The organism is Rhodoferax sp. AJA081-3 (assembly GCF_017798165.1).
Lineage (GTDB): Bacteria > Pseudomonadota > Gammaproteobacteria > Burkholderiales > Burkholderiaceae_C > Allorhodoferax.
Map to the genome: position 1 here is coordinate 4,458,838 of NZ_CP059068.1, position 714,225 is coordinate 5,173,062.

670 protein-coding genes, 7 tRNA genes, 2 pseudogenes and 1 riboswitch (1 of these 680 only partly in view) are annotated in these 714,225 nt (G+C 61.1%); of the genes and pseudogenes, 355 read left to right on the top strand and 324 right to left on the bottom strand.

Annotation, left to right across the window (positions count from 1 at the left end; all coding sequences use genetic code 11):
* The 24 genes from pilQ to HZ993_RS20940 form a co-directional block, all read left to right on the top strand.
* Positions 1-574 carry the end of a type IV pilus secretin PilQ gene (gene pilQ, locus HZ993_RS20825; RefSeq protein WP_209394610.1) on the top strand. It extends 1,577 nt beyond the left edge of the window, so the window shows 574 of its 2,151 coding nt (coding positions 1,578-2,151); its start codon lies off the left edge, out of view; it ends in the stop codon at positions 572-574.
* A 31-nt stretch (positions 575-605) separates the two neighbouring features.
* The gene (locus tag HZ993_RS20830) at positions 606-1,892 is read left to right on the top strand and encodes a hypothetical protein (protein ID WP_209394611.1); all 1,287 of its coding nucleotides are present in this window, start codon (positions 606-608) and stop codon (positions 1,890-1,892) included.
* Between the two features lie 40 nt (positions 1,893-1,932).
* A complete protein-coding gene (locus HZ993_RS20835) occupies positions 1,933-2,442 on the top strand; it encodes a shikimate kinase (RefSeq protein ID WP_209398664.1) in 510 nt (169 codons plus the stop codon).
* Between the two features lie 6 nt (positions 2,443-2,448).
* On the top strand, positions 2,449-3,558 hold the full coding sequence (aroB, locus tag HZ993_RS20840; protein WP_209394612.1) for a 3-dehydroquinate synthase: 1,110 nt from the start codon (positions 2,449-2,451) through the stop codon (positions 3,556-3,558).
* A gap of 62 nt (positions 3,559-3,620) precedes the next feature.
* Complete coding sequence (locus HZ993_RS20845; protein WP_209394613.1) at positions 3,621-4,772, top strand: deoxyguanosinetriphosphate triphosphohydrolase; 1,152 nt, start codon at positions 3,621-3,623, stop codon at positions 4,770-4,772.
* Between the two features lie 82 nt (positions 4,773-4,854).
* Complete coding sequence (locus tag HZ993_RS20850; protein WP_209394614.1) at positions 4,855-5,502, top strand: hypothetical protein; 648 nt, start codon at positions 4,855-4,857, stop codon at positions 5,500-5,502.
* A complete protein-coding gene (locus HZ993_RS20855; protein WP_209394615.1) occupies positions 5,502-6,086 on the top strand; it encodes a DUF1415 domain-containing protein in 585 nt (194 codons plus the stop codon). The genes HZ993_RS20850 and HZ993_RS20855 overlap by 1 nt, the downstream gene beginning before the upstream one ends.
* Positions 6,083-6,988 carry an SAM-dependent methyltransferase gene (locus HZ993_RS20860; protein ID WP_209394616.1) on the top strand — a complete coding sequence of 302 codons (906 nt, stop codon included), beginning with the start codon at positions 6,083-6,085 and terminating at the stop codon, positions 6,986-6,988. The genes HZ993_RS20855 and HZ993_RS20860 overlap by 4 nt, the downstream gene beginning before the upstream one ends.
* A 26-nt stretch (positions 6,989-7,014) precedes the next feature.
* Positions 7,015-7,716: a transposase gene (locus HZ993_RS20865; RefSeq protein WP_209394617.1), complete on the top strand. Its 702-nt coding sequence runs from the start codon at positions 7,015-7,017 to the stop codon at positions 7,714-7,716.
* 177 nt (positions 7,717-7,893) lie between these two features.
* On the top strand, positions 7,894-12,627 hold the full coding sequence (locus tag HZ993_RS20870) for a glutamate synthase-related protein (RefSeq protein ID WP_209394618.1): 4,734 nt from the start codon (positions 7,894-7,896) through the stop codon (positions 12,625-12,627).
* 34 nt (positions 12,628-12,661) lie between these two features.
* The gene (locus HZ993_RS20875) at positions 12,662-14,128 is read left to right on the top strand and encodes a glutamate synthase subunit beta (RefSeq protein WP_209394619.1); all 1,467 of its coding nucleotides are present in this window, start codon (positions 12,662-12,664) and stop codon (positions 14,126-14,128) included.
* Positions 14,129-14,292: 164 nt separating this feature from the next.
* Positions 14,293-15,147, top strand: coding sequence for an ABC transporter ATP-binding protein (locus HZ993_RS20880; RefSeq protein WP_209394620.1), 855 nt, complete (start codon positions 14,293-14,295; stop codon positions 15,145-15,147).
* Positions 15,144-15,926, top strand: coding sequence for a lipid asymmetry maintenance ABC transporter permease subunit MlaE (gene mlaE / locus HZ993_RS20885; RefSeq protein WP_209394621.1), 783 nt, complete (start codon positions 15,144-15,146; stop codon positions 15,924-15,926). The genes HZ993_RS20880 and mlaE overlap by 4 nt, the downstream gene beginning before the upstream one ends.
* A 9-nt stretch (positions 15,927-15,935) precedes the next feature.
* Positions 15,936-16,421, top strand: coding sequence for an outer membrane lipid asymmetry maintenance protein MlaD (gene mlaD, locus HZ993_RS20890; RefSeq protein ID WP_209394622.1), 486 nt, complete (start codon positions 15,936-15,938; stop codon positions 16,419-16,421).
* A gap of 53 nt (positions 16,422-16,474) precedes the next feature.
* Entirely contained in the window at positions 16,475-17,230 is a 756-nt protein-coding gene (locus tag HZ993_RS20895) for a VacJ family lipoprotein (RefSeq protein WP_209394623.1), read from the top strand.
* Between the two features lie 104 nt (positions 17,231-17,334).
* Positions 17,335-17,949, top strand: a complete 615-nt coding sequence (locus tag HZ993_RS20900) for a phospholipid-binding protein MlaC (RefSeq protein ID WP_245214013.1) — start codon at positions 17,335-17,337, stop codon at positions 17,947-17,949.
* Between the two features lies 1 nt (position 17,950).
* A complete protein-coding gene (locus HZ993_RS20905; protein ID WP_209394625.1) occupies positions 17,951-18,220 on the top strand; it encodes a lipid asymmetry maintenance protein MlaB in 270 nt (89 codons plus the stop codon).
* A 41-nt stretch (positions 18,221-18,261) separates the two neighbouring features.
* Positions 18,262-19,287, top strand: a complete 1,026-nt coding sequence (locus tag HZ993_RS20910; RefSeq protein ID WP_209394626.1) for an ABC transporter ATP-binding protein — start codon at positions 18,262-18,264, stop codon at positions 19,285-19,287.
* On the top strand, positions 19,284-20,039 hold the full coding sequence (locus HZ993_RS20915; RefSeq protein WP_209394627.1) for an ABC transporter permease: 756 nt from the start codon (positions 19,284-19,286) through the stop codon (positions 20,037-20,039). The genes HZ993_RS20910 and HZ993_RS20915 overlap by 4 nt, the downstream gene beginning before the upstream one ends.
* A gap of 17 nt (positions 20,040-20,056) precedes the next feature.
* Entirely contained in the window at positions 20,057-20,302 is a 246-nt protein-coding gene (locus HZ993_RS20920) for a BolA family protein (RefSeq protein ID WP_209394628.1), read from the top strand.
* Complete coding sequence (gene murA, locus HZ993_RS20925; protein WP_209394629.1) at positions 20,295-21,560, top strand: UDP-N-acetylglucosamine 1-carboxyvinyltransferase; 1,266 nt, start codon at positions 20,295-20,297, stop codon at positions 21,558-21,560. Before HZ993_RS20920 ends, murA begins: the two co-directional genes overlap by 8 nt.
* Positions 21,557-22,201: an ATP phosphoribosyltransferase gene (hisG, locus tag HZ993_RS20930; protein WP_209394630.1), complete on the top strand. Its 645-nt coding sequence runs from the start codon at positions 21,557-21,559 to the stop codon at positions 22,199-22,201. Before murA ends, hisG begins: the two co-directional genes overlap by 4 nt.
* Before the next feature lie 14 nt (positions 22,202-22,215).
* The gene (gene hisD / locus HZ993_RS20935; protein WP_209394631.1) at positions 22,216-23,583 is read left to right on the top strand and encodes a histidinol dehydrogenase; all 1,368 of its coding nucleotides are present in this window, start codon (positions 22,216-22,218) and stop codon (positions 23,581-23,583) included.
* Positions 23,584-23,660: 77 nt separating this feature from the next.
* Positions 23,661-24,035 (top strand): hypothetical protein, encoded by a 375-nt coding sequence (locus tag HZ993_RS20940; RefSeq protein ID WP_209394632.1) that lies wholly within the window; start codon positions 23,661-23,663, stop codon positions 24,033-24,035.
* On the opposite strand, the gene HZ993_RS20945 is transcribed toward HZ993_RS20940, so the two are convergent.
* Positions 23,995-24,675, bottom strand: a complete 681-nt coding sequence (locus tag HZ993_RS20945) for an HAD-IA family hydrolase (protein WP_209394633.1) — start codon at positions 24,673-24,675, stop codon at positions 23,995-23,997. The two genes, HZ993_RS20940 and HZ993_RS20945, sit on opposite strands and share 41 nt — an antisense overlap.
* 154 nt (positions 24,676-24,829) lie before the next feature.
* On the opposite strand from HZ993_RS20945, the gene HZ993_RS20950 reads away from it, so the two are divergent.
* The 15 genes from HZ993_RS20950 (at position 24,830) to tatC (ending at position 33,739) form a co-directional block, all read left to right on the top strand.
* Complete coding sequence (locus HZ993_RS20950) at positions 24,830-25,054, top strand: CopG family transcriptional regulator (RefSeq protein ID WP_209394634.1); 225 nt, start codon at positions 24,830-24,832, stop codon at positions 25,052-25,054.
* Entirely contained in the window at positions 25,047-25,511 is a 465-nt protein-coding gene (locus HZ993_RS20955; RefSeq protein ID WP_209394635.1) for a PIN domain-containing protein, read from the top strand. Before HZ993_RS20950 ends, HZ993_RS20955 begins: the two co-directional genes overlap by 8 nt.
* Before the next feature lie 25 nt (positions 25,512-25,536).
* Positions 25,537-26,670: a histidinol-phosphate transaminase gene (gene hisC, locus HZ993_RS20960; protein WP_209394636.1), complete on the top strand. Its 1,134-nt coding sequence runs from the start codon at positions 25,537-25,539 to the stop codon at positions 26,668-26,670.
* Positions 26,667-27,296, top strand: a complete 630-nt coding sequence (gene hisB, locus HZ993_RS20965; RefSeq protein WP_209394637.1) for an imidazoleglycerol-phosphate dehydratase HisB — start codon at positions 26,667-26,669, stop codon at positions 27,294-27,296. The genes hisC and hisB overlap by 4 nt, the downstream gene beginning before the upstream one ends.
* Positions 27,297-27,361: 65 nt before the next feature.
* Positions 27,362-28,021, top strand: a complete 660-nt coding sequence (hisH, locus tag HZ993_RS20970) for an imidazole glycerol phosphate synthase subunit HisH (RefSeq protein ID WP_209394638.1) — start codon at positions 27,362-27,364, stop codon at positions 28,019-28,021.
* 61 nt (positions 28,022-28,082) lie between these two features.
* The gene (gene hisA / locus HZ993_RS20975) at positions 28,083-28,823 is read left to right on the top strand and encodes a 1-(5-phosphoribosyl)-5-[(5-phosphoribosylamino)methylideneamino]imidazole-4-carboxamide isomerase (RefSeq protein ID WP_209394639.1); all 741 of its coding nucleotides are present in this window, start codon (positions 28,083-28,085) and stop codon (positions 28,821-28,823) included.
* A gap of 69 nt (positions 28,824-28,892) precedes the next feature.
* Positions 28,893-29,147, top strand: a complete 255-nt coding sequence (locus HZ993_RS20980; protein WP_209394640.1) for a type II toxin-antitoxin system Phd/YefM family antitoxin — start codon at positions 28,893-28,895, stop codon at positions 29,145-29,147.
* A gap of 20 nt (positions 29,148-29,167) precedes the next feature.
* Positions 29,168-29,434, top strand: a complete 267-nt coding sequence (locus tag HZ993_RS20985) for a Txe/YoeB family addiction module toxin (protein WP_209394641.1) — start codon at positions 29,168-29,170, stop codon at positions 29,432-29,434.
* Between the two features lie 561 nt (positions 29,435-29,995).
* The gene (gene hisF / locus HZ993_RS20990) at positions 29,996-30,775 is read left to right on the top strand and encodes an imidazole glycerol phosphate synthase subunit HisF (RefSeq protein WP_209394642.1); all 780 of its coding nucleotides are present in this window, start codon (positions 29,996-29,998) and stop codon (positions 30,773-30,775) included.
* An 81-nt stretch (positions 30,776-30,856) separates the two neighbouring features.
* Positions 30,857-31,282, top strand: a complete 426-nt coding sequence (hisI, locus tag HZ993_RS20995) for a phosphoribosyl-AMP cyclohydrolase (protein WP_209394643.1) — start codon at positions 30,857-30,859, stop codon at positions 31,280-31,282.
* Between the two features lie 50 nt (positions 31,283-31,332).
* On the top strand, positions 31,333-31,710 hold the full coding sequence (locus HZ993_RS21000) for a phosphoribosyl-ATP diphosphatase (RefSeq protein ID WP_209394644.1): 378 nt from the start codon (positions 31,333-31,335) through the stop codon (positions 31,708-31,710).
* A gap of 28 nt (positions 31,711-31,738) precedes the next feature.
* Positions 31,739-32,113, top strand: coding sequence for a histidine triad nucleotide-binding protein (locus HZ993_RS21005; protein ID WP_209394645.1), 375 nt, complete (start codon positions 31,739-31,741; stop codon positions 32,111-32,113).
* 83 nt (positions 32,114-32,196) lie between these two features.
* Positions 32,197-32,436 (top strand): Sec-independent protein translocase subunit TatA, encoded by a 240-nt coding sequence (tatA, locus tag HZ993_RS21010; protein ID WP_209394646.1) that lies wholly within the window; start codon positions 32,197-32,199, stop codon positions 32,434-32,436.
* A gap of 41 nt (positions 32,437-32,477) precedes the next feature.
* Positions 32,478-32,945: a Sec-independent protein translocase protein TatB gene (tatB, locus tag HZ993_RS21015; RefSeq protein WP_209394647.1), complete on the top strand. Its 468-nt coding sequence runs from the start codon at positions 32,478-32,480 to the stop codon at positions 32,943-32,945.
* Positions 32,945-33,739, top strand: a complete 795-nt coding sequence (gene tatC, locus HZ993_RS21020; protein WP_209394648.1) for a twin-arginine translocase subunit TatC — start codon at positions 32,945-32,947, stop codon at positions 33,737-33,739. The genes tatB and tatC overlap by 1 nt, the downstream gene beginning before the upstream one ends.
* A 70-nt stretch (positions 33,740-33,809) precedes the next feature.
* Here the strand turns inward: tatC and HZ993_RS21025 are convergent, their stop codons facing one another.
* On the bottom strand, positions 33,810-34,958 hold the full coding sequence (locus HZ993_RS21025) for a S1C family serine protease (protein ID WP_209394649.1): 1,149 nt from the start codon (positions 34,956-34,958) through the stop codon (positions 33,810-33,812).
* A gap of 130 nt (positions 34,959-35,088) precedes the next feature.
* On the opposite strand from HZ993_RS21025, the gene HZ993_RS21030 reads away from it, so the two are divergent.
* Genes HZ993_RS21030 through pdxA form a run of 3 tightly spaced genes read left to right on the top strand, consistent with a single transcriptional unit; the run spans position 35,089 to position 37,326 of the window.
* Complete coding sequence (locus tag HZ993_RS21030; protein WP_209394650.1) at positions 35,089-35,496, top strand: hypothetical protein; 408 nt, start codon at positions 35,089-35,091, stop codon at positions 35,494-35,496.
* Positions 35,493-36,239, top strand: a complete 747-nt coding sequence (locus HZ993_RS21035; RefSeq protein WP_209394651.1) for a Nif3-like dinuclear metal center hexameric protein — start codon at positions 35,493-35,495, stop codon at positions 36,237-36,239. Before HZ993_RS21030 ends, HZ993_RS21035 begins: the two co-directional genes overlap by 4 nt.
* A 13-nt stretch (positions 36,240-36,252) precedes the next feature.
* Positions 36,253-37,326 (top strand): 4-hydroxythreonine-4-phosphate dehydrogenase PdxA, encoded by a 1,074-nt coding sequence (gene pdxA / locus HZ993_RS21040; protein WP_209394652.1) that lies wholly within the window; start codon positions 36,253-36,255, stop codon positions 37,324-37,326.
* Here the strand turns inward: pdxA and mscL are convergent.
* A complete protein-coding gene (gene mscL, locus HZ993_RS21045; RefSeq protein WP_209394653.1) occupies positions 37,294-37,728 on the bottom strand; it encodes a large conductance mechanosensitive channel protein MscL in 435 nt (144 codons plus the stop codon). The genes pdxA and mscL overlap by 33 nt on opposite strands.
* 159 nt (positions 37,729-37,887) lie before the next feature.
* Between mscL and petA the strand changes: the two genes are divergently transcribed.
* From petA to HZ993_RS21075, 6 genes are all read left to right on the top strand, one after another.
* Entirely contained in the window at positions 37,888-38,502 is a 615-nt protein-coding gene (petA, locus tag HZ993_RS21050) for a ubiquinol-cytochrome c reductase iron-sulfur subunit (RefSeq protein ID WP_209394654.1), read from the top strand.
* An 11-nt stretch (positions 38,503-38,513) separates the two neighbouring features.
* A complete protein-coding gene (locus HZ993_RS21055) occupies positions 38,514-39,917 on the top strand; it encodes a cytochrome bc complex cytochrome b subunit (protein ID WP_209394655.1) in 1,404 nt (467 codons plus the stop codon).
* 16 nt (positions 39,918-39,933) lie between these two features.
* Positions 39,934-40,695, top strand: a complete 762-nt coding sequence (locus HZ993_RS21060) for a cytochrome c1 (RefSeq protein WP_209394656.1) — start codon at positions 39,934-39,936, stop codon at positions 40,693-40,695.
* Positions 40,696-40,802: 107 nt separating this feature from the next.
* Positions 40,803-41,414 carry a glutathione S-transferase N-terminal domain-containing protein gene (locus HZ993_RS21065; RefSeq protein ID WP_209394657.1) on the top strand — a complete coding sequence of 204 codons (612 nt, stop codon included), beginning with the start codon at positions 40,803-40,805 and terminating at the stop codon, positions 41,412-41,414.
* A 17-nt stretch (positions 41,415-41,431) separates the two neighbouring features.
* Entirely contained in the window at positions 41,432-41,914 is a 483-nt protein-coding gene (locus HZ993_RS21070) for a ClpXP protease specificity-enhancing factor (protein ID WP_209394658.1), read from the top strand.
* Positions 41,915-41,972: 58 nt separating this feature from the next.
* Positions 41,973-42,048, top strand: a tRNA-Thr gene (locus HZ993_RS21075).
* A gap of 20 nt (positions 42,049-42,068) precedes the next feature.
* On the opposite strand, the gene HZ993_RS21080 is transcribed toward HZ993_RS21075, so the two are convergent.
* On the bottom strand, positions 42,069-42,383 hold the full coding sequence (locus HZ993_RS21080; protein WP_209394659.1) for a hypothetical protein: 315 nt from the start codon (positions 42,381-42,383) through the stop codon (positions 42,069-42,071).
* 29 nt (positions 42,384-42,412) lie between these two features.
* Between HZ993_RS21080 and HZ993_RS21085 the strand changes: the two genes are divergently transcribed.
* From HZ993_RS21085 to HZ993_RS21105, 5 genes are all read left to right on the top strand, one after another.
* Entirely contained in the window at positions 42,413-43,417 is a 1,005-nt protein-coding gene (locus tag HZ993_RS21085) for a M23 family metallopeptidase (protein ID WP_209394660.1), read from the top strand.
* Positions 43,418-43,560: 143 nt separating this feature from the next.
* Positions 43,561-46,329 (top strand): preprotein translocase subunit SecA, encoded by a 2,769-nt coding sequence (gene secA / locus HZ993_RS21090; RefSeq protein WP_209394661.1) that lies wholly within the window; start codon positions 43,561-43,563, stop codon positions 46,327-46,329.
* Positions 46,330-46,351: 22 nt separating this feature from the next.
* Entirely contained in the window at positions 46,352-47,581 is a 1,230-nt protein-coding gene (gene argJ / locus HZ993_RS21095; protein WP_209394662.1) for a bifunctional glutamate N-acetyltransferase/amino-acid acetyltransferase ArgJ, read from the top strand.
* Positions 47,582-47,584: 3 nt separating this feature from the next.
* Positions 47,585-48,463 (top strand): ATP-binding protein, encoded by an 879-nt coding sequence (locus tag HZ993_RS21100; RefSeq protein ID WP_209394663.1) that lies wholly within the window; start codon positions 47,585-47,587, stop codon positions 48,461-48,463.
* Entirely contained in the window at positions 48,460-48,945 is a 486-nt protein-coding gene (locus tag HZ993_RS21105) for an NUDIX domain-containing protein (protein ID WP_209394664.1), read from the top strand. The genes HZ993_RS21100 and HZ993_RS21105 overlap by 4 nt, the downstream gene beginning before the upstream one ends.
* A gap of 51 nt (positions 48,946-48,996) precedes the next feature.
* Here HZ993_RS21105 and HZ993_RS21110 read toward each other — a convergent pair whose 3' ends face one another.
* Genes HZ993_RS21110 through pilB form a run of 6 tightly spaced genes read right to left on the bottom strand, consistent with a single transcriptional unit; the run spans position 48,997 to position 54,465 of the window.
* Positions 48,997-49,206 (bottom strand): DNA gyrase inhibitor YacG, encoded by a 210-nt coding sequence (locus HZ993_RS21110; protein WP_209398666.1) that lies wholly within the window; start codon positions 49,204-49,206, stop codon positions 48,997-48,999.
* 46 nt (positions 49,207-49,252) lie between these two features.
* On the bottom strand, positions 49,253-50,008 hold the full coding sequence (gene zapD, locus HZ993_RS21115; RefSeq protein WP_209394665.1) for a cell division protein ZapD: 756 nt from the start codon (positions 50,006-50,008) through the stop codon (positions 49,253-49,255).
* A gap of 22 nt (positions 50,009-50,030) precedes the next feature.
* Positions 50,031-50,642: a dephospho-CoA kinase gene (coaE, locus tag HZ993_RS21120; protein WP_209394666.1), complete on the bottom strand. Its 612-nt coding sequence runs from the start codon at positions 50,640-50,642 to the stop codon at positions 50,031-50,033.
* 2 nt (positions 50,643-50,644) lie between these two features.
* Positions 50,645-51,493 (bottom strand): A24 family peptidase, encoded by an 849-nt coding sequence (locus HZ993_RS21125; RefSeq protein ID WP_209394667.1) that lies wholly within the window; start codon positions 51,491-51,493, stop codon positions 50,645-50,647.
* Positions 51,493-52,710 carry a type II secretion system F family protein gene (locus HZ993_RS21130; protein ID WP_209394668.1) on the bottom strand — a complete coding sequence of 406 codons (1,218 nt, stop codon included), beginning with the start codon at positions 52,708-52,710 and terminating at the stop codon, positions 51,493-51,495. Before HZ993_RS21130 ends, HZ993_RS21125 begins: the two co-directional genes overlap by 1 nt.
* Positions 52,711-52,731: 21 nt before the next feature.
* Positions 52,732-54,465, bottom strand: coding sequence for a type IV-A pilus assembly ATPase PilB (gene pilB / locus HZ993_RS21135; RefSeq protein ID WP_209394669.1), 1,734 nt, complete (start codon positions 54,463-54,465; stop codon positions 52,732-52,734).
* 156 nt (positions 54,466-54,621) lie between these two features.
* Between pilB and HZ993_RS21140 the strand changes: the two genes are divergently transcribed.
* Entirely contained in the window at positions 54,622-56,070 is a 1,449-nt protein-coding gene (locus tag HZ993_RS21140) for a mannose-1-phosphate guanylyltransferase/mannose-6-phosphate isomerase (RefSeq protein WP_209394670.1), read from the top strand.
* A gap of 33 nt (positions 56,071-56,103) precedes the next feature.
* Here the strand turns inward: HZ993_RS21140 and HZ993_RS21145 are convergent.
* Both HZ993_RS21145 and HZ993_RS21150 read right to left on the bottom strand, forming a co-directional pair.
* Positions 56,104-56,180: transfer RNA gene (locus HZ993_RS21145), tRNA-Pro, on the bottom strand.
* Between the two features lie 25 nt (positions 56,181-56,205).
* Entirely contained in the window at positions 56,206-57,135 is a 930-nt protein-coding gene (locus tag HZ993_RS21150) for a polyprenyl synthetase family protein (protein ID WP_209398668.1), read from the bottom strand.
* Positions 57,136-57,343: 208 nt separating this feature from the next.
* On the opposite strand from HZ993_RS21150, the gene rplU reads away from it, so the two are divergent.
* The 4 genes from rplU to proB all read left to right on the top strand — a co-directional run bounded on the left by rplU (position 57,344) and on the right by proB (position 60,325).
* Complete coding sequence (rplU, locus tag HZ993_RS21155) at positions 57,344-57,655, top strand: 50S ribosomal protein L21 (protein WP_209394671.1); 312 nt, start codon at positions 57,344-57,346, stop codon at positions 57,653-57,655.
* Positions 57,656-57,659: 4 nt separating this feature from the next.
* Positions 57,660-57,917, top strand: a complete 258-nt coding sequence (gene rpmA, locus HZ993_RS21160) for a 50S ribosomal protein L27 (protein WP_209394672.1) — start codon at positions 57,660-57,662, stop codon at positions 57,915-57,917.
* A 140-nt stretch (positions 57,918-58,057) separates the two neighbouring features.
* The gene (gene cgtA / locus HZ993_RS21165; protein ID WP_209394673.1) at positions 58,058-59,128 is read left to right on the top strand and encodes an Obg family GTPase CgtA; all 1,071 of its coding nucleotides are present in this window, start codon (positions 58,058-58,060) and stop codon (positions 59,126-59,128) included.
* A gap of 60 nt (positions 59,129-59,188) precedes the next feature.
* Entirely contained in the window at positions 59,189-60,325 is a 1,137-nt protein-coding gene (gene proB, locus HZ993_RS21170) for a glutamate 5-kinase (protein ID WP_209394674.1), read from the top strand.
* Positions 60,326-60,365: 40 nt separating this feature from the next.
* Here the strand turns inward: proB and HZ993_RS21175 are convergent, their stop codons facing one another.
* Both HZ993_RS21175 and HZ993_RS21180 read right to left on the bottom strand, forming a co-directional pair.
* On the bottom strand, positions 60,366-60,866 hold the full coding sequence (locus HZ993_RS21175) for a CNP1-like family protein (RefSeq protein ID WP_209394675.1): 501 nt from the start codon (positions 60,864-60,866) through the stop codon (positions 60,366-60,368).
* Positions 60,856-61,503 (bottom strand): RNA pyrophosphohydrolase, encoded by a 648-nt coding sequence (locus tag HZ993_RS21180; RefSeq protein ID WP_209394676.1) that lies wholly within the window; start codon positions 61,501-61,503, stop codon positions 60,856-60,858. The genes HZ993_RS21175 and HZ993_RS21180 overlap by 11 nt, the downstream gene beginning before the upstream one ends.
* 92 nt (positions 61,504-61,595) lie before the next feature.
* Here HZ993_RS21180 and HZ993_RS21185 point away from each other — a divergent pair, with 92 nt between their 5' ends.
* Together HZ993_RS21185 and HZ993_RS21190 are read left to right on the top strand one after the other, a co-directional pair.
* The gene (locus HZ993_RS21185) at positions 61,596-63,338 is read left to right on the top strand and encodes a proline--tRNA ligase (RefSeq protein ID WP_209394677.1); all 1,743 of its coding nucleotides are present in this window, start codon (positions 61,596-61,598) and stop codon (positions 63,336-63,338) included.
* On the top strand, positions 63,335-63,991 hold the full coding sequence (locus HZ993_RS21190; protein ID WP_209394678.1) for a lytic transglycosylase domain-containing protein: 657 nt from the start codon (positions 63,335-63,337) through the stop codon (positions 63,989-63,991). The genes HZ993_RS21185 and HZ993_RS21190 overlap by 4 nt, the downstream gene beginning before the upstream one ends.
* Positions 63,992-64,304: 313 nt before the next feature.
* Here HZ993_RS21190 and grxD read toward each other — a convergent pair whose 3' ends face one another.
* Positions 64,305-64,631 carry a Grx4 family monothiol glutaredoxin gene (grxD, locus tag HZ993_RS21195; RefSeq protein ID WP_209394679.1) on the bottom strand — a complete coding sequence of 109 codons (327 nt, stop codon included), beginning with the start codon at positions 64,629-64,631 and terminating at the stop codon, positions 64,305-64,307.
* 205 nt (positions 64,632-64,836) lie between these two features.
* Between grxD and HZ993_RS21200 the strand changes: the two genes are divergently transcribed.
* Positions 64,837-66,756 carry a GspE/PulE family protein gene (locus tag HZ993_RS21200; RefSeq protein WP_209394680.1) on the top strand — a complete coding sequence of 640 codons (1,920 nt, stop codon included), beginning with the start codon at positions 64,837-64,839 and terminating at the stop codon, positions 66,754-66,756.
* Between the two features lie 12 nt (positions 66,757-66,768).
* On the opposite strand, the gene HZ993_RS21205 is transcribed toward HZ993_RS21200, so the two are convergent.
* From HZ993_RS21205 to hemA, 5 genes are all read right to left on the bottom strand, one after another.
* Complete coding sequence (locus HZ993_RS21205; RefSeq protein ID WP_209394681.1) at positions 66,769-67,062, bottom strand: hypothetical protein; 294 nt, start codon at positions 67,060-67,062, stop codon at positions 66,769-66,771.
* A 21-nt stretch (positions 67,063-67,083) separates the two neighbouring features.
* On the bottom strand, positions 67,084-67,428 hold the full coding sequence (locus tag HZ993_RS21210; protein WP_209394682.1) for a zinc ribbon domain-containing protein YjdM: 345 nt from the start codon (positions 67,426-67,428) through the stop codon (positions 67,084-67,086).
* 96 nt (positions 67,429-67,524) lie between these two features.
* Complete coding sequence (gene prmC, locus HZ993_RS21215; protein WP_209394683.1) at positions 67,525-68,388, bottom strand: peptide chain release factor N(5)-glutamine methyltransferase; 864 nt, start codon at positions 68,386-68,388, stop codon at positions 67,525-67,527.
* 59 nt (positions 68,389-68,447) lie between these two features.
* A complete protein-coding gene (gene prfA, locus HZ993_RS21220; RefSeq protein ID WP_209394684.1) occupies positions 68,448-69,557 on the bottom strand; it encodes a peptide chain release factor 1 in 1,110 nt (369 codons plus the stop codon).
* Between the two features lie 136 nt (positions 69,558-69,693).
* Complete coding sequence (hemA, locus tag HZ993_RS21225) at positions 69,694-70,953, bottom strand: glutamyl-tRNA reductase (protein WP_209394685.1); 1,260 nt, start codon at positions 70,951-70,953, stop codon at positions 69,694-69,696.
* Between the two features lie 82 nt (positions 70,954-71,035).
* Between hemA and HZ993_RS21230 the strand changes: the two genes are divergently transcribed.
* Positions 71,036-71,305, top strand: coding sequence for a hypothetical protein (locus HZ993_RS21230; RefSeq protein ID WP_209394686.1), 270 nt, complete (start codon positions 71,036-71,038; stop codon positions 71,303-71,305).
* A 125-nt stretch (positions 71,306-71,430) separates the two neighbouring features.
* A complete protein-coding gene (locus tag HZ993_RS21235; protein ID WP_209394687.1) occupies positions 71,431-72,375 on the top strand; it encodes a GSU2403 family nucleotidyltransferase fold protein in 945 nt (314 codons plus the stop codon).
* 3 nt (positions 72,376-72,378) lie between these two features.
* Here HZ993_RS21235 and HZ993_RS21240 read toward each other — a convergent pair whose 3' ends face one another.
* The 5 genes from HZ993_RS21240 to ugpB all read right to left on the bottom strand — a co-directional run bounded on the left by HZ993_RS21240 (position 72,379) and on the right by ugpB (position 77,574).
* Positions 72,379-73,200, bottom strand: coding sequence for a glycerophosphoryl diester phosphodiesterase (locus HZ993_RS21240; protein WP_209394688.1), 822 nt, complete (start codon positions 73,198-73,200; stop codon positions 72,379-72,381).
* Positions 73,201-73,202: 2 nt separating this feature from the next.
* Complete coding sequence (locus HZ993_RS21245; protein ID WP_209394689.1) at positions 73,203-74,219, bottom strand: sn-glycerol-3-phosphate import ATP-binding protein UgpC; 1,017 nt, start codon at positions 74,217-74,219, stop codon at positions 73,203-73,205.
* A gap of 287 nt (positions 74,220-74,506) precedes the next feature.
* A complete protein-coding gene (gene ugpE / locus HZ993_RS21250; protein ID WP_209394690.1) occupies positions 74,507-75,358 on the bottom strand; it encodes a sn-glycerol-3-phosphate ABC transporter permease UgpE in 852 nt (283 codons plus the stop codon).
* Positions 75,358-76,239, bottom strand: a complete 882-nt coding sequence (gene ugpA / locus HZ993_RS21255) for a sn-glycerol-3-phosphate ABC transporter permease UgpA (protein ID WP_209394691.1) — start codon at positions 76,237-76,239, stop codon at positions 75,358-75,360. The genes ugpE and ugpA overlap by 1 nt, the downstream gene beginning before the upstream one ends.
* Positions 76,240-76,266: 27 nt before the next feature.
* Entirely contained in the window at positions 76,267-77,574 is a 1,308-nt protein-coding gene (ugpB, locus tag HZ993_RS21260) for a sn-glycerol-3-phosphate ABC transporter substrate-binding protein UgpB (protein WP_209398670.1), read from the bottom strand.
* 251 nt (positions 77,575-77,825) lie between these two features.
* Here ugpB and HZ993_RS21265 point away from each other — a divergent pair, with 251 nt between their 5' ends.
* From HZ993_RS21265 to HZ993_RS21355, 19 genes are all read left to right on the top strand, one after another.
* Entirely contained in the window at positions 77,826-81,749 is a 3,924-nt protein-coding gene (locus HZ993_RS21265) for a DUF3683 domain-containing protein (protein ID WP_209394692.1), read from the top strand.
* A 168-nt stretch (positions 81,750-81,917) separates the two neighbouring features.
* Positions 81,918-86,291 carry a filamentous hemagglutinin N-terminal domain-containing protein gene (locus HZ993_RS21270; RefSeq protein WP_209394693.1) on the top strand — a complete coding sequence of 1,458 codons (4,374 nt, stop codon included), beginning with the start codon at positions 81,918-81,920 and terminating at the stop codon, positions 86,289-86,291.
* 62 nt (positions 86,292-86,353) lie between these two features.
* Entirely contained in the window at positions 86,354-87,649 is a 1,296-nt protein-coding gene (locus HZ993_RS21275) for a FecR domain-containing protein (RefSeq protein ID WP_256440998.1), read from the top strand.
* A 122-nt stretch (positions 87,650-87,771) separates the two neighbouring features.
* Entirely contained in the window at positions 87,772-89,286 is a 1,515-nt protein-coding gene (locus HZ993_RS21280; protein ID WP_209394695.1) for a ShlB/FhaC/HecB family hemolysin secretion/activation protein, read from the top strand.
* Between the two features lie 39 nt (positions 89,287-89,325).
* Entirely contained in the window at positions 89,326-89,739 is a 414-nt protein-coding gene (locus tag HZ993_RS21285; RefSeq protein ID WP_209394696.1) for a gamma-butyrobetaine hydroxylase-like domain-containing protein, read from the top strand.
* 80 nt (positions 89,740-89,819) lie between these two features.
* Positions 89,820-90,551 (top strand): bifunctional demethylmenaquinone methyltransferase/2-methoxy-6-polyprenyl-1,4-benzoquinol methylase UbiE, encoded by a 732-nt coding sequence (ubiE, locus tag HZ993_RS21290; protein WP_209394697.1) that lies wholly within the window; start codon positions 89,820-89,822, stop codon positions 90,549-90,551.
* A 52-nt stretch (positions 90,552-90,603) separates the two neighbouring features.
* Entirely contained in the window at positions 90,604-91,587 is a 984-nt protein-coding gene (locus HZ993_RS21295; protein WP_209394698.1) for a Tim44 domain-containing protein, read from the top strand.
* 59 nt (positions 91,588-91,646) lie between these two features.
* Entirely contained in the window at positions 91,647-92,195 is a 549-nt protein-coding gene (locus HZ993_RS21300; protein WP_209394699.1) for a hypothetical protein, read from the top strand.
* The gene (gene ubiB / locus HZ993_RS21305; RefSeq protein ID WP_209394700.1) at positions 92,192-93,757 is read left to right on the top strand and encodes a ubiquinone biosynthesis regulatory protein kinase UbiB; all 1,566 of its coding nucleotides are present in this window, start codon (positions 92,192-92,194) and stop codon (positions 93,755-93,757) included. The genes HZ993_RS21300 and ubiB overlap by 4 nt, the downstream gene beginning before the upstream one ends.
* Before the next feature lie 52 nt (positions 93,758-93,809).
* Positions 93,810-94,121 carry an FmdB family zinc ribbon protein gene (locus HZ993_RS21310; RefSeq protein ID WP_209394701.1) on the top strand — a complete coding sequence of 104 codons (312 nt, stop codon included), beginning with the start codon at positions 93,810-93,812 and terminating at the stop codon, positions 94,119-94,121.
* A 29-nt stretch (positions 94,122-94,150) separates the two neighbouring features.
* Positions 94,151-94,804 (top strand): DUF502 domain-containing protein, encoded by a 654-nt coding sequence (locus HZ993_RS21315; protein WP_371816947.1) that lies wholly within the window; start codon positions 94,151-94,153, stop codon positions 94,802-94,804.
* A gap of 45 nt (positions 94,805-94,849) precedes the next feature.
* Entirely contained in the window at positions 94,850-96,664 is a 1,815-nt protein-coding gene (aspS, locus tag HZ993_RS21320) for an aspartate--tRNA ligase (protein ID WP_209394702.1), read from the top strand.
* A gap of 51 nt (positions 96,665-96,715) precedes the next feature.
* Entirely contained in the window at positions 96,716-97,222 is a 507-nt protein-coding gene (nudB, locus tag HZ993_RS21325; RefSeq protein ID WP_245213716.1) for a dihydroneopterin triphosphate diphosphatase, read from the top strand.
* Positions 97,219-97,962, top strand: a complete 744-nt coding sequence (locus tag HZ993_RS21330) for an endonuclease/exonuclease/phosphatase family protein (RefSeq protein WP_209394704.1) — start codon at positions 97,219-97,221, stop codon at positions 97,960-97,962. Before nudB ends, HZ993_RS21330 begins: the two co-directional genes overlap by 4 nt.
* A complete protein-coding gene (clsB, locus tag HZ993_RS21335) occupies positions 97,959-99,179 on the top strand; it encodes a cardiolipin synthase ClsB (RefSeq protein WP_209394705.1) in 1,221 nt (406 codons plus the stop codon). The genes HZ993_RS21330 and clsB overlap by 4 nt, the downstream gene beginning before the upstream one ends.
* A gap of 79 nt (positions 99,180-99,258) precedes the next feature.
* Positions 99,259-99,984 (top strand): GTP cyclohydrolase I, encoded by a 726-nt coding sequence (gene folE, locus HZ993_RS21340; protein WP_209394706.1) that lies wholly within the window; start codon positions 99,259-99,261, stop codon positions 99,982-99,984.
* 3 nt (positions 99,985-99,987) lie between these two features.
* Complete coding sequence (locus HZ993_RS21345; protein ID WP_209394707.1) at positions 99,988-100,410, top strand: BLUF domain-containing protein; 423 nt, start codon at positions 99,988-99,990, stop codon at positions 100,408-100,410.
* Between the two features lie 11 nt (positions 100,411-100,421).
* Complete coding sequence (locus HZ993_RS21350) at positions 100,422-101,303, top strand: DMT family transporter (protein WP_209394708.1); 882 nt, start codon at positions 100,422-100,424, stop codon at positions 101,301-101,303.
* A 12-nt stretch (positions 101,304-101,315) separates the two neighbouring features.
* Positions 101,316-102,152 carry a DUF429 domain-containing protein gene (locus tag HZ993_RS21355; protein ID WP_209394709.1) on the top strand — a complete coding sequence of 279 codons (837 nt, stop codon included), beginning with the start codon at positions 101,316-101,318 and terminating at the stop codon, positions 102,150-102,152.
* A gap of 21 nt (positions 102,153-102,173) precedes the next feature.
* Here HZ993_RS21355 and HZ993_RS21360 read toward each other — a convergent pair whose 3' ends face one another.
* The 5 genes from HZ993_RS21360 to gpmA all read right to left on the bottom strand — a co-directional run bounded on the left by HZ993_RS21360 (position 102,174) and on the right by gpmA (position 106,996).
* The gene (locus HZ993_RS21360) at positions 102,174-103,010 is read right to left on the bottom strand and encodes a MinD/ParA family protein (protein ID WP_209394710.1); all 837 of its coding nucleotides are present in this window, start codon (positions 103,008-103,010) and stop codon (positions 102,174-102,176) included.
* Positions 103,010-103,804 carry a GGDEF domain-containing protein gene (locus tag HZ993_RS21365; protein WP_371816948.1) on the bottom strand — a complete coding sequence of 265 codons (795 nt, stop codon included), beginning with the start codon at positions 103,802-103,804 and terminating at the stop codon, positions 103,010-103,012. The genes HZ993_RS21360 and HZ993_RS21365 overlap by 1 nt, the downstream gene beginning before the upstream one ends.
* Before the next feature lie 138 nt (positions 103,805-103,942).
* Complete coding sequence (locus tag HZ993_RS21370; RefSeq protein WP_209394711.1) at positions 103,943-104,695, bottom strand: HesA/MoeB/ThiF family protein; 753 nt, start codon at positions 104,693-104,695, stop codon at positions 103,943-103,945.
* 2 nt (positions 104,696-104,697) lie between these two features.
* Complete coding sequence (locus tag HZ993_RS21375; RefSeq protein WP_209394712.1) at positions 104,698-106,134, bottom strand: S41 family peptidase; 1,437 nt, start codon at positions 106,132-106,134, stop codon at positions 104,698-104,700.
* Positions 106,135-106,252: 118 nt separating this feature from the next.
* Positions 106,253-106,996, bottom strand: a complete 744-nt coding sequence (gene gpmA / locus HZ993_RS21380; RefSeq protein WP_209394713.1) for a 2,3-diphosphoglycerate-dependent phosphoglycerate mutase — start codon at positions 106,994-106,996, stop codon at positions 106,253-106,255.
* 101 nt (positions 106,997-107,097) lie between these two features.
* On the opposite strand from gpmA, the gene HZ993_RS21385 reads away from it, so the two are divergent.
* From HZ993_RS21385 to HZ993_RS21400, 4 genes are all read left to right on the top strand, one after another.
* On the top strand, positions 107,098-107,505 hold the full coding sequence (locus HZ993_RS21385) for a rhodanese-like domain-containing protein (protein WP_209394714.1): 408 nt from the start codon (positions 107,098-107,100) through the stop codon (positions 107,503-107,505).
* Positions 107,506-107,509: 4 nt separating this feature from the next.
* A complete protein-coding gene (gene grxC / locus HZ993_RS21390; RefSeq protein ID WP_209394715.1) occupies positions 107,510-107,770 on the top strand; it encodes a glutaredoxin 3 in 261 nt (86 codons plus the stop codon).
* Positions 107,771-107,915: 145 nt separating this feature from the next.
* A complete protein-coding gene (gene secB, locus HZ993_RS21395) occupies positions 107,916-108,392 on the top strand; it encodes a protein-export chaperone SecB (RefSeq protein ID WP_209394716.1) in 477 nt (158 codons plus the stop codon).
* Positions 108,393-108,443: 51 nt separating this feature from the next.
* Positions 108,444-109,460, top strand: coding sequence for an NAD(P)H-dependent glycerol-3-phosphate dehydrogenase (locus tag HZ993_RS21400; RefSeq protein WP_209394717.1), 1,017 nt, complete (start codon positions 108,444-108,446; stop codon positions 109,458-109,460).
* Here the strand turns inward: HZ993_RS21400 and cphA (HZ993_RS21405) are convergent.
* Both cphA (HZ993_RS21405) and cphA (HZ993_RS21410) read right to left on the bottom strand, forming a co-directional pair.
* Positions 109,457-112,027 (bottom strand): cyanophycin synthetase, encoded by a 2,571-nt coding sequence (gene cphA, locus HZ993_RS21405; RefSeq protein WP_209394718.1) that lies wholly within the window; start codon positions 112,025-112,027, stop codon positions 109,457-109,459. The two genes, HZ993_RS21400 and cphA (HZ993_RS21405), sit on opposite strands and share 4 nt — an antisense overlap.
* A 51-nt stretch (positions 112,028-112,078) precedes the next feature.
* Positions 112,079-114,256 (bottom strand): cyanophycin synthetase, encoded by a 2,178-nt coding sequence (cphA, locus tag HZ993_RS21410; RefSeq protein WP_209394719.1) that lies wholly within the window; start codon positions 114,254-114,256, stop codon positions 112,079-112,081.
* 195 nt (positions 114,257-114,451) lie between these two features.
* Here cphA (HZ993_RS21410) and HZ993_RS21415 point away from each other — a divergent pair, with 195 nt between their 5' ends.
* Positions 114,452-116,719: an ABC transporter ATP-binding protein gene (locus tag HZ993_RS21415; protein ID WP_209394720.1), complete on the top strand. Its 2,268-nt coding sequence runs from the start codon at positions 114,452-114,454 to the stop codon at positions 116,717-116,719.
* The gene (locus HZ993_RS21420) at positions 116,716-117,207 is read left to right on the top strand and encodes a DUF1854 domain-containing protein (RefSeq protein WP_209394721.1); all 492 of its coding nucleotides are present in this window, start codon (positions 116,716-116,718) and stop codon (positions 117,205-117,207) included. Before HZ993_RS21415 ends, HZ993_RS21420 begins: the two co-directional genes overlap by 4 nt.
* Before the next feature lie 254 nt (positions 117,208-117,461).
* On the opposite strand, the gene HZ993_RS21425 is transcribed toward HZ993_RS21420, so the two are convergent.
* The 12 genes from HZ993_RS21425 to HZ993_RS21480 form a co-directional block, all read right to left on the bottom strand.
* Positions 117,462-117,710 carry a hypothetical protein gene (locus HZ993_RS21425; protein ID WP_209394722.1) on the bottom strand — a complete coding sequence of 83 codons (249 nt, stop codon included), beginning with the start codon at positions 117,708-117,710 and terminating at the stop codon, positions 117,462-117,464.
* 27 nt (positions 117,711-117,737) lie between these two features.
* Positions 117,738-118,298, bottom strand: a complete 561-nt coding sequence (locus tag HZ993_RS21430) for a hypothetical protein (protein ID WP_209394723.1) — start codon at positions 118,296-118,298, stop codon at positions 117,738-117,740.
* Between the two features lies 1 nt (position 118,299).
* The gene (locus HZ993_RS21435; protein ID WP_209394724.1) at positions 118,300-118,683 is read right to left on the bottom strand and encodes a PadR family transcriptional regulator; all 384 of its coding nucleotides are present in this window, start codon (positions 118,681-118,683) and stop codon (positions 118,300-118,302) included.
* A 320-nt stretch (positions 118,684-119,003) separates the two neighbouring features.
* Entirely contained in the window at positions 119,004-120,524 is a 1,521-nt protein-coding gene (locus HZ993_RS21440; RefSeq protein WP_209394725.1) for a GGDEF domain-containing protein, read from the bottom strand.
* The gene (panC, locus tag HZ993_RS21445) at positions 120,524-121,360 is read right to left on the bottom strand and encodes a pantoate--beta-alanine ligase (RefSeq protein ID WP_209394726.1); all 837 of its coding nucleotides are present in this window, start codon (positions 121,358-121,360) and stop codon (positions 120,524-120,526) included. The genes HZ993_RS21440 and panC overlap by 1 nt, the downstream gene beginning before the upstream one ends.
* 10 nt (positions 121,361-121,370) lie before the next feature.
* On the bottom strand, positions 121,371-122,270 hold the full coding sequence (gene panB, locus HZ993_RS21450; protein WP_209394727.1) for a 3-methyl-2-oxobutanoate hydroxymethyltransferase: 900 nt from the start codon (positions 122,268-122,270) through the stop codon (positions 121,371-121,373).
* Positions 122,271-122,348: 78 nt separating this feature from the next.
* Positions 122,349-123,206 carry a ScpA family protein gene (locus tag HZ993_RS21455; RefSeq protein ID WP_209394728.1) on the bottom strand — a complete coding sequence of 286 codons (858 nt, stop codon included), beginning with the start codon at positions 123,204-123,206 and terminating at the stop codon, positions 122,349-122,351.
* A gap of 77 nt (positions 123,207-123,283) precedes the next feature.
* Positions 123,284-123,493: a DUF3460 family protein gene (locus HZ993_RS21460; protein ID WP_209394729.1), complete on the bottom strand. Its 210-nt coding sequence runs from the start codon at positions 123,491-123,493 to the stop codon at positions 123,284-123,286.
* A gap of 58 nt (positions 123,494-123,551) precedes the next feature.
* Positions 123,552-125,279, bottom strand: a complete 1,728-nt coding sequence (locus HZ993_RS21465; protein ID WP_209394730.1) for a SulP family inorganic anion transporter — start codon at positions 125,277-125,279, stop codon at positions 123,552-123,554.
* Positions 125,280-125,298: 19 nt separating this feature from the next.
* The gene (locus HZ993_RS21470) at positions 125,299-126,090 is read right to left on the bottom strand and encodes a YoaK family protein (RefSeq protein WP_209394731.1); all 792 of its coding nucleotides are present in this window, start codon (positions 126,088-126,090) and stop codon (positions 125,299-125,301) included.
* A gap of 12 nt (positions 126,091-126,102) precedes the next feature.
* Positions 126,103-128,220 (bottom strand): methionine--tRNA ligase, encoded by a 2,118-nt coding sequence (gene metG / locus HZ993_RS21475; protein ID WP_209394732.1) that lies wholly within the window; start codon positions 128,218-128,220, stop codon positions 126,103-126,105.
* 175 nt (positions 128,221-128,395) lie between these two features.
* The gene (locus HZ993_RS21480) at positions 128,396-129,685 is read right to left on the bottom strand and encodes a patatin-like phospholipase family protein (protein ID WP_209394733.1); all 1,290 of its coding nucleotides are present in this window, start codon (positions 129,683-129,685) and stop codon (positions 128,396-128,398) included.
* Positions 129,686-129,794: 109 nt separating this feature from the next.
* Between HZ993_RS21480 and apbC the strand changes: the two genes are divergently transcribed.
* A complete protein-coding gene (gene apbC / locus HZ993_RS21485) occupies positions 129,795-130,886 on the top strand; it encodes an iron-sulfur cluster carrier protein ApbC (RefSeq protein ID WP_209394734.1) in 1,092 nt (363 codons plus the stop codon).
* An 82-nt stretch (positions 130,887-130,968) separates the two neighbouring features.
* Here apbC and HZ993_RS21490 read toward each other — a convergent pair whose 3' ends face one another.
* The 3 genes from HZ993_RS21490 to HZ993_RS21500 form a co-directional block, all read right to left on the bottom strand.
* Positions 130,969-131,574, bottom strand: a complete 606-nt coding sequence (locus HZ993_RS21490) for a hypothetical protein (RefSeq protein WP_209394735.1) — start codon at positions 131,572-131,574, stop codon at positions 130,969-130,971.
* Positions 131,575-131,640: 66 nt separating this feature from the next.
* Positions 131,641-132,237 (bottom strand): VOC family protein, encoded by a 597-nt coding sequence (locus HZ993_RS21495; RefSeq protein ID WP_209394736.1) that lies wholly within the window; start codon positions 132,235-132,237, stop codon positions 131,641-131,643.
* A 27-nt stretch (positions 132,238-132,264) separates the two neighbouring features.
* Positions 132,265-132,747, bottom strand: a complete 483-nt coding sequence (locus tag HZ993_RS21500) for a nuclear transport factor 2 family protein (protein ID WP_209394737.1) — start codon at positions 132,745-132,747, stop codon at positions 132,265-132,267.
* Positions 132,748-132,850: 103 nt separating this feature from the next.
* Between HZ993_RS21500 and HZ993_RS21505 the strand changes: the two genes are divergently transcribed.
* Complete coding sequence (locus tag HZ993_RS21505; RefSeq protein WP_209394738.1) at positions 132,851-135,379, top strand: ABC transporter permease; 2,529 nt, start codon at positions 132,851-132,853, stop codon at positions 135,377-135,379.
* Between the two features lie 209 nt (positions 135,380-135,588).
* Positions 135,589-137,274 carry a diguanylate cyclase domain-containing protein gene (locus HZ993_RS21510; RefSeq protein ID WP_209394739.1) on the top strand — a complete coding sequence of 562 codons (1,686 nt, stop codon included), beginning with the start codon at positions 135,589-135,591 and terminating at the stop codon, positions 137,272-137,274.
* Between the two features lie 6 nt (positions 137,275-137,280).
* Here HZ993_RS21510 and HZ993_RS21515 read toward each other — a convergent pair whose 3' ends face one another.
* Positions 137,281-138,900 carry a sensor histidine kinase gene (locus HZ993_RS21515; RefSeq protein ID WP_209394740.1) on the bottom strand — a complete coding sequence of 540 codons (1,620 nt, stop codon included), beginning with the start codon at positions 138,898-138,900 and terminating at the stop codon, positions 137,281-137,283.
* Between the two features lie 136 nt (positions 138,901-139,036).
* Between HZ993_RS21515 and HZ993_RS24715 the strand changes: the two genes are divergently transcribed.
* Both HZ993_RS24715 and HZ993_RS24720 read left to right on the top strand, forming a co-directional pair.
* Entirely contained in the window at positions 139,037-139,432 is a 396-nt protein-coding gene (locus HZ993_RS24715) for an NAD(P)-binding domain-containing protein (protein WP_245213717.1), read from the top strand.
* A complete protein-coding gene (locus HZ993_RS24720) occupies positions 139,429-139,890 on the top strand; it encodes a hypothetical protein (RefSeq protein WP_245213718.1) in 462 nt (153 codons plus the stop codon). Before HZ993_RS24715 ends, HZ993_RS24720 begins: the two co-directional genes overlap by 4 nt.
* Here the strand turns inward: HZ993_RS24720 and HZ993_RS21525 are convergent.
* Positions 139,887-141,857, bottom strand: coding sequence for a sigma-54-dependent Fis family transcriptional regulator (locus HZ993_RS21525; protein ID WP_209394741.1), 1,971 nt, complete (start codon positions 141,855-141,857; stop codon positions 139,887-139,889). The two genes, HZ993_RS24720 and HZ993_RS21525, sit on opposite strands and share 4 nt — an antisense overlap.
* 295 nt (positions 141,858-142,152) lie before the next feature.
* Between HZ993_RS21525 and HZ993_RS21530 the strand changes: the two genes are divergently transcribed.
* Positions 142,153-143,673, top strand: coding sequence for an aldehyde dehydrogenase family protein (locus tag HZ993_RS21530; RefSeq protein ID WP_209394742.1), 1,521 nt, complete (start codon positions 142,153-142,155; stop codon positions 143,671-143,673).
* A gap of 274 nt (positions 143,674-143,947) precedes the next feature.
* Positions 143,948-144,313, top strand: a complete 366-nt coding sequence (locus HZ993_RS21535) for a DUF779 domain-containing protein (RefSeq protein WP_209394743.1) — start codon at positions 143,948-143,950, stop codon at positions 144,311-144,313.
* A 77-nt stretch (positions 144,314-144,390) separates the two neighbouring features.
* On the opposite strand, the gene HZ993_RS21540 is transcribed toward HZ993_RS21535, so the two are convergent.
* From HZ993_RS21540 to HZ993_RS21550, 3 genes are read right to left on the bottom strand one after another with little or no spacing between them, the layout of a single operon-like run.
* Positions 144,391-144,666: a hypothetical protein gene (locus HZ993_RS21540; RefSeq protein ID WP_209394744.1), complete on the bottom strand. Its 276-nt coding sequence runs from the start codon at positions 144,664-144,666 to the stop codon at positions 144,391-144,393.
* A 46-nt stretch (positions 144,667-144,712) separates the two neighbouring features.
* Positions 144,713-145,165 (bottom strand): hypothetical protein, encoded by a 453-nt coding sequence (locus tag HZ993_RS21545; RefSeq protein WP_209394745.1) that lies wholly within the window; start codon positions 145,163-145,165, stop codon positions 144,713-144,715.
* A 4-nt stretch (positions 145,166-145,169) separates the two neighbouring features.
* Positions 145,170-145,832 carry a chloramphenicol phosphotransferase CPT family protein gene (locus HZ993_RS21550; protein WP_209394746.1) on the bottom strand — a complete coding sequence of 221 codons (663 nt, stop codon included), beginning with the start codon at positions 145,830-145,832 and terminating at the stop codon, positions 145,170-145,172.
* 109 nt (positions 145,833-145,941) lie between these two features.
* On the opposite strand from HZ993_RS21550, the gene HZ993_RS21555 reads away from it, so the two are divergent.
* The gene (locus HZ993_RS21555) at positions 145,942-146,412 is read left to right on the top strand and encodes a hypothetical protein (protein ID WP_209394747.1); all 471 of its coding nucleotides are present in this window, start codon (positions 145,942-145,944) and stop codon (positions 146,410-146,412) included.
* Between the two features lie 24 nt (positions 146,413-146,436).
* Here the strand turns inward: HZ993_RS21555 and HZ993_RS21560 are convergent, their stop codons facing one another.
* The 4 genes from HZ993_RS21560 to radC all read right to left on the bottom strand — a co-directional run bounded on the left by HZ993_RS21560 (position 146,437) and on the right by radC (position 149,488).
* On the bottom strand, positions 146,437-147,480 hold the full coding sequence (locus tag HZ993_RS21560) for an AI-2E family transporter (protein ID WP_209394748.1): 1,044 nt from the start codon (positions 147,478-147,480) through the stop codon (positions 146,437-146,439).
* Complete coding sequence (locus tag HZ993_RS21565) at positions 147,480-148,040, bottom strand: restriction endonuclease (protein WP_245213719.1); 561 nt, start codon at positions 148,038-148,040, stop codon at positions 147,480-147,482. The genes HZ993_RS21560 and HZ993_RS21565 overlap by 1 nt, the downstream gene beginning before the upstream one ends.
* 75 nt (positions 148,041-148,115) lie before the next feature.
* Positions 148,116-148,781: a Smr/MutS family protein gene (locus HZ993_RS21570; RefSeq protein ID WP_209394750.1), complete on the bottom strand. Its 666-nt coding sequence runs from the start codon at positions 148,779-148,781 to the stop codon at positions 148,116-148,118.
* Positions 148,778-149,488, bottom strand: coding sequence for a DNA repair protein RadC (gene radC, locus HZ993_RS21575; protein ID WP_209394751.1), 711 nt, complete (start codon positions 149,486-149,488; stop codon positions 148,778-148,780). The genes HZ993_RS21570 and radC overlap by 4 nt, the downstream gene beginning before the upstream one ends.
* Positions 149,489-149,592: 104 nt before the next feature.
* Here radC and HZ993_RS21580 point away from each other — a divergent pair, with 104 nt between their 5' ends.
* The 4 genes from HZ993_RS21580 (at position 149,593) to HZ993_RS21595 (ending at position 152,529) form a co-directional block, all read left to right on the top strand.
* Positions 149,593-150,051 (top strand): peptidylprolyl isomerase, encoded by a 459-nt coding sequence (locus tag HZ993_RS21580; protein WP_209394752.1) that lies wholly within the window; start codon positions 149,593-149,595, stop codon positions 150,049-150,051.
* Complete coding sequence (gene ispH, locus HZ993_RS21585) at positions 150,048-150,995, top strand: 4-hydroxy-3-methylbut-2-enyl diphosphate reductase (protein ID WP_209394753.1); 948 nt, start codon at positions 150,048-150,050, stop codon at positions 150,993-150,995. Before HZ993_RS21580 ends, ispH begins: the two co-directional genes overlap by 4 nt.
* A 92-nt stretch (positions 150,996-151,087) precedes the next feature.
* Complete coding sequence (serS, locus tag HZ993_RS21590) at positions 151,088-152,404, top strand: serine--tRNA ligase (protein ID WP_209394754.1); 1,317 nt, start codon at positions 151,088-151,090, stop codon at positions 152,402-152,404.
* 37 nt (positions 152,405-152,441) lie between these two features.
* A tRNA-Ser gene (locus HZ993_RS21595) sits at positions 152,442-152,529 on the top strand.
* Positions 152,530-152,587: 58 nt separating this feature from the next.
* Here the strand turns inward: HZ993_RS21595 and HZ993_RS21600 are convergent.
* Positions 152,588-153,943 carry a M48 family metalloprotease gene (locus tag HZ993_RS21600; protein ID WP_209394755.1) on the bottom strand — a complete coding sequence of 452 codons (1,356 nt, stop codon included), beginning with the start codon at positions 153,941-153,943 and terminating at the stop codon, positions 152,588-152,590.
* A 219-nt stretch (positions 153,944-154,162) separates the two neighbouring features.
* Positions 154,163-154,250, top strand: a riboswitch (cyclic di-GMP riboswitch).
* A gap of 66 nt (positions 154,251-154,316) precedes the next feature.
* Between HZ993_RS21600 and HZ993_RS21605 the strand changes: the two genes are divergently transcribed.
* The gene (locus HZ993_RS21605) at positions 154,317-154,688 is read left to right on the top strand and encodes a hypothetical protein (protein ID WP_209394756.1); all 372 of its coding nucleotides are present in this window, start codon (positions 154,317-154,319) and stop codon (positions 154,686-154,688) included.
* 18 nt (positions 154,689-154,706) lie between these two features.
* On the opposite strand, the gene HZ993_RS21610 is transcribed toward HZ993_RS21605, so the two are convergent.
* The 9 genes from HZ993_RS21610 to HZ993_RS21650 all read right to left on the bottom strand — a co-directional run bounded on the left by HZ993_RS21610 (position 154,707) and on the right by HZ993_RS21650 (position 164,438).
* Positions 154,707-155,120, bottom strand: coding sequence for an FKBP-type peptidyl-prolyl cis-trans isomerase (locus tag HZ993_RS21610; protein ID WP_209394757.1), 414 nt, complete (start codon positions 155,118-155,120; stop codon positions 154,707-154,709).
* Between the two features lie 81 nt (positions 155,121-155,201).
* The gene (locus HZ993_RS21615) at positions 155,202-156,500 is read right to left on the bottom strand and encodes a tryptophan--tRNA ligase (RefSeq protein WP_209394758.1); all 1,299 of its coding nucleotides are present in this window, start codon (positions 156,498-156,500) and stop codon (positions 155,202-155,204) included.
* An 8-nt stretch (positions 156,501-156,508) separates the two neighbouring features.
* A complete protein-coding gene (locus HZ993_RS21620) occupies positions 156,509-157,177 on the bottom strand; it encodes a site-2 protease family protein (RefSeq protein WP_209394759.1) in 669 nt (222 codons plus the stop codon).
* A gap of 28 nt (positions 157,178-157,205) precedes the next feature.
* On the bottom strand, positions 157,206-157,829 hold the full coding sequence (locus HZ993_RS21625; protein ID WP_209394760.1) for an L-threonylcarbamoyladenylate synthase: 624 nt from the start codon (positions 157,827-157,829) through the stop codon (positions 157,206-157,208).
* A gap of 12 nt (positions 157,830-157,841) precedes the next feature.
* The gene (locus HZ993_RS21630) at positions 157,842-158,696 is read right to left on the bottom strand and encodes a 3',5'-nucleoside bisphosphate phosphatase (protein WP_209394761.1); all 855 of its coding nucleotides are present in this window, start codon (positions 158,694-158,696) and stop codon (positions 157,842-157,844) included.
* A 9-nt stretch (positions 158,697-158,705) separates the two neighbouring features.
* Positions 158,706-159,380 (bottom strand): pseudouridine synthase, encoded by a 675-nt coding sequence (locus HZ993_RS21635; protein WP_209394762.1) that lies wholly within the window; start codon positions 159,378-159,380, stop codon positions 158,706-158,708.
* On the bottom strand, positions 159,370-161,580 hold the full coding sequence (locus HZ993_RS21640) for a PAS domain-containing sensor histidine kinase (protein ID WP_209394763.1): 2,211 nt from the start codon (positions 161,578-161,580) through the stop codon (positions 159,370-159,372). Before HZ993_RS21640 ends, HZ993_RS21635 begins: the two co-directional genes overlap by 11 nt.
* Positions 161,581-161,606: 26 nt before the next feature.
* Positions 161,607-163,268 carry a bifunctional UDP-sugar hydrolase/5'-nucleotidase UshA gene (gene ushA, locus HZ993_RS21645; RefSeq protein WP_209394764.1) on the bottom strand — a complete coding sequence of 554 codons (1,662 nt, stop codon included), beginning with the start codon at positions 163,266-163,268 and terminating at the stop codon, positions 161,607-161,609.
* Positions 163,269-163,310: 42 nt separating this feature from the next.
* Positions 163,311-164,438, bottom strand: a complete 1,128-nt coding sequence (locus HZ993_RS21650) for a hypothetical protein (protein WP_209394765.1) — start codon at positions 164,436-164,438, stop codon at positions 163,311-163,313.
* A gap of 112 nt (positions 164,439-164,550) precedes the next feature.
* On the opposite strand from HZ993_RS21650, the gene HZ993_RS21655 reads away from it, so the two are divergent.
* A complete protein-coding gene (locus tag HZ993_RS21655) occupies positions 164,551-165,231 on the top strand; it encodes an energy transducer TonB (RefSeq protein ID WP_209394766.1) in 681 nt (226 codons plus the stop codon).
* Positions 165,232-165,334: 103 nt separating this feature from the next.
* Here HZ993_RS21655 and HZ993_RS21660 read toward each other — a convergent pair whose 3' ends face one another.
* Positions 165,335-168,334 (bottom strand): serine/threonine-protein kinase, encoded by a 3,000-nt coding sequence (locus HZ993_RS21660; RefSeq protein ID WP_209394767.1) that lies wholly within the window; start codon positions 168,332-168,334, stop codon positions 165,335-165,337.
* Between the two features lie 211 nt (positions 168,335-168,545).
* Between HZ993_RS21660 and HZ993_RS21665 the strand changes: the two genes are divergently transcribed.
* Together HZ993_RS21665 and HZ993_RS21670 are read left to right on the top strand one after the other, a co-directional pair.
* Entirely contained in the window at positions 168,546-169,079 is a 534-nt protein-coding gene (locus tag HZ993_RS21665) for a hypothetical protein (protein WP_209394768.1), read from the top strand.
* Between the two features lie 106 nt (positions 169,080-169,185).
* The gene (locus tag HZ993_RS21670) at positions 169,186-169,758 is read left to right on the top strand and encodes an ECF-type sigma factor (protein WP_209394769.1); all 573 of its coding nucleotides are present in this window, start codon (positions 169,186-169,188) and stop codon (positions 169,756-169,758) included.
* 3 nt (positions 169,759-169,761) lie between these two features.
* Here HZ993_RS21670 and HZ993_RS21675 read toward each other — a convergent pair whose 3' ends face one another.
* From HZ993_RS21675 to HZ993_RS21685, 3 genes are read right to left on the bottom strand one after another with little or no spacing between them, the layout of a single operon-like run.
* Positions 169,762-170,196 carry a DUF3617 family protein gene (locus tag HZ993_RS21675; protein WP_209394770.1) on the bottom strand — a complete coding sequence of 145 codons (435 nt, stop codon included), beginning with the start codon at positions 170,194-170,196 and terminating at the stop codon, positions 169,762-169,764.
* Between the two features lie 29 nt (positions 170,197-170,225).
* Positions 170,226-172,496, bottom strand: a complete 2,271-nt coding sequence (locus tag HZ993_RS21680) for a hypothetical protein (RefSeq protein ID WP_209394771.1) — start codon at positions 172,494-172,496, stop codon at positions 170,226-170,228.
* Positions 172,493-173,443, bottom strand: coding sequence for a hypothetical protein (locus tag HZ993_RS21685; RefSeq protein ID WP_209394772.1), 951 nt, complete (start codon positions 173,441-173,443; stop codon positions 172,493-172,495). Before HZ993_RS21685 ends, HZ993_RS21680 begins: the two co-directional genes overlap by 4 nt.
* A 344-nt stretch (positions 173,444-173,787) precedes the next feature.
* Here HZ993_RS21685 and HZ993_RS21690 point away from each other — a divergent pair, with 344 nt between their 5' ends.
* Together HZ993_RS21690 and HZ993_RS21695 are read left to right on the top strand one after the other, a co-directional pair.
* Positions 173,788-174,546 (top strand): CsgG/HfaB family protein, encoded by a 759-nt coding sequence (locus tag HZ993_RS21690; RefSeq protein ID WP_209394773.1) that lies wholly within the window; start codon positions 173,788-173,790, stop codon positions 174,544-174,546.
* Positions 174,547-174,969: 423 nt separating this feature from the next.
* The gene (locus HZ993_RS21695) at positions 174,970-176,043 is read left to right on the top strand and encodes an OmpA family protein (RefSeq protein WP_209394774.1); all 1,074 of its coding nucleotides are present in this window, start codon (positions 174,970-174,972) and stop codon (positions 176,041-176,043) included.
* Positions 176,044-176,823: 780 nt separating this feature from the next.
* On the opposite strand, the gene HZ993_RS21700 is transcribed toward HZ993_RS21695, so the two are convergent.
* From HZ993_RS21700 to HZ993_RS21735, 8 genes are read right to left on the bottom strand one after another with little or no spacing between them, the layout of a single operon-like run.
* Positions 176,824-177,198, bottom strand: coding sequence for a DUF6463 family protein (locus HZ993_RS21700; RefSeq protein WP_209394775.1), 375 nt, complete (start codon positions 177,196-177,198; stop codon positions 176,824-176,826).
* A 12-nt stretch (positions 177,199-177,210) separates the two neighbouring features.
* Positions 177,211-178,548, bottom strand: a complete 1,338-nt coding sequence (locus HZ993_RS21705; RefSeq protein ID WP_209394776.1) for an AarF/ABC1/UbiB kinase family protein — start codon at positions 178,546-178,548, stop codon at positions 177,211-177,213.
* Positions 178,549-178,553: 5 nt separating this feature from the next.
* The gene (locus HZ993_RS21710) at positions 178,554-179,066 is read right to left on the bottom strand and encodes a DUF2867 domain-containing protein (RefSeq protein ID WP_209394777.1); all 513 of its coding nucleotides are present in this window, start codon (positions 179,064-179,066) and stop codon (positions 178,554-178,556) included.
* Positions 179,063-179,797, bottom strand: a complete 735-nt coding sequence (locus HZ993_RS21715; protein ID WP_209394778.1) for a TetR/AcrR family transcriptional regulator — start codon at positions 179,795-179,797, stop codon at positions 179,063-179,065. The genes HZ993_RS21710 and HZ993_RS21715 overlap by 4 nt, the downstream gene beginning before the upstream one ends.
* 27 nt (positions 179,798-179,824) lie before the next feature.
* Positions 179,825-180,199, bottom strand: a complete 375-nt coding sequence (locus HZ993_RS21720) for a hypothetical protein (RefSeq protein WP_209394779.1) — start codon at positions 180,197-180,199, stop codon at positions 179,825-179,827.
* A 44-nt stretch (positions 180,200-180,243) separates the two neighbouring features.
* Entirely contained in the window at positions 180,244-180,630 is a 387-nt protein-coding gene (locus HZ993_RS21725) for a hypothetical protein (RefSeq protein WP_209394780.1), read from the bottom strand.
* Positions 180,627-180,992 carry a DUF6463 family protein gene (locus HZ993_RS21730; RefSeq protein ID WP_209394781.1) on the bottom strand — a complete coding sequence of 122 codons (366 nt, stop codon included), beginning with the start codon at positions 180,990-180,992 and terminating at the stop codon, positions 180,627-180,629. Before HZ993_RS21730 ends, HZ993_RS21725 begins: the two co-directional genes overlap by 4 nt.
* 56 nt (positions 180,993-181,048) lie before the next feature.
* Positions 181,049-181,438: a hypothetical protein gene (locus HZ993_RS21735; RefSeq protein WP_209394782.1), complete on the bottom strand. Its 390-nt coding sequence runs from the start codon at positions 181,436-181,438 to the stop codon at positions 181,049-181,051.
* Between the two features lie 292 nt (positions 181,439-181,730).
* On the opposite strand from HZ993_RS21735, the gene HZ993_RS21740 reads away from it, so the two are divergent.
* Positions 181,731-182,114 (top strand): hypothetical protein, encoded by a 384-nt coding sequence (locus HZ993_RS21740; RefSeq protein WP_209394783.1) that lies wholly within the window; start codon positions 181,731-181,733, stop codon positions 182,112-182,114.
* 13 nt (positions 182,115-182,127) lie between these two features.
* Here the strand turns inward: HZ993_RS21740 and HZ993_RS21745 are convergent, their stop codons facing one another.
* Positions 182,128-182,265, bottom strand: a complete 138-nt coding sequence (locus tag HZ993_RS21745; RefSeq protein ID WP_209394784.1) for a hypothetical protein — start codon at positions 182,263-182,265, stop codon at positions 182,128-182,130.
* A gap of 102 nt (positions 182,266-182,367) precedes the next feature.
* On the opposite strand from HZ993_RS21745, the gene HZ993_RS21750 reads away from it, so the two are divergent.
* A complete protein-coding gene (locus tag HZ993_RS21750) occupies positions 182,368-184,518 on the top strand; it encodes a S9 family peptidase (protein ID WP_209394785.1) in 2,151 nt (716 codons plus the stop codon).
* Positions 184,519-184,592: 74 nt separating this feature from the next.
* On the opposite strand, the gene HZ993_RS21755 is transcribed toward HZ993_RS21750, so the two are convergent.
* Both HZ993_RS21755 and HZ993_RS21760 read right to left on the bottom strand, forming a co-directional pair.
* The gene (locus HZ993_RS21755; protein ID WP_209394786.1) at positions 184,593-185,444 is read right to left on the bottom strand and encodes an alpha/beta hydrolase; all 852 of its coding nucleotides are present in this window, start codon (positions 185,442-185,444) and stop codon (positions 184,593-184,595) included.
* Between the two features lie 35 nt (positions 185,445-185,479).
* Entirely contained in the window at positions 185,480-186,301 is an 822-nt protein-coding gene (locus HZ993_RS21760; protein ID WP_209394787.1) for an ABC transporter substrate-binding protein, read from the bottom strand.
* Positions 186,302-186,444: 143 nt separating this feature from the next.
* Here HZ993_RS21760 and HZ993_RS21765 point away from each other — a divergent pair, with 143 nt between their 5' ends.
* On the top strand, positions 186,445-188,028 hold the full coding sequence (locus HZ993_RS21765; protein WP_209394788.1) for an ice-binding family protein: 1,584 nt from the start codon (positions 186,445-186,447) through the stop codon (positions 188,026-188,028).
* Positions 188,029-188,033: 5 nt separating this feature from the next.
* Here HZ993_RS21765 and HZ993_RS21770 read toward each other — a convergent pair whose 3' ends face one another.
* Positions 188,034-189,722: an AMP-binding protein gene (locus tag HZ993_RS21770; RefSeq protein WP_209394789.1), complete on the bottom strand. Its 1,689-nt coding sequence runs from the start codon at positions 189,720-189,722 to the stop codon at positions 188,034-188,036.
* Between the two features lie 310 nt (positions 189,723-190,032).
* Here HZ993_RS21770 and HZ993_RS21775 point away from each other — a divergent pair, with 310 nt between their 5' ends.
* The 3 genes from HZ993_RS21775 (at position 190,033) to HZ993_RS21785 (ending at position 191,926) form a co-directional block, all read left to right on the top strand.
* The gene (locus tag HZ993_RS21775) at positions 190,033-190,560 is read left to right on the top strand and encodes a GNAT family N-acetyltransferase (protein WP_209394790.1); all 528 of its coding nucleotides are present in this window, start codon (positions 190,033-190,035) and stop codon (positions 190,558-190,560) included.
* A 294-nt stretch (positions 190,561-190,854) separates the two neighbouring features.
* Positions 190,855-191,571, top strand: coding sequence for a hypothetical protein (locus HZ993_RS21780; protein WP_209394791.1), 717 nt, complete (start codon positions 190,855-190,857; stop codon positions 191,569-191,571).
* 100 nt (positions 191,572-191,671) lie between these two features.
* Positions 191,672-191,926, top strand: coding sequence for a zinc-binding dehydrogenase (locus tag HZ993_RS21785; RefSeq protein ID WP_209394792.1), 255 nt, complete (start codon positions 191,672-191,674; stop codon positions 191,924-191,926).
* A 37-nt stretch (positions 191,927-191,963) separates the two neighbouring features.
* On the opposite strand, the gene HZ993_RS21790 is transcribed toward HZ993_RS21785, so the two are convergent.
* Complete coding sequence (locus HZ993_RS21790) at positions 191,964-192,923, bottom strand: sensor domain-containing diguanylate cyclase (protein ID WP_209394793.1); 960 nt, start codon at positions 192,921-192,923, stop codon at positions 191,964-191,966.
* A 71-nt stretch (positions 192,924-192,994) separates the two neighbouring features.
* Positions 192,995-194,083, bottom strand: coding sequence for a hypothetical protein (locus tag HZ993_RS21795; protein WP_209394794.1), 1,089 nt, complete (start codon positions 194,081-194,083; stop codon positions 192,995-192,997).
* 324 nt (positions 194,084-194,407) lie between these two features.
* On the opposite strand from HZ993_RS21795, the gene HZ993_RS21800 reads away from it, so the two are divergent.
* The 3 genes from HZ993_RS21800 to HZ993_RS21810 all read left to right on the top strand — a co-directional run bounded on the left by HZ993_RS21800 (position 194,408) and on the right by HZ993_RS21810 (position 196,428).
* Complete coding sequence (locus HZ993_RS21800; protein ID WP_209394795.1) at positions 194,408-194,911, top strand: YHS domain-containing (seleno)protein; 504 nt, start codon at positions 194,408-194,410, stop codon at positions 194,909-194,911.
* 107 nt (positions 194,912-195,018) lie between these two features.
* Positions 195,019-195,510 (top strand): DoxX family protein, encoded by a 492-nt coding sequence (locus tag HZ993_RS21805; RefSeq protein WP_209394796.1) that lies wholly within the window; start codon positions 195,019-195,021, stop codon positions 195,508-195,510.
* 87 nt (positions 195,511-195,597) lie between these two features.
* Complete coding sequence (locus HZ993_RS21810; RefSeq protein WP_209394797.1) at positions 195,598-196,428, top strand: AraC family transcriptional regulator; 831 nt, start codon at positions 195,598-195,600, stop codon at positions 196,426-196,428.
* 29 nt (positions 196,429-196,457) lie between these two features.
* Here HZ993_RS21810 and HZ993_RS21815 read toward each other — a convergent pair whose 3' ends face one another.
* From HZ993_RS21815 to HZ993_RS21835, 5 genes are all read right to left on the bottom strand, one after another.
* The gene (locus HZ993_RS21815; protein WP_209394798.1) at positions 196,458-197,075 is read right to left on the bottom strand and encodes a glutathione S-transferase family protein; all 618 of its coding nucleotides are present in this window, start codon (positions 197,073-197,075) and stop codon (positions 196,458-196,460) included.
* Positions 197,076-197,112: 37 nt separating this feature from the next.
* On the bottom strand, positions 197,113-198,561 hold the full coding sequence (locus tag HZ993_RS21820) for a dihydrolipoyl dehydrogenase (RefSeq protein WP_209394799.1): 1,449 nt from the start codon (positions 198,559-198,561) through the stop codon (positions 197,113-197,115).
* A gap of 17 nt (positions 198,562-198,578) precedes the next feature.
* Positions 198,579-199,070, bottom strand: a complete 492-nt coding sequence (locus tag HZ993_RS21825; RefSeq protein ID WP_209394800.1) for a nuclear transport factor 2 family protein — start codon at positions 199,068-199,070, stop codon at positions 198,579-198,581.
* Positions 199,071-199,215: 145 nt separating this feature from the next.
* Positions 199,216-201,279 carry a pyridoxamine 5'-phosphate oxidase family protein gene (locus tag HZ993_RS21830; protein ID WP_209394801.1) on the bottom strand — a complete coding sequence of 688 codons (2,064 nt, stop codon included), beginning with the start codon at positions 201,277-201,279 and terminating at the stop codon, positions 199,216-199,218.
* Between the two features lie 31 nt (positions 201,280-201,310).
* The gene (locus HZ993_RS21835; protein WP_209398675.1) at positions 201,311-201,925 is read right to left on the bottom strand and encodes a glutathione S-transferase family protein; all 615 of its coding nucleotides are present in this window, start codon (positions 201,923-201,925) and stop codon (positions 201,311-201,313) included.
* Between the two features lie 143 nt (positions 201,926-202,068).
* On the opposite strand from HZ993_RS21835, the gene HZ993_RS21840 reads away from it, so the two are divergent.
* A complete protein-coding gene (locus HZ993_RS21840; RefSeq protein ID WP_209394802.1) occupies positions 202,069-202,968 on the top strand; it encodes a LysR family transcriptional regulator in 900 nt (299 codons plus the stop codon).
* A 98-nt stretch (positions 202,969-203,066) separates the two neighbouring features.
* Here HZ993_RS21840 and HZ993_RS21845 read toward each other — a convergent pair whose 3' ends face one another.
* A complete protein-coding gene (locus tag HZ993_RS21845) occupies positions 203,067-204,188 on the bottom strand; it encodes a beta-ketoacyl-ACP synthase III (RefSeq protein ID WP_209394803.1) in 1,122 nt (373 codons plus the stop codon).
* A 164-nt stretch (positions 204,189-204,352) separates the two neighbouring features.
* On the opposite strand from HZ993_RS21845, the gene HZ993_RS21850 reads away from it, so the two are divergent.
* From HZ993_RS21850 to HZ993_RS21860, 3 genes are all read left to right on the top strand, one after another.
* Positions 204,353-205,375 (top strand): NAD(P)-dependent alcohol dehydrogenase, encoded by a 1,023-nt coding sequence (locus tag HZ993_RS21850; RefSeq protein ID WP_209394804.1) that lies wholly within the window; start codon positions 204,353-204,355, stop codon positions 205,373-205,375.
* A 151-nt stretch (positions 205,376-205,526) separates the two neighbouring features.
* Complete coding sequence (locus tag HZ993_RS21855; protein WP_209394805.1) at positions 205,527-206,027, top strand: hypothetical protein; 501 nt, start codon at positions 205,527-205,529, stop codon at positions 206,025-206,027.
* Positions 206,028-206,031: 4 nt separating this feature from the next.
* Positions 206,032-206,277: a hypothetical protein gene (locus HZ993_RS21860; protein ID WP_209394806.1), complete on the top strand. Its 246-nt coding sequence runs from the start codon at positions 206,032-206,034 to the stop codon at positions 206,275-206,277.
* 26 nt (positions 206,278-206,303) lie between these two features.
* Here the strand turns inward: HZ993_RS21860 and HZ993_RS21865 are convergent, their stop codons facing one another.
* Entirely contained in the window at positions 206,304-207,986 is a 1,683-nt protein-coding gene (locus HZ993_RS21865) for a diguanylate cyclase (RefSeq protein ID WP_245213720.1), read from the bottom strand.
* A 13-nt stretch (positions 207,987-207,999) separates the two neighbouring features.
* A complete protein-coding gene (locus HZ993_RS21870) occupies positions 208,000-208,515 on the bottom strand; it encodes a hypothetical protein (protein ID WP_209394808.1) in 516 nt (171 codons plus the stop codon).
* Between the two features lie 63 nt (positions 208,516-208,578).
* Between HZ993_RS21870 and HZ993_RS21875 the strand changes: the two genes are divergently transcribed.
* Positions 208,579-209,526, top strand: coding sequence for a DUF808 domain-containing protein (locus HZ993_RS21875; protein WP_209394809.1), 948 nt, complete (start codon positions 208,579-208,581; stop codon positions 209,524-209,526).
* On the opposite strand, the gene HZ993_RS21880 is transcribed toward HZ993_RS21875, so the two are convergent.
* Both HZ993_RS21880 and HZ993_RS21885 read right to left on the bottom strand, forming a co-directional pair.
* Positions 209,523-209,747 (bottom strand): hypothetical protein, encoded by a 225-nt coding sequence (locus HZ993_RS21880; protein WP_209394810.1) that lies wholly within the window; start codon positions 209,745-209,747, stop codon positions 209,523-209,525. The two genes, HZ993_RS21875 and HZ993_RS21880, sit on opposite strands and share 4 nt — an antisense overlap.
* Positions 209,744-211,843, bottom strand: coding sequence for a bifunctional diguanylate cyclase/phosphodiesterase (locus HZ993_RS21885; RefSeq protein ID WP_209394811.1), 2,100 nt, complete (start codon positions 211,841-211,843; stop codon positions 209,744-209,746). The genes HZ993_RS21880 and HZ993_RS21885 overlap by 4 nt, the downstream gene beginning before the upstream one ends.
* A 148-nt stretch (positions 211,844-211,991) precedes the next feature.
* Here HZ993_RS21885 and HZ993_RS21890 point away from each other — a divergent pair, with 148 nt between their 5' ends.
* The 4 genes from HZ993_RS21890 to HZ993_RS21905 all read left to right on the top strand — a co-directional run bounded on the left by HZ993_RS21890 (position 211,992) and on the right by HZ993_RS21905 (position 217,420).
* The gene (locus tag HZ993_RS21890) at positions 211,992-212,930 is read left to right on the top strand and encodes a DMT family transporter (protein WP_209394812.1); all 939 of its coding nucleotides are present in this window, start codon (positions 211,992-211,994) and stop codon (positions 212,928-212,930) included.
* A gap of 64 nt (positions 212,931-212,994) precedes the next feature.
* Complete coding sequence (locus HZ993_RS21895) at positions 212,995-213,801, top strand: HDOD domain-containing protein (RefSeq protein WP_209394813.1); 807 nt, start codon at positions 212,995-212,997, stop codon at positions 213,799-213,801.
* 690 nt (positions 213,802-214,491) lie between these two features.
* Entirely contained in the window at positions 214,492-217,008 is a 2,517-nt protein-coding gene (locus HZ993_RS21900; protein WP_209394814.1) for a LysM peptidoglycan-binding domain-containing protein, read from the top strand.
* Positions 217,001-217,420, top strand: a complete 420-nt coding sequence (locus HZ993_RS21905; RefSeq protein WP_209394816.1) for a hypothetical protein — start codon at positions 217,001-217,003, stop codon at positions 217,418-217,420. The genes HZ993_RS21900 and HZ993_RS21905 overlap by 8 nt, the downstream gene beginning before the upstream one ends.
* A 281-nt stretch (positions 217,421-217,701) precedes the next feature.
* Here the strand turns inward: HZ993_RS21905 and HZ993_RS21910 are convergent, their stop codons facing one another.
* On the bottom strand, positions 217,702-219,570 hold the full coding sequence (locus tag HZ993_RS21910; protein WP_209394817.1) for a GNAT family N-acetyltransferase: 1,869 nt from the start codon (positions 219,568-219,570) through the stop codon (positions 217,702-217,704).
* Positions 219,571-219,631: 61 nt separating this feature from the next.
* Here HZ993_RS21910 and HZ993_RS21915 point away from each other — a divergent pair, with 61 nt between their 5' ends.
* Positions 219,632-220,426: an SDR family oxidoreductase gene (locus HZ993_RS21915; protein ID WP_209394818.1), complete on the top strand. Its 795-nt coding sequence runs from the start codon at positions 219,632-219,634 to the stop codon at positions 220,424-220,426.
* A 9-nt stretch (positions 220,427-220,435) separates the two neighbouring features.
* Here the strand turns inward: HZ993_RS21915 and HZ993_RS21920 are convergent, their stop codons facing one another.
* Positions 220,436-221,353, bottom strand: coding sequence for an amino acid ABC transporter substrate-binding protein (locus HZ993_RS21920; protein ID WP_371816949.1), 918 nt, complete (start codon positions 221,351-221,353; stop codon positions 220,436-220,438).
* Positions 221,354-221,631: 278 nt separating this feature from the next.
* On the opposite strand from HZ993_RS21920, the gene HZ993_RS21925 reads away from it, so the two are divergent.
* The gene (locus tag HZ993_RS21925; RefSeq protein WP_371816950.1) at positions 221,632-222,666 is read left to right on the top strand and encodes a TRAP transporter substrate-binding protein; all 1,035 of its coding nucleotides are present in this window, start codon (positions 221,632-221,634) and stop codon (positions 222,664-222,666) included.
* Positions 222,663-225,311: an EAL domain-containing protein gene (locus HZ993_RS21930; protein WP_209394819.1), complete on the top strand. Its 2,649-nt coding sequence runs from the start codon at positions 222,663-222,665 to the stop codon at positions 225,309-225,311. The genes HZ993_RS21925 and HZ993_RS21930 overlap by 4 nt, the downstream gene beginning before the upstream one ends.
* Here the strand turns inward: HZ993_RS21930 and HZ993_RS21935 are convergent.
* Positions 225,294-226,199 (bottom strand): DMT family transporter, encoded by a 906-nt coding sequence (locus HZ993_RS21935; RefSeq protein ID WP_209394820.1) that lies wholly within the window; start codon positions 226,197-226,199, stop codon positions 225,294-225,296. The two genes, HZ993_RS21930 and HZ993_RS21935, sit on opposite strands and share 18 nt — an antisense overlap.
* 136 nt (positions 226,200-226,335) lie before the next feature.
* Here HZ993_RS21935 and HZ993_RS21940 point away from each other — a divergent pair, with 136 nt between their 5' ends.
* Together HZ993_RS21940 and HZ993_RS21945 are read left to right on the top strand one after the other, a co-directional pair.
* A complete protein-coding gene (locus tag HZ993_RS21940) occupies positions 226,336-227,331 on the top strand; it encodes a quinone oxidoreductase (protein WP_209394821.1) in 996 nt (331 codons plus the stop codon).
* Positions 227,332-227,372: 41 nt separating this feature from the next.
* The gene (locus HZ993_RS21945; protein WP_209394822.1) at positions 227,373-228,299 is read left to right on the top strand and encodes a hypothetical protein; all 927 of its coding nucleotides are present in this window, start codon (positions 227,373-227,375) and stop codon (positions 228,297-228,299) included.
* Between the two features lie 65 nt (positions 228,300-228,364).
* Here HZ993_RS21945 and HZ993_RS21950 read toward each other — a convergent pair whose 3' ends face one another.
* From HZ993_RS21950 to HZ993_RS21970, 5 genes are all read right to left on the bottom strand, one after another.
* Positions 228,365-228,985, bottom strand: a complete 621-nt coding sequence (locus HZ993_RS21950) for a transposase (RefSeq protein WP_209394824.1) — start codon at positions 228,983-228,985, stop codon at positions 228,365-228,367.
* Positions 228,967-229,341, bottom strand: a complete 375-nt coding sequence (locus HZ993_RS21955) for a transposase (RefSeq protein ID WP_209394825.1) — start codon at positions 229,339-229,341, stop codon at positions 228,967-228,969. Before HZ993_RS21955 ends, HZ993_RS21950 begins: the two co-directional genes overlap by 19 nt.
* A 301-nt stretch (positions 229,342-229,642) precedes the next feature.
* On the bottom strand, positions 229,643-230,167 hold the full coding sequence (lspA, locus tag HZ993_RS21960; protein WP_209394826.1) for a signal peptidase II: 525 nt from the start codon (positions 230,165-230,167) through the stop codon (positions 229,643-229,645).
* 34 nt (positions 230,168-230,201) lie between these two features.
* Positions 230,202-233,090, bottom strand: coding sequence for an isoleucine--tRNA ligase (ileS, locus tag HZ993_RS21965; RefSeq protein WP_209394827.1), 2,889 nt, complete (start codon positions 233,088-233,090; stop codon positions 230,202-230,204).
* A gap of 141 nt (positions 233,091-233,231) precedes the next feature.
* Positions 233,232-234,206 carry a bifunctional riboflavin kinase/FAD synthetase gene (locus tag HZ993_RS21970; protein WP_209394829.1) on the bottom strand — a complete coding sequence of 325 codons (975 nt, stop codon included), beginning with the start codon at positions 234,204-234,206 and terminating at the stop codon, positions 233,232-233,234.
* A gap of 175 nt (positions 234,207-234,381) precedes the next feature.
* Between HZ993_RS21970 and HZ993_RS21975 the strand changes: the two genes are divergently transcribed.
* Together HZ993_RS21975 and HZ993_RS21980 are read left to right on the top strand one after the other, a co-directional pair.
* Positions 234,382-234,939: an HNH endonuclease gene (locus HZ993_RS21975; protein WP_209394830.1), complete on the top strand. Its 558-nt coding sequence runs from the start codon at positions 234,382-234,384 to the stop codon at positions 234,937-234,939.
* Positions 234,940-235,137: 198 nt separating this feature from the next.
* A complete protein-coding gene (locus tag HZ993_RS21980) occupies positions 235,138-237,501 on the top strand; it encodes a DUF1631 family protein (protein ID WP_209394831.1) in 2,364 nt (787 codons plus the stop codon).
* Between the two features lie 77 nt (positions 237,502-237,578).
* Here HZ993_RS21980 and HZ993_RS21985 read toward each other — a convergent pair whose 3' ends face one another.
* From HZ993_RS21985 to HZ993_RS22000, 4 genes are all read right to left on the bottom strand, one after another.
* Positions 237,579-238,796, bottom strand: a complete 1,218-nt coding sequence (locus HZ993_RS21985) for a 6-phosphofructokinase (RefSeq protein ID WP_209394832.1) — start codon at positions 238,794-238,796, stop codon at positions 237,579-237,581.
* Positions 238,797-238,871: 75 nt separating this feature from the next.
* Positions 238,872-239,846 (bottom strand): ankyrin repeat domain-containing protein, encoded by a 975-nt coding sequence (locus tag HZ993_RS21990; protein ID WP_209394833.1) that lies wholly within the window; start codon positions 239,844-239,846, stop codon positions 238,872-238,874.
* Entirely contained in the window at positions 239,843-240,436 is a 594-nt protein-coding gene (locus HZ993_RS21995; RefSeq protein ID WP_245213721.1) for a sigma-70 family RNA polymerase sigma factor, read from the bottom strand. Before HZ993_RS21995 ends, HZ993_RS21990 begins: the two co-directional genes overlap by 4 nt.
* Before the next feature lie 28 nt (positions 240,437-240,464).
* A complete protein-coding gene (locus tag HZ993_RS22000) occupies positions 240,465-241,334 on the bottom strand; it encodes a hypothetical protein (RefSeq protein WP_209394834.1) in 870 nt (289 codons plus the stop codon).
* A 191-nt stretch (positions 241,335-241,525) separates the two neighbouring features.
* Here HZ993_RS22000 and HZ993_RS22005 point away from each other — a divergent pair, with 191 nt between their 5' ends.
* Positions 241,526-241,762, top strand: a complete 237-nt coding sequence (locus HZ993_RS22005; RefSeq protein WP_209394835.1) for a hypothetical protein — start codon at positions 241,526-241,528, stop codon at positions 241,760-241,762.
* 114 nt (positions 241,763-241,876) lie between these two features.
* Here the strand turns inward: HZ993_RS22005 and HZ993_RS22010 are convergent, their stop codons facing one another.
* From HZ993_RS22010 to HZ993_RS22030, 5 genes are all read right to left on the bottom strand, one after another.
* Positions 241,877-242,413, bottom strand: a complete 537-nt coding sequence (locus tag HZ993_RS22010) for a GrpB family protein (protein WP_209394837.1) — start codon at positions 242,411-242,413, stop codon at positions 241,877-241,879.
* A gap of 123 nt (positions 242,414-242,536) precedes the next feature.
* Positions 242,537-243,652, bottom strand: coding sequence for an acyl-CoA dehydrogenase family protein (locus HZ993_RS22015; RefSeq protein WP_209394838.1), 1,116 nt, complete (start codon positions 243,650-243,652; stop codon positions 242,537-242,539).
* 93 nt (positions 243,653-243,745) lie between these two features.
* On the bottom strand, positions 243,746-244,927 hold the full coding sequence (locus HZ993_RS22020) for an acyl-CoA dehydrogenase family protein (protein WP_209394839.1): 1,182 nt from the start codon (positions 244,925-244,927) through the stop codon (positions 243,746-243,748).
* Positions 244,928-245,141: 214 nt separating this feature from the next.
* Positions 245,142-245,390, bottom strand: coding sequence for a DUF3297 family protein (locus HZ993_RS22025; RefSeq protein WP_209394841.1), 249 nt, complete (start codon positions 245,388-245,390; stop codon positions 245,142-245,144).
* A 38-nt stretch (positions 245,391-245,428) separates the two neighbouring features.
* Positions 245,429-246,130 carry a YceH family protein gene (locus HZ993_RS22030; protein ID WP_209394842.1) on the bottom strand — a complete coding sequence of 234 codons (702 nt, stop codon included), beginning with the start codon at positions 246,128-246,130 and terminating at the stop codon, positions 245,429-245,431.
* Between the two features lie 100 nt (positions 246,131-246,230).
* Between HZ993_RS22030 and purN the strand changes: the two genes are divergently transcribed.
* Positions 246,231-246,821 (top strand): phosphoribosylglycinamide formyltransferase, encoded by a 591-nt coding sequence (gene purN / locus HZ993_RS22035; protein ID WP_209394844.1) that lies wholly within the window; start codon positions 246,231-246,233, stop codon positions 246,819-246,821.
* A 58-nt stretch (positions 246,822-246,879) separates the two neighbouring features.
* On the opposite strand, the gene HZ993_RS22040 is transcribed toward purN, so the two are convergent.
* Positions 246,880-247,239, bottom strand: a complete 360-nt coding sequence (locus HZ993_RS22040; protein WP_209394845.1) for an Hpt domain-containing protein — start codon at positions 247,237-247,239, stop codon at positions 246,880-246,882.
* 177 nt (positions 247,240-247,416) lie between these two features.
* On the opposite strand from HZ993_RS22040, the gene HZ993_RS22045 reads away from it, so the two are divergent.
* Positions 247,417-248,151 carry a response regulator gene (locus tag HZ993_RS22045; protein ID WP_209394847.1) on the top strand — a complete coding sequence of 245 codons (735 nt, stop codon included), beginning with the start codon at positions 247,417-247,419 and terminating at the stop codon, positions 248,149-248,151.
* Here the strand turns inward: HZ993_RS22045 and HZ993_RS22050 are convergent.
* The 3 genes from HZ993_RS22050 to HZ993_RS22060 all read right to left on the bottom strand — a co-directional run bounded on the left by HZ993_RS22050 (position 248,124) and on the right by HZ993_RS22060 (position 249,200).
* Entirely contained in the window at positions 248,124-248,390 is a 267-nt protein-coding gene (locus HZ993_RS22050) for a hypothetical protein (RefSeq protein WP_209394849.1), read from the bottom strand. The genes HZ993_RS22045 and HZ993_RS22050 overlap by 28 nt on opposite strands.
* Before the next feature lie 158 nt (positions 248,391-248,548).
* Positions 248,549-248,911 carry a response regulator gene (locus tag HZ993_RS22055; protein ID WP_209394850.1) on the bottom strand — a complete coding sequence of 121 codons (363 nt, stop codon included), beginning with the start codon at positions 248,909-248,911 and terminating at the stop codon, positions 248,549-248,551.
* Between the two features lie 37 nt (positions 248,912-248,948).
* Complete coding sequence (locus tag HZ993_RS22060) at positions 248,949-249,200, bottom strand: DUF1653 domain-containing protein (protein ID WP_209394851.1); 252 nt, start codon at positions 249,198-249,200, stop codon at positions 248,949-248,951.
* Between the two features lie 16 nt (positions 249,201-249,216).
* Between HZ993_RS22060 and HZ993_RS22065 the strand changes: the two genes are divergently transcribed.
* Positions 249,217-250,488 carry an RsmB/NOP family class I SAM-dependent RNA methyltransferase gene (locus HZ993_RS22065; RefSeq protein ID WP_209394852.1) on the top strand — a complete coding sequence of 424 codons (1,272 nt, stop codon included), beginning with the start codon at positions 249,217-249,219 and terminating at the stop codon, positions 250,486-250,488.
* 101 nt (positions 250,489-250,589) lie between these two features.
* Positions 250,590-251,804: a fatty acid desaturase gene (locus HZ993_RS22070; RefSeq protein WP_209394853.1), complete on the top strand. Its 1,215-nt coding sequence runs from the start codon at positions 250,590-250,592 to the stop codon at positions 251,802-251,804.
* A 432-nt stretch (positions 251,805-252,236) separates the two neighbouring features.
* Here HZ993_RS22070 and rpmG read toward each other — a convergent pair whose 3' ends face one another.
* The 3 genes from rpmG to trxB all read right to left on the bottom strand — a co-directional run bounded on the left by rpmG (position 252,237) and on the right by trxB (position 253,844).
* On the bottom strand, positions 252,237-252,407 hold the full coding sequence (gene rpmG, locus HZ993_RS22075) for a 50S ribosomal protein L33 (RefSeq protein ID WP_011465453.1): 171 nt from the start codon (positions 252,405-252,407) through the stop codon (positions 252,237-252,239).
* An 11-nt stretch (positions 252,408-252,418) separates the two neighbouring features.
* Positions 252,419-252,652 carry a 50S ribosomal protein L28 gene (gene rpmB / locus HZ993_RS22080; RefSeq protein ID WP_105260014.1) on the bottom strand — a complete coding sequence of 78 codons (234 nt, stop codon included), beginning with the start codon at positions 252,650-252,652 and terminating at the stop codon, positions 252,419-252,421.
* Between the two features lie 244 nt (positions 252,653-252,896).
* Positions 252,897-253,844, bottom strand: coding sequence for a thioredoxin-disulfide reductase (trxB, locus tag HZ993_RS22085; protein WP_209394854.1), 948 nt, complete (start codon positions 253,842-253,844; stop codon positions 252,897-252,899).
* Positions 253,845-253,968: 124 nt separating this feature from the next.
* Between trxB and HZ993_RS22090 the strand changes: the two genes are divergently transcribed.
* The 3 genes from HZ993_RS22090 to lolA are packed head-to-tail and all read left to right on the top strand — an operon-like array spanning position 253,969 to position 257,706.
* A complete protein-coding gene (locus HZ993_RS22090; RefSeq protein ID WP_209394855.1) occupies positions 253,969-254,643 on the top strand; it encodes a Crp/Fnr family transcriptional regulator in 675 nt (224 codons plus the stop codon).
* Positions 254,644-254,703: 60 nt separating this feature from the next.
* Positions 254,704-257,016, top strand: a complete 2,313-nt coding sequence (locus tag HZ993_RS22095; protein ID WP_209394856.1) for a DNA translocase FtsK — start codon at positions 254,704-254,706, stop codon at positions 257,014-257,016.
* A 60-nt stretch (positions 257,017-257,076) separates the two neighbouring features.
* Entirely contained in the window at positions 257,077-257,706 is a 630-nt protein-coding gene (gene lolA / locus HZ993_RS22100) for an outer membrane lipoprotein chaperone LolA (protein ID WP_209394857.1), read from the top strand.
* Here lolA and HZ993_RS22105 read toward each other — a convergent pair.
* Together HZ993_RS22105 and HZ993_RS22110 are read right to left on the bottom strand one after the other, a co-directional pair.
* Entirely contained in the window at positions 257,669-259,939 is a 2,271-nt protein-coding gene (locus HZ993_RS22105) for an ATP-binding protein (RefSeq protein ID WP_209394858.1), read from the bottom strand. The two genes, lolA and HZ993_RS22105, sit on opposite strands and share 38 nt — an antisense overlap.
* Positions 259,936-261,660 (bottom strand): ABC transporter substrate-binding protein, encoded by a 1,725-nt coding sequence (locus HZ993_RS22110; protein WP_209394859.1) that lies wholly within the window; start codon positions 261,658-261,660, stop codon positions 259,936-259,938. Before HZ993_RS22110 ends, HZ993_RS22105 begins: the two co-directional genes overlap by 4 nt.
* A 100-nt stretch (positions 261,661-261,760) precedes the next feature.
* Between HZ993_RS22110 and HZ993_RS22115 the strand changes: the two genes are divergently transcribed.
* Complete coding sequence (locus HZ993_RS22115; RefSeq protein ID WP_209394860.1) at positions 261,761-262,420, top strand: DUF1345 domain-containing protein; 660 nt, start codon at positions 261,761-261,763, stop codon at positions 262,418-262,420.
* A 1-nt stretch (position 262,421) separates the two neighbouring features.
* Here HZ993_RS22115 and HZ993_RS22120 read toward each other — a convergent pair whose 3' ends face one another.
* The 3 genes from HZ993_RS22120 to HZ993_RS22130 are packed head-to-tail and all read right to left on the bottom strand — an operon-like array spanning position 262,422 to position 265,465.
* Entirely contained in the window at positions 262,422-263,333 is a 912-nt protein-coding gene (locus tag HZ993_RS22120; RefSeq protein WP_245213722.1) for a DMT family transporter, read from the bottom strand.
* Positions 263,330-263,824 carry a methylated-DNA--[protein]-cysteine S-methyltransferase gene (locus HZ993_RS22125; protein ID WP_209394861.1) on the bottom strand — a complete coding sequence of 165 codons (495 nt, stop codon included), beginning with the start codon at positions 263,822-263,824 and terminating at the stop codon, positions 263,330-263,332. The genes HZ993_RS22120 and HZ993_RS22125 overlap by 4 nt, the downstream gene beginning before the upstream one ends.
* 60 nt (positions 263,825-263,884) lie before the next feature.
* The gene (locus HZ993_RS22130) at positions 263,885-265,465 is read right to left on the bottom strand and encodes a DNA-3-methyladenine glycosylase 2 family protein (protein WP_209394862.1); all 1,581 of its coding nucleotides are present in this window, start codon (positions 265,463-265,465) and stop codon (positions 263,885-263,887) included.
* 115 nt (positions 265,466-265,580) lie between these two features.
* Between HZ993_RS22130 and HZ993_RS22135 the strand changes: the two genes are divergently transcribed.
* The 5 genes from HZ993_RS22135 to HZ993_RS22155 all read left to right on the top strand — a co-directional run bounded on the left by HZ993_RS22135 (position 265,581) and on the right by HZ993_RS22155 (position 270,663).
* The gene (locus tag HZ993_RS22135) at positions 265,581-266,027 is read left to right on the top strand and encodes a hypothetical protein (RefSeq protein WP_209394863.1); all 447 of its coding nucleotides are present in this window, start codon (positions 265,581-265,583) and stop codon (positions 266,025-266,027) included.
* A gap of 34 nt (positions 266,028-266,061) precedes the next feature.
* Positions 266,062-266,652, top strand: a complete 591-nt coding sequence (locus HZ993_RS22140; protein ID WP_209394864.1) for a hypothetical protein — start codon at positions 266,062-266,064, stop codon at positions 266,650-266,652.
* A 212-nt stretch (positions 266,653-266,864) separates the two neighbouring features.
* Positions 266,865-268,247 (top strand): phosphomannomutase/phosphoglucomutase, encoded by a 1,383-nt coding sequence (locus HZ993_RS22145; RefSeq protein ID WP_209394865.1) that lies wholly within the window; start codon positions 266,865-266,867, stop codon positions 268,245-268,247.
* Positions 268,248-268,327: 80 nt separating this feature from the next.
* Complete coding sequence (gene waaC, locus HZ993_RS22150; protein WP_245213723.1) at positions 268,328-269,347, top strand: lipopolysaccharide heptosyltransferase I; 1,020 nt, start codon at positions 268,328-268,330, stop codon at positions 269,345-269,347.
* Positions 269,347-270,663 (top strand): 3-deoxy-D-manno-octulosonic acid transferase, encoded by a 1,317-nt coding sequence (locus HZ993_RS22155; RefSeq protein WP_245214017.1) that lies wholly within the window; start codon positions 269,347-269,349, stop codon positions 270,661-270,663. Before waaC ends, HZ993_RS22155 begins: the two co-directional genes overlap by 1 nt.
* A 79-nt stretch (positions 270,664-270,742) precedes the next feature.
* On the opposite strand, the gene HZ993_RS22160 is transcribed toward HZ993_RS22155, so the two are convergent.
* From HZ993_RS22160 to HZ993_RS22175, 4 genes are read right to left on the bottom strand one after another with little or no spacing between them, the layout of a single operon-like run.
* Positions 270,743-272,077 (bottom strand): TolC family outer membrane protein, encoded by a 1,335-nt coding sequence (locus HZ993_RS22160; RefSeq protein ID WP_209394866.1) that lies wholly within the window; start codon positions 272,075-272,077, stop codon positions 270,743-270,745.
* A 27-nt stretch (positions 272,078-272,104) separates the two neighbouring features.
* Positions 272,105-272,446 carry a rhodanese-like domain-containing protein gene (locus HZ993_RS22165; protein ID WP_209394867.1) on the bottom strand — a complete coding sequence of 114 codons (342 nt, stop codon included), beginning with the start codon at positions 272,444-272,446 and terminating at the stop codon, positions 272,105-272,107.
* Between the two features lie 19 nt (positions 272,447-272,465).
* Positions 272,466-273,143, bottom strand: a complete 678-nt coding sequence (locus HZ993_RS22170; protein ID WP_209394868.1) for a protein-L-isoaspartate O-methyltransferase — start codon at positions 273,141-273,143, stop codon at positions 272,466-272,468.
* 42 nt (positions 273,144-273,185) lie between these two features.
* Positions 273,186-273,893 carry a TetR/AcrR family transcriptional regulator gene (locus HZ993_RS22175; RefSeq protein ID WP_209394869.1) on the bottom strand — a complete coding sequence of 236 codons (708 nt, stop codon included), beginning with the start codon at positions 273,891-273,893 and terminating at the stop codon, positions 273,186-273,188.
* Positions 273,894-274,096: 203 nt separating this feature from the next.
* Here HZ993_RS22175 and HZ993_RS22180 point away from each other — a divergent pair, with 203 nt between their 5' ends.
* Entirely contained in the window at positions 274,097-274,714 is a 618-nt protein-coding gene (locus tag HZ993_RS22180; protein WP_209394870.1) for a hemolysin III family protein, read from the top strand.
* A gap of 16 nt (positions 274,715-274,730) precedes the next feature.
* On the opposite strand, the gene HZ993_RS22185 is transcribed toward HZ993_RS22180, so the two are convergent.
* Positions 274,731-276,467: a hypothetical protein gene (locus HZ993_RS22185; RefSeq protein WP_209394871.1), complete on the bottom strand. Its 1,737-nt coding sequence runs from the start codon at positions 276,465-276,467 to the stop codon at positions 274,731-274,733.
* A 93-nt stretch (positions 276,468-276,560) separates the two neighbouring features.
* Entirely contained in the window at positions 276,561-276,881 is a 321-nt protein-coding gene (locus HZ993_RS22190) for a hypothetical protein (RefSeq protein WP_209394872.1), read from the bottom strand.
* A gap of 165 nt (positions 276,882-277,046) precedes the next feature.
* Between HZ993_RS22190 and HZ993_RS22195 the strand changes: the two genes are divergently transcribed.
* Complete coding sequence (locus HZ993_RS22195; protein ID WP_209394873.1) at positions 277,047-278,354, top strand: acyl-CoA dehydrogenase family protein; 1,308 nt, start codon at positions 277,047-277,049, stop codon at positions 278,352-278,354.
* Between the two features lie 23 nt (positions 278,355-278,377).
* Here HZ993_RS22195 and ytfE read toward each other — a convergent pair whose 3' ends face one another.
* On the bottom strand, positions 278,378-279,115 hold the full coding sequence (gene ytfE, locus HZ993_RS22200) for an iron-sulfur cluster repair protein YtfE (RefSeq protein WP_209394874.1): 738 nt from the start codon (positions 279,113-279,115) through the stop codon (positions 278,378-278,380).
* Positions 279,116-279,211: 96 nt separating this feature from the next.
* Here ytfE and HZ993_RS22205 point away from each other — a divergent pair, with 96 nt between their 5' ends.
* The 5 genes from HZ993_RS22205 (at position 279,212) to HZ993_RS22225 (ending at position 284,767) form a co-directional block, all read left to right on the top strand.
* Positions 279,212-279,682, top strand: a complete 471-nt coding sequence (locus HZ993_RS22205; protein WP_209394875.1) for an Rrf2 family transcriptional regulator — start codon at positions 279,212-279,214, stop codon at positions 279,680-279,682.
* Complete coding sequence (locus tag HZ993_RS22210) at positions 279,679-279,888, top strand: DUF3079 domain-containing protein (RefSeq protein WP_209394876.1); 210 nt, start codon at positions 279,679-279,681, stop codon at positions 279,886-279,888. The genes HZ993_RS22205 and HZ993_RS22210 overlap by 4 nt, the downstream gene beginning before the upstream one ends.
* 50 nt (positions 279,889-279,938) lie before the next feature.
* Positions 279,939-280,490, top strand: a complete 552-nt coding sequence (gene msrA, locus HZ993_RS22215; RefSeq protein WP_209394877.1) for a peptide-methionine (S)-S-oxide reductase MsrA — start codon at positions 279,939-279,941, stop codon at positions 280,488-280,490.
* Positions 280,491-280,552: 62 nt separating this feature from the next.
* The gene (gene fusA / locus HZ993_RS22220; RefSeq protein WP_209394878.1) at positions 280,553-282,607 is read left to right on the top strand and encodes an elongation factor G; all 2,055 of its coding nucleotides are present in this window, start codon (positions 280,553-280,555) and stop codon (positions 282,605-282,607) included.
* A gap of 72 nt (positions 282,608-282,679) precedes the next feature.
* Positions 282,680-284,767 carry a hypothetical protein gene (locus HZ993_RS22225; RefSeq protein WP_209394879.1) on the top strand — a complete coding sequence of 696 codons (2,088 nt, stop codon included), beginning with the start codon at positions 282,680-282,682 and terminating at the stop codon, positions 284,765-284,767.
* Here the strand turns inward: HZ993_RS22225 and HZ993_RS22230 are convergent.
* On the bottom strand, positions 284,764-286,026 hold the full coding sequence (locus HZ993_RS22230) for a hypothetical protein (RefSeq protein ID WP_209394880.1): 1,263 nt from the start codon (positions 286,024-286,026) through the stop codon (positions 284,764-284,766). The genes HZ993_RS22225 and HZ993_RS22230 overlap by 4 nt on opposite strands.
* A 134-nt stretch (positions 286,027-286,160) precedes the next feature.
* On the opposite strand from HZ993_RS22230, the gene HZ993_RS22235 reads away from it, so the two are divergent.
* Positions 286,161-287,225, top strand: a complete 1,065-nt coding sequence (locus HZ993_RS22235) for a 3-deoxy-7-phosphoheptulonate synthase (protein ID WP_209394881.1) — start codon at positions 286,161-286,163, stop codon at positions 287,223-287,225.
* 88 nt (positions 287,226-287,313) lie between these two features.
* Here the strand turns inward: HZ993_RS22235 and HZ993_RS22240 are convergent, their stop codons facing one another.
* Complete coding sequence (locus HZ993_RS22240; RefSeq protein ID WP_245213724.1) at positions 287,314-289,251, bottom strand: methyl-accepting chemotaxis protein; 1,938 nt, start codon at positions 289,249-289,251, stop codon at positions 287,314-287,316.
* Positions 289,252-289,486: 235 nt separating this feature from the next.
* Between HZ993_RS22240 and HZ993_RS22245 the strand changes: the two genes are divergently transcribed.
* Positions 289,487-290,632 (top strand): ABC transporter substrate-binding protein, encoded by a 1,146-nt coding sequence (locus tag HZ993_RS22245; RefSeq protein WP_245213725.1) that lies wholly within the window; start codon positions 289,487-289,489, stop codon positions 290,630-290,632.
* Between the two features lie 13 nt (positions 290,633-290,645).
* On the opposite strand, the gene HZ993_RS22250 is transcribed toward HZ993_RS22245, so the two are convergent.
* Complete coding sequence (locus HZ993_RS22250; RefSeq protein ID WP_209394883.1) at positions 290,646-291,392, bottom strand: ABC transporter substrate-binding protein; 747 nt, start codon at positions 291,390-291,392, stop codon at positions 290,646-290,648.
* Positions 291,393-291,629: 237 nt separating this feature from the next.
* Between HZ993_RS22250 and HZ993_RS22255 the strand changes: the two genes are divergently transcribed.
* Positions 291,630-293,807: a 3-hydroxybutyrate oligomer hydrolase family protein gene (locus HZ993_RS22255; RefSeq protein WP_209398683.1), complete on the top strand. Its 2,178-nt coding sequence runs from the start codon at positions 291,630-291,632 to the stop codon at positions 293,805-293,807.
* Positions 293,808-293,887: 80 nt separating this feature from the next.
* On the top strand, positions 293,888-295,048 hold the full coding sequence (locus HZ993_RS22260; protein WP_209394884.1) for an ABC transporter substrate-binding protein: 1,161 nt from the start codon (positions 293,888-293,890) through the stop codon (positions 295,046-295,048).
* Here the strand turns inward: HZ993_RS22260 and HZ993_RS22265 are convergent.
* From HZ993_RS22265 to HZ993_RS22295, 7 genes are all read right to left on the bottom strand, one after another.
* Positions 295,045-295,584 carry a DJ-1/PfpI family protein gene (locus tag HZ993_RS22265; RefSeq protein ID WP_209394885.1) on the bottom strand — a complete coding sequence of 180 codons (540 nt, stop codon included), beginning with the start codon at positions 295,582-295,584 and terminating at the stop codon, positions 295,045-295,047. The genes HZ993_RS22260 and HZ993_RS22265 overlap by 4 nt on opposite strands.
* Before the next feature lie 10 nt (positions 295,585-295,594).
* Positions 295,595-296,008, bottom strand: coding sequence for a GNAT family N-acetyltransferase (locus HZ993_RS22270; RefSeq protein WP_209394886.1), 414 nt, complete (start codon positions 296,006-296,008; stop codon positions 295,595-295,597).
* A 141-nt stretch (positions 296,009-296,149) separates the two neighbouring features.
* A complete protein-coding gene (locus tag HZ993_RS22275) occupies positions 296,150-296,443 on the bottom strand; it encodes a hypothetical protein (RefSeq protein WP_209394887.1) in 294 nt (97 codons plus the stop codon).
* A 17-nt stretch (positions 296,444-296,460) separates the two neighbouring features.
* Positions 296,461-296,991, bottom strand: coding sequence for a GNAT family N-acetyltransferase (locus HZ993_RS22280; RefSeq protein ID WP_209394888.1), 531 nt, complete (start codon positions 296,989-296,991; stop codon positions 296,461-296,463).
* Positions 296,981-297,403 (bottom strand): hypothetical protein, encoded by a 423-nt coding sequence (locus tag HZ993_RS22285; protein WP_209394889.1) that lies wholly within the window; start codon positions 297,401-297,403, stop codon positions 296,981-296,983. Before HZ993_RS22285 ends, HZ993_RS22280 begins: the two co-directional genes overlap by 11 nt.
* Positions 297,404-297,413: 10 nt before the next feature.
* Positions 297,414-297,815 (bottom strand): hypothetical protein, encoded by a 402-nt coding sequence (locus HZ993_RS22290; RefSeq protein WP_209394890.1) that lies wholly within the window; start codon positions 297,813-297,815, stop codon positions 297,414-297,416.
* 27 nt (positions 297,816-297,842) lie between these two features.
* Positions 297,843-298,439, bottom strand: a complete 597-nt coding sequence (locus tag HZ993_RS22295; RefSeq protein WP_209394891.1) for an AAA family ATPase — start codon at positions 298,437-298,439, stop codon at positions 297,843-297,845.
* 275 nt (positions 298,440-298,714) lie between these two features.
* On the opposite strand from HZ993_RS22295, the gene yaaA reads away from it, so the two are divergent.
* From yaaA to queF, 3 genes are read left to right on the top strand one after another with little or no spacing between them, the layout of a single operon-like run.
* Positions 298,715-299,494 carry a peroxide stress protein YaaA gene (gene yaaA, locus HZ993_RS22300; RefSeq protein ID WP_209394892.1) on the top strand — a complete coding sequence of 260 codons (780 nt, stop codon included), beginning with the start codon at positions 298,715-298,717 and terminating at the stop codon, positions 299,492-299,494.
* 38 nt (positions 299,495-299,532) lie between these two features.
* Positions 299,533-300,477, top strand: a complete 945-nt coding sequence (locus HZ993_RS22305) for an alpha/beta fold hydrolase (protein WP_209394893.1) — start codon at positions 299,533-299,535, stop codon at positions 300,475-300,477.
* Positions 300,474-301,331, top strand: a complete 858-nt coding sequence (gene queF, locus HZ993_RS22310; RefSeq protein ID WP_209394894.1) for an NADPH-dependent 7-cyano-7-deazaguanine reductase QueF — start codon at positions 300,474-300,476, stop codon at positions 301,329-301,331. The genes HZ993_RS22305 and queF overlap by 4 nt, the downstream gene beginning before the upstream one ends.
* Positions 301,332-301,401: 70 nt before the next feature.
* Here the strand turns inward: queF and HZ993_RS22315 are convergent, their stop codons facing one another.
* The 6 genes from HZ993_RS22315 to HZ993_RS22340 all read right to left on the bottom strand — a co-directional run bounded on the left by HZ993_RS22315 (position 301,402) and on the right by HZ993_RS22340 (position 308,261).
* Positions 301,402-303,255, bottom strand: a complete 1,854-nt coding sequence (locus HZ993_RS22315) for a bifunctional diguanylate cyclase/phosphodiesterase (protein WP_209394895.1) — start codon at positions 303,253-303,255, stop codon at positions 301,402-301,404.
* Positions 303,256-303,369: 114 nt separating this feature from the next.
* Positions 303,370-304,233: an enoyl-CoA hydratase-related protein gene (locus tag HZ993_RS22320; RefSeq protein ID WP_209394896.1), complete on the bottom strand. Its 864-nt coding sequence runs from the start codon at positions 304,231-304,233 to the stop codon at positions 303,370-303,372.
* A 146-nt stretch (positions 304,234-304,379) separates the two neighbouring features.
* Positions 304,380-304,664, bottom strand: coding sequence for a hypothetical protein (locus tag HZ993_RS22325; protein WP_209394897.1), 285 nt, complete (start codon positions 304,662-304,664; stop codon positions 304,380-304,382).
* Positions 304,665-304,765: 101 nt separating this feature from the next.
* Positions 304,766-306,031 carry a DNA polymerase IV gene (gene dinB / locus HZ993_RS22330; protein WP_209398685.1) on the bottom strand — a complete coding sequence of 422 codons (1,266 nt, stop codon included), beginning with the start codon at positions 306,029-306,031 and terminating at the stop codon, positions 304,766-304,768.
* A gap of 29 nt (positions 306,032-306,060) precedes the next feature.
* Positions 306,061-306,993, bottom strand: coding sequence for an exopolyphosphatase (locus HZ993_RS22335; RefSeq protein ID WP_209394898.1), 933 nt, complete (start codon positions 306,991-306,993; stop codon positions 306,061-306,063).
* Positions 306,994-307,103: 110 nt separating this feature from the next.
* Entirely contained in the window at positions 307,104-308,261 is a 1,158-nt protein-coding gene (locus HZ993_RS22340) for an alpha-hydroxy acid oxidase (RefSeq protein ID WP_209394899.1), read from the bottom strand.
* A gap of 183 nt (positions 308,262-308,444) precedes the next feature.
* Between HZ993_RS22340 and HZ993_RS22345 the strand changes: the two genes are divergently transcribed.
* The 3 genes from HZ993_RS22345 (at position 308,445) to HZ993_RS22355 (ending at position 313,769) form a co-directional block, all read left to right on the top strand.
* Complete coding sequence (locus tag HZ993_RS22345) at positions 308,445-311,390, top strand: DUF2339 domain-containing protein (protein ID WP_209394900.1); 2,946 nt, start codon at positions 308,445-308,447, stop codon at positions 311,388-311,390.
* Positions 311,387-312,841: a DUF3999 family protein gene (locus HZ993_RS22350; protein WP_209394901.1), complete on the top strand. Its 1,455-nt coding sequence runs from the start codon at positions 311,387-311,389 to the stop codon at positions 312,839-312,841. Before HZ993_RS22345 ends, HZ993_RS22350 begins: the two co-directional genes overlap by 4 nt.
* A gap of 196 nt (positions 312,842-313,037) precedes the next feature.
* The gene (locus HZ993_RS22355) at positions 313,038-313,769 is read left to right on the top strand and encodes an ABC transporter substrate-binding protein (RefSeq protein WP_209394902.1); all 732 of its coding nucleotides are present in this window, start codon (positions 313,038-313,040) and stop codon (positions 313,767-313,769) included.
* 1 nt (position 313,770) lies between these two features.
* Here the strand turns inward: HZ993_RS22355 and HZ993_RS22360 are convergent, their stop codons facing one another.
* Positions 313,771-314,130 (bottom strand): DUF1304 domain-containing protein, encoded by a 360-nt coding sequence (locus HZ993_RS22360; protein WP_209394903.1) that lies wholly within the window; start codon positions 314,128-314,130, stop codon positions 313,771-313,773.
* A gap of 91 nt (positions 314,131-314,221) precedes the next feature.
* Between HZ993_RS22360 and HZ993_RS22365 the strand changes: the two genes are divergently transcribed.
* Positions 314,222-314,875, top strand: coding sequence for a TetR/AcrR family transcriptional regulator (locus HZ993_RS22365; protein WP_209394904.1), 654 nt, complete (start codon positions 314,222-314,224; stop codon positions 314,873-314,875).
* Here HZ993_RS22365 and HZ993_RS22370 read toward each other — a convergent pair.
* Entirely contained in the window at positions 314,872-315,537 is a 666-nt protein-coding gene (locus HZ993_RS22370) for a LysE/ArgO family amino acid transporter (protein ID WP_209394905.1), read from the bottom strand. The genes HZ993_RS22365 and HZ993_RS22370 overlap by 4 nt on opposite strands.
* A gap of 117 nt (positions 315,538-315,654) precedes the next feature.
* On the opposite strand from HZ993_RS22370, the gene HZ993_RS22375 reads away from it, so the two are divergent.
* The gene (locus HZ993_RS22375; protein WP_209394906.1) at positions 315,655-316,554 is read left to right on the top strand and encodes an HTH-type transcriptional regulator ArgP; all 900 of its coding nucleotides are present in this window, start codon (positions 315,655-315,657) and stop codon (positions 316,552-316,554) included.
* Here the strand turns inward: HZ993_RS22375 and HZ993_RS22380 are convergent.
* Entirely contained in the window at positions 316,543-317,430 is an 888-nt protein-coding gene (locus tag HZ993_RS22380; RefSeq protein WP_209394907.1) for an EamA family transporter, read from the bottom strand. The genes HZ993_RS22375 and HZ993_RS22380 overlap by 12 nt on opposite strands.
* Before the next feature lie 108 nt (positions 317,431-317,538).
* Here HZ993_RS22380 and gcvA point away from each other — a divergent pair, with 108 nt between their 5' ends.
* Complete coding sequence (gcvA, locus tag HZ993_RS22385; RefSeq protein WP_209394908.1) at positions 317,539-318,435, top strand: transcriptional regulator GcvA; 897 nt, start codon at positions 317,539-317,541, stop codon at positions 318,433-318,435.
* A gap of 51 nt (positions 318,436-318,486) precedes the next feature.
* On the top strand, positions 318,487-318,876 hold the full coding sequence (locus HZ993_RS22390; RefSeq protein ID WP_209394909.1) for a DUF488 domain-containing protein: 390 nt from the start codon (positions 318,487-318,489) through the stop codon (positions 318,874-318,876).
* Between the two features lie 18 nt (positions 318,877-318,894).
* Here HZ993_RS22390 and HZ993_RS22395 read toward each other — a convergent pair whose 3' ends face one another.
* From HZ993_RS22395 to HZ993_RS22415, 5 genes are all read right to left on the bottom strand, one after another.
* Complete coding sequence (locus tag HZ993_RS22395; RefSeq protein WP_209394910.1) at positions 318,895-320,067, bottom strand: diguanylate cyclase; 1,173 nt, start codon at positions 320,065-320,067, stop codon at positions 318,895-318,897.
* Between the two features lie 53 nt (positions 320,068-320,120).
* Complete coding sequence (locus tag HZ993_RS22400) at positions 320,121-320,849, bottom strand: hypothetical protein (protein ID WP_209394911.1); 729 nt, start codon at positions 320,847-320,849, stop codon at positions 320,121-320,123.
* Positions 320,850-320,939: 90 nt separating this feature from the next.
* A complete protein-coding gene (locus HZ993_RS22405) occupies positions 320,940-322,493 on the bottom strand; it encodes a sensor histidine kinase (protein WP_209394912.1) in 1,554 nt (517 codons plus the stop codon).
* A gap of 111 nt (positions 322,494-322,604) precedes the next feature.
* The gene (locus HZ993_RS22410; RefSeq protein ID WP_209394913.1) at positions 322,605-323,912 is read right to left on the bottom strand and encodes a hypothetical protein; all 1,308 of its coding nucleotides are present in this window, start codon (positions 323,910-323,912) and stop codon (positions 322,605-322,607) included.
* Positions 323,909-324,883, bottom strand: coding sequence for an ABC transporter ATP-binding protein (locus HZ993_RS22415; protein ID WP_245213726.1), 975 nt, complete (start codon positions 324,881-324,883; stop codon positions 323,909-323,911). The genes HZ993_RS22410 and HZ993_RS22415 overlap by 4 nt, the downstream gene beginning before the upstream one ends.
* Before the next feature lie 201 nt (positions 324,884-325,084).
* Between HZ993_RS22415 and HZ993_RS22420 the strand changes: the two genes are divergently transcribed.
* Positions 325,085-325,789: an SDR family NAD(P)-dependent oxidoreductase gene (locus HZ993_RS22420; RefSeq protein ID WP_209394914.1), complete on the top strand. Its 705-nt coding sequence runs from the start codon at positions 325,085-325,087 to the stop codon at positions 325,787-325,789.
* A gap of 15 nt (positions 325,790-325,804) precedes the next feature.
* The gene (locus tag HZ993_RS22425; RefSeq protein ID WP_209394915.1) at positions 325,805-326,998 is read left to right on the top strand and encodes an amino acid aminotransferase; all 1,194 of its coding nucleotides are present in this window, start codon (positions 325,805-325,807) and stop codon (positions 326,996-326,998) included.
* Here the strand turns inward: HZ993_RS22425 and HZ993_RS22430 are convergent.
* Positions 326,993-328,321 (bottom strand): MFS transporter, encoded by a 1,329-nt coding sequence (locus HZ993_RS22430; protein ID WP_209394916.1) that lies wholly within the window; start codon positions 328,319-328,321, stop codon positions 326,993-326,995. The genes HZ993_RS22425 and HZ993_RS22430 overlap by 6 nt on opposite strands.
* A gap of 79 nt (positions 328,322-328,400) precedes the next feature.
* Positions 328,401-329,438, bottom strand: coding sequence for a MerR family transcriptional regulator (locus HZ993_RS22435; RefSeq protein ID WP_209394917.1), 1,038 nt, complete (start codon positions 329,436-329,438; stop codon positions 328,401-328,403).
* Between the two features lie 181 nt (positions 329,439-329,619).
* On the opposite strand from HZ993_RS22435, the gene HZ993_RS22440 reads away from it, so the two are divergent.
* The 9 genes from HZ993_RS22440 (at position 329,620) to HZ993_RS22480 (ending at position 336,552) form a co-directional block, all read left to right on the top strand.
* Positions 329,620-330,429: a hypothetical protein gene (locus tag HZ993_RS22440; protein WP_209394918.1), complete on the top strand. Its 810-nt coding sequence runs from the start codon at positions 329,620-329,622 to the stop codon at positions 330,427-330,429.
* Between the two features lie 23 nt (positions 330,430-330,452).
* Positions 330,453-331,760 carry a leucine-rich repeat-containing protein kinase family protein gene (locus HZ993_RS22445; RefSeq protein ID WP_209394919.1) on the top strand — a complete coding sequence of 436 codons (1,308 nt, stop codon included), beginning with the start codon at positions 330,453-330,455 and terminating at the stop codon, positions 331,758-331,760.
* A gap of 182 nt (positions 331,761-331,942) precedes the next feature.
* Complete coding sequence (locus tag HZ993_RS22450) at positions 331,943-332,476, top strand: Clp protease N-terminal domain-containing protein (RefSeq protein ID WP_245213728.1); 534 nt, start codon at positions 331,943-331,945, stop codon at positions 332,474-332,476.
* Between the two features lie 39 nt (positions 332,477-332,515).
* The gene (locus HZ993_RS22455; protein ID WP_209394920.1) at positions 332,516-333,076 is read left to right on the top strand and encodes a GNAT family N-acetyltransferase; all 561 of its coding nucleotides are present in this window, start codon (positions 332,516-332,518) and stop codon (positions 333,074-333,076) included.
* Positions 333,077-333,100: 24 nt separating this feature from the next.
* Positions 333,101-333,376 (top strand): hypothetical protein, encoded by a 276-nt coding sequence (locus HZ993_RS22460; RefSeq protein ID WP_209394921.1) that lies wholly within the window; start codon positions 333,101-333,103, stop codon positions 333,374-333,376.
* Positions 333,377-333,386: 10 nt separating this feature from the next.
* A complete protein-coding gene (locus HZ993_RS22465) occupies positions 333,387-334,124 on the top strand; it encodes a class I SAM-dependent methyltransferase (RefSeq protein WP_209394922.1) in 738 nt (245 codons plus the stop codon).
* Between the two features lie 109 nt (positions 334,125-334,233).
* Positions 334,234-334,986 carry an alpha/beta fold hydrolase gene (locus HZ993_RS22470; protein ID WP_209394923.1) on the top strand — a complete coding sequence of 251 codons (753 nt, stop codon included), beginning with the start codon at positions 334,234-334,236 and terminating at the stop codon, positions 334,984-334,986.
* 47 nt (positions 334,987-335,033) lie between these two features.
* Complete coding sequence (locus tag HZ993_RS22475; RefSeq protein WP_209394924.1) at positions 335,034-335,651, top strand: YitT family protein; 618 nt, start codon at positions 335,034-335,036, stop codon at positions 335,649-335,651.
* A gap of 118 nt (positions 335,652-335,769) precedes the next feature.
* Positions 335,770-336,552, top strand: a complete 783-nt coding sequence (locus tag HZ993_RS22480; protein WP_209394925.1) for an ABC transporter substrate-binding protein — start codon at positions 335,770-335,772, stop codon at positions 336,550-336,552.
* Positions 336,553-336,562: 10 nt separating this feature from the next.
* Here the strand turns inward: HZ993_RS22480 and HZ993_RS22485 are convergent, their stop codons facing one another.
* The 4 genes from HZ993_RS22485 to HZ993_RS22500 form a co-directional block, all read right to left on the bottom strand.
* Entirely contained in the window at positions 336,563-337,609 is a 1,047-nt protein-coding gene (locus tag HZ993_RS22485; protein WP_209394926.1) for a sensor domain-containing diguanylate cyclase, read from the bottom strand.
* A gap of 43 nt (positions 337,610-337,652) precedes the next feature.
* A complete protein-coding gene (locus HZ993_RS22490; protein ID WP_371816951.1) occupies positions 337,653-338,135 on the bottom strand; it encodes a methylated-DNA--[protein]-cysteine S-methyltransferase in 483 nt (160 codons plus the stop codon).
* A 68-nt stretch (positions 338,136-338,203) separates the two neighbouring features.
* A complete protein-coding gene (locus tag HZ993_RS22495) occupies positions 338,204-339,319 on the bottom strand; it encodes an ABC transporter substrate-binding protein (protein ID WP_209394927.1) in 1,116 nt (371 codons plus the stop codon).
* Between the two features lie 53 nt (positions 339,320-339,372).
* Positions 339,373-339,987 carry a cysteine hydrolase family protein gene (locus tag HZ993_RS22500; RefSeq protein WP_209394928.1) on the bottom strand — a complete coding sequence of 205 codons (615 nt, stop codon included), beginning with the start codon at positions 339,985-339,987 and terminating at the stop codon, positions 339,373-339,375.
* Between the two features lie 262 nt (positions 339,988-340,249).
* On the opposite strand from HZ993_RS22500, the pseudogene HZ993_RS22505 reads away from it, so the two are divergent.
* Positions 340,250-340,666 (top strand): annotated as a pseudogene (locus HZ993_RS22505) (lectin-like protein); the annotation flags it as partial.
* 72 nt (positions 340,667-340,738) lie between these two features.
* On the opposite strand, the gene pbpC reads toward HZ993_RS22505, so the two are convergent.
* Entirely contained in the window at positions 340,739-343,036 is a 2,298-nt protein-coding gene (pbpC, locus tag HZ993_RS22510) for a penicillin-binding protein 1C (protein WP_209394930.1), read from the bottom strand.
* Between the two features lie 151 nt (positions 343,037-343,187).
* On the opposite strand from pbpC, the gene HZ993_RS22515 reads away from it, so the two are divergent.
* From HZ993_RS22515 to HZ993_RS22540, 6 genes are all read left to right on the top strand, one after another.
* Positions 343,188-344,393, top strand: coding sequence for an efflux RND transporter periplasmic adaptor subunit (locus HZ993_RS22515; RefSeq protein WP_209394931.1), 1,206 nt, complete (start codon positions 343,188-343,190; stop codon positions 344,391-344,393).
* A gap of 16 nt (positions 344,394-344,409) precedes the next feature.
* Positions 344,410-347,517 carry an efflux RND transporter permease subunit gene (locus tag HZ993_RS22520; protein ID WP_209394932.1) on the top strand — a complete coding sequence of 1,036 codons (3,108 nt, stop codon included), beginning with the start codon at positions 344,410-344,412 and terminating at the stop codon, positions 347,515-347,517.
* Positions 347,518-347,661: 144 nt separating this feature from the next.
* Positions 347,662-349,545 (top strand): extracellular solute-binding protein, encoded by a 1,884-nt coding sequence (locus HZ993_RS22525; RefSeq protein ID WP_209394933.1) that lies wholly within the window; start codon positions 347,662-347,664, stop codon positions 349,543-349,545.
* 6 nt (positions 349,546-349,551) lie between these two features.
* Positions 349,552-350,592: a microcin C ABC transporter permease YejB gene (locus HZ993_RS22530; RefSeq protein WP_209394934.1), complete on the top strand. Its 1,041-nt coding sequence runs from the start codon at positions 349,552-349,554 to the stop codon at positions 350,590-350,592.
* Positions 350,589-351,626, top strand: a complete 1,038-nt coding sequence (locus tag HZ993_RS22535) for an ABC transporter permease (RefSeq protein WP_209394935.1) — start codon at positions 350,589-350,591, stop codon at positions 351,624-351,626. The genes HZ993_RS22530 and HZ993_RS22535 overlap by 4 nt, the downstream gene beginning before the upstream one ends.
* Positions 351,623-353,224, top strand: coding sequence for an ABC transporter ATP-binding protein (locus HZ993_RS22540; RefSeq protein ID WP_209394936.1), 1,602 nt, complete (start codon positions 351,623-351,625; stop codon positions 353,222-353,224). Before HZ993_RS22535 ends, HZ993_RS22540 begins: the two co-directional genes overlap by 4 nt.
* Here HZ993_RS22540 and HZ993_RS22545 read toward each other — a convergent pair.
* Positions 353,221-353,892 (bottom strand): M50 family metallopeptidase, encoded by a 672-nt coding sequence (locus HZ993_RS22545; protein ID WP_209394937.1) that lies wholly within the window; start codon positions 353,890-353,892, stop codon positions 353,221-353,223. The genes HZ993_RS22540 and HZ993_RS22545 overlap by 4 nt on opposite strands.
* 35 nt (positions 353,893-353,927) lie before the next feature.
* On the opposite strand from HZ993_RS22545, the gene HZ993_RS22550 reads away from it, so the two are divergent.
* Complete coding sequence (locus tag HZ993_RS22550) at positions 353,928-354,437, top strand: DUF4384 domain-containing protein (RefSeq protein ID WP_209394938.1); 510 nt, start codon at positions 353,928-353,930, stop codon at positions 354,435-354,437.
* A 22-nt stretch (positions 354,438-354,459) separates the two neighbouring features.
* On the opposite strand, the gene HZ993_RS22555 is transcribed toward HZ993_RS22550, so the two are convergent.
* From HZ993_RS22555 to HZ993_RS22580, 6 genes are all read right to left on the bottom strand, one after another.
* On the bottom strand, positions 354,460-355,104 hold the full coding sequence (locus HZ993_RS22555; RefSeq protein WP_209394939.1) for a response regulator transcription factor: 645 nt from the start codon (positions 355,102-355,104) through the stop codon (positions 354,460-354,462).
* The gene (locus tag HZ993_RS22560; protein ID WP_209394940.1) at positions 355,101-357,266 is read right to left on the bottom strand and encodes a PAS domain S-box protein; all 2,166 of its coding nucleotides are present in this window, start codon (positions 357,264-357,266) and stop codon (positions 355,101-355,103) included. The genes HZ993_RS22555 and HZ993_RS22560 overlap by 4 nt, the downstream gene beginning before the upstream one ends.
* A gap of 129 nt (positions 357,267-357,395) precedes the next feature.
* Positions 357,396-363,386, bottom strand: a complete 5,991-nt coding sequence (locus HZ993_RS22565) for an alpha-2-macroglobulin (protein WP_245213729.1) — start codon at positions 363,384-363,386, stop codon at positions 357,396-357,398.
* A gap of 66 nt (positions 363,387-363,452) precedes the next feature.
* Positions 363,453-364,217, bottom strand: a complete 765-nt coding sequence (locus HZ993_RS22570) for an ABC transporter substrate-binding protein (protein ID WP_209394941.1) — start codon at positions 364,215-364,217, stop codon at positions 363,453-363,455.
* A 30-nt stretch (positions 364,218-364,247) separates the two neighbouring features.
* Positions 364,248-364,982 (bottom strand): transporter substrate-binding domain-containing protein, encoded by a 735-nt coding sequence (locus tag HZ993_RS22575; RefSeq protein ID WP_209394942.1) that lies wholly within the window; start codon positions 364,980-364,982, stop codon positions 364,248-364,250.
* A 26-nt stretch (positions 364,983-365,008) separates the two neighbouring features.
* Positions 365,009-365,758, bottom strand: a complete 750-nt coding sequence (locus tag HZ993_RS22580) for an ABC transporter substrate-binding protein (protein ID WP_209394943.1) — start codon at positions 365,756-365,758, stop codon at positions 365,009-365,011.
* A gap of 68 nt (positions 365,759-365,826) precedes the next feature.
* Here HZ993_RS22580 and HZ993_RS22585 point away from each other — a divergent pair, with 68 nt between their 5' ends.
* A complete protein-coding gene (locus tag HZ993_RS22585) occupies positions 365,827-366,768 on the top strand; it encodes a histone deacetylase (protein ID WP_209394944.1) in 942 nt (313 codons plus the stop codon).
* 70 nt (positions 366,769-366,838) lie between these two features.
* On the opposite strand, the gene HZ993_RS22590 is transcribed toward HZ993_RS22585, so the two are convergent.
* On the bottom strand, positions 366,839-368,482 hold the full coding sequence (locus tag HZ993_RS22590; RefSeq protein WP_209394945.1) for a caspase family protein: 1,644 nt from the start codon (positions 368,480-368,482) through the stop codon (positions 366,839-366,841).
* Between the two features lie 178 nt (positions 368,483-368,660).
* Between HZ993_RS22590 and HZ993_RS22595 the strand changes: the two genes are divergently transcribed.
* Both HZ993_RS22595 and HZ993_RS22600 read left to right on the top strand, forming a co-directional pair.
* Positions 368,661-370,196 (top strand): caspase family protein, encoded by a 1,536-nt coding sequence (locus HZ993_RS22595; RefSeq protein ID WP_209394946.1) that lies wholly within the window; start codon positions 368,661-368,663, stop codon positions 370,194-370,196.
* A gap of 12 nt (positions 370,197-370,208) precedes the next feature.
* Positions 370,209-371,444, top strand: a complete 1,236-nt coding sequence (locus tag HZ993_RS22600) for a FecR domain-containing protein (protein ID WP_209394947.1) — start codon at positions 370,209-370,211, stop codon at positions 371,442-371,444.
* 22 nt (positions 371,445-371,466) lie between these two features.
* On the opposite strand, the gene HZ993_RS22605 is transcribed toward HZ993_RS22600, so the two are convergent.
* On the bottom strand, positions 371,467-371,952 hold the full coding sequence (locus HZ993_RS22605) for a TlpA disulfide reductase family protein (RefSeq protein ID WP_209394948.1): 486 nt from the start codon (positions 371,950-371,952) through the stop codon (positions 371,467-371,469).
* A 48-nt stretch (positions 371,953-372,000) separates the two neighbouring features.
* On the opposite strand from HZ993_RS22605, the gene ybaK reads away from it, so the two are divergent.
* Both ybaK and plsY read left to right on the top strand, forming a co-directional pair.
* Complete coding sequence (ybaK, locus tag HZ993_RS22610; RefSeq protein WP_209394949.1) at positions 372,001-372,492, top strand: Cys-tRNA(Pro) deacylase; 492 nt, start codon at positions 372,001-372,003, stop codon at positions 372,490-372,492.
* Between the two features lie 33 nt (positions 372,493-372,525).
* On the top strand, positions 372,526-373,167 hold the full coding sequence (plsY, locus tag HZ993_RS22615) for a glycerol-3-phosphate 1-O-acyltransferase PlsY (protein WP_209394950.1): 642 nt from the start codon (positions 372,526-372,528) through the stop codon (positions 373,165-373,167).
* On the opposite strand, the gene HZ993_RS22620 is transcribed toward plsY, so the two are convergent.
* Genes HZ993_RS22620 through HZ993_RS22630 form a run of 3 tightly spaced genes read right to left on the bottom strand, consistent with a single transcriptional unit; the run spans position 373,164 to position 375,280 of the window.
* A complete protein-coding gene (locus HZ993_RS22620; RefSeq protein WP_209394951.1) occupies positions 373,164-374,126 on the bottom strand; it encodes an HD-GYP domain-containing protein in 963 nt (320 codons plus the stop codon). The two genes, plsY and HZ993_RS22620, sit on opposite strands and share 4 nt — an antisense overlap.
* 11 nt (positions 374,127-374,137) lie before the next feature.
* Positions 374,138-374,791 (bottom strand): TIGR02281 family clan AA aspartic protease, encoded by a 654-nt coding sequence (locus tag HZ993_RS22625; protein WP_209394952.1) that lies wholly within the window; start codon positions 374,789-374,791, stop codon positions 374,138-374,140.
* A 3-nt stretch (positions 374,792-374,794) separates the two neighbouring features.
* A complete protein-coding gene (locus HZ993_RS22630; protein WP_209394953.1) occupies positions 374,795-375,280 on the bottom strand; it encodes a YajQ family cyclic di-GMP-binding protein in 486 nt (161 codons plus the stop codon).
* Positions 375,281-375,362: 82 nt separating this feature from the next.
* Between HZ993_RS22630 and murB the strand changes: the two genes are divergently transcribed.
* The 6 genes from murB to HZ993_RS22660 all read left to right on the top strand — a co-directional run bounded on the left by murB (position 375,363) and on the right by HZ993_RS22660 (position 381,894).
* On the top strand, positions 375,363-376,433 hold the full coding sequence (gene murB, locus HZ993_RS22635) for a UDP-N-acetylmuramate dehydrogenase (RefSeq protein WP_209394954.1): 1,071 nt from the start codon (positions 375,363-375,365) through the stop codon (positions 376,431-376,433).
* 122 nt (positions 376,434-376,555) lie between these two features.
* Positions 376,556-377,830 carry an alpha/beta fold hydrolase gene (locus tag HZ993_RS22640; protein WP_209394955.1) on the top strand — a complete coding sequence of 425 codons (1,275 nt, stop codon included), beginning with the start codon at positions 376,556-376,558 and terminating at the stop codon, positions 377,828-377,830.
* A gap of 19 nt (positions 377,831-377,849) precedes the next feature.
* Positions 377,850-378,236 carry a BlaI/MecI/CopY family transcriptional regulator gene (locus HZ993_RS22645; RefSeq protein ID WP_209394956.1) on the top strand — a complete coding sequence of 129 codons (387 nt, stop codon included), beginning with the start codon at positions 377,850-377,852 and terminating at the stop codon, positions 378,234-378,236.
* A 2-nt stretch (positions 378,237-378,238) separates the two neighbouring features.
* The gene (locus tag HZ993_RS22650; protein WP_209394957.1) at positions 378,239-379,822 is read left to right on the top strand and encodes a M56 family metallopeptidase; all 1,584 of its coding nucleotides are present in this window, start codon (positions 378,239-378,241) and stop codon (positions 379,820-379,822) included.
* A gap of 41 nt (positions 379,823-379,863) precedes the next feature.
* A complete protein-coding gene (locus tag HZ993_RS22655; RefSeq protein WP_209394958.1) occupies positions 379,864-380,814 on the top strand; it encodes a complex I NDUFA9 subunit family protein in 951 nt (316 codons plus the stop codon).
* Between the two features lie 30 nt (positions 380,815-380,844).
* The gene (locus HZ993_RS22660; protein WP_209394959.1) at positions 380,845-381,894 is read left to right on the top strand and encodes a Fic family protein; all 1,050 of its coding nucleotides are present in this window, start codon (positions 380,845-380,847) and stop codon (positions 381,892-381,894) included.
* Positions 381,895-381,965: 71 nt separating this feature from the next.
* Here the strand turns inward: HZ993_RS22660 and HZ993_RS22665 are convergent, their stop codons facing one another.
* Positions 381,966-382,310, bottom strand: a complete 345-nt coding sequence (locus HZ993_RS22665) for a DUF962 domain-containing protein (RefSeq protein ID WP_209394960.1) — start codon at positions 382,308-382,310, stop codon at positions 381,966-381,968.
* A 118-nt stretch (positions 382,311-382,428) separates the two neighbouring features.
* Between HZ993_RS22665 and HZ993_RS22670 the strand changes: the two genes are divergently transcribed.
* Positions 382,429-383,247, top strand: coding sequence for an alpha/beta fold hydrolase (locus HZ993_RS22670; protein WP_245213731.1), 819 nt, complete (start codon positions 382,429-382,431; stop codon positions 383,245-383,247).
* A 171-nt stretch (positions 383,248-383,418) separates the two neighbouring features.
* Here HZ993_RS22670 and HZ993_RS22675 read toward each other — a convergent pair.
* The 7 genes and pseudogenes from HZ993_RS22675 to HZ993_RS22705 form a co-directional block, all read right to left on the bottom strand.
* Positions 383,419-383,916 (bottom strand): annotated as a pseudogene (locus HZ993_RS22675) (restriction endonuclease); the annotation flags it as partial.
* The gene (locus HZ993_RS22680) at positions 383,913-384,380 is read right to left on the bottom strand and encodes a hypothetical protein (RefSeq protein WP_209394962.1); all 468 of its coding nucleotides are present in this window, start codon (positions 384,378-384,380) and stop codon (positions 383,913-383,915) included. The gene HZ993_RS22680 and the pseudogene HZ993_RS22675, both read right to left, overlap by 4 nt.
* Complete coding sequence (locus tag HZ993_RS22685) at positions 384,377-387,697, bottom strand: site-specific DNA-methyltransferase (RefSeq protein WP_209394963.1); 3,321 nt, start codon at positions 387,695-387,697, stop codon at positions 384,377-384,379. Before HZ993_RS22685 ends, HZ993_RS22680 begins: the two co-directional genes overlap by 4 nt.
* A gap of 143 nt (positions 387,698-387,840) precedes the next feature.
* Positions 387,841-389,172 (bottom strand): argininosuccinate synthase, encoded by a 1,332-nt coding sequence (gene argG / locus HZ993_RS22690; RefSeq protein ID WP_209394964.1) that lies wholly within the window; start codon positions 389,170-389,172, stop codon positions 387,841-387,843.
* A 67-nt stretch (positions 389,173-389,239) separates the two neighbouring features.
* Positions 389,240-389,563, bottom strand: coding sequence for a pyrimidine/purine nucleoside phosphorylase (locus tag HZ993_RS22695; protein ID WP_209394965.1), 324 nt, complete (start codon positions 389,561-389,563; stop codon positions 389,240-389,242).
* 130 nt (positions 389,564-389,693) lie between these two features.
* On the bottom strand, positions 389,694-390,014 hold the full coding sequence (sugE, locus tag HZ993_RS22700; RefSeq protein ID WP_209394966.1) for a quaternary ammonium compound efflux SMR transporter SugE: 321 nt from the start codon (positions 390,012-390,014) through the stop codon (positions 389,694-389,696).
* Positions 390,011-390,361: an ArsC family reductase gene (locus tag HZ993_RS22705; RefSeq protein WP_209394967.1), complete on the bottom strand. Its 351-nt coding sequence runs from the start codon at positions 390,359-390,361 to the stop codon at positions 390,011-390,013. The genes sugE and HZ993_RS22705 overlap by 4 nt, the downstream gene beginning before the upstream one ends.
* A 71-nt stretch (positions 390,362-390,432) precedes the next feature.
* Here HZ993_RS22705 and HZ993_RS22710 point away from each other — a divergent pair, with 71 nt between their 5' ends.
* The 12 genes from HZ993_RS22710 to HZ993_RS22765 all read left to right on the top strand — a co-directional run bounded on the left by HZ993_RS22710 (position 390,433) and on the right by HZ993_RS22765 (position 401,581).
* On the top strand, positions 390,433-391,809 hold the full coding sequence (locus HZ993_RS22710; protein ID WP_209394968.1) for a TldD/PmbA family protein: 1,377 nt from the start codon (positions 390,433-390,435) through the stop codon (positions 391,807-391,809).
* Between the two features lie 26 nt (positions 391,810-391,835).
* Positions 391,836-393,140 (top strand): metallopeptidase TldD-related protein, encoded by a 1,305-nt coding sequence (locus tag HZ993_RS22715; protein WP_209394969.1) that lies wholly within the window; start codon positions 391,836-391,838, stop codon positions 393,138-393,140.
* Positions 393,141-393,243: 103 nt separating this feature from the next.
* Positions 393,244-394,176, top strand: coding sequence for a prolyl aminopeptidase (gene pip, locus HZ993_RS22720; protein WP_209398697.1), 933 nt, complete (start codon positions 393,244-393,246; stop codon positions 394,174-394,176).
* A 166-nt stretch (positions 394,177-394,342) separates the two neighbouring features.
* On the top strand, positions 394,343-395,653 hold the full coding sequence (gene folC / locus HZ993_RS22725) for a bifunctional tetrahydrofolate synthase/dihydrofolate synthase (protein WP_209394970.1): 1,311 nt from the start codon (positions 394,343-394,345) through the stop codon (positions 395,651-395,653).
* 14 nt (positions 395,654-395,667) lie between these two features.
* Entirely contained in the window at positions 395,668-396,474 is an 807-nt protein-coding gene (locus tag HZ993_RS22730; RefSeq protein ID WP_209394971.1) for an SPOR domain-containing protein, read from the top strand.
* 20 nt (positions 396,475-396,494) lie between these two features.
* Positions 396,495-396,980, top strand: coding sequence for a CvpA family protein (locus HZ993_RS22735; RefSeq protein ID WP_209394972.1), 486 nt, complete (start codon positions 396,495-396,497; stop codon positions 396,978-396,980).
* 16 nt (positions 396,981-396,996) lie between these two features.
* Complete coding sequence (purF, locus tag HZ993_RS22740; RefSeq protein ID WP_209394973.1) at positions 396,997-398,496, top strand: amidophosphoribosyltransferase; 1,500 nt, start codon at positions 396,997-396,999, stop codon at positions 398,494-398,496.
* A 15-nt stretch (positions 398,497-398,511) separates the two neighbouring features.
* Entirely contained in the window at positions 398,512-399,726 is a 1,215-nt protein-coding gene (locus HZ993_RS22745) for an O-succinylhomoserine sulfhydrylase (RefSeq protein WP_209394974.1), read from the top strand.
* On the top strand, positions 399,723-401,129 hold the full coding sequence (gene gltX, locus HZ993_RS22750) for a glutamate--tRNA ligase (protein WP_209394975.1): 1,407 nt from the start codon (positions 399,723-399,725) through the stop codon (positions 401,127-401,129). Before HZ993_RS22745 ends, gltX begins: the two co-directional genes overlap by 4 nt.
* Positions 401,130-401,225: 96 nt before the next feature.
* Positions 401,226-401,301, top strand: a tRNA-Ala gene (locus HZ993_RS22755).
* Between the two features lie 32 nt (positions 401,302-401,333).
* Positions 401,334-401,409, top strand: a tRNA-Glu gene (locus HZ993_RS22760).
* Positions 401,410-401,504: 95 nt separating this feature from the next.
* Positions 401,505-401,581, top strand: a tRNA-Asp gene (locus tag HZ993_RS22765).
* Positions 401,582-401,656: 75 nt separating this feature from the next.
* Here HZ993_RS22765 and HZ993_RS22770 read toward each other — a convergent pair.
* The gene (locus HZ993_RS22770; RefSeq protein WP_245214018.1) at positions 401,657-402,841 is read right to left on the bottom strand and encodes a methyltransferase; all 1,185 of its coding nucleotides are present in this window, start codon (positions 402,839-402,841) and stop codon (positions 401,657-401,659) included.
* 152 nt (positions 402,842-402,993) lie between these two features.
* On the opposite strand from HZ993_RS22770, the gene HZ993_RS22775 reads away from it, so the two are divergent.
* The 5 genes from HZ993_RS22775 to HZ993_RS22795 all read left to right on the top strand — a co-directional run bounded on the left by HZ993_RS22775 (position 402,994) and on the right by HZ993_RS22795 (position 408,094).
* Positions 402,994-404,295 (top strand): replication-associated recombination protein A, encoded by a 1,302-nt coding sequence (locus tag HZ993_RS22775; RefSeq protein WP_209394977.1) that lies wholly within the window; start codon positions 402,994-402,996, stop codon positions 404,293-404,295.
* Between the two features lie 242 nt (positions 404,296-404,537).
* Entirely contained in the window at positions 404,538-405,467 is a 930-nt protein-coding gene (locus tag HZ993_RS22780; protein ID WP_209394978.1) for a branched-chain amino acid ABC transporter permease, read from the top strand.
* A 13-nt stretch (positions 405,468-405,480) separates the two neighbouring features.
* Positions 405,481-406,566 (top strand): branched-chain amino acid ABC transporter permease, encoded by a 1,086-nt coding sequence (locus HZ993_RS22785; protein ID WP_209394979.1) that lies wholly within the window; start codon positions 405,481-405,483, stop codon positions 406,564-406,566.
* A gap of 15 nt (positions 406,567-406,581) precedes the next feature.
* Positions 406,582-407,352: an ABC transporter ATP-binding protein gene (locus HZ993_RS22790; protein ID WP_209394980.1), complete on the top strand. Its 771-nt coding sequence runs from the start codon at positions 406,582-406,584 to the stop codon at positions 407,350-407,352.
* Positions 407,353-407,374: 22 nt separating this feature from the next.
* The gene (locus HZ993_RS22795; protein WP_209394981.1) at positions 407,375-408,094 is read left to right on the top strand and encodes an ABC transporter ATP-binding protein; all 720 of its coding nucleotides are present in this window, start codon (positions 407,375-407,377) and stop codon (positions 408,092-408,094) included.
* A 44-nt stretch (positions 408,095-408,138) separates the two neighbouring features.
* Here HZ993_RS22795 and HZ993_RS22800 read toward each other — a convergent pair whose 3' ends face one another.
* Positions 408,139-409,191 (bottom strand): CDP-6-deoxy-delta-3,4-glucoseen reductase, encoded by a 1,053-nt coding sequence (locus HZ993_RS22800; protein WP_209394982.1) that lies wholly within the window; start codon positions 409,189-409,191, stop codon positions 408,139-408,141.
* Positions 409,192-409,237: 46 nt separating this feature from the next.
* On the opposite strand from HZ993_RS22800, the gene HZ993_RS22805 reads away from it, so the two are divergent.
* Positions 409,238-410,149 carry an NAD-dependent epimerase/dehydratase family protein gene (locus HZ993_RS22805; protein WP_209394983.1) on the top strand — a complete coding sequence of 304 codons (912 nt, stop codon included), beginning with the start codon at positions 409,238-409,240 and terminating at the stop codon, positions 410,147-410,149.
* Here the strand turns inward: HZ993_RS22805 and HZ993_RS22810 are convergent.
* Positions 410,146-411,711, bottom strand: coding sequence for a DUF3369 domain-containing protein (locus HZ993_RS22810; RefSeq protein ID WP_209394984.1), 1,566 nt, complete (start codon positions 411,709-411,711; stop codon positions 410,146-410,148). The two genes, HZ993_RS22805 and HZ993_RS22810, sit on opposite strands and share 4 nt — an antisense overlap.
* Before the next feature lie 127 nt (positions 411,712-411,838).
* The gene (locus HZ993_RS22815; protein WP_209394985.1) at positions 411,839-412,531 is read right to left on the bottom strand and encodes a phosphatase PAP2 family protein; all 693 of its coding nucleotides are present in this window, start codon (positions 412,529-412,531) and stop codon (positions 411,839-411,841) included.
* A gap of 172 nt (positions 412,532-412,703) precedes the next feature.
* Between HZ993_RS22815 and rfbB the strand changes: the two genes are divergently transcribed.
* Genes rfbB through HZ993_RS22840 form a run of 5 tightly spaced genes read left to right on the top strand, consistent with a single transcriptional unit; the run spans position 412,704 to position 416,653 of the window.
* Positions 412,704-413,780, top strand: coding sequence for a dTDP-glucose 4,6-dehydratase (gene rfbB / locus HZ993_RS22820; protein ID WP_209394986.1), 1,077 nt, complete (start codon positions 412,704-412,706; stop codon positions 413,778-413,780).
* Positions 413,777-414,703 (top strand): dTDP-4-dehydrorhamnose reductase, encoded by a 927-nt coding sequence (gene rfbD / locus HZ993_RS22825; RefSeq protein WP_209394987.1) that lies wholly within the window; start codon positions 413,777-413,779, stop codon positions 414,701-414,703. The genes rfbB and rfbD overlap by 4 nt, the downstream gene beginning before the upstream one ends.
* Positions 414,690-415,598, top strand: coding sequence for a glucose-1-phosphate thymidylyltransferase RfbA (rfbA, locus tag HZ993_RS22830; RefSeq protein ID WP_209394988.1), 909 nt, complete (start codon positions 414,690-414,692; stop codon positions 415,596-415,598). The genes rfbD and rfbA overlap by 14 nt, the downstream gene beginning before the upstream one ends.
* Positions 415,595-416,143 carry a dTDP-4-dehydrorhamnose 3,5-epimerase gene (gene rfbC / locus HZ993_RS22835; RefSeq protein WP_209394989.1) on the top strand — a complete coding sequence of 183 codons (549 nt, stop codon included), beginning with the start codon at positions 415,595-415,597 and terminating at the stop codon, positions 416,141-416,143. Before rfbA ends, rfbC begins: the two co-directional genes overlap by 4 nt.
* Positions 416,144-416,155: 12 nt before the next feature.
* Entirely contained in the window at positions 416,156-416,653 is a 498-nt protein-coding gene (locus HZ993_RS22840; protein ID WP_209394990.1) for an META domain-containing protein, read from the top strand.
* A gap of 12 nt (positions 416,654-416,665) precedes the next feature.
* On the opposite strand, the gene HZ993_RS22845 is transcribed toward HZ993_RS22840, so the two are convergent.
* Positions 416,666-417,208, bottom strand: a complete 543-nt coding sequence (locus HZ993_RS22845) for a hypothetical protein (RefSeq protein ID WP_245213733.1) — start codon at positions 417,206-417,208, stop codon at positions 416,666-416,668.
* A 129-nt stretch (positions 417,209-417,337) separates the two neighbouring features.
* Positions 417,338-417,422, bottom strand: a tRNA-Leu gene (locus HZ993_RS22850).
* Between the two features lie 42 nt (positions 417,423-417,464).
* On the opposite strand from HZ993_RS22850, the gene cysM reads away from it, so the two are divergent.
* Genes cysM through HZ993_RS22865 form a run of 3 tightly spaced genes read left to right on the top strand, consistent with a single transcriptional unit; the run spans position 417,465 to position 419,140 of the window.
* Positions 417,465-418,367 (top strand): cysteine synthase CysM, encoded by a 903-nt coding sequence (cysM, locus tag HZ993_RS22855; protein WP_209394991.1) that lies wholly within the window; start codon positions 417,465-417,467, stop codon positions 418,365-418,367.
* Complete coding sequence (locus tag HZ993_RS22860) at positions 418,364-418,900, top strand: NUDIX domain-containing protein (protein WP_209394992.1); 537 nt, start codon at positions 418,364-418,366, stop codon at positions 418,898-418,900. The genes cysM and HZ993_RS22860 overlap by 4 nt, the downstream gene beginning before the upstream one ends.
* Positions 418,901-418,912: 12 nt before the next feature.
* A complete protein-coding gene (locus HZ993_RS22865) occupies positions 418,913-419,140 on the top strand; it encodes a sulfurtransferase TusA family protein (protein ID WP_209394993.1) in 228 nt (75 codons plus the stop codon).
* Positions 419,141-419,287: 147 nt separating this feature from the next.
* Here HZ993_RS22865 and HZ993_RS22870 read toward each other — a convergent pair whose 3' ends face one another.
* Positions 419,288-422,218 (bottom strand): valine--tRNA ligase, encoded by a 2,931-nt coding sequence (locus tag HZ993_RS22870; protein ID WP_209394994.1) that lies wholly within the window; start codon positions 422,216-422,218, stop codon positions 419,288-419,290.
* Between the two features lie 77 nt (positions 422,219-422,295).
* Here HZ993_RS22870 and HZ993_RS24725 point away from each other — a divergent pair, with 77 nt between their 5' ends.
* Both HZ993_RS24725 and HZ993_RS22885 read left to right on the top strand, forming a co-directional pair.
* Entirely contained in the window at positions 422,296-423,339 is a 1,044-nt protein-coding gene (locus tag HZ993_RS24725) for a GNAT family N-acetyltransferase (protein WP_245213734.1), read from the top strand.
* Positions 423,340-423,501: 162 nt separating this feature from the next.
* Positions 423,502-424,056, top strand: coding sequence for a DUF3299 domain-containing protein (locus HZ993_RS22885; protein WP_209394995.1), 555 nt, complete (start codon positions 423,502-423,504; stop codon positions 424,054-424,056).
* 6 nt (positions 424,057-424,062) lie between these two features.
* Here HZ993_RS22885 and pdxH read toward each other — a convergent pair whose 3' ends face one another.
* Both pdxH and HZ993_RS22895 read right to left on the bottom strand, forming a co-directional pair.
* Entirely contained in the window at positions 424,063-424,701 is a 639-nt protein-coding gene (gene pdxH / locus HZ993_RS22890; protein ID WP_209394996.1) for a pyridoxamine 5'-phosphate oxidase, read from the bottom strand.
* Between the two features lie 45 nt (positions 424,702-424,746).
* Positions 424,747-425,316: a polymer-forming cytoskeletal protein gene (locus HZ993_RS22895; RefSeq protein WP_209394997.1), complete on the bottom strand. Its 570-nt coding sequence runs from the start codon at positions 425,314-425,316 to the stop codon at positions 424,747-424,749.
* A gap of 218 nt (positions 425,317-425,534) precedes the next feature.
* On the opposite strand from HZ993_RS22895, the gene HZ993_RS22900 reads away from it, so the two are divergent.
* Positions 425,535-427,166: a DUF418 domain-containing protein gene (locus HZ993_RS22900; protein ID WP_245213735.1), complete on the top strand. Its 1,632-nt coding sequence runs from the start codon at positions 425,535-425,537 to the stop codon at positions 427,164-427,166.
* Positions 427,167-427,168: 2 nt separating this feature from the next.
* Here HZ993_RS22900 and HZ993_RS22905 read toward each other — a convergent pair whose 3' ends face one another.
* Entirely contained in the window at positions 427,169-429,574 is a 2,406-nt protein-coding gene (locus HZ993_RS22905) for a penicillin acylase family protein (protein ID WP_209394998.1), read from the bottom strand.
* 140 nt (positions 429,575-429,714) lie between these two features.
* Between HZ993_RS22905 and edd the strand changes: the two genes are divergently transcribed.
* Positions 429,715-431,595 (top strand): phosphogluconate dehydratase, encoded by a 1,881-nt coding sequence (gene edd, locus HZ993_RS22910; protein WP_209394999.1) that lies wholly within the window; start codon positions 429,715-429,717, stop codon positions 431,593-431,595.
* Positions 431,596-431,643: 48 nt separating this feature from the next.
* Positions 431,644-432,288, top strand: a complete 645-nt coding sequence (gene eda, locus HZ993_RS22915; protein ID WP_209395000.1) for a bifunctional 4-hydroxy-2-oxoglutarate aldolase/2-dehydro-3-deoxy-phosphogluconate aldolase — start codon at positions 431,644-431,646, stop codon at positions 432,286-432,288.
* 73 nt (positions 432,289-432,361) lie between these two features.
* On the opposite strand, the gene HZ993_RS25135 is transcribed toward eda, so the two are convergent.
* From HZ993_RS25135 to HZ993_RS22935, 4 genes are read right to left on the bottom strand one after another with little or no spacing between them, the layout of a single operon-like run.
* A complete protein-coding gene (locus tag HZ993_RS25135) occupies positions 432,362-432,727 on the bottom strand; it encodes an IS30 family transposase (RefSeq protein WP_209393993.1) in 366 nt (121 codons plus the stop codon).
* Positions 432,724-433,350 carry an IS30 family transposase gene (locus HZ993_RS22925; RefSeq protein ID WP_209393992.1) on the bottom strand — a complete coding sequence of 209 codons (627 nt, stop codon included), beginning with the start codon at positions 433,348-433,350 and terminating at the stop codon, positions 432,724-432,726. Before HZ993_RS22925 ends, HZ993_RS25135 begins: the two co-directional genes overlap by 4 nt.
* A 43-nt stretch (positions 433,351-433,393) precedes the next feature.
* Complete coding sequence (gene gloA, locus HZ993_RS22930; RefSeq protein WP_209395001.1) at positions 433,394-433,840, bottom strand: lactoylglutathione lyase; 447 nt, start codon at positions 433,838-433,840, stop codon at positions 433,394-433,396.
* A 53-nt stretch (positions 433,841-433,893) separates the two neighbouring features.
* Complete coding sequence (locus HZ993_RS22935; protein WP_209395002.1) at positions 433,894-434,436, bottom strand: PaaI family thioesterase; 543 nt, start codon at positions 434,434-434,436, stop codon at positions 433,894-433,896.
* A gap of 75 nt (positions 434,437-434,511) precedes the next feature.
* Here HZ993_RS22935 and HZ993_RS22940 point away from each other — a divergent pair, with 75 nt between their 5' ends.
* The 4 genes from HZ993_RS22940 (at position 434,512) to HZ993_RS22955 (ending at position 438,338) form a co-directional block, all read left to right on the top strand.
* Positions 434,512-435,003, top strand: coding sequence for a MarR family winged helix-turn-helix transcriptional regulator (locus HZ993_RS22940; protein ID WP_209395003.1), 492 nt, complete (start codon positions 434,512-434,514; stop codon positions 435,001-435,003).
* Entirely contained in the window at positions 434,996-436,228 is a 1,233-nt protein-coding gene (locus tag HZ993_RS22945) for an MFS transporter (protein ID WP_209395004.1), read from the top strand. The genes HZ993_RS22940 and HZ993_RS22945 overlap by 8 nt, the downstream gene beginning before the upstream one ends.
* Positions 436,225-437,631 carry an MATE family efflux transporter gene (locus HZ993_RS22950; RefSeq protein WP_209395005.1) on the top strand — a complete coding sequence of 469 codons (1,407 nt, stop codon included), beginning with the start codon at positions 436,225-436,227 and terminating at the stop codon, positions 437,629-437,631. Before HZ993_RS22945 ends, HZ993_RS22950 begins: the two co-directional genes overlap by 4 nt.
* A gap of 323 nt (positions 437,632-437,954) precedes the next feature.
* Entirely contained in the window at positions 437,955-438,338 is a 384-nt protein-coding gene (locus HZ993_RS22955; protein WP_209395006.1) for a hypothetical protein, read from the top strand.
* Here HZ993_RS22955 and HZ993_RS22960 read toward each other — a convergent pair.
* Positions 438,335-438,883 carry an epimerase gene (locus HZ993_RS22960; RefSeq protein ID WP_245213738.1) on the bottom strand — a complete coding sequence of 183 codons (549 nt, stop codon included), beginning with the start codon at positions 438,881-438,883 and terminating at the stop codon, positions 438,335-438,337. The two genes, HZ993_RS22955 and HZ993_RS22960, sit on opposite strands and share 4 nt — an antisense overlap.
* A 22-nt stretch (positions 438,884-438,905) precedes the next feature.
* Positions 438,906-440,690: a DEAD/DEAH box helicase gene (locus tag HZ993_RS22965; RefSeq protein WP_209395008.1), complete on the bottom strand. Its 1,785-nt coding sequence runs from the start codon at positions 440,688-440,690 to the stop codon at positions 438,906-438,908.
* 294 nt (positions 440,691-440,984) lie between these two features.
* Here HZ993_RS22965 and HZ993_RS22970 point away from each other — a divergent pair, with 294 nt between their 5' ends.
* From HZ993_RS22970 to HZ993_RS22980, 3 genes are all read left to right on the top strand, one after another.
* Positions 440,985-443,213 (top strand): DUF1631 family protein, encoded by a 2,229-nt coding sequence (locus HZ993_RS22970; RefSeq protein ID WP_209395009.1) that lies wholly within the window; start codon positions 440,985-440,987, stop codon positions 443,211-443,213.
* A gap of 165 nt (positions 443,214-443,378) precedes the next feature.
* Positions 443,379-445,040, top strand: a complete 1,662-nt coding sequence (gene ettA, locus HZ993_RS22975) for an energy-dependent translational throttle protein EttA (RefSeq protein WP_209395010.1) — start codon at positions 443,379-443,381, stop codon at positions 445,038-445,040.
* Between the two features lie 18 nt (positions 445,041-445,058).
* A complete protein-coding gene (locus HZ993_RS22980) occupies positions 445,059-447,455 on the top strand; it encodes a DUF1631 family protein (RefSeq protein WP_209395011.1) in 2,397 nt (798 codons plus the stop codon).
* 89 nt (positions 447,456-447,544) lie between these two features.
* Here HZ993_RS22980 and HZ993_RS22985 read toward each other — a convergent pair whose 3' ends face one another.
* The gene (locus HZ993_RS22985; protein ID WP_209395012.1) at positions 447,545-448,063 is read right to left on the bottom strand and encodes a flavin reductase family protein; all 519 of its coding nucleotides are present in this window, start codon (positions 448,061-448,063) and stop codon (positions 447,545-447,547) included.
* 151 nt (positions 448,064-448,214) lie between these two features.
* On the opposite strand from HZ993_RS22985, the gene HZ993_RS22990 reads away from it, so the two are divergent.
* The 3 genes from HZ993_RS22990 to HZ993_RS23000 all read left to right on the top strand — a co-directional run bounded on the left by HZ993_RS22990 (position 448,215) and on the right by HZ993_RS23000 (position 451,242).
* On the top strand, positions 448,215-449,015 hold the full coding sequence (locus tag HZ993_RS22990) for a M14 family murein peptide amidase A (RefSeq protein ID WP_245213739.1): 801 nt from the start codon (positions 448,215-448,217) through the stop codon (positions 449,013-449,015).
* 41 nt (positions 449,016-449,056) lie between these two features.
* Positions 449,057-450,550: an NAD(P)/FAD-dependent oxidoreductase gene (locus tag HZ993_RS22995; protein WP_209395014.1), complete on the top strand. Its 1,494-nt coding sequence runs from the start codon at positions 449,057-449,059 to the stop codon at positions 450,548-450,550.
* Positions 450,551-450,714: 164 nt separating this feature from the next.
* Positions 450,715-451,242: a GNAT family N-acetyltransferase gene (locus tag HZ993_RS23000; RefSeq protein WP_209395015.1), complete on the top strand. Its 528-nt coding sequence runs from the start codon at positions 450,715-450,717 to the stop codon at positions 451,240-451,242.
* Between the two features lie 187 nt (positions 451,243-451,429).
* Here the strand turns inward: HZ993_RS23000 and HZ993_RS23005 are convergent, their stop codons facing one another.
* From HZ993_RS23005 to HZ993_RS23055, 11 genes are all read right to left on the bottom strand, one after another.
* The gene (locus HZ993_RS23005; protein WP_209395016.1) at positions 451,430-451,723 is read right to left on the bottom strand and encodes a hypothetical protein; all 294 of its coding nucleotides are present in this window, start codon (positions 451,721-451,723) and stop codon (positions 451,430-451,432) included.
* A gap of 6 nt (positions 451,724-451,729) precedes the next feature.
* Complete coding sequence (locus HZ993_RS23010; RefSeq protein WP_209395017.1) at positions 451,730-452,473, bottom strand: amino acid ABC transporter ATP-binding protein; 744 nt, start codon at positions 452,471-452,473, stop codon at positions 451,730-451,732.
* A gap of 63 nt (positions 452,474-452,536) precedes the next feature.
* Positions 452,537-453,640, bottom strand: a complete 1,104-nt coding sequence (locus HZ993_RS23015; RefSeq protein ID WP_209395018.1) for an amino acid ABC transporter permease — start codon at positions 453,638-453,640, stop codon at positions 452,537-452,539.
* A gap of 7 nt (positions 453,641-453,647) precedes the next feature.
* Complete coding sequence (locus HZ993_RS23020) at positions 453,648-454,823, bottom strand: amino acid ABC transporter permease (RefSeq protein WP_245213740.1); 1,176 nt, start codon at positions 454,821-454,823, stop codon at positions 453,648-453,650.
* A 3-nt stretch (positions 454,824-454,826) separates the two neighbouring features.
* Positions 454,827-455,858: an amino acid ABC transporter substrate-binding protein gene (locus tag HZ993_RS23025; RefSeq protein WP_209395019.1), complete on the bottom strand. Its 1,032-nt coding sequence runs from the start codon at positions 455,856-455,858 to the stop codon at positions 454,827-454,829.
* Between the two features lie 120 nt (positions 455,859-455,978).
* A complete protein-coding gene (locus HZ993_RS23030) occupies positions 455,979-457,619 on the bottom strand; it encodes a methyl-accepting chemotaxis protein (protein WP_209395020.1) in 1,641 nt (546 codons plus the stop codon).
* 25 nt (positions 457,620-457,644) lie between these two features.
* On the bottom strand, positions 457,645-458,382 hold the full coding sequence (locus HZ993_RS23035; protein ID WP_209395021.1) for an amino acid ABC transporter ATP-binding protein: 738 nt from the start codon (positions 458,380-458,382) through the stop codon (positions 457,645-457,647).
* A 21-nt stretch (positions 458,383-458,403) separates the two neighbouring features.
* Positions 458,404-459,072, bottom strand: coding sequence for an amino acid ABC transporter permease (locus HZ993_RS23040; protein ID WP_209395022.1), 669 nt, complete (start codon positions 459,070-459,072; stop codon positions 458,404-458,406).
* A gap of 1 nt (position 459,073) precedes the next feature.
* Complete coding sequence (locus HZ993_RS23045; RefSeq protein WP_209395023.1) at positions 459,074-459,799, bottom strand: amino acid ABC transporter permease; 726 nt, start codon at positions 459,797-459,799, stop codon at positions 459,074-459,076.
* A gap of 132 nt (positions 459,800-459,931) precedes the next feature.
* A complete protein-coding gene (locus tag HZ993_RS23050; RefSeq protein WP_209395024.1) occupies positions 459,932-460,843 on the bottom strand; it encodes a transporter substrate-binding domain-containing protein in 912 nt (303 codons plus the stop codon).
* A gap of 237 nt (positions 460,844-461,080) precedes the next feature.
* Positions 461,081-462,943: a gamma-glutamyltransferase family protein gene (locus HZ993_RS23055; RefSeq protein ID WP_209395025.1), complete on the bottom strand. Its 1,863-nt coding sequence runs from the start codon at positions 462,941-462,943 to the stop codon at positions 461,081-461,083.
* A 176-nt stretch (positions 462,944-463,119) separates the two neighbouring features.
* Here HZ993_RS23055 and HZ993_RS23060 point away from each other — a divergent pair, with 176 nt between their 5' ends.
* The 4 genes from HZ993_RS23060 to HZ993_RS23075 are packed head-to-tail and all read left to right on the top strand — an operon-like array spanning position 463,120 to position 467,957.
* Complete coding sequence (locus tag HZ993_RS23060) at positions 463,120-464,808, top strand: long-chain fatty acid--CoA ligase (protein ID WP_245213741.1); 1,689 nt, start codon at positions 463,120-463,122, stop codon at positions 464,806-464,808.
* Between the two features lie 2 nt (positions 464,809-464,810).
* Entirely contained in the window at positions 464,811-465,722 is a 912-nt protein-coding gene (locus HZ993_RS23065; protein WP_245213742.1) for an ion transporter, read from the top strand.
* Complete coding sequence (locus tag HZ993_RS23070; RefSeq protein WP_209395027.1) at positions 465,715-466,752, top strand: methionine synthase; 1,038 nt, start codon at positions 465,715-465,717, stop codon at positions 466,750-466,752. The genes HZ993_RS23065 and HZ993_RS23070 overlap by 8 nt, the downstream gene beginning before the upstream one ends.
* Positions 466,749-467,957 carry a serine hydrolase gene (locus tag HZ993_RS23075; protein ID WP_245213743.1) on the top strand — a complete coding sequence of 403 codons (1,209 nt, stop codon included), beginning with the start codon at positions 466,749-466,751 and terminating at the stop codon, positions 467,955-467,957. Before HZ993_RS23070 ends, HZ993_RS23075 begins: the two co-directional genes overlap by 4 nt.
* An 84-nt stretch (positions 467,958-468,041) precedes the next feature.
* Here the strand turns inward: HZ993_RS23075 and HZ993_RS23080 are convergent, their stop codons facing one another.
* Positions 468,042-469,547: a M20 family peptidase gene (locus HZ993_RS23080; protein WP_209395028.1), complete on the bottom strand. Its 1,506-nt coding sequence runs from the start codon at positions 469,545-469,547 to the stop codon at positions 468,042-468,044.
* 36 nt (positions 469,548-469,583) lie between these two features.
* On the opposite strand from HZ993_RS23080, the gene HZ993_RS23085 reads away from it, so the two are divergent.
* The 10 genes from HZ993_RS23085 (at position 469,584) to HZ993_RS23130 (ending at position 479,966) form a co-directional block, all read left to right on the top strand.
* Entirely contained in the window at positions 469,584-470,216 is a 633-nt protein-coding gene (locus HZ993_RS23085; RefSeq protein WP_209395029.1) for a Crp/Fnr family transcriptional regulator, read from the top strand.
* A gap of 129 nt (positions 470,217-470,345) precedes the next feature.
* Positions 470,346-471,896: a class I SAM-dependent DNA methyltransferase gene (locus tag HZ993_RS23090; protein WP_209395030.1), complete on the top strand. Its 1,551-nt coding sequence runs from the start codon at positions 470,346-470,348 to the stop codon at positions 471,894-471,896.
* 5 nt (positions 471,897-471,901) lie between these two features.
* Positions 471,902-473,047 carry a restriction endonuclease subunit S gene (locus HZ993_RS23095; RefSeq protein ID WP_209395031.1) on the top strand — a complete coding sequence of 382 codons (1,146 nt, stop codon included), beginning with the start codon at positions 471,902-471,904 and terminating at the stop codon, positions 473,045-473,047.
* Positions 473,048-473,052: 5 nt separating this feature from the next.
* Complete coding sequence (locus HZ993_RS23100; RefSeq protein ID WP_209395032.1) at positions 473,053-473,748, top strand: DUF429 domain-containing protein; 696 nt, start codon at positions 473,053-473,055, stop codon at positions 473,746-473,748.
* A 134-nt stretch (positions 473,749-473,882) separates the two neighbouring features.
* Positions 473,883-475,169 carry an ATP/GTP-binding protein gene (locus tag HZ993_RS23105; RefSeq protein WP_209395033.1) on the top strand — a complete coding sequence of 429 codons (1,287 nt, stop codon included), beginning with the start codon at positions 473,883-473,885 and terminating at the stop codon, positions 475,167-475,169.
* On the top strand, positions 475,159-475,467 hold the full coding sequence (locus tag HZ993_RS23110) for a hypothetical protein (RefSeq protein ID WP_209395034.1): 309 nt from the start codon (positions 475,159-475,161) through the stop codon (positions 475,465-475,467). The genes HZ993_RS23105 and HZ993_RS23110 overlap by 11 nt, the downstream gene beginning before the upstream one ends.
* Positions 475,468-475,561: 94 nt before the next feature.
* Complete coding sequence (locus HZ993_RS23115; protein ID WP_209395035.1) at positions 475,562-475,819, top strand: hypothetical protein; 258 nt, start codon at positions 475,562-475,564, stop codon at positions 475,817-475,819.
* Positions 475,816-476,106: a type II toxin-antitoxin system RelE/ParE family toxin gene (locus HZ993_RS23120; RefSeq protein WP_209395036.1), complete on the top strand. Its 291-nt coding sequence runs from the start codon at positions 475,816-475,818 to the stop codon at positions 476,104-476,106. The genes HZ993_RS23115 and HZ993_RS23120 overlap by 4 nt, the downstream gene beginning before the upstream one ends.
* 34 nt (positions 476,107-476,140) lie before the next feature.
* The gene (locus tag HZ993_RS23125; RefSeq protein WP_209395037.1) at positions 476,141-476,431 is read left to right on the top strand and encodes a nucleotidyltransferase family protein; all 291 of its coding nucleotides are present in this window, start codon (positions 476,141-476,143) and stop codon (positions 476,429-476,431) included.
* A gap of 88 nt (positions 476,432-476,519) precedes the next feature.
* Positions 476,520-479,966 carry a DEAD/DEAH box helicase family protein gene (locus HZ993_RS23130; RefSeq protein ID WP_209395038.1) on the top strand — a complete coding sequence of 1,149 codons (3,447 nt, stop codon included), beginning with the start codon at positions 476,520-476,522 and terminating at the stop codon, positions 479,964-479,966.
* Between the two features lie 91 nt (positions 479,967-480,057).
* Here HZ993_RS23130 and HZ993_RS23135 read toward each other — a convergent pair whose 3' ends face one another.
* Positions 480,058-481,098: an NADP-dependent oxidoreductase gene (locus HZ993_RS23135; protein WP_209395039.1), complete on the bottom strand. Its 1,041-nt coding sequence runs from the start codon at positions 481,096-481,098 to the stop codon at positions 480,058-480,060.
* 166 nt (positions 481,099-481,264) lie between these two features.
* Between HZ993_RS23135 and HZ993_RS23140 the strand changes: the two genes are divergently transcribed.
* The 4 genes from HZ993_RS23140 to HZ993_RS23155 are packed head-to-tail and all read left to right on the top strand — an operon-like array spanning position 481,265 to position 485,770.
* Entirely contained in the window at positions 481,265-482,506 is a 1,242-nt protein-coding gene (locus HZ993_RS23140; RefSeq protein WP_209395040.1) for a trans-acting enoyl reductase family protein, read from the top strand.
* Between the two features lie 31 nt (positions 482,507-482,537).
* Entirely contained in the window at positions 482,538-483,353 is an 816-nt protein-coding gene (locus HZ993_RS23145) for an SDR family oxidoreductase (protein ID WP_209395041.1), read from the top strand.
* A 27-nt stretch (positions 483,354-483,380) separates the two neighbouring features.
* The gene (locus tag HZ993_RS23150) at positions 483,381-484,148 is read left to right on the top strand and encodes a 2OG-Fe dioxygenase family protein (RefSeq protein WP_209395042.1); all 768 of its coding nucleotides are present in this window, start codon (positions 483,381-483,383) and stop codon (positions 484,146-484,148) included.
* A gap of 20 nt (positions 484,149-484,168) precedes the next feature.
* Positions 484,169-485,770, top strand: a complete 1,602-nt coding sequence (locus tag HZ993_RS23155; protein WP_209395043.1) for a diguanylate cyclase — start codon at positions 484,169-484,171, stop codon at positions 485,768-485,770.
* A 165-nt stretch (positions 485,771-485,935) separates the two neighbouring features.
* Here the strand turns inward: HZ993_RS23155 and bktB are convergent, their stop codons facing one another.
* Positions 485,936-487,120: a beta-ketothiolase BktB gene (gene bktB, locus HZ993_RS23160; RefSeq protein ID WP_209395044.1), complete on the bottom strand. Its 1,185-nt coding sequence runs from the start codon at positions 487,118-487,120 to the stop codon at positions 485,936-485,938.
* Positions 487,121-487,314: 194 nt separating this feature from the next.
* Between bktB and ppk2 the strand changes: the two genes are divergently transcribed.
* Positions 487,315-488,163, top strand: coding sequence for a polyphosphate kinase 2 (ppk2, locus tag HZ993_RS23165; RefSeq protein WP_209398711.1), 849 nt, complete (start codon positions 487,315-487,317; stop codon positions 488,161-488,163).
* 115 nt (positions 488,164-488,278) lie between these two features.
* Here ppk2 and recJ read toward each other — a convergent pair whose 3' ends face one another.
* A complete protein-coding gene (recJ, locus tag HZ993_RS23170; RefSeq protein ID WP_209395045.1) occupies positions 488,279-489,988 on the bottom strand; it encodes a single-stranded-DNA-specific exonuclease RecJ in 1,710 nt (569 codons plus the stop codon).
* Positions 489,985-490,932 carry a phosphoglycerate mutase gene (locus HZ993_RS23175; RefSeq protein ID WP_209395046.1) on the bottom strand — a complete coding sequence of 316 codons (948 nt, stop codon included), beginning with the start codon at positions 490,930-490,932 and terminating at the stop codon, positions 489,985-489,987. Before HZ993_RS23175 ends, recJ begins: the two co-directional genes overlap by 4 nt.
* 39 nt (positions 490,933-490,971) lie before the next feature.
* Between HZ993_RS23175 and HZ993_RS23180 the strand changes: the two genes are divergently transcribed.
* From HZ993_RS23180 to HZ993_RS23200, 5 genes are read left to right on the top strand one after another with little or no spacing between them, the layout of a single operon-like run.
* Complete coding sequence (locus HZ993_RS23180) at positions 490,972-492,228, top strand: lipoprotein-releasing ABC transporter permease subunit (RefSeq protein ID WP_209398712.1); 1,257 nt, start codon at positions 490,972-490,974, stop codon at positions 492,226-492,228.
* 43 nt (positions 492,229-492,271) lie between these two features.
* Positions 492,272-493,003 carry a lipoprotein-releasing ABC transporter ATP-binding protein LolD gene (gene lolD, locus HZ993_RS23185; protein WP_209398713.1) on the top strand — a complete coding sequence of 244 codons (732 nt, stop codon included), beginning with the start codon at positions 492,272-492,274 and terminating at the stop codon, positions 493,001-493,003.
* A 22-nt stretch (positions 493,004-493,025) separates the two neighbouring features.
* Positions 493,026-493,868: a TatD family hydrolase gene (locus tag HZ993_RS23190; RefSeq protein ID WP_209395047.1), complete on the top strand. Its 843-nt coding sequence runs from the start codon at positions 493,026-493,028 to the stop codon at positions 493,866-493,868.
* A 6-nt stretch (positions 493,869-493,874) separates the two neighbouring features.
* Positions 493,875-494,633 carry a spermidine synthase gene (locus tag HZ993_RS23195; RefSeq protein WP_209395048.1) on the top strand — a complete coding sequence of 253 codons (759 nt, stop codon included), beginning with the start codon at positions 493,875-493,877 and terminating at the stop codon, positions 494,631-494,633.
* Positions 494,630-496,417: a GspE/PulE family protein gene (locus HZ993_RS23200; protein WP_209395049.1), complete on the top strand. Its 1,788-nt coding sequence runs from the start codon at positions 494,630-494,632 to the stop codon at positions 496,415-496,417. Before HZ993_RS23195 ends, HZ993_RS23200 begins: the two co-directional genes overlap by 4 nt.
* On the opposite strand, the gene HZ993_RS23205 is transcribed toward HZ993_RS23200, so the two are convergent.
* The gene (locus HZ993_RS23205; protein ID WP_209395050.1) at positions 496,414-497,331 is read right to left on the bottom strand and encodes a LysR family transcriptional regulator; all 918 of its coding nucleotides are present in this window, start codon (positions 497,329-497,331) and stop codon (positions 496,414-496,416) included. The genes HZ993_RS23200 and HZ993_RS23205 overlap by 4 nt on opposite strands.
* 198 nt (positions 497,332-497,529) lie before the next feature.
* Between HZ993_RS23205 and HZ993_RS23210 the strand changes: the two genes are divergently transcribed.
* Positions 497,530-498,573: an asparaginase gene (locus HZ993_RS23210; RefSeq protein ID WP_245214019.1), complete on the top strand. Its 1,044-nt coding sequence runs from the start codon at positions 497,530-497,532 to the stop codon at positions 498,571-498,573.
* 92 nt (positions 498,574-498,665) lie between these two features.
* Here the strand turns inward: HZ993_RS23210 and HZ993_RS23215 are convergent, their stop codons facing one another.
* A complete protein-coding gene (locus HZ993_RS23215; protein ID WP_209395052.1) occupies positions 498,666-499,553 on the bottom strand; it encodes an adenylate/guanylate cyclase domain-containing protein in 888 nt (295 codons plus the stop codon).
* Positions 499,554-499,708: 155 nt separating this feature from the next.
* On the opposite strand from HZ993_RS23215, the gene HZ993_RS23220 reads away from it, so the two are divergent.
* From HZ993_RS23220 to HZ993_RS23285, 14 genes are all read left to right on the top strand, one after another.
* On the top strand, positions 499,709-501,586 hold the full coding sequence (locus HZ993_RS23220) for a serine/threonine-protein kinase (protein WP_209395053.1): 1,878 nt from the start codon (positions 499,709-499,711) through the stop codon (positions 501,584-501,586).
* A 111-nt stretch (positions 501,587-501,697) separates the two neighbouring features.
* On the top strand, positions 501,698-502,186 hold the full coding sequence (locus HZ993_RS23225; RefSeq protein ID WP_209395054.1) for a tripartite tricarboxylate transporter TctB family protein: 489 nt from the start codon (positions 501,698-501,700) through the stop codon (positions 502,184-502,186).
* A gap of 16 nt (positions 502,187-502,202) precedes the next feature.
* Positions 502,203-503,717, top strand: a complete 1,515-nt coding sequence (locus HZ993_RS23230; RefSeq protein WP_209395055.1) for a tripartite tricarboxylate transporter permease — start codon at positions 502,203-502,205, stop codon at positions 503,715-503,717.
* The gene (locus HZ993_RS23235; RefSeq protein WP_256440999.1) at positions 503,704-504,996 is read left to right on the top strand and encodes a DUF3422 family protein; all 1,293 of its coding nucleotides are present in this window, start codon (positions 503,704-503,706) and stop codon (positions 504,994-504,996) included. Before HZ993_RS23230 ends, HZ993_RS23235 begins: the two co-directional genes overlap by 14 nt.
* Positions 504,997-505,117: 121 nt before the next feature.
* A complete protein-coding gene (gene ahpC, locus HZ993_RS23240; RefSeq protein ID WP_209395056.1) occupies positions 505,118-505,681 on the top strand; it encodes an alkyl hydroperoxide reductase subunit C in 564 nt (187 codons plus the stop codon).
* A gap of 247 nt (positions 505,682-505,928) precedes the next feature.
* On the top strand, positions 505,929-507,497 hold the full coding sequence (gene ahpF / locus HZ993_RS23245; protein WP_209395057.1) for an alkyl hydroperoxide reductase subunit F: 1,569 nt from the start codon (positions 505,929-505,931) through the stop codon (positions 507,495-507,497).
* 68 nt (positions 507,498-507,565) lie between these two features.
* Positions 507,566-507,871 carry an NIPSNAP family protein gene (locus HZ993_RS23250; RefSeq protein WP_209395058.1) on the top strand — a complete coding sequence of 102 codons (306 nt, stop codon included), beginning with the start codon at positions 507,566-507,568 and terminating at the stop codon, positions 507,869-507,871.
* 41 nt (positions 507,872-507,912) lie between these two features.
* On the top strand, positions 507,913-508,899 hold the full coding sequence (locus HZ993_RS23255; protein ID WP_209395059.1) for a tRNA-dihydrouridine synthase: 987 nt from the start codon (positions 507,913-507,915) through the stop codon (positions 508,897-508,899).
* Positions 508,900-508,989: 90 nt separating this feature from the next.
* Positions 508,990-509,544: a dihydrofolate reductase family protein gene (locus tag HZ993_RS23260; RefSeq protein ID WP_209395060.1), complete on the top strand. Its 555-nt coding sequence runs from the start codon at positions 508,990-508,992 to the stop codon at positions 509,542-509,544.
* A gap of 34 nt (positions 509,545-509,578) precedes the next feature.
* Positions 509,579-510,643 (top strand): serine hydrolase, encoded by a 1,065-nt coding sequence (locus HZ993_RS23265; RefSeq protein ID WP_209395061.1) that lies wholly within the window; start codon positions 509,579-509,581, stop codon positions 510,641-510,643.
* Between the two features lie 93 nt (positions 510,644-510,736).
* Complete coding sequence (locus HZ993_RS23270; RefSeq protein WP_209395062.1) at positions 510,737-511,471, top strand: GNAT family N-acetyltransferase; 735 nt, start codon at positions 510,737-510,739, stop codon at positions 511,469-511,471.
* A 55-nt stretch (positions 511,472-511,526) separates the two neighbouring features.
* Positions 511,527-511,997: an SAM-dependent methyltransferase gene (locus HZ993_RS23275; protein WP_209395063.1), complete on the top strand. Its 471-nt coding sequence runs from the start codon at positions 511,527-511,529 to the stop codon at positions 511,995-511,997.
* A 41-nt stretch (positions 511,998-512,038) separates the two neighbouring features.
* Positions 512,039-512,542, top strand: coding sequence for a DinB family protein (locus HZ993_RS23280; RefSeq protein WP_209395064.1), 504 nt, complete (start codon positions 512,039-512,041; stop codon positions 512,540-512,542).
* A gap of 15 nt (positions 512,543-512,557) precedes the next feature.
* Positions 512,558-512,929, top strand: coding sequence for a DOPA 4,5-dioxygenase family protein (locus tag HZ993_RS23285; protein ID WP_209395065.1), 372 nt, complete (start codon positions 512,558-512,560; stop codon positions 512,927-512,929).
* Here HZ993_RS23285 and nudK read toward each other — a convergent pair.
* A complete protein-coding gene (nudK, locus tag HZ993_RS23290; RefSeq protein ID WP_209395066.1) occupies positions 512,926-513,552 on the bottom strand; it encodes a GDP-mannose pyrophosphatase NudK in 627 nt (208 codons plus the stop codon). The two genes, HZ993_RS23285 and nudK, sit on opposite strands and share 4 nt — an antisense overlap.
* Positions 513,553-513,638: 86 nt before the next feature.
* Complete coding sequence (locus tag HZ993_RS23295) at positions 513,639-514,505, bottom strand: NUDIX hydrolase (protein WP_209395067.1); 867 nt, start codon at positions 514,503-514,505, stop codon at positions 513,639-513,641.
* Between the two features lie 94 nt (positions 514,506-514,599).
* Here HZ993_RS23295 and HZ993_RS23300 point away from each other — a divergent pair, with 94 nt between their 5' ends.
* Entirely contained in the window at positions 514,600-515,508 is a 909-nt protein-coding gene (locus tag HZ993_RS23300; RefSeq protein WP_209395068.1) for an SDR family oxidoreductase, read from the top strand.
* A gap of 8 nt (positions 515,509-515,516) precedes the next feature.
* Here HZ993_RS23300 and HZ993_RS23305 read toward each other — a convergent pair whose 3' ends face one another.
* Positions 515,517-516,725 carry a GGDEF domain-containing protein gene (locus HZ993_RS23305; RefSeq protein WP_209395069.1) on the bottom strand — a complete coding sequence of 403 codons (1,209 nt, stop codon included), beginning with the start codon at positions 516,723-516,725 and terminating at the stop codon, positions 515,517-515,519.
* 99 nt (positions 516,726-516,824) lie between these two features.
* Between HZ993_RS23305 and gshA the strand changes: the two genes are divergently transcribed.
* Positions 516,825-518,354: a glutamate--cysteine ligase gene (gene gshA / locus HZ993_RS23310; protein WP_209395070.1), complete on the top strand. Its 1,530-nt coding sequence runs from the start codon at positions 516,825-516,827 to the stop codon at positions 518,352-518,354.
* Between the two features lie 91 nt (positions 518,355-518,445).
* Here gshA and HZ993_RS23315 read toward each other — a convergent pair whose 3' ends face one another.
* Positions 518,446-519,021: a hypothetical protein gene (locus HZ993_RS23315; RefSeq protein WP_209395071.1), complete on the bottom strand. Its 576-nt coding sequence runs from the start codon at positions 519,019-519,021 to the stop codon at positions 518,446-518,448.
* A gap of 199 nt (positions 519,022-519,220) precedes the next feature.
* On the opposite strand from HZ993_RS23315, the gene ylqF reads away from it, so the two are divergent.
* From ylqF to HZ993_RS23330, 3 genes are all read left to right on the top strand, one after another.
* The gene (gene ylqF, locus HZ993_RS23320; protein ID WP_209395072.1) at positions 519,221-520,198 is read left to right on the top strand and encodes a ribosome biogenesis GTPase YlqF; all 978 of its coding nucleotides are present in this window, start codon (positions 519,221-519,223) and stop codon (positions 520,196-520,198) included.
* Positions 520,199-520,364: 166 nt separating this feature from the next.
* The gene (locus tag HZ993_RS23325; RefSeq protein WP_209395073.1) at positions 520,365-520,670 is read left to right on the top strand and encodes a hypothetical protein; all 306 of its coding nucleotides are present in this window, start codon (positions 520,365-520,367) and stop codon (positions 520,668-520,670) included.
* Positions 520,671-520,706: 36 nt separating this feature from the next.
* Positions 520,707-521,627, top strand: a complete 921-nt coding sequence (locus HZ993_RS23330) for a DHH family phosphoesterase (RefSeq protein ID WP_209395074.1) — start codon at positions 520,707-520,709, stop codon at positions 521,625-521,627.
* On the opposite strand, the gene HZ993_RS23335 is transcribed toward HZ993_RS23330, so the two are convergent.
* Positions 521,611-521,754 (bottom strand): hypothetical protein, encoded by a 144-nt coding sequence (locus tag HZ993_RS23335; protein ID WP_209395075.1) that lies wholly within the window; start codon positions 521,752-521,754, stop codon positions 521,611-521,613. The genes HZ993_RS23330 and HZ993_RS23335 overlap by 17 nt on opposite strands.
* Before the next feature lie 110 nt (positions 521,755-521,864).
* On the opposite strand from HZ993_RS23335, the gene HZ993_RS23340 reads away from it, so the two are divergent.
* The 3 genes from HZ993_RS23340 (at position 521,865) to HZ993_RS23350 (ending at position 524,342) form a co-directional block, all read left to right on the top strand.
* Complete coding sequence (locus tag HZ993_RS23340) at positions 521,865-522,893, top strand: catalase (protein ID WP_245213745.1); 1,029 nt, start codon at positions 521,865-521,867, stop codon at positions 522,891-522,893.
* A gap of 99 nt (positions 522,894-522,992) precedes the next feature.
* A complete protein-coding gene (locus HZ993_RS23345; RefSeq protein ID WP_209395076.1) occupies positions 522,993-523,436 on the top strand; it encodes a universal stress protein in 444 nt (147 codons plus the stop codon).
* A gap of 78 nt (positions 523,437-523,514) precedes the next feature.
* Positions 523,515-524,342 carry a zinc-dependent peptidase gene (locus HZ993_RS23350; protein ID WP_209395077.1) on the top strand — a complete coding sequence of 276 codons (828 nt, stop codon included), beginning with the start codon at positions 523,515-523,517 and terminating at the stop codon, positions 524,340-524,342.
* Positions 524,343-524,354: 12 nt separating this feature from the next.
* On the opposite strand, the gene HZ993_RS23355 is transcribed toward HZ993_RS23350, so the two are convergent.
* From HZ993_RS23355 to HZ993_RS23380, 6 genes are all read right to left on the bottom strand, one after another.
* Positions 524,355-524,645: a DUF1330 domain-containing protein gene (locus HZ993_RS23355; protein ID WP_209395078.1), complete on the bottom strand. Its 291-nt coding sequence runs from the start codon at positions 524,643-524,645 to the stop codon at positions 524,355-524,357.
* Between the two features lie 62 nt (positions 524,646-524,707).
* Complete coding sequence (locus tag HZ993_RS23360; RefSeq protein WP_209395079.1) at positions 524,708-525,520, bottom strand: ABC transporter substrate-binding protein; 813 nt, start codon at positions 525,518-525,520, stop codon at positions 524,708-524,710.
* Positions 525,521-525,547: 27 nt separating this feature from the next.
* Positions 525,548-526,525, bottom strand: coding sequence for a 2-dehydropantoate 2-reductase (locus tag HZ993_RS23365; protein WP_209395080.1), 978 nt, complete (start codon positions 526,523-526,525; stop codon positions 525,548-525,550).
* Between the two features lie 334 nt (positions 526,526-526,859).
* Positions 526,860-527,399: a DUF924 family protein gene (locus HZ993_RS23370; RefSeq protein WP_209395081.1), complete on the bottom strand. Its 540-nt coding sequence runs from the start codon at positions 527,397-527,399 to the stop codon at positions 526,860-526,862.
* A 19-nt stretch (positions 527,400-527,418) separates the two neighbouring features.
* Positions 527,419-529,287, bottom strand: coding sequence for a M3 family metallopeptidase (locus HZ993_RS23375; RefSeq protein ID WP_209395082.1), 1,869 nt, complete (start codon positions 529,285-529,287; stop codon positions 527,419-527,421).
* 86 nt (positions 529,288-529,373) lie between these two features.
* On the bottom strand, positions 529,374-530,120 hold the full coding sequence (locus HZ993_RS23380) for a TerC family protein (protein ID WP_209395083.1): 747 nt from the start codon (positions 530,118-530,120) through the stop codon (positions 529,374-529,376).
* 144 nt (positions 530,121-530,264) lie between these two features.
* On the opposite strand from HZ993_RS23380, the gene HZ993_RS23385 reads away from it, so the two are divergent.
* Entirely contained in the window at positions 530,265-530,831 is a 567-nt protein-coding gene (locus HZ993_RS23385; protein WP_209395084.1) for a TetR/AcrR family transcriptional regulator, read from the top strand.
* A gap of 50 nt (positions 530,832-530,881) precedes the next feature.
* On the top strand, positions 530,882-531,649 hold the full coding sequence (locus HZ993_RS23390) for an SDR family NAD(P)-dependent oxidoreductase (protein ID WP_209395085.1): 768 nt from the start codon (positions 530,882-530,884) through the stop codon (positions 531,647-531,649).
* Here the strand turns inward: HZ993_RS23390 and HZ993_RS23395 are convergent.
* Together HZ993_RS23395 and HZ993_RS23400 are read right to left on the bottom strand one after the other, a co-directional pair.
* Positions 531,646-532,572, bottom strand: coding sequence for a DUF2145 domain-containing protein (locus HZ993_RS23395; RefSeq protein ID WP_245213746.1), 927 nt, complete (start codon positions 532,570-532,572; stop codon positions 531,646-531,648). The genes HZ993_RS23390 and HZ993_RS23395 overlap by 4 nt on opposite strands.
* A complete protein-coding gene (locus tag HZ993_RS23400) occupies positions 532,562-533,050 on the bottom strand; it encodes a hypothetical protein (protein ID WP_209395087.1) in 489 nt (162 codons plus the stop codon). Before HZ993_RS23400 ends, HZ993_RS23395 begins: the two co-directional genes overlap by 11 nt.
* 187 nt (positions 533,051-533,237) lie before the next feature.
* Between HZ993_RS23400 and HZ993_RS23405 the strand changes: the two genes are divergently transcribed.
* Positions 533,238-533,696 carry a PA2169 family four-helix-bundle protein gene (locus HZ993_RS23405; protein ID WP_209395088.1) on the top strand — a complete coding sequence of 153 codons (459 nt, stop codon included), beginning with the start codon at positions 533,238-533,240 and terminating at the stop codon, positions 533,694-533,696.
* Between the two features lie 81 nt (positions 533,697-533,777).
* Here HZ993_RS23405 and HZ993_RS23410 read toward each other — a convergent pair whose 3' ends face one another.
* Complete coding sequence (locus HZ993_RS23410) at positions 533,778-535,280, bottom strand: C13 family peptidase (protein WP_209395089.1); 1,503 nt, start codon at positions 535,278-535,280, stop codon at positions 533,778-533,780.
* Positions 535,281-535,465: 185 nt separating this feature from the next.
* Between HZ993_RS23410 and HZ993_RS23415 the strand changes: the two genes are divergently transcribed.
* On the top strand, positions 535,466-535,867 hold the full coding sequence (locus HZ993_RS23415; RefSeq protein ID WP_209395090.1) for a DUF3597 domain-containing protein: 402 nt from the start codon (positions 535,466-535,468) through the stop codon (positions 535,865-535,867).
* A 16-nt stretch (positions 535,868-535,883) separates the two neighbouring features.
* Here the strand turns inward: HZ993_RS23415 and HZ993_RS23420 are convergent, their stop codons facing one another.
* The 3 genes from HZ993_RS23420 to HZ993_RS23430 form a co-directional block, all read right to left on the bottom strand.
* Complete coding sequence (locus tag HZ993_RS23420; RefSeq protein ID WP_209395091.1) at positions 535,884-536,267, bottom strand: hypothetical protein; 384 nt, start codon at positions 536,265-536,267, stop codon at positions 535,884-535,886.
* Between the two features lie 302 nt (positions 536,268-536,569).
* Positions 536,570-538,663 carry an FAD-dependent oxidoreductase gene (locus tag HZ993_RS23425; protein ID WP_209395092.1) on the bottom strand — a complete coding sequence of 698 codons (2,094 nt, stop codon included), beginning with the start codon at positions 538,661-538,663 and terminating at the stop codon, positions 536,570-536,572.
* Between the two features lie 22 nt (positions 538,664-538,685).
* The gene (locus HZ993_RS23430; RefSeq protein ID WP_209395093.1) at positions 538,686-539,090 is read right to left on the bottom strand and encodes a DUF5071 domain-containing protein; all 405 of its coding nucleotides are present in this window, start codon (positions 539,088-539,090) and stop codon (positions 538,686-538,688) included.
* 240 nt (positions 539,091-539,330) lie between these two features.
* On the opposite strand from HZ993_RS23430, the gene HZ993_RS23435 reads away from it, so the two are divergent.
* The 5 genes from HZ993_RS23435 (at position 539,331) to HZ993_RS23455 (ending at position 547,388) form a co-directional block, all read left to right on the top strand.
* Positions 539,331-540,812 (top strand): hypothetical protein, encoded by a 1,482-nt coding sequence (locus HZ993_RS23435; protein WP_209395094.1) that lies wholly within the window; start codon positions 539,331-539,333, stop codon positions 540,810-540,812.
* Between the two features lie 115 nt (positions 540,813-540,927).
* Positions 540,928-541,590, top strand: a complete 663-nt coding sequence (locus HZ993_RS23440) for a DNA-3-methyladenine glycosylase I (protein WP_209395095.1) — start codon at positions 540,928-540,930, stop codon at positions 541,588-541,590.
* 33 nt (positions 541,591-541,623) lie between these two features.
* Positions 541,624-544,989 carry a response regulator gene (locus HZ993_RS23445; protein ID WP_209395096.1) on the top strand — a complete coding sequence of 1,122 codons (3,366 nt, stop codon included), beginning with the start codon at positions 541,624-541,626 and terminating at the stop codon, positions 544,987-544,989.
* Positions 544,990-545,157: 168 nt separating this feature from the next.
* Positions 545,158-545,835 carry a GGDEF domain-containing protein gene (locus HZ993_RS23450; protein ID WP_209395097.1) on the top strand — a complete coding sequence of 226 codons (678 nt, stop codon included), beginning with the start codon at positions 545,158-545,160 and terminating at the stop codon, positions 545,833-545,835.
* A gap of 83 nt (positions 545,836-545,918) precedes the next feature.
* Positions 545,919-547,388: a DUF3336 domain-containing protein gene (locus HZ993_RS23455; protein ID WP_209395098.1), complete on the top strand. Its 1,470-nt coding sequence runs from the start codon at positions 545,919-545,921 to the stop codon at positions 547,386-547,388.
* Here the strand turns inward: HZ993_RS23455 and HZ993_RS23460 are convergent.
* The 4 genes from HZ993_RS23460 to HZ993_RS23475 all read right to left on the bottom strand — a co-directional run bounded on the left by HZ993_RS23460 (position 547,375) and on the right by HZ993_RS23475 (position 550,840).
* Positions 547,375-548,142 (bottom strand): hypothetical protein, encoded by a 768-nt coding sequence (locus HZ993_RS23460; RefSeq protein WP_209395099.1) that lies wholly within the window; start codon positions 548,140-548,142, stop codon positions 547,375-547,377. The genes HZ993_RS23455 and HZ993_RS23460 overlap by 14 nt on opposite strands.
* A 142-nt stretch (positions 548,143-548,284) precedes the next feature.
* Positions 548,285-549,421 (bottom strand): pantetheine-phosphate adenylyltransferase, encoded by a 1,137-nt coding sequence (coaD, locus tag HZ993_RS23465; protein ID WP_209395100.1) that lies wholly within the window; start codon positions 549,419-549,421, stop codon positions 548,285-548,287.
* A 1-nt stretch (position 549,422) separates the two neighbouring features.
* Positions 549,423-550,031, bottom strand: coding sequence for a dephospho-CoA kinase (gene coaE / locus HZ993_RS23470; RefSeq protein ID WP_209395101.1), 609 nt, complete (start codon positions 550,029-550,031; stop codon positions 549,423-549,425).
* A 20-nt stretch (positions 550,032-550,051) separates the two neighbouring features.
* On the bottom strand, positions 550,052-550,840 hold the full coding sequence (locus HZ993_RS23475; RefSeq protein ID WP_209395102.1) for an ABC transporter substrate-binding protein: 789 nt from the start codon (positions 550,838-550,840) through the stop codon (positions 550,052-550,054).
* A gap of 105 nt (positions 550,841-550,945) precedes the next feature.
* Between HZ993_RS23475 and HZ993_RS23480 the strand changes: the two genes are divergently transcribed.
* The gene (locus HZ993_RS23480) at positions 550,946-554,758 is read left to right on the top strand and encodes a DUF748 domain-containing protein (protein WP_209395103.1); all 3,813 of its coding nucleotides are present in this window, start codon (positions 550,946-550,948) and stop codon (positions 554,756-554,758) included.
* Positions 554,759-554,773: 15 nt separating this feature from the next.
* On the opposite strand, the gene HZ993_RS23485 is transcribed toward HZ993_RS23480, so the two are convergent.
* The gene (locus HZ993_RS23485; RefSeq protein ID WP_209395104.1) at positions 554,774-556,522 is read right to left on the bottom strand and encodes an LTA synthase family protein; all 1,749 of its coding nucleotides are present in this window, start codon (positions 556,520-556,522) and stop codon (positions 554,774-554,776) included.
* 370 nt (positions 556,523-556,892) lie between these two features.
* Between HZ993_RS23485 and HZ993_RS23490 the strand changes: the two genes are divergently transcribed.
* A complete protein-coding gene (locus HZ993_RS23490) occupies positions 556,893-557,702 on the top strand; it encodes an ABC transporter substrate-binding protein (RefSeq protein WP_209395105.1) in 810 nt (269 codons plus the stop codon).
* A gap of 15 nt (positions 557,703-557,717) precedes the next feature.
* On the opposite strand, the gene HZ993_RS23495 is transcribed toward HZ993_RS23490, so the two are convergent.
* A complete protein-coding gene (locus HZ993_RS23495; RefSeq protein ID WP_245213747.1) occupies positions 557,718-558,626 on the bottom strand; it encodes a peptidoglycan DD-metalloendopeptidase family protein in 909 nt (302 codons plus the stop codon).
* A gap of 107 nt (positions 558,627-558,733) precedes the next feature.
* On the opposite strand from HZ993_RS23495, the gene HZ993_RS23500 reads away from it, so the two are divergent.
* The 3 genes from HZ993_RS23500 to HZ993_RS23510 are packed head-to-tail and all read left to right on the top strand — an operon-like array spanning position 558,734 to position 562,507.
* Positions 558,734-560,383: an amidohydrolase family protein gene (locus HZ993_RS23500; protein ID WP_209395106.1), complete on the top strand. Its 1,650-nt coding sequence runs from the start codon at positions 558,734-558,736 to the stop codon at positions 560,381-560,383.
* Between the two features lie 11 nt (positions 560,384-560,394).
* The gene (locus HZ993_RS23505; protein ID WP_209395107.1) at positions 560,395-561,099 is read left to right on the top strand and encodes a response regulator transcription factor; all 705 of its coding nucleotides are present in this window, start codon (positions 560,395-560,397) and stop codon (positions 561,097-561,099) included.
* A gap of 7 nt (positions 561,100-561,106) precedes the next feature.
* Entirely contained in the window at positions 561,107-562,507 is a 1,401-nt protein-coding gene (locus tag HZ993_RS23510; protein WP_209395108.1) for a sensor histidine kinase, read from the top strand.
* A 91-nt stretch (positions 562,508-562,598) separates the two neighbouring features.
* On the opposite strand, the gene phbB is transcribed toward HZ993_RS23510, so the two are convergent.
* The 3 genes from phbB to HZ993_RS23525 all read right to left on the bottom strand — a co-directional run bounded on the left by phbB (position 562,599) and on the right by HZ993_RS23525 (position 564,986).
* Positions 562,599-563,360 (bottom strand): acetoacetyl-CoA reductase, encoded by a 762-nt coding sequence (gene phbB / locus HZ993_RS23515; protein ID WP_209395109.1) that lies wholly within the window; start codon positions 563,358-563,360, stop codon positions 562,599-562,601.
* A 122-nt stretch (positions 563,361-563,482) separates the two neighbouring features.
* Entirely contained in the window at positions 563,483-563,962 is a 480-nt protein-coding gene (locus HZ993_RS23520; protein ID WP_209395110.1) for an AAC(3)-I family aminoglycoside N-acetyltransferase, read from the bottom strand.
* Positions 563,963-563,993: 31 nt separating this feature from the next.
* Positions 563,994-564,986 carry a c-type cytochrome gene (locus HZ993_RS23525; protein ID WP_209395111.1) on the bottom strand — a complete coding sequence of 331 codons (993 nt, stop codon included), beginning with the start codon at positions 564,984-564,986 and terminating at the stop codon, positions 563,994-563,996.
* 317 nt (positions 564,987-565,303) lie between these two features.
* Between HZ993_RS23525 and HZ993_RS23530 the strand changes: the two genes are divergently transcribed.
* The 3 genes from HZ993_RS23530 to HZ993_RS23540 all read left to right on the top strand — a co-directional run bounded on the left by HZ993_RS23530 (position 565,304) and on the right by HZ993_RS23540 (position 571,639).
* Positions 565,304-567,241 carry an adenylate/guanylate cyclase domain-containing protein gene (locus HZ993_RS23530; protein WP_209395112.1) on the top strand — a complete coding sequence of 646 codons (1,938 nt, stop codon included), beginning with the start codon at positions 565,304-565,306 and terminating at the stop codon, positions 567,239-567,241.
* Between the two features lie 26 nt (positions 567,242-567,267).
* On the top strand, positions 567,268-570,663 hold the full coding sequence (locus HZ993_RS23535) for a FecR domain-containing protein (RefSeq protein ID WP_209395113.1): 3,396 nt from the start codon (positions 567,268-567,270) through the stop codon (positions 570,661-570,663).
* Positions 570,664-570,781: 118 nt separating this feature from the next.
* Entirely contained in the window at positions 570,782-571,639 is an 858-nt protein-coding gene (locus tag HZ993_RS23540) for a DUF3800 domain-containing protein (RefSeq protein ID WP_209395114.1), read from the top strand.
* Between the two features lie 165 nt (positions 571,640-571,804).
* On the opposite strand, the gene HZ993_RS23545 is transcribed toward HZ993_RS23540, so the two are convergent.
* From HZ993_RS23545 to HZ993_RS23580, 8 genes are all read right to left on the bottom strand, one after another.
* Positions 571,805-573,088, bottom strand: coding sequence for an ABC transporter substrate-binding protein (locus tag HZ993_RS23545; RefSeq protein WP_209395115.1), 1,284 nt, complete (start codon positions 573,086-573,088; stop codon positions 571,805-571,807).
* Positions 573,089-573,128: 40 nt separating this feature from the next.
* Positions 573,129-574,196 carry an ABC transporter ATP-binding protein gene (locus tag HZ993_RS23550; RefSeq protein WP_209395116.1) on the bottom strand — a complete coding sequence of 356 codons (1,068 nt, stop codon included), beginning with the start codon at positions 574,194-574,196 and terminating at the stop codon, positions 573,129-573,131.
* Positions 574,197-574,237: 41 nt separating this feature from the next.
* The gene (locus HZ993_RS23555; RefSeq protein ID WP_209395117.1) at positions 574,238-575,083 is read right to left on the bottom strand and encodes a carbohydrate ABC transporter permease; all 846 of its coding nucleotides are present in this window, start codon (positions 575,081-575,083) and stop codon (positions 574,238-574,240) included.
* A 4-nt stretch (positions 575,084-575,087) separates the two neighbouring features.
* Positions 575,088-575,969 (bottom strand): carbohydrate ABC transporter permease, encoded by an 882-nt coding sequence (locus HZ993_RS23560; protein ID WP_209395118.1) that lies wholly within the window; start codon positions 575,967-575,969, stop codon positions 575,088-575,090.
* A 77-nt stretch (positions 575,970-576,046) separates the two neighbouring features.
* Positions 576,047-577,231, bottom strand: coding sequence for a carbohydrate porin (locus HZ993_RS23565; RefSeq protein WP_209395119.1), 1,185 nt, complete (start codon positions 577,229-577,231; stop codon positions 576,047-576,049).
* An 86-nt stretch (positions 577,232-577,317) separates the two neighbouring features.
* Positions 577,318-578,583 (bottom strand): ABC transporter substrate-binding protein, encoded by a 1,266-nt coding sequence (locus HZ993_RS23570; protein ID WP_371816952.1) that lies wholly within the window; start codon positions 578,581-578,583, stop codon positions 577,318-577,320.
* 272 nt (positions 578,584-578,855) lie between these two features.
* Positions 578,856-579,605, bottom strand: coding sequence for a helix-turn-helix domain-containing protein (locus HZ993_RS23575; protein WP_209395120.1), 750 nt, complete (start codon positions 579,603-579,605; stop codon positions 578,856-578,858).
* 122 nt (positions 579,606-579,727) lie between these two features.
* Positions 579,728-580,726, bottom strand: a complete 999-nt coding sequence (locus tag HZ993_RS23580; protein ID WP_209398718.1) for a tripartite tricarboxylate transporter substrate binding protein — start codon at positions 580,724-580,726, stop codon at positions 579,728-579,730.
* A 74-nt stretch (positions 580,727-580,800) separates the two neighbouring features.
* Between HZ993_RS23580 and HZ993_RS23585 the strand changes: the two genes are divergently transcribed.
* The 10 genes from HZ993_RS23585 (at position 580,801) to HZ993_RS23630 (ending at position 594,398) form a co-directional block, all read left to right on the top strand.
* The gene (locus HZ993_RS23585) at positions 580,801-582,393 is read left to right on the top strand and encodes a gamma-glutamyltransferase family protein (RefSeq protein WP_209395121.1); all 1,593 of its coding nucleotides are present in this window, start codon (positions 580,801-580,803) and stop codon (positions 582,391-582,393) included.
* A 209-nt stretch (positions 582,394-582,602) separates the two neighbouring features.
* Positions 582,603-583,682, top strand: a complete 1,080-nt coding sequence (locus HZ993_RS23590) for a LacI family DNA-binding transcriptional regulator (protein ID WP_209395122.1) — start codon at positions 582,603-582,605, stop codon at positions 583,680-583,682.
* Positions 583,683-583,854: 172 nt separating this feature from the next.
* Positions 583,855-586,836, top strand: coding sequence for a TonB-dependent receptor (locus HZ993_RS23595; RefSeq protein ID WP_245213751.1), 2,982 nt, complete (start codon positions 583,855-583,857; stop codon positions 586,834-586,836).
* A 90-nt stretch (positions 586,837-586,926) separates the two neighbouring features.
* A complete protein-coding gene (locus tag HZ993_RS23600; RefSeq protein ID WP_209395123.1) occupies positions 586,927-587,640 on the top strand; it encodes a SapC family protein in 714 nt (237 codons plus the stop codon).
* A complete protein-coding gene (locus tag HZ993_RS23605; protein WP_209395124.1) occupies positions 587,621-588,637 on the top strand; it encodes a cupin-like domain-containing protein in 1,017 nt (338 codons plus the stop codon). Before HZ993_RS23600 ends, HZ993_RS23605 begins: the two co-directional genes overlap by 20 nt.
* Before the next feature lie 13 nt (positions 588,638-588,650).
* Positions 588,651-590,165 (top strand): tryptophan halogenase family protein, encoded by a 1,515-nt coding sequence (locus HZ993_RS23610; protein WP_256440951.1) that lies wholly within the window; start codon positions 588,651-588,653, stop codon positions 590,163-590,165.
* Positions 590,166-590,167: 2 nt separating this feature from the next.
* Positions 590,168-591,442: an ABC transporter substrate-binding protein gene (locus tag HZ993_RS23615; RefSeq protein WP_245213752.1), complete on the top strand. Its 1,275-nt coding sequence runs from the start codon at positions 590,168-590,170 to the stop codon at positions 591,440-591,442.
* 98 nt (positions 591,443-591,540) lie between these two features.
* A complete protein-coding gene (locus HZ993_RS23620) occupies positions 591,541-592,305 on the top strand; it encodes a family 16 glycosylhydrolase (protein ID WP_209395125.1) in 765 nt (254 codons plus the stop codon).
* 54 nt (positions 592,306-592,359) lie between these two features.
* Positions 592,360-593,559, top strand: a complete 1,200-nt coding sequence (locus HZ993_RS23625; protein WP_371816953.1) for a cation:proton antiporter — start codon at positions 592,360-592,362, stop codon at positions 593,557-593,559.
* Positions 593,556-594,398, top strand: a complete 843-nt coding sequence (locus HZ993_RS23630; RefSeq protein ID WP_209395127.1) for a polysaccharide deacetylase family protein — start codon at positions 593,556-593,558, stop codon at positions 594,396-594,398. The genes HZ993_RS23625 and HZ993_RS23630 overlap by 4 nt, the downstream gene beginning before the upstream one ends.
* Here the strand turns inward: HZ993_RS23630 and HZ993_RS23635 are convergent.
* The 9 genes from HZ993_RS23635 to HZ993_RS23675 all read right to left on the bottom strand — a co-directional run bounded on the left by HZ993_RS23635 (position 594,358) and on the right by HZ993_RS23675 (position 603,676).
* The gene (locus HZ993_RS23635) at positions 594,358-595,740 is read right to left on the bottom strand and encodes a glycoside hydrolase family 30 protein (protein WP_209395128.1); all 1,383 of its coding nucleotides are present in this window, start codon (positions 595,738-595,740) and stop codon (positions 594,358-594,360) included. The two genes, HZ993_RS23630 and HZ993_RS23635, sit on opposite strands and share 41 nt — an antisense overlap.
* Positions 595,741-595,766: 26 nt before the next feature.
* Positions 595,767-596,834 carry an ABC transporter ATP-binding protein gene (locus tag HZ993_RS23640; protein WP_209395129.1) on the bottom strand — a complete coding sequence of 356 codons (1,068 nt, stop codon included), beginning with the start codon at positions 596,832-596,834 and terminating at the stop codon, positions 595,767-595,769.
* A gap of 23 nt (positions 596,835-596,857) precedes the next feature.
* The gene (locus HZ993_RS23645) at positions 596,858-598,192 is read right to left on the bottom strand and encodes a GH1 family beta-glucosidase (RefSeq protein WP_209395130.1); all 1,335 of its coding nucleotides are present in this window, start codon (positions 598,190-598,192) and stop codon (positions 596,858-596,860) included.
* A 43-nt stretch (positions 598,193-598,235) separates the two neighbouring features.
* Positions 598,236-599,060 (bottom strand): carbohydrate ABC transporter permease, encoded by an 825-nt coding sequence (locus HZ993_RS23650; RefSeq protein ID WP_209395131.1) that lies wholly within the window; start codon positions 599,058-599,060, stop codon positions 598,236-598,238.
* Positions 599,061-599,082: 22 nt separating this feature from the next.
* Entirely contained in the window at positions 599,083-600,012 is a 930-nt protein-coding gene (locus HZ993_RS23655; protein WP_209395132.1) for a carbohydrate ABC transporter permease, read from the bottom strand.
* A gap of 258 nt (positions 600,013-600,270) precedes the next feature.
* A complete protein-coding gene (locus tag HZ993_RS23660) occupies positions 600,271-601,539 on the bottom strand; it encodes a sodium:proton antiporter (RefSeq protein ID WP_209395133.1) in 1,269 nt (422 codons plus the stop codon).
* Between the two features lie 51 nt (positions 601,540-601,590).
* Entirely contained in the window at positions 601,591-603,108 is a 1,518-nt protein-coding gene (locus HZ993_RS23665) for a glycine betaine ABC transporter substrate-binding protein (protein WP_209398726.1), read from the bottom strand.
* Positions 603,109-603,178: 70 nt separating this feature from the next.
* Positions 603,179-603,409, bottom strand: coding sequence for a hypothetical protein (locus HZ993_RS23670; RefSeq protein ID WP_209395134.1), 231 nt, complete (start codon positions 603,407-603,409; stop codon positions 603,179-603,181).
* An 18-nt stretch (positions 603,410-603,427) separates the two neighbouring features.
* Positions 603,428-603,676 (bottom strand): hypothetical protein, encoded by a 249-nt coding sequence (locus tag HZ993_RS23675; protein WP_209395135.1) that lies wholly within the window; start codon positions 603,674-603,676, stop codon positions 603,428-603,430.
* 53 nt (positions 603,677-603,729) lie between these two features.
* Between HZ993_RS23675 and HZ993_RS23680 the strand changes: the two genes are divergently transcribed.
* A complete protein-coding gene (locus tag HZ993_RS23680; RefSeq protein ID WP_209395136.1) occupies positions 603,730-604,728 on the top strand; it encodes a hypothetical protein in 999 nt (332 codons plus the stop codon).
* 14 nt (positions 604,729-604,742) lie between these two features.
* Here HZ993_RS23680 and HZ993_RS23685 read toward each other — a convergent pair whose 3' ends face one another.
* The 4 genes from HZ993_RS23685 to HZ993_RS23700 form a co-directional block, all read right to left on the bottom strand.
* Positions 604,743-605,261, bottom strand: a complete 519-nt coding sequence (locus tag HZ993_RS23685) for a GNAT family N-acetyltransferase (protein WP_209395137.1) — start codon at positions 605,259-605,261, stop codon at positions 604,743-604,745.
* Between the two features lie 103 nt (positions 605,262-605,364).
* Positions 605,365-606,465, bottom strand: a complete 1,101-nt coding sequence (locus tag HZ993_RS23690) for a sialidase family protein (protein WP_209395138.1) — start codon at positions 606,463-606,465, stop codon at positions 605,365-605,367.
* A gap of 23 nt (positions 606,466-606,488) precedes the next feature.
* Positions 606,489-606,761, bottom strand: coding sequence for a MoaD/ThiS family protein (locus HZ993_RS23695; protein WP_209395139.1), 273 nt, complete (start codon positions 606,759-606,761; stop codon positions 606,489-606,491).
* A 70-nt stretch (positions 606,762-606,831) separates the two neighbouring features.
* The gene (locus tag HZ993_RS23700; protein WP_209395140.1) at positions 606,832-607,287 is read right to left on the bottom strand and encodes an Lrp/AsnC family transcriptional regulator; all 456 of its coding nucleotides are present in this window, start codon (positions 607,285-607,287) and stop codon (positions 606,832-606,834) included.
* A gap of 105 nt (positions 607,288-607,392) precedes the next feature.
* Here HZ993_RS23700 and HZ993_RS23705 point away from each other — a divergent pair, with 105 nt between their 5' ends.
* The 6 genes from HZ993_RS23705 to HZ993_RS23730 all read left to right on the top strand — a co-directional run bounded on the left by HZ993_RS23705 (position 607,393) and on the right by HZ993_RS23730 (position 614,385).
* A complete protein-coding gene (locus HZ993_RS23705) occupies positions 607,393-609,012 on the top strand; it encodes an aminotransferase class V-fold PLP-dependent enzyme (protein ID WP_209395141.1) in 1,620 nt (539 codons plus the stop codon).
* Between the two features lie 212 nt (positions 609,013-609,224).
* On the top strand, positions 609,225-610,703 hold the full coding sequence (locus tag HZ993_RS23710; protein ID WP_209395142.1) for an RNB domain-containing ribonuclease: 1,479 nt from the start codon (positions 609,225-609,227) through the stop codon (positions 610,701-610,703).
* 48 nt (positions 610,704-610,751) lie between these two features.
* Positions 610,752-611,744 (top strand): 2-hydroxyacid dehydrogenase, encoded by a 993-nt coding sequence (locus HZ993_RS23715; RefSeq protein WP_209395143.1) that lies wholly within the window; start codon positions 610,752-610,754, stop codon positions 611,742-611,744.
* A gap of 65 nt (positions 611,745-611,809) precedes the next feature.
* Complete coding sequence (locus tag HZ993_RS23720; protein ID WP_209395144.1) at positions 611,810-612,196, top strand: XRE family transcriptional regulator; 387 nt, start codon at positions 611,810-611,812, stop codon at positions 612,194-612,196.
* 8 nt (positions 612,197-612,204) lie between these two features.
* On the top strand, positions 612,205-613,536 hold the full coding sequence (locus HZ993_RS23725; RefSeq protein ID WP_209395145.1) for a type II toxin-antitoxin system HipA family toxin: 1,332 nt from the start codon (positions 612,205-612,207) through the stop codon (positions 613,534-613,536).
* A gap of 15 nt (positions 613,537-613,551) precedes the next feature.
* On the top strand, positions 613,552-614,385 hold the full coding sequence (locus HZ993_RS23730) for a hypothetical protein (protein WP_209395146.1): 834 nt from the start codon (positions 613,552-613,554) through the stop codon (positions 614,383-614,385).
* 6 nt (positions 614,386-614,391) lie between these two features.
* Here HZ993_RS23730 and HZ993_RS23735 read toward each other — a convergent pair whose 3' ends face one another.
* Both HZ993_RS23735 and HZ993_RS23740 read right to left on the bottom strand, forming a co-directional pair.
* Complete coding sequence (locus HZ993_RS23735; RefSeq protein WP_209395147.1) at positions 614,392-614,868, bottom strand: TerB family tellurite resistance protein; 477 nt, start codon at positions 614,866-614,868, stop codon at positions 614,392-614,394.
* 20 nt (positions 614,869-614,888) lie between these two features.
* Positions 614,889-615,632, bottom strand: a complete 744-nt coding sequence (locus HZ993_RS23740; protein ID WP_209395148.1) for a zf-TFIIB domain-containing protein — start codon at positions 615,630-615,632, stop codon at positions 614,889-614,891.
* 49 nt (positions 615,633-615,681) lie between these two features.
* Between HZ993_RS23740 and HZ993_RS23745 the strand changes: the two genes are divergently transcribed.
* Together HZ993_RS23745 and HZ993_RS23750 are read left to right on the top strand one after the other, a co-directional pair.
* Positions 615,682-616,035 carry a MerR family transcriptional regulator gene (locus tag HZ993_RS23745; protein ID WP_209395149.1) on the top strand — a complete coding sequence of 118 codons (354 nt, stop codon included), beginning with the start codon at positions 615,682-615,684 and terminating at the stop codon, positions 616,033-616,035.
* 58 nt (positions 616,036-616,093) lie between these two features.
* A complete protein-coding gene (locus HZ993_RS23750; protein ID WP_209395150.1) occupies positions 616,094-616,687 on the top strand; it encodes an NAD(P)H-dependent oxidoreductase in 594 nt (197 codons plus the stop codon).
* On the opposite strand, the gene HZ993_RS23755 is transcribed toward HZ993_RS23750, so the two are convergent.
* The 3 genes from HZ993_RS23755 to HZ993_RS23765 all read right to left on the bottom strand — a co-directional run bounded on the left by HZ993_RS23755 (position 616,684) and on the right by HZ993_RS23765 (position 618,960).
* Positions 616,684-616,917 carry a hypothetical protein gene (locus HZ993_RS23755; protein ID WP_209395151.1) on the bottom strand — a complete coding sequence of 78 codons (234 nt, stop codon included), beginning with the start codon at positions 616,915-616,917 and terminating at the stop codon, positions 616,684-616,686. The two genes, HZ993_RS23750 and HZ993_RS23755, sit on opposite strands and share 4 nt — an antisense overlap.
* A gap of 80 nt (positions 616,918-616,997) precedes the next feature.
* The gene (locus HZ993_RS23760) at positions 616,998-617,483 is read right to left on the bottom strand and encodes a hypothetical protein (protein WP_209395152.1); all 486 of its coding nucleotides are present in this window, start codon (positions 617,481-617,483) and stop codon (positions 616,998-617,000) included.
* A gap of 13 nt (positions 617,484-617,496) precedes the next feature.
* Complete coding sequence (locus HZ993_RS23765) at positions 617,497-618,960, bottom strand: PLP-dependent aminotransferase family protein (RefSeq protein WP_209395153.1); 1,464 nt, start codon at positions 618,958-618,960, stop codon at positions 617,497-617,499.
* 112 nt (positions 618,961-619,072) lie between these two features.
* Here HZ993_RS23765 and HZ993_RS23770 point away from each other — a divergent pair, with 112 nt between their 5' ends.
* The 3 genes from HZ993_RS23770 to HZ993_RS23780 all read left to right on the top strand — a co-directional run bounded on the left by HZ993_RS23770 (position 619,073) and on the right by HZ993_RS23780 (position 621,349).
* The gene (locus HZ993_RS23770) at positions 619,073-619,534 is read left to right on the top strand and encodes a rhodanese-like domain-containing protein (RefSeq protein WP_209395154.1); all 462 of its coding nucleotides are present in this window, start codon (positions 619,073-619,075) and stop codon (positions 619,532-619,534) included.
* Between the two features lie 2 nt (positions 619,535-619,536).
* Complete coding sequence (locus HZ993_RS23775) at positions 619,537-620,019, top strand: GNAT family N-acetyltransferase (RefSeq protein WP_245214022.1); 483 nt, start codon at positions 619,537-619,539, stop codon at positions 620,017-620,019.
* 103 nt (positions 620,020-620,122) lie between these two features.
* Positions 620,123-621,349: a toxin-antitoxin system YwqK family antitoxin gene (locus tag HZ993_RS23780; protein ID WP_209395156.1), complete on the top strand. Its 1,227-nt coding sequence runs from the start codon at positions 620,123-620,125 to the stop codon at positions 621,347-621,349.
* Here the strand turns inward: HZ993_RS23780 and HZ993_RS23785 are convergent.
* Positions 621,341-622,453, bottom strand: coding sequence for a DNA alkylation repair protein (locus HZ993_RS23785; protein ID WP_209395157.1), 1,113 nt, complete (start codon positions 622,451-622,453; stop codon positions 621,341-621,343). The genes HZ993_RS23780 and HZ993_RS23785 overlap by 9 nt on opposite strands.
* A gap of 123 nt (positions 622,454-622,576) precedes the next feature.
* On the opposite strand from HZ993_RS23785, the gene HZ993_RS23790 reads away from it, so the two are divergent.
* A complete protein-coding gene (locus tag HZ993_RS23790; protein ID WP_209395158.1) occupies positions 622,577-623,071 on the top strand; it encodes a MarR family winged helix-turn-helix transcriptional regulator in 495 nt (164 codons plus the stop codon).
* 43 nt (positions 623,072-623,114) lie between these two features.
* Positions 623,115-623,519, top strand: coding sequence for a DUF1398 domain-containing protein (locus HZ993_RS23795; RefSeq protein ID WP_209395159.1), 405 nt, complete (start codon positions 623,115-623,117; stop codon positions 623,517-623,519).
* On the opposite strand, the gene HZ993_RS23800 is transcribed toward HZ993_RS23795, so the two are convergent.
* Positions 623,516-624,433 (bottom strand): VTT domain-containing protein, encoded by a 918-nt coding sequence (locus HZ993_RS23800; RefSeq protein WP_209395160.1) that lies wholly within the window; start codon positions 624,431-624,433, stop codon positions 623,516-623,518. The genes HZ993_RS23795 and HZ993_RS23800 overlap by 4 nt on opposite strands.
* Before the next feature lie 10 nt (positions 624,434-624,443).
* Complete coding sequence (locus HZ993_RS23805) at positions 624,444-625,361, bottom strand: LysR family transcriptional regulator (protein WP_209395161.1); 918 nt, start codon at positions 625,359-625,361, stop codon at positions 624,444-624,446.
* Between the two features lie 95 nt (positions 625,362-625,456).
* Between HZ993_RS23805 and HZ993_RS23810 the strand changes: the two genes are divergently transcribed.
* The gene (locus tag HZ993_RS23810) at positions 625,457-626,440 is read left to right on the top strand and encodes an MBL fold metallo-hydrolase (protein ID WP_209395162.1); all 984 of its coding nucleotides are present in this window, start codon (positions 625,457-625,459) and stop codon (positions 626,438-626,440) included.
* A gap of 30 nt (positions 626,441-626,470) precedes the next feature.
* Here the strand turns inward: HZ993_RS23810 and HZ993_RS23815 are convergent, their stop codons facing one another.
* Genes HZ993_RS23815 through udk form a run of 4 tightly spaced genes read right to left on the bottom strand, consistent with a single transcriptional unit; the run spans position 626,471 to position 628,024 of the window.
* Positions 626,471-626,797 (bottom strand): hypothetical protein, encoded by a 327-nt coding sequence (locus HZ993_RS23815; RefSeq protein ID WP_209395163.1) that lies wholly within the window; start codon positions 626,795-626,797, stop codon positions 626,471-626,473.
* Positions 626,798-626,801: 4 nt separating this feature from the next.
* Positions 626,802-627,095 carry a type II toxin-antitoxin system RelE/ParE family toxin gene (locus tag HZ993_RS23820; protein ID WP_209395164.1) on the bottom strand — a complete coding sequence of 98 codons (294 nt, stop codon included), beginning with the start codon at positions 627,093-627,095 and terminating at the stop codon, positions 626,802-626,804.
* Positions 627,092-627,325 (bottom strand): addiction module protein, encoded by a 234-nt coding sequence (locus HZ993_RS23825; protein WP_209395165.1) that lies wholly within the window; start codon positions 627,323-627,325, stop codon positions 627,092-627,094. Before HZ993_RS23825 ends, HZ993_RS23820 begins: the two co-directional genes overlap by 4 nt.
* Positions 627,326-627,382: 57 nt before the next feature.
* Positions 627,383-628,024, bottom strand: a complete 642-nt coding sequence (gene udk, locus HZ993_RS23830) for a uridine kinase (RefSeq protein ID WP_209395166.1) — start codon at positions 628,022-628,024, stop codon at positions 627,383-627,385.
* 130 nt (positions 628,025-628,154) lie between these two features.
* Here udk and HZ993_RS23835 point away from each other — a divergent pair, with 130 nt between their 5' ends.
* The 3 genes from HZ993_RS23835 to HZ993_RS23845 all read left to right on the top strand — a co-directional run bounded on the left by HZ993_RS23835 (position 628,155) and on the right by HZ993_RS23845 (position 629,194).
* Positions 628,155-628,364, top strand: a complete 210-nt coding sequence (locus HZ993_RS23835; RefSeq protein ID WP_209395167.1) for a DUF2892 domain-containing protein — start codon at positions 628,155-628,157, stop codon at positions 628,362-628,364.
* Between the two features lies 1 nt (position 628,365).
* On the top strand, positions 628,366-628,935 hold the full coding sequence (locus HZ993_RS23840; protein ID WP_209395168.1) for an RNA polymerase sigma factor: 570 nt from the start codon (positions 628,366-628,368) through the stop codon (positions 628,933-628,935).
* 64 nt (positions 628,936-628,999) lie between these two features.
* Entirely contained in the window at positions 629,000-629,194 is a 195-nt protein-coding gene (locus HZ993_RS23845) for a hypothetical protein (protein WP_209395169.1), read from the top strand.
* 215 nt (positions 629,195-629,409) lie between these two features.
* Here HZ993_RS23845 and HZ993_RS23850 read toward each other — a convergent pair whose 3' ends face one another.
* The gene (locus HZ993_RS23850; RefSeq protein WP_245213754.1) at positions 629,410-630,618 is read right to left on the bottom strand and encodes a serine hydrolase; all 1,209 of its coding nucleotides are present in this window, start codon (positions 630,616-630,618) and stop codon (positions 629,410-629,412) included.
* 218 nt (positions 630,619-630,836) lie between these two features.
* Between HZ993_RS23850 and HZ993_RS23855 the strand changes: the two genes are divergently transcribed.
* The gene (locus HZ993_RS23855) at positions 630,837-631,355 is read left to right on the top strand and encodes a hypothetical protein (RefSeq protein WP_209395171.1); all 519 of its coding nucleotides are present in this window, start codon (positions 630,837-630,839) and stop codon (positions 631,353-631,355) included.
* A gap of 151 nt (positions 631,356-631,506) precedes the next feature.
* On the opposite strand, the gene HZ993_RS23860 is transcribed toward HZ993_RS23855, so the two are convergent.
* A complete protein-coding gene (locus tag HZ993_RS23860; protein WP_209395172.1) occupies positions 631,507-632,046 on the bottom strand; it encodes a DUF924 family protein in 540 nt (179 codons plus the stop codon).
* A gap of 103 nt (positions 632,047-632,149) precedes the next feature.
* Here HZ993_RS23860 and HZ993_RS23865 point away from each other — a divergent pair, with 103 nt between their 5' ends.
* Positions 632,150-632,266 (top strand): hypothetical protein, encoded by a 117-nt coding sequence (locus HZ993_RS23865; RefSeq protein WP_209395173.1) that lies wholly within the window; start codon positions 632,150-632,152, stop codon positions 632,264-632,266.
* Positions 632,267-632,291: 25 nt separating this feature from the next.
* Here HZ993_RS23865 and HZ993_RS23870 read toward each other — a convergent pair whose 3' ends face one another.
* Positions 632,292-632,933, bottom strand: coding sequence for a hypothetical protein (locus tag HZ993_RS23870; RefSeq protein WP_209395174.1), 642 nt, complete (start codon positions 632,931-632,933; stop codon positions 632,292-632,294).
* 290 nt (positions 632,934-633,223) lie between these two features.
* Here HZ993_RS23870 and HZ993_RS23875 point away from each other — a divergent pair, with 290 nt between their 5' ends.
* The gene (locus HZ993_RS23875) at positions 633,224-633,496 is read left to right on the top strand and encodes an NYN domain-containing protein (RefSeq protein ID WP_245213755.1); all 273 of its coding nucleotides are present in this window, start codon (positions 633,224-633,226) and stop codon (positions 633,494-633,496) included.
* Here the strand turns inward: HZ993_RS23875 and HZ993_RS23880 are convergent.
* The 11 genes from HZ993_RS23880 to HZ993_RS23930 all read right to left on the bottom strand — a co-directional run bounded on the left by HZ993_RS23880 (position 633,451) and on the right by HZ993_RS23930 (position 645,951).
* Positions 633,451-634,749, bottom strand: coding sequence for a P-loop NTPase fold protein (locus HZ993_RS23880; protein ID WP_209395175.1), 1,299 nt, complete (start codon positions 634,747-634,749; stop codon positions 633,451-633,453). The genes HZ993_RS23875 and HZ993_RS23880 overlap by 46 nt on opposite strands.
* A 38-nt stretch (positions 634,750-634,787) precedes the next feature.
* Positions 634,788-636,617, bottom strand: coding sequence for a glutamine--tRNA ligase/YqeY domain fusion protein (locus HZ993_RS23885; protein ID WP_209395176.1), 1,830 nt, complete (start codon positions 636,615-636,617; stop codon positions 634,788-634,790).
* A 10-nt stretch (positions 636,618-636,627) separates the two neighbouring features.
* Positions 636,628-637,905, bottom strand: a complete 1,278-nt coding sequence (locus tag HZ993_RS23890; protein WP_209395177.1) for an HD-GYP domain-containing protein — start codon at positions 637,903-637,905, stop codon at positions 636,628-636,630.
* 179 nt (positions 637,906-638,084) lie between these two features.
* A complete protein-coding gene (locus HZ993_RS23895) occupies positions 638,085-639,224 on the bottom strand; it encodes a branched-chain amino acid ABC transporter substrate-binding protein (protein WP_209395178.1) in 1,140 nt (379 codons plus the stop codon).
* Positions 639,225-639,462: 238 nt separating this feature from the next.
* Complete coding sequence (locus HZ993_RS23900; protein WP_209395179.1) at positions 639,463-640,053, bottom strand: hypothetical protein; 591 nt, start codon at positions 640,051-640,053, stop codon at positions 639,463-639,465.
* Between the two features lie 18 nt (positions 640,054-640,071).
* Positions 640,072-640,893 (bottom strand): LytTR family DNA-binding domain-containing protein, encoded by an 822-nt coding sequence (locus HZ993_RS23905; RefSeq protein WP_209395180.1) that lies wholly within the window; start codon positions 640,891-640,893, stop codon positions 640,072-640,074.
* A gap of 3 nt (positions 640,894-640,896) precedes the next feature.
* A complete protein-coding gene (locus tag HZ993_RS23910; protein WP_209395181.1) occupies positions 640,897-641,943 on the bottom strand; it encodes a sensor histidine kinase in 1,047 nt (348 codons plus the stop codon).
* Complete coding sequence (locus tag HZ993_RS23915) at positions 641,940-642,263, bottom strand: 2TM domain-containing protein (protein WP_209395182.1); 324 nt, start codon at positions 642,261-642,263, stop codon at positions 641,940-641,942. Before HZ993_RS23915 ends, HZ993_RS23910 begins: the two co-directional genes overlap by 4 nt.
* Complete coding sequence (gene paaH, locus HZ993_RS23920) at positions 642,256-643,782, bottom strand: 3-hydroxyacyl-CoA dehydrogenase PaaH (protein WP_209395183.1); 1,527 nt, start codon at positions 643,780-643,782, stop codon at positions 642,256-642,258. The genes HZ993_RS23915 and paaH overlap by 8 nt, the downstream gene beginning before the upstream one ends.
* Before the next feature lie 62 nt (positions 643,783-643,844).
* On the bottom strand, positions 643,845-644,369 hold the full coding sequence (locus tag HZ993_RS23925) for a DUF6622 family protein (protein WP_209395184.1): 525 nt from the start codon (positions 644,367-644,369) through the stop codon (positions 643,845-643,847).
* Between the two features lie 130 nt (positions 644,370-644,499).
* On the bottom strand, positions 644,500-645,951 hold the full coding sequence (locus HZ993_RS23930; protein WP_209395185.1) for a DUF4139 domain-containing protein: 1,452 nt from the start codon (positions 645,949-645,951) through the stop codon (positions 644,500-644,502).
* A gap of 154 nt (positions 645,952-646,105) precedes the next feature.
* Between HZ993_RS23930 and HZ993_RS23935 the strand changes: the two genes are divergently transcribed.
* A complete protein-coding gene (locus HZ993_RS23935) occupies positions 646,106-646,942 on the top strand; it encodes an undecaprenyl-diphosphate phosphatase (RefSeq protein ID WP_209395186.1) in 837 nt (278 codons plus the stop codon).
* Here the strand turns inward: HZ993_RS23935 and HZ993_RS23940 are convergent.
* The 3 genes from HZ993_RS23940 to HZ993_RS23950 form a co-directional block, all read right to left on the bottom strand.
* The gene (locus HZ993_RS23940; protein WP_209395187.1) at positions 646,939-651,795 is read right to left on the bottom strand and encodes a heme utilization protein; all 4,857 of its coding nucleotides are present in this window, start codon (positions 651,793-651,795) and stop codon (positions 646,939-646,941) included. The genes HZ993_RS23935 and HZ993_RS23940 overlap by 4 nt on opposite strands.
* Positions 651,796-652,022: 227 nt before the next feature.
* Positions 652,023-652,856 (bottom strand): alpha/beta fold hydrolase, encoded by an 834-nt coding sequence (locus tag HZ993_RS23945; protein WP_209395188.1) that lies wholly within the window; start codon positions 652,854-652,856, stop codon positions 652,023-652,025.
* 25 nt (positions 652,857-652,881) lie between these two features.
* Positions 652,882-653,709 carry a proteasome-type protease gene (locus HZ993_RS23950; RefSeq protein WP_209395189.1) on the bottom strand — a complete coding sequence of 276 codons (828 nt, stop codon included), beginning with the start codon at positions 653,707-653,709 and terminating at the stop codon, positions 652,882-652,884.
* 167 nt (positions 653,710-653,876) lie between these two features.
* Between HZ993_RS23950 and HZ993_RS24810 the strand changes: the two genes are divergently transcribed.
* Positions 653,877-655,622 carry a methyl-accepting chemotaxis protein gene (locus HZ993_RS24810; RefSeq protein WP_209395190.1) on the top strand — a complete coding sequence of 582 codons (1,746 nt, stop codon included), beginning with the start codon at positions 653,877-653,879 and terminating at the stop codon, positions 655,620-655,622.
* On the opposite strand, the gene mutS is transcribed toward HZ993_RS24810, so the two are convergent.
* On the bottom strand, positions 655,623-658,355 hold the full coding sequence (gene mutS, locus HZ993_RS23960; protein WP_245213756.1) for a DNA mismatch repair protein MutS: 2,733 nt from the start codon (positions 658,353-658,355) through the stop codon (positions 655,623-655,625).
* A 159-nt stretch (positions 658,356-658,514) separates the two neighbouring features.
* On the opposite strand from mutS, the gene HZ993_RS23965 reads away from it, so the two are divergent.
* The gene (locus HZ993_RS23965; protein ID WP_209395191.1) at positions 658,515-660,992 is read left to right on the top strand and encodes an EAL domain-containing protein; all 2,478 of its coding nucleotides are present in this window, start codon (positions 658,515-658,517) and stop codon (positions 660,990-660,992) included.
* Between the two features lie 30 nt (positions 660,993-661,022).
* On the opposite strand, the gene HZ993_RS23970 is transcribed toward HZ993_RS23965, so the two are convergent.
* On the bottom strand, positions 661,023-661,955 hold the full coding sequence (locus HZ993_RS23970; protein ID WP_209395192.1) for an inositol monophosphatase family protein: 933 nt from the start codon (positions 661,953-661,955) through the stop codon (positions 661,023-661,025).
* Between the two features lie 88 nt (positions 661,956-662,043).
* Between HZ993_RS23970 and HZ993_RS23975 the strand changes: the two genes are divergently transcribed.
* The gene (locus tag HZ993_RS23975; protein ID WP_209395193.1) at positions 662,044-662,883 is read left to right on the top strand and encodes an RNA methyltransferase; all 840 of its coding nucleotides are present in this window, start codon (positions 662,044-662,046) and stop codon (positions 662,881-662,883) included.
* Positions 662,884-662,942: 59 nt separating this feature from the next.
* Positions 662,943-663,728, top strand: coding sequence for a serine O-acetyltransferase (gene cysE, locus HZ993_RS23980; protein ID WP_209395194.1), 786 nt, complete (start codon positions 662,943-662,945; stop codon positions 663,726-663,728).
* Here cysE and mog read toward each other — a convergent pair.
* Positions 663,706-664,332, bottom strand: coding sequence for a molybdopterin adenylyltransferase (gene mog / locus HZ993_RS23985; protein ID WP_245213757.1), 627 nt, complete (start codon positions 664,330-664,332; stop codon positions 663,706-663,708). The genes cysE and mog overlap by 23 nt on opposite strands.
* On the bottom strand, positions 664,329-664,991 hold the full coding sequence (gene yjgA, locus HZ993_RS23990) for a ribosome biogenesis factor YjgA (protein WP_209395195.1): 663 nt from the start codon (positions 664,989-664,991) through the stop codon (positions 664,329-664,331). Before yjgA ends, mog begins: the two co-directional genes overlap by 4 nt.
* A 25-nt stretch (positions 664,992-665,016) precedes the next feature.
* On the opposite strand from yjgA, the gene pmbA reads away from it, so the two are divergent.
* Entirely contained in the window at positions 665,017-666,435 is a 1,419-nt protein-coding gene (gene pmbA / locus HZ993_RS23995; protein WP_209395196.1) for a metalloprotease PmbA, read from the top strand.
* 47 nt (positions 666,436-666,482) lie between these two features.
* Here pmbA and HZ993_RS24000 read toward each other — a convergent pair whose 3' ends face one another.
* From HZ993_RS24000 to HZ993_RS24010, 3 genes are all read right to left on the bottom strand, one after another.
* On the bottom strand, positions 666,483-666,932 hold the full coding sequence (locus tag HZ993_RS24000) for a GatB/YqeY domain-containing protein (protein ID WP_209395197.1): 450 nt from the start codon (positions 666,930-666,932) through the stop codon (positions 666,483-666,485).
* 113 nt (positions 666,933-667,045) lie between these two features.
* On the bottom strand, positions 667,046-667,258 hold the full coding sequence (gene rpsU / locus HZ993_RS24005; protein WP_094477962.1) for a 30S ribosomal protein S21: 213 nt from the start codon (positions 667,256-667,258) through the stop codon (positions 667,046-667,048).
* A 187-nt stretch (positions 667,259-667,445) separates the two neighbouring features.
* Entirely contained in the window at positions 667,446-668,912 is a 1,467-nt protein-coding gene (locus HZ993_RS24010; RefSeq protein ID WP_209395198.1) for a PAS domain-containing sensor histidine kinase, read from the bottom strand.
* A 140-nt stretch (positions 668,913-669,052) separates the two neighbouring features.
* On the opposite strand from HZ993_RS24010, the gene HZ993_RS24015 reads away from it, so the two are divergent.
* The 3 genes from HZ993_RS24015 to HZ993_RS24025 are packed head-to-tail and all read left to right on the top strand — an operon-like array spanning position 669,053 to position 671,792.
* Complete coding sequence (locus HZ993_RS24015) at positions 669,053-670,099, top strand: ABC transporter substrate-binding protein (RefSeq protein WP_209395199.1); 1,047 nt, start codon at positions 669,053-669,055, stop codon at positions 670,097-670,099.
* Positions 670,100-670,125: 26 nt separating this feature from the next.
* Complete coding sequence (locus HZ993_RS24020) at positions 670,126-670,941, top strand: ABC transporter ATP-binding protein (protein WP_209395200.1); 816 nt, start codon at positions 670,126-670,128, stop codon at positions 670,939-670,941.
* Positions 670,942-670,943: 2 nt separating this feature from the next.
* Positions 670,944-671,792, top strand: coding sequence for an ABC transporter permease (locus tag HZ993_RS24025; RefSeq protein WP_245213758.1), 849 nt, complete (start codon positions 670,944-670,946; stop codon positions 671,790-671,792).
* On the opposite strand, the gene HZ993_RS24030 is transcribed toward HZ993_RS24025, so the two are convergent.
* The 9 genes from HZ993_RS24030 to HZ993_RS24070 form a co-directional block, all read right to left on the bottom strand.
* Positions 671,787-672,704 carry a pyridoxal-phosphate dependent enzyme gene (locus tag HZ993_RS24030; protein ID WP_209395201.1) on the bottom strand — a complete coding sequence of 306 codons (918 nt, stop codon included), beginning with the start codon at positions 672,702-672,704 and terminating at the stop codon, positions 671,787-671,789. The genes HZ993_RS24025 and HZ993_RS24030 overlap by 6 nt on opposite strands.
* A gap of 18 nt (positions 672,705-672,722) precedes the next feature.
* Positions 672,723-673,331, bottom strand: coding sequence for a CDP-diacylglycerol--serine O-phosphatidyltransferase (pssA, locus tag HZ993_RS24035; RefSeq protein WP_209395202.1), 609 nt, complete (start codon positions 673,329-673,331; stop codon positions 672,723-672,725).
* Positions 673,328-673,999, bottom strand: coding sequence for an SGNH/GDSL hydrolase family protein (locus tag HZ993_RS24040; protein ID WP_209395203.1), 672 nt, complete (start codon positions 673,997-673,999; stop codon positions 673,328-673,330). The genes pssA and HZ993_RS24040 overlap by 4 nt, the downstream gene beginning before the upstream one ends.
* 62 nt (positions 674,000-674,061) lie before the next feature.
* On the bottom strand, positions 674,062-676,806 hold the full coding sequence (locus HZ993_RS24045) for a polysaccharide deacetylase family protein (protein ID WP_209395204.1): 2,745 nt from the start codon (positions 676,804-676,806) through the stop codon (positions 674,062-674,064).
* A gap of 68 nt (positions 676,807-676,874) precedes the next feature.
* Positions 676,875-678,758 carry a serine/threonine-protein kinase gene (locus HZ993_RS24050; RefSeq protein WP_209395205.1) on the bottom strand — a complete coding sequence of 628 codons (1,884 nt, stop codon included), beginning with the start codon at positions 678,756-678,758 and terminating at the stop codon, positions 676,875-676,877.
* Between the two features lie 145 nt (positions 678,759-678,903).
* Positions 678,904-679,308: a hypothetical protein gene (locus HZ993_RS24055; RefSeq protein ID WP_209395206.1), complete on the bottom strand. Its 405-nt coding sequence runs from the start codon at positions 679,306-679,308 to the stop codon at positions 678,904-678,906.
* Positions 679,309-679,364: 56 nt separating this feature from the next.
* On the bottom strand, positions 679,365-679,772 hold the full coding sequence (locus tag HZ993_RS24060) for a phosphopantetheine adenylyltransferase (RefSeq protein ID WP_245213759.1): 408 nt from the start codon (positions 679,770-679,772) through the stop codon (positions 679,365-679,367).
* Positions 679,773-679,863: 91 nt separating this feature from the next.
* A complete protein-coding gene (locus HZ993_RS24065) occupies positions 679,864-680,457 on the bottom strand; it encodes a histidine phosphatase family protein (protein WP_209395207.1) in 594 nt (197 codons plus the stop codon).
* Positions 680,454-681,698 carry an NAD(P)/FAD-dependent oxidoreductase gene (locus HZ993_RS24070; protein WP_209395208.1) on the bottom strand — a complete coding sequence of 415 codons (1,245 nt, stop codon included), beginning with the start codon at positions 681,696-681,698 and terminating at the stop codon, positions 680,454-680,456. Before HZ993_RS24070 ends, HZ993_RS24065 begins: the two co-directional genes overlap by 4 nt.
* A gap of 164 nt (positions 681,699-681,862) precedes the next feature.
* On the opposite strand from HZ993_RS24070, the gene HZ993_RS24075 reads away from it, so the two are divergent.
* From HZ993_RS24075 to HZ993_RS24085, 3 genes are read left to right on the top strand one after another with little or no spacing between them, the layout of a single operon-like run.
* The gene (locus HZ993_RS24075; protein ID WP_209395209.1) at positions 681,863-682,753 is read left to right on the top strand and encodes an SPFH domain-containing protein; all 891 of its coding nucleotides are present in this window, start codon (positions 681,863-681,865) and stop codon (positions 682,751-682,753) included.
* Positions 682,754-682,763: 10 nt separating this feature from the next.
* Positions 682,764-683,084 (top strand): hypothetical protein, encoded by a 321-nt coding sequence (locus tag HZ993_RS24080; protein WP_209395210.1) that lies wholly within the window; start codon positions 682,764-682,766, stop codon positions 683,082-683,084.
* Between the two features lie 27 nt (positions 683,085-683,111).
* Positions 683,112-683,315, top strand: a complete 204-nt coding sequence (locus HZ993_RS24085) for a hypothetical protein (RefSeq protein WP_209395211.1) — start codon at positions 683,112-683,114, stop codon at positions 683,313-683,315.
* Positions 683,316-683,435: 120 nt separating this feature from the next.
* Here HZ993_RS24085 and cobA read toward each other — a convergent pair whose 3' ends face one another.
* The 6 genes from cobA to nirB form a co-directional block, all read right to left on the bottom strand.
* Complete coding sequence (cobA, locus tag HZ993_RS24090; protein WP_209395212.1) at positions 683,436-684,239, bottom strand: uroporphyrinogen-III C-methyltransferase; 804 nt, start codon at positions 684,237-684,239, stop codon at positions 683,436-683,438.
* Positions 684,236-685,144 carry a DNA-binding protein YbiB gene (ybiB, locus tag HZ993_RS24095; protein WP_209395213.1) on the bottom strand — a complete coding sequence of 303 codons (909 nt, stop codon included), beginning with the start codon at positions 685,142-685,144 and terminating at the stop codon, positions 684,236-684,238. Before ybiB ends, cobA begins: the two co-directional genes overlap by 4 nt.
* 58 nt (positions 685,145-685,202) lie before the next feature.
* Complete coding sequence (locus tag HZ993_RS24100) at positions 685,203-688,061, bottom strand: nitrate reductase (RefSeq protein WP_209395214.1); 2,859 nt, start codon at positions 688,059-688,061, stop codon at positions 685,203-685,205.
* Positions 688,062-688,104: 43 nt separating this feature from the next.
* Positions 688,105-688,506, bottom strand: coding sequence for a nitrite reductase small subunit NirD (gene nirD, locus HZ993_RS24105; RefSeq protein WP_209395215.1), 402 nt, complete (start codon positions 688,504-688,506; stop codon positions 688,105-688,107).
* Between the two features lie 67 nt (positions 688,507-688,573).
* On the bottom strand, positions 688,574-689,374 hold the full coding sequence (locus tag HZ993_RS24110; protein WP_209395216.1) for a type IV pili methyl-accepting chemotaxis transducer N-terminal domain-containing protein: 801 nt from the start codon (positions 689,372-689,374) through the stop codon (positions 688,574-688,576).
* 25 nt (positions 689,375-689,399) lie between these two features.
* Positions 689,400-691,856 carry a nitrite reductase large subunit NirB gene (nirB, locus tag HZ993_RS24115; protein ID WP_209395217.1) on the bottom strand — a complete coding sequence of 819 codons (2,457 nt, stop codon included), beginning with the start codon at positions 691,854-691,856 and terminating at the stop codon, positions 689,400-689,402.
* A 308-nt stretch (positions 691,857-692,164) separates the two neighbouring features.
* On the opposite strand from nirB, the gene HZ993_RS24120 reads away from it, so the two are divergent.
* The 7 genes from HZ993_RS24120 (at position 692,165) to HZ993_RS24150 (ending at position 698,133) form a co-directional block, all read left to right on the top strand.
* Complete coding sequence (locus tag HZ993_RS24120) at positions 692,165-693,463, top strand: type IV pili methyl-accepting chemotaxis transducer N-terminal domain-containing protein (protein WP_209395218.1); 1,299 nt, start codon at positions 692,165-692,167, stop codon at positions 693,461-693,463.
* 37 nt (positions 693,464-693,500) lie between these two features.
* Positions 693,501-695,303 carry a bifunctional protein-serine/threonine kinase/phosphatase gene (locus HZ993_RS24125; RefSeq protein WP_209395219.1) on the top strand — a complete coding sequence of 601 codons (1,803 nt, stop codon included), beginning with the start codon at positions 693,501-693,503 and terminating at the stop codon, positions 695,301-695,303.
* A gap of 130 nt (positions 695,304-695,433) precedes the next feature.
* Positions 695,434-695,706 (top strand): hypothetical protein, encoded by a 273-nt coding sequence (locus tag HZ993_RS24130; protein WP_209395220.1) that lies wholly within the window; start codon positions 695,434-695,436, stop codon positions 695,704-695,706.
* A 15-nt stretch (positions 695,707-695,721) separates the two neighbouring features.
* Complete coding sequence (locus HZ993_RS24135; RefSeq protein ID WP_209395221.1) at positions 695,722-696,756, top strand: PHB depolymerase family esterase; 1,035 nt, start codon at positions 695,722-695,724, stop codon at positions 696,754-696,756.
* 105 nt (positions 696,757-696,861) lie between these two features.
* The gene (locus HZ993_RS24140) at positions 696,862-697,431 is read left to right on the top strand and encodes a hypothetical protein (protein ID WP_209395222.1); all 570 of its coding nucleotides are present in this window, start codon (positions 696,862-696,864) and stop codon (positions 697,429-697,431) included.
* Between the two features lie 38 nt (positions 697,432-697,469).
* A complete protein-coding gene (locus HZ993_RS24145) occupies positions 697,470-697,802 on the top strand; it encodes a type II toxin-antitoxin system RelE/ParE family toxin (RefSeq protein WP_209395223.1) in 333 nt (110 codons plus the stop codon).
* Positions 697,795-698,133: a helix-turn-helix domain-containing protein gene (locus HZ993_RS24150; protein WP_209395224.1), complete on the top strand. Its 339-nt coding sequence runs from the start codon at positions 697,795-697,797 to the stop codon at positions 698,131-698,133. Before HZ993_RS24145 ends, HZ993_RS24150 begins: the two co-directional genes overlap by 8 nt.
* 158 nt (positions 698,134-698,291) lie before the next feature.
* On the opposite strand, the gene HZ993_RS24155 is transcribed toward HZ993_RS24150, so the two are convergent.
* From HZ993_RS24155 to HZ993_RS24185, 7 genes are all read right to left on the bottom strand, one after another.
* Positions 698,292-699,569, bottom strand: a complete 1,278-nt coding sequence (locus tag HZ993_RS24155) for an IS256 family transposase (RefSeq protein WP_209395225.1) — start codon at positions 699,567-699,569, stop codon at positions 698,292-698,294.
* 195 nt (positions 699,570-699,764) lie between these two features.
* Entirely contained in the window at positions 699,765-700,667 is a 903-nt protein-coding gene (locus HZ993_RS24160; protein ID WP_209395226.1) for a hypothetical protein, read from the bottom strand.
* A gap of 321 nt (positions 700,668-700,988) precedes the next feature.
* Complete coding sequence (locus tag HZ993_RS24165) at positions 700,989-702,203, bottom strand: NarK/NasA family nitrate transporter (protein WP_209395227.1); 1,215 nt, start codon at positions 702,201-702,203, stop codon at positions 700,989-700,991.
* A 57-nt stretch (positions 702,204-702,260) separates the two neighbouring features.
* On the bottom strand, positions 702,261-704,771 hold the full coding sequence (locus HZ993_RS24170; RefSeq protein WP_209395228.1) for an EAL domain-containing protein: 2,511 nt from the start codon (positions 704,769-704,771) through the stop codon (positions 702,261-702,263).
* Between the two features lie 83 nt (positions 704,772-704,854).
* Positions 704,855-705,679, bottom strand: a complete 825-nt coding sequence (locus HZ993_RS24175; protein ID WP_209395229.1) for an ABC transporter ATP-binding protein — start codon at positions 705,677-705,679, stop codon at positions 704,855-704,857.
* A 52-nt stretch (positions 705,680-705,731) separates the two neighbouring features.
* Positions 705,732-706,682, bottom strand: a complete 951-nt coding sequence (gene ntrB / locus HZ993_RS24180) for a nitrate ABC transporter permease (RefSeq protein ID WP_209395230.1) — start codon at positions 706,680-706,682, stop codon at positions 705,732-705,734.
* Between the two features lie 63 nt (positions 706,683-706,745).
* Positions 706,746-707,990 carry a CmpA/NrtA family ABC transporter substrate-binding protein gene (locus tag HZ993_RS24185; protein ID WP_209395231.1) on the bottom strand — a complete coding sequence of 415 codons (1,245 nt, stop codon included), beginning with the start codon at positions 707,988-707,990 and terminating at the stop codon, positions 706,746-706,748.
* Positions 707,991-708,383: 393 nt separating this feature from the next.
* On the opposite strand from HZ993_RS24185, the gene HZ993_RS24190 reads away from it, so the two are divergent.
* Positions 708,384-708,764: a helix-turn-helix domain-containing protein gene (locus HZ993_RS24190; protein WP_209395232.1), complete on the top strand. Its 381-nt coding sequence runs from the start codon at positions 708,384-708,386 to the stop codon at positions 708,762-708,764.
* Between the two features lie 81 nt (positions 708,765-708,845).
* Here HZ993_RS24190 and HZ993_RS24195 read toward each other — a convergent pair whose 3' ends face one another.
* A complete protein-coding gene (locus HZ993_RS24195; protein ID WP_209395233.1) occupies positions 708,846-709,493 on the bottom strand; it encodes an ANTAR domain-containing response regulator in 648 nt (215 codons plus the stop codon).
* A 30-nt stretch (positions 709,494-709,523) separates the two neighbouring features.
* Positions 709,524-710,285, bottom strand: a complete 762-nt coding sequence (locus HZ993_RS24200; RefSeq protein ID WP_209395234.1) for a GNAT family N-acetyltransferase — start codon at positions 710,283-710,285, stop codon at positions 709,524-709,526.
* Positions 710,286-710,443: 158 nt separating this feature from the next.
* On the opposite strand from HZ993_RS24200, the gene HZ993_RS24205 reads away from it, so the two are divergent.
* Positions 710,444-712,315 (top strand): SLC13 family permease, encoded by a 1,872-nt coding sequence (locus HZ993_RS24205; RefSeq protein WP_209395235.1) that lies wholly within the window; start codon positions 710,444-710,446, stop codon positions 712,313-712,315.
* A complete protein-coding gene (locus HZ993_RS24210; RefSeq protein WP_209395236.1) occupies positions 712,312-713,337 on the top strand; it encodes an ABC transporter substrate-binding protein in 1,026 nt (341 codons plus the stop codon). The genes HZ993_RS24205 and HZ993_RS24210 overlap by 4 nt, the downstream gene beginning before the upstream one ends.
* A 15-nt stretch (positions 713,338-713,352) precedes the next feature.
* Here the strand turns inward: HZ993_RS24210 and HZ993_RS24215 are convergent, their stop codons facing one another.
* Complete coding sequence (locus HZ993_RS24215; RefSeq protein ID WP_209395237.1) at positions 713,353-714,147, bottom strand: substrate-binding domain-containing protein; 795 nt, start codon at positions 714,145-714,147, stop codon at positions 713,353-713,355.
* Positions 714,148-714,225 lie beyond the last annotated feature (78 nt).

The following is a 714,225-nucleotide window of genomic DNA, read 5'->3' on the forward strand; positions in this document are numbered from 1 at the left end:
TTACCCAGCGCTGTCCAGTCCTGCTCAGTTTGCGGTGTCTATTTTTAACGCGAGTGCAAATCGCTTTTTGAATCTTGAGATTTCAGCGCTCGAGGCTGACGGCAAAGGCAAGGTTGTGTCCAGCCCGCGGGTGGTGACAGCGGACCAAGTCCAGGCCATCATTGAGCAAGGTGAGGAACTACCCTACCAGGTAGCCTCAGCCAGTGGCGCAACATCCATCGCGTTTCGAAAAGCCAACTTAAAGCTGGAAGTAACGCCGCAAATCACGCCCGAAGGCAGCATCATTCTCAAGCTGGATGTCACCAAAGACACGGTTGGCCGTTTGACCACTGCTGGATTCGCCATCGACACCAAGCACATTAAAACGGAAGTGTTAGTGGAAAATGGTGGCACTGTTGTGATTGGTGGAATCTATGCTGAAACCACCAAAGAAGACGAGACTCGGGTTCCACTTCTGGGTGAATTGCCCGTGGTTGGTAATCTGTTCAAGACAAAGGCGCGGTCTACAAGCAAGACTGAACTGTTGGTGTTTATTACGCCTAAACTGATTTCTGATCGCGGCGCAACGCGATAATCTATACAACCCGACAACATACGAGTTCATCATGCGCCTTTTATCCTATTTGACGACGTTCTTACTTGCCTTTTTGCTAGCTTCCTGCGGCGGTGGCGGTGGCTCTCCTGGCGTGGGCTCGGGGTCAGTACAGTCTTTTATGGTTGCTGCTCCTTCGGCTCTAACTTTGCAAGTCGGTTTGACTCAGCAGTACACGGTTCAAGGGGGCGTCAAACCGTATACAGTGTTTAGCTCTGACCCTGCCGTTGCAGTGGGTTGGTTGGTAGGGGAAAACGTCTTGGCAGTAGGCACAACGTCGGCAGGGTTGGCTACAGTAACGGTACAAGACTCGAAGGGAGCCAAGTTCGACATGGCTGTGACCGCTGGATCGAGTACGACCTTCTTCACGACTGCGCCTGGAGCTCTAAGCTTAGCTCCTGGAGCTCTCGGATCGCAGACCTACAAGTTGCGTGGCGGTACCAAGCCTTACAAAGCTGTCAGCAGTTTCCCTCGCGCGGTTTCTGTGGAGATCGTTGGCGACGACGTAATAATTACTGCTCTTCAGGTCGCGGGAAGTCCTGGCGCCGTTCAATCCGCAATTGTTACTATGACGGATTCTTCTTCACCCCCCGTCGCTCTCACAACAACAGTCTCGTTAACTTCTATACCTTTGTTCGTAACGCCTTCAGCCCTAACTGGTTTTGTGGGTGATATTTTTAGAGCGGTGGTCACGGGTGGCACGCCACCTTACCGGGCCCTTGTCAATATCGATGAGTCGCTGTTGTCAGCAAGGATTGTCAATGGCAATCAACTGGAAGTTGTTGGCGGGCAAGTTGTGACGGCTGCTGGGGTGCAGGTATTGGATGCCAATAATGTGTCTGTAAGCGTGACCTTCACGCTATCTGCGGCAGGGCAAGACGTTCTGCGCATTCAGCCTGCGACTTTGAGTTTTCCCGAAAACGCCACGACTCCAAACATTACCATCCAAGCCTATGGAGCTTCAGCCGTTGGAGGAATTCAGGTATTCAGTAGCAACCCGGCATTGCTTGCACCTCAAACGCCTGTCAGGAATGCGGATGGCAGTGGGTATGCGATTACGTTGACTGGAGGTAATACATGTTCAGCTGCCGTTCCGGGGGTCGATAATACTGTCCCGCCCGATGGTGATTTCACTGATGCAGTAGGTGTGCCTACTGTGGTTGCTCAGCCAGCCGCCGATGTTTTACCGCTGGTAAATAGCGGTAATCGTACGGTCACTATTACTGTGCTGGATGCCAAAGGCAAGTCGGGAACAAGCACAATTACCATCACAGATGCCAACGGTAGAGTAGGCTGTTAACAGGAGACCTAGCCCTTGGGGGGTTCTTGTGATAGCCTTGATCGGCCTCCCCGGCTCCGGTAAATCCACCGTCGGGCGACAACTCGCCCGACGGCTCCAGCTTCCCTTTTTTGATTCCGATCACGTTATCGAAGAGCGCCTGGGCTGCTCGATCCGGGTGGCCTTCGAGCGTGATGGTGAAGCGTCGTTTCGGGATCTTGAAGAATCCGTTCTTGACGAATTGACGCGGTTGCCCCGCGCGGTGGTCTCAACCGGTGGCGGTGCAGTGTTACGGCCCGCAACACGCAAGCACCTGCATGACCGCGGGTACGTGGTCTACCTCAACTCCAGTCCAGACGAGATTGCACGCCGCCTCAAGCACGATACCAGCCGCCCGCTGTTGCAAGTGGACGACCCGGTCAGCCGTTTGCGGGACCTGTACGCAGCGCGCGATCCTCTCTACCGGGAAACAGCCCACTTCACCGTAGAAACCGGCCGCCCGTCGGTGGGAACCTTGGTCAATATGATTGTTATGCAGCTGGAGCTTGCGGGGGCGCATCCTCTAAACTAGCGTGCTATGCAAGCACCGATATCCACACCGACCGTCCACATTGACCTGGGCGATCGCAGCTACCCCATTCTGATTGCCCCAGCCTTGCTGGATAACCCGGCATGCTTCGCGTCACTGCCCGCTGGCAACACGGCGCTGATTGTGACCAATGTCACCGTCGGCCCTCTGTACGCCCAGCGCCTGCAAGTTACCTTGCTGAAGCAATACAAGGCAGTACATGTCGTCACCTTGCCCGACGGGGAAGAACACAAGACTTGGCAGACGCTCAACTCCATATTTGATGCCCTGCTGGCCCACGCTTGTGACCGCAAAACGGTGTTGTTTGCCTTGGGCGGTGGGGTGGTAGGGGACATGACGGGTTTCGCTGCAGCCAGCTACATGCGCGGCGTACCCTTCGTGCAGGTTCCGACAACCTTGTTGTCCCAGGTCGATTCATCGGTAGGGGGCAAAACCGGTATCAACCACCCTCTGGGCAAAAACATGGTGGGTGCGTTTTACCAGCCGTTGCTGGTAGTGTGTGATCTGGACACCTTAAAAACCCTGCCCGCACGCGAACTCAGTGCGGGACTGGCGGAAGTCATCAAGTACGGACCGATTGCAGACCTCGTTTTCCTGGATTGGATAGAGGCCAACATGGATGCGCTGTTGCAGCGCGACGTTCCCGCCTTGGCTTACGCCATACAGCGCAGCTGCGAGATCAAAGCTTGGGTGGTGGGGCAGGACGAGCGCGAATCCGGCTTGCGTGCCATCCTCAATTTTGGCCATACCTTTGGACACGCAATTGAGGCGGGCATGGGTTATGGCAAGTGGTTGCATGGTGAGGCGGTGGGTTGTGGCATGGTCATGGCAGCAGAGCTGTCCCGTGAGCTCGGATTGGTGGATACGGCATTTGTGCAGCGGTTGCGTACTTTGGTGCAACGAGCAGGTCTGCCGGTGATTGGGCCGCGCCTGGATGCTGATGACAACGCAGGCCGCTACCTTGACCTGATGCGTGTGGACAAAAAGGCAGAAGGTGGTGAGATCCGATTTGTGGTGATCGACGGCCCTTCCCATGCCACATTGCGCGCTGCGCCTGACGCATTGGTCCGCAGGGTAGTGGATGCGTGTTGTGCTTGATTTGCTACCAGTAAGATAGCAAATGAGCCAATAAGTACGGGGCTAACCTTGTTTTCTTCTATATGACATTGGCACCCTACGCCTGTGACCCCCTACAGTCGCGGGGCAGAAGATTCGCCGAACCCGATGCACCCACCCGTACGGCCTACCAGCGTGACCGGGACCGCATCGTCCACTCCACAGCGTTTCGTCGCCTGGTCTACAAGACCCAGGTGTTCCTCAACCATGAGGGTGATCTGTTCCGCACCCGGCTGACCCATTCGCTGGAGGTCGCCCAGTTGGGGCGGTCCATTGCACGTGCATTGCACCTCAACGAAGACCTGGTGGAGGCCATCGCCCTGGCCCACGATCTGGGGCACACCCCCTTTGGACACGCTGGGCAGGATGCACTCAACGACTGTATGCGGGCGCATGGTGGCTTTGAACACAACTTGCAGAGCCTGCGTGTGGTGGACCATCTGGAAGAGAGTTATCCGCAATTCAACGGGATCAACCTCACATTCGAAACACGCGAGGGCATTCTCAAACACTGTTCCCGCGCCCATGCGCAGGCCTTGGAGGCGAGCGAGCCCGACGGCGTGGGCCGGCGATTTTTGGAAGGCACCCAACCCAGCCTGGAAGCCCAGTTGTGCAACCTGGCGGATGAGATAGCCTACAACTCCCACGACATCGACGACGGTATGCGCTCAGGCCTCATCACCATGGATCAGCTGCAGGAGGTTCCGCTGTTTGAACACCACCACTTCCAGACCTTGCGGGACTATCCCGAGTTGGCGACCAAACAGCACCACCGACGTCTGCTGTTTGAAGTGATACGCCGCATGCTGAGCGCGCAGGTGTACGACCTGATTGCGGTCAGCCAGTCTCGCCTGGCTGTGGCCGTGCCCGGCAGTCCCAATGAGATTCGCAACACCGCCCCGTTGCTGGCGTTTGGCGCAGACATGCGCAAAAACGCCACACAGCTCAAGCAGTTTCTGTTTCGCAACCTGTACCGCCATCCGCAGGTGATGCAAACCACCGACCTTGCCAAACAGATCGTCAGAGATTTGTTTGACGCCTACACCACTGCGCCAGCGGAAATACCGGGAAATGTCGACACGCAACAGGAAGCGCTGCCCTTGGCGCGCGTGATTGCCGACTACGTCGCGGGTATGACCGACCGATTTGCTTCCCGCGAGCACCATCGTCTGACAGGTAAACGGCTGCTGGTTTGACGGTACTGAGCCCTTGCATCCTGTAAGCAATTGTTAGAGGCATCGCTAAAATGCGGAAAACAGATATGAGAGCGGAGGGGCTTTGAGTTTCCTGAACCAACTGAAGCAGCAGGCGAGTGCACTTCAAGTCAAACAAACGGCCGAGCTGCAAAACATCGAAGCCAATACCGAGGCGACGGAATGGGCCTGCCAGGTTGCCTGGAAATACTTGCAGGACCTGGCGAAACACCTCAGCGTTATCACACCGGACGCACCCCGATTCTCTTTGGACGGCAAGACGCCTTGGCCACCCATGAAGCTGGTCAACTTCCGTGCCGACTTCCGCAAGAAAAAACTGCGCGACAAAGAGGTCTACGACTACATCGCCATGGGCTGGGACATAGTGCCCAAGTCGGGTTTGTCTATTGGCGGTTCGGTGAGTGTCAACTTTCCCCCCGAACTAGAACGTGTGCAGAAGCGACTCGCCTTTGGCCATGTTGAGCATGAACAAAAGAACCTGCGCCACCCCGAGAAGAACACCCTCCAAGCGATTTGTTTTGAGTACGTGACCAAGGCGCGGGGCAACGTAACGGTTGCCGCAGACCACGACAACGGCAACCTGATTTTCCGTTTGGCCAATGCCGACGGATTTGGCGTGGAGACCAGTACCTGGGCAGCAACAAAAATCGACTACGAAACCTTGGACGAGTTGGCCAAGATGGTTGTTGCGCAGCCCAACCGGTTCCGGTGATGCAGGAACATGCTTCCAACGATGATGGTGTTGTAGTAGCAGACACCCAGCGCTGGCTGCAGCGCGCGGTGATCGGCCTGAACCTGTGCCCGTTTGCCAAGGCGGTGGAGGTGAAAGGCCAGATCCACTATGCCGTGAGCCGGTCCGTGGACTTCAAGGACCTGCTGGACGATCTCGGCAATGAGTTAAAAGACCTCGCAACCCTCACCCCTGCTATACGAGATACTACACTTTTGATAGCATCCGACGGATTGACCGACTTCCTGGAGTTCAACGACTTCCTGGCCCAGGCCAACCGCTTGCTGGCGAAGCGAGGATACGCGGGCATCTTCCAGATCGCCAGCCTGCACCCACACTACGAGTTCGCCGACGCCCAGCCGGATGACATGGCCAATTTCACCAACCGCTCGCCGTACCCCACCTTGCACATCCTGCGTGAGGAAAGCATAGACCGCGCGGTCAAGGCGTTCCCCCATGCTGAGACCATCTTCCAGGCCAATATCGACACCATGCGGCGGATCGGCCCCCCGGGTTGGGACGCGCTCGGCGTGGGCGCCAGCCCACATGGCAAGATAGGCCCATGAAACAACGCAAAAACGCCGGTGATGCCGCTGCACAGACGCCACCGCAACGAACCAGGCCAGCCCCGACCAATCCCCTGGAATCCGAGCTGCGACCCGGCCAAAGTATTGAACTGCTGAAAGAACTGCACATCCTCACCCGCGAGGGCAAGCTCAACCAGGACTCGCGGCGCAAACTCAAACAGGTCTACCACCTTTACCAGTTCATCGAAAAGCTGCTGCTGGAGCTGCCCACCGCAGGGGAGGGCGCGACGTTGGCCGACCACGGTGCAGGCAAGTCTTACCTGGGTTTCATCATCTATGACCTGTTCTTCAAAAGTTTGAAGGCCGGCCACATTTACGGTGTGGAGTCACGGTCAGAGCTGGTTCAAAAGTCCCGCGAATTGGCGACACGCTTGGGCTTTGAGCGCATGTCCTTCTTGAACGTCACCGTGGCCGAGTCAACGGATTCGGACGCCATGCCAAACCAGATCGATGTGGTCACCGCCCTGCATGCCTGCGACACGGCCACCGACGACGCCATCGCCTTTGGCCTGCAGAAGAAGGCGCGTTGCCTGGTGCTGGTGCCCTGCTGCCAGGCCGAAATCGCGCGCAACCTGAATGCCAGCAAGGCCTTGTCACTCAGCCGCACACCCCTGGCCGAGCTGTGGCGGCATCCGCTGCACACCCGAGAAATGGGCAGCCAGATCACCAATGTGCTGCGCTGCCTCTACCTGGAGGCCTGCGGCTACCAAGTCACGGTGACCGAGCTGGTGGGTTGGGAGCACAGCATGAAGAACGAGCTCATCATCGCCCGCCGCAGCAACAAGCCCAATCGCGCAGCGGCAGACCGGCTGGCGGCGCTGCTGGATGAGTTTGGGCTCTCGGCCCTGCGGGAAACACGCTTCGCGTTGCCAGTGCAATAATTGGGGTCAGATTCCAATAAAGCACCATGGCCCGCCTCCCGCGCCTGACCTTACCCGGTCACCCCCACCATGTGATCCAGCGGGGGAATAACCGCCAGGCGATCTTTGCGTCCAGCGCCGACTACCAGACCATGCTGGACCTGCTGGACGAAAACGCCCGCAAATTCAACGTTGCCATCCACGCCTATGTGCTGATGGGCAACCACTTCCACCTGCTGGCCACACCCGAGACCGCCGATGGTCTGCCGCAGATGATGCAGGCCGTCGGCAGGCGTTATGTGCGTTACTTCAACGACTGCCAGAAACGCACCGGCACCCTGTGGGAGGGGCGTTACAAATCCACACTGATACAGACCGAACGCTACCTGCTGGCATGTATGGCCTACATCGACCTCAACCCGGTCCGTGCCGATATGGTGGTCCAGGCCAAGGACTACCCCTGGTCCAGCCACGGCCATTACCTTGGTGCGCGGATCGACAAACTCATCACGCCGCACGCCCTTGTCTGGGCCTTGGGCAACACCCCTTTCGCACGCGAAGCGGCCTACGCCGATTTGGTGCAGGCCGGTATCAGCACGTCGCAGCAGCAGGCCCTGACCGACTCAGCGCTGCGTGGCTGGGCCTTGGGCGCGCCCGAGTTTGTGGAAAATTTGCAAAAAAAGACAACACGCCGCGTGTCCAAAGGCACTGCCGGCAGGCCGGTTTCCACACCAAAGACCAAGGATTAAATCGGGCTCTAGCCCCCGTCTAATAAGGTGCTCTTGCTACTATTTTTGATATGTCCCTAATTATTCTTTGATTGATTTTGTTGGTTATTAATTGGAATCTGACCCCAATTAATTTGCTTGGCACTCTTGTTGCATTGCAGTATTCTTCACTTCCATTGCAATTTTCAGAGGAACGCCATGACCACGGCAGCCGAAATCCAACACCTTCAGAACCACGGTTTGTATTCCAAAGAGCACGAGCATGACGCCTGTGGCGTCGGTTTTGTGGCCCACATCAAGGGCACCAAGTCGCACGACATCGTCAAGAATGCGCTGAAGATTCTGGACAACCTGGACCACCGGGGTGCGGTGGGTGCAGACAAACTGATGGGCGACGGCGCCGGCATCCTGATCCAGTTGCCCGACGCGTTGTACCGCGAAGAGATGGCCGCACAAGGCGTAACGCTGCCGCCACCCGGCGAATACGGCGTGGGGATGATCTTTCTGCCGAAGGAACATGCATCCCGCCTGGCCTGCGAGCAGGAGATGGAACGCGCGATCAAGGCCGAAGGCCAGGTGCTGCTGGGTTGGCGCGATGTGCCGGTGAACCGCGACATGCCCATGTCGCCCACTGTGCGCGAGAAAGAACCCATCCAGCGCCAGGTTTTCATAGGCCGCGGCCAGGACGTCATCGTGCAGGACGCGCTGGAGCGCAAGCTGTACGTGATCCGCAAGACCGCCAGCGCCGCCATCCAGAACCTGCACCTCAAGCACAGCAAAGAGTATTACGTGCCCAGCATGAGCAGCCGCACCGTGGTCTACAAGGGCTTGCTGCTGGCGGACCAGGTGGGCGTGTATTTCCTGGACCTGAGCGATGTGCGCTGCGTCTCCGCGTTGGGCCTGGTGCACCAGCGCTTCTCCACCAACACCTTCCCTGAGTGGCCGCTGGCCCACCCGTATCGTTATGTCGCGCACAACGGTGAAATCAACACCGTCAAGGGCAACTACAACTGGATGAAGGCGCGCGAAGGCGTGATGTCGTCCCCCGTGCTGGGCGCGGACTTGCAGAAGCTGTACCCCATCAGCTTTGCCAGCCAGTCCGACACGGCCACCTTCGACAACTGCCTGGAATTGCTGACCATGGCCGGTTACCCGCTGAGCCAGGCCGTCATGATGATGATCCCCGAGCCCTGGGAGCAGCACACCACCATGGATGGCCGCCGCAAGGCCTTCTACGAATACCACGCCGCGATGATGGAGCCGTGGGACGGGCCGGCCTCCATCGTGTTCACCGACGGTCGTCAGATCGGCGCCACGCTGGACCGCAACGGCCTGCGCCCCTCGCGCTACTGCATCACCGATGACGATCTGGTCATCATGGGTTCCGAGTCCGGCGTGTTGCCCGTGCCCGAGAACAAGATCGTGCGCAAATGGCGCCTGCAGCCCGGCAAGATGTTCTTGATCGACCTGGAACAGGGCCGCATGATCGACGACGAAGAGTTGAAGGCTAGCCTGGCCAACAGCAAGCCCTACAAGCAGTGGATCGAAAACTTGCGCATCCGGCTGGATGACGTGCAGGGCAGTGGCGAGCCGGCCAGCGAAATGGAAAGCCAGGTCAGCCTGCTGGATCGCCAGCAGGCCTTTGGCTTCACGCAGGAAGACCTGAAGTTCCTGATCGCCCCTATGGCTGCCGCTGGTGAAGAGGCTATTGGCTCCATGGGCAACGACAGCCCGCTGGCCGTGTTGTCCGACAAAAACAAGCCGCTGTACAACTACTTCAAGCAGTTGTTCGCCCAGGTGACCAACCCGCCGATCGACCCGATCCGCGAAGCCATCGTGATGAGCCTCGTGTCCTTCATCGGCCCCAAGCCCAACCTGTTGGACATCAACCAGGTCAACCCGCCCATGCGGATGGAGGTTAGCCAGCCGGTGCTGGACTTTGCCGACATGGCCAAGCTGCGCGATATTGAGAAGCACACGCAGGGCAAGTTCCGCAGCTACACGCTGGACATCACCTACCCACTGGCCTGGGGCCACGAGGGCGTGGAAGCCAAGCTGGCATCCTTGTGCGCCGAAGCGGTGGACGCGATCAAGGGTGGCAAAAACATCCTGATCATCAGCGACCGCGGTATCAGCGCCACGCAGGTGGCGATCCCCGCACTGCTGGCTTTGAGCGCCATCCACCAGCACTTGGTGATTGAAGGCCTGCGTACCACGGCCGGCCTGGTGGTCGAGACCGGTACTGCCCGCGAGGTGCACCACTTCGGCGTCTTGGCGGGTTACGGCGCAGAAGCCGTTCACCCCTACCTGGCCATGGAAACCCTGGTCAGCATCCACAAAGACCTGCCGGGCGATCTGTCCGCCGACAAGGCCATCTACAACTACGTCAAGGCGGTGGGCAAGGGACTAAGCAAGATCATGTCCAAGATGGGCGTGTCCACCTATATGAGCTACTGCGGCGCGCAGCTGTTCGAGGCCATTGGCCTGTCCAGCGCCACGGTGCAAAAATATTTCACCGGCACCCCCAGCCGCGTCGAAGGCATAGGTGTTTTCGAGATCGCCGAAGAAGCCATCCGTATGCACAAGGCTGCGTTTGGTAACGACCCGGTGTTGGCCAATGCGCTGGACGCCGGTGGTGAATATGCCTGGCGCGTGCGCGGCGAAGACCATATGTGGTCGCCCGACGCCATCGCCAAGCTGCAGCACAGCACCCGTTCCAACAACTGGAACACCTACAAGGAATACGCGCAGATCATCAACGACCAGAGCAAGCGCCACCTGACACTGCGCGGCCTGTTCGAGTTCAAGTTCGACCCTACCAAGGCCATTCCTGTGGATGAGGTCGAGCCCGCCAAGGAAATCGTCAAACGCTTCGCCACCGGCGCCATGTCGCTGGGTTCCATCAGCACCGAAGCCCACGCCACGCTGGCCATTGCGATGAACCGCATCGGCGGCAAGAGCAACACGGGCGAGGGCGGTGAAGACCCTGCGCGTTACCGCAACGAACTCAAAGGTATCCCGATCACCCAGGGTCAGACCATGGCCGACATCATCGGCAAGGATGTGGTGGAAGTCGACATCCCCATGAATGCCGGTGACAGCCTGCGTTCCCGCATCAAGCAGGTCGCGTCCGGTCGTTTCGGTGTCACCGCCGAGTACCTGTCCAGCGCCGACCAGATCCAGATCAAGATGGCCCAGGGCGCCAAACCGGGCGAGGGCGGGCAACTGCCCGGCGGCAAGGTGTCCGACTACATCGGTCGCCTGCGCCACTCGGTGCCCGGTGTGGGCCTGATTTCGCCCCCACCGCACCACGACATCTATTCGATCGAAGATCTGGCGCAGCTGATCCACGATCTGAAGAACGTGGCGCCGCACAGCTCCATCAGCGTCAAGCTGGTGTCCGAAATTGGCGTCGGCACCATCGCCGCGGGTGTGGCCAAGTGCAAGAGCGACCACGTGGTGATCGCCGGGCATGATGGTGGTACCGGCGCGTCGCCCTGGTCGTCGATCAAACATGCCGGCAGCCCTTGGGAAATCGGCCTGGCCGAGACGCAGCAAACCCTGGTGCTGAACCGCCTGCGCAGTCGTATCCGTGTGCAGGCTGACGGCCAGATGAAGACCGGCCGCGACGTCGCCATTGGCGCGCTGTTGGGTGCGGACGAGTTCGGCTTTGCGACCGCGCCGCTGGTGGTCGAAGGCTGCATCATGATGCGCAAGTGCCACCTCAACACCTGCCCGGTGGGCGTGGCCACGCAAGACCCCGCACTGCGTAAGAAGTTCTCCGGCAAGCCCGAGCATGTCGTCAATTACTTCTTCTTCATCGCCGAAGAAGTGCGCCAGATCATGGCCCAACTGGGCATCCGCAAGTTCGACGACCTGATTGGCCGCTCCGACCTGCTGGACATGCGCAAGGGAATCGAACACTGGAAGGCCAGCGGCCTGGATTTCAGCCGTTTGTTCGCCCAGCCACAAGTGCCGGCCGATGTGCCCCGCTACCAGACGCTGGAACAGGACCACGGTCTGGAAAAGGCGCTGGACAATGTGCTGATCGCCAAGTGCCGTGCCGCCATCGACAAGGGTGAGAAGGTGCAGTTCATGGAAGCCGCGCGCAACGTCAACCGTTCGGTCGGCGCCATGTTGTCCGGCGCGGTGACCAAGGTGCACCCCCAGGGTCTGCCCGACAACACCATCCACATCCAGCTGGAAGGCACGGGTGGCCAGTCCTTCGGCGCTTTCCTGACCAATGGCATCACGCTGTACTTGATTGGTGACGCCAATGACTACACCGGCAAGGGCCTCAGCGGTGGTCGTGTGGTGGTGCGCCCCAGCATCGACTTCCGTGGCGTGGCGGTCAACAACACCATCGTCGGCAACACCGTGATGTACGGTGCGACGGCGGGAGAGGCCTTCTTCAGCGGCGTGGGTGGCGAGCGCTTTGCGGTGCGCCTGTCGGGCGCCACTGCGGTTGTCGAGGGCACGGGTGACCACGGTTGCGAATACATGACCGGCGGCACGGTGGCCGTGCTGGGCAAAACCGGGCGCAACTTTGCGGCCGGCATGAGCGGCGGTATTGCCTACGTGTACGACGAAGACGGCCAGTTCGCCAAGCGTTGCAACACGGCCATGGTGTCCATGGAAAAAGTGTTGCCCGCTGCCGAGCAAGAGGCGTCTGTGCCCAAGGCCATCTGGCACCGCGGCCTGGCCGACGAAGTGCAACTGCGCAAATTGCTGGAAGAGCACAACCGCTGGACCGGCAGCAAACGCGCCCGCGACCTGCTGGACGACTGGGATACGGCCCGCGCCAAGTTCATCAAGGTCTTCCCCAACGAGTACAAACGTGCCCTGGGCGAGATTCATATGAAAAAGCAGGCTGTAGCCCCCGTGAAATCTGCATCTGCTGCTACAAAAAAAGTAGTGACCACCGGCAAATAACAAATCCGACTGACTAGATAGACAGGAAAGCATCATGGGAAAAGTCACTGGCTTCATGGAATACGAGCGCATCGAAGAGGGCTACAAGCCCGTTGCCGAGCGCGTGAAGCACTACAAAGAGTTCGTCATCGGTCTGGACGATGCACAGGCCAACAAACAGGCTGCGCGTTGTATGGACTGCGGCACGCCGTTTTGCAACAACGGCTGCCCGGTCAACAACATCATTCCGGATTTCAACGACATGGTGTTCCGCGACGACTGGAAGTCCGCTATCGACACGCTGCACAGCACCAACAACTTCCCGGAGTTCACCGGCCGCATCTGCCCTGCGCCCTGCGAGGCGGCCTGTACGCTGAATGTGAACGACGATGCGGTGGGTATCAAGTCGATTGAACACGCCATCATCGACCGCGCCTGGGCCGAGGGCTGGGTGTTGGCACAGCCGCCCAAGGTCAAGACTGGCAAGACGGTTGCGGTGGTGGGTTCCGGCCCGGCCGGCATGGCGGCGGCGCAACAGCTGGCACGTGCTGGCCATGCTGTGACGCTGTTTGAGAAGAATGACCGGGTTGGCGGCCTGCTGCGTTACGGCATCCCTGACTTCAAAATGGAGAAGTCGCACATCGACCGCCGCGTCGACCAGATGGTCAAGGAAGGCGTGACGATCCGCACTGGCGTGCTGATTGGCGAAATGCCCAAGGGTTCCAAAGTGACCAACTGGGCCAAGGAGACCATCTCGGCTGCGCAATTGCAAAAAGACTTTGACGCCGTGGTGTTGACCGGCGGTGCCGAGCAGTCGCGCGACCTGCCCGTGCCGGGCCGCGATCTGGACGGTATCCACTTTGCGATGGAGTTTCTGCCCCAGCAGAACAAAGTGAATGCCGGTGACAAGCTCAAGGGTCAGTTGCGTGCTGATGGCAAACACGTCATCGTCATCGGCGGTGGAGATACCGGCTCCGACTGCGTGGGCACCAGCAACCGCCACGGTGCGGTCAGCGTGACCCAGTTTGAATTGATGCCGCAGCCACCCGAAGAAGAAAACCGCCCGATGACCTGGCCCTATTGGCCGATCAAGCTGCGCACCAGCTCCAGCCACGAAGAAGGCTGCGAGCGCGAATTCGCCATTTCGACCAAGGAATTCATCGGCGAAAAAGGCAAGGTCACCGGCTTGAAGACCGTACGCGTCGAATGGAAAGACGGAAAAATGGTCGAAGTGGCCGGTTCAGAGCAGGTGCTGAAGGCTGACCTGGTGTTGCTGGCCATGGGTTTTGTGAATCCGGTCGCCACCATGCTGGAATCCTTTGGTGTCGACAAGGACGCCCGCGGTAATGCCAAAGCAAGCACTGACTTCATTGGCGGCTATGCCACCAACGTACCCAAGGTGTTTGCCGCTGGTGACGTGCGCCGCGGCCAAAGCCTGGTGGTCTGGGCCATCCGCGAAGGCCGTCAGGCCGCCCGTGCCGTGGACGAGTTCTTAATGGGAGTCAGCGACTTGCCGCGGTAATCTTGGCCCCCGCGCTCGCCCTCTTAGTGTGGCTCGCTGCCCCCCAAAGGGGGTGCAAGTCGCCTTGGGGCGGCCCGGCGGCGACTTGATACACCCCCGATACAAGGGTTTACACGAATCCCTTATCATCCAAGAGCCGGAAATTGCCCGGCTTTTGTTTTTTTATGGCCGCCAACCCAACCACCCCGCTCGTCGAGCTGCGCAACCTGAGCTTTGGCTACGGGGAGCGTGTCATATTGAATGACGTGTCGCTGACTGTGCCGCGTGGCAAGGTTACGGCGTTGATGGGTGCGTCCGGCGGCGGCAAGACCACCATCTTGCGGCTGATTGGTGGCCAGAACCGGGCGCAAAAAGGGCAGATGCTGTTTGACGGCCAGGACGTCACCCGCATGGGGACGGCAGAACTGTACGCCGCACGTCGCCGCATGGGCATGTTGTACCAGTTTGGTGCGCTGTTTGCCGACCTGAGTGTTTATGACAACGTGGCCTTTCCCCTGCGTGAGCACACCGATTTGTCCGAGGACATGGTCCACGACATCGTGCTGATGAAGCTCAATGCCGTCGGTTTGCGCAATGCGCGCAGCCTCATGCCCTCGGCCCTGTCGGGTGGCATGGCCCGTCGGGTGGCGTTGGCACGCGCCATTGCGTTGGACCCCGAGTTGGTCATGTACGACGAACCACTGACCGGCATTGACCCCATTTCGGTGGGCACCTCGGCACGCTTGATACGGCAGTTGAACGATTCCATGGGGCTGACCAGCATCTTTGTGTCGCACGAGCTGGAGCAGACCTTCACCATTGCCGACCACGTCATCATCCTGGCCAACGGCAAGGTGGCCTCGCAGGGCACGCCGCAAGACGTGTTGCGCAGTACCGATCCGCTGGTCTACCAGTATGTCAATGCATTGTCGGAAGGCCCTGTGCGTTTCCACTACCCGGCGCTCAGTGTGGAAGACGACTTTGGTCCGAATGCGGGCAGCGCGCAATTACAACAAAAACAGGTCGGAGTGAAGCGATGAGTTGGTACAAACCCGCCGACGTAGGCTTTGCCACCCGCAGCAAGCTCGCGGACATGGGGTATGCCGCACGGCTGTTCTTCAAGCTACTGGTGTCGGTGGTGCCGACCTTTAGACGCTTCGGCCTGGTCCGCGACCAGATCCATTTTCTCGGCAACTATTCGATGGCCATCATCGCGGTGTCCGGCCTGTTTGTGGGTTTTGTGTTTGGCCTGCAGGGTTATTACACATTGCAGCGTTATGGCTCGTCCGAGGCCTTGGGCCTTCTGGTTACGCTCAGCTTGGTGCGTGAACTAGGCCCTGTGGTGACGGCCTTGTTGTTTGCGGGCCGGGCCGGCACGTCACTCACCGCCGAGATTGGTTTGATGAAGGCGGGTGAACAAATCAGTGTCATGGAAATGATGGCGGTGGACCCCATCCAGCGGGTGCTGGCGCCACGGTTCTGGGCCGGCGTCATCGCCATGCCCTTGTTGGCCGCTGTGTTCAGCGCCATGGGTGTCATTGGCGGCTGGGCCGTCGGTGTGGTGATGATTGGTGTGGACGCGGGTTCGTTCTGGAGCCAGATTCAGGGCGGTGTTGATGTCTGGAAAGACGTGGGTAACGGCGTCATCAAGAGTTTTGTGTTTGGTTTGACGGTGACCTTTATCGCCGTGTTCCAGGGTTTTGAGGCGCAGGCGACTCCCGAAGGTGTGGCCAGCGCGACAACGCGCACGGTGGTGACCGCATCACTGGCGGTATTGGGTCTGGATTTCATCCTGACCGCAATGATGTTTACGATTTAGAAAGTAGTTATGCAGCGTTCCAAGAATGATGTCTGGGTGGGTTTGTTTGTGCTCATCGGGGCCGTGGCCATACTGTTCCTGGCCCTCCAGGCGGCCAACCTGTTGTCGTTGAATTTCCAGTCCACCTACGCGGTGACTGCCAAATTTGACAATGTGGGTGGACTCAAACCCAAAGCCGCGGTGCGCAGCGGCGGCGTGGTGGTGGGGCGCGTGGAGTCGCTGGTGTTTGACGACAAGACTTTCCAGGCCCGTGTCACTTTGGCTTTGGAAAGCCGCTATGCCTTTCCCAAGGATAGTTCCCTGAAAATTTTGACCAGCGGCCTGCTGGGTGAGCAGTACATCGGTATTGAGGCGGGCGCCGCCGACACCAATCTAGTGGCGGGCGACACCATCGGCGCGACCCAATCAGCGGTTGTGCTGGAAAATCTGATCAGTCAATTTTTGTACAGCAAGGCGGCTGACGGCACAACAAGCCCAGGGCCGGAGAAAAAATGAGCTCGCAGCAAGTTTCTCGTTCATTAACCCCTCAAACGTCTTCTCGGCTGCGGATGCGCGCCGGTCGCTGGGGAGTGCTGGTGGTATTGGCCATGCTGCAGGCCTGTGCCGCAGTGCCCCATAAAGATCCCCGCGACCCCATGGAGTCGTGGAACCGCGGGGTGTTCAGCTTCAACGATTCGGTGGACCGCGCCGTGGTCAAACCGGTTGCCACGGCTTACCAGAAGATCCTGCCCCACTGGGTGCGCACCGGCATAGGCAATTTTTTCACCAACCTGGACGATGTCTGGTCCTTGGTCAACAACGCCCTGCAACTGCGCGGGAGGGATACGGCAGACAGCTTTGGCCGTGTGATGGTGAACACCACCATGGGTCTGGGTGGCATTCTGGATGTTGCCGGCGAAATGGGTATGGAGCGCCATCCTGCCAACTTTGGCCTGACGCTGGGGCGTTGGGGTGTTGGTCCTGGCCCGTTTGTCGTTTTGCCGCTGTTGGGCTCGTCGACCCTGCGCGATACCTTGGCCCTGCCCGTGGACCGGCAAGGCAATCTCCTCAATGAGGTGCAGGATGCGCCCACGCGTGATGCGCTGACCATTTTGAACGTGGTTGATACCCGTGCTAACTACCTGCGTGCCGGTGATGTGGTGGACGGCGCGGCGCTGGACAAATACAGCTTCACGCGGGATGCCTATTTGCAAAGGCGTCGCAACCAGGTGTATGACGGCAATCCACCCGATGAAGACACCACTTCAGCGTATGCGCCGCCCGTTCCCGCTGCGCCCGCAACACCAGCCTCTGGCACCCGCTAGGCTGTCGGCCTGGGGGTTGGCAGGCGCGTTGAAAGCACACACGGGATAATGCTTCGTATTTACGGGATCAAGGAATAACTATGAAACGCGCTTTTCTTCGCCAGATGTTGGCTGCCACTGTTGTGATCGCTGCTGCCTTGCCCGGCACGGCGGTGTTTGCGCAAGACGAGGCGCCAGACGCCCTGATCAAACGCCTGTCGACCGAGGTGTTGGACACCATCAAGAACGACAAGGCCATCCGCGCCGGTGACATGGCCAAGGTCGTCGCTTTGGTGGATGCGCGCATCATGCCCAACGTCAACTTCCAGCGCATGACGGCGTCTGCCGTTGGCCCGGCCTGGCGCCAAGCCACTCCGGAGCAGCAAAAACGCCTGCAAGAAGAGTTCAAGACCCTGCTGGTGCGCACCTATGCGGGAGCCTTGGCACAGGTGTCGGACCAGGTCATCTCCATGAAGCCCCTACGGATGGCCGCTGAAGACAAGGAAGTGCTGGTTCGCTCGGAAATCAAGGGCGGCGGTGAGGCGATCCAGCTGGACTACCGCCTGGAAAAGACCCCCGGACAGGGCGCGGGCTGGCGTATTTACAACCTGAACGTCCTGGGCGTCTGGCTGGTTGAAACCTACCGCAGCCAGTTCGCCAGCGAAATCAACGCCAAGGGTCTGGATGGTTTAATCGCCGCACTGACCGAACGCAACAAAGCCAACGGCAAAAAGGCCTGACGTGTTGCGTTTGCCCGCTGAATTGACCCACGGTCAGGCCAAAGACTGCTTGGCGCAGCTCATCGCCGGCTTGGACGCAGAAGCGGTGTCACCGGTTGTAGTGGATGCCACGGCACTGGGGCGTTTTGACTCGTCGGCGTTGGCGGTTTTGCTCGAATTGCGCCGTACCTGCCAGCGCGCCGGCAAGGCCCTGGTGGTGCAGGGGCTGCCCAAGCACCTGGGCGACCTGGCCACCCTGTATGGCATCGAAGGGCTGTTGCCCTCTACCTGACACCTTATAGAGCCCAGGCCGCCTAAAATGGCGGGTTGCCCATGTCTGCCATTTCCTTCCAATCTGTTTCCAAAAGTTATGTGTCGCCACGTGGACCTGCGGGCACCACGTTCCTGGCACTCGACCGTGTGCAACTGGACATTGAAGAAGGCGAATTCTTTGGATTGTTGGGCCCCAATGGGGCAGGTAAGACCACGATGATCAGCATCCTGGCCGGTCTGACCCGCGCCACCAGCGGCCGCGTCACCGTGTTGGGTAGCGATGTGCAAACCGACTACGCACAGGCCCGCCGCAAACTGGGCATCGTGCCGCAAGAGTTGGTGTTTGACCCCTTTTTTAATGTGCGCGAAGCCCTGCGTTTCCAGTCCGGTTACTTCGGCATCACCAAGAATGAGGCCTGGATTGACGAGCTGCTGGAAAGCCTGGGCCTGACCGACAAGGCCGGCGCCAATATGCGCCAGCTCTCCGGTGGCATGAAACGCCGCATGCTGGTGGCGCAGGCCCTGGTGCACAAGCCACCCGTCATCGTGCTGGATGAGCCCACGGCAGGTGTCGATGTTGAGCTGCGCCAGACCCTGTGGCATTTTGTGTCCAAGCTCAACAAGCAAGGCCATACGGTTCTGCTGACCACCCATTACCTGGAAGAGGCCGAGGCCCTGTGCGGGCGTATCGCCATGCTCAAAACGGGCCGTATTGTGGCGCTGGACCACACCAGTGCATTGCTGAAGGCAGCCTCGGGCAATGTCCTGCGTTTCAAGACTTCGGGTGTATTGCCGCCCGCTTTGGCCGCCCGCGCCCGTGTGACCGGAACGGTCGTGCAATTGCCGACCCACAATGCGCTGGAAATTGAACAGTACCTCGCCGCCGTGCGCGAGTCGGGCCTGGTGGTCGAAGACGTAGAAATGCGCAAGGCCGATCTGGAAGATGTGTTCATTGACATCATGAACAGCCACTCGCCAAACCAGGTGGATGAGCGTTTCAGCGCCGGGCCGCCCCAAGCTGAAACAACCCCCCCGGGGGGCAGCGCAGTACGCGCAGCAACAAGCGTGGGGGCAACATCTCCATGACCGGCTGGCGCACCCTGCTGTACAAGGAAGTGCTGCGTTTCTGGAAGGTGGGTTTTCAGACCGTGGCTGCACCCGTGTTGACCGCGCTGCTGTACCTGTTGATCTTTGGCCATGTGCTGGAAGACCATGTCAAGGTGTACGACAGCGTCCGTTACACCGCTTTCCTGGTGCCCGGTCTCGTGATGATGAGTGTGCTGCAAAACGCGTTTGCCAACAGCTCGTCGTCGCTGATCCAGAGCAAGATCATGGGCAACCTGGTGTTCCTGTTGCTGACGCCCTTGTCACACGGGAGCTGGTTTGTGGCCTATGTTGGCTCCAGCATCGTGCGCGGCTTGGTTGTGGGCGCAGGTGTGCTGTTGGCTGCCGTCTGGTTTGCACCGCTGGGCTTTGCGGCCCCTCTGTGGATCATCGTATTCGCCGTGCTGGGCGCGGCACTGATGGGAGCGTTGGGTCTGATCGCCGGCCTGTGGGCCGAAAAGTTCGACCAGTTGGCCGCGTTCCAGAATTTCATCATCATGCCCATGACCTTTTTGAGCGGCGTGTTTTATTCCATCCAGTCGCTGCCCCCCATCTGGCAAAACGCCAGCCACCTGAACCCCTTTTTCTACATGATCGACGGCTTTCGTTACGGCTTCTTTGGCGTCAGCGACGCATCGCCCTGGCTGAGCCTGGGCATCGTGGGGGGTGCCCTGGCCGTGGTCAGTGGGCTGGCCTTGCACTTGCTGCGCACAGGCTACAAGATCCGCAGCTAATCCCCATTTAAGAACATATGACCGCCGAAGAAATCCAAAACCTGATCGCCAATAGTTTTGCCTGCGAAGTCTGCCAGGTGGAGGGTGATGGTCGCCACTGGTACGCCACGGTCGTGTCGCCTGCCTTTGAAGGCAAGCGCCTGATCGCACGCCACCAGCAGGTGTATGCGGCCATGGGCACACGGCTCAAGACCGATGAAGTGCACGCGTTGTCGATGAAGACTTTCACACCCGCCGAGTGGGCCGCACAAAACAATGGATAAGCTGCTGATCCGTGGTGGTCGATCCTTGCACGGCGAGGTGCTGATTTCCGGCGCCAAAAACGCTGCCTTGCCCGAGTTGTGCGCCACGCTGCTGACGGCCGAACCCGTCACCCTGCGCAACGTGCCGCGTCTGCAAGACGTATCCACCATGCTCACGCTGATCCGCAACATGGGTGTGCAGGTGGACCAGCAGGTCGATGGTTCGGTGCGTATCGACGCCAGCACCCTGACTTCGCCCGAAGCGCCGTATGAGCTGGTCAAGACCATGCGTGCGTCGGTACTGGCACTGGGCCCGCTGCTGGCACGTTTTGGTGAGGCCACGGTGTCCCTGCCGGGCGGTTGCGCCATCGGCTCGCGCCCGGTGGACCAGCACCTCAAGGGCCTTGCCGCCATGGGGGCCGAGATCGTGGTGGAACACGGCTACATGATCGCCAAGTTGCCCAAGGGCCGCACACGGCTGCACGGCGCCCGCATCACCACTGACATGGTTACCGTCACCGGTACTGAGAATTTTTTGATGGCCGCCGCGCTGGCCGAAGGCGAGACCATTCTGGAAAACGCGGCCCAAGAGCCCGAGATTCCCGACCTGGCCGAAATGCTGATCAGCATGGGTGCCAAGATCGAAGGCCATGGTAGCAGCCGCATCCGCATCCAGGGCGTTGAGGTCCTGCATGGCTGTACCCACCAGGTCGTAGCTGACCGTATCGAGACGGGCACCTTTTTGTGTGCCGTGGCCGCAGCCGGTGGTGACGTGGTGCTCAAGCATGGGCGTATTGACCATCTGGACGCGGTTGTAGAGAAACTGCAGGAAGCCGGCGCCACAGTCACGGCGGTGGATGGCGGCATCCGGGTCCAATCCCAAGGCCGCCTGAAAGCGCAGAGCTTTCGCACGACCGAGTTCCCCGGTTTTCCCACTGACATGCAGGCCCAGTTCATGGCGCTCAACGCTATTTCGCACGGCAGCAGCATGGTGACCGAGACGATTTTCGAGAACCGTTTTATGCACGTCAACGAGTTGGTGCGCTTGGGGGCCAACATCCATATCGATGGCAAGGTCGCCGTTGTAGAGGGTGTGGAAAAATTGTCGGGCGCCACCGTGATGGCCACGGACCTGCGTGCCTCTGCCAGCCTGGTGATTGCCGGTCTGGTGGCCGATGGCGAGACCGTGGTCGACCGCATCTACCACCTGGACCGCGGTTACGACCAGATGGAAGCCAAACTGCGCGGCATTGGTGCCGACATCGAAAGATTCAAATGATCACACTCGCGCTCTCCAAAGGCCGTATCTTCGAGGACACCTTGCCCTTGCTCAAGGCAGCAGGTATCGAAGTGCTGGACGACCCCGAAAAATCCCGCAAGCTGATCCTGGCGACCAACCTGCCGGATGTGCGTGTGCTGGTGGTACGTGCTACCGATGTGCCTACTTATGTCCAATACGGCGGTGCCGACATGGGCATTACCGGCAAGGACACGCTGCTGGAGCACGGCAGCCAGGGCCTATACCAACCGCTGGACCTGCAGATCGCCAAGTGCCGTATCAGTGTCGCGGCCCGCGCGGACTTTGACTACGCCAGCGCGGTGCGCCAGGGTGCGCGCCTGAAGGTGGCTACCAAATACGTGGCCATTGCCCGCGAATTTTTTGCGACCAAAGGTGTGCATGTGGACCTGATCAAGCTCTACGGCAGTATGGAAATTGCGCCTCTGGTTGGCATGGCCGATGCCATTGTGGACCTGGTGTCCACCGGCAACACGCTCAAGGCCAACCACCTGGTCGAGGTGGAACAGATCATGGAGATCAGCTCCCGCCTGGTCGTCAACCAGGCCGCGCTCAAGCTCAAGCGTGAGCCGATCCGCAAAATTATTGATGCCTTTGCCAGCGCATTGGCTGTGTCCGCCTGATTAACTCCACCACCATGACCTTGATCGCCAAGCCCCTGCGTTTATCGACCGTTGACAACCAATTTGAGGCGGCCTTCCAGGCGCGCCTGCATTGGGCGGCTGATACGGATGCGGCTATCGAGCAGCGTGTGGCCGACATCCTGGCCGATGTGCAAAAGCGCGGCGATGCGGCCGTGCTGGAGTACACCGCCCGCTTCGACGGGCTCTCTGCGCCCAACATGGCGGCGCTGGAGCTGACCCAGGCTGACTTCAAGGCCGCGTTCGACGCCATCCCTGTCGCGCAGCGTGAGGCCCTACAGTTCGCCGCCGCGCGGGTGCGCATGTACCACGAGGCACAGAAAAAGGCGTCGGGAGAAAGCTGGAGCTACCGCGACGAATACGGCACGCTGCTGGGCCAAAAGGTCACGCCGCTGGACCGCGTGGGCATCTACGTGCCTGGCGGCAAGGCAGCGTACCCGTCGAGCCTGCTCATGAACGCCATACCTGCCCATGTAGCGGGTGTGCAGGAAATCATCATGGTTGTGCCTACGCCGGTGCGCGGAAGCGTGGCCACTGGTGGCACGGGCGAGCAAGCCGCGTCGAGCCAGGGCGAGCGCAACGTACTGGTGTTGGCGGCTGCCTACGTGGCGGGCGTTACACGCGCCTTCACCATAGGCGGTGCTCAGGCCGTGGCGGCACTGGCCTACGGTACCACCACCGTGCCGAAAGTCGACAAGATCACGGGCCCCGGCAACGCCTATGTGGCCAGCGCCAAGAAGCGCGTGTTCGGCACCGTGGGCATCGACATGATTGCCGGCCCGTCCGAGATTCTGGTCTTGGCCGATGGCACCACGCCGCCGGACTGGGTGGCCATGGACCTGTTCAGCCAGGCCGAGCATGACGAGTTGGCGCAAAGCATTCTGCTGTGCCCCGATGCTGCCTACATTGACGCCGTGCAAGCCGCCATCGACCGGCTGCTGCCTGAAATGCCGCGCGCCGAAATCATCGCCAAGTCGCTGAACGACCGCGGTGCGCTGATCCACACCTGCAGCATGGAAGAGGCCTGTGCCATCAGCAACCGCATCGCGCCCGAGCACTTGGAAGTGTCCAGCCAAGACCCGCACCGCTGGGAGCCGCTGCTGGTGCACGCTGGCGCCATCTTTCTGGGTGCATTCACATCCGAGAGCCTGGGTGACTACTGCGCTGGCCCCAACCACGTGTTGCCTACCAGTGGCACGGCGCGTTTCTCCAGCCCGCTGGGTGTCTACGACTTCCAGAAACGCTCCAGCCTGATCGAGGTCAGCGAAGCCGGCGCCCAGGTGCTGGGGCCTATCGCCGCCGAACTGGCCTATGGCGAAGGCCTGCAGGGCCATGCCCGCGCGGCCGAGATGCGGCTGAAGTAGAGCGCGTTGGGTTGACCCCTTGGCCATAGGGGAGGCGGGTTGGTGTAAGAATAAAGAGCACCCACCGACAACTCCCCATGAACTTCCAATTACTTTCTTCGCGTCCAGCGCGCGCCGTCATCCTGGCCTTGACCTGTATGGGCCTTGCCAGTGCCGCCTCGGCCATGTCCCTGCGTGAATTGCGCGGCTTGGCCAAGGCCGGCAAACAGGGGCCGGACTACGTCAACTACTACCTGGTCGGAGTCATGGAGGGCGCACTAGAAGCCCATGCCCATGCCGTGCGCAACGGCGCCACCCCCACGATTTGCCTGGATGGTCGACGGCTGGAACCCTTCATGGCCAAGAGCCTGTTCGACACCGAACTCAAGCGCAATGCGGATGTTTATGAAGCGGATATGTCTGCCCAACTGGTCATGGTGAACGCGTTGTCGACGGTGTATCCCTGCCAGTGATCGCCTGAGCGCTGGCGGCCATGCCCCGTAATAGAGCGGGCAGTGCGGACATGCTGGAGAACGTGTTGCCAGTCACTCCGGACGTCCCCTGCGGTGTGTAGTGCAAGGCGCGCATGCCAGCCGCCGCCGCGGCTTCCAGCCCAACCGGGCTGTCCTCTACAACCACACAATGCTCCGGTGCAAACCCCATGGCCGCCGCCGCATGCAGAAACAGGCCGGGTTCTGGCTTCCACGAGCCTACCTCGTAAGAACTGAAAATCCGTTTCCCAAAATGCGGCGCCAGGTTGGTGACCGCCAGCGCGTGGGCAATTTTTGCGGGCGGGCCGCTGGATGCAATACAAAACGGATGTCGCAGGGCCCCCAGCATCTCAGGTACGCCGTGAATAGGCTTCAAATCCGTTCTGAACTGTTCGGCGACGCGGTGGCGGTACAACTGTTCAAAGTTTTCAGCCAAGGGCGCGTCGATACGGCTTTCTATATCGCGCAGTATGTTTGCCAGCTTTTTGCCGCGGTAACGGTTCACCAAGACGTCAACCGGGTCGGTGAGGGCGGGTATCAGATCCAAAAAGGCCTGGTTGCACAGTGTTTCACTGTCGACCAGAGTGCCGTCCAGGTCAAAAATAACGAGCAAAGTGGGCATTTCGACAAGCTATCAAAAACATAGCTGATTATGACCAATTCACGGGGGCTGGAGGCCGATTTCTCGTAGAGGTTTTGGTAAGACAGGGCTCGAAATAGGCATAATTCATTTACACGAACTTCGTGTAACACGAATCTCGTGTACGATAAAGCCTATGAAGAACGTCACTATCACCGTCGAAGACGCCACGCTGGAGTGGGTGCGTATTGAGGCGGCCAAGCGCAATACCAGCGTGTCGCGCCTGGTGGGCGAGATGTTGACGGACAAGATGCAGCACGACGACGCCTACGCCCGCGCCCAACGCGAGTGGGTAGCAGACACCTCATCGTTCAGCTCGGGTGGCAAGCCGTATCCGCAGCGGGAGGCCCTGAATGGCTAGCGCGGGCACGGCTGACAAGCCCATAGTTTTCGTCGACACCCATGTGCTGCTGTGCGCAGACGATGCCCATGACGCCGCCAAACAAACCCAAGCCCGCGCCTGGTTGCAGGCCCTATGGATTCAGAGGGCAGGGCGGGTCAGCACCCAGGTGCTGAACGACTACTACGTCATCGCCACGCAAACCTTCGCGATGCCCCCCGGCGATGCACGTGCCAAACTGCGGCGCATGCAGCTGTGGCAGCCGTGGCAGATCGACCACCAGACCGTGGAAACCGCCTGGGGTGTTGAGGCCCGTTTTGGCCTGCGGTATTGGGATGCACTGATGGTGGCATCTGCCGCGCAATCCGGTGCCAACCACGTGCTGACGCCCAGCCTGACCCACCAACAGCACATCGACGGCGTCACCATCCTGAACCCGTTTGTCACAACGCCCGCCGAACTGGGCCTGACCGATTGAAACCACACGAGAGGACTCCCCACGTATGACAGCCCAAGCCGCCCCCGACATGGATGCTTTAATCCAGCGCCGCATCCGCCAGGACGTGTTGTCCATGCACGCCTACGCCATCCAGGACTCGGTAGGCATGGTCAAGCTTGACGCCATGGAGAACCCACACCGTCTGCCCGCCGCGCTGCAAGAGGCCCTGGGCAAACGCTTGGGCGCACTGGCGCTCAACCGCTACCCGGATGGCCGCGTCAACGACCTGCGCCGCGCGCTGGCCGCCTATGCACAGATGCCCGAAGGATTCGACATCATGCTGGGCAATGGCTCGGACGAGCTGATCTCGCTCTTGGCTATGGCCTGCGACGTGCCCACAGACCCCGTCACCGGCAAAAGGCCTGTGATTCTGGCGCCACTGCCCGGCTTTGTGATGTACGCCATGAGCGCGGCACTGCAGGGGCTGGACTTTGTCGGCGTACCGCTGACGGCTGACTTTGAACTGGACGAGGCCGCCATGCTGGCAGCTATCGCGCAGCACCAGCCGGCTATCGTCTACCTGGCCTACCCCAACAACCCGACCGCCAATTTGTGGAACGCCGAGAGCATGGCCCGCGTGATTGCTGCCACGGGCGCGGTCGGTGGGCTGGTGGTGCTGGACGAGGCCTACCAGCCGTTTTCCAGCCGCACCTATCTGGACACCATCCGCTCCAACCCCGCCGCGCACGCCCATGTGCTGCTGATGCGCACGATGAGCAAGTTTGGCTTGGCCGGTGTGCGTATAGGCTATATGGTCGGCCCCAAACCACTGATTGCCCAGGTCGACAAGGTGCGCCCGCCGTACAACATCAGCGTGCTGAACTACGAATGTGCGCTGTTTGCGCTGGAGCATGCCGACGTGTTTGCTGGCCAGGCTGCTGATTTGCGCGCCCAGCGCACCCGCCTGCTGACCGCCCTGCGCGCCATGCCAGCCGTGAAGGCCTGGGACAGCGATGCCAACATGATCCTGGTCCGCATGGCCGACGCACAGAAAACTTTTGACGGCCTGAAGGCGCGTGGCGTGCTGGTCAAGAACGTTTCTAAAATGCACCCATTGCTGGCCCAATGTTTGCGTCTCACCGTCGGCACCGCCGACGAGAACACCCGCCTGCTGGCAGCCCTTCTGGAATCCCTATGAACTCATCACTGATCGAAATCCCGCAAACCGGCACGCCGGACCGTATCGCCGAGGTCACGCGCAACACCGCCGAGACCAAGATCCGCGTGCGCATCAACCTGGACGGCACGGGCCAGGCGCGCCTCTCCACCGGCATTGGATTTTTCGACCACATGCTGGACCAGATCGCACGCCATGGCCTGATCGATCTGGACATCGAGGCCGATGGAGACCTGCACATCGACGGCCACCACACGGTGGAAGACGTGGGCATCACCCTGGGCCAGGCCTTCCACCAGGCAGTGGGCGACAAAAAAGGCATTCGCCGCTACGGCCACGCCTATGTGCCGTTGGACGAAGCCTTGAGCCGCGTGGTCGTTGATTTCTCGGGCCGTCCCGGCCTGGTCATGGACGTGCCGTTCAAGAGCGGCATGATCGGCGCGTTTGACACCCAGCTCACCCATGAGTTTTTCCAGGGCTTTGTGAACCATGCTCTGGTGACCCTGCATATCGACAACCTGAAGGGTGACAATGCCCACCACCAGGCCGAGACCGTCTTCAAGGCCTTTGCCCGCGCACTGCGTGCGGCCTTGGAGCGCGACCCCCGATCAGCAGGTATGATCCCGTCGACCAAGGGTTCGCTGTAACCTTATGGCTGAAATCGGGCTCTGGCCCCCGTCCAAGCTGCGCAAGCAGCTATTCATTTAGTAGCATGGCAAAAACGATAGCGGTGGTTGACTACGGCATGGGCAATCTGCGTTCCGTCACGCAGGCCGTTATGCATGTGGCAGCCGGTGCCGGGGTAGATGTGGTCTGGGCGCGTACGCCCGCCGAGGTGATGGCCGCTGAGCGTGTCGTTCTGCCCGGCCAGGGCGGCATGCGCGACTGCATGCGCGAGCTGCACGACAGTGGCATGTACGACGCGGTGATGCACGCTGCGGCCCACAAGCCCCTGATGGGTGTGTGTGTGGGCATGCAGATGCTGTTGGACCACAGCGACGAACTCGACACCCCTTGCCTGGGCCTGATCCCCGGCAAGGTGGCCAAATTTGACCTGGCGGGCCAGACCCAGCCGGACGGCAGCCGTTACAAGGTGCCACAAATGGGCTGGAACCAGGTCTGGCAGAACAACCACGGCGCCGCCCCCCACCCCGTGTGGGGCGACGTGCCGGACGGCAGTTACTTCTATTTCGTGCACAGTTACTACGCCCAACCGTCGGATACGCGCCACAGCGTGGGTGAAACCGACTATGGCCAGCGCTTTTCAGCGGCCATAGCACGCGATAATATTTTTGCGACCCAGTTCCACCCTGAAAAAAGCGCTGACCAAGGCCTCTCGCTCTACCGCAACTTCCTGCATTGGAAACCCTGACCTCTTCGCTTTGTGTGCGAGCCTCGCATAGCTACCCCTTTCCCTCCAACTCTGAAGCATCATGCTTTTAATCCCCGCAATTGACTTAAAAGACGGCCACTGCGTTCGCCTCAAACAAGGCGACATGGACCAATCCACCACCTTCGGCGAGGACCCGGCCGTCATGGCCCGTTCCTGGGTCAGCAAGGGCGCACGCCGCCTGCATTTGGTGGACCTGAACGGAGCCTTTGCGGGGCACCCCAAGAACGAGATGGCGATCCGCAAGATCTTGAAGGAAGTGGGCAACGAGATTGACGTGCAGCTGGGTGGCGGCATCCGCGACCTGGACACGATCGAACGTTACCTGGACGCCGGCCTGCGCTACGTCATCATCGGCACCGCCGCGGTCAAGAACCCCGGCTTTTTGCAGGACGCCTGTACGGCCTTTGGTGGCCACATCATCGTTGGCCTGGACGCGCGGGATGGCAAGGTGGCCACCGACGGCTGGAGCAAGCTGACCCGCCACGACGTGGTGGACCTGGGCAAGAAGTTTGAAGACTACGGCGTTGAATCCATCATCTATACCGACATCGGCCGCGACGGCATGTTGAGCGGCATCAATATCGAAGCCACCGTCAAGCTGGCGCAGGCGTTGACCATTCCCGTCATTGCGTCGGGTGGCTTGAGCAATATGGCCGACATCGAGGCCCTGTGCGCCGTGGAAGACGATGGCGTGGAAGGCGTGATCTGCGGACGCGCCATCTACAGCGGTGATCTGGACTTTGAAAAGGCCCAGGATCGCGCCGACGAGCTGAACGGCTAAATCTTTAGGGCAGCAGCCTACCTCCCTTATACTTGCACTATATTTTGTACAAGTTAAGAGGAGTCCGACATGAAGGTCGTAACCTATTCCGAAGCCCGCAGCGCACTGAAAACAGTGCTGGATCGCGTGCATGACGATGCAGACGTGACGGTCATCAGCCGTCGCGATGGGGCTGATGCAGTCGTCATGTCGTTGGAGCACTACCAAAGCATCATGGAAACCATGCACCTGCTTGGCACACCTGCAAATGCTGCGCATCTGGCCAAGTCCATTGCACAGCACAAAGCCGGCAAGGCCGTGCGGCGCAAGTTGGTCCCAGCCTGACTGAGCAGATTTGTTGAGGTATGGCGCGCGCCATTCGCTTTACCCCGGTGGCTTGGGAGGACTACCTGTACTGGCAAGGCCAAGACAAAAAGACCCTCAAACGCATCAATACACTCGTCGCAGCAGCGGTGCGCGACCCCTTTGTCGGTATTGGCAAGCCAGAGCCATTGATGGGCAACTTGGCGGGCTACTGGTCACGGCGCATAGATGAAACCCACCGACTGGTGTATGCCGTAGACGATGCCGATCTAGATGTGATTGCGTGTCGGGGGCATTACGATGATTGAGTGGTTGCTAAGACGCAAAGTGGTCTTCCTATTCTCCCAACAGCGGTCGTAAGCAATCTCCGTCAACCTTACGCAGTTTTTGAGTACCTGACAGAGCCTCACCTTTGCCTACTACCGAGACGTTCTACAAAACCCCTGGCCTCGTCCAAAGTTGAAGGGTATGAGACTCTCGCCCCGCCAAGCTCCGGTCTTTCATAAACCGTATAAAAACGGAACCCGTGCTCAACGAGGTATTGCACCTTTTTCCATTGCGCGATGTCCTTGGACTTTGGAGCTGAAAATTTTCTACTCAGTCTTTCGGTTTGTTTCCCGCACTGTGGGCAAAGACGGGGATCTTCGCGTGCTGGGTATTTGAAAGATTTGCGGCAAACAAAGCAGACGTAGGGAAATCGAAATTCCTGCGCCGCCTTCTCTTTTTGGAAATAGGAATGATGCTTATATGAAGCCATGTCCGAACTATAGAGCCCAATTGGGCTCATGGCTTGAACGGCTGATACCCCCCAACCGCGACATGCAGCACTAACCAACTCCCCTACAACCCACCCCCTCTACAATCTCCCCATGCTAGCCAAACGAATCATCCCCTGTCTGGACGTAACCGGAGGTCGCGTTGTCAAAGGCGTCAATTTTGTGGAACTGCGTGACGCCGGCGACCCGGTGGAAATCGCGGCCCGCTACAACGGCCAGGGCGCCGACGAACTCACCTTTCTGGATATCACCGCGACCAGCGATGGGCGCGATCTGATTCTGCACATCATCGAGGCCGTGGCTTCGCAGGTGTTTATTCCGTTGACGGTGGGTGGTGGCGTGCGCACGGTGGAAGACGTGCGCCGCTTGCTCAATGCCGGTGCGGACAAGATCAGCTTCAACTCGGCGGCGCTGTCCAACCCGCAGGTGATTGAAGACGCATCGCTGAAATATGGCTCTCAGGCCATTGTGGTGGCCATTGATGCCAAGCGCCGCAGCGGGGATGACGCGTTGACCCGTGGCGAGGGCTGGGATGTCTATAGCCATGGCGGGCGCAAGAACACCGGGCTGGACGCCGTGGCCTGGGCTACCGAGATGGCGCGCCGCGGTGCGGGTGAGATTCTGTTGACAAGCATGGACCGTGATGGCACCAAATCGGGTTTTGACCTGGCTCTGACCCGCGCGGTCAGTGACGCGATCAGCGTGCCGGTCATTGCTTCCGGCGGTGTGGGGTCACTGGAAGACCTGGCCGATGGCATCACCAAGGGTGGTGCGGATGCCGTGCTGGCCGCCAGCATCTTCCACTACGGCGAATACACGGTTGGCCAGGCCAAGGCCTTGATGGCACAGCGCGGTATTCCGGTCCGCATCTGAGTCTCCGGTCGGAAGCCTTTAAGCTTTTTAGGGCTCTAGCCCCCGTATTTACTGCGCAAGCAGCTATAAAGTTAATAGCATATGTCTAGCACCGACCCCACCCCCAACCCAGCCCCGGTCAGCTGGATCAAACACATCCGCTGGGATTCCAAAGGCCTGGTGCCCGTGATCGCGCAGGAGCAGGGCACGGGTGACGTACTGATGTTCGCGTGGATGAACCGCGAGGCCTTGCAAAAGACAGCTGAGCTGGGCCAAGCCGTGTATTTCAGCCGCTCGCGCAACAAGCTCTGGTACAAGGGCGAGGAGTCGGGCCATGTGCAAAAGGTGCACGAGATCCGCATGGATTGCGACAACGACGTCATCCTGCTCAAGGTTACGCAACTGGGCCACGAGCCCGGCATTGCCTGCCACACTGGGCGCCACAGCTGTTTTTTCAGTGTTTTGCAGGATGGCGAGTGGAAAAGTGTGGACCCGGTCTTGAAAGACCCCGAAAGCATCTACAAGTAACAAACAAGTGTGCGGGACGTGGCGCTAGCTGCAACCCCAAGCCAATAGCCATGACTACACCCAATTCTTCCGACTCCCTGGCCCGCCTGGCGGCCGTCATGGAATCGCGCAAACCGCGCAACGGCGGCGACCCCAATGCCAGCTACGTAGCCCGCCTGCTGGCCAAAGGCCCGGACGCCTTTTTGAAGAAGATTGGCGAAGAGGCCACCGAAATGGTCATGGCTGCCAAGGATGTTGACCACGGCGGGGATAAGGCCAAACTGGTCGGTGAAGTGGCCGATTTGTGGTTCCACTGTATGGTGGCACTGGCGCATTACGAGCTGAGCCCCGCCGATGTGCTGGCCGAGTTGGAGCGCCGCGAGGGCACCAGTGGCATCGAAGAAAAAGCCATGCGCAAAGTGCTGGCGCGTGAACAGGGCGCCGAGTGACCCCCTATTTTTCGTTGGAGAGACCTGTATGAGTGTGGAATTGGCGGGGCATGACCCCGATTGCCTGTTTTGCAAAATTGTGGCCCGCAAGATTCCGTCCAAAACCGTGTTTGAGGACGAGGAGTTTTACGCCTTCCACGACATCCATCCCTGGGCACCGGTGCATTTTCTGGTCATACCCAAGCAGCACATTGCGTCCATGGCCCACATCGGGCCCGAGCACGCTGGGCTGATGGGGCGCATGATGGCGCTGATCCCCAAGCTGGCCCAACAGGAAGGCTGCAATCCCTACCCGGATGGCGGCTTTCGCTTGTTAACGAATACCGGAGCCGAGGGCGGCCAAGAGGTGCACCACTTGCACTTCCATGTGATGGGTGGCCCGCGCCCCTGGTTGCGCGGCTGATAGGCCTGAGGGGTTCAAGGCACCCCGTCACCGGCCTGCAACAGCAAGAGCCTAAAATACCTGTAACTACCAAGGAGTGAGCCATGGGCTTTTCTACTACGCATCTGATTATTTTTCTGGTCATCATCATCGTGATCTTCGGCACCAAGAAGCTGCGCAACATCGGCTCGGACCTGGGTGGTGCGGTCAAGGGTTTCAAGGATGGCATGAAAGACGGCACGGCCGAGAAGACCGCGGAAGCCACACCCCCAACCAACCTGCCCCCCACCGAGAAGACCGACGCCAAGTCCGCCATCGATGTTGAAGCCAAAATCAAGAGCTGATGGCGGCGACCGGACCCCGTCCGGTCTGAAAGGGCAGTCCTGTGCTTGATATTGGCGTTACCAAGATCGCCATCATTGGTGCCATTGCACTGGTGGTGATTGGCCCCGAGAAACTGCCGGGCGTGGCCCGCATGGTGGGCAATCTGCTGGGCCGTGCGCGCAGCTACATGGCCGAGGTCAAGGCCGAGGTCAACCGCTCCATGGAGCTGGACGAACTGCGCAAGATGAAAGACACGGTGGTCAGCGCGGCGCGTGACGTGGAGCAGACCATTCAGACCAACGCCAGCGACTTTGAGAAGAGCTGGGCCGAGGCCACCAGCACCGCGTCGGCCGATGCGCTGGACACCACCTACACCAGTGTCCCTGAATACCGCCATCCCAAAAAACAGTGGCGCCTCAAAATGGGCGCCACCCCCAATTGGTACAAGGCCCGCGCCGGTGTGCGGACCAAGGCTTTATCGGGCGCTGCGCGGGTGGCCCGCTTCCGTCCCCCCAAAATTTCCCCCTGATGGCTGACGATAACAAACCCAATCCGGACGAACTGGCCGGTACCGAGCAGCCCTTTGTGCAGCATTTGATAGAGCTGCGCGACCGGCTGTTGTACTGCGTGTATGGCATTGGGGCCATCTTTGCGGTGCTGGCGTTTTTTCCGGGTCCGTCTGCGTTGTATGACCTGATGGCGCTGCCCCTGGTCAAGACGCTGCCCGAAGGCGCTCGCATGATCGCCACCGGTGTGGTCTCGCCATTTTTGGTGCCGATCAAGGTGACGGTGCTGGCCGCGTTTGGCCTGGCCTTGCCCTGGGTGCTGTACCAGGTGTGGGCCTTTGTGGCCCCCGGTTTGTACAAACACGAAAAACGCCTGGTGATGCCGCTGGTGGTGGCCAGCACACTGCTGTTCTACACCGGCGCGGCGTTTTGTTATTTCTTTGTGTTTGGCCAGGCCTTCCCGGCCATCCAGAAAATGGCGCCCATATCGGTAGCGGTGAGCCCGGATATCGAGGCCTACCTGGACTTTGTCATCACCATGTTTATTGCGTTTGGTGTCGCGTTTGAGGTGCCTATTGCCGTGGTTATTCTGGCCCGGCTGGGTGTTGTCACGGTGGAGCAGCTGCGGTCGTTCCGTTCCTACTTCATCGTTGGCGCAGCAGCAGTGGCGGGTGTGGTCACGCCACCCGACCCCGTGTCCATGCTGGCACTGCTGTTCCCCATGATGTTGTTGTACGAAGTGGGCATTTTGGCGGCCACTGTGTTCATCAAACACACACAGGCACCGGCAGACGACACGGCGACCACACCACCCTGACCGGGTGCATTTAGGTCAAATGGGCCGCTAGCCCCCGTGAAGGCTCAATAGTTTGCTATCAAAACAGTAGTTATCGGTCGGCAACACGGGGCTTGGGTCGTACACCCGGTGTCACATCCAGCTCCAGGGGCTGGTTCTTGCGCTCCACCGAAAACCGTGTGGCCACGCCCGGTTTGAGGGAGGCCACGGCCGACAACAGTTGCGCGACATCCGCTACCGATGCGTCGGCAATTTTGACAATCACGTCGCCTGGCCGAATGCCGGCCTGCGCGGCTGGGCCGTTCTGCAATACGCCAGTGATGATCACACCCTGGCGGGTCTTGACTTCAAAGGTCTCGGCCAGTTCGGGCGACAGGTCATTCGGCTCCACACCAATCCAGCCGCGGGTGATCTGGCCGTCCTTGACGATGCCTTCGAGCACCTGCTTGGCGGTGGACATGGGGATTGCAAAACCGATACCCATGCTGCCGCCGGAGCGTGAGTAGATGGCGGTGTTGATGCCCAGCAGATTGCCGTTGGTATCGACCAGCGCACCACCCGAGTTGCCGGGGTTGATGGCGGCATCGGTCTGGATGAAATTTTCGAAGGTATTGATGCCCAGCTGGTTGCGCCCCAGCGCGCTGACGATGCCGCTGGTTACCGTCTGGCCCACACCAAAGGGGTTGCCAATGGCCAGTACCTGGTCGCCCACCTGCACGGTGTCGGAATTGCCCAGCACGATGACGGGGAGTTTGTCCAGTTCGATCTTCAGGATGGCCAGGTCGGTGTCGGGGTCGGTGCCAATCACCTTGGCGCGCGTGGTGCGGCTGTCGTTCAGGATGACTTCGATTTCATCAGCGCCTTCCACCACGTGGTTGTTGGTCAGGATGTAGCCGCTGGCGCTGACGATGACGCCGCTGCCCAGCCCAACCTGGGGTTCGTTGCCCTGGTCGCCATAAAAGAAGCGGAACCAGGGGTCGTTGGCATTGGGGTTTTTGCGCGCGGCCTTGCTGGTATTGATGCTGACCACGGCGGCAGACGCCTTTTGCGCCGCACCGCGGAAGCTGCCCGCGGGGGTTGCCGCGGACAGTTCCGGCGAGGCCTCGATCAGTGCCACGGTGCCACCGCCCAATACGTTGGGGTTGTTGCCCAGCCATTGGGGTTTGAGTGTGGCCACCACAAAATAGGCCGCCAGCAGAATGGTGGTGGTTTGGGCGAAGAGAAGCCAGAGTCGTTTCATGGGGTTTACCAGGGCAGTTACAGGGCGGGCCGTGTTGTGGCAAATTGTAGAGGGCGCAACCGTGGGTGACACTTGCAGCCCCATATTGCCCTCTATGGGTCAGCATGGCATTACATTGCAAGCCTGAGCCATGGACCATTTCACACACACCATCCACATCCATCCGTCAGCCCCACCCAAGGTGGCGGTAGGCGCGGCCTGCAATGGTTGCGGCGTCTGTTGCCTGTATGCGCCCTGTCCACTGGGCATGGTGTTGTCGCGCCGCCGCAGCGGTGCGTGTGGGGCACTGCGTTGGGACACGGCGCAGGCGCAGTACCGCTGCGGCGCCATTGTTGCGCCACGTGAGGTGTTGATCCAAGCCTTGCCCCGTGGACTGCGGAGTCTGGCACCCTTGCTGGCGCCCGTGTTGCGGCGTTTGGGCTTGCGCTGGATTGCAGCGGGCCAAGGCTGTGACAGCAGTTTGGAGGTGACAATGCCAGCACCCGATTTGTGTACCCCCAACAACAACCGCACTGTGGTGCGCCATCCGCCCCTATGACCGATCGCCAGGACCTCCAAACCGCGCTTGACACGCTGCTCCAACCCGAGCGTTTCAAGGACTATTGTCCCAATGGCCTGCAGGTGGAGGGCGGCAACACGGTGCGCAAGATCGTCTCGGGTGTGACCGCCAGTCTGGCCCTCATCGATGCCGCCATTGCAGAAGGCGCCGATACGATTCTTGTCCACCACGGCCTGTTCTGGCGCGGTCACGATGGCCGTGTGACAGGCTGGATGCGCCAGCGCCTGGGGCGCCTGCTGGAACACAACATCAACCTGTTTGCCTACCACCTGCCGTTGGATGCTTTAGCGGGTTTGGGCAACAACGCGCAACTCGGCCAAAAGTTGGGTTTGCAGACCAGCGCCTGGTTTGGCGAGCAACAACTGGGTTGTATGGGTGAGGCCGATTTTTCGGGCGCCCAGGCCCTGGCGCAACATGTGGAATCCGTATTGGGCCGCTCCGTGGTGCTGGTACCCGGCAGAGCGGCTCCCTTACGCCGCGTCGCCTGGTGCACCGGTGGCGCACAAAGTTATTTTGAAGCGGCTATTGCGGCCGGTGCGGATGCCTTTATCACGGGTGAAATATCCGAGCCCCAGGCACACCTGGCGCGCGAAACCGGTGTCGCCTACCTGGCGTGTGGGCACCACGCAACCGAGCGGTACGGCGCACCTGCCGTGGCGGCCCATATCGCGGCCCAGTTGGGTCTGGAGCACCAGTTCATCGACATCGACAACCCGGCTTGAAGGTAATTGGCATATGTCGCGCACCGTTTTACAACCGTTGGCCATCACCATGGGTGATGCCGCAGGTATTGGCCCCGAGATCATCGCCAAGGCCTACCGCGAACAGCCCGCGCTGATGCGCCAGTGTTTTGTGGTGGGTGATGTGGGTACGATGCGCCGCGCCAACCAGGTGGTGGCCTCCGTTGGCCGCCCCGCATTGCCAGTTGCCGCCATTGTGTCGGCCGACCATGTGGCCGGTGTGCCGCCCAACTGCATACCGGTATTGCAAATCGGTGCGGCGCTGCAGGCTGTGCCTTGGGGCGCCGTCAGCAGCGTGGCGGGTACCCTGGCCGGGCAATGCATAACCTGGGCTGCTGATGCGGCTCTGCGCGGTGAAGTCTGTGCCCTGGTGACGGCCCCATTGCACAAAGAGGCGCTTGCTGCAGCCGGCCAACCCTTTGACCAGTTCCCGGGTCACACGGAGCTGCTGCAGGACTGCGCGGCGCGTTTCCTGGGTAAGCCGGTGTCCGAGGTACCTGTGCGGATGATGCTGGCCAATGACGAACTGCGCACGGTGCTGGTCAGCATCCACGTGTCGCTGCGCGACGCCATTGCCGCGGTCAGTTATGACAACGTGTTGCAAACGCTGCAAATTACACATGCCGCCCTGTTGCCGATTCTGGGGCGCAAACCCCGTATTGGCGTCGCCGGGCTGAACCCCCATGCGGGCGAGGGTGGTCTGTTTGGCCGCGAAGAGCTGGAGGTGATCCAGCCGGCCATCGCAGCGGCCCAGGCCCTGGGATTGGACGCCAGTGGCCCCTGGGCGCCCGATACCGTGTTCATGCGGGCCCGCAACCGACCCGGGGTTTTGGGTGAGTTTGACGTGGTGGTGGCCATGTACCACGACCAGGGCCTGATTCCCGTCAAATACCTGGGCGTAGAGCAGGGTGTCAACGTGACACTGGGCCTGCCGCTGGTGCGTACCAGCCCGGACCATGGCACGGCATTTGACATTGCCGGCACCGGCCGCGCCGACCCAGCCAGTCTGGTGGAGGCCATTCGTATGGCCAGGGTGTTATCTCTTCAGACTGTCGCGGATTTCCCGTAACAACAACACATCTTCGGGCGTTGCCACTGGTGCTGGTTCAACAGCGGGGGCTGGCGCTTCGCGTTTCAGGCGGTTGATCTGTTTGACCATCAGGAAGATGATGAAGGCCAGAATGGTGAAATTCACCGCGACGGTGATGAAGCTACCGTATGCAAACACGGGCACTCCGGCTTTTTTCAGGGCATCGAGCGTAGAGGCGGTGCCGGGCGGTATGGCCCCCAGAACCACAAACAGGTTGGAAAAGTCCAGTTTTCCAAATGCGGCTCCCACCAGCGGCATGATGAGGTCACCCACGATGGAATCCACAATCTTGCCAAAGGCGCCACCGATGATCACGCCCACGGCCAAATCGATGACATTGCCTTTTATGGCGAATTCCTTGAATTCTTGGACCATTCCCATTGTTATTTGCTCCTAATGTGTCAGAAAACGCCAGTATTGCCGATTAAAACCCCCTGTCAAGGTCGGGTTGGGCGGGCGGGCGGGCGGCTGAGGGCGCGTTGTAACCGTCAGCTACAATCGGAAATTACCCCCTAGTAGTCATGTTCATTGAGGATTCTCATGAGTGAAACCCTTGTCGGCAGCCAACAGATCGACTCCAGTAAGCGAACTTGGCTGATTGCCTCCAGTTGTGCTGGCGCCGTAGGCGTTGGTGCAGTTGCTGTTCCGTTTGTCAGCACATTTCAACCCTCCGAGCGAGCCAAAGCGGCCGGCGCTGCCGTTGAGGTGGATATTGGTGCCATGAAACCCGGTGAAAAACTGACAGTGGAGTGGCGCGGCAAGCCCGTCTGGATCGTGCGCCGTACACCTGAGCAGTTGGCCGCATTGCCCACACTGGATGGGCAGCTGGCCGATCCAGAGTCCAAGCGCAAGCCTGCGGAGTTGACGCCTGCTTACGTTGACAAAGGTACACGCTCGATCAAGCCCGAGTACTTCGTGGCCGTTGGTATCTGCACCCACCTGGGCTGCTCGCCGTCGGATAAATTCACGCCTGGTCCTCAAGCGTCCCTGCCGGACGACTGGAAAGGTGGATTTTTGTGCCCCTGCCATGGATCGACCTTCGATTTTGCGGGCCGTGTCTTCAAGAACAAACCTGCGCCGGACAATCTTGAGATCCCTCCCCACATGTACCTTTCCGACAGCAAGTTGCTGATCGGTGAAGACAAAAAAGCCTGAGGAACAGAGACATGGCTGATTTCAAGGAAATTTCCCCCAACGCTTCGGCGGGCGCCAAGCTGACCAACTGGTTCGAGAACCGACTGCCTACCGCGTTTGACGCCTACAAGGTTCACATGTCGGAGTACTACGCTCCGAAGAACTTCAACTTCTGGTACATCTTTGGCTCCTTGGCCATGCTGGTGCTGGTTATTCAGATCGTTACCGGTATTTTCCTGGTGATGCACTACAAACCTGATGCCGCTTTGGCCTTCGGTTCGGTGGAATACATCATGCGCGACGTGCCATGGGGCTGGTTGATTCGTTACATGCACTCCACGGGCGCTTCGGCGTTTTTTGTCGTGGTCTACCTGCACATGTTCCGCGGCCTGTTGTATGGCAGCTACCGCAAGCCACGTGAGTTGGTCTGGGTCTTTGGCTGCGCCATTTTCCTGTGCCTGATGGCAGAAGCCTTTATGGGTTACCTGCTGCCTTGGGGTCAGATGAGCTACTGGGGCGCCCAGGTGATCGTAAACCTGTTTGCCGCTGTGCCCTTTGTCGGTCCCGATCTGGCTTTGCTGATCCGTGGTGACTATGTGGTGGGTGATGCCACCTTGAACCGCTTCTTCAGCTTCCACGTCATTGCAGTGCCCCTGGTTCTGCTGGGCTTGGTGGTTGCGCACTTGATGGCACTGCATGATGTGGGTTCGAATAACCCCGATGGCATCGAGATCAAGGCGACCAAGGACGCCAAGGGTATTCCGCTGGACGGCATTCCTTTCCACCCCTACTACACGGTCCACGACATTTTTGCGGTGTCCATGTTCCTGATGGTGTTTTCGGCTGTGATTTTCTTCGCGCCCGAGTTTGGTGGCTATTTCCTGGAATACAACAATTTCATCCCGGCTGATCCTTTGCAAACACCTTTGCACATTGCACCGGTCTGGTATTTCACGCCTTTCTACTCCATGCTGCGCGCCATCACCGATGAAATGATGATCGTGCTGGAAATCTGTACGGTGGCAGCCGCTCTGTTTGCGATTGTCAAGTTCAAGATGCCCGCAATCTTCAAGGCCGTGATCCTGGGTGCTGCAGTGGTTGTTGTCGCCATGATGCTGTCAATCGACGCAAAATTCTGGGGTGTGGTTGCCATGGGTGGTGCAGTGGTGATCTTGTTCTTCTTGCCATGGCTGGACCATTGCCAGGTCAAGTCCATTCGTTACCGTCCGGACTGGCACAAGTACCTGTATGCCGTTTTTGTGTTGAACTTTGTCATCCTGGCTTGGTTGGGAACTCAGGCGCCTTCGCCCATCGGTGAGCGTGTGTCGCAAGTGGGTACCTTGTTTTACTTCGGCTTCTTCTTGCTGATGCCGTGGTGGAGTCGTCTGGGTGAGGCCAAGGCTGTGCCAACCCGTGTCAATTTCGCTGCCCATTGAGTCGGAGATTACGCAAATGAAAAAAGTATTTTTGACTGTGGTGGCTGCACTGGGCCTGATGACAGGCGCAGCACATGCTGCTGGTGGCGGTATCGCCTGGGACAAGGCCCCGGATAGGTCCAATGACCTTGCAGCTTTGCAAAACGGCGCCAAGCTGTTTGTCAACTACTGCCTGAACTGCCACTCGGCAGCGTTTATGCGCTTTAATCGCCTGAAGGACATTGGTCTGACCGACCAGCAGATCAAGGACAACCTGTTGTTCACGACCGACAAGGTGGGCGACACCATGAAGGCGTCCATTGATCCCAAGCAAGCTAAGGAATGGTTTGGTGGCAATCCTCCAGACCTGACACTGGTTGCGCGCTCGCGTTCGGCCCAGGGTAAGGGAACGGGCGCGGACTACCTGTACACCTACCTGCGCAATTACTACGTGGACGATACCAAGCCCACTGGCTGGAACAACCTGGCATTTCCCAACGTGGGTATGCCCCATGTGTTGTGGGAACTGCAAGGCAAGCGTGCGCCTGTTTATGAAACTGTCATGGACCACGGCCACGAAGTACAAAGGCTGAAGGGCTGGGAACAATTGACGCCCGGGACCATGGGTGCCGAGCGTTTTGACCAGGAAATGGGCGATTTGGTGAGTTATCTGTCGTGGATGGCTGAGCCCGCGAAGAACACACGGGTACGTGTGGGTTTTGGTGTGATGTTGTTCCTGCTGTTCATGACTTTCTTTGCTTGGCGACTGAATGCCGCGTATTGGAAAGACGTCAAGTAATACGGGTTTCTTTACCATGTGCCCTGTGTCTGCGGACGCTCGGTGATGGTTCCAGAGTGGGTTCGCAATGGCAACCCACTCTTTTTAATTTTTAGGAGTCTTTTGCCATGATGGTGCTGTATTCAGGAACAACCTGCCCCTTTTCTCACCGTTGCCGTTTCGTTCTGTTCGAAAAAGGCATGGACTTCGAAATCCGCGATGTGGACTTGTACAACAAGCCCGAAGACATCAGCGTTATGAACCCCTATGGGCAAGTACCGATTCTGGTCGAGCGTGACCTGATCCTGTACGAGTCCAACATCATCAATGAATACATTGACGAGCGTTTCCCGCATCCCCAACTGATGCCCGGTGACCCTGTCGACCGTGCCCGTGTTCGTTTGTTCCTGCTCAATTTCGAGAAGGAGCTGTTCGTACACGTGTCGACACTGGAAGCCCGCAGTTCCAAGGGCAATGACAAGGCATTGGAAAAAGCGCGCGCGCATATTCGCGACCGTCTGACCCAACTGGCCCCCGTGTTCCTGAAGAACAAATACATGTTGGGCGACAACTTCTCCATGCTGGACGTGGCCATTGCGCCGCTGCTGTGGCGCCTGGACTTCTACGGGATTGACCTGAGCAAGAATGCGGCGCCTTTGCTGAAGTACGCGGAGCGCATCTTCTCGCGTCCTGCCTACATCGAGGCACTGACGCCTTCCGAGAAAGTCATGCGCAAGTAATTGCCGGGCGTGCCACCATGTTAGATGCCGCAGACTCCAGCTCCACGCGCCCCTATCTGATTCGTGCCCTGTACGAGTGGTGCACGGACAATGGTCTGACACCATTCATCGCCGTTTTGGTGGATGAGACGGTGCGCGTGCCCAATGAATACGTCAAGGATGGTGAGATCGTGCTGAACATCAGTTTTGATGCCACCAGTTCGCTCACCATGGGCAACGAGTTCATTGAATTCAAGGGACGGTTTGGTGGTGTAGCGCGGGACATTTTTGTGCCTGTGGATCGTGTGGTGGCGATCTATGCCCGTGAAAATGGGCAAGGCATGGCGTTTCCCATGCTTGCGCGCCAAACTGCTGCCACATCGTCAGATGACGTGCCATCCGTCGAGACCAAGGCGACGGTGTTGACCCCGGTGACCAACACACCGAGTAATGGGAATGGTCCGAAGTCGCCCCGCCCTCCAACGGGCGGTGGCAAACCATCACTAACGCGTATTAAATAACATTGCGATACACACTCTGCGTTTTTAGAGTGCACAAGTAATGTAGAATAGAAGACGTGCCGATTTAGCTCAGTTGGTAGAGCAACCGCCTTGTAAGCGGTAGGTCATCAGTTCGAATCCGATAATCGGCACCATTTATTTTTGCTATTTCTTCTCAAGGTTCCAGGCGTGGCGTTTGAACCTTTAGGCGGATAGCGCTGACCTCCCACCCTTTTGCGCGCAAGTGAGACTCCAGGGAGGGCAGCAGTTGGCGAATTTTCGCGGCAATAGCGTTGTTGTCGAGAATCAGGCACCAGACGGTGTCCTCGATGGGGCCAGCCCGTACCGCTTTGCGCAGTGAAGCAGGTATGAGAGCCTCAATCGATTTCAGTCGAGCCGACGATTCCATAGCGAGCCCGGTGAGACGTGCCAAAGTAGGCGAGTCCTGCGTTGCTTGCAGTAGAGTGAAGGAATGGTTGCGACGGTTCATGGCCTTAGTTTGATGCGAAGGGATTCTGAATGCAATTGATTATCACGGATGCATGGCTAATCAAGAGCCGCGCTTTTCACCTTAGCGGCTCCAAACTCCTGATGACCGTGATCGCTTCCTCTTTCGCATTGATGCTGATTTCGGCAACCCTGTACCACTGGGTCTTTCTCAAAGGTGCACGCGAAGGCTGGCCCGTTATCGGTACGCTGGTCCGTTTGGTTGTCAAAGATGAGGTCGCGCAGCAGGATCGCTTCATGCGTGAAAACATTGAAGTTATGGCGAAAAAACTCGGTGAGATGCAGGCCAAGATGCTGCAATTGGAATCATTGGGTGAGCGTGTGTCTGGCTTGGCAGGTGTTAATCCTGCAGATATCAAAATCAAACCCGGGCAGGGTGGGAAATTGATTTCTGGTCGCGATCTGTCTATGTTGGAGCTGCAAACTACCCTGCAGGAGCTTGATGACTTGGCAGGCGCGCGGACGGATTTGATGACGGTGCTGGAATCTCGACTGTTTGAACAGAAGATCAAAAAAATGATGATTCCGACCCAGACGCCGGTGCCCAATGCCAATCTGGGGTCCAACTTCGGATGGCGTATCGACCCCATCACCGGCCGATCTGCATTGCATACGGGGCTCGATTTCCCCGCAGCGCCTGGCACGGTCATATTTGCTGCGGCTGGTGGGGTAGTGGTTACCCAGGAATACCAGTCTGAGTACGGCAATATGCTGGAGGTGGACCATGGCAACGACCTGATTTCCCGCTACGCCCACGCCTCCAAGGTGTATGTGAAGAAGGGGGATTTGATCAAGCGCGGTCAAAAAATTGCGGAAGTCGGAAATACAGGTCGCTCTACCGGGCCGCACTTGCACTTCGAGGTTTTGGTGCAAGGTGTACCGCAAGACCCGCAAAAATTCCTCAATGCCGGCCGCGAACTCGGTAACCCCCAGGTCGCGCGCAGCAATTTGCCAGTATCCTCCGGTGTTTCGGCTTCTGTGGGCAATTCGGCAGTGCCACCCTCCAGTCAACGGTAAAATCACCGGTTTGGTTTTCAAAGGTGCAAGTTTGACCGCGTCAGCGGTTGCATTTCGCCAGAACATCCCCACTTCACCCAGATTAGAAAAAGGACTGCGCTGCGCTGCGAACCCATTGTGGGGTCCAGGCCAGTCTTGCATTCATGGCCATTAATATTCTTACCAAAATCTTCGGCAGTCGTAACGACCGCCTGCTCAAGCAATACCGTTCTGGTGTGGCCCGCATCAATGCCCTGGAGGCACAGTACGAGCAATTGAGCGACGACGCACTCAAGGCCAAGACGCAAGAGTTCAAGGAGCGCATCCAGAAGGGCGCAACGCTGGATGAACTGCTGCCAGAGGCCTTTGCCGTGGTACGTGAGGGCTCCAAGCGGGTTATGAAGATGCGGCACTTTGATGTGCAGCTTTTGGGTGGCATGTCGCTGCACTATGGGAAGATTTCCGAAATGGGTACGGGTGAAGGCAAGACGCTGACCGCCACGCTGCCTGTCTACCTGAATGCGCTGACGGGCAAAGGTGTTCACGTCGTGACGGTGAACGACTACCTGGCCAGCCGCGACGCCCAATGGATGGGACGCCTCTACAACTTCCTGGGCCTGACGGTGGGTATCAATCTGCCCCAGATGCCGCGTGAGGAAAAGCAGGCCGCCTACCGTGCCGACATCACGTACGGCACCAACAACGAATACGGCTTTGACTACCTGCGCGACAACATGGTCTACGAGGTGGCAGACCGCGTACAGCGCGGCCTGAACTACGCCATCGTCGACGAGGTTGACTCCATCCTGATTGATGAAGCGCGCACACCGTTGATCATCAGCGGGCAGGCTGAAGACCACACCGACATGTACCTGGCCATCAACAAGGCCGCTCCCCGGCTCGTACGCCAGGAAGGTGAAGCCGATCCCCGTACGGGTGAAGGCGTCACCAAACCCGGTGACTTCACGCTGGACGAGAAAAGCCACCAGGTTTTCCTGACCGAGCAAGGTCATGAGAGCGCAGAGCGCATCTTTGCCGAGATGGGCCTGATCCCCGCCGGTGCGTCGTTGTACGACCCGGCCAACATCACGCTGATGCACCACCTGTATGCGGCACTGCGGGCCAACAACCTGTACCACCGCGACCAGCACTATGTGGTGCAGCAGGGTGAAATCATCATCGTGGATGAGTTCACCGGACGTCTGATGACAGGCCGCCGCTGGAGTGATGGCCTGCACCAGGCGGTCGAGGCCAAGGAAGGTGTTGCCATCCAGGCGGAGAACCAGACGCTGGCTTCCATCACTTTCCAGAACTACTTCCGTCTGTATGGCAAGCTGGCCGGCATGACCGGTACGGCGGATACCGAGGCCTACGAGTTCCAAGAAATCTACGGGCTGGAAACCATCGTGATCCCGCCCAATCGCATCAGCAAGCGCGAAGACCAGCTGGACCGCATCTATAAGACAACGCGTGAGAAGTATGCCGCGGCGATCCAGGACATCCGCGAATGCCATGAGCGTGGTCAGCCGGTGCTAGTAGGCACCACCTCCATTGAAAACTCTGAAATCATTGCGCAGTTACTGGAAAAGGAAAAGCTGCCGCACCAGGTGCTCAATGCCAAGCAGCACGCCCGCGAAGCCGATATCGTCGCGCAGGCTGGCCGTGCCAAGATGATCACTATCGCCACCAATATGGCGGGTCGTGGTACCGACATCGTATTGGGCGGCAGTATTGGCAAGACCATTGAAGCCATAGAGGCGGATGAAACACTGGATGCCGCTACCAAGCAACAAAAGATAGAGGCCTTGCGTGCACAGTGGACCATAGACCATGAGCAGGTCAAGGCGTTGGGCGGTTTGCGCATCATTGCAACCGAGCGCCACGAATCACGCCGCATCGACAACCAGTTGCGCGGCCGCTCCGGTCGCCAGGGTGACCCCGGTTCCTCACGGTTTTATTTGAGCCTGGACGATTCGCTGATGCGCATTTTCGCGGGTGACCGTGTCAAGGCCATCATGGACCGCCTGAAGATGCCCGATGGTGAAGCCATCGAAGCCGGTATCGTCACGCGCAGCATCGAGAGTGCACAGCGCAAGGTCGAAGCACGTAACTTCGACATGCGCAAGCAGTTGCTGGAATACGATGACGTGTCCAATGACCAGCGCAAGGTGATCTACCAGCAGCGCAATGCCATTCTGGATGCCAAGGACTTGACGGCACAGATTGCATCTCTGCGCGAAGGCTGCTTCCAGGATCTGGCGCGCCAGTACATTCCTGCGGAGTCGGTGGAAGAGCAGTGGGATGTTGCCGGTTTGCAAAAGGTACTGGCAGACGAGTGGCAGATGAACTTGGACCTGGTGAAGCAGGTGAGCGATGCCAGCGCCATTGTGGATGAAGACCTGGTGACGACCGTGACCAGGGCCGCAGATGCGCTGTTCCAGGCCAAGGTGGAGCAAGTTGGCGCTGAGAATTTCACCCAGTTTGAGCGCATGGTGTTGCTGCAAAGCATTGATACACACTGGCGCGACCACCTGAGTTCGCTGGACTATCTGCGCCAGGGCATCCACTTGCGCGGTTACGCACAAAAACAGCCCAAGCAGGAGTACAAACGCGAAGCCTTTGAGTTGTTCGGGCAACTGCTTGACTCGGTCAAGAACGAAGTGACCAAGGTACTGATGACGGTCAAGGTGCAGTCGTCGGAGCAGTTGGAACAGGCTGCAGATGCCATGGAAAGCCGTGGTGAAAGTATTGCCAACGTAACCTATAGCGCGCCGACGGAAACCGGTGAGGTCGCAACCACCGTTGATCCGAGCACGTTGCGCGCTGCAGGTGCTGCCGCTCTGGGCGCAGACATGGTGCGTGTTGGTCGCAACGACCCGTGTCCCTGCGGTAGTGGCAAGAAATTCAAACAGTGCCACGGAAAACTCGCCTGATATTTCCTGAAAGACCCTAGCGATGCCTGTCAATTTACCCGCACCGAATCCCGACACACTTTTTCCCATCGCCGGTGTTCGCATCGGTGTGACCGAAGCGGGTATCCGCAAGCTGGGCCGCAAAGACCTGACGGTGGTGCTGTTGGATGCCGGTGCATCGGTAGGTGGCGTGTTTACCAGCAACCGTTTTTGCGCCGCACCGGTGCAGATCTGCCGCCAACATCTGGATGGCAAGCAGGGCATCCGCGCCATGCTGATCAATACTGGCAATGCCAATGCAGGCACGGGCGCCGATGGCATGGCCCGTGCACGCAGTACGTGTGTTGCCATGGCCCAGCAGTTGGACATTTCCGTCGAGCAGGTACTGCCGTTTTCTACCGGTGTCATCATGGAACCGCTGCCTAATGACCGCATTGAAGCGGGTCTTGCGGCGGCGATTGCAGACGCCAAGCCAGGCAACTGGCTGCGTGCGGCCGAAGGCATCATGACCACTGACACTGCACCCAAGGCCTATGGCGCCACCGCGGTGGTTGGCGGCAAGACGGTGCATATTACCGGTGTCAGCAAAGGCGCAGGCATGATCCGACCTAATATGGCGACTATGTTGGGCTTTATCGCCACCGATGCCTGTGTAAGCCAAAACCTGATGCACCAGTTGGCGCTGGAACTGGCCGAAGGTTCCTTCAACCGTGTGACGGTGGATGGTGACACCTCCACCAACGATTCTTTGGTGGTGATTGCATCCAACCAGGCCGGCCACGCGGTCATCGATTCGCTGGACAGCGCGGAGGGTCAGGCGCTCAAGCAGGCCATGCTGGGCGTGGCCCGCAACCTGGCCCAAGCCATCGTGCGTGATGGCGAAGGTGCCACCAAGTTCATCACCGTGCAGGTTGATGGTGGCCGCGACGAGGCAGAGTGCCGCCTGGCCGCGTATGCCATTGCCCACTCGCCCCTGGTCAAGACCGCGTTTTTTGCCAGTGACCCCAACCTGGGCCGCATCCTGGCGGCCGTGGGTTATGCCGGCATCACCGATCTGGATCAGAGCCGCATTGACTTGCACCTTGACGATGTGCATGTGGTAACCCAAGGTGGCCGTATTCCCAGCTACCGTGAAGAAGATGGCCAGCGCGTGATGCGCCAAAGCGAGATCGCGATCAAGGTCGGTCTGGGGCGCGGCACGGCCAGTCAGACGGTCTGGACCTGTGATCTGAGCCACGACTACGTCACCATCAACGCCGACTACCGTTCGTAGGTCATGGACGCGCAGTTGACCGCCTTTCTGGCGCGTGCTGAGCAGTTGATGGCGCGCATAGAGGCGGCGCTGCCACACGGACTGCAGCAGCCTGACTGGGGCGCTTCCATTGCCTTTCGCTACCGCAGACGCAGCTCAGGCCAGGGGGTCATCGCACCCGTCGCACATATCGGTGCTATCAGCCTGGATGACCTGAAAGAAATCGACCCGCAGAAGGAAAAAATCCAGCGCAATACCGAGCAGTTTGTACGCGGTTTGCCCGCCAACAACGTGTTGCTAACCGGCTCGCGGGGTACCGGCAAGTCTTCACTGATACGAGCCTGCCTGCATGCCTACGCAGGCCAGGGCTTGCGCCTGATCGAGGTGGACAAGGCCGAACTGGTTGACCTGTCGGATATCGTGGACCTGGTGTCGCAGCGGCCCGAGAAATTCATTGTGTTCTGTGACGACCTGAGTTTTGACGAGGGCGAACCGGGCTACAAGGCCTTGAAGTCCGTGCTCGACGGCTCGGTGGCAGCGGCCACACCCAATGTGCTGGTCTACGCCACCAGCAACCGACGCCATTTGCTGCCGGAGTACATGGCCGAGAACCTGACCTACACCCATACCGCGGATGGTGAAGTGCACCCGGGCGAGGTGGTGGAAGAAAAAATTTCGCTGTCCGAACGCTTTGGCCTGTGGGTGAGTTTTTACCCGTTCAACCAAGAAGAATATTTGCAGATCGTGGCGCAGTGGCTGTCTGCCCTCGGTGTGGATGCACCGCGCATTGCAGAAGCGCGCCCGGAAGCGCTGGTCTGGGCGCTGGAGCGGGGTTCGCGCAGTGGCCGTGTGGCGTGGCAATTTGCGCGGGATTACGCGGGACGCCACGCGCCAAAACCATGACGCAGACACCACTCGTTGCGGATCCCAACGCCACGCGGCACGGTGGAGCAGACCGCAAAATTGTCGACGTTGCGGTGGGTGTTCTATTTCACCCGGATGGCACATTCCTTGTCACATCACGACCCGAGGGCAAGCCTTACCCCGGTTATTGGGAATTCCCGGGTGGGAAGCTAGAGGCGGGTGAGTCCGTGGAGCAGGCCCTGTGCCGAGAATTGCACGAGGAGTTGGGCATACACATCGGTGCGGTGACACCCTGGAAGGTGGAAGTGGTGGATTATCCCCATGCGCTGGTTCGCCTGCATTTTTGCAAGGTGTTTGAATGGTCAGGTGCTCTGGAGATGCGGGAAGCCCAGTCTTTTTCCTGGGAGCGCTTGCCGGTGCAAATGCAGCCCGTTTTACCGGGGACGGTGCCGGTGTTGCAGTGGTTGGCCGAGGAGCAACAGTTCGAGGGCGCTACACATTTTATAGCAAATACGTTATAGTTCTCGGGGGCTAGCGGCCAATTTGGCTAGAACAAGTTGCCGTAGAAGAACTTATTGGAGGGTGTTGCCGTCCACGTCCAGATCTTCTCCGGTTGGCGGAGCGGCTACCCGAAAGCTCTCACTGGCCCAAGCACCAAAGTCCATGTTTTTACAGCGCTCACTGCAAAACGGACGGGCGGGATTGGAGGGAGCGTAGAGGCTGTCGCCTCCACAGCCAGGGCAGCGGACATGGCGCAGGATGTCTGTATCGGCGGGAGACATGGCTCCCTCAGGATGTTTGATTGCCATCTTCATGCGTCCAGTGGACTCAGGAACACAGAGTGAGCTCGAAGGCACCATCCTCGTTGCAGATGTGCAGGCGATCATCCTGCTCATGGCGCATCAGGCGAATGGAAACCATCAGCCGATTGCCGCTGATTTCGGGTATCAGCCGCAGCTCGTCTTTCAAGGACAGGCGCAAGAGCTGGAACGTTCTGCCCTGGGGCAGGTTTTGCTGGAATTGACCACCTACTGCGATGACTTTTTGCGGCGAGCCCGAATCCCGCAGCAGCTTGAGCAGCAGGTGGATGGATTCAGCCAATGGCGCGAGTGTCGACGCCCAACGCTGCAAGTCCACCTGGCGGGAGGCCGTGTCGCGGTGTTGCCAGGCAAAGTAGGCCGGCAAATCAAATTCGCAGGTGCCGCCAGGAATGCCGACCCGGCTGCGTATGCTCATTAACCAGTCGTTTTCGGTCAGGGCTTGGCCGGCTTTTCCGGGCTGTGCGTTCAAGGCGGCGAAGCAGCGTTCCAGTTGCTGGATGATGCCATCCAGAACACCCTCTGCAATGGCCGGGTTGCCCCGGTAGGCATTCAAGACCTGTTTTTGTTTGTCCAGGTCTTTGAGGACATCCGATTTCAGGTCGGCGCGGGCGCCGACGTCCATGACTTCGAACATGGTGGCTATCGCGAAATGGTGGTCCAACGGGTCCGCACGGGACATCAGTTCGGACAGGCGCAGGAACAGGTGCTCCAGACGCAGATACGTGCGAATTCGCTCGTTGAAGGGGTATTCGTATAGGATCACGCTGATTTTTCCGGTGGCCGCATCATAGCCCGAACTGTGCGCCGATTTGCTGCACGTGTTGCCTAAGATCGTCCAGGGATATGCCGTCGTTGAACAACACACAGTCAGCGCATGCCAGACGCTGCGTGCGGGAGGCCTGCGTGGCCAGTATTTTTTCTACTTCCTGCTCTGACAGCCCATTGCGAGTCTTCACGCGGGCGACTTGCGTGGCCTCGGTGCAGTCGATGACCATGATACGGTCCAGTTGCGTGCGCCAATGTCTGGATTCAACCAGTAGTGGTATGTCAAAAACGGTACAGCGCGCGCCGGAGATCTGGGCTTCTAGCGCCTGTTGCGCAATCGCCTGGCCGACCAAAGGATGGACGATAGCTTCCAGGCGAGCCTTGGCGCTGGGATCAGAAAAGATCAGGTCACGCATTTGCGCACGGTCCAGTGCACCGTCTGCCGTGATCAGCGCTGTACCGAACATGGCCTCCAGTGCAGCCATTGCCGATCCACCGGGCGCCGTAGCTGCCCTGGAAATGGCATCGGCATCAATGACCACCGCCCCCATCTGCTCCAGGAAACCTGAGACCGTGCTCTTGCCGCTGCCAATGCCGCCGGTCAGACCCAGACGCAAACTTGTAGCCACCACTTTTACAGACCGGCGGCCCGTCGTAGAGCATCAGGCCCCAAAAACAGTGCGGCAAAGCCGGCACCAGCAAGGAAGGGGCCAAATGGCACATAACCACCTTCACGCAAACCCGTCGTGAACTTCATGGCAATGCCCACCACCGCACCAATGACGGAGGCTAGCAAAATGATGGGGATCAGTGCCTGCCAGCCAAACCATGCACCCAAGGCTGCAAAGAGTTTAAAGTCGCCATAGCCCATGCCTTCCTTGCCAGTTGCCAGCTTGAAGGCCCAATACACCAACCACAGAGACAAATACCCTGCGACCGCACCCCAGAGCGCGGCATTCAAGCCCACAGGCGTCCAGCGCAGGGCCGCAGCAATAAGGCCCAGCCATAACAACGGCAGCGTTAAGTCGTCTGGCAAGAGGGTTGTGTCCCAATCAATGAGCGCAAGCGTCAGGAGTGCCGCAGAGAAAGTGCACCAAGCCAAGCCCGATGCCGACGGCCCCCACTGCCAGGCACACCAAAAGAAAACCGCACTGGTTGCGAGCTCAACCACCGGGTAGCGCAGGCTGATGGGAGCTTTGCAGGCTGCGCAACGCCCGCGCAGGGCAACGTAGCTCAAGACGGGTATGTTTTCGTACCAGGCAATCACATGCCCACAGTGCGGACATCTGGAGCGGGGCAGCATTAGGTTGAAAGGCTCAACAGCAGCAGGCGCCGTGCCGGACATTTCGGCACACTCATCTGCCCATTGCCGCTCCAGCATTTTGGGGAGCCGATAGACGACTACGTTGAGAAAACTACCGATCAACAACCCAAACAGAGCAATAACGCTGGCCCAAAACCACTGCGTATCAACAACCAGCATCAAACAACCTGGCCCAGCTTGAAAATTGGCAGGTACATGGCGACCACGATGCCTCCAATCACGGTACCCAGAATCACAATAATGATGGGCTCCATCAGGCTCGATATACCGGCCACCATATCGTCTACTTCCGCTTCGTAAAAGTCGGCCGCTTTACCCAGCATGTGGTCGATAGAGCCCGATTCTTCACCAATGGCACACATCTGCAGCACCATGGACGGGAACAGGTTGGCATTGGTCATGGCGGCGGTCAAGGCGGTTCCAGTGGACACTTCTTGCTGAATCTTGAGCGTTCCAGATTCAAAAACACTGTTCCCCGAAGCACCACCCACCGAATCCAGCGCTTCCACCAAGGGCACACCGGCGGCAAACATGGTGGACAAAGTGCGGGTCCAACGGGCGATACAGGACTTTTCGACGAGGATGCCGAAGATCGGCAGCTTCAACATGATCCTGTCCATCACCATCTGCATCTTTTTATTGCGTTTCCAGGACTCCAAGAAGAAGTAGACCCCACCACCCAAGCCGCCAAAGATCAGGTACCAATACTTAACAAAGAATTCGCTCATCGCAATGACAACTAGCGTGGGTGCGGGGAGTTCTCCCCCAAAAGACTTGAAAACCTCCTTGAACGACGGAATCACGAAAATCATGATGACCGCAACCACCACAAATGCCACGATCAGCACGCTAATGGGATACATCAGTGCCGATTTAATCTTGGATTTGATGGCCTCCGTCTTTTCCATGTAGACAGCCAACCGGTCCAGCAACTGGTCCAAAATACCCGCGGATTCGCCGGCTTCCACCAGGTTGCAATACAGCGCGTCAAAGTACAAGGGGAACTTGCGGAAGGCCACATTGAGGGAGGTACCCGTCTCCACGTCACTGCGAATGTCATTGAGCAGCTTGGTTACCCTGGGGTTGGGGTTGCCACGGCCCACAATGTCAAAGGCCTGCAACAGGGGCACGCCAGCCTTCATCATGGTCGCCAGTTGCCGCGTAAAAATGGCCAAATCCTTGGGTTTGATGGATTTGCCGGCGCTCATCCGGCGCTTTTTGATCTTGGTTGGTATGACGCCCTGGCGGCGCAGCGATGCCTTAACCTGGTTTTCTCCAGCCGCGCGAATTTCGCCCCGCACCTGCTTGCCGTTGCGGTCCTTGCCTTCCCATTCGAAAACAGCGTCTTTGCTGCTGTCGGTCTTTGCAGTTGCCATGAGGCTCCTCTGGAATTTTTGTTATTCGTTGGTAACGCCGAGAACTTCTTCCAATGAAGTCATTCCCAGTTTGACTTTGCTCAAGCCCGATTGTCGCAAGGAGCGCACGCCTTCCAATTCTGATTGTCGGGCGATGTCGAGTGAGCTACCGTCACGCAAAATGATGCGTTGGATTTCTTCGCTGATGGGCATGACCTGGTAGATGCCGACTCGTCCTTTGTAGCCGTTGTTGCAGGCAGAGCAGCCTACTGGTTTGTAGGGCTTCCACGATCCGTCCAATTGAGCCTCGGTGAAGCCTGCATTGAGCAGCGCCTCGCGGGGGATATCCACATGTACTTTGCAGTTGGCGCACAGGCGCCTGGCCAGACGCTGTGCGGTAATCAAAATCACACTGGACGCGATGTTAAATGCTGCAATCCCCATATTCCGCATACGGGTCAGCGTCGCTGGCGCATCGTTGGTGTGCAGGGTGGACAGCACCAAATGCCCCGTCTGCGCGGCTTTGATAGAAATATCAGCGGTTTCCAGGTCGCGAATTTCACCGACCATGATGATGTCGGGATCTTGTCGCAGGAAAGATTTCAGCGCTGCCGCAAATGTCAACCCGGCCTTTTCGTTCACGTTGACCTGGTTGACACCGGGCAAGTTGATTTCCGAAGGGTCTTCGGCAGTGGCAATGTTGACGCCTGGCTGATTCAACAAATTCAGACAGGTGTACAGCGACACAGTCTTGCCTGAGCCCGTAGGTCCCGTGACCAAAATCATGCCGTAGGGACGGCCAATCGCTTTGAGCAGACGTTCCTTTTCCTCAGGCTCGTAGCCCAAAGCGTCGATCCCCAATTTTGCGCTGCTGGGATCCAAAATCCGGATCACGATTTTTTCGCCAAATAACGTAGGCAGGGTGCTGACCCGGAAGTCGATCACACGGTCCGGACCAACTTTCAGTTTCATGCGGCCGTCTTGTGGCACGCGTTTTTCTGAAATATCCATGCGCGAGATCACCTTGATCCGCGAGGCGAGCTTGTCTTTGATGGCAATCGGCGGCGAGGCAATTTCGCGCAATTCACCGTCCACACGAAACCGCACCCGGTACGTATGTTCATAGGGCTCAAAGTGCAGGTCGGAAGCCCGCATGCTGAATGCGTCCATCAGCATCTTGTGCAGAAAACGCACAACAGGCGCGTCTTCCACTTCGGAAGCATTGGCTTGGCCGTTGTCGATAACGGCCTCTGCTGCGGATTCATCGAATTCGAAGTCACCGCCGATGATGTCTTCCATCGCTTCGGTGGCGGTGGTGGCGTTGGCATCCACCAGCTTGGACAACTTGTCGTACTCCGCGATCACCCAATCCACGCCCATTTGGGTCGAAAATTTGATCTTCTCAGCCGCTGCCTGGTCGGAAGGGTCGGCCGTTGCAACAATCAGACGGTTACTGCGTTTACTGAGGACAACAACGCGGTAGGCGATACAGATCTTGCTGTCCAAAAGTCCTTTGGGCAAGCGGTTGGTGTCCACCGCATCCAGATCCAGCAGCGGTGCTGCGAATGCAGCGGACAGAGTATGTGCAAGGTCGGCCGCGGACACGGCTCCCGAGCTCATCAACTCGGCGATGAAGCTATTCTTGCTGGAGAGCGCCTTGCGGTAGAGGTCTTCTGCAGACTTTTGCCCCAGTTTGCCCGCGGCGATCAAAGCCCTTCCTAGACCTGGGAGTGCTATGGCTTGACTGTCACGTTGTAGGGGATCGATGGTGGCCATGAACCGATTGAATAAGTCGTTTTGGAATAGACCGAAGCATCATCGCTGATTGTTCGGCCAATGTAAATCAATTCGCATCAATGTTACCTTGTCGATAGCTGCTCCCTTTGGCGCCTGTGCTAACCTTTGCGCTATCTATCCTAGAGCACCCGCGGCATGAATTCAATAGAGCAAATAACGCCAAATACCATCATTTCAGTCATTTTGTGCGGCGGTAGCGGCACCCGCCTTTGGCCCCTTTCGCGCAAAGCGTTACCCAAACAGTTTGTGCCACTGCTGCATGGGAAAAGTCTTTTGCAGTTGACCATGCAGCGTGCGTCGTTGTTGGGCAAGTCGCAGATCATTGTTGCCAGCGAGGAGCATCGTTTTCTGGTGCAGGACTGCGCCGATGCGGCCCAGGTGCATGGCACCATCTTGTTGGAGCCCGTTGCCCGCAACACGGCTGCGGCCATGGCTGCAGCGGCGCTGAATGCGCCTGCCGATGCGCTGTTGCTTTTTTTGCCTGCTGATCACCACATTCCGGATGCGGCGGCTTTTGCTGCAACCATTCGATCGGCTGTTCCCGCCGCGCAGGCGGGCTCTATTGTGACTTTTGGAGTGCAACCCAGTTTCCCCAGCACCGCGTATGGCTACATACAACAGGGCGCAGCGTTGGCGGGGCAGGGTGCGGCGCATATGGTCCAACGGTTTGTCGAAAAACCCAATGCCACGAAAGCACAAGAGTTGCTGCTGGCTGGAGGGTACTTCTGGAATGCCGGCATTTTCCTGGTTCGGGCGAGTACGTTGTTGTCAGCTTTGGAGCAACATGCGGCAGACATATTGAATGCCTGCAAGCAGGCGGTGAGGGAGCAGGCGGTCGATGGGCGCTTTTGCCGACTGGGGGCTGAGGCCTTTGCAGCTTGCCGCTCTGACAGCATCGACTACGCCGTGATGGAGAAATCTGGCAATGTGGCGGTGCTTCCGTTTGCTGCAGCCTGGAGTGATGTAGGTAGCTGGAATGCGGTGGCGGAATTGACTGCGCCAGATGACAAAGGCAATCGGGTGCATGGCAATGGGTATGCTGTAGACGCAAGTGATACCTTTATCCACGCACCCCATCGCCCCGTGGTCGCACTTGGCACACACAATTTGTTAATCATTGATACCGCCGATGCCGTTCTGGTGGCTGACGCGGGGCATGCAGAACAGGTTAAGACGGTAGTTGCACAGCTGGAAGCCGCCGGTGTACCGCAGGCCCTTCACCACCGCCATGTCGCACGCCCTTGGGGCATGTATGACAGCGTGGATTCTGGCGAGCGTTTTCAGGTCAAACGCATCGTGGTTAAGCCGGGCTCATCGCTCAGCCTGCAGATGCACCACCACCGTGCGGAACATTGGATTGTGGTCAGTGGCACCGCGGAGGTCACCAACGGGGACAAGGTCATGTTGTTGACTGAGAACCAGAGTACCTATATTCCACTGGGTCAGGTTCACCGTCTATCCAATCCCGGAAAGGTGCCGTTGGAGATCATCGAGGTGCAGTCTGGATCGTATCTGGGTGAAGATGATATCGTCCGTTTGGAGGATACATACGGTAGGCTCGTAGCCCCCGTAAAGCAAGGATAGTTTGCTATATTTTAAGTAGCATTGATCCAGAATTGGTCGGGGTGAGAGGATTCGAACCTCCGGCCTCTACGTCCCGAACGTAGCGCTCCACCAGACTGAGCTACACCCCGCGTGTAGGCCGTGCCGGGGCAAAAATCAGTGGTTTCTGTCCAGCAGCTGGGAAGCCAATTGTACTAAACAGTCCCTGTGTGGCCCCTCTGGCAGCAGCTGCGCGGCGTTGATGGCGCGCTTGGCCTCTTGCTGTGCTGCGTGTCGCGCAATGTCCAGCGCCCCAGTCTTTTTGACGATAGTGATGACCGCATCCAGCATGCCCACATCACCCGTTTCGATCGCCTGCTGAATGGTTTGGCGCTCCTGGTCGGTACCGCGCTGCATGGCGGCGATCAGGGGAAGTGTCGCCTTGCCCTCGCGCAGGTCATCACCCAGGTTTTTACCCATGATGGAGGCGTCGCCGGTGTAGTCCAGCACGTCGTCAATCACTTGGAAAGCGGTGCCCAGCGCCTGCCCATATTCGGCGCAGGCTTCTTCCATGGCTGTGTTGGAACCCGACAAGATGGCGCCCACCCGGGCACTGGCCTCGAAGAGCTTGGCTGTTTTGGAGCGGATCACCTGCAGGTAACCGGCTTCGTCGAGCCCGGCGTTGTGCATGTTCATCAACTGCATGACTTCGCCTTCAGCGATGATGTTGGTAGCGTCGGCCAGTACGGCCATGATGCGCATGCTCTGCGAATCAACCATCATCTGGAAGGCGCGGGAGTACAGGAAGTCTCCAACCAAGACGCTGGCCGGGTTGCCAAATTTGGCATTGGCGGTGGGGTTGCCCCTGCGCAACGCGGAGTCGTCCACCACGTCGTCGTGCAGCAGGGTGGCGGTATGGATGAACTCCACGACAGCCGCCATGTTGAAGCGCTGATCACCCGTATAGCCCAGTGCGCCACAGCACAGCAGCAGCAAAGCAGGACGCAGGCGCTTGCCACCCGCAGAGATGATGTACTGGGAGACGTTGCCCACCAGGGGCACGCCGGAATCGAGTCTGCGTGCGATCACCCGGTCGACCTGGAGCATGTCCTGTTCGACGATGGAAAGACCGTTTGATGCGCCGGTTGTAGTGGCTTGCAAGGCAGTAGGGCAGTTTGTTAGTTGGTGAATTGTATAGAAGGCTGGGCCGCTGCCTGGGCGCCTGCAGGCCCAATTTGACGATTTTGGCCTTCAATGTTATACTCATGGGCTCTGCGAAAATTCGTTTGCAGAATCTCACATTGAAGAGGTCAATATGTACGCGGTCATAAAAACCGGCGGTAAGCAATATCGTGTTGCTGCTGGCGAAAAAATTAAAGTAGAACAGATTGCTGCGGATGTAGGCCAAGAGATTGTGATCGACCAGGTTCTGGCTGTCGGAAACGGCGCTGAACTGAAGGTTGGCACACCCTTGGTGTCCGGCGCAACTGTTACAGTCACTGTACTGTCTCAGGGCAAGCACGACAAAGTGCGCATTTTTAAGATGCGCCGTCGCAAGCACTATCAAAAACGTCAAGGTCACCGCCAGCTGTTCACTGAACTGCAAATCGGCGCCATCGTAGGATAAGGTCATGGCACAGAAAAAAGGCGGCGGCTCTACGCGAAACGGGCGCGATTCAAAGCCCAAAATGCTCGGCGTGAAGAAATTCGGCGGCGAACTGGTTAGCGGCGGTGCGATCATCGTGCGCCAGCGCGGTACCAAGTTCCACCCTGGCACCAATGTCGGCATCGGCAAGGATCACACCTTGTTTGCCCTGACAGAAGGCCATGTTTCTTTCACCACCAAGGGTGCATTGAACAAACACACGGTGAATGTGACTGCAGCCTGATCTGCGGTGACCCTCCCCAAGAAACCCTGCGCTCCACCAGCGCGGGGTTTTTGTTTTCAGCCCACTGTATTTAAGTTCAGAGCGCGAAGTTAGCCTCCAACACAACCCGCAAACGGGTTGTCATCTGCGAAAATAGAACCATGAAGTTCGTCGACGAAGCCTTTATTGATATCTCTGCTGGAGACGGCGGGGCGGGCTGCGTCTCGTTTCGCCACGAAAAATACAAAGAGTTTGGCGGCCCCAACGGCGGCGACGGCGGCCGTGGTGGCCACGTGTTTGCGGTGGCAGACCCCAACCTCAACACCTTGGTCGATTTTCGCTTCTCGCGCCGGCACGACGCTAAGCGCGGCGAACACGGCATGGGCTCCGACATGTTTGGCGCCGCAGGTGACGACATCACGCTCAAAATGCCGGTTGGCACCATCATCACCGACGCCGAAACTGGCGAAGTGCTGTATGAGCTGCTGAACCCGGGCGAGGTCATCACCATCGCCAAGGGCGGTGACGGCGGCTTTGGCAACCTGCGCTTCAAGAGCGCCATCAACCGCGCGCCCCGCCAGAAGACACCCGGTTGGCCTGGCGAAAAGAAGAGCCTCAAGCTCGAACTGAAGGTGCTGGCCGATGTAGGCCTGCTTGGCATGCCCAATGCCGGCAAATCGACCTTCATCACGGCGGTGTCCAACGCCCGTCCGCGTATTGCCGACTACCCTTTCACCACGCTGCACCCCAATCTGGGTGTGGTGCGCGTTGGCCCAGAGCAAAGTTTTGTGGTCGCCGACTTGCCCGGCCTGATCGAAGGTGCGTCCGAAGGCGCTGGCCTGGGGCATTTGTTCCTGCGTCACCTGACCCGTACACGCCTGCTGCTACACATTGTGGACATGGCGCCGTTTGATGAAGGCGTGGACGTTGTGGCGCAGGCCAAGGCCATTGTCAACGAGCTCAAGAAATACGACACCGACCTGTACAAGAAGCCCCGCTGGCTCGTGCTGAACAAGCTGGATATGGTCGACAAGGACGAGCGTGTGGCCCTGATCAAGGACTTTGTGAAGCGTTTCAAGTTCAAGGGCCCGGTGTTTGAGATTTCGGCTCTGACACGTGAAGGCTGTGAGCCCCTGGTCAAGGAAATCTACAAACACGTCAAGGCACAACAGGTGGCCGAACAAACGCCCGAGGTCATTGACCCGCGTTTTGTGAATACCCCGGACGCCTGATCAACTTACTATCAAAATAGTAGCTGCCTACGCAATGCAGACGGGGGCTACAGCCCAAAAATGCTAAAACTGTCTAGTTCTACGGTGTTGCGTGACGCCAAACGTGTGGTGGTCAAGGTGGGCTCCAGCCTGGTGACCAATGATGGCCAGGGCCTGGACGAAGTCGCGATTGGCGAATGGTGCCGCCAAATGGCCCACCTGATGCGCGACGGCCGCGAGGTCATCATGGTGTCCAGTGGCGCCATTGCCGAGGGAATGAAGCGATTGGGCTGGACGGTGCGCCCCAAGGCCATCCAGGAACTCCAAGCAGCGGCCGCAGTCGGGCAGATGGGCCTGGCCCAGATGTACGAGACCAAGCTCAAGCTCAACGGCCTGGGCAGCGCCCAGGTGCTGCTGACGCACGCTGACCTGGCCGACCGCGAACGTTACCTCAATGCCCGCTCTACACTGCTGACCTTGCTCAAGCTGGGTGTAGTGCCGGTCATCAACGAGAACGACACTGTCGTCAACGACGAAATCAAGTTTGGCGACAACGACACGCTGGGTGCCTTGGTGGCCAACCTGGTTGAAGCCGACGCGCTGGTCATCCTGACCGACCAGAAAGGCCTGTTCACGGCCGACCCACGCAAGGACCCATCTGCCGAATTTGTGCACGAAGCACGGGCCGGCGATGCGGCGCTGGAGGCCATGGCCGGCGGCGCAGGCTCAAGCCTGGGTCGCGGCGGCATGATCACCAAGATTTTGGCCGCCAAGCGTGCTGCCGGCTCGGGAGCTTCCACCGTTATCGCCTGGGGTCGCGAGCCCGACGCGCTGATCCGGCTGACCCAGGGTGAGGCCATAGGCACGCTGCTGGTAGCGCAGACACAAAAACAGCAGGCCCGCAAACAGTGGATGGCCGATCACTTGCAATTGCGCGGTGCGGTGGTGGTGGACGATGGTGCCGCCGTCAAAGTTCGCGCGGAAGGCAAGAGCCTGCTGCCCATTGGCATGGTGCAGGTGGAGGGCGATTTTTCACGCGGCGACGTGATTGCCGTGCGCGACGCCAGTGGTGCCGAATTGGCCCGCGGCCTGGCCAATTACTCCAGTTCCGAGGCACGCCTGCTGTGCCGCAAACCTTCGGCGGATATCGAGAAACTATTGGGCTACGCAGCGGAACCCGAGATGCTGCACCGGGACAACCTGGTGCTGACCCGCTAGCCGGGTTCTTGTGCTAGCGATTCGGCTGCCTATTCCTGGCTCAGTCGAACGGTTTTCTGCCCCGCGCCAGCGCTCGAATGGTGTCTTCGCGTTTGGCCGAGGTGCGGCCATCACAACCGCCCTGCTTGGCGATGGCGTAGGCATGGCGAGAGGGCAGGTTGTCGGTCAGGGCCCTCCATTCGGGTTGTTTGATCGCCACCCAATTGCCATTGGCACCAGCCCTGGCATAGGTCTTCACCTCGCCTTTGGTGCACAGAATGCCCTCGTACGCGGCATTGCTGGTACCTGAGGCATTGCGCATCACCACGACATACCGCACCACGCCGTCATTGGCCCCCACACTGACGCTAGCAGGGTCAACGCCGACCTGCAGCGACACATAGTGGGGCATTTCGATAGGAATCAGCTTATCCATGGAATAAGCCGGTGGAGGAGGTGCGCTTTCTTCGGTCCATTCCGGCACTTCTACCGGTGTCTGGGCGCCCACACAGGCCCCGAAAAGGGTGAGGCCAAGTGCCCAAAAAATACGATTACATGCCATGGTTGCGTCCGTGGTGCGGATCTGTAGTGTTGGTGCCCGGATCGGGCTCAAACGAGGCGCCAGGCGGCAGTTGCATGCCCGGCGGGTGGTCGCCAGGCGGATGATTGCCGTCCGATGGCTCGTGCGGGCGGTGGCCTTGGCGTAAAAACCGGTTGCGCGGTTCATGGCGCGGCAGGTAACGTGAGAGTTCGGTCAGGGCGGTTTCATAGACCCCCCGCTTGAATTCCACTACCGCGTCCAGAGGGACCCAATAGTCGTTCCAACGCCAAGCATCGAATTCGGGGTGGTCGGTGGCGCGCAGGTTCAAGTCCCAGTCGTGCCCCAGCAATTTGAGTAAAAACCAGATCTGTTTCTGGCCTTTGTAGTGGCCGCGCGCGTCGCGGCGGATGTAACGGTCCGGCACCTCGTAGCGCAACCAGTCTCGGGTGCGGGCAACTATGCTGACGTGCTCCGGGTGGAGCCCCACTTCCTCGTGCAACTCCCGCATCATGGCCTGCTCGGGCGTTTCGCCCCGGTCAATGCCACCCTGCGGGAACTGCCACGAATGGGTTCGTATGCGTTTGCCCCAAAATACCTGATTTTTCTGGTTGAGCAGGATGATGCCGACGTTGGGCCGAAAGCCGTCCCGGTCAAGCATAATCAAACCCCAATTTTTAAACTTCGTTCATTATGCACAGCAAGCGCCGTGTATCAAGGGGCGAGGGCCTCTGAAGTTTCGCGAGTGACCCCATGAAAGCATCCCAATTTTTCATTTCCACCCTCAAAGAGGCGCCTGCCGACGCCGAAGTCGCCAGCCATAAGCTGATGATGCGCGCCGGGATGATCAAAAAGCTGGGCGCCGGCATCTACACCTACATGCCCATGGGTCTGCGCGTGATCCGCAAGGTGGAGGCCATCGTGCGGGAAGAAATGAACCGCGCCGGCTCCGTGGAGCTGACCATGCCGGTCATCCAGCCGGCCGAACTGTGGCAGGAAACCGGCCGCTTCACGAGCAACGGCCCGGAGTTGCTGCGCATCAAGGACCGCCACGACCGCGATTTTGTGGTGCAGCCGACCAGCGAAGAAGTGATCACTGACATTGCGCGCCAGGAGATCAAGAGTTACAAGCAGCTGCCCAAGAATTTTTACCAGATCCAGACCAAGTTCCGCGACGAGCGCCGCCCCCGCTTTGGCCTGATGCGCGGCCGCGAGTTCACCATGAAGGACGCCTACAGCTTCGACCGCGACCTGGACGCCGCAAAGAAGAGTTACGACACCATGAGTGGCGCCTACCGCCGTATTTTTGACCGCTTTGGCCTGCGTTACCGAGCGGTGGCGGCTGACAGCGGCGCCATTGGCGGCGATATGAGCGAAGAATTCCAGGTGATTGCCGACACCGGCGAAGATGCCATCGTCTACTGCCCGGACAGCAGTTACGCTGCCAATATGGAAAAAGCCGAGGCGCTGGCGCCTGCCGGCCCCCGTGGTGCCGCCACCCAAGCCATGGCCAAAGTGGCCACGCCGGGCAAAAGCACCTGTGAAGATGTCGCTGCGCTGCTGAATGTGCCACTGCAGACTACCGTCAAATCCCTGGTGCTGGCCACCGACGCGAAGGACGACAAGGGCAATGTGGTTAAAACCCAGGTCTGGCTGCTGCTGCTGCGCGGCGACCATGACATGAACGAAGTCAAGGTTGGCAAGGTGCCGGGTCTGGCCGATTTCCGGTTTGCAACGCTGCCCGAGGTGGAAGAACACTTTGGCTGCAAACCTGGCTACTTGGGCCCTATCGGCTTGCAAAAGCCGGTCAAGATGGTCGTGGACCGCGAAGTGGCGGTCATGGCTGACTGGATCTGCGGTGCCAATGCCGAAGACTTTCACACCACCGGCGTCAACTGGGGCCGTGACCTGCCCGAGCCCGAGCTGGTGGCCGACCTGCGCAATGTGAAGGCTGGCGACCTGTCGCCAGACGGCAAGGGCGTGCTCAACATCGAGCGGGGCATCGAAGTGGGCCACGTTTTTGTGCTGGGCACCAAATACAGCAAGGCCATGAATGCGACCTTCCTGGGCGAGAACGGCAAACCCCAGTTCATGGAAATGGGTTGTTACGGCATCGGCATCACCCGCTTGCCCGCCGCTGCCGTGGAGCAGAACCACGACGACAAGGGCATCATCTGGCCCGACGCGCTGGCGCCGTTCACCGTGGTGTTGTGCCCCATCAGCCCGGACCGTTTCCCCGAGGTCAAGGCCGCCGCCGAAACGCTGTACGCTGACCTGCTGGCCGCCGGTGTGGATGTTTTGCTGGACGACCGCAACGAGCGCCCGGGCGCCATGTTTGCCGACTGGGAGCTGATTGGTGTGCCACACCGTGTCACGATTGGTGACCGCACGCTGAAAGAAGGCGTGGTGGAGTACCAGCACCGCCGCGACAGCGAAGCCACCAAGGTGCCCGTGGGCGAAATCGCGGCGCTGGTCCGCGGCAAACTGACGGCATGAGTGCTGAGGACCCAAGCCCACTGAACGCCAACGTCTCACGACGAATCTGCCTCTTGCCCCCGTTGGTAGCACTTGGGTTGCTATCAATCCAGGAGCAATCCTGGGCCGGTGCGCAAATAGAAGAACCATTGATTGACTCCGTGCGCACGGCGCTGAGTAGCGCGGTGCGCAATGCCGCGCCCCCCATCCCCGAGTTCAGCAGTACAGAGCAACGCCTGTATTACCTGCGCTGGTTGGGTGCCATGAGTGAGCGCTTGGCGAAGAAGAAAAAGGATTTTGAAACCCGCAAGGAGTTTCTGCAGACCGTCTGGTACGAGAGCAAACGCGCCGGTTTGGATGTGGCCTTGGTGTTGGGCCTGATCCAGGTGGAAAGTAATTTCCGCAAGTATGCGGTGTCGGTGGTGGGTGCCCGCGGGTATATGCAGGTGATGCCGTTCTGGACCCGGGCGATTGGCGATGGGGATGCCGGAAGGCTGTTCCATATGCAGACCAATTTGCGCTTTGGCTGCGTGATCCTTCGGCACTACCTGGATCGGGAGAAGGGTGATCTCTTTCTGGCGCTGGGGCGGTACAACGGGTCGCGGGGGAAACCGCAGTACCCGGATGCGGTGTTTGCCAACAAACGTCTTTGGGAGTTTGTTCCGACCAAGTAGGTTGCTACTTTTCGTGGAGGATCAGTTGGGCTGCACGTTTTGCTTCGTGTCCCCCGCCCGCTATGCGGGCTCCTCCTTTACCTACGCAAAACGCACATCCCAACTGATCTGGGGTGCGGCGTGGTTCACGCGCCAGAAGACCAACAGCCCCTCAAGCGTCGCGCTCCAACACGCCAGTGTCAGGCATGGGGTGGGTGTTCTGCGGAGGTAAAGGAGGAGCCCGAAGGGCGGGGGACACGGAGCAGAACAGCCACCCCATGCCTGATGCGTGCGAACGCAGTGACCGCTGCAAGCTGCGCAGCGGGGTTCAAACTCAGGCTGAAGGCGTACCCAGTGCCTGCTGCAACTCCCCGTTCTCGTACATCTCCATCATGATGTCCGATCCACCAATGAACTCACCCTTGACGTACAGCTGGGGAATGGTCGGCCAGTTGCTGTAATCCTTGATACCGGCGCGGATTTCGTCGTCTTCCAGCACATTCACGGTCTTGATGGACTTGGGGTCCACGCCGCAGGCCTTCAGAATCTGGATGGCACGGCCCGAAAAGCCGCACTGGGGAAAGCTGGCATTGCCCTTCATGAACAGCAGAACTTCGTTGTTCTTGACCAGCTCATCAATGCGTTGTTGTGTGTCGCTCATGGCAATCGCTCCAAAAAATAAGCAATTATCCCAGACCGCCACACCGCCCGAGACTTTGTGCGCAGAAGGCCATTGGCCGCGCGCGTGTTTCTGCGCACAGGAATGGATGGGCACCAACCCGGACTATTGAGCCAGATCAAGCCCAAAAAGCGATCGCAGTGCGACGATGGACCTGTGACCAAACCACTGAAAAATCACCCCACCCATGACTGAACCCGATTTCGAGCTCCCGCACGATGTTCTGCTGGGGGGTGATTTTTCACGCCGACTGGGCCAGCACGGTGCTGCCGAACCGGTACAGACCACCGCCCCGGCACCGCTTGACGGCGGCGGGGCGGTGTTCACCCCCCAGCAAATGGGCCTGGTAAGCAGCCTGGAGTCCCTCCTTGAATTGTTGCGCCAGGGTGTTTTCAGTGTGTTGCCGCTGGAGAGCACGGGCCCGCTGGAACAGGGTGCCGGCCACACCAGTTTGGTCGAAGGGTTCAAGGCGCGCAGCCAACATCCCCTGGAAGACTCCGCCGAACTCGCCGCGCGGGTGTTGTCGCAACTGCCCAATGCAAGCACCGCCCACCCCACCCAGCAGGACATCAACAACACGTTGCGCGTGGCCGGTGTGCTCAACCGTGTGCCGGTGGTGGAGCTGGCGGAGTTTGAACCCCAAACCCCGGCGCTGGAATGCCTGCCGCTGGACGTGGCGGCCCGCCTGAATGTGCTGCCGCTGCTGCGCGAGGGCGACCTGCTGGTGGTTGCGCTGGCCGAGCCCCTGGATGCCGAGCAGCAACACCTGATCCGCTTTGTGACCCAGTGCCGTGTGGTGGCTGTGTTGGCCACACACGATGGCATCCAGCGCGCGATTGGCCGCTGTTATGCCAGCCACGACGATGCGGACGAACTGGACTCCCTGGCCGTGGGCGAAATCGGTAGCGGCTCCGAAGAGGACGAGATGCGCATCTGGAGCGAGGCCGAGGCACTGGCCCGCCAAGCCCCCATCGTGCGCCTGGTCAACAACCTGCTGGCCGATGCGGTGAGCCGCCGGGCATCCGACATCCACATACGGCCAGGCCAGAAAACCTTTGAGGTGTTGTACCGCATCAACGGCACCCTGGTCTCGGTGCGCACCCTGCGCCGGGCGCTGCTGCCACCGGTGGTGGGGCGCATCAAGATCCTGGCCAGCATGAACAGCGCCGAACACCGCCTGCCGCAGGACGGACGCATCCGCATCACCGAAAACCATGCCGGTATTGACCTGCGTATTTCCATCATCCCCTCGCAGTTTGGCGAAAGTGTGGTGATCCGCATCCTGGCCCGCACGGCCGAGATGCGCAGCCTGGATGCCATTGGTTTCGAAGCCGCAGACCTGGCCCGCCTGCGCGACCTGCTCAGGCGCAGCATGGGCATCGTGCTGGTGACCGGGCCTACCGGCTCGGGCAAGACCACCACGCTGTACGCGGCCCTGCAAGAGGTGGTGCGCCAGAACGTGAACATCATCACGGTGGAAGACCCTATCGAATACGAACTGGAGGGGGTGGTCCAGATACAGGTCAACCCGGCCATTGAGTTTGGCTTCCCGACGGCGCTGCGGCACATCCTGCGCCATGACCCCGATGTGATTTTGATCGGGGAGATGCGCGACTACGAGACGGCCAAGATTGCGGTGGAGAGTGCATTGACCGGCCACCTGGTGTTCAGCACCCTGCACACCAATGACGCTCCCAGTGCCCTGGTGCGGCTGATCGAGATGGGGGTGGCACCCTACCTGATCCGTTCGGCAGTGATTGGTGTGCTGGCCCAGCGCCTGGTGCGTACCAACTGCCGCCATTGCCGTGAAGTGGAGCCGGTGGATGCGCTGATGCGTACCAACCTGGACCTGGGACCTGAGGAGGTGTTTTGGCGCGGGGTTGGCTGTGAGCATTGCCACGGCACGGGCTTCGCGGGCCGCCAGGCCATCTATGAGCTGCTGGTCATGGACAAACAGTTGGCCGAACATGTGGATGTGGGTGTGTCGGCCGATGTCTACCGCGACAGCGCCTTGGCCAGCCGCATGCACAGCCTGCCGGCCAATGGCATCAAGCTGGCACGCACCGGGGCGGTGTCGCTGGCGGAGATCTACCGGGCCTGTATGTAGTCAGTGCGGGTGTCAGAGCACACCGGTCAGCTGTGCGGCGGGTTTGACCACCGCGGTTTTGCCAAACATCAGGTGTTCGACCACAACTAGCAACACACACAGCAGGATGAACAAGGGCAGCTCGCTAGTGCCTTTGCGGTCTTCGCGCCACTGCTTGCCCAATGAATGCCACCAGTCGGCGCTGCACCACAGGCGCACGGACTCCAGAAAACTGCCCCAGTCTTTGAAGATGAGCTTGCCGATCGCCAGGTAGACCGGAATGTTGACGAGGACCAGGATGAACCAGTGTGCGCTGTGGGCATTCATGCTTGGGCAAAACTCCGTAAATCAGGCCTTTTTCAGAAAGCAGGCTTTCAGCATAAAGCTGCCGCCATCCATTTTGCAGTCCACTTCATGGTCACCGGCGACCAGGCGAATGCTTTTCACCTTGGTCCCCATCTTCAGCACGGTGGAAGAGCCCTTGACCTTCAGGTCCTTGATCAAGACCACCGCATCGCCGTCCTGCAGCACGTGGCCGTTGGAGTCTTTGACCACGGCGTCGGCCTCATCCTCCGCAACCGTAGCCGCGGCCATGGGCCATTCATGGCCACAGTCGGCGCAGACAAAATTGCTGCCGTCGGGGTAGGTGTTCTCTTGTGTGCACTGGGGGCAGGCGGGTGTGGTGGTGGGCATGGGTGCAGTCAAAATAAATATGCTACTAAATATATAGCGGTACCGTTATATTTTACGGGGGCTAGCGGCTCAAGATTGCAACAAACATCTGGCAAATCAAACGCCGTGCCATTGGCCGCCGCTGCAGCGTTCTATGCCGGCCAAATCCCTGCGGGACTGTACTTTGTGCCAACCGGCGGCGACCAGCAGCGCGCGGACAGCGGGGGCCTGGTCGTAACCATGCTCCAGCAACAGCCAGCCGCCAGGCGACAGGTGGTCGCGTGCTTGGCGGATGATGTCGCGGATGTCGTCCAGGCCGTCCGCACCGCTGGCCAGGGCTTGCAGAGGCTCGTGTTTCAGCGCGGCCAGGTGGTGGTCGGCGCTGGCGATGTAGGGTGGGTTGGATACGATGGCATCGAAGCGCTGGTCCGGTGGCACAGCCTCCAGCCAACTGCCTTGCGCAAACTGCACATCCAATTGCAGCCGCTGGGCGTTGGCCTGGGCCACGGCCAGTGCGTCGGTGCTGAAGTCCACCGCGCTGACCTGCAGGTCGGGCCGGGTGTGCTTGAGCGCCAGGGCTATGGCGCCGCTGCCGGTACCCAAATCGACTACCCGCGCGGGGTGCGTAGGCGTGGCTGCGGGGCTCAGCAGCTCCAGCGCCCATTCGACCAGCGTTTCGGTATCCGGTCGCGGCACCAGCACGCGGGCGTCCACTTGCAAATCCAGGCCAAAGAATTCCTTGTGGCCGGTGATATAGGCCAGTGGCTCGCCCGCAGCGCGGCGCAACACGGCCGCCTGTAGCGTGGCGTGGGCGGCCTCGGGGAATGCATCGGTGTCGTGCGCCAGCAGCCAGGCGCGCTCCTGCGCACCACGGCCCAGCGCGTGCAGCACCAGCAGCTGCGCATCCAGGCGGTCCAGATGCTGGGCCTGCGCCCAGCGCAGGGCCTGCGCTACGGTGGCGGGTGTTTGTGGTGTTCCCATGTGCTATGGAATAGGTAGCGTGTTAGTGTTATTTCACCCGGGCTAGGGGCCGGAATCACTTAAACGTTGCTCAGTTCCAGCGCCGCAAGTTGCTCTGCTGCTTCATAGGCCTGCAGGGCATCCACCACGTCGTCCATGTCGCCTTCCATGATGTTGAGCAGCTTGTACAGCGTCAGGTTGATGCGGTGGTCGGTCAGTCGGCCCTGGGGGAAGTTGTAGGTGCGGATGCGGTCGCTTCTATCACCACTACCCACCAGGCTCTTGCGCTCGGCGGCGTCTTTGGCGGCGCGCTCGGAGCGCTCTTTCTCATGGATGCGGGCGGTCAGCACCTTCAGGGCCTGGGCCTTGTTGCTGTGCTGGCTGCGGCCGTCCTGGCACTCGGCCACGATACCGGTGGGGATGTGGGTGATGCGCACCGCCGAATCGGTCTTGTTGATGTGCTGGCCACCAGCGCCGCTGGCGCGGTAGGTGTCAATGCGCAGGTCCGAGGGGTTGATCTTGGCGGCCTCTACCTCGTCCTGCTCGGCCAGCACGGCAATCGTGCAGGCGCTGGTGTGGATGCGGCCCTGCGTCTCGGTGGCGGGTACGCGTTGCACGCGGTGGCCGCCCGATTCAAACTTCAGCATGCCATAGGCGCCGCACGATCCGGCGCTGGTGGTCGTGCTGCCTTCCACACGCAGCACCACTTCCTTGTAGCCGCCCAGTTCACTCTCGGACGCGCTCATGATCTCGGTGCGCAGGCCCTTGGAATCGCAGTAGCGGGTGTACATGCGGGCCAGGTCGGCGGCAAACAGCGCGGATTCGTCACCACCGGTGCCGGCGCGGATTTCCACAAAGGCGGGGCGGGCGTCGTCCGGGTCTTTGGGCAGCAGCATGCGCTGCAGCTCGGTTTCCAATTGGGCCAGCTCGGCGGTGGCGCTGGTGATTTCTTCCTCGGCCATCTCGGCCATGTCGGGGTCACTCTTCATCTCTTCAGCACTGGCCAGATCGGCCTCGCGCTGCTGGTAACGCGCCCAGCGGCTGGCCACGGCTGCCACATCGGTGTGTTCACGCGAGAGTTTGAGGAACTGCTCCATGTCTTTCATGATGTCCTCGCGGGACAGCAAAAATTCCAGTTCACCCTGGCGGTCGGTGTAGCGGGCGAGTTGTTGGCGGAGAAAGGTTTTCATGGGAACGAAATTGGGGTATCAAGAAGCGCGTCGTCGGTAAGGCCCGAGCCGAAGCGAAAAAACAAAATGTGGCTGTTAAGCCCCCCTCTCGCCCTCTGGGAGAGAGGGGTTGGGGGAGAGTGGGTGGCCAGCGCAGCTAACGCTCTTTGCGCAAGAAGAAGTGCTGGATCGCGTTGCTAGCCCGTTCACGGGCAGCACCATCCCCCGCATGCAGTTCCGCCATGGCCCCATGCAACATCTTTTGCGTCAGCCCTTTGGACAGGGCTTCCAGCACCGTGTCGATTTCCTCACCCTTGGCCAGCAGCTTGCGCGCACGGGCCAACTCTGCAGCCCGCCAGGCGTCGGCCTGGGCATTGAGCTGCTGGATCAACGGAACCGATCCACGCTGGTCCACCCAGTGCATAAAACTCTGCACACCAGCATCCACAATGGCCTCCGCCTGCGCCACAGCGGCCTGGCGGTTGGCCTGGGCGGTTTGCACCACACCGGCCAGGTCGTCCACGGTGTACAGGTACACGTCTTGCAACGCCTTGACCTCCACCTCGATGTCGCGGGGCACAGCCAGGTCGACCATGAACATGGGGCGGTGGCGGCGTTTCTTCAGGGCCCGCTCCACGGCACCCAGGCCGATGATGGGCAGGGTGCTGGCGGTGCAGCTGATCACCACGTCAAATTCGTGCAGACGGTCGGGCAGGTCGGCCAGGCGCATCACCTCGCCGCCAAAACGCGACGCCAGCTTTTCGCCGCGCTCCAAAGTGCGGTTGGCAATCGCCAAGGCCTTGGGCGACTTGGCTGCAAAGTGCGTGGCGCACAGCTCGATCATCTCGCCCGCGCCGACAAACAATACTTTGACCTTGCCCAGGTCTTCAAACAGGTTGCCGGCCAGGCGCACCGCCGCAGCGGCCATGCTGATGCTGTGGGCGCCGATCTCGGTCGACGTGCGCACTTCCTTGGCCACGGCGAAGGAGCGCTGGAACATTTGCGAAAGCGTGGTGCCCAGGGCACCCGCAGCGTCGGCAGCCCGCACGGCGTCTTTCAGCTGGCCCAATATCTGCGGCTCGCCCAGCACCATGGAATCCAGACCACTGGCTACGCGGAAGGCGTGGCGCGCTGCCAGGCCGTCTTGCAGGCTGTAGGTGTGGGAGCGCAACACGTCCGGCGAGATGCCGGCCGAGTTGGCCAGCCAGCCCAGCGTGGGCTCCAGCTCGGACTGTTCACCAGCGCAATAAATCTCGGTGCGGTTGCAGGTGGAGACAATGGCCGCCTCGGGCATGCGGTTCAGCGTCTGGCGCAGGCCGTGCAAATGCGGTGCGATCTGGTCCATGGCGAACGCAAACCGACCGCGCAAATCCAGAGGTGCGGTGGTGTGGTTGATGCCTAGGGTCCAGACGGCCATGTGGGGGAAACTTTGGGGGTTAAACCGTGATTATAAAATCGGACCCACTTCACACACCTGACGGCCTCTGCGGCCGCCCCGCATGGGCCCGATCAACCTGCTCAACCACCTGTTCAACTTCCTGGCACCTGCACTGGCTGTGGCGGTTGTCTTGGCTTTGGTGGGGCCATGGTTTATGAAAAAGAGCCCCTCAGCCCCCGGATTACTTGCCCAGGCAGCTATAAATTTTGTAGCGGGAGCGCTGGCCCTTGGCGCTGGGCTGTGGTTTTTTGGCAATGACGGCAAGATGGCCAGTTATGCCGCCATGGTGGTGGTCATGGCCACCGGCCAGGTGTTGGTGCTGCGGCGCTAAGACTGCCCGAAGAGGTCTCTGTTGCGTTCTGTCTAGATTCAGTAAACACTGATTGAGTAGATGGTAACTCATTGATTTAATTTGATTTTCAGGTTAAAAATAACTTTTTATGAAAATCACCTGAAATGCCTCCGATCCTTGAGTTACTGCCCAACCAGACACGCCAGTACATTGATGCGGAGACCGTGTTTCTGGAGCTTCAGCGTGCCAGGGCAGAGGCGGCGGAGGTGCGTGGCTCTATGTTTTGGCGCACGCAGGGTGGGGCGGAGTATCTGATCCGCGAGTCATCGGGTGGGGCGCAAAAGTCGCTCGGGCCGCGCAGTGTTGATACCCAGGCAATCTACGACCGGTTCAAGCAGCGTAAAAGCGAGGCATCCAGTCGCCTCGCTGCGCTGACAACGGCAGCGCACAACCAGCAGCGGTTGAACAAGGCGCTGCGCGTAGGGCGAGTGCCCGGCATCGTGGTAAAGACCCTTAACGCGCTCGAAGCCGCCGGTTTGCAGGATCACTTCATGACGATTGGCACCCACGCCCTGTACGCCTATGAGAGCGCTTGTGGTGTGCGTTTTGTCCCCGATGCGTTGGCCACACAAGACCTTGACTTGTTGTTTGATACCCGCAAGCGGATGTCATTTGTCTCGCACATGCGGCGAATGGACAGTTCGTTCATCGGTGCCTTGCAGAAAGCAGACCCCAGCTTCAGGGTCATGCGGGATCAGAAGCAAACCGCCATCAACGACGCGGGCTTTGAGGTTGACGTGATCCGCAGACTGGCCAAAGACCAAGACCCCCATCCTTTCAGAATGAGCGACGATGAAGATGACTTGTGGGCGGTACAGGTGGCCGGTGCAGAGAAGATGTTGAGTGCACCCAGGTTTAGCCAGGTTGTAGTGGCTGAGACGGGGCACATGGCGGTGATGAACACCATGAATCCGGTAACCTTTGTCGCCATCAAACGCATGGTCTCCGCAGCAGCCAACCGGGATCCCAAAAAGCGGCTGAAAGATGCACTGCAGGCCGACTTGGTGGAAAGCCTGATCAAAACGCACATGCCGCAGTTCGCGGAGTGAGTGTTAAACCGGGCTGAACAAATCCACCCGGTCGGTGATGATGCCGTCCGTGCCCAGATCGATGAGCCTTTGGGCCGCCCATTCGTCGTTCACGGTGTAGCTCAGGGTGCGAAAACCCGCACTTTGGGCTTGGGTCACGCTGCTGCGGTCCCATAGGGCGTGGTTGCAGACGACGGCTTGGCAGTCCAGGCTGAGCGCGGTTTCCAGCCAGCCTTTCCACAAGGTATCCAGCAGCAGGCCGCGGGGCAACTCGGGTTGCGTGGACTGTGCGCCTTCTAGCGCTTCCACCTGGAACGAGGTCAGCAGGGGTTTGATAGCCTGGTCCGCCCACAACTGCGCGGCGTGTTGGGCCACCACCTCGCCGGTGCGGCGCTCCAGCCCGGGTGTGGGTTTGATTTCGATGTTCAGCAGGTAGCCATTGGCGATGCAAAAGGCCGCAATATTGGTCAATGTGGGCAGGGGTTCGCCAGCGTAGCTGCGGCTGTGCCAGCTGCCTGCATCCAGCTGTGCCAACTGGGCCCAGGGAAAATCTCCACCAACCAGCGGGGTGGCGTGTGCTATTGAATTAGTAGCGTTTCCACCAGAAATCACGGGGGCTGGAAGCACTTTTGACGCATTGGTGGTTCGCCCTAGTGTGGCGTCGTGCATCAGAAAGGGCACACCGTCGGCGCTGAGTTTGACGTCGCATTCAAACATGCGGTAGCCATGCTGGGCACCCACGCGGAACGCGGCCAGTGTGTTTTCTGGCGCCAGTTTGCCGGCACCGCGGTGGGCCACCCAGCGCGGGTAGGGCCAGGCGGGTAGTTCGGGCGTCGTCGGGTCCATATTCAGATCCGTTTACCCGTGGCTGCGTCGAAATAATGCATGCGGTCGGCGCGTGGTGTCACATGCACGGTGGCGCCCAAAGCTGGCACGGTGGCGGATTCTTCGATGCGCAGGATGACGATTTCGTCGGTGGCGCTGTGCGCCCATTTGCCATACACAAGGCGCTCGGCGCCCAGCATTTCCACGGCCTCCACCTGCAGCGCCCAGCCGGTGTCGGTGATGTCCAGGTGCTCCGGGCGCACACCGGTGATGACGCCGGCTTTGGCATCGGGCGCACTTTTCAGCAGGTTCATCGGTGGTGAACCGATGAAACTGGCCACAAAGGTGCTGGCCGGCCGGGTGTAGACCTCTTCGGGTGTGCCGAATTGTTCCATCACACCACCATTCATGACGATCATGCGCTGGGCCAGTGTCATGGCTTCGACCTGGTCGTGGGTGACAAACAGCGAGGTGATGCCCAGCTCGCGGTGCAGTTTCTGGATCTCCAGCCGGGTCTGGGCGCGCAGCTTGGCATCCAGGTTGGACAGTGGCTCGTCAAACAAAAACACCTGGGGCTGGCGCACGATGGCGCGGCCCATGGCCACACGCTGGCGCTGGCCGCCCGAGAGTTCGCGGGGTTTGCGTTGCAGGTAGGGGCCCAGCTCCAGAATCTTGGCGGCTTTGTCGACCCGGGCCGTGATCTCCTCAACCGGCACCTTGGCAATTTTCAGGCCGTAGGCCATGTTGTCGAACACGCTCATATGCGGATACAGCGCGTAGTTCTGGAACACCATGGCGATGTCGCGTTCGGACGGCTCCAGGTTGTTGACCACGCGCCCGCCGATGCAAATGTCGCCGCCGCTGATTTCTTCCAGCCCGGCCACCATGCGCAGGAGCGTGGATTTGCCACAGCCCGATGGGCCGACGATGACGACGAATTCACCGTCGTGTATCTGCGCGTTGACGCCGTGGATGACCTGGTTGGCGGTCTTGCCTGAGCCGTAGCGTTTGATGACGTTTTTGAGTTCTATGGATGCCATGGGAGAGGGGGAGAATTTATTTCAGACTCGAACGTGTTGAGCCGCGAAGCGCCTGGGGGCTGCGGCCGATTTGTGCGCATTTGGCACCATGAGGCCGTAGCCCCCAGGCGCTTCGCGGCGGAGCAACTCAGGCAGACGGGTGATTCGGCGGGCGTGGCGTGTGTGTGCAGCACAGGGCGTAAAGCCGGGGCCCTCATGGTGCCAAATGCGCACAAATCGGGCCCCGGCTTTACGCCCTGTGCTGCGGCCGACATTGCTGGCATGCGGTGAAAAGGGAGCAACCGGGTTCATTTTTCGGTATCGACCAGGCCTTTGACAAACCACTTCTGCATCAGCATGACCACCAGCGCGGGCGGCAACATGGCCAGCATGGCGGTGGCCATCACGATGTTCCATTCTGTTTGTGCGTCGCCGCCTGAAATCATTTGTTTGATGCCGATGACCACGGGGTACATGTTTTCTTCGGTGGTCACCAACAGTGGCCACAGGTACTGGTTCCAGCCGTAGATGAACTGGATCACAAACAGCGCAGCCATGCTGGTGCGGGACAAGGGCACCAGAATGTCTTTGAAGAACCGCATGGGCCCCGCGCCGTCGACCCGCGCGGCTTCGACCAGCTCATCGGGCACGGTCAGGAAAAACTGGCGGAACAAAAACGTGGCGGTGGCGGAGGCAATCAGCGGCACAGTCAAACCGGCATAGGTATTGAGCAGGCCCAGATCGGCGACCACTTTGTAGGTGGGGCCTATGCGCACCTCCACGGGCAGCATCAGAGTGACAAAAATCGCCCAGAAAAACGCCATGCGGAACGGGAAACGGAAGTACACCAACGCAAAAGCCGATAGCAGCGAAATGGTGATCTTGCCCAGCGAAATGACCAGGGCCGTCACCAGGCTCACGACCATCATGCGGCCCACGGATGCGTGGGAGCCGCTGCCCAGGCGCTCGCCGGAGAGGGCGGTGGCGTAGTTGTCCAGCAACTGGCTGCCGGGCAACATGGGCATGGGGGACTGCACAACAGCTTCCGACGTGTGCGTGCTGGCCACAAAGGTGATGTAGACGGGGAAGGCAATGACCAGCACACCGATGATCAGGATCAGGTGGGACAGGGCGTCCAGCCAGGGGCGGCGTTCTACCATCAGTAATTGACTTTCTTTTCGACGAACCGGAACTGAACCACGGTCAACGACACAACAATCACCATCAGCACCACACTCTGCGCGGCCGAGCCACCCAGGTCCATGGCCTTGAAGCCATCAAAGTAGGCCTTGTAAACCAGGATGGCCGTGTCCTTGCCCGGGCCGCCCTTGGTGGCTGCATCCACGATGGCAAAGGTGTCAAAAAACGCGTAAACGATATTGATCACGAGCAGGAAAAAAGTGGTGGGCGACAGCAGCGGGAACTGGATGGTCCAGAACCTGCGCCAGGGCCGGGCGCCGTCCATGGAGGCTGCTTCGATCAAAGATTTGGGGATGCTTTGCAGCCCGGCCAGGAAGAACAAGAAGTTGTAGGAGATCTGCTTCCACACCGCGGCCATCACGATCAGGGCCATGGCGTGGTCGCTATTGAGCAACGGGTCCCAGCCAAAGCCCAGTTGACGTATGCCATAGGAGACGATGCCGATGCTGGGCGCAAACATGAACAGCCACAACACGCCGGCTACGGCGGGTGCCACCGCGTAGGGCCAGATCAGGAAGGTGCGGTAGAGGTTGGAGCCGCGCACCACACGGTCCGCAAAGATGGCCAGGATGAGGGACAGGGTCAGCCCCAAGCCGGCAACCAGCACCGAAAAGATCGCCGTGGTCTTGAACGATGCCAGGTAGGAATCGTCATTCCACAAATTGCGGAAGTTCTCCAGCCCCACCCATTCCACAGAGGTGCCAAAAGCATCCGACTGCTGCAAAGACTGCACCAGCGCCTGGCCAGCGGGCCAGAAGAAAAACACGGCGATGACCACCACCTGGGGTGCAATCAGCACCCAGGGCAGCCACCAGGACTTAAAAACGACGCGTTTTTCCACGGCTCTTGGCTTACTCAGGTGGGTCGATTACTTTTGCTTGTTCGCTTTTTCAAAGCGTTCCAGCATCTCGTCGCCGCGTTTGACGATGCTGTCCAGGGCTTCCTTGGCCGTTTTTTTGCCAGCCCAGACCTGTTCCAACTCTTCGTCTTCAATGGCGCGGATCTGCACGTAATTGCCCAGGCGGATGCCGCGCGACTTGTCGGTCACCTTGCGGATCATCTGGTTCACGGCCACATCGGTGCCGGGGTTTTGTTTGTAGAAGCCCGATTTTTCGGTCATCTGGAACGCTGCCATGGTGATGGGCAGGTAACCGGTGCGCTGGTGGCTGGCCGATTGAACGGCAGGGCTGGACACAAAACCAAAGAACTTGGCCACACCCTTGTACTCCTCGGCCTTCTTGCCGGCCATGACCCACAGGCTGGCCCCACCGATCACGGTGTTTTGCGGCGCGCCGGGTACGTCGGGGTAATGGGGCAGGGGTGCCAGACCGAAGGCGAACTTGGCGTTCTTCTTGACGTTGCCGTAGAAGCCGCTGGAGGTGGTCATCATCGCGCATTCACCCGAGACAAAGCTGGCCTCAGGCACATTGCCGCGGCCCTTGTAGACAAACAGGCCTTGTTTGGCCATGTTGGCCAGGTTGTCGATGTGGCGCACGTGCAGGTCGGAGTTGACCTTCATGCGGGCATCCAGACCGGCCAGACCGTTTTGTTTGGTCGCAAACTCCACGTTGTGCCAGGCGGAAAAGCTCTCCAACTGGGTCCAGCCTTGCCAGGAGATGGAGATCGGGCATTTGTGGCCGTTGGCCTTGAGCTTGGCCGCTGCCAATGCCACTTCAGGCCAGGTGGCGGGGGCTTTTTCGGCATCCAGACCGGCGGCCTTGAAGGCATCTTTGTTGTAATAGAACACCGTGGTGGAGCTGTTGAACGGGAAACTCAGCATCTGGCCACTGGGCGCCGTGTAATAACCTGCGACGGCGGGAATGTAGGCCTTGGGGTCGAAGGCCTGGCCGGCGTCGGACATCACCTTGCCTACCGGCACGATGGCGTTTTTGCTGGCCATCATGGTGGCCGTACCCACTTCAAACACCTGCAGGATGTGGGGCGCGTTGCCAGCGCGGAAGGCGGCTACGGCCGCAGTCATGGATTCGTCGTAGCTGCCCTTGTAGGTGGGCACAATTTTGTAGTCCTTCTGGCTGGCGTTGAATTCCTTGGCCAGGTCATTGACCCATTCGCCATTGACGGCGGTCATGGAATGCCACCACTGGATTTCGGTTTGGGCCTGTGCGGAGAGCGAAAACGCAGCGGCAAAAGCCAATGCAGTGAATTTGAGCTTCATCATGGGTGTTCCTTTTTTTGGCAAAAACGCACGATCGTACGGACGCTTTATGTCGAACTGATTAAAACTGAAGGGCAGCGCCTCTGCGCTCGGTGATTTCCACTAGACCGGGTGCAAGCCGCCTGGGTGCATTAGGCTTGCCTAACACAGGTCTTCCCGCAGTTGCATACAGGTGTTTGCTGCACTGCGGTAACATCTTCCCTCTGCCCCCGTGGGTCATTCCACCGCCTAGATTCCAACAGTACAGCCCGATGAACGCACCCACCTCGCTCAATCACCTTCTGTCGGCACCCGGCACCCAGCCGCATGTGCAGGAGCGCATCCGCGAAATTCCGTACAACTACACCTCCTTCTCCGACCGCGAAATCGTGATCCGCCTGCTGGGCGAGCGTGCCTGGGGCCTGTTGAACCAGCTGCGGGGTGAACGCCGTACCGGCCGCTCGGCCCGCATGTTGTACGAGGTCTTGGGCGATATCTGGGTTGTGCAGCGCAACCCTTATCTGCAGGACGACCTGCTGGACAACCCCAAGCGCCGCGGCATGCTGGTCGATGCCTTGCACCACCGCCTGCACGAAGTGGAGAAACGCCGCACCCCCGATGCCGACCCCGAGCGCGACGCCATGGTGGGTGAGCTGCTGGTGCTGGCGGGCGCTGCGGTCGAGGCGTTTAACGCCGCTTCCGTGAACATGGGCACACTGCGGCGCAAGACCCAGAAGGCCCTGGTCAAACTCACGGCCAAGGACAACATCAAGTTCGACGGCCTGAGCCGTGTGTCCCACGTGACCGATGCCACCGACTGGCGCGTGGAATACCCCTTTGTGGTGCTGACCCCCGATTCCGAGGAAGAAATGGCCGGTCTGGTCAAGGGCTGTATCGACCTGGGTCTGACCATCATCCCGCGGGGCGGCGGCACGGGTTACACCGGTGGTGCGATCCCTCTGACGTGGAAAAGCGCGGTCATCAATACCGAAAAACTTGAGGCCATGACCGAAGTCGAGATGAAAGTCTTGCCGGGCATGGACCGCGAGGTCGCAACGGTATGGACTGAAGCTGGCGTGGTAACCCAGCGTGTGGCCGATGCGGCCGAGCGGGGTGGTTATGTGTTTGCCGTGGACCCGACCTCGGCTGAAGCCTCGTGCATAGGCGGCAATGTGGCCATGAATGCCGGTGGCAAGAAGGCAGTGTTGTGGGGCACGGCGCTGGACAACCTGGCGAGCTGGCGCATGGTGACGCCCCAGGCCGAGTGGCTGGAAGTGACCCGCATCAACCACAACATGGGCAAGATCCATGATGCGGAGATGGCCAGCTTCGAGCTGCAGTATTTCAAGGCCGACGGCAAGACCAAGATTCGTACCGAGCGGCTGGACATCCCCGGACAGTCCTTCCGCAAAGAAGGTCTGGGCAAGGACGTGACGGACAAGTTCTTGAGCGGCCTGCCTGGCATCCAGAAGGAAGGCACGGACGGCCTGATCACCAGCGCCCGTTGGGTCGTGCACAAGATGCCGGCCCACACGCGCACGGTTTGCCTGGAGTTCTTTGGCAATGCCAAGGACGCCGTGCCCAGCATCGTCGAAATTATCGACTTCATGTTTGCCGAGCAGAAGCGCAGTGGCGTGCTGTTGGCCGGGCTGGAGCACCTGGACGACCGTTACCTGAAGGCCGTGGGTTACACCACCAAGTCCAAACGCGGTGTGTTGCCCAAGATGGCCCTGTTTGGCGATATCGCCGGTGACGACGCCGATGCCGTGGCCCGCGCCACATCCGAGGTGGTGCGTATTGCCAATTCGCGCAGCGGCGAAGGTTTTGTCGCCATCAGCCCCGAGGCACGCAAGAAATTCTGGCTGGACCGCAAGAAGACCGCGGCCATCAGCCGCCATACCAACGCCTTCAAAATCAACGAAGACGTGGTGATCCCGCTGCCGCGCATGGCTGAATACACCGATGGCATTGAACGCATCAACATCGAGCTGAGCCTGCGCAACAAGCTGGCGCTGTGTGATGCCTTGACCGAGTTTTTTGAAACCGGCAACCTGCCCCTGAGCAAGGGCGGCGACGCCAATGATATCCCCGCGGCCGAGCTGCTGGAGGACCGCGTGGCCCAGGCCCTGGCGCTGATCGCCGATGTGCGCGCCCAGTGGCAAGGCTGGCTGGACGGCGTGGAAGGCCTGTTCGCGGAACTGCAAAACCACAGCTTGCGCGCCAGCTGGAAGACGCAGCTGCGTGCGCCGCTGCAAGGCATCTTCAACGGTGTGGCCTTCGAGGCCATCCTGGCCGAATGCACCGCCATCCACCAGCGTGTGCTCAAAGGCCGCGTCTGGGTGGCGCTGCACATGCATGCCGGTGACGGTAATGTGCACACCAACATCCCCGTCAACAGCGATGACTACGAAATGCTGCAGGCCGCCCACGGTGCCGTCAAACGCATCATGGCGCTGGCCCGTTCGCTGGACGGCGTGATCTCGGGTGAACACGGCATTGGCATCACCAAGCTGGAGTTTCTGACGGATGCTGAGTTGCAGCCGTTTACCGATTACAAGTCGCGAGTCGACCCTGAGGGGCGTTTTAACAAAGGCAAGTTGCTACGAAATCAGGAGCATCTTAATAAGCATGGACGGGGGCTAGAGGCCAATTCGGCTGAAGGTTTCCCGACCTACGCTGATCTGACCAACGCCTACACGCCCTCCTTTGGTTTGATGGGCCATGAGTCGCTGATCATGCAGCAGAGCGATATCGGCGCCATCGCCGATTCGGTGAAAGACTGCCTGCGCTGCGGCAAGTGCAAGCCGGTCTGCGCCACCCATGTGCCGCGTGCCAACCTGTTGTACAGCCCGCGCAACAAGATTCTGGCGACCTCGCTCTTGGTGGAAGCTTTTCTGTACGAAGAGCAGACCCGTCGTGGTGTCTCCATCAAACACTGGGAAGAATTTGAAGATGTGGCTGACCACTGCACGGTCTGCCACAAGTGTTTGACACCCTGCCCGGTGAACATCGACTTTGGCGATGTGACCATGAATATGCGCAACCTGTTGCGCAAGATGGGCAAGAAGTCGTACCGCCCAGCGGCTGAGTTCCAGGCCTGGTTCATCGGCACCGCCAGCCCGAATGCGATTGCGCTGGCCCGCACGGCCACCCGCCTGAGCTTCAAGGCCCAGCGCCTGGGCAACCGCGTGCTGAATGTGCTGGCCCGCAAGCAGACCAACGCGCCGCCCGCCACGGTGGGCACGGCCACGGTCAAGGAGCAGGTTATCCACTTCATCAACAAGAAGATGCCCGGCAACCTGCCCAAGCGTTCGGCCCGTGCCTTGCTGGATATCGAGGACAAGGACTACGTCCCCATCATCCGCAACCCCAAGACCACGACGGCCGAAACCGAGGCGGTGTTCTACTTTCCCGGCTGCGGTTCGGAGCGCCTGTTCAGCCAGGTGGGTCTGGCCACGCAGGCCATGCTGTGGCATGCCGGTGTGCAAACCGTGCTGCCACCGGGCTACCTGTGCTGCGGGTATCCACAGCGGGGCTCGGGCCAGTTCGACAAAGCCGAGAAGATCATTACTGACAACCGCGTGTTGTTCCACCGTGTGGCCAATACGCTGAACTACCTGGACATCAAGACCGTGGTAGTGAGCTGCGGCACCTGTTATGACCAGTTGCAGGGTTATGAATTCGACAAGATATTCCCGGGATGCCGCATCGTCGACATTCACGAATACCTGTTGGAGAAGAACATCACCCTGGGCGCTGCGGCCGGTGGTGGTTACCTGTACCACGACCCCTGCCACAGCCCGATGAAGCTGCAGGAGCCGATGAAGACCGTCAAGGCGCTGGTCGGTGACGGTGTGCTGGAGAGCAAACGCTGCTGCGGTGAGAGTGGTGGCCTGGCCACTTCACGGCCCGATGTATCCACACAGATCCGCTTCCGCAAGGAAGAGGAAATACGCAAAGGCGAAACCGCGCTGCGCGAAGCCGGTACTGTGCAGGCCGACCAGAACGTCAAGATATTGACGTCTTGCCCCAGCTGCCTGATGGGTCTGAACCGCTACCAGGATGATCTGAAATCCGGCCTGCTGGAGGCGGATTACATCGTCGTGGAAATGGCCAACCAGATCCTTGGCAAGGAATGGCTGCCGGAGTATGTGGCGACTGCCAATGCGGGCGGGATTGAGCGGGTGCTGGTCTGATACAGCCGGTTCATGCCGCAATGTGTTGTGAAATGTATCCACCGGGTTACATAGCTGATACGTGGGCGCCTGAAGTGGCGTAAATTCGGGCTTTCCAACGAAAGTGTTGTGATTTAATCAATTTAGCGTCCCTTCGGCGGCGAGGGGAATGCTTTTTGGAGTTACATCATGCGTTCTCGGGCCTCACTCAACCATGTGTATAGAACCGTATGGAACCAGGCGCTCGGCGCCATGGTCGCGGTAGCGGAAATTTCCTCCAGCGGGGGGCGATCCGGCAGCGCAAGCTCCGACAGCACGCCCAAGAACGCGCTCTTGGTGCTCCACTGGAGCGCTCTGGCGCTAGGGGTTGCACTGGCCTGGGGTACCTTGGCCACGAATGCCAACGCCAACCCATCCGGCGGCGTCGCCATCGTTGGGCAGGCCAACATGACCACCACCGGCAACCACATGCTGGTGACCACCCAAAACGGGGCGGGCACCAACCATTCCGCCATCAACTGGCAGAGTTTTTCGATTCCTGCAGGCAATACAACACACTTCCTGCAACCCAGTGCTGCCAGCACATCCATCAACCGGGTCGTTACCAATACCCCTTCCGCCATTTTTGGCACCTTATCCAGCAACGGCAACCTGGTACTTGTTAACCAGTCGGGCATCGCCGTGGGCGCCGGAGCGGTGGTGGACACTGCCGGGTTTACTGCTTCCAGCTTGCGCATGTCGGATGCGGATGCCCTGGCCGGGCGTCTGCGTTTTGGCGATAGCGGTGGTGCGGGGGCCGGCGTGTCGGTTGGCGGCAGCGTTTTGGCGCGCAGCGGAGACGTGGTCTTGCTGGGTGCCAATGTGGGCACTGAGCAGACTGCATTGGTGCAGGCGCCCAATGGATCGACCATCCTGGCGGCCGGTCAACAGGTCGAGATCACAGGTCGGGGCTTGGAGGGCATCAAATTGCAGGTGCAGGCGCCGGCGAATGAGGCCGTGAACCTGGGAACGTTGAAGGGCGGTGCGGTAGGCATCTTTGCCGGCACACTTAAACACAGCGGCCTGATCCAGGCCACCCAGGCCGACTTGCGAGGGGGCAAAGTGGTGCTCAAGGCGTCTGGCGACGCCTTGGTAGAAGGTGGCGGCAAGATATTGGCCACAGGTACAGAGGGCGGCAGCGTAGATGTGTTGGGAGACCGCGTTGCGGTAACTGACCAGGCTTTGATCGACGCATCTGGTGATAACAGCGGCGGCAGTGTGCGCGTGGGGGGGGACTACCAAGGCAAAAATGCCGATGTGCAGAACGCGAATTTTGTGTATTTTGGGCCACAGGCAAGCATCAAGGCCGATGCCAAGGGTAACGGCAATGGCGGCAGGGTGATACTGTGGGCGGACGACACGACGCGTGCACATGGCAGCATTTCGGCACAGGGCGGCGCCCAGGGTGGAGATGGCGGGTTTGTGGAAACGTCGGGTAAACAGTCTTTGCATCTCACTGGGATAAGGGTAGACACCCGAGCCGCAGCGGGGAAAACCGGCTTGTGGCTGCTGGACCCGAACAACATCGACATCAACTCCACTGCCACGGTGAATGTGGGCGGGGCTCCCAACTTTGCGTCTGCAGGAGCAGGTACTCTCGATGTTGCCGATTTGTTGACAGCGTTGGCGTCTAACAATGTATCGGTAACGGCTCTAGACAATTTGTCTGTGTCCACGCCTATCAGTTATGCAGGGGGAAATAACTTGTCCCTGACTGCGCAGGGTGGATCGCTGTCGGTGAATCAGCCCATATCGGTGACATCGAGTCTGGCGCTGGAGTCCACCGGGGGGTCGATGTTTTTGGGGGCTAATGTCAATTCCGGTGCGGTGAAGTTGAAATCAGGTGGGTCCATTTCGCAGTCTTCCGGGACCATCTCCGCAACTTCATTGGAGATCGATTCGGGAGGTAGTGTCTCCCTGAACAACGCTAACAATGTGTCCAGCATTGCGGCGAGTGTTGGTAGCGGTGGAATGAGCTTCAAGAGTGTGAATGCGTTCTCGGTCACAACACTGGGTTCCATTACCGGCATCAACACCAACGGCGGCAATGCCAATCTGGAGAGCACCGGCAGTATCCAGGTCAATCAGGCTATCAACGCAGGCGGTGGTGCCGTGACATTGACCAGCACAGGGGGCGGGGTCTCCCAAAGCACCCTTCCAGCCGCGAACATCACTGCCGGCAATTTGTCTGTAAGCGGTACCGGGGGGGTTGTGTTGAACAACGACTCCAACAGCGCCGCAAACGTCAGCATAAGTTCCGGTGGAACCAATATGGTGACTTACTGGAATTCCGGTTCGTTTGCGGCTGGGGCCATCACGGTCGGTGGCGCTTTGCAGCTCAAGACCAATGGCGGCAATCTTGCCCAGACCGGCGCCATTTCGGCTGCTGGGACTGGGCTGGACGTCATTGCTGGCGGTGGCAATGTGACGCTGAGCAACACGTCCAACAATTTGACCAACTTGACGGTGACTAGTGGTGGCGCTGTGAATGTGAAAAATAGCACTGCTGTTGGGGTTACCTCGGTTGCGTCAGGTTCATTCACCTTGAAGGCGACCGGCTCCATTACACAGAATGGGACCATAACGACTAGCTCAGGGGGTGTCGATTTGGATTCGGGTGGCTCGATATCTTCTGGATTTGGCATCAATGCCTCTGGCGGGGCAGTGCGGCTGTCGGCAGCGTCTGGTCTTACTTTGACCGGTCCAGGTATCAGTTCCGACGCCGCTGGTGATGCGGTTTTGCTGATAACGACCGGCGGTTTGTTGTCTGCGTCCGTGCCGATCACCACGAGTGGTGCGGGCGGGCGTTGGTTGGCTTACGTCCCCAGTTTCCTCAGCAATGTATTCCCCACGGGCTGGGCGTTTAAACAAGTTAACGCGACATATGGTACGACGGTGCTAGGCGCCGGGAATGGCATTCTCGTGGCTGCCGCTCCTGTGTTGACACTGTCGGGCTCAACCGTCACTGGGACTGTTTCCAAGGTCTATGACGGCAATACCAGCATCAACCTCACGGGCGCAATATTGCCAGTAGTTTCAGGCGGGGCAATCGACGCGGACGATGTGTCGGGAGCAACGCTCTCCGGTGGAACCGGCACCCTGGACAACAAGAATGTTGGAACTGGGAAACTCGTAACTGTGAATGGCGTGGGCGTTACGGGCATTACAACCAGTTTGGCCTTGGGTAGCAAACCGGTGTATGGATACCAGGTTCCAACTGTGAGTGGCAATATTGGCACAGTCACGCAGCGGCCGACTTCCACATGGACGGGTGGGGTAGGCAATTTATGGAGTACCACCTTTAACTGGGATGCGTTGCCGGACGGTGTCAACGTCGCGAATGTCATTATTCCTGCCGGGGTGGGGCCGATCGAATTTGATGGAAATATGGGGACTACCAGTCTGCAATCGTTGACCAGCGGAAGCCCTATTTTAATATCGGGCGGGTCTTTACAGGTTGGCGGTAGTGTGGACACGGCAGGATTTTTGCAGAGCGGCGGATCACTCAGCGGGTCCGGAACACTGAAAGTAAATGGTGCTTTTAGTCAAACCGGTGGCAGTGTGGATATGTTTGCCATTGATGTGACAACCCCCACCGGTGGGATCGCCTTTAGCAATTTGAAAGCCAAGACGATTGCCCTAACCGCTGTAAATGGCTCGATCACACAAACCGGAGGTGTGGACGCAACTGCGCTCATAACCAGTTCAAGCAATGGAGCGGTCCTCAACTCCACCGGTAATCGTATTGGGTCCTTCACTGCGACTAATAGTGGCTCAGGGGCGATTGAATTGACCAATGTGGGTGGTCTCAACATTGTGGGCATCAGCAATGCTGGTGGGGACGTAGTGGTTACCAATACGGGTGGGATCCTGACCCAGGGCCCCGTCGCAGCACCGGGTGGCCGGGTCTCCCTTATGGCCAATAGCCCACTGACCATTGGCTCTGGCGGCGTGTCGGCTGGTGGTGACATCAATCTTGTAGCTACGAACACTACCAGCGCGGGTGATATGGTGTTGAACGGAAACGTCAACTCTTCGTCGGGTGTTGTAAAACTGGCAGCCGCTAACAATCTGACACAAAACGGTGCGGTTTATGGCGCGCAGGGTGTGACCGCCACCGTGGGTGGGGTGCTCACAGTTGGCTCCTCTGCAACTTCTGGTAGCACGCCAGTTAATTACTCGGTTGGCGGGCAGCCCGTTACTGCGCCGCCGTTGAGCGTTGGTGCTCCACCAAACACTCCGATACTCCCATCGAATCCAACAACACCCACAAGCCCGACAACACCGACGGCACCAACCAGTCCAACCAGTCCAACCAACCCTACGCTTCCATCCTTTCCGATTGGAACTCCGTCAACTCCGGGTACCTTTGACGTTGTAAAGGACGCGGTGATCCAGACCAATCTGGTGACAACATTCCTGGATAAGTTTGAGACTGGCTTGCAGACGCAGGATGAAGACAAACGGGATTTGGGTAAACCTAAGAATGACTTGGTAGTAGAGGGTGAAACATGCCGACCATGAACATAGACGCGCGGTCCGCTCAACTCCGCAGTGTTGTGGGGGCGATTGCTGTCGCTGCGGGCATGTCGTTGCTTGGTAGTCGAGCAATTGCCCAAAGCGTTGGCGAGGTTGAATTCGCCAGAGGCGTTGGTTTTGCACAAACAGAAGGTCAGGGCCCTCGCACCCTGGGTAAGGGGCTGTCGCTGAGGCAGGGTGATCGTGTCACCACCGCCGAGGGGGCCTCTGCTATCGTCAAGATGCAAGACGGTACACGCATGACCGTTCGGCCGAATTCCGAGCTGGTGATCCAGCAATACAAATTCAGCGAGAGCGCACCCGACAACAGCATGGTGATGCAATTGTTCAGAGGCGGCTTTCGGGCTATCACAGGCTTGATCACCAAAAATTCGCCGGATGCTGCGCGGGTTGTAACCCGAACCGCGACCTTGGGCATACGGGGCACAGATTTCGATGCCAGAATTTGCACCAACGAGTGCAAAACGGAGTCCGCCAAGATTCCAGAAAAGGCCAATGCAAACGCCGTACAGGCTAGCGCCAAATTGGTATCGGCCCTGGGTGAGATCAACGCAGTGGATTCGTTCGGTGTACGCCGGCGGGTGGTCCCAGGTGGTAGCGTGTACCCAGGTGACGTCGTGGAGACTGGCTCCAGTGCAAGCGCGGTGATTGCGTTTCGGGACGACAGTCGGCTGACCTTAGGCCCGGTCACCCGCTTCAGGGTAGACAGCTTTGTGTTTGATGCAAACAATCCCAAGGATGGGCGTTTTTTGGTGTCGTTGTTGCGCGGCTCTCTGCGCGCTTTGACGGGCTTGATTGGTAAGTCAAATACCCGTAATGTGGGTTTTGCGACTCCAACTGCCACGGTTGGCATTCGGGGTACCGGCCTGGACATTGACTGTGCGACCGATGCGGGATGCAGCCTTTTCACCTGGCTGGGGTCTATTGAAGTCACGCCAAATGGGCAAAGTGCGCTGCAAGTGTTGCAGACTGGCCAAGGGTTGTTCGTGAGCCCCAATGCCATCCGGCCACTGAATGGACCTACCTTGCAAAATCTGCCCCGTCCGGATGGTGTGGTGGTGGATACCAAACAGCTGTTTTCAGCCGACGCTGTTGATGATGGGCAAGAGGGACTTTTTGTGTTTGTGCGCGATGGTCATATTGAGGTGGTGACCGGTCGACAGACACTGCATTTGGGTCGGGGCGAGACAGGTTTTGCTGGCATCGATGGCAATACTGCACGCCCCCTGCTGACTCCCCTGTTCCTGGAGTTTGACCGCACGCCCATGCCGAATAGCAAACACCCTATGCTGAGCACCGTGCTGGGTGAGAATCGCGTCCGTGCGACCAATCAGTGCCGATAAAAATGCGTCATACCCCGATGAATTCAATCCGTAACGCTGTGGGCCTGTCCCGCGCAGCTGGTGTTGGTTTATTTGCAGGTGCAGCGATGTGCTCGATGAGTGCCTATGCACAGCAGCCACCAGTGTCCCCCGCGCAAAGCCCGTCGCCTGTTTTTGTCATCCGAGGCTTTGATATCACTGGCGACAACCCGCTGGCAGATGGTGAAGTGACCAACATACTGGCGCCCTATCTTCGCGCGGACGCAACGATAGAGACCTTGCAGAAGGCGACAGCCGCACTGGAAGCAGCCTTGAAGGACAAAGGATTCACGCTTTACCGCGTTGCATTGCCACCCCAGGAAGTAGGGCGGACGGTTACGCTCAACATTGTGAAGTTTGTCATTGGCAAGATCAACATAGAAGGCCGGGAGCGTTACACCGAGGCCAATATCCGCGCAAGCTTGCCAGAACTGAAGGAAGGCACGGCGCCCAATTTCCGGACCCTGGCGGTGCAGACCGCGATTGCCAATGAATCCCAGGGCAAGCAGTTACAGGTTGCGGTCAAGGAGTCAGACGATGCAGACAAGATTGATGTGCGCATCATCGTCAAAGAATCCAAACCCTGGAGCTTGTCGGTTAGCGAAAGCAATACAGGTTCCAGTGCCACGGGTAATGACCGCCTGACGCTGGCGGGAACACACTCCAACCTGTTTGACAGGGACCACCAGTTGACGGCTGCCTACACGACATCCCTTGAGCGCCCCAGCGATGTTCGACAGTTTGGTCTCAACTACCGCGTGCCACTGTACCGATTGGGCGGTGTCATCGGCATGAGCTACACGCACTCGGACGTTGTCGGAAATTTTGGCGCCTTCAACAGCACGGGGGCTGGGCAGACTTTCGGGCTCAATTACAACCACTATCTGCCACCGGACGGCGGGTACCGGGGCTACGTCAGCCTGGGCCTGGACCACAAGCAGTTTGATGTAACCCACATCAATGGATTCCCGCTGGCTGGGCAGCTTGTGCGGCGCAGCCAGCCCTTGTCGTTGGGATACACCGCCAAAGTGGAGTCGGATTCCCAAGTTTGGGGCTACAACCTCGACCTTGCCAGCAATCTACCGGGTGGCGCAGGCAATGACGTTGCGTCCTATCAATCAGAAGACTCCCGCATCACAACGGCAAGCTGGAAGGTGTTGCGCGGCGGGGCAAACTATCTGACAGGTTTTTCCAATGGCTGGTTTTTCGGCGTGCGTGCACAGTTCCAGCTCAGTACGGACGCGCTAATTTCGGGTGAGCAATTTGGCCTAGGGGGCGCATCGTCTGTACGGGGCGTGGGTGAGAGGCCTTTGTCCGGCGATAGCGGAATGCTGCTGTCGACAGAAATTACTTCGCGGGAGCTGGCACCTGGCTTGCGCATGTTGGGTTTTGTGGACGCCGGGTGGTTGAGCAATAGAAATCCCAATGGCAATCCCAAGCCCGCGGCAGATTCTCTGTCCAGTGCCGGGGTTGGTTTGCGCTACACCTTGCCCACCGTCACCATGTCTGCTGACTATGGACGGGTATTGGGCGGCAGTACCTTGCCCTACGTCGCAGGTTCAGGAATCCCGCAGGCGGGGGACCAAAAACTGCACGTCAACCTGTCGGCGAAGTTTTGACGCGCCGACCCTCTTTCGCTTACTCAGATAAAACTCACCATGGCAGGATTAAAAACTGGCGCTCCAACGCCTCAGGCGTTGACAGTCCACGGCCAGTCGCGGGTACTGGAGGTCAGTTTCTCTGATGGCGCAAACTTTCGCATCCCGTTTGAGTTGATGCGTGTGTACTCCCCGTCTGCCGAGGTGCAAGGCCATGGCCCCGGCCAAGAGACCTTGCAAACGGGCAAACGGGATGTTGAGCTCGAAGCGCTGGAACCTGTGGGCAACTACGCCGTGCAGCCGCGGTTTTCAGATGGCCACGACACCGGAATCTTCTCGTGGGACTATCTGTACTTTTTGGGCTCGCAGCAGGAGCGCCTGTGGCAGGACTATGCGGACCGGCTCAAACTGGCCCATGCGGACCGGGATGCGCCTATGGTGGCAAAATCGGGGAATGCCTGCTCCAGCCATTGAATGGATGAGCGCTATCAAAATAATAGCTATACACTCAATAATCTCGGGGGCTGGATGCCATTTTCACCCTCATTAATACTATGACCACTACACATTTCGGCTTCAAGTCGGTAGACGAAGCAGAAAAAGCACGCCATGTGCGTGGCGTTTTCGACTCGGTTGCGCCCAAATACGATGTGATGAATGACCTCATGTCCATGGGTTTGCACCGCGCGTGGAAGGCTTACACCGTAATGGTTGCCAATTTGCAAGAGGGTGACAAGGTACTGGACATCGCTGGCGGTACGGGCGACCTGGCTCTGGCTTTTTCCAAGAAGGTTGGCAACTCGGGGCAGGTGGTGCACACGGACATCAACGAAGCCATGCTCAGCACCGGGCGCAACCGCCTGATCGACGAAGGGGTGGCGCTGCCCACGCTTGTATGTGACGCCGAGAAACTGCCATTCGCCGACAATTACTTCAACCTGGTCAGCGTAGCCTTTGGCTTGCGCAATATGACCCACAAGGGTGTGGCTCTGGCCGAGATGCAGCGTGTGCTCAAGCCGGGTGGCAAGTTGTTGGTGCTGGAGTTCTCCAAGGTGGCCGCACCGCTTGAGAAGATCTATGACTGGTATTCGTTCAAGGTCTTGCCCAAATTGGGCAAGTTGGTGGCGGGTGATGACTCAAGCTACCAGTACCTCGCAGAGTCGATTCGTATGCATCCGGGCCAGGCCGAATTGAAGACCATGATGCACAAAGGGGGTTTTGGCCATGTGGACTATCACAACCTGACTGGCGGTGTTGTGGCTTTGCATGTTGGAATCAAGTGCTGAGGCTTGTGGATTCGGCATCTATCCTCACCTTACAAGTTCCTTTGGAGTGAATATGAAAATTTGGACAGTTATTTTGGTCGCCACGTTGGCGCTTGCCAGCATCAATGCGGAGGCGGCGCGTCGACTGGGTGGCGGCAAGTCGGTGGGCCAACAATCGTCCAACGTGACCCAACGCGATGCGACACCGGCTGCACCGGCAGCGCCCAGCCAGGGTGTGAACAATACCGCGGCGGCAAAACCCGCCGCCGCCACACCGCCTGCACCGGCTAAACGCCCCTGGGGTGCCATGCTGGGCGGTCTGGCCGCCGGCTTGGGTTTGGCGTGGCTTGCAAGTTCCCTCGGCCTCGGTGAAGGAATGGGCCAGGTCCTGATGTTTGCGCTGCTGGCAATGGTCGTCGTTATGGGCATCGGCTGGTTTATGCGGCGCAAAGCCGCGGCTGCAGCCCCACAGGCGAGCCCTTTTGCCTTCCAGGGTGCCGGCAATACCGGAGCCCCCCCGGTAACCCAGTCCAAGCCCTACAGCCCGGACCACGTTGGTAACGACGCATCCGCACGTCCCTGGGAGCGTAGCAGCATGGCGTTTGAAGCGTCCAATCCCACCGGGGGTTCCATGATTGGCTCCGCACTGATGGGCTCACAGAACTGGGGCATTCCGGCAGGGTTCGATTCCGAAGGATTTTTGGCTGCGGCCAAAACCAACTTTGTGACCTTGCAGGTTGCCTGGGACAAATCTGACATCCCGGCCTTGCGCGCCATGATGACGGACACCATGCTGCGTGAAATCCAGGCCCAGTTGGCCGAGCGCGAGGCGCAGCCCGGATCCAGCCCCAACCGAACCGACGTGGTGATGTTGGAAGCCCGTTTGTTGGGTATTGAAGAAACAGCAGATGAGTATTTGGCCAGTGTGGAGTTCTCCGGCATGATTCGCGAAGAGCCATCGGCCGGCCCCAGCCCGTTCCGTGAGGTCTGGAACATGAGCAAGCCCGTCAGCGGTAACCGCGGCTGGTTGGTGGCAGGCGTACAAGCCCTGCAGTAGCCGCGAACTAGGCCGTGGTGTTCACGGCCATTCACCCGATTCAGGGAATAATGGGGACTATGGCAACACAGTCCCCTTTTTCATTGCTGGAGGGTCTCCTCCAGAATTTCAGCCTTCCGTTTACGCCACCCGCCTGGGCCATAGACGAGGTGCGCCGACGCGTCGTCCTGTTGCTCAACCATGTGCTGATGCAGGAGCCCCAGGCCATGGAACGCCTGGTCCGGCAAAAAGGTAGTGTCGTGCGCATGCAGTGGCGCGACATGACCTTTGTAGTGGTGGTCACGCCGGCCGGTTTGTTGGACCTGGCGGCGGCTGATGCGCAAACCGATCTTTCCTTGGTGATCACGGATGAGTCACCGTTCACGATTGCGCAAAGCCTGATGGCCGGCAACAAACCCGCTGTCCGCATCGACGGTGATGTGCAATTGGCCGCCGATGTGAGTTGGCTGATTGACCACGTGCGCTGGGATCTGGAAGAAGACTTGGCGCGGATGTTCGGCGATGCGCCCGCCCACGGGCTGATGCAGGCTGCCGGTGCCATGGCCCAGGCCGTGCGGCAGTTTGCGGGCCGTGCAAACAAGGATACATCCGGCGGAACATCTGCATGAGCCGCCTGCACCGCGGTTTTTTTATCGTCTGGATTGTTTTTCACTACGGACTCGATGAGCTCGTACTGAGCAGTTTTGACAAGCCATGGCTGCGGCGCTTGATGCGCCTGTTGACGCTTGGGCGAAATTTGGACGCGCCCAGAGGTGAACGCCTGCGCCAGGCGCTCGAACGCTTGGGTCCGATATTTGTCAAATTTGGGCAGGTGTTGTCCACCCGGCGCGACCTCTTGCCGCTGGACATTGCGGATGAATTGGCCAAGTTGCAAGACCGCGTCCCGCCCTTTCCCTCCGAAGTGGCAGTGGCCACCATTGAGCGCGCCTTGCGCAAACCCTTGGAAGAAATTTTTGTATCGTTTGAGCAGCAGCCGGTGGCCAGTGCCTCGATTGCGCAGGTCCATTTTGCGGTGTTGCGGGATCGCCAGGGGCAGGAGCGTGAGGTGGCCGTCAAGGTGCTGCGCCCCGGCATGCTGGGCGCCATCGAGAAGGACCTGCAGTTGATGCGCATGATGGCAGGCTGGGTCGACAGTCTGTCATCGGAAGGCAAACGCCTGCGTCCGCGCGAAGTGGTGGCCGAATTCGACAAACACCTGCATGACGAGCTGGACCTGGTGCGCGAAGCCTCCAGTGCGGCCCAATTGCGCCGCAATATGGACAGCCTGCAACTGGTGCTGATCCCCGAGATCCACTGGGACCTGTGCACCACCGAAGTTATGGTTATGGAGCGCATGGTGGGTGTTCCCATCAGCCAGACCGACAAGCTGCGCGAAGCTGGCGTAGACCTTCCCAAGCTCGCGCGTGACGGGGTGACGATATTCTTCACCCAGGTATTTCGGGATGGTTTTTTCCACGCCGACATGCACCCGGGCAATATCCAGGTCAGCTTGGACCCCAAGACCTTTGGCCGTTACATCTCGCTGGATTTCGGCATCGTGGGTACGCTGACCGAGTCCGACAAAGACTACCTGGCGCAAAACTTCACGGCATTCTTTCGTCGCGATTACAAACGGGTGGCCGAATTACACATCGAGTCTGGTTGGGTGCCGCGCAACACCCGCGTGGATGAGTTGGAAGCCGGCATTCGATCCGTTTGTGAGCCTTACTTTGACCGGCCGCTCAAGGAAATATCACTGGGCCTGCTGCTGATGCGCCTGTTCCAGATTTCTCGGCGCTTCCAGGTGGAAATCCAGCCCCAGCTGGTTTTACTACAGAAGACTTTGCTGAATATCGAGGGCCTGGGCCGCGAGCTGGACCCCGATCTGGACCTTTGGGCCACGGCCAAGCCTTTCCTGGAACAATGGATGCTGGGGCAGGTAGGGCCACAAAAGCTGATGGACCAGTTCAAGGCGCAGGCACCACACTACGCCAAGTTGCTACCGGAACTGCCCATGTTGCTGCACAACTTTCTGCGGGCCAACCCTGCTGACTCCAGCCGGGCGATGGAGGTATTGCTTGTGGAGCAGCGCCGCACCAACAAACTTTTGCAGGGGCTGGTTTACGCCGTGATCGGGTTTGCGCTGGGAATGGTGGTTATGCAATTGGTGATCAGGGTTCGATTGTTTTAGCTGGCGGCCTATAATTGAGGGCTTTGCAACTTGAAGCCTGAGTCATCTATCCATGCCTATATACGCCTATAAATGCGAGTCCTGCGGGTTTGCCAAGGACGTATTGCAAAAAATGTCCGATGCACCGCTGGACGTTTGTCCTGCCTGTAACAAAGCTTCGTTCAAGAAGCAGGTTACTGCAGCGGGCTTCCAGCTCAAGGGTTCTGGCTGGTATGCCACCGATTTCAAAGGCGGAGGCAGCGCACCAACCAGTGTGCCTGCACCCGCAGACGGCAGCACGGCCGCGCCTGCCACTGAGTCGGCAGCGCCCAAAGTGGAAGCCACACCGACCACTGGGGCGGCGCCGGCCGCATCCGGGTCCTGATTTTGTCTTCCATTGAGCCGGGGGTTTCTGTGCCATTCAAGAAATACATGCTGACCGGGTTGATGGTGTGGTTGCCGCTGGCCATCACCATCTGGGTACTGACGTGGCTCGTCAAATCCTTGGACGGTGTGCTGGGTGGCGTGCTGTATGGCATCGCCGCGGTAGCGCCAGCCAGCATGGGTTCTTCGATTAGTCGCCTTGCCAATATCCCTGGTCTGGGCGTGTTGTTTGTGGCAACCTTTATGCTGGTAACGGGCGCCTTGGTGTCCAACGTTGCCGGGCGCTGGCTGCACAAACAATGGGACGGCTTGTTCACCCGTATCCCCATCGTCAAGTCCATTTACAACAGCGTCAAGAAAGTCTCCGACACGCTGTTTTCCAGCAACGGCAATGCATTTCGTACGGCCTTGCTGATCCAGTATCCCCGCGCCGGGAGCTGGACGATTGCGTTCCAGACCGGCACCCCTACGGGTGAAGTAGCGTCCCATTTGGGGACCGATTTTGTCAGTGTCTATGTGCCGACCACGCCCAATCCCACCAGTGGTTTCTTTTTGATGTTGCCCCGTGCGGATGTGGTGGAGCTGGACATGAGTGTGGACCAGGCATTGACCTACGTCATTTCCATGGGTTCTGTTCCCCCTGCAACACATCTGCCCGTTAAGGCAGTGCCCAAGCCCTCTTAAATTTGCGAAACCCGCTGCCTGTTGGTGGCGCCTTGAAAGACAGTTATGGCCATGCGTTCTCACTATTGCGGTCTGGTGACCGAAGCCCAAATGGGCGAAACCGTTTCCCTGTGCGGCTGGGTCAACCGCCGGCGTGACCACGGCGGTGTGATTTTTGTCGATTTGCGCGACCGAGAAGGGTATGTGCAGGTGGTGTGTGACCCCGACCGCGCCGACATGTTTGCCGCGGCCGAAGGCCTGCGCAACGAATTCTGCGTGCAGATCAAGGGCCTGGTGCGTGCGCGCCCCGAAGGCACTGCCAATGACGCGCTCAAGAGCGGCAAGATTGAAGTCTTGTGCCACGAACTGGTGGTGCTCAACCCCTCGGTCACGCCTCCGTTCCAGTTGGACGACGACAACCTGAGTGAGACCACGCGCTTGACCCACCGCGTGCTGGACCTGCGCCGCCCCTACATGCAAAACAACCTGATGCTGCGTTACCGCGTATCGATGGAAGTGCGCAAGTTCCTGGACGCCAACGGATTTGTCGACATCGAAACACCCATGCTGACCAAGTCTACGCCCGAAGGCGCGCGCGACTACCTGGTGCCCAGCCGTGTGCACGATGGCCACTTCTTCGCCTTGCCCCAGTCGCCCCAGTTGTTCAAGCAGTTGTTGATGGTGGCCGGTTTTGACCGCTACTACCAGATCACCAAGTGTTTCCGCGACGAAGACCTGCGCGCCGACCGCCAGCCCGAATTCACCCAAATCGATATCGAAACCTCCTTCCTGAGTGAAGAAGAAATCCGCGACATCTTCCAGGGCATGATCAAGACCGTGTTCCAGAACACCATCAAGGTGGACCTGGGCGATTTCCCTGTCATGACCTACCAGGAAGCCATGCAACGTTATGGCTCTGACAAGCCCGATCTGCGCGTGAACCTGGAGTTCACCGAAGTGACCGATGTGATGGCCGATGTGGACTTCAAAGTCTTCTCCGGCGCCGCCACCATGAAGGGTGGCCGCGTGGTGGCCCTGCGCGTGCCCGGTGGCTCGGTCGAAGGCGGCGGTATCAGCCGTGGCGAGATCGACGCCTACACCGAGTTCGTCAAGATCTACGGCGCCAAGGGCCTGGCCTATATCCGCGTCAACGACCTGTCCAAGGGCCGTGATGGTTTGCAAAGCCCCATCGTCAAGAACATCCATGACAAGGCGCTCAACGCGGTGCTGGAACGCTCCGGCGCACAAAACGGCGACCTGATTTTCTTCGGTGCCGACAAGGCCAAGATTGTCAACGACGCCATCGGCGCCCTGCGCCTCAAGGTCGGCCACAGCGACTTTGGCAAGAAAAATGGCCTGTTTGAAAAAGGCTGGCGTCCGATGTGGGTGGTCGACTTCCCGATGTTCGAGTTCGACGAAGAAGCCCAGCGTTACACCGCCACCCACCACCCCTTTACCGCACCCAAGGACGGCCACGAAGACTGGATGGTCTCTGCCCCCGAGAAATGTATCTCCAAGGGCTATGACATGGTGCTGAACGGCTGGGAAATGGGCGGTGGTTCCGTGCGTATCCACCGCGCCGATGTGCAGCAGAAGGTGTTCGATGCACTGAAGATCACACCGGAAGAAGCCCAGCTCAAGTTCGGCTTCCTGCTGGATGCACTGCAATACGGTGCGCCCCCACACGGTGGCTTGGCCTTTGGCCTGGACCGCATCGTGACGCTGATGACGGGTGCCGAATCCATCCGCGACGTGATTGCCTTCCCCAAGACCCAGCGTGCCCAGTGCCTGTTGACCCAGGCGCCGAGCCCTGTGGACGAGAAGCAGCTGCGCGAGCTGCACATCCGCCTGCGCACGCCCGAGGCGGCCAAAACTGCGTAATCCGCAGCTTGGTGCACAATGAAAGGGCGCTCTGGTAGCGCCCTTTTTTTTATGCCCAAACCCTTCAAAATCCCCCAATCCGTGTTGGTGGTGATCCACACCCCGGCGCTGGACGTTTTGGTGCTGCGGCGCACCGACGGTGATGGCCTGGGCGCGGAGTATTGGCAGTCCGTCACCGGCAGCAAAGACAGCCTGGAGGAAGACTGGCGGCAAACCGCCGAACGCGAGGTTGCCGAGGAAACCGGCATTGACTGCACGCCACAGGCGGCAGACCGCGCGATATTGCGCGATTGGCAACTGGAGAACATCTACGACATCTACCCCCAATGGCTGCACCGCTACGCGCCGGGTGTTACACGCAATACCGAGCGCTTGTTTGGCCTGCAAGTGCCGCAACGGTGCGCCGTGCGGCTGAGCCCCCGCGAACACACGGCCTACCAGTGGCTGCCCTACCAGCAGGCGGCCGAACTGTGTTTTTCGCCGTCCAATGCAGAAGCCATCCTGCAGCTCCCACGCTTTGTGGGGCAGCTTGCTATCAACCATGAGGGCGCCGTATGACGCTGGTTCGGGTCGCCACCTACAACATCCACAAAGGCGTGCAAGGCATTGGCCCGGCGCGCCGCCTGGAAATCCACAACCTGGCCCACGCGGTGGAGCAGCTCGATGCCGACATCGTCTGCCTGCAGGAGGTGCGCAAGATGCACCGGCGCGAAGCGGAGTATTTTCCACAGTGGCCCGAGCTGCCGCAGGCGGACTACCTGGCCCCCGAGGGATATACGGCGGTGTACCGTACCAACGCCCACACCCGCCATGGCGAACACGGCAATGCCATGTTGTCACGTTGGCCGGTGGTTGCGCACCAGCATGAAGACATGTCGGACCACCGGTTTGAGCAACGCGGTCTGTTGCACTCCGAAGTGTTGGTGCACGGTGTCGCCCTGCACGTGGTGGTGGTGCACCTGGGTTTGATCAAGGCCAGCCGGGTGCGCCAGTTGGCGCAATTGCACCAATTCATTAGCCGCGAAATCCCCGCCCATGCACCGCTGGTGGTGGCGGGTGACTTCAACGACTGGGGCACCACAGTACAGAGCGCGCTGGGCAAGGCGGGCCTGTCGGCCTATACGCAACAAAAGGCCGCCACCTTTCCGTCACGCCTGCCGGTGGTGCAGCTCGACCACGTGTACGCCAGGGGCATGACACCCGTGGGTGTGCACGTACCGCGGGGGCGCATCTGGGGGCAAATGTCAGACCATTTGCCGCTGATCGCCGATTTTGACCTGGCGGTGGATCCACTTTGACCACGGCGCAACTACAGGACGGACACCATGTTCATCTGTTGCAGGGTGGCTTAGAGTTTTTTCCGGCACTGGTCGCGGCCATTGATGCCAGTTTGCAGGAAGTGCGGCTGGAAACCTACATCTTCAATTTCGACGATGCCGGGCAACAGGTCGCTGCAGCGCTGGAGCGTGCTGCAGGCCGTGGCGTCCGTGTGTACCTGGTCGTAGATGGTTTCGGAACACCCGAGATGCCTGGGGCATGGGTTCAACGGTTTGCCGCGGCCGGCGTTCACTGGCGGCAATTTTCCCCGCTGGGGCGGTGGGGCTTGTTGTTGCCGGTTGGCTGGCGGCGCTTGCACCGCAAGCTGTGTGTGGTCGATGCCGACCTGGCGTTTTGTGGCGGCATCAACGTGCTGGACGATTTTTTCGACCCCAGTTACGGCGTTCTGGAGTCAGCGCGTTTTGATTTTGCCCTGTCGGTGCGCGGGCCGCTGGTGCAGGACGCACAACGTGCCATGGTCCAGTTCTGGAGTCGCTTGCAAATCACACGCCAATTGGAGCAAATGGATTTTCGCCATGCCCGCCAGACCTGGAAAGAATCGGGCGTATCGCAGCGTGCTGTGCCCCTGCCACATGCCCGGCGTGCAAGTGGCGCGGCAACCGGTAGCAAGGCCATGCTGGTGTTGCGTGACAACCTGCGCAACCGCAACAGCATAGAGCGCGCCTACCGCAGGGCCATTGCCGGTGCGCAGAGCGAGGTTTTGATTGCCAACGCCTATTTTTTGCCTGGCGGCAAACTGCGTAGGGCCCTTGTGCATGCAGCCAAGCGGGGCGTGAAAGTGCGTTTGTTGCTGCAGGGGCGTTATGAATACTTCATGCAGTACCACGGGGCCAGACCGGTGTTTGGTGTGTTGTTGGCGGCCGGCGTGGAGATCCACGAATACTCCGTAGGGTTTCTGCATGCCAAGGTGGCGGTGGTGGATGGACGCTGGGCGACCGTGGGCTCATCCAATCTGGACCCCTTGAGTTTGCTGCTGGCACGCGAGGCCAATGTGGTGGTCGACGATGTCCCATTTGCCCAATCCCTGCGTGCCCGGCTGCTGACCGCGATGGAGGCCCACGGCACGCCATTGGATGCCCAGGCCTACGCCCAAAGACCCTGGCGCCAGCGCCTGCTGGACCGTGTGGCTTTCGGGGTGATGCGCCTCTTGCTCTTCCTGGCAGGGAGACGCTATTAAAAATATAGCTACATAACCAATAAATACGGGGGCTAGAGGCTAAAGACCTTACTAGTCAAAGGCTGGTAGTATTCCAGCAATGTTAATGAAATCACCGACTACCATGAACCCATCCGACACCGATGCGGGAACTCCGGTTTCCGTCAAGATCCGGGAGCGCCTGGTGGCCGCCCGCAAACGCTTCCATGCCAATGACAATATTGCGGAATTTGTAACCCCTGCAGAGCTGGAAAAATTGCTCGACGAGGTCGAGCTCAAGATGCAGGGCGTGTTGGATAGCCTGGTCATCGACACCGTCAACGACCACAACACCGACAACACGGCCCGCCGTGTGGCCAAGATGTACTTGAACGAGGTGTTTCGCGGCCGCTACGTGGCATGCCCCAGCATCACGGAGTTTCCCAATGTGGGCCACCTCAACGAGCTGATGATTGTGGGGCCCATCACCGTGCGCAGTGCCTGCAGCCACCACTTTTGCCCTGTGATCGGCAAGATCTGGATCGGCATCATGCCCAACGAACACACCAATGTGATCGGCCTGTCCAAGTACGCACGCCTGGCGGAGTGGATCATGGGGCGCCCCCAGATCCAGGAAGAGGCGGTGGTGCAATTGGCGGACCTGATCCAGGAAAAAACCCAGCCCGATGGCTTGGCCATCGTGATGGAAGCCAGCCACTACTGCATGGCCTGGCGGGGCGTGAAGGACATGGACAGCAAAATGATCAATTCGGTCATGCGCGGCGTGTTCCTGAAGGACCCCAATTTGCGGCGCGAATTTTTGTCCTTGATTCCACGGAAGGGTTAGACCATGTTGGTACGTTTGTTATATGCCAGCCGCGCGGTGGACCCCAGCGCCGAGGCGATCGAAGCGATTCTGAGCCAGTCCCGCCACTACAACCCGACCTGCGGCATTACCGGCATCCTGTGTTACGGCGGCGGCATTTTTCTGCAGGCCATTGAAGGTGGCCGTATGCCGGTGAGTGATCTGTATGGCCACATCCAGCGCGACGCCCGCCACAAAGATGTGGTCTTGCTGCACTACGAAGAAATCTCCGAGCGCCGCTTTGGCGGCTGGACCATGGGCCAGGTCAACATGTCCAAGATCAACACCAACATCCTGTTGAAGTATGCAGAGAAGCCCGAACTGGACCCATATTCGGTGTCCGGCAAGGTTTCGTTGGCCTTGCTCGAAGAATTGATGGCCACCGCTTCCATCATCGGTCGAGCGTGATCCCCTAAGGCATGCCGCTGAGCGCGCTGGCGCTGGTCATACTGGCCGGCCTGATCCATGCCAGCTGGAACATCGCCGCCAAGAAGGCCGGTGGTGATGTTCGTTTCTCTTGCTTCAGCTCCCTGGTCATGATGGTGTTCTGGGCGCCGGTTGGCTTGTGGCTTGGCTGGCAGCAAGTGCCATCCTGGGGGGTGCAGGAGTGGAGCCTGGTGTGGGCCAGCGGCATCTTGCACACCATCTATTTTGTGATCCTGCTGCGCGGTTACCGCAAGGCCGACCTGACCGTGGTCTACCCGTTGGCGCGGGGTTCTGGCCCGCTGCTGTCGTCCATGGTGGCCATCCTCTTTCTGGGTGAGCACATCTCGGCCCTGGGCTTTGGCGGCATTCTCGCCGTGGTTCTGGGCGTCTTTCTGATCGCAGGTGGCCCAGGCCTGTTTCGCAATACGCACAGCGCAGAACACCGGCTACGCGTGCGCAAAGGCATGTTGTACGGACTGCTGACAGGCGTGTTTATTGCCAGCTATACCGTGGTGGACGGGTATGCGGTCAAGATGGTGTTTATGTCGCCCATTCTGGTGGACTATTTTGGCAACTTTGTGCGCCTGGCTTTTCTGATGCCCGCTGTGCTGCGTAAACCGCAGGAGGCGCATGTGTTGTGGCGTGCCCAGTGGAAATACGCCACGGTGGTGGGTGTCATCAGCCCCATATCCTATGTGCTGGTGCTGTATGCCATGCAAGTGGCGCCACTCAGCCATGTGGCGCCTGCACGCGAGGTCTCCATGTTGTTTGCAGCCTTCTTGGGTGGTCAGCTGCTGGGGGAGGGCGACCGCATGGCCAGGCTTCTGGGTGCGGCCTGCATCGGTGTGGGTGTCATGGCGCTGGCTTTGGGCTAACGGGGGCACGCCATGCTGATCGGTTGTGACTTTTCAAGCGCGCCCACACGCAGCAAACCCATTGTGCTGGCACAGGGCCATCTACGCGGGGCAGTGGTGGTGCTGGATCGGCTGGAATTTTTGCCGTCACTGACTGCCTTCGAGCAATGGTTGCAGCAAGCCCAAGCCTGGGTAGGGGGCTTCGACTTGCCGTTTGGGTTACCGCGAGAACTGCTGATAACCCTGGGTTGGCCCCTGGATTGGCAAGCCTGCATGCAGCACTATGCCGGCCTCAGCCGCGCGGAGATACGCGATGCCTTCGCTGGCTTTTGCGATTCACGGCCTGTGGGCGGCAAGTTTGCGCACCGCGCCTGCGACGGACCAGCGGGCTCCAGCCCGTCGATGAAATGGGTCAACCCGCCCGTGGCTTTTATGCTGCACGCCGGCGTGCCGCGGTTGTTGGCGGCCGGAGTGGTCATGCCTGGCCTGCACATGCCTCCACCCGAACACAACAAAGCACTACACCAGCGCGTGGCGCTGGAGGCATATCCCGGCCTTTTGGCGCGCGAAATCCTGGGCAACCGCAGTTACAAAAGTGATGACCGGTCCAAACAAACACCGGAACGCCTGATTGCCCGTAAGGATTTGATCACTGCACTGGAGGCGGGGCAAACCCGACTGGCTTTGCGCCTCAAGCTCACACACGCGCAGCGTGACGCCCTGGTGGACGATGCCAAGGGCGACGTGTTGGATGCCGTGTTGTGTCTGGTGCAGGCCGCCTGGGGCAGCCACAAGCACGCCCAGGGTGATCTGCTCTATGGCCTGCCGGCAGACCTGGACCCGCTGGAGGGCTGGATTGTGACGGCCTGAGGTTGGTTGTGTGGTCCGCGCTTACTTGTTGCGCGAGATCACAGTTTCTTCGAGCTTGAGCGCCAGTTGTGAAATCGCCATCGCAGCGGGGCAACTGGGCGTGGCCTGCATCAGCAACTGGCGGCGCATGATGGCCTGGCGCACCGCCGGGTCGGCCGGGATGTCACCCATGTGCACCAGCTTGATGGGTCGACCGGGTTCGGTAGGGACAAACCGGTCCAGCACCTGCTGCAACTGCACGGTGATGGCACGCCCGTCGCCCAATCTGGCGGTCTGGTTGATGACCATACGAATGGTCTGGCGCTTTTGTTGCCCGACCAGTACCTTGACCGTGGCGTAGGCGTCGGTCAGCGATGTCGGCTCGGGCGTGGCGACAACGATCACTTCGGACGCCAGCGACACGGCGAACAGCACCACATCCGAGATGCCGGCACCGGTGTCCAGCAGCACCACGTCGTAGTGGGGTACCAGCCCACCCATGATGCGCAGAAAGTCATTGCGCACCTCGGGCGTCAGGCGGGAATATTCCACCATGCCGGAGCCGGCCAACAGCACCGAAAAACCGCCTGGCGCACGGACGATGGCGTCTTCGAGTTTGGCCTTGCCGGTGAATACGTCATGCAGCGTGAGCTTGGGGTACAGATTGAGCACCACGTCGAGGTTGGCCAGACCCAGATCGGCGTCCAGCACCAGCACGCGCAGGCCGAGCTTGGCCAATGCGGCGGCCAGGTTGGCCGACACAAAAGTCTTGCCCACACCACCTTTACCACTGGTTACGGCAATGACTTTGCCCAGCGGGGTCAAGGGCACTGACGCAGGCGCGTCACTGGGAATTGGGGGGGTTAATACGTCAGCCATCAATTCACCCTTTGCATGGCACCGCTGGCAGAACTGCCCGGTGCATCGCTGGAAACACTTTCAATCCACGCTGGGTCACCCAGCGCGAGATGGCCAAAGAGCAGATTCTTTTCTTCTGCGCTGACAAAAATTTCTTGCGGGTGGTCCAGGCACACGCGGTTGCGGCCCTCGCGTTTGGCGCGGTACAGCTGCACATCGGCGCGTTCGGTCCACAGGGCTGCAGTGGACCGAACCCACTCCGGCGCATAGGCGCCCCCCACGCTGACCGTCACCCTGAGCGTAAGTGTGGGTGAAATGGTGATTACCAGGGCCTCAATCGTGGCGCGAATGCGCTCAGCAACGGTCTCACCGAAAGACGTGTGGCAATTCGGCAGCACAACGGCAAACTCTTCCCCACCGTAACGGGCCACTGTATCCATGGGGCGCACACAGCTGGCGATACATTTGGCAATCGCCTGCAACACCTGGTCACCGGCCTGGTGTCCGTGTGTGTCGTTCACCTTCTTGAAGTGGTCAATGTCCAGCATCAACAGCAGCGCCGCGTCCCCTGAACGGGCCACGCCGTCAATGGTGCGCTCTTGCACGGCACGGAAGTGGCGGCGGTTGCCCAGCCCCGTCAGGGGGTCTTTGAGCGACAACTCACACAAGCCGTTGATAACGCCCTGCAGGTAGTCCAGTGGCGACTCCTGCATCGAGGGCAGTGCGGTCAACATGCCGTGGTCCAGCAAGGCGCGTGCATCGTCCAACTGCAACTGCTGCAAGTCAATGGGTTGGGGGGACTTTGGGGTGGCCACTGTAGGGGTTAAGGCGGTGCCAATAAAGCATAACAGGAACTGCCTTGATGTTGTCACAACTATACGACTTGCCACCACCGCATTTGCAGCGGCTTTACCCCGCAATTGCGCTGCTACCAAGCTGCGTGTCAGGCCGCTTCAGTGTGGTTTGGCGCACACCGGGCAATCCGGGTTGCGGGGCAGGCGTATGTCGTTCCAACCCATGGACCGCCCGTCCAGCATCAGCATGCGCCCGACTGCGGGTTCTCCCGCACCACTGAGCAGTTTCAGTGCCTCTGCGGCTTGCATGCTGCCGACTATGCCCACTAGCGGCGCGAAGACACCCATAGTGGCGCAGCGGGTTTCTTCAAAGTCAGCATCGGGCGGGAACACGCAGGCGTAGCAGGGTGAGCTGGCGTCCTTGGGGTTGTAGACGGCCAATTGGCCGTCAAACCGGATGGCAGCACCCGAAACCAGCGGAACACCGTGGCGCACACAGGCGGCATTGATGGCGTGTCGGGTGGTGAAGTTGTCGCTGCAGTCCAGCACCACATCGGCATCGGCTACCAGCGCGTCCAACCGTGCGGCATCGGCGCGTTCGGACAAGGCGGTAACCTGGAGTTGTGGATTGATGGCCAGCAAAGCCTGGCGAGCCGACTCCACCTTGGGTTGCCCCACCCGGGCCTCGGTATGGGCAATCTGCCGCTGCAAATTGGTCAGATCCACCGTGTCGTGGTCTACCAGAGTCAGGTGGCCAATGCCTGCAGTAGCCAGGTACAGGGCTACCGGTGAGCCCAGTCCACCAACCCCGATGACCAGCGCCCGCGCCTGCATGATGCGCTGCTGGCCTTCGACCCCGATCTCATCGAGCAGGATGTGGCGCGAGTAGCGCAGCAGCTGCGAGTCATCCATCTTCAGTTTTCTTTGGGCTCTTCCTTGCGCTCCACCTGGGTCTTGCTGACCAGGACGGGGCGCCCCTTCAGCTGGTTCAGGGCCTGCTGCAACTGGAAATCTTTATCGGAGCCAAATTCGGGTGGGCGGCGCTCGGACGCGGGCTTGCGGGACTCTTCCTCCAGCCGCTTCAGCGCTTCGTCACGGGCCTTCTCGCGGCCAGCGTCTTTGACCTCTTCGCCCTGGCCGCTGCCCAGATGTTTGCCCAAATCGGCCTCGCGGGTGCGAAGGGCTGCATAGGGGCTGCCTTCCTCGGTGTCGTCGATCATCACGTCGGGAACGATGCCCTTGGCCTGTATGGATTTGCCACTGGGCGTGTAATAACGCGAGGTGGTGATCTTCAGGCCGGTATCGGGTCCCAGGGGGCGGAAGGTCTGGACAGAGCCCTTGCCAAAGGTCTGGCTGCCCATCAGGGTCGCGCGTTTGTGGTCTTGCAAGGCACCTGCCACAATTTCGCTGGCCGATGCAGAGCCTTCGTTGACCAGCACCACCAGCGGTACCTTTTTCAGGCCCTGGGGCAATTTTTTGAGCGGGTCCGATCCGTCGCGTCCCAGGTAGTCCCGAACGGTCGCCTTCAGAATCTGTTTGCTGTCCGCTGTTTGGCCGTTGGTGGACACCACGGTCACGTTCTCGGGCAGGAAGGCCGCAGACACCGCCACGGCAGCGTTCAACAAGCCGCCGGGGTCGTTGCGCAAGTCCAGAACCAGGCCCTTGAGATGGGGTTCCTGCTTGTACAACTCGTCAATTTTTTTGACAAAGTCTTCTACGGTCTGTTCTTGGAACTGGCTGACGCGAATCCAGCCGTAGCCGGGTTCGACGACCTTGCCACGCACCGATTGTTGCTTGATCTCTTCCCGAATGATGTTGACGGGAAATGTGCGGTTTTCGTCTTTGCGGAAGATGGTCAGCACCACCTGGGTGTTGGGTTCACCGCGCATGCGTTTAACCGCTTCGTTCAGGGTCAGACCCTTGACCGCCGTATCGTCCACGCGGGTGATCAGGTCGTTGGTCTTGATACCGGCCCGAAACGCAGGCGAGCCTTCGATGGGTGAGACCACCTTCACCAGACCGTCTTCCTGGGTGATTTCAATTCCCACGCCCACAAAGCGCCCGGAGGTGCCCTCCCGGAATTCCTTGAACGACTTTTTGTCAAAGTACTGGGAGTGCGGGTCCAGGCTGGCCACCATGCCGGCAATGGCTTCGGTGATCAGTTTTTTCTCGTCCACCGGCTCCACATAGTCGCTCTTGACCATGCCAAACACAGCAGCGAGTTGTTGCAATTCTTCGAGCGGCAGCGGCGCGAGCGTGCTGCGGGCCACGGTCTGCAGCGAGACCGTGGTCAAGGCGCCCGCCATGACGCCCAAACCAATCCAGCCCGCAATTTTCAGTTTTTGACCCATAAGTATTCCAGTGCCATTTCAATATACACCTTGGAGGAGGTGGCTTGTGGCGAGTTCCTGCTGTTGCCGCGTGGATAACGCGGGAAATGCGGCGAAAGTGCCGTATTTCCCGGTTTTATTAGGCCTTGCCCTGGGATGCCACCGCGGCAGCGGCCTTGGCAGCGGCTTCGGCGTCGCCCAGGTAGTAGTGGCGGATGGGTTTGAGGTTGGCATCCAACTCGTACACCAGCGGAATGCCATTGGGGATGTTCACACCCACGATGTCGTCGTCACCAATGTTGTCCAGGTATTTGACCAGGGCGCGGATCGAATTGCCGTGAGCAGCCACCAGTACACGTTGGCCGCCCAGGATGGCAGGGGCAATGGTTTCGTTCCAGAAGGGCATCACGCGTGCAACCGTGTCTTTCAGGCATTCGGTCAGCGGTACTTGTGAAGGGTCCAGCTTGGCATATCGCAGGTCACCGCGCTCGCTGCGGCTGTCAGTGGGCTCCAGCGCAGGCGGTGGTGTGTCATAACTGCGGCGCCATTGGAGCACCTGGGCATCGCCGTATTGTTTGGCCATATCGGTCTTGTTCAGGCCTTGCAAAGCACCGTAATGGCGCTCATTCAGACGCCAGGAGTGCACCACGGGCAGCCAGGTGCGGTCCATTTCGTCCAGGCAATGCCACAGCGTACGGGTGGCACGCTTCAGAACGCTGGTGTAGGCCACGTCAAATTCATAACCTTCGGCCTTGAGCAGGCGACCGGAACTTTTGGCTTGCTCCACACCCGTGGGTGTCAGGTCCACATCGGTCCAGCCAGTGAAGCGGTTTTCAAGATTCCAGGTGGATTCGCCGTGGCGAACGAGAACGAGTTTGTACATGGTGCAGCGGTAAATGCGGTGATAAGGGGTGGGATTGGGCGGTGGTGCAGCCAGCATTCTAAAATGTCGGGTTGACCGCTCGCTAACTTACAAGGAATAAAGTGAAATTCATTCTCGATAACTGGATGCTGATTGCCGTTGCCATAGCATCCGGCGCAATGCTTTTGTGGCCCCTGATCCAGGGCGCTGCCACCGCTGGTCTGGACCCTGCCGCTGCGGTGCAGCTGATCAACCGCGAAAAAGGCGTGGTGATCGACGTCTGCGACCCCACTGAATTCGCCGCGGGCCATGTCGGCGGAGCCAAAAACATCCCCCTGGCGGATTTGGAGAGCAAACTGGGCAATGCCGTCAAAAACAAGGCCCTGCCGCTGATCCTGGTGTGCCAGACAGGCGCCCGGTCCGGCCGTGCCGTGGCGGTTGCCAAAAAACTGGGCTACGAAAAGGCCCAAAACTTGGCCGGTGGCCTGGTGGGCTGGAAGGCCGCCAATCTGCCCGTGGAAAAGGGCTGATGCCGTGCAAGCCGTAAAAATGTACACCACGGCGTTTTGCCCCTATTGCGTGCAGGCCAAGCGTATTCTGCTGTCCAAGGGTGTTGAAAACATCGACGAAATCCGGGTCGACAACCTGCCCCAGGAACGTGTGAAGATGATGGAGATCACCGGGCGGCGTACCGTTCCGCAAATCTTCATTGGCGATACCCACGTGGGCGGCTGTGACGACCTGATGGCGCTGGACGGGCGGGGTGGTTTACTGCCTTTGCTGCAGGCCGCCTAGGGTTGACCCCTACACAGGTTCCCTTGAAATGCAGGTGGATCAGCCTGAGATAATCTGCAGTTAACGCAATTTACGTTAATTCCTGTCACTGGCCTGCCCAGAGTGTTTTTGGGCGGGCTTTGTTTTACTTTGAAAGACCGTTTTTATGTCCGACCAGACTCCTGCAAACCCTGTGTTCCAGATCCAACGCGTTTACCTGAAAGAGGCTTCGCTGGAGCAACCCAATTCCCCCGCCATCCTGCTGGAGCAGGAACAGCCTTCCGTGGACATCCAACTGGGTGTGGAAGCTTCCCCCGTGACCGACGGCATTTTTGAAGTGGCTGTGACCGCCACCGTGCACACCAAGATCAAGGACAAGACCGTGTTCCTGGTGGAAGCCAAACAAGCCGGTATTTTTGAAATCCGCGACGTGCCTCAAGACCAGATGGGTCCTCTGATGGGTATCGCTTGCCCCCAGATCGTGTACCCCTACCTGCGTGGCAATGTGGCTGACCTGATCCAGCGCGGTGGTTTCCCACCCGTGCACCTGACCGAAATCAACTTCCAGGCCATGTACGAGCAGCAGCAACAAGCCCAGGCCGCTGCCTCGGCCAACGCACCTGCCAGCGCGCTGACACAGTAAGCCTTTGGGCGAAATCGCCCTCTAGCCCCCGTACTCATTGCTTCTAATGCTATGAAAATAATAGTCATCGGGGGCGGCGCCTGGGGTACGGCGCTGGCCGTCAATGCAAGCCGCAATGCCGCCGCGCCGCATGCCGTGACCCTGTGGGTGCGTGATGCGGCTCAGGCGTTGGCCCTGCAACAGGGCCGTGAAAACCAGCGTTATCTGCCGGGCATTGCCCTGCCAACCGGATTGCACATCAGCAGCCAGGCCTTGCCACAGCTGCTGGCCAGTCTGCACGCTGAAGATCTGGTCATTCTTGCTTCTCCCATGGCGGGCCTGCGCGGCCTGCTCTCCCTGTCAAAGAACTGCAAAGCCGCAGTGGCCTGGCTGTGCAAGGGTTTTGAGGCCGGTATCGATGGTGCGCCAGGACTGATGGGCCATGAAATCCAGGCCCAGGTCGCCAGCGGCCAAAGCGCCGGCGTGTTGAGCGGCCCCAGCTTTGCGCAAGAAGTCGCCTTGGGCAAACCCACGGCTCTGGTAGCGGCCAGTGCCGACGCCACCGTGCGTGATGCCCTGGTCGCAGCCTTCCACAGTTCCACCTTGCGGGTCTATGCCAACGAGGATGTGGTGGGGGTGGAAGTGGGCGGTGCCGTGAAAAATGTGCTGGCCATTGCCACCGGCTTGTGTGACGGGCTGCAACTGGGCCTGAACGCCCGCGCCGCCCTGGTGACGCGCGGGCTGGCCGAGATGACCCGCCTGGGCCTGGCGCTGGGTGCCAAGGCCGAAACCTTTATGGGCCTGAGCGGGCTCGGTGACCTGGTACTGACCGCGACTGGTGACCTGTCACGCAACCGGCGCGTGGGCCAGGCACTGGCCCAGGGCCAAACTCTGGAACAGGCGATTGCGTCACTGGGCCATGTCGCCGAAGGGGTGTACAGCGCACGCACCGTGGTGCAGCGGGCCAACAGTCTGGGCATTGACATGCCCATTGCCCGTTGTGTGGTGGATCTGCTGGATGGCCGCTTGCAACCCGCGCAGGCGGTGGCCGCCCTGATGGCGCGCGGGCCTACCGCTGAGGGCGTTTAGCCTTTTTTCACCTTGGCGCTGATGTGCGCCAAGGCCTCTTCCACCTGGTCCACCAGAATCAGGCACAGGTCACCGGCAACCAGCTTGTCCATGGCGGTGTCAATCGCCAAAAACTCACCTTTGATTTCCGACGTTTGGGTTGTGCGCTGTGCATGGGCCAGGCCCTGGCGCAGCAACGCGATGACTTCACCGTCTTGTCGCCCGCGCTGACATTGGTCTTCATACAGGATGACTTCGTCAAACGCATCGCCCAGGATTTCGGTCTGCTGGCGGATGTCCTGGTCGCGCCGGTCGCCCGCGCCACTTATAACTACCGAACGGCGGGCCGCAGGCATGGCCTGCACGGCCTGGACCAGCGCAACCATGGCATCGGGGTTGTGGCCGTAGTCGGCGATCACCGTGGCACCGCGGTACTGGAAGAAGTTGAAACGGCCCTGGGCGTTGTGCGTGTCGTTGGAGAAACCCGCCAGCCCCGCGCGTATGGTGTCCCAGTCCAGGTCCAGCGCCCAGGCCGCGGCCACCGAGGCCATCACGTTTTCAACCTGGAAGGGGATCAGTCCACCCATGGTGATGGGGATAGCCGCCAGCGGAATGGTTTGCTGGAACTCGCCCTTGCTGGCGACGATGTGACCGTTCTCCACATAGACCACGGCCTGGCCCTGGGCACGGTGCGTGGCCATGATGGGGTGGAATTTGTCGACGGCAAAAAACGTGACCGAGCCGCGGCATTTGCTCGCCATGGCTGCCACGGTGGGGTCGGTGGCGTTGAGCACGGCCACGCCGGTGGGTGACACGTTTTGCACAATCACCCGTTTGAGCACGGCCAGGTCTTGCACGGTGGTGATGTAATTCAGGCCCAGGTGGTCGCCGCTGCCCACATTGGTGACCACGGCCACATCGCAGCGGTCAAAGGCCAGGCCTTCGCGCAGCACACCACCGCGTGCGGTTTCCAGCACGGCGGCATCCACATCGGGGTGCAGCAGCACACTCTTGGCACTCTTAGGGCCGCTGCAGTCGCCGGTGTCGATGGTGTGGCCGCCAACATAGACTCCATCGGTATTGGTCATGCCCACCGTCAGGCCCTTTTGCGCCAGCAGGTGTGAGATCAGGCGCACGGTGGTGGTTTTGCCATTGGTACCCGTCACGGCGACGATGGGGATGCGGCCGTTCTGGCCGTTCTTGAACAGGCTGGAGATGATGGCTTCGCCTACCGCCCGGCCCTTGCCAAACGATGGGCTCAGGTGCATACGCAAACCCGGCGCGGCATTCACCTCCACAATGCCGCCGCCCACTTCCTCGATGGGGCGCAGGATGCTGTCAGCCACCAGGTCCACACCACAAATGTCCAGACCTACCATGTGGGCCGCAGCCACAGCGCGGGCCGCCACTTCGGGGTGCACGTCATCCGTCACGTCGGTGGCAGAGCCGCCGGTGGACAGGTTGGCGTTGTTGCGCAAATTGACACGTTGGCCCTTGGCCGGAATGGCATCCGCAGTAAAGCCCTGGTTGGCCAGGCAGGCATGGGCGATATCGTCAAAACGGATCTTGGTCAATGATGTGGAGTGGCCCGAACCACGCCGCGGGTCCTGGTTGACCTGATGGACCAGCTCGGTGATGGTGTGCACGCCGTCGCCCACCACCTTGGGCGGGTCGCGCCGCGCGGCGGCAACCAGCTTGTCGCCGACCACCAGCAGGCGGAAGTCGTTGCCCGGCATGTAGCGTTCGACCAGGATATCGTCGCGGAACTCGCTGGCGATGGCAAAGGCCTTGGTCAGGTGTTCCTTGGTCGTGATGTTGACCGTCACGCCCTTGCCCTGGTTGCCGTCTTTGGGCTTGACGACGACAGGCAGGCCAATCTCGCAGGCTGCCACCCAGGCGTCTTCGGCGTCGCTCACCTCACGGCCAGCCGGCACGGGAACGCCAGCAGCAGCCAGCAACTTCTTGGTCAGGTCTTTGTCTTGTGCAATGGCTTCTGCAATCGCACTGGTGGCATCGATCTCGGCGGCCTGGATGCGCCTTTGTTTGCTGCCCCAACCAAAACGCACCATACTGCCTTCGGTCATGCGGCTGAAGGGGATGCCGCGTGCCACGGCGGCATCCACGATGCAACCGGTGCTGGGCCCCAGGCGCACGTCTTCATCCAGATCGCGCAACTGGGTCAGCGCATCGGCCAGGTCAAAGGGTGTGTCGTCCAAGGCGGACTGGCACAGGGCCTGCGCCAGGTCCATGGCCAGGCGGCCCACCGGCTCTTCGCTGTATTCCACAACCAGTTGGTACACGTCGGCATCCACCGTGGGTGTGCAGCAGCTAAAGGTGACCGGGCAACCGGCTTGGGCCTGCAAACCCAGTGCCGCCAATTCCAGCACGTGGACCATGTTGATGGAGTCGTCATGGCCGGTGGGCTGGAAGGGGCTGATCTCGGGGAAGCGGGCACGCAAGCGCTCTTCAAAGCCGGGGATCTTGCCAATGTCGCGCTCCTCGGGCTGGCAGGACACGATGGACTGTATGGCGGTGTGGTGGCTCCACAAATTGGGGCCACGCAGGGCTCGGATACGGGTGACTTCCATGATCGTCCTAATCAGTTGAGGACAGAGCTAAAGGTCTGTCCCGCAAAGTTATCAATACGGTGTTTTTTTGGGGTTGGACTCAAAGGTCCGCAGGCCTGCGCCAATCAGTTCGGGCGGGATGTTCAGGGCCCATGCCGCCGCCACAGCGGCCATCACCATCTCGGGCTGCGAAGCCTTGGCAGGCTTGAGCGATGCCAGCGGCAGCAGGGCTATGTCTTGCGCGCCATGGGCCAGCACGATCTGGTCGTCGCGTACAAACACCACCCGTTCACCCGCGGCGCGGTGCTGTGATAGGACGGCGCTGGTGCCATCCATGCCGTAGAAAATGACCTTGCCATCGCACAGCTCGGCCATTTCCACCACCTGGGGGTCGGCGGCATTCAGCACAGCCGTACCCGTGGGCAAAATCACATCGACCTGGGTTCGGGCCACTTTGTAGGCCTGCTCGGCATCCAGGATGTCAAACGGCACCAGAGATTCATGCCAGCTGACATCGGTGACCACACCCACGGAGCACTTGTCGTAGGCTAGGCCTTCGGCCAGTATGGTCTGGCTGCCGTTCTCGAACACGGCCGCCTGTACCGAGCGGTTGATCAGCAGGCGCTGGCCGGGCTCCCAGCGGGCACAGTCCTTGGCGTCTACCTGGCGGCCATCCAGGTACAGGCCTTCGCTGCAGGCCAGACCCACGTGTTTGCCGCTGATATGGGCCAACCAGGCCACCATGCGGGCGATACGCCCGGTTTTTTGTGTGCCGGTGATGCCCACGATGGGGATGCGACCGTCGCGGTCCATGCCAAACAGGTGTTCGATGATGGCCTTGCCAACCGGGCGACCCTGGCCCTCGGCCGGCTTGATATGGGCCAGCAAGCCGGGGCTGGCATTGACCTCGATGACGGCAGCACGTTGGGTGTGCAGGGGTTTGGTCGCGTCCTCCAGCACCATGTCCACACCTGCAATGTCCAGGCCCACCACACGGGCCGCCAGGGCAGCGGCAGCGATCACGCTGGGGTGCACCTGGTCGGTGATGTCGAACGCCACATTGCCGTTGGACTGGATCAGCACCCGCGCGTCCTTGGCAGGGACGGATTGTGGCGTCAGCCCCGCACGCTCCAGCTCCAGGATCACCTCACCGGTTTCACTGGGGATGATGACGTTGAGCGGAAACTCCTCGCCCGTGCCACGGCGCGGATCGGTGTTGATTTGTGTATCGGCCAATTGGTCGATGGTGGAAACACCGTCGCCCACCACCCACAGCGTCTCTCCCCGGGCCACCGCCACGACCTGGCGCCCTACGACCAGGGCGCGGTGCTCGGTGCCGGGAATGTATTTCTCCACAATGACGCTGCTGCCACCACCTTTGCGGTGGGCCAGTGCATAGGCGGCCTCCACATCACTCTGCGTGACCAGGTTCAGCGATACGCCACGGCCATGGTTGCCGTCGTAGGGTTTCAGCACCACGGGCACACCAATATCTTGCGCCGCCTCCCAGGCTGCCTCGGCGCTGCGCACCAGTTGGCCTTCGGGCACCGGCACGCCGCAGGATTTGAGCAGGGCCTTGGTCAGGTCCTTGTCGCTGGCAATTTCTTCGGCGATGGCCGAGGTCTGGTCGGTCTCGGCCGTCCAGATGCGGCGCTGGTTGATGCCGTAACCCAGTTGCACCAGGTTGCCTTCAGTCAGGCGGATGGACGGTATGCGGCGCTCGGTGGCGGCATCCACAATGTGCGCCGTGCTGGGGCCCAGGCACAAGTCGTCCACCTTTTCGCGCAGTTGGGCCACTACGGCCGCTACGTCATACGGGGTGTTGTTGATGGCTGCCTCGACCAGATCGCGGCCCGCAACCAGTGCGTCGCGCCCCACCTGCTCCTGGCGGGTGCGGAAGGCCACCTTGTAGACGCCGCGTTTGGAGGTTTGCCGGGCCTTGCCAAAACCGGTGCGCATACCGGCCAGGTTTTGCAGCTCCAGCGTGACGTGTTCGACGATGTGCGCCGCGTAAGTGCCTTCCTTCACGCGTTGCAAGAAGCCGCCGCGTACGCCCGGGCTGCAGTGGTGTTCAACCAGGCTGGGCAGGAAACCGGTGAGTCGCTCGTAAAAGCCGTCGATGGTGTTGGATGGGTAATCCTCCAACTGGCCAATGTCCAGCCAGGCCTCGATGACCGGGCGGTAGGTCCAGATATTGGGGCCGCGCAGGTGTGTCACCTGCAGAATTGCTATCTTTTTCTGGTCCGTCATGGCTGCTTTTCAGGGGGCCAGTCCACCAATGTGGTGCTGACCGCGTTGTGTATTCTCATTCGACCCCATCCCCTGTGAATTTGGGTCAAAGTGTTCCAAACCGAGTATCGTAAAGTATGCAGCTTGCTGCAATCGCATTGCACCCGGTTTCTGGTTCTAAGTATTCGACCATTCTGCGACCATTCTGCTGTACCCATGACCCCTGTTGTTCTATCCGAGAGTGCCCAGACGGGTGATATCTCTGTCCGTTGGCGCGAAGCCGCGCAATCGCAGCTTCGACCCCATGAGAACGTTCTGGCGGCGCTGGAGGTTGACCTTGATGCCAAGCTGCATTTTGTGCCCAGTCTGGTGGTCATCACCAACCAGCGCCTGCTCAGCCGGGCCGCCGGTGCCAGCGTCTGGCAGGAATGGGCCTACCGCGACGGCCTGGAACTGCGCCACCACGACCACGCCGGTGTAGGCCACCTGAACCTGGTGGATACCAACGGCCTGCTGGCCACCTGGCGCTTCACCCTGGCGCAAAACCTGCACGCCATTCGCCTGAGCAACCAGTTTCAGGCCGGCCTGGACAGCTACCTGTCTGGCAAACCCCTGGCCCAGGTGCTGCAAAACGTGTGCCCCAGCTGCAAGGCCCCGCTGGAGCCAGACCAGGAAGAATGCCCCATTTGCACCAAGGTGGTCCACACACCACCGTCCACCTGGACCCTGTTTCGCCTGTGGCGCTTTGCCAAACCCTACAAGGGCCAACTGATTCTGGGCTTTGTGCTGATGCTCTTGGGCACGGCAGCTCACCAGGTGCCGCCCTACCTGACCGCACCCCTGGTCGACAAGGTGCTGATCCCGCTGCAGAGTGGCCAGACCGTACCCCCGGGCACCATTGCTTTTTACCTGGCTGCATTACTGGGTGCGGGTCTGCTGGCCTGGGTGCTGAGCTGGGGCAAGACCTATGTGCTGGCCCTGGTGTCCGAGCGTATTGCGGCCGATTTGCGCACCACCACCTATGAACACCTGTTGAAACTCTCTTTGGAATACTTCGGCGGCAAACGCACGGGCGATTTGTTGTCCCGTGTGGGTAGTGAGAGTGACCGCATTGCCGTCTACCTGTCGCTGCACCTGACCGACTTTGCCAGTGACGTGGTCATGATTGTGATGACCGCCGTCATTTTGTTCACGATGGACCCTTACCTGGCCATGATCACGCTGGTGCCCTTGCCCTTTATCGGCTGGATGATCCATTTTGTGCGTTACCGCCTGCGCACAGGCTTTGAAAAAATCGACCGCGTGTGGGGCGAGGTGACCAACGTGCTGGCCGACACCATTCCCGGCATCCGTGTGGTCAAGGCCTTTGCCCAGGAGCAGCGTGAGGCCAAACGCTTCCGCGAAGCCAACCACCACAACCTGGTCGTCAATGACCGCATCAACAAGATCTGGTCACTGTTTTCACCCAGCGTGTCGCTGCTGACCGAAATCGGTTTGTTGGTGGTCTGGGCCTTTGGTATCTGGCAGGTGTCCAACGGCAAGATCACCGTCGGTATGCTGCTGATGGCCATTGCCTACATCAGCCGCTTTTACGGTCGCTTGGATTCCATGAGCCGCATCGTGTCGGTCACGCAAAAATCGGCCTCGGCTGCCAAGCGCATCTTCGATATCCTGGACCACGTCTCCAGCGTGCCCGAGCCCGCGCAGCCCGTGGCCATGGGCAAGGTGCAGGGGCGTATTGAGGTGCGCGATGTGGGCTTTCGCTACGGCAACCGCGAGGTGAACCGCGGCATCAACCTAAAGATTGAGCCCGGTGAAATGATTGGCCTGGTGGGCCACAGCGGCTCGGGCAAAAGCACACTGGTCAACTTGATCTGCCGTTTCTACGACGTGTCTGAAGGTGCGATCCTGGTGGATGGTGTGGACATCCGCTCCTATGCCATTTCAGACTACCGCCAGAACATCGGCCTGGTCTTGCAGGAACCCTTCTTGTTCTTTGGCACCATCGCCGAAAACATTGCCTACGGCAAGCCCGACGCGACACGTGCCGAGATCATTGCCGCCGCACGTGCGGCCCATGCCCACGAATTCATCCTGCGCCTGCCCCAGGGTTATGACTCCATGGTCGGTGAGCGCGGCCAGGGCTTGTCAGGTGGTGAGCGGCAGCGCATTTCCATTGCACGCGCCTTGCTGATCGACCCCCGCATTTTGATTCTGGACGAAGCCACCTCGTCGGTGGACTCCGAGACGGAAAAAGAAATCCAGAAGGCATTGGAGAACCTCGTAAAGGGCCGCACCACGATCGCCATTGCGCACCGCCTGTCCACGCTGCACCGCGCCGACCGCCTGGTGGTGCTGGACCGTGGCCGCGTGGTGGAAGAGGGGCCGCACGATGTGCTGATGGCCGCCGAGGGCGCCTACTTCAACCTGTACCAGGCCCAAGCCCGCAATATGGACGTTGACATGGACGCGTCAGACAAATGAACGAACAAAGCATTGTGGTTACCAGCGGCTGGACGCTGCAGCGCGACACCTTTGGCAAGCTGATCCTGACCAACGCGCAGGGCGAGCGTTCGGAGGGTGTGGTGCCGGTGCGGGCCTTCCCCATCCAGTCGCCCGAAGTGGGCATCTCCATGGTCGATACCGATGGCCACGAAGTCGCCTGGATCGAATCCTTGGTCGACCTCGCCGAACCTGCCCAGTCGCTGATCCGTACCGAGCTGGCCAGCCGCGAGTTCATGCCCGTGATCAGCACCATTGTGTCGGTGACCAGTTTCTCGACACCTTGCACCTGGAAGGTGGAAACCGACCGTGGCGACACCGAGTTTGTGTTGAAGGGTGATGAAGACATCCGCCGCATTGGCACCGCGGGCAGCCTGCTGGTGGCGGATTCACATGGCATCCAGTTCTTGATCAAGGACCAGCTGGCGCTGGATGCGCGGAGCAAGAAAATTCTGGATCGGTTTTTGTAGATTGCCGTTGCATCTGGCAGCAGAGCTTGGGGCAGTGGTCCCCGCCTCATGGTGTCAAAGGCCCACAAATCGGCGGGGACCACTGCCCCAAACTCTGCGGGTGCGATGGGTGAGGCGCGGACACCAAAGGCAGGGATTTGGTCTGAGGGGGTGTGTAGTCCCCCATTTAAGCCACAGTGCCAAGCCGAATCGTCTCAAGCGAAATCGTGCTCTAGCCCCTGTGAAATATAAGCCTATAGCTATAAAAATAATAGCTATTGAGACTCCGCAAGCGTCAACATCCATTGCCTGGCAATGTCTACATGCACCAAACACCAGCCGCCAAGCTCGCGGCTTAAATCGGTGCCACCACGTCCTGCCACACCGCCGTGCGGTTGCTCCCGCCGTGTTTGGCCGTGTACAGGGCCTTCGGCGTCGACCTTGTAGGCCCGCTTGTCGTCGCCGTAGTCGACACCATAAGCCAGAGCCAGCGCAATGGTCGGAACAGCGAGTATGAGCAGCACCAGCAGGGAAGTGGCGCAAAAGGCGAGTCAGGTCTTCATGGCCCGGTTCAAGACCTGCAGCACGCGGTGGGTCAGCAAGCCGATGGTCGCCGCCAGCAGGAAGCCGATCGGTGCAAACATGCGGCCGAGCAGCTCGGGCATATCTGGATGCGGTGCGCCGGTGAAGGCGATGACCACGCTGTTGCCACCGGCAGTCGACCACATGCCCACGGAGTCTTGCCCCAGCAGCTTGACCAGTGCCAGGCCCAGGCAAAACAGGGCCAGGCCGTAGCCAAAACCCGCCATCGACCAGTACAGGCCGCGCGTCACGCCCCGCTTGACGGTCTGGATCGCGCGGAAGCCCGTGGGCGGCGGCGTGCCGGCCAGCACATGGGCCACGTAGCGCGATGCCAGTTCACGCGGCGGGCCGAAGCCGGCCAGGATAGCCTCCAGCCCGACCGTCTTGCCCAGCCGCTCTTGCTGTTCGAGCACGTCGAGCACATGGCTCTCGATTTCGCGGATCACCTCGGCGGCGTCGGCCGGGTCCAGTGGCGCGAGATAGCGAGCCAGGTCGCGGCTGTAGTCTTGAATCTTCTGTTGCGTGTCCATTTCAGTGTCCTTCTTGTGTGCTCTCGCCGCGTTGCGTCGTGCGGCTGATCAATTGCCCGATGTCTTCGGCCGTCTGCAGCCAGCAGGCGCTCAGACTGGCCAGCCGTTGCAGGCCCTTGCTGCTGAGCTGGTAGTACTTGCGCGGCCGGGTGTCACCCGCTTGCACCCATTGGGCGTCCAGCAGGCCATCCCGCTTGAGGCGGTCCAGCAGCGGATACAGCGTGCCTTCGCTGATGGCTGTGGTCGGGAACTCCTGCAACTGGCGCAGCAGGTCCAGCCCATACAGCGCGCCGCCCTTCAGCGCCGCCAGCACCACCAGCTCCAGCGTGCCCTTGCGCATCTGGACCTGCCAGCGTTCCTGTGACTCGTTCTCTTCGTCATCCATGACTATGCAATACCTTAATACTATGTAATGCATAGTATATTGCATCAAAGAGCCTTGTCAAGCGGCGGTGGTCAGGATTTGCCAGAGCCGTCCATCGACTGGAAGACGTCCCAGCCAGCTGAAGCTCATGGGGCGGAGGGCAAGTAGCGGCAACGCACGCGGCGGACTGGAGTGCTATTGGATGTCCGCTGGGGCCGCCGACAGATGGCCCATGCGTGGGCTCACGAGGTGGTGAGCCCGTACGGTCTCAGCTCTCAGCGTCCACATCCATTGCCTGGCAAGGTCTGCATGCGCCAAACACCAGCCGCCAAACCCGCGGATTAAAACGCTAACACCGCTTCCTGCCACACCGCCGTGCGGTTGCGCCCGCCGTGTTTGGCCGCGTACAGCGCCTGGTCGGCATGTTTGATCCAGGTTTCGTGGTCGGGGTGCTTGGGGTGGAACATGGCAATGCCCAGGCTCACTGTGAATTGCAGCGCTGCGGCTCCTTCGGTGGGCACGGTCTGGCCCGCAATGGCCTCGCGGATACGGTCGGCCAGCGTGGTGGCTCCGGCCACATCCACATTGGGCAGTATCAGCAAAAACTCTTCACCGCCCCAGCGGGCCGATACATCGATGGTACGAATGGACGCGGTGATGGTTTGGGCCACGCGGCGGATCACGGTGTCGCCCACATCGTGGCCGTGGCTGTCGTTGATGGCTTTGAAATGGTCTATGTCCAGCATGACCAGGGCGGTTGGCTCGGCAAACCGCATGCAACGTTGTGTTTGCTGCTGCAGGGCCTCTTCCATGGCGCGGCGGTTGAGCAGGTTGGTCAGCATGTCGGTGCGAGAGGCCAGGCGCAGTTCCGCATGGGTGCGCGCCACCTGCTGCAGCAGCAGGTCGTTGGAGTCGATCCAGTACGTGAAGACGCGGTACCCAAAAAAACCGACAAACACGATGACCACCGCAGACACCCAGTAAAAGGCCCAGGTGGTAGCGACCAGGGTTTGGGTCGCCTCCAGAAACTTGCCACTGTCACCCGCGCCCAGCGCCTGCCGGACCGCGTTAGTGCCCAGCCACACCGTCGTCATGCCATACCCGAGCACGCCCAGGGTGATGAGCAACATCAGCCGCAGGTTGCGCCGCTTGCGGTCGGTGGACTCGGGCTGAAAATACTCGGGGTGTTGGGCCTGCCAGCGCGCCAGGCGTGGCCAGGATACCGCCAACAGGGGGCCAACAATCAGCACACTTTGCAGAAAACCGCCCAGCCACCACCCCTGCCAAATGGGGAGTGAGGCCACGGTGTCGATGCGGTTGGTGTGTATCCAGATCAGGGCTCCGGCGGAACTGAAGACCGCACCCACAAACGCAATCAGGATGTAAAAAACCACACTGTGCACGGACCGCATGTGCAAAGGCACGGCCACCGCCCGGTAGCTCTGCGACATGACCGCAAAACCCAGCGGGTTGGCAAAGGCAAACAGCAGCGCCCACGGTGTTGGCATGCCGGCATACAGCGCCAGCGTCAGGGTTGCCACATAACCGGGCACGGCCCCCCAGGCCCAACCAAAACTGAGGGTCCACCACAGGCAGATGATGAGGGGCGGGTAGATGGTCAGGTATACCTGCACGCCGGCAAAGGGCAGTGCAATGCCGGACCATTGGTAAACCACGGTGGCCAGCCCCAGGCCCACACTGGCCAGCAGCGAGGCCAACCAGCAGCCCAGAATCCAGCGTTTTTCCGTCGGACTGCCGTGGCGCAACAGCAGGGGCAGCGTGACGCTGCGATAACGCAGGGCATCCGGGGATGATGGCCCGGCAGGCGGTGCAGACGGTGCATGCAGCGCCGCGCCTGGCATCACACTTCCAGGTTGTCGATCAAGCGGGTCGCACCCAGGCGGGCCGCGGCCAGCACCACCATGGCGTCACCGGCCTGCGCAGGCTGCAGATCGGCCTGGCGGCGCACGGCCACGTAGTCCGGGCGCCAGCCCAGGTTGCTGAGGCTTTGCATGGCCTGGGATTCCAGACGGCTGATGCCCGCGGCGTCCAGCACGGTGTTGGTGCGCAGTGCCTCGGCCACGGTCTTCAGCGTGGCCGACAACTGAACGGCCTGTTGGCGCTCGGCAGCACTCAAGTAACCGTTGCGGGATGACAGCGCCAGGCCATCCTCGCTGCGTTGGGTCTCGCCACCCACAATGTTCACCGGCATCGCAAACTGTTTGACCATGTTGCGGATCACCATCAGCTGCTGGTAGTCCTTCTTGCCAAACAGCGCAGTGCGCGCCTGTGTGCACGACAGCAGCTTCAGCACCACGGTACACACACCAATAAAAAAGCCGGGGCGGAAGTGGCCTTCCAGAATGTCGGCCAGCTCGGTGGGTGGGTGCACCTTGAAGGTTTGCGGCTGGGGGTACATCTCCGCCTCTTTGGGCGCGAAGACCAGGTCGCAACCGGCTGCCTCCAACTGCTGGCAATCGGCGTCCAGGGTGCGCGGGTAGGTGTCGAAATCTTCGTGCGGCGCAAACTGCAGCCGGTTTACAAAAATGGTGGACACCGTGATGTCGCCCAGCGGCTTGGCCTGGCGCACCAGGGCCAGGTGGCCGGCGTGCAGGTTGCCCATGGTGGGCACCACGGCGGGGTGGCGATAGGCGCTCAGGTGGTCGCGCAGATCAGACAGGGTATGGACAAGTTTCATGGCCGCTGCTTCACCATGCGTGTAGGCTGTCGTCGGGGAAGCTGCCGTTTTTGACGGCGGCTACATACGCCTCAAACGCGCCGCGTATGGTGCTGGCATCGTCCATGAAGTTGCGCACAAATTTCGGGTTCTTGCCCAGGTTCAGGCCCAGCATGTCGTGCATCACCAGCACCTGGCCTGCCGTGCCCTTGCCGGCGCCTATGCCAATGGTGGCGCAGTGCACCAGTTCGTCGGTGAGTTCTTTGGACAGCGGTGCGGGCACCATCTCCAGCACCAGCATGCTGGCGCCGGCGTCTTGTAACTCATGCGCCTGGCGCTTGAGCAGGTCGGCGCTGACCTGGGTCTTGCCCTGCACGCGGTAGCCGCCCAGCGAGTGCACCGTCTGGGGTGTGAGCCCCAAGTGGGCGCAAACCGGAATGCCGCGTTCCACCAAAAAGCGAACAGTCTCGGTGGTCCAACCACCGCCTTCGAGTTTGACCATGTGGGCACCGGCCTGCATCAGAACCCCAGCGCTACGAATGGCTTGCTCTTTGGACTCCTGGTAGGAGCCAAATGGCAGGTCACCAATCAGCCAGGCCGTGGCCTGTGCGCGGCGCAGGCCGCGTGACACCATCTCGGTGTGGTAACGCATGTGCTCCAGCGAGACGCCCACCGTGGTGTGCAGGCCCTGGCAGACCATGCCCAGCGAGTCACCCACCAGAATGCTGTCGATGCCCGCTGCATCCGCCACCGCCGCAAAGGTGGCGTCGTAGGCGGTGATCATCGTGATTTTTTCGCCCCGGGTGCGCATCTCTGCCAGGCGTGGCAGGCTGATGGGCTTGCGGCTGGGCATGGGGGATGCGGGTGGCAAGGTGCCGTAAGGCGTGGCGTGCAGCGCAGCTGCGTTGCTGTCAGGTGTTTGTTGTGTCATGGGGGAGGAAGGTTCCGGTGACGGTTTGGGGACGTGATCGGGCGAATACTAACCGTATCGCAGTCAACGTGCTGCTGTTTACGTGGGAGAGTACGCCAGCCGCACGTAGATAGGCGCAAAGGCCTCGGCCTGGGTGATTTCGATCAGAGTTTCCTTGGCCAATTCCAGCAGGGCGATAAAAGTGACCACCAGCACCGGCGCGCCACTCTCGGGGTCAAACAAATCCTCAAAGCCCACAAAGCGCCGACCCTGCAAACGCTTGAGCACCATGCCCATGTGTTCCCGCACCGACAGCTCTTCGCGGGTGATCTTGTGGTGCTGGACCAGCTTGGCGCGCTTCAAAATGTCGCGCCACGCCTCTTGCAAATCGACCACATGCACGTCGGGGAAACGCGGCACCAGGGACTGTTCGATGGTGATCTCGGCCTTCAAAAAATCGCGGCCAAACTGGGGGATGGCATTCAGGCGGGCCGCGGCCAGTTTCATCTGCTCGTATTCGATCAGGCGGCGCACCAGCTCGGCGCGCGGGTCTTCGGCCTCTTGTCCCTCGGCCACCTTCTTGGGCGGCAGCAGCATGCGCGATTTGATCTCGATCAGCATGGCTGCCATCAGCAGGTATTCGGCCGCCAGCTCTAGGTTGCGCTTGCGGATCTGGTCCACATAGACCAGATACTGCTTGGTCACGCTGAGCATGGGAATGTCCAGAATATTGAAATTCTGCTTGCGGATCAGGTACAGCAGCAAGTCCAGCGGGCCTTCAAAGGCCTCCAGAAAGACCTCCAGCGCGTCCGGCGGGATGTACAAATCCTGCGGCATCGCAAACAGCGGCTCGCCATACAGGCGCGCCACGGCAATGTGGTCTACCACCTGCGGCATGGCCGGCAGTATGGCCAGATCGGCATCGGGTTCGCCGACAGTGGGGGTGACTTGCGTCATGGGTATGCTATCGAAGCAATAGCAAAATCGTCATATTCGACGGGGGCTAGAGCCTGATTTGGCTTATAGACTAGGGTCTACAGCTTGTTGCTGGTCTGGTAAACGTAGGGCTTCTGTGCCACTTTGGCTTTGCGGTAACCGGTCCAGGCGTCGCGGTCTACCAGCTTGTTCCACAGCAGGGCCAGGCCCTTGCGCTGTTCACCCACCAGCGTGGGCTTTTCCTGCTTGAGTTGCTCAAGGAACAGCGTGGTGTCGGACTTGTAGTCGGGGCGGCGGAAAAAACTCATGGGGTGACCTCGTGCAGCTGTTGGGAGCGTGTTGCGGCCATTTTACCGGTCTAAAGGGTCAGGCTCCGGGCGAAGGTAGGGGCGGCAGGCATTCTTCCGCGGCGGCCAGGCCGCTGGTCAGGCCGGCAAACAGGGCATCCTCCCCCACCAGGGTGACCAGACCACTGCGCCGGGCAATGTCCAGGGGCTGGTGCATCAGACCGCAGACCAGCAGGCGCACCCCGTGTTTTCGGCAACTGCGGGCCAGGTCGTGCAGGGCGTCGGCACCGGAGGAGTCGATGTAGATCACGTTTTTCAGGTCCAGCACCAGCACCCGCGCGGGCAGGGCGTCCTGCACATCCTCGACCAGCTTGACCGCGCCGAAAAACAGCGCACCATACAGCCGGTAGGCCGCCATCTGCTGGTCCACGCCCGGCCGGTCGGCCAGGCCCGGGACGTCTGCCAGCACCACAGTCTCGCAGCGCGACAGACTGGAGATGCGGTAGATAAAGGTGATGCAGGCCGCCACCAGGCCCACCTCGACCGCCACCGTCAGGTCAAACACCACGGTCAGGAAAAACACCGCCAGCAGCGTGACCCGGTAGGGCAGGCGGTATTGGCGCAGGTGCCAGAACTCGCGCCACTCGCCCATGTTCCAGGCCACAAACATCAGAATGGCCGCCATGGCCGCCAGCGGGATATTGCGCGCCAGCGGGGCGGCTACCAGAACCACCAGCAACAGCGTGGCGGCATGCACCACACCGGCGATGGGGCTGTTGGCACCACTTTTGACATTGGTCACGGTGCGGGCAATGGTGCCGGTGGCCGGCATGCCACCAAAAAATGGCACTACAAAATTAGCCACACCCTGGGCCATCAGCTCCTGGTTGGGGTTGTGGCGGTCGTCCACCATGCCGTCGGCTACACGGGCGCACAACAGGGATTCAATGGCCCCCAGCAGCGCCAACGTCATGGCAGGAATGAACAGAAAACGGGCCGATGCCCACGAGAAATCAGGCCACTGCAGCGTGGGCAGTGCCGATGGAATGCCGCCAAAACGGCTGCCAATCGTCTCTACCGGAAGCTGCAGCGCCGCAACACAGAGCGTGGCCAGCACCAGGACCACCACCGCACCGGGTACCAGGGCCAGCCGCCGCGCCCAGGGCCAGCGTGTACCCAGGCGCGGCATGCCGAATTGCCACAACACGATCAGGCCCAGGCTGGTGACGGCCAACAACGTGGCCACACCATTGAGCGTGGGCAGGCCGGCGCGCAGGCTGGACAGGATGCCAAAAAAATCCCCTGGCATGCTGGTTATGCGCAGGCCTAAAAAGTCTTTGACTTGCGACACCGCCACCAGCACCGCAATGCCGTTGGTAAAACCAATCACCACCGAGACTGGAATAAACCGTATCAGCGTGCCCAGCCGGAAGAAACCCATGGCGAACAGGATGACGCCCGACATGGCCGTGGCAATGATCAGGTTGGCCAGGCCATAACGCTCCACAATGCCGTACACAATCACGATGAAGGCGCCCGCCGGCCCGGCGATCTGCACCCGGCTGCCACCCAGCAGCGAGACGATGAGCCCGGCAATGATGGCGGTGAACAAACCGGCCTCGGGCTTGAGCCCGCTGGCAATGGCAAAGGCCATGGCCAGTGGCAGGGCCACCACCCCCACAGTCAGCCCCGCGCCCACATCCTGCGAAAAGCGCTGCCGGTTGTAGCCCTGCAACGCGTCCACGATGCGGGGCCTGAACCAGTGGTGTGCCGACCGCTGTGCAGATGCTGTCTGTGGGGTGCTCATCACATCTTCACGACTGGCACTACGGCGATTCTTGCGGCGGGGCCACACGCTCGGGAGCATCCGGCAGGCCCGAGGCCAGTCTGCCGTGGCGCAGGTCGTCTGCAATGGGCCCCCCGGTCAGAAGCAACAGCAGCAAGGCCAAGGGCACGGTGGCGATGTAACCGGCGTGTTTGAAACCAAAGGCACCCAGCAGCGCACCGCCAAAAAAGCTGCCCACCAGTTTGGCGTGGATGCGCAGCTTGCCCCGGTTGGCAACAACCTTCTTGGGGAATGTGGAGCCGTTGAGGTAGAACAACTTGCCCAGCTCAATGCCCAGGTCGGTCAACAAACCCGTGACGTGGGTGGTGCGGATTTCTGCGTGGGACACTTTGGTGATGACCGCGTTTTGCAGGCCCATGATGTAACACAACAGCAGCACGGTGACGGGTACAAACAGCGTCGAAAAATGGTCGATGGCGGTGCCAAAAATGCCGAACACCAGCAGCAGCCCGGCCTCCACAACCAGGGGGCGGGCAAAGGCGCTGCGCATATTGCGGCGCAGGGCCCAGTTCACCATCCAGGCGGTTGTCATGGAGCCGCCGATGAAGGCCGCCACCAGCGCCACGCCCACAAGCGCGAGCTGCATTTGCCCCAGGATCAGGTTGTCGGCCACCGAGGACAGAATGCCCGACATGTGCGAGGTGTATTGCCCCACGGCCAGAAAACCACCCGCATTGGTAGCCCCTGCAACACCCGCCAGGACGCAGCCCAGGCGCAGGTTGGTCGTTGCGCTGCGGTGAACGTCGGTCCACCAGTGGATGCGGTGGCTCATGAACGCGGGTTTTTAGTGGATGCGCATGCCGGGCTGTGCGCCGGGCCATGGGTTGAGGATGTAGATACCGGGGTTGGCTTTTTCATCACCATGGCTGGCAGCAAGAACCATGCCTTCGGAGATGCCAAACTTCATCTTGCGCGGCGCCAGGTTGGCCACCAGCACGGTGAGCTGGCCGACCAATTCTTCGGGCTTGTACATGCTGGCGATGCCGCTGAACACATTGCGCATACGGCCTTCGCCAGCATCCAGCGTCAGGCGCAGCAGTTTGGTGGAGCCTTCCACCGCCGCACATTCGACGATCTTGGCGATGCGCAGGTCGATCTTGACGAAGTCATCGATGCCGATGACTGGGGCGATTTCTTCGCCGCCGGGCACAGTTGCTATTGTTACAGTAGCGGGCTGAGCAGATTCCACGGGGGCTGGAGGCTCAAACAGTGCATCGAGTTGTTCGGGGGTGACACGTTGCATTAGGTGCTGGTAGGGTGTGATGGCCTGCACGTTGCCGGCTACTTGCCAGCGCGTCATGTCGCTGCCGACGAAGCCTTGCACAGCCGTGGCCAGGCCAGGCAGCACCGGCGCCAGGTAACGGGTCAGCGTGGCAAAGGTGTTGATCAGCACCGAGCAGACCTGGTGCAGCGCCTGGTTGTTGGCCACATCCTTGGCCAGGTCCCAGGGCTTGTTCTGGTCCACATAGGCATTAACCTTGTCGGCCAGCAGCATGATCTCGCGCGTGGCCTTGCCGAACTCGCGGGTCTCATACATCTGCGCAATAGCGTCACCCGCACCGCGCACATCGGCCAGCAGGGCGGCACCGGTGGTACCAAAGTCGCTGGTCAGCTTGCCCTCAAACCGCTTGGTCAAAAAGCCCGCCGCCCGGCTGGCGATGTTGACGTATTTGCCAATCAGGTCGCTGTTCACACGGGCCATGAAGTCATCGGCATTGAAGTCAATGTCTTCATTGCGGGCTGAGAGTCTGGCCGCCAGGTAGTAACGCAGCCACTCGGCGTTCATGCCCAGGTCTAGGTACTTGAGCGGGCTCAAGCCAGTGCCACGGCTCTTGCTCATCTTTTCGCCGTTGTTGATCGTCAAAAAGCCGTGCACAAACACGTTGTTGGGCGTCTTACGGCCGCTGAACTTCAGCATCGCGGGCCAGAACAGCGTGTGGAAAGTCACGATGTCCTTGCCGATGAAGTGGTACTGCTCGGTGTCGTCGGCAGCCATGTATTCGTCAAAGCTGCGCGTATCGCCGTGCTTGATCTTGGGGCCGCCCTTGTCGAACCAGTTCTTCAGCGACGCCAGGTAGCCCACCGGTGCGTCCAGCCACACATAGAAATACTTGCCCGGCGCATCGGGAATCTCGATACCGAAGTAGGGCGCATCGCGGCTGATGTCCCAGTCGCCGAGTCCTTCGCTCTTGCTGCCATCGGGGTTGGTGCGAACGCTGAACCATTCCTTGATCTTGTTCGCCACCTCGGGCTGCAGCTTCCCGTCTTGCGTCCACTTCTGCAAGAAGTCCACGCAGCGCGGATCGGACAGCTTGAAGAAGAAATGCTCGGAGCTCTTGAGCTCAGGCTTGGCGCCCGACAACACCGAGAACGGGTTGATCAAATCGGTCGGTGCATAGACCGAGCCACACACCTCGCAGTTGTCTCCGTATTGGTCCTTGGCGTGGCACTTGGGGCACTCGCCCTTGAAGTAGCGGTCCGGTAAAAACATGTTCTTCTCGGGGTCGAAGAACTGCTCGATGGTCTTGGTCTCGATCAGCGAGCCACCTTTATCGGCAGAGAGGTCGCGCAGGTCACGGTAAATCTGGCGCGCCAGCTCGGTGTTTTCGGGCGAATGCGTGCTGTGCCAGTTGTCAAAGCTGAGGTGGAACCCGTCCAGGTACTGTTTGCGTCCGGCCGCAATGTCTGCAACAAACTGCTCCGGCGTTTTGTCAGCCTTTTCGGCTGCAATCATGATTGGCGCACCATGCGTATCGTCCGCGCAGACAAAATTCACCGCATGGCCCTGCATCCGCTGGTACCGCACCCAGATATCGGCCTGGATGTGTTCCATGATGTGGCCGATGTGGAATGGGCCATTGGCGTAGGGGAGGGCGGTGGTGACGAAGAGTTGGCGTGGCATGGGAAGTAATCAACTTTCACAGAGGAACCAGTGATTTTAGTCGCGCGAAGGTCCAAAGCTGGAGCCGGCGCGGGCGGTGTGGGCGTTTTGCGCAGGTAAAGGAGGAGCCCGAAGGGCGGGGGACACGGAGCAAAACGTTCACACCGCCCGCGCCGGCGGGGCGAACCACGAAACCCTATCGCAGCCGCAGCGGGTCCCTGCGCCGGTCCACACCGGTTGGCAGGCGGCTGGATTTATCGTCCAGCAAACACACCGCCTCAGGATCGGTCCAGTTGAAGAAACCACAAATCTCCAGCCGCTGCCGCTGTGCATCGGCATACCCTAGGGCCATCAGTTCGCTGGTGTAGCCAGTCTCAAACAGCAGGTAGCTGGCCAGCGCCGAACCCTTCACGTCCGCCTTGCGCGACGACACACCCACACCACCCAGCATGGTGCGCACGGCGTGGGGCAGGGCGTCGATGTGTTTGGACGCGATCATGTCAATGCGTTCGCTGGGCGATATGACCAGCAGCTCCAGTGGACGCAAGGCGCTGGCCTGGCGGGCCGCCTCGGGCACCAGCTTGATGGTCTGGTTGATACGCTGGGCGCGTTCCACATCCACTGCCAGCGCATCCAGAAAGATGTTGGACAAGGCGTGGCCGGCTATTTGTGCGATGGACGGGTAGGCGGCTGCGGCGAGCGGCATCTGCTGGTTCTTGGGCTCGTGCATGCGCCCGGCGCCCACCACCAGGATGCGGTCCGCCCCCAGGTGGATGGCGGGTGAGCAGGGCGCGGACTGGCGCATGGAGCCATCGCCAAAGTACTCCATGTGGCCGTTGATATGCAGCTCGGTCGCCGGGAACACAAAAGGGATCGCGCTGGATGCCAATAGGTGGGCATGGGTGATCTTGTCCTGCACGGCCAGGCGCTGGCTGCGTATCCAGGGCAGCAGGCGCTTGTCGCCCTCGTAAAAGGTCACGTGTTCACCCGAGCTGTAGCTGGATGCCGTGACGGCCAGCGCCTGCATATGGCCCTGGCGTATCAGGTCGGGCAGGCGCTCCAGTGGCACCAGGCGGGTCAGCAGCTCGGCCAGCGGGGCGTTGTCCAGCAGCGAACGGGGTTTGACCCGGCGCCACTTGGCCAGTATCCAGCCCATGGACAGCAGCGTCAGCCATGTGGCACCCGAACGCAGCATGGACAGATGGCCGGTGCGGTAGACCTGGTCGGCGTGGAAGCCGCGCCAGGTTTCGGCGATCAGCCGCACCGTGGCGTCGAAATTGTCCGAGCCGCAGGCCAGGGCCGAGGCATTGATGGCGCCGGCCGATGTGCCGGTGATGATGGGAAAAGGGTTGGGCTCGTTGCCCGCGCCGCAGGCCAGGCGTATGTCGGCAATGGCCTCCAGCACGCCCACCTGGTAGGCCGCGCGTGCGCCGCCTCCGGTCAACAAAAGCCCTGCGGGGCGCACGTGGGAGATTGGCTCTGGCATATGCCAACCATTATGGGAGGTGGTGGGTACTTGTAAATGCCCGGTATGCATGGACGCGACGGGGGTTAACCCGAATCGATAGACTAGGCGCATCTTTTGGAGAAATTGAATGAGCGTGACAGTGCAAGCGATCCAGGAAGCCATCCAGGGCGTGATCGACCCCAACACCGGCAAAGATTTTGTGTCCACCAAAGCGGTGAAGAACCTCAGCGTAGCGGGTGGTGACGTGGCCTTTGATGTGGAACTGGGTTACCCCGCCAAGAGCCAGGTTGCCAGCCTGCGGGCTGCGCTGATTGCCGCGGCCAAGGGCGTGGCCGGTGTGGGCAATGTGTCGGTCAATGTAACGACAAACATCGTGGCCCATGCGGTACAGCGCGGTGTGCAACTGCTGCCCGGTGTGAAAAACATCGTGGCCGTGGCATCTGGCAAGGGCGGCGTGGGCAAGAGCACTACCGCCGTCAACATCGCGCTGGCGCTGGCCGCCGAGGGTGCGCGCGTGGGCCTGCTGGACGCCGACATCTATGGCCCCAGCCTGCCCATGATGATGGGCCTGCAGGGCCGACCTGAATCCGCCGACGGCAAGACCATGGAGCCGATGGAAAACCATGGCGTGCAGGTCATGTCTATCGGCTTTCTGGTGGATGGTGACCAGGCCATGATCTGGCGCGGCCCCATGGCCACGCAGGCGCTGGAGCAGCTGCTGCGCCAGACCAACTGGAAAGACCTGGACTACCTGATCGTCGACCTGCCACCCGGCACCGGCGATATCCAGCTCACGCTCTCCCAGCGCGTGCCCATGACCGGCGCCGTCATCGTTACCACGCCGCAGGACATTGCTCTGCTGGATGCCAAAAAGGGCATCAAGATGTTTGAAAAGGTGGGCGTGCCGATTTTGGGCATTGTCGAAAACATGGCTGTACACGTGTGCAGCAACTGCGGCCATGTGGAACACATCTTTGGCGCGGACGGCGGCAAGAAGATGGCGGCGGACTACGCCATGGACTACCTGGGCGCGCTGCCCCTGGCCCTGCAGATTCGCGTGCAGGCCGACAGCGGCCAGCCCACCGTGGTGGCTGACCCCGATGGCGAGATCGCCGGCATCTACAAGGCCGTGGCGCGCCAGGTGGCGGTGTCGATTGCGGCCCGCAACAAGGACTTTTCCAGCAAGTTTCCGTCCATCACCATCAGCAAGGCGACCTGAGGCGTAATTGGTGAAATTGGCCTGTAGCCCCCGTCGTATATACCTATGATGCTACCATTGTTGTAGCATTTGCCATGCGGGGCTAACGGAAGGGTGACAGCTCGGTGCGCTCGTAGTCGCCAGGATCATCCGCATCGCGGCGGCGTGTGGTCGCGGGGGCGGCGGCTGGTGCAGGGGCAGCATCCTTGGGCGGCCGTTTTCTTTGGCGCCGGTCCAGTATGGATGGGGGTTCTTCTTCCACCGGTTCGGGTGCAGCGTCGTGGGCCCAGACCACGGGTGGCGGCAGCACGGTAAACGGGCAGCCACACTCGGGTGAAAAGCGCCAGCTGATGGTGCACTTCTGGGCGTGGTCCACCATGGGTTCAAACCGGTCCAGACCCCGCAGCAATTGCAGCTCCAGTGCGCGGGCGTAGCGCATCAGCAGCTCATGCCATTGCACCACCACCAGTTGGATATGCAGTTCTTCCCCGCGCGGGCCATTGGGGACCGTGTTGGCCTCACAGGTCAGCCACTCCGAGGGGATGCCGTGGCGGCGCAGCGTATCTTTGAACACCACGCGGACCAACTCGCGCTGGATGTCGGCGTGGGGCTTGATGCTGGGGGAGGGGGCTGCAGGGGGGACGGAGTGTGGGGTGAGCCGCGAATCGGCAGCGTCGGTGGGGACGCTGTGTCTGAAAAAATTGAACATCCGCGTTCCTCCTTGACCTTATACCCTCCACTGTAGCGGATTGACCCGCGTTGGAAAAGCCCAAAACTAGGGTTGCGGCGCATATTTCTTGCCGGTGATGGGGATCACAATCCGGTCTTCCTGGGCCCGGTTGGGCAGCATCTTGAACAGGGCAAAGGCACTGATCAGCAGAACCACCACGACCAGGGCCAGCACCAGCCGGTTCGCGCTGCGTTGCTGACGGTCCTCGGCACCCAGGCCGTCCAGCACGGCGCGTACCTTGCGCAGTGCAATTTTCTCGGCTGCGCGGTGCTCGCGGGCCCGTTGCGCGTGGGGGTCGTGCACCTCGACCAAACCGACCACATTGCCAAAGGGATCCACAAAGGTGGCGGTGGGTGGGTTGTGGGTGTCCGCCAGCACCGGGGGCGTCTGCGGGTGTATGCCCAGGGCCTGCAGGCGCTCCAGTTCCTGGCCCAGGCTGTCCACACCCCAGTAGGCCAGCACGCCGCGGTGCGCCGGTTGGACGGGGTCTTCCACCAGCTCCAGCCAGGAGCCGTCCACGCCATACCGCAACACACCACCGCTGACGGGGTAGGGCAACACATCCAGCCACTGGCTGTACCAGTGCTCGGCCTGGGCAAGGTCTCCAACCGTGTAGCGCACCGTGCGCAGGGCTTCAATCATGGTCTGACACTCCTTAACTGGGCTGGTTTACTTGGGCATCTTGGTGATCTGCACGCTGGTAATTTTCCACACACCGTTGGTGCGCACATACACATCGATGTAGCGGTAATGCGAGTCAAAGGCCTTGCCGTCATAACTGCCGGTCATGCGGGTGCGCCCGCTGAGCAGGGCCGTGTCGCCATACAAGCGCACCTCAAAGTCTTCTACCGTGTAGGGGTTGATCGTCAGCTTGGGGGACAACAGGCCGTCTACAAACGAGGCCTTGGTCTCGATGTCGGCACCCCCGTCGATCTGGCGAAAGTCCTCGGTCATATTGGCTTCTATGCCCACTTTGTCCTTGCGCACAATGGCCTGGTCCCAGGCATGGGCCTGTCGGGTCAGCTGGGCGATGTCGGCGGCGCGGCTGGTGCTGGAAGCGGGGTGGTCAGCGGTCGCCATGCCGCTGCAGCCTGCCAGGCACAGCAGTGCCAGCAGGCTGGCGGCTGTGGCCAGGCGTAGTATCGTTTTCATGGTGTTCATGGACTCACAGGTTTGCAAAGGGGCACAGCATAACGACTGGCAGCCCATGTCCCCTTAGCCGATGCTTGGGGCCGAGATGCGCTAAGGTAGCGCCATGACTATTTCATTTTGGACTCTGGGCTGGCGCACCCTGTGGCGGGACCTGCGCTCTGGTGACTTGCGGCTGTTGATCGTGGCCGTGACCCTGGCGGTAGCCGCCCTGACCGCGGTGGGGTTCTTTGCTGACAGGCTCAAAGGCGGTTTGCAGCGTGATGCACGCCAGCTGCTGGGCGGTGATGCCGTCATCTCCAGCGACAACCCGACGCCTGCGGCCTTTGTCGACAAGGCCCGCAGCCTGGGCCTGAATGTGGTGACCAGCCTGGGCTTCCCCACCATGGCCCGCGCCGCGGAAGAGCAGGGCGGCGCTGCCAAACTGGTGGCGCTGAAAGTGGTGGAGCCGGGCTACCCCCTGCGGGGCAGCCTGCGGGTGGCCAGCGCGCCCGATGCGCCCAGCGCCGCCACCCGGGCCATTCCCGCGCCAGGGCAGGCCTGGGTGGATGTGGCCTTAATGGAGGCCCTGGGCCTCAAGATGGGTGACCCGCTGCTGCTGGGTGATGCCCGCCTGACCGTGCACACCATCATTGCTATCGAGCCCGACCGGGGCGGTGGTTTCATGAACTTCGCCCCCCGGGTCATGATCAACACCGCCGACATTGCCGCCACCAAACTGATACAGCCCGCCAGCCGTCTGAACTACCGCATGGCCGTGGCCGGAGACGAAAAACCCGTGCAGACCTTTGTGACCTGGGCAGATGCCCAGGTTAAACAATCCAGCGCCAACGGCCTGCGTGGCCTGCGGGTCGAATCATTGCAGGCCGGGCGGCCTGAGATGAGCCAGACCCTGGACCGGGCCGACAAGTTCCTGAGCCTGGTTGCTTTGCTCGCGGCGCTGCTAAGCGCGGTGGCCGTGGCCCTGTCGGCCCGCGCCTTTGCCGCCAACCATTTGGACGACTGCGCCATGTTGCGGGTGCTGGGCCTGCGCCAGCGCACCATTGCCGCGGCCTATACGTTTGAGTTTGCGCTGGTGGGTGCTTTTGCCAGCGCCCTGGGTGTGTTGGTGGGTTACGGCGTGCACTACCTGTTTGTGGCCTTGCTGGCAGGCCTGGTGGATGCTGCGCTGCCAGCGGCCACCTTCTGGCCGGTGTTGCTGGGCATGGGCATGGGCCTGACCCTGCTGTTTGCCTTTGGCCTGCCGCCCGTCTTGCAACTGGCCCAGGTGCCACCGCTGCGCGTGATACGCCGCGATGTGGGCAACCTGCGCCCGGCCTCGCTGGGGGTTTTGGCGGTGGGTGTGCTGGGTTTTGCGGCCCTGTTGCTGGCTGCCAGCAGTGATTTGACGCTGGGCATGATTGCCGTGGGCGGTTTTGGTGGGGCGGTGCTGGTGTTCGCAGCCCTGAGCTGGGTAGCGGTCAAGGTGCTGCGCCGCAGCGTCAACGAGGCCACGGCCCCGCGCTGGCTGGTGCTGGCCACGCGCCAGGTGTCGGCCCGCCCGGCCTACACCGTGGTGCAGGTCAGCGCGCTGGCCGTGGGCCTGCTGGCCCTGGTGCTTTTGGTGCTGCTGCGGACCGACCTGATCAGCAGCTGGCGCAAGGCCACACCACCCGATGCACCCAACCGTTTTGTCATCAACGTGATGCCAGACCAGTCGGACGGCTTCCAGAAAATGCTCAAGGACGCGGGTGTGCAGCGTTACGACTGGTACCCCATGATCCGCGGCCGCCTGGTCGCCGTGAACGGCCGCGCCGTCACACCCGATGACTACACCGAAGACCGTGCCAAACGCCTGGTGGACCGCGAGTTCAATGTCTCGTTCAATGCCACGTTGCCCCCGCAAAACGAGGTCGTGGGCGGCCAATGGACAACGGAGGAAGCCGGTGCCATCAGCGTGGAAGACGGCATTGCCACCACGCTCAAGCTCAAGCTGGGTGATGTGCTGCGCTTTGACATCGGCGGGCAACAGACCGAATCCAAAATCACCTCGCTGCGCAAGGTGGACTGGGGCAGCATGCGGGCCAACTTCTTTGTGATCTACCCCGTCAGCAACCTGGACAACGTGCCCACCACCTACATGGGCGCCTTCAAGGCGCCGCCGACCAAGGGCTTCGACAACGCCTTGGTGCGCCAATTCCCCAATGTGACCAATGTGGACATGACCAGCACCATTGCCCAGGTGCAGCGGGTGCTGGACCAGGTGATCCGTGCCGTTGAGTTTTTGTTTGGCTTCACGCTGGCGGCGGGGTTGGTTGTGCTGTTTGCTGCGGTGACCGCCACACGCGAGGAGCGTGCCCGTGAATACGCCATCATGCGCGCCGTGGGCGCCAAGGGCAGCCTGCTGCGCCAGGTGCAGCGTGCCGAACTGGCCGGTGTGGGCCTGCTGGCCGGTGTGCTGGCGTCTGTGGTGGCCGGGGGTGTCGGTTGGGCGCTGGCGCGTTTTGTGTTCGAGTTTGACTGGACCGTGTCGCTGTGGGTGCCGGTGTTTGGCGGACTGGCCGGTGCGGTGCTGGCGCTGGCGGCCGGCTGGTGGGGCCTGCGTGAGGTGCTGAACCGCCCCGTGGTGGAAACGCTGCGCCGGGCGGCGACCTGAGGTTTTTGTATTTGCTATTTGTTTGATAGCGATATAACTATATTTTACGGGGGCTAGAGGCGCTTTTTGCTTATAAGCCTCTGGCGCCATGCATCCAAGCACGAGCGTGTTGTACCCGTGGTGTCTGTCACACCCGTGTGGTGGTACAAACAGCCGGGAAGGGGTATCCTGACTGCAGCGCAATTTTTTGCGCAGGGGCTGGGGTTCGCATGGCACAACCACATTCATCGGGCTTGGGGCTGAGGAAGGCGGCTTCCATACGGGCGCATCTGCTGGTTTTGGTACTGGCGCTGGCCGTGCCGCTGGTGGCCGCTATCGGGCTGGAGATCGTAGGGCAGATGCAGCAGGCCGTGGCCCACACCAAGAGTGCGCTGCGCACGCTGGCCAAGACCATGGCCAGCAACACCGGGGGCAAGATCGCCAATGCCAGCCGCACGCTGGAACGCCTGGCGCTGCGCCCCATGGTGCAGGCGCTGGACCCGAAAAACTGCGACCCTATCCTGGCCGATCTGGTCAATCTGAACCCCGACTACGCCAACGCCGTCTACACCAACCTTGAAGGTGTGGTGGTCTGCTCGGCCGTATCGCAGCCTGGCGGCAAGCTGGTCAACATCGGCAACACCCCCTGGTTCAAGCGCCTGTTGGACAACCGCCGCTTCACCGTGGGCGAGCCATTCTTGGGACCCATCACTGGAAAGTGGGTGTCGGTGTTGGCAACGCCCATCTGGAACGCCCAACACGAAATGGTGGGCTCGGTGCAGCTGCCCATTGAACTCAAAGCCTTTGACCCCAACATCCCCGCAGACGACCTGCCCCAGGGCAGCCGTTACGGCTTTTTCCAGGACGACGGCATCATGGTCTGGCGCAACCTGGACCCTGAGGGGGTGATTGGCACGCGCCCTGACGCCGAGGCCGCCCGAAAAATCGTGGCGCTGCGGGATGGCGAGTTCGAAAGCTTGGCCGTGGATGGAGTGGTGCGGTATTTTTCTGTGGTGCCCATGCCCGAGGTGGGTTGGGTGGCCTTTGTCGGGGTGCCGACCGACCGGGTGTATGCGGCAGCCAAACAGCGCGCTTTGGCAACGGCGGCGGTTGCACTTTTGGCATTGGTCGTGCTGGTGCTGCTGGCGCTGGCCATGGCCCGGCGCATCAGCGAGCCCATCGTGGCCTTGGTCCAGACGGCGCGGGCCGTGCAGGGCGGCAACCGCCTGGCACGCGCGGCCAGCCAGGGACCCTGCGAAGTGGCCGAAGTGGCCAATGCCTTCAACGCCATGACCGATGGCTTGCAGGCATCGGCCCGGGCGCTGGAGGCCGAGGTGGCCGAGCGCAAACAGGTGGAGGCCCAGGTGCGGGAGGTGGCCTTCCACGACCCCCTGACCCATCTTCCCAATCGCCTGTTGCTCAATGACCGCTTGAGCCAGGCCCTGGCGGCCAGTGCCCGCGGTGGTGTGTACTGCGCACTGATGTTTCTGGATCTGGACCACTTCAAGCCGCTCAACGACGCACATGGCCACGAGGTGGGTGACCTGTTGCTGATAGAAGTGGCCGCACGTCTGAGCAGTTGTGTGCGCCAGGCCGATACGGTGGCCCGTTTTGGCGGGGACGAATTTGTGGTGGTTTTGAGTGATTTGCACGCAGACCCCGTTATTGCCCATGCGCAAGCCCAGGCGGTGGCAGAAAAAGTGCGCGCGCTGCTGGCAGCCCCCTACCTGATGACCGTTGTGCACGCTGGCCAGCCTGACGTGCTGGTGCAGCACCAGTGCAGTGCCAGCATTGGTGTGGCCCTGTTTGCAGGGCCACAGGCCAGCACGGCCGACATTCTCAAATGGGCCGATGCGGCCATGTACCAGGCCAAGAAGGCCGGGGGCAATACGGTTTGTTTTGCTACGCCCTCTTGAACCGCTCTACACAGACAGTTGGGGCGCACAGCGCGGCAGCGTCAGCGTAAAGGTGGTGCCGGTCTCTTGGCTGCTGTGCAGTTCGATCTTTCCGCCCATGATGCCGGTGACGATGTTGTAGACAATATTCATCCCCAGGCCCGATCCGCCTTGCCCCAGCTTGGTGGTGAAAAAGGGATCAAACACCCGGGCCTGGTGCTGCGCAGGAATGCCAATACCATCGTCGCTAAAGGCAATCTCCACCCGTTCGTCGTCCAGGGGCCGGCAACTCAGTCGCATGGTGCCGCTGCTGCGCCCTTCAAAGCCGTGGGCCAGCGCATTGCTGATGAAGTTGGTGACGACCTGGCCCAGCGGCCCGGGGTAACTGTCCATGGTGATGCCCTCGGCCAGCGCGCATTGCATGGCATAGGGCTTTTTCTTGTACATGGGCTCCAGCGTGATCAGGATCTCGGACAGGTTCTGAGCCAGGTCGAAGTGACGGCGCAGGTTGCTGGAGCGGTCCACGGCCACCCGTTTGAAACTGCCTATCAGCTCTGCAGCCCGGTCCAGGTTGCGCACCAGAATGTCGGCCCCTTCGGCACTGTCGTTCAGGGTGCGCTCCAGCGTGGAGCGGCGCATATTGCCTTCCTGCATATCCTTCAGCAGGCTTCGGGCTTGGTCCTTCATGGCGCTGGCCACGGTCACACAGTTGCCAATGGGCGTATTCAACTCATGGGCCACACCGGCCACCAGGGAGCCCAGGGCCGCCATCTTTTCCGAGCGGTGCAACTCGGTCTGCATGTTCTTGATGGTGGCCAGCGTGGTCTCCAGCTCCTGGTTGGCCTGCTCCAGCTTGAGCGTGCGCCGCTGCACACGTTGCTCCAGCTGGAACTCGCGTTCTTCCAGCACGTCCATCATCTTGTTGAAGGCGATGCTCATCTCTGCAATGTCGCGCGGCCCTTCCGGCTTGGCACGCATGTTGGACTCGCCGTTCTCGGCGCGGTGCATCAGTTGGGAGAGGTCCACCAGGGGGCGCATCAGTTGCCCCGTGGCCCGCTGGATCAGCCACAGCAGCAGGCTGGCAAAGGCCAGTGTTACCAGCAGGTTGCCGACAAACAAGGAGAAGACCAGGCGGTTCAGGCTGCCCTTGCCCACCACCACCTGCACACTGCCCAACAGCGTTTGTTTTGGCTCATCCACCTCGAAGGGGGAGTTTTGCGATGGTTCACTGTGCACCGGCACCGCAAAGTACAACTCTTCGCCAGTTTCCCACTGCGCTGGTGTGGGTGTGGAGTCACCCTGGGGCAGGGTTCGCGCCTGTGCGGGGGTGTTGCCCTTGACCTGGCTGGCCAGGACCTTGCCATTGGCGTCCAGAATGCGGACCTGCAACACATCGGGAAAGGCCAATGTGGTTTTGAGTGCAGTCTCGGCGTTGTCGGCCGAGTGGTAGAGCAGGGCCAGTGTGCTTTGGCCCGCGAGGTTTTGCGCGATCTGCTGGCCCTGCTCTATCAGGTAGGACTTCATCCGCCGGCTGGCTTCATACGACGTAGTCAACGAAGAAAACAGCGCCAGACCAAAAATTGCCACGCTGACGATGGTGGTCAGCTGTCGGCTGAAGCGCATGCGGCTGACGGTGCTGAACGGCATGGCCGGATTATGACGCCGCACCCCAGAGCCGCATGAGCCAGTTTGGCATAACGCTATGCATCAGATTTTGTAATAGAGCACTACGTGCCCACAGCACACAATACGGGGTCTTATTTCTTTTCAGGATCGACCCACCATGGCGAACATTGCGTTTTTAGGTACAGGACTATTGGGCGGTGCGCTGGCCGAGGCGGCAGCCCAACGCGGCGACACGGTCACCGCATGGAACCGCTCCGCCGACAAGGTGGCAGCCTTGGCCCCCTTTGGCATCAAGGCCGCGGCTACCGCAGCGGATGCAGTACGCGGCGCCACCCGCGTGCACCTGGTGCTGAAGGACGATGCGGTGGTGGATGCTGTTGTAGCGGCCGCGCTGCCGGGCTTGGCGCCCGACGCTATCGTGCTAGACCACACCACCACCTTGCCAGCGTTAACAGCCGCACGCGCCGCACGCCTGGCGGCCCAAGGTGTCAACTACTTACATTGCCCGGTCTTCATGGGCCCCGCCGCGTATATAAAGCACAGGGTTCCATGATGGTGGCGGGCCCCAAGGCCTTGTTTACGCGGGTGCAGACTGCATTGGCAGCCATGACCACACGGCTGGAGTTCATGGGTGAGCGCAGCGACTTGGCCGCAGTGAACAAGCTGTTTGGCAATGCCATGATCATTGGTGTGTCCGCCGCCATGGCCGACATCCTGACCCTGGCCCAGGCCAGCGATGTAGACCCGCAAGATGCGGTCAAGCTGTTGGGCCTGCTGGACCTGAACGGCATGGTGGCGGGGCGCGGTGTCAACATGGCCAAGGCCAATTGGGAGGCCAGCTTCGAGCTGGACATGGCGCGCAAAGATGTGCGCCTGATGCTGGAGACCGCTGGTAGCCGCCCACTGGCCGTGTTGCCCTCCATCGCCGCCCGCATGGACCAGCTGATTGCCGCCGGCCACGGCGCTAAGGATGCCTGTGTGCTGGGGATTGATGCGGTGACGCGCGCTTAAGGTTCCGAGCGGAGTTTGCGGTACAGCGTGTTGCGGCTGATGCCCAAAAGCCGCGCCGCCTCCGACAGATTGCCTCCGCACTGCGCCACGCTGCGCTCTATGGCCTGGCGGGATTGCGTGCGCAGATCAGCGGCCAAACCGGTGTCTGGCGCGGCGTCTTCTGCAACCGCATGGGGTTGCCGCAGCGCCTGCAACAGATCATCCGGCAAATGCTCCCAGCTGATGGTGTCGTCGTCTGCATCCAGCAGCGCACAGGCGGTGCGCAGCGCGTTGATCAACTGGCGCAGGTTGCCCGGCCAGCGGTAGGCCTGCAGGGCCTGCAGCAGGTCGGGGGCGATGCAAACGTTGCGTTCGGGCACCAGTGTGTGTAGCTCGCGCTGCAGCAGGTGCTGCAGGTCGCTGCGTTCGCGCAGTGGTGGCAGGCGCAGCGTCAGGCCGTTGAGGCGGTAGTACAGGTCTTCGCGAAAGCGCCCAGCCAACATCTCCGCGGGCAAGTCGCGGTGCGTGGCGCAGACCAGGCAAAAGTCCACTGCCACCGGTTTGCCCCCGCCCAGTGGCACCACCATGCGTTCCTGCAACACGCGCAGCAACCGCGCTTGCAGTGACAAGGGCATGTCCCCAATCTCGTCCAGAAACAGGGTGCCGCCATGGGCCTCGCGGATACGGCCCGGTGCACCTTCGCGCCGTGCGCCGGTGAAGGCGCCACTCTGGTAACCAAACAGTTCGGCTTCGATCAAATTTTCGGGCAGGGCGGCGCAGTTGACGGCCACAAAGGGCTGGTCACGCCGTGGACCGCTCTGGTGGGCGGCGCGGGCAAACACTTCCTTGCCCACGCCCGATTCACCTTGCAGCAATATGGCAATGGGTTTGCCCAGCAGCTTGCGTGCGCGGCTGATGGCGGCGTGGAAGACAGCATCACCCGTGTCCAGCGCGGCGAGTGCATCGGTGCTGGGTGCTGTGGGCACATCCTGCACGGGGCGAATATCGGTGACGCGGCCATGGCGTGCAGGGTGCGACAGGCGACCCGCCTCCACCCGCACCCAGGCGGCATGCCCGTTGGCGGTGTGCACCACGTGGGGTGTGGCGCTAGAGCGCTGGCCCCAGTCCATCAACTGGTCCATGGACTCTGCCAGTACGGTGTGCACCGGCGTCACCAGCAGGCTTTTCCAGGTCAGACCCAGCAGCTCCAGCGCAGCCGCATTGGCGCCTACCAGCATGCCGTCCTCAGTCACGGCCAGCAGGCCCTCGGCCACCGTGCCTATGCCTTCGGGCTGGTGGTGCAAACGCAGGCGCAGGCCGCTCCATTGGCGGGTGTCGTGTCGTGTATCAAACAAGCGGTGTTCGATCATGCGTGCGGCCGAGCGCACCAGGCCCAGCGTGTGGCGGTGGTAGCCGCGGTGGTCACCCGACACATCCAGCGCACCCAGGATGCGGCCCTTGGGGTCCAAAATGGGCACGGCAGCGCAGGTCAAGAATCCGTTGCGCTCCAGGTAGTGTTCGGCTGCGTGCACCACCACGGCATGTTCTTCGGCCAGCGCCGTGCCAATGGCGTTGGTGCCGCGAAACTGCTCGTGCCAGGTGGCCCCCAGGCGCAGGGCCACACGTTCGGCGCGGCCTATGAACTGCGGATCGCCCAGTGTGTGCAGCAACATGCCATCGGGCCCGGCCAGGATGCTCATGCTGTCCGTGCCGCGGGTTTGCTCGTGCAGGAATTCCATCACCGGGTGGGCGTGGGCGATCAACTCGCGCTGGCGCTCCAGTGCGCGGGTTAGTTGTGCGCCCGATGCATTGGGTGCACCCGGCATGCGCCCTACGGGTTGCAAACCGGCCTGCCAGCAGCGCAGCCAGGAGCGCGCCAGGTCGCTCTGAATCAGGTCGGTGGGCAGGCGCCCCTGGCTGACCAACTGGCGGCGGGCTTCACGCAGCTGGCTGGGTACCGAGCGTTCCTGCAATGCGGGTGCGGGCATGGGCCTTGTCTCCTGTTTTTCTGGCATTGTGCGCCAGCGCCAAACGCCACTTCAACCCGTTTGGCGCAACACCTGTTCCGTTTTGACACAGTGGGTGCGCCAGAGCTGCGCAGGTGTGACAGCGCCAGGGCGGCAGCACGGCCATCGCACGCACTCAAATTTCGCCTTTGCCGCCGTTTTGTGCGCAAACGCCACGCTGGCACGCAGCCTGCAAAGCAGTGTGCACGTAACCGCGGCGCCCCCAAAGCCTGCGGCTTCGTGACCAACATTTCAAAACAATCTGGAGACAACCCACATGCTGTACGCAAAACCCGGTTCGCCCGAAGCACCCCTGCAATTCAAGGCGCAATACGACAACTTTATCGGTGGCAAATTTGTTCCACCGGCCAAGGGTGAATACTTCGAGGTCATCACCCCGGTCACCGGCAAGCCCTACACCCGTGCCGCCCGCTCCACCGCGGCGGACATTGAACTTGCGCTGGACGCCGCCCACGCCGCGGCCGATGCCTGGGGCAAGACCGATGCGGCCACCCGCTCCAATATCCTGCTCAAGATTGCCGACCGCATCGAGGCCAATCTGGAACTGCTGGCCTATGCCGAAACGGTGGACAACGGCAAACCCATCCGTGAAACGCTGAATGCCGACATCCCCCTCACAGTGGACCACTTCCGCTACTTCGCTGGTTGCCTGCGGTCACAAGAAGGCGCCTTGAGCAACATCGACGAGAACACCGTGGCCTACCACTTTCAGGAGCCGCTGGGTGTGGTGGGGCAGATCATTCCGTGGAACTTCCCCATCCTGATGGCGGCCTGGAAACTGGCGCCCGCCCTGGGTGCGGGCAACTGTGTGGTGCTCAAGCCGGCAGAGTCCACCCCCATCAGCATTTTGATTGTGGCCGAGCTGATTGCCGACCTGCTGCCACCCGGTGTGCTGAACATCGTCAACGGTTATGGCCGCGAGGCGGGCATGCCGCTGGCCCAGAGCAAACGCATTGCCAAGATTGCGTTTACGGGTTCTACATCCACGGGCCGCGTGATTGCGCAAGCCGCCGCCAACAACCTGATCCCCGCTACGCTGGAACTGGGCGGCAAGTCGCCCAATATTTTCTTTGCCGATGTGATGGACAAGGACGATGGCTTTCTGGATAAGGCCATTGAAGGCATGGTGTTGTTCGCCTTCAACCAGGGCGAGGTCTGCACCTGCCCCAGCCGCGCGCTGATCCAGGAATCGATCTACGACAAGTTCATGGCCAAGGTGCTCAAACGCGTGGCGGCCATTGTGCAAGGCAGCCCGCTGGACACCGACACCATGCTCGGCGCGCAGGCCTCCAAAGAGCAGATGACCAAAATTTTGTCGTACCTGGACCTGGGCAAACAAGAGGGCGCCGAGGTGCTGATAGGCGGTGCGCAGGCCCATCTGGGTGGCGACCTAGCCGGTGGTTACTACGTGCAGCCCACGCTGTTCAAGGGCCACAACAAGATGCGTATCTTTCAGGAAGAAATCTTTGGCCCCGTGCTGGCCGTGACCACGTTCAAGGACGAAGCCGAGGCGTTGGAGATTGCCAATGACACGCTCTACGGACTGGGCGCTGGTGTGTGGAGTCGCAATGGCAACGTGGCCTACCGCATGGGCCGCGCCATCAAGGCGGGGCGCGTGTGGACCAACTGCTACCACGCCTATCCCGCACATGCGGCGTTTGGCGGCTACAAGGAATCAGGCATTGGCCGCGAGACCCACAAGGTCATGCTGGACCATTACCAACAGACCAAGAACCTGCTGGTGAGCTACAGCGAAGCAAAGTTGGGGTTCTTCTAACCAGCCAATAAAGCCCCTTCTCACCGGAGGGGCCGCCACGCGGATTCCCAAAGGGCGCCCACCTCATACTGGGGTACCAGAAATCGGTGTGCGCCCTTTGGGAATCCACGTGGCTTTTGTGTAGTGCAATACGACGGTGGAGCTCCAGGCACCCGGCTTCGTGGACTGTGTGGGCAGACACCGATTTCTGGTATCCCAGTATGAGGTGGCTGCCCACACAGTCCACGAAGCTGCGAGCGCCAACAATGCCGAACGCCACCAGGAGATAAAAACCATGGTCGACAAAGTCATAGCCACCCAAGCCGCTCTGGAACTGGTGGCCTTCCTCAAAACCAAACACGGGCCGCAGCTGATGTTCCACCAAAGTGGCGGCTGCTGCGACAACAGCGTCGCCAACTGCTACCTGCCCGGCGAGATCACCATGGGCGCGGGTGATGTGTACCTGGGCGAGATTGGCGGTTGCCCGTTCTACATTGGCAAAGGCCAGTACGAATACTGGAAACACACCCAACTCATCATCGACGTGGTCGATGGCCACGGTGGCACGTTTTCATTGGAGGGGTCGGAAGGCAAGGCCTTTCACACGCGGTCTCGGGTGTTTACGGCTGAGGAAATGCTTGAGCTTCAAATCGGGCTGTAGCCCCCGTATTAATTGGGTAGTATGCTATTACATTGATAGCTTTTGTAGGGAGGCTGGGTTCGTTCGACCCTGCCCTCTCAATTCGGGCAGACCACTTCGCCCGTTGCCTTGCGCGTGAAGCACAGGTCGTTATTCTTCTTCGGGCCATCAGCGTCTGCCGCCTGTTTCTTGGCCTTCTCTTCCTTCTCAAATGCCGCCATCGTTTCCTTCTTCTTGCTCTCGCAGTTGGCGCGTGCCTCGGGGGTGGGGTATTTCAGGCAAGACTGTTCGACGCGCGACATGGCATTTTCCCCAGCAGTTGCAAAAGCCGTGGGAATGAGTAGCAGGAAAGGAGTGAGTCGTCGAATCAACATGTGGTGATGCCTTGTTTGTAGTGGTGTGAGCCGTGGTTTGGCCCGCTCACTTGGTACTCAAAACGCCTTCTATCTTCTTTTTGTCCAGGTACTGCACGTAGTCCCCAACGGACTTGGCCACACTGCGGTTGCCCATCAACTCCTGCATCGCCACCTCACCCAGTGATTTGAAGGCCTGGAACATATTGGTGTTAGCACCGCCGCCTTCGCTCCTTGCAGCCCGTACCTCGGCCGTGCAGTTCTCGGTGAGCAGGCGGGTGACCAGATTGGCCATGTTTTTGTTCGACTGGATGGTTTGTTCTTCGGTTGCTGCCGAGAGTTCGCGGATGTCGGGATGTGCGGTCATCGCCATGAATATCCAGCGGGCCAGTTCCTTGCGGTCTTTGCCGGTGGTGTTGTCGACCAGGCAGGTGCCCAGCGCCTCCGATGGGGAGGCTGCGAATGCAACATGTGGAAGGACAAAGGCGAGGCTGAGAATCAGGGCAGAGATGGGGCGCATGGATTTAATGGGTAGTGGCTGTTGTGGAAGTTTGGCAAGCAGTTTGCGGATGGTAGCTATCCGCTTGCAGGGCAATCCCGAAGCTGGCCTGCACCGCCCTGAAAGCCCTGGGCTCGGGTTGGGTGTCCAGCCAGGCCAGCACGTCACCCGCGCACTGCTCGGTGGTCGCCGCGGTGGTGTCAACCTGGAAGTCATACACCTTGCCCATGTGGATGGTTTTGAACTGGCCCGCCGCCAGGCCGATCTCCCGGTCGCCACGGTCCTGTTCGCGACGCGTCAGTTCTTCCAAAGCACAGTTGACACCCACCAGGTAAACCGGCAGCCCGTCCAGGTCTTCCAGCAGGTAACGCCAGTCTTCACGGTGCCACAGCACGGTGTCAAAAATCACGTCGATGCCATGGCGCACATACTCTGACAGTGCGGCGTGCATGGCGCGGCACAGGGCTGCATGTTTCAGTGCCACCAGCACAGGGTCTTGTTCGTTCCAGGCCTCCCAGTAGTCGTTAGGTTCCATGCGGCGAAAGGCATCGAGTTGCAGGTGCTGGATGGGTCTGCCCCGGCGTGCCTGCAGGGCCCGCGCCAAAGAGCTTTTGCCGGAGCTGGACGTTCCGTTCAACACGATGATGTTGGCGGGCGGCGGCAATGAGTGTCGGGGGACGGTGGGCATATCAGATGGGAGTATTCATGTGTGGCGCTGGGGTGTATTGTCCACGCCGCGGCGCTGCTGCCACAATCGCCCATCTCCAACCGCCTGCGCAGAGTGCGCCACCGCCCCTATGTACGACACCATCAAACTCCTCCATCTGGTCGCTGGCATCGTGTGGATGGGGGGCATGACCTTTATGCTGTTGGCCCTGCGGCCTGCAGCGCTGGAGGTGCTGGAGCCCCCGGTGCGGGCGCGGCTGATGGGTGCCGTGTGGCGCCGGTTTTTTAACCTGGTGCTGGGGGCGATTGTGGTCTTGCTGTTCACTGGCAGCCACCTCTACACCAGTGCATTCCGGGCGGCGAAGGCGGCGACCGGAACGGGCAGTGTGCCGCTGGGCTGGAACCTGATGTTTGGCATTGGGGTGGCCATGGTGCTGGTGTTTGGCCACATCTACTTTGCGGGCTTTCGCAAATTCAAGCGCGCTTTGGCGGCATCCGAATTGCCCGTTGCCGCCCAGGCCGCCGCACAAATCAACCGCCTGGTCATCCTCAACTTTGTGCTCGGCTGGCTGGCAATTGCCGCCGTGCGCCTGGTGCACTAAGCCCTGGCCCGGGCTATCACACGTTTACAACCACTCGCGCCACACCGCCAGCGCCACGGCCAGAATCACAGGGCCCAGGAACAAGCCGACTAGCCCAAACGCCGCCAGCCCGCCCAGCACGCCAAACAGGGCCAGGATGAAGGGAATGTCGCTGCCGCGTGACAGCATGATGGGCCGCACAATGTTGTCCACCCAGGACACTACCAACACGCCCCACAACAACAGCCCTATGCCAGCCGTGGTCTGGCCCGTGAACAGCAGCCACATCGCCGCACCACCCCAGACCAGGGGGGTGCCAAAGGGAATCAGCGCCACCAGACCCGTTACAGCCATCAGCGTGGCGGGTGCGGGCAGGCCGGCCACCCAGTAGCCCAGGCCGGCCACCAGCGCCTGCACCAGCGCGGTCAGCACAATGCCGTACACCACGGCGCGCGTGGTATTGCCCACGGCGTTGACGTAGCCATCGGTGCGCTCGCGTAGCAGGCCTTTGAGCACGGAGCGCGCCTGCTCCAGCAGGCTCAGGCCGTGCAAGTAGGCAAAGAACAGGGTGAAGAGTGAAATGCCCAGTTTGACGATGTTTTTGCCCACACCGCCCAGCAGGGTCCACAGCTCGGTATCCAGCTTGCCCAGCAGAGCCTTGAGTTCGGTTTGCCAGCGCTGGGGTTCAGCCAGCACGGCATCGAGCCAGGCCATCAGCTCCGGCCCCACGATGGGCAGCGACGCCACAAAGGCCGGCGGGTGCAGGCGCCCGGCTTGCAGCTCGTGCGCCAGGTAGTCGGCCAGCACGCTGACATCGGAGCGCAGCAGGTACAGCAGCCACAACGTGGGCAAGACCACCAGGGCGGCCATCAGCAGGGTCATGCACAGGGCGCTGGCCCAATCGCGCCCGCCCGTCCACTGCAGCAGGCGTGCATACAGCGGCCAGGTGGCAAACGCCAAGATGCCAGCCCACAGCATGGAGACCACAAACGGCGCCAGCACCAGGGCCACCGCACTGCCCAGTGCCACTACCAGCAGGCCCAGCACCACCAGGCGAATCGTTTCTGCGCGAATAGGGTGGTCGGACATCACATCACCTCCACTATCAGAGCGCCCAGCTCGCTGGAAGCAATCAGCACCATGCCGTGCTCCTGCGCAAAACGCCGGGCATTGTCGGTCACATTGGCCAGGCTGATGTAGTGGGCGTGTTGTGCGCCCTGGGCCTGCTGCGCCTGCTGCAGCGCACGCAAGGCTTCCACACCATGGCTGGCGGCTTTCCAGCGTTTGCAGCTCACCAACGTTACAGCGCCGTTTTTAGTCAACTGCAGGTCGGCCGCGGGGCTGTTGATGCGGGTGACGGCGTAGCCTTGTGCAGTAAAGGCTTTCTCCAGCGTGCTCGCAAAATCGGCCCACGACATGGTGGCCGCGCGGGCCAGCGCGTCCGATACCTTCTGGGGATTGGGCAACTTCCACTGCCGCCAGGCGCTCATGGCGGCGATCACCACAAAGGGGAAAGCGCCCATGATGCCCACCACCACATAGGGCTCTGGCAGCAGTGCACGGGCGGCGATGGCAAAACCCACCACAATCAGCAGGCTGTACCACCATGGCGAGCGCAGCAGCACCGCAAAGAGGGAGTTTTTCGCCATTTTTAACTTCATAAACCTACCTGTTATCTGCCTGTGGAACGAAAGGCCTGCAGTGTACGGGGCAACGCAGGGCCTTTACAGCGCACGCAAGGGCTGCAACAGCACCACCAGGGCCCCGGCACCCCCTTGCGCCGGTGGTGCCTGCACAAAGGCCACGATCTCTGCGCGTTGCACCAACCAGCGGTGCACCTTGTCCTTGAGCACCGGCGCCTTGCCGGGTGAGCCCAGGCCCTTGCCGGTGACCACCCGCACGCAGCGTATGCCTTGCTTGTGCGCCTCGCGGATGAAAGCGCCCAGGGCCTCGCGCGCATCGTCGGTGCGCAGGCCGTGCAGGTCGATCTGGCGCTGGATGCTCCATTTGCCACGGCGTAGCTTGTAGGTCACATCTGGCCCCACGCCGGGGCGGCGGAAGCTCAGGCGCTCGTCGGTCTCTAGCAGGGTGGTGATGTCCACCTCGTCGCTGATGGATTCGGTGTAGGCCGCCGCTTCGTCCAGCAGGTGTTGCACGGGTGTGGGCGGTGGAGGGCTGGGCCTGAGGTTGGCGACGCGTGGCTCCGGCAGGCGCTGCACCTGGCCCACGGCCGCCTGGAACAGGCTGCGGTGTTCGCGGGCACGTTTGGCCTCCAGGGCCTTTTGGGCGGCCGCCTGGGCTGCGCGTTCGGCCTGGGCAGCGATTTCCTTCTTGACCTGCTTGAGATCTGCCAGTGACCCCACCTTGAAGGGTTTTGGCGTGGCGGTCACAACAGGCCTTTTTCGGCCATAGACAGCGCCTGACCCGGCCCCACGATGATGTGGTCCAGCACGCGTATGTCCAGCAGGGCCAGCGCGGATTTGAGCGTTTGTGTCAGCGCCTCGTCCGCGCGCGAGGGTTGCACGGTGCCGCTGGGGTGGTTGTGGGCCAGCACCACGGCGCTGGCCTGGTGGTGCAGGGCGCGCACGGCCACCTCGCGCGGATAGACGCTGGTCTGGGTGAGGGTGCCGCGAAACAGCTCCTCCATCGCAAGCAGGCGGTTCTGCGCATCCAGAAACAACACGGCAAACACTTCGTGGCCCTTGGCCGCCAAATGCAGCTTTAAATAATGCTTGATGGTGTCGGGGTCGGCAAACACCGTGCGCTCCTTCAGCTGCTGGGCCATGGCCCGGCGCGCCAGCTCCAGCACGGCCACCAGTTCAGCCCGTTTGGCTGGCCCCAGGCCCTTGACGCGCTTCAAATCGTCCGCCGTGGCGTGGAGTAAACCCGAAATACCATCGAAGCCCCCGTCAGTATTGCCTGGGGTGCTATCTTTTTTGAGGTGCAGCAGCTCATCCGCCATCTGCAGTACACCCTTGCCCTGGATGCCGGTGCGCAGCAGCAGGGCCAACAATTCGGCGTCGCTCAATGCGCCGGGGCCGCGCGCCAGCAGCTTTTCACGCGGCCGGGCGTCGGGGGGCAGGTCTTTCAGGGGCATGGTATGGGAGGGCGCGGCCGGGGGCTTTGGCCGGGTTTCTACAATAGAGGGCAGTTTAATGCTTGCCCCCGCTCTGCGGCCCGGCAGCACCCACAGAGACCCTTATGACCACAACGACCGCGACCTGCGTACAGCCAGGCTCCTTCCTCACCCTGCATTACCGCCTGAGCGGCCCGGCAGGCGACGTGATCAATACCTTTGGCGGCTCCCCCGCCACGCTGACGCTGGGCACCGGAGAACTGTCCCCCGCCGTCGAAACCTGCCTAATCGGCATGGAAGATGGCACCCGCCGCACGTTTGAGCTGCCCGCCGGCGCTGCCTTTGGTGAGCGCAACCCCGAGATGCAGCAGTGGCTCTCCAGCAAGGAGCTCAAATCCCTGGGCGACCCCAACGAACAATACGCCGCGGGCGACGTGGTGCAGTTCCCCACCCCGGACGGCCAGGGCCAGTTTGCCGGCGTGGTGCTGCAGGTGGCCGAGGGCAGGGGTGTGCAGTTTGACTTCAACCACCCGCTGGCCGGACAGCCGGTGGTTTTTGAAGTGCAGTTGATCGGCATCTTATGAACACGGCACCAACTTCGGAAATCCTGCTCGCCGAGCCCCGCGGCTTTTGCGCCGGTGTCGATCGCGCCATCGAGATCGTGGAGCGCGCGCTGCAAAAATTCGGCCGCCCCATCTACGTACGCCACGAGATCGTGCACAACACCTATGTGGTGAACGACCTCAAGGAGAAGGGTGCTATCTTTATTGAAGCACTCGATGACGTACCGCCGGGGGCTACCCTCGTTTTTTCTGCACACGGTGTGTCCAGGGCCATCCAGCTGGAGGCCGAAGCCCGCGGCTTCCAGATTTTTGACGCCACCTGCCCGCTCGTCAGCAAGGTGCATGTGGAAGTGGCCAAGCTGCACAAAGAGGGTTATGAATTCATCATGATCGGCCACAAGGGCCACCCCGAGGTGGAAGGCACCATGGGCCAGCTCGACAGTGGCATCCACCTGGTGGAAGACGTGGCCGACGTCGCACGCATCAACCCGTCGCAGACCACCAAGCTGGCCGTGGTGACCCAGACCACACTCAGCGTGGACGACGCTGCTGAGATTGCCGCCGCTGTGAAGGCGCGTTTTCCCGATGTGCGGGCACCCAAGCAGCAGGACATTTGTTACGCCACCCAAAACCGCCAGGACGCGATCAAGATCATGTCGCCCCAGGTGGACATCGTGATTGTGGTGGGCAGCCCCACATCGTCCAACAGCAACCGCCTGGCCGAGCTGGCGCGCAAGCTGGGCGTCGAGAGTTATATGGTCGACAGCGCTGCCGAGTTGCAAACCGACTGGTTCAAAGGCAAGAGCCGCGTGGGCCTGACCGCCGGCGCCTCGGCCCCGGAGATTCTGGTGCGAGAGGTGATTGACCGCATCCGCGCGCTGGGCGCCGTGTCCGTGCGCAAGATGGACGGTATCGAAGAAACCACCAAGTTTCCGCTGCCCAAGGGTTTGCGGATGGAGGCCTGAATCGCCTTCGAAATGCTATAGTTTATATAGCGTATTGCATAATGTATTCGGGGGCTAGAGCCCTATTTGACTCAAAGAGAATTGGTAAAACCATGTTAGACATCAACCTGCTGCGCAAAGACCTGGATTCGGTCGTCGCCCGCCTGCAAACCCGCAAGAACCCCCAGGCCTTCCTGGATGTGGATACCTTCAAGGCGCTGGAAGCGGAGCGCAAGACCATCCAGATCCGCACCGAAGAACTTCAGAGCAAGCGCAACACCCTGTCCAAACAAATCGGCATGCTGAAGGCCAAGGGCACACCGGCCGAGGTCGATGCCGTAATGGCCGAGGTGGCGGGCTTGAAGACCGAGCTGGAAACTTCTGCCACGCGCTTGGACGTGATCCAGGCCGAGATGCAGACCCTGCTGTTGGCAGTTCCCAACCTGCCACACGAATCTGTGCCCGTGGGTGAAGACGAACACGGCAATGTGGAAGTGCGCCGCTGGGGCACCCCGGCCGCTTTTGACTTCGATATCAAAGACCACGTGGACATCGGCACACCGCTGGGCCTGGACTTTGAAATGGGTGTCAAGCTGTCGGGCTCACGCTTCACGGTCATGAAGGGGCCGGTTGCCCGCATGCACCGCGCCTTGAGCCAGTTCATGCTGGACCTGCAGACCCAAGAGCACGGCTACACCGAGTGTTATGTGCCCTACGCCGTGAATGGTGAGTCGCTGAAGGGCACGGGCCAACTGCCCAAGTTCGAAGGCGATTTGTTTGCCGCAAAAAAGGGCGGCCAGGAGGGCGAAGCCCAGCCAGACCATACCGCGCTGTACCTGATCCCCACCAGCGAAGTGCCGCTGACCAATTTTGTGCGCGACACCGTCGTGGCCGAGGCCGATCTGCCGATCAAGTTGACCGCCCACACGCCCTGCTTCCGCTCCGAGGCCGGTAGCGCCGGGCGCGACACCCGTGGCCTGATCCGCCAGCACCAGTTCGACAAGGTGGAGATGGTGCAAATCGTGCACCCCGATACCAGCTACGAAGCGCTGGACGCCATGGTGGGCCACGCCGAAGCCGTGTTGCAAAAGCTGGGCTTGCCCTACCGCGTGATGAGCCTGTGCACCGGCGACATGGGTTTTGGCGCGACCAAGACCTATGACCTGGAAGTCTGGCTGCCTGCGCAAAACACCTTCCGCGAAATCAGCTCGGTCTCCAACTGCGAAGCCTTCCAGTCGCGCCGCCTGCAGGCCCGTTACAAGAATGCCCAGGGTAAGAACGAACTGCTGCACACGCTGAACGGCTCCGGCCTGGCCGTAGGCCGCACGCTGGTGGCCGTGCTGGAGAACTACCAGAACGCGGATGGCTCGGTCACGGTGCCAGAAGCCCTGCGCCCTTACTTGGGCGGCATGGTGACCCTCAGACCCTGATAGAATCTTGGCTTCGTCCAAACGAAGCAACTAATCAGGAAGAGTGGCAGAGTGGTCGAATGTACCTGACTCGAAATCAGGCGTACCGCAAGGTACCGAGGGTTCGAATCCCTCCTCTTCCTCCAGTGACAACGGTCTGTAGCTATCTAATCAATAGCACAGACCGTTTTCTTTTGTGCAGGGTCAGCCGTTGCCGTGCAGCTTTTGCAACAGGCTGGTGTCGCCAGCACTGGCCTTTTGGCGGGCCAGGGTGAACCACCAGGTGCTGGCCAGGTGAAAGTCGTAGGGGCTGTAGCCCTTGGCGCGCGTGGCCTTGCCAAACTCTTCAGCCGCCACTTTGTAGTCCTTGTTGTTGGTGAAGGCGGCGGTTTGGCTCTTGCTCAGTTCAATCCAGTCCGATTGCGGAATCGGCGCCTCGCCCGCCACGGCCTTGCCGGTGCGCTGGGCTTCGGCTGCGGCCTTGGCATGGTTTGCAAACGGGCCGATGGCTGTCTCCAGGTAGACGATGCCGTATTGCACGGCCAGGGCGCTGTCTTCCTGCATACGTTTCACCCAGGCCTCGGTCAACTTGCCGGCGCTGGCTTCGGTCAGTTTGAATTTGGCGTAGACCTTGGCGTGTTGGTTATCCGGGGCTGCGGCCAACTCATTCACGTAGGCAGCGTAACGCTCCAGGCTGAAGCCCTGTATGGGCACCAGCGACGCGGCGCTGGGCGCAGCCAGTGCCATACGACCGGCGGCATTCGGCGCGGAGGTGGTTTCTTTCTCCTCTTCTTCACTGTCCTGCGGCAGGTTCAGCGCGACCAGGGGCTGGCCCAGCAGGGGTTTGGCCAGATCGTTTTTGGCGATCAGGGCCTCCAGCTCGGCGGCGCGGTCTTTGGAGGGCGGGTGGGTGCGGAACAGCGAGAAGCTGTCGTCATTACCCGCCAGTTCCAGCAGCTTCTTCTGCAGCCGTACGGCACCCATGGGGTTGTAACCGGCGGCGATGGCCCACTCAAGGCCCTGGGTGTCGGCCTCGCGTTCCTGGTCGCGGGAGAAGGAGCTGGACAAGACCTTGGCGCCGGTGCGTCCTACGGTATGGCCCAGTTGTGAAGTGCCCAACTTGTAGTTGATGGCTGCGCCGGCAATGGCACCCAGGACGCCGAGTACACCTTCGGTGGACTTGGTTTTGCTGATGTGTTCCTTGCCGTGGTGGGCGTATTCGTGCGCCAGCACGGCGGCAATGGCGTCGCGGTCGTGCTGCAAGGCTTCCAGCAAGCCCCAGTTCAACACCACCCAGCGTTCACCTTTTTGCTCGGTGGCGTAGGCATTGACGTCTTCCTCGTCCGAAACGAATAGGCGCAGGGTAAGACCGCTGGCGCCGGCCAATTTGCGGTGCATGTCGGCCAGATCCTGGTAGAAGGCCTTTTCCGACGGATCTTTGGCCGCTGCGGCCGCCTTGACCACGTCGACCAGCTCTTGCGCCCAGGCGCCCATGGGTAAACCCAGCGCCGCACACAAGGCGGCTCCAGTTGCCCAGCGGCGTACGTTTTGTAAAACCATTTGTTTTTCCTCCCCACAAAAAAATACCAGCTCACGGCTGGTTTGGTGGGTAAATTTTACCGGTCGGTGTACGCCGAAGTGCCATCTCCAGGCTTTTGGTACCGAGTTGTAACATCTGCTTGCAAATATCCCGAGGTGCAAGTAATATTCAAGTTAGCGGTAGTGCTTTCCATTAGGGGTACTGCCTCTCGCAGCCAGCGAGGCGGCTCGAAAGAGCAAATCTGGCAAGGGCAAACTTGACGAAAGTCAAGGACGCAAAGCTCCGGGCTACATGACTTTTGAGTCGTTTGCCAGCGGGGTTGCCATCGAAAGTGGTCAAAATTTTCGATGTTGCGTCGCCCTTTATTTGTTAACTCAAACTAAAGGCGGCTGTATGACCAAGCACTCCAACCGAAATATTCCTGTCGAGCAGTGGCCCGAGTCATTGGACATTCTGCGCCACCTCGCAACACTGAGCGAGCCCATCCCGATCAAGGATGTTGCGCATTACGTCAGCGCACCCGAAATTTCCACCCGCAATCGCCTAGCCAAATTGGAAGCCCAGGGCACGGTCCGTGCGCTGCGCGCCTCCGCCAATCTGGGCCCGGGTAAGCAGGTGACCTGCACCCACTATGTCATCACGCAGTACGGTAAAGACTGCGCGGGTGGCCGCTCGCAAAACCAGAGCCAGGCATTCAGCGTCTGCGCCAACAGCGTGTTTTCCTGGGCGGCGGCGGTGGGCTCGGGTCAAGCCATGAAGCGCTGAGCCGAGCAGGCCCAGCTTTTACCTTTCGATGGCGAGCAATTCGACATCGAAGTTCAGCGTTGAATTGGGCGGCACCAAAGCGCCTGCACCCCGCTCGCCATAGGCGGTAGCGGCGGGGCAGGTCAGCTTGGCTTTGCCGCCAACCTTGATTTTTTGCAACCCCTGCGTCCAGCAGCGGATCACCATACCCAGCGGAAACACCGCGGGCTCGTTGCGCTTGTAAGAGCTGTCGAATTCCGTCCCATCCAGCAAGGTACCCCGGTAGTGCACTTTCACGCGGTCTGCCGCAGTGGGCATGGGGCCGGTGCCTACTATGGTGTGTGTAATCACAACGCCGGATGCCAGGGTTTCACTCTCCACGGCTGCGGAAGCCTGCGCACCATAGGTGGTCAGTGAGAGGAGGATAGGGAGCAAGAGTGCGCGTGGTGTCATTTTCGGTTGTAGAAATAATGGGATGTTGATGGGCAACGCGGCAAAACAAATGCAGCGTGCCTGTGAGCGCGCCAGGCCTCTTTAAGTTCCAACAGCCAGCAGTTCCAGCGCCGCGCCCACTACCGTAGCGTCAACAGCCAAGGGCTCCAATTGGGCCGCCAGTGTTGTCAGGGCTGCGGCACCATCCCGTTGCAACTGCGCAATCGCCTGGCCCGCATCCTTGGGTGACGCAAAGCCCAGGCTCTGCAACAGCAGACGCCCTTGGGCATCCACAAATTTGAAGCGGAACTGGCCATCGGCCTCGCGGTATTGTTTGAAGCTGGGCAATGCGGCCTTGGCCACTTTCGCGGTTGTGGCTTGTGCCTGGTCGCCCAGCTTGCGCAGGCCCACGGCGTGGCGCAAGCTGGCCATGAAGGGGGTTGCCTGTTTGCGGGCCTTGGCGGCACCGGCCAGCAGAATCGCTTCGATCTTGGCCGGGTGGTTCATCAGGTCCTGGTAGGTCTCGCGCATGGGCGCGATCTCGCGGTCGATACGTTCCAGCAGTATCTGTTTGGCATCGCCCCAGGCAATACCATCGGCGTAGGCCTTTCGCAGGGTCTGGGTTTCTTCTTCGCTGGCGAACGCCTGGTAAATCTGGAACAGGGCCGAACCTTCGGTGTCTTTGGCTTCACCCGGCGCGCGTGAGTCGGTCACGATGCCAGCAATCAGCTTCTTCAACTGGTCCCGTGTTGCAAACAGCGGAATGGTGTTGTCATAACTCTTGCTCATCTTGCGGCCATCCAGACCGGGCAAGGTGGCTACCGACTCTTCAATCTCGGCCTGCGGCGGCACAAAGTGCTCGCCGTAGCGGTGGTTGAAGCTGTTGGCCATGTCACGCGCCATCTCGATGTGCTGGATCTGGTCGCGCCCCACCGGCACCTTGTGTGCGTTGAACATCAGAATGTCAGCGCCCATCAGCACGGGGTACATGAACAGGCCCGCGGTCACATCCGCATCGGGGTCCTGGCCGGCGGCCGTGTTCTTGTCCACCGACGCTTTGTAAGCGTGTGCGCGGTTGAGCACACCCTTGCCCGTGACACAGGTCAAAAACCAGGCCAGCTCGGGGATTTCGGGAATGTCAGATTGGCGGTAAAACGTGACACGCTCAGGGTCCAGGCCCGCGGCCAGCCAACTGGCCGCAATCTCCAGTGTGGAGCGCTGGATGCGGGCTGGTTCGTCTATCTTGATGAGGGCGTGGTAGTCGGCCAGAAAGTAGAAACTCTCCACACCGGCTGTGAGGCTGGCCCGCACCGATGGGCGGATGGAGCCGACGTAGTTACCCAGGTGGGGTGTGCCGGAGGTGGTGATGCCGGTGAGGAAACGGGTGGTCGGTAGGGACATAGACACTATCAGTTGAACAGGTAGATCAGAGGTGTGGTCAGCAATTGCAGCACCGCCAGGGCCAGGTTGCGGATGGGTGTCATCCATATTGGTCCCAGAATTTGAAAGAAAGCCAGCGCCAGAATGATCCACATGCTCCAAGGTTCAATCCTCGCCAATTGCATTCCATATTTCGGCGGCAGCGCGAAGAGCAGGATGCGGCCTCCCGCCAAAGGCGGAACGGGCAGCAGCTGAAATGCAAACAGGCTCAAACACACCATGACGCCTGCCTTGCAGGATTGAATGAAGAAGACTTCCTGCACCCCAAAGGCGGTCAGCATGGCCAAGGCGATGTACCACAGCAATGCCATCACAAATAGCGCTATGGGGCTGGCCATTTCCACCCAGATGGCACCCTGCTTGTGGCCGCGTAAGTTGCGGTAGTCAATAGGTACGGGTTTGGCGCTGCCGAAGATGAAGGCGCCACTCGTCAGGAAGAACAACGCCATGGGAATGACGATGGTTTCGATGGGTGCGATGTGGTTGGCCGGATTCCAGGTGTGTCGCCCCTGGCTCCAGCCGGTCTTGTCGCCCTGCCAGTACGCCATGTGGCCGCGTGCGGCCTCGGATAGCGTGATTGCCAGAATCAGGGGGATTGCCAGCAGTGCGGCTTGCTGGATCAGATTGCCAAAGTCCATGTGATCGTTCTGTTACGCGTTGTGTTGCCTATAGGCCCAGGCGGGCCAGATCGCCACGGCCCTGGCGTATCAGTTGGGGTTCGGTATCGGTCAGGTCCACCACGGTGGTGGGCTCCAATGGGCAGGCACCCGCGTCTATGACGCCGGAGATCACTTTCTCGAAACGCTCGCGGATCTCGTGGGCGTCGTTCATCGGTTGGGCCTCGCCAGGCGCTATCAAAGTAGTAGCTAACAACGCAGAACCGTAGAGGGCTAGCAGCTCTTGTAGCACTGTGTGCTCCGGCACGCGCAGGCCAATGGTCTTGCGTGAGGGGTGGCTCACGCGGCGCGGTACTTCCTTGCTGGCTTCCAGTATGAAGGTGTACGGGCCGGGTGTTGCGGACTTGAGCAGGCGGTACTGGGCGTTGTCTACCCGTGCATAACTGGCCAGTTCGCTCAGGTCGCGGCACAGCAGGGTCAGGTGGTGTTTGTCATCCACCCCGCGGATGCGGCGCAGGTTGTCCACTGCACCTTTGTCGTCCAGGTGGCAGACCAGGGCGTAGCTGGAGTCGGTGGGCACGGCCAGGATGCCGCCCTTTTCGAGCAGGGCCACAGCTTGCTTCAAAAGCCGCGCTTGGGGGTTGTCCGGGTGGACTTCAAAGAACTGCGCCATACCAGAACCGCTTTATTGGATGCGAGACGACAACAAGTCCCACACCGGGGTCAGGTTGGCTGGCAAGAAGGGCAGGGTGCCGAGTTCGGTATGGCTTTCGTCCGGGCTGTGGAAATCGCTGCCGCGGGATGCGGCCAGACCGAATTCGCGGGCGGTGTCGGCATAGACGCTGTATTCGGCTACCGAATGGCTGCCGGTCACTACTTCAACGCCCTGGCCGCCCAGGCTCTTGAACTCGGTGAACAGCGCAAACTCTTCATTGGGCGTGAACTTGTACCGCGCCGGGTGGGCGATGATGGCCATGCCACCCGCGCCAGTGATCCAGGTCACGGCGTCTTTGAGCGATGCCCAGCGGTGCGGCACAAAACCGGGTTTGCCTTCGATCAGGAACTTGCGGAACACCTCGTTGGTGTCGCGGCACACGCCGGATTCGATCAAAAACCGTGCGAAATGGGTGCGGGAGATCAGCTCTGGGTTGCCCACAAATTTGAGCGCCCCCTCGTAAGCGCCTTTGATACCGACCTTGGCCAGGCCATCGGCCATTTCCATAGCACGCACATCGCGGCCGCCCCGGGTGCGGCGCAGACCCTCAACCAGGTCGGTGTTGGTGGCGTCAAAGCCTAGCCCGACGATGTGAACCGTTTTGCCAATGAAGGTGATGGAAATCTCGGTGCCCGTCAGATACCGCATACCACAGGCCTTGGCCGCAGCCAGGGCCCGGGCCTGGCCACCAACCTCGTCGTGGTCGGTCAGCGCCCACAGTTCCACGCCGTTGGCACGGGCGCGTTCGGCCACGGCTTCGGGGGTGAGGGTGCCGTCCGATACCGTGGAATGGCAGTGGAGGTCGGCGTTTTGTATGGGGGTCACCGTTACATTTTAGGCGCTGACCGGCATGGGCCTGTCGAATTGCATGGCAACACCGCTCACAGGGTGGTTAAAGCCCAACGCGCAGGCGTGTAACAGCAGACGCGGCGCCATGGCCATGACCGCGGGCGGCGCATACAGCGCGTCACCCAGGATCGGGTGGCCTATGGCCTGCAGGTGCAGCCGCAGCTGGTGGGTGCGGCCGGTCAGCGGCTCCAGCAACACATGGCTGGTGTTGCGATCGGCATCGAACTGCACATGTTGCAGGCGTGTGACACTGGGCTTGCCAGTCTCGTGGTTGATGACACGCAAGGGGCGATTCGGCCAGTCCACAGCAATCGGCAGGTCAATGACGCGCCAGTCATTGCCTGTGGCTTCGACTTCACCGTGGACGATGGCCTCATACCGCTTGGTCACCGCGCGGTTGGCAAAGGCCTCGCTCAGGGCACGCTGCACGGCCGCGCCACGCGCCATGACGATCAGGCCGGAGGTGGACATGTCCAGCCGGTGCACCACCAATGCATCGGCATACTGGGCCTGCACCCGGGCGCTCAGACAGTCTTGTTTGTCGGCACCACGGCCGGGCACCGACAGCAGCCCAGAGGGTTTGTCCAGCACGATGATGGCCGTGTCGGCATGCACCACACAGATATCCGGCTCCGCGGGCAGGCCCGGTTCAGTGGGCATCGCCACCCGCTATCAGGCGCTGCACGGTTTCGCAAAACTCGCTGACGTCGTTGGGCTTGTAGATGAGTGCACTGGCCCCTTCGCGGATGGCGCTTTGCTCCAGCTCGGGGGTCACATACCCCGATGCCAGGGCCACCGGCAGATCGGGGCGAATCAGCTTGGCTTCACGCAGCAGGTCTATGCCGCTGTAGCCCGGCATGTTGTAGTCGGTCACCAGGATGTCGAAGGCATGGGCGTCTGCGCGCAGGGCGACCTGGGCTTCCTGCGGGTCGGTGAAGGTGGTGACGGTAAAACCCTTGCGTTTGAGCACGCGGGCAATCAAAAACACCAAAGCCTGGTCGTCGTCCACATACATGACATGGCGGCCCTTGCCGACGATGGGCTCGGGTGGCGCCACTTCCTCTGCAGGTGGTGGCACGGCGACCTCTTGTGTGGGTGGAAAGTACAGCGTAAACACGCTGCCTTCACCCGGCACACTTTGCACATCGATGGCGCCCTGGTGCGCCTGCATGATGCCGTGTACCACCGACAAGCCCAGGCCCGTGCCCTGGCCCACCTCGCGGGTGGTGAAGAAGGGCTCAAATATCCGCGCCAGGGTCTCGGGTGTCATGCCGTTGCCCGTGTCGCGCACGGCCACGGTCACATAGTTGCCAGGCGCAAGCCCCAGGCGCCCGCTCAGGGGCTGCGCGAGCCTGGCGCTGGCCAGCTCTATGGTCAGCGACCCCTTCTTGCTGCCGATGGCCAACAGGGCGTTGGTGCACAGGTTGAGCAGGGCCTGCTCCACCTGTGTGGTGTCGGCCAGCACGGCCGCGGTCTGCGGTGCCATCAGCACCTGCAGGTTCACCAGCGGCGGCAGTGCCACCCGTACCAGGCGGGCGGCCTCACGCACCACATCGTCCATCGCGATGGGCAGGCGCTTGGGCACCTCGTTGCGGCTGAAGGTCAGAATCTGGCGCACCAGGTCACGTGCGCGCCGGCCCGCTTTTTCGATCTCTTGCAGACTGGTCAGGGCCGGTGAGTTGGTCGCGGTGTCTTGCTTGGCCAAATCAACATTGCCCAGGATGGCGCTGAGGATGTTGTTGAAATCGTGTGCAATGCCACCGGCCATGGTGCCCATGGCCTGCATTTTTTGCGATTCGCGCAGTTGGGTTTCCAGCGTGACGCGGCGGGCTTCGGCCAGCTTGGCTGCGGTCAGGTCGCGCGCAAAAATGGTGGTCACTTCGCCATGGGTGCCTTGCATGCCGCGGCGCGCAATCAATTCGGAAACTGGCCGGTCGGATGGCTTGCGGGGCATCAGTCTCCGTTCCAGCGAGACACTGATCTCTACAAAAATTTCACCGCCCAACAGCGTGGTAGCCGCAAATTCTCCCAGTGTGGCTTGCGTGGACACTCCGCCGCCGGCCAATGTCGCCTCCACCTGTGGCAAAAACCGGCCCAGCTTGCTGCCCAACGCCTGGTCGGCCGGGCACTGGAAGAGGGCCGTAGCGGCCGGGTTGAATACGGTGATGCGCCGCTCTTCGTCGATGCACAAAATGGCGTCCAACGACGAGTTGATGATGGCCGCCATGCGGTTCTCGCTGAGCAACAAGTCCTCGTTACGCTGCTGCAATACAGCCGCGCTTTTTTGCAACGCATGGCGCTGGGCCAGCAGTGGGCCCTGGTCGATGATGGCGCAGATGAAGTGCGCCAGATCACCCTGCGGGTTCTCGATGCGGGCCATGTGCAGGTCACCGGTAAAGGTGCCCTGCGACCCGGCCAGAAAGACAACCTCGCTGACCTCGCTGGTGCTGTTGGCCTTGGCATGCAAAAAAGCCACGGCCACGGCGTCGGTATGTTCGGGCCCCACAAAGGGCAGCAAAAAATGCAGCGGCGGGTCGCTCTCCACCGGCTGGAAAAGGCGCAGCGCCATCGCATTGCTGGCCATCACCAGGCCTTCTTCGTCCACCACCATCAGTGCCAGCGGCACGTTGGAGAACAGGGTGGCAAAACGCTCCGACGCGCCCTCGGCCTCCTGCTGGCTGTAGCGCAGGGCCTTGTTCTGCACCTCCAGTTCGGCCTGGTATTTGCGCAGGTCCTCGATCATCTGGGATGGTGCGTAGCCATCCACGATCAGGCCCTGCTCGGCCCGCAGCGCGGCGTCCGTGCGTTGTGCGGACCGGCTGACGACGCGGAACTTTTTGCGGCGGGAGGGGGTGGTCATGCGCCCGGGGTCCTGGGGGTTGTTGTTCACTGTGGAGCCGTGGTGTAGGTGACGCGGTTGCCAGGTGCAAAACGGGCCGTCTGCAAGGGGGTGTTAGCGGTGATGAAGCTGCGCAGCACGTCGGCGTCCACAAAACCGGTGTCCACATAAGTGGAGTGGGCGGTCATGACGGGATAACCGTCACCACCCACCGCCATGAAATTGTTGATGACCATCTGGTAGGTCTTGTTCATATCTATGGGCGCGCCCTGGATGCGGGCCTGGCTTACTTTTGTACCGGTGATGACCAGGTCCACCCCCGAGATGTGTGGAAAGCCACCGGCGCCTGGGCTCATGCGGGCCGCTGCATTCAAATAGTCCAGCACCTCGGCACCCGTCAAGCGGAGTGTGGCCAGCGTATTGCCAAAGGGTTGCACCTTGAGAACGTCTTTGTAGGTGACGGTGCCTGGCTGCAGGGAGTCGCGTATGCCGCCGGAGTTGACCACGGCAAAGTCGGAGCGGGTTTTGTCCATATTGGCCTGGCCTATCAGCATGCCCAGATTGGTGGGCGCCTTGCGCACCACGGATCGGTCGCCTTCCAGCTTGGCATCGATGCTGCCCACCGGCACCAGCAGCTTCGCTTGGCCGAATTGCTGGTAGGGCTGCAGCAGGGCCAGCATCTCAGGGTTCTCGGCGATAGGGGTGGTGTGGTGCACCAGGCGGGTGGTGCCATTGGCATCGGTCACCGGCTTTTTCAGGTTGATGGGGATCAGCGAATATTTGACCAGCGTGAAGCTGCCATTGCGGTACTGGAAATCGGCGCGGCCCACATACTTACCCCACTCGTGGGCCTGCACGATCCAGGCGCCGTTTTGCCGGTCGGGCTGGCAGGGCGTGCCCGGCACGTAGTCGGTGTGGAGCACGTTTTCGGCGCGCATGCAGGCCGGGTTTTGGGTGTGGCCGCCCACCACCAGGTCAATGCCTTTGACGGCCCGCGCCATCTCCACATCACCGGGGGCCTGTATGCCGTGGCGGCCGTTCTCGTAGTGGCCCATGTGGGTGGCGGCAATCACCACATCGGCCTTGGCGCGCAGTTCTGGCACCAGCTTGGCCGCCTCCTGGATGGGGCTGCGAAACTCCACGTCCTGCATATTGGCGGGGTTGCCCAGTTTTTGGGTGTCTTCGGTGGTGAGGCCCATCACCGCCACGCGCACACCGCCCAGCGTGAACATCTGGTAGGGCGCAAACATGCGTTCGCCGCGTTGGTAAATATTGGCCGACAGCATGGGGAATTTCGCCAGCTTGCGCTGCATGGCCAGCACGGCCGGCGGCTTGTCGAACTCGTGGTTGCCCACGGCCATGGCGTCATAACCCAGCAGGTTCATACCCTTGAAATCCGGCACGGCCTCCTGCAGGTCGGACTCGGGCACACCGGTGTTGACGTCGCCACCGTCCAGCAGCAGGCTGTAGCCACCGGCCGCGGAGACTTCGGCGCGTATGCCATCAACTACGGTCTTGCGGGCCGCCATGCCGTATTCGCCATCGTTGTTCTTCCAGAAACGGCCGTGGTGATCGTTGGTGTGCAGGATGGTGATGGCAACGGTCTTGTCTGGGGCAGGGCTGCCAGCCGGGCCAAGATTGGCGCAGGCCGCCAGCAGCAATACAAGGCTGGTCGCTAGTAGAGGTCGCAGGGGCTGTAGGGTTTGCATGGCTGCATATTAGCGGGATTGCCCGTGCAGCCCGCTGGGGGTTTACAGCCGCAAGAACAGCTTGCGCTGGTACAGCCAGCGAAGCGCCAGCAGTTGCAGCAGCAACAGGCCCAGGGCCTGCAGCAGCGGTTGCATGCCCACTGGGCTGGCCGCGATCCAGCCGCCAAACAGGCTCTTCACGCTGAAGCTCCACATCACCAGGCTGGTGCCCAGGTAGACCAGGATGGCGTTCTGGCCAATCCAGTACAGGGGCTTGGACAGGCGCGCCGGGCGCTGGCCCAGCAGCAGGTCAAAAACCAGCAACAGCAGCACGCTGAGGCCGCTGGTCAGCAGTGTGAACGACCCTGTCCACAGCGATTTGTTCAGTGGGTAGTACGGGTGTAGCAGGCAGGCCAGCAGCACCAAGCCGCCACCCATGCCGGCCAGGACCAGCAGGCGGCGCCGCGGTGCAGAGGCCTGTGTGCGCCACAAGATGCCGGCAAAGGCACCCGCCATACAGTTGCCAATGGCGCCCACCTGCGAGTAGATCCCTTCGGGGTCAAACGGCGCATTGCGGTAGGTGATGCCGGGCAGCAAAGCCTGGTCCAACAGGGCGTTGAGCGAGCCGGCCTCAGTCAAAGGCCACTGCAGCTGCACCAGCGAATACACCACCAGCACGGCCACGGTCAGCACCACCACGGTCCGTGTGCGCAGGTGCCACAGCAGCATGGCCACCACAAACCACGCGATGCCGATGCGGCCCAGCACGCTGGCGTAGCGCACGCCTGCAGGGTCGGCCGGCATGCCTGTGCCCCAGCCATGGTTGTAGACCACACCCAGCAGCAGCAACAGGAACAAGCGGCGCACGGCCCGCACGTACTGCGGCTTGCGTTGGGCCGGGGGCAACCCGGAAAGCGAATGGCCTTGCAGACCCAGGCTGACGCCAGAGATAAAAATAAACAGCGGAAAAATCAGGTCGTAAAACGTGAAGCCGTGCCAGGGGCTGTGTTCAAACTGCTGCGCCAGCAATAGCCACACGGACCAGCCGGTCCATGTGAACAACGCAGCCGGCAGCAGTTCGCCCCCAATTAGCCAGAACATGTCAAAACCGCGCAGCGCATCCAGCGCGGGCAGGCGGGCGGGGGCAGCCTGGGTGCTGGCGGGGGTGGGCGCGTTGGGAAGGCTGGTCATGGGCGAGAGGTATATTGCGACCGCTGGATTATTGACACAAAGCGTGCAGATCAGCGTGCTGATGCGCCCCTGCATGCAAAATCGTTGCACCCTTGTAACTTGCTCTCACCTTATGAATTTCATTCCCCGTTTTGTGACCTCACGCTTTGTCCGAACTGCCGCATGCCTGCTGGCCTTAGCCACATCTGCAACCTACGCCGAGGCACCCGCACAGCCCTACACCGTGGAGGTGTGGGCACGTGTGCTGTTCAACACCGACGGCCGTGTGGCGGAATACGCGCTGGTGGATGAAGCCCAGTACCCGGCCCAGTTTGCGGCCAACGTCAAGGAACGTGTGTCCCGCGCCAAGATCGAGCCACCGCAGGACGATGGCAAGGCCGCGACACTGCGCAGCGGCGTGCGGCTGAACTTTCAGGTGACACCGGCAGGCGAAGGCGGTTCGGTGAAGATTGTGGGCCTGTCCATGGGCCCCATACCGACATACCGCTACTACGTCGGTTTTCCCAAGGATGTGTCCCGCAGTGGCGGGTGGGAAGGCGAGGTCCAGGCCCTGTGCAAAGTGGGTACGGCAGGCCGGTGCACGGCCGTCGAAGTGACGGCACTGCCCGGCATACCCGAAAGCGTGCGCCGTTTTGCAAAAGCCTCGCTGGAGGAGTGGACCTTTGAGCCCCAGCAGCTCAACGACAAACCGATTGAAGGCGAGTACCAGTTGCGCATGCGCCTGAACACACTGGACGACAAGCCGCAGGATTTTCGGCAGGACAAGTTTCAGAAGATTCTGAATAGCCGCTGACGCACGGTCCGGCTTGGTGCGGCTCGGTGCGGGAGCGTTATATGGAAAATCGGCCTCTAGCCCCCGTGAAATAAAAACACTTCGCTACAAATAGCATAGCAAACTAAAACCCCAACCACCCTGGCGAAAGCGGCAGGCGCGGGGTACGACCCGCGGCACGTGTGAGCTGGGCCAGTGCCAGACCGGTGTCTGCCTGTGGCGTAGCCAAAGCCTGCACATAGTCGAGCGTGGCACTGGCCGGGTGACCACCGGGGTACCGCATGGCCAGTGTGCTGCGGGCTTGGTCTACCAGCGTGCGTGCACGCTCTGTTTGTCCGGCCAGCGCCAGCAGGTAGGCGTGCAGCGCGCGTGGCATGTAGAGCCGGGTGTACAAGGGTGATGTGCTCAGGGCCTCCATGCGTTGGAGGGCCTGTGGCAGATTGCCGGCCTGCAGGTCCGCATTGGCGACAGAAGCCGCCAAGACGAATGCCTCCGGTGTCTCGGCGGGCAGCTTCAGTGCGTCGACCAGCGCCTGGCTGCGCGCCAATGCCTGTTGCGCTTGGCCTTGTGTATCCAACTCCAGCAGCGCCAATATTCCCAGTGTGCGCAGTACGGTGCGCTGGGGCGGTGTGTCGCTGGCCGGCAGACCCTGTTTGGCCTTCTCTAACCAGGCTGCCGCTTGTGCAGGTTCGCCCGCAAACTGGTAACACAGCGCTGCCCGGGCCATGGCGTCGGCCGTTTGCACATGCTGGTTGCCACTGGTGCGCTGGCGCGCTTGCGCCAGCAGCTCGTACTGGTTGGCGCACGCTTGGTATTGGCCGCTTTGGCGGGAAATTTCCCCCAGAAAGTAGCGGGTTTGCAAGGTGCGCTCAGCGTCTGGGCCCAGATGGGTGGCCTGGTCTGCGCCCACCTTTTGCAGCCGGGGCATCGCCTGGTCAAATTTTCCGGCACGGGCCAGACTGACCGCCACATTACCGCGGATGGTCAGGGCGTCCGTCATTTTTCCGGGTGGGGGCTGGGCCAGAAGGTGTTCGATGCCCAGCAGTATTTCCAGTTCCTTGGCGAAATTGCCCTGCGCGCCGGCAGCCACGGCCCTGCTGTTTTCCACCTCGACATACATCCACCCCGTGGTACCACTTGCCGCGATCACTTCGGCACGCAAGGGCATCATGATGGCTTCTGCTTCTGCAAATTTTCCCTGCTTCTGCATTGCGTAGGCGAGGTGGCAGCGCGCGAGGACGACCGTATCGGATGTCGCTCCGTCAGCACGGCTGATGGCTGGCAGCGCCTCACGGAAGTGTTTCTCTGACTCAGGGTACTTTTCGGCATCCATTTCGGCGTTGGCCAATGCGAGCGCCAGGCGCGCATACTCCAGGGATTGCATGCCCTTGTGTTTTGCGCTGGCGGCAGCGCTCTGGGTCAGCAGGTCAATCGCGCGCTGGGGTTGCGACAAGGATCCATAGGTTCGCCCCAATACGCCTTGGAGCTCACCCAGCGTGGCGGGGTCATTCGCAAACTCGCGGCTGAGCTTGCTTGCCCCGGCGTCCAATACGTCCCTGACCAGCAGTTTTTCGCCACGGGTGCGCTCGGGGTCCGCTGATTCAAACAACGTGACCAGGAACTGGCTCACCGCTTTGGCCTTGGTCGCTTCCTGTACCGCAAGCTTCCCAGAGTTTTCAGCCAATGCAGCACTGCCTACCGCATCCACCCGCGCGCGCGTTTCTGCGGCCTTGGCTTCTTCGCTGCGAGCCAGCGCCTGCGCAGTTTGTGCTGTGGCCTGTTCGGCACGGGTGCGTGCATCCTGTGCAGACAGGCGCTGCTGTTCGGCGAACTGTGCGGCCTGGTTGGCCCGCTGTGCCTGCGACAGTGCAGCGACCAGGCCAGCACCTACAGCTACAAAGGCCACCGCCGTTACAGCGGCTACCGCGCGGTTGCGCCGCAGCCACAGGCCCGATGTGTAGCGCCAGTTGCCCCTGCGGGCGTGCACGGGCAGGTGCTGCAACCACCGCTCCAGATCGGCGGCGAGCGCGCCGACTGATGGGTATCGGTCGGCGGGTTTCTTGCGCAAGGCCTTTGCCGCAATGGCTTCCAGATCGCCCCGCGCCAATGTTGCATCGACGGGCTGTGCCGGGTTGGGCGTGGCCAACGCTTTGCCCAGCGTTGGTGCCGTGGTGTGCACAATGGCGTGCTCCAGCGCCGCGCGGCCTTCACCCGCAAACGGCAGCACACCGGACAGCAATTCATACAGCACGACGCCCAGAGAAAACACGTCGGCTGCCACGCCTGCAGGCTCGCCGGTGATCTGCTCCGGCGCGCAATAGCCTAGCGTAAAACCCCGCCCGGTCAGGTGCGTAAGGGCGGTGGACAGGCCCTGCGCATCCGCGTCGTCGATGAGCTTGGCAATGCCGAAATCCAGCAGTGATGGTTCACCCGATGTGCCCACCACCACGTTGGACGGTTTGATGTCGCGGTGCACCACCAACTGGCTGTGCGCGTATTCCGTGGCGCGGCATACCTTGAGCAACAACGCAACCCGGTCCGCCACCCGGGGCGCGTGGGCGCATGCCCATTGGTTGATGGGTTGGCCGTCGATGTATTCCATCACCAGGTAGGGCTCGCCCTGGTGGGCACCGGCGTCCAGCAGGCGCGCAATGCCGGGGTGGGTGAGGCGCGCGAGCAGGCGGCGCTCGCGCAGGAAGCGGTCCACCAGGTCGGTCTTGCCCAGGCCGGTGCGCAGGAATTTGATGGCGGCCTGGCCTTCAAAATGCCCGTCACGCCGGGCCGCCAGCCACACGGCGCCCATGCCACCCTCGCCTATCTTGCGCTCCAGCTGCCAGGGGCCGACCACATCGCCGCTGTCCACGCTGGGGCCCGCATCCGGGGCTGCGGCCGCATCCACCTGCGCCTCGAATGCACGGGCGCTGACGCCGACCAGGCTGGCGGCCTGTTCAGGGTGGGCTGCCGACTGGTCCAGCTCGTCAAGCATGGCCTGCAGGGCGGCTGCATGTTCTGGTTCACGGGCTTGCAGTGCCGACATCCATGCCACACGCTCAGCGGGCGGCAGATCGGCAACTTCGTCAAACAACGCGAATCGTCGCTTCAAATCGGTGGGATGTACGCGCATGGTGTAGGTGTGCAGTGGTGCCCTAGGCTAACGCAATCTGTCCGGGGCCTTACCTGCATCAGACGCAAACCGTGCACGAAATGCGACACAGCAGCATCGGGTCCGGAACTTTGGTTTGCAATGGCGTGTTCTGCGCATGCAGTGCGTCTTAGGGATCAGTGCAGGCCTGCCTGTCACACCGGTTCCCAACTATCCACCCATAAGGAGCACCATGTTTACACCATCACCCTTCAACCGCTGCGCTGCCACGGCCCTGCTGGCTGCCATCGGCCTGGCCCTGCCATGGGCTGCGCTGGCAGACACGCCCCAGCGCCTGAGTGCCACGGTGGACGGCAAGCCGTTCGAAAGCGATGACAGCGGCATCTTGTACCTGGTGCCCAGAAAAGGCGTGCTCAACCTGATGGCCAGCACCAAGGGTGCTTCGGCCTATCCGCCACCCAAGACGCCGGTGGACAAGCTGTCCATCAACTGCAGCGACTATGACGGCAAACCGGTCAAGTTCACATTCGCCACCTCAGGCAGCCGCAGCTGCGAGGTCAGCTTCACCAAGGGTGTCAGCAGGAAGCCTTTTGGCGACCCGGATGCGGAGTACCGCATGGTGGATGGCAAGAACCAGTTGGAAATAACGTCCGTCAAAGGCAAGGTGATTGAAGGCACATTCAGCTTTGAGCTGGTGGAGGTGAAAACCAAGGCCAAGATGACCATCACTGGCGGGACTTTCAAGGCTGAAGACCGCCAGTTGTAACGCCTGCTTACAAGCGCCCGTACCGTTGGGCGATTCGTTGTGGCTTAAACTGCCGCGCAGCAGTGCGAAAGCGCCTGCGCGCTCCACAACGAGGACACCAGTTTTGATGCAAACGGAACCTGTCGACGAGATTACGCCACTGCTGCACGCCATACGCGCAGGGGACCAGAGCGCTGCCGCACGTTTGTATGCATTGCTGTACCCTGAAATCAAACGCCTGGCCCATTCGCGCCTGTATGCGGTGGGCGGCGTCACCAGCCTCAACACCACCGGGCTGGTGCATGAAGGTTTTCTGCGCATGGTGGAGCGTACAGGCATGGCCGGTGAATCCCGGGCCCAGTTCTTTGCCTATGTGGGCAAGGTGCTGCGCTCCGTGGTGCTGGACCACCTGCGCGCCAACCAGGCGGAGAAACGTGGCGGAGACCTGGTGCAGGTCACGCTGTCGCAGGCCGAGTCCATTGCAGTGGATGGGCGCGACAACTGGTTTCTGTTGGACTCCGCCTTGGAGCAGTTGCGCGCGCTGGACCTGGGCCTGTACGAGCTGGTGGAGCTGCGTTATTTTGCCGGCCTGACCGTGGCCGATATTGCAAAGCTGCTGGGTGTCTCCACCCGTACCGTGGACCGTGACTGGGTGAAAGCCAAGGCCTGGCTGGAGAGCCTGATCGAGAGCACCGCCTAGGTTCTACTTGCTGCAGTCGCCCAGCCGGTTTGCGCTGAGCGAGGTTTGCACTACGCGGCCCTTCATGTCGCTGCTGTCATCAAACTGTGTCACCCGCATGTCCATGGTGAAAGTGTCTTCAGTCACTGTGCCCGTGCCTTCTCCGCGCATCCTGGGCTTGCTGCATGTGTACTGGATGGTGATGTTGCTGCCCTTGCGTTTGACCTCTGGCGGCGTGCAGCCCTCTGAACCCTGCTGGTTGGCGTAGGCACTGTTGGTGTCCACATCCTTTTGTGTCACGCATTGTTTGAAGTTGACGGGGATCTTCATGCCAAACACTTCAGTAACCGTAGAGTATTCGTATTGGCCTGGCTTCAGGTTCTGCGCCTGGGCCGTGGGCACGGCCAAACTTGCAGCCAAGGTAGCAGTAGTGGCAATGGTATGGAGAATCGATTTCATCGGTACAGCCTTGTAGAGGGTTGAAAGAACTAGCGCAGACCGCCACGGTTGTAGACCTGCGGCTGCCCGGTCTGGCGGCAGGTCTTGAGCTTGCCGCTGTCCACCTGGCGCTTGCAGGCGTTGAAATCAGCTACATCGCTGCACAGCATTTCGTCCGGGCGGCCCAGGAACGGCTTGCAATGCGCCAGCGGCCGTTCATCCACTGCAGGCGGTTTGGGGACATGCACCTGCAAGCCCGAGCCCATCGTGGCGCCAATCGTCCCGCCACCTTGCACGACTGGCGGCGGTGTGCCGGTGCTTCCGTTCAATGCCCCCACGTCGCTTAACGCCACCGGTGCCTGGTACCAGTGGACGCAGGGCGTTTTCACCCAGTTGTCACCGGAAAATTCAACCGCCGTGCACTCCCGCACCTGACCCACGCCCAGCAGTTGCTCCGCGAGCTTGTACTGCGGTGTATCTTTTGCCAAGGCGGGTTTTGGGCAACTGACGATCAGCGGGTCTTTGGCACTGACCTTGCAATCCGGAAGCTTTGACTTCGGCGTGGCGGCAATAGGTGCACCAGGAAAGCTGAAGTTGGGCGACAGTACCTGCGCAAGCTGTTGCATTTTTCCGGTCAAATCTTTGTGTGCCTTGGACTCCTGGACTTGGCAATCCATAACCCCCGCCTTGGGCAGCCCCATGCTGGCACCGTACTCCTTTTGCAGCAATGCGTTGCATTGCTTGACCGATGCCGGGTCTTCGCAGGCAATTGCCACCGTACTAAACAGCAGGTTGTAGCCACACTGGATGCCAGCTTTTTCAAACGGCTTGGACTTGACCCATTGCATGATTTCCGTTTGGGCAACCGCTACGGGGTTTCCGCCCGTGCACTCTGTCACCGCGGCGCTTCCCACGATGCCTCTCACACTGTCACAAAGCTGTTTGGATCGGTTGGTATTGCACTGGGCGCTGAAGGACTCCTTGGTCGGCTGCAGCTTCAATGCACAGGCGTCAGGGCCGACGGTAGGAATCAGCCTTTGCCCCATGGCATAGCTGCAGCTGGACGTGGTATCGGTCACGCCCTCGCCCGCGCCAGAGCGGCCTTCCTTGGTCCATTCGATGAGTGCTTCCGAAAGAGCCCGGCTGGCGGACACGCAGCTCTGGTACGTATCTGTTACGAGTTTGCGCCGTTTGGTTTCATCAGTTTCCGTCAGCATCTGCTGAACCTGACTGGCGCTGATAGCTGCGGCGGCCTTTGCAATGGTGTCATTGCGCAGTGCAACCAAGGAGCGGGTTCGCTTGTCCCATTCCGGATAGACATCGCGCTGTGCATAAATCGTCCAGGTATTGTTGGCATAGTCATCGGGTATGGCCAACTTGAAGGGGCTGTTGCGCACTGCTGCAATGACAGCAGCCTTGTGAGCATTCCAGTTTTTGGCGCTCTCCATGCGGGCCTGCACGCTGCCATTCACGACTTCCTTGGGGTTATACGGCGCATGTCCATACATGTACACAATGAAGTCGGTTTGACTGACCTCTCTGCCATGGATCTTGTAGGTGGTTCCGCCTCCGCCGAAAAAGTCCGAGATGAAGTCCACCACCTCGCCCAGGGCCCCGATGATGGCTTCACCCACCTTGGCGATGTCGTCAAAGAATCCACACAAGTCAACGGTCAGAAAGAAGTTGGCAACCGCACAGGCCACTGTTGCCCCCACGTCCTTGACCAAGCCCCAGTAGTCTTTTTTGTCGATATCCACGTAGATATCGAACAAGGAGCTCACCCAACTGGGAATGACGTTGGTCGACTCTACGACCGATGAATTGCCTACGGCCTGGGCGCAATAGATGGCGTCGTCCACATCATCCGCATGTGCACATTTGCTGTAGATGCTGTAGGCATCGGTAACGTATTCGCCGGTACCCGACGCATCCAGATAGGGCTGGCACTTGGACCTGAAATCTGCCTCGTTGCTGGCATTGGGCACGGCCTTCACGCAGGCAAAAATGCCATCCAGCTGGTTGCTGCTACCACCGCCAGCTACACCAATGATGGCGACCACGCATCCCAGTTCATCCTTCTCTTTAAAGCAGGCCTTGGCAACCTTGGCGTAGTCGTCTGCCGCGCCGCACAACGACGGCAGACCGCTACACACTTTATCGAGCACTTCAAACACTGACTCAGCCTGTGCGGCTTTCGTCGGACAAAGAACGGCAAAGGCCAGCAATACCACGGTGAGGAAGGTGCTGCGGATTGTCTGCAAAGCAAGACCGAAGTGCATGGTCACGCCATTGGTTTGGGAAGGGTTCGGGTGCGTGATCATTTGATCTCTACCACGCGGCTTCCTGTGCGCTGCGTTGCGCGGGCTTGCAGCTGCGCAACCGTCAGACGCTCATGCGCCATGTACTGCTTGAGTTGCGCAACAGAAATGACCTTTCCGTTAGGCGACTCCAGTACGGTGCCGTCGGGCTTGGCCAGCATGTCCTGGATGGAAGTGCCAGGTTGCAATTTGACGCGCGGCCCCGTCGCAACGGTAACGGGCGTACCGGCGCGACCTTGGGGAGTGGCACTGCGGGCGCGCTCCAAAAGGCCCCGAGGATCACGCGGGCTGGCCTTGAGCATTGCGTCAATCTGCCGCAATTGATCGGCAGTGTATTTGCGCGATCCAATTTGGATCACATCACCGGCGGGGCGCTTCATCGCATCGGCCAGTGTGGTTCCCTGGCCAACGACCACTTGCGCGGTTGCGTTTGGCATGGATTGCGGTACTGGTTTGACTGCCCGGGGTTCGCTCAGTTTTGCGTAGATGGACTGGACCTTCACCATGTCCTCTGCACGCGTCACCTTTCCGCCCGGCAGCACGATGCGGGTGCCGGTTGGTGCTGCGGCCAGGGTCCTGATGCTTTGCCCCTGCCTGGCCACCAGAACGGGTGCGGTGGAAACACCATTGATGCGGGCTTCGAGCTGCTTGAGTTGCGCCACGGTAATGGTTTTGCCGCTTTTGCCTCTCAACACTGTGGAGTCGGGGAGCGCATTGACGTCGACAGCCCGTCCATCGACCTTGAGCGTGCGGAAGCGGGTAAGTGCCGAGACCGAAACCGGCTGTAGCGGTTTGCCCCCGAGCGAGGTCGATGCAGTTTGGCTGGGCTGCGACGGCGCTTGCAGTGTGGCCGGCTGTGGTGGCGACGGAGGCTGCAATGCCGCGGGAGACTGCCATTGGACTGGCGGTTGCAGCTGCCCTGTGGGTTGCAGTTGTCCCGATGGCTGCATCTGTGTGGGCGGTCTCAGTTGAGACCCCTGCGCTGCGGCATTGGATGCGACCCCTATGTGCACAAGAAGTGGCACCAAAAGCGCGATCCTGGCGAACCCACGCCAACACGGACTCTGTGTGGGGGCAGATGACATAGGCAAGCAATGCAACGGTCTGGACATGGGATCTCCACAAGAAAAAGTGAATGCACGCCCCATAGGACGCAAAGCCCAGAACTTTTGCGACACCGTGGCCGCAGTTATCTTTTTTTTGGCGAGTTGTCGCAGTCTTTGCTCCCACTGCGTCTTAACCAAGGAGCAGGCCTACGCAAGGGCCCCTACCAACCCATTGACCAGGAGCTTCCATGTTTGCCAGAACTTTGCCCGCCATGTCCATCGCCGTGTTAAGCCTCAGCTGCCTTGTCGGCACCACAGCGCACGCGGAGGGCCAGGACCCTGTTTCCGACCGTTCGTCCACCACCCAGAAGCTGGAGGGACTGCCCGGCGTGCCACTGGCAGCGCGGCCCATGGTCACGGTGTACGAAGTGACCTCCAATGTTTCTGAGGTTGAAGCCCGCGCAGCCACCGCCATGTTCACCACCGCACTGATCAAGAGCAAACAGTTCCGCGTGCTGGAGCGCAGCAAGATAGCAAACGGCGTGGCCCGCGAAAGGGAGATGAACCAGACCGGTGTGACCTCAGGCACTAGCGCCACCAAGCAGATCAAGGGCGCCAATGTGATCTTCGAAGCCACCATCTCCGAGGCTACGGCCGCCAAGTCCAGTGGCTCGGGCGGCTTTTCGATCGGCGGCATGCAACTGGGCGGCGGCAGCACCAAGGACGAAGTGGGTATGGACGTGCGCGTGCTGTCCGTCGGAACCGGGGAAGTGCTGGACGCCATCAATGTGCGCAAGGAGGTAGCCAGCACCCAGAGCAGCGTCAGCGGCATCGGCAACCTGCTGGGCACACTGGCCGCCAACAGTGGTCAGGACCTGCGGGGCCTGAACCCTGATGCAAACTTTCAATCGGCCCGCAAGGAAGGCATGGACCGCGCCATGCGGGCGCTGATGGAACAGGCCATCTTTGAGCTGGCGCAGCGTACCAGCCAGTGGGTGGATGAATAAGCCGCAGCAGGGGTTACCCGATGCGCCGCTGCATAACCTGCATAACCTTTGCCGCAGCGATGGCTTCAATGCCCGCGCTGGGCGCAGACCGCGAGGAACCGGTACCACCGGAGTACCGCGCAGGTCCGCAACTCCGACCACCGAGCGCTGGCAATGCCCTACGCTTCAGGGCGCCTCCCAGCCAGTTGCGGCAGCCATGGCGTTGCGACGCAGGTGATGTCTATGCAAGCCCATCACCCCACTGGCCCTGTTTGTACGCCCCGCGTTTGGAGTCGTACCTGCTGCTGCAAGACAGCTTTGTCACGCTGCGTTTGATGCCACCCATGCGCCCCTTGCTGCCACCACTACATCCGCCGCCGTTGTTGCCACCACCGCCCCCGTTGCCGAAAGACGCTGAATCCATTTTTCACACAGGAGAACACCATGACTGACTTGTACCTACCCACACATGCACGGCTGCTGTTGCCCATACGCATGGCCTTTGGCGCGCTGCTGCTGACTGCTGGCGCACTGGCCCAGGCCAACAACCCCGTGCCCACCAAGGACCTGAAGGGCCTGACCGACCCCGATGGACTCAAACGTTACGCAGGCTCGGTGCTGACCTACCGTGACGATGCCGCTTATGACGAAATGAAGTTCCCGGTGGGCAAAGTTGTCTACAAGGACGAGCAGGCTTCGATTGCACGCAGCCACGACCGCGCGGGCCAACGCACCACGCTGCAATATCTGACGCCACCTGGCAAGTCGGCGCTGGAGGTGTTGCGCAACTACCAGCAGGACCTGAAGGCTGCGGGCTACAAGCCCATGTATGAATGCACGGCGGAAGCCTGTGGCAGTGCAGACTGGATCACCAAGGGCTACTTTGTCTCCACCCTGGTTCCGGGTGCCTACTGGAACCATGTGGGCGACAACAGCCCGGCGGCCTGTGGTGGTGGTGCTTTTATTGGTGATTTCCGCTACGCGCTGCTCGACAACGTTGCCACCGGCTCCACCATCGCCGTTCTGACCTGGCGGCCGGGCGACACATCGGTCTATTGCGATGAAGCAGAGTACAAGAAGCGCACTAGCGTGATCGTCGTGAAAGTGGACACCAAGGTGCGTGAGCAAGCCATGGAGACCCTGTCCGCCAACGAGATGGGCAAAAGCCTGGACGCCAGCGGCAAGGTCGCCGTCTATGGCATTTTATTTGACACCAACAAGGCCGACATCAAGCCCGAAAGCAAAGCCTCATTGGAGCAAATTGGCACGCTGCTCAAGCAGCAGGCCCGCCTGAAACTGCACGTGGTGGGCCACACCGACAACGTGGGCAACTTGCCTGCCAACATCGACCTGAGCAAGCGCCGCGCTGAAGCCGTGGTGGCCGCGTTAGCAAGCACCTACGGCATAACCCGCGACCGCCTTACCGCCAACGGCGTGGCCAGCCTTGCACCGGTGGCCAGCAATGGTGACGAAGCGGGCAGGGCCAAGAACCGGCGTGTTGAGCTGGTGTTGCAGTAGCGCACAACCGTTTCAACAGGAGAAACCTATGCCCTTCTTTGCACCACCACCATCCCAAGCGGCGCGGACGCCCGGCCTGCTATTTGCCGCCTTCGTTTGCACACTGCTGGTGACAGATGCAGTTGGCCAGCCGCTCCAGGGCGGGCCCGGCCAACTGCGACCCAGCGGCGGTTCGCTGGCCGTTGCCGCGATAGGGGAGTTGCCCACCACCGACTTTGGTAGTCAACTGGTCCATACCGAACACCCTCGTGATGTTGTGCTGGGCGTGCGGACTTCACCGATCCCCGGTGCCTCAGGATCTTCCGCTGGCGTATCCGGGTTTGGGGGGGTGAGCGGCAATACGACCGGTGCGTCTGCCTTGGGTACGGCAAAGGACGCCCCATCCAGTATCCGGGTCACGGGCAGCCAGGCGGCCGATTTTTTGGTAAACCCGGCGCATTGCAAGCATGTAATCTCCGGTGGAATTAGCAGCAAAAGCACAAGCAGCTTCAGTTGCCCGGTTACTTTCCGCGCCAGTGCAGAAGGCGCCCGTTCGGCACTGTTGGAAGCAATGTTTCCAAATGGAGACCGCCTTCAAGCCGTACTCAAGGGCAGCGGCAAGTCCGGGACTGTAGCAATGCCAGCACCAGGTGGTGTGAGAAGTATCGGCATGCGGCAATAGGTCCCCGGGTGGGGGCATGAGCGGTGGAGACTCTCAATGTATTTTGGTCTGTAGCCCCCGATAAATATGAATATATCGCTATATAAAATGTAGCAATGTTCGTGCAGATTAGCCTGCGGTCAGACAGCGGGTTTGCGCAACAGTGCCCACAGTGCAGGCACCGCCAGCCAGAAGCCCGATGCCGGCATCAGCAGCACGGCCACGGCACACAGCAGCAACAGGGACCAGCCCACATGCCGTAGCTGGGCCTGCTGCCCATGGCGTTCCAGTGCGGTGGTGGCGAGTGCCAGCACCGCCAGCAGGAAGCCAAACAGCATGAAGAAGGCCACGGCAGCCCGCCGTGGGTCGTCTCCCACGGTGTTGAAAAATCCCTGACTTGCCATGGCCGACAGATCCGCGCGGAACACGACCAGCCCAAACACGGTGTGGATGGCGGAGACCAGCATCAGCCAGTGGCCGATCCAGTGGCGGGGTGTGCGGATGGAGCTTGTCATGGTTGTGTCCTTTCAATGGATCCAGGGGTTTGTCGTGCGCACCCGCGCGCCCAGGGCCTTGAGCAGTTGGGTCAGGCCCAGGTAGGCTCTATCGAAGTAAGGCATGTCCGGCGGAACGGCCTGCAAGAACTCCACCGCGGTGCGCTGGTGTTCGGGCTTTGTTCCGGGGTAGGCCGGGTGTTGTGCAAAGTCGTACACCGGCACGGTGAACGGCAGGCGTTGCCAGGCCTGCATGTCGGCTAGAGCGGGCAGCAGGCGATTGCAAAAGTCGTCTTTGCGCAACGTTGGGCTGACCAGGCCCAGGTCCTGGTAAGCCTGTTGCAGGGCGTCGCTGTCCAGCGGTCTGTGCAGCAGTGCAGACCACACGTGTGACACGGCGCGGCAAAAGCCCGCATCGAGCACACGGGTGCAGCCAAAGTCCAGCAGGCCCAACTGCCCATCGGGCATGAACAGGTAGTTGCCGGGGTGCGGGTCGGCCTGCAAGCGGCGCAGCACAAAGGCGCAGTGCAAGAAAGTGTCAAAGAGCAACTGGCCATACCGGTCGCGCTCGGCCTGGCTGGGTTGGGCCTTTAGCCATTCGTTGAGATGCTGGCCCGGCAGGTGTTGCAGGGTCAGCACCCGTTTGGTGGTGCGGTCCATCACGGGTTGGGGCACAACCAGGCCGGGTAGCGTGAGGTGCTGGGCAAACCACTGCAGTGCCTGGGCCTCGTGTTGGTAGTCCAGCTCTTCGGCCAGTTTGATTTCAATGTCGGCCATCACGCGGTCGATGATGCTGGACTTGGGCAGGGCGTCGGAGTGCCCGCCCAGGGTTTGGAGCAGGCTGCGCAACATGCGCATATCGCTGCCAATCGACGCCGCCATGCCGGGGTATTGCAGCTTGACGGCGACGGCTTCACCGCTGGTCAGGGTCGCCGCGTGCACCTGGCCTAGGCTGGCAGCGGCAAAGGCCTGGGGCTCGAAGTGCTGGAACAGCGTGTGCGGTTCGCCACCCAGTTCCTGGCGCAAAACCTTGATCACCACGGCGCGGTTCAGCGGTGTGACCTGGTAGTGCGCACGGGCCAGTTCCTGGCGCATGCCTTCGGGCAAGAAGCCCAGTTCCATGCTCATCAGCTGTGATGCCTTCAGGGCCGTGCCCTTGAGCTGGTTCAGCGCGGCAAACAAAATGCGGCCCAACTCGGCCTCATGCGCGGTGCGAGCTAGCGCCTGCTGTGCGTCGTCGCGGGTCAGCGATTGCGCTTTGTGGCCCAGGTGCGCCAACCCGGCGCGTGCCACTGCCATGCCCGCGATGGCGCCGCGCGAGAGGCGCCCGGTGCGTGGCAGCGCTGACGAGCCGTCGCCGTTCTTAGCCATGTTGTTCAGGCATGCGCCACTTGCGCCAGCATGCGCGGCACGATAAGGCTGTGCACCGGCCCCACGACGGCCATGTAGACGCGCCCCAGGCGGTTGTGGATGTGCACCACTGTGCTCAGCGATACCTTGGGTTTTCCGTCCACCACATGTTTGACCACCGACAGCTGCACGTGCAGGTGTTTGTCGTCGTCAAACACGACCACTTCGTCGTCCTGCAGGTGCTGGATGCTGAAGATGCCCACGCGGTCGCCAAGCTTGTATTCCTTTGCCGGCTTGCGGTTGACCGCAGTGGACAAGTTGCCCACATGTTTGAGCCCGACCAGGCGCACGGCCTGGTTGCGCATGGCCATCAGCGCATTCATCCAGCCCGGCGTGCGGGTGACCAGAGTCAGATAGGTCTCCAATGCGTTTTGGTTCGGCCACAGGTCGTCAAACTGGTAGCAGTCGGCAAAGTCGTTGTTGGGCAGGGCCTGGGCGATACGGCTGCCGGCAGGGATGTCACAGAGTACGGGTTTCATGGGCGTGTGCCTCCCAGACCGCGGCGGGCCAGTTGAAATAAATCGAGCAGGCCGGTGCCATCGTGCATCAGCCGCGCCATCTGGCTGCGCAGCATGAAACCACCCAGCTCCAGAACCTTGTCCACCAGGCCACTCTTCAGCGCCAGCACCAGCACACCCAGGCTCAGGTCCACCATTTGTGTGGTGTTGGCAAACTGCTCGGAATCATCGCGCAGCCAGTAGGCCATGACGCCGTAGACATAGTCGGCCAGCAGCCCGGCCAGGCTGGGTTTGAAGCCGCAGGGCACGATTTCTTTGGACGCCTCTGCCTGCTCCAACATCTGGATAAAAGCGGCTTTCAGCAGTGGTTTGCCTGGCAACTGCTCGCCCAGCAGCAGCATGGGCGCGCGCTCGATCAGACCACGCGCCAGGGCCACAAACTCGCGGTCTGCCAGCAGAATCTCCAGCAGGCTGTCGATCAGCAGCTGCATGCGTTCGTGCAGCGAGAAGTCCTTGTTCCACGGCGCCTTCTCCGCCCGTGCCAAGGCGTCGGTTATGGCTTGCTCAAAGTAGGCGGTGATTAACTTCTCTTTGGTGGGAAAGTATTTGTAGATCGTGGCGTCGCCAATGTCGGCGGCCCGGGCGATCTGTTTCATGGTGGTGCCTTCGAACCCGTGTTGTGTCATCAGGTCGACCGCGGTTTTGATGATCAGCCGGTGGTTCTTAGCTTGTTGGGCTTTGGTGGTGCGCATGGTTGCTTTAAAAGGAGTGAATTGTGTTCATGCTGGCTGGGCAGACCGTGCATCTGCTCTCAAGGCCAAGTGCGTCCAGATTCCGCCCAGCAGGTCTGCTACGCCGAACAGGATGATCATGGGGCTACCAAAGCCCAGAGCCGCGAACACTACAAAAGCCACGAACACGGTGCAGCGTGTGTAGACGGAGGTCACAAAAAACGACTTGGCCTCGTGTGTGGCGGCATCCCACGCGTAGATGCCAATCATGACCGCGATGACACCAATCACACGAATCCAGACTTCCGAGGTCTGGGGAATGAAAAGAATGGACAACAAGACATTGGGGACCGTCGCCAGTAGCGCGCCGGCAACGAACAGATAAACGGCGAACACTTTGGCGCTGAATGCAGATTTGGACATAAATTCTTTCGTTGAGCTACAGATTGAGACTGTGAAGTCGCTTGTTATGGCTGACCCAGCCACGTGCAAACGGCCATGGCCAGCAGGCCGATCCAGCCGGGGTGTTTGCCCTGCGTGCCGAAAAGCACCAGTGCCGAAGCGGCCAGTGCGGCAAGCACCATGGCTTGTTCGATAAACACAGCCGAGTTTGTCTCGCCGGCGGGCAGTGACAAGCGCAACAACACGGCGCCCAAACACCAACCGAAAACCGTCACGATGTGCCAGGTAGCCCAGATGATGCGCACATGCCTTTCGCTCAGCACATTGCCGCCGTTGGTGGGGACCAAACCACGCAGGCGCAAGCGCCGAAAGATCAAAATTTCACCCAGCACGGAGTGCACCAGTCCGACGATAAAAGCGATGGCCGCTGCAGCGACAAAATACGTGTTCATAGCGCTATCCATCCATAACCCACTGCGATCAGCACGGGGGCAACCAGCAGCGGCGCCCAGAAAGGTGACTGGGGGAAAGCCGCCACGCCGAGTACGGCGATCGCAAATGCGTAAATGCCCAGGATCTTGAGCAAGCTCAGATCGCCCTTGGCCACAGCGTGTATGCCGACGTGTCCTGCAAGCATCAGCAGGGGGCCGAAGACCAGAAACCAAAACGCGGTACGCCGCACCTCCGGCTCGGCGAACTGGCCAATAAGCCCAGCAGACACTGCATCCGCTACCGGCCCGGCGAACTTCACCAAACCAAACACGATGTGGGCGATACCCAGACAAAACATGAACCAGGATGCGGCGTTTGCCATGGGAGTCTCCTTTCGTGCGCTGTAAGCGGTGTTGATGCCTGAAAGCCTACGCTGCATCAGTGTGAACGCGCTTTACGCACACCCATGCCAACCGTCGCTGCGATGACCAGGAAAAGAGGCCATAGGTACATGCTGGTGACATTGCCAAAGCGTGTGATGCTGAAAGTTAGAAACAGCATGGATAAGGCAACGAGTTGCGCAATGATGTACTTCGCGAGAGTGCCATTGTTCGGGTTCATGAACAGATAAGGCAGCGCTACAGCCATCAACCCATAAGCGGTGGTCACGGAATGCCAGGCAACTTCCGCAATGGCCCGAATGCCCGCAGGTAGTTCGCTTCGTTGAATCGGTGCATGCAATTGCGGGCCGCCAACGAATATTTGCATCCCCATCATGAACACGCACAGCAGCGCTGCGCTCAGGTACCAGCGATTTAACTCTTTCATGGGATTCCTTTCATGTCCATTCCCCTTCGCTACATGGCCAAGGCACTTCCGGTCATTATCTTCTAAATAGATACTACTATCCAATAAATTGAATTATATGGCTATTTAAGGATAGTAAGGCTAGATAATTGCAAAATGACATCAAAGCTCTTGAGCCGCAGGGAAGCGTGGGATTGCCGATTGGTGCGGTGGTGCCCGGTGCGATACTGACTCCGCGTGCGCGGTGTCCCCCTTTCAGGCCGCATGGACCGCGCGTTCCCAGCCCATCCCCCTTGACCATTTGGAGACTTTTTTGAACTTACCTGTTACGCTTTCGCAAGTCGTTGCCCGCCACCGCGGTGCACTGTTGTGCATGGCTGTTATCTCTGCGTTTGGTGTGGTCCCAGTGCACGCGGCAGGAACGGCCGGTTCGGATACCCAGAAGCTCGCAGAGTCCTATGCTGCGATGTGTACCAAGGCCGTGCGGATTCCCGCCGCCCACGGAGGAGAAGGCGATTTAAAGGGGCACGCCAAACTGCCGGACTACTGCAAGTGTTTTGCCGACAAGTTTCTGGCGCGTGCGATGAAACCCAGTGCAGGCGCACCGGCATCCATGGAGCAGACCATGCAAGAAGAGTATGGGATGCGCCAGACCTGCCGCAGCCAGCTCGGTCTGCCACCGCCACCGAAAGCCTGACCGCAGCCCCGGGTCAGAGCGCGGACAGCGCCCGCGCGTACACATCCAGGTAGGTATCGAAGTTCTGCAGGTCGTTGTGCGCTGCGCCTTGTATGAGGGACAACGTGGCGTGGGGCACCAGGGCCTTGAGTGCTTCGCTGTGCCGCGGCACGATCAGCGGTTCATCTGCTCCGTGGACGAGCGGTAGCGGGTTGCCGGTCTATGATTCGGTCCCTATCCCCAACCCGCCCGCCATTTCTTGATTAAGCTTTGCATGAACCTTCTGAATACTTCCCGCGTGCTGTTGGCTGTTTGTGCCGCAGGCGCACCCTGGTTTGCTACGACCGCCGCTGCGCAAATGGTCACTCCACCGGTGGCGGTACAAAAGCCGCATGCCGTGGCTTCACCCAGCGGCACCCGCAATGACAACTACTACTGGTTGCGCGATGACGAGCGCAAGGCGCCCGACGTGCTGGCCTACGTGAACAGTGAGAACCAGTGGTACGCCCAACACGCAAAGCGCTACAAGGCGATGGAAGACGGTCTGTTCGAGGAAATCAAGGGACGTATCAAGCAGGACGACGCCAGCGTCCCGACACGCAAGGGCGACTACCTGTACTACACCCGCTTCGAGCAGGGCCGCGAGTACCCACTGTACGCCCGCAAACGCAATTCGCCGGAAGCCGCGGAAGAAATCCTGCTGGATGTCAATCAACTCGCACAAGGCAAGGGCTATTACCAGATTGGCGCCTATGAGGTGAGCGCAGGGCAGGATATCGTCGCCTATCTGGAAGACGTCACCGGCCGACAACAGTTCACGTTGCGCTTTAAGAACATGGGCACTGGTGAGGTCTATGCCGATAGCATTCCTGGTCTGTCCAGCACTATTGCCTGGGCGAATGACAACAAGACTATTTTTTATGTGGAGAATGACGCCAACACGCTGCGCAGCTACAAGGTCAAACGCCACGTACTGGGCAGCTCCGTGGCTAGCGACGTCACCGTTTATGAAGAAAAGGACGATAGCTTTTACACGGAGGTGAAAAAGACTTCATCGCAAGCCTATATCCAGATCCATGTCAGCAGCACCATCTCCGACGAAGTGTTTGTGCTGGACGCCGCCACACCCACCGCGAGCTTCAAGAGTTTGGCGTCGAAGCGGGCCGACTTTCATTACCAGGCCGACCATATAGCCGACCGCTGGATCATCCGCACGGATTGGCAGGCACCCAACTACCGGCTGATGCAGGTGGCACAGAGCGGCATCGGCCAGCGCAGCCAATGGAAACCCCTGCTGGCGCACGACGCTAAGGTCTTCATTAACAAATTTGAATTGTTCGCCAACTACCTGGTGATTGACGAGCGCAGCGAAGGCTTGCGCCGCCTGCGCGTGCAACCTTGGGCACAAGGCAAGATGACGGGCAAGGCGCAGTACATCCGCTCCGACGAATCCGCATATAGCACCATGCTGCTGCCAAACTTTGTGCAAGGCAGTGAAGTCATGCGTTATGTCTACAGCTCGCTGACAACCCCGCATAGCATCTACGATTACAACCTGCGTACCGGTGAGCGTACGCTGCTCAAACGCCAACCTGTGCTAGGTGGTTTTGACAGTGCCAACTACCAGACTGAGCGCACATGGGTCACGGTGCGCGACGGCACACGTGTGCCGGTTTCCCTGGTGTACCGCAAGGGTTTCCAGAAGGACGGCACAGCTCCGTTGTTTCAATTCGCCTATGGCTCGTATGGCATGTCTATCGACCCAATGTTTCGTTCGTCCATTGTTTCGCTGCTGGACCGGGGTTTTGTCTATGCCATCGCGCACATTCGCGGCGGACAGGAAATGGGCCGCGCCTGGTACGAAGACGGCAAGAAGCTGAAGAAGAAAAACACATTCAACGACTTTGTCGATGTTACCGAAGCGCTGGTCCAACAGAAGTACGCGGCAAAGGACAAGGTGTTCGCACAGGGCGGCAGTGCCGGCGGTTTGCTGATGGGGGCGGTGGCCAATATGCGCCCGGATCTATACCGGGGCATTCTGGCGGCCGTGCCGTTTGTCGACGTGGTGACCACCATGTTGGACGAATCGATTCCACTGACCACCAACGAGTTTGAAGAATGGGGCAACCCCAAACACAAGAAGTTTTACGACTACATGCTGAGCTATTCACCCTACGACAACGTCAAGGCCCAGGTTTACCCGGCGATGCTAGTGACCACGGGCCTGCATGACAGCCAGGTGCAGTACTACGAGCCAGCCAAGTGGGTGGCCAAGCTGCGCACGCTGAACCAGGGCAAGGCACCGTTGCTGATGCGCACCAACATGGAGGCCGGGCACGGCGGTAGTGCGGGCCGTTTTAAGCAGCTTCGAGAGACCGCCCAGGACTACGCCTTTGTGTTGGACCAGTTGGGCATCACGCAATAGCGGTTTGGTGCGTGCAGCGAGCACGATTTGGTGGGCGCCTGCTGCGCTGAACTGGCCGTTGCCATAGGCAATGACTAGAGCGCGGCCAGCGCCCGCGCGTACACGCCCAGGTAGGTATCGAAGTTCTGCAGGTCGTTGTGCGCTGCGCCTTGTATGAGGGACAACGTGGCGTGGGGCACCAGGGCCTTGAGCGCTTCGCTGTGCCGCGGTGCAATCAGCGGGTCTAGGGTGCCGTGGATCAGCATCAGGGGGCTGCGGACCTGGCCCAGTATCTGGTCGGTGCGCATGGGGTAACGCAGCAGCGCCTGTGGCACCCAAGGGTAATGGTCGCCCGCCAGGGCAGCCATGCTGGTGTAGGGCGAGACCAGCACCGTCAGGTCGGGTGCACGCTGGGCGGCACCCATTTCCGCCGACAGCCCCGCGGCCAGGCCCGAGCCCAGTGAACGCCCATACACCACCACCTTGCGGCCGGTGTACTGGGGCGCAACCGTAGCCCACACGGCACGCACATCGGCGCGCAACTGCGCTTCGCTTTCAATCTGGCCGGTGCTCTTGCCATACCCCCGGTAGTCCACCATGAACAAATCGTAGTTGGCGCGGCGGTAAAAATCGGGGTTGACGAACCAGTTCTCCAGGCTGCCGCCATTGCCATGCAAAAAGAAGACCACGCCCTTGGGGTTGGGCAGCTTCAAATGCAGGGCCGATAGTTTTGCGCCAGGCACATCGATGCCCAGTTCGTGGATATCGGGCGCAATAGCCAACTGGTAGTCGGCAGCCAGTACGGTGGGTGCAAACAGCAGCTTTTCCTGGCGGAACCACAGCCAGGCCAATGCAGCCAGGTACAGCACACCACACAGTGCCGCTATGCGGATACCAATCACGAGCAGGGTCATGCCGTAGGAGCGGGAAGAGTTTGAAGAAGGCATGGTGTCATGGGTGTGTTGCGGGTGTGTACAACGGCCTACTTGGTGGCCTGGCTGCTCAAGAAGGGGAAACGGCCGCTGGCTTTCAGTGTTTTGATTGAGGCTCGCAGCGCCGCCACCAGGCGGGGATCACTGTCCTTGCTGACCACCAGCCACAGCGGCATGCTGAGCGGTTGTATCGGCAGTACGGCCTCAAAGTCCCCCATGTTCAGCCCGGCCTGCTGCACGCGGTGGGCAAAGCTGACATCGGGGTGCGCAAACACATCAATACGCCCGGCCAGGGCCTTGCGGAAGTTCAGCATGTTTTGGGGTGCCGGGTCTATCACGCTGTTGTCGGGGCTCTGGCCAATGCCCTGTGTGCGCAGCCATTCATGGAAGTTGGAGCCGTTTTGCACGCCAAAACGCAGGCCCTTGCCTTTGAGGTCGGCCCAGGTTTTCATGGGGGGCAGGGCGGTGCTCTTGGCGCGATACAGCCACAACTGGTAGGGCGATACCTCGGTCAGCCACAGGAACCTGTCCTCACGCTCGGGCGTGCGTGCCACGCTGAGCAGCAGCACATTGGCTTCCCGTTCGCCAATGACCAGCGCGCGCTTCAGTGGCACAAACTCTATGGGTTTTGCCACTTGCAGGGGTAGGCTGCGCTGCACCTGCGCCAGCAGCTCCTGCACAAACAGGTAGACATACCCGGTGGGTTCGTTCTGCTCATTCAGATGTTGCAGGGGGACAAAAGAGTCGGCATACACCGCCACCGGCAGCGGCGGTTCCACGGGGCCGGCACGCAGGGGCATGGCCAGCAGGGCCACTACCAGACAGAACAGACCGCTGCAGAAAACACGCAGTAGGTTTGGTGCGGTGTGCATGGGCGGAGGTGTGGTGGCAGTGTGATGGTGGACCTGCCTCCACTATAGGGGCTTATGGGTGAGCTGGCGAACAGACGCTGCGCACGCGCCGCTCCAAACTGGGGTTGGTCACTTTCTGCTGGCCAACAACCCAGGTAATCCTTATGCATAAGAACTACAACCCCTTCAGCATCCTGCCATGGCTCATGGCACTGCTGTTCAGCACCCTGCTAGCCGCCTGTGGCGGCGGCGGCGGGCAAGAGACAAGCCCCGTGGTGCCACCGGCCAGTGTGGTGGTCTCGGTTGCCGTCACCCCAGCCACCAGCGCGGTGCCCATCAACGGCGTGCAGGCTTTCGTGGCCATAGCAAGCTTTGGTGACGGCTCCACCCGCGACGTCAGTACCACGGCCAACTGGTCATCGGGTGCAACCAGCATCGCCACGGTGGTGCAGGCCACAGGTGTTGTCACTGGCGTCAGCGCCGGTACAACTGCAATCACCGCCACGTATGAGGGCAAGACCAACACCGCCGCGGTGACAGTGACGGCGGCTACTTTGTTGTCGGTGACGGTAACACCTGCCTCGTCAACCATAGCCGTCGCCGGCGTGCAGCCCTTTGTTGCCACCGCTAACTACAGTGATGGCACCACCCGTGACGTTACCAAGTTTGCGAGCTGGAGCTCCGGTACGGTAGCGGTGGGCACCGTGGTACAGACCACCGGTGTAGTGACCGGTGTGGCGAGTGGCTCATCCCTGATCACCGTCAACTTCGGCGGCAAGTCGGGTACAGCAGGCTTGGTCGTCAGTGCGGCTAGCTTGTCGACCATTGCAATCACGCCGCTCACGGCTGCCTTGCAGGTCGGCGGCTCACAAAACCTCAGGGCCATGGCAACCTACTCGGACGGTAGCGTCGCAGATATCACAACGGCGGCGGTCTGGGCCTCCAGTGCGCCTTTGGTCGCCAGCGTGGTAGCTAACACCGGTGTTGCAACCGGTGTGTCGGCAGGCTCTGCGGTCGTGACTGCTCTGTCTGGTGGTAAATCAGCATCCGCCACAGTGACCGTCACTGCAGTAGCTGGCCGTGCTGCGGTCAACCTGGGTAGCAGTGGCAACTTTGTGGTGCTGGCCAAAACCGGTATCTCCACCACAGGCGCAACCGCCATCGTGGGTGACATCGGTGTCAGCCCTGCGGCTGCCAGCTTCATCACCGGCTTTGGCCTGATTGCGGACGCTACCAATACCTTCGCTACCTCGTCATTGGTGATGGGCAAGGTCTACGCTGCCGATTACGCACCCCCAACCCCGGTTAGCATGACCACCGCCATCAGCGATATGCAGACTGCCTTCACCGATGCGGCCGGCCGCACGCTGCCAGACTTTACCGAACTGGGTGCCGGCAACATCAGCGGCATGACCCTGACACCCGGTCTCTACAAATGGGGCACGGGCGTGTTGGTGACGGGTGTGGGCGTCACCCTGTCGGGCGGCCCGGATGCGGTGTGGATTTTCCAGATCGGGCAAGACCTGACCGTGGCCAGCAGTGCGGCTATCACCCTCAGCGGTGGTGCCCAGGCCAAGAACGTGTTTTGGCAAGTCTCTGGCAAGGCCACACTGGGAACAGCGTCCAACTTCAAGGGCATTCTGTTGAGCCAGACCCTGATCTCAGCGGGCACCGGTGCAGTGGTGACAGGTCGTCTGTTGTCGCAGACAGCAGTCACCCTCGACGCTACCCGCGTGACTGCCCCGTAAGCTGATCAACCGGCCCAGACCACGGGCTTGCGCTGCGCCAACCAGCCTTCATACTGGTTGGCATAAGCGTCTTCCACAACCATGCGTTTGACCTTGAGTGTGGGGGTTACAAACCCATTCTCGGGTGTCCAGGCCGTGCTGATGGCCGCCAGGCAATCCAGCTTCTCATGCGGCTCCAGCTTGGCATTCACCGTGGCCAGGTGCCGTGTGAGTGATTCGGTCAGTGCGGCCTTGGCGTCTGCGGACGCACAACGCGCCACCGCATCTTGCGACAACATGACCAGGGCCAGTGGTTGCGAGAGGTTGGCCCCAGTGACAGCGCAGGCTTCAATGTCGGGGTGCAATACCAGCAGGTCTTCAATCGGCGCAGGCGCCACGTATTTGCCCTTGCTCGTCTTGAAGATGTCTTTGACCCGGCCGGTGATGCTCAGGTTGCCCTGTGCGTCGATCTTGCCCTTGTCCCCCGTGCGCAACCATCCGTCGGCCGTCATCGCGTCTGCGGTGGCCGATGCGTCTTTGTAGTAGCCCTGCATCAGCGCGTTACTGCGCATCTGGATTTCGCCGGTGGTCGGGTCTATGCGGCTCTCGATACCGTCATAAGGCAGGCCCACCGAGCCGGTGTCGCGCCCGCCTGGCAGCGTGGCGTGGGAGACGCCGCAGTTCTCGGTCATGCCATAGACCTCGATCAGGTCCAGGCCCAGCTTGCGGTACCACTGCAACACATCGGCCGGCATGGGCGCTGCGCCGCCCGCGGCGATGCGGCACTGGTCCAGGCCCAGGCCCTTGAGGATCTTGCGCCGCACCAGGCCACCAATCAGCGGAATGCCCAGTAGGCGCTTGAGTTTGTCTGCCGGCATCTTGGCAAACACCCCCTGCTGGAACTTGACCCACAGCCGCGGTACCGAGAAAAACACCGTGGGCCGCGCCCGCTGCAGATCCTGCACAAAGGTGTCCAGCGATTCGGCAAAAAAGATATGGCCACCAAAACGCAGCGCGCCCTGTTCGATCAACATGCGTTCGGCCACGTGGGCCAATGGCAGGTAGGAGATGTAGCGTTCGCTGTCGCCCATCTGCACGCGGCGGGTTGCCGAGCTCAGGGCCCAGGCAATGGCGCGGAAGGTCTGCACCACACCCTTGGGTTTGCCGGTGGTGCCCGATGTATAGATGATGGTGCACAGGGCATCCATGGGCGGTGCCGGCGTGCCAGCCAGTGGCGCGTTGTGGGCCAGCAGGTCGGTCCACAACAGCGACTTGCGCATGGGTGCCAGCGGCATGGTGATCAGCGGCATGTCGGCGGGTATGCCGGTCTCCAAATTCTCCACCCCATCCATCTTGCCCACAAAGCAGGCCTTGGCCTCACTGTGCGCCAGGATGTAGGCCAGCGCCTCGCCGTTGAAGGTGGGGTAGATGGGCACCGACACATAACCCGCCATCAGAATGGCCAGGTCAGCCAGTATCCAGTGCGCGCTATTCTTGCCGATGATGGCCACGCGGCTGCCCTCGGGCCAGCCTTGGGCCTGCAGCCAGGTGGCAATACGCCGGGCCTGGTCGGCGGCCTGTGCCCAGGTGATCTCCTGCACCTGGCCCGCACCCATGGGTTGGGTCAGAAAAATCTGGTCACCACGCTCGCGCTCCCAGCGGTACAGGCATTGCAGGGGCAGGTCGCTGGGCAAAACGTTCACGGGTTCGGTCATGGATAGTCCTGGTGGGAGAAGGCAGAAAAAGTGAGCAAGACAAATCCATTCTGTGAGGCCCCCAGGGCACTGGCAATGGTGTTGACCCTAGGTGACGCAGGCAGCGAACGCGGTGTTTCCCCCAATAGGCACCAGGGGACGTTGCCCCCACGCTCCGCCGCTTTGCGGGTCGCTGCCCCCCGAGGGGGCTAAATCCGCTTGGGGCGGCCCGGCGCGGATTTGCCGTCGGCCAGCGCGAATTCGTTTTGCAGCGACAATCACCCCCCTTATTTCTCAATATTGTTTTGCTTCAGGCTTACGTTTAGACACCATGTCCGCTACGACTACATTCACGGTCCGCCCCGCCACCCTGCGCGATGCCAAGAGCATCACCGAACTCCACAACGCCAGCGTGTGCGAGGCCTTCAAGTCCGCAACCCCCAATGCACCCGTGCCCGTGGCCGCGCTGGAGAAACCCCAGTCTTACTGGCGCGAAGCCATCGAATACGCCGAACCCCAGGTGCAGGTCGCCATAGACGGCGACACCATCGTCGGTTTTGTCGGCTTCGACCGTTCGCGCGACAAGGGCACCCCCCAGACCATGGGTGAGATCTGGCACATCTATGTAGCCGCCAGCCACATCGGCCAGGGCGCCGGCTTGGCGCTGTGGGACGCCGCCCGCGAAGGCCTGATGGAAGAAGGCTGCACCCACGCCACCGTGTGGATTGCCATCGCGAATGACCGCGCCCTGCGCTTCCACGAGCTGGCCGGCTTCAAGCGCGAACCCAGCAGCGCCAAGACCGTGCCCATTGGCACGGCGCGAGTGGAAGAGATCCGGTTGAAGAGGGCTTTGAGCTAAATCGGGCTCTAGCCCCCGTCGAGTATGGTTAAGACGCTACTGAAAACGTAGCGCTTTTACTTCCATCTACGGGTGGCCAGTTCGTTCTGATCACGGGTGCTTCGTCCAGCGTGGTCTGGCGACCCGCAGGAAGTATCCGCGTGCAGCCGGATTGGCCCACTTCCGACGCTCCCAATTGGTATTTGGCGTACTGAAAAGAATGGTGAATGGCCCCCTCGTGCCAAGTAAATGTTGACGCGCCGTATGGTGGTCAATTGGCAAACTCAAGCGTAGTGCGCACGGTATATTCCCCGAATGAACCCACTCGAAACTGAATTCCATCGCTTGTACCTTGTTGACGATGCTACCGCCGATGCTCCAGGCTTAATGACGGTGGACGGGCGTGTTCGTGCAATGGTGATAGAACTCGCTCGCCCTGCAGACTGGTCCGTGGTCTCCGCAGTTTGGCAGCGTGTGCAGAGTGACCTGGATTTGCCGCCTCCGGCGATTGCGGTAACGGGAAATGACGGTTACCAGCTGTGGTTCTCGCTGACTGAACCGGTTACTGCGGCAGAGGCGTCGTTCTTCTTGGAGTCCCTGCGCCAGCGCTTTCTGAGCCATATTGTGCCGGAGCGCATCAGCATGCTGCCCACGGAAACTCGGCATGCCCAGGTGGTACCCGCTCTGCAGCAAATTACGGGACTATGGTCAGCTTTTGTTGCCCCTGACCTGGCAGCCATATTCGCCGACTCGCCAGGACTGGATGTGTACCCGAGTGTTGAAGCGCAGGCCAATGTTCTTGCACCTCTCAAATCTATCAAGGCGGCAGTGTTTGAGGCGATCTTTGACCAGGTCATTTCCGATGTCGAACGAATCGCAGCGACCCATCCAGTCAGCACTCCCGTGGTACCTCCGCCCACCCAACACAGCGATTCAAACGCCAAGCGCTTCCTGACAGAGGTCATGAACGACCAATCGGTAGAAATGCACTTGCGCATCGAAGCTGCCAAGGCATTACTACCTTACTCTTAGGCCAAGGCGCTACCCCGCCACTAACACTTCTTCACCACCGCGCTGCCAATCGAATAGCCCGCGCCAAACGAACAAATCACACCCACCCCGATTGGGAAAAATGGCGCCTGCGTTGACAGCCGGCCGCGGTGGGGACCAGATCCTGGAATTGGGTGGCCCCGATACCTACGACCGGTCGATTCCGGCCATTGTCCCTGGCGGCAAGATTGCACAAATCGGCGTACTGACTGGCTTTGCCTCGCAATTGCAGCGCTTGACACAGTTCATAGTACAGCACCAGATTCACCCGGTGATTGACGCGCTATTTCCGTTCGAGGAAGCACCCAAGGCCTATGCCCAACTGGCCAGCTCCTGACGTCAGGTGTGGACGACGACGCGTGGGGCGCCTCGCGTCACTGGCCGGCAGTTACTGCCAGACGGACACCATTGCGTCCATGGGTCTTCACCGCGTACATGGCGACATCTGCGCTATGGGTCAGTGCGAGTTCGTCCATCCCATGGTCGGGGTAGATCGCAACACCCATGCTGGCGGAAATCTGGACAACGTGTCCGTCCAGCTCAAACGTTGCGTGCAGAGCATGGCGAATCTTTTCCGCCACTGCCAGGGCGTCTGTAGGTCCTTCCACCACCGGCAGCAAAACCACAAACTCGTCACCGCCCAATCGTGCGACCGTATCGGACTGGCGTACACACGCGCTCATGCGCTGCGCGGCCTTTTGCAGTAAAGCGTCACCCATCGCGTGACCGAGCGTGTCATTGATGGGTTTGAATTCGTCCAGGTCGATGAATAGCAATGCCAGTTTTGTCTGGTTGCGCTTGGCCAGTGCCAACGCCAATTGGAGACGATCTGAAAACAGGGCGCGGTTCGGCAAATCGGTCAGCGGGCAGTACTGGGCCATGCGCAGCAACCGGGCTTGTGCACGTTTCAACTCGGTAACGTCTCTAAACACAACGGTGGCCCCATAGATCACGCCATGGTTGTCGCGCAAGGGCGCGGTTGTGTACTCGACCGGGAAACACGCTCCATCTTGACGCCAGAACACATCGTCTTTGATGTGGCGCGTTTGACCATCCATGATCGTGGCATAGATCGGGCAGTCCGCTAGTGCATGCTCGGTCAGGTCTGCATGGTGGTGGTGAATCTCCATGTGACCATGTTTGCCCACCAGGCAGTCGCCACACCAGCCCAGCATCTTTGCGGAGGCCGCGTTCTCAATCAGCACGATGCCATTGACGTCAACCACGTGAACGCCGTCGCTGACCGACTGGATAATATGCTCGTGCAGTTGTCGCAGACGGTCGGGGTCGCTGGATAAGCTATCGCTCACCTTGTCCTGTGTCAGGGTAATCACAATGTGGGTCCTCGCGACAAGCAATGGCGCCCGTCGACTGCAGTATGTTGTTTCGCTGCGCCGGTGTCAATTCAAGCGCGGAGCCATTGCGCCAGCGGTGCAAAACCTTGCGGCATGTGACCCGCCAGCTTCGGGCCGTGGGCGTCAATCATGCGGCGGTTTTTCTCGGCCAAGCGGCCCTGGCCCAGCGAGGGTGCGCGCGACGCATCGACCGCGTAGTTCATGGCCTTGAAGATTGGTGTGAACTTGGTGTTGGCGGAATCCCGCGCATAGGGGCGCGTGGCGATTGAAAGTTGCGCAATGCGCAGCGGGTCGTTGGCACGGCTGAAGCGTGCAAAGCCCTGGTAGGTGAAGCGCTCGTCCACTTGGCGGTCGCTGTGCGCCACCATGGCGGCCATGATCTCGTGCAGCAACTCGCTCTGGTTCACCGTCTGGAGCAGCACGGTGAACTGCAGGTCGTTGAACTCGGGCAAGTCCCCCTCGACCTGGCGTGCCAGTGGCAAGGTGCCCAGCTTCAAGTCGACCAAGGTCACCCCCTGGGGGCGGGGCATTAAGTCCTGCATAACAATCTGCCGCTGCCCAAAGCGCACGTGCTCCAGGAAATGCGCAATGCGTACGGTGCGTGTCGCTTGGGCATGGTGGTCGGGCGCGGCCACCAAGTCGGAGTTGCGCGCCATGAGCGGCAAATCGAGATGGCTGCTAAACGGGGTACTCACCTTGCCGCTGGCGCTGTCTGAGATCGTTAGCAATTCGCGTACTTCATGTTCGCGGACCTTCTTGATGGCGAGAAACGCCGTTTGGATGATCTCCGACGTGGGGGTGTCGGCGTCGATGCGCCACTTGCGTCCGTAAACCAGCTTCAGTGGTCGCACGGCAGGGGCTCGGTCATAGTTCTCACGACCGATCAGCCCGACTTGCAAATACATGCCGTGGTCGTCGGCATTGGCAAATACTGGCGTGTGGCTGTCAAAGTGCAGGTCCGCCACGATAGCCGAAATCGTCTGGGGCGTCTGGTGGTAGCGCAGGTAGTGCTGTGGAATGCAGGACGTGCCGTTGGACAGTTCAACACTGGGGGCAAATGCCATCGGCACTTCACCGGCTGCCAGTGTTGCTGATGGGGCTTCACGGTTGGGAGATGGGTGCAGGCAATGGATGGCCATGGTCGTGTGTTGCGGCTGGGTTGACGAATGGCGTGACTATGCCTCGCGATCCTGAAGTGCGGAACAGCCGCAAAAGGCAATCCACTCTTTCGACTAGTGGAACAGTGTTGGGCCAGCCTCGCACCGAAGGAACCTGACAAGACGCCAAGACACTTTTACGAGACGCAGAGCCACTTGCGTTGGCACCGCAATTTCTACACTGAACTCCATGTTGCAACACACCACTGTCAACTTTTCCCGCGTCAGCTCACAAACACGTCCGCGTGATGCGAGCCTGACATTTTTCCAACTCCAACCACCAACCTCCAATTAAAGGAATACAACATGAAACCGAACAAACTTCGCGCCACACTGCTTGCAGTCGCCACAACCATTGCTTTGGGCGCTGCAATGGCACCGGTCACCAGCTTTGCCTATGATGAAAACTCGACTTCTGCCGTCAACGTCGACGCCAAGGGTGTTGGCCTCAAGGGACATGACCCAGTGGCCTACTTCACTGTTGGCGCGCCGACCGCTGGCAAAGCCGAATACACATACAAACATGATGGCGTGACCTACCAGTTCGCTAGTGCAGCTAACCGTGATGCTTTCAAGTCAGCCCCCGCTAAGTATGCACCCCAGTTCGGCGGCTTCTGCGCAATGGGTGTGGCGCTGGAGAAGAAGCTTGACGGTGACCCGACTGCCTGGACCATTGCCAACGACAAGTTGTATCTGAACGTCAACAAGGATGTGCAGAAGAAATACTTGGAAGATGTGAACGGCAACAATAAGAAGGCCGAATCCAACTGGCCTCAACTGCGCCACAAGACTCCGAAGTCACTGAGCTGATCCGAGCGGAGCGGGATTACCTCTCCCGCTCCGCTGCATTGCGCCTGAGCCAATGTGCTTTGGTCGAGCACGAGCGAATTCCCCCCCAAAAAAATTGGACACCACCCATGAATAGTTTCATAAAGCCAACTATCTCGGCGAATGCCGAACGACCCCAATTTCTTGCCGCCCTGGGTGAACGAGTTAGTCGGTGGGTTAGCCACGACCTCTTGGCCCTGGGGGCGCGAGCGTCCATGGCCGGGGTATTCTTTCTTTCAGGACGCACCAAGGTCGAGGGTTGGCTTACCGTGAGCGAAACCGCCGTATCCTTGTTTGAGGACGAGTACAAACTTCCCTTGCTGGCGCCAGACCTGGCCGCACACCTGGCTACCTACGCCGAACACGCATTCCCAGTTCTTCTGGTGCTAGGACTAGGTACACGCTTGTCGGCGGCAGCGTTGCTGGTCATGACCCTGGTGATACAGCTATTCGTGTACCCTGCTGCCTGGCCTTCCCATCTGAGTTGGGCCACACTGCTGCTGTACTTGGTCGGTCGCGGCGGCGGTCGTTGGTCGGTCGACTATTTCTTGTCGGCCCGCTGGGCACCACCGCGCGGCTGATGCCGCGAACGTCATTGCGAATCCCGGAATGAACTCTTGTTGGTTTCGATAGTTCCCTTGTTTCTGAGCGAATGAAACAATGAAGGCATGCATGATCACCTCGCACCACTTCTGGACCGTTTCGAACTGAGGTCTCGGGTCTTCTACGCTGGCAATCTTTGCAGCTTGGTCAATTTCGACCCAGACCACGGGGCCGGGCATTTCCACCTGTTGAAGGCTGGACGGCTTCTATTAACAAAACCCGGCAGTGCCGTGCGTGAATTGAGCGAGCCCAGTCTGATCTTCTTCCCAAGGTCCACCCAGCATCGGCTGAGCGCAGACCAGGCCAAAGGTGCAGACCTCGTGTGTGCATCTGTTGAATTCGGTTCGCTATTCGGCAACCCGCTGCTGCATGGTCTGCCCGAGCCGCTGGTGCTGCCGATCAATGAAGCCCCTGCACTTGCCGGTGTGCTCGAAGCGTTGTTTACCGAAGCCTTTGACAAGCAAGATGGAGGACGCGGCGCAGTGCTCAATCGCCTGTGCGAGGTCGTGCTGGTTTACATGCTGCGCCATGCGATCGCGTGTGGGCTGCTGAAGTCAGGTGTGGTCGCTGGCCTCGCCGACACCGGCCTGGCCAAAGCACTCCATGCAATGCATGCGCAGCCCGCTGTGCCGTGGACTTTGCAAGGGTTGGCGGCGTTGGCGGGCATGTCGCGTGCGCGCTTCGCCGCGCACTTTGCAGACGTCGTCGGCCAGCCCGCGATTGAGTACCTGGCTGGTTGGCGCCTCAGCGTAACGCAGGCACTTCTTGTTCAAGGGCGGCAGGTCAAGAGTATTGCCGACGAGGTGGGCTACGGTAGCCCCAATGCGCTAACGCGTGCGTTTACACAGCGGCTCGGGCAAACACCTACACAGTGGCTGGCCCAACATGTTGGTTAGAGCCGCTACCGTCGCTGGACGAAGCGCTGTCAGGCAATCGCTTGTAGCCCACGGATTACGGCAGGTCGCGCGGCCATGCGGGTAACCCATGCCCGCACAGCGGGATAGTTGTCGAGCGGCACGCCGGCATATTGCGCGGCGCGCAGCCACCCGAAGTTCATGATGTCGGCCACCGAGTAGCTCTCGCCAGCCAGCCAGGGCGATACCTGGAGGCGTGCTTCGAGCACGGCGGTCAAGCGGTTGGATTCAGTCTGGTAACGCGCGACTGCCAGTGGCATTGGCTCGCTGTGGCGCATGAACCAGCCCGCCTGCCCGAACATCGGTCCTACGCCTCCGACCTGGAAGAACGTGTACTCCAACGCGCGGATGCGTTCGACGGGGCTCTCGGGCATGAGCCCCGGGAACTTTTCCGCCAGGTACCATAGGATGGCCCCTGACTCAAACACACTCAGCGGCGCATTGCCCGGCCCGTCGTTGTCGACAATGGCAGGAATACGCCCGTTCGGGTTGAGGCGCAGGAAGTCAGAGCGCTTTTGCTCTAGTGCGCCCAGGTCAACACGAATCACGCGGTACGGTACGGCCAGTTCCTCCAGCGCAATGGGAACTTTCACACCGTTGGGCGTGTTGGCGGTGTAGACGTCGATCATGGGTATGCCTTTGTTAAGTGTTTTGAAGAAAGGCTGCTCAGGCGCCTGGACCACAGTCCAGGCAGCGCTCCACTGGCGGTGGCCCTATGTGCAGCGCGCGTTGCAGCTGGCGCAGCGCAGTACGCAGGCCTTCTTCCACCACCGGGTGGTAGAACGGACTGTCGAGCATTTGCTGCACGGTGTCGCCTCGCTGTACAGACCACGCCAGCAAGTGGCCAATGTGTTCGGCGGCCGGGCCCAGCATCTCTGCACCCAGGAAGCGGCCCGTTGCGGCTTCTCCATAGACGTGCAAGGCTCCCTGGTTGCGGCCCATCACGCGACTGCGCCCCTGGTCATCGAACGAAACGCGGCCGGTTTCAAAAGCAATGCCAGCAGCCATCAACTCAGAATGGCTAGCGCCAGCCAGTGCGATCTGCGGGTCGCTGAATACCACCGCCAGGGGCGCCCGCCGCGGCCGCACGCGCACATCAGGGAAGCGACCCGCATTGCCGCCAGCGATGCGGCCTTCGTCGGCTGCTTCGTGCAATAGTGGTCGGTCTTGGCTGACGTCCCCGGCGATGAAAACGGGGCGGTTGGCCACCTGCGCGCTTCGCCGGTCGTGCACCGGAATGCCATTGGGATCCATTGGCAGGGGTTGTGTTTTCGAGCCGAGTTGATCGACGTTGGGTCGTCGCCCCGTGGTTGCCAGCAGCCAGTCAAAGTGCTCTTCGTGCACATTGCCGTCACGGTTTGTGGCACGCACGACAACGCTATCGCCTTCACGGCGCGGCTCGATATGGGCAAGGTCGACACTCAGGGGTAGGTCGGCCGCGAACACGTGGTGCGCCAGTGCCTGCAATTGAGGGTCGGTTAACGGGCCAACTCGGCCACTGCGGCCGTAAAGCCGCACCCGCACGCCCAGGCGGTGCAAGGCCTGCGCCAGTTCCAGGCCAATAACGCCCGGGCCAACCACTGCTACGGAGCGCGGTAGATCTGTCCAGTTAAACACATCGTCGTTCACAATCAGCCGGTCACCCAAGGCAAGCCGCCAGGCCTGGGGCACCGCAGGGCGCGAGCCGGTGGCGATAACGATGCGCTGCGCCTTCACCCGTGTAGCACCCACTTGCAGCGTGTGATCATCCACGAAGCGGGCATGACCCACCAACCGCTGTTCGGTTGGCCAGTTCTGAACGGTGTCAACTACAAAACCAACAAATCGGTCACGTTCGCTGCGCACGCGCGCCATTACGGCACGGCCATCTATCGTTGGTAGTCCGGCAGTCACGCCGAAGCGCGACGCACCGACCACTGCATGCGCCGCATCGGCGGCGGCAATCAGAAGCTTGCTCGGCATGCAGCCAACGCGCGCGCATGTAGTGCCGTAGAGACCGCTCTCGATCAAGAGTACGCGCGATGTTTGCTCCAGCGCTGCGCGGTAGGCGGACATACCAGCAGTTCCAGCTCCGATGATGGCGACGTCGGTGTTGATGACGGTATTGGGGTTCATAAGGTGCTCCTGCGGGTTCACAAGCCGAGTTCACTCAGCCCTGGGTGGTCATCGGGCCGGCGGCCCTGAGCCCAATGGAATTTGCGATCGATTGCTGCAATCGGCTTGTCGTTGATGCTGGCTAAGCGCCGGTGCATGTAGCCATGTTCATCGAACTCCCAGTTTTCGTTGCCGTAGGAGCGAAACCAGTTGCCGGCATCGTCGCGCCACTCGTAGGCAAACCGCACCGCGATACGGTGACCGTCGTGAGCCCACAGTTCTTTGATCAGCCGGTAGTCGAGCTCGCGCGCCCACTTGCGTTCGAGTAAGGCTTGCACTTGGGAACGCCCAACCGGGAACTCGGTGCGGTTGCGCCAAATCGTGTTGACCGTGTAGGCCAGCGCCACACGTTGTGGGTCACGCGTGTTCCAGGCATCCTCTGCAAGGCGCACCTTCTGCACCGCGGTCTCGCGGGTGAACGGTGGAACAGGAGGGCGAGGTGAGGTGGGGTCTGTGGATGGGGGTGTCATTGGTAGCTCCGGAGTTGGTGGTGGAGTGGTGTTGTTGGCGCAAACGCAGCAGGGCCTGCATAACGTCTCGACCAAGCCAGGCAGTGTCATCGCCTAGGCCATAGGGTGTTTCTGAAAAGAACGGTGATGGAAGCATGATGTGGCCTCAAAGGTCCAGGTCGATGCGACCGCTGCCTGCTGCGGGCACAGCGCAGCAAAGCAATACCTCGCCCTCGGGTGGTCGCCAAGCGGTTGGCTCGGCATAGGTCACCGTGCCAGCAGTCAGGCGCGTGGCACAGGATCCGCAGTGCCCGGCGCGGCAGGAGAACGGCGCACTCAGGCCTTTCCCTTCGGCGAATTCCAACAACGTACCGCGATCAGGGGTCCACTCGGCCGTATCGCCCGTGCGCGTAAAGCGCACAGTGGCTTGTTTCGCTGCCGGGGATGGCGGTGGCGGCAATGCCGTTGCGCTATCCAGGCGACGTTTTAGCGATGAAGGTCCGAATGCTTCTGCCTGAATGCGTTCGTCGCGCACACCCAGATCACGAAGACCGTCGTAGAGCGCCTGCATGAAGCCGGGCGGGCCGCAGAGGAAGAACTCATGGTCGTCGAAAGGCAACAGGGTCTTGAGCAGGTCTATCGTCAGAGGACCTGGATGCGCGCCCGGTTGTGCATCAGCGTCGCTATCCAGCACCACGAGCAGCTTCATCGCACCGTTGGACCGCTGCGCCAAGGCCTGCAGTTCGTCGCCAAAGGCCCGAAGCGCTGCATCACGCGCCACCTGGATCACGTGCAGTGGGCGTGTGCGCCGGTTGCGGAAGCCTTCAGTGACAACGTGGCGTGCAAACGCAACCATGGGTGTAATGCCCACGCCCGCGCCGATCAATACCGCGGGGCGGCGAAGCTTGTCGTCGATGGTGAACTGACCGCGTGGGCCCATTGCCTCGATCAAGCCGCCTTCGTGAACATGGTCGTGCAAGTGGCTTGAGGCCAATCCCTCGCGCTTGATGCTCAAGCGCAGGCCGTCGTCACTGGGTGCCTGCGAGATGGTGTACACGCGGTGCAGTTCCTCACCTGCTGCGGTTTTGATGCGTATGGGTAAGTGTTGCCCGGCCAGAAACGGCGGTACCGCACGTCCATCGGTTGGTGCAAGATAAAAGGAGCGTATGACGCTGCTTTCTTCCACAATGCGGGTCACGCGGTATGGTCGCCAAGTCTGGGCCAGGCGGTGCACTTCGCGCTTCGCTTCCGCTTCGGCCCAGGTGCCTGTGATGGCGGAATGGGGCGATAACTCGCGAAAAGCCCAACGCAACGGCAAGGCCTCGCGCAGACGCCAGCCGGCATCAATGCGGAATCGCCAGGCACGTTCAGCGCCGTCAAAGGCCTTGAGCGCGTCGCCATCCCACACAACTTCTGCAGTTCCAGTCAGCGTGATCAGGTCGCCGGTTTCGAAATCGACGAACAGCACGCCAGCGCGTGGATTCAACTCCAAATTGCCGAACGTCATAAAAAAGAAGTTACCGGTGAAGTCGGGTACGAGGAAAGTGCGCTCATCCTCGACCTTTACGAAGCCGGGCCTACCGCCGCGGTGCGAAACGTCAGCACCACGGCCGGTCTGCTTATCTGGGGCGCCGTCGATAGCGGGTGCCTGCGTGGCAATGAAAAGCGTATCCGCGCGTTCGACAAATGCCCGCGCGTCGGCATCCAGTCGGTTCAGTGGCTCGATAGAGCGCGGCATCAGGTCTCCCGCTTCGCGAATCCACTGGAACTCGCGGCCCTGGATGTACTGGGGGCAGTTGCCCACCGATTGGTCTACTTCGATGCCAAAGCCATCTTTATCGACCGCGACGACATGGCCATTGACGCGGTTGCGTCGGCGCGTGTGCAACTCTATGCCCAGGAAGCCGAGCTGTGCACCAATGGTCAACCCTTCGGTGATTGGGTCGCCCTGGATGGGGCGAACCTTGAAGTTCAAACGCTTCTCATGCGGTGCTTGGACAAAACCGGGCCGCCCCACGAGCATGGAGGCCCAAGTCCGGCCAGCCGCATCGACTGAACCCGCCAGCATGAACGGAAGTTGTTCGTAGAAGCGCTGGTGTTGCTCGGGCATCACGGTGCGGATGACGCGCTGCCCTACATCGACCATGCGCTCGCGGATGCCCAGCCGTTCGTGAACGGCCTGCTCACCGGCATGAAAGGGGTTGTCGTTTCGCGAGGTGGTGGGGTGCATGGTCTGCTCCTTGCGGGCTGGTGGCGCTGGCTTAGCCCGCCATGCCAACTGCTGTCTTATGAAACGGTACGAAGCCCGGCAAGGCCTCCACACGTGCCAACCAAGCCCGCACATTGGGGTAGGCCGAGAGATCTACGTTTCCTTCTGGCGCGGCTGATACGTAGCTGTATCCCGCAATATCGGCCAGCGTAGCAACATTGCCCACCAAGAAATGGTTGGCGGATAGTTGCGTGTCCATCACCTTGAGCAAACCATGTGCACGGCCAATCACCTCTTCTGGGTTGTACTTGGCACCGAACACGGTGATGAGCCGCGCCGCCGCAGGGCCGAAGGCGATCTGTCCGGCCGCCACCGACAACCAGGCCTGTACATCGGCTTGGCCTTTCGGGTCGCTTGGCAGCCAGCGGCGGTCGGCGTCATACTTTGTGGCCAGGTAGACGAGGATGGCGTTGGAGTCGAACAAGATTGTTCCGTTGTCGTCCAGCACTGGAACCTGACCAAAGGGGCTGAGTTTGATGAACTCAGGCGTCTTGTGCGCGCCTTTCATCAGGTCGACTTCGACCAGTTCGTGCGGCAGTTTCATCAGAGAAAGCGCTAGCTGAACGCGGTGTGAATGACCGGAAAGTGGATGGCGATGTAGCTTGATGGACATAGTGATTTCCTTCGGGTTTACGGTGGTTTGGATCTTGTCTTCGCTGCTGGCACAGCGAATGGATGAACTGTAATTAATCCAATTTAAATATAGAATCACCTATAAAACCAATTCACAATTCCACTTTTCGGAATGCTATGGACAGATTCCACCTGATCAATGTGTTTGTCGCCGTCGTGGACACGAACGGGTTTGCTGGTGCTGCGCGCAAGCTGAACATGTCGCCCCCTGCTGTGACACGGGCAATCAATGAGTTGGAGACCCACTTGGGGCTTCGACTTCTGACCCGCACCACGCGCACGGTTCGCGTTACCGATGCGGGTGAGCGGTATGTGCAGGATTGCAGGCGCATCCTGACAGAGATGCTGGAAGCGGATGAATCCGTGACTGGCATGCACACATCTCCCCGCGGGAGGCTGACCATCACGGCACCGGTACTGTTTGGTGGGATGTACGTCACTCCCATCGTTACAGAGTACCTGACCCGCTACCCTGAAGTGAGCGCGTCATGCCTGTTTTTGGACCGGGTCGTGAATCTGGTGGATGAAGGGGTGGATGTAGCGGTCCGGATTGGCGCGTTACCGGATTCAACCATGCAGGCAATTCGTGTGGGTCAGGTCAGGCGCGTGATCTGCGCAGCACCGGACTATTTGGCCCATCACGGAATTCCGATTTCACCCGATGATCTGCATGCTCACACCATTGTTTCGGCCAGCAGCGTGACTCCAAACCCCGAATGGAAACTGCAGGAAAAAGGTGAGCCTCGAAACGTTCGACTCCACGCGCGGATGATTACTACGACAAACGACTCTGCTGTGGCTGCCGCAGTCGGCGGTTTTGGCCTGACTCGCCTGCTGTCGTATCAGGTGGCAGAACACTTGCGCACTGGAAAGTTAAAAACCGTCTTGCCAGAATTTGAACCCCCCGCATTGCCAGTGCATGTGGTGCACAGAGAGGGACGCCAAGCGCCACAGCGGGTCCGCGCGTTCCTGGATTTGGCAATCGAGCGGTTGCGCCAAGACGCAACACTGAATTAGCTCTGAGCTTGCGACTGGTGGTGAACGTCCGGTCTAATCGGGCTGGGCCGGCAGTCGCTATGTGCCCTGCGGAGCAAAGGGGGGCAGAAGTTGGCCCTTTACTGGCACTTCTTCACCACCGCGCTGCCAATCGAATACCCCGCGCCAAATGAACAAATCACTCCCACCTCACCGGCCTTGAAATCCGCCTTGTGGCGGTGGAAGGCGATGATGGAGCCCGCGGATGCCGTGTTGGCAAACTCGTCCAGGATCACCGGCGCGTCGTCCAGCGTGGCGTCGCGGCCCAGTAGCCGGCGGGTGATGAACTGGTTCATGCTCAGGTTGGCCTGGTGCAGCCAGTAGCGGCGCACGTCGGTGGGTGTCAGTTGGTGTGATCCCAGGTGGCTGGAGATGTGGTCGGCAGCCATGGGGCAGACCTCTTTGAACACGCGGCGGCCTTCCTGGCGGAACAGCTGGTCGCGGTCCTCGGGGGCGCGGTCTTCAGCGCGTGACATGAAGCCCGCGTTGTTGCGGATGGCGTTGGAGAAAGTGGTCTGCAGGCGTGTGCCCAGAATCTCGAACGCACCCGCGGGCGCCAGGTCCAGTCGCTCCACTAATATGGCAGTGCACACGTCGCCAAAGATGAAGTGGCAATCGCGGTCCATCCAGGCCAGGTGGGCGGATGTGATTTCGGGGTTGACCACCAGGATTGCGCGGGCCGAGCCGGTGCGCACCGCGTTGTAGGCCATCTCCACTGCAAAGGTCGCGGAAGAGCAGGCCACGTTCATGTCAAATGCATAACCATTGATGCCCAGCTCGGTTTGAATCTCCACGCCCATGGCGGGGTAGGCGCGCTGCATATTGGCGGCGGCGCAGTAGACGCCATCCACATCGGCAGCAGTCTTGCCGGCGTTGGCCAGCGCGTCCTGCGCAGCCTTGACGGCAATCTCGGCCATCATCGAAATTTCGGTGTCGGGGCGAGCCTTGAACTCAGGGCGCATACGCCGTGGGTCCAGCACGCCAGACTTGTTCATCACATAGCGGCGCTTGATGCCGGAGGCTTTTTCGATGAACTCGACATTGGAGTCGGTGATGGCGGCGCGGGTGCCGGCAGCGATCTCGTCTGCGTATTTTTCGTTTTCGAGGGCGGCGTAGGCGTTGAAGGCGGCCACCAATTCTTCGTTGGTAATGACTTCGGGCGGCGTAAAGATGCCTGTGCTACTGATGGCGACGCGGTGCATAGTAAGAACTTCTGTAAGGGGGATTTGTATCGGCACATCCGATGCCGCGCTGATTATGCGCCGCCTTTCTCTATGAAACGGGCAGTCGCCACCGTTACAAGCCAAGGGGAAACCCGGGCGTGAATGGCGCTAAGCTCGCCCAATTTACGCGAAGGAGTTCCGCCATGACAGCAACAAAGTTCCGCGCCTGGGCCGCCACCAGCGCTGGCAGCCCCTTGGAACGCCTGGATTACGACCCCGGTGAACTGCACCCCGAAGACGTGGAGATTGCGGTGGAATACTGCGGCGTCTGCCACTCCGACCTGGCCATGGTGGACAGCGAGTGGTTCCCCGCCACCTATCCGCTGGTGCCCGGCCACGAGATCATTGGCACTATCACTGCCGTGGGCGCACAGGCCAAAGGCCGCACGGTGGGCCAGCGCGTGGGTATTGGCTGGCACAGCAAGAGCTGCTGCCACTGCAACTTCTGCACGGGTGGTGAACAAAACCTGTGCACCAAGCGCCAGCCCACCATTGTGGGCCGTCATGGGGGATTTGCCGACAAGGTGCGCGCGCACTGGGGCTGGGCCTTGCCGATACCCGAGGGTGTGGACCCCGCCAGCGCCGGCCCGCTGATGTGCGGCGGTGGCACCGCCTTTTTGCCTTTTGTGATCCATGGCATCAAACCCACGGACAAGGTGGGTGTGGTCGGCATCGGCGGCCTGGGCCATTTGGCGGTCAAGTTTGCCCACGCCTGGGGTTGTGAAGTCACGGCCTTCACCTCATCGCCCTCCAAGCGCGAAGAGGCGCTCTTACTGGGCGCGCACAAAACGGTCAGCAGCGTAGACGTAAAAGAACTGAAGGCGATTGCCGGCACGCTGGACTTTCTGCTGGTCACCGTAGGCGCCAGCCTGGAGTGGGACGCATTGATTAACACCCTGGCCCCCAAGGGTCGCCTGCACCTGGTGGGCGTGGTGACCGAAGCCATGAAGGTCAAGACCGGCGGCCTGCTGTCTTGGCAGCGCAGCATCTCGGCGTCCCCCACACCGTCGCCCGTGGTGCTGACCAAGATGATGGAGTTCTGCGCCCGCCACGGCATTGCACCGCAGGTGGAGCATTTCCCCATGAGCAAGACCAACGATGCGCTGGACCATCTGCGCTCGGGCAAGGCGCGCTACCGGGTGGTGCTGGATGCGGATTTTGCGTAGGTCTTGTACGTGATTTAGGGCTCTAGCCCCCGTGTTATCTACATGAAGTGCTACAAATGTTGTAGCGTTTTGGTATGAAGCCCGTCCACCGCTGGTTTGGCGGGTGGTGCTGCACCCTAGAATTGCTACCCCTGTCAACGGTGTAGCCACTATGCGGTCCCTATTTCTTTCGTTCCTGATTCTGCTTGGCGCTGCCAGCACCCACGCAGCCGAGCCCATCACCCACTTCAACGTGGTCCTGCTGCAGCCCAGCCCCATCATGGAAAAGCGCGTAGCCAATATCGACGCCATGGCGGACTACATCAAGGCGGTGCAGGCCGCAGCGCGCGAGGCTGTGGTCGCCAGTGGCGCCACGCAGGCGGTGGGGGGATTCATCGTGCTGGCAGTCAAGCCGGGGCAGAAGTCCAAAGTCTGGCTCGACTTTGACACCCTGCTGGATCTGGAAATGCGCAAGCAGATCTCCAACAGCGTGAAAACCATCCCGCCGTTCGATGTCACCGAAGGCCCGGTAGTGTTCGCGCTGAAAGTTTCCACGTGGGATGCCAAGGAGTCCAAACGCATGGCGCCATCACCGGTCGAATGGAAGAAGGCCACACGCAATGGCAAGCCCATTGAAGTAGGGCGGTTGGTGGAAAAAGTCTGGAACGACTAGCACGATGCCAGCCACCGAACTTATCGTCACATCCATGGGCAGCGTTGCCGGCAAGGAGCTGCTGATTCCCACTGGCAAAGAGGGCCAGTACTTCGCGCACGTGCAAGACTGGGTGACCGCCAAGCTCAAGGCCAAAAAGCCGGTCAAAGACATCAGCAACCTCGTGCTGGTGAAGGGTATCAAGCAGTGGGCGGTGTTTGAAGAGAAGGCGGGTGGCAAAACCGTTCGCACGGTCTTCAAAATCACCTGAGCCTAATAGGCGCGCGGCCTTGCAGCTTACGCAGGCTGTGTGAACACCACTACCCGGTTGCGACCGGACGATTTGGCCGCATACAAGGCTTCGTCCGCCCTGTGGAACAGGTCTTTGCTACCGGGTGAACGCGGGTCCCACAGGCTGATGCCAATGCTGACGGTGATCTGGCCGACGGTGGGAAAGCGGGTCTGTTCTACCGCTGCACGCACTTTCTCTGCCACGGTGGTGGCCTCTTCGGCGAGCGCAGTCTCGGGCAGCAGCACCACAAACTCCTCGCCGCCATACCGCGCCACAAAGTCGGTGCTGCGGGTGTGTTCGGTCAGCAGGCGTGCCAGCTGTTGCAGCACGGCGTCGCCCGTGGTGTGGCCATGGGTGTCGTTGATGCGTTTGAAGTGGTCGGCATCCAGCACCAACAGCGCGAAACTGCGCCCGCTGCGTTTGCTGGTGTGCACACATTCGTTCAACTTTTCATCGAAGCTGCGCCGGTTGTACAAACCAGTGAGCGCATCACGCGTGGCCAGTTGCTCCAACTGGCGGTTGGCGGCCTCCAGTGCTTCGGTGCGCTGCATCACTTGCTGCTCCAGCGTCTGGTTGAGCGCCTCCAGTTGCTGCTCACGCTGCAGCAGTGATTGGGTCATGGACTGCATGGACTGGCTCAACTGTGCCACTTCGTCCACACCGGTGTGGGCTGGGTAGCGGGGCGCTACCTCGCGCCGTTCAATCTGCCGTGCAGCCTCGGCCAGTTGTTCTATGGGTTGGCTGACGCTGCGTGCCAGCCGCAGTGCAACCAGCGCAAAAACAATCGTGGCGATAAAGCCCAGCACCACCAGTCGGTTGCGCAGGGTGTACAAGGGCTGCAAGGCCATGTCCAGGGGCTGGCGCACCACGATGTGCCAGCCCAGGTTGTTCTGGGTGCGTGCGTCCACCGCGACCTGGCTGGTGAGGTAGTCCCGTCCATCACCCCACAACACGTTGGCATAGTGTTGTTGGGGTGTCGGCATGCCACTGGGTAGTTGGGTGACACCCATGTGGTGCTGGGGGTAGAGCACAGCGCCCTGCTTGTCCAGGATCAGAATCTCGGTGCCGGATTCGCCGCCCATGCGGTCGGCCGCGGACTGCACGGTCTCGGTCACCCAGCGCCAATGGCCGTGGGCGCCGATGACACCAATGACCTGGCCGTCCTTGTTTTTGATGGGCGCAGCAAAGTCAATAAAGCGCAATGGTTCACCGGACGCCAGGCCGGGCAGCAGCTTGGCTAGCAACATGGCCTCGTGTACGTCGCCGGTATATACGCCTTGCAGCCCCGCCACAAACCACGGGCGTTTGCCCACCGACAAGCCCTGCAGCATGCCGCTGCTGGCCTGTATGACCGTGCCATTGGCGTCCGCCACACCCAGCCACGCGAACTCGCTGCGGGCTTTTTTGCGCAGTTCCAGCGACCGCAAAACGTCCGGGTGGGAGAGGTCGCCGCGCACAAAGTGGGCTGCCTGGCTGAGCAAGGCAATTTCCAATTCGCGCTCCCGCAGGTTGGCGCCCAGCAGATTGGCTGCGGCCTTGGCGGTTGCGTGCACAGCCTCTCCGGCCGTCACTTCCATTTGTTGGGTGGCCAGGCGCCCCACGTACGTGCCCACGCTGAGCAAGGTCAACAGAGACAGGCCACCGAACCACAGCGCAAGCCGCCCCCTGAAGCTGGTGAGTGTCAACATAGGTTGGTTTGTATCAGGGGCTGTGCCCATTGCGCAAGCGCAGCAGTGTGAGCTGCAGCAGGCGCGCATCGGCACTGGCGCGGTGGCGCTGCACGCCACGCTCGCTGCTGACCTGGGCTTTGACGGTATGCCACTGGTCAGCCTCCTGGTCGTCCAGCAACACGCGCAGGTTTTCGAGTTTGAAGCTGGGGCTCATGTCGGCGGCGTCAAAGAGTGCGCCTATCCAGCTGTAGTCGTTGACCCAGCCGTCGGAATACACGGTCTGGCCATACAACTGCGCGTTGATGGTGCGGGCCACCTCCGGCACTGGCACACCACGCGCCAGGATCAGTGCACGCGAAATGTGGTGGGTGGCCTCGGCCTGTGCGTCCCAGTGGGTCCAGTGGGCCTCCGGGCGCACCAGGGTGCAAAAGGTGTGGCCATTGGGCAGTACAAAACCGATTTCTATGGGGTAGCTGTTACGCCCAAAACCGGAAGCCTCGACGTCCAGAACGGTGGGGACGGCAAGGTCTGGGTGGGGAGGGCGCATGGGCCCATTTTGCGCCCGGTATCACCTGCGACAATGGGTATTTTCCCGTTCAGAGTCCACACCATGTCCAGTAGCCTGCTTGCCCTGATTGACGACATCGCCACCATCCTCGATGACGTCGCCATTTTGTCCAAAGTTGCCGCCAAGAAGACCGCCGGTGTGCTGGGTGATGACCTGGCGCTCAATGCCCAGCAGGTGGCGGGTGTCAAGGCCGAGCGGGAACTGCCCGTGGTGTGGGCCGTGTTCAAGGGCTCGATGGTCAACAAGCTGATCCTGGTGCCGACTGCGCTGCTGATCAGCCTGTTCATCCCCTGGGCCGTGACACCGTTGTTGATGATTGGTGGCGCCTATTTGTGTTTTGAAGGGTTCGAGAAGCTGGCGCACAAGTTTCTGCACAGCAAGGCTGAAGACCAGGCCCATGAGGCCGAGTTGTTGAAGGCGTTGACCGACCCCGCCGTGGACATGGTGGACGTGGAGCGCGACAAGATCAAAGGTGCTGTGCGCACTGACTTTGTGTTGTCTGCCGAGATCATTGCCATCACACTGGGCACCGTGCAGTCGCTGGCGTGGACCACCCAGCTGGCCGTGCTCAGCAGCATCGCCATTCTGATGACGGTGGGTGTCTACGGTTTTGTGGCTGGCATCGTCAAGATGGATGACGCCGGCTTGTACCTGAGCAAGCTGCCCGGCAGCGGCGTAGCGCAGCGTATGTTGCAGGCCTTTGGTCGCGGCTTGCTGCGGGCCGCGCCGGTGTTGATGAAGGTTTTGGCGGTGGTGGGCACAGCCGCCATGTTCTTGGTGGGCGGTGGCATTCTGGTCCACGGCATTGGTCCCTTGCACCATGCCGTAGATGCGGTGCTGGCCCAGCTGGGAACCAGTGGCGGTGCGCTGGCCGGTGTGGCGGGCACACTGTTGCCCATCGGCGTGGAGGCCTTGACCGGTATCGTGGCGGGGGCCCTGGTGTTCCTGGTTGTGAGCGGTGTGGCCCGTTTGCGGAAAATGCTGGGCTAAGCCACCGGGTCTATGCGCCTGCGCAGGGTGTGGGGCCGGGGGTTGATCTCCACCACCACGGCTTGACCATCGGGCAGCGAGACGGCCAGTAACTCCTGGCCATCCAGGTTGAACTGGTACACGGTAGACGCACCCACCGCGCGCGAATCATCCAGCCGCGCTTTTTCAAGCAACAAGGCCAACTCCCCGTGGGGGGCCGAACGCCAGCGCATGCGGCTCATGCCTGGTGGGTCTGCTGTTCGCGCAGCCGAGCGGTGAAGGCCGCCACCGTGAGGGGCCGCGCATAGTAATAGCCCTGCACCTGGCTGCAGCCCAGGGTGGACAGCAGCTCGGCCTGCTCCTTGTTCTCCACACCTTCGGCCACGACCGACAGGCCCAGGCTGCGCGCCATGGCGATGATGGCGCCGGCAATGGCCGCATCGTCCGGGTTGGTGTGGATGTCGTTGATGAAGCTGCGGTCGATCTTGAGCTCATCAATCGGAAAACGCCGCAGATAGGACAGGCTGGAGTAGCCAGTGCCAAAGTCATCCAACGACAGCGATAACCCCAGTTTCTTGAGCGCACGCAAGCTGGCCAGGGTGCTGTCCACATCGTGCATGACCATGCTTTCGGTCAGCTCCACGATGAATTGGCTGGGGTCGGCGCCGGTGCTGGCAAACACGGCGGCGATGCGGTCGGTCAGCTCGTCCTGGCGGAACTGGCGGGCCGACATATTGATGGAGATGCGCAAGGGTGTCACGCTCTGCTGGCGCCACAAGACCTGCTGTCTGCAGGCCTCGGCCAGTACCCACTCGCCCAGGGGCAGGATCAGGCCGGTTTCTTCGGCCAGGCGGATGAACTCTATCGGGTGGATCAGGCCAATCTGCGGATGCTGCCAGCGTATCAGCGCTTCGGCACCCACCACGGCCTGGGTGGCCAGGTCAATCTTGGGCTGGTAGTGCAACACAAACTCGCCACGCTCCAGACCGCGGCGCATGGCGCCTTCCATGTCGAGCCGGCTGATGGCGGTGGACCCCATTTCGGGTACAAACTGGCGCACGCTGTTGCGGCCATGCTCCTTGACGCGGTACATGGCCATGTCGGCATACCGCAGCAGAATTTCGCCATGGTCACCGTCGCGCGGGTACAGCGACACACCAATGCTGGCGGTCACAAACACATCGCGCCCCGCCACCTCGGCGGGGCGGGAGAGGGTGGACAAAATCTTCTCGGCGATCTGGTCCACGTCATCAGGTTGTGGCAAGTCGGTGAGGATGATGACAAACTCGTCACCCCCCAGCCGCGCCACGGTATCGGTCTCGCGCACACAGGCGGTCAACCGCTGGGCCACTTCTTTCAGCAAGGCGTCGCCCGCGCTGTGGCCCGAGGCGTCGTTGATGAGTTTGAAGTGGTCCAGGTCCAGCAGCATCACGCCCAATACATGGCCGTTGCGCTTGGCCCAGGCAATGGCCTGTTCGATGCGGTCGTTCAGCAGGTTGCGGTTGGCCAGGCCGGTCAGGCTGTCGTGGTTGGCCTGGTACTCCAGCGCATGCTGGTATCGCACGCGTTCGCTGATGTCGTTGATGACACTGACAAAATGGGTGGTGGTGCCGCCGGCCAGGTCGTGCACCGGGGCGATGTGCAGCTCGTTCCAGAACAGCGAGCCATCCTTGCGGTAGTTGCGCAGTGTGGCCGAGCCTTCGCGTCGTTCACGCAGCGCCGAGCGAATGTGCTCCAGATCCGGCTGGGCCAGGTCATCACGCACCAGGAAACGCCCCTCCAGCCCAATGACCTCTTCGGCGCTGTAACCGGTGATGCGCTCAAACGCCGGGTTGACGTAGACGATGGAGTGGTCGTCCGCATCGCTGCGGGTGATCATGATGCCGTTGCTGCTGCTGGCCAAGGCCTTTTCGTGCAGGTGGCGGGTTTGGGCGTAGTCGGCCCGACGCAATTTGCGGTCGCTGACATCTTCCTTGACGACCACGAGGTGTGTGGGTTGGCCCTGGGCGTCGCGCAGTGTCGAGACCACCTGGCGCTCCCAGTACACATTGCCGTCCTTGTGTGTGCTTTGCACATCACCCTTCCAGCTGTCGCTGGTGTGTTGTGAATTCAGCAGCTTGCTGTAAATGGCGGTGGTGGCTTCGTCCGGGTTCCAGGGGTGGGGGGTGATGCCTATCACCTCGGCAGGTGAGAACCCCGAGAGGGCGGTGAATCCGGGGTTGCTGTATTGCACCTGACCCGCCCGGTCCACAACGATGATGCCCAGGGGGCTTTGTTCAACAGCCCGTGCCAACAGCGCGGCATGGCTGGGGGACAGCGTCGTCGGGTCAGGGTTCATTGCCTATTCACTCTTTGGGTCTGCAGCGGGCGGAACGCCCTGGGACGGGATTTTAGACGCTGGCCCGCTTGACTGCTCCTGTACAGTGGTGCCCGCGTGCGGTTTGGCCACAGCTGTCCCGTTTTCACCACAAGACTTATAGCAATATATGGCTGTAGCCCCTGTAAATAATCACTCTATAGCTCCTAAATCAATAGCATTTGGCTTGGCATTGGCCGTCGTGGGGGCCGTGGCGTTCAGTGGCAAGGCCATCATTGTCAAACTGGCCTACCGCCATGGGGTGGATGCGGTCACCCTGATCATGCTGCGCATGCTCTTTGCACTGCCCTTTTTTCTGGCCATGGCCTGGTGGGCCAGCCGCAAGAGGGTGGGTCAGCCGCCGCCAGTGGCGCTGACGCGCAAGGACTGGCTGGGTGTGGTCTGGCTGGGCGTGACGGGTTATTACCTGGCCAGCTTTCTGGACTTTGCGGGTCTGCAGTACATCACCGCCTCGTTGGAGCGGCTCATCCTTTACCTCAACCCCACACTGGTCTTGTTGCTGGGCTGGGTGTTTGTCGGGCGGCGCATTGCACGGGCGCAGGCCCTGGGCATGGCCATCAGTTATGGCGGTGTGTTGCTGGTGTTTGGCCACGAGATCACGCTGCAGGGTGCCGATGTGGCGCTGGGTGCGGTACTTGTTTTTCTGAGCGCCGTCAGTTATGCGCTCTACCTCTTCTACAGTGGGGAAATGGTGCAGCGCCTGGGCTCCCTGCGCCTGGTGGGGCTGGCTACGTCGGTGGCTTGTCTGCTGTGCATAGCACAGTTTGTGCTGCTGCGCCCGCTGGAGACGGTGTGGGCCGTGGCGCCGCAGGTGGTGTGGCTGTCTGTGCTCAATGCCACGCTGTGTACGGTGGTGCCGGTCATGCTGGTGATGATGGCCATCGAACGCATAGGCTCCGGCCTGGCCGCCCAGGTGGGCATGGTGGGCCCCATGTCCACCATGCTCATGGGAGTGTTGTTGCTGGATGAGCCCTTCACAGCCTGGCTGGTCGGTGGCACCGTGCTGGTGATTGTGGGTGTGGCCGTGTGCAGCCGGTCCCGTGTTTGACAGGCCGTTTGGTGTTCGTTCTGCAATTTTCTATACTTGCTGCAGTTTTTGATTGGGAGTTTTCATGTCCGAACTAGCCGCTTTTTTTGAAACCGCCAGGCTGCCCATCATGTCCGAGGTGGCCCATTCGCTGGTGCGCACACTGAACGATCCCGATGCCACGGCCGCGCAGATCGAGGCCATCATCTCCAAAGACCCTGCGCTGACGGCCAACCTGCTGCGCATGGCCAACAGCGCCCAGTTTGGTCTGAGCCGGCAGGTGTTGTCGCTCAACCATGCCATCACCATGCTGGGCATGTCACGCATCCGTTCGCTGGCGCTGTCGACCAGTATCAGCACCTCGTTCCCCACCGTCCCGGGCATGGACCGCAAAGCCTTCTGGACTTTCAGCATGGCCTGTGCCGGTTATGCACAGTGGCTGGCCGGTGGCGCGGGTCTGGACCCTCAGCAGGCCTGGTTGTCCGGCATGATGCTGCGCCTGGGCGAGCTGCTGATTGGCCAGCGTTCGCCCGAGAGCCTGGCCGAAATCGCGGCAGAGACCTCCAGTGCGCCGGTGCGCTGGGAGCGCGAGCAGCAATTGCTGGGCTTTGACGAGGTGCAGGTGACCGCGGTGCTGGCCCGGCACTGGAATTTTCCCGAGGCCATCGTGAACGGCCTGCAAAGTGCCAGCGCCCCCATGACCGCCGAGACCTTTGACAAGTTGTCCGGCGTGGTGCACCTGGCCGCGCTGCTGGCCGATGACCCCAGCCCCACGCCCGACCTGGTGAGTGAGCTGCCTTTGCCGGTCATCAACGCGTTGGCGCTGGACCGCCACTGGATGGTGGCCCGCTTCCCCCGTGCTGACACCTTTGTGGATGTAACCAGTTTGTAGGCCATTGGGGCGGGCGTGCATCGTTGCGCAGCGCTGGGACGTAGCGATGGGGGGGCGAAAACACGGCTTCCTACTTTGATGGCGAGCGCGGCCGCGATCAGTGCTGCAGCTATTGCGAGCGTGGTTTGCATGCCTACGGCAAGCGTATCGGGAACTGCAATTCTGATGTCGCTCATCAACGAGGCTAACGCAAACACCGCGTCCACGGCGGACGCACCGGTGACCGACCTAAGCTTGCGGGACAGGCTGAGCACGCCGCAAATGAAAGCGCGCTGGTCTGGGTGCGCATCCACCATGACGGCCGTTTTGTTCTCCGTCTGTAAGTGCTGAAAGTCTGGGGGAAGGACGACGATGGTGGAAATGTAGCCCGCCATGCCAAATACCGTCGCCAGCACGGATAAGGCCCTGGAAGCAGTCGCCATGGTGATGAGCTCCACTCAACTCATGCAGTGCGGCTGATGTACCGATGGACGCTTTAAATAGTCGCAAACCCCGTCAATATGTGCTCCTTATGGGCGCCAACCCCAAAAAAAGCACCAACCCCCTACATCTGTAGGGTGTTCAAAACAAACACGCTCAATCAAAATAACCGCTCGTGCGGACTCTGCATCAAAGCAAAGCCACGGAGGGCGTGTCCAGTCAACCCGGCACGCAGGCGTAAACCAAGAAAGATAGAAAGAACCCCCGAGGATGCACGACTACTCACGCTACGACCCTCCAGGCTACCAATCGGGCATATCAGACACAGACATCACGGACTTCTATCTTGCACACGCCGGAGATGCAGCAGCCATCAATGCCGCCATGTCCCAATACGGCGTTAGCGCAGACCGCGTAGCCGCACTCACCGGCTGGCGCTCGGCGCAGGCAGAACCCGCTGAGGTGTGGGTGTCCCGGGAACCAACCCCGGCCGCAGTAACAGTTGCAGCAACCCCTGCAGTGTCAGATGCCGCCATCGTGAGCTTCTACCAAGCCCACGCCGGAGATGCAGCAGCCCTCAACGCCGCCATGGCCCAACACGGAGTCAGCGCAGAGCGTGTAACGGCCCTCACCGGCTGGAACCCAACACAGGCAACACCCACAACACCGTCTCCCACCACACAACAAGCCGCATCGACACCAACACCAACACCAGAACAGCAACGCCGACAAGCGATGGCTGACTACTGGAACCAACACAAAAACGACCCCGCCAAAATCTATGAAGGCATGCAGGCCAACAACATAGGAGTCAACGAGGCCGCCCAGTTTATAGGTGTCACACCGACGGACATGGCCAACTACCTGAACTCCGGCCGCTACGCGAGCAGCAGCGTAAGCACGGGTGCCGGGGACAATCTAGACATCCGTGACATCTACAAATACGAAGAAGTACACCGAGAACCTCAGACCCGTGCAGAGTTTGAAACCACCATTGAGCCCTGGATGCTGGACACCAATGGCCGCTTCAAAGGGCCAAATGACGGGGTCAACTACCGCTGGGAGGGCATGACACCCGACGAAGTGTTCCAATCCTGGCAACCAGTCCCCTTTGACCCCACTATGGCGCGTGATGGCGCTGACGGCACCCAGCCGCAAATTTGTTACCTGCCGGGTCAAGCACCCTACGACCCGATCAATCTCCATTGGGAGCCCGGTTATGACAACGGAGGGGGCGTATTGGGTGGCATGGTGAGGGCCGTAGGCAATCTAGGCACCGGAGTTGCCAAAAACCCCGCCCTCATGATGGCGCTGACAGCCGGAGTCGTAAATCCCTTCATCAGCACCATCGGCCAAACTGCGGGTGCAGGCACTGCCCTGAACACCATAGGCAACATCCTGAATGCCCCAGGAGTGACTTCGGGGCTGATGAACTTCGTGCGCACCGGTGACCTGGGCTCATCCTTTATGGCAGGCGTAACGAGTTGGGCGGGCGGTTTGGCCAGCGGCCAAATATCCGACAGTATTGTTGACTTGACGGGCATGCCCGTAGACACCGCGCGGGTACTGGGTGGCATGACGTTTACGGCGATGACGGACGGGGACCTCATGGGGGTCATCAACAGCGGCGCCTCCACTGCGAGTTCCATGGCCATGCGTACACCCGCCGCCTACACGAATGATGAAGCGGTGGCAGACACGCTGCGTGAATCCCGTCGCAGCGGCTCCACACCCGGTGATATGTCGTTTGCATATGAGGATGTTGCTGCCCTAAATCCCTCCCAGGTTACGGCAATGCAACCTGGTACGGCCAGCACTGCCAGCACTACGTTCAACGATGCAAATCTGATTGGCAATCCGTACACCGATGGTGATGCCGGGCTAACTTTCGCCCAGGACACTGCTGCCCGTACCGTAGCAACAGACCCGCTGAACATTCGCGGCATGGGGGATACAAACCCATCGACCTCCGTATACTTGCAAGCTGACTTCCGCGCCAGCGAGCGCGACTACCGCAGCAGTACAGAGATCAGTGTGTCTGGTCGCACGTACGTGGTGCAGGCCAATGACAACATCTCCACGATAGTGGGTAGCAGCCATCCGCAGGCCTTGGGCAACTTCATGGCCGCCAATGGCATGAGCACCGATAGGCTCAATGTAGGTGACACCGTTTTTGTGCCAGATAGCTGGCAGGCCTATGGAGACCAGTCCACGCATGGCCAAAGTGCGCTCAACGCGGGCAATGTGCGCATTGCGGCTGCGAACCAGAACAACGCGGCCGCTGACCGCGCGCACTGGGACGAGGTTCAAGCTGGGGCCTGGAGTGGGCGCACGAATCAGGTTGACGAGTACAACCGCATCGCAGAGAGTGCAGGAGGGCCGGTGGTTGTTTTTGACGGTAAGCTAACGATCAGTGAGGCCAACGAGATAGGCCGGGCGAACAACGATCCAAGCCTCACCGTTTCGGTCGATGCCAGCAAGCTGACTATCACACTAACAAGCCAATTCGATGCAAGCGGCGTGGCGAAAGCCCGCGTCGAGGGCTATGATTGGCTCACGCACGGCAACGTGTCGGTGCAGCTACAGTCCGACGGATCCGTCGCCATCCGAGGGGAGCGTTATGACTTTGAAATGCACACTGTGGCGCAACATGATGGTTCTGTATTGCGTACAGCAGCCCGGAACTTTGAGACCATCATCGGCGGGAGCGTGGCGAGAAATGGCAATAGGTATCAGAACTTCATCGGTTTCAATGTGCAGTTCACCGGGAGCCCAAAAATTGATTGATGTCCGGCTTGCTTTCACAGCCGTAATGGCCATGGCCATGGTCGGATGTGGCCCAGCGTTCACGGATGGCGACTATGCCATCCGTGCGGCCCCGGGTTTCTACTTCTCGGATTCTGGCGGCGATGAAAAGATGATCCTGGTCGATGTGCCGGGTGGCCAGAAAATGATACTGATTGATTCACGCGTCAACGCTTATCACGTGGACAAAGGGAGGCTGTATGTCTCACGCTCGCCGCGTGTGCTCAAAAAGGATAGTGCAGGGCATCTGACCGGTCATGTCCAACAACGCTGCGAATTTTGGTCGGTAGACATTGCCAGCCGCACGCTAAAGCGGGAAATCGAGGGCGTCAAAGGCCTGCGTTGTACATACGTCCCGGGCACCTCGGCTCCAGGGGCGTGGATTGCAAAATAGCCATCGTGCACGCAGTAGCCTGGTGTCTTTACTGGAAGCCGGGGCACCGTCACAGGGCTGCGCATCGTGGGCAGTGTGGCCAGTACTTCCGTGGATTTGGCTGCGCAGGCAGGCAGGTGGGGCAGGCAGTTTGTTGTTCCCACAAACGGTAGGACTGGGCACTTCTTCAACGATGGCAGATTTACGAGCCACTGGAGCCAGGCCCGGCGTACACGCGTTGCCCTGGGTCAATGAAATCTCGGCACATGGATCAAATGCGCGTCGGCACCAACAACTTAGCTTTAGAACAGCTGCGTCAGGTGCACCGAATCTTCGGTGCGTTCAATCTGTACCGAGGGTGGGCCGTTGCGCGCCAGGCGCAACATGCGTGTATTGCCGGGCAGCACATCGGCCACAAAGCCGCGCAGGCCACGCTTTTTGGCGTGCTGCACCATGCAGTTTTGCAGTGCAGTGCCCAGGCCACAACCCTGCCAGTCCGGGTGCACCATAAATGCCGTGTCGGCCAGGTTGACCGTGGGGTTGATGAAGTAACACGACTGCCCCACGATCAGCGACTCCTCCCGCGTGCCGGCCGTGGCCACAAAGGCCACTTCGTTTTCGTAGTTCACATTGCACAGGCGCTGCACCTCGGCATTGGACAGGCCACGCACATGGCGGAAGAACCGGGTGTAGACATCGGCCTCGCTCAGGTGGTGGAACAGGTCGCGTATGCCCTGGGCGTCGCTGGACAGCGCGGGGCGCAGCATCACACTGCGGCCATCTTTTAACGTGATGGTTATTTCTTCTTCCACCGGGTAGGCGCGCAGGTTCTGCAGTGTCTGGTCGCCACTGAGGTAACCCAGGGCTTGGGCCTGGGCAAACAACTCGGGCCGGAATTGCGGATGCGCCAATTCGATCAAGGCCGTGGCCCGCTCGCGGATGGATTTGCCAAACAGGTAGGCAATGCCGAACTCAGTCACCACGTAGTGCACATCGGTACGGGCAATGGTGGCGGACTCACCCAGGAGTAGTGCCGGCCGTATGCGCGACTGGGTGCCGTCTTCGGTGGTGGAGGTCATACACACAATGGGCTTGCCACCCGGCGAGCGTGATGCGCCGCGCATGAATTCACCCTGGCTGCCAATGCCGCTGTAGAACTCTCCGGCAAATTGGTCAATGCAGACCTGCCCGGTCAGGTCTATGGAAAAGGCCTGGGCGATGGCCACCATCTTGTACTGTGCCGCAATGGTGGCCGGGTTGCACACGGCGTCCATGGGCTCAAACGAGAAGAGTGGGTTGCCGTCGATCAGGTCGTACAGCGCACGTGAGCCCAGGGCTAGGCTGGCCACAATCTTGAATGGCTTGCTTGTCTTGCGCGCGCCGGTGAGATTGCCGTTTTGCAGCAGCGGAAGGATGGCGTCCGATATCAGGTCGGAGTGCACACCCAGGTCTTTGCGGTCGGTCAGGTACTGCAGGGCCTCGTGTGCCACATGGCCCAGGCCAATCTGCAGCGTGGAGCCATCGTCAATGATGCCGGCGATGTAACGCGCGATGCGCTGCACGTCGTCCGTTTGTAACGGCAGGCGCTGGAACTCGGTCACCGGCGTGTAGACCGGGACCAGGTGGTGTATGCGGCTGATGTGCAGGGTGGAGTCGCCCATGGACCGTGGCATGGCCGGGTTGACCTCGGCAATCACCAGGCGTGCACGTGCAATGGCCGCCGGGATGATGTCCACCGACACGCCCAGGCTCACATAACCAAAGGCATCGGGTGTGGACACCTGCACCAGCGCCACATCCACCGGAATACGGCCCAGCGCCACCATCTCGGGCACACGCGCCACCGACATGGGCACATAGTCCACCAGGCCCTGCTTGACTGCGGCGCGCATGTCCTGGCCCACAAAAAAGCTGCGGTGCCGAAAACGGGTGGTGCTGTGGCCGTCTGCATCGTGGTCAAAGGCATTGACGGTAAAAAAATGCAGCATCTCCACGTCCGCCGGCGGATTGCGCATCTGCTCCAGCGCCTGCACCAGGCCGCGTGGGGCGGCGCAACCGGTGCCCACAAACACATGGTCACCATTGCGTATATCGCCCAGCGCCATTTCAGCCGTGCTGACTTGGGCCAAGAAGGGCTTCAGGGAGGGGTGCAGGGTGGGTTTGCGTGCCATGGCTGCGTATCATCGGCCCTATCGCCGCGTTTCGGCAACATTGTTTTTAGGGGGACTCACCATGGATTTGGGCATCAAGGGTAAGTGGGCACTGGTGTGTGGCGCCAGCAAAGGCCTGGGCCTGGGCTGCGCCCAGGCGCTGGTGCAAGAGGGTGTGAACGTGTTGATCGTGGCACGGGGTGCCGAACAATTGGCGGTATCTGCTTCAGATTTAATAGCACACCAAGCAGCATCCACGGGGGCTAACGTGCTATTTTGTGCACAAGACATCACCACAGAGGCAGGTCGGGCCGCGGTGTTTGCCATGCGCAAGGACTTTGACATCGTGGTGACCAACGCCGGTGGCCCGCCCCCCGGCGATTTCCGCGACTGGGATCGCGAGGCCTGGATCAAGGCGGTCGACGCCAATATGCTGACCCCCATCGAGCTGATCAAGGCCACGGTGGATGGCATGGCAGCACGCGGCTTTGGCCGCATCGTCAACATCACCTCCAGCTCGGTGAAGGCGCCGATCGATGTGTTGGGCCTGTCCAATGGCGCGCGCAGCGGGCTGACGGGTTTTGTGGCGGGGGTGGCGCGCAGTGGCCTGGCCGCCAAGGGCGTGACCATCAACAACCTGCTGCCCGGTGTGTTTGACACCGACCGCATCAAGACCATGCTGGCCGCCAATTCCAAGAAAACCGGGCAGACGGTGGAGGCGCTGGCAGATGCGCGGCGCCAGAACATCCCGGCGCGCCGCTTTGGCACGCCGCAGGAGTTTGGCGCCATCTGCGCGTTTTTATGCAGCCAGCAGGCCGGCTACATCAATGGCCAGAATGTGCTGGCGGATGGCGGGGCGTATCCGGGGACTTACTGAAATCCGGAATCAAACTCCGGGAACCTGGTCTGTGGGGTATTTCCAGAAATCGCGCAGCAAATAGTTCATCGGCAGGTTCAGCGGCGTGTTCTTGGGCGGGATGGGTTTGAGGAACCAGCGGTCGTAGATGACATGGGCTTCTCTGGACACAATCAGGCGCTTCATCTCGTTGTCCAGTATGGCCTTGAACTCGGGGTCACCTTTTGGCAGCATGATGGCCAGCGGTTCCACGGTCAGGAACTTGCCGATAACCTTGAGCTTTTCGGGTTGGGCGCGGCTGGCGATCAGGCCGTAGAGCAACACGTCGTCCATGATGAAGGCGTCGGATTCGGATTTTTCAACCATCTCGACGGCACGGGCATGGTCGGGTGCTTCCTGCAAGGTCAAGCGCAATACCCGTTCGCGGTTGGCGCGCTCAATGGCTTTCAGGGGAGTAGTGCCCTTGGTGGATACCACGCGCTGGTTTTCCAGGCCCACCAGGTCGGTGGCCGGGTTATTGGCGCGCACCATGTAGCGGGCGCCGGTGATGTAGTGGGGAACGGTAAAGGCCACCTTGTTGCGCCGTTCGGCGTTGTTGGTGGTGGAGCCACATTCCATGTCCACCTTGCCTTCTTCCACCAGACTGATGCGGTTGCTCGGGGTGACCATCACGTACTCGACGTTCAGGGTCTTCATGTCCAGTTTCTTCTTGACCGCGTCGGCCAGCTTGAGGCACAGGTCCAGCGCGTAGCCCACCGGTTTTTTGTCCGCGTCCATATAGGAAAAAGGCACGGACGATTCCCGGTGTCCCAGCACCACCTTGCCGGTGACGCGGATGCGGTCCAGCGTGGGACCCGCTGTTGCGGCGCTTGCCAGGGCCAGCAACACGGCACCAAGCACCATGTTCGAAGGCCGCCCAAAAATGGAGGAGGGAGTGGGTTTGAGCATGGTGGTCATTCGTGGGTGGTTTGTGTTATTGCAGTCGAGCAGTCCAACGCCTCTGCGCTGCAGTATCCGGGCGATATAGCCAACCGTCAAATTCCGTTCGGGCATGGATCGATGTTCTAAGTGTATTTCCTGCAATACCAAGGCGCAGAAGCGGTCAATAATGGCGCAAAAGAAGCAGCAGCGTCAACCGTGCAGGCAAAACTGGACCAGGAACCGGCGAACTATGCAAACACCGTGCCAGACGAAAGGTTGGGGAATTTTTCACCGCGTGTGCAGCGGTGTGCTCCTGGCGTTGGGCACGGCCACTCTGCTCGCGCAAACGCCGATTCCCGCACCGTACAAGCTGCGGGTGGTGGGGGGGGCTGGCAGGTGTCAGCCAATTCACCCGCTGGGAAGAGCCCTTTTGGACGCGTGAGCTGGCCCGGCTGAGTGGCGGCAAGTTCAGTGCTGACATTGTTCCCTTTGACCGTGCGGGCATCCCCGCCGCGGAAATGTTGCATTTGCTGCAACTGGGCGTGGTTCCGTTTGGCACCACCCTGATGAGTTCCCTGGGTGCGCAGTATCTGCAGTACACCGCACCCGACTTGGCAGGTCTGAACCCCGATATCGCCAGTTTGAAGCAGAGCCTGGCTGCGTTTCGCCCCTATTTGGAGAAAAACCTGCGCGAACTGCATGGTATAGAAGTGCTGGCCATCTACACCTATCCGGCCCAGGTGATATTCTGCAAAAAGCCCATTGCCTCGCTGGCAGAGCTGTCTGGCCGGCGGGTGCGCGTGTCGTCTGTAGGACAGGCCGATTTTGTCGGCGCCCTGGGGGCTGTGCCGGTGAGTATGGCCTTTAACGAAATGGTGGTCAGTTTGCAAAACGGCCATGTGGAATGTGCCATTACCGGCACCATGTCGGGCAATGCATTGGGTTTGCAGTCCCTGACCAGCCATTTGCACACCATGCCGCTGAACTGGGGGCTGGCGGTATTTGGCGCCAACCGCGCAGCCTGGGATGCCCTGTCACCCGACCTGCGGGCACTGTTGCGCAGCGAATTGCCCAAACTGGAGGCCGCCATTTGGGACGAGTCGGCACGTGACACCGTGGAAGGCATAGCCTGCAATACTGGGCAAGATGCCTGCAAAAGCGGACGCAAGGGCTCCATGGTCTTGGTGCCGGTTTCGGCCGCCGACGAGCGCAAACGCCAGGAGATATTCAGCGCCCATGTATTGCCCCGCTGGTTGAAGCGTTGTGGCACGCGCTGCACTGAGGTCTGGGGCCAGACCGTGGGGCCGGCGCGCAAAATCCCGGTTCCTGCCAGCCCATGATTGCAGCCACGCCGGCCCGTATCCGTATCACGGTCTGGGGGCTGGTCCTGGCCCTGGTGGCGATGATTGCCCTGGCGTCGAGCTACCAGATCTGGAATGCGCACCGACGCGCCTTGGCGGACAGCCAGGCCCAAGCCACACGTTTCATGGCGGGTGCCGAGTCGGCCTTCAACCGCTCCTTGTTGGGTATTGATGTGTTGTTGGCCGGCACGGACGAGTTTTTGGGGCTGTCCACCACCGTGGCGCAATGGGTGGATGCCGAGGCGGCCGGGCATTTGCTGCGTTCTGCCGCGGGGCAGAATTTGACGGTGCGGTTTGTCGCCCTGGTGGACGAAAAGGGAAAACTCTTTGCATCGTCCGAGCCCGTGGGCGCGCGGGTGGAGCGTGAACTGCCCCAGGCTTTTATAGACGAAGCAATGGCACAACCCATGTCCACCCTGGTGGTGAGTGCGCCGGTGGACAGCGCCGCCAGCCTGGAGCGGGTGTTGTACTTTGGCCGCTACATTCGCATGGCCGATGGCTCCAACCTGCTGGCCGTTGCCGAAGTGCCGATTGCCATGCTGACAACGGTGTTGATGCAGGGAACCGACATCGCCGGCCTGGAGGTCACCCTGGAGCGCGGCAACGGACAGCTGCTGTTGGGTGTGCCCAACCAGGATGCCCGCCAGACCCCCTTGCTGGGAGTCCCTTTGGGTGCCAACCCCGGTGCACCCGGTCAGTCGCTGGGGCGGGCGCGCCTGAGCAATGCACCGGCTTTGGTCGTGAGCCGGCCCCTGTTGTACCGGGACCTCTGGATTTCGGCCAGCATTCCGCTGGACGCAGCCCTGTCCAAGTGGCGGTTTGACCGCAATGTGCTGCTCTTGGCGGCGCTGCTTTTCAGTGTGCTGCTGCTGGCCATCGCCGGTTTTGTGGTGGACTATTTGCGGCGTATAGCCGCGGCCCGCCTGGCCATTGCGCAGTCCAAGCGGACGCTGGACCAGGCGCTGGAATCCATGGTGAGTGGATTTGTGCTGCTGGACGCAGAGCAGCGGGTGGTGCAGTGGAACCGCCGATTTGAGGAAATATTCCCCTGGATGGCAGGTTGCATGGAGGTTGGTTTGCCGTTTCGCCATGCGTTGGAAACTGCGTCCAAACACCACCTGCCCGGCGGTACAGACGCCGAACATGCGGCGTGGGTAGAAGAGCGCTTGCTGGCACAAATGACCCGCGACGCCATTCCCCATGAGCAGATCCTGCCCAATGGGCAACACATCGAGATCACCGAGCGCCCCACTCCAGAGGGGGGCATGGTGATCACTTACCACGATGTCAGTGCCATGCGCCGTGCCAGTGCCGAGATCGAGACCCTGGCGTTTTACGACGCCCTGACTGGCTTGCCCAACCGCCGTCTGCTGCTAGACCGGCTGACACAGGCCACGGCCGCTGCCGAGCGCTCTGGCCAATGGGGCGCGCTGCTGTTCCTGGACCTGGACCATTTCAAACTGGTGAACGACACCATGGGCCATGAGGTAGGTGACCTGCTGCTGCAGCAAGTCGCGCAGCGCCTGAAAGCCTGTGTGCGGGATGCCGACACCGTGGCCCGCCTGGGGGGTGACGAGTTTGTGGTCATGCTCAAAGACCTGTCTACCGACAAGACCCATGCGGCCCAGGTGGCGCAGCGCATTGGCGAGGAAATGCTGTTGACTCTGGACCAGCCCTACACGCTGGGGGACCAGCCCTACCGCAGCACCTGCAGCCTGGGTGCAACCCTGTTTGCCGCCGAAGAACACAACGCGGGCGAATTGCTCAAACAGGCGGACATCGCCATGTACCAGGTCAAGGCGCAGCGTGGCAATGCCCTGTGCTTTTTTGATCCACAGATGCAGGCGGTCATCAGTGACCGCGCCCAGTTGGAGGTAGACCTGCGCACGGCACTGGAGCAGGACGAGTTTGAGCTGTACTACCAGCCGCAATATGCGTCACACGGGGGCGTGGTGGGTGCCGAGGCACTGCTGCGCTGGCGCCATCCACAGCGTGGCCTGCTGGCGCCCGGTGCCTTTATTGTGGCGGCCGAAGAGAGTGAATTGATCGTGCCCATGGGTGCCTGGGTGTTGCGCACCGCCTGCCAGCAATTGGCGGCCTGGCAGGGTAAAGGGCCCTTGGGTGCCTTGCAACTGTCGGTTAATGTCAGTGCGCGCCAGTTCCGCCAGGCCGACTTTGTGCAAGTCGTGACCGAGGTTGTGCAGTCGACCGGCATAACCCCCCACTTGCTCAAGCTGGAGTTGACCGAATCCCTGATGCTGGACAAGGTGGACGACTGCATAGACAAAATGGACCAGCTCAAAAAAACCGGCATACGGTTCTCGCTGGACGACTTTGGCACGGGGTATTCGTCCCTGGCCTACCTCACACGCCTGCCGCTGGACCAGCTCAAGATCGACCAGTCTTTTGTGCGCAACCTGGGCGTGCGCCACAGCGATGGGCTCATCGTGCAGACGATTGTGGGTATGGCACGCAGCCTGGGCCTGGAAGTCATGGCGGAAGGTGTGGAAACCCCGGCCCAAAAGGACTTGCTGGCGCAATATGGCTGCGCCTTGTACCAGGGCTATCTGTTTGCCCGCCCCGCGCCGGTGGCCCAGTTGGAAGCCTTAATTGCGCCGCGATGACAGCACAATGCCCGCCACGATCAGCACAAACGCCAGCGCGTGGAACAGCTGGGGCGCTTCACCCAGAAACGCGGCGGACAACAGGGCCGTAAACAGAGGCGTCAGGTTGATGAAAAAGCCCGCTGCAGCCGGGCCCGCACGGGCCACACCGCCGCCCCAGGCCGCGTAGGCAATCACCGCAGGCCCTGCAGCAATGAACAGCAATGCCGCCAGCAGCGGCCAGCCCCATTGCAGGCGGGCATCGGTTACGGTCCATTCCACACCAGCGAACAGCAGGGACCAACCCAGGCCAAACACCACCTGGCCCATCAGAAATGTTGCCCAGTGGGCACGCAGCGGGGCCGACTCGGGGGTGGGGTGGGCCAGCATCCAGCTGTAATAGGCCCATCCCATGCTGGCCAGCAACACATATAAATCACCCGCGACCAGGTTCAGGCCCAGCAACAGCTCCCACTGGCCGCGGCACAACACCAGCACCACGCCGCCAATGGACAACACGGCGCCCAGCATTTGCCGTGCCGATGCCGGTGTGCCGAAGAAGAAGCGCCCAATCAGCAGCATCCACACCGGTGTGCTGGCACCCACCAGCGTGACGTTGATGGGTGCAGAGGTATTGAGCGCGAGGTACAGCAGGGCGTTGTAGCCGCTGGTGCTGAGCAGTGCCAGCCCAACGAAACGGCGCCACTGCGGCCACAACAAGCTGTCTTTGCGCAACACACTGCCCGCCAAGGGCAGCAGCAGCACGAACGCAAAAAACCAGCGCAACAGGTTGAGCGTCATGGGTGATATCAACGGGCTGACGACCCGCCCCACCACGGCATTGCCGGCCCACAGCAGCGGGGGTATGGTGAGCAGCAGGGCTGCGGTGGGTGTCAGGCGGTGGGTCATAGGGTGGAACTGTACTAGGCCATGTCCCTCGCTTTGCTTGCACATTGCTTTCGACCGCTGCTGCGGATGGCAAATCGTGGCACTATGCCTTGCGCCGCCCGTTTGGGCGCATCCATTCAATACAGGAGAGAGCACCGTGAGCCCAACCCAGTCCCGCGCCATTCAGATCGACCAACATGGAGGCCCCGAACAGCTCAAGCTGGTGCAGGTTACGGTGGGGGAACCCGGCCCGGGCGAAATCCGCATCCGCCACAAGGCCGTGGGCCTGAATTTCATCGACGTCTACCAGCGCAGCGGCCTGTACCCCATGTCCATGCCCTTGCAACTGGGCATGGAAGCCGCTGGCGTGGTGGAGGCGGTGGGTGAGGGGGTGACCCACTTGCAAGTGGGTGACCGCGCCGCCTATGCCAGCCAGCCACCCGGCGCTTACTGCGACCTGCGCGTCATGCCCGCCAAATGTGTGTGCAAACTGCCTGACGGCATTTCGTTTGACACGGGAGCGGCCATGATGCTCAAGGGCCTGACGGCCCAGTACCTGCTGAAGAAGACCCTGCCCCAAGGCGGGCTGAACCCTGGCGACTTTGTGTTGTTCCATGCCGCTGCCGGTGGTGTGGGCCTGATCGCCTGCCAGTGGGCCAAGGCCATGGGTCTACGGCTGATTGGGACGGCAGGATCTAAGGAAAAATGTGCCCTAGCCCTCGCCAATGGGGCAGAGTATGCTATTAATTATGCAGCAGAAGACTTTGCGGCCCGGGTCAAGGAGATCACCGGAGGCAAGGGCGTCAAGGTGGTCTACGACTCGGTGGGCAAGGACACCTGGGACAAGTCACTGGACTGCCTGGCCCCGTTTGGGCTGATGGCGAGTTTTGGCAATGCCTCCGGCCCGGTGGCACCCATGGCGCCCGGCATCTTGGGGCCCAAGGGCTCGATTTATCTCACGCGCCAGACGCTGTTCACCCACATCGCCACGCGCGAAAGTACCCAGGCCATGGCCGACGACCTGTTTGCGGTGGTTGAGAGCGGTCAGGTCAAGATCCATATCGCCCAGCGTTTTGCGCTGGAAGATGTGCAGCTGGCCCACCGCGCACTGGAAGCGCGCCAGACTACGGGCTGCACCCTATTGACCTTGTGAAAGTGTGGCCGTAGGCAGGTGGAGGGTAAAATTGCCCTCCTATGATCAATCTTCCTGCATTTTCCATGCGGGCTGGCGCACTGATTGCAGCCAGCCTTTTTTTTGCTCCCGTGGCCTGGGGCCAAACAGCAAACCCATCGACCGCCGCAAGCCCCGCGAGTGCCTCACCCCAGAGCGCCGAGCGGGCCAAAATCGACCGGGCCCTGAAGGAAGACGGTAACTGGTATTTCTCCTGGGGCTACAGCCGCCAGCAGTACGCGCCGACCAATATCCACGTATCCCAGCCCAGCCTGGGCAATGACTTCACGGTGAACCAGGTCGCCGGGAGCGACTTCCCGTCGAGCATCCCCGACACACTGAGTTCACTGGTGCGATTGGACCTGACTAATCCCCAAGAGAATGTGCGGGTTGGCAGATTCATGAACCCGGAGAAGACCTTTGCCATCGAGTTTTCACTGGACCACAGCAAATACAACATCGACCTGAACCAGACTGCCAGGGTGAGTGGAACCATCAACAACCAGCCCTACAACGCGGACATGGTTCTCAACGCGCAGAACTTCAACTACACGTTGCACAACGGGCTGAACCACATCATGCTGAATGCGGTCTGGTTGCAACATTTGTATGGACCCGAACAACAGCCCGGTGATTTACAACTGATCAGTCGTGCTGGCGCCGGCATCTTGTTGCCGCATGCCGAGAACACGATTTTGGGTAACACCAACGAGGTAGGGCCCAAGAACGAAAACGTGTGCTGCTCCTCCAGCAAGGACTGGTGGCAGGTCAATGGCTGGACCGCCGGAGTAGAGGTGGGGCTGCGCTACAGGGTCTACAAGACGATTTACGTCGAACTGACGCAGAAATTTGCCTACGGCGCGCTCAAGGGTGTGCCGGTGTACAAGGGCACGGCGGACCACAATCTCTGGATGAGCGAGCAGGTTTTCTCGGCAGGCTTCCTGTTTTAGCCCCTACCCAGCTAGTTAGTGGGCCGGGTGAGTGGAATAGCGAGGTAAAGACACCGTTGTGAAAGTCAAGCGCCCATCGGCTTCAAATGGTGAGGATTGAAGGGTTTGCCCGACTTCAGCACGCCGTAGGCAATTGCCAGCAACTTGTGCATGCATGCCTCCACGATGACCTTGCCCGGTTTGTTCTGCGCCTTCAAGCGCTGCCAGAACGCCGCTATCAGCGGGTTGTACTTGCCCGCCACCATGGCTGGGTAATACAACGCACTCTTGAGTGCCCTGTTTCCTTGGGGGTGTGTTCCCTTGTGTTTATTCAAGGATGTTCCAGACTGGCGGATCAGCGGCGCCAAGCTGGCATAGGCAATCAGGGCTTTGACACTCTTGAAGCGCTCAGGCCTGCCAATGTAGGCCAGCAACTTAGGAATTGTCTTGTCTCCCAGGCCGGGGATCGATTCCAGAAGACCCCGGCGCTGCTTCAGATCCGGGTCGTCGTCGATGGTCTTGCGGATCTGCTCTCGCACCGCCTGGATTGATTCTTCCAATCCAAGCATCACATCCCGGATGGACTGCTGGACCGAGGCATGCGCCACATCCAGGCGGTTGCTCTCACCCTGGAGCATCTCCTGTAGCGTATCCAGGCGCAGCACCAGGGCTTGCAGGGTGCGTACGCCTACAGACGGGCCTCCCACAACTCGGGAGCCGTCAGCCGGCAAAACCGGGCCAGGCACTTCGCATCCCCCTCGTCAGTCTTGTTTCGCACCCCATCGGCTTCAATGAAGCGTTTGACCAGGAGCGGGTTGACCACCGATACTGCCACACCGTGGTCAAACAGGAACAGCGCCAGTGCTTCGTGGTACGCGCCGGTGGCTTCCATGCATACCTGTACTGCCTCGCCTGGCGGGATATGGGTCTGTATCCATTGCAGCAGGTGTTGGAAGCCCGACACATCGTTGGCAAACACTTTGCTGCGGTATTTACCATCCACCCTGAGCAAGGCAGCATCAAGCTTGGCCTTGCTGACATCGATTCCTACGCTCCAGATCATTGCCATCTCCCTTCAGATGCAAGTCTCAGCGCCGTATCCGACATGCACACCCTGATATGCGGGGTCACCGCTGGCCGCATACAAACAAAATGATCCGGCCAGCGGCGCCCCAAGACACCGTTCGAGCTTCTGCGTCGAATCCGGGCAGCGCCCCAGTCTTTACCTCGGGTTTGGCTTCCCAAGGAGGAGCACGGGGTCGTCCGCTCGGGCTCCCTTTAGCGCAACGAGAGCGGATTGAACAATATCAGGAGGAGCCCGAAGGGCGGGGGACACGAGCGGTTTCATTCACTCGGCCCGCTAACTAGCTCTTCCTCACCCGCAGCAGCTCGTCCAGTATCAAACAGACTGCGCCAATGCTGATGGCGCTGTCAGCCACGTTGAATGCTGGAAAGTGCCCACCGTGAAATAACGGGGCCATCCAGCTCCAGTGGAAGTCCAGGAAGTCGATCACATAGCCGTGCACCATGCGGTCAATCACATTGCCGATGGCGCCGCCCAGAATACAAGCCATGGCAAAGCTGAACAGCTTCTGGGTCGGGTGGGCCTTCAGCATCCAGATGATCACGCCTGCGGCCACTAGGCCCAGCGCCGTGAAGAACCAGCGTTGCCAGCCCGACTCGTTGGCCAGAAAGGAAAACGCAGCGCCGGGGTTGTGCGCGCGCACGATGTTAAAAAAGCTGGTGACATAGGTGCTGTCCCCCAACTGGTAATAGCCCACGATCAGCACCTTGGTGAACTGGTCCGCCAAGATGATGATGAAGGCCAGGCCCAGCCATTGCAGCAGACTGGCGCCGGTCGATTTGCTGCCGAAAGTGGAGCGTGCCATTAAGCCTCCTGTTGAATCAGGTTGATCGAGGTATTCATGCGAACCTGCGGGCTTCGCCCGCGCCAAACAGGTTGCTGGTGCAACGGCCACACAGAGTGGGGTGTGCGGCGTCGGTGCCTACGTCGTCCCGGTAGTGCCAGCAGCGCTCGCACTTTACGGCTTTCGAGGCGCTAACCCCGGCAGATAGATCACTTCCAGCTACCAAATGCATAGCAGATGTGATGAAGACGAATTTCAGGTCATCCCCCAGACTGGATAGCAGGGCGTGGTCATCGGGGTTCACCGTGAGCGCCACATTCGCCTGCAAGGACGAGCCGACTTGGCCTTCGGCGCGCAGGGTCTCGATGTCCTTGTTGACCGTCTCACGGATCTCGCGGATGCGGCCCCACTTGGCCAGCAACGCGGTATCGGGTTCGGCAAACTGTACATAACCATCCAGGAAAATGGACAGTTTGGTTGCCTCAGGGGTTTTGCCCTCGGTTCCCAGCACAGCCCATGCTTCTTCAGCCGTGAAGCTCAGGAAGGGCGCCATCCAGCGCAGCATGGCCTGGGTGATCTGCCATAGCGCGGTTTGTGCCGAGCGGCGAGCCTGGCTGTTGGCGGCGGTCGTGTACAGCCGGTCTTTCAGGATGTCGAGGTAGAACGCGCCCAGGTCTTCGCTGCAATAGATCTGCAGCTTGGAGACCACGGGGTGGAACTCGTAGACCTTGTAGTGGGCCAGGATGTCGGCTTGCAACTGCGCAGCGCGCGAGAGCGCGTAGCGGTCGATCTCCAGCATCTGCTCCAGCGGAACGGTGTCCTTGGAGGGGTCAAAGTCGGAGACATTGGCCAGCAGGAACTTCAAGGTGTTGCGCACGCGCCGGTACGTGTCCACCACGCGGGCCAGGATCTTGTCGTCGATGTTCAGGTCGCCCGAGTAATCGGTCGATGCCACCCACAGGCGAGCGATTTCGGCACCCAGCTTGCTGGTCACTGTTTGCGGGTCCACCGTGTTGCCCAGCGACTTGCTCATCTTGCGGCCCTGGCCGTCGGTGGCAAAGCCGTGGGTCAGCAGGCCGCGATACGGTGCGCGGTCGTACAACGCACAACCCAACAGCAGCGAGCTGTGGAACCAGCCGCGGTGCTGGTCGTGGCCTTCCAGATACAGGTCGGCCTCGGGCCCTTCGCTGTGGAAGGGTGGGCGCGCGTAGGCATCCTTGTGGCTGCCGCGCAGCACGTGTTGGAAGGTGCTGCCGGAGTCAAACCACACTTCCAGAATGTCGGTGCTCTTGGTGTAGTTCGGCGCATCGGCCGCGCCGAGGATGTCTTCGACCGTCACGCGGCTCCAGGCCTCGATACCGCCTTTTTCGACGATGTCTGCTGCCTGATCCAGGATGGCCATGGTGTTGGGGTGCAACTCGCCGCTGTCCTTGTGCAGGAAGAAGGGCACGGGCACGCCCCAGCTGCGCTGACGGCTGATGCACCAATCGGGCCGATTGGCGATCATGTCGCGCAGGCGGCTCTTTCCGTTCTCGGGGTAGAACTGGGTTTGTTCGATGGCGTCCAGTGCCAGTTGGCGCAGGGTTTTGGGCGCCTTGTCCTGCGTGAACACGCCCGGGCCTTCGTCCATGCGGATGAACCACTGGGCGGCGGCGCGGTAGATCACCGGCGTCTTGTGGCGCCAGCAGTGCGGGTAGCTGTGCATGATGCCCACAGTGGCCATCAGGCGGCCGGCCACCTTGAGCGCGTCCAGGATGACGGGCACAGCCTTCCAGATGTGCAGGCCACCAAACAACGGGAAGTCGGCGGCATAGCTGCCGTTGCCTTGCACAGGGTTCAGGATGTCGTCGTACTTCAGGCCGTTTGCAACGCAGGAGTTGAAGTCATCCACGCCATAGGCAGGCGACGAATGCACGATGCCGGTGCCGTCGCCATCACTCACATAATCAGCCAGGTAGACGGGCGACAGGCGGCGATAGCCTGCATCCACGTCATACAGCGGGTGGCGGAAGGCCAGGCCGCCCAGCTTCTCTCCCTTGGTGGTGGCCAGCACGGTGCCGGTCAGACCAAAACGCTCCAGGCACTTGCCCACCAGGCTTTCGGCAAGCACCAGGCAGCCCTTGTCGGTCTGCACCAGTGCGTAGCTGAGTTCGGGGTGTGCGTTGAGCGCCTGGTTGGCGGGGATGGTCCAAGCGGTGGTGGTCCAGATTACCGCAAAGGCGGTTTGGCCAGCGGGCAGGGCGGCCAGGCCAAAGGCGGCAGCTAGCTTGCCCGCGTCATTGGTTTCAAAGGCCACGTCCAGCGTGTCGCTTTTCTTGTCCGCGTATTCGATTTCAAACTCGGCCAAGGACGAGCCGCAGTCAAAACACCAGTACACGGGCTTCAGGCCGCGGTAGACAAAACCACGCTCGATGACACGTTTGAAGGCACGGATCTGGCCAGCCTCATTCGCGGGGTCCATGGTGCGGTAGGGGCGCTCCCAGTCGCCCAGCACGCCCAGGCGCTTGAAGTCTTCACGCTGCTGGTCGATCTGCTCGGTCGCGTAGGCACGGCTCTTGGCCTGCATGTCGTCACGGCTCAGGTTGCGGCCATGCAATTTTTCGATGGCGTTTTCGATGGGCAGGCCGTGGCAGTCCCAGCCGGGGATGTATTGGGCATCAAAGCCAGCGAGCTGCTTGCTCTTGACGATCATGTCCTTGAGCACCTTGTTCAGCGCGTGGCCGATGTGGAGCTTGCCATTGGCATAGGGTGGGCCGTCATGCAGCACAAACAGCGGTGCGCCAACGCGGGCATCGCGCAGGCGCTTGTAGAGGCCTTCTTCGTTCCAGGTTTTCACCCATGCCGGTTCGCGTTTGGGCAGGTCGCCGCGCATGGGGAAGGGTGTGTCGGGCAGGTTCAGGGTGCCGCGGTAGTCGACGGGTGTAGGGGTGGTGGAGTCAGTCATGGTGGCGTGCTCAATCTAGAAATTCGGGTGGGGCCTGGCCGGCACAACAGCAGTTGCGAGGCGCAGAAGCGAGACTCTCTTTTGGGAGGAGAGGTGACGCGGGGCAAAGTGCGTCGCTGACCATCAGGGTGGTCGGCCCGGTCAAATTCGGGCTGCGAACCAGGCCCGTGCGTCGTCGCAGTCCTGGTTGATGCCCTTGGTCAGGGCTTCCAGGCTGTCGTATTTCAGCTCGTCGTGTAGTTTGTGCAGCAGTTCCACACGGATGATTTTACCGTAGGCCCCCTCGGGCCCCAGCGGGGCGGGCCAATCCAGGCAGTGGGTCTCCAGCAGTACGCGTCCGCCGTTCACATCGTTCGGGTCCAGCGAGGGCCTTACACCCAGGTTGGCCACGCCCTGGACCGGTTTGTCGGCCAGTCCATGGACGAGCACGGCAAAGATGCCGCCGGCGGCTGGTTTCCAGTGCGCAAATCGCAGGTTCAGCGTTTTGAATCCGAGTGTGCGTCCGAGCTTGCGGCCATGCACCACGTGGCCGGAGATGCAGTATGGCCGGCCCAGCAGGCGGGCTGCAGCAGCCATGTCGCCACGGCCCAGGGCTTCACGCACAGCCGAGCTGGAGACACGCAAACCATGCACTTCGTACGAATTCATGCGCGCCACGTCAAAGCCCTGAGCGTCTCCCGCCGCATCCAGAAACGCGTAGTCGCCCGCGCGTTGGGCACCAAAACGGAAGTCATCGCCCACCAGCACATACCGTGCGCCCAGACCTTGAACGAGCACCGTGTCAACAAAGGTCTGCGGTGATTGACCTGCGAGCTTGGCGTCAAAGGGCAGCACGATCGTCTGGTCCACGCCGCAGGAGGCCAGATCGTCCAGTTTGTCGCGCAAGGTGCCCACGCGTGCCGGGGCTAATTCTGGCTTCTTGAATTTGGCGGCAAAAAAATCACGCGGATGCGGCTCGAAGGTCAACACACAGCTGGGCACACCGCGTTGTTGTGCCTCGCCGCGCAACAACGCCAGCATGGCCTGGTGGCCGCGGTGCACACCGTCGAAATTGCCGATGGTCAGCGCACAGGCCGGTGCCACGCCCGGATGGTTAAAACCGCGGAAAACCTTCATGGATTCGTTATCTTTTTGATAGCAGGCGGCGCTAGGGGTTCTAGCGTCTGAAGCCAATTTGTCACGGAAACAGGGTATATTGTGACGTAGCAGCGTGCCATGCCCACATGGCGCAGGGCTGCAGAGATGTGCATTTCCGGTGTGTGGTTGATCTAACCGTTGCAGGAGGCGTGTTTTGAAAGTCTTGAAATTGTCGGCCCAGGGGCTGCCGCAGTCGTGGATTTCGCTGGAACAGGCGGTCATCCACTATGCGTCGGATGAGGTGCGCTGGGAGTCCGGTGGTGAGGTGGCCGTGTTCCATGGCGGTCATAACGCGATCACGGGCCTGCAATCCATCATCCGCGTCAACAGCATCATTGGCACCCGCGGTGTGCCCAATATCAACCCTTTCAATCTGCGCCCCGGTCTGACCAATGGCAAGCTGTTCGACCGTGATCGCAATGTGTGCGCCTACTGCGGCCAGCGTTTCCACGAACACGACCTGACCCGCGAACACATCATCCCCTTCGCCCAAAAGGGTGTGGACACCTGGATGAACGTCGTCACCGCCTGCCGACCCTGCAACCACCGCAAGAGCCACCGCACACCCGAACAGGCCCATATGCCACTGCTGTACACGCCCTACGTGCCCAGCTTGTGGGAAGATTTCATATTGCGCAACCGGCGCATATTGGCCGACCAGATGGAGTTCCTGATCGCCCACGTGCCCAAGTCGTCACGCCTGCTGGCTTGACATTTTTGGCGCACTACTGACCAATTGGTTACAACTCGTTACTTTTTTGGCACGCCAATCGTCGCTTAATCGCGGCAGATGCGTCGCACACGGTTCGACTCGAAAGAGAAATGAACCACAATCCCCAGATAGCCCCCGTTTTTGAATTGCAAAGTCCGCTTCCGCGGGCCTATTTTTTGACCCCAGACAGACAGCATCGTGAACCGCGAGCCACCGATTTCCCCCGTTAAACGCACAACTGGCTCCGCGCCGCAGAATCCGGCCGTGCGCCTGGCGCGGATGCTGATCGCGCAAACGCTGGCCTATTTCGCCGAACACGAAACCAAAAACCTGAACCTGGTGCGTAACCGCCTGATGGAACTGGTGGACGACAAGCCCAGTTTGGGCCAGGGACAAAACCTGCGCTCGGCCCACTTGTTGCTGGGCAAATACGCCCAGCAGTTCAACCGCGGTTTCCAGCAGACGCTGGCCGATTGCCTGAGCGAAGAGTTGACGTCCATCGTGCCCCAGCTGGCATTGGCCGGTGGAACCAAGGCGGCCGACGACGCGCTCAATGGCATGAGCCTGAGCCTGCTGGATGTGGGTGAGGTCGAACGTGTGTTGATGCTGGACCGCATCGCGCAACGCTTTTCCGTACGGTACGACGCGGTACTGGAGCCGCTGACACAGCGCCTGAGCGTGTTATTCGGGCACGACAAGACCTCCATCCACGACAACCCCTTCCAGCCCATGGTGTTGCTCAAGGCCTTTGCCACCGCATGGGACAAGTGTGAACTGGACCCCCAGGCCAGTGCGGACCTGGTGCAATCGCTGGATCCCAATTTCTGGTTGGACCTGACGCCGCTGTACACCGAGCTCAACAACACCCTGGTGCGCGCCGGTGTGCCGGCCTCGCGTGCCATGCGCATCAAACACGGAAACAGCGGCCACGCTCCGCTGGCCCCCCGCACGGGCAGCATGCCGCTCAACTCCCAACCGGCGCCGCTGGGCGGGCCGGAGTCCTCGCGGGCGCCTTTTGCCGCGCAGGACGGCGGTGCACCGCGTTCTGCCTGGTCGTCTCTGGATACTGCAGGCCGCACCGTGGCGGCTCATGCCCGTCAGTTTTTGCAGCGCCTGGGATTTGCCGGGCAGGCGAATGCCGGAGGTGCTGTGCAGCATGCCGGTGGTCAATCTGGCAGTGCTTCCGCATTTGCAGATACCGACGGTGGGGCCCAAACCCGCCCCCAGTATGCGGCGGCCAGCCCCGCCCTCATGGGGTATCTGGGTGACCTGCAAGCCGGTGCAAGCGCCCGCGCTGCCTCGTCAAACCACCAGCGGTACGACGCCCAAGACCTGGCCGACCACAACGTGCTGCGCCAAATGCGCGACCGCGACGAGATCCGCCACGCGCCCGAGCTGGACCGTGGAACGGTAGATGCGCTGGCCGAGGTGTTCGACTTCGTGTTCGCCGACCAGGCCATTCCGATCCAGATGAAGTTCATCATCGGGCGCCTGCAGATACCGGTGCTCAAGGCGGCCATGATTGACCGCGACTTCTTCCTGTCTGACCAGCACCCGGCGCGGCGCCTGGTGGACACACTTGCCGGTGCATCCGTGGCCTGGGCCCCCGAGAAGGGCGAAGAAGACCCGCTCTACCTGCGCATCGAGCACACGGTGCAGCGTGTGTTGACCGAGTTCGAGAACGATCTTGCGCTGTTTGTCGACCTGCTGCGTGAGTTCACCGAGTTTCTGTTTGAGTCCGAGCAGCAGGCCCAGGTTCGCGTCGAACCGGTGGCCGAGCTGGAGCGCACGGGCGAGTCCTGGGAGCAGGCCCTCGAACATGCGGATGAGCTGATCCATGAGCGCATACAGGCCCTGTCGGCCGAACAGTCCGTAGCGCCCTTTCTGTTGCCGTTCTTGACCAACCAATGGCGTGAAGTCATGGCCAGGGCCTGGATGGATGAGGCCACACGCGAGCAGAACTACGCGTTGGCCACCAAGACCATGGAGCAGTTGATCTGGTCCATCCAGCCCAAGACGTCTGCCGACGAGCGGCGCGAGCTGGTTGCCATACTGCCCGACATGGTGCGCCAACTCAATGCAGGGCTGGACACGATTGAATGGAACGGCAAGCCCCGCGCCACCTTTACCCGCAGGCTGATCACGACCCACACGCTGGCCATTCGCCTGACGCAGTCCATGCCGCTGGACACCGGCTCCGCCGCGTTGGAAGACCGCGAAGGCCAGGTCGCCATGCAACAGTTGGACGAGCGCCGCGCCGCCCGCCAGTTCAGCGCGCAGGACAATTTTGATGCCCAGGCCCAGTCGTTCAAACGCGGCATGTGGTTTGACGTGTCCATGGAGCAGGGCACCCACATCCGCTGCCGCTTGAGCTGGGTCAGCCCCATGCGCACGCGTCTGTTGTTCACCAACCGCGATGGGTATGACGCCTTTGTGCGCTCGGAGCGCGAGGTTTCGGCCATGCTGCGCAACGGCCGCATCCGAGTGCTGGACAACGAGGCCATCGTCGGCCGCGCACTCGACAAGATCATGGTCGGTGGCGATATGCAGCTGGCGGCCTAGGCCGTCTATTTGCTACTTATTTGATAGCGAACTAGTCATATTTCACGGGGGCTAGAGGCTCATTTCTTATAAATGACCTAGCCAGGGCGCAATACCTTGGTCACCGGGTTGGTGCGCAACCGGAACGCATCGGGCATGCCCGAACCCAGCAGCGGGCGCAGATAGAGGCGAAACGCATCCGTCACATCCGTGCCATTGGGCGTGATGAAGTGGTCTTCCATCACCCGGGTCTTGCCTGCCACCGCATCCAATGGCAGCAGTTCGTAGTCCACCGAATAAAACCCAGTGCGCTTGATGGCCACCGAGCCATCGCGGTCACCCCACATCGCAAACTGCACGGCCTTCTCGCCCACCTCACGCGCTTCGCGCTGGTCCACATCGGATACACAGCCGATGAAGGAGCGCTGCAAATAGCCCAGGGTGTCACCGCGCACCCGTTTGATGCCCAGTTTGCTCTTGATCTCTTCACACAGCAGGTCGGCCAGCGCGCCGCTGCCGGACAGCTGCACATTGCCATGGGCGTCGTGCTCCAGGTCCTTGGCCAGCTGCGCGGCAATGGATTGGCCCGACGCGTCGTGTATGCCCTCGGACACGGCCACCACGCAGCGCCCCAGCCGGTCGTACGTGGCCTTTACATCGGCCAGGAATTGCGCCAGGTCGAAGGTGCGCTCGGGCATGTAAATCAGGTGTGGGCCATCGTCGGGAAACTTCTTCCCCAAGGCGGAGGCGGCCGTCAGAAAACCAGCGTGCCGACCCATCACCACCGCCACGTACACGCCCGGTAACGCGGCATTGTCCAGGTTGGCACCGGCAAAGGCCTGGGCTACAAAACGGGCGGCCGATGGAAAGCCCGGCGTGTGGTCGTTGCCCACCAAATCGTTGTCAATCGTCTTGGGGATGTGGATGCAGCGCAGCGCATAGTTGGCCTTGCGCGCTTCTTCGCTGACGATACGCACGGTGTCGGAAGAGTCGTTACCGCCGATGTAGAAGAAGTGGCCAATCTCGTGCGCCTGCAACACCTTGAAGATTTCGTGGCAGTAGGCTGCGTCGGGCTTGTCGCGTGTGGAACCTAAAGCGCTGGAAGGGGTGTTGGCCACCATCTCCAGGTTGTGGCTGGTCTCCTGCGTCAGGTGCACAAAATCTTCGTTGACGATGCCACGCACACCGTGGCGGGCGCCGTAAACATGGGCGATGTTGTGGAATCGCCGCGCCTCCAGCGCCACACCCACCAGGGACTGGTTGATGACGGCGGTGGGTCCCCCGCCTTGTGCGACCAAAATTTTTCCAGATGCCATGGTACGGGTGTCCTGTGAAGAGGTGGTGGTTCGCCGAAAACTATCGTAGCAAGGTATGGGCATGTGTGTGCCGTGCTAACGGGGTGTTTGCAACAGTTGCACCATGTCAGGCAGTTCCATTTGGCGGGCCAGGCGCAGTGCCGTCAAGCCCTCGTTGTTGACTAAAGCCGGGTCTGACCCACTGTCCAAGAGTATTCGCACGGTGTTCAGCTGCCGGTGGGTCACGGCGAGCATCAAAGCGGTGTTGCCTTTGTTGTCGCGGGTATGGATGGCGACACCTTGGGCTAGCAGACGTTGCAGGGTTTCGACCTGTCCGCTACGCGCGGCTTGCAAAAATTGTTCAGTGGCCGGGCTCCCAGCCATTTCGCGCGCACGGCGGCTTGTGTCTGCAAGTGGGGGGGCGGGTGGCGCGGCCGCTGTGACGGAAGTTGCTGCGGCAGTTGCTGCGGCAGGCGCCGCCGGGGCTGCTGCAGCGCGTGTGGCTGATTCCCCCCGGGTTTCAGATGTGCCATCGCGCGCAACTGTCTCAGCGCTTGCAATTTGAGCGGTGGTGTTGCTGGTTACCTGCGCCGGACCTGCATCTGCCTCGGCGGGCACAGCGGAATACACCCTGGGCACAGGAGCCGCTTTTGCCAGGCTGGGTGCTGCGGTCTGCGGGGACCGGTTGGTGACCGGTGGCGGGTTGACGCTGGTCACGGTTTTTTCCGCAGCGGGGCCGGGTGAGGCCACCGGTGCGGGTGTATAAGCGGGTGCTGGTGCACCCAGAGCGATCTCGCGGTCTTCGGGGACGCCTCGGTCGATCTGCATATACAGCAGCCCTGCCAGACCGACCACGGCCAGGCTGGCAGCCAAGGAGAGTGTCCATCGGGGCTGGTTGGCCGCTGTTTGGGTGGGGGCGATACCCTCAGCACGTTTGGCCTCAGACGCCTGGTCGCGCAGCATTTGGGCGTGGGCACGCGCGGCATGGCGGACGCGCTCGGAGGGTCGGCGCGGGTCCTGCGCTGCCGCTTCGGCGTAGCGCTCCAGTAACTCGTCACGCGGCTTGGTCATGCGTACTCCTGCAGCAGTTCTTTCAAGCGGCTGCGTGCGTAGCGCAGCCGGCTCTTGGCGGTCTCAAAACTGACCCCGGTGGTCTTGGCAATCTCCTGCACATCCATGCCCGCTTCTGCCTGCAGCATAAAGGCCTCACGCTGGGCAAACGGCAGTTCCTCTATGGCGTCGAGCAGGGCCTTGGCCTGCTCCTTGGATTCCAGGCGCCTGAGTGGCCCAAAGCCGGAGTTGGCGGCCAGGGTCTGCACCAGCGCCACACTGTCGTGCTCTGTTTCGTCATCCCCATCCAGGCTGACATGTTGTTTGGCCGTGCGAAAGTAATCCACCAGGCGGTTGTGGGCCAGCGTGAACAACCAGGTCTTGAACTTGGCCGTGGGCTGGTAGTGGGGTGCTTGGCGGGCCAGTGCAAACCAGACATCCTGCAACAAATCATCCGCCACTGCCTGTACCCGCACACTGCGGAACACATAACGCCAAACGCCCATTTCGTGCCGCTCGTACAGCAGGTTGAAGGCCTGCAGGTTTCCGGCGGCGTAACGCAGCATCAGCGACTCATCGGTGTCGGTGGTGGGGTCGGTAACACGGGCCATGGCCCGCATTATGGGCCGCCTGCAGCCTTCAATAGCGGCGTGCGGGTGGGTCGGGTACGTAGGAGAAACTGTCCGAGTTGGGAAAGGGGTTGGGCACACGACTGGGGCGCTCAACGATCACGCCAGAGGCGACCAGGTTTTCGCGGCTGTCGTAACGTATGGTGATGATCTCGTTGGGCTGCGACTGCAGGCGCTCAAAGCTGGTTTGCGACACATAGGAGTCTTCGCGCTGGCCGTGGCCAGTCCCCAGTTTGGCGGCCGAGCGGTTGCGGTCGGCCATGGCTTCTGCGGGGGCTGCGCTGGATAGTTCAGCTGAGCCCATGCTCTTTTGCGGTGCGGGTGACGCTGCAGCGGGTGGTGCAGAGGGCAATGCGCTGTCCCGGCGTGATTCGTTGAACTCGCGTTCCTGGCGGTAGGGCAGAGGTGTAGGCACGGCGATGGGCTGCGACACACGCTCCTTGAACAGCGCAACACCTATCACCCCCACCTGGCTGGGTCTGCCGGTGCGCTCGGCATAAGAGTCCTGGGATGCTGCAAACTCAAAGGCTGCCACTTCGGAATTGCTCTTGCGCCAGCCGGTGATCTGGTAGTTTGCATAGGGACTGAAGACGTAGCCGGTCTGGCCCCAACTGGCGGTTGCACCGTTCAACACATTGACGCCATCCACCGACGTGACGGCCATCACCCGTTCGCCCAAGCGGTTGCGCACCGCAATGGCGTAGCGCGCGCCGGGCGCGCCTGCTACCCAGTATTCGCCCCTGCTGTGGTAGACGGGTAACGTGGCGCCGGTGTTGCGGTCTATGACGGTGACATCGGCCAGGCGGCCAACGGCCTGTGCTTGTATGCCATTGCAAACCAGCACAACGGCCAGACCCAGGCGGCTCAGATTTGTGTACATATCGACTCCAAAGTTTGGTTGAGGAGTGGACTGAAACGAACCAGGCTGAGCAATGGGGTTAAGTTTCTTGAAATTTTTCTGAAAGGCAGCCGAGGGATGCTGTCTGCCATTGCATTCGGTGCGTTGTCATACAGACTCCCGGCGCTGGCTGCGTAGCATGGGCTGCTTGTATCTCCACCATAAAGGCCACCATGGAACTATCCGTCGACAACCCGCAAATACTGATCCTTGCTGGACTGGCCCTGCTACTGCTGGTCGCACTACTGGTACGCCAGTTTGGTCACCGCAAAAATCCCCGCACACCGCGCAGCCGGTTCGGAGAAGACCACAGCCAGGCCATCACCGAGATGGGCAACCGCACACGACAAGATGCGCAGCGTAAGGAGCGTGAACGCCTGGCCGAAACTACGCCCAACCTGGGGCACTGAATTACCATGCGCTGGTACCGGTACTGCGGGGCAGCACGGTACGGATGGCATGGGTTTGCACGTTGCGCGTAAATTTGCCCCCCGGTTTGTGGGGCCACAACCACGCTAACGCGGCTAGTGTGGCGCGCACACGGAAAGAACGAATGCTGTTTTTGCGTCTGTGTATGCCTCACGGTCTGCCGTGTGCTTGCGTGCAATATCGTGCTTAAGCCGCGCGTACCGCTCGGCCAGATCCGAGTCGGCACGCAGTGCATCCCGAAAGTGCACGCGCTGCTGCCACTCGGCACCACCCAGAACCACCAGGTGCAGATGGTGTGTGCGTCGTCCATCTGCCCAGCGCATCAGCCATCGCCGGTCGGTCAGCGTGGCATTGAACTCCATCGACGTGGTGTAGGCTGAGCGCAGCAACGGCCCGATCAGGGTGTCGGCCACTGCAATGGATTCGACGCTGCCCAATATGTCAATGATGGGCTTGGCGGCCATGCCGGGGATGGCCGTGCTGCCGATGTGCTCTACGCTCAGGAATTGCGTGGGAAACAAGCTGAGCAGACGCGTGCGTTCAGCCATGAAGCGTGCTGGCCATTGCAGGTCATAGGGGCACAGCGCCACGTCTTCGTGTATGGCCCGTTGCAGGGATTCGGCTTCGGTCATGCCTGTTGGATCGTTGGTTGTGTACTGAGCGGATGCAAAGCCTTGGCACTATAGCCCGGCATGAAGCGCATAAAAATAAGCCCTCCGTTCGGAGGGCCCTCGTTACAGTGCAATCTCGCTGTATCAGGCAAATACGCCAGCCGTATCCTGCATGCGTGCCGACACTTCACCCAGGTGGTGCAGGCTGTCACCAAAGGTCATTTCCAGCTGTGTCAACTTTTTGAAGTAGTGGCTGACGATGTATTCGTCCGTCACGCCAATGCCACCATGCAGCTGCACCGATTGCGCGGCGATGAAACGCATGCTCTGGCCTAGTTGGTACTTGGCGCGTGCCATGGCGGCGCGGCGCTCAGGTGCAGGCGCGTTGAGCTTCAAGCTGGCGTAATAACTCATGGAGCGGGCGAGCTCCAGCTGCATCTTCATGTCGGCCGCGCGGTGGCGCAGGGCCTGGAAGCTGCTGATGGCCACACCAAACTGCTTGCGTGTGTTCAGGTACTCGGCGGTGATAGCCATGGTCTTGTCCATCACGCCTACAGCCTCAGCGCAGCTGGCGGCGATGCCAATGTCCACTGCGTGTTCCAGTGCGGTCAAACCGTCCTGGGTAATCAATGTGGCGGGGGCGTTCTTCAGCACCAGTTCGGCAGCGCGACCGCCGTCTTGTGTGCCGTAGCCGCGGGTGGTCACGCCAGCGGACTGGCGTTCGACCAGGAACAGGGCCAACTGGCTGTTGATCTTGGCCGGCACAATGAAGGCGTCGGCCTGGTCACCCACGGGTACTACACTTTTTGTAGCATTCAAGACATAACCGCCGGGGGCTTGCGTCGCTTTTGCTTCACATACATCCAGCTTGTAGCGGGCCGCGCGCTCTTGGTAGGCCAGTACCACCAGGGCTTCACCGCTGGCAATTTTGGGTAGCCAAGCGGCTTTGGTGGCGGCATCGGCATAACCGGCCAGCACGCCACCGGCGATCAGGGATTGGGCCAGAGGTTCGAGCACGATGCCGCGGCCCAGCTCTTCCATCACCACCATGCCTTCGACCGGGCCCATGCCCAGGCCGCCATCGTCTTCCGGCACGTACAGACCCGTCAGGCCCAGCTCGGCCAGTTCGTTCCACGCGGCGCGGTCAAAGCCACCGGCCTTTTCGTTTGCACGGCGGCGCTCGAAGGTGTAACCCTTGTCCACCCATTTGCGTACGGCATCGCCGAGTTGTACCTGGTCGTCAGAAAAATCGAAATCCATAACTATCTCCTGCATTCATCACTATGGAGCCCCTATGAGAGGGGGCTTGGGGGAGCTCACATTGACGCCCATCGCGCGGGCCGTTCTACAGCGCTAGCTGAGGACGGTTTGCGCGACGATATTGCGTTGCACTTCGTTCGATCCGCCATAAATGGTGGTCTTGCGCAGATTGAAGAAGGTTGATGCCAGCGGCGCATTGGCCACTTCACCACCGGGGAAGTCGCCCTGCCAGCCGGCTTCCATGGCCTCGCGTATCAGGGGCAGCGAGAAAGGCCCGGCGGCCAGCATCATCAGCTCGGAATAGCGTTGCTGGATCTCGCTGCCGCGAATTTTGAGCAGACCGGCGATGTCCAGCGAGTTTTTGCCGGATTTCTCGGCTGCCAACACGCGCAGCACCAGCATCTCCAGCGCGACCACGTCCACTTCCATCTTGGCGACCTCATCGCGGAATCTTGTGTCGTCCCACACCCCTTCGCGTTTGGCAATGCGTTTGAGGCGCTCCAGCTCACGCTTGGCGCGGTTCACATCGGCAATATTGGTGCGTTCATGGCTGAGCAGGTGTTTGGCATAGGTCCAGCCCTTGTTCTCTTCGCCAATCAGGTTCTCGGCCGGCACGGCGACGTTGTCGAAAAACACCTCGTTCACCTCGTGGCCGCCGTCCAGCATGATGATGGGGCGCACGGTGACGCCAGGCGACTTCATGTCGATCAGCAAGAAGGAAATGCCGGTTTGGGGCTTGCCTTCGGTGCTGGTGCGCACCAGGCAGAAGATCCACTCGCCGTACTGGCCCAGTGTGGTCCAGGTCTTTTGGCCGTTGACGATGTATTGGTTGCCCTGGCGCTCGGCGCGGGTCTTGACAGATGCCAGGTCCGAGCCGGAGCCCGGTTCGCTGTAGCCCTGGCTCCACCACACTTCACCGCTGGCAATGCCGGGCAAAAAGCGCTTTTGCTGCTCGGCGTTGCCAAAGGCCATGATGACCGGGGCCACCATGACAGGGCCAAAGGGCACGACGCGGGGGGCACCCGCCAGCGCACACTCTTCTTCAAACAAATGCTTTTGCACCGCATTCCAGCCGGGGCCGCCAAATTCTTTGGGCCAGGCATGGCCCAGCCAGCCCTTTTTGCCCAGGATCTTGGCCCAGCGCTGCATATCGTCGCGGGTCAGCTCCAGTGCGTTGTGCACCTTGTGGGCGATATCGGAGGGCAGATTGGCCCCCACCCAGGCGCGAATGTCTTCGCGGAATTGCTGTTCTTCAGGGGTAAAAGCCAAATCCATCAAAACTCTCCAATTAGGTGTGTGCCCCCACGCTTAACCGCTGCGCGGGTCGCTGCCCCCCAAGGGGGCTAACTCGCCTTGGGGCGGCCCGGCGGCGAGTTGCACCTAGTTTTTAGCACGGTCGTTCGATTTGCTCTGTCAAAGTTGTGACAGAGATGGGAGATGGCTTCCTGCAATTTCCCCGCGTAGCGGCGGAGTGTGGGGACTACATTGGTTAGCGGTAAAACGCTTCCACCGTACCCTTGAGCTTGATCATTACCGGATGGCCCTTGCGGTCCACGGTCTTGCCAGCGGGGACTTTGACCCAGCTTTCGCTGATGCAGTATTCGGCCACATCGTTGCGTTCCTTGCCGTTGAGACGGATGCCGATGTCGTGTTCGAACACGGCCGCATTGAAATGCGGACTGCGCGCATCGGTGGACAAATGGTCGGGCAGTGCGGGGCGTGTGGTGGCTTCGGTCATGGCTGTCTTTTCTTCTAGGGATTGGGTTGGTTGTGTTCTTAAGGGGTCTGTTCCGGTGGGGCCACGCCCAGTTCGGCACACAGTTTTTGTACGGTCTGGCGCAGGCTGGCCACTTCGGCCTCCAGGCGGTCTATGCGTTCGGCGGTGTTGCTGCCCGCAGGGCCGCCTTCGGCCGGCCGACCATAGGTGGCCAGTGCCGTGGCGTCCACCGGTCCACACAACAGGTGGGCCCAGCGCTGCTCACGGGCACCGCTGGCGCGGGGTAATTTGACAACCAGTGGACCGCCTTTTTCGGCGGAGCGGTCTTGCAGCTCTTCCAGAAAACCTTCAACCGACGAGATATCGGCAAAGCGGTACCAGCGTTCGGCATTCAAGCGTAATTCGCCCGCGGTCTGCGGGCCGCGCAGCATCAGCAGGCCCAGCACCACGGCGGATTGCTCGGGCACGCCCACACCACGCTGGAAGTTGTGTTCATACCGTGCGACGCGGCTGCCGCTGGCGGCACGCACCAGGTTGAGGGGCAGCAGCGTGTCCAGCGCAGTGGCGATTTCGGCTTCGGTGATTTCCATCACCGGGTCGCGGCTGCTTTTCTGGTTGCAGCCCAGCATCAGCGTGTTCAAAGACAGCGGGTAGCTGTCGGGCACGGTGCGGGCCTTCTCCATCAGTGTGGCCAGTACGCGGGCTTCGATCACCGAGAGTGTGATGGGGGCTGGGGCTTGCGATTCTGTGCTGGGGGTCATGTCGGGTTGGGAATGCGGGGCGGTTCGGGTCAATTGCGGTTGCAGGCGCAATTATCGGTGTCTTGCGGCACAGGGCCCCGCGGCGATAATTCCGGCCTACATGAAGAACATCGTTATTTTGATTTCCGGCGGCGGCTCCAATATGGCTGCCATTGTCAAGGCGGCGCAGCGCGAAGCCTGGGCCGATCGACTGGGCGCCAAGGTAGCCGCCGTCATCAGCAACAAAGCCGATGCCAAGGGCCTGGTCTTTGCGAAAGAGCAGGGCATAACTACCGCAGCGCTGGACCACAAGGCCTTTGCCTCGCGCGAGGCCTTTGATGCGGAACTGGCTGCGCTGATCGACCGGTACGACCAGGCCGATGCGCCGGTGCTGGTGGTGCTGGCGGGTTTTATGCGTATCCTGACGCCCGGGTTTGTGGACCGTTACGCCGGGCGCCTGGTCAACATCCACCCGTCCCTATTGCCTGCCTTTACCGGGCTGCACACCCACCAGCGCGCCATTGATGCGGGCTGCAAGTTTGCCGGTGTGACCGTGCACCAGGTGACCAGCGTGCTGGATGAGGGCCAGATTTTGGCGCAGGCCGTGGTGCCGGTGCTGCCCACGGATACGGCAGACACCCTGGCGGCCCGTGTGCTGACCCAGGAGCATCTGATCTATCCCCGGGCGATTGCCGATTTGCTACAAAAATAGTAGCAATAAACCTATATTTTTCGGGGGCTATAGGCTAATTTTCCTTAGACGATACCCGCTAGGAATGGCCGGGCAGTTTGGCAATGGCGTCCTGGGCCAAGGCCCATTGGGCCTCCAATGCGGCGAAATCTTGCGCGAGCGTGGCTACTTCGCCCCGTTTGGTGGCCAGCTCCAGCTTGCGTGCGCTGTCGCCCAGGGCCAGGGCTCCACTCATGCGGCTGGCGCCGGCCATTTTGTGGGCCAGTGCAGCGACTGCGTCGAAGTCCTGCGCATCGATTGCCAGGGCCAAATCTGCCAGGTTGGCGCGGGTACCAGCCTTAAATGTTTGCAAAACGCTGGCGATCAACGCAGTCTCGTCGCCAAACATGGCGCCCAGCACACTTGGGTCAAATACAACGTGCTCAGCGGCAGTGTCCATCGGGGAGTTAGTGTCGGGTGGGAGCACGGGCGGGTAGCGGCAAGCGAGGGTTTAGGCGGGGCGCCGTTGGTGGCGAATAGGATCAATGCTCAGTTTAGCGGCAGGTGCTGACGGTGGCGTTGGCAAAATCAACGCCATAATCGCGGTCTGCACGGAAAAGCAGCAACCCCTAAGCCCATGAACCCAGACATTCCCTATTTGCTGGTCGTTGAGGATGAACCCACGCAGCGCCAGATTCTGACCGAGTACCTCTCGCGCCAGGGCCTGCGCGTGGCTGCGGTACCCGACGGCCGGCTGATGCGTGAAGCCCTGGTGGCGGAAATGCCGCAATTGCTGCTGCTGGATGTGGGCCTGCCGGGTGAAGACGGTTTTGCGCTGGCCCGCTGGCTGCGCGAGCGCCATCCCACACTGGGCATCATCATGGTCACCAGCGCTTCGGATTCGGTGGACCGCATCGTGGGCCTGGAAACCGGGGCGGATGACTACGTCACCAAACCCTACGATCCGCGTGAGTTGCTCGCCCGCATCAAAAGTGTGTTGCGCAGAACCCAGGCCCTGGCGGCGCACCGCGCCGCACCCATGGCCAACACCGCCGAGGCGCAACCGATTCCGCTGGGGCGCTGCAGTTTTGACCGGGGCCGCCGTGTGCTGCTGACGCCGGACGGCATGCACGAACAGTTGACTGCCACCGAATACGATCTGCTGGACCTGTTCTGCCAGCATCCCAATCGCCCCTTGACCCGTGAATGGCTGCTGGAGACCACCAGCCAGAGGGACTATGACGGCAGCGACCGCAGCATCGACCTGCGGGTGACCCGTTTGCGACGCAAGATCGAACTGGACGCCGACAAGCCACAAACCCTGCGTACCGTGCGCGGCGTGGGTTATATGCTGGTCTTGGACAAGGCCTGATACTGCGACTGGTTGGACGCCGACATGGTGCGCAGCATGGGGTGCATGGTGACATTGGCCCTGGGGTCCACGCGTGAGCGGCGGTCGCCTGAATCGGCAGCACGCCAGACCTCGCCGAACATATCCACAATTTCCACGCGTGTGAAATACTGCGCGATTTCAATGCACTCCGACAGAATGTTGGATGCAAACACGTGGTCGCCCCCGCCTACGGGGACTACATAAAAAGCATTGTTCATGTTCTTGGGCTTTGCAGAAAAGGTCGGTTGCTCGTCGTGTCCGACCCAGGTTGGCGCGCAGGCTGCATACCACCGCTGATCGGATGGATGAAGTATCCGCAACCCACGTATCGCCCGCGTGTCATCGCGCGGATGCTTTGTATCGTTTGTATCGCCGCTCAGGCGACCAGTGCACGCACCGTTTTCAACAGGAGTTCGCGGGTGAAGGGTTTGGACAGGCAGGCATCGGCCAGGGCTACGGCGCTGTCGGCACCCGGGTCGCCATCCGAGTAGCTGGCCAGCAGAACAAAACGGACACCATCCAGGGCCGGGTTGGCGCGCACGGCGGTTAGCAGTGCGTAGCCGTTTAGGCGTGGCATCCGCACATCCGAAATGATCACATCAGGAGCCGAAGCCAACACCTGCTCTAGGGCGGCTTGGCCATCGGGCGCCGCAGTCACATCAAAGCCTTCCAACGTGAGCAGAGTCGCTATCAGATGGCGGATGCTGGGTTCGTCATCGACGATTAAGACGCGGGTCATGCCCGGATTGTGCAGCGGTGCGGGCGTGTTCAGGTATTCAGGCCTTCTCGGCGTCCGATACCTTGGCAAAACGCGGCTGCAGGAGGCCGTTGACCACCACCTCTTCGTTGAACATGGCTGCAGGGCGCACCCACAGCCCGTGTTCGCCGTAGAGTGCGCGGTACAGCGTCAGCGGCTCCAGGGTTTCGCTGTGTCGCACGGTGTCGACCACTTGGTACAAATTGCCTTTGTAATGGCGGTACAGGCCGGGTGGGGTGGTTATCAATGGGGGGAGGTTTTCCGCTGGCATGGGACAATCCTATCCTATGCACCCAAAAGCTCTCTTAGACGCCTGCGCCGAACTGGTCAGGCTCACCCTTAAATTCGACCACCCTGCGGACGCCATCGTGTCGCGCTTTTTCCGCGACAACCGGGGCCTGGGGCCGCGTGAACGCGCCACCATGGCCGAAACGGTTTACACCGTGCTGCGCAAAAAGCTGTTGTTTGACCACCTGGCACCCTCGGGCAGCGGCCCCAAAGAGCGCCGCCTGGCCATTCTGGGCTTTTACGGTCCGGGCGACTTCCTGCGTAGCGCCTTGAGCGAGCAGGAAATCAACTGGCTGGACCAGTGCGAAAAGGTTAGCCCCCATGACTTGATGGAGCGCCACCGCCACAACCTGCCTGAGTGGCTGGTTGAGCCACTCAAAGCGCAGTTGGGCGCGGAGTTCTGGCCTCTGGTCGAGACCCTGAATCTGGGCGCAGGGCTTGATTTGCGGGTCAATACTTTCAAGACAAAACGTGCCGACGTACAAAAAGAGTTGGCCAAGGCGGGTATCAAGGCCGTCAACACACCGTATTCCCCTTGGGGCCTGCGCATTGCTGGCAAACCGGCGCTGAACAAGAACGATGCCTTTGTGCGCGGCGAGTTCGAGGTGCAGGACGAAGGTTCGCAGTTGCTGTCCATGTTGTTGGATGCCAAGCGCGGCGAGATGGTGGTCGACTTTTGCGCCGGCGCCGGTGGCAAGACCTTGGCGTTGGGAGCGGCCATGCGCAGCACCGGTCGCCTGTACGCCTTTGACACCTCTGCCCACCGGCTGGATGCCTTCAAGTCGCGCCTCAAGCGCAGCGGTTTGTCCAATGTGCACCCCGCAGCCATTGCCCATGAGCGGGATGACCGCGTCAAACGCCTGACGGGCAAGATGGACCGGGTGCTGGTGGATGCACCCTGTACCGGCTTGGGTACGCTGCGTCGCAATCCCGACTTGAAGTGGCGCCAGAACATGCAGGCAGTGGAGGAAATGGCAGTCAAACAGACGGCCATCCTGCAAAGCGCCGCGCGCATGTTGAAACCCGGCGGCCGCCTGGTGTATGCCACCTGCAGCGTGCTGCCCCAGGAGAACGAGGCCATTGCCGAAGCATTTTCGGCCGCCAACCCCGAGTTCGAGCCCTTGGCAGCCGGTGACCTGCTGGCAGAGCTGAAGGTGGAAAACGCTGCCACCTTGTGCAGCGGTGGCGAGGCCGGTCAGCTGTACCTGCGCCTGTGGCCGCACCGGCACGCGACAGACGGCTTTTTTGCTGCAGTGTGGCAAAAGAAATAAAGGCTTTGGTCTAGGCGCGATCCTCTAAAATCGTAGACCGCGCCGGATGTGCTCCGGCCTTTCAGAAGAACTATTACGCGTTGTAAACAAGAGATCCGACCATGTTGTTACCCGATTGGGCCGTGCTGAATTCCGCCATTGACTGGTTTGCCCATGGACTTTGGGATTTGCATTGGTGGCAAATCGTGCTGTTCACGCTGGGCATGACCCATATCACCATGATCAGTGTGACGGTGTTTTTGCACCGCCACCAGGCCCACCGGGCACTGGACCTGCACCCCATAGCCTCGCATTTTTTCCGTTTCTGGCTGTGGCTGACCACCGGCCAGGTGACCAAGGAATGGGCTTCCATCCACCGCAAGCACCACGCCAAGTGTGAGCAGCCGGATGACCCGCACAGCCCCCATGTGTACGGTATCAAGACAGTGCTGTTGCAGGGCTATGAGTTGTACCGTGCCGAGGCGCAGAACAAAGACACCCTGAGCCGTTACGGCCATGGCACCCCCAGCGACTGGGTAGAGCGCCATGTGTACACAGGTTTGTCTTCGCTGGGTATTGTGCTGATGCTGGCCATTGACCTGGCGCTGTTCGGTGCCGCTGGTATGGTGGTCTGGGCGGTGCAAATGGCCTGGACGCCCGTCATGGCGGCCGGCATCATCAACGGTGCGGCGCACTACTGGGGTTATCGCAATTTCGAAGCGCCCGACGCCAGCAACAACATTTCACCCTGGGGTATCCTGATCGCCGGTGAAGAGTTGCACAACAACCACCACACCTATCCTACGTCGGCCAAGCTGTCGGTCAAGCCCTATGAATTTGATATCGGCTGGGTTTACATCAGCCTGATGCAGCGTGTGGGCTTGGCCAAGGTCAAGAAGACGCCGCCCAAGGCCGCCTATGGTGCGATACGGCCAGTGGCAGACGAGAAAACGCTGGAAGCGCTGATCGCCAACCGTTATGAGCTGATGGCCGGTTATGCCAAGAGCATGCGCCAGGCAGCCCGCACCGAGCTGGACGCCATGCGAGCGCGCAGCGCTGATGCGGCAGTCATCAAGGCCGCCAAACGCTGGATGCACCGTGACGTGGAGAAGGTGCCTGCATCTGCCGTGCCTGAACTGGAGAAAGCCCGTGCGGCATCGCCCATGCTGGACAAGATGGTGACCATGCGTGAGGAGTTGCGCCAGATGTGGCTGAACACTTCGGTTTCGCGCGAGCAGTTGACCAAGGATTTGCAGGCCTGGTGCCACCGGGCGGAAGAGAGCGGTATTGCCGCGCTGCGTGATTTTTCTATGCGGTTGCGTGCGGCGCACGTTTAAGTACGCTTCTTCGCACGTTCTAGAAAGCCCGTTGTTTAGCGGGCTTTTTTGTGGGTGAGTGATTTTTGAAGGGGCACTCTCTTCGCTTGCTCCAGAACAGTCGGGCCATGCGTTTTGCTCCGTGTCCCCCGCCCGCTGCGCGGACTCCTCCTTTTACCTGCGCAAAACGCATGGCCCGACTGTTCTTGCGGTGTGTGGCACGTCACCATTCTTGATTTGAACTTCATTCGCGCGCCAATCACTCCAGCGGCAGGCATGGGGCAGGCCTTTTGCGTAGGTAAAAGGAGGAGGGCCCGCAGGGCCCGGGGGACACGGAGCAAAAGGTCTGTCCCATGCCTGCTGCGTGCGAGAAAAGAAAGCTCGGCCTGCAACATTTTGCAGACGTAAAAAAGCCCACACAGGGCGGGCTCTTTCGGACAAGGGGAACCTGAATTACTTCAGCTTCATTTCCTTGTAGTCCACATGCTTGCGAGCTTTGGGATCAAATTTCTTGATCAACATCTTCTCGGGCATGGTTTTCTTGTTCTTGCTGGTCGTGTAGAAATGACCAGTACCTGCTGTGGATTCCAGCTTGATTTTTTCGCGTCCGCCTTTGGTTGCCATGGTTTTGCTCCTTATGCCTGGCCACGTGCGCGCAAATCTGCGAGCACAACATCAATACCCTTTTTGTCGATCAAACGCAGACCCGCGTTCGAAATCCGCAGGCGAACCCAACGGTTTTCTGTCTCGACCCAGAAACGGCGGTATTGCAGGTTCGGCAGGAACCGGCGCTTGGTTTTGTTGTTGGCGTGGGAAACATTGTTCCCGACCATGGGGCCTTTGCCCGTAACTTCACATACGCGTGCCATCAGGACACTCCGATACATTAAAACGGCTATTACTGGCGATCAAATCTGTTCGATTCGATCTCGCTTTAGCCTCACCTCGCCAATGAAAAAGGGTGGCGGTAACCCCCTGCCCAACTGCTATCAGTTGCGTGGCAGTGATTGCTATTGAGCCCAAGCCCTCACGGGCTGAATTCAGCAAAGCCTTGGATTATAGCGCTTTTAACAGCTAAAGCGATCTTCCCAACCGCCTTAACGGTTGAATGGGTCAGTCTTGTTCCAGAAAGCGTTGAGCGTCCAGCGCCGCCATGCAACCCGTGCCTGCACTGGTAATCGCCTGGCGGTAGACATGGTCCTGCACGTCGCCCGCTGCAAACACGCCAGGGACGGACGTTTGCGTGGCAAAGCCCTTCAAACCGCCCTGGGTGATGATGTAGCCGCCGGCCATTTCCAGCTGGCCCTGGAAGATGTCGGTGTTGGGCGAGTGGCCGATGGCGATGAAGCAACCGGTCAGCTTGATGTCTTCGGTGCTATCGTCCTTGGTGCTGCGCACACGGATGCCGGTCACGCCCGACGCATCACCCAGCACTTCATCCAAGGTCTTGAACGTTTTGAGTTCGATCTTGCCAGCGGCAACCTTTTCCATCAGCTTGTCCACCAAAATGGGCTCGGCCTTGAACTTGTCTCGGCGGTGCACCAGGTAAACCTTGCTGGCGATGTTGGACAAGTACAGCGCTTCTTCCACGGCGGTATTGCCACCACCCACCACGCAGCACACCTGGTCGCGGTAGAAAAAACCATCACAGGTGGCGCAACCGGATACACCCTTTCCCATGAACGCGGTTTCCGATGGCAGACCCAGGTATTTGGCCGATGCGCCGGTAGCGATGATCAGCGAATCGCAAGTGTAGGTTTTGTCACCGGTCAGCGTAAATGGCCGTTTGGACAGGTCCACGGAGCTGATGTGGTCAAACAGAATTTCGGTCTTGAAGCGCTCGGCGTGTTCCAGAAAACGTTGCATCAGCTCAGGGCCTTGCACGCCGTGTACATCGGCTGGCCAGTTGTCGACCTCGGTGGTGGTCATCAATTGGCCGCCTTGGACCATGCCGGTTACCAGAACCGGGTTGAGATTGGCACGCGCGGCGTATACGGCAGCGGTGTAGCCAGCGGGGCCCGAGCCCAGGATCAGGACTTTGGCGTGTTTGGGGTCGGACATGGGGTAGTAACCTTTTGTTGCGGGATACGAGAACGGGGCCGTGTACATTTCGGGGCAATGCAGGCCTTTTCAATGCGAACCCGATTGTAAGAAGTGCCGGCGCGAATGTCCCGGAGCCGATTTGATGACAATGCTGAGTAACCTGGATTTGATCCGCAGGGTCTCCCTGTTCTCCACTTTGACGCCTGAACAGGCCGAGGCCCTGGCGGCCACCGTTTCCAAAAAACGCTTCAAACGCGGCGAGATTCTGGTTGAACAGGGCAAAAAGACCGACGCTCTCTTTATTGTGTTGACCGGACGCACCCGCGTGCTGATGACTGACAGCAAGGGCCGCGAAGTGATTTTGGCAACACTGGCATCCGGTGACTACGTGGGCGAGATGAGCTTGATCGACAACGCACCCCATTCAGCAACCGTGGTCGCGGACCAGCAAGTGGATGTTCTGGTGCTGGGTCGCGACAGTTTTTTGCGCTGCCTGGGCGAAAACATGGAAATGTCCCATGCGGTCATGCGGGTGCTGGTGCAGCGTTTGCGCAAGGCCAGTGAAAACATCAGCTCCCTGGCGTTGGTGGGTGTTTATGGCCGCGTGGCCAAAGTGTTGCTGGAATCGTCGGTGCCAGACGCCAATGGCGACCTGCTCATCCGTGACAAGGTGTCGCGCCAGGACATTGCCAAAATGGTGGGTGCCTCGCGCGAAATGGTCAGCCGGGTCATGAAAGACTTTGAAGAGCAGGGGTTCATCCAACTGCTGGACACCGGCGCAGTGCGTGTCATAGAGCGGCGCTCCCAACCGCGCTAGGCGCCTGCGCCTGGACGCTGGCGTGCGTTAAGCTAGCCCCGACTGCCCGCTTTTTTTTACATGACCTATTCTCTCCATACCCTCCATTCCCCTGCACCCCAGCGCGCGCCAGCACCCACCGGCATGGGCCGCTTCGCCAATGAAATTGCGTTGATCGGTGGTTTTGTTTTTCTGGTCCTGTGGCTCACGGCATTGCTGACGTATTCCCCGCAAGACGCGGCCTGGTCCACATCGGGCACCGGTCTGCCGATTGCCAACAAGGTTGGGCGCCTGGGTGCCTGGCTGGCCGATGCCAGTTATTTCCTGCTGGGTTATTCTGCCTGGTGGTGTGTGGCGGTGGGCATTCGCCTGTGGCTGGCCTTGCTGGCCAACCGCCTGCGGGGTGATGTGGCCAGCCCTGCAGTCCCCCGGCGCTTTGTGTTCTGGATGGGCCTGGCGCTGCTGCTGTACGCCAGCACCTCGCTGGAATGGGCCCGTTTGTACAGCCTGGAGTCCCGTTTGCCAGACCATGCGGGTGGCGCCTTGGGCTACCTGCTGGGCCCTCTAAGTGTTAAGTGGCTGGGTTTCTCCGGTTCGGGCCTTGTTTCCATCGCTTTGGGCGTGATTGGATCTGCTCTGGTGTTTGGATTTTCGTGGATGCACGTCGCCGAGCGCATCGGTGCCCGGCTCGATGGCCTGGTCCAGTCCCGCAAACAGTCGCGCGAACGGGCCGAGGACCGTGTGCTGGGCCAACAAGCCATGCGTGAGCGCGAAGAGATTTTGATGGAAGAGCGTGAAGAAACGGTGGTGCACCACCCGCAGCCCATGGTCATCATGGAGCCCATCATCATCGACCCGCCACGCAGTGAGCGTGTCGCCAAAGAGCGCCAGAAACCCCTGTTTACTGAAATGCCGGACAGCAAGCTGCCGCAGGTGGATCTGCTCGATGGCGCACAACTGCGCCAGGAGACCGTAGCGCCCGAGACGCTTGAAATGACCAGCCGCATGATCGAGAAAAAGCTGAAGGACTTCGGCGTGGAAGTGCGCGTGGTGCTGGCCCAACCCGGCCCGGTGATCACCCGTTACGAGATCGAACCCGCCACCGGCGTCAAGGGCTCGCAGATCGTGGGGCTGGCCAAGGACCTGGCGCGCAGCCTGAGCCTGATCTCCATCCGCGTGGTCGAGACGATTCCCGGCAAGAACTACATGGCGCTGGAATTGCCCAACGCCAAGCGCCAGTCGATTCGCCTGTCGGAAATTTTGGGCTCGCAGGTCTACAACGACAGCAAATCCATGCTGACGATGGGCCTGGGCAAAGACATTGTGGGCAACCCCATCGTCGCCGACCTGGCCAAGATGCCCCACGTGCTGGTGGCCGGTACCACGGGCTCGGGAAAGTCGGTGGGTATCAACGCGATGATTTTGAGCCTGCTGTACAAGGCCGAGGCACGCGATGTGCGCCTGCTGATGATCGACCCCAAGATGCTGGAAATGTCGGTCTACGAAGGTATTCCGCACCTGCTCGCCCCCGTGGTGACCGACATGAAACAGGCCGCCCATGGCCTGACCTGGTGCGTGGCCGAGATGGAGCGCCGCTACAAGTTGCTGAGCAAAATGGGCGTGCGGAACCTGGCCGGTTACAACAACAAGATGGATGAGGCCAAGGCGCGTGGTGAATTCATCTACAACCCGTTCAGCCTGACGCCCGAGTCCCCCGAGCCGCTGGAGCGCCTGCCGCACATCGTGGTGGTTATCGACGAGCTGGCCGATCTGATGATGGTGGTCGGCAAGAAGATTGAAGAGCTGATCGCCCGCCTGGCGCAAAAGGCGCGTGCCGCCGGCATCCATTTGATCTTGGCCACGCAGCGCCCCAGCGTGGACGTGATTACCGGCCTGATCAAGGCCAATATCCCGACCCGTATAGCCTTCTCGGTCGGCTCCAAGATCGACAGCCGCACCATCCTGGACCAGATGGGCGCCGAAGCCCTGCTGGGCATGGGCGACATGTTGTACATGGCCAGCGGCACGGGCTTTCCTATCCGTGTGCACGGCGCCTTTGTCAGCGACGAAGAGGTGCACCGCGTGGTTAGCTACCTCAAGAGCCAGGGTGAACCAAACTACATCGAAGGTGTGCTGGAAGGCGGCACCGTGGATGGTGAAGGCGAACCCGGTGCAGACGGTGGCCCCAGCGGCGAGAAAGACCCCATGTACGACCAGGCCGTGGAAGTGGTGCTGAAGAACCGCAAGGCCAGCATCTCGCTGGTGCAACGCCACCTGAAAATTGGCTACAACCGCGCGGCCCGGCTGGTGGAAGACATGGAAAAGGCCGGCCTGGTCAGCTCCATGAGTACCAACGGCCAGCGGGATATTTTGGTCCCCGCGCGAACCGAATGAGTTTTTGTGGATCACACACCGGTGCAGAGCCCATGCGTGCTGCCGACAACTGAGTAAACCATGAAACAAATTGCTACGTTTTTTATAGCTGCTTATGTAGCATCCGCGGGGGCTACAGGCCTAGATGGCTTGGAAGCCTTCGTCAAGACGGTGAAGACAGCTCGCACCGACTTCACCCAGGTGGTGACGGTACCCGCCAAAGAGGGCCAGGCCGCACGCACCAAGACCTCCAGCGGTGTTTTCGAGTTCTCCCGCCCCGGGCGTTTCCGTTTTGTCTACAAAAAGCCGTTTGAACAAACCATAGTGGCCGACGGCCAGACCCTGTGGCTGTATGACGTGGACCTGAACCAGGTGACGTCGCGCCCGCAAGCCCAGGCACTGGGCTCAACACCCGCCGCACTCATCGCTTCGGCCGCTGATCTAAAAGCCTTGCAGGCCGACTTTGCGCTCAAGGCCGATGCCGATAGCGAAGGCCTGGAGTGGGTGCTGGCCACGCCCAAAGTCAAGGACAGCGCCTTGCAGACCGTGCGTGTGGGCTTCAAGGCCGGTGAGCTGGCCGTGCTGGAAATCGTCGACAGTTTTGGCCAGAAGTCCAGCCTGCGCTTTAGCGCCTTCAAGGCCAATGTGGCGCTGGAGCCCGCAGCTTTTGCGTTCAAGCCACCAGCGGGAGCGGACGTGATTCGCCAGTAGCCGACTGTGGCGCACACCGTGGCAAGTGCACGGTGATCAGTGTGCCCGCATCAGGGCTGGACGCAATCTCAATGCTGCCACCTAGCACATCGTGCACGATGTTGTAGACGATGTTCATGCCCAGACCCGATCCACCTTGCCCCAGCTTGGTGGTGAAAAAGGGGTCGAACACCCGGTTGCGTGTGTCCTCCGTCATGCCTATGCCATCGTCGCTGAACTGCAGCGTCACCCGGTCGGCGCCAGACGCCACCGCGCGCACATGCATCTGCCCGCGCTCGCGTCCCTCAAAACCATGCTGCAGCGCGTTGCTGACAAAGTTGGTAACCAGTTGCCCCAGCGCACCGGGAAAGCTGTCCATCTCCACCCGATCCGGCAGTGCCAAGGTCAGTGTGAAGGGGGTGTTCTTGTACATGGGCTCCAGCGTCAGGCACACCTCGCGCAGTGTGGTTTGCAGGTCGAAGACGCGGCGCTGGTCGCTGGACTGGTCGACCGCCACCCGTTTGAAGCTGCGGATCAGTTCGCTGGCGCGGGTCAGGGCCCGCATCAGGATATCGGTGCCGCGCTGGGCGTTTTCCAGAAAATACTGCAGCGTGGATCTGCGTAGCTCACCTTTCTCGAACGCCTGGGCCAGGTCAGCCACTTGGTACTGCAAGGTGCTGCCCACGGTCACGCTGTTGCCAATGGGGGTGTTGAGCTCGTGGGCCACACCGGCCACCAAAGAGCCCAGTGCGGCCAGTTTTTCGGAGCGAACCAACTCGGTCTGCATGGCCCGCACCGAGGCCAGCGCCACGCTGAGCTCGTTGTTCGCTATTTCCAGCTTTTCGGTGCGTGCCTGCACCCGCAGCTCCAGCTCCAGGTTCATACTGCGGATTTCACGTTCGACCTCGCGCTGGCGGGTGACGTCGACCACGGTAAACAGAACCAGTTTTTCGCTACCCGCCAGGAAGCTGCGGCCCGACATCTGGCATGTGATGGTGTGGCCATCGCGGTGCCGGTGTTCCACTTCAAACCGGTCCACCGTACCGTTGGGCACCAGGGCCGCCACCAGTTTTTCGCGTTGCTCCGGGTTGACCCAGATGCCCAGTTCGCGTGCGCTGCGCCCTATGACGTCTTGCAACTGGTAGCCGTACTGGGCCAGCCAGGCATCGTTGGCCTCGACAAACTGCCCGTCCAGGTTACGCACCAGGGTGTGTGGCACCGGCGACTGGCGGAACAGGCCAAAAAACTTGGCCTCGCTCTCGCGCAGCGAAACCTGGGTGTGTTGCAGGCGTTTGATGTACACGCGCAGCGTGTAGGTCAGCGCTGCGACCAGTGCAATGCTGAACAAGGCCAGCAGCAGGCGCTCGTAGGTGCGGTTCTCCCAGGAGGCGAGCACGTTTTCATAGTCCCGCGCATACACCATGGTCACGGGAAAGCCGGCCAGCCTGCGGTAGGTGTACAGCTTGGGGCCGTCATCGTCATCCAGAAACGTTTCGTCGTTGAACGACCCCTCCAGCGCAGCGGAGCGCAGGGTATCCAGCAGGGGGGAATCGGTGACATCGCGGTCCACATACCGGGCCTCAAAGGGTGAACGTGCAAGGATGAAGCCCTGGTTGGATAGCAGGGTCACGCTGGCCTTGTTTTCCTTGGCCACTCGGGAGTACAGCGTGCCGAAGTAGGCCAGCCGTATGTCCACACTGACCACCCCCGCCGGCAGGCCGCGCTGGTCGTACAGGGTGCGGGCCACGGGTATGACCCATTGGCTGTCGTAGGCGCTGGCATAGGGGTGGCCCACCACGGGTTCGTCGTCGGCGGCGTTCTTGAGCAGGTACTGGATGTGGCTGCGCTGCGAAGCCTCGGTCTGGTGTGTGGGGTAGTCGGGTGAGCTGATCCAGCTCAGGCCCTGGGGCGTGACGTATTGCAGGGCTTTGAGGTGGCGGCTGTGCCCGATGTCGTGGCTGGCCACGATGCCGCGGATCAAACCGGGCGATTCGTACTGGTCACTGGCGCGCACGGCACGGGCCACCCGGTCCAGGGTGTGCACGGCGTCTTGCAGGGTCTGGCTGGCGTGTTCCTCTAGCAGGCGCACCGCCACCAGGCCGTTGTTGGTTTCCGAGGCCAGGGTTTGTTGTTTGTCCTGCGCAATGGCCCACCAGGTCTGGCCAGCAATCGTGAGCGTGGTGGCCAGCGCAAACAGCAGCAGCGCCAGGTGGGTGCGCGCCAGCGTGCGCTCAGAGAGGTTTTGCCGTGTCATTGCACGCGGCCCTCTTTCCAGGCCTGCAGCAGGCGTTCATAGGCAATGGTCTCGCCCTTGGGTTTTTCGTCGGCCAGCTTTTGCCAGGGCGCGCCTTTGTTGGACAACCGCTTCGATATATCCCGTTTGGCATTGAGCTTGGGCGTGCAATGCTGCATGCCTGTGTTTTGCAGATCGGCCAGCACCTGGTCCATGGCCATGGCCAGGCTGTCCATGGCGGCTTGAGGGGTCTTCTCTCCACTGATGGCGGTGGCCACATTGGCCCACCACAGGCGGGCGATGCGGGGGTAGTCGGGCACATTGGTGCCGGTGGGTGTCCAGGCCACACGGGCGGGGCTGCGGTAGAACTCCACCAGGCCACCGTAGCGGCTGGCGTTGCGGGTGAAGTAGTCGTGTTTGATGTCGGACTCGCGGATAAAGGTCAGCCCGACGATGGACTTGCGCAGCGACACGGTTTTGGAGGTCACAAACTGCGCATACAGCCAGGCCGCGGTCATCTGTGGGACCGGTGTGGATTTCAAAAACGTCCACGCCCCCACGTCCTGGTAGCCGTTTTGCATGCCGGTCTTCCAGTAGGGGCCATGCGGTGAAGGTGCCATGCGCCACTTGGGGCTGCCATCTTTGTTGACGGCGGCCGAACCGGCTTGCGTGGCCGATGCGGTGAATGCCGTGTACCAAAAAATTTGCTGCGCAATCTGCCCCTGCGCGGGCACGGGCCCGGCGTCGGTAAACGTCATGTTGACGGCCTCGGGCGGCGCGTATTGTTTGAGCCACTGCACATACTTGGTCAGGGCAAAAACGGCGGCGGGGGAGTTGGTGGCGCCACCGCGCTCTACCGATGCGCCCACTGGCGTGCACTGGTCGGTAGCCACCCGTATGCCCCATTCGTCCACCGGCAGGCCGTTGGGGATGCCCTTGTCGGCCGCACCGGCCATGGACAGCCAGGCATCGGTAAAACGCCAGCCCAGGGATGGGTCGCGTTTGCCATAGTCCATGTGGCCAAACACCTTTTTGCCATCCAGCTCCTTGACATCGTTGCTGAAGAAGTTGGCAATGTCTTCGTAGGCGGACCAGTTCAGCGGCACACCCAGCTCGTAGCCGTATTTGGTGCGGAAGCGGTCCTTCAGGTCGCTGCGCGCAAACCAGTCCGCGCGAAACCAGTACAGGTTGGCAAACTGCTGGTCGGGCAACTGGTAGATCTTGCCGTCGGGCGCGGTGGTGAACGACCTGCCGATAAAGTCCGCCAGGTCCAGACCCGGGTTGGTGTATTCCTTGCCCGCGCCCAGCATGAAGTCCGACAGTGGCACCACCGAGCCATACCGGTAGTGGGTGCCAATCAGGTCGGAGTCGGAAATCCAGCCGTCGTAGTCTGACTTGCCGCTTTTGATGGCCGCGTACAGCTTGTCCACCAGGTCCCCTTCGGGAATGATGTCGTGTTGCACGGTGATGCCGGTGATCTCTCCGAAGGCCTTGGCCAGCGTGCGCGATTCGTATTCGTGGGTGTCGATCTTTTCAGACACCACACGTATGGTCTTGATGCCCTGGCGTTTGAGCTGGGCGGACGCCTGGATGAACCACTGCAGCTCTTGCTCTTGCTGCTCGCGTGTCAGGGTGGAGGGCTTGAACTCATCGTCCAGCCAGCGTGTGGCGGCACCGGTGTCGGCCCAACACACCAATGGCGCCAGCAGCGTCAGGTAAGCTAGTCCCATAGAGATGCGCATGTGCAATACCTTTGAGGTTCAGCCTGCGTGGATTCGGGGATCGCCGCCCCACACTGCGATAGACCCAAGTTTGCACCAAAATCAAGCGAGACAACGCACCATGCACGGTCATTTTTCGGAGACCACGGGCCACCAGCGCCTGGTTTATGGGGCTTTGGTGGGCGCCGGGGTGGCCTTGCTGCCCCTGCCCACCGCCTGGTCCACCCAGGTATTGCTGGCCTGGTGCGCGGGCAGTGGCACGTTTTTGGCCCTGTCCTGGTGGCTGGCCGTGCGGTTCGATGCCCAGCGCACCCGTGCCCGGGCGCTGGCACAAGACCAATCCCATCGGATCCTGTCGGGCCTGTTGCTGCTGTCGGTTTTTATCAGTGCTGGCGCCATCGCGTTGATGCTGCAGCATGTCAAAGACCTGGCCACTGCGCAACGCGCGGCGCACCTGGCGTTGTCCATGTTGGCCCTGGCCGCGTCGTGGTTGCTGATGCAGACCGTTTTTGCCTTCCACTATGCCCACCTGTACTACCAATGTGAGTCGCGCGGCCATGCTGCCGGGGCGGGGCTGCAATTCCCCGGCAAACAGGCGCCGGATTATTTTGACTTTTTGTACTTCGCCCACGTGGTGGGCATGACGTCCCAGGTGTCGGACGTGGTGGTCACTGCACGCCACATGCGCCGCCTGACGCTGTTGCACAGCCTGGCCGCCTTTGCGTTCAACATGCTGGTGCTGGCGCTGAGCATCAATGTGGTGGCGGGTGCCCTGCAGTAAATTATTTGCGACTAAAGCGCACCAGCCCGGTCGACAAGCTGGTGCCAATGACGATGACCACACCGCAGACCAGCATCCACGACGTGACCTCTTCGCCCAGCAGCACCACGCCATACAGCAGCGCAAACACCGGGATGCCAAAGGTGACGGACAACGCCCGTGCCGGCCCGGCCCGCTCGATCAGGCGAAAGTACAGGATGTAGGCCACACCGGTGCACAAGACCCCCAGTGCCACCACGGCCAGCCAGGCGTTCAATGACACAGCCTGTGTGGGCCAGTACCACCAGGCCAGCGGCACCAGACCAATGGCGGCACCCAACTGGCTGCCGGTGGCCGACACCAGCGAGGGCAGGCCCGACATATACCGCTTGGTAAAACTGGCCGCAATGCCGTAACACAGCGTGGCCAGCAGGCAGGCCAGCACGGCCCAGCCCGTGGCGTTGCCGCTGGCATCGGGCTTGAAGCTGGCCTTGTCCCAGGCCAGCAGGGCCACACCGGCAAAACCAATCAGCAGACCCACGGCACGGGAGCCGGTGGGCCGGTCCTTGAGCCACAGCCAGGCGATGACGGCGCCAAACAGCGGCGTGGTCGCGTTCAGGATGGACGATAGGCCCGTGGTGATGGACAGCAGCGCAAAGCTGAAGCAGGCAAAGGGAATGGCCGAGTTCAGAATGCCCACGGCAAAACTCAGTTTCCAGTGCTGGCGTAGGCTGGCCCCGTGGCCGCGCAAAAACACAATGGGCAGCAAGAAGAGTGCGGCAATCGCCACCCGCAGGCCGGCCGTGGCGAACACGCCCAGCTCTTTGGCACCCATGCGAATGAAGAGGAACGACGCACCCCAGATGGCTGCCAGCAACACAAAATCGAGCAGCCAGGCTTTCTTGGCAGGAGTGGCGGATGCAACGGTGCTCACAGGCGGCTTTCCAGTTGCAGCAGCGCCACTTTGCGCGGCAGGCCACCGGCATAACCGGTCATAGCCCCGTTGGCGCCCACCACACGGTGGCAGGGCACGATGATGCTGATGGGGTTGCGCCCCACGGCGCCACCCACGGCCCGTACGGCATTCGGGTTGCCAATCGATTGGCTGATGGCGCCATAACTGGTGGTCGCACCAGGTTCAATACCTTGCAAGGCGGTCCACACACGTTGCTGGAACGGTGTGCCGCGGCCCAGGTCCACCGGCACATCAAACTGGCTGCGTTCACCCGCAAAGTACTGCTGCAGCTCGTCGGCTGCCATACGCAACACCGGGTGGGTGGTAGATACAGTCCACTTGCTGGTGTCAGGCGCGTGTTTCTGGCCATCAAAGCCGACCCAGACCAGGGCATCCTCATGGGCGACCAGGGTCATGGCGCCCCAGGGGCTGGTCAGTGCACAGCGAACGGTTGTACGGAGTTGTTTCATGAAAAAATGGGCCTCTAGCTCGCGTGAAATATGGTTATAAAGCTATCAAATATATAGCAATCAGGTGGTGGTGATGGCCTCAGGCGGCTTGGCCAGACTGGCCCAGGCGCGCACCACCGCGTAACTGCGCCAGGGTTTCCAGCGCTGCGAAGCTGCCTCGGCTGCCTGCTGCGGGTTGGACGCGTTGCGCACGCCCAAGGCGCTTTGCAGCGCCACGTCGCCGGCCACAAAGGCATCGGGCCAGCGCAGCGCCCGCATGGCAATGTAGTTGGCCGTCCAGGGCCCAATGCCGGGTAGGGCCTGCAGCGCGGCCAGGGTGGCGGGAATGTCCACCCCCGGTTGCAACACCACATGCCCATTGATGACCGCCTGTGCCAGCGCCTGGATGGCAGCCTGGCGTTGGCGGACTATGCCCATCTGCCCCAGCGCCTCGCCCGAGGCCTGTACTAGTACCTGGGGTGTGGGGAACAAACGGTTGACACCTGGCGGTCCCTTGGGCAGCTCGCCACCCCAGCGCTCCACCAGGCGCGCGCCCAGTGTGCGGGCAGCCTGCACCGTGATCTGCTGGCCCAGGATGGCGCGTACGCCCAGCTCAAAACCATCCAGACAGCCCGGCACGCGCAGGCCCTCAGCACCGGCAAAGGCATCCGCCATGCAGGCATTGATGGCAGCGGGCTCGGCGTCCAGGTCTAGCAGAGCACGCAGCCGTGCCAGCACCTGGGGCAGGGCGTCACCCAGGCTGTTGCAGATGTCAAACACCACCGTGCACCGCTCGGGCTCAAAACGCGCCTGCACCCAGCCAATGTAAGTCTGCTTGCCCACGGTCAGTGACAGGGTGCGCGCCAGTGTCAGCCGCTGCACGTCAACCTGCTCCATGCCGGCAATCTGGCGCGTGGCAAAAAAGCCCAGCATGGCAGCCACGTCGTAGGGTGGGCGGTACGCGCTTTTGAGCACAAAGCCGCTGGTGTTGGGCGCGGTGGCGCCGTCCTCCGGTTCGCGGTCCTTGCGCAGCTGGCGGGGTTGCAGGCGGTAGTGTTCGACAAAACTCGCGTTGAAGCGGCGCAGGCTGCCAAAACCGCTGAGGGTTGCGACCTGTGTCACCGGCAGTTGGGTATCGGTCAACAGCCGCTTGGCCATCAGCAGGCGGCGGGTCTGCAGGTACTGCAAGGGTGACACGCCCCAATGCGTTTCAAAAATGCGGCGCACATGGCGTTCACTCACGCCCAGGCGGGTGGCCAGATCGGCCATGCTGGGTGTGCCATCGCTCCACAGCGCGGGCTCGTCCAGCAGGCGCGCGGCCTGCTGCGCCAGGATGGCGGATGCGTCTTGGGTGGACCAGTTTTGCAGGCTGCCCAGCGCCGCACCATTGAGCGGCGTGGCTCCCGGGGCCAGCTCGGGCCGGCAGCGCAGACAAGGGCGGTAACCTGCCGATTCGGCCTGGGCCGCCAGGGCAAAGAAGCGGCAGTTCTCCCGCTTGGGCGTGCGCACCCGGCACACCGGGCGGCAGTAAACGCCGGTGGAGCTGACCGCCGTAAAGAAGCGGCCATCAAACCGCGCATCCCGCGCCTTCAGCGCCAGGTAACAGGCGTCTGCATCGTCCATGGAGACGGGGCTGTTGGGGGATGGGCTGGTGGCTTGCATGCTGGGAATGATACGCAGCAGGGCGCTGCAGAGTAGCCATTTTCGGACACGTGGCTGGAAGGGGGTTGTGTGGGCTATATTGCGGGCCACGTTCCAACCTTGGCCACCCCACAGCATGCAACTCCGCGCCCTCGTCATCAAATCAGTCACCACGGGCAGTTTTGCCGCGCTGGCCATGGTGCCGTTTGGTTTTGCCTTTCGCGTGACCGGCATGCGTGTGGGCCACTACGGGCCCAAGTTTGCCGAGCTGTACAGCACCAACCCCGGGCCCGCGCTGCTGTTTGCCCAGCACATGGTTTTGGGGTGGATATCGGCCGTGCCGCTGGTCTGGGCGCTGGCCGGTGTTCGCAGTTATGCAGTGGCGCTGTTGATGGGCGCAGCCTACGGTGTGGCGTACTACGTCGTGATCAACGCGCTGGCCTTGCCCATCTATTTTGCTGATATGTTGCCCTGGAATCTGGGGTTGCCCACCGTCGTGCCCAGCCTGGTGGTCCATGCCGTGTTTGGCCTTGCCGTGGCGTATGCCGAGCGTGGAGGTTTTTGGGGCCGGCGCGTTGACTAGACGTTGATTCCGTCACGGGAGCATTGATCCTCACATGCATCTCTCAGAAGCAGAGTTCATCGAAGTTGCGAAGCGCTTTTTGGCCATCAACGTTCAGGCTGCGCAGGCCTACAACCAGGCGCAGGCCGCGTTGCAGCTCGACGTTGTGCTTTCCCAGGACAGGTTGTGCACCGCAGCCGGAACACAGATGTCTCTGCAGACATTGGAGCAGCTGTCCGCGTTGACGAAGGCACACAAAGCGACCTTCCAGCAGGTCGTTTTGGGGGCCACCTCTGCGCTGGTGGAGACGATGTCCGGGATGCCGGAAGCGTTGCAACAGGAACACCGATCCAGCCTGGTCACCACGGTCAACTTGCATCTTTCTGCCCAAAGTGATTTTTATGCCGGTCGCGAACGCTGGATCCAAGCCGCCAACGCCATCTGTCACCTGGTCGAAGCACGCCGTGCGACATCGCACTTTGGGGAACACGGCATCGTTTTCGCCGATGACCGCGACGCGGACACGTTGGACGCGCATTTGCAGGTCATAGAAGAGGTCCACCAACAGGAAGTTGTGCGCATGAATGAACGGCTGAGCCGCATGGCCCAATCGGCCGCAATTCTGGGGATTCGCCCTCTGGGGTGAGGGTGCCGGGGCGGTGGCGGAATCATTGCCATTGATTTTGGCCTCTAGCCCCCGTGAAATATGATTGGTTAGCTATTGTTTATATAGCAAAGTCGGAGCACTGCACTTTGCGGGGTTTCGTAGCGTCCGCACACCTACAATCCCCCGCTCAGGCAAGGCGCTAGCATTCCTCCCTTGCCAAAGACCACTCGCACAGGGAAAAGAACCGCACCATGAACCTCGCACCCAGCATCTTCAAAGCCTATGACATCCGCGGCATTGTGCCGACCACCATCAACGAAGACATCGCCCGCGGCCTGGGCCGGGCCTTTGGCACGGTGGCACTGGCTGAAGGGCAGACCACGGTGGCGGTGGGGCGTGATGGCCGTTTGAGCGGCCCTGGTTTGGCAAATGCGTTGATGGCCGGCCTGCAGGATGCCGGCATCACCGTCATCGACGTGGGCATGGTCACCACGCCCATGCTGTACTTCGCGGCCAGCACGCTGTGTGCCAGCGGCATCCAGGTCACCGGCAGCCACAACCCCAAGGACTACAACGGTTTCAAGATGGTGCTGGCAGGCCGCGCCATCTATGGCGACGACATCCAAAACCTGCGCAAGCTGATGGAGACCGAGACCTGGGTGCTCAAGGCCGGCGGTGCGCGGCAGACGGCTGATGTGCTGGAGGCCTATAGCAGCCGCATCGTCGGCGACATCAAGCTGGCCCGACCGATCAAGATCGTCGTCGACTGTGGCAATGGCGTGGCCGGTGCTTCCGCCCCAGCCATCCTGCGCGCGATTGGCTGCGAGGTGACCGAGCTGTTCAGCGAGGTCGATGGCACTTTCCCCAACCACCACCCGGACCCCAGCAAACCCGAAAATCTGAAAGACCTGATCGCCGCGCTCCAGGCGGGCGACGCCGAACTCGGTCTGGCCTTTGACGGTGATGGCGACCGCCTGGGCATCGTCACCAAGGACGGCACCAATATCTTCCCCGACCGCCAGATGATGCTGTTCGCCCGCGACGTGCTGAGCCGCGTGCCCGGCGGCAACATCGTCTACGACGTGAAGTGTTCGCAGCGCCTGGCGCCGGCCATCACCGCTGCGGGTGGCAAGCCGCTGATGTTCAAGACCGGCCATTCGCTGATCAAGGCCAAGATGCGCGAGATCGATTCGCCGCTGGGTGGCGAGATGAGCGGCCACATCTTCTTCAAGGAACGCTGGTACGGTTTTGACGACGGCACCTACGCCGGCGCCCGTCTGCTGGAGATTGTCAGCCGCGTGGCCGATGCGGGTGTGATGCTCAATGACCTGCCCACCAGCTTTTCGACGCCTGAACTCAACGTGCAGTGCAAAGAAGGCGAGCCCCACGCGCTGGTGAATCAACTGGTGGCGAAGGCATCGTTTGCTGCGCCGGCAACCATCAACACCATTGATGGCGTACGGGTGGACTGGCCCGATGGTTTTGGCCTGATCCGCGCGTCCAACACCACGCCGGTACTGGTGTTGCGCTTTGAGGGCCACACGCCCGAAGCACTGCACCGCATTCAGGACGACATGCTGCAACTGCTGCGCTCGGTCAAGCCCGACGCCAGTTTTGCCGAGGCCGCGCATTGACCGAACGCCGGGCGCCCGCGCAAGCTCTTCCACTGGGTGTCGACCCGCAGGGAGCGGGGGAGCCTGGGGGAAAGATACTTGTGGTCAAGTTGTCCTCGCTGGGCGACGTGGTGCATGCCATGCCGGCGGTACAGGACATGCGGCGTGCTTTCCCCAACGCGGAAATCGACTGGGTGGTGGAGCGGGCCTTTGCGCCCCTGGTGACGCGCTGTGAGGGTGTGCAAAAAGTCATACCCTGCGAACTGCGCAAATGGCGCAAGACACCCTTTGCGCAAAAGACACGGGCCGAATGGCGGGCTTTTAAACACCGCCTGCAGGCCGAACGCTACGACGCCGTGATTGACCTGCAGGGGCTGAGCAAATCCGCACTGGTGGCCTGGCTGGCACGCACCACACCAGACGGTCGGCGCATCGCCATGGCCAACCAGACCGAGGGCTCGGGTTACGAGGCGCCGACCCGCTGGGTGGCCGATGTGGCCATTCGCCTGGAGCCGCATGTGCATGCGGTAGATCGCGCGCGCCTGCTGTGTGCACAGGCGCTGGGCTATACGGTGGAAGGCCCGGCGCACTTTGGTTTGAAGCCGGGTGAACACGTGGCCCTGCCGTGGGACCCGACTGGCGGCCCCGGTAATTCTTTTGTGCCACGCAAGGCCTGTGTGGCCCTGGTGCATGGCACGTCGCGCGCGGACAAACAATGGCCCGTAGCCTCCTGGGTTGAACTGGGCCAGCGCCTGAACCACAGCGGTTTTGCCGTCGCCCTGCCGCATGGCAATGCCGTCGAAAAAGCCACCAGCGACGCAATTGCTGCCGAGCTAGACGACGCCTGGGTCTGGCCGACCCTGGGGCTGGACGCATTGACCGACACCATGGCGCAATGTGCCGGTGTCATCGGCGTAGACAGTGGCCTGAGCCATATCGCCGTGGCGCTGGGTCTGCCCCATGTGCAGATCTACAACTTTGACACCGCCTGGCGCACCGGCCCCCCCGCTGCCGAGCCCAAGGCCTCGCCCCAGGTCAGCGTCTACGCCAGTCCCTGCCCCGATGTAGGCGCCGTCTGGCAGGCCTGGGACAGCCTGGACACGCCCGTGTTGTGCCGCTAGTGATGCTGGTGCGTGCCCTGTACTCCCTGTTGATGTGGCTGCTGCAACCGGTCGTGCGCGCCAAGCTGCGCCGCCGCGCGGTGCAGGAGCCTGCGTATGGCCAGCACGTCGAAGAGCGTTTTGGTGTGTACCCGGCACTGGTAACCCCGCTGGCTGAGGGGCAGTATTTTGTGTGGGTGCACGCCGTGTCGCTGGGTGAAACCCGGGCCGCTGCAGAGCTGATCACCGCGCTGCGTACGGCCTTGCCCGGCATGCGCCTGCTGTTGACCCACGGCACGTCCACGGGCCGTGTGCAGGGGCAGACGCTGCTGCAGGCGGGCGATGTGCAGGTCTGGCAGCCGTGGGACACCCCAGCAGCCGCCAAACGCTTTCTGGACCATTTCAAGCCCCTTGTGGGCCTGTTGGTAGAGACCGAGGTCTGGCCGAATATGGTGGCCGCCTGCCAGGCACGCCATGTGCCGTTGTGCCTGGTCAATGCCCGCATGAGTGAGAAGTCACTCAAACAGTCCTTGCGCCTGGCCTGGTTGGCGCGCCCCGCCTACGCCGGCCTGCGCGCCGTATGGGCGCAGGCCGCGCCCGACGCCGCACGGCTGGCCGCGCTGGGTGCGCCGGTGCAGGGTGTGCTGGGCAATTTCAAGTTTGACGCCGTGCCCGACGCCGCGCAGTTGGCCCAAGGCCAGGCCTGGCGCCGTGCGCAGGTCCAGCCGGTGCTGGTGTTTGCCAATACGCGGGATGGTGAAGAGAGCCTTTTTCTCCAAGTCCTTAAGAGAAATCGGCCTGTAGCCCCCGTCGTTAATGATAGTGTTGCTACTAAACATATAGCAAATCAGAAAGTGCAGTGGATGCTGGTTCCCCGCCATCCGCAGCGTTTTGACGCCATTGCGGCTTTGTGTGAGGCCGAGGGGTTCACCGTGTCGCGCCGCAGCCAGTGGACCGATGGGCCAGAGCCCGCCGACATCTGGCTGGGCGACTCCATGGGTGAAATGGCGCTGTACTACGCGTTATCGGATGTCGCCCTGCTGGGCGGCAGCTTTGCGCCACTGGGCGGGCACAACCTGATTGAGGCTACGGCCTGTGGCTGCCCGGTGGTCATGGGGCCACACACCTTCAACTTTGCACAGGCGGCCGAGCTGGCGGTGGAGGCAGGTGCGGCGTTTGCCAGGCCCGATATGGCCCGCGCAGTAGCCAAGGCACTGGCCTTGGTGCAATCCACACCCGATTTGCACCAAGCCCAGGCCGCCGGCCGCGCGCTGGGCCAGGAACACGGTGGCGCCGCACAGCGCACCGCGCTGGCCGTGCAGCAGTTATTGGGCTAAGCCGCAGCGCCGGGCCGCCCCAGGCAAGGCTTCACCCCCTCGGGGGGCAGCGCAGTACGCGTAGCGACAAGCGTGGGGGCTATTGGGCCAATTGGTTATTGATGGCTTGCAGGTCGTCGGCCGTCAGCGTGCCACTGGCCTGGCGCAGCTTGAGCCCACCCACCAGCACGTCGTAACGGGCCTTGGCCAGCTTGGCCTTGGTGTCAAACAGCTGGCTTTGGGCATTCAGCACATCGATGTTGATACGCACACCCACCTGGTAGCCCAGTTGGTTGGCTTCCAGCGCGCTTTGGCTGGAGGCTTCGGCGGCCTGCAGAGCCTGCACCTGGGCCTGGCCGGACAACATGCCGAAGTAAGCCGTGCGTGTGGCTTGGGCCACGCTGCGTTTGGCGTTGTCCAGGTCGGCACGGGCTTTTTCTTCTAGCGCCAGGGTTTCCTTGATGCGGTTTTGTGTCGAGAAGCCGGCAAACAGGGGCAGATTGAAGTTGAGCCCCACGGTGGCGACGTTGACGCGGCTGTCGGCAGGCGATCCGGACGAGCCATTGTTGTTGACGGCCGTATAGCTGCCCACCAGGTCGAGGGTCGGCTTGTGGCCGGCCTGGGCCTTCTGGGTTTCCAGGCGGGCCACTTCCAGGCCCACATCGGCGAGCTGGATGGCGGGGTGTTTGGCTTGTGACTGGTCCACCCACTGGTTGACATCTGCCGGCACCACGGGGGCCAGCACCACGGGGGCCTTCAGCGGTTTGGGTTGGGCGTTTTGCTGGCCCACCAGCTGTTTCAGAGCCAGGGACTTGACCAGCAAGTCGTTTTCGGCAGCCAGCTCCTGTGCCGTCACCAGGTCAAAACGCGCCTGGGCTTCACGGGAGTCGGTGATGGTGGAGGTACCCACTTCAAAATTGCGTTTGGCAGAAGCCAGTTGTTCACCGACCGCAGTTTTCTGACTTTTGACAAAGGCGAGGTTGTCGGTGGATGCCAGCACATCAAAATAGGCCTGGCTGACCCGCACGATCAGGTCCTGGTCGGCCTGTTCCCACTGGGCTTTGGCCTGGTCTAAAGACTTTTTGCCCTGGGCGTAGGTTGCCCAATTGGCGGGGCGGTACAGCGGCTGGGACGCACTGACGGTAGCCGTCTGGGTGGCGTAGTTGCGTGCCGGGGTGGGTTGCACTTCCTGGTTGGTGCTCGTGCCCGATATGGCCAGACCGGCTGCGGGCAGGATGGCGGCTTTGGCCTGCTCTGCCTTGGCCTGGGTCGCGTCCAATTGCGACTTGGCGGCCTGGTAGGTCGCGTCATACCCCTTTGCGGCGTTGTACAGGTCCACCAGGCTCTGAGCTTGTGCGCTCAGTGGCAGGGCGCTGCCCAGGGCCAGCATCAAAGGGATCAGGCGAAATTTGGGTGCGAAAACGGATAGGGACATAGTGGTGGTTCTCAGGCTCTCAAAAAATCAATAGCGGGCAATGCTGGGGTCGAGCTCGTCAGACCAGGCATGTATGCCCCCTGCGATATTGACCACATGCTCAAACCCATGGCTGTGCAAAAAGTTGGCCACCTGCTGGCTGCGCGCACCGTGGTGGCACAGGCAGGCGATGGGCTGTTGCGGGTCCAGCTCGGCCAGCCGCGGCGGGATGGTTCCCATGGGAATGGCCCGCAGCGTGAATCCGTCCGCCGTGACGCTGGCGGTTTGCAGCTCATGGGGCTCGCGCACGTCCAGCACCATGGGTTCGCCATGGGCGCGTGCATCGCGCAGCCACTGGGCCAGATCTTTGGGGCGGACTTGCGCAATCATGTGGTGAGGGCCTTGGGGCTTAGAGCTTGAAACGCGAGGGCTCGGGGAAATTGAGCAAACGGGGGGCCAACGTGTCCCATCCCGTGACGGTGCTGAAGGTGGAGTCGCCGGTGCGGGTGACAACGGTAGCGCGCATGATGGGCTCTTCACCCACGATGGCGCCCAGGCGGCCGCCCACCTTGAGCAGGCCAAGCAGGTTGTGGGGCACCTCGGTCACCGAACCGCTCATCACGATCACGTCAAAGCTGCCATCCACGGCGCCCATTTTTGCGCCATCGGCCTGGCGCACTTCCACGTTTTGAATGCCGGCGTTGCGCAGATTGGTGCGCGCCAGCGCGGCCAGATCGGCATTGATTTCAACGGAGATGACACGCTGGGCCATGCTGGCCAGCAAGGCCGCCATGTAACCAGAGCCAGCGCCGATTTCGAGCACGGTGTCGGTGGGGCGTACCGCCAAGTCTTGCAGCATCCGGGCGTCCAGGCGGGGGGGCAGCATGCACTGGCCTTTTGCCAGGGCTTCTTCGCCCGATCCCATCAGTGGGATTTCCAGATCGGCAAAGGCCAGGCCCTTGTGTGCGGCGGGTACAAAATCTTCACGCTTGACGGTGGACAGCAGCCCCAGCACGGCCGAATTTGACACATGCCAGGGGCGAATCTGCTGCTCGATCATGTTGAAGCGGGCTTGTTCGATGTTCATGTTGTGGTTCTCCAGGGCGTAGGTTGGCGGGTTGCGGCAATTTTACTTGGCGCAAGCCGCTGCCTGGACGGGCGGCGCATCGGCCGCGGTGCGGGTGCTGAGGCCGTAGAGGATGGTTTCAACCTGCACGGCCATGTACTGTTCGGGATCAATCTGCATACCCGCTTCATGGCAGGCACCCCAACAGTTTTTCCAGGTGGCTAGGAACAGCATGGGGGCCAGCACGGTGTACACACCGTACTTCTCGTCGATGGCGCGGAACTCGCCCCGGTCCACACCCCGCTGCAATATCCGTTGCAACAGTTCGTGGCCGGGTTGTATGACCTCGGCGTTGTAAAAGGCGGCCAGTTCCGGGAAGTTGCCGGCCTCGCTCATCATCAGTTTGATGATGCCCGCGGCCTTGGTGGCACCAATGTGTTCCCACCAGGCCTTGACGCAGTAACGCAGCATGTCGGCACTGCTGCCCTGGTAGTTGTTGAACTCTTCGTTCCATACGCCAAAGCGCCCGGAGATGTTCTCGCGCACCACGGCCTTGAACAATTCTTCTTTGCTGGAGAAATACAGGAACAGCGTGCCCTTGGATACCCCTGCACGCTTGGCCACTTCTTCTGCACGGGTGCCGACAAAACCCTTCTCCACAAACAGGTCCAGCGCCGCGGCCAGCAGTTCGCCCGGGCGCGCGTCCTTGCGCCGCTCGCGCTTGGCGCGTACGGTGGCAACGATCTGTTCAATGGGGCAGGATGAAGACATGGAGTTACTGACTGATTGGTTATTAGTGTACCGTAAGGCCCACGGCGGGTCAAGGCCGAGGCGACAGACGACAAGATGCGTGCGATGAAAGCACGAAAACGCGTGACAGACGAAAATACAGCACACATGATGCCAAAAATAATCTGCACTGACCCGCCAAGCCCGCTGATGATGTCCCTGCTGTTCATACCGGGCTGACCGCGATGTACCACGGCGAACGATTCAACAGCATCAGCCACCTGGTGGGTGCCAGCCTGGCCGTGGCGGGCGCCGCCCTGCTGGTCACCATGGCGGCCCAGCAGGGCGACCCCTGGAAGATCATCAGTTTCAGCATCTACGGCACCATGCTGGTGACCCTGTACGTGTTCAGCACCCTGTACCACAGCGTGCGCGGGCGCGCCAAGGCGGTGCTGCAAAAGTGTGACCACTGCTCCATCTATTTGTTAATTGCAGGCAGCTACACGCCGTTTGCGCTGGTGTCGCTGCGCGGGGTCTTGGGCTGGTCCCTGCTGGGTGGCATTTGGGCGTTGGCCCTGGTGGGTATCGTCCAGGAAATCTGGTTTGCCAAGGGTGCGCGGGTGTTGTCGCTGGTCATCTATTTGTTAATGGGTTGGCTGGCCCTGGTGGCCGTGGTGCCGCTGTGGACGGCGCTGACACCCAGCGGTTTTATGTGGCTGGCCGCGGGCGGTGTGTTCTACACCGCGGGCATTTACTTCTATGTGGCCGACAGCCGCATACGCCACGGGCATGGCCTATGGCACCTGTTTGTGCTGGGTGGCAGCATCTGTCACTTCTATACCGTGCTGGCCTACGTGGCTTGAAGCCCCGTACAGCGGTTTATCGGCCGTCGCCCTCGCGCAGGCGCTGTTCAGACAGCAGGTGTAAATACACTTCCAGATTGGTATAACCCGGCATGCCCAGCAAGGGCATGGCAAGCTGCGTGCCGTTGTGGTCCTGCACCTGGGGGTTCAGGCCGTTGGCGGTCTCCCAGGTGTCGGGCATGCCGTCGCCATCGCTGTCCAGCGGCACTGCGGGGGGCTGGGCACCGTTGGCCCAGGGCAGGGCACTGCCATCACCCGCGGGGTTCACGCTGCGCGATGCCAACGTAATCTCGCGCCGCTCCACAGCCTGCATCAGGCGTTTGTCCATGGGGTCGCGGGGAAATGCCCCCGCTGTCAACACACCCAGGGCCGGCAAATCGGCCGCACGGGCATAACCCATGCCAGGGAAGTCGTGCCGCTGTGCCACGGCGTAGACCGGTGCTGTGTTGCTGCGGGGCGTGTCGGGGTAGTCGTTGCAGCAGTACATCAAGCCGTAGTCGCTGTACTGGGGATACAGGTTCATCTGGTTGCCGCTGAACCAGGTGGTGGTGCGGGGCTGCGCGCCCTGCGGAGTGGCCAGGTGCACCATGCCAAAACGCATGGGCTCAGGCTGCGCAGCGTTGCGGCCAAAAGCGTAGTTGTGTGCAAAGTTCAAGCGGTAATAAATGGGCTGGCCGCTGTCGGAGGCCGATACCGTGGTGTTGTTGATGTCCACAAAGTAGCCCATGTCCCAGTACAGGTTGTTGGATAACTCCACGTCCATCACCGTATTGGCCGCGGCGGCGCTCTCGCGAGAGAACTCGGGGTAGCGACCCAAAATGCGGTTGAACACATTGTTGTGAAGGGCCAGACGCGTCAACTCATAACCCTGTGCGGGATTGCTGTAGTTGATCAGCACGCCCCCACGGTCTGCATGGTCGCCAACAGTCTCGGCAATGATGGTGTTTTGCACCGTGATGTCCTGGGCATAGGAAATCTCCACGGCTTCGTCGGTTGCACCACCAATGGAGACATGGTCGACGATGGCGCGGCGTGTGTAGCGCAGGCGCAGGCCGTCATCGTGCCGCGCGTCGGGCCGCAAGCGCACATGCCGCAGTATCCAGTTGTCGGCCTTGCGGGAGGTGGCGGCACAATCAATCTGCTGGTCGCAGAACGGCTCCTCGGTGGTGTGCAATTGCCGCAGGGTGATGCCACCGGGTGAGGTTTGCCCCGCAATGGTGACATCGCCGCGCGTCAGGTGGACGGCCGCATCAATCAGGCCGCTGACGGCAAACACCACGGTGCGCGGGCCTACCTCGTCCAGCGCGGCCTGTAACGAGCCGGGGCCATTGGCATTGAGGTTGGTCACGGTGATGACCCGCCCGCCACGTCCACCCGTGGCCTGCGCCCCAAAGCTGGCCGCACCCGGAAACGCGACGGTCGCGGCCTCGTAACTGGCGCCTGCGCCCAGCACATCAAACTGCAGCCCTTCCACACGCACCCCGGAATAGGCCCGGCCCTGGTACACCACATTGGGCAGGTGCAGCACGGCCGTGGCTTCGTCAAAATTGAAGGTGTTGGCCCGCGCATCGCCCAGCAAAACCACGGGCATGGCTCGCACGTTGATGCGTACATCGCGGTAGCGCACCGTCTTGCCCACCAATCCAATGTCGGTGATGAACAATTCGCCATTGCTCGCGTTGTACGACGCACTACCCGCAATCAACGGGGTGGTGCACAGGGCGGCGGTGGCCAATGCAAGTAGACGCAGCATGGGAGTCTCCTGGTGGCGCCCCGGAAGACCCTGGGCGTCGCGGTCAGGATAACGCGACTATGCGCAAACGGAGCACGACGGCGTGCGGAAATCCTACTTTTTAGGCGCAGCGGGTGGTCCGCTGGGCGCATCCTTGGGTCTGCAGGCCAGGGGCCGACCCTCGGGTGCAAAACAACTGCCTTTGACCGCGCCGCGGGGTGATGTAAAGCTGCATTCTTGTCCGCTCTTCAGGGCTTTGCAGGCGTCCAGCGCCTCCTGGGGTGGGCCGCGGTGTTGTGGTGGCTGTTGTTGTTGCTGCTGTCCGCTTTTTGCGGGCGGGGCGCCCGACGGCTGGGCCCATACCAGGCTGGACACAAACGCCAGCGTGCAGAACAGGCTGGTGCGTACTACGGATAGGTTTGCAAATGGATGCAAGGCGTGGCTCCTGGTAGGTGGCCAGCACCTGCTGACCGATGACCGCATTGTGGGCTGCAAATGTGGAGAAATCATGGATGCCCCGTGAGCACTATTTTGCAGCGCACTGCGCGGTGCTGTCACCTGTGTTGTGACTGGCTTGCACGCCCCATACACAATGGCGCCATGGACTTTGCACACTCTCCTCGCGCGCAAGACCTGCGCCTCCGGCTGGAAACCTTTATGCAGCGTTTTGTGCTGCCCTACAACGCGGCCTGGCACCGCAGTGTGCAAGAGGGTGTCTACCCCCCGCCTTTTCTGGAGGACCTCAAGGCTTTGGCGCGTGACGAAGGATTGTGGAACCTCTTCCTGCCCACACTGGCCGACGACGAACCTGGCACGCGGCTGTCCAATCTGGACTACGCGCCGCTGGCCGAAGTGATGGGGCGTTTGCACTGGGCGGCCGAGGTCTTCAATTGCAGCGCGCCCGACACCGGCAACATGGAACTGCTGCACCGTTTTGCCAACGCCGCACAACGTACGCAGTGGTTGTTGCCTTTGCTGGATGGGCGCATGCGTTCGGCCTTTGCCATGAGTGAGCCCGATGTGGCCTCTTCAGACCCCACCAATTTGCAGACCACGGTGCGCCGGGACGGGGATCAACTGGTGCTGAATGGCCGCAAATGGTTTATCACCGGTGTGGCACACCCGCAGTGCAAACTGTTGATCGTGATGTGCCGAAATGCGATGGGCGCGGGCATGGAAGCCGATGGCCAGCCCAATGCCAGCGCACACCACCAGCACAGCATGGTGCTGGTACCGCTGGATACACCCGGTGTGCAGGTGCTGCGCAATATTTCCGTGGTGCACCACCAGTCACCCGAAGGGCACTGTGAAATTGTCCTGCGTGATGTGCACGTTCCCACCGACTACTTGCTGGGCGAATGGGGCGCCGGTTTTGCGATGGCCCAGGCGCGCCTGGGGCCTGGGCGTGTGCACCACTGCATGCGCTCGATAGGCCAGTGTGAGCTGGCGCTGGAACTGGCCACCGAACGCACGCTGGAGCGCCAGGCCTTTGGCAAGTATTTGTCGGACTACTCCAATGTGCAGGAGTGGATTGCCGAATCACGTATCGAGATCGACCAGGCACGCCTGCTGGTGTTGCAGGCCGCGTGGATGCTGGACCAGGAAGGCGCGGATGCCGGCCGCGTGCGGGCCCAGGTGGCCGCTATCAAGGTGGTGGCGGCACGCCTGCAATCACGCGTGGTGGACCGTGCCATGCAGGTGTTTGGTGCGATGGGTCTGTCGCCCGATACGCCCTTGGCCTACTTTTGGACCTGGGGTCGCGCGCTGCACCTGATGGACGGGCCGGACGAGGTGCACCTGCGCACGGTGGCCCGGCATGAACTCGCCCAGGGTCGGGCACGTGCTGGCAGCACCGCGGCCTACTTCACCACGCCGGAGCAGTTGCTCGCCTTGCCACGGATACGGTGATGTGTGCCGGGGGGCGCAAAAGCCTAGCTGCAAGCACAGCCGGTAGAACCACAACCGGCATCGGCCACCTGGGGTGTTTCAAACTGGGCAAACAACACATTGTTCTCCAGGTGGATGTGGTTGATCAGGTCCTCATTGAGCTGCGCAATACCGGCGTAGAGAGCGCGCCAGGTGTTGCACGCACCAGCGGGTGGTGTGGCGTCGTGGCAGAGCTGCATCAGCTTGTCCAACTGGGCGCCATGGTCCACGTGTTCTGAACGCATCATGGCAATGGGCTGGCCCACAAAGGGACTTCCACCGGATTTGAGCGCGGGGAATAGAACGGTCTCTTCCTTCAGCATGTGGGCGTTTAATTCCTCTTCCATGTTCTCCAGGTGTTCGGCCAGGCCCACGGGGACATCCGGGTTGTCGCGGTGCACCGCCTGGACCCGGCGCGCCATGCGAATGAGTTCGGGCAACTGGTTGCGGTGCACATCGTGGTAGCGGGTCAGTATGTGGTCGATCAGCGCTGCGGGGTCGGCTACGGCAGGCAATGCCTGGGGGCGCTGCAAGCTGCGCAGTTCGGTCATCACCGCTTCAACATCCAGGCCTTTGTCCTGGGTGGCTTGTTGCAGGCTGATCTGCCCGCCGCAACAGAAGTCCAGCTTCAGGCGGCGGAAGATGGCTGTTGCGCCGGGTAGCTGGACCGCGATTTGCCCAATGGACTGGTCGGCGGTGAGTGCCAGGGTTTGGGGGGTGGTGGTTTCCAGACGTGCATTCATGGCTTGTTTCCTTTTAAAGATTCACATTGAATGAATCTATTGTATCCAATAACATTCATTTAAAATGATTCAAATCAAGAAGCCCCGGAAAACCCCATGCGCCTGACCCAATGGACCGACTACACACTGCGTGTGCTGATGTACTGCGCCGCCTACCAGGAGCGCGCGCAACCGGTCACCATCACCGAGATTGCGGACAGCCACGCCATTTCCCGCAGCCACCTGACCAAGATTGTTCAGCAGCTCGGGGTCTGGGGCTTGCTGGAGACCACCCGCGGACGGGGCGGTGGCATACGCCTGCTGAAAGACGCCAAGGACATCAACATCGGCGATGTGGTGCGCCTGACCGAAACCGACTTCAACATGGTGGAGTGTTTTGATCCGCTGCAAAACCAATGTGGCCTGAGCCAGCGCTGCAAGCTCAAGGGCCTGCTGCACCAGGCCACCGCCAGTTATCTGGCCGTGCTGGACGGCATGTCACTGCAAGACCTGTTGGCGCCTATGGCGAGCGCTGTTCAGATGCCAAAGTCCCGCAAACCCATTCCCATACCCGGTGTGCCCGCGTGAAGAAGAAATTTCCCATCCATCCCGCCAATCCCCAGCGGCTGTGCTGGGGGTGCGACAGGTTGTGTGCGGCAAACGACATGTTGTGTGGCAATGGCTCGGACCGCACCCCGCATCCGGTAGAGCTTTTTGGTGAGGATTGGATGGACTGGAAGCCTGGTAGTGTGGACAAACCACTGCCACAGGCTATCGCAGCCGCAGACGCGTAAGATTTGCCTCTTGTGCCCGACCAATGGGCTTTGCAAACGGAGAGACTCCCATGACAGCTTCACACAGCGGCCTTCAAACCATCACCCTGGGCGGCGGCTGCTTCTGGTGCACCGAGGCGGTGTACGTACAGGTCAAGGGTGTGGTGGATGTGGAGTCCGGCTACAGCAACGGCCATGTGCGCCAACCCAGCTACGAAGACGTGTGCACCGGCAGCACCGGCCACAATGAAGTGGTCAAGCTGGTCTACGACCCTGCGCAGATCAGCACACGTGAGGTGCTGGAGATCTTCTTTGTGATCCACGACCCCACCACGCTGAACCGCCAGGGCAATGACACGGGCACCCAATACCGCAGCGGCATTTATTTCTCCACACCCGAACAGCAGGCCGTGGCCCTGGACGTGATTGCCGAGATGCAGGGCAGCGGCACCTACAGCCGCCCCATCGTGACCGAGGTGGTGGCGCTGGACAACTACTGGCCCGCCGAAGACTACCACCAGGACTTCTTTGCCCGCAACCCGCACCAGGGTTACTGCATGGCGGTGGCCGCACCCAAGGTGGCCAAGTTCCGCAAGACCTTTGCGCGCTTGCAGAAGCCCTGAGCACACAGGTAAGATGGGCCGCGTGGCCCATGCCTTGGCCATCTACGCTGCGGGAGGTTGTCATGCGCCAAGTGCCCAGTTCCCTGATTCGTACGGTTGCGCTGGTTGGCCATGGGGCCGCGGGCAAGACCACGTTGGCCGAAAGCCTGTTGGCCGCCACCGGCACCATCACCAGCCGTGGCACGGTTGAGAAGGGCAGCACCACCTGCGACTTTGATCCCATGGAAAAAGAGTTCGGCCACTCCCTGCAAAGTGCAGTGGTCAGCATCCCGTGGGATGGCGCAACCATCCATTTGATCGACACCCCCGGCTTCCCGGATTTTGCGGGCCATGCGATTGCTGCGCTGGCCGGTGTGGACACGGCACTGGTCGTCATCAACGCGCAAACCGGCATCGAGCTGGCTACTGAGCGCATGTTTCATCTGGCCGGTGAACGAGGTCTGTGCCGCATGCTGGTGATCAACAAGATTGACGCTGACAACGTGGACCTGCCGGCCCTGGTGGGCCAGATCCGGGAGCGTTTTGGCAAAGAATGCCTCTTGCTGGACCTACCCGTCCACCACGGACAGGATGTGGTTGAACTGCTGGGGCATACGGAAGGCGATAGTGATTTCGCCTCGGTAGCCGCAGCGCACCGCAGCCTCATCGACCAGATCGTCGAAGAGGACGACACCCTGATGGCGCGTTACCTGGAGGACGGCGTGGACCCGTCCCCGCAAGAACTGCATGCACCGTTTGAGGCCGCGTTGCGCGCCGGGCACCTGATTCCCATCCTGTTTGTGTCTGCCAAAACCGGCGCCGGTGTGCCGCAACTGTTGGACGTGCTGGCCAAGCTGGCACCGAATCCGGCGGAGGGCAACCCACCCCCTTTTTACCGCGGCGAGCCCGGTGTGCAGCCGCAAGCCTTTGCGGCGCAGCCGGACGACACGCTGCATGTGCTGGCCCATGTGTTTAAGGTGGTCATGGACCCCTTCATTGGCAAGATGGGGGTGTTTCGGGTGCACCAGGGCACCATCACCAAGGACATGCAACTGTTCGTAGGTTCCGGCAAACGCGCCTTCAAGGTGGCGCACCTGTACCGCCTGCAAGGCAAGGACTACATCGAGGTGCCCCACCTGGTGCCCGGCGACATAGGTGCGGTGGCCAAGGTGGACGACATTGAGTTTGACTGCGTGCTGCACGATTCACACGATGAAGACCACATCCACCTGAATCCCTTGCAGTTCCCGCTGCCCATGCAGGGGCTGGCCGTGCAGCCCAAGCGCAAGAGTGATGAACACCGCCTGTTTGAAATCCTGCACAAGCTGGAGCTGGAAGACCCCTGCTTCAAGGTGGAGCGCCACCCCACGACCAATGAGACCGTGATACGCGGCCTGGGCGAGGTGCATTTGCGCACCAAGCTGGCACGCATGCAGCAGCAGTTCAAGCTGGAGCTGGACACCAGCCCGCCACGCATTGCCTACCGCGAGACCATCACCCAGTATGCCGAGGGGCACTGCCGCCACAAGAAACAAAGCGGTGGTGCGGGCCAGTTTGGCGAGGTGATGCTGCGCATAGAGCCTCTGGAGCGGGGCGCTGGGTTTGAGTTTGTCGACGTGGTCAAGGGCGGCGCCATCCCCGGCGTGTTTATGGCAGCGGTGGAAAAGGGCGTGCGCCAGGCTCTGACCGATGGTGTGGTAGCGGGTTTTCCGGTGCACGATTTGCGGGTGACGGTGTACGACGGTAAGACCCATGCGGTGGATGGCAAAGACATCGCTTTCACATTGGCCGGGCGCAAGGCCACGATCGAGGCCGTACGCAAGGCCAGCCCCATCGTGCTGGAGCCGCTGGTCAGCATCGAGGTGCTGGCGCCCGAGGGCGCGATTGGTGACCTGACGGGTGACCTGTCCAGCAAACGCGGCCATGTGACAGGTACCCAGCCGCGCCCGGCGGCCACGGCGGCCATCCATGGCCAGATCCCGTTGGCCGAGCTGGACGACTACCAGGGGCGGCTCAAGTCTTTGACGGCCGGCAAGGGCAGTTACAACATCGCGTTTTCGCACTACGCCCCAGTGCCCGCGCAGACCCAATCCCAGCTGATGGCGGCCCACAAAACGGTCAGTGTGGATGAGGAATAGTTGGGGTTTTCGCTATTGATTTGAGAGCCCCCCACGCCCGCTGCACGGGGGCGCTGTGCGAGAATCGTCCCCATGAAAGCAGTGTTCAGGCTCAAAGCTGGTGTATGTGGGGTGCTCATGCTGTGCACCGCCATGGGCAGCGCAGCCCTGACGCTGGGCCGTGCCCAGGGTGCTGTGTTTATTGGCAAACCGCTGGATTTGCGGGTCCAGGTGCAGTTTGACGCGGCCGACGAATCGCAGTCCGCCTGCATGGACGCCGAGGTCTTTTACGGCGACACCCCGCTGGAAACCGCCAAGATCAATGTTGTAGTGGAGCCGGCAGCCAGTGCCCAGGGTCCCACAGTGCGGGTCACGTCCCCGGTGCTGGTCAATGAGCCGATCGTGACCGTGAACTTTCGCGTTGGTTGCCAGCAAAAGCTGTCCAAGCGGTACACCGTATTCCCGGAAGTAGCGACCAATGTGGTGGAGCCCCCCGCACCACGGACGGCCGCCCGCAGCCCGGTGGCCCCCGTCACTTTGCCTGTGGTGCCTGCCGCTGCACCGCTTGCCGGACCTGCTACGGCTGCCGCTGCCAACCCGAGCGAGCGCAGCACAACAGCCGGAAGCCGTGCAGAGTCCACAGCCCAGCCCCGTGCCGCGGCAGAGCGGCCTGTGGCCAAGCCAGCGCGCGTGGCACCCGAGGCGGCTCCCACCCCTGCCGCAGCGCCCGTGCGTACCAAACCCGCCGCCAAGGCGAGTGGAAAATCCCGCCTCAAGCTCGACCCACTGGATCTGCTGATCGAACGCGACCCGGTGTTGCAAGCCACCACCGAACTGCTGACCCTGCCGCAAGAAAACCCCGCCGCGCGGGCTGAGGCTGCTGCCTTGTGGCGCTCGCTGAACACCAGCCCCGAAGAGTTGCTGCTGCAAGAGGCCAAGGCCAAGGCGTTTGAGAAAGACCTGAAGTCCCTGTATGCCGTCACGGCCCAGAACCAGAAGGGTTTGATGGATCTGGTCGCCAAGGTCGAGCGCGCCGAGTCCGAGCGGTATGCCAATGGCCTGGTCTACACCCTGGGTGGGCTCTTGCTCATCAGTTTGCTGGTCTTGGCCTGGGTATGGCGCCGTGCGCAGCGGGTGCGCCCCAGCCATTGGCGCGATGGGCTGGACAGCGGGGACAGCCTGATGGCCGAACTGGTCAAGGCGCCGCCGGTCAGTCGCCCGCGGGCGCCAAGTGCGCCCAGTGCGCCAGCTGCAGCTGCAGCGCGGGACGTGCCGACGCCGTCGGCCATGTCGCCGCTGGACTTCGATTTGAGCGACATGGGCCTGGCCCCGCAACCCGCTGCACCCACCGCGCGGGTGCAAGACCCCAACCTGGACTCCTCACCCGCGTCGCTGGATACGGTGCCGCGCCCGCTGTCAGCCGTAGCCTTGGCCCAGGCCGGTGGCCGCGACTTTTCGGTCAGCGTCTCGGGTGGGCTGCGTGCCATTGACTCGACGGAACTGCTGGATGTGCGCAAGCAGGCCAGTTTTTTCATGTCGCTGGGTGAGGTGCAACAGGCCATCGATGTGCTGGTCAACCACATCGCGCAGGTGGGGCAGTCCAGCCCGCTGGTGTGCCTGGATTTGCTGAAGATTTACTACAAAGAGGGCCGAGAGCCCGAGTACGAGGCCCTGCGCAAGGAGTTCAACAACTGGTTCACGGGCCATGTCCCGGTCATTGACGACTTTGGTGACGAAGGCCGCTCGCTGGACAAATACCCCAATGTGCTGGACCAGATTGTGGCCCTGTGGCCCGACCCCCGGGTGCTGGAGTACATCGAAAACTGCATGTACCACCACTCCAGCGACGAGTACGAACCCCACTTCGACCTGCTGGCCTACCGCGAGCTGCTGCTGTTGCACGGTGTTGCAAAACGAATTGTGCGCATGTCGGACGATGCCCATGACGCAGCAGCTTTGGTGCGTATCGCTGCCCGCGCCCCCTCGGGTGACAGTGCCGATGTGGGCAGTAGCGCTGATGTGGCACACCGCCTGGGTGCCCAGCACCGTGGTGCCTGGAAGCGCAACCCGGTGCCCGTGCCCCCGTCCAGGCAAAAGACTAAAGACCCGCAGGCCGATGTCGAGACCCGGGGCTCACCGCTGGACGGCACCACGGACTTCGATTTCTTCGACTTGCGCTAACGCACGGTGCTCCAGTTGGTATCGGGCGGCGCGTCTTGTTCCAGCTGGTTGAGCCGCTCCAGCAAGGCTTGGGCCTGGGCTACCAGCGCAGCGTTGTCGGAGGCCAGCACTTCAGCGGCCAGATCACGTGCCTCGGTCCACAGCTCCAAAGCGGCAGATTCCTCGGCCAAAGCCATCGTGATGGTGTAGTCGTAGGTCTTGGCACCCGTTGCTGGCGGCTGATGCTCCACTTCCAGCACAAGCTCGGGATCGGGCTCGGGCGCGTAGGCAGGGGTGGTTTGCACCGGTGGTGCTTCTGCTACTGCTTCAATTTCTACTACGGCTTCGGGTGTGAGGTCCATGTCTAGGGCGGCGTATGGGGGTTGTAGGTCTGGCTCGGGAGCGGGTTCAGGCTGCACGCCATAGTCTTCCAGCGCAAGAGAGAAATGGATGGCATCGCCCGGCTGCGCGTCGCCGATGCCAGGGGTGGATTCGCCGGGTTGCCGCCAAGGGTCTGGCGTCACGTCCAGATCCAGATCCAAATCCAGCGCGTCGGGCTCTGGCGCTGGTTCATGTTGGGGTTCTGGTGCGGGTTGCAGGGCCGCAGCGGGGGGGGGCACTTCGTCCAAATCCAGGTCAAGGTCCAGGTCGGGGTCCAGATCGGGGTCTACGGCGTCTTCGCGCTCCAGGAAATGGGCACGGGCTTCCCGCTTTTCGGCCAGCGACTTGCGCACCCGCATCACTTCGGAGGCGGCGGCCTCCGAATCAAAGGCCATATTGGGTTCATGGCGGGCAAAGGGGCTGGTGGACGGCTCGAAACCGTGGGTCGAAAACTCGCCCGACGCCGTGCTGGGTGCCCAGCCCTCTGTCTCGCCAAGCGGGATTTGGGATGGCTGTGCCGATGGCGGGGCCGTGGGTGCAGCGGCTGCTTGAGGCTGCGGCACCGGCATGCGGCGTGCGCCAGCGTCGATCCAGTGGGTGCGGGGGCGCTGCCACACATACCACCAGATCACCACAGCGGCCAGAACCAGTGCCGACCCCACGCCCAATACGGCGCTATCCACCGTGGAAAAGCCAGGCAGATGGGATGTGATGGCGGAGTAGGCGTCTACCGGTTTGCGCGCCTCCAGCTGCTGCAGGGATTGTTGGGTGGCCAGTGCCTGCTGCTGCACGCCTTTGAGCTCGGCCTGCATACGGTCAAACTGGCTGGCGCCCGCTGCAGGCGCGGAGGCGCCCGGCAACGGTGCGGTGGGTTCTGGCAGTGTCGTAGAGGAGGGCAATTGGGTCTCACCATGGGGGAGCGGGCTGCCCGGCGCAGACGCGGCTCCCCATGCTGCGGCGAATGATAGTGCATGCAGAGGCCAGCGCCCAAGGCAGAACCTAGAATGCAGCCTTCCTTCTGCCATCCACTGCCATGCCCTCCACCGCCGACATCCGTATCCGCAGCGTGCGCCCGCTGATTTCGCCCGCCATTCTGGAAGACGAACTGCCGCTGGGCGACGCAGGTGCCGCCGCCATCCACCAGGCCCGCCGCGATGTGGCCAAGGTCATTACGGGGCAGGACGACCGCCTGCTGGTGCTGGTGGGGCCCTGCTCGGTGCACGACCCGGCCTCGGCCATCGAATACGCGCGCAAACTGGCGTCCGTGGCTGCGGCCATGGCCGATGACCTGCTGGTGGTGATGCGGGTCTATTTTGAGAAGCCCCGCACCGTGGTTGGCTGGAAAGGCCTGATCAACGACCCCGGGCTGGACGGCAGCTTCCAGATCAACCGCGGATTGCGCCTGGCGCGCAAGCTGTTGCTGGACATCACCGATGTGGGCCTGCCGATTGCCACAGAATTTTTGGACACCACACTGGGCCAGTACTACGCCGACCTGATTTCGTGGGGCGCGATTGGCGCCCGCACCACCGAGAGCCAGATCCACCGCGAGCTGGCCTCGGGCCTGTCCATGCCGGTGGGCTTCAAGAACCGCACCGATGGTGATCTGCAGGTGGCGGTGGACGCCATCCTGTCAGCCCGCCACCCGCACTGCTTCCCGTCGCTGACACACGAGGGTGCGCCCGCCGTGCTGACCACATCTGGCAACGAACACACCCACTTGGTGCTGCGCGGCGGCAGCCGCAGTGGCCCCAACTTTGACGCGGCCCATGTGGCCGAGGCGGCAGCCCTGCTGCACAAGGCCGGCGCACCCCAGGCCATACTGGTGGACTGCAGCCACGCCAACAGCAGCAAGCGGTATGACCGCCAGCCCGAGGTGGCGCGGGATGTGGCGGGGCAGGTGGCAAACGGCCAACGCGCCATCATCGGCGTGATGCTGGAAAGCCACCTGGTGGCCGGCACCCAGCCCGTGGTGCCTGGCCAGCCGCTGACCTATGGCCAGAGCATCACCGATGCCTGCCTGGCCTTTGACGATACGCTGCCCGTGCTGCAGGAGCTGGCCCATGCGGTGCGCAGCCGCAGAGCTAAATCACTATAAAAATAATAGCTATATAGCTATATTTCACGGGGGCTAGAGGCCAATTTGGCTTAAGGTGTTTCTGTGAAAAGCCCTCTGGTGTGCAGCGCTAGTCCCCCAACCGGAACACCGACACGGCTTGCGCCAGGCGCTGCGCCTGCTCCTGCAGGCTGGCGGCTGCGGCGGCAGACTCCTCCACCAGCGCGGCGTTCTGTTGTGTCATCTGGTCGAGCTGGTTGACGGCGGTGTTGACCTCGCCAATGCCGTCCGACTGCTCGCTGGCTGCCGACGTAATCTCTCCAATGATGTCGCTGACCCGCTGCACCGAGCTGACGATCTCACCCATGGTGCTGCCGGCGTTTTGCACCAGCGTAGTACCGGATGCCACCTTGTCCACCGACGCACCAATCAGCGCCTTGATCTCCTTGGCCGCCTCTGCACTGCGCCCGGCCAGGGAGCGCACCTCGCTGGCCACCACGGCAAAACCACGGCCCTGCTCACCGGCGCGGGCCGCTTCCACCGCCGCGTTAAGCGCCAGGATATTGGTCTGGAAGGCAATGCCGTCGATGACGCTGATGATGTCGGCAATCTTGCGGGCGCTCTGGTTGATGTCTTCCATCGTGGTCACCACTTGGCCGACCACGGCGCCACCGCGTGCGGCCACCTCGGCAGCCGATGCCGCCAACTGGTTGGCCTGGCGGGCGGAGTCTGCGGACTGGCGCACGGTGGCGGTCAGCTCTTCCATGCTGGACGCGGTGCGCTGCAGGTTGCTGGCGGTTTGTTCGGTGCGCACACTCAGGTCCTGGTTGCCGCTGGCGATCTCGGCGCTGGCCGTGCCAATGCTGTCCACCGATGCGCGCACCTGCGACAGCGCCGTCTGGTAACGCATGCGCATGCCTTCGACCTCGCGCACCAGGGCGCCGATTTCGTCGTCGCGTTCGGAGCGGAAGGAATAGGTGAGATCCCCATCGGCCACCGCCTTGACCACCGTGGTCAGCTCGCCCAGTGGCTGGCTGACGGTGCGGCGCACGGCCACAAAAATGGCCACCGCCAGTGCCACCGTGGCCAGCAGCATCAGCCCCCAGATCATGAACATATTGCGCCAGTGCCGCTGGGTGGATTCGCTGTGGGACACCTCGGCCACCACCCAGGCGCCGCCACTCTTGGTCTTGCGCCCCAAGGCCCAGCGACCGGAGCCATTGGCCTGCAGCAGCGCGGCGGCCATGTCGACCCGGCCGTCGGTTGATGCGGTCAGTGCATCCACAAACTCGGCGGCCTGGGGGGAGACCTCACTCAGCTTTTTGCCACTGGCCGTGGGGTGGACCAGGAACACGGCATCCGCTGGCGCACCACGCGGGTCCATCACATAGGCGCCACCGGTTTCAAAAAACTTGGCGTTGGCCACCAATTGGTTCAGCTCGGCCTGCAGAGGGGTCAGGTCCCGCGCGGCGGACAGGATGCCGATCAGTTTGCCCTCGGCATTCTTCAGTGGCTCGTAGTGGGCCATATAGGGCTTGCCTGCCAGCACCTCGCGGCCGGTATAGGCCTGGCCCGCCAGCACGGCTTTGTATGCGGGGTGGCTGCGCTCCAGTGGCGGGGTCAACACCCGTTCGCCATCCGCCTTTTTGAGCGAGGTGGTGATGCGTACAAAGTCATCCCCCTTCTTGGCAAACACGGTGCCCGGGTTGCCGGTGTTGCCGGTGAAGGTGTCCACGTCGCCAAAGTTGTTGTTGACCGCGGCACCGTAACTCTTGATCTCACCGGTGGCCTCGTCCTGCGTCATCGTGGCCTCGAACGACTGCTGCAGCGTCTTGGCCGCGCGCAGCACCAGGTCGCGTTGTGTGTCGTCGGTGGCGTCCATGGTCTTGGCGATGCCTTCTATCTTGTCGGCCACTGAGTCCTGCACCTGCTGGCGCGCCGTGCGCCCGGCCACCAGGCTGATGGCCAGCGCCAGCAACACGAGGATGGTGGCGATGATGCCCATGGCCAGCAGCGTGAGCTTGCGGGCGACCGATTGGGGCGGCGTGGTTGTGTGGGGGTTGTTCATGCGCGCACTATTGCCCCTGGGGCTGGCAGCGTCAAGACGGTATAAGCCCCTCACAAGTCTGCTGGCGATGACTGTTTTCAGAAGAGAAAGTGTGGTGACCGACGGTGCAGGCGCCTAGGGAATGTACCGAGCAAATCGGGCCTCAATTGTCGTTGGAAAGACATTCTGCTGTCATTTGCGGCCTTAGCATCTGCCTCTCCATTTGTCGTTGTGCCCATCCCTTATGAAAAATCACTTGGACTCCCTTCACCCCACACGCCGCCGTGTGCTGGGTGCGCTGGCCGCACTGCCGTTGGCATCTACTTTGCCAGCCCGCGCCGATGACACCGGCCCCATCAAGATTGCCCAGTCCATCGCGTTGACGGGCCCCTTGGGTGAGTTGGGCCAGGCCATGCACCAGGGGGCCAAGGTGTGTTTTGCTGCCATCAATGCCAAGGGTGGTGTGAATGGCCGACCGATTGAACTGACCGTGGCCGACGATGGCTACGACGTCAAACGCTCCCTGGCCAATGTGAATGGCTTTATGGAAGACCGCAGCAACTTTGCGCTGTTCAACTGCATGGGCACACCCATGATCGAGGCCATGCTGCCCAAGGTGATGGAGTCGGGCATACCGTTTTTTGCACCATTCTCCGGGGCCTTGTCGGTGCGGCCCAAAAATGCGCGCAATGTGTTCAACATCCGCGCCAGTTATGCCGACGAGGCCGAACAACTGGTGCAGCACCTGGCCACGGTGGGCATCAAACGTATTGCCATCGTCTACCAGAACAATGCCTTTGGCAAAGAGGTGTTCACTGCCACGCAGCAGGCCATCACCCGCTACAAGCTGGAGGCGATTGCGACATTGACCGTGGAGAACGATGCGTCCGACGCCGAGGCCGCCGCCAAGAAGATTGCCGCTGCAGCGCCCGAGGCCGTGCTGGTGGGCCTGGCGGGCAAACCCACCATCGCCTTTGTGAAAGCCGTGCGCCAGGAGCGCAAGGGCCTGCAGCTGTATGCGCTGTCCATCATGGGATCAGCGGCCACCATCGCCACGTTGGGGGGTGACGCCACCGGCATGACCATCTCGCAGATCGTGCCCTTGCCCAGCAATATGTCACGCCCCGTGGTGCGCGATTTTCAGCTGGCGTGGAAGGCGGGCAATGTGGCGTTGGAGCCGTCCCACCTGGCGCTAGAGGGCTACATCAACGCCCGTGTATTTGCCGAGACCCTGCGCCGCGCGGGCCGCAACCCCACACGCAGCAGTTTTATCGACAGCACCTGGGGCACCAAGAATTTGGACCTGGGTGGCTTTGCCGTCAACTTCAGCGAGTCTGCCGTGAACGCATCGCGTTTTGTGGAGCTGACCATGGTGTCCAACAACGGGCGGTTTATCCGCTGACGGTGGAGCGGGTCTACTGGTAGCCCTGCAGGATGCGGTCGATCTCGCCAGTGGCCTTGAGCCGGTTGATCGCATCCACCACTTTTTGGGGTTTGTGGGCAGAGGATTTGTTCACGCCGCAGTAAAAGTCGGCCCGTTCTAGCGGCAGAGCCCAGTCGGCGATGGCTTCGCTGCCCGATTGGCGCTTGAACCATGCCAGCACCCGTGTATTCACCACGGCGTACGGTGTGCGGGCCCGGCCCAGCTTCATCAACACCTTTTCCTGGTCCACGGCGTCTTCACGCAGCAGGCTGTGGTCCTGGAATCGCTTGTCCAACGCAGGGTACAAAAAGCCCAGCACGGTGCCCACGGTGGCGCCCTGGGGTAGCTGGCTCAGGTCGGTGATGGTGCCCGTGCCGCTGCGGGCACCCACCAACACGTCGGAGGCGTCAAACAGCGGGTTGCTGAAGATGTATTGGCCCGGGTTTTGGGTCCACGTCGGGTTGAAGTAGCAGCGCACGTCCAGCTCGCCAGCCTGGGCCGCAGCCTCAATGCGCTTGCGTGGCAAAACCACATAACGCACCGGCAGGTGCAGGGCAGCCCCAATGGCCTGGGTCAGGTCAAACACGATGCCACCCACCAAACGGTCTTCCCGCACGTCGGCATAGGGCATGCTCCAGCTTGTGGACGCCGAGAAGCGCAACGCGTCGGCCTGCTGGCCCCATCCCACGGCAGGTACCCACACCATGGCCAGGACTTGGAGCCCCATTCGCAACTGCATGCATGTTCTCCGGGTTGTGGCTTGCATGGTAGCGCAAGCGAGAGTGGCCTATTTCGATGCTGCCAACAGCTCTTCGGAGCCGCTGCAGAGACCCTAGTAGCGTAGCGTAAAACTACCCTAGGAGGAACCCGATCAAGTATTCGTACGCCTAGCGTTGCTGGGGACTTGGCTTCTATGCTCGCGCTTCTTTCAAACCGTGAACAGGAGACGTGCGTGACCCATTCCATCCATCCTTCCATGCTTGCTGCATCGGCCGCAACCCTGTTGCTCGCCGCCTGTGGTGGTGGCAGCAGCAGCCCCAGCGAGACCTTGAATACTTTGCCCGCTGGTTTTGTCGAGGTGGCCAAGAGCACCCATACGGCCGTCTCCCCATCCACTGGTGCCACCACCGCAGCGCAAGACCTGCTGACCGCCGGCCTGGGCAAAACCGGCCTGGGCCTGGCCGCTGCGCCCGCCTTTGCCGACCCCTTGAACCCCACGCCCGCAGAGCTGCGCCGCAATGCCATCCATGCGAATTACCGCGCCATACTGGACCCTTCGGCCAATGGCGGATACGGCAGCTTGTACGGCCCCAACATCAACCTCAGTGGTGGTGACACACTGGGCGAAGGTCTGATCCCTGGTGTGGAGTACATTGCGCGCCTCGACGATGGAACCGGCCGCAAGAATGTTACCGTCGCGGTGCAGATTCCTGCCAGCTTTGATGCAGCCAACCCCTGTGTGGTGGCAGGGCCTTCGTCGGGTTCCCGTGGTGTGTATGGTTCGATCGGCAGTGCGTCCGAATGGGGCCTCAAGCGCGGATGTGCCGTGGCGTTGACCGATTCCGGCAAGGGCATGGGCTTGTACGACCCCATGGACGACAGCGTCAACAAGATCGACGGTGTGCGTTCCACGCGCTCGGCGGCAGGCGCGCTGTCGCACTTCGCGGCCTCGATCACGGATGCTGCACGCGCTGCTTTCAATACGGCCTTTCCCAATCGCCTGGGCCTCAAACATGCGCACTCGCAACAAAACCCCGAGAAGGACTGGGGCAACGACACACTGGCATCCGTAAAGTACGCCCTGTTCGCCTTGAACAAGGAGTACGCACCGCTGGCGCAAGACGGTGTTAGCCGTATCGCGCGTTTCAATGCCGGCAACACCTTGGTGATCGCCGGATCGGTGTCCAACGGCGGTGCTGCCGTGCTGCGCGCCGCCGAGCTGGATACATCGGGCCTGATCGATGGTGTGGTCGCTGCAGAACCCAGCGCCCAGCCCCGCACAACGGTGGGTTACGGTGTACAGCAGGGGGGTGTTGCTGCCAGCAAGTACGGGCTTTCGCTGATCGACTACTTCACTTTCGAGAACATCTACCAACCCTGTGCAGCACAGGCGCCTGCAGCTGTCATGTCGGAGAGCAGCATCTTCAACTACATGACGCTGACCAGCATGAACACCCGCGCGGCCAACCGCTGCGCTGCGTTGGCAGCCAAGGGTCTGGTCACGGGCACCACGCTGGCTGAGCAGGCCACCGACGCCATGCAGAAGTTGCGCAACTACGGTTTTATGCCCGAGCACGACCTCATGCACAACGCACACTACGGTTTGGGCAATGGCCCGATCATCGCCATGATGTACCCGAATGCATTGGGGAGGTTCTCCATGACCGACAACCTGTGCGGTGCCAGTGCGGCGGCGGTCAACGCCACCGGTGATGTAGTGGCTGTGTCCGCGGCAGCCAAGGCCGGTTCGTTTGCATCCGGCAATGGCACGGTCAACGGCAGCCCGGCCAGTGTGGTCTACAACGATTCAGTCGGCGGTGCCAAGGCATGGCAGTTTGCCGTGTCTGCGTCCAGCGGCAAGGCAGACTTCGGCCTGGATGTGGCCCTGTGCCAACGTGCACTGGTGACCGGCACCGACGCAGCCACGGGTGCAGCCCTGACTGCAACGAGCGTGCCCACCAAGGCCCAAAGTGATGCCGTGAAGGCGGGTATTGCCGAAGTGCAGCTGGACGGCAACTTGCGCGGCAAGCCCACGCTGATCGTGGCCGGCCGCAGTGATGCACTGGTCCCTGTCAACCACTCCGCACGTGCCTATACCGCCTACAACCGGATGACCGAGGGCAGTGCCAGCAAGCTCAGCTACGTGGAGGTAACCAACGCCCAGCACTTCGACACCTTCCTGCCGTTTTCGGGCTTTGACACACGGTATGTGCCGCTGCACTACTATTTTGTGCATGCCATGAATGCGATGTATGCCAACCTGAAGTCTGGCACAGCATTGCCACCCAGCCAGGTGGTACGCACCACACCACGCGGTGGTTTGCCTGGCGCAGCACCGGCCATCACCAAGTCCCATCTACCGCTGATGGCGACCGCACCTTCGGCGGCCAACCAGATCGGCTTTGCCGGAACTTCGGTCAACGTGCCGGACTGATCCGGCTCCACAGTGGTCTGACCCCCGTGCCCGCTTCAGCTTTGGCTGGCGGGCACATTGCATGCAACTGAAAGCGCGCTATGAAAACCATCGCTTCGATCCTGCCCGTCCTGCGGCGTGCCATCGCCTCGTCAGCCCTGTTGTTAGGCTTGGCTGGGCCTTTCGGGGGCAGCCAAGCGGCAGAAATCTCCATCGCCCAGGTTGCACCCTTGTCGGGCGTGCTCGCCAGCACGGGGCAACAAATGGTGCTGGGCGGGAAAATTTACTTTGCCTGGGTCAATGACAATGGAGGCATACACGGGGCCCGCATCAAACACATCGTGCACGACGATGCCTACAAGGTGGATGAGACCGTGCGGCTGACCCGTGAGGTGCTGGCCGACCCGGACGTTGTGGCCCTGTTTGGATACGCCGGAACGGCCAATGTTGCCAAGCTGCTGGCCGATGGTGTGCTGGACGCGGGCGGTGCCCCGCTGGTTGCGCCCTATACCGGTGGTGAAGCGCTACGCACCCCATTCAATCCGCATATCTTTCATGTGCGGGCGGGCTACATGGACGAGACCGAACACATGGTCCATCAGGTTGCAACCCTGGGCATGACCCGAATCGCCGTCATGTACCAGAACGATGCCTTTGGCAAGGCCGGACTTGCGGGTGTGGAGGCTGCCGTTGCCAAGCGCCAGATGAGGCTGGTAGAAACCGCTACCTACGAGCGCAACACGGATCAGGTCCAGGAGGCCGTGAAGAAGATCCACGCGGCCGACCCACAGGCCATCATCATGATTTCCGTCAACCGGTCTACGGCGGCATTCGCATCGCAGTACCGGACCGTGGGCGGCGGAGCGCAGTTGTACAACATTTCGGTGGTGGACCCTGCAGAACTGGTTAAGTTGGCGGGCATCAAGGCCGTACACGGATTGGGTATCTCCCAGGTTGTGCCCTTTCCATTTGGTGCCAACAAGCCCGTGGTACGGGAGTACCAAGCCCTTTTGCGCAAATATGGCGGCGGGCAGGCACCCAGCTACACCAGCTTTGAAGAGTTTTTGGGCGCCAAGGTTCTGGTGGAGGGTCTGCGCCGCGCGGGGCCTTCGCCCACCCGGGCCAAACTGGTCAAGGGGCTGGAGAGTATGAACAACTTCGACCTGGGCGGCACCAGCATCCAGTATTCCCCAAACAACCGCATCGGCTCACGTTTTGTGGAGGTGACCGTGATTGGTGGTGCGGGGAAATTGCTGCGTTAGGGGCACTTGACTGCGTCCAGGCTCCTGGCAACAGCAGCTGCAAACTTGACGCATGCCCAGGGTTGTGCCGTGATGAAACGGCCGTCTACAACGGTGTCCGCACGCTCGAACACAATGCCTTCCCAGAAGGATTCTGTGGCTTGGACGGCCTCGGGCGTGGCATGTTCGAGCGTGTAGTTGTGCGTCGCACGAACACCTCGAAGCAGCCCCGCACTTGCAAGTACAAGATTGCCTGCACAAATCCCGGCCATAACAGAACCCCGCGCACTGGCAGCCTGGAGGCATTGTGTAGCGGTGTTTTGTGGAATGATGGAACCAGGATCACCGCCCGGTATCAAAACGCAAGCTACTTCCAAGGATTCAAGGTCAGCGTAGCTGCCAAAAGCTTGGAGCACAGAACCATTCGACGCGAGGTGTTGCATCCCGTCAGGGGTGAAGAAGAGCACATCAAACGACTTCGCCAACAGTTCAGTCGCAAGCGCAACCTCAAAGAAGATACACCCGGGGTAGAGCAGAACGGCAACTTTGCGGCGCATAAGAGCATGACTACGGTTTAAGACAGAGCTGCATACCTGGACCATCGCTGGGCCTGGAAATGAAACCATGTTGTTCATAGAAGCCGGCCTTTCCTCTGGCACTGAAAAGCTGAATGTCAGTGATGCCTGCACTATGGCAGGCGTCCAGTACAGATGACAACAACGCAGAACCAATACCGCGCTGCTGATATTCGGGGTGCACGATCATCTCGGTAATGAAGGCATGCAGATGCCCATCCGATATGGCGCGCGCAAACCCAACCAGTTGCCCGTCGGAATAGGCAGACCGCGTGAACCACGAGCCCCTGAGTGCACCAGCGTAGTAGGTGGCGGGACGTGATGGCGGCCCCCAACCTGTCGTGTCATACAGAGACTTGAAGTCCTGCGGCGCAGGTATGACAGAGGTGAATTCAAGTTGTTGCATGGCGTGACCTGATGTGGGTGGTGCTCAGGGCTGCGCCCATAGGGCAGCACTTTGGAAACCATAGATACCCACTGTGACAAACATGGGTGCAAGCAAGAGCACTCCGACGGTGGCAGCTGTGGCGACGGCCTTGACGCCGTGCTACTTTAGTAGCAGTTGCGTTTTTGGCATGAAGTACTGAAAGGCGGCGAACAGGCCCAACAGAACCAGGAACACCTGCCAGAAGCCGGCAATGCCGAATGGAATGGCGTGGACATAGCCGTACACCCCGACCAGACCAACGATGAGCAAGCCATAACTGACCACCTGCTCTGCCCACATGGCAGGGGTAATCCGAGGTGACTCCGGTTTTCTGGGCTTGAAAAACATGGCGGCAGCGGCGACTACGAGGTAGATCGACATGAACCAAAAGTACGTTTGCAGGAGCATGTGCATGTGAGTTTTTCAGTTGACTAAGCTTGTGCGTTGGGGCCTATGAGCACATGGTTTTCATGGTTTCCCTCACCCAGGGTGAAGTAGGTGGTGCCGACCTTCGTGTAGCCCTGATGTGCATAAAAAGCCGTGGCCCTGGTGTTCTTTGCGTTGACGGTCAGCCACAACATGGCATTCGCTTGCTGCTGCCTTGCCTCAGCTTCCGCGGCCCGAAGTAGCAGTTTTCCGACCCCATGACCGATGAAGTGTTCTTGTACATAGAGCGTTTGCAACTCGGTCGAAGCGTGTTGGTCTTCTGGACAGGCGGTGCCGAACTTGACGACAGCGAGACCCACAAGGTTGGCACCGCTCTGCGCTACGAAGACCCGGCGTGTTGGGTCGTTCAAGGTCCGCAGGTATTTTTCTGGGGCGAGTTCCTGAAGTACGTATCCAGCGATATCGGCCGAGATGCCATCGGTGGCATAGGTGTGCAGCCAGACTTGTGTTGCCAGGACCGCCAAATGGCTGGCGTCGTCAGATCGGCCGACGCGAATGGAGAGCTTAGGAGGCATTTTCGGCACTGAACGTGGTGGATTGCGCGGCCCGGTATGCGTGGTGGATACCCAGTAGATGGATAACAAAACTGGCTTCCTCGGGCAGAAGCACAAGCAAGGCAACCGGTGGGTTGCCGATGACCCACAGCACGACACCAAAGAGCACCACATGCCCCAGGAGCGAAAGCTGCCAGATGTGAAGGCGCCGCCTCGGCGCGTACCTTCCGATAGTGCCCAAATAGTAAAGCTGCGCTACGTAGACACCCAGGCATGCAAGTGCAAGAACAACCCAAACGGACTGGGTTGCAAGGGTGAAGGCCAAAGCCAGAAACACGGCGAGTATGGCGACGGAGCCACCCAGAAAGCCCATGGACCACTTGGCGAGACGCTCTTCAAGCGTCGGCTTTTTCGTGGGAGTCTTGAACTGCATTTAATTTAATCTAATTTGAAAAAGGATTCGACCAAAACCAAGTCTCGTTCCTTCTTAGCCCCTCAATGTCGCCGAAAGGTACAAAGTATTGTTTGCGTCGCGAGTCCAGTACCAGGATTCCTAGTTCGGGACAAAGCTGCTCTCCGTTCTCAATCTTCGCCCGTAGATTTGTTTCGCTGAACGTGCCCGAGCGATCGGTAACGCTCACCCCTTCAAAACTGACATGATCTATTTGACCCATCAGTTCATTCTCGGACAGGCAGCTAATCCAGGCGCCCTTGCTGAATCTGACCAATAGCGGTTCGTCGATGACGATCCGCAAACGAACTTGGTACTGCACCAACATCGCCGTGCAAGCAATCAACGCCAGCCCAGCGGTGATATAGAGGAGAAATTTTGACGTTCGATTCATGCGATTCGACGATTGACGCGAGGGTGGCTAAGGGCGCTGGGCCGTGGACGTCCAACCTGGTTGATTCACGGGTTTGGCGTTGCATTTGCCAAACGCATTTGCCTGAATAGTGTGAACAATGTCTTGCACTCTTAAGAGTTGCTCGGTATTGATGGTGATGGCCCTATCAGGAAACAGAGGGCCATGCCCGCTATGCGCCTCCAGCATAACAAGCAGGCGGTCGTGCGACCACCGTTCGTCGAGATGACCCGGATGACGCTGACGCGCAAGAAAACGTGAAGCGGCTACCGACGCGCTGCATACGCAGTGCACTTCGACTGCTATGCGCGAAGGGTACGAGAGCCAATCCACTGGAGTGCCCGAGTCGGTGGTTGATGCTGGATGCTTCCACCATGAGGTGATGACCGCGGCTCCCATGGCTGACGCCTCTTCTTGAAACTGTTCGTCAGCGCGTTTGCTGAGTGCGCGGCGCCATGCTGAATTGCCTGTTCCCTCAGACAGGAATAGTGCTTCGAGGAATGAGTCTTTGTCCAGAAACGGCAGTTGCAGGCTCGCTGCCAAGGAGGCGGCAAGTGTTGTCTTCCCACTTGCAGGCAAACCAGAAACCACCACGAGTCCGTGCATTGCGAAGCTCAGGAAAATGCGCAGAACAAAGTCTGCTCAATTCGTCGAGCCTTGCGTTTTAAGTTGGACATCAAATTTTCCCGAGAAATGGCGTTTGCACGCGGATTGCTGGGTCTTGGCAAATTTCATACGCCCATGCAAAAAAAAGAACAGCACCAAGCCCACACAGGTTTTTCACCGATTCTAGGGGCCAAGCCCTTCAGGACCCGCGCCTCTCCACATTCACGATAATGGAGCTTGTCCGTCTGGTCGTTGATATCTGAACCCCCCACCGTATGCTGTTTTTGCTCTCGCCCGCCAAGTCCCTGGACTACGAAACCCCTCTGGACCCCCAGCTCCCCCACACGCCCCCGCTGTTTGTCAAACAATCCAAAGAACTGATACACCTGCTGCGCACCTATTCGCCGCTGCAGATAGGCGAGCTGATGTCGCTCAGCGATGCGCTGTCTGCGCTGAACGTCGCGCGTTACCAGGCGTGGTCGTCCCGCGCTACGCCCAAGAATGCGCGCCAGGCGGTGTTGGCGTTTGATGGTGACGTGTATGGTGGCCTGGATGCGCGCAGCCTGGGCAGTGAAGACTTGGCCTGGGCGCAGGACCATGTCTGCATCCTCAGCGGGCTGTATGGTGTGCTGCGCCCTTTGGACCTGATGCAGCCCTACCGGCTGGAGATGGGCACGCGTCTGGCCAATGCGAGGGGGCGAGACCTGTACCACTTCTGGGGCACGCAGATTGCGGATTACCTCAATACCCGTTTGCGTTCCGATATCAGCCCCGTGGTCATCAACCTGGCGTCGCAGGAGTATTTCAAGGCGGTGGACACCAAGGCGCTGAAGGCGCGTGTGGTGGAGTGTGTGTTTGAAGACTACAAGAACGGCCAGTACAAGATCATCAGCTTCTTTGCCAAGCGTGCACGCGGGCTGATGGCGCGGTATGCCGTCACCCACCAATTGGTCAAGCCCGAGCAACTGCGTGCGTTCGATGTGGACGGATATGCCTGGAGCGCCGCCCAGTCCACACCTGAGCGCATGGTGTTCCGCCGTAAAGTATCAAGCTAAATGGGCCTCTAGCCCCCGTCCATACTCATTCATACGCTATGAAAATCAAAGCAAACGGCATCGACATCGAAGTCGAAGACACCGCCGAGATCAACCCCCAGGACCTGGATGCCTACACCCGCCCAGCCGTGCTGCTGATCATGGGCCTGGGCATGCAACTGGTAGCCTGGCCACCACAGATGATCGAAGCACTGGTGGACGCGGGCTTTCGCGTCATCCGTATGGACAACCGCGACATCGGACTGAGCCAGCACTTCGACCACCTGGGTAAACCCAACATCCTCTGGGCAGGGCTCAAGTACAAGCTGGGTCTGAAAGTGGTTGCGCCTTACACGCTGGAAGATATGGCGCAAGACGCCTTGGGTGTGCTGGACGTGTTGGGTGTGGAGCGTGCACACGTGGTGGGTGTCAGCATGGGCGGCATGGTGGCGCAGCGCGTGGCCATCGCGGCGCCACAGCGCGTGCTGAGCCTCACCAGCATCATGAGCAGCAGTGGCGCCAAGGGCCTGCCACAGGCCAAGCCCGAAGTCACCCGCGTGTTGCTGAAGCGCCCGGAAAGTGATGCGCCCGAGGCCGTGGTGGACCATTACGTGCGCCTGTTCAAGGCCATCGGTAGCCCCGGCTACCCCGTGCCCGAGGACGACATGCGTGAACGCATTCTGCGCGGTGTGGAGCGCAGCTTCCACCCCGAAGGCACGTTGCGCCAGATGTTGGCCATCGTGGCCGACACCAAGCGTGCATCGCAGCTCGCCCACGTCACCAGCCCGACCCTGGTGTTGCACGGCCGCGCAGATCCGCTGGTGCCGTTTGCCAATGGTGAAGACACGGCCGCTCGTATCCCCGGTGCGCGCTTGGTGGGCTTTGATGGCATGGGGCACGACCTGCCGCCCGAGCCGGTGGCACTGATGCTGGACGAGTTGATCCCCCACCTGCAGGCCGCGGAACCGCCCGCACCCTACCTGGCGACGAAGGTCGTAGCATGAACACACCCGAACAATCGCAGCTGGGCAAAAGCGCGGCCTACATCGACCAGTACGACGCGTCGCTGCTGTTTCCCATTCCCCGGGCCGGCAAACGTGCCGAGATCGGCATCACCAGCGCGCCGCCGTTCTTCGGTGCCGATATGTGGACCGCATTCGAGCTGAGTTGGCTCAACCTGCGCGGCAAGCCGCAGGTGGCGTTGGTGCACTTCACGATCCCCTGCGAATCGCTGAACATTGTGGAGAGCAAGTCGTTCAAGCTCTACCTCAACAGCTTCAACAACACACGCTTCGCGGATGCGGATGCCGTCAAGGCGCGCCTGCGGGCCGACATCACCGAGGCCGTGTGGCGAACGGAGGGTGCGCCGCTGGCGGCGCCCACGACAATTGGTGTGACGCTGGTCGGTGCCGACAACTTTGACCGCGAGCCGGTGCACGAACTCGATGGCCTGAACCTGGATCGGCTGGACATCGAATGCACGCAGTACACGCCAGCGCCCGAGCTGCTGACCGTAACACCCGACGAACAACCAGTGTCCGAAGTATTAGTCAGCAATCTGCTCAAGAGCAACTGCCTGGTGACCGGCCAACCCGACTGGGGCAGCGTGCAGATACGCTACAGCGGGGACCAGATCGAGCAGGGCGGTCTGTTGCAGTACATCGTGAGTTACCGCAACCACAACGAGTTCCACGAGCAGTGTGTGGAGCGCATCTTCATGGACATCTGGACGCGCTGCAAGCCGACCACGCTGACCGTGTATGCACGCTACACGCGCCGCGGCGGGCTGGACATCAACCCCTTTCGCACCAGCCATCCGCAGGCGCTGCCGCGCAATGTGCGAACGGCTCGGCAGTAAAGTCCTGTTGAATTTGCTATTAATTTGGTAGCGTAATGGTCAATAAATACGGGGGCTAAGGGCCAATTTCTTATAAACGCTCCAGCTCCGCCGCTGGCGCTGGGCGGCCGAAAAAATAACCCTGAAAAGCATCACAACCCAGCTCGGCCAGCATATTGCGTTGCGCGGCGGTCTCCACGCCCTCGGCAATCACGGTCAGCCCCAGGCTGTGGCCCAGTGCCACGACCGAGCGGGCCACGGTGGCATCGCCTGGCTTGGTCAGCAGGTCTTGCACAAAAGATTTGTCGATCTTCAACTGGTCCAGTGGTAGCCGCTGCAGGTGTAGCAGCGACGAATACCCGGTACCAAAATCGTCCAGCGAAAAGCCCACGCCCAGCGCCTTGATGGCGTGCATCTTGGTGCGGGTTTCGATGCTGTCGTTCATCAACATGCTTTCGGTCAGCTCCAGTTTCAGGCGCAGCGGGTTGACTCCGGTCTTGTGCAGTGCGGTGGCGATTTGTGTGACAAAACCCTCGTCGTCAAACTGGCTGCTTCCGACATTGATCGCCAGCGTCCAGTCTGCGGTGGCTGCCTGTTGCGCCCACAACACGAGCTGGTGGCAGGCGGCATCCAGCACCCACTGGCCCAGCAATTGGCCCACGCTGGTCTGTTCGGCCAGTGCGATGAACTGCGCCGGCGGCACCAGGCCGCGGGTGCTGTGGTTCCAGCGCAGCAGGGCCTCGGCGCCAATGGGCACGCCTTGCACATCCACCTGGAACTGGTATAGCAGCATGAACTCCTGCCGGGCCAGGCCGCGGCGCATGTCCTGCTCCAGCAGTGCATGGGCGCTGACCGTCGCCTGCATGGCCGGGTCAAAGAAGCGTGCCGTGTTGCGCCCGGCGGCTTTGGCCTGGTACATGGCCACATCGGCCTTCTTGAGCAGGTCATCGGTGCTTTCCTGGTCGCCCTTGAAGATGACGATGCCTATGCTGGGTGTGCTCTCGTGGTGGTGCCAGCGCAGGGTGTAGGGTTGTCCCAGCGCATTGAGAATTTTGTTGGCCACAAGTTCGGCGTCGGCGGCGCTCTCGGTGGCGGACGGGCTCAGGCCTTCGAGCAGCACCACAAATTCATCGCCACCCAGGCGTGCCACGGTGTCACCCTCGCGCACGCAGGTCTTCAGGCGCGCGGCCACCTGTTTGAGCAGGGCGTCGCCCAGGTCATGGCCCAGCGTGTCATTGAGCAGCTTGAAGTGGTCCAGGTCCAGAAACATCAGTGCGCCGCGCTGGCCAGACCGGCCGGATGTCTTGAGTGCCTGCTTGAGCCGGTCCAGCAGCAGGCGGCGATTGGGTAACTGGGTCAGCGGGTCGTAAAAGGCCAGGCGCTGGATTTCTTCTTCCTGCTGGCGGCGCTGGGTGATGTCACGTATTACTCCCACAAATGTGGGCCGGCCCGGACGGGCAATTTTGGACACCGACAGGCTGATGGGGAAAATGCTGCCGTCCTTGCGTTTACCCAATATGTCTCGCGCCTGGCCCACCAGGTAGTTGGAGCCGGTGTGTTTGAACAGCAGCATTTGCTGGTCGTGCTCGCCGCTGTAGGGCTCGGGCAGCAACATGGCCACACTGTGGCCCAGCATCTCGTCAGCACTGTAGCCAAACAGTTTGATGGCCGCTTTGTTGACGGATTCGATCTGGCCGCGTTTGTTGATGGTGAGTACACCGTCGAGCATGTTGTCCAGAATGCTCAAGGTGTGCAGGGCGGCTTCTTGCAGGGATGCCTGGTCTGCGTTGTGCAGCGGGAACGCGCCGGTGCTGGCGCAGGTGCAAGCTTTATGGATCAGCAGGCAGCGGCTCTGTGCATCTTTGGACAGACAGAAGGTCGGCAGGCCATGCACCATATCGGGCAGATGCTTCTGCCCTGGCAGCATGACCGATTTTTTTTGCATGCAAATATCCCCCCACCGAGTTGAGCACCGGAGACCATTGCGGATGAAACCACGATTCGGGGGATTTGTACAGTTGCGGAGAGATTGGCCGCGCAGGGAGTGATTAGGTAAAAACTATTGACCTACATCCACAAACCGGGTCAGCGGCTGCAGCGCCGGAAAATCACCCGCACCCTTGGTCTTCATGGCCTTGACTGACTCCATCACATGGCGGTTGCTCCAGATGGCGCCTTGTAGCCAGCCCATTTGTTTCAGGGAGTCGTCCACGGAATGGTCGCGGGCGTAGTGGATGGCCTGTTTGGTGCCCCAGATGGCGACCGGCGGTTTGGATGCGATCTCGGTGGCGCATTGCAATGCAGCGGCCAGCATGGCTTCCTCGGTGTCAAAGATGGCGTTGACCAGGCCGTATTGCAACGCGCGGTCGGCGCTTAGGCGGCGGCCGGTGTAGGCCAGCTCTTTCACCACGGCCAGCGGGATCAGCTTGGGCAGGCGCTGCAGTGTGCCCACATCGGCCACCATGCCGATGTTGATTTCCTGTATGCAGAAGAAGGTTTGCGGCGTGGCGTAACGGATGCAGCAGGCGGTGACCATGTCCACCGCGCCGCCGATACATCCACCCTGGATGGCCGCAATCACCGGTATGCGCAGCGTCTCCAGCTTGGTGAAGGTGGCCTGCATGTCGCCCAGCATGTCAAAGATGGCGGCGCGGCCTTCGGGGCTGTTGTCGTCCATCTGGATGGCGCCGACAAAGGTCTCCAGTGCCATGCCGGCGCTGAAGTGTTTGCCCGTGCTGCTGATGACCAGGGCGCGGGCGCTGCCGTCGTGGTGCAGGTGGGTCAGCACCGCATCCAGCTCGCGCCAGAAGGTCGGGTGCATGGTGTTCATCGCGTCGGGCTTGTTCAGCACCAGGTGGGCGATGTGGTTGTTGGTTGTCAGCGCAAAGCAGGACAGGGGAGGGAGTGTGGAGGTAGTAGTCATGGGCAAACTGTAAAGCAGTTTTTTGGCCCCAACTGTCGCCTGTTTTTCCGCCGTGAGCACGTTAGGTTTCCCCGCTGGGCCGCCCCAAGGGGACACGCGCGCCCCTCGGGGGGCAGAGAGCCACACGCAGTGGGCGAACGTGGGGGCTACGTCCTGATCCAGTCGCAACGCAGCTTGTTGAGCGCATGGGCCCGGGCGCGCCAGGTGATATACAGGCTGGGTGCCAACATGCCCAGCAGACACAGCGGACCGGCCCACCAGGCATCCAATGCATAAGTGGGCAACCAGCCCACCCAGCCCATGAACCAACAGGTGATAACCGCGTCCCAGACCTGCATTTCCAGCGGGTGATCCTGTTCATGGTCCACATGCCATTTACGAATGCGGTGAAGCTCGGAAACGGGAACCGATGGTGCAATCCAGGTGAACATTGGAAACTCCTGCCGTGGAAGTTCAATGTAAGTTCGGCGTAAGCTGGTGTCAAGAAGAAAGTGTCGAACCCTGCGGCGAGTCTTTCGCGGTGTATCCCTGGCTAAAACAGTTGGTCGGTCACTGGTTCAAAAGTGATAGCACTACCGTCAGGTTTTACGGGGGCTAGAGCCATATTTTCCTCAAACCCATCGCCGCTGGCACGTTTGTGCAGCGCCCCCACCCGCACACCCAGCAGGCGCAGTCGCTTCTGCAAGGGCGCACGCTTCAGGCACAGGCCCGCCACCCTGCGAATCTCCTTGGCGTCGTTGATGTGGCGCTCAATCGTGATGTCGCGCGTGACGGCGGTGAAGTCTTCAAACTTGATCTTGATGCCAATCGTCTTGCCGACATAACCCTTGCGCTGCAGGTCGCCGGCCAACTGTTCACACAGTCGCGTGAAGATGGCGCCCAGCTCGGCCTTGTCGCGCACGGCGTGCAGGTCGCGCTCGAACGACGTCTCGCGGCTGATGCTGACCGGCTCACTCTCCAGCACGATGGGCCGGTCGTCCTGGCCGTGGGATGCCGCATGCATCCACGCGCCGGTGCGCTGGCCAAAGGTGTCCATCAGCCATTGCAGATCTTTGGCGGCCAGCTGGCCAATGGTCTCAATGCCGTGGCTTTTGAGTTTTTCATCGGCCTTGGGACCAATGCCGTTGATCTTGCGGCAGGCCAGCGGCCAGATCAAGGTTTCCAGATCACTCTCGTAGACGATGGCAATACCCTTGGGCTTGTTGAACTCGCTGGCCACCTTGGCCAGCAGTTTGTTGGGTGCCACGCCGACGGAGCATGTTAGGCCGGTGGCTTCAAAAATGCTTTTCTGGATCAGGCGCGCCAGCACACGCCCACCCTCGCGTTGGCCACCGGGTACGTCGGTGAAGTCGATATACACCTCGTCCACACCGCGGTCCTCCATCAGCGGCGCGATCTCGGTGATGATGGATTTGAACTGGCGTGAGTACCTGCGGTATTCGTCAAAATCCACGGGCAGAAGAATGGCCTGTGGACACAGTTTGGCGGCCTTCATCAGGCCCATGGCCGAGCCTATACCGAACTTGCGCGCGGCGTAGGTGGCGGTGGTGATGACGCCGCGCCCGGTGTAGCTGTGCAGCCGGGCGAAGGCGTCTAGGGGTATACGTTTCAGCGCCGCGCGTTGGGCGGCTTCGTCCCAGGGATGCTCAGGCTCGGACGGGTCCGCATCGGCCAGGTCTTGCGCGCGCAAAACCTTCAACGCATCCTGTATGGCCTGGCGCCCGGCCGCAATGACAACTGGCTGATCTTTCAGCTGGGGGTAGCGCAGCAGCTCCACCGACGCGTAAAACGCGTCCATGTCCAGGTGGGCAATGCGCCGCACCGGTGTCAGCCATCCGAATTGATCTGGTTGATCAGCGCGCCCAGCACGTCGTCTGCCTGTTCGTTGTCGACCTGGCAGGTGCCCGCTGCATTGTGGCCGCCACCGCCGTACTGCAGCATCAACTCACCCACATTGGTCTTGCTGCTGCGGTCCAGGATGGACTTGCCGGTGGCAAACACGGTGTTTTGTTTTTGCACGCCCCACATCACGTGGATGGAGATATTGCACTGCGGGTACATCGCATAAATCATGAAGCGGTTGGCCGCGAAGATGGTCTCTTCATCGCGCAGGTCCAGCACCACCAGGTTCTTGTGCACGGTGGCGCAGCGTTCGATCTGTTCACGTGCGCGCGCTGCGTGGTCAAAGTACAGGTCCACCCGTTCGATCACGTCCGGCAGTTGCAGGATCTCGTCGATGCCGTGGTTGCGGCAGTACTGGATCAGGTCCATCATCAGCTGGTAGTTGCTGACGCGGAACTCGCGGAAGCGACCCAGGCCGGTGCGCGAGTCCATCAGGTAGTTCAGCAGCACCCAGTCGGTGGGCTCCAAAATTTCTTCGTGGCTGAACTGGGCCGAGTCGGCCTTGTCCACGGCCAGCATCATGTCGTTGCTGATATTGGGGAAGGCCTTGGCCCCGCCGTAGTAGTCGTACACCACCCGTGCGGCCGACGGCGCGTGTGCGGAGATGATGTGGTTGGGGCGCTCGCCGGTGTTGCGAATGGTCTCGGACTCGTGGTGGTCAAAGGCCAGGTAGGCGGCTGCCACATACGGCAGGTTGGTGGTGATGTCGCGGCTGGTGATGTCGACCTTGCCGTCCTGCATGTCCTTGGGGTGTACGAACTTGATGTCGTCTATCAGGTCCAGTTCATTGAGCAATACCGCGCAGACCAGGCCGTCAAAGTCGCTGCGGGTCACCAGACGGAATTTGTTTGCTGTCATGGGAAGGTCCTTTGCTTGGCTGGCTGGTCAGATGGATGAAAAACGGTTCATCCTAACGCAAAATAATGACCCAAAGTGTATTCCCCTGCGATCTGCGCGCCCCCGTTGCGTCAGGTGGGGTAGCTGCCCGGCAGCAGCATGCTTTTGTCCACTTGGGCAATGCTGGATTTGCCGCACAGCGCCATGCTGATGTCCATCTCCTTGCGAATAATTTCCAGCGCCTTGGTCACGCCTGCTTCGCCCATGGCGCCCAGGCCGTAGATGAAGGGCCGGCCGATGTAGACACCCTTGGCGCCTAGGGCCAGGGCCTTGAGCACGTCCTGCCCGCTGCGCACGCCGCCGTCCATGTGCACCTCGATCTGGCTGCCCACCGCGTCCACGATGGTCGGCAGGGCCTGGATGGAGGATTCAGCACCGTCCAACTGGCGCCCGCCGTGGTTGGAGACGATCAGCGCGTCGGCGCCGCTCTCCACGGCCAAGCGCGCGTCTTCCACGTCCTGTATGCCTTTCAAGATCAACTTACCGCCCCAGCGCTCCTTGATCCAGGCCACGTCGGCCCAGTTCAGCGTGGGATCGAACTGTTTTGCCGTCCATTCGGATAACGAGCCCATGTCGTCCACGCCGGTCACGTGGCCGATGATGTTGCCAAAACCGCGGCGCTGCGTGCCCAGCATGCCCAGTGCCCACTGTGGCTTGGTCATGATGTTGGCGATGTTTCGGAGTGTGAGTTTGGGAGGGGCGGAGAGGCCGTTGCGGATGTCCTTGTGGCGCTGGCCCAGGATCTGCAGGTCCAGCGTCAACACCAGGGCCGAGCATTTGGCGGCGCGGGCCCGTTCGATCAGGCGTTCGATGAAACTGCGGTCGCGTGTGACATACACCTGGAACCAGAAAGGGTGGTTGCCGGTGCCGGCGGCCACGTCTTCTATGGAGCAGATGCTCATGGTGGACAGCGTAAACGGCACGCCGAATTTTTTGGCCGCGTTGGCCGCCTTGATCTCGCCATCGGCACACTGCATGCCGGTCAGGCCCACCGGCGCCAGCGCCACCGGCATGGCAACGGGCTGGCCGACCATGGTGCTGGTGGTGGTGCGGTTATCCACATTGACGGCCACGCGCTGGCGGAACTTGATCTTCTGAAAGTCCGATTCGTTGGCGCGGTAGGTGCCTTCGGTCCACGAGCCGGAATCCGCATAGTCGTAAAACATGCGGGGCACGCGTTTTTGCGCCAGCACGCGCAGGTCTTCGATATTGGTAATGGCTGTGGTCATGGGCTTGTCTCCTGGTGTGGTGAAGATGGTAGCCCGGCGTGGAAGATGGTGGCGTGAAATCCACTGCCCGGGGTTTGAAATTAATTAACAACATGGACTAGACTGCGCCGGGCTAGGGCAACAACAACGTCAATGGAGCGCAATATGGTCTTATGGGGTGCAATCTGGGGGGCCATACTGGGAATGTTTGTCGCCAGGCACGACGAAGGCTTCGGGCTGTTTCTGGGCGCGCTGTTCGGCGCCGTGGCGGGGCTCACGCTGCGCAAGGCCGTGCACACCGTTGCGCGCAAGGCGGCGTTGGAGGTCCTGGCGGAGCACCAGCCTACCGTGCTGGTGCCGCGCACGGCGCCCTCGGTACCTGAGCCTGTTGTGCAGCCCGCGCCAGTGGCGGGTGCGGCGGCGGTGTCCCCGTCGGCAGAGCCGGTATCCGAAACCGATTGGCGGGTGGACATGCCCATCCGTGTGCCCAAGGATGCCTTTGCCGAAGTGCACAGCAGTGTGCCATCCGAATTCCACGACACCCATTCCGGCACCCTGCCGGCAGACAAAGCGCCTCAGCAGCCCGAGTTCCCCACGGTGCAGACGCCCGACTTTGTGAGCCGTGCCGTAGGCGCCGCGCGCGACTGGCTGCTGGGCGGCAACACCATTGTGCGCATGGGTGTGCTGGTGCTGTTTGTGGGCCTGGCTTTTCTGGCCAAGTACGCAATGGACAACGCCATGCTGCCACCTGAGCTGCGCCTGGCCGCCATTGGTGCGGCCGGCATTGCGTTGTTTGTGTTCGGCTGGAGGATGGTGCCCCCACGCTCCGCCGCTTCGCGGGTCGCTGCCCCCCCGGGGGGCGACGTCGCCTTGGGGCGGCCCGGCGGCGACTTGCTCCCACGCCAACCGGATCGCCGGGGTTATGCGCTGACCCTGCAGGGTGCCGGGGTGGGTGTGTTGTACCTGACGGTGTTTGCAGCCTTCCGGCTGTACCAGTTTTTGCCAGCGGGTGCCGCGTTTGTGGTGCTGGCCTTGGTGTGTGCGTTCTCTACCGCGATTGCACTGTTGCAGAACGCCATGCCCATGGCCTTCATCGGGTTTGCCGGTGCCTTTGCCGCGCCCATTTTGTTGTCCACAGGGCAGGGTGACCACGTGGGTCTGTTCAGCTACTACCTGCTGCTGGGCGGGGCCATCGCCGCGGTGGCCTGGTTAAAGGCCTGGCGGGCGCTGAACCTGCTGGGTTTTTTTGCGACCTTTGGGGTGGCCACGGCTTGGGGTGTGCTGAAGTACCGGCCGGATCAGTTGGCAACGACTGAGCCCTTCTTGATCGCTTTCTTTGTGCTCTACCTCGCTGCCAGCCTCATGTATGCCACCCGCCACGGGCTGCAGCCCAAACAGGCGGTGGATGCCACACTGATTTTTGGTCTGCCCCTGGTGGCCTTTGGTCTACAGGCGGGCCTGGTGCGCGATATCGAATACGCCACGGCCTTCTCGTCACTGGCCATGGGCGCTATCTACCTGGGCTTGGGCTGGTGGGCGTTGAAGCGTCAGGATGCGGGCGTCGGCCAGTGGCTGGCCGAATGTTTTGTGGCATTGGGCATGGGTTTTGTGACGCTGGCCGTGCCGTTGGCATTGGATGCACGCTGGACCACCGCCGTCTGGGCCGCCGAGGGAGCAGCTGTGTACTGGATGGGCAAGCGGCAAGACCGCTGGCTGGCCCGCCTGGCGGGCTTGGCCTTGCAAGGGCTGGCGGCGCTGAGCTTTTTGCAGTCGTTTGACACAGTGCAGTTGTCCACCTGGCCCATTGCCAACCCGGCCTTTATTGGCGCCGTGTTGTTGGCCCTGTCGGCACTGGCCATCGCCCACTGGACACGCCCGCCCGATGCCGCGCCCGATGTGCCGCCGCCGACACCGTTTGTGGCGCTGGAGCATGGCCTGTCGCCGGTGCTGTTCTGGGTGGGGTTTTTGTGGTGGCAGTTCGCGCTGGGCCATGAAATAGAGCGGGGCGCTTTCAACGCCGATGGCCTGTGGACCACCGCGCTGGGCAGCACGCTGCAGTCGTATCTGGAAATGCTGGGCTGGCTGGGCAGTGCCTGGTTGGCCCACCGGTTTGCGCTGCCCACACGGCCCCGGCCGTGGACGGTTGCCGCCACACCGGCCTGGTTCTCGCTGCCCATCATGGGGCTGGTAGCGCTGCAGGGCGTGACCGGCTTGGGTCATGTCTTCCAGGCCTGGGGCTGGCTGGTGTGGCCGCTCGCACTGGGTTTGCATTTTGTGACGCTCAAATCGTTGGACCAGTTGGCACCCCAGCGCTGGTGGTCGTGGGTGCACAGTGGGGGTGTGTGGCTGGTGGTCTTGCTGGTGGGCAACATCGTCGTGTGGGCCGTGCAGCAGGCGCAACTGCAGGGCACGGCCTGGGCCAGCGTGATCTCTTTGGTGGCCAGTGTGGTGGTGCTGATGGTCCTGGCGCAGCCAGCCTTGTACGCACCGCAGGGGCGGCTGCGCACGGGTTGGCCGCTGGACCGCTTTGCCTACGCCTACCTGTGGCGCGCGGCGGCGCCGCTGGCGGTGTTTGTCGCATGGGGCGCGTTGTTGGTGGCCGTGCTGTCCGACGGCAATGCCAAACCCTTGCCCTATGTGCCGCTGCTCAATCCCACCGATATCACCGTAGCCCTGGCGCTGGCCGCCTGTGCGCTGTGGCGCACGCGGGTGCGCCAGGGCGGCATTGCGGGTGTGCCCGAAAGCATCCACGGTGCCCGATGGACCCTGGTGCTGGCGGGCCTGGGGTTTGTGGCGATCAACACCGTGTGGCTGCGCGCGGTGCACCACTGGGCCGGTGTGCCCTGGGATGCAGACCAGCTGTTTGCATCCTTCCTGGTGCAGACGGGGTATTCCATTTTGTGGACACTGCTGGCCATGGCGCTGATGCTGGTGGCGCACCGCCGCCACACGCGTGCACTGTGGAGTGGGGGTGCAGCGCTGCTGGGGCTGACGGTGGCCAAACTGTTCTTGGTGGATTTGTCCAACCGCGGCGGGTCCGAGCGCATCGTCGCGTTTATTGCGGTGGGCGTGTTGATGCTGGTGGTGGGTTACTTTGCGCCCATTCCACCCATCGCGGCACCGGCCCCTGAAGACAAGGAGACAACATGAGGGTGATGAATTTATTGTGCCAACGCGCCTGGGCTGCTGCGGCCTACGGGGTGCTGCTGGCTGCAGGTGCCGGGCAGGCCCTGGCGGCAGACGCGCCACAGGCCACCGACTTCAGCTGGCGTGCCACGCTGGGCGTGCCCACTGGTGTCAGCCTGGCGCGGGTTGATGTGCCGGTGCAGGCCTTGCTGGGCATGCAGAGCGGCGGCGCCCATGATGTGCGGGTGTTCAACGCAGCCGGTGCAGTGGTGCCTTTTGCAATACTGGGTGGTGCGGATCTGAAGCGTACGGCGCCGGTTGCGCAAACCAATAGCTACAAGGCCTACCCGTTGTTCAGCACCAGTGGTGACCGCAAACCTGCCCGCGGCGCCGTAGCGGTGCAGTTGGACACGGCGGAGTCCACTGGCAATGTATGGGTTCGCTGGGATCGGACGGACTTGCGTACCAAAGCCGCAGACGCTGCCGCATCGGCCCAGGCCTTACAGGCCGCGCTGTTTGACCTGCGTGCCGACAAACAAACCTTGTCCGCGCTGGAGCTGGTGCTGGACATGCCGCGCAACGCCCTGGTGCCCATCACGGTGGCGACCAGTGCGGACCTGAAGGACTGGACGCCGGTGGCCACCAAGGGCCCGCTGTTCCAGTTTGACGGCACCGATGCACCGGCCAACACCACGCTGGAGCTGGTTCAGCCGTTGGCCGTGCAAGGGCGTTACCTGCGTTTGTCCTGGCCTGGTCAAAACGGCGTGGCGCTGCGGGCGTTGACCGGCACCGTGGCGGCATCCCAAACCGCTGCCGCGCCGCTGCGCGCCGCCTTGCCACCCGGCACAGCCGATGGCAGCAACGCACAAAACTGGATCCTGCCGTTTGCCACACCCATCGCAGCCCTGCACCTGCAAGCGGTACAGAACAACAGCCTGGTGCCGGTGCGCATCCTGGGCCGGGCCGAAGCCTCACAACCCTGGCGCACACTGGCGTCCAGCGTGGTCTACCGCTTGGACGGCGTGGGCCAGGGCAGCAGCAACCCGGCCACGGCCTTGCACGGTGCGTCGCTGCACAGCCTGCGGGTGGAGGCGGGCAAGGGCATGGCCCTGCCGGACGGTGGTTTGCAGGCTACGGTGGAGTTTGCGCCGGTGCAGGTGGCCTTCCTGGCTTCCGGCGCAGGGCCTTTCACGCTGGCGGTAGGCCGGACGCAAACGGCCGCGGCGGCGGTGGATGCGTCCCTGCTGGGCTCGGTCACGCCCGCCAAATTGGTCGAGCTGCCCCTGGCCACACTCACGGATGTGGTGGTGCAGACACCGGCCAGCAATGGCCTGGACCGTGCGGCATCGCGCTGGTTGCCGGATGGGGTGTCGCTTCGCAGCGTGTTGCTGTGGGTGGTGCTGGGTGTGGGTGTGCTGGCGCTGGGGGCGGTGGCGTATTCGCTGATGCGCCAGATGGCTGCCAAGGGGTCATAACGCCGTTGGCGGGATCGTTATGCATCAAATATGCCTCTAGCCCCCGTTCAATATGACTGTCTTGCTATCAAATATATAGCTTTTTATTTCTTTGCTTGGGCGGCCGATGTGGGACCACAGCAGGGCACAAAGGCAGTTGACTTTGCAGGGCCGCTGCACAATAGTTGCAGCGTCAACCCATAGCAGAGGGGCCACCATGAAAAAACTTGTGTATGCGGCAGCCTGTGTGCTCGCCGTGTGGCTCTCCCAAGCGCAGGCCGACACGGTGAAGGTTGGCTTTTACAACTACCCACCCATGATGATTGAGAAGGGGCAGTCCGGCATCTACCAGGACATTCTGGACGAGTTGGGCAAGGCTACGGGGCACCAGTTTCAGGTCACCTACTTCCCCTATCCCCGGCTGGCCCGGCAGTTCGATATAGGCGAGATTGACCTGGAGCCTGGCGTGTTTCCAGGTTGGGTGAAGCAGCAAAAGGTTCCGGGCGTGTTTTCGGTGCCGTTTGGCAAGGTGGTGGACGTGCTGGTGTTTGCGCCCGGTAAACAATTTCCGGTGACCACACCGAGGGATCTGAGTGGCAAGACCCTGGGTTTGGTGCGTGGCTATTCCTATCCCGATCTGCGCGAGATGTTTGGCAATGGAACCCTGCACAGGGCTGATGCCTTGAACGAGACCCAGCTACTGGCCATGCTGGCCGGTGGTCGCATGGACCAGATTTTGATCAACAAAGCGGTGGCGCAATACACCATCCGCGACGTACCCAAGTACAGCGAATTTGTCCTTGGTGATGTGCTGGGTTCCTTTGATGTGTCCATGCGTGTCCACCCGAGCAAGAAGGCCTTGTTGCCCAAGCTGGACGAAGCCATCGTGGCCATGAAACGCTCGGGCGCCATCACCCGCATCTACGCCAAATATGGCGTGAGCCTTTGATTTAGGCGAGAAATACGGCGGCCAGGGCCAATACGGCAGGAACCGTTTGCACAAACAGGATACGGATCTGCACGGTGAGTGCGCCCCAGATGCCGGCCACGGCCACACAACCCAAGCCATAAATGGTGAAGGCGGTGGCGGTGGCGGGGTTGGGTATCAGGAAACCCAGAGCCAGTGCCAAGGCCAGAAAGCCGTTGTAACAACCCTGGTTGGACATGGCGGGTTTCATGATCTCGGCCTTTTCCTGGGTCAAACCAAACACCTTGCGGCCCCGGGTGTCAAACAACACGGTTTCCAGCAGGAAGATGTAGACGTGGATAAAAAGTACGAGACCGGTGAGGATTTTGGCGGCGAGCAGCATGGTGGGTAGTCCTAAGAAAGGCGGGTTAAAAGTGTGCCGTGAAGCTGAAAGTCTGTAGAATACATAATTACGTTATGTTTTAAAGTCACCGATGCGACAGAGTAACCATCATCCCCAAAAAACCGCGTCAGCGCCAGTGGCTGACGGGCGCAAGACCAACGCGGCGTCGACCCAGGCTGCCTTGCGCGCGGTGGGGCGCAGGCTGTTTGGCGAGCTAGGTTATGAGGCCACGTCGCTGGGCGCCATCTGCAGCGAGGCAGGTGTCACCACCGGCGCGCTGTACCACCACTTTGGTGACAAGAAGGGGTTATTTGCCGCGGTGGCCGAAGAGCTGGACGAAGGCCTGGTCAAGCTGACCGCCGCTGCACGTGACACGGCGCTGGCGAACGGGGCCGATGCTTGGCAGGCCTTTATGGCTGCCATTGATGTGTTTCTGCAAGCAGGGCTCAGCCCCGAGGGCCGCCGCATCGGCCTGACCGATGCCCCGGCGGTGCTGGGCACACAGGGCTGGCTGGAGATTCGCGAACGCCACGGCCTGGGCGCCATGGTGCAGACCGTGCGCACGCTGCAGGCTTTGGGCATGTTGCCTGCCGGTGATGTGTTGTTGCGTGCGCGCCTGATACTGGGCCTGCTTTACGGGGCGGTCGAAGCGCTGGCGCACCAGCCCGAGGACGCAGAGCTTGCACTGGCCCAGACGCGCGCACTGGTGCATGCCATGCTGAACGGCATGCGTAGCAGCGACTAAGCCACCAAGCCCCACAACAAGACCAAGGCCGTACCCCACATCATCAGCGCCACCAGGCCGTCCAATGCGCGCCAGATGGATGGCTTGCCCAGGCGCTGACCCAACCAGAACACGGCCAGCCCCAAGCCGCCAAACCAGATCACCGAGCCCGCCGCCGCACCCGCACCAAACGCGGCGTTGCCGGGCGTGCCCCAGGCCAGGGATGCGGAGCCGATCAGCACGGCCGTGTCCAGCCAGGCATGGGGGTTGAGCCAGGCAAAGGCCAGCGCGGCCAAGGTGGCCTGTCGGCGGCTCAGGGGTTTGGTTGCTGTGGGAGACGCAGCAACGGATGCCAACGCGTCCGTGCCTTCGGCGGGTTTGCGAAAGCGCGCAAAAGCCTGCGCACCGTAGAAGAGCAAAAACACAGCGCCCCCGGCGATCAGTGCGGCTTTGAGTGCGGGAGACAAGCCACCCAACTGGGCCACGCCAAATACACCGAGCGCAATCAGCACGATGTCGGAGGCGATGCACAGCACCACGGTCAACAGCACATGCTGGCCCTGCAGCCCCATGCGAATGACATGTGTGTTTTGTGCGCCCAGCGCCATGATGAGGGACAGGCACAGAGCCAGGCCTGCATTGAAGGCGGGCGCCATGGGTACAAGGTTCGCGAAGCTGGACATGGGGTTCCAATGGTTGGGATACGGGATGGCTTGACTGTGCACCCGGCGGGTTACTTTGGAAACACTTTTAAATTAAACTGATATTGATTTAAAAAAAGTTAACTCTTTGGGGTACACATGCTGGACGGCAAACAATTGGAGGCGCTGGCGGCTGTGCTGGAGCACGGTGGTTTTGGCCCTGCAGCCGGTGCTTTGAACCTGACCTTGGCCGCGGTGTCCTTGCGTATCAAGAGCCTGGAGGCCACCTTGGGTCAGCGCCTGCTGGTGCGGGGCAAGGTGGTGCGGGCCACGGCCGCTGGCCAGGCCTTGCTGGCCCACATCAAACAGCTGCAGTTGATGGAAGCCGATTTACTGTCCGACAGTGCCACCGGGCGCGGCGTTGTTGCGCAATTGCAGCGCCTCAGTGTGGCTGTCAATGCCGATTCGCTATCGAGCTGGCTGCTGCCTGGCGTGGCCCCTGCACTGGCGCGCCACCATTTGCTGCTGGATGTGGTGATTGACGACCAGGAGCACACCCATGAGTTCTTAAAAAGTGGTGATGTGGTGGCGTGTGTCAGCACCCACCCTGCGCCGATGCGGGGCTGTGTGGCCGAGCCGCTGGGCGTGATGCGCTACCGCTGTGTAGGCGCACCCGCACTGGTGCGCAAATGCCAGACCAAGACCGGTGCCGTGTCACCCCACCGCCTGCTGGCCACACCGGCCGTCATCTTCAACCGCAAGGACGGCCTGCAAGACCTCTTTTTGAGCCAGCACTTTGGCTTGCAAACACCGCAGTACCCGCGTCACTTTGTACCGGCCGTGGACGCTTTTGAGAGCGCGCTTGCCAACGGCATGGGTTGGGGCATGGTGCATGAACTGCATTTGTCCGCGCGCAGCGGCCGTTTGCCCTTGGTGGAGATGCTGCCGGGCAGTACGGTCGATGTACCGCTGTACTGGCACCACTGGGCACGGGAGCCGGCGTCGGCCCAGCGCCTCACCCAAGCGGTCAAACACGCGGCCAAGGCCTTAAGCGCGTAAGGGGCCGCGCCACTGCTGCCACCAGCTGCCGCCAAAGCGGTTGACCAGCAGGCCCGCCAAAATGCAGGCCATGGCCAGCCATTTGTAGCCGGGCAGGCTTTCGCCAAACAGCAGCACCGAGCCCAGCATGCCAAACACCGGCACAAACAGGGTCAGCGGGGCCACGGTGGAGACCGGATACTTCTTGAGCAGGCCGTTCCAGACTGCATAACCCAGCAGCGTTGTGGGGTAGACCTGGAACAGTATGGAGAAGAGGGCCGTTCCGTCTATGCTGGCCAGCGATTGCGCCATGCGCTCTGGCCCCGCAAACCCATACGACAACAGCAGCAAAGGCAGGGTTGCAACCAGGCTGGACCACACCATAAAACCAAACATGCTGGCAGGCTTGGCGCGTTTGACAACCAGGTTGGCCGCCGCCCAGGCCATGGCGCCCAAGATGACTAGGGTCAACCCCAGAACCGTCGCCTGGCCCTCCGCATGGGCAAACACCAATGCCACCCCGAAGAAAGCCAACAAGGTGCCCAGGACCATGGGCGCACTGACCTGTTCCCGGAAGAAAAACACGCCGCCCGCCATGGTGAAAAACACGGCCATCTGCAACACCAGGGACGCCAGGCCGGCCGATAGCCCAAAGTAAATGCCGGCATACACGGCACCCCATTGCAACACGCCAAACAGCAGGCCATACACCACCCAGTAGTGCCAGGCCACATTTGGCCTGGGCACGAAGAAGACGGCGGGCAGTGCACACAGCGCAAAACGGATGGCCGCCATCAGGTTCGGGTCCAGCGTGGCGAGCCCCAGTTTGATGATGGAAAAGTTCAGGCCCCAGATGGCGGTGATCAGCAGGGCCAGGGTGGTGTCCAGGGGTTTCATAGTTGAATAGAGCTCATGTTTTAGTTGCTGCAAATTGTTGGTCATCAAGGTTTTCAGAACAATCGAATTCGATTAACCTAAATCGTTAGAAAAATTCACCTGTTGATAATGACAACTCGTATTCCACCTTTGCCTGCCTTGCGCGCCTTTGAATCCGTGGCCCGGCACGGCAGTCTGCGCCTGGCTGCCGAAGAGTTACACGTGACACATGGCGCGGTCAGCCACCAGATCAAGTTTTTGCAACAGGCCTTGGGTGTGGAGTTGGTGGTGCGGCGGGGCCGGGGCGTGGTGCTGACACCGGCAGGCCAGCGGCTGGCGCCTGCGCTGGGCGACGCGTTGTCGCGCCTGGCCCAGGTCATTGAAGCCGCGCAGCCCGACGCACAGGACAAGCCCTTGCGCATCTCGGTGTTGCCGTCCTTCGCCGCCAAATGGTTGTTGCCGCGGCTGTCGGCATTCATGGCCGAACACCCCGACATCGCATTGACGCTGGATGCCAATATGAGCGTGGTGAACCTGCACAACACCGGCATAGACCTGGCCTTTAGGTATGGCCCTGGCCAGTGGCCCGGCGTACAAGCCGAACGCCTGATGGGGGAGGAGATGCTGGCCGTGTGCAGCCCGTCCTACCGCAAGGGCAAGCTGCCCACGCGGCCGCGCGACCTGCTGCGCCACCCGCTGTTACGGGACGAGTCCACACGGGCCTGGCACGATTGGTTTCGCGCGGCAGGCGTCAGCGGTGCTGTGCCCAAACCTTCGATGGCCTACAGCGACGCAGGCTTGTTGTTGCAGGCGGTATTGGCCGGCCAGGGCGTGGCTCTGGTGCGTTCGGTCCTGGCTCATGACGATATTGCCGCGGGCCGCCTGGTGGTGCTTCCGGGGCCACGCCTGCCTGCGGCCTATGCCTACTATGTGGTGACCGACTTGCGCGACACACTGCCGCCCAAGGGCCAAGTGTTTGTGGACTGGGTGCGCGCCCAGGTCCGTGCCATGGCCCTGCCGGGCTAAGCTACGGAGTCAGACCCAACCGACAAAACGCAACAACGAGGAGACAGAGTCATGGCAATACGCGTTGTCCGACTGGGCAGTGAACGCACACCCGACGAAGGCCTGCGCATGGGTACGGTGCGCCGTCCACCGCGCGGGGTGCCCAAGGCCGAATTTGCCAGCCAGAACTGGTACGACATCTGGTACCCCAACCTGGCGCCGAGTGCCGAGACCATGCAACTGGGTCAGGCGGTGGAGACGGATGCACAGTGGAATACCTTTGCCAAACGTTACCGCAGCGAAATGAAAGAGCCTGACGCGGCCCGCACGCTGGAGCTGCTGGCCAAGCTGTCACACGGTGCCAATTTCTCCATGGGGTGTTATTGCCAGAACGAGGCGCGTTGCCACCGTTCCCTGCTGCGTGCGTTGCTGGTGGAAAACGGCGCGGCGGTTATTGAGTAGGCCCGCCCAAGCACCAGCCTAAGCGTAGCAAAGCTCCACCCGGTTGCGCCCGCATTCCTTGGCTACATACAGCGCCTTGTCGGCGCGGCGCAGCACATCTTCAAAGTTGCGGTCGGTGGCGGCAATCTGCCCAATGCCGATGGACACGGTGATGGGCAACTGGGTTGGAAGGGACGCGTCTTTCAACTGGAGCGGCAAGTCTTCTATGGCGGCGCGCATGCGTTCGGCGGCCACCCTGGCATCGTCCATGCTGCCGGCCTCCAGCAGTGCCACAAACTCTTCACCACCCTGGCGGCCCACCATATTCGGGCCACGGCAGTTGTGGGCCAGCACCGCCGCCACATGCTGCAGCGCCAGGTCACCGACGTCGTGGCCAAAACGGTCGTTGACCCGCTTGAAGTGGTCAATGTCCACCACCGCAGCGGCAAAGGGTGTGCCGGCACGCTGCGCAGCATTGAAGCGCGTAATGCCAGTGCTGCTGATAGTGCGCCGGTTAGGCAAGCTGGTCAAAAAGTCTATCGTGGCCGCACGCTCCCATTCGTCGCGCAAGCGCTCGGAGCACAGCACCAGAAAGACCGTGGTGCCCACCACGGGCAACACCGCAGCACACAGCGGCATCAGGGTGTTGAACCAGTTGCCGGGCGTCAGTATGGAATGCAGTTCGTGCGGGTCGAGGGCGAAATACGCGGCACGCCACACCATGAAGGTGGCGGTTGCCAGCAGGATGCCGACCATTGCGAATCGGCTCACTTCGCGTGAACGGTGGCGACCGCGGTAAAAATTGCTGGCCGCGCCCAGCAGCGTGATTGCCCCCGCGGCACTGGACAACATCACCCGCGCCGTGAAGTGGGGCTGTACCGCGGCGAACCAGATCACCCCCAGTGTCGCCACACCGGCGGGTGCAAATATCCACGCGGTCTCGGCCCGGCCGTCAAAGCGGCGCAGGGCACGCCAGTACAGTGCGATGCCCAGTAGCAGCCCCCCATTGCCCATGGGCAGAACCAGCCAGCGCGGGGCGATGTCCTGAATCGCAATCAGGATCGAACCGGCCGCAATCAACAGCGTGCCAATGCGCCAATCTTTGGCGGCGGGCTGCAGATCGCTGGACAGCCCTCTGTGCAACAACCCCAGCATGCCGCCATTGAGCAGCATCATGATGGTGGAGATGATAAATACGGTGCGTGGGTCCATGGAAAACCATTCTGCCAGAGCACTGCCGAGCCACGTGCCCGGTGACCTGCAGACTACTTAGGAGGCACTATGGCTTCCTTGAGAACGGCTGGTGCCAACTTATCCCACAGGTCCGCATACTCCTTGTGCCGTGGATTCTTGCGGGAAAACGCAAGAAATACAGGCGCCTCGTAAAGGGCGGTTTTGGAGTAGCCCACCAGTTTGCGTTGCTCTTCGGTCAGAAACTCCGTCAGCTCGACCATCATCACCTTGTCGGTATTGATGTGCACGTCTGCCCGTCCTCGGGCTACCAGTCCATACGCTATGGCCGGTGTTGCCACCAATTCGTAGTTGGCATTGAGTTCTTTGAGTTTGGACGCGTACCAATAGGAGTCAATGCCAACGATGCGAACCTTCTTGGCGACCAGTTCCTCCAAAGACTTCACTTCCAGACCATTGGGGAACTTGGCCTTGTTGTAGACAACAATGTCTTTAATGATTTCAATCGGGACCTTGGGGTAATACAAATCAACCACGCGGCCCTCGGTTTTGAGCCAGGGAAAGCTGCCAGCCTTGACGCCTTTTTTAACCTCTTCATAGGTTCGAATCCAAGGCTGGATTTCAATCTGGGCGTCGATGTTGGCTTTGGCGAAGACTTTTCGTATGGCCTCTGCATGGGGCCCCTTGTTCGGAAGGTGAGACGAAACATAGGGTGGAAACTCCCCCGCGTTGATGGGGATGGTCTCCTCGGCATGCAGGGCCGGGCCGACCAAACACAACAAAATGCCCCAAATGAGTTTCATTGTTTTCTCCAAAAAACACCGAACCTGAATCTGTCAACCATTCTCACACGCTACGCTCAAAAAAGGCTGGGCTTTTTTGGCTTTGTTCCACTAGATATCGTCCGGGCCTTCGTGTTCGCTGGCCACACGCGGCATCAGCAGGATGAAGCGGGTGCCACGGCCCAGCGTGCTTTGCACCTGCACGGTGCCCCCCAGCACATCTTTCATCAGGTTGTAGACGATGTTGAGACCCAGCCCGCTGCCGCCCTGGCCCAGGCGGGTGGTGAAAAACGGGTCAAAAATCCGCCGCAAATTGGCCTCTGGCACGCCCACACCGTCATCGGCTACCACCAGCTCCACGGTGTCGTCGTCGGTCTGGCGGGCGCTGATATGGATGGTGCCCTGCTTGTCGCCTGCAAAACCGTGCAGCACGGCATTGTTGATGAGATTGGTCAGTATCTGCCCCAATTGGCCGGGGTAACTGGTCATGGATATGCCGGTGGGCACATCCACCTGAATCTGGTGCAGGCTACGCTTGAACGAGGGGCTCAAAATGAGCAGGGTTTCGGCCACCATGGCGTCGAGCTGGAATTCGCGCCGCTGCGCGTGGGTGCGGTCCACCGCCACCTGCTTGAAGCTGCGGATCAGGTCCACGGCCACGCCCAGGTTGCGGTTGAGCAGCTCGCTGGCATGGCGGGTGTTGTCTACAAACGAGGCCAGAGCCGAGCGGGTAAGGCCCGCAGTGCTGGCTTTGGCAAACTGCTTGCTGATATCTTGCAGTGTGCTGGCCACCGTGACGCAGTTGCCTATGGGTGTATTGAGTTCATGGGCCACACCGGCCACCAAAGCGCCCAGCGCAGCCAGTCGCTCGGATCGCTGGATCTCGTCATGGGCATTTTTTAACGCGGCCATGGCACTCACCAGTTCCTGGTTGGCCGTGTTCAGTGACTGGGTGCGTTCGCTGACACGTTGCTCCAGCGTGGCGTTCAGGTCGCGCACATGGGAGATCTGCTCGTTCAGGTTTTCCCGCATGGTGTCCAGGCCCTGGGCCAGGGTGCCCATTTCGTCATGACGGATCACGGCGACCGGTTCGGTGAGCTCGCCGCTGGCGAGGCGTTTGGCATCGCCCAGCAACTGGCGCAGTGGCCGCATCAGCCGGTGCTCAAACAGCAGAAACAGCAAACCAAAGGAGATCAGTACCTGCAGAACCAAGGCCACGGCTGCCGTGACCAGTTTTCCCAAGAACTGCTCTTGCACGTAGTGGGTGGTCATGTCGATGGTGACCCGGCCGATGGTGGCGCCGTCGCGCAGCACGGGGCGCACTTCTTGCACCAGTGTTCCGCCCGGGGGCACGGGCTTTTCAACCACGATGAACGGTCCCAGGGCCGCATCCTCAACCCGGACACGTATCACGTCGGGGTTGGACATCAGTGAATTGACAAAAGACTCTGCCGCTGGCAGGTCCACATGCCAGATGGGTGTGGACATGCTCTGCGCCAGCATGGTGCCATACTGCTTGAGCAGGGTGGTGATGCGGGCGTCAATCTCGCGCTGGTAGCTATCCAGCGCCAGCACAGGGCCAACCGCCAGCACGGGTAAAAAAATACCCAAGGCCATGCCCAGAACGATCGCCCCTTTGAGCGACAGGGATCTCAACCAGCGCATGCTAGATGCTTCCTGGGGGTCACTCTGCGGTGCATAGCGTCCTTCACGTCAATATCGACACCAGAAACTGAATTATCAGCCACATACTACCGGCCGGAGTGCTCCTTTCTGTCAAGCCCCGTTGCTGCGGGGCGCGGTTGTCTGCCAGCGCCAACGCAAGAGCCACAACGCCACACCAAGGTGCCCGGCGGCAATCACCATCGCTACCATGCCATTGCCAAACAAAGGCAGGGCCAGCCCGGCCAGTGCCGAACCACCCAGCGACCGCAGCAGCCAGGGCAACAAGGCATACAGCACCAACATCAGCACCGCAAAGGCCATCACCGGCCGACGGGTTTGGGGCGAAAACGCGAAGAACAAGGCCAGGGCGCAGTCCCGCCCCAACAGCAGTGCAAAGGCCACAGGTTGCAACAGCACCGCGTTGGACAGCGTCCACGGTACGGTGGCAAGCGGTTCGAGTGCCATGGCCGACACCACGGCAAACACAAAGGCCAGCACCAGGGTGGTGGGCCAGCGTGGCAACTGCAACAACAGGGCCTGCCACTGTGCGGCACTGGCCCGGTTGAGCACACGTTGCCAATGGGGTCGGGTTTGGGGCTCGGTCAGCAGGGCGAAGTAGGTGAGCACCGCACACACACTGAGCCCCACCACACCGACCACGGGCACGCGTTGCGCCCATGCAAAACCGCTGATGTAGGCGGTAACGACCAGGGCCAGGGCCGGCCAGGCCCAGGGCAATTGCCGCACCGCCAGCACCTCAGCCATGGACCGCCAGGCCGCCACCAGGGCACACACGGTGAACAGGGCCAGAGAGGCTAACGCAAAGTCCAGCCGCCCCATGCTTTGGCCCCACCAGCCAATGTTTGCACCCCGCAGGGTTGCCATCACCATGCCGCTGCCCCATAACAACACCAGCAGCAGGGCCCACACACCACCGCGGCGCGACACCCGGCTGCCCGACTTGAGCAGCTGCAGGTTGATGGCGATCAACAGGGCCTGCAGAAACACACCGGCCAGCACGGCCATAACCGTTGCCTTCAGCACAAAGGGGAGCGGCTCTTGCACCAGTGCGCTGGGCAGGGCCACCAGCAAACACAGGGCACCGCCGTACCAGCCATACGCACTGGCACCGGCCAGTTTGCCCCAGGTCATGGCCCAAGGCTGCATGGCACTCATGCGCTGCTGGTCCCAGGTGCGGTCGGCGATTTCGTCCATCACACTGCCACCGGCGGCAAACGTGCCCATGCCCAGCACCAAGACACCAAACAGCAACATGGCAACAGCGGCCAGCGGCTCGGCGGGCGCGGTCGGCACGCTCAGGTAGACCGTAAAGAAGGTGGCCGCCAGCAACAGCGGCAGGATGGCGAGCCGTGTGGCAGAAAACTGCAACCACAGCTGGCGGCGAAATTCGGGGTTCATGGCTGCATCCTTGGGGTGGTGCCCGTGGCGCGCTCGGCAGCCAAGGACTTCAGGTACGACTGTTGCAGGTTCTCTGTGATGCTGGCAACACTGACCAGGGCATGGCCTTCTGTTACGCAGGCCCTCACCAGCGCGGCCTGGGCCGAGCGGTCGCTGCTGAACGAGATATCCACCGCAGTACCCTGCACACGCTGCAGGACCACATGGGGCTGGGATTGCAGCCAAGGGGCTGTGGCATCGGCGGCATTCTCAAATTCCAATCGCAGCATCCGGTCTGCTGTTCCGGGGGACGATGCACCGGCCGATGCCGCTAGTGCCCGGTGCTCCAGCACCCGGCCCTGGTTGAGCGCCAGCATGTGGGTGGAGTACTCGTCCAGCTCCGCCAGGATGTGGCTGGACACCAGCAGGCTCATGCCCTGCGCCTGCAGCGCCTTGAACACATCGGCCAATGCGCTGCGGGCTTCCGGGTCCAGCCCACTGGCGGGTTCGTCCAGCAACAGCACCTTGGGGTTGTGGATGATGGCCTGGCCAATGGCCAGGCGCTGGCGCTGGCCGCGCGACAAGGTGTGGGCCAGGTTGCCCAGCTTGTCCCCCAGGCCCATGCGTTGGGCGGTGGCGCGCACGGCGGCAGGTACGGCGGCGTCTGGCAGGCCTTGCGAGCGGGCTGCGTATTCCAGGCCCTGGGCCACAGTCAAATCGCTGTACAGGCCAAAGTTGTCTGACAGATAACCCATCAGCCGGTGGACCTCGCGGGGCGACTCGTACACATCCAGGCCCATGACCCGCACCGAACCCGAGAGGGGCGTGTCCAGTGCGGCAATGCAGCGCAGCAAGGTGGTCTTGCCTGCGCCGTTGGGGCCGACCAGCGCCGTGACGCTGCCCGGTGTGATGGACAGGCTGACGCGGTCCAGCGCGCGAAAGCCAGGGTAATCGAAGGTGAGGTCGTGGACCTCAATGACGGCTTGGATCAAGTGTTTCCCTTGTGTGCGGTACGGGTGTGTTTGTTTGGGGTGATTATGGGCATGCCTTGGGGCAACTGGAACGATGGACTAGCCTTGTCGGATCGTTTGGATGCACAAATCATGCACGAGAAGATGCAAACGACCACCAACTTGCACACCGTTTGCGCATGCTATTGACCAGAATCAAGTCTTCTTTAGGAAGGCAATGGTATGGACATGCAAAACACAACTGTGGTGGTAACCGGTGCTGCCGGCAATCTGGGGCGCGCAGTGGCGTCGGCGTTTGCGCAGCGAGGGGCCAATCTGGTGCTGCTGGATCTGCAGCGCGAGAGCCTGCAGAAAAGTTATGGTGAAGAGACGGCGCAACAGATGCTGGTGCCTATCAACTTGCTGGAGCAAGAGCAGGTGCAAGCAACCGTGCACGCCGCCGTGGCGCGTTTTGGACGAATCGACGTGTTGTGCAACCTGGCCGGAGGTTTTCGCATGGGCGAGGCCGTGCACACAACACAGGACACCACCTGGGACTGGCTGATGGACCTCAACGCCCGCACGCTGCTGCACATGGCGCGCGCCGTGGTGCCGCATATGCTGGAGCACGGTGGTGGAAAAATCGTCAACGTAGGCGCTGCATCGGCCCAACGCGGGGTGGCGCATATGGGGGCCTACTGCGCATCCAAGAGCAGTGTGATCCGCCTGACCGAAGCCATGGCCGGTGAGTTGCGTGAGCAGAACATCAACGTCAACTGCGTGTTGCCCACCATCATTGACACACCAGAAAACCGCGCTGCCATGCCGGACGCCGACCCGGCGCGCTGGGTTGCACCACAAGACCTTGCCAACGTCATCGTCTTCCTGGCGTCCAGCGCGGCGCGTGCGGTGCATGGCGCCGCCGTGCCAGTGGCTGGTTTGAGCTGAAGGCGCGTCTACGCCATGTTCCAACACGTAGCGCCCTTTGCAGGCGACCACATTGTTTCGCTGAACGAGGCCTTTCAGCGCGATACCCGGCCCCACAAGGTCAACCTGTCCATCGGCATCTACGCGGATGAAAACGCCCGCTTGCCCACGCTGGATGCCGTGCACCAGGCCGAGCTGCGCCTGGCCACCGCGCGAATGGCCAAGCCCTACCTGCCCATGGAGGGTGCGACCAACTTCCGCAGCGCTGTGCAGACCCTGCTGTTTGGGGCGCGACACGAGGCGGTGGCCAGTGGCCGGGTCGTCACCATCCAAACCGTGGGCTCCAGCGGAGGGCTGAAGGCGGGTGCGGAGTTTTTGCGCCGGTGGTTTGCCTTCAGCGGTGTGTGGATCAGCGACCCCTCCTGGGACAACCACCGCAGCCTGTTCGAAAGCTCGCGCATCACCGTTCACACCTACCCCTACTACGACCCGGCCGGTGGGGTGTGTTTTGATGCCATGCTGGAGTGTCTGCGCACGCTGCCGCCGCGCAGTGTGGTGTTGTTGCATGCCTGCTGCCACAACCCCACGGGCGCTGACCTGAGCACGGCGCAGTGGATCACCCTGATAACGATGATCCAGGAGCGCCAGCTGCTGCCTTTCCTGGACATGGCCTACCAGGGGTTTGGTGATGGTGTGGATACGGATGCCTTTGCCGTGCGTGCCCTGGCCCGGGCTGGCGTGCCATTTTTGATCGCCAATTCGTTCTCCAAAAGCATGGGTCTGTATGGCGAGCGCTGCGGTGCGCTCAGCGTGGTGTGCACCGATGCGCAGCAGGCCGAACATGTGTTGGGGCAGCTCAAGTTCACGGTGCGCCAAAGTTATTTCAGCCCACCGGCCCATGGCGGGCAGATTGTGGCCCAGGTGCTGGGTGACCCTTTGCTGCGTTTGTCGTGGGAGAGCGATCTGAACACCATGCGCGACCGCATCCGTGCCATGCGGGTGCGCTTGCATGCTGCGCTGAGCCAGCGCATGCCGGATGCGGACTTCTCCTTCCTGCTCAGACAGCGCGGCATGTTCAGCTACACCGGCCTGCAGCCGTCGCAGGTGGACCACCTGCGCGATGCCCATGCCATCTACCTGGTGCACTCGGGCCGCATCTGCATACCCGGCCTGAATGCAAACAATGTGGACGCGGTGGCGGACGCGATCTGTGCCACCCTCTTGTTATAACGGCTGCGGTGCGGGGGCATCCGTCACCTGGCGCACGGGTGATGCCACCAGGGCCAGCAGCGCAATACACACCAGCAATCCACCGCTGCCCACAAACAGTTGGGTCAGTGTGATGGTGCGCAGCATCCAGCCGGTGACCGCACCCGACAGCGGGGCCAGGCCCAGAAAGATGAACATGAACATGCCCATCACCCGGCCCATCAGTGCCGGCGGCGTGCGCTGCTGCAGCCAGGTGAAGATGGACACCTGCATGAAGCCGCCCAGCACACCGATGGTGCCCAGCAAGACCGCACCCTGCCAGGTGGCGTTGATCAGACCCATGGGCATAAACAACACGCCCACCACTACGTCGATCAGCAGCATGGTCATGCCCAGTGTGCCCAGGCGCAGGCCGGGCCGCGCGCCCGACACGGCCATGCCCACCAGCGTGCCGGCACCGTGCGCACCCAACAAAATTCCCAGCGCCGCGGCGCCCAGGTTCAGCGTGGTGGCCAGCACCGGTACGGCGATATGCACCGGCCCGGTGATCAGCACCGCCACCACACCCCAGTAGATAAAACACAGGCGCATGTCGCGGTCGTTCCACAGGTGGCGCAGCCCGGTGCCCACCGCGGCAAACACTGCCTGGTCTGTGGGCGCTGGCGCGGCCGGGTTGACTGCCACCTGGCTGTGCAGGCGCACGTGGGAGAGCGTCCAGGCCGACACCAGAAAGCTCAGCGCGTCAAACGCAAATGCCACGCCCAGGCCGGTCGCGTCGGTCACCGCTCCGGCGTTGGCGCTGCCAGTTGGCCCATCGCCAAACAATACGATCAGCAGACCCGCCAACAGCGGACCGAGGAACATAGACAACTGGCGCAGACCCATCATCACGCCATTGGCCGCGGGCAACTGGGCGCGCTGCACCACATGCGGCAACATCGATGTGGCAGACGGAATGCTGAAGGCCGTGGCCAGGCCAATGGCAAAGGCCAGCACGTACACCGTCCACAGCGTCAAGCCCCCCGTCAGCACCAGCACGGCCAGCACCGCCAGCAGCACGGCGTTGATGTACTTGGTAATCATCAACACCTTCTTGGGTGAATAACGGTCCACCACGGCGCCGCCGATCAGGATGAAGGCGGCGCGCGGCAGGCTCATCAGCCCCAGCACGGTGCCCAGCACCAGCGTGTCGCCCGTCATGCGCAGCACCAGCCAGGGCAGGGCCACCAGTGTGAACTGGTCGCCCAGCATGGAGATGATGGCGCCGGCCATCAGCCAGACAAAGTTTTTGTCGCGCATCAGGGCCGCGCGGTCGGTATGGGGTGGTTTGTGTGGGTGACCCATGGTCTGTCCTCTCAATGCGTTCAGATGTCTAAAACCGCAATGGTCAGACCTGACGTTGCGTCAGGGTCAAGGGCTGATTTCAACTATTTGCAAGAAGAGGCCTGGACAGCGGGTGACCCTGTGCATCCAGCGCCCTTTTGATGATGTCTAGCGTTAGCGCGTCGAACACAGTGGTCCCCTGTAGCAGAGGTTCAGCCGTGTAAGCCACGATCAGTTTGCGCAGCAGCGCGGGCTGCTGCCCACACACCACCATCATGAATTGCTCCCAGCGTGCGACCAATGCGCGCGCCGCCGGCCCGGCAAGGTCCACCTGTGCCGCATGCAGTGCATGGGCATCGTGTGCCAGCTGATCTATGTCGGCCTGTGGTCCGGTGCGCAACGTATGCAGTTCGGCCAGCGTGATGTGTCGCAGCATGGCTTCCACGCGCAGCGCGATGGCAGCGTTGATGAACTTCAGCACTTCGGGGCCGGGTCCGTTCTTGAACTGCCCCTTGGGTTCGGTGTTGTACATCTGGCCCCATCGCTCAATGAGCTTGAAGTCATCGTCCATCATGGCCAACGTCAAGTTCATCCAGCGCAGGGCCAACGACTGCACGGTTTTGTTGTCGATGGCCAGTTGCTGCGCCATGGCCACCTTGACTTCGCCGATCAGGCGCATCCATATCGCTCCCTGGGCCTTGCGGTTGTCCAAGATGCGTTTGATCTCGGCAGCGCTGAAGTATTTGGAGTAGGTCGTCATCAAGGAGAGCGTTTCCAACCAGTCGGCCATATCGGGCGTGCTGCCAGTGGACAGGCGCTCCTGCAGCAGTTGCAGCCGCGCCTGCAGCTCGGTAGCCTGGCTGATTTCGTGTCCCAGGGCGCGGATCTGCCGGGCGATGGTGTCGCCCAGGCCTTCGCCCCCGCGGGCCAGCATGTCGCCCACATCGGCCAGGGAAAGCCCCATGTGGCGCAGCGCCTGGATGGCATGCAGCCGGGCCACATCGTCCTGGTTGTACAGGCGGTATCCCGCGTCCGAGCGCGCCGAAGGCTTGAGCAGTTCTATGGCGTCGTAGTGGTGCAGCGTGCGCACCGTCAGACCCGTGCGGGCGGCGAGTTCTCCGACTTTGAGTGGTAGCACAGCGCGTTCCCTATTGCTAATTCCTTGTGGACAGGCCTGCAGTATCAACCCTGACGTGGCGTGAGGGTCAAGTGACTGTGTAGGAGTGGTGCAGGATAGGCTTGGGGGGTCCGCCCTTTCTATGCCGGAAAATAGCGGTCACTCAACCGCCGGCGACTACTCGCCGTGCCACACCGTTATTATGAAAAATATCCCTCTACGCCATATAGTTCTGAGCCTCGCCTTTACCTGCGCCCTGGGCACCGCCCACAGTGCTGACCAGCAGGAGTCTGCCGCTGTGCCGGCATCAGCGTCTGTTGCTGCACCAGCTTCGGCGCCTGTTGAGGTGCCTGCCTCTGCGCCGGGGTTGGTTCCCGTTGCGTCGTCTCCAAAGGGCTCTCTCACGGTAACGTATTCAACCGAATTCATCGATGGAAACCGGCTCAAGGCCACGCCCACAGAGGTTGGCATCGTCACACGATCGCAGTCCACAACCGCAGCTGCTGGGCAAGCGGCCGTGAACGTGCTTTCCCTGTTTGCAGTGGGTGGTATGAAGGTGGGAGGGTTTGGTAAGGAGGTTCTGGTTGGCGCACCCATAGAAGGCGTGCAGGAACGAGGCCATTTGCAAAACCCCGTACCTGAGGCATTTGTGACGAGTTTGCAACGCGGCGTCAGTCAGTTTCTTGAGAACGATGCCAAATTGCGTGACACCGTCTTCAAGAAGCCTTTGATCGTCGCCGGAGGTACCGCCAGTCTGGTGTATGAAACCCTGTCTAGCAAAGATGAAGAGCAGTACCTTTTGAAGGCATACGTGATGGTATATAAGGCAAAAGAACGCTGGTCGATGATGCCCAATATGCCGGTGTATTGCGCCATGCAGTCGCAGCAGCCCATGCTGTTGGCGGATTGGGCTGTGGATAATTTTCGCGGCGTCAAAGCGCAGTTCGATGAAATGCTTGCTGGTTGCCAGACCAAGGTGATTGAAGGATTGCCGGTTATGCTCAAGAACTGATCGCAAGCGCACACCAGCCTTGCATGCACACCCTTGAACAACTGCGAAGTGGCGCGCTGATGGGCACTCGCCGCCTGGACCTGTCCTGTGGTCTGGAGACACTGCCGCCCGAGGTGTTCGATTTGGCCGATACCTTGGAGGTGCTCAACCTCTCAGGCAACCGCCTCAGCACCCTGCCCCACGATCTGCCACGCCTGCGCCGGCTCAAAGCCATCTTCTGCTCCAACAACCCCTTCACCACATTGCCCGAAGTGTTGGGCGATTGCGCGGCGCTGCAACAGGTGGGTTTCAAGGCTTGCCAGATCACCCAAGTGACTGGCGCTGCTTTGCCGCCCCGTTTGCGCTGGCTGACATTGACCGACAACGCCATTACACAATTGACGCCGGAAGTGGGTCAACGCCCCGCCATGCAGAAGCTGATGCTGGCCGGCAACCGGTTGTGCGATGTGCCCGCTGGCCTGGCAGATGCCCACAACCTGGAGCTGCTGCGCCTGTCCGCCAACCAGTTCACACAACTGCCGGGCTGGCTCACTGAGCTGCCGCGTCTGGCGTGGCTGGCGCTGGCTGGCAACCCGCTGGGTTGGCACCGCACAGAGCCCGCGCCCATGGGCCGTATGCCGTGGCCGCAATTGCGGGTGGATGGATTGCTGGGTGAAGGCGCATCCGGCCATATTTACCGTGTGCACCTAGAGGGCAGCACCGATGGGCTGGCGCTCAAGCTGTTCAAAGGCGCCGTCACCAGCGATGGCTTGCCGGAGCACGAACTGGCCGCCTGCCTGGCCGCCGGCCAGCACCCGGCCCTGTGCACACCCAGTGCGCAGCTGACCGACCACCCGCAAGGCACGCCCGGCCTGCTGCTGCCGCTGATTCCTTCCCACTATGCCAACCTGGCCGGGCCACCCAGCCTGGATAGTTGCACGCGCGATGTGTATGACAGCGGCATGCGCATCCCGGTGCCCGCCATGCTGCGCCTGGCGCAGGACATGGCCGCGGCGTTGGCACACCTGCACCAGCGCGGCGTGTTGCACGGCGACTTTTATGCCCACAACATCCTGTGGGACCCCGCCACCGGCCAAGGCCTGCTGAGCGACTTTGGCGCGGGTACGCTGCTGCCTGCGGACCAGCCCGCGTTGAGCCGCGCCCTGCAGGCGCTGGAGGTGCGGGCCTTTGGCTACCTGCTGGAGGAGTTGGTGGCATGTACCGAAGCGCCCGATGCATCCCACGCGGAACCGCTGGCCGCGGTGGACGCACTGGCGCAGGCCTGCCTGCTTACCAGCCCGCGGGAGCGGCCGACAATGGCGGACGTGATGGCCACATTGGCTGGCCTTTGAAGGCGTGGGGGCTTTTGTTGTTTGAGTAATGCTACTGTTTTGATAGCTAAACAGGTATATTGTTCGGGGGCTAATAGCACTTTTCGCTTGAATGAATTTGGGTACCATCGCCTTTCGTCAATTCGCGCGGCTGTCTGGTGCCTTGCTTACCTGTCCACCATCTTCTTCTTAGGAGTCCCACTGTGTTTGAAACCATCAAGCGGCGTTTTGGAGACATGAGCATCATCAAGACCCTGTGTCTGGCCGCTGAGAAACACGCCAATGCCGATGGGCAGCAAGAGCCTGGCGCCGAGCACTTTGTGCTGGCCGCTCTGGAGTCGCCGGACGGTACGGCGCGCAAGGCTTTTGAACACATCGGTGCGGACCCCAGCGGTTTTCGCGCGGCCATCGACCAGCAGCGCGCGGATACGCTGAAGGCAGACGGAATAGAGTTGCAGCCGGGCGCTATGGGCGCCGGTGAAGCGGTGGTCGCTGTACCGCCCGGCACGGGTCTTTACAAGGCACAGGCCTCTGCTCAGACCATGGTGCAGCAGCTGGCCAGTCAGCAAAAAGCCAATGCCGGTGCGCCCTTGTTGAGTGCCCATGTGTTGGTAGCCGTTGCCGCCGCGCAGCACGGCGTGGCTCTGCGTGCATTCAGGGCCATGGGCATTGACCCCAAGGCGTTGGCAGAAGCCGCAACAATAGAAATCTGTGCGGTGACCGTTTACGAAGTATGACCAAACACGGTGCCCTCAACCCAAGGTATGCCTGAACCCATGTCCCACACCATACGTTTTGAATTGGCAAACGCTGCCACCCACCGTGATGCACTCCTGAGCGCAAACCTGGAATACATGTCCTGGGTGGCTGCCGGCATCGAGCAGACATTTGGATTGACGTCTAAGGAATTGTTGGGCATGGAGCTGCCCCAATACGTGGCCAGCGTGATCGACAAGGTGTGCGGAGAGCCACCACCGCGTGGCGCGTTTTACCTGGTCTATGTGGATGGCGCCTTGGCAGGCATGGGCGGATTGCGACCCCTGGATAACGGAGCGTGCGAAATCAAACGTATCTATGTGCGGCCCGCCGCCCGTGGCTTGCATATGGGGCAGACCATTCTCAGACGTTTGCTGGCGGATGCCCAAGCCTTTGGCTACCAACGGGTCTGCCTGGATTCGGCACCCTTTATGCAGTCGGCGCAGCGTATCTATGCGGCTGAGGGGTTTGTAGACTGCGACCCCTATGCTGGTGTGGAAGTACCTGCGGTGTTGCACGCGGGGTGGCGGTTTATGCAGCGGGCGCTTGAACAGCCAGCGCCCCTGCCAAAGTCTGTTTAGATAAAAAGAGGCGAGTGAGCAAACATGTTCAAAATCTACTGGACCGATAACAACAACGTGGTGCATGGTCAAGAGGCATCAGAGATCGTGCAAGCCCTGCAGATCACCAAAGAGAAACGCGACGCCGGCTACACCTTTGTGACCATGGCCAATGAGAACCCGCAGCATGTTGGCAAGCAGGGTGTAGACACCATCGTGGATGGCAAAACACCGGATGGACAAGACTACGACTGGTCCAAGGCCGGGCGCGCGGGCAAACCGCGCCGCAACGACCGCATCATCACCAAAAAAGACAACTGAGGCCAACGGCATGCGCTACTTTGAAGCCCATGAGGCAATCTATGCGCGCCGCCTGGCGTCGGGTGCCGCGGGTTGGGATGACGGTAGCTACGACGCGCCCGCGTTGCGCAACCAGGTCGAGCGGTGGCTGGAAGCATCCCCTGCAGCCAAACCCGGTGCACGCATGTTGGAGCTGGGTTGTGGCACAGGGGCGCTTGCCTGCATGCTGGCCCAGCGCGGATTTGATGTCGCGGCTATCGACATATCCCACTCTGCCATTGCCTTTGCGCGTGGCATGGCCGCACAGCGTGGATTGCCTGTTCAGTTTGATGTGGCCGAGGCTTGTACCTGGGCGCCTGCACTGGGGTCGTTTGATGTAGTTATTGATTCGCACCTGCTGCACTGCATCGCCATCGCCGGTGAACGAAAGCAGTTGTTGGAGAGTGTGGCGCGAAGCCTGGCGGTTGGCGGCGAGTTCTGGACCGAAACCATGGTGACGGCGGGTGCTGAAGTCGCTACAGCAGCGTCCTCACGGCGCATGGACGCCGATGGCAGGGTTTGGGCCAAGCTCACCGATCCCGATACCTGTGTTGACGCCACGCTGATGGAAGGCAGTTGGTGGATGCCCATGCGCTACATCGCACCCAACGCCGCGGTGTTGTTGGCAGAGTTTGCGACGGCCGGGCTGGAGGTTATCGAATGGTCAGTGCAGGCGCCCACTGCAGCGGGTGAGGCCGCGGACTTCAGAGGCAGGTTTAGGCGCGCATAAGACGCAAACAAGAGCCGGCTCGCTACTTCAATCACAGGTCCGAAAACGGCGAGGCCTTTCCCAGTGCGTCCCTTACGCTACGTGCAACATAAGGGAAGGGCGCAACGCTATGAATATTATTCTGCTCCACGGCAGCTGGCACGGTGCCTGGTGCTGGCACAAGGTGGTGCCGCATCTGCAAGCGGCGGGCCATCACATCCACGTGCCGGATTTGCCGGCCCACGGCCGCAACTGGCGCTTTGCGCGGGGCCGCACACGTTTGGCCCATATGGCATCCCACGTGTGCGAAATATTGGACCGCCTGGAGACACCGGCCCTGCTGGTTGCGCACAGCCGCGGCGGCATTGTTGCGTCTACGGTGGCCGAGATGCGTCCGCAGGCATTGCATGGCACGGCCTATCTGGCCGCCTACCTGCTGCGCAACAATGAGCGGGTGGCGGACTACTTCCGCAAAGACAAGGACTCGCTGGTGCGCTCCAACATCCGCATCAACAAGCTGACGCTGACCGATAGCCTGCGCGAGGAGGCCTATCAGCCTGCCTTGTATGCCGATTGCAGCGATGCCGATGTGGCCCTGGCGCGCAGCCTGCTGACGCCTGAGCCCTTGTTGCCAGCGCTGACCCGGTTGCGCCTGTCGGAGCGCAACTACGGCCGGGTGCTGCGCCACTACATCGAACTCACCCAAGACCGGGCGGTTACCCTCGCACTGCAACGCAGCATGGTCGCCCATTCACCGTGCCAGACGGTGTCGTCGATTGAGGCGAGTCACTCGGCCTACTTCTCCAAGCCCCGGGAACTGGCTGATGCCATCAGCACCATTGCAGCAACGGCGAGCGCAATAAACACTAGGTCCGCGACCTAGGCCCATGCTGTAAGTTGGTGTAGAAGTTGCAGTGCGATACTGCTTGCATGGACTCCAGCGAAACCCCAACACCCCCCAGACACCGCACCTACGAAGACATACAGGCCCTGCTCACGGGCACCCTGTTTGTGGCGCTGGGCATCAGCATGTTTGGGCATACTGGGTTGCTCACCGGAGGCACAGCAGGCGTGGCATTTTTATTGCACTATGCCACCGGCTGGAACTTTGGTCTGCTGTTTTTTGCAGTGAATGTGCCGTTTTATGGCCTGGCCTGGAAACGCATGGGCAGGGCCTTCACCCTCAAGACGTTTGTTGCGGTGGGCTTGTTGGCACTGCTGACCAATGTGCTGCCCACGCTGGTGCACTTTGATGCCCTCCATCCACTATTCAGCGCGGTGATGGGCGGGCTCCTGATGGGGGCCGGCATGCTGATCCTGTTTCGCCACCGGGCCAGCCTGGGCGGGTTCAACGTGCTGGTGTTGTACCTGCAGGAGCGTTTTGGCTGGCGCGCTGGGCGCATCCAGATGGTGCTGGACTGCACGATTGTGTTGTGTTCGTTCGCCGTGGTGGACTGGCAGCACACAGCGCTGTCGGTGCTGGGCGCCGTGGTGCTCAACCAGACACTGGCCACCAACCACCGGGCGGGGCGTTACATGGGGCTTTAGTGTGTCATTAGTGCCTCTTTATACGAATTGACAGGGGTTGAGAATGCCCCTAGCCTCTGGTACAGGGAGCCGCAAGTGCAAATGCACGCGGCGCAGTCGTTTGCCTGCCAAGGGGACTATGCGAGTACTACAACAACAAGCGATTCGTTTTGCGGTGGCCGCCGCCTGCCTGGTGCTCGGCGTGCCCGCGCTCCTGGCTGAGCCGCTGCACATCCGCACCGTGTCGCAAGACAACAATGTCCTGAAGTTTGACCAGTCCAACCCCCAGAAGCCGGGTATTTGTGTAGAGGTGATCCGGGCCGTGGAGCGGCTGGACCCCGGCCTGCAATTTTGGGGCTGGGACCAGCCCATGGCCTTGCCCAGGGTGGAGCAGCAATTGGCACTCAACCAGTTGGATGCCTTTTGTGCGTTGATCAAGACGCCAGACCGTGAAAGCCGTTTTGCTTTCATCGATGTGCCCATCTACCAGGTGCACCACCGCATTGCGGTGCGGGCAGACGACGCGGTGCAGGTGGGTAGCCTGGATGACATCCGCAAGCTGGGTGCGCAGGGGGTGGTCATTGTGGGCAAGGGCACTTCGCACGAGACCTTTCTGCGCAACCAGGGTGGCCTGCTGTTGGAGGCCAGCAGTGGCAGCACCGATGTCAATCTGCGCATGTTGGCCGGTGGGCGTGGTCGCTTTTTGTACCACACTGAAAACGCGCTGTTGCGCTACATTGAAGACGGAAAACTGGGGAGCAAGGTCAAATTGTTGCCTACGGTTTTTAAGTCCGAGGTCTTGCAGTTTGCGGTGTCTCCGGCTTGGCCCAAAAGCCACAGGGACCGGTTGGAGGCTGCGCTGGCCAAACTCTCCCAGCGCGGCGACCTGGCCAAGATCTTTGCCAACTACCGGGAGAACTAGCAACAGCCCGTTAGCCCGCTGCCGAAGCCCAGGCCAGTCGGTTGCGCCCGGACTGCTTGGCCGTGTAAAGGGCCTGGTCGGCTGCACGCATCAGTGTGGTCAGTGCTTCGGCGTCGGCGTCGCCTGGGCTTGCCGGCGCCAGTGTCGCCAAACCGATGCTGGTGGTCACATGCAGCACAACGCCGACGTCGTGAATACGTTCGGCCTCCACCAGTTGGCGCAGGCCCTCAGCCACGCGACTGGCGCCTTCAATACTGGTACCCGGCAGCAGCACCGCGAACTCTTCACCCCCCAGCCGGCCAACCACATCGGTGGCCCGCAGAGAGGTTGACAGCAGTTGGCCCAGTGCGCGCAGCACGGCATCGCCAGCCGGATGACCATAGGAGTCGTTGACCATTTTGAAATGGTCCACGTCCAGCATCATCAAGCACAGCGGTGTGCCCAGGCGCCTGGCCAATTGCAACTGTTGTTGTGCTTCGGCCAGCCAGGCACGGCGGTTGCGCAGCCCGGTGAGCTCATCTTCATGGGCCAGGCGGCTGACCTCGACCAGCGCGCTCTTCAACTCGCGGTCCATCAGCCGCAATTCCATCAGTGCAATGACCTGTCGCGCCAGACGCCGCAGCAGGCGCTGCTGGTTGGTGGTCAGCTGCCGGGGCTGGGTATCCATCACACACAACACGCCCACGCGGTAGCCGTCCGCACTGATCAGGTTCACGCCGTTGTACATGCGGAACTGTGGGCCAGATGTGGTGGACGCCAAATTGGCGGTACGCACATCGGCCGTCAGGTCGGGGATGCTGAGCTCTTCGTCCTCCAGGATGGACCAGGCGCAGTAGTCCTGGTCACGCGGCATCTGTTCCCGGGTGTTGGCGCCGTAACGGCTTTTGAACCATACGCGGTCTGCATCCACAAGCGACACAAAGGAGTAGGGCGCGCCGCACAGCTCGGCGGCTAGTTCGGTCAGCAGGTCAAACTCGTCATCGGCCTCGGTGTCCAGCAGCATGTAGCTGTGCAGGGCTGCAAGACGCAAGGGTTCGTCGGGCGGGCGTGGAATCATGGTGTGTCACCGCGTGGTGCCTCCATTTTGTGGCGCAACAGGCCTATTCGTCAAACAGCCCTGGCCCATTAAAGCGCGCCCGCTCAATCAGCAACATGCGCAGCTTGGTGGATACCCCGCCATTGGCCGAGAAGCCGCCCGAGCGGCCATTGGCAGCCAGCACGCGGTGGCAGGGCACCACCGGCGCAAAGGGGTTGGCTCCCAGCGCTTGGCCCACAGCGCGCGCGGCGCCAGGCTCACCCAAGCGGCGGGCCAGTTCACCATAGGTCCGTGTTTCACCGGGTGGTATCTGGCGCGCCAGGGCATAGACACGCTGGTGAAAGGGCGGCACACCGTCCATGTCGAGCACCAGGTGGGTCAAGTTCGTGGGTTGGGGTGGGTTGCCGTCCAGCAGAGCGGTCACTGCGGCAATGGCTTCTTGCACGGCCGGTGGTGGCAATGCAGATTCTTCACTCTGCGGGAACCGCCGCACCATGCGCTCGTGCGTAGTGGCCTCGTCCTGCTCTGGCAGTTGTACGCCGGTCAAACCATTGGCTCCCCAGGCGATGCCACAGTGGCCCAGTGCCGTGGGGAAAAGGGTGAAGGCCAGGGTTTTTATTCGCGCACCCGCCCGGTCGAGTCGATCACGCCCAGCTGGACCAGTTTGGAGGCCACACGGTCTTGTGCAAAGTGGACCCGAAAGTCGCCGATGTTGACATCGTTCAAGGCGTCCATGGCGCTCTTGAGCTTGGCGCGCGTTGGGTCCTTGCCGGCATTGCGCAGCGCAAACGCGTAGACGCGGGCGGCAATATAACCCTCCAGCAAATACACATTGGGTTTGCCCAATTTGGCTGCAGCCAGGTCAGCCTGCAGCTCCCGCACCAGTGCAAACTTGGCGTTGTCGCTCTTGGGCACCACCCGGGCCACAATCACGCCGGCGCCACCGGTCCCCAACTGGTCGGCCAGCAGGCTCTCTCCGGTGTTGGAGAAGCCATAGACCGGACCACGGAACAAGCGGGTGCGCAGCTCTTTGATGGCGGTGGCCGCACCCTTGGGGTCGCTGATCACCAGCACAGACTCGGGTTTGGCCTGCAGGGCTTTGTCGACATTCTCGATTGGCGTCTTGATCAACAAATTGGCCCCCAGGCCGGTCATGGTGCGTTCAGCCGATTCCAGTGCCGCCATGGATTCACCATCGGCCGAATGCAGGATGGCCAGTTTGCGCACACCCAGGGTTTCGGCATGCCGGGTGATGGCGGCGGCCTCTTCCGAGTAACCGGGGCGTATCGAATAGACATTGGGGTACAACATGCCGCGGAACTCATCGGCGGCGGCCATGGGTGCAAAAAACATCACATCGCTTCCCTTGACGGCGGCGTAGGCCGCGGTCAGCTGCGGCGAGCCATAGTAGCCAAACAGGGTAAAGACGCCCTGTGCCAACAGCTTGCGGGTGTTGGCCTCGGTGTTGGCGGGCAGACCCTCATCGTCCAGCGTGACCAGGTCGATGGTGCGGCCGTTGACACCGCCTGTGGCGTTGAGGCGGTCAAAGTACAGCTTGGCACCCAGCGCAAACGACTGCCCCAATTGGCTGGACGATCCGGTCAGTGCAACGGACTGCCCCAAGACGATACTGGTCTTGGTGACACCTTCCTGCGCGTGGGAAAGGCCACCCAAGCCCAACAGGGCGGCGGCCAATAGCAGCAGATTCTTCAGGGGTTTGAGTGAAGTCACGGTCTACCTCAGGCTTGTTTTTATCTACAGGCCCAACACGCCTGTGATCTGCACTATAGACCCATGTCGCGGGCATGGTCGTTGGGGTTTTCACGCCCCGAAGGTGTGTGAATCTGTTCCAAAAGTTCGGCAGTGTTCAGCACTGTGGCGTACTCTCCCCGTAGATTGCTCAGCGACATCACATGCACATCCTCCGCCAGGCGCAGCAGACCGCTGATGTCCTGCATGTCGAACGTAAACGTGGCGTCGGAAACCACGGTGGTGTGGAACCCCAGGTTGCCGGAGGACCGGACCGTGGCCTCCACTGAATAGTTAGTACTGACGCCTACGACGTACAGATCCCGGATGCCGCGCACATGCAACCAGCGCTCCAGGCCTGAACACACAAAGGCGTCCGTCACATTCTTCTCCACCACATGTTCCGTGGCCAGTGGCTCAAAACGCGGCTGAAATTCCGCACCAGTCTGGCCTGGCCAAAAGGCGGATGTGGGGGAGCGCGACAGGTGGCGCACATGAACCACCGGCTGCCCAGCCTGGCGCCAGGCGGCGAGCAGGCGCGCGATGTTGTCCTCGGCCTGTGGGTTGTTTCTGCGCCCGGCCTTGGCATCGGCCATGCCGCGTTGCATGTCAATGATGAGTAGCGCTTGGGGTGAAGTGGTGGGGTTCATAGGTTGGTGAAAGGCAGCTGACTAGTCCAAACGGACTATTGTCCCCAAAGGCCGACAGCCATAAATTGACCATCAGAGCGCTAATCCTGGTGCTTCATTATTTGCTGCATTTCAGGGGAAGCCAATGTTCAAGAAATTTGTGAAAGCGGCCATTGCGGCCAGCATTCTGGTGGGTGGTGCGGCAAACGCGCTGTCCATTCTGGATACCGTCAGTTACAACGGCAATACGTACCAACTGTTGTCGGCTGGTTCCTGGACCGAGAGCGAGGCCTATGCCGTGTCCTTGGGTGGTCATCTGGTCACCGTCAACGATGCAGCTGAAAACTCTTTTCTGACCACCACCTGGGGCGCGCAACAACCGTTGTGGCTGGGTCTGTTCCGCACCGCCCCCCATGCGCCCACCTTCGCCTGGTCCAGTGGCCAGACCGTGAGCTACACCAACTGGGCCGCCGGTGAACCCAACGACTGCTGCTCCGGTGAAGACTACACACACACCTATGGTGATGGCACGTGGAATGACGTGGCCAATTTTGAAAGCTACCCCGGCCCCAAGCACGGTGTGGTTGAAATCACCACCGCAGTTCCTGAGCCAGAAACCTACGCGCTGATGCTGGCCGGTTTGGGTGTGGTCGGTGGCATCGCCCGTCGGCGTACCAAGAAGGCAGCTACTGCCGCATAAGCGTTTACTCTGTTGAGGCCAAGCAAAACGGGAACTTCGGTTCCCGTTTTGCTTGGGGCGGCGCGGCAGCGCTTAACGCTTGGCCGCCACCCCCGCCCCCCGCACCTCCAGCCGCACCTCATCCAGCACCTGGCCTTTGGCATCCACGATCTGCACCACGTGCCGGCCCGGCCAGGGCAGCCACTGTGCCGATGTGCCTTTGGCAAACGGCTTGCCGTCCATCAGCCAGCGCAGGTTGTTGCCCTGGGCGGCAAAACTGACGCGCTGGTGTTTGGGGGGGATGTCGGGGTCCAGCGCAATGATGGTGCCGGTGGTGGGGGCGGTGATACGGGCGGCTTGCTGGGTGGCCTCTTTGGCAGAGGGGCTTGAGCCTTTTTGGCCTCTAGCCCCCGAATAATATGACGCATTAGCTACTGAGTTGATAGCAAATGTGGTTTGCTGCGTGCCCTGTACAAACCACTCGGCCCGTGCCGCCTCCAGCGGCGTAGCGCCGCCCGCCTTGGCGCTGGGGTCGGCAAACTGCACGGCGGCCTGCACTACACCCGGCGGCGCCTTGGGTGGGCGGCTGGGCTGCTTGGCGTGCAGGTGGTTCATCACCGCTGCCCAGATGGGTGCTGCACCCGTGGTGCCACTGACGTCCCACATGGGCGCGCCACTGGCATTGCCCACCCACACGCCCACCGTGTAGCGTTGCGAATAACCCATGGCCCAGTTGTCGCGCATGTCCTTGCTGGTGCCGGTTTTGACGGCGCTCCAGAAGCGGGTGGCCAGCACACTGTCGGTGCCGAAGGTGCGGGCGCGGGCGTAGGGGTCGCTCAGGATGTCGCCGACGATAAAGGCGGCGCGTGGGTCCAGCGCCTGCACGGCGGGCCTCTTGGGCACAGGGGCGACCAGTGACGTGGCGCTGACCCGCCCACCGTTTGCCAGGGCGCGGTAGGCATTCGTCAGGTTCAGCAGCGATACCTCGGCACTGCCCAGCGCCAGGCTATAGCCGTAGTAATCACCGCTTTCCTTGAAAGGAATGCCGAGTTTGACCAACTGCTTTTGAAACGCGTCGGGCGACACCATGATCAGGGTGCGCACAGAGGGCACATTCAGCGACGCGCCCAGCGCCGTGCGGGCCGACACCCAGCCCTTGAACTGGTGATCGTAGTTTTGCGGGATGTAGAGGCCGGCCGAGGTTTGTATTTGGGTGCCCGAGTCTTCCAGCAGCGACGCGGCGGTGATGCGCCGCTCGGCAATGGCCTGGCCAAACAGAAATGGCTTGAGGGTGGAGCCGGGCTGTCGCAGTGCGGTGACACCATCCACCTCGGCGGCATTGCTGAGCGCGCCGGACGAGCCTACCCAGGCCAGCACCTCGCCCGTGGCGTTGTCCAGCACCACCAGTGCGCCGTCTTCGACATGGCGGCCCGCCAACTCACGCAGGTGCTGCTGCAGGGTTTGTACGGCAAAACGTTGCAGCGGGGCGTGCAGGCTGGTCTTGAACGTGCGGGGGATAGGCGCAGGGGCCGGGCGGGTGGCTCCCTGCACCAGTTGCCGCGCCACATGGGGTGCGAAACCTTCGCTGGCCGCGTAGTCGCGCCGCTGCAGCACGGCGGTGGTGAACAGGTCCAGCGCCTCGCAGTCGGCCATACCCGTGCCGCGTTTGGTGCCGGCAGGTGCCAGACTCTGCAACACCGCGCAGGCCCTTTGCACCACCTGGGCCTGCTTGGCGTTGGGGGCGCGCACCAGCGCGGCGGCCACCGCGGCCTCGCGTGCGTCCAGCCCATGGGGCGCCTTGTCAAACAGGGTCTGGCTCATGGCATCTATGCCTACCAGCTCGCCGCGGAACGGCACCAGGTTCAGGTAAGCCTCCAGGATCTGGTCCTTGCGCCAGCTGCGCTCCAGCACGCTGGCCGACACCGTCTGGCCAATCTTCTGCACCACGCTGCGCCCACCGGCATTGCGCTTCAAATCCTCGTCCAGCAAGCCGGCCAGCTGCATGGTGATGGTGGATGCACCGCGTGTTTTGGTGTTCCACAGGTTGGCCCAGGCGGCGCTGGTGGCGGCCTGCCAGTCGACACCGCTGTGTTCGTAAAAACGTTTGTCTTCCGACAACACCAGCGCCGTGCGCAGCGCGGGTGATATGTCGGCCAGCGCCACCCATTGGCCGCGGCGCACCGTGGCATCGATGCGCAGGCGGTGCAGCACTTCGCCATTGCGGTCCAGCACCAGAGTGTCCGATGGCTGGTAGCTGGAACGTGTTTGGTTAAATGTGGCTGTAGACCCCGTTGAATGGACGTGTATAGCTACTAACAATATAGCAAATACCAGCCGAACACCGATGGGGCGATTGGCAAGGTAAGGGCGGTGGGTGTGCGGGGTTGGCATGGTGCGGTGCCAGAGAATAGCGTGATTCCGCAGCCCGTTCACCGGCGTGTGTTGGGGCCGCAGCCCCTATCTTCTCGACAGCCTACAATTTTGGGCTCAACAGGTATATACCCACGATGGCTTTACCCAAAAGCCGCAGGAGGAGTCACCCATGCAACACCCCACACTTTCCGCTACCAACCGAAACCCCGCACGGCGCAAGCTGGTCTGGCTGGCCGTGACCGCCTTGGTTGTTGTGGGTGGCACAGCAGCTTTTTTTGTCTCCAAGAATTCCGCAGCCCGTTCGGCCGATGCGGCCAAAAAAAATGCACCCGCCGTCACGCTGGAGTTCACCCCGGCTGACATTGCCAAGGTCGCCTTGCAGCCTCTGGTGCGCACCAGCAGTGTGTCGGGCACGCTGACACCCGTTACCCAGGCCGTGGTAAAAGCCACCGTGGCCGGTGAAGTGCGCAAAGTGCTGGTGCGCGAAGGCATGAATGTTAAACAGGGCGATGTGCTGGCCGAGCTGGACACCACCGACCTGCGCACCCGGCTGGATGCGGCCCAGGCCGATCAGGCCGAGCGGCGCGCCAAGCTGGCCATTGCCGAGCGCAACCGCGACACCAACCAGGCCCTGCTGAAGCAGAACTTCATCTCGCAAAGCGCCTTTGACCAACTGCTCAGCACCTACCAGGGTAGCGAGGCCGCCGTGCGCTGGAGCGATGCCCAGGTGCAGCTGGCCAAGAAGGCGATGGACGACGCCGTGGTGCGCGCCCCCATCAGCGGCACGGTGTCCAAACGCATGGTCAATGGGGGCGAGCGGGTGTTGCCCGACGCCGCCTTGGTGGCGATTGTGGATTTGTCACGCCTGGAGCTGGAGGCCTCTGTGCCCGCATCCGACATCGCCAGCATTGCGCTGGGCCAGGCCGTGCGTTTTACCGTGGACGGTTTTGGCGACCGCACGTTTGACGGCAAGGTGGAGCGCATCAACCCCGTGGCGGATGCCGGCTCGCGCGCCATCAAGCTCTTTGTGGCCGTGCCCAATACCAGCGGTTTGCTCAAGGGCGGCATGTTTGCCCAGGGGCAGATCACGCTGTCGCAATCCAAACCCGTGCCCGTGGTCCCCGCTACCGCGCTGTTTGAAGAGGCCGGACAAAATTATGTGTTCACTGTGGAGGCCGGCAAGATCGCCAAGAAGGCCGTGGGCCTGGGTGCGCGAGACGAGGTAAATGGCCTGGTCGAAGTGAACAGCGGCCTGGCCCAGGGGGCGGATGTGGTCCGCGTGCGTATGGGCAGTCTGAAGGTGGGCGCCCCGGCCGTGGTGCGTGCCAATGCCGCACCGGCCGCAGTGCCCGCCAGCGCAGCCAAGCCCGCCTGAGTAGAGGGAACACCTTATGTGGATCACCAAAACCAGTATCAACCAGCCCGTCTTCGCCACCATGGTCATGCTGGCCCTGATGGTGCTGGGCGTTATCTCCTACAGCCGCCTGGGCGTGGAGCAGATGCCCGACATCCAGGTGCCCGGCATCTGGATGCAGGTGCGTTACCCCGGCGCATCGCCCGAACAGGTAGAGGCCGACCTGGTCAAGCCGCTGGAAGAGGCGGTCAACACCGTGAACGGCGTGCGCAATATCTTCAGCAACTCGCTGGAAGGCCGCGCCGAAATCTGGACCGAATTCGCGCTGTCCACCGACATGACCAAGGCCGTGCAGGACATGCGCGACAAGGTGGCGCAGATTCGACCCATGTTTCCGCGGGATGCCAAAGACCCGCTGATCGTGCGTGGCCAGTTTGACAATGCCGAGCCCACGGCCACCTTTGGCGTGTTGTCCAATACGCGCAGCATGCGCGAGTTGTCCACCTTTGCCGACCAGCAAATTGTCAAGCGCTTGCAGGGTGTGTCTGGTGTGGGCCAGGTGACGATGGGCGGCGCGGTGCAGCGCCAGGTGTCCATCTCGCTCAAGCCCCAGCAGATGCTGGCCTACCAGATTGGTGTGGACGAAATTGTTACTGCCGTCCGCCAGATCAACCAGGACATGCCGGCCGGTTCGCTGCGTGCCACCGAGCAGGAGCAGCTGGTGCGGGTAGAGGGCAAGCTCAAGAGTGTGGACGCCTTTCGCCACATCATCGTGGCGCGGCGCAACGGCACAGCGGTCACGCTGGACCAGCTGGCCACCATCAAGGACGGTGAACGAGAGCTGCAGTCCATTGGCCGCATCAACGGCCAGCCCGCGCTGACCCTGAGCGTGTTCAAAACGCAGGATGCGAATCTGGTGGTGGTGGGTGACGACGTGGCCAAGGCGGTGGAGAACCTGCGCAAGCAGCTGCCGCCCGATGTGGAGATACGCCCCATCTCCGAGAACGCAAGTTACGTCAAGAAGTCACTGGCTAGCGTCAAAAGCACCATTGTGGAAGGCGGCCTGCTGACCATCCTGATCGTGTTTTTGTTCCTGCACTCGTGGCGCAGCACCATCATCACCGGCATCACACTGCCGATCTCGGTGGTGTCCACCTTTATCGCCATGTATGCCTTTGGCTTCACCATCAACGCGGTGACGCTGATGGCCTTGTCGCTGTGTATCGGCCTGCTGATTGACGACGCGATTGTGGTGCGCGAAAACATCGTGCGCCACGTGGGCATGGGCAAGGACCATGTGACTGCGGCCCGCGACGGTACCCAAGAGATTGGCCTGGCCGTGCTGGCTACCACGCTGGCCATCTGCGCGGTGTTTATCCCCGTGGCCTTCATGACCGGCATCATCGGCAAGATCTTTTTTCAGTTTGGCATTACCGTCACCGTGGCGGTGCTGGTGTCGCTGTTTGTCAGCTTCACGCTGGACCCGATGCTGTCATCGGTGTGGAAAGACCCGGTGGAGTCGCGCTTCAGCTGGGCACCCTGGTTGGGCCGTTTGATGGAGCGGGTGGAGCACCGGGTGGATTGGCTACACGTCGTCTACGGGCGCCTGCTGGAGCGCACGCTGGTGCGCCGCAAGACCACGCTGGCCGTGGCGGCCGCCATTTTTGCGGCCAGCCTGGGACTGGTGCCGCTGGTGGGTGGTGAATTCATGCCCAAGACCGACCAGGGTGTGTTCGCCCTTAAGATCAAGACGCCGGTGGGCACCAGCCTGCTCTATACCGACAACAAGGTGCGCCAGGTGGAGCAGGCCATCAAGGAGTTCCCTGAGATCGAGCTGGTCAGCACCACGGTGGGTAACAACAACCGCAACGAGGCCGAGTTGCTGATCAAGCTGGTAGACAAACGCACTACCGTGCGGCGCAGCCAGAAAGAGGTAGAGACCGCGGTACGGGAGCGTCTGAAAAGCATTCCCGGCATAGAACCTTCGCTGGGCTTTGACAAGCCCATCTGGATCAACCTGATCGGCCCTGCCTCTGCGGAGCTGCCCAAGCTGCTGGACGATGTCATGGGCCAGATACGTGCGGTGCCGGGCATTGTGGACCTGGAGCACAGCCTGCAGGCCGCCAACCCTGCGGTCATCATCAAGGTCAACCAGGCGGCGGCCAGTGACCTGGGTCTGTCGCTGGAGCGTGTGGGCAGTGCGCTGCGCCCCTTTGTCAATGGCGACCAGGTCAGCAACTGGCTGGCGCCCGATGGCCAGAACTACGAGGTGAATGTGCAACTGCCCCCATCGGGCCGGCAAAAGCTTTCAGATCTGGGCGACTTGTACATCTCCACCAGCCGGGTGGATGCCAACGGCACACCCATCATGGTGCCGCTGCGCCAGGTGGTGGAATTCATCCCATCAACCAGCCCGCAGGTCATCAAACGCCAGAACCTGGAGCGCCGCGTGGGCATCTACGCGAATGTGGAAGGTCGCCCCACAGGCGACGCGGCTAAGGAGGTGAAGAAGGTGGTGCAGGCCATCAACCTGCCCCAAGGCTACCGGTTTGACATCAAGGGCGAGGCCGAGCAGAACGACGAGGCCGGCGCCGCCGCCATGGTGGCCATGGTGCTGGCGGTGATCTTCATCTACTTCATCCTGGCGTCACAATTTGCCAGCTTCTTGCAGCCCATCGCCATCATGGCCTCGCTGCCGTTCACACTGGTGGGTGTGATGGCGGCGTTGATATTGACGGGCTCCACGTTGAACCTGTTCTCCATCATCGGCTTCATCATGCTGATGGGCCTGGTGGTGAAGAACGCGATTTTGCTTGTGGACTTTGCCAACCAGTCGCAGCGTGAGGGCCTCAACCAGCATGACGCCGTGTTGCGTGCCGGCCAGGTGCGGCTGCGGCCCATCATCATGACCACGCTGGCCATGATTTTTGGCATGTTGCCCATGGCCATTGGCTGGGGGGAGGGCAGTGAGGCTCAGGCGCCAATGGGCCGCGCGGTCATTGGCGGGCTGATCACCAGCACCCTGCTGACGCTGGTCGTGGTGCCGGTGTTGTATACCTACCTGGACAACCTGCCACGCTGGTTCAAACGCCGGTTTGGGGCGCAAAAAACGGGCGTGGAGCCTGCGGCAGCGCCCCTGGCATAGGGTTGGTACGGGCCGTGCTTGCCCGGTACAAACCACTACGAATGGGCGCGCGAATCGCGCGCCCTATGCACTACCATACGCGCCATGCTAAATATCCCCACTCGTATCGGGTCGGGCTTTGTCGGTGTTTGCCTTTCTCTCACAATGAGTCTGGCCCTGGGCGCTACCCCTGCCTTTGCCGCATCCGCAGCCCCGGTTTCATCCAAACCGCCTCTGATAAAAGCGCCAGTAGCACCTATTCAAACGGGTGTCTGGACACACGCCATATCGGCCTATGTGCCGCCCAAGTACCCGGCCGACTTCAAACACTTTGAGTACGTCAAACCGGACGCACCCAAGGGCGGCACGCTGAACCTGAAACAGCCGGACCGGCGCACCAGCTTCGACAAGTTCAATCCGTTCACTACTCGGGGTAACGCACCGGCCGCGATGAAGATATTCGTATTCGAGTCGCTGGCCATCCGGTCCATGGACGAACCTTTGGCGATGTATGGCCTGCTGGCCGAATCGTTTTTTGTCGCGCCCGACCTGTCATCCATATCGTTTCGCATAAACCCCAAAGCGAGGTTTAGTAACGGCGATGCGGTCACTCCCAAGGACGTTGTCTACTCGTTGGAGCGGCTCAAGAGCAAGGAAGCAGGGCCCGACACCCAGGCCGAAGTAGCGGACCTGGAACGCGCTGTAGTGGTGGATGAACGCACGGTGCGTATTGACCTGTCGGCCAAGTCTGTGAACGCGGTTTTTGCCGCGGGAAGCATGTGGGTTTTTTCGCACAAATGGGGTGCCGGCAAGAAGTTTGACGAGGTGGTGACCGATGAGCCGATCGCTACCGGCGCCTATGTCATCGATACCTATGAAATGCCCAGCCGTATCGTTTTTAAACGTACCACAGACTATTGGGGCAAAGACCTTCCCTCGCGCAGCGGCCACTTCAACTTTGACCGGGTGCGTTACCGCATGTACAGCGACCATGCGGTAGCTTGGGAGGCCTTCAAAGCGGGTGAGTTTGATATCTTCAAGGACTATCGTGCTAGTTCCTGGGTGCGCAAACATAAAGGCCCCAAGTGGGACAACGGCACCCTGATCAAAAAAGCATTTAAGACTGAGACTGGTCAGGGCTTGCAGTCCTTGAACCTGAACACGCGCCGCCCCCTGTTTCAAGACATTCGGGTGCGCGAGGCGCTTATGCTGGCATGGGACTTTGACCGATACAACCAGTACGGCACGTTTACCCACAGCTACAGCGTTTTCAACAACTCCCAATTTGCCGCCACCGGCACGCCGTCTGCTGAGGAGCTGGCGCTGCTGGAGCCTTTCCGTGCCGAGTTACCACCCCGAGTCTTTGGTCCTGCATTTGTGCCGCCGGATAACCTAACTAGTCCCAATGCTTTGCGGGAGCACCTGCGCAAGGCACGGGACCTGTTGGCGCAAGCGGGATGGAAAGTTGCCACCGACGGCAAATTACGCAATGCCAAAGGTGAGGCGTTTGAATTCGAGTACATGTCGTCTAACCTGCCCGGCACTTTGATTGACTACCAGCGCAACCTGGAAAAACTGGGCATCAGCATGAAAGAGCGCATCGTCGACTTTGCCTTGTTCCGCCGACGGTTGGAGCAATATGACTTTGATCTCATCATCATTGTGGAGCCCGACTTCACTCTTCCCAACGCTGCGGAATTGGCTTCGCTCTATGGCAGCAAGTCGGCAGATGAACCTGGAAACAACAACGCCCGTGGTGTGAAGAGCCGTGCCGTGGATGCATTGACCGAGCGTATAGGCGCGGCGACCAATCTGGACGAACTACGCACTGCCACGCGGGCCTTTGACCGGGTCGTGATGTGGAATTTTTGGCAAGTGCCACAGATATTCGTGGCCGAAGAGCAAATCTCGTACCGCAACCGCTTTGGCATGCCCAAGACGCAGGCCAAGGTTTTTTCTGCAGACAATTTCCTCGAAGCCAGTACACCTCCATGGCCCCTGTGGACCTGGTGGAACCAAGAACCCGGCGACGCCGCACCGCGGAAGTAACACAGCATGTTTGCCTATCTTTTTAAACGACTCCTGCTGATGGTGCCCACGCTGCTGGGTGTGCTGACAGTGACTTTTATCGTGATCCAGTTTGTACCCGGCGGGCCGGTAGAGCAAGTGATGGCCGAAGCCCGTGCTTCGCAGAAGGGCGGTGACGGTGGTGGATCCTACAAGGCTGGCCGCGATATCAGCAAGAAGCAGATGGAGGAACTGAAGAAGCTGTACGGCTTTGACAAGCCCGCACATGTGCGCTATTTCGAAATGCTCAGTAACTTTGCACGCTTCGACCTGGGTCGCAGCTTCATGCAGAACAAGGATGTCTGGACCCTGATCAAGGACAAACTGCCGGTCTCCATTAGCCTGGGTTTGTGGGCCTTTTTGATCTCGTATCTGATATCCATTCCCATGGGCATCACCAAGGCGGTGCGCGAAGGCAGTGCATTTGACAATGTGACCACCTTGCTCGTGTTGGTAGGCTTTGCCATTCCAGGTTTTGTGCTGGGTGTGTTGCTGATCGTGTTGTTTGCCGGTGGTTCGTTCTGGGATGTATTGCCGCTGCGTGGCCTCACCTCCGACAACTGGGCCGACCTCACCTGGGGTGGCAAGATAAAAGACTACTTCTGGCATCTGGCCATGCCACTGACCTGTCTGACCATTGGTAGTTTTGCGACCATCACCTTGCTGACCAAAAACACCTTTGTGGAAGAGATCCGCAAACAATATGTATTGGTGGCCCGCGCCAAGGGCTTGAGCCAAGACCGCGTGCTCTACAAACATATCTTCCGCAACGCATTGATCCCGCTGGTGACCGGTTTGCCTGCGGCGTTCATTGGCGCTTTTTTTGCCGGCTCGGTGTTGATCGAAACCCTGTTTTCGTTGGATGGCCTGGGCTTGCTCGGTTATGAGGCGGTGATTCGCCGTGACTACCCCGTAGTGCTGGGCTCCCTGTATGTCTTTACCTTGCTAGGTCTGGTGGTGAAATTGGTGGCGGATATGTTGTACGTGGTTGTTGACCCACGGGTGCAGTTTGAGGCGGTGTCACGATGAGCGCAGTTGCAGACGTCTCCCGCTCCCCAGGCCAGCGTGCCTGGGCCCGTTTCAAGCGCAACCGCATGGGTTATCTGTCCCTGTGGTTGTTTTCGGTGTTGCTGGTGCTGGCCACCTTTGGTGAGCTGGTCAGCAATGACAAACCCTTTGTGGCCAAGGTCAATGGCACCACCTATTTCCCGATCCTGAACAATCCCAGTGACCAGGCATTGGATGGTGATTTCGCCACGCCAGCGGACTGGAAAGACCCGTTCATCACCGGCCTGCTGGCGCAACCGGGTAACTGGAAAGTGGGTGCCATCAACCCGCATTCGGCCATGTCGATCGACTACTTCAGCAAGAACCCCAACCCGGCGGCCCCCAATGCGGACAACTGGCTGGGCACTGACAAGTTCGGGCGCGACATGTTGGCGCGCCTGCTGTATGGGTTTCGGGTCAGCATCTGGTTTGCAATCGCACTCACTGTGGCCGGCACGTTGATTGGTGTGGTCATGGGTGCCATCCAGGGCTACTTTGGTGGTCGTATGGATTTGACCGTGCAGCGCTTGATCGAGATTTGGGGTGCGGTGCCCGAGCTGTACTTGCTGATCATCGTGGCGTCCATTTTTGAGCCGTCTTTGTTGCTGCTCCTGATACTGTTGTCGCTCTTTGGCTGGATCGGTTTGTCGGACTATGTGCGTGCTGAGTTTTTGCGCAACCGCAATCTGGAGTTTGTAAAGGCGGCACGTGCCTTGGGTCTGTCCAACCTGCAAATCATCCGCCGCCATGTGTTGCCCAACTCGTTGACGCCAGTCATCACCTTCCTGCCGTTTCGCATGAGTGGTGCCATCTTTGCACTGACGTCGTTGGACTTTCTGGGCCTGGGAGTGCCGTCCAGCGTGCCGTCCCTCGGTGAATTGTTAAACCAGGGCAAGGACTGGCTGGATGCCTGGTGGATCATCGTCCCCACCTTTTTGGTTCTCACCGTCTCGATGACGCTGCTCACCTTTATCGGCGACGCCCTACGCGACGCCTTCGACACACGTAAATCATGATGAGTAGCCAGCCCAATCTATTGGATATCGAGCACCTGACGGTGCGCTTCGGGTCATCCACTGTTGTCAATGACGTGTCGTTCGCCATTCGCCCTGGCGAGAAGTTTGCGCTGGTCGGTGAATCCGGTTCAGGTAAGTCCATCACGGCAATGTCCATCCTGCGCCTGGCCGATGCGGCCACCACCACGGGTGCCATCCGTTTCAACGGTGCCGACTTGCTGACCAAGAGTGAACGCGAGATGCGTGCGATCCGCGGTGGCGACATCGGCATGATCTTCCAGGAGCCTATGACGGCACTGAACCCGCTGTACACCGTGGGCAACCAGATTGGAGAAGTGCTGGAGCTGCACGAAGCCATGCGCCCCAATGCCGCCCGAGCGCGCGCCATTGAGCTGCTGGCCCAGACCGGCATACCCGAGCCCGAGCGCCGCATCGACTACTACCCGCACCAGCTCTCGGGTGGTCAGCGCCAACGCGCCATGATCGCCATGGCATTGGCCTGCCGCCCCAAACTGTTGATTTGTGATGAGCCCACCACGGCGTTGGACGTGACCATCCAGGCCCAGATTCTGGACCTGCTGGATGCGCTGCAGCGCGACATGGGCATGGCCCTGCTGTTCATCACCCACGACCTGAATCTGGTGCGGCGCTTCACGCACCGTGTGGGTGTGATGGAGCGCGGCAAACTGGTGGAGATTGGCGATACCGAAGCCGTTTTTGCCAACCCGCAACACGCCTACACCCAAAAGCTGATGGCCAGCCGGCCGCAGCGTGTGGTGGTCGATTTGCAGCCGGATGCGCCGGTGTTGTTGTCGGGCAAAGATGTTGCGGTCAGCTTCAGCAGCGCCGAGGGCTGGTTTGGCAAACGCCACTTCAAGGCCGTGGCGGGGGCTACGCTACAACTGCGCCGGGGCGAGACGCTGGGCATTGTGGGTGAGTCCGGCTCCGGCAAGACCACGCTGGGTATGGCCCTGTTGTCGCTGCAGCAGATTTCCGGGGGCGAAATTGCGATGGGTGGCGAACGCATAGACAACGCGGACCGCAAGGCTCTGCAGGCCATGCGCAAACGCATGCAGGTGGTGTTCCAAGACCCGTTTGCATCGCTGAGCCCGCGCATGACCGTGGGCCAGATTGTGGGTGAGGGCCTGGCGCTGCACCGCACAGACCTGGACAAGGCGGCACGCGACGCGCTGGTGCTGCAAATGTTGGACGAAGTGGGTTTGAGTGAGCGCAGCGGCGTGACCAATGCGATGCAGCGTTACCCGCATGAGTTTTCCGGTGGACAGCGCCAACGTATTTCGATTGCACGCGCCATGGTGCTGCGCCCCGAGGTGCTGGTGCTGGACGAACCCACTTCGGCGCTGGACGTGTCGGTGCAGCAGCAGGTGCTCAAGCTGCTGGCCGAGTTGCAGCAGCGGTATGGCCTGAGTTATGTGTTCATCAGCCACGACCTGGCGGTTGTGCGCGCCATGTCGCACCGGGTCATGGTGATGAAAAACGGGGGCGTGATCGAAGAGGGCGAAGCCCAGGCCCTGTTTGATGCGCCGCAGCAGCCCTACACCAAGGCTTTGCTGGCGGCAGCCCATTTGGCCGCCTAGGTTCTGGAGACGCCCCAGGCGGCAACGGCCAAAGAAAACAGCGCCACCACACCGCCCCAGAACCAATACGGCAGCCACAGGGCCTGGGCAATGACGCTGCTGTCCGATGGCATGGCCACACCGTTGACAACGGCCTGCGCCGAGAACAGATACCCCAAGTGGTTGAACCACGACAGGCACAACGTGGCCGCGATGAAGTGCAATACAAACGCCGCAGCGGCGGGGGACAGCAACCGCGCGGCAATGCCCAGGGTGGCGGCCACGGCCAGCAAAAAAGCCACGCCAAACACATTGCGCGACCACAGCACCACCGTCACCACGATAAGGGCCGCCACGCTGGCCAGAACCGTGCGCGCAAAGCGCGGCTTGCGAGACACAAGCAAGAGGCCAATACCGGCGAAGGTAGGCCCCACCAGACCACCGGCAGCTATCAAGGCGGTGGCCAGGCGCCCCGGGTTGCCGCGCCATGCAGCCATGCCCGAGCCATCGGCATTCAGTACCAGATGGTCAAACTCTGAACCGGTCAGCATCGCCGTGATGCCGTGCCCCATCTCGTGTGCATAGGTGGCCAGCAGCGTCAGCGGGTACAACAACTGGCGGCCATAGGGCACCTGCCAGAGCACCACAACGGCGAGGGTCGACAGGATGAGCAGGCTGCGGGATTGCATGGAGGTGTTGAAAAAACCGAATGGTATCCTTTTGCATGACAAAAGTTTCTACCACCGTTGCGGGCTGTGCCCTGGGTTTGGTACTGGTGTTTGGTGGCTGCGCCGTACCGTCCAAAGATGCGCCAGTAGACGCCAATTGGCTGCAGCGCATGGATGGTGTGCTGCGCAAGGCCACACCCGCGCTACAGGTGCGGGTACAGCCCGCCGCCAACCCGGTCAAACAGGGCGAGGTGCTGAAGCTGCGTGTGTTTTCGAACACCGCTGGTTTTGTCTACTTGTTGCAGCTGGACAGCGATGGCAAGGCCCTGCGTTTGGTGTTCCCCAATGCAATGGACGATGCCAACTTCATGGGCGCCGGTTACATCGATCTGCCCCGCGGCAACTGGCAACTGCCCGCCCGCGGCCCGACCGGGGTGGCCTACTTGATGGCCGTCATGTCGCCCACCCAGTTGGATCTGCCAGCGCTGCAGGCCCAACTGGCGTATGGCCGGTTTGAGTTAATGGGGACCTATGGCGCGGCCATGGTGCCGCTGCGGGGAATGTAAAACTCTGGTCGTGGTCACAAGCTCAGGCGTCGGCCAGGCCGTTGTCGCGCAAGAATTTTTGCAATTCATTGCTGTTTTCCACGCCCAGCTTCAAGTACACGTTGGAGCGGTAGTTCTCAATCGTGCGGTAGTTGATGGGGCGATTCGGGTCCCGCGTCGTGAGTATTTTTGCAATCTCCTTGGCGGTTTTTCCCAGCGCGTCGAGCAAGGCGGTGTCGACTTCTCGCGGCGTCAGGGTGTCCCACAATTTCCGTGCGCTGCGCTGGTTGCTGCGCCGAATGCTGTCGGCTGTGGCGGTTTGCATGGCGCGCTGAACCTGATCCAGCAACTCGGTCTCGTCGCAGGGTTTGGGCAACCAGCCGAATGCCCCGTCCTTGACGGCTTGAACGGCTTGCGGAATGGTGCCATGCCCCGACAGAAACAAGACCAGCAGCGGGCAACCCATGGCGCGCAACGTATTGAATACGGCAATGCCCCCCATGCCCGGGTCCATGCGCAGGTCCAGGATGACAACCCCCTCCGACGCTGCAGAAACCGCGGTCAGAAAAAGTTCACCCGACTTGAATGCACGCACCGAGTAGCCCCGGGCAACGAACTGGCTACCCAGACCGGTGCGAACAGCTTCGTCGTCGTCAACAATGTAGAGATTCAAATGAACGTTGTTCATGGTGCTATGGGTAGGTAGGCAGTGAAAATGGTTCCACCTTGGGGCTTATTTTCAAATTCGAGGCGGCCGCCATGTCCCTCCAGTATGGTGCGGCAGATCTTCAGGCCCAGGCCCAAGCCATCCGGCTTGGTTGTGAAAAATGCCTGAAAAAGCTGACTTGCAATTTCCGGCGCGATGCCCGTGCCGTTATCCGCAACACGGATCCAGACCAGTGTGGCATCTGCCCCCACCCGAATGTCAACTACGCGCTTGGCCACTGGTGTTGCCTGCATGGCCTGCAGGCCGTTGACTATCAGGTTCATGACGACTTGTTCAAGCATTACTCGATCTGCATGCACGTGCGGCAGGGGGTCGGCATAGTGCACCAGCACGCGGGCTTTGCGCTGGCGCAGGTCAAAGCGCATGAGTGCCAGCACATTGGTGACTACCGCATGCAGATCACAGGGTTGAAAGCCCGGTGTCTGTTGTTTGGCAGCCAGCCGGATGCGGTCAATGATGGTGCGAGCCCGCAGAGCCTGCGCCTTGATGGAGTCCAAGCTTTCCACCAACTGGATTGGCTTATTCTGTTCCGAATAAACGCGCGCCGCGCTTGCAAAGCTGGCCATGGCCATCAGCGGCTGGTTGATCTCGTGCGCCAGGGTCGACGCCATTTCGCCCAGGCTGGCCAGGCGTCCGGCGCGCTGCATTTGTTCGACATGCTGGCGTTGCTGCTCTTCGGCGCGTTTTTGTGCAGTGATATCGACGACCGAACTCATCCAGCCTTTGTGTGTGCCCGCAGCGTCTATCAACGGCGTGGTGTAGATCATCGTGAATACATCGTGGCCGTCCCGGTGGCGAAAGCGCGACTCGTAGCCGGTCAAGCCTGCCCGACCACTCAGGTCGGCACGGTTGTCAGCCCAGTGTTTTTCTGTTTCGTCCGGGTGCCAGTAGGGGTAGGGTGGCAGGCGCCCCAGCAATTCGTCAGCGCGGTAGCCGGTCATCTCGCAAATGGCAGGGTTGACATAGATCACATGGCCTTCCAGGTCGCGCGCCCGCACGCCCACCAGCAGCGAGTCTTCCATGGCCTTGCGGAAGCTGACTTCCTCCTCCAGGTCTTTGGTGCGTTCGCGCACCCGCTGCTCCAGTTGCTCGCGGGCACTGCGCAATTCCCGAAAGCGCTTCTCCCGTTGGCGCAGGTACATGGCGGCAAACAGCACAAATCCGCTGGCTAGCGTGGCCGATGTGATGGCGCTCCAGCGCTCGCCTTTGGTAGTGGCCACATCCGAAATCTGGATCAGTGTCCATGGCCATTGACCCAGCCGGGTATCCAGCGCTAGAAAGTCCCGCTCAACGCCCTGGATGGTGGTGGACACCTCGTAGTGGCCGTCGGCCTTGTCGCGCTTTACCCGCCACGGTATGGGTGCAAAGGTCCGACTCTTGCCATACTGCCGCGAGGCGTTCAGCTGTTGGACCACGTCAGCCCCCAAGGGCTCGGTGGTGGTGTACAACCAGTCCGGCTCCGAGCTGAGGAAAACGACGCCAAGGTCGTCCGCCAGCACAACCGGGCTGCCGCGCTGGCGCCAGGCGCTTTGAACGGCATCCAGGCGCACGGTCAGAACCATCACGCCAATAACGGTGTCTCCGTTTTGTACCGGTTGTGCGATGTGAAGGCCAGCCAAGCCCGTGCGCGCATCGACGGCGTAGCTCAGGCCAAGCCTCCCGGCGCGGGCCTGTTTGAACTCCGGGCGATCCGAATAATTCTCGGGGGCCTGGTTCAGGCGGGATTGCCAGTTGCTGGAAGCGACCACCTCACCTTTGACATCCAGCAGCACCAGCAACTCGGTTCCCAGGCGACGGTTAACGTCTTGCAGGTAGGGGTCAAACTTGTCCTGCAAATGCACATTCTGCGCGTCTGCCAAAAAATCCCAAGCCAACCGGTCCCGTGCCACGGCATATGGAAAATCCTGGTACCGGGTGATGGCGCTCTCCAGCGCGGGTAACAGCACATCCAGGTTACGGTGCATGCCGGCCACCTGGGCGGTGACGGCGCGCCGAAAGGCCCATTCGCCATAAGCGGCCATCAACCCCATCCAGATCACAAGCGGCAGCAACCAGCGTGCCCAGCGTCGCCGTCCAGGTTTGGGCGTGTGGGATTGCGGCAAAGGATATTCAGGTTCGGGCATTGGTCTTGAAGCCTGGGTGAATCCACTGTTCGGGTTGGCTATTCTGCCAGGGTTCCTTTACGGAAAATTGGGCTGTAGCCCCCGTGAAATATGGTGGATTAGCTATCAAAATAGTAGTGAACTCATCGTTTACTTTGCAGCCTCCACCCGCACCCGCGCATTCGGCGACTCGCCAAACATCTCTGGCGCATACATGGCCTCCACCCGCGACGGTGGCAGCGAGAACTCGCCCACATTGTTCAGGCGTATGGTGTATTCCATCTTCACGACTCCCTTGGGCAAGAACTGGTAGTAGCTGCGGAAGGATTCAAAACTGCGCTCTTCAAACGCTAACCAGCCATCGCCGTCCTTCTTCTCCCCTTGTGTCGCAATCTCGCTGTCGCGGCCCAGGCCGCTGCCCAGAATCGTCGCGCCACCGGGCACGGGGTCGGTGATGACGGCCCAGGTCATGTCGGCGCTGGCGTTCACCTCCAGCGTGATGCGCAGCACATCACCCCGTGTGTAGCTGCCGGCAGGCAAAGCTTTGTTGGCCTGCTCCACCGGCGTGATGGTTTTCTTGATCTGGTAGCCCGCATTGAAGGGCTCCTTGAGTTGTACCGCGGCTACCGACTGCAGTGTCAGCCAGGGCTTGCCGGGGCCCTGGTGCGTCACGCTCAGGGTGTCCTTGGGCAGTGTCTTGCTCCAGGGCAGGAACATGCTGTTGTTGCGCAGGTTGCCGGGTGATGCAGGCGCGCCAAACCAGGTTGTCTGGTGCGCTGCGCCCGACGCATCCGTTGTCTTGATGCGCTCCACTTTGCTCCACTCCACGCTGCCAGTGCCCGTGCTCATGGCGGCCTTGGTGGAACCCGCCACGGTGACGGCCTCAAACTTGGCGGAGAACTTCTCTAGTGCCAGCCCGCCCCACAGGTTGGCCGTGGTGGTGTGCCATGCGCCGGCTTGCTGGCGACCGATAAAGCCGTTGGCCAGGCGACCCATGTCGTCTTTCCAGGCCGGGTCATCCATCACGCTGAGCATCAGGCGCGCGGTATTGACGTCGCCGTTTTGCATCAGCCACCACCAGTAGTCGTCCTTCTCGGTGCTGAAGATCATCTTGGTGCCCTGGTAGCTGATGCGGCCGCGCAGGATCTGGTTGGCCTCGGCGATGCGTTTGTCGCGATCAGGTACATCCTGCACACGTTTTAGGATATTGAGCCAGTCAATCACCGCATGGGTGGGCCACTGATTGGGCGCGATGGTGATGGAACCCACCATACGGCCCTGTGCCTTGCCGTAGCGCGACAGCGCTTCCAGCGCGGCCAGCTTGCGTATGTCCAGGTCTTTGCGCGGACTCCAGAAGTCGCGTTGGATGCGACCCTCCACAAACGCAATCAGACCACGCTCCATCGGGGCGCGTACGGTGTCGCTCAGCGCAAAGGCAGGGTTGATGCTCGCCGCCTCGTGCGTGGAGGCCAGAAGGTACGCTGTCAGTGTGTCGCTGCCGCGGTTGCCATCCCCATCGCGTGGCGGGAAGTAGTTGGCCAGGCCATCGCTGTCCAGATAACTGGGGATTTGTGCGGCTACGGTTTCCCATAACTTGCCATCCCGCAGGCCGACACTCTTGCTGGTCTTTTGCTCCAGGCAAATAAAAGGGTAACGCGCAAACCAGTCGCGCACGCCCGGCAGTCCTTCGGCCAGCTTGGGTTGCAACGACATTTTCAGCCCCCCGCGTCCCGGTATCGCATCAGCTGGGGCGTTTACGTCCAGCGTGAAGGGACCATCCAGCTGCACCAGTGTGGCCTGTTGTACTGTCAGTGGCACGGCGGGGATGATGCGCTGGCGCGCCTTCAGTGCATCGCGTGCACCGCTGACCGTGTCTTTGGCTTCTATCTCCCACAAGATGGCCTCGGAGCGGATTTGGGCCAGTTGGGCGGGGGCGGTCACCATCCACGCCAGTTCACGCGCGTCTCCGGCGGGAATCTCCACCGTTTGCATGGGCAGCTCCAGCAGCGTGGCGCGCGGGGTCACTTCGACCTTCATCGCCTGTTTGGTGGTATTTCGCAGTGTGATCTGGGCACGGAACTGGTCGTCCTCACGCACCAGGGGTGGCAAGCCGCTGATGATCTGCAGGTCTTGGGTGGCACGGATGCTGGTGGTGCCCGTGCCAAACAAGCCGGTCGATGCATCGGCCACGGCAACGATCTTGAAGGTGGTCAATGCGTCGTTCAGTGGCACGTTGACTACCGCCTGGCCATTGGCATCCAGCTTCACGCTGGGGTTCCACAGCAACAGGGTCTCCAGTAGCTCACGTGCGCCACTCTTGCCACCGCCACCACCGGCGGGTACGGCCTTGCGGCCATAGTGCCTGCGGCCAATGATTTCCATTTGTGCGGTGGATGTTTCCACGCCCCAGGATCGGCGTTGCAACATGGCGTCCAGCAGGTTCCAGCTGCTGTTGGGCATCAGCTCCAGCAGGGCCTGGTCTACGGCTGCCAGTGCTACTTCAGCATTCGCTGCGGGTTGGCCATTGGGTAACTTGACGCTTATCGTGACCTTGGCCTGGCTGCGCACCGCGTAGCTCTCCTTGTCGGCCTTCACACTCACATCCAACTGGTGGGCTTTTGTACCCACGCGGATTTCGGCCACCCCCAATCGGAAGGCGGGCTTGCTCAAATCCACCAATGCAGTGGGGGCCACGTATTCACGGCCCTCGTACCAGAAGGACGTCCACCATTCACGCGGTGCCTTGTAGCCCCAGGTGAAGAACGAATACCACGGCACTTCGCGCAGGCGGCCGCGCAGGGCGAGCACACTCACGTACACGTTGGGTCCCCAGCCGTCCTTGATCTTCAGACTAATGGTCGGGTCTTGGCCGTTGAGTTGCACCACTTCGGTCTGCACAATGCCTTCGCGCTCCACGGCGACCAGCGCGGTCGCAAAGCGGAAGGGCATGCGCACCTGGAACTTGGCGGTCTCGCCCGGCTGATAGCTCTTCTTCTCGGGCAGCAGGTCGATGCGGTCATGGTTCTCCCCGCCGAACCACAGCTCGCCCTGCTTGGTGACATAGACCGAGGATGCGGCCTGTATGCTGTTGCCCGCGCTGTCCTTGGCGGTAACAACCAGTTCTACCTCACCTGCTTCATTGAGCGCGGTTTCACACAGCAGCAGGCCACGTGAATCGCTCTTGCCGGTGCAGACCGTGCCCAGTTCCTTCACGCTGGTCTTGTTGTCATAGGTGTAGAACCCTCCCACCATGCGTTTGCGTGTAGTGGTGACGATACGGGCCGTGGCTTTGACCTCCATGGCCACGTCGGCTTGTGGCTTGCCAGACAGGTCCAATGCCAATGCCTGGAACTTGATGCGCTGGCTGCTCGACACCCAGCCCTCGGTCTTGATGCCGGCCACCACCCCCGCAGGCCACAGGGTTTGTGTGCTGCGAATGGTTTGCACCTCGCCGTTGGGGTCGGAGTAGGTGGCCTCCAGCAACAGGTCTTGTGGCTGGCGGCTGGTGGGCACCTTGTCGACAGTCACTTTGCCGGCGCCATTCTTGTCCAGCGTCAGCGGAAGCTTGTCGGCGATCACCCTGGCATCGGCTGTGGCGTCGGGTTCTTCTTCACCTTCGGGGCGGTTGTCGCGGGTACCGCGTGGCGCCTGGAAGTTGAATTCTGAAAAGTCTGCATAGTTCAGGTACTTGCCACGCACCAGGGCCGATACCCGCACCGGCAGGTTATTGGCACCGCCGCCAGACACATAGTTGATCTGCACATCCACGGGCACGGTCTTCACATTGACCAGGGCTTTCTTTTCAGTGGGCGTGATACGGCCTTCAAGCACCGGCAGACGGAACTCTTCGACCCGGAACGAGCTCGTGGTGAAGTTGCGTTCGCCGTTGTTGGCAGACTGCAGCTCCACCTGGTACACCCCCAACTTGGCAGCAGGGGGAATGGCGAATGTGTTCTCAGCACTTTGACCGCCCGTGGCCGTCTTGCGCCACACCAGGTCTTGCGTGTACTGCTGGCCACTGCCCACATGGGTAATGACCAGCACGGCGGGCTGCGTTTTCGTCAGACCAAAGCCCTGACTGGTTTCGCTGCGCAAGATGTGCTTCATGGACACGGTCTCGCCGGCGCGCAACAGTGTGCGGTCGAAGATGGTGTGGGCCCGTTCGTCGGGCCGCGCCTCGCGGCTGGTGGGCAGGTTGAAGCGCCAGGGCTCTATGCCGCGGTTCCAGTCGCTCCAGGTGAAGGCCATATCGTCCACCACGCCCTTGCCGTCACCAGCCGGTTGCTGGGCACGTGCGCTGACAAAGTAGGCGTTGGTATAGCTGCCGTCTCCATTGCAGTTGGGTGGCTCTGGCGAAATACCGCTCAGGTTGGCAATGCCCTGCGCATTGGTCTTGGCACTGCCCACCTCATTGCCCCTGCAGTCGGACACACGCACCTGGGCATTGGCCACGGGTGTGCCTTTGTCCAGCGTGGTCACCCAGGCCAGCGCGTTCTCACGGCCCAGCTTGAAGTGCACGCCCAGGTTGGTCACCAGGGCTGAAGTGCGGACCACCATGGTTCGGCCGCTACCGTGGCGTTCATCCAGCAGCGAGCTGCCCAACTTTTGCGAGCTGATTTCGACCACATGGAAACCTGGGGCGAGCGGAATGCCTACCACCTCAAACGGCCGTGGGTCGTTGCTGGCAGGTTTGGGTAGGTCCAGCGTCTTCACATTCGGCTGGCCGCCCAGCAACGAGACCATGCGCGACTGCACTACGTTGCTGTCATATGCATCCACTGGCTGGGGCAGTGGTCCCTTAACGTCCCGGGCCGCAAGCTTGCGCGACACCGTGAAGTTGTCGTAGCGCTGCACCTTCAAAAACCACTGTATGATCTCGGCATCCGTAGCTGGCGTGACAGTGCTGACCTTGCCCTGTTCGACTTTGAGCCCCTGCGTTGCCAGGGCCGCTTCTACATTGCGCAGCGTAACGGGCAACATGGCCACGCCATCAGGTTCGGCAAAACGTTCGACGATGCCAAAGGGCGCGGCGGCAAACTTGGCCAGGGGTGGCATGGCACCGGTGGCTACCTTGAGCGGAAAGCTGTCTGCGTTGCGCAGTGCGCGGCCCGAAGCGTCTTTGAAGCCCTTTGGCAGTTCCACGGTGAACGCGGTTTGCTCAGGGAAAATGGTGTTGAAGCTTATGCTGTTTTGCACAGTGTCTTCGTCCTCAGACCCGCCGCTGTTGGCGTCTGGCGTGGGCTTGAGGGAATCCTTGTCCGACTTCAGGCGTATGGCGGCCAGCAGTTTTGCCGACACCGGAGCATTGAAACTGAGCCGCATGGGGCGTATGGGCAGGCAGGCGCTTTGCGCATTCTCCCGCTCGCAGCTGAAGGTGGCGGCAAAGGGCTCGCGCACCTGGAAGTTGAAACGCTTCTCTACTGAGTTGGCTACACCATTGGCGTTGCTGCCGCTGGCCGGTGTGCTGACCCCCTGGCCGAACACGATTTGCACTTTGGCCGATGGTGTGAGTGTGCGGTTGCAGGCCATGGTGATGAAGCTCAAGGGGTCTTTGGCGGCTGCAGCCTCCAGCCCTTGTGATTTGAGCAGGGCAGCACGGTCCTTGCCATCGATCAGGCGTATGGCCACGCGTTCGCCCAGGCCCTCCACCGAGCACCACACATTGGCCTGCACGCTGGCCAATGTGGCGGGGCCATTGAGCCGCAGCGTGAAAAACTGCTCTTCGTCAATGCGGTTGCCGCTGTAGGGCTGGGTGCTTTGTACAAAGGGTCCACCGGTATTGAACTTGAAACTGGTGGGGCCAGACAATTCTGCGCCCTTGGCAGACTTGAAGCCGCTGCGCACTTGCAGGTTGCAGGTCACACCCGGTGGCAGGTCGTTCTCAAACTCATAGGCCCAACTGCGGTCGGTCACCCAGCGGCCTGATCCCTTGGTGACCTGGGCATCGCTACAACTTAGCGTTAACGGCGCCTCGGCCTTGGGGTCGCCAAAATTGACAGCACTCTCGTCAAACTTGGCCACCACCTGGCGTACCCGCGCCACCTCGCCCTGTGGTGACAGGTTAATGATCTGAATGGCCTGCGCCTGGAATGCTGCAGTCGCCACCAGCGCCGCGCAAATTTTTGTAACGGTATTGCCCACATTTGCTCCCTGTGTGAATGGGCGAGGTTAGCCGATTTAAGGCAGACTATGACAAGTGGTGGCGCCCTACAAGTAGCGGGCCCGGATTTTGCGGTAGGTGCCGTCTGCAATGATGGCCCTGAAACCTTTGTCAAACAGCGGGACCAAGTCTGCATGTCCCTTTGCCTTGTTGAATACCAGGTAGGTTGGTGTTATCTGCACGGATGGGGACAGGGCCACAATTTCGTGATTGCCCAAGAGGTCCAGGGCCTCAAATCCGACCTCCCGGTTGGACAGAACTGCCTGTATCCGTTCACGGGCGAGTTTCTCGAAATTTTGCTTATCAGTGTTGACCTCTTCCAGCTTGATGTAGCCCTGCTCAACCATGGTCTGCATGGCGGCAGGCAATTTGAAGCCCCGGCGAATACCAACGGTCTTGCCTTTGAGGTCGTCAATCCCATTGAACGACTGGAAGCTGCCTCTACGGGCAAAGATATTCAACTCGGTCAATTTGACCGGTACCGTGGTGAAGTCCATGTAAGTTTTGCGTATGTCCGTCACGGTGTAGGCGAATGCACATTCAACCTCACTTGCGGTGCCCATGGCGATGTCGCGCTCCAGCCGGACCCAGGGCAGCAGTTGAAAGCTCACCTTGATTCCGACCCTGCGGCCCGCCTCAGCAATGGCATCCACGTCAATTCCCCGAATCTCGCCACCGTCCAGCGTGACATAAGGCGCAAACACATCGCTGTAACAGGTGATCGATCTGGTTTGTGCCCAACCGGGTGCTGCTAGCAGACCAGCCAATGCGCATACGGCAAGTAGTTGACGGTTCTTGTGCAGTACGGGCATTTGGGTATCGTAAACGGGTTCAGCCCCCAACTAATTGTCCAGACCATACTTGGCCCAGAGTTGTTTGAGCACACCAGCCGACTCCATTCGGTCAAATATCGCGTCGAGTTCTTGTGGACTGGGTTTGCTACCCCGTTTAACCACCGCAGAGTGTGCGTAGGTTTGGTCGAATCGCTCAGAGACCAAGAGGCGGGACACTGCCTGAGGGTCCTTCAGCAGGTAACTCTTGAGATACGACTTGGTGATCACTGCTACGTCGCCCCGCCCCGCGAGCAGATTGCGCAGGCTCACCGCATTGTCTGGGCTGAAGCTGATGTTGAACTGCTGCGCGAGGCGCTCCGGGTCCGCGGTAAAGTTGGCGAATCCATAGTGGTAGCCGCTGACACCCAGAATGTGTTTACCTTGTAGTGTCTTGAAGTATTCCTGGCCGCGGCCCTGCTGGCTAAGGGCTACATACACTTCTCCGTCGCCTTGCAAGAATACCTTGCTGGCCTGCACCAAGGCGGGGTCCCATCCCCACTTGATATTCTCAAACAACACCATGCTGAAAGACCCATCGGCCATGTCGCGGTAACGGCGTTTGGAGGATGTGTTTACCAGCTGGAAGGTGTAGTCTTTTTGAATCGCATTCATTGCTACCAACAAATCGCTGGTCAGTCCACCTGACGGGTCTACAAAAGGCAGGAATGGATAACCACCTACACGCACCAGTTCACCTGATTGCACCGGCTGCCCAGCCGCCATTAACGCGAGCAGAAGGGTCAATATTCTGCCAAGCTGTCGGACCGTGGTCACCGCACAGCCCTTTCCACTCCGTATTTTCTGAAAATCCTGTCATAGGTGCCATTGGCCTTGATGACCTCCAGCCCCTTATTGAATGCACCAATGATCTCCTGTGCTTTGGGGTTTTGCAGCCCGGCGGTGACGTACAAGGGATTGACCGACAGCGGCGTTCTGACAAATTCAATCTGCTCCAGGGCCAACGGGTCTTCCGCGCTGATGGCGGCACGTGCCACGATTTCGTCCTCCAGCGTCAGATCTATCCGGTTGCGTAGCAGTTTTTTGATATTGGTTGTGAGGTCTTTGCCGTTCTCGCGGACAAAGGCGGTTGACTGCATAAACGCGTCGCCGTACCCATATCCCAAAACGGTACCTATACGCTTTCCGTTCAGGCTCTCCAGACCGTTGAATTCAAACGGATCACCCTTGCGTTTGATAAAGCGCACATTGCCCACTGCAAACGCGGAGCTGAACAGCAATACCTTGGCCCGTGCTTCGGTGCGCCAGGTAAAAGGCACGATGTCGTAGGAGCCGTTTTTGACACCCGCCTCGGCCCGCGCCCACGGCACGTACTCCATGGTCACTTCATGCCCCTGGGTTTTGTAGGCAGCGCGGATAATCTCCATGCCCAGACCTCCATCGGGTATCTTGGGGTCTCCATAAGGCGGGTAGGGGTCTCCAGCCGCGGTGATGGTCATGGCATTGCTGGCTACAGCCAGAGCCATTAGGCAGGCGGCAAGCAGCCGCGGGGGCACTTTCATGTGTCTCTCCAACGTGTGGGCAAACTCTCGCAGCATGGGGTGGGCCTGTCAAGCGCCAGAATACCCCCATGCAAGCTTTTTACAGTGACCAGTTCGTTTTGCCCCTGCCCGAGGGCCACCGTTTCCCCATGGCCAAGTACCGGATGCTGCGCGAGCAATTGGCTGTTCACCTGCCGGCCGTACAGTGTTTGGAGGCTCCTCGCGCCAGTGACGGCGAGTTGGCCTATGCCCACAGCCCTGGTTATGTAGAGGCCATCGCCCAGGGCACGGCCAGCCCGGCGGTGTTGCGTGAGATTGGCTTCCCCTGGAGCGAGGCCATGGCTGAACGGGCCCGACGCTCGGTAGGTGCCACCATCGCCGCCGCGCGTGTGGCGCTGGTGCAGGGTGTGTCGGCCAACCTGGCGGGCGGCACGCACCACGCCTACGCCGACAAGGGCGGTGGGTTTTGTGTCTTCAACGACGTGGCGGTGGCCAGCCGGGTGGTGCAGGCAGAGTGGGGCAGGCGCCAGCCACGTGGTGCGGAACCCCTGCGTGTGGCGGTCATTGATCTGGATGTGCACCAGGGCAATGGGACGGCACACATCTTCCAAGGCGACGACAGCGTGTTCACGCTATCCCTACACGGCGACAAGAATTTTCCGTTCCGCAAAGAGGCTAGCGATCTGGATGTGCCACTGCCTGATGGCTGTGCAGATGCGGACTACCTGGCCGCACTGGATGGTGCGCTGGCTGAGCTGGACAGACGATTTGCGCCTGGTCTGGTGATGTACCTGGCAGGGGCCGACCCGTACGAGGGCGACCGCCTGGGCCGCCTCAAGCTGAGTATGGCCGGCATGCAGGCGCGGGACCAGCGGGTGTTTGACTGGTGCGGTGCACGCAATCTGCCGGTGGTGGTGTTGATGGCGGGCGGGTATGGGGTGCGTATTGACGAGACAGTGGCGGTGCAGCTCAATACGTATCGGGTGGCGCTGGCCTACTGGAAGGGCTTCCAGCGGGATTCTTCCTTGTGAAATATGCCGCTAGCCCCCGTGGAATATGAAGTTATAGCTATAAAAAGTGTAGTTTTTCGCTGCTGCACCGTCAGCCACCAACCCGCTCCTTGAAGGTCATCTCCATGGTTTCCAGTTCGGGCCCGCCCCAGCGGCGTCGCACCTCGCGTTTCATTTTGATGGGGAAGCCCCAGCTGGGCAACATCCAGCGCGTCAATTTGACAAAGGTTCCCTCATGTGAGAACTCTTCCAGTTCCACGCGGTAGGCTTTGAAATTGCCTGCGGGAACGGACACTTCTTCCAGTGCCGCGACGCGGGCTGTGCCATGCACCACCTGGGGGATTCCGGAAGTTTGGCCCGAAGCTGCGGTCTGGTGTAAACGGTAGTTCCAGCGTTTGCCGACGGTGTACTCACTTGCCGGCAATTCCAGACGGGGTGGGTCCATCCGCGAAATGTAGCGGTTTCGAATGCCCGCGCCTTCCCGCGTATAAAGGTCTTGGCCATGGTTGACTTCGACCGTGTCTTCGTTGACCTTGGTGACTTGCATCAATCCAAAGCGGTTGGTTTTAGTCAGTTCGTCCCGCACGGTGAAGTAGTGCTTGTCGCCCATGCGGAACCTGTCGCGTCCGGACACCTGGACCATGCCATCTTTGTCGGCAACATGGGTGATGCGCGCGTGTTCCAGTCGTTCCAGCGCGGCGCTGGCCAGTTCGCTGATACTGCCGCTCGGATAGCGCAGCAGGTAGTCATAAAAATCGTCCGGATTGCGGCTGTTGGCTATGCGGTCCCAGTCCGCCTTTTCACGTTTGAAAGCCTGTTCAGCTGCATCTTGCTTGGAAAGCTTGGCAATGGCCTTGGCTTCTTCCATGGCACGCTCATAGTCTAATTTTCGTCCACTATCGGCCTGATCCAAACCTTGGGGGGCCAGCGCTACTGCCTCAGCGCGCGTTGGTTGCGGCTTGCGCAGCTGCTCCAGGTCTTCTGACCTAAAGGTGTGTTTGACACCGTCGTTGAAAACGAAATCCTCTTCCAGGCTGGTGCTCTCCCACGGCACCTGCCGGCCTTTGCTGCTTTGCCGAACCTGCAGCCGAACGCGCTTGAATACATCTTCTATCTTGGAGGCCGGACGGGTTAGCTCCCGCAGCAGGAATCCGGTGTACAGGCCGTTGGTGCCCATGGCGCCATCTTCCGCCACATTGCCCGGTGCGGTGGCGTAGGCCAGGAATGTGCCGGGTGGTGCATCCATCTGGGCCAGACCTTTTGCGCCTGTGGTGGCAGAGAACGGGTTGTCCCTGCAGGCGTCCAAAATCACAATATTCATGCGGCTTCCGGCGGTCTTGAAGGTCTGCAACACAACGTCCAGGTCCACGGCTTGGCTTGGAACCTCGGAGGCGTTGGCTAATGTGGCGTTCACCGGAACCATGTAGTTACGCCAGTCCATCTGCAGACCATGACCTGCGTAGTACAGCACGCCAACGCCGGACTTGGCGCGCAGGCCGTCACCCATGGATTGGATGGCTTCCAGCATCTGGGTGCGTGAACCGTTGTTGATCTGGATCACGGAAAAACCCAGCCGCTTCAGCGCAGCGGCCATCGCCGTTGCATCGTTTGCCGGGTTGTCCAGCGCGGCAGCGCCCGCGTAGGCGGAATTGCCGATGACCAAAGCCACGCGTATGTCGAGCGGTGCCACTGCCGATGCCGAAAAACTGCACAAGGCTGCAACGGCAAATGCCAACCGCAGGAGTTTGGGAATTGGCTTGGGTGGGCGCGCGCTGCGCTGTAGGTGACAGGCGGGTGTAGGCATAGGTTGTGACCACATGTGCGCCAGTATGGCATGCCTTTTTGTGGGGGGCTTCGAGAGACTTGCTGTTAAATTGCGGCCATACATACACTTTTTCAGGGCGGCGGTACAGATGAAACCGGTCATTGCGTTCTTCAGGATTTGCCGTCTGCCGATGCTCTTTGGTGGCTTGCTGACGGTGGCTGCCGCGGCGCAGGCGCCCGTTGATCTGCGCATGGCACTGGTTATTGGCAACTCGCAATACCCCGGCAACTCCCTGGTGAACCCCGCTAACGACGCAAAGGCCATGGGAGCGTCGCTACGCAGCCTGGGCTTTTCGGTGGTCGAGTTGCGGGACGCCCCCAAGCACCAGATGGAGGCCGCCGTTTCCAGCATGCGTGATGCGCTGAAGGACAAAAACGGCATTGGCATGCTGTATTACGCGGGGCACGGTCTGCAGATGGACTGGCGCAACTACATGGTTCCCGTGGATGCCAAGCCGACCAAGGCTTCCGAGGTTGCTGCGCAGAGTGTGGATGTGGGTGCGGTAATAGACGCGTTCAAGTTCGCAGGCAACCGCATGAACATTGTGGTGCTGGACGCCTGCCGGGACAACCCGTTTACGGATGCAGTGGTGAACAAGGGGCTGGCCCCCATGGATGCGCCGGCGGGCACTTTTTTGGCCTATGCGACGGCACCCGGCAATGTGGCGGATGACGGTGATGCAACCGGTGGCAACGGGCTCTATACCCGGTATCTGCTGCAGGAGCTGACCAAACCGGTTGCGCGGATTGAAGACGTTTTCAAGCGTGTGCGCCTCAGTGTGCGACAGCAAAGCAAGGGCCGGCAAATCCCATGGGAAAGCACCAGTCTGGAGGAAGATTTTTACTTCAACGACGGCAGGATAGTGCAACCGGCCAAGCCCAGCGAAGCCGAACTCGTCCGTGCTTTTTCTGTGGAGAAGCAGGACTGGGCCCGCATCAGCGATTCCAAAAATGTGACCGACTTTTTTGACTACTTGCAGAAGTACCCGAAGGGGTTTTTGAGCGAACAGGCACAGTTCAAGCTGGACCAACTGCAAAAGGCCCAGCTAACGGTGTCCGCGGACAAGCATGGTGTGAAGCAGTTGCCCAGCGGAAGCCGCCGGTTCCAGTTGGGGGATGAAATGGTCTGGGAAATAACCGATGGATTCACCAAGGAGCGTCGCCGTTATACACAGAAGGTCACCTACGCCGACGACGACAGAGTGGAGATGAATGGCGGCGATGTCCTGACGGATCAGATGGGCGGGGTCAAGAAAAATCGCAGTGGCATGAAGATGGACCCCGCCTTGTCGCTGGCTCCGGCAGACATTGCCCTGGGCAAGACCTGGCGCATGGCCGGCACCAGCGAGTGGCCCGACGGCCGGCGTGGAGAAAATTTCTCCGATCTCAAGGTTGTGGCATTGGAAGAAATCGCAGCACTGGGACGCATGGTCAAGTCCTACAAGGTGCGGCAAACGGGGTATATCCAGTATCCCCGGTATGTCGTTTTTGTGGACATGACGTATTGGATTGACCCCAGTGCCATGCGCGTGATCCGCAACGACAGAATGGTTCGTTCGGGTGGAAAGATTGTCGAATACGACAGCGCAGTGATGGTTGATGCCAATTCTGCCGCACAACAGTAGAGGATTACCTTCGTGACATTGACACATCGCATCCATGTATTGCTTTGGATTGTGGCCCAGTCACTCTTGGCCTGCCATGCCCAAGCGGCCGACGCCAGCAAAAGTTTTGCGCAGGTGTGGCGCATCACCGGCAGCGTGAGCGCTACGGCGGTGGAGCCGACCCTGACCCGTGGGCTCCGCGCGGGCGACACCGTTTATGTGGGGGAGCAGCTACAAGCCGCGGCCAATGGTGAGGCCGTCTTGCGTATGGAAGACGGTGGCTACCTGGCGGTGCGCCCGGGTGCCCAGTTTCGGGTCGAAGATTTTGCTGCAGACAAAAGCGCTACCGACCGACTCTCCGTGCACTTGGTGCAAGGCGGTCTGCGCTTTATCACCGGATGGGTTGCCAAGCTCAACCCCAAAGGCTACCGAGTGCGCACGCCGTCTGCCACCATCGGCGTGCGGGGTACAGACCACGAGACCTATTTTTTGACCGACCCCTTGGCGCAGGCCTGGTCACAAAGGGCAGGCACCTACGACAAGGTGACTTCCGGCCAGACCTATCTGGAGACGCCAGACGGCAGTGTGGATATCGCACCGGGTCAGGTGGGCTTTGTACGTGCGCCGCCCGTTGCCAAAACACGGGCGCTCATCACACTGCTGTTACCCGTGGTGCTGGACAAGGTGCCGGAGTTTTTTGTGCCCGGTCAGTTTGACGGCGAGCTGGACCAGCTTTCACCGGCAGTGGCAAGCGAAGCGGTTTCCGTCGCCACCGCTGCGGGGGTAGGCGCTCAGCCAGCCGCTGGACCCCTGGTGGCAGCACCGGCGCAGCCCGTGCCAGCCAGATTGACCGACGGCCGCTGCAATGCGCAGGCTGTAGCCCAAACCTGGTTGGCCCAACTGGATGGCGCCATGGCCCGCAGGAACGCGCCAGGCGTTTTGGCACTGTTTGCCGCAGATGTGGAGATTCGTGCGGTGGTTGCCGACGGATCGGGTGGCACCAGGACCGTCAGTTTGGGTCGGGACGAGTTTGCTGCCGGCGCAGTGGCCGCGCTAAAAAACCTCAGTGACTACAGCCAGCGCCGCCTGTCGGTTGCCGGTATGGTGCAGGCGGTCGACCCCTGTGAGACCGTGTCCGTTACATCTTTGGTCCTGGAGCAGGGCACGCAAAGTGGCAAGCCCTACCGTTTTGAGACGGTCGAGGAGTACCGCCTGGTAGAAGTGAAGGGCCAGTGGCTGGCCACCAAAGCGCTGACACGTCAACCTTGACGCGCGGGAGGTGCAGGGGTGTTCAGGGCATCACCTCGGCCACGCCGTCCCATGCCTCGGGCGCCAGGCGCCCTTCGTACCGGGCAATCACTTTGCCCTTGGCATCCACCAGCAAGGTCAGCGGTAGTTTGGCTGGCGGGGCTTGCCCGTTGTCCTGGCGTACAGAGATCAGTCCTTTGGATGGCATCAGGGTTTTGCCCTGGATGCGTTCATAGGCCAGCCAGTCCTCGGCTTTCTTGTCTACGTTGACGGTAACCAGCGCAAAGGGCTTGTCGCGCCAGCCGTTCAGGTTGGTGCGCAACTCGGGCAGGCTGTCCCGGCAAACCGCGCAGGACGTGGACCAGTAGAAGACGATGGCCACCTTGCCGCGGATGCGGTCTGCATTGAACTTCTCACCGTTGCTGCCCGTGGCGCTCAGGTTCAGCGGGGGCGGTGCAGTTTGTGCAGGTGCCAGGGCTGGAGTGCAGCAGGCAAGCAAGGCGATAAGGCTGGGAATCAGGATGTTCATGGGCGTTGGTCGTGGCAAACGTCGATTCATTACAGGGAAAATACTGCCATGGCCAAAAAAGATCATGTTTCCGAAACGCCCGCCACCCAGATGCTCAAGGCGCACAAGATTACCTTCACCGAGCACCCCTACGAATACCTGGAGCACGGCGGCGCTCAGCACAGCGCGCAGGTGCTGGGTTTTGACCCCTTTGCCGTCGTCAAAACCCTGGTCATGCAGGACCAGGATGCCAAGCCGCTACTGGTGCTGATGCATGGCAACCGCAAGGTGTCCACCAAAAACCTGGCCCGGCAAATCGGTGCCAAATCGGTGGAGCCCTGTGCCCCGGAGGTGGCCAACCGGCACAGCGGTTATCTGGTGGGCGGCACGTCCCCCTTTGGTACGCGCCGCGACATGCCGGTGTACATCGAAGAGAGCATCCTGGCCCTGCCAAAAATCCTGATCAACGGGGGGCGGCGGGGCTACCTGGTAGGGATTTCGCCTAGCGTTTGTGTGCAGTTGCTGGCGGCAAAGCAGGTACAGTGCGCACTGGCTGACTGACAGCCCCGACCGTCATATTCAGGAGAACTGGTTTTGGATTCCCTTCGCGCTTTGTATCCCTTGTTTGCCGTTATTGCCGCTTATCTGGTGGGCTCTTTGTCGTTTGCCGTCATCGTGAGCCGCAGCATGGGCCTGAACGACCCGCGCACCTATGGCAGCAAAAACCCCGGAGCTACCAATGTGCTGCGCTCTGGCTCCAAGGCTGCAGCCATCGTTACCCTGTTGCTGGATGCGTTCAAGGGCTGGTTGCCCGTGATGCTGGTGAAGTGGTTTGGCCAGCCCTACGGACTGGGCGACGGCACGGTGGCCATGGTGGGCCTGGCAGCATTTCTGGGCCATCTGTTCCCGGTGTTCTTCCGGTTTGTGGGCGGCAAGGGTGTAGCAACCGCCTTGGGCGTGCTGCTGGCCACCAGCTGGATACTGGGCCTGGCCACCGGCGCCACCTGGCTCATCGTTGCCTACTTTTTCCGCTACTCGTCCCTGGCATCCCTGGTGGCGGCAGTGTTTGCGCCGGTGTATTACGTCTTTGGGGGTGGGGTGGTCTGGCCCATGGATAAGAGCATTGCGTTGTCGACCGTGGTCATGTCTGCACTACTGGTCTGGCGCCATGCTGAAAACATCTCGCGCCTGATCAAGGGCACCGAATCCAAGCTGGGCAGTAAGAAGAAGGGCTAGGACTGTTGCGCGGCGAAGGCGCCTAGGCGCAGCATCTGGAAGTGGTTTAGACGTGCCCGCACCGCGGATGCAGGTAGCGCCGTCTTGATTTTGGAGCCCTTGTTGGTCGCCGTGTTGTGCAAGCGGGGGCTGTGCACCATCTCACCGGCCGGGTTGGCGATGATGGCTACATAGGGGTGGTTGTGCTGGGCACTGCGGCGCAGCACCACAGCCGTTTCATCGTTGTCCATGCGCACATAGGTGCCAGGCGGGCACAGGCCCACGGCGCGCACCAGGGCGTGGCCTATTTCGTCGGTTTTGGCCGATGCATTGGCTATCAGCGCGCGGGCAGACTCTGTGGCCGTGCGGCCCGCACGCGACATCCGCGGGCTGATCATGGCCGCATAACGGTCTACTATTTTGAGTATGCGGGTCAGGCGAACTACGGGCGGGGCCGAGCGCAGATCGGCCTTGTCAATGGCCGCGTCGTGGTGGGCCGACACAATGTCCAACCAATGGGCATCGGTTACCCCCAGATTACCCAGCATCAATGCCCCCTTTGCGGCGTGCAAACGGATGGCATCCTGTTGTTCTGGCGTGGGTTTTTCCACCTGCGTGGCCAGCGCATCCTGCATGGCTGTCATGCCAATATTCATGGTCAGCGCGGCATGCACCAGGCTGTCGCGTTCGGCTTTGGCAATGCCTAGTTCGATAGTTATCAAATGGCTCAGCACCGCACACACCAGTGCGTGGGATGCGCTGTAACCTACCGGCGAATTGCCTGCAAGCTGGAACAGCAGGTATAGGCCCACATCGGGGTCACGCTGCAGCAGGCTTTGCATCCACCGGTCGTACTGCAAAACCCGGTGGCCAAATTCCTGGGTACTGGCCGGGCTGCCCAGAATCACACCCAGACCCGACTCCAGGTCTGACCACAGTGCCAGCAGGTCTTCGTATTCGTTTTCGCTCTGGATGCTCACAGCGTGCAATCCTAGTAGCGTCTTTCCAGCACCATCTGGTCATTGGCGCGGGTCATCTGGAAGCGGGTCAGAAAAGTATTGCCCAGCAGCACATAGGGCATGGAGCCGGCCGACACCGCGGCCTCCACCCCATGCACCACCACATCCCCCACCCGCACCGAGTTGAGCTTGATCACCCAGCCCTGAATGACACCATTGGCCGTGCTCATTTGTATGGGTTGCCCCGACTTGTATTCGATGCCCAGGCGCTGGGCCTCGGCCACACTCATGGCCACCGAGGTGGCACCGGTGTCCACCACCATCTGGGTGGATTTGCCATTGATCTGGCCCAGTGCAAAGAAGTGCCCCCCACCACCTGCGGTAAGCACAATACGGTTGCCGCTGGGGGCTGCGCTGCCAGCACTGCTGCCCACACTGGCAGGTGCATCACCCACGCGCAGGGTGTGGCGCTTGCCATCAATCTCGATCACCGCTTCGTCACCCTGGGTCGAAACGATCTTCACACCCTTGTGGCTTTCGCCAGCGGCCACGGCTTTGGGTGCGCCACCGTCCACAATCACCAGTGCCTTGCCGCCCAGCATGCCCGACAGGCCCACCGACTGGGCCCAAGCGGCTTGGCTTATGCAGCAGGTCAGGGTGAGCGAGAGCAGGGCGGCGGGTTTCATGTATCAGTCGCGGAAGTTGTTGAAGCTCAGCGGCAGATCGGCAATGTCCTTGCGGATCAGCGCCATGGCGGCCTGCAGATCATCGCGCTTGGCGCCGGTGAACCGCACGGCATCGCCCTGGATGGCGGCCGTCACCTTGATCTTGCTGTCCTTGATGAGGCGCTGGATTTTTTTTGACACCTCGGTCTCAATGCCATTGCGCACCTTGATGACCACCTTCACCTTGTCGCCGCCCATTTTCTGCACATCACCCTTGTCCAGAAAACGCACGTCCACTTCCTGCTTGGTGAGCTTGTTGCGCAGTACGTCTTCAATCTGGTCCAGCTGGAATTCGGCGTCGCCAATGAGCGTGATTTCCTTGTCTTTGAGGCTGATGGCGGCTGATGTGCCTTTGAAGTCAAAACGTGTGGTGATTTCCTTGGTGGTGTTGTCCACCCCGTTCTTGACTTTGGAGAGTTCTGCTTCGCAGACGGTATCAAAAGAAGGCATGTTGGTTCTAGGTAAAAAAAGTTGGTGTGCAAGTCGCAGGGCACCCGGGAATGGCCCATTGCGTGGATGCGACAATCCTGCCATGTTAGTCGAGAAAAACGTCCCACTCCAGCCCTTTAACACCTTCCATATCGTGGCCAAGGCTCTCGCTTTGGTGCGCGTCAGTGGTGAGGAAGATGTGCAGGCGCTGCTGGCCGACCCAGAGTGGGCTGCTCAACCCAAGTTTGTGCTGGGCGGGGGCAGTAATCTGGTGCTGACGGGTGATGTCAAACCGCTGGTGCTGAAGGTCGAAATCATGGGCCGCCGCCTGGTAGGTGAAACTGCGCGGCACTTTGTGGTGGAAGCCGGGGCCGGTGAGGCCTGGCACGATTTTGTGGCCTGGACGCTGGAGCAAGGCTACACGGGGCTAGAAAACATGGCGCTGATACCCGGCACCGTGGGCGCATCACCGGTTCAAAACATTGGGGCCTATGGCGTGGAGCTGCAGGACCGTTTCGAATCCTTGGACGCCTTGGACCTGCAGACCGGCCAGGTGTTCACGCTGAACGCCGCCCAATGCGCCTTTGGATACCGCGATTCGGTGTTCAAACATGGCGGCACCGTGACCAGCGGTGGCCAACAAACCCTGGGCCTGAAAGACCGTGCGCTGATCCTGCGTGTGCGTTTTGCGCTGCCCAAGGTCTGGAAGCCGGTGCTGGGTTATGCCGATATCGAGAAAAAAATGGCCGAGCATGGCGTCACCGAGCCCACGGCGCAGCAGATTTTTGACTGGGTGTGTGCCATACGCCGCGCCAAGCTGCCTGACCCGGCGGTTATTGGCAATGCGGGTAGTTTCTTCAAGAACCCCCAGGTATCACCCGAGCAATGCGCCGACATCATTGCCCGCGAGCCCCGGGTTGTGCACTACCACCTGGCCGATGGCTCTATCAAGTTGGCGGCAGGCTGGTTGATTGATTCGTGCGGCTGGAAGGGCAAGTCCGTAGGCCAGGCCGGGGTGTACGAAAAACAAGCCCTGGTGTTGGTGAACCGCGGTGCAGGCTCGGACGGCAATGGCGCCACCGGTGGCGAGGTGATGACGCTGGCCAAAGCCATCCAGACCAGCGTGTACGAGCGTTTTGGCATTCTGCTGGAGCCGGAGCCGGTGGTGCTGTAACCGGACGGCAGGTTGTGGGTTTAGACCTGGCGGGTCGCAGGGGGTTGTTGTTACTTATGTAGCATGCTACACTTGCAGCATGCTACATAAGTAGCAATCACTTTCAACCCTATTCGCCCGCCATGAAACGCTTTCTGCCCCCATTACTGCTCGGTTTGTCCTTCTTGCTGGGTGCGCCCGGCACTTCCATCGCCCAAGAGTCCGATACCTTTGTCCACGTCGCCCAAGGCAAACTCCATGTTGTTCAGGCCGGTGAAGGCCCCTACACCGTAGTTTTTGAAGCCGGTTTTGTCAGCGACCTGCGAGTCTGGAACAAGGTAGCCCCGGCGGTTGCCAAAAATGCACGCATCCTGGCCTATTCGCGCGCCGGGGTGGGCAAGTCGCCGGACCGTGGTCAAACCCTGAACCTGGTGCAGCATGCCGAAGAACTGCAGCAGCTCTTTGCCGCCGCCAAAGTCAAAACCCCCGTCATTCTGGTAGGCCACTCCTACGGCGGTTTTGTGGTGCGGCAATTTGCGGCGACCTATCCGAGCTTGGTGGCTGGTTTGGTCATGGTTGACCCGGCCCAGGAAACGCTGGAAGTGGAGCTCAAGAAGCTCGATGCCAGCAAGGTCGAAGAAGACCAAAAACGCCTGGCCAGCCTGGCACCGCCCTCCGCCAAAGCCGACCTGGCCTTGGTGGAGGCCATCTTTGCACAGGCCAAGCTGCCAAACACAGCCACCTTGCCCGATGTGCCCACTGTTGTGCTGACCTCGGTACAACCCACACGCAACAACCCGTTTTTTCAGGAAACGGCCCCCGCCTTGTTGGTCAAGCGTGATCTACACGCCCAGTTTGCCCGCCAGTTCTCGAACAGCACTCACACGGTCACCAGCCGCAGCAGCCACCATATTCAGTCGGATGAGCCCCATCTGGTGGTCGCCGCCATCCAACAGGTCATCACCAGCCTGACGGTGGAAGCAGAAAAACAAGCCCGCCAGAAAGCCAAACAGTTGGCACGCCAAGCGGTGATGGCGTCGCTGGAAAAGGCGGGTGCCGAGTTGCAGGCCAACCAGGCCCAGGCGGCCAAAGACACGGTGCACGCGGCGCTCAAGGCCTCCGCGTTTTCCGAGGCTGAGATCAACCAACTGGGCTTTGACGTGCTGGGCAAAGCCAAACAGCCCGTGTTGGCAGAGCTGGTGCTGGGCTTTAACGTGATCCAGTTCCCGCAGTCGGACAATGCCTATGACAGCCATGGCGAAGCCTTGCTGGAACTGCGCCGCCCGCTGGACGCCAAAGCGCAGTTCCTGAAAGCCGTAGAGCTAGGCAAGGCCAACTCACAACGTAGCCCCAAGGCACTGCGCGGTTTTGAGGAGAATCTGCAAAAGGCAGAGGCGGCCATCAAGGCGACGCCCTAAACAGAACAAGGACCTACCTATGGAAAAAGTCAGTATCGAAGACCTGCCCTGGCGCGAGCGCCAGGTGATGGACGTGGTCTACCGCCTGAACGAGGCGACCGCCACCCAGATTCAGGAACAACTGGAAGAGCCCCCCAGCAACTCCGCCATCCGCGCCATGCTCAGTCGGCTGGAGGAAAAGGGTGTGTTGACCCACCGGGAGGATGGCCAGCGCTACCTGTACAAAGCCGTTCAGGCAAAGAAAAAGGTGGCGGATTCTGCGTTGAAGAAATTGGTAGGCGTCTTTTTTAACGACTCGCCCACCTCGGCCGCCACCGCTTTGTTGGGCATGTCGGGCAAGCTCAGCGCGCAAGAGATAGACCAGTTGCAAGCCCTGATCGACAAGGCCAAACAAGAGGGGCGTTAGCCATGAACCCCGCGTCGCAGCCGTGGACGGTGCTGGACCTGATCAGCGTGGTGAGCAAGAGCAGCGTGGTGCTGCTGGTCTTGTTGTTGGTCTTGGCCGTGTTGCGCCACCAGTCCGCCGCGCGCCGTGTGGTCGCAGCCCAGTTGGGCCTGGCTGCGCTGCTGGCTTTGCCCTTGGTCTGGAGCCTGTTGCCCAGTGCCACGGTGGCATTGCCGCTGGCCTGGTCCGCCGTGACCGATGCACCTCTGGTATTGCCAGATTTGCCGGGCCTTGCTGTGTTGGCCGCGCCGCCTTCGGGCGATGATGCGGATGGCATGTCTGTGCCCTTCGTGCTGGTGTGGGTGTATGCGGTGGTGGTAGGTTTGTTACTGCTGCAGTGGGGTATTGCCACTTTGCGTTTGGCGCGCTTGAAACAGGCACAGTCGGGTGTGGCGACAGACCCAGGTTTACATCCAGCACACCAGCGCTGGCTGGCCACACTGGAGCAATTGCGCGCAGCATTTGGCATCCAACGCCCGGTCCAACTGCTGGTGTCGGACCAGGTGCGCGCACCCGTCAGTTGGGGCGTGTTGCGCCCGGTCATATTGGTCGACACGGTCACGGTGCAGAACATTGCGCCCGATGACGTCTTACGCCACGAGCTGGCCCATATCGCCCGGTTGGACTGGCTGAGCCTGATGCTGGCGCGCATGGTGGTGGCCCTGTATTGGTTTCACCCTCTGGCCTGGCTGATGCTGCGGCAGCTGCAGTTCAACATGGAATGCGCCACCGATGACGCGGTGATAAAAACTGGGGGAGTGCCCTCGGCCTACGCCAAAACCTTGATCACCATCTCGCAGTTGGCGCACCGCCCCGAGCGCTGGGTCACACCACTGGCAGCCCAAGGCAAGACCTTAGCCACCCGCATCATGGCCATTCTGGAGCCCCATCGCCAACGCCAGCCGGTCAGCCCGCGCAGTTGGATGTTGGGAGTTGTCGCCACCCTGGCCATAACCCTGCCGCTGGGCAGCGTAGCGCTGGTTGGTGAGCAATACCGTTGGCCCGACACGCTGTTCGCCCAGCCCAACCAGCTTGCAAACGGCGCAGGCCAAACGGCAGCCGATGAACTGGACAAACTGGGCAACCCCAACTACACCGCACTGGCCCGCGCCTTGCGATTGGGCGACTTTGAACAACGCCACGCCCTTGGCAGCGAATCGTTCAAACAGCGCGCCGCCATCGCCCCCTTGGTCTTGGCCCTACACGATGCGAATGCCTCCACCCGCCGTCTGGCGATGTGGGGATTAGGGGAAATGCGCTTTGCCGAAACCGGCCCGGTCATCGCGGGCATGCTGAAAGACCCCGAGCCCCTGGTGCGCGCCGAGGCTGCACGTGCTTTGGCCGAACTGCAGAACCGCGCCTGGACGTTTCACATCACGCCCTTGCTGCAAGATACCCAGCCCGTGGTGCGCGCCAACGCCGCACATGCGCTGGGTGACCTGGCTGACCCGCGCAGCTTGCCGGCGTTGTACCAGGCTTTGCAGGACAAGGATGAAAAAGTGCTGTCGGAGGTGCGGTGGGCGATCCGCGAAGTGCAGGGCGGGTAGGGCGAATAGGCAGACCGTCGTGGTGCGCGTACAGTACCCCCATGCAATCAATTCTTGTGTTGGGTGGGACTGGCTTTGTCGGTACCCAGGTTTGTAGACAACTGGTGCGCCAGGGCCTGAGTGTGACGCTGCCCACGCGGCGCGGCGGCAACGCGCGCCACCTGCAGCATCTGCCCGGTGTGACCGTGCTGGAGATGGACGTGCACGACGAAGCCGCGCTGGCCCGTGCCGCCGCTGGCCACGACGCCATGGTTAACCTGATCGCCATCCTGCACGGCAACGCCGCCGCTTTTGACAAGGCCCATGTGGTGCTGCCCCAAAAACTGGCCCGGGTCTGCCAAGCACAGGCCATTGGCAAACTGGTGCATGTGAGCGCGCTCGGCGCCAACGATGCCCGGCCGGGTCAGGCCCCATCGGAATACCTGCGCAGCAAAGGCCGTGGAGAAGCCGTGTTGCACCGCGCCGCCGCTGAATCTGCCTTGGATCTGACCGTGCTGCGCCCCAGCGTGATTTTTGGCGCGCAAGACCAGTTTCTGAACCTCTTTGCCCGCCTGCAGGCCGTCTTCCCGGTCATGCCGTTGGCTGGTGCCCATGCGCGGTTTCAGCCCGTGTGGGTGGACGATGTGGCCGCGGCCATTGTGTGCAGTTTGCAGCGCAGCGTGTTGCGCCAAGCCTCGGGAGGGGCCGTGCGCGTCGTAGAGGCCTGCGGCCCCGATGTGTACACCCTGAAAGAACTGGTGCAAATGGCGGGCCAGTTCAGCGGCGCCAATGGCGGGCGCGGCCGGCCGGTGATTGCCCTGCCCGATGCCTTGGGTCGCTTGCAAGCCCTGCTGATGGAGTTTGCCCCCGGCCCCACGCTGATGAGCCGCGACAACCTGGATTCGATGAAGGTGGACAACATTGCCACCGGGCTGGTGCCGGGGCTGCAGGCGCTGGGCATTTCACCTGCGCATTTGGAGCCGATTGCACGGGAGTATTTGCGTCGGGCTTAAATGGGTGTAATTGGGTGTACTATTGGTTGCATGCTGCGCACCGAGTCCCTGCAAATCACCCCCGAAGTCTTGCGCCTCATCGCCCGAATTGATGAATTTAAGGGCGCCTGGCGAGCGCTGGGCACCCTGGCCCCGGAGCGCCTATCAGCCCTGCGCAGAGTCGCCACCATTGAAAGCATAGGCTCATCCACGCGCATTGAGGGCAGCAAGCTATCTGACCGCGAAGTGGAGAAACTGCTCTCCAACTTGGAGATCAAGACCTTTGAGACCCGCGACGAGCAAGAAGTGGCGGGTTATGCCGAGCTGATGGATTTGGTGTTCAGCGCGTGGCAAGACATCCCGTTTAACGAAAACCACATCAAGCAGTTGCACCAGACGTTATTGCGCCATAGCGAAAAGGACCAGCGGCACCGGGGTCAGTACAAGACCCATTCCAACAGCGTGGCCGCCTTCGACGAAAACGGCACCCAGATTGGCATTGTTTTTGAGACGGCTACCCCGTTCGACACGCCGCGTCTGATGAAGGAGTTGGTTAACTGGGTCTCGCAGGAACGCGACAGCGCGCAACTACACCCCCTGCTGATCATTTCAGTTTTTGTTGTGGTTTTTCTGGAAATTCACCCATTCCAGGATGGCAATGGACGCTTGAGCCGTGTGCTGACCACCCTGTTGTTGCTGCAGGCAGGCTACGCCTATGTGCCCTACAGCTCGCTGGAAAGCGTGATCGAAGTCAACAAAGAGGCCTATTACCTGGCGCTGCGCCAGACGCAGGGCAGCATTCGCACCGCGACGCCCAATTGGCAACCGTGGCTGGTGTTCTTCTTGCGGTCACTGGCTGAGCAGGTGCGCAGACTGGAGAAGAAGGTCGAGCGCGAAAGGATCGTGCTGGCGACCCTGCCGGAACTGTCCCTGCAAATCATGGAATTCACACGCGAACACGGCCGCATCACGATGGCGGGCGCGGTAAAGCTGACCGGGGCGAACCGCAACACGCTCAAACAGCATTTCAGGGCCTTGGTGGAACAGGGGCACCTGCAGACACAAGGTCAGGGTAGGGGGGCGTGGTATGGATTGGCTTGAACACACATGCTGTCTGGCAACCCTGCGCTACGGTCATCCGCATGGCCTTGGGCCACTATCAAAAGCGTCGGTTAGAGCACCTTGACCTTGCCCATCCACATGTCCTTGTACATGACCCAATCGCCCAAAAAGCTGTACAGCGGGCGTTTGAAGGAGGCCGGCTTGTTTTTCTCAAACCCAAAGTGCCCGATCCAGGCGCAGGCATAACCGCAGAACAGGCCCAGCAGCAGGTACAGCGGGTTGCCGGTGGCAACCATGAAACCCACGCACACCAGGCCCAGGCTGGAGCCCAAGAAGTGCAGGCGGCGGCAGGCCAGGTTGCTGTGCTCGCCCAGGTAGAAGGGGTAGAACTCGGCGAAGCTGGACATTTGTTTGATGTCTGCCTGCGGGGCGGTGGTTGTTTGGGTGGTGTCCATGGCTGTCTCCTTGTTATGCCGCCATTTTGACGCGGTTATTGGGCGGCGCACGGCTTGCGGCCTACCCAGTAACGCGGGCTATACACTTTTCGGGCATAAAACAAAGGGAGGCACGGACGTGACCCAGACAACAACCAAGATGGCGGTCCAAGGCACCGAAGTTCTCATCGAAGGCCAGGGGGAAGAGGCCATCGTCTGCATCCACGGCTGGCCCGACACCCACCGCCTGTGGGACCGCACCGTGCAGGCCCTGCAGGGGCGCTATCGCTGCGTGCGCTTCACGCTGCCGGGCTTTGAAGGCCCGCCACCGCAGGGCCAGAGGGCGCTGACGCTGGCCGAGCTGACCGCGCGCCTGCTGGCCATTGTGGGTGCCGTGAGCCCGGGGCAGCCTGTAACCCTGCTGCTGCACGACTGGGGCTGCGTGTTCGGCTATGAGCTGGCCGCCCGCCACCCCGAGCGCGTGGCCCGCATCGTGGCGGTGGACATTGGCGATGCACGCTCACCAAGATTCCTGAAAACCCTGGGCGCCAAGCCAAAACTGATGATCGTTTTCTACCAATTCTGGCTAGCCAAATGCTGGGTGCTAGGCCGCTTCTTCAGCGCCCGCTTTGCCGACTACTGGACCCGCATGATGGCGCGCCTGCTGGGCAGCCCCACGCCGCAGGCCAGCATCCACTGGTACATGAACTACCCCTACGCCATGACCTGGCTGCGCCTGGGTGGCGGCCTGGGTGGTCTGGCACCGTTTGCGCCGCATTGCCCCATGCTGTACGTGTATGGCCAGCGCAAACCCTTCATGTTCCATTCGCAGGCTTGGGTGGACGAACTCAACGCCAAACCCTGCAGCCGCGCCGTGGGGCTGCCCACTGGCCACTGGGTCATGGTGGAGCAGCCGCAGGCGTATGAATCGGAGTTGCTGGGGTGGTTGGGGAGGTAGAAGGCCGCCTCGTGTGCTTTGCAGCTACTATGTTTTTGATAGCTGCTTGCGCTCATTCCACGGGGGCTAGAGGCCGATTTGGCTTCAGTGAATCCGTCAAATCGGGTTGCAAATCCACTGGACACGCTGTTCAAGCCTGCTTTAATACCGGCGCCTAGTATTAAACAAAACTTTGCTTGGGTAGGTGACGGCGTTGAGTACCTGCCAGGTGATGAGCTTGGCCATCACCGCAGTCTTGCCCGAGCCGGTGGCCATCTTGTTGCACACCCGCTCGAACGGGCCGCCGTCGCCCTGTAGGAACACTCCTTGGCGGTAGGAGGCCGTTGCCTCTACCCACCAGATCTGTGTCTCCACCGCCTCCAGCTGGCAGTAGTAGAAGGAATTGGTGCGCACCCCAGCCGTTTGGTCGCGCCAGTGCTCCAGCAGCTGGCGCGTGATGGTCGTTACGCCGGGATAGTCATCGGCACGCCAGGCATCGACACGGTTGCGGATCTCGTTGACCTGCTCCAACACCTCCACGCGCCGCGTGTTGTTGCGAACGTCGTAGATCTCGTAGCTGGCCGGCCGGCGGCCCTCGATCAGCGCCAGGGTGCCGTCGTTCTGCTGCTGCCAATGGCGCTTCGGAACGACGAAGGGCGAGTTGATGATGACGTTGCCGGGGCGCTTCATGCAGCCCCCTTCGGAGCGGTTGCCTGCGGCGGGGGGCACAGGGCCCGCAGTTCATCAAAGTCGCCGATGGCCCTAGCGGAAATCTCGGCCCAGGCCCGCGCGAAGGCGGGGCGCCGCAGGTTCGACTCGATGCCATCCTTCCACAGCACCCAGGTATCCGCCCTGATGCGGCCCTGCTTGTGCAAGAACACCTGCTGGTTGCACAGGTCAAAGTAGCGATAGAACACGGGTAGAACATTGGCCACGTCCTTCGCGCTCATCTCCAAGCCGAGCAGTGCGTCCAGCGGCAGATCCTTGGCGATGTCACGGTACTCGTCCACCAGCCCGTCCTCGAAGCTGGTCACGCTCTGCTGCTCCAGCAGGCGCAACTGGCGGACAGCTGCCCAGGCGCCGAAGGCGGTGAAGACGGCGGCGATAGCGGTGGCGACGTTGGACGCGCCTTGAAGGAGGTCGGCGACGCTCATACCACACCCTTCACCAACGGCAGGATTTTCAGTGATTCGATGCCGCGGTCATCGACGATCTTCACCGCGGCTTTGCCGTGCTTGCTGGCCTCGAAGGGCAGCGACACGGTGCCGTGGAACTGGTCGAGCAGAGACTCGTCCAGCTCTGCGCGGATGGTCTTTTTCAGCTTCTTCCAGCCCTCGTCCTTGCCGGCCATGGGGAAGAACACCTGATGCGGGAACAGGCTGCGGCCATCGTAGTCGGTGTCCAGGCTCCACATGGCGATCTTGCCCTTGCCGCCCGAGATCAGCTCGCCCTTGGCGGTGTCGAAGTAGTCGAAGCCGTTGACCTCCACCTGCCACAGGCCGTCGGCCGTCTGCGTCAGCGCCACGTCGGGCTGACCCATCAGCCAGAAACTCTGGTTGCTGCTGCGGCCCTTCTTCAGATCCTCTGTCAGCAGGTCGGTGTTCATCTGCGCCTTTAGTAGCGTTACACCGGCCCAGCGGGTTTCGTCAATATCCTTGGCGGCTTCGGGATCGAAGGTGAAAGCGCAGAAGACGACGAACTTTGCCTTAGGTCGAAGTGCTTCCGCCTCGTTAAGTGCGTGCTCCACCTGACGCTGCTCCAGCGCACCATGCTCGGGGCCGAAGCTCACCACCACCCGCTCGCCCGTATCGGCCAGCGTGCCAGTGGCATGCAGGCAGATGGTGCCGGCCATCACATCGAGTTCCGCAAACTCCAGCTTCTGGCCGCCCTTGCCGCGGATGCCGGTTTTCAGCAGTTCATCGCGCCACTGCTGTTGGCGGTTGCTTTCGCCGCTGCGGGCGATGCTGGTCTGGTAGGCCTGGTCTTCGGTGGGGGTTGCCGATGCGCCGCCCTCGGCGGCCTCCAGGCTCAGCACGGTCGGGAAGGGCACGGCCTCGACCGTGAACGGGCCGGTGATGCGCAGCTTGGTCTTGCTCTTATCGGGCTGGTCGTACAGCGTCTCATTCTCTGCGCTGGCGGCAATGGAGCGGTCCATCTCCGTCTGCATGCGCTGGCGGGCGGCATGAAATGCGTCGAAAGGTTCGCGCAGCGCGGGCGGCCAACCCGGGGGCAGCTCACCCTCGCCGCCCGGGAACGGCATCTCCCACTCGTGCAGCGCCACGCTGTTCGCGCCGAGCTTGAGCTTCTGTCCCTTGCGCACACCTTCGGTCACGGTCAGGTGATCCAGTGGCGTGTGTTTCGCGAATGCAGCGTTCAATGTCGCTAGTGCGTCTTCAATGGCAGGGTGCTGTCGCTCGTAGATCGCGTCGATGTCCGCGTTGTTGGCGATCGACTTCAACATGACGTGCGGCACCGTCTTGTAGATGAAGCCGCCCTTCAATCCCTCGTGCGGGTAGGCCAATTCGAAGTAGTCGTAGCTGGCGGTCATCAGGCGCTGCTTGGCCAGCGTGAGCGCGACGCGGGAGGTATCGCAGGTGATCCAGCGGCGGCCCCATTTCTCTGCTACAGATGCTGTTGAACCAGATCCGCACGTTGGGTCGAGCACCAAATCGCCCGGATCGGTAGTCATCAGCATGCACCGCTCGATGACTCGCGCAGCGGTTTGCACGACGTATGCCTTGTCCTCGGATCTACTTGAGAAGCGAACATCTGTCCAGAAGTTGGAGATGGGGCGTACCGGGAAGTCGTCGAGAAATCTGACGTAGCTAAGCATTCGCCCTCGGAGCTCAATGCGAGCTGCGCGAATGAGACGCTCGAAGCCGACTACGCCCGTCTTCCAATAGCCAGACAACGGCACAAAATCGGTACCTTGGAAGGGCACTGGAAAGCTTCCTGGCGGGCGCTGGGAAACGATGTTGTCTTGTCGGTAGCGAACTGCGTCTGCAGGTAGGGCTATTGAGCCCTCCAACTCTTCAGCAGTCATCAGTCGGCGACGGAAGTCCGGCAACTCCAAGCGGCTGTATTCGGAGAAACCTGCATCCTCATCGTCCTTCACTAACCACAGCTTTCGATACTTAAGCTGACTCTTCGACTTTGCGTACCACACCAGATAGTCACAGACGTTAGGCAGGGTATCTGCCTCTTGTGCACTGGTCTTAACCACTGTCACGACGCTAACGAAGTTCTCCTCGCCGAAGACCTCCTGAAGCAGGCTTCGGATGAGGTGAAGGTTTTCTTCTGAGATTTGAACAAAGACGCTACCGCTTTCACTGAGCAGCTCTCGCGCGACCAACAACCGGTCTCGTAAGTAAGTGAGGTAGGAGTGGATGCCCAACTCCCATGTGTCCCGGAACGCCTTGATCATTTCGGGCTCTTGGGTCAGATCGGCATCGCTCTTGTCCTTGACGTCGCGCTTGCCCACGAACGGCTGGAAGTTACTGCCGTACTTGATGCCATAAGGCGGGTCGATGTAGACCATCTGCACCTGCCCGGCCATACCTTCCTTCACCAGCAGGCTGTTCATCACCTGCAGGCTGTCACCGCTGACCAAGCGGTTGGCCCAGCCCTTGTCGTGGCGGTAGAAGTCCACCGCGTCGCGCAGTGGCAGGTTCTCGAACGGCGCTTCGAACAGACTAGCCTGGCGCAGCTTGGCCTCATTTGCAGGCTTCGCGTTCTTCTCGCCAGGGCCGCCCTTGCGCACTGCCGACAGGATGCTCATCGGGTCGATGCGCTCGTGCACGTGCAGGCTGACGGTGTCCACCTCGAAGCTTGTGCGCTCAGCCTTGCCCGCCCATTGCAAGTAGGGTGCTCCACGGCGCTGTATCTGCTCCAGCACGGCCTTCATCACTGCGGGGTCGTTTGAATCCAGTGCGTCGGCAACCTGGTTCTCTAGCTCTGACCGGCTGGAGTCAAAGTTCAGCACCGGGTCCAGGTGAGGGTTGTAGACCCATTCCTTCTTCGGTTGCTGCGGGTCGCTAGCCTCGTTGACCAGACCTACCTCCGGGTTGTTCTTGCGCTTATCCGTATGTCGATAGCTTAAAACCTGGGCGGAATCATCGGCCGACTGGGCCGTGGGCTTTCGTTTGGCCGTTGGGCTGCCTGCGGCCTTTTTGGGCTTCGCTTCTGTGAGTTCCGAAGGTGCGCTGGTGCCGAGTTCAAACGCACCAGCGTCCGGCGCGGACACTGCCGTACGGAAAGTGGAGCCACCACGCCCCTTGCCACGCGATACGAGGCCGGTTTCTAGTAAGCGATTGCGCGTGTCCTGAAATGCCGCGTCGTTGGCGGGCAGGCCTATAGCCTGCATTGCGTTAATCCACCGTTGCGCCAATGTGCTGTTGCCTACGGCGCTACCGTCCAGGGGCAACTGGTCAATCAATAGTTGTTCTGACGGGTCGAGATCTACTTGCGCCATTGGGCCTCCACTGGACGAATTTCTTGTTTCTATCTGAAGGTTACCAGCGAAACGTTGGAATTACCGCCTTGAGTGACGAAGTAAACCAAAAATGAAAACGCCCGCAAATGCGGGCGGTTTGAACGGCATTGGAGTTTTTGGAATTACTTACCCAACTTCAAAAAGTCATCCCCCTTGCCCAACTCCAACATCCCTGCATTGGAATAGATGCCCAACTTGGCGCGGGTGTCGGTGATATCCAGATTGCGCATCGTCAATTGCCCAATCCGATCCAGCGGCGAGAACGGCGCGTCTTCCACCTTCTCCATGCTCAAGCGCTCAGGCGCATACGTCAGGTTAGGCGACTCGGTGTTCAACAACGAGTAGTCGTTGCCGCGACGCAGTTCCACCGTCACCGTGCCGGTGATCGCGCTGGCGATCCAGCGCTGTGCGGTTTCGCGCAGCATGATGGCCTGGCTGTCGAACCAGCGGCCTTGGTACAGCAGGCGGCCCAGCTTGCGGCCGTTGTCGCGGTATTGCTCGATGGTGTCTTCGTTGTGGATGCCGGTGACCAAACGCTCGTAGGCGATGAAAAGCAGGGCCAGGCCGGGGGCTTCATAAATGCCGCGGCTCTTGGCTTCGATGATGCGGTTTTCGATCTGGTCGCTCATGCCCAGGCCGTGGCGGCCGCCGATTTCGTTGGCTTTCAGGATCAGGCTGACCAGGTCGGGGTATTGCACACCGTTCAGTGCGACGGGGCGGCCTTCTTCAAACGTCACGCTCACTTCTTCGGCCTTGACCACGCAGTCGTCTTTCCAGAACGGCACGCCCATGATGGGGTTCACGATCTTCATGCCGCTGCTTAAGAACTCCAGGTCCTTGGCTTCGTGGGTGGCGCCCAGCATGTTGCTGTCGGTGCTGTAGGCCTTCTCGGCGCTCATCTTGTAGCCAAAGCCGTTGGCGGTGATGAAGGCGCTCATTTCAGAGCGGCCGCCCAGTTCGTCGATGAAAGCCTGGTCCAGCCAGGGCTTGTAGATCTTCAGCGCGGGGTTGGTCAGCAGGCCGTAGCGGTAGAAGCGCTCGATGTCGTTGCCCTTGAAGGTGCTGCCGTCGCCCCAGATGTTCACATCGTCCTGCTTCATGGCGCTGACCAGCATGGTGCCGGTCACGGCACGGCCCAGCGGCGTGGTGTTGAAGTAGGTCTGGCCGGCGGTGGTGATGTGGAAGGCGCCGCTTTGCAGCGCGGCAATGCCTTCTGCCGCCAGCTGCGGGCGGCAGTCCACCAGGCGGGCCTTGATGGCGCCGTATTCCATGGCCTTCTTGGGGATCTCGTCGTAGTCGGCCTCGTCGGGCTGGCCCAGGTTGGCGGTGTAGGCGTAGGGCAGGGCGCCCTTTTGCTTCATCCACAACAGTGCGGCGCTGGTGTCCAGGCCGCCAGAGAATGCGATACCGACCTTTTGGCCGACGGGGATGTTTTGCAGGATGGTGTTTGACATATTTGGCCTCTAGCCCCCGCAAAATAAGCGTGAGCAGCTATTAAAAATGTAGCGAATGACGGTGGGTTCAGCCGAAATGGCAGATGTAGTGGTATGCCTCTGTCACACGAATGTCGAACTTGGCATTGCCCGGCACGCTGAATTGCTCGCCCGCGCTGCTCTTGACCCACGCATCGGTACCGGCCAGTTTGTATTCGCAGCTGCCGGCCACACATTCCATGATCTCGGGTGCGCCGGTGTTAAAGGTCAGGGTGGACGGCAGGATCACGCCGACCGACTTCTTGGTGCCGTCTGCAAAGGTGATGCCGTGGCTGACGCACTTGCCATCAAAGTACACATTGGCCTGGGTGGTGACGGTCACATTGGGGATCTGGGTGGTAGGCGTGGTCATGATCGTGGTGCTTGCTGCGGTCTGAGAGAAGAGGAGGTGGCGCACACATCACAGAAGCAAGTGCGCGCCAAGCGGGTCAGCCTGCGATTTTAGGCCATGGCCATGCAGCGCCCGGCTTGGCCCGTTGTGGTTAGGCCGGTGTAGCCAGCTTCAGGCCCACCACGCCCGCCACGATCAGTGCCAGGCTGACAATGCGCCCCGCGTTGGCCGCGTCACCCAGCAGCACCATGCCCAATATGGCCGTGCCCACCGCGCCAATGCCCACCCACACCGCGTAGGCGGTGCCCACCGGCAGCGTCTTCATGGCAATGCCCAGCAGCACCACGCTAATCACCATGGCCAGCACGGTGCCGACGGATGGCCACAGGCGGGTAAAACCGTCGGTGTATTTCAGGCCAATGGCCCAGCCCACCTCAAACAGGCCGGCAACGACCAGAATGAGCCAGTTCATGGAAGCCTCGCGGCAAAGGCCTCGGGCTTGAAGCCCACGGTGACGGTGCCGTCTGCCCACTCCACCACCGGGCGTTTGACCACACTGGGCGCACCCAGCACCACAGCGCGTGCGCTGGCAGCGTCCACCACCGATGCCTTGGTGGCATCGTCCAGCCCGCGCCACGCGGTGCCCTTGCGGTTGACCACCGTTTCCCAGCCCACAGTCTTGAGCCAGTTATCGAGCTGGGCTTCAGGTACGCCCTGTTTTTTGAAATCGTGGAACGTGTAGTCCACGCCGTGGTCCGTCAGCCAGGTGCGGGCTTTTTGGACGGTGTCGCAATTGGGGATGCCGTAGAGGGTAATCATGGGGGGCATTTTGCCCTGCCCGGCGCCGCCTTACCTAGAATGCCCGTTCACCTTACAAGGGAGATAAGACCATGCCCCAGCACGGAACAACGGCTACCGCCGCTACCGACTACTTAGAAACCCGCCGCCACGAGCTGCGCAAGATGCGCATGCTGATGGTGGATGGCAACCTGACCACCAACCTGCGCAGCACCGAGGCCGGCATCAGCGCCCGCGCCCACCACGGTGGCTACTGGGGCTTTTCGGCCTTGCCCGGTGCTGCAAGCCAAGACCAAGTGGCTAAGGTTGTGCAGCAGGCGCGCAGCAATGCACAGGCCATGGGCCGCTTCGGCACCCGCTCTACTCTGGCGCTGCCCGGTGAGAGTTATGTGGGTCAGCACAGTTTCAAAGGCAAAGCGGAGCTGACCGCCGCCGAATGCAACGAGCGCCTGCAGGCTCTGCACAGCTTCTGCAAGCAGCGTTACCCCGATGTGCGCAGCACCCGTTTTCTGCTGTCCGACGAGCACCACAGCAAGTGGCTGACCACCAGCCGCGGGGGTGATTCGTTGTCCAGCATCCAGCGTGGGTTGTGTTACGTCACGTTGATGTCCAACGCCGACGATGGCAGCCCGATCGAACTGAGCCACCCCATTTCGTGGAAGGGCAGCGCCGCCGATGGCGATTTGTCACCCGAGCAGCTGGCCCCGCAGATTGACGCGCTCTACCAACACCTGCAGGCCAAGCGCCACGCCGTTCCCGCCCGGGGCGGCATGCAGACGGTAGTGCTGGCACCCGCACTGGCTGGCATGCTCGCGCACGAGGCCATGGGCCACCCCTGCGAGGGCGACATTGTGCTGGGCGGTGCCGTCACCGCCGGCCTGGTCGGCCAGCGTGTAGCCAGCGATCTGGTCAGCATGGTCGACATCGCCCATACCTGGCAGGGCCAGGAGGCGCTGATGCCGGTGTATGTGGACGACGAAGGCACACCCGCACGCGACGCAGTGCTGATCGACAAAGGCATATTGAGCGGCTTCATGCACAGCCGCGAAACGGCCGAGCGCCTGGGCCAGGCCCCCACTGGCAGCGCCCGCGCCTATGCGCCGGGTGACGAGCCGCTGGTGCGCATGCGCAACACGGTCATCCTGCCCGGCACATCCAAGCTGCAGGACATGATTGCCGGTGTAGAAGACGGCTACCTGCTGGCCAAGACCGGCAACGGCCAGGCCGATAGCACCACCGAATTCATGTTCAGCGTGACGCTGGCCTATGAAATCAAGAACGGCAAGCTCGGCTCCGCCATCCGCGACACCACGGTGTCCGGCTCTGCCATCAAGGTGCTGCAAAGTGTGGACGCCGTGTCGGACGATATGCATTGGGAGGGTGGTGGCTACTGCGGCAAGAAGCAGGTGATGGTCGTAGCCATGGGCGGCCCCGCGTTGCGGACGCGCGCGCACCTGGGTGGCCAATAAACACCGTTCACACAAAAGAAGCAAACATGAACCTGCATCACATTGCCGAACAAGCCCTGGCCGCGCTGAAAAGCGAAGGCGCCGATGCCTCCCAGGCCACGGTCAGCACCAGTGCGCTGACCGAACTCAACATCACCCACAGCGAGCCCAGCCTGCTGCGCAGCACCCAAAACCACCGCTTGAGCCTGGTCGGCATCTGGGATGGTCGCAAGGCCAGCACCGACTTGTCCGACCTGTCGCCAGAGAGCCTGGCCGCCGCGGCCCGCGCATTGCGTGGCGATGCTGCCGCCGCACCGCAAGACACGGCCCACGCCGTTTCCAGCGGCCAGCACACCGCCATCACCCGCGGCCCGATGGACGCAGACCTGACGGCACTGGCCGACGCGGCGCACGACGTGCTGGACTTCCGCGCCAAGGCCACCCCGACGATGAATATCGAAGAGGGTGCCGTCAGCCATACCCGTGCCGACACCCAGATGCTGACCAGTGGCGGCAGCCACCTGCAGAGCAGCTTGGGCTGGTACGGCGTCGGCGTGTTCGGCACGGCACGTGGCCCAGGCCCGGACGGCCAGATGCGCACCAGCTCCTTCAACGACGCCGGCGGCCAGACCGAAGACCTGCGCGGTGATCCAGCCCACAGTCGCTTCGGCATAGACGCCATGATGCGTGAGCTGACCCGCTCCGTCGTCACACTGGGCGTGGCGGATTGTTTTGGCGGCAAGTTTGTGGGCGACGTGGTGCTGACCCCCAGCGCCGTTGCCACGCTGCTGGGCTGGCTGCAGGGCCAGGTGGGCGACATGGCGCTGATCTCGGGCAGCTCCATGTACCGCGACAAGGTCGGCGAGGCCATCGCGTCCCCGCTGCTGAACCTGGCCAGCCGCTTCGATGCACCCGGCATCGCCGCCATATCGGGCGACGGTTTTGTCACGCCGCCACTGCAACTGCTGCAGTCCGGACGTTTGCAAGCGCTAACCCCCAGCCTCTACGGCAGCCGCAAGACCGGTCTGGCCCATGTGCCCACCGCCAGCGGAGGCTGGGAGCTAGGTGCAGGAACCACACCCTTGGCCGACATCGTCCGCGGTGTGCCTCGTGGCGCGGTCGTGGGCCGCCTGTCCATGGGCAACCCGGCGGCCAATGGCGACTTCTCCGGCATCATCAAAAACAGCTTCGCGATTGACGGCGGCGCGGTCGGCACGGCCTTGTCGGAGACCATGATTAACGGCAATGTGGCCCAGATGCTGCGCGACGTGGTGGCCGTCAGTGCCGAGCGCATCGACACCGGTGGCTGGTGCATGCCGTGGGTGCGGGTGTCGGGTCTGCACTTTTCGTGACAAAAGCCTTAAGCAAAATCGGCCTGTAGCCCCCGTCGGATATGACAGTACCGCTATTGAATTTGTAGTAAATCGTCCAAAAATGCCTGAACCCACCAGAACCCTGTACCCCCCGATTGAGCCTTTCAAAACCGGCATGCTGGACACCTGCGAGGGCCACACCCTGTACTGGGAGCTGTGTGGCAACCCGCATGGCAAACCGGCAGTCTTCCTGCACGGCGGCCCCGGTTCGGGCTGCACCGCAGACCACCGCCGCCTGTTTGACCCGGCGCGCTACTGCGTGCTGCTGTTCGACCAGCGTGGTTGCGGCCGGTCCACGCCGCACGCCAACCTGGAGGCCAACACCACTTGGCACCTGGTGGCGGACATCGAGCGCCTACGCAAGTTGTTGAACGTGGACCGCTGGTTAGTGTTTGGCGGCTCCTGGGGTAGCACGCTGGCGCTGGCCTATGCGCAAACGCACCCGCAAGCCGTGTCGGCGCTGATCGTGCGCGGCATCTTCACGCTGCGCCAAGCTGAGTTGCATTGGTACTACCAAGAGGGCGCGTCAATGCTGTTCCCCGACCTGTGGGAGGCGTTTCTGGCCCCCATCCCGGTGGAAGAGCGCGGCGACCTGATGACCGCGTACCACAAGCGCCTGGTGGGAGCAGACCCCTTGGCGCAACTAGCCGCCGCCAAAGCCTGGAGCCTGTGGGAAGGCAAGACCATTCGCCTGCTACCCGACGCCGCCAATGCCGCGAAACACGCGGCAGACCATTTCGCGCTGGCCTTTGCCCGCATCGAAAACCATTTCTTTGTACACAAAGGCTGGCTGGAAGAGGGCCAGCTGATCCGCAACGCCCACAAGCTGGCGGGCATCCCCGGCACCATCATCCAGGGCCGCTACGACGTGGCCACCCCGGCCAAAACCGCGTGGGATCTGCACAAAGCCTGGCCCGACGCGGAATTCCACCTGGTGGACGATGCCGGGCACGCGTTTAACGAGCCGGGGATCTTGACCCAGTTGCTGGCGGCCACGGACCGGTGTGCGGGCTGAGTGGTCTTCTGCAGGCGCACACGCGGCGTTGGAGGATCAGGCGGATCGGGCGTTTTGCGCAGGTAAAGGAGGAGCCCGAAGGGCGGGGGACACGGAGCAAAACGTCCGGTTCGCCTGATCCTGAGGAGATGACGGATCAGCCCGGTGGGCGACAATCACCCCCGATATGCAAACTCCAACAACCCTAGAAGCCTGGCTAGCCCACTGCGAGCGCCTGCACCCCACCGCCATCGACATGGGCCTGGACCGCGTACGCACCGTTGCCCAGCGCATGAACATCCGCTTCGACTGCCCCGTCATCACCGTGGCCGGCACCAACGGCAAAGGCTCCACCTGCGCCATGCTGGAATGCATTCTGGGTCAGGCCGGCTACCGCACCGGCGTCTTTACATCCCCCCACCTGGTCCACTTCGAGGAACGCCTGCGCCTCCAAGGCCAATCCGTGGATGCTACGAACCTGATAGCAGGCTTTGCAGCAGTGGAGGGGGCGAGAAGCCTAAATGGCGAAGTGGTTTCCCTCAGCTACTTCGAATTCTCGATGTTGGCCATCTTCGAAGTCATGATGCGCAGCAACCTGGATGTAGTGATCCTGGAAGTAGGCCTGGGCGGCCGGCTGGATTCCACCAACATCATCGACGCCGATTGCGCCATCATTACCAGCATCGACCTGGACCACATGGAAATTTTGGGTCCGGACCGCGAAAGCATCGGCCGCGAGAAGGCCGGCATCATGCGCACCGGCCGCCCCGTCATCGTCAGCGACCCCGTGCCGCCGCAAAGCGTGCTGGACCATGCGCTGGAAATCGGTGCGAACCTGTGGCGCGTGGGGCAAGACTTCAACGTGTCGGGCGATAAACAGCAGTGGGGCTGGGCCGGGCGTGGGCGCCGTTACAGCGGGCTGGCCTACCCGGCGCTGCGCGGCGCCAACCAGTTGGTCAACGCCGCCGGTGTGCTGGCCGCGCTGACCGCGCTGCGCGAACGCTTACCCGTCACCGCCCAGGCCGTGCGCAACGGCCTGGCCTTTGTGGAACTGCCAGGCCGCTTCCAGATCATCCCGGGCCAGCCCACGTTGGTGCTCGACGTGGCGCACAACCCGCACTCGGTGGCGGCGCTGGCGGCCAATCTGGACGCCATGGGCTACTTCCCGACCACCCATGCCGTGTTTGGCGCCATGGCCGACAAGGACCTGGCCAGCATGTTCACCAAGCTGCTGCCGCTGCTGGACCGCTGGTATTTCACCGATCTGCCGCTGCCCCGCGCCGCCAAAGGTGCCGACCTGATGGCGCAATGGCAAGCCCTGAACACCCGCAAGGACGCCAAGGGCGCTGCCTTTGCCGACCCGATGGGGGCATTGCAGGCAGCCATCGCCGCCGCAGACCCCGCTGATAGAATCGTCGTCTTTGGATCGTTCCACACCGTGGGCGGCGTGCTTGCAAACGGCGTGCCCCGGCTGCAGGCCAAACACCTGAATTCCTGAGAACACCCTCATCCATGGCATTTTTCAAATTCCGCAAGGGTGGTGACGAGCACGCCACCTCCGCACCCCCACCCGCCACCGAAAGCGTAGAGGCCATGCGCACACGCGCCCGCCACCGGTTGATCGGCGCGTCGGTGTTGGTGCTGGTAGGGGTCATTGGTTTTCCGCTGCTGTTTGACAGCCAGCCACGTCCCATATCGGTCGATATTCCCATCGAAATCCCGGACAAGAACACCGTCAAACCGCTGGGTACCGTGACCCAGGTCAAGCCAGCGACCGATATTGTGGTCGAGTCGGATGCGGGCAAGGAACTTGTGGCCAAGCCTGCTGCGGTGGCATCTGCGGTGTCGGCCTCGCGCGCCTCGACGGGCACTGTGTCGGGCGCTGCGTCGGTACCCGCCAAACCCCCAACCAAGCCCGAAACCAAACCGGCCGACAAACCAGTCGAGAAGCCTGCAGCCAAGCCAGCCGAAAAACCAGCCGACAAGCCGCCCGTGCGGTCTGACGATGGCGCCAAGGCACAGGCCCTGCTGGAAGGCAAAGACCTGACCCAAAAGCCCGCCGCGTCCGCAGCGGCCAGTGCTGCAGCGACCAGCCGTTTTATTGTGCAAGTGGGCGCATTCTCCGATGCAGTCAAGGCCCAGGAGGCGCGTGTCAAGCTCGAAAGAGCTGGCATGAAGACATACACGCAGGTTGTAAACCCGGCAGAAGGCAAACGCATCCGCGTCCGCGTGGGGCCGTTTGGATCCAAGGGTGACGCAGACAAGGTGGCCGACAAGATTCGCAAGCTGGACCTGCCTGCGTCCGTGCTGGAGCTGTAAGAGCGCACGCTTTGGCCGCCATGCCTGTGTTGGACTGGATTTTTGTGGCCGTGCTGGTGATCTCACTCGTGGTGGGCGCCTGGCGCGGCTTGGTGTACGAGCTGTTGTCGTTGACCAACTGGATAGTCGCCTTTGTGCTGGCCCAGTGGTTGGCACCGGACGTGGCGCACTATTTGCCGTTGGCCAACGCCACCGAGGTCGTGCGGTACGCGGCCGGGTTTGTCGTGGTATTTGTTGTGGCGCTGTTTGCTGGCGGCTTGGTGGCTTTTCTGGTGCGCAAGCTGGTGGCGGCCGTGGGTCTGCGCCCGGTGGACCGCGTGTTAGGCGCTGCATTCGGTTTGGTGCGCGGCGTCGTGGTGTTACTGGCCTTGACGGTTGTGGCCGGCATGACGCCGGTGGTCAAGAGCCCGTGGTGGCAAGAGTCCACGGGTGCCGATGTTGCAGTCGTGGTCTTGAAAGGCCTGAAACCGGTGCTGCCTGAAGAGTTCGGAAAGTATTTACCTTAGAAATGAGAAACACACTATGTGCGGAATCGTTGGCGTAGTCAGCCATGCACCGGTTAATCAACTGATCTATGACGCCCTGTTGCTGCTGCAGCACCGCGGCCAAGATGCTGCGGGTATCGTCACGCAGCAAGAGCGCAAGTTCTTCATGCACAAGGCCAAGGGCATGGTGCGTGATGTGTTTCGCACACGCAATATGCGCTCGTTGCCCGGCAACTGCGGCCTGGGCCAGGTGCGTTACCCCACGGCGGGCAATGCCTACAGCGAAGAAGAGGCGCAGCCTTTTTATGTGAATGCACCTTTTGGCATTGTGCTGGTGCACAACGGCAATCTGACCAATGCCCACGCGTTGAAGAGCGAGCTGTTCATCACCGACCACCGCCACATCAACACCGAGAGTGATTCCGAGGTGCTGCTCAACGTGCTGGCGCACGAGATCGAAAAAACCACGCGTGGCCTGCCGCTGCAGCCGCTGGACATCTTTGCCGCCGTGCGCAATGTTCACAAGCGTGTGAAGGGCTCGTATGCGGTGATTGCGCTGATCGCCGGGCATGGCGTGCTGGCTTTCCGCGATCCGTTTGGTATCCGCCCGCTGTGTATTGGCAAAGGCCCCGATGGCACCGTGGTCGCCAGTGAGTCCGTAGTGCTGGAAGGCACCGGCTTCAAGTTCGAACGCAATGTGGATCCAGGTGAAGCCGTATTCATCGCGCTGGATGGCACGGTGCACGCGCAGCAGTGTGCGGACAACCCACAGCTGAACCCCTGCATCTTTGAGTTTGTGTATCTGGCCCGCCCCGATTCGGTGATGGACAACATCTCGGTCTACCAGGCGCGTCTGAATCTGGGCGAGTCGCTGGCCAAACGTGTGATCTCCACCGTGCCGCCAAACGAGATCGATGTGGTCATCCCCATTCCCGAATCCAGCCGCCCCAGCGCCGCACAACTGGCGCATTTGCTGGGCCTGCCGTACCGCGAAGGTTTTGTGAAGAACCGTTATGTGGGCCGCACCTTCATCATGCCGGGCCAATCGGTACGCAAGAAATCGGTGCGCCAAAAGCTCAACGCCATTGCCAGCGAATTCAAGGGCCGCAATGTGCTGCTGGTGGACGACTCCATCGTGCGGGGCACCACGTCCAAAGAGATTGTGCAAATGGCGCGCGACGCCGGTGCCCGCAAGGTCTATTTGGCCAGCGCAGCACCTCCCGTGCGTTACCCCAATGTCTATGGCATCGACATGCCCACCAGCAGTGAGCTGGTGGCGCACAACCGCAGCGTGGAAGAAATTCGCCAGATCATTGGTTGTGATGCACTGATCTACCAGGACGTGGATGGCATGAAAAAAGCTATTGGCGCGCTCAATGCCAAGATCACCGGTTTTGATGCATCCTGTTTTGATGGCGTGTACGTCACCGGCGACATTACCTCGGACGACATCAATCGCTTGAACGAGAAACGCGTGGGCGGGGAAGAGACGCAGGAAGATACATCGCGTCTGGCGCTGCCCAACCACAACGACTAGGGGTTTGCAAGCACCATGACCCAGAGCAAGTTACCCGCTGGCCTGCACCCGGACACGCTGGCCATTCGCGCCGCGGCTGAGCGCAGCCAGTACGGCGAAAACTCCGAGGCCCTGTACCTGACCAGTGGTTATGTGCAGCCCACGGCCGAGGCCGCAGCGCGGCGCTTCGCCGGCGAAGAAGAAGGCTTTACCTACGGCCGTTACGGCAACCCCACCGTCAGCAGCTTCGAGCAGCGCCTGGCGAGCATGGAAGGCACCGAGGCGGCCATGTCCACCGCATCCGGCATGTCCGCCATCCTGATGATGTGTATGGGCTTGCTGCAATCAGGCGACCACGTGGTGTGCTCGCAGTCCATGTTTGGCTCCACCATCAAACTCATTGGCTCGGATCTGGCCAAGTTTGGTGTGTTGTCTACCTTTGTGCCTCAGACCGATGTGGATGCGTGGCGCGCCGCTGTGCGCCCCAATACCAAACTGCTGTTTGCCGAGACACCAACCAACCCGCTGACAGAGGTGTGCGATATTGCCGCCTTGGCAGACATCGCGCACAAGGCGGGTGCACTACTGGCGGTGGACAATTGTTTTGCCACGCCCGCATTGCAGCGGCCGGTGGAGATGGGTGCTGACATCATCATGCACTCGGGCACGAAGTTTCTGGATGGCCAGGGCCGTGTCATGGCCGGTGCCCTGTGCGCTAGCCAGCAGATGGTGACTGAGAAATTCTTGCCCATCCTCAAGAGTGGCGGCATGACCCTGGCGCCTTTTAATGCTTGGGTCGTGCTTAAAGGTCTGGAGACACTGGGCATTCGTATGAAAGCCCAGTCGGCGCAGGCCTTGGCCTTGGCCGAGTGGTTGGAGCATCACCCGGCAGTGGACCGCGTTTTTTACCCAGGCCTGCAGAGCCATCCCCAGCACCGCCTGGCTATGGCGCAGCAAAGTAGGTTGGGTGGCGCAGTGCTGTCCTTCTCAGTCAAGGCTGCCGACCCCGAGGCTGCGCGCAAACGCGCCTTCCACGTTTTGGACTCCATGCAGGTGTTGTCACTGGCCACCAACCTGGGCGACACCAAAACCATGTGTGCACACCCGGCCAGCACCTCACACGGCCGTATGACCGAGGCACAGCGCCAGGCCGCCGGCATTGGCCAGGGCTTGGTCCGTGTGGCCGTTGGCCTGGAACATATTGAAGACATAAAGACCGACCTCGCGCGCGGTCTGGACACCCTTTCATGACATCACGCAAAATTCGCACTCGCATCGCACCGTCGCCCACCGGTTTCCTGCACCTGGGCACGGCCCGCACGGCCTTGTATTCATGGGCCTATGCCCGCCATTTTGGTGGTGAGTTTGTGCTGCGTATTGAAGACACCGACGTGGCCCGTTCTACGCAGGACTCGGTGGACCAAATTTTGGCGTCCATGCAGTGGCTGGGCCTGGACTACGACGAAGGTCCGATTTACCAGATGCAGCGGCTGAGCCGTTACAAGACCGTCATTGAGCAATTGATTGCCGAAGGCAAAGCCTATTATTGCTACAGCACGCCTGAGGAACTGGACGCGGTACGCGAAGCCAAAAAGGCCCGTGGTGAAAAGGCCTTGTACGACGGCCGCTGGCGCCCCGCGCTGGGCAAGACATTGCCCACCATTCCTGCAGGTGTGCAGCCGGTGGTGCGGTTCTGCAACCCGCCCGATGGCGATGTCACCTGGAACGATCTGGTCAAAGGCCCCATCACCATCAGCAACCGCGAGATTGATGACCTGATCATCGCGCGCACCGATGGCGTGCCGACCTATAACTTTGCCGTGGTGGTGGACGACTGGGACATGGAGATCAGCCATGTGTTCCGTGGTGATGAACACATCAACAACACGCCGTGGCAGATCAATATCTTCAACGCGCTGGGCGCGCCGCTGCCACAGTTTGGCCATTGCCCGGTGATTCTGGGTGACGATGGACAGAAGTTGTCCAAGCGCCGCGGTGCGGTCAGCGTCACCGCCTACGAAGAGGGCGGTTATCTGCCCGAAGCCATGCTGAACTACTTGGCGCGCCTGGGCTGGAGCCATGGTGACGAAGAGTTGTTCAGCAGCGAACAACTGGTGGCTTGGTTCGACGGTACCCACTTGAACAAGAGCCCTGCGCAGTGGGATCCGGTCAAGCTGCTGTGGGTCAATGCCCAGTACATCAAGCAGGCGGACAACACGCGTCTGGCCGGCTTGGTTTCCACACAACTGGCCAAGCAGGGCATCACACTGGACGCTGCCACGGTTGAAAACCATCTGCCGCAGGTGTGTGCCTTGCTCAAGGACCGTTGCGACACGACAGTGGCATTGGCCTCCTGGGCCGCCAAGTTCTACAGCGATGTGACGCCCGATGCGGCCGAGTTGGCACAACACGTGACCGATGCCGTGCGCCCCGCAGTGGCGCTGCTGGCCGAGAAGCTATCTACGTGTGCGTGGGACAAGGCTTCTATTGCCGCAGCCATCAAAGAAGTGTTGGCTGCCAACGGTTTGAAGATGCCGCAATTGGCCATGCCGGTGCGCGTGTTGGTCGTGGGTACGGCGCAAACACCATCGCTGGATTCGGTGCTGGAAATGTGTGGAAGAGAAAAAGTTATTGCGAGACTTGCCAGGGCCTGAAAAACTTGTATATAATTTGAGGCTCGGAAGTTGAGAATACTTTAAAAGGTTTTCTCAGATTACTGCAGAGAAATCAGGCAGTAGTTTTAGGGTTTAGGGGGTATAGCTCAGCTGGGAGAGCGCTTGCATGGCATGCAAGAGGTCAGCGGTTCGATCCCGCTTACCTCCACCAAAATTTTCGAGAACGGATTAGTCCAAGGTTTTGACCCCATCGTCTAGAGGCCTAGGACATCACCCTTTCACGGTGAGTACCGGGGTTCGAATCCCCGTGGGGTCGCCAAGATTCATCGCAAGATGATCGAAGCGCAAGTTGGTAACAGCCAGTCCGCAAGGGCAGGCGACTTGGCTCGAAAGAGCGAATGGTTACCGCTACCGGGAGCGGTAGTTCAGTTGGTTAGAATACCGGCCTGTCACGCCGGGGGTCGCGGGTTCGAGTCCCGTCCGCTCCGCCAAATTGGAAAGCCACCAGTCGAAAGATTGGTGGCTTTTTCTATTGGTGCGCCCGGCTTGGGCGCACACCTGTAGCTTCACTCGTCTTTAGCGGCCAGACGCCACAACGACGTCACCTCTGCGGCACGTGCAATATGCAAAGGGTCATTCGCATCCTGCGCTTTGGGGTGTGCGGGTTTGGCATCCAGTCGACCGACCACCTCCAAGCCGGCATTTTCAATAGCCGCCATCAGTTCCAGGCGTGAACGCAGGCCCAGGTGTTCGGCCAGATCGGACATGATTAGCCAACCTTCGCCCCCGGGTGCCAAGTGCGCGCGCAAACCATTTAGAAATCCCACCAACATGCGGCTGCCTTCGTCATACACCGCGTATTCAATGGGTGAACTGGGCCGGGCCGGTAACCACGGTGGGTTGCAGACGACCAGTTGCGCCTGGCCCTCGGGGAATAGATTGGCTTGCACCACGCGAACCTGCGATCCCACGCCAAGACGGTTTAGATTGTCCTGGGCACAGGCCAACGCGCGCGGGTCCTGATCGGTTGCAACTATCTGTGGGATGCCGTTGCGCGCCATAACCGCTGCGAGTACGCCGGTGCCGGTGCCGATGTCGAATGCAGTTTCTACGGCCTGCGACGATTTCAATGCGGTCGCGACCAGATCCACATACTCGCCCCGCACGGGGGAAAAAACGCCATAGTGCGGGTGGATGCGGTTGTTGGGCGCAGCACCCAGGGCCGGAATTTCAACGCCTTTTTTGCGCCACTCGTGTGCACTGACCAAGCCCAACAGCTCACGCAAAGAAACCACCGAAACCCCAGCTTCTGGTTTCGCGGGTCCCCAGGCTTCTGCAAACGCCTGCTGCGCATCGGGTGCACGTCGCAGGGGGATACTCAGGTCGGCCTGGACGGGGATCAGCAACATGCCCAGTACGCGCCCCCGTTGCGCCTGGGCTTGGCGGTGCAGGTTGAAAACACTCTCCACGGGTTTTGTCGAGGTGCCCTCAGCTGCCATGGAAACTTTGGCGTTTTGTTTGCGCTGGGTGCGTTTGGCGGGTTGCACCACCCGGCGTACCAGGGCTTGCAGCAACTGCCGGGCGTTCTGGAAATCGCCACGCCACAACAGGGCCGTGCCTTCGCAAGCCAGCCGGTAGGCAGCATCGGCGGTAAGGGTGTCGTCGGCCAGGACCACTTTTTTAGGAGCGGGTGCGCCACGCTCGGAGCGCCACAGCGCGGAGCAGGGCGTATCGCCATCGGACCACCGCATGGCGGTAGAGGGGTTGGCGGTGTTGTCGGAGCCAAAGGCTGCAAGGGTAGATGTGGCGGACATGGGCTGTTTGGTTACCGGTAGTTGCCTTCCTTTTAACAGATGGCAAACCAGCACGATTAAACTGAGGTTCGTCCACCACCCATCAACCTGTGCCCAAGCCCAGCCCCCATTCCCACCAACCGCTCGCTGAGCGCCTGCGTCCCCAAAGCCTGGGTCAGGTGATTGGCCAGCAGCACCTGCTGGGTGAAGGCATGGCCTTGCGCCTGGCGTTCGAGTCCGGCCAACCGCATAGCTGCATCCTGTGGGGCCCTCCGGGTGTGGGCAAGACCACGATTGCGCGCCTGATGGCCGATGCGTTTGACGCGCAGTTCATCAGCATCAGCGCGGTACTGGGCGGTGTGAAGGACATCCGTGAAGCGGTGGAGCAGGCGCAGGTTGCATTGGGCCAGGGTCGGCGCACCATTTTGTTTGTGGACGAGGTGCACCGCTTCAACAAAAGCCAACAGGATGCTTTTTTGTCGCATGTGGAAAGTGGCCTGTTCACCTTTATCGGTGCGACCACCGAGAACCCGTCGTTTGAAGTGAACTCGGCCTTGTTGTCGCGGGCCGCGGTGTATGTGCTGCAGCCCCTCACGGCCGAAGACCTTAAGCAAATAGTGGCTGTAGCCCTCGTCGATGCTGAACTACATGCTATCGAAGATATAGCAATTGACAGACTGGTGGCCTATGCGGATGGAGATGCCCGCCGGCTGCTGAACACACTGGAAACCTTGGCCGTGGCAGCGCAGCAGGAGCGGGTGGAGCAGGTCACCGATGTCTGGCTGCTCAAGGTACTGGGCGAGCGCATGCGCCGCTACGACAAGGGGGGTGAGCAGTTTTACGACTCCATCAGCGCCCTGCACAAATCGGTACGGGGGTCTGACCCCGACGCATCGCTTTATTGGCTGGTGCGCATGCTGGATGGTGGTGCCGATCCGCGTTACATGGCGCGGCGCCTGATCCGCATGGCCAATGAAGATATTGGCCTGGCCGACCCCCGGGCCTTGCGCATGGCCCTGGACGCCGCCGATGTGTATGAACGCCTGGGCTCGCCTGAGGGTGAGTTGGCACTGGCCCAGTGTGTGGTGTATCTGGCGGTGGCACCCAAGTCCAATGCAGTCTACAAAGCCTTCAACGAAGTGCGCGCCCTGGTCAAGAAAGATGGCACTCGGCCGGTGCCCATGCACTTGCGCAATGCGCCAACCAAGTTGATGAAACAGCTGGATTACGGCAAAGGCTACCGCTACGCACACGATGAAGAAGGCGGCTTTGCCGCTGGTGAAACCTACTTTCCAGACGGCATGGCCGCTGTCAGTTTTTACCGTCCGGTCGAGCGGGGGTTGGAGATTCGTATTGCCGAAAAACTACGGCAGTTGAAGGCCCGCAATTTGGGTTCGTCGTCCGAGTATTAGCTGCGCTTACTCCTCGCAGTTTCCTCTGATGTACCCCCCTTGCTAGGGGTAAACCCAAGGGTATCAAGCCTCGACTTGTATGGCCCCGTGGCTACAATCCTGCCACTCGCCTGTCGCACCATGAAAGATGGCAGGCTTTTTGCTAACGGGTGGTAGCGTTCACAGGACCGCATGACCCGTCGTCAAATTGCTGTTCGACACATTGGTGACTTGCGCGCCAGCCAAAAAATCGGAGAACCCTTATGGATATTTTGTTGCAGCAGATCATCAACGGTCTGGTGTTGGGTAGCATGTATGCGCTCATTGCGCTGGGCTACACCATGGTGTACGGCATCATTAACCTGATCAACTTTGCCCACGGTGAAGTCATGATGGTGGGGGCCCTGACCAGTTGGACCATCATCGGCATGATGCAGGAGTCCATGCCGGGCACCCCGGGTTACATCATTCTGATCATCGCCTTGATCATTTCGTGTGTAGTGGCAGCAGTACTCAACTTCACGATTGAAAAAGTGGCGTACCGCCCCCTGCGCAACAGCCCCAAGCTGGCGCCTATGTTGACTGCAATGGGTATGTCCATCCTGCTGCAAACGCTGGCGATGATCATCTGGAAGCCCAACTTCAAGTCCTATCCCACACTGCTGTCCAACACACCTATCAATGTGGGTGGTGCAGTGATTTCCCCCACCCAGGTCATGATTTTGGGTTTCACCGCTGTATCCCTGGCGGTCCTGATGTGGCTGGTGAATTACACCAAGTTGGGCCGGGCCATGCGTGCCACGTCGGAGAACCCCCGCGTCGCGGCGCTGATGGGTGTCAAGCCCGACGTGGTCATCTCGGCAACCTTCGTCATCGGCGCGGTGCTGGCCGCCATCGCCGGTGTCATGTATGCATCCAACTACGGTACAGCCCAACATGCGATGGGTTTCCTGCCGGGTCTGAAGGCCTTTACCGCTGCGGTGTTTGGCGGTATCGGTAACCTGGGCGGTGCGGTCGTCGGCGCCATTCTGCTGGGGCTGATCGAATCGATTGGTGCGGGTTACATCGGCGCCCTGACCGGTGGTGTTCTCGGAAGCCACTACTCCGATATTTTCGCGTTCATCGTCCTGATCATCGTGTTGACCTTGCGGCCCTCCGGCTTGTTGGGTGAGCGTGTGGCGGACCGGGCTTGAGGAGCACATTTACATGAAACAACAACAAAAAATTCTGGTATTTCTGGCAGCGGCCGTAGGCCTGCTGGTACTGCCCCTGCTGCTGCAGGGTTTCGGTAACGCGTGGGTGCGTATTGTGGACATGGCACTGCTGTTTGTGCTGCTGTCGCTGGGTCTGAATATCGTGGTGGGTTACGCGGGCCTGTTGGATTTGGGTTACGTCGCGTTCTTCGCGATTGGTGCCTACACCTACGGTCTGATGGCCTCGCCCCATCTGACCGAGACCTTCCCGGCTTTGGCTGCGATGTTCCCGGATGGCTTGCATATGCCGCTTTGGGTCATCCTGCCGGTGGCTGCCGGGATCGCGGGGCTGTTTGGAGTGTTGTTGGGGGCCCCAACCCTGCGCCTGCGGGGAGACTACCTGGCCATCGTGACACTGGGATTTGGTGAAATCATCCGCGTGTTCATGAACAACCTGGATCACCCGGTCAACATCACCAATGGTCCCAAAGGTATTCTCGGCATCGATTCCTTGCATTTCTTTGGTATCAACCTTGGTAAGAAGCTGTCGGTGTTTGGTTTTGAGGTGGCCTCAGTCACGCTGTATTACTACCTGTTCCTGGCGCTGGTCGTGTTCAGCGTGGTGATTTGCCACCGCCTGGAACTGTCACGTGTCGGCCGCGCCTGGATGGCGATTCGTGAAGACGAAATTGCCGCCAAGGCCATGGGCATCAATACCCGCAATCTGAAACTGCTGGCCTTCGGCATGGGCGCCACGTTTGGTGGTGTGTCGGGCGCGATGTTTGCGGCCTTCCAAGGGTTTATTTCGCCCGAGTCCTTCAGTCTGATGGAGTCCGTGATGATTGTCGCCATGGTGGTCCTGGGCGGCGTGGGTCACCTGCCGGGCGTCATTTTGGGTGCCGTGTTGTTGTCAGGTCTGCCCGAAGTGTTGCGTTATGTGGCGGGTCCTTTGCAGGAGTTGTCCGGCGGGCGTCTAGATGCCTCCATCCTGCGGCAGTTGCTGACCGCATTGGCCATGATTATTGTCATGCTGGCCCGGCCCCGCGGATTGTGGCCATCGCCCGAGCATGGCAAGTCCCTGCAGAACGTGAAGAGCTGAACGGAAACACACAACATGACAGATACAGTACTCAACGTCTCCGGCGTTTCCAAACGGTTTGGTGGTTTGCAGGCGCTTAGCGATGTAGGCATCAAGATTGAGCGCGGCCAGGTGTACGGATTGATCGGCCCCAATGGTGCCGGCAAGACGACATTCTTCAACGTGCTGACCGGCTTGTATACGCCGGACAGTGGCAGCTTTGAGCTGGCCGGCAAGACCTACCACCCCACTGCGGTGCACACCGTGGCCAAGGCTGGTATTGCCCGTACCTTCCAGAACATTCGCCTGTTTGCCGAGATGACGGCGCTGGAGAATGTAATGGTTGGGCGCCATATCCGCACCCATTCGGGATTGATGGGGGCAATCTTCCGCACTGCAGGTTTCAAGGCCGAGGAAGCTGCGATTGCCAAGCGCTCGCAAGAGCTGCTGGACTATGTTGGCATCGGAAAATTTGCGGACTACAAGGCGCGCACTCTGAGCTACGGAGACCAGCGCCGTCTGGAGATTGCACGTGCCCTGGCAACCGATCCACAGCTGATCGCGCTGGACGAGCCGGCAGCCGGCATGAACGCCACCGAAAAGGTCATGCTGCGCGAACTGATTGACCGTATCCGCAAAGACAACCGCACCATTTTGCTGATCGAGCACGATGTGAAGCTGGTCATGGGTTTGTGCGACCGCGTCACGGTGCTGGACTACGGCAAGCAGATCGCCGAAGGCACACCAGCCGACGTGCAGAAAAACGAAAAAGTGATTGAAGCGTATCTGGGCACCAGCGGCCACTAGGCGGCTTCAGGAGAATAAGACAATGACAACAAAGACTTTGCTCAAAGTAACCGGGTTGAAGGTTTCCTACGGCGGCATTCAGGCCGTCAAGGGTGTGGATTTTGAAGTGCATGAAGGTGAACTGGTCTCGTTGATCGGTTCCAACGGTGCTGGCAAGACCACCACCATGAAGGCCATCACCGGCACGCAGCCCATCAACGCAGGCGATATCGAGTATCTGGGCAAGAGCATTCGCGGCCAGGGCCCATGGGACCTGGTCAAGCAGGGCCTTGCTATGGTGCCAGAAGGCCGCGGGGTTTTTACCCGCATGACGATTGTCGAGAACCTGCAGATGGGCGCCTACATCCGCAATGACAAAGACGGCATTGCGGCGGACATGGAAAAGATGTTCACCATCTTCCCGCGTCTGCGTGAGCGCAAGGACCAACTGGCCGGGACCATGTCCGGCGGTGAGCAGCAGATGCTGGCCATGGGCCGCGCATTGATGAGCCGCCCCAAGGTGTTGTTGCTGGACGAGCCCTCCATGGGTCTGTCGCCCATCATGGTGGACAAGATTTTTGAGGTCATCAAAGACGTCTACGCCCAGGGTGTTACGGTCTTGCTGGTGGAGCAAAATGCCAGCCGTGCGCTGGGTATCGCCAACCGCGGATACGTGATGGAATCCGGCATTGTGACCATGTCGGGCAATGCGGCCGAGATGTTGACCGACCCACGGGTGCGCGCAGCCTACCTGGGCGAGTAGGCCAGACCATCTCCCAAAGAGAGCCACCGCTGCGGTGGCTTTTTTTATGCCTGAACCTTGTCTGCTTCCGAGGTGAAAGAATCTGCAAAAAACTCTTCTGGCGGCAGCTGGGCCCGCGCTGAAAAATCTTTCCGTGCTGATTCAATAACGATGGGTGCGCCACAGGCATAGACCTGGTGGCCGCTGAGGTCCGGAAAATCTTCCATCACCGCGCGGTGCACAAAACCGCTACGGCCTTGCCAGTGGTCTTGCGGCGTTGCATCTGAGACCACTGGTACATAGCGCAGATGCGGCATGGTCTGCAACTGTGCCGTGATCCAGTCTTGCATGTACAAGTCGGCGGGTCGGCGGCCACCCCAGTACAGCGTGACGCTGCGCTCGGTGCCCAGGTGTTGCATGTGTTCGATCAGGGCCTTGATGGGTGCAAAGCCCGTGCCGGAGGCCAGCAGGATGATGGGTTTGCTGGAGTCTTCGCGCAGAAAGAACGATCCAAATGGCCCCTCGACGCGCAGGATTTCTTTCTCTTTCATCGCACCAAACACATGGTCCGTGAACTTGCCGCCTGGCATGTGGCGGATGTGCAGTTCCATGCTGGGCCCGAGGTTGGGTGCGCTGGCCATGGAGTAGCTGCGCCTTGCGCCGTCACGCAGTATGAATTCCACATACTGCCCGGCACGGTAGGCGAAGCTGTCATTGGCGGGCAATTGCAATTGCAGCACCATCACGTCGTCTGATTTTTTGACGAGGGATATCACCCGGGTTGGCATTTTCTTGATCGGCAATGCACCCAGCTCGGTGACCTGGCGCGACTCCAGCACCAGGTCTGAATGCGCTTGGGCGCAGCAGGTTAGTACAAAACCGGCGGCTTCTTCCTCTGCACTCAGGGCCTTGAGTTGGTGGGTGCCGTGTGTGACCGTACCGGACACCAGTTTGCATTTGCAGGAGCCACAGGCGCCATCCTTGCAACCGTAGGGCAGGCCAATGCCCTGGCGTATGCCAGCCGCCAGCACGGCCTCGCCGGACGCTACGTTGAATGTGCGGCCGCTGGGTTGCACCACGACGGAAAAAAGTGCGGCGTCTGAACTACTTGCAGTCATCTTGTCGGTATCCTAGGAACACTCATATTGGAACGGATCAGCGATTTTGCCTTCAAACCAGACTCCTCTTGGCGCCTTGCCTGCGCGATTTCGCCGTGAACGGCTGCTGATTGTCGGCTGTGGTGACGTGGGCTTGCGTGTGGCGGGTTACTTGCGCGGCAGGGTTCGACTGCTGGCGCTGACCTCGCAGCCCGAACGTATCGCCGAACTGCGGTCCCAAGGGATCACACCCTTGCTGGGCAATCTGGACACGCGCAACAGCCTGCGCAGGTTGGCAGGCCTGGCCACACGGCTGGTGCATCTCGCGCCACCGCCGTCCGAAGGCTGGGCCGATCCCAGGACACAGGCGCTGGTACGCGCGCTGCGTTTGCGCAGCCAGCCGCGCAGCGCGGTCTACGGCTCCACCAGCGGCGTCTATGGGGACTGCGGCGGTGCGCGGGTGACGGAAACCCGGGCCCTGTGCGCGGGCACACCCAGGGCCCAAAGGCGGACCCATGCTGAGGCCAGCGTACGTTTCTGGGGGCAGGCCCGTGCGGTGCGTGCCTGCATATTACGCATACCCGGCATTTACGCCCCGGACCGTGAAGGTGGCACCCCGCGGGCGCGGCTGCTCAAAGGCACGCCGGTGTTGCTCCGGGAGGATGATGTCTACACCAACCACATCCATGCGGATGACCTGGCGCGTGCCTGTTGTCTTGCCGTGTGGCGCGGAGCCCCCCAGCGGGTCTACAACGTCAACGACGACAGTGAGCTGCTGATGGGAGATTATTTTGATCTGGCAGCTGACCTGTATGGCCTGCCGCGACCACCCCGTATCGCCAGGGAAGGAGCTTCCACGCAATTGCCCTTGGCGTTATTGAGTTTCATGAATGAATCGCGGCGCATGGTCAACGACCGCATGAAGCGCGAGTTGCGGTTAAACCTGCACTACCCCACGGTGCGCAGTGGTCTGGGCTAGTGCCTGTTCGCGAGCGCGGTGTCTGTTTCGTCGGGATGCAACTGGCGCAAAGCGTTAAAAGCATCCAGATTCGCCAACAGCAGGTCCACCAGCGCGGGCTCGAATTGCCGGCCACTGCCTTCGCGAATGGCGGTGGCCACCATCTCGGGCGACCACGGCTCTTTGTAACTCAATTGTGAGCCCAAGGAGTCAAACACATCGGCCAACGCGGTGATACGCGCAGACACGGGAATGTCTGTTCCCGCCAATCCGTTGGGGTATCCACTGCCGTCCCAACGCTCGTGGTGTGACAACGCAATCTCTGCGGCCATTTTCATCAAAGGGCGGTTTGAGCGCTGCAGTATGTCCAGGCCAAACTGGGCGTGTTGTTGCATCAGCGCCCACTCTTCGGCGTTCAGTTTGCCGGGCTTGTGCAGAATGGCATCGGGTATGGCCACTTTGCCGATGTCGTGCAAGGGGGATGCATTCTGGATGAGCGCCACCTGCACTTCTGGCAAGCCGTACATGCGGGCTAGCATCTCGCAAGCCAGTGCCACCCGTTTGACGTGTGCTCCCGTTTTTTGGGTGCGGGCTTCCACCGCGTCGGCAAGTGTGTAGACCAGTTCCTTCTGCGTTTCCCGCAGGTCGTCCTGCAGGTGGATGTTTTCAAAGGTGATGGCCACACTCTGGGTATAAATTTCCAGCAGTTGTTGGTCCAACTTGCCCAACTCCATGGCATGTTTCAGGTACAGCAGGTTGCCGCCACCATTTTTGGCAGCGGAGTACAGCACATAGGCATCCTCAAAGTGCTGCCCCGCTTTTTTGGCAAATACCTCGGCAAAACGCTTTGAAACGATTTCCGGCAGGTTGGCACAGGCATCGCTTGTGCTGTACTGCACAAAATCGCCGGTTGCGGCAAGGGTTCTGGTCTCGTGTTCGCCGCTTTCGGCATTGGGCAAAATGATGCAGTACAGGGCGGACTTGTCCAGATGCAACAGCGATGTGAGCTGGTCCAACACGGCAGATGCAAAGACCGTCAGCGACTCCGCGGTTTGCACCATGGCTGTTGCGCCGAGAACCCGGGCCAGTCCATCTCTCTGGTACTCGATGATGCACAGGTCGCGGTACGCACGCAGTTTGCTGTAGAGCAGGGTGCGCAGCTTCTGAATGGTCAGGTCGGTCTTTTCTTTGTAGTCGTCAATGTCGTATTCCCGTATGACCCGGTCTTCCGGGGCCTGTCCGGGTTGGCCGGTACGCATCACCAGGCGTGTGCGGTGGTTTTCCAGCGTGTTGCGTACGTAGTGGACCAGGTCAAGACCCGCATGGTCGCTTTCCATGACCACGTCAACAATGGCCAACGCAATATCGTCACGGGTATTGAAGATTTCGCGGCCTGCTTGGGCCGAGTGGGCGCTCAGCAACTCCAGCTCGCTGCCCTGGAACTCAAAACCCTTGAGTGCCAGACGGGTCACCGCGTGTACTTCCGCGTCATCGTCCACTAGCAGGATGCACCAAGGCTTTTTCTGCACAGCCTTTGCATTACCAGAGGGTGGGGATTCTTCTTCGGCAAAAATCAAATCCATGGGCAGGTCCTGCTGGTTTCAAAATGCACTGGGCTTTGCAGAAGATTCTACGCAGATTGCGCGCCAGCGGTTGCCTGCTTTTTGTCGGCTTTATGGCCGCGGCCCGGCTACATGGTGTGCGGTGGTGCTACGTGCGGTAAAGGCGCAGCAGCACTTTCCAGACCAACCAACTGGTCAAGAGTGTGATGGGGCTGGCCCACAAGACATCACTCAGCCAATGTGCGCCGTCCGCCATGCGCGCAAACCCTATGGTCAGGCCACCCACCACACCGGCAACAGCCCAGGCTCTGCGGCGTTTACGGTCTATCAGCATCAGAGAGGCCAGAAAAAAGCCGCAGGCCACATGGCCGCTCACAAAAGAACAGTTGTTGTTGCACTGGTCGGTCGGGACGGCTGCGCGGGTGAATTGTTGCGTGCCACCAAATTCCTGCACCTGGTAGGGGCGCGCACGTTGCCAGTTGTCTTTGAAGCCGTTGTTTACCACCAGCCCGGGTCCCAGGGCTCCTGCCAGAACAATAAATGCCAGCGGCAACCGCCACTGTTTTCTGCTGGCATTCATGCTCGCCCACATCAACCCCCCGAGCGCCACGAACACCAGGACCCTGAAAACAGCGGGCACATACAGGTTGATCAACTCCACCCACCACCACCGAAAGACACCGTTGTGTGCATCGGGGCCTAGAAAAATGGCCGCAGCCCGCAGATCCAACGCCGTCCACGCCGTAGGCAACAGTGCCAGTCCGACACTGCCGCCCACCATCCACCAAAAGAGCGGTGGCGTCTGGCGGTTGGTCAGGGTGTTGGCAGGATCGGTGGGCATGGTGCAGGGGTGTTCGCTGAAGAGGCGTGATTGTCGGTGATTTGCTCCTGCCGGCGTTGCGCCAGCGGCTTAGTCATTCGGACTACAACCGCTTACACCGTCCAGCTGCATTTGAATGCGAAAATATCGGGCAGGTAATATCTCGACTCCATTTGAACGGACCCTATCCCCCATGACCATTCTTGTGACCGGCGGCGCCGGATTTATTGGCTCCAACTATGTGCTGGACTGGCTGGCCCAATCCGATGAGACCGTCGTCAACCTCGACAAACTCAGCTATGCCGGCAACCTGCAGAATCTGGCCAGCCTCCAGGACAATCCGCGCCACGTCTTTGTCAAGGGTGATATTGGCGACGCCAGCCTGGTGCCCGCCCTGCTGGCCCAGCACCAGCCCCGTGCGGTCGTCAATTTTGCCGCCGAATCCCATGTGGACCGTTCCATCCACGGACCGGGCGAATTTGTGCAAAACAACATCGTGGGCACCTTCCAGTTGCTGGAGTCGGTGCGCAGTTACTGGGGGGCGCTGGCCGCACCCGCCAAGAGCGATTTCCGTTTTTTGCATGTATCCACCGACGAGGTGTATGGCTCGCTGCACAAGGGTGACCCGGCCTTTACTGAAACCCACACCTACGAGCCCAACAGCCCCTACAGCGCCAGCAAGGCCGCCAGCGACCACCTGGTGCGCGCCTGGCACCACACCTACGGCCTGCCGGTGCTGACGACAAACTGCTCCAACAATTACGGCCCTTACCATTTCCCCGAAAAACTGATCCCGCTGGTCATCGTCAACGCGCTGGCCGGCAAGACCCTGCCTGTGTACGGCGACGGCCAGCAGATCCGCGACTGGCTGTATGTGAAAGACCACTGCAGCGCCATCCGCCGCGTGCTCGAAGGTGGCAAGCCCGGTGAGACCTACAACGTGGGCGGCTGGAACGAAAAGGCCAACCTGGACATCGTGCGCACCATCTGCGGTCTGCTGGACAGCCTGAAACCCCGTGCCGACGGCAAGCCGTACGCCGACCAAATCGCCTTCGTCACCGACCGCCCAGGTCACGACCGCCGCTACGCCATCGATGCCCGCAAGATCGAGCGTGAACTGGGCTGGAAGCCGGCCGAATCGTTTGAGACCGGCATCGCCAAGACGGTGGCATGGTACCTGTCCAACCAGGACTGGGTGGCCAATGTGCAAAGCGGTGGTTACCGCGACTGGGTGGCCACGCAATACGGCAGTGCCGCCACCGCAGCATGAAGATCCTGCTATTGGGTACCGACGGCCAGGTCGGCTGGGAGTTGCAGCGCAGCCTGGCGCCATTAGGTGAACTGGTGGTGATGGGCTTGGACCGTGCCACCAACCCAGGCGGCTTGAGCGGTGATTTCACGCAATTGGATGCGCTGGCCGAGACCGTACGCACCGTGCGCCCGGACGTCATCGTGAATGCGGCTGCCCACACCGCAGTGGACAAGGCCGAGAGCGAGCCCGATTTTGCCCGCCTGCTCAACGCACTGGCTCCCGGTGTGCTGGCCGACGAAGCGCAAAAGCTGGGCGCCTGGCTGGTGCACTACAGCACCGACTATGTGTTCGACGGCAGTGGCGAGCAGCCCTGGAAAGAAGGCGACGCTACCGGCCCATTGAGTGTCTACGGCCAGACCAAACTGGAGGGTGAGCAGGCCGTGATGCGCTGCGAACGCCACCTGATCTTCCGCACCAGTTGGGTTTATGCGGCCCGTGGCGGCAACTTTGCCAAGACCATGTTGCGTCTGGCAAAGGAGCGCGAGACGCTGCAGGTCATCGACGACCAGTTTGGCGCTCCCACGGGTGCTGATTTGATTGCCGACGTGACCGCCCACGCGATCCGACAGGTGATGGTGGGCAAGGTCGGTGGCGACACCGCGCTTGCGGGCATCTACCACCTGGTTGCCAGTGGTGTCACCACCTGGCACGCATATGCAAAACAGGTGGTAGCCCTCGCAAAATCTGCTCAGCCTGCTATCAATATAGTAGCAAATGAGATCAAGGCCGTTCCCACATCGGCTTTTCCCACACCGGCCAAGCGCCCCCACAATTCGCGGCTGGACACCACCAAGCTGCAAACCACTTTTGGCCTGCAACTGCCCCATTGGCAGGCAGGCGTTACCCGCATGTTGAACGAGATTGACTATGGCCGCAACTAACTCCCCAGCTTCCAACCGCAAGGGCATCATCCTGGCCGGGGGCTCCGGCACCCGCCTGCACCCGGCCACGCTGGCCATCAGCAAGCAGTTGCTGCCGGTGTACGACAAGCCCATGATTTATTACCCGCTGAGCACGCTGCTGCTGGCCGGTATCCGCGACATTCTGATCATCAGCACACCGCAGGACACACCGCGTTTTACGCAGTTGCTGGGTGACGGCAGCCAGTGGGGCATCAACCTGCAGTACGCCGTGCAGCCCAGCCCGGACGGTCTGGCCCAGGCCTTCATCATTGGTGACAAGTTCATTGGCAACAACGACAGCGCCCTGGTGCTGGGCGACAATATTTTTTACGGCCATGATCTGCAAATCCTGTTGCGCAACGCGCACCAACAGGAGAGCGGTGCCACCGTGTTTGCCTACCACGTGCACGACCCCGAACGGTACGGCGTGGTGGCGTTTGATGACAAGGGCAAGGCCCGAAGCATTGAAGAAAAGCCCGCCAAGCCCCAGAGCAACTACGCGGTGACCGGCCTGTATTTCTACGACAAACAGGTTGTCGACATCGCCAAGGCAGTTAAGCCCAGCGCCCGTGGTGAACTGGAAATCACAGCCGTCAACCAGGCCTACCTGGACCTGGGCCAGCTGAGTGTGCAAATCATGCAGCGCGGCTACGCCTGGCTCGACACTGGCACACACGACAGCCTGTTGGAGGCCGGTCAGTTCATAGCCACGCTGGAACGCCGTCAGGGTTTGAAGATCGCGTGCCTGGAAGAAATCTGTTGGCGCAACGGCTTCATCAACAGCGAGCAACTGGCCAAGCTGGCCCAGCCGCTGGCCAAGAACGGTTACGGTCAGTACCTGCTGGGACTGTTGAAGGAAGGCATGCACCCATGAAAGTCACTCGCACTGCAATCCCCGATGTCTGCCTGATTGAGCCACGCGTGTTTGGCGATGCGCGGGGGTTCTTCTACGAGAGCTTCAACCAGCGCGCGTTTTCAGAGGCCACCGGCGTGCAAACCGAATTTGTGCAGGACAACCATTCCCGCTCCGCGCGCGGCGTGTTGCGCGGCCTGCACTACCAGATCCAGCAGGCCCAAGGCAAGCTGGTGCGCGTGGTGGCGGGAGAGGTGTATGACGTGGCGGTGGACATTCGCCGCTCATCCCCCACTTTTGGCAAATGGGTAGGCGCCCACCTGTCAGCCGACAACAAGGCGCAGTTCTGGGTGCCGGCGGGCTTTGCCCACGGTTTTGTGGTGCTGTCGGATACGGCCGAGTTTTTGTACAAGACCACGGACTACTACGCCCCTGAGCACGAACAGTGCATCGCGTGGAACGACGCCTTCTTGAACATCCAGTGGCCGGACCTGGGCGAGGCGCCCAAGCTGTCGGCCAAGGATGCGGCGGGCAATACCTGGGCTAACGCCAAGTTTTTTGATTGAAGGAGCACATCCATGGCATCTCCGCAATTGCGCCTGACACTGAGCTCGTTTGCAGTGGTCGCGCTCCTGAGCGCCTGTGCCGTGGCCCCTTCTGGCAAGGCCCCATCATCACCGTCCGCGTCGCCATCCACACCCTTGGCTGTACCGCCGGCTCCGGTGGCACCTGCACCGCTGGCCTTGGCTGGAACGGAATGGGCAGCCTTCGCCATCGATGGCAAACCCGAAGTGGTGAACCCCAAGCCTAAGCTGCGTTGGCTGAGTGCCGACAAGGTGGCAGGCACCGGTGGCTGCAATGGTTTCACTGGTGCGTCGGTCTCATCCAGCCCGGGTAGCTTGGTGCTGGGTCCTTTAGCGTCCACGGGAAGGGTTTGCCTGAGCATGCCAGGCTCTCAGGAGGATCTGTTCTTCAAAGCCCTGGAGTTGACCCGCAGGGCACGGATAGAGCGTGATCAGTTGGTGCTGATGGACGAGTCCGGCAAACAGCTTGCGCGCTTCGTCAAGACAAACTGAACCGGCCCCGTATCAGCGGGCGTTGGTGATGGTTGACGGCCCCATGTCCTGGAAGGGACCCAGCGGGTTGCTGTTGACCTCCACCTCATTGACCACCGGTTGGCCGCCCCAGCCCCGATAGACCACCACATCGTTGACCAGCAGGATCAACGCGTTGAAACGCCAGCCTGTGGTCTCGGTGCGGCGTTTGAAGTTCACAAAATCGGCAAAGAAGTTGCCGACACGTGCCTTGCTGATGCGTGCCACATTGAGCTCCCAGCCACGGCACGCCGTGCGGGCATTGAGGCAGGTCACGATGCCGGGGTCCAGGTCGTCCTTGCCCAGTACGCCGCCATTGAACACCCGTCGCACGATGTCGGCTTGGGTCAGGATGACCGTATTGGGCTGTTTGTCGGGGGTCAGGCCGCGCTCGGCCAACTCGGTCATACCACTGCGCGAGGGCACCAGGGCTTCGACGGCCTGGCGTGCCGCGTCAAAACTTTGGAACGTGGGGGATTCGGTGTGGGCGCTGGGAAGCAAAGAACCACAGCCCGTGGCCAGCCATGCAAATGCCAACAACAGCCCTAAGCTAAAAACACGTGGACGGTGGAAAATTTTGGCAGAGCGCACAGCTGTAGCTTAGCAAAATACAGCGACAGTTTGGAAGAAAACCCAACTGCTTAAAAGACCACAGCATGCATGCCATGGTGCCCGGGGCCGGAATCGAACCGGCACGCCTTGCGGCGCGGGATTTTGAGTCCCGTGCGTCTACCAATTCCACCACCCGGGCGACGCGAACTAACAAGACCTAAATTATGGCACATTTAAGGGCATGAAATACCCAACTATTGAAGACGCGATCGGTAAAACACCTTTGGTGGCCTTGCAACGCATAGGTGCCGACCACAACAGCACCCACAACAACGTCGTGCTGGGCAAGCTGGAGGGCAACAACCCCGCAGGTTCTGTCAAGGACCGGCCGGCCCTGTCCATGATCCAGCGCGCACAGGAGCGTGGTGACATCAAGCCTGGCGACACGCTGATCGAGGCCACCTCGGGCAACACCGGCATTGCGCTGGCCATGGCCGCGGCCATCAAAGGTTACCGCATGGTGTTGATCATGCCGGAGGATTTGTCCATCGAGCGTGTGCAAACCATGAAGGCCTTTGGTGCCGAGCTGATTCTCACGCCCAAGAGTGGCGGCATGGAATACGCGCGCGACCTGGCCGAGCAGATGACGCGTGACGGCAAGGGTACGGTGCTGGACCAGTTTGCCAATGCCGACAATCCCCGCATCCACTACGAAACGACAGGCCCCGAGATTTGGGAGCAAACCAAGGGGCAGATCACACACTTTGTTAGCGCCATGGGTACGACGGGCACCATCACCGGTGTGTCGCGTTTCTTGAATGAGAAAAATCCTGCCATCCGCATCGTCGGCGCCCAGCCTTCTGAGGGTTCACGGATTCCCGGCATTCGCAAATGGCCGCAGGAGTATTTGCCCAAAATTTATGACCCGGCCAATGTGGATGAACTGGTGTACGTGAGCCAGTCGGATGCCGAAGAGATGTGCCGCCGACTGGCGCGCGAAGAGGGCATCTTTGCCGGTATCTCGGCGGCCGGTGCCTGCTGGGTGGCGCAAGAGATTGCCAGGCGCGAGAAGGACGCCACCATTGTGTTTGTGGTTTGCGACCGCGGCGACCGCTACCTGTCTACCGGAGTATTCCCCGCATGACGGCGCTGCAGGCCTTCAAATACTGCCCGCAGTGCGCCACAGAATTGGCCCCCATTGCCAGGGCGGAAGACGGCGGAGACAAGACACGCCTGCGGTGTCCGGCGTGTGATTACACGCACTGGAACAACCCAGTTCCCGTGCTCGCTGCCGTGATCGAATACGACGGACAGATATTGCTGGCGCGCAACGCGGCGTGGCCAGGCAAGATGTATGCGCTGATCACTGGTTTTATGGAAGCCGGTGAGACGCCCAAAGAGGGCATTGCCCGTGAGATTGCCGAAGAGACCAACCTGACGACGGACGCGCTGGACCTGATTGGTGTCTACGATTTTCAGCGCATGAACCAGATCATCATTGCCTACCACGCGGTCTGCCACGGCGAGGTGCGTTTGTCGCCGGAGCTGGTGGACTACCGGCTGTACGCGCCGCAGGATGTCAAGTGTTGGCCTGCCGGTACCGGCTATGCTCTGGCCGATTGGCTCACTGCACAGGGCCACACGCCAAACTTCATAGAATTTCCCAAGCGAGACTGATTGAGTACCACCATGCAAGCCGACAAAGAAATCGATACCCGCGGTCTGAATTGCCCGTTACCTATTTTGAAGGCCAAGAAGGCCTTGGCTGACATGTCCACGGGGCAGACGCTCAAGGTTGTGTCCACCGACCAGGGTTCCATCCGCGACTTTCAGGCATTTGCCCGGCAGACGGGGAACGAGCTGGTGGGGCAGGAGACCATCAACAACGAGTTTGTGCACGTGTTGCGTCGGCGTTAACTTTCGACAGCCGCACGCGCCCGCAACAAACCGCAGGCGGATACCGCCGCTCGTGTCCCCCGCCCGCTACGCGGGCTCCTCCTTTACCTCGCTTTGGTACCCACCTCCGGTCCGTCGCTGGACCGCTTGGTGATGAGGTGAACCAGCTCAGCCCAGCCGCTTCAGTTGGTCGCGCAGCTTGTTCAGCGTATCCGTAAATTCGGCCACGCGTTTGCGCTCTTGTTCCAGCACCGCTGCCGGGGCTTTGGCTACAAAGGCTTCGTTGCTGAGTTTGACTTGGGCTTTGCTGATCTGGTCTTCCAGGCGTGCTATCTCTTTGCCAATCCGCAGCTTCTCGGCGGCCACATCCACTTCCATGTGCAGGCAGATGCGGGCTTCACCAACCACGGCTACCGGAGCGGCCTTGGCTGCTGCTTGCCATGCGGCTTCGTCGTCGAACAGACGCACTTCGTTGAGCTTGGACAGGGCTTGCAACACGGGTGCCGACGCCTTCAGGAATGCGCTTTCGGCTGGCGTCTGCGCCAGCACAAACAGTGGCAGGCGGGTCGATGGAGAGACATTCATTTCGCCGCGCAGGTTGCGGCAGGCATCGACCAACTGCTTGAGCTTGGTGACATGGGCGATAGCCGCTTCGTCAATGCGCTCGGGCTGGCTGATGGGGTAGGCTGCGATGGCGATGGAGGGCCCTTCGCGGCCAGCGACGGGTGCCACCTTTTGCCACAGCTCTTCCGAGATGAAGGGTGTGACGGGATGGATGAGGCGCAGCAGGGTTTCCAGCGTGCGGATTAGCGTGCGGCGGGTGGCGCGCTGCCGGGCTGGGGTGCCGGTCTGGATCTGCACCTTGGCGATTTCCAGGTACCAGTCGCAGAACTCGTTCCACGCAAAGTCGTAGATTGTGTTGGCGACGTTGTCCAGGCGGTAGTCGGCAAAGCCTTGGGCCACGTTGGCCTCGGCTTTTTGGAGCATGGAGACGATCCAGCGGTCTGCGGGGCTGAAGTCTAGGTAGCCGTGGGCGGATCCACCCACTGCGCATTCTTCCTTGGTGTGTTCTTGCAGGCCGCAGTCCTGGCCTTCGCAGTTCATCAGTACAAAACGGGTGGCGTTCCACAGTTTGTTGCAGAAGTTGCGGTAACCCTCGCAGCGTTTGCTGTCGAAGTTGATGGACCGGCCCAGCGATGCGAGTGCGGCGAAGGTGAAGCGCAGGGCGTCGGCGCCGTAGGCGGGGATGCCTTCGGGGAATTCTTTTTCGGTGTTCTTGCGGACTTGGGGTGCGGTCTCGGGTTTGCGCAAACCCTCCGAGCGTTTGGCGAGCAAAGGTATCAGTGCAATGCCGTCGATCAAGTCGACCGGGTCCAGCACATTGCCCTCACTCTTGCTCATCTTCTTGCCTTGGGCGTCTTTGACCAGGCCGTGGATGTAGACATGTTTGAACGGCACACGTCCGGTGAAGTGGGTCGTCATCATGATCATGCGGGCGACCCAGAAGAAGATGATGTCGTAGCCGGTGACCAGTACGCTGGAGGGCAGGTACAGGTTGTAGTCATCGATTGCCGACTCGCTTTGCTGCGGCCAGTTCATGGTGCTGAAGGGCACCAGAGCAGATGAATACCAAGTGTCCAGCACATCTTCGTCGCGGCGCAGTTTTTTGCCGGGCGCTTTTGCCTGTGCGTCCGCTTCGTTGCGGGCCACGATGACATTGCCGTCTTCGTCGTACCACGCCGGGATCTGATGCCCCCACCACAGCTGGCGGCTGATGCACCAGTCCTGGATATTGTTCATCCACTGGTTGTAGGTGTTGATCCAGTTCTCGGGCACAAACTGCACCTGGCCGCTGTGGACTGCGTCAATGGCTTTTTGCGCGATGGATTTGCCGGTGGCATCCCCTTCGCCAACCTTGTTGACCGCCACAAACCACTGGTCGGTCAGCATGGGTTCAACCACCTGGCCGGTGCGGGCGCAGACCGGCACCATGTTCTTGTGTGGCACGGCTTTTTCGAGGAAGCCCTGTTCTTCCAAATCCTTCAACACCGCCTTACGGCAGTCATAACGGTCCAGGCCGCGGTAGGCGGCTGGGCCATTGTTGTTGATCTTGGCGTCCAGCGTGAAGATGGTGATCAGCGGCAGGCCGTGGCGTTGGGAGCAGGCGTAGTCGTTGAAGTCGTGTGCGCCGGTGATCTTGACGCAGCCGCTGCCGAATGCCTTGTCGACAAAATCATCCGCAATGATGGGGATCTTGCGGTCGCACAGGGGCAGGTCGACCAGCTTGCCGATCAGGTGCTGGTAACGCTCGTCGTCGGGGTGCACACACAGCGCGCCGTCGGCCAGCATGGTCTCGGGGCGGGTGGTGGCAATGTGCATGCCACGCAGCGGTGTGCCGTCAGCCGCGGTTTGCGGGCCGTCGCTGAACGGGTACTCAATGTGCCACATGAAGCTGTTGCGCTCTTCGTTCTCCACCTCCAGGTCACTCACCGCGCTTTGCAGCACTGGGTCCCAGTTCACCAGGCGTTTGCCACGGTAGATCAGGCCTTGTTCGTACAGCTGCACAAAGGTTTCGGTCACGGTTTTGGACAGCTTGGGGTCCATCGTGAAGTACTCGCGGCTCCAATCCACGGTGTCGCCCATGCGGCGCATCTGTGTGGTGATGGTGTTGCCCGATTTCTCTTTCCACTCCCAGACCTTTTTCACAAAGGCTTCGCGGCCCAGGTCGTGGCGGCTGATTTTTTGGTCCTGTAACTGGCGTTCGACAACGATTTGTGTGGCGATGCCGGCGTGGTCCGTGCCCGGCACCCAGACGGTGTTGGCGCCCAGCATGCGGTGGTAGCGCGTCAGGCTGTCCATGATGGTCTGGTTGAACGCATGACCCATGTGCAGCGTGCCGGTCACATTGGGCGGTGGTAGCTGGATCGCAAAGGCGGGCTGGCCGGCCTTGGGAGCCTGGGTGCCGCGGTATCCGGCCACGCCGTAACCACGCTTCTCCCACTCGGGTCCCCAATGGGCTTCCAGCGCTACGGGCTCGAAGGATTTGGACAGGGACTGCAGGCCGGGTTGTGCGGGGGGAGTGGATGCGGTGTCGGTCATGGTGGGGTATTTCGGTCAGGACCGGTGATTTTACCGGTACGATGGCGCGCGAACAGAGACCGCCAGGAGCCCGCACCGTGCACATTTGCGAAACCGAGCGCTTGCGCATACGCCATTTCACCGAGGATGACGCCGCCTTTATCGTGCGGCTGCTTAACGAGCCGTCCTTCATCCGACACATTTCCGACAAGGGCGTGCGTACCTTGGACGATGCCGTGGCTTATTTGCGCAAAGGCCCGATGGCCAGTGTCCAAATCCATGGCTTTGGCTTGAGTCGGGTGGAGTTGAAAGCCACGGGGGAAGCCATTGGCATGTGTGGCCTGATCCAACGTCCCAACTTTGACGACGTGGATGTTGGCTACGCTTTCTTGCCTGAATTCTGGTCACAGGGATATGCCAGTGAGGCCACCCGTGCCGTGCTGGATGCCGCGGTGCGAGAACGCGGTTTGCGGCGGGTGATTGCGGTGGTGAACCCCGACAATATGGCGTCCATCCGTATGCTGGAGAAACTCGGGTTTCGCTTTGAAAGAATGGTCCAACTGGTGGCAGGTGAGCCCGAGATCAGGCAGTTTGGACTGGCGCTATCGGCCTGCGTGCGCCTCTCCCCCGCTGATGCACCTGCCTACCGGGCGTTGATGCTGCAAGCCTATGCCCTGCATCCCGACGCCTTTACCTCCAGTGTGGCAGAGCGGGAGGCGCTGCCACTGTCCTGGTGGCAGGCACGGTTGGCGGGCGACGCCGTTGCCAAGGATGTTGTCTACGGTGCGTTCCACCAGGGCGTGCTTGCGGGTGTGGTCGGCCTGACGTTCGACGGTCGCGAGAAGGCCCGGCACAAGGCCCACCTTTTTGGCATGTACGTGCCACAGCAGTATCGGCGCCTGGGGCTGGGGCGTCAGTTGGTCGACACTGCACTGGGGGTTGCGCGCGCCCGACCCGGCGTACAGGTGGTACAACTAACGGTTACCGAGGGTAATTCCAGTGCACAAGGGCTGTACGCCGCTTGCGGCTTTCAGGTGTTTGGCGTGGAGCCCCTCGCCGTTGCAGTGGGCCGGGGTTTTGTGTCCAAGGTACACATGTGGTGTCCGCTGGGCCGCTCTGCAGTGCCGCACCCGCATGGTTAAGCAGGCTGGACTGGGCTTGCCAATGGGTCAGGGTGTTGTCGCAGCACTGGGCGTATGCTTGCGGGTGGGCCTGTGGCCCGCTTGGTGCGCCTAGCGTGTCAGGATGCTGGAACGTCTGCAGACCCGCTAGGTCCCACAGGCATGCATTTTCAAGAATCATTTATGAAAAATTGGCCTCTAGCCCCCGTCGGTGTTCACTCTATTGCTATAGTTTGCATAGCGGTCTCCAGCCTGTGTGTCGGCCTCTTACCCGTAGGCGCACTGGCGCAACAAAGTGCGCCCGCTTCTGCACCCATCCCTGCGGGAACCGGCGCTGGTGTCCACAGCCCCAACAGCCCGTTTGCGCCGCTGCAGGAGCGCGCCGACGTATTGCCCTGGTCCGTGCTGACGGACGTGAAGACCCGCGTTGAAAAGAACCGCATGCTGCCCGTGTTCCCGGCACAGGTGCTGGCGTTGCACCAGAAGAGCCAGCGTATACAGGGCTTCATGATGCCGCTGGAGCCCGGCGAGAAGCAAAAGCACTTCTTGCTCAGCTCCGTGCCACTGACCTGTTCCTTCTGCGTGCCAGGCGGGCCCGAGAGCATGGTCGAGGTCAAGACCAAGACGCCGATCAAGTACTCCCTGGAACCGGTGGTGGTGGAAGGGCAGTTTGCGGTGTTGAAAGACGACCCGTATGGGCTGTATTACCGTATCAACGATGCGGTGGTGGTGAAGTAACGGAGGCTAGGGCGCCAGACGATCGCGCTGCCACCTGCCGTCCGCAGCCAAGGTATACCGCAGCCGGTCATGCAGTCGGCTCTTGCGCCCCTGCCAAAATTGCCAGTTGTCCGGCTTCAAGCGGTAGCCGCCCCAATGCGGCGGTCGCGGTGGTTGCAGCAAAAACTGTGCGGCGTATTTGGCCGCATTGGCCACCAGCACACCACGGCCCGATATCACTTCGCTCTGCGGTGACGCCCAGGCGCCGATGCGTGAATCCAGTGGCCGGGTTTTGAAGTACGCGTCGCTTTCTTCGGCGCTGACTTTTTCGACAATACCTTCGATACGCACCACCCGCTCCAGCTCCACCCAATGGAATTGCAAGGCGGCAAATGGATTGCCCGCCAGCTCCTTCCCCTTGCGGCTGTCGTAGTTGGTGAACCAGGTGATGCCCTCGGCGTCATACCCCTTGATCAGCACGATGCGTGTGGACGGGCGCAGGTTGCTGGCCACGGTGGCCAGCGTCATGGCATTGGGTTCGGGCACTTCGGACGCAATGGCTTCCTTGAGCCATTGGTCGAACTGCTGCAGGGGGTCTGCGTGGGAGGCCGACTCGTCGAGTTCGGCGCGTTCGTAGCTTTTGCGAAGGTCGGCAATAGAGGTCATGGGCGCAGTATAGAAGCGCGCCCCAGTCCTCTATGGGCCCAGTGCCTAGGCTACGGCCATCATCCCTGCTTTGGGGGCCCCCAGGATCTTGCTGTCTACGGTGGAGCCAAACTGGATGTCACCCATCAGCTGACCGCCTTCCTGGATCACGACCTTGCCGTAACGGATCTTGCCGGTTACGCGCCCGGTGGCGTAAATCACCAGCTTCTGGCGCACGGTCAGGTCGCCATTGAACTCGCCGTGGATCTCGGCAAAGTCGATGTCGGCCGAGCCTTTGAAAGCGCCGATCTCGGTGATGTGCATCACGCGGGAATCCATGGTGGCTTCTACGGTGCCTTCGACAACCAGGGTGTCGCAGTCGGTGATTTCCACACCCTTGAGTTTGATGTTGGGCCCCACGGTGAGTTTGCTGCCGCCTTCCTTGGTAGGGGCGCCCGATACCGGCGCTGCTGCTGCAATGGGGGCAACGGCAGCGGGCGCTGCCACGGGGGTTGTCTGGGTTGCCGAACCCATGCCGCCGGAGCCGGACAGGCCGCCTGTTCGGTTGCTGGCGGTTGTGCTGTTGTTGGCCGGAGTCTCGGGGCGTTTACCAAAGAAAGGAGGTTGCATAGACATCAGGTTTCCTTCAAAAAATTGAAGAATTGATACTAGTCCCGTCGCTCAGTGAAAACCCTTGGTGAATTGCAACATCCATGGTCTAAATGCCACCAAATGTTGCAGGTGTGTGCCAAACCACGTAACGCATCCCTCAAAGACGCGCTTCGTCGCAAAATAGTGTCGTTATCGCGCACCCAAGGTTAGAGTGCTGGCTTCTACAAGGAGGAGACACCACCATGCAAGCCGATACCGTGCCCACAGACACGATGCCGCCGCCCGCCGCAGCCAGAGCCCCCGCCATAGCCCAAACCCGCATTGAATCCTTGGACGTGGTCCGCGGGTTTGCACTGTTTGGCATCTTTCTGATGAACATCGAGTTTTTCAACCGGACCATGAGCGGCATTGGCGAAGGCATGCCCCAGGGGCTGACCGGTGTGGACTGGTGGGCCAGCTGGTTTGTGACTTACTTTGTGCAGGGCAAATTCTGGACCGTGTTTTCACTGTTGTTTGGTATGGGCTTTGCGGTCATGTTGACCCGGGCCGAGCGGGCCCAACGTGACTTTCTGGCGCCCTATCTGCGCCGCATTTTGGGCCTGGCCGTGTTTGGCGCCGCACACTATATTTTTCTGTGGCAGGGCGACATCCTGTTCAGCTATTCGGTGGGTGCCGTGGCCCTGATGATCGTGCTCTACGGCAAATGGAAACCGATATTGATCGCGCTGGCGGTGATGGTGGGGTTAGGATTAGCCGGTATGGAGCCGCTGTTTGGCATTGCAGGGGCCGTGGCCTTTGTGGCGCTGGTGTCGCTGTACCTGCGCAATGAGCAGACCTTCACGGTGCGCGGTCGCGCTATCCCCCGTTTTTCGATGATTCTTGGTGTTCTGGGTGTGGTGGCCGTAGTGGCTGCCGCCGTCCTGTGGGTACTGCCCGATGGCCCCAAGGAGCCGCGTATTCCCGTCACGCTGTTCGGTGTCATCCTGCTGGTAGTTGCCAAACTGTCGGCACGGTTCAAGGACCCCAAGGACCTGCGGGTATTGCGCTTGGGTGCCACCCTCTACACCGTGTCGTTTGTGATCATGACCACGCTGGGTGCGGCGCAGTACCTGATGCCCCGTCCACCGGAGGTTGCGGCCAATGCAACCCAGGCTGAGGTCGAGAAGGCCGAGAAGAAAAAAGCTGAAAAGGCCACACGCCTGGCAGAACGCCTGGAAGCCCGGCGCAAAGAGGTGCAGACCCTGTCCAGCGGCACCTATTGGGAGGCGGTGGAGATGCGGGCCCGCAGGTTCCCGGACAAGGTGGCAGGGGATGCAGGTTTTGCCACCGTGTTGCTGGCCATGTTTCTGATTGGAAGCTGGTTTGTGCGCTCGGGGGTGATGGAGAACACCAAGGCTCATCTGCCCCTGTTCCGCAAACTGGCGTTGTATGGCCTACCCCTGGGCATAGGCCTGGGCTTGCTGGGCAGCACCATTACCATGTCCCACACGCCGGGTGACAGCCAAAGTGGCTTCCAGTTTGCCCGTGGCCTTGCCATGTTAGGCAATCTGCCGGCCAGCCTGGGGTATGTGGGCCTGGTGGTGCTGATGCTGCACAGCCGCTCGGTGTTTTCACACATCCGGGTGCTGGCGCCGGTGGGGCGTATGGCCTTGAGCAATTACCTGCTGCAGTCGCTGATCTGCAGCTGGTATTTTTATGGTTACGGCCTGGGTAACTGGGGCATGGGACGCGCCACGCAGTTGGGCTTTGTGCTGGTCGTGTTTGTATTGCAAATTGGCCTGAGCCACTGGTGGCTATCGCGTTACCGCTTTGGGCCCCTGGAGTGGGTATGGCGTGCCTTCACCTACCGCAGCACACCGGCCATGCTGAAATAGGTTTACTTGGGTTGCAGCACGATGCGTTTCACCGTTGCTGCCTCCACCTTTTTACGGGTGTACAGCAGCGAGAAGTACTCCCCCTTGCGCCACATCTCGGTCATGTCGCGGTAGTGCGGGCTGTCGGGGTCGCCGGACTGGCCGGGTAGGTTGATGGCGCGGGAGTTGTCCCAGTTGCCCACATCCACCACGATGCGAAAGGACGGCCCACCGGTCTGGCGAAAATTGCGCGGGTCGTAACCGGCCTGGTTGGGCGTGCTGCCACTGCCTGGCGTGGGCACTGGCCCCACGTTCAATTTGGCTGCCGTGGCGTTGTCCACAGCGCCTGCAAAGGGATGGGTTATCAATGCATTGTGCAGCTTGCCCCACTGCCATTGGCGCGGGTCGCTACCCAACATTTTTTCGGTGTTGGCCCAGGCCATATTGAGGCTGGTCAACAGCACCCAGTCCCGTTTGGCGGTAGCGTCGCTGCCAAATGCCGTATCCGGTTTTTCCATTGCGTTCAGCAAGCGTGTGGTATCGGGGAAGGCAATGATGGCCGCCCCTGTCTTGCTGAGCACCGTCTCCTTGAACACATAACCCAGGTAGCGGGACCACCAGACCTCAAACAGCGCCGCCGCGCCGGAGCCTGCAGTTACGGTGCCATCCCAGGTGCGCAGCAGGTTCAACGCGGCCTGGGCTTTGGCGTCGGTGGATTGCAGCTTGCCCAGCAGAGCAAGGAGTCGCCGGGCGGGTGTGGACACCACATCGTTCTGCAAGCGCAGGGAGTCATCGATGGACACTTTTCCAGGCTTGGCCAGCACCTCCGCCAGGCGTTGGTAACGGTCGGAGCTGGCCCATTCAAACCCCAATTTGCGTTCGCGGTAGGGGTAGTTGGGTGGCAGGTTCATCTCATTGGCGCTGGCAAACCAGCCCTGCGGTGGGTTGTAGCTGGATGGCAGCTGGTGGCCAGCCAGGAAACCCGCCCATTCATGGCGCCCGTCACCGGGCACGGGCATCAGGCCGTCCCAGTTGGGGCGTATGGGTGCACGCCCGCCCACCACCCAGCCGATGTTGCCCTGGGTGTCCGCATAGACCTGGTTTTCACTGGGCGCTCCCCAGTCCGCCATGGCGCGCTGAAACTCCTGGAAGTTGCTGGCATACATGTAGTGGATGCTGCCAAAGTAGGGCGCCATGCCGGGCTCAAACCACGCCGACCGCACGGCAAAGGCGCGGTTCTTGCCGGGCTCGGTGTGGATCACCGGGCCGTGGCGGGTGAACCGCAGCTCGGCTTCTACCGGCTTGCCACCCTTGACGGCAATCGTCTCGCGCAGCACGGTGAAGGCCTCCCATTGCCCCTGGTACTGGTATTGGCCGGGGTTTGCCGGGTTGAGGGCGTACACATAGAGATCTTCCTGGTCTATGCTGAAAATGGTCAGGCCAAACGCGATGTGGCCGTTGTGGCCGATGGAGATACCGGGCAGCGCTGGCTCACCCGCACCAATGACGTCGAGCTGGGGTGCGTTCAAGTGGGTGATGTAACGCAGCGAAGGCGCGCTGTAGGCCCGGTGCGGGTCGCTGGCCAATATGGGGCGCCCAGTGGTGGACTTGGCGGGTGCAACCACCCAGGCGTTGCTGCCCTCGGCGGGTGTTTCGTGTGGCGCATCGTATGGCGCGGTAGCCAGATCGGTTTTGTTCAGTGCTACGCCTTGGGTTGCCAGCTGGAAGACCTTGAGCAAGTCCCTGGGCAGGCAAGGGTCCAGGCCTTGGGGCACCGTGGTTTCCCAAGGAGGGCTCAGCATGACCCGCAGGGTGTCGGTCTTCAGGTCCGCGTGGCAGACCAGGTACGAGCGGGCCACTTCGGAAGTCAGGTTGCGGGTCAGCGCATGGCTACGGATGCGCACCACGTCCTGTGCCTGCCACTTCTCGGGGGTGTAGGCGAAACGCCTGAACTCCAGTGGCAGGTTTTGCGGCGCGGCGGTCACCTCGTCAATGTAGGCGTTGATGCCCGCCACAAAACGTTCGGTTATGCCCTGCGCGCGCGGGCCATAGGCCTGCCATTCCTTTTGCATGTCCCCGCGGTACAGGAAGAGCCGGCTGGCGCGGTCCTGGTCTACAAAGGTGGGGCCAAACACTTCGGCCAGCCTTCCTAAGCCACGGCGGCGCCACAGATCGATCTGGAACAGCCGGTCGCGTGCGGCGTTGTAACCCTGCACAAAAAACACGTCGTCCTGGCTGGCCGCATAAATGTGGGCTACGCCCCAGCGGTCCACCAGAATTTCTGCGGCCTGTTGCAGGCCTGCCACTTTGACCGTGCGGGCGGCTGCCCGTGGCGCTTCGGCGTTGACCAGGTTGGGCGTGAGCAACAGACAGGCCAGAACACTGGCACCACGGATCAAAGTTGAGGGGGTTGGGGTGGGCAAGGGCATGTTGTGGGGCGTGGTTGGGCAGCGCTATGTTAGTGAGCATTGCAACACTGGCCGCATCTTGTACCGCGCTGGTAACTAAAAACCTGCCAAATTATCGTAACCAAGTTACCATTGGCGGAGCAATCCAGTTACACCATCGCATGCAAAAAACCACCGCCCTCCACCCTGTTGTACTCGCCGTAACCGAACGTGTCCGCACCCGCAGTGCCGCCACGCGCAGCAGTTATCTGGCACAGGTGGACGCCGCAGCCCAGCGCAAGCCTGGAGCCGAGCGTATGGGCTGTGCCAACGTGGCCCATGCCTTTGCGGCCATGCCCGATGGTGACAAGGCCCGTGTAACCGGTATCGACAAGTTCCGGGTGGTGGCAGAAAAGGGCCCGAATATCGGCATCGTCACCGCCTACAACGACATGTTGTCGGCCCACGCACCCCTGCAGCACTACCCCGACCTCATCAAGCTGGAAGCCCGCCGCCTGGGTGCCACGGCACAGGTGGCCGGTGGTGTGCCCGCCATGTGTGACGGGGTAACCCAGGGCACGCCGGGTATGGAGCTGAGTTTGTTCAGCCGCGACACCATTGCCATGGCCACCGCCATTTCGCTGAGCCACGATGTGTTTGACTGCGCGCTGATGCTGGGCGTGTGCGACAAAATCGTGCCCGGCCTGCTGATCGGCGCGCTGCATTTTGGCCACTTGCCCACCGTGTTTGTGCCCGCCGGGCCCATGACATCGGGCCTGTCCAACAACGACAAGGCCAAGGTGCGCGAGAAGGCGGCCCAGGGGCTCGTGGGGCGGTCTGAGCTGCTGGAGGCTGAGTCTGCTGCTTACCACGGCTTGGGCACCTGCACCTTTTACGGAACGGCCAACAGCAACCAGATGCTGCTAGAAGCCATGGGTCTGCACGTGCCCGGTACGGCCTTTATCAACCCTGGCGCGGATGTGCGGCAGGAGTTGACCCGCGAGGCCGTGCGCACCGTGTTGGGCAAACAAACCGGCGGTGCTGCTGCACCCCAAGCAGGGTGGAAATGCCCGCCCATTGGTGTACAGGTGGACGAACGCTGCATCGTCAATGCCATGGTCGCCCTGCTGGCCACCGGCGGCTCTACCAACCACCTGATCCACTGGGTGGCGGTGGCCCGCGCGGCCGGCATTGTGATCGACTGGAATGATTTTTCGGATTTGTCAGATGTGGTGCCTCTGCTGACCCGCGTCTACCCCAATGGCAGCGCCGATGTAAACCAGTTCCAGGCCGCAGGCGGCCCCGGTTATGTGATCCGTGAGCTGCTGGATGCCGGTTATCTACACGCCGATGTGTTGACCGTGCGTTCGGGCGGCCTGCGTGAATACACCGCCATTCCTTCGGCTCACGCCGACGGTGCCTTGCAATGGGCAGATGCCGGTGCCAGCCAGGACGAGACGGTGGTGCGCCCGGCCAGCGATCCCTTCAGCGCCAGCGGTGGCCTCAAGCTCTTGCTGGGCAATCTGGGGCGCAGCGTGATCAAGGTGTCAGCCGTGCCGCACGACCGCCACGTCATCGAAGCACCCTGCCGCGTGTTTGATTCACAAGAAGCCTTGCACCATGCCTTCCATGCCGACGAGTTGAACCAGGACCTGATTTGTGTGGTGCGCTGGCAGGGGCCACAGGCCAACGGCATGCCCGAGTTGCACAAGCTCACACCGCCGCTGGCCGTACTGCAGGGCAAGGGCTTCAAGGTGGCCCTGGTGACCGATGGCCGCATGAGTGGCGCTTCGGGCAAGGTGCCGTCTGCCATCCACGTATCACCCGAAGCCGCTTCCGGTGGGCCACTGGCCAAGGTGCGTGATGGTGACCGTATTCGCCTCGATGCTAGCGCTGGCACCCTGCAGGTGCTGGTGGACGCTGCCGAGTGGGATGCGCGCCCGCTGGCTACCATGCCCGAAACTCTGCGTGCTGCCAATGGCGTGGGCATGGGCCGTGAGCTATTTGCCGGTATGCGGCGCAACGCATTGACGGCGGAAGAGGGCGCCTGCAGCTGGTTGTAGCGCCGTGCCAGCCCTCATCTTCTCTCCATAAAAACTTCAAAAAATCCCATGCCATCTGCTCTTTCTTTTACCGCCCTGCAAGTGATGCAGGACGCTCCCGTTATTCCCGTCATCGTGTTGAACGATGTGGCCCATGCCGTGCCCATGGCGCGTGCGCTGGTGGCCGGTGGTATCCGTATGCTGGAGGTCACGCTGCGCACACCCCAGGCCCTGGCCTGTATCGAAGCCATCGCGCGCGACGTGCCCGAAGCCGTGGTGGGTGCGGGCACAGTGCGCTCCAAGGCCGATGCCCAGGCTGCGGCCCGCGCGGGTGCGCGTTTTGCGGTCAGCCCAGGCTACACCAGCACCGTCGGCCAGGCCTGCCGTGATGCGGGGCTGGCACTGTTGCCCGGCGTGGCCACCGGCAGCGAAATCATGGTTGCGCAAGAAGACGGGTTTACCGAGCTTAAATTTTTCCCCGCCATGCAAGCTGGCGGCCCGGCCATGCTCAAGGCCTGGAGTGGCCCGTTTTTTGATGTGAAGTTTTGCCCCACCGGTGGCGTGAGTTTGCAGAACGCACGCGAGTTCCTGGCACTGCCCAATGTGGTGTGTGTGGGCGGCTCCTGGCTGGTTCCGGCCGACGCGGTGGCCCAGGGCAACTGGGATGCAGTGACACAACTGGCCCGCGACACGCAGGCCTTGCGTACACGGTAATACGACTTGCTATACTATATATAGCAGTACAGTGTTATTTTACGGGGGCTAGAGGCTTCATTTGCTGGCGGATTCAAGTACAAAGCGCAACGGAATGCAGTGTAAGAGGTCTGACGGGTAGGTTGTAGAAGACCTCATGCGGTGTGCGATAGCCCAGGCACTTACGAGGCCGATGATTGAGTAAGTACACAGCTTCATCGACCTGAGCCTGTGTCACCTTGAGCAAACTGCACCCCTTTGGAAAGAACTGTCGCAGCAGCCCGTTGGTGTTCTCATTGAGCCCACGCTGCCATGAGCAGTAGGGCTTGGCAAAGTACACCTTCGCCCTCAAACAACTTGCAATGAATTCGTGCTCAGCGAACTCCTTGCCGTTGTCAAAGGTCAGTGTCTTGCAGGCATGTCTGTGGGGGCGCAGCAAATCGACAATGGCCTGCGTCACCCCGCACTGTGCTTGGAGCGTAGTGGATGCGCCAAGGTATAGCGGGACTTGCGTTCCACCAGTGTCACCAACACGCCTTTGCGCCCCCCGCCGATCACCGTATCGCCCTCCCAGTCGCCTATGCGCTTCTTGCTATCCACCACTGCGGGGCGATGTTCAATTCCGACCCGGTTCTTGAGTACCCCACGGCGCTCTCGACCACTGGCATAGCGCTTTCTACGAAGTTTTTGACAGCGCAAGTACCCGACTAAATCACCGCCCTGGGCTTTGTTGGCATAGGCGTATTGGTAGATGGCTTCGGTGCTAATCGACAAACGATCCTCTAAAGCCAGGCGGTCACTGACTTGCTGGGGAGACAAGCTCAGGCGCAGATACAACTCCACGAGTTGCCACTGCTCTGGATCGAACTGGCGGGCATTGCGACGCTGTGTCTGTCTCTGAGTCGCTTTGTCTTGGGCCAGTGCAGGTTGGTAGCCCCGGGCACTGGCATTGCGCCTGAGCTCGCGGCTGATCGTCGAGCTGCTACGTCCAAGCTCTGCTGCAATTTGCGACAGATGAATGCCTTGGCGCGTGAGGTTGTGAATTTGGTATCGTTCTTCTTGGGTCAAGTGTGTATAGGTCATGGTGCAACGTTTGGGACTGGCCGGTCACAAAAGTGCATCCTATTCACTCTTGGCCTAACCCGTTTCTAAAACGTTGCACTTCGTACTTGAATCCGCCGCTTAATGACCCTGGGCGTTGGATGAGTTCAATCTTGTAGCCATCCGGGTCGGTCACAAACGCAATGATGGAACTGCCGCCCTTGACCGGACCGGCTTCGCGGGTCACATTGCCACCCGCCGCCTTGATGGCTTCGCAGGCGGCATACACGTCGGGTACACCCAGCGCAATGTGGCCAAAGGCTGTGCCCATGTCATAGGATTCCACCCCCCAGTTGTAGGTGAGTTCGATCTCGGCATGTTCGGGATTGCTACCGTAACCCACGAAGGCCAGCGAGTATTTGTACTCGGGGTTCTCGGAGGTGCGGTTGAGCTTCATGCCCAGGATCTGGGTGTAGAAATTGATGGAGCGTTGCAGGTTGCCAACGCGCAGCATGGTGTGGAGGAGTTGCATGCGGGTGATTGTGCCGCAACGCCCCATTTGCCGCCGGACCGTGGGGGCTGAATTCAGGGAGTTTTGAGGTCAAACACCAGGCAGGTTGTTGTGGCGTGTGCGTACAACGTGCCGTCGGGCCCAAACAGGCGGGCTTCGGCCGTGGCGAGCTGGCGGCCGCAGTGGATGACCTTGCCCTCGGCGCGTATGCGTTGCACCTTGGGGCCAATCGCCTTGACCAGGTTCACACCCAGCTCGGCCGTTGTGTAGCCGCGCCCGGGTGGCATCAGGGTGTGGATGGCGCAACCCAAGGCCGAATCCAGCAGCGTGGCGTACCAGCCACCGTGGATGGTGCCCATGGGATTCAGGTGGGCCGGGCCGGGTGTGCCCTGGAACACGGCGCGCCCGGCCTCGACTTCCAGGATCGTGAAGTCCAGGGTTTTGGCGATGGCGGCATATGGAATGTCACCGCGCAACATGGCCTGCATCACCTCCAGGCCGTTTTTGCCGGCAATCTGCGCGGGGGTGGCCACGCCGGGCCCGGGGCCGGCATTCAGAAGGGTGAGTACGGCTTGTTCTTGTGCCAGCCAGGTTTCCAGTTCGTTGCTTGTGCTCATGGGGTTCTTTCGCTGAGGTTGCGGGTTTTATGCAAAAACAATTGCATATGCAACAATTGTAGCTACAATCATTTGATGGAACAAGCCACTACCCCACTATCACCCACGGCCGAACCCGCGCTGGCCAAGCCCCAGGGCTGCACCAACCTGAAGCTGCGCCAACTGATGCGCCGTGTGGCCCAGCATTACGACGCCGAGGTGGGCAAGACCGGACTGAAGGGCACGCAGTATTCGTTGTTGTCGTATGTGGTCAAGCTGGGGCCTATCCGCGCGGTGGACCTTGCAGGCGCCATGCGGGTCACCACCTCCACGTTGTCGCGCAACCTGCAGCCGCTGGTGGCCATGGGGCTGCTGGCCATACTGCCCGGCGCCGATGCACGCAGCCGCTTGATCACGGCCACCGAAGAAGGCCAGAAAAAACGTACCGAGGCGCAGCGCAAGTGGCGCGTCGCGCAGGAGGGCATCAACCAGTTGCTGGGGCCACAGCGCGTGGTGGCGCTACACGCGTTGATTGACGAATCCCTTGAGCTGTTGTCCCCCATGGACGGAGAAGACGACGATGTCTGATGTAAAAAGTCCAGTCAACCGTCAGCTCGCGGTTTGGATCGTGTTGCTGGCTGCGGCCGCAACCTTTGCACTCACCATGGGCACCCGCCAGACCATGGGGCTTTTTTTGAGCGCCCTGAATACCTCCACCGGCCTTGGCGTGGGCAGTATCAGTCTGGCCTTTGCCTTTGGACAGTTGTGGTGGGGGTTGACACAACCGTTCGCCGGAGCCTTTGCCGACCGCGTGGGGGCCGGGCGCGTGTTGTTCCTGGGCGTGGTCTTGGTGGCGCTGGGCACCTTTATCACACCCTTCATGACCACGACCGCAGGGCTGATCTTTGCGATAGGTGTGCTGGCCGCCGGTGGCGCTGGCATGGCGGGGCCGGCCGTGTTGATGGCGGCTACGGCACGCCTGATCCCGGCGGACAAGCGGGGCATGGCCACGGGCATCGTGAATGCCGGTGGCTCCTTTGGCCAGTTTCTGATGGCGCCCATTGCCGGTGCGCTGATGGTGAGCGTAGGCTGGGCCTCGGCCATGCAGGTGTTGGCCTGTATCGTCCTGCTGGCCCTGCCAGCGGCGTTTTTTCTGAAGGGCAACCCGGTGCAGGTCGGCGCTGCCAGCAGTGCACCACCCCTGGCCACGGGCGCTGCGATTCGCCAGGCCCTGCAGACACCCAGTTTTTTGATGCTGGCGGGCGGCTTTTTTGTCTGTGGTTTCCATGTGGCCTTTTTGGCCACGCATCTCCCGGGTGTGGTCGCATCCTGCGGCCTGCCCACGCAATGGGGCGCCTGGTCGTTGGCCATGCTGGGCCTGTTCAATATTGTGGGCAGTATCGCCATGGGCTGGGCGGTGGGGCGCTGGCGCATGAAGTCTCTGTTGTCGCTGGTGTATGCCACCCGCGCGGTCGCGGTAGTGGTGTTCCTGCTGGCACCCAAGACCGGGCCGGTGGTGCTGGTGTTTGCCGCGGTGATGGGCCTGACCTTTTTGTCCACCGTGCCACCCACGGCCGGGCTGGTGGCCAAGTTTTTTGGTGTGGGCAATATGGCCACGCTGTTTGGTGTGGTCATGCTGACGCACCAGGTCGGTGGCTTTCTGGGTGCTTACCTGGGCGGCAAGGTGTTTGATGCCACGGGGAGCTACAACTGGATCTGGTACGTGGATATTGCTTTGGCCGTGGGTGCCGCGTTGATCCATTTGCCGATTAAGGAGGCCAAGTTGCCTTCCCGTGCGGTGGTGGCAGCATGAGCGCCAGCAGTCCCGACACCATGGACCCGCGCACCCGTTTGCTGCTGGAGGGGCCCATAGCGCCAACTTTGTTGAAGCTGGGTGCGCCCATGGTGTTGGTTATGGTGGCGCAGGCGGCGGTGGGGCTGATCGAAACCTGGTTTGTTGGCAAGCTCGGCACCGACGCGTTGGCCGGCATGGCGTTGGTGTTCCCGGCTGTGATGTTGATGCAAATGATGTCTGCCGGTGCCATGGGTGGTGGCATTGCATCGGCGATTGCCCGGGCGCTGGGTGCACGCCGCAACAACGATGCGAACGCGCTGGTGTTCCACGCACTGGTGATTGGCCTGCTCTTTGCCGCTGCATTCACGCTGGCCCTGCTGCTGGGCGGGCGTTGGCTTTACACCCGCATGGGCGGTAGCGGCGCAGCGCTGGAGGCGGCGATGCAGTATTCCAACTGGGTGTTCGCCGGGGCGGTGCTGGTGTGGATGTTCAATTCACTGTCGGCCATCATCCGGGGTACGGGCAACATGGCCGTGCCTGCGGTGGTGACGGTAGGCGGCTTGGTGTTTTTGATTCCCTTGTCGCCGCTGCTGATCTTTGGCTGGGGCCCCGTGCCGGCCATGGGCATTGCCGGTGGGGCGTTGGCGCTGCTGGTGTACTACGCGGTGGGAACGCTGGTGCTGGTGGCGTATATGCGCTCGGGTCGCAGCCTGTTGCGCATCGATTGGGTGCATTGCACGTTGCGCTGGCCCTTGTTCAGCGACATTTTACGGGTCGGGATCATAGGTGCGGTGTCCACCGTGGCCACCAATGTCTGCATCGCCATTGCAACCGCGCTGTCTGGCGCCTTCGGGCCTGCGGCGATTGCCGGTTATGGCACGGCGTCGCGTCTGGAGTATTTGCTGGTGCCCCTGGTGTTTGGTGTGGGCGCGCCGCTGGTGGCCATGGTCGGTACCTGCATGGGTGCCGGCATGTGCGAGCGGGCCATGCGTGCAACCTGGATCGGGGCGGGCATGGCTTTTGTGCTGTGTGAGGTGATTGGTATTGCCGCGGCGCTGTTCCCAGCGGCCTGGCTGTCGCTGTTTGACAACGACCCGGCGATGATCGCCGCGGGTTCGCGTTACCTGCAGATCGTGGGGCCGTTTTATGGTTTCTTTGGCCTGGGGCTGGTGTTGTACTTCGCGTCGCAGGGTGCGGGCAAGTTGCTGTGGCCGGTGATTGGCAATGCGGCGCGTTTGTTGGTCGCCGCGGTTGGTGGTGTATTGGCGCTGCAGTGGGGCGGTGATCTGGGCATTGTGTTTGCGGCGCAGGCGGCGGCCATGGTGGTGTATGGCGTGGTCAATGTGTATGCAATTGCGGGTGGTGCGTGGTTTGGTCGGCCTGGATGGCCGCGTATGCCGGGGGCCTGGGCGCGGGCATAGTCTTCGATTGCGATTTTGCTGGCGCTGGCGCTGGCGGTGGGTCAGGTCGGGCGGGATTGCGAGGGGCTCAGAGGCGCTGCGCTTGCCAAGTCGCCCCTCGCAATCCCGCCCGACCTGACTGTGTGCGTGAAGGCACTACAGGAAGCCGCAATACCAATACCCGTTGTCGGCGCGCATTCTTCGCCGACCGAGGCTTGGAGGGGCAATCGCTGCGGGCTGATGTGGCAAAGCGCAGCGCCTCTGAAGCCCGCGGCGATTGCCCCTCCAAGCCCCCCCGCCAACGCAAACACTACATGCTTGCCCAAGTAGTAAGCTAACAACCCATGACCACATTCACCAAAACCATTTTGTTCACCGATACCGACGGTCGCGCCAAGTTTCGCGAAGAAGCGGTGCCCCTGGACCAAGGCACACCACAGTCCATGTTGTCGGAAGTATTTGTTTCGGGCGGCTACCAGTTGCGCACCAGCCCGGTGGGTTTTCGCAGCCAGTTCCATTGCACGGGTGCGCCGCAATGGTGTTTTATTCTGGGTGGGCAGATGGAGATCGGCCTGCAGGGCGGTGTCTCACGCATCTTCAAGCCCGGGGAACACTTTTATTCAGCGGACGTGTTGCCCGAAGGCGCAACGTTTGATCCCGCAGTGCACGGCCATTGGAGCCGGCAGGTGGGGGATCACCCCTTGGTCACGTTGTTTGTGCGGGGTTAGCCGCCCTGCATTTCGCCCGACATCAGCGTTACCACGCCGGGCACACCGGCCTTGACATGGCGGATCAGTGCATGGGCGATGTCGCTGGCCTTGATGGCGCGGTAGTTGGCAGGTATCAGTGGCGCCAGTCCACGCGCCAGCTTCAAGCCCAGGCCTTCACCCGCTCGGCCTGGTTGGCCCAATGCCGCGCGGTCGCCGTCGATCAACGACGGGCGCGCAATCACCAGGCTTTTGAAACCCATGCGCGCGAGCGACAGTTCCATTTCACCTTTGATGCGGTTGTAAAAAACGCGGGAGTGGGTGTTGGCGCCCATGGCGCTGACTACTCCTAATTTTGTAGCGCCAGACCTTTTAACGGCGAGGGCTACAGCCTCAACAGCCTTGAGGTCCAAGGCTCTGAAGGCTTCCTGGCTACCGGCCACCTTGATGGTGGTGCCCAGCGCGATGAAACATTCATCGACCTTGGGCAGGGCAGGCAGGGCTGCGAAGTCGACCACGTGGGTGGTTAACTTTGCGTGTTTGAGTTCCAGTGCTCGACGGCCCACGCAGTGGACCGCCGCAACCGTTTTATCGGCTAAAAGGTCCGCGAGGATTTCCCGACCCACGAGGCCCGTTGCCCCCGCCACCAAAACCACCCGACCGTGATCCGCCGCCATTGCCGCCTCCGTTGCCTGAACCGCCGCGGTTGCCACCATAACCACCGCCGCCGCCACGGCGTCCGCCGCGTTCAGCCATCATATCGACACTGGTGCGCATGGGGTCGGGTTGACCACCTGGTGCAGCGCGGGGAGGGCGCTCGCCCATGCCGCTGCCAAATCCGCCTTCGTGGCTGCGCGGTTGTGCGTCACCCATGGGAGGACGTGGACCACGGCCTTGACCGCCACCGCCGCCGTGGCCTTGGGGACCACGTGCGCCTTGTGGGCGAGGGGCGTGTTCGCCACCGCGTCCACCGCCGCCACCATTTCCGCCATTACCACGGGGGCCTTGTGCCGCGCGTCCACCGCCACCGCCACCGCCACCGTTGCCACGTCCGCCGCCACCATTGCCGCCACGGTCACCCTGGCCAGCCTTGCTTTCGCGCACACGTTGCAGCATTTCGGTGCGGGCGGCCTTGGCGGCTGCCTGCATCACATCGCGGCTAGGTGGTTTGCCCGCGCCGCCCCAGATGGTCTGGCGACCCATGGCGATGGGTTCACCCTTTTCGCCTGGCTCTGGGCCAAAACCGTCGATGACCTGCACGGGAATCGTTTGTTTGGTGAAACGCTCGATGTCCTGCATGAAGCCTTCTTCGTCCAGGCACACCAGGTTGACAGCAGCGCCGTCGTTGCCGGCGCGGCCGGTACGGCCGATGCGGTGCACATAGTCTTCGCTGACGTTGGGGATCTCGTAGTTCACCACGTGTGGCAGGTCGTCGATGTCAATGCCGCGGGCGGCAATGTCGGTGGCCACCAGGGCGCGCACGTCACCACTCTTGAAGCCGGCCAGGGCCTGGGTACGGGCAGCCTGGCTCTTGTTGCCGTGCAGTGCCATGGCGGTGATGCCATTCTTCTCCAGGAACTCGGCCACATTGTTGGCGCCGAACTTGGTGCGGGTGAACACCAGCACCTGGCTCCACTTGTGTTCGTTGATGATGTGGGCCAGCAGGGCCTTCTTCTTGCCGCGACCGACCGGGTGGATCACCTGGGTGATGCGCTGCACGGTGGTGTTGCGGGGTGTGACCTGCACGCTTTGCGGGTCTTTGAGCAGGCCAGCGGCCAGTTCGCGGATTTCGTCGCTGAAGGTGGCCGAGAACAGCAGGCTCTGCTTTTCTTTGGGAACGGCGGCCAGAACCTTCTTGACGTCATGGATGAAGCCCATGTCCAGCATGCGGTCGGCTTCGTCCAGCACCAGCATCTGCACCTGGCCCAGGTCCAGCATGCCTTGCTGCATCAGATCCAGCAGACGGCCGGGCGTGGCGACCAGGATGTCGACGCCCTTTTTGAGCTTGGAGATTTGGGGGTTCATGCCCACGCCGCCAAAAATCACGGTGGAGCTCAGTTGCAGGTATTTACCGTAAGTGCGGATGGACTCTTCGACCTGGGCAGCCAGTTCGCGGGTGGGGGTCAGCACCAAAGCGCGGATGCCGGTGCCGCCAAATTTGTTTTGTGCGCTGCGGCTCATGGTGAGGCGGTGCAGCAGGGGCAGGGTGAAGGCAGCGGTCTTGCCGGTGCCGGTCTGGGCGCCGCCGAGCAGGTCGCGGCCCTCCAGGATCAGCGGGATGGCTTGGGCCTGAATGGCGGTGGGCGTTTCGTAGCCTTGCTCGCGCACGGCTTTAACGATGGCCGCAGCCAAGTTCAATTCTTCAAAGTTCATGAGTTGTGGCGCCCATCCAGGGCGCTAGGGATATCGGCCTGTTCTGGTACCTGGGCACCAGATCAGTCAAAGGCAGATAGATTCAAAGGCGGGACGTTGGATGCAAATCCGGTATCCCCAGCAATGTGCTGACGTTGTGGGCAACTGAAGCACCGCAACAGCGCGTATTGTCGCACGTTGGCATCAACCACGCCCAAAAACCTGCAACATAGTGTTTCGTGGGTACGACTAAGGCCTGACAATGCCGGTAAAACACTGGTCATTGCGCTTTGCAACTGGGAGAATCTCCACACAATGAAAAAGTTCATGTTGCGAAGGCTGGGTGTTGCCCACGAACCCGGCAGTCAGAAGCCGTCCCTGCAGGATTGCATCGAGGCTGTGTTGGAGCAGAGCGATGCCCTCGCGGACGATGTGTTGTCCGGGTTGAAAGCTTCCCTGACACACACGCGTAGCAAGTCCGTGCAGGTGGTTCTCAACCCCTCGGCCAAACCCACCATTGAACGCCTCTATGCGGACGCCAGATCCTTCAAAGAGACTTTTGCCGACAAGTTGCGCCTGGCCCTCTACGGTGGCGACACGCTGCGCACCCAGGGCCAGCCGCTGCGGTTTGACGATTTCCAGTTTCTGGAAGAAGAGCAGATCGATGCCAATATTGAATTTGCGCTGACCCAGCAGGAGATTGCGTTGGCGGTGGACGATGCGCTACCTACCCTGAACGCGCTGATGAGCAGCCTGTTGGGGTGGATGACGGTGCAGCCGCACCTGAACCCGCTCAAGCCCGAGTCCTTTGTATATGCCTTGCGAGAATCCTTGCATGAGCATGTTCCCAGTGATGAGGCCCGCACGAGTCTGATGACGCCCGCGGCGGGCTTGTTGGGCATTGGCATGCGCCAACTCTACAAGGAGGTGTCCGAATGGCTGCGCTCCCAGGGTGTTGAGCCTGTTGGTCCCGTCCAGCACCAGGGCGCAGCCCATGGCTCACAAAAAACCGGTGAAAGCTCGGTCACTCGTACCTTACTGACGCTGGATAAGCTGCGACGCCTGCTGTCTGGCGAGCTGGACATGGGCCCGCTCAACGGCAATATCAAAGACTTCACGCACACCGTGCCGGCCTCGTTTGTGGCGCTGGAAGACATGAAGCTGATGGAGCCCATGATGAAACGCCTGGCGGAGCGGGCCAGCCAGGCCGCCGCGGCAGCGCCCAAGGCGTCGCCCAAGGACATGCTGGAGGTCGATCCATCGGAAACCAAGGACAAGTCCAAAAGCAAGAAACTGGGACGCGAGTTGGGCGAAGAGGTGGTGCGCATGATGCTGGACAACCTGGCACAAGACCACCGCATGTTGGGCGGCGTGCGCAAGAACCTCAAGCAGATGGAGCCGGTGCTGATCACGCTGTCGCAATCCGATGCGCGTTTTTTCAGCGAACGCCAGCACCCCGCCCGCCAGTTCATGGACAAGATGACCAGCCGCAGCCTGGCCTTTACGTCGGAAGACCAGCCCGGTTTTGCCCACTTTCAGAAAACACTGGAGAAGTCGGTCAACATACTGACCAATGGCCCGGGCGATGCATCCACCTTTGCCCAGGTGCTGAAGAAACTGGAGTCCGTCTGGGCCAAAGAAGAGCACGAGCAACGCCAGCGCGCCGAAGAGGCCGCGCGCGGCCTGTTGCATGCTGAGCAGCGCAACTTGCTGGCCTTGCGCCTGGCCGAGGATTTTGCCGAGCGCCTGAAGAACAAGAAGGTGCCCGACATCGTGGCCGCCTTCCTGCGGGGACCCTGGGCGCAGGTGGTGGCCGAGTCGCAGTTGAAATGCGCCGACGGCACGACCGATCCCGATGGTTACCTGGGCCTGGTGGACGACCTGATCTGGAGCGTGCAGCTCAAACTGGCCCGACGTAACCGCTCCCGCCTGGTGGACATGGTCCCCGGCATGCTGGTCAAGATGCGCCAGGGCCTGGGCCTGATTTCCTACCCCGAAGAACGTATACCGGTCTTTTTTGACGAGCTCATCACCTTCCATGAGCAGGCCTTTGAAGGCGCCCGCCCGGCTGCTACCGGGGAAACGCCCGAGCGGGCAACCGCTGCCGATATTGCGACCGTGGACAGCGTGGGCCTGCCGGTGGAGGAGTTCTGGATGGCCGAGCACGAGGCCAGCGACTCCGGGTTCCTGCAAGGCGGTGCAGAGCGGATACCGGAAGTCGAAGAGGACGAAGTGCCCGATCCAGCGGCGCAGATGGCCTGGAGTGCGCAGAATCTCATTACCGGCTCCTGGGTCGATCTGGCCCTGGGTGGCCAGTGGGTGCGTGCGCAGCTCACCTGGGCCAGCCCGCACAAAACCCTGTTCATGTTCATTTCGTCCGGTGGCATGGCGCATTCCATGTCCCGGCGCACCATGGACCGTTTGCGGGGGCTGGGCTTGATACGGCTGGTGTCGGACGGCCGGGTGATCGACCATGCGCTGGACGCCGTAGCCCAGGCTGCCCTGCGCAACGACGTCGAAAAGGCTGGCGGCGCGACCCAGTAATTGCCGATTTTGGCGGGCTGGGTTGCGGCGCAGTCGATAATACGGGCTATCCGAACGCTAAATCCGATTCGCAGTGGCGCAGGCGTTTAGCTGAACGGCGCCGCAGGTGTGGCCTATGGGCTCCCTGCAAACCTACTTTTTCTCTTACTTATTACCGGTAACCCCATGGCCCAATACGTTTTTTCCATGAACCGCGTCGGCAAGATCGTGCCGCCCAAGCGTCATATTCTGAAAGACATTTCCCTTTCCTTCTTCCCCGGCGCCAAGATCGGCGTGCTGGGTACCAACGGCTCCGGCAAGTCCACCCTGCTGAAAATCATGGCGGGTATCGACAAGGAAATCGAGGGCGAAGCCATCCCCATGGCTGGCCTGAACATCGGTTACCTGCCCCAGGAGCCCCAACTGGACCCGACCCAGACCGTGCGTGAAAGTGTGGAAGCTGGCATGGGCAAGGTGTTCGCCGCCAAGGCGCGCCTGGAAGAGGTTTACACAGCCTACGGCGCCGAAGATGCCGACTTTGACGCACTGGCCGCCGAACAGGCCGAGTTGGAAGCCATCATCGCCACCGCCGGCACCGACTCCGAACACCAATTGGAAATCGCTGCCGATGCGCTGCGCCTGCCCCCGTGGGACGCCAACATCGGCGTGTTGTCCGGTGGTGAAAAACGCCGCGTGGCCCTGTGCCGTTTGCTGCTGTCCAAGCCCGACATGCTGCTGCTCGACGAGCCCACCAATCACTTGGACGCCGAATCGGTGGACTGGCTGGAGCAGTTCCTGCAGCGTTACCCCGGCACCGTGGTGGCCATCACCCACGATCGCTACTTTTTGGACAACGCCGCCGAATGGATTCTGGAACTGGACCGCGGCTCCGGCATTCCGTACAAGGGCAATTACTCCGACTGGCTGACGCAAAAGGGCGCCCGCCTGGAAGCCGAGCAAAAGGGCGAAGAAGCCCGCGCCAAGGCCCTGAAGAAAGAATTGGAGTGGTCGCGCCAGAACCCCAAGGCGCGCCAGGCCAAGAGCAAGGCCCGTCTGGCCCGGTTTGAAGAATTGAGCGATTTCGAATACCAGAAGCGCAACGAAACCAACGAAATCTTCATCCCCGTGGCCGACCGCCTGGGCCATGAGGTCATCGAATTTGTTGGTGTCACCAAGTCCTTTGGTGACCGCGTGCTGATCGATAACCTGAGCTTCAAGATCCCCGCGGGTGCCATCGTCGGCATCATCGGCCCCAACGGTGCCGGTAAATCAACACTGTTCAAGCTGATCGCCGGCAAAGAACAACCGGACTCGGGCACCGTCAAGATCGGCCAGACCGTCAAGATGGCCTTTGTGGACCAGCACCGCGACGATTTGTCCAACGACAAAACCGTGTGGGAAGACGTGTCCGGCGGACTGGATATTTTGAACGTCGGCAAGTTCCAGATGGCCAGCCGCGCTTATTGCGGCCGCTTCAACTTCAACGGTGCGGACCAGCAGAAGAAGGTCGGCATGTTGTCCGGTGGTGAGCGTGGCCGTTTGCACCTGGCCAAGACGCTGATTGCAGGCGGCAACGTATTGATGCTGGATGAACCTTCCAACGATCTGGACGTTGAAACCCTGCGCGCGCTGGAAGACGCGTTGTTGGAATTCGCCGGCACCATGCTGGTCATTTCCCACGACCGCTGGTTCCTGGACCGTATCGCCACCCACATCCTGGCCGCCGAAGGCGACAGCCAGTGGACCTTCTTTGACGGCAACTACCAAGAGTACGAGGCTGACAAGAAGAAACGTCTGGGCGAAGAAGGTGCCAAGCCCAAACGTATGCGTTACAAGGCGCTCAAGTAAGCCTCTTCCAACCCGCCCATGCCACCCACAGCCGCCTCTAACGCGTCACCGCAATACCAGGCGCTGTACCGCGCCACGGTGCAGGAGGCTGCGGCCGGCGGGCACATGCTGATGGGCAAGCTGGTGGCGGCGGCCCGCCAGGGCCTGCAGGCCCGCGAAGCCGCCTGCCGCGACCTGCGCGAGCGTGACGCCCTGGCCCAATCGGGCAAGCAGTTGCGGTCCTGGGAGGCCAAACTGTGTGAACGTTACCCCCATGCGCTGCTGGAAGCCTTCACCCAGCCGCAAGCCGCTCGAAAGGCCGGCAGCCCCCTGGCCATTACCGATGTGGGTTTTGACGAGCTGGAGCTGATGGACGAGGTGCAGGTGTTGACCAGTGTCACACTGGCCCGCACCCAGCAGGTGGCCATGCTGGCGGCCGAGGCCAGTCTGGCCGAACTCAATACATTGATCTGCAGCACCCTGGGCTTGGGTGTGGTCAATGCCGAGCGCAACCCCCTGCGCCCCCAGGTTTACATCAACGCCCTGAAGGCAGTGGTGGAGCAGACCGGCCTGCCACCCGCCATGCAGCTGGACTGGCTCAGCGCCATGAGCACCACGCTGGGCCAGGAACTGCGGGCCATGTACACCCAGCTGTGCAACACCCTGCAATCCCAGGGTGTGGTGGCCGCCGGTTATATGGTGGTGCAGACGCCCAGTGCTGGCGGTGGTGGCGGGCAGGGCGTCGGGCGCGGCGTTGCACAAGATACCTATTTGGCCCCCAGTTTGCAAACACATACGGGTGCGCCAAACCCAGTGGGCGTTGCCCCATCCACCGCCCCGGCACCCCCGAGGGATGCTACGCTCTTGACCCTGGACAAGTTGCGCCGCCTGTTGTCGGGCGAGCTGGACGCGCCGCAGGCGCAGTTGTCGCCCATGGAGCAATTTGCACAACGGTTTTCCCGTGAGTTTGAGGCCGACGGTGCCCTGAGCCCTGAGCCCGCAGCAGAATTTGATGCCACCGTGCCCGCCGCACTGGAGGCGCTGAAGGAGATGAAACAGGTCGACGAGGTGGTGCAGCGTTTGCAACAGCGGCGCGGTACGGGCCCTGCGCCGGTGCAGGCGGGGGACGCCTCGGTCGAGGCGGTCCGGGCCCATTTGCGCAACCACGCACGCAGTGTGGGCCAGTCCTTGAGCCTGGAAGTCATCACGCTGATGGTGGACAACATCGCACGTGATGGCCGCCTGCTGGCCCCCGTGCAGCAACTGATACGCCAGCTGGAGCCGCCGCTGCTGCGCCTGGCCTTGGTTGACCCCCGCCTGTTCACCAACAAACAGCATCCAGCCCGGGTGCTGGTGCAAGAGGTGGCCGACCATAGCCAGGCCTATGCGTCGCCCCAGGCCAAAGGGTTTTCGGAGTTTGTGTCGGGCATTGGGCAAGCGTTTGCCATGCTCAACCAGTCGCCCATAGAAAGTGCCGAGCCTTTTGAGCAGGTGCTGCAGGTCTTGCGCGAGGAATGGAGCCATGCCCAGCAGCGCAACGAACGCCGCCGGGACGAAGCGGTGCAGGCACTGCAAAACGCCGAGGAGCGCAATGTGTTGGCTGAAAAAATTGCACGCGACATTGCGGCCCACCGCGATGCGGAGCGGGTGCCCGCGGTGGTACTGGATTTCCTGTGTGGGCCCTGGGCACAGGTTGTTGCGCAGGCGCGCCTGGCCGGGCCGGCCACGGCCGGTAGTGCTGCAGAAAAATACCAGTCGTTGGTATCGGCCCTGTTGTGGAGCACCCACCCTGACCTCAGCCGTAAAGACACCCCCAAACTCACCCGGCTGGTGCCACCCTTGCTGGGCACCCTGCGTGAGGGGCTGGAGACGATTCACTACCCCTCCACCAAAACCAGCGCCTTCTTCGAGGCCCTGATGGGGCTGCACCAGCGTGCCTTTCGTGCGGAGCACAAACCCGCAGTGCCAGAGGCGGAGCTGCCCAGCGGGCCGTCCAGTTCCGCGCGTGCCCCGCTGGTGGACGAGGGCAATCCCTGGGTGGCCCCCGAAGAGGCGCGCGCCTCGAACTTTATGGACATGCCGGATGCACCCGCGCAGGAGCCCGCCGCGCCACCCGATGGTGGTCAAGGTGGCGACTTGGCCACGGTACCTGCCGAACGGGGCAGCGCACCCGTCACGCTGAGCCTGGGTTGCTGGGTTGAGCTGCAGGTGCACGGCCAGTGGGTGCGTACGCAGCTGACCTGGATCAGCTCGCACGAATCCCTGTTTCTGTTTACCAACGCGGCGGGCGAGGCGCAATCCATGACCCGCCGCTCGCGCGACCGGTTGATGTCCAGTGGCCATCTGCGGGTGATATCCGGTGCGCCGGTGGTGGATGGTGCGCTCAATGCTGTGGCCCAAATGGCGATGCGCAACAGCGTCAACTCCACGTTCTAGCCAGATGCTTTGTAGCGTTTTGAGCCTCTAGACCCCGTATTTATTCAGTATATTGCTATATTATTTATAGCAAAGTCATTCCACATCGGTCAGAGCGGATGTTCTGCATAGAACTTTCCGCCATGGAACAAAAGCGGTGACGCGCCTGCGCGGTGGGCGCAGCGCTCCACCTCGCCGACAAAAATCACGTGGTCGCCTTCTTCATAGCGGCTGCGGTTGAAACACTCGAAGGTGGCGGCAGCACCCTGTAACAAAGGGGCGCCGCCCGAGCCGACTTCAAACTGCACACCCGAAAACCTGTCGGCGCCGCGGCTGGCGAACTGCTTGGCCAGGTCCTGCTGGTCGGCGCTGAGGATGTTGATGGCGTAGTGGGAGCCGGTGCTGAAGGCCGCCATGGAGCCGGCCGAGCGGGCCAGGCTCCACAACACCAGGGGTGGTGTCAGCGAGACCGAGTTGAAAGAATTGGCGGTCAGCCCGATAAAGGTACCCTGCGCATCGCGGGCCGTGACGATGGTCACACCGGTTGCAAACATGCCCAGCGCGTCGCGGAATTCGAGGGAAGAGAAATTGGGGGGGAGGGCCGCAGGCGGGCGAACTGTCGAAGGCATGGGCCCAATTTACCTGAAATTCATGACCTTTTGCCCGGCTAGGTCTAAGAAGCTGCGGCCTGCACGGCCCACCTACAATCCCGGAATGCACTTCAGAACCCTTTGCATCCTCCTGTTAGCTATCAATAGCGTAGCTTCCCACGCAATACCCATGCGGTCTTGCAAAGATTATTCGGCCAAGATACCCAACGTCAAACCGGCCCTGTGTGAAGCCGCGCAGCTGCAGGACAGCAAGGCCCGCTCGGTGCTGGGTCGCCCGATCTGGAGCCGCGACGTACAGGCCCAAGGTGCTCCGCTGCGCGTGCTGGTGCTCGGTGGCATCCACGGCGATGAGATGTCGTCCAGTTCCCTGGTCTTCCACTGGATTGCGCTGGCGCAGACGCCACCGTCCGATACGCCGGTGCCCATATCGTGGCGCTTCATCCCCACGCTTAACCCCGATGGCATGTTTGCCAAGCCGGCCCGGCGCGTCAACGCCCGGGGTGTGGACCTGAACCGTAATTTCCCCACGCCCAACTGGGCGCGGGATGCGCGCCACTACTGGGAGGAACGCACCCGCCGCGACCCGCGCCGCTGGCCTGGTACCCAGCCGCTGTCCGAGCCCGAGTCGCGGTTTTTGCTGGAACAGATCGACAACTTCAAGCCCAACCTGATCGTCAGTGTGCATGCGCCCTATGGTGTGTTGGACTTTGACGGCCCCTCCGTGCCACCCAGCCGCCTGGGGCGCCTCTACCTGGACCAGGTGGGCATCTTCCCCGGCTCCCTGGGCAACTACGGCGGCATCCACAAGGGTGTGCCCGTGGTCACCATTGAGCTGCCCAGCGCCTCGCGCACGCCACAAGAAGCCGAGATGCGCCAGATGTGGATGGACCTGTTGCGCTGGACCACGGAGCGCCTGGGTTCCAGCGCATCGACCACCCCCGCGTCACCCGACTTACCCAAGTCCCCGTAAAGGACTTGGGCGTCTCCCGGGGGGCGTGTTAAGTTTGGTCTATGCAACAAGCCCCCACACCCGTGATCGACGTGGCCATCGTCGGAGCCGGCTTTGGCGGTCTGTGCGCCGCCATCCGCCTGCGCGAAAGCGGCGTGGCGCAATCGGTAGTCATCCTGGAGCGCAGCCACGAGGTTGGCGGCACCTGGCGTGACAACATCTACCCGGGCTGCGCCTGTGATGTGCCGTCCCACCTGTATTCCTTTTCGTTTGCGCCCAACCAGCGGTGGACACGACCCTACCCACAACAACAGGAAGTGCAGGATTACATCTTGCGCGTGGTCGATGACTATGCACTGCGGCCATTGATCCGTTTCAACACCGAGGTGGCTGCCATGCGCTGGCTGGCCGCGCAGCGGTGCTGGCAGATAGAGATGGCGGGCGCGGGTGCGCCACTCTTGGCCCGCCATGTGGTGCTGGCGACCGGACCGCTGAACAAACCGGTGATTCCCAATCTGCCGGGCCTGGACAGCTTTGCAGGTGAAGCGTTCCACTCCAGCCAGTGGCGCCAGGGTGTCGATCTGAAAGGCAAACGCATCGCCGTGGTCGGCACGGGCGCCAGTGCGGTGCAGTTTGTACCTGAGATTGCGCCTGCTGCCGCGCATGTGACGGTATTCCAGCGCACGCCCGCCTGGGTGCTACCGCGCTGGGACAAGCCCTACGGCGCGGTCAAGCGTTGGGCCTATCGCCATGTGCCCCTTTTGCAGCGCCTGAGCCGCTGGCGGGTGTACTGGTTCAACGAGTTCGTGGGAATGGGGTTTATGGGCTCCGCGGCGATTCAGGGCATGCTCAAGCGCCTCTCCAACCACCATCTGCGCAGGCAGGTGGACAGTGCGGCCCTGCGTGAGGATTTGACGCCTAACTTCAACCCTGGCTGCAAGCGCCTGCTGATTTCCAACACCTGGTTTCCGGCACTGCAACGCCCCAACGTGCAACTGGTCACCCAAGCCGTGGGTGGCATAAGCCCCACGGGAGTGTTGGGGGCCGACGGCAAGCATTACCCCTGTGATGTGATCATTTGGGGCACAGGTTTCAAGGCCACGGAGTTTGTGGCACCCATGCAGATTTGTGGTGTTACTACGGATGGGGCAGGTCAGGCCGATGCGCCGGAGTTGGGTGCCGTGTGGCGCAGCAACCCGGCGGCCAGCCACTTGGGTATCACAGTGGCAGGTTTTCCGAATCTGTTTCTGCTGGTGGGGCCGAACACCGGGTTGGGCCACAACTCCATCATTTTCATGATCGAGTGCCAGGTGGACTACATCGTGCGGGCCCTGGGCAGTCTGCGGGATCACAAGCAGACCGTGCTGCAGTTGCGTGTGGATGTGCAGCGTGAAGAATACGCCGCTGTGCAGCAGAAGTTGAAGGGCACCGTGTGGTCCTCGGGCTGCAAGAGTTGGTACCAGCATGCGGATGGGCGCATCGACACGCTGTGGCCGGGGTATACGTGGGAGTACTGGTTGAGGACGCGGCGGTTTAGTCCGGCTAATTACGTTTGAAGCGGCGTGTTGTTGTGTGCGCTTCGCCCCAACGGGCCGGGTGGACGCAGGGCCTCAGAGGCGCTTCGCTTGCCAAGTCGGCCCTGCGCCCGCCCAGCCCGTTGGGGCTGCGGGTGTAGTGGGCACTGCTATCCTCGAAGGCACATTCACTTTTCTGGGTAGAGATGCAAATCGTTTCCGCTACGGTTGATGACGCGCGGCGTATTGCCGAGATCCATGTTGCCACCTGGCAGGCGGCGTATGTTGGCATCGTGCCGGCAGATTTTTTGGCAGGGCTTTCGGTCGACCAGCGCGAGGCCTATTGGCGCCAGGAGATACCATTGGGCAAGCAACAGGTGGCGTTGGCCAAGTTGGGCGACGCGGTGCTTGGCTGGGTGTCGTACGGCCCCAGTCGCGACGCGGATGCCTTGCCGGGTGCAGCCGAAATCTGGGCTATTTACGTAGCCCCCGAACATTGGTCTACCGGTGCGGGCCGCCAGCTGTGGTTGCATGCGCGGGCGCAATTGGTTCAGCAGGGTTTTCAGTCGGTCAGTCTGTGGGTGCTGGCAAACAACCGGCGCGCGATTGATTTTTATGACAAGGCGGGCTTCGTGCCCGACTTCGCCAGTACCAAACAGTTCACGCTGGGCGGCGCCACCCTGACCGAGATTCGTTACATCGCATCACTCCAGAATACCGCCGCAGCCGTATAACATGTAAGCAAAAAATGCCTCTAGCCCCCGTGAATGCTGGTAAAGTCGCTATTAATTAGATAGCGATTTGTAAACCTGTAACCCGTAGCCTCAAGGGCCAGGGTAGGGTTGGGGCCGACTTGGCAAGCGCAGCGCCTCTGAGGCCCCAACCCTACCCTGGCCCTTGGGGCGAAGCGCCTGAGCAGGCTCAGCCAGGAGTGGAAGTCTGCAACTCCCCCCGCGCCTTATCCACCCACACCTGCAGGTTATCCAGCAGCCCTTGCTGGCTGAAAGAGCAACTCTCTTCACTGAACAACGCACTGGATTCCAGCCGATCCATCAGCCCCAACAGCACCTCACCGTAGCGGGGTGGCAGCGTGTCCAGCAGTATGGTCTGGGCGCGGGACAAGTCGGACAGTGCATGGGGCGTCAAAGCGCCGCTGCGCAATTGACCCAGCGCACCTTGCAGGGCATCGAGTTGTGTGTGAGCGACCGCGGTCATAACAATTCAGTGCCCCAAAATCTTCGACAAGAAATCCCGGCTGCGTTCACTCTGCGGATTGTTGAAGAAATCGTGCGGGTTGTTCTGCTCCACGATCTGGCCCTGGTCCATAAAAATCACGCGGTCGGCCACGGCCTTGGCAAAACCCATCTCGTGGGTCACACAAATCATGGTGATGCCATGGCTGGCCATCTCAATCATCACGTCCAGCACTTCCTTGATCATCTCGGGGTCCAGCGCGCTGGTGGGCTCGTCAAACAGCATGATCTTCGGTCTAAGGCACAGCGCCCGCGCAATGGCCACCCGCTGCTGCTGACCGCCGGAGAGCTGCAGCGGGTACTTGTGCGCCTGCTCGGCAATACGCACGCGATTGAGCTGCTCCATGGCCTTTTCTTCGGCGTCCTTCTTGGGCATCTTGCCCACCCACATAGGCGACAGCGTCAGATTCTCCAGCACCGTCAGATGCGGGAACAGATTGAACTGCTGGAACACCATGCCGACCTTTTTGCGCACATCGTCAATCACCTTGACGTCATCGGTCAGCTCCACGCCGTCCACCGTCAAGTGGCCTTGTTGGTGTTCTTCGAGCCGGTTGATGCAGCGAATCAACGTGGACTTGCCGGAGCCCGACGGGCCGCAGACGACGATGCGCTCACCCTTGGCGACCGACAGGTCAATGTCGCGCAACACGTGGAAGCTGTTGCCGTACCACTTGTTGACTTTGTCGAAGGTGATGATGGATTCGGACATGGTGATCTTAATCAGTTGAGGACAGAGCTTGCCCGCTGCGCGTGCTGCGGACTGTCCCGCAAGTTATCTAAGTCTGGACCTATTGACCTGCTTCTCGACCCAGCGGCTGTAGCGCGACATGGAGAAACAGAAGATGAAATAGATGGACGCGATGAACAGGTAGCCTTCGATCTTGAAAGGCCGCCAGTCGGCGTCGGAGTTCAGTGCCAGGCCCATGGCGCCCGTCAGCTCGTACAGGCTGACGATGGTTACCAGCGATGTGTCTTTGAACGTGGAGATGAAGTTGTTCACAATGCCCGGCACCACCATGGCCAGCGCCTGCGGCAACACGATCTTGCGTTGTGTTTGCCAGTACGACAGCCCCAATGTGGCGGCCGCCTCAACCTGGCCCTTGGGTATGGCCTGAAGGCCACCGCGAATGACCTCGGCCATGTAGGCCGCAGCGAACAGTGTGATGCCCACCAACACCCGTATCAGCACATCAATGGTGAAGCCCTGGGGCATGAACAAGGGGAACATGAAGGACGCCATGAACAGCACCGAAATCAACGGCACGCCGCGGATCAACTCCACATACACCGTGCATACGCTGCGGATGGCCGGCATGCTGGAGCGCCGCCCCAGCGCCACCACCAGCGCAATGGGGAAGGCCATGGACATGGACAGCGAGGCCAGCAGAAGGGTCAGCGGCAAGCCACCCCAGCGGTCGGTCTCCACCCGGCTCAGGCCCAGCACACCACCGAACATGACAGTGAAAAACACGCCCAGCGCGGCCATCCACAGAATGGCCAGCCAAGGCTTCCAGAAGGCGCGTGTGCAACTGGCCACCAGCAGGGCCACCATCAGCAGCGTGGCCACCAGCGGGCGCCATTGTTCTTCAAACGGGTAGCGACCAAACAGGATCAGGCGGTATTTTTCGGTGATGACACCCCAGCAGGCACCTGCGCCATCCACCCGGCAGGCATCGGCATTGGGCTCCCACACCGCCCGCAACACGGTCCAGCCCAGTACATGGGGCAGCATCCACAGCAGCAGGCCACCCAGTACCAGGGTTCCAACCGTGGTTTGCCAGTTGCCAAACAGGTTGGCGCGCATCCACGGCAGCAGGCCGTCGGAGTTGACGGGCGCAGGGCGTGCCGGGATGGGTTGAAAGGTCTGTCCAGACATAGGGGTGTCAACGTTCCTGGATGGCCGCGCGGGCGTTGTACCAGTTCATCAGCAAGGATGTGGCCAGCGAGGTGCTGAGGTAGACCAGCATGATGACGGCAATACATTCCACGGCGCGGCCGGTCTGGTTGATGGCCGTGTTGGCAATCGACACCACATCGGGGTAACCAATGGCCACCGCGAGCGACGAGTTTTTGGTCAGGTTCAGGTACTGGTTGGTCATGGGCGGGATGATGACCCGCAGCGCCTGGGGCAGCATCACCAGCCGCATCTCCTGCATGGGGCTCAGGCCCAGGGCGCCCGCGGCTTCGGCCTGGCCGCGGGGCACGGACTGTATGCCCGCGCGCACCACTTCGGCCACAAAAGCCGCGGTGTAGACCGTCAGGCCCAGCAGCATGGACAGAAACTCGGGTGTTAATGCGCCACCGTTTTCAATCGCAAACTCGCCTTGCTTGGGGCTGTCAAAGTCTGTGGGTGCACCACCCAGCAGCCAGCCCAGAACACCAGTCACCAGTACGATGGCCAGCGGTTTCCAGAACATGCTGGTGGGCCGGCCGGTGCGCTCAAACGCACGTATGGCGTATTGGCGCTGCCACCAGGCCAGCACCACGCCAGCCAACAGGCCCCAGGCCGCCCAGGCATGGCCGGTGGCCCAGATGGGGATGGGGAAATTCAGCCCACCTTTGCTCAGATACAAAGGGCCCAGGATCAGCGGCTCGGTGGAGGCGGGCAACAGCTCGGTGAACAGCAGGTACCACATCAGCAGCTGCAGCAGGATGGGGATGTTGCGAAACACTTCGATGTACACACTGCACAGGCCGCGCACCAGCGCATTGCGGGAGAAGTGGGCAATGCCAATCAGCGTGCCCAACACGGTGGTGAGGGTGATGCCCAGCACCGCCACCCGCAGAGTGTTGGTCAGCCCGATCAGGAAAGCGCGCCAATACGCCTCGCCCGAATCAAAGGGGTAGAGGCTTTCGCCGATGTCAAAACCGGCCGCGCTGGTCAGAAAATCGAAGCCACTCTGTATGCCCCGAATCCGCATATTGGTGGCGGTGTTGTGGGCCAGAAACCAGAGGGCCAGGCCCAGAGCCGAGACCACCAGGATTTGGTACACCAGGCCCCGAAAGGCCTGGCTGCGCCAGGAAATTTTTTTCTTGCCTGGCGGGGCTTGCCGGCTCACGGTTTAACGCACGGGAAAGGCGTACATGATGCCGCCCTTGTTCCACAGGTTGTTCAGACCGCGGGGCAGTTGCAGGGCCGATTTGGGGCCTACATTGCGTTCAAAAATTTCGCCATAATTACCGGTGGTCTTGATGGCGCGGGCCAGCCATTCCTTGTCCAGGCCCAGCAGTTTGCCGGTGTCTTCGGTGGTGCCCAGCATGCGGCCCACCACAGGGTCCGGGCTGGTTTTCATGGCATCCACATTGGCCTGGGTCACACCATACTCTTCGGCTTCGATCAGGCCGTAGACCACCCATTTGACAATGGCAAACCATTCGTCGTCACCGCGGCGGACCAAGGGCCCCAGGGGTTCTTTGGAGATGATTTCAGGCAGGATGACGTGGTCAGCAGGATTTTTGGCCGACTTGTTGCGCACCGATGCCAGGCCCGACGCGTCGGTGGTGTAGGCAATGCAACGGCCAGAGAAGTAAGCGCCTTCCACGGCTTCGAGTTTTTCAAACACCACGGGTTTGACGTTCAGGCCATTGGTCTTGGAGTAGTCGGTGAGGTTCTTCTCGGTGGTGGTGCCGGACTGCACACACACGGTCTGGCCTTTGAGCTGCTTGGGGCTCTTGATCTTGCTCTTGACTGGCACCATGAAACCCTGGCCATCGTAGTAGGTGACAGCGGTCTGGCTCAGGCCCAGCGATGCGTCGCGGGTCAGGGTGAAGGTGGTGTTGCGCGACAACACGTCGATTTCACCGGACTGCAGTGCCGTGAAGCGGGCTTGTGCGGGCAGGGGTACATACTTAACCTTCTCTCCATCGCCCAATACGGCGGCGGCAATGGCGCGGCAGATGTCGGAGTCCAGGCCATTCCATTTGCCATTGGAGTCTGCAGCAGAGAAACCGGCCAGACCCGTATGTACACCGCAAATCACCTGGCCACGGGCCTTGATGCCGTCCAGCGTTTTGCCAGCGTGTGCGGGCGCAGCCCACGCCAGGCCCAGTGATGCGACCAGGGTCGCGACGGTTTTTACAGTATTCAGTTTCATCTACAAGTACTCCAGTAGTAAAGAACAAAAAGCAAAAGCAGTTTACGCTGACACCGTGGTCCAAAGCCCTATAACCCTATGCGGCTGCGGCCTAGGGCTCCGTCGCCCGCCTTTGGTTGTTCAGGAAGACAACAAGCGTTGTGTGGGGCGCGCGATGTTTGTGCTTGCCTGGCTGCTGGTGTAGCCGGGTTCGTCGCGGCTGAGCCGGAAGGTGCTCACAATGTGTGTGAGGTTGCGGGCCTGGTCTTTGAGGTTCTCGGACGCGGCGGCGCTTTCCTCCACCATGGCAGCGTTCTGTTGCAGCGTGTCATCCAGCTGCGTGACGGCGTTGGAGATAGAGCCTATGCGGCCACTTTGTTCACCCGTGGCCACTGCGATTTCACCCACAATGGTGGAGACGTCTTTCACCGACTGCACCATGTCCTGGATGATGCTGCCGGCCTGGGCGACCAGGGCGGTGCCGGCTTCCACCTGTTCGGTACTGTTGCCGATCAGGGTCTTGATCTCTTTGGCCGATGCGGCGGCGCGCCCAGCCAGGCTGCGCACCTCACTGGCCACCACCGCAAAACCACGGCCTTGTTCACCGGCCCGTGCGGCTTCCACAGCAGCGTTCAGCGCCAGGATATTGGTCTGGAAGGCAATGCCATCAATGACACTGATGATGTCCGCAATCTTGCGCGAACTGGCGCTGATGTCGTCCATACGCTGCACCACCTTGTTGACGACCTCGCCACTGCGGGTGGCTGTCTCGGACGCTGCCGCGGCCAGGCGGTTGGCGTTGCGGGCGGAGTCGGCACTTTGTTCTACCGTACCGTTCAGATTTTCCAGATTGGTCGCCGCGGATTGCAGGTTGTGCGAGGCCACCTCGGTGCGTTGGCTCAGGTCCAGCGTGGCGCTGGCCACCTCGGCGCTAGAGGATTCGATGTTGTTTGCCGTGACACTGATATTGCTGACCAGCTGGCGCAGCTTGTCCTGCATGGTTGAAATGGCCTCCAGCAGGCGACCCGTTTCATCGTTGATGCGGACCTCTACCGCGGATGTCAGGTCACCGGCTGCAATGCGTTCAGCCACCACCACCGCACGGCCTATGGGTGCCGTGATGCTGAGGGTGATGCGCCAGGCGATCAGCGCACCCAATGCCAAGGCCACGGCGACCAGCACCACACCGGTGACCAGGGCCTGGGCCTGTGTTTGTTCGGCCAGCTGGGTGGCTTCCTGGCTGCGCGCGTATTGCAGCTCAACCATGCCAGCGAGTTTTTTGTTCCAGGCCAGCTCGCCAGGGTTGGCGCGCACCATCACGGTCATATTGGCTGCGACGGCATCACCTTCCAGGGCCTGGGTGGCCGCCTGCTGCAGCTCGGGGCCGGTTTTTTTGGCAATGGCCTCGATCTCCTGCATCAGGGCCTGCTCAGCCGGATTGGTTTCCCCGGTTTGTACCAGTGCCGACAGTTCCTTTTCTTGCACTGCGTAGCGCTTGAGCGATTCATCCAGCTGTTTGCTTTGTTCCTTGGACCGGGCCGCATCTACGGCGTCCAGCATGACCACCGAACGGGCTTGTATGCCCAGGGCGTTGACGCTGGCCAACATGGCGTTGGCCAGTTTGGTCTTGGTGGCGTTCACCCCGGTAATCTCCTGCATGCGTTTTTGCACCGCCTTGGCAGAAATTTGACCCACCACCGCAACGGCAATGAGCAGGATCAGAATGCCTCCAAACCCGAAGGTCAATCGTGTGGAGATGGATCGGTGGGTGGCGCTTGGCATGGATGGTGATCCTGGGACTGGCTGCTTAGTGCTGGAGAATCTTGCTCAGGAAGTCTTTGGTACGGGGCTGGCGGTTTTCAGGATGGTTGAAAAACTCATCCTTGGAGCAATCTTCCAGAATCTTTCCACCCACATCAATAAAGATGACCCGGCTGGCCACCTTGCGGGCAAAGCCCATCTCGTGGGTCACCACCATCATGGTCATGCCTTCTTTGGCCAGGGTCACCATCACGTCCAGCACCTCACCCACCATCTCAGGGTCCAGCGCAGAGGTGGGTTCGTCAAACAGCATGACGATGGGGTCCATGGACAGGGCACGGGCAATAGCCACACGCTGCTGCTGGCCGCCCGAAAGCTGGCCTGGGAACTTGTCCTTGTGTGCCATCAGGCCCACACGGTCCAGCATTTTCAGACCCCGGACCTTGGCCTCGTCGGCCGAGCGGCCCAGCACCTTGATCTGGGCGATCGTCAGGTTCTCGGTCACGCTCAGGTGGGGAAACAGCTCAAAGTGCTGGAACACCATGCCGACCTTGCTGCGCAGCTGGGGCAGGTTGGTGGTGGGCGCCTGCAGCTCGGTGCCATCGACAAAAATTTTGCCCTGTTGCACCGGCTCCAGGCCGTTGACGGTTTTGATCAGTGTGGATTTGCCAGAGCCCGAGGGGCCGCAAACCACCACCACGTCGCCCTTGGAGATGGTGACCGAACAGTTGTTCAGAACCTGGACCGGGCCGTACCACTTGGAGATGTTGTCAATCTTGATCATGTTTGAATGCAGTCGAAAGGGTTAGCGGATGATGGCAATCTTGTTTTGCAGGCGCTTGACCAGCACCGACAAACCAAAACACACCACAAAATACACGATGGCAGCCAGGATATAGGCTTCCTCGGGGCGGCCGTAGATCTTGCCGGCGGTCACAAAGCCCTTGAGCAGGTCATAAGCGCCAATGGCGTAGACCAGCGAGGTGTCCTGGAACAGGATGATGGTTTGGGTGAACAGCACCGGCAGCATGTTGCGAAAGGCCTGGGGCAACACTACATAACGCATATTCTGCGAGTAGGTCATGCCCAGCGCCTGCCCGGCATACACCTGGCCGCGTGGGATGGACTGGATACCGGCACGCATGATCTCGCTGAAGTACGCGGCTTCAAAGGCGATGAAGGTGATGGTGGCCGACAGTTCCGCACCCACGGGGCGCCCGGTGATCAGCGGCACCAGCAGGAAGAACCACAGAATCACCATGACCAGCGGCACGCTGCGCATGCCGTTGACGTAGAACGTGGCAACCATGGCCAGTGGCTTGTTGCCCGACAGGCGCATCAATGCCAGGATGGTGCCGAACAAAATGCCGCCCAGTGTGGCAACAATGGTCAGGTTGACGCTGAACATGAAACCACCCAGCACAAACTTGCTGATGATGTCCCAGTTGACGAAGGTAAGGTCGAGGCCGCCCATGTCAGTGCCCCCCGCCTGTGCCACCCGCGACCACATAGCCCGGGATTTGTACTCTCTTCTCAATAAAACTCATGATGCGGTTCACTGCAAAAGCTGAAATAGCATAGAGGCCGGTCACAGCAATGTAAATTTCGATGCCCCGCGAGGTTTCTTCCTGAGCCTGCATTGCAAACATGGTCAGCTCGGCAATGGACACCGCAAACGCCACGGACGAATTCTTCAGCAGGTTCATGGACTCACTGGTCAGCGGCGGCAGGATGATGCGAAACGCCATCGGCAAAATCACATAGCGGTAGGTCTGCATCGTGGTGAAACCCATGGCCATGCCCGCGTAGCGCTGGCCCTTGGGCAGCGACTGGATACCGGCACGCACCTGCTCGGCGATACGGGCTGAGGTAAAAAAGCCCAGCGCAAACACCACCAGCACAAAACTGGGAACGCCCTGCATCACAGGGAATATCTTGGGCAACACGAAGTACCACAGGAAAATCTGCACCAGCAGCGGTATGTTGCGAAACAGCTCCACCCACACATTGGCCAGACGCACCAGCCAGGGGCTGTTGGGCAAGGTGCGCATGGTGCCAACCAATGCACCGACCACCATGGCAACGACCCAGGCGCCCGCGGCGACGGACACCGTCCAGCCCCAGGCGTCCATCATCCACTGCAGGTAGGTTCTCCCGCCACTGCCGTCGTCATTGAGAAATACCTGCCAGTCCCACGCCATAAAACACTCTCCAGATCAAGAAAATCGGTGCTTGCAGGGCACATGCCCTGCATTACCTGCAATTGCTTTCGCTTGCAAGAAGCCCGCAGCAGCGTGTGCTGTTGCGGGCTTTTTGCAGATTGTCAGCGAGGATTACTTCTTGGCGTAATCTTCCATAGGCTTGTCATTGGGGTTAGCCCAGGCCGCTTTGGTGCTTTCGCTGGCGGCGTAACCCACACGGGTGTTCTTCGGAGGGATGGGCTGCATGAACCACTTGTCCCACAGCTTGGCGAGTTCGCCCGACTTGGCCAGTTCCTTGATGGTGTCATCGCCCACCTTCTTGAAGGCAGCGTCGTCCTTGCGAACCATGATGGCGATGGGCTCAACGCTCAACACCTCACCGACGATCTTGAAATCAGCCGGGTTCTTGGCCGTGGCGATGTTGCCGGCCAGGATGGCACCATCCATCACAAAGGCTTCAGCACGGCCGGATTCCAGCAGCAGGAAGCTGTCGGAGTGGTCCTTGCCCATGACTTCCTTGAAGTCGATACCGGTTGCGCGTTCGTTCTTGCGCAGGGTCTGCACCGATGTGGTGCCCGTGGTGGTTGCCACGTTTTTGTCTTTCAGCTGGGCAACCGATGTGATGCCGGAGTTGGCCTTGACCGCAATGCGCACTTCTTCCACGAAGGTGGTGGGCAGGAAGGCCACGTCTTTTTGGCGGGTGGCGTTGTTGGTGGTGGAGCCGCACTCAATATCCACGGTACCATTTTGCACCAGGGGGATGCGGTTTTGTGACGTGACGGGCTGGTACTTGACTTCCAGCTTCTTGCCGACGGCCTTTTCCAGATTGGCGATGACGCGGTTGCAAACTTCAACGTGGAAGCCGGTGTACTTGCCGTCGCCCAAGGTGTAGGACAACGCGCCCGACGAATCGCGCACACCCATGGTGATGACGCCCGAGGCCTTGATCTTGGCCAAGGTGTCCACCGCTTGTGCGGCAGCGCCCAGGGGGAACAAGGATGCAGCAAGAGTCGCCGCAGCGATGGCAAACAAATGTTTCTTCATGTGTCGTTTCCTAATAGTCTTCGGTTGATATTCAATCCAGGCCAAATTGCTGCTCGCGTTGTGAACTGCGGGACAACACTGTGATGTTACGACTTTGTACCTCGTCGAACACATGGGTTTACACGGGGACTTCATGCAAAGAATGCATGGGGCAATACGCGGCGGTCTTTGTCTAGCACAGATGCATGGTCGCAATTTCCATGCCGCAAAGCCAACACATGGAATGGCATTGGGCGATCAGTCTCCACGTACCACGCCTTCACGCCGGGGGTCAGCTCCACCGAACCACCCCGTACCACCGCCAGATGCAGCGTTGAGGTTGGCGCGCCCAATGGCTTGCAGCCCGCTGACCATGGTTTGTTCCCGCACATCGTGGCCACGCGCTTTGAGGGCATCCACGGTTGTTGGGGGGAAGCGTTTTTCCTCCAGCAGCGTAGGGGCTCCGGCTGCGCCAAAGTTGGGCAGGTTGATGGCTTGTTGCGCGTTCAAACCCCAGTTGAGCATGCCGTACACCGTTTTGGCGGTGAAGTGGATGATCAACGCGCCACCCGGGCTGCCGCCCGTCAGGACCACCTTGCCGTTGGACTTGTCAAACACCAGGGTCGGGCTCATCGAACTGCGGGGGCGCTTTCCGGGCTGCACCCGGTTGGCGGTGGGTTTGCCCGTCGCATCGTTGGGGTTGTAGTTGAAATCGGTCAGCTCGTTGTTCAGCAAAAATCCGCCGCCTGCGGTGGTGCTGCCGGGGTTGACCATTTGCCGCGCACCAAAAGCGGCTTCAATGGTGGTGGTCATCGACAAGGCATTGCCGTAGCCGTCGACGATGCTGATGTGGCTGGTGCCGTATTCGGGCTGATCCGTCGCATGTCCGAACGCGGTTTTGATACCTGCAGGGGTGCCAGGCTTGGCATCACCTTTCATGCTGGTTCCAGTGATGCGAAGCGCGCGTTCGGCGAGATAGGCGGGCGCCAGCATGGTGCCCCAGTTGCCCCCAATCTTTCCGTCAGGGGCTGGTACGAAATCCGGGTCACCGAGGTACAGGCCGCGGTCTGCAAAGGCCAGGCGCGAAGCTTCGGTATAGAGGTGCAGCCATTCAGGGCCTGGCAAACCGTCAGCCCCTAGCCGGAAGTTGCCGGCCTGTGTGTGAGCCAGCGTGCCCAAAATCTGGCCTACCGCAACCATGCCGGACGATGGCGGCGGCATACCGCAGATGGCATAGTCTTTGCCGGTGCTGGCTTTGTAGTCCATGCATATCGGGTCGCGCTTTTTGGCGGTGTAGCCGGCCATGTCGGCCAGGGTCAGTTTGCCGGGGTTGGTCGGGTGTTTTTGCACCTTGTCAACGATGGCTTGTGCGATGGCGCCCTCATGCAGGGCTTTGCTGCCCTCAGCGGCCATACGCTTGAGAACATCTGCATAGGCCTGGTTGCGCAGGTTGAAGCCCACGTCGCGGGCCTCGCCGTCGGGTTTGAAGAAATAGGCCAGGGCAACCGGGTCTTTCTTCAGATGTGCGTCGGCTTTGACCAGTGTATTTAAGCGCGGGCTGACTTTGAAGCCGCCTTCGGCCAATGTTATGGCGGGCTCAAACAGTTTGGCCCAGGGCAGCTTGCCGTGTTGCTTGTGCGCCATCTCCAGCATCCGCATGGCGCCGGGCACGCCAACAGAGCGACCACCGACCAGGCCGTCGTCAAACGCCATCGGTTTGCCATCCTTCATGAACAGGTTTTCATCGGCAGATGCGGGTGCCGTTTCGCGGCCATCAAAGGCTTCGGTTGTCCGGCCGTCGTGGTGCAGCAAAAACGCGCCGCCCGCAATGCCGCTGGACTGCGGCTCCACCAGGCCCAGCACCAGTTGCACCGCAATGGCCGCGTCCACCGCGCTGCCGCCGGCCTTGAGCACCTGGTAGCCCGCGTCGGTGGCCAACGGGTTGGCAGCTGCCACGGCAAATTGGGCCGTGGCCCAGCCCGGTTTTCGGTCAATGCCCGACGCGCCTTCTGGCTGCGCAAAGGGCTGGTAACTGAAGTTGCTCGGCCCCGATGCACAGGCGGCCAGCAGCGTGGCAACGGCAAGGGTGGATAGGGCAAAGCTGCGGCGGCGAAGTGTCATGGGTTTCTCCTGGCGTTGTCGGATAGTACGACGACGTGGCGGATCAAACAAATGGGCGTGTCGCCGACAGGGGGGTCGCGCACGCGACTGAAATGGCGCTTTCTGGGGGGCTACCCGGATGCGGCAGGGGCTTTCGGGCAGTAGGCTCACACCGACGTTTCTACCAAGGAGTTTCGGTGCGCGCCCATTACACGTTCTGGCCCAAGCGGCTGCCCCATGCCATCACCCCGCCTGCGACATCGTTGTGGGACAACCTGGAAACCAGCGCCCGCCGTTACCCGGACAAGGCCGCCCTCGTGTTCTTCGGTACCGTGTTGACCTATGCCGATTTGCTACAAAAAGCAGAGCGACTAGCCCAGTGTTTACGGGGGCTAGGGGTCAAAAAAGGTGACAGGGTTGTGCTGTGTATGCAAAACTGCCCGCAGCTGGTCATTGCCCATTTTGCGATCCTGCGGGCCAATGCGGTGGTGGTACCCGTCAACCCCATGAACCGTGCCGAGGAGCTGAAGCACTACATCACCGACCCCGATGCGCGTATTGCCATCACCACCGCCGACCTGGCGGCCGAGCTGGCCCGTGCCAGCGACGCGCTGGATGCCAAGGACCGGCTGAGCCACTTGATCACCACACAGTTTGCCGATGCCTTTGACTCCGATGTGGTGGGCGACGACGCACCACCCGCTGCCTGGAGCCAGTGGCTGCTGGGCCGCCACCGCCCACCCGCGATGTTGGGCGGCCAGGTGCTGGAGTGGAGCCAGGCCCTGGCTGCAGGTGGTGAACTGCCCGCGTTGGAAGTCGGCCCGGCCGACCTGGCCCTGTTGCCCTATACCAGTGGCACCACCGGCCTGCCCAAGGGCTGCATGCACCCCCACAGCAGCATCATGCACAACGCCGTGGCCAGTGGCATGTGGGGCAATGGCTCGGCCGAAAACGTGGTGTTGGTGGTGGTGCCCATGTTCCATATCACCGGCATGGTCAGCATCATGCACACCAGCATTCGGGCTGGGGCCACCATGGTGGTGATGCCCCGCTGGGACCGCGACCTGGCCGGGCGATTGATCTCGCGCTGGAAGGTGACGCACTGGACCAATATCCCCACCATGGTGATCGATCTGCTGGCCAGCCCCCACTTTGCCAGCTACAACCTGTCCAGCCTGGTCTACATCGGCGGCGGTGGCGCGGCCATGCCCCAGGCCGTGGCCCAGCGGCTGCTGGAGCAGTTTGGCCTGCGCTACATCGAAGGTTACGGACTGACCGAAACCGCCGCCCCCAGCCACAGCAACCCGCCCGATGCGCCCAAGCAGCAGTGCCTGGGCATTCCTTTTATGGGCACCGATGCCCGCGTCATCGACCCCGACACGCTGCAGGAAATGCCGGTGGGCGAGGCCGGTGAAATCATCATGCATGGCCCCGAGGTGTTTAACGGTTACTGGAAACGGCCAGACGCCACGGCCGCCGCTTTTATCGAGATCGACGGCAAACGTTTCTTCCGCTCCGGTGACCTGGGGCGGGTGGATGAAGACGGTTATTTCTTTCTGACCGACCGGCTCAAACGCATGATCAATGCATCGGGCTTCAAGGTCTGGCCGGCCGAGGTGGAGGCGCTGATGTACCGCCACCCGGCTATTCAAGAGGCCTGCGTCATCTCCACACCCGACAGCTACCGGGGTGAATCCGTCAAGGCGGTGGTGGTGCTACGCTCCACACACAAAGACCTGGTGACCGAGCAGGGCATTGTGGACTGGTGCCGTGAGAACATGGCGGTCTACAAAGTGCCGCGCGTGGTGCAGTTTGTTGATGCACTACCCAAGAGCGGTGCCGGCAAGGTCATGTGGCGCACATTACAGGAAGCAGAAGGGACGTAATTTTGGGTTCATTGGACGATTCGCTCGGCAGGCCTTTGACCGGTTGGCGCCTACGGCTCTACACCATCATTTTTGAGGCCGATACGCGGGCCGGGCGTTTGTTCGACCAATGGCTGATTGCAGTCATCCTGGCCAGTGTGGCGTTGGTGGTGCTGGACAGTGTGCAAACCTTCGGGTCCCGTTACGCACTGGCCTTTAATGTGCTGGAGTGGCTGTTCACCATTGCCTTTACGCTGGAGTATGTGGCCCGCCTGCTGTGTGTGCGCCACCCCACGCGGTATGCGCTGAGCTTTTATGGCCTGATCGACCTGGCAGCCCTGCTGCCTACCTATGTCGCCCTGCTGGTGCCCGAGGTGCATGCGCTGATCGATGTGCGCGTGTTGCGCCTGCTGCGGGTGTTCCGGGTGTTCAAGCTCACGGCCTATGTGGTGGAGTTCCAGTCGCTGGGCGCTGCGCTGCGGGCCAGCCGCCGCAAGATACTGGTGTTTCTGTCGGCCGTGCTGATGATTGTGCTGGTCATGGGCACGCTGATGTATGTGGTGGAGGGCCCCGCCAACGGCTTCTCCAACATCCCCACCTCGGTGTACTGGGCCATCACCACCATGACCACCGTGGGTTTTGGCGACATCACGCCCAAAACCGACCTGGGCCGCCTGATTGCCTCCTGCATGATGCTCTTGGGCTGGGGCACACTGGCCGTACCCACCGGCATCGTGACCGCCGAAATGACGGCCCGCCGTGCCGCGGAGCCCACGACCACCCGCACCTGCCACGAATGCCTGACCGAAGGGCATTTGCCCCAGGCCAACTACTGTTTGCATTGCGGCGCAAAATTGCCCGACTACCAGTACGAGCCCGTTTCCGCGGCTGTGTCCACCAGGCCAGCTTCTTCCTCAGGAGATTCCCATGTTTGAAACCGCCATCGCCGGCAGCCTGCCCAAACCTTCGTGGTTGTCCGAAACCGAAAAACTCTGGCCGCAGTGGAAGCTGGCTGGCCCCGATCTGCAACAGGCCAAGGCCGATGCCACGCTCTTGTGGATCAAGGCCCAGGAAGACGCGGGCCTGGACATCGTGGGTGACGGCGAACAAAGCCGCCAGCACTTTGTGCACGGCTTTCTGGAGCAGGTGGAGGGCATTGACTTTGAGCACAAGGTCACGATGGGCATACGCAACAACCGCTACGACGCCCAGGTGCCCCAGGTGATTGCCGAGCTGCGCCTCAAGGGCCGGGTCCACGCCTTCGAGGCCCAACTGGCCCGCGCCCATACCAAGAAGAAACTCAAGTTCACCATGCCCGGCCCGCTGACCATTGTGGACACCGTGGCCGACCGTTTTTATGGCGACAAACGCAAGATGGCCTTCGCCTTTGCCGAGCTGCTCAACCAGGAAGCCCTGGCCCTGCAGGCCGATGGGGTAGACATCCTTCAGTTCGACGAACCGGCCTTTAATGTTTATATGAAGGACGCTGCCGAATGGGGCGTCAAAGCTTTGGAGATTGCCGCGCGCGGCCTGACCTGCACAACAGCCGTCCACATTTGTTACGGCTACGGTATCAAGGCCAACAATGACTGGAAGGAAACCCTGGGCCAGGAGTGGCGCCAATACGCCGATATCTTTCCGGCGCTGGCGGCCAGCAGCATCCAACAGGTCAGCCTGGAGTGTTACCACTCCCATGTGCCACCCGACCTGATGGCCCTGCTGAAAGACAAGGACGTGATGGTCGGCGTCATCGACGTGGCCAGCGACGTGGTTGAAACGCCCGAGCAGGTGGCCGACACCATTGGTGTGGCACTGCAACACCTGCCGCGCAACCGTATCTTCCCTTGCACCAACTGTGGCCTGGCGCCCATGAGCCGCGGGGTGGCAGTCAAGAAGCTGGAGGCGCTCGCCCAGGGGGCGGCACTGGCCCGCCAGCGGTATGGTCAACCAGGAGCCGGTGTTTGATACCAACGGATAAACAACTGCCGCTGGGATCGGCCAAAGACCTGGGTTTTTGCCCGCAACGTGTGCGCCATCTGGTCGAGACCCTGCAGGCCGAGGTGGCCAAGGCCCGCCTGCCCGGCGCGGTGGCCCTGATCGCCCGACACGGCCAGGTGCTGCTGCACCAAAACGTGGGCCAGCAAGACCCGGCCCACGGCGTGCCGATGGAGCTGGATTCCATCTTCCGTATCTACTCCATGACCAAGCCCATCGTCTCGGTGGCGGCGATGCAGTTGATGGAGCGCGGGCTATTGTTGTTGAGCGACCCCGTGGCCAAATACCTGCCGGAGTTTGCCGACATCCAGGTCAGCACCGTGGTGAACGGCCAGGCCCAGCAGAAGCGCCCCAAGACGGAGCCCACCGTGCAAGACTTGCTGCGCCACACGGCCGGGCTGACCTATGAGATTCTGGGCAGTGAGCCCATACAACGCCAATACGCCCAGGCACGACTGGCATCACGCACACGCAGCAACCGTGAATTTTCCAAAGCCCTGGCGGCGCTGCCGCTGATGTTTGAACCCGGCACAGTGTGGGAATACAGCCGTGCTACCGACCTGCTGGGCGCGCTGGTGGAGGTGGTCAGCGGCCAGACGCTGGGCGCTTTTCTGCACGACAACATCCTGGGCCCGCTGGGCATGGTGGACACATCTTTTGTGGTGCCGCCGGACAAGTACCACCGCATCGCCGAACCCTTTGCCATAGACCCCGACGGCGGCATCGCTCCGCGCCTGATCGACCTGCGCCAGAACGCCGCCATGGAGGCCGGTGGCGCCGGCCTGGCATCCACGTCCGCCGACTACGCGCGGTTTTTGCAATGTCTGCTCAACGGCGGGGAACTGGACGGCAAGCGTATCCTCAGCACCGCCACCGTGCGGTATATGACGGCCGACCATTTGGGAAACATTGGTGTGCACCGGGCCGGACGTTCAGGTGAGTTGCTGCCGCCCGGCCACGGCTTCGGCCTGGGATTTGCCGTGCGACTGGAGGAGGGCGTGGCCGCACAGGCCGGCTCCAAGGGCCTGTACTTCTGGGGCGGCATAGCAGGCACTACCTTTTTTGTGGACCCGGCCAAAGACTTCTTTGCGCTGATGATGCTGCAGGCGCCCAACCAGCGGGACTATTACCGGCCTTTGTTCCGCAACCTGGTGTATGCGGCCCTGCTGGAATAACTTTAAGCCAAATCGGCCTCTAGCCCCCGTTCAATATAACAGTATTGCTATGCTAAACATAGCAAATGGGTAACCACAAGGCACTCACTTTGTATACCCAAGGTCTGCCACATTGATAAGCAGGCGCTGGTAGAAGTGGATCATCTCCGCGTAGTTGGCCACCGACACCCGCTCGTCGGTGCCGTGGAAACGTGCCAGGTCCTGGCTCTGCGCGCGCACAGGCGAGAAGCGGTAGATGTTGTCCGTCAGATCCTCCATGTAACGCGAGTCGGTTGCGCCCAGCATCAGGCCGGGGGCGACCACCGCGGTGGGAAACACCTCGCGGATGCTGCGGTTGAGGGCGCGGTAAGCGGCCGAGTCGGTGCGGGAGACGGGTGAGGCTTCCCAGCCCTTGCCCGAGACCTTGATTGCAGTGTCGGCAATGGCGTGTTCGGCATGGCGGGTCACCGCCTGTTGGGTGTCGCCCGGCAACAGGCGGAAATTGACCCAAGCATCGGCCTGGCCGGGCAAGACCTGTTCCTTGTTGCCGGCGTGCACCACAGTGGGTGCGGTAGTGGTGCGCAGCATGGCGTGGGCGCTGGGTTTGCGTTCCAGCTGCCAGCGCACCAGGGGCTCAAACAGCCACAGGTTGCTCAGCAACACGCGGTTGATGCCGCTGAACTCGGGCGCCACGGTGGCGAACATCTGCGCCGCCGCATCGCGGATCTTGGCGGGCATTTGTTGCTGCTCCAGCCGGGTAATAGCGGCCGCCAGGCTGCCAATCGCCGTGCGTTCGTGTGGCATGGACGAATGCCCCGGCGCCGCATGGGCATGCAGCTCCAGCGTCATATAACCCTTCTCGGCAATACCCACCAGCGCCACCGGGCTGTCCAGCCCCTGCATCATGCCCTGGGTGACCAGCAGCCCCTCGTTCAGCACAAAGTCCAGCTTGACGCCGCGCCCACGCAGCAGCGCGGCGATGGCGCGGGCCCCGTCTTCGCCACTGCGCGTACCGGCCTCCTCGTCGTGGCCAAAGGCCAGGTAGACGGTTTGCCGGGGTTGCACGCCCCGGCTGGCCATCGCCTCCACCGCTTCCAGCATGGCCATCAGATTGCCTTTGTCGTCCCAGGCGCCGCGGCCCCAGATAAAGCCGTCTTGCACCACGCCGCCAAAGGGTGGGTGTTGCCAGTTTTTTTCGGTACCGGGGGCAATCGGCACCACGTCCTGGTGCGCCATCAGCAGCACCGCCTTGGCGGTAGGGTCACTGCCCGGCCAGGTGTAGAGCAGGCTGTGCTGGTTGACGACTTCGCGCTGGAGCACCCGGTGTGTGGCAGGAAACTGCTGCGCCAGGTAGGCATGGAACTGCAAAAATTCCGCCGCGCTGTTCTGTGCGGGTGTTTCGTAGGTGATGGTGGGTATACGCACCGCACCGGCCAGGCGCTGGGCGGCGGCTGCCGTGTCCAGTGCCGGGGTCGCGACCGGCGCGACCTGCAGTTGGCGTGAGCCGTGCCGCGCGGTGTTGAGCAACAGCAGGGCGGCCAGCAGCACCAGGCTGGTGGTGGCGATGAGCAGGGATTTGCGGATAACGGGGCGCACTATGATGCCTTTCATTCCAGAGAGGTAGAGGTTTCGAATGAGGCTATTTTTGTGAACACGCCCACGGCGCGCATTAACCCAGGTTCAAACCGTGCAGAAAGTCCGGCACTGGCCAGTTGCTCGGCCTGCACGCCCGATCTGGACAGCCTGTTTGCCCACACACCCGGGCTGGCCACAGCCTGGAACCGCTTGCCGCGCCGCCCGTTGCGCAAAGGTGAACACCTTCTGCAACTGGGCCAGCCGGTCAGCAGCATGTGGCGTGTGGAGCAGGGCTTGTTGCGCATGTACTACCAAAGCGCCCAGGGCACCGAACGCAACCGATCCTTCCACGCCGAGGGCCATTGGCTGGGTGCCGGTGCACCGCCGGTAGCCACGGACAGCCCCTACGCCATCGAGGCGCTGGAAGACAGTCTGTTGGCCGAAGTGCCCTATACGCTGCTGCAAGACCTTATGGCCCAGTACCCCACCGTGCGTGGCACCCTGCAAGACACCTTGGATGGCATCTTCGCGCGGCAGAACCAGCGTTTGTCCGAGTTGCTGCTGCTCGATGCGGCTGAGCGTTACCAGGCCTTTTTGGATTTGTACGGCGACATGGCAGACCGCCTGCGCCTGCACCATGTGGCGAGTTACCTGGGGATCACCAATGTGGCGCTGTCGCGGATTCGGCGCAGGGGCAGGGGGTAGTTGGTCAAAAGTGCCTCTAGCCCCTGTGGAATATAGGTGAGTAGCTATTAAATTGATAGTTTTCTTTGGGTCAATGGCTATCGGCTATCCTCGTGCCCTGCCTTACCACCCCTGTTCCTCCCATTCCCCATGCTCACCGGCGACCTCAAAAGCAAAATCGACCAGATCTGGAACGCCTTCTGGTCCGGCGGCATCGCCAACCCCATTGAGGTGATTGAGCAAATCACCTACCTGCTTTTTCTGCGCCGCCTGGATGACCTGCACACCCTGGAAGAAAACAAGGCCAACCGGCTGAAGAAGCCCATGGAGCGCCGCATCTTCCCCGAAGGGGTTGACGTACGTGGTCGAGGGTTTGAATCCCTCCGTTGGAGCCGCTTCAAGAATGAATCGCCCAGCGAAATGTTTGCCATCGTTGGCGACCATGTCTTCCCCTTCCTGCGAACCCTGGGTAGCGACGACTCCACCTACGCCCACCATATGAAGGACGCCCGCTTCACCATCCCCACGCCCGCGCTGCTGGCCAAGGTGGTGGACCTGCTGGACGCCGTGCCCATGGAAGACCGCGACACCAAGGGCGACCTCTACGAATACATGCTGGGCAAGATCGCCAGCGCCGGGCAAAACGGCCAGTTCCGCACCCCGCGCCACATCATCCAACTGATGGTTGAAATGACCGCCCCCACACCCACCGACACCATTTGCGACCCAGCCAGTGGCACATGCGGTTTCTTGGTGGCGGCGGGCGAATACCTGCGCGAGCAACACGCCAGCCTGTTCCACGACGCCAAGCTCAACAAACACTTCAACCAAGCCATGTTCCATGGCTACGACTTTGACAACACCATGCTGCGCATTGGCAGCATGAACATGATGTTGCACGGCGTGGACAACCCCGCCATCACCTACCGTGATTCGCTGGGTCAGGAGCACGGTGCAGAAGAGGGCCGCTACAGCCTGGTGCTGGCCAATCCGCCCTTTGCCGGCAGCCTGGACTACGAGAACGTCGCCAAGGACTTGCTGCAGACCGTCAAGACCAAGAAGACCGAGCTGCTGTTTCTGGCCCTGTTCCTGCGCCTGCTCAAACCCGGTGGCCGCGCCGCTGTCATCGTGCCGGATGGCGTGTTGTTTGGCAGCAGCAAGGCCCACAAAGAACTGCGCCGCATGCTGGTGGAAGACCAAAAGCTGGACGGCATCGTCAGCCTTCCCGGCGGCGTTTTCAAGCCCTACGCGGGTGTGAGCACTGCCATCCTGTTCTTCACCAAAACCAACAGCGGCGGCACGGACAACGTCTGGTTCTACGACATGCAGGCCGACGGCTACAGCCTGGACGATAAGCGCCAGCCACTCTTGCCTGAGCATCTTTTAGGCCTCCAGCGCCCGTCGAATTTGCGCGAGCAGCTATCAAAAGAAGAGCACACCAAGAACAACCTGCCCGACGTGCTGGCCCGCTGGGCAGAGCGCGAAGGCGCGGAGCGCCAACGCAGCCGCACCGAGCAAAGCTTCTGCGTGCCCAAAGCCGACATCGCCGCCAACGGCTACGACCTGAGCATCAACCGCTACAAGGAAGTGGTGCACGCGCAAGTGCAGCACCGCGCCCCATCGGAAATCTTGGCCGAACTGGCCAAGTTGGAGGATGAGATTGCGGTGGGGATGAAGGTGCTGGAGGGGATGTTGAAGTGAGGGCGTTGAATAGCAGCGCTCGACTCTCTGATGTTTGCCGTTTCCAGAACGGCGGAACACCCAGCAAAGGTATTGAGCGCTATTTCACTGGCGACATACCGTGGATTACCGGTGCGGACTTGGTTGGACAAATTGCTCTTCAAGCTCGCAGCTTCATTACCGAAGAGGCAATTGCGTCTTCGGCGACCAATCAAGTCCCAGCCGGAACAGTGTTGCTCGTTACGCGTACCAGCGTTGGCAAAGTTGCAATTGCAGGCATGAGCTTGTGCTTTAGCCAAGACATCACAGCACTGACACCAGACGCAAAGAAGTTGAGCGCTGAGTATCTCGTCCACTTCTTGCGTACCAAACAAGACCATTTCACCAAGCATGCGCGCGGAGCGACGATCCAAGGCATTACGCGGGAGGTTGTCGCTGATCTTGAGATTCCGCTGCCCTCGTTGGAAGAGCAACGCCGCATCGCCGACATCCTGGGCCAGGCCGAAACCCTCCGAACCCAACGCGGCCAAGCCCTGGCCCACCTCGACACCCTCACCCAGTCCCTCTTTCTCGATATGTTTGGCGACCCTCGCAGCAATTCGAAGGGGTGGCGTGAGGCCCCGGTTGGTGCGCTAACGGATTGCATCGTGCCTGGGCGAGATAAGCCCAAGTCTTTCAGTGGAGGAATCCCTTGGATCACGACCGCCAACTTGGTCCACATGGGCGCAACGTTGCCACTGGCGGACGCCTTGGGATTGAGTCAAGCGGAGATCGACGAAGTTCGTGCCAAGGTCATTCCTGCAGACAGCGTGATCATCAGTTGCGTTGGCGATTTAGGTGTTGTTTCCCTTGCGGGCGTTCCGATGGTGATCAATCAGCAATTGCACTCATTTCAGTGTGGCGCTGAGTTGAACAATTTGTTCTTGATGCACTCGTTGTCGTTCCAGAAAGCCTTCATGCTTGCAAAGGCATCTTCAACGACCTTGCCGTACATGAATAAGTCGGTTTGCAACAGCATTCCAGTGCTGGTGCCCCCACTCGCTCTCCAACAAACCTTCGCCACCCGCATCCAAGCCATCGAAGCCCTCAAAGTCACCCACCGCACCGCCCTGGCCCAGCTAGACGCCCTGTTCGCCTCGCTGCAGCAGCGTGCGTTTGCGGGGGAGTTGTAGTCCCCATGCCTCCTTCCGACCGCCATTTCGTTGTGGGCTATGACCCTGGCGGCAATGGTCGGCACGGGTTGGCGGTTCTACAGGTTCAGCAGCAACAGGGGCTTTGGGTGGCGTCGCACACCGTCGCGGTCCAGGCCTTGCCTGACGTGCATGCAGTCATCGCGTGCGCAGAGGCCTGCATAGGCACGGGTGCGCTGGTAGCCACAGGTGTGGACACGCTCACGGCCTGGAGTGGCGGTCGGTCGGGCTGGCGGCAGGCCGACCGGTGGCTGCGCGAGCGCTACCCTACCGTGAAGAACAGTGTGGCCAGCCCCAACTCACTGTTTGGCTCCATGAGCATTGGTGGCGGCTTGCTGTTGCATTGGCTAAGCCAGCGGCAAGACCAAGGCGGCGTCGTCACCGAGGCGCACCCCAAGGTTTGCTACTACGCCCTGCGCCAAGAGCTGCACCCGTGGGCCAAACATGCCGAGCCCGGCCAGCGCGCCGATAGTTGGCGCTGGCTGTTGCAGGAATTGGGGCTTGACCTGCCCGGCGAGGCGCTTGCCGAGGAAGCTGACCATGGCTTTGACGCCCTGATGGGTTGCCTAGCCGCGCTGCGCGGGCTCAACGGCCAATGGACACTCGATTTGCACGAGGCCGGGCGGGCCACTGAAGTACATCCGTTTGGCTGGAGTCACTATTGGTGGCCGATTGAGCGCTAACTCAATTTTCCACCACGTGTCGAGGCGTCGCCTGGTTGCCGCAACCTGCGCTTGCAAGAGTGTTGTGGATTGAAATAGATATGGTTTTTTGCGTAAACTATGCAAAAAATGGCTTGAAGGTGTAGTATTGCGCCATGCTTATCGAATTTTCGGTCACCAATTACCGGTCCATCTTGGAGCGCCAGACGCTCAATATGGCTGCGTCCAGCTATTTCAAAGAGCTGGAGTCGCTCAACACCTTTATCCCGGACCAAGACGATGGTGTACCCCGTTTGTTGCGATCCACAGTGTTATATGGCCCAAACGCGTCCGGCAAAAGTACGCTGATTCAGGCGCTGCAATTTGTTGAAGGACAGGTGCTCAATTCCCAAAAGGAAAGCCAAGCGGGCGATGCCATTGACGTGGTGCCATTCAAGCTGACGGCAGCGTCACGTGCTGCGGACAGCGAGTTTGAAGTGACCTTTGTGGAGCAGGGTGTTCGCTACGAATACGGTTTTTGCTGCAATCGCGAGCGCTTCACTGAAGAGTGGCTCATTGCCTATCCGCTAGGCCGCGCGCAAAAGTGGTTTCACCGGGTCTTCGATACAGAAGCGGGCAAAGACGCCTACAAATTCAGCACCTCATTTCTGGGTGGGAAGACGCGTCACGGACTCTGGAAGGAACAAACCCGCCCGAATGCCTTGTTCTTTTCAACTGCGATCCAACTGAATAACGAACAGCTAAAGCCCGCCTTTGATTGGTTCAAGTTGCGTTTGCGTGTGTTCGACTCTGTACGTGGCTTCAGCCCTGGCTACACCATGCAGCGCTGTGGTAAGGACGAAGATCGCAAGCGGGTAGTTGCGTTCATGAATTCGGCAGACCTGTCAATTGCGGATATTCAGCTGAAAGAAACGGTGTTTTCGGCAGACTCTTTGCCGAAGGGCATGCCGGCAGCTATCAGAGAAGAGTTTTTGAAGGACATGACTGGCAAGAAATTTCTTGAGCCGCGTTTCTTTCACAAAGACGTCAACACTGCGGAAACAGTGGAGTTTGACGAGTCAGAAGAGTCAGATGGCACCCGCGCGCTGTTTGCATTTGCGGGCCCGTGGTTGGATGTGATCGAAAACGAACGGGTGTTGGTGGTCGATGAATTGGATACCAGCTTGCACCCTTTGCTGGTGCATCACCTTGTGAAGCGGCTGCACCACGAGGGTACCAAGGCTCAGCTCATTTTTACGACACACGACACCACGCTGCTCAGCCAAAAGCTGCTGCGCCGTGACCAAGTGTGGTTCATGGAGAAAGACGACAAGAGCGCAACGCGCCTGTACCCACTGTCTGATTTCAGTCCACGGGACAACGAAGCCATTGAGCGCGGCTATCTAAACGGGCGCTACGGCGGGATTCCGTTTTTGAAGGACCTGGACTTCTATGGGGTCTGAGGACCTGTTTCATAAACGCAAGGCGCGTGCTGGTGCGGAGCTGCAACGACAAAAGCGCGAACGTGCGCGTAACAAGCGTTACTTGATCGTCTGCGAGGGGACGAAAACTGAGCCCCATTACCTACGCGAGTTGTTGGATGACTTGGGCATCCGCCCGCAGGTGGTCCGCATTGCCCCCAACGATGGAGTTTCACCAGACCGCGTGGTAGCGCATGCGGTGGCGCTTTATGAAGACGATGCAGCGGCTGGCGACGCATATGACATCGCCGCAGCGGCGGGTGTCTGCGGAGGCGTGTGATTTCTTCGCGCTACTGTGGACAATGCCAAGGCAACCAGTGGAAAATGCCCTAAGCGCAAGAAATTTTTTATGAATTCTCAAGGGACGCACCCGTATGACTGCAGAAATTCAATTGCCCAAGGTTACCCAGACTCGCATTGCCCGTTTGGCGCAAGCAGCAGGGCGCAGTCCTGCCGCAACATTGCGCTTTGTACTGCGCGATGGCTTTGATGCGGTAGAGCGCAGTATTCAGGAGAATGCCGCTGCCGATGAAGAGTTTGCCGCCGGTGCCACCACATCCCATGCGGATGTGATGGCTGATGCACAAAAGCTGGTTCGTCAGGCCAAACGTAGCTCCCGCGCCGCTGCATGACGTTGGCTATCGTCTGGTCGGCGCAGGCTCGCCGCCAGTTCCTTACCAGCCTTTCTCATATTGCCAGTGAAGACCCCTTGGCAGCAGAACTGGTTTTTAAGCGGGTAGAAAAATCGCTCCACACCTTGGGTGAATTCTCTGAAATGGGCACGACGTCGCCTGTCTCTGGTGTTCGCAGCTACCCGGTGCCCAAAACGGGGCACAGTTTTGACTATCGGGTTGTAAAGGGTGAAATTCGCATTCAGCGCTGGTATCGACAGAGGCAGCAATCGCTCGGTCAGTTGTGATACAAAGTTCGTTCCGAACACTCCATACAACGCCATGCGTCCGTCCATAGCACTGCAAACTCACCGCGACGCAATCCTCGCCATTGCCTTGCGCCACCGGGTAACCAATGTGCGCGTGTTCGGTTCCGTGGTGCATGGTGATGACGTCGAGGGCAGCGATTTGGACATCTTGGTAGAGCCCACTGCAGACACCACCATGATGGACATTGCCAAAATCCAATTTGAACTGGGGCAGCTACTCAGCGTTGCGGTGGATGTGCTCACGCCCAAGGGCTTGCCCGCAAAGTTCCGTTCTCAAGTGATCGCTGAGGCGCAGCCACTGTGACATGCGTCAGAAAAATTGACCCCATGAGGTCATTTCTACTGCTTTCACTGGAAAACCATCGATTTTTGACCCTATGGGGTCAAAAATAATGACGTCCAATTTCTCATTTCTGCAAGCCGAGTGGCCCGCCTTGTTTGCCGAGGCGGTCAAGGCCGAACAATCCGCACTGGCAGACCCGCGCACTGCCTGCTTCTACGCCCGGCGCACACTAGAGTTGGCGGTGGCGTGGTTGTTCCAGGCCGAAGGTGGTCGCAGCGGCAAGCTGCAATTGCCCTATAAGCCCGACCTGTCGGCCTGTCTGTTTGAGCCCAGTTTCAAGGCCTTGGTTGGTCCCGGCCTGCACGCCAAGATGGATGTGATCCGCAAGCAGGGCAACAACGCCGTGCACAGCGCACGCCCCATCACTGCGCAAGACGCTATAGCAGTGCTGCGCGAGCTGTTTCAGGCGGGGTTTTGGCTGGCGCGCAACTATGGCCGCAACGTGGCGGTGCGGCCAGACCCGGCTTTGCAGTTCCGGGCAGATTGGTTGCCACGCCCGGCGGCGGACCCCGCCACTCTGCAAGCAAGTACGCAGGCCACCCAGGCCGCGTTGCAAAAGCTGGCAGACGAACTGGCCACGCGCGATGCGGCATTGGCCACCGCGCAGCAGAAGACGGCAGCACTGGATGCCGAACTGGCCCAGTTGCGTGCAGAAGTGGCCGCCGCCAAATCCATCAACATCACGACGCCCGACACGCACGATTACAACGAAACCGAAACGCGCGATCTGTACATCGACCTGCTGCTAAAGGAAGCAGGCTGGAAGCTGGACCAGCCGCGTGACCGCGAGTTTGAAGTGCAGGGCATGCCGAACAACGAAGGCAAAGGCTTTGTGGACTACGTGCTGTGGGGCGACGATGGCAAGCCCCTGGCCGTGGTGGAGGCCAAGCGCACCGGGCGCGATGCACGCGTGGGCCAGCAGCAGGCCAAGCTGTATGCCGATTGTCTGCAACAGCAGTTCGACCAACGGCCCTTGATCTACACCACCAATGGTTACGAGCATTGGTTTTGGGATGACGCCACGTATCCGCCACGGCCAGTGCAGGGCTTTCATAAGAAAGACGAACTGCAACTGCTGATACAGCGCCGCACCTCTACCAAGCCCTTGGCTGCAACCACGGTCAATGGCGAAATTGTGGAGCGGCACTACCAGTTGCGCGCCATTCGCCGCATTGGAGAAACATTCGAGAAAGACCGCCAGCGCAAAGCCCTGGTGGTCATGGCCACCGGCGCAGGCAAGACGCGCACGGTGATTGCGTTGGTGGATTTGTTGCAACGCGCCAATTGGGCCAAGCGGGTGCTGTTTCTGGCCGACCGTGTGGCGCTGGTCAACCAGGCGGCCAATGCTTTCAAGCTGCATTTGCCCGATGCGGCGGCAGTGAACCTGGTAACCGAGAAGACTACCGAAGGCCGGGTCTACGTCAGCACCTACCCCACGATGATGGGGTTGATCAACGAGACGGACGAGGGGCAGCGCCGCTTTGGCGTGGGGCACTTTGACTTGATCATCGTGGACGAGGCACACCGCTCCATCTACCAAAAATACAAAGCCATCTTTGCCTATTTTGATGCGTTGCTGGTGGGTTTGACGGCCACGCCCAAGGATGAGATTGACCGCAATACTTACGGTCTGTTTGGGCTGGAAGACGGCGTACCTACTGATGCTTATGGTCTGGAGGACGCCATTGCCGAGGGCTACCTGGTGCCACCGCGCGCCGTGTCGGTGCCGCTCAAGTTTCAGCGTGAAGGCATTCGTTACGCCGAACTGAGTGAAGCCGAGCGTGAGCAATGGGATACGCTGGATTGGGAAGAAGAAGGCCACGCCCCGGATGAGGTGGGCGCCGAGGCCGTCAACAAATGGCTGTTCAATGCCGACACCGTGGACAAGGTGTTGGAGCTGCTGATGACGCGCGGCCATAAGGTTGCGGGCGGTGATCGGCTTGGCAAAACCATCGTCTTTGCCAAGAACAATGCGCACGCAGAGTTCATTGCCGAGCGCTTCAACGACAACTATCCGCACTACGCAGGGCAGTTTGCCCGCCTCGTCACCTACCAGACCGAGTATGCACAGAGCTTGATCGACGACTTTTCGGTCAAAGACAAGGCACCGCACATCGCCGTTTCGGTGGACATGCTGGACACCGGCATTGATGTGCCTGAGGTCGTGAACCTGGTGTTCTTCAAGATCGTGCGGTCCAAGGCCAAGTTCTGGCAGATGGTGGGGCGTGGCACCCGCTTGTGCAAAAACCTGTTTGGGCCGGAGCAGGACAAACAAGAGTTTTTGATTTTTGATGTCTGCCAGAACCTGGAGTTTTTCAGCCAAAACCTGGAAGGCAGCAAGGGCGCCGTGGCGGAGCCGTTGAGCCAAAGGACGTTCAAGGCGCGGCTCGAATTGCTGGGCCTGTTGGACGAGCTGCTGCGCGCGGACGGCCAGTCTGCGGGTGAAGCCGTGCCCGACTACGGTTTGACCGAAGCAAGCATCCGTGCGGACACGGCCCATTTACTGCACGCGGTCGTGGCGGGCATGCGGCTGGATAACTTTGTCGTGCGTCCCCAGCGCCGTTGGGTCGAAACCTGGAGCCAAGCCAGCTCGTGGCACACCGTGTCGGGCGAACAGTTGTCAGACCTGGCGACCCATGTATCGGGTCTGCCCAGTGCGGTGCGGGATGACGATGAAGAAGCCAAGCGCTTTGATTTGTTGATGTTGCGCACGCAGTTGGGCTGCTTGCGAAGCGATTTGGGCTATGCGCGCCTGCGCGAACAGGTGCGCAGCCTGGCCGACGGACTGAGCGAGTTGGGCAGCATCCCAGACGTGAAGAAGCATATGGTGCTGATCGAAGCCGTGGCTGGTGAGGAGTGGTGGGAGGATGTGACGGTGCCCATGCTGGAGCAAGCCCGGCGACATTTGCGCGGTTTGATCAAGTTGCTGGAGAAGATGCGGCGCAAGGTGATCTACACCGATTTGGAAGACCACATTGGCGAAACGACCGAAATTGAACTGCCGCTGGGCGGTAGCGCCGGGGATTTCGAGCGCTTCAGACTCAAGGCACGCGTCTACCTGCGCGCCCATGAAAACCACATCACGCTGCACAAACTACGTCGCAACCAGCCTCTGACAGCGGCCGACCTTGCGGAGCTGGGTCGTTTACTGGTGGAGAGTGGAACCGGCACTGCGGACGATGTGCAGCGTGCGGGTGAAGAAGCCCATGGCCTGGGCCTGTTTGTGCGTTCACTGGTGGGGCTGGACCGTGATGCCGCTACCCAGGCGCTGAACGGCTTTGTAAGCGGCAAAACGCTGACGGCCAACCAATTGGAATTTGTGGGGCTGATCGTTACCCACCTGACACAGCGCGGTCTGATGGAGGCGGCGCTGCTCTACGAGCCTCCATTCACGAATTTCGCGCCACACGGACCGGACGGGTTGTTCACGTCGGCCCAGGTGGACGAACTGTTTGGCGTGCTGGAGCAGGTCCGCGCCTCAGCGCTGGCAGCCTAATGGTCATTTAGGCCTATAGCCCCCGTAGAGTATGACTGAGGCGCTACAAAAAATGTAGCGCTCTTTGCGTACTCCACGTGCAAACAAAAACTCAGTCCTTCGCCACTTCCAGCACCAGCTTGCCAAAGTTCTCACCATTAAACAGCTTGAGCAGCGTGTCGGGGAAGGTCTGAAGACCCACCACAACATCTTCCTTGCTTTTCATTTTGCCTTCGCGGATGTAGCCCGCCATCTCGGCCACGGCCAGGTGGTAACGATCAGCGTAGTCGAACACCACGATGCCTTCCATGCGGGCGCGGTTCACCAGCAGGCTCAGGTAGTTCTTGGGGCCCTGCACGGCGGTGGTGTTGTTGTATTGGCTGATGGCGCCGCAGATGATGATGCGTGCGCCGCGGGTGATCTTGGCCAGCACATCGTCCAGAATCTCGCCGCCCACGTTGTCGAAGTAGATGTCCACGCCCTTGGGGCAGTGTTCCTTCAGGCCCGCGCGCACGGCGCCGGGGCCAGCCTTGTAGTCGATGCAGGCATCAAAGCCCAGCTCCTTCACCACCCAGTCGCACTTGGCGGCGCCACCGGCAATGCCGACCACGCGGCAACCCTTGAGCTTGGCGATCTGGCCCACGGTCTGGCCAACGGCACCTGCCGCGCCAGAGACGACCACGGTCTCACCCGCCTTGGGCATGCCCACATCCATCAGGCCGAAGTAGCCTGTCATGCCGGGCATGCCCAGCACGTTGAGCCACTGGGTCACAGTACCGGCGCGTTGGTCGATCTTGAAGATGCCGTTGCGCTTGAATTCATCGGCGGTGAGCGTCACATATTCCTGCACACCCAGGGTGGCGCTGACCAAATCGCCCACGGCGAACTTGTCGCTTTTGGACGCAATCACTTTGCCCACGCCACCGGCGCGCATGACTTCACCAATGCCCACGGGAGGGATGTAGCTCTTGCCTTCGTTCATCCAGCCGCGCATGGCCGGGTCCAGCGACAGGGCCAGGGTTTTGATAACGATGCCGCCGTCGGCTGGCTCGGTTACCGCCTCGGTGGTGTGGCTCCAGTCGGTCGCCTTGGGCATGCCCACGGGGCGGGCGGCCAGGCGGATTTGGTGGTTGGTGAGGTTGGCGAGTGACATGCTTTGATCTCCGCAGAAGGGGGCAAAAACAGGGGGCGACCGGCAAGCGGATCGCGTAGGAGGCGGATGGTAGCCCGGCTTGTGCGCCAAACGCGTTGCCTAGGCGACAGCTGCTGCGCGCCACCGGGGTTTGATTGGGTCTATGCTTCGCCCAAAGGACGGTGCCATGGCAACAAACAAATCTTCCCCTAAAAAATACGACGTGGTGCTGTATGGCGCCAGCGGGTTTGTGGGCCGCCAAACGGTGGACTACTTTGCGCAGAGCGCCGATGTCCAATCCTCCGGCCTGACTTGGGCGCTGGCCGGCCGGTCAAAAGACAAGCTGGAGGCCGTGCGCCAGGCCAGCGGCGCACAGCAGGCCGGCATTGTGGTGGCCGAGGCACACGATGCCGCCGCCATGGATACGCTGGCACGCAATGCCAGGGTGGTGCTCAGCACCGCAGGGCCTTTTGCGCTGTATGGCAGCGAGCTGGTGGCGGCCTGTGTGCGCCATGGTACCCACTACGTGGACATCACCGGTGAGACACCCTGGGTCAAGGACATGATTGACCAGCACCACGAGGCCGCCCAGCGCAAGGGTGCACGCATCATCCCGTTTTGCGGCTTTGACTCCATACCGTCCGACATCAGCGTGCACCTGGCCAACGCGGCCATGCTGGAGCGCCATGGCGAGCCCTGTGTGGAGACCAAGGTGGCCTTCAGCATCCGCGGGGGCTTCAACGGCGGCACGCTGGCCTCGCTGTTCAATATGCTGGCATCGGGCCAGTCGGCTGCCATGGCCGATCCGTTCTTGCTGAACCCCAGCGGCACCCGCCCCGCCAATGCCACCGCGTCGGCCCATGCCGACCCCATTGGCCCGCGCCGCGATAGCGATTTCGGCGCATGGCTGGCGCCTTTCATGATGTCCACGATCAACACCCGGGTCGTGCGCCGTAGCGCCGCACTCTTGGGCTATGCGCCGGGTTATGCCTACCAAGAATATTTGCGCCTGGGCAAGGGGCCGGTGGCGGCCTGGGCTGCGACCAGCCTGAGTGTGGGCTCCTACACATCGCAGGCCGCACTGCGCCTGCCGCCCATTCGCAAGCTGGCGCAAAAGTTTGCACCCCCACCGGGTGCCGGCCCGTCCGAGGCCAGCATGGACGGCGGCTCGTTCCGCGCCCTTTGGGTGGGCCACAGCGCCAGTGGCAAAACCGTGCGCGGCCGGATTGCCGACCAGGGCGACCCCGGCAACCGGGCCACCACCAAGATGCTGTGTGAATCGGCACTGGCACTGGCCTTGCAACTGGACGAACTGCCCGGCGGGCGCAAACACGGTGGCCTGCTGACGCCGGCCAGTGGTCTGGGCGATGTGCTGGTGCAGCGCCTGCGCGCGGCGGGCATGACACTGCAGGTCGACCCGGCCAAATAACGATCTTTGCTCCCAAACCCAAGGACACACCATGCCCAAGAAAAACACTTCTACTTCGTCACGGCCCACCGCGCTGGTCACCGGCGCATCGTCTGGTATCGGCGAGGCCCTGGCCGGCTGTTTTGCGGCTGCCAAACACGACGTCATTCTGGTGGCCCGCAGCGAGGGCAAACTGAAGACCCTGGCGGAAAGGCTGGCCAGCAAATATGGCGTGGCGGTGAGCGTGCAGCCCGCCGATCTGTCCAAGCCCGGTGCGGCCGCACAGCTGTTGACCTCACTGTCGCGCAAACACAGCAGTGTGGACGTGCTGGTCAATTGTGCGGGCGTGTTGGAGCAGGGTGCATTCACCGCTATCGACGCTGCCGCCCACCAGGCCATCATCGACCTGAATATCTCCGGCCTGACCGCCATGCTCAGCGCCTTTGTGCCCGGCATGGTGGAGCGGGGCAGGGGGCGGGTGCTCAACGTGGCATCGGTTGCAGCCTTCCAGCCCGTGCCCACGCTGGCCAGTTATGCGGCCAGCAAGGCCTATGTGTTGTCGTTGTCCGAATCCCTGGCCGAAGAGCTGCGCGACACCGGTGTCACCGTCACCACGCTGTGCCCCGGTATCACGGCGACCAATATGCTGACGCAAGCAGCGGGTGCCAATGACAAGCTGGGCCAGTTGCCGTCATTCCTGATTGGTGATGTGCAGGAGGTGGCCGACCTGGCCTTTGCCGCAACCATGAACGGTGACGCGATCTGTGTGCCTGGGGCTATCAACCAGGTGGCCATGATTGCCTCGCGCAGCACGCCCAAGTGGCTGGTGCGCCGCATCGGCGGGCTGATTGGACGCAAGGCGTTGTAGGGGGGCGAGCTTGTTAAGCTATGGGGCATGACGACCAGTAGCTTTTCGCCACCCTGCGTGGCACCCGACGACGTGATTCCAGCCCTGCGCCAGCAGGGTTATGCCGTATTGGATGCGCAGAGCGTCGCCGCGCTCGCCGGGCTCTCACTGACCGACCTCAATGCCTTGTTGCCCAGTTGGGAAGATCTGCCACCCGACCAGTACCTGAAAGACGGAGGCCGCTACCGCCGCCGCCGCCATGCCAGTTACCAGGTGGACGGCGAGGTGGTCCAGGCAGTGCCCCACCGCGCCCACTGGCAACCGCTGGATTACAACGCCCTGCACGGGGGCATGCAGCGCTGGTTTGATCCAGTGGCTGCAGACACGGCGGCGCATGTGGCGTGGAATACTTTGTTACACACTTTAGCCACCATTGCTTCACAGCTCAGAGGTTCACAAACCTGGTTTGTGGAGGCGCACCAGTTCCGTATCGACACCACCGACGGCATTGGCCGCCCCACACCCGAAGGTGCACACCGCGATGGTGTGGATGTGGTGGCTGTGTTTCTGGTGGGGCGCCAGGGCGTGAAGGGGGGCGAGACCCGCGTGTTTGAAGCCGACGGTCCCAACGGCCAGCGCTTCACACTGACCGAGCCCTGGTCTCTGCTGTTGCTGGACGATGCACGCGTGATCCATGAATCCACACCCATTCAGCCGTTGGACGCTGCCGGCCATCGCGATACCCTGGTCATAACCTTGCGCGCCCACGGATTCCAAGACGATAGGCCACCTAAAATAGGGGCAGAGCCGGACTAACCGGTCAAACGAGGAAACCTATGTCGTGTTCGCCCGCCGAGCTGAAGAAGAAGAGCGACGAATTCTTATCCAAATGGCAAGCCTGCAAGGACCACCCGGGCATTGACGGCTTTGTCGAGTTTGCCGTGGCCGTGTCCAGCTTTACCGAGTTTCTGGACGCCAAAGGCTTGCCGGGCCTGCACCAGACGGCGCGTGCGTTGGAGCAGCAGGTGCTGTCGCAGTTTGACCGTTGGAACAGCGACCCCATACCCGAGGCCCCCCTGGGTGACCTGGATGGCCAGATCACCGAATTCAGTGGGCGCATCGTGGCCTTTCTGCAGGACAAAGGTGACGCCAACCCCGAGCGCCGTTTGCACCAGGACAGCGAGGTCGTCACCGACCTGCTACCGGTCAAAAAAATCTGGCTGGTCACCGCAGTGCCCGACGCCTGGAAAGAGGTGGTGACCCAGGCCGGTTACTTCAACATCCAGGTCGAAGTCTGCGGCCCGGTCTACGACCAGAAGGCCACGCAGGACCCGACGATTGTGCTGGTCGATGCCAATGGCCTGCAGCCCACTTCGTTCATCGTGCGGGTCCAGGCCCTGCGCGGCCGCTTCTCAGCCAGCAACATCATTGGCCTTAACCTGCCATCGGATTTTGAAGGGCTCAAACTCGCGTTGCGTGTGGGCTGTGACTTCTGCTTCCCCGTGGGCACGGCGCAGTCAGCCGTCATGGCCCGCATCGTCAAACTGTGTGGCAGCGAGGAAGAGCCGCCGTACAAGGTGCTGGTAGTGGAAGACTCCAAAACCGCCAGTACGCTGATCCAGCGCACACTCAAAGAGTCGGGTGTGGAATCCATGGCCATTTCCAAACCCCAGGAAGTGTTGACCGCGCTGGCTAAGTTCCAGCCCGATCTGGTGCTGATGGACATGTACATGCCGGGCTGCACCGGGGTCGAGGTGACCCGTGTCATCCGCCAGCACGAAGAGTTTTTGTCCACCCCGGTGGTGTATTTGTCGGCCGACACCAGCATTGCCCTGCAGGTGGATGCGCTGCGCTTGGGTGGTGACCACTTTTTGACCAAGCCGTTCAACCCCGTGGTGTTGAATGCCGTGGTCAAGAGCAAGATCGACCGCTACCGCATCCTGCGCCGTTCCATGTACCTGGACAGCCTGACCGGCCTGCTCAACCACACCAGCTCCAAGCAGCGGGTGGATGCAGCCGTCAAGACCGCAATGGCCGACGGCCTGCCGCTGTGTGTGGCCATGCTGGACATAGACCACTTCAAGAAAGTCAACGACACCTACGGCCACCCCATGGGCGACCAGGTGATACGCAGTGTGGCCTGGCTGCTCAAGCAGCGCTTGCGCAAGACCGATGCGGTCGGTCGTTACGGTGGTGAAGAGTTCATTGTGATACTGCCGCAGGCCGATGCACAGCGGGCCAACCAGTTGCTGGACCGTATCCGGGTCGATTTTTCACAGTTCCACCACCCGGTGAACGCCACATCCTTTGCCTGCACCTTTTCGTGTGGCATTGCGCAGCTGGCACCCGGCATCAGCGGACAGGCCCTGGTCAAACTGGCCGACGAGGCCTTGTACAAGGCCAAGAAACAGGGGCGCAACCGGATCATTGGGGGCTAAATCAGCCTCTAGCCCCCGTCAATACTGAATACTACGCTATCAATAGAATAGCGATTGCCTGTGTTTCACCGTAGGGTCGCCCCAAGGTGTGGACTTGGGGTTTTGCCAAACAGCCCCCATGGGGGTCAGCGACCCGCAACGCGGCGGAGCGTGGGGGCTACAACCTCAGATGCGCTCGAAGATGGCCGCAATACCCTGGCCACCACCAATACACATGGTCACCAGCGCATAACGACCCTGTATGCGCTGCAGCTCGTAAATAGCTTTGACGGTGATCAACGCGCCGGTGGCGCCAATGGGGTGACCCAGTGAAATGCCGGAGCCATTGGGGTTGACCTTGGCAGGGTCCAGGCCCAGGTCACGTGTCACGGCACAGGCTTGTGCGGCAAAAGCTTCGTTGGCTTCGATCACGTCCAGGTCATTCACCGTCAAGCCCGCCTTCTTCAACGCCAGTTGTGTGGCAGGGACCGGGCCAATGCCCATGTACTTGGGGTCCACACCGGCGTGGGCATAGGCGACCAGTCGGGCCAGCGGCTTGGCACCACGGGCCTTGGCAGCGCCGGCTTCCATCAGCACCACGGCGGCGGCAGCGTCGTTGATGCCGGATGCATTGCCGGCCGTCACCGTGCCGTTTTCCTTCAGGAAGGCGGGCTTGAGCTTGGCCATGTCGGCCAGGCTGCAGTTGGGGCGGAAGTGTTCATCGGTTGCATAGGCCACATCGCCCTTCTTGCTTTTCAGCATGACGGGCATGATCTGGTCCTTGAAGTAGCCCGCCTCGGTGGCGCGCTGGGCGCGGTTGTGGCTTTCTACTGCAATGGCGTCCTGCTCTTCGCGGCTGATACCCCATTTGGCGGCAATGTTTTCGGCCGTCACACCCATGTGGATGGTGTGGAAAGGGTCGTGCAGCGCGCCAATCATCATGTCCACCATCTTGGTGTCACCCATGCGGGCGCCCCAGCGCATGTTCAGCGAAGCAAAGGGTGCGCGGCTCATGTTCTCGGCGCCGCCGCCAATGGCGATGTCGGTGTCGCCCAGCAGGATGCTCTGGCTGGCGTTGACGATGGCCTGCAGGCCCGAGCCGCACAGGCGGTTCACGTTGTAGGCGGGCGTGCCTTCGCCACAGCCACCGTTGATGGCGGCCACGCGGCTGAGGTACATGTCCTTGGGTTCGGTGTTGACCACGTGGCCAAATACCACATGGCCCACGTCCTTGCCGTCCACGCTGGCGCGGGCCAGGGATTCACGGACCACCTGGGCGGCCAGCTCGGTGGGGGCGATGTCTTTCAGGCTGCCGCCAAAGGTGCCAATGGCGGTGCGCACGGCGCTGACAACTACTACTTCACGGGTCATGGGGAGGCTCCTGGTGGGGTGAGGGATGGGGCGCGTGGCCGGTGTCATCAATGATTTTACGACCCGGCGGCGCCCCGCATTCTTCACACGGTTGACACAGGACTTGTCTACGCTCAGGGGGTAAACATCCGCCCTTTGAGGAGTAACCCGTGAGTTCCAGTGAAGACGAATTGATACGCCGTATCCAGAGCGACATGCTGGACAGTTATGACGAAGAGCTGGAGATGGAGCTGGACGACGGCGCCCCGCGTGACCTGAGCGCGGATGCACGCGTGGCCCGCCGCATCTATTTCAAGGAGCTGTTCCGCATGCAGGGCGAGCTGGTCAAGCTGCAGGACTGGGTGGTCAAGACCGGCCACAAGGTGGTGGTGATTTTTGAAGGGCGCGACGCAGCCGGCAAGGGCGGCGCCATCAAACGCATCACGCAGCGGCTGAACCCGCGGGTGTGCCGCGTGGCGGCGCTGCCCGCACCCAATGACCGGGAGCGTACGCAGTGGTACTTTCAGCGTTACGTATCGCACCTGCCTGCCGCGGGCGAGATCGTGTTGTTTGACCGCAGCTGGTACAACCGCGCCGGGGTGGAGCGGGTCATGGGTTTTTGTAACGACGAGCAGTTGGAAGAGTTCTTCCGCACCGTGCCGGAGTTCGAGAAGATGCTGGTGCGATCCGGCATACAGGTCATCAAATACTGGTTTTCGATCTCGGACGAGGAGCAGCACAGCCGCTTTTTGGGCCGCATCCACGACCCGCTGAAGCAGTGGAAGCTGAGCCCCATGGATTTGGAGTCGCGCGCGCGTTGGGAGGACTACACCAGGGCCAAGGAGGTGATGTTGGCGCGCACCCATATCCCCGAAGCGCCGTGGTGGGTGGTGCAGGCGGTGGATAAGAAGAAGGCACGGCTCAATTGCATCCACCACCTGTTGCAGCAGATGCCGTATGAGGAAATAGAACATCCTGCCGTGGTGTTGCCGCCGCGGGTGCGGCATGAGGACTACGAGCGACAGCCGGTGCCGCAGCACATTCTGGTGCCGGAGGTGTACTAAAGGTGTACTAGGAGACTGGGCGGCAGGGCGCCAAAGCGTTCTGCTCCGTGTCCCCGCCCTTCGGGCTTCCTCCTTTACCTGCGCAGAACGCTTTGGCGCCCTACCGCCCAGACTCCTAGGCCTGCGCGCCTTCGATCAGAAAACGTACGCGGCGTACGCCGTTCCATTCGTCGGCATCCAGTCGGAAGGCGAGGGTGACCTTGGCCGGCAATGGCTCGGTATGGCCAAACCAGATGCCGTCCACGGGCTGGCCCTGGTGTTTTAACTTCAAGGCCAAGTGTTTTTCACCGACCAGGCGCTGTGACAACACTTCCACCTCTTCGCTGAAGGTGGGTGCCGCAAAGCCCTGGCCCCAGACTTCCTTGTGCAGGGTGTCGACCATGTCCACGCGGCGGTATTCTGGGTTTAGGGGGCCATCGGTCTCCAGGCGGCGGGTCAGCGTGGCGGCGTCCAGCCACTCTTGGGCCACTTCGATCAGCCCTTGCTCAAACGTGTTCAGACCGTCTTCATGGATCGTGCAGCCTGCGGCCATGGCGTGGCCGCCGAAACGCAGCAACACGCCGGGGTGGCGCTTGGCCACCAGGTCCAGTGCGTCGCGCAGGTGAAAGCCGGGTATGGAGCGGCCGGAGCCCTTGAGTTCGTGTTCTTTGCCCGGCGCGGCGCTGGCGGCAAATACGAATGCTGGGCGGTGCAATTTGTCCTTGATGCGGCTGGCCACAATGCCGACCACACCTTCATGGAAGTCGGGGTCAAACACACAGATGGCGGGTGGCGCTTCGTCGCCTTCGTCAAAAAGCGACTCGGCAATCAGCATGGCCTGCTCGCGCATGTCACCCTCGATGACACGGCGTTCGCGGTTGATACCGTCCAGCGTCTTGGCCAGTTCATCGGCGCGGGCCGGGTCGTCGGTCAGCAGGCATTCGATGCCCAGCGTCATGTCGCTCAGACGGCCTGCCGCGTTGATGCGTGGGCCCAGGGCGAAGCCGAAGTCGAAGGTGGTGGCGACGGGTGCGGAACGGCCAGATGCTACAAAAAGACTAGCGATACCACTAGGCATGGCGAGGGCTCGCACCCGTTTTAGCCCTTGTGCTACCAGGCGGCGGTTGTTGGCGTCCAGCTTCACCACGTCGGCCACCGTGCCCAGGGCGACCAGGGGCAACAGCACATCCAGCTTGGGTTGTGTGGCCGCGTCGAACACGCCGCGTGTGCGCAACTCGCTGCGCAAAGCCATCAGCACATAAAACATCACACCGACGCCGGCAATGGACTTGCTGGCGAAGTTGCAACCCGGTTGGTTGGGGTTGACGATGACATCTGCGTTCGGCAGCTCGGCTGCCGGAAGGTGGTGATCCGTGACCAGGACTTGCAGGCCCAAGGCCCGCGCATGCGCCACGCCATCCATGCTGGCAATACCGTTGTCCACCGTGATCAGTACGTCGGCGCCGCTGTCTTTCACGCGCTGGGCAATGGGCGCGGTCAGGCCATAACCGTCCACGATGCGGTCCGGCACGATGTAGGCCACGTGTTGTGCGCCCAGCATCTTGAGCCCGCGCATCGCGACGGCACAGGCAGTGGCGCCATCGCAGTCGTAGTCGGCCACGATGCACAGGCGTTTGTTTTGGGCAATGGCGTCGGCCAGCAGCGTGGCGGCTTCCGGCAGGCCCCGCATGGTTGATGGTGGCAGCAGCTTGGCCAGCGCGTCGTCCAGTTCCTCAGTGCCCGTCACACCGCGTGCGGCGTACAGGCGGGCCAGCAACGGGTGTATGCCCGCCTGCTCCAGCACCCACACGCTGCGCGGCGGGATGTCGCGGGGGATGATGTTCACAGGGTCTGCAGCAGTTGCTGCGACGACGCCGTGGAGAAGCGCTGTTGTATGCGGCCCCACCAGGGCTTGTCCTGGGTTTCCAGCGTGACGGCGGTGCGTTCGCCGCACAGGGTCAGTTGTTCGGATTTTCCCGCCTTGACGCTGCGCAGCAGCTCGGCCAGGCGGGTGTTGTCGATCTCTTGCCAGGCCAACATCCAGGCCTGGGCGTCATCCTGCAGGGCGGCTTTGCGCAGGCCATCAACATGGTCCATGCGCACGGGAGGTTTGGTGGGCGCAGGGCCTGGCGTGCCGGTGCCGCTGATCCAGAACGCGTTGATGGTGGCCAGGCCGCGGGCGGTGCGGCTGTCGTTCACCGCATGGGTGTAGAGCAGCATCTGCATTTCGTTTTGCAGGCGGCGCAGGTGTTTGGCGTGCTCTTGCTGTGGCATCCAGGCATCGATGGCATTGCAGGCCACCCGCTCCAGCGAGGCGGTGGGCAGGTCCTTGAACACCTCACCAAAGGCCAGCCAGGTGCCATTGGTCAACGGGTGCAGTGTGATCTTGTTGTCTTCTTCAAAATAACGCTTCATGGCGTTGCGCAGCGTGTCGCACTCTTGCGTGCTGATGTACAGGTCCAAGGGGTCTTCCATGCGCACCTGGTTGGACTGGGGGGTCAGGTGGCAGGGTGTGATCCAGGCCCAGCCGGCGTCACCGTGGATCTTGGTCAGGCCCAGTTGTTGGGCGTCTGTGGCGGCCCAGGGTATCAATCCGTCCGGTCCTTGCAGGCCCAGGCTATTGGCGCGTATGCGTTCGGCCAGCGGCGTCAGGGTGTCGGGCGAGCCCAGCATGGGCGGTGTGGGGGTCAGCTGGCCCAGCAGCTCATTGAGGTTGGGCAGGCTCAGTTCGGCAATGGCGGCTTGGCAGTTGGGGCCCGTGGGGGCGGCGTGGGAAATAAACAGGTGCATGGCTAGATTGTCCCGCATGGATGCCACAATCCGGGAATGTTGAAATTTCCTTATGAGTTGATCATCGGCTGGCGCTACACACGGGCCGGGCGCAGCACCCGACGCAACGGATTTATCTCGTTCATCTCGGGTGTGTCCATGCTCGGTATTGCATTGGGCGTGGCGGCGCTCATTATCGTACTGAGTGTGATGAATGGCTTCCAAAAAGAGGTGCGGGATCGCATGTTAGGGGTAGTCTCCCATATTGAGGTGTATGCCCCAGGCGGCCAGGCGCTGCCCGATGTGGCGCAGACCCTGACCCAGGCACGGGCCAACCCCGAGGTGATTGGCGCTGCACCTTTTATAGCAGCACAGGCCCTGTTGGCGAGGGGTGAGGACATGAAAGGCGTCATGGTCCGGGGTATAGACCCGGCCCAGGAGCATCTGGTGACTGACGTGGCGGGTGGTGCCCAGGCGGCTGTACTGGCCCAATTGCAGCCCGGCGGCTTTGGGGTGGTGCTGGGGCTGGAGCTGGCCCGTGCCATGGGTGTGCGCACCGGTGACCAGGTGACGCTGATGGCGCCCAGCGGCCAGATTACCCCGGCTGGCGTGGTGCCGCGCCTCAAACAAATGACCGTGGTCGGCACTTTTGACTCTGGCCACTTTGAATACGATTCCGCGTTGGCCATGGTGCACGTCGATGACGCCGCCAAGATTTTCCGGCTGGAAGGTCCATCCGGCGTGCGCCTGAAGCTACGCGACCTGCACGACGCGCGCCGTGTGGCCGACGAACTGGCCCGCACCTTGACGGGTGATCTGGTCCTGCGCGACTGGACGCGCCAAAACCGCACCTGGTTTGCCGCCGTGCAGGTCGAAAAACGCATGATGTTCATCATCCTGACCCTGATCGTGGCCGTGGCCGCCTTCAACCTGGTCAGCACCCTGGTGATGACGGTGACTGACAAACGCGCCGACATTGCCATCCTGCGTACCCTGGGCGCCAGCCCGAGCAGCATCATGGGAATTTTTGTGGTGCAGGGCGCCATGGTGGGCGTGATTGGCACCCTGGCCGGACTGTTGTTGGGGCTGGGCGTGGCTTTCAATATTGATGTCATCGTGCCGGCGCTGGAGCAACTGCTGGGCGCCACTTTCCTGCCCAAAGACATCTACCTGATCAGCCGCATGCCCAGCGAGCCGCAGCAGGCTGACATCCTGCCGATTGCCATCATCGCGCTGATCATGGCCTTTGTGGCCACCCTGTACCCCAGCTGGCGCGCCAGCCGCGTCAACCCCGCCGAGGCCCTGCGTTATGAGTGAGACCGTTGTTATTCCGGCAGCTATTGGTGCTGCCCACTATCGCATGGTCGCCGGGCTGAATCCGGGTACCAACGTCCCCGCCGCACGATTGGGCGAAGTGGTGCTGCAGGCCCAGGGCCTGACCAAACGTTTCAGCGAAGGCCGCCTGGATGTCACCGTGTTGCACGGCGTGGACCTGCAGGTGCGTGCGGGCGAGACGCTGGCCATCGTGGGTGCATCCGGTTCCGGCAAAAGCACACTGTTACACCTGTTGGGCGGGCTGGACGCGCCTACCAGCGGATCGGTGCAACTGCACGGCAAAGACCTGGCCAACCACAGCGCGGCAGAGCAGGGACGGCTGCGCAACTTGCACCTGGGTTTTGTTTACCAGTTCCACCACCTGCTGCCCGAGTTCAGTGCCCTGGACAACGTCGCCATGCCTTTGACGATTCGGCGCATAGCCCCCGCGGATGCTGCTGATGCAGCTATGAAAATGCTAGCGAGTGTGGGGTTGGAGCACCGTGTGCATCACCGCCCGGCCGAGTTGTCGGGCGGCGAACGCCAGCGTGTGGCGATTGCCCGCGCCCTGGTCACGCGGCCCGACTGCGTGCTCGCTGACGAGCCCACCGGCAACCTGGACCGCAGCACAGCCGACGGCGTGTTTGACCTGATGCTGGAGCTGGCCCGTGTGCACGGCACGGCCTTTGTGCTGGTCACCCACGACGCCACCTTGGCAGCGCGCTGCAGCCGTCAGCTGACACTGGTGTCGGGTCGCCTGGCCGTGGCGGGAGCCTGAGTATTTTTTCTCCCGGGGCACCATGGTCTGGATAGACACCCATTGCCATCTTGACGCCCCAGAGTTCGACACTGACCGCGCAGCTGTGCGTGCTACAGCCCACACTGCAGGAGTTGCCCACTGTGTGATACCCGCCGTGGAGCGCAGCAACTTCGACACCGTGCGGGCCTTGGCCCATGCCGGTGGCGACAGTTATTGCCTGGGCATCCACCCGCTGTATGTTGCACGCGCCACGCCCGACGACCTGGCAGCGCTGGAAGCCCAGTTGCACACCTACCACGCCGACCCGCGCCTGGTGGCGGTGGGGGAGATAGGCCTGGATTATTTTGTTCCCGCACTGACCCAAAGCCCGCTGCGTGAACAGCAAGAGCAGATCTACCGCGCACAGCTCAAGCTGGCACGCCAGTTTGGGCTGCCCGTGGTGTTGCATGTGCGCCGCTCGGCCGACCGCCTGCTCAAACACCTGCGCGAACTGTCCCAAACCGGTGCGGCATGGTCCGGCATCGCCCATGCATTTAACGGCAGCGAGACCCAGGCGCGCGAGTTCATCAAGCTGGGCTTCAAGCTGGGGTTTGGTGGTGCCGTCACTTTTGATCGGGCCCTGCAACTGCGCCACCTGGCACAGACCTTGCCACTGGAATCCATAGTCCTGGAAACCGACGCACCCGACATTCCGCCCCACTGGCTTTACACCACCCAGCAAGACCGCCAAAACGGCGTGGCCCAGGGCCGCAATACACCTGGCGAGTTGCCCCGCATCGCCGCCGTGGTGGCACAGTTGCGCGGCATCAGTCTGGAGGCCCTGGCGCAAGCCACCACCCACAACGCCTGCCAGGCCCTGCCCAAGTTGGCAGGGCTGGTATAAATCCCCATGGCCCGAAAAGAATCCACCACACTCCCCGAAGTCAATTTCTCCGACGAAGGCCCCATCCGCCACCTGCACCTGGACAGCATCTGGATACAGGGCTCCATGCTGGTCGACGCACCCAATGTGCTGGTGCACGAATACATCCAGCGCATGATGGCCTGGCTGCTGTTTGTAGACCCCGCCACGGTGCCCAAGCGCCAGGCCTTGCAACTGGGCCTGGGCGCTGGCTCCCTGACCAAGTTTTGCAACCGGGTGGTGCGCATGAAGACCACCGCCATCGAACTCAACCCCCAGGTGCTGGCCGCCTGCCGGGGCTGGTTCCACCTGCCGCAGGACAACAACCGCTTGAAGGTCATACTGGCCGATGCCGAGCAGGAAATCAAACAGCCCCACTGGCAGGGTGTTGTAGATGCCCTACAGGTGGACCTGTACGACCAGGAGGCCGCAGGCCCGGTGTTGGACAGCGCAGAGTTTTATGCCGATTGCCGCAAGGTGCTGACCGAAGATGGCTGCATGACCGTCAACCTGTTTGGCCGTTCGTCCAGCTTCCAGCGCAGTGTGGACAATATGGCCATGGCTTTTGGTGACGATGCCATATGGGCCTTCAAGGCCACCCGCGAAGGCAATACCGTGGTGTTGGCACAGCGCACACCCGTTCGCCCCACACGCGCCGTACTGATGGAGCGCGCCGACACCATCCAGCGCCAATGGGGCCTGCCGGCCGACAAATGGGTGCGCGTTTTTAAACCGGTGACAGCATGACTACCAAAACACATTCCCCCCACGCGGCCAAAAAAGACCACAGCGGCCCTATCGATTGGCGCCGCCTGGTGGAGTGGTTGTATGCCGATGGCGTGATTTCTGAAGAGCAGGCCAACAAGACCATTGCCCGCTGCGCCCAGGCCGAAAGCGCGCAGCACCCGCTGGTGCGCCTGACCGCCGTGTCCATGCGCCGCGCCTCGGACAACAAGTTGCTGGATATCGAGTTGCTCACCCAGTGGCTGGCCGAGCGCACGGGCATGGAATACCTGCGCATAGACCCGCTCAAGGTGGATGTGAGCAAGGTGGCCGATGCCATGGGTGCGGTCTATGCCGAGCGTCACCGCATCCTGACCGTGGTGGTCAACGCGCACGAGATCACGGTAGCCACGTCCGAGCCTTTTGTCGTGGATTGGGTGGCCGAGGTGGAGCGGCAGTCGCGCCGTGGCGTGCGCCGTGTGTTGGCCAGCCCGCAGGAGATACACCGCTACACGGCCGAGTTTTATGCGCTGGCCAAGTCGGTCAAGGCCGCCAACAAGGCCGGTGTGAACAATGGCGCCAGTTTTGAGCAACTGGTGGAGTTGGGCAAGTCCAACAAACAACTCGATGCCAACGACCAGAGTGTGGTGCAGGTGGTGGACTGGTTGTGGCAATACGCCTTTGACCAGCGCGCCAGTGACATCCACCTGGAGCCACGGCGCGAGCAGGGTGTGATCCGTTTCCGGATTGACGGCGTGTTGCACCAGGTCTACCAAATGCCCATGGGCGTGCTCAATGCCATGACCGCCCGTATCAAGCTGCTGGGCCGTATGGATGTGATCGAAAAACGCCGCCCGCTGGACGGCCGTATCAAGACCCGCAACCCCAGTGGTGACGAGGTCGAAATGCGTATTTCGACGCTGCCGACCGCCTTTGGCGAGAAGATGGTGATGCGGATTTTTGACCCCGACAACACGGTCAAAGACCTGGAAGCCCTGGGCTTCTCCGCGCACGACGGCCCGCGTTGGGAGGGGCTGGTCAAGCGGCCCCACGGTATTATTCTGGTCACCGGCCCCACGGGTTCCGGCAAGACCACCACGCTGTATTCCACCCTCAAACGCGTAGCGACTGAAGAGGTCAATGTCAGCACGGTCGAAGACCCGATTGAAATGATCGAGGCAGCGTTCAACCAGACCCAGGTGCAGCCGCAGCTGGACTTTGGTTTTCCCCAAGGTCTACGTGCCCTGATGCGCCAGGACCCGGACATCATCATGGTGGGCGAAATCCGCGATCTGGAAACTGCTGAAATGGCGGTGCAGGCGGCGCTCACCGGTCACCTGGTGTTCTCAACCCTGCACACGAATGACGCGCCATCGGCTATCACCCGGCTGATGGAGCTGGGCATACCCCAGTACCTGATCAACGCCACGCTCCTGGGCGTGTTGGCCCAGCGCCTGGTGCGTACGCTATGCAAACACTGCAAGGTGCGCGACGAGGACGCCGGGCGCGAAGCCCTGGCCGAGATGATCAAGCCCTGGAACATCAACGGCGGTTACAAACCCTACAAGCCCGTGGGTTGTGTGGATTGCCGCATGACCGGTTTTATGGGGCGTATGGGCCTGTATGAGCTGCTGGTGGTGTCGGATGCGTTCAAGGCCAAGGTCACGGCCGACCCCAGTATCGACATCCTGCGCAAACAGGCTATTGCCGATGGCATGCGCCCCCTGCGCCTGGCCGGTGCCTTACGGGTGGCCGAAGGACAGACCGTGATTGAAGAGGTGCTGATCTCTACACCGCCGCTGAGCTAAGCAGTGCCCTGACCGCGCTGGATCGCCTGGGTCAGCAGGTCGGGCAGCATGGCCAACATACGCTGTGCCTGGCGCCCCGGCGGCGTGGCGGTGGCGTGGTAGGCGTAGAGGGGTAGCATGGGTAAATCGTGCAGCTCCACGGCCACCATGGTGCCGGGGTCCAGGTTGCTGGCGGTCAGAAAATCGATCACCGTCCATCCCAGTCCCAGCCGCACCAGTTCCAGGGCCAGGCGCGAGGTCTGCACCCGTATGCCCGAGGCCATGTTGACCCCCAACTGCTCACCCAGTTCGTCGATGACGGCCCGCATGGGGTCGTCGCCCAGCAGGCGTATCAACGGTGTTTTGGACATGAAGGAAATAGGGTCTGCCCGTTTGACCCGCACGGCGCGCAGCCAGATGTCGCGCGTCACCACCAGGTGCAAGCGCCCGCTGACCAGCAGTGTGCTCTGCAGCTGCGGGTGCGGGTGGGGGTAATAGCCCAGGGCAAAGTCCACACTGCGGTCCAGCAACACATTCACCATCTGGTCCTGGTGCAGCGTGCGCACCTCCAGTTGCACATGGGGGTGGTGTGCGGCATGTTGGGCCAGCACGGTGGGCAAAAACTCGTGCGAAATCGAGGGTATCGCCGCCAGCCGCACCTGGCCCTGGTCCACGCCGCGCAGGTTGACCGAAATGCGGCGCAACTGCTCCAACTGCTGGTGGATGTTGGCCGACTCGGCAAACAGCACCTGGGCTTCGGGTGTGGGCAGCAACTGGCCTTTGTTGCGCGTGAACAGCGGGTAGCCCAGTTGTAGCTCGGTGTGGCCAATGGTCTTGCTCACCGCAGAGGGTGTGATGCAGATCAGGCGTGCAGCAGCACTCATATTGCCGGTTTGCATGACAGCCTGGAACACTTCGAGTTGGCGCAGATTCATGCGTGGGATTGTGCAACTCTGCGGCGCTAATGGGGTGTGAGTTTTGCTCATACCCCACGGCTGATTATTCCGCAGGTACAGGGCTTGGCGCTTTTTACCATGGGCCACCGCGCAAAACCTGTGCGGGGTGAACGCCAAAACCATAACTGGAGATTTCCCTTGCATACCCCAACACTTCCCGAATCCAAGCTCAAGAACATCGTGGCCGGACTGGCCCTGACCGCCTTGACCACCTGTGCGCTGGCGCAGGCCGCCAAACCCAATGTGGTGGTGCTGGCCACTGGCGGCACCATCGCCGGTGCGGGTGCCTCGGCCATCAACAGCGCCACTTACGCTGCGGCCAAGGTGCCGGTGGACAAGCTGCTGGCCGGCTTGCCAGAGTTGTCCAACGTGGCCAACGTCAAGGGTGAACAGGTGTTCCAGATCGCATCGGAAAGTTTCACCAATGACAACCTGCTCACCCTGGGGCGCCGCGTGTCGGCACTGGTCAAACAGGCCGACGTGGACGGTGTGGTGGTCACCCACGGCACCGACACATTGGAAGAAACCGCCTACTTTCTGAACCTGGTGATCCACACCAACAAGCCTATTGTGGTTGTGGGTTCCATGCGCCCGGGCACAGCCCTGTCGGCGGACGGCGCTTTGAACCTGCTCAACGCAGTGACGGTGGCTGCGAGCAAAGACGCCGCTGGCAAAGGTGTGCTGGTGACCATGAACGACGAGATCCAGAGCGGGCGTGACGTCAGCAAGTCCGTCAACATCAAGACCGAGGCCTTCAAGAGCCAGTGGGGTGCACTGGGCATGGTGGTGGAGGGCAAAAACTACTGGTTCCGCGCGCCAGTCAAGCGCCACACGGCCCAGTCGGAATTCAACATCGACAGCATCAGCACCCTGGCGGCGGTGGACATTGTCTACAGCTACGGCAATGTGCCCCGCACGCTGTTTGATGCGGCTGGCAAGTCCGGCATCCAGGCGCTGATCCATGGTGGACCTGGCAACGGCTCGGTGGCAGACCGCATCGTGCCGGCCTTGCAGGAGTTGCGCCAACAGGGCATACAGGTCATCCGCTCCAGCCGCGTGCCCGATGGTTTTGTGCTGCGCAATGCCGAACAGCCCGATGACAAATACGACTGGGTGGTGGCGCACGACCTGAAGCCGCAGAAGGCCCGCATACTGGCCGCGGTGGCCCTGACGCAAACCCGCGACACCAAGGAACTGCAGCGCATCTTCTGGCAGTATTAAAATGCTGGTTGCAAGATAGTTCTAAGCGAAATTGGCCTCTAGCCCCCGTCGGTACTGCATATATTGCTATTATTTATATAGCAATTGTGTGGTCAGCTGACCTCGAATGACACCAGCGGGGCCTTGTCGGCGTCTATCTTGCAGCCCAGGGACAGCTGCCCAAAGCCCACCAGAAAACACTCGGTGCGCCGCAGCGCCACGGCTTCGGCCTGGTTGCCAAAATACACCCAGGTGCCGAAGCTGGAGGCATCACTCAGCACAATCTGGCCGCCGCGGCTGCGTATGGTGGCGTGCACCCGGGAGACGCGGGGGTCCAGCACCGGCAGCGACGCATCGGTCGACCGGCCAATGGTGATGCCGGTGTTGGTGAGCTGAAAGACCTGGGTGCGCCCCTGCACGGTGAGCGCAAGCGACTGGTGGGCCGTGGGGGTGTACATGGACATGCCCATGGCCGTGGCATCCACATCGCGGCCACTTTGCCATTCCACCCGGTAAATATGGGATATCTGTGATTTGCCCCGCAGGTGCATAGGCCCCAGGCTGCGCAACATGGGGCGCTGGGCGGCTACCAGTTCGTCCCATACGTGTTGGGTGGTCAGTATCTGGTCGGCACCGGCCAGGTCGGCCAGGCGGGAGGCGCTGTTCACCGCATCACCAAAACAGTCACCATCGATCTCCACCAGCTCACCCGACTCCACGCCCATTTGCATCTGAATGGGCGCGGTGCCGCCCACGGGGATAACGGGATCGGTCTGGAAGCGTGACTGCAAGGTCACACAGGCGGTGACGGCACTGCCCGCATCGGGGAAAACGGCAAAGACGCCGTCACCCAGCAGCTTGACCACACGCCCCTGGTGTTGCTCGAACACCTTGCCCAGCAGCCCGGTGAGGCTGTTCATCAGCAGCGAGGCGTTGGCATCACCCATTTGCTCAAACAAGCCCGTGCTTCCAACGATATCGGCAAAGACAACGGTAGGCATCAATAGACTTTCGTCAGAGAAGTGCGGGAGTGGCGCGCCCGGCAGGCAACGGTTGGGGCATCCTATCCGATTTATCCGGGTGGTGTCATCGTCTGTCTGCTAGCATGGCTCACTGGTCCAGTTTTCCAAGGAATTCCCAGGTTTACGAACCCCCTATGGCGGATATTGAAAAATTAGGCAGATACGACATCGTTCGCGTGCTGGGCAAGGGCGCGATGGGTGTTGTCTACGAAGGCCGCGACCCCAATCTGGACCGCCAGGTGGCGATCAAGACCATACGGGTGCAAAGCCTGTCTGCAGAAGCGGCCTCTGAGTACGAAGTGCGTTTCCGCACCGAGGCACGTTCTGCTGCGCGACTGCACCACCCCAATATCGTCAGTGTGTTTGATTCGGGCCAGGACGGCGACACCGCCTACCTGGTCATGGAGTTCATCCAGGGTGAAGACCTGAAACACCACCTGGAGAACGGCGCGCGCTTCTCCGTGCGATCCTCCATCGTGATGGTGCACGACCTGTTGATGGCGTTGGACCACGCCCACCGGCAAAACGTGGTGCACCGGGATGTCAAACCCGCCAACATGCTGATCGAGCTCAGCGGCCGGGTCAAGCTGACCGACTTTGGCGTAGCCCGTATCCAGGAGCCCGATGAAACCCACCTGACCCAGGTGGGCGGTGCGGTTGGCACACCCAAATACATGTCGCCCGAGCAGGCCAAAGGGCTGCGGGGCGATTCGCGCTCGGACGTGTTTTCTGCCGGTGTGGTGCTCTATGAGCTGTTGACCGGCATATTGCCCTTCGATGGCGAGAACCAGTTTGTGGTGATCCACCAGATCGTGGGCCACGAGCCTACCAAGCCCAGCATGCTCAACCCGGACGTGCCCGCTGCCATGGACGAGGTCATGGCCCGCGCCATGGCCAAAAACCCGGATGAACGGTATGCCACGGCGCGTGAGTTTGGCCTGGCCTTGCGGGTGGTCGCACAACACATGGGCGCGTCGTCGGGCGACCAAAATGCCGATGTGGCCGCGGAGCTGGGCAAGATCATCGCCAACCGGGTGCCCGTGGCACCACCCGCGGCGCTGCGGGATGGCTCCAGCACGGGCATCTTTGGTCCCGGCCCGGATGTGTCCATGGTGACCACCGTCAACCATGAAGAAGAACTGGGCAATTGGAACAAGATCAAGGACTCCACCGTCAGCCAGAACTTTCTGGACTACCTGGCGCGGTATCCCGCCGGCATTTACGCCCGGCGTGCCCAGCAGCGCTTGGACCAGCTGGCACTGGACAATACATCCAGCCGTGCCAAAACCCTGCCGCAGTTTCGCCCGCAGGCGGATGAGCCCGATCTGGACTCGACCATGGGCCCCTTTGCCGCCACACAACCTGCTCCTGCTCCCGCCCGGGCTGAAGCGGCAGCAGTGGCCGCTGTGGTTAAACAGGGCTCCAAGGGCCCGCTGTGGGCGATTGCCGCCGCCATTTGTGTGCTTGTGGTGCTGATGGTGGTGTTGTGGCCCAAACTGCAGACAGGTGGGGAAACCCTGGTCACCGAGGCACCGCCGGTGGTCGCCGCCGCGCCCGGCGCATTGCCATCGCCCCCCATCATCGAAGAAAAAGAGTCCGATTCGGTGCCCGTGCAGTTGCCCAATACACAGGCTGCGGCGGCCTCCCGGCCCAGCGTGGGGGCGTCTGTGCCCGCGGCCAAACCATCCCGACCTGCTACGGCCGCATTGGCCAGTGCATCCGGTCCCGCCAAGGCCAATGCCGCTGCCCCGTCTACGCCACCTGCCGTGCAAGCGCCCGTGGCAGCCGCCCCAGTGGCACCGCGTGAGCCTGCGCCAACGCCTGCCGTGCAGGGCAACAACATCGGACCGTCTGCAGCCGGTCAGGTCTGTTCGGACAAGGTCTTTATCTTCCGTATTGCCTGTATTGCCGAGCAATGCAAAACAGACCGCTTCCGCCAGACCGGTGAATGTATTCGCTTCAGAGAGATGGAAAAAAAGCGCGAGGAAGGTGCCGCCATCCAGCAACGCTGATGGGTGCACGGCGCCACAGCGGTCGGGCACCGGCATTCCAGGGCTTGCTTTGTGGCACACTGGTCCGCTAAAAAGCGCGACACGGTCGTAGAAAAACAGGAGAACGCTGTAGTGAATATCAAAAGCCAAAAAGACTTTTTCTCGGGCCTCATGTTTATGGGGGTCGGTGTCGCCTTTGCTTGGGGCGCCAGCGGCTACACCATCGGCAACGGTGCCCGCATGGGGCCGGGTTATTTTCCGCTGGTGTTGGGCATATTGCTGGCCTTTATGGGCAGCATCATCACCTTCAAGGCGCTGGTGGTCGAAACCGTAGACGGCGACAAGATCGGCAGTTTTGCCTGGCGCCCGCTGATCTTCATCATCCTGGCCAACGTCGTGTTTGGCATCATGATTGGTGGCCTGCCACGTATTGGCTTACCGCCCATGGGCCTGATTGTCGGCATTTATGCACTGACTTTTATTGCCTGCCTGGCCGGTGATGGCTTCAAGCTCAGGGACGTGTTGATTCTGGCCACGGTTCTGGCCATCTTCAGTTACCTTGCCTTTATCAAGCTGCTCAATCTGCAGTTTCCCGTGTGGCCCGCCTTTGTTGGCGCCTGATTAGGACTGTCTATCCATGGAATTGTTCAACAATCTGGCGCTGGGTTTTGGCGTGGCCTTCACGCCCGTCAACCTCATGTATGCCTTCATCGGCTGTTTTTTGGGCACCGTCATTGGTGTGCTGCCCGGCATTGGGCCATTGGCGACCATTGCCATGCTGTTGCCGGCCACCTATGCGCTGCCACCCGTTTCCGCGCTGATCATGCTGGCCGGCATCTATTACGGCGCGCAATATGGTGGCTCTACCACCGCGGTTCTGGTCAACCTGCCGGGTGAATCCTCGTCTGTAGTCACCACCATTGACGGCTACCAGATGGCGCGCAATGGGCGGGCCGGGCCGGCCTTGGCGGCGGCGGGTCTGGGCTCATTTTTTGCCGGTTGTGTGGGCACGCTCATTCTTGCGGCCTTTGCGACACCTTTGACCGAGCTGGCGTTCAAGTTTGGCCCGGCGGAGTATTTTGCGCTGATGATTCTGGGCCTGATCGGCGCGGTGGTACTGGCTTCGGGTTCCTTGCTCAAGGCCATTTCCATGATTGTGCTGGGATTGCTGATGGGCATGATTGGAACCGACGTGAATTCGGGTGTGCCACGCTTCAGTTTTGACATCCCGGAGCTGACCGACGGCATTGGCTTTATCGTCATCGCCATGGGGGTGTTTGGCTACGGCGAAATCATCAGCAACCTGGGTAAACATGCCAGCGAGCGCGAGGTGTTCACCGCCAACGTGACCGGCTTGTGGCCCACCAAGGAAGACTTCAAAAACATGGTGCCCGCGGTGCTGCGCGGCACGGCGCTGGGCTCCTTGCTGGGCATCTTGCCCGGCGGTGGTGCGGTGATGGCAGCGTTTGCCGCCTACACCCTGGAGAAGAAAACCCCCCTGAAACCCGGCGAAGTGCCACTGGGCAAGGGCAATATCCGCGGTGTGGCCGGCCCCGAAGCGGCCAACAACGCGGGCGCGCAGACTTCGTTCATCCCGCTGCTGACACTGGGCATTCCGCCCAACGCCGTCATGGCGCTGATGGTGGGTGCCATGACCATCCACAACATCCAGCCAGGCCCGCAAGTGATGACCGGCAACCCTGAGTTGTTTTGGGGTCTGATTGCGTCCATGTGGATCGGCAACCTGATGCTGATCATTCTGAACCTGCCGCTGATCGGCATCTGGATCAAGATGCTCAGCGTGCCGTACCGCTGGCTGTTTCCGTCCATCGTGCTGTTCTGCGCGATTGGTGTGTACTCCACCAACAGCAATGTGTTTGACATCTGGATGGTGGCGCTGTTTGGTATCGCGGGTTACCTGTTCATCAAGCTGGGCACCGAGCCCGCGCCGCTGTTGCTGGGCTTTATTCTGGGCCCCATGATGGAAGAGTATCTGCGCCGCGCGCTGCTGCTGTCGCGCGGTGACTGGAGCGTGTTTGTGACGCGCCCCCTGTCTGCCAGCTTGCTGGCCGCCGCGGTATTGTTACTTGTGATTGTGTTGCTGCCATCGGTCAAGTCCAAACGGGAAGAAGCATTTGTTGAAGAAGACTGACGGTTTGCCCCAGCACGCGCAGCGGGTCGCGCTGCACAACGAAATCCACGCCAGGCCGCCCGAGGCCATGGACGTCCCGCTCAGCATCTCCCATGTGGTCATGGTGTGTGATGCCGCCCAGCGTGAGGCCAGCTGGGGCCACATGGCGGCCCTGGCGCGTGACCACCACCTGCCCGAGCCGGTAGCGGGCTCCACCCATGCCCGCATGGACATGGGCCCTTACCGTGTGCGCTGGGAGCTGCACACCGAGTTTGTGACGTGGACCTTCATGCGCAAAGCCCACGCCACGCAGTTTGGCGAGCGCGAGCCCGAGACCGCGCTGGATGCCGTGCCCCAGCGCTGGTTTGCCGCGCTGCCGGGCGAGTGCCTGGCCAGCCTGCACCTGTGGGTCATGCCCAGTGCGGCGTTCGAAGCAGGTTCTCCCGTCAAACACGTGTTGTACGAGGACACGCTGGTGGCCTCTACGGTGGCCGACGGTTTTGCCGAGGTCTACACCGACTTTGCGGTCCATGCCGATGGTTTCTCTCGCATGGTGCTGTTGGCCGGTGCCATGGCGCCGCGCCGCCTGGGCCGCCTGGTGCAATGCCTACTGGAGATCGAGACCTACCGCATGGCCGCGCTGCTGGGCCTGCCCGCTGCGCGCGAGGCCTCCATGGTGCTGGCGTCCGCCGAGCGTGAGCTGGCCGAGCTGGCCCAGGCCATTCGCTCGGCCACCCGCAACGACGAACCCCTGCTGCTGGACCGCCTGACCCGCCTGGCGGGCGCCGTGGAAAGCCAGCACGCGGCCACCCACTCACGCTTCTCGGCCAGCGCCGCCTACTTTGAACTGCTGGACAAACGCATCGCCGACATTGCTGAGTCGCGCCTGGCCGGTATGCAAACCATTGGTGAGTTCATGGACCGGCGCCTGACCCCCGCGCGCAGCACCTGCGCCTGGTCGGCCCGGCGGCAAGATGCGCTGTCGCAGCGTGTGTCCCGCATCAGCAACCTGCTGCGCACCCGGGTCGAGATCGAGCAACAGCAAAGCAGCCAGGCCCTGCTGGCCACGATGAACAGCCGGCAAGACATACAAATCAAGCTGCAGGCCACGGTGGAGGGCCTGTCGGTGGCCGCCATCACCTATTACATCGTCGGCCTGGTCAGTTACCTGGCCAAAGGCGCCCAACCCTGGGGTTGGCCCTGGAGTGCAGAAGTGACGGCGGCGGGCGCGATCCCGTTTGTGGCCGGGGGCGTGTGGTGGTCATTACGCCGCATGCACCAACGGGTCTTTCGGAGTTGATCGCCTAGCAATAGGTTTTGACAATGAAATCCATTGGATCAATCAACCCACTAAATGCATAAGACCGCCTAAGATTCACCCTGTTCAGTTTGTAGAACAACCCATTCAAGAGGAAAAATCCATGTCTTTGATCAATACCCAAGTCCTGCCTTTCAAGAACGAAGCCTTCCATAACGGCAAGTTCATCACGGTGACGAACGAGACCCTGAAGGGCAAGTGGAACGTGTTCATTTTCATGCCCGCCGCTTTCACCTTCAACTGCCCCACCGAAGTGGAAGACGCTGCTGAACACTACGCAGAATTCCAGAAGGCCGGTGCCGAGGTCTACATCGTGACCACCGACACCCATTTCGCCCACAAGGTCTGGCACGAAACATCGCCTGCCGTTGGCAAGGCCAAGTTCCCGCTGATCGGTGACCCTACACACGCTCTGACTCGCGGCTTTGACGTGCACATCGACGAAGAAGGCCTGGCACTGCGCGGCACCTTCATCATCGACCCTACAGGCACCATCAAGACGCTGGAAATCCATTCCAACGAAATCGCCCGTGACGTCAAGGAAACCGTGCGCAAGCTGAAGGCAGCCCAGTACACCGCCGCCCACCCCGGCCAAGTGTGCCCCGCCAAGTGGAACGAAGGCGCAAAGACCATCACTCCATCCCTGGACCTCGTCGGCAAGATCTAAACAGACGACTTTCGCTGCAAACAGCAGCGTAGCGATTTTGGGGTCGGATCCGCGTAGCGAAGCGCAGACGGCTCAGACCCCAATATCGCGGGTCGGCGAGCAAGTTCGACCCGGCAACAAGCCGGACAGCGTCAAGGTGCGTCAGCACCTTGCCGTCCGGCTTTGTTGTTTGTGAAATATGCCTCTAGCCCCTGTGAAATATCATTCGGGCGCTATCAAAATAGTAGTAATTAATAAGGAAACCACCATGCTCGACCAAGAACTCAAGACACAGCTTGCCAGCTACCTGGAACGCGTGAAACTGCCGTTTGAGATGGTGGCATCGCTGGACGACAGCGAAACCGGCCGCGACATGCTGAGCCTGCTGCAAACCATCCAAAGCCTGCGCAGCGACATGATCACGCTGCGCCTGGACGGGCAAGATGCGCGCAAGCCATCCTTCAGCCTGCAGCGCACCGGCAGCGCCACCAACCTGCGTTTTGCCGGCCTGCCCCTGGGCCACGAATTCACATCCCTGGTGCTGGCGCTGCTATGGACCGGCGGCCACCCACCCAAGGTGGAGCAGTCCGTCATCGACCAGATCACGGCCTTGGAAGGCGACTTCAACTTCGAGGTCTACATGAGCCTGACCTGCCACAACTGCCCGGACGTGGTGCAGGCCCTGAGCCTGATGGCGATACTGAACCCCAAGGTCAAGACCACGGTCATCGAAGGCGGTGCCTTCCAGGACGAGGTCAAGGCGCGCGAAATCATGGCCGTGCCCATGGTGTTCCTGAACGGCCAGATGTTTGGCTCCGGCCGCATGATCCTGGAAGAAATCGTCGCCAAGCTCGACACCGGCGCCGCCGCACGTGACGCCGAAAAGCTGTCCGCCAAGGCCCCCTACGACGTGCTGATGGTCGGCGGTGGCCCCGCCGCCGCGGCAGCCGCCGTGTACGCCGCCCGCAAGGGCATCCGCACCGGCATCGTGGCCGAGCGTTTTGGCGGGCAGGTGAACGACACGCTGGCGATTGAAAACTACATATCGGTGCTGGAGACCGACGGCCCCAAGTTCGCGATGGGTCTGGAAGCCCACACCCGCGCCTACGACGTGGACATCATGAACCTGCAGCGGGCTGACGTTATCGTGCCGGCAGCACAACCCGGCGGCCTGATCGAGATCAAGCTGGCCAATGGCGGATCGCTCAAAGCCAAAACCGTGGTTTTGTCCACCGGTGCGCGCTGGCGCAATGTCAACGTGCCCGGCGAGCAGGAGTACAAAAACAAGGGCGTGGCCTACTGCCCGCATTGTGACGGCCCGCTGTACAAGGGCAAACGCACGGCGGTGATTGGCGGTGGCAACTCGGGTGTGGAAGCCGCCATCGATCTGGCCGGCATCGTGGCCCATGTCACGCTGGTGGAGTTTGCCGACCAGCTGAAGGCCGATGCCGTGTTGGTCAACAAGCTCAAGAGCCTGCCCAATGTCACCATCCACACCAACGCCCAGACCACCGAGATCACGGGCGCAGATGGAAAAGTGAATGGCCTTCGCTACAAAGACCGCGCCACCGGTGAAGAGCATTTGGTGGAGCTGGAAGGCGTGTTTGTGCAGATTGGCCTGGTGCCCAATACCGAGTGGCTCAAGGGTACGGTGGAGTTGAGTAAGTTTGGCGAGATCATTGTGGACGCCAAGGCCCACACCAATCTGCCCGGCGTGTTTGCGGCAGGTGACTGCACCACCACGCCGTACAAACAAATCGTCATCGCGGCGGGTGATGGCGCCAAGGCGGCCCTCAGCGCCTTTGATTACCTGATCCGCACGCCGGCTACGGCCTGAATGGTGGGGCTGCGCGGCCGGACCATGGGCCGCGCTACCATTCAAGCCCCAACCAGGAGCCCCGCTACATGATCACCTGCCATCTTCGTTATGTTCTCGACCCCAGCAAACTCACGGAGTTCGAGCACTACGGCAAGGTCTGGATTCCCCTTGTGAAGAAGTTTGGTGGCATACACCATGGTTATCTGCTTCCGTCAGAGGGGGCCAGCAATATTGCACTGGCATCCTTTTCGTTCCCGTCCCTTGCGGCGTATGAACAGTACAGGATCCAGTCCATGAGTGATACCGAATGCCAAGCGGCGTTCAAATATGCGGAGGATACGCGCTGCTTCCTCAGTTACGAGCGCACATTCTTTCGCCCGGTCTTTGAGTGATCCACACAGTTCCGATTGCCCCATCGGCCCCACTGCCGCCCATGCCTGCTCGCATCTACCTGGCCCCGATGGAGGGGCTTCTTGACTTTGTCTTGCGCGACATCCTGACCCGCGTGGGCGGGGTGGACCGCTGCGTGTCCGAGTTCATCCGTGTCACCCACACGCTGCTGACCGAGCGCACGTTTCTGCGCATCATGCCCGAGCTGGCTAACGGCGGCTGCACGCCATCGGGTGTGCCGGTGCGGGCACAGTTGCTGGGCTCGGACCCGGTCAGCATGGCCGAGAACGCAGCCCAGCTGGCCGAGTTTGGCCCGCATGGCATTGACCTGAACTTTGGCTGCCCGGCCAAGGTGGTCAACCGCCACGGCGGTGGCGCCATGCTGCTGCAATACCCCGAACAATTGCACAGCATCGTCAGCGCGGTGCGCCGTGCCGTGCCCGCGCAGATGCCAGTAACAGCCAAGATGCGCCTGGGCTTCAATGACGATTCACTGGCGGTGGAGTGCGCCCAGGCGCTGGAGGCTGGTGGTGCCGAAGAACTGGTGGTGCACGCCCGCACCAAGGCCGACGCCTACCGCCCGCCAGCGTATTGGGAACGCGTCAATGACATCCGCCTAGCGGTGAAGATACCGGTGGTGGCCAACGGCGAAATCTGGACCGTGGACGACGCCCGCCGCTGCCGCCAGGCCTCGGGCTGCGACAGCATCATGCTGGGCCGCGGCATGGTCACCGACCCGGGGTTGGCGCTAGCCATTCGCCGCAACGATGCGGTGGAGGAGGGCGCTGCCGACCCGCATGTGCCCTGGACCGACATACTGCCGCTGATGGGCGCTTTCTGGCAATTGGTGGTGGCCCGCCTTGAGCGCCGCCAGCAAGCCGGACGGCTGAAGCAATGGCTCAACTTCATGCGGCACCGGTATCCCGAGGCGCAGGAGGCCTATGACGCATTGCGCACGCTGCATGATCCGGAGTTGGTGACGCAGTGGCTGGTGTTGCATGGCGCATTGAAGGTGCTACCAAATCAATAGCTGCTGTATGGGGATTCACGAGGGTGCCAGTTGTGCCTTGGATGTGTTGTGCACCCGTTGGCATAATCAACTCTCGCACAGGCCCACCCCATGAAGACCCAGTACTACACCGCTACCAGCCTTGACGGATTCATTGCCACCGAAGACGACTCGCTGGACTGGTTGTTCCCGCTCGGTGACATCAATGACACCAGCTACCCGGCTTTCATCGCCGAGGTTGGCGCGCTGGCGATGGGGGCATCCACCTACGAATGGATGTTGCGCCACGCCCAGACGGTCACGGCAGAAACCGGTTCGGCTTGGCCCTATACCCAACCCACATGGGTCTTCACCAACAGAACACTGCCCGCAATCGCGGGAGCCACGCTGCACTTTGTGCGTGGCGATGTTCGGCCCGTTCACGCGGCCATGCGTGAGGCGGCCCAAGACAAGAACATCTGGGTGGTCGGTGGCGGTGACCTGGCGGGGCAGTTCTGTGATGCCGGGCTACTGGACGAGCTGATCATTCAGATGGGCTCCGTCACGCTGGGCAAGGGCAAGCCTTTGTTTCCGCGTAGGCTTACCAGCCCGCCGCTGGTGTTGGATTCGGTCAGGCAGGTTGGCTCTGGTTTTGCAGAACTGCGCTACCGGGTTCCGACGCGTTGACCAGGGCTAACCCATCGTCGTCACCCAGCACTGAATGTCCATCCGTCGCCGCAACGTCCTCCTGGCCGGGCTCCCGCTGCCCTTTCTTTCGGCATGTGCCACGGGCATCAACCAGTTCCGCGAGCGGTCGGACGCAGCGCTGGCCAAAGACCTGGGCGTCTGCGCCGCAAGTTACGCTGTGTTGCGCGCAGGCGTGCCCACTGCGCCCATTGCAGTCTCCGGGTGTGATGGTGAGGGTACCCGCACCGATGCCATCTTTCAGGCCGCATCGCTGACCAAGCCGGTCGTCGCTTTCGCTGCGCTACAACTAGTGCGTGACGGTCTGTTGGATCTCCAGGCGCCGGTGTCGCATTATTTGCCCCATGGCTACAGGCACTTTCACAAAGCCTTCGCCCGATCCACCAGCGATGCGCACGATGTGGTCACGAGCACCTCGCTGAGCCGGGTCTCGGTGGCCCAGCTGCTCAACCACAGCTCGGGCCTTCCAAACTGGGCCAGCGGCACGCTTTCCTTTGCGTTTGAACCGGGCCAACGCTGGGGCTACTCGGGTGAGGGCTTCATGCTTCTGCAAGCGGTGATGGAGGCGGTTACCCGTCAGGATCTGTCGCTCCATCTCAACCAGCATCTGTTTGCCAGGCTCGGTATGGCCGACAGCAGCCTGGTCTGGCGCGATGACTTTGCACAACGCGCCGTCCCAGGCAGAACGCTCTTTGGCACCCAGGCCAACAGCAGATTTAGGCAAGCCGTTGCCGCCGCCTCCCTCTACACCACCGCTGCGGACTATGCACGGTTCATGTCGGCGCTGTTGGCAGATGAGAAGCACCTGGCGTTGACGCTGGAAAACCCCATCGGCGTGGACGCTGCGCTCGGGCTGCAGTGGGGCAGGGGTTGGGGCATAGAGCAGGCAACAGGCGGCCCCTACATCTGGCAATGGGGCAACAACCCCGGATTCAGGGCCTTTGCGATGGCATCTGTGGTGTCCAAAGACGGGTTCGTCATTTTGACCAACAACGACCGGGGTATGGCACTTGCGGCATCCGTCGCGCACAAGGTGTCTGCTGTAGAGCACGCGGTGTTCCGGTTTCCCTGGGTGGGGTAACTGCCGCGGGAGCGTGCCTCCGATATCATGCTGCCTTTTTGTGTGAAGACCAGCCCTGCCATGGGCCGTCTCACCAAAACAAGTACTTCCACCATGTCCCCATTTTCACCCACGATTGAAGCCTTCTGGCGTGCCACTTTTCTGGACGGCGACGTGCTGTACCGCGATGCCCTGTTGACCGTGGTGGCCAACGCCAAGCTGGATGCGGACCGGCGTGCCATGGTTTGGCGCCCAACAGGCGGGGCGACCCATGCCGTGGTGACACCCGCCATCGCGGACCAGCTCGGCATTGGCCCCAGCCAACAGGCCCTGACCGAAACCACGCTGCGGCAAACCATGTTGGAATGCAATATGCAGTTGCATGGTGCGGACTATGTCTTCCACTTCACAGAGGCGGGCAAACATGCCCTGCTGCAAGAGCAGCCACCGGTACATGTGCGCCAGCTGCATCCTGTGGAGGATGCGGCTGCGTTTGCATTGTTTCAGTCCAGCGCGTCAGAGCAGGATCTGGACGACGCGTATGTAGAGCTGGACCATTGGGCTGTGTTTGGCGCATTCGCGCAAGACCGACTGGTATGTGCTGCCAGCATGTACCCCTGGGCCGGTCAAAAGATAGCCGATCTGGGTGTGTTGACCTTGCCTCCCCACCGTGGGCAAGGGCATGCTGCCCGCGTGGTGCGCGCGATCAGCCGGTACGCCTTTGGTCAGGGTCATGAGCCCCAATACCGTTGCCAAACGGACAATGCGGCTTCGGTCGCCTTGGCCGGGTCTGCTGGCCTGACCCTGTTCGGTACTTGGGAAGTGGTCGCCTCTGAAAGTGCCTCCTGAGATCTGTGCCCACAACGACGACCACAAAGCCATCATCTGGAACAAGACCTTTGCCATGACCTATCAAGTTGAACCCATTGCTTTTGTATCGTCAACCCGCAAGACCCCCGAGGACGATTTTTGGGGCGGCGAGGTGGCTGAAATCCGTCTTGCCGACGGCATGGACGCTTCGGCATTGGCGGGCCTGGAGACGTTTTCCCACGTGGAGGTGTTGTTCCTATTCCATGGCGTGGCGCAAGACAAGATAGTCAGTGGCGCGCGCCATCCCCGAAACAACGCGGATTGGCCCAAAGTTGGCATCTTTGCCCAGCGTGGCAAAAATCGCCCCAACCGCATAGGCAGCACTATCTGCAAGGTGGTGGGTGTTGAGGGCCCCATACTGCGGGTCCGCGAACTCGATGCCATCGACGGAACACCTGTGCTCGACATCAAACCAGTCCTGAAGGAGTTTTTACCCCGAGAGGCTACCCGCCAGCCAAGCTGGGCCACGGAATTGATGTCAAGCTACTGGTCTGAGCGGCGATAGAGCCACGGCGGATACATCCACTTTCATCGGAGCACATGCCTATGTCCCAAAAAATCCTGACCTCCCTCTTTGCCCAAAAGGCCTGGGCCAATCGCGAACTGTTTGATGTGGTGGCGTCGGTATCGCCCGCCGAACACGCGGCGCCCTTGCACACCGCGATCCGGGTGCTCAACCACATCTACGTGGTCGACCGCATCTTCCGCGCCCACCTGTTGGGCGAGCAGCATGGATACACAGCGACGAATACGCCCGAGACACCTGAGCTAGGTGAACTCCATTTCGCGGTCACAGAGACCGACATCTGGTTCGAGCACTACGTCTCCAGCATCGATGAACAAACGCTGGGAGAAAAGCTGGTGTTCCAGTTCACCGATGGAGACTCCGGGACCATGACCCGTGAGGAGATGTTGTTCCATGTGCTCACCCATGGGGCATACCACCGCGGTAACGTGGGCCAAATCCTGAAAGACATCTCGGTCACGCCACCACGTGATTTGTTGACCAAGTTTTTGCACGTGCATGAGCCCGCACGCCGGCAGGGCTAGTTTGACGGACGCAGCATGAACCTGACTGAAAATTCAACCCCACTGATCCGTGGCTACCACGCCCACGTGTACTTTGCACAGGACACCATCGCCCAGGCCCGTGCGCTGTGTGAAGCCGCGGCGCAACGTTTTGACGTGGCCATGGGCCGTGTGCACGAGAAGCCGGTGGGGCCGCACCCGGACTGGAGCTGCCAGCTGGCTTTCAAGCCCGCTGTATTTGCCGACATCGTTCCCTGGCTGGCCTTGCACCGCGCGGGGCTGGTGGTGTTTGTGCACCCCATCTGCGACAACGAAGTGCTGGACCACATGGAGCGCGCCATGTGGATGGGCGCCGTGCGCCCGCTGGACCTGAGCCTGCTGAGCACGGGCCCCGGCGATTTGATCTAGCCCAGATTCTTCAGGCCCACCAGGGCCGCGTGTTGCAGCAGCATGATGGTCTTGCCGTCCTGTATGGCGCCGGTCTTGACCAGCTCCATGGCCTCGGGCAAGGTGAATTCCAGCACTTCGATGTCTTCACCTTCGTGTTCATGGCCGCCACCTTGCGCCACGCGGTCGGCCGCCTCGTATTCAGCTGCAAAAAAGTGCAGCTTCTCGGTGACGGAGCCCGGGCTCATATAGGCCTCGAAGAGTTTGCGTGGGTTGCGGATCTGAAAACCGGTCTCTTCCATCGCTTCGCGGCGTATGCAGGTTTCGGGGTCGTCACCATCGAGCTGGCCAGCGCAGGCTTCGATCAGCATCCCGTCGGCATTGCCGTTCACAAAGGTGGGAAAACGAAACTGCCGTATCAGCACCACCGTGTTGCGTGCTGCATTGAACAGCAGCAGCACCGCACCGTTACCCCGGTCATAGGTCTCGCGGCTCTGGCGCTGCCAGTTGCCGTCGCTGCGCAGGTAGTCAAACGTGGTTTTCTTCAGCACGTACCAGCTGTCGGACAGCAGGGTGACGTCCTGCACTTTGACGCGGCTGCTGGGGGCTCCGGACGGGGTGGGTGGGGTTGTTGGGTTGGGCATGTGAATGCTACTATTTTGATAGCTAATGAGTGATATTTTACGGGGGCTAGGTGGCCATTTGGCTTAGATGTTTTGCCCCGGTGGCCTCACATGAACAGAGCTTCAAAGCCATCCACTGGCTCAAACCGTTTGTTGCGGTACAGCAGCCGGGTCACACCCGGCAGCGCCCGCTGCGCGACCGAGTGCCGCGGGTCGCCGGGGTAACACAACACCCGTGTGCCATCGGCGTCAAACGACTCCGGCAGCACCAGGGGCGGCGGCTGTTTGCGCGCGGCATCCATCACGCTGGCCACGCTAGGGTGGCGGGACAGGTGGGACAGACTCATGATCTGCGGTGGCGCCAGTTCGATCTGGCCGTCCCAATACTGTTGCAGCGCGGCGCGTGGTGCCAGCCATTGGCTCTCGGTTGCTTCATGGTCATCGTGTGTGGCCTCTTGCTCGGGTGGCACGGCGGCCACAAAGAAGCGGGTGTCAAAGCGCTTGTTGGTGACCGAGGGCATACGCGGCGTGATCCAGCGGCTCCAGGGCAGCACGTTGCGGGTCTGCAGCCGCACCTGCAGTTCGGCCAGCAAACTGTTGAAGGGTTTTGCTTTGTCGTGCAGCAGTGCGGCGCGTGCCGCTGCAATGTCGGGGGTGAAGAGCACGCGGGACTCTTCAAAGGCCTCGCGCAGTGCCGCCACGTACAGGCCGGTGGCGGTGCTGACGGCGGTGTGGGGCTCACCCAGGGCCGCGTGTAATTGGGCCGGTTCCTGGTCCAGATGCAGGGCCGCGTCCAGCAGACTGTCGTTGGTATCCAGCTTGCCGCCGGGGAAGACATAAGCCCCGCCCAGAACATCGGACAGGCCGTGGCGTTTCACCAGAAACACCTCCAGGCCATCGGGCGCATCGCGCAGCATGACCACAGTGGCGGCGTCGCGGGGTGGGGCGGTGGGGACTTCGGAGTTCAGTTCCATGGTGTTCTTCTTGGGGGGTGTCTCGGTCTTGACGCAGCGCGGTGGCCCGGTGAATTACAGTATTTTGTTTTTCAAAGAAAAAGGAAGCGTGTATATGACGATCGAATTCAAGGGCCGTGTTGCCATTGTGACGGGTGCGGGCGGTGGTCTGGGTCGCGAACATGCCTTGGCACTGGCCGCGCGGGGCGCCAAGGTGGTGGTGAATGACCTGGGCGGTGCGCGGGACGGCTCCGGCAGTTCGCTGGGCGCGGCCGAGGCCGTGGTGGCTGAGATCCGCGCCGCGGGTGGCGAGGCCATTGCCAACTGCGCATCGGTTACCGATTGGGATGCCGTGCAGGCCATGGTGCAGCAGGCTGTAGACACCTGGGGCCGGGTGGACATTCTGGTTAACAACGCCGGCATCCTGCGCGACAAAAGTTTTGCCAAGATGGACCTGGCCGATTTCAAACTGGTGATGGACGTGCACCTGATGGGCGCCGTGCACTGCTGTAAGGCGGTCTGGCCACACATGGTGGAGCAGAAATACGGGCGCATTCTGATGACCACGTCCAGCTCCGGCCTGTACGGCAATTTTGGCCAGTCCAACTACAGCGCGGCCAAGCTGGCCCTGGTGGGCCTGATGCAGACACTGTCCATTGAAGGTGCCAAGGCCGATATCCGTGTCAATGCGCTGGCGCCTACGGCCGCCACACGCATGACAGAAGACCTGATGCCAGAGGCCGTGTTGGCCGCGCTCAAGCCCGAGGCCGTGGTGCCCGCCATGCTGGTGCTGGTGTCGCAAGACGCGCCCACCCGCACCATCCTGTGCGCCGGTGCCGGCAGTGTAGAGGCCGCACATATCACCCTGACACAGGGCGACTGGATCGGTCTTGGCAGCGAAGCGCCCGAACGCCTGGCCGCGCAGCTGGACACGGTGCGGGACCGCAGTGGTGAGACAGTGCCGCCCAATGGCTCTGCCCAAGGCTCGCTGGAAGTGGCCCGCGCTATCGCCAAGCTGGGCTGAGGCCCCGCTCAGGGGCTCATCAAGGGTCCAGCCACGGTGGGCAGCATGTCCGGCTGTTCGCTGGCCGCCAGCGCCATGCGTTCGGCCTGGTCGATGATGGCTGCCGGGTCCGCCCTGTCGGTGTTGACCGCCACGGCGCCAATGCCAAATGCCGGGGCAAAGGCGTGGTAGTCGCCGTTGGGCCCCAGGATGTTCAGCGGCTTGCCCATCAGGTAGTGCAGGCGCTGCAGGGTTTTTTCCACCAGGCGGGTCTTGCTGTCAGTGGAAATCACCACCACAAAGCAGCGCGGGTGGTACAGCCCCACCACATTGCGGAAACCCACCGCGCGGCGCAAACGGGCCGTCATGGCCGCCAGGATTTGTTTGTCGGCGTTATGCCCGGCGGCCTCGGCCAGGCCATACAGGTTGCGCACGTGCAGACAGATCACCGTGCATTCATGGCGCCGGCGGGCGCTGCGCCAGAAGGCATCGTCCATCTTGGACAGCAGCACAGATCCTTTGGGCAAACCGGTGGCGGGGTCGTCACCCATGGCCAGCCCGGCCAGGCGTTCCAGGCGGCGGTTGAAGCGGTCCCGCCGCAAGCCCAGGTAGGTGCCCACCATAAAAAATCCCACCGCACAGATGGCGGTGAAAACCCATACGCCCATTCCCAGGTCTATGCCCAGGCCATGTGCGTACAGACCAATGGCTGTACACGCCAGCAGCCCATTCGCACCGAGTATGCCCAGGGCCAGGCGGTCGCCCAGGGCTATGGCACGCAGGGTTGCCACCACGGTCACCAGCACCGCCAGGCCATTGATGGTGGCGGTGACCAGCAGCAGGCGCTGGCCTTCCTCTGGTGGGCGTAGCAGGGTCAACAGGGCCATGGTGCAGCCCGCCGCAAACTGGGCCCACGCCCCCCAGCGCACGGTGTGGCGCACGATGCGGTCTTCGGCGGCCACCCCCAGCCACAGGCCCAGGTAACTCAGCGCCAGGGCACCACTGAAGAGGCCCAGGCTGTTTTGCAACATGTGCAGGGTTTGCAAGGGCATGCCAGGCAACAATACGGGCGCCAGCCCGGTCAACATGATGCATGCAGCACCGGTAGAGGCCACAAACACAAAGGCCCGCGCCGACGCGATGCTGCGCCGTATGATGGCGTCTGCCAGCGCAAAGGCCGCCAGCGTGGCCATGCCACCCAACATGGCAGACCACAGGATGAGTTCTGCTGGGATCATGCAGAATTATGTTGGAAACTTGTCCTTGGCAAGCAACGATTTTTACCCTGTGGTACCTTTGCGCCCCACAGAAAGTCAAGGGCCTTCAGGGTCAACCGCATGCAAACCATTCCACAGGCCCTGGGGGCACTCACCACAACACGTATCCACGGCATTCGCCGCGGGATCGAGAAAGAAAGCCTGCGCACCCTGCCCAATGGCGCACTGGCCACCACGCCGCATCCCAAGGCCCTGGGTTCGGCGCTGACGCACGCCAATATCACGACCGATTTCAGTGAGTCGCAGGTGGAGTTGATCACCGGCGTACATGCCGGCGTGCAAGAGTGTCTGGACGAGCTGGTCCAGGTGCAGCAGGCCACCATGCATGCGCTGGGTGATGACATGTTGTGGGTCTCCAGCATGCCCTGTCGTTTGCCAGAGGACAACGCCATACCGCTGGGGCAATACGGCACGTCCAACGTGGGCCGTGCCAAGACGGTGTACCGCATGGGCCTGGGTTACCGTTACGGGCGGCGCATGCAAACCATATCGGGCATCCACTACAACTGGTCGCTGCCTGATGTGAGCAGCGAGCAGTACTTTGGCCTGATCCGCAACTTCCGCCGCCATGCGTTTTTGCTGCTGTATTTGTTTGGTGCCTCTCCGGCGGTGTGCTCCACCTTTGTCGCCGGGCGCCAACACCAGTTGCAGGCGCTCAATGCCCACACCATGTATTTGCCCTACGCCACCTCGCTGCGCATGGGGCGCCTGGGTTACCAGAGTGACGCCCAGGCCTCCTTGGCGGTCAGTTACAACAGCCTGCAGGGTTACGGCAGCTCCCTGCATGGGGCGTTGACCCAAGCCTACCCGGCGTATGAGGCCATAGGCGTGCGCGGCCCAGACGGCACCTACCGCCAGCTGGCGACCAGCCTGCTGCAGATCGAGAACGAGTTCTACGGCACCATCCGCCCCAAACGTGTCATCTTCCCGGGCGAGCGCCCCCTGCATGCGCTGCGCGAACGCGGTGTGGAGTATGTGGAAGTGCGGCTGATGGATCTGGACCCGTTTGAGACCGTGGGCATCAATGCCCAGACCATGCGTTTCCTGGATGTGTTTCTGCTGCACTGCCTGCTCAGCGACAGCCCACCCGATTCGCCCGAAGAAATCGTGGCGCTGGCGCACAACCAGCACAACGTGGCCGAACGGGGCCGTGAGCCGGGCTTGCTGCTGGAGCGGGGGAATAGCACCATCACGTTGAAGGACTGGGGGCTGGAGCTGGTGGCGCAACTGGGCCCCATCGCCCAGACGCTGGACGCGGCCCACGGCAACACCGACTACAGCGCAGCGGTGCAGGCCGCCATCCACGGTTTGCAGCACCCCGAAACCCTGCCATCGGCACGTGTATTGAAGGCCATTACCGACCAGTTTGACGGCTCGTTTGGCGCCTTTGCCCGGGCGCAATCGCTTATCACCCGACAGGCCATGCTGGACATGCCCTGGTCTGCTGACTCGCAGGCCCACTTTGAGGCCCTGGCGCGCGAGTCCTGGGACGCGCAGCGAAAGATCGAGGCGGCCGACACCATGCCGTTTGACATCTACCTGCAGGAGTATTTGTCACCCAAACGCCTGGGCGTGGCCCAGGCGGTCTGAGCACCATGCAAAAAGGGGCTGAGCGCATGGCGCTCAGCCCCTTTTTTATTGGGCGCCCGCCACGTCACGGTGGCAGGTTGCATGTTCGCAATTAAGCGGCGACGGCAGCCTTCTTGGCGGTGCGAACAGCCTTCTTGGCAACTGTAGCGGCCTTCGCTGGAGCCGCTTTGACGGCCTTGACAACCTTAGCTGCCTTGGCGCGCACGGGCTTGCCAGCCAGCTTGGTAGCCAGTTCGCTGGAGCGGGCTTCAATCTTGGCAACTACCTTGGTCACGGCTTGTGCGGCTGGCACAGCGGCGGTAGCCAGGCTGCTCAGTGTGGTCACGCCGGTGGACTTTTCGAAACGGCCTGCGTTGGCAGACACTTGCACGACGCCCTTGCCAGCCAGTTCCACGGCCTTGTTGACGACCAGGTTGGCGTTGTCAGAAGTCACTTCCACGCCACGGACGTAGTAAGCGGTCAGCTTTTGCTCAGCCGACAAAGCGCTCTTGCGTGCCCTGGGGCTCAGGCGCGAACCGGCCTTTTCCAGGGCGGCAACAAATTGCTCGTCCATGAACACGGCAGCGCGCTCGTTGCCCACGCGGTAGGCGTTGATCACGTTCTTGGCAGTGTTGCCATAGGATTCGATCAGTTCGTTGGTGACGGTTGCGAGTTTTTGGTTGGCCATGAGAAATACTCCTGAAGAAAGAAATGAAAAGGGTGAAGAACTTTGTTTGCTGGGTTGGATTCTGTCGGGTCGTCCTAGTGCGGACACCTTAAATCCGGGTGTTTTCCTAGAGAGCGCTGTCTAGCCATTCGGCCTATTGCAAACTGCCCGACAATCAAGCCCTTCCCAAAACGGCATCCAATACAGAGGTTTCAGGCACATGGCGATTCAGTGGTTCCCAGGTCATATGCACCTGACGCGCAAGGCGATCGAAGAGCGCATCAAGGAGATTGATGTGGTCATTGAGCTGCTGGACGCGCGCCTGCCCGGCTCCAGCGCCAACCCCATGCTGGCCCAGCTCACCGCGGGCAAGCCGGCACTCAAGGTGCTGAACAAGCAGGATCTGGCCGACCCGGTGCGCACCCAAGAGTGGCTGGCCCACTTCAACGCCTTGCCCGGCACGCGTGCCCTGGGGCTGGACGCCAGCATGACGTCACCGGCCAAGGTGCTGGTACACGCCTGTTTCGAGTTGGCTCCCAACCGCGGCACCATGGTCAAACCCATGCGGGTGCTGATCTGCGGCATACCCAATGTGGGCAAGTCCACGCTGATCAACACACTCAAGGGCAAGCGTGCGGCAGTGACCGGCGACGAGGCGGGCGTCACAAAGATCGAGCAGCGCATCGTGCTGCAAGACGGTTTCTACCTGTTCGACACTCCCGGCGTGTTATGGCCGCGCATCATCGTCGCCAAGAGTGGCTACAACCTCGCTGCCAGTGGTGCCATTGGCCGCAATGCCTTTGACGAGGAAGAAGTGGCGCTGGAGCTGCTGGACTACCTGCGCCAACACTACGCCCCGCTGGTGGAGGCGCGTTACAAGATCAGCGGTGTGGCCGACCAGACCGACGAACAGATCCTCGAAGCCGTGGGCCGCAAGCGCGGTGCGCTCTTACCGGGCGGCCGTATCAACCTGCAAAAGGCGGCGGACCTGGTCATCCATGACTTCCGCGCGGCGGTGATGGGCCGCATCACGCTGGAGACGCCCGCAGAATTCTCGCAGTGGCTGGCCCATGGGCAAAAGCTGGACGCCGAACGCCAGGTCAAGAAAGATGCCATCGAACTGGACCGGGCGGTGCGCTTCAAGAAAGTACCCCGCCCACCCCGTGGCAAGCCGTCTGACGAGGAGTCTTCGGATTAAATTGGCCTCTAGCCCCCGTGAAATATGGTTTTATTGCTATATAAAACATAGCAAATTTGCACCACCTGCCGATATCCGAATGGACCATTGATTTTTCGGTTGAAGCGCGCAAAATCAGACCGTTTTGCACTGCGATGTTGCGCAGCCCATGCATGGAGGGTTTTGTATGTTCAGCTTCTTCAAGCGTTCGGACAAAGAATCCGAACACGGGACCCACCGGCCAAACCCACAGGCCAAGCGCCCATCCAAAAACACGGCACTGGACATCCGAGACCCCCTTCCGCTGCCGCAGGTGACCGAAGGCAACGAAGACTCCGATTGGGCCATGTGGGAAGACTCGGTGATGGAGCAGGACAGCCAGATGCAATCCCAGTTCCGCGACACCGTGCCCAGCGAATTTCCCATTGAACAACATGCCGAGCCCACTACCGACACTGACCCTTTTGCCAAGGTCGGCAAACACGCAGCCTGATCAACCGCGCGCGCCTTGGGCGACAATCCACCGCCCATGAAAACCCTGCTGCCCCTACAACTGCTGTTTGCCCCAAGTCAAAACGATCCCAATCCTCTGGTCATCTACCACGGCCACAACTGCCCCGACGGTTTTGCATCCGCATTGGCGGCCTGGCTGTTTTACGAGGGTAGGGCCGAGTTTGTGGGCCTGGACCACGGCAATGTGACGTCGGTGGCCGACCTACCGGTGCTCGATGGCCGTGCGGTCTACATCCTGGATTTTTCGTTCTCGGCCGACATCCTGCGCGGCATTGAAGAACGTGCCGCCAAACTGGTGCTGCTGGACCACCACAAAAGCGCTGCCGAGCAATTGACCGGTTTTGCCTGCCGCTGTGGGGTGGTGCACTTTGACATGAACAAGTCTGGCTCACGCCTGGCCTGGGAGTTTTTTCAGCCCAAGCGGCCGTTACCGGACCTGGTGCGTTTTATTGAAGACCGCGACATCTGGACCTGGCAGTACCCCGAGAGTGCTGGTTTTCTGGCCGCACTGGACATGGAGCCGTTTGACTTTGCGCACTGGGCCGCGATGGCAGCCTTTGACACGCAGCAGGTGGCCGACTTCATGGCGCGTGGCCAGGCCATGGACGAAAAATTCAACAAGCTGGCAGCCGACATTGCGGAGTCGGCCCAGCCGATTTCCTTCAATGGACAGAGCGGCCTGATGGTCAACGCACCCGGCGCCTTCCACAGCGTGGTGGGCGACATGTTGTCCCGCAAAAGCGGCAGCTTTGCGCTGATGTGGTGTGTGTCGAAAGAGGGGGTTGTGAAGGCCGGGCTGCGCTCACAGCGCAACTATGACTGCATCGCTTTGGCCCGCAGCATGGGTGGCGGTGGCCATGCCCAGGCCTGCGGGTTCAAGATGGGCAAGGATCGCTTGCCCGAGCTCTTGAGTGGCGTGTTTACTTCGCAGTCTTGATCTTGCCGCGGGGAATCACTGCGGTGACCGGTGCCATGGGGCGGTCGGACGTTGAGTTCTTGGGCTCAGACGTGTCCTTCTTGGGCTTCTTTGCCATTTTTTCCTTGCGCTGATCACCTTTAGCCATATGTCCTCCGAAGTCAACCCCGACATGGGGTTCGATGGCGAGATATTACGGCAGAAATGGGCCAATATGGGGGCCGCCACCGCTTGTTGCACGTGGCGCTTGGGTCTACCATGCAGTTACCGACAACTATTGCGATGCACGCCATGGCCAAAGACCTGACACCCAGCACCCAATGGCAAGAAAACGTGGCACCGGATGAGGCCCAGCGTTATGCCAGTTACGGTGAGCAGTTTGCCGCGATACAGGCCCGCAAATCCAAAAAATACGGCAATGGCCGGGCCTTGCACCGCAAACAACTGACGGCGGCCAAGGGCACGCTGGAAGTGCTGGCCGATCTGCCCACATTTGCACGCCATGGTCTGTTTGCCAAGCCCGGTACGTTTGAGACCTGGGTTCGTTTGTCCAACGGCGGTCTGGACAAGGCCTCGGACCGCACGCCCGACATCCGCGGTTTTGCACTGCGGGTCTTGGGCGTCAAAGGTGATTCAGCACTGGGCAATGGGCCTGCGGTCAGCCAGGACTTTGCGCTGATCAACCAGGAGGTATTTGGCTTCTCCAGCGCCGATGACTTTGTTCAGTTTGTGGTGGCGGCATCGCAAGGTGGCGGCAAGTTGCTCAAACATTTGTTTGCACGGTATGGCGTGTTGGGTGCACCGGTGCGGCTGGTCAGCATGGTCAAGACGGTGGGCAAATCATTTGGTGGATTTGCGACCGAGACCGTGTTCAGCGCAGCGCCCATCGCCTGCGGCCCCTATGCCGTGCGCGTGCGTTTGGTGCCGTCCAACGGCAACGGCCCCGCCAGCCCCAACGCCAAACAGGATTGGGGCGCCGACTTCAGCGCCAAACTGCGCGAGAAGACGCTGCAGTGGGACTTGCAGTTGCAACCCTTTGTGGATGCCGAGCGCACGCCGATTGAAGACGCATCGGTCAATTGGCCCAGCCCTTACACGACGGTGGCGCGTTTGACGCTGCCCAAGCAAGACACGAACTCGGCGCAGGGCCAGGCACTGGCCCAGAAGGTTGAGGCGGCCATTTTCGACCCCTGGCAGGCCCTGGCTGCGCACCGGCCCCTGGGTGATGTGATGCGTGCGCGCAAGGTGGTGTATTTTGTGAGCCAACAGGCGCGGGGTGCGGCTTGAGTGCAAATTTGTGTAGTCCCTTTGACTTGCCTCAAGCGGCTTGGGTCAAGCTAGGGGCAAGATGAAAGGGTATTCACAACGACCTCAGGAGGCATTCTTATGTTCAAGCACATTGTTATCGCAACCGACGGCTCTCCCGCCTCGGAACATGCAGCCCAACTGGCAGTTGGTCTGGCACGTACACACGGCGCCAAGTTGACGGCGGTGTACGTGGTGGACCCCTATCCTTATCTCGGTGTGGGCGAAGTCAACCCCCAGGGCTTTCAGGCGTACATGGCGGCTGCGCAGGCCCAGGCTGCACAGGCCCATGCCCAGGTCGAAACCTTGTGCAAGCAGGGTGGCGAACCCGCTGTTGCACTGGAGGTACGGCTGGTGGAAGAGATGGGCGCGGCAAGCGGCATCGTGCAAACCGCAGCTTCTTTAGGTGCCGACCTGATTGTGCTGGGCTCCCATGGCCGCAGCGGCATTGCGCGGCTCATGCTGGGCAGTGTGTCGACCAAGGTGGTGGCCGAATCCAAGGTGCCGGTGCTGGTGACACGATAGCCTGGCTATGGCTACTTGAAATGGCGGGTTTAGCGCCCAGCTACGGTACTTGATAACGTCTTGACTGGAGCATGCGCCGTGGCTTTTATTCTCTTGTGTGGCCTGGCCGTGCTCCTGATTGCGGCTTTGCTGGGCCAGCCGGCCTGGCAGCGCTACCGGCGCAGCCGCGTGCGTGCAGGCGCCTTCCCCGCCACCTGGCGCAAGATTCTGCAGCGCCGCGTACCACTGGTGCGCAAATTGCCAGCCCACCTGCAGTTGCAGCTCAAAAAACACATGCAGGTTTTTATCGCCGAGAAATCATTTCTGGGTTGTGCAGGCCTGCGCATCACCGAAGAGATGCGGGTGGTGATTGCCGCCCAGGCGTGTTTGCTGATACTGAACCGCGCCACCGATTACTACGCCAATGTGCGCCAAATACTGGTCTACCCCGGTGCGTTTTTTGTCAACCGCACATCGCTGGATTACGCAGGTGTGCAGCAGGAAAACCGGCAGGCGCTGTCCGGTGAGTCCTGGTCGCAGGGGCAGATCATCCTGTCGTGGCAAGACACGGTAGAAGGCGCGGCGGTGCCCGATGATGGTCGCAATGTGGTGATCCACGAATTTGCCCACCAGTTGGACCAGGAAAACGGCGCGGCGCGCGGTGCACCACCTCCCACCCTGGGAGACACGTACTACGACGCACGGCGCTGGTCGCAGGTGTTCCACGCAGCGTTTGACCAACTGCAGGCGGAGGTACACCATGGTGTGCAGGGCCTGCTCAACCACTATGGCGCACAGGACCCTGCAGAGTTTTTTGCAGTGGTGTCCGAGGTGTTTTTCGAGCAACCCCGTGCGTTGGCTACCGAATACCCCGCGTTGTACCAGGAGCTCAGCGGGTATTACAAAGTGGACCCCGCTGACTGGTGAACACCAAGCCTCCTAAATGCCTTCGAGCATAACCATGGTGCGGCGCGCCGATGCGCGGCTGATGGGCAGAATGGCCTGGTACTCGGGCGAGTCGTAAAAGCGGTTGGCCGCATCTGCATCCGGAAAGCGGATCAACACCATACGCGTGGGTGACCACAGGTCGGTTTCCTTCAGGCTCAGTGCGCCGCCACGTGCCAGGTATTCACCGCCAAAGTGTTCGACCAAAGGTTTGGCTTTAAGTTTGTATTCTTCGTACAGCTCAGGCTTATCGAGCAGGGTGTCAACAATGAGGTAAGTTGCCATGGGTGTCTCCGTTTGCTAGGTTAAAAATTGCGGTGCAATGCCGGTGGGGACGGCGTGTTGTGTTACTCAAGCGGGAATGCGTCGCGCGGCACATGGTAGGCATCAAAGTAGTGGCGTTTGAACATTGCCCGCACCGTGCCGTCTTTGACCATGGAGGCCATGGCCGCCTCAAACCGCTGCACATGCGCCACATGGGCGGACTTCTTGGAGAGGCCTACCGCACGCGGTGTGCGGTCCGCCTCGCGGTACTCGGCCTTTACCAGTTCATTTTGCAATTGCATACTGTACACAATGGCTTCGCCCTGGTCCTCCGCCATGACCACAGTGTCGACCCGTCCACGCACCAGTTTTTTGAAACTGGCTTCGGCGTCCTTCGCCCCGTCTTTGCTTAACTGCGTGTCGTTGTCAAAACGGTCGAAGTATTGGGTGCCATTCTTGACCCCAATGCGTAGTGTCTTCAAATCGTTGTAACTGCGTACCAAACTGGCCTTGCCCTTGGGTACATAAAACACCTTGTCGGAGCTGAGCTTGCGGTAGGGGGTGCGCAGGAAATGGATGTAGGCCTCCCGCTCGGGCGAGGCTTGTATGCCGATGATGATATCGGCCTGTCCATCTTGGATCATCTTCAAACAGCGTTTAATGGGGCAGTGGACGATCTCCAGTTCGTTGTCCGTGCGTTTGGCCAGTTCCCGCACAATTTCGGTGTAGGCACCACCAAAGTGTTTGTGGGTGTCGACGGTCTTCCACGGAGGCAGCTCACTGAAGGCGAAGACCAGACGCCCGGCTGCTGCGGGTGTGGAGATGCTGAACGCGATCAACATCAACGCCAGTCCCACGCGCTTCGCAGTCAACCAATTGCGCCGGGGTCCTGGCATGTGCCTCCTAATCGACCCTATGGTGGTTCAGTACAGGCCGCGCACGCGGGCCTGCAAGCGGCTCAGACCCAACAGGGCGTCGGTAAAGGGTGTGGGGACACCGGTCAAGGTGCCCAGTTCTTTGACCACGGTGACAAGCGCATCCAGCTCCACGGCCTTGCCCGCTTCTACGTCTTGCAACATCGAAGTCTTGAAGGCGCCGAGTTTGAGCGTGACCTGGTGCCGGTCCGACGGTTGCTGGTCGATGGGTAGCCCCAAGCGTGCACCAATTTCCTTGGCCTCCAGCATCACGGTAGAGACAAAGTTGCGCACCAGCTCGTCACCCAAGATCAGATCGGTGGTGGCGCCGGTCAGCGCACTGATGGGGTTGACCGTCATATTGCCCCACAGTTTGTACCAGACATCTTTTTGCACCTGGGGCGACACGCTGGCGGCAAAACCCGCTTGCGTCAACAAGGCTGCCAGGGCTTGTGCACGTGTACTGACCTTGCCCGAGGGTTCGCCCAGAATCAGGCCATTGCCAAAATGGTGGTGGATGACACCTGGTGCGTCGACCGAGCAACTGGCGTGCACCACACAACCGATGACGTTGGCCGCAGGAATGGCGGTCGCAATTTCACCACCGGCATCCACTGCTTGCAGCTGGGTGCCAGCCAAGGCACCGCCAAAACCCTGGAAGAACCACCAGGGCACGCCATTCATCGCCGTCAGCACCACGGTATTGGGCCCTATCAGGGGGCCAATCTGGCGGGCCACGTCCTGCAGGGCAGGGGCCTTGACGGCCACCACCACCAGATCCTGCACGCCCAAGGCCGCGGCATCGCTGCTGGCATGGACGGTGTGTTGCTCAGTACCCAGGCGCAACCCCTGGGTCTGTAGTGCTGCCAACGTGGTGCCGCGTGCAAACACACTTACCTGGCAGCCCGCGCGGGCGAGGCCTGCTCCCAGCCAGCCGCCAATGGCGCCACAACCGACGATACACACGGTTTTGAACGATGCGGTCATTTAGCAGGCACCCCAGGCAAACCCAGTGCTGGCGTGGCCTGGACGGGTTGTAAACATAGTTATCCACAAAGACACCCACAGAAAACGGGGGTAACCGGGCGTTGGGGAGTGTGGTGGGGCCATCCTGGCAGCCCCCATAATTTTTGCTATCACGCGTATCCTTTTCATTGGTAAATATGCCCCATTTGCTTTCGGGTTAACCCTGAAATGGAATGCTGTTTTGGTGGGGCGCTCACGAAAACAGGCATTTATGGCTGGCAAAGGGGGCGCAATGTTATCCACAGCGCGACGGTCTGTCAGTTGAACGTAAGGATTCAATTGTTTTCAGCGGCGATTAAAAAGACGAGCCCGGTCCACGCAGAAACTCCAGCTCTTGCGGCGTAGACACACGGCCCAGCAAGGCATTGCGGTGCGGGTAGCGGCCAAACTGGTCAATGATGGCTTTGTGCCGCCGTTCATAGTCCAGCGTGCCTTCCATGCCCGGCTGGGCAAACAGGGCCATGGCCTGGGCGTGGATCAGGGGTGATTCACTGTGCATGTACGGCATATAGGCAAAGACGCGGCGGGCGGGCTCCAGCACATAGTCCTGGCCGCTGGCCACCAGCTCTTGCGCCAGGGTGAGTGCCTGCGCATCCTGTGCAAAAGCGCCCGCCGTATCGCGGTAGACATTGCGCGAGAACTGATCCAGCACCACGATCTCCGCCAGGCGGCCCTGGGGTGTGGTGCGCCAGGTGAACAGCTCCCCCCGCGACGCAGCCTGCAAGACCATCCCAAAACGCTCCCGCATCTGGGTGTCCAGCGCCGCGTCTTTGGAGAAGCGTTGCTGGGCGCTGAGCTCCACAAACCAGAACTGGAGAATATCTTGTGCTTGCATCGTTCTGGCCCGCCTGTCTTTACTGCACGGTGGTCGGGTAGTGTTGCCCGACCCAGCGCTCAAACTGCTGGCACATGGCCTGGTCGGATTCGCTGTTGTCGGCAATCAGCTCGGCACCGTGCACGATGCGGATGGTGGCATCCAGATCGGGCGCTGGCGCTGGTGGGTAACTGCGTGCCGTGGCGGCCGCCATCTTGGCCTGCGCCTCGGCCCAGGCCTCGTCCACGGTCTGGTTGCAGCTGTCGGCCAGGTACTTGGCGTTGAAGGGCTCGCCCGTCAGGCTGACCAAGGTGTCGTTGTGGCTGATGCTGTTGCCCCGTGCCCAGTAGTGTTGGGACAGCGCAGGGCCAATAGCTGGGTTGTCGGTCAGGTAACCGTAGGTGCGTTCGAAGAAGGCACGTGTCTGGTACACCGCCATATTGGCCAGCAAATAGCCGTGGTACGAGGCGGCCGACTCCTGGTTCAGCAAATGCGGAATCGCCAGCAGGGGGCGCGGGCCTACGGCCACACCCAGGATGCGCAGCTCGGTGGCGCGCGCCAAGGCCAGAACCGCGTCGGGCGTCAGTGCCTCGTCATCCATCTGGTACATCGCACGCTCAAAGTAAGGCACGACCAGAATGCTGCGCTCGCCAAAGGCTGCAAAGGGCTGGGTGGTCTTGATGCGGGCGTGGATCAGTGCATCGGGAATGGGTTCGCCCTTGGCGTTGTGGGCGTACCGTTTAAGCCAGTCGGCATCGTCCAGCAGGCTGTCGCAGAACATCGACTGGGTTTCTGCATAGGCCATGGACGTGGGGGCAAACTCCTGCGAGAAGCAGGGTGAGTTTTGTGTCACATTGGCAAAGTGCGCGGCATGGCCACCTTCGTGGAACAGCGTGTTGATGGCGCGTGCGCCGCTGCCGATCTGGTCCGGCTTGGCATCGGCCGTAAAGTTGATCTGGCCTGCCACCCACTGCTGGTTGGCGTCGTAAAAGCTGGGAATCGGTCCGTGGCAGAAACCGTTCTGGTATTTGCCCTTGCGCTCCAGCAGGTCCAGCTGCATGGTGGCCCCGCGGTAGGCAATGCCCAGCTTGCGAAAGCTTTGCAACCAGCGCTCCAGGCCTTTGGCGAAGGATAGGTAGGGGTCAAACTGGCGGGTCACATCGCCGCTGACAAAGAAACGCAGGTTCCAGGGCTCGGTAGCCTTGGCGCCGTGGGTTTGCACCAGGTCGTTCAGCGCACGGGTGTTGGCCGCGCGGGTGCGTTCTTCGAAGTCGTCCAGGATGGTGAACAAATGGTCGGCCGACATCTGCTCGTTTTTGGCGACCTTGTAGTCAAAATAATTGGGGAACCCCTGTGCCTGGGCAAAGGCATTGCGCTTTTTGACAATGTCCAAGAGGCCATTGGCCAGCACCCATTGCTCCAGCTGCATCAAGGCGTCGTGTGAAGTCTTGCGCGCCGCTTCGTTGGGGTTGCTGCCCATATTGGTGGACAACATGCTCAGCGTGGCGTCTTCCACGGTGCCGGCCTCGTTGGTGTGGCGCAGCACCAGTGCGCGGCGCTTGGCAAACAGGTCGGATTCCAGCTGGATCAGCTCGGCCATCATGGTGCGCGCGGCGTCGCTGTCGATGATGTTGCTCTCGAACAGCGCGAGCCAGCCCTTGAGACCGTGGCGCAGCGCGGCCGTGGCCTCGTCGGCATCGGTATCACCCAGGCTGGCCAGTGCCTTGCGCACGGTGGCCAGGCGGGCTGGGTCTGAGATGAAATTCTTGTAGGCCTCTTCGGCGCGGGCAAAACCAGCGTCGTCGCTGGAGACAGCCATGTAGGTGTCCCAGAACAGGTCTTCTTTGGTCTTGTGGACGGCGAGGTAGTCGGTGTTGAGGGTATCAAACACCGTGCGTGCGTTTTGCATTGTTATCGGTCTCCTTATGGGGGAGACCGATTCTAAAACCTCGCCGATGCCCGTCGGCGAAACCGGGGTGTTGTGACCCCGGTTGATCAGGCGGCGTTGCGCAGCGCAGCACGTTTGGTGCGGGCGCGGATATTGAGGGCTTCCACACCCAACGAGAACAGCATGGCCACATACACGTAGGCCTTGGGCACATGCACGTCAAACGCTTCGGCGATCAGCAGCGTACCCACCATGGTCAGGAAGGCCAGGGCCAACACCTTGATGGACGGGTGTTTGTCCACAAACTCGCCAATGGGCTTTGCGGCAAACATCATTACCGCAACCGACGCGATGACAGCGGCCACCATGACGCTGATCTGGTCCACCATGCCCACTGCAGTGATCACCGAGTCCAGCGAGAACACGATATCCACAATGCCAATCTGCACAATGGTTCCCCAAAACAGGGCGGCACCGGTCTTGGTGGTGGTTTCACCGGCTTTGACTTCATCGGACTCGTGGGCCTCTACCTCCATAAAAATCTCGTGCGAGGCTTTGTACAGCAGGAACAAGCCACCGCCCAGCAGAATCAGGTCACGGCCACTGATCTCTTGCGCCATCACCGTGAACAGCGGGCTGGTCAGCGTCATCACCCAGGACAGGCTGAACAACAACGCTATACGCGACACCATTGCAAAGCCCAGGCCCAGGCGGCGTGCCACATCGCGGCGTTCGGGTGGCAGGCGGCCTACCAAAATGCTGATGAAAATGATGTTGTCAATGCCCAGCACAATTTCCAGTGCCGCCAACATGAAGAAGGCAATCCAGATGTTCGGATCAGTCAGAAGTTCCATAGCAAACCCACGCGTATAAAGGGCGGGAGTCTAGCGCCACCAGGCGGTAAAGAGTATGAAACTGCGATCGGTGTCCTCAGCAGTTTTGAGGAATTACGCAATGTTTGTTGACTACCATCCAATTGGTAGGCTATAGTTGCATCCATGGACACTAAAGAACTGATCCTCTCCAGCGCCCAGCGCCTGGTACAGCAGCGCGGCTTCAACGGCTTTAGTTATGCCGATGTGGCGGACGAGGTGGGCATCCGCAAGGCCAGCCTGCACCACCACTTTGCCAGCAAGGTGGACCTGGGTGTGGCCCTGGTCGAAGCCTATGCGGCGCAGTTTGACCAGGCCTTGGCTGACATAGAGCGGCGTGACACCACGGCGCTGGCCAAGTTGAAAGACTATGTGGCGATCTACCGCGCCACACTGCAAAGTGACCGCCTGTGTATGTGCGGCATGCTGGCCACCGAGGCGCTGACGCTGGACGACGCCATGTTGCCCCGGTTGCAGCGGTTTTTTGCCCGCAACACCGAGTGGCTGGCCCAGTTGTTGGCCGAGGGGCGCTCACAGGGTGTGTTGGTGTTTGACGGCGCAGCGGCAGACCATGCGCGTGCGGCCCTGTCCATGTTGCAAGGCGCGTCCCTGGTGTGCCGCTCCAGCAACGACATGGATGCGTTTGACCGCACAACGGCAATTTTGATCAATGGTTTTATGAGGAAGGGCTGACCTTTTTTTTTGGCCCAAAAGACTACCTACTGGTAGGTATAGGAGTGAATATGCATCAGGATTTTTCGGGTAAGAACGCATTGGTGATCGGTGGCTCCAGTGGAATAGGCCGCGCGGTGGCCCACCGCTTGGCGGACGCTGGCGCGCAGGTGCTGGTAGTGGGGCGCAGTGCGCAAAAGCTGGCACGCAGTGCCGCCGAGCGTGAGGCATCCATCCACACCCTGCAGGCCGACATCACCACACCCGATGGTATGCGTGCCTTGACCGATGCGGTGCAGACACGCAGCAAACCGTTTGACCTGCTGGTTAATGCGGCCGGCGTGTTTTCACCCAAGGCATTTCTGGACCACAGCGAGGCGGATTACGACAGCTACCTCGCCATCAGCAAAGCCTTGTTCTTTGCGACCCAGGCCGTGGCGCGGCGCATGGTGCCAAGCAAACGGGGTGCGATTGTGAACATTGGATCGATGTGGGCGCAGCAGGCCATTCTGGCCACACCGTCCTCGGCCTATTCCATGGCCAAGGCCGGTATCCATGCGCTGACCCAGCACCTGGCGCTGGAGCTGGGTGTGCACCACATCCGTGTGAATGCCGTGGCACCAGCGGTTGTGGACACACCGGTGTATGACAGTTTTGTACCCCGTGAACAGCACGATGCGGTTCTGGCCAGCTTCAACGCCTTCCACCCGCTGGGGCGTATTGGCCAGCCCGATGATGTGGCGACCGTGGTGGCCTTCTTGCTGTCGGACAAGTCCAGTTGGGTGACCGGCGCCGTGTGGAATGTGGACGGCGGTGTGATGGCAGGTCGTAATAGTTAAGGTAGGGCTGTAACGGTATCGTCTGCGCCCGGCTGGCAACCAGGCGTAATCGGCTCCCAGCCGCGGCGCACCACGATGTGCTGCGGCGTGTAACACAGCTCGATGCGGGTGGCCTGGGGAAGGCGTTGTTGAACGAAGGCCTCAATCGACGCCGGCATGCTGACCTGGTACTGCGCATCGATGATGTTCTGCTCCGGGTGGTCGTCGGTGTGTAGCCAGGGCAGCAAGCCGGCCAGCCAGGCCAGTGGCCCCCAGCCCAGGCTGAAGCTGCTGGGCTGGTAATGCTGGTCGCGCAGCCAGCCCTGTGCCTGGCCCCGTGCGTCGCCTTCAGGCGCCAACGCGCCCCAGGCATGGGCCATCAGCTCGGCCAGCCACTGGTTGCAGTTCTGGTAACGCTGGCCAAAGGCATAAGCGTTGGCGCTGTAGGTGGAGCCCAGCAGGCGCAGGGCCTGGTGGTCGTTGAGGGCGGTGTGCTCCAGCGCCTGCGCGGCGTCGGGGGGTAGCAGCACGATGGAGACATAACCTTCAGCCGGGTCCAGTGCACCCATCACAAAGCCCGTCATGCCCTGGTCAAAAATGCGCGGGCGTTTCTCGTCACAGGCGTAGTACAGCTGCCGCACCGACCAGGGGATGCTTGGGCTGGCCTTGAGGCTCACACCGGCATGTGAATAGCGGTGGCCTAAGCGCTGCAGTGCCAGGCCCGAGCGCGACACGATGGCCACGCTGTGGCCCGAGCGCTCCAGCTCGGCCTTGACCACAGCTGCCACCTGTATCAGGCGGTCTTGTGCGGCTGCATTGGGTTCAGTCTGGCCCTGGCAGTAGTTGAGCGAGCCCGACCACGCGGCCGTTGCACCCCAGGCACAGGCCAGCGCCAGCACCACACGGCGTGCGGTGTGCCCACCCCCGGGCAAGTTACACGCCAAGCGGGCGGCTCTCCAGCTCACCAAACCAGGCGTCGTCCAGCACCAGGAAGAAGGGTGTGGTGGCATTGCCAGCCACTGGGGTGGTGGCAAACGCGACACCATAGGGGCGGTGCTCGGCCGATACAACCTGTCCCACCGCCAATTGCCCACGTTCTGCGGCTTGGCGCGGCAACAGCAAGACGATTTCGCCGGATGGACGGGTGCCCGGGGTTGTGTCTACCGCCTGCAACCGCAGGCGCAGCATGTCGGGCTGCTGGGCCAATGCCACCATCTCCACCACGGTGTAGGGGCCTTGCGCCACTTTGTCCTTGGTGGACGAGCTGTTGCTGGATTTCTCGACCGAGGTGGATGAACTGCCAATGGATGTGGAGGCCGCGCTGGATGCCGACGATGTGCTGTCAGCCAGCACCGGAACGGCGGCCAGTGACAGGGCCAAGGCGCTGACCAGGGGGCGGGCGGTTTTCAGAAGGTGTTGCATGGACGGTGCGCTAAAGGGTGGGGACAAAAAAGTGGAGCGACAAGTTGGCAGAAAGCATAGCCGCAAATCGCGCACAGCCCGCAATGTGTGTTGTGGCACAGACCCCAAACCCGCAGAAACATACATTGGCCCTGTAGCGCATCACCCCGGTGCTTGTGCTGCTTCTTACAACTGAAAGGACTCTCTCATGAATGACACCACCTTATCCCCCAGCGACGTCATCGACACCCTGAACGGCCTGATCGAACTCAGCCGTGATGGTCAACATGGCTACGAGGAAGCTGCCCAAAAGATCGACTCACCCGATACCAAAACCTTCTGCCTGGAGCAAAGCCGCCAGCGCGCACACTTTGTGGGCGAGCTGCAAACCCTGGTCCATGTCTTGGGTGACGAGCCCGACAACACCGGCACCCTCACCGGTGCACTGCGCCGCGGTTGGATGGATCTGAAGTCGGCCCTGGGCGGCGGTGACCATGCCATCCTGGTGGTGGTCGAATCCAGTGAAGACCAGGCCGTGCGCGAGTACCAGAAGGCGCTGACCAAAACCCTGCCCGCCGATGTGCGCGAAATCGTCCAGCGCCAAAGCTACAGCGTCAAACAAGCCCACGACACCATCCACGTGATGCGTGACCGCCTGGCGATCTAGGCGCTGTACCGGGGGGTATATAAGCCAAATTGGCCTCTAGCCCCCGTAAAATATGCTTCTGTAGCTACTAAAACAGTAGCGTCATTTGCCAGAGGCCGGGTGGCGCTGCTGCAGCTCACGCTCCAGAGTGGCCAGCACCGGCCGAATGTCCTTGCCCACCGCGATTTGCGGGTTGGAGAAACCGTCGTCCTTCTTGCCCTCAATCTCGCGCTGCTGGATGATGGGCACCGCCGCGGCGAAGGCCTGTTCAAACGAATGGGTCTTGCGTAACTGCTCGTCGAACAATGCGCGGCCAAAGAAGGTGAGCTCGGACCGGCTGCCACAGCCATAGGAGGTGTGGGTGGCATCGGCTGCGGTCATCACCAGCGTGTTGTCGCTGGACAAGGGCTCTATCCAACCACCCGCATAACAGGCCGACACGGCCAGCACACGGTTGCGCACGCCCACTTCGTCCAGCATGCTGCGCAGCATTTGCGGTGTCAGTTCCGCCACTTCCAGTGGCCAGTGCTGCGTGGCGAGTTGGAAGTCGGCCCCGCCGTGGGAACTGAGGTAGACCACCAGCACATCGTTTTCGCGGTCCATGCGCGCGGCCAGGGCCTGCAGGCTGGCGCGCAGATTCTGGTTGGTGGCCCAGGGGATGCTGTCCGTCACCGAGGGGTGGTTGACCAGTTGCACAACATGGCCCTCTGCGCCAAAACGCGCTTGCAACACATCCGCCACCATGGCGCTTTCGCGTACAAACACGGTTTGCGCATAGGGCGCATAGACCAGGCCAAACACATTGGTGTGGCCCGCCTGCCGGGGCGTAATGGCGGCCAGGGTCTGTGCCAGCAGGGCTTGCTGGTCGGCAAAGACGTCCTGGCTGAGCGTGAGTGTGGTGGCGGCGTCCGCCGCATCAGCCGATTCCTGCTCGGCGTAGTTGGGCTGCCAGGGGCGGCTGTCAATGTAGGCGCTGCCAAAGGCCTCGATCAGCAGCACACCCACGATGGTGGCTGTCTGCGCCCAGCGTGATGGGATCAGCGCCTCGGTCACCCGCCACGCCACCAGCATGATCCACACCCACACTGCGCCATAGATCAGCCAGGCCAGCCAGGTGCCGTCCAGCCACCAGGCGGGCATCAGCTCGCGCGCGGCCAAGGCGCTGATCAGTACAGCGACCGCGCCCATAGGCAGGCCCGAGATGGTCCACAGTGCAAACCAGGTGGGCACCGGCGCAGGGTGGGCCTGGGGTGGGCGCAGACCGCTCAGGCAGGCCCACACCAGAAACAGCACAAAACCGACGGTGCTCAAGGGATACAGCCAACCCGCCAGATGGAAGCTGGCCGCACCGGGCACCTCCAGTCGGGACATGCCCACCTGCGCTGCACCCGCCAGGGTCACCAGCCAGAACAACTGCCACGGGCTGGGTGCTGCGCGGCCAATGTTGGCCGGCAGGCACAGGGCCGCACGCAGCCCGGCGGTTATCCAGTGGAGCAGGCCCAAGCGCTCGGGCGATGGGGGTGCAGGCTGCTCTTGTGCGGGTGGTTCGGCCGTGGGCGGTGAGGATGCGTCGTGTAGTGGCGATTCGTCGGAAGGGGCGTGCATGGTGCGGGGATCAGATGGAGGCAGGGTCGGGTGCTTTAAGGAAAATTGGCCTCTAGCCCCCGTCGGATATAGCAGTATAACTATCAAAAGCATAGCAAACCTGGGGCGGTTTCATGGGTGTCATCCATAACAGGTAGGATGGTTGCGGACACCCGTCTATCAACCCATCCAACCAGGGACTCACCATGAGCATTTTCAGCAGCATCCTCTCCAAACTCGGCTTCGGCGACAAAAATGCAGACGCCGTGGCAGCAGCCACCACGCCCACGCCCGCATCGCAAGCGGCGCCGGCTGCGCCCGTGGCGCCCGCCCCCGTTGCCATCAGCGAGGTGGATGTAGTGGCCAACCTGGCCAAACTGGCCGCAGCCCACGCCGAAAAACTGAACTGGAAAACTTCCATCGTGGACCTGCTCAAGTTGCTGGGTCTGGACAGCAGCCTGGCCGTGCGCAAAGAGCTGGCTATTGAACTGGGTTGCCCGGCAGACAAGATGGGTGATTCGGCCCAGATGAACATGTGGCTGCACAAGACCGTGCTGCAAAAGCTGGCGGCCAACGGCGGCAACATCCCCGCCGATTTGCTGAACTAATCTGGCAGGAGGGCCGCTACAGGCCCAGTGGCAAGGGCGCCATCACCCGCAGGGCAAACTGGTCCTTGAAGGTGATGGTCCAGAACACCGGATCGTGCGGTGTGTTGGGTGTAATGGAGGCAATGTTGTGCTCGTAGATGTGCACCACACTTTCACCCTCGGGCGGCGCACCGGCATGGTAGTGCCGGTAGGCACCAAACGATCCCGGCAACGCCTCCAGCACGTGCTGGAGGGATTCGACAACCCGAATGCCTTGCTCCGTCTGGCCGAATACCTGGATCAGCGTCTGCCCCACCTGGTGTTCGGTCGTCGCCTCGACAAACAGCACGGCCCCTGAGTTGATATGCACCGCCTCAGGCGTGGGTGGGTTGGTCGCGCGAAGGAGTTGGATGATGGGCATGGCGGTGGTTCGCAGGTATTGGGTTGGGTTGCATCATGTGAATAGGCAACCGCCCGGTCTGTGCGCTGGCAAACACTCTATCCATCCCCACCGCGCATCAGCGCTTTCTGGCCGAGATGGTTCCGTTCTCGATTTTCACCACCAGGTTATGGCGCATGGGTTGTCCTGGTAAGCTACCTTACCATCTTGCTCACACTTGTAGACCGTGGCAAAGGCGCAGTGCTGTGTGAGTGCTAACAGCAGCAGAAGCCAGAAACGGTGCATGGAAAACCTTTGTGTGTATGTGAAGGCGCGGTGTGCTGTCAGAGCGCCACCACCTCCCGTTTAAATGCCGCAGCATCCAGCGGTTGCGCTGCAGCGTCTAACTCCCGCGCCGCCCTGTGCCCCGCATACACCGCAGCCGCCACCGTGCCCGGTGCGTGCGCATCGCCCACACACTGTACCGTCTTGACCCCAGCCCCTTGCCACTGCGATTGCCGCGCCTGCAGCGCAGTAAACAGGTCGTCCACCGGGTCGCGCATGGTGACCAGCAGCACGCTGGCACAGTGCAGCGGCGTGCGGGCATCGGTGTAGGTGTTGGCCAACTCCACATCCAGGCCACCATCCACCGCGGCGGATACGCTGGCGATAGACGTGGTTGTCTGAATCTTCACCCCCATTTTCAGCAAGCCCGACTGGATACGCTGCTGCTCCATCGTCATATCCGTGAACTCGGACACCTTGACCGATGGTGTAACCAGAAACACCGCCAGCCCTTGTTTGCGCAAACGCTCGGCCAGCGCACCGGCCATGTAGTAGTGGTCGTCGTCATAGACCAGCACGGGGGAGGGCAGTGTTGCACCGGCAAATACATCGTCGGGGCTGAATACTTTGGGCGCTACGTCCGCGTGTGCGACGCCCTTGATGGCCGTACGGTGCTGGCGACCCAATCCGTCCTTGCGCCAGCGCGCGCCGGTGGCGATGAAGACGCGGTTGAAGCCAAACTCCAACACTTCATCTGCGCTGAGATGGCTGTCCAGGTAGAGGTTGACGTTGGTCATCTTCTGGATCTGCAGCATGCGGTGGTCGGCCACACGCATCCAGGTGGCCAGGCCGGGCAGGGCTGCATCGTGGATGAGCCTGCCACCCACGCGGGTGCCGGCATCTGCCAGAGCGACCTCATAACCCCGTTGGCCCAAGGCGCGGGTCAGCTCCAGGCCGGTGGGGCCGGCGCCTACGACCAGCACGGTGTCCTTGGACTGCGCGGGTGTGATGCGCTCCGGGTGCCAGCCTTTGCGCCACTCTTCACCCATGGTGGGGTTCTGTGTGCAGCGAATCGGCACGCTGAGGTTGTCGCCGGTTACACAGATATTGCAGCCTATACATTCGCGGATATCGTCGAAACGGCCTTCCTCAATCTTGCGCGGCAGAAAGGGGTCTGCAATCGAAGGGCGGGCCGCACCAATCAAATCCATTACGCCACGTTTGATGGCCGAGACCATGGCGTCGGGTGATGTGTAACGGCCCACACCCACCACCGGCTTGGTGGTCAGCGACTTCACATGGGCGATGTACTGCTCTTGGTATCCCTCTTGCGAAAAGCGTGCGGTCTGGCTGTCGTTGGACCAGTCGGCGATGTTGACGTCCCACAAATCCGGTAGCTCGGCGAGCATGGCAATGGCATCGCGGCCTTCGTTCTCGGATGTGATGCCCAGCGGCCCCAGCAGTTGGTCCACGGCCAGACGAACGGCCACGGCGCAGCGGTCGCCTACGGCGTCCTTCGTGTCTTCTATCAGCTCGCGCAAAAAGCGCACACGGTTCTCCAGGCTGCCGCCGTACTCATCTGTGCGGCGGTTGGTGCGGCGCGAGAGGAAATGCATGGGCAGGCCCAGGTCATGCCCGGCGTACACATACACGATGTCAAAACCTGCATCACGCGCGCGCAGTGCGGCGGCGCGGTGCCAGCGGCGCACGTTCGCAATGTCGGCCTTGTCCATGCTGCGCGCCTGGATGGGGTCGGTCGCCTTGACTGGCGTGTGGGATGGCGCCATCGGTATCTCGCGGCTGTAGCGGTTGGGGGTGGCGTAGCCATTGAAGAAGAGCTCGGCCCCGGCCAACGCGCCATGGGCATGGCAGGCATCCGTCATCAGGCGTTGTGCGGGGATGTCGCTGTCATCCCACAGGCGGCCTTCAAAATGTGGCGCGATTTCGGAGAAGGGGCTGATCTCGATTTCTTCGGTGCACACCACGCCCCAGCCGCCCTCGGCCTTGACACCACGCATGGCCGCCAGCGACTGCGGTTTGCCGTGGCCCATGCCGTTGCAGTGGGGCACCTGGTAGAAGCGGTTCTTGGTGGTGACGGGGCCGATCTGGACCGGCTCAAAGAGGATGTTGTATCGAGGGTCGCGCTGGGTCATGGCGGGGCAAAAAAGCTACCGATTATGGCGTGCCGTTTTTGCAGTATTTTTGGAACAGTTCGTCCGCCGTGGTGTGCAGGCCTTCGGCCCGCTCTGCGTCGGTGGGGGTGTCGATCAGGCGCAGCAGGTCTACGGATATGCCGTGGGCCAGATCGCCCGATTCGCGGACGATGTGGTCCAGCACCACACGTTTCCATTGCTCGTCTTGCGACTGCAGCACGTAGCGCACATGGGGCACGAGCGGTGCGCCGATGCGGGCCAGAAATGGGATGAAGACTTTGGCCACCGGCCAGCTGGCGTCTTCCACCCACTCCAGAATTTCACCCAGCACGGGCGCGACCGCAGGGTGGCCCAGAGCGACCAGTTTTTTGGCCTTGTCGGTCTCGTCTTTGGCCTCGGGTACGAGGTCGGGCAGGCTACGTGCCATAACTTGTGTCTCCTGCTGCAAATCTTGCAATGGGGAATGAAGCACAGATTGGAGGTTAGCCGAATTACCGCCAGTTGTGGGGGCCAAGCGCAGATTGGTTTGCGGGAGCCCCAGTTTTCTGCAATCCAGACCGCTCGTTTTGCCGTTCGTCATCCGGTTGCGGGCGCGGCGGTGCAATCCTTTTACAGTGGCGCCCGTTCGTGTCGGCGTGTTGGCCGCCAGGATTAAAAAGGAAAAATGATGAGATTCAAACAACAGATATTTGGCGCTACCCTGGCGGCATTCATGTCCAGCCAGGCGGCTTGGGCCGCATGGGACCAAAAGCCCAACCACTACCACGTGACCATCACCAACGATGGCAAACGCGCCCACATCAAGGCCGATTTGTATGTGGAGGGCAATGAGCTGGCCCTGTTTGGCGTGAGCACCTTGCCCACGCTGAAAAACGGCCAGGGCGATTTCCTGGAGAACATCGTGGTGCAAGACATGGCCGGAAAGCCTGTTGCACTCACGGACAAGGGCGAGGCCGAATACGTGGTGGCGGAGGGCGACCGCCGCCTGGCACTGACCTACGAGGTGCGCCTGGAACACGCCAAGTACCACTGGCCCGGCGGTGTGGAAGAGGTGCTGTACCACACCGATGAGGGCATCATGGCCGTGGGCCACAGCCTGTTCCTGGTGCCCGGTGTGGCCATGCCGGGCAAGACCGAGGTGTCGTTCACACTGCCCCAAGGCTGGAAGGCGAATACGCCCTGGCTGGCGGGCAGCAAGCCCGGTAGCTTTGTGGCCGCGACCCGGCGCGAGCTGGTCAACAACGCCATGTTTTTGGGTACGGCGCACAGCGAGCGTTTTATGGCCGGTGGTGTGGAGCTGACGTTGGTGATGGGCAAGCGTTACTGGCCACAAAAGGCCCTGTTCATGGACCTGATGCGCCGCCAGTTGGCCGCGTACCAAACCCTGTTTGGTGGGCCACCACGCACCAGCCGTTACCTGGTGGTTATCAACGACGGTGACATCAGCGACGGCGGCGCCTTTGCCGGCAGCTTCAGCCAGATCATCAAGGGTGAGGCGGACGCCAGCTCCCGCGTGATCTGGGGTCGCATTGTGGCGCATGAGCTCCTGCATTTCTGGAATGGCCACACGCTGGTGCCGGCCGAGCCGGGCGACGAGTGGTTCAAGGAAGGTGTGACTGACTACCTGACTTTGATGACCCTGGTGCGCAACCAGGTGATGGACCGCAAATTCCTGCTCAACAACCTGGAGAACCTGCCGCGCGGCCAGGGTGTGGCGCGCAACCTCATGGGCCTCAAAAGCACGGTACGTGAAGCCGTGAACGACAAACACGGCAATTGGCTGCTGGTGTACGGTGGGGGCACCATTGCCGCATTGGCGATGGATGTGGAATTGCGCAAAGCGACCCAAGGCAAGGTCGGCATGCCCCAGTTGATGCAGTCGGTGTATGCAGAGTTTGGCCAACCCGGTAAACGTTACACCCAGGCCGACATCGTGCGCCACGGGCGCAAGCTGGCGGGCATAGACCTGCAGCCCACGCTGGAGCGCATTGTCAACAGCACCACATTGCTGGACCTGGAGCCGTTGATGGCCGACATCGGTCTGCGTCTGCACCAGTTCGGCATGCTGGAGACCCATCTGCTGCCCGACCCCAAGGCTACGCCCGCAGCGCGTAAGCGGTTTGCAGACATCTTTGGGATGCCTTTGTAACTGTGGTGAAGATGCGGCGCGCTTCCTCTATACTGTAAATAACAACAGTATTTGATTTATTGAGCACCAACGGTATGGTCTGCGTTGGCTGTTCATTGCTTTTTGGAAGTGCTCCATGCTCGACGACACCACTGCGCCAACAGGACTCTTTACCGACGACAGCCAGGTCACGCGCTGCGTGTGGTGCCGTGCCACGCCCCATTACCAGCATTACCACGACTTTGAATGGGGCGTGCCCGTACACAACGACGAACGCCTGTTCGAGAAAATTTGCCTGGAGGGCTTTCAGGCGGGCCTGAGCTGGTTGACCATTCTGAACAAACGCGAGGCCTTTCGCAAAGCCTTTGCCGATTTCGACATGGACAAGGTCGCCCAGTTTGATGACAACGACATCAAGCGCCTGGTGCTGGACGCCGGCATTGTGCGCCACCGCGGCAAGATTGCGTCCACCATCAACAATGCCCAGCGTGCCCAGGAGCTGCGCAAGGAATTTGGCTCGCTGGCGGCTTACTTCTGGCAGTTCGAGCCGCAGGCAACGACCCGGCCCAGCCAGATCACACGCCAGACGCTGACCGGCGTGACTACATCACCCGAGTCCATTGCCTTGTCCAAAGATTTGCGCAAGCGCGGCTGGAGCTTTGTGGGGCCTACCACCATGTACGCCTTCATGCAGGCCATGGGGCTGGTGAATGACCACCTGGAGGGGTGTGGTGCGCGGAGCAGGGCGTTTGCAGCTCGCACGGCTTTCACCGTGCCGCGGGTTGTTGCCTCGGGTTAGCAGGGGCAACCACTTACAGATTGATGCCGGGCCATGCAAAAAAAAGAGACATCGTTGGAACAAAAATTCTTCTCCTGGCTGGTTACCGGGGTGGGGATAGGCTTGGTCATTGTGACGGCGCTGGTTGTCTACGCGCTATCCATGGGAAGAAGCCAATACATTGACGGCGCCAAAGAGTCTTCCAAAACCATTGCCGATTTGCTGCAGTCCAACCTGCACGCCAGTGTGCGTGACATCGATTTGGCCTTGCGCCAGGCCGAGGTGGAGTTCAGGCGCCAACATGCAGCGCAGCGGTTCGACACCGAAACCTTCAGCGCCTATGTGCGGGGACTGAAGGAGCGTATTCCCGATGCTGCGTCCATACGTGGTGCCAACGCCGACGGGCTGGTGGTCTACGGTGAGGGAGTAGACCTGGCCCGCCCCGTGCAACTGACTGCCAACGCCACCGGCAAGGAAATGTTTGAGCACGCGCAGGCCGACCGCAACCTGGTGTTTGGACTGCCGGTCAAGTCACGCATATCGGGGCAGTGGGTCTTGCCGGTTGCGCGCGCCCTGAGTTTTGCCGACGGGCGGTTTGGTGGGCTGGTGTACGCCAACATCAATGTCTCGCAAATTGCCAACCTGTTTTCCGCGATCAGCCAGGGCACCCATGGTGAGATCACGCTGTTTGATGCCATGCGCCGTGTTTTGCACCAATCGCCCCCACCCGTCCAGGGCGCGGTGGACGGCTTGTTTGAACTGGACCCCGCCATGGAACGGGTGTTGCACAGTGGCCAGAGTGTTCCGGCCTACCTTGGCCGTGTGGGCACGGGCGACCGGCAACACATCATCAAGGTGAATGCCGTCGCGCCTTATCCGGTGTACTTGGCCGTGCGTGTGGGGGTGGATGCCGTCTTGGCGCAGTGGAAACACCGTGCGCAATTTTCTGTGTTGTCCCTGCTGGTGCTGTATGTGTTGACAGCCGTGATGCTGCTGGCCGTCAAACGCTCCATGCACCGCCAGCAGTTGGCACAAGACCAGGTTGTGCGCCAGACCCAGTTGTTGGACGAGGTGATCAACCAGCTGCCGTTTGGTGTGGTGGCCTACGACGATGAACGCACGCTGCGCCTGTACAACCGCAAGTTTGGCGAGTTGATGCGATACCCGCCAGAGCTGCTCCAGCGCGAGTCGTTGAACTTCGCCCATGTGGTGCGCTACGGCTATGCGCGTGGTGATTACGGCGATGCCGAGAGTGTGGATGTGGTGCTGAACCGCTTTGTTGGATTGATGGACTCGCACCAGCCCGTTTTTCTGGAGCGCCATTTGCCCGATGGTCGATGCATCGAACTGCGGGGCATGCCGATATTTAATGGCTGGACGTTATTGACGTATACCGATGTTTCTGCGCACAAGGAGTCGGAGCATTCCTTGCAGCTGGCCCGCGATGCCGCAGATGCCGCCAACCAGTTCAAGAGCAATTTTCTGGCCACCATGAGCCACGAGATACGTACACCCATGAACGGTGTGTTGGGCATGCTCAAGTTGTTGCAGCATACCGAGCTGTCCAGGCGCCAGTTGGACTACACCCAGAAGGCAGAAGGTGCGACGCGTGCGCTGCTGGGCATCATCAATGACATTCTGGATTTTTCCAAGGTCGAAGCAGGCAAGCTGGAGTTGCACAACGAGCCGGTGGTGGTGGGGGAGTTGATGCGCGACCTGTCGGTGGTGTTGTCTGCCAATGTGAGTAACAAAGATGTCGAAGTGCTGTTTGCGCTGGCACCCGATGTGCCCGGGGTCCTGGTATGTGATGCGCTGCGGCTGCGTCAGGTCTTGTTGAATCTGCTGGGCAACGCAATCAAATTCACATCACACGGTGAGGTGGTGCTGGGCATTGCCGTTGTGGATCGCAATGCTGACCGCGTAATGCTGGAGTTTTCGGTGCGGGATACGGGCATCGGCATACCGGCCGACAAGGTAGACCATATTTTTGAGGCCTTTCAGCAGGCTGAAACGTCCACCACCCGGCGCTTTGGGGGCACCGGTCTGGGGCTGGCCATCAGCCGGCAGCTGGTGGCCTTGATGGGGGGCAATTTGGAGCTGACCAGTGCCTTGGGGCAGGGCAGCCGGTTCTCCTTCACGGCCCCGTTTGCATGCGCAGCGCAGAAGGCACCGCCGCAGGTTCCGGCAGGCCGCGGGCTGCGTGTGCTGATCGTGGATGACAACGCACTGGCGCGCGATGTCCTGCTGGGCATGACCACGTCCATGGGCTGGTTGGTCGACACGCTGGACAGTGGGGAGGCGGCGATACAGCGATTGGCTGGCGACGCTGCGCCGGGTTACGACCTGGTGTTGATGGATTGGCGCATGCCGGGTTTGGATGGCTGGGAGGCCACGCGCCAGATACGCCAGCTCAAGCGCAATGGCCAGCCGCCAGTGGTCATCATGGTCACCGCCATGGGGCGGGAACAGTTGGCGGAGCGCGCTAAACAAGAGACCGATTTGTTGGACGGTTACCTGGTCAAGCCCATTACCGCGTCCATGCTTTTTGACGCCGTAGCGGACGCCATAGACGAAAAAAACGGTGGGCACCGCCTGCACCTGCCCCATTCCGCGGGGCAACGTTTGCAGGGCATTCGCTTGCTGGTGGTTGAGGACAACCCGCTGAACCAGCAGATTGCCCAGGAGCTATTGGAGAGCCATGGTGCGCAGGTCGAAGTGGCGGTCTGTGGGCTGGACGGTGTTGCAAAGGGCCTTGCAGCCCTGCCACCCTTTGACGCCATCTTGATGGACATGCAAATGCCTGATATCGACGGCCTGGAGGCCACGCGTCGCCTGCGCAGCCATGCGGTCATGCAGACGGTGCCCATCATTGCCATGACGGCCAATGCCATGCCGGCAGACAAGCAAGCGTGTATGGATGCCGGCATGGTGGACCACATTGCCAAGCCCTTTGATCTGGAAGAATTGCTAACGACCATTCTGCGGCACGTGCACCCGTCTGCCATCCCCCGCGTGGCGACACCGGTAGCGGCGCCTGCTGCTGCCTGGGTTGACATGCAAACGGCCCTCAGCCGGTTGGGCGGCAGCCGCGCGTTTTATGACAAGGTGGTGGCGTCCTTCCGCAATGAGGCAGTGCAGTATGTGGATGACTTGCAGCGCTTTTTGACCGAGGGTGATTACCACCACGCCATGCACCGCGCACACACCCTCAAGGGCTTGGCAGGCACCGTCGGGGCGATGCCCCTGTCGCAGCGGGCGGCGCAGATGGAGTCTGTCCTCAACCCTTGGCAAGACGCCGGCACACAGGGCCAGCCCTCGGCGGCCGAGTTGGTGTCCCTGGCAGACCTGCTGCAATCCCTGAAAGAAAACATGGCGCAGACGCTGGCCGCGCTGGACCAGTTGCAGCCAGCGTCGTCCTGAGCGTGTTGCGATAGATTTGCTTACGAATTTTCCGGTGCCGCGGGGCCAGGCTTGCGCATACTGGGCCCATCGGAAGCAGATGCTGGTGCTTGTGGCCAGCGCGTTCAAGTGAAAAATTCCATAAAAAATCAGTATTGGCTCGCTGTCACGGCATTGGGAGGGAGTGGGGTGGGTTGGTACTTCGATTGGCTGTCTGACATCGGCTTCATCAGCCTGCTGGTTGCCAGCCTGGTCTTGGCCCTGGCTGCAATACAGTTTTTGCTGTTGAAGCTACACCAGTTCGGTGGTGCACACAACGGCTTGCAGCGTGAGGTTGCGCGGCTCAAGTCCCAGGTGAAACTGCTGATGACACAGGCCCACTATGACAATCTGACGGGCCTGGGCAACCGCAATTTACTCAATGACCGTTTCCAGTTTGTCGTGGAGCGCTGCATGCGCAGCAAGGCGACGTTTGCGCTGATGATGATTGACCTGAACCGCTTCAAATCCATCAATGACACCTATGGCCACAGCGCGGGAGATGCCGTGTTGATCGCCAGTGCCAACCGCCTGATGGCCTCGGTGCGTGCCTGCGACACGGTGGTGCGTTTGGGCGGCGACGAGTTTCTTTTGCTGATTGAAGGCTTTGGAAATGGTAACGACGTGTTCAGGCTGGGCCAAAAGTTGATCGACAGCCTGTCAGACGACATCGTGCTGCCGTCGGGCGAACTGGTGTCGGTGGGGGCCAGTGTGGGTATTGCGCGGTTCCCGCAGGACGGTGTGGATATGGCTGCTTTGATGGATTACGCCGACCAATCCATGTACGAATGCAAGACTTCGGGCCGTATGCCGCTGGAGTTTGCGTAGAAAGTTGTGCTGGTGACCGCTGGGGGACAGCCTGTGGACCGCTATATGCGACAGAATCACGGGAAGCAACCCGAAGGTGATTGATGCGTGCACGATTGACGGCTGAACAGCAACGGGCCCTGGCCCAAGCCACCGACTACAACACTTGGCGCACCCACGCGGTCGACCTGGACGCCCAGGCTGGCATGGACGTGTGGAAGAGTGACCCGCACTCCCCGTTTTACCAGCACAGGCTGATCCAGCAGCGCCTGATCAACCTGCGCAACTGGCGCAAGGCGGGTGACTGGGCGCAGGTGATTTTTAGCCTGCGCGAAGGCCTGCACCGCAACCTGGGCAATCTGGCCAGCCCCGAGTTGTACAAATACACCCGGGTGGGCACCAAGTTCCTGATTGATGACTACATCAACGAAGTGACGTCCTTGTTGAACCACGTGTGTGACCACGACATTCCCGGACTGCCGTACGCCGAGAAGCTGATGTTTTTCCGGCACACGGGGCAGAGTTTTGGCCGGTCTGCGCTGATGCTCAGTGGCGGCGCCAATATGGGCATGTTCCATCTGGGCGTGATCAAGGCCCTGCGCGAACGCAAGCTGCTGCCGCGGGTGATATCGGGCTCCAGCGCGGGCGCAGTGGTCGCAGCTTTTTTGGGCACCCGCAAAGACAATGAGCTGGACAGTTTGTTCACAGGCGAGGGCATGGATCTGAAATCCTGGCAGCGCCTGGGGCTGCGCGAAGTGCTGAAGCAACGCTCCATCATGGACATCCAGGCGCTAGAGCGTTTTTTGCGAACGAACCTGGGCGAGTACACGTTTGAAGAGGCGTTCAAGCGGACCAAACGCATCATCAATATCACGGTGTCACCGGTGGACAAGAACCAGCATGCGCGTCTGCTGAACTACCTGACCACGCCCCACCTGCTGGTGTGGAGCGCGGTGATGGCCTCCTGCTCGGTACCGGGTTTGTTCCCACCGGTGAAGCTGATGACCAAGGACCGGCTGGGTAACGAGAAGCCGTACATGGCCTCCATACGCTGGGTGGACGGTGCCATCCAGAGCGATTTGCCTGCCAAACGCCTGGGCGAGTTGTACAACGTCAACCACCACATCGTCAGCCAGACCAACCCGCACGTATTGCCCTTTATTGCGGACCAGACGCGCAAGGAGGGCTGGCAATCCTTCCTGACCGATCTGGTCAAAGCGGAGGTCAAGTTCCGCAGCAAACAGGTCATGCAGTTGGCGTCCTACGGCTTTGAGCCCGGCATTATCAAGAACCTGCTGGAAGGCGCGGTGGCCATCGTGGACCAGCAATACTATGGCGACGTCACCATCCACCCGCCCATGCGTTTCAAGGACTACCGCCGCATCCTGAGCAACCTGTCGCAGGCCGATTTTCAGGAATGGGTGCTGGCCGGTGAACGGGCCACCTGGCCCAAGATTGCCATGATCCGCGACCAGACCATCATCGGCCAGACGTTGGAGGACTGCATCATCCGCCTCAAGAAAAAGCGCCAGGTCCAAAAATCAGAGGCTAAACCGGCGCTCAAGCCGTCTTGAAGAAGCGCACCAGCTCGCGCACGTGACCCACTACGGCCGCGTCGCCCAACACCTGGGCCACGGTGTTCTTGGCCTCGCGCTCCACACGCACCACCTCCAGGCGCACATGTTCGGCCAGCGTGGTGTGCTGGTCGGCAGCCTCGGTTGCGCGGGTATCGATGGCCTGCAGGCGTTGCTCGGTCTGGTAGGCGGTGGTTGCACACTGCTGGCTGAGTGATGCCAGTTGTTGCTCCACCTGTTGCAGGCGGCGGCGCAGTTCAATGGCGTCTTCGCGGGGCACCTCCACCTCGCGGGCAAACCGGCTCAGGCGGTCCCGCACATGGGCATAGGCCCGCAGGCCGGGGCGCAAGAGGGTGAGCACCATGGACGCTGCCGCACCCAGCCAACCGATGAGTCCCACACCGCTGTAGGCCACGAAGCACAGCACCGCGGCGGTAAACACATGCAACGCCAGCGCGATCCACAGTGCAATACGGGCCCAGCGCTGGGCGTAGGACACGGCATCCGGGTCAATCTGGATGCCACGCTGGCGCGAGGTCTGTGCGTCAAACAAAACCTGCTTGGCCTGGAACACCATGTTCCACGGCACGGTGACTACAAAGTAAAGCCACACCAGCGTGATGACACCAATGACGGCGTCCAGGCTGGGGCTGATGGGCAATTGCAGCCAGCTGGCCAGCATCCACAAACCCGCCCCCAACACGCCCAGCCACACCAACTGCAACAGACCCGACACACCCAGAAAGACTTTCATACCGTACTCCTTGCCAGAACCGGTGGCACTGTTGCCGCCGTGGTCGGGAGTATTTAATTTATGATGCTTTTAATCATGGATATACAGCAAAGTTGCAAAATGTGATACCCAAGGTATTGACCTGCCAGGGTGTTGTGGCACTTCACAGCCCCGCAATTTCCCTCTCCAGGTTGCAGATGGCCATAGCCCCGTAGAGTGATTGGAAGTACGGGTTGGGGTACAGCGCGCCCGCTTTTGCCTCGGCCAGAAAGTGTTGCAGCACGGCCTTGCGGCCTGCGCGGTAGGCCGCCTCGTCCACCCAGGCATATTCACTGCGGACAGCCTGGGTGTAGGTTGTGTAGATAGCCTCTGACTGGCCCAGAATGGCCAGGTCTGCACCCAGCAGAACCTGCTTGTGCGGGTGGTCCAGTGTCTGCTGCTGCGCGTGGTCCGTCATGCGGATCAGGTCTGCGACTTCACCCGGGTTTGCCGACGGCAGGCCCGCTGCCAGCCACAGCTGCGCACTGGCCTCTTCGTTGCTGATGCCTTTTTTGGGCACGTCGTACACCGCATCGTGGAACCAGAACGCGGCTTTGAGCGCGGTTGTAGCGGGCGCGCCGGTATCGGTGTTGGCGGCCCACACCGTCAGCTCGGTCAATCCGTGTACCAGGTGGTCCAGGTTGTGGTAGCTCCGGTGGGGTGCGCCATACGCCTTGTCACCGGTCAGGTGGGCAAACCAATGGTCGGCGTTTGCCAGGGCCGCGCCGTCCAGCGCAGCGTAGTTCCACAACTGCTCCCACTCCTTGCGCAACCAGCCCACAATCCAGGCCTCGTAAGCGGGGCCGGGCACAAATTTTTTCATGCTCCAGTGCCAGCCCACAGGGCCTTGCAATCCCCGCACGAAGGAGGAGCTGACCGAGCCCAGGTCGCGTGGTGGCATCACGAACAGGGTCTTGGCGCCTTCGACCACATCCACATTGGCCTGCTGCAGCAGGTTTTCATAGTCGAAGTCCGTTGTATTGCGGATCCCGCGGATCAGGTAGTCAATACCCTGTCGCTTGGCTGCACGTGCCGTGTAGTCGCCGCGCACGATCTCCACGCGCACATTGGACCAACCCCGCTGGGCCAGGCTCTGCGCAACAATGGTTTGGCGCTGGGCTGCGGGGAACAGGGGTTTCTTGAACGGATTTTCAGAGATGAACACCACCACCTCGTCGGCCAGTGCACGTGCCTCGCCAATCACCCAGAGGTGTCCATTGGTGATGGGGTCCAGTGTTCCAGAAAAGGCTATGCGTTTCACATCAGTTCCAAAGTTGTAGGTAGTGGTGGTGCAAGGCCGCGACCTGCGCTTGCAACTGTTCCTGCGATCCGCCATTGTGAATGGCATCGGCCCCGGCCCAAGCACCATCACCAGTAGGCAGTGTGGTCTGCATGGCTAGGATATTGGCAATGTGTTGTTCGGACCAATTCGGGTTTCTGCTGCGCAGCCGCGCCAAACGCAGGGTCATCGGTGCATCCACAACAACGACGCGGTCCACCACAATCGTTTCCTGCACAAGCAGTGCCGATTCCCAGACGACATAGGGTGCGCTGTGTGTTGCGGTCCAGTTGTGCATGGCCGCCAGCACATGCGGCTTCAGTATGGCAATCAGGGTGTGGTTGGCTTCTGCGTCGCGCGCAAACAAACCCTGCAGGCTGCCACGTTGCAATGCGCCTTCAGGTGTCATCCACTCCGCAAAGGTTTTGGCCAGCGTTTTTGTCGCAGGGTGCGCGGGGTCCTGGTGGATGTCTCTTGCAACAGCATCGGCATCCAGGCAGGGCACGCCCAGCCTTTCGAACGCCTGGCGGGTTGCCGACTTGCCTGCGGCTATGCCCCCTGTGAGCCCAACAATCTTGGGTCTTTTATCCATTGCGGCCACAGGAAGACGCACTAAAAAATCGCCAGGCTATTCCCGGCCAGTGCCTGGTACTTTTTGTCCAGCGCCGCACCGTGCGACTTTTTGGTCTCTTCAATCTGCTTCCACAGCTTCTGGGCCGTGTCCCCAGAGCTGGCATAAAAGCCGTTGGAGAACACCAGAAAGTAGTCCTTGCGGATGATGGGTGGGGTCAGCTTCTCAATGTCTTTGAAGGCGGCCTGCTCGCGCAACTGGTCCACAAACAGACTCTGGCCGGCATACACCTCGATGCGGTTGCTGACCAGCTTGCCCAGGTTGTTCACATCACCTGGGGCTGCTTCCGCCGCAATGCCCATGTCGGCCAGGTCCTTGATGATGGAGTAGCCCGCATTGGCACCGACCCGTGTGGGCTTGCGGTTGAAGCCCTTGCCATCCCAGGTGAGGGTGGAGCCCTGTTTGACATAAAAGTCGTACGACAGGGTCCACAGTGCCAAGCCGGCATCGGGCACGCCGTTTTTCAGGGGGTAGACCATGGTGGCCGCACACTCTTTGCTGTAGGACAGGGCCAGCGTGGCATCAATGTCATTGGTTTCCAGCTCACGCAGGATGCGCTTGAGCGGTTTGCGCTGCCAGACCATCTTGCAGCCCAGCTTCGCGGCGGCCAGGTCGACCAGCTCGATGGCGGGGCCGGGGTTGTCGGGCGTTTTGCCCGCGTCGCCAAAGTAGTAGGGCGGGGCCGCAATCTCGTTGTAGGCCAGTTTGATGACGCAGGCGTTGGCGCCGGAGGTAGCCAGGGCCAGCAAAACGAATAGAGAACGGGTCATCGCGGGGGGTGCTCCATGCCACCGGAGTCTACTACCCGTATGCGCAGGGTTGCAGCTATCTAAAATCGATGCTCCCGTCCTTATGCAACCCCCGAAAGCGCACACATGCCGTTACCCTTCACCGTTCCTCCCCATTGGTTGCGCAGGGCTTACTGGTTGGGGGGGAGTGTGCTGGTGTTGTGGGTACTGGCCTGGCTGGCCGTGCCGCCGCTGGTCAAGCAGGCCATAGAGAACAAGGCCACGGCCGCCCTGGGCCGCACGGTCAGCGTAGAGGCGGTGGCCTTCAGGCCCTGGTCGCTGGAGCTGATCGTATCGGGGCTGGCGGTGGCAGCCAAGGATGGCAAGACCCCACAACTGCAGATCACACGCGCCTATGTCGATGCCGAGCTGGAGTCGCTGGTGCGCCTGGCCCCGGTCATAGACGCCATCACGCTGGACACACCGACGCTGCAGCTGACCCACCTGGGCGATGGCCGCTATGACGTTGACGACATCCTGGAGCGCCTGGACCAGGCACCTGCCTCCGACGACACCGCTCCCCTGCAGTTTGCGCTGTACAACCTGACGCTCAACGGCGGCACGGTGGATTTCTCTGACCACACGGCCTCCGGCGTGCGCCAACACAGTCTGCGGGCGCTGAACCTGGCCGTGCCTTTTGTGAGCACGTTGGAATCCAAACGCACCGTCAAGGTGGTGCCGCGCCTGGCGTTCACACTCAATGGCAGCCAGTTCGATACGGCAGCAGAGGGCACGCCCTTTGCGCAGACCCAAAAGGGCGAGGCCTCGCTGAAGATCAGCAAGCTGGACCTGGCGCCGTATCTGCCCTACCTGCCGAGCAGCTTGCCGGTGCGCCTGCAATCGGCGGTGGTGGATGCGGACATACGCCTGGCCTTTGAGCAGGCCAAGCAGCAAAAGCTGGCACTCACCGGCACACTTAAGGTGTCCAAGCTGGCATTGGCGGACACGGCTGGCGCGCCGTTGCTGGCGGTGGAATCGGTAGAGGCGGCGCTGGCCGATGTGCGCCCGCTGGACCGGGTTGTGAATCTGGCGTCGCTGGACATCCACGCACCCACGCTGCAGGGCACGCGCGACCGGAATGGACGTATCAACCTGTCACTGGATGCTACAAAAACCGTAGTGAAAGAATCAGCAACGACGGGGGCTAGAGGCTCAAAAGGCTTAAAGGCACCGGCTGCAGCGGCACCCAAGCCCTGGAGCCTGTCGCTGGAACGGTTTGCACTGCACCGCGGTGCGTTGGTATGGGCAGACGACAGCATCCAGCCCGCAGCCCGCATCAGCCTGGCGGAGCTGGAGCTGCAGGCCAAAACCCTGCGCTGGCCCCTGGGTGCCACGACCGCCACGTTTGAAGGCTCGGCCAGCCTACCATCCAAAGGCAAGAACGCTGCCCGTCTGGAATTCAAGGGCGAAGGCGCGGAACTGCGGGCCACCGCACAAGCCACACTGGCGGACGTGGAGCTGGGCCTGGCTGCCCCCTATGTGGCGCAGTTTCTGCAGCCCACAGTGCAGGGTGTGCTGGACGCCGAGCTGGCTGCAACATGGACAGCAGGCAAACCAGATATCAAGACTGCCGACACGCTAGTGGTGTCGGCCCCCCGCTTGACCCTGCGTGACTTTGCGTTGAAGGGTGGCAAAGAGGCAGCGAAGGAGCTTGTAGCAACCACCAGTGCCGAGCGTGCGGCGAACGAAATGCCCCGCTTCAAACTGCTGGAGGTGGGTGGTGCGCAGCTGGATGTGATGGCACGAACCGGCTTTATCGCCAAACTGGCCTTGCGCACACCCAGCGCCATGCTGCACCGCGACGCGCAAGGCCAGTGGATGGTCCAGCGCTGGCTGAAGACGGCAGCACCAGCCACAGCCCCGGATGCTGTCGATGCTGCAAAGCCATCCGATACAGCGTCCAATGCAGCGCCCAATGCAGCGCCCGCCACGCCTTGGCAGATCAGCCTGGCCGAACTGGCCATTGACGACGGCCACTTCAAACTGGACGACCGCAGCCTGGCCCGCCCGGTGCGCCTGGAGCTATCAACGCTGAAGCTGCAACTGCAAAATGCCACGCTGGATGGTGCCAAGCCCGCGCCGCTGACGTTATCCGCCCGCGTCAAATCCGGCCGCACCGAACCCGGCAGCCTGAACTACCGCGGTACGGTGATGTGGGCGCCGATCGCTGCGCAGGGCACGGTGGAGGCGGTTGATCTGCCGGTGCACGCCATCGTGCCCTACCTGGCCGACAAGCTGAACATTGCCGTGCTGCGTGCGGATGCCAGCTTCAAAGGCCAGGTGCGGTATGCCGCCGCGGCGGCTGGCGCCGAAGTCCAGGTGCAGGGTGATGCGTCGCTGGAAGACTTCCGCGCCAACACGGTGGCTGGCAGCCCCAGCGCCGGTACTCCCACCGCCGATGCACCCGATCTGGGTGTGACCGAAGAGCTGCTTAGCTGGAAGTCACTCACCGTGCCCGGCGTTAACCTTGCCATGGCGCCGGGCACTGCTACCCGCCTGCAGGTGCGCCAGGCCAACCTGTCGGATTTCTTTGCCCGTGTCATCGTCAACCCCAGCGGGCGTATCAACCTGCAGGACCTGGTCAAGACGCCAGAGTCGGAAGCGGCCAACACGCCGCAAGCCACGCAACCATCGGCATCTGCCAGCGCACCTGCATCGGCACCAATATCCGCATCTGCACCTTCGCCTCTGGACGCCATCGTCAAAATGGGCCCAATCAGCCTGGTCAACGGCAAGGTGCTGTTTTCGGACCGTTTCATACGCCCCAATTACTCGGCCAACCTGAGTGAACTGCAGGGCACGCTGAGTGAGTTTGCGTCGCAGGCGGCAGACGGCGGCGTGCAGATGGCCGACCTGGATCTGCGGGGTCGTGCCGAGGGCACGGCGTCGCTGGAGGTCACGGGCAAGGTCAACCCATTGGCCAAACCCCTGGCACTGGACATCAAGGGCAAAGTGCGCGATCTGGACCTGCCGCCGCTGACGGCCTATTCCATCAAATACGCCGGTTACGGCATTGAACGCGGCAAGCTCAGCATGGACGTGAACTACACCGTGTTGCCCAACGGCCAGCTCACCGCCAGCAACAAGCTGGTCTTGAACCAGCTGAGCTTTGGTGACGAGGTCAAGGGCGCACCCAACAGCCTGCCGGTCAAACTGGCCGTAGCGCTGCTGGCCGACAGCAATGGCGTGATCGATATCGACCTGCCCATCAGCGGCTCGCTGAACGACCCCCAATTCAGCATCGGGTCTCTGGTGTGGAAGGTGGTCACCAATTTGATTGGCAAGGCGCTGACGTCGCCCTTCAGCCTGCTGGCCCATGCCATGGGTGGCGGTGGTGTTGCTGGCGACGAAGCCAGTACCGTGGTGTTTGCGCCCGGCAGCAGCGCACTGTCGCCCGCTGCGCGGGAGGGGCTGGATCAGATTGCCAAGGCACTGAGCACACGCCCCACGCTGAACGTGACCGTGGTGGGCACCGCCAGCCTGGAGCAGGAGCGGGATGCCCTGAAGCGTGAAAACCTCAAGGCGCTTCTGCTGGTCGAAAAGCGCCGCCGCGCCACCGTGACCGGCCAGGACAGCAGTGCAGCCACCACACTGACCGATGCCGAGTACCCCGTACTGCTGGCCCAGGTCTACCGCCGCGCCGACATCACCAAGCCGCGCAACGTGGTGGGCCTTGCCAAGGACATCCCGGTACCCGAGATGGAAGCCCTGTTGTTGGCCAGCATCCCCGTCAACGAAGACACCATGCGTACGCTGGCCTTGCAAAGGGGCGTGGTGGTGAAGGACTACCTGGCAAGCCGCAAGCTGCCGACCGAGCGCCTGTTTGTGGGCGCCGCCAAGACAGTGTCTGCCGATGCAGACTGGAAGCCGCGGGCGGAGTTGAGTGTGACGCAGCGATAGCGTGCGAATGGGGGGCTAGTGGAACCCTTTGCCCAACCGCAGCCGGTGCAGCTCTGTCAGCACGCCCGCTGGTGGTGCGGTGGCGTCCACAAACTGCGTCTTGTCTCCGTCTAGCGTTATGGTGAAGTCCGAGGCGCCGCAGTGCACAAAAACGCTGTTGGGGTCGTAGCTGCGGTTGGTGTAGGTGCATTGGGGCGCGCGTGCCACCGTGGGCAAAAACAAACCTTGGTTGGCCTTGCTGCAGTGTTGTCCGGTGCCCAGGGCGTTGCGCAACGAGGGCAGAAGGTCGGTGTGTGAGAAGGCCGCTGTTTCTTCCCGCGCAACCAGTCCGGTGCCCACTACGGTCATGGGAACACGCGCAAAGGCACGGTCTCCATACAAAGTCTGTTCTCTTAAGCTCAAGGGCACCATGGCGCGGTGGTCTGCTGTGATGATCAGTGTTCCGTTGTCAAAGAATCCACGGGCCTGCAAACTGCGAACAAAGTTGCCCAACTGCCGGTCCGCGTAACGGTAGGTCAGCTCTTGCGAGTGCACACCCGTTTCCGGGTCCACATTGGGCAAATGGGTGGTGACAGTCTCCAGCGCCATGAAGACAGGCGCAGACTTGTGCTCACCCAGCTTGGCCAGGGCGCGGGCATACAGTGCGTCATCGGATGCAGCGTCAAACTGGTAACGCTTGAGCCCTTTGTACGCTTGCGCGTCGTGGCCCTCTACGGCATCAAACCCTATGTCCTTGAGCCATTTGCCTTTGCCCAGGAAGCCCAGGTTCCCGGTGGTCAAAAACACGGTGTCATAACCCAGCCCGCGCAGCATGCGCGGCACGGAATCCGCCGGATTGCGGAACTGCTCGAACAGCGTCTTGGCTGCCTTGCCTTTTGCGATGGGGGGCTCTCCTGTCAACAACGCTACCAAGCCTTGTTCAGACGTTACGCCATTGGCGTAAAAATTGGTGAAGCGCACCCCTGTTTTGCTGACGGCATCAAACTCTGGCGTCCAGTTGTTGATGCCGGAGAAAAGCGCACTGTGGTACATGGACAGTGATTCAAAAACCAGCAGGATGACATCGCTGCGTGTATTGACTGCTTTGGTGCAGCCTGCGTTTTCCGGCGGTGGGCTGGTAGCCAGTGTTGTTGCAAATGCCTTGGAATACGGCGTGCTGCTGGTGGGGCGGCTGAAGAAAACCTGAATCGAGTTTTGCAAGAAGGTGTCGTGGTATTCCTTGCGCTCTACCAGTTCACAACCCACCACTCCCACGCCTATCAGCAGGTACAGAAACAAGGGCTGCAAAGACGGTCGGTCGTCCTTCACGTAGCGCACAAAAACCAGCAGCACCACAGCCAGAGCAAAAACGCCGGCCAACAAGGTCCAGGCGCTGGGCAGCAATTGCTGCACAAAGCCTGTGACTGTGCCTATTTCGCCCGCAAACTGCCGTAACTCGGACCAGGTGAGCCGGGTCCACAACTGGTGGGTGACCACCAGATCTACCGCCGTGATGACCAAGCCCAACAACAGTACGAGCCTCAGCGTCACCCGCGCAAACCGCAGCCGGGAAACACAAGACAGCAAGTGGATCGTGAGCAGGAGCAAGACCAGCTTGGACTCGTGGGTTATGGCCTTGGTCGACAGGCACCAGGCGCAGTCCATATAGGCCCGCGACACCATCTCCAGCGCGAACAGCTTGTAGCCGACCAGTGCCAACACCAGCAACAGAATATGCAGACAGGGATCACGCCAAAGCTGCCAAATGCCGGGTTTGGACGTCATGGTGTGCACACAGAAAGGTCTTTCACGGAACCTCCCCAGTTGTCGCCCGCGGGAGCTGAATATCTACCTCATTCACTTGCAAATCAAGACCTCTTAAAGCGACCAGAATTTACGCGAGTGACGCCAGGTGCGCCTCCCATATCCGGGTGGTTTGCATAACAATGCCGAAGCTAAATTGTTAGCAACTGAAACGGCGCATAGCGGCGCAACTTTTGTAAAACAATGTTTTGAATGCCTGATGTGGGGTTTGAGGTGACGCCTGTCGAATGCATCAGAGTAAAACCAGTTCCTAGCCCCCGTGGAATGGACATTCTTTGCTATCAATATTGATATATCTATTTGCACAGCGTTGCGCTATAACTGAACCACCATGTCCAGCCACCGAGTCAGTCTGCGCATTGCCAGCACCCTGCTGTGTGGTTTGCTCGCGTGTGTGGTGCAGGCCAAGGAATTTTTGGTGGTGGGCACTACGTTTGCACGCGTTTACGAGCAAACCGAAACGGGTGAATTCATTGGCCTGGGTGCAGAGCTGGCCCGCAGCATTGCCCAGCAACAGGGCTTGACGCTGAAGTTCGGTATCTACCCTTGGGCCCGGGCGCAAGAGATGGTGGCCAATGGCAGCGCAGATGTGCTGGTGGGCCCGTACAAAACACCTGCGCGGGAAGCGCGTTTCGCGTTTGCCGACCAGCCCTTCTACCAGGACAACATGGTGTTCTACAAGCTGGCCAGCTCCAAGGCCAACTGGGATGGAAGTTATGAATCGCTGAAGGGCAAGCGCCTGGTGGCCGTGCTGGGTTGGGTCTATGGCACGCCGTTTGACCAGGAGCGTGCCAAGCTGGGTGTCACCAATGCCAATACGGTGGAAAGCGGGCTGACCATGCTGCTGAACAACCGCATGGACTTTTTTGTGGCCAACGAACGCAACACCACGGCCGGCATGGCGTCGCTGGGCAAGTACGACCAGTTTGCGGTTGTCTCCCCCATGATTGGCAGAGAGGTTGGCTACTTTGCGTTCACCAAGGATGCCGAGCACGAAGACTTGCGCCAGGCCTTTAATGCGGGTCTGGCCAAGCTGATTGACTCTGGTGAATATGCGGCCATGGCCAAACGATTCAGCATCACGGTGCCGGCGGCGCTAATGGGCAAGGGGCGTGTGGCAAAGCCGCCTGCCGCTAAATAGGAGGCGCCGCAGGCCTCAGCTTGCCAGAAACAAGGCAGGGTCCACCATCTTGCGGTTCAGCACCACGCCCCAGTGCAGATGCGGCCCAGTGGCGCGGCCGGTGGCGCCGACCGACCCCACGCGGTCACCCACAGTCACCACATCCCCAACCTTTGCATGGATGGCACTCAGGTGGCCCACCATGCTCAGCAGCCCGCCGCCGTGGTCCATAAAGACGGTGTTGCCGCCGAAAAAATAGTCGCCGATGTCGATGACGCGCCCCGGCAGCGGTGCCAGCACCGGCGTACCAGCCGCAGCGGCAATGTCCATGCCACTGTGGGGGCTGCGTGCCTGGCCATTGAATACACGGCGCAGGCCAAACGAACTGGAGCGCCGCCCGGCCACAGGTGCCGCCATGCGCAATTGGCCGGGGTGGGGCAGGGGCTCGGTAAAGGTGGCCATGACCGTTGTCATGTGGGCCCGTTCGCGCGCAAAACGCGCCTCGTCTGCCGCCGACAAATCTACCTTGCCAGGCGCAACCTTCAGTTTTTGCACCGGGTACTGCTTGGCTGCTACGGTGAACCCCACCTGGCGCTGGTTGTCGCCTTCACCCTGCACGGCGATGTGGGCGGGGCCTGGCGTGGTAGACAACGCTATGCCGACCAGGGCGGTCCATCGTGTTGTGTCGCCCAGCACCAGCAGCGGCAATTCTCCCCAGTGGGCGATCGGGCGTGTGGCAGCGGGGCCCAGGTCCAGCCGGGCAATGCCGCCAGGCACGGCGGCGGCTTGGGGCCATATTGGAGAAGCCGATGCCTCCGTTGCGGTGCGCGCCGCCAGCGCGGGTGTTGATACCAAGAGGCTCAGGCCGGCGAGTAAGACATGGCGGCGATGGGGTGGAGAAAACGTGGTGCAGGGCAGAAACAGTGGCACGGTGGTCAAGGTCACAAAGAGCAGGCTACGCTGCGGTGCGCCGAGAATAGCAGGCAGAGCCTTCCAACCCCCGGCGCTATGATGTCAGGCCGTTCTTTCTTCCTTCACCAGCTGTCAAAACCATGCACATATCCGCACCTTTTTTGTACCGCGCCGTAGGGCAACTGGCGTGTTTTGCGGCGCTTGCTCTAGTGGCTCTGTCGGCCAGTGCCCAGACAAGCTGGAACAAGGACGCCGGCCTGGTGCTGGTAGGCAAGGTAGTGACCATGAACGACGCGGGCGACGTGTTGCCCAACGCGCGGGTCTGGCTGGCCGGTGGCAAGATCATGGCCATTGCGCGCGCAGGTGAGGCATTGCCCGATGGCGCCAAGGATGCGCCGGTGGTGGACAGCAAAGGCGTCATCTACCCCGGCATCATTGATTTGCACAACCACCCCGAATACGCCATCTATCCGCTGATGCCCATCCAGCGCAAATACCGTGACCGTTATGAGTGGCGCTGGTACGACGACATCTACAACAAACGCATCACCTTCCCGCAAGAGGTGCTGACCCGAGCACACTACCTGGACTTGGGGCTTGAGATTGGCCGTTACGGTGAATACAAGGCCCTGGCCGGTGGCACCACCAGTCTGCAGGGTGGGCGCGTCAACCTGGCCTATTCCAAAGAAGAGTGCCTGGTGCGCAATATCGAAAATTCGCCGGTGGAGTCGCGTGTGGCCGCGAGCCGGGTAGACATGGGCCGTAGCGCCAAGGAATGGTCCGCCATGCAGACCGAGCGCAGCAAGGGCCCGCTGGTGGTGCACCTGGCCGAAGGACCATCGCCCCGCATGGCCCTGGAGTTTGGTGCCATGAAAGACAGCAACCTGATAGGCCCCGAGCTGATTGCCATCCACGGCGTGGGCCTGACCGAGCCCCAACTGCAGGAGCTGGCCACGGTGGGTGCCAAGCTGGTGTGGTCACCCTTGTCCAACTTCATGCTCTATGGCCAGACTGCCAATGTGGCGGCCGCCAAACGCGCCGGCCTGTCCATCAGCCTGGCGCCGGACTGGGCGCCCTCGGGCAGCAAGTCCAGCCTGGGTGAACTCAAGGTGGCCGACCTGGTCAACAAACATGCCTTGAACGGTTTGTTCAGCGAGCGTGAGCTGGTTGAGATGGTCACGCGCAAGCCGGCCGATGCCATGGGCTGGGGCCAGCGCCTGGGCCAGATCACCGAGGGTTACCTGGCCGATGTGGTGGTGGTGGACGACCGCCATGCAGATCCCTACCGCAACCTGATCAATACCATCGAAGACAACATTCAACTCGTGGCTGTGCGGGGCGAACCCTTGTATGGCGATGCGGCCCTGCTCAAGACCACACGGGGCAGTGATGACGCGGAAACCGTAGCGACCTTTGCCCGCGCCAAGCGTACCAAGGCCATGACGCCGAATTGCCCGGCCACCAGTCTGCCGCCCATGACGGTGGCCGAGACCAAGGCCCGTATCCAGCAGGGCCTGAAGTTTGATGCCGCGCAGTTGGCCGCCAAACTAACACCCGAGCAACTGGGAAAAGACTTTGCTACCTGCAGCCTGCCGGTACCTGCTACCGGGGCCAGCGCAACACCGGCCGATGCCAAACGCCTGCTGGCCTGCCGCTTTGGCCTACCGTTTGAGAAAACGCGCCTGAGCCCGCTGACCACCAACGAAGACTCCGAGTTTTTCTCACGCCTGATGAAAAACCGCAACCTGCCCAAGTACCTGAAGGCCTTGCCTTCTTACTACCGCCAATAGCCCAGTCACCAATGGCCCACATACTGATTGCCGAAGACGATGATTTGCTGCGCGATGCCTTGTCCGCGCAGCTCACCCAGGCCGGCCACACCGTGGCCAGCGCCGCCCACGGCCTGCAGGCCCGCGAACTGCTAGAGAGCACCCGTTTTGATGGTGTGATCCTAGACCTGGGCCTGCCCAAGATGGATGGCATGGCCGTGTTGCAGTGGATACGCCAGCGTGTGCTGGCCCTGCCGGTGCTGATACTGACCGCGCGGGACGGGGTCGATGACCGCGTACATGGCCTCAATGCCGGTGCCGATGACTACCTGACCAAACCCTTCATCATGGCCGAGCTGCAGGCGCGCCTGGCTGCCATGCTGCGCCGCTCGCGCATGCCGGCGTTTGGCGGATCGCTGGAGATTGCCGGCCCCAGCACCAGCAAACTGCGGGTGGACGCCCAGCAGCCCCGGGCCTGGCTGGGCGAGGACGAGATGGAGCTGACCCAGCGCGAATGGGCGCTGCTGTCTTTGCTGGTAGCCAATGCCGGTCAGGTCGTCAGCCGTGAAGACGTGTTAAACGCCTGGCAGAGCGAGCCCGGGGAGCCCACGGGCGGTGTGGCCTCCAATGCGCTGGAGGTGTACGTGCACCGCCTGCGCCGCAAGCTGGCCGACTCGGGCCTGGGCATACGCAATGTGCGCGGCCTGGGCTACCTGCTGGAATCCAGCGCCGCGTGACCCACGCATGAAGCCTGCTGGCCGATCCCTGTTGCCGGGCTTGTCGCTCAAGCGCCAGTTGTTGCTGTGGCTGTTGCTGCCGCAGTTGCTGCTGTGGTCGGTGGGCGGCGTGTTGGCCTGGCGCATTGCGCTCAGTTATGCGGATACCGGCATCAACCAGTCGCTCAAACAATCGGTGCGTGCGCTGGCACGCCAGGTCAAGCCGGTAGGTTCGGGCTTGCTGGTGGACTTTCCACGTGCAGCACAGGACGTGTTGGAGCAGGACCCGACCGACCGTATGGGCTACATGGTGTCGTCGCCTCCCGGCAGTTTTGTGCTGGGCAATGGCCAGTTGCCGCCGCCGCCCGATGGTGTGTTGATACAGACCGGCGAACCGCTGATTTACGACGCCCGTCTGGACGGCAAAAAGGTGCGCGTGGCTGTGCTGGAAGTGACGTATGGTGAGGCCAACTCGCCCCAGCGCCTGCGGGTGCAGGTGTCCAAGAGCCTGGCCGTGCAGGAGCAGGTAGCGCGGGAGCTGGTGTTTGACATGCTGGTGCCACTGGCTGCGCTGGGTGTGTTGCTGGGTATCCTCATCAATGCCGGTATTGCGCGTGGCCTGCATCCACTCAAACGGCTGGAGGCCCAACTGGGCGACCGCACCGGGCCCGCGTTGTCGGCCTTGCCGCCCATCGAGCTGGCCCAGGCCCCGCATGAGGTGCATTCGCTGGCGCTGGCCGTCAACCAGTTGCTGGACGCCGTGCGCCGCAGCCTTAGCCAGGAGAAACGTTTTGTCAACGACGCGGCCCACCAGTTGCGCACACCACTGGCCGGCCTAGTCAGCCAGACCGAGCTGGCTTTGAACGAGACGGAGCTGTCGGCAGTGAAGGAGCGGCTGGTCAAGGTGCACGCCGGTGCGCTGCGCAGCGCCCACCTGGTGCACCAGTTGTTGTCGCTGGCGCGCACCGAGGCCGATGTGACCCTGCAGCCGCTGGACCTGGCGCAACTGGCGCGAGAAGTGGCCCGCGAGTGGACGCCACGCGCACTGGCCGCGGGTGTGGACCTGGGCTACGAAGGCGAGGGCAGTGTCGTGGTGCAGGGCGAAAAACTGCTGCTGCGCGAGGTGCTGAACAACCTGATCGACAACGCATTGCACTACGCAGGCACCGGCGCCGCCTTGACCGTGCGTGTGCGCCGCGAAGCCAACAGCTGTGTGCTGGAAGTGGAAGACACTGGCCCGGGCCTGTCCAATGCCGATCTGTCCCGCGTGTTCGAGCGCTTCTGGCGGGCCAGCGAGTTGCCGGGTGGCTGTGGTCTGGGCCTGGCCATCGTGGCAGAGATTGCCCACCGGCATGGTGGCACGGCCACCGCACTGGCCACGCAACCCACGGGCCTGACCGTGCGGATCACGCTGCCACTGACAGTCTAGCCAAATCTATACTGGTCAAATCGGCCTATAGCCCCCGTGAAATAAGGGGGTAGTGCTACAAATATAATAGTAGCCAGGGTTGCAAGCGGTATTAGGTCAGGTACTTGCCGCCGTTGATGGACAGGGTGATGCCGTTGATAAAACCCGCATCGTCCGCTGCCAGAAACACCACACCGCGCGCCACTTCGGCCGGGCTTGCCAGGCGCCCCGCGGGTACGGACTTGAGAATCTTGTCCATCACCTCCGGCGGCACGGCGCTCACCATCTCGGTATCGGTGTAGCCCGGGGCAATGGCATTGGCCGTGATGTTGCGCGAGGCACCCTCCAGCGCCAGTGATTTGGTAAATCCAATCATGCCGGCCTTGGCGGCGGCATAGTTGGTCTGTCCGGCCTGGCCCGACAGGCCATTGACCGAACTGATATTGATGATGCGCCCAAAGTGGCGCTCCCGCATGCCCTCGATCACCGCGCGGCACATGTTGAAGCAGCTCCCCAGGTCAATGTCGATCACCTCGCGCCACTGCGCCAGGGTCATCTTGTGCAACATCATGTCGCGGGTGACACCTGCGTTGTTGACCAGCACATCGATAGGGCCCATGGCTGCCTGTACCCGCGCGACGCCGTCTGCACAGGCGTCAAAGTCGGCCACATTCCAGCTGTAAACCGGCAGGCCAGTGCGGGTGGCAAACTTGTCTGCCGCAGCCGCGTGAGAGCCGAAGTTGACCGCCACGCGGTAACCCGCAGCATGCAGGGCCTCGGCAATGGCAGCGCCAATACCGGCGGTGCCTCCGGTGACCAGTGCGACGCGTGGATGGGGGGTGTTGGTGGGGTCTGGGCCGGTGTTTGCGGGCATGGCAACTTCCTTCGGTATGGGACAGGTCTGATTCTGGAGTTCCACCGCGCAAGCGGATTGACCAAGATCAAACAAGGCCCAATTGCCCGCATGCGAGCGGTAAGCAGGTGTTGCGCAGCGTGTTAGCTGTGGTTCTGGTTGGAAACGGCGATGTCGAAGTGCAACACATCTTCGCGAACACCCAGCTTCGTGTACAGCGCAATAGCGGGGTCATCGCCCAGATCGGCCTGTACAAAAACAACGTAAGCGCCGCGTGCCGCGGCCATTTGCCTGAGCACTTGGATCAGGGCTGTCGCGATACCTTCACGCCGGTGGCCTGCCGCCACGGCCAGGTCGTAGATATAGACCTCGCTGCGCTCCTGCTCGAACTTTTTCAGCTCATAGGCCGCCAGTCCGCCAACCACCTCGTTGCCCTTCAACGCAACCAGGGCGATGAAGTAGTCGCTGCCCAGCAGTTTTTCATAATAGGCCGCGCTCGGGCGGTTGCCGTTGTAAGTTGGACGGTCTTCAAACGCTTCGCCAAATAGGGTCAACAACCCTTCCATCAGCGCTTGGTCATTGGTACGAAGGGGCTGCACGTTGTAGGGCGTTGATGGACGCATGGGCTACTCCCAGAGTTGGCTATGTTTGGAACTACCGGCCGGAAGCCTTTAGCAGACTGTCCTTGAGTTTCTTCATGTTTTCCTGCAGCGGCGCAAAGGGTCCAAACCGGTGCTGGTCGGCCGGAGCACCGTCCACAAAAGGCGGGTAGGGCGCGTCCACCGGTTTGTTCCAGCGGGCGGGGTAGTCGCGCTCGGTGTGGGCCTTTTGCGGGCGGGGTTTGCTCAGCACAAAGGCGGCCACGTCATAGGCCTCGTCGTCGGTCAGCTGGGGCTGGCCATACACCGTGCCCAAAGGCATATTGGTCTTGATAAAGGCATAGGCCTCCAGCAGGCGGCCCATGCCGGCACCGTGGTTGAACGAATCTTTGCCCCACAGCGGCGGAAAGGTGTAGCCCGTAGCTGACCCTACTGCGCCTGCGCGCAGCCCCGCACCCTCTGGCCCATGGCAGGCCACACACTTGGCTTGGTAGACCGTGCTGCCGGCCAACAGGTCGGCACGGCGGTTGGGTGGCTGCATGGCGGGCACACCCATGCCGTCCACCTTGCCACCTACGGGTACGTCTTTGGACAGGAAGTGCATGTAGGTGGTAAAGGCTTTCATCTCGCGGCTATCCAGTGGCAAGGCTTTGCCGGCCATGCTGCGCTCCATGCAGTCGTTGACACGCTGTTCCAGTGTGCCTACCGCGTCATCGCGGCCGCGGTACTGCGGGTAGGTGGCAGCGACGCCAACCCAAGGCATCGCATATTTTTTGGTGCCCCCGGCCTGGTGGCACGATGCGCAGGCCAAGTTATTGCCCGCGTACCGCATCTTGCTGTCCTTGACCTCGGGGCCCAGGTAGGCAAAGGTGCGGTTGGTCAGCTGCTCGCCGTATTTGACCAGCCGACCGTAGGGGTCGTCCTGCAGTTTGGAGACGTCGTAGGCTTCAGCCGGTTTGATCTGGAAGGCAGCGGGCGCAGCAGCCTGTACAGGAAGGGGGCTGGCGGCGAACAACAACCAAGTCAATGGAATCAACCGTTTAAGCATGGAGCTCTCCAGAAAACGAGCAAGCGACAGGTTCAGTATTTCAGTCTATCAAAAGGAGGCTTTTCTAAGCCCTTGATTCTCCCGAAGGCGGACGCAGGAAGGCGGACTGTTGTAGCGGTCGAGGCGAGGGTTTTCACGCTGATGGTGTGCCGTTTCGAGGTGGGATACTGGGTTGCATGTGGTTGAAAAACCTGTCCAAAACACAGCGCGAACCGCCTGCGCGAGGGGATGGGACGGCGAAAGCCCGAGCATCGGTCGATAAAGATGCATGGCGGGTCTGGGCGCGGCGGTTGCTAGGTACCCTAGGACTGCTCGCCGTGCTGCATGCCACGCCGGTGTGGACGCCCTTGCAGCGGCTGGAAAACGACCTGCTCAGCAGCCTGACCGCCCCGGTTCGCCCCGACGCGGGTGTGCTGGTGGTGGGCCTGGATGAACCCAGCCTGGCCGCGCTAAACCAGGCCCCACCGTTGCCTCGCCGCCTACACGCCCAACTGGTAGATGCCCTGGCGGCGGCGGGCGCTGCGGCACTGGGCATCGACATGTTGTTTGCTGCGCCCCAGTCTGCCGCCGACGATGCCGCGCTGGCACAGGCGCTGCAGGGCCGCATGCCGGTGGTGTTGGCCAGCGCCGAGTTGGCGGTGCAGAGCTCTCAAGTGGCGCAGTACCGGCAGACCGTGCTCAGTATCTTTGCCGACGCGCGCCACGGCAGTGTGGCGCTAGACGTGGACGATGACGGCGTTGTGCGCCGTGCGCCCGCGCAGGACGACGCGTTGTGGCGCGTGTTGGCGCAGAGCTCAGGGCGGGCCTTCACACCACCGCCACCCGGCGCTCTGCTGCGCTTCTACGCACCCGAAGTGCCTTTGCCCTATGCCCACTACACGCAGGCGCTGGACCCGGCCGGCACGCTGCCCCCTGGTTCGCTGAAAGGGCGGCTGGTGCTGTTGGGCCAGAACACACCGGTGGACGGTGTGGACCAGTTTGTTACGCCCCTGCGTGAGCTGGGCGGTGGTCCGCAGTCGGGTGTGTTCATGCATGCCACGGCTTTGATGAATGGTTTGACCGGTGCCTGGATCGTGCCCGCGCACCCTGCGGGGCCTGCGCTACAGGCCGTGTTGGCGGTGGGGGTGGCGGCGGGGCTTACCCGCCGCTGGCGCGGCTGGCGGGCCGTGTGGATCAGTCTGGCGCTGGCTGTGTTGGCCTTGCTCGGTGGGCTGTGGGCGCATCTGATGGGGGTGTGGTGGAGCGCGCTGCCCACACTGGCGGGGTTAGCCTTGCACGTGAATGTGGGCGCGGCCGACAGCTACTGGCGTGAGCGCCGCCGTCGCGAACAACTGCGCAATGACTTTGCCCGCTATGTGCCCCCGGCCGTGGTCAATGCACTGGCCGCTGCGGACACAGCACCCGTCCTACAGGGCGAGCGCCGCGTGCTCACACTGCTGTTTTCTGACCTGGCAGGCTTCACCGCTGCCAGCGAACACCTGCCGCCCGAGGCCGTGGCGCAGACGCTCAATGCCTACTTCTCGCGCATGACCCACACCGTGCACATACACGGCGGCACGCTGGACAAGTTCATTGGCGACGCCGTCATGGCATTCTGGAACGCGCCCTTGCCCGAGCCGGCACATGCCGAGCGCGCGCTGGCCTGCGCCCAGGCCATGCAGACCGACATGGTTGCGCTGCGCGCCGCATGGCAAGGCACGCCGTTTGCAAATGTGCAGTTGCGCATTGGCATACACACGGGCGAAGCAGCGGTGGGCCATTTGGGATCGCATGAACGCTTCACCTATACCGCAGTGGGCGACGCGGTCAACACCGCCGCACGGCTGGAAGGCGCCAACAAGGCCTTGGGCACGGGCATTTTGTTGTCCGGTGCCACATGCAACGCTTTGCCTGCTGACAGTGCGGAGCGTGCGCATTTGTTGTGGCTGGATGCGGTGGTGCTTGCGGGGCGCAGTGCCGGCATCGATGTGTACACCCTGTGTGACGACGCGGCCCTGGTCGCCACCAGCCTGGCACTGTACGGCCATTTGCAGGCGGGTGCGTGGGCGCTGGCGCTGCAATGCTGTGCGGACTGGCAGACGCATGCCCGTGTGCGGGCGCCGCAGTGGCTTGCGCACGCCGAGCAGTTACGCGGCCGGGTGCAGGCGCTGGCCGACACCGAACGCGAACGCGTCAACACCACTGCTTCCACCACCAACTCGCAGTCGCCCGGCGTGGTTTCTGCCTTCCGCGCACGTGCGCTAGACAAAACCTGACTTCCCTTAAGACGAAAGGCCTTCCCATGTCTTCACACCGCCTCTTCTGCATGACCCCGCTGTGTATTGCGCTCGGAGCACTCAGTGTTCCCCCAGCTTGGGCGCAATGCACGGGCACACCACCGGCGCCAGACGCCGCCGCAGCGCAGATCGTGGCACTGGCCGGACAGGGCCAAACCCGCGCGCCCGGCGTGGATCCGTGGTCGCCCGCCGCACTGGCGCAGCAACTGGGCGCAGGCGCCGATATGCGCACACTGGCGCTGTCGTCGGCCGCACTGCTGCTGGCAGACCGCACGCAGATCCGCATGTCGGCCAACGCGCAATTGCGCCTGTGTGAGTCGCAGCCCGCGCGCACGCTGTTGGAACTGTCGGCCGGGCGCCTATGGGCGCGCACCAAGAAATCACCCGCAGCCCTGCAACTGCAAACCCCGGCCGCGCTGGCCGTGGTGCGGGGCACGGATTGGGATGTGGAGGTGGACGCCGCCGGGCGCACCACGCTCACCGTGTTGTCGGGATCGGTAGACCTTTCCAACGCGTATGGCAGCGTGCAACTCGGCCCGGCTGAGCAAGGCTACGCGGAGCCGGGCAAGGCACCCACCAAGCGCCTGCTGGTGAGCCCGCGCGAACGTGTGCAGTGGGTGGCCGCCTACCCGGTTGATGCCACGCGCTGGGCCGAGTTTCAACAGGCCGACATCGCCGCACCGCTGGCCGCCGTGCGTGCAGACCTGCGCGCCGGGCAATGGCCGGCAGCACGCACTCGCCTGCTGGCGATGTCGGCCAACGGCGAAGGTGGCGCGGTGGTGGACCTGGTACTGGCCGACCTGGAAGTCTTTGACGGGCAGCTCGAACCCGCCCAGACCCGCTTGGCCAGCGCCTGGCAGCGCACACAAGACCCGCGCACAGCCGCGCGCCGGGCCGATCTGCTGCTGGCGCTGGACCACAACTTAGAGGCACGTACCTGGCTCAACACCACGCGCGCAGCATCGCCCACGGCGGTCGAACTGCTGCTGGCCGATGGCGATTGGCATCGTTTGCAAGGGCAGGGTGACGCCGCGCAGGCCCTGTACCGCGAAGCGTTGGCGCGCGCTCAGGCTGATGCACAACGCGCCGCCGCGCAGTGGGCACTGGGCCGCGCGCTGCAAGAGCAGGGCGATCTGCGTGCTGCCCGTGCTGCGCTGGAGCAGGCCGTGGCCTTGGCACCCGACAACCCCAGCTACCGCGGCGAGCAGGCCACGGCCGCCACCGAAGCCCTGCAACTGGCCGAGGCGCGCACCGGCTTTGACGCCGCGCTGGCCCGCGCCGGTGATGACTATGTGAGCCTGGCCGGTGCAGGCCTGCTGGCCCTGAAGCAGGGCGATGCGCAAACCGCACGCACGCAACTGCTCAAAGCCCTGGTCATCGAGCCGCGCTACGCCCGCGCCCAAGTGTGGCTGGCTGTGGCCGAATTCACGTTGGGCGAGCGTGCCGCCGCGCTGGATTCTCTGGACCGGGCACGCCTGGCCGACCCCAACGACCCACTTCCCTGGCAGATCGAGGCCATGCTGCGCAACGACAGCGGCGACCCCACACAGGCCATTGCCGCGGCGCGTGAGGCGCTGGTGCGGCTGCCTTACCTCAAGTCGCTGAACCCACTGGCGTCGGACAGCCAGGGCTCGGCCAACCTGGGCAAGGCGCTGGGTGATTTCGGCATGGAAAATTGGGCGCGGGCCTATGCCAATGCGTCCTACTACCCGCTGTGGGCGGGTAGCCACTTCTTTCTGGCCGACCGCTACGAGAGCGACTTCAGCCGCCGCTCCGAGCTGTTCCAGGGCTACCTGACCGACCCCACGGTGTTTGGTGCCAGTGACAAACGCGCACCACTGCTGCTGTCCACTGGTAGCGAATGGTCGGCTGGTCTGAGCGCCGAGCGCAACCCGCTGCGCAACAACGCCACGGCTGATGTAGGGTACCGCGGCTTTTCGGCGGGCAGCGTGCCCGTGGCCTGGCTGGTACGTGCCAACGATGTGGAGATGTGGCCACGCGAGGGGCCACCATCGTCGCAATACCGGCTGTCATCGCCCGGCATGGATGTGGCACTCGGCGCCAAGCCCAACGACAGCCTGTCGCTCTTTCTGCTGCATGGCGACACCACGCTGCGCTACCGCTTTCCGGATGGGTTGAACTTTGGCAACGGCATCACCTTTTCCAGTGATGCGCATAGCCGCACACGCCGTACCGATGCCGGCGCATCGTGGCGCTGGTCGGCCGACAGCCAGACCTGGATCAAGGGGCACAGCGGGCGGCAGACCACGGGCCTGGTGCTCGACGATGCACGTTGGGGTCCGCAGGACTACAGCTACCAGGGCGACGACAAAGGCCTGTTCCTGCGCCATACCGTGTTGTGGGGCGCTCACCGTGTGAGCGCTGGCTGGGAACGCGTGGACCGCGACTCTGGCAGCGCCATCTCGGACCGGGACGTCTCCTCACCCTTCACTAACACCGAGCGTTACGACATGCCCTGGGTGGCTGGCGAATGGCGCAGCGGCGCCTTGAGCTGGATGGTCGAAACCTATTGGCCACGATTCAACGCGCAAAAAGGTGACCGGTATACCGATTCCATCACCGGCCAAGACCTGCTCATCCCCAATGAGGAGGGCGCAGAACACAGTCGCAAGCTACTGCCACGGCTCGGCGCCAGCTTGAGCTTTGGACCAGGCCGCGCCTTGCATTGGGCCTACCAGGAAAGCCTGCGCGCGCCCGGCACCCACACGCTGGCACCCGTGGCCACCGGTGCCATCGCGGTGGACAACCAATACCAGTTGTCGGGTAGCTACGCACGCAAACACGCGATACAACTGGATTGGGAGCTGGGTGCGACCACCTTTATGGGCGCCAGCCTGTCGGGCCAGCGCATCAGCAACCTGGTAGCGTCCAATGGGCGGCTGTTTGCGCAGGACACGGGAGCCCTATTCGACAACGTGGCCACCATTGCACCCGTGGTGCTCAATGCGCAAACCACACTCAACACCTATGAGTTAACACCGATTTTCGGCCAGGGCGACTTGGCGCAGGCCACTGTGTCCGTCAACCACCTGCTGGGGTCGCACTGGAGCGTGCTGGGCAGCTACGTCTACACCGATTCGCGCAACACTGGTGCGGGTTATGTCGGTAACCTGCTGCCCGGCTTTGCCCGCGATGTGGCCCTGGCCCAGACCACCTGGCGACACGCGGCACGTAGCTTCACGCTGCTGCGGGCAACCTGGCGTGGCGAGCGTTACACCGACGAGGCCAACACCGTGCAGAGCCCACCCGGCTGGAGCCTGGCGCTGGCCCATGGCTGGGAATCATCCGACCGGCGCTGGAGTTTTACGGGCACGGTGCAGACGGGGCTGCGCAGTGAGGACAAGCCTACGCTGTGGGCGCTCGTGCGGTATCGGGATTGATGTTGACGGCGAAATGAGCGGCTAGCCCGCGTGGAATATGCACTATTCGCTACTGAATATGTAGCGTTTTTCAGGTTGGAACGTTTGTCTTGCAATTCAGGCGATTCCGAAAAGAGGGATGTCACCGCAAGATTTCTACCGCGCAAGGGATACTCTGCTGATGGCACAGGCATACGCGTATTTCGATGAAAGCGGCACCGACGAGAAGTCACCGGACCTCGTCGTGGCCGGGTACATCTTCCTTAGTGAGAACGTCGCGCCCTTCGAGGCTGAGTGGAGGGCGATGCTGGAGAAGTTCGGTCTACCGTTCTTTCATGCTGTCGAGTGCATGCACGGCACTGGCGTATTTAAGCACTTGACGCTCGAAGAGAGAACCGCAGCTCAGATCGAAGCCATTGAGATCATCAAGAAGTATGGTGCGAAAGGCATCGCGCTTTCGATCAACAAGATGGTCTTTCCGACAATCGGGCGTCCCGCACTGTGGAGTACCCCCTACACGTTCCTGTGCGGACAGGTTCTCTTCGGTGTGAGGAATTGGGCAGACGCGATCGGCTTCCATGGCGAGGTCGAGTACGTGTATGAAGCTGGTGCTGACGGGCAGTCTCAAGCCGCAGAGGAAACCGCACACGCCCTTTTGAGTGACGAATCGCTGCAGGTGTTCCGCTATGGAAAGCATCGTCACGCGACGAAGACTGAGGACGTGGGATTGCAGGCTGCCGATCTCCTTGCCTGGCATTGGTACACGCATAACCGACGTATCAAAGAAGGCAAGGGCAAGCGGAAGGACTTCCAGAACCTCATGGGGCTGAGGGTGGACTTTCACCACTATGACGAGCCTGCCGTCAAGCTGTGGAACAGCGTGGTCCCGATCATCAAGCCTGCGATGCAGTGGTTGCAGAATTGGCGTCCACCCACCCACAGTTCACTCTACACTCTGTTTGGTCCGATCAACTTAAATGAGAAACCTGCCGACTGACGCAGCCACTCCGAATTCTCTAGGAGATTGCGCCGCCCCGGTTGAGTACGCGCTTGATGCAGGGGCTTGGTAAACCAAAGGGGCATTGCCCAAAGGATGTCGTTGAAGGTTTCTATGACATGGCGGATGCCATGGACTATTACGCGCTCGCAAGCGTATCCTGATCTATCGCGGCCTGGTTCCGGTGGCCAATACCAGTTTGGCCATGGTATCGCTCACAGTAGTCTGGTCGTTGTTCCAAAACTCGCTGACGACCGCGCGCAAAGCGCCCTGTGCTGCAGTTGAAACTGCCATGCCATGGGCAACCGATGGCACCAGGGTCGCGGCCTTGGACGCTGCGACGAAGTCTTTGCTGGACGCCTTGGCGCAGGCATCGAACTTTTCCATGTCCATGTGCAGGCGTGCCGGGATGGAGCCTTTGCGCAGGTTGAATTTCTCCTGAAAGTCCTGGCCCATCAGCAGGTAGGCCAGATAGCCCTGGGCCTTTTGCGCCTCCCAAGCCTTGAGCTGGAACATGGCGAAGGAGTCCACGTTGAAGGTGTAGGTCTTGTCGGTGCCCGGTGCGGCAGAACAACTGAAGTCCACACCGGGTTGTTGTCCGGCTGCCAGAAACTCGCCCTTGGCCCAATCCCCCATGAACTGGAAACCGGCCTTGCCTTTGATGACCATGTCGGTTGCCACATTCCAGTCGCGCCCGCTGGCCTTGTCGTCTACATAGGATTTGATACGGCGAAACACATCCAGCGACTGGCGCATGGTTTCGCTCGCCAATGCGCGCTTGTCCAACTGGACCAGCGCGCTGTTATAGAAGCCCGCGCCGCCCACGCCCAGCACCACAGACTCGAAGACCGTAAAGTCCTGCCAATCCTGGCCACCGTGGGCGACGGCTATATAACCGGCGGTCTTGATTTTATCGGCCGCCGCAAAAAACTCTTCGTAGGTGGATGGCAGCGTGGTGACACCCGCCTTGCGTAATACGGCAGAGTTAGCCCATAACCAGTTGACGCGGTGTACGTTCACCGGTACGGCCACATAACGGCCTTTGTGTTTCATCTGGTCGGCAATGACCTTGGGTAACAGTTCGTCCCATTTCTCAAACGCAGCCATGGCGTCCAGATTGGTCAGCACGTTCAGCTCCGCCCACTCCTGTATGGTCGGCCCCTTGATCAGGGCAGCGGCCGGTGCAGAGCCGCCCAGCACGCGCTGTTTGAGCACGGCCATGGCGTTTTGACCTCCGCCACCGGTCACCGTAAAGTCTTTCCAGCTGTGCCCGCGGTTGGTCATCATGCCCTTGAGCTCGGCCAGCGATTTGGCCTCGCCGCCAGAGGTCCAGTAGTGCAAGACCTCCACCTCGCCTGCATGGCCGACTGTGCTTGTCAACGCCGCCAGACTCAGCAGGGCGTAGCGCAGGCAACGGCCACTATGGCGTGGCAGAGTTTTGTCTGTCATTGCCTATGCCTGACACAACCGATTTGTCCTGCAAACGCGCTCAAATACGCACGCTGGTGTTGGTATCAAACCAGTTCACATGGTCTGCTGCTACAGCCAAGCCCACGCTGTCACCGGCCTTCACCTTGGCCTGTGCCGACACCCGCACCGTCACATCACCCACGCCGGTCTTCACCACCACATAGGTATCCGCGCCGGTAGGCTCCACCACGCTGACTTCACCGCGCCAGGGCGCTGCGTCATCCAGGGCAATGTGCTCGGGCCGCACGCCCATCAAGACCTCTCCATTCTTGGGAGCAGTGATTGGCAACTGGGTATAGGCGATCTGGAAACCATCCACGCCCTGTGTTGTGATGTTGTGCCCGGGCACCAGGTTCATGGTGGGAGAGCCAATGAAGCTGGCCACGTAGGTGTTGGCCGGTCGGTTGTAGATTTCATCCGGGGTGCCCAGTTGCTGTAGCACGCCGCCTTTCATGACCGCGATGCGCGAGCCCAACGTCATGGCCTCAATCTGGTCGTGGGTCACGTACACACTGGTGATGCCGCTCAACTGGTGCAGGCGTTTGATCTCAGCGCGCATCTCGACCCGCAGTTTGGCGTCCAGGTTGCTCAAGGGTTCGTCGAACAAGAAGATTTGCGGCTGGCGCGCCAATGCGCGGCCCATGGCGACGCGCTGGCGCTGGCCACCGGAGAGCTGCGCCGGGCGGCGGTCCAGCAGGGGCTCGATCTGCAGCATGGCAGCTACCTGGCGGATGCGCTGGTCGCGCTCGGCCTTGGGCACTTTGCGCATCTCCAGTGCGAAGCCAATGTTGTCGTACACGCTCATGGTGGGGTACAGCGCGTAGCTTTGGAACACCATGGCAATGTCGCGCTGGGCCGGGGGTACGCCGACGACGTCTTTACCTGCAATGCGCACCTCGCCTTCGGTGGGTTCTTCCAGCCCGGCAATGATGTTGAGCAGGGTGGACTTGCCACAGCCGCTGGGTCCGACCAGTATCAAAAACTCGCCGGGTTGAACGTCGATGTCAATGCGTTGCAGCACCTCCACTGCCTTGTTGCCTTTGCCAAAGGCTTTGCGAACGCCCGAAATTTGAAGAGAAGCTGCCATGTTGGTTTGATGCGATGAAATGGGTTGAGACTGCTGCACGGTTAGCCCTTCACAGCACCAGCTGTGAGTCCTTTGACGAAGTACTGACCGGCCAGGATGTAGACCAGCATGGTGGGCAGGCCGGCAATCAGGGCGGCGGCCATGTCCACGTTGTAACTTTTGACGCTGCTGGTGGTGTTGGCCATGTTGTTCAGGCCCACGGTGATGGGTTTGCTGTCTGCACCGCTGAAGGCCACGCCAAACAAGAAGTCGTTCCAGATGGCGGTGAACTGCCAGATCAGCGTGACCATGACGATGGGTGTCGACATGGGCACAATCAGGCGCCAGAAGATGGTCCAGAAACCCGCACCGTCCATACGCGCTGCATTGACCAGCTCTTTGGGAATAGCCGTGTAGTAGTTGCGAAAGAACAGCGTGGTGCTGGCCAGGCCCGCCAGGCAGTGCACCAGGATCAGACCGCCGACCGAACTGGAGATGCCCAGCCAACCCAATACCTGGCTCATGGGCAGTAGCACCACCTGGAAAGGCATGAAGACGCCAAACAGCATGAAGCCAAACAAGGCGTCGCTGCCTTTGAACCGCCACAGGCTCAGCACATAACCATTCAGCGCGCCCCAGGCGGTGGATATCAGCACGGCAGGCACTGCCATCATCACCGAGTTGATGAAGAATGGTTGCAGGCCACGGCAGTCGGTACCCGTGCAGGCGCCCGACCACGCCAGGCTCCACGCGGAGAAGTTGATCGAATTTGGCAGGCTCAGCAAGTTGCCATTGCGGATCTGTTCGGCATCCTTCAACGATGTGGCCACCATGACGTAAAGAGGCGCCAGGAAGAAGAAGGCAGCCACCAGCAGCACGGCATACACCGCCACGCGAGATAGGGACATGTTCCTAGTGTTCATGAGGTTTGCTCCGCAACTCCGAATACAAATACGGCACCACAATGGCCGCCACAGCCGCCAGCATCATCGTGGCGCTGGCCGCGCCCAGGCCAATCTGGCCACGGGTAAAGCTCATCACATACATAAAGGTGGCAGGCACGTCGGTGGCGTAGCCCGGCCCACCAGCGGTGAGTGCCATGACCAGGTCATAACTCTTGATGGACAGGTGCGACAGCACCATGATGGTGGAGAAGACTACTGGCCGCAGCACCGGCAAAATGATGCGCCAGTAGATGCGGGGCAGGGATGCACCGTCCAGCTGTGCGGCTTTGATGATGGCGTCGTCTATGCCACGCAGGCCAGCCAAAAACAGGGCCATGGCAAAACCGGCGGACTGCCAGATACCTGCAATCACCACGCAGTAAATAGCAGTGTCGCCGCGTACCAGCCAGTCGAAGGTAAAGCTGGCCCAGCCCAGGTCATGCATCAACTTTTCCAAACCCAAACTGGGGTTCAGCATCCACTTCCATGCGGTGCCCGTCACAATGAAAGACAGCGCCATGGGGTACAGGTAAATCGTGCGGATGGCGCCTTCTGCGCGCACCTTTTGGTCCAGTAGCACGGCCAACAGCAGGCCAATGGCGATGGAGCCACCAACATACAGCGTGCTGAAAATGCCTAAATTCTTGAGCGCGACCCACCAGCGGTCGGACTCCCATAACTTGATGTATTGCTCCAGGCCCACGAACTCTTCGTAGTTGGGCAGCATGCGTGATGCGGTAACCGACAACACGCCATTCCAGACCATCAGTCCGTAGATGAAGGCAAAGCCTAAAACGAATGCCGGTGCCACCACAATGCGGGGTAACCAGGCTTCAAAAGTGTTTTTCATAGCAATCAAAAAAACGGCGGTCGCGAGACCGCCGTATAAACGCCTAACCCCCGAGAAAACCTAAATCAGTTCTAGATTTACCACCAGATCTCGTACTGCACGCCCGCTACCGTGCGCGACGTCTTGCCACCGGCACCGAAGCTGCTGGCATTGGCCGCCCCTGCGGCATCGTTCCAGTTGGACATGGTTACATACAAACGCAATTCCGGGCGGCTGTAGAAGTCAGGTCCGACCGACAGCGTGGGTGCAATCGTCAGTTTGTCCAGACGCTGGTCCGGGCCGTTGCCAGAGCGGGTGGTGGTTGCAGCATCCACCAGCAGCTTGAAGTTCTTGGAGAACGCGTAGGAGATACGGCCGCCGATGGAGGTGTCCTTGGTTTCCACGCCGGTCTTGTCGTCCTTGTTGGTCTGGTAGGACAACACGGTTTGGCCACCGAAGGCACCCATTTGCCAGCTCAACGAATCGGCAATACGTGTGGATGTCTTGCCTGCCGATACGCCGTCAATGCCTTCAAACTCGCCGTCGATGCGGGCGTGGCCGTTGGACGTTTGCAGGAACAAGGCATTGTTCAAACCCTTGACCAGAAAGTCGGACTGGTTGTGCACCAGGGAGATGCCGGCGCCATTGCTGGTGTGGGCCAGGCCCGAGCCGTTGACGGCGGTCATCAGCACGCGCAGCTTGCCGCCGGGGTTGGTGGCAATGTCGGAGATGTCGGCATTAAAACGTGTGGCTTCCACTCCCTTGACCGATGCCTGGTCGAACTTGTCGGCAGTGAACAGGCCCAGGCCCAGCTTGGCACCGCCAATCGGGATGTCGGTCACGCCGGCGCCCTGGTTGTCACCGTAGTTCAGCAGGATGTAGTCCAGGATGTGGATGTCCTGCAGACGCAGGCGGCGCTGGCCAACCCAGAATTTGGCCTCGGGTGCAAAGCTCAGGCCGCTGACTTCGACAAAAGCCTGTTCGGTGCCCACATTGCCGCTGTTCCACTTGGCGGGCATGTACTGCACCTTGTAGTTGGCGCCGGCTGTCTTGAAGGTCTTGATCAGGTCGATCTCGATGCCGTTGTCGCCTTCATTGCCCAGGCGGTAGCCTTGCATGTCGCCGCCGAGCTGGAAGCGGCCCTTGACGCCGTCCGAGGTGCTGAACACCGGGCCGCCACGGGAGTAACCGTGGAATTCAAACGTGCCGTCGTCCGCTTGTACGCTGCTGGCGCAAAGAGCTGCGGCCATTGCGATGGCGCTGATGGAAAAAGTATGTTTCATGATGGGTGGTTGTTAAATTTTGGATAAAGGCATTCCCAGGAGACGGCCTGCGCCGTCTCTCAGAGTTGTCTGCCGGGTGGGTTGTCTTACTTGGTAGCGGCTGCGGCTACCAGGCGCTTTTGCGCCTCGGCGACCGAGATCTTGTCGTCGTTCCAGAACTGGCTGACCACGTCCTTGATCGCACCTTCGGCGGCTGGCTTTACGGCCATGCCATGGGCAATGGAGGGTTGCAGGCCGCCGCTCTTGGCGGTGTCCACAAAGTCTTTGCTGGAGAGCTTGGCGCAGTCGTCAAACTTGTCCAGCTTCATGCTCAAACGCACGGGGATGGAGCCCTTGTTCAGGTTGAAAACTTCCTGGAACTCGGGTCCCATGATGGCGGCAGCGAGGTCGCCCTGGGCCTTTTGTGCATCGGCAGCTTTTAGCTTGAACATCGCAAACGAATCCACGTTGAAGGTGAAGGCGTTGGCCGTGCCGGGTGCAGCAGCGCACAAAAAGTCTTTGCCCGGCACCTTGCCTGCGGCCATGAATTCGCCCTTGGCCCAGTCACCCATGAACTGGAATGCGGCTTCGCCCTTCATGACCAACGATGTGGCCAAATTCCAGTCGCGTCCCGGTGATGCGGGATCTGTGTACCCCTTGATCTTGCGGAAGGCTTCCAGCGTCTTGGTCATGGTGTCGCTGCTGATGGCTTTTGCGTCCAGGCTGACCATGGCATCGTGGTAGAACTTGACGCCGCCCACGCCCAAAGCGACGGACTCGAACGTGGTGAAGTCTTGCCAGTTCTGCCCACCGTGGGCCACGGCGATGAAGCCAGCCTTTTTGATCTTGTCGGCAGCGGCAAAGAACTCGTCATAGGTTTTTGGCATGCCAGCTACGCCAGCCTTCTTCAGCACTTCGGGGTTGGCCCAGATCCAGTTCACGCGGTGCACGTTGACTGGCACGGCGACAAAGTTGCCCTTGTACTTCATGACATCAGCGACGACCTTGGGCAGAAGGCTGTCCCACTTCTCAGCCTTGGCCACGCTGTCCAGATTGGCCAGCACGCCCTCAGATGCCCACTCTTGAATGGCGGGGCCCTTGATCTGGCCAGCAGAAGGGGGGTTGCCCGATACCACACGGCTCTTGAGCAATGTGGCTGCGTTGTCACCACCACCACCAGCCACCGCAAAATCTTTCCACACATGGCCCTTGGCCTGCATGATCTTCTTCAGTTCGGCCACCGATTTGGCTTCGCCACCCGAGGTCCAGTAGTGCAGCACTTCCACTTCACCGGCTTGCACCGCGGTGCCAGCCGCCATGGCCAACACGGCCAGCGTCAGGCCCGTCAGGCGCATACGTGAAACTTTCAACATGTCGTCTCCTTGTGTGCTCATCTGGCGTCTAGGCCACGAGCGGGTTTAAATTCAGAGAACACCGTTGTTCTTGAATTAATTAATTGTTAATTAATATTTAATATTGGCACATAGGGCTAACCCTAGGGGCGCAAAAAAGCCACAGTAGCGGGAGAGATCCCGTGCTCTGCATTGTGCCGATAGCCGCAGCTGGCGGAGGAGCTATAAGCAAAATAGGGCTGTAGCCCCCGTGTAATATTACTGTATTGCTATCAAAACGATAGTGTGTAACGCTAGACCCGTGCCAGGCCATCCAGGCTGGTGATGACGATGTGGCGCCGCTCTACCGCGAGCAGGCGTTGCTGTTGCAGTTCGGTAAAGGTGCGACTGACCGTCTCCAGTGTCATGCCCAGGTAACTGCCAATTTCTCCGCGCGTCATCTTCAGGTGGAACTCCACGGCAGAGTAACCCCGCGCACTGAGCCGCTGAGACTGGTTCAGCAAAAAGGCAGCCAGGCGTTGGGCCGAGTTCAGGCTGCCCAGCAGCAGCACCTGGCCATTGCCACGCACGATTTCACGGCTGATCAGGCGCATCACGCAGGCCTGTATGTCGGCGGTCATGGCACAGAGTTCGCTGAGGTGGGTGTAGGAGAGGGTGGAGATTTCGGAGTCTTCCAGCGCTGTGGCGCTGCTGGCGTGGCAGCTTTCGGCCACACCGTCCAGGCCCAGCAGCTCGCCGGCCATGTGAAAGTTGTTCACCTGCTCACAGCCATTGGCCAGTGCCAGCGTTGATTTGAACGACCCGCTTTGCACCGCATACAGGTATCGAAAGGGGTCACGTTCGCGGTACAGCGCTTCACCCTGCCGCACCTTGCGACGGCCCACCATCAGGCTGACCAGGCGGGCCGTATCCGACCCGGCGGAGCAGGGTGCCGCAACGGTGGGCCGCAGCACAAGATCCGGGTACTCGCGCCACAACGCTTGTTGCAGCGCTGGGATAGGCAATGCCGCGGCGCGGCGCGGTTGGTCTAGCGTGACGTTCATGCGATTTCCCCTTGGTCGCAAGCCCATGCCCACACTGAACAGACCGGGGTGGGATGGCCAGACTTGCTGACAGCCACTGTAGGGGGCAAGGGGGTATTTGCTCCGTGCGCCAACGCACGTGGTTAATCCACCCGCGCGCCCGACACCTTGACCACCTGCGCCCACTTCTTGTGTTCGCTGTCGATCAGCGCGGCAAACTGTGCCGGCGTGTTGCCACTGGGTATGGCACCCTGGGCCACCATTTTTTCGTTGATTGCGGGGCTGGCCAGCGCACGCGTCACTTCCTGCTGGATGCGGTTCACAACGTCGGGCGGCGTGCCGGCCGGGGCCAGCAGGCCAAACCAGCTGGTGGCCTCAAAACCCTTCAGCCCGGCCGCTTCTTCAATGGTGGGGGCATCGGGCAGGGCGGCTGAACGGGTGCTGCTGGTCAGTGCCAGCGCCTTGATCTTGCCGCCCTTGATGAGCTGCATGGCGGAAGGCAGGTTGTCAAACATCACATCGACCTGGCCACCGACCAGGTCCAGCAATGCAGGGCCTGAGCCGCGGTAGGGAATGTGGGTCATGAAGGTACCGGTCTGGCTCTTGAACAACTCGCCAGCCAGGTGGATGGAGGTGCCGTTGCCGCTGGACGCCATGTTGAGCTTGCCCGGGCGGGATTTGGCCAGTTTGACAAAGTCCTGCACCGTGTTGATGTTGTTGGCCTTGGCCAGCTCGGCATTGACCACCATCACATTGGGCACGCTGGCAACCAGAGTCACCGGCGCAAAGTCCTTGATGGGGTCGTAGGCCAGCTTGGGGTACAGCGCGCGGTTGATGCCGTGGGTGCCCACGGTGCCCATCAGCAGGGTGTAGCCATCGGGCGCGGACTTGGCCACGGCCTCCGCTCCCAGGTTGCCGCCGGCACCGGCCTTGTTTTCCACGACAAACTGCTGACCGAACACCCGGGACAACTCGGGTGCCACGGCGCGGGCCAGAATATCGGTGGTGCCGCCGGGGGCAAAGGGTACAACGATGCGCACTGGCTTGTTGGGCCAGGCGCCCTGCGCATGGGCGCCAAGACCGGTGAGGGCGCAAAGGGCCGCCGCGCTGGCAGCAACAACAATCCTTCGGTTAAAACGCATGGGGGCCACGGCTGTCTCCTGTGTTGTAAGTTTGTGGTTCATCATAACGACCGGACCTGTGTGATCATCGGACCATGAACCTCGACTGGAACAACCCCTACGCATCTGCCCGCTCTGCCGTCATGGGACGCAACGTGGTCAGCACCTCTCAACCCCTGGCCGCCCAGGCTGGTCTGCGCATGCTGCAGGCCGGTGGCAACGCGGTGGACGCCGCTCTGGCCGCGGCCATGGCATTGACCGTGGTGGAGCCCACGGGCTGTGGCCTGGGCAGTGATGCCTTTGCCATCGTGTGGGACGGCAAGGCGCTGCATGGGCTTAACGCCTCGGGCCGCGCACCCGTGGCGTGGAACGCAGATCGGTTCAAGGGCCACACCGCCATGCCGGACAAGGGCTGGGACACGGTAACGGTGCCCGGCGCCGTATCGGCCTGGTCCACCCTGTCGCGTCGCTTTGGTCGGCTGCCCTTTGCCGATCTGGCCGCACCCGCCATTGCCTATGCGCGCCACGGTTTTCCGGTGTCACCCACCATTGCCCGCCTGTGGGCGCTGGGCGCAGCTCGGCTGGGCGATCAACCCGGCTTTGCCGAATGTTTTATGCCCCACGGACGCGCACCCCGCGCCAGTGAGATGTTCCGCAGCGAAGCCCATGCGCGCACGCTGGAGGCGATTGCCGACACCCACGGCGAGGCCTTTTACCGCGGGCCGCTGGCGCAGGCCATGGCCACACATGCCAGCGCGTGTGGCGGCGTGATGACGGAGGAAGACCTGGCCAGCCACAGCGTCGACTGGTGTGGCACGCTGGCCCAGCCCTTTGCCGGTTCTGTGGTGCACGAGATACCGCCCAACGGCCAGGGCATTGCCGCACTGATGGCCATGGGCATGCTGGAGGCCCTAGGGATTGGCCAGCAGCCAGTGGACCATGTGGATACCGTGCACTGCGCCATTGAGGCCATGAAGCTGGCGCTGGCCGACCTGCACCACTACAACGCCGACCCTGCCGCCATGCGTGTGGCGCCCGGTGCCTTGCTGGACCCTGGCTACCTTGCCGAGCGGGCGCGCATGATTGATTTGCAGCAGGCGGGTGACCCCGGTTACGGCGCACCCAAGCCGGGTGGCACGGTGTATGTGGCCGCGGCAGATGCCGGGGGCATGATGGTCTCTTTCATCCAGTCCAACTACATGGGTTTTGGCTCGGGCGTGGTGGTGCCGGGCACTGGCATCAGCCTGCAGAACCGGGGCAACGGGTTCTCGCTGGAGCCGGGCCACGCCAATGAAGTCGGTCCGGGCAAACGCCCGTCCCACACCATCATCCCCGCCTTTGCGATGCATGCCGACGGCACACCGCAGATGGCCTTTGGTGTGATGGGAGGCCCCATGCAGTCACAAGGCCATTTGCAAATGGCCCTGCGTGTGTTGCGTTACGGCCAGAACCCGCAGGCCGCGGCAGATGCACCACGCTGGCGTGTCACAGGCGGGCGTGGTGTGGTGGTGGAGCCGGCCTTTGACCGCGATGTTGTGCAAGCGCTGGCGCAGCGCGGCCATGCCGTGCAGGTGGAGGGCGGTAACGGCGTGTTTGCGTTTGGCGGTGCGCAGCTCATCCTGAAAAATGGCGACAGCTACATCGCCGGTTCGGACCCGCGCAAGGATGGGCAGGCGGTGGCCTATTGATGCGCGCAAGGATTTCCCCTTAACACACTTGCATCGTCGAACATCCATGCATTGCAGCACTGCCTAAAAACAAGGCACGGTCTGCAAAGCCAAGCCGGGCGCGGCTTTGCGGGCTTGTGAACACTGTTATCCACAACCTAGCCCACAGTAGGCAGGGGCAAGTTTATTTTTGTGAAAGCGGTTTCTGCCGTTGGCACTAAACTTGTCTGATGAGCAAACCAACACCGCCCAAGAGCAGCGCCAAGACCACAACCACTCGCCCCACAGGCCCGGTCACCATCGAAATGGTGGCGCAGTTGGCAGGCGTGTCCGCCAGCACCATCTCTCGCATCCTCAACGGCACGGCCGTTGTCAGTGAGGTTAAACAAGAGGCCGTCAAGGACGCCATTGCCAAGCTGGGTTATGTGCCCAACCCGGTGGCCCGTGGCCTGGCCGGTGGACGCACCTACAGCATAGGTGTCATCACGCAAACCATTGACAGCCCGTTCTACGGCACCTCGTTGCGCGGCATTGAGGAAGAGCTGAACCCGGCGGGCTACAACCCGTTGTTTGTCAGCGCACACTGGGACGCGGCAACTGAGGCACGCTGTATCGATGTGCTGCGCTCACGCCGGGTGGACGGCATCATCGTGCTGACCGGTCGTTTGTCAGACCAGGCCCTGAAGGCCTGCGCCAAGCACCTGCCGGTTGTGGTCACGGGCCGCACCCTGAAAGGGCCCGGCCTGTTCTCGCTGGATTTCGACAACTTCGCGGGGGGGCAAATGGCCACCGAGCATCTGATCGAGCTGGGGCACCGCCGCATTGCGCTGATCACCGGCGACCCGGAGCACCCTGATTCGAACGAGCGTATGCGCGGATACCGTGCCGCCTTGGACAAGGCTGGCATACCGTTCGACCCGGCGCTGGTGGTCGAAGGGGACTACAACGAGGGCAGCGGCCTGCGCGCCGTGGAGCACTTGATGGCAGGCGGGCAGTCGTTCACGGCCATCTTTGCGGCCAATGACCAGATGGCGTCTGGCGCCGTGCTGGGGCTGCACCGCAAAGGCGTGCGGGTTCCGCAAGACGTCTCCATCGTGGGCTTTGATGACCTGCCCACATCCCCCTATGCCGTGCCACCACTGAGCACGATCCACCAATCGTCTTACGAGCAGGGGCGGCTGTCGGCACAGGCCATGCTGCAGTTGCTGGCCGGTACTCGACCCACTGCCACCGTTCCGCTGCCCAGGCTGATCGCGCGGGAATCCGCCGCACGCCTGTCAGGCAAAAGCAACACACATCCCGTTCTTTAGAGCGACGCGGCGCAGATATAGGGTTAGCCCCAAGTTGACACTTGAAAGCGATTTCAACGATCATGAAAGCGCTTTCAAAGATCGGTCCCAAAAGTAAAAATACGGAAGGGGCTGACGATTTAGCTGTTGACCGTATCCGCTCGCTTCATCCATAAAAATCTGGAGACATTGAATGAATAAATCACCCTCGCCGCTGCGCATGCGCAATGGGCGTCCTCTGTTCCGCCTGGGAACGCTTGCTGCGGCCTGCGCATTGCTCGTGGCCGAGTCTGGCGGCGCCTATGCCCAACAGGCCACAGTAGCGCCGCAGGCAGCGACCGATTCGGGCGCACTGCAGGCCGTGACCGTGACCGGCATTCGTGCCAGCCTGAGTTCGGCGATGGACCTCAAGCGCGACGGCCAGGGTGTGGTGGACGGCATCAACGCCGAAGAGATTGGCAAGTTTCCGGATACCAATCTGGCGGAATCCCTGCAGCGCATCAGCGGTGTGTCCATCGACCGCTCGATCGGTGAGGGCTCCAAGGTGACGGTGCGTGGTGTGGGCCCCGACTTCAACATGGTGCTGCTCAATGGCCGCCAGATGCCAGCCTCCACCTTGCTGGATACGGCAGCCTCCAACTCCCGCGCATTCGATTTTGCGAACCTGGCGTCTGAATCCATCTCGGGCATTGAGGTCTACAAGACCAGCCGTTCCAGCACACCAGCGGGTGGCATTGGCGCCACGATCAACATCAAGACGGCACGGCCCCTGGGCAGTCCTTCGGTTGCCAGCATTGGTTTCAAGGAGGTGCTGGACACGTCCAACAGCAACCTGCCCAGCCACCTGCAGGGCAAGAATCTCACGCCCGAGATTTCGGGCATCTACAGCGACACATTTGCGGATGGCAAGTTCGGTATCGCCATCAGCGCCAGTCACCAGGAGCGTAGCCTGGGTTACAACCAGGCAGGCGTGCCCAACGGCTGGCGGGCGATCAACGCGGGCAGCAACGACTGGGGTTCGGTCTCCAACGCCAACCGGCCTGGCTCTGACGTCAATTTGTATTCCACGCCGCAGAACCCCAACTACTCCATGACCGGTGTGCAGCGCCAACGTGACAACGGCCAGCTGACGCTGCAGTTTGTACCCGTTACCGACGTCAAAGCCACAGTGGACTACACCTATTCCCGCAACAAGGTTCAAAGCAAACGCAACGACCTGGGTGTGTGGCAGAACTTTGGCGGTGACGTGACCAGGGCTACCTGGACCCCAGGCCCCGTAGCTGGGCCGCTGATCTACACCGAGACCTATGCCAACGCCGGCGATATCGCCATGGGTGCGGCCGAGTTCGCGACCAAAAACGAAAACAAGTCGACCGGCGTGAATGTGGAGTGGAAAGTCTCGGACCGCCTGAAGCTGGAGTTCGACACCCACCGCTCGTCGGCCGAATCGGGCGCAGACAGCCCTTACGGGTCCAGCGCAGTGCTGGGCGGTGCGCAGTTCACCCGCACGGGTAACACCATCGATTTCAGCCGGGATTTTCCGGTCATCAGCATCTCGGGTGGTGATGTGGACCCATCCAAAATGATGGTCACGGGCTCCTCGTTCCGCAACAGTTACATGCTCTCCAAGGTGGACCAGACGCAGGTCAAGGGCGCTTTCAAGATTGACGAAGATTCTGGCCTGAACTTTGGCCTCTCCAGCACCCGCGTCGACAACCGCTCGGCCTATGCCAACGTGGACAACGGGTCGTGGGGCGGGCAGGGTGCACCGGCCAACTACGCCGACGGCTCGTGGCGCCGGGATACCTTGCGCCAGTATTTCTCCAAGATCAGCGGCAGTGACAACCCGGCCCTGTTCAACCAGATACTGTTTGGAGATTTCACCGCTTTGCGCCAGCAGGCTATTGCGCAGTCCGGTCGCCCCGACTGGTACCAGGCGCCAACCGAGTTCACGACGGACCGTCGTGTTACCGAGAAATCGATGAGCGGCTACATCCAGTACAACAAGGACTGGGATACGGCGCTGCCCATGCGATCCGCTATTGGTGTGCGGTACGAAAAAACGGATGTTGTGTCCTCCGCCCTGGTGCCCACGGCAACCGGCATCGTCTGGGGCAGCAACAACGAATACACCGTACAGTTCGGTGCGCCAGGCTTTACCACGCTGGAGGGCAGCTACAGCTACCTGCTGCCCAGCCTGGACTATGACGTGGACCTGTCCAAGGACCTCAAGTTCCGCGCCAGTTATGGTGAAACCATCGGCCGTCCTGGTTGGGGTGACATCCAGGGTGGGCAGACGCTGGATGGCTTGGCCCGTGTTTATGGCGGAACAGGTGGCCAGGGCAATCCGGACCTGAAGCCACTGAAGTCGAAGAACATCGACCTGTCTCTGGAGTGGTACTACGCCAAAGGCAGCTTCGCTTCCATCGGCTACTTCCGCAAGGCCATCGAGAACTACATCGGCAATGCGCAGGTCACGGCCACTCCGTTCAATTTGCGCACACCAGCCAATGGCCTGTTCTGGAACGAGGCAGTTGCAAAGGGCTGCGGCGCTACGGACATCACCTGCATCCGCAACTACATCTTCAAGAACAAGAATGGTCAGCAGGGCGTGGTGCGCGGGCCAGACGATGCCAATGGCAACCAGACCGGAACGATTGCAGGCCAGGCAGGCGATCCGATTGCGACCTTCCTGATCAATACACCTTCCAATCAGAAGTCCGACACCTTGACCGGCTGGGAGCTGAATGTGCAGCACATGTTTGGCAACAGCGGGTTTGGCGTCTCCAGCAACTACACCAAGGTGGGATCGGGCCTGAAGTTTGACAACAGCCAGACGACTGAGCAGTTTGCGCTGCTGGGTGTCAGCGACTCTGCCAACTTGGTGGGTTTCTACGAGAACGACAAATGGTCGGTGCGTGCTGCCTACAACTGGCGCGGTGAGTTTCTGTCGGGACTCAATGATGGGTCTGGGGCCAATCCGCTGTACACCGAAGCCTATGGGCAGCTGGACATGAATGTCTCCTACAAGTGGAACAAAAACTTGTCACTGCAGTTCGAGGCCATCAATCTGAACGACGGCATCCAGCGCCTGCACGGACGTTCGCAGTCCCAGGTGAACTATGTGACCCAAACCGGGCCGCGTTATATGTTTGGACTGCGTTACAAGCTGTGACCGTGCCAGGCCATTGCAGCATGGGCTGCAGTGGCCTGACAATTGGATCGCACTACACAAGCCGCTGGGAATCAGCGGCGCAAACAAACCATGTCCCTTCCTGTTCTGCTCAATAACGTTGACCACAAGGACCTGCGCATCATCACCACGCGCAGCGCCCGGTACGGTGACAACGTGATGACCGCTTTGTCGTTTCCGCATGAGTTCCGCAACCTGCAGGCGCATTACCCCATCGTGTTTTTTAAGTCGGAGGACGGCACCGGGTTTCACTCGGCTGCGCTGTTGGGTTTTCAGGAAGGTGAAAACCTTTTCCTGGAAGCAGGCGGTTGGGATGCCGCCTATGTGCCGCTGACACTGGCACGCCAACCCTTTCTGATCGGCAACGTCAAGGGCGAAATGCTGTTGCATGTCGATCTGGACAGTCCAAAAGTCAGCCGAACCGAAGGTGAGCCGGCGTTTCTGGAGTACGGTGGCAATACGGATTACCTGGAGCAGGTGAGCTCCATGTTGCGCGCCATCCATGATGGTCTGGAGCAGGCGCCGGCGTTCGGCGCGGCGCTGCAGGAATTCAATTTGCTGGAGTCGTTTGTATTTGATGTTGAGTTGCCGGATGGAACCCAGCACCGGCTGGCCGGTTGTTACACGATCAACGAAGAGCGGCTGCAGGCGCTGGATGGTGCAGCGCTGGAGCAGCTGAGCCGGGCGGGGTTCCTGCAGCCGATTTATATGGTGATTGCATCCTTGTCGAACCTGCGCGCGCTGGCCGAACGCAAACGCCGGGCCCATGTTGCTGCCAGCCGCTAAACCGATGCGCACGCTGACCGGCCTGGACCTACAGGCGCTGCCGGATGCGGTGCTGCGCTCCACCCAACCGCTGGTCCTGAAGGGCCTGGTGGCGCAATGGCCCATGGTGCAGGCCGCACGGCGCTCCGGACAGGCGGCAGCGCAGTACCTGCGCGGCTTCTACCATGGGGCCGAGGTTGAGGCGTTTATGGGAGAACCGCAATATGAAGGTCGATTTTTTTACAACGACGATCTGACGGGTTTCAACTTTCGCACCGTGCGGCGCAAGCTCGATGACGTGTTGGACGATCTTGATCACTCTGCTGTGGAGGCGCCGGCACCTGGCATCTACGTAGGGTCCGCCACGCTGGACAGCTGCCTGCCAGGATTCCGCTCCGAGAACGATGTGCCTCTGGGTGACCGCGATGCGCTGGCCAGTATCTGGATCGGCAACCGCACACGTATTGCCGCCCATTACGATGCACCCGACAACCTGGCGTGTGTGGTGGCAGGGCGTAGACGTTTTACGCTGCTGCCTCCCGAGCAACTGGAAAATCTGTATGTCGGTCCCCTGGATCTGACACCGGCGGGCCAGCCTGTGAGCTTGGTCGATTTTGTCAACCCTGACCTGGAGAAGTTCCCCCGGTTCGCACAGGCCCTGCAGAGTGCGCAGGTTGCAGAGCTGGAGCCGGGTGATGCCATCTTCATCCCCAGCATGTGGTGGCACCACATCGAGGCATTGGATGACTTCAATGTGCTGGTGAACTACTGGTGGAAGCAGACACCGGCCTATATGGATCCCGCCATGAATGCATTGATCCTGGCCATCATGTGTGTGCGCGATTTGCCTCCCGAGCAACGCAAGGCCTGGGCCGGGCTCTTTGACCACTATGTGTTCAAAGCTGATAGCGAATCTACTGCACACATCCCGCCACATGCCAAGGGCATTCTGGGGGCCATGGAGGCCAACACGACACGTATGCTGCGGGCGCATCTACTCAAAAAACTGAACCGTTGACAGGAGACCGAAATTGAACGAACAAGGCCACACCGACAGGGATGCCAAACCCATCCAGCGCATTGTGATTGCAGGTGGCGGCACGGCCGGATGGATGGTCGCGGCGCTGATGTCCAAAACACTGGGCAAGTCGCTGGATATTAAGCTGGTGGAGTCCGATGAAATTGGTACGGTGGGCGTGGGGGAGGCCACCATCCCCACACTGCTGACCTTCCACGAACTGCTGGAAATCAACGAACAAGAATTCATGGCCGCCACACAGGCCACCTTCAAGCTGGGCATTGGTTTTGAGAACTGGCGCAACGTCAATGAAAATTACGTGCACTCCTTTGGCACCACCGGTACGGACCATTGGACAGCAGGCTTTCAGCACTTTTGGCACAAAGGCCGCGAGCGCAATCTGGCGGGCGACTACGGAGACTATTGCCTGGAGCTGAAGGCAGCATTGGCCGGTCGGTTTGCACACCTGCCACGCACCGGCATGAACTATGCGTTTCATCTGGACGCGACGCTGTACGCCAAGTTTCTGCGCAAGTTCAGCGAAGGTTTTGGTGTGCAGCGTGTGGAGGGCAAGATTGTCCAGGTGAAAGCCGACGCGGACAGTGGCCACATCCGGTCCATCAAGCTGGACTCGGGTGCCGACATTGAAGGCGATCTGTTCATCGACTGCACGGGCTTTCGTGGGCTGTTGATTGGCGAGACGCTGAAGGTGCCGTACCAGGACTGGTCGCACTGGTTGTTCAACGACAGTGCCGTCGCGGCACAGACCGAATCGGTTGGTGAAGCCGTGCCCTACACCCGCTCCATTGCCCATGCGTCGGGCTGGCAGTGGCGCATTCCGCTGCAACACCGGGTTGGCAATGGACTGGTGTACAGCAGCCGATACATCGACGACGAACAGGCCAAGACCACACTGATGGCCCATCTGCAGGGCCAGCCGCTGATGCAACCGCGGGTGCTGAAGTTTCGGCCCGGCCAACGCCACAAGACCTGGCACAAGAACTGTGTCGCCATTGGCCTGTCCAGCGGTTTCATCGAGCCCCTGGAATCCACCAGCATCCACCTGATCCAGCGCGGCATCATCCGTTTGATGCGTTTGTTCCCCGTGCGGGGGATTTGCCAGGCCGATGTGGACGAGTACAACCAGCAGACGCTGGACGAGATTGAACACATCCGCGACTTTGTGGTGTTGCACTACAAGGTGACGAACCGGACCGACTCGCCGTACTGGAATGCCTGCCGCAGCATGGAAGTGCCTGCATCGCTGCAGCACCGTATCAACCTGTTCCGTGAGACCGGGCGTGTGTTCAGGGTACCCAATGAGTTGTTTGCCGAAAACTCCTGGATCCAGGTGATGCTGGGGCAGGGCATTACACCCAAGCAGCACCACCAGTCGGCCGACCTGATGGGCGACGCCGAGCTGTCGCGGTTTCTGAACGGTATCAAGGCCAACATCGACCGGACGGTGGCGCAGCTGCCCACACACCAGGCCTATTTTCAACAGTACTGCGGGGCGGCCAAGGTATGAGCATGCCGTTCCCCCCCATGCAACCCCGCATGAACCGCCGCGCAGTGCTGGCCAGCGGTGCGCTCGCCGCAGCGGGCGTACGCGCCCAGGCACCGGTTGTACTCCATGTGGCTGCCTTTCCGTTGGTCGACGAGATCGCCCGCGCTGCATTGCCACTGTGGCGCAAGATACACCCCGAGGTTGAGGTTAGGATTCAAACCCGGCAGTACCAGGATCACCACACGGCCATGACAACGGCCTTGTCCACCTCCGGCAATCTGCCGGATGTGATGGTGCTGGAGGCCAGCTTCCTAGGCCGGTTTTCACAAGGTGCGGGGCTCGAAGACCTGTCGCGCGAGCCGTTTGCCATTGGGCGTTTCCAGGACCGCATGGTGCCCTTTGCGTACCAGCAAGCCACCAACAGCAGAGGTTCGGTCGTGGGCATGCCCACCGACATTGGCCCCGGCACCTTGTTGTACCGCAAGGATATTCTGGAGCGCGCGGGCGTGGGCGAGGACGAGCTGACACGCTCATGGGATAGTTACGTCGCTGCAGGTGTACGCATCAAGGCAAAGACCGGTGCGTATCTGATTGGCACCGTGCAAAGTATCAAGGACATCCTGATCCGCTCCGGGATCAAACCGGGGGAGGGCCAATACTTTGACAAGGATTCCAACGTGCTGGTCACGTCCGATCGTTTTGTGCGCGCCTTTGAAGTCGCCCGCGAGGCGCGCAGCAACAAGCTCGACGCCCGCACCACGGCGTGGTCCAACGAATGGTCTGAGGGTTTCAAACGGGGCACCGTCGCCACCGAAGTGACAGGTGCGTGGATGGTGGGGCAGCTCAGTAACTGGGTGGCCCCTAAAACCACCGGCCTGTGGCGCGCTGCGGCGCTGCCGGAGGGTTCTACCGTGTCGTACGGGGGGTCGTTCTATTCCATCCCACGCCGTTCCGACCCTACGCGCAAAGCCCTGGCTTGGGAGTTTATTCAGTTCATGACCCTGAACCGCGACCGCCAGCTGGAGGCCTTCACCCAATACGATGCGTTTCCAGCGCTGTTGGACGCCCACAATGCACCTTTTTTTGAGGAGCCATTGGCGTTCCTGGGTGGGCAAAAGGCGCGTGTGTTGTGGCGCGAGACCGCCCGCAAGATCACAGCAGTTCAGGTGCACAAACAAAGCTCATTTGCGGACGAAGTCATCAATACCGAACTGGACAAGGTAATGCTCAACGGCAAGCGTATTCGCACCGCCTTGGGCGATGCGCAACGCCTGTTGGAGCAACGCGCGCACCGCTAAAGTCACTGAAAGCATCCATGCCACGAATCCTCTCTTTGTCCCTTTGCCTTATGGCGCTGGCGCTCACTGCTTGCAGCGGTGTGGGTAGCGTTTCTTCCATGACAACAAGCCCCACGACGATCTCCGTGCCTGCCGACCATGTGCTGGTGTGGTCAGATGAGTTTGCAAATGATGGTTTGCCTGATGCCACCAAGTGGGTGCACGAGACCGGTCGCAACAAAGAGGGCTGGTACAACAATGAGAAACAGTATTACAGCGGACCACGTCTGGAGAACGCCCAGGTCCACAACGGCGTGTTGACGATCACAGCCCGCAAAGAGTCCAATTCAGACCAAACCGACTGGGGTGGGCAGGCCTATTCGTCCACGCGGCTGGCTACTCTGGGCAAAAAGGATTGGACCTATGGCTTCTTCGATATCCGCGCTAAGCTGCCGTGCGGCAAGGGCACGTGGCCTGCCATTTGGATGGTGGGCAGCCGGGGCGCATGGCCTGCAGGTGGCGAACTGGACATCATGGAGTGGGTGGGCAGCAAGCCAGAGCGCATGTTCAGCACAGTGCACACCACAGCGGGCAGCGGGGGCAACGGCAAAGGGGCCGATGCTCCCATAGCAGATGCGTGCAACACCTTCCACAACTACCAGATGTATTGGACGGCGCAGCAGGTTATTTTTGCGGTCGATGGGAAAGTCCATTTCATCTACAAAAATCCGGGGACGGGTGTAGACGCCTGGCCCTTTGATGCCCCGCAGTTCATGATATTGAACGTGGCGATTGGCGGGGACCTGGGTGGTGCGGTGGACGACGCTGTTTTCCCGGTTCAGATGGATGTTGAATATGTTCGTATCTACCAAAAATCCAAATGACACTATGGATAGATTGCTATAAGAGTTAGCGGAACCAAAACAATGCACACGGCCATGAATACGACCGAGATTTTTCTTCTCGCGATGCTGCTGATCTTTTCAATCCCCTATTTGATCTGGCGGTTGGGCAAGACGGACTATTACGCGCCTCTGGTGGTCGTGCAGATCATTGCCGGCATCCTGCTCGGACCGGGTGTCTTGGGTGCCGCGTTTCCGGAGTATTACAAGTTCGTCTTCAACCCAGCTGTGATCCAGTCGTTGAACGGCATTGCGTGGTGGGCAGTGATGATTTTTGTGATGATCGCTGGTATCGAGCTGGATTTGAAGAAAGCCTGGGAGCACCGCCGTGAAAGCAGCATCACCGCCGGCCTCGCGTTGGGTATGCCGCTGCTGTTTGGATGCGCGGCTGCGGCGGGCATGTTGGGCTACGCGGGCTGGATCGGCCCCAAGGCCATGACCTGGCAATTCATCATGGGCGTGGGCATGGCGTGTGCTGTGACCGCGCTACCCATTCTGATTCTGTTGATGGAAAAGCTGGAGATCCTGCGCCAGCCGATTGGTCAGCGCATCTTGCGTTATGCCAGCGTGGATGACATCGCTATCTGGGGTGTGCTGGCCGTCATCTTGCTGGATTGGGACCGCATGGGGCGCCAAGTGGGATTCCTGTTTGTCTTTGCCTTAGCCACCGTGGTGTACCGGCGCGTCATGGTCAAGCTGGAAGAGAGCGACCGCTGGTATGTGGGTTTGATCTGGCTGGCGGTTTGCGGATTTGGCGCAGATTGGGCCGGCCTGCATTTCATGGTGGGTGCATTCCTGGCCGGAGCCGTGATGGATGCGCATTGGTTCAACCAGGAGAAGATGGACCTGATGCGCCACCATGTGCTGCTGGCCATCATGCCGGTGTTTTTCTTGAGCACCGGACTGCGCACGAACTGGGCCGTCGGTGGCTCGGCCGTGTTCATTGCGGCCGCCGTTTTGCTGGTCGCTTCGGTGGCTGGCAAGCTGATGGGAATTCAGCTCGCAGGCAAGATTCTGAAGTGGGAGAAGGGAGAGGCCAGCATCATTGGCTGGCTGCTCCAGACCAAGGCGTTGATCATGATCATCTTCGCCAACATCCTGCTCGATAAACAAGTCATTACCAGTGAAACCTTTACCGCGCTGCTACTGATGGCCATTGCCAGCACCATGTTGACCGTGCCGGTGGTTTATCCCAAACTGCAGCGCTTGCGGGAGATCATCTTTCGCTCGAAATGAGAGCAGATCGTTCCCACGCCCGCAGGGTGCGCGTGTTTGCCCTCGCCATGCTTATCTCTGTGGCCGCTCAGGCACAGTCGTTGCCATCGCCACTGGTCTGGCCCCATCAGGCCCGTGCGGCCGTCAGCCTGGCATATGACGACGCACTGGATTCGCAGCTCGACATTGCTGTGCCGGCGCTGAACCGGCATGGCTTGAAGGCCAGCTTCTATCTGACCTTGGGCAGTGACACCGTCCGTGAGCGGATGGCGGAATGGAGGGAGGTGGCGGCCCAAGGGCATGAGCTGGGCAACCACACCCTGTTCCACCAATGCGCCGGCTCGGCGCCTGACAGGGGTTGGGTCAGCGCGGACAACGATCTGGACACCACCCGCGCAACACAGCTGGTGGCCCAGGTTCGTGTGGGAAACACGCTTTTGCAGGCCCTGGATGGGCGGCAGGAGCGTACTTTTGCCGCACCCTGTGGCGATTTGCGGGCGTCCGGTGAGCCCTACCTACAAGCGCTCAAGGCGGATTTCGTTGCCATGAAGTCTGCATTCGGGGGTGTGGTGGCCGACATGCAGACACTGGACCCCTATGCAGTGGGGGTCGAAGTGGTGTCAGATACCACGGGTGCCCAATTGATTGCCTTGGTGGAGCGTGCAGCGGCGGCTGGCACCATGGTCAACATCACCTTCCACGGCGTAGGTGGTGACTACCTGGCCGTGTCCCGCCAGGCGCATGAGGAACTGCTGCACCACCTGGCAAGCCACCGCGCGATCTACTGGACGGACACCTTTGTGAACATCATGCAGTATGTCAAGGCGCAGCGCATCCCGCAAGCACATAGGTCGCAATAGCCCGCGCGGGGAGTTCGGTGGCGCAATGGGAATCTTTTAAACGCAGTGTGAATGTGAGCGTTTTTTCGGTGCGGTTCATCACAACGACCGCAGCGCTGCCATCGGGGTTGACAAAGGCCGTGGTTTCCAGGTCGTGGATGCTGGCGGCACACAATACCCGGCGTGCGCCCGGTTGGATGAATCGGCTGAAATGCCCGATGTAGGCAAACGAGTTTTGGTGCAACAGGTTTCCGGTCGCGCCGTCCGCAAGGATGGGGGCGCTGCAGAGGTTGCCCACGTGGTTGGGACCACCGGTTTCGTTCAGCAGCAGGTTCCAGTCGATCCACCCCGTGGTCCAGCGGTTGAGATCATTGATCATCGACCTTCCATACCGCTCTCCCAAGGCCCATGAGCCGTGGTGCGGGCCACCCTCCTGGCAGCCTTCGGTGAACAACAGAGCCTTGTCGGGCCAGGCGTCGTGCACCAGTTGCACATGGTCAAAGTGGTCTTCGCCGTACCAATGAAAGCCGCAACCCCACACGTACTGCGCAGCCTGCGGGTCGGAGTAGACCACGCTGACGCGTTCCACCATCAGGTCGCGGTTGTGGTCCCAGATGACGATGTTGATGTGCCCCAATCCGGCGTTCTGTAGAGCGGGCCCCAAATGGTCGCGCACAAAATCGCGCTCCTCTTCGGCGGTGTAGATACACGAGTCCCAGCGCTGGGTGGCCATGGGCTCGTTTTGCACGGATACGCCCCACACCGGCACACCTTCGGCTTCATAGGCGCGGATAAAGCGTACAAAACACTGTGCCCATGCCGCTGCATACTCGGGCAGCAGTTTTCCGCCGTTGTTCATCGTGCCGTTGGACTTCATCCACGCGGGCGGGCTCCAGGGTGACACCAGCAGTTGCAAAGGACGTGCCGATACCTTTTGCGCCGCCTTGATGAAAGGCAACAGGGCCTCTCGGTCCCGATCAATCGTGAAGTGTTTCAGATCCACATCACCCGGCATGTCGGCATGGGCGTAGTTGCCCAGTGCAAAGTCACAGCTGTTCATGTGTACCCGGCACAGGCTGTATCCGTGGCCTTGTATGGGGTGAAAGTAGTCACGTAACACCTGCTCCGCCTTCTCTTGGGGCAGCGCCTTCCAGACGGTTGCAGCCGCCTCGGTGAATGCGGCGCCAAAACCCAGTAACCCCTGGAACTTGCGATCCGGGTTGACCAGTACGTGTGGCAGATCCAGCGGCGCTGGCTTGGAGCGGTCCATCGCCAGATTGGGTTGCACAGCGAGGTGCTGGCCGCCGCTGTCTTTGGCGGTCAGGTAATGTTGAACCAGGGTAGGCGTTGCAGAGTGGGGCATGGGGAAACGTTCGGCGGGTCTCGGGCTTATGGGGCGGTGATCAATAGCCCCTGGCTGTCAAACGCCAGGGCCTTGGCGACGGCTGTTGTCGTCAGTCCGACGGTTTGCCCTGCGGCCAGTACACCTTCGCTGCTTGCAATCTTTGCGATCAACAGGCTTGCAATGCCCTCCACACGCAGGTGCACCATCAACGCGTCGCCCAGTTGCTCAACCAGTTCGACCGTGGCCGGAACGCCGTCCGCGGGCGAACCTACACCCACATGCTCGGGGCGTATACCCACGCGGTGGACACCTGGTTGCTGGCCTGTGGTCAGGCGCCTCCACAGCGCCTGGTGTGGCGCAGCGGACGAGCCGGCTTGGGGCTGGTCAATGAAGTTGATGCGGGGTGATCCTATGAACCCGGCCACAAACTCGTTGGCGGGCCGGTTGTACAGGTCCATGGGGCCACCAATCTGCTCGATCTTGCCCTGGTTGAATACTGCAATGCGGTCACCCATGGTCATGGCTTCCACTTGGTCGTGGGTGACGTAAACCATGGTGGTGCGCAGCTCTTTGTGCAGGCGTGACAGCTCGATGCGCATGTTCACGCGCAGGGCCGCATCCAGATTGGACAGGGGTTCGTCAAACAGGAAAACCTTGGGCTTGCGTACGATGGCACGGCCAATGGCCACCCGCTGGCGTTGGCCACCGGAGAGCTCCTTGGGGTAACGGCCCAGCAGGTCGGTGATGCGCAGAATTTCCGCCGCGCGGCCCACCTGCTCGTTGCGCTGTGCCTTGGAGACACCTGCCATCTTCAGCGCAAAACCCATGTTCTCTGCCACGGTCATGTGGGGGTACAGCGCATAGCTTTGGAACACCATGGCGGCGCCGCGGTCGGCAGGGCGCAGATCATTGGCGCGCTGGCCATCGATCAGCAGATCACCACTGGTGATGTCTTCCAGCCCGGCAATCATGCGCAGCGTGGTGGATTTTCCGCAGCCCGAAGGGCCGACGAAGACGAGGAATTCGCCCTCCCGAACGTCCAGGTCAATCCCGCGAATAACCTCTATCGAGTCGTAACTTTTGCGGATACCCCGCAGTGAAACCTGGCCCATGGTGGTGCTGTCCTTGTCGGAAATTATTCGGTCTGGCCCAGGAAACCCCGGTACCACAGGGCGCTGTCCTTGAGCGTGCGTACTTGGGTGTCGTAGTCCACATGCACGATGCCAAAACGCTTCTCGTAGCCAGACGCCCATTCAAAGTTGTCCATCAGACTCCACACCATATAACCTTGCATGCGCACACCTTGGCGCATGGCCTCGGCCACGGCTGCAATGTGGCGCTGGATGTAATGGGTACGCCCCTGGTCGTGCACGCGCCCATTCTCAAAGCTGTCTTTGAATGCGCCTCCGTTTTCGGTCACGTACAGCGGCGGCACGGCATAGTCGCGGTGCATACGCACCAGGAGTTCGGTCAGGCCTTCGGGGTAGACCTCCCATCCCATGTCCGTAATTTCCAGCCCGCTGGACTCTGTTTTCCACGACTGGTCGGCGCTGACCACGGAGCGTGAGTAGTAGTTCACGCCCAGAAAGTCTATGGGCACTGCGATGTTCTGCAGGTCATCCGCCTGCACCTTCGGCGCATCTACGCCCAGATGGTCCAGCACATCCTGCGGGTAGCGGGCTTTGAACAGTGGGTCCATGTACCAGCGTAGCAGGCGCCCGTCTTCCAGCTTGGCCTGTGTTGTGTCGGCATCACCTGAGGTGGCCGGGTGCATGGGTGACAGGTTGAGCACAATGCCTAACGTGGCCTTGCTACCCTGTGCCCGCAGGGCCTGCACCGCCAGGCCGTGGCTCAACAGCAGGTGGTGCGACACCTGGGCCGCGGTGGCGCGGTTCTTGATGCCCGGCGCAAACACGCCCGTCTCATGCCCCAGCACGGCCATCACCCAGGGTTCGTTATGGGTGGCGATGGAGGATAAGCGGTCACCCATGCGGGCCTGTATGCCTTCGGCGTATTCCACAAAACGGTGCACGGTGTCACGGTGCGCCCAACCGCCCTTGGCCTGCAGGGCATCGGGCAAGTCCCAATGGTTCAACGTCAGGTAGGGTTTGATGCCCCGTTCCAGAAGGCCATCCACCAGGCCTTCGTAAAAATCCAGTCCCTTTGTATTCCAGGCACCATCGCCGGTGGGGCGTACCCGGGGCCAGGCGATGGAGAAGCGGTAGGCGTCCACGCCCAGGTTGGCAATCATGTCCAGGTCTGAGGCCCAGCGCGCGTAATGCTCGCAGGCGACGTCACCGTTGCTATTGTCGGCAATCACACCGGGTTGGCGGCAAAAGCTGTCCCAGATGGAGAGGCCCTTGCCATCCTGCAAGGGTGCTCCTTCGATCTGGAATGCGCTGGTGGCAACGCCCCACACAAAGTCGTCGGGAAACTGGGATTTACTAAGTAGAGGCACAGGCGTGGTCATGGATTCTGAAAAGAAAATGGATAGAAGGTGTGGCGCGCACGGTCTACTTGACAGCACCCACGGTCAAACCGGAAATGAGTTGTTTGGAGGAAATGACGAAGAGGACAATCAGCGGCAAGGTGGCAATGGCAGAACCCGCCATCAGCGCCCCCCACTCGGTATCCACCGGGCTTTGCAGGCTGCGCAAGGCCAGGGGCAGGGTGTACATGTCGGGCGAGCGCATCACGATCAGCGGCCCTATGAAGTTGTTCCAGGATGCAATGAAGGTGATCAGGCCCAGCGTGCCCAGCGCAGGCTTGAGCAGCGGCAACACAATGCGCCAGTAGATGCCCAGCTCGCTGCAGCCATCCATACGGGCAGCCTCCACCAGCTCACGCGGGATGGACGAGGTAACAAATTGCCGCATCAAAAAGATGCCGAACGCGCTGGCTGCGCCCGGGATGTACAGCGCCCGTGGTTGGTCTATCCACCCCAGCAAGTCCATGATCATGAAGGTGGGAATCATGTTCATGAACGACGGCAGCAGCATGGTGCCCATGACCAGGCCAAAAAAGACGTTCTTGAAGCGGAAGTTAAACATCGCAAAGGCATAACCGCCCATGGAGCAGAACAGCAGCGTCAGCGCCGTGGACGCCAGTGCCACATACACACTCCAGCCCAGGTTGCGCCAGAAGGCTATCTTCTTGGTCAGGATGGCCAGGTTGTTGAAAAAGTCGTCGCCAAAAAACATGGGTGGCGGCAGGCTGAAGATTTCGGTGCGCGAATGGGTCGCAAAAACGAACATGAAATAGAAGGGTGCCAGCATGAACAACATGCCCACTCCCACGATGCAGTAGGCGGCCCACGGAGCCAGACGTTCGGTTTTCATAGGGCTGTTCTGTATGGGTCGTTCATTGGCCGCGCTGGCGGAAGGCGCGGTTGGTGGCCCAGGTCAGCAGGGCCACCACCACAAACAACAACCATGACATGGCGCTGGCGGCACCAAAATCATTGAAGTCAAAGGCCATGCGGTACAGGTACACCGCGGTGGTCATACCCGCCTGGTCTGATCCGCCTTTGCCGCCTGTGAGGATGAAGGGTTCCTCAAACAACTGCAGGCCGCCGATCACGCTCAGCGTCACACCAAAAAACATCATGGGTTTGAGACTGGGCAGGGTGATGTACCAGAATTTCTGGAAACGCCCCGCGCCGTCCATGGTGGCGGCTTCGTAAATATCGGGCGGTATGGTCTGCAGCGCCGCCAGGTACAGCACCAGGTTAAAACCCACATAACGCCAGAACACGATGAGGGCGATGGCCGGTTTGATGTTGTCCGGCTGGTTCAGCCAGTCGATCGGTGTTCCGGGTATGAACCAGCCCAGCACCGGCGTGTGGTGCAGCATTTGCAACGCCACATTGATCAAACCAAAGTCTGTGGAAAACAGCGAACTGAACAAGATCGCAATGGCCACGGAGGAGGTGATGTAGGGCATGAAATAAGCCCCGACCACGCCATTGCGCATGCGCCTGAACGATGAATGGATGAAGTAGGCCAGTGGAATGGCGACCAGGTGCTGCGGAATACCCGAGACCAGGGCAAGCCATGCCGTGTTCTTGAGTGACTTCCAGAACCATTCATCTTGCAGGGCAAATGTGAAGTTATCCAGACCCACAAAACGCATCGCGTCCAGGCCACTGGTGGGCTCCCACGACTGGAAGGCCAGGTACATCGAAAAACCCAATGGGAACAGGCCAAACACCAGGAAGAGAATGATGAACGGGCTCAACAGCACCCAGGGAGCCCAGCGTGGAGACAGGCGCAGTTTTGCCGAGTGCTTCATGGGCGGTTTTCCTGGGCGAACGGGTCGCCGTGTTCTTGGCAATTAGGCATATTCTGATCGTGTACAAGGCTTTATGAAAGCGCTTTCATGAATGTAGCATCGGGCACCGGGCATGTCACCTAGGGTATGTACTCGGTTGTTACGAACCACTATTGTGTCGCAAAATGAAAGCGCTTTCATAGATGGAGGCGCTGAGGTTGGATAAACGTTTTGATCGGGGGTGAGGCCAGAACAGCATGGGCTGTCTGGCCTCTTTTTTTATGGTCCGTCGGGTGCGCTACGGGCGCGTTTCCAGAACAGACCCAACAGCGGCTTTACGCTGGTGCCATGCAACAAGATGGAGAGGGTGACCACGATCAGCGTGAACTGGATCAACTGCAGCGCCAGTGTCTCTGGCAGACCGTGTTGGATGGCAAACATCAGGTAATACAAGGAGCCTACGCCCCGCACCCCAAACCAGGCCGACAGGCCCCGAATTTTCCAGGCCGTGCCGCTGCCTGCCAGGCCAACCAGCACACTCAAGGGGCGTGCCACCACAAACAGAAACAGGCTTAAGGCCACGGCGGCCCAGGTCCAGGAGGTGAGAAACAGCGTGCCCCCAATCAGTATCACCAGCACCATCTCGGACAGGCGCTCCAGGTGTTCCTTGAAGACCAGGGAGCCCTCACTGACGGTGGGCAAGGGTTCCGCATCTGCGGCAGGTGTATCGGCCTTTGCCAGGCTTTGTTCGGTCTGGCGCAGGGCGACTGCGGCAAAAAATACGGCCAGGAAGCCCCAGGCCTGCACCAGCACACACAGGCCGTAGACCAAGCCTATCAGGCCCAAGCCCAGAAAGTCGTCCATCAGCGCATGTTTGTGGGCACCGCGGCGCAGCGTCCAGCTCAGACGCGCCAGTGCCATACCACCTACCACCCCAATGGCAACGGCGGCTACCGTCGCCCACACCACGTCTACCAGCACCCAGCGCATGCCGTTCTCTCCCAGGCCGTGCAGACCCAGCAGGCCCAAACCCAGCATCACAAAGGGGAAGGCGCTGCCGTCGTTCATGCCGGCTTCACAGGTGAGCGTAAAGCGCAGCTGGTCCCGGTCTCCGGGGTGGCGAATTTGCACATCGGTGGCCAGCACGGGATCTGTGGGCGCCAGTATGGCCCCCAGCAGCACGCCCGCGCCCAGCGGCAGGCCCAGCACCAGCACGGCAAACGCTGCCACCAGCGCCACGGTCACGGCCATGGACACCGTGGCCAACAAAATGGGCGCGCGCCAGCGGGCCAGGGTGAAAGCGCCCGGCATTTTGACGCCGGCAGAAAACAGCGATATCAACACCACCACTTCGGTCAAGACCTCCAACAGGGCCGACTCTTTCAGCGGGTTGAAGTGGAAGAGATGCAGCCCGCTGGGACCCACCAGCATGCCCACCCCGAGGTAGATGATGGCTGGGGTGACCGGCAAACGCTGTAGCAGTCCCGCCGACAGGCCACGCACCAGCAGCAAGCCGCCGATCAGTACAAACCATTGGGCGTTAGTCATGGCGGAGAAGGAGGCAGTGGAAAGTGGTCATGTAGTGTCTCAGTGCGGGGGCTACTGGTGTGGGCGCAAGCGGCGCTCCAGCAGTTCAAACAAGCCTTCGCTGACAAAGGCCATCAGGGCGGCCGGCAGTGCGCCTGCCAATAGCAGAGCGCGGTCGTTCAGGGCAAGGCCGGTGACGATGCGTTCGCCAAAACCACCGGCTCCCACAAAAGCTGCAATGGTTGCAGTGCCAACTGCAATGGCGGTGGCGGTGCGCACGCCGGCCACGATGGTCGGCAATGCCAGGGGCAACTCCACCAAACGCAGGCTCTGCCAGGCCGTCAGCCCCAGGGATTGGGCAGCCATACGCAGGCCTGTAGGCACCTGGCCCAGACCCGTCGCCGTATTGCGCATGATGGGCAGCAGTGCATACAGCGTCAATGCGATCAGTGCGGGCAGGGTTCCGATGGCGCCCAAAAGCGAAATCAGCACCGCGAGCATGGCAATCGAGGGTACGGTCTGCAGCAAACCGCTGCTTCCCAATACAGCAGCCGCCACGCGAGGATGGCGGTGTGTCAGCACGGCAATCGGGACACCCAACAGTGTCGCAAGCAAGACGGCCACGCTCACCAGGAACACATGCTGCGCGGCAAGCCGTGTCAGGTCGGGTGCGATTAATTTGGCCCAGAAGCCGCGCTGTCCTGCGTCAAGAACCGCGGGCGTGGTGCTGGCCGATGCTGGGGCACGCGCCAAGGCACTGAGCTGGTCGCGCGCAATCACGTCAAAGGTCACCCCCTGGAGTTCGGCCCGCGCGTTCATGGCAATCATCATGGCCTCGTTAATTCGACCATCCAGCGCCTGGAGGGCGGCCCATTCCTGGGGAAAGCGTTGGGGAACGTCCAACCGGTATAGCAACACGGCGTCATAGCGGGGGAAGTACTTTTTGTCGTCCACGAGTACATACAGACCTAGTGCATCGATTTTTGCGTCGGTGGTGTAGATATCGATGACATCGACCTGTTTGGCGCCTATAGCCTCATAGGCCAGGCCGTGATCCAGGCCGGTTGGGGTGTGGGTTAGCCCATAGCGCTGGGCCAGGCCGCGCCAACCGTCGGATCGGCCAATGAACTCGTTGGACAGTCCCAGCCGCAAATCCGGGTGGGTGGCCATGTCGCTCAGGTTAAGCACGCCTCTGGCCTTGGCATCCGCCGCACGCATGGCCAGCGCATAACCGTCGTTGAAGCCCAGAGGCACTGCCACACCCAGACCCAAGGGCGCCAAGGCCTGGTGCATCTGTGCCAAGGTCAGGGGCTCTGTGCTCTTAAGAATTTCTTGGCTGATGGTGCCAGCATATTCCGGGTAGAGATCAATTTGACCTGCACGCAGAGCTTCATAAACGATGGCGGTGTTGCCCAGACCCTGGCGCACCTGGGGAGCTATGCGTGCATGCGGCGCAGCCTGCTGCGCCAGCATTTCGGCCAGTATGTAGGATTCGGTAAAGCGTTTGGATCCAATGCGCAACGGCGCTCCATCGCCGTTGCTGGCGGCAACCGAGACGCTGGCACCGAGAGCCAGGGCGCAGAGCGGCATGGCAAGCCAACGGCGCACGGTGAAAATGGAATGTGCTGTAGACATAGTGCGGTGCCGCGTGTGCGGAGGGCTAACTGCCCAGGCTGGCATTGACGGCGGCAACGTCAGGCGCGGCAAACACGGTATTGTGGCGATCGGTAAGTGGACCACCGCCGGGCAATATGGCACCGCCCGGTTCATAACCTACGGCCTTGAACTTCCAGATGTCGCCGATGCGCTTGAGATTGCCCACGTGTGATCCGTCAGGCAGGTGCACGCTGTACACGTTGGTATTGACCACACGGAGCGAAAGAGGGTGCATGGGATGGGCGGGGGCGACTCAGTGCGTGACGAATTCGTAGGTTACTTCTTCGCTTTCGACCATGTCCAGGATGTCGTTCAGGGCATCGTTATCTTCGGTGCTGCTCCAGGTGTCTTCGGGGTCGCTGGCGAACAGCGGCTCGATGGCCAGATCCAGGTACTGGTCATTGGGTAGCTTGAGCACATGCCCCCCTTCGGAGGTGGTGGACAGCTCCCAGTCATCGGGTACGGACATTTCGAGCTGGATGGTGACTTTGAGTTTTTTCATGGTGTTACTTCCGGTAGTGAGGCGGCGAGGTTAACCCAATCGCAGCCTGTACCATGCCACAAACCACCGAGAAGGCCTGTATGGCAAGCAACACACTGAGTCCCCAGTTGATCCAGACCCTGCGCATAGACCCTGCGCAGCACCCGCGCGGGCAGGCCCACCTGAGTGCTGCCAGCGGCCTGGTGCGGGTGCGCCAGCGCCTCTATGTGGTGGCGGACGATGAGCTGCACCTGGGCATGTTCGACGAGCCCACCGCCGCCCAGGCGGAAGTTCCAGCGGGCAGTGACCCAGACCACCCAACGGGTTCTTTGTTGCGCCTGCTGGAAGGCGATTTACCCCAGGACAAAAGCAAACGCAAAAAGGCCAAGCCCGATTTCGAGAGCCTGGTCCATCTGCCGCCGTTGCCCGGCTGCCCTGCGGGTGCACTCCTGGCCCTGGGCTCGGGCTCCAAGCCCAACCGCGAAACCGGTGTGTTGATTGCCCTGGACGTGTTGGGCCAACCCAATGGCCGCATGGCAACTGTAGACCTGGCAGCGCTGTATGCCCCGATGCGCAAGCGGTTTACCGACCTCAACATTGAAGGCGCGCTGCTGGTCAGTGGTGATCTGCTGCTATTGCAACGCGGCAACAAGGGCCACGCGCTCAACGCCTGCATCCGTTTTGACTGGAACCAATTGGCGCCCTGGCTGGCCGGTGTGCAAACGCAACCACCTGCAGCCAAGGGTGTGCAGTTGCTAGAGCTGGGCAGCGTGGGCGATGTGCCGCTGGGTTTTACCGATGGCGCGGCGATGCACGGCGGTGCCTGGGCCTTCAGCGCGGTGGCCGAGAGCACCGACAACAGTTATCTGGACGGTGCCTGTGTGGGCTCTGCGATTGGCACCGTGGGCGCCGATGGCAGCCTGCAAAGCCTGCACCTGCTGGAAGGCGCGCCCAAGGTTGAAGGCCTGGCGGTGGCGGCGGACTCGGGTGGTACGGCCTGGGTCTGCACACTGGTCACCGACCCCGATGACCCCAGCGTGGCCGCACAGTTGCTGCAGGTGCGATTGCCTTAAGAAGCCGCATAGCTTCAACCCATTGCGTCTGGTCCTCGGTGCCGGTAGACGTGGGCCAGCCCGTGGCGAAACGGGATGGTGCATTCGCGCTGTGCGCCCAGCCGCTCGGCCACGGCCATGGAGGCCGGATTGGTGGTGGCCACCACGCTGACGGCCGTGGTCCAGCCAAAGTGTTCGTAGGCCGCCTGCAGGGCGCGTTTGGCGGCCTCGGTTGCATACCCTTTGCCGTGCTGGCCCGGCACCAACGCCCAGGTAATTTCGGGCTCGGACCAGCCCTCAGGAAACCACAGCCCGGAGATGCCGACAAAGGCACCGCTGGTCTTCTCTTCCAGCGCCCAGGGCCCATAACCCCGCAGCATCCAATGGCCGGAATACACGGCGAACTTGCGCCAGGCCTCATCGCGCCCACACGGACCGCCATAACTGGCGGACACCGGGTCGGCAAAAAACGCGGCCATGGGCTCAAAGTCGTTTTGTGTGAAGGCGCGCAGAACCAGGCGCTCTGAAGTGAATCGGGGTATGGCTGGGCTCATGGGGTTTTGCGGGGTGCTTATTGGTAAAAAGTGCCTCTAGCCCCCGTATTTATTCACTATTGCGCTATCAAATATGTAGTAAATCCGGTGGGGGTCAATATCCTCAGGCCGCCACCCAACCCAGTGCCGCCACCGGTGGCAGGTCTTTGGACACGCAATGCCAGTGTTCACCCGCATCCGCGCTGATCCACAGTCCGCCGGTGGTGGAGGACATGGCCAATGTGTGCCGGTCAGGCGCCAGCTCCAGGCTGTGGCGGTAGACCAGGTGGTAGGCGTGTTCTTGGGGCAGTCCGCTGGTGAAGGTGGTGAAGGTCTTGCCGCCATCGTCCGTGCGGTTGACGACCATCTTTCCATCCAACGGGTAGCGGTGGGTGTCGGCCTGGGCCGGTACAAACCAGGCGCGCAAAGGGTCTGCCGGGTCGCAGGCCACGGCAAAACCAAAGCCCGAAGGTTTGGGCGCGGTTATGCCTTCCCACAGGTGGCCGCCGTTGGTGGATCGGTACAGGCCGCAGTGGTGCTGCACCCACAACACATCGGGCTGGGCGGTGCACTGCACCATGCGGTGCGGGTCTTGGGTGTTGGGGTCTTGTTCGCTTTCGGGGGGCAGGTAGTCGGCCTTCATGCCGTCGGCGGTCAGGCTCCAGGTCTGGCCGCCATCGGTGGTTTGCCACACGCCGCCGCACGAGATGGCCAGGCTGATGTGTTGCGGGTTGCGCGGGTCCACCAGCACCGAGTGCATGCCGGGGTAGTCGTTTCCACCACCAAACCAGCCCAGGCGTTTGGGGTGCTCCCATAGCGCAGTGTTCAGCGTCCAGCTCTGGCCGCCATCTTCGGATTTGAAGAGCCCCGCTGGCATACAACCGGCCCATAACGTGCCGGGCTGGTCGGCAGACCCCGGGGTCAGGCTCCACAACATTTCCACATTCCAAGGGGTGGGGTCTTCGCCCAAGGGGCCATCGGTGGGTTTAGTGGGGAAGGCCGGGGCGGTGATTTCGGTCCAGTTGGCGCCCTGGTCGGTGCTCTTGCGCAGCTTCACGCCGAAGTGTCCCATGCGTAGCGCGGCATACCAAGCGCCATCGCGCGGGTCGGCCAATACCTGGCTCACAGGGTCACCGGCAAAGTGGTGTGCGGCAACGGTCCATTGGCTGCCCTGGCCGCGGACGACGAACAGACCCTTGCGGGTGGCTACTAATAGTGTTTGCATAGGTTTGATCTCCTGCTTAAGACTTATCCACCAGTGAGCGCTTGTATGACCAGAACGGTGTCGCCGGATGCCAGTTCCTGGTCCAGCTTTTGCCGGTTCAGCACCATGGTCTGGTTGATAAAAACGGCCACATGTTTGCGGATATGGCCTTGGTCGTCCAGCACATAGTGGCGCAGCTCCGGAGGTGCGGCGGCCAATGCGCTGTCGAGCACCGTGCGCAGACTGCCAGGCGCCACGCGCTGCGGATCGCAGTGCACGTGGCGGCGCAGGCTGGCCGCAAATTCCACACTCACCATGGTGCTCTTCCTCCCGTTTGGACTGCGCAGTATCGCAACCGATGTTGGCATTGGCAAGCCGTGCGGCGCATCACACCAGGGGCAGTGCGGTGCTGCTCTTGATTTGCTCCATGGAGAAGGCGGACGACACGCCCGCCAGGTCCACCAGGCTGATCAGTTTTTTGTAGAAACGGTCATAACCCTCGATACTGGAGGCCGCCACCTTTAGCAGGTAGTCCACATCACCGCTCATGCGGTGGAATTCCTGCACCTCGGGCAGGGTGCTGACCACGGCGGCAAAACGGGTCAACCATTTCTCATCGTGCTGGCCGGCGCGGATGCTGACAAACACCGTGACGGGCAGCCCGACCTTGGCACGGTTGACAACTGCCACGCGCCGCTCGATGTAGCCCTCGTCTTCCAGCCGCTTGACACGTTTCCAGCAGGGCGTGCTGGATAGCCCCACCTGCGCGCCCAGTTGGGCCATGGACAGCGTGGCGTCGCGTTGCAGGGCATCCAGTATCTGCATATCGAGGCGATCAAGCATTTTGTTCTACCAAACTCATTGTAATAGGAATTATGTGCTTCATTGTCGCTGTAATGGGTGAAATTTGGAATGTTTTTACCGCCCAGGCTTTCTACACTTTCGGCCATGCCCCATACCCTGTACCTCGACTCCAACGCCACCACCCCTGTGCTACCCGCCGCTGTAGCTGCCGCCACCCGCGCCATGCGCGAACAGTTTGGCAACCCCAGCAGCAGCCACACCCACGGCATCGTGGCCAAGGCCCTGCTGGACCAGACCCGCGCCACTGCCGCGCAGTTATTGGGCGCGGGCGACGGCCATGTGGTCTTCACCAGCGGTGCCACCGAAGGCATACAAACGGCGGTGCTGTCGGCACTGTGTGCACTGGGCAAGCGTGGTGCCGGGCAGGGGCCCCGTTTGCTGGTGTACGGCGCCACCGAACACAAGGCCGTGCCGCAGGCGCTGGTGCACTGGAACAACGTGCTCGGACTAGGGCTGGAGCTGCGCGCTCTGCCGGTGGATACCGAAGGCCAGCACGATTTGCAAACCCTGGCCGAATGGTTGCCCCACACCACCCTGCTGTGCACCATGGCCGCCAACAACGAAACGGGTGTCATCACCAACCTGACCGCCATCGAAGACATGCTCGTCCAGTCCAACAGCCCGGCCCTGTGGCTGGTGGACTGTGTGCAGGCACTGGGCAAGATGGACCTGGACCTGCAGCACAGCCGCATAGACTATGCGCCGTTCTCCGGCCACAAGCTGTATGCGCCCAAGGGCATTGGCATGTTGTACGTGCGCCGGGGCGCGCCATTCACTCCACTGATGGCCGGTGGCGGGCAAGAAGGCGGACTGCGCAGCGGCACGGAAAACATGCCCGGCATTGCCGCCCTGGGCGCCGTGCTCGAAGCCTTGCAACAAGGCAACACCTTTGCCAGCCATGCCACACTGCGCGGCTACCGCGACCAGTTGGAGCAAGCCTTGCGAAGCGCTTTCCCGGCCATCGTCTTTAATGTGCCGCTGGCGCACAGCCTGCCCACAACGTTGAACTTCTCGGTGCCGGGCATCAGCAGCAAAGCCATGCTGGACGTGTTTGACGCGGCCGGATTGCGTGTCAGCGCCGGCAGTGCCTGCAGTGCGGCCAAGGCGGCGCCCAGTTATGTGCTGGAGGCCATGGGCCTGCCCGCGTGGCGCACCACATCAGCCGTGCGCCTGTCGATAGGGCCGTTGGCCAGCGCACAACTGGTGAAAGCGGCCTGTGCCGCCATTGCCCGCTGCGGCGAGGCCTTGCTGGCCCTGCACCGGGGCGACGACGATGCGCCGTCTTGTGGCGCCGCTGCGCTGGATGTTCCCTGTACCGCGCAGGACATTGCCGCCATGACCCTGCAGTGGGACGAGCTGGGAGCCTTTTTGGCCCGCCACCCCACGACCCGCTTGCTGGATGTGCGAGAGGCCACAGAACACCAGGCCAGTCGGGGCATGCGCTACGGGACCCTGGCTGCCATTAACGTCCCCCTGAGCACCATGACCACATTGCCAGCAAGCTGGTTAGACACCAAAGCGGCGCCGGTGGTGCTGGTGTGCCGCAGCGGCAAGCGCAGCCTCGTGGCCGCGCAGTGGTTGCGCAGCCAAGGCTTTGCGCAGGTACGGCATGTGCACGGTGGCTTGGCGTTGCGGCCCGTTTCCGTCAGCACTGCTGTAACACAGTCGCCGGCCGAAAAAATCACCCATTCCACAGCCGCTTAAAAACAAGGCACGGTCTGGGCAGCCAAGCCCGGCGCGGGTTTCGCGGCTTGTGAACACGCTTATCCACAACCTAGCCCACAGAGGGCATGGGTAAGTTTTTTCAGGTATTTTTTACGGTGGGCGGCTCACGGGGGCTTGGATTTGAAGGTATAGGAGGGCTTGAGCCCGGTCAACGCAACCGCAGCAGCGCGTACACCGCGTATATTGCCCCGATGCACGCCAAACACCTCTCCCACCACCGCAGCGACCTGGTTCGCATTGCCATCCACGCCATGACCGAGCGCGGCCTGTTGCCCGAGTTCTCGCAACGCGTGGAGCAGCAACTGTCCACCATCACCGGCCCGGGTGTAGACAACGACCCCGCCATCCACGACCTGACCGCCTTGATGTGGTGCTCCATCGACAACGACGACTCGATGGACCTGGACCAGCTCACCGTGTCCGAGGCCTTGCCCAACGGCAATGTTCGCCTGTGGGTGGCCATTGCCGATGTGGACGCCCTGGTGCCACGCGACACGCCCATCGACCACCATGCCAGCACTAACACTACCTCGGTTTACACCTCGGCCCGCATCTTCCCCATGCTGCCCGAGCGCCTGTCCACCGACCTGACCTCGCTCAACGCGCAGCAGGATCGCCTGGCCATGGTGACCGAGATGGTGTTCAACGCCGATGCGTCACTGGCAGGCTCCACCATCTACCGCGCCCGCGTGCGCAACCAGGCCAAGCTGGCCTACGACGCGGTCAGCGCCTGGCTCGATGGCAAGGGTGACCTGCCCGCTGCCGCAGCTGCCGTGCCCGGTATGGACGCCCAGTTGCGCACGCAGGACGCTCTGGCCCAACAACTGCGGGCGCGCCGCCACGGCGAAGGTTCGCTGGAGTTCGAGAGCTTTCAGCCACGCGTTACCTTCGATGGGGAACGTGTGTCCGACATCCACCTGCAAGATCACAACCGTGCCCGCCAGCTGATTGAAGAGGTGATGATTGCCACCAATACTTGTACCGCCCGATTTCTGGCGGGGCAAGGGCTGGCATCGCTGCGGCGTGTGGTGCGGTCACCTGAACGGTGGCTGCGCATCGTGGCCGTGGCCAAGGAGTATGGCGAGGTCTTGCCTTCCGATCCTGATTCCAAGGCGCTGGAAAATTTTCTGGCCAAACGCCGCCGTGCCGACCCCCTGCGGTTTCCCGATCTGTCGCTGGTCATCGTCAAGCTGATGGGCCGGGGCGAATATGTGCTGGAGTCGCCGGGCGTTATGCCCATTGGCCACTTCGGCCTGGCCGTGACCGACTACACCCACTCCACAGCACCCAACCGGCGGTTCCCCGACCTGATTACCGCGCGCCTGCTCAAGGCGGCCCTGGCCAAACAACCGTCACCCTATTCCGATGCTGAGTTGGACGCACTGGCCGTGCACTGTACACGCCAGGAAGATGCGGCGCAGAAGGTGGAGCGCCAGATGCGCAAGTCCGAAGCTGCACTGCTTCTGGAGTCGTGCATAGGCCAACGTTTTGACGCCTTCGTCACCGGCCACGCGGCAGACGGCGTATGGATTCGCCTGCTGAACCCTCCTGCGGAGGGCAAGATGATCCGGGGTGCCAGTGGGCTGCGGGTGGGCGACAAGGTCCACGTCAAGCTGGTGGCCACCAATGTCGAACATGGCTTTATCGACTTTGAGCAAATCGGGCTATAGCCCCCGTTTTATCTCATTGAAATGCTATAAAAATTGAAGTAAATCACCATGCACGTCACCGTCTACAGCACCCGCCTTTATGACCGCCAGGCGCTGGAGCGCAGCCCGGGCTTCGGCGGTCACAGCTTCAATTTTCTGGAAGCGCGCCTGGATGCCAGCACCGTGGCCACCGCAGCGGGGGCAGAGGCCGTGTGTGTGTTTGTCAACGACCAGTTGGACCACAAGGTGCTGCAAGCCCTGTACACCTTGGGCGTGCGCCTAGTGGTGTTGCGCTGTGCGGGCTTCAACCAGGTGGACCTTGTGGCCGCGCAGGCCTTGGGTATGGCTGTGTGCCGCGTGCCCGAGTATTCGCCCCATGCCGTGGCCGAACACACGCTGGCCCTGTTGCTGACGCTGAACCGCAAGATCCACCGCGCTTATGCCCGTGTGCGCGAGGGCAACTTTGCGCTGGATGGCCTACTGGGTTTTGATATGCATGGCCGCACCGTGGGCGTGGTGGGCACGGGGCGGATTGGTGAGACCTTTTGCCGCCTGATGACCGGCTTTGGTTGCACACTCTTGGCGACAGACCCTACGCCCAACCCCGCCTGTATTGCCATGGGGGTGCAATACGTGCCCCTGCCCGAGCTGCTGGCGCGCAGCGATGTGGTCAGCCTGCACTGCCCCCTCACACCCCACACCCACCACTTGATCAATGCCGACGCCTTTGCCGGTATGAAACGCGGGGCCATGTTGCTCAACACCAGCCGCGGCGCGGTGGTAGACACCCAAGCAGCCATAACCGCTCTAAAGGCCCGCACGCTGGGCAGCCTGGGGCTGGATGTATATGAAGAGGAGGGCGGTTTGTTCTTCCGCGACTTGTCTGGCGCCGGCATACAGGACGATGTATTTGCCCGCCTACTCACCTTCCCCAACGTGGTGGTGACCGGCCATCAGGGTTTTTTTACCGAAGATGCGCTGGCGGCCATTGCCAGCACCACACTGGCCAATCTGAATGCCTTTGCGGCGACGGGCAAACCGCTGTACCCGGTATCGGTATAGCGGTTAATTATTAATATAGATATTGACGATAGTGCTTAAATTGATAAAATCTATATTTATAAATTGTGCCAAAACAAGCCGCCGCCCTGTCAAAACTCCCCCCGCAGACCCAGCGGGCTTTGGAGGCGCTGGGCTCGCATTTGGCGGTTGCGCGGGTTAGGCGCAAGGAGTCCTTGGCGACGCGCGCCAAGCGGGTAGGGGTTTCCATTCCGACGCTGATGCGCATGGAGTCTGGCGACCCGGCGGTGTCCATCGGTATCTACGCCACGGCCTTGTGGCTCATTGGCCGCGATGGGGAGCTGGCACGCATTGCGTCACCCGAATTTGACAAGGGCGCGCTGGAGCTTGATATCCAGCAAGCCATCGACCTGGGCAAGGCGCGCGCCAAGGCGGCGCACAAAACCAGGGCCGTGGTCAAGAAACCGGCCGCTGAACCATCTGCGGAGCAATAGGGCTCGCCATGTCCACAAAGCCGGCCCATCAAAAATCTCCCGACAGGCTTTATGCCTGGATGCTGACGGACCCGCAGCATCCACAACTCATTGGCGAGATCATCCGACAAAGCAATGGCGATGTAGGTCTGCAATACGACCAGACCTGGCTGAACTCAGGCTTTGCGCTGAGTGACGACATGCCGCTGGAGCCAAAAACTTTCACCCCCGTGCACCGCAACGGTCGTTTGCCAGGAGCGCCCGGCGCGCTGGACGATGCCCGCCCCGACCGCTGGGGCGAAAAAGTGATTCGGTATTTGTACAAGCCCGGCGCTACGGTGTTTGACAACCTGTACTTTGCGGGTGATGAACGTTTTGGTGCCATCGGCGTGTGCCCATCCAGCAGTGCCTACACACCATTCCTGCAACGCAGCTTGCCGCGTCTGGAGGACGCTGCGGACCTCAATGCAGCGGTGCAGATCATCGAGTCGGGCGAGGGCGAGCTGCAGGCCCAACAACGCGCCCTGGTTGGCGCTGGCGGCAGCTTGGGCGGAGCCAAGCCCAAGGCGGTCATCGCCATAGAAGGCGAAGAGTGGGTGCTGAAGTTCTTCAATGCAGAACCCTTCGATCTGCCCTTGGTCGAGCACGCCACCATGACGCTGGCACACAAGGCGGGCATACAGGTGGCGCAGACCATGCCCATCCCGCTGAACGCCGAGCATGCTCTGGCCGTTAAACGCTTTGACCGTGCGCAGGGCAAGCGTGTGCACAGCATCTCGGCCTGCACATTGCTGCGCGCGGAAGTGCCCGAGGGCATGGACCCCGAATTCGGCTATCCGCAACTGGCCCGCGCGTTGCGGCGTGCTGCCGATCCGCGCACGCTGGACGCGCAGTTGCAGGAGCTGTTCAGGCGCATGGTCTTCAACATTCTGGTTGCCAATACCGACGACCATGAAAAAAACCATGCCCTGCTGTGCCACACCAACGGTCGCACGATGAAGCTGGAGTTAAGCCCCGCGTACGACGTAGCGCCCACCGGTTCCGGTGCGTTGGCCCACCAGTTCATGGTGTCGGAGACCAGCCGTGAGCCCAGTCTGGCAGAGGCCATGAGCGGGGCCGAATCCTTTAACCTGTCCCCGCTGGATGCTGCCCATGCAGTCGCCGGGATCATCGCCGTGGTCAATGGATGGCAGACGCACTTTCGGGCGCTGGGCGTGACGGAGTCCGACATCGTGGAAGTGGCGGCATTGATCGATGCGCCGGACTTGTTGGCGCAGCGGCAGTCATTCAACGCGGATGTCTATAGCGGTAGCGTCAAGCCGAAGCGAAGGCCCGGTGGTGGCGCCAAGGCGTTTCGTTAAAGGAGGACAAAATCCATGTCACCCATTGACAGCGAAAGCGAGAAATCGAGTGCCGATGCTGCAGCGTCTGCAGCACGCGGCGAAAAGGTGTTTTCCGTCATCGGCTTCGCGATAAAAGTGGCGACGGTGAGCGTGGTCGTGCTTGGCAGCATGATGATCATTATCGCGCTGTCCGGCGTAGAAGACTGGAGCCTTCTCGATGAACACGAAATATTTCGGTATCGGATGGTTGCCGCGCCTGTGGTCATCGCCGGCTACTTGCTGTTTGACTACCTGCTGGGTCGCCGCCGCGCTGCCGCTGCCGCCGCGAGCCAAGGGAGTCAAGTCCTACCCAAACGAGGCTACGCCATAGAGTTGATGGCGCTAGCCTTTGTCGCTGCGGGCGGGGCGGCGTTCTGGCACGACCACATATCCAACGAGATCCCCAACCCCGTAGCCGTCGTGGGCCAGTTCACCAGCGCCACCTGCGTCGATAGAAGCAAAAGGGGGGTGGGGCCGCACATGGCTATCGGTTACACATTTTCCAGCCAATCGACCCGTGTGCGGGTACCAGAGACCCAGTGTCGGTTGAGCGACTGTGGCCCCGAACAGAAGCCACCGCAGGTCATGGACACCGAGTACCAAAAAGTCTTCTATGCGTCCTTGCAGGAGTGCAGGGCCGCGCTGCCAGCGGTACTCGCAGCCAAAGCCCCCACCACGGTATGGACGGGCGACAAAGACCCCAATGCCTCGGTGCGTGCACGGTTCACCCCCGAGCGCGAACCGCCACCGTACTTCCTGCTCTGGTTTCCCGCGGCGGTCGCTGCAGTTGTGTTGCTGATTTCGGGCCTGGTACGGCCGCGACAGTAGCAAGTACTAGCCCTGCAGCCCAGCCGCCTGTTTGGCATGTAGCTTGGCGGCGATGTATTCACCGTGGGTGACGTGCAACAAGCCTGCCACTTTGCTGATCACGTGGTTTTCATGGGCATCCAGGTGCCCATCGGCATAGGCGACCTGCCACATGTATTCCACCACCTGGATTTTCTGGGCTTGGGTGAACTGCGCGTTCATCGCGCTGGTGTAACGAAAGTAGTCGTTGCTGTCCTTGGCCGTGTGTTCCGCCTTGGCGAGCAGATGCTGCAGCTCATCATCGGTCAGCGCGAACTTGTTGCGCAGTGCCACCACGGTCGCAGCGCGTTCTGTGGTGCTGCTGTTGGCATCCGAGCGCATGACCTCGACCAGCAGCACGGCAGTGGCCAGTTGCAGACCGTGTGCCTCGTTGAAGGCCGGTGATTGGTCGGCCTCGGCTGGGTTGAAAAATTGGGCTAACAGGTTTTTGATGGGGCTGAGCATAGGGTTGTGTTCGTGGTACTTCAATCGTCCAGCACGCTGGCAATCAGCGCAATGCCTATGGACCACAGGTCCACGTCCGAGCTTGAGTCTTTGGTGCTGAACAGCCTGCCGCTTTGTGCCTGCTGCTCACGCAGGGCGCGCTGCTTGTCGCGCTCCAGCATGATCAGGGCGTCGGCCACGTCGGGCGCCTTGGTGGTGGCGGGCGCTGCGCCCTTGCCGGCATGGGCATAGCCCTCCAGCGCTTTCTCCACCGCCTTGGGGTCCAGCAAAGAGAAGGCCGAGCGGCAGTGTGTGCAGGCGGCGTCTTTGCGAATGTCTGCGGGCGCACCACAACTGGTGCAGTGGATCACCGCCACACGTTTGGCAATGTCTTCTATCTCCGGGCGGGTCAGTTGGCGCACAAAACCCTTCTCCACCATGAACGACGAAAAAGGGCTGAAGCGCCCGTGCCCGTTGCCACAGCGGTAGGTGATGTATCGCCCGCTACGCACCAGGTCAAAGCCCTGCGTCAAACCGCCACGGCAGCGTGGACAATCCAGCTTGTTGGCCAGCGGATGGTGGGCGTCGCCACGGTGCGCATGCAACAGACGAAACAGCTCGGCCACTGCAGCGGGTGTCAGTTTCAGGTTTTCTTGCGGGTCAAACCACATGCCTTGGCACTGGAAGCACAGGTCCAGCTCGACGGTGTGGCCGTGGTTGCCGGGCAGTGTATGCAGGTGCATGGGCGCGCGGCAGGAGGGGCAGGTGGTGGTAGGGTGGGGCATGGCGCTATCCTAATGCCCTTCAACCCCCTGACTGCCGGAGCCCTTGCCCATGTACATCGGTGAACTCGCCAAACGCGCTGGCGCCACGCCCAAGGCGATCCGCCTGTATGAGTCCCTCGGCCTGCTGGGCCGTGTGGTGCGCATGGGTGCTTACCGCGTGTACACCGAGCAGCATGTGACCCAGGTGCGCCTCATCAAACAGGCCCAGGCCATGGGCTTCAAGCTGGCGGACGTGGGTGCGTCCATGGACGGTGGCAAGGTCGAGCCCAACTGGGCCACCATGGCCGAGCAGGTGGACCAGCGCCGTGCCGAGATTGCCCAGGAGATTGTTCGCCTGCAGCAGTTGGACCTGCAGTTGCAGGAAATCAACATCGAGATCCGCGCCTGCGCCGAATTGGCTTGACTCTGTCCCTGAGGGCAGACTTATGGTTGGGGTTCCTTGTCTACAGAACCCCATCGCAATGTCTGCCAACAACGCTCCCCACAACGTACTCGTCATCCTGGGCCATGGGTCCAACACCAGCTTCAGCGCGGCCGTGGCCGACACCTATGCCCAGGCCGCACAGGCGGCTGGCCACACCGTGCGTGTGTTGCGCCTGGGTGATCTGCGGTTTGACGCCCTGCTGCATGGCAGCAACCCCCACCACCAGGCGCTGGAGCCGGACCTGCTGGCGGCACAAGACAACATCCTGTGGGCGCAGCACATTGCCTGGGTGTTTCCGGTGTGGTGGGGCAGCGTGCCCGCGTTATTGAAAGGATTTTTGGACCGCGCCTTTACATCCGGCTGGGCCTACAAGTTCAACAAGGGGTCACCGTTCCCGGTGCCCCTGCTCAAAGGGCGCACCGCACACCTGCTGGTGCCCATGGACACGCCGCCCTGGTACTACCGCTGGGTCTACCGCATGCCCGCCATCCACCAGATGCGCAAGACCACGCTGGAGTTTTGCGGCATTCGCCCGACCAAGACTTTGATGTTAGGACCCATCATCCACTCTACGGCGGAACAGCGCGGGGGCTGGTTGCAAAAGGCTGGCGCTATGGGGGCGGCGCTTTAGACGGACGTGGTTGGCTTGGCCAGCGTGATGCGCTTTTGCTCCAGGTATTCCTTGTACTGCGTAAGGGGGATGGCGGTCACGCCGGCGGTGTCGTTTTCTTCCAGCCAGCTCAGCGTGGCGCTGTCGGCAGACAGTTCAATCTCCACCGGCCCTTGCGGAATCACGATGGGCGCGCCGTCACCGGGTCGGTAGGTCACGTGGTCATTGATCGTGGCGTGCAGAGTGGTCATGGTCGTCTCCTAAATGCCCATTACATGCCGCGTACCGTGCGTGGTCTGTGGGATAACGCACATGGGGCAGCACACCGGCGTCAGCGTCGCCGCAGCCGGTCCACCACCCACCACACCAGCCCGCCCACCACCGCAAGCACCACACAGAGCACATGCAGCGTGTCAATGGAAATGATGGCGTGCAAAGGCCTGGAAAGGTCGAATGGCGAGAACGGAAACACATCCACGTGCATCACACTGTCAATGAACACGTGGCTGTAGGTGCCAATAAACGCACTGCCAAACGACACGCCCCAGCTGATCGGCAGGTGGCGCGGCTCGCGCAGTATGCGCAGACCCCATTCGCCCAGGTGTTTGCCGCTTGCACCACTCAGCAAGCCTACAAGGGTTGCACCAAGCAGGGTGTGTGAAAAGCCATGCAGCTCCACCAGCCCGGTTGTCATCGCCAGAAGCGGCTGCAGATCGATGGCGATCTGTGACCAGCCAAACACCATCAATGAAAATTTTCTGTGCATCACGGCTTTGACCGCCAGGCCGGGGCCCATGTGCAGGGGTGTGAATGGCATGCGGGTTCTTCCCTCAAGGATGTTTCAGTTGGCTCAGTGCCGCCACGGCGGACTCTATCTCGGCGGGCTGCAGCGCAGCATAGCCCAGCAGCCAGCCGTCTTCGCCCAAGGGCTGGCTGTGCAGGCTGCTGAGGCTGGGTGTGGCGATGCCCAGTGCTGCGGCCTGTCGGCTTAGGTGGGCCTCGCTGCCCGGCGGCAGGGTCACGCTGATCTGCAGGCCGCCTGTGCTGTTGAGGGGCTGCGCCCACGGCAGCTTGCGCTGTATCAGGTCCAGCAACAGGTCGCGCCGGCTGCGGTAGAGCTGGCGCATCAGCCGCAGGTGGGCAGCAAAGTGGCCTTGGGCCATGAAATCGGCCGTGACCGCCTGGGCCAGCTGGGCCACATGGCCGTCGTACACGCTGCGCGCGGTCACCATGGGCGGTACCAATGCCTCAGGCAGCACCGCATAGGCGATGCGCAGCGAGGGGAATAGCGTCTTGGAGAAGGTGCCGATGTAGACCACTCGCCCGCCATCGTCCAGGCCCTGCAGGCTGGGTGTGGGGCGGCCGTCGTAGAGGAATGCGCTGTCGTAGTCGTCTTCCACGATCCAGCAGCCCTGGCGCTGCGCATAGTCCACCAGGGCCATGCGCCGCTGCAGGCTTAGTGTGTGGCCCGTGGGGTATTGGTGGGTAGGCGTCAGGTAAATGAGCCGTGGGGCTGGCAGGTTGAAATCGGGCACCAGGCCCTGGCCATCCACCGGCAGCGGCACCAGCTGTGCACCACTGGCGGCAAAGGCGGTGCGTGCGCCGCGGTAGCCGGGGTCTTCCATCCAAACGCGGTCGCCGGGGTCCAGCAGCAGGGTGGCCAGTAACTGCAGCGCCTGTTGTGAACTGGTCAGCACCAGCACCTGTGCGGCCGTGCAACGCACACCACGTGAGGCCACCAGGTACTGGGCGATGGCTTCACGCAGGTCCTCCCGGCCCTGCGGGTCGCCATACCGCATGAGCGCCTCAGGGCTGTGGCGCAGGCGTTTGGTGGTTAATTGGCGCCATAGCGTGTGTGGAAAGGCGCGCAGGTCCGGGCTGCCTGCGGCGAAGGCTTGCAGGCGCATGGGCTCCATACACCCGCCCGTGTCCACCATGCCCTGGCCACGGCGGGACAACAGGGCGGTGGGCGCCAGTGCCCCCTTTGCTGCGCTGCGCCGCCGTGTGGGTGCTGCGGCAGTATCGGCCTGCAGCGCCACAAAGCTGCCCTGGCCGGTGCGGCGCACCACATAACCCTCGGCCTCCAGTTGGGCATAGGCTGCCTCTACCGTCACGCGGGACAAGGCCAGGTCTTGCGCCAGCACCCGCGTGGCGGGCAGGCGCGCACCAGCAGCCAGCGCGCCACTGCGCATGGCGTCGCGTAGCGCGGCACACAGGCGTTCGCGCAGGCCCATGCCGGGGCGGGCGGTGGCGTCCATCAGGCCCATCCACAGGCTGGGTTGTGCTGCTTTCATTGGTCTTATCGGTGTTGATAAATTGGTATCAATGATAAGTCCACAGCCTTTTACACTGCATCCATGGCCGCAAGGCTGACTGATTTCAACTAAGCAACCGGAGATCCTCACCATGACAACCACCACCGCCCCATCCCAAGTGCTTGCCTTCGCACCCGCCAGCCCAGCCCATACGGCTGACTACATGCGCCACAAACTCAGCTTCCACGCCGACGCCTGGGACGTGGCCGAAGACCTGCGCAACGGCGTTGACGCGCTGGTTGTCATCGACACTCGCTCGCCCGAGCTGTATGTCAAAGGCCATGTTCCCGGCGCCATCAACTTCCCGCACCGCACCATGGACGCTGCCAGCACCGCTAAGTTGGACCGCAGCAAGGTCTATGTGACCTACTGCGACGGCATAGGCTGCAACGGCTCCACCAAGGGCGCCTACAAGCTGGCCGCGCTGGGCCTGACGGTGAAGGAGATGCTGGGCGGCCTGGACTTCTGGATGCGCGACGGCCAGCCAGTGGCCACCGGCAGCGCACCCGGCGCCATGCCCGCGGATGCCCCCGCCATCGAGTGCGCGTGTTAACAATGGCAGGCTGCAAGGCGGTGACCGCATGGGTGGTGCGCGCGGCCGTGCCCGCAGATGCCGCCACGCTGGCCCCGCTGTGCGCAGACCATGCCACCTATGAGCGCCTGCCCTACAGCGCAGATGGCCATGCGCAGCGCTTGCACAGGGCGTTGGCCAGGGGGCAACTGCATGCGTGGCTGCTGCTGGACGGGGAGGGTGGCAACGCCGTGGGTTATGCCAGCGCCACGTTGGACTTCGCCACACTCAGCGGCCAGCGTTTTGCACACATGGACTGCCTGTACCTGGCCCCCGCCGCCCGCGGCCAGGGTGGCGGCCAGCTGCTGGTGCAGGCGGTGTTGGGCTTTACGCGTGCACAAGGCTGCAGCACGCTGCAATGGCAGACGCCAGAGTGGAATGTGGACGCCATGCGCTTCTACGCACGGCTGGGGGCCACGGCCAGCCCTAAGCAGCGGTACACGCTGGTGCTGGGTGCTTGTGAATGAAATGTGCCGCTAGCCCCCGTGAAATGGACCTGATTTGCTATTAAAAATATAGTATTTCTTGAACGTGAATTGCCTGCAAGGCCAGGTTGGTAGGATCAAGCCCATGACGCAAGCCACCCACCTACACCTGCACCCGAAACACGCAGCCGGCATCGGCCTCGCCACATTGCTGCTGGTCCTGGCCTGCCAGCCAGTCCACGCCGTTCAAGACTGCGAATTCCAAGGCAAACACATCAACACCAGCAACGGCGCCGAGACCGCGGGCAAGACCGGCATGGTGCGCTGCAAGGACCGCAGCAGCGGCCTGCTGGAGCGCGAGTACGAGCTGCGCGACGGCAAAAGCATTGGCCTTAGCCGCTACTACCGTGAGGGCACACTCGTCAAGGAATTCACCATCACCGCCAACGGCCCGCACGAAGGCCCGGAGCGTGAGTGGGCCAAGAATGGCCAACTGGTGCTGGAGTTCACCAACGTCAAGGGCAATGCACGCGGTCTGCGCCGCCAGTGGTTTGAAGATGGCAAACAGCGCAAGATCGAGTGGGTGGCAGACCATGAACGCGAAGGTGCCGCCGTGGAGTACAACGCATCCGGCCAGTTGGCCAGCCTGCGCTGTGGCCCCAAGCCGCTGCTTGCCCCGCACGTGAATGACGCCAAGCTCTGCGGCTTTGAGCGGGTTCCCTCCACCCTCAACTTGCACTCCCACAAAGGAGAGCTGCGCAGCACCGTGGTATTGGTGGCCGGGGTGGAGCAAAAAGCGACCACTTTCTTCGCCAACGGCAAGCCCGAGCTGGAAGAGGAACTATTGCCAGGCGGCGCGCAGAAGCGCGAAACCATTTATTACGCAGAGGGCGGCAGCAAGCGTCGCGAAAGGCTGTGGGACGTATCAAATGGCCGCCCCGCGCTACTGCTGCGCGAGGCCGATTTCCATACCAGCGGCACCCTGGTGTCCGAGCGCCAATACCAGGTGGTTGACAACGGCAATGGCCGCAAACGCAGCCGCCTGGCGGCCGAGTTACGCTTTTACTTGAATGGCCAGCCGCAGCAGAAAGACGTCTACACGCAGGAGGGCTCGGTAGAGATGCGCGACACCCAGCGCTACACGGACCAGGGCAAGCTCAAGACGCAGGGTCGCTACGTGCTGGAGGGCCGTTACGGTGAACGCCCGGTGGGTGTGCACCAGACATTTTTTGCCAACGGCAAGCCCGAGCGCGAAGACAGCTTCGATACCAAGGGCAAGGCCACCCGCCAGAAGGTGTGGGACGAGTCGGGCAAGCTGCTCAGTGACGACGAAGTGTTTGAAGACGGCTCGCGCAAGGCGTATTCAAAGTAACAACTCAAAACTCCCCAGCGCCTGCGCCCGCCCGTTCAGCATCGCATCCACCCGGTGCAAGCCGGGGTAGTGTGTGCGGGTGGTCATCTCGGCCAGAGAAATGGTCTTGCCCACACGCTGGGTCTCGTGTGCGGCCAGATCCAGGGTCTTGAGCTTGAAGACCTTGGCGCTGGTCTTGCCGTTGGCCTTGACATAGTGCACCGCAAAGTCCACCAGCACCCGCTGGGTCTGCGCGGTGTTGTTGGTCACATCAAACGTCACGGCTAGCTTGCCACCCACCACCGCAGGCTGCGGCGAGATGCTGGGCTGGCCAATCACCACATCGGCCGATGCACCAAAACCCAGCGCCGCCAGCGCACCCGGCTCACCGCGCTTGACGGCTGTGCGCAGTGCGTGTTGCACGATCCAGCGCCGCTCGGGCGTGGCGTCGCGCAGCCAGGCATTGGCGGTGGCGGCCAATACGTCCGGGTGGTCCTTGCCAATGTCGTTCAGGTTGTTGGCCACCGAGCGGCGCACATACAGCGCAGGGTCGTCCTTCAGCCGCTCCAGCAGGGCCAGCACGGGGGTTGGGTCGCGCTGGAAGGCAGGCAGGCGTGATGCCCACGGCAGGCGGGGGCGCGTGCCTTCAGATACGAGGCGGCGCACGTGTTCGCTGGGGTCTGTCGTCCACTCAGCCAACTTTTCAAGCGTGGCCTCGGTGTGCTTTTGCAGAAAGGGCCGGATACTGAATTCCGCCGTGAAGCGCTGGGTGAGCGTGTGCTGCGCCTGCATGGACAGCTCGAAGTGATCCAGCCCAAATTCAGACACAAACACCGTGTGCGGCAGAAACAAAAACGAGGCGAGCGACAAGCCAGGCGCGCGCCCATGAGGCTGGTCAACAGACGCCAGCAGAATACGCACCGCCTCACCAAAATCTGCCGGCAAATGCCGGTGCAGCGTACGCGCAATATGTTTGCCACGCGGCATCAGCGCCAGCGCGTCATAACCGCCAAGTGCGTCGTGCAAGAACGCATCCGTATCAAAAAGCGGGTGCACCGCCGCCACCATGCGGGCGATGGCTTGGGGTACGTCGGGTCCATATTGGGCGATCAGGGGTTCAGCCATATTTCAAATCCACTTTTTCTGTGTGCAGGACTTCTTGGGGGCAAGACTGGGAGGATAACGCGGCAGCAGCTAGCGCAATCATCATGTCTTGCATGTAGTTTCTGTGGAAACTATAATCGCGCCATGGCCGCTAAACCCAAAACCAACTTCACCCGCAAAGCCTCTCCCTTGCCCGTCAGCCAACTCGAATCCCACCTGGGCTTTTGGCTGCGTTTTGTGTCCAACCATGTGTCGGGCGAGTTCAAACGCCAGGTAGAGGCCAATGGCGTGTCGGTGTCGGAATGGGTGGCCCTGCGCCAGCTCTACAACGCGGGCGAAGCCACCGCCGCAGAGTTGATGGATGCGCTGGGCATGACCAAGGGGGCAGTTTCCAAAATCATCACCCGCCTGCAAGACAAAGGACTGGTGTCACGCGCGGCCGTGGATGCTGACCGCCGCGCACAGCAGATTGTGCTCAGCGCCGCGGGCCGCAAACTGGTGCCGCGGCTGGCGCGCCTGGCCGATGACAACGACGAAGCCTTCTTCGGTCATATGGAGCCCGCCCTGCGGGCTCAACTCACCAGCGTGTTGCAAGACATCGTACGCACCCACCAGCTCAAGCAACTGCCGGTGGAATAAGGCCACCAACCAACCAACCACTTAACCCTCTCAGGAGAACACCATGACCACCATCGCCGCCCACACCACCGAAGGCATCAACGCCATCGCCCATGCGTCCCACCGCGGAGCCAAAAGTTTTGGCCAGCAGGTGGGCGAGCTGATGCAACTGGGCGTGGAGTCCTATTACGCCGACTACCGCGCCCGCAGCACCACCTACTACCTGCCCAGCGGAGCGGCGCACAGCGTGCCACTACCTGCGCCCAGTGTAGAAATCCCGCAGACGTTTGACGCTGCGGCACTAAAGGCCGCCATACGCGGCGCACAGGCGGGTGTGGTGCACTACCCCGAATTTATGCAGCTCTCCATGGCCGCGGGCTGCGTGGGCTACCTGGTGTGGATAAGTGGCAAACACGTCAGCTACTTTGGCCGCAAGGGCGAGGTGCATGTGGAGCACTTCCCCAGCTAAGCCTGCGCCGCTTTCCACGCATCAAAACCACCCCGCAGCGGGTAGGCATTGCGGTAGCCCAGCTTCTGCAGGTTTTGCGCTGCCTGCACCGCACCCGCATCTTGTGGGCAGGCGCAAATGGTGACGATGGGGTAGTCCTTGTCCACGCCCGCCAAAGATTGGGCCAGCGCGCTGTATTCAGTCAGGTGGGCGTTGGGGATAAAACCTGTGTCGGACGCCAGGCTGTGGCTGCGCAGGTCGATGATGTGGGGCGGCCGTGGGCCGGCCAGGGCCTGGGTGAAAGCGTCCATGTCCATGTGCTGCATGGCCGCCAGCCGCTCGAACCGGTTCTTCTGCCAATACTTCCAGCCGATAACAACAGTCACCAGCGCAATGCCGATCAGCGTGAGGTGTATGCCATGGGCCGACATCCACGCCAGCGCGCCATCAATCTGCGTCTGAAACGCATACCCCGCCAGCAAGGCCATGCCCGCCCACAAACCCGCACCCACGGCAGAGGCCATAAAGAATGAGGAGGGCGCCATACCCAAGGCCCCGGCCACCGGTGGCGCCACGGTGGCAAAGCCGGGTATGAACTTGCCAAACACCAGCGACCACACGCCCCATTTGGTAAACCGCGCCTCGGTCTGGTTGACACAGGAGCTGGGGTTGATGGACATCTTGCACAACAAGGCCAGCACCCGGTAGCCAAACCGCCGGCCCGCTGCGTACCAGATCCAGTCGGCAATAAGCGATGCCAGCACCGCAGCCAGCAGCATGGTCGCCAGCGCCATCAAACCTGTGGACTGGCTGGCCGCCAACACCATGGTGGGCACAGAGGGCACCGGCAGGCCCAGCTGTTGCAGCAGCACGTTGACAAAGACCAGCAGATTGCTGTCGCGCTGCAAAAGTTCGGTGATCCAGGTGCTGTCCATGGGCTAGGTTTTACACCACCACGGGTACTGCGTGGATCTGCATGGCCTTTGCCAGCTCTGCCTGAAGCAGCTGGAACACCACTTTAACCCGCGTCGTGTCGCGCAGGTCGGGGTGGGTGAGCAGCCACAACTCGGTGGCGCATTCGGGCACGGGCTCACCCACGGCCTGCAGCTTGGGAACGGCATGGGCCATGAAGCAGGGCAGCAACGCCAGGCCCAGGCCCTCTACGCAGGCCTGGCGGATGGCGCCAAAGCTGTTGGTGCGCACGCCCACATCGGCCAGGGGCTTGATGCCTTCCAGCCAGCGCAGCGTGCGGTGTCCGCTGCGGGAGTCATCCAGTGCAACCCATGCGTGGTCAGAGAGCGACTCCAACTTGCGTGCGGCTTTTAGGTAGCGCTTGCTGCCGTAGATGCCAAAGTGCAGGGGCGCGATGCGCTTGCCTATCAGGTGTTCGGGCGGGCGGCTGGTGGGGCGCACGGCGATGTCGGCGTCGCGCTTGGACAAATTCACCGTATCGTTGTCCACCGACACCGTCAGCACGATCTGCGGGTACTGCGCGCGGCATAGCGCCAGCACGGGGTAGAGCAGCGCCAGCGCCACGCTGTCGGTAGTGGATATGCGCACCGGGCCGCTGGGGCGCAAGTCTTGCCCGGCCACATGCAGCAGCGCCTGCGTGGCCGCGTCGTCCATCAGCGCGCCTGCACGGGCCAGCTCGTCACCCGCGGGGGTGGGGTGGTAGCGCCCGGCGCTGCGCTCAAACAGGCGCACCCCAACCCGACTCTCCAACTGTGCAATGCGTCGAAACACGGTGGCGTGGTTCACGCCCAGGCGCTTGGCCGCGCCCGACAGCGAGCCCGTATGGGCAATGAGCGCCACCAGGCGCAGGTCGTTCAGGTCTTCCATATTCCCTCGAACTGGGTTGTGCATTTTTGCAAATGAAGAGTACACATATTGTGAATTGTCTTGTTGCTTTGCAAGCCGCAAACTCTGTCCATTCGCAACTCTTTTTGAAGGAAACCACCATGAAGACACTGAAACACACCCTGCTCGCCGCCAGCATGGCTGCCGCTCTTGCACTGGCAAATGGCGCCCACGCGGCAGAGCCCGTATGGGACGGCAACAAAATTGAAATGGTCAGCGAGACGCTAAGCCCCGGCGTATTTGCGTTCTACGCCATTGATGCCAAGGCGCTCAATACCAAGGGCGCAGCCGCCGGCACCAGTGGCGGCCTGGTCGTGGGCAGCAAGGGCGCGCTCTTGATCGACACCATGCTCAACAAGCGCCTGAACAAGCAGGTGCAAGACCTGGGCCGCAAGCTGGGCAAGAACAAGCCCTTGCTCTACGCCATCAACACCAGCGCACACGGCGACCATTCGTTTGGCAACATGTATTTGCCCGCCAGCACCACCATCATCCAGCACGCCAACACCCGCACCTATGTAGACCAGCACTTGGCCGATGACAAGGCCTTCATGATCAAAAACTTTGGCACCGGCCGCGGCATAGAAGAGATCAAGGCCCGCACGGGCGACCTGCTGGTGCCCGCAGGCGGCAAGCTGACGCTGGACCTGGGCGGCAAAACCGTGGACATCATGGACTTTGGCTTTGCGCAGACCGGTGGCGACCTGTGGGTTTGGGAGCCGCAATCCAAAGTGATGTGGAGCGGCAACCCCGTCATCGCATCCAAACCCGCGCTGCCCTGGCTGCTGGACGGGCATTTGGTTGCATCCCTGGAAACCCTGCGCAAGGTGTATGACTTCTTGCCCAGCGACGCCCGCATCGTGCCCGGCCACGGCGTGCCCATGGCCCGCGAAGACCTGAAGTGGCACATCGACTACCTGGCCACCGTGCGCACCCAGGTGCAAGCCGCCGTTGACCAGGGCTTGACGCTGGAGCAGACCGTCAAGCAGGTGGCGATGCCGGAGTTTGGAGGTTATGCCCTGTTTGGCTGGGTGCACCCGGGGCTGAACGTGCCTGCGGCGTATAAGGACCTGAGCAAGAAATAAAGAAAAACAGAAGCGGTTTGGAGCGTGTGGTCAGGCCTGCCACACGCCAAACCCTGCCGAACGCAGATCGATGCCGATCTCAATCTCTTTGTCCACCGCGTCCTTGTAGCTCATGGGGTTGAAGCCCTCGTACAGATCAGGCAGCAGGCGCAGGCCGTAGTGCAGCACGTAGCTGTTGGACTGTATGCCGGCCTTGTGTTTGTCGAAGCGCACGTCCGGGTCCAGGCCCGTCATGCCCACATACACACAGGGCTTGCCGTCGATGTAGTTGGGGTTGTTCTTGCGAAAGCGCGGCTCCAGCAGCACGTCTTTGCAGAGTTCGACCACGTAGACGTGGTGGTGCTTGCGGCGGGGCATGGTTCTAACGCAGCCGGCCGCCCCAATAGTTGGGTTTTCGGTGTTGGTGAGCGATAGCCAGCACCAGCACATCCATTCCGTCTTGGGTATAGACCACGCTATAGGGAAACCGCTTGAGTCGACAACGTCGGATCTGGCGTGTCAATGGATGCCACGCCGTTGGGAATTGATCAATGAGCTTGAATGTCTTCAGTGTTTCGATCAGAAACGCATCGCCAAGTCCCGGTGCCTGATCTGCATACCAAGCAATAGCCTCATCAAGCTCCGCCTGCGCGGGCTCCAGCAGGCGAATGCTCATGCGGCTTTGGGATTGACCTGGTACTTGGCAATGACCTCGGACAGGCCGACTGCCTTCAATTCACCACGGCGGTAGGCAGCCAGACGGTCTTCTGCTTCCTTGGCCCAGAGAGCGTCCAAAGCAGGATCGGGCTCGTCCAAGCTGTCCAGAATGCGTTCCACAACCTCCATGCGCTCCTCGGGCGGAAGCTTGACGGCTTGGGCACTTAAGGCTTCGGCGTTTGTGGTCATGGCAGAGGCTCCATTGGGCTGGTAAACGAACAAAACACCACTATAGCGCGGCAAGCATCAGACCCGATCCAGATCGCGGATCAAGCTCACCACCTTGGTGGTGATGATGTCCACCGCCGGCCCGTTGGCGCCGTGCGGCAAGATCACATCGGCATTGCGCTTGGTGGGCTCAATGAACTGCTTGTGCATGGGGCGCACCGTTTCCAGGTATTGGTTGATCACGCTCTCGGCGCTGCGTCCGCGCTCGGCCATGTCGCGCTGCAGGCGGCGGATGAAGCGCACATCTGCCGCGGTGTCCACAAAAATCTTCAGCGACATCATGTCGCGCAAGTCTGCGTCATACAACGCAAACAGACCTTCGATCACGATCACCGGTGCGGGCTTGACGGTAATGGTCTTGCTGGATCGGTTGTCTGCCGCAAAGTCGTACTCGGGCATTTCAATCGCCTGGCCATTGCGCAGTGCCTGCACGTGCTGCAGCATCAAAGGCCAGTCAAACGCAGCCGGGTGGTCGTAATTGGTCTTGCGCCGGTCGGGCGGCGACATGTGGGTTTGGTCGAGGTAGTAGTCGTCTTGCATCACCACGGCCACCATCTCGGGACCAATGGACTTGAGCACCTCACGCGTGACGGTGGATTTGCCGCTGCCGCTGCCACCTGCGACACCAATGACGAAAGGCTGGTTGCGGGTTGGGTTCATGGGGCGTGGTGTCCAGGCTGGCAAAGGGCTCAATTTTACAAGCCGACAAATTTTTTTTGAGAAACCTGAACCCTTTTGGATGGGAGCAGCCTCTTGGTAAATGTCATCCACTTCAAACAAAGGTTTAAACATGTTTTTCTTGAAACGCAATCTCCCTACCTGGGAACGTGCTGCCCGTATCATTGGCGGCGCTGCTGTGGGGGCTGCCGTTGCGGGCGGCCTGACCACTGGCATGGTCACCTGGGTGGCTTTGGCGACGGCCGCCACACTGGTGCTGACCGCGTTTGTTGGGTTCTGCCCGGCATGCGCCATGGTGGGACGCCGCTACCTGGACAAATAAGATGCCACGCGCCGAGACACATTTAGTTGAAGCCGCCCGCCTGGGCGACTCGGCGGCCATTTCAGAGCTGCTGGTCGTGTGCCAGCCAGATCTGAAGCGGTTTGCCCGGCGCACCTGCTCCACCACCGAGGACGCGGAAGACGCGGTGCAGGTTGCGCTGTGGCAGCTCTACCGCAAGGTGGGCTTGCTGCGCTGCGCGGCTACTTTCACAACCTGGATGTTCCGGATTGTGGAGCGCGAGTGTTACCGCCTGTACCGGCGCGCCACAGGCACCGAGCCGCTAGACGAAGTGCTGGAGCACGACCTGCCAGCCGCGCCCCAAACACCCATAGACCTGCGGCTGGACCTGGCCCGCGCCATGGAGCGGCTCACCCCGCCCTACCGCGAGGTGCTGATACTGCGCGACGTGCACGAACTCACCGCCCCAGAGGTTGCCGCCCAGTTGGGCCTGAGCCTGGAGGCGGTCAAGAGCCGCCTGCACCGGGCCCGCGCCCAGGTGCGCGAACATTTGTTGGCCAGCGGCTACTGGCTCAAAGACGGCGCGCCAGAGCCTGTGACTGAACGCGGGTGATGAACCCTTTTGCAAAACCTGCGCCTCTAGGTAAGAGTCATCCACTCTTCAGCAGGTCTACACCATGTTTTGCAGCACTTCAGTTTCGGTTCATCTACTGCGCGGCGCCGCCGCCATCGGTTTGATTTTTGCGGCTTTTTACTTGAGCAGCTATGGCTTCGTATGGTCGGCCCTTGCGGGCCTGGGGGCCATTGTGCTGCTGCGCGGCTGCCCTATGTGTTGGTTGATGGGTTTGTTTGAGACCATGCAGCGCAAGTAGCGCTATGGAGGCGGCAGGATGCGCCGCAACGCGGGCACCTTTTGCAACCGCCGTGCGGTAGATCGTTCGCCCAGTGCAAAGGGGCCAGTGTGTCTCGAAATCAACGAACCTGAGTTCAGAGCCATTGCCTAGAGGCTAAATTGGCCCCTAGCCCCCGTGTAATATTGCCATGTAGCTACCAAAAACATAGCAAACGCAAGCTGGATGGATTCCACTCACTTGGCCGGTACAACGCCCTCGTCATCAAGCGCCTGTTGCACTTCGCGGTAGAACGCGTCGCGCGCTGCCATGGCTAGTGGGTCACTCGCGCCGCCTGCCCAGTTGGCATTGGACACGATCACCAGTTTGCGCTTGGGGTCAATGAAAATCCCCTGGCCAAAAATGCCGCGTGCGGTAAAGCTGCCGTCGTCAAACGTCCACCACTGGTAACCATAGCCGCGCCCTGGCTCGCCAATGTCGGCGCGCTTGGTGGTGGCATCACACCACCAGCCATCGGGCACGATGCTTGTACCGTTCACCATGGCGCCATTCAAAATGAACAGGCCCATGCGGGCGTAGTCGCGCGACGCAGCCTGCACGCAGCAGCCACCAATTTCCTGTCCGGTTTTGCTCAGCAGCCATGTTGCCTGCTGCTCCATGCCTGCGGGGCCCCACACCTTTTCTGCCAGGTAGGTTGCCAGCGGCTTCTTGGTGGCCTGTTGCACCAGGGTGCCCACCAGGTTGGTCTCGCCGGTGCTGTACAGCCAGCGAGTGCCAGGTGGCGCTGCGCGGGGCAGCTTGCGCATATAGCTCACCAGGGCTTCCATGCCTGCTTCGGGCTCTTGTTTGTTGAACTTGGCCACGTCGGAGTTGGGGTCGTTGTAGTCTTCACTCCACTTGACGCCGGATGTCATGGTGAGCAACTGGCGCACGCTCACGTCGTCGTAGGCAGAGCCATTGAGGTCTGGAATGTAGAGACTGACCTTGTCGTCCAGGCTCTTGATGAAACCGTCCTTCACTGCCGCACCCACCAGCGTGGAGGTGAATGACTTGGCGACCGAGAAACTCGTCCAGCGCCCCTCGGACCCAAAGCCCAGGCCATAACGCTCCAGGCGCAACGTGCCGTCTTGCACGATCAGCATTGCGGCATTGCGCTGGCCCGCCATGTAGGCGTCTACATCCGTCGTCAGCTTGAGCGGTGCACCCGCGGGCAGGGCCGAGGGTGTGTCGCTGGCGGGCACCACATGCGACTTGGCCAACAGCGGCAGGCGGTCCATCATGCGGAATGCTGCATCGCGCTGCGGCGCGGTCCAGAACAACACTTCGTTATGGATGGGTGTGGTAGCCAAGAATGCAAGGCTATCTTTGTCCAGGCTGCCCCTGCCGCCTTCACCTGCAGCACCCAAGACCCCCAAGGTGTCAGGCGCAGCTTTCTTGATAGCCAAAACAAGTCTCCTCGTTCGTTTTTTGGAAATAGTTCGCCCAGGAACGGGGCGTCTAGTTAAGCACCGCAGTTTAGACGGGCTTGGGGGGAGTTGGTAAAAGGTTACAAATTGGCCTCTAGCCCCTGTGCAATATGCCTCAGATGCTGCAAAAAGCATAGCGTACGCTTTTGGAAGTCGACTACGCTGAGCAATCGCGCGGCGGAGCTGACAATAACCCCATGCTCTACTTGAAATGCACCGGCATCGTTCTAAAAACTCTGGGTTTGCCCAAGACACTCCTGGCTGAACCTGTGCCCACCTTGGCCCCGTTGGGCAACTGGTATGTCAATCGGTTCGACCTAGGGCGGCGCAAGGCACACGTCTTCATGAGCGAGACGACCTTGCTGTCTTTCATCTTGCTTCAAGGCAAAACACCTGTGACACCCGAAACGCTCCCAATCATGATGCTGGCGGGGCTGGAGCAGCTTCTGCACATGCGCGGGATGGGTGAGCATGCCATTGAGCGGGCGATGGTGCATTACCAAGAGGGGCTGTTTGCGAAAACCGATAGCCGAGCGGGCCTGGGTTCGCTCAACGACTTGGTCCAGCGATACCAATGGGTGGTGGAGGATGACGGCGGATTGGATAGGTGCGATCTCACGCGCATCATCATGGTTACCAACGACATGCCGCAGCGCAGGCTGGGCTGGCGTACTTCTTGGGAAGTGACGCAGAGCAAATTGGAATTGCTCAACTGAAAGCACCACGCTGTCGTATTGATTGCGGCCGATGCTAGTGAGTTCTTGGCTAGCAAGGGTTACGTAGAGGCCTATATGAAAAATTGGCCTCCAGCCCCCGTGAAATATGCTCAAGTAGCTACGAAAATCGTAGCAAATACAAAACCAAGAGCTAAAACGAAGACCCCGGCTCGCTCAAGAAAGCCAGCTCTTCCGCACTAGAGACGCGCCCCAGAATCGCGTTGCGGTGGGGGTAGCGGCCAAAGCGGTCGATGATGGCCTTGTGGCGCATCTCGAAGTCCAGGTTTCTTTCGTTACCCAATTGCGTAAAGAGCTCTACCGCTTGCGTATGCACCAGCGCGGACTCGCTGTGCATGTAGGGCATGTAGGCAAACACGCGCTGCGCTTCGGGCAGGCTGCGGTCCTGCCCACTGGCCACCAGCTCTTGCGCCAACACCAGCGCCAGCGCGTCCTGCGCAAAGGCGCGCGGCGTGTCGCGGTACACGTTGCGCGAGAACTGGTCCAACACGATGATCTCCGCCAGCCTTCCAGCGGCCGATGCGCGCCACGCAAACAGCTCACACCGCGCCGCAGCCTCCAAGGTGTCGCCAAACCGCGCACGAATGGTTTCGTCCAGTGCGGTGTCTTTGACGAAGTGCTGCTTGGGGGTTAGCTCTTCGAACCAGAAGTGGAGGATGGATTGGGATGGCATGGGAGGATAGCGTGTCGCGCTACGGCACGGCCACCATCAAGCGCGCGCATGGCGTCTGGACCACCACTAATCTCTCACCAATTCAGCGCTGATCGTCGACGCCATGGACGTGGTGCACAACGATGGCGTGGATGGCTTTGGTCTGGTCTCCAGCGACAGCGACTTCACCCGCCTAGCTCCCCGCTCTCTTGGGGTGAGATTGACCGGGGTGCAGGTCTGATTCATTGACGCGTTTCGCTCGGAAGTTAGAAAGTCGGATTTGATATCTGTATTAACACACCAATTTTCTGGCGAACGACGGGAGCAAGTTTTTGTATTGCATCACTTAGCTCAAATACAACTTGCCTTGGGACGGCATTCAAAGTGCTGCCGACTGCACCTGGCTGATGCAGTACGCTGAACTCAGGTCCAGAGGCATGTCCAAGCTGTTTATTTCGAATTGTTCGTAGCTGCTCAGTCAGCCGACGAAAGCCTTTTAAGTCATTCCTATCTGGGAATGCCAACGCCTCTATTCGATTCCTTTCTACTATCGCTAAGCCTTTGTTCGCGGCGACTTTGCCTGGGTCTTCATCGCCATCGGCATACAGTTGCATGAAATATATGACGGCCAGGTTGTGTAAATGGTACGTAGCCTTGTAACACTCCCCTGGCGTCAAAAGCGATCCCCTAAAGCTCTCGAAAACACTTTGATCGTCTGAATAAGCGAAGTGTGGGTGGAATTTCCTCCCGGTTACCGTCTCGTAATGGCTGTGTAGAGCATTCTCTTGTGACTGGACGGCTTCGCTTTCAGCCGCAACCATTAGGTGATACGCAATATTTAAGCACTCTTCGCTATCAACAAGCGCGTTGCTCCAAAGTTGCATCCTCCCAATTAGTTCGAATGTCACTCGCCGCTCTCGGGTGTAAAACCGTTTGCCAGTGAGGTGGAGCCAAATCCTTGCAACCGGTGAATGGGGTAGCGTTGACAGATGGCTGAAATGCCTGAGCGGCGTTGGGCGACGGCGGGGTGCATGGGGTGAAGTTTAATGGCGCGGGAAGCTTGTTTGTTAAATCGGCCTCTAGCCCTCGTGGAATATTAACGAGAAGCTATTAAAAACGTAGCAATTCAAACCTTGTACCAGCGAAAACCAAGGGAGAGTCTGCTATAGCCACCAACGCCAACCAGAAGCTAGCCGTCGTGATCAACGCCGACAACGCGCACGCATCCATCATTCAGTACCTGTTGGCCGAGGTGTCGCGCTACGGCACTGTCACCATCAAGCGCGCGTATGGCGACTGGACCACCACCAACCTCAAGGGCTGGAAAGAGGTGCTGCACACCGGCAGCGTGGATAATTTTAAGAACACAAAACTCAAACAATGCTTGACAAGAAGAAACACTTTTGTTGCGCAGCGCCAGTTTTTTTATAAGCGGATGTATTCCAAATCGAGATTGAAAAAGATGCGGTGAAGATCTCTAAGGCCTTGCTTGTAGTCTTCGATTGAGTAGTAGCTCATTTTTTGCTCAGACCCCTGTTTGGCTTTTGCCGCGGTTTCATCAAACGCGAGCAAGAAGATATCGCGCACGAAGGCAATCAGTCCATCTTCATACTGTTCGACTGGGCCGAGTCTCTCAAATTCAGTCCTGTAGGCGACTGGATTTTTGACTTTTAGAATAGCAATTTTTGATGGATCTTTCACTTTCAATAACAACGCATAAGCCGCTAACTGTGGGTCCAGATTGATATTTGGAAGCGAAATATTCCAAAGCAGCATAACGCTTTCTAAGTCGCGGAAGCTGGCTTGAAACATTGGTGCAAACACACAGAGGCTGCGACGAAAATGGACTTCGCGGTCACGGCTTCCCCCTTCGGGCTCACCATACTGTGCGGAGAGAAACGCGGCAAGGAAGTCAGTTTGGTCCGATTTTTTGTAGTCCGGCTTCTGGGCAATTGGTAGGCCAACTGTGACTGCAAAAAATTTCTTCAGATATTCGGATGGATTGATATCTTGGCCGTATGTCTTTCGCACGGCACTGTGCAGTGCGGGCGTGTGAACAAAGAAAATAAATACTACATTTTTAACGTCAAAGAGGTGTTTTACTCTTTCGAGCAATTCGAGCGCATAACTGGGGCGGCAACGGTCGAGCTCATCAATAATTACAACCAATGGCGAGCAGTTTTCGCTTGTATTTGCCAACTCTGATAGTTTTTCCTTAAATGCGGCAGTTGTGGCACTTGTTTTTGAAAACGTGTCGAGCATTTGTTCGATTGCCTTATCGCTCGCGTCAGTACCTGCGTCCACGATTTCTCCAACGAAGTCGTCCGTATCAACACCAATCGCTCTTCCACCTGCCTTCATCAGGCCCTTTCCAATCGCTGGCAAAGAAACCTTAAGTACTTTTACCGCTGCATTTTTAAGGCTACGTACTGCCGCAGGTTGTTTTTGGAAACCCTCCAGAATCGCTGAAGTGACCACGGCAAACGGGTCTTGGTGGTAGTCGAATTGGAACGCATCTACATATACGCACGTTCCAATTCGGTTATCAGCCTCGAAATGGCTAGGTAGTCGTCTTGCTATCCACGACTTTCCCGCGCCCCAAGGTGCATCAACTGCTATGACACGGCCGGCGGGAGATATAGGAACAGTGGCTAGACGTGTTGCATAGCCAATCAACAGATCGGCAAATTTCTGCCTGCCAAGGTTATCCGTAGAGAAATCCATACGTGTTGTTTCTTATGGCCTTAAACACGCAACTGACGTCACTTCCCCCAACTATCCTTCAACCCCACCGCCAAGTTAAACACCGGCTTGGACCCCGTCACGTGATCCACTCGATCCGCCACAAAGTACCCGTGCCGCTCAAACTGAAACTTTTGATCAGGTAGCGCATTCGCCAGCGAAGGCTCAACAATCGCTGTCACTACCTTCAGGCTGTTCGGGTTCAAACTCTCGATGAAATCTTTGCCACCCGCATCCGGCTGCGCGTCCAAGAACAGGCGGTCGTACATGCGCACTTCGGCGTTCACGCCGTTGGCCACGCCCACCCAGGTGATGGCGGCTTTCACCTTGACCAGGTCGCTGCCGGGCGTGCCGCTCTTGGTGTCGGGCACTAGCGTGGCCAGCACGTCGGTGATGACGCCGTCAATGTCTTTCACGCAGCCGGTGCATTCGATCACGTAGCCGCCCTTCAGGCGCACCTTGTTGCCGGGGAAGAGGCGCTTGTAGCCCTTGGGTGGCACTTCTTCAAAATCTTCGCGCTCTATCCACACCTCTTTGCCGATGGTGAAGTGGCGTGGGGGTGGAGGTTCTGTTCCCTCGGGCAGGTGGGGCAGGGCGGGCTGGGTGCAGGGCTCCAGGTGGCCGGCGCCCATCACGTCGTCCCAGTTGGTCAGGATCAGCTTGACCGGGTTCAGCACGGCAAAGCCGCGGTGGGCCTTGGCCTCCAGGTCTTCGCGCAGGCAGCCTTCCAGGGTGCTGTAGTCGATCCAGCTGTCGCTCTTGGTCACGCCAATGCGTTCGGCAAACATTTGCAGCGCTGCAGGCGTGTAGCCGCGGCGGCGCAGGCCGACGATGGTTGGCATGCGGGGGTCGTCCCAGCCTTCTACCTTGTGGTCGTACACCAGTTGCGCCAGCTTGCGTTTGCTGGTGATCACATAGGTGAGGTTCAGGCGTGAGAACTCATACTGGCGCGGGGGCGGGCTGGCCAGCAGGCCGCCTTCGGTCAGGCGCTCCAGCAGCCAGTCGTAAAACGGGCGCTGGTCTTCAAATTCCAGCGTGCACAGGCTGTGGGTGATCTGCTCCAGCGCGTCCTCAATGGGGTGCGCGTAGGTGTACATGGGGTAGATGCACCAGGTGTCGCCGGTGTTGTGGTGGGTGGCGCGGCGTATGCGGTAGATGGCCGGGTCGCGCATGTTGATGTTGGGGCTGGCCATGTCGATCTTGGCGCGCAGCACCATCGATCCATCCTCATGCTTGCCGTCGCGCATTTCGCGGAAGATACGCAGGTTTTCTGCGGGTGTGCGGCTGCGAAACGGGCTGTCGACGCCGGGTTTGCCAAAGTCGCCCCGATTGACTCTCATTTGCTCTACGGTTTGTTCGTCTACGTAGGCAAAGCCGGCGCCGATCAGGTATTCGGCGGCCTGGTACATGAAGTCGAAGTAGTCGCTGGCCTGGTAGGGCTCGGCGGTGGCGCTGCCATTCCAGTCAAAACCCAGCCATTTGATGGCGTCGCGGATGGAGTTGACGTATTCAACGTCTTCCTTCTCCGGGTTGGTGTCGTCAAAACGCAGGTGGCACACGCCGTTGTAGTCGCGCGCCAGACCAAAGTTGATGCAGATGCTCTTGGCGTGGCCTACGTGCAGGTAGCCATTGGGCTCGGGCGGAAAGCGGGTGCGGATTTTGGCGGGGTCTGGCTGGCCCTTGGCATGGTGGGCTGCATCGCCAGGGCTTCCGGCCCAGCGGCGCTGGGCGTAGGTGCCGTTGTCCAGATCGTTCTGGATGATCTGGCGCAGAAAATTACTCGGTTTGGCGGCTTCTGTGGCCGCTGTAGCGGCGGTTGGGGTGGTGTTGGTGGGGGTGGGAATGCTCATTCGCCCGATTTTAGGCGTGCTGCACCTTTAAGTCGGCCCAAATGGGCGTTAGTTCGGTCTTTTCTGCCTCGCTTAGGCTTTCTGCCAACAACATGCATTCGCGTTGCAGCTCAAACAGGCGCAGGCGCAGCTCGGCCCAGGCCAGGTCCATCTCAAAATGGTCTTGGGGGGTGAGCTGCTCGGGCGCCAGGCCCCACACGCCCAGGGCGTTCCAGGCGGTGCGCAGCCGGGCCAGCCGGTCGTCGGCCAGCAGCACAATGCCTGCGCGTTCTTTGCTGCCGGTGGGGGACTGCAGGGCCTGGGTGGTCAGGCGGGCTTTTTCCAGCGTGGCGTTGATGTGTTGCAGGGCGTCGGCCGGCACGCGGATGTTGGTGGGGATCTTCTCCCGCGCATCGCGCGCCATGTTGAACACCACACTGCTGTAGCGCGATGGAAACTCTCCCGGCACCACCCGCAGTGCAAAGCTGGCGCGAAACAGCGGCGCGGTGGGTGACTGCGAAACCCCCATGGTGGTCTCTACCGCGGCCAGCAGCATGCCCAGCGGCGAGATGTCTTCGCCGTGCAGGCGGGCGGGGTAGCCAGAGCCATTGGCCCGCTCGTGGTGTTCACCCACCGCGCGGCACAGGGTGGTGGGGTAGTCGGTGGTGGCTTCCAGCAGCAGCTGGGCGATGCGGGGGTGCGCCATCATGTGCTGGTGGCCCAGCAGGTCCAGCGGTTCGTCGCCATCCAGGTATTGGGGTTGTATGTAGGCCTCGCCAATGTCATGCAGCAGGCCGCCCACCATGGCCAGGCGCACATCCACGGGCAAGCTTTGGGCCTGGGCCATGCCACCGGCAAGGGCCATGGCTTGCACGGCATGGTCCAGCGCGCCGGGGCGGGTGGCCATGGCGGTGGTCAACAGCAGCTGGGCTACCGAGTGCAGGGGGATTTGTTTGAGCTGCTTCTCCAGCAGTTGGGCATAGGGGCGCAGCGCGTAGGCCATGCTGCGGTCACTGGCCAGAAATTCCTTCAGGTGCTCCATCAGCGAGAAATGGGTGACGCCGTCTTCGGCCATCAGGCAGGCTTCTATGGGGTTGAGCAGTTTGCGCTCCAGCAGGCGCTGCTGCAGCGCGGCCGATACGGGCAGGCCCTTGGCCCAGAGCTTGAGGCCGCGCACATCCACAATGTCTTGGGATGCGACGATGGAATAGGTCTCGCTGGCCTGGATGATGGCGGCCAAAAAGTCCGGGTTGGCCTGCGAATCGCCGGGCGCAAAGTTGACCGCTGCCGATGTAGCTGTTGCTTGCATGAACCCACACTCCTGTTGAGAGCCAGTGGTTCAAGTTTCGTACATGTAACCTGCTTTTTACACACCGTTTGGCGCAGCGGGGGCGCCGCCCGTCCGGCATGTGCATAAAAAAAGGGCACACCCGTTGGGGTGCGCCCTGTTTGGCTATGGCAACCGGGGTTGCCAATGCAAGGTGCTGATTAGCGAATAACAGCCAGGTCAGACAGCTTGCCGCCCTTGACGGTCTTCAGTGTCAAAGCGCCGTTCTTGATGTCGCCTTTTTCATCAAATGTGATGGGGCCAGTGACACCTTGGTAGTCTTTGGTAGCAGCCAGGATAGGCAGGTACTTGGCAGGGTCAGAAGAACCAGCCTTGACCATGGCAGCAACCATGACGTTTACGCCGTCATACACGTAGGGTGCGTACACTTGCACTTCGGTACCAAACTTGGCTTTGAAGGCGGCCTTGAACTTCTCCATGCCAGCCTTGCCAGCGCCTTCAACACCACCGGCTTCTGCGCAGTAGACCTGGTTGTCAGAGATAGCGTCGCCGCCCAGCTTGACCAGCTCGGTGGAGCAGATGCCGTCGCCGCCCATGAACTTGGCATTGATGCCCAGAGATTTCATCTGGCGCAGCATGGGGCCAGCAACAGCGTCCATACCGCCGAAGAACACGACGTCAGCCTTCTTGCCCTTGATGGTGGTCAGGATGGAGTTGAAGTCGGTAGCCTTGTCAGTTGTAAATTCCTTAGCAACCACGGTGCCGCCAGCAGCTTCAACAGCCTTGGTGAACTCTTGTGCAACGCCTTGGCCGTAAGCAGTACGGTCATCGATAACGGCGATAGCCTTGCCCTTGAGGGTGTTGACTGCGTATTTGCCCAGTGTGCTGCCCAAATGCACGTCGTCAGCCACCATACGGAAAGCTGTCTTGAAGCCTTGGCGTGTGTACTTGGGGTTGGTAGCAGAAGGAGACACTTGGGGAATGCCAGCGTCGCTGTAAATGCGCGATGCGGGGATGGTGGTGCCGGAGTTCAGGTGACCGACCACGCCAACAACCTTGGCGTCAGCCAGCTTCTGGGCAACTGCAGTACCTTGCTTGGGGTCAGCAGCGTCATCTTCAGTCATCAGCTTCAGGGTGACTTTCTTGCCACCGATGGTGACGCCCTTAGCATTCAGTTCTTCCACGGCCATCTTGGCGCCGTTTTCGTTGTCCTTGCCCAAGTGGGCGATGGCGCCGCTGGTTGGGCCAACGTGGGCGATAGTCACAACTTCTTGCGCCATGGCAAAGCCAGAAGACAAAGCAACAACAGCAGCAGCAACGATATTCAACTTCAACAGCATAAATTCTCCAGTAGTAAGAGGATGTGAACACAGAGAGTGTCACTGCCCACACGATAGCGCATCTAAAAGTCCCAACGCATAGGGATGCTACTAATACGGACTATTTATTGAAATGCCTAATGAAGTATAAGCATCGCTTCTTTTCAAAGGCCCATTTCAGGCCCCGAGATGTGGCGCAGGCGCACGTTTTGGGGGCGGCTTTCACCGTGATGGGGCGCTTCGGCGCAGCGCAACCGGCTCACGCCAAAAGCGTGGCAGCAAAGGCGTTGATGGTGTCCACGTCGGTCGGCAGCGTGGTGTAGGGCAGTTCTTCGCGGTCCAGCAGCTCCAGCATGCCGCGGTCTATGGCGCGGGCCTGTTCTTCGTCCTGGAAGCGCCCAGTGCGGATGTATTTGCGGTCACTGCGGGCCACGACGATGTTGACGTTGTTGCACTGCTTGTACCAGTCCAGTATGTGGGTGCGGGTCTTGGCGATGTCGCAGATGTTGTCCAGGTAGTTTTCGTTGTAGTACAGCACCTGGGGCAGCGAACATTCGGTGATCAAAAACTGCACCTGGCCGTCCAGCAGGCTCAGCATCTGGTACTGGCGCTGGGCGATGAAATACTGGTTCTTGAGCACTTCAAAGTTCTGCTGCCACACCAGTGATTTGGCAAAGTCGGGTATCACCTCAACGGTCTTCTCCCGCAGCTTCAGGTAGAGCACTATGGCCGATGTGATGACCGATTTTTCACACCCCGGGCCACCAATGACGTTGATGACCTGTGTGGGGTAAAGCCGCATCTTGCTCTCGGGCAGGTGGTTTGCTACGGAGGTGTATTGGATAGACATAACACCATCCTACCGGCCTTACATCGCCTTGAACAGGTGGGCGTACAGGCGGCTGACGACAAACTTCTCTTTGAGCCCGCGCAGCGTGAGCGAAATTTTGCCTGCCTCGTCCCGGGTTGCTGCTTCAATGGCAAGGGCCCGCACAATGGTGCCGCGGTGGATTTGCCAGAACACGGTGGTGTCGATCTGCTCCTGCAGTTCCTTGAGCGGGGTGCGTATCAGGTACTCACGCTCGGCGGTCAGCACCCGCACGTATTTGTCGGCCGCCTCAAAACACAAGACGTCGGCGATGGGCACCATGCGGATGGCGTTGCCCACGCTGGCCTGTATGACGGTCAGGGGCGGCGCGGGTGTGGCTGCCGCCGGGGCGGTGGGGCTGGCCAGCAGACCGCGCAGCTGACCCAGGGTTGCTTCAAAATCAATAGCAGACTGTGCAGGTTTGGCGAGGGCTAGCTGCAGTTTTTCCACAGTCTTTTGCAGGCGTGGGGGTTGTACGGGCTTGAGCAGGTAGTCCATGGCCTGGGCTTCAAAGGCCTGCACGGCGTACTGGTCGTAGGCGGTCACAAACACCAGTTGCGGAAAGGGGCGGGCGCCTGGGCCGGTGGTAGGCCATTGCTCAGCCAATTCGGTGGCGGCGTCCAGCCCGCTCATGCCGGGCATACGAATATCAAAGAACAACACGTCGGGCAACAGGGCCAAGGCCTGGCGCACGGCGCTGGCACCGTCGCCCACCGTGGCTACCACTTTCAGGGCGGGCCAGGCGCGGGCCAGCTCGGCCTGTAAAGACAGGGCGAGCAGGTGTTCGTCTTCGGCAATCAGTGCGGTTGGGGTGGTCGTCATGGGTCAGGCTTTAGTGGTGGGGGCAGACAAAGGCAGGTGTATCAGCGTGGTGGCGCCTTGGCCAGGGGCAGAGGTTTGCTCTACACGGCTCTGTGTCTCGTAGGCGGCGGCCAGGCGTTCGCGTACCTGGGCCAGGCCAAAGCCGTTGGACCCTGGTGCAGCGGTGTCAAAACCTACGCCGGTGTCGGTGACCTCCAGGCAGAGCATGTTATTGCCACCGCGCCAGGCCCGCACGGTGACTGCACCACCCTCCACCTTGGGCTCCAGGCCGTGTTTGATGCTGTTTTCCACCAACGGCTGCAGCAGCAGCGAGGGTACGTTCTGGTCGGCCAGGTCGGCGGGCAGGTCCAGCTCGTAGTGCAGGCGGGGCCCCATGCGCACGGCCATCAGCTCCAGGTAGTCATGCAGGCGGTCAAATTCCAGTTGTAGCGCATGGCTGCTGGCGCGCGATGCGCTGAGTGTGGCGCGCAGGTAGGCCACCATGCGGTCCAGCATGTCCTGGGCACGCTGCGGGTCAATGGCAATCAGCACGCGCAGGTTGGCCAGCGTGTTGAATAGCATGTGGGGCTCCAGCTGGGTTTCCAGCAGCTTGAGCCGCGATTCGGCAGCCAGGTGTTTGGCCTCGGCAACCTTTTGTTCCAGGTGGGCGTGTTTGCCCTTGCTATAGAAGTAGTAGGTGACGACGGTGCCGATGCAGAAGGACATCAGGCCCGACAGCATCAGGTTGCGGCGCGAGGCATTGGCCCAGGTAGACCAGCCAAACCACCAATCCGCCAGCGATGTGCCGATGGCAAAGCCCGCCACGATGCCCAGCACCGGGAACAGCTTGCCCCAGAAACCTTCCGGCCAACCGGTGTCCTGGTTGTTGGCCACAAGATGGCGGCCAAAGTCGATCACCGCCCAGCTAGAGCAGCCTATGGCCAGTGAATAGACCAGCGGGATTTCGTAGGAGCGCTCGGGCCGAAAGGCGTATTGGATGGCCGCAATGCCCAGGCAAAAGGCCAGCGTTTGCAAGAAGGCCTGCAGCTTTTCAATCCAGAAAAATTTCATGGTTGGTTGCGCCTGTCTTGCGCGCGCTGCAGGCGCTCGCGTTCTTTGTCCACCATGCGTTCACGCAAGGAGCCACCGGCGCCCAGCAGCCAGACGGAAACCCCGTGCAGTGCCAGTCCCAGGCCCCAGCCCAGAAAGGGCGCCAGCGACCAGGGTCTGCGGCCAAAGCCGTATTGCGACAGCGAAAACACAACCAGGTTGACGATGACAAACACCGCCGCATGGATGAACCAGCCCAACTTGGCCCCCGCACGTTTGCGCGCCAGGCGGTCAATCTCTTCGGGGCTGAGCGGCGCCTTGGGTGTGTAGGGTTCAGCCATGGATGGTCTTTCCTGCGAATACGTGGCGTTGCAGCAGTGGTGACAGGCGGTAGCGGTCTTCGCCGTAGCTCGCTCCCAGGTGGGTCAAAACCGTGCGGATGGTGGGCAGCCCCACGGCATCGGCCCAGGCCAGTGGGCCCTTGGGGTAGTTCACACCCAGGCGCATGGCGGCGTCGGCCGCGGTGGCGGAGCACACGCCCTGGTAAACCGCATCTGCGGCCTCGTTGGCCAGCATGGCCACGGTGCGCATCACAGCCAGGCCGGGTATATCGGCCAGGCGAGACACCTGCAGACCCGCGGCTTGCAAGAGCCCAATGGCTGCGTCTGCCGCACCGTCTGAACACTGCGCTGCGCAGGTCATGGCCAGGCGGGTGGCCGTGGCGTAGTCCAGAGCCAGGTCAACCAGCACCACGTTGGCCAGGCCGCTGTCTGCCGCACGCTGGGTGGCGCTGCGGCCATCGGTGACAAACAGCACGGCGCCGTTGACCTGGGCTATACGGCCGTCGGCAGTTGGTGCTGTGTCGAAAGGGATAGTGGCTTGGGTCAGGCGCTGGGCCAGGGCCTGCGCGGCGGCGGAATCGCCGCACAGCGTAATGCCGGTGGGTATGGCGCGTGGGCCTTCGGTTTGTGCCGCGGGCTTGGACGCGCCTTCGCGGTAGTCATAAAAACCGCGACCACTTTTCTTGCCCAGGAAGCCGGCATCCAGCAACTCCTTTTGCACCAGAGACGGCAGAAAACGCGGGTCGTTGTAAAAGGCGTTCCACACCGAGCAGGTGACGGCGTAGTTGACGTCGTGGCCAATCATGTCCATCAGCTCAAACGGCCCCATGCGAAAGCCACCGGCCTCGCGCATCACGGCGTCGATGGTGGCACAGTCGGCCGCGCCTTCGGTCAACAGGCGCAGGGCTTCGCCGTAGTAAGGCCGGGCCACGCGGTTGACGATGAAGCCCGGGGTGGATTTGGCATGCACCGCGGTCTTGCCCCAGGCGGTGGCCGTGGCAAACAGCGTGGCGGCCACGGCAGGGTCGGTGGCCAGGCCGGAGACGATTTCAACCAGCGCCATCACCGGCGCCGGGTTGAAGAAGTGCAGGCCGGCCAGGCGCTGGGGGCGTTTAAGCGCCGCGCCAATGGCGGTGACCGAGATGGACGAGGTATTGGTGCCAAAGATGCAGTTCTCACCCACAATGCCTTCCAGCTCGGCATACAGGTTTTGTTTGGCCTGCAGGTTTTCCACAATGGCTTCGATCACCAGGCTGGTACCAGCCAGGTCCGATAGCTGTTGCACCGCCACCAGGTTGCTTCTGGCCTGGGCCGCCCGCTCGGGGCTGAGTTTGCCCTTGTCGGCCAGCTTGCTGATCTGGGCCTGGATGCTGCGGATGGCGTCTGCCGCGGCCCCGGGGCGGTTGTCCAGCAGTTGCACCCGGTGCCCGGCCACTGCCGCCACCTGGGCAATGCCGGCCCCCATGGCACCGGCTCCTATGACGGCAATGGTGGAAGCGGTTGGCAGGGCTGCAGTCACGGTGGGCGTCCTTCGGTATCGGGTGGCGGGCGACGCAATGGTAGCGGGTCTCAGTGCGGCATTCAGGCCAGCGAAGTCTTGTGTGCGTCAACCCGGGGCTGGGCCAGGGCTACACGCCACAGCTGGGTGGCACGGGCCAGAAACACGCCGCTGAATGCGCCGTACAACATACCCAAGCTCAACGCAAAACTGCTGTCATGCACCAGCGCAGGCTGCAACCGTGTGCTGACACCCACGGCGTATTTGGTCAGGAAGATACCCATGAATAGAATCAGCGGCACCACACTGCCAGGCAGCACAAAGGTGCGGCTGGTTGCGTCGTACCGAATCTGGTTTGCACGGGCCGTGGAGCTGTAAAGCGCAAATGCCAGCGCCGCGCCGACCACCCAGGTCAGCAGGGATTGGGGGGTGTCGCCAAAAACCGAGACGACACCGTACAAAGACAGAACCGTCATGGCCAGTGGAACGATGGTGGAGCGGGTCAGGCCCACGGTGCGGGTACGCATCTGGTTGATGCCCAGACACAGCAGGATGCCGAATACGGCGAAAACCCAGTTGGGTGTGTTGGTCAAAATTTGCATCAGCATGGTGTTTCTCCTGGAGGATTGGTGTGGCGTTGGCTGGACTTTGCCAGCGCCACTCCCCATCGAGAACTGCCTTGCGACGTTATCGCCTGTACACGCCGCCAAACGCCCCGGCGCGGCGCGAAATGACGGCTTAGAACCGCACCAGGCTGCGATAGACCAGCTTGGTATTGCCTTCGGCAGGCACGGTGACCTTCCATACTGCGGTATTGCTGGAGCCCTTTGTGTGCGGCAGGCTGCTGGAGAGCACCTGCCAGTCGCCGGGCATGGGTTCCTGCACGGTCACCACCACGGGTTCTTTTTTGGCGTTTTTCAGCACCACCTCGTAAGCGCTCTCAAACACGTAGTTGTATTTGCTGGTGCCGCTGAGTTTTTTGAAGTCGGTCTGTTTCTTGTCGGCGGTCACGTCAAAGGCGTCACCCAGCTTCAGGCGCACGGTTTCGTTTTTGGGGGTGTGGTCCACCCGGTCTTCACCAATGAACTGGGCATTGCCAGCCTTGTCTTTCTTGTAGACGCGGATGATGCCCTTGGGCAGTGGCATGCCCAGTTGGGCGGTCTCCTTGTTGTCGAACTCCACAAACACACCCACCTTCATCTTCTGGCCCAGGTCACCGTGGCTGCTTTGGTAGTAATAGTCATTACCCTTGAGCAGCAGCTCCTTGCGCGCCGGTACGCCAGAGGCGGACAGCAGCGACACCTGCTTGGTCTGGTTCTCGGCAATCGTGGTGGGGCGGGTCAGGGTGTAGAGGTGGTATTCGAAGAGTGACTCTTCCACCATGTCGTTCCTGGCCTTTGCCATGGCGGGAGCGGGGGCAGCCACCGCGCGCATCAGCATCTCCCTCTGGGGTGCGACCTGGTTCACATCCCCCGCCACCAGTTGCAGCTTGGCATTGCGGTAGGTGGCGCCGCTGGTATTGGTTAGCGTGACCCAGCCGGAGATGTCGAGTTTGTCTTCAGCGGCATTGAGCTCAACCACGTAGTCGGCCTTCCAGGCCAGGCCGCCGGTCAGGTAACTCAGCTCCAGGTCTTGCTGCTGGGCGCCGGCATTGTCCAGCGCCATGACCAGGGTGGGGCGGTCGCGCAGGTTGGCGGGTACGTCGCCGTAGATGATGCGCCCAGGGATTCCGGTCTCGATGCGGTCGCCAATCTTCATCACGACACCGCTGTTGGCGGACAACACCTGTGCCTGCTCGGTGGTCTCTTGCCCGGTGGCGACATTGGTGCGGATGATGCTGACATTGCGGCCCACATACTTCTCCAGCAGCTTTTGCGGGGTCAGCAGGTCAAAGTCAAAGTTTTGCTCCAGCACCGAAACGCTGCCCGGCGCCGTGGTGCTGCGCAGCAGTGCGGTCTCGGGCCGCATACGGGCGCTGACATCGCGGAAGGCCAGATTGGACGCACCACGCTTGAGTTGTATCTTGCGCTGGTCTTTGACCAGAGCCAGGTTTTCGTTGTAGATGGTGACGGCCACTTCTTGCTGGTCGGCCAGCGTGCTGCGCTGCTCTTCTGTCTGGGCATGGGCCAAGCTGGTGGCGCCGGCGATGAGGGTCAACGTGAACAGGGAGGCGCGAAGGGGTCTGTGCATAAGGGTTTCAGTCCATGTGGGTAGTGGAGAATAGGGCTCTGACTGTATGCCAAGCCCCGATGCGCTGCAATTGGCTTTGTAACTGCTACAAATATAAGAGCATACTAGTCATATTTCTCGCGGGCTATGGCCATTTTTTGCTTAAGGAGTTGTGTTGGATATTGCATTGCTGATCAAGGCCGCTGTGATGGGTGTTGTGGAGGGCTTTACAGAATTTTTACCAATTTCCAGCACGGGCCACCTGATCCTGGCCGGGGAGCTGATGAATTTTCTGGACCACGACAAGCGCCAGGTGTTTGAAATCTCCATCCAGACCGGTGCCATCTTTGCCGTGATCCTGGTGTATTGGCAAAAAATCCGCAGCACGCTGCTGGCGCTGCCCACCCAGGTGCAGGCCCAGAAATTTGCGTTGAATGTGCTGATTGGTTTCCTGCCGGCCGTGGTGCTGGGCCTGCTGTTTGGCAAAGTCATCAAGGCCCATTTGTTTACCCCGGTGGTGGTGGCCACCACCTTTATCGTGGGTGGTTTCATCATTTTGTGGGCCGAAAAGCGCCAGGCCGCGGGCGGCACCGCGGTGCGGGTGCTGGAAGCCGACGACATGGACTGGAAAGACGCGCTGAAGGTCGGCCTTGTGCAGTGCCTGGCCATGGTGCCGGGCACCAGCCGCAGTGGCGCCACCATCATTGGCGGCATGCTGCTGGGCCTGTCACGCAAGGCGGCGACCGACTTCTCGTTTTACCTGGCCATCCCCACCTTGGTGGGGGCAGGCGTGTACAGCCTGTACAAAGACCGTGCCTTGCTCAGCATGGCCGATGTGCCGCTGTTTGCAGTGGGGCTGGTCATGTCCTTCCTGAGTGCCTGGGTGTGTGTGCGCTGGTTGCTGCGCTTTATTGCCACCCACAGCTTTGTGGGGTTTGCCTATTACCGTATCGCGTTTGGCATCGTGGTGTTGGCCACCGCGTGGACCGGCACGGTGAACTGGGCGGCTTAAGCGCGGTTATTGACCGCCAGCACACCTGCGGGGTCTGGCTGCTTGTTCATGCCGTTGCCCGACAGCGCGGCGACGGCGTGTGAGGATTCGGCGATGAGGTTGCCATTCGCATCGAACTGGCGCAAGGCCTGTACCAGTTGGTTGGTGGTGCTGTAGGACGACGTGCCCGAACCGTTGGCGAGCGGCTTCGCCGATCCGTCGATAGATTCGTACAGATCAAATTGTTTGTTGGCATGGCTTTGCTCAAACGCCGCCATGGCATCGACCAAGCCGAATACCCCCAATTGCATGGGCGTGGGGTCTACGGCCAACACCGTAGTCGTTGCTCCCCCAGCGGCAGGCACTGCCTTGTCTTTGTCGGTGGCAAACCAGACATCGGCCAAGCCATGGGTGCGTCCGTCGTTGGTCTGGTAGCTTGATACCAGGCCCACCGTGTTGCCGTTGTCATTGAAGGACGTGGCAAAAGCGTTCAGGTCGAAGTTGACAATGCCAAGATCGGCCAGCGTGTGTAGTTCTCCGTGGTCCGTGGCGCCATTGGAGTTGGTGTCCGTCCAGACCTTGAGCTCGGCATAGTTCAGGTCGTTGTTGGAGATGTATCCATCCAGGTCACTGTCCAGTTCGGCCAAGGCCTGGTAACCGTCGCGGGCTTGGTCCCCATTCTGCATTTGCGTCGCATCACCAAACAGCTCCGACGCATTGTTGATCACGCCATCGTAGTTGCGGTCCAGAACCAGGAACCCATCGCCGGGATCGGCCCAGCCTGTAGGCGTTAAGTTTCCGTCTGCAAAGATGTCATAGCGCACACCATTGTTGATGCTTTGCGAATAAATACCGTTGTCGTTGAGGTCGAGAATCAGAGGGACGAAATCCAGGCACACGAATTGGGACGTGGTCATGGCATTCATTTGGTCCATGCTCAGGGCCGCCACCTGGAAGTGCGTCAGCGCGGTCACCTGGTCGGTCGACAGCGCAACAATCTGATCGGTGTTAAAACCGGCAATGGCCGCCGTAGCGATCGCCGCCACATCCGCCGTTTCCAGCGCAACGATGTTGTCGGTGGTAAACGCGTTGACCTGGGATGACTTGAGTGCGCCAAATTGGGTGGTGGTCAGCGCAATCACCTGGTCCGAGTTCAGGGCCGCGATGTCGCGGGTCTCGATCGCGGCGATCTGCTGTGTGGCTAACACACCGATCTGGTCGGTGGTCAAGGCGCCTATGGCATCTGTACTGAGTGCGACCACAGCGGCTGTGCTGAGTGCAGAAATGTCTCCGGTTTCCAGGGCCTGTATCTGGTCGGTGGTGAGCGCGGCCACCTGGTTGGTCTTGAGCGCAGCCACCTGGTTGGACGTCAGCGCGGATATCTGATCGGTCTGCAAAGCCCCAATGGCCAGGGTGTTGAGCGCGGCAATGGCGGCTGTGCTGAGTGCTCCCACCCCCGTGCCCAAGGCAATGATCTGGTCGGTGGTCAGTGCCCCCATTTGGGCGGTGGACAGGGCGCCAATCTGGGTGGTGCCCATGGCCAGAAACTGGTCGGTGCTCAGCACCGCGATGTCGCGGGTTTCGATGGCGATGATCTGGCTGCTGGACAGGGCGCCAATCTGGTCGGTGGTGATGGCCGTAAATGCTGCCGTGCTCAGGGCCACGATGGCCGCGGTACTCAGGGCGCTTATGTCGGCCGTCTCGATAGCGGCCAACTGGTCACTGGAGAGGGTGACCACCTGGTTGGTCTTCAGGGCGGCAATTTGCGCAGAGCCCAGGGCCACGATCTGGTCGGTTGTCAGCGCGGTGATGCCAGCCGTGGTGATGGCCGCCGTGGCCGCAGTGCCCAAAGCAGCAATGCCCGTGGTGCCCAGGGCCTGTATGTTGTCGCTGTTCAGCGCGCCAATTTGCGACGTCTTCAGGGCGGCCACCTGTACCGTGCCCAAGGAGCCCACCTGGTCGGTGTTCAGCACGGCAATGTCGCGCGTTTCTATGGCCGCAATTTGCTGGGTGGACAACGCGCCTAACTGGTCCGTGCTCAGTATGCTGACGGCTTGGGTGCTCAAGGCCACCACCTGCGCGGTGGTCAGCGCCAGCATCTGGTTGGTGGAGAGTGAGGCAATCTGGTCTGTGTTGAGCAGGGCCACTGTTGCAGTGGGCAGCGCCGCAATGGCCGCGGTCGTGAAGCTGGTCAATGGCAGCCCGCCGGACAGAGTCAAGGTGGTCAGCTGGTTGGGTGTCAGCGCGCTGATCTGGGCCGGCGTCATGGCCGTGACCTGGGTGGAGCTCAGCGCCGCCAGATCGCGGGTTTCTATGGCCACGATCTGCTGGGTGCCCAGTGCCACGATCTGGTCGGTGCTGAGTGCCACGAAGTCTGCGGTGTTCAGCGCCACAATCGCCGCGGTTCCCAGGGCAGCGATGTGTGCGGCGTTCAACGCAACGACCTGGTCGGTGGTGAGTGCGGCGATATCCCGCGTTTCAATGGCCGCCACCTGGTGGGTGCCCAGTGCGGCAATCTGTTCCGTGGTCAGGGCGCTGATGGCGGCGGTGCTCAGCGCCGCGATGGCCGCCGTCCCCATGGCGGTTAAATCCGTAATCTCAATGGCGGCCGCCTGGTTGCTGGTCAAGGCGGCAACCTGGCTGGTCTTCAGCGCTGCGATCTGGTCCGAGCTGAGGCTGACGATCTGGTCTGTCGACAGGGCCGCTATCGCCGCCGTGCCAAAGCCCGTGATGGCAGCAGGATTGAGGGCCGCCAGGCCCACGGTACCCAGGGTGTTGATGGCCGCGGTGCTCAAGGCCCCAACTTGGCTGGTGGTTAATGCCCCCAGTTGTGTTGGGCTCAGCGCCGTGATCTGGTCGGTGGTCAGCACCGCAACATCGCGCGATTCGATGGCCGCCACCTGGTCTGTGGACAGTGCCACGATGTGGTCCAGCGTCAGTGCCTGCACACCGGCCGTGGTCAGGGCCACGACCTGGTTGGTCGTCAGTGCAGCCACCTGGTCGGTCCCCAATGCGGCCACCTGCGCGGTGCTCAAACCCGCTATCGTGGCAGTGGACAGGGCGGCTACCGCAGCCGGGCTCAGGTTGGGTATGGACAAGGCGCCAAAGTTGGTCAGCGCCGTCATCTGGGTGGCCGTAAGGGCGCTTAGCTGGTCGGTGGTGAGTGCGCCAACCTGGGCCGTGTCCCACACCACCAGGTCCCGCGTCTCTATTACGGCGATCTGGCTGGTGGCCAGCGCGGCTATCTGGGCATTGGTCAGCGCAACAAAGTCGTCTGTGTTCAAGGCCACGATGGCGGCATTGCTCAGTGAACCGATATCGGCCACTTCTATGGCCTGTACCTGGTCCGTGCTCAGCACGGTAACTTGTTGCGTGGTCAGTGCACCGATTTGTGCGGGCGACAGTGCTGCAATCTGGGCGGGTGTGAGCGCGGCAATGGCAGCGGTGCTCAGGGCCGCAATGCCAGACGTTGGCAACTGGGTGACCGACAGGCCACCACTGGCGGTCAATGCTGCCAGTTGCGCCGTCGTCAAGGCCGCAATCTGTGTGCTGGACAGGGCGGCGACCTGCGTGGTGCTCAGGGCCACCAGATCGCGGGTTTCGAGGGCGGGAATCTGCCGGGTGGTCAGCGCTGCCAGCTGGTCGGTGCTGAGGGCGCCCATGGCGGCGGTGCTCAGCGCCACGATGGCGGCGGTACTGAGCGCGGCAATGTCGGCCGTCTCTATGGCGGCGACCTGGCTGGTGGTCAGGGCGTCAATCTGGGCGGTGGTCAGAACTGCTACCTGGGCCGTGGTGAGTGCCGCAATCTGCGCGGTGGAAAGGGTTGCTATGGTTGCTGTTCCCAGGGCCGCTATGGCAGCAGTGCTGAGGCCGCTCAGGCTGCTGGTGCCAATTGCTGCAATGGCGCTGGAACCCATGGCGGCCAGCTGGGCGGTGGTCAGCGCGGCGACCTGGCTGCTGGTCAGCGCGGCAATCTGGGTCGACGACAACACGGCAACGTCACGCGTTTCAATGGCGGCCACCTGGCGGGTGACCAGTGCCCGGATCTGGTTGGTGCTCAGTGCGGTGATGTCCGAAGTGTCCAGCGCCACAATGCCTGCGGTCGTCAACGCGGCAAGGTCCGCCGTCTCTATGGCTGCAATCTGGTTGGTGGTCAGCGCGGCGATCTGTCGGGTCGCCAAGGCGGCAAACTGCTCGGTGGTCAGCGCCACAATCTGGTTGGTTGACAGGGAGGCAATGGCGTCTGTACTCAGCGCCGCCGTGGCGGCCGTGCTGAAGGCGCTTATGTCGCTGGTGCCCAAAGCCGCTATGTCATCGGTGCCCAGCGCTGCCGCCTCCGCCGTGGTCAATGCACGAACCTGGGCGCTTACCAGCGACTCCACCTGGCTGGTGGTCAAGGCCTGGATTTGTGCCGTGCTCAGCACCGCAACATCGCGGGTCTCGAGTGCGGCCACCTGGTCGGTCAGCAGGGCGCCCACGTCGGATGTTTCAATGGCTTTGACCTGCCCCGTGGTCAGCGCCACGATCTGGTCCGTGGTCAGCGACTGGATTTGGTCGGAGCTCAAACCGGCAATGGCAGCGGTGCTCAAAACCGCCACGTCCACCAGTTCAAAAGCGGCCAGTTGGCTGCCGGTCAACACGGCGATCTGGTCGCTGGTCAATGCACTTACCTGGGCGGTGGTCAGGGCGGCAATTTCGCTGGTGGTCATCGCCGCCAGTTGCGCGGTGGTCAGTGCCGATGCGGCGTTGGTCGGCGTTGTGGTCTGCGAGGTGGGGGTGGGCGTGGAGCCGTCAATCTCGGGCGTGTCGGGCGCACGGTCCCGCTGGTTGACATATACGCCAACAGCTGCAAGGACGAATAAAAGTGCGAACACGGGATGACTGTGGTTGGTTTACCTGGCCTGGCTGCGTGCACCGCTGAGGGAAGCCCAGCACTGCACCCGCCCTACTGAAACAAATAGTAGCGGCTTTATCCGTTATCGTGCAGTTTTCAGCGCCGCTAAAGGGCGCTCGGAGTCAACTGTCCGGAAACCCAGCCTATTTCTGGCTTTTAGGCCCCCATGCTAACCCACTGCGTGTGGATCGCTGCCCCCCGAGGGGGCTAATTCGCCTTGGGGCGGCCCGGCGGCGAGTTGTCCATATTGCGCAGCGCTGCCTCAATGGCGGCACCGGTGGCCTCGGGTTTTTCCATCGGAAAGAGGTGGCTGCCATCCAGCATCAGGATGCGGCCTTTGGTGACTTTTTCGGTCATGGCCATGCCAACCTGCTTCATCTCGTGGGAGGCCAAACCGCCGATAAAACTGACCGGGCATTTGACCGGGTGGCGGGTCAGCAGGCGTTCCAGGTTGTCGGGCAGGGTGTTGTAGAACTGGGTTTCCACTTCGCGGTCAAAGCTCAGAACCCGTTTGCCGTCAGCGTCCAGGGTGCCATGGGTCACGTAGTCCATCAGCACCGTATCGTCCCATTTGGCAAAGGCCTTCTTATGGCGAAAGTGCTCAAACGCGGCCTGCACCGATGGCCAGGTGTTGCGGCGCTTTTGGCTCACGGCGCCGGGCGACAAAGAGCCAAACATCTGCGTGGTCTTCATGACCCCCAGGGCGGTGGAGCGCCAGCCCCCGACGATAGGTGAATCAATCAACACCACACCACGTGCCAACTGGGGATTGCGGGCCGCCGCCATCAGGCTCAAAAACCCGCCCAAGGAATGGCCGACCAGCCAGGCCGGTTCGCCTGTTTTGTCGGTCACACCTTGTGCAAAGTCCAGCAACTGCTGCACCACATGGGGCCAGTTGTTGCTGACGGGGTAACGTGGGTCATGGCCGTATTTTTCAATGGCCTTGACGGCGAATCCCCGTGCCCGCAGGTCCTTGAACAGCACCTTGTAGGTGCTGGCCGGAAAGCTGTTGGCGTGTGAAAAGATGATGGTGTTGGGCATGGCAGACTTCAGGGCGCAACGGGCTTCAGATCAGTTTCTCTTGCGGCGTCGAGATCTTGCGCAGCGGCGCACTACGGGCCGAGCCCACCAGCAGGGGCACCATGGTCTGGCCACCATCCCACATGGGGTCTTCTATGCTGTCAAACACCTCGCGCAGCTTTTGCCCCCAGTTGTCGTGCAGCATCTTGAAATAGGGGTTGTGCTCGTCGATGCACACAATGCGGTTGCTCTGTAGCTGGTTGGCCTCGTACACCACCATGTCCATGGGTAGGCCCACCGAGAGGTTGGACTTGAGGGTGGAGTCCATGGAGACCAGCGCACACTTGGCCGCTTCGTCCAGCGGTGTGTTGGGGGTGATGACACGGTCCAGCACGGGTTTGCCGTATTTGGATTCACCAACCTGGAAGTAGGGCGTCTCGGGTGTGGCCTCGATAAAGTTGCCGGCCGAATACACCTGGAACAGGCGCATGCCCTCGCCATTGATCTGGCCGCCAAAAATCAGCGACACATTGAAATCGACCCCGGCCTGCTGCAGCGACACGGCGTCACGCTCGTGCACGCGGCGTATGGCGGCACCCAGCACACGGGCCGCGTCAAACATGCTTCTGGCATTCCAGATGGTGATGCCTTCGTCGTGTTCGTTGTCTTTGAGCCGCTCGACCTGCAGGATCTCGCGCACCGACTGCGAGATGCTCAGGTTGCCCGCAGACAACAGCACCATGAAGCGGTCGCCCGGGCGCTCGTAGACGATCATCTTGCGGAAGGTGCTGATCTGGTCCAAGCCGGCATTGGTGCGGGAGTCGGAGAGGAACACCAGGCCAGCGTTGAGTTTGATGGCTACGCAGTAAGTCATGGTCGGTCCAGGTTGCCTAGGGGAAATACCTAGAGTGTATCGGGGCTGGCATGCGCAAAGAACTTTGCGCTTTGCGCCCTTTTGTGCAATGCTGGAAGTTCGCGGTGTGGCCTTGCAATCCGCAACTGCCACCAAGGTTTCTTCCGTGTTTCCATAGAAAGCAAGCAATGAAAAATCTCAAGATTTCGGTTCGCCTGTACATGCTGATTGCCGTGATGTCCGCCATCATGCTGGTCTTGGGGCTGTTTGGCCTGCGCGGTTTGGACCAGACCAATGACGGCTTGAGAACCGTGTACGAGGACCGAACGGTGCCGCTGGGAATATTGTCCGACGTGCAAACCTTGCTGTTGGAGAACCGCATTGCATTGCTCAGCATGGTGGCGAGCGCCACACCAGAGGAACTGCAGCGCGGCGTGGCCGATCTGGAGAAAAATTCGACAGAAATAGACAGACTGTGGACGCTCTACTCCTCCACCAAGGCTACGCCTGAGGAGGAGAAAGTAGCCAAACAGATGACAGAAGACCGCGCCAAATTCCGAGCGGAGGCAATGGCACCAACTGTTGCAGCCCTCAAGGCAGGCAACTATGACGAAGCCAAAAAACTGAGTTTCGAAAAAGTGCGCCCGTTGTATGTGCCGATCCGCAAGGCAATCGCCGCACTCAACGATATACAGATTGCCGAGGCCAAGGCCGAGTTTGAGGCGGCACAGTCGCGCTTCAGTACCGCGCGCATGGTGTCATGGGCGCTGATACTGGGTGGTGTGGCCTTTGCAGTCGCGTTTGGCTGGGTCCTGATCGGTGGCATCACGCGTGATTTGGCCCAGGCCATGCAGGCCACCACCGCCGTGGAGCAGGGCGACCTGACCTTCCCTATACGTGCCGACAGCAAAGACGAAATTGGCCAGCTGCTGCGTTCCTTGCTCGGGATGCAGGCCGGTCTGGTCAAGGTGGTGTCCAACGTGCGCAGCGGGTCTGAAAGTGTGGCCACGGCCAGCGCGGAGATCGCCCAGGGTAACAACGACCTGTCGGCGCGTACCGAGCAACAGGCCAGCGCGCTGGAGGAAACTGCCGCTTCCATGGAAGAACTGTCATCCACCGTCAAGCAAAACGCCGATTCGGCACGGCAGGCCAACCAGTTGGCCATGAATGCATCCACCGTGGCCGTGCGGGGTGGTGAAGTGGTGGGCCAGGTGGTGGAGACCATGAAAGGCATTAACGATGCCAGCCGCAAGATCAGCGACATCATCAGCGTGATCGACGGCATCGCCTTCCAGACCAATATCCTGGCGCTGAACGCGGCGGTGGAGGCGGCACGGGCTGGCGAGCAGGGCCGTGGTTTTGCGGTGGTGGCGTCGGAAGTGCGCTCGCTGGCGGGCCGTTCTGCGGAGGCTGCCAAAGAAATCAAGGCGCTGATCAACGCCAGTGTGGAGCGGGTGGAGCAGGGTACAGCGCTGGTGGATCAGGCTGGCACCACCATGACCGAGGTGGTGAGCTCGATCAAACGGGTGACGGATTTGATGGGTGAAATCAGCGCTGCCAGCAACGAGCAGTCAGCCGGTGTCAACCAGGTGGGCGAGGCCGTGGTGCAGATGGACCAGGTCACCCAACAAAACGCCGCGCTGGTGGAAGAGATGGCTGCTGCCGCCAGCAGCCTGCAAAACCAGGCCGCTGACCTGGTGCAAGTGGTGGCGGTCTTTAAACTGGGCGCTGCTGACCATGCGGGCGCCCATGCACCCCGCCGTGCCCCCACCACAGCACCCAAGGCCCCGCCTAAAGCGGCACTGGGCAAGTCGGCTCCACCAAAATCTGCACCACGCAGCATCCCAAAGTCCACTAGTGACGGCGCCAAACCGCTGGGCATTGCGCAGAACAAGGCCGCAGACAAGGGCAATGACGACTGGGAGTCGTTTTAACTAGTTGCCACTGCTTCCGCCCGCCAAAGCCTTCAGCTGGTACAGCGCCTCCAGCGCCTCCCGCGGGCTCAAGGCATCCGGGTTGATAGCTGCCAGGCGCATATCCAGCGCCGAAGCGGCAATGGTTTCGGCAGCGGGGGGCGCGGCAAACAAATCCACCTGGGCCTGGGATTCCGTGGCCTGTAGCTCCAGAGCGTCCAGTGTGTGGCGCGCCTGGTTCAGCACCCCGGCGGGCATGCCTGCCAGGCGGGCCACCTGTATGCCATAACTCTTGCTGGCCGGGCCACTCTGGATTTCGTGCAGGAAGACGATGTCGCGGCCCGACTCGGTGGCGCTCACGTGCACATTCAGCGCGCTGTGGTGGGTGGCAGGGAATTCGGTCAGCTCGAAGTAGTGTGTGGCAAACAGCGTGAAGGCCTGGGTCTTGTCGTGCAGCTGTGTGGCAATGGCCGATGCCAGGGCCAGGCCGTCAAAGGTGGAGGTGCCGCGGCCAATCTCGTCCATCAGCACCAAGGAATGGGGCGTGGCCGCGTGCAGGATTTGCGCGGCCTCGGTCATCTCCAGCATGAAGGTGGACTGGGCGTTGGCCAGGTCGTCTGCCGCGCCGATGCGGGTGTGGATGGCGTCGATCGGCCCCAGGCGGCAGGCGGCTGCGGGCACATAACTGCCAACCGATGCCAACAGCACGATCAGCGCGACCTGGCGCATATAGGTGGATTTACCACCCATATTGGGGCCGGTGATGATCTGCAATCGCTGCTTGGGACCCAGGCGCGTGTCGTTGGCAATGAAGTTGCCGCTGGACAGTTCGGCCAGCCGCGCCTGGACCACCGGGTGACGGCCCTGGGTGATGTCTATGCAGGGCTCCACCGCAAACTTCGGTGCACACCAGTCCAGCGTCAGTGAACGTTCGGCCAGCGCACACAGTGCATCCAGCGCGGCCAGCGCACGCGCCGTGCGGGTCAGCACGGGCACAAAGGCCTGAAGGCGGTCCAGCACCTGCTCAAACAGCCACTTCTCCCGCGCCAGCGCGCGCTCCTGGGCGCTCAAGGCCTTGTCTTCAAACGCCTTCAGCTCGGGGGTGATGAAGCGTTCGGCATTTTTCAAAGTCTGGCGGCGGCGGTAGTCGTCGGGCACCTTGTCGGCCTGGCCCTGGGTCACTTCTATATAGAAACCATGCACCTTGTTGAACTGCACGCGCAGGTTGCTGATGCCGGTGCGGGCCCGCTCGCGGGTCTCCAAGTCCAGCAAAAAGTCGTCGCAGTTGGTCTGGATGGCACGCAGCTCGTCCAGCTCGGCATCAAAACCGGTGGCGATGACACCACCGTCGCGCACCAGGGCTGCGGGCTCGGCGGCAATAGCCTGCAGCAGCAGGGCGGCGCAGTCCGGCGGAGGCAACAGGTCGAGCGCAATGCCAGACAGCAGCCCCTCGGGAAGGCTATTTGGCTGCGGACTCTGCGCAGGTAAAGAAGGAGCCCGCGTAGCGGGCGGGTGACACGGAGCAGAGTCCGCAGCCAAATAGCCTTCCAGTCCCCGCAAATGCTGCGCAAGATGCTCTGTTTTTTGTAGCGTAACCACCAGGGCAACCAGTTCGCGCGGTCGCACCTGGCGCAGCGCAGTGCGGGCCGTGATACGTTCCACATCCGCGCTGCCCTTCAGTTGCAGGCGCAGGCCCTGCCACAGCGCCAGCGATGACGACTGTAAAGTGCCGCTGCGCAGTGTGGCAATCGCATCCAGCCGCTGTTGCGCCTGCGCGCGGTCGCGCCGGGGCGTCAGCAGCCAGCTCTTGAGCATGCGGCTGCCCATGCCGGTCATGCAGGTGTCCAACAACGAGAACAGCGTGGGCGAGTCTTCGCCGCGCAGGGTCTGGACCAGTTCCAGGTTGCGCCGGGTGGTAGGCGGCAGGTCGATCAATTCACCATCACGCTGCACCTGCACGGCGCTGATGTGGGTCAGCGCGCGACCCTGGGTGTGTTCGGCATAACCCAGCAGTGCGGCGCAGGCGGCGTGGGCCAGCGGCAGGTCTTGGGCATTCCAGCTGGCCAGGCTGGCGGCTTGCAATGCGTCCAGCAGCTTGCGCTGGCCCAGTGCGGGGTCAAACTGCCATTCGGGTCTGGCGGTGGTGTACAGCGGGTTGGTGCCACTACTGGTCATGCGCAGGCGCTTGAGCCGGTCTTCAAAGGCCTGGGTGGCACCGGCGCTGTAGGCCAGTTCGCTGGGGCTGACACGGGCCACCCACTCGGGCACGGCGTCAGGCGTGCATTCGGCCAGGTGCACCACGCCCTGGGTCACACTGAGCCAGGCCAGGCCGCAGCGGTTGCGCGGGCCCTGGTGCACGGCCATCAGCACGGATTCGGACTTTTCGCTGAGCAACTCGGCATCGACCAGCGTGCCGGGGGTTACGACACGTACCACTTTGCGCTCCACTGGGCCCTTGCCGGTGACTTCGCCCACCTGTTCACAGATGGCGACCGATTCACCGTGGCGAATCAGCTTGGCCAGGTAACCCTCCATGGCGTGGAAGGGCACACCGGCCATGACCACCGGCTCACCAGCAGACTGGCCGCGTTGGGTCAGCGTGATGTCCAGCAAGCGCGCGGCCTTCTCGGCATCGCCATAAAACATCTCGTAAAAATCACCCATGCGGTAGAAGAGCAGGGTGTTGGGGTGCGCAGCCTTGAGACCAAGGTACTGCTGCATCATGGGGGTGTGTTGCTTGTCGGCGTCGCTCATGCCGGGGAGTCTATCAACTGCGCCGAGCGGGGCGCAGTGTCTTTTATGGGTAATCGGTGCTACGCTAATGGCAGCCATCCACCGCAGGAGCCTGCTTTGAACCCTTTGCCATTCGACGCTGAACACCGCAAGGGCTCCTGCCAGATTTGAAAGCCATCGGTGGACGCACTCTTTCAAGCCATCTTCATGGAAAGCCCGGAGGCCATCGCGCTGACCCGGGCCCGCGACAGCACCATCATTGCCGTCAACCGCGAATGGCTCGGTCTGACCGGATTCAGCCGGGACGAGGTGCTGGGTCGCACGGCCGTGGACATTGGCCATTGGCCCGATGAACAAACGCGGGCCAAGGCACTGCAACCTCTGCAAACCAGTGGGCGCGTGCGTGACCTGGACACCACCATGGTGCTGGCCCACGGCGTGCACCGCCTGATTTGCCTGAACGCCGTGTTGGTGGATGTGGCAGGCGAGTCTTACATCCTGTTTTATCTGCGCGATGTCACGGTGGAACGCATGTCCCAGGCTGCAGTGCTGGCGGGTGAGCAGCAGCTGGCCCAGACCAATGAAAAGCTGAACCGGCAGGTGACCCTGCACGAAATGACCGAGTCGGTGGCCAAGGTGGGCCACTGGGTGCTGTACCCGGGGGACGCCATGGTGCGCCTGTCGCGCGGTTACAGCGCCATCGGCAACCTGGGCGACATGCAGGCGGCACCCCTGGGAGCCCACATGCAGGGGGTGGCCGAAGAACACAAGCCCCTGGTCAAGCAGGCACTCCAGCAAATGAACGGTGACATTGTGGAATACCGCTGGCGCAGGCCCGACGGCGAGACCCTGTGGATCCGTTCGCGCATGCACCGCCAGGTGGAAAACGGCCTGGTAAAGGCCGAGTTTGGGGTGGTGCAGGATATCTCCCGAGAACGGGCGGCCTTGCAGGCCGCCGCTGACCAACTGGCGGCCGCGCAGCAAAGTGAGGCCCGGTTTCGCAGCCTCACCGCGCTGAGCTCGGACTGGTACTGGGAGCAGGACAGCCAGTTTCGTTTTGTGCGTGTGGACGGAGACCAGGACAACAACCGTGCCATTCCATCCGAAAGTTTTCTTGGCAAGACACGGTGGGAGTCGGGCGGGGAGGGTATCAGCCCCGCCCAGTGGGCGGCGCACCGTGCCACCCTGGAAGCCCACCAGCCATTCCGCGACTTCGAAATGGTGCGCCGCCATACCGACGGCAGCCCCATGTGGGTGTCCATCAGCGGCGCGCCTATCTTCGACGACCAAGGTGTGTTTGTGGGCTACCGCGGTACCGGGCGCGAGATCACCGCCCGCAAACAGGCCGAGGCGGATATTGAACGGCTGGCCTTTTACGACGCACTAACCGGGTTGCCCAACCGGCGCATGCTGATTGACCGGCTCAACCAGGCGGTGGCCGCCAGCGCACGGCGGTCCTGTTTTGGGGCCTTGTTGTTCATAGACCTGGACAATTTCAAGGTGCTCAATGACACGCGTGGCCACCACATGGGTGATGAGTTGCTCAAGCAGGTGGCCCTGCGGCTTGCAGACTGTGTGCGTTCGATTGACACCGTGGCCCGATTGGGCGGAGACGAGTTTGTGGTGATGTTGGAAGAGTTGGGGGCGGTCGAGGTAGACGCCGCGGCGCAGGCAGAGGTGGTGGGCAAGAAGGTGCTGGCGGCGATCAACAAACACTTTGATCTGGACGGGCAGGCCCACCACAGTTCACCCAGCATTGGCGTGACCCTGTATTTTGGCCACCAGCAGAGTGTGGACGAGTTGTTGCAGCGGGCCGACCTGGCGATGTACCAGTCCAAGGCGGCCGGGCGCAACACGTTGCGGTTTTTTGACCCGGTCATGCAAGCAGCCGCCAGTGCCCGCGCGGCACTGGAAATTGACCTGCGCAAGGCCTTGCAGCGCCAGGAGTTTGCGTTGCACTACCAGCCCGTGGTGGATGAACAAGGTGCCATCACTGGCGTAGAGGCTCTACTGCGCTGGGAGCACCCACAGCGCGGCATGGTGTCACCCGCAGAATTCATCCCGGTGGCAGAGCAGGCCGGCCTGATCATCCCCCTGGGCCAGTGGGTGTTGCAGGCGGCCTGTGCCCAGCTGGTGGCCTGGAATACGAGCGCTGCCACACGCCGGCTCACGATGGCCGTCAACGTCAGCGCCCGCCAGTTCCGCCACCCCGATTTCACCGACCAGTTGCTGGATCTGCTGCGCGTCAGCGGTGCCAACCCCTACCGCTTGAAGCTGGAGTTGACCGAAAGCATGCTGCTGAGCGACTTTGAAGACGTCATCGTCAAGATGGGGGAGTTGCGGTCCATTGGGGTCAATTTTGCGCTGGATGACTTTGGAACCGGCTATTCATCGCTGTCTTACTTGAAGCGCCTGCCACTGGACCAGCTCAAGATCGACCAGTCGTTTGTGCGGGATGTGCTGACGGACCCCAACGACGCAGCCATCGCCCGCACCATTCTGAGCCTGGCCCATAGCCTGGACCTGAGTGTGGTGGCCGAGGGGGTGGAAACAGCCGGGCAGCGCGACTTTTTGCTCAAAATCGGCTGCAAGGCTTTTCAGGGGTATTTTTTTGGCCGTCCGGTGGCTGTGGACGGCCTGGCGTTGCCCAGCGCCTGAACCACTGGTGCGCGCCGGTGAATGCCGGGCTTACAGCGGCGCGTCTTCAGCGTCTGGTGTTGTAGCGTCGTCATCTGCACCTTCTGCACTGGCAGCAGGCGTTTCAGCGGCTGCGGCGTGGCGGGCCTGGCGCAAAGCCGCCTTTTCGCCGGCACTGGCAAATTTGCTGTATTTGCCCAGGATGGTGATCAGCTGGCCGTAAATGCGCGGGTTGCCCGCCAGGCACTCTTGCTGGTCCAAAAAGTCGGCTTCACCGGTGAAGTTGCCCACCAGGCCACCGGCCTCGGTCACCAGCAACGATCCAGCGGCCACATCCCAGGGCTGCAGACCGGTCTCAAAAAAGCCTTCGGTATAACCGGCGGCCACATAGGCCAGGTCCAGTGCGGCGGCGCCGGGGCGGCGCAGGCCGGCGGTGCGTTTCATCACGTCGCCCATCATGGTCAGGTAGTTGGCAAAGTTGTCGCCGGGGCGGAAGGGGAAACCGGTGGACAGCAGCGCGTCTTTGAGCTGGATGCGTTTGGAAACGCGGATGCGGCGGTCGTTCAAAAAGGCGCCGCGGCCCTTGGTAGCGGTAAACAGGTCGTTGCGGGTGGGGTCGTAGACCACGGCCTGTTCGACCTTGCCTTTGACGGCCAGCGCGATGCTGACGCAGTACACGGGCAGGCCGTGGATGAAGTTGGTCGTGCCGTCCAGCGGATCGATGATCCAGACGAATTCGGAGTCTTTGGCGCCATGTTCGCGCCCGGATTCTTCGGCCCAGATGCCGTGGCCGGGGTAGGCCGTCAGCAGGGTTTCTATGATCGCCTGTTCTGCAGCATGGTCCACTTCGGTGACAAAGTCGTTGGCCTTCTTTTGCGAGACCCGTACGGATTCGATATCGAGGGCGGCGCGGTTGATGATGGAGCCAGCAGCGCGGGCGGCCTTGACGGCCACGTTGACCATGGGGTGCAGATTAAGCGACATAAATTTTGGGGGAAGAGCACAGGGGACCATCTGGCGATGCAGACGGCGACAATAGGCAACATTTTACCGTTTTACCTCCAACTGCGCCATGCACACCCGCTTTATTCTGATCAACACCAGCCATGCCGGTAATGTGGGGGCCGCCGCCCGCGCGATGAAAACCATGGGCTTTGACGACCTGGTGCTGGTGGCGCCGCGCTGGGCCAATGTGCTGCGCCGGGAGGAAACCATCCAGCGCGCCAGTGGCGCACTGGACGTGTTGGACAAATGCCGCATCGTGGACACGCTGGACGAAGCACTGGACGGTCTGACCCACCTGTGCGCCACCGCCATGACGCCGCGCGACTTCGGCCCACCCACAGTAGCACCGCGGGAGCATTTTGAATCGCTATCAAAAGTAGAGCGATTTAGTCATATTGCACGGGGGCTAGAGGCCGATTTGACTCAAGGCTCTTCCGCAGGGGAGGTTGTAGAGGCTGCAAACCCTGCCCAGCAGGGCATTGGTTTTCTATTCGGCTCCGAGCGTTTCGGCATGCGCAACGAGGACGTCTACCGTTGCCACGCCTGTCTGAGCATTCCCAGCAACCCCAAGTTTGGTTCACTGAACATCGGCGCAGCATTGCAAGTGATCGCCTACGAATGGCGGCTGGCTTTGGGCGGATTTCCAGTGGACGCCTCGGAACCCATGCCTGCACCGGCACCCGCACCTGCCGTCATGGCTGATGCCGCCCAGGTGGCCGGCATGCTGACCCATCTGGAGCAATCCCTGGTGGCGCTGGGTTTTCTGGACCCTGCCGCCCCCAAGAAGCTCATGCCCCGCCTGAACCAGCTGTTCAATCGCGCGGGTGTGACGCAGGAAGAAATCCACATTTTGCGCGGCATTGCCAAGGCCATACTGCAGCAATCGGCTGGCAAAGGCCAGGCCTAAACGAATGCGCTTAGCCAGTGTGACAACAGGCCTACCGCGCAGCAGGTAGACTTCTAAGCATGTTTTCACGCCTACGCTCCGACATCCAATGCATCCTGGACCGCGATCCCGCGGCGCGCACGACCTGGGAGGTGCTGACCTGCTACCCCGGTCTGCATGCCCTGGTCCTGCACCGCAGGGCGCACTGGTGCTGGACCCATGGCTTCAAGTGGCTGGGGCGGTTTATCTCGCATATGTCCCGCTGGTTTACAGGTATCGAAATCCACCCTGGTGCCGTCATTGGTGAGCGGGTGTTCTTTGACCACGCCATGGGCACGGTGGTGGGGGAAACCGCCGAAATTGGTGATGGCTGCACCATCTACCAGGGTGTGACGCTGGGCGGCACCTCGCTGTACAAGGGCGCCAAACGCCACCCTACCCTGGGCAAAGACGTGGTGGTGAGCGCCGGGGCCAAGGTGCTGGGCGGTTTTGTGGTGGGTGATGGTGCCAAGATCGGCAGCAATGCCGTGGTCATCAAACCCGTGCCACCGGGCGCCACGGCGGTGGGCATTCCGGCCCGCATCATCCCCAGCAAAACCGGGGAGAGTGCGGATGTCACCCACTCCGAGCCCAAGTTCAGCGCCTACGGCATCACCCAGGAGGACGACCCCGTCAGTCAGGCATTACGCGGCCTGATCGACTCGGCATCCGGCCAGGAGCACCAGATTGCGCTGTTGTGGAAGGCGATTGAGACCCTGTCCGCCAGCCGCAACAGCGCAGATTGCCTGCCAGACTGTGTGCCGGGTGACGCGGCCCGCAAAGAGTGTTTCGAGGCCGAACGCCTCAACCAGCTGGTTGGGAAGTAGCGAAGGCGCGGATCGCGGTTTTGGGCCGGAAGGCTTTACACACCGCATCCACCGTTTGCAGGTAGGGCCCGCCAATCAAATCGATGCAGTAGGGCACGGCGGCAAAGATGCCGTTGACACGCTGCTGGCCGTCGGCATCTTTCAAGCCTTCCAGCGTTTCAGCAATGGCCTTGGGCTGGCCGGGCAGGTTGATGATCAAACTGTTGCCACGGATCACTGCCACCTGGCGCGACAGGATGGCGGTGGGCACAAATGCCAGGCTGATCTGGCGCATTTGCTCTCCAAAACCCGGCATTTCCTTGTGCGCCACAGCAAGCGTGGCCTCGGGTGTCACGTCACGCAGGGCAGGGCCGGTGCCACCGGTGGTCAGCACCAGGCTACAGCCGGCATCCACCAATTCGATCAAAGTCGCACTGATGGTGGCCTGTTCATCCGGTATCAGCCGGGCTTCGAACTGCAGGGGGTTTTGCAGGGCGCGGGCCAGCCAGTCTTTTAGCGCGGGAAGGCCTTTGTCTTCGTACACACCTGTCGACGCGCGGTCGCTGATCGACACGATGCCGATCTTGACCGTATCCAGGGGCGGCAAGGCTGCATCAGCACTCACGCATCAGCTCCTGGGTTGTCGGGGAAGTCGTCTTCCGGGCCAATCGGGTCCGGCACATCGCTGCCATGCAACAGATGTTCACGGACGATTTGAAAGATGTCACGGTAGGCGCGGCCATGGCGCACGGCAGCGCCGGGCTTCTCGGGCTTGGCATCTTTGCGGGCCTGGCGAACCAGGGCGCGCAGCTGCTGGATGTCGGTGGCGGGGTTGATGTTGACCCACTGGCCAACCGCATCGTCGTCGGCGATCAGGCGGTCACGCCACTGCTCGGCCGCGTGTAGGGCCAGGGTTTCCTTGGCGGAGGGTGCGTGCTGCTCGTCAATTGCGACGCGGATGGCATCCAATGTTGCGGGCTCCAGTTGGCGCATGCGCTTGCCGATGAACTGCAGGAGGCGCCGGCGACCTTCAAAGTTGGTGATGCGTTTGTATTCTGCAATCGCTTCCATCAGCTTGTCGGGTAGTTCCAGTCGCTTCAGCAACTCTGCCCGCAGTGTCAGCAGGTCTTCACCCAGCTTTTGCAGCTCGGTGCTCTCGCGTTTGAGGTCGGTGCGGCTTTTGTCGTCGGTTCCCTTGAGCTCGCGCTTGAGTTCCAGGTCCAGTTCACTGCCTTCCGCCACAAATTTGCCTTTGACGAAATAGCCTTTTTTTAGTTTGCTCATATAGACAAGTATCATAGCCTCCGCTATGAAGACCCCCCAATCCTCCCTCCCATCGTCGCCCACAGGCGCCACATCCACCAAGCCAGCCGACAGCGGTTTTGCATTTAGTCGGCCTTTTTTCGAATCGCTGGTGGACAAGGCTCTGGCCCATGCCAAAAAGCTGGGCGCCACCGATGCGGGGGCTGAAGTGTCCGAGGGCTGCGGCCTGAGCGTGTCCGTGCGCAATGGCGAACTGGAAAATGTGGAGCGCAACCGCGACAAGTCCCTGGGTGTCACGGTCTACGTGGGCCAGCGCCGCGGCAATGCCAGCACATCCGACTTCTCGGATGAGGCGATTGCGCAGACCGTGGGTGCGGCCTATGACATCGCCCGTTTCACCGCCGAAGACAGCTTTGCCAGCCTGCCCGATGTCAAAGATATTGCGCCGGTGGCCGACCGCGAGCGTGATCTGGACCTGTTCTTCCCCTGGGCGCTGACCAGTGAAGAAGCTATGCGTCTGGCGCTGGAGTGTGAAGCGGCAGCCTTGTCCACCAGCAAAAAGATCACCAACAGCGAAGGTGCGGCCGTGTCGGCCCAGCAGTCGCATTTTTTCAGCGCCCACACCCATGGCTTTCGTGGCGGTTATGCCAGCTCGCGCCATTCCATGTCGGTATCGCCCATTGCCGGCAAGGGCAAGGACATGCAGCGCGACAGTTGGTACAGTTCCATGCGCCACCCCGACGCATTGGCATCTCCCCAGGCCATTGGTCGATACGCCGCCGAGCGGGCGTTAAGCCGCCTGAAGGCGCGCAAGATCGCCACGCTGGAGTGCCCGGTGTTGTTTGAATCGCCACTGGCTGCGGGCCTGGTCGGTGGCTTGGTGCAGGCATTGAGCGGTGGCGCTATGTACCGCAAGAGCACTTTTCTGCTGGATTCGCTGGACAAGATAATCTTGCCCAAACATATCGACATGTTGGAAGACCCGTTTGTGCTGCGTGGCAAGGGCAGTTCGCCGTTTGATGACGAAGGTGTCAGCGTGCGGCCCCGCCAGGTGATCGAAGGTGGCCGGGTCAAGGGTTATTTCTTGAGCAGCTACACGGCGCGCAAGCTGGGCATGCAGACCACGGGCAATTCGGGTGGCTCCCACAATCTGACGTTCACGTCACGACTGACGCGCGCAACTGACGACCTGGATGCCATGCTGCAAAAGCTGGGCACCGGCCTGTTTGTGACCGAGCTGATGGGGCAAGGCGTGAACTATGTGACGGGTGACTACTCACGCGGCGCCAGCGGGTTCTGGGTGGAGAAGGGGCGTATTGCCTACCCGGTGCACGAGATCACGATTGCCGGCAACATGAAAGCCATGCTCAAGGGTATTGAGGCAGTTGGGGCCGATATCTATAACTATGGCGCAAAGACCGTGGGGTCCATCCTGATCAACCGCATGAAGGTGGCGGGTAGCTGAAAACCTGCCTATTCAAAAGAACGGGGCCCATCAGGCCCCGTTTTGCATTAACCCGCCAGCGCGGTCTTCACCGCGGCCGAGACAGTGCCCATTTCGGCCTTGCCGGCCAGGCGTGTCTTCACCACACCCATGACCTTGCCCATATCACCGGGGCCAGTGGCGCCCAGTTCGGCGACGATGGCCTTGACCTCAGCCAGCACCTCGTCGGCACTCAGTCGCTGGGGCAGATAGGCCTGCAAGACCTTGATCTCGGCGGTTTCCTTGTCGGCCAACTCCTGGCGCTCGGCCTTGATGAAGGCCTCCACGCTGTCCTTGCGCTGCTTGATCAGTTTGTCCACGATGGCGACCACGGCGGCATCGTCCAGCACGATGCGCTCATCCACCTCGCGCTGCTTGCAGGCGGCCAGCAGCAGGCGGATGGTGCCCAGGCGCTCGCTGTCCTTGGCGCGCATGGCGGTTTTCATGTCTTCGGTGATTTGGTCTTTGAGTGATGACATTGCAGGCTTCCTGGAGGTGGTGAAGAAAATAAAACAGGTTATGAAAATAAAAAAGCCCGCCGGAGCGTCCCCAAGCGAGCTTTTTTTGGGCCTTGGAAGGCAGTACTGTTTGATCAGTACATCTTCTTGGGCAATTGCATGCTGCGGATGCGTTTGTAGTTGCGCTTGACGGCGGCTGCCTTCTTGCGCTTGCGCTCTGCAGTGGGCTTCTCATAAAACTCGCGTGCGCGCAAGTCTGTCAGCAAACCCAATTTTTCGATAGTGCGCTTGAAGCGACGCAGAGCGACGTCAAACGGCTCGTTTTCTTTTACACGGATGGTTGTCATTACGTAATGTTGTCCAAAATGTGCTGCCGCCAGTCACGGGGGGAGATCGAGCCCCACATGCCACGTTCAGCGATTTCCCCGTCTGTAACTAGTATTTGGCCGACGGGGCAATGCCAGAAAAGCCTTGGATTATAGCGTTATTGCAGTCGGGGATCGCAATTTTTGCCCCAAATGCTGTAAGGCGTGCTCAAAGGCGCACGGTAAACGTGGTACCCAGACCGGGCGCACTGGTGACCTGGATGCTTCCACCATGCAGATCCACGGCATTTTTGACAATAGCGAGCCCCAAACCCGTGCCTTGGATGTCTCCCACATTGCTGGCCCGGTGGAACGATTCAAAAAGGTGGGGAATTTCGTCCGGTGGGATGCCAATGCCCTGGTCGGACACCTGGAATACGGTGTGTTCTGGCGTGGAGACCACACTGAATGCAACGGCGCCGCCCTGGGGCGAGTATTTGAGCGCGTTGGACAGCAGGTTTCCAAAAATGTGGTGCAGCAGTTTTTCGTCGAACATCCCCATCGCAGTTGTTTGGGAGAAGTCCGTGGTGATTTCGCTGCGCGATAGTGGGTGCTGGGTCCGGGTGTCCTCAACCAGTTCCTGGCAGATCTGGAGCAGATTGACGGCATGGGGGCGAAATTCCAGCATGTGGGCCTCAACCTTGCCCAGCAGCAACACACGGTCCAGCATGCGTTTCATGCGTTGCACGCCGTCTTCAATGGTCTTGATGATTTCCAGTTTTTCGGCTTTGGGCAGGCGGTCGTCATAGTATTTCAGTAACTCTGCGGACGTCAGAATGGTGGACAGTGGGGTGCGGAACTCATGGCTGGTCATGGCCACAAAACGCGAGCGCAGCGTATTGAGCTCCTTTTGCTGCTCCAGTGCAATCTGGGTGTCCTGTTCGGCCTTGAGCCGTTCGGTGATGTCCAGAAAGGTCCAGATGACACCCGCATCGGGGTCGTTCTTGCGCACACACTGCCCCTCCATGTGGACCCAAAACAGCTCACCATTGCGCCGCTTGAGTTGTCGCACGCTGGAGCTGGTACCGGTCGCAACCAGGGCTGCACGTTGTTCGCGGCCCAGTTGTGCCCACACGTCGCGGTCGGCATGCAACATGGCGGATGACACCCCTATCAGTTCTTCCCGGCTGTAACCCACCATTTCGGCAAATTTGTCATTCACCCATTGGTTGTGCCGGTCCACGGACAGCACAATTCCCACCAGTGCGTTGTGCAAAATGGCCTCGCGCTCAACGGACGCCCGTTGCAGCTCGGCATGGGCTTGCTTGCGTTCGGTGACGTCGGAGAAAAAGGTCAGCGTGGCTGGCGCATCGCCCCAGGGGATCATGGTGACGCCAATGTCTAGCCAGCGCACATCCCCGTTTGCCAGCAGGGCCCGCACTTCATACCGGTTGGGTACTTCCTGGCCCGCCAGTCTTTGCTTGCGCCGTTCCTCTATCCAGGGGCGGTCTTCCGGGTGGATGCGGTACAGATAACCCTCGGCCATCATCTCTTCGCGACTGCTCTGCAGCAGTTCGGTAGCGCGGTTGTTGGCAAATACAAACTGGTCGTTTTGGATCACAACCAGGCCCTCACCGCAGCGCTCGACGATGGCGCGCAGTCGGGCCAGTTCTACCTCTAGCGGTTCAGGATTCATGGTTGAATGCCAGTGCGTGTATGCAGTTGGCCCTTCCTGACTTTATCTTACCCATTTCAGGGTGCGGTCAGGCGTTTGTTTGTGGGGTTGCGGGTGCGTGGTCGCTCAGTACAATCCGCCAAACACCTACTGGAATCGCCATGCACGACACCCCGTTTAACCGACGCACGTTTGCCGCTGTTTCCGCACTCTCGACTGCTTCGTTTGCAGCGCCCGCGCTCTTGGCGCAGACGCCATTGGAAAAGACCAAGGTCGCCATTGCAGTGGGTGGCAAGGCAGCGTTTTATTACCTGCCCCTGACCATTGCCGAACAGTTAGGTTACTTCAAGGCCGAGGGGCTGGAGGTAGAGATCAGTGATTTTGCGGGTGGTTCACGCGCCTTGCAGGCCGTGGTCGGCGGTTCAGCCGATGTGGTGTCCGGTGCTTTTGAGCACACCATCAACCTGCAGTCCAAGGGGCAAAAGTTTCAGGCCTTTGTATTGCAGGGGCGTGCGCCGCAGATATCGGTTGGCATCTCACCCAAAACCATGCCGGATTACAAAACGGTGTCTGACCTACGGGGCAAGAAGATAGGGGTATCGGCACCGGGCTCGTCCACCAATATGGTGGCTAACCTGATACTGTCACGCGCAGGCGTCAAACCCGGTGATGTCAGTTTTGTCGGAGTGGGCACTGCAGCGGGGGCATTGGCGGCCTTTCGTTCGGGTCAAATCGATGCCATGAGCAACACCGATCCGGTGATGACCATGCTGGAGCAGAAGGGTGAAATCCGCATCATTGCCGACACCCGCACACTCAAAGGTACGGTGGATGTATTTGGCGGCTCCATGCCCGCCGGTTGCCTGTATGCACCGGTCGAGTTTGTACAGAAGAATCCCGCTACCGTGCAGGCCTTGGCCAACGCCATTGTCCGCAGCTTGAAGTGGCTGCAAACGGCTGGCCCCAGCGACATCGTCAAAACCGTACCGGAGGCATACCTGCTGGGTGATCGGGCCCTGTACCTGGCGGCATTCGATAAAGTGCGCGAAGCTATTTCGCAGGATGGTGTCCTGTCCGATGAAGGTGCACGCACGGCGTTGCGTACGCTTGCCAGTTTTGACACGACCATCAAGGCCGAGAAAATTGACCTCGCCATGACCTACACCAACACCTTCGCCCGCAAGGCCAAAGAGCGCTTCAAGGCTTAGTTGCCGTTTGGCCGAACAGGGACTGCATGACCGAATACGCGCTGGAGTTCCTAAATATTTCCTGCGTCTTTCGTCCGCGCCATGTGGGCGCCCAACGCTACACGGCAGTGTCCGACACGACCCTTAGCATCCGTGCCGGCGAGTTTGTGTCGGTCGTCGGGCCTACCGGATGCGGCAAATCCACGCTGTTGAACATTGCGGCCGGGCTGTTGGCGCCGTCGGGTGGAGAGGTGCGTGTTTTTGGCCAGCACTTGACGGGACTCAACACACGGGCGGGGTACATGTTTCAGACCGATGCCCTGATGCCATGGAACACGGCACTGCAAAACGTCATGTTGGGCCTGCAGTACCGCGGGCTGCCCGATGCGCAGGCGCGCGAGCAGGCGTTGGAGTGGTTGCAGCGTGTGGGTCTGGGTGGGTTCTCCGACAGTTACCCCCACCAACTCTCCGGTGGCATGCGCAAGCGCACCGCATTGGCCCAGGTATTGGCGCTGGACCCTGACATCATTCTGATGGACGAGCCCTTTAGCGCCCTCGACGTCCAGACCCGCCAACTGATGGAGAACGAGGTGCTGGCGCTCTGGGCAGCCAAGAGGAAGGCCGTGTTGTTTATCACCCATGACCTGGACGAAGCCATTGCGCTGAGCGACCGCGTCGTGGTGTTGTCTGCGGGGCCTGCCACCCATCCCATCGGTGCGTTCGACATCGATCTGCCGCGGCCCCGCGACGTGGCCGAACAACGCGTCCACCCCCGTGCCATCGCATTACACGCAGAGATATGGAATGTGCTGCGTGAAGAGGTGCTGAAAGCCTACGCACAGCAACTTGGCAGGGTGGCGTGAGCGTGGCCCGACTCCTGAACCGTTTGCGCCCCTCCGAGTCCAATCTGCGCGTCTGGCAGATCGCTGTCCTGGTGATTTTTGTTTTGATCTGGCAACTGGCGTCACGGGACCCGCAGTTGGCCTTCTTCATCGGCCAGCCGGTGCAGGTTTTGGGTCGCCTGTGGTCCTGGTTTATGCCCTTTGAACAGGGGGCCAGTTGGTTGTTTCCCGATGGTTTGGCAGGGCGGGCAGACATTTACCGCCACCTGGGCGTCACTCTGTTGGAGACGATTTTGGCCTTTGGGATTGGGACCGCACTCGGGCTGATGTGCGGCCTTTGGCTCGCGCTGTCACCCCTTGCCAGTGCCATTCTGGAACCCTATATCAAGGCGGCCAACTCCATGCCCCGCGTCATCCTGGCGCCCATCTTTGCGCTGTGGTTCGGCTTGGGCATCTGGAGCAAAGTGGCCTTGGCCATCACGCTGGTGTTTTTTGTTGTGTTTTTTAACGTGTACCAGGGTGTCAAGGAAGTCAGTCCGGTGGTGCTGGCCAACGCGCGCATGCTGGGCGCCAATCAGCGCCAACTGTTGCGCACGGTGTATTTGCCCAGTGCCATGGCCTGGGTGTTCTCCAGTTTGCACACGTCGGTGGGGCTGGCCTTTGTGGGTGCGGTAGTAGGGGAGTACCTGGGCTCGGCACGGGGCGTGGGTTACCTGATTCTGCAGGCAGAAGGCACTTTTGATGTCAACACCGTCTTCGCCGGGATCGTGGTGCTGACCGCCTGTGCACTGCTGCTCGATAGTGCCGTGGGCAAACTGGAGCGGCGCTTGATGAAGTGGCAACCGCGCCAGGGTGAGTCAGAAAAACTATAGTGTGCGTGCCCATTCACGGAGCTGATCAGCGGTTGCGGTAGCGCCGCCGCAGACCACGACCAATACGGTCTTGAATGGCTCAAGCGTTGGCGACTGCTCATAGGCCAGCGCCAGGCTGGCCCCACATGCGGGCTCCACCAACACGCGGTGATCGGCCAGAAAACGCGCACAGGCTGACACGGCACTTTTGTCTGACACCAGCACACTCTGTATGGGGTGCGCATGGGACCACTTCACCGCCTGATCACACACCCGCTTGGCGCCTAGGGATGTGGCGATGCTGCTGATCTGGTCCAACTGCACCGCATGCCCGGCCTTGGCCGCAGCATGGAAAGACGCCGCACCCTCGGTCTCCACGGCGATGATGGGAATATGGCCCCAGCCATTGCGGTGCAGGCCTTCGGCCACACCGGACAACAAACCGCCCCCACCCACGGACAACACCACGGCGTCCGGTTGGAGTCCTGATTGGGCGACTTCGTCTATCACCGTTGCGTGCCCTCGCCATAACAGGGGGTCGTCAAACGGGTGCAGAAAAGCGTCCGTAGGCCCCACCAGGGACAGCGCCAGTTCGTTCGCCTCTTGCCAGCTGGCGCCGTGGACAATAACTTCCGCATCCTCCAGCCGGAGCAACTCCTTGGCCCGCTCCGATGTGGTTTGCGGCACCACGACCGTCACGGGCACACCCATGGACCGACCCGCATAGGCCACCGCAAGACCTGCATTGCCACCTGATGACGACACCAAGCGGCGCGCACCGCGGCGTACATACTCCGTACAGGCATGGCCCACTCCGCGGATCTTGAATGAACCCGGAGCCTGCAAGGCGTCCATCTTGAGCCAGATGGTGCGACCGGATAACTGACTCAGTTGGCGGGATTGGATGAGCGGGGTTTCAATGTGCAGGGGCATGGTTGAACGCAAAGTCCATCAAGGTTTCGGAATACGAATGCGGCTGATCATCAGGGAGCCCGACACGCCGAACAGCAACGCCAGCGGGTGCAGCGTAAAGCCGGCAAGCGTTACGGTACCAAACCACAGGTTCTCGCCCACTGCACCATAGGCCGCAGCAACAGCCAGCAGCATCACCAGCAGGAAGGATGTGGGTATAGGCGTGCCCTCGAAGTAGGTGACTTTTCCGGTACCCTGCGATATTTCTTCGGCGGTGATGTTGTAGCGGGCCAGGCGTGACACGCCGCAAGCCACAAAATAGGCCAGCAGTACACGGTCGTACAAACCGCGCATGCCGCAGCCATAGGCCAGGATGGCGGGTGCCACACCAAACGAGATGATGTCCGCCAGCGAGTCCAGCTCGCGGCCCATGGCGGAGGACTTGTTGCGCCAGCGGGCGATACGGCCATCCAGTATGTCAAACACCAGCGCGGCAAAGACCAAAGCTGCGGCGTAGTAGACGTGGGTTACATCATCACTCAACACATAGGTCATTGTGGAAAAGATGGAGCCGATGCCACACACGGCATTGCCAAGCGTGAACCAGTCGGCCAGATGGAACTCGCGGATCATGGAGAAGGGTTTCATGCAATTCCTTTTGGAAGATGACGGGACTTGGCGGTGGCCAACAACTGTGTGACATGTGTATGCATGGCTGTCGCAAACTGTTGGTGCTGGGCTTCGTCCCAATGCACACCGTCGACCACACTGGGGTGCACCACTTCTGCGGCATCGAAGTAGCCACACCCGCGCTCATCGGCTATGCGCCGATACCAATGGGTAAATTCTGCGGATTTCTCTTCCGCGCCGCGGAATTTCTCGACCATCGCTCCACAGGGTCGAACAATGCGTGGTGGCGAAACCAGGAGTACTTTGGGCGGGTGCTGCATAGGCTCTGCGCGGCACGACAGCACCGTGTCGACCAACACACCGGCGCCCAAGGACGATGCGTACGCATTAACGCCGTACACGGTTTGCATATCGTTGGTACCCAAGAAAAGAATGACAAGGTCCAGCGGCGCATGGCTTTGCAGCGCCGGCAACAACTGGTCCTTGCCATTGCGGTTGGGGCGAAACGGATCATCCCACGCAGTGGTTCGGCCGTTTAGGCATTCCTCAATGACCCGGACCTTGGAACCCAACAGGGCCTGCAGAATGCCGGGCCAGCGTTTTTCATAAACATGGCGTTGCCGCGTGCCGGGGATGATGCCCCAGGAAACGGAGTCGCCATAGCACAGTAGGTGTTGCTCAATCATGTTTATCAGAGTGGTGTGGCTGCAGATGCACGGTGTATGGAGCAGTCCTTATGCCACTCTGTCTAGCCTTTGTCTACTTGCTGGCGCGCATACGCCGCACCAACGCCGTTGGGGGCCAACTCCAGATAGGTGCTGAATGCCTTTTTGGCCTTGTCCGTTTGGCCCGCTTTGGCATAGGCGTCGCCCAGGTTCAGGTACGCCACGGCGCGGGAAGGGTCGATCTTGATCGTGTTCTCAAACCAGCGCGCCGCCTCGGCAAACTTGTCTTGTTTGTAGTACACAAAGCCCAGGTTGTTGGCGGCCAGCGCAAAGTCGGGCCGTAGTTTGAGCGCCTCGGTGAACTGGGCCTCGGCCAGCGCGTACTGCTTCTCTTTGTAAAGCTGCAAGCCTCGGTCGTTGGCGCGCTGGGCCAGTTGGCGGACCGAGCTGGGCACAGCGACAGGCGTCACGATTTTTTGCTCACCACCTTGCAGGTCTTTGACCACAACGGAGGCAGGGGCAGGTGCGGGCATCGGTTTGTCGCCCGTTGCAGGTGCGGCAGTTGCCGGCGCTGGCCGGGCCGCATCCAGCTTGTTGTTCATCGCGATGGCGTCGCCCGATAGCTGGCTGGACGTGCCACTTAAAAACTCATCATTGGCAGCCAATTCAAATACAAAGTCACCACCCTCCGAGCCGGGCAGGCTGCCAAAGGCTGGCGTCTGGCGTGACACGGCGGACACGGCTGGCGCTACATACGCAGCCAGCTCGGTCGCCGTGATGATGCCGTCGCCATTCAAGTCCCCCTTGCCGGCCAGGCCTTGCAACAATGTCCATGTGAAGACCGAGTGGCCATTGGGTCCACCGTCCGCCACCAGTTGGTCGGCACCACCTGCGGTCAGCATCTGGCGGCCCAGGCGTTTGGCGTTGTCGCGCAGAAAGTTGCTGGAACCACCGCCAGCGCCACCGCGCGTCAGGCCCAGGCCGCTGTAACAGGCGTCCATTACAAACAACGCGTGTTTGGCGGTCAGGCTTTCGGCAATGTTTTGCAACTCGGTCATGGGAATGGCGTCGGTGGCAATCTGGTTGGGGTCTGAGTCCACCGGAATGATGTAGCCCAAGTCGCGCCCGGAACTGAGTTTGCGGGTGGCCCCGTGGCCGGCAAAGAACACAAACAGGCGGTCGTTCTTCTTCATGCCGCTGTGGGCCAGCTTGTCATGGAAGGCAGCCAGGATGCCGGTGCGTGTGGCCTCCTTGTTGCTGAGGGACACGATGTGTTCGGGCACGAAGTTGAACTTCTGGATCAGCGCTTCGCGTATGGCCTGGGCGTCGCGCGCCGCGTATTGCAGCTTGGGCCATTTGGCGTAGTCGTCAATACCGATGACGATGGCCCAGGAGTCGCTGTAGCCGGGGCTGGTGGCCAGTGGTGCACCCACCGGCACCGCGCCCGCAGTGCCTTTGGCAACGGTGAAGCCCTTGCCATCCCAGCTGGCAAACTGGTAACCATCGGCTACCAGGCGGTCCAGGATCGCGGGCAGGGCCTTGACGGTGCGCTCGTGGATATCGTGGAACAGCACAATACCGCGGCCTTCTTTCTCCACCGTGCGCAACACACGGTCGGCAATGGAGCTAGGCACCGGGTCTGCCCAGTCCAGCGAGTCGATGTTCCACATCACCGAGCGCAGTTGGGCCGCGTCCAACACGGCCAGGCCTTCTTCATTGCGGGCGCCATACGGAAAGCGAAACAGCGGTGAGCGATTGGCATCTACGGCCTTGAGCAATTCGTCGGTCCCTACGATTTCGGTCTTGAGCGCGTCCCCGGTGCGTTTGGACAACTGGGCGTGTGTCATGCTGTGGTTGGCCAGGGTGTGGCCACCTTCGACCAGCTTGCGGCTCACATTGGCCTTTGGGGCAAGCTTGGACTTGCCGTCCGCTCCGACTGCACCCAGATTGCTGCCGACCTGGAAGAAGATGGCCGGCGCACTGTACTGCTTGAGAATGGCGGCAATCTCGGCGCTGTAGACCCCGTGTGGGCCATCGTCAAAGGTCAGCACGATGGTCTTGGCCGGCAGGCTGTGTCCGAAAATTTCACCCTCGTCTTCGGACTTGCTTTTGCGAGCCACTTCCTTGGGCACAGGGTAGGGCACCACCACGCCGTAGTCTTTCAGGATTTGTTCACGCGTGTAGAGCTTTTTCAGACTGGCGACGTAGTCTTGCCAGCGTTCACGTTTCAAGTCGATGGCGCGGGTCTCAAAGCGGCCAAAGACCAGTCGAATTTCTTTCTCGTAGTTGCGTTCAATTTCGGCAAGCGCGTCCAGGTCTTCGCCTAAACGCTTGTGCAGCTTGATGGCGGGCAGCGACGAATCACGCGCCACTGCCCCTTGCACACTGCGCAGCAATTCACGAAAGGCCAGGCGGTCTGCGTCGAACAGATCGGTACTGCTCTCCACATAGTCCAGCAGTCCGGCGATGGCTTCCAGGCGCTGTGGGTTGGTGGAGCTGACCAGGGTTTCCAACTGCGCTTCCAACTCCACCACGCGTTGGCGGTTTTCATGGAAAAGTCCCTGGCCCACCTGGTTGGCCAGCGCGCGTTCGTTGGCAGCCAATGTCTTTTCATCTGCAAACAACACGATGATTTTGCGGTAGGCCGCCAGTACATCCTTAAAACCCGCCAGCAGTGCACTGGTGTCGATGGCCTGTGGGGCTGCGGCAATGGGTGCGGCCACGACAGGCGGCGGCGCGACGGGCTTGAGAATGTAGGCAATACCAGCAGCGGCAATGGTGGTTGTGGCAACTGCGGCCACGATCAGAAGGGTGCGATTTTTGGTCATGGTGAAGGCTTCAACGGCCGTTCAGTGTCGGCGGGCCAGCAAGCGTTGCCGGGGCGCTGGCCCCCGCATTAGAACTTGTTGATGTCGTTATTTTCTTTGTTGCGCTGCAGGTTTTTTTGCAGTTCAACACAGGTGGCGGTACCGGCCAAGTCCGGCCGTTGGCAGGCGCGGAACATACACATGGGGCGTGCCAGAAAACCGGCATCCGAACACAATTTTTCCGGCGTTACCACAGGGGCTTCCGGTTTGGGTTCGGGCGCAGGTTGCGACGCTACCGGCGGGGGCGGGGTGGAGGCGGTTTCCGTAACCGGGGCGGGGCGGGGTGCTTCTACCTTGGCCGGTTTGGATGCCGCACTGCGGGGACGCTCCAGCGCTTTGGCGGCTTTGGTGTCCACTGCGGCCGATGCGGGGTTGGCCGGTCGGCTGCTCTCGATGATGGTTTCTTGGAGCTCTGTGGTCACCAAAGGCGCGCTGCTTGCCGAGAGCGGTGCGGCAGGGGTGCTGTCCAATACGACTTCTTCGGGCAAGACCACGGCCACGGGAGCGGCGGCCTTGCTGCTGGCGGTCCATGTACGCCAACCCCAGGCAGCGGCCACCACGGTCAGCAGGGCAAGGGTCGCAACCAGTACCCACACCACAGCGGGCCGCAGTTGCCTGGCTTCGCCCCGTTTGGTCCCATTGCGGCTGGGCTTTTTGCGATGGGCCGTGGATTGGCTTTCCAAAGCCGTCGCCCCACCCAGTGGCTCGCGGGCCCGTCTTCTGCGATCGGACGGTTTGTCGTGGCGCGCAACGGGTGTGCTGTCGGGCCCCCACTGCGCCGCAGCGGACGCGGATTCTTCCGACTCGTCGTCGGCGTCGTCTATGAACTGTGTGGGCGCGTAATCCGGGTTGGTCAAATTGGGCCGTGTTTTCTCAACCGTGACCGGGTGGTGGGCCGCGGCGGCAGAAGGTTTGCCGTTGGGCAGGCAGGCGGGCGGTAACTCCGCTCGCCAGTCAAACGACGACATGCCATGTGGTGTGACCAGGCCCAGGCTGCGCGCAAACTCCCGTACCGACTGGGGCCGGTCCTGTGGCTGGATGCTTAGGGCCCAGGTAATAGCCTGTGTGAACTGTTCTGAATATCCCTGGCCAAATTCGGACGCCACCGTTTTGACGACGTTCGCAAACGGTGGCATCTTGTCGTTCACCACGCGGATCATGGCGGGCAGTGGTGGTTCGTTGCACAGCTGGCCGTGCACCACGGCAGCCAGGGCGTACAAGTCTGTCCAGGGCCCCTGAGGCAAACCTTGGCTGTCGGCATACTGCTCAATGGGCGCGTAGTTGACCTTGAGAATGGCGGTGTGTTGCTTGGCGTTATCACCAATGGCAAGACGGGCCGCACCCAAATCCAATAGTACCGGCGGGCCGCTGTCCTGCAAAAAGATATTGTCTGGCGACACGTCGCGGTGCAGGGCGGTGCCTCTGTGCAAAACCTTCAGCGCGCCCAAGATGCACCACAAGACCTTGCGCAGCCAGGCTTCTGTGGGCGGCAGACGCATGCACTGGCGGGCCTGTTTGAGTGTCATGCCCCGGTACAGCGGCATGACCATGTAGGCGGTGTCGTTGGCCTCCCAGAAGCGGAACACCCGCACCAGCGAAGGGTGTTCAAACTTGGCCAGCATGCGGGCCTCGGCCACAAAAGACCGCAATCCTTTTTGGAAGGTTTCGTTGTCGTTGGTGGTTCGGACCGAAATATGCAAACCACCCTCGGCGCGGCCGGCCAGTGCCGTCGGCATGTATTCCTTGATGGCTACATCGCGCTGCAGGGAATGGTCGTAGGCCCGGTAGACCATGCCAAAACCACCTACACCGATCAAGCCACGGATCTCGAACTCTCCCAATCGGGTTCCGTCGGCCAACGCGTCTACATGGCTTACGGTAGGTGCAGCAGCGCTAATCGGCAGTTCAATCATGTGTCCTATATCTGGAAAACACCCACGGAGCACCGATCGAGGGACTCGATCATCGAGTTTTGCATTCTATGGCAGTAGTTTCTGGCGGCAGGCGCACAAACTCGTAACAAGTTGCTGAGTGTGGCGTTCAACCCGATAAGCGGCGTCAGGCCATCCGCGACTTGTCGCTTTTGGAGCGCCACTTTTGCAAGGAGATGGTGTTGCCGGATAGGGGGTCCTGCACCAGCAGGCGTTTGCCTTCAGCCGCTACATAAAAGGTGTGCCACAACTCCAGACGCTCCGGGCGGTTGGCGTACACCGATACCGACCAATAACAACGACCCTCCAGGCGTTGTTGCTTGTCCAGTGATTCACCAAAGACCACCGGGAGGCCGTGCGACCGCGACCACGCAGTCAACTCCGGCAGTTGGCGTACCACCTCCAGGGCCTGTGCATAGGCTGGGGAATCCATGGCCTGTGCATTACATGTCGGTGCAGCATAAGCACACAGCGCAGACCAGGATAACGAAACCGCAACGGCGGTGCGGCGAATGGCGCGGCGTGTGTGCATGGCGGGTCTCCTTGCGGGCATTTTGCCACGCAGGTGCGCCCGTGCACAGCTTGCAGTCAGTTCCGCAATTGCCGGTAGGCGTGGACCAGACCGCCAAGTACCAGGCAGACCAGGGCCACCACGTCGGCGATGACCACACGCTGAATTTGCGGGTTGTACCCACCCTGTGACCAGGCCAGCCACAAAAACGACAGCACACTGGCAAACCCCGCCACAAATGCCAGGGTCTGCAGCCCAGGCCGAAAAGCCGCGTAGACCAGAAACAGGCCCAGCAGACCGAACAGCACCGCGCGGTGGCGCATCAAGATGGCAAGGTTGGGTTCGTTGATCGGCAGTCCATACAGCGCCGCCAAACGCTCAGTGCCGAGTACGCCAGACATTGGCAACAAGTGGATGATGCCAACGACCATCAACATGGCCATGGTGAGGTAGTGCATGGCGGGTGACTTTCCGGTGTGGGTCATGCTGTGTCGCGTTCGGAGGGGATCGTAACTGGGAGGCCTTGTGTGGGAATAAATGTAATCCCGTTCTGCGCTGTGGCGGCTCCTATTGACCCTACGTGGGAGGTAATGGCGAGCCACCCGAGGTCCGGCTCGTAACGACAACGTCAAGTTTCAGCACGGCTCCGTTTTCCAGCTGCCAATCAAAGAAGTCGTCAAACCCGACATGGTTGACGGCGCGGATAACCTTGGCGACAAAGCCGTGGGCGACCAGAACCACAGTCTGGTCCTTGTGCTGCTCAGCAATGTCCCGTAGACCACGACTTACACGTTCAACAACCTCTGAGATCGTTTCTCCGCCGATGGGTGCGGCGTGCCATTGGCGCGTAATGTTCTGTGCCCAAAGGTCGGGATAAAGGGTCTGCGCCTCTTTCTGTGTCAGTCCCTCGAAAACGCCGACATGGCGCTCTCGGAACGCATCGTGGACCTGAGGCATCCAACCCCTGCCTTCGCAAATGATTTCGGCCGTTTGGTATGCGCGGCGCAGGGGGGAGCAGAGCACCGCATCCAACTGTGCAGGCAAGGTCTCGCGCAGGGCCCTGGCTTGGGCGATCCCTTGTGCGTTGAGGTCCGGGTCCAGGGCACCGAGGTAACGGTGCTCCGCGTTGAATTGTGTTTGGCCATGGCGGACCAACAAGAGACTTGTCACCCCAACAACTTCGCCGCCAGCCCCTGCGCACAGGCAAAGCCACTGGCCCAGGCCCACTGGAAGTTGTAGCCACCCAGCCAGCCAGTCACGTCCACCACCTCGCCAATGAAATACAGGCCGGGTTGTTTGGACTCCATGGTTTGTGAGGACAGGTTGCGGGTGTCCACACCACCAGCCGTCACCTCGGCCTTTTTATAGCCCTCGGTGCCAGTGGGGGTCAGCTCCCACTGGCTCAGGCGTTCGCCCAATACGGCCAATGCCTTGTCGGAGGCTTCGTTGATGGGCCGCGCCCAGTTGTGGCCCAGCGCCGCGCCCTGGGCCACCCAGGTGTCGGCCAGGCGCGAGGGCACAAGGGCGGCCAGTTCGTTGGCGATCAGCTTGCGGGATGTGGCCTTGGCGTGGGTCAGCCATTCGGCCACGTCGGTGTCGGGCGCCAGGTTCAGACGGATTGGTGTGCCGCTCTGCCAGTAGCTGGAGATTTGCAGCACGCCCGGGCCGCTGATGCCGCGGTGGGTGAGCAGCAGGTCTTCCAGGAAGGCGACTTTGTCTTTCTTGGTGCCGGTTTCTATCCGGACTGGCAGGGAAAGCCCCGAGAGTTGCGCAAACGGTGCCCAGGCCGTTTCATCAAACGTCAGCGGCACGAGCGCGGGGCGGGGCGTGACCAGGGGCAGGTCAAACTGCTTGGCCACGCGGTATCCAAAGTCGGTCGCCCCCATCTTGGGTATGGACAGGCCGCCGGTGGCGATGACCATGGCACCACACGATATGGTTCCACGGTCACTATCAATTTCATAGCTGTTTGGGCTTATTCTACGAGGGCTAGAGGCTAAAAATCGTATGGATGATATGGCGCAGGGCTGCCAGCGGGTGACGTTGCCAGATGCCGCACATTCGGCCAGAAGCATCTGGATGATGTCGTCGGCCGAGTGGTCGCAAAACAGCTGGCCCTTGTGTTTCTCGTGGTAGGCGATGCCATGCTTCTCCACCAGTGTGATGAAGTCGCGCGCGGTGTAACGCGACAGGGCCGAGCGGCAGAAGCGCGGGTTGTCGCTGAGGAAGTTGGCGGGCCCCACATCGCGGTTGGTGAAATTGCAGCGGCCGCCACCCGAGATGCGGATCTTGTCCGCCACCTTTTCGCAGTGGTCCACCACCAGCACCTTCAGGCCCAACTGACCGGCCACACCGGCGCAAAACAGGCCGGCTGCGCCCGCGCCGACGATGACCACATCAAAACTATGCATCTGAAGCGTTTTCTTTTTTTGGAGCGGCTAGTGTAGGGCGGGGCTTGCGCAGGTTTATAAATGCTACTATAGTGATATCACTTTGATTTCACTTCGTCCGTTGGATAAATGGATCAAGGCAGCCTCCAGCCCCGTGGTTGGAAAAAATTATTTAGGGGATAGACATGGACAAAAAAGCATCCAACGAATATGTGGCAACCACAGCCAATGGCTTTGTGGCGGTACTGCTGGGCATGGGCTTGTTGGCAGTGGCCGTATTCATGGTCACCCGTGGACCCAGCCTCGCCACACTGGTGTTGGCCGGCATGGCCGTGGTGGCGGCCCTGTGGTTTCTATCGGGGCTGTACACGCTTAACCCCAACCAGGCGGCGGTATTGAAGCTGTTTGGCAGCTACCGCGGCACCGACCGCCGGGAGGGCCTGCGCTGGGCCAACCCGTTTTTGAGCCGCAGCAAGGTGTCGACCCGGGCGCGCAATTTCAACAGCGAAAAGCTCAAAGTGAACGACCTGCGCGGCAACCCCATCGAGATTGCCGCTGCCATTGTCTGGCGGGTCAGCGATACCGCGCGGGCCAGTTTTGATGTGGAGGATTTTGAGTCGTACGTGTTCACCCAGGCAGAGGCAGCCGTGCGGCACCTGGCCTCCAGCTACGCCTATGACAACCTGGACGACGCGGGCAGCACGGCACCCAAGGAGATCACGCTGCGCTCGGGCGCCGACCAGGTAGGTGCGGCGCTGCTGGAGGAACTGCAGGACCGCTTTGCCCTGGCCGGTGTGGTGGTGGTGGATGCCAAACTCACCCACCTGGCCTATGCCCCAGAAATCGCTGGTGCCATGTTGCGCCGCCAGCAGGCCCAGGCCATCATCGCCGCGCGCAGCCTGATCGTGCAGGGCGCTGTCGGCATGGTGGAACTGGCCCTGACCGGCCTGCAGGAGCGCGGCCTGGTGGCGCTGGACGATGAACGCAAAGCCGCCATGGTGACCAATCTGCTGGTGGTACTGTGCTCTGACCACGACGCCCAACCGGTGGTGAATACTGGCACCTTGTATAACTGAGGAACCAGCCATGCAAAGTTTTAGGCTCAACCCCCGTCTGATCAACAAGATCCTGTTTGCCATCCTGCTGCTGGCCGCGCTGGCCGTGGTGGCGGGGTCGCAACTGGCACCCAAAGTACCACTGCCCATGGTGCTGCTCTACAGCGCAATGGGTGTAGTGGCCATTGCCGCACTGCTGGTGGTTGCGATCATCGTGTTTGCAACGGTATCGCAGTGGGTGTTGCGCAAGGGCGGTACCGACCCGCAGTGGTTCTGGTTCTCCGGCGAGCCACCGGGGCTGCAAAATCTGCGAGCAAAAGCGCAGGCCCAAGCCCACAAGGACGGGGTGTAAAGCCAACCCCTTTGATACCGAGCTGCCATGGCCAGTCCCGATAAGAAATCCTTTGCGCTGCGCATAGACCCTGTGTTGTGGGCGCAGATCGAGCGCCTGGCCGCGGCGGAGTTGCGCAGCGTGAATGCCCAGGTGGAGTACCTGCTGCGCGAAGCCGTGCGCGCGCGCGTGGGTGGGCAAATTCCAGCAGTTAAACCTGGCGACAGCGAGGACAACACCAATAGCCCTTAGGCGTCTGGGCGGCAAAGCGTTTTGCGCAGGTAAAGGAGGAGCCCGCGCAGTGGGCGGGGGACACGGAGCAAAACGCTTTGCCGCCCAGACGTCGCTCGCGTGTGCAGGGTTTTGAGCGCTTCAGGCCGCCCGGTGTTTCAGGGGCAGTTCCCTGGCGTCTACGCCCGCCGCCAGCAAACCCTGCAAAACATCACCCACCACGATCACGCTGGGGCTGGCCAATTGCTCACGGGCAATCGTGCTTTCCAGCTCCGCCAGTGTGCATACGGCCTGGCGCTGCGTCGGCAAGCTGGCGTTCTGGATGATGGCCACCGGCGTGTCGCTCGGCAGGCCGTACAGCAATTCGTTTTGTATGGTGGCCGCACCACTGACACCCATGTAGATGACCAGGGTCAGGCGCGCCTGCTGGGCCGTGGCTGCGAGTGCGCGCCAATCGGTGCCGGCCGAGCCGGGCTTGGCATGGCCGGTGACAAACACCACGCCGTGCGCATGTTCGCGGTGGGTGAGCGGCACACCCAGTGACGACACGGCGGCGATGCCCGCGGTGATGCCGTTGATGACATCCACGCGCACGCCAGCTGCATGCAGAGCTTCCATCTCTTCGCCCCCGCGGCCAAAGATGAACGGGTCGCCGCCCTTGAGGCGCACCACGTTTTCGCCTTCCAGCGCGGCGGTGACCATCAGCTTTTCGATAAAGGACTGCGGGGTGGATTTGCAACCACCGCGTTTGCCGACATAGACGATGCGGGCGGTGGGCTGAGCGAAGGCCACGATGGCCTCGTTGACCAGATCGTCCACCAGCACCACGGTGGCCTGCTGGATCGCCTTCAGGGCTTTGATGGTCAGCAGCTCGGGGTCGCCCGGGCCGGCGCCCACCAGGGTGACATGGCCGCGTGCGCTGGAGTTGGAAAGATCGTGTTTCATAGTGAATCCACCAAATGCAATATATGGGCCACCTGCTGAGCAATGGGCGTGGGCACGGGCTGTGTGCCATCCAGCACACTGCGAATATAGGCAGCGGTGCTGGCTGCATCCAGTCCGGGTGGCAGATCGGGCAGGGTGGTCAGTGTGCCGTCCTGGTGGGCCTGCTGGTCCACCACTTCGCCATTGATAAAGCCCTGCATCTTGGGTGTACGGCGGGGGTCTGCCACGGCTTCACCCTCGGTGCCGCGCAGCAAGAGCGCATTGCCTTGCACCACGGCCAATGTCTCGGCCATGGAGACTGCGTATTCGGGGTGGGTGTAGCTGCTGACCAGCAGGCTCTTGCCTTCTACCGGGCTCATCAGTTTGACCAGGCTGTGCGCCGGGTTGCGCAGGCCGACGACACGGCGCACGTCCAGCAGGCGCTGCAGGCCGCCGTGCAACAGAGCTGTGGGTACAAAGGCCACGGTGCCGGGTGCTATGGATTCAATAGCCTCCCGGGCAGGAATGGCGAGGGCTAGCAGCACTTCTGACGTATAGACCCGGCGGGATTCGGTGGCCGTGCCATGCACCAGCACCGGCAGGCCTTCGCGCGCCAGCAGCAGTGCCAGCAGGGGTGTGAGCACCGGCAGCTTGCGTGCGCCGTTGTAGCTGGGGATGACGATGGTGGGCCGGCCCGTGCTGGCTGGCAGGCGGTGCAGGCGCTGGTGGGTGGCGTCCAGGAAACCTGCCATCTCCTGGGCCGTTTCGCCCTTGATACGCATGGCCAGGCAGAAGGCGCCCACCTCCAGATCGGTGACCGCGCCGTCCAGCACCTGGCCAAACAGGTCGGTCGCCTGCTCGCGGTTCAGTGGCCGCGCGCCTTGGCTGCCGCGGCCGATTTCCTTGATGTAGTGTGCGATACCCATATAGCTGCCATTGTCCCGCAGGCTTGATAACTTCGGGTAATTAGCTCAGATCACGGATTCACGACTGCAACGCGGGCACGCCTGAGTTGGTCGGCATGGACATGCGCACCATGCGCTTCACCTCTGGCAGGCACGAGCCGCAGTTGGTGCCGCACTTCAGCGCACCTTGCAATTGGGCCAGGCGCTGGTCTTCGTTGCCTTTGCATTGGCCCAATTGCGTGGTGATGTCGGCATCGGTCACATTGAAGCAGGTGCACACCTGTTTGCCACGCGACTGCACCGCCACCGGTGCCTTGGCGCCGGGCACCAGCAGCATGCGGCCATAGGACTGGGCGGGCAGCTCGTCTTGCAGCAGGGTCTTGATCCAGCTTTGCGCGCTGGTGTCGCCGGCCAGCAAGAAGGCGTTGAGCCGGGTTTCTCCCTGGGTATTTGCCTTGGCATCTCCGCCAGGGCTGGCGGGCACCAGTTGCACGGCGCGGCGCTGGCCGCGCTTCTTGTCGGCATACCGCAGCACATGGGCGCCGCCCATGCCCAGCAGGGTTTCGATGCGGGCCAGCACGGCGTCGTCTGGCGCCTCATAGGCGGCTGCGCGGAACAGCAGGCCGCTGCGCTCGCGGCCAAAGGGTGTGCAGCTGGCAAAGGCAAACTGGCCCATCAGCTCCTTCAACTCTTCGCGCGCCTGCAGCGCCGTGTCGTCGGGCAGCCAGGCGATGCCCAAGAGCGACCAGGGCAGCTCGGCTTTGAGCACTTTGATGGCGGCGTGTTTGAACTCGGGCTGTTTGGACGTGGGGCAGTAGGCTGGGTTGGTCAGCGCATTGACGCCGGCCAGCCGCTCGCCGGTGGTGCTAGCACCGCTCAAAAACTCTTCACCCCAGTGCATGGCCATGAAGGTTTGCTGCGGTGCCAAAGACGCACTGGCCAGTGCGGGTATGACGATGGAGCCGCGCCTGCCAGTCACGTGGACCAGGTCACCGTCTTTGAGCTGGCGGCGCTCCATGTCCTGCCGGTTCATCTCGATGCAGGGCTCGGCTACATGGCCGAACAGTCGGCCTAGTGTGCCGGTGCGGCTCATGCCATGCCACTGGTCGCGCAGGCGGCCGGTGGTCAACGACAGGGGGTAACGCGCCTCGCGCGGCTCGGCCACGGCCTTGTAAACCGTGTTGGCAAACTTGGCCTTGCCGTCAGCGGTGGGGAAGATGCCGTCTTCGTACAGGCGCAGCTTGCCGGTAGCTTGACCCTCTGCCAGCGGCCATTGTTGTGGACCCCGTTCGTCCAGCATGGCGTAAGACATGCCGGTGATGTCCAGGTCACGGCCGCGGGTGGATTCGCGGTGCTCGTTCCACACGGATTCGGGTGTGGGGTAGGGGAACAGCGTGGGGCGTGTGGGGGCCAGCAGGGCTTCGAGCCGCTGCGCAAAGTCCACCGCGATGGACCAGTCATGCCGCGGCCCGTTGTCCACTGGGCCGGGAGCCGGCACGGCGGCGCGCACACGGCTAATGCGGCGTTCGCTGTTGGTGACGGTGCCTTCTTTTTCGCCCCAGGTGGTGGCGGGCAGCAGCAGGTCGGCATACCGGCAGGTGGCGGTGGTGGAGAAAGCCTCTTGCACGATGACCAGTTCACAACGCTCCAGCGCACGGCGCACCGTGGCTTGGTCGGGCATGCTCTGGGCGGGGTTGGTGCAGGCAATCCACAGCGCCTTGATTTCGCCGTCAGCCGCGGCTTGGAACATCTCTACCGCAGTTTTGCCCGGCTTGTCGGGCACGGATGGCAGGCCCCACAGGGCGGCCACTTCGGCGCGGTGGGCCGGGTTGGCCATGTCGCGGTGCGCGCTGAGCAAATTGGCCAGACCACCCACTTCGCGCCCGCCCATGGCATTGGGCTGGCCGGTCAGCGAGAAGGGGCCCGCGCCGGGCTTGCCAATCTGGCCGGTGGCCAGGTGCAGGTTGATCAGCGCGGCGTTTTTGGCTGTGCCGCTGCTGGATTGGTTGAGGCCCTGGCAGTACAGGCTCAGCGTGGGTGTGCGGGTGCCGTTGCTCTGCATGCCGGCAAACAGGCGCGTGGCCTGCAACAGCGCCTCTTTGCTGATGCCGCAGGCCTGCGACACCACATCGGGCGTGTAGTCGCGCACGGTGGCTTTCAGCGCGTCGAATCCTGATGTGTGTTGGTCTATATAGGCCTGGTCCAGCCAGCCCTCCCAGGCCATGAGGTGCAGCATGCCGTTGAACAGCATCACATCGGTGCCGGGCTGGATGGCCAAATGCAGGTCGGCAATGCTGGTGGTGTCGGTGGCGCGCGGGTCGGCCACGATGATCTTCAACCGGGGATTGGCCTTTTTGGCATCCTCAATGCGCCGGAACAGTATGGGGTGGGCAAAGGCCGTGTTGGAGCCGGTGATGAAAATGCACTGCGCGTGGTTGACATCGTCGTAACAGGCGGGTGGCGCGTCGGCCCCCAGCGTCTGCTTGTACCCAGCCACCGCGCTGCTCATGCACAGGCGCGAGTTGGTGTCGATGTTGTTGGTGCCGATCAGGCCCTTGGCCAGTTTGTTGAAGACGTAATAGTCTTCGGTCAGCAACTGGCCCGATACATAAAAGCCTACAGCGTCCGGACCATGGTCGCGGATGATGCGGGCAAAACCTTCGCTCGCCTGTGTCAAAGCCGCATCCCAGCCCACGGCCTGGGGTGTGTCGCCACGCGTACGCCGTTGCATGGGCTGCAGTAGCCGCGTCTGCATCGTCACCGCCGCACTGGCGGTCAGGTGCAGCGTGGAGCCCTTGGTGCACAGGCGCCCGAAGTTGGCCGGGTGGTCCAGGTCGCCGCGCACGCCGGTGATCTGGCTGCCTGCCGATTCAATGATGACGCCGCAGCCCACCCCACAGTAGGGGCAGGTCGATTTGGTTTCTTGTGTGACCGTCATGGGTGCTGCGGGTAGCGCTGAGGGGGTTGCGTAAGTGGTTGGCTTAGGCGGTTTGTGCGTCGGCGGTGGCTTGGCGGCCATTCTTGGGGCCGGCAATCGGGCGTGTCTGGTCAATGGCATGGCCTGCCAGCTCGGCGGTCTTCAGTGACACCTGGCCGTCCACTACCTGCACCGCGAACTTCGGGGTGCAGCCTTCATCCGGTGCGGAGGCCTGGCCGTCGCACAGGCCAATGGTCCAGTTGTGCAGCGGGCAGGCCACGCTGGTGCCGAAAACAATGCCCTGGCTCAGCGGGCCACCCTTGTGTGGGCAGCGGTCCAGCAGCGCAAACACCTCGCCCGCATCGTTGCGGAACACGGCCACATCCATGCCCTGGCTGCGGGCGACGCGGCGTGCGCCCAGCACGGGGATGTCGTCCACTTTGCAAATCGGGGTCCATTCACTCATTTTGCTATTCCTTTTGTAGCGATACAGTTAGCTTGCACGGGGGCTGCAGCCTTGTTTTTCATATGGGTTAGGTCTTCAGGGCCGAATACTGACCGGTCACCCGGTCCATCACGGACAGCAGGTTTTCACTGGCCATGAAGATCTCGCCCAGCGCCCGGGCCGAGCCGGCGTCGCTGGTGTTGTTGCGCTTCAGTGCGGCGTCAAAAAACACCCATTGGCCTTCGGCCAATTGCAGTTGCTCCTGGATTTGCGGCGTAGTTTCGGGTGCCTGGCGCAAAAGGGCCATCGCACTGACGAAGTCGGTCCGCGCCTTGTTGATCTCGGCGGTCGCGGCCGGGGCGTCCACCGGCAAACGGGCGGCGAGGTAATACATGGCCATACGCTGGCTCAGCATACGCTGGCGCCCGGCAATATTGACCAGTTTGCCCAGTGGCTTTCCCTGAGCCGATTCAAACTGCACCGTACCCTGGTGGGCCAGTGCCAGCACACCCGCATTGAGCTGCAGCATGGTGGCGGCGCTGTCGCGTGACGGCGCATTGCCGACCAGCGCAGTCTTGTAAGCGCTCCAGGATGCATCCAGGTTGTTGTAAGTGGTGGCAATGTCGGCGGATGCGGCAAAGGCTTTGAGCTCTACCAACTGGCGGTCAAACAGGGCCAAGGACTTGTCCAGCACCTGCTGGGCCATGGGTTTCTCAACCCCGTGCACCAGGGCCAGCCAGGCCTTGCCCATGCGCTGGCTCAGCATGCGCTGGCGACCGGCCTTGTTGATGGCGTCGCGTATGTCGCTGACCTGCGCATGTGCGCTGACCAGCGGCAGGCTTGCGGTGGCCAGCAGCAGGGTTCTGCGTTTGAACAGTGGGGGTTTCATGGCGTTCTCCCGTGGTTGGGTTTGTTCAAACCGGCAGGGCGGCGAACTGGCGTGTGTCCACAGACGCTTCCTTGAAGTCGAACCACGGATCAGGCTCGCCTTCCAGCGCAAACTGCAACTGTTCCCACAGCGCCTTGCGGCCTTCATGGTCTTCCAGGATGCGCTTCTTCACATGGTCCAGGCCCACGCGGTTCACATAATGCACGGTGCGCTCCAGGTACCAGCCCTCTTGGCGGTACAACTCGCAGAAGGCCCCGGTGTATTCCAGCACCTCGGCCGCAGTCTTGACCTTGACCAGAAAGTGCGCCACCTCGGTCTTGATGCCGCCGTTGCCGGCGATGTACATCTCCCAGCCGCTGTCCACACCAATCACGCCCACGTCCTTGATGCCGGACTCTGCGCAATTGCGCGGGCAGCCGCTCACGGCGAACTTGACCTTGTGTGGGGCATACATGCGCCACATGGCGCGCTCCAGGTCCTTGCCCATCTGGGTGCTGTCCTGTGTGCCCATGCGGCACCACTCGCTGCCCACACAGGTCTTGACGGTGCGCAGGGCCTTGGCATAGGCGTGGCCGGATGGCATGCCGATGTCTTTCCACACGTTTTGCAGGTCTTCTTTCTTCACGCCCAGCAAGTCGATACGCTGGCCGCCGGTGACCTTGACGGTGGGGATCTTGTACTTGTCCACCGCATCCGCAATGCGGCGCAGTTCGTCGGCCGTGGTCTCGCCGCCCCACATGCGCGGGATCACGCTGTAGGTGCCGTCTTTCTGGATGTTGGCATGGCTGCGTTCGTTGATGAAGCGGCTTTGTGGGTCATCCTTGGCATCCTTGGGCCAGGTGGAGATCAGGTAGTAGTTGATGGCCGGGCGGCAGCTGGAGCAACCATTGGGCGTCTTCCAGTCCATGAACTTGAAGGTGTCGGCAATGGTGAGTATTTTGTTGGTGCGGATGGCATCCCGCACGGCCTGGTGGCCGTGGTCGGTGCAGCTGCACATGGCCTTGGTCTTGGGTGTGGCCGAGTAGTCGCCACCGGCGGTGAACATGATGATCTGTTCCACCAGGCCGGTGCAGGAGCCGCAGGAGGCGCTGGCCTTGGTGTGTTTCTTGACCTCATCCAGCGTGAAGAGACCTTTTTCGCGGATGGCCTTGCAGATCGTGCCCTTGTTGACACCGTTGCAGCCGCAGACCTCGGCATCGTCGGGCATGGTGGCGGCCTTGCTGTGGCCTTCGTGACCGGCATCGCCAATATTGCTCTCGCCAAACATCAGCTTGTCACGGATGTCACTGATGGAGCGGCCATCGCGCAGCAGTTTGAAGTACCAGCTGCCGTCCACGGTGTCGCCATACAGGCAGGCGCCGACCAGTTTGTCGTTCTTGATGACCAGTTTCTTGTAGACGCCGCCATAGGGGTCGCTCATCACCAGTTCTTCGGTGCCTTCTCCGCCGGCGAAGTCACCCGCGCTGAACAAATCGATACCGGTGACCTTGAGTTTGGTCGATGTCAACGAGCCCTGGTAGCGGCCAATGCCGTACTGCGCCAGGTGGTTGGCGGCCACCTTGGCCTGCTCAAACAGCGGGGCCACCAGACCGTAGGCGATGCCGCGGTGGGCCGCGCATTCACCCACGCTGTAGATGCGTGCATCGGTTGTGGTTTGCATGGTGTCGTTGACAACGATGCCCTTGTTGCAGTGCAGGCGCATGGATTCGGCCAGCGCGGTATTGGGGCGTATGCCGACCGCCATGACGACCAGGTCGGCAGCGGCTTCGGTGCCATCCTTGAACTTGATCGCAGTGACGCGGCCACCTTTGCCGTCGTTCTCGCCACCGACCAGCTCCTGGGTTTGTGCGCCGATCAGGAACTTCAGGCCCCGGTCTTCCAGCGACTTTTGCAGCATCTTGCCGGCTACGGTGTCCAGCTGGCGCTCCATGAGTGTGGGCATCACGTGCACCACGGTCACGTTCATGCCGCGCAGCATCAGGCCGTTGGCCGCTTCCAGGCCCAAGAGGCCGCCGCCGATGACAACGGCGTTCTTGTATTGCGTGGCCGCTTCGATCATGGCGTTGGTGTCGGCAATGTCGCGGTAGGCGATCACACCCTTCAGGTCCTTGCCGGGCACGGGCAGGATAAAAGCGTTAGAGCCGGTGCACATCAGCAGGCGGTCGTATTCGGTGCTGATTTTTTCGCCGGCGGCATTGGTGGCGTGCACGATGCGTTTGACGCGGTCCACTTCGGTCACGGTCCAGCCGGCATGCAGGGTGATGTGGTTGTCGGTGTACCACTCCCAGGAGTTCAGCACGATTTCTTCAATCGTCTGCTCGCCGGCCAACACGGGCGAGAGCAGGATGCGGTTGTAGTTGGGGTGGGGCTCGGCGCCAAAAACGGTGATGTCGTACAGATCGGGTGCAATCTTCAGCAACTCTTCCAGCGTGCGAACGCCCGCCATGCCATTGCCTATCATTACCAACTTGGATTTTTTCATTGCGGCCACTCCTGGTATCGAAAACCATCAGCACGTGGATGCTCCACCTGCCAAACAAAAAGAGAAAAGGGAATAGTTCAAACATGGCCACGTGGCCGGTACACCAAATACTCACGTGCATACGTCGTTGTATGCAGAACCCGCAGTGCAATCGCTAAGGTCAGGGGCGCGCCGTTACGCCCGCTACCCTTTATGCAAGAGCTGTGCCATATGATGGTGTTAACCCTGACTTTGGTCCCCAAAACCCGTGGCGCTGGTGTGTGTCTTGCATGCCGGTCACCCGTTTCCCCTCTGAGAACCGTGTTTTTATGACGACTGCCCTGGTCCATGTGAATGGTTTAAAAACGGCCCACCCCCTGGCGGCTGATCTGGCCGCCGCCGGTATCGAAGTGCTGGCCACGGTGCAAGACCGCGCCAAGTTGTTGCAGGAAGTGGTGCGCCATGCACCAGATGTGCTCATTTGTGATGCGCCCGCGCCCGACGAGACCCTGTTCAAGGCCACCGCCGCCATTGCTGACATGGCGCCTTGCGCCGTTATTGTGTTCACCGCGGATACGAATGTCGACCATATGGACCGCGCCCTGGCCTCCGGCATCCACGGTTACGAAGTCAATGGGTATGGCGCAGCGCGCCTGCGCGCCCTGGTGCACCTGGCCCAGGCCCGCTTTCGCCAGACCCAGGCGCAAGCCCAGGCCCTGGCCGACATCTCCACCCGTTTTGAAGAACGCAAGTTGGTGGAGCGGGCCAAGGGCATATTGATGCAGACCCAGCAGCTGTCGGACGACGACGCCTTCCACATCCTGCGCACCGCCTCCATGCACACCAACCAACGGCTGGGCCAGGTGTCGCAGCACATCGTGCAATCCGCCCGTTTTGCGGAAGATGTGAACCGCTGCGGCCAGCTGCGCATGTTGTCGCAGCGCCTGGTCACGCTGCAGGTGCTGCAAGGTGTGGTGGGCGCAGGGCCTTTTGCGCAGCAGCTGGCAGAGTCGGTGCAGCGCATCGATGCGAACCTGGCCTATCTGGGCAAAAGCCTGTCACAGGCCACCTATGGCGACCTGCTGGGCCAGGTGCAGCAGACGTGGGCTGACCTGCAGCCCGTGCTGCGGGCGAGCCCAGGCTCGGAGGCTACGGTGGCGGCCTATGCCCGGCTGGATGAACTGGCCGAGCACCTCTTGCAAGGTGCTGAGCGCCTGACCGGCCAGCTAGAAAGCGCCAGCCCCGCGCCCCCACTGCGCGTGCTGAACCTGGCCGGGCGCCAGCGCATGCTGTCGCAACGCTTTGCCAAATACGCCGTACTGGCTCTGCTGGGTGATGCGCCATTGCAGACGCGCAGCGCCACCGGCATGGCCGAGTCGCGCGCCGCGTTTGAAGCCGCGTTGACCTACCTCAACAGCCTGCCGCTGAGCACGCCCGACATCCATACCGCGCTGGAGTCGGCTGGTGTTGGCTGGTTGACGCTGCTGGCAGCTACCAAGGCGGCACCAGGGGCAGGGGAGGCCGCGCAGTTGAACGGTTTAGCCGGGGCCAGTGAGAGTTTGCTGGCCGTTCTGGAGCAGCTGTCCGCCCACTACGAACACAGTATGCAGATGTTGACCGGCGCATAAATGGTGCACAGGCACTGTTATTGCTTACATTTGGTGCATGGCATTTGAACTCGACATAGGCTTCGCCTCCAGCGCGGGCACCAAAGACAGCAACGAAGACTTTTGCGGCGCCCTGATGCCCGAGCCGGGGCTGGAGGGCATGGGTGTCATCGCGGCCGTGGCCGATGGCGTCAGCCGCGGGGGCATGGGCAAAGAGGCAGCGCAAACCACCGTGGTCAGCCTGCTGCGCGATTACTTTGGCACCCCTGAGACCTGGGACGCCACCGTGGCACTGGACCGCATCATCAGCAGCCAGAACGCCTGGTTGTGCGGCATCAACCGCCGCCGCCAGCCCGCAGTGGGCATGACCACACTCACCGCCGTGGTGCTGCGCGGCCAGTCTTACGCGCTGGCCCATGTGGGCGACTCACGCGCCTACCTGCTGCGCGGCGGGCTTATGCAGCAGATCACCCACGACCATGTCGTCAACCACCCCGACTTCAAACACCAACTGGTGCGCGCCGTGGGCCTAGAAGAACGGGTGGTGGTGGACTATGTACAGGGTGACCTGCAGGTGGGTGATGTGTTTGTGTTGCTGACCGATGGTGTGTATGGCTCGCTGAGCGACAAACGCGTGCAGGCCTTGGCTGAGGGCGACAACGCCCAAGCCTCGTCCCAAGCAGCCTGCGAAGCCCTGCTGGATGCAGCGCTCAAGGCCGGCAGCAAAGACAATGTGACCGCTCTGGTGGTGCGTGTGCTGGGCCTGCTGGACGCCACGCTGCAAGACGAAAACCGCGCCGCCCAAAGCCTGCCCGTGCCACCATTGTTGAAAGTGGGTGAGGTGCTGGACGGCCTGACCATCACCGCCTCTGTGGCCGACAACGGCATCAATGTGGTCTACCAAGCCAAGGCAATAGCCCCCGCAGCAGGCGCAGACACCGACAAACGCTACATCATCAAAGCCCTGCACCCCGCCCGCGCGCACGACCGCGAAGAGCTGGCCATGCTTGCCCACGAGGCCTGGTTGGCCAAACGCATGCAGTCGTCCCGCGCGGCGGACAACCTGGTCCAGATTTACAACGATCTGCCAGGGCTGCCAGAGGGTCGAACGCGCAGCGCCTTCTACCTGGTCTACGACTGGCATGGTGGCGAGACATTGGAGCAGGCGCTGGCTCAGCAGAAGCGCTTCAAGCTGCCGCAGGCACTGGCTGTGGGCCTGCAGGCGCTCAAGGCGCTGGGCCGCCTGCACCGCCAGGGCGTCATCCACCGCGACATCAAACCCGCCAACCTGCACCAGGGCGAAGACGGTGTGCTGCGCCTCTTGGACCTGGGCGTGGCGCTGAGCGGGCGCGAGCCGCAGTCCATGCGCGAATTACACGCCGGCACCCCCAGTTATGTGAACCCCGAGCAATGGGGCTTCAATTGCAAGACCAGTGCCCGCAGCGGCGGCCAGCGCACCGATGTGCCGCAGGAGCTGCCGGATGCGCAAAGCGACCTGTTTGCGTTGGGTGTCACGCTGTACCAGCTGCTGACCGGCCGGCTACCCTATGGCGAGGTGCTGCCCTACCAGGTGGGTCGTTACTACCGCGACCCCGTGGCCCCCAGCCGCCACAACCCCGAGATCCCCATCTGGCTGGACCACGTGCTGATGAAGGCTGTGGCGCGCGACAAACGCCAGCGTTTTGAGACGGCAGAAGAGTTCCGCCTGGCGCTGGAGCGGGGCGCATCACGCCCCTTGTCTGCCCCATCCGCCACGCCACTGCTGCAGCGCGACCCCACGGCGCTGTGGAAAGTAGGTTTGGCGGTGTCGGTGTTGTTGAACCTGTTGCTGGTTTACTGGTTATTGTTTTTGCCAAAATAGGCTGTAGCCCCCGTGGAATATGGCTTTGGTGCTCTTGAATTTGTAGTGTTTGTATAGACGGCTGCATTCCTTCATTCGCTTGGTGCGCCATCCAACGGACCAGACGGCACACCGGGCCTAAGCTGTTGCCATGGCACATACCACTTCCACCCCAACGACGACCACTCCACCCCCTGGCAGCGACGCCGATACACACCCGGCGCTGCCGCTGCCCCATGAGCGGGACGAATCACACAACAACGTGGCCGAGGCGCCAGACCCGGTTATGCAACAGGCCAAGCGCGATATCGATGCGGGCCTGGTTGATACCGACATGCACGCCACGCCCGGGCTGGATGCCGAACTGCGCAAAAAAATGGTGCCAGGCCCCGGCGGGCAACCGCCTCTCAAGGGTGGTGCTTAAAGCGCGCGGGCTCTGATGGCCCGGCGCGCAAGCGGAAGCAAAGCCTGGACACGCATGGTCCAGCAGCAGACCCGCTGGGTCCTGCGCCAGGCGGTCAGTGAAGGAAAAAAGGCACTCAAGCGCGCCAAACTTGCGCCCACCACCACGGCGGCGCGCAAGTCGCCAGCGGCTGCTGCCGCATCCACCGGCGGCAGTTGGGGTTTGGGCCTATCAACCGGCCCCGCGGGCCTGCGCCGCTACCGCCTGTTCAAACCCACGGGTTTGTCCAAAGCCAAGTTGTGTCCACTGATCGTCATGCTGCATGGCTGCGGCCAAAGCGCGAATGACTTTGCGGCCAGCACCCGCATGAACCGGCTGGCGGCCCTGTACGGTTTTATGGTGCTCTACCCCGAGCAGGATCGTCTGGCCAATGCCCAAGCCTGCTGGAACTGGTTTGACACACGCAACGGCCGCGCCAAGCTGGAGGCGGCTAGCATCGTGGCCGCGCTGGACCATGCCCGCATCTTGCACCCCATAGACCCCACCCGCGTCGCCATTGCAGGCATGTCTGCGGGCGCCAGCATGGCAGCGCTGGTGGGTCTGCATTTTCCGAACCGTTTTGCTGCGGTGGTCATGCATTCGGGCGTGGAGCCCACGTCTGCCAGCTCATCGGCTACCGCCTTGTCCGCCATGCGCGGGCGTTACCGCCTGCCGCTATCGCCGCCCGGCAAAGTTGCAGAAGCATTACCCGCCTTGCTGGTGATACAGGGCAGTGCCGACCATGTGGTGTTGAAGGCCAATGGCATGCGCGCCGCACAAGTCTGGGCCGCGCGCACCCACGCAGAACCCAAAGCGGCAAGGGTGGTGGGCCGGGGCAAGCGGTACCCGTTCACGACGATGGACTGGTTCGGGCCCAAGCGGCGTTTGCAGGTGACGTTGAGCGAGGTCAATGGCTTGGGGCATGCGTGGAGCGGGGGTGCTGCATCACAGGCCTATTCAGATCCCAAGGGGCCGGATGCATCGCGGATGGTTTGGGCGTTTGCGCAGCGGGAGTTTGCGCGCTTGGTCTAACAGGGTGTTGCCATGTTTATGGGATGGCCTACGCGGCGTCCCACCGCTACATTGGCGAGCGGCGGCGGCAATCAGGCCTACGGTCGTAAATACAGGGAGTAGTTCATGAAGTCAGGTAATGTTTGGATCCGGTTTCGAATTGCGCAGCGTCTGCGCGGTACGGCCGGTAGCTGGGCAGCAGCGCTGTTGGCGGTCTTTCCTGCATTGCCAGCGCTCGCCACTTCGAGTGTTCCAAGGCCGGTCCTTTCAACGTGGGTAACCACCCCATACTTGACCCCCGCTTTGAATATTGAGCCCGTCCATGTAGGCAAGCTCCCTTACGCATTCGGTGCACTGATTGCCTGGCCTGAGCGTGACATCGTGTACACCAAGGGTGCAGACGTCTACTTTGGAATTTTGTTGCCGGGTGGGTCCTCTGTACTAAGCTGGACTGTCCAGAATGGGGTCCCCACGCTCGTGCCGGGTTATGTTCCGTTCGCACGCGCTATTCCGAACACAGGCAACTTCCAGCCGTTTGCCGTCAACAGGACCGGCTACCCTCTTACCTACACCTTCAACGGTACCGAGCCTAAGGGGCTGTATTTTGCGTACCTGATACTGACCTACCCGGGGGCCGACCCCAATGACAGCCGGCAGTGGAATCAAGTCAGCACCCATCCGTTTGTGGTGAAGTAGTAGGATTCAAATAATACAAAAATATATATAATTTGACCATGAAGTATGTTGAATTCCGAGGCAGCTCATTGAGCGATTTGCGGGATTTTCCCCAGGCAGCCATGCGTGAAGCAGGGCATCAACTGGATAAGGTTCAAAAGGGACTTTCACCGGATGACGCCAAGCCCATGTCGGCAATTGGCGCAGGTGTCATGGAGCTGCGCATTTGGGATGAAGCTGGAACATTTCGGGTGATTTATGTTGCCAAGTTTGAGGACGCCGTGTATGTCCTGCACTGCTTCAAGAAGAAGACGCAGCAAACATCACAGCCTGATATTGAACTGGCCCGCAAGCGATTTAAGGATTTAGTGAAGGAGATTCGAAATGACTGACAAACAACGGTTCAGCAGCGTATGGGATGCCATCGAAGACACTCCGCAGCAGGCCGCCAGTATGCGGGCGCGCTCCGAGCTGATGATGAACCTTACGGAAGTCATTCGTGAGCGTGGCATGACCCAAGGTGATGCCGCTGCCCTCTTTGGTGTGACCCAGCCCCGCATCTCCGATCTGATGCGCGGCAAGATCAATCTGTTTTCATTGGACACACTCATCGACATGGCTGCGACTGCAGGCATGAGCCCAACTGTCAAAGTGTCAAAGCCAAAGCTTGGGGGGCCTAAACGCAACAGGCGCACCGCGACACATGCGATTGCCGCGGCGTAACAAACTACTGTTCTGGTCGCAGTCGGGAGTGTCAGAATTTCTGTGTGTGAGGCGGTTTCAGAAATCAGCTGATGGGTAAATTTTATTCAAACTAAGGCCCCTGCCAGGCCGCCGGAGGCCCCCCCCGGTAGAACCCTGAGTGGCAGGGTTCAGCTCCTTCATTTTGCACCCCCGTGAGTGGGCTGCGTGAACCTGTCGCCGTAGAGGATGGCAAACTGGTTCATGGCTGATTTCCAGTGGTTAGCCGCACGTCCCCAATCCTCGGTAATGTTGCGCAGTGCCAGCCAGATCAGCTTGGTGGCCGCATCGTCACTGGGGAAGTGTCCTCTGGACTTGATGATCTTGCGCAGTCTGGCATTTACGCTCTCAATGGCATTGGTCGTGTAGATCACACGGCGTACCTCGGGCGGGAACGCAAAGAAGGGAATCACTCTGTCCCAAGCCCTGCGCCAGGCTCCCACCACGGTGGGGAACTTCTGGCCCCAGGGACCTGCCTCAAATGCATCGAGTTCAGCCTGTGCTGCCTCTGCGCTCACCGCCGTGTAGATGGGTTTGATGGCCGCAGCCAGCGCCTTGCGATCCTTCCAACTGGCAAAGTCCAGGCTGTTGCGTATCAGGTGCACGATGCACGTTTGCAGTGTCGTGGCCGGGAACACCGCGCCCAGGGCCTCTGGCATGCCTTTGAGCCCGTCGGTGACGGCAATCAGGATATCCTGCACACCTCGGGTCTTCAAATCGTTGAACACTTTCATCCAGAATTTGGCCCCTTCGGTGTTCTCGACCCAGATCCCCAGGATGTCGCGGCTGCCATCGGCCAGCACGCCCAGGGCCAAGTACACGGCCTTGGAGCGCACCACCCCGTCCTCACGAATCTTGACGCGCAGCGCATCGAAGAACACCACCGGGTACATGGATTCCAATGGGCGGCTCTGCCAGGCTGTCACCTCGCTCATGACTTCGTCAGTCACGCGGCTGATGAGGTCGGGCGATACATCGACCGAGTACATCTCGCTCAAAAACGCCTGTATCTCGCGCACGGTCATGCCACGCGCGTACATGGCGATGATCTTGTCGTCAAAGCCGGTGAAACGGCGCTCGTGTTTGCCGATGAGTTGGGGTTCGAACGTGCCTTCCCGGTCGCGCGGGACGTCAATGCGCAGGGCTCCTGCATCGGTCAGTACCGTCTTAGCGCTTTTGCCGTTGCGGTGGTTTGCAGGCGCTCCCTCGGGTTTGGCCTTGCCCGGCGCGTAGCCCAGGTGATGGCTCATTTCTCCAGCCAGTGCCCGCTCCAGCACGGCCTTTTTGAACTGGTCAAACAGTCCCTGGACTTGACCGGCTGTCATGGGGCCGGTCACCAGTTGGTCCAGCAACTCGGCTGGGATTTGAAGTTGTGTTGCGTTGTCCGCCACCGTGGCGCTCTTTGTCTTGCTTGGCATTCATGCTCCTTGTTGACATGTTATGCCTCGCACACAAAATTTCTGACAGGCTCTCGCAGTCTGAAAACTACATAGCCCGCGCTCGGCCACCCTTCTCTGTCCGGGTCCACTTCCGCCGAATCTATATCACTTGCATGTGGGATCGTAGTGAGGCCTCGGCGATGCCAAGAGTGGTGTGCATAGTCACGAGGATGGCTAGCTCTTCGGATAGGGTTTTCGCCCACTAGCAAAGTCGTTGAATTCTTGCATTAGGTCGATCACTTTAATTGCAACTGGTCTGCCTACCTTCGTAAGTTTGTAACGACGTGAGTTGCCGGCTTCAACCAAATTCGCGTCTTCTAGTCCTTGCAGCGCATATTGAACTCTTGCGAGATTTGACTTAAGCGAATTGGCCAGCTCTGCAGCCGTTTCACCAGTCGCGCTGTTTGAGACTATTGCAACTATGTTCATCTCCAATGACGCGACCAAGTTACCGTCGTAATTGAGGGCACGCATTTCTTGATCTGTCAAAGGCATTCCTATCGGACTCGCATACTCGATGCGGTCAATGTGTGGGTGATCGAACGGTATCTCATCTACAGGCTTAGGACTTGATTGGTCCTTGTCTGCAGAAGTAGAAGGGGACGCTTCGGCCACCAAAAGTGCGTCCCCCAGCGCGTTAATTCTTCCGCGCAAGACTCGCTCTCTTTCCTCCCAAGCGTTCTTCTCTTTTTCATGTCGGCGTGTGAGCTCTGCACTATCTTTTCGACTCAACATCTGATCAAGCTCAAGCTCTTTTACACTATTTGCAAGCTCGACTTGCTTCCTTCGGTAGAAGCGAACGACGTCAGCAGTCACCCAAGGGTAGAGGAATACGTAACTCAGTGCTAGGGCACCCGGAACGCCTACGGTGTGGAACAACAACATCACGACACCCTCTGAATACAGGTTGTCGATTGCCGCAAGGCGTGCCGATACTGTCCCGTCCCCGGTCAAGATGAGAAAAAATCGATAGTTCCATAGACACGTGCTGATAAGAAAAGCAAACGTAAGGGGGTTTGTTGTTCTCTCACGTACTCCGTGGACCATTGATGCCCATATGTCTTTCAATACTTCCATCGCCGCTCCCTGTTGGAATATTTGGACTGCGGCCCTATGGTACCCATTTAGGGTTGCTGCTACTGCTCCCAGTCAAAGATCTCAGTCGATAGTCATCGTCCATCTGAGCACGGTGTGAGAAAGTAATTTACGGCAAGTCGGCTGCGCAGGTTCCTGCCAGGGCACCCAGGAGCACGGCAAGCCCTGAGCGCCGCCAAGTCACCGCCGCGTATGTGCACTTATCTGCCAGTACAGAACATCACCTAACACTGGCTCTGAGCGGGTCTAGTGGCCTCCACCGAAAAAGCGGCCAAGCGTTGCGCGCTTTATCGACCTCTCCAATCACGCACTGCGCGCCCGCCCACCCTTTTCAGCCCACGTCCTAGTCCACCGAATCTGCATCACCCGCAGCATCACCAGCATGGCCACGGCCAAACCGGCGAACACGAAGAAGCCACCCGAATAACTGCCCACATACTGCTTGGACAAGCCCATCGCATTGGGTACCAGGCCACCGCCCAGGGCGCCGATCTCGCCGATCATGGAGCCGGCCACGGCGGTGGACATGGGCCAGCGCAGGGGCACCAGTTGGAACACGGCGCCATTGCCCGCGCCCAGGGCCGCAAAACACACAATCACCAAGAGCGTGGTCACGGCCAGTGAGCCGGTGGACAGGCCACACAGCACCAGGGTGATGGTGACCGTGCACAGCACCACATTTAGCGTGTTGACGCCGCCCCAGCGGTCCGATATCCAGCCACCCAACACCCGTACCGCGGCGCCCATGAAGGCGGCCAGCATGGTCAGCTGTCCGGCCTGGACCTTGCTGACGCCAAACTGGTCGTAGTAGTAGGTGGGCAGGAACGTGCACAGGCCGATGAAGCCGCCAAAGGTCACTGCGTAGATCAGGCTGAAGGCCCAGCCGTCTTTCTCAAACAGGCAGGCAATGTGTTCCTTGAAGGAGGCGTGGGCATCGCGGTCGTCGGGCTCTTTGGCAAAAATCACCATCACCACCATGGGGATGCTGATGGCAATGGCGGCAAAGCCATACACCGCCACCCAGCCATAGGCCTGGGCCAGCGGGGGGGCAATCAGCACCGATACCGCCGTGCCCACATTGCCCGCGCCCACCAAGCCCATGGCCAGGCCCTTGTGCCGGGGTGGGAACGATCCCGAACCCAGCGACAGCGCCACGCCAAAACTGGCGCCAGCAATACCCAGCAGCACACCCATGGCCAGCAGGTCGTTAAAACTCTTCACAAAGAAGAAGCCAAACAGCATGGCCACCATGATCAGGCCCATCTCGACCAGCGTGGCATTTTTGCGGCCAATGTACTGTGACAGCAGGCCCAGCGGAAAACGCATCAGCGCCCCGGCAATGATGGGGATGGACAGCATGAGCCCCTTTTCGGCGGGGCTGAGGTTAAAGGTCTCCGAAATAAAGGGCGCCATGGCGCCGTTGAGCACCCAAATGCAGCACGAAAACGCGAAGTACAAAAAGGAGGCGTAGAGCGTGGGCGCGTGGCCGCTCTTCAGAAAACTACCAAATCCCGACATGGTGCACAGTTCCTAATAATGGGGTTAACCCATGCACCAAAGCGAAACCCGTGCCAGCTAGTCCTCCAATTGGTGCGCACTGCTGGTGTGCGGTGTCAAAAACTGGCTGAACTCCTCTATGGGCACCGGGTTGCCAAACAAAAAGCCCTGGTAGGCGTAGCACCCTATGCTGGCCAAAAAGTCGCGTTGGGCCAATGTTTCCACCCCTTCGGCCACCACATTGAGGCCCAAAGTGGTGCCAAGCGCCACGATGGTGCGTGCAATGGCGGCATCGTTGGGGTCGTTGAGCACGTCGCGCACAAAGGACCGGTCGATCTTGAGCAGGTCCAGCGGCAGCTGCTTGAGGTAGCTCAGCGACGAGTAGCCGGTACCAAAATCGTCCAGCGAGAAGCCCACGCCGTGGGCCTTGAGCTCTTTCATCTTGCCGATGATGTCGTCTGCCCGGTCGGCCAGCACACTCTCGGTCAGTTCGATGCGCAGCAGGTTGGGCCGCACATTCCACTGCTCCAGCAGCTTCAGTACATCGGGAACAAAACCAGGCTCGCGCAGCTCACGCGCACTCACGTTCACGGCCAGGCTCAGGTTTTCGGTGTTAGGTAAAAGCGCCCAGGTGGCGAGCTGTTGGCAGGCCATACCCATGACCCAACGGCCCAGTGGCACGATCAGGCCCGTGGACTCGGCCAGTGCGATAAAACTCTCGGGCATCACCAGGCCGCGCAGGGGTTGTTGCCAACGGACCAGGGCCTCGGCCCCGGTGACCTTGCCGGTGGCGCCCACGGTGGGCTGAAAGTACAACACCAGCTCTTCGCCGCCTTGCAGGCCATCGCGCAGGTCAAACTCCATGGCGACCCAGCTTTCCAGCTCGGTCTGCATGCTGGGGTCAAAAAAGCGCAGCGTGTTGCGACCCGCGGCCTTGGCTTGGTACATGGCCAGGTCGGCCTGTTTGAGCAGGTCGTCCACACTGCTGCTGTGCGCGTCAAACAGCGTAATGCCCATGCTGGGTGAGCTGTGGTGTTCGCGCCCGTCCAGATCGTAGGGCTGGTTCAGTGTGACCAGTATCTTCTTGCCCACGCTGTCGGCCTGCAGGGCGGCGGCGTGGGTTTCGGTCTCCAGGTCTTCCAGCACCAGTACAAACTCGTCCCCGCCCAGGCGGGCCACCGTATCAGACTCGCGCACGCAGGCGGTCAGGCGCTGGGCCACCTGTTGCAGCAGCAGGTCACCCACATCGTGGCCCAGGGTGTCGTTCAGGGTCTTGAAGTTGTCCAGGTCGATGAAGAGCAGGGCGCCATGCATGTGGTGGCGGGCATTGGTGTGCAGGGCGCGCTTGAGCTGCTCCAGCAGCAGGCGCCGGTTGGGCAGGCCGGTCAGTGCATCGTAAAAGGCCAGGCGGTGGATTTCGTCTCCGGCCTGTTTTTGCAGGGAAATATCGCGCCCAATGCCGTGGTAGCCGCGAAAATTCCCGTGGGCGTCGTACATGGGTGAGCCGCTGACGCTGGCCCAGTGCACGCCGGTGGCGGTGTCGGGGCGGCGGATTTCCAGGTCGCGAAAGGATTCGCGTGCGTTCAGGATCTTGCGGTGGGCTTCCCAATCGGCCTCGGTCAGGTTCAGGCAGGGTATTTCCCAGCGCGCCTTGCCCAGGTGCTGGTCCATGGTCAGGCCCGTGCTGTTGTGCACCTTGCCACCCAGCACGGTGAAGCGGAAGTTTTCGTCCTGCTCCCAGTACCAGTCGGACGACAGTTCGGTCAGCGCTCTAAAGCGGGCCTCACTTTCGCGCAGCGTGGCCTCGGTTTTTTCGCGTTCGGTCACGTCCACAAAATTGACCTGAATGGCCGGCTCGCCCCGGTGGGTGACGGGGCAGGCCTGGATCTCCACGTCGATGGAGCGGCCATCGCGGCGGATGAATTTTTCCACCTGCACCGGCAAGGGTTTGCCACTGGTCAGGCTGTGGGTGATGCGTTCGGCCACCATGCTGCGGTAGCGTGGGTCCACCAGGTCGTTGATGGGCAGGCCTATCAACTCGGCTTCATTGGCGGCACCCAGTATGGAGACCGCAGCGGGGTTTGCAAAGACCACCAGGCCGCTCTGGTGTATGCCAATACCGATGGGCGACCATTCCACCAGCGCACGGTAACGGGCCTCACTGTCTTGTAGTTTGGCTTCTACCCGTTTGCGCTCGGTCAGGTTGGTGTTGGTGCCAGAGAGGCGCAGCGCCCGGCCCTGTGCATCGCGCTGGATGTAGGCCCGCAGCGCAATGGGCACGTAAAAGCCCTGTTTGTGGCGCAGGTGGCATTCGATCTGCCAGATGTTGCCGGTACCCTGCAGTGCGGAAGTGAAGGTCTGGTCAATGAGCGACGCATCTTCGGGGTGGCACAGGCTGGCAATCAGGCGGGAGGTGGCTGGAAGCTCGCCGGGCGCGTAACCGATCATGTTCCACCAGTTGGGGGAGAAGTAGACCTCGCCGGTACGCAGGTCCCAGTCCCAGGGTGCTGCGTCCATGCCGCGCAGGATCAGCTCCCAGCGCTCGTGGGAAAGCATGTGTTCTTGTTGCCCCGCTTGGGTGTTCTCCATGCGTGACATTATGGCGTGCGCCGCCACCGGTTTTTACCGGTCGCGGCACACGCCCCGTCAGACGGCATTTTCCGGCGGCTGTTTCAGGCGGCGGTTTTTTCGACGTGGGCCTGGCGGGTGTACAGGAAGTCGATGACGGCTTTGCGGTAGCCCAGGTACTGGGCACTGTCGGCCAGGGCTACGCGGTTGCGGGGGCGCTCCAGCTCTACGGCCAGCACTTCACCAATGGTGGCCGCGGGGCCGTTGGTCAGCATCACAATCTTGTCGCTGAGCAAGACCGCCTCGTCCACATCGTGGGTCACCATGACCACCGTGCTTTGGGTGCGGGCCACGATGTCCAGCAGCTCGTCCTGCAGCTTGGCACGGGTCAGCGCGTCCAGGGCGCCAAAGGGCTCGTCCATCAGCAGCACTTTGGGTTCCATGGCCAGGGCGCGGGCAATGCCCACGCGCTGTTTCATGCCACCGCTGATTTCGCCGGGGCGCTTTTGGGCGGCCGGTGTCAGGCCCACCATGGCCAGTGCGGCATCGGTGCGTGCCTTGAGCTGGGCTTTGTTCTCCGACGGGGCGCCGGTGCTTTTGGACGCCGCGCCAAACACACGCTCGACACCCAGGTAGACATTTTCAAAACAGGTGAGCCAGGGCAACAGCGAGTGGTTCTGGAACACCACCGCACGCTCGGGGCCGGGGCCTGCGATCTCGCGGTTGGCGCACAAGAGGGTGCCCTCAGACGGTGTGGTCAATCCGGCGATCAGGTTCAGCAGGGTGGACTTGCCGCAGCCGCTGTGGCCGATGAGCGTCACAAACTCGCCCTTAGCCACCGTCAGGTTGATGTCGCGCAGGGCAGGGAACATGCCCTTTTTGGTCTTGAAGGTTTGGGCGACGTTTTGAATTTCTATGTACTTTTGCATGGTTTTTCCTAATCAGTTGAGGACAGAGCTGAAGGTCTGTCCCGCAAAGTTGCTAGTTTTTCACCTCTTCAAACGTAAATGCAGTAGCGATCTTGATCAGTGCGTATTCCAGAACCAGGCCCACGATGCCGATCACAAAAATCGCGATGATGATGTTCTTGACGTTCAGGTTGTTCCACTCGTCCCACACCCAGAAGCCAATGCCCACGCCACCGGTCAGCATCTCGGCCGCCACAATGACCAGCCAGGCGGTGCCCACCGCCAGGCGCACACCGGTCAACATGTAGGGCAAAACGGCGGGGAAGAGGATCTTGGTGACGATCTTCCACTCGCTCAGGTTCAGCACGCGGGCCACGTTCATGTAGTCCTGCGGCACACGCTGCACACCCACTGCGGTGTTAATGACCATGGGCCAGATCGAGCAGATAAAGATGGTCCAGATGGCGGCCGGGTTGGCACCCTTGAACACCAAGAGGCCAATCGGCAGCCAGGCCAGTGGTGACACGGGGCGCAGCAGGCTGATCAGGGGGTTGAACATACGGCCCAGAAACTCAAAACGGCCAATCGCAAAACCGGCGGGTATACCCACCGCAGCCGCCAGGCCAAAACCCACGGCCACACGCTCCAGCGACATCAGCACATTCCATCCCACGCCCTGGTCGTTGGGGCCCTTGCGGTAGAACGGATCGCTGAACAGCACCACGGCCTGCTTCCACGTCTCCCAGGGGCTGGGGATGCTGCTGGCGGTGCTGATGCTGACCAGTGCCCAGATACCGACCAGCAGGCCCAGGCCCATCAACGGTGCCAGCACGGCCATGATGCCACCCCGCCAATCGCGTGGCACGGCGGGTGAGGCCGGTGTGGCTACACCTGCCGCCGGGGCGGAAGAGTTTAAGGCTTTTGAGGCTGTAGCCCCCGTCGGTGTTGCCTGAGGCACTTCTTTTTTCATAGCAATGCTCTCGCTGGCTGCGGCTAGGGGTGAGTGGAAAACTGCGCTTACCATTTGGAATCCTTTCAGTCAGTTGAGGACAGAGCGCCGCTACGCCGCGGTCTGTCCTGCAAGTTCTCAGGCCTTGATCTTGAAACCGTCTGCGTATTTCTTGGGGTCCTTGCCGTCCCAGACCACGCCGTCCATCAGCTTGGCCGAACGCAACACGTCCTTGGGGATGGGTGCCTTGGCAGCGGTGGCGGCCTGCTTGTAGATGTCGATCTGGTTGATCTGCTTGGCCACGGCCAGGTAGTCGGGGTGGTCCTTGAGCAAGCCCCAGCGCTTGTGCTGGGTCAGGAACCACATGCCGTCCGACAGGTAGGGGAAGTTCACTGTACCTTCGTTGAAGAACTTCATGTGGTTGGGGTCGTCCCAGGTCTTGCCCATGCCGTTCTGGTAACGGCCCAAAATGCGCTGGTTGATGGCGTCCACACCGGTGTTCACATAACTCTTGTCGGCAATGGTTTCGGCCATCTTGTTTTTGTTGGACAGGCTGGCGTCGATCCACTGGCCGGCTTCGATGATGGCGGCCGTCACGGCGCGGGCCGTGTTGGGGTACTTCTTCACAAACTCGGCCGTGGTGCCCAGCACCTTTTCGGGGTGGTCTTTCCAGATGTCCTGTGTGGTCGTGGCCGTGACACCGATGCCGTCGATGATGGCGCGGTGGTTCCAGGGTTCACCCACACAGAAACCATCCATATTGCCGACCCGCATATTGGCCACCATTTGGGGTGGCGGTACGGTGATGACCTTGGCGTCTTGCATGGGGTTGATGCCATTGGCCGCCAGCCAGTAGTAAAGCCACATGGCGTGGGTGCCGGTGGGGAAGGTCTGGGCAAAGGTGTATTCCCGCTTCTCGGCAGCCATCAGCTTGGCCAGTCCGGCGCCGTCAACCGCGCCCTTGTCGGCCAGTTTTTTGGACAGGGTGATGGCCTGGCCGTTCTGGTTCAGCGTCATCATCACGGCCATGTCTTTCTTGGGGCCGCTGATGCCCAGGTGCACGCCGTAGATCAGGCCGTACAGCGAATGGGCAAAGTCCAGTTCACCATTGACCAGCTTGTCGCGCACGCCGGCCCAGCTGGCTTCCTTGCTGGGGATGATCTTGACGCCGTATTTTTTGTCCAGGCCCAGCACAGAAGCCATGACCACGCTGGCGCAGTCGGTCAGCGGGATGAAGCCAATCTTGACCTCGGTTTTCTCTGGCGCGTCGGAGCCCGCGGCGTAGACAACAGAGCGCAGTGCCGGCGAGATGCCGACGGCACCCAGGGCGGCGGACTGCAGCACTTTGCGGCGGCTGAGGTGGTTGTGCAAGAAATCAGTCATGGCGAACAGCTTTCAAAAATGTTGACATTTAGGAACGAAAAAAGGCGTCCTCACTCGGCACACAGCTTGGTTAAAAGCCGCGTACCGGTGGGGACGCCTTTGTCCGGGGGGTTGACGCGCAGTACCCGCCGTTGGGTGCTGCTTGTCTACGACCATCCTTGGTCTTGTATGGGTATACGCAATGAGCGTGCCAGCTATTTTTTCGACACCGGTGTGGGTCGGTGCAGACCAATTAGTCCTATATTGATAGCAATACAGTCATATTTCACGGGGGCTAGAGGCCAATTTCATTCAAAGGCACCGGCGCTGGGTGTGGTCAGCACCAAGCTTGTGCACTGCACCAAAACGAGCGCTGCGCTCAAGAAATGCCGGTAGTTGGTCGACAAATACTCCATGACCTCCACCATCGAAACCACCAAGGCCCACACCACCAATCGCAAGGTTCCGGTCGAGCAATGGCCCGAATCGCTGGAAATACTGCGCCACCTGGCCGCGCAGAACCGGGCGATGTCGATACGGGAGCTGGCGCATGACGTCAGCGCACCCGAAATCTCCACCCGCAACCGACTGGCGCGGCTGGAAATTTTGGGTGCGGTAGAGGCCACACGGTCTACCACCAGCCTGGGGCCCGGCAAAAACATCACCTGTGCCCACTATGTGATCACCCAGTATGGGCGGGACTGTGCGGTGTCGCGGGGCAAACCTGCGCAGGCCATGCCGGGTTTGTGTGTGAACAGTGTGTTTGCGCTGGCCCGCGCCATGAACCTAGCCTAATGTGACCCCCACGTTCCGCCGCTGCGCGGGTCACTGCCCCCCAAGGGGGCTGTTTCACCTTGGGACGGCCCGGCGGTGAAACTATCCCAATAGATCCATCGCATCCAACATGCGCTGGGATACATCCACCACCTTGAGCCCCTTGTCCATGGCGGACTTGCGCAGCTTCTCGTAAGCGGCCTGTTCACTCAGGCCTTGGCGCTGCATCAGCAGACCCTTGGCGCGGTCGATGATGCGGCGGTTCTTCAGCTCGGTATTCAGATCCTGTACTTCGGTCTTGGCGTCGGCCAACTCTGCGCGCAGGGCCTGGTCCTGCTCGAAACGGGCCATGGCCACGTCCAGAATGGGGCGTATGCGTTCGGGTTGCAGGCCCGCTACGACATAGGCCGACACACCGGCTGCCACGGCGGCGCGGGCGTTCGACGCATCGCTGTCATTGGTGAACATGACAATGGGGCGGCGTGCATCACGCGTGGCCATCACCACATGCTCCAGCGCATCCCGCGCCTCGCTTTCGGCATCCAGGATGATGATGTCGGGCTGCAGCTGGGCCAGGCGCTCGTGCAAAAAGGTGTCGGCCGGCAGCACCGCGATCAGGTTGAAGCCACTCTCCAGCAGCCCAATACGCAGGCTGCGCGAGCGTTCGGCCTGGTCCAGCGCCTGGGTGTCGCCGGGGTCGGCAATGTCCAGGTCGGGGGCAATCACAACAATGCGCAGGGCTTCTTGCATGGTGTTTGCGATGCAATATTCGCGCCAGTTTCAGGGTTTACGCCAGTAGTGGTAGCGCCATGCGGTGGCAAACCTGGCGCGGCGATACAGGGCCAGTGCGGAGTGGTTGCCTTCTTCCACCTGCAGAAAGACGCGCTCCAGGCCCTGCTGCGCCGCGGCATCGGCCAAACCCGCCAAAACCCGTGCCGCCAAACCGCGGCCCCGGCTATTGGCTGCTGTGCGCATGCCGTGGATGCTGGCCCAGCCCTGGCTGAGTGATGCGGTGCCCGCCGCCACGGCCTGCCCCGCCTCTTGCACGCTGGCATACACCAGGTGGCGGCTGCGGCTCAGCGCCTGGATGCGGTGGGCGCCGTCTACCGGGTCAAAACCCTCGCTCAGGTAGATGGCCGACCATTCGGGCGTGGGGGTGGTGCTGGTGTCGGCGGGATTCGCTTGGCAGACCGCGCGCATCTGGTGCACCGTGCCCACCTGCACCAGGGTGGGCTGGTCGGCGCGGTAGCCCAGGCGCTGCAGTTCGGCATGGATATTGGCCAGGCCCGGTACGTCTGCCACCCGAAACGCGGCCTGCAGACCGCGTGCGGCGTACAGGGCTTCGATACCGGCTATCTGCGCGGCATCCAGCGTGTGGTGGCGCAAGGGCACGGCGCTTTTGGCGCGGCCTATGGTGGAGGTGTCAAAGGGCAGCAGCCAGTGGTCGATGGCTTCAACGGCGGGCGGGGCCACTGCGTCGAGTGTGGCGCGCTCGATGTTGGCGATGTCGGTGTCGGTCAATGTGGGGTGTTGGGTTGGCATGTGTGCCATTTTGCCCGCGGCATGTGTGTGCCTGTGCCATTGCCGTTTTACCGGCTTGTTTTTTAACGCCATAGTGTTTTAATGGGTGCCAAATCGTGCTGTAGCCCCCCTAAAGCGGGCTTCGGTAGCTATAAATTGAATAGCAATTGGCGCATTCCATGTCCCCACCCGCACCTGCAGTCTCCGAACACGTGGCGCAACACATTGCACTTTTGCGCCGGGATGTTCTGTTTGCCGACCTGTCTGGCCCCCAGCTTGCGCGCCTGCTCGGTGGCCTGCACACCGTGGAGTTTGCAGCGGGTGAGACGCTGTACGAAAAAGACAGCGCGGCCAAGTTCCTCTATGTGCTGGAGTCCGGCAGCCTGCAGCTGACCACTCCCAGCGGGCGCATGGTCATGCTGCCCGACATGCGATGCGGCGAAGAGGCTGCCAGCGACAACAAGAACTACCTGTGCAGCGTTTCGGCCCTCACGCCGGTCCGTGCTCTGCAAATCCCCCGCGAGGCCCTGACCGATCTGGCCGCCGGTGTACCTACGCTGCGCAGCAAGGCCATGCTGGTGCTGATGGGGTATGTGGGCGGCGAGAGTTTCCTCAAACCCGCTGGCACCGACAAGGCCAAGAAGGCAGCGCCCAAACCCTTGACCCGCGGCGAGTGGGTGGGTTGGCTGGGTGTGATCCTGGTGCCGCCGCTGATCTACTTTCTGGCCAGCGCGGCCGGGCTGGTGGTGGAGGCCTCGCTGTTTGTGGCCGTGTTGTCGGCTACGGTGCTGATGTGGCTGTTCAACCTGGCCGACGAGTTTGTGCCGCCGCTGGTGGCCATCACTGCGGTGTTGATCGTGGGCCTGGTTCCGTCCGATATTGCTCTGGCTGGGTTCTCGTCGCGCACGTTGACCACGCTGGTGGGTGTGTATGCACTGGCAGCGGTGATGTCGGCCTCGGGCCTGAGCTACCGCTTCATGTTGTGGCTGCTGATACGCCTGCCCGATACGCCGTTCTGGCACCAGGCGGCGTTGCTGCTGTCGGGCTACATCCTGTCACCCATCATGCCGTCGGGCAATGCGCGCCTGTCGCTGGTGCTGCCGTTTTACCGCGACATGATTGATGGCCTCAACCTGCCGGCACACAGCAAATCGGCCACGGCGCTGATGGCGGCCACGTTCTCGGGTGCCATGCTGTTTTCACCCATGCTGCTGACCAGCAAGTCGTCCAATCTGACGGCCTTTGGTATGTTGCCGGTGCAATTGCAGGAGCAGTTCCAGGGCTTGTTCTGGTTTGTGGCGGCTGCAGTGGCCGCGCTGACCGTCACTGCCATGCACCTGGTGGTGGTGCGCCTGTGTTTTGGGCGCAGCACGCAGGCCGCGTTACCCAAGGGGCGGCTTCAGCACCAGCTGGATTTGCTGGGGGCCATCACGCGGCCGGAGAAAGCTGCGTTGACCGGCTTCCTGTTTTTTCTGGTGGGGGCCGGCACGGTAGATTGGCACCAGATTTCACCCGCATGGCTGGCTGCGTTTTTGTTGATCGGTTTGTTGCTGATGGGTCTGTTGAGCAAGAAAGATTTTCAGCAGAAGATCGATTGGCCCATGATCTTTTTCCTGCTCAGCCTGGACGGCCTGAGCCGCGCCATCACCTACCTGGGGTTGGACGCTGCGCTGGCACGCTCGGCCGGCAACATGTTTGATTTTGTCGGCGGCAGCATGGCCTGGTTCATTCCGGTGGCGTTGCTGGTCACGTTGCTGCTGCGCCTGGTGTTGCCCATCACCGCGGGCATGGTGGTGGCGGCCGTGATCCTGATCCCGATAGGGCAGGCGCAGTTCATCAACCCCTGGGTCGTGGTGTTTTTGACCGCCATGTTCAGCGACATCTGGTTCATGCCGTACCAGAGTTCGCAGTACCTGCAGGTCATGGGCAGCGGCCTGGACCGTTATTACAAACACACGGATTTTCTGCGCTACAACCACTGGATGAACCTGTCGCGCCCGTTGGCGGCGTATCTGTCTATCCCCTATTGGCAATGGCTGGGCCTGGTATGAAAAACGGAACATTGGCCACACTCACCGTGGCATTTCTCCTCGTCGCGCTGCTGTTGCTGGGCGGGTTCAATCTCTCCAAGCCGCGTATCCTGGTGCTGCACAGCTCGGGCCGCACATCCACCACCGTCGGAAAAATGGACGAAGGCATACGCCAGGTGCTGGACAAAAACCGCCAGCCCATGACCACACATTGGCATTACCTGGGTATCGACAAGCTGCCCGACGAAGACCACCGCCAGGATGCAGCCAAGGTGGGCCTACGCGCCATAGAGCAGTTCAACCCCGACGTGGTGATCGCCGTGGACGACGAGGCCCAGCAATATGTGGTGCGCCGTTTTGCGGGGCGGGACCGCCCCAAGCTGGTCTATGCCGCCATTGACCATGACCCCAAGGAATACGGTTATGTCGGCGCGGCCAATGTCACTGGTGTTGCCGAACGGCTGCCGCTGGCGACCCTGCGTGATGTACTGCAATACGTCAAACAGGGCCAGCCTGTGCGGTTGACGGTGCTGGGCGACACCGGGCCCACCAGCAAGGGCCAACTGCAGCAGGTGCAGGCCTTTGATTGGGGGCCGCACAGCGTGGTCAGCGCGCAGACCTTGGGTGACTTCCCAGCCTGGCAGGCGGCCATCACCGCGCTGGAGGGCAAGGCCGATGTGGTGCTGGTGTTGTCGCACGGCAGCCTGCCCACAGCGCCCGGTGTCACTACCACCGTGCCCGAGGCGGACGCCATCCGCTGGATGGAGACCCATTCCAAGCCCTTGCCTGTGGGGGTTGATATTGAGTATGTTCAACAGGGCGGTGGCCTGGGAGTGGCGCCGTCGGCCAAGTCCATGGGGGAAGTAGCCGCCACTGACGCACTGGCCTGGCTCAAAGGCAAACCCAGTGCTGCGGCACCGCTGGCCAGCCAGGACACACGCCACAGCATGGCGATGCGCGCCGCCGCTTTGCAGGCGCGCAACATCCAATTGCCGTCGATTTATGCCGAGGCGGCGCGGCTGGAGCAGTTGTACTACCCCTGATGCGACGCGCGGACTTCACGGCTGTGTGATGGGTTCCAGCCCCGTGCGGTTGATGACGGGCGCAGCCGCGGCGGTGGTGAAAAACTGAATCAAGGCCTTGGCCGCGTCCGGTTCCTGGGCGCCGGTGGCAATGCCTGCGGAGAACACCGTCACACGCTGGACCTCTGCAGGCAGTGGTCCTACAAAATCCACGCCGGGCACTGGCAGCAATTCGCTGACCTGCTGAAAGCCCAGTTCCGCCTCGCCACGCGCCACCACGGCGCCCACCCGTTCGCTGAGGATACGCCGCGCCTTGCCCGCTACCTGGTCGGCAATGCCCAACTGTTGGAAGAGTTCGGTCGAAATGTAGACGCCGCTAGCACTCGCCGAGTAGGCGATGGACTTTGCGTCGAGCAGGGTGCGCTTAAGGGCATCGACCGTGCTGATGTCTGGCTTGTTGGCGCCCGCCCGCACGGACATGCCCACAAACGAACGCACCAGGTCGACCCGGCTGCCCGCGGCGACCTGGCCCTGGCGGACCAGATCTTCCAGGGCGGGCGCGGCCAGTATGACGATGTCAACCCTTTCCTTGCGCGCCAGCCGGCTGGGAATGGCGTCAGGCGCGTTGCCCATGGATGCCCCGTAAGCCGTGATGACCTTGTGGCCGGTCGTGCGCTCGAACTCCGGCACCAGCACGTTGTAGGCCGCGGTAAAACCGCCGGACGTCATCACGTGGATCTCGGCCGCCCATGCCGCGCCATCTGACAAGATGAGGCTGGTTGCCAGAAACCACCCGGAAAGAGATCTGCAAACCGTCAGGATGTGTTGCATGTTCGATTACTCCAGAGCGAGGGGGACGGAAAGACTATACGCGGATGGGAAACGCGCGAGCGCCTAAACTCCGTGCCT

Bases quoted from the DNA above. Each gene is read 5' to 3' on its own strand.
- rpmG (WP_011465453.1), bottom strand. From the start codon at position 252,407: ATGGCAACCAAAGGCGGACGCGAAAAAATCAAGCTGGAATCCACAGCA.
- HZ993_RS24110 (WP_209395216.1), bottom strand. From the start codon at position 689,374: ATGAAACCCCCACTGTTCAAACGCAGAACCCTGCTGCTGGCCACCGCA.
- HZ993_RS21190 (WP_209394678.1), top strand. From the start codon at position 63,335: ATGAGTGCTGAGGACCCAAGCCCACTGAACGCCAACGTCTCACGACGA.
- HZ993_RS23745 (WP_209395149.1), top strand. From the start codon at position 615,682: ATGTACATCGGTGAACTCGCCAAACGCGCTGGCGCCACGCCCAAGGCG.
- HZ993_RS23285 (WP_209395065.1), top strand. From the start codon at position 512,558: ATGAACCTGACTGAAAATTCAACCCCACTGATCCGTGGCTACCACGCC.
- HZ993_RS21465 (WP_209394730.1), bottom strand. From the start codon at position 125,279: ATGAGCACCCCACAGACAGCATCTGCACAGCGGTCGGCACACCACTGG.
- rfbD (WP_209394987.1), top strand. From the start codon at position 413,777: ATGAAGATCCTGCTATTGGGTACCGACGGCCAGGTCGGCTGGGAGTTG.
- yaaA (WP_209394892.1), top strand. From the start codon at position 298,715: ATGCTGTTTTTGCTCTCGCCCGCCAAGTCCCTGGACTACGAAACCCCT.
- HZ993_RS23230 (WP_209395055.1), top strand. From the start codon at position 502,203: ATGGAATTGTTCAACAATCTGGCGCTGGGTTTTGGCGTGGCCTTCACG.
- HZ993_RS21690 (WP_209394773.1), top strand. From the start codon at position 173,788: ATGTTTGCCAGAACTTTGCCCGCCATGTCCATCGCCGTGTTAAGCCTC.
- HZ993_RS24100 (WP_209395214.1), bottom strand. From the start codon at position 688,061: ATGACGGTCACACAAGAAACCAAATCGACCTGCCCCTACTGTGGGGTG.
- HZ993_RS24205 (WP_209395235.1), top strand. From the start codon at position 710,444: ATGTCCCCACCCGCACCTGCAGTCTCCGAACACGTGGCGCAACACATT.
- HZ993_RS23345 (WP_209395076.1), top strand. From the start codon at position 522,993: ATGTTCAAGCACATTGTTATCGCAACCGACGGCTCTCCCGCCTCGGAA.
- HZ993_RS22030 (WP_209394842.1), bottom strand. From the start codon at position 246,130: ATGACCCCCAGCACAGAATCGCAAGCCCCAGCCCCCATCACACTCTCG.
- HZ993_RS23200 (WP_209395049.1), top strand. From the start codon at position 494,630: ATGACTACCAAAACACATTCCCCCCACGCGGCCAAAAAAGACCACAGC.
- HZ993_RS23130 (WP_209395038.1), top strand. From the start codon at position 476,520: ATGACGTCCAATTTCTCATTTCTGCAAGCCGAGTGGCCCGCCTTGTTT.
- HZ993_RS21110 (WP_209398666.1), bottom strand. From the start codon at position 49,206: ATGTCTCCCGCCGATACAGACATCCTGCGCCATGTCCGCTGCCCTGGC.
- HZ993_RS21995 (WP_245213721.1), bottom strand. From the start codon at position 240,436: ATGGCCCGTGTTACCGACCCCACCACCGACACCGATGAGTCGCTGATG.
- HZ993_RS21930 (WP_209394819.1), top strand. From the start codon at position 222,663: ATGATTGCAGCCACGCCGGCCCGTATCCGTATCACGGTCTGGGGGCTG.
- HZ993_RS23420 (WP_209395091.1), bottom strand. From the start codon at position 536,267: ATGCCCATCATCCAACTCCTTCGCGCGACCAACCCACCCACGCCTGAG.
- HZ993_RS23145 (WP_209395041.1), top strand. From the start codon at position 482,538: ATGCCCAAGAAAAACACTTCTACTTCGTCACGGCCCACCGCGCTGGTC.
- HZ993_RS22320 (WP_209394896.1), bottom strand. From the start codon at position 304,233: ATGACTACTACCTCCACACTCCCTCCCCTGTCCTGCTTTGCGCTGACA.
- ytfE (WP_209394874.1), bottom strand. From the start codon at position 279,115: ATGAATGCACGTCTGGAAACCACCACCCCCCAAACCCTGGCACTCACC.
- HZ993_RS21345 (WP_209394707.1), top strand. From the start codon at position 99,988: ATGTTGGTACGTTTGTTATATGCCAGCCGCGCGGTGGACCCCAGCGCC.
- HZ993_RS21755 (WP_209394786.1), bottom strand. From the start codon at position 185,444: ATGCCTTCTTCAAACTCTTCCCGCTCCTACGGCATGACCCTGCTCGTG.
- HZ993_RS22550 (WP_209394938.1), top strand. From the start codon at position 353,928: ATGACAAAAGTTTCTACCACCGTTGCGGGCTGTGCCCTGGGTTTGGTA.
- HZ993_RS22400 (WP_209394911.1), bottom strand. From the start codon at position 320,849: ATGAAACTCATTTGGGGCATTTTGTTGTGTTTGGTCGGCCCGGCCCTG.
- HZ993_RS22985 (WP_209395012.1), bottom strand. From the start codon at position 448,063: ATGCCTTCGACAGTTCGCCCGCCTGCGGCCCTCCCCCCCAATTTCTCT.
- HZ993_RS23810 (WP_209395162.1), top strand. From the start codon at position 625,457: ATGAAGACACTGAAACACACCCTGCTCGCCGCCAGCATGGCTGCCGCT.
- HZ993_RS21310 (WP_209394701.1), top strand. From the start codon at position 93,810: ATGCCTATATACGCCTATAAATGCGAGTCCTGCGGGTTTGCCAAGGAC.
- HZ993_RS23080 (WP_209395028.1), bottom strand. From the start codon at position 469,547: ATGAAAGGCATCATAGTGCGCCCCGTTATCCGCAAATCCCTGCTCATC.
- HZ993_RS22095 (WP_209394856.1), top strand. From the start codon at position 254,704: ATGACCTATTCTCTCCATACCCTCCATTCCCCTGCACCCCAGCGCGCG.
- HZ993_RS21855 (WP_209394805.1), top strand. From the start codon at position 205,527: ATGCGGTCCCTATTTCTTTCGTTCCTGATTCTGCTTGGCGCTGCCAGC.
- HZ993_RS22605 (WP_209394948.1), bottom strand. From the start codon at position 371,952: ATGAACATCCTGATTCCCAGCCTTATCGCCTTGCTTGCCTGCTGCACT.
- HZ993_RS21860 (WP_209394806.1), top strand. From the start codon at position 206,032: ATGCCAGCCACCGAACTTATCGTCACATCCATGGGCAGCGTTGCCGGC.
- HZ993_RS22560 (WP_209394940.1), bottom strand. From the start codon at position 357,266: ATGCCCGAACCTGAATATCCTTTGCCGCAATCCCACACGCCCAAACCT.
- HZ993_RS24160 (WP_209395226.1), bottom strand. From the start codon at position 700,667: ATGGAAGTATTGAAAGACATATGGGCATCAATGGTCCACGGAGTACGT.
- cgtA (WP_209394673.1), top strand. From the start codon at position 58,058: ATGAAGTTCGTCGACGAAGCCTTTATTGATATCTCTGCTGGAGACGGC.
- ybaK (WP_209394949.1), top strand. From the start codon at position 372,001: ATGGCCAAAAAAGATCATGTTTCCGAAACGCCCGCCACCCAGATGCTC.
- HZ993_RS22680 (WP_209394962.1), bottom strand. From the start codon at position 384,380: ATGAGCGTCGCCGACCTCCTTCAAGGCGCGTCCAACGTCGCCACCGCT.
- HZ993_RS23760 (WP_209395152.1), bottom strand. From the start codon at position 617,483: ATGCCATTCACACCCCTGCACATGGGCCCCGGCCTGGCGGTCAAAGCC.
- HZ993_RS24125 (WP_209395219.1), top strand. From the start codon at position 693,501: ATGGCATTTGAACTCGACATAGGCTTCGCCTCCAGCGCGGGCACCAAA.
- HZ993_RS22015 (WP_209394838.1), bottom strand. From the start codon at position 243,652: ATGGATTTCGATTTTTCTGACGACCAGGTACAACTCGGCGATGCCGTA.
- HZ993_RS20900 (WP_245214013.1), top strand. From the start codon at position 17,335: ATGTTGGCTGCCACTGTTGTGATCGCTGCTGCCTTGCCCGGCACGGCG.
- cphA (WP_209394718.1), bottom strand. From the start codon at position 112,027: ATGGAAGTCACCCGTATCCGAGCCCTGCGTGGCCCCAATTTGTGGAGC.
- HZ993_RS21955 (WP_209394825.1), bottom strand. From the start codon at position 229,341: ATGATCTGGAGCGTAGGAATCGATGTCAGCAAGGCCAAGCTTGATGCT.
- HZ993_RS23380 (WP_209395083.1), bottom strand. From the start codon at position 530,120: ATGGAACTTCTGACTGATCCGAACATCTGGATTGCCTTCTTCATGTTG.
- HZ993_RS22885 (WP_209394995.1), top strand. From the start codon at position 423,502: ATGAAAAATTGGCCTCTAGCCCCCGTCGGTGTTCACTCTATTGCTATA.
- HZ993_RS23655 (WP_209395132.1), bottom strand. From the start codon at position 600,012: ATGAAGCACTCGGCAAAACTGCGCCTGTCTCCACGCTGGGCTCCCTGG.
- folC (WP_209394970.1), top strand. From the start codon at position 394,343: ATGCAAACTCCAACAACCCTAGAAGCCTGGCTAGCCCACTGCGAGCGC.
- HZ993_RS22660 (WP_209394959.1), top strand. From the start codon at position 380,845: ATGCTGCGCACCGAGTCCCTGCAAATCACCCCCGAAGTCTTGCGCCTC.
- HZ993_RS21505 (WP_209394738.1), top strand. From the start codon at position 132,851: ATGACTATTTCATTTTGGACTCTGGGCTGGCGCACCCTGTGGCGGGAC.
- HZ993_RS23025 (WP_209395019.1), bottom strand. From the start codon at position 455,858: ATGAAACTGAATACTGTAAAAACCGTCGCGACCCTGGTCGCATCACTG.
- HZ993_RS22695 (WP_209394965.1), bottom strand. From the start codon at position 389,563: ATGACCACGCCTACCACCCAGATCCCCAATGTGACCGTCACCACCCAG.
- rpmB (WP_105260014.1), bottom strand. From the start codon at position 252,652: ATGGCACGCGTATGTGAAGTTACGGGCAAAGGCCCCATGGTCGGGAAC.
- HZ993_RS23700 (WP_209395140.1), bottom strand. From the start codon at position 607,287: ATGCTTGATCGCCTCGATATGCAGATACTGGATGCCCTGCAACGCGAC.
- HZ993_RS22275 (WP_209394887.1), bottom strand. From the start codon at position 296,443: ATGCACATGCTCCTGCAAACGTACTTTTGGTTCATGTCGATCTACCTC.
- HZ993_RS22240 (WP_245213724.1), bottom strand. From the start codon at position 289,251: ATGAACAACCCCCACACAACCACGCCGCCCCAATCGGTCGCCCGCAAG.
- HZ993_RS23805 (WP_209395161.1), bottom strand. From the start codon at position 625,361: ATGCACAACCCAGTTCGAGGGAATATGGAAGACCTGAACGACCTGCGC.
- HZ993_RS23670 (WP_209395134.1), bottom strand. From the start codon at position 603,409: ATGCACCCTCTTTCGCTCCGTGTGGTCAATACCAACGTGTACAGCGTG.
- mlaD (WP_209394622.1), top strand. From the start codon at position 15,936: ATGCAGCGTTCCAAGAATGATGTCTGGGTGGGTTTGTTTGTGCTCATC.
- HZ993_RS23740 (WP_209395148.1), bottom strand. From the start codon at position 615,632: ATGCCCCACCCTACCACCACCTGCCCCTCCTGCCGCGCGCCCATGCAC.
- murA (WP_209394629.1), top strand. From the start codon at position 20,295: ATGGATAAGCTGCTGATCCGTGGTGGTCGATCCTTGCACGGCGAGGTG.
- HZ993_RS21920 (WP_371816949.1), bottom strand. From the start codon at position 221,353: ATGCTCAAACCCACTCCCTCCTCCATTTTTGGGCGGCCTTCGAACATG.
- gloA (WP_209395001.1), bottom strand. From the start codon at position 433,840: ATGCAACTCCTCCACACCATGCTGCGCGTTGGCAACCTGCAACGCTCC.
- gpmA (WP_209394713.1), bottom strand. From the start codon at position 106,996: ATGTACAAACTCGTTCTCGTTCGCCACGGCGAATCCACCTGGAATCTT.
- ahpC (WP_209395056.1), top strand. From the start codon at position 505,118: ATGTCTTTGATCAATACCCAAGTCCTGCCTTTCAAGAACGAAGCCTTC.
- HZ993_RS24165 (WP_209395227.1), bottom strand. From the start codon at position 702,203: ATGTCGGGATTTGGTAGTTTTCTGAAGAGCGGCCACGCGCCCACGCTC.
- HZ993_RS22010 (WP_209394837.1), bottom strand. From the start codon at position 242,413: ATGACCGAAGCCGAATCCCTGCAACGGGCCATACACGAAGACGTGGCG.
- HZ993_RS24135 (WP_209395221.1), top strand. From the start codon at position 695,722: ATGGCCCGGCGCGCAAGCGGAAGCAAAGCCTGGACACGCATGGTCCAG.
- ntrB (WP_209395230.1), bottom strand. From the start codon at position 706,682: ATGGTAAGCGCAGTTTTCCACTCACCCCTAGCCGCAGCCAGCGAGAGC.
- HZ993_RS20880 (WP_209394620.1), top strand. From the start codon at position 14,293: ATGGCCGCCAACCCAACCACCCCGCTCGTCGAGCTGCGCAACCTGAGC.
- serS (WP_209394754.1), top strand. From the start codon at position 151,088: ATGTTAGACATCAACCTGCTGCGCAAAGACCTGGATTCGGTCGTCGCC.
- HZ993_RS23590 (WP_209395122.1), top strand. From the start codon at position 582,603: ATGAGCAAACCAACACCGCCCAAGAGCAGCGCCAAGACCACAACCACT.
- HZ993_RS22715 (WP_209394969.1), top strand. From the start codon at position 391,836: ATGAACCTGCATCACATTGCCGAACAAGCCCTGGCCGCGCTGAAAAGC.
- HZ993_RS22945 (WP_209395004.1), top strand. From the start codon at position 434,996: ATGTCTGATGTAAAAAGTCCAGTCAACCGTCAGCTCGCGGTTTGGATC.
- HZ993_RS23790 (WP_209395158.1), top strand. From the start codon at position 622,577: ATGGCCGCTAAACCCAAAACCAACTTCACCCGCAAAGCCTCTCCCTTG.
- HZ993_RS21000 (WP_209394644.1), top strand. From the start codon at position 31,333: ATGACTACACCCAATTCTTCCGACTCCCTGGCCCGCCTGGCGGCCGTC.
- HZ993_RS24015 (WP_209395199.1), top strand. From the start codon at position 669,053: ATGCACGACACCCCGTTTAACCGACGCACGTTTGCCGCTGTTTCCGCA.
- HZ993_RS21710 (WP_209394777.1), bottom strand. From the start codon at position 179,066: ATGAAACCCGTACTCTGTGACATCCCTGCCGGCAGCCGTATCGCCCAG.
- HZ993_RS20860 (WP_209394616.1), top strand. From the start codon at position 6,083: ATGAAACAACGCAAAAACGCCGGTGATGCCGCTGCACAGACGCCACCG.
- HZ993_RS24810 (WP_209395190.1), top strand. From the start codon at position 653,877: ATGAAAAATCTCAAGATTTCGGTTCGCCTGTACATGCTGATTGCCGTG.
- HZ993_RS22995 (WP_209395014.1), top strand. From the start codon at position 449,057: ATGCAACAAGCCCCCACACCCGTGATCGACGTGGCCATCGTCGGAGCC.
- cysM (WP_209394991.1), top strand. From the start codon at position 417,465: ATGAAATACCCAACTATTGAAGACGCGATCGGTAAAACACCTTTGGTG.
- HZ993_RS23390 (WP_209395085.1), top strand. From the start codon at position 530,882: ATGCATCAGGATTTTTCGGGTAAGAACGCATTGGTGATCGGTGGCTCC.
- hisI (WP_209394643.1), top strand. From the start codon at position 30,857: ATGTCTAGCACCGACCCCACCCCCAACCCAGCCCCGGTCAGCTGGATC.
- HZ993_RS22860 (WP_209394992.1), top strand. From the start codon at position 418,364: ATGACGGCGCTGCAGGCCTTCAAATACTGCCCGCAGTGCGCCACAGAA.
- HZ993_RS22950 (WP_209395005.1), top strand. From the start codon at position 436,225: ATGAGCGCCAGCAGTCCCGACACCATGGACCCGCGCACCCGTTTGCTG.
- HZ993_RS21660 (WP_209394767.1), bottom strand. From the start codon at position 168,334: ATGCGCGTACATCCCACCGATTTGAAGCGACGATTCGCGTTGTTTGAC.
- HZ993_RS23565 (WP_209395119.1), bottom strand. From the start codon at position 577,231: ATGAAACATACTTTTTCCATCAGCGCCATCGCAATGGCCGCAGCTCTT.
- HZ993_RS22160 (WP_209394866.1), bottom strand. From the start codon at position 272,077: ATGTCCCTATCCGTTTTCGCACCCAAATTTCGCCTGATCCCTTTGATG.
- HZ993_RS21355 (WP_209394709.1), top strand. From the start codon at position 101,316: ATGCTGATCGGTTGTGACTTTTCAAGCGCGCCCACACGCAGCAAACCC.
- secA (WP_209394661.1), top strand. From the start codon at position 43,561: ATGGCCATTAATATTCTTACCAAAATCTTCGGCAGTCGTAACGACCGC.
- HZ993_RS23550 (WP_209395116.1), bottom strand. From the start codon at position 574,196: ATGGCAGCTTCTCTTCAAATTTCGGGCGTTCGCAAAGCCTTTGGCAAA.
- proB (WP_209394674.1), top strand. From the start codon at position 59,189: ATGCTAAAACTGTCTAGTTCTACGGTGTTGCGTGACGCCAAACGTGTG.
- HZ993_RS20830 (WP_209394611.1), top strand. From the start codon at position 606: ATGCGCCTTTTATCCTATTTGACGACGTTCTTACTTGCCTTTTTGCTA.
- HZ993_RS21785 (WP_209394792.1), top strand. From the start codon at position 191,672: ATGGCGCCTGCGTTGACAGCCGGCCGCGGTGGGGACCAGATCCTGGAA.
- HZ993_RS23660 (WP_209395133.1), bottom strand. From the start codon at position 601,539: ATGACTAACGCCCAATGGTTTGTACTGATCGGCGGCTTGCTGCTGGTG.
- rplU (WP_209394671.1), top strand. From the start codon at position 57,344: ATGTACGCGGTCATAAAAACCGGCGGTAAGCAATATCGTGTTGCTGCT.
- HZ993_RS23155 (WP_209395043.1), top strand. From the start codon at position 484,169: ATGTCGTGTTCGCCCGCCGAGCTGAAGAAGAAGAGCGACGAATTCTTA.
- HZ993_RS23715 (WP_209395143.1), top strand. From the start codon at position 610,752: ATGCACGTCACCGTCTACAGCACCCGCCTTTATGACCGCCAGGCGCTG.
- HZ993_RS21495 (WP_209394736.1), bottom strand. From the start codon at position 132,237: ATGATTGAAGCCCTGCGCACGGTGCGCTACACGGTTGGAGACCTTGCC.
- HZ993_RS21535 (WP_209394743.1), top strand. From the start codon at position 143,948: ATGGTCGACAAAGTCATAGCCACCCAAGCCGCTCTGGAACTGGTGGCC.
- HZ993_RS23430 (WP_209395093.1), bottom strand. From the start codon at position 539,090: ATGGCACGTAGCCTGCCCGACCTCGTACCCGAGGCCAAAGACGAGACC.
- HZ993_RS21070 (WP_209394658.1), top strand. From the start codon at position 41,432: ATGTTAGATGCCGCAGACTCCAGCTCCACGCGCCCCTATCTGATTCGT.
- HZ993_RS22005 (WP_209394835.1), top strand. From the start codon at position 241,526: ATGGAACTATCCGTCGACAACCCGCAAATACTGATCCTTGCTGGACTG.
- HZ993_RS21935 (WP_209394820.1), bottom strand. From the start codon at position 226,199: ATGACCCACCGCCTGACACCCACCGCAGCCCTGCTGCTCACCATACCC.
- HZ993_RS22475 (WP_209394924.1), top strand. From the start codon at position 335,034: ATGGACTCCAGCGAAACCCCAACACCCCCCAGACACCGCACCTACGAA.
- HZ993_RS23375 (WP_209395082.1), bottom strand. From the start codon at position 529,287: ATGCAAAACGCACGCACGGTGTTTGATACCCTCAACACCGACTACCTC.
- HZ993_RS22140 (WP_209394864.1), top strand. From the start codon at position 266,062: ATGCATCTCTCAGAAGCAGAGTTCATCGAAGTTGCGAAGCGCTTTTTG.
- HZ993_RS22570 (WP_209394941.1), bottom strand. From the start codon at position 364,217: ATGCCCGTACTGCACAAGAACCGTCAACTACTTGCCGTATGCGCATTG.
- HZ993_RS21815 (WP_209394798.1), bottom strand. From the start codon at position 197,075: ATGATCGACGTCTACACCGCCAACACGCCCAACGGTGTGAAAGTTCCC.
- HZ993_RS21985 (WP_209394832.1), bottom strand. From the start codon at position 238,796: ATGGCATCTGGAAAAATTTTGGTCGCACAAGGCGGGGGACCCACCGCC.
- HZ993_RS22000 (WP_209394834.1), bottom strand. From the start codon at position 241,334: ATGTACACAAATCTGAGCCGCCTGGGTCTGGCCGTTGTGCTGGTTTGC.
- HZ993_RS21865 (WP_245213720.1), bottom strand. From the start codon at position 207,986: ATGTTGACACTCACCAGCTTCAGGGGGCGGCTTGCGCTGTGGTTCGGT.
- HZ993_RS21890 (WP_209394812.1), top strand. From the start codon at position 211,992: ATGGCTGTAGCCCCTGTAAATAATCACTCTATAGCTCCTAAATCAATA.
- edd (WP_209394999.1), top strand. From the start codon at position 429,715: ATGCAAAAAACCACCGCCCTCCACCCTGTTGTACTCGCCGTAACCGAA.
- HZ993_RS22625 (WP_209394952.1), bottom strand. From the start codon at position 374,791: ATGAAACCCGCCGCCCTGCTCTCGCTCACCCTGACCTGCTGCATAAGC.
- HZ993_RS24715 (WP_245213717.1), top strand. From the start codon at position 139,037: ATGGCGAACATTGCGTTTTTAGGTACAGGACTATTGGGCGGTGCGCTG.
- HZ993_RS21700 (WP_209394775.1), bottom strand. From the start codon at position 177,198: ATGACAAGCTCCATCCGCACACCCCGCCACTGGATCGGCCACTGGCTG.
- lspA (WP_209394826.1), bottom strand. From the start codon at position 230,167: ATGGCACGCTCCACTTTCGGCAGCAAATCGACCGGCGCCAGTCTGCTG.
- HZ993_RS21540 (WP_209394744.1), bottom strand. From the start codon at position 144,666: ATGTTGATTCGACGACTCACTCCTTTCCTGCTACTCATTCCCACGGCT.
- HZ993_RS22145 (WP_209394865.1), top strand. From the start codon at position 266,865: ATGAACCTCGCACCCAGCATCTTCAAAGCCTATGACATCCGCGGCATT.
- HZ993_RS21140 (WP_209394670.1), top strand. From the start codon at position 54,622: ATGAATTCAATAGAGCAAATAACGCCAAATACCATCATTTCAGTCATT.
- HZ993_RS24130 (WP_209395220.1), top strand. From the start codon at position 695,434: ATGGCACATACCACTTCCACCCCAACGACGACCACTCCACCCCCTGGC.
- HZ993_RS23605 (WP_209395124.1), top strand. From the start codon at position 587,621: ATGTTGCTGCCAGCCGCTAAACCGATGCGCACGCTGACCGGCCTGGAC.
- HZ993_RS23000 (WP_209395015.1), top strand. From the start codon at position 450,715: ATGCAAATCGTTTCCGCTACGGTTGATGACGCGCGGCGTATTGCCGAG.
- hisB (WP_209394637.1), top strand. From the start codon at position 26,667: ATGAACTCATCACTGATCGAAATCCCGCAAACCGGCACGCCGGACCGT.
- ispH (WP_209394753.1), top strand. From the start codon at position 150,048: ATGAACACGGCACCAACTTCGGAAATCCTGCTCGCCGAGCCCCGCGGC.
- HZ993_RS20865 (WP_209394617.1), top strand. From the start codon at position 7,015: ATGGCCCGCCTCCCGCGCCTGACCTTACCCGGTCACCCCCACCATGTG.
- apbC (WP_209394734.1), top strand. From the start codon at position 129,795: ATGAGCGTGACAGTGCAAGCGATCCAGGAAGCCATCCAGGGCGTGATC.
- HZ993_RS23845 (WP_209395169.1), top strand. From the start codon at position 629,000: ATGTTTTGCAGCACTTCAGTTTCGGTTCATCTACTGCGCGGCGCCGCC.
- HZ993_RS23925 (WP_209395184.1), bottom strand. From the start codon at position 644,369: ATGCTGATGCAAATTTTGACCAACACACCCAACTGGGTTTTCGCCGTA.
- HZ993_RS21025 (WP_209394649.1), bottom strand. From the start codon at position 34,958: ATGAAACGACTCTGGCTTCTCTTCGCCCAAACCACCACCATTCTGCTG.
- HZ993_RS22685 (WP_209394963.1), bottom strand. From the start codon at position 387,697: ATGGCGCAAGTAGATCTCGACCCGTCAGAACAACTATTGATTGACCAG.
- HZ993_RS21620 (WP_209394759.1), bottom strand. From the start codon at position 157,177: ATGGACTTTGGCAATCTGATCCAGCAAGCCGCACTGCTGGCAATCCCC.
- nirD (WP_209395215.1), bottom strand. From the start codon at position 688,506: ATGAGTGAATGGACCCCGATTTGCAAAGTGGACGACATCCCCGTGCTG.
- HZ993_RS22555 (WP_209394939.1), bottom strand. From the start codon at position 355,104: ATGAACAACGTTCATTTGAATCTCTACATTGTTGACGACGACGAAGCT.
- pdxH (WP_209394996.1), bottom strand. From the start codon at position 424,701: ATGACCTCTATTGCCGACCTTCGCAAAAGCTACGAACGCGCCGAACTC.
- HZ993_RS21875 (WP_209394809.1), top strand. From the start codon at position 208,579: ATGTCCAGTAGCCTGCTTGCCCTGATTGACGACATCGCCACCATCCTC.
- HZ993_RS21610 (WP_209394757.1), bottom strand. From the start codon at position 155,120: ATGACACCACGCGCACTCTTGCTCCCTATCCTCCTCTCACTGACCACC.
- HZ993_RS23300 (WP_209395068.1), top strand. From the start codon at position 514,600: ATGACGATCGAATTCAAGGGCCGTGTTGCCATTGTGACGGGTGCGGGC.
- HZ993_RS22810 (WP_209394984.1), bottom strand. From the start codon at position 411,711: ATGGATTTGATTTTTGCCGAAGAAGAATCCCCACCCTCTGGTAATGCA.
- ubiB (WP_209394700.1), top strand. From the start codon at position 92,192: ATGAGCCGCCTGCACCGCGGTTTTTTTATCGTCTGGATTGTTTTTCAC.
- HZ993_RS23305 (WP_209395069.1), bottom strand. From the start codon at position 516,725: ATGATCCCAGCAGAACTCATCCTGTGGTCTGCCATGTTGGGTGGCATG.
- HZ993_RS24040 (WP_209395203.1), bottom strand. From the start codon at position 673,999: ATGATTGAGCAACACCTACTGTGCTATGGCGACTCCGTTTCCTGGGGC.
- HZ993_RS23645 (WP_209395130.1), bottom strand. From the start codon at position 598,192: ATGACCACGCCTGTGCCTCTACTTAGTAAATCCCAGTTTCCCGACGAC.
- HZ993_RS21760 (WP_209394787.1), bottom strand. From the start codon at position 186,301: ATGCACACCGCACCAAACCTACTGCGTGTTTTCTGCAGCGGTCTGTTC.
- HZ993_RS20870 (WP_209394618.1), top strand. From the start codon at position 7,894: ATGACCACGGCAGCCGAAATCCAACACCTTCAGAACCACGGTTTGTAT.
- HZ993_RS22185 (WP_209394871.1), bottom strand. From the start codon at position 276,467: ATGCTGCGTCTACTTGCATTGGCCACCGCCGCCCTGTGCACCACCCCG.
- HZ993_RS22425 (WP_209394915.1), top strand. From the start codon at position 325,805: ATGTTCCAACACGTAGCGCCCTTTGCAGGCGACCACATTGTTTCGCTG.
- HZ993_RS20980 (WP_209394640.1), top strand. From the start codon at position 28,893: ATGAAGGTCGTAACCTATTCCGAAGCCCGCAGCGCACTGAAAACAGTG.
- HZ993_RS22115 (WP_209394860.1), top strand. From the start codon at position 261,761: ATGCACGGTCATTTTTCGGAGACCACGGGCCACCAGCGCCTGGTTTAT.
- metG (WP_209394732.1), bottom strand. From the start codon at position 128,220: ATGCCACGCCAACTCTTCGTCACCACCGCCCTCCCCTACGCCAATGGC.
- HZ993_RS22815 (WP_209394985.1), bottom strand. From the start codon at position 412,531: ATGCCCACCGATCCTGCCAACACCCTGACCAACCGCCAGACGCCACCG.
- HZ993_RS23325 (WP_209395073.1), top strand. From the start codon at position 520,365: ATGTTCAGCTTCTTCAAGCGTTCGGACAAAGAATCCGAACACGGGACC.
- ubiE (WP_209394697.1), top strand. From the start codon at position 89,820: ATGACCACTACACATTTCGGCTTCAAGTCGGTAGACGAAGCAGAAAAA.
- argJ (WP_209394662.1), top strand. From the start codon at position 46,352: ATGCCTGTCAATTTACCCGCACCGAATCCCGACACACTTTTTCCCATC.
- HZ993_RS23105 (WP_209395033.1), top strand. From the start codon at position 473,883: ATGCTTATCGAATTTTCGGTCACCAATTACCGGTCCATCTTGGAGCGC.
- HZ993_RS22130 (WP_209394862.1), bottom strand. From the start codon at position 265,465: ATGCAAGCCACCAGCCCATCCCCCAACAGCCCCGTCTCCATGGACGAT.
- HZ993_RS22325 (WP_209394897.1), bottom strand. From the start codon at position 304,664: ATGTTCACCTGGATTGCACCATCGGTTCCCGTTTCCGAGCTTCACCGC.
- pilB (WP_209394669.1), bottom strand. From the start codon at position 54,465: ATGGCCACCATCGATCCCCTACAACGTGACAGTCAAGCCATAGCACTC.
- HZ993_RS21605 (WP_209394756.1), top strand. From the start codon at position 154,317: ATGACCAAGCACTCCAACCGAAATATTCCTGTCGAGCAGTGGCCCGAG.
- HZ993_RS23885 (WP_209395176.1), bottom strand. From the start codon at position 636,617: ATGAGCATTCCCACCCCCACCAACACCACCCCAACCGCCGCTACAGCG.
- HZ993_RS22390 (WP_209394909.1), top strand. From the start codon at position 318,487: ATGGCAATACGCGTTGTCCGACTGGGCAGTGAACGCACACCCGACGAA.
- HZ993_RS23270 (WP_209395062.1), top strand. From the start codon at position 510,737: ATGTCCCCATTTTCACCCACGATTGAAGCCTTCTGGCGTGCCACTTTT.
- HZ993_RS21415 (WP_209394720.1), top strand. From the start codon at position 114,452: ATGACCCCTGTTGTTCTATCCGAGAGTGCCCAGACGGGTGATATCTCT.
- HZ993_RS21805 (WP_209394796.1), top strand. From the start codon at position 195,019: ATGAATAGTTTCATAAAGCCAACTATCTCGGCGAATGCCGAACGACCC.
- HZ993_RS22460 (WP_209394921.1), top strand. From the start codon at position 333,101: ATGTTCAAAATCTACTGGACCGATAACAACAACGTGGTGCATGGTCAA.
- HZ993_RS20845 (WP_209394613.1), top strand. From the start codon at position 3,621: ATGACATTGGCACCCTACGCCTGTGACCCCCTACAGTCGCGGGGCAGA.
- HZ993_RS23690 (WP_209395138.1), bottom strand. From the start codon at position 606,465: ATGCAAACACTATTAGTAGCCACCCGCAAGGGTCTGTTCGTCGTCCGC.
- HZ993_RS21200 (WP_209394680.1), top strand. From the start codon at position 64,837: ATGACTGAACCCGATTTCGAGCTCCCGCACGATGTTCTGCTGGGGGGT.
- nudK (WP_209395066.1), bottom strand. From the start codon at position 513,552: ATGCCCAACCCAACAACCCCACCCACCCCGTCCGGAGCCCCCAGCAGC.
- rpsU (WP_094477962.1), bottom strand. From the start codon at position 667,258: ATGACAACCATCCGTGTAAAAGAAAACGAGCCGTTTGACGTCGCTCTG.
- HZ993_RS22630 (WP_209394953.1), bottom strand. From the start codon at position 375,280: ATGCCTTCTTTTGATACCGTCTGCGAAGCAGAACTCTCCAAAGTCAAG.
- HZ993_RS23630 (WP_209395127.1), top strand. From the start codon at position 593,556: ATGAGAGCAGATCGTTCCCACGCCCGCAGGGTGCGCGTGTTTGCCCTC.
- HZ993_RS22290 (WP_209394890.1), bottom strand. From the start codon at position 297,815: ATGAATCGAACGTCAAAATTTCTCCTCTATATCACCGCTGGGCTGGCG.
- HZ993_RS21665 (WP_209394768.1), top strand. From the start codon at position 168,546: ATGTTTACACCATCACCCTTCAACCGCTGCGCTGCCACGGCCCTGCTG.
- HZ993_RS24215 (WP_209395237.1), bottom strand. From the start codon at position 714,147: ATGCAACACATCCTGACGGTTTGCAGATCTCTTTCCGGGTGGTTTCTG.
- HZ993_RS24185 (WP_209395231.1), bottom strand. From the start codon at position 707,990: ATGACTGATTTCTTGCACAACCACCTCAGCCGCCGCAAAGTGCTGCAG.
- HZ993_RS21265 (WP_209394692.1), top strand. From the start codon at position 77,826: ATGAACGCACCCACCTCGCTCAATCACCTTCTGTCGGCACCCGGCACC.
- HZ993_RS24155 (WP_209395225.1), bottom strand. From the start codon at position 699,569: ATGCCAAGCAAGACAAAGAGCGCCACGGTGGCGGACAACGCAACACAA.
- prmC (WP_209394683.1), bottom strand. From the start codon at position 68,388: ATGGGAACACCACAAACACCCGCCACCGTAGCGCAGGCCCTGCGCTGG.
- HZ993_RS23600 (WP_209395123.1), top strand. From the start codon at position 586,927: ATGTCCCTTCCTGTTCTGCTCAATAACGTTGACCACAAGGACCTGCGC.
- HZ993_RS21900 (WP_209394814.1), top strand. From the start codon at position 214,492: ATGCACGACTACTCACGCTACGACCCTCCAGGCTACCAATCGGGCATA.
- HZ993_RS24175 (WP_209395229.1), bottom strand. From the start codon at position 705,679: ATGCAAAAGTACATAGAAATTCAAAACGTCGCCCAAACCTTCAAGACC.
- HZ993_RS23135 (WP_209395039.1), bottom strand. From the start codon at position 481,098: ATGTCACTCGCCAACCTCACCAACCACCAAATCCGCCTGGCCGCCCGC.
- HZ993_RS23520 (WP_209395110.1), bottom strand. From the start codon at position 563,962: ATGCGTCCATCAACGCCCTACAACGTGCAGCCCCTTCGTACCAATGAC.
- HZ993_RS22530 (WP_209394934.1), top strand. From the start codon at position 349,552: ATGTTTGCCTATCTTTTTAAACGACTCCTGCTGATGGTGCCCACGCTG.
- mlaE (WP_209394621.1), top strand. From the start codon at position 15,144: ATGAGTTGGTACAAACCCGCCGACGTAGGCTTTGCCACCCGCAGCAAG.
- HZ993_RS21205 (WP_209394681.1), bottom strand. From the start codon at position 67,062: ATGAATGCCCACAGCGCACACTGGTTCATCCTGGTCCTCGTCAACATT.
- HZ993_RS22380 (WP_209394907.1), bottom strand. From the start codon at position 317,430: ATGAAACCCCTGGACACCACCCTGGCCCTGCTGATCACCGCCATCTGG.
- dinB (WP_209398685.1), bottom strand. From the start codon at position 306,031: ATGGACGCGTTTTACGCGTCGGTGGAGCTGCTGCGCTACCCCCAGCTG.
- HZ993_RS21400 (WP_209394717.1), top strand. From the start codon at position 108,444: ATGAAAATAATAGTCATCGGGGGCGGCGCCTGGGGTACGGCGCTGGCC.
- HZ993_RS22405 (WP_209394912.1), bottom strand. From the start codon at position 322,493: ATGCGCTGGTTGAGATCCCTGTCGCTCAAAGGGGCGATCGTTCTGGGC.
- HZ993_RS23640 (WP_209395129.1), bottom strand. From the start codon at position 596,834: ATGGGCCAGGTTTCACTGCGGGGTATCCGCAAAAGTTACGACTCGATA.
- petA (WP_209394654.1), top strand. From the start codon at position 37,888: ATGAGTGAAACCCTTGTCGGCAGCCAACAGATCGACTCCAGTAAGCGA.
- HZ993_RS23110 (WP_209395034.1), top strand. From the start codon at position 475,159: ATGGGGTCTGAGGACCTGTTTCATAAACGCAAGGCGCGTGCTGGTGCG.
- HZ993_RS23440 (WP_209395095.1), top strand. From the start codon at position 540,928: ATGCTCGACGACACCACTGCGCCAACAGGACTCTTTACCGACGACAGC.
- HZ993_RS24050 (WP_209395205.1), bottom strand. From the start codon at position 678,758: ATGATTGAACTGCCGATTAGCGCTGCTGCACCTACCGTAAGCCATGTA.
- HZ993_RS22020 (WP_209394839.1), bottom strand. From the start codon at position 244,927: ATGGATTTGGCTTTTACCCCTGAAGAACAGCAATTCCGCGAAGACATT.
- HZ993_RS21945 (WP_209394822.1), top strand. From the start codon at position 227,373: ATGATCAATCTTCCTGCATTTTCCATGCGGGCTGGCGCACTGATTGCA.
- HZ993_RS21235 (WP_209394687.1), top strand. From the start codon at position 71,431: ATGCCTCCGATCCTTGAGTTACTGCCCAACCAGACACGCCAGTACATT.
- HZ993_RS22235 (WP_209394881.1), top strand. From the start codon at position 286,161: ATGCCCTCCACCGCCGACATCCGTATCCGCAGCGTGCGCCCGCTGATT.
- HZ993_RS21105 (WP_209394664.1), top strand. From the start codon at position 48,460: ATGACGCAGACACCACTCGTTGCGGATCCCAACGCCACGCGGCACGGT.
- HZ993_RS23490 (WP_209395105.1), top strand. From the start codon at position 556,893: ATGTCCAGCCACCGAGTCAGTCTGCGCATTGCCAGCACCCTGCTGTGT.
- HZ993_RS22595 (WP_209394946.1), top strand. From the start codon at position 368,661: ATGAAACCGGTCATTGCGTTCTTCAGGATTTGCCGTCTGCCGATGCTC.
- HZ993_RS24045 (WP_209395204.1), bottom strand. From the start codon at position 676,806: ATGACCAAAAATCGCACCCTTCTGATCGTGGCCGCAGTTGCCACAACC.
- HZ993_RS23205 (WP_209395050.1), bottom strand. From the start codon at position 497,331: ATGAATCTGCGCCAACTCGAAGTGTTCCAGGCTGTCATGCAAACCGGC.
- HZ993_RS22065 (WP_209394852.1), top strand. From the start codon at position 249,217: ATGCACCCAAAAGCTCTCTTAGACGCCTGCGCCGAACTGGTCAGGCTC.
- prfA (WP_209394684.1), bottom strand. From the start codon at position 69,557: ATGAAAACCTTTCTCCGCCAACAACTCGCCCGCTACACCGACCGCCAG.
- HZ993_RS21175 (WP_209394675.1), bottom strand. From the start codon at position 60,866: ATGGCATGTAATCGTATTTTTTGGGCACTTGGCCTCACCCTTTTCGGG.
- HZ993_RS22110 (WP_209394859.1), bottom strand. From the start codon at position 261,660: ATGCGCATCTCTATGGGACTAGCTTACCTGACGCTGCTGGCGCCATTG.
- HZ993_RS23815 (WP_209395163.1), bottom strand. From the start codon at position 626,797: ATGCCCCGCCGCAAGCACCACCACGTCTACGTGGTCGAACTCTGCAAA.
- phbB (WP_209395109.1), bottom strand. From the start codon at position 563,360: ATGCCCGCAAACACCGGCCCAGACCCCACCAACACCCCCCATCCACGC.
- HZ993_RS21005 (WP_209394645.1), top strand. From the start codon at position 31,739: ATGAGTGTGGAATTGGCGGGGCATGACCCCGATTGCCTGTTTTGCAAA.
- HZ993_RS23945 (WP_209395188.1), bottom strand. From the start codon at position 652,856: ATGCCCAACACCATCATCTTTTCACACGCCAACAGCTTTCCGGCCAGC.
- HZ993_RS22735 (WP_209394972.1), top strand. From the start codon at position 396,495: ATGCCTGTGTTGGACTGGATTTTTGTGGCCGTGCTGGTGATCTCACTC.
- HZ993_RS20955 (WP_209394635.1), top strand. From the start codon at position 25,047: ATGGCTAGCGCGGGCACGGCTGACAAGCCCATAGTTTTCGTCGACACC.
- HZ993_RS23415 (WP_209395090.1), top strand. From the start codon at position 535,466: ATGAGCATTTTCAGCAGCATCCTCTCCAAACTCGGCTTCGGCGACAAA.
- HZ993_RS22395 (WP_209394910.1), bottom strand. From the start codon at position 320,067: ATGGACCCACGCACCGTATTTATCATCTCCACCATCATGATGCTGCTC.
- HZ993_RS23370 (WP_209395081.1), bottom strand. From the start codon at position 527,399: ATGCAAGCACAAGATATTCTCCAGTTCTGGTTTGTGGAGCTCAGCGCC.
- HZ993_RS22935 (WP_209395002.1), bottom strand. From the start codon at position 434,436: ATGAGCACAAGCAACGAACTGGAAACCTGGCTGGCACAAGAACAAGCC.
- HZ993_RS23595 (WP_245213751.1), top strand. From the start codon at position 583,855: ATGAATAAATCACCCTCGCCGCTGCGCATGCGCAATGGGCGTCCTCTG.
- HZ993_RS23355 (WP_209395078.1), bottom strand. From the start codon at position 524,645: ATGGCAACTTACCTCATTGTTGACACCCTGCTCGATAAGCCTGAGCTG.
- HZ993_RS20950 (WP_209394634.1), top strand. From the start codon at position 24,830: ATGAAGAACGTCACTATCACCGTCGAAGACGCCACGCTGGAGTGGGTG.
- HZ993_RS23475 (WP_209395102.1), bottom strand. From the start codon at position 550,840: ATGACCCGTTCTCTATTCGTTTTGCTGGCCCTGGCTACCTCCGGCGCC.
- HZ993_RS23220 (WP_209395053.1), top strand. From the start codon at position 499,709: ATGGCGGATATTGAAAAATTAGGCAGATACGACATCGTTCGCGTGCTG.
- hisH (WP_209394638.1), top strand. From the start codon at position 27,362: ATGGCAAAAACGATAGCGGTGGTTGACTACGGCATGGGCAATCTGCGT.
- HZ993_RS21060 (WP_209394656.1), top strand. From the start codon at position 39,934: ATGAAAAAAGTATTTTTGACTGTGGTGGCTGCACTGGGCCTGATGACA.
- HZ993_RS22535 (WP_209394935.1), top strand. From the start codon at position 350,589: ATGAGCGCAGTTGCAGACGTCTCCCGCTCCCCAGGCCAGCGTGCCTGG.
- HZ993_RS21795 (WP_209394794.1), bottom strand. From the start codon at position 194,083: ATGGCCATCCATTGCCTGCACCCATCTCCCAACCGTGAAGCCCCATCA.
- HZ993_RS22870 (WP_209394994.1), bottom strand. From the start codon at position 422,218: ATGACCGACACCGCATCCACTCCCCCCGCACAACCCGGCCTGCAGTCC.
- HZ993_RS23585 (WP_209395121.1), top strand. From the start codon at position 580,801: ATGAACCTCGACTGGAACAACCCCTACGCATCTGCCCGCTCTGCCGTC.
- eda (WP_209395000.1), top strand. From the start codon at position 431,644: ATGCCATCTGCTCTTTCTTTTACCGCCCTGCAAGTGATGCAGGACGCT.
- HZ993_RS23770 (WP_209395154.1), top strand. From the start codon at position 619,073: ATGACAACCACCACCGCCCCATCCCAAGTGCTTGCCTTCGCACCCGCC.
- HZ993_RS22375 (WP_209394906.1), top strand. From the start codon at position 315,655: ATGCTGGACGGCAAACAATTGGAGGCGCTGGCGGCTGTGCTGGAGCAC.
- HZ993_RS24150 (WP_209395224.1), top strand. From the start codon at position 697,795: ATGACTGACAAACAACGGTTCAGCAGCGTATGGGATGCCATCGAAGAC.
- HZ993_RS22270 (WP_209394886.1), bottom strand. From the start codon at position 296,008: ATGCAACAACTTGAATTCACCTCTGTCATACCTGCGCCGCAGGACTTC.
- HZ993_RS22125 (WP_209394861.1), bottom strand. From the start codon at position 263,824: ATGAAACAACTCCGTACAACCGTTCGCTGTGCACTGACCAGCCCCTGG.
- HZ993_RS21770 (WP_209394789.1), bottom strand. From the start codon at position 189,722: ATGACCGAACCCGTGAACGTTTTGCCCAGCGACCTGCCCCTGCAATGC.
- HZ993_RS23880 (WP_209395175.1), bottom strand. From the start codon at position 634,749: ATGGATTTCTCTACGGATAACCTTGGCAGGCAGAAATTTGCCGATCTG.
- HZ993_RS21680 (WP_209394771.1), bottom strand. From the start codon at position 172,496: ATGATCACGCACCCGAACCCTTCCCAAACCAATGGCGTGACCATGCAC.
- hisC (WP_209394636.1), top strand. From the start codon at position 25,537: ATGACAGCCCAAGCCGCCCCCGACATGGATGCTTTAATCCAGCGCCGC.
- HZ993_RS23150 (WP_209395042.1), top strand. From the start codon at position 483,381: ATGACGACCAGTAGCTTTTCGCCACCCTGCGTGGCACCCGACGACGTG.
- gcvA (WP_209394908.1), top strand. From the start codon at position 317,539: ATGACAACTCGTATTCCACCTTTGCCTGCCTTGCGCGCCTTTGAATCC.
- HZ993_RS23755 (WP_209395151.1), bottom strand. From the start codon at position 616,917: ATGACCACTCTGCACGCCACGATCAATGACCACGTGACCTACCGACCC.
- rfbC (WP_209394989.1), top strand. From the start codon at position 415,595: ATGAAAGTCACTCGCACTGCAATCCCCGATGTCTGCCTGATTGAGCCA.
- HZ993_RS23480 (WP_209395103.1), top strand. From the start codon at position 550,946: ATGCCGTTACCCTTCACCGTTCCTCCCCATTGGTTGCGCAGGGCTTAC.
- HZ993_RS21850 (WP_209394804.1), top strand. From the start codon at position 204,353: ATGACAGCAACAAAGTTCCGCGCCTGGGCCGCCACCAGCGCTGGCAGC.
- HZ993_RS23710 (WP_209395142.1), top strand. From the start codon at position 609,225: ATGCACGCCAAACACCTCTCCCACCACCGCAGCGACCTGGTTCGCATT.
- HZ993_RS22445 (WP_209394919.1), top strand. From the start codon at position 330,453: ATGCACACCCTTGAACAACTGCGAAGTGGCGCGCTGATGGGCACTCGC.
- HZ993_RS21455 (WP_209394728.1), bottom strand. From the start codon at position 123,206: ATGACGCAAGTCACCCCCACTGTCGGCGAACCCGATGCCGATCTGGCC.
- HZ993_RS23615 (WP_245213752.1), top strand. From the start codon at position 590,168: ATGCCGTTCCCCCCCATGCAACCCCGCATGAACCGCCGCGCAGTGCTG.
- HZ993_RS23775 (WP_245214022.1), top strand. From the start codon at position 619,537: ATGGCAGGCTGCAAGGCGGTGACCGCATGGGTGGTGCGCGCGGCCGTG.
- HZ993_RS21615 (WP_209394758.1), bottom strand. From the start codon at position 156,500: ATGTCCCTACCGACCACCCGTTTCCTCACCGGCATCACCACCTCCGGC.
- HZ993_RS21735 (WP_209394782.1), bottom strand. From the start codon at position 181,438: ATGAAAGAGTTAAATCGCTGGTACCTGAGCGCAGCGCTGCTGTGCGTG.
- HZ993_RS23725 (WP_209395145.1), top strand. From the start codon at position 612,205: ATGTCCACAAAGCCGGCCCATCAAAAATCTCCCGACAGGCTTTATGCC.
- lolD (WP_209398713.1), top strand. From the start codon at position 492,272: ATGGTCGCCGGGCTGAATCCGGGTACCAACGTCCCCGCCGCACGATTG.
- HZ993_RS21230 (WP_209394686.1), top strand. From the start codon at position 71,036: ATGGGCCCGATCAACCTGCTCAACCACCTGTTCAACTTCCTGGCACCT.
- pmbA (WP_209395196.1), top strand. From the start codon at position 665,017: ATGAAGACCCCCCAATCCTCCCTCCCATCGTCGCCCACAGGCGCCACA.
- HZ993_RS22730 (WP_209394971.1), top strand. From the start codon at position 395,668: ATGGCATTTTTCAAATTCCGCAAGGGTGGTGACGAGCACGCCACCTCC.
- HZ993_RS20895 (WP_209394623.1), top strand. From the start codon at position 16,475: ATGCGCGCCGGTCGCTGGGGAGTGCTGGTGGTATTGGCCATGCTGCAG.
- HZ993_RS20940 (WP_209394632.1), top strand. From the start codon at position 23,661: ATGAACTTCCAATTACTTTCTTCGCGTCCAGCGCGCGCCGTCATCCTG.
- HZ993_RS22370 (WP_209394905.1), bottom strand. From the start codon at position 315,537: ATGTCCAGCTTCGCGAACCTTGTACCCATGGCGCCCGCCTTCAATGCA.
- HZ993_RS23435 (WP_209395094.1), top strand. From the start codon at position 539,331: ATGAGATTCAAACAACAGATATTTGGCGCTACCCTGGCGGCATTCATG.
- HZ993_RS22485 (WP_209394926.1), bottom strand. From the start codon at position 337,609: ATGATTCCACGCCCGCCCGACGAACCCTTGCGTCTTGCAGCCCTGCAC.
- HZ993_RS21510 (WP_209394739.1), top strand. From the start codon at position 135,589: ATGGCACAACCACATTCATCGGGCTTGGGGCTGAGGAAGGCGGCTTCC.
- HZ993_RS22170 (WP_209394868.1), bottom strand. From the start codon at position 273,143: ATGAACATCGAACAAGCCCGCTTCAACATGATCGAGCAGCAGATTCGC.
- HZ993_RS23405 (WP_209395088.1), top strand. From the start codon at position 533,238: ATGAATGACACCACCTTATCCCCCAGCGACGTCATCGACACCCTGAAC.
- HZ993_RS22050 (WP_209394849.1), bottom strand. From the start codon at position 248,390: ATGAACAATGCTTTTTATGTAGTCCCCGTAGGCGGGGGCGACCACGTG.
- HZ993_RS23040 (WP_209395022.1), bottom strand. From the start codon at position 459,072: ATGGGCGGCCTCGACCTTACCTTCGTCAACTGGGACATCATCAGCAAG.
- HZ993_RS23735 (WP_209395147.1), bottom strand. From the start codon at position 614,868: ATGCTCAGCCCCATCAAAAACCTGTTAGCCCAATTTTTCAACCCAGCC.
- bktB (WP_209395044.1), bottom strand. From the start codon at position 487,120: ATGACCCGTGAAGTAGTAGTTGTCAGCGCCGTGCGCACCGCCATTGGC.
- HZ993_RS24170 (WP_209395228.1), bottom strand. From the start codon at position 704,771: ATGGAGAACACCCAAGCGGGGCAACAAGAACACATGCTTTCCCACGAG.
- HZ993_RS24200 (WP_209395234.1), bottom strand. From the start codon at position 710,285: ATGCCAACCCAACACCCCACATTGACCGACACCGACATCGCCAACATC.
- HZ993_RS21650 (WP_209394765.1), bottom strand. From the start codon at position 164,438: ATGACCAGCCTTCCCAACGCGCCCACCCCCGCCAGCACCCAGGCTGCC.
- HZ993_RS23510 (WP_209395108.1), top strand. From the start codon at position 561,107: ATGAAGCCTGCTGGCCGATCCCTGTTGCCGGGCTTGTCGCTCAAGCGC.
- HZ993_RS21725 (WP_209394780.1), bottom strand. From the start codon at position 180,630: ATGAACACGTATTTTGTCGCTGCAGCGGCCATCGCTTTTATCGTCGGA.
- panB (WP_209394727.1), bottom strand. From the start codon at position 122,270: ATGACACAACAAACACCTGACAGCAACGCAGCTGCGCTGCACGCCACG.
- HZ993_RS23950 (WP_209395189.1), bottom strand. From the start codon at position 653,709: ATGACTTACTGCGTAGCCATCAAACTCAACGCTGGCCTGGTGTTCCTC.
- HZ993_RS22090 (WP_209394855.1), top strand. From the start codon at position 253,969: ATGACAATGCTGAGTAACCTGGATTTGATCCGCAGGGTCTCCCTGTTC.
- HZ993_RS23750 (WP_209395150.1), top strand. From the start codon at position 616,094: ATGTCTGCCAACAACGCTCCCCACAACGTACTCGTCATCCTGGGCCAT.
- HZ993_RS23260 (WP_209395060.1), top strand. From the start codon at position 508,990: ATGAAGACCCAGTACTACACCGCTACCAGCCTTGACGGATTCATTGCC.
- HZ993_RS23860 (WP_209395172.1), bottom strand. From the start codon at position 632,046: ATGCCATCCCAATCCATCCTCCACTTCTGGTTCGAAGAGCTAACCCCC.
- argG (WP_209394964.1), bottom strand. From the start codon at position 389,172: ATGTCAAACACCATCCTGCAAAACATCCCCGTCGGCCAAAAGGTCGGT.
- HZ993_RS23195 (WP_209395048.1), top strand. From the start codon at position 493,875: ATGGCCCGAAAAGAATCCACCACACTCCCCGAAGTCAATTTCTCCGAC.
- HZ993_RS21180 (WP_209394676.1), bottom strand. From the start codon at position 61,503: ATGCTTGACCGGGACGGCTTTCGGCCCAACGTCGGCATCATCCTGCTC.
- HZ993_RS24030 (WP_209395201.1), bottom strand. From the start codon at position 672,704: ATGCCCCTGCACATTGAAACCCCGCTCATCCAATCCCGCCAACTGAGT.
- HZ993_RS21840 (WP_209394802.1), top strand. From the start codon at position 202,069: ATGGACAGATTCCACCTGATCAATGTGTTTGTCGCCGTCGTGGACACG.
- HZ993_RS23460 (WP_209395099.1), bottom strand. From the start codon at position 548,142: ATGAAAGTCTTTCTGGGTGTGTCGGGTCTGTTGCAGTTGGTGTGGCTG.
- queF (WP_209394894.1), top strand. From the start codon at position 300,474: ATGAACACACCCGAACAATCGCAGCTGGGCAAAAGCGCGGCCTACATC.
- HZ993_RS22335 (WP_209394898.1), bottom strand. From the start codon at position 306,993: ATGACAGCAAACAAATTCCGTCTGGTGACCCGCAGCGACTTTGACGGC.
- HZ993_RS23650 (WP_209395131.1), bottom strand. From the start codon at position 599,060: ATGAAAACCGAACGTCTGGCTCCGTGGGCCGCCTACTGCATCGTGGGA.
- HZ993_RS21480 (WP_209394733.1), bottom strand. From the start codon at position 129,685: ATGCCAGAGCCAATCTCCCACGTGCGCCCCGCAGGGCTTTTGTTGACC.
- HZ993_RS21125 (WP_209394667.1), bottom strand. From the start codon at position 51,493: ATGCTGGTTGTTGATACGCAGTGGTTTTGGGCCAGCGTTATTGCTCTG.
- HZ993_RS22025 (WP_209394841.1), bottom strand. From the start codon at position 245,390: ATGACCGAAGCCACCACACGCCCCGCACTGCCCGACCATTTGTCCACC.
- HZ993_RS23575 (WP_209395120.1), bottom strand. From the start codon at position 579,605: ATGAACGTCACGCTAGACCAACCGCGCCGCGCCGCGGCATTGCCTATC.
- HZ993_RS24010 (WP_209395198.1), bottom strand. From the start codon at position 668,912: ATGAATCCTGAACCGCTAGAGGTAGAACTGGCCCGACTGCGCGCCATC.
- HZ993_RS21635 (WP_209394762.1), bottom strand. From the start codon at position 159,380: ATGCCCACTGAACCGGGCCTGCCCGCGGAGCCGGATATCTGTGTGGTG.
- pdxA (WP_209394652.1), top strand. From the start codon at position 36,253: ATGTCGCGCACCGTTTTACAACCGTTGGCCATCACCATGGGTGATGCC.
- HZ993_RS22645 (WP_209394956.1), top strand. From the start codon at position 377,850: ATGGAAAAAGTCAGTATCGAAGACCTGCCCTGGCGCGAGCGCCAGGTG.
- ppk2 (WP_209398711.1), top strand. From the start codon at position 487,315: ATGCTGGACAGTTATGACGAAGAGCTGGAGATGGAGCTGGACGACGGC.
- HZ993_RS22770 (WP_245214018.1), bottom strand. From the start codon at position 402,841: ATGCGGTGGTCCGATGGCGATACGCCCTGCTCCGCGCTGTGGCGCTCC.
- HZ993_RS22480 (WP_209394925.1), top strand. From the start codon at position 335,770: ATGCGAGTACTACAACAACAAGCGATTCGTTTTGCGGTGGCCGCCGCC.
- HZ993_RS23100 (WP_209395032.1), top strand. From the start codon at position 473,053: ATGCCTCCTTCCGACCGCCATTTCGTTGTGGGCTATGACCCTGGCGGC.
- HZ993_RS21810 (WP_209394797.1), top strand. From the start codon at position 195,598: ATGCATGATCACCTCGCACCACTTCTGGACCGTTTCGAACTGAGGTCT.
- HZ993_RS22895 (WP_209394997.1), bottom strand. From the start codon at position 425,316: ATGTCTATGCAACCTCCTTTCTTTGGTAAACGCCCCGAGACTCCGGCC.
- HZ993_RS23140 (WP_209395040.1), top strand. From the start codon at position 481,265: ATGGCAACAAACAAATCTTCCCCTAAAAAATACGACGTGGTGCTGTAT.
- HZ993_RS23865 (WP_209395173.1), top strand. From the start codon at position 632,150: ATGGACGTGGTGCACAACGATGGCGTGGATGGCTTTGGTCTGGTCTCC.
- nirB (WP_209395217.1), bottom strand. From the start codon at position 691,856: ATGAAAAAATCCAAGTTGGTAATGATAGGCAATGGCATGGCGGGCGTT.
- HZ993_RS22745 (WP_209394974.1), top strand. From the start codon at position 398,512: ATGACCCAGAGCAAGTTACCCGCTGGCCTGCACCCGGACACGCTGGCC.
- HZ993_RS23525 (WP_209395111.1), bottom strand. From the start codon at position 564,986: ATGCTTAAACGGTTGATTCCATTGACTTGGTTGTTGTTCGCCGCCAGC.
- HZ993_RS21490 (WP_209394735.1), bottom strand. From the start codon at position 131,574: ATGTTCAATTTTTTCAGACACAGCGTCCCCACCGACGCTGCCGATTCG.
- HZ993_RS21500 (WP_209394737.1), bottom strand. From the start codon at position 132,747: ATGAAAACGATACTACGCCTGGCCACAGCCGCCAGCCTGCTGGCACTG.
- HZ993_RS21800 (WP_209394795.1), top strand. From the start codon at position 194,408: ATGAAACCGAACAAACTTCGCGCCACACTGCTTGCAGTCGCCACAACC.
- pbpC (WP_209394930.1), bottom strand. From the start codon at position 343,036: ATGCCAACCCCGCACACCCACCGCCCTTACCTTGCCAATCGCCCCATC.
- HZ993_RS24020 (WP_209395200.1), top strand. From the start codon at position 670,126: ATGACCGAATACGCGCTGGAGTTCCTAAATATTTCCTGCGTCTTTCGT.
- HZ993_RS21210 (WP_209394682.1), bottom strand. From the start codon at position 67,428: ATGCCCACCACCACACCCGCCTGCCCCCAGTGCACACAAGAGAACACC.
- HZ993_RS22905 (WP_209394998.1), bottom strand. From the start codon at position 429,574: ATGCCCTTGCCCACCCCAACCCCCTCAACTTTGATCCGTGGTGCCAGT.
- ybiB (WP_209395213.1), bottom strand. From the start codon at position 685,144: ATGGGTATCGCACACTACATCAAGGAAATCGGCCGCGGCAGCCAAGGC.
- ugpE (WP_209394690.1), bottom strand. From the start codon at position 75,358: ATGGTAGAACGCCGCCCCTGGCTGGACGCCCTGTCCCACCTGATCCTG.
- HZ993_RS22955 (WP_209395006.1), top strand. From the start codon at position 437,955: ATGACCACATTCACCAAAACCATTTTGTTCACCGATACCGACGGTCGC.
- HZ993_RS22070 (WP_209394853.1), top strand. From the start codon at position 250,590: ATGTTGTTACCCGATTGGGCCGTGCTGAATTCCGCCATTGACTGGTTT.
- HZ993_RS22705 (WP_209394967.1), bottom strand. From the start codon at position 390,361: ATGATTACCCTCTACGGCATCCCCAATTGCGACACCGTCCAAAAAGCC.
- HZ993_RS21030 (WP_209394650.1), top strand. From the start codon at position 35,089: ATGGACCATTTCACACACACCATCCACATCCATCCGTCAGCCCCACCC.
- HZ993_RS22440 (WP_209394918.1), top strand. From the start codon at position 329,620: ATGAAAAATATCCCTCTACGCCATATAGTTCTGAGCCTCGCCTTTACC.
- HZ993_RS23695 (WP_209395139.1), bottom strand. From the start codon at position 606,761: ATGGTGAGTGTGGAATTTGCGGCCAGCCTGCGCCGCCACGTGCACTGC.
- HZ993_RS23215 (WP_209395052.1), bottom strand. From the start codon at position 499,553: ATGCCTACCGTTGTCTTTGCCGATATCGTTGGAAGCACGGGCTTGTTT.
- HZ993_RS22205 (WP_209394875.1), top strand. From the start codon at position 279,212: ATGCGCCTGACCCAATGGACCGACTACACACTGCGTGTGCTGATGTAC.
- gltX (WP_209394975.1), top strand. From the start codon at position 399,723: ATGACATCACGCAAAATTCGCACTCGCATCGCACCGTCGCCCACCGGT.
- HZ993_RS23705 (WP_209395141.1), top strand. From the start codon at position 607,393: ATGCCCCATACCCTGTACCTCGACTCCAACGCCACCACCCCTGTGCTA.
- HZ993_RS21420 (WP_209394721.1), top strand. From the start codon at position 116,716: ATGAACGAACAAAGCATTGTGGTTACCAGCGGCTGGACGCTGCAGCGC.
- aroB (WP_209394612.1), top strand. From the start codon at position 2,449: ATGCAAGCACCGATATCCACACCGACCGTCCACATTGACCTGGGCGAT.
- HZ993_RS21775 (WP_209394790.1), top strand. From the start codon at position 190,033: ATGTCCGCTACGACTACATTCACGGTCCGCCCCGCCACCCTGCGCGAT.
- HZ993_RS21330 (WP_209394704.1), top strand. From the start codon at position 97,219: ATGACGCTGGTTCGGGTCGCCACCTACAACATCCACAAAGGCGTGCAA.
- sugE (WP_209394966.1), bottom strand. From the start codon at position 390,014: ATGAACTGGCTCATTCTGGTCGTTGCCGGCCTGTTTGAGGTGGGCTGG.
- HZ993_RS22195 (WP_209394873.1), top strand. From the start codon at position 277,047: ATGGACTTTGCACACTCTCCTCGCGCGCAAGACCTGCGCCTCCGGCTG.
- HZ993_RS21910 (WP_209394817.1), bottom strand. From the start codon at position 219,570: ATGGCACGCAAACCCACCCTGCACCCCTCCCTGAAGCCCTTCTTGGCC.
- HZ993_RS22180 (WP_209394870.1), top strand. From the start codon at position 274,097: ATGTACCACGGCGAACGATTCAACAGCATCAGCCACCTGGTGGGTGCC.
- HZ993_RS22980 (WP_209395011.1), top strand. From the start codon at position 445,059: ATGCCACCCACAGCCGCCTCTAACGCGTCACCGCAATACCAGGCGCTG.
- panC (WP_209394726.1), bottom strand. From the start codon at position 121,360: ATGAAACTTGTCCATACCCTGTCTGATCTGCGCGACCACCTGAGCGCC.
- HZ993_RS21580 (WP_209394752.1), top strand. From the start codon at position 149,593: ATGACCACAACGACCGCGACCTGCGTACAGCCAGGCTCCTTCCTCACC.
- HZ993_RS23730 (WP_209395146.1), top strand. From the start codon at position 613,552: ATGTCACCCATTGACAGCGAAAGCGAGAAATCGAGTGCCGATGCTGCA.
- HZ993_RS24070 (WP_209395208.1), bottom strand. From the start codon at position 681,698: ATGCATAGTTTTGATGTGGTCATCGTCGGCGCGGGCGCAGCCGGCCTG.
- HZ993_RS23330 (WP_209395074.1), top strand. From the start codon at position 520,707: ATGAAAACCCTGCTGCCCCTACAACTGCTGTTTGCCCCAAGTCAAAAC.
- msrA (WP_209394877.1), top strand. From the start codon at position 279,939: ATGACAGCTTCACACAGCGGCCTTCAAACCATCACCCTGGGCGGCGGC.
- HZ993_RS23825 (WP_209395165.1), bottom strand. From the start codon at position 627,325: ATGACCACAAACGCCGAAGCCTTAAGTGCCCAAGCCGTCAAGCTTCCG.
- HZ993_RS22295 (WP_209394891.1), bottom strand. From the start codon at position 298,439: ATGCACGGACTCGTGGTGGTTTCTGGTTTGCCTGCAAGTGGGAAGACA.
- HZ993_RS21880 (WP_209394810.1), bottom strand. From the start codon at position 209,747: ATGAGCCGCATGCGCTGGCGTTCGGCCCCCCACGGGGAGTTGGCCTTG.
- HZ993_RS22470 (WP_209394923.1), top strand. From the start codon at position 334,234: ATGAATATTATTCTGCTCCACGGCAGCTGGCACGGTGCCTGGTGCTGG.
- HZ993_RS21285 (WP_209394696.1), top strand. From the start codon at position 89,326: ATGGCAGGATTAAAAACTGGCGCTCCAACGCCTCAGGCGTTGACAGTC.
- HZ993_RS23050 (WP_209395024.1), bottom strand. From the start codon at position 460,843: ATGAAGAAACATTTGTTTGCCATCGCTGCGGCGACTCTTGCTGCATCC.
- HZ993_RS22520 (WP_209394932.1), top strand. From the start codon at position 344,410: ATGTGGATCACCAAAACCAGTATCAACCAGCCCGTCTTCGCCACCATG.
- HZ993_RS22795 (WP_209394981.1), top strand. From the start codon at position 407,375: ATGACAACAAAGACTTTGCTCAAAGTAACCGGGTTGAAGGTTTCCTAC.
- HZ993_RS22525 (WP_209394933.1), top strand. From the start codon at position 347,662: ATGAGTCTGGCCCTGGGCGCTACCCCTGCCTTTGCCGCATCCGCAGCC.
- HZ993_RS22285 (WP_209394889.1), bottom strand. From the start codon at position 297,403: ATGCAGTTCAAGACTCCCACGAAAAAGCCGACGCTTGAAGAGCGTCTC.
- HZ993_RS23975 (WP_209395193.1), top strand. From the start codon at position 662,044: ATGCACACCCGCTTTATTCTGATCAACACCAGCCATGCCGGTAATGTG.
- purN (WP_209394844.1), top strand. From the start codon at position 246,231: ATGAAGAACATCGTTATTTTGATTTCCGGCGGCGGCTCCAATATGGCT.
- HZ993_RS23570 (WP_371816952.1), bottom strand. From the start codon at position 578,583: ATGTTGAAAGTTTCACGTATGCGCCTGACGGGCCTGACGCTGGCCGTG.
- HZ993_RS23675 (WP_209395135.1), bottom strand. From the start codon at position 603,676: ATGAAAAAACTCAAAGTCACCATCCAGCTCGAAATGTCCGTACCCGAT.
- HZ993_RS22105 (WP_209394858.1), bottom strand. From the start codon at position 259,939: ATGACACGGCAAAACCTCTCTGAGCGCACGCTGGCGCGCACCCACCTG.
- HZ993_RS23455 (WP_209395098.1), top strand. From the start codon at position 545,919: ATGCGTGCACGATTGACGGCTGAACAGCAACGGGCCCTGGCCCAAGCC.
- HZ993_RS23190 (WP_209395047.1), top strand. From the start codon at position 493,026: ATGGTCTGGATAGACACCCATTGCCATCTTGACGCCCCAGAGTTCGAC.
- HZ993_RS21555 (WP_209394747.1), top strand. From the start codon at position 145,942: ATGTACGACACCATCAAACTCCTCCATCTGGTCGCTGGCATCGTGTGG.
- hisF (WP_209394642.1), top strand. From the start codon at position 29,996: ATGCTAGCCAAACGAATCATCCCCTGTCTGGACGTAACCGGAGGTCGC.
- HZ993_RS21300 (WP_209394699.1), top strand. From the start codon at position 91,647: ATGGCAACACAGTCCCCTTTTTCATTGCTGGAGGGTCTCCTCCAGAAT.
- HZ993_RS21360 (WP_209394710.1), bottom strand. From the start codon at position 103,010: ATGGCTGACGTATTAACCCCCCCAATTCCCAGTGACGCGCCTGCGTCA.
- HZ993_RS20875 (WP_209394619.1), top strand. From the start codon at position 12,662: ATGGGAAAAGTCACTGGCTTCATGGAATACGAGCGCATCGAAGAGGGC.
- HZ993_RS22500 (WP_209394928.1), bottom strand. From the start codon at position 339,987: ATGAACCCCACCACTTCACCCCAAGCGCTACTCATCATTGACATGCAA.
- HZ993_RS21430 (WP_209394723.1), bottom strand. From the start codon at position 118,298: ATGGACACGCAACAGAAGATTCAAGACTACAGCCGCGACCTGGCTCGC.
- HZ993_RS21970 (WP_209394829.1), bottom strand. From the start codon at position 234,206: ATGAAGGTTTTCCGCGGTTTTAACCATCCGGGCGTGGCACCGGCCTGT.
- HZ993_RS22455 (WP_209394920.1), top strand. From the start codon at position 332,516: ATGTCCCACACCATACGTTTTGAATTGGCAAACGCTGCCACCCACCGT.
- trxB (WP_209394854.1), bottom strand. From the start codon at position 253,844: ATGTCCGACCCCAAACACGCCAAAGTCCTGATCCTGGGCTCGGGCCCC.
- HZ993_RS22410 (WP_209394913.1), bottom strand. From the start codon at position 323,912: ATGAACCCCGAATTTCGCCGCCAGCTGTGGTTGCAGTTTTCTGCCACA.
- HZ993_RS21715 (WP_209394778.1), bottom strand. From the start codon at position 179,797: ATGCGCACCACCAAAGCCCAACAAGCTAAGAACCACCGGCTGATCATC.
- HZ993_RS21670 (WP_209394769.1), top strand. From the start codon at position 169,186: ATGCAAACGGAACCTGTCGACGAGATTACGCCACTGCTGCACGCCATA.
- HZ993_RS22540 (WP_209394936.1), top strand. From the start codon at position 351,623: ATGATGAGTAGCCAGCCCAATCTATTGGATATCGAGCACCTGACGGTG.
- HZ993_RS23365 (WP_209395080.1), bottom strand. From the start codon at position 526,525: ATGACCGCATCGTTCAAAACCGTGTGTATCGTCGGTTGTGGCGCCATT.
- HZ993_RS23560 (WP_209395118.1), bottom strand. From the start codon at position 575,969: ATGAAAAACACTTTTGAAGCCTGGTTACCCCGCATTGTGGTGGCACCG.
- ylqF (WP_209395072.1), top strand. From the start codon at position 519,221: ATGGCGATTCAGTGGTTCCCAGGTCATATGCACCTGACGCGCAAGGCG.
- HZ993_RS23855 (WP_209395171.1), top strand. From the start codon at position 630,837: ATGCTCTACTTGAAATGCACCGGCATCGTTCTAAAAACTCTGGGTTTG.
- HZ993_RS21065 (WP_209394657.1), top strand. From the start codon at position 40,803: ATGATGGTGCTGTATTCAGGAACAACCTGCCCCTTTTCTCACCGTTGC.
- HZ993_RS22345 (WP_209394900.1), top strand. From the start codon at position 308,445: ATGTTTGTCGCCAGGCACGACGAAGGCTTCGGGCTGTTTCTGGGCGCG.
- HZ993_RS22580 (WP_209394943.1), bottom strand. From the start codon at position 365,758: ATGAAAGTGCCCCCGCGGCTGCTTGCCGCCTGCCTAATGGCTCTGGCT.
- HZ993_RS21545 (WP_209394745.1), bottom strand. From the start codon at position 145,165: ATGCGCCCCATCTCTGCCCTGATTCTCAGCCTCGCCTTTGTCCTTCCA.
- HZ993_RS21460 (WP_209394729.1), bottom strand. From the start codon at position 123,493: ATGAGTTTTTTCCGCCGCCCCGACTACAAGTCCGACACCACGCTGTTC.
- HZ993_RS22250 (WP_209394883.1), bottom strand. From the start codon at position 291,392: ATGCAGTTGCGAATGGGGCTCCAAGTCCTGGCCATGGTGTGGGTACCT.
- gshA (WP_209395070.1), top strand. From the start codon at position 516,825: ATGCAAACCATTCCACAGGCCCTGGGGGCACTCACCACAACACGTATC.
- HZ993_RS22280 (WP_209394888.1), bottom strand. From the start codon at position 296,991: ATGCCTCCTAAGCTCTCCATTCGCGTCGGCCGATCTGACGACGCCAGC.
- HZ993_RS23545 (WP_209395115.1), bottom strand. From the start codon at position 573,088: ATGACAGACAAAACTCTGCCACGCCATAGTGGCCGTTGCCTGCGCTAC.
- HZ993_RS22315 (WP_209394895.1), bottom strand. From the start codon at position 303,255: ATGCAAAAAAAATCGGTCATGCTGCCAGGGCAGAAGCATCTGCCCGAT.
- HZ993_RS22940 (WP_209395003.1), top strand. From the start codon at position 434,512: ATGGAACAAGCCACTACCCCACTATCACCCACGGCCGAACCCGCGCTG.
- HZ993_RS21185 (WP_209394677.1), top strand. From the start codon at position 61,596: ATGAAAGCATCCCAATTTTTCATTTCCACCCTCAAAGAGGCGCCTGCC.
- HZ993_RS21560 (WP_209394748.1), bottom strand. From the start codon at position 147,480: ATGTCCGACCACCCTATTCGCGCAGAAACGATTCGCCTGGTGGTGCTG.
- HZ993_RS23840 (WP_209395168.1), top strand. From the start codon at position 628,366: ATGCCACGCGCCGAGACACATTTAGTTGAAGCCGCCCGCCTGGGCGAC.
- HZ993_RS22790 (WP_209394980.1), top strand. From the start codon at position 406,582: ATGACAGATACAGTACTCAACGTCTCCGGCGTTTCCAAACGGTTTGGT.
- HZ993_RS21085 (WP_209394660.1), top strand. From the start codon at position 42,413: ATGCAATTGATTATCACGGATGCATGGCTAATCAAGAGCCGCGCTTTT.
- HZ993_RS24190 (WP_209395232.1), top strand. From the start codon at position 708,384: ATGACCTCCACCATCGAAACCACCAAGGCCCACACCACCAATCGCAAG.
- HZ993_RS23905 (WP_209395180.1), bottom strand. From the start codon at position 640,893: ATGACGACCACCCCAACCGCACTGATTGCCGAAGACGAACACCTGCTC.
- HZ993_RS21695 (WP_209394774.1), top strand. From the start codon at position 174,970: ATGACTGACTTGTACCTACCCACACATGCACGGCTGCTGTTGCCCATA.
- HZ993_RS24140 (WP_209395222.1), top strand. From the start codon at position 696,862: ATGAAGTCAGGTAATGTTTGGATCCGGTTTCGAATTGCGCAGCGTCTG.
- udk (WP_209395166.1), bottom strand. From the start codon at position 628,024: ATGAACCCAACCCGCAACCAGCCTTTCGTCATTGGTGTCGCAGGTGGC.
- HZ993_RS23360 (WP_209395079.1), bottom strand. From the start codon at position 525,520: ATGCCAGGACCCCGGCGCAATTGGTTGACTGCGAAGCGCGTGGGACTG.
- HZ993_RS21655 (WP_209394766.1), top strand. From the start codon at position 164,551: ATGAATTTCATTCCCCGTTTTGTGACCTCACGCTTTGTCCGAACTGCC.
- HZ993_RS22360 (WP_209394903.1), bottom strand. From the start codon at position 314,130: ATGCTGCTCGCCGCCAAAATCCTCACCGGTCTCGTACTTTTTATCCAC.
- HZ993_RS21525 (WP_209394741.1), bottom strand. From the start codon at position 141,857: ATGCCCGCACCCGCATTGCAGGAACGCTCGGTACCCAGCCAGCTGCGT.
- HZ993_RS23255 (WP_209395059.1), top strand. From the start codon at position 507,913: ATGCCTGCTCGCATCTACCTGGCCCCGATGGAGGGGCTTCTTGACTTT.
- HZ993_RS23385 (WP_209395084.1), top strand. From the start codon at position 530,265: ATGGACACTAAAGAACTGATCCTCTCCAGCGCCCAGCGCCTGGTACAG.
- HZ993_RS24060 (WP_245213759.1), bottom strand. From the start codon at position 679,772: ATGACCCACACCGGAAAGTCACCCGCCATGCACTACCTCACCATGGCC.
- HZ993_RS22545 (WP_209394937.1), bottom strand. From the start codon at position 353,892: ATGCAATCCCGCAGCCTGCTCATCCTGTCGACCCTCGCCGTTGTGGTG.
- HZ993_RS23425 (WP_209395092.1), bottom strand. From the start codon at position 538,663: ATGACCCAGCGCGACCCTCGATACAACATCCTCTTTGAGCCGGTCCAG.
- HZ993_RS22135 (WP_209394863.1), top strand. From the start codon at position 265,581: ATGCAACTCCGCGCCCTCGTCATCAAATCAGTCACCACGGGCAGTTTT.
- HZ993_RS21055 (WP_209394655.1), top strand. From the start codon at position 38,514: ATGGCTGATTTCAAGGAAATTTCCCCCAACGCTTCGGCGGGCGCCAAG.
- radC (WP_209394751.1), bottom strand. From the start codon at position 149,488: ATGCCCCTGAAAGACCTGCCCCCCGACGCCCGGCCGCGTGAAAAGCTG.
- HZ993_RS21830 (WP_209394801.1), bottom strand. From the start codon at position 201,279: ATGCACCCCACCACCTCGCGAAACGACAACCCCTTTCATGCCGGTGAG.
- HZ993_RS22165 (WP_209394867.1), bottom strand. From the start codon at position 272,446: ATGATTGCGCAAGTCCGCCCCAAAGATCTGGCCCAGTGGCTGCGCGAT.
- ushA (WP_209394764.1), bottom strand. From the start codon at position 163,268: ATGCAAACCCTACAGCCCCTGCGACCTCTACTAGCGACCAGCCTTGTA.
- HZ993_RS21470 (WP_209394731.1), bottom strand. From the start codon at position 126,090: ATGAGCCACCGCATCCACTGGTGGACCGACGTTCACCGCAGCGCAACG.
- HZ993_RS21130 (WP_209394668.1), bottom strand. From the start codon at position 52,710: ATGGCAACTGCAAAGACCGACAGCAGCAAAGACGCTGTTTTCGAATGG.
- rfbB (WP_209394986.1), top strand. From the start codon at position 412,704: ATGACCATTCTTGTGACCGGCGGCGCCGGATTTATTGGCTCCAACTAT.
- HZ993_RS21370 (WP_209394711.1), bottom strand. From the start codon at position 104,695: ATGGATGACTCGCAGCTGCTGCGCTACTCGCGCCACATCCTGCTCGAT.
- HZ993_RS21080 (WP_209394659.1), bottom strand. From the start codon at position 42,383: ATGAACCGTCGCAACCATTCCTTCACTCTACTGCAAGCAACGCAGGAC.
- HZ993_RS23580 (WP_209398718.1), bottom strand. From the start codon at position 580,726: ATGCGTTTTAACCGAAGGATTGTTGTTGCTGCCAGCGCGGCGGCCCTT.
- HZ993_RS22785 (WP_209394979.1), top strand. From the start codon at position 405,481: ATGAAACAACAACAAAAAATTCTGGTATTTCTGGCAGCGGCCGTAGGC.
- HZ993_RS23275 (WP_209395063.1), top strand. From the start codon at position 511,527: ATGACCTATCAAGTTGAACCCATTGCTTTTGTATCGTCAACCCGCAAG.
- HZ993_RS22430 (WP_209394916.1), bottom strand. From the start codon at position 328,321: ATGGGTCACCCACACAAACCACCCCATACCGACCGCGCGGCCCTGATG.
- HZ993_RS23315 (WP_209395071.1), bottom strand. From the start codon at position 519,021: ATGGCCAACCAAAAACTCGCAACCGTCACCAACGAACTGATCGAATCC.
- HZ993_RS21750 (WP_209394785.1), top strand. From the start codon at position 182,368: ATGAACCTTCTGAATACTTCCCGCGTGCTGTTGGCTGTTTGTGCCGCA.
- HZ993_RS21515 (WP_209394740.1), bottom strand. From the start codon at position 138,900: ATGCCGTTCAGCACCGTCAGCCGCATGCGCTTCAGCCGACAGCTGACC.
- tatA (WP_209394646.1), top strand. From the start codon at position 32,197: ATGGGCTTTTCTACTACGCATCTGATTATTTTTCTGGTCATCATCATC.
- HZ993_RS22420 (WP_209394914.1), top strand. From the start codon at position 325,085: ATGGACATGCAAAACACAACTGTGGTGGTAACCGGTGCTGCCGGCAAT.
- cobA (WP_209395212.1), bottom strand. From the start codon at position 684,239: ATGAAACACGATCTTTCCAACTCCAGCGCACGCGGCCATGTCACCCTG.
- HZ993_RS23295 (WP_209395067.1), bottom strand. From the start codon at position 514,505: ATGGAACTGAACTCCGAAGTCCCCACCGCCCCACCCCGCGACGCCGCC.
- HZ993_RS21275 (WP_256440998.1), top strand. From the start codon at position 86,354: ATGTCGTTGCTTGGTAGTCGAGCAATTGCCCAAAGCGTTGGCGAGGTT.
- HZ993_RS23505 (WP_209395107.1), top strand. From the start codon at position 560,395: ATGGCCCACATACTGATTGCCGAAGACGATGATTTGCTGCGCGATGCC.
- HZ993_RS23035 (WP_209395021.1), bottom strand. From the start codon at position 458,382: ATGATCAAGATTGACAACATCTCCAAGTGGTACGGCCCGGTCCAGGTT.
- HZ993_RS20910 (WP_209394626.1), top strand. From the start codon at position 18,262: ATGTCTGCCATTTCCTTCCAATCTGTTTCCAAAAGTTATGTGTCGCCA.
- HZ993_RS23335 (WP_209395075.1), bottom strand. From the start codon at position 521,754: ATGGCTAAAGGTGATCAGCGCAAGGAAAAAATGGCAAAGAAGCCCAAG.
- HZ993_RS23800 (WP_209395160.1), bottom strand. From the start codon at position 624,433: ATGGACAGCACCTGGATCACCGAACTTTTGCAGCGCGACAGCAATCTG.
- HZ993_RS21245 (WP_209394689.1), bottom strand. From the start codon at position 74,219: ATGGCATCCATAGAACTCAAAAACGTCATCAAACGCTACGGCTCAGGC.
- HZ993_RS23535 (WP_209395113.1), top strand. From the start codon at position 567,268: ATGTCTTCACACCGCCTCTTCTGCATGACCCCGCTGTGTATTGCGCTC.
- HZ993_RS21565 (WP_245213719.1), bottom strand. From the start codon at position 148,040: ATGGCGAAAAACTCCCTCTTTGCGGTGCTGCTGCGCTCGCCATGGTGG.
- HZ993_RS23125 (WP_209395037.1), top strand. From the start codon at position 476,141: ATGCGTCCGTCCATAGCACTGCAAACTCACCGCGACGCAATCCTCGCC.
- ileS (WP_209394827.1), bottom strand. From the start codon at position 233,090: ATGACTGACTCCACCACCCCTACACCCGTCGACTACCGCGGCACCCTG.
- HZ993_RS22340 (WP_209394899.1), bottom strand. From the start codon at position 308,261: ATGACCACAGCCATTACCAATATCGAAGACCTGCGCGTGCTGGCGCAA.
- HZ993_RS22585 (WP_209394944.1), top strand. From the start codon at position 365,827: ATGCAAGCTTTTTACAGTGACCAGTTCGTTTTGCCCCTGCCCGAGGGC.
- HZ993_RS24720 (WP_245213718.1), top strand. From the start codon at position 139,429: ATGATGGTGGCGGGCCCCAAGGCCTTGTTTACGCGGGTGCAGACTGCA.
- HZ993_RS22640 (WP_209394955.1), top strand. From the start codon at position 376,556: ATGAAACGCTTTCTGCCCCCATTACTGCTCGGTTTGTCCTTCTTGCTG.
- yjgA (WP_209395195.1), bottom strand. From the start codon at position 664,991: ATGAGCAAACTAAAAAAAGGCTATTTCGTCAAAGGCAAATTTGTGGCG.
- HZ993_RS21375 (WP_209394712.1), bottom strand. From the start codon at position 106,134: ATGGGTCAAAAACTGAAAATTGCGGGCTGGATTGGTTTGGGCGTCATG.
- fusA (WP_209394878.1), top strand. From the start codon at position 280,553: ATGCGCCAAGTGCCCAGTTCCCTGATTCGTACGGTTGCGCTGGTTGGC.
- HZ993_RS23765 (WP_209395153.1), bottom strand. From the start codon at position 618,960: ATGAAAGCAGCACAACCCAGCCTGTGGATGGGCCTGATGGACGCCACC.
- HZ993_RS21780 (WP_209394791.1), top strand. From the start codon at position 190,855: ATGAACCCACTCGAAACTGAATTCCATCGCTTGTACCTTGTTGACGAT.
- HZ993_RS22780 (WP_209394978.1), top strand. From the start codon at position 404,538: ATGGATATTTTGTTGCAGCAGATCATCAACGGTCTGGTGTTGGGTAGC.
- HZ993_RS21270 (WP_209394693.1), top strand. From the start codon at position 81,918: ATGCGTTCTCGGGCCTCACTCAACCATGTGTATAGAACCGTATGGAAC.
- HZ993_RS23400 (WP_209395087.1), bottom strand. From the start codon at position 533,050: ATGCAACACCTTCTGAAAACCGCCCGCCCCCTGGTCAGCGCCTTGGCC.
- rpmA (WP_209394672.1), top strand. From the start codon at position 57,660: ATGGCACAGAAAAAAGGCGGCGGCTCTACGCGAAACGGGCGCGATTCA.
- HZ993_RS21600 (WP_209394755.1), bottom strand. From the start codon at position 153,943: ATGGTTTTACAAAACGTACGCCGCTGGGCAACTGGAGCCGCCTTGTGT.
- HZ993_RS24145 (WP_209395223.1), top strand. From the start codon at position 697,470: ATGAAGTATGTTGAATTCCGAGGCAGCTCATTGAGCGATTTGCGGGAT.
- HZ993_RS22225 (WP_209394879.1), top strand. From the start codon at position 282,680: ATGAAAGCAGTGTTCAGGCTCAAAGCTGGTGTATGTGGGGTGCTCATG.
- hisA (WP_209394639.1), top strand. From the start codon at position 28,083: ATGCTTTTAATCCCCGCAATTGACTTAAAAGACGGCCACTGCGTTCGC.
- HZ993_RS21705 (WP_209394776.1), bottom strand. From the start codon at position 178,548: ATGGCTAAGAACGGCGACGGCTCGTCAGCGCTGCCACGCACCGGGCGC.
- HZ993_RS24080 (WP_209395210.1), top strand. From the start codon at position 682,764: ATGCAAAGTTTTAGGCTCAACCCCCGTCTGATCAACAAGATCCTGTTT.
- HZ993_RS23175 (WP_209395046.1), bottom strand. From the start codon at position 490,932: ATGCACCTGTTTATTTCCCACGCCGCCCCCACGGGCCCCAACTGCCAA.
- HZ993_RS23915 (WP_209395182.1), bottom strand. From the start codon at position 642,263: ATGGCTGAACCCTACACACCCAAGGCGCCGCTCAGCCCCGAAGAGATT.
- purF (WP_209394973.1), top strand. From the start codon at position 396,997: ATGTGCGGAATCGTTGGCGTAGTCAGCCATGCACCGGTTAATCAACTG.
- HZ993_RS23900 (WP_209395179.1), bottom strand. From the start codon at position 640,053: ATGTCTATCCAATACACCTCCGTAGCAAACCACCTGCCCGAGAGCAAG.
- HZ993_RS23795 (WP_209395159.1), top strand. From the start codon at position 623,115: ATGACCACCATCGCCGCCCACACCACCGAAGGCATCAACGCCATCGCC.
- HZ993_RS22900 (WP_245213735.1), top strand. From the start codon at position 425,535: ATGCAAGCCGATACCGTGCCCACAGACACGATGCCGCCGCCCGCCGCA.
- HZ993_RS23280 (WP_209395064.1), top strand. From the start codon at position 512,039: ATGTCCCAAAAAATCCTGACCTCCCTCTTTGCCCAAAAGGCCTGGGCC.
- HZ993_RS22970 (WP_209395009.1), top strand. From the start codon at position 440,985: ATGAAAAAGTTCATGTTGCGAAGGCTGGGTGTTGCCCACGAACCCGGC.
- HZ993_RS22260 (WP_209394884.1), top strand. From the start codon at position 293,888: ATGAAAACCATCGCTTCGATCCTGCCCGTCCTGCGGCGTGCCATCGCC.
- hisG (WP_209394630.1), top strand. From the start codon at position 21,557: ATGATCACACTCGCGCTCTCCAAAGGCCGTATCTTCGAGGACACCTTG.
- HZ993_RS23910 (WP_209395181.1), bottom strand. From the start codon at position 641,943: ATGAAATTTTTCTGGATTGAAAAGCTGCAGGCCTTCTTGCAAACGCTG.
- HZ993_RS23115 (WP_209395035.1), top strand. From the start codon at position 475,562: ATGACTGCAGAAATTCAATTGCCCAAGGTTACCCAGACTCGCATTGCC.
- HZ993_RS22060 (WP_209394851.1), bottom strand. From the start codon at position 249,200: ATGCCAGCGGAAAACCTCCCCCCATTGATAACCACCCCACCCGGCCTG.
- ahpF (WP_209395057.1), top strand. From the start codon at position 505,929: ATGCTCGACCAAGAACTCAAGACACAGCTTGCCAGCTACCTGGAACGC.
- HZ993_RS23340 (WP_245213745.1), top strand. From the start codon at position 521,865: ATGCAGTTACCGACAACTATTGCGATGCACGCCATGGCCAAAGACCTG.
- HZ993_RS22365 (WP_209394904.1), top strand. From the start codon at position 314,222: ATGCGACAGAGTAACCATCATCCCCAAAAAACCGCGTCAGCGCCAGTG.
- HZ993_RS23090 (WP_209395030.1), top strand. From the start codon at position 470,346: ATGCTCACCGGCGACCTCAAAAGCAAAATCGACCAGATCTGGAACGCC.
- secB (WP_209394716.1), top strand. From the start codon at position 107,916: ATGTCCGACCAGACTCCTGCAAACCCTGTGTTCCAGATCCAACGCGTT.
- HZ993_RS23015 (WP_209395018.1), bottom strand. From the start codon at position 453,640: ATGTCTGGACAGACCTTTCAACCCATCCCGGCACGCCCTGCGCCCGTC.
- HZ993_RS23835 (WP_209395167.1), top strand. From the start codon at position 628,155: ATGTTTTTCTTGAAACGCAATCTCCCTACCTGGGAACGTGCTGCCCGT.
- HZ993_RS21845 (WP_209394803.1), bottom strand. From the start codon at position 204,188: ATGCACCGCGTCGCCATCAGTAGCACAGGCATCTTTACGCCGCCCGAA.
- HZ993_RS21640 (WP_209394763.1), bottom strand. From the start codon at position 161,580: ATGACCACCCCCTCCCGCCGCAAAAAGTTCCGCGTCGTCAGCCGGTCC.
- mscL (WP_209394653.1), bottom strand. From the start codon at position 37,728: ATGGGAATGGTCCAAGAATTCAAGGAATTCGCCATAAAAGGCAATGTC.
- HZ993_RS23635 (WP_209395128.1), bottom strand. From the start codon at position 595,740: ATGCCCCACTCTGCAACGCCTACCCTGGTTCAACATTACCTGACCGCC.
- HZ993_RS23930 (WP_209395185.1), bottom strand. From the start codon at position 645,951: ATGCACAGACCCCTTCGCGCCTCCCTGTTCACGTTGACCCTCATCGCC.
- HZ993_RS23005 (WP_209395016.1), bottom strand. From the start codon at position 451,723: ATGACCGCGGTCGCTCACACACAACTCGATGCCCTGCAAGGTGCGCTG.
- HZ993_RS22800 (WP_209394982.1), bottom strand. From the start codon at position 409,191: ATGACTGCAAGTAGTTCAGACGCCGCACTTTTTTCCGTCGTGGTGCAA.
- HZ993_RS21100 (WP_209394663.1), top strand. From the start codon at position 47,585: ATGGACGCGCAGTTGACCGCCTTTCTGGCGCGTGCTGAGCAGTTGATG.
- HZ993_RS23265 (WP_209395061.1), top strand. From the start codon at position 509,579: ATGTCCATCCGTCGCCGCAACGTCCTCCTGGCCGGGCTCCCGCTGCCC.
- HZ993_RS23445 (WP_209395096.1), top strand. From the start codon at position 541,624: ATGCAAAAAAAAGAGACATCGTTGGAACAAAAATTCTTCTCCTGGCTG.
- HZ993_RS23890 (WP_209395177.1), bottom strand. From the start codon at position 637,905: ATGCAAGCAACAGCTACATCGGCAGCGGTCAACTTTGCGCCCGGCGAT.
- HZ993_RS23045 (WP_209395023.1), bottom strand. From the start codon at position 459,799: ATGGCGTGGGACTGGCAGGTATTTCTCAATGACGACGGCAGTGGCGGG.
- HZ993_RS23055 (WP_209395025.1), bottom strand. From the start codon at position 462,943: ATGACACTTCGCCGCCGCAGCTTTGCCCTATCCACCCTTGCCGTTGCC.
- HZ993_RS22265 (WP_209394885.1), bottom strand. From the start codon at position 295,584: ATGCGCCGCAAAGTTGCCGTTCTGCTCTACCCCGGGTGTATCTTCTTT.
- HZ993_RS21240 (WP_209394688.1), bottom strand. From the start codon at position 73,200: ATGGACCCGACGACGCCCGAACTACCCGCCTGGCCCTACCCGCGCTGG.
- HZ993_RS21550 (WP_209394746.1), bottom strand. From the start codon at position 145,832: ATGCCCACCGTCCCCCGACACTCATTGCCGCCGCCCGCCAACATCATC.
- aspS (WP_209394702.1), top strand. From the start codon at position 94,850: ATGGCCATGCGTTCTCACTATTGCGGTCTGGTGACCGAAGCCCAAATG.
- HZ993_RS22355 (WP_209394902.1), top strand. From the start codon at position 313,038: ATGAAAAAACTTGTGTATGCGGCAGCCTGTGTGCTCGCCGTGTGGCTC.
- HZ993_RS21895 (WP_209394813.1), top strand. From the start codon at position 212,995: ATGTCCGAACTAGCCGCTTTTTTTGAAACCGCCAGGCTGCCCATCATG.
- HZ993_RS22965 (WP_209395008.1), bottom strand. From the start codon at position 440,690: ATGAACTTTGAAGAATTGAACTTGGCTGCGGCCATCGTTAAAGCCGTG.
- HZ993_RS23250 (WP_209395058.1), top strand. From the start codon at position 507,566: ATGATCACCTGCCATCTTCGTTATGTTCTCGACCCCAGCAAACTCACG.
- grxD (WP_209394679.1), bottom strand. From the start codon at position 64,631: ATGAGCGACACACAACAACGCATTGATGAGCTGGTCAAGAACAACGAA.
- HZ993_RS21820 (WP_209394799.1), bottom strand. From the start codon at position 198,561: ATGAACCCCAATACCGTCATCAACACCGACGTCGCCATCATCGGAGCT.
- HZ993_RS23665 (WP_209398726.1), bottom strand. From the start codon at position 603,108: ATGCCGCTCTGCGCCCTGGCTCTCGGTGCCAGCGTCTCGGTTGCCGCC.
- HZ993_RS21035 (WP_209394651.1), top strand. From the start codon at position 35,493: ATGACCGATCGCCAGGACCTCCAAACCGCGCTTGACACGCTGCTCCAA.
- HZ993_RS23685 (WP_209395137.1), bottom strand. From the start codon at position 605,261: ATGAGCCCAGCCATACCCCGATTCACTTCAGAGCGCCTGGTTCTGCGC.
- folE (WP_209394706.1), top strand. From the start codon at position 99,259: ATGTTAATGAAATCACCGACTACCATGAACCCATCCGACACCGATGCG.
- HZ993_RS20945 (WP_209394633.1), bottom strand. From the start codon at position 24,675: ATGCCCACTTTGCTCGTTATTTTTGACCTGGACGGCACTCTGGTCGAC.
- HZ993_RS23820 (WP_209395164.1), bottom strand. From the start codon at position 627,095: ATGAGCATTCGCCTGCTGGAGCCCGCGCAGGCGGAGCTTGATGAGGCT.
- HZ993_RS23485 (WP_209395104.1), bottom strand. From the start codon at position 556,522: ATGACGTCCAAACCCGGCATTTGGCAGCTTTGGCGTGATCCCTGTCTG.
- coaE (WP_209395101.1), bottom strand. From the start codon at position 550,031: ATGGATAAAAGACCCAAGATTGTTGGGCTCACAGGGGGCATAGCCGCA.
- HZ993_RS24085 (WP_209395211.1), top strand. From the start codon at position 683,112: ATGGCCAGTCCCGATAAGAAATCCTTTGCGCTGCGCATAGACCCTGTG.
- HZ993_RS24055 (WP_209395206.1), bottom strand. From the start codon at position 679,308: ATGCACACACGCCGCGCCATTCGCCGCACCGCCGTTGCGGTTTCGTTA.
- HZ993_RS21675 (WP_209394770.1), bottom strand. From the start codon at position 170,196: ATGAAATCGATTCTCCATACCATTGCCACTACTGCTACCTTGGCTGCA.
- HZ993_RS22710 (WP_209394968.1), top strand. From the start codon at position 390,433: ATGCCCCAGCACGGAACAACGGCTACCGCCGCTACCGACTACTTAGAA.
- nudB (WP_245213716.1), top strand. From the start codon at position 96,716: ATGCCCAAACCCTTCAAAATCCCCCAATCCGTGTTGGTGGTGATCCAC.
- ettA (WP_209395010.1), top strand. From the start codon at position 443,379: ATGGCCCAATACGTTTTTTCCATGAACCGCGTCGGCAAGATCGTGCCG.
- HZ993_RS21435 (WP_209394724.1), bottom strand. From the start codon at position 118,683: ATGGATGACGAAGAGAACGAGTCACAGGAACGCTGGCAGGTCCAGATG.
- tatC (WP_209394648.1), top strand. From the start codon at position 32,945: ATGGCTGACGATAACAAACCCAATCCGGACGAACTGGCCGGTACCGAG.
- HZ993_RS23410 (WP_209395089.1), bottom strand. From the start codon at position 535,280: ATGCACGCCCCTTCCGACGAATCGCCACTACACGACGCATCCTCACCG.
- HZ993_RS23625 (WP_371816953.1), top strand. From the start codon at position 592,360: ATGAATACGACCGAGATTTTTCTTCTCGCGATGCTGCTGATCTTTTCA.
- HZ993_RS21440 (WP_209394725.1), bottom strand. From the start codon at position 120,524: ATGCCAGGCGCGGCGCTGCATGCACCGTCTGCACCGCCTGCCGGGCCA.
- lolA (WP_209394857.1), top strand. From the start codon at position 257,077: ATGAAACAAATTGCTACGTTTTTTATAGCTGCTTATGTAGCATCCGCG.
- hemA (WP_209394685.1), bottom strand. From the start codon at position 70,953: ATGGCCGTCTGGACCCTAGGCATCAACCACACCACCGCACCTCTGGAT.
- HZ993_RS22040 (WP_209394845.1), bottom strand. From the start codon at position 247,239: ATGGACACTGCCGCTGAGCACGTTGTATTTGACCCAAGTGTGCTGGGC.
- HZ993_RS24075 (WP_209395209.1), top strand. From the start codon at position 681,863: ATGGACAAAAAAGCATCCAACGAATATGTGGCAACCACAGCCAATGGC.
- HZ993_RS23555 (WP_209395117.1), bottom strand. From the start codon at position 575,083: ATGTCCCTATCTCGCGTGGCGGTGTATGCCGTGCTGCTGGTGGCTGCC.
- HZ993_RS21990 (WP_209394833.1), bottom strand. From the start codon at position 239,846: ATGACCAAGCCGCGTGACGAGTTACTGGAGCGCTACGCCGAAGCGGCA.
- HZ993_RS22350 (WP_209394901.1), top strand. From the start codon at position 311,387: ATGAGGGTGATGAATTTATTGTGCCAACGCGCCTGGGCTGCTGCGGCC.
- HZ993_RS24120 (WP_209395218.1), top strand. From the start codon at position 692,165: ATGACGACTGCCCTGGTCCATGTGAATGGTTTAAAAACGGCCCACCCC.
- HZ993_RS24210 (WP_209395236.1), top strand. From the start codon at position 712,312: ATGAAAAACGGAACATTGGCCACACTCACCGTGGCATTTCTCCTCGTC.
- HZ993_RS21150 (WP_209398668.1), bottom strand. From the start codon at position 57,135: ATGCTCCAGGTCGACCGGGTGATCGCACGCAGACTCGATTCCGGCGTG.
- HZ993_RS23030 (WP_209395020.1), bottom strand. From the start codon at position 457,619: ATGCCAAGCGCCACCCACCGATCCATCTCCACACGATTGACCTTCGGG.
- HZ993_RS20985 (WP_209394641.1), top strand. From the start codon at position 29,168: ATGGCGCGCGCCATTCGCTTTACCCCGGTGGCTTGGGAGGACTACCTG.
- HZ993_RS24000 (WP_209395197.1), bottom strand. From the start codon at position 666,932: ATGTCATCACTCAAAGACCAAATCACCGAAGACATGAAAACCGCCATG.
- HZ993_RS22175 (WP_209394869.1), bottom strand. From the start codon at position 273,893: ATGTCTTCATCCTGCCCCATTGAACAGATCGTTGCCACCGTACGCGCC.
- HZ993_RS23780 (WP_209395156.1), top strand. From the start codon at position 620,123: ATGACGCAAGCCACCCACCTACACCTGCACCCGAAACACGCAGCCGGC.
- HZ993_RS21730 (WP_209394781.1), bottom strand. From the start codon at position 180,992: ATGGCAAACGCCGCATCCTGGTTCATGTTTTGTCTGGGTATCGCCCAC.
- HZ993_RS21685 (WP_209394772.1), bottom strand. From the start codon at position 173,443: ATGCAGCCATCGGGACAACTGCAACCCACAGGGCAGCTGCAACCGCCA.
- HZ993_RS21530 (WP_209394742.1), top strand. From the start codon at position 142,153: ATGCTGTACGCAAAACCCGGTTCGCCCGAAGCACCCCTGCAATTCAAG.
- HZ993_RS23070 (WP_209395027.1), top strand. From the start codon at position 465,715: ATGTTTGAAACCGCCATCGCCGGCAGCCTGCCCAAACCTTCGTGGTTG.
- HZ993_RS23120 (WP_209395036.1), top strand. From the start codon at position 475,816: ATGACGTTGGCTATCGTCTGGTCGGCGCAGGCTCGCCGCCAGTTCCTT.
- HZ993_RS22665 (WP_209394960.1), bottom strand. From the start codon at position 382,310: ATGGACACCACCCAAACAACCACCGCCCCGCAGGCAGACATCAAACAA.
- HZ993_RS22650 (WP_209394957.1), top strand. From the start codon at position 378,239: ATGAACCCCGCGTCGCAGCCGTGGACGGTGCTGGACCTGATCAGCGTG.
- HZ993_RS23680 (WP_209395136.1), top strand. From the start codon at position 603,730: ATGCCACAAACCACCGAGAAGGCCTGTATGGCAAGCAACACACTGAGT.
- HZ993_RS22865 (WP_209394993.1), top strand. From the start codon at position 418,913: ATGCAAGCCGACAAAGAAATCGATACCCGCGGTCTGAATTGCCCGTTA.
- HZ993_RS21885 (WP_209394811.1), bottom strand. From the start codon at position 211,843: ATGAACCCTGACCCGACGACGCTGTCCCCCAGCCATGCCGCGCTGTTG.
- HZ993_RS21870 (WP_209394808.1), bottom strand. From the start codon at position 208,515: ATGCGCCCTCCCCACCCAGACCTTGCCGTCCCCACCGTTCTGGACGTC.
- HZ993_RS22465 (WP_209394922.1), top strand. From the start codon at position 333,387: ATGCGCTACTTTGAAGCCCATGAGGCAATCTATGCGCGCCGCCTGGCG.
- cysE (WP_209395194.1), top strand. From the start codon at position 662,943: ATGTTTTCACGCCTACGCTCCGACATCCAATGCATCCTGGACCGCGAT.
- hisD (WP_209394631.1), top strand. From the start codon at position 22,216: ATGACCTTGATCGCCAAGCCCCTGCGTTTATCGACCGTTGACAACCAA.
- HZ993_RS23010 (WP_209395017.1), bottom strand. From the start codon at position 452,473: ATGTCCGAATCCATCATCACCTTCGACAAAGTCAACAAGTGGTACGGC.
- HZ993_RS22840 (WP_209394990.1), top strand. From the start codon at position 416,156: ATGGCATCTCCGCAATTGCGCCTGACACTGAGCTCGTTTGCAGTGGTC.
- rfbA (WP_209394988.1), top strand. From the start codon at position 414,690: ATGGCCGCAACTAACTCCCCAGCTTCCAACCGCAAGGGCATCATCCTG.
- pssA (WP_209395202.1), bottom strand. From the start codon at position 673,331: ATGAAACCCTTCTCCATGATCCGCGAGTTCCATCTGGCCGACTGGTTC.
- HZ993_RS20855 (WP_209394615.1), top strand. From the start codon at position 5,502: ATGCAGGAACATGCTTCCAACGATGATGGTGTTGTAGTAGCAGACACC.
- HZ993_RS23620 (WP_209395125.1), top strand. From the start codon at position 591,541: ATGACAACAAGCCCCACGACGATCTCCGTGCCTGCCGACCATGTGCTG.
- HZ993_RS23540 (WP_209395114.1), top strand. From the start codon at position 570,782: ATGTCACCGCAAGATTTCTACCGCGCAAGGGATACTCTGCTGATGGCA.
- HZ993_RS22990 (WP_245213739.1), top strand. From the start codon at position 448,215: ATGCGGTCTTGCAAAGATTATTCGGCCAAGATACCCAACGTCAAACCG.
- HZ993_RS21765 (WP_209394788.1), top strand. From the start codon at position 186,445: ATGCATAAGAACTACAACCCCTTCAGCATCCTGCCATGGCTCATGGCA.
- cphA (WP_209394719.1), bottom strand. From the start codon at position 114,256: ATGACGGACCAGAAAAAGATAGCAATTCTGCAGGTGACACACCTGCGC.
- HZ993_RS21295 (WP_209394698.1), top strand. From the start codon at position 90,604: ATGAAAATTTGGACAGTTATTTTGGTCGCCACGTTGGCGCTTGCCAGC.
- ugpB (WP_209398670.1), bottom strand. From the start codon at position 77,574: ATGAAGCTCAAATTCACTGCATTGGCTTTTGCCGCTGCGTTTTCGCTC.
- murB (WP_209394954.1), top strand. From the start codon at position 375,363: ATGTTAGTCGAGAAAAACGTCCCACTCCAGCCCTTTAACACCTTCCAT.
- HZ993_RS20915 (WP_209394627.1), top strand. From the start codon at position 19,284: ATGACCGGCTGGCGCACCCTGCTGTACAAGGAAGTGCTGCGTTTCTGG.
- HZ993_RS23970 (WP_209395192.1), bottom strand. From the start codon at position 661,955: ATGTCGCTTAATCTGCACCCCATGGTCAACGTGGCCGTCAAGGCCGCC.
- HZ993_RS21825 (WP_209394800.1), bottom strand. From the start codon at position 199,070: ATGACACCCCCATCCACAGACCCCACCTCACCTCGCCCTCCTGTTCCA.
- HZ993_RS21915 (WP_209394818.1), top strand. From the start codon at position 219,632: ATGGATTTGGGCATCAAGGGTAAGTGGGCACTGGTGTGTGGCGCCAGC.
- HZ993_RS21625 (WP_209394760.1), bottom strand. From the start codon at position 157,829: ATGGCGCAGTTCTTTGAAGTCCACCCGGACAACCCCCAAGCGCGGCTT.
- HZ993_RS24195 (WP_209395233.1), bottom strand. From the start codon at position 709,493: ATGCAAGAAGCCCTGCGCATTGTTGTGATTGCCCCCGACCTGGACATT.
- HZ993_RS22255 (WP_209398683.1), top strand. From the start codon at position 291,630: ATGCTTGCTGCATCGGCCGCAACCCTGTTGCTCGCCGCCTGTGGTGGT.
- HZ993_RS20920 (WP_209394628.1), top strand. From the start codon at position 20,057: ATGACCGCCGAAGAAATCCAAAACCTGATCGCCAATAGTTTTGCCTGC.
- HZ993_RS22925 (WP_209393992.1), bottom strand. From the start codon at position 433,350: ATGACCTATACACACTTGACCCAAGAAGAACGATACCAAATTCACAAC.
- HZ993_RS22655 (WP_209394958.1), top strand. From the start codon at position 379,864: ATGCAATCAATTCTTGTGTTGGGTGGGACTGGCTTTGTCGGTACCCAG.
- HZ993_RS21720 (WP_209394779.1), bottom strand. From the start codon at position 180,199: ATGTCCAAATCTGCATTCAGCGCCAAAGTGTTCGCCGTTTATCTGTTC.
- HZ993_RS23500 (WP_209395106.1), top strand. From the start codon at position 558,734: ATGCACATATCCGCACCTTTTTTGTACCGCGCCGTAGGGCAACTGGCG.
- HZ993_RS22515 (WP_209394931.1), top strand. From the start codon at position 343,188: ATGCAACACCCCACACTTTCCGCTACCAACCGAAACCCCGCACGGCGC.
- HZ993_RS22305 (WP_209394893.1), top strand. From the start codon at position 299,533: ATGAAAATCAAAGCAAACGGCATCGACATCGAAGTCGAAGACACCGCC.
- HZ993_RS21350 (WP_209394708.1), top strand. From the start codon at position 100,422: ATGCCGCTGAGCGCGCTGGCGCTGGTCATACTGGCCGGCCTGATCCAT.
- HZ993_RS22045 (WP_209394847.1), top strand. From the start codon at position 247,417: ATGAACCCAGACATTCCCTATTTGCTGGTCGTTGAGGATGAACCCACG.
- HZ993_RS22055 (WP_209394850.1), bottom strand. From the start codon at position 248,911: ATGACCCGCGTCTTAATCGTCGATGACGAACCCAGCATCCGCCATCTG.
- mutS (WP_245213756.1), bottom strand. From the start codon at position 658,355: ATGAGCGACGCCGACAAGCAACACACCCCCATGATGCAGCAGTACCTT.
- HZ993_RS23785 (WP_209395157.1), bottom strand. From the start codon at position 622,453: ATGGCTGAACCCCTGATCGCCCAATATGGACCCGACGTACCCCAAGCC.
- HZ993_RS23895 (WP_209395178.1), bottom strand. From the start codon at position 639,224: ATGCTGTTGAAGTTGAATATCGTTGCTGCTGCTGTTGTTGCTTTGTCT.